Source organism: Shewanella donghaensis, assembly GCF_007567505.1.
Classification (GTDB): Bacteria; Pseudomonadota; Gammaproteobacteria; order Enterobacterales; family Shewanellaceae; genus Shewanella; species Shewanella donghaensis.
In genome coordinates this window covers 346,029-1,268,774 of record NZ_CP041783.1, presented here as the reverse complement: position 1 = coordinate 1,268,774, position 922,746 = coordinate 346,029, and the positions used below count along the sequence as shown (strand labels likewise).

Sequence of the window (922,746 nt, the reverse complement as noted above, 5' to 3'; positions counted from 1 at the left end):
TAGCAGAAGATGCCGCTGATACGCCTGAAATTCGTCAATTACAAGAAGCGTTAGAGCAGAAAGTGGGTGATATCGATATTACTATCGATTTAGCCAAAGCGTTAAATCAAGCTAACCGTGGTGAAGAAGCACTTGAGTGTTTATTTGCCATTTTACAGAAAGATTTATCTGCGGCTGACGGAAAAGTTAAACAAGTGTTTATGGAAATATTAACTGCGCTAGGGCAAGGAAACACCATAGCCAGTCAGTATCGACGTCGTTTGTACAGTTTACTGTATTAAACAGGCAGATAATTCGTATTAGATATTGGTCTAAATCTTGAGGTTTTACCTTCTAAAGACCGTCTAAATGTGCGAAAATCGCGGCCTAAAAATATGAAAAGCAATAAAGAGGACTTTTGAGATGCGCATTATACTATTGGGTGCCCCAGGTGCCGGTAAAGGTACACAAGCTCAGTTCATTATGGAGCAGTACGGTATCCCACAGATCTCAACTGGTGACATGCTGCGCGCAGCAATCAAAGCTGGCACTCCGTTAGGATTAGAAGCTAAATCAGTGATGGATGCAGGCCAGTTAGTTTCAGATGACCTAATTATTGGTTTAGTTAAAGAGCGTATTACACAAGATGATTGTGTAAAAGGCTTTTTACTCGATGGTTTCCCACGTACTATCCCTCAAGCAGACGCTATGGTTGCTAACGGAATTGAAATCGATCACGTGATTGAAATTGATGTACCTGACGAAGAAATCGTTAAACGTATGAGTGGCCGTCGTGTTCACTCTGGTTCAGGTCGTGTTTATCACCTAATCTTTAACCAACCTAAAGTTGAAGGTAAAGATGATGTGACTGGCGAAGATTTATCAATCCGTCCAGATGATGAAGAATCAACAGTTCGTAAACGTTTAGGCATTTACCATGAGCAAACTAAACCGTTAGTAGAGTACTACGGTAAAGTCGCTGCTGCTGGCAAGACTCAATATACTAAGTATGATGGTACTCAAGCTGTTGCCGCTGTTAGCGCGCAAGTAAAACAGTTACTAGGTTAATACCTATAAATAAGTATTTTTATACGGCTATATTTTAAAAAAACCTGCATTGCAGGTTTTTTTATGTCATAAATAAAATCGTTGTCACAAAAATCAAGTTAGATTGACATCTATCTTGGTGTTGATTGTATTTGTGTTAAAATTAGCGTTTGGTAATGAGAACGTTTAAATAGAAACGTTATTTTTACTCAAACACTGTGAATAACCCATTATCCTTATTGCATGGATGCCTACTCAAGAGAGTTTAAGATGAAGTTCCCTGGTCAACGCAAATCTAAGCATTATTTCCCAGTAAATAACCGAGATCCTTTATTAGCTCAGTTAACCCAGCAAGAGCAGTCTGTATCGACCTATGTATGCGGTATTGACCAAACCCTCGTGGATATTGAAGCGAAAGTCGAAGATGAGCTATTGAATCGTTACGGGCTTCCTAAAGGAAACTCGACTCTTATAGATGATAAGCAAGCTCACGAACTTTATAACGAATTAAAATCGAATGAGATGATCAGCGATGAATTTGCTGGTGGCACAATTGGTAATACCGTTCATAACTATTCTATTTTAGCTGATGACCGCTCGGTGTTATTTGGCGTTATGAGCCAAAACATTATGGTTGGCAGCTATGCTTATCGTTACCTTTGTAATACCTCTTCAAAAGTTGATTTGAACTACCTTCAGCCTGTCGATGGTCCTATTGGCCGCTGTTTCACATTGATTTCAGCAGATGGTGAGCGCACGTTTGCTATCAGCAAAGGCTCGATGGATAAGTTAACCCCAGAATTTATTAATAAAGAAGTGGTTCAAGGCAGTTCTGCACTCGTGTTAACCGCCTATTTAATGCGCGCAAGTGAAGGTGATTTAATCACTGATGCTGCTATGAAAGCGATAGAATACGCTAAAGAAGCTGATGTACCGGTAGTGTTAACACTAGGTACTCGGTTCTTGATTCAAGAAGATCCACAATGGTGGCAAGAATTTATTCGCGATAATGTGACCATTCTGGCGATGAACGAAGATGAAGGCGAAGCCTTAACGGGTTTCAGTGATCCGCTATTAGCCAGCGAAGCTGCGCTAGAGTGGTGTGACATGGTGTTGTGTACAGCAGGCCCAATTGGTTTATATACCGCTGGTTACACTGAAGATTCAGAGAAACGTTCTACTAGTCATACATTACTGCCTGGTGCTATTCCAGAATTTAATCGTTATGAATTTTCTCGTCCTAAGCGTAAAGCTGATTGTGCGACACCTATTAAAGTTTATGCTCATATTTCTCCATATATGGGCGGACCTGATTTCATTCGTAATACTAACGGCGCGGGTGATGGTGCTTTATCTGCACTTTTACATGACTTGTCTGCTAATACTTTTCACAAAACTAATGTGCCTGGTTCAAGCAAGCATCAGCGCGATGGACTTTGTTATTCATCTTTCTCACAGGTATGTAAGTATGCCAATCGCGTTGCTTATGAAGTGTTAGCGCAGCATAGCCCAAGGTTATCTCGTGGCTTACCTGAACGTGAAGACAGCTTAGAAGAGTCATACTGGGAAAGATAATAACCTCCTTATTTGATTTAATATTTTAAGCTTAACGTTAACGGGCAATCATCATGAGGTGATTGCCCGTTTTGTTTGAATCTATCTTAACAAGTGCTTGGTAGTCACTTGAAAATTAAGTAGGATGTCTTATCTGTGTAGAAGCATACCTCATTTTAAGTAATTCAAATTTCAAAAACATTGGAGAGCGTTGTGAAGGGACAAATCTTAAGAGAAATGAAAGTACTTAAGGCTATTGAACCAGCTTATGAAGTTGAGCGTCGCGTAGCATTTCTGAAAACTAAGCTAGTAGAGTCGCATACTCGTTGCCTCGTTTTGGGGATCAGCGGTGGTGTTGATTCATCAGTCACAGGCAGGCTCTGTCAGTTAGCTGTTGATAGTTTAAATGCAGACAACCCTCAGAATAGTTACCAATTTATTGCAGTACGCTTACCTTATCAAGTTCAAAAAGATGAAGATGAAGCACAGCTTGCCTGTCAGTTTATTCAGCCATCAAAACAAGTGACGGTCAATATTGCTGATGGTGTTATTGGTGTTCATAACGCAACCATTTCAGGACTTGAAGATGCAGGTATTTCTGTCACTGACAATGTTGATTTCATTAAGGGCAATGTAAAAGCACGCATGCGAATGATTGCTCAGTATCATATTGCAGGTTTAACAGGCGGTTTGGTCATTGGTACCGATCATAGTGCTGAAAATATTACCGGGTTTTACACTAAATTTGGCGACGGTGCCTGTGATTTAGCGCCATTGTTTGGCTTAAATAAGCGTCAAGTGCGTCAACTTGCTAGTTATTTAGGCGCACCAGAATTACTAGTGATAAAAGCACCTACGGCTGACTTAGAAGATGATAAGCCACAACTTGAAGATGAAGTGGCGCTGGGATTGAGTTATGACCAAATCGATGACTTCCTAGAAGGAAAAAATGTTGATAGCAGTGTAGAAAGTAAATTGATTGTCATCTACAACCGCACTCAACACAAGCGTCAACCTATCCCGACAATTTATGATTAACTGGCTTACTTGCTGATGCTTAGTTACTAGTTACAGTTACTGGCTTTAGTTACTGGCTTTGTACAAGTATTGTCTAAGTTACTGGCATTAGTTACTGGCTTTGTACAAGTATTGTCTAAGTTGCTCAATTAACACATTGGGGAACTGGCGATAGTCTAAATATGGCGTAATGAGTATTTGCTCGTGCGCCATTATTTTTTGCTTGTCATCAATAGCTACAGCAGCAGATTTAAAAGATGGGTCGTGAATCTTACCCAAAGCCTCTTGTCCACAAATGATATGAACCTGACTATGTGTATTAAGCTCAGTGGCATTAATAATGATGTTACATTGACTAAAATTTACAGGTACTGAGGCTAATTTTTTTGAGTTATTAAATATTAGATCTCGGCATTCTCGCCAAGAATCGGGTGCATCATTCGCGGCTGCAATCTTAGCCATGATAGTAAAAATTTTTCGCCAGTGGTTGCCATTGTCCTTGATGATTTGTTCAATCGCATCAGGTTTTTGCCAATGCCATGATGTCGTTGTAACAGGCGGTGTTGGCAAATAAAATGCCAGTTCAGCATTTTCAGCACCTAAAATGACAGGATTTGCGATTGATGGTGTGTTGGATGATTTCATAGCAGGTGTTTTACTCGATACTTTCAGGTCTGATTTCATATTATTATCTGTTAATTCAAGCTCTTTTTAGACTATCATTAAACCTATATGGACTAAATTTAATTCCAAGGGAAATAGTTAATGAAAGCAATAGTGATTGGATCGACTAAGCATCTGTTGTTTTTTGCGCTATATGGTTTTATCGGCAGTATATTAGTGTTAATCGCCACTGCTGTGTGGTTGTTAAATGCTCGTTCAGAGTTAGATGTTTGGCACACAACACACTTACAAAGTGAATATCATCAACAGTCTGGTTTAAATAATTTTTCAGAATACCTCGAACTAGAAAATAAGCTATTTGCCGAATTAGACAGCAAAGTTTATCAAAAATACACCGCAAAAGTTCCTTCACCTATTAACCGTTTTGAAAGCGGTAGCTTATCAGATCCAAACCTTTGGGACATTAACTGGAACCGTTCATTTGAATGGAAAAATCCCCAGGCAGATCATGGTATTTTATTCATTCATGGTATGTCAGATTCACCTTATGCGATTTCGAATTTAGCGCAACAATTTAAGTCATCAGCCCATGTTTTAGGGTTAAGGTTACCAGGGCATGGAACCATTCCAGCAGGGTTAACGGAGATCACTTGGCCAGATTTAGCAAGCGCTGTGTCGCTAGCGACAAAACACATGAAGGCCGAATTAGGCGATAAACCGCTATATGTGGTTGGTTTTTCTACTGGTGCTGCACTAGCACTGAACTATGATCTGGAGAGCATTGCACTTGATAAACCAAGTGAATATGAAGGGATGATATTCCTTTCGCCTGCGATAGGGCTGCCACCAATTGCTGCAGGGGCAATATGGCAAGCAAGGTTAGGACGTTTACTGAGCCAAGAAAAACTGTTTTGGAATAGCATCGAAGTTGAGTATGACCCATTTAAATATATCTCGTTCGCCGTCAACGCTGGAGATGTTGTCTACCAACTTGCAGAGCGAAATCATGTTTTAATCCAGCAGTTTGATCAACAGAAGTTAGCTCAAATCCCCCCAATATTAACTTTCCAATCTATTGCCGATGATACAGTGTCGACCAATGCAGTTGTCGAGCATCTTTATCAATATTTACCGTCAGAAAAACATGGTTTAGTTATTTTCGATATTAATCGAAATCGCAATAATCATCAGCTTATTACCAAAGACTTATTAAATGAGATGGGGCCGCTTTGGCTGAATTTACCGATGGAATACCAACTAAGCTTGATTGAAAATGATGAGCAAACAGAACACGGAGTGCATGAGAAAATTTACAGGAATAGTGAAAGTATCGCTACTGTAGATATGTCGCTAAAGTGGCCTCTAGGCGTTTATTCGTTATCCCATGTAGCACTACCATTTCCTGAAAGTGACCCTTTATATGGACCTCATTTTCAGAAAAATAGTCAGCATATTCAAATCGGTCAGGCAATTTTCACCGGTGAGCGCGGCTTATTTGGTATTCCTGCCGCAGAGATGTTGAGGCAAAAATGGAATCCATTTTATCCGTACATAATAGAAAGAATGGAATCCTTTATTGATTAGCTTATTAATGAATAACAGCCACTAATCTATATTTATAATGGCTTGTTGATAAGCTTCGTTTCTTGGGATTCGTTAATCACATTGATAATGACTTTATTACGGCCTTGGGCTTTGGCTTTATATAAATTGTCATCAGCCACTTTGATCCAGGCATCAATATCCTTAGAGAAATTAGCATTGGCTGTGATGGCACCAATACTGGTGGTGACTGAAAACTGCTGATCATCTGTGGGTGAGTTAATAACCATTTTTTGTAAACTTTCTCTAAATTTATTCAAGTGCTGTTCAATTTTTAGTGCATTTGATAATGGCAGTATTAATATAAATTCCTCTCCGCCATAGCGTGAAACAATGTCTGTTTCTCGTTTGAATTGTTGTTTTAACAAGTTCGACACCACGCGTAAGCATTCATCTCCAGCTAAGTGGCCGTAGGTGTCATTTACTTGTTTAAACAAGTCTAAATCTAATACTGCGACTGTGATGGCGTGATCACCCCGTAAACAAAAATCCAGTAACCCATCAAACCTATCTTCTGCATAGCGTCGATTATACAAACCCGTCAACGGATCTTTATCAACTAAAGCGAGTAGTTTTTGGTTTGCATTCTCTAATTCCTCAGTACGAAGGGCTACTGTTTCTTCTAATTCAAGTTGTTGCTGGAGCAGTTCACGCTTACTTGTTGTTAAACGCTGGTAAAGAGTGAATATCTCAGTCGAGGTATTATCATCTATTACTTGTTTCTTTAAGTCAGTATTGCTGATTTGACCAAATTGGTTTGCAACAATTTCAAGTGGTGAGGTCAATAGCTTACAAACTCTCTTGGAAATCAAAAAAGTAAATATAATTGATAAAAACAATAAGATATAAGTTCCCACCATTTGGGTCTCAGCGGTTTTCACTAAAGGGGAAAGTTGTTGGAGCACATAGATTTTCCAACCATTATTAAGTTGGTTATGACTGTAAACATACTCGGGAGTTTCGGTGGCAATATCGTGGATGTTAATCACATCCAGGCTGGTTCGATAATTACCTTTCTTATTCGAGAAAACAAATTCTTGGTGACTGGTGAGCATGAGTTCAGGTGTTGAATAAATAATATGATTTTCTTCATCCACCAAAATGAGGTATTCCTTTTCACCATAATTGTTCTGATTATCTATGCTGGCGAAAAAATTAAGATCTAAAGAACCTTCAATAATGCCATTTACAGTTAGTGGATTATTGTCTTTATAAAAAGGGGCGCTAATGGCAATTATTGAATCATTACCAAACCCACGGCCTTTAAATACAGGAGAGACGTATAGGCGTCGATTATGAAACGCTTCATAAAAATAATTTCTATCACCGATGGACAAATCTATTTTTTTACCGGTTTGATTAAGCATCATGGTGCCGGGACTTGCAGCTACAACTTGTGCATCCTCATTGGCGATTAGCATGGTGAGAAAGCTAGGGTAATTTTGATGTAATTTATTTAATATCAGTGATCTGTTATCTGCTGACATGTTTTCTGAACTAATATAATCGGCGGCAGATTTGATGACTTTTTTATGCTCATTTATATATTGTTCAGTTGCAGTACTTATATGGTTGGTGGTGTCATTTAAGTTCTTATTTAGTAAATCTTGTTGCTTATCCAAAAATAGGAAGTTAAATGTTAACGCAGATAATAAAAGACATAGGGTTATCATTAACGTCATGAAATAGGTGACTTGTGCATTAAAAGAACGACGTTTTTTATTGATCAAACTGCCGTTAATACTCCAAATTTTTGGGATAAGTACTATCAGCAACGAGGCAAAACCCGCATAAATTAAGCCATTAATGCCTTGTTTTATTATTGCAAATAGCATGTGGCTTTCTGGAATTTCGGTGAAGATATTCATGTATATGTAGGTTAGTGGCATCCCTATGGTCAGCCAATAAATACTACTACCATATAATGGATATAGGCCATTTTTTCTGGTGTAACCAATGAAAATGGCTTCTGTACAAAACAGTAAATAAACGTGTGGACTATCCCATGTCAACATTAGGCCTGTAGAACTAATAATTGCTGTAATTAGCCCATACCATGGTCCTAATAACACTGCTGAAATTATTGTAAAGGTGTTGCCTAATATTAATTGGGCATTTGCAAATATAGGAATAGGGTAAAAATTAATGATCAGTCCCAGCGCACCGAAAATAGTCGCAAGTAAAAGACTCTGATTATTGAATTTGAATAGCTGCAAACGAACACCAATATTATTTTTATGTTGTTTAAAATTTTATACTCGCCAAGGGCTTAACTCAAGTTTAATCATCAGTCTGATAACTTTTTCAATATTAATCTCATTTCTCGGCTTAAATATGAGTTTCCATTCTCGCTTTAAATATCCGTTTATTTTTGTCTATGCTTGTATTTTCTACTTTCTCTGTTCGACCTTGGTCTACATTCAAGCTGTTTGATACCTGACTTAAGTTGTTGTGGTTTTGTTATTAAGCTTATGTATTTCAATGGAATAATGAAATTTCATAGGTTTTTTTAGGTGATTAATTAGACTAAGGTCGTGATTGCCGTCACATTTTGAGTTGTTAGATTAACTATCGACTTTAAAATAATTAGCACAGGGGAGTCGCTATGGCTTTTGAAAACCAAGACAAGGCAAACGGGTACTGGCGTGAAAATTTACGCTTAGTAATGAAATTATTAGTAATTTGGGCTGCTGTTTCATTTGGCTGCGGTATTTTACTGGTAGATGTTTTAAATGAAATTCACTTTATGGGCTTCAAATTGGGGTTCTGGTTTGCACAACAAGGTGCCATGTATGTGTTTGTTGCACTGATTTTTGTGTATGTAGCGAAAGCGAATGCTTTAGATAAAAAATATAACGTACACGAAGATTAAGGAATAAATCATGGATGTTCAAACTTTAACGTATCTCATTGTAGGTTTTACGTTTGCCCTATATATCGGGATCGCCATTTGGTCTCGTGCAGGTTCAACTAAAGAGTTCTATGTTGCTGGTGGCGGTGTTCACCCTGTTATGAATGGTATGGCAACTGCAGCAGACTGGATGTCAGCGGCATCATTTATTTCTCTTGCAGGTATCGTGTCATTTACAGGTTATGACGGTTCGGTTTATCTAATGGGTTGGACGGGGGGTTATGTTCTGCTAGCGCTATGTATGGCTCCTTACCTTCGTAAGTTTGGTAAGTTCACTGTACCTGACTTTATTGGTGACCGCTATTACTCGCAAGCCGCACGTACGGTTGCGGTAGTCTGTGCCATTTTCATCTGTTTCACTTATATTGCCGGCCAAATGCGTGGTGTAGGTGTTGTATTCTCACGCTTCCTCGAGGTTGATGTCGAAACCGGGGTCTATATAGGCATGGGAGTGGTGTTCTTCTATGCGGTATTAGGCGGAATGAAGGGGATTACCTATACGCAAGTTGCTCAGTACTGTGTGCTTATCTTCGCTTTCATGGTGCCAGCTATTTTCATCTCAGTGATGATGACAGGTCATATTCTTCCTCAAATTGGTTTTGGTGCTGAGTTAGTTGATGCAGCAGGTAATGGAACAGGGGTTTATTTACTCGATAAGCTCGATGGATTATCTGCAGAACTCGGCTTCTCCCAATATACTGAAGGCTCGAAGAGCATGATTGATGTGTTCTTTATCACAGGTGCATTGATGTTTGGTACAGCAGGTTTACCACATGTCATCGTTCGTTTCTTTACTGTACCTAGAGTAAAAGACGCACGTATATCTGCGGGTTGGGCATTAGTATTCATCGCAATTATGTATACAACCATTCCAGCTTTATCAGCGTTTTCTCGTGTGAATATGATTGAAACGATTAACGGACCAGATAAAACCGGTGTGGCATATGAAGCTGCGCCAGATTGGATTAAAAACTGGGAGAAAACAGGCTTAATTAAGTGGGATGATAAAAACGGCGACGGCAATATTTACTATGCCAAAGGCGAAACCAATGAAATGAGTATTGACCGCGATATCATGGTACTTGCGACACCTGAAATTGCTTCATTACCAGCATGGGTTATTGCATTAGTTGCTGCAGGTGGTCTTGCTGCTGCGCTTTCAACTTCAGCTGGTCTGTTACTCGTTATTTCAACGTCAGTATCACATGACTTGTTGAAGAAGAACTTAATGCCAGATATCTCTGATAAAAAAGAGCTTATGTATGCTCGAATTGCAGCTGCATTAGGTATTGTTATGGCGGGGTACTTTGGTATTAATCCACCTGGTTTTGTAGCCGCGGTCGTCGCAATTGCATTTGGTTTAGCTGCATCTTCATTGTTCCCAGCTATCATCATGGGCATCTTCTCTAAGACAGTGAATAAAGAAGGCGCAATATCTGGAATGGTAATAGGTCTACTGTTTAGTGCTAGTTATATTATGTACTTTAAGTTCCTTAATCCTGCAGATAACAACAGTGACCATTGGTTCATGGGGATTTCTCCAGAAGGTATCGGTATGCTCGGTATGATGATTAACTTTGGTGTTGCATTTGCTGTAACCAAAGTCACTAAGCCTATACCCGATGAGATTGTGGCAATGGTTGAGTCAATTCGTTTCCCTAAAGGGTCGGGTGAAGCTCAAGATCATTAGTTGAAAAAGTAATGAGTGATTAACTCATCAGGTTAAAAAAGCGCTTCGGCGCTTTTTTTGTTTTAAATGTCTTAGTCAACCTATCGCCATTAGTCGAATAGCACAGCTGACCATTACTGAGTATAGTTTTATTATCTAAATACAATAAGATGCTTACCAAGCTAAGTTTTAGGCTATTTGGCAGCAGAGGCTAATTATGAAAGATGCCAGTGAACTTCAACCAATCGTGCAATTCATCCAAGAGTTAGTCCCATTTAACAGCTTGTCGGATGACGACTTATTGCGTTGTTGTAAAAAACTCTCTATCGGTTATTACAGTAAAGCTTCTGTTGTAGTGCCATTGGATGAATCCCATCCTCAGCTTTATATCGTACGATCTGGTGCATTTGAAGTTAGAGATGATCAAGGTGAGTTACTCGATAGGCTAGGTGAGGGTGATTACTTTGGTTTCCCATCTTTACTTTCTGGAGAGAAGGTCAGTAATCAAGTCAAAATTCTAGAAGACAGTTTAGTCTATCATTTAGATCCTGAAACCTTCGATTTCTTGCGTAGTGAAAGTAGGGTGTTTGATCGTTTTTTTAATCGCGCATTTGCCAGACGAATGCGTCACCAAGCTCGGTTTAAAGCCAAAGAGTTAACCACGACTAATCGTGTTAATAGTCTAATGTCAGCAAACCCATTAACTATCAATTGTAATGCCACCGTTAATGAGGCTGCAAAGCAAATGCGTGATGTCAGGGTGTCTTCAGTTTTGGTGATTGATAACCAACAATTAATCGGCATTCTTACTGATAGAGATCTTCGTAATCGGGTTTTGGCTGAGGGCTTTGATGGCACATTACCCGTGCATCAAGCAATGACTGCCAATCCAACCAAACTCGATGCAAATGCCTTAGTATTCGAAGCGATGTTGTTAATGAGTGAACACGGCATTCATCATTTACCCATCATGGATCAAGAGAAAGTCGTGGGGATCTTAACCAGCACAGACATCTTGCGTGGACAAAGTTCACAACCCTTATTACTTATTGGTGAAATTGAACGTCAAACTGACATTGATAGTTTGATTAATGTTAGTAAACAAATCCCTATATTGTTACAGAACCTCATTAGTGCCGATGCTCGAGCTGAAGAAGTGGGTCGGGTGCTTACTTCTGTTACCGATGCCTTAACGCGAAGGTTAATCATCTTAAACCAAAAAATCCTTGGTGAAGCACCAATGGCTTTCTGTTGGTTGGCATTTGGATCTCAAGGGCGACAAGATCAAGCCGCCTGTTCAGATCAAGATAATGGATTGCTACTTGCTCATGAACCAGATGCTCATGCAAAAGGCTATTTTGACGCATTAACCCATGCGGTGTGTAAAGGCTTAGATCAATGCGGATATATTTATTGCCCTGGCGATATTATGGCTCAAAACCCTAAATGGCGTTTGTCGTTATCACAGTGGCAACAACACTTCGAGAAGTGGGTGTTATCACCAGAGCCCAAAGCATTAATGCATGCCAGCATTTTCTTTGATATGAGAGCCGTTTACGGTCCACAAAATTTGTTTGATCAGTTACAACAACATGTTTTATCGAATACCAAAGATAATGATATTTTCTTAGCGGGTATGGCGGGTAACTCATTGGTTGAAACACCACCGTTAGGTTTTTTTAGAAAGTTTGTCTTAGAGCGTGATGGCAGTGAAGTTAAAGGCATGGATTTAAAGCATAAAGGGGTCGCACTTATTAATGATATTGCCAGAGTCTATGCCTTAAGCGCGGGGATAACTGAAGTTAATACCCCCAAAAGAATTCGAGCGTTAATGGAGGCCAACATCATTAATCGTAAAGATGCGCTTAATCTTGCTGATGCACTCGAGTTTATTGCACATATGCGATTATCGAATCAAGGTGAGCAATATACTCATCAACTATCTGTGACTAATTATCTTAAGCCTCAACAAATGTCATCATTATTACGTCATCAGTTAAGAGATGCTTTTAAGGTTGTTCATGATGCGCAATCAGGTTTACGAATGAAGTTTATGCGCAGCTATTAAAATAAACATCAGAATGAGTTATAGGATTGAGTTATTAGTTTGATGTGCAAAATGGTCAACATCAATTGGAGTGATTACATCTGTGAATGAATTATGGCTAAAAGCGCAATTAATGATGGATATGCTTGGCCAGCAAGATGAGTTATCGGCTTACCAACACCATCTTTTAAAACACTTAAGTCAAACCATCATCGATACTCCAATTATGGCGATAGATTTGGAAATGACAGGGCTTAATCCACATCATGACCAAATTATCAGTATTGGTATCGTTCCGATTGTTAAAGGTGAAATACCGTTATCAAAAGCAAAACAAGTGATGATAGCGATTGATGGCAGTGTCGGCCAGAGTGCTGCCGTTCACGGCATTGTAGATCACAGCTTAACTGATGCCATAAACCTTACACAGGCTATGGAATGGCTCTTAGTTGAAACACAAGGTGCTATTCTTCTAGCACACCACGCTCCAATGGATATTGGCTTTATCCAGAGCCATTTGAATAAGATATATAACAGACAAATTAAGCTGCCTTATATCGATACCTTGATGTTAGAAAAGCAGCGTTTACTTAGGCAACATGACGTAATTCAAGAGGGAAGTTTACGACTTGATGCATGTAGGAATCGATACGGGTTGCCAACCTATTGTGGACACGATGCGTTAACGGATGCGCTTGCGTGTGCAGAGTTATTTCTGGCTCAATTATCATCAATTGGGGATAGTAACAAAATGAAAGCGACAGAATTTATAAGTATTTGATCAATGAATTTTTAAAAGTGGATTTGCAGAAAGCAAAAAACCAGCTCGAGGCTGGTTTTTTTATTAAGCAATATGGCTATTTTGATTTATTCATAAAAAAATCAACAGCTGGCTTTATGAGTTCTAATGCTGTTACTTCACATGGTGGAAGTTCAGCTGTAGGTGGATTTATTGGTGTGGTGCGTTCGCCCCATTTCAATAAAAGCGCTGCTGACGTTAAGCCTGCGCCAAATGCACACGATAAAACGGTCTGACCTGATTTCAATTTGCCTTGCTCAAGCGCATCACAAATAGCAATTGGAATCGTCGCTGCTGAAGTATTACCGTATTTAGCAATGTTTACGAAAGCTTTTTCTTTCGGAATTTTCATACGGCTGATTAAGGTATCAATAATACGTTCGTTAGCTTGATGTGGAATAACAAAATCAACATCTTCTTTGCTGATATTACATTTCTCAAGTACTTTTGTGCTTAGTCCACCCATGCCGTGTATCGCGCGTTTAAATACTTCCTGGCCATTTAGATGAATGAAGAAGTCTAAAGAAGATGAATCAAAGCGATCCATTTTAGTACCAAAACCAGATGCTAAAATATCACGAGCAGCAGGGTCATTATTCAATTCGTAACCCATTACGCCACCGGGTTGATCGCTTGCTTCAATGACAACTGCACCTGCACCATCGCCAAATAATACTGCTGTTTCACGACGTGACCAATCTAGATAAAAAGATAAACGTTCAGCACCAATCACAAGGACTTTCTTGTTTTGGCCACTTTTGATCATTGAACTGCCTAGCCCGAGTCCATACAAGAAACCGCTACAAGCAGCGTTGATATCAAATGCGCCACAAGTTGCGCCAACATTTGCTTGAACTGTTGATGCGATATTGGGGATCAATGTATCTGGGCTTGCTGTCGCAAGGATGATTAAATCGAGTTCGCTACCGTCTATTCCTGCAGCTGCTAATGCATTTTGCGCAGCAACTGTTGCTAATTCAGAGGTATTAACATGGCTAATACGTCGTTCACTGATCCCTGTTCGCGTTTTAATCCACTCATCAGACGTTTCCATAAAAGTGGCTAAATCGTCGTTTGTCAGAGTTGCTGGTGGAACACACTTTCCCCAGCCGGTAATGTGAGCATACTGCATGTGTTTATCTCTCAAATAAAAATTAAAATGTAATTTGGTATTAACGTCATTATGAGCTTAATGATAATAAGGCGGCTCAAAACTACTTAATTTGTTGTGCGACTAATTTTCTAATGGCATCAGCAGCATGTAAAATATGTTGGCTTAACAATGCTGTTGCTTTAGGAATATCTTTCTTTTTACAAAAATCGAATAACTCTCGATGTTCCCGTTCAGCAGTAGGAATACCACCAGTTAATAATAGCTGCAAACGAATATAACGGTCACAGTTATTATTGAGACCATGAACAACATCAAGTGTATGAGGTCGATTTGCAGCTTCATATAAACAAGTATGAAATTGAGTGTTTAGTTCACTCCAAGTAGCAACGGATTTCTCTAGCTTTAGGGCTGACTCTAGCTGAGCGAGCACCTTATCTGCCTTGTCGAAATCTTCATCCTTTAGATTTGGAATCGCTTTTGCTAATAAATCGGTTTCTATCATAACGCGCAACTCAAATAATTCTGTGACCTGTTCAACAGAAAGCATGGTAGCAGATGCGCCTTTATGCGGTTCAAATTTGACTAAACCTTCAGCTTCAAGCTGAACTAACGCTTCTCGTACTGGAATACGACTGACATTGAGTTGTTCTGCAATCGCAGATTGTCTTAGTGGTTCACCTGCTTTAATGTAGCCAGATAATATTTGCTCACGTAAAACTTCTACAACTGCTTGAGTACGTGTTTTATGAATTATTGGTTGAATTTGGCTCATTACTTCTTATATATGTCACAAAATATCTACGGAAGGGTAACCTTTACTGGCTGTTTTATAAAGTCTCAAGGGGAAAAAACTCCGATTTATAATACGAGTGCATAATTTTTCTAGTAGTGGGATAATTGCAATAATTGAGATTTTTGGAGTTGAATTGTGAATAAAGCCGTTTTCTTAGACCGTGATGGTGTTATCAATATTGATAAAGGTTATGTGCACTTAGTTGATGATTTTGAATATGTCGAAGGCGTGTTTGAAGCTTGTCTTACCTTAAAAGAAATGGGATACATGATTGTGGTCGTGACTAATCAGTCTGGTATCGCACGAGGTATGTACTCAGAAGATGATTTTCATCATTTAACAGAATGGATGGATTGGAACTTCGCAGACAAAGGTGTTGAATTGGACGGTATCTATTATTGCCCCCATCACGCAGAAAAAGGCTTAGGTGATTACAAGCAAGATTGTGATTGCAGAAAGCCTAAACCTGGCATGTTGAATTCAGCAGCAGAGTTTCTTGAGATCGATATGAGTCAGTCAATCATGGTTGGTGATAAAGCTGATGATATGCGAGCAGCTAAAGCAGCAGGTATTCCAACGGCTATATTAGTTAAAACTGGCAAGGTTGTTGATGAAGCTGGAGTGAAAGAAGCAACGATAGTACTAGATAGTATCGCTGATGTTCCTACTTATATAGCCGACTTATAAATATAGAAATGTTATGGGATTAATATTAGCCAGGCCTAATGTGTTTTAAGCTTGGTTAAAATTTAATTTACATGCCTTAATCTAGAGGTAAGGAAGCGAGACGCATTCAAGGACGGTATATAGTGTTTTATTCATATTAGTTCCTAAAGCTTGCGTTTAATTTTCTGATGCACAATGACCTTAGTTTGTTTGAAATAATATAAGTAGCAGGAAGCTAAACACGCAATGAGATAATAAGTCTTCAGAACCTGACATAATCAATTAATCAGAAAGGTTTAAAGAAACATTAATCAGAATTGAAGGCATATAAGAAACGTATTCGGTGAAATAGTAGAAGTTTTGATTAAATTTACCTCCTTTTGTTTGATTGGTGACCACTTAGGTTAGCGTAAAGGCATTTGTTATAAAAAGCCCTTGCGCCAATTCAGAATTTGCCTATAATGCGCATCCACTGACACGGCAAACCACGCACTAGCATGGGTTACACGCCAAGTCAGTTCACTGTAAAGTGACGCTGAAATTGTTTTTAAATAAGTTTAAAAATGACTTGACGCGAAAAGGGAATTGCGTAGAATACGCATCCCAAGCCAACGACCTAGCGTCTACTGGCGGAGTCTGAAAAATTGATTCCACGCTCTTTAACAATTTATCAAGTAATCTGTGTGGACATTCACAGGTGTTGAGTTAATCGAAATTGCTTACTTCTTTCTAGTAAAAGAATGTAGCAATCAAAATTATTTACTCAATGTAACGATGAGTGTTCATAGCAATATGTAACAAACGTTTTAGAGATTCTTCCGAGTCTTTAAATCGAAATCAGAATTCATTGAGCCAAAGCGACGTTCTTATTTATAAGAATGGTTGCTTTAACAAAACTTTAATTGAAGAGTTTGATCATGGCTCAGATTGAACGCTGGCGGCAGGCCTAACACATGCAAGTCGAGCGGTAACACAAGGGAGCTTGCTCCTGAGGTGACGAGCGGCGGACGGGTGAGTAATGCCTAGGGATCTGCCCAGTCGAGGGGGATAACAGTTGGAAACGACTGCTAATACCGCATACGCCCTACGGGGGAAAGGAGGGGACCTTCGGGCCTTTCGCGATTGGATGAACCTAGGTGGGATTAGCTAGTTGGTGAGGTAATGGCTCACCAAGGCGACGATCCCTAGCTGTTCTGAGAGGATGATCAGCCACACTGGGACTGAGACACGGCCCAGACTCCTACGGGAGGCAGCAGTGGGGAATATTGCACAATGGGCGAAAGCCTGATGCAGCCATGCCGCGTGTGTGAAGAAGGCCTTAGGGTTGTAAAGCACTTTCAGTAGGGAGGAAAGGTTAACGGTTAATAACCGTTAGCTGTGACGTTACCTACAGAAGAAGGACCGGCTAACTTCGTGCCAGCAGCCGCGGTAATACGAGGGGTCCAAGCGTTAATCGGAATTACTGGGCGTAAAGCGTACGCAGGCGGTTCATTAAGCTAGATGTGAAATCCCCGGGCTCAACCTGGGAATTGCATTTAGAACTGGTGAACTAGAGTCTTGTAGAGGGGGGTAGAATTTCAGGTGTAGCGGTGAAATGCGTAGAGATCTGAAGGAATACCGGTGGCGAAGGCGGCCCCCTGGACAAAGACTGACGCTCATGTACGAAAGCGTGGGGAGCAAACAGGATTAGATACCCTGGTAGTCCACGCCGTAAACGATGTCTACTCGGAGTTTGGTGCCTTGAGCACTGGGCTCCCAAGCTAACGCATTAAGTAGACCGCCTGGGGAGTACGGCCGCAAGGTTAAAACTCAAATGAATTGACGGGGGCCCGCACAAGCGGTGGAGCATGTGGTTTAATTCGATGCAACGCGAAGAACCTTACCTACTCTTGACATCCACAGAACTTACCAGAGATGGTTTGGTGCCTTCGGGAACTGTGAGACAGGTGCTGCATGGCTGTCGTCAGCTCGTGTTGTGAAATGTTGGGTTAAGTCCCGCAACGAGCGCAACCCCTATCCTTATTTGCCAGCGCGTAATGGCGGGAACTCTAGGGAGACTGCCGGTGATAAACCGGAGGAAGGTGGGGACGACGTCAAGTCATCATGGCCCTTACGAGTAGGGCTACACACGTGCTACAATGGCGTATACAGAGGGTTGCAAAGCCGCAAGGTCTAGCTAATCTCACAAAGTACGTCGTAGTCCGGATCGGAGTCTGCAACTCGACTCCGTGAAGTCGGAATCGCTAGTAATCGTAGATCAGAATGCTACGGTGAATACGTTCCCGGGCCTTGTACACACCGCCCGTCACACCATGGGAGTGGGCTGCACCAGAAGTAGATAGTCTAACCTTCGGGAGGACGTTTACCACGGTGTGGTTCATGACTGGGGTGAAGTCGTAACAAGGTAGCCCTAGGGGAACCTGGGGCTGGATCACCTCCTTACCTATACGACTAACTCAATATTTGTTGAGTGTTCACACAGATTACTTGATAGAAAGAAAGAGCAATATACGTTGGGTCTGTAGCTCAGCTGGTTAGAGCGCACCCCTGATAAGGGTGAGGTCGGTGGTTCAAGTCCACTCTGACCCACCAAAATCTTCATTTCTCCTAAGCGAAGATTTTGTATTAACGTATTTGTTCACTGCATGTAAATGGGGCTATAGCTCAGCTGGGAGAGCGCCTGCCTTGCACGCAGGAGGTCTGCGGTTCGATCCCGCATAGCTCCACCATTTACATCTTCTCATTATTTTGAGTCGACATATGCAATTAAGAGATGCCAAAGATAATCTAAACATTATCTTTGGCTTTTTTTAGCCCGTTCTTTAACAATTTGGAAAGCTGATAGTATTTAACATGATGATGTCTGTCGTTGTGTTATTTACAAAATCGTATTATTGAGAAATTAATCCTTTTTCAATAATACATTGAGTTCTCAAAACACTTTATTAAGTGTCTTGAATATTCTAAAAATCTAAGGCGAATTTGTGTACTCGAAAGAGATGCAAATTATGTAATAAACCAGCTAGTTACGATATAACCGTTAAGGCTACCCGCTTTAACAACACTTGTTTTCATTTATGAAACTGATGTGGGTTGTATGGTTAAGTGACTAAGCGTATACGGTGGATGCCTTGGCAGTCAGAGGCGATGAAGGACGTAATAACTTGCGAAAAGCGTTGGCGAGCTAGTAATAAGCACTTGAGCTAACGATATCCGAATGGGGAAACCCGGCCACATAAGTGGTCATCATACAGTGAATACATAGCTGTATGAGGCGAACTCGGGGAACTGAAACATCTAAGTACCCGAAGGAAAAGAAATCAACCGAGATTCCCCTAGTAGCGGCGAGCGAACGGGGATTAGCCCTTAAGTCTATGGGGTGTTAGTGGAATGAGTTGGAAAGCTCAACGGTACAGGGTGATAGTCCCGTACATGAAAACTAACCATAGATGAAAACGAGTAAGGCGGGACACGTGACATCCTGTTTGAATATGGGGGGACCATCCTCCAAGGCTAAATACTCCTGACTGACCGATAGTGAACCAGTACCGTGAGGGAAAGGCGAAAAGAACCCCTGTGAGGGGAGTGAAATAGAACCTGAAACCGTGTACGTACAAGCAGTGGGAGCGGTTCTTGAGACCGTGACTGCGTACCTTTTGTATAATGGGTCAGCGACTTACGTTTTGTAGCGAGGTTAAGCGAATAGCGGAGCCGTAGGGAAACCGAGTGTTAACTGCGCGTTTAGTTGCAAGGCGTAGACCCGAAACCGAGTGATCTAGCCATGGGCAGGTTGAAGGTTGAGTAACATCAACTGGAGGACCGAACCGACTAATGTTGAAAAATTAGCGGATGACTTGTGGCTGGGGGTGAAAGGCCAATCAAACTCGGAGATATCTGGTTCTCCTCGAAAGCTATTTAGGTAGCGCCTCGAGCGAATACCACTGGGGGTAGAGCACTGTTAAGGCTAGGGGGTCATCCCGACTTACCAACCCTTTGCAAACTCCGAATACCAGTGAGTACTACTCGGGAGACAGACGGCGGGTGCTAACGTCCGTCGTCAAAAGGGAAACAACCCAGACCATCAGCTAAGGTCCCAAAGTTATTGCTAAGTGGGAAACGATGTGGGAAGGCTTAGACAGCTAGGATGTTGGCTTAGAAGCAGCCATCATTTAAAGAAAGCGTAATAGCTCACTAGTCGAGTCGGCCTGCGCGGAAGATTTAACGGGGCTAAGCAATACACCGAAGCTATGGGTTTGCTAGTTTACTAGCAAGCGGTAGAGGAGCGTTCTGTAAGCGGTTGAAGGTGAAGGGGTAACCCACACTGGACGTATCAGAAGTGCGAATGCTGACATGAGTAACGATAAAGGGAGTGAAAAACTCCCTCGCCGAAAGACCAAGGGTTCCTGTCCAACGTTAATCGGGGCAGGGTGAGTCGACCCCTAAGGCGAGGCCGAAAGGCGTAGTCGATGGGAAACAGGTCAATATTCCTGTACTTCTGCTAACTGCGATGGAGAGACGGAGAAGGCTAGGCTAGCGCGGCGTTGGTAGTCCGCGTTTAAGGTTGTAGGCTGTAAACTTAGGCAAATCCGGGTTTACTTAAGGCTGAGAACTGATGACGAGTCACTAAGGTGATGAAGTAGTTGATGCCATGCTTCCAGGAAAATCTTCTAAGCTTCAGGTTAGTAGGAATCGTACCCCAAACCGACACAGGTGGTCGGGTAGAGAATACCAAGGCGCTTGAGAGAACTCGGCTGAAGGAACTAGGCAAAATGGTACCGTAACTTCGGGAGAAGGTACGCTCCTGACGGTGATGAGACTTGCTCTCTAAGCTGTTGGGAGTCGCAGATACCAGGTGGCTGCAACTGTTTATCAAAAACACAGTACTGTGCAAAATCGCAAGATGACGTATACGGTATGACGCCTGCCCGGTGCTTGAAGGTTAATTGATTGGGTTATCTTCGGAGAAGCTCATGATCGAAGCCCAAGTAAACGGCGGCCGTAACTATAACGGTCCTAAGGTAGCGAAATTCCTTGTCGGGTAAGTTCCGACCTGCACGAATGGCGTAATGATGGCCACGCTGTCTCCAGCCGAGACTCAGTGAAGTTGAAATTGCGGTGAAGATGCCGTATACCCGCGGCTAGACGGAAAGACCCCGTGAACCTTTACTATAGCTTGGCACTGAACATTGAACCTACATGTGTAGGATAGGTGGGAGACTTTGAAACTTCGTCGCTAGATGGAGTGGAGTCAATCTTGAAATACCACCCTTGTAGTTTTGATGTTCTAACCGCGGCCCCTTATCGGGGTTCGGGACAGTGCCTGGTGGGTAGTTTGACTGGGGCGGTCTCCTCCCAAAGAGTAACGGAGGAGCACGAAGGTTGGCTAAGTACGGTCGGACATCGTACGGTTAGTGCAATGGCATAAGCCAGCTTAACTGCGAGACATACACGTCGAGCAGGTACGAAAGTAGGTCATAGTGATCCGGTGGTTCTGTATGGAAGGGCCATCGCTCAACGGATAAAAGGTACTCCGGGGATAACAGGCTGATACCGCCCAAGAGTTCATATCGACGGCGGTGTTTGGCACCTCGATGTCGGCTCATCACATCCTGGGGCTGAAGTCGGTCCCAAGGGTATGGCTGTTCGCCATTTAAAGTGGTACGCGAGCTGGGTTCAGAACGTCGTGAGACAGTTCGGTCCCTATCTGCCGTGGGCGTTGGATGATTGAAGGAAGCTGCTCCTAGTACGAGAGGACCGGAGTGGACGAACCGCTGGTGTTCGGGTTGTTATGCCAATAGCATTGCCCGGTAGCTACGTTCGGAATCGATAACCGCTGAAAGCATCTAAGCGGGAAGCGAGTCCTAAGATGAGTCATCCCTAGAGATTTAATCTCTCTAAAGAGCCGTTCGAGACTAGGACGTTGATAGGCAGGGTGTGTAAGCGTTGTGAGGCGTTGAGCTAACCTGTACTAATGACTCGTGAGGCTTAACCATACAACCCAGATGAGTTTTATCTGAGTGTGTTGTGGTAACTAGATTTATTACAGACTGAAAAGTCGAACTTAGATACGAATATAAAGCGCTTAATGAAGTGCGAACTCAAAAAATCTCGAAAGAGTTATCAGATTTCCGAATTATTATTTACTGCGTTTGCGGTAAATGAAGCAAGAATTTGCTTGGTGACAATAGCATTGTGGTACCACCTGATCCCATCCCGAACTCAGCAGTGAAACGCAATAGCGCCGATGATAGTGTGGGGTCTCCCCATGTGAAAGTAGGTCATCGCCAAGCGCCTAATAAGAATAACCCCTGACTCTAGGAGTCAGGGGTTTTTTCGTTTACGGCTTTCGACCAATATAGGGTTAAGTAGGGTGCAATGTCTGTGTTGATAACGCAACGCTTTATACAGATATGGAACGCGGAGGATGTATCCGCAGCTGAACATCGCCAAGCGCCTAATTTATCTTACTATTTAAAAGTAAGCACAAAAGTTACGAATAATCCCTGACTCTACGAGTCAGGGATTTTTTCGTTTAAGGCTTTCGAGCAACACATGGTGAAAGTAGGATGCAATGTCTGTGTTTATAAAGCATCGCTTTATCCAGCGTGTAACACGAAGGTTGTATCCGCATCTAAACTTCTTCAAGCCCTAATAAATATGTGTAGCTGGCTTTTTTTTTACAGTTGTAGATTTCACAGTGATCCTTAATCCTTTTAAGTCCATTTTGATGTATTTGGTATCTTGGTTTATTCGACTTTGGCTTTATCATTTACTTGAATTTAGCTATTTCGACTTTAAATCAGTTAATACTGATTTGGTTAATAAAATTATTATATGGGTAAGTAATGTTAATTTATGGTGTCATTTGTGAGTCATTTAGCTTGTTTTAAAATGGCTTATCTAACTTAATTGTTCGAGTTGGCATATACTAAGTTTACTTATTCAATATGTGAAATTCTGACGATATAATCTATTAACTATTGGGTTAATCCTCCAAATAAACGGAATGTTATTTTATAATGCATATCATTGATAATCTTGTCCAACATTGGCAAAAGACTGTAGATATAACGGCAACAACGCTAAACGCGGTTGTTTGTACATATCTTATCAACGATGATGCTGAGATCTTGTTTGTTGTTAGTGGTCAAATAGACAAAGATGTCGCTCTAGAGTTTCAACCGTCTATCTATTCAACATTGCAAGAAATCACTCTAGTAGATTTAGCTCAATATGAAACTATCATTCGAGCAGATTTTGTTGATGGTTACAGTTTAATAATCAACCCCCTCTTTACTCAAACTAAGCAACTACAAGGTTGTGTGTGTTGTGTTGTCCCAAAGTCAGAAATCAATAATATTGATTTTAATGTACTTGATTTAGCTGTTGATAGTTTACAAAACTCTTTAGCATCGTTAAGCGCTACGCATCAAAATCAAAGTGTTGATGACGTTCACAACGTTATTAATTTGCAAAATTTTATTAATGCTTTTAGCGAACATATTTGGATTAAAGATGCTGATGGTCAATATATTATTTGCAATAGAAGTGTTGAGTCTGCCTGGAATAAAACAGCAAATCAGATAGTTGGTAAATTTGATGATGATTTGTTTGATCATAAAACTGCTGAACTATTCCGTTCAAGTGACATCGACGCCCAAGTTGCTGATAAACCTATTATTGTGGAAGAGTGTGAAGATATTGATAAACTTAATAATTGTCGTTGGTTAGAAACAATAAAAGCACCATTGCGAGATGTAAATGACAATCTAGTTGGCACTATCGGTATTACACGTAATATTGGTCGAAACAAGTTAGCTGAAACGCAGTTATTACTTGCTGAAAGTGTATTTGAAAATACTATTGAGGGTGTGTTAGTTACCAACAGAGACGGTGTTATAACCGAAGTTAATCGTGCATTCTCAACAATTACTGGATACAGCCGCGAAGAGGCCGTTGGTCAGAACCCAAGGTTATTAAATTCAGGAAAACATGACACTGAGTTTTTTACCAAAATGTGGAATACGTTAACTGTTAAAGGCAAATTTCATGGTGAAATTTGGAATAAAAGAAAATCTGGAGATATCTTCCCACAGCTTGTGACCATTAATGCCGTTTATGGTCAAGATGATCGAATCAATTATTTCGTTGCTGTATTTGCTGATATTTCAAATGAAAAACAAAATGAACAAAAGCTCGAAAATTTAGCGAATTATGACAGTTTGACGCAACTGCCCAATAGGCTGCTACTTCGTTCACACCTACAAAAACAAGCTGATAAAGCATTAATAAATCAAACTCTATTGGCTGCAATTTTCTTTGATATAGATTTCTTCAAGCATATCAACGACAGCTTAGGTCATGAAATTGGGGATCAGTTACTTGTCGAAGTAGGTGTTAGGTTGTCAAAGCTTAGTGGTGAAAATTGTAAGGTAGCACGTTTAAGCAGCGATGAATTTGTCATTCTACTGTCTGATGTTACCCAGTACCAAAAGCTTTCTAAACGTGTAGAACATATTAAAGCAATCATAGAGCAACCGTTTAAGTTCGGTGATCACCCTTTAATTAGAATGACGATTAGTGTTGGTGTTTCTGTATTTCCAATTGATTCACATAACACTGAAAATATTGCTCAAAATGCCGATACCGCGCTTCATATAGCTAAGCAAAGTGGCCGTAATACTATTACATTTTATGACTCGACAATGACAACGAATTCACTAGAGCATTTGAGAATTCAGAATGCTTTACATGAAGCGATTCAGGAACAACATTTCCATTTAGTCTATCAACCCAAGTTGTCATTAGTTACGGGTAAACTAGTTGGCTTGGAGTCACTAATTCGCTGGGATCACAGGGATTATGGGTTTATCTCACCCGCTGATTTTATTCCTATTGCAGAGAAGACTGGTTTGATACATCAAATAGGTTTGATGGTATTAAGAATGGCTTGCTTGCAAGGTAAAGAGTGGTTAGACAGGGGCCATCATTTCGGACGTATAGCGGTTAACGTTGCGAGCTTGCAATTTCAGCGTTCAAATTTTATCGATAACGTAGAATCTATCCTTGCGGAAGTTGGCTTTCCAGCTGACCGTCTGGAATTAGAGATGACCGAAAGCTGTATGATGTATGAGCCTGAAAAAGTGATCCGCGATCTCAAAAGGTTGGGCAACATGGGTATTCAATTATCTGTAGATGATTTTGGTACGGGTTATTCTTCATTAAGCTATCTGAAAAAGTTACCAATCAATATCCTTAAAATTGACCAATCGTTTGTAACAGATATTCCATTTGATAATCATAACACCGCAATCGCCAAAGCGATTATTGTATTAGGTCATGCATTAAATTTAAAAATTATTGCCGAAGGGGTAGAGACCAAAGAGCAAGCTAACTTTCTATTAGAAAACGGCTGTGACCAAGCACAAGGCTATTATTATAGTAAGCCGCAACTTCCTGTCGATTTAATGAAATGGTTATGTCCCTCGTAAATCCTCGATGTGTATCAGAAAGCCCTGATTAACAAGATTTCAGGGCTTTACATCTTCAAAGATAACAATATTATTCAGACACATGCTCTATGCATAGGTGTCTACCTTATCTGCTCCCGAATCTGTCGAAGAAGCGCTCGATATTTGAGTCAAAGTTTCCAGAAACACAGATCCCATGTCATTTTTTGATAATTTATCAGCCATAGGCTTGAGTTCATCTAATGCCATTTTCAATGATTGTTGTTGTTCCTCTGTCAAGCTAGCGAGCATTGTTGAGATATCACTTTGTTCGTCATCAGTTAATGTTTCAACCGCGGTTTCTAAGCCTGGAGGAGTAGAGCCTGGCGGTGGAGGACCATGTGGTCTTTCTGGTCTAGTGGTAGCTTGCGTCTGACTTTGTTGATTGATGATTGTATTATCTATCTTAATTTGCATGACTTGTTCCTATGATTTTAGTTGCGAATCAATAAAGGTTTATCAGCTAAATTACTGCGTAATTAGCCGCGACTACGAGAGCGCTGCGGCGGTGTATGATCTTTAGGTACTGCCACTAATTCATCGTTTAGCAACATGCACTTTGCTTCCATTTCGTCACCATTTGGTGTGGTAAATGTCACGACTTCTTCTTCAGTTTTATCTTCACAAGCAGTAAAGGCTTCTTGAGGTGGTTTTCTCATTTCTCGATTTTTTTCTTGCGCTAACAACTGAGAAGAAGCACATAATAAAAGAGGGATGAGTGTAATTATTGGGATAATTTTTTTCATTTTAATACCTGTCAGTTTGTGAACCTGTTTTCTTTCGATGTTGTTACGTTACCAAGGAAATATGCAGTAAATGTGCAGATTTAATGGAGATTGTGGTTAAGTTATTTTTGTTGCTAGTGAGATAGCTATTTGCCCGATATACTTTAATTCATGAATATATCTAAAAAGCTATTCCTCGCCTTTGTTGGCTTAACCAGTGTTGTGTTGATTGCTACCTTGTCATTAGCTAGGTGGAGTTTTGATCAAGGCTTTATTAATTACATCAATACCCTTGAACAAGAAAGGTTAGAACGCTTATCTATTGATTTAACGGCGTTATATAGTGAATCTAATTCTAATTGGGATAATGTGACTTCAGCACAGTTTTCCGGGTTATTTAGATTTCATTCGCCTAACCCTAGACCCTTTACCCAATCTGAAAGAAGTCATCGCGCACGGCCTGAACGAAGGCCACCACCATTAGACTTTGACGCTCGCAGAACACCAAGAGAATTTAACGCTGACGGGAGAAAGCCGCCTCCCCATATGAGACCGTCGCCTAAAGGTGAACCCAATCGAAAGTTAGGACCTGCTACGGGTATTTACACGCCCGATTTTGAACTGCTTGCTGGTGTTGATATTGATGATGTCGAAACTGCGACATTTATGCCGGTTAAATATAATGATGTTGTTATCGCCAAGTTATATAGCGCACAGATTATTAAAGCCAATACAGACTCTGCGGCGTTATTTTCACAACAACAGCTTTGGACTAGCTTATGGATTGGTCTGGGATGCTTAATGTTAGCCAGTTTAATTTCCTGGGTTTTAGCGCGGTTTTTATTGGTACCGGTTAAAGAAGTCGTAAAAGGGGTGACTTACCTAACCAATGGTAATTATGGCGAGCGATTCAATCAGCAGCGCCAAGATGAGTTAGGTAAATTAATGAATGATATTGACCACCTTGCAATGACGCTTGATAAAAATAGAACCGCTAAAAATAGATGGTTCGCTGATATCTCACATGAGCTAAGAACGCCATTAAGTATTTTATGTGGCGAGATAGATGCCATAAAAGTTGGGATTAGACCATTTGATAAACCGCAACTAGAGTCATTAGAGCAAGAAGTCATGCGTATAAAGCACTTAGTTGATGATTTATATCAATTATCTTTATCTGATGTTGGGGGACTGAAATATAATTTAGAAGTCGTTGATATTACAGAGTGTATTTCTTTATCGTTAGCATCTTTAAATGACAAAATTACTGCTAAAGCGTTAACTTATTCATTTAATCATGCTGAACCTGTCATGATCAATGTAGACAAAATGCGTATTCAACAATTACTGGCTAATGTCATATTAAACTCTGTTGCTTATACCGACGCACCTGGCAACATTGATATTCAGTTGATTCATGAAGCTACTAGAGTATTAATTCTTATCAATGACACCAAGCCAACAGTCTCGGTAAATGATTGCGAATTATTGTTTGACCCATTACATCGACAAGATAGTTCTCGAGTGCGCCGCAATAATGGTGCTGGACTTGGGCTAACGATATGCAGAAATATTGTCGAAGCACATGATGGGACAATAACGGCAAGACCTTCTAATCTTGGTGGCTTGTGTATCGAAATAATTTTGCCATTGAAAAAAGGGCTTTAACGAATATGAATAATCATTATCACAATAAGCGCGTGTTGATTGTTGAAGATGAACCTAAAATAGCGCAGGTATTAGTCGATTTTTTAACACTAGAAGGTTTTAGCTCTCAGGTCCTTCATGATGGTCTCAATGCGCTTGAAACGATCAGAGATGATGAAATTGATTTCGTGATTTTAGACTTAATGTTACCCCATAAAGATGGCTTAACCATCTGTAAGGAAGTAAGACAGTTTTCTGCTATTCCAATCTTAATGCTCACAGCAAGAGTTGAGGAAATAGATCGTTTAATTGGTCTTGAAATCGGTGCAGATGATTATGTTTGCAAACCATTTTCAGCGAGAGAAGTCGTCGCTAGAGTTAAAACCATTTTGAGGCGCACTGAACCTTCTGTGCAAATGGCTGAAGATGAGATCAGTTACAAGCAGCTTTTGATTAACATCGAGCGCTTTAAGTGCCATGTCGCCAGTGTTGAAGTTGAACTCACGCCTGTAGAGTTTCGGCTGCTACATACCATGATAAAAAGGCCTGGGGTGGTACATTCCCGTGATAGCTTAATGCAAGTTTGCTATGTTGATGATCGAGTTGTTAGCTCAAGAACGATTGATAGCCACATTAAGAACTTACGCTCCAAGCTGTTACTCAATAATCGACAACCGGACTTATTACATTCTATTTATGGTGTTGGCTATAAAATTGAATAGTTTTGTAAATCGACAATCTAGCAAACAATCTAGCAAACTATGTAACAAACTGACTTATAAACTACCTAATCAAAGCCATTAAGGTGTTTTTTGAGTTATCTGTTTTGTTTGCTCGCTCCTAGCCTCGCTTTTGTTTAGAATAGCGTTGAATTTTTGATCCCATTGGCCATCGCTATTCGGGACACTTTAAATGAGACGGACTGTTTTTCTGTCTAGGAGCTTGAATGCAACTATTTGTTAAAGATTTAACTGTGATAGATTTTTCTTACTTATGTCCAATTAGAGGCATGGTCGGTGAGAGCTGGATTGTCGATGTATTATTAGACGGCGGCTTGGACGAGCAAAATATGGTGCTCGATTTTTCTAAAGTTAAGAAGACCATTAAAAGCACCATAGATGATGTTGCAGATCACCGCTTATTAGTGCCTACAGCATGTAGTGATGTACGTTGGCAGCAACAAGGCGATCGAGTTTGGATGGATTTCACCAGTCAGCAAGGTGACATACATCTCGCTTGTCCATCACAAGCATTTGCACTTATTCCTACAGAAGTCATTGATTTCGATAGTGTGAATTCATTCCTGATTAAAGCTCTACGTAAAGCGCTACCTGAAAATGTTCAGGGTATTAGTCTCACCTTACGTACAGAAGTACTTGAAAGCCCTTTTTATCATTACACTCATGGGTTAAGAAAACATGATGGTAACTGTCAGCGTATTGCCCACGGACATCGTAGCCCCATTACCGTATTCGAAAATGGAATAGCGGCGCCTCAATGGGATCAATATTGGGCTGATAGATGGCAAGATATATATCTAGGTAGTGAAGAAGATATTGTCTCTTGTCAAAGCTTGACACTTTCAGCACAAACTGACATTTCAGACGATACCCATATCGGTTTTCACTACCAAGCGCCCCAGGGTGACTTTCAATTAGCAATGCCAAAAGGTAATTGTGACATCATTCCACATGACACAACAGTAGAGTTGTTAGCACAATTTGTTGCTGAAACCATGGCTGAAAAAACACCAGGTTCAGAGTTCAAAGTGATTGCTTTTGAAGGTGTCGGTAAAGGCGCTATTGCGGTTAAATAGACACTGATTGCAGCTGCCACTGCAATCGACCAAAGGGACAAGGTTATTGATATGTTTTTCAACGTACCAAAATTAGTAAAAAACTTAAAAGAAGCAAATGTATTAAAAGCATCCGCACTGCTTGTGTTGACGCTAACGTCTTTTAACAGTGTTGCAGCTATTAACTTGCAAGGGAAATTAGAACAGGGCGCTTTAGTGCGTGGTTCTGTTCCTGCTGGCAGTAGTGTAAAACTGGATGATCAAGTCGTAAAAGTGAATAAGGATGGCCAATTTGCTATCGGCTTTGCCCGTGAAGGCAATACCGAGCAAATGTTAGCAGTAACTTATCCAGACGGTCTAACAGAGTTTAAACCACTTAAAATTGCCACACGAGAATACAAAATCGATCGGGTTACTGGTATTAGCAAAAAGATCATGAAACCCGATCCTGTTGCTCAAGCTCGCGCCGCCCAAGACTCAAAACAAACTCGTTCGGCCCGAAACACCTTTAGTGAGCAAAGTGCTTTCATGCAAGATTTTATCTGGCCTGTAACAGGCAGAATCTCTGGTGTTTATGGCAGCCAGCGAGTTTATAACGGCAAACCTGGCAATCCCCATTACGGTGTTGATGTGGCAAGACCCACTGGAACCGTTGTTGTATCGCCAGCAGATGGGGTGATTACTTTGGCAGTTCCAGATATGTTTTATTCTGGTGGAACACTGATTATTGACCATGGGTATGGTATCAATTCTACTTTTTTACACTTGAGTAAGCTTTATGCGAAAGAGGGTGATGTTGTTACTCAAGGACAAGCATTAGCTGAAATTGGTGCAACAGGCCGTGTTACGGGGCCTCATCTCGACTGGCGTTTGAATTGGTTTCAAATGCGCTTAGACCCAGTTTCTATTGTGCCCTCAATGAAAAGTGTACTGGCCGCTGAAAAAGCTGCAAAGTAGACCTTAATTTTTAGCTAAGAGCTTTAGTTAAAAGCTTTAGTTAAGAGCTTTTAGTCGAGAGTTAAGCTTCCAGAAGTAAATTGATTTTCAAAGCCGTTATATTGATAACGGCTTTTTTATTGAAAAATTGACGATAGTTTCTACATCAACTATTCAAAACTGCTTTACTCTACATGCGCTACACTTTTATCAATTACTGGCATGTAGAGAATTCTTAAGACTAATATTAACCTTGTTCACTCGCAATGATAGTTTCAATACCCAGAGGATGAACTTTCACACAAATTCCATTTGTTTTAAATGCAATTGTCGGATTAGCTAAACGTTCATTATCGCCCTTAGGTGAGCTTTGTTTTGTTTTGATATCAGTAGAGCCTGCAATTATGGCAGCGAGACTTGGAACTTGTTCTATCAGCTCACTGACTAACTGTTCACAGGTTTGCGCTGTTGACGGGAAAACTAATTCTATATGTTCCCAGCCTTCTACCGGATATTGCTTTTCAGATGGGAATGGCAATTCGACACAATAAATATCTTGGTTATTCAGTCGCAGTGGTTGTCGCAGTTTGATGATTAATATTGGGCGGCCATTAATCATGTTATTTGAAATGATTTCACCGTGTTGGCTAAATTGCTCAGCTAACTTTTCAGCTGAGGTTTTATCGTTAACGCGTAAGGCACAGTGATCACAAGTGAGTGCTAGCTTGTCCAAGCCTAGACGGTTAATAAAGGTTTGAATGCGGTCACTAAAGTCAGGCCAGGTTTGTATTAATAAGGGGTAATTCATTTCATCAATCCACAATTAGAAATATAACATTAAAATTCGATAGGAAATCGAGCCTGAACAAGGCTACTAACTTGATATAAGCAGTCTAAAATATAAGAAGAAGTCATTCGATGTGTGTTAATAAGGGAAAGGTTAAGGCCAAATTTCTATTGGCGTACCTTCTTCAATAACGCGCCACAGTTCATCCATCTCTTTATTAGTTACTGCAATACAGCCATTGGTCCAATTGTATTGTTGAGCTTGTCTTGGTGTTAATGGCGAATTTGGGTTCTCTCCGTGGATCATAATCATTCCACCAGGGCTGACACCTAAAGCATTAGCACGGAGTTTATCTTCTTCGTTAGGGTAAGATATATGAATTGATTTATAAAAAGCGCTGTCAGACTTTTTGTAATCTAAAATATAACGGCCTTGTGGAGTTCGTTGGTCGCCTTCTTTTAGTTTGTGTCCTTTAGGGGCATCTCCCATTGCAATTTGGTAGGTTTTTAATACTTTACCTTGATAATAAATAGACATCTTAGATTCAGATTTATTGACAACAACCAGATCAACTTTTGATTTTGAGAGTTGAGCTGTTGAAGCAAAAGCTGTGGTAGCGAAAAAAATGATGATAAAAATAAGGTATTTAACCAACCGCATGCAGACTCCATAAAAGCAGGATTTTCTAATTTGTTTTGTGTTAATAGTGTTAACATGAGTAACAGTTCATAGCTTTAGAAAAGCTAAAACTGAAATATTAAAAATGATAATACCTTACTTTTATCATTCACGCGGCATTAAATTCAATTGCATTTGTTGAGTAGAGAATGACTTTAGAAGAGAAACAAGATTCGGCGTTTAAAAAGCAAACCCGGACAATTATTTTTGGAACAGAAACCCGTTTAGGTAAATGGTTTGATATCGTCCTTATCGTTTGTATCTTATTAAGCGTGTTGCTTATATCCATTGATACTATAGAAAGTATTCATGCCGAATATGGCAGAGCTATTTACTATGCTGAATGGTGTTTTACATGGTTATTTACCATTGAATATTTACTCAGAGTATATAGTTCGCTAAACCGCTTATCTTATATGCGTAGCTTTTACGGCGTGGTGGACTTACTGGCTATTTTACCGAGCTTTTTGGCATTGTTAATTCCAGGGGCTAATGTTGCACTGGCATTCAGAATTTTACGTCTCTTTAGAATATTCAGAGTGCTCAAGTTATTACGCTATTTAAGTGAAGGTAACTTACTACTAAAAGCGATGGTTCAATCTCGCAGAAAAGTATTTATCTTCTTCTTTTCAGTCAGTTTGATCATCATGGCGCTCAGTGTCGTAATGTACGTTGTCGAAGGGCCTAATAATGGCTTTACTTCTATTCCAAAATCCATGTATTGGACTATCGTGACTATCACGACAGTGGGTTACGGTGACATTACGCCTCAAACCAATTTAGGCCAAGCTATTGCTTCACTGACAATGTTAATCGGTTATTCAATTATTGCGATTCCAACAGGTATTTTGACCGCTGAAATTTCACATGAAATGGTCGCCGAACGAGATTTAAGTCGTAATTTAATTAAGTGCAGTAATTGCGGTGGTCGAGGCCATGTTTTACAAGCCCAATATTGCCATCACTGTGGTAGTCAGTTTGAAAGTCCAAGTCCAGAAGGGAAATCATGACCGAAGCTAAGTTTGTTCAGGGACCGATATTACGACACATTCTAGTCATGAGCTCCACTGCCGCAGTGGGGATTTCTGCACTGTTTGTCGTCGATTTACTGGATATTTTCTTTTTAAGTTTGTTAGGTGAGATAGAGCTGGCTGCGGCAGTAGGTTATGCAGGTGCCATTTCATTTTTTACGACATCAATAGGTATTGGTCTTTCAATCGCATTAGGTGCACTTGTTTCTCGCGCAGTGGGCGCCAAGAATATGGTGCTTGCTAAACGGATGTTGTTAAACAGTGCTTTAATTTCGCTAATGACCAGTATTATCGTTGCGATTGTGGTGTTTATTTTTATCCCTGAATTATTAGCGTTAATTGGTGCAACGGGTCAGACCGCTGTGCTTGCTGAAAGCTATTTAACAATACTGGTGCCATCATTGCCTTTCATTTGTTTGGCTATGGCGTTAGGTGGCGCATTAAGAGCGATTGGTGATGCCAAGCTCTCTATGATGTCAACGCTTGCCGGCGGTGGCGTTAACTTAGTATTAGATCCAATATTTATTTTTGCGCTAGGTATGGGGATTGAGGGAGCTGCGGTGGCTTCAGTATTTGCCCGTATTGCGGTATTTACGATTTCTGCTCGAGGAATTATTGTTAAACACAAAATGCTAGGTCAATTTAATAAACAGCATTTTATTGAAGATTTCCGTACTGTATTCTCTATTGCTTTACCTGCGATGATAACCAATGTGGCTACCCCGATTGGTAATGCTGTAGTCACTAAAGCGGTTGCCGATTTTGGCGACAGTTATGTTGCTGGTTGGGCAGTGCTTGGGCGACTTATTCCCGTCAGTTTTGGGATGATTTTTGCGCTTAGTGGTGCCGTTGGTCCTATTATTGGACAAAATTTTGGAGCTCAAAAGTTTGACCGAGTAAAAGAAAGTCTAACCAAAGCGATTCAGTTTTGTACCGTTTATGTTGTCGTTGTTTCGTTACTATTATTTCTTTCACGTAATTTAATTGTTTCAGCATTTGATATGCAGGGAGATGCTGCAGATTTAATTTTGTTTTTCTGTAAGTACATTGCAATATTTTTTGTTTTCTCCGGTATTTTATTTGTCTCCAATGCAACCTTTAATAATTTAGGTAAACCGAAATATTCCACCTTTTTCAATGTGGGTAAAGCCACTTTAGGCACGATTCCTTTTGTGTATTTTGGTGCTCAAATGGGAGGCGTTTATGGTGTGCTTATTGGGCAGGGTATAGGCTCAATACTGTTTGGTATAGGCGGTGTATGGGTGGGTTATCGTTTAGTGGATAAAATCAGTGCAGCGTCTGAAGGGCCGCAGCAACAAGCAGAGCCTAAAACGGAAGAGGATGATATTGAATTAGAGATGAGCCCAACATCATCACCGCAGTCTTCATCATACATTCAATTAGCACAATTGAATGAAGAACCACTTTGTGAAGAGATAATCAGGGATGGGGATTTAGATAATCCTGTATCGAGTAAAAAGGATAAGTAGCTGTACTGTTAGTTTACTATTCGCTGCTCTGTTATTTGAACGGTGAAAGCTAATTAACCTGAAATATCAAGCTAATCTAATAGAGACTAAAAAGCCCTCTACACTATGAATGTGTAGAGGGCTTTTTCGAAAGCGATGACATGTGAATTCAGATAAGTAAGCCTGTTACTCAGCTTGTTCTTCTGTTGATTCAGCTTCCGCAGCGATTTTTTTTTGCTCTTCTTCTAACGCCATTTTTTCTCGAACAGCCTTAGAGATATAGCCAACTTTTGGGTTCTTCTCTGGATTATCTGGGTTAATTTTGTTTAGTCTTGCTTTAGCCCGCTTCGCGGTCTTCTTAATCATCAGTTGTTTTCTGTTCATGAGACTTTGTAACTCTTTTAAACAGTGCCACAAGGACACGATTTTGAAAATAAAATTAGCTGATAAGTGAAATAGCTAAATATATCGAATACGCTAAGTTTAGCTTAAACTACTATGTGTATATAGCTTAACTGTGTTATTTATTGATCTAATGCGCTTCTTAGGGGCATTCTTATCAATCCCACAACATTTTTGTTAATAATTACGATTAAACTTCAGTTTGTCTTCTTCTGTGGCGCCATCATTACATTCGCCACGAATTTCGCCTCTGCCTTCACTGACATTGCGATGTAAAATCATATAGCCTTCCTTGCAGTATCCGTTCATATCAAGGGTTTTATTTAATCCCATATCGACCTGAAGGCTCCACATTTCTAAGAAGTCTGCTCGGCGTTCTTGCTCTATAGCGTAGCTACGGGCATCTTGCTTACGACGGTTAACTCGTTGTTGGTGAGGTAATGGATCTTCAATACCACGATCGGTCGCTCCGGCTACTTTGGCTCTATAGGTAAATAGCTTTATGCCATCACCCTTGATGGAGGTAGAAAATGTGTCTCGATATTTACCAGCAAATAACTCAGGGTCTGGGGCTTTTGCAGCACACGCAGATAGTAATATTAAACAGGTAAACAGTAATGAAGGTTTGAGCACTGTTTTTATCCTTTTGACTGCTTTATTTTTTAGGTCATTAATACAAAAATGACACGTTCTAGTTGCAGTTATCTATTAACCTTTTTATTCCGTAGTGATAAAAATGGTCGGTCATGCTTCACGGTTAAATTGACGCTACTGGCTTAGCACTTCTACAGCCAGTAACCTGTCAAGTCATACTCGTGTTTATTCGCAGCACTCTTTATCAGTAACATTCTTGAATTAGTAAAGTTCTGTATTAGCACGGCTCTTTATGCGTATTTTTTTGACAAATAAGCAATGATATCACCTGATTCATACATCCATTGTGTCTGACCATCTTTTTCAATTTTCAAACAAGGGACTTTTAAATGACCGCCTTCGCTAACAAGTTGTTGCTTATTGGTTTCTTGTTTTGCATCAACAGTGGTGATGTTTAAACCTTGACTGCGAATAGCACGACGAACTTTGACGCAAAAAGGGCAGGCAGCATATTGATATAGTGCTAATGATTTTGTTTGTTCATCGACTTTAGCCTGTTCTGCAATCGGGCGTTGTAGCTTCTTTGGAGGGAACACAAAGTTAAGTAATAAGATTATACGGCCAAGAATCCAACGAATGACAAACATACAACTTCCTTTAAGTATCAGTTTTTAATGATTTAATCATTTACAACATGGATGCTGAAAGTTATCAGCATTTGAATTTGCCATAGTTTACGTGATGTTTATCACAGATAACAGCTCTGTTATATAGCTGTTTTAATCCTAAGGTTAGGTTCAGTGTGCTTTTGTTGATACACGCACTAATTAGCATCTAGCGTTAATGTCGCCAGCGCATCGGTTTGATCCATATGAACTCGGCTTTCAAGTAAAAATATTCTGCTTGGTTCTATCATTGCTTGTTCAACAAGGTAGGTTTTCACCGCTTTTGCACGTTGTTGCGCAAGATCTCCGAGCTTTGCTTCGGTTATATTTTGATTATTTACAGTAAAGTTATATAACGCGATATACCAACGGGTTTGCAAGTCTTCCTGAGTTATTTCAGGGTTTTCCTGCTTAATGGTTTGCTGGATTAATAGCGGATCAAGTTGTAATTCAGTTTGATAAAGTACGACTAAAGCCTCAGCTAAAGCACCTTGCTGTGGATAGTTACTTGCACTTAAGTCTGCGGGTAAACTTTCAATGGGTAGCTGTGCTATTTCAGCTAGCTTGGCGTGCAGCGTTTTGACTTGTAAAGCTTGTTGGTCACTGGCTAGATTTACTCCGCCTTTAACGTTTAACATGAGTAGTGGACGGTCATTAAGGGCGTTGGCAAGGGTTGATAATGTGGTTTGTTGTTCGTCATTAATTACCGCTTCACCAAATTCAAAGCTAACTTTATCCATTTCTTCATCACCACCGACTAAACCAGCTAATAGAGAAAAAGGAGCAGTAATTGCTTTTGTGATGACGTTGGTAATGGCGGTCATAACAATACTACCGATACTGAAACTAGGTGAGTCCAAGTCACCATCGACGTCAACTCCTAGATCGATAACTCCGTGTCGGTCTTGTAATAATGCTATCGCTAATGTGATCGGTAGTGAGGTCGCTAAAGAGCTATCCGTTGGCTTACCTAACTTTAATTGGTCAATGACTAAGTGGTTACTACCAACCAGCTGATTGTCTTCGAGTTGATATTTAAGCGCCAACGAAAGCTGTCCTTTATCAATGTAATAACCCGCATAAGTGCCTGAGTAAGGGTTAATTGAAGTGAGCTCTACTTTGTTAAAGGCTAAATTCAAATCCAGATAAGGGTTTGCTAATAATGGGTTGAGATCGCCCTTTAATGTTACTGGCGCATACTTATCAATTTTACCCGCTAAGTCTACCGATGCTCTCGTGTCAGGGTTGGTAGATAGTTGGGTTATTTCGCCATTAAGTTGCTCAATACCGGAGGCAAAGTTTGGTGTTAATGAGTTATCAGCAAAAAAAGCAGAGCTGTCTTTGAACGCTATTTTATTAATGCTGAGTTTGAAAGATTCAGACTCTGTAGCCGTTTCTGCTTCAGCGGCATTTGTGGCCGTTGTTATTTGCGTTGCAACGTCAGGAGACTCTTGAGGTGACTTATCTGCAGCGTCTTGCCCTTCATGACTTTGCTTTGGAGTCACAATTAAGTCGGCAATATTAGTGCTTCTGTCTTCAGAAATAATTAAACGACTAAAAAGAGTATCAAACAGGATTTGATCAATCGATAAGGACTTGGCTGTTTTATCAAATATAAGCTCATTAATGGTCATCGCTTGCCAATTTAATAATGGCTGTTTAATCAGATTATCTTTGATTTTTAAATCGATAACTGAGGCTTCACCGTTATAGACTAACTTATCTTCTGCATCAGCACTGACATGACCTTTTGTATGAAATAAGCCTGACTCTAAGGTGATGTTCATGAAAGGGGAAATATATGGCTGTAACTTGACTAAGTTGACATTGTTGTAATCGATGTCAGCCTCTAAAGTCACCATGTTGGCATCAAATACCCCAGTTGAGTCAAAGCGGCTTTGGTTATTGATATCGACACCAAACTGATAGTTGATTGGCACTGATAAGTCCGATTTTATTTGCTCGGAAGAGAAAGTGAGCCCAGATAATAACCAATAGTTTTCTACCTTATTAGCCACACTTTCGGTTGCTTCAATTTTGTATTCGCTCAGGGTTAACTTGTTCAACGTCACTAACCACGGGGAAGCTTCTGTGGTGCTGTGTGTTTTGTTCTCTGTTGCCTTATCTGATGAAGTTGCTTTATCTTCGTTATGGTTCATCCCTAAAATATCAGCGAGTTGTTCTAATCTTGGAGAGAAAAGCTTCACAAGGTTGATTTTTTCAGGTTCGACGGTTAGCCAGAAATCAGCATTGTTAGTTTGTAGTTCATCAATCAATAATTCCCGCTGTGAAGTCGATACATTAATGCCATCAAGTGCGATTAAGCCAATAGAGGCGATGTTTCTATGGCTATCTTTGGCGTTAATATGTTCAATACTGAAACGTGTATTAGCCAGAGTTGTTTCTATCGGTTGTTCTTTTGACGCTTGATTTAATGAAAACTCAGCATGCAGATTGATGTCGGCTGATGTTAGTGTCGCTTCAAATAAGCTATCCACTAAATTCCAATAGGGAGTAGCTGACAGAGTGTTGACATCAAGTTGACCATTAAGTACTAAAGGATCCAGTTGAATTTGACCATTTAAAGCCACTTTCCCGGTTTGATTATCATCAAGGGTAAAAGAAAATTTATTGGATTCAGGTGAAGTATTTAATTGAGCCGCTGTACTAAATTGTTCAAGCGTCGCTTTAATATTGTCATAGCTTAAGCTGGTATCAGTTACATCATCACGCACATTTAATGTGGCATTTGTGAAGCTAAAAGTATTGATATTAAGATTAATGGCTTGTTCATTGTTATCTTGTGGCGGATTTGACTCAGGTTGCTGCGTGGTATTTTGGGCAATGGTGGTTAATATATCGGAGAAATTAAATGCATATGGCGTTTTAGACGATGTTTCCTTTGCTGATAACGAGTTAAATCGAGTCAATGCGAGGTTTGTGCCGTCAATGGTTAGGTAATCTAGCGATATATCAAGATTGAAAATTGATTGCCACACCATGATATCTGTCGAAACATGATTTATATGCACAAAAGGGGATGTAGAGTCTGCCTCTGCAATATTAATATTCTCTATACTCAATTCAAAGCTGAATGGATTGACCTTAATCGCTTCGATGCTAACTTGCCTGCCTAACAATGTAGATAGACTTTTAGGCGCTTGTTTTATTGCGATAAACGGTACTATCAAACCTAAGAGGATAATAAACAATAGATATAAAACTGAACACGTTATAGCGACTTTTTGATATCGAGGACGGTTGCTGAATGCTAACTTAATCGTGTTTAATGGTGATTTCATAAAGAGTGAGCCTATCGCTGAATAACGGCCATGTTAACAAATAGAGTTGAGATTTAGACATTTTACCGAATTATAGGTTCAGTTACTTGTGTGTTTTAATAAAATTTTACAATTTTTCTTCATCCGAGTTTTTAAATGGACAAAAGCGCTATTACAATTTAAGCTGATGTATTAATAACCATTTTATAATGGTGCTTTAAGTGCGCTTATGTAAAATAATCTCTAATGTTAAACATATGTAGATATTTTCGAGCTCTATAAGCATCTGAAAAATCATTTATAAAGTCATTTATCATTGTTGAAAATGACTGCGCACTATTTTTCAAGGACGCATGGATGCAAATACGACTCGCTTCAGAACTCGATCTTGATGTTTTGGTCAATCTCTTCGATGACTACAGACAAAGCTTAGGCTTTAAATCTGAACCTAAAAAGTGTCGCAATTTTGTCAAAACACGATTAGTCGAAAATGATTCAATGATTCTTATCGCTTTGGAAGATAGTGAAGCGTTGGGCTTTGTTCAGCTTTACCCATCTTATTCTTCTTTATTACTTAAATCGGTTTGGTATTTTGATGATGTCTTTGTTGAAGATAAATTTCGAGGTAAAGGGATTGCAACGGAACTGATTAACAAAGCCAAGGCTCTAGCGCTAGGCACTGAAGTATTATTGGTTAAGCGAACTAAAGTGGTCAACAATGAAGCCGATCAAACGTTAACTAATATGACAGAGACAGAAGGGATGTATTTTTACCATTCAGACCTTTAGTCATAAATATTAGTATTATTGCTAGCTAGCCCCCTAGTATCTAACCTTTGGAAATTGATAAAATGCCAAAGGTTTTTTTATGTCTGAGGATTTTAGATTGAACAAGAGTTTAATAGTGAATGTCATTGCAGCTATATTAGTTGCAGTAGGGCATTTTTTTGATTTAACAGTGGTCTTTACTATTGGTTTATTTGCATTATCAGGCGCAATAACAAATTGGCTTGCTGTGCATATGTTATTTGAAAAAGTACCCGGTTTATATGGGTCTGGTGTGATCCCATCTCGCTTCGAAGAATTTAAAGCTGGGATTAAGCATTTAATGATGGAGCAATTTTTTACTCAAGAAAATATAGATCGATTACTGACAGAAAACGCCAGTTCAGCAATCGACTTAAGCCCAGTTATTGATAAGGTGGATCTGGAACCGTCATTTGATGCCTTGATTACTACCGTTGAGCAATCTTCATTTGGTGGCATGCTAGCGATGTTTGGTGGTACGGAGGCATTAATCCCTTTAAAAGAGCCATTCATTGAAAAAATGAAGTTATCACTTACAGAACTGACTCAAAGTGAGGCGTTTAACCAAATTCTCATCGATGAGTTAGAGCAGCCAAGTGTGATGGCTGATTTGCAAGAAAAAGTCGCTAATATTGTTGAGCAACGTTTAAATGAGTTAACACCTGAAATGGTTAAAGATATTATCCAGGATATGATCAGAAAGCACTTAGGCTGGCTAGTGGTTTGGGGCGGAGTATTTGGTGGTTTAATCGGTGCTATAGCGGCGTTAATCCAAGCTTAACTACTGTAAATTGCTCTGTGTCTATATCGACAACAAGGTTAATTTCCTCTATTTTTAATCTAACAACACAGAAAATCAGCCAAGGAGTGCCTATGTCTCAGCATCATAAAGTTAACTATTTAGAGATACCAGTTAAAGATTTGACGATGACAAAAGCCTTTTTTACTGATGCATTTGGTTGGCACTTTAAAGACTATGGCCCCGAATATAGCTGCTTCTTAGATGTTGGTATTGATGGCGGTTTTTATCTTGCGGAGCAGAGCTTTAATGTGAGTCGCGGTAGCCCACTGATTGTGCTTTATAGCCAATGCTTAGAAACCAGTGAGCGAAAAATTTTAGCCGCTGGTGGCAAGATAGTTAAGGATATCTTTAGCTTCCCCGGTGGCAAACGTTTTCATTTTGCTGATATTAATGGCAATGAGTTTGCTGTGTGGTCTGAATAGTGAGTTCAATTGAACCTGCTCTGCTTATTCGAAACCCTTGTGTTGCTAATTGCTGTTTAGATGAAACTGATGTTTGTCTCGGTTGTCATAGGACTTATGCTGAAATTCTTGCTTGGCATAAAATGAGCGAGCTGGAAAAGGTGACCTTAGTTGATGCGTTAATTGTTAGGGCTATCGAAAGAAAGCGTAACTAATATTGATAGATATAACCAAGTAATGAGTTAAAAGTTAAGCTTTCAACTTAACAGGACTGTTTGCAAAAAAGCGACAGTCCTTTTTATTTATGCTTTCTATTTAACTTAAATCAACTGGGATTAAATTAGCTTATTACATTAGCATCAGCATCAGCATCAGCATTAGATAAGCAGATAATTATCATTGTTCTAGTTCAGTTTTATAAAGCTTGAAACCTCGAGCGGTATAATTTTTTAAGGCACTGGGGTGATCTAAAGAGCAGGTATGTACTGAAACTCGCTTTGTACCCACTAAAGACCAAGCCTGTTCAATGGCTTGGGTGAGTAAGTAGCCACCCATTCCAAGCCCAATAAACCTTGTCCCCAACCCAAAGTACATGATTTCAACATTGCCTTCAGATTGCTGTTGCAGTTCAAAGTAACCTGCTGGTGAACCTTGGAAATAGCCGACATATAAATGTAAATCTGCGGCTTCGCTATACTCCTGCCACTGCACATCTGTCCATGACAACTTGTCTGTCCATTCCCAAGCGCTGCCCACAAACTGATATAAGAACTTATTGAATTCAAATTGCTGTTTTTGAGCTTTAACGATTGTTAGCTCTTTGGGATCTGATTTAGCATTTAACTGCTCAAGCGAAAGCATTTCAAGGTGAAAAATGGAAACTGATGACATAGTGACTTTATAGTGGCCGAATTTATATAAGTAGTTTAACGCTAAAGCAGAATCATTTAAAACTCAGATTAATTGGGAAATACAATTATCCATAAAAAAGCCATCTAATATATAGATGGCTTTTAAAGAACTTATGTATTAATTAGTAGGCACTATCATGAACGTTTTTAACCGCACGTCCTGATGGGTCGTTGATACCTTGTAAGCTTTCATCCCAAAGTAAGGCTTCTGGAGTTGAACAAGCAACTGTCTTGCCACCAGGTACTGTTTCTGCGGCGCTTTGAAGTGGGAAGAACTCTTCAAAGAAACAACGGTAGTAATAGGCTTCTTTAGATTCTGGCGTGTTGTACGGGAATCTAAATTTTGCGTTAGCAAGCTGCAAGTCATCAACTTTCTCTGCAGCGATCTCTTTAAGTCCATCAATCCATGAATAACCAACACCATCGCTGAACTGCTCTTTTTGACGCCATACTACTTCATGGGGAAGAGCATGTTCAAAAGCTTCGCGTAATATGTTCTTTTCAATGCGGCCATCTTTTGACATTTTAGCTTCAGGGTTAATGCGCATTGCCACATCCATGAACTCTTTGTCTAGGAATGGAACACGTGCTTCTAATCCCCAAGCTGCCATTGCTTTGTTGGCTCGAAGACAATCAAACAAATGTAATTTATCTAATTTTCTGACTAATTCTTCATGGAATGCTTGTGCATTTGGCGCTTTATGGAAATATAAGTAACCACCAAATAACTCATCAGCGCCTTCTCCTGACAGTACCATTTTAATGCCCATGGCTTTAATCTTACGGGCCATTAAATACATTGGTGTTGCAGCACGAATCGTAGTCACATCATAAGTTTCTAAGTGGTAAATCACTTCTTTAATCGCATCTAAGCCTTCTTGGAAGGTAAAGTGGATTTCGTGATGAATCGTACCAATGTTATCAGCCACTTTTTTAGCCGCGATTAAATCTGGTGCGCCTTCAAGACCGACAGCAAATGAATGCAGTTGTGGCCACCAAGCGTCAGTTTCACTGTCGTTCTCGATGCGGTGTTTGGCATATGTTTGAGTGATTGCAGAGATAACAGATGAATCTAAGCCGCCAGATAATAATACGCCGTATGGCACATCAGACATTAATTGACGTTTAACAGCTGCTTCAAGTGCGTCACGCAATTCTTCTTTACTAGCAGGGTTATCCTTTACTGCATCATAATCACGCCATTCGCGGTAATAGTATTGCGTTAAGTCAGCATCTTCTGAATAATGGTAATGACCAGGTTTGAATTCTTCAACGGTTTTACAAACTGGCATTAACGCTTTCATTTCAGAGGCAATATAGTAGTTACCTGAGCTATCACGACCAGTATATAAAGGGATTATACCCATGTGATCACGGCCAATTAGGAATGCATCTTGAGCTTTATCATAAAGAACAAAAGCAAAAATACCGTTTAACTTATCTAAAAAGTCGACACCATATTCTTGGTAAAGTGCCAATATCACTTCACAATCAGAATTGGTTTTATAGGTGTATTTATCGCCTAAATCAGCTTTAAGTTGTTTGTGGTTATAAATTTCGCCGTTAACGGCTAATACGACATTGCCATCTTCGCTAAGTAAAGGCTGTGCGCCATGATCCACGTCGACAATGGCGAGTCTTTCATGTGCCAAAATTGCTTTATCATCAGCGTAAACACCGGACCAGTCTGGGCCGCGGTGACGTAATAGCTTAGACATTTCTAAAGCCACTTGACGCAATTCTTTAGCGTCTGATTGGATATCTAAAATCGAAAATATTGAACACATAATGTGGCTCCAGCAAATATCGTGTTAAGTCAGTAAGTTAAGCCCAGCTTAGGATTTAAGTTACGAACTTAAATTTGTAAACATAAGAATCTGTATCTGGAACTTACTTTGACAGCATTTTTCTCAAGGTTCAAACTTATTTTTTGAGTTATTCTTAATAAATAGAGGTTTTAATGGCGACAAAGTTGTTTTTAATGCCGTTGTTTTTGAGTATTCTTTATTAATATTGGGTATTTGTTGGTGGATCTACATTTTATCTGGTTAAATCGCGCTTAAATTTTTGATTATGGAATCAGATTTGATTAAAGGACTAACGGCAAATACATAGTAGTTATGATTGTTTTTTATACAAAAATACCGCTTTATTTTCATAAAGCGGTATCCCGACTTTTTTACTTTAATCGTTAATGGCTGATTTGCATCGTTGGCAATTAACTAGCTGTTATGAATATTAAATAACAAGACTATTATTTGCTTGTGTCAGTCTTAGCAGGTCTAAGGCTATTGAACTCTGAACCAGCATAATAGCCGGGCCAGTCTTGGCTATTCGCTAGTACTTCTGCAGCTTGATAGTAAACGGTTAAATCTTGTAATGCGCCAGATAAATCCCACTCTTCACGGTAGTGATCGCAAACACTGTGATAACAGCCTTTCATGAGCTTTTTCATATTCTCTTTATAGGCTGCAGTATTGTCATCTAAAGGAATACCGCCACCGCCGGCAAATACTGCTGGCACGCCAAGTTTTGCGAAGCTGAAATGATCTGAGCGGAAAAATCCACCCGATGCTGGGTTACGTTCACGGGTTGCTGTACGGTTTTGTGTTTTTGCTGCATCAATGAGATAAGTTTCTAATTCAGATTGGCCTTTACCAACAATGGTATAATCTTGAGTTTTACCATATACGTTAGTGCTATCTAAATTAAAGACAGCAACGGTTTTGTCGATAGGATAAATTGGATTGGCTGCATAGTAGCGAGAACCTAAAAGGCCTTGTTCTTCACCTGTTGTAGCGATGAAGGTGAGTGAACGTTGTAAGCCGTTACCTTGTTTAGCTTGAGCTGAAAATTGTCGTGCAATTTCCATTATCCCAGCTGTTCCTGATGCATTATCAAGTGCGCCGTTATAAATATTGTCACCGTCTTTTGTTGGGTCCATGCCTATATGATCCCAATGTGCAGTGAAAAGTAGATGTTCACTTTCAGCATTACCGCCTGGTAATGTGGCAACAACATTGTAGCTATCGGCATATTCAGCTTTGCTGGTAAAGGCAATATCAGCTGTTTGTTCAAGATCAATGTGTATCGCGCTATCGGCGGCTCGAGCCATTAAAGCATCGAGTTCAAATCCAGATTTTTTGAAAAGTGCAGTCGCACTTTCCATTGTCATCCAGCCTTCAACATCAATACGTTCATCTTGTACTTCTTTGCTGAAAACGAGATCTTGTTGAGCACCTGTCCAGCTGTTTTCTACCACGGACCAAGGATAAGACGCTGGCGCAGTATCATGAATAATGATGGCCCCTAATGCACCTTGGCGGCTTGCTTCTTCAAACTTGTAACTCCAGCGGCCATAGTAAGTCATGGCTTTGCCATTAAACTTATTTGACTCAGGATGTGCAAAGCCAGGATCATTGACTAATATGACGGCAATTTTTCCAGCCATGTCTATGCCATCATAGTCATTCCATTGATACTCTGGGGCATTAACACCGTAACCGACGAACACTAATGGTGCATTGCTAATGTCTACTCCACCTTTATCATGGCGAGTGCCTAATACAATGTCTTGGCGATATTGAAGCGGTAAACCAGCTAAAGTCACTGACTGCTGCTCACTGGCGATATAGCTGACCATAGGTACTGGCTGCAAAAAACTGCCTTTGTAAGCACCTTGTAAGCCCATTTTTTCAAAAGCACTTGTTAGGTAGTCTAAAGTTAACTTTTCACCGTGAGTTGTCGGTGCTCGACCTTCAAATTTATCCGATGAAAGTGTTTTTATATCTTCTCTGAAGCGGGCTTCATCAAAAATGACTTTAGTCATTATTGGTTTTTCAATTTGGCTTTGTTGAACACTTGTTCCGTCAGAGCTCTGAGGGCTGCAGGCACTTAATAAGGTTAGTGCACATATCGGAAGTAGCTTTTTCATAGGTAATATTCCTATTGTTATCGTTTTTATTTTTATGATTACAGCAGTGTTGTTTTTTGATCAGTTATTAAAATACAAAGACTTTTTAATATCAGAAATCTCTTATAAAAGTAACTCATTCAATTAGCTATAAATATGTGTGTAGGCGCATAATGAATCAAGCCTATGCATCAAACAAGAGCATAGGCTTGAAATTATGTTACCTAATGTTAACCATGGGAAATAATGACCGACGAATAGTGTTGCAGTAGCTGAATTTAGTGAGCTTTGAAAGGGTCATAAGATTAAACCACATCAATGTCACCAGCACATTTAAACACATGATTAGGTCTAAAAGGTTCTTTATCAATATCTGCAAATTGGCTTACGCCACTGGTCACTAGGATAGTTTCTAAGCCAGCTTGAAACCCTGCAAGAATGTCAGTGCGCATGTTGTCGCCGATGATTATGGTATTCTCTGAGTGACCTTTTATGTGATTAAGTGCTGAACGAATAATCCATGAACTTGGCTTACCCACATAAAATGGTTTTTTACCAGTAATACGCTCTATTGGAGCACATAAAGCGCCACATGCAGGACTGTAAGCTGGACCGTGGGTATCGGGGTTGGTGGCAATAAAACGCGCTCCCTCCGCAATAAACTTCGATGCTTTATGGATCATATCCCAGTTAAATGAGCGTGTTTCTCCCACAATCACAAAATCAGGATTTATATCAGTAATGGTAAAGCCTGCATTATAAAGTTCATGGGTTAGGGCGCCTTCACCAATAACATAAGCTTTACTGCCGGTTTGATGCTTTAAGAAATCAGCTGTCGCCATGGCAGAAGTGTAAAAACAGGTTTCAGGTACCTTAATTCCTGCCGCACCCAACCTATTTTGTAAATCTTTTCCTGTTTGAACTGGGTAATTGGTAAGAATTACCAGTGGATTTCCCTGCTCAAGAATTCTATGAATGAATTTATCACTTCCTGGTATTAGCTTGTTATCGTGCAGTAAAACGCCATCAATATCACAGATAATATTTTTCATTCACTAACCTCATCGCTAAATAATTTATATCACTAAAAACAATCAATTTGCTGTTAATTCATACAAGCATACTTTGTCATAAAAATCATCTTGAGAAGGACTAAGTTGTGAGTATAAAAGGGTCTATTTAAAGAATATTCGTCTTTTTAAAGTGGCATGATTTATTTAGGTACAACGATAAAAAGTTACTTACTGGTTTATGGCATAAACCGACGTCGACAATGACCCCGACATTTTTTAGAATACATACTCGAGCTGTTATTAGCTTTGCTCATTGAATTTATGCACTTATTGATTGTTGTTTATTTCTCTAGCCTATGTGCTTAGTGTTTATAATTTGGGATAAGTAACGCCGCCTGTATTGCTTATTTGGAGCTCAGGCTTTACTTAGCCAGTGATAAGTTCAAAAGGCTATTCTCGCCATTAAATAAATAGCGCCATCATATTTATAACGTAAAACTTTAGATAGACCCTAAAAGTTAGATACAAGGGAAACCCTAAGGCTTAACTATTTAATCTTTGCTATAACCGTCTTGCAGTTAAGTTATAGCGCAGGAGTAACTAGCTCTTTACATTTCTTTAACTTATCTTGACGTTATCATACTGTTAATTCATTTATGCTATAAAAATCAATGACACGTTGGAAAATTAACATAAAAATGTGTGATAAATCACATCCAGCGAATAATAATGACAGCAGTAGGGAACACTAATGAAATATCATAAGCGCCATTTAAATGTATTGGCACTCCTCGTTACGATAACCTTGGCACTGCAAGCGTGTGGTTCAGATGATAGTACTAGCTTACCAACTGATGAAATCGTCAATCCTCCAACCAGCACCCCACCTGCAACACTCCCAGATCCTGTTTTAGGCGAATTTGTAGCATTTGGCCCAAGTGAAGTTATTCGAATTGCTGATAGTGAAGCTGGTTTTATCGCCGATATAGACAGTGGTGATCGTTTTGGCCGTGATCACGATAATGCCGGTGATATTAATGGTGATGGTATTAGTGATTTAGTGGTGGGTGCCCGCTCTGATGACGATGGCGCGATAGATGCGGGCGCTGTGTATATTCTATTTATGAACCAGGACGGCACCGTAGCGGCAAATCAAAAAATCTCCATGCTACAAGGCAATTTTTTAGGCACCTTAGATGGTGGCGATTTCTTTGGTTATGGCGTTGCTGGCATAGGTGATTACGACGGCGATACTATTCCTGATATCGCTGTATCAGCGCCTGCTGCCAGTATACCTGCTATTTATATTCTACACCTCAATAGCGATGGCACAGTTAAATCCATGGTTAAAAATGGCGGCGTTGTGGCCCAAGGGTTGAGCGCTGTAGGGGATCTCAATCAGGACGGTAAAATCGATTTAGTGGCCGCCCAACCCAGTACTGTTGATGGTGGCAGCATTCAACTGTTATTTTTCGATGCAAATTCTGAGCTCATTGATAATGATATCGTCACCATAGGCAGTAATATGGGGGGCTTTGGTGATGGGTTAACTGCCAATGATAGTTTTGGCGGTCGAGAGTCTGCGTTACTTGGGGATCTTGATAAAAATGGTACTCAAGAGCTCGCAGTCGGTGCATTTGAGTCAGACAATGGTATGGGAGCTATTTGGATTTTGTCGCTTGATAGTGACACTTATGAGGTTGTTGATAAGCTAAAAATTGCCCCAGGTCTAGCAGGTTTTGATGAAACCATTCCCTTAGATTCAAATCCCAATGGCACTGCTGGTGGACATTTTGGCCATGCCTTAGTGGCCGCGGGTGATTTAAATGGTGATGGTGTAGCCGATTTGATCACTGGCGCAAATCAATATGGCGCAGGGGTAGGGTATGTGTTGTATTTAAACTCTGATAAAAGCGTTAAATCTTATAGCCGCATTAATGAAACCGAGGGCGGCTTTGATTTATCTTTAGACTCAGAAGAACGTTTTAGCCGCTCAATGTCATTGGTAGATACTAATAGAGATCAGGGCACTATTACTGTCAACATGGGCGGCGGCGCAGGTGTGTCAGGGGCAATATATGCCTTAAGCTTTCAAGCATGTGATTTTAGCATTGAAGCTGAAAATACATTTTGGAGTGAAGGTAATACACTGTTTTCTAACTGGGACCATGGTAGTCAAACCGTAACCGATGTATTAAATTTTGAGCAATGTAGCGTTAAAGCCTTTGAATATAATGGTGCCAATATAACGGCCAAAGCACAGGATGGCCGCTGCATAATTAAAGATGCTAGCGCAGTATTGAGTATTAGCGACGAAGGCAGTCAAGCTTATAGCCGACAATGCCTATGAACAGTATAACGACTTAGTGAAAGGGCTTAATCAAAGCATCGTCTCATTAAGGGTTTGGCTGACATTGGGGCAAACCCTTATGTGATATTGCAATGCTCGAAGCATGAACTGTTCTTGCATTGCTGAACTGATAAGTATCGTGTTGTGAATTGTTGAATTGTTGAATTGTTATTAAATTGGCTCATAGAATTCTTGCACTTGTTGATTGTTGTTTATTTCTCTAGACCATGTTTTCCAATCAACACTTCTTCCTGGAAATACGAATTTGGTGAACGGCCAGATATTTTTGAGCCATTTTTTAACCGTGTTATAGAGTTCATCTTCCAAATCAACACTATCCTCCCTAATCCAAAAATAGACTTCGCAGTCGTAATTTTGCGATCGGCTTGGATCGATATACACAGAACCAAGACATCGAGTATTTGACTTATTAAATACTGAATATGCAAATGCTTCTCTTGCGTTAAATTCTTGCTGGTGGATGGCTAAGCTGGCGGTATTTTCTTCAAGTGTCATGGTGTCTTCAGGCCAAATGGAACTTGGGCCAAAAAAACATTTCAAGCGTTTTAGGCTTGACATAACAGCATCAAAATCTTGTTGAGTTACATTGGGTGCAAGTTCGCATAAGCTAAAATGTTCGGTGTTTAACGTCAGTGGGATATTGAAGGTATTAGGGATAAATGAAGTAGACATAGATGAGAGACTCCTAATGAGATAATATTTAAAGCTTCAATATTTTAAATATCAAAAATTGAAGTGAGATGTTTATCATTTTGCTATCCCACTCCAAGACTTACTTAAGAATACCTTTGGGCTTATTCGTTAACTATTTTAATTTGTTGTAGAGATGAAACATCGATATGGGTTTGGAAGTAATACTTCCCTGAATATTTGCCGTTTGAATTGAAGTATATTTTGACTCGTTTAGCTTCACCGGTCACTTCTATGGTTTTATTAATGAAGTAAGTTTCTGGAGTGGTACCGTATTGTTTAATGAAAGCACTTGTGACTTGAGGATAAATCGCAATGGTGATATTTCTTCTATCACGGTAGTCATCTTCAGTATTTAAGTAAGTGAACTCCCGTTTAACGCCTGAAGCTTTTATCGGTAAATGAAAAACACCTTTTACACCAAGCCCTGCGGATGCTCTTTCTTCACTTAGTGTAATAATGTCCATCACTTGGGTTTTATCGAAGTGGGGTATTTCACTCTGAGTGGAGGAGCATGCGCTCATAAATAATATGAATACGACTGTTAAATATTTCAAGTTACGACTTCCTTGTTAGTTTGCCTATCATCCGTTTGATTCGGCGCTTGTAGTGAATATGATAAACCTTGGTTTATTTTATGCTGCATATAAATAACATGAAAAAATGAAGTAATAAATGGATTTAACCAAAGGGGGTCGCCTTTGTTAGCGCCTGAAATGCAGTTAATGTGATTCCTAACCATAAATATCCACACCATATCAAAAACAGTAGAGATCAGATGAATACCAATGGAGCCTTTTAATATGAGAGGGTCGTGAAAATTGACAATGGCGTAAATCAGGCTGCTTAATGCCATGGCAAACAGAACTATTGCAATCCCCATGAACGTGGTCGATATTTTCAGTTGGGTATTGTGATTTATTTGAGTTGAAAACTGATAAAGCTTATAGATAAAATATATCCCAAAAGTTAACACACTCAGGACGAGTGTTTTAACGACTGAATCTGCTTTGAAAACGTGTTTAAAATCCATTTTAATAAATTCCTTCCAGCGAAGCTGCTTTCTTATTGCTATTTCTTAAAGCGCAGAGGATATTCTTGATGCCGAGTATGTTGATCTGCTTGCTTACAAGCGACAATAAACCCAATAAGTGAACGCCATCAGCATACAGTTTACCAGCCAGATCGTTGCGAGTTATTGATTCTTTGGACTTTCAGCATGAGCGAAGCTTTTGATAAAAGCAGTGACAGTGATGGCAATAACCAGCACTAAAAATATTGTAGAGCCGATAAAATCCTGTTCGATGATGTTGTAAACCAATCCAAGAAGCGTAATAGCGGTAATCACTAAGTAACGTCTTTTATTCGATAATTTATCCATAAATATTGCTGAAATTCCTTTTCAAACATTTAATGAAGCACACTATGTGGCGTAAAATATCACCATATTAGTTGGTAGGCAAATACGAGATAAAAACTACAGAAAATTGAATTGAAAATGACTTAAGGATGAATCAATGATGCTTGGTTTTAAATATGTATACCTGACTGAAAGGGCGGTTAGTACAAGTTTTGAACAAAAAAAGAGGCTGTTAAGCCTCTTTTATGGGTATTTACTATGTTTGTAGTGGCATAGTTAGTTTAATAAAAAATCATTCTCATTAACACTCAACGATATTTACCGCTAAACCACCTTTGGCAGTTTCTTTATATTTACTGCGCATATCTTTGCCTGTATCCATCATGGTTTTAATGACTTTATCTAGGCTGACTTTATGATTTCCATCTCCGCGAAGTGCCATACGTGAAGCATTAATGGCTTTAATTGCGCCCATGGCATTACGTTCAATACAAGGCACTTGTACTAAGCCGCCAACAGGATCGCAGGTTAAACCTAAGTTATGTTCCATACCGATTTCGGCAGCATTCTCTACGTGCTCAACCGTACCGCCCATAATTTCAGTGAGTGCACCAGCCGCCATTGAACAGGCAACGCCGACTTCACCTTGGCAACCCACTTCAGCGCCAGAAATCGAAGCATTCTTTTTGTATAAAATACCAATTGCGGCTGCAGTTAATAAAAAGCGGCAACACACTTCAATATCCACTTCTTGCACGAAGGTGTGGTAGTAGCATAAAACCGCAGGAATAATCCCTGCAGCGCCATTGGTCGGTGCGGTAACAACGCGATCGCCAGCGGCATTTTGCTCATTAACAGATAATGCGAATAAATCGACCCAGTCCATAGCGGTTAATGGGTCATTGTTATTGCGCCCTTCAGCTTGTAAACGGCGATATAGTGCAGGCGCACGACGACGAAGCTTTAAACCACCAGGTAACATGCCTTCTTTTTGGTAGCCACGTTCAATGCAGTCTTTCATGGTTTGCCAGATATCCCACAAACCTTGTTTAACATCTGCCTCAGTGGCAATACTTAGCTCGTTTGACATCATCAGTGATGAAATACTTAAGCCATTTTCACCGCAAAGTTCGAGTAATTGAGCCGCTGAGTCAAAATCATAAGGGGCAGACTTAATTGGCGCTGCAGGTGAGGCGTCACGTTGAGTGATTTCATCTTCATCTAGAATAAAGCCGCCACCAACGGAATAATAAGTGCGCTCATAGATGCATTCGCCTTTGGCAAAAGCATATAAGGTCATGGCATTTGCATGAGCAGGTAAGCTTTTACGGCGATGATAAGTCACACCATTGTCACGGGTGAACTTAACTAAGCGTCCATCTGCAATTTTGAGTGTTTGCGAAGTGGAGACTTGTTCAAGAATGGCATCAATAGCATCGGTATCGACCGTGTCAGGTGCTTCGCCCATTAAACCAAGAATGACCGCTTTACCGGTACCGTGTCCTTTACCTGTTTGGCCTAGGGAGCCAAATAGTTGAGACTGTAATTCATCAGTTTGTTGCAACAAGCCGTGATCGCTCAAGTGCTGCATAAATAATTTACCCGCTTTCATCGGGCCTACGGTATGGGAGCTTGATGGCCCAATACCGATTTTGAACATATCAAATACGCTAATCATTGTTATCAACCTTTTAATCAGTTTTTATTATTTTAGTCGTTTATATTTTTTTGGTGCTTAATTCTATAATTTTCATCAATTGATTTTTGATGCTGTATTTTTGGCCAAGTACTCATAAGGGGTCGGTTTATGAGGGTTTTAACTAGGAAATTTAAAATATAGCGGCATAATGGAGTTAAATTGAGAGGGTTAATTCGCAGTTAACACTGATTATGCAGAAGTCATTAATATCTGACTTACTGTATTTTATATGATCTCTGTCCTAGTTTAGGCTTATGCAGATCTATTTCATTTGAAGCATTTGATAGCAGTATCCCATACTTTTTATTAGATGCTTCATTAGATTTTCTTATGCATCACGATTCAGATTAGTTCAGTTTATTGCAGAGTGACTCGCCAAGTTAAATTGTTTGGTTTACCAACAATTCACTTGGGGTTTAATCATTTAACAGGTTTTTTAGGAGTAAGCGTGAGTTATTTAATGATGGACTTAGCTGGCTTAACCGTCAGTGAGGAAGAAGCAGGATTATTAATCCATCCCCAAGTGGGCGGAATAATTTTATTTACACGTAATTTTTCTAATAAAACACAGTTAGTTGAATTAGTTAAATCTGTTAGAGCAATACGCCAGAATTTATTGATAGCGGTTGATCATGAAGGTGGACGAGTACAGCGTTTTCGTGATGACTTTAGTGTGTTACCGGCTATGGGCGATATTCTACCAGCAGCAAGAGGCGATATCGCGTTAGCTAAAAGTTGGAGCCAAGAGCTGGGCTTCTTGATGGCCATAGAGCTATTAGCATGCGATATCGATTTGAGCTTTGCCCCGGTACTTGATGTTAACGGTATCAGTGATGTTATTGGTACTCGTAGCTTTAGCGCTGACCCTTCGCAAGTGAGTGAGTTGTCTGAGAGCTTTATTAACGGTATGAACCAAGCTGGAATGGCAGCGGTAGGAAAGCACTTTCCTGGGCATGGTAGCGTCAAAGCAGATACGCATGTGGCCATGGCTGAAGATACTCGCAGTAAAGAAGTTATCTTCAATCATGATATGCAGCCTTTTAAACAGTTAATCGCTGATAAACAGCTAAATGGTGTGATGCCTGCACATGTGGTTTATTCGCAAATTGACCCTAATCCTGCTGGTTTTTCTACCTACTGGTTGCAGGATGTTTTACGCACTCAATTACAATTTGATGGGGTGATATTTTCTGATGATCTTGGCATGAAAGGCGCAAGCTTTGCGGGTGATTATATTGGCAGGGCGCAAGCTGCGTTATCTGCGGGTTGTAATATGATCCTGGTTTGTAATGATCCCGAAGGTGTGAAAACCCTATTAACTGAATTTAGCTGGCCTGAGAAATTGTCTGAATTTAAATCGGCAATTGCGTTAAAAGCGGATATTGAACAGGTCATGCTGGCACTTGCAGAACCACTGCGGTGGGAGAATGCACAACAATTAGCAAAGCAAATAGTAGCGGCGAGCAGTACTGATTAATGCACTTATTAATGCATTTATTAATGTCCTGATGAATGTATTCGCGAATTTAGACATATTCTTTGTGGCTTAAATAAAGAAAAAGAGCTAATCAATTGATTAGCTCTTTTTTACATCAAACTTATTACCACTTACATCAAGCGCTAGCACGCAGTTACTCGCTATTAATCCGCACTATTTAATAAGCACTATCTAATCAGCAGCATCAATCGATAAGCTAGCGGGTCTTGTTTCTGATGGTTGTTCCATTTTTCTGATTTGCATAACAATGCCGAAATTTGGGTGGTCAAAATAATGGACTTCGCCGCTTCTTACGCGACGATTTTGTACCATTGGAATAGACTGTAAAAACGGACTCATCACTTTATCGGCATCAGTAGGCGTTGAGTACTGATAGTATTCATTTTGAACGACTTTCTTTTGAATTGGTTGACGCAAAGCCAAGTTTGTTTCAATAAACAGATAGTGGCTTAGGTAAATATTAATATTACCGTCTAGCTCCCAAACAGGCGATGTTTGCGGCTCGCTGACTAAACTTCCAAAGCTGCCGAAATTAGCGTTGAAATCAAAACTCGAAAACTCGTCATCTTGTAGTTCAGTAATCGCATTACCAGAATACTCAAACTCTTCAGAGTAGTCTTTACCTGCAAAAATTCTCATTGGTTTAGCACGATTACGAGATTTCATATCTTGCTGCCAAGTGATGTGAAGCAAGCTGCGTACATTTGATTCGCGGCGCACTGATTGAATGATCTCTGCAAACTCACTTTGCGATTCAGCCAGTAATACTGGACCATCGCCTAAGTAGGCTTGTTGAGGTTCTGCAGCAGCAATCGAAAAGGGCACCTGGCTTGGGAAAGTTGTTTTGTTAGCGCTGACTAACGGATCTTGGCAGTCAACTTCGCTGCTGGTCCAATCCGTTGAGGTGCAACCTGATAAGCCCAAAGCAACGCCTGTAATATCATTACTGATCATTGGCGTAATTAAGTCGACATTCTTACTATTGGGCGCCGCAGCAGTATTTTCTTGCCACTTTTCGACACTGTTAGTTTGTCTTTCAAATACATACACTTCAACTTCAAACCATGATTTAGCTTGGGCATGAATGGGTGTTGTGATTGCCGCTAAAGCGGCAATGGATAAAACAATATTACGCAGCACTATTTAGTTGCTCCAGTACGGTGTTTATGGAGTTGTTCTAATAACATCTTAATTAAGTCTAGTCGTTGCTTGCTGGTTTCTGCAGGCATAGTGAACCTTAACTTATTTGAGCCTTCCATTCGATAAATTTTTGGTTGGCTTTGTAATAAACCAATGATAAACATTGGGTCTATTTTATGGTCATCGCTAAATTCGATACTGCCACCTTTAGCGTGCATTTCAATCTTCGTTGCCCCTAACGCCGTAGCTTTATGTTTATATACGGTCAATTCCATTAAGTTCTTAGTCGGCTCAGGCAGCATGCCAAAGCGATCAATAAACTCAACTTTCAGCTCATCTATCATTCTTTCTGTTTCGCAGTTGGCGATACGCTTATAAAGCGATAAACGCATATTAACGTCTGAAACATAATCATCAGGTAGCAATGCAGGAATACGAAGTTCGACTTCACATTGTGATTTCAGCATGTAGTCCAGCGAAGGCTCCTTACCTTCTTTAAGGGCTTTAACGGCTGATTCAAGCATTTCCATGTAAAGACTAAAACCAATTTTAGATATATGACCGCTTTGTTCGTCGCCCAGTAATTCACCTGCGCCGCGTATTTCTAAATCTTGTGTTGCCAGCATAAAGCCAGCACCTAAATCTTCTAGTGCATCAATTGCTGCTAATCGCTTACGAGCATCTGTGCTCATAAGTTTAGGGTGTGGTGTCATCAAGTAAGCATAAGCTTGGTGATGTGAGCGACCAACACGGCCACGTAATTGGTGTAATTGGGCTAAACCAAATTTATCCGCTCTATTGATAATAATGGTATTGGCGCTTGGTACATCAATACCGGTTTCAATAATGGTGGTACACACAAGTACGTTAAAGCGCTGGTGGTAAAACTCTGACATTACTTTTTCAAGTTCACGTTCACGCATTTGACCGTGGGCTGATACAACCCGCGCTTCTGGTAGTAACTCGCGAATGTCTTGAGCACATTTCTCAATGGTTTCAACATTATTATGTAAAAAGTACACTTGGCCACCACGCAGAATTTCACGCAATATGGCTTCTCGTACTGTGGCGATATCGTATTCACGCACAAAGGTTTTAACCGCAAGGCGTTTTGCTGGTGGAGTGGCGATGATAGATAAATCTCGCATGCCCGACATCGCCATATTGAGTGTTCTTGGAATAGGTGTTGCGGTCAGCGTTAAAATGTCTACATTGGCGCGCAGGGCTTTAATCTTTTCTTTTTGGCGCACACCAAATCGATGTTCTTCATCGATAACCAGTAAACCTAAGTTTTCAAAATTAGCTTCAGCTTGCAGTAATTTATGGGTACCTATAACGATATCGACTTTACCGTCAGATAATGATTTGAGTACTTGAGTTTGCTCTTTAGCTGAACGAAAGCGCGACATGACTTCAATCACCATTGGCCAATCGGCGAAGCGATCTTTAAAGTTTTCATAGTGTTGCTGGGCAAGCAGGGTCGTTGGCACTAATACCACCACTTGTTTACCAGCATTTACGGCCACAAAAGCTGCGCGCATCGCGACTTCAGTTTTACCAAAACCAACATCACCACAGACTAATCTGTCCATCGCCATCGGTGTTTGCATGTCGGTGAGTACGGCTTCAATCGCGGTTTCTTGATCGACAGTTTCTTCAAACGGGAAACCTTGCGAGAATTGAGCATATTCTTCGGCATCAATTTTAACGGCATCACCAGGGCGCGCTTGGCGTCTTGCATAGACATCCAGTAATTCAGCTGCCACATCACGAATTTTCTCAATGGCTTTTTTCTTGGCTTTAGACCAGGTTTCGTTACCTAATTTATTGAGTGTTGGGTTTTCATCTGCGCCGACGCTATAGCGGCTAATAAGATGCAGTGATGACACCGGCACATACAGTTTGTCGCCTCCGGTATATTCAAGTTGCATATATTCAGCCACTAACCCGCCAGTATCAAGAGTGACTAGACCTTGATATAGCGCAACCCCGTGTTCTAAATGCACGATAGGATCACCGACTTTAAGCTCGGCTAAATTCTTAACTAGTACATCTGAACTAACCTGTTTTTGCTTTTCACGGCGGCGGCGCTGTGAGATACGTTGGCCAAATAGCTCGGTCTCACAAATGACACTAATATCGCCCTTAGGTGTGTCATGAAGCATGCAACCTTGTGACAAAGGTGAAACGATTAAACCAATGGGTTCTTTTGCGGCAATGAAGGCATTTAAATGGTTAAATTGCTTTGGTTTAATACCTATTTTACCCAGCAACTCAATCAGCGCTTCACGTCGTCCTTCAGATTCGGCACTGAAGACTAACTGGGTTTGAGATTGACTGTATTCTTGCAAGTTCAGTAAGGGTTGCTTGAGCTTATGGTTGGCGTTGATGTCAGGCAGTGTTGTAGCATTTGCTTGCTGAGATTTAGCAATAACCTCAATTTCACCTTCAGCATTTTTTGATGGAGTGGTGATTTGCGAGCGAGTGTAATTTTTAAAGGCAGCAAAAAGCTCATCGGTAAGAATGTATAGTTCTTGCGGTGCCAGTAGTGGTTTTAATGGGTCAACGCGGCGATCTTCATATCGTGCTTTAATCTCAACTAAATGATGTTCGCTCGCTTGCTCAATATCACCAAGGGTGATTAATTGCGTATCCTGGGGAATATAATCAAATAGATTGGCAGATTCTTCAAAAAACAGCGGTAAGTAGTTCTCAATACCTGCAGGCATGAGGCCACGACTGACTTGTTGATAAACTGATTCGGCTTCTTTTGATATCACTTCAAAACGGCGACGATAGCGTTGTCTAAAACCTTCAATTCCAGCAGCATCAGTCGGAAACTCTTTTGCTGGTAGCATTCTTATCGAATCAATTTCTTCTTTTGAGCGCTGAGTATCGACATCAAAATGACGGATAGACTCAACTTCGTCATCGAATAATTCAATGCGTAATGGCTCTTGAAAACCGGTAGGGAATATATCGAGAATAGAGCCACGAATCGCAAACTCACCATGCTCATAAACTTGATCAACCAAGTAATAGCCAGTGTCAGTTAGATGTTGTCTAACTTGTTGTAATTGATAGGTATCGCCTTTTTTTAATAACATCACGTTTGATGTTAAATAGGATTTAGGCGGTAACTTAACCATTAAGGTGTTCACTGGCACTATGATGACATTGTGCTGTGATTGGCTCATTTGGGCTAAAGTTTCTAAACGCTGGGAAATCAAGTCTTGATGGGGTGAGAAACTGTCATAAGGCAGCGTCTCGCGATCGGGGAATAAACAGACGTTGATTTCTGATTCAGCCAACAGGTAGCCCAGTTCGACTTCAAGCTGCAATGCACTTGGCGTGTCGCTGGTTACAATGAGGCTGGTACCTGAATGCTGCGAAATTAGGCTTGAAAGCGTAATAGCTTGAGAGACGCCTCCAAGTGTGGTTAAGGTTTGAAACTGTTGGCCTTTTTTAACACTTGGCGGTGTTAGAACGCTAAAATTCTTCATTGAATAGGTAAACTAACTTCTTTTATAAAGTGATAAATTCAGCAAGCGTGACTTTCCAAGCCGACGTTTAACTCAATTTGGTTAGGTGATAGTTGATTATCACCAAATTATGACAGCTATTATATGCAAGCTGATGACAATATGCAGGAAATAATGTGCTATTCCGCTGCTTGTTGGCGAATTTGTTTACGCTGTTTCAGCATTTTTTGCTGCACAGTTAAACTCGCTTTCACTAATTGTTCGACATCAGCATCTAAAATTTGGCTAAACTCCAGAGTGATATTGTATTGCGTCGTTTGATTATCCGCGCGGTTGTCATCGGCATCGGCAATCGCAACTGGTTGGCACTGGCTAACCTGGCATAAACATAGGATAGCAACTAGTTCACTACTGATATAAATAGAGGTTTTATAGTAATCGTCGACAGTTAATGGGCAATCAGATATCAGCGTAATGCCACTGCCACCAAAATGACTGCCATTAAACTGTTCACCTGCTTGCACTTCTTTTTCAAGCACATGATGCAATACTAAATCCACTTTACGGGATTGTAGCTTCAAAAAGTCGACTACTGCTTTAGCGTCATTATCTAAATTTCTTAACTGTAGCAGGCAAGTCGCCTCTAATTCTTTTACTTCAGACAGTAACTTAAGACCCACTGATTGCATTGAACGTAGGTCTTGTTCAGACGGAATACCTTTAGAATCAGACCAGCTTTCGAGATAAACTGAAAAGTCATGAGGCACGGTAAAGTATGCATTGGATTCAGTGAACAAGGTTTGCCTCTTTATTTATCAAACTAATACCCCTATTATCATGCCCATCTTAATGATTTAGCAAGTTTTAGGGTCTGTGTTAAATTAAACTGCTGCTTTTTATTCCTATAAACACCAAGGATGCACCTTTCTTTATGAATTTTCGGTTTTCACTATTCATGGGCTACCGCTATTGGCGGACACGTAAAGCCAATGCATTTGCTTCTTTCATCACTTTTTTTGCTGTTTCGGGCATTTTTCTTGGCGTCGCCGCGCTCATTATTGTCAGCTCAGTGATGAATGGCTTAGAAGGTCAGCTTAAAGAACGTATTTTAGGCGCTGTGCCACAGTTAACCTTGATTAATGATGCAGGCTTTACTGACTGGGAATCCCAAGCTCAATCGTTAACCTCATTACCGCAAGTACAAGGATTGGCCCCTACTGTTACGACACAAGCTATGGTGCAATCCAGCAAAAACATTAGCGCAGTGCAAGTGTATGGTGTTTTTCCAGAGTATGAGCAAAACTTATCGGCCATCGTAGCTAATACCTATTCAAGCGCATTTGAGCAATTAACCGCAGGCAGTTATAACATAGTTTTAGGCAGTGAACTGGCTCGAAAGTTATCGATTAATGTCGGCGATAAAGTCAGAATTTTAAGTGGCGATGGGGTGGTGTATTCACCGCTTGGCCCAGTGCCTAGTCAACGTAAATTTACTGTAGCGGGTGTTTTTGAAATGGGCTCGCAAGTTGATGGTGTGCTGGCCTATGTACATTATCAAGATGCTAGGCGTTTAATGCGAGTTAGCCCGAGCGAGATTAACGAATTACGGGTCTACTTAACCGATCCATTCACCGCACCTGAAATGGGTGTCACGCTAACCGAGAAGTTAGCCTTACAAGACATTGATATTGAAACTAGCGATTGGCGCGATGATTTTGGCCATTTATTTGCTGCAGTCAAAATGGAAAAAAATATGATGTCGCTGATGTTAAGTTTAATCGTAGCCGTTGCCGCGTTTAATATTATCTCGGCGCTGGTGATGATGGTGATTGATAAAACTGCCGATGTCGCAGTGCTTAAAACTCAAGGGTTAACCACCCAATCAGTGATGAATATCTTTATCGTGCAAGGATCGCTTAATGCAATAACAGGATTAGCATTAGGGACTATTGCTGGCATCGCTATTACCTTTAATTTGAACTCCATCCTAAATGTATTAGGTATATCAATACTTGGAGTGGGACAAAACTTACCCGTCGCCATTGCCAGTCAGCAAATTATCGTCATTATTGTCGGCACTTTAGTGATGACATTACTTGCCACCATTTATCCCGCATTAACGGCTGCGCGCGTGCAACCTGCAACCGCCTTGAGACATGAATAATGAATAATAAATCCTCTGTAATATTAGAAGTCAGTGACGTGAGTAAACAGTTTCATGATGGTGAAACCACCACCAAGGTATTATCGAGCGTTGATTTAACGGTTTATAAAGGCGAGCAGCTTGCCATTGTTGGGACGTCAGGTTCAGGCAAGAGTACATTGCTGCACATTATGGGTACGCTAGATATACCGACATCAGGCACAGTGATGCTTGACGGTGAAAATCTTTACCAGCTTAATGCATCAAGACAAGCTGAAGTCAGAAATAAAGACCTAGGCTTTATCTATCAGTTTCATCATTTACTCCCTGAGTTTAGCGCGCTTGAAAATGTGGCGATGCCAGCATTTATTCAAGGGCGAGATAAAAAACAAGCGTTAGCAGAAGCCACAGCATTACTTGAGCGTGTCGGACTTGGTCATCGCTTAGAGCATATACCTGCGCAACTGTCAGGCGGCGAACGTCAACGCGTTGCCATCGCCAGAGCGTTAATCAACAAACCTAAATTGGTATTAGCCGATGAACCCACTGGTAATTTAGATGCGAGCAGTGGTGACAGCGTTTATGAGCTCATTCGCGAACTTGCGCAGCAATTAGGCACAGCGTTTGTTGTGGTCACTCACGACTATAAATTAGCTGCAAAAATGGACCGTCAATTAACGATGAAAGACGGCGTTTTACAGCATGTAGCGGAAGATAAATAATGAAATCATTGTTGCCACTGATTATTGGTTGGCGTTTTTACAGAGCAAGGCAATCTAATGGTTTTATTGGATTTATTTCATTTGCATCGACGGCAGGTATTGCACTGGGTGTTGCGGTATTAATTCTTGTATTGTCGGCCATGAATGGTTTTGAAAGAGAGTTAGAGCAACGTTTACTAGGGGTTGTGGCTCATGGCGAACTGTTAAGCGTGAATGAGCCATTACATGATTGGCAAGGCATTGCTGAAACAGCCAAGAGTATTCCTGAGATTGTCGCCACTGCGCCTTTTATTAAGATGCAGGGATTGGTACAAAAGCCAGGCGGTTTTCAGGGGCTTGAATTGAATGGTATCGATCCTGAATTTGAGGAAAAGGTCTCTACCATTGATGAATTTATGTCTCTAGACGCCTGGGCTTCATTATCTGCGCAAACCAATAATATTGTGGTTGGCCAAAGCTTACTCGATAAGCTTGATTTAGATATTGGGGATACATTATCTATGTATACCCCTGACATGGGTCAAACCAATAAACTCAGCGCCGCCAAAAGTCATCGCTTTATTATTGCCGGTGTTTATGATTTGGGCGGAGAAATTGAATCCACTCAAGCTTATGTGTCATTGCCTTATCTTGCTGAGGTATTAAAGCTGCCAGTCGGCTCAGTAACAGGTTTGCGTATAACCGTTAATCAAGTATTTAGTGCACCTCGCATTACCCGAGATTTAGGCTATTCACAGAACCAATATTTACATTTGAATAATTGGACCCGATCCCAAGGGCATTTATACCAAGACATCCAACTTGTCAGAATGGTGATGTACCTTGTACTGGCGCTAGTGATTGCCGTGGCATGTTTCAATATCGTATCGACTTTGGTGATGGCAGTTAGAGATAAGAGTGCAGAAATCGCTATTTTAATGACCATGGGGCTTAAACGTGCCCAAGTCATGGCGATATTTATTATGCAAGGGGCGCTTAATGGAGCTCTGGGTTGCACTATTGGCGGCGCGATTGGTGTGATATTAGCGCTAAACCTCAGCGCTTTTGCTAGTGCAGTTGAACAGTTGCTTGGGGTTAAATTACTTGAGTCTGATATTTACTTTATTGATTTTTTACCATCGCAGTTACAACAGCAAGATGTCATTTTTGTTGTCGGAATGGGCTTTGTAATGAGTTTGTTGGCGACGATTTATCCAGCTTATAAAGCGACTAAAATCGCACCAGCAACCGCATTAGCTGGCCGTTAATGGTATTTTTAGTTAGATGAATTTTAGTAATGACTAGTATTGAGTCAGAAATTATTTAAAACGCGCATTAGCGCGTTTTTTTATGGGCGAATGGGGATAAGGGGTTAGTCAAACAAGGTTTTAAAACTGTCCCATATTCCTAATGACGTATTGGGAAACAAATCAATTCCTAAGGCTGATTTTAATAGGTACAACATTAACAAACCAATGAGCATACTGAAAAGGATGAACAAACTAATTGAGCCGAACATCATTAGCATTGATAGGTTCTTTTCTCGACGAGTATAAGCGCGTTTGTTCTTCCCTAATAAGAGTACGTAATAAAAACGCCATTTTATAAAAGGGAACTTGAATGTACCGCGACTATCGAGGAAGTGCCCGCCCCAGGTGTTAGGCCCTAATGCTTGCTTAATGGCTTTGAGTTGCTCATTGGTAAAGCTGTCAGCAATATGAGAGGGTGAACGCTTGAGCACTTTTTCGATAAGGGGATCTTGTCTAATGCTATCTAGCTCTGCTGTTTGAGTGTTTTCTTTCGTTGCATCAGACTTGCTTTGCAGCATATTTTTCCCATTATTATCAAAGACAATAGAATTGGTAGCACTATTCGCGTGTGGTACTCGTATCTAGTATCGCACTAATATAAATTTAGCATAGAATAACGTTAACGTAGGTCAAAAAAGCAATATTAACCGACAAGGAATTCAAATGGATAAAGTCAATTCAGTCATCGACTTCTGGTTTAAAGAAATTGATCCTACTCAATGGTTTAAAAAGGATTTGCAGTTTGACCTATTAATCACATCACGTTTTGGGAAGCTTCATCGGCAGGCAGTTGCAGGCGAATTATGGTTGTGGCGTCAATCACCTCAAGGTCGGTTAGCTGAAATCATTGTGCTTGATCAGTTTTCCCGTAATATTTATCGCGATAAAGCTAACGCATTTAGTGCTGATCCAATGTCTTTAGCATTGGCTCAAGAAGCTTTATCACGTTCAGACGATACATTATTAACCGCAGTTGAACGCACATTTTTGTATATGCCATATATGCACAGTGAATCATTAGAAATACATCAACAAGCACTGAAACTGTTTAAAAATAATGGGCTGGAATCTAATTATCAATTTGAATTAAAACATCTAAAAATCATTGAAGAGTTTGGTCGATACCCCCACCGAAATAGCCTATTAAACAGGGATTCCACCGCAGAGGAATTAGCCTTTTTATCCCAACCGGGGTCTTCTTTTTAAATGGCTCGTTTATTTGATTGTTTGATTGTTTATTAACCCGCAACCATATGCCACAGAGCCAGCGAAAGCTTTTTAAAAAAGCCAAGATCTCCAATAAGGAACATTTAGCTTTGGACAAATCTGTCATTGTTTAAATTGATTTTCAGAGATTTTTTATTGGATGTTACAGTAAAATGCTAGCCAAGTTTGACTAGAAACTATCTCTATAACATCCGTTACAAACTACAGCTACTGGTGAGTATTTCTTAAAACTATCGGTTAGGATTTCAGTTTAGCGATCACACCAAACGAAGAGTCATTTAATTCATCGGTATCAAAGCCATTCACTATTTCTATTATCTCGAAACCATTATCCGCAAGCTCATTACGAATACTGGTATGTGTAAAATATTGCATCCAATTATAAACATGCCAGATACGTTCTTCTTCGATAATGGTGTAGTGATCTAGCGAGGTACTCTCATCTTCATAGCGAAAAGCATTATGAAAAGTATGGTACTTATTGTTTGACCAAAATTTATTCATATAATTGGTTGCAAATGAACAATGTTCAGTGAACGCTGAGAATACACTTGTAGAGAAAACGTCAAATACGAAAGTCCCATCAGGCTTTAGAGAATCGCGTATCTGGCTATAAAGCTTTTGACGATGGGTAGGCGAGAGTGCACATAAATCACAATAGATTAATGTAACTAAATCTTGCTCTGAAGGTAACGGTTTTTCCAGATAGTTTGCAACTTGATAAGTAATGTCTAACTGGCGTTCAGATGCTGATTTTTTGGCATATTGAATTGAATTATTAGAAAAATCGACACCATGAACCTTTGCCCCTAAGGAAGCGTATTTTTCCGCATATAAACCAGGGCCACAACCAAGATCACAGATCGATTTACCATTCAGTTCAAACATCTTATCTAGCCAGGTAACAACTCTATCTATCGCAATCAAAGGTCTTGATGCCATCGGTGTTTCTTGGCTTAAATGAGCCTGAAGCATTTGTTCTGCAAGGTGAGGTTCTGTCCATAATGTATCGGTAGTATAAACGGAGAACACTTCTGGTTTTTTCTGTATTTGGTTTAATTCTTTGAACATTTAATAAAATCCTAATATTTGCGAATAATTAATAGCGTATATTGATTAAAGTACATTCTAGAGGGATGTGAGGTCACGGTATTGAATAAATCGGACAGGGTAGATAAATTTTTAAGGACAAGCGTAGTCATTAATAGATTTAAGGCTTATTTTTAAAGCAGAGTATCTGTATCAAGCGCTTTTTGTAGTTGGCTAGGTGTTTGCCCCATGTAGCTTTTTATCTCTCTTGTCATGTGAGCCTGATCGGCAAAACCACAATCTAACGCTATGGATGAAACGGCATAATCAGGAATATTTAAGCAATCAATCGCCCGCCTTAGCCTAATTATGGATGAAAACTGTTTTGGGGATAAACCGACTGCATTGGTAAACACTCTATTAATAGTGCGTTCAGATATTTTAATCTGTTGAGCAATTTCATTGATACGTGTAATACCTTGAGCTTCGTGAATTAAACATACGACATCTGCAACCATTGATGATTTAACTTGCGATGATGCTTTACTAACATGTTGGTTAATATTCGTAATTAGTCGAGTTACGCTACTTTTATCCTTACATACTTTTTCTGCCCAAGGGATATATTGCACTGCATCTTTTCCGTATTGCAGATGACCAGAAATTTTAGATAGCGGTATATTTAGAAAAATACCTGCTGAGCCTGCTCGCAGTCGAAGTCCGATGAAGCCTTGATGCGCAGTAACTCTTAATGGGTGAGCTTTAGTAAAAGGAGGTGATATAATTGGTCTAATATTACTTAACTCACCCCCTGCACGAACATCAAATGTAAAAATAATGTCAGACCTGCCATCGGGTACGATATGGTGTAACTTGTCTTGAACATTGTAGTAAGTCCAAATTGCTTCGACACTTTTATTTTCTAGCGCATCAATCTCAATTTCATTGAAACCAATTTTAAAATCCATAAAGAGCTCTGTCATCGATTATTAAAACCATTATAAGGCATTAGTCTAGAGTAAAATATACCCTTACGCTTAGTCGCGCCCTTATTCCTAGTATATCCACGATTATGGAGTATAAGCTAAGTGATACCTCTATATAGTCGATATCGGTGACATATTTTACGTTTTCAAATGTATGCTGAGGAGTTTTATTTTTACTCGCTGCACAGACCTCTTAGCATCGCCAGGTAATTATAAATATCAAAATTTTGGAGGATTATCTGCTTTATTTGTACTCGTTTTTAAGTATTGACTCTTAAATTCCAACGCTTAAGCCGTGGCGTTAGACTTCATTGGTTTTTTGTCTAAAAAGCTTGCCAGTCGCGCATTCTATTCCATTTTTTTGTTGCAAAGCCTATAAATATCATCGGTTGTTAGCTGTAAGGGCAAGGTTGTATGGCTTGTGTTTTAGAGCAGTGTTCGAATTGGATTAACATTTTTATATCAGTGGTTTATATCAGTGGCTTATGTCGAGTTTTTCATCGTAAATATAATAAAGTGGACAGGTAAATTCTACGTAATTAAAGAGGCAGATGTTAATGGTTAGATTTAATCATCATAACCATTCAAACATAATCAAGTCGAGACGGACTTGATCAATCAATGCACTTTTGGGCGTAGCGTAATAAAATTAAATCATCATTTCCGCTCAGGTTATGTTGTACAAATGGATTACCAAATATGCTGCTACTTTTACCTGAATGTAAGGTGATAGGTGAGCTAGTCTTTACGTCATCAAGGTAAATATCACTAAATAAGTTACTGTAATATTTTATAAAACTAGGTATTACCAATTCAAACTCTGACGAAATAGTCTGTATGAATTTAAAGATGTTTAACTTTATTTGTTTATCAATAGCCACAAGGCTAGCAATTTTGAATAAACCGTTTTGTGCTGCACAGAAAGCAAGGTGGCCAACAAGTGAGTTGTTGTAGTAAAAGCATACCACTTTCAGTTTTTTAGACTCAATGTGTTCCAATGTTTCTTCAAAATGGAAGCCACTATGTGCTTTATGTGCTTTAAAAATGACTGACTTTTGATCTTCAGACATTTCTTCATACCAAAATTCTTTAATTTGGTTAATATTGTAATCATAGATATTACTCATTTCTGCATGGGTTGAACGCAGTTTTTGAGCTTTCTTGAGTACTTTCATTTCATGATCATCATATTGATAATCTTGTTTGAAAAAGTTAGCTAAACCGACTCTTCTATTTAATGAAGGCTGGATAGTGCCTTTTTCCCACAGACTGACCATAGACTGATTAATATTTTTAAACAGGCTATGGTTATTGGCTAAGTCATCTGCCAACGCTTGCTGTGATAATCGATATGATTTTCTGTACTGTCTGAGTACATTTGAAAAATTGCTTTTGTTGAAAACTGTACCTAAAACCTGACTTTCCACGCTCTCGCCCCTTAATACATATGTTAAATTTTACTGTGCTTCGAGTAAGTGGTGCGGATTTTAGTTAACATGTGTGACAAGGGCTACTTATAGCAACTATAAGTTGTGCTAATATTAATTGGTGATAATCAACCGTTAGGCGTTATGTACCAAAAGTATTCAGAACAAGTAAATTTAAATTATTTACGCATATTTAATGAGTTGTATATAACTCGAAGCACCACATTGGCTGCTGAAAAGTTAGGTATTTCGCAATCTGCTGTTAGCCAAATCTTGTCAAAATTAAGACAAGTTACAGGTGATCCTTTATTTATTAAGGGGCAGGGCAAGCTAGTACCCACAGTTCGTGCAAATAGCATCGGTCAAGGCTTGGCTACCCAACTTGGGATACTAGAACAACGTTTATTCGCTGAAGATTTTTTTATACAAGAAGAGTTTGATGGCGAAATTTGTTTTGCGCTTTCTAGTCCGTTGTTCGATGTACTTGCATTACCATTAGTTAAGTTGATTAATAAATTATTTCCTAAAGCGAAAGTAGACTTTGTCCATTGGAATGATCGCACCATAGAACAGATTATTAATGGCGACGTTCACATCGGTTTAAATTTCTTTCCAATCCCTGCACCTAAAGAGATCAGACAGATCCCACTGGTAGAAACGTTACCAGTGTTTGTTACAAGTGAACCAAGCAGTTGGATTGAAGATGGGATGGAGCAAAGCCAGTTTAGTGAACATACATTTGCGGGGATGATGGTGAGTGGTATTAACCGTATTCAAGCCATTCTAGAAAATAATGACCGCATGAAAGGATTTAAGTTTCGATATCGTTCAGAAAGTCAGGTTATTTTGGCTGCACATTTACAGAGTGAAAAAAGTGTGGTGCTCATAGATAAGCTTTCTGCAAAATATTATGAAAATCATCATATCTATCAAGCGCCTGAAAAACTTCTACCATTACTTCCTAGCAGATTAAGTTACTCACTTTATTACTTGCAAGCTAATCACCATCACCCTATTTATACTGACTCTGAAAGTATCATAAAAAAGTTGATTGTAAACTTGCTAGAGCAAGTTGATATTATTCCAAATAAGAATCTAGGCTAGATGATGACTGTTTAGGTAATTTGCTTTCGATTTACAGGTGATAATATGGGCATTAAAAAAGGTATTAATGAATGTCATTAATACCTTTTTGTCGCTAAGTCGCGAATGAGTTATTTCACGACGTTATATTTTCGTTAATAATGCAATTCAAAAACGCACTTATTTAAGCGTTCATTTTAGCTCTCATTAAGCGAAATATCTTAGTTAGATTTTAACCATTAGCTTGCCTTTGTTAGCGCCAGTAAAGAATAAGTTTAATCCATCAATTGATGACTCTAGGCCATTGAGCACGTGTGAGCGATGTTTTATCTTTCCTTGCAGTACGTAAGGAGTTAGCTTCTCTAAAAGACTTGGAACTTCACCAAAGTGATCTGGCATTGTAAAGCCTTGAACTGTGATACGTCTTTTTAAAATATTCATCCAGCTAGGGCCTGGTGCAGGTACTTGCTTACTGTAATCAGCAATAAGGCCGCACACCATGACACGTCCATGAGGATTCATTCTTTCCACAATAAGGTTTTGAATTGGACCTGCGGTGTTTTCAAAAAATAAGTCGATGCCGTTTGGTGCATATTCAGCTAGCTTGGCATCTAAATCATCTGTTTTATAATTTATTGCAGCATCAAACCCAAGTTCATTGACAATCCAATCCGCTTTCTCATCACTGCCTACAACACCAATGACCGTTAGGCCATCTGCTTTAGCAAGTTGACCTACGATTGAGCCGACAGAGCCCGCTGCGCCAGTAACAATAATGGTTTCACCCGCTTTAGGCTTACCAACATTAAACAAGCCTTGAGTCGCTGTTAATCCAGGTAAAGCGAATACGGATAATATGGCTTCGTCAGGTAACGGAGCGTCAACCTTATTTAAACCTTGGCCGTTACTGTGAAAATATTCTTGCCAGCCCATCATCCCCATAACACGGTCGCCAACTTTAAAATCAGGATGATGACTTTCTACAACTTCACCGACACCGCTACTACGCATCACATCACCTAAGTTTACAGGCGGGATATAACTATCAGTATCAGGTTGCATCCAACCAAACATCGCAGGGTCTAATGACATGTGATTCTGTTTTACTAAAATTTCGCCAGGCTTCATAGTAGGCATTGGCTTTTGCACAACTTCAAAAATATCTGCAGTGATAGGTCCACCTTGTGGGCGTTTGACGAGGTTGATTGCTGTAAAAGTGCTCATTGATAATTCCTTGTGTTTATTACTTTTATTTTAACGTTGAATGAATTATTGCTGATATTTTTGATAAGATATAGTGGCTAAAAAGCGATACTTTATTGCTTTTAAGACAATAGTGAGAGTTTGATGGATCAATTAAGAGCACTTAAATACTTTGTTAAAGTGGTAGAGCTGGGCAGTTTTACGCAAGCAGCTAAGTCGTTTTCAGTACCCGCTTCTTCATTGTCCAGGCGGGTAGCCGATCTTGAAAACTCCCTTGGGGCGACTTTATTAAAGCGTTCAACCCGCGCCGTAAGTTTGACTGAGATTGGCCGAGAATATTATCAGCAAGTATCAAGCTTGCTAAATCAGCTTGAACAAAGTAATGAAGCAGTAAGAAGTTATCAAACTGAACCTATGGGAAAATTGCGCATTAGTGCCATGGTTGGTTTTGGCCGTGAAAAATTGTTGCCTTTAATGGATGAATTTTCAAGGTTATATCCTAAAGTCATTTTGGATATTGAGCTCAGTGATGCGCTATCTTCCGTTGGACGTGATGATGTGGATGTTGCCATTCGAGGTGGTTACGCCCCAAATGATCGAGTGGTCGCAATTAGATTAATGGACAATCAGTTTGTCCCTGCAGCTACTGAGCAATATCTTAGTGATCACGGCCTGCCAACTCATCCCCATGAATTGAAAAACCATAAGGGATTATATTACCGCGCGCCTAATGGCAAAGTTCCTTGGTTAAGTTTTATTGATAATCAATGGCATGATGTATCAGCGCCCGCAGCTGTGATTAGTAATGCAGGTGAATGGCTTATTGAAAAGGCACAAGAACATCAAGGTATCGTTATGATGCCTCGCTGGGTATTAGCACCATTTTTTGAGTCAGGTAAATTGAAAGAACTGGTTTTTGAGCCACCTTTATCAGCGTCACAAAGTGATGATTTTGGGGTATATCTTATTTATCAAAAGCAGCGTTACCATGTGCCGAAAGTAAAAGCGGCGGTTGATTTTCTGGTTGCTAGAATTAAGCATGGTTAGTTAGATACGATCAGTTGAATATGACCAGTTGAATATGACCAGTTGAATATGACCAGTTGAATATGACCAGTTGAATGTGGTCAGTAAAATACGGTTAGATAATTTACATTTATCAATGGTCGAATAAGGATTGTTATGACAGTTTCTCTACCAATATTAAATACCGAGCGACTTAAGATTAGATCGTTTCGATATGATGACTTAGTTGCATTTACTGCCTATAGAGCAGATCCGGTAATTGCACAATACCAAAGCTGGGAATCATATGTCTTTGAAGATGCTAAAGGTTTGTTTGAGGGGATGGATTACAGCTTGTTTGGCCATGCTGGAATGTGGTTTCAATTAGCTATTGTTGATAAATCAGATATGCTTATTGGCGATGTCGCACTGCATTTTATTGATGAACAACAGATGGAAGTTGGTTTTACTATTGCTAATAAATATCAACAGCAAGGTATCGCTACAGAGGCAATGTCAGCAGTGATTGAGTATTTGTTTATGGAGCTGAACAAATATCGTATCACGGCCACAACAGACGCTGAAAACCTTGCATCTATGGCATTACTTGAAAAGCTTGGCTTTAGAAAAGAAGGCCATTATTTAAAGAATGTTTTCTTTAAAGGTCAATGGGGTGATGAGTGTGCCTATGCAATGCTAAAGCAAGACTATGTAATTAAGAATGAGGTCTAGTTAAACAATGGCTTGTAATGATTGTCAGGAGTCTATTTTTAAACAAAAAATCGGTCGCTGTAAGAGCTGTATGATGCAATTGACCGTGTTGTCATTAGTGAGTTGGCCATTATGGTGGTGGCTTTATGCAGAAGATTTATACCGTGTTGAATCTATCGCATTAGTCTTTTTTTGTTGCGCTTTTACTGGGCTCTTGAGTGTGCATTTATTGGTGTTGTCGTATCGTAAAATGATGGGTTTAACGTAAATTTATATCTTTAATAAACTCTGAATTAGGGCCACAAAAAAGTCAGCGTTTAGCTGACTTTTCATTATTATTTTTAACGCCTTATTAGAAGACTAGTTTCTTTTATTCCATTTAAATAAAATCGAATATTTCCAGAGGCTATTAATCACAAAATATCCGACTAGGGCAAAAATAAGCCCAAGGACAATACAACCTAATAGAAAAGGCGGCCCAATAGTGCCAATTGAGCTTTCTACCCACTGCCAACTTGCTTCGAATACAAATTCAGTCGTTTCTTGCCCTAGAATTTTTGACCCAAGAATATAAGCCGCGTAAAACATAAACGGCATGGTGATGGGGTTTGTCAACCAAACTAAAGCAACGGAAAGAGGGATATTAACATTAAAGAATATCGCCAATCCTGCAGCAAAAAACATTTGAAAAGGGACTGGTAGCCAAGCGACAAATAGTCCAACGGCAAATGCACCAGGTGCCGACTTTCTATTTAAACTCCACAAATTAGGCTTATCCAACAAGCTTCCAAAAATACGTAAATACTTGTGGTTACGTAAAGTTTCAGGCTTCGGCATAAATCTTTCTAATAATTTTTTTGGCATATATGCGATTACTGTCTTTAATTAATCAATGATAAATCGATTTATATATGGATTCTGCGCCAGTATCCTTGTTAGCAATTTGTTGCCAAGTTTACTTCCATTGTGGATAGTGGCGTTATTGGTTGTGATTGGATTATTTACCTTAAAGAAGTGGCCATTTATCAGTGGCGTTCTTTATGGGGTATTATGGATTTCTCTCTGTTTTTATTCATTATTCTCTAAGCAAGAATCTGAAATTCCAGTCACAATTCAATTTAAGGCACAGATAGTATCACTAGTTAGCAAAAACAGCGACTGGATAAGTTTTAATGTTCGTTTGCTTTCTGAGCAACAGTCTATTTACACTCGCTATTATAGGCTTAATTGGCAAAAGCCGCCTGAAGTGAAAGTGGGTCAAATATGGCAATTTACAGCTAGAATGAAGCCCATTACCAGTCCGATAAATCAAGGGGGCTTTAATCAACAAAAATACTTTCTTAGTCAACATATTGTAGGTAAGGGGAGTGTTAAAAGTTCACAACTGATTGAATATGATAAGACAATAAGGCAAACGGTCATTGATAAGGTTACTCCTATATTAATGCTTTCAAGACACTATGCCATTATTCGTGCATTACTGTTTGGCGATAAAAGCGGCATAACATCAATGCAATGGCAAACATTAAGGCAAACTGGTACGGGTCATTTAGTGGCAATATCAGGTTTGCATTTGTCCGTAGTCTTTGGCCTGTTCTGGTGGTTTTCTCGACTGATATTATTGAATTTTTTCCCTGTTTCAAATAGAAGAAATCTTGTTGTGGCGGTGATATTGGCTGCAACTGTTGCTATGTCTTATGGATACCTTGCAGGGTTGGCTATTTCAACGCAGCGGGCGCTAGTGATGTTGATGATGATCGTGCTTTTAACTCTGTTTAAGCAACATGCTTCTACTTGGCAGAGGTTGATATGGGCACTATTCGCGGTAGTTATTATTGACCCATTTGCCAGTTTAAGTGCAGGTTTTTGGCTGAGTTTTAGCGCACTGTCGATCATCCTGTTTACGATTGACTATGTTGGCTTTGACTCTAAACAAACAAATGACGCGAAAAAAAACAATGATGTTAACCAAGTTGTAGCTGCTGATAAGTCCGATCATGACAACAAATCGAATAGTGAAAATAGCTTTTCTTTAGCGCAGTTCTTATCTGTAAAAATAATGCGGTTTGCTGAACATATATCAATATTATTGAAGAACTTTTGGGCGATACAATGGCGATTGTTTCTGGCACTTGGGGTTATTCAGGCATTGTTGTTTGGCACTATCTCTATCCACAGTATATGGATTAATTTTTTAATGGTGCCTTGGTTCAGCATTGTTGTTATCCCTTTGTGCATTTGTACCCTCGTGATTGGTATTTTACTTTTGCCTATTCCTCAGATCATTAGTCTGCCCATCACAACAACCATGTTGAGATTAACTGATCTCAGTTTAGATCCTTTTCAAGCACTGCTCTCATCTAGCAGCGAATTACCATTTAATCAGTTCCACATTTCAGACGAGTTTACCCTTGGTCTATTGATGTTTATTATGGGGATATTCCTCATTAAATGGGCTGTTAATAACCATTGGCGAGTGTGCTTCGCAATATTATGTCTCCCCCTTATGCTGCAACTTCTATCTTTATTTAACGTTGATACCACCTCAACTAAGCAGGCTGCCTGGAAGATGCATATACTTGATGTGGGTCAGGGAATGGCGGTGTTACTGCAGCAAGGTCATCGAGGTGTGTTGTATGACACTGGCGCAGCTTACGGTGACAGTTTTAGTTATGCCCAGAGGGTTATTATTCCTACGTTAATCGCTAAAGGTGTGACAGATCTCGATTATTTAATGATCAGCCATGATGACAATGATCACTCTGGTGGGGTAAATGCTATTTTGGCGCAGTTTGATGACGTGACTCTTGTGAGTAATTTACCTGAGTTTAATCAACAAGGAGTGGACAGTATTGAATGTGATACTGGTCAGTTTAATTGGATGAACCTTAATATTAGTATTACCAGTAATCCATTAGCAACAAGTGACAACAATCAGTCTTGTATTGCTTACATCAATGATGGCGTTAATCGCGTTTTACTGGCTGGTGATATCGAAAAGAAAACAGAACAATACTTGGTTAACACGGGTGAGATAATGGATGCAGATATTTTACTGGTACCACACCATGGTAGCCGCACTTCTTCATCAGTATTATTTATTGAGACTGTTAATCCTGAAGTGGCTATTTTCACTGCGGGATTTGCAAACCAATATGGTTTTCCCAAAAATGATGTTCTTCAACGCTATCAACAACGAGGAGTTAAAACACTTGTCAGCGGTCAATCTGGGCAAATAAGTATAGATTTTACACAGGCAGGTTATCAAATTCGGTTATATCGTACAGATATTGCGCCATTTTGGTATAACGCATTGTTTAGATTTGGTGAGAAAGTTAAAGCAGAGTAGAATATTGCCTTTGTTTGCTATTCAAGTGCTAGTGTAATCAATGACAACAACTAATAATGAAATGTCGAGCGTATTCAAACGTCTCGTAACTTATCTTGTCCCGATGAAAGGGATGTTCCTGTTAGCGGTAATGGCCTTATTAACCTACGGCCTAGTTGATGCTGCGTTTATTGCCTTCATTAAACCGTTTATTGATGAAGGTTTTAGCCAGGCACCATCTGTCGTCGGAGGGGTTGAAGTACCCACACATGGTGGTTTCAATGCCAACAACGACATTATGGTTATGGCGCCATTAGTGGTGATTGGCATGTTTACCCTACGTGGCCTTGCTAACTTCGTTTCGACGTATTGTGTTTCATACATGAGTTCACGATTGATCATGGATATGCGTCAACAAGTATTTGAGCATTATCTTCGCCTGCCTGTTAGCTACATTGACCGTGAAAACAGCGGTAATCTCATTTCAAGAGTGACGTTTGATACTGAACAAATCGCTAGGGCATCAGGTAGTGCATTAATATCCATCGTACGTGATTCAATCACTGTGGTGGGTATGTTAGCAATCATGTTCTATTACTCATGGAAACTGTCGCTATGCATTCTCGTCATTGGTCCGCTAATGGGTATTGTGATTAGTGTTGTGAGTAAACGTTTCAGAAAAGTGTCAAAACAAATTCAATCAGCTATGGGCGGCGTAACAGCAACAACAGAGCAAATGATCAAAGGGCATAAAAACGTATTAGCCTTTGGTGGTCAAAAAACTGAGGTTGAGCGTTTCTTTAAAGTGAATGACACCAATCGTCATCAAAATATGAAGCTGGCTGTAGCCCAAGCAATTAGCCAACCATTAATCATGGTCATTGGTTCATTTGCTCTAGCTTTTGTACTGTATGCTGCGACTTTCCCAAGCTTAAAAGCCGATTTAACCGCAGGAACATTTGCTGCGATTTTAGGTGCCATGATAGCAATGCTTCAACCAATCAAAAATTTGACCCGCGTCAATGCTGAATTCCAACGTGGTATCGCTGCTTGTACCACTGTTTTTGCATTGTTAGATACGGCGCCTGAATCAGATGAAGGTCAATTTGAAACGAAACGTGTTAAAGGTAACTTGAAGTTTAACAACGTGACGTTTAGTTATCCTGAGCAAGAAAGATCAGCATTAGCCAATATCGATTTTGAAGTAAAACAAGGTAAAACTATTGCTCTTGTCGGTCGTAGTGGTTCTGGTAAATCGACAATCGCGAGTTTGATTACACGTTTTTATACTGGCGTTTCAGAAGGGGATATCACCTTAGATGATGTCAGTATTTATGATTACAAATTGAAATCACTACGTAATCAAGTCGCGCTGGTTTCACAACAAGTGACCTTATTTAACGACACTATCGCCAATAACATTGCTTATGCATATCCAGGTGAAGCGACTCGTGAACAAATTGAACAAGCTGCCACACTTGCTTATGCAATGGAGTTCATTGAGACATTACCTGAAGGTTTAGATACTCAGGTGGGGGAGAATGGGGTGTTACTTTCTGGAGGACAACGTCAACGTATTGCCATTGCTCGTGCGATGTTACGTGATGCTCCAGTACTCATTTTAGATGAAGCTACATCGGCATTGGATACAGAATCAGAGAAAGCCATTCAAAAAGGCTTAGATAATTTACGTCATAATCGTACTTCGATTGTTATTGCGCACCGTTTATCAACCATTGAAAGTGCAGATGAAATTTTAGTGGTTGATCAAGGTAAAATTGTCGAACGTGGAAATCATACAGACTTAGTCGCGCAAGAAGGCATTTATGCCAACCTCTACAAAATGCAATTTGGTAATTAAATGCAGGCGTTAGTCAATAAAGTTTGGTATGGCTCACATCCAGCTAAGTGGTTTTTACTACCACTGAGTTTGTTGTTTTGGTTTATTTCAAGCTTACGACGTTGGGCTTTCAAATTCGGCATTAAACAGGCTGAAGTGATTGATGTTCCTGTCGTCATTGTGGGTAATATCACTGCTGGTGGCAGTGGTAAAACCCCAACGGTTATTTATTTGATCAATTTACTTCGAGATCAAGGCTTTAAACCAGGGGTTATTAGCCGCGGTTATGGTGTTAGCATTGATGGTGTTAAAACTGTCATAGCAACAGATAAAGCGGCTGAAGTGGGTGATGAGCCAGCAATGATTGTTGCTCGTACACAAGTTCCTATGGTTGTTGGTGCTAAACGAATTGATGCTGCGAGACATTTACTCGCTGAATTTAATGTTGACATTATTATCAGTGATGATGGCTTGCAGCATTACGCGTTAGCCCGGGATATAGAGATAAACATCCTTGATGGCCTGCGAAGGTACGGTAATCAATGTTTAATCCCAGCAGGGCCTTTGCGTGAAGGTTTATGGCGATTAAATAGCATAGATTGGGTTTTAAACAACGGCGGTGAAGTTCAAGGCTCTGAAGTCGCAATGAGTTTACTTGCTTCAACGCTTAAACCCGTCAATCCTGATTTGAATATTGAGTGGCAATCACAGCCTGCAATTGCAATGGCGGGTATTGGTAATCCACAACGTTTTTTTGATAGTTTAGTGTTACAGGGCTATACATTGATGGAGTCAAAAGCATTTGAAGACCATCAAGCATTTGACGAAAGTGAACTAAAACGGCTTTCACAGCAGTATCCATTAATCATGACTGAGAAAGATGCGGTTAAATGTCGCGATTTTGCACAAGATAACTGGTGGTATTTACCTGTAAATGCGAAGCTTAATACAGATTTTGATACAGCTTTTTTGAATAGACTTAACCAAGTCATTAAAGATAAACAAGGAAACCTCCATGGCGTTCGATAAAAAATTACTTGAGATTGTGGCTTGTCCTGTTTGTAAGGGAACATTAGAATTTGACAAAGAAGCCGATAAGTTGATTTGTAAAGCAGATAAATTAGCTTACCCAATTACTGAAGGTATTCCTGTTTTACTTGAAAATAGAGCCGAGCCAATCGAGTCTTAAGCTTTATTTTAAATGATAAAAATTTAAAAGATAAAAAAAGCGCCTATATAGGCGCTTTTTTATGTTTATCATTCTAATTTATAGGCTTTATTGGTGATGACTATTTAAGGTCTTTATACAAAGTATCAATCCATTTCTTTTCAGTAATGAAATTCCAGCCCCAATCTTTCCACTTGTCATCCATACCTTTGGCATGAATTTGCTCAAGTGATTCACCTTTTTCAATGTTTTCTGTCATCCAATTTATTGATTCATCTAGCATATGTTTGAATTTCAGTAATTCTTCTTTATTCGCTAAATCGCCATGGCCAGGTATCACCTGGGTTTTATTATCAATTAACCCCAATACTTTAGCGACATTGTCGCGATAACCCATTATCGAACCACCGCCGTTTAAATCAACATAGGGGAAGCGGTCTTTAAAGAACAAATCACCCATATGAACGATATTGTCATTTTTCCAAAAAACAACACTATCGCCGTCAGTATGACCCGGTCCAAGATGCTTAACGACGAGAGTGTCGTTATTAAAATGGATAGAGATATCTGAAGAGTAGGTGATAACAGGTAGCGCAGATTTTGGCGTGTCTTTGTCTGCACTGAGTCTTTTAAGCACATTATCGTGGGCAAAAATAATCCCTTGTTCACCAAAGTGGGCATTGCCGCCAGTGTGATCGCCATGATAGTGGGTATTGATGACGTACTTTGGAGTGCCAGTTTGGATTTTGTTAAGTGACTGACTGATTTTATTAGCAAGAGGGGCAAACTGGTCATCGATAATTAAAATACCATCACTGCCAGCCGATACGCCAATATTACCGCCAGAGCCGACAAACATATAAGCACTGTCAGAGAGTTTATTCGATGTGATTTGTACATCTTTGAAGCGGTCATCATCAGCAAACGAACTTGATGTGATCAATGATAATGCTAGTAAACTTGTTTTTATTTTGTGCTTCATTTTTGGTTCCTGTAGTGAAAAACCGAATCATTATTAGGTTAATGATTCGGTCGTTAGCATCCTTATTACACAGTCCAAGGTAGCAGCTTTTTAGCGCGTTTGTCAGCAATCCCTAATTTAATCGAAGATTGATATCGAATACGATAAAGCGCTTGATAGAGCAGTGGCACTAGGTACAAACTTGTTACAGTCGAGAATGAGAGTCCACCAATAATAGCAATAGCCATTGGCGAGTAAGGTGGTCCACCACCGCCAATTTGGGTATCGCCCATTGCTAATGGAACTAAGCCTAATACAGTTGTTGCAACCGTCATCAATACTGGACGTAAACGGGTAATACAGATGGTTAAAATGGATTCAGACAAATCGGTTAACTTGGGTGTTTTTTGATTGATTTGGTCAACCAGCACAATCCCGTTGTTAACTACGATGCCCATTAGGATAAGGATCCCTATCATTGCCATGACTGACATAGGCGTTGCTGTAATCCATAATCCCCAAAATACACCTGTGATGGAGAACAAAATAGAACTGATAATCGCAGTGGGTAATAACAGTGATTCAAATAACGCCGCCATGACAATATAGATCATGATTAATGCCAATATCATATTCACAGCCATGACCGATTGTTCTTCATCTTGGCGCTCGAATCCCCCACGTAAAGAATAGCCATAGCCATAGGGGAAATTCACATTCGCCATCACTTTCTCAATCTGCTCTTGAGCTTCTTCAGTGGTAATATCGTTAACATTTGCCCCAATAGATAGTGCTGTTTGGCGATTGTAATGGCGAATAGTGTCAAATCGTGGTTGAATTTTGATATCAGCTAGATTATCTAAACTATAAAGGCGGTCGCCTTTACGAATAATCGGTAACTGTTTCAGTTGCTCTAATGAGCGCTGCCAGCTTTTATCGTAGGCGAGTTCAATACGCAGTTCACCATTAGGATCATGTCTGAATGAACGCAGTGGAGTGCCACGAAGTGCCATCGATATGTGAGATGCTATTTCATTAAGCTTTAAATCTAATCTTGCGGCCATTTCACGGTCAATGTTGATGACGACTTCTTGTTGCGCAGCATTGACCTCTGAACGAACATCTTCAAGCCCTTCGATACTGCTTAACAAGGGTAATACTTGCTCACTTAGAGTGATGAGTTCAGATGTTGAACGACCAGTTAAGGTTACGCGTAAACCTGAATTCTCATTACCCCAACCAAATTGCGGTGTCGCCGCAGCATATTTGGGGAATCCTTCACGAATGGTTTCTTTTAAATCAGCCATTGGTGTTTCGATATCTTTTTGAAGCAGTAATGTGGTTTGAATGCTGTCAGCAGAGTAATAGCTATAAACAGAATCAATCATAAAGGCTTCTTTATTGGCATAAAGATAGTCTTCCATTTGATTTATCATTGCTTCAGTGACTTTTAAATTATGGCGACCTTCCAATTGATAATTGATATAGAGGCGGTCTTTCCCTTCACCGTCGGATTGATCTTGCTGCACTAAACTTAGCGGTAGTGCGGTTGATACTAATATAACGACCGCAATAACACCTGATATTTTCGAGTGAGATAATACCCAAGTTAAACTGCGTTGATAAAACAACTGTAGTTTTGACTCTTTAGGTTGGGTATCAATATCAAAGTGAAATTTCGTTAGCATTAACGGGATCAGCGTTTTAGCCACTAATAAAGAGGCAGCTAACGAAATACAGATAGAAATGGCGACATGTTCGAGGAAAATCGTTAACTCAACTTTTACCCCAACAATATTAGGTAAAAATACGATGGCAGTGGTTAGGGTGCCGGCTAAAACAGCCAGTGCGACTTTTGTTACACCGGTTAATACCGCTTTTTCATTGGCATCTTGTGAAAGTGCACCGTTTGCATTGGTATTGTCTAAGGCAGGATTATCTTTCAGTTTTTGCTTTTCTTGGAGCACGCTCTCAGTAACAACAACAGCGTTATCAATCAGCATTCCGACAGCTAATAATAAGCCCATCATGGAAAGAATATTGAGGCTATAGCCAAATAAATACATCCCAGCTAAGGTCATACAAATTGAAATGGGTACAGATGAAACCACCACTAAAGTCATCTTTAAATTACGCAAGAATAGATACAGCACGCCAAATGATAGCAGTGCACCTAACAGCCCTGAAAATAATAAATCTTGCAGTGAAGACTTAACCCCATAAGCCTGATCTTCCATTACAAACAGTTTGATGCCTTGAAATTGCTTATCTTGTTTTGTTTTTTCTATAACCGCTAATACCCGTTCTGACACTTCAACTAGGTTTGAGCCAGACTCTTTAAATACGTCCAAGCCTACAGCAAACTTTTGGTCTAAATGACGACCTTCGAAGGCTTCTGGTAATGTGAACTTAACCGAGGCAATATCACCCAACATGGTAGTGGTATTAAGTTTTACTGCTTTGATATCTTCAAGGGATAAAAACTCTCCTTTTGGCGATACTTGAAAAACTTGGTTGTTATTTCTTAATGTGCCAGCACTAACAACAAAGTTTTCCCTTTGTAATCGCTGCTGTAGCTGGGCAGGATTAATGCCAGATGCTGCAAGTTTGTCAGCATCTAAACGTATTTCAATTTGCTTTTGATCTACGCCATATAAAGTAACTTTTGAGACCCCTTCAATACGCTCAAGGGGCTTACGAAGTTGTTTATCTAACAAGTCAAAGGCATTTGATAGTTCACGCTCGCTGGAGATGCGTATCGTTAATACGGGCATATCAGCGGTTGAAAACTGCTGAATGAATACTCGCTCGACATCTAAAGGTAATAGATGCCTTACTGAGTCAATCTTTTCCCGAGCTTCTAAGCTTTTAGTGGCAACATCTTCACCCCACTTCATATTCAGTTGAATGTTAGCGCCATCTTGAGAAGAGTTTGAGCGAACCTCCTCAATGCCGCTCATTGTGGCCAGTGACTCTTCTAATACGCGGGTAATATCACGCTCAACTTCGGCAGGCGTCGAACCTTTATAAGGAACATTGACCTGTATTTGCGGAATATCGATACCTGGAAACATCTCCAAAGGCAGTAAGCGGCTTGAAGCTAAACCAAATAACAGAATAGCTAAAAAGAACATACTGGTGGTCACAGGCCTTTTAATCGCTAATTGGGTTAAGTTCATGACTGAGTCTCCAAATCGAATGACTCAGAACTTTTATTACTTTTATCAGCATCATTGGTTTGTGTTTGTTGATAAGTTTTTTTATCAAACAAGCCATAAAGTGCCGGAATAACCAGTAATGTCAGCATGGTAGACAGTCCTAAACCGAATATGACTGTTATTGCCATTGGAGCACGAATTTCACTGCCATCACCGACACCAATTGCCATAGGTAGCAAACCTAAAGTTGTTGTCAGTGTCGTCATCATAATAGGGCGTAAACGAGATTTAGCAGCGGTGCTAATAGCGATTTCTTTGTCATTACCTTCTTTACGCAGCTGATTAATTCTATCGACTAATACAATGGCATTATTGACCACAATACCTGCAAGCATAATGAGTCCGATAAAGACCACGACACTAATATGCGTACCAGTAATGAATAGTCCGAATATACTGCCACCCACTGCCATAGGCACTGCAAACAGAATCAGTAATGGATGCAATAGAGATTCAAACTGGCTGGCCATAACCAAATAGACTAAAAATACTGCCAGTACTAAGGCTATTTGCAATGACTCGAATGAGTGTTCCATTTCTTCATTTTGACCACCAAAGCGAGCTTGAATAGAAGAGGGGAACTGTTGCTCATTTAATATTTGCTGTGCTTCTTTGACTGCTTCACTTAAATCACCATAACTTAAGTTGGCTGACACGATTGCAACCCGTTGTTGGCTAACGCGGTTAATCGCAGAAGGACCAACTTGCAGTGATACATCAGCGACAGCGCTTAATGGGATAGCATGTTCGCTATTAGGGTTGATTATGAGTGAGTTAACGTCCTCAATATTATTGCGCTCATCCAGTTCGCTGCGAACCAAAATATCGACTTTTCTGTCACGAACAGTGTATTGACTTGCAATGGTACCGCCAACACGATGTGCAATACGGTTGGCAACGGTTGGTGCATCTAAGCCAAGTGAAGCGAGGCGTGCATGATCAAAACGAATACTGATTTCAGGTTGACCATCACGAAGTGAGGTATTGATATCACTAAAGCGTGATGATTCAGAAAGTGCAGATACCAGTTTATCGCCGCTGTGTTTCAGCTGCTGTAAGTCATAACCTGATAACTCAATTTCTAGTGGTGTTTTAAAGCTAAATAACTCCGGGTGGTCGATTTTTGCATCAAGCGCTGGTATACGACGAGCGGTTGCTCTTAATACATCTGCGACAGTATTAAAGGCTTGTGTATCAGCTAGTACAACCTGTAAACGTCCCCAATTTTCACCACCTCGGGCCGTATCTGATGTCATCAATCCGCCACTACCTGCTTGGCTAAAGGTGTGTTTTACATCTTCTCGGCCACTAATTGAATAAGCTAGTTGCTCTAACACTTCATCGGTTTTTTGAACCGCTGTACCTGGTGGCAGCAAAATTTCTACATAAAATTCACCTTGATTCATTGGCGGAATAAGCTCTACACCGAGTCTTGGGAATAAACTACCAGCGCCAATTGTCAGCATTATCGCGATAATAACCGTCACTGCTTTGTGCGCCATGGCATGGGTTAATACCCGATGATAAATGCTTTCGATGAAACGATAAACAAAGTTAAATGCCGCACTTAATGGACGCATCACTAATGATAATGCCCAAGAAATAAATCGACCTGAAATGATAATGAGGTTTAATAAGGCATTAGGTAAATAGCTAAGCAATAACTTAAAGGGAAAACCTAACACTAATACAAGGTAATGAACTGCCTTGGCTTTTTTAGTTGTTGGTATCGCTTTGACTTCAGGTTCTGCTTCAATGGGTAATTGATTAAAACCTTGTCTTGATGCCAACATTGGAATAGCGGTTAGTGCTACAAATAACGAGGCTAATAGCGCAAAAGTAACCGTTAATGCTTGGTCTGAAAATAACGCGCCTGCAATGCCATCAACAAACACCAAGGGTACGAATACCGCTAAAGTGGTTAGTGTTGATGCGAATATCGCGCCAGCGACTTCTTTAGTGCCACGTAAAGCGGCTTCTACTTTTTCAAGACCTTGTGCTTTGTATCTGTCGATATTTTCAAGTACTACAATAGCATTATCGACCAGCAAGCCAATGGCCAGCGCAATACCACCTAAAGACATAATATTGAGGCTAATTTCAGCAAAGTACATCATGTTAAATGTCGCAATGACTGAAAATGGAATAGAAATTGAAATGATTAACGTGGCAATGATATCGCGCAAGAATAAGTAGATAACCAACATGGCGAGCAAGCTACCAAACAACGCAGCAGCAGTAACTTCACTGACGGCGCTTTGGATAAATTCAGACTGATCATAGATAACCTTTAGCTGATTATCTTCTGCTTCACTGTTAATTTCAGCCAGTTCAGCACTGATTCTTTTGGCAACGGATACCGTATTGGCATCACCTTCTTTGTATATCGCCAGCTCAATTGATTCGACTTGGCCAATACGAGTAACATCGCTACGTTCTTTGTAGCCATCAACCACATCAGCGACTTCAGAAAGGCGTATAAGAGTTTGACCATCACGGTAAACAATCACGTTTTTAAGTTCTTCAAGGTTGTTGAATTGATTCAGTGTCCTCACTAAATATTCTTTATCACCTTGAATCACTTTACCTGCAGAGAGGTTAATATTTTCTTCACTTATGCGGCGCTTAATATCGTCAGCATTGAGGTTTAACTGCTGCAGCTTTTGCTGGTTAAGCAGAATGTGTACTTCTTGCTCTAAGCCACCAGACAACCTTACGGCTGCCACCCCAGACAGTGCTTCTAGGCGCCTTTTAAGTTCTTCTTCCGCAAAAGTACGCATACTTTTAAGCTGTGTTTCACTGGCATCAGGTACTGACAGTGCTACTCGCATGATAGGGTCAAGATTTGGATTAAAGCGAAGCAGTAGAGGTTTATTGATATCCAAAGGCAGTTCGATGGTATCAATTTTTTCACGCACCTCTAAACTTGCCATATCCATATTGGTGCCCCATTCAAACTCAAGCACCACATCCGATAAGCCTGAACGTGAGATAGAACTGATTTTACGCAGACCTTTGACTACGCCTACAGCTTCTTCAATAGGTTTTGAGATCAGCTGCTCAACTTCAACAGGTGCAGCGCCATCATAAGCGGTTCTTACTGTGACGCTTGGGTAACTTAAATCGGGTAAAAGCTTAACGGCTAGGCGGGTAAATCCGACCATACCAAATAACATGATTGCCAGCATAAACATCCACACAGATACAGGACGTTTTACCGAAGTATTAATTATCGACATAGTAAAAGCGTCCTTATTTACTTGCTAAGCTGTTTTTGGCGTAAGAAAGCGGACTAATAACTTCAACTAGCGATTGATCTTTGAGGTTTTGTTGACCACGTATAACGATTTGTTCACCCGGTTTAACCCCTGAGATTATTTCGACTTTATTTTTTTCGCGATAGCCTAAGCTGACTTCACGGCGAGTTGCTGTATTGTCTTCGATGACATACAGCGCTTGAGTATCATCTTGATTAATAATGGCATTGAAAGGCACGGTGATAACGTCATTATGGGTATCGTATTTAAGCTCAACACGGGTGAACATGCCTGCTTTTAACTTAGCATCAGCATTATCGATAGCGATTGTCACTTTGAATGTGCCGCTTTGCGAATCAACAATAGGGCTTATTCTTAACACATTAGCGATAATGTCAGCTTCTGCAGTTGCTTTGCTATTACCGTATTGATTACTGATCCTTGCTTCTTGTCCAAGTCGTAAACTCTGAAGTTGTTGCTCTGGTAAGTGGACGATTCCATGTAACTCATCTTGATTGACAATATAAAATAACTCTTCGAATTCTTTGGCCATATTACCTGTTTTGACATGTCTTTTAGCAACCACACCGTCAATTGGCGATACGATACGGCTTTCAATAACATGTAATTCGGCAAGATCACGCTGAGCCATTGCTGCTTGTAAGTTGAATTCAAGTTTTGCCATCACATCTTGACTGATGAACTCTTTGTTTTTCATTTGCTTTAAGCGATTCAACTCTTGCTCGATAATTTGTACTTCAGCAAGAGATCGTTTGAAATCATAATGTTGGCGCTGAGCATCAATTGTCGCCAATGCCTGACCTTTCTTAACTCTATCGCCTTCTTCAACATTGATAGTCTCTATTAGTCCAGCTATTCGAGTGACAACGTGAGCTTCTTCTGGTGCTTCAAGGGTGGCTGTAGTGCTATAAAAAGAAGACACATTTCCTTGAGTCACTTGTGATACTTCAACTGGAACGGCGTATTTTTCTTCTTCGACTTTTTCTTCTTGTTGCCCACTGCAACCACTCATAATTGCCATTGTTGCAGCAATAGAAATAAACGAAATTGCTCTTTTTGTTGTGATGATGAACCTATCCATAGGGTACCTGCCAGTCAAATATTCTGAATTGATGACGCTAAACATGATTTAGTGTGGAACTAATAAATGTAAACGTCACGTTTTCAATTGTAAGTAATGTTTAATTAATGTTGTTAAAGCAGGTATTGTGCCAACATTAAAAGCTGTTATTTATTAATTGTTTAGCGTATCTTGAACCATCAGTTAGTGATGGCCAATATTGATAAGTAGCGAAAATGTTTAAAAAGTAGTGAGATTGTTCATTGTGACTAAAGCTAAAAATGAACAAAACCTTAAGACGAAATAATGGAATATGCTTTTAAGGCTGGTGACCTTTTATTATGCTATTTCTACTTAAAGTTTATGAGGTTAATTCGAGTTACGATTTAATAACTATTGACATGATTTATATAATAATTTGATATGTATGGCAGGGAGGCACATATGATTAAAGTAGATAAGTTAACGAAGCAATACCCAATGGGTGATACGTGTGTGAAGGCGCTCAATGGCGTCAGTTTTACCATTGCACAAAATGAATTTGTCGCAATAATGGGACCCTCAGGTTCGGGCAAGTCAACTTTAATGAACATTATAGGTTGCCTGGATAAACCGACATCAGGTAGTTATCAGCTCAATAATCAAGAAGTAGCCAGTCTAAGTGACGATGCGCTATCTGCTGTGCGAAATAAAGACATTGGCTTTGTATTTCAAAGTTTTCATTTATTGCCAAGGCTATCGGCGCTGCAGAACGTATTGTTACCATTGCGGTTTTCCGAAACATTATCTCAAGACAGTACTTATGCTCATGAGTTATTAAAAAGAGTGGGTTTAGATAGTCGTCATGATCATCGACCTAATCAGCTTTCTGGCGGTCAGCGACAAAGAGTTGCTATAGCCCGTTCTCTTGTTAATAAGCCTGCAATTTTGCTGGCCGATGAACCCACAGGAGCATTAGACAGCAAAACGTCAGTTGAAATTATGGCGTTATTCACCGAATTACACCTTGCAGGTCAAACCATTATCTTGGTAACACATGAAGAAGAAGTTGCGGCTTATGCACAGCGCATTATTAGGATGCGTGATGGGGATATTGTTGAAATTGAAAATCGAGGAGAGCAGGTTGCTTAACTTATCTGTTCGACGTCGAAAGAAATCATCTTATTCCTATAAAACGAGTCATATTCTATTTTCTAAAAAATTTATTAAACTAACTGGAATCATTGTTTGTAGTTTACTGAGTTCAATAAGTTTTTATAGCCCTGCTGGTGTCAGTGATGCTGCCACAATAAAAGACCCAACTAACGACTTAGCGACGGATTCAACAACTCTTATTATTGAAACGAGCTCCGTCGAAACCATTTCAGCCAACAAAGATAACAGTTTACCTTTGTTACTGACTGGACAGGTAGCATCAGTTAATTTACAGCCTTTTGTGGTACCCAAAGCCGGTAAAGCTTGGCGCTATCAAATTCAATGGATGTTACCTGAGGGAGCACTGGCGCAAGCTGGCCAAGTGGTGGTGATTTTTGATAAAAGTGAAATAGTGAATCAAATAGAACAACTTGAAGCCAGCTTATTAAGAGTTACTGCACAAGAGCAAAACCAATCAATAGAATTGAGCTCTCAGTTATTACAAGCGGAGTTTGATGTTAAAAAAACCAAGCTTGAGCTTGAGAAGGCGCAATTAGATGGAGAAATTCCAATCGATTTTATCGCAGCAAAAGAATATGCCGATAATCAATTTGAACTATTGAAAGCGAAATCAGAATTAACAAAAAACAGTCAATCTTTAGCGGAAATCCAAGATAAACGAGTCGCTACACTTGAGCAGCTGTCTATTGATAGAAAGCGTGCTCAACTAGAGTTAGATCAAGCTATGCAAGGAGTAGAGCAATTAGAGCTGCGCTCCGATGTTAGTGGTCCCATGCTATATGGCAGAGATAATCATTCAGATAAAAAGTTTGCCGTAGGCGACTCCGTACAAATTGGACGACAAATAGCGACAATTCCGGCGATGGATAAGCTAGAAGTTATTGCTTGGGTTAATGAAGTTGATGTCGACAAACTTAAACTCCATTCAGCAGTCAATATTAGATTGGATTCCCAACCTGCATTTCCCCTTAGTGGCACTATTGCTGATATCAGCCGTCAAGCGAGTAAACAAGCTGCTTGGGGAAGCAGTAATTGGTTTAAAATCTCGATTAAATTTGTTGCCGATCCACAAGTGAAGATGATTCCGGGTATGAGCGTACTCGTCGAGTCTGGAGGAGCAAATATATGAGGAAGACATTAATCCTACTATGTGTACTTTCAGTATTAAGTGGCTGCAGTGATAAAGCGGTAACTCAAGTTGAACTAGGTATATTAAGTCAACAGATTGAAGTGACTGGTGAGTTAGTCTCAGCTGACACTGTAAATTTAATGCCACCAACAATGCGCAGAGTTTGGCAATATCAAATTAAAATGCTGGCACCAGAAGGCGTTGAAGTCACTGAAGGTGATGTTGTTGCTCAGCTCGATACCTCCGACTTAACTCAGCGCTTGTCTGTAAAATCTGCAAACTTAGAAACAACCTTGCAAGATTTAGCCACCTCAAAGCTACGTAATGCTAAAAAACTGGAAGAACTTAAACTTGATTTAGCTGAAGCGAAAATGAATCAAGAAAAAACACAAATGAAGGTCGATATCTCTGATGAAACGGTCTCCGAAATAGATAAAAACAAATACTTAAGAGATGCCATTATTGCCCAAGACAATGTCACCCTAATTAATAATAAAATTCGTTTGGAGCAATTAAGTGCTGAGCAAAGAGTCAAAATGCTAGAAGGAGACAAGCAAAAGTTTGCTTCTGAAGTGTCGGCATTAAAAAAAGGTATAAAATCGCTCACCCTAATAGCGCCCCGCGCAGGCATGATTGTTTATGGTAATGATCAACAAGGTAATAAAGTCGCTGAAGGGCAATCCATATTCGTAGGTGATTCTGTACTAAGTATTCCTGATCTTAAACATATGCAAGTCAATATGACTATTCCTGAAGTGGAAGCAGGCAGGGTAAAAGTGGGGCAAAAATTAAAAATACGTCTTGATGCTAACCCTGAAAGAAGTTTCAACGGTGAAATAACCGAACTAGGCGCGGTATTTCGGATTAAAAACCAAGATATACCATTAGTGATTTTTGATGCCGTTGCCAATATTAATACGCCAGATATTGATTTCATGAGGCCAGGAATGACGGCGAAAATTAGTATTGATCTCGCTAATGATAAACCAGAATTATTGGTGTCATTAGATGCTGTTCATTATGACCGCGGTGAAGCTTATGTCATGAAATCCACATTATTTGGTCAGGCAAAGCATCCCGTAACTTTAGGTGCTATGGGGCAAGAGCGAGTGGTGATTAACAAAGGTCTTAGTGCCGGTGATGAGGTGTTATTACCATGAAAAATTATTTGATATTAATCAGCATCTTAATACTCCTTATCGGTTGTAATAATGCGGCGCAAGATGGCGTGCTGACCATGAATGTCGAACGTAGTGATTTTAAAGTTGAGATCCCAGCAACAGGGGAGTTAGAAGCGAGTCATTCAACCTTGGTAAATGTCCCTTCTGGGCTAAGAGGCCCACAATCTTTAGCTTGGATCATGGATAACTTTAGCGAAGTTAAAGCCGGTGATGTCGTGGCTCGAATGGATCCGACCCGAGAAGGTTTTAGGCTAGATATGGAGCAGCTCGATTTTGATCGTTTAGGTCTTGATAGTGAAATACAAACAAAAAGAGATAACACCATCAATAAAGGCTTAACCACTGATACTGTTCTTACTGAACAAGAACAAGATCTGGCTGAGCGTTTTTTCAGTGAAGATGTAAGGGTTTATACTAAAATCGATATTATTGACCAGATGCGAAACCAAGATTATCTGATGGCCAAAATGGATTTTTATGGTTGGGGTATTGAACAACACGGTTCTCAAGCAGAAGCAGAGCAACAACTGATCAAGCTTAAACAGAAAAGTCATCAAGCGAAAATTAATCGATACGCCAATAATCTTAATCAAATGGAAATTAAAGCACCACACGATGGATTGTTTGTCGCCTCTCCTGGCTGGAACGGTAGTATTCCAATTGCTGGCGATATGATGTGGTCTGGCATGACGATAGGTATTTTGCCCGACACATCCAACATGCAAGCTAAGTTGTTTGTTTTAGAGTCAGAAGCATTAGGTTTAGCGGTTGGAAAACCTGTCACCCTTCATCTTGATGCCTATCCCAATCTCGACATTTCAGGGAAAGTCATTCAATTAGATTCACTTGCTAAAGCCAAAGACAAAAATAGCCCTGTGAACTACTTTGAGTTGACAGTCAGTATAGATAAAACAATGACCGATATTATGACGCCAGGAAGACAGCTTTCTGCGGCAATTCACGCTACCGATATCAATGATGTGATTACCATTCCCAACCAAGCCTTGTTTCAAAAGTCTGGTGAATATTGGGTGTATTTAAAAACATCTGAAGGTTTTTTAAAGCAAGCTGTGACACCAGGCAATCGCAGTTTAAACAGAACGGTGATTAATAGTGGTTTGTCACAGGGGGATGTTATTGCGTTAACAACGCCGCCTAAACGGAGCCGAGTATAATGAGTTCTAATATGAATCAGCAGATAAATGAGACGACAAAGCCGCAACAGTGGCTTTCAATATATTGGGAAGGCATTAAACAGGCATTTGATGAAATGCGTCATCATAAATTACGTACATCATTAACTTTATTGGAGATGATATTTGGTGTAGGTGCAGTCATTGCGATGCTAAGCGTTGGTGAAGGTGCAGAGCGAGAAGCCCTTAAGATGATTGAATCTATGGGCGTAAATAATTTAGTAGTTAATGCACGAACCACCCAAGGCGATGCGCTAAAATCCGTTAGAGAACACAGTATTGGTTTGAGTTTACGGGATATTGAAAGTGCAACCGATACGCTGCCCTTTGTCGATAATTGGAGTGCAGAAAAGAACATTAAAGTATTTAGCTTATTTAGTTTGCAGGGGAGAAGTGATGCTAAGGTATCAGGTGTTACGCCTAGCTATTTTGAATTGAGTTCGTTGCCTTTAGGTGAGGGCAGAACGTTACGTCAAGAAGATGAAGTTCATTATCAGCAGGTCGCAGTGCTTGGACCTGAAGCTGCACGAAGCTTGTTTCCTCAAGGGAGTGCCATCAAAAGTTTATTAAAAATAAACCATCAGTGGTTTACCGTTGTTGGTGTGCTATCGGAAAAAGAGGGCACTAAATCGACGATACAAGGTGTAAAGCTTGGCGGCGAACGTAATCAAGTATTCATTCCGCTAGCGACTGCCCATAAAAAGATGAATTTCTCCCAACTAGAAGATGAATTAGACTCGTTCAAATTAGCTATTGTTGAAGGCGTAGATCCAACTTTAGGTGCCAAAAGCCTACAACACTTGCTCAATAGACGACATGGCGGGGAGAAAGATTTTGATGTTGTTGTTCCTGCAGATTTGCTGGCTCAACACCAAAAGACTCAGCAAATATTTAATATTGTGATGGCATGTGTTGCGGGGATCTCTTTGCTGGTGGGTGGCATTGGTATAATGAATATTATGTTGGCTACGATTTTAGAAAGAACCGGTGAGATAGGCCTGTTAAGAGCACTGGGCGCTAAACGTAAAGATATCGCCAGGCAGTTTCTTATTGAGAGTATTGCTATATCAGCAACTGGGGGATTAATTGGAATTGTCGTAGGTTTATTGCTGGCGTTAGTTATTTCATCTGCGGCAGGTTGGCCAGTAGCTTGGTCACCATTTGCCATTGTATTAGCCTTAGGTGTTTGTATGACCATTGGGGTAGGCTTTGGTTTATATCCCGCTAAAAAAGCGGCAAGACTTGATCCTATTGTTGCTCTGCAAAGGGATTAATTTTAGTGTGCTCGCTTAGTCTGCATGCTTTTTAATAATGCTATGCTTTGTAGTGATTATCAGAAATTTTGGTGTATGTAACAATCGTTAGTTTAAGCGCTAATGGACGCTTAATTTTTTGACTGTTAATTAACAATCTTGAAAAGCATTTAAACTCAGCTTGATTTACTTGAATTTCAACAAGTATGATTTAATTAAAAACTCACTTTTTGTGGTTATTTATTCGGCATGTTAAACTGTTAGCTACTTTTCTGGATCTATATTTAAAAAGGTTGGTGTGATTTATAAGTAGTCTTTAAGTTATAAAACTTATTTCCCCTGCCAAGTGTAAAACATCAATAGTCACTTATGTAGTGTTTTATCATTTAATCTTCAAAGATTTTATTTATTTTAAAATTATTACAATCATGAATAAACTGCACTAAACCCTCACATTAATGCCCGTTTAGTGTGCGTTTTAGGAAAATTAATTAATTTTTACAAACAGAATTGATTCATGATAAGTTTAATTTTTCGGAATTAAGACGGTATATAACGACTTTTTATAATTGATAAGAAGCTTTTAGAACCATTTCGAATAAGTACTGGATTATTTAGTTTAAAAGTATGAGTCTTGCGCATAATGAGTGCAATTTAAAATGGTACATAATCATAATAAAATGACTATTTATTCATCTAAGACGAATCCATTAGATTAGCTTTTAGCTCATAGAAGTCGATGCATTCATCAATAGAACCCAAATCAATGGAATTACAGGCATTAAAGAACAGGCAATAATGAGAAGCATACTGGACTGATATATAATAAAAGGGCTAAATATGAAAGAAAGGACTGTAACTGAGTTAGTAATTGATCAAATTTAAAAGCATTATGAGCCATTAGTAGAACTAAAAACCATAATTGTTTTAGCTTTAAATTGGTAAATTAAAGACAATAAAAAAGCGCCTGAAAGGCGCTTTTTTTGTAAACAAATAACTAAGGTTATCGTTTATCTAAACTAACAAAGTCACGGTCTTCTGAGCCAGTGTATAACTGACGTGGACGACTGATTTTGTGACCTGGTTGGTCAAGCATTTCTTTCCAATGTGCAATCCAACCAACAGTACGAGAAAGTGCAAATAACACTGTAAACATACTAGTAGGAATACCGATTGCTTTCATGATGATCCCTGAATAGAAATCAACATTTGGATATAGCTTCTTAGACACGAAATATTCGTCTTCTAAGGCAATGCGTTCAAGTTCCATTGCTACATCAAGTAGCGGATCGTTCACATTTAGCTCAGCTAACACTTCATGACATGTTTCACGCATAACTTTTGCGCGAGGGTCGAAGTTTTTGTAAACACGATGACCAAAGCCCATAAGACGGAATGGATCAGCTTTGTCTTTCGCTCGAGCGATAAACTCAGGAATGCGATCAACACTACCAATTTCTTCTAGCATCTGTAGACAAGCTTCGTTAGCGCCACCATGAGCAGGCCCCCACAAAGAAGCAATACCAGCAGCGATACATGCAAATGGGTTAGCACCTGATGAACCTGCTAAACGAACCGTAGAGGTAGAAGCATTTTGTTCGTGATCAGCGTGTAATACAAAGATACGATCCATTGCTTTTTCAACAACAGGATTGACTTGGTATTCTTCACAAGGAACAGCGAACATCATGCTAAGGAAATTACCTGCATAACTTAGGTCGTTGCGTGGGTAAACAAAAGGTTGACCGATTGAATACTTGTAGCACATTGCTGCAATGGTTGGCATCTTAGAAACGAGGCGGAAAGCCGCTATTTCACGATGTTTTTCGTCATTTACATCAAGTGAATCTTGGTAAAACGCAGATAATGCACCTGTAACACCACATAGCATGGCCATTGGGTGTGCATCGCGGCGGAAACCTCGGAAGAACGCAGCTAATTGCTCGTTCACCATGGTGTGATTCTTAACCATTGCAACAAACTCTTCGTATTGAGTTTTGCTCGGTAATTCACCGTATAACAATAGGTAACAAACGTCTAAATAGTTAGATTCAGTAGCTAATTCATAAATTGGGTAGCCACGGTGTGTAAGTACACCTTTGTCGCCATCAATAAATGTAATTGCAGACTCGCAAGATGCGGTCGCTAAAAAACCAGGATCGAAGGTGAAATGACCTGTCTTTCCTAGTTTACTAATATCGATTACGTCAAAACCAGCAGTACCCTGCTTGATCGGTAACTCGATTGAATCATTCCCTGGTAACTCTAATGTGGCTATATTGTCAGCCATACCCCGTTCTCCTTACTTCATTCTTTTCTGTGAGTGCGGCATGTTAAGCGGACATTACTTTACAGTGAATTAGGATCACATTTCAATTTAAATAAGCGTTTAAATTTATTAGACCATGGTATAAAGCTTGCTAGAGACCTTGTCGGCAAAGGTTTTTTTGCAAAAAAAATGCAAAAAAACAAATTTTGCATAGTGTGATGTTTGTATTTGACAATTGCCTTGAGTATACTTGCCTGCGTCCTCAAGGGCGACAAGCATCACATTTTTGAAGTCATTTATAATTTGTCTAAATTAGTGATTTCTCAAATAGTTAAGTGTTTGATAGTAGTCTGTTATGTTTCAACATTTTGTTTACATTCGTTGTTTGATGTATCAAATCGAAACAAAGTGAGATGAATAATAAAAATAATGCTCAATGGAGCTGAGTGAGCAGAACGTGAAAAAGCAAAGACCTGTCCATATAGACCTACAGACCATACGCTTTCCTGCAACAGCGATAGCGTCAATTCTTCACCGTGTTTCCGGTGTCATCATGCTGTTTGCCGTGGCAATTCTTATTTGGATGCTAAATGAATCTTTAGCATCGCCTGAGAGTTTCGCTGGCTTACAATCTCTTTTTGATAACTTGCTCGTTAAGTTTGTTATTTGGGGAATTCTTACTGCGTTGGGTTACCACTTAATCGTTGGCTTACGTCATCTGATTATGGATACCGGCCGTTGGGAAGAACTTGCCTCTGGCTTAGCGTCAGCAAAAATCGCCTTTGTACTATCAGCGGCGTTTTCTATCATCGTGGGGATTTGGGTATGGTAACTAATGCAGCAAGCCTTGGACGCAGTGGTGTTCATGATTTTATTTTAATTCGTGCTAGTGCAGTAATCTTAGCCTGTTATACCATTTTTATGGTGGGCTTTATTGCGTGTAGCGCTCCATTAACATACGAAATTTGGCATGGCTTATTTAGCACATTGCCGATGAAAGTATTCACCTTACTTGCGCTTGTAGCCATTCTTGTTCATTCATGGATTGGTATTTGGCAGGTGTTAACTGATTACGTTAAAAACGTATCAGTACGTGGATTACTTCAGTTCGTTTTTGTCGTAGCCGCTTTTTGTTATCTAGCTGCAGGCATTTTAATTGTGTGGGGTGTTTAAGTGAGTATTCCAGTACGCGAATTTGACGCAGTTGTAGTCGGCGCTGGTGGCGCAGGCATGCGAGCTGCATTGCAAATTTCTAAAGAAGGTAAGAGCTGCGCGCTTTTATCAAAAGTTTTCCCAACTCGTTCTCATACGGTTTCTGCGCAAGGTGGTATCACTGTTGCGTTAGGTAATGCACATGAAGATCATTGGGAACAGCACATGTACGATACTGTGAAAGGTTCTGATTTTATCGGCGACCAAGAAGCAATTGAATTCATGTGTAAGACAGGTCCAGAAGCGGTTATCGAATTAGAGCAAATGGGTTTACCTTTCTCTCGTTTCGAAAACGGCACTATCTATCAACGTCCGTTTGGTGGCCAATCAAAGAATTTTGGTGGCGAACAAGCGGCACGTACTGCTGCAGCAGCTGACCGTACCGGTCATGCTTTACTTCATTGTCTTTATCAGCAAAACGTTAAACACAAAACTGAAGTTTTCTCTGAGTGGTATGCATTAGATTTCGTTAAAAACGACGATGGCGCAATTGTGGGTTGTACTGCAATTGAAATTGAAACTGGCGAGATTGTGTTCTTCAAAGCGAAGGCAACAATTTTAGCAACTGGTGGTGCAGGGCGTATTTATGCTTCAACTACCAATGCACATATTAATACTGGTGACGGTGTTGGTATGGCGATGCGTGCTGGTGTTCAGATGCAAGACATGGAAATGTGGCAGTTCCACCCAACAGGTATTGCTGGCGCTGGTGTTCTGGTAACTGAAGGTTGTCGTGGTGAAGGTGGTTATCTTTTAAATAAAGATGGCGAACGTTTCATGGAACGTTATGCACCAAATGCAAAAGATTTAGCATCACGTGATGTTGTTGCTCGATCTATGATGACAGAAATTCGTGAAGGTCGTGGTTTAGATGGACCATTAGGACCTCATTGTTTACTTAAGCTTGATCACTTAGGTAAAGAAACATTAGAAGCGCGTCTTCCTGGTGTTTGTGAACTTTCTCGTACGTTTGCGCATATTGACCCTGCAGATGGCCCAATCCCTGTATTGCCAACATGTCATTACATGATGGGTGGTCTACCCGCTAAAGTTAGTGGTCAAGTTGTTCGTCAAAATGCAGATGGCACTGAACAAGATATCGTTGGTTTATTCGCTGTAGGTGAAATTGCTTGTGTATCAGTACACGGCGCAAACCGCCTCGGTGGTAACTCACTGCTTGATTTAGTGGTATTTGGTCGTGCAGCGGGTCAACATTTAGGTAAAGCACTTGATGAAACTGCTGATCCTAAAGAACCTTCTGAAGCTCAAATTTCAGCATCACTTGATCGTCTTAATCGTTGGGAAAGCAACAAAGACGGCGAAGACCCTGCTGTTATTCGTAAAGACTTACAGTTATGTATGCAGCTTAACTTCTCTGTATTTAGAAGTGGCGATGCAATGGCTGAAGGCCTTAAAGAGCTTAAAGCGATTCGTGAACGTTTAGCTAACGCTAAGTTATCTGATAATTCTTCTGAATTTAATACTCAACGTATTGAATGTTTAGAGCTTGATAACTTAATGGCGACAGCAATTGCGACTGCTTATGCTGCTAACTTCCGTACAGAAAGCCGCGGTGCGCATTCTCGTGAAGATTTCTTAGACCGTGATGATGAAAATTGGTTATGTCACAGTGTCTTTGACCCTATCACTGAAGAAATGACTAAGCGTGATGTCAACATGGAGCCTAAGCTTCGTGCGGCATTCCCGCCTATCAAGCGTACCTACTAGGAGAAGCTGAGATGAAATTGGAATTTGCAGTTTATCGCTACAATCCTGATGTAGACACTAAGCCTTATATGCAGGATTACAGCTTAGACGTGGAAGAAGGTACCGATATGATGGTACTTGATGCACTGATTAAGCTGAAAGAGTTAGATCCAGGATTATCATTTAGACGCTCATGTCGTGAGGGTGTATGTGGTAGTGATGGTATGAACATGAATGGTAAAAACGGTCTTGCGTGTATTACGCCTGTTTCTACTTTCAAAGGAAAGAAAATCCAAATCCGTCCATTACCTGGCATGCCAGTTGTGCGTGATTTGATTGTCGATCTGACTCAGTTCTACACTCAGTATGAAAAAATTAAGCCGTTTCTTATCAATGATGAGAAAACACCGGCTCGTGAACATTTACAATCTCCTGAAGAGCGCGCTCATTTAGATGGATTATACGAATGTATCATGTGTGCTTGTTGTTCAACTGCTTGCCCATCTTTCTGGTGGAACCCTGATAAGTTTATCGGACCAAGTGGTTTACTCCATGCATATCGCTTCTTAATCGATAGCCGTGATACGGCAACTGAAGAACGTTTAGATGGTTTAGACGATGCTTACAGTGTGTTCCGTTGTCATGGCATTATGAACTGTGTTGACGTTTGTCCTAAAGGATTGAACCCAACTAAAGCTATTGGCCATATCAAGTCAATGCTTCTGAAGCGAGCAGTTTAAATGCGCACAATAGAGCTAGCATTAATCAGTAATTAGCTCTCTTAGAGAGTCATCTTCATCTTTGGGGATGGCTCTTTTGTGTGTTTATAGGAAGACCTTTGTATTTAACTGTTTAAAATTATATAGTTATATAGCTTTTGTAATGATTAATTAAACAGCTTTGAGATTAAATAGTTAGTACGAATCGATTGTGGTGCAACAAGGTATCGCAGTTATGAAATTGGCGAAGCACGTGTATCAAGTTTGTAAGGAAAAGTAATGCACCAAGGCATCATGAAAGCTTGGCTCGAATCGTCACATTTAAGTGGCTCAAATTCGACCTACGTAGAAGAGATGTATGAAGCCTATCAAGAAGACCCTAGTTCAGTAACAGCTGACTGGAAAGTCGTTTTTGATAATCTCCCTGCGGTAAATGGTACTTCTCAAGATCTACCTGAAACTGCACACTCTAAAGTACGTGATTATTTCCGCAGTTTAGCACTAGAAGGTCGTTCAAAAGGCGCTAGCCGTGTTTCTGACCCTGAATTAGATGCTAAACAAGTAAAAGTCCTCCAATTAATTAATGCTCACCGTTTTCGTGGTCATCAAAATGCTAATCTTGATCCGCTAGGATTATGGTTACGTGAACCTGTACCTGAGTTAGACCCTGGTTACCATGGTCTAGACGCTGAGGATATGGAACGTGAATTCAACACGGGTTCATTTGCATATGGTAGTGACACGTTAAAGCTGGGTTCTATTGTTCACGCATTGAAAAGCACTTATTGTGGTTCAATCGGTGCTGAATACATGCATATTACCGATACTGATGAAAAGCGTTGGATTCAACAGCGTCTCGAACCCTCTTTAGGTAAAGCAAACTACGATAACACCACTAAGAAACGTATCTTAGAAGGCCTAAATGCTGCAGAAGGTATGGAAAAATATCTTGGTGCAAAATTCCCAGGTGCAAAACGTTTCTCGTTAGAAGGTGGTGATGCTTTAGTTCCGATGATGCGCGAGATTTTATACCGCGCAGGCGAAGCTGGAACAAAAGAAATCGTAGTAGGTATGGCTCACCGTGGTCGTCTTAACGTTCTGGTTAACGTACTCGGTAAGCGTCCAGCTGAATTATTTGATGAATTCGCTGGCAAGCACGATGAAATCCAAGGCTCTGGTGACGTTAAGTATCATCAAGGTTTCTCTTCAGATTTCGAAACACCAGGCGGAAACGTTCATTTAGCACTTGCTTTTAACCCATCGCATTTAGAAATCGTTAACCCTGTTGTTATCGGTTCAGTAAGAGCACGTCAAGACAGACGTGGTTGTACTGATGGTTTACAAGTTATGCCAATTACCATTCATGGTGATTCAGCTATTACTGGCCAAGGTATTGTGCAAGAGACATTTAACATGTCTCAAACCCGTGGTTTTAAAGTTGGCGGTAGTATTCGTATCGTTATCAACAACCAAGTGGGTTTCACTACTTCAAACACCGCTGATATTCGTTCTACTGAATATTGTACTGATATCGCCAAAATGGTGCAGGCACCTATATTCCACGTGAATGCAGATGACCCTGAAGCCGTTGCCTTTATCTCGCAGTTAGCTGTTGATTACCGTAACGAATTCAAACGTGATGTGGTTATTGATTTAGTGTGTTATCGCCGCCATGGCCATAACGAAGCTGATGAGCCGAGTGCAACTCAGCCATTAATGTACGCAAAAATCAAAAAGCATCCTACGCCGCGTAAAATATATGCTGACAGATTAATTCAAGAAAATAGCATCTCTGCTGATGATGTTACCGGTCTTGTTAATAATTATCGTGATGCTTTAGATGCGGGTGATTGTGTGGTTAAAGAGTGGCGTCCAATGACGTTACATACTGTTGACTGGACGCCATATCTAAATCGAGAATGGGACGAAAGCTATCAAGCCTCAATGGCATTTGAAAAGCTAAGTGGTCTTGCTCAAAAGATGGTTGATATTCCTGACAGTCACAAGCTTCAATCACGTGTTGCAAAGATTTATAAAGATCGCGTATCAATGGCTAACGGTGAAAAACCAGTCGATTGGGGCTTTGCTGAAACGTTAGCTTACGCAACGATTTTAGAAGAAAAGAAACGTGTTCGTATTACTGGCCAAGATTCAGGTCGTGGTACTTTCTTCCATCGTCATGCTGTTTTACATAACCAAAATGACGGTACTACTTATTTGCCACTACGAAATGTTGCTGATGAGCAGGGCGAGATTGATATTACTGACTCAGTATTATCAGAAGCGTCAGTACTGGCATTTGAATATGGTTACGCTACTGCAGAACCAGGTGGATTAACCATCTGGGAAGCACAGTTTGGTGATTTCGTTAACTGTGCTCAAGTGGTTATCGATCAGTTCTTATCTTCAGGTGAGCAAAAGTGGGGCCGTTTATGTGGTCTTACTATGTTGCTTCCTCATGGTTATGAAGGCCAAGGCCCAGAGCATTCAAGTGCTCGTCTTGAGCGTTTCTTACAGCTTTGTGCAAACCATAATATGCAAGTGTGTGTCCCTTCGACACCTGCACAGGTTTATCACATGCTACGCCGTCAAGTTGTTCGTCCTATGCGTCGTCCACTGGTGGTTATGTCGCCTAAGTCACTACTTCGTCACCCATTAGCTGTTTCTTCTCTTGAAGATCTTGCAAATGGTAGTTTCCAAAGTGTGATTGGTGAACTTGATGCATTAGACGCGAGTAAAGTTGATCGCGTTGTCTTCTGTAGCGGTAAGGTTTATTTCGAGTTACTCGACAAACGTCGTAAACAAGAAATCACTAACGTTGCAATTTTACGTGTGGAACAACTATATCCGTTCCCACAAGAAGAAATGCAAGCTGCACTTGCTGATTATCAGCACGTAAAAGATTTTGTTTGGTGTCAGGAAGAGCCTCAGAACCAAGGTGCTTGGTATTGTAGCCAACATCATTTCTGGGCAGCTGTCCCTGCTGGAGCTCAATTAACTTACGCTGGACGTGAAGCATCTGCTGCCCCAGCTTGTGGTTATCCTGCTCTGCATGCAAGCCAACAAGAAGCATTAGTTAATAGCGCATTAAAACTGTCGTAATAGAAAATTATAAAAGGAAAGCTTTCCATGAGTATCGAAATTAAGGTACCCGTTTTGCCAGAATCAGTTGCAGATGCATCAATTGCGACATGGCATGTGCAGCCTGGAGAACAGGTTTCTCGTGACCAAAATCTAGTTGATATCGAAACTGATAAAGTTGTACTAGAAGTTGTTGCGCCAGAAGATGGTTCTATTAGCGAATTATTATTCCAAGAAGGTGACACAGTCCTTGGCGAACAAGTTATTGCTCACTTTGTAGCTGGTGCAGTATCTGGCCAAGAAGTGACTAAAGCAGAAGCTGAAGCGGCAACACCTGCTGCAGAATCTACAGATGAGTCAAATGACGCATTAAGCCCGTCAGTTCGCCGTTTAATTGCTGAGCATAATCTTGATGCAAGCAAAGTAAAAGGCACTGGTGTTGGTGGGCGTGTGACTAAAGAAGATGTTGAAGCATTTGTTAAGTCAGCGCCTGCTGCTAAACCTGCTGCAGCGCCTGCGCCAATTGCACCACTTGAAGGTCGTACTCAAAAACGTGTTCCTATGACGCGTTTACGTAAGACTATTGCTAACCGTCTATTAGAGGCTAAAAACTCTACGGCAATGCTAACAACGTTTAACGAAGTTAACATGAAGCCAATCATGGATATTCGTAAGCAATACCAAGAAATATTCGAGAAACGTCATGGTATTCGTTTAGGCTTCATGTCTTTCTACGTAAAAGCTGTGACTGAAGCATTAAAGCGTTTCCCTGAAGTTAACGCGTCTATCGACGGCGACGAACTTGTTTATCATAACTATTTTGATGTCAGCATCGCAGTATCGACGCCTCGTGGTCTGGTAACTCCAGTATTACGTGATACCGATACAATGAGCCTTGCTGAGATTGAAAAAAATGTGCGTGAGTTAGCGCTTAAAGGTCGTGATGGTAAGTTATCTGTAGCTGATATGACAGGTGGTAACTTCACCGTGACTAATGGCGGCGTATTTGGCTCGCTAATGTCGACTCCAATTCTAAACCTTCCACAGAGCGCGATTTTAGGCATGCATGCCATCAAAGATCGCCCAATGGCTGTGAATGGTGAGGTTGTTATTCAACCTATGATGTACCTAGCACTATCTTACGACCATCGTATTGTCGATGGCCGTGAGTCAGTTGGATTCTTGGTCGCTATTAAAGACTTCCTTGAAGACCCAACTCGTCTATTGCTTGACCTCTAAGAGTCAACTAGACAATACCCTCGTAGCTGGCTCATTAGAGCCAGTAGGATTTTATAAAGAAGTATATGGATAGATCATCATGAATTTGCATGAGTATCAGGCAAAATCCTTGTTTGCCGAATATGGTTTACCAGTTTCAGAAGGCTTCGCTTGCGATACAGCCCAAGAAGCGGTAGAAGCTGCTGGTCACATTGGCGGCGATATGTGGGTTGTTAAGTGTCAAGTACACGCTGGCGGCCGTGGTAAAGCAGGTGGTGTTAAAGTCACTGGCGATAAAGAAGAAATCAGAGCATTTGCTGAAAAATGGTTAGGTAAGAACTTAGTTACTTATCAAACTGATGAAAAAGGCCAGCCTGTAGCTAAAATTTTAGTAGAAAGCTGTACTGATATCGCAAATGAATTATACCTTGGTGCTGTTGTTGACCGTGCGACTCGTCGCGTTGTGTTCATGGCATCAACTGAAGGTGGCGTTGAAATTGAAACTGTGGCTGAAGAAACGCCAGAGTTAATTCATAAAGCAATCATCGATCCTTTAACTGGTCCTCAAACATTCCAAGCACGTGATCTTGGCTTCAAGTTAGGTTTAAACCCAACTCAAATGAAGCAGTTCACTAAAGTGTTTATGGGTCTTGCTAAAATGTTCGAAGACCATGATTTCGCTTTATTAGAAATCAACCCGCTTGTTATCACTGACGAAGGTAATATCCATTGTCTAGATGGCAAGATTGGTATCGATGGTAATGCTTTATTCCGTCAACCTAAAATCCGTGAATTCCACGATCCATCACAAGATGATGCTCGTGAAGCACACGCAGCTAAGTTCGAACTTAACTACGTTGCATTAGACGGAAACGTTGGTTGTATGGTTAACGGTGCAGGCCTAGCAATGGGTACTATGGACATCGTAAACCTACATGGCGGCAAGCCAGCTAACTTCTTAGATGTGGGCGGCGGAGCAACTAAAGAACGTGTTGCTGAAGCATTCAAAATCATCCTTTCTGATTCTAATGTTAAAGCTGTTTTAGTTAACATCTTTGGCGGCATCGTACGTTGTGACATGATTGCAGAAGGTATTATCGGCGCGGTTAAAGAAGTCGGTGTTCAAGTACCTGTTGTTGTTCGTCTTGAAGGTACTAATGCTGAATTAGGTCGTGAAGTTCTTGCAGGTTCTGATCTTGATATCATCGCAGCTGTATCATTAACTGATGCTGCTGAGAAAGTTGTTGCTGCTGCGGAGGGCAAATAATGTCCGTATTAATTAACAAAGATACTAAAGTTATCTGTCAAGGTTTCACCGGTGGCCAAGGTACTTTCCATTCTGAGCAAGCAATTGCTTACGGTACAAAAATGGTTGGTGGTGTATCTCCAGGAAAAGGTGGTCAAGTTCACCTAGATCTTCCTGTATTTAACACTGTTAAAGATGCTGTAGCTACAACAGGCGCTACTGCGTCAGTTATCTATGTACCAGCACCTTTTTGTAAAGATGCAATCCTTGAAGCAATCGACGGTGGCATTGAGCTAATCGTATGTATTACTGAAGGTATTCCAACTTTAGACATGCTTCAGGTTAAAGTTAAACTTGAAGAAACAGGCGTTCGTATGATCGGTCCTAACTGTCCAGGTGTTATTACTCCTGGTGAGTGTAAGATTGGTATCATGCCTGGTCACATCCACAAGCCTGGTAAAGTCGGTATTGTTTCACGCTCTGGTACATTAACGTACGAAGCGGTTAAGCAAACTACTGACGAAGGTTTTGGCCAATCTACTTGTGTAGGTATTGGTGGTGACCCTATTCCTGGTACTAACTTCATCGACGTATTGGAAATGTTCCAAAACGATCCACAAACTGAAGCAATCGTCATGATTGGTGAAATTGGTGGTACAGCTGAAGAAGAAGCTGCTGAATATATCAAAGCAAATGTAACTAAACCTGTTGTATCTTACATTGCTGGTGTTACTGCACCAGAAGGTAAGCGTATGGGTCATGCTGGCGCAATTATCGCTGGCGGTAAAGGTACTGCTGAAGATAAGTTTGCTGCATTAGAAGCTGCTGGCGTAAGCACAGTTCGCTCATTAGCAGACATCGGTAAAGCTTTACGTACTAAAACTGGCTGGTAATTCTAGCTAGTTAATTAAAAGGCGCCTTTAGGCGCCTTTTTTGTTTTTACGTTTCCTATCGGTAAATATGTTCTTCAAAATTTATTATTTAAATCCTTAATCTCATATTTACAAAATGTTAATTTGTGTTCAACTAGCAAGATTAGTATTTAAATGGTTAAGGATAATCATGAGCAACATCATTGAACCCACTGGTATTATTACTGAAACCCCAAGGCTTATCTTGCGTCCTTTTGTTGAAGAAGATGCAGAAGCGATTTTTTTAATGAATAGCATTCCTGAAATATTGACCTATATCCCTCAAGACCCGCTAAATAGTATTCAAGAGGCTAAAGATGTGTTCCACAATATCATCAATGCAACTTATAAAGAGTTTGGTTTTGGTCGCTGGGCTGTGCATCATAAGGAAGATAATAAAGTCATCGGATTTTGTGGCCCAAAATATATTCCAGAGTATGACAAAGTAGAAATAGGTTATCGCTATTTACCAGAGTATTGGGGCAAGGGCATAGGTTATGAGGCGGCTCAAGCCGCAGTTAACATACTAAAACCACAGTTTGATATCGAGTTAGTGATAGCTCTTATTTTACATGGCAATGTAGGCTCAGAAGCAATAGCGAAAAAACTGGGCATGAGCATTCATGAAGAAAATGAATATAATGGCGCGAAAGTGCATGTGTATCAGATGGCGTTATAACTTTAAAAATAATAACCAATTTTAATAGATAATGTAGATACAAAAAAACCAGCTATTAGGCTGGTTTTTTATGACTATTTAATCAGGCTAGGCGAAGTTTGTTACTCGTCAGCGTGATCACATGTGTCATTGGTGCAATGACCGTATAAATATAAGCTGTGGTGAGTAAGCTTAATATTATGACGCATCGCAATTTCGTCCTGACGACGTTCAATAACATCATCTGAAAATTCGATAACTTTATCACAGGTTAAGCAAACAAGATGATCGTGGTGATGCTGTGTCGACATTTCAAATACCGCTTTCCCACTTTCAAAATGGTGGCGATTTAGGATACCTGCATCATCAAATTGGTTTAATACGCGATAAACAGTAGCTAAGCCAATTTCCTCACCGATATCGAGTAATTTTTTATATAAATCTTCTGCACTGATATGCTGGTTTTCAGGAGCTTGCATTAATTCTAGAATTTTGACTCGGGGCAGAGTAATTTTTAAACCCGCTTTCTTGAGTGCTTGATTTCCATCTGTCATCGTTAATCTCTTGATTACAGAACCTTAACGGTTCATCCGTGGATAATTACGATCATTATATGTGTTGGATCAACAAACTGGAACCTTTCAAATCAGTTAATCGTCAGATAAGGGTGAATTTTCTTTTATGATTGTCCTAAAATCAGGATATAAGTTAATTTTTATCTAATAAACTTACTTATACTAAGGGATTATTGAGGAATAACGACTTTTATATCACTATAGTGTTAATGTGATTTTTAAAATGTCACTTGAATTAATAAGAATAATGATAAGAACGAGGAATTAGTATGTATCAGCAGATTGTGGTCTTAACTGGCGCAGGAATTTCCGCTGAATCGGGAATTAAAACTTTTCGAGATCAAGATGGTTTGTGGGAACAACATCACATTGAAGATGTTGCTACGCCTGAAGGTTATGAGCGAGATATCAATTTAGTCGAACGTTTTTATAATAGTCGCTGGGAAAACCTTCATGGCGGAGAAGTGCATCACAATGCTGCACATGAGGCATTAGCCAAGCTTGAAGCTGAGTTTCCAGGAAAACTATTAGTCATTACTCAAAACGTCGATGATCTTCACGAGAGAGCTGGCTCTAAGCGTTTATTGCATATGCATGGTGAATTATCAAAAGGACGCTGCCCGCAGTCCTTGCAGACTTTTGTATTAAGAGAGCCATTTAGTGAAGATAACTGCTGTACCTGTTGTATTCCTGCGAAAAGATTAAGGCCTCACATTGTTTGGTTTGGCGAAATGCCTTTTGGTATGGATAGGATCCATGATGCATTAGACAATTGTGATCTATTCATCGCAATAGGCACATCCGGGACTGTTTATCCAGCCGCTGGTTTTGTTGATAGTGCAAACCACCATGGTGCACAAACAGTTGAAGTTAATCTTGTTCCTGCCAATCGTCACAGTCAGTTTCAATACCATTTAACAGGAAAAGCTGGTGATATAGTTCCTCATTTGGTTGACACTATTTTATCTGGTAAAACCCTTGGGAGTGAATCTCAGGAAATGTCAGCGTGACTAGCGCCAGTTTAAGCAATGTTAAAATCGCCATAATCATGCGCGGCTTACCGGGTAGTGGAAAATCTACCTGGGTTAATGAGTTCATTGAAGACTTAGGCTTAGAAACTGCGTTTCATATTCGCCAATATGGTTATTTTTCCACTGATAGTTTTTTTGTTAATAATGGCGAGTATCGGTTTAATGCCAGAAAGTTAGGCGAGTATCATCAAGCTAATTTAACTGCATTCATTAACGCGATGGCAAATGATGAGCCCTATGTTATTTGTGACAACACTAACGTCAGTCATTGGGAGTATATGGCTTATGCAGCGGCGGCCCAAGCATTGGGTTATCAAGTGAGAGTGGTAGTAGTAGGTGAACCTAAAAATTTAGCACATCAAAAATTGTGTGCCCAGCGGAATCAACATCAAGTGCCGTTAGCGCAAATTACTAAAATGGGCTTGTTGTTTGAACTGGATGATTAACCACTTTTAATAACCATTGTTCGAATTAATCACATAAAAAAGGCGCCAAAGGCGCCTTTTGTTATTTACTCATTATTGTTTACAGATCATTATTTACAGATCATTGTTTACTAAAAATGTATGAATCAATTTTTAGTTTGATTGCAAATCGATATTATAAATGGCGAAACCAAACTCATCAGTGACATCTGTAAGCTTCGTCATTGGACGAACTTGATAATCAGTAATGAATTTATCGGCAACATCACTATCTTGAGTTTCAAAGCGAATATCTAACTTTGTTGCCGAATCAATGGTTACGAAATCCCAGTTATTATCAGCACTTGGATCAACCATACCATTGGCTTCGGTTTCGTCAGTGATGTATTGAGCTAGGGCTTCACGGTTCGAATCAGGTAGTTCCATTACCACGTAATCAGAACCTGTACCGGCAAATTTACCGCCAAATGCACGGTAGTTATTTGATGCGATGATAAACTCTTTTGCATCTAATTCTGCACCAGTAAAGACAGTGTCACCATCAGTGAATGTTAAATCAACAATACGGTTTGCGTCTGCATTAACAACAGTACAATCACCATCAAACTTATTTGGTTGAGTCACATCAACTTTATAAGTTACACCATCAATAACGTCAAAGTTATATGTACGGTGTGTATCCCAGTTGATTAGATATTGTGGCTCAGTAGAGCTAGCATCAATTTGATTAAACTGATTGGCACTGCATTCCAACCAATCTTTAACTTGCGCACCGGTCACCTTAACCGCAACCATTGTGTTTGGATACAAGTATAAATCAGCTGCATTTTTATAGGTCAAATCACCAGCTGGTACTTGCACATAAGACTCTGCATCAGCGGTAGTGCTATGGCGCCCACCTGCTTTAAATGGAGCTGATGCAGATAACACCGGGATGTCTTTTAGTGCATCAGTTAAGTTCGCTTTAACTTTGGCAATTTGTGCATCAGATACAATTTGAACTGATGGGTCATCTTGAACTAAAGTTAAGAAACTATACATGTCAGCAGCAGCAACCCCTATCGGTTGGTCAACATAATCTTTTGTACCTTGATGCTCTATAGCAACGGCATCACGAATGCCACGGTCAGCATCAACCAATTCAGGTGTATCAGCAGATTTGTCGTAAATAGGCATTGCTTTAGCGGTACTGTCAACGACAACCCAGCTACCATCTTGCATCTCAAGTTTGAAATCAACAATACCTAAGTTGTCACCCCAGCGACCCGGCATAACAGCAGCAACACCGTTTATAGTGCCTTTTTCAATATCAGCATTTTCTAGACCGTCAAAAGTACTTGAAGGGAATACTGAATGGCTGTGACCAAATGTAATCGCATCAATACCTTCAACCTTTGATAATGCCCATGTGGCATTTTCATCATTGATATCTGTTGGGTTAGTTGAAGAACCTACGCCAGAATGAGGAATCGCAACAATAATATCTGCACCATCAGCTTTCATCATAGGTACAAATTTTTCAGCGGCTTCGACAATACCCATAACAGTGACTTTGCCAGTTAGATTTTGTTTGTCCCACAAAAGAATCTGAGGCGGCACGAAACCGATATAACCGATTTTTACGACTTGCTGATCGCCATTACTATCTAGGACTGTTTTTTCCTCGATTAAGTACGGTTTGAAAAGATTATCGCCTTTTCCTTTACCTTCCCAACAATCAGCTTCGCATAATACGTTAGCGTTGATGTAAGGGAAGTTGGCACCCGAGATAGATTCATATAAGAAATCTAAACCATAATTAAATTCATGGTTACCTATATTACCGACAGAATAACCTAAGGTGTTCATTGCCTTGTAAGCTGGGTGAGTACCACCAATGGTATTATCTTGTTTGAAGTTATTCGCAACGTAATCGCCCATAGGACTACCTTGGAGTAAATCGCCGTTATCAACTAAGACAAAATTATCTACATCTGCACCATGACGCTTAATTAAACTGGCGGTGCGGGCTAAACCAATGGTTGGATCATACTTAGTTTTGTAATAATCATAGTCCATGATGTTTGCATGGAGATCTGATGTTTCTAGAATGCGCAGATTAACTTCAACAGGTTTTACTTCTGGATCTTTCTTATTGTCATCAGATGAACTGCAAGCAGTAATTCCTAATGCACCAGCGATAACAACTGCTAATAACTTTTTGTTTAACATAGTTTATCTCTCTTTTTTCTGACCCCGGAGCTTGATTTTTTTATTGCTCCAATATGTTGTGTTAATTCATAGAGTAACTCTGTGAATCAATCGTAATGGATTATACATAAAGTAAATTACAGTGTTGTGATTTAAGGGGTAATGAGTTAAATAAAGTGATTTGTTTTGTTTTGGCTTTTTTTTGTAGGATTTTGTGGTGATTTTAAGTTTATCGGTAGGGGTATTCACTGTAGTTTTGCTGATATTTTGTACTTTATTACTTACGTATTCACTAATGTTTAGTATTTTAAAGCTCCGTTTAAACTCGTCTCATTAGCATGTTTAATTAATTTTTTGTGGCTTAATAAAGACGATTAGAAAAAAAACACCGCTAAATAGCGGTGTTTTGATTAAATTTAAAGCTGTTCAAATAAACCACAGAGAAAGTTTTAGGCTGAATATGTATTGCCTTTTACATTTTTATTCTCTGTTACTTATTATATTCGTTCAGCAAGCTTATGGCTCGAATGCCCAAAGCTCGACAAGCTTAAACTTACTTGTCTTCTAATAAACCACGGCTTCTTAGTAATGGTTCAATGCCCGCATCTTTACCACGGAATTGACGGTAAAGCTGCATTGGATCAGCACTGCCACCTTGAGACAGAATATTGTCTCTGAATGATTGAGCTGTTGCTGGGTCAAAGATGCCATTTTCTTTAAACGCTTCAAAAGCGTCAGCACCTAGAATATCAGACCATAAGTAGCTGTAATAACCCGCAGAATATCCACCTGCAAAGATATGCGAGAAGTAAGTACTACGGTAACGAGGTGCAATTTCTTCAATTAACCCCATATTCATCAGTGACTCAGCTTCAAACTTAGCAGCGTCTCTTAACTTGCTATCAGTGAGTGTATGCCAATCTAAATCAAGCTTAGTCGCGGCCATATATTCAACCGTTGCGAAACCTTGATTAAATTTGCTTGCTGCTTGAATCTTCTTAACGAGTTCAGTTGGGATCACTTCACCAGTTTGATAATGCTTAGCAAACTGCGCTAATACTTCAGGTTGCGTCATCCAGTTTTCCATTACTTGTGATGGGAACTCTACATAATCACGTGGTACAGAAGTGCCTGATTGTGATGCGTACTTAACGTCCGATAACATACCATGCAAGGCATGACCAAATTCATGGAATAGGGTACTTGCCTCATCAAATGTTAGCAGTGAAGGCTCATCTCCAGTTGGGCGAGGGTAGTTAAGCACATTGACAATAATAGGTTTTGATTCAACACCATTCATCTTGTATTGCGAACGGTATGCATTCATCCATGCACCGCCACGTTTACTATCACGAACGTAGTAATCACCCATAAATATCGCTAATAAAGAGCCATCTTTATCATGTACTTCCCACGTTCTAACGTCAGGATGGTATTTAGGAAGATCGGTACGTTCTTTAACGGTAATCCCGAATAAACGATTCGCAGTGTAGAACACACCTTCTAATGTAGATTCTAGTGAAAAGTAAGGACGTGTTTGTTGCTCATTAAAGCTATATTTAGCAACGCGGATTTGGTCAGAGTAGTACCACCAATCCCATGCTTGTAACTTGAAACCACCATTTTGAGAATCGATAAGCTCTTGCATATCGGCAACTTCAGCATTGGCTTGAGCAAGTGCAGCAGGCCAAACTTTATCGAGTAAACCATACACATTTTCAGGCGTCTTTGCTGTGCGCTCTTCTAATACAAAGTGAGCGTGAGTTTTATAGCCCATTAATTTGGCTTTTTCTGAACGCAGTGAGGCAATTTTAGCAAGATTCTTTTTGTTATCATTGGCGTTATCGTTATTAGCGCGTTCAATGTAACCTTTATAGATATTTTCGCGTAACTCACGATTTTCTGCGTAGGTTAGAAATGGTGTAATAGAAGGGCGAGAAGTCGTAAATACCCATTTCCCTTCGTGGCCACGTTTCGTTGCAGTTGCAGCTGCAGTATCAATCACATCTTGTGGAAGACCTGCTAAGTCGGCTTCTTTATCGATGACAAGTTCAAAGGCATTGGTTTCAGCCAGTAAATTGTCACCAAACTCTAAGTTTAGTTTACCAATCTGTTCATTAAGGGCACGCAAAGTACTCTTGTCTTCAGCTGATAGATTCGCACCGCCGCGAGTAAAGCGTTTGTAAGTATCTTCTAAAAGCTTTGTTTGGGCGGTATCTAAATTGTACTTATCCGCTTGCTCATGAACCACTTTCACACGCTTAAATAATTTGTCATTTAAGTAAATATCATCACTTGCAGATGACAGCATTGGTGATACTTGCTTTGAAATCTCTTGAAGGGCTGGATTTGTGTTTGCGCCAGTCAAGTTGTAGAAAACGCTAGCAACTTTAGTTAATAGCGTTCCAGAGTATTCCATTGCTTCAATCGTATTAGCGAATGTTGCAGCGTCAGGATTAGCCGTTATAGCGTTTATTTCAGCTTCACGAGCTGCGATACCAGCTTTAAAAGCGGGTAAGTAATGTTCATCTCTAATTTTATCGAAATCAGGAATTTCCATGAAAGTATCATAGGGTTTGAAAAATGGATTATTGACATTTTGTTCCATGATGTTTGTTGCTACAACATTAGGCGCTTGAGAGGCTGCGTTTGTTTGTGCTGAATCGCTAGCACATGCGCTTAACATTAACGTTAATGCCATGGCTGAAAAAAGTGGTTTGAGGGTTAATCCCTTCATAGTTATTTCCCTGTTTGCATTAGAATGTTTATAAAGTAACCCTTATAGGCAAGTTTTACCTTCTAAGAGCCAAAACCATCATTTTTATTAGGATATGATTTGTGACTAGTTTACCAATTTTTCGGCGTAAACATGTTTTAGTTTGTAACAAAAAATAAAAGGAATGGATATATTGTTACCTTTAAAGTGATCTTAGATGTGTTGAATTTATCATATGAGTAACAATAGATATTGTTGAGCTAGCTTTGCGTGGCTTTAGGTGCTTAGTTTTGTTTAGCTTGGTGGGATATGAGTAATGGGATGAGAGTAAGGGGTTGAGTGGTAGAATAGGACGCTCAAAGACTAAGTCAGTTGATTTGACAATGATGTCACTTATTAAAAATAAAAAAGACCTGAAATATCAGGTCTTTTTGTTAGCGTATAAGTATTTAAAGAAACAATTCCTTAAAAAATTTACCCGCTAAGGTTTTAATATCACTTTTACGCTGCCATCAACATCAGCTTCGTCGATATAACCCACTGCATTTGGGTTTGATGCTACGGCTGATTTCATTGCTGCGGCATTACCTACTGTTGCTGGTGGGTTACCTTTACCGGTAAAGACTTGCTTAGACCAAAATGCCTTTAACTGTGAATCAGACTTTCCGGTAACGGTACCGTGAAATTCTGAACGAGTAGCATTACCTTCAGATAATTCATATACCACAGCTGATTTTGAGCCTTTACCAAGGAATAATTTCTTAGCATCTGAAGCTGAAATATCTGCAGCGCCTGGAGCACCAATAACAACAACAGCTGCTTGCGCTGACATAATTGAACAAACGCTAAGCGCTAAAACTGATAGTATCTTTTTCATTTTATCGCTCCTTAAAATACAGCGTCGAATTTAACGGTGTAAACCATTGTGTCATCGTATGTAAATTCACCACTTAGCGGGTTGAATCCGTTATTTGATAAGCCACCATGGGTGTCTCCAAAGTCCGTTGCATAGGTTACATCAAATTTAACGGCTACATTATCTATAGCATCCCATCTAAGGCCTAAGCTATATGCAACACGTTCTTCATTAAATGCGAAGGCTAGAGGAGGGATTCCTTCTCTTTCATCTTCATCTGTTGTTTTTAAGTAAGCAACAGTTGCATACGGTGTGAAGTCATTGATTCTGTAGCCAACAGTTAAATATGCAGATTCAGAGTCGGCAAGAACACCATCAATATCAACAGTCGTCCATTCAGCTACAGCTATCCAAGAACCGTTGTCGTAACTACCACCTAAACCAGTGAAAGCAGCTGTTTCATTATCAACTGCAACAGCACCACCACCAACAGAACCGTCAATTTCAGCTTGGCCGTATACCGCTCGGAATGTCCAGGTTAAATCAGTCCAAGATGCATTTAAGCCCATTACGTTTGAAAGATCTAAATCAAGGCCTTCGTCTTCTTCATTTACATCCGATTCACCACCAAAGGCTTGGACTGTTAAAGTCGAGTCTTCTAACTCGTAATCATAAGCGATGTCACCACCGGTATATGATGAAAAAGGAACTTGTGAATAAACTTCTGAAGGAGGACGAGCAAATGGCTGTGCATAACCCACATCTAAGTAGTCAGAATACATAAATAGTGGTACACGTAATTTACCACCACGCACTTTTACACCATTATCAAAACTATGAGCTAGATAAGCCCATTCTGCTTCTACTTCCCAATCATTACTGCCTCGCATCATCAATTGCATAACAGCAGTAGTTTGATTCGAAATATTAAAAGTACCTTGAAAACCCATTTTTGAGTCTTCACTAAAATCAGCACTTGAAGTTGCACCATTGTAACCAGCACTGTTGTCTGAACTTACATAAGCTGCGCTAATGAATCCGTTAAAGCTGAAACGTTCAGTAAGACTCTCAGTTTGAGCTGTTTGAAGTGATTGAACTTGTTGCTCTAGCTGAGCAATTTTTTCATCATTAGTTTGCTCATCAGCGATTGCCATTGCTGGTAGCATAGCGATCGAAATAGCTATAGGTAGCGCTTTCAAATTGAATTTCATGGTGTTACTCCTGTTCATCGTTTCCCAAGGCGATAATTTTATTACTATCTACCTTAAATTTATTATATTTAGACTTTAAATTGACCGGTTATGGTGTGAAGTTGTTTACTGACACCTTCAATGTCATAACTGATCCCGCCCAACTCATCCGTGGTCATTTTTACTTTAGCGGCATTAGTTTCAATATCAGCGACATATTGCTGTATCAGTTCAGAAGTATTGTGTTGCTCTTCTGTGGCTGCAGCAATTTGGTCATTTACTATAGTGATAGCGCTGACTTTACTGTTGATATTGGTTAATGCATCTCCGGCTAATGAAGTGGTTTTGACACCTTCTTCAGCGGTTTCAATCCCACGTTGCATTGCGTCAACGGCTTTAGTTGAGGTTGAGCGAAGCTCTTGCAATACTTGTTGAATTTCTTGGGTTGATGCCTGTGTACGAGAAGCTAAAGTTCTAACTTCATCTGCTACAACGGCGAAACCTCTTCCTTGCTCACCCGCTCTAGCAGCTTCAATTGCCGCATTTAATGCAAGTAAGTTGGTTTGATCTGCAATACCTCTAATAGTATCGAGAATATCGTTAACGTTACGGGTGAAGGCTTCTAATTGATTAACAACAACTGCAGTGGTTCTTACTTCTTCTGCAAGTCTGTTAATCGTTGTTATGGCTTTAGTAACCACTTCTTGCCCTTGAAGCGCTTCAATATTGGCATGGTCAGCTTCTGATGCGGCATTGGCAGCATATTCTGCAATGTGTGCCACGCTGACGAACATTTCCCGCATAGCATGAGAAATTTGTTCAACTGATTGATTTTGTTCTTCTACAGTGATTTCACTGTTTTTACAGCTATCTAATAATGTTTGAGATACTGCACCTAAACTATCGGTAGTTTGCTTAGTATCAGCGATACTTACTTGTAACTTAGAGACAAATTGATTAAACCAATGTACAAGAGTGGCTATTTCATCTTTGCCTTTATAATCAATCCTTGCGCGTAAATCACCTTCACCTTCAGAGATATTACGTAGAGAGTCGGTTACGTTTTCAATGGCAACAATGATTGATCGGTTCACTAAAAAACCAACAACAATAAGAAAGATTGAGGCAATAATGCCAATAGTCATCATCGAGGTAGCTGTAGTTTCTGAGCTCGCTAATGTAGTTTCAATACTTGTCTGAAACTGTTGTGAATAATGAGTTTGTTTTTTACTGAATCCTTCAACTAACTTTTCGTAGCGTTTTGCATTGTCAGCAGCTTGATTTTTAATTTTATTGAAGTCGACATCATTTTTTAAAAATTCAGCGACTAACTGTTTTGCATTATCGTGATAGAGCGATAAGTCATTCTGCATTCTATTCGCTTCAACAGCTTCTGCAGGCATTAAGCTAGTGATAGTGTTTAAATTACTGATTATTTGTTTAACCATATTTTCAACAGTGACTAAACTGTCTTCTTCGCCCGTTGTTACAGCGGACTGAATATTTTGGTCTAGCTGTAGCAGTAGGCCTTCATTAATAGTGGCTAGGTTTAAAACTGGGTAAAGTTTTGATTGAAGTCCATTTAATCGTTCAGCATTCTGTTGCACGCTTTGATTGTTAATTACTAAAGATATAACAAACGAGAATATAGCAACGACTGTTAACAAAGCGATCCGGTGCTTTATTTTTAAGCTGTTTAACGTCATTAAATTGATCCTGCTGTTTTTTTTGAACACATCACTATGTAAAATTATGCGCATAGTAATGTAAATTTTATGCTAAAAAAACATAATTTTTTAGCCTGTTGTTGTGATGAAACCATTTTTTTTGGTGTTTTATTTTAAATTCAAATATTTAACTCATTTACTAATAAATGTTTATTTCATCTTAAAAAGGTAATTTTTTAAACGAGATTTCCCATATTAAACCTGCGCCATTATAATGGTGGGTGTCAATTTTATGGCGCCACTTGATATTTCAAACTGATATGGTTGTTAATTCAATGAAATATTATGAGTTAATGTTAAAAGTATAGACATTATAAATAAATTTTGATTTAAATCTGTTCTTCTTATAACAATATTATAATAATATCGGCCATTATTTTAATAACTTAAATTAGAATTTTCGATTTTACATAAATGTCAGAAATAAGGTTTTGAGTGCGAGGTTTGGTTTGTAAGCTATATGACTTAGCAGACCAGGCTAATAATAGACTAAAAAAAGAGGGGCGGTAATTGTTAATATAAAGTGAATATGCCTAGAACATTCAGGTTGTTTTAGGCATATATCTTTAAAGGCTAATGTCCCAATGTTTCTGAACCAGCACGTCTTGGGTCTGATGCGCCAAACAATCCTTTATCTGAAATAACAATTGATTGAGTACTACCCATAGCACTGCTTGTTTTGACTTTGTGTCCTTTAGATTCCAGTAGCGTTATGGTGTCATTGTTTAAACTGGTTTCAACACCAATGTAATCTGGGAACCACTGGTGATGAATTCGTGGCGCAGCAGTGGCTTCAGCAATATTTAATTTATGGTCTATTACATTCATGATCACTTGCAATGTTGTGGTGATAATCCTTGAACCACCAGGGCTACCTGTGACTAAAAACGGTTTGCCATCTTTCATCACAATAGTGGGGCTCATTGAGCTAAGAGGGCGTTTATGGCCTTCAACAGCGTTGGCTTCTCCACCTATTAAACCATAAGCATTAGGTATTCCGGCCTTTGCTGAGAAGTCATCCATTTCGTTGTTCAACAGAATACCTGTGCCGGCAGCAACCAGTCCTGAGCCATAACTGAAATTTAATGTATAGGTATTAGATACCGCGTTACCCCATTTATCGACGACAGAGTAATGTGTAGTTTGGTTACTTTCATAAACAGATAAATCACCAGGTTTAATCTCTTCACTGGGTGTGGCTTTGTTATAAGCGATTTGTTTCGCTATTGAGTCTGCATACTTTTGGCTTATCAGTTTATCCACAGGAACTGGGTTAAAATCGGGATCGCCTAAATATTCACTTCTATCTGCATAGGCGTGTTTCATCGTTTCAGTCATTAAATGCAGCGTTTGTGCAGTATTGTGACCTAGTTTTTCAATAGGGTAGTGTTCTAATACATTGAGCATCTCAATAATGTGGATACCGCCAGAAGAGGGAGGCGGCATTGATACAATTTCATAACCACGGTATTGACCTGATACCGGTTTTCTTTCAATGACTTTGTAATTTTTTAAATCTTCCATGCTCATAATGCCACCAGCATCAGCAATAGATTTTACGATTTTTTCTGCTGTCTCGCCTTGATAAAAGCCTTTGCTGCCACCTTTAGCTATCAATGATAAAGAATGGGCTAAATCCTTTTGTACTAAGGTATCGTTAACTGAGAAACTGTCGCCATTTTGTTTATAAAAAATTTTAGCAGAGCTTGGCCACTGAGAAATACGGCGCTTCAGGCCATCGAGTGAACTGGCTAAGTCCGAATTTATCAAAATACCTTTGTCTGCAAGTGCAATAGCAGGCTTAATAACCTCACTCATACTCATGGTGCCGTATTTTGTTAACGCAAGCTCAAAGCCCATGACAGTGCCGGGCACACCAACAGCTAAACCATGTTCACGGCTTAACTTTTTAACGACATCGCCTTTTTCATTCAAGAAAATGTCTTTATGGGCTTTAGCTGGCGCAGTTTCACGATAATCAATAGCGATGGTTTTATGTTCTTTTTCTAGGTGGACTAACATGAATCCACCGCCGCCTATATTACCTGCTCGTGGGAGGGTCACTGAAAGCGCAAAGCCCACAGCCACAGCAGCATCTACGGCATTGCCACCTTGTTTAAGAATATCAACACCAATTCTAGTCGCTAATGATTCTTGGCTCGCCACCATGCCATGTTGGGCCCAAACAGGTTGTGAAGTATCAGCACGACTATAAATGGATTGTTCATTTGCTGCTTGGACTTGTATTGAGGTAAAAGAAGAGATGCCAAGCGTTAAAGCAATACTCGTTGCAATGACGATAGGTTTTAATTGTGAAAAGAAACTCATTTTCAAGCCTTTATAATATTAATCATATGTTGCAATGTGCCATAAGTATGATCTAATACACAATATGTAACAGTGTCTTTTTGAGGAAATATGTCTAATACACACACTAATGACTTGGATATAAGCTTTTATGGATCAGTGTCAGATATTACTAAGTCACAGTGGCAACGTATTTTTTCAGATCAAAACCCGTTCACTTCATATGAATACCTTAATTCGTTAGAACAGAGCCAATGTGTGTCAAAAAAATCAGGCTGGCTGCCAAAGCATATTGTGATAAAGCAACTGGATACCATCATCGCGATTATTCCCTGTTATGAGAAATCTCATTCTTGGGGGGAGTATGTTTTTGATTGGGCCTGGGCCGAAGCTTATGAAAGAAATGGGCTCGAGTATTACCCCAAGTTGGTCGCTGCGGTGCCATTCACTCCTGTAAGTGGTCAGCGAATTGGTTTTGACAATAAAATCGACACAGTGAGTAAAGAACAAATTTTAAAAGTTGTCAGTGAGTTTTTGAATGAAACTCTTAAGCTTGGATATTATTCATCATGGCACTGCTTATTTTTACCTCAAACTGATAGCGCCAATATTGCAGATGTGAGCATTGCAAGATTAGGTACGCAATTTCATTGGCATAATGATGGCTATCAACATTTTGATGATTTTTTAAACCAATTGCAGTCACGCAAACGAAAAAATATTATAAAAGAAAGAAGGGTGATTGAAGCTCACAATTTAAGTTTTAAATTTGTTGATGGTGATAAGGCAACTACTGAACAGTGGCAAGGTTTTATTGCTTGTTATCAACAAACCTATTTAAAACGCTCGGGTCATACAGGCTATTTATCTTCCGAGTTCTTTACGCAAATAGCCAGCGTTATGGGCGAGAAAATAAGATTATTGCTAGTGACTAAACCTGATGACAATGGAAATGCTAATCTCGTTGCTGCGGCATTATATTTTGTATCAGATACCCATTTATATGGTCGATATTGGGGCTGTTTGCAGGAGTTTGATGGATTACATTTTGAGACTTGTTATTACCAAGGCATCGAATATGCCATTAAACAAGGACTGAGTGTTTTTGATGCCGGCGCACAAGGCGAGCACAAAGTCGCTCGAGGGTTTATTCCCATAGAAACCTACTCTAATCACAATATTGCTCATAGCGAGTTCAATAAAGCAATTTCACATTTTTGCCAACAAGAACAACAACACATTCGACAATATATGCAGCAACTACATGATAGTTCACCTTACAAAGCTAATACAGATTAGTGCTGTTTAGCGTTAAGTTGTTTTGAAAGCTATTATGGGATTTAATATTTAACTGGTGTTTAGTGCTCAGAGTTAAGAGTTAAGAGTTAAGAGTTAAGAGTTAAGAGTTAAGAGCTAAGAGCTAAGGTCATATTGCTTTTGAATATTTTTTAGATGTCTTCATTAGCAGTAATAACGTTATGTTTATTTAGATTAAAAAATTCAAAACGTGCTAGGGTTTACAGGTCTTTAACAATTTTTATTACTCCCAATGAACTTAAAAAATATAATAAATGTGGGCACGGCGAAACAGTCTTTTTCGTCAGCAAATCGAACAAGAACAATGAATATCATCAGCCTGATTACTGTTGGTATTTCGTTATTTTATTCTCTCAATTATCTATTTTTTTTAGATAACCCTACCGTCGCTTATATCAATTTAGGTTTTACCTTTGCGTATCTATCAACCTTAGCTTTTACTGCGAACAATGCATCGAAAATGGCCAAGGTTTGGTTTTTTGTCGTGCTAATGCTGCATTTATTAGTCTGCACCAATGTTTATGTGACCAATGCCAGTGGCTTTCATTTATACTATTTTTTGGTACCAACTGGGGTGTTCTTATTGTTTGAGCTCAGAGAACGTATTGAGCAAGTCGTACTGAGTTCATTTGCCGTAGTATTATTTTTTTATTGTGAGAACACCTTAAATGATACGCCGTTAATTGTGTTATCCGATAAAATGAATAATATGATTTATCAGTCCGTTGTTTTGTTTACCATGCTAGAAGTGATTTTTGTGTTGTACATCTTTGCCAAACAAATCGATAAGAATGAAAAACAGTTAACCAAACAAGCAACCACAGATTCACTCACGAGTTTGGCTAATAGGCATTACTTCTTCTCCCGAGGTCGCCAGCTTTTTGATGATGCAAAAAAACACCAGCAACCGTTTACATTGGTATTACTCGATCTCGATTTTTTCAAAAAAATTAATGATCAATACGGACATGTTATCGGCGATAAATGCTTAGTAGAGGTAACAAATACCATCAAGAAATTATGCCGAGAAGATGATTTATGTGCACGAATTGGTGGTGAAGAGTTCGTTATAGCCATGCCAAATACATCGCTTGCTGATGGCGAGATAATGGCAGAAAGAATGCGACAACAAATAGCTGCATGTAACATTCCAATATCTAATTCTAGAGTACTCACCTGTACGGCCAGTTTTGGTATTGCAGATAAAACGCATACAGCTACAGAGCTTAAAGATTTGCTTATTCGAGCAGATAAAGCCTTATATGTAGCAAAGGAAAGTGGCAGAAACTGTGTTAAACCGTTTTTAATTAAAGCTGCATAATGCTTTTAATGCTCAACCTATAGTGTCACGATATTTGATAGTGACGAGAGACGTGTTTACTGACTACCGCCCAATTTGAATGGCTTGACCTTTGCTGGTGAAAATCAAAAGCGGCTTGATTAGAGAATGTTTCAGCCACATGAAACTGTAATGGATTTTGACTATCTTGTGTTATAGAGAAACTTAAGCAACCTGATTCCTGCTTTGTTAGTTTACTGTGTATTTCTATTGCTTGAATAACGGCTGTTAACTCGTTTTCAGGAACTAATATATAGCCTGTTAATGATACGGGTTTGATATCAACACTCCTTGTTTTCCATTTTGTATCCTACGCTTACTGTTGGCTTAAACTTTCTTGTGATTGAAACGATCATTTATGACTTATCCAAGGGCTAACCAAAACCCTACACCTACCATCAAGCTTCCAGCAATGCGATTCATCAATTTGATATTATCACCGCGTGACAAAAATAATCTTAAGCTTTTACCGCCTGTGGCATAGGCCAGCATTGAAGTGCTTTCGGTAATCATGATAATTGAAAGTAGCCAAAATAACTGTGGACCCACGGCTTTATCTACGCTGATAAAAGGTGGCAACAGCGAAATCATAAAGGCCCAACCTTTTGGATTAGCAATTGCCGTGATAAAACCTTGTGACATTAATGCGTAGTTACTGATCGATGTATCAGTTTGTTGACCTTCGATAATGGCCATTTTCCCTTTTGAACGCCACATGTTGATCCCGATATAGGCAAGGTAAGCACCGCCAATCCATTTTAATATTTCAAACATATCGGGGTAATTAAGCATGACACTGGCAACGCCCATGACTGCGGCAATAGCAACCAGAGCAACGCCCACTAACTCACCTATCATCATCCATAATGTACGTTTTACGCCAATACTCATCCCTAACGTCATGGCGAGTGTCATACACATACCAGGCGTAATAGAAACAAAAAAGAAGGTGGGTATAAAAACGGCTAGTACAGCGAAATCAGGCATGAAGATTCTATAATCAAAAAGGAAAAAACGAGTGTAAGGGTTTATAGGATTTGTGCAAATAAAATTTATTATTAGATTGATTAACTGAAGTAATGACCAATTGGTTACAGACTTAAAATAGCATTTAAACTGTACCCAATTGGTGGCTTGCTTTGTTTATTGTATTGTCGTTCGCTTATTAACTCGGGTCGACGAAAATATGTTCAAGCTCAACAGCGCTAACAGCCTGTAATGTATCCATGGTCGCATTAGCTAAGCTAATTTTACCTGCTGAGGATTCTATAAGCACTGCGCGGTTAATATCACTGTAATCTCTATTATGACGAATTAGATTCGACAGTGCCATTTGCATTGGCATCATTGAAGGATTGAATGCCGCGTTTTCTGCATAGCGTCCGCAATAGGTATGACCATCTTTGGTTTCTAAAACCACTGAAGCTAAGTTGCTTGTATATGGCGCATAGCTAAGTCCTGCTTGATCAACTGCTTCAATTATCATTGGGTCATCTGAATTTAACGAAAACTCAATGTTACTTTTTGATAATAATGGTTTTGTGACTTGTAAATCAGCTGGACCAAATGCATAAGGTAAATAATGGGCTAACAGTTGAGGCTGTTGTCCTGGTAAATGGATGTTGATATTGATGCCATTGACGAGCTCATTCATGAATTGGCGACAATGGCCACAGGGGCTAAAGTTGACAATAATGTCTACAATCTTTTGTTCGCCGTTAAGCCAAGCATGGCTTATAGCACTTTGTTCTGCATGCACTGTATGGAATAACGCTTCTGACGACAGCTCGAAATTAGCGCCCATATATATGTCGCCACTTTCTCCTTTTGCAATAGCACCAACATAAAATTCGCTAATACTGGGTTTAGCCAGTGCTGCGGCTATAGGCAGTATGCTGAGTAATAACTTATCTTCCGGCATACCTGAGATATTAACGAGTTCAGCTAGCTGACTCGCATCGATATGACCACAAAACTCTTCATTGAGCAGTGGGATTAATGCAGTCGCAAGCGGCTTTGGTAGCTCTGATAAGCTATCGATAAAGCGATTTTGCATGACCAATTCCTTTTAAAGTATGTTTAAACGCTAAAATTGTTGCTGTTATAGTGGTTTGTTATAGAAGGTTAACCTCTATAGTGACTGTAAATACATACACAACGCTTTTAGCAATTTTTGCTTATGCTCATTCTCACTGGTTTCTTCCAATAAGTTTTCGAGGTTAATCACATAATCGGCATCAGAAAGACGTTCTTGGCAAAACTCTCGCCACTTTAATGACTCATCATGACTTAACGTCTCTGGATAATTTCGTCCACGGTAGCGAAAAAGCATTTTTTCTAAGCGGGGGTCATCAAAGTCTAAATTAAGCGCTGCTAAATTACTGGCCTGAGTGTTGCGGATCATTTCCATTTTTGCTTTATCTGCACGACTAAAGAAGCCGCCGCTATAAAGCATCAAATCAGGATCGGTTGCTTCTGGGTGATTGTTAATTTCAAACACCGCCTGCATTTTTTCTCTTAGTTCAGGATGTTGCTTGAACAGTTTGTATTGATCACGAGCAAATGACACATCAAATTCATGCCTCGCAGCGACGTCTTCTGTTAATAGCTTGGGGGTGCCGATAAATGGGCATTTATTCAAATGTATTTGCTTTAACGGAATCGGCAATTCATCTGGGGCTAAATCTGCTCGAGAGGTATACATTCGCTGCACTATATCTTCAACAGAAAGTTCAATGAGTGGTGAAATATCCATTGCTAGATTAATACATAGCATTGAATTTTTGTTGGTTGGGTGAGGAGCCACTGGTGCTATTAAGGTCACACAACCTTTTGCCGCACTAATTTTAGAACTGACATGCACTAAAGGTTGCATGAAGTCGCCTTGAATTAACTCTGCAACCTTATTTTTATTTCGAAGATTGAAGTAGTAGTCATATAGCTTAGGTTGTTTCTCTTTGATCAATTTGGCAATGGCAATGGTTGCGTAAACATCACTCATAGCATCATGAGCTTGTTCGTGGCTGAGCCCATTGGCTTTAGTGAGTAGCTCTAGTTTAAAACTTGGCGAGCCATCTTCTTTTAAAGGCCAATTAATCCCTTCAGGTCTAAATGCGTAACACGCTCGGACTAAATCGATAATATCCCAGCGAGTATTACCATTTTGCCATTCACGGGCATAAGGGTCGATAAAGTTGCGATAAAAGCCATAACGACTGACTTCATCATCAAATCTTAATGAGTTGTAACCGACAACACAGGTATTAGGCTGGCTAAATATATCATTGATACGGCCCATGAACTCGGTTTCAACCATGCCTTTTAAATTAGCAAGCTGTGGCGTAATCCCTGTTACAAGAATGGCCTCAGGTGCTGGAAGATAATCAGTTGCTTGCTTGCAATAGAAGTTTTCAGGCTCACCGATGATATTTAAATCTAAATCGGTTCGGATACCTGCAAACTGAGAAGGGCGGTCTTTTGCTGGGCTAACCCCGAAAGTCTCATAATCGTGCCAGAAAAGAGTAGGTTGTGAAACACTTGCCATAATTCAGTATTGTCCTATATCTCGTATGCCATCATCTTAGCACTGTTAATTACGAATGTTTACTGACTGAAAATTGATTGTATGATTTTTAGCATACAGTGTTTCATTTTAAAAGTAATAACCGTAGAGATAAGACAGTGACGTTAGAGCAATTGCTAGTTACAATTCAAAAAGATGTGAGGAGAATATTAATGTATAACCATTTACTGAGTCAGCCAATTAAATACGAAGTTAATCAACAGCAAACTTTGTATATAAACTTGCCTGATGGTGTCAGTGATTTTGCTATTTTACCTGCATTAAGTCAGCCGATTGCTGAGTTTGTTGTCAATGAGCTGATATTTGATCAATCGAATAAACTCATAAAAGCCTATTTCATTTTGACCTGTCAGCCATTGTTTGTTGTTTCTGTTGTTGATAAACGCGATAAGCAAGAACCAAACCCATCACTTTCTTTAGACCCCCGACAGTTAAAACGTAGTTTAGGTCAGGGCTTTCGACTTTATACGCGTACAGGATTAGCGCCTAAGTTTTCAGCAGCAATGTTAAGACAAGGCGTCTCGTTGGATTTTTTATTTGATGACAATTTTTCGATCGTTCTGAGTGAGCAGGTATGTGAAGCAATCCAATTAGAAAATGATTTTAGATTAAATCAAGAGCCTAAAGAGTTAATGATGGCAAAAGCGATTCTTGCTAGAAATTTTGATTATCAAGACTCTCCCGCGATTATTGCCATAAACATCAGTGAAATTGAACTGGTTCGAGCTGATATTTCAAGTTACTTATCAGAAGATATTAATAAGGTGCATGCTGTTATTGCGGCGCAATTATTAAAGTTAGACAATTTGCTTAATCATAAACAGCAGTGGCTATTGAGAACGTATAGTCAATCACAACAACGCACTAACTACGCTAGTGCGGCTAATGAGTTAACAAAAGATGTGGAAGACTTACAACGTAAACTAGAATGCTTTAGTTTACTCGCCCCCGCTGATGTTAGTTTAATGGTAGATAAGCTGACTGAAGATAATTAATGTTATAATGCCTTTCTAGCAATCCTTGTTGTTAAAACACCTTTCAATTTCAATCTCTGTAGAGTTAATTCATGCAATATATATGTCCTATTTGCCAAACCTCATTATCGTTAAATAACAAGTCATGGCATTGTCAAAATCGTCACCAGTTTGATTGCGCTAAAGAAGGCTATGTAAACCTGTTACCAGTGCAGAAGAAGAACTCAAAAGATCCTGGTGATAATAAAGAGATGATGTTGGCAAGGCGAGAGTTTTTAAATCAAGGCTATTATCAAAAACTCAGTGACAAGGTCAATGAGCTCGCAGTGCAGTTTGCACCACAAAGTAAACGAGTATTGGATATAGGATGCGGAGAAGGCTACTACAGTAATAGGCTCCACAGTGCATTAAACCTACAAGAAGTTGATGCAGAGGCGACATTGGATCAACTTGAATTAACCCAATGCCACTTACAAGGGCTAGATATATCAAAGTCAGCCATAAAGTATGCCTCTAAACGTTACCCCCAAATGGACTTTTGTGTTGCAAGTGCTTACGAAATGCCTTTTAGTGATTCAGCATTTGATCTAGCGATTCGAATTTACGCCCCTTCCAAGGTTGAAGAATTGCAGCGAGTATTAAAAGAGGGTGGTGTATTAATAACGGTGTCGCCTGGCCCGATGCACCATTTTGCGATGAAACAGATTATTTACAGTGAACCAAAGCCTCATGATGAGCCCAAAGCAGATATTGAAGGCTTTACTTGCTTGCATCATGAGCGATTGGAATATCAACTAACGCTATCTAATCCTACAGATATTGATAACTTTTTGAATATGACACCCTATGCTTGGAAATTAACCAATGAACAAAAATCACAAATTTCGAATCAAGGACTTAGCTGCGAGTTAGACTTTAGTATTGAAATTCATATTCGTAATTGATTTGTCATGTAAAGCTGCTATTTTACTTTTTGAATCTGATGTTTAGTTGTGCAATTTGTTAGTCCGAACACTAAATATTTTCGGGGTTTTACTAAATCAATTTATCTAGCGATTTAGTTGACATACCTGTAAAAAGGTTCATAATCTATCGGGCTTGAAGGTTGGGCTTAGTTTATGTGTTTCAATACGACCAGTTTCGTCCTGTGAACATAAGTAAAACCGGCATTTTCAGCTCTACTGCCGTTAAGGCTTTAATTTATATATACAGGATTTATATCATGTCTCAAGTTACTGGTGTTGTTAAGTGGTTCAACTCTGATAAAGGTTTCGGATTTATCGAGCAAGAGTCTGGTCCAGACGTATTCGTTCACTTCCGTGCTATCAACTCAGATGGTTTCAAGACTCTTGACGAAGGTCAAAAAGTACAGTTCACTGTTACTCAAGGACAAAAAGGTCCTCAAGCTGAGAACGTTACTGTAGTTTAATTATTCCTAGCCTCGGCTAGTATAATTAATAAAGCTGTAGTCTTTGACTGCAGTTTTTTTTTGCCTTTTTTTACCTTTCTTGCTAAATATCATATCAAATTCTTTAATATACCTTACGACTCTCTTTGCTTTAACGCAGCTTAAGGACAAGCTATTGTCTTCATACTTTTGAACTTAATGACAATTCATTCCACCGAGTTATAATCCCACTTTAGTCAGAATATTCGTAAATTATTAGTCTTTAATTGGTGTGTTTTTGAAAAGAAAAACCTGATTGAGATCACAAATATCACACCTAAAAAGAAGATTATGGGCAAAAGAAAACCCAACCAAAAGGCTGGGTTAATTTAGGCATATATCTAATATTTAACTATTTAGAAAATAACGTCTCTTCAAGGCTTCTGCCTTTCATCATTGCTTTATATTGCCAACCTTGTTCAGCAAACAAATCCAATAGTGATAACTCAAGACTAAAGCTGGTGTCTAAATGATGCTCGATAATGATTTGCTCATCATTATTGATTTTCACATTCAGAATTTTAGGCAGTAATCGAACTTTTTCGCTTAGCAGATCCATATTAGCTTGTTGCATTGTTAGGGTTAAAAATGCCGTTTCAGCATCGGCTTTCATTGATACAGATTGCTGTAATTGACCGTTTTCTAAGTAAACGACTTGATCACACAGCTTCTCAAGTTCTTCTAGATTATGGGAGCTAATAACAAACGTAGTATCCACCGATAGGTCTTTAACGATTTGACGGATAACCTTGGCATTGACAGGGTCGAGACCTGCCGTTGGTTCGTCAAGTAATACTAACTTAGGTGAGCCTATAAGCGCTTGCGCGATTGATACTCGCTTGCTCATACCGTGACTTAAGCTTTTAGGTAACATTTGAGCAGAGCTAGTTAAATCAACTAATTCAAGCACCCTCAACGCTTCTTGTTTAGCTTTCTTGGCAGACATGCCCTGTAACTTACCAAAAAAGGTCAGTTGCGACACAATTGAAAAGTCAGGATCTAAAGCGGCATCTTGTGGCAATGCTGACACGATATTTTGTAACTTAGCACTTCCTGGTTTTTCACCGAAAATTTTAACTTCGCCGTTACTTGGATGAATGAAGCCACAAAGTAGACTGAAAAGTGTTGTTTTGCCGGCACCGTTAGGGCCGACAAGAGCTATGGGGGCGCCAGCATCAAGTGATAGATTGATATCAGATAGCGCAGCTTTACTACCATATTTTTTCGAAATATTGGTACAAGTAATTATCTTCATAGTGCACTCCTTTGCATATACATACGACCAAAGAAAAGAATGACTAAGGTTTGAATAATTGGGATTGGTGCGTATACCAGAGAGTTAAATCCTTGTGTATCGATCATCAATGATAATTGAGATCCAGGAAGAACCCAGCTAATGAATGAAATAGACGGTAATTGAGTCGTAATGATGGCAATGGCAATACCACTTAATAACCATAAAATCACAGCATAAATGCTCGCCATTCTGGCTGAGTTAGCATACAAGGAGAGTATCGCCATGACTGCGGTATAAGGCAGTAAAATGATAGTGATACTGATAAATATGGCAATTCCGCTAATTAGTGCTTCACCAAATAAGCTGGCATCACGGGTGATTACCATCAACATTGTGGCTAAAACTGTCAGTAACAATAAACTGGCTTGGATAAACATTTGACCTAAGAAACGGCCGAAAAAAATGCTGTCTCTACTCACGCGAAGGCTTAAAAACCTAAATGAGCCACGTTGCTTATCTGAGCTGAATTGATCGGCGGTGATAAAAATGCAGAAGAAAGGGAATAGATATAAAGCAACGCCCCAAAATACCGCAAATTCAGGTTCTACTTGATCTAATGTTGTTAGTCCTAAAACCTGTTGAGCAAAATCTTTAGCTGCGGGTTCCAGTAAGTAAGTTGAGGCACCGTGGACGGGATACAATAGAATAACGGCCCACACCAACGAAAAAGCGACCAATGCAGCGATTCCTTTGGTGTTGGTAAAACGTTTACTGACCTCGTAAGCCGAAATTAACCATAGTTGGCGAATTGCGGAGGGTCTCTGCGATGAATCCATTTCGTTTCAATCCTTTAAAATACAATAATATATTGAGCTATCATACGGGATAGTTCTGCGTTGCTAGATTAATTTTTGTTAAACTAATGTTATCTAGCGAGTGTTAATATGGCTAAGGCTTAATATTGATTAGTTTCAATATTGATCAGTTCTAATATTGTCTTAGTCTAACAATTGCTCTAATTCTTCAAGGCGTTTAGTTAAATCACTGATTTGATTTTCAAGAACGTCAACTCTGGTTATCAACGCTTGTTTATCTGAGTTCGGCGCAGCAACACTGGCTTCAAACTGAGTGCTACCTTGCTCAAGGTATTTCTTATCAGAAAATAGTTGTGCGTAACGATTGTCACGGCGACCAGCTTCACGGGGGAGTTGCACTACTAATGGCTCTTCACGGCTTGCAAGCGCCTGTAAAGCTGATTCAACTTGCTGAGGTGTTTCAAAAGTATGGAGTCGATTACAACGAGTTTTAAGCTCTCCCGGTGTTTGCGGTCCCCGCAGCATCATTACGATAATAATGGCTAATTGCTCACTACTTAACTGCAAATCACTAAATTCGGTATTACAAAAGCGGTGCTTGTACTTGGCGACTCGACTACCAAAGCCTGATTGCTCACTGATAAGCCGATTTTTGATTAGTTCATCAATGATCTGCTGCACTTCAGACTCAGTCATGCTCATGACAGGTTCACGGCTACTTTTTTGATTGCAGGCAAGGGTTAAAGAATTGGCTGAAAGAGGGTATTGCTCAGGGGTAGTAATTTCTTTTTCTAATAAACAGCCTATGACTCGGGCTTCTTGATTATTAAGTTCCATAAATTATTCCAAATAAAAAGCATGGTTTGTTATAACAGAACCATGCTTTTTATCAAATAATTCAGTAGAACCGCGTATTATTTCAACAGTTTTATGCCATCTGGTTCAATACTGATTTGTTCAGCTTTGAATAAACCACCAATGCTGCGCTTAAATGCTTTTTTACTCATAGCAAGTTGGTCATAAATAATCGCAGAATCAGTTTTATCATTTAACGGTAAAAAACCACCAGAGCGATGCAGTTTGTTGATAATGGTTTCAGCATTCTTATCAAAACTTTGTTGGCTGTCTTTTTGTAGGATTAAATCAACTTTGCCATCTTCACGGACAAGCTTGATGAAACCTTTGATTGATTGGCCAAAGCTTAGACGTTGGAATACTTCATTTTGATAAAGTACGCCCCAATGAGCATGATTGATAATGGCTTTGAAGCCTAAATCAGTTGAGCCACCGATGATCAAGTCAACTTCTTCACCCACTTTATATTCAGCTGGTGTTTTGTCTAAAAATTTGTCAACTTTTGCTGATGCCATGATGCGTTCATCTGCTTTGTTGGCATGAACATAGACAAGGTATGATTTACCTTCTTCAATGTGTCTATGTTGCTCACCAAAAGGCAGTAACAAATCTTTATCTAAGCCCCAATCTAAAAATGCACCGAAAGGACCCGTTGCAATGGCTTCTAAATACGCAAAGTCACCGACTTCAGCATAAGGTGTTTGTGTGGTTGCAATAACAATATCTTCAGAATCGAGATACAGAAAAACATCAACCATGTCGCCGACTTGGCAGCCTTTAGGGGCAAACTTGTTTGGTAGTAGAACTTGCCCAAGTTCTTCAGCATTGAGGTAAACGCCGAAATTAACTTGCTTAACGACTTCTAGGGAGTAACTTTTTCCGATCTGTATCATTTGCGACTCTGATTAACTAAGGTTATGAGAAAACAGCATGATTATATACGCAAACATGGAACTTGTAACTTGGGTTTATTAACAAACTGCCTTAACGGCTTATCCGGACTGCAAAAAGGTTAATTTTGTTGATTTTTGAAGAGATAAAAATATTTTGGAAGTGGCTGTTAATTAACAAAATAAACATCTTCAATTTGATGTACTAAAATAATGAATGAATTTTATAAGAAAATTGATTTTTCTTGCTTGCATTTAGACAGTTAGCAGGTTTTAATTGCGCCGCTTTTTTATTTGTACTTTTAGAGTCCATATGGGCTTGACTATGTGAATTGTTAAGTTGCGTCTGTTACCTATCAAAGCTAGGTTCTATACTTAATTTTTTACTATTAACTGAGTCGATTTGATAACAATCATTATCAAAAGCTAAACTCATTTTGATCACTTATATCTACGTTGAGATATTGCATAATGCCAACGTTGGGCTTTATACCATGTTAAACAAATCGAATATTTACTACGAAACACTCCATGACGGTTATGGCCAATACTTTGAAGTTGAACAGGTTTTGTTTGAACAAAAAACTGAGCAATGGCATTTAAGTATTTTTGAAAATAACACTTTCGGTAGAGTGATGGCGTTGAATGGCGCAATTCAAACAACTGAAAAAGATGAATTTGTTTATCATGAAATGATGACTCATGTACCTATCATTGCCCATGGTCATGCCAAGAGAGTATTGATCATTGGTGGTGGTGACGGTGGAATGCTTAGACAAGTGCTAAAGCATGAAGCAATTGAGCAGGTTACTATGGTTGAAATCGATGCTAATGTGGTCGAAATGTGCAAAACCTATTTTCCGCAACATTCTCAAGGCGCTTTTGACGACAGCAGAGTTAACCTTGTAATAGATGATGGCATGCACTTTATTGAACAATGCCAACAACAATTTGATGTGATTATTTCAGATTGTACCGACCCAGTAGGGCCTGGTGAAGTGTTGTTTAGCTCAGCCTTTTATGAAAACTGTAAGCGCTGTTTAACTGAAAAGGGCATTTTTGTTGCACAAAACGGCGTGGCTTTTTTACAACCAGAAGAGTTGCAAGACACTGTCCGCCGAATGAGTCCTTATGTGAAAGACTGCTGGTTTTATAATGCAGCGGTTCCGACTTATATTGGTGGCACAATGGCATTTGCTTGGGCAACAGACGATATGTCCGCTCGTCAGCAAGCGTTACAGACACTAACACAACGTTTTGAGATGGCTAACATTAATACTCGCTATTATACGCCAGCTTTACATATGGCAAGTTTTGCATTGCCAGCTTTTATTGAACATGCAGTTAAAAATGCTCAATCAGTCACTGCATAATTTGCTTGATATAGACGGAATGAAGAATATGAAAGATTGGTCTATCGAAAACGCACGCGCAAGCTATAACGTTACTCATTGGAGTCAGCAGTACTTTGGTATCTCTGATGAAGGTGAAGTCACCGTTACGCCTGATCCATCAAAAAAAGATTGTACGATTGGGTTAAATGAACTGGCGAAAGATATGGTTAAAGCTGGTGTGTCTTTACCTGTACTGGTGCGTTTTCCTCAAATTTTGCATCGTCGTGTTGAAAATTTATGTGATGCATTTAATGCTGCTATTCAAAAATATGAATACCAGAATGATTACTTGCTAGTTTACCCAATTAAAGTGAACCAACAACAAACGGTTGTAGAAGAAATTCTTGCCAGTCAAAAATCAAAAGAAGTGCCACAGTTAGGACTTGAAGCAGGTAGTAAGCCTGAACTAATGGCTGTATTGGCGATGGCGCAAAAAGCCAGTTCAGTGATTGTTTGTAATGGTTATAAAGATAAAGAATATGTTCGTTTAGCACTCATTGGTGAGAAGTTAGGCCATAAAGTTTATATCGTTATTGAGAAATATTCTGAGCTCAAACTCATTCTTGATGAATCTAAAAAATTAGGCGTGACACCGCGCTTAGGTCTGCGGACTCGTCTTGCTTTTCAGGGCAAAGGTAAGTGGCAGGCTAGTGGTGGTGAAAAATCAAAATTTGGTTTATCTGCTGCGCAAGTGCTTAAAGTATTGAATGAATTAAAACGTGTCGAGATGCTTGAGTCCTTGCAGCTACTTCATTTTCACCTAGGTTCTCAAATTGCCAATATTCGAGACATACGACAAGGCGTGAGTGAAGCTGCACGTTTTTATTGCGAACTCCGTGAAATGGGCGCCTTGATTGATACCTTTGATGTTGGTGGTGGATTAGCTGTTGATTACGATGGGACTCGTAGCCAAAGCAACAACTCAATGAATTACGGTTTAACTGAGTACGCGAACAATATCGTCAATGTACTTACTGATGTGTGTAATGAATACGAGCAGCCAATGCCGCGTATCATTTCTGAGTCAGGTCGTCATTTAACTGCGCATCATGCTGTATTGATTACCGATGTTATTGGCACCGAGTCATATCATCCGGAAGTGATTCATCCGCCAGAAGAAAGTGCACCGCAGTTATTACATAACATGTGGATGTCTTGGACGGATATGAGTGAGCGTCCAGATAGCCGAGCGATTATTGAGATATACCATGATACTCAGAGTGATATTGCTGAAGCTCACTCATTATTTTCAATGGGTCAACTCAGCTTAATACAACGAGCCTGGGCTGAACAAACAAACTTACGTGTATGTCATGCGCTTAAAAGCTTATTGAGTAACAATAACCGTTTTCATCGTCCAATTATTGATGAGTTAAATGAAAAGTTAGCAGATAAATTCTTTGTTAATTTCTCATTATTCCAATCAATTCCGGATGCTTGGGGGATTGATCAGGTATTCCCGATATTGCCTTTAAGTGGTTTAGATAAACCGCCAGAAAGACGTGCAGTTATGTTGGATATTACTTGTGATTCTGATGGTATTGTCGATCAATATGTTGATGGACAAGGTATTGAAACGACATTGCCAGTACCCGCTTGGACTCCAGAAAGCCCTTATTTAATCGGCTTTTTCATGGTCGGTGCTTATCAAGAAATTTTAGGGGATATGCATAATTTATTCGGTGACACTAACTCTGCTGTTGTACGTGTAGAGGAATATGGTATACCCAATATTGAGTCAGTATTAGCAGGTGATACCGTTGCTGATGTTCTTCGATATGTGAATCTGGATGCGGTTGTATTCATGAGAACTTATGAAGAGTTAGTCAATCAGCATATTCCTGAAGATGAAAGAGCATCTATCTTGGAAGAGCTACAGTTAGGTCTAAAAGGTTATACTTATTTAGAAGATTTCTCGTAAGAGTCTGTTAGCAGAGCGGTTAATCCGCTCTGTTGTTTTAGGTTTAAATTATGTTTTTTGAAGGTTCAGAAAAGAAAATTGAAGTCATTATTGCTGACTCCAATATTAAGTTACGAGAATTTGGCCAACCGTTTTGGGCTGGGATTGTTGCATGTGCTAATGCTGAAATTTTATCGTCAGTCAGTAATGAGTATTGTGATGCCTACTTACTCAGTGAATCTAGCTTGTTTGTTTGGGATGATCGTTTTGTCATGTTGACCTGTGGCACAACGACACTTGCAGACGCAGTGATGTCATTTATTGAGCATGTAGGCGAGCAAGCGATTGCTTTTGCGAGTTATCAACGTAAAAACGAGTATTTGTCTCACTTACAATCAAGTTCATTTAAAGAAGATTTAATTAAAATTCGTCAAACTGTTACTGGTAATGCTTATCGAATTGGCCATTTAGATTCTCATCACCACTATATGTTCAGCACGAAGAAGCCCTTTATTGCGCCAGCTTCAGATGTCACCAATGAGTTATTGATGTATCACATCAATGGCGAAGCAGCAGATTATTTGCGCGGTGTTAATCAATCTGCGCAAGGTATTCGTGATTTACTTGAGTTGTCAGTGTTATTCCCTGATTTCATCATTGATGACTTTTTATTCGAGCCTTTTGGTTACTCAATAAATGGCATTAAAGATGAGTCATATTTTACGATTCATATCACGCCTCAAGAAAAAAGCTCTTATGTCAGCTTCGAAACGAATGTCAATCTAGCTGAATACCCCGTCGATATTTATGCCAGATTATTGAGTATTCTAAATCCGGGGAGTTGGGACGTTATAGGGTTTAATTCCCCAAGAAATAACAAAGGTTTCCCTGAGCATTTATGTTTAGGCAGTTGTTCATTAGCCACTGAGCAAGGCTACACCATTGAATTTAGTCATTATCAGCAACTTTGTCATGAAGTACTGATCCCAGAATATTTGTAGTTATTGGCTTAAGCCATTACGGAGATTTTATGAGCACTTTTGCTGAAAAAGCAGATTACTCTTTGTATTCAAATGCATTTGGCTATTTACGCCAACCATTAGATTTCAGACCAACAGAAACGGATGCTGATGTCGTTGTAATCGGTTTGCCATTTGATATGGCAACAACAGGTCGCTCTGGCGGTCGTATGGGACCTGAAGCAATTCGCCGCGCGTCAGTGAACCTTGCGTGGGAAGAAACTCGCTGGCCTTGGGATTTCAGTTTAAGTGAAACCATTAAAATCGTCGATGCAGGCGATTTAGTATTCGACTGTGGTGATCAAGAAGATTTCACAACTCGTTTAGAAGCCTTTGCTACTCGTATACTCGATGCTGATAAAGCATTGCTCAGTTTTGGCGGCGATCATTTCGTTACACTGCCACTACTGCGCGCACATTATAAAAAGTACGGCAAAATGGCTTTATTGCATTTTGATGCACACACGGACACATACAGCCAAGGCAGCAAGTACGATCACGGCACCATGTTTTACCATGCGCCGAATGAAGGCCTAATCGCGCCAGAAAATTCAATTCAAATCGGGATCAGAACTGAATTTAATACTGCTGAACACCTGTTTAAAGTGATTGATGCCGCTAAAGCTAATGATTTAACTGCAGATCAAATAGTAGAACAAATCAAAGACAGAGTGGGCGATATGCCGCTTTATGTCACTTTTGATATTGACTGCCTAGATCCTGCTTATGCACCTGGTACAGGTACGCCAGTTTGTGGTGGCTTAACCAGTGACAAAGCTATGAAAATTATTCGCGGTTTACGCGGTATGAACATCGTTGGGATGGATGTGGTTGAAGTCGCACCAGCATACGACTCAGCAGATATTACCGCATTAGCTGGAGCAACCTTAGGACTTGAACTATTACATGTCTGGGCTGACGGTAAAGGGCTCGTGACTAAAGTTTAGTGGCTAATGTCTAAGCGCCAGTGTCTAGGTCTAATGTTTAAAGTCTAGATAACGGTAAGCTCGATAATTTAAAAACCAACGCTATTGTTGGTTTTTTTATGACAGTAAATAAACCATTTACGCCGTTTATGATAATTCTTAATATAGTCATGATCATATATCAGCGTCTGTGAGTATAATGACATTATATAAAGTGACAGTGACATCTAAGAGGTCTAGCTAACACATGAATGATTTAACGGATATCCGTCGAGAGTATACTCAAGGCGGGCTTAGAAGAAATGATTTACCAGCTAATCCAATGGATCTGTTTGAAAAATGGATTGAACAAGCTAAACAAGCTGAGTTAACCGATCCAACAGCAATGTGTGTCGCTACTGTCGATGAGCATAGTCAACCATTTCAACGAATTGTGCTATTGAAAAAATTTGACGACGATGGTTTTGTTTTCTTCACTAATTTAGAAAGCCGAAAAGCCACTCAACTTGCTGCTAACGCCAAAATTAGTTTACTGTTTCCATGGCATCCCTTAGAGCGTCAAGTCGCAGTGACAGGCGAAGCTGAGCCGCTATCAATGCTCGAAGTGACCAAGTATTTCATGAGCCGTCCAAAAGATAGCCAAATCGCTGCATGGGTGTCTAAGCAGTCTAGCAAGATTAGTGCAAGACAAGCTCTTGAAGGCAAATTCAACGAAATGAAAGATAAGTTTGCTAAAGGTGAAGTGCCGTTACCAAAATTTTGGGGCGGTTATCGCGTTAAAGCAGACAGTATAGAGTTTTGGCAAGGTGGCGAGCGTCGTCTTCATGATCGTTTTTTATATCAAAAACAGGGTGCTGAATGGATTATAGACAGGTTGGCTCCTTAGTTTTATTAGATATTTTAAACGATAAAATACATGATTTTATGAGAACGAAGAAATGAGTAATACAATTTGGATTGATGCTGATGCGTGTCCCAATCCTGTAAAAGAGATGCTCTTTCGCGCCGCTGATAGAAAGAGCATCCCATTAATTTTGGTAGCAAACCAGCTTATTCGTGTACCGGCTTCACCTAATATCTCAGTGGTTAGGGTGAGTGCAGGATTTGATGAAGCTGATAACTATATTGTTGAACAGCTATCAGTAGGGGATTTAGTGATTACAGGCGATATACCTTTAGCATCAGATGCGATAGATAAAGGCGCTGTAGTGTTTAATCCTCGTGGTGATGTCTATACTGTAGATAATATCAAGCAGCGCTTAACGATGAGAGACTTTATGGAGGAGTTAAGAAGTAGCGGAGTACATACTTCTGGCCCGAATAGTTTTTCTCAAGCGGATAAGCATGCTTTTGCACAAGCACTGGATAAATGGTTAAGTCGACAGTAATGAGCACTTTGGTTATCACATCGAATTAACTAATTTTAATCTATAATTAAACTGTTATTTATTCACAAAAGGGATTAATGATGAAAAAATGGCTCGCAGTATTACCATTAGCAATATTAAGTACATCGGTTTTAGCAGCTGATTGGCAAGTGAAGCAAGCACACTCCAAAGTGAGCTTCATTTCTATCAAGAAAGCTGACATTGCTGAGGTTCATGACTTTAAAACAGTGAGTGGTAGTTTGACCCCCGCAGGGGCATTTAATTTGTCGATTGATTTAGTCAGTGTTGATACCGGCGTTGAGATCCGCGATGAACGCATGCAAAGTATGTTATTCGAAGTCGCCAAATATCCAAAACTACAGCTGAATTCGGTAATCAACCCGCAATTGTTAGCTGATTTGAGCGTGGGCTCAACATTAGTGACGCAAATTGATGGCACAATTGAATTACATGGTAAAACTAAAAAGCAATCATTTGATGTTTTAGTGGCTAAGTTATCAGACAAAAAGATGGTGGTGACCAGCATGTCGCCAGTTATCGTACAAGCTGAAGATTTTGGTTTAACTGACGGGGTTAACAAGTTACGTGAAATAGCGGGCTTAAGTAGTATTAGCTTAGCTGTACCAGTGTCATTTGTTCTAACCTTATCTCAATAATTATAGATAGTGGCTTTTGTTAATTAGAGGCAAAAGCCACCTCAAAGGGTAAAAAATGGTCACAGATAAAGATGGGTATATTCATCTCATTCAATATTTAACGGAACATCTTGGTTTGTTTGAAGTTTCTGAAGCGACCAATATCAATAACCAAACGGTTATAGAATTATTTGAAGATCAACTCTCTGCACAAATAATCATGGTGTGTGGTCAGAACCCGAACCTATCGTTTGAACAAAGAAACAAAGTCATTCGTGAGATTGACGCAATAATCTATGATCTTGAAGAAATTTTAGCCGGTGTTGCTAAGCATAATGCAACAGCGGATCAAATCGTATTTATCACTGAGTTCTCAGGGCTTATTAAGAATTTATTTGATAAAGAAATCGATCAAATCCTTAGGTAAACCACTCTCAAAAAATTCATTTTATATTATTTAAACCACTTATTTTTAATAGGAACTTGCATGCTTAAACCTCTCGTTGGTGCATTCATATTAACGTGTATTTCTATGTCTTCCATTGCCGCTGAAAAGCAGGTGCTAGGACAAACTGAAATGATGTCAGTCAGTCAAGATGGCATTATGTTTGAAGCCAGAATGGATACTGGAGCGGTAAACTCATCATTGCACGCACTTAACATTGAAGTTAAAGGTGGTAGTGCAAAAAATATGAAAGATAATGTGGGTAAAACCGTTTCATTTACCACAGAAAATGAAAAAGGTGAGCAACAAACATTAACGGCTAAAATTGTCGGTACTTCAACAGTGAGTAATTCTCAAGGAACTGAAACACGTTACGCAGTGAAGCTTCCCATTGAGTTTGCTGACAATGTACGCAAAGTTAAAGTAAACCTTCGAAACCGCACTACAATGGATTATAAACTGCTCATTGGACGAAATTGGTTAAAAGGGAAATACGTTGTTGATGTGTCAGAGCAAAAATTTATCGGACCAACCGCTGGGATTAGTATTGTTGAATCAGGGCTGATATTTGATACGCGTATTGATACAGGTGCTGTTGAGAATTCACTCCATGCAATCAACTTGCGCATTAATGGTGAAGATACTGACAATATGGAAAACAACGTTGGTAAAGATGTCACCTTTACCACTATGAATGAAAAAGGCAAAGAAGCTGAAGTTACAGCCAGAATTCATAGCACATCGTTAATCCGTAATGCTCAAGGTAGTGAAATCCGCTACATGGTAACGTTAACCCTAGGTGAACCTGGTGAAGAGTTCAAAGTAGACGTCAATCTGCGCGACCGCAGTAAAATGACCTACAAGCTGTTGATTGGCCGAAATTGGCTGCAAGGGCATTACATTGTGGATGTTGATATGTAGTTGATATGCAGTTTATTCAAATAAAAATACCGCTCAATTGAGCGGTATTTTTGCCTTGCTTAAAACGTCAGCTGTTAACAAAGATTTTTACGAGATGTTAAAATACAAAAGGTGGCTTAACGGAGACCTTTTTATTACTATGCGCCAATAGAACTGATTTAGACCTCACTAGAACAGAAATACAATTCAGGTTAAGCATGCAAGAGTTTATCGCGCCACTATGTTCAGAGCAGATTACGATATTGTATCAAGATGAACATTTATTGCTGATAAATAAGCCCAGCGGCTTACTGAGCCTTTCTGGTAAAAACCCTCTTAATAAAGATTCTGTTCACTATCGTTTAGTAAAAGATTTCCCCACAGCCACTTTAGTTCACCGACTTGATTTCGGCACATCAGGTATTATGCTGGTGGCACTGGATAAAGTCATAAATGGGCTACTTACCAAGCAGTTTCAAGATAAAACTATCAGTAAACATTACAGTGCCATTTTGTTTGGTCATGTATATGGTGAGCAGCAAGATGATAAAGAATTTGGCTATATTGATGCGCCTATTGCTAAAGACGTGGATAATTTCCCGTACATGAAAATTTGCCATGAAAAGGGCAAGGCATCACAGAGTCAATTTGAGGTGATAGAGCGGTTAGAAATAGTGTCAATTAATTCCAAAGTAGCGATACCAATAACCAAAGTGCAATTTGTACCTATTACAGGTAGAACCCATCAGTTAAGGCTGCATAGTCACTATATTAGCCATCCTATTTTGGGCTGTGATTTATATAAAAATGCGTTATCTGAGCAACTTGCTGAAGAAGTCTTTGGCCCACGACTATTATTACATGCTCAGAAGCTTGGCTTTCGACATCCTGTGACTAATGAAATGATTGAGATGGTGTGTGAAGCACCGTTTTAGCATTCCAGTAAAATTCAGATATGAAAAAGCCAGCAGTTAAGCTGGCTTTGTGATAAAGATTGAGAATTGGTGAGTGGGTTAAAGCACTCCACGTTTCATTTGGTCACGTTCAATTGATTCAAATAGTGCTTTAAAGTTACCTTCACCGAAGCCTTGATTATTCTTACGTTGAATAATTTCAATGAAGATTGGGCCAAACAGGTTTTTAGTGAAAATTTGTAATAGGTAACCATCGTCATCGCCATCAACTAATATTTGGTGATGCTTGATGCGATCTCTATCTTCAGTGACTTGTGGCAGCTTTTCAAAAATAGTGTCGTAATACTCAGGAATAATATCCAGCGTTTTAATCGCAGTGCCTTCCATCGCATCTAAAGAACCGACAATGTCACGGCTTCTGAAGGCCAGATGCTGAACCCCAGGACCATTATATTCACCTAAATATTCATCAATTTGGTTCTTGTCATTACCTTTACCTTCATTAATCGGAATGCAGAAGCTGCCATCTGGTGAACGTAATGCGTATGACACAAGGGCAGTTTGTGAACCGCTAATATCAAAATAACGAACTTCAGTGAAACCAAAAATATCTTTATAGAAGTTGGCCCATTTTTCCATGGTGCCTTTATAAACATTGTTTGTAAGGTGATCGACTTCCATAAAGCCTTTTTCTTCAACAATGATAGGTTCTGCTAAATCAACAAAATCAGTATTGTAGATATTGTTGTCTGCGCCGAAAACATCGATGAAGTAAATTAAGCTATCGCCGATACCGTAGATTGCTGGATAAGCCATGTCTTTAACGGCTTCATCAGCTGGCTTAGCACCACGAGAAACGGCTTCTTTATAAGCAAAAGCGGCATCTTCAACGCGCCAACCCATAGAGCAAATAGCAGGGCCGTGAGACTTAGCGAATTCAGCAGAAAAACCTTGCTTGGATTTGTTCAATAAGAAGTTAATATCATTTTGTTGGTAGTAAACGATATCGTTATTCTTGGCTTGTTTAAGCATTGAGAAACCAAAATCAACAAACACTTGGTGCATAAAATCTGTATCTGGACTTGCAAATTCAGTGAATTCAATTCCTAAAAGTCCAAGTGGGTTTGTTTCGCTAGCCATGGTATTTTCCTTAATAATTATCTTTTTATTTCATCACTCTAAGGTGATGTGAATATGGGATTCGCTATCGGTGATTAATCTTCAATCCAAGAGCGGTTGTAATCATCACTCATGCAATCTTTTACATGAGTGGTTAAATTAAGCGGCGCAAAGGTATCGACCATTACGGCGTATTCATAAGTTTCAGTTTTACCTATTGAGGCTTCTGTACGTCCTGGTTGTGGTCCGTGTGGAACCCCTTTTTGATGTAAGGTCATGTAACCAGCTTCAATGCCTGTACGGCTCATAAAGTCGCCATCGACGTAGTAGAGCACTTCATCGCTATCGATGTTGTTATGGTAATAAGGTGCAGGGATTGATTCTGGGTGGAAGTCATATGGACGCGGCACAAAATTACAAACAACAAAATTAGTCGCACTAAAGACGATATGATCTGAAGGAGGTAAATGAATTTTACCCACCTTTGGTGCATATTCAGTGATGTTGAATGCCCAAGGGTATACACAACCATCCCAGCCAACTAAATCGAATGGGTGCCACTCTAGTGTGGTGAGTTGATACTTATTGCCAAACTTGCTAACTAATGGAAACTCACCTTTTTCTACGATAGCGTCATTGAGTTCTGGAGTGCGGATATCACGCTCACAATAAGGCGCTGACTCGAGCATTTGCCCGTATTCATTTCTAAAGTGCTTAGGTACTTCAACCATTGAGTTTGATTCAATAACGAATAAGCGCACATTGCTATAATCATTAAATTTAAGCTGATACGTTGTGCCTCTTGGGATCACTAAGTAGTCCCACTGCTTAACCTTCAGTTGTCCGTACTCACTATAAAGTGTGCCTTCTCCTTGATGCACAAAGACCACTTCATCAGCATAAGCATTACGATAAAACTCAGTGGTATCTTCAGTGACTTTTGCCGTATACATAGCGACATCACTGTTATAAAAAATCTTATTTCTGGCGCTAAAAAAGTTGCCGCAGCAATCGGCTTGGCGCGAATCGAGTTTGTAGTTTTGGATTAACGAATCTTGCCATTCGTCGCCATGAGTTAGCGAGTAAGGGGCAACCTCTAATGCCTTTGTCGGCATATTATGGTGATATTTATTGGAGTAAATATTAGAGAAACCGTGAGTTGAAAATAACTCTTCACGGTAAAGCTCGCCAGAGTCTTTTTTAAAAGCGATATGGCGTTTATTAGGTATTAGTCCTTGTTGAACATAAACCGGCATCGTTACTCCTCAACTCTTTATTAGTCTTGTTGTTATTGCTGCTTTGTTAATGTTTTTCTAGCGCAGCTATAACAAACTATTTGTGATCTGGTTAACAATTTAGTTGCTAGAACGAACAAAAAAAAGAATAATAAACCACTCAACTCCATCTGTTTTTTCGATGGTAGTTAAATCTTTACGGAAGTGTCACGACTACAGAACACTTTAGTGCTGAATAGGTACTTGGAGACTTGAATGAAAATAGATATTGAAGCGTTTAATGTGTTGCAAGTACTTGTAGAAGAGGGAAGTTTTTCTAAGGCTTCAGAGCGGTTACATAAAGCGCAATCGGCTGTCAGTTATCAAGTGAAAAAGCTTGAACAACACTTAGGGGTGACTTTATTTAATCGGTCTCAATATCGGGCTGAATTAACCCCAGAAGGCAAAGTAATTTTGGCTGAAGGCCAGCGGTTACTACAGCATTTAGCTAATATCGAACATCTAGCAAGTCGCTTTAGTGAAGGTTGGGAGCCAAAGCTTGAGTTAGTGATCGACGGTGCACTGCCAATGGAGCCTATCATGACGGCGTTAAAGCGCATGTCTGAACACAACATTCCTACAAAAATTCAACTCAACATGGAGTTTTTAGGTGGGGTTCAACATCGTTTTGAACGGGATAAAGCGGATTTAATGCTGGTAAAAGACTACCTTGCAGGTCCTTATTTTTCAGCTCACCAGTTACCACCAGTTACCAGTTTATTGGTTTGTTCATCGCAACATCCGTTAGCAGAATTATCTAATGTCACGCTGACGGATTTACAACAACATGTTGAATTAACTATTGAAGACTCATCGCCACAAAAACTTAAGCGTGATGAATTACAATTTGGTGGGGACAAGGTTTTTTACTTATCTGGCTTTATCATGAAGAAAAATGCGTTATTAAAAGGGCTTGGTTTTGGCTGGATGCCGGAGTTTCTGATTAATGACGAACTAGCTGATAAAACCTTATCCATTGTTGATTTTGTTGGCGGGCATCGATTCAGATTCACTCCTCAACTCGTCTCAACGTTAGAAAGGCCACTTGGTCGAGCTGGGCGATTGTTTACCGAGTTAATTTCGGAAGAATTTACGATATTCAATCAGGGGCAGGCAGATAATATCAAAGTCAGTCATTCTGCAATTGGTTAGTATTCTGATTAAGTTAGTTTTTGATTAAGTTAGAGTTTTGAATTAGGGAGTAAAATGAAATATTGGTTAATGAAATCAGAACCTGACGAGTTTAGCATTGACGATTTAGCTGCTTGTTTACCAAAGTCAGAACCATGGGAAGGCATACGTAATTATCAAGCGCGTAATTTTTTACGAGATGAAGTCAAAAATGGCGATCTAGTGTTGTTTTATCATTCGAGCTGCAAAGTTCCAGGGGTGGTCGGTATTGCTGAAGTGACGTCAGATGCCTATAGCGATTTAAGCGCCTTTGATAGTAAAAGCCCTTACTTTGATCTTAAGTCAGATATAGACAAACCAAGATGGGTTGCAGTTGATATTCGCTTCAAACAAAAGTTAATGAAAATTATTACTCTAACGCAACTTAAAGCTGATCCTAAACTTGCTGAGATGGTGTTAGTAAGTAAAGGCGCTAGGTTAAGTGTTCAGCCTGTAACGGCAGAAGAATTTAATTACATTGTTGCTCTGTAACTACTGTTTTTTACTAAAACACATTAAAAAGGAGTGTTGATAAATCAACACTCCTTTTTTTGTTTATTGTTTTAATTCAGTGACAATGTCGATAGATGAACTTTAATAGCTTTCTTTAGCAACAATCGTTTGTCCAATAGGCGTTAAACTTAATAGCGCCAGTTTGAGATGCTGTATCGCAAATGGAATACCGATTATGGTAACAAAGCAGGCTAGAGCATGAGTCAAATGACCGATTGCTAACCAGATCCCGCAGAATAAAAACCAGATAACATTGCCGACCATACCTAATGGACCAGTACCAAAATCTTCTAAACCAGATAGATGTTTGCGGTTAACGTTTTCTTGTCCGAATGGCCAAAATGCCATTTCACCGATAACGAAACAGGCTCGACCAAATGGAATACCAATAATACTGATAAAACACAGCAATCCTGCAAACCACCAAGCTAAGCCCATTACAAAGCCGCCCATGATGAACCACGCAATATTAAATATTAATCTCAATGCTGACATCGATAATCCCTTACTAGTTGTAATTGGTTGCTATATTCAATAGCCCTATATACTAACCTAGCGAAATCTGTGCCATGTTTAGTTGTTGATGTATCTACCTGTATTTATTGTATAAATATTTTTTTGAGTTCTAGACTTTCATAGTTGTGGTAAATGAATTAGTTAAAAACCCAACTTTTTAGTTAAAATAATAACTCTATTATTTTATGTTGAGAAAAACATGTTTGCCACTACGCCAGTACAAACCATTCAGTTTGCTAATCGAACGATTTTTGTAAAACGAGATGATTTAATTCATCCTGATTTTAGTGGTAACAAGGCGCGCAAGTTTCAATACTTTCTAGAGCAAGACTTTCCTGGTGTAACAAAAGTGGTCGGTTATGGTTCGGCGCAAGCTAACTCCTTACATTCCTTAGCAGTGTTAGCCAAGTTAAGGGGGTGGGCACTAGACTACTATGTTGACCATATTGCTGGTTATTTAAAGCTGAACCCGCAAGCGAACTATAAAGCGGCTTTAAACAATGGTGCCAATATAATAGAAAAGCCTGCAGATATAGAATTGAGCTTAGAAGAATATGTTCAGCAGTATATCCAAGCACCGATAGAAGCGATTAAAGCAACAGCACTTAACAAACAACCTATAGATGAGAGTATCGTTTTTGTTCCTGAAGGTGGTCGCTGTGAATATGCCCAAGTTGGGCTTGATCAGTTAGGGTTACAAATCATCGAGTGGCTCAAACACAATAACCTTAACGAATTAGACCTTTTTCTTCCATCAGGAACTGGAACGACAGCAGTTTATTTACAACGATTTTTTGTCGAATACAGTAAAACTGCTATCCGATTTGGATCATCAACACCCAATGTCACAGTATTAACTTGTAGTTGTGTTGGCGGTGATGATTATCTTACTAAGCAGTTTTACCAATTAACTGATAATACTGATTACCATCCAAGAATCATTTCCAACGGTAAAAAGTTTCATTTTGGTAAGTTGAATCGTCAGTGCTATGAAATGTGGCAACGGGTCAATAAGGAAGGCATTGAATTTGAATTGTTGTATGACCCAGTTGGTTTCATCATGCTAGAGCATTATCTTTGTACTGAGAAATTGATTAATAGTGATGCTCAACGCACCGAGCAAACAAACACCGAGCAAACAAACAAAGAACAAACACATTGCGACAACGTGAACAATGATAACGTGATTACTGGCGACTTTAATCAAGAAGCTTTGAATAAACAGGCTTTGAATAAAGAGAATTTGAATAAAGATAATAGCCAGTCTGTAAGTGTTCCAGTGATGTATTTGCACCAAGGAGGATTGCTTGGTAATCCTAGTATGTTAGCGCGTTACAAAAGGAAGTATGACCTGTAAAGGTAGTATTGGTTTTTATCGAAATTGTATAAGTGATATGAGAGGTTTTTGAGCGTTACTTTCAGTAACTGCTTTTGATAAAGAGCTTTGGGAAAGAGTTAAGAGAAATGCTTAAAAAGTGGAATTGGGTGAGGGTAACTTCATGTTGCTCAGTTCTAATAAACGTCCGGTAAGGTGTGAGAGGAAATACCGAGAAGCGATGTTTATTGAGTAACTGAGCAAATGAATAACGCAAGCGTTAAAAGTCTTACTTGTTAGCCGTAAGCAACCATTTCATAAATGTTAACGCTTCAGTGCGCTTAGAAAAAGTTGTTTTAGTTTTACCTTGGCTATCGGTAAAAGCTATTGAGTTTTTATTTGATGATATTGAATTAACAGGAAAATTAACTGTAATTTCATGACCATTTATGTTGTATGACATGTGCCACACTCCTTTTAATTTTCACCTTTCTGGTGAGTAAGTAATAACAATATATATCCTTAAGCAGTTGTGTTGCGTAAGTTTTGATTTATGTGCTTAAGTTCGCAGTGCTTATTACACTTACAAGTAGGCTGGTTTGATCAATTTTATTTTTAATCGCCAATTTACTTGCTGTAAGTAGTTGAACATAGGCATGTGACAACCATATGACAGATTTCAACTAAGCAGATGACTTGTAGTGTGGGTTTACTGAATGTAGTGAATGACTAACAGAAGGGTAAACAAATAAATACAAGAGAACTTAAATACAAGATGGATATTAATCATATATTTTTTATTTAGCAATACATTTTTTACAATAAAAGACAATTGTCGTCTAAAAGGTGAACTCTATTCAGTTTTTATTGTGTTTCAACAACCTGTAAAAAATGTAACCGTAATTTTAGCAACATTGGATTTAACAATTTTGAGTAAAATACGTGTAGTTGTTTATGAAAGTGCTTTTGTGACATACAAAAGCACTTTAACTTGCCTATCAGCTATTCAACATTTATTGGCTTACAACTAATAAATCAGTTCGCCAATAGGGTTTAACAACTTACTGATACCTTTAGTAAAGTATAATGGAGCATCAACAACGGTGTAGCATAAGCAACCATCTACCGTTTTAGGACTATGTTCATGCTCGTTATTCAGTAGCATAAAGTCGCCGGCAGTGTAGGTGTTGTATTCATCACTGAACTCACCGGCAAGTAAAAGTGTTAACTCTTCACCTTTGTGAGTGTGTTGAGGTATCTCACCGTTTTTATCAATGTGTAGCAAGCTAGCACGAGCCTGTGGCTCACCAGTGTCTAGTCGCGAGCGGCTGACTTTCCCGATACCTTGCCAGTTATTAATCACTTGCTGACGAAACGCAGAAGGTAAATTGTATTGCTGACCTCTAACATTGACAGCAACTTTGGCTTGGGTAGTAGAATCATCAATTGAGTCATCCATTTGCATCATTGAACTTAACATGGCTTCAAGTTCAGCATCCATCTCAACATCACTCATTTGAGGAGCGATAGTTTCAGATAATGACTCAGCATTAAAGCTAGCTTTCGAGGCTGATAATGTTAGTTTTTCAATTTTATCTGCGCAGTGACTACACAACTCACAATGAGCGGATATTGCAATAGATAAGGAAAGAGGTAGCTCTCCTTGTGCATGGAGTGTCAGTAACTCTTGATTTGGATGATAATTAATCATAATGTTTCTCCATGAAGCCTTTTAATTTTTCTAAACCTAATCTTAATCTGGATTTTACTGTTCCTATGGGGACTTTGAGCTTATCTGCTAGCTCTTGTTGAGTTAGCTCTTGCATATAAATACCCTGAACGACTTGTTTCTGTAGAGGCGGTAAGGAATCTACATGCTTTAAAAGCGTCGCTGATAATTTAAAATCATCTTCTTTTTCGTCACTGCCATCAGATTCAAATAGTGGCCATATATCATCACCAAATGCATCTTCGCGATTGTTTTGCACTTTACGAAGCATATCAAAGCATTGATTTCTCATTACGGTGAACACCCAAGTACTCACCGCAGCTTTATCTGAATTATATAAATGCGCTTTGGTCCACACTCGAGTCATCGTTTCTTGCACAAGGTCCATAGCAAGACCTTGTTGGCTTAGTCGTTGAACACCAAAGGAACGGATCTTAGGTGAAAAGTGAGCAAACAATTTAGCAAAAGCAGCTTTATCTCTTTCATTGGCGACTTTAGACATTAGTTCTGCAAGTCGCTGCGCTTCATCGTTATTTTTTTCAACTGATTTCATGGCATTATTATTATTTGATAACATGCCTTTATCATAACGGCTTTGAACTGTTTGTGATTGAAAATTTTCCATTTATTTTCACTCGCATGGTCAGTAATTAGATGTTTAGTAAAAACTCGAAGCCACTCGTTTGAGTATGTAAATCTAAGCTAAGGAAGTACTAACGGTTAATTTAATAAACAATACGGCGGTAGATAATAAATAGTTCACAACTTATTGAATATTTTTTATTCATCATCAAATTTATGGCTAAGTTCTCGTATGGACTTATCTATAAACTAGTTGTGTTAGGTAATAGCCCCATCAAATCACAGACTCTGAGAGCTAAAACGTTTATTTAATTATGCTAGTGATCAATTCTTGTGTCATTTCATGGTTATGGCTATTGATACATTGATATTTCTCTTCTGCGCTTATTGGCATTATTTCTAACCAGCGCTGACAAACCCATGATAAGTTTTTAAAATCATCTTGCTTGTAGTGAGATAAATGCTGGGGATATTGTTCCAATATTTCTTGTAAGGTCTCGCTCAAATACAGTTGTTTATGTTTGATGTCCGTTTGCGGCCAATCAGCTATCAAACTCACATCGCCTCTTTTTAAACCGTCCGACTCCACGTCGAAGTTGTTTATCTTAAACCGCTGTTTACCCTCAAGGCTAATGCCCAACAAGCCATCTTCAAGCATCTCAAAATCAATAATATGAACCCAGGTGCCTATTGGCATGAGTTCATTATTACTATTAAGCATGCACAAGCCAAAGCCTTCACCAGACTTCAGTGACTCGGTCACCAGGCGTTTGTATCTTGGCTCAAAAATACGTAATTGAGTGAACCCTTGTGGCAACAAACAAATAGAAAGTGGAAACAAAGGTAATTTCATAACTGCACCTGTATGAATAACGTAAATATGAATGTAGCGTTCATTTTTTCAGTTATTTATACGGTAACAATGGCGTTATTGATCACTATTGCTTAACCCATATCAATTTAGTTTCATCGATACCAAGGGCTGCCATTTTTTCTGTAAAACGTTGTCTGTTGTCACTAGATAGCTTCGGTGTACGAGATAAAATCCACGCATAATCATTATTTGGACCTATGACCAATGATGCTATGTAGTCTCCATTATTGGCTTGGATTAAATCATGAATTTGATAAGCACCATAAAAGGGGCCGAAGAAAGACACCTTTAATCGGCCAATATTGTCTGACTCGATAAAGTAAGCTTTACCTTCAGCTTCATTCCAACGTTTATCTTCTTCAGAGTAGCCTTTGTTAATCACTACCACTTTGTCACCATCAAGGGTGTAGTTGGCGGTAACCTTTGAAAGACCTCTTTCGAATGAATGATCAAGTCTAGCTATTTCGTACCAAGTGCCGAGATAGTTATCGAGCTTAAAGTCTTCAACAACAGCCACTTTTTTGTCCAACATAGTACAACCACTAGTTGCAATGAGCAGGATAGCCAATGCGGCTGTTTTCATGTTTGATTTTTTAATGCGTGTAAAAAACGGTTTAAAAGTCATAAGTGCTTTCCAAATTGATGGTGATTTATTTTTAGAATAATTTTGAATCATTAACTCTATTTATTAATGTTACGAACCTTTTTGCCGATAAGATCTGTATTGAAATGACTTTGAGCAATAAACAGTCTAAATGATGTCTTGATCATAAATTATTAGATTTATTCTATTTAACCTAACAGTTTTTTTGTATAAATAGCCTTATAATTCATCATAGATGTAAAGTTGAGTTAACCGAGATATAAAAATGAAAAAAGTTCTAGATAGTGTCGATCAGCGTACCAAGTTAGTGGGCGAGAATCGTTTGGAATTACTATTGTTCAAAATCAGCGCAACTCAACTTTTTGCGATCAATGTATTCAAAGTAAAAGAAGTCGTCAAACTGCCGACATTAAGCGCATTACCAGGTAGTAATCCGAGTATTAGTGGTGTCGCTAATATCCGTGGCTTATCTATTCCGGTGATTAATCTGCGTGGTGCTATTGGTTTTAGTCCAATGCCGGTATCTGAAGATTGTAATTTGATCATCACAGAATATAACCGCAGTGTGCAGGGCTTTTTGGTGGGTAAAGTGGAACACATTGTCAATATGACATGGAGTGACATTATGCCACCACCCAAATTCGCCGGTCCAAATAACTACCTTACAGCGATTACTAAGCTTCAAGACAACGGCGTTGAAAGATTAGTGTCAATTATTGATGTTGAAAAAGTCTTAGCCGAAATCATTGATTATGATATTACCTTGTCAGAAGGCGTGTTGGATGAAGATTTGGCTACTCATATGCTGGGTAGAAAAGTACTTATTGTTGATGATTCTTCTACGGCTCGAAAACAAGTACGCGATACCTTAACACCTCTAGGTATCGAAATTATTGAAGCGTCAGATGGCCTTCAAGCACTTAATTTACTCAAATCTTGGGTTGCTGATGGTAAGAATGTGGCTGAAGACTTACTGATGATGATCACTGATGCAGAGATGCCAGAGATGGATGGTTATAAGCTCACATCAGAAATTCGTGCTGACGAGCGCATGGCCGCACTTTATATCACTTTAAATACGTCTTTAAGTGGTAGCTTTAATAACGCGATGGTTGAAAAGGTCGGTTGTGATAAATTTATCTCTAAATTCCAACCTGATTTATTAGTTGGTGTAGTTCAAGATCGATTAAAAACGGTATTGAATTAAGCGAGTTACCACAGTCATTTAGCCATAAAAAAGAGTGCAAATAGCACTCTTTTTTGTTCATCATTATCGGGTTAATCTCATCACTGTTTTTATTGTGCAAACTCTTGTTTTACTTGCTCAATAAGTAAACGTTGGTGTTCTTTAGTAATACCAATATTCATGCGACACAACCTGATAGCGTAAGAGAACTTTTCTTTACCAACCACATTGAGTAACTCACATAATAGCGGCTTATTCAGCATCAAGGTTTCACAATAGTGGTTAATCGCTTTTGTCAGAGTATTGAATTGTAATCCGTCAAATTCGAATACCGCACTGTATCCCTGTTCAATATCTACAGCGTTAAGTACCAATGGCCAGCCTCTAGCATTAATGCGGCCTTTTGCGATGTTGTACATCATCCATGCACTTTCTTTAAAACCAGATAAAATACGACAATCAAAACCTGATTCTGCTAATTCTTCTTCAGTCCAATTAATGCCAATCGCTAAATCTTTGTGGTAAATACGCATTAAGTCGTCTTTAACTGCATCCCTACAATCCCAAATAGATGTTAGTAAGTTCTTTTTGGCTAATCGGGCACATTCATTACAGGCGGGTAGTGTCAATGAAGGGTGTGGTGTTGAAGGTTTAGCATAATAACTAAAAACATCATTACTGGGCTCTGCGCAAAACCAGCACTGGTGACGGAGATCAAATGGGATATCAATCAAAGGTGGTAAGTGATTCACAATAAACCTTTTTTATTTTTGTTAATGTCGTTAAATCTGTTCACAAAAAAGCTGCTTTAGTTCTTTAAGAACTGCAGCAGCTTAATTTAGCAGCGTTATATAAACCGATAAGGCCTATTATTCAGCTTCGATTTCAACTAGCTCTTTTGCTAGTTCAATCGGGTCTGCTTCTAAACAATCTTCGTTTGCAACCCAATCAAGACCAATTAACACGCCGTCTTCATTTAAATCGCCAACCCAAAATTCTAAAAAGTCATCGATGCTAATTTCTACCGCTTTGTATTCTGACCACTCTTCAGTACAGTGCGATGCCGCAGCTGCTTCTAATGACCATATAGGCATAACATCGGTATTATCAAATTCTGAAGAGTCACAAACAACCCAACCTTCACCCGTTTCATCCGCCAAAGCCCAAAGGACTTGATGCTTTTTAACATTTTCAATAAAGCTTACAACTGCAGGTGTTAGTTCAATCATGATTAGTCTCTTAGAAGTTTTCAATTAACTTAAGCATTATACGTTAACCCTAATCAATACAAAACACTATTAATCTTCTGTGACCAAATCAAATAAACAAAAACAAAAATTCATTGATTTAACGGGCTTTGCCCTTGTTTCCTTTTGCGCTATCAGTCACGATGTGGCTATTCATTGTTTTGTAGAAGTATTCATTTATGGTGACTCTCAGATTTCCTACTTTATTTACATCAGCTTTACTCATATCTAGTTTTGCTAGCTTTCATTCTTTTGCTGCTGATGATTTTTCTCAATGTGTTGATAAGCTCAAAGTCAAAGCGCGCTCTGAAGGTTTGTCTGAACAAACTATTAATACCAGCGTTGCTAACCTCAAATTTATACCTCGAGTAATAGAGCTTGATAACCAGCAACCGGAATTTAGCACCACCTTTGGTAACTACTTTAATAAACGTGTCACCAATTGGCGCGTTGAAGAAGGTCGCCGTTTACTTGCTGAGCACAGAGCATTATTAAATAACCTCACAAAAGAGTACGGCGTACCTGGGCAATACATCATTGCGTTTTGGGGGCTTGAAACAAACTTTGGTGGTTATAAAGGCAAAATGTCGGTGTTAAATTCATTAGCGACTTTAGCTTGTGACCCACGTCGTAGTGATTATTTTACCAAAGAGTTAATGCAAGCACTGAAGCTTAAAGAAAAATACGGTTTTGACGAAGCCACCATGGTTGGGTCTTGGGCTGGCGCGATGGGGCACACCCAATTCATGCCAACCAATTATGCTAAATACGCGGTTGATGGTGATGGCGATGGCAAAGTTGATTTATGGAATAGCACCGATGATGCATTAACGTCAGCGGCAAACTTCTTACAACAGCTTGGTTGGAAAGCGAATGAGCGTTGGGGTCGTGAAATTTTACTCCCTGAAAACTACGATTATCAATACTTAGGCAGCAAGCACCCTAAACCATTAACGGATTGGGCCGCATTAAATCTTAAGCAAGCGAATGGCAATCCACTTTCAACACCTGAAATGGAAGCGTCTTTATATGTCCCATCTGGGCATACTGGTCCGGCATTTTTAGGTTATGACAATTTCGATGTCATTATGCGCTGGAACCGTTCTGAGTTTTACGCCATTGCAGTAGGGCATTTAGCGGATCGCATTAATGGCGCCGCACCACTTAAAGTGAGCGCTCCAGATCATGGTTTGTTTAATCGCAGTGACATAAAAGTGATGCAAGCGAAGTTAAACGATTTAGGTTTTGATGTGGGTAAGCCTGATGGTGTATTAGGCCGTAATTCTATTGCTGGCGTTCAAGCTTTTCAGCGTAGCAAAAACATAGTAGCTGATGGTTTTCCTGATGCTAAAACGTTTGAAGCGCTGGGCGTTACGATTACTCCTTAAAGGTTAAACCTTAACAGTTAAGCCGATTTGCTTCGGCATTTTTACTGGCAGCTTAATGGGGTATTTGTTAAGCTGCGCCAACTATTGAAATCGAAGTAAACAAAGGACATTCGATGAGCGCTCAAGACAACATGGTCGTACGATTCAACTACACCCTTCGCGATGAACAAGGTGAAGTTATTGAAACTAACGAAGGCGGCTCTCCAATCGCTTATTTACATGGCAATGACAACATGATGCCAGGTGTTGAAGATGCGATTACAGGTAAAGATGCCGGTGAAAAATTCACTGTGACACTTCCTGCAGCACAAACATACGGTGAGCGCCAAGAAGGTGCAGAGCAACGTGTTTCAGTTAAACACTTGCAAGGCGCTAAAGTATGGAAAGTGGGCATGCCTGCAATCATCAATACTGAAGATGGTCAACGCCAAGTCACTATCGTTAAAATGGGTAAATTCATGGCAACGATTGACACTAACCACCCATTAGCGGGTCGTGAGTTAACGTTTGATATCGAAGTCGTTGATTTTCGTGATGCAACTGATGAAGAAATTGCACACGGTCATTCACACGGTGAGGGTGGTCATCAGCACTAATCCTGCTGTTGTATAACCTAAAAGTGTAATCCCAAGTATATTTATGTGCTTGGGATTTTTATTGGAATTTATAAGAAGTCGTTGAATGATTATTGAATTTTCTCAAGGTAAATTAGTTGTGACTCCGTTCGAAATACAATGCCGTTTAAACATGAATAACATTGTGCTTACCGCAATGGTTGATGATATGAGATGCTTAAGTGATAGCTTGATGCTCATTGCTGATGCAGGCGTGGTTCGCTGGAGCATGAAACTTGATACTGCTCAGCAGTTTTATGAAGCGATTGAAGTGATGGGTATCGCAGCAGAATAAGCATTTAGATTAAGTACTCAGATTGAGCTCTGAATATAATTACTTACCTACTGCAATATTGATCGTTTATATCACTCTGTTACCGTGAGAATCGCTGACGATTATGAGGGCTTAAATAATCAATATCAGGCCCCACAGGGACCACTTGTGTCGGGTTGATATGCTGATGACTAAAATAATAATGCTGTTTTATATGTTCAAAGTTCACCGTAGCAGCAATGCCAGGCTGCTGATATAAGTCTCTTAAATATTGAGACAAATTAGGGTAAGACTCTATTGTGCGTATGTTGGTTTTAAAATGACCCACATAAACACAGTCAAATCGAATCAAGGTGGTAAAAAGTCGCCAATCTGCTTCGGTAATGATATCCCCCAATAAATAACGTTGATTCGATAATCGAAGTTCTAGCTGATCTAAACATTCAAACAGTGGAATAACTGCGTCTTCGTAGGCTTGTTGGCTTGTGGCAAAACCGCTGCGATAAACCCCATTATTAATCTTGGCATATATAACACTATTCAATTCGTCAATATTTGTACGCAAATCATCTGGGTAATAGTCTTCTTCATTTACGGTAATCTCATTAAAAGCTTCATTAAACATGCGAATGATTTCTGATGATTCATTACTCACAATGGTATTAAGCTGCTTATCCCACAAAACGGGAACCGTTACGCGACCATTATAATCAGGTTTAGCTATTTGATAAATTTGATAGAGATAGTCTTTATTAAATAATGGATCTGGATTGGCGCCATTTATCGCATTAGCTTCTGTTGATTGGTTTTTTCCAGCAAACTCCCAGCCATTTGTTAACATATGCGGTTCGACAACCGTGACACCAATTAAAGCTGTGAGTTGCTTTAACTGCAGAAATATTAAGGTGCGGTGGGCCCAAGGGCAGGCTAATGAAACGTATAAATGGTAACGTCCAGCCTCAGCTTTTAATCCGTCAGAGCCACTTAAGCCAGCACAGCCATCTTTGGTAATCCAATTTCGCAACTGAGCATCTTCTCGCTGAAATTTTCCATTATTCCCTTTGGTTGTGTACCACTGATCGACCCATTGGCCATTTTGTAATAAACCCACTTTCACCACCTAATCACTTTAATTAATCAGCTAATGCTAGTTTACGATTTAATCGAATAAAAGATTAAAAAATGGGTGATAAATTTCGATTAATTCGATGTAAAAGATAATAACTACTCGATCAAAAATAAATGTCAAATGTTACAAAAATGAACTGCAACTAAATTTAATACAGTGTGTTCTTAATTGGGGACAATGTAGTGATGGGCAGCTTGATTTTTTAGTGCTGCTATATCATATGCTTATAGCTCAACAGGTATTCACTTCATTAATGGCCGTTTGTCTTTTTAATGATGAGCTTGTTAACTGTTCTCAAACCCGATGTAGTAATGGTTGTAAGTTATTGTTGTTATTGCGTTAAATGTCACGCTTTGTAATAAAATAGACATGAAACTAGTCCAGTGTTTGATAATATTCAGTAATGAGCTGGATGGCTCGTACATTAAAAAAATCAAATTGATTAGGGGTTAGATCATGAAAAATATGTTGTATAAAGGACTAGTTGCCACGGCTGTACTTGCTGCGTTATCGGGTTGTAGCAATGACGACGATGATAAAAACCTAACAGCCTGTGAAGCTGCTGGTGATGCATGTACTAGCTTTACCGTTATTCACACCAATGATAATCATGGCCGTTTCTGGGAAAATGGCGATGGCGAGTACGGTATGGCGGCTCGAAAAACGGTTATTGATCAGATCCGCCATGAAGTAGAAAGTACGGGTGGGGAAACAATTCTTTTATCTGGTGGTGATATTAACACCGGCGTTCCTGAATCAGACATGCAACAAGCAATCCCTGATTTTATGGGAATGAATCTTCTTGGTTATGATGCTATGGCAGTCGGTAACCATGAATTTGATAATGTACTCAGCACGTTAGACATGCAGGCTACATTAGCTAACTTCCCTATGTTGGCAGCAAATATTTATGATAAGAATGCTGAAGAACGTTACTTTGAGCCTTACCGTGTATTTGAAATTAACGGCTTAAAAGTGGCGATTATTGGTTTCACAACAGTTGATACACCAAAAATTGTTAATCCAGAAAATGTTGAAAATTTAGCGTTTACCGATCCTCAAGTAGAACTGCCTAAAGTACTTGCTGAAATTGAAGCCAATGAAGATGTTGATATGGTGTTTGCTGTGACTCACATGGGTCATTATGCTGACGGCAATCACGGTACTGAAGCTGCTGGTGATGTGATGCTAGCTCGTTCAGTAGAAGAAGGTCAATTACAAGCGATCATTGGTGGTCATTCTCAAAACCCTGTTTGTATGGAAGGTGATGAGTATGCAGATTTTAATCCTGGTGATGAATGCAAACCTGATCAACAAAATGGTACCTATATCATGCAAGCACATGAATGGGGTAAGTATGTTGGTCGTGCAGATTTTGAATACATGGATGGAGAGCTCACGCTAGCAAACTACTCATTAATTCCAATCAATTTGAAGACTGAAGATGAAAACGGTGATTTAGTTTTCATTACTGAAGAAATAGAAAAAGACCAATCAGTCTATGATTTGCTTCTGCCATACCAAGAACGTGGCCAAGAGTTACTTGATGTTATTATTTCTTACACGGATGGCAAGCTAGAAGGCGATCGTGAAGTAGTTCGTGCCGAACAGACTAACTTAGGTAACTTGCTAACAACGGCATATTCAGAATTTGTGACTAAAAACTTCAATGTAACTGCTGATTTTGGTGTGATGAACTCTGGTGGCATCCGTGCTTCTATCGCAGAAGGTGATATTTCATACCGTGACGTATTAACGGTTCAACCTTTTGGTAACTTCGTCTCATATGTCACTATGACAGGCGCTGAAGTTGAAGATTACTTAGCGGCTATTGCTGTTAAAACTGGTGGCGGATTCCCACAATTGAATGATGTTGCAATGGATGTTGATTGTGATGCTGGTAGTGTCGATATTGCTTCTTTAGGTGGACGTTCATTTGATGAAAATGAAAATTATACTTTCTCAGTAATTCATTTTAGTGCTGCTGGTGGTGACGATTACCCTGTAATTAATCAACACCCTAACTACATTGATACACAGCTAATGGATGCCGCTGTTTTCCGTGAATACTTTGTGGCTAATCCTGATATTACAGCTGCTGATTACGCTCCAGTCGAAGGTCAATTGAACTTCTATCGTAGCGGTTCGCTTGTTAAGAGTTGTGCTCAATAATTCTTGAATTTGTAAACTGTTATAACAATGAAAAGGTAGCTTCGGCTACCTTTTTTATTTGAAGCTTAACGGTCAATAAAGATTGGTATAAGATAGCCGCAATTCATCATAAAGGATTTTATTATGTCGTCGGTGACAACACCATTAGAGCGTATAACAGTTGAGCCTACAACAGCAGCTCAATCATGTGTAATTTGGCTTCATGGCCTAGGTGATTCAGGTGCAGGTTTTGCCCCAGTGGTTCCAATCTTGGGTTTGCCAGATAATCACGCCATTCGTTTTGTTTTTCCTCATGCTCCAGAGCAAGCCGTTACCATTAACAATGGGTATGTGATGCGTTCTTGGTATGACATTAAAAGCATGGATCTTCATGATAGGGCTGATATTGAGGGTGTTTTGGCATCAGAAGTCTCTATCAAGGCGTTGATTAATGAACAGATAAAGTCAGGAATAAAAGCAGAAAATATTATCCTTGCGGGATTTAGCCAAGGCGGAGTAATGAGTCTATTTACAGGTCTTAGGTTTGAGACATCGCTTGCTGGGATCATGGCTTTATCTTGTTATTTACCTGCTGGAGATGTGCTACCTGAGGGGTTAAGTGTTGCTAATAGTAAAACGCCATTATTACAAAATCATGGTGAGCAAGATGAAGTGGTGCCCTTATTTGCTGGCAAAATGGCATACGATGCCTTAATTAATGCAGGCTATGACACTCAGTGGAAAACTTACCCTATGCCTCACAGTGTTATTCCGGAGCAATTGTCAAAAATTGGCCAATGGATCACTGACAAGCTTTGCTAATGTTTTAACGATATATAGGTGACTGTTTTTAATTAAGTACAATGCTTTCTCTATATCATTTTAAATAAAATCGCTAAAAATAAAAGGCTTATCATCATTTTGATGTGTAGCCTTTTTTTATATCCTGTTAAATACATTGAATGTTATAGCCCCGTCTTAAACATGGGACAATCGGTGTATATACGATATAACTAAATCATTGTTATTTATGATTATGTTTATAAAATAAATACATTAATTGATGGTATTTTGTTAGAATGTGTAGCAGTTTTTGTAATGGGTTTGATTACGTTATTCGAACTGACCACCTTTATAAAATAGAACGTTTACGGGTTACATAATGATAAGAATAATTCCGAGTCTACTGGCTGTCATCACAATGTTAGTTTTTCTGTCAGGCTGCGAGCCTAGACCTGATTGTAATGATGATAACTGTACAAAATTTACAGTCTTGCACACCAACGATAATCATGGCCGTTTTTGGCACAATAAAGCTGGCGAGTACGGTATGGCTGCACGGTTTACCGTAATCGATGGTATCCGTAAAGAAGTTGCTGCTGATGGGGGTCATACACTTGTGCTATCGGGTGGTGATATCAATACCGGCGTACCAGAATCGGACTTACAAAATGCAATACCTGACTTTATTGGTATGAACATGATTGGTTACGATGCTATGGCTGTCGGTAACCACGAATTTGATAATCCACTGTCTGTATTAGCTGAGCAAGCTGAGTTAGCCACATTCCCAATGTTAGCGGCCAATATTTACGATAAAGACACCAATGAACGTTATTTTGAACCTTATAAAGTCTTCAAAGTTGGCGGTATTGATATTGCTGTTGTGGGACTAACCACCAATGACACACCTAAGTTAACCAACCCGCAAAATACAGAATCTTTACTGTTTACCGATCCTATTGCAGAAATGAAAAAACTGCTCAAACAAATTAAAGCAGATGAAAGCGTCGATTTAGTTTTTGCAGCAACCCATATGGGGCATTATCAGGACGGCGAATTTGGCAGTAATGCGCCAGGTGATGTCAGTATGGCAAGAGCACTTAATGAAGGTGAGCTTAATGCCATCATCGGCGGACATTCACAGAACCCTGTTTGTATGAGTGGCCGAAACAGTGAGTATGATAAGAGATTCAAAGCGGGTGGTTCTTGTCGCCCTGATAAGCAAAATGGTACTTGGATCATGCAGGCACACGAATGGGGCCGCTTTGTTGGGCGTGCTGACTTTGAGTACATTAATGGCAAATTATACTTAATTGATTACGAATTAATTCCTATCAATTTAAAAAGAACAGCATTCGGTAAAAAGCTAGCAGATCCAGTAGCGGACTTTTATGTACGTAACCCTGATGTAGAAGCTGCATTATTACCATTTCAACAAAAGGGTAGTGCTGAACTCGATGTACTTATCGGCAAGGTTGATGGTTTATTAGAAGGCGACCGAAAAGTCGTCCGCTCACAACAAACTAACTTAGGTCGCTTAATTGCTAAAGTTCACAGCAGTAAAGTATTTGCTGATTTTGGCATCATGAACTCAGGTGGCGTAAGAGCATCTATCACAGCTGGTGATGTTGCCTATCGTGATGTGCTTACGGTACAACCTTTTTCCAATACCATTGGTTTAGCTGAAATGTCAGGTGAAAAACTGATTAAGTATCTTTCTAATGTTGCCAGTAAAACCCGTACTAGTGGTGCATATGCACAGTTCTACGGTATTGATATGACGGTTAAGTGTCGAGACAGAAGTGTTGAAATTCATAGTATTAATAATCAACCATTTGATATTAACGGCCAGTATCGGTTTTCTATCCCGAGTTTTAGTGCTGCAGGTGGCGACAATTACCCGAAAATTAATATTCTAGAAGCGGGTTATGTTGATGCGATTGAATTGTATGAATACATTAAACAACAGAAAACGATTAATGTTGCCGATTACGAACCTAATGGTGAAGTGAAATTCACCCAATCTAAAAGTGATTTAGGTTGTAGTATTTACTAAACAGTAGACAGAATTATTTTGTTTAAACATTTAAGGCAACCAATTGGTTGCCTTTTTTATATTTTAATTTCAGCTTAAAGCGTTGAAATTAAATGTTTAAATTTTTTACTTGTGAGTTTTTTGAAATTAATTTTAGCTGTTTACTTGAAAAATAAAAATTCGTTCTCATATCTAGTTATAAGTTAGCACGCTCAATAGAGGTACTAACTACCATTATGCCGCAAGGGTAATGACAAACCGCCAATATTGGCATGTGATTTTATTTTTCACATATTGCTTTAGACAAGGATATGATTATGCGCAAATTTAACGTAACTCCAGATTTAACCCCTCTTTATCGTAGTGCGATTGGTTTTGACCGTTTAGCTAAAATGGCCGAGCATGCAGCAGTACAAAATGGTAACACTGGTTACCCTCCTTACAACATCGAATTACTCGGCGAAAATCGTTACCGTATTACTATGGCGGTTGCTGGATTTAGCATGGATGAACTTGATATCACCAGCGAAGGTGACAAGTTACTTGTTAAAGGCAGTAAAGTAGCAGCTGTAAATGATGAACGTAAATATCTACATCAAGGTATCGCAGAACGTGGATTCGAACGTACATTCCAATTAGCTGACCATGTAAAAGTTGATGGTGCTGAATTAGAAAATGGCCTTTTAAATATTGATTTAATGAGAGAAATTCCAGAAGCGTTGAAAGCGCGTAAAATCCAAATCAATAGTGGCAATACTAACATTAGCAACACTAATAGCAGCAACACAATCGAAAGCTAATTTTGTTCGGCGCTCTGTTATCTTCCCGGATAATTAGAGCGCAATAGTTCCACATCTTCCCTGATATTTTGCCCAATTAGAATTATGTTACTAATTGGGCTTTTTAGTTTCTAGCGTATGCAATTTAGTTACCATTGCAGACTTAAATTTAGATCTAATGCCTCAAGATTTATTCATCATTTCAGTGTTAACCCCGAGCCCTTTAAAGCACTACTGTGTAAGTGTTTCCTAATTGATTTGTATTTAGTTAACTTAATCAATTTCTTAGAAATAAATCATTAGAACGACTCTTTACATCATAAGTTTAGCGCCGTTACTATAACGACGCTAACATTTACGCAACCTGTGTAGTTGGTTTTTTCTACCGTAAAACGCAATGTACTGATAAAGAGTTAAGGGATAATTAATGAGTTGGATGCAATTTTTAATAGAGTTAATCGATAAGTTAGTTTGGCCGGTCGTGGTTATTTTTTGCATCTATCGATTACATCGTCCACTAGCCGCATTGATACCCTTAGCCAAAAAATTGAAATTCAAAGAATTTGAAGTGGAGTTCGGCCAAGAATTAAAGGCGGCCTCTCAAAATGCAGCACGCGCATTTCCTGAGCTCAAACAAGATAAGAAATCAATCTTAATCGCGGCGACCGAAAACCTGCCCAATTCAGCAGTACTAGAAGCATGGGAAACTGTCGATGAAGCGGCTGAAGTATTGATTAAGTCTCGTATTAGTGATGTAAAGCTGGATTTGAATACGCGATATAAGCATATTGAAAATATACTCGTCCAAGGTGACATTATTGATACTAAAAAAGGAAAGCTATTCAGTGAATTAAGGCAGTTACGTAACAAGGTCGCTCACGCGAAAGGGTTTGAAGTCGGTAAGTCTGAATCAATACAATATGTCGAATTATGTTTTAAATTAACTGATTATTTAAAGGCTGTAACTGCTGAAAATTCATCTTTAACTCAATAGATTAGGTTTTTTAATATGGATATTATCAATAAACTCTGTGTAAGTTTTTTATTACTAATACTGCCTTTTAGCGTATTAAGTTCAGACTTGAGTGAAGGCGTAAAGATAGATAAAAAAAGTGATGCCATCAAAGTTGATTTATTATCAAAAAGCACGACAAGCTGGGATGGCTCGACGTTACCTGCTTATGGGCGTGGACAGCCAGAAATTTCGATTATAAAGGTCACGATAGCACCTAATACTACCTTACCATTTCATAAGCATCCGTTGATAAATGCAGGCTATTTGTTAAAGGGTGAACTTACTGTTGTATCTGAAACCAATGAGGTCCTAAAGATGAAGCCTGGTGATACATTAATTGAGTTGGTCGGTAAATGGCACTATGGCAAAAATGAAGGAAAGGAGTCTGTGGAGATTCTAGTGTTTTATGCAGGGGTTGAAGGGGATGAACTCAGTATTAAGCGTCACTAGTTCAGATTATTAAGTTTAGGTATCAGTTATTCTTGAGCGCTCTATCTAGGATGACCGATCCAACATCATCATCACCGAGTTCATCATTTGGGTTATATATCGGGCAACTTGTCATTGATAAACATCCGCAGCCAATACAGCCATTTAACGAGTCTCGTAAGTTGGTGAGGTAAGTTATCTTTTGGGTTAATTTATCTTGCCAAGCCATTGATAGCTTTGTCCAGTCATCCTTATTAGGAGTACGTTCATTCGGTAGAAAACCAAATGCCTGCTTTATTTCTTCTAAACTGACACCCATTTTCTGCGCCGCTTTAATGACTGATATCCGTCTAATGACATCACGCTTATAACGTCTTTGATTGCCTTGATTTCTTAAACTATTAATTAGCCCTTTTGATTCATAAAAATGCAAGTTAGACACTTTTATCCCGCAGCGTTTAGCCACTTGTCCCACTGTTAAGTCGAATTCATCTAACATCAAATTATTTCCTCAAATATGAAAATAGTGCTTTACCTCAACTTAGGTTGAGGTTTTATAGTGACACTATATCACAACAAGCTAATACTCATATTTTAATTCTGAAGTAGCTTGTTGAATTTAATTCTAATAGCAAACCTCATGGAGGAGACAAGATGACAGCATTAAGCATTTCAGCTAAGCAATTGGAAAACCTTGTGCATAGCAAATCAGTAAGCGCTGAAGATGGTTCACAAAAAAACGGTATCCAGACAAAAAATCAACGCCATGATTCATCAATTGCCATCGAACAGATTATAAGGAAAAGCCGGGAGGTTTTTACTCTTACGATGATGAACAAGTAGCGCTAGGTTTCATAAATCGTGATTAATTAATTAATGAATGATAAGGAATATAATGATGCGTTTAGAGCATTTAAATTTGGTGGTAAATGATTTAGAAGAGACTTTAATGTTCTATCGAGCAGCGTTTCCACATTGGAGTGTGCGAGGTGGTGGCGAAAGCGAATGGCATGGGGTGCACCGAAAATGGCTGCATTTTGGTGATGATCATAATTATTTATCCTTTAATGATAATGGTAAAGGCAAAATGCGGCCAAATGAAGGTTATGATTTAGGGCTCGCCCATTTTGCCTATGTGGTGACAAACTTAGACAGTTTAATATTTCGTTTAACAGCAGCAGATTTTGACATTGCCATTCATGGAGGAAAAGATACCAATTACAAAAGTGTTTACTACATAGACCCTAATGGATATGAAGTAGAGTTTGTTGAATATTTAACGGATATCCCCAGTGAAAGAAATATTTATTCATAGTGTTTAGTGGGCTGGGAGGAATTTTATGCGATTAAACCAAGTCACACTAAGCGTGTTCAATATGCAGGATTGTTGTGAGTTCTATTTAACAATGGGTTTTACCCAAATCGTTAAAACGGATCACTATGCGCGTTATGTTTGCCCTGATGGAGATGCCACTTTTTCACTAAGGCTAGATCAACAATTGTCCATGGATAATCAACACCGCAGTGTTATCTATTTTGAACATGAGCAGTTAGATAAATGGGTTGCTGAGCTTGTTGTTAAAGGTATTAAATTCGAACAATTACCTGTTGATCAACCTTACTTGTGGCGCGAAGCTATTTTGTTTGATCCATCAGGGAATAAAATTAAACTCTACTGGGCTGGAGAAAATAGAATAAATCCACCCTGGCGAGTGGCGATTACTCAATAGTAATGCTTTAAGGGTGTTAATTGAATTAAGGTAATAAAAAAGCGCGGCTATAGAAATAGCTGCGCTTTAGTTTTTCTTTTAAGTAAATCTAACTTCTCAGTAAACCCAAGCGGGTTTGTTTTCTAAGTTAGTTAACAAACGAACATAGCTTAGATAATAACAGCGGGTTACTTACCCCAAGGGTTCACGGTACCGCTGCCATTAGGGACTGAGTTACTTGAGCTTTCACTCTTTTTATCCGTACCTTTCTCAAAGCTTCTTTCACTGCTTCTGGCACTGTTTCTGTCAGATGACTTGTCAGTGTTTCTTGGATTGCCATACACATTGGCAGAGTCTCTGTTACTGCTCTCTTTATTAAAGCGTTTGGCTTTATTTTTATCGTAATGATTATTCTTAGGTTTGTCTGACTTACCACGTGAAAGTGTTGGCTTATCATCAGTTTTAGCTTTTGGCATTTTGGCGTTCTTTGGTACAAAATCTAAAATTGAAATCGGCACTTCTTTGCGTACTTCAAAACCTTCAACTTCTTTACGTACAATTAAATGACCTAAGCGGCGCTCAATAGCGCAAAGGTTTTTAAAGTCATCTTTTGATACTAATGACACTGCAATACCTGACGCGCCAGCACGACCTGTACGGCCAATACGATGAACATAATCATCAGCAGGGAACGGTAAGTCGTAGTTAATCACGATAGGTAAGTCATCAATATCAATACCACGAGAAGCGACACCAGTGGCAATAAGATAGGTAATGTTACCGTCTTTAAAATCTTTAAGTAATTGCTCACGAATTGGCTGGCTGCGACCACTATGGAAAGACTCAGCAACAATGCCGCGTTTTTCAAGTTGAGTCACAAGTTTGGCTGCGCCGTGTTTTGTTTCGATAAAGATCAGTGCTTGTTTCCAATCGTTGTCTTTAATTAATTGGCTCAGTAAGGCTGATTTCTTTTCTTTATCAACAGTCACTAACCATTGGTCAATCTTTGGCGCCGCTTCTGCATCTTCAACCACAGAAATCTGTACAGGGCTGCGCATTGCTGTTTTAGCGAGTGCGCGGACTTGGTTTGACAAGGTTGCTGAAAACAACATGTTTTGACGTTCGTCAGGCAGCAACTCAATGATACGGTTAATATCTTCAATAAAGCCCATATCTAACATTCTATCGGCTTCATCAAGCACTAAGACTTCGAGTTCATCAAAGTTAACTGCGCGCTGGGTGTATAAATCAAGTAAACGTCCTGGCGTTGCCACAAGGATATCAATACCTTCAAGCAACTTTTGCTTTTGGGCATTACTGTCGACACCGCCATACATTACCATCGAGTTAATCGATAAGTTTTGGCTGTATTTCTGAATATTTTGTTCAACTTGAATCACAAGTTCACGGGTAGGGGCTAATACCAGAGCCTTTACGCGCTTGCCACGTACGTTATGGGGGTCTTTAAAGCGTTCGATAATTGGCAAAACAAAGCTGGCCGTTTTACCGGTACCCGTTTGCGCCGCAGCAATGATATTTTTACCCGATAAAGCAACAGGTATAGCCTTAGATTGAATGGGAGTTGGCTTGGTATAACCTAAAGAATTAAGAGCACTGATTATTGGATCGCTTAATCCCAGCTTCGAAAATGGCATGTGTAATCTCGGGTAAAGTAAAATGATAATTAACAACACTGTCAGCGATGTTTAATGCTTGGTTTAGCCATTATTCATGGTGCAGTGGTAAAGAATAGCTGTGTAGTATAACAGAGTGAGTAAAATATAGGGTAGGGCTGTTTTCGCTTTAAACATAAAGCCCATAATGAGAGTCAAGGTATGAGCTTAGGTATGAGGTAAAGTATGAGCCAAAGTTTGAGTCAATCAATATAGTCTACATCGAAGATTTCGGGTGGTTACCTATAAAATTTTGCCATTAAAAAGGGAGCTAGTTAGCTCCCTTTATCGTTAAGTTTTTACAAATACAGACTGGTGCTTAGTTGTGTGAATATTAAGCACTACGCTTTCATGACTTTCTCACCACGGGCAAGACCCACAACGCCTGAGCGAGAAACTTCAATGACTTTAGTGACTTCGGCTAAAGCGCCAATGAAGGCATCAATTTTATCACTAGTGCCTGCCATTTGAATGGTATATAAGGTTGCTGTTACATCAACAATTTGACCACGGAAGATATCAGCAGTGCGCTTCACTTCTTCACGGATTTCACCTTGCGCTTTCACTTTTACTAATGCTAATTCACGTTCAATATGAGCATTTTCAGTAATGTTAGAGACTTTTAAAATATCGATTAGCTTATGAAGCTGCTTTTCAATTTGTTCGTGCACATTCGCTTCAGCATTCACGGTAATATTTAAACGCGACAATGTGGTGTCTTCAGTGGGTGCAACCGTTAAGCTTTCGATGTTGTAGCCACGTTGAGAAAACAGTCCAACCACACGAGACAATGCTCCTGGTTGGTTTTCTAATAATACAGAAATAATACGACGCATTAGCTTCTCTCCGTTTTACTTAACCACATATCTTTCATTGCTTCTCCACGGATCAACATTGGATAAACATGCTCTGTTTCATCAACGCTAATATCAACAAAGACTAACTTGTCTTTCATTGCTAATGCTTCAGCCAATTTCGATTCTAATTCGTTAGGATCACTAATCGTCATGCCAACATGGCCATAAGCTTCAGCAATTTTGGCAAAGTTAGGCACTGAATCCATATAGGAGTGTGAGTGACGACCTGAATAAATCATATCTTGCCATTGCTTAACCATACCTAAGAAACGGTTATTCAAATTAATGATTTTTACTGGGGTGTCATATTGCAGCGCTGTTGAAAGCTCTTGAATGTTCATTTGGATTGAACCATCACCTGTAACACAGACAACCGTTTCATCTGGCATTGCCATTTTAACGCCCATGGCTGCAGGTAAACCAAAGCCCATGGTGCCTAAACCGCCGGAGTTTATCCAGCGACGTGGTTTATCAAATGGATAGTAAAGCGCGGCAAACATTTGGTGCTGACCCACATCGGAGGTCACGTAAGCATCACCATTAGTCAGTTTGTACAGTGTTTCAATAACTTGCTGCGGCTTAATACGATCGGTTGTTTTATCATAAGCTAAGCACTTTTTCTCGCGCCACTTATTAATATCAACCCACCAGGCATCAAGTGCTTCAGTGTCGTTGGTTTTTTGTGTGTCATCTAACAGCGCTAGCATGCTATCTAGGATATTTTCAGCTGATCCTACAATCGGTATATCAACCCGAATAGTTTTGGAAATAGATGCTGGATCAATATCGATATGCAAGATTGTCGCGTTAGGGCAATATTTTTCAACATTATTGGTGGTACGGTCATCAAAACGAACCCCAATACCGAAAATTAAGTCACAGTTATGCATCGCCATATTGGCTTCATACAAACCGTGCATCCCTAACATTCCTAAACATTGAGGGTGAGTACCTGGAAATGCGCCGAGGCCCATTAAGGTATTAATCACCGGAATGTTGAGTTTTTCAGCAAGGGTAATAATCTGTTGGTCACAGCCCGAAATAATCGCGCCACCGCCGACATATAACACCGGTTTTTTAGCCGATAATAAGGCATGTAATCCACGGCGGATTTGACCTTTATGGCCAACGGTTGTCGGGTTATACGAACGCATATTAACGCTTTCTGGGTAGACATAATCATGCAATACGTCTGGGCTTAAGCAATCTTTTGGTAAATCGACAACGACAGGACCTGGACGACCAGTGGCTGCAATGTAAAAAGCTTTCTTAATGGTTTCAGGAATTTCGCGGGGATCTTTAACTAAAAAGCTGTGCTTAACGATAGGGCGAGAAATACCAATCATGTCACATTCTTGGAATGCATCATTACCAATTAAGTTACTCGGGACTTGGCCTGATAAAACCACTAATGGAATTGAGTCCATGTAAGCGGTGGCAATACCGGTAATCGCGTTAGTGGCACCAGGACCTGATGTCACGAGTACTACACCAACTTCACCGGTGGCGCGAGCATAACCATCGGCCATATGTACTGCTGCTTGTTCATGTCTTACGAGGATATGTTCTACACCTGAATCTTTGTGTAGCGCATCGTAGATGTCTAAAACTGAGCCACCAGGGTAGCCAAAGATGTGCTTTACGCCTTCATCGATTAACGAGCGCACAATCATGCTGGCGCCGGATAATTTTTCCATTGCTAAATCCTCTTAAGTTACCGTTATGGTAAACAGTATCTTGTTACAACGACGGTAATCGTTCTAATAGTAAGTCCGAATGGTAATTCGAACTCGTTTATCTACGCAGTAGAAAACCGCCTCAGATAATTTGACTTTAATTCGTATCTTGCTGATTCCAAGATACCTTCATCATATTTAAATTTCGTTACGATACAAGTGGCTTGTTGAAATAAAGTGGTATTGTTGAGTGTATTTCATGATTATTTAAATTAAACGACTGTTTATTCTCAAATATTGATTGTAGGAGCTGTAAATTGCATTTAGTTTAATGCCTGACTTTTAAAATGAGTAATTCGACATTATGGATCCGACTGTAATTATGCTGATGTTATCGGCGGCAGTTTTTTGTGCCACGATGACGGGAACACCAGGGCCTAATAATGTGTTGCTGGCCAATTCAGGTGCTAATTTTGGTGTAAGAGCGACCATAGGACACATGATTGGTATTCGTGTCGGCCAGACTAGTTTGCATGTGGCGATGTTGTTGGGGTTAGGCTCGTTATTTGAGGCGTGGCCATTACTGCACGAGATATTAAAATATGCATCAATATCCTATTTAGTTTATCTCGCGATAAAGATAGCAACCCAGCATGGACGTACTAAAGCGAGTGAACGAGCAAAGCCAATATCACTAATAGAGGCAGCTTTTTTTCAATGGATTAATCCAAAAACCTGGATGGCTTCAATTACGCTGTTAAGTGCTTTCACTATTAGCGGAGATTTATATTGGGTTACAGCTATTGGCGGGGTGATTGTGTTTAATCTTGTAGGCTTGCCGATGTCATTGGTTTGGGTATTGTTAGGTTCTTTGATCAGTAAGAAATTGAATACTGAAATCCGTCAGCGCAATTTCAATTGGGCTATGGCGGCATTATTACTGAGCACCTTGCCTATGGTGATGATCTAGAACTCTTAAGGCATAACGACTCTTTTTAGACCGTTATGCTTAGACTTTAAATGGTTTTATCTAACTGGCAGAGTGCGCTGAAACAGTAAGCAAACCATGACCAGAATAATAGCGCCAAGCATCATGGCTGAAAAGGGAACCGCTGTACCAGTATAGAAGAATGCGAGTAAGGGACCTGCAAGGGCACCAAAACCAAAACGTAACGTCCCTATGACAGCTGTAGCAGTCCCCGTTTCCTTCTTAAACTTCATTAGCACAATAGCATCAGCATTGACTGACATCACGCCTAAGCAACCCATTAATGGGATCAGCATACCAACAGTAAAGTGATAGCTTAATCCCAATATATTCACTATCAATAAACCTACAGCTGCTAATGTGGCAAATACCGTAGCAGCAAATAACATTCTGTTTGAACCAAAACGGCCAACAATTCTTGAATTAACAATATTAGCCAACATTAACGCACCGACATTGGTACTAAATAAAATCGAGAATAAGGTTTTATCAAGCTGAAACACTTCCATGTAAATAAACGGCGATGCCGTTAAATAACAAAAGAAGGCAAATGAGGTTAGCACGCCGCAGGTGATATTGAGTTTAACCCCCTGGCGAGTAAAAACAGTTTTGTATGCTGCTAAAAACGATTTAGTACTGCGAGCGTCTTTGGCTTTATCACTGGGCATTTTTAGTTTAAATAACACTATGCCAAGTAAGAAAATGGCATAACAGCTCTGACTTAAAAATATCAGTGGCCACTCACCAGCTTCAAGGATCAAACTGCCCACACTGGGTGCGAGTAATGGCGCCAACATCATAATCAAGCTGACATATGACATGCCTTTTGCTGTGTTGTCGCCGTAAATTTCTTTGATATAGCCCGGTACAACGACCGTAGCTGCCGCGCCTATAAAAGCTTGCGCAAAGCGCAGCGCTAGGAAAAGCTCAATATTGTGGCATAAAGAGATAAGTAAACTGACAATGGTAAAACCACTTAAACCGAGAATGACTAAGGGTCTTCGACCAAATCTATCTGCAAGAGGCCCGAATGTGAGCATACCCAGCGCGTAGCCTGCTAAATAGATACTTAATGACTGCTGAACGGTAGTGACATGTGTTGAGTAACTCAGTGCAATCGCTGACATGGCGGGTAAATACATATCAATAGCGAGTGGTGTAATTGCCACAATCGCTGCCAACATAGGGATGAGCATGGCAAGATGAGGAGAGTTCTGTGCTGAAGACACAGAAGGGGTATTAGAAGACATGCTCACACAAACCTCGGTAAATAGAGAATATAGACGGATTTTATAGGAAATAAAAAGAGATTCCGCTGCATATTTTAGCATGGATAAAGTGATCAGCGTCTAAAAAATTGTTTAAAAATATGTATTTGAATGTTTACTGAATCGGGAATTAAAGTGGTATCACAGCCTCAACTTGTAGGGACATAAGGGAGCAATAAATTCGAGATGTTCAGTTTGATCTATCATTCATTACCAATAACTCATGCTAGGACTCTGATGTACTTATAACGTTAAACTTAATCCAAAAATCGTCTTTTTTCATTGTTTATACTTATTGAGTTTATTAAAAATAATGCTGAAATTCATTTTTAAAATCCGTCGCTACTGCAGTTTTTTGCACAAAGTTAATTTTTGTCTATTCATGCTTGTTGTTTTTAGTCACAAAAATAGGATTTTTTTAATCTAGATCATGTATTCTGTCATTGTTTGATAAAGTTAACTGTTTTATTAGGAGAACTAAATGACACAGGTAGACAGTCATACTTTTTTTACTGGTGAACATGTCATTCTAGAACCATTAACACTGGAACATGTACCAGCACTATGCCTTGCTGCAGCGGATGGTAATTTATGGGAGCTTTGGTATACCACAGTCCCACATCCTGATGATATGAAGGCTTATGTCGATAAAGCATTAGATCAAGAGGCACGAGGTGAATCTTTAGCTTTTGTTGTCAGAGATAAGACTTCAGGCGAAATCATTGGCAGCACCCGAATTTGCAATTGGGATCAAGCTAATCGCCGTTTAGAGATTGGTTACACTTGGTACGCTAAACGTGCCCAAAGAACTTCTGTGAATACAGAAACCAAGTTGATCATTCTAAATTATGCATTCTCAACCCTAGATGTTATGGCTGTTGAGTTTAGAACTCATTGGCATAATCAAGCGTCTAGACAGGCAATCATGCGTTTAGGCGCTAAGCAAGATGGTGTGTTGAGAAATCATAAGTTATTAAAAAATGGCACCGTTAGAGATACCGTAGTGTATTCAATTATCGATAGCGAATGGCCAACAGTAGAGCAACACTTAAAACATCGTTTGGCGCATTATCAACAATAATTTGCTAATACCATTATCCATACAAAAATTAATAATTAAGAAAGGAAATCTCATGTTGAACAAAGGATATCTATTTACTGCTGCGTTAACGCTATTAGCGACAAGTTTATCGGTGCAAGCCGAAGATAAAGCTGAGGCCGCATTTAGTAATGAACTCATCCAATGTGCCGCTTATTATCAAATTAGTTCTAGCATGATTATGGGGATGAATGCACCTCAAATGAAACCTGTAGGTGAAAGACTTAAAACATCTGCCATAGAAGCTGAAAAAATTGCTGGAAGTTATTTACCTGCTGAGCAAGTCGTTGCAGATATTGCCACGGCTAAAGAGCAACAGTTAGCTAGCTTAAATGGCAAAGGCAATTTAGGGCCTTTGATGGGTAAATATAAAGAAGTATGTAAGAAAGCCGTATTAGACCCAAAAGCTCGTTTAGATTACTGGGCAATGGTAATGATGTAACTTAGATGATGTCGTTTAGATAGTGTAGCTTACGTTGATCTAGCTCAGTTCACATAGCTTAGTTGATGCAGTTTAGTTTTTATAATATGAGTAAATGTGCCTAAATGGATCTCCATTTAGGCACTTATTTTTTTATCCGTTGGGTTTTCTTTGAAATCAATATCTTTATTTATAAATCAACATTATATTTTTCTGCAATTCGGCGCAATTGACCTGAATCTTTAATTCCTGCAAGCCATTGTTTGATTTCTGCAGCTGAAACTATTGCATTAGGATTTAATAAGACACTATGGGTATATTGCTGATCAAATCTATCTGAGATTAGAAGTTTTGATTCAGCTTTTGGATTGATTAAAAAATAATGCTTTAGATAAGAATAGGTCACTGGAGCAATATCGGCTCTGCCTTTAACGACACTTTCTATAGATGCTTTATTTGTATGAACAAATTGAATGTCAAAATGTGTCGATAACACACTAGTATTAGTGTTCCACTCGGCAAATTTGTAATGATATCCACTGACCAGACTTAATGATTTTCCTGCAAATGAATTGAAGTAATCCTGATTTTTAAGCTCATCTCGTAGAGTGATATAAACCTCTCCATCTTTTATATCAAGTGGAATAAATTCAGGATTAAAATTCTCCCAGCCCCAAATCTTACTTTCAAATAACATTAAATCAAAACGACCTAACTCATATGCCTGGTAGCGGTTTTCAATGCTGGTATTAACGAATTGAAAATCAACTTTAGATTGTTGGTTATTCAGTGCGTTAATAAGGTCAATGGTAAAACCTTGAAATAGACCTTCGTTAGTCACGTTTACGTAAGGCGCGAATAAATATCCGCCAACGTTGACAACTGGCAGGGCATGTACCGATGTAGTCATCAGCATGGTAAAGGCCATCACGATCTTGAGTGACTTTTTAATCAAAAGCCTATTTTTAAGGGTCTGGGTCATAACAATCTTGTTGGTTGTTTTAATTTAATTGACGTTTGCCAAATAAATGGCACTGCAATGAATCTAACACTTTTGTGCTACAAAATATAGCCATCGACTCATTATGGAATAGGATTTATGTTGTTGCGCTTTGCTAGTGAGGGTGGTGCAATGAATTGGGCAAAAGATGATTGAGGTATATGCTTATTATGATTGTCTTTTTTATTATTTTTTTCACCATTCAATAAAACCTAGTCATGAAAAGCAAAAAACACAAGGATTAAACCCTTGCTGTAAATTATGGATTCAAAGCATAATTCACAGCAAGTTGTTTTTATAACAAATTGCTTATAACAAATTGCTTATAACAAATTGCTTTATAACAAGAAGCTATTTAGCAAGAACCCATACTAATCTTATTAGTATTTTTAAGAACGGTTGAATCAGTTATAGGCAATGAAGCAAAAGGCTTGCTTACTTTTGTGCCCATTTCCCTTGGGGTGTTTGATAAAAATGATCCTTATCTGCTGCTGCCATGGCTTTTTTTGCTGCTCTTAGGGCAACATCCTCAGTTGATAGCTTATTCTTTTTAGCAATTTTTTGATAATGCAGTTTTCTTTTGCTGTTCACTTCTGTCATTAATGTTTTAGCGTCATTATTATTGACCACTAAACCGAGGTATCCGTTAGTTTTTTCACCGACTAAGCCTTGGTTTTTGGCTTGTTGCAAGGTCAATGCATACGCATTAAAGCTGAGTGTTAAAGCCATGCAAAATGCCAATAGTAAGGCCATGATTCTTGTTGTCATCGTGATTCTCCTTATTGACTAAAACAACTCGTCATCTTCTAAAAGAATATCGAGTTCCTTGTCTATTTTTATGGTGATTTCATGTTCAATTTTTACATTTAGATTGATCACAATAGGTTTGTCTGGTGGCTCAATTTTAACTGTAGGAGTACAGGCTCCAACTAACAATACTATCGAGAATAATAGTACTAAACTGTAAATCGACTGAGTTTTCACAAAGGTGTCCTTTTTACTTCACGGAACGTTCGATATCATTTTGCAGTTGGTTACCAATCTGCGTGCTTTTGAATAATTGAAATAAATTCTCTTCATGAGAGTAGTTTAAATGTATAGGGCGTTCAATATCCTGACTCTTTCCTTTTACCTTGATAGCAATACTTGCATCGCCATTGTTCTGCATGTCTAGGGTACTTATGAGCTCTGAGTATTGCAGATGTTCCAGGGCTTGTACTACAAGCTCTAAATAAGGTTGAGTGGTTTTGAGCTGTTCTAAGGCTGGATTGTCTGAGACTTGTATTAACCCACCTGGCGTTCTTGCGGCTAAATGCCCCCCTGATATATTCACTTTACCATCGATCAATGTTGCAGGTAAAACACCATCAAAAATACCGTCAGCATACACTCCTACTTGGGGTTGTGCTTCGAGTAAAGCCTGTAAACTAATGCCATTGAGGATTAAATAAGCTTCAGATTCATCTTGCAGTTTTACGTGAAATTCCGGTAATAAAAACTCACCATCAAGTAGTTTTCCACTGGCGGTTAAATTAATTTCGGTGTCACTTAAACCGCTGATTTCTTGTAACCAATTTTTAGGGGGGATCTGGGCATCTTTACCTAGTGAGATATTGGCGTTGAAATTGAGGTTTTCTAAGTTAATGCCTACATAGGCTTCTGCAATTGATAACGCTGTTTCTTGGCAAAGAAGTCGGCTTTGGCTATAGGTTTTAGTTGATATACTGTTAGCTTGCTGCCAGTTGAACTGGCAATTTGCGTTAATATTACCATCGTAAAAAAACCAATCATTATACAGTGCCTCTAATTCAGTTAATGATTGTTCAAACTTCATTTCAAACAGTGATATACCTTGGTTTTCAAGTAATGCAAAACCCGCTTCAAATTTGTTTTTTCCTGATACGTTTAATTCACTAGGCAGCATTTGTGTTTGTGAAAACACATTAAGTAGTGGTGCTAAGTCGGACTCTGTTCGCCACTGCCCAGCAACTGACATCGGATTGTTATTTTTAGGTAATTGCAATAAATGGTAGCTAGAAAGCGATAACTCATCGAGCTGCCATTGTTCCGTACTGGTGAGTAATTGGCTTTGTAACGAGATTGCTTGTTCTAGGTTTAATGAATTCAGCCTTAGAGCTGGGTATCGGCGTAATTTGGCTCGATTCATGGTTAATTTATCAATAGAAATATCATCTAGCTGCCAAGTTAAGTTTGCTCGATTAGTTTGTGCTAATAATATTCCCATTAAGCTTTTTTGATTTTGGCTACTTTTTATCAATGGCATATTGATGTCGGTGTCATTTTCCAGCGGTTTGGATGGGATAGACAGTTGTATTTCTTGTTGTGCATCAAGACTAAATTGAGCTATTTTTATGTCGAGAGACTCATCACCAATGATTAATCCATCTTTATTCACCACATCGAACATAGAAAATGTGTCGAAACCTAATGCGAAACTATCAAGATTAATTGTGGTACCACTTTCATCAATCATTAACGCACTGCCGAGCTTTTCTTGCCAGTCAATATGCTCAAATGATATGACTTTATTACCTAGCATCAATGCCAAATTAGCCAGTTTAATTTGAGTTGGGCTGATGACCTTAATACTGGTTTGGCTCTGTTTAGTCGTTGCTTCGCTGTTATCAGCCGCTGTTGAGCCGCGACTCTTGTGTTCAGTTTTGTGATTAGTAGATATTACCGCTGATATCTCTGTAGATAGCTCAAACTCATCAATAATTATTGATTTCTCTATCGCATCAAAACCGCTTAAATCGGCTTCCATATTTTGCAAAACGTCTAATTTTATCGTCGTTGCTAGCTGGGTGTTATGGTCATTTAGCGCGATATTATTATCTTTTAATCTTAGCTGAGTCGTGAGTAGCGGATGAGTTAATTGGGCATTTATTGTATTGGTGTGTAGCTGATAGAAATGGCCCAAATCGCTGCTTTCGTCAGCAAGTGAAATATCGACAGTAATAGGTGAGTCGATGCTAATTAACCAATCAATACTGGATTTACTTTCAAGAGGAGATTCTTGTAGTAATGAGCCCTTATAGACATTGTCGGTTATTAATCGTTTCTTATTAATAATGACATTGTCCAATTGAGTGAGAAGTGCAGCGGTAAATCCTGCTGATTGCTCATCAATGTAACCACCTAAGTCAATAAGGTCTTGCTTAGTGGTAGTTTGTTTCCAAGTTAACGGCGAAATAACCGCAGATATTTGGTTGCTTGGTTTATCAATATCGGTTGCCTGAGCACTGGTTTTAGCACTGGTTTTAGCACTAGTTTGAGTGCTGGCGTAAATGTCAGCCAATGGTTGGTAACTGATCTCAATATTTAAAGGTATTTCGGGTTTAAATAAGATGTTTTGATTGAGCGTGTTTCCAATCGTTGGGGATATTTCAATATTGGTAATTTCATTTTGGCTACTAATTTCACTGCTAGCTAATACTAATGTGGTCTGTGAATTCCACTGACCATGAAAGGCATAATTGGCATTTGCTATAGGCGATAGTATGGGGTCTAGGAATTTCGAAAGTAATAATAAACCTTGCTGCTCATCTTGATTAACGGTTTTAGATTGACGTTCAATCACTGATTCATTAAAGGTGAGAATACTCCCAATCAATTGGTGCAAATCAATTTCCGACTTAAGTTCCCAGTTAAGTTTGTTTAACGATACATCGACATTTATTAGGGGTTGTTGCATTAACAGCAACTTGCCTTGGAGGGATGTAAGGGCGCTAGTTTCAGTTAAGTGCTCTGGGGTTAAGTGACTTAGGGTTAAATCTCTTGTTTGAATAAATGGCTGGCCTGAGGTTTTGTCATCTGGCCAGTAAATATTTATCGTATTAAATTGAATGAAGGGGAGCTTATTTGAGCTTAAGCCTAAATTAGATTCATTGTCATTGCCATCATTCTTGCCTAAGAAACGCCGTTTAAGAAAAGAGTGACCAAGCTCTACATTGATAGTGTCAATTGTGAATGCAGTAATATCCTCTAGATTAAAGGACATGTTTTGCAGTGAACGAAAACCATTTTGTAAACGGAGTTCGATATTACTTAGTTTAATGTGGCTATCTTCGTATTCAAGTTCAATTACATCAAAGTTAATATGGTCAATACTGCTTATATTAAATGCTACTTTTTTAATACGGATATCATAAGGCGAGGCGAGGGTATTTAATGCGCTTAATGCTAAAGCGCGGAAATTTTGTTGAAGCACGACTAGGCCAATTGCTAAAGCAACAAAGATGAAGATAAATAATCGCTTAACAGTAAAAATACGAACTGTCATTTAGGCCAAGTGTCTTTTAAATTATTGATTACAGACTAGTTTATCACAGGGTTGTTGTTGCGAACATGCAGCTGTTGAGAAGATGCTATATTGCCATCTTCCCATCGGTGTTTACTAGGTTTTGTAAGGCGTTTGCTATAACCAGCGAATATGCGTCGTTAGTGTATGGCTTTCACCTGGTAATAACTTCACTTCATCTTCTAAAACGTTGGCAGTCTCATGGCAAACCATTGTCAGATAATCATCATCTTTAAAACGCGATAGTCGTTGAGACTTGTCTATCCATGGGTTCCACAATACTGCTGACTGGCTATTATCTCTGCTAACTTGGATGTCACCTTCTAAGGTGTGAAGTATCTGCGTGTCTCCAAGTTCGGTATATACGCGGTCTGTTTCCCGATTGAAATTAACTTTATCTGACTCTTGCGAGTATGGCCCTTTTCCAAACTCAATATATTTCGAGTTTTCAAATCCAGTTGCTGAAAGTTTGTGGATATCGCCGATAGGAAAATAGGTGTGAAGTGCTTGGGTGAAACTAATCGGGTAATCACCGTTATTCTTATTCACAATGCTCACACTTAAGGTGTCTGATAATGAGAATAAAACACTTATTTCAGTATCGTGTGGCCAATATTGTTGCTGTTCGTTGGTTATTTTTAAAGTAAAAATTAAATCTACAATTTGATCACGCATCTTTACAGAGGATAAAGACCATAAACTGGTTCGTGCAAAGCCATGTTGTGGGAATCCTGTTATCTCACTCGCTCCAAACCAAGGCCAGCAGATTGGAATACCGCCACGAATACCATTGCCGGGTTGATAGTCATCAGCGTCAGAAACCCATAATAGCGGGGCTTTGTCTGTAGGTTGAAATATATCAATTTGTGCACCTTGATGAAAAATTCTTGCCTGGCAAAGTGCGGTATTTATTTCGACAAAATCCAAACCGTTTGGGTGTTTTTTAGTGGTAACCGAACCCATAATGCGTATTCCTTGTATCAGATTTATTGAGACGTCTAAAAGTTGTTATTACAGTTTAAGCTTACAAAGTTTTAAAGAATAAAATAAGGCGTAAATTCATTGGAATTACGGTTTTACTGTTTGGTTTAATAGATAAAGCCCTAAGGTAAACTAGATTAGCTACACTTTTTATACTGGACAGATTGCTGAATCTGATGACTGAAGTTAAGTATTGGAAGCGATCAAACCTGAGTTCGAATAAAGTGCAGTAATCTATTGTTGGCAGGCATTTCAATATCATCTTGTAAACTCAAGCCTTGGTCGCTAGCAAGCTTTAAAATCCATTCAATATCTCTAATGCCACTATCAGGATTATTTTGCTTAAGCCATATATCAAATGAGGCGTTACTTTCACTGCTATATTGCCCTTGATAATTGAAAGGGCCATATATTGCGACGTTGCTATTCAAATGTAGATACTGTCCTAAACCATCAAAAAAATACTCAACCATTGATTTACTCATAATATGCAGAGTGTTTGCAGTATATAAACCGTCAAGCTTGTCTGATATTAAATTACTCGGCCAAGTCAAAGTGACATCAAGGCCAAATGCCGGTAACAAATTTTCTGAACCTTCCATTTCAATTCGCTGATTCAAATGGGGGAGGTAGGCATTTTGATCACTGGCCTGCCAGGTCAAGTGAGGAAGATTTTCAGCAAAAAATACGCAATGTTGGCCAGTGCCACTGCCAATTTCTAATACCTGCTTGGATTGCGAAAAAACCGATTCAAGGTGAGACAAAATCGGTTGTTTATTGTTTTCACAAGCTTGTGAAAATGGCAGTTGAGATATATCGCTTAAGATAGGTCGACCTTTTCCATTTCTAATTGTTGCAGAGCAATAACGGCTTGAGTTCTGTTTCGAACGCCAAGTTTACGAAATATTGCAGTCGCATGGGCTTTGATAGTGGCTTCAGATACGCCAAAGTCATAAGCGATTTGTTTATTTAACAAACCTTCAGCAAACATTTGTAACACGCGATATTGTTGTGGAGTAAGATCTGATAGTTTACTGGCCATTTGACTTGAAGGATCGTCTGAAACGGGTAATATTTCAGTCCCTTTGGGTAACCAAATATCGCCAATCAGCACAGCATCAAGTGCTTCTTTTAGTGTATCCATAGATGCTGATTTTGGAATAAAACCTGAGCTGCCATAATGGATAGCACGACTTATGGTTTGAATGTCTTCGTGTGCTGATATAACAACCACAGGAATATTCGGATAATGACCACGTAAATGGATTAACGTGGAGTAACCGTGTGAACCGGGCATTTGAAGATCGAGTAGAATCAAGTCAAGATCACTTGCTCTATCATCTAGCACTTTCTGCAGCGCTTCAGCGCTATCTGCTTCAAACCAATTGGTTCCTTGAAAGGCATTATTTAACGCTTGTCTTAATGCATTTCTAAAAAGTGGATGGTCATCTGCAATGATTATATTTAAATTTTGTGGCTTCATGGCTTTTTAGTTGTCTTGTTTGCACGTGAAGAAGATTCAATGTAACAGAAAACTTAACCAAAATTCTATGGCTTTTAGCTGCCGAGGAGATTTTAAGGACAATAAAAATCCGGAATGTAGACTTTTGTCTAATAATGCAGAGTCATTTAAAAAAATTGTTTTGTAAAAAATATAATAAGAGAGTGCTTTAGCACCCCCTTATCCATTACATCAATTTTAGTCGTTAGCTTATTGCTAAAACGTTAAAACTGTCTGTTATATTCGATTCTAAATTCACCTTTCTCGAAACTGGTATTTTCATCCCAGTTAGCAAATAAACGGACATTTTGAATCGGATCAATCTGGTAACTTGCAGCAAACTCGTGTGTTAATACAGAGTCGTCACCAGCAAATCCACTTGACTTAAACATATCTGAACCAGATATAGTGCCTAAGTACATCGGGTTGTAATTCAGCCAGATCTTATCGGTGATTTCAATTTTTGAGTACATACCAACAACATAGAAACTACCGTGCATATTATAACGGTCTGAAAACTCAGGACCAGTGCTGCCATCAAATGGTTCACCTACTGCAATACCGACACCCGCTAACGGATATAAGTTTAAACGGCCCATTTTAGGTAATGCCTGCATTAAACTGTAAGAAGCAGTACCCTGATTGGTAGTGAAATCCCATGAAGCATCAATTTGACTACCGAGGCCATTGGTTAGATCAATAGAAAAATTTCTATAACGAATAGAGTCGATAGAGTTAGTGTCTGAAGAGCCATTCCATCCGGTCAATTCACCAGCAAATCCCTTGACTTCAATAACATTCATACCCATGGTGCTAGCATCGCCTGTATCGTAGGCTTGGCCAATTTTCAAGTTTAATCCAGCGTCAGTAACACCTGCACCAACTTGAGTATAAACGGCTAGAGGATCTGACATATCTTGAACTTCATTCTCAGCAACATCTTCAGCAAAAACGTTTGATGCCATAAGGCATAAGCTAACAGCAAGTAGGTTTTTTTTCATAATAATAAAGCCTGTTGGGAAAGTTCAAATAACTTGCGCATATAGTATATTTATATGTTTGTGACTTGAAATGAGAAAAGGTTATTCTGGCTATAACCTTTGGTTGTTAGGAGGGGGCGTCGAGGAGTGAAATGTGTTATCGAAATTTGATAACACATTGATATAAAATATTATTATTACTTGTTTTATGGCCACACTTGAGTTGGTGTTCGATCCTCATCAACGGCGACAAAGGTAAACACCCCTCGAATGGCATGCTCGCGCATATCTTTATACATGTCTTCTAAGTAAATATTAACTTCAACCTTTATAGAGGTGTTACCCACATGTATTACTCGAGCAATAAGTTCTGCTAAACTCCCAGCAGGGATCGCCTTTTTAAAGTCAATTCGATCTGAGCTCACTGTGACTAAAGATTTACGACAAAAACGCGTAGCGGCAATAAAGGCGGTTTCATCCATCCATGCTAAAGCATCACCACCAAAGAGAGTGTTATGGTGGTTTGTATTTGAAGGAAAAATGGCTTTAATCACCCGAGATTCAGATTGCTCAATTCGAGCGGTTATTTCATCAGAATAATGTTCATTTTCTAAGGTTTCGGTTTCACTAGTGAAGGGCATACAGCTACCTAATATTATGCTTTTATTTGGCTCTGCAGCCAATGGAGGCGGGATTATACGTTTAAGCCGCTATAAAAGGTAGTTAGGATAAATGTAAGTTAGCTTTATTAGTTTCTTTCCAACTCTAGATTAGCTTGTTGCTTAGTATTTCAATAGCACCGTGGTAACAACCGGGGGGATTGTGTTTGCTGAGTAATAAATACTAACGATATAAAGTCTATCAAATTCATTCTTTTCGTTTATGTCAGTTCCAGGATTTCCGCCGAGTAACTCTACCAGTTTTGGAGTGGTGTTGCTGTGTCCAACAATCAATATTTCACTGTGTGGGCTTTGATGAAGTTGTTTTGCAAATGATGCAAGATCACGTGGATTATAGCTTGTTACAGCTAACGATTGCGATTGAGCCGTCGGCAGGGCGGTTTGTTGTGTTCTTTTATAATCCGTACTAAACACAGAATCTAAGTCGACAGCAGATAAGGTGTTGGCTAGGGTTAAGGCTCTATTCCGTCCTTGCTCAGATAAATCAGGGTTATCACCAGTGAGCTTTTCGCCATGACGTACTAGAAAAAGTGTTCTTACTTGTGTCAGCGTCGTATCGACTTTTGGTGCCTGCAAAGTTGAAAGTGAATTGCTGGCGACAGTATTAGCTGGGTTAGCATCACTATTGGCATGCACCATGAAACTGAATAGGAACAACAGTGAGATTTCACAAGTCCTACTCATTAATTTGATGCTCCATTTTATCATCTTTGATGAATTATTCATGTTGGCTTAGCCCTGTCAATTAATACTATCAATGTAAATTAAGCAGTTAAATTATATGGTCAGGTAATCAGCCTCACATGATTTCCTGACCATTATACTACCTGTGAATTAGCCGATGCTGAAACCCAGTTGAACTGTTGATTTAGCTTCAACAGGTTTACCGTCTACAAACTTAGGAGCGTAGCGCCAGTTTTTTAAGGCTTTTATACTCTCATTTTCAAAGGCTTTTCCGCCTTTTGACATTAAAATATGAGGTGATTTAACAAAGCCATTTTTATCAATGGTAAATGATATTTGAACCAGTCCCTCTTTTCTTTGTTTAGCTTTAGATTGAGGGTAATTAGGATTTTGCCTAAATATGGGGGTTTGTTCTTGGTTGTTATTCCATGGCTGCATATTTCCAATGGCTAAACAATGTTCAGTCGCTTTAGATGCTTCATCTTGTAAGCTGTATATCTCTACTAGTTTTGCATGAGCGCTTAACTCATAAGGGTGAGAATAATTTAGAACCTGATATTGTTTTATTGCAGTGAGCAATTTGGCCTCTGCTCTGGTGTATTGTTTCTCAGCTAAAAAAACGGTTCCTGCTAGGTAAGTGGCATAAACTCTATCAGCGGCATCTTCAGGCAATAATTCAATATAAATTTCTTCAGCATCAAGTAAGTAGTTCTTAACACTTCGCGTATATTCCTGAGTATTAACCAAACGGTTAAATGCTAATATTAGCGTTTGAGCATGCAATAAGGGCTTATTGATATTTTCACTAATATCAATAGCTTCACGAAATAAAGTTTTCGCTTGCTTACCATTTTTGGTTGCTTCAGCTAATAGTGTTAAAGGGTCAATTAATTCGATAGCTTCATCATCAAAATTATCACGATAGATGCCTAAAGCAAATTCATAATGTGAAATAGCATCAGTGATTTGGTGGTTTTTATTCATCGCACTGGCTAAGTTTAATGCTAAATTCGCGCTATTAATATCTTGTTCACCAAACTTGATTTGTCCTAAATCGAAAGCTTGCTGAGCGAATTGTAATTCAGTTTTAATATTATTTTGTGCAACGGCATCATTGTAATGATTGAAAGCACTATTAAAGTCAGCTGATTCAGCGTGACTTGTTATTGGCATAAGCAAGCTGGTGATTAATATCGCGGCAGAGGTAAGTGGAGATGAATGAGATTTCATCGAAGTCCTTTTCAGTTTTGTTTTCCATTAATCGCACACTTTATTAAAAGGAAGCCTGATTTACAACCTTTGTACTTGATCTATACGAAAGGTTTACAAAAGCAACTTACGTATTGCTGATTAGAGTACTTGCAAAAAAATATTGATATATCAGGGACGGTTCTTTGCTATCTGTAATAACTCAACAATACTTGTTAAAGAAATTATTTTTAAGCGACTAAACACCTTTTTTAAACAGACAATTCAAGGATGAGTAATGTCACCAATATTGGGTTCTTTAGCTGATTTGATAGAAATAAATGATTCTTTATCGGTTTGGCGAAAAGTCATTTTTGATAAGTTATTTGGCACATTAGCCATCATCTGTATTCCAGTATACTTTACCAGTGTCTACCTTTGTCTTGAGGCTAATCTCTGGCCAATGGCCATTTTTGACACCCTCGTTTATGCCGTCTTATTGACTATTCTGTTTAAACAAAGTATCTCAGATTCTCAACGGTTTTTCATTGGTTGTGGTCTTGCTTATAGTATTGGTGTCGGTTTTTTATTGGCGATAGGGCCTAGTGGGGCAGGCTTCTTTTGGCTATTCATCTTTCCCCCTTTAGCAGCGATTCTATTAGGTCGAATTGCAAGTTATTGGGCCCAAGCTATTAATGTGTTCTCCCTGCTCGTTATTGGTATTTGTTTTCAATTCCAACTTTTAATTTGGCCAAATATCGAAGGTTATAACACGGTTATTTGGTCTGTTGTGGCCATAAATTTTATTGCAGCAAACCTTATGGTGTCATTATCAATATGCTATTTATTGGAAAAGCTATCAAACTCTCTACAGAGCACCTTAACGTCAAGGCGAGCCACCGTGATTGGCTTAGCTAAGCTTGCTGAATATCGTGACAACGAAACAGGTGCACACCTATTGAGAATGCAGCAGTACACAGCCTTATTGGCTTCCCAAAGAGCGTTAGAACAAGATGCGCCTCAAGAGCTTACTGATTCATTCATTGAAGATATAACCTTATCATCGGTACTACATGATATTGGTAAAGTGGGCATTGCTGATGCTATTTTATTAAAACCTGGGCGGTTAACCGCAGAAGAATTTGAAAGTATCAAAGCACATCCTGTGATAGGTGCCGATGTGCTTAGTTCGTTAATAGAATACGCACCACAATGTAACTTTATTAAAATGGGTAGGGATATTGCTGGTGGGCATCACGAAAAGTGGGATGGCAGCGGTTATCCGAAAGGACTGCAAGGGGAAAACATTCCATTATCAGCAAGAATAGTGGCATTAGTTGATGTATACGATGCGCTTACTTCACCACGTTGCTATAAAAAACCTTTTAGTCATAAGGATGCTGTCAAATTAATCCGAGAAGGTAAGGCAAAACATTTTGACCCATATCTGGTTGAGAGCTTTATGACTATTCATCAGCAGTTTGAATACTTGTCGCTGTCTTCATTAGATGAAACTAAATGATTTACTGACATAAAGACTAACTCTTATAACCGTTATTTTCTGAAACAGAAAATAAGTTTGAAATATAGGCATAAAAAAACCAGTTAGCATGCTAACTGGTTTTATTGAATAAATAACCTTGAGCGTTACTTTATAGCATTCTTACTTCGATAAAAGCGCTTTACGATCTTTAGAAGCTTGAGCTAAATCTCGAAGTAATTTTTCAGAGTCTTCCCAATGCAGGCATGCGTCAGTAATACTTTGACCATAAGTCAGTGGCTGACCGTCAATCACTTTTTGATTGCCTTCAATCATAAAGCTTTCAGCCATAATCCCCGCAACCGCAGTGCTGCCAGAGCGCATTTGTGCCATGATGCTATCTGCAACATTCAGTTGGTTTTTGTGTTTTTTCTCACTATTGCCATGACTGAAATCAACAACGATACGTTGTGTTACGCCCACCGCTTCAAGTTGCGAGCGAACAATTTCAACATCTTCAGCAGAGTAATTAGGTTTTTTACCACCACGTAGAATCAAATGTCCGTATGGATTTCCGTGTGTACGGTATACAGCCATAGCGCCATCTTTATCTGGTGAGTAAAAAATATGTGGCACTTGAGCAGCGCGTACAGCATCAACAGCAATATTAATGTTGCCATCAGTACCGTTTTTAAATCCGACAGGACAAGATAATGCAGAAGCCATTTCTCTGTGAATTTGGCTTTCAGTAGTACGAGCACCAATAGCACCCCAAGTAATCAGATCGGCAATGTATTGGCCATTGACCATATCTAAAAACTCAGTAGCAATAGGCAGTTTTAATTCAGTAATTTGCTGAAGTAACTGACGCGCCATACGCAAGCCTTTATTAGGGCTAAAGCTGCCGTCTAAATCAGGATCTGAAATTAACCCTTTCCAGCCGACAATAGTACGAGGTTTTTCAAAGTAGACACGCATTACGATACATAAGTCATCTTTTAACTCATGATGTAATTTAGCTAAGCGCTGAGCATAATCCAACGCGGCTTCAGTATCATGGATTGAGCAAGGACCAATAATGACCAATAAGCGTTGGTCTTCACCTGCAATAATAGCTTCAACTTCACGACGTTGCTCAACTAAATAATCAGCAGCATCTTGAGTTAGCGGGTATTCAGATGCGAGTTGCGCAGGTGAGATAACCTTACATAATAGAGAAGTACGTAGTTCGTCTGTTTTAATTGTCATTCTTTTACCGAGCATGTTTGCGATGAATTAACATCATATTGCTCGGGATTATAACTAATTAGCCAGCGTTAGACACCCAGAAATAGAACTAGATTATCAACAAAACTAATCAAAATGACATAAGTTAGCCGAAAAAGGAGATGTTTCTTCAATTTCGGCACTTATTATCAGTTGATTAATAATGGTTAATCTTAAAACATGTGGCGTTTTAGACCTGAAATATCAAGAATTTTAGCAGATATTTCTTCTACTGAATGAAAAGTGGTATTCACAAAAGGAATGCGCTCCTTCTTATACATCATTTCAACTTCTTTTACTTCTATACGGCATTGTCTAAGCGATGAGTAGCGACTGTTTTCCATTCTTACTTGACGAATTTCATGCAATCGTTGTGGGTCTATCGTCAAACCAAATAATTTCGACTTATTACGCTTTAATGCTTCGGGTAACTTTAAGTTATCCATATCATCTTCAACAAATGGGTAATTAGCTGCTTTAATGCCAAATTGCATTGATAAATACAAGCTTGATGGCGTTTTACCACAACGAGAAACCCCTAACAAAATGATATCAGCTTCGTCCATATGTTTCATGGTTTGACCGTCATCGTTCTCCATTGTGTAGTTAATCGCCTCCATCCGAGAGTCATAGCCCATGTTGCCTTGACCATGAGTTCTATTAATGACAGGTTTGGCTTCGATACCTAATTGTTTTTCTAACGGGCTAACGAAAGTATTCAAAAAGTCATAATCCAAACCCTCGCTTGAATAAATAATGTCACGAATTTCTGGTTTTACAATTGAGTGAAAAACGACGGGGCGCAAACCTGTTGTAATATAACTATCATTTATTTGTTGCTTAACTTTCTCTGCTTTTTGGGTTGTCTCAACGAACGGAACTGTAAGCGCTTCAAATTCAACGGGAAATTGAGAAAGAACGGCATGTCCAAACACTTCGGCGGTGATTGCTGTGCCATCTGATATATAGAATACTTTTGGTGTCATTTCGGCCTCTTGTAGTAATAAAATTACAAATAAAATTATACATTTACGGTTGTTGTGTGGGAGTGTAGAATGCCGCTGCCCTCGTGTGAAGGGGCCATTGAAATAAACTTGTGGAGAGATAACTGTGCAGCAATACATACTCTGGTATCAAGAACTAGGAATGGGTGATGTAAACAAGGTTGGCGGCAAGAACGCGTCTCTTGGAGAAATGATCAGTAACCTAGCAAACGCTGGTGTACAAGTCCCTGGTGGATTTGCTACAACCTCTCATGCGTTTAATGAGTTTCTAGAGCAAAGTGGTGTTAACCAGAAGATTTTCGACATCCTTGCAACGCTAGATGTTGATGATGTTAATGAACTAGCGAAAGTTGGTGCACAGATCAGACAGTGGGTTATCGATACCCCATTTCAACCAGAACTAGAAAATGCGGTTCGTGAAGCTTACGAACAACTTTCTAGCGAGACTCAAGAAGCGTCATTTGCAGTACGTTCTTCAGCAACTGCTGAAGATATGCCAGATGCATCATTTGCGGGTCAACAAGAAACTTTCCTAAACGTTAAAGGCTTTGATGCTGTATTACTTGCGATTAAGCATGTATACGCATCGTTATTTAACGACCGTGCAATTTCTTATCGTGTTCACCAAGGTTACGAACATCAAGGTGTCGCATTATCTGCTGGCGTACAACGTATGGTCCGTTCAGATAAAGCCTCTTCTGGTGTGATGTTTACCATGGACACTGAATCAGGTAACAACGACGTTGTCTTTATCACTTCATCTTTCGGTTTAGGTGAAATGGTTGTTCAAGGTGCCGTTAACCCTGATGAATTCTATGTGCACAAACCAATTTTAGCGCAAGGGCATAAAGCCGTTGTGCGCCGTAATATCGGCAGCAAGCTTATTCAGATGGTTTACTCTGATGATGCATCTCATGGCAAGCAAGTTAAGATTGAAGATGTCGCTGTTGCTGAACGTGGCACTTTCTCTATTAATGATGAAGAAGTGATGGAGCTTGCAAAACAAGCTGTGATCATTGAACAGCATTATGGCCGTGCAATGGATATCGAATGGGCTAAAGATGGCAACGACGGTAAGTTATATATCGTTCAAGCGCGTCCTGAAACTGTTCGTAGCCGTGAAGACGTGCAACTAATTGAACGTTACCACTTAAAAACCAAAGGCGATGTTGTCTGTGAAGGCCGCGCAATTGGTCATAAAATCGGTACTGGCGTAGCTAAAGTGCTTGCTTCTATCGAAGATATGGATCAAATCAAGCCTGGCGATGTATTGGTTACTGACATGACTGACCCTGATTGGGAGCCTATCATGAAGCGCGCTAGTGCAATCGTCACTAACCGTGGTGGTCGTACTTGTCACGCAGCAATTATTGCGCGTGAACTAGGTGTGCCAGCTGTTGTTGGTTGTGGTGACGTTACCGACCGCATCAAAAATGGCCAAATCGTTACCGTTTCTTGTTCAGAAGGCGATACCGGTTTCATCTACGATGGTAAGCAAGAGTTTGAAGTTATCACTAACCGTGTTGACACCTTGCCTGAGCTACCAATGAAAATCATGATGAACGTCGGTAACCCTGATCGTGCATTTGATTTCGCTCGTTTACCTAATGAAGGTGTTGGTCTAGCTCGTCTAGAGTTCATCATCAACCGCATGATTGGTATTCATCCTAAAGCACTGCTTGATTTCAATTCACAAACGGCAGAGCTTCAGCAAGAAATCAACGAAATGATAGCTGGATACGAATCGCCAGTTGAGTACTATATTGCTCGTCTCGTTGAAGGTATTGCAACCATCGGTAGTGCGTTCTATCCGAAGAAAGTTATCGTACGTATGTCAGACTTTAAGTCTAACGAATACGCTAACCTTGTTGGTGGTGACCGTTATGAGCCTGAAGAAGAAAACCCTATGTTGGGCTTCCGTGGTGCAAGTCGTTATATCTCTGAATCGTTCCGTGACTGTTTTGCATTAGAATGTGAAGCAATCAAACGTGTTCGTAATGAGATGGGACTGAAGAACGTTGAGATTATGATCCCATTCGTTCGTACCGTTGATGAAGCAGCACAAGTTATTGAGCTACTTAAAGAAGAAGGTCTAGAGCGTGGTAAAGATGGTTTACGCGTCATCATGATGTGTGAGTTACCGTCTAATGCGTTATTAGCAGACCAATTCCTTGAGCACTTCGATGGCTTCTCTATCGGGTCTAACGATTTAACTCAGTTAACTTTGGGTCTAGATCGTGACTCTGGCATTATCAGCCATTTGTTTGATGAACGTAACGAAGCAGTAAAAGCGTTACTTTCATTAGCAATTAAAGCCGCTAAAAAGAAAGGTGCTTATGTGGGTATTTGTGGCCAAGGCCCATCTGACCATGCAGACTTTGCACAATGGCTTGTAGAACAAGGTATTGATACCGTATCACTTAACCCTGATACCGTTATCGACACTTGGTTATACCTAGCTGGTGAAGAAGCTAAATAAGCTTGAAAAGTTAGTTTTTGGTTAACTAATTTGTCAACTTGAACAAAAGCCGCTTTTAGCGGCTTTTTTTTTGTTTATAATGAACTCAAATTATTATAAACAGAAATTGACTATGTTACCGCTGCTATCACATCAACAGACGTTAGAACCCATTTACTTAAGCTTTCTTGATGCGCTTGAAGAAACTTCTTTTTCTGGCGAAATTGATAAACGTTATAGTGCGCGTTTAATCCAAGCTACAGACAATTCTGTTTACCAGTTTTTACCTCAAGCCGTCATTTATCCTTTATCCCAAGCGGATGTTGAACTGGTGATGACATTAGCTGCTGACCCACAATATAAACAAGTGACTTTTAGTGCTCGCGGCGGCGGAACTGGGACGAATGGCCAGTCATTAACCCATGGCTTAATTCTCGATGTATCAAGACATATGAATCAAGTTCTTGAAGTTAATGCTGACGAAGGTTGGGTTAGAGTTCAAGCGGGTGTGGTTAAAGATGCGTTAAACGATGCACTTAGGCCACATGGATTCTTTTTTAGTCCTGACTTATCGACGTCAAATCGCGCTACAGTTGGCGGAATGGTCAGTACCGATGCATCGGGTGCGGGTTCATTAGTTTACGGTAAAACATCCGATCATGTGCTTGGGCTCACCAGTGTCCTTGTGGATGGCAGCGTATTATCTACTACGCCAATATCTGCAGATGATGCATTTAATCAGTCTGAAGTGATGTCATTTAATGCCACCCCTTTTGCTGCGAACATTATCAGCACGATTGCCAAGCGTTGCCATGAAAAACGTGAACTCATTCTAAAACAGTTTCCGCCTTTAAATCGATTCCTGACGGGTTATGACCTTAAACATGTTTGGAATAATGATCTGACTCAATTTGATTTATCTCGAGTTATAGCTGGCTCAGAAGGCACATTGGCGGTGTTAACAGAGGCTAAATTAAATATCACGCCATTACCCAATACTCGGATGATGGTGAATATCAAATATGATTCATTTGAATCGGCGCTACGTCACGCGCCATCTTTGGTTAAGGCTAATGCTACGGTCGTTGAGACTATAGATTCAAAAGTATTAAATTTAGCCCGTGAAGATATTATCTGGCATTCCGTTTCTCATCTGATTGAGTCGGTACCCAACAAAACCATTGAAGGTATCAATATGGTTGAGTTTGCTGGTGAAGAGGATGAAGTCAGACAACGAATCGCAGCGCTTGAAAGTACACTTTCTATGCAGCTTGCCAAAGAGCAAGCCGGGGTAGTGGGATACCAAATTACCGAAGATAAGCCTAGCATTAATAAAATTTACGCCATGCGTAAAAAAGCGGTGGGTTTATTAGGGGCCACAAAAGGTCGTAGAAAACCTCTCGCATTTGCTGAAGATACCGCAGTACCGCCTGAAAACTTAGCTGACTTCATCATGGAGTTCCGTGACTTGCTAGATGGGCATAAATTGCAATATGGCATGTTTGGTCACGTTGATGCAGGCGTACTCCATGTGCGTCCCGCATTAGATATGTGTGATGAAGCTGATGAAAAACTACTTAAAGTGTTATCCGATCAAGTTGCTGAACTCACGCTTAAATACGGCGGTTTGATGTGGGGCGAGCATGGAAAAGGCGTACGTGGGGAATATGGCCCTGCAGTATTTGGTGATGAGTTATATGGCGAACTTGAAGAGATTAAAGGACTATTTGACCCTGATAACCGACTGAATCCAGGAAAACTTGTCGCACCAAAAGACAGTGGCCCGATGATGTTTAATGTCGATAGCGTTAAACGAGGCACCTTTGATAGACAAATTCCGATTCAAGTACGTGATGCATTTCCTGATGTGATGAATTGTAATGGTAATGGTCTGTGTTTTAACTACAGCAGCTATTCGTTTATGTGCCCGTCTTTTAAAGCGACGGGCGATCGCATACATTCACCGAAAGGCCGTAGTGGTTTGATGCGTGAATGGTTAAGGTTACTTGAAGCAGAAGGCGTTGATGTTGAAGCGCTTGCTCAATCTAAGCCTTTAAGCATCATGCAGCGAGTGCAAAATAGTTTTAACATTGGCCGCGATTATGATTACTCCCATGAAGTGATGGACTCCTTAAAAGGCTGTTTAGCCTGTAAGGCGTGTTCTGGTCAGTGTCCTGTTAAAGTGGATGTACCCAAGTTTAGAGCACAGTTCTTTAATATTTATTACAAGCGCTACATGCGACCTGCAAAAGACTATTTAGTGGCAGGTATCGAAGACATGTTGCCAATAATGGCAGCGATGCCAAAAGTCACTAATTTTGCCTCGCAAAATAAATTAAGCCAATGGGTTATCAAAAAATCCATTGGTTATGTTGACTCTCCTGCGTTGTCCGTACCGACCTTAAAACAACGTCTTGATGGCCATGAAAGTCGTGGCTATGACTTAGAAGCGCTGCAAAGCATTCCGCTATCAGAGCGCGCTAATTATGTGTTAGTTGTGCAGGATCCATTCAACAGTTTTTATGATGCAGAGCTGGTATATCGTTTTATTCAATTGATTCAGGAGATGGGTTTAAAGCCTGTTTTATTGCCGTTTAAACCTAATGGTAAACCCACTCATATCAAAGGATTTTTAGACAAATTTGCCGCTACGGCTAAATCAAGTGCTGACTTCTTAAATCAAGTCCATGACCTTGATATGCCGATGGTAGGACTGGATCCTGCTTTAGTGCTTTGTTACCGCGACGAGTATCAAGAAGTATTAGGATCCCAGCGAGGTGATTTCGAAGTGCTGTTAGCCAATGAATGGTTAAATGACGCGATTAAAACCTTACCCGCGCTTAATAAGAATGACCAATCATTTAGTTGGTTTAGTCATTGCACCGAATCAACGGCTAAGCCTGCGACCCCTAATGAATGGAAAGCTATTTTTAATCACTTTGGTGCTGAGTTTGATGTTATCAATGTGGGTTGTTGCGGTATGGCGGGGACTTATGGCCATGAATTGGACAATCTTGGTCGCTCAACAAAACTGTTTGCAATGTCTTGGCAGCCAACTTTAGACAGGATTGCTGAAAAAAGCCAAGTCTTGGTTTCAGGTTATTCTTGTCGAAGCCAAGTTAAGCGCTTTGCTGGCTTTAAACCTAAACATCCCGTTGAGGCATTATTACAGTTATTGATTGCCGAAAAAGAACGTAAAGAACATGTAGTAAGAGCAGAAAATGCCTAAGATGATAAAGGATATACCGCTTAGTATTGCCGAACAGTTAGGTTCTGATGTCGAGTTGTGTAGCAATGAAGCATTATTTGATATCAATGCCAAAGGTGAATGGGCGTATTTATCTAGCCCTTTACCGACTAAATTTGCCAAACTTTTTGCCAGTGTGTTGCATTGTATTGATAATGAATACTATCTGATTACACCAGTCGAGAAGGTCAAAGTGAACGTGGTGAACAATGCCATTATCATTGTGGATTACATTATTGCGGCCAATAATGGTTTAAAGTTAATTAGTAGTATTGGCACCGAGCATGATATGGCTGATATCAATATGGTTGTTTTATCTGAAGAAAAAATTGAAATGCCTATTGAACGTGGTATTACAGCTTGTTTAGGTAGGGCTTGTTACTACCGTTATATCAATCAATTTGTAATAGATTGAGCCAATAAACGGTCATATTCGTATGGTACGTTAGATTAAGGTGCCATGTTACATAGAGTTATTCTATTACGTTTGGTAATTTAAAGCCTGTAGGTTGAAGTTATATTTAATGCTTAGCGATGGATTGATGAGCTTGTAGGAGCGGTTATATGAAACGATATGAAAGCTTATATTATCAAATATCTCATCTCAATATTAGATTGCAAAGTGAGTTAGATGAGCGTTTAAAACGTTACCAGTTAGATGTGAAACTTTGGCCAGTATTATTTTCTCTATGGCAAGAAGAGGGCATAAGTCAAACCGAGTTGTCTAAAGTATGCGATGTAGCTAACTACACCATGACGAGGTTATTAGACCAACTACAAGTTCAGGGGTACATTACTCGCCATCAAGAGTCTGATAATCGTCGTACTTTTAAAATCTATTTAACCGATGCGGGTAAGGCTTTAGAGCAAGACTTAATTGGCGAAGCAGAATGGGTCAACCAAAAGTGTCTCAGCGCCTTATCCTATGATGAACAACGCATTTTTATGGGTTTACTGAATAAGATTAATCAACAAGCTGATTAACGCTTTGATTATCAGAATTAAGAGTTAAGAGTTAAGAGTTAAGAGCTATTAACCTAAGCTATAACCATTTTTAAAAAAAGCCCTAGCAGTGAAATCTGCTAGGGCTTTTTGTTTGGTCATCAATTTAAGCCACTCTTATAAGCCAATTTACAATTAACTTCACAAAGCAGGGAATAACCACTCGGCTATTTCCTGCATTGGATTATGCTTCTAAATCTTCATGCTTATGGACTAAGTTAAAGTCAGCTAAAACGGCATAAGCACATGGGATAATAAACAACACCAACAATGTCGATGTAAATATGCCAAACACAATCGAAATAACAATCGGTTTAACGACCTGCGCTTGCAGTGATGTTTCTAGCAACAATGGCAGTAGACCGGCAGCGGTAGTCAATGATGTTAAAAATACCGCTCTGAATCTGTCACGACTGGCTTTAACTACCGCTTCTTGAATGTCATCGCCTATATCTACATGGTGCCTGATATATTGCACCAATAAGATGGAGTCATTCACCACAATTCCGGCTAAAGAAACAAAACCTAGAATAGATGGCATTGAAAGACTATGACCAGTAAGTAGATGTCCCCAAAATACGCCTATAAGCGCTAAAGGAATGGCTAGCATGACAACAAAAGGTTCTAAGTAGCTTCTAAATTGAAAACTGAGGATGGCAAACAGACCAAATAGCCCAATGATGAAACCTTGTACGAAAGAGGCGCCAGTTTTAGCAGTCTCTTTGGCGGCTCCTTCATAATCCACTTTTAATCCTGGGTATTTTTGGCGTAACTCATTGGCAAATTCATTTTGCACTTTGGCTACTATTTCACTTCCATTAGCTTTTGAATTATCAATGTCAGCCATTACAGTCACTGTACGTTGGCTTTCAATACGCTGAATACGCACGTAAGAGCGTTCATAATCCAGTGTGGCTACTGCACTTAAGGGTAACTGACTGCCATCTGCTAGCATGATAGGGAAGTTAGCTAATGCTTGAAGATCGCCTGCTTGCTGTTTGTTTAATCTTACCTGAATTTCAATGTTTTCAGGACCTGATTGCACATCATCCGCTGTTTGACCAAAGTAAGCCGCACGAAGTTGTGATGCAACCATCTCACCATCAACACCATAATTTTCAGCGCCATCTTTTAATTTAACCAGTACTTCTTCTTTACCTGGTCGCATGTCATCTAAGATGCCGTTAACGCCTGAAAATTGGCTTAGATATGATTGTAAGTCAACAGAGGCGAGCTTTAATGTGGCTAAGTCATCATGTTGTAATCGCACTTCAACATCACGACCAGCAGGTCCCATGGCTGGTTGTTTAAATACCAGCGAGATTGGCTCGGCTATATCACCACTGGTGTTTCGCCATGCTTCAATTAAATCATCAATTAAGGTCACACGGGTTTCAGCTGATAATAAATCCAGCCTTACAGTGGCGACATGTGGTCCTTTCTCACCCGCGTCGGCATTAACGTTATATTGCTCTGTGACATAGCGGATCAGATTTGAATCTTCGTCATTTTGTTCTGTTAACTCATTACCCACCTTATTAGCGGCGGTGACTAATTGGCTTACTACCTGTTTAGTTTGAGCTAGGGTTGAACCTGGAGGAAGGATAATTCTTGCTTCTGCAATATCGCCATCAAGCTCAGGAAAACCAACAAACTTAACCGCGCCCCCAGCGACTAAGGCAAAAGACAACAATAACCCGCCTAAGGTTAATCCAAGACTGGCGTAGCGCCATTTGACAACAAAAGTGACGGCATTAACCAAAGTGGTATTTCTAAAGTGTTCAAACTTTTCGAGGAAAACTCGCTTAAATTTAAGCGGTGGTCGCTCATTCTTGTTTGATTTTAATGAATGGCTCAAATGATTCGGTAAAATTAAAAATGCTTCAATTAAACTGACACTCAACACCATGATCAATACGAGAGGGACAACAGACAGAACATCACCCATTTGTCCGTCTAGCCATAATAAACTGCCAAAAATAAATACTGTGGTTAAAAATGAAGAAAATACTCCAGGGGCAACTTTTTTAACCCCTTGGCTCACAGCTTCATTAATAGGGAGTCCTTTTTCAACATGGGCTGCCACTGACTCAGCTATCACAATGGCATCATCCATCATAATGCCAATGGCCATTAATAAGCCTACAAGGCTCATAATGTTAATCGATACGCCAAACATGCTCATCAAGAATAAGCCACCCATAAAGGCCACTGGTAAGCCTGCAGACACCCAAAATGAATAGCGAAGAGAGAAGAATAACCACATTGAAAAAAACACCAATATGATACCTTGCCAACCATTGCGAAGTAGCATCGAAAGCCTGTCTTGCAGCAGTGAAGACATGTCATTCGTGAGCGTTAATGTAATTCCGTCAGGCGCAATGAGACGTTCTTCTTCGATAAATTCTGTGACTCTAGATTTTATTCTAAGGGCATCATCCGCTTTGTTTTTCTGAATTTTAAGCATGGCAGCAGGCTGACCATTAAAAATAGTATGTTCTTCTTCTAACTCAAATAAATCTTCAATTTTAGCAATGTCACCTAATCTAACTATGCCACCCTCAGGGTTAGATGAAATAATGAGTTTACTGAGGTTTTGTGGCGTAATCTGTCGTTCATCAAATCGAATGAGTAAGTTTTTATCCGATAATTCAATACTGCCAGTAGGCATTTTGATGTTTTGTCTGCCCACTTTGTCGGCTATTTCGGCAACAGTAAGGCCCAAGCGGCGCATGTCAGCTTCATTTAACTCGACTCTAATTTGGTGGTCAGAAAAGCCTGTTACTGTCACTAAACTGACGCCAGCTTCAATCTTTAAACGACGTTTTAAATCTTCTGCATAGGATTTAAGATGCGGTAAACTCGCATCGGCTGCGATGGCGATATCAACCACAGGTTCTGCCCAATCGAGTTCTTTGACCGTTGGCGGGTCAATTTGTGCAGGGAAATCTTTAATAGCGTTAATTTCAGTTTGAATATCCACTAAACTACGGCCAATATCAGCTTCTCCATTGAGTTTTACTGTAAGAGAAGCAAACCCTTCTTGAGCGTCACATTTAACCTCTTCAATATTGCTCAATCCATCAATGGCATCTTCCATACGCAGACAAAGGCTTTCTTCTACTTCAGCCGGAGATGCGCCAGGATAGACAACACTGGCAATAACATAGGGTGGACTGAATTCTGGAAATGTTTCGCGTTTAATATTGCCAATACTGCTTATTCCCATCACAAAGAAAGCCAACATCATTAAGTTGGCGATAGTGGGATGGCGAGTGAAAAAATTAATCACTGTGCTAGCTCCTCGTCATTGAGGTTCTTTTCAGCAGTTTTATCGATTGATAGGCGCAAACTCATGCCATTAATCGCTGGGATTAAGTCATTGATAACTAGGCTATCGCCTTGGTTTAACTGTCCTGCTGTAGAGGCTGCTTTGATAGCCACGCCGTTGTCGGTTCTGAACAGGACTTCAACTGTCTGAATAGCCAGATTATTGTCTTTGTCCATGATATAAACCTGATCGCCATGTAAGGCTTTTTCAGGAATAATAAATTGTTGAGAAGGGTAGCCTTGGATATATGCGGTCACAAACATGCCATTAGTTAAGGGCGGTTTATTCAATAAATCCATGTTGCTGAAATCTTGTTCTACTTCTAAGTAAAAGCCGATAGTGGCTTGATCTGGATTGATGGTATCCGCAACACGTGTCAGTTTTGCTTGCCATTGGTGTCGTCTTTTACCCATGCTAACGCTAATGGCACTGTCAAAATTGACTTGCTCGATTGAAGGTAGTGAGTAGGTATCTCTTGGTAATGTACTGATCGAGTTTATTAATGTTTCTGCATCTAATAATGAAAGTTCAGCCTTGATTTCAACAGCACCTAATTGATGGGCTTCAAATAAAATTGCGCCATTAGTCACTGCTTGTGCTTGTTCAATATTAACTGCGGCGATTCGAGCATCAAATGGCAAGGTAAAACGGGTGTTATTCAGCTGGCGCTGGGCATCTTCAAGTAGTGCTTTATTAACGTTAACTTGCGCTGCTGTCACTTTTTTATCGTCAGGTATTAAACTCAAGCTACTGGTTAAGTCTTGAATTAAATTTCGTTGCGCCAGCAAAGCTTGTTTCTGGGTTTCTAATTCAGATTTAGAAATCAGGTTCTTTTTATTTAACGATTGTTTACGTTTGTATTCTTGATCTACTAAGCTCAGACGTTGCTGCTCAATTTCGATACTTGATTGTAAGTTAATTTCTTTAAGACTTAATTGCACCAGCTGCGCTTGGGCAGAATTATAATTTGCCTCAGCCTGGGCTAATTTTAAGTCATATTCTAATGGGTCAATAGACAGCACCAAAGTACCCGCTTTAATCAATCGTCCCGTTTCAAGTTCTGGATGGCGAAAAATAATTTTACCACCGACCTCGGCTATACCCTGCCAAGTATGTTTTGGCGCAACCCGTCCATAGGCTTTAATAATCGGCTTAACTTCTTGCTTATCCAGACTCATCACTTCTACAAGTCTGGATTTGTCGTGGTTTGGTTGTAAATCTGGTGACGATCGCAATGAAATCGCAGCAATGAAAATGATAATCCCAGCGATTATTCCTGGAAATACATAGCGTCTTTTTAACGGGGTCATGTTAAGCGTCCTGACTTGGTTGTGATTCATTGGCAATAAGCCCATGACGTAAAAGTTGAGTATTGTGTTTGGCTAATTGCTGTAAGAATTCTGCTGAAGTATCAATATTCATTGCCTGTTTAAGCAAGTTTGGCATTAAAAATGGAAATACCATTAAGCTGATAAAACTCATTTTGGCACACATAGGATCAATACCTGATTGTAATTGGTTTTGTTTATCCATTTTTTCAAAAATATTTAAACGTTTGCTAGGAAATAGTCTGAGTAAACTAGCTTGGAGTTCTTTATTTATGTCTGTTGGAGGTAAACTTGCTGTTCGAAAGATTAACTTTGGGAAATCAGGGTTTTTACTCATTATTTCATAATAGGCTAGTAATATTTTCTCGGGAGAATCGTGTGAAGATGACTGATTAGAATTTGATAGTTGTGAATGAACTGGCTCAATGGTTTCTCGAAGCATTTCAGTAAATAGGCCCATTTTAGATTGAAAATAGTAACGTATTAAACTTGCATCCACTTTTGCTTCTGCAGCAATGGCGCGGATTGATACCTTTTCATAATCACTATCGACAAATAACTTTCTGGCCGCATCAATCAGCGAGCAACGGTTATCTACTTTAATGACAGGTCTGCCGACAGGCTTTTTTAATGGTATTTTGTTAGCTGTCATATAGAGAATTCCGCTGTTTTGAGCTAGAAAGAATCAGTTAATTCATCAAGTGTAGAATAGGGTAAAGCAATGTTCCTTATTCAGTTAGCGAAATAATTCCTCAATATTCATCATTTGATGAATTTGTTTAACTTGATCACATTTATGCTTGCCTGAATAGGCTTTTTGGCGTTTGGAATACGTATTTGTGAAGTGTATATTTTTGTGGGGTTCTAAGTAGAATGTGAAAAAGGCTAGCAATGCTAGCCTTTTAAAGGAGATGGAATTCAGTTCGATTTATTTATCTAGTCAATATCCATTATTACAGTGCTGTAGTTAAAAGTGCTGTGGTTTACAGTGCAGTAGTTAAAATCTCACGGCTAACTGCTAAATCAATATCACCATGCTCGCCAAGTTTAGTCATGCCATGGCTTTCAAGTGCTGCAACTAATACATCAACTTGCTCTGCACCAACATCAATATCACTTAAGCGTGTAGGGACTTGCATTAACTTAAAGAAGTTTTCGGTAGCCTCAATAGCTTGATCAATTTTTTGCTCATCGCTACCTGTTGTAATACCAAATACACGCTCAGCATACTGAACTAATTTTGCATGTTTTTGCTCACGTCGCACTTTCATTACCGCAGGAAGCACGATTGATAAGGTACGCGCATGATCAATACCATGTCCTGCTGTTAATTCATGGCCAATCATATGTGTAGACCAATCTTGTGGTACACCCGCGCCAATTAAACCGTTAAGTGCCATAGTCGCAGACCACATAATATTGGCTCTGATCTCTAAATCATCTTTAGTTTCAGCAGTTAAGGCTTTAGGGCCTTCTTCAATTAAGGTTTGTAATAAACCTTCACTGAAACGATCCTGTACTTTACCGTTTACATCGAAGGTTAAATACTGCTCCATAATGTGGATATAAGCATCAACAACACCATTACCAATTTGACGGTCTGATAAAGATAAGGTTACAGAAGGATCAAGCACTGCAAATAACGGACGTACTAATGGGCTGCCAAAAGGCAATTTATTACCATTACGAGTAATAACAGATCCGCCATTTGATTCAGAGCCCGTTGCAGGTAAGGTTAATACCGCACCGATAGGTAATGCTTGCTCAATTTTGGCGCCTTTAGCGACGATATCCCAAGGATCATCTCCTTCAAATAATGCTGCAGCAGCAATAAATTTAACACCATCAACAACCGAGCCACCACCGACAGCAAGCAAGTAATCGATTTTTTCAGCTTCAATGATGGCTTGTGCCTTCATTAACGTATCGTATTGTGGGTTAGGCTCAATACCTGAAAATTCAAACCAAGTGTGATCTTTCAACGCATCAGACACTTGCTGATAAACGCCATTTGACTTAATTGAGCCGCCGCCATAAACCACTAATACTTTAGCTGAGATTGGTATTTCTTTAGTAATGGCGCTAATTTGGCCCTCACCGAAATGAATTTTAGTGGTATTTTGAAATGTAAAATTTAGCATGAGAAAGTCCTAAATATCTAATTGATTACGCAGTAATCTGAGTCACTAATTTTTGAGCTGTCAATGATGAACTTGCAGGGTTTTGACCTGTAATAAGTAATCCATCTTGAACTGAAAAAGCGTGCCAGTCAGCGGCTTTTTGATAATCAGCTTGACGTTTTATTAATTCATCTTCGAGTAAAAATGGCACGATATCTGTTAGTTGTACTGCATCTTCTTCACTGTTAGTGAAACCTGTTACTGCCTTGCCTTTTACAAGATATTGATCGTCTTGTTTGGCGTTAAGTAAGGCTGCTGTTGCGTGACATACAGCTGCAACAGGCTTGTTTTGTTCAATAAACGATTCAATTAAGCTGATTGAAACTGGGTTGTCAGTTAAATCCCATAGCGGACCATGGCCGCCAGGATAGAAAACCGCGTCATAATCATCAGCGTGTATTTCACTTAAAACATTGGTGTGAGCCAGTACCAATTGTGCCTGAGTGTCTTCATCAAAACGCTTTGTGGCTTCTGTCTGGAAATCTGCTAACTCACTGGTTGGATCTATCGGTGGTTGTCCACCTGCTGGTGAAGCAATGGTAATTTCCAAACCGGCATCTAAAAATACATAATAAGGGGCAGCAAACTCTTCTACCCAAAAACCGGTTTTCTTACCTGTGTTACCAAGTTCATCATGAGATGTTAGAACCATTAATACTTTTTTCTGAGTCATTTGAAATACCTTTTAATTTTATCGTTATTTACCGACGTTAATCGCCATTGTAAAAAATACATCTTCTTATGTGATAGGAGAGTGACCTCCTTCACGAAACTGCAGACAGTATAAATCTAATTTCAATTCTGACAATGCAGATAAATTTGACTTCATTGTTTGAATAATTGATACAATGAGGCATTGGTATCGATAGTCGGGTAATTAGATTAATGAATGTCTCATTTGAGCAATTGAAAAGCATGGTGGTGTTTGCCCAAGTTGTTGAGCAGGGCAGTTTAAGTGCTGCAGCAAAACATATTGGTCTTTCAAGGGCTGTGGTGAGCTATCACATTAAAAAGTTAGAAGCGCATCTAGAAGTCAGATTACTTAATCGTTCCACCCGCAGTATTAGTTTAACGGAAGAAGGTGATGCCTATTATCAATCCTGTAAAGTGATTGCTGAACAAGCTAACTCGGCTAATAAACAAATCGAAAACATGAAGAATGAACCGATAGGGTTGATTCGGATAACTTGTCCAGTTAATGCCGGGCTGGAAACGATTGTGCCTGCACTGAATGAATTTAAAACCTTATACCCTAAAATTGAACTGGATGTGATGTTAACCGATGAAATTGTCAATATTATCAATCAAGGAATCGATCTTGCTATTCGTGGTGCGCCGCTAGTTGATTCAGGATTACAAGCAACTAAGTTATGTGTTCTTCAAACCTGTTTATGTGGCTCGCCCGATTATTTTGAAAAATTTGGCCGACCAAAATCTCCGGCAGATTTATCAAGTCACGATTGGGTTATTTATAAACCTCAGAAAAAAGTGATAAATTTAAAGAAAGGAACCCGTTCTTTCAGTATTGAAATGAAAGGGTCTATTAGCACTAACAATGCTTCAGCACGTACCGCTTTCATTGAAGGTGGGCATGGTATTGGCAGAGTGCCAACTTACGATGCTTGGCCTAAGGTAAAGAAAGGGAGTTTAACCACAGTATTGGACGACTATCAATTAAGCGATATCACCATTTATGGCGTATTTCCTCCGGGAGCAACAGATTCTAAAAAAGTACGCTTGTTGCTAGACTTCTTAAAAGCCTACTTCGAAAAGCAGTTGCGAAAAATGGAATTGTCGTTTTAGTTTTCTTGTTTTAGTTTATAGAGATGTGCATATGTAATGATTAAACAGTAACAACCAACGAAAAAGCTCCATGCTGCTATGACATACGCCATATCATGAAATGTAGGATATTGTTTGTAAAAAACAAAAACATAAGCCCAAAAAAATACTGATACCAGTACAAGAACACAACTGCCCCCTAAGACGGCTTTGTTACAACAAAAACCACGGGTATCTTTCTTTGGTTTACAACTTAAACATTGATGTTGGGCTGTAGAAAGTTCACAACTACAATACAAACACTTGAACTTGCTGTTACCGACTTGTTCCATTATTGCATACCACCCATATCAAACTCTTTAAAACATTTCTTATATTTATTTTTGTAAGTTTTACACTTTAGAATTATAGATTCTTTGAATTCAATCAATAAAAGTTGTAAAAATTATAAAATCATCAAAAAAATGTTGTTTATTATATTTTTTGTTGTGTGTTTTAATGTTTATTTAAAACAGTGAGTTATTTTCGACGATGAACTAATTTTATTAACTGGTTTTAGTAATTATATTCATAAAAAATATTTATATGAAATTTTTTATATTGCTGCTAGGTCTATTAGATTGAATATTATGAAAATGAATTTAAATGGAATGTTTTAATTAACGGAGTCGATTATGAATACTACCATGACCTTAACTGCTGCAATGAGCATACTACTAGCAAGTTTTACTGCACAATCTTCAAGTCTTACGTTTCATGATGATCTTGATGTAGATAGTGTAAATGGTGTTGTCATTGAGTTTCAAAGAGAAGTTAGCCTTAACCAGGGGCTGCAATTACTCGAGATAAGCTATAGTGATTTATTCCAAGATAATGCCGATGATTCAGGTCATTGGGTAAAATCAGAACCGCTGTATTTACAACTGAATGTGGAAGGTAATGACAATTTACATTTAACCTTACCTGAATTTTATTCTGCAGATGATGCGAAAGATTTCTTACAAAACCCTGTTATATCATTAAGTAAAAATGGTAGTAACACTAAAGATATTGCCTTGCTTAGTCAGTCTCAATTATTTACTTTGTTGTTGCTCGAAAAATAATAAAATATATCTTGATATTTAATTAATGAATTATTTAATAAATATTTTCAATCATTATTAAATAAAAACACTATTTATTATAAATAGTGTTTTTCTGCGCCTACTTAATTATTCAACTTCAAACAACCTGAAAGCTCACATTTTTCTCTAACGAATTGACTATAAAAAAGGATTGTTTCTTGCGTTCCTTTGAGAGGATCCTTATCATCCTGATCCCAATTTGAAAAAGGCAACATCATGGCTATCAGAATCAAGCTTAGACCAAAGCGTGAGAAATCACTTGAACGCAAACACCCTTGGGTATTTGCCAGTGGTATACACAATATCAAGGGAAAACCAGAAGCTGGTGAAACAGTTGATGTTGTTGCCCATGATGGTCATTGGTTAGGTCGTGGTGCATGGTCGCCTGAGTCACAAATTCAAGTGCGCGTTTGGACATTCGATAAAGAAGAACAGATCGATAGAGACTTTTTTGTACGCCGCATTCAAAGAGCTCAGGCTGGCCGTGAAGCGTTAATCGCAGAGCAAGGTCTTACGGGATATAGACTTGTTGCTGCTGAGTCTGATGGCTTACCAGGGGTCACTATTGATAAGTATGCCAATGTCTTGGTTTGTCAGTTGCTCAACACAGGTGCAGATTACTGGCGTGATACGCTTGTGAGTGTACTTGCTGAACTTTATCCTGATTGTGCTATCTATGAGCGCTCTGATGTCGATTCTCGTAAGAAAGAAGGCTTACAGCCAGTTACGGGCTTATTGCACGGAGAACTACCAGAAATGCCGGTTATCATCGAAGAGAACGGCATTAAAATCGCGGTAGACGTCACAAAAGGCCACAAAACAGGTTTTTATCTCGATCAACGTGATAACCGTAATATTGCAGCTAAATTCGTTAAAGGTAAGTCAGTCCTTAACTGTTTTTGTTATACCGGCACATTTGGCCTGTATGCAGCAAAAGGTGGCGCATCAAGTATTGAAAATGTCGATGTTTCAGCTTTAGCATTAGAAACAGCTAAAAAGAACATGGAAATTAATGGTTTTAATGATGACCATGTTAATTACCATGAAGCCGATGTGTTTAAGTTATTGCGTCAGTACCGTGAAGAAGGCAAAACCTTCGATGTGATCGTGTTAGACCCACCTAAATTTGCCGATAATAAAGCGCAACTAAATGGTGCGTGTCGCGGCTATAAAGATATCAATATGATTGCGATGCAGTTATTAAATCCAAATGGGATTTTGCTGACGTTCTCTTGTTCTGGTTTAATGCCTGCAGATTTATTTCAAAAAGTCGTGGCTGATGCAGCGTTAGATGCGAATCGTGATGTGCAGTTTATTGATCGCTTAAATCAAGCTAGCGATCATCCTATTGGCAGTGGTTTTCCTGAAGGTTTCTACTTAAAAGGCCTAGTTGCCAGAGTCTGCTAAATTTGCACCATTTGCGCTAAAGCTTGCTTCAGGGCAGGGGATTTGAGGCTACCTACGGGTAGCTTTTTTATGCTAAAAATAAACTGAACTAGGCAGATTTTAAAGTCAGGTGTTTGTCTTCACAGCTTCACAGCTTCACTCCTTCACTTTGCGCCATAAGATAGATTCAACTAAACAATAAAAAGTAAGACTTTTTATCAACCCTCACAGGTCTTTTCACTTAAAAAGACGCTAAAGATTGAAGTTTATCTTTGGTAAAACCTAGGCTATAGCTAATGCGTAAAACCCTATCACTTACATAACACTCGTTTATGCCTGGGTTCGCTCTCTGATGAGCAGCTCAATTTAACTAGGCTATTGCTGTGTTTATTGATAGCACAGTATAACTAGACTACTTTTAGGCTAGGTTTTGTGGTTCTTACTCTAGGTGTATTCGAGATTAATTGATATTGAACTAGCTTGTTAGGCCATATAGGTGCATATTCAATAAACTCACCCCAAGTGATTGAAGAAGTAGACAAATTACTCGCTATGACAGGGCATGATGAGATAGAGATAACTCATTGGTGACAAGCCATAGCAACCCAAGCAGCAAAGGCTAATCTCAAATACAAAATATTTCTAATCAAATTCATTTCTTATCATTGATTAATTTAATCGCTGAATGAGATGGGAAAGATTACTCCTGAAGCCACAGCAAATTTTTTGCCACAAAGCCATCACTAATCATTTGATGTAAACGCAACAAACCATGAGGTTGCCAATTGACTATGTATAATTTATTTTTGAAGTACTACAGCAGCACAATGGTAATTTTTCTTTGTGTTATCTTGTCTGGTTGCGCGATTTTTGTGGGTTTTAATTACGATAAGTTATACGGTAAAGCGCAGCCCCAACAGCGCATGGTAGAAACAAACTCAGTTCAGGCTCAAAGCTATATTAATGATGTTAAACCTATAATCGATAACCGATGTGTTGTCTGCCACGCTTGTTACGATGCGCCTTGTCAACTTAAGATGTCATCCGCTGAAGGTATAGACCGTGGTGCGAATAAAGATAAAGTGTACCAAGGTACGCGGTTACTTTCTGCAAATACTACTCGCATGTTTCTCGATGCCCAAACAACGGCGCAATGGCGTGATAAAGGCTTTACTCCAGTACTGAATGAACGCTCACAATCACCTGCAGCCAATATACAAGCCGGTGTTATTGCGCGAATGCTACTGTTAAAACAAAGCCATCCTTTACCAACAGAAGACATACTTGATGACTCGTGGGACTTCTCCCTTGATCAAAACCAACAGTGCCCATCAATTGAAGAAATGGACAGCTATGAAGAGGACTTCCCTAAATGGGGGATGCCTTATGGCTTACCGCAAATATCAAACAATGAAAATAATATCTTGCTGCAGTGGCTTGTGGATGGAGCACCAATGACAGCTGTCGCTCCTCCTTCAAGCAATGAACTTACAGCGGTGCAGAAATGGGAAACATTCCTTAATAAAAAATCATTAAAACAACAACTATCAAGTCGCTATATATTTGAACATTTGTTTGTTTCACATTTATATTTCGAGAACAAGGAAATTGGCCCGCAAGGGGTACCCACTTTTTTTAAATTGGTTAGATCGAAAACCGCCCCTGGAGAAGTCATCGATGTCATCGCAACACGTCGACCTTACGATGATCCAAAGACAGATTCTTTTTACTATCGCTTAGAGCAAGTGCGCGAAACCATTGTCGATAAAACACATATGCCATATGCACTTAGCGATGAAAAGCTTAAGCGTATAAAGTCATTGTTTATTGAACCCAATTATACAGTTAGCGCTTTACCAAGCTATAAACCATCAGTTGCTGCAAATCCGCTTATCGCCTTCACAGAATTACCTGTAGAGGCGCGCTATAAGTTTATGCTCGATAATGCGCAAAATACCATTATGGCGTATATAAAAGGCCCGGTATGTCGAGGACAGCTTGCACTTGATGTTATTAATGACAGATTTTGGGTATTTTTTGTCGACCCTGATATGTCTAACCTCTCACAATTAAATGAATTTTATCGCTCACAGGCCGACAACCTGACACTTCCTGCTGAGCAGGAAAGCAATACTTTGCGACCGGTTAGTAATTGGATTAAATATGCTAGACAACAGGGCCGCTTTCTTCGGGCTAAAAATGCATTCTTGGAAGAAGAATTCGAAAATAATGAGCACTTAACGACTCAGCTAATTTGGGACGGCAATGGTACGAATGCTAATGCTAGCCTAACGGTATTTCGCCATTTTGATAATGCATCAGTCGTGAAAGGCTTAATCGGTGAGCAACCTAAAACCGCTTGGGTTATCAGTTATTCGTTATTAGAGCGCATTCATTACCTGCTTGTGGCTGGTTATGATGTCTATGGTAATTTTGGCCATCAATTAATTACTCGCATGTACATGGATCTTCTTCGCATGGAAGGTGAGTCGAACTTTTTAACCTTGTTACCAACGAAAAACCGTCACCAAGAGCTTGCTGATTGGTATCAAGATGCAAGTCTGTATTTAACAGATCATCTTGAAGGCAATATCAATGAGTTCAGTAAACCCACAGAAGTTATTTATACGACAAACGACCCTAAGCATGAATTATTGCAAATGCTCAAGCAGCGAGTCGCAAAGGTAACGCCAACCCGTTATGCACTTGAGTCAACCCAGCTTTCAGATGAGAGTAAGGCGCACCTTCAAAGGATTAATCATCTACAAGGGGAAAGTGCATCTATATTCCCTGAACTTACTTATATTGTGATTGAAGCTGCAGATACCTCTGTTGAACCTCAGCTTTTCACCCTAATAAGAAACAGTGCCCATAAAAACATCTCTAGCTTATTTGATGAAGAATCCAACCGGCTATATAAACGCGATAATGTGACACTGGTTAACGGCCTACTTGGCAGTTACCCCAATGCTTTTTGGCGCGTAAAAGAAGCGCAGCTACCTGCATTAGTCGCTCAAGTACTCAAGGTCAAAACCAATGCTGATTACAAAAGCTTATTAGATAGCTATGGCGTTCGAAGAACTGACCCTTCTTTTTGGGCATTTAGTGACATATTGATGACGCAATACAAAAAAAATCATCCAATAGATGCAGGCATACTTGATTACAATCGAATTCAAAACAGATAATCATATTAGCGATGAAAGATAATTGGCTTCAATATTACTAGTATTCTTGTATATGATTTTAAAATAATTTAACTGTTGTTTACGAGAGATTTGTTATCAATTTAACTCATCATTTTGTTTGAGTGGCCAAGGGGGAATGGCCACTCATTTAGAATCGAGAGAGCTTATTTTTGGACATTTCCAAGTTAGGAATGCGTGTAATACTAAAAACTTTCAAATAACTTTTTCTATATCAAGAGTGTGTTCAACTAAATGTTAGTGGCCAAATTCACTAAGCCACTACATCTGGTCAACAGGAGTTAAAGCACCTGACTTTTTAAAGGAGATTGGCGGGTTAGAGAGTAACCATATCAATCAAGTGATGGTGCTGCTTGCCCCCAAGAAGATGGCAGCTGGGTGCCACCCCGAGGCCAATCTGCACGCCAGATGGCACTGATGACGGCAGACAATATTAAGCTATTGTTAGCATGAAAACCGGCATCAAAAAACTATGTCTATAAAGATCTCGCCGCACTCGCCGCACTCGCCGCACTCGCCGCACTCGCCGCACTCGTCAACCTGTCAAAATTCCGCACCGTTGGTAATTTAATGTCGTTCATTGGCGGCGGCGTCATGGTTGAGGGTAAGATTGCACGCTTTGTTTACACCTCGTTATACAGAAGACACCTTATTGAGCTATACGGTCCAGTGAAAGGGACTTTGCTCATGCTCGCAAAAGGTATTAGCCGCATAATTCATCCGCACCTAAAACTGCACTAAGCCTAAGCTGGATCCAATTAACAATTGCTGGCATAGTGCCAGCAATTATCTAATAAATGGATCGATACAGTGAGATTACCCGCTTTAATAATGGTGCTCGCCACAATAACCACTGTCAGCGCTTGTGCAGAACTTCAAGATACTGGCCGCCAGATCGGTGAAACGACCAAAGAGGTCACCACTGACATTGGTCATGCAACACGAGATGCTACTCGCGCTATCGACCATGCATCCCGCGATGCCGTTAACTCCGTAAAAGATGACCTCAGTGAAGATTGAACCAGTATAAAGGCCTCCCGAAGAACCGCGTTATAAAACAGTTTATCTATCTTTATTAGGCTGCGTTGGCGCGCATACCATGTGGCTCAGGTAATCCCTGTTCATTCACATGGATAAATACCATTTTATCTATGCGCACAATCGGGGCATGGGTGAGTTTATTACGCACTTGGCACGCAACGACTATTGAGCTTGACCCATAACTGATAAGCGACAAGCCAAATTCAATAACATCTCCCTGACGCGCTGGCGTCATGAAATTCACTTCTGATATTAACTTAGTGACTAGGCTCGAACTCTTCATCTGGCAGCCTGCAAAAATAGCAGCCTCTTCGTCAATCCAACTTAAGAGTTGGCCACCGAATAATGAATTAGCAGGGTTTAAATGCTCAGGTTTAATAAATCGTCGACTATAAAACTTCATAATGTTGCCTCTTAACTTTACTTGATAATACCTCTAAAGGAGTAGCAACTAACGCGCCAACTATATTAGCTGTATTTTTCAGCAACTAAGCATTAACCACATAGATTCATCGCCAGACAATGCACATTAATAACGCCTACTTGCACCGAAGTGAATCGCCTGCTGTGTTTTCAGTCAGCTGTTAAGCAGTAAAACTGACACAAAATCATCGCCGTATCGTCATGCTGATACTTGTAGTGGCCGACAAAAATTGGCCACTATTTTGTAAGTGATCTAACTTCAACCAAGTGTCTATCATTAGATGTAATAATCTGATTGGCAATAACGCGTAACGCACTTTGGGGCAGAAACGAGTTACCAGCGCCAGGTTCAAACTTCATTCATATTGGAACAATTACAGCAGACTATCACTTCAATCTAATCCATTGCCTGCCGCAGGCTTTTATGCAGATACATCCAAGACACGCCGTAAACACATCCATGTGGGCTCTGCGAAAACAAATAACATCCATATTAAACTGCCAGTTCGGCATCCATGCCTCTCGCTCAGAGCGTTTCACACTGTGAAACTTCGCCATGTTTTCGAAGGTCTTGAACGCATCTACATTGGGATTATTGTCTCTTCGATTTGACTGCATTCGTGGCAATAACAAGAGCAAAGTTAGAAAATGTATAACATTAAAAGCCTAAAAGGCTCAATTTGAATTGAGGTCATCGAGAAAAGGCCGTGAGCTTGGCATGGATGCCAAGCTAGCTTTCGTTAGGCCACGGATGGCCTATTGGAAGCGATAGGGCTTTTCGACAATTACCGAAGCAGTCTACAAACGAAGTCAGAAGCTGGATCAATCCCCGTCGAAAATTATGCGCTTTTCAGCATTTTTCGTTGGGGGTGCTGAGGGATTGTTAAGGGGGACAAGCACTTTCCCCCTTGACTCTGGTGTGGGCGAAGCGCCACGACGTTAATCCAAACGAAGTTTGGAAATACTTAAAGAAAACTTGCGATTTATAACTAGTATAATTGAAGACCACGACGTTGATTTATTCAACATGGCAAACTAGATTTGGGTAATAAACGCTTTAGCAAGCTAATCCCAGTCATCAAAAGTAAGCTAGAAAGTTGCTATCTAGCTTGTAAGGGACAAGGTTGCTCTAAGAAATTTGAGTAACTGCTATCGTTAAGTTTGCTGACCAATATATAGGTGACATGATGAAATCGAAACTACTGATGTTATTAAGCGCGATGTTGTTGCTCATTGCTAGTCATTCCTATGCTGAGGATGGTTATCAGATAAACACATCAACCAGCAGCACGTTTATTAAAGCGTATCCACTTGATAATAATCAAAGCCTAGTGATTGCAGAAGGGCGGCTTGAACCACGCTCAATCGGTACTATTAGTATTAAATTATATGCTGACTTGATAGTGGGGGACTTTATCGATGGGCTTATCATTTCCCGTGATGGAACAATTTTGTCTGTTGTTATTGATGAGTCTGAATCACTTCAGAAAATCACCATCACAACGGTGACAGCAGGCAGCGGTAGCTATAAAAATGTACACCTTGTTTGCATCAGTAACAACACGCTATCTTTATGCAAATAGACCATAATCCAATATTGTTGCAGATTGATAAGCCATACGAGTTGTTAAACAATAAAAGCCACTTAAAGTGGCTTTTATTGTTTAACGAGCTATATTTTGCGAAATCTAGTTTAGCAACGTTTCAAGTCAGGAGGCGAAGGACAAGATAACAAGTCTCTAACTCAGCCAGTAAAGCCCTAAGCTTGCTAAACAAGCCAGTAATACACCTGATTCAAAAATGACTTTACTGCTTAACAGCCTCGCTTTACCTTGTTTTAAATTGGCAATTAATTCGTTTTGTTTGTATACCCGACAGGTGAGTTGTTCTGTTTGGGGATCAATAAGCAACTGCAACATGCAAGGTTTGCCATTTTGTAGCTTAATTTGGTGAGTGCTACGCGGACCGAAATTAATTTTACTTGATACCACTTCATCGTTGATTAATACTCGCTCAAAGCCGTTCCAGTCGCTGGCATGCAACTCAATTCTTTCTTGGTTTAGCTGATATATAAAACTTGTCATAAGCTTCTCCTTGGCTTGTTAAGCTACCTAAAGATAAGCAGAGAAATGTGACATTTTCCAGTCAATGAAATGAAGTTTTTTTGAAACCGAGGCTATGTATTTGTTGAGGTTGATAAATATATTTTTGTTGTTTTAAAACAACTAAAGTGGAAAAAATAACGATGAGCTTTTTAGTCTTTAAGTGTTAATGTTATAGATTACTGTATTTAATTCAGTACCTTACCCGTTGGTCACTCAACAGGCACGACTTCACCAAGGTGACAGTAATGCGCTAAGAGATCACGCCAACTAATAATGCCTACAAGCTGTTTGTCTTTTAACACAGGCAGGCAGGTTATCCCTTCAGTTAAAATGAGCTTGGCTGCTAAATCTATCGATAAATCCGGTGCAATGACAATAGGTTCGTGTGACATCACTTGGTGTACGCGTTTTTGCAAAGTATCGATATCTCGGGTTAGCTCTGCTGCGGTACCAATATTGGGGCTAATAGCATTAACTAAATCTTTTCTAGAAAGAATGCCTGCCACTTTATTGTCTTCATCCAAAACCACCAAATGATGAAAAGGTACATTATCGAAAATTTCTTTCGCTGTGTTCAGTCGATCATCCATATCGATTGTCACAACTCGTGGGCTCATTATTGTTTCAATTGTTTTCATGGCATTTTCTCCCTGTATTTAGTTACTTATATCAGACAATTGAAGTAACACCAAATATGCTGGGCGTATCAATGAGTAAACTGAATTGGCAAATGTAAAACGATAATGAAGATAGGTTAATCGGGTATTTTTATATGATAATCAATATTACCTGGTCGCATTATAAATTTATGATCCTCTAGGTCGACGAGTACCGAGTTATCGACACAATGACCAACATCTGCATTGATACTAAAATAACGTCGATGCCAAAATCGAGAAATGTAACACGTTAAGGCAATTTACATAGTCAGGGGGCAGATATAAGCACTTAAGTTGAAGATACGCATTTTTTGGACATTGCCGTTTGTCTAAAAATGAATTTCAAGATTTTTAAAATATTTGAATTACAGATGACCGTGCCACCTTGTTGATAAAGAAGCATAATGATAGAAATGCATGATGAAAAAGAAGTGTAGTACCGAATTGTGATGGGAATTTTCTAGAGATATGTTAAATAAAAAGCTAAGTAAAAGTCTAAATAAAAAAAGAGCACCGATAAAGGTGCTCTTTAGTTTTCAATAAAGGTGTTATGAAATTACTTAGCGTTATTAATGATGTTACGAGCCATCTCATCAGCAACTGAACCGGTAGTGCGGTCTTCTGCATCTGCTTTGCTAAATATTTTTAATAATGTTGCATGAATTTCTTCAACTTTAGCCGTTGATTTTGCAGCATCATAATCACTTTCAAATGAGACATTAATAATACCACCAGCATTAATGACATAATCTGGAGCGTATAGGATATCCATACTTTTTAATGTTTCACCATGACGAACTTCAGCTAATTGATTATTAGCACACCCAGCCACAATCGTTGCTTTTAATAATGGGATAGTTGTGTCATTAATTGTCGCGCCCAAAGCACATGGGGCATAGACATCGACATCTTGACTATAAATATCCTGTGGTGCGACAACAGTAGCGCCAAACTCTGTAGCGACTCTGTCTAGTGACGCTTGATGAATATCAGTTACGATTAACTCTGCGCCTTCTTCATGTAGATGCTTACATAGGTAATAACCGACGTGACCCACACCTTGAACCGAAATTTTAAGCCCTTTTAAGCTATCAAGACCACGCTGATGCTTAACTGCGGCTTTTATCCCTAGGAAAGTACCTAACGCTGTAAAAGGTGAAGGATCACCGCTTTTACCTTCAAGGCCAGCCATGTAAGGTGTTTCTTCATGGGCAATCATAATATCTGCAGTTGAAACACCGACGTCTTCAGCTGAAAAATATTTTCCACCAAGAGAGTGTATACAACGGCCAAATGCACGAAATAATGCTTCACGATCGGTAGTCTTTGGATCCGCAAGGATTACTGACTTTCCACCACCCATAGTTAAACCAGCAAGGGCATTCTTATAAGTCATACCGCGAGAAAGACGTAATACGTCATTCAATGCTTCATCATCTGAATCATAATTCCACATACGACACCCGCCTACAGCTGGGCCAAGATTAGTATTGTGGATGGCGATAATTGCTTTTAAGCCACTTTCTTTGTCGTTACAAAACACGACCTGTTCGTGCTCATCAAACGAGACATGATTAAATAGAGCCACTTGTGATCTCCGCTGTGCGATTAAATAGTCGTTAAACTGATCTGATTAACGACCGCTTGTTATATTTATTGCAGAACGATAGCATTTAGCGATACTCTCAACAAAGTTAGATTCATATAATTTTGTGATCCACGTGGCAATTTTGCTTGCCACTTTACGTAAACGTAAACTTTTTAATCGTTTCGTAACAATTGATCGTTCAATTGAGTGTGATTGTTGGATTTATGACGACAACAAATAACAATAATATAGGAAGATAGTATGAGTGAATCAGTGGCTGAGCCTACAATAGAACAACAAGATCCTGAGCAGTTACGACGTGAATGGGTCAAAACTCATTTTCAAAAAGCGAACCAATTTCTCGCTGAAAAAGGCATTATTCCTTCGAAAGTTATTGCTGATGAAAGTCGCTATTTGGCACCTTACTTTGCTATATGGAAAATGGAATCTAAGCAACCGACTAAACAAACCTTTTGGGTGATGTCCGGTGATCTACCATCTGATTATGTCGATGTTAAAGCAGCAGTTACTGCGCGTGATGCCATACGTCATTTTTCGATGATGTGGCAGCTCAAAGCTGAAAATTTGCATAAATCTGGAGCAACTAAAGACGAAACACAGTTAAAGTTTGCTAACTTACTTGTGTCTCGTGCTGAAAGTCTTTTTCAAATGCAAAATGATGAAAAATTGTGGGCAGAACTAGCTTAGTCGTTTAATCGTTGATTACTCAAGCGTGAAGTCTTAAGTTCAGACGCTTATAAGAAAAGGCACTCGTTTTTTTTATAAAACGAGTGCCTTTTTGTTATTAAACTACCTGTGTTTAAGAAGTTCTTTATTTACTGTCGAGATGACGTTGCATCAAATTTTTATTCACATCAGCCATTGAGAGTTCTTGATCTTCAAGTAACACAATTAAGTGGTACATCAAATCTGAAGCTTCATTAATCAATTCTTCTTTATCATGAGTGGCTGCCGCAAGTGCAGTTTCTAAGCCTTCTTCACCGACTTTTTGTGCAATGCGTTTAGTACCACGTTCAAATAACGAGGCGGTATAACTTGATTCAGCACTTTGACCTTTGCGAGAAATAATCACATTAGTTAAGTTATCTATAAAGCTATGGGCATTACCGTCTTCCCAGCAGCTTTCGCTGCCTGTATGGCAAGTAGGGCCATTAGGAATAACTTGGATTAGTAGGCTATCGTTATCACAATCTTGATCGATAGCAACAAGGTCAAGGGTGTTGCCTGAGGTTTCACCTTTAGTCCATAAACGCTGTTTTGAGCGACTGAAAAAAGTGACTTTGCCCATTTCAAGGGTTTTAGCCAATGCAGCTTGATCCATATAACCAAGCATCAAGACTTTACCCGTAAGGTGGTTTTGCACTACTGCGGGAATTAAGTTGTCTTGTTTTTCCCAATCTAACTTACTGCCATCAAAGGTAATTTGTGTTGTCATAGTGTTCTCTATTTTGATGTAAGTTATTAATTCACATTATTTTTGTATTTAAGTTATAGCCTTAAATTATAGTCTTAAGTTAAAGCCTGATAGCGATGTTTTGCTGTGCAAGGTATTGCTTTAATTCATTGATATCAATAATACCTTTATGAAATACGCTAGCGGCAAGGGCTGCATCCACATTAGCCTGTTCAAACACTTCTTTGAAATGTGCCATCGTACCAGCGCCGCCAGATGCAATTAACGGCACATCACATATTGCTCTTACTATGCTGAGTTGTTTAATATCATAACCACCGCGCACGCCATCTTGGTTCATGACATTCAATACTATTTCACCACAGCCACGTTTTTGGACTTCTTCAACCCAATCTTGGGTATACCATTGGGTGTCTTTCGTGGCGGCTTCATCACCAGTAAATTGCTTTACTTTATAGCTATTTGAGTCGGCGTCATAAAATGAATCAATGCCAATCACAATACATTGGCGACCAAACTCATCTTGAAGTTGTGATATTAAACTAGGATCAGTTAGTGCTGGTGAATTGATTGAAATTTTATCTGCGCCATAGGCCAACATCTGCCGAGCTTGCTCAATGGTTTTTATGCCGCCAGCGACACAAAAGGGGATATCAATTTGCGCTGCAACGCGGCTTACCCAGGATTTATCAATGACGCGGTCATGGGCACTGGCAGTAATATCGTAAAAGACTAATTCATCGGCGCCTTCTAGGGCATAACGCGCTGCAAGCGGTTCTATTTCGCCGATAATTTCATGATTGCGAAATTGCACCCCTTTGACCACTTGGCCATCGCGCACATCAAGACAAGGAACTAGGCGTTTGGCCAACATGATATAGCCTCCTCAACAGTGAAGTTTCTTATCAGTAGCGCTTTACCTATGATAATACCATTGGCTTTACTGTCTCTCACTGCTGCGACATCATCAAGTGAGGCGATACCGCCTGATGCTTGCCAGTTTATATCTGGGTACGTTGCCGCTAACTCTTGGTAAAGCTCATTGTTAGCACCTTGAAGAGTACCATCACGGCTAATATCAGTGACTAAAGCATGTTTAAGGCCAACGGTTTTAAACTCACTGACTAAGGATTCAAGGGATTTACCGCCGCCAGTTTGCCAACCTGATACCGCCACAATCTTCTCGCCTTGCTGGTTAATATTGACATCAAGGGCTAAACAAATAGCTTCACTGCCGTATTTTACAAACCAGCTTTTAACAAGTTCTGGCTCTTTTACGGCTAATGAGCCAATGACAACTCTCTTTACCCCAAGCTCAAGCAGTTCTTTCACTTGCTCTTCGCTGCGAATGCCGCCGCCAACTTGAATGTCTGTGTTAAGCCCAGCAACCAATTCGCCAATCAACTTGATTTGACGTTTTGCAGGGTCTTTAGCACCGGTTAAATCGACAATATGTAATAGCTTTGCACCTTGGTCTTGATACGATTGCAATTGTGCTAACGGGCTTAAATCGAATGTGGTTTTTTGGGCGTAATCGCCTTGGTATAAGCGAACCACTTGACCATCAATTAAATCTATTGCTGGAATAATCATGCTGGTTTCCCCATGTTTAGGAAATTTTGTAATATTTTTGCGCCTACTTTGGCACTTTTTTCAGGGTGAAACTGCACCCCAAAGAAATTATCTTTACCAATGGCAGCGCTAAATTTTTCACCATATTCTGAGGTCGCGATGGTGTATTCATTTATCGGTGCTTTGAAGCTATGGACAAAGTACACGTAACTGCCATCTTCAATCCCTTCAAATAGCGGGTGATTTGAGACGCTAATTTGGTTCCAGCCCATATGAGGTAGCGGCAGACCTTTACTGTCTAAGTTGTCTATTTGTGTAGGGATTAAACCAAGACAGGTAATACCATTATCAGTTCGGCCAGTTTCTGAGCGGCCACCGTGTTCGATAGACTTGTCAGCCATCATTTGCATGCCAAGACAAACGCCCATTACCGGTTGCTTGAGCTGTTTAATCACGTTTGCTAAATCACGATTATTAAGGGCATCCATAGCAGCGCCAGCTGTTCCTACGCCAGGCAGTACCACTCTGGTGGCAGCTTTAATGACATCATGATCCCGTGACACGATAACGTCAGCATTTAATCGCTCAAAGGCAAAACGTACCGAGCTTAAATTGGCGCAGCCAGTATCAAGAATCACTGTAGTGTCGGTATTCATATTCATTCCCTACAGAACGCCTTTACTTGATGGTAAAATATCACCTTCGACTTTTACTGCTTGACGAAGGGTGCGGCCCAGCACTTTAAACAAGGCTTCGACTTTGTGGTGGTCATTATGGCCAGTGGTACTAATATGCAATGTGCAGCGAAGGCCATCAGCAAATGAACGGAAGAAGTGAGGCACCATTTCTGTGGCCATTTCACCGACGGTCTCACGCTCAAAATCAGCATTGAATTTGATGAACGGGCGGCCTGAAATATCCATTAAACATTCACCACTGGCTTCATCCATTGGCAGACTGAAACCAAAGCGGGCTATACCACGTTTATCCCCTAATGCTTGGCGCAGTGCATCGCCAATGGCAAGCGCGGTGTCTTCTACACTGTGGTGATCATCAATTTCTAAGTCGCCATCAACAGTGACATCCATTTTGAAATTACCGTGGGTTTGTATTTGATCAAGCATGTGGTCAAAAAAGCCAATCCCAGTATTAATAACGCCTTTGCTGGTGTCATCAAGGTTTACATTCACTCTAATGTCAGTTTCTTTGGTGGTTCTAATCACTTCCGATGTGCGGCCTTTATTAAGCAGTGCATCGGTAATCGCTAACCAATCTAAACCATCACGTTGATATTGAAAGCTGGCAATACCCATAGCATTAGCCAGTTCTATATCTGTGTGACGATCGCCAATCACGGCAGAGGTCGTAAAGTCCACTTTACCTTGGGTTAAGTAACCTTTGACTAACCCAAGTTTTGGTTTACGGCAGCTACAATTGTCAGCATCAAAATGAGGGCAGATAACCACATCATCAAATATCACCCCTTGGCTTGAAAAAATGTCCATCATCATGTTATGTGGCGCATCAAAATCAGCTTGTGGAAATGAATCGGTGCCTAAACCATCTTGATTAGACACCATGACTAAGCGATAGCCCGCTCTTTGTAATTTAAGTAATGAAGGAATAACTTGTGGCTCAAACACCAGTTTGTCTAAGCGATCGAGCTGTTTATCTACTGCAGGTTCTTCAACTAGGGTGCCATCTCGATCAATAAAGAGTATTTTCTGTTTCATCTTTTTCTTTCCTTCAATTTTATTATTCTGTTTCGCTGGATTTTAACGTCTTAATTTAATGCGTTATCAATTCCAGCCAGCGATTATATTTTTAATAGGGTCAGTGTTATCTTTACTTGCCAAGCGTATTGAACGTCGCAATTAATCTATCGGTATCAGCTGGTGAGCTAAAACTAAAACGAATACGCGAAGCGAGTCTGTTATCTTTGTAGGCTCTTGCGACAATGCCCGCTTGTTTTAGCGCATCAGCGACCCGTTCTACATCCTCAAATTCAGCTAAGATGAAATTGCCATTGGCAGGTAATACCTTGGCGCCAAACTCAGTTAAGGTTGCAGAGAGTTTATTACCTTGCACTTTTAGTGCTTCAACCTGTTGTTGCATCAGCGAGATACCATTTGCGGATAAGGCTTTTTCTGCCACTTGTTGAACAGGTAAAGGCACCGGATAGGGCGCGATGACGCGCATGATCAAATCAATGATGTCGGTATTTGCCATTAAGAACCCACAACGTGCGCCAGCCAGTGCAAAGGCTTTTGATAAAGTTCTTAACACCACTAAATTAGGGTACTTAGGAATCAAGTCTGCAACAGAATATTGGGCTGAAAATTCAATATAGGCTTCATCAATAACGACAATAGCATTAGGCATAGCAGCAATAGCGGCTTCAATAGTGTCTTTATCCATGATGGTGCCAGTAGGGTTATTCGGATTACAAATAAACACCAGTTTGGCATTCTCTACTTGCTGCGCAAAGGCATTAGGCAACTGATAATCGTCTGTCAGCGTTAAACTGGTGACGCCAATATTGAACGTTTTTGCACTTATGGCATACATGCCATAAGTAGGGCCAAAACAGGCAATACTGTCAACCGCAGGAACACAAAATGCTCTTATTAATAATTCGATAGCTTCATCAGCGCCGCGGCAAGTGACAATATTATCAGCGCTAACTTTTGAATAGTCGGCGTAAGCATTAATCAAACTTACTGGTTGGCATTCAGGGTAACGATTGAGCTTATCAAGTTCATTATTGTTAAATGGAGACTCGTTAGCATTTATCCAAACATCACCTTGACCGCCAATACGTCTTGCACTTTCGTAGGGCGTTAACTCAAGCAGTTCTGGTCGTGCAAGTCTTGCTGCTATCGGCATATTCATCGAATCAGTCATCTTCCTACTCTCACTCTACTTCTTATTTCAGAGGCTATTTAAACGTATTGCCACAGCTTGTTTGTGTGCATCGAGCAATTCATTTTCAGCCAATATCATTACCGTTTCACCCAAGCTTTGTAATCCTTGCGCGCTAAGCTCCTGAACGGTAAAGCGGCGGCTAAAATCTGCAAGTGATAAACTTGAAACTGAGCGGCTATAACCGTAAGTCGGTAACACATGGTTAGTACCACTGGCGTAATCACCAACTGATTCAGGCGTATAAGCCCCTAGAAACACGCTACCTGCGCCGCGAACTTGTTTTAGAACTGCACGTGGGTTGCTGGTTTGAATGATTAAATGCTCTGGCCCATATAAATTAGACACTAAAGCTGCTTGCTCAATATCATTCACAATAATACTGCGGCTACAGCTCAGTGCTTGAGCGGCAATATCACTACGCGATAAAGTCTTTAATTGAGACTCGAGCGCCAGATTAACTTTTTCAGCTAACGCGATAGACTCAGTAACTAGCATGACTTGTGAGTCAGGGCCGTGTTCAGCTTGTGATAATAAATCAGCAGCAATAAAAGCAGGCTCAGCGTCTTTGTCGGCAATCACTAATACCTCAGATGGGCCAGCGGGCATATCAATCGACACACTACAACGGCCATCTTGCGATACTAGACGTTTTGCTTCCGTCACAAAACGATTACCTGGACCAAAGATTTTATCTACTTGATGAATGCTTTCAGTGCCAAAGGCGAGGGCGGCAATGGCTTGTGCGCCGCCCACTTGATATATCTCAGTGATGCCACACACTTTTGCCGCGTAGACTATCGCATCGTTAATCGGTGGTGGACTCACGAGTACGCGTTGGCTGCAACCTGCTATTCTAGCGGGCAGTGCTAACATCATCACAGTTGAAATTAATGGTGCACTGCCACCAGGAATATATAAACCAACCTTTTCAATTGCTTCTGATCTAAGCTCACAACGAATACCTGGCTGTGTTTCAACATCAATAGCATTAAAAGTTTGCGCCTGATGAAAGGTGTTTATATTCTTCGAGGCTACCGCAATAGCGTGTTTTACTTCGCTGGGTACTCGCTCGCAAGCCGCATCAATTTGTTGCTCCGTTAGCCCTAGCGTATCAAGGTCAACGCCATCAAACTTTTGATTAAAGCCTTTAATTGCTATATCGCCGTCAGTGGCGACAGCATTGATGATGTCGCGAACTGATTGCTCAACGCTATCATCACCAATTAAAGGCGAGCGGGCTAATGCTTGCTTTTGTGCATTGTTATCGAGTTTAGCCCAATCGAGTATCTGCATTGGTTGGATTACATCTGCCATAAAGGCTACCCCGCCATTTTTTCAATTGGCATAACGAGAATTGAACTTGCGCCTAAGGCGGTTAATTCTTCCATAGTGTCCCAGAATAAATCTTCTGTACTGACTGCGTGAACGGCAACGCGATTGCTATCATCATTTAACGGCAGCACGGTCGGGTTTTCAGCACCAGGAAGTAGGGCAACGATTTGATCTAATGTTTCAGTCGGTGCGTGTAGCAAGATATATTTACTTTCGCGAGCTCGAACGACACCATTCATGCGTGATAATATTTTATCGATTAGTGCTTGTTTAGCAGGTACTTGCTCTGCTGCTGATTGGATAATACACGCCATTGATTGGTAAATAACGTCAGTTTCATATAAACCATTTGCTTCTAACGTTGCGCCAGTAGATACCAAATCACAGATACCATCTGAAAGACCAGCACGTGGTGCGACTTCAACAGAGCCTTTAAGCATACAGTCGCTGTAATTAATGCCTTTTTCTTGCATATAACGACGTAGCAGGTTTGGATAAGAAGTGGCAATGCGTAAACCTTCTAAAGAAGTGGCATCTTGATAGCTGAATTCGTTTGGCACTGCCAGTGATAAACGACAGGCGCCAAAATCAAGTTCGCGTAATTTAACGCACTCAGAGGGTTTGCCTAGTGATTGACGTTCTATTTGTTCTTCTTCAAGAACATTCTCGCCAATAATCCCTAAATCAACCACACCATCCATCACTAGACCTGGAATATCATCATCACGAACACGTAATAAATCGATTGGCATGTTATCAGCGTGAACAATCAAACGTTGCTCGTTAACATTGAATTTTACGCCACAACTTTTCAATAGTTTTTGTGACTCTTTTGATAGACGACCAGACTTCTGGATAGCAATGCGTATTCTGTTAGTTTCGCTCATAATGTAATTCCTAATAAAATTGATATAAAAACAAATATTTAAAACCTAAAACTAAAAAACCCCTGAAATTTCTTTCAGGGGTTTGGGTATTTTGTCCACCGCCTGAAGGAAATAATCCTCCGGCAGTTAGCATCCGAAGGCTACCGCATATGATGGTGATGATGGTTTGCATTGATTCGGATGAACATAATAAATTCTCTTTAACATTAAATTCTGTAATTAATTTACAACCTTTTATTTACTGGCTGTAATTTGTATACAAATAATCTAACCGCTTTTATGGTTGTTTGCAATACAGAATAAACACATATTGACGATCTTTTTCAAAATAAAAAATATATCTTATATCTTGAGGGAGGTAGGGCGTTTTTTCGTCTAAAACTTACACGCATTGTATATACAACTTAAGTGTAAACATTAGTTTAACTACATTATCTTTACCTTGTGCTTTAACTATTAATTAGATCTAACGTGAGTGCACTTGATTACAAAAAACGACCCTAAATTCTGATCAAAGATTGTTACCCAGTCTATTTAAATAGATAATGCACACCCTATAAAATCTTTGTTCAACATGCTGATAAGAGTCAAATGTGACCACTCGATTACAAAAAGAAGTAAAAATCGCTTTTTCGCCAACAGGTGCATTAGCTAGAGGGGTACATTCCTATCGCCCAAGACAAAGTCAGTTTGATATGGCTGTCGCTGTTAGTGATGCGATTGCTGACAAACATAATTTAATTCTTGAAGCGGGTACCGGTGTCGGTAAAACCTATGCTTACTTAATACCAACATTATTAAGCGGCAAACAAATCATCATCAGTACCGGCAGTAAAAACCTTCAAGAGCAGCTGTTTTATAAAGATTTACCGCTACTGTTAAAAATGTTCTCAGTCGCGCCAAAAACCGCGCTGCTCAAAGGCCGCAGTAATTATTTATGCCAGCTAAGACTTGAACAAAATTTACAACATATCAGTCAAATGTCACCACAGGTTGTCGATGAACTCATCAGAATCAACCAATGGGCGAGTATGAGTAAAGATGGCGACATTGGTAATTTAACTGCAGTGGCTGAAAACTCAGCCACCATTGCTACTGTCACCAGCACTAAAGAAAGCTGTACCGGTAAACGTTGCAGTTTTTATGATGAGTGTTTTAGTCGTAAAGCCAAAATCAAAGCCCAAGATGCAAAAATTGTGGTGGTTAATCATCATTTATTTTTTGCCGATCGTCTTTTAAAAGACACAGGGTTTGCCGAGTTACTGCCAGATGCTGATGTGGTGGTTTTTGATGAAGCGCATCTAGTACCTGATGTGTGTATCAATTACTTTGGAAAACAAATGCCTACCAGAGAATTCGAACGATTATTCACTCGAATCAATGAGGTTTATCGAACTGAACTTAGAGATACCATTCAGCTTGAGCAGTTGAGTCAGCGTTGTTTAGTTAAGTTGGCATCGTGGCAAAATGAATTGGTTGATGCTGATGTTTCTGATTGGCGCCAGGTGATATCGAATAAATCGTTAGCGAGTTCATCTTGGGATTTGTTGAAAGAATTCACCTTATTAACCCAAGTTGCCACAGAGCACGTAGGGCGAAGTGAATCTTTAGATGACATAGTTGTAAAATTATCCACGCTTGTGGCTAACCTTAATAGCTACTTTGAATGCAATGATGCCAATGCCGCCTACAGTGTTGAACCCAGTGGCCAACACACTATGCTGCGAATTGCGCCAATAAATATTGCCAAACAATGCCAGCAATTATTCGATAAGCAAACCCAGTGGATATTTACGTCAGCAACGTTACAAGTTAATCGCCAGCTAAAACATTTTTCAGATGAAATGGGTTTATCTAAAGCGAAACAGATTATTTTAGACAGTCCATTTGATTACCCTAATCAAGCGATGTTTTGTGTTCCTCGGCATTTATCTAAATCAGGGCAGACAACGGCTAATGTCAATCAGCTGGTGGATATCAGTATTCAAGCTATCAATGCGGCGCAAGGGCGAACGTTTATTTTATTTACCAGTCACCAGATGTTGCAGCAAGTGGCTATCGCCTTACAAAGGCGAGTGCAATATCCATTGTTGGTGCAAGGTTCAGCCAGTAAACAAAGCCTGTTAAACAAATTTAGGCAGCTCGGTAATGGTGTTCTACTCGGAACAAGCAGTTTTTGGGAGGGAGTAGATGTAAGAGGGCGACTGTTAAGTTGTGTGATAATTGACAAGCTGCCTTTTGTTTCGCCTGATGACACTCTATATAGAGCAAGGGCTGCCAATGCTGAACGTAGCAATAAGGATCCTTTTGCCAGTATTTCATTGCCACAGGCGGTGATCAGTTTGAAGCAAGGAGTAGGGCGATTGATTAGAGATGAGAAAGATCGTGGAGTATTGATATTGTGTGACAATCGCATTGTAAACAAACCTTACGGTGAAGCTTTTATCAATTCATTACCACCAATGCACCGTACCCGTGATTTAGATAAAGCGTTAAGCTTTTTAAAAAGTATCCCATAAGTTATTATAACTGACTCGAATAGGTGTCTATTGTTCTGTACTTAACGACGTTTAGCGCCTTTTCTATGAATTTTAAGACGACTATTACTTATTTCTAATAAGTCGTTCATCATATTGCCCATAGTTAAATGGTAAGGTAAAAACGTTTTACATGACTCAACTTCAATCAGATTTAACGATTCTCGCACTAGACACTTGTACAGAATCTTGCTCAGCGGCTTTGTTACACAATAACAAACAACTTAACCGTTCAGCTGATGCACCAAGAGAGCATAGTCAACGTATACTGCCTATGGTGGATGATGTATTAAAAGAAGCGGGCATTAAAATCGCCAATGTAAATTTGATTGCATATGGCCGTGGACCTGGCAGTTTTACCGGTATCCGAATTTGTACCAGTATGACGCAAGGTTTAGCATTGGGTCATGATATTCCAGTAATTGGTATTTCAACATTAGCGGCATTAGCACAAATGGCCATAGATACAGAGCAAGCTGAACAAGTTTTTTGTGCTATTGATGCCCGAATGAGTGAAATATATTGGGGACAATTCATCAATGTTGATGGTATTGCTACGCTAATTGAAGCTGAACATGTTTCAAGTCCAGATGCCATTCAAATAGATTTAGATAAGCACAAACCTATTCATACTTGCGGAACAGGTTTTGTCGCTTATCCAGACTTACTTGAAGGTATTGATTCTGTCGTTACAACCTCGATTAAGCTACCAGATGCATCTGCAATGGTAAGCCTAGCGATAAAAGGCTACGAAGAAGGTTTATCTACCACGGTTGATGAGCTTTCACCGGTATATTTACGCGATAAAGTGACGTGGAAAAAATTACCTGGCCGCGAGTAACTTTTTAACTTTTTGACCTTTAAGGTTTGTAAGCTAAATTAAATTGATTCAACTCACGTGTTTAATGACTTAAAATAGGAGTGATAAAAATGAATGCATTTATGAATACTTCAATTCAACCACTATCCTCCTATAATCCCATTAATATTAATGGGCTTAACAATCCTTCATCAGTATCAACCACGAACATTAAGACCAATACGGTTGGAGTCGCCCAAGCAAGTGCGAATATTACTGATTCGGTGAAAGCTGCAATTGTCGATAGTGATAAATCGATGCTATTCAATGCATCGTTATTGAATTCGAAGCTTGACGCTAAAGTTCAGTACGATAATGATATGTCTTCTAATAATGAAGATGAGCCACAGAAAGACTTTTCCCAATCATCAACCAGTGCTGGAGCCATTCAACAGTATTTACTGCATCAACATTCAGCGCAAAGGGAACAAATTCAACAAATGGTAGGAATAGATTTATATGCTTGATAAAGATACAAAAACACTGTCTGCTATTCCCTCCAAAGGACGCTTTTTTCTAGAATTATTTTGCGCTTTTTTAATCACTAAACTTCCCATCATCAGTATCCCCTTTAAATGGTTTGAAAGTTACTTTCATGAAATTTCCCATGGTTTAGCTGCCATTGTGTCTGGTGGCGTCGTCAATCAAATTCAACTTTTCCCCAATGGCGCAGGCCTGTGTTTTACTCAAGGTGGTTTTGCGCCGTTAATTACCTTTTCAGGTTATTTTGGGGCAGCCTTGTGGGGCTACGTCATTTTCTTATTAGCGACTTGGCGTGCTGGTATTAGATTTACTCTAGGCATATTAGGAGTAACAGTTATCAGTTCATTAATCTTATGGGCTCGAGATTTGTTAACCATAGGTATTTTAATTTCGTTAGCCGTGGTGTTTTTATCACCACTTAAGTTTGATCACAGCGCCTGGTTGAATAGTTTATTGAGAATGCTCGGTCTGATGATTGTGTTGAATGCTATGGCAAGTCCTACAGTATTGTTTGGGCTAGCTGGACAAGGCGATGCAGCAAAGTTATCACAACTAACATGGATACCAGCTTGGATTTGGGTAATTATGTGGTTAGTATTTAGCTGTTTTATGTTATGGATGTGTTGGCAAAGAGTTGACGACAAAAAGTCGCCAGCCCGTTAGAGTGATCAATTAAGCAATCAATGCCGTATCTGTTGCTGATTTTTTAGAGATAATTTCTTCAGGGAGAAGACAATGAAACGCACGTTATTATTAACCACAGCAATTGGGCTTAGCACCATGGGTTTAGCTGCAGTATCAACCACTGCAATGGCACACGATCATGGTATGAGCGAGAAAGCACCTGCTGTTAAAGCAAATGCCTCACTTGCAGCTGCTGTAGCCAGTGATTTCAGAAGTGAAAAGAATAGCGCACGCGATAATTATCGCCATCCAGCAGAAACAATCAGCTTCTTAGGTATCCAAGCTGATGACACTGTTATCGAACTCTGGCCTGGTGGCGGTTGGTACGCAGAAATTTTAGCGCCTTACCTCGCTGAAAAAGGTCATTACATTGGTGGGATCTTCGAGACTAATCCAAAAGAAGATACTAAAAGAACACAATACTACGCTAAAGCGGGTAAAAAGTTCGAAGCATGGCTTGCTGAACATAAAGCGGTATTAGGTAATGCTTCAACGGTAACATTCCAGCCTCCAGCTTCAGTTAATCTTGGTGCTGATAATAGTGCTGATTATGTCCTAACGTTCAGAAATCTGCATAACTGGGCGGGTCAGGAGCAAATTGAGAATGCGTTCACCGCTTCTTATAACGTATTGAAAGAGGGTGGTGTATTTGGTGTTGTTGAGCATCGAGCTAACCCAGGTATGTCATTTGACAGTGGCTATATGGATCAAGCTGAAATGATTACATTGGCTGAGAAAGTGGGCTTCACTTTAGCTGCCACCTCTGAAATCAATGCTAACCCAAAAGACACTAAAGATTATGCAAAAGGTGTTTGGACCTTACCTCCACGTTTAGCATTAGAAGATGTAGATAAAGACAAGTACATTGCCATCGGTGAAAGTGACCGCATGACACTTAAATTTGTTAAAAAAACTAAGTAGTCTTTTCGCTAACATTTAAATACCGAAACCTTGTCGGTTTAGTATTTTAAAGAGTCAATATATTGCTTATGAATGAGTCAGTTGAAAAATCGCAGCAAGTTGAAGAAGTCGATTTTCAATTGGCTCATATTCGTTTAAGCGGTAAACGTTATGGTGATAAAGATAAACCCATCTTACTATCACTGCACGGTTGGCTTGATAATGCCGATAGTTTTGAGCCATTAGCGCAAGCATTAATGAATCAAGGTGTATTAAAACATTATCAACTGCTTGCTATTGATTGGCCGGGACACGGAAAGTCACAACATAGACCTGGTAGCTCTCCTTTACACTGGATTGACTATTTATATGATCTAGATGAGCTCATTAATGTACTTGTCTCACCCCCAAATACTGTCAAGCACGCAGTCAAGACTACAGACAACAACATTAAACAAACTTCAGACAATACCATCACCATAATAGGCCATTCGTTAGGCGGCATTATTGCTGCAGCCTATAACGCCTGCTTCCCTGAAAAAATTGTCAAACTCGTATTAATCGAAGCTTTGTCGCCTATTTTTGAAAAACCTTCAAATGCTAAAAATCGATTAATAAACAGCTTCAAACAACATCATCGCTTTAATGAGTCCAAGTCTAAAACAGATGAGACTGCTAACTCTGAGCGAACGTTTACTCTGGAACGCGCCGTTAATGCCAGAAATCAGTTAACGGGGCTTGATAAGCATTGGTGTGAGTTAATTATAAAACGTAATGTTGACATCAAAAATCAGCAATTTTGTTGGAAAAGTGATCCCCGCTTAAAACTAGACTCTCCATATCGATTAACCTTCGAACAGGTTGACGCATTAATGACCATGAGTGATACCCCATGCTTATTAATATTAGGTGAGCAGGGCTTTAAGCAGTTAAAATTAGCTATACCTCAGGCAAAATCCTGGTTTAGCCAAATTTCGCATCTCCAAATACCCGGTGATCATCACCTACATATGGGCAGCGCTGAGATTGTAGCTAACAAAATTAGAACATTTATTCTAAGTTAGCCTTTTCATGTTATTAAATCACTAGGATTTTTATTTCATTTATGTGATTATGGTCTGAATTTAAACGGTCGTATGATTTTATGACCACCGAATTATAATTAACAAAAACAACTTTACTGCGACTAACAATTATAAAAATATACGCTAGTTTTAAAGAGCAGTATCTTTAGGCTTTGCAATGATTGAAGGATTTCTTCATAGCAAATAGTCTGAATAAATAGGAGAAAATTGTGGACCATCCTTGGATTAATAATTTACCAGAAAATGTACCAGCGGAAATTGATGCTAATCAATTCTCGTCTTTGGTAGATATGTTTGAAACAGCCGTATCAAAATATGCTGATCAACCTGCATTTATCAATATGGGAGCGACACTAACTTACCGTAAGTTAGAAGAAAGAAGTCGTGCATTTGCTGCCTATTTACAAAATGAGCTTAAGCTTGAAAAAGGTGACCGTGTTGCCTTAATGATGCCTAACTTGCTGCAATACCCTATTGCATTGTTTGGTATTTTACGCGCAGGTATGGTGGTAGTGAATGTTAATCCACTATATACACCACGAGAATTAAAGCACCAGTTAGTTGATTCAGGTGCCAAAGCGATTGTTGTGGTATCAAATTTTGCGAGAACACTAGAAGAAGTCGTTGCTGAGACCGCTGTTGAGTCGGTCATTATTACTGGCCTTGGCGATCAATTAAGTGCACCAAAAAGAACTTTAGTTAACTTCATTGTTAAATACATCAAGAAAATGGTGCCTAAATATGACTTGCCACATGCTCTGTCATTCAGAGAGTCATTAACGAAAGGCCGCCGTTTACAATATGTAAAACCAGAGATTAGCAACGATGACTTATCATTCTTGCAATATACTGGTGGTACAACGGGTGTATCTAAAGGTGCCATGCTTACTCACGGTAATGTGGTTAGCAACGTGTTACAGGCAAATGGTGCATACTCACCAGCTTTAGAAGATGGCGTTGAGTTTGTCGTTACCGCTTTGCCGCTTTATCATATTTTTGCATTAACCGTGAACTGCTTACTCTTTTTACATAAAGGCAGTAACAACCTGCTGATTACTAATCCAAGAGATATGCCTGCATTTGTTGGTGAACTCAAAAAGTATCCTTTTACTGCGCTAACGGGCGTTAATACCCTGTTTAATGCTTTAGTGAATAATGAAGACTTTAAAAACCTCGACTTTAGCCGTCTCAAGTTCTCTATTGGTGGTGGTATGGCGGTTCAAAAAGCGGTTGCTGATAAATGGCAGACAATCACTAAAACCCGATTGCTTGAAGGTTATGGCTTGACTGAAGCATCGCCACTAGTGACCTGTTGTCCATATAACCTTGAAGGTTATAATGGTTCGATTGGTTTTCCGGCGCCATCTACTTTTATTCAAGTCAGAGATGACGACGGTAAAGTACTGGCACAAGGTGAAACCGGTGAGCTTTTTGCTAAAGGCCCGCAAGTGATGAAAGGGTACTGGCAACGTCCAGAAGAAACGACCAAAGTTATCGACAAAGATGGCTGGTTAGCAACCGGTGATATCGGTTACATGGATGAAATGGGTTTCTTCTTTATTGTTGACCGCAAGAAAGACATGATCTTAGTGTCTGGATTTAACGTATTCCCTAATGAAGTTGAAGATGTTGTTGCCTTACACCCTAAAGTGATCGAAGTCGCTGCTGTTGGTGTCCCTAATGATGCCAGTGGCGAATTAGTTAAAATATTCGTGGTGGCTAAAGATAACAGCTTAACTGAAGGCGAAATAATTAAACATTGTCGTCAACATTTAACAGGATATAAGATACCAAAGCTGGTAGAATTCAGAGATGAATTACCAAAATCCAATGTAGGTAAAATTTTACGACGAGAACTTCGAGACGAAGTTAAATCAGCGTAAAATGAAGCCGGCAATAGCCGGCTTTTTAATGGCTATTATTTATAATTAACGTTTAAATCACCTATGTTGGTTCATAAGATAAATCGGAGTGTATTTTGTTATCGTTTGAATATATCAGCGACCCAGAAAGTTTAACTAAGTTAGTGGCGCAGTATCAGCAAAGTGATTTACTTGTGCTAGATACTGAGTTTGTAAGAACAAGAACTTACTATGCCAAGTTAGGCCTTATTCAAGCATATGACGGTAAAACACTCGCATTAATCGATCCTGTCGCGCTGCCTGATTTATCTGAGTTTTGGACGTTACTGTCTGATACAAAAATCACTAAGCTGGTGCATTCTTGTAGTGAAGATTTAGAAGTTTTTGCTCGCTATGGACAATGCCAACCGAGTCCGTTATTTGATAGCCAAATCGCCGCAACCCTAAGTGGTTTAGGTCATGGTTTGGGTTATGCCAAGTTAGTGAATACCTTTTTAGAGATCGAAATAGATAAAGGTGAGTCTCGTACCGACTGGATGAAGCGACCATTATCCGATGCACAGCTTCAATATGCCGCTAACGATGTCTATTATCTCTATAAGCTTTACCCACAGCTTGTTGAGAAGATAAACCAAGCTAATCGAATGGAATGGTTACTTGAAGAAGGCGAGCGAATGACTGAAGGGCGCTTAACACCGCCTAATGAAGAATTGGCCTATCTGAAAATTAAAAATGCTTTTCAATTGTTTCCACAGCAATTAGCCTATTTAAAAGTGTTAGCAACTTGGCGCTTAAAGAAAGCGTTAAAGAAGGATTCTGCACTGGGCTTTATTGTCAAAGATCATGCATTAATTGCTTTAGCCAAGAAACAGCCTAAAACCGTCGTTGAGTTAAACCAACTCAATGACTTAACAGAACATGAAAAGCGTTTTCATGGCAAAGATATCATCAAGGTATTACAAACGGCTGATTTAGATAATTTACCAGAAGCAGTTGATGTTATTGCATTGAAAAATGGCTATAAATCTTCGTTTAAAGAAGTGAAAAATATTCTAACCTTACTGAGTGAAGAACATGAAGTTGCTGTAGAGTTTATTGGCTCTAAGCGTCTCATTCATGAGTTTTTGTTATGGTTACATCACAAGCAGCCTGAAGATAAACCTTTGTTGTTAAAAGGCTGGCGTGGAGATATCGTTAAAGATGCGCTCGCGGGTATAAACTTCAGTTAATTCACTTATATCAAAGTTTATGCGGATTTAAACATAAAAATGCCAAGATAATATCTTGGCATTTTTATTGGGTAAACTAACACGACGAATCCAGAGGTGTTTATTTCCCGTCTGGTAAGGTCACGTTTAATTCTAATACTGACAGATTATCATCGTTTTGTTCTAGTTGAACTGACACCTGATCTTCTGAAATATGGACATATTTTCTAATGACTTCAAGAATTTCTTGCTTCATTTTAGGGAAATAATCCGGAGCATCACGTTCACCGCGTTGATGCGCAACAATAATTTGTAAACGCTCTTTGGCAGTGACAGCAGTATTTGTTTTTTTGTTGCTTCTGAAATAATCGAGTATTGACATAATTAACTACCAAATATCCTTTTTAGGAATCCTTTTTTCTCTTCAACAAGAAATCTAAATGGTACTTCTTCACCGAGTAAACGTTGCACAGTGTCGGCATATGCAAGACCAGCGTCACTTTCGTCATCAATAATAACGGGAACACCAGAGTTCGATGCTTTTAGTACAGCTTGTGACTCAGGGATCACACCGAGTAATTTTATTGCCAAGATATCGTTTACATCTTCAACGCTTAGCATTTCACCTGTCTTAACTCTAGCAGGAGAATAACGCGTTAGTAATAGAAACTCTTGAATCGGCTCTAAATTTTGTTCAGCTCGACGAGAACGACTTTGAAGCATCCCTAATATACGATCAGAATCTCGTACAGAGCTAACTTCTGGGTTAGTTGTCACAATAGCAATATCAGCAAAATACAATGCCATCATTGCACCTTGTTCAATTCCTGCTGGAGAATCACAGACGATATAATCGAAATTTTTACTTAACTCTTCTAAAACACCACCAACACCTTCTTTAGTCAGAGCGTCTTTATCACGGGTTTGAGAAGCAGGTAAAATGAATAGTTTGTCGCAGCGTTTGTCTTTAATTAATGCTTGGTTTAAGTTTGCTTCACCATTTATTACATTAACAAAGTCATAAACAACGCGGCGTTCACAACCCATAATTAAGTCAAGATTACGGAGCCCGATATCGAAATCAATGACGACGGTTTTCTTGCCCTTTAAGGCTAAGCCCGTTGCGATAGCCGCACTTGACGTTGTTTTACCAACACCGCCTTTTCCTGATGTGACAACAATAATCTGTGCCATTTTTTATTATATCCTTTTAGGTTGCCACCTATTGTGGCAATGATTCAACCATGAGTGTTTCGCCATCTAAGCGAATGCAACCGCGTTGGTCGCTACTACAATGCTGCTGTAAATGTTCTGCTATCCAGTATTGTCCTGCTATAGAAACTAATTCAGCATCCAATGAGTTAGCAATAATAATACTGTGCTTATTCCCAGCGGCGCCAGCCATAGCTTTACCACGCAGCGCTCCGTATATATGAATGCTACCATCAGCAATAACTTCTGCGCCATTACCCACAGCACCAAAAACGATTAAGTCAGCGTTTTTGGCGTAAATTTGCTGACCAGAGCGAACATTTTGTTTAACTATTTTGGTTTCTCTAGCTGGTGCTGGGATATTTTTAGCTTGTTTACCTGATTTGACGACAGCCAAGCCTAACAATTTAGCTTGAGCGGCAATACTTTCATTTGCTGATGTTACACCAACTATAATAAGTTGGTTATCAGTAAGAAGTTGTTTTAACATCGCTAAATCGATGTCTTGTTGTTCTATAGCACTTAAATTTAAAATTAATGGCGCACCAAGAAAAAACTGCGGTGCTTGAGATAACTTGTTATCTAAATCAGCGGCAATCGCACTAAAATCATGGGTGTTAATATGGAGCACTGAAAGCGTAAAAGATGTGGCTTTTAACTCAAGACTTTGTATGGCCATCCAGGCTATTTTCTCCAAAAGAGTCAGTCTGTGACTGAATTGCAATTAATTTAATAACTGTCCATGTTATAGTGTGCTTAAGTGACTATCAAGCAAGAAACAGAGGAATTTTAAGCCAATATGATTTGTGTCGTATATAAAAGTAGTCGAAAAGTGGATACATATTTATTTGTAGAAAAACGTGATGATTTTTCAGTCGTTCCAGAGGCATTAATGCAAATGTTTGGTGCGCCCAAATTGGTAATGTTAGTTCCGTTGTCCAAAAGGCAAGAACTCGCCATGGCAGACATCAACAAAGTGAGAAGTGAGCTTGCTGAAAAAGGCTATTATTTACAAATTCCTCCTCCAGTAGTAAATTTACTAAACGAACACCGTAAAAGTATGGGATTAGAAGATTAACTGTTTGATTAAAATCTTCTCATTTACTTTATGATATAGTTATGAATTTTACTATTTCGACGTTAACACAAATGTGTTAACGTTAAGTTAATAATAATAAAAATAGCAATGCTGAGTTAATTTAGGAAAATTTATGATTGGGAAGATCATTTCATCTGTAATAGTTTATTTGTTGGTTGTTAATAGCCCATTAGCACAACAAAATATGAGTTTTGATGATTATTTAGATTCGCTTAAGGATAAAGCCATTGCTGAAGGGGTTTCCCAAAGCACCATAGATGAGCATTTTTCTAAAATTAAAGTATTCAAGCGCGCGACGGTTAATGGTTCTGAACGAGCATTAAACCTTGAAAGCTATATTCCCAAAAACGCCCCCGAAATTACTATTAGCACTGCTCGTGCAATGTTTAAAGAACAACAAGATACCATTATCGCCATTGGGGACCGTTATGGGGTTCAACCTCGATTTTTGATTGCCTTGTGGGGACTCACATCGGAATTTGGTGAACAAAAAGGCAATTTTCCTATTTTATCAGTGACAGCATCCAATGCTTTTTCTGGTAATAGAGAAAATTTCTATATCGATGAATTTATTGCAGCATTGAAAATTATAGAATCAGGAGAAGTTCAATATGAACAACTCATAGGTTCCTCTACAGGCGCGATGGGTCATATGCAAATCATGCCTTCTCAGTACCTTGCATACGCTGAAGACGCTAATGGCGATGGTAATGTTGATATCTGGAATAATCAATATGACGCATTCGCTACCGCTGCTGCTATGTTAAGAGCTGGCGGATGGAGTAATGATGAAACCTGGGGGCGCCAGGTCGGTTCGATTGAAGTGATATCCGAAGATGTCGTTGGTGTAGAATACACCAAGACTTTTAACCAGTGGCAAGATTTGGGGGTAAGACGTTATAACGGAAACGATCTGCCCAAGCGTGATGATATGCAAGTCTCATTATTAAGACCTGATGGTGTAAAAGGACGTCAATACCTTGTATATAACAACTTCAGGTTATTACAGGAATGGTCAACAAGTGAACATTTTCTTCTGACTGTGACTTATCTTTCAGAACGAATCAAAAACCCGCCGATCAATTAGTGATACAATAGTACTAATGTTATTTTAGTGCTATTGAACTATGTCTTTTTGGATTGAAAAAAAACTTCACGAAATGAGTGACGTGCAATGGGAATCATTGTGCGATGGTTGTGGTAAATGCTGTTTAAACAAAATTATCGATGATGAAACTGAAGAGTTGTATTACACCGATGCCGCTTGTCATTTATTAGATGATGATACTTGCGGTTGCAAACGCTATTTAGAACGCTTTAAATATGTTCCTGCCTGTACTGCTATTACTGCTGATAATGTCGCCGAGTTAACTTGGTTACCGGATTCTTGTGCTTACAAAAGACTGAATGAAGGAAGGACGTTACCGAGTTGGCATCCGTTATTAACGGGGTCAAAAGAAGCAATGCATGAAGCGGGTATTTCAGTGAAAGGTAAAACGGTCAATGAAACCAAAGTACGTTACGTTGAAGATCATATCGTACTCTGGCCATTGAAGGATGTTGACTAATCATTAACGATTAGCCATTAGCCATTAATCAATAACGTGTATAGTCGTTATTTAGATGGCTTAATTGCTGGTATGAGCATGATGGCGAGTATCACTAGGTAGATGATAAACGTCACAACTGTCCATTGCGCCATACTCACGGATAAAAATGTCCAAGGGTCGTCACTGCACATGCCTGTAGGTGAAAAGACTTCAGGTAGCCATTTATCAAGTGGCATCCAGCTTGGAAAATCAGGAAAGAAATTACAAGTTGAAAAAGGTGACGGATCAACTTGTAGTTTATTCAGTTCAAGGGATAGTTTTAAGCCCCAAACAGCACTCACTCCCCAACCAATCAACGCCATAATACGTGTTAACCAAAAGCGCGGTACCATTACCCCTATCATTGCTGAAATGATTAAGCCTAAGACAGCCACCCTGACATAAACACACATAACACAAGGTTCAAGGTGCATTACGTATTGAAAAAACAATGCCGCAGCCTCTAGTCCTATTGCTGAAAATAGTAATAATAACCAGGCTTTCCGTGAACGTGCGAATTTTTGTAAACCCTGCAAATCAATCTCCTTTTTATTTATTCTTTTAGATTTAAAGCGCTAATTGGAACTTAGTATATATAAAAAAACACCCTCATTAGAGGGTGTTTTTTCAATTACGTTCAAAAAGCCGAATATTAATGACCGACTGCAGCGCCAATCTCTTTCGCTGAATGATGAATTAATATTTGATTATCATAAAAATACTGCGTCATTTCGGTAAGGTAACCAGAATGAATCATCATGACACCAACAATCGACAGCACAATCGTATACGGTAGAGCCATCCAAACCATGCGTCCATATGACAATCTAACTAGCGGTGCTAGTGCAGAAGTCAGTAAGAACAAGAATGCCGCTTGACCGTTTGGTGTCGCAACAGACGGAAGGTTAGTACCGGTATTGATTGCCACTGCTAATAAATCAAATTGGTCACGGGTTATTTGACCGCTAATTAACGCAGCTTTTACTTCGTTAATATATACGGTACCAACAAACACGTTATCACTGACCATAGACAGCAAACCGTTAGCAATATAGAAAACAACTAATTGCATGTTACCGTCAAAGCTTAATGCCCATTGAATAACTGGCGCGAATAGATGTTGATCAATGATAACGCCAACAATCGCGAAGAATACTGCCAGTAGTGCGGTAAACGGCAGGGCTTCTTCAAACGCTTTCCCAAGTTGATGTTCATCAGTGATGCCGTTGAAAGCCGTCGTTAAGATGATGACTGAAAGACCAATTAAGCCAACAGATGCAAGATGCAAGGCTAAACCAGCCACTAACCAAACACCCACAAGTGCTTGAACGACTAATTTCATTTTATCTGCTTTAGTACGATGCGCATCTTCGTAAGCGGCACAATCACTTAAAATCTTATGAACAGGCTCTGGCAACTGAGCGCCGTAGCCAAACCATTTTAATTTCTCTACTGCAAAACAAGTTGCAATACCGGCGACAAGAACCGGAATAGTCACTGGTGACATACGAATGAAGAATTCACCAAACTGCCAATGCGCTTGCGCGGCAATGATGAGGTTTTGCGGCTCACCAACCATGGTACAAACACCACCAAGAGCAGTACCTACGCCAGCGTGCATTAATAAGTTTCTTAAGAAACCACGAAAGGCTTCTAACTCATCATCATTTAACTGTTCATGGGTTTCTGAAGTATGATCATGGTCTGAAGTGTAATCTTTACCTGAAGCAACTTTGTGGTAAATAGAGTAGAAACCAATGGCTACCGCGATAATCACAGCGATAACCGTTAATGCATCTAAAAAAGCAGAAAGTAAAGCTGAAGCGGTACAAAACATCAATGACACGATGATTTTTGAACGAACTTTCGTGATCATTTTCGTGAACACAAAAAGCAGTAATTGCTTCATGAAGTAAATACCGGCAACCATAAATATCAACAATAGTAATACTTCAAGGTTGGCTTCTATTTCATGGAGCACTTGTGTGGGGGAGGTCATGCCAATAAAAACAGCTTGTATAGCCAGTAAGCCACCTGGTTGCAGTGGATAGCACTTAAGCGCCATAGCAAGTGTAAAAATGAACTCAATTACCAACATCCACCCAGCCACGAATGGACTTACGTAGAAAAATAATAATGGATTTATTACGAGAAACATCAATATTGCATATTTATACCATTTGGGAGAATTACCCAAGAAGTTACTAAATAATGCATTACCAGCGGTTGACGGCATAACAGCCTCTCCAGTTGTGATTTTGTGATAGTGAAATTTTGTGGGAGGAATTTTGTGACAAATTGAGCGGAAAAAGGACTTTGAATGAGACACAATTAAATAATTTCTAAGCTATTTTGCTCAGTAAAAGATTTGAGATGTCATCACCTACAATTAAGACACTTACTTCTTGTGCTTTTTAATTTGTTATTTTCAAAATTCGTTAGCTGTATCGCTAACTAACATCCCTAAAGTTTGGCGCGTAGTTTAGCGCAAACGCAATCGCATTGTAATCCTAGAAAATCTTTCGTTCGACAAAAATCTAACGAATATAACTGTCTGCTCACATTCTTTATCTTTATTGGTGAATAAACAATCAAGAACAACATCAAAATAGCGGTTTAATACCTATCGATAGTGTGTATTTATATTTCCTCTGGTATGATCAGTTATTGGTTTACCACGGGATATTAAAGTTGACAATTATCAATGCAAAAGGTCCTGCAAGTTTTGCAGAGAAGTATATCGTCCGTTCTATTTGGGAAAATAAATTTCCACCAGGTTCTATTTTACCTGCAGAACGCGAACTGTCAGAACTGATTGGTGTTACCAGAACAACATTAAGAGAAGTTTTACAGCGCTTGGCTCGTGATGGTTGGTTAAAAATTCAACATGGCAAGCCGACTCAAGTCAATAACTTTTGGGAAACCTCTGGGCTTAATATTTTAGAGACGATTGCAGACCTAAACCCTGAAGGGTTTCCTGTATTAGTTGATCAGTTATTATCTGCTAGAGCAAGCGTCAGCATAATATATTTTCGTGGTGCGATTAAAAATAATCCAGAAAAAGCACAACAGATATTAGCTAAAATTCATCAATTAGAAGATACAGCTGAAGCATATGCTGACTATGATTATGAATTACACCATACGCTTGCTTTCTCATCAGGTAATCCTTTATACGTACTCATTTTAAATGGTTTTAAAGGACTGTATAGCAGAGTTGGTCGTTATTACTTTTCAAGTGAAGAAGCCCGCGCTATTTCTTTAGACTTTTATAAAAAGTTAGAAGTTCTGGCTGCTGAGCATAACTATTCAGAAGTTAATTCGTTGATGAAAACAAATGGGATTAACAGTGGCACCATGTGGTTGAAGTTACGTGATGATATGCCCGCTGAAATTGCTATCAGTAACAAGTAAAGTTTAAAAATTTTAAAAAACCAACCTTCAGGTTGGTTTTTTTATCGCTAAAATTCACTGTCGTTTACATTGTTGTCATTTGGGAGTCTTTTTCTTGAGGAGGACATTGCGATAATTTAACAATATCCCCTGTTTCATCCAGTCGCTCCAAACTGACATTAAACCCCCAGAGACGATGAAGATGCTTTAATACTTCTTCATGGTTATCATTTAGTGGGATCCGTTTGTTCGGAATAAATCTGAGTGTTAAAGAGCGATCGCCGTTGATGTCTACCCGTTGTACTTGGATATTAGGTTCCAAATTCGATAAATTATATTGCTGTGATAATTTTTCTCTTATTTGGTGATACCCGCTTTCGTCATGGATAGCGGAAATCGATAAGCGGGTGCGACTATCATCATCTAGCACACTGAATAATTTAAAGTCACGCATGACTTTCGGTGATAAGTATTGGCTAATAAAGCTTTCATCTTTGAAATTCTCCATTGCAAAAGTGACCGTTGTTAACCAATCGCTACCGGCGATTTCAGGGAACCAATGTTTGTCTTCCTCTGTTGGGTGTTCGCAAATTCTTCTAATATCAATAAACATATTAAAACCCAGAGCATAGGGATTAATACCGCTGTAATAAGGGCTATTGTATGCAGGCTGTGCGACCACTGCAGTATGGCTTTGCAGGAACTCCAACATAAATCGATCGGTTACAGTACCGTCATCATATAAATGATTCAAAATGGTATAGTGCCAAAAGGTCGCCCAGCCCTCGTTCATCACTTGTGTTTGTTTTTGTGGATAAAAGTACTGCGCCATTTTACGGACAATTCTGACGAGTTCTCGTTGCCATGGCTCAAGCAGGGGCGCATTTTTTTCAATGAAATATAAAATATTTTCTTGCGGTTCTTCTGGGAAGGTATGTTCATCTTGCGTTTTAATGTTATCTGGATTGACTGGCACTGTGCGCCACAGATCGTTAACTTGACTCTGTAAATAACTCTCACGATCTTTTTGACGCATTTGTTCTTCTTTAAATGACACTTCTGACGGGCGTTTATAGCGATCTACACCATAGTTCATTAACGCATGACAAGAATCTAGCGTCAGTTCAACTTGTTCAACGCCAAACTTTAGCTCGCATTCTCTTATGTAGTTTTTAGCAAATACCAGATAATCAATTATTGAACTCGCATCAGTCCAAGTTTTAAATAGGTAGTTATTCTTAAAAAAACTATTATGCCCAAAACAGGCATGAGCCATCACCAACGCTTGCATTGTGATGGTATTTTCTTCCATTAAATATGAAATGCATGGGTCGGAATTTATGACTATTTCATAGGCTAACCCCATTTGTCCTCGGCGGTAACCTTGTTCTGTTTCTATGAATTTTTTACCAAATGACCAGTGGGTATAACCTATTGGCATTCCAATACCGGCATAAGCATCCATCATTTGTTCTGCAGTGATCACTTCGATTTGATTTGGATAACTATCTAATTTGTAAAATGCAGCGACTTTTTCAATTTCAGACATATAGGTTTCAAGCAGTTCGAAATTCCAATCTGGCCCATCACTTAATGGCTGCTTTGGTGATGTTTTAGCTGACGAAGGTATGCCTGAGTCTGCCTTGTTAGAGGACTCTTTACCTAGCTCATTGACGTTATTAATATTGCTATTTGTCATGCTCCCTCCTAGCTTGGCTGTTTCTTGAATAACTCACGGAATACAGGATATATGTCGTCAACTTCCTTAATGTGTTGTACTGCGATATTACCAAACTGTTCTTGAAGTCCTTCGTATTCACGCCAGAGTGTTTGATGTGCTCTACGGGTTATTTCTATGTAACTAAAATAACGAGATACCGGTAAGATTTTATCTGCTAGTAATTGACGACAAGCAGGGGAATCATCAGCCCAATTATCGCCATCAGATGCTTGTGCGGCATAGATATTCCATTCATCAGCAGGGTATCTCTCTTGTTGAATGTCATGCATTAAATTCAATGCACTCGATACAATCGTGCCGCCTGTTTCCTGTGAATAAAAAAACTCATGTTCATCGACTTCTTTCGCTTGAGTGTGATGCCTAATATAAACAACTTCTAAATTTTTGTAGGTTTGGGTTAAAAATAAATACAGCAATATATAAAACCGTTTTGCCATGTCTTTTGTCGCTTGATCCATCGAACCTGATACATCCATTAAACAAAACATCACCGCTTGGCTAGAAGGTTTCTCGCGTTTTGAATAGTTATTGAAACGTAAGTCGAAGCTATCAATAAATGGCACACTATCGATTTTTTTCTTCATCTCAATGATCTGCTGTTTGAGATCCATTATCAGCTCAGCTTTGGTGCCTGGAGTATTTTCTAATTCGTCTAATTGCGCGGTAAGTTCAGCGAGTTTTTTCTTTTTACCCGCTGTCATGGCAATTCTTCGAGCCAATGATGAGCGAAGAGAGCGCACTATATTAATATTAGCAGGCACACCTACGTTGGTATAACCAGCACGATAGGTTTCAAATTCCACCATTTGTTTAGCATTGGTTTGTTGTAAATCGGGTAGAGCAAGATCTTCAAATAACAGTTCTAAATATTCTTCATTTGATATTTCAAACAAAAACTCATCATTGCCTTCACCACTATTTGACGCTTCTCCTTGACCACTGCCATCTCCAGCTCCGCCACCTTTAGGTCTTTCTATTTGGTCTCCTTTATTAAACTGATCATTACCTGGATGAACTCGCTCGCGGATTCCGCCTTGGCCTTGATGGAAAATGGGCTCGCTTATATCCCGAGTCGGAATACTAATTTTTTCGCCTTTATCTATATCGGTGACGCTTCTTCTTGTCACAGCATCACTGACAGACTTTTTGATTTGTTTTTTATAACGATCCAAAAAACGCTGTCTATTGACGGTACTCTTACCTTTAGCATTGAGGCGTCTATCAATAAAATTTGCCATACACAACTCCTAATGGTCTTTGACCTTAATGAATAATAAATAATATTAAGGTCAAAGAGGGCAACAATTATGACGATTTACGCACTCTTAAATACCACTCAGAAAGTAATCTCACTTGTTTTTGGGTATAGCCTTTTTCCATCATCCGATTAATAAAGTCATCATGTTTACGTTGATCATCTGCTGACGTTTTCGCGTTGAATGAAATAACAGGTAGTAAATCTTCAGTATTGGAGAACATCTTCTTCTCAATGACGACTCGGAGTTTTTCGTAACTGGTCCATAGTGGATTATTACCATCGTTATTGGCTCTGGCACGTAATACAAAGTTAACGATTTCATTTCGAAAATCTTTCGGATTACTGATACCTGCAGGTTTCTCTATTTTTTCTAGTTCAGCGTTTAGCGCCGCTCGGTCAAACAGTTGCCCAGTTTCAGGATCTCTAAATTCTTGGTCTTGGATCCAAAAGTCAGCATAGGTGACATATCTATCAAAGATATTTTGACCGTATTCAGAATAAGATTCTAAGTAGGCAGTTTGGATTTCCTTACCAATAAACTCTACGTATTTGGGAATGAGGTAACCTTTTAGAAATTCGAGGTACTTCTCGCTCACTTCACTTGGAAATTGTTCCTGTTCGATTTGCTTCTCAAGCACATAAAACAAATGCACTGGATTAGCGGCTATTTCATTGTCATCAAAATTAAATACTCTGGATAATATTTTGAATGCAAAACGGGTTGATAACCCTTGCATGCCTTCGTCAACACCTGCGTAATCACGATACTCTTGGTATGACTTGGCTTTAGGATCGGTGTCTTTTAGGGTCTCACCATTGTAAACCCGCATTTTTGAGTAAATAGAAGAGTTTTCAGGTGCTTTTAAACGAGATAAAATACTAAATTGCGCTAGCGTTTCTAAAGTGCCAGGGGCACAAGGCGCTTTTGATAACTCGGAATTAGATAGCAGCTTTTGATATATCTCCATTTCCTCTGAGACTCTTAAACAATAAGGCACCTTAACGATATAAACCCTATCTAGAAATGCTTCGTTATTTTTATTGTTTCTGAATGTCGTCCATTCTGATTCGTTAGAGTGAGCTAGAATCATGCCGTTGTAAGGCAGCGCTGATAGTCCCTCAGTTCCGTTATAGTTTCCTTCTTGTGTTGCTGTTAATAACGGATGCAGTACCTTAATCGGGGCTTTAAACATCTCCACAAACTCCATTACCCCTTGGTTAGCACGACACAAGGCGCCAGAGTAGGCATAAGCATCGGCATCATCTTGTGAGAAATGCTCTAATTGACGAATATCGACCTTACCCACCAAGGCAGAAATATCCTGATTGTTTTCATCACCAGGCTCGGTTTTCGCTATGGCTGTTTGATCCAAGATAGAAGGGAAGACCTTTACTACTTTAAATTTAGTGATATCACCACCAAACTCATGCAGTCTTTTTACTGCCCATGGCGACATGATTGTTTTGATATATCGCGTAGGGATATTAAATTCCTCGGTTAATAAGGTTGCATCTTCATCTGGGTCAAATAAACACAGAGGATGGTCATTAACCGGACTTCTTACTCCGTTAGCACTTAAAATATAAATAGGCACTTTTTGCATTAATGCTTTAAGTTTTTCAGCCAGTGATGACTTACCACCACCAACTGGACCTAATAAGTACAAAATCTGTTTAGATTCTTCTAAACCTTGAGCTGAATGTTTAAGGTAGGACACGATTTGTTCTATTGACTCTTCCATACCATAAAAATCTTTAAAGCTAGGGTACTGAGAGATTAGCCTGTTAGAAAATATACGACTTAGAACGGGATCTTTAGATGTATCAATGGTTTTGGATTCACCAATAGCCATTAGCATTCGTTCCGCTGCTGACACATATGCACTTCGATCCTCCTTACAGATTTCTAGAAATTGCTGTAGTGAATACTCTTCATCTAGTTTTTGCTCATAACGTTGCTGATAATGTTCGAATATGCCCATGAGGAACCCCTTAAAACTTCGGTGAAAGTGCTTGAGTTACAGCGCATTTTGATAGTGTCGCAAAAAGTTTTAATGTGAATTTTTATTGATTTTTAAAATGGCCGTTAACTAAAGTCTAGGTCAGGCTTTTGATATTAGCGAATGCTTGATAATAAAAAAGTTCAATAAAAACAAAGATGAAAAGTTGCAAATGCAACTATTGCAGAAGTAGGTATGGAAATAGAACGAGTGTTATTTATAGGATGAACTGAGAAAAACAGCATAAAAAAGGAGCCATTAGGCTCCTTTTATCTCATCTCATTTGAAACTTGTCAGGATATTAGCCTGCGAAGTTTGCGTTAACGAAATCCCAGTTAACTAGTTCCCAGAAAGCAGCTAGGTAATTAGGACGAACGTTACGATAATCAATGTAATAAGCGTGTTCCCAAACATCTACAGTCATCAATGAAGTGACTGTATCGTCAGTTAAAGGAGTAGCAGCGTTACTAGTGTTAACAATAGCAATTGAACCGTCTGCATTCTTTACTAACCAAGTCCAAGCACTACCGAAGTTGTTTACTGCAGAGTCAGTGAACTTTGCTTTAAATTCTTCAAAAGAACCGAAAGTTGCATTGATTGCTTCAGCAATATCACCAGTAGGCGCGCCACCAGCGTTAGGAGCTAAACAGTTCCAGTAGAATGTGTGGTTCCAGATTTGAGCTGCATTGTTGAATACGCCACCAGTCGAAGTTTTAACAACTTCTTCTAAAGTTTTGTTTTCAAATTCAGTACCTGCAACAAGACCATTAAGCTTAACAACGTAAGTGTTGTGATGCTTTCCGTAATGGAATTCGATAGTCTCTTCAGAAATATGTGGTACAAGTGCGTTCTTAGCATATGGTAATGCTGGTAATTCGAAAGCCATTAGTATCTCTCCATGGACTTAGGTTATCGTTTTATATACCTGTTGGTATGACATGCTCACTGATGACATTGTACTTAAAAATTTTGTGATGTGAATCATTGTTTGTTGAAAAATGTCGATACTGTCAATCGAAAAAATCATTTGCGAACAAAACCCTACAAACTGTGGGTTTTTGTTATTATGAAAGCTGGCGTACAATAGCGTTAGATTATTAAGTAGCACTTAGGAATAAAAATGGAAACAGTAGACAAAATTAAGCAGCAAATCACCGAAAACCCAATCATTGTTTATATGAAAGGGTCTCCAAAGTTACCAAGCTGTGGTTTTTCATCTCAAGTCGCGCAAGTAATGATTAACTGTGGCGAGCAGTTTGCTTTCGTTGATATTTTACAGCATCCAGACATTCGTGCTGAATTACCAAAATTCGCTAACTGGCCTACATTCCCGCAATTGTGGGTAGAAGGCGAGCTTATTGGTGGTTGTGACATTATCACTGAGATGTTCCAAAAAGGTGAGTTACAACCAATCATCAAAGCGACTGCAGATAAATTCCGTACTGAAGAAGACGCAGAATAAGCTCATTGATGGGGTAGTCTTTTTTGCGTTAACACATATGTTGATGTCAAAAAATAAGACTCTAATAACCATTAAAAAAGCCCTTAGTTTTAATCAACTGAGGGCTTTTTGTTTTCGCTGTTTTACAGTATTGGTTTACCTGAGCTTTATTGCTTAGCTGTTTTAATCAACAGACGTGTCGTTATCACTTTTTGGCATAGGTAATATTAAATTCATTACAATAGCCACTAAACCGCATAAACTGATACCAGTTAAACTAAACTCACCAATACCGAAGGCCATTCCGCCAATACCAAATACCAATGTCACGCCGACGATACTTAAATTTCGGGGTTCATTTAAATCTACTTGGTTTCTTATCAGGGTGTTTAGACCTACGGCGGCAATAGAGCCAAACAATAGACACATGATCCCGCCCATAACGGGTAGGGGAATCGTTTGCATCAATGCGCCTAATTTACCAACGAAAGCCAAAGTAATTGCAGTAATCGCTGTCCATGTCATTATTCTAGGGTCAAAGTTTTTTGTGAGGGTGACAGCGCCCGTGACTTCTGAATAAGTGGTATTTGGCGGTCCACCCAAAGCTGAGGCAGCAATTGTTGCGATACCATCCCCAGTTAAGGTGCGGTGAAGTCCTGGCTTTTTAAAATAATCTTTGCCAGTCACATTTGAAATCGCCATCAAATCGCCAATATGTTCAACTGCAGGAGCTATTGCCACAGGGATCATAAATAATATCGCCTGCCAATGAAATTCAGGCGCGGTGAAGTTGGGTATAGCAATCCAGCTTGCTTGAGCAACAGGAGTAAAATCTACTATTCCAAATAACAGACTCAGTCCATAACCGACTAAAATACCGACCAAGATAGGCATCACTTTTAATACCCCTTTTGCAAACACTGCAATACAAACAGTTGTTCCAAGGGACATTAGTGCAATGAATAAAGCAATATTGGGGTCAACTAAAACAATGTTGCCATCGCCTGTTTTTCCTAAGGCCATATTGACAGCCATTGGTGCTAATCCAAGACCAATAATGATAATCACTGGACCAACGACAACAGCTGGCAGTAACCGATGAATAAAGCCGCTGCCTTTTATTTTAACTAACGCGCCAAGTATCACATAAACAAAACCAGCTACCATTAATCCCCCCATCGTTGCAGGGATCCCCCATGTTTGTACGCCGTACATTATTGGGGCAATAAATGCGAATGATGAAGCGAGGAAAATAGGGACTTGTCGTTTAGTTATTATTTGAAATAACAAGGTACCGAATCCGGCAGTAAATAACGCAACACTGGTATCAAGCCCACTCAGTAGCGGCATTAACACCAAAGCACCAAATGCCACGAACAACATCTGTGCTCCCTGTAGTGGGATGAACAAGCGATTCATATATATCCTGTTTTGTATTAGCGAGTTAATAAACATTTAAGATAGGTTAATTTAAGGTAAATGTCTGTAATACAAATCAAGTTTACTCTGTTAATCGAAATGAAATTGACTGGCTATTGTAATTTTAGATGCAAAATTAATATGCTACACTTCGATCACTTTACTTTAGAGTGTGTTCTTTTTTGCCATGTTAAAACTTTTTCTACATTTCCTAATGATCAGTTTGGTAGTGAGTCTACCTAGCGCTAAAGCTATATCAGCAGAAATTGGCTTACTTGATGAAGCTGATGTTGTTGTGACATCCCGTGCACGAAAAGAGCGCCAAACAGCATTAAAAGAAGCCTTGTCTGCCGTGTTTGTCAAAAACTCCGGATTAGTGACAGTGCTTGAACACCCTTTAGTTAAAACACAGGTAAACACACCTGAGACATTATTGACTCAATATGGTTATAGCCAAGTTGACGATGAATTAATACTAAAGGCAAACTTTGACCATAAACGTATTATATCGACCTTACGAGAAGCCGATTTACCGGTGTGGGGTCGCCAACGCCCTTTGACTCTATTGTGGATGTCGATTGAAAATGAGGGTGACAGAGAAATTCTTGCTGATGCGTCAGAAACAGAGACTCGTCTACAAATCGATTTAGCGGCCAAAAATAAAGGCATACCCATACTGGTTCCTGTTATGGATTTGAATGACATCATGCAGATTAGTGTTTCTGATGTACGTGGTATGTTCACTGATGTTGTGGCCGATGCATCAAAGCGCTATCGAGCTGACTATTTTGCCATAGCTGATATGGATCAAGTGGGTGGGTTTGTGAGGTTCCAAGTGTCTTTATTTGATAAAGCCAACGAATCTGGAGTGATACAACCCTTAATTCATCATCAAGCTGAAGTGTTGAACTACGAAGAAGCAACAGAGCAGATTTTAACGACACTTGCCGGCTATTTTGTTAATCAATATGCCTTTTCAGATTCAGGCAATAGTACGCAAACACAATTATCTTTAGTTGGCATTCAAAGCATGGCTCAATTAGTTGAGATTGAAGCTTACTTAAGGCAGTTGAGCGCGATTAAGTCGATCAGTTTAAGCCAGTTTAAAGCCAATACTGTGACTTATAATTTATCATTATTTGGTGGTACTGAAGACTTGCAAAAGCTGCTTAATATTAATAAAAACTTGACCCAATTAGATTCTGGTAATGCAGAATTTACCCCAGATAATAACACTGGAACCATGCCTAAATTTGATAACCTTGATCCTAATCTACATTCTGATAAACCAGTACCGTTAATCTATCAGTGGCACTAGATTGAGTGTGTTATACTTACTTTAGATTGTTTTAATAATTAGAGAATTTTTGAGTGACCCAAAACTCACCAAAACAATTATCGTTACCTGTTTATTTACCTGATGATGAAACGTTTCAGAGTTATTATCCAGCAATAGGTAATGATGAGTTAATCCAAAAGTTGCAGGCTAGTGCAGAAGGTAGTCTCACCTCCAGTTTGTATATTTATGGCCCGGTGAAGTCTGGCCGTACTCATTTGATGCATGCTGCTTGTGCACACGCCAATGATCTTGAGCGCAGAACCTTATATATCCCCTTAGGAATACATGCGAGCATTTCGCCTGCTTTATTTGAAGGTATTGAATCATTACAATTAATTTGTATAGATGATATCGACGCCATTGCTGGTCACCCCATTTGGGAAGAGGCGCTGTTCCATCTATATAACCGCATTGAAGAACAACAAGATTGTCGATTAATTGTCAGTGGCAGTTCATCGCCTACTGAAGCGGGTTTTGCTTTGCCGGATTTAATCTCTCGAATGCAGTGGGGATTAATCTATCAGTTACAGCCTATGGCTGACGAAGAAAAACTGCTTGCTTTGCAGCGCCGAGCAGCAATGCGTGGCTTGCAGTTATCTGATGAAGTAGGACGTTTTCTGTTAACGCGAATGGCACGCGATTTACGTACTTTATTTGATGTGTTAGATAAGCTAGATAAAGACTCTATGGTGCATCAGCGTAAACTGACTATCCCATTCATTAAAGAAATGCTTCGATTATAGTCTAGCTACTCAATACACTATTTGAATATAAAAAAAGCCACCTAATAGGTGGCTTTTTTGTTATCTGTTTGCAGTAAATAGCGAGTTGTAAGCTTATTTAAACCTTTGACAAGTTATCTAACGCTTAGGTATTGGCATATCTCTATGTTCTCGTCCAATTTGAATTGCTGGCTTACTGTCTGAAATATTATTGGTGCTTTCAGTGTTAAAACCACTCACCTTAGACATAGTGCTGAGCAGGCTTGGGGAGATGTCGATATTTTCAAACCAGTCATCCCCAGCGGTCATATTAATTGGATCAGGCAGTCCATTGACTAACATCTTACCATCCACTTCCGGCATTATTTCATCAATTACGAATGCAGCTCTTGTAAGTAATTCATCTGTTCCAATCCTGCCTCTTTGACCCCAATCTACAATTAAATCGTCAACATCGGTAACAGCAACATCTCTTTGGATTTGATAGCGATGGCTCATAAAAGCTTCTTCAAATAGCATTGCGGCGTCTTCACGAGTAGAGGAGTAGTTATAAAAGTCATTAGCATGATCAGTTAAAAAGAAACTGGTGATATCACTAGGGCCATAAGCTTTTTGAGTTGCATTGGCCGTGTCACCTTGAAAGCTCACCCCGGCTAAACCGTACATTTCTGAACTGGTTAATTTATCAATATTTTGCAACTGATCAGAAACTAGTGATTTACTATCAGTCCTGCGGTAAAAATCGTCAATTAATGTTGGCCCTTGTAACTCACTGTGAGTTGAGCGGGGGAAAAAGTCGTTAGCATGGGCAAGTTCGTGATACATCAAGCTGGCTAAACGAGGCGTAATATCGTTTATTGTTCTTGATTGACGTACTTCGCGATCATAGCTTTTAGACACATAGTCGTTATTTTTAACATAACGCCATGGCATAATAAATTTCAAATCATTACCAAAATCGCTGCGATAATCTGGCGCTTCGTTAATGGTGTCTCGCTCAGCAGCCGTTAGCCAAAGGTATTCAGGGTCAAGATAAATTGCTCCCGTAGCAACCCAATAGAATGACGGTCTTACGTCATAGCTGATGACAACTGCTGTAACCGATTGCAATAATTTAATAAAATCACTATTAGGGTCTGCCTGGGTTAAAAAGGTTTGAAAATTTCTCCCCATCCAATCGTGAGACACAACGACTCTGTCCATTACATCAGCAATGGTTTCAGCGTCCATATCTTGCCCAATCAAGGGTAGATCACTTAACTGACAGGTCTGAGCTAATTGATTAGAATAAACACAGTTTTGAACATTATTCGCATAAGCAGATGTCGAAATAAACGGATACGTTTGAGCCACTGGCGCATCGAAATAAGGCGAGGTAATACTATTTTGCTTAGTCACTAAAACAAATACTTCGTCTGATAAGGTTTCACCTGCAAATTCTGCAGTGGCTTTTAAACCCACATACATATCTTCTGTTACTTCTGGTGCTGTGAAAAGTGGTCTCAGAGAGTTGGTTAAGTCGAGATTAATCTCTTGGCCTGAAAAATAACACCATTCGATATTGCTTGGCGTTTGATTACTGATTTGACTAAGACGCAGGCTCACGCCATTTCCTGCCACCGTTTGATGGTCACTGTAAATATTTAATTGATTCGTGGCTTCAATCGCGGTTATGTCAATATCTTCAGAGTAGCTCGTGGCACCATTGGTCACATCAACAGTGAAAGAATAATTAGCGGATTGTGGAATATAGAAAGCCAGAATAGGGCTGTTTTCTGATGTTAACTCTAAAGTTGGTCCTGCAGTTTGTCGCCACTTAAAGCTGTAATTAGCGCTATTTTGGTTATTAATCCCAGCAGAAATCGTCGCTGATTGAGTGGCTGAATATTGTTGCTCAACATTAAAGAATAACTCAGATGAAGTCTCAAGCTTAGATAAGCCGGAACTTGTTTCACAAACATTAATCGGTAATGAGTTATCTGGAATGTTGTCATCCGTTTCAGATGATGAATCTGAGCTACCACCGCAACCTGCAAGTAAGGTTATTGAGACAACAAAACCTGAAATCGCCATTGTTTTTATTTTTGACATTTACAATCTCCGCTGCTTATCACTACATTCAACCAAATTGCTGATTAATTAATATAGCATGGAGTTTTGTATACAAAAAGAAATTGAAACGTTTTGGTAACCTTTTGTTTCGTTTGGTGTAACTTTTTTTGAAGAAATAAAAAGCGCCCTTAGGCGCTAATGTATTTTAAAAAAGCACAACGTATTAATTCGCGTAAATTAACTTTTTGATTTTTTCTTTAAGCCTAATCCTAACTCTCTACCGCGAAGGCGAGCATAGAAAGGAAAGCCAACAAGAAGGGCACAAATCAATGCAGATTCTATTAACGCAAAATAGAAAGCATCTTCAGTGACATATAATAATGTTAGTCCATGCAGAAGGTAGAGGCATAAAACAAAGCTTGCCCATGCATAAGTGTAAGGTTTACCGGTTAAAATACCTTTAATTGGTAATAATAACGGCACTATCCAAAGTAGATTAAAGGCTAATGAGTATTCGCCATGTAACCCTTGTTGAATAAACCAACCTGTTAAAAGCATCAATAATGCAATATAGCCGATTCGGCATAATTGAAATAACGTCTGTGTAGTCATGGTTACTCTCAAAGAATAGCTAATACATTTTCAGGCGGTCTTCCGACTGCAGCTTTACCATTTGCAATGGCAATGGGTCGTTCGATTAATTTTGGTGTGTTGACCATGGCTGCAATTAATTGCTCATCACTTAAATTTGAATCGCCTAGGTTTTGTTCTTTATACTCAGTTTCTTTGGTTCGCATTAATGCTCGAGGGCTCACAGCCAGCATGGTTAAAATGGCTTGAATATCTTCTGCTGTGGGCGCATTTTTCAAATACTCAACAATGTCTATCTGAACACTTTGCTCTTCAAGTAGTGCTAAGGTTTGTCTGCTTTTTGAACAGCGAGGGTTATGATAAAGGGTTACTGTTGTCATTGGATTGCTTCTTTTTAATATTTGTGGGCATTTTAACAAAAAAATGAATTAATGGTTAGCAATCTAATAAGACTGCTAACCATTATTGTTTAAGTTAATGTGTTTTTATTTCAGTAAATCCAAAGAACGTTTAGCTTGTCTAAATTGACGTATTCTCGCTTCAATCCTTGCGACCTGAAGAGTTTGACCTTCTGAGTGGCGAAAAGCGTAGTTAAGTTGATCAATGGCGCCATCATAATTAGCGGCTAAAGCCATTGCCTCTGCATTGGTATAGTACTCTAGCGCTTTATTACCCATTTTCCTGTAGGCCTGGGTCATTATTTGGTAAGGCAGTATATTTTGCTTATCAAGAAAAATAAGATCCTCTAATAAAGGAATCGCTTTTTCTGGTTGACCCGCTTCAACATAAATATTGGCTAAGTTTGCTGAAACCACTTGAGAGGTTGGTTTAAGCTTATGATGATGCATCAACATCTTAATCGCGCCATCAAAATCTTCTTTTTGTGCTAACAAATCCGTTTTGGTATCAATGAAAAATAAATTGTTAGGGTTAGCCGCTATCAATTCATCGATTATGGTCTCTGATTCCTCAAAACGTTTCACTCTGAATAAAGCCAGAGCTCTACCGTATAGTGCCGCACTTTTAAAGGTATAACTGTCTCTTCTTAATTGCTTATCAAATATCGATATTGCCGCTTCATCACTGTATCCGGAAAAACGCACTTGAATTCGTGCTTTAGCTAATTGGTAATTAAGTTGATCTGGTATGTATCTATTGGGATATTGTGTTGCCCTGTTTCGCGCATCGGTAATACGTGACTCGGGTAATGGGTGAGTCAGTAACATTTGTGGTGGTGTAGTGGTAAATCGATAGCGAATAGCTAACTTCGAGAAAAAATCTGCTGCGCCGTTAGGATCAAAACCTGCATCAGCAAGAGTTCGCATGCCAATTCGATCGGCTTCTCTTTCATGTAAACGGGTGTAGTTGATTCTTGCTTGAGTTGACAAAGCTTGAGTGGTTGCTAATGCAGCCATACCTGCTTGTGGCGCTGCGATGGTTAATAAAATAGCGCCAAGCATACCTACAATAGTTGCTGTTGAGCTTTTTTCTTGTGCTTCTAATGAACGCGCCAAATGTCGTTGGGTTACGTGAGTTATTTCATGGGCCAGTACCGATGCCAGTTCACTTTCTGTGTCTGCATTTAGAAATAGACCAGTGTGCACGCCTACATGTCCACCAAAGAAAGCGAATGCGTTGATTTCATCATTTCTCAGCAGAAAGAAATAAAACGGCGTTTTAACGCCGGTCGCATGGGCGACAAGTTTATTGCCTAACTCTGACATGTATTGATTAAGCACTGGGTCGCTAATGATCGGGGCTGATGAGCGAATGACTCGCATATACGCATCGCCATAAACCATTTCTTTTTCTAAGCTAAAGGTATTTACCGCAGCAGTGCCGAGATCGGGAAGGTCATTATTAGCAAAGCTTTTTGCAATGCCAGCCGTTAGTAATAAGGTAACGGCTGTCGTTACTACACTTTTTGAAAATTGGGAAAACGATAATTTGCGCAAATGTAACCTTTATTATAATTATTTCAATTGGGTGGTGAGTAAATAGCGAGATGAGCTAATTCGAATCGCTTGTACTTTACTATCCTTGCTAGGATAATGGCCAGAGAATGTTTAAAGCAAGTTCAGAATGAAATTAATTGATTTAACTGCTTACCAATGCCCTTATCCTTTGGTGCAAATCAAGTTGGCATTAAAGAAGCTCCAACTTGGCGAATCGCTATCTTTCAGTGTCTCTGACTCTGGTTCTCGTCGAGATGTTCCGCAGTTTCTAAAAAAAATTGGTTATCAACTCCAAATAATTGATGATAATCCCAAATCATTGTCTTTTATCGTTACGAAAGGTAACAATTTATCGGTATAAATTGGCTGACTTAATGTCGGTTAACTTTTACTATTATTAATATGTTCGACGTCATTGGTGACACTTTTAGGGAACAAGATGCTCTCATTTTTAGGCGATTGGTATAAAGCGCGTTTTAGTGATCCACATGCGATTACATTATTATTTATTTTATTAGGTATTGGCTTATTACTTTATTTTGCCGGAGGCTTATTAGCACCATTGTTAGTGGCGCTTGTTTTGGCATTTTTACTTGAGTGGCCAGTCGCACAAATATCTAAGTTTGGTGTTAATAGGACTGTAGGCGCTTCGCTGATATTAGTGTTATTCATTGGCATAATGGTGCTAGTGGCATTTGGCTTGGTACCGAGTTTGTGGCGTCAAGGTATCGCGTTAGCAACCGATTTACCGGTTATGATTGATACGGGGATGCAGTCACTCAAAACGTTGAGTGAAAATTATCCGCAGTATATTAGTATCGAACAAATTGATGCGATGGTTATTGAACTTAAAAAGTTAGTTGATACACAGCATTTACTAGATATTGGTAAGCAGCTATTAGGCTTTTCAGCATCACTACTGGTATTAATGGTTTACGTAATTTTAGTGCCATTACTGGTGTTTTTCTTTTTGAAAGATAAAGACCAACTACTTAAAAGTAGTAAACGTTTTTTCCCAAACAATCGAGATTTAGCCCGTAAAGTTTGGTTTGAAATGGATCAACAGATATTTAATTACATCCGCGGCAAGGTGATTGAGATTATCATCGTTGGATCAGTTAGTTATGTATTCTTTGCTGTGATGGGGTTACGTTACTCGGCATTGCTCGGTGTGCTCACTGGATTATCAGTATTGATCCCCTATGTTGGTGCCACCTTGGTGACCTTACCAATTGCATTAGTGGCATTTGTACAGTGGGGCGTAAGCCCTGAGTTTGGCTATGTGATGATTGGTTACGGCATTATTCAGGCATTAGACGGTAACGTATTAGTCCCTGTTTTATTTTCAGATGCTGTTGATTTACATCCTGTGTTGATTATTGCTGCTGTATTAGTGTTCGGCGGTTTATGGGGGGTATGGGGCGTCTTCTTTGCGATTCCGTTAGCATCACTCGTAAAGGCTGTTATTAATGCTTGGCCAAACAGTAGCCTCTCGTCATTGACTGAAGTTAATCAAACTGACACTAAGCCTTAATCATTTATGGGTGTTTTCAGCTGATGTTCTTCTGCCGAGAACTCTATTTTACAACTCTACCTATGAACACTATTTAATAAACAAAAAAGCGAATGATTAAATCATTCGCTTTTTTTCTAAAGTTTCACCTTCAAGATAAGAGTCGTCATAAAAGCTATCTAGCTGGTTTTATCCGAACTTTCATTACTGCTATCTTTGGTCGATGAGGATTCATTAGCCTGAGACGGCTTTTTATCTGAATCACTTTTAGGTTTGGGATCACCAAATTGTGGCATTTTGAATTTAGCACTGTATTTGAGCACGGCTAAATTACTGGCAATAATACCCACAACTAAAATGATGATGATCCATACTTCTAAATCGTTCATGTAAATCCTTAGTAAATAACCAAATTTGGTAACCGCAGATTAATCGACAGCTAAACGTTGTTCACATTTACGGATATCATCTGGTGTATCAACTTCAGGCGAATCAAAGGCACTAATAGCGACTTTAATTTTATGTCCGTATTCAAGCGCACGCAGTTGTTCTAGCTTTTCCAAGTCCTCTAAACGACCTAATGGTAGTTTAGCGAAGGCATTAACAAACTTGCGAGTATAAGCATAAACACCAAGATGTTTATATACTGGGTAATCATCAGTATCACGGCCAAAAGGAATGCGTGAACGAGAAAAGTATAATGCATTAAACTCGTTATCAAAGACCATTTTTACGTGCAACGGGTCATCGATTTCTTGTTTATCGATGATTTCAAAACCTAGAGTCGCCATTTCAAACTCACCAGGGTGACGTTTAAATAAGCTAATAATTTGTTCAATTGAAATTGGATCAATAAGAGGTTGGTCACCTTGTAAGTTGATGACTAAATCATCATCAGCCAGTCCAAGTTGACTAATCGCATCGTTGATTCGGTCTGTACCAGATGCCGCATCAGGGCTGGTCATAACGACTTGGCCACCAAAAGATTCTACAGCGTCTTTAATACGATCATCATCGGTTGCGACGTATATATTATCTAATCCTTTCGCTAATGATGCACGTTCAAAAACATGCTGGATCATTGGCTTACCATTAATTGGCGCGAGTGGTTTTCCAGGAAAACGGCTTGAACCATATCTGGCTGGGATTAAAAGAGTAACTTTCATTAATAACCTACTTATCTAAAACGAAAAACAAAAGGGCTCTAATGAGCCCTTAATTTAGCTTTGAGCTTTATTATATACGACGGAATAAGTTAGTCAGCATTTCATCGGTGACTTTCTCTTCCCAGCCTTCACCGTAAACATTGTCCCAAAGTGGGCCCATGCTCTTAGTAACGGCAACCATTTTAGCAATAGTTTCGTCGGGTAAATCTTTACAGATATTCTTAGGTAAAACGATGTTATGTGTTTTCATCATTGTACGGAACTCTGCAACACCTTCAGGGTAGAACTCTTCAAGCACATCAAATGCTAAACAGTTACCGATACCGTGGTGATAGCCTAGAACATAACCTAAACCATAAGATACAGCATGACATGCGCCAACTTGGCTATAAGCGATACTCATACCGCCCATGTACGATGCCATCATTAGCTTGTCATCTTTTTCTTCATGGTTATCGACAAACACTTCACGACATAAATCCATCGACTTTTCAGCGAAGGCCTTAGCAAATTCGTTTAGGTAGGTGCCTTGCAGAGACTCAACACAATGGATATAACAATCCATACCAGTGTAGAACCACTGATCTGTAGGTACACCAGCGATGAGTTCAGAGTCCATTATGATCTGATCAAATACAGTGTAATCTGAGTTTAGACCAAGTTTACGTACTGGACCACAAAGCACTGCTGTACGTGATGCTTCTGCACCCGTACCAGAAACAGTAGGAATACCGATGTGATGAATTGCAGGATTGTTAATTAAATCCCAACCTTGATACTTAGCACTGCCGCCTTCATTAGTTAGCATTAGTGAAACCGCTTTTGCTAAATCTAATGTTGAACCACCACCAAGACCAATAACACTTACTGGTAACTTTGTATTGAAAGCTTGAACTTGTTCAGTCAGCGCATCAACTTGTTTTGTTGTTGGCTCGTCATCAACGTTGACATAAATGACTAAATCGTGATTCTTAGCGGGTACTCGACCTGCTAACGGTTTTTCTTGATGAACATCATCAACTAGAAATACCACAAAATCATTTTCAACTTTACGTTCTTCGTTTAGTACAACATCAAGTTGGGCAAATGAACCACGTCCGAAAATCATTTTTGGAACGCATTTGAAATTTTTAAAACTCATTACAACATTCTCCGTTGAGATTAGTACTGTAAGAAGTACTATCGCGCCGAGTTATCTTCGATAAGCACTAAAAATGCAGTCTCAAAGGCTGGCGCAATAGAAAGACTAATTTGATTTAAGCAAAAGCACGTTTGATGTTTTCAATACGCTGTGCAATCTCTTCTTCTGTCCAAGACAGTTTAATTAACATAGAGATAGTACGGCTCATGATGGCATCAGACTTAGGCGTTTGAACCTTAGTGTAATCTGGACGATCTTTGATTAATGTGATCGGCAGTGCAGCTGGAGACTTAAGCTCTTGGATATGTTTCCAGTTGTTTAGGTAATGCCAGTTGTTGATATACCAGTAGAAACAACCATCAACGCCATTTTCAGCCAACTTTTTATTGATTTCGATTGTGCGTTCTTCAGTCGGCATTAAGAAGGTTAGGAAACCTGCTGAATCACCTTCAGGATCTGGAATTTCACGGAAGGTTAATTCTGGAATTGATTGCATCGCATCTTTTATCAGTTTTTTATTGGTACGCTGAATATCGATGATTTTATCTAATTTACGCAGTTGAGCTAAACCCATCGCTGAGTTCATTTCTGAAATACGGAAGTTAAGGCCCATAATAGGGTGGCCTTCAGCGCCGCGATCGTTACCTACGTGGTCATGACCATGATCTGAGAACATATGAGCGTGATTATAAATCGTCTCATTGTTTGTGATTACAGCGCCACCTTCACCACAAGTGATGGTTTTAACTGAGTCAAATGAATAACAACCAACGTCACCGATAGTCCCCAGTGCTTTACCTTTGTAGCTGCCACCAATTGCTTGACATGCATCTTCAAGGATCACAAGGTTGTGCTTTTTACATACGGCTAAAATTTCATCCATTTTAGCCATAGAACCACACATATGAACTAAGTTAATTGCCTTAGTGCGTGGAGTGATTGCCGCTTCGATGCCTTCAGGTGATAAACATAATGTTTCATCAATTTCAGCAAAGATAGGGACTGCACCCGCCATGAATACGGCTTCTACGGAAGCAACAAACGTAAATGGAGGTACGATAACTTCATCACCAGCGCCAATACCTGCAGCTGCCATTGCTGTTTGCAATGCTGCTGTGCCGCTAGAAACTAAATGTGCATGTTTAGCATTCATCTTTTCGCAAAGTAGCGCTTCCATTTCACGGGTTTTCCAACGATCATTACGCATATGATCGAAGTTATAGCGGAAGGTAAAACCGTTTTCCATCACATCAGCGACTTCTTGTTTTTCCTCTGGTCCAAATAATTCAAAACCTGGCATGGAAATTCTCTCCTAAAAAATGCAGTGCGCGAGGTCGCGCTAAATAAACCCGCAGATTATAACTGTGTTAGTCATTCAATTGCATTAAATTTATGACAATACAGCCCATCGCTAGGCCAAAAACGGTGTTTGAAATCTCGATAGGCTTCAAACTCGTCAAATTAATTACTAATAATAGCGAAAAACAACAAAGCCCACCGATTAAGTGGGCTTTGTTGTGCAAAATAGTTATCTTTCACTGAAAGAGAAGCGTTACTTAGCTGGCATTATTCGCATGTTCGCTACTTACGGTGACATCTAAGTCGGTCAATAAGCCATTATTGATGCCGTAAATCCAACCATGAATGGCAATTTCTTGGCCTCTGTCCCAGGCATCCTGAACAATCGAGGTACTGGTGACATTAGCCACTTGTTCCATGACGTTTAATTCACATAGGCGATTAAAACGTTCTTGCTCAGTTAACAAGTTTAAATCTTTATTATGAATTCGGTAAATATCACGAATATGGCCAAGCCAATTATCTATTAGACCTAAGCGTTCGGTGCTCATCGCAGCTTTTACACCGCCACAACCATAATGACCAACAACCATGATGTGTTTAACTTTCAATACTTCAACAGCATATTGAATAACCGATAAACAATTTAAATCGGTGTGGATCACCATATTGGCGATATTACGATGAACAAATACTTCACCTGGCATTAAATCAATTATTTGATTTGAAGGTACGCGGCTGTCAGAGCAACCAATCCATAAATATTCCGGGTTTTGTTGTTGTGCTAATTGTTCGAAAAATTCAGGATGTTCTTTATTAATGCGTTCTGCCCAGCGGCGATTATTGTCAAAAAGAGGTTTCAGTAATTTCATTTGTGCTTTGTAACCGTCATTGAGTTTGCGAAAAAAACCACAGCCACTGCGTAAAGTAACTGGCGCTGTTTCAAAATTTTATTCAGTATATCAGCATTTTGAAATGCTCTGGTCTATCCATTCAACATGATGAAAAATCATCATTAATCACAACTTTAGACAGGGATTAATCTTATGTTGTAATTAAGTCATCCAATATGGTTTTTATAGAAAAGAAGTTAATAATTGGGTGAATTCATCTGCTTGCTCTTGATTACCCATATGGCCAGCATTACTCATTTGAACTTGTCTGCTGCCGCTAATGCAATCGTGCATCAAATAGGCCTCAAGCGGTGTTCTAAGCTTATTTTGTGCGCCAATGATAATCAGACACGGCAAGGTAAATTGTTCTACTAATTCTAATGTGTCACGTTTATAAAAGACTAATGGTGCAAACAAAGTTAATTGCGCAATCTGTTGTTCCTGTAAACCCATTAACGTTTGCTTAAATTTAATCGCAAATTCGTTAGACTCGCTGATGTCGGTAAAAAACATATTAGTAATGGTTGTGGCGAGTTCGTCATTACATTGCTTATCTGCAGCGACTTTATCTACCCAGCTTTGATATTTAGCACTGTTTACCTGAGGCTCAAAACCAATAAAACTATTAGCGATAACTAGTTTCGAGACTGTTTTTGGTTGTGCGATAACCATTTCTGCAGCAATAGCCCCACCTGTGCCATTACCAATGACTGCACATTGATCAATATTCAAATACGTGAGTAATGATAGGCAATGCTGCGTAATTGTGACTAATGAGGTGGTGCCAGATGGCATAGCTGATGATTGTCCATGAGCCCACAAATCGACTGCGATACAACGATGAGATTGACTTAACTCTGCAATTTGGGCTTGCCATTGCTGACTGTCACCTAAAAAGCCATGGATGAAAAATAATGCAGGACCTTGGCCTTGATCAATAAAGTGTAATGATTGTTCATTGATTGCAAAAGATTGGGTTTGATAAGGCATGGTAGGTCTCAGTTCAGTGTGGTGATGTCAAAGGTCGCGGATTTAATCAAATAGGCTTAAAAATCTACAATAATGAATTATCGAGGTTAGTCAGCAATAGGGTAGTCTGCAATAAAGTAGACGTATCGTTCGACTAATTCATCTAAGCGATTTATCAGCGCTGATTTTAATGAGATATTTGAATTAGACAATAGCAGTTTAAGGTTTTTTGGATCATATTGCGTTAAAAACTGTTTTGACTCCGGATAATAGCTTAAATGCCATGGCTCTGGGCTTACGCCACTTTGGTCTACTTGATAAGGAAGGTAGAAACTAAACTTATGAGCATTGAGTTGCAGCCAAGATGATAAGGCACCACAAGGACCATCCGTTAAATATTCATCACTGATTAATTTGAGTTGTTGCTGATTTATTTGATTTGCATCAAACACATCAATATCAGTTCCCCAATGATGACGAGAAGCCCCTGGCAGTGCAGACCAACATAAGATGGCATCGACTATCTCATTGTCACTTAAGCTTTCAATATCAATGGCGTGATTTTGAAGGTCGAGAAGAACGCGTTTACCTTGTGCTTTTGCATTCCAAATAGAGCATTGCTTTTCAAATGTGCGATGTGCTGAGCAAATTTGGATATCAATATTTTCAATAGCGGCTTGTTGCTGCATTTGGTTAAATGCAGCAGCGGTTTTTACGGTTAGGGAATAACCTTGAATATTGACTAAATGTGTTTGAACCAGCCCATATAGGGCTGGATTATCAATATTGGTGTTTAGCACAACAGCTTTTCCAATATAGATTCATAACACAAGGCTAATACTTCTAAGTCTGAGATTTTAACGCACTCATTCACTTTGTGAATAGTGGCATTAACTGGACCTAGCTCGATCACTTGTGCACCAGTGGGCGCAATAAAGCGGCCATCTGAAGTGCCGCCAGTGGTTTGTGGGTCTGTTTCATAACCTGTTACGTCTAAAATGGCAGCTTTAGTCGCCTCAAGTAATGGTCCGTCACCAGTAAGGAAAGGTAAGCCATTGTATACCCAGTTGATATCATAATCTAAACCATGGGCATCTAATATATTGAGTACGCGTTTAATCAGTTCATCAGCGGTGACTTCAGTAGAGTAGCGGAAGTTAAACATCACTTGTAAGTCACCAGGGATAACATTGGATGCACCCGTGCCACCATTAATATTAGCAATTTGAAAACTGGTCGGTGGGAAAAATTCGTTGCCATTATCCCAATGCATCTGAGCAAGTTCTGATAATGCAGGAGACGCTTTGTGAATTGGATTGTCAGCTAAATGTGGATAGGCTACATGGCCTTGAATACCATTAACCGTTAGATTACCGGTCAGACTGCCACGGCGACCATTTTTAACGATATCACCGAGTTTGTGGGTCGATGATGGTTCGCCAACTAATGACCAGGTAATTTTTTCATTGCGCGCTTCGAGGGTATCAATAACCCGAGTGGTACCATTAATGAATGGGCCTTCCTCGTCGCTGGTAATTAAAAATGCAATCGAGCCATTGTGGTCAGGATGTTTTGCGACAAAGCGCTCTGTTGCAACAATCATTGCCGCTAAAGAACCTTTCATATCAGCAGCGCCGCGGCCATGGATGTAATCATCGATCACTGTTGGTTCAAAAGGCGGGGTATGCCATTTATTTAAATCGCCTGTTGGGACAACATCGGTGTGGCCAGCAAAACAAAACACTGGTGATTTAGTGCCACGTCTTGCCCACATATTGGTGGTGTCTTCAAATACCATAGGTTCAATATTAAAGCCTGCTTCTTTGAGGCGGCCAGCCATTAATGTCTGACAACCTTCATCAAGTGGTGTTACTGATGGACGTGAAATCAAGTCTTTGGTGAGTGCTAGTACATCTTGAGTCATTATTTAAACCACGCTTGATAATCTGCAGCTTTGAAGCCGATAAGTATTTTATTATTTTGGATTAACACAGGGCGCTTAATCAAAGTAGGGTGCTCCGCCATCAGTGCAATCGCTTTTTGTTTATCGATGTCAGTTTTTTGCTCATCAGATAAGGCACGAAAGCTGGTACTGCGTTTATTAAAGAGTAATTCCCAGTCAGCAAGTTCAGTCCATTGGGTAATAGTTTCAGCGCTGATACCTTGCTCTCTGAAATCATGAAAGCTAAAAGGCTGATTCTCTGCTTCTAACCATTTGCGCGCTTTACGAACTGTGTCGCAATTCTTTATTCCAAAAATAACACTACTGCTCATTGTTCTTTATTTTCCCTGAATATGATGCGTGATGCTTAGATGTTAAACACCACTTGAATAAAAGGTTTTATCGATTTAAATCAAGATGCCAGTTACATTTCAACCGTAAAAATAACGTCTTTTCCGGCAGTAACAGCGCCTTGGGCTTTCTTCAAATATTGCACATCTTCCATGTTAGCAAGTACTACAGGGGTTAGCAGGCTTTCAACTTGATCAGTTAAATAATCCAAATCAAATTCAAGAATAGGATCGCCAACTTTTACCTGTTGACCTTCTTCTGCCAATCGCTTGAAACCGTTACCGCGTAGTTCAACTGTGCCAACACCGAAGTGAACAAACAGTTCTAACCCTTGAGGAGACTCAATGCTAAATGCATGATTAGTCTCAAATATTTTTCCAATAGTGCCATCGATTGGTGCAAGTATATATTTACCTGTCGGATTGATAGCAAGGCCATCACCCACTATTTTTTCAGCAAATACCACATCGGGTACTTGTTCAATTTCAACTAGGTCGCCAGAAATAGGGGCAAAAACTTCAATACCACCTGTAAGGGGAGGTTGCCCCGAAATTAACCGGCGAATACGGCTTAAAAATCCCATGAGATATAGCCTCTTTTTATAATGTTATTATGATTTTATAGTAAATTATTTTTTCGTTAATCGGTATTGTTATAAACAAATTAAACGAGAATTAATTATGTATGGTGCTTATTTATAGTGCATATGAATAACAATTAACTCAGCAACTCTGTTAATTTATCAATATGGCTCAGTGTGAGTGCTTTTTTGGCTTGCTGGGCAAACATTTCAAATTTGCCATTACAAATGGCTGCCTTAACATCTAATAAGCTCGCGCTATTGACACTCAGCTCGTCAATACCAAGACCGACTAACAAGCTAATCAATTTCGGATCACTGGCTAATTCACCACAAAGGCATACTTTAGTTTGGTGAGCTTTACACTCATCCACGGCCATTTTTATAAACTTAATCATAGCTGGTGATACCGGTGGATAGTCTTTTACTAGTTCAGGATTGCCCCTGTCGGCAGCAAGAGTGTATTGAGTTAAGTCGTTGCTACCAATACTAATAAAGTCCAGTTTAGGTAATAAATGTGGCAAGTTTAATACGGCCGCAGGGGTTTCGACCATGATGCCGATATTGATGTCGCCAAAGCCTTTTTCTTCGTCAACTAATTGCTGTTTGCACCAATCGATAATCTCAAATATTTGCTCAAGCTCTTCAATTTGATTCACCATCGGAAACAATAAACGTATTCTACCGTGGTTAGCCGCCCGTAAAATGGCTTTAATCTGAGTCGAAAATAAGGTTTTGTGCTGCAAACTATAACGAATGCCGCGCACACCTAGTGCGGGGTTATCTTCGTAATTTTGGCTTAAGCAGGGGATTTCTTTATCTGCGCCGATATCAAACGTTCTAATCGTAAGTACTTTACCATTAAGGCTGTGTAGCGCATCGCAATAAAGTTGAAATTGTTGTTTTTCATTAGGCACTGAATCGACTTGCATTAATAAGAATTCAGTACGAAATAAACCGATCCCTGCAGCACCAATATCTTGAATTTGGCAGACGTCACTTAGACTACTAACATTGGCTAATAGGCAAACCGAGTGGCCATCGATAGTGATGCTGGGAACATCGATGTACTGCTTTAATGCTTGGCGTCTTTCGATTTCTTGTTGCGATTTTTGCTGAAGTTGTTGTTGGGTGAATTCATTTGGGTTGATATGTAACTCACCAGTAATAGCATCGATAATTAGCGCAGTACCATCATTGATGTCATTACTATCGAACTGACAGCTTAATAACGCAGGAATTCCTGCTGCCTTTGCTAAAATCGCCGTATGACTGGTTAAACCACCGGTTTTGAGTACAATTCCTTTTATTTTATTTAAAGGAATTGTGGCAAATTCAGCGGGGGTAAGATCTTCTGCTAATAAAATCGAATTTTCATCCAGCTTAGAGACATCCCAAAGCAAGGTTCCATTGACCGCTGACATGAGCCGTTTGCCTAAACAAATCACATCATTGCTACGATTGGCCATATAGGGGTCATCTAATTGCGCAAGCTCATCAGCATGTTGAGCAAATACGCGCTCGATAGACACTTCAGCTGAAAATCGAAAACGGGTGATGTACTTTTTTAACTCGTCAGCTAGATCTTCATCTTCCAATAGCATGATATCAGCATCAATTAGATGAAAATGTTCGCTATCGGCAGCTATTTTTGATTGGCAGTTTTGTAAATGGCTAGTAAGAAATGCCGTGGCTTTGATGGCTTTTTCACATTCGTTGGCAATTTGGGCAACAGGTAATAGTCGGTAATCGACCTTTTGGTGATGCAGGCTAATATGAACAGCTTGACCAAAAGCAATTCCGGGTGAAACGACAATACCTGTAACGGCCATATTTCTTCCTGTTATTCTCAGCCTTTCACCTTAAAACCAAAGGCTGGCTGTTAGCTTAATGTGATGAGAAGCTCAGACACAGTGTTAACAGCTTGCTCTGCTTGTTCTCCTTCAGCAAACACCTTAACAGATTGACCTTGATATAAACCTAAGGTTTGTAATTTGAATAAACTTTTGGCGCTTGCTTGTTTACCATTACATTCGACTATGACGTCACAGTCAAAGGTTTTTGCAGCTTTAACTAATAATGCGGCTGGACGAGTATGTATTCCATGGGGAGCGATGATGGTAACGGTTTTATCAAAAAAGGCTTTTTCGGACATCTAGGGTGGGCTCTTATCATTAGTAATACTAAGGATAATACCGTAAACCCGCCTATGGGAATAGCGGGTTTACGTTTCTTGCAGTGAATAACAACAATATTGATTAGGTTTTAAACTGACTCAATGTTTGGGTCACATCTTGACTGATTGTCTGCAACGATTGAGCTGCATCCGCGTTGGTTTCATTTGAGCGTACCGCAATTTCAGTCAACTCGGAAATCGTGGTGATATTACGATTAATCTCTTCGGTTACTTGTGATTGCTCTTCCGTTGCGCTGGCTAGTTGGGTATTCATATCACTGATACTGTCGATAACTTGAAGAATTTCAGTCATGGCTTCTTGTGATTGAATTGCCTTTGTTTGCAATTGCTCTGATTGTTTTTGAGTATTGGTATTACTTTTAATGACTTGTTCAACACCATTATGGATTTGAGTGATAATGGTATTGATTTCATTAGTGGAAGATTGCGTCCGCGTCGCTAAAGCGCGTACCTCATCGGCAACAACAGCGAAACCGCGACCATGCTCGCCGGCTCTGGCAGCTTCAATCGCTGCATTTAATGCTAGTAGATTGGTTTGTTCAGAAATCGCACCTATGGTGTCCAGAATACTGCTAATTTCAATAGAAGACTTACCGAGTTCGTGAGTGACCCCTTCGGCTTTTTTAAGCTCTGCCACCAATAAATCTGTTTCATGCACTGTTTGCTGCATAAACTGATGTGATTGCTCAGCTTGTGATTTCACATTGTTAGCACCATCAGCGGCTTTATTGGTGTTTTGTGCCATATCATTGGTTGTTGCCAACATTTGATTGACGGCTGTAGCAACGCTTTGTGTTTCACTATGAATAAGTTCAGCGCTTTGATTAGACTCTTCAACGGCGACTAATAATAATTGTGCGTCTGTATCAAGTTCTGTACCAAGGGGTTTTAAGTTAGATACCATGGTAGAAATCTTCAAAACAAAGGCATTAAACGCATCGGCCATTTTAGCCACTTCATCATTTCCACTATTATCTAAACGTTTAGATAAATCGCCTTCACCTTTTGCTATATCTTCCATTGCAACAATGGCGGCATTAATTGGTGAACTAATAGAGACGTTTAGGACTAGAAAAAATAAGAAAATAGGTATTGAAATTAACATCATGATAATGAGGTAATTGATCAAAACTCCTCCCATGCTGTCGTTAACATCAGTCGCACTGGTTTGCGCAACGATTGTCCAGCCCCACTGGGGATAATAATTTGCTCCGGCCAGCATGGTAACAACGTTAGAAGAGTAGCCTTCTTTATCCTGGTATTCGAGTTCAGCTGTGGTGGATCGTTTGGCCTGAGTGACGAGAGTCATCAATGGTTTAGTGCCATCTGCAGCAATGATGTTTTGGTAAGACCGACCTATCGTATTAGTGTCTTTTGGATTACTAATAATGCTGCCGTCTTGATCGATGACGATATAAGACTCGTCACTAAGATAGCGAATTTGATCAATAATATTGAGGGCTTGGTGCTTTATCGCTTCATCATCTAAGTTTGACAGATTTGTTTCAATTGCTTGAAGCATTGATGTTGCCGTTGAGACTTGTGCATTTATCTGAACATGCTTTTGACTAATCAGGTTGTTGTATTGCTCGTTGATAGAAAAGCTAGCGAAACATACAGTTCCGATAGCGGCTAATACTAACATTAGAAATAAGCGCTTGAGTATGGTGAGCTTACGTAAAAAAGAAATCATGTTCGTCCTTTCTGTTTTTGAGGAACGCATTTATAAACCAAATTTTGACATAAATTGTTATCAAAATAACAGTGGATGTGATTTTTTGTGATCTAATATCGAATTGATACAATTTCATACACTTCAAGAAACTGGTGACTATCTAGTTTTTATCTCTAAAGTTGTTATTTATCAGTTATTTGTTCGTGTCGTTGTTGGCTTTTTTATTTATTTTTGATAATGATTTGTTTTAGCTTTGATTTATAACGTTATCAGCCTAAAATGAAGGAAATGTTAAACAAGGTAAACATTGTTATGGATTCTGTTCAAGTAGTTAACACTGATGATATTTTACTTAAATTATGTCACTCAGTTACTCACGTTCTTTCTAGCACTAGCGACAGTCAAGTGACTCATGCCGGTATGGTGCAAAATATCTCTCGAACATGCTTAAAACCCGATCTTGGCTGTTTTTCTATCTTTGATGGCGGTTTTTCAGGTTTAGTGGTGATCAATTTTTCTAAAGAAGCGGCAATTGAAATATATCGACGTTACATGATCAATATGGGCATGCCTGAATCCGAGCTAGCTTTTTCGCACACATCTGATGATGTTGCGAATGTCATGGGCGAGCTGATGAATCAAATTCTCGGAAATTTCATCAAAACGATTTCTAAAGAGTTACAAACATCGATCAGCCAAAGTCAGCCAAAAATGTTGACCATTAATAAAGAATTAACCATATCAATTGACACCAATCTTGATGAAGCAGTAGCAAGAAGAGTGTCATTCAAAACCGCTGATAACCATATATTTTATCTAGAGTTTGCGATGGATAAGACTGAATTTATCAAGTTAAAAGAATTTGAAATGGAAGAAGAAATAGATCCAGATTCGTTAATCGAAACCCATGGAAATGGTGCGAATAAACAGAATCGTAAATCTACTGATATAGAAGCTGTTGTTGTCGTAGATGATGCAGACGACTTATTAAGTGAATTAGGCTTATAAAATTAATTAATCGGTGATTATTAATGTTGTTTTAGGTATAAACAATAAGTAAGTACCTAAAATAACGATAATAAAGGCGCTATGCAAAATGACTTCTAAAGCTACTTCAATCGATATCGCTTACAAAGCCGGTGTATCTCAGTCGACCGTGTCCCGGGCTCTAAGAAATAGCCCCTTGGTTAACCTTGAAACGCGACAACGCATCCAAGCTATTGCTAAAGAACTCAATTATAAAGTTGATAAAAACGCCAGTAACCTCCGCACGCAAAATAGTCATACCTTAGCTTTGTTGATTTGTGAAGATCCCACCAATGACGAATCACTTATTAATCCATTTTTCTTATCTATGCTGGGTTCAATAACCCGTGCTACTGCACAGCAAGGTTACGATTTATTAGTTTCTTTCCAACAGTTGTCTAGTGATTGGCATGCTGACTACGAAGACAGTAACAAAGCCGATGGCATTATTTTATTAGGCTATGGTGACTATGTTGATTATGAACACAAGCTGCAAAAACTGTTGGAACAAAATACCCATTTTGTCATTTGGGGTGCAGAGCATAATCACAAGGAAGTATTATCCATAGGCTGTGACAACCATCAGGGTGGGGTAATCGCAACCGAGCATATTATTTCACTCAATATGGAAAAAATAGCCTTTTTAGGTGATGCATCTGAGCATAGCCCTGAATTTAGGGATCGTTATTTAGGCCATGCTGATGCGCTTAAAAAGGCCGGGCTAAAGCTCAATAAAAGTTTACAGTTTGATGCCATCAGCACTGAAGGCTCAGGCTTTGATGCTGCGATTAAATTACTCGACAGTGGCTTTGTATTTGATTCTATTTTTGCTGCGAGTGATTTAATTGCAATAGGGGCTATTCGAGCACTTAAACAACGCAATGTGCGTGTGCCTGAAGATATCGTTGTGGTTGGTTATGATGATATCCCTGTGGCAAGCTTTGCTAATCCAGCGCTGACAACGGTTAAGCAAAATACTAAACTTGCTGGTGAAATATTAGTTGAAAGTTTGCTTAAACTCATCAGAGGGCAAGATGTTGGCCCGCAACTTATTCCCACCCGTTTAGTGGTACGTCAATCATGTGGTGGTGAATAAAGAAAGTCATCAATAATCTAGCAATCAGGGCGTAACACTATCTAATACGCAATCTTATTTGATGGCGTATTAGATAATTTATTATGGATAATCAATTGAAATCGCCAATACTCTCTCTTATTACTCTTATAGCTAAAATGTGTCATGGGTTATTGCCGCTTCGTGCGGGAGCTCTGTGCTCATTAATGACCGCTGCATTGGTTGCTCTACCTGTAAATGCACAAGATCTTGAACCAAGAAGTTACACCAATATCCCAGTAGGGATGCACTTTTTAGCATTAGGCTATTTAAATTCCGAAGGCGCATTGTCGCCATCTCCTTCAGTTCCTCTCAAAGATGCACATTTAAAGCTTGATGCTGGCGTGGTGGGTTATGCCACGACTTTTGGAATAGGTGGAAGCGCTTCGAAATTAGACATGTCAGCATCACGGATATGTATGAAAGGGAATGCCACTTTTCAAGGTGAATATGCAGAAGTTGATCGCTGTGGTTACGGCGACCCGAAAATCAGATTGACCTGGAATTTTTATGGTGCACCTGCCGTTGAAAGAAAAGATTTTGCACAATACAGTGAAGGTTTGGTTATGGGTACGAGCCTACAAGTGAGTCTTCCTGTGGGCTCTTATGACAAAGATACACTCATTAATGCTGGCGCTAATCAATGGATATTTAGACCGGGCATTGGTATGTCCTATAAAGTCGGTGATTGGTATTACAGCGCTATGGGTTCCATTCGTTTTTATACTGACAACGATGAGTTTTATAATGATGTTTTCTTGGTTAAAGACCCTCAATATACTTTTCAAGGTCACATTATTTACAGTATTACCCGCGGCCAATGGTTGTCGTTAAGTGCAAATTACTTTATTGGTGGTGAAACCAACAAAAATGGTGTTGATGCCGATGACGCTGAAGATAACTCGCGTTTTGGTTTAACCTACTCTTTAGCTTTCAACCAAAAACACAGTATAAAAGTGTATGCGAGTACCGGAGTGATTACGCGCATAGGTAATGATTTCGATACCTATGGACTAGTTTGGCAATATGCCTTTTAACGGATGAATTAGCCAATAATGGCAAGGAAGAATAATGGCTGGTGCAAGTTTATTAGTGTTACTCGATGATATCGCAACGATATTAGATGACGTCGCGGCAATGAGTAAAATAGCTGCCAGAAAAACTGCAGGGGTATTAGGTGACGATTTAGCCCTCAATGCTCAACAGGTATCAGGCGTTGCATCTGAGCGAGAACTCCCAGTGGTATGGGCTGTTGCCAAAGGCTCTTTTAAGAATAAATTAATCTTAGTGCCCGCCGCCTTGTTGATTAGCGCTTTTATCCCATGGGCGATAACGCCACTATTAATGTTCGGTGGGTTATTTTTGTGTTTCGAGGGTTTTGAAAAAATCCATCACACTTATACTCACCGCAAAGATAAAAAGACAGCGATAGCTGATGAAGAGGTAGTTCAGAAATCAAAACAAGACCTCGAGCTATTTGAAAAAACCAAGGTTAAAGGGGCTATTCGAACAGACTTTGTACTCTCTGCTGAAATCATTGCGATTAGTCTAGGTGTCGTGGCTGAGAGTTCTTTAATGAGCCAGTTTTTAACCCTGAGCGTTATTGCGGTGATTATGACTGTCGGCGTTTATGGTTTAGTGGCTGGCATTGTCAAAATCGATGATTTAGGTCTTTACCTGACGCAAAAGAAAGGTGAGGGCACGTTAGTTAAAATTTGGCACAAAATCGGTTTTTGGTTACTTACAGCAGCGCCATACTTAATGAAAGGCTTAACCATTATTGGCACCATTGCCATGTTTATGGTGGGTGGCGGCATTTTAACTCATGGCATTCATATCGTGAGTGAACAGATTAATCATATTGCACTATTGGTTGGTGAGCTTAGTTATATTGGCATGATACTGAAACCAATCACCCCTAGCTTATTAAATGCCTTGTTTGGTGTTATTGCTGGTGCACTAGCCGTTATAGCGATGAATGGATTGACTAAGGTTAAGAGTCAATTTAGCTAGTGTTAATTGAACTAAGAACTAATTCAACGAAACTAATATGGCTAAAAGTGTGATTTAGATTAATAAAAAAACCGCAAATTCAAATTTGCGGTTTTTTATTAATCACTAATAACAATACTTAATGCTGGTTATTTTGCCAGTTTATCGGCCACGATAGGGTAGTAATCCCATACGGCTTTATCTGTCATAGAGCGAACCAGTTTCACGTATTCTGCGTGTGTCCATGCAAGTGGTGTCGCTGAGTTGGTGCCATCGCCCATAGCGTAGTTATAACGCGTTGGATTACCCACACCGTCCCAAGCTTGTTCTGGTAACATCATGCCTTCATTGGCAAAGGTTTCCATGCCTTGAACATAGGTGTTTATAAGCGCTTGATGGCTTTCAGTTGTCAGAGTGTCATTGGCTTTAGCTAACGCCAGTTCATAATGACCACGCTCACCAGTAAAGAAAGGCCATACTCGGCCACGTTGGTCTTCAGTATTCCCTTTTTCGGCATAGCTTAAACCGCTAGTGATATCTTCGCCATAACCATCGTTACCATAGCGTCTAAAGCCTGGAATTAAACTACCGTCTTTGGCTTTAAATTCGTACTTAACTCTTAGGTTGTGCTCAAGGCTTGTGTCATCAATTAGCATAACGCTGTTTTGAATCACACTGTCATTAGCGACTTTTACGCCGTAACGTACTAACTCTAAGAAACCGCCATCAAGAATGACTCTTTGATCAAGACCCGGTTTGCCATTGTTATCTAATAACTTGTCGGCATTGTTTGGGTTACCATTTGGGCTAATACGAACATAATAAGGTTTATTGTCCTGACTAAGCTCACCCGTTGTCGTCACCATTGTTGATTCAAGACTGGCTTCTAGCTTACGCGCCAGTTGTAGGTATTTATCAGCATCTTCATCTTTGGCAAGCTTAGCTAAATCACTGGCGGCTACAAGCCCTGCAATAACCGCAGCAGTGGTAGAAGGTGAGAAGCCCGCTTGTTCTTCCCAGCGCTCTTGTTGGGTGCTAGGAGGCGTAATACTGGTGTCATTCCAATCTAATTTTACATTGCCGCCAGTAACTAAGAACTCTGCAGCAGGTTTAAGCATGTCGGTATACCATTGACTGATTTCAGCATCAGTTAATACGCCCGCTTGCCATAATTTCCAACCGAGCATTATTGGCATTGCTGTTTGATCAAGCTGAACACCAACCCATTCAATTTCACCATCAACGTGGGTTTTTTGTAAAAACCATCCTGGAGTGCCGACATATTCAGGTGTTTGTTGGCTGACTTGTACTTTCTTTAAATACTCAAAAGCCACTTTTGGGGTTTCGGTGTCACCCATGGCTAAAAAGGCCATAGCGCATTGATAAAAATCTCGTGGCCATACCGCTTTATAACCGGTGCTACCGACCTTAGCTGAAACACTGTCACCCCAAGGATTAGAAAGTGAAGCGATTAGTGCGCCAGCGTGGGTTTTATCTTCTTGGGCTTTTAATACCAGTGCACTGGTATAGAGTAATTGGCCGTTATCAGTGGTGTTAGCACTCATGTCGTTAAGCACTGGCAACGAACTTAAATAGTCTTTCCAGCCGACATGTTTGTCATCGCCAAGATAAGCACTTAATACCTTGTCATAGCCGCTAGTCAATGTGGCATCGACATTGGCTAAACTGCTTTTCTTATCATGGCCAAAGCCGATAGCAATATTCATTTCTAGGATATTGTTATCTGCTGATTTGCTTAAGGTTGGATATTGAGCTGTAAGCGCAACATTGCCAATAACACTGTTATCACTGCTGGTGGTGTTATAGAGGTTATTTAACTGACCGTTGTCTTTAAGATCAACTAACCCATCAGATTTACCGACAAAACCGGCACTGGCTTGAGTAAATTCTACATCAGATTTGATGGTCATTACTGATGAGTCAGCATTATTGGTGTATGCCACTAACGCGCCATTTTCAATACTGGCGATATCATTGGCGCCACTATTATCTACATGTGGATTGGCATATAAATGTGGGGTAATACCATCAGCGAAAGAAGTAAAAATTACCTTCACCATCATGCTGTCACGGTTTGGATCGGTAAAAATATGCTTTTCGATTTGGTACTGACCATTTTTAGCTTTATTAATCACTTTATAGGCTAATGATAATGGACGGCCTTGATCATCTTGATGTAAATATTCGATGCTACTGATGGTGTCTTGTTTTTCAGTATCAACAAAGCCATCACCAGTAATGATGAATTGCATTTCTTTTAATTGAGCATTGTGGATCAAACCATACATGGTTTCAGTAAGCACACCTTGGGCGATGGAAAACCAGACTTTACTGACTGGGTTATCAGCGGTGCTTTGATATTGCCCGTCAACATAAGGTTCGTAAGAAGTACCAATACCAGTCTTACCAGAAAAGGCCCAGGTTGGATCGATACCGGGGGCGCCGGGAGCAACTTGCTTAATGGTGGTGATCTTAGCCGTTGTTTCAATGGTTTGTTCTGGCGCTACTTCAGCGTCAGAGCAGGCTGATAATGCCAGTAATGAACCCGTTACAACAGCTGCATTGATCGCCTTAGCGACAAATGACTTTTTAAAACAAATTGTTTGTGAGTTATTAATATTTAACATTGCGCTCATGAATAACGTTCCCCAAATATTTTTAAATAATTTTTATAACTTAATGAGTTTTGATTTTCTGTTTAAGCTTGTGAACTGGGTTGATCGACAAATAACACCGCAATACCAGCAATAATCATAAATACCCCACCAGTGATTAATGCAAAAATGGGTTCACCATCGAATAAGCCATTTAAAATCACCCCTAAAACACTTGCGGCAAGTAATTGTGGAATAACGATAAAGAAGTTAAATATGCCCATAAATACGCCCATTTTTTTAGGCGGTAATATACCTGATAGCATGGCATAAGGTACTGATAAGATAGAGGCCCAAGCGATACCGACACCAATCATAGGTATCCATAACATTTGTGGGTCTGTTATAAAGTAAAAACTAATTAGCCCTAGTCCACCGAGTGTTAAGTTGATGGTGTGAGTAAATTTAATACCTACGGCTTTAGCTAAAAAAGGAATCATCACAGCAGCAAGGGCGGCAAAGCCATTGTATGAAGCGAATAACATCCCGACCCAGTCAGCGCCGTCGTTATAAGCTTGTGAAACAACATCAGAACTGCCGTAATGATAAGAGGTGACTGCGGCAGTGGTATAAATCCACATGGCGAAGAGTGCAAACCATGAGAAAAATTGTACGATAGCTAATTGGTGCATCGCTTTAGGCATATGGAATAAATCGTCAACGACGTTAAATACCATCCCTAATGACTCGCGTTTGTTACCCTTTATGCCAGCTAGTGCTTTAGCGCAATAGAGTTGTAATGGGCCAAAAGCAAAGATGCCAATACTAAGAATAAACAACTGTTTATCCCAACCTAATCCGTAAACTAAGCCTGTGAATATCGCGCCAAATCCCATCCATAACATCGACGCTTTTTTATATTGCGTAGCGGTGCGGCTGCGAGTTTCATCAATACCGTCTTCTTGCTTAGCGGCTTCTTCATGTGCATGGAAGGCATTGATTTCTTCTGGCGAATATTCTTTGGTGCTAACAATCGTCCAACCCACAGCAAGAAACAATACCGCGCCACCAAAATAGAAGGCATAGCGAACTGAGTCGGCAATTTCACCCGCTGGGGCTGTATTGGCAACATCAAAGTAATTAGTGAGGATATAAGGTAGTGCTGAAGCGACAACGGCGCCAATGCCGATAAAGAAGCTTTGCATGGCATAGCCTTGAGTACGTTGACTCTTAGGCAAGTTATCACCAACGAAAGCACGAAACGGCTCCATAGCGATATTGATTGATGCATCCATAATCCACAACATGCCCGCTGCAATCCACAGAGTAGGAGAGTGCGGCATGACAAATAACGCCAGCGTGGTACAAATTGCGCCAATTAAGAAATAAGGACGACGACGGCCAAGCCCGTTCCAGGTGTTGTCACTCAAATAACCGATAATTGGCTGGACTATCAATCCTGTCAGCGGAGCTGCAATCCAAAGAATAGGAATTTCGTCAATTTCAGCACCTAGCGTTTGGAAAATACGGCTGACATTGGCATTTTGCAGTGCAAAACCGAATTGGATCCCCAAAAATCCAAAGCACATATTAAAGATTTGCCAAAAGTTGAGTTCTGGCTGCTGACGCTGCTGAGTATTTGTCGATGTTTGACTAATCGTATCGGTAGACATGTATCTTCCTTTTTATAGGTCGTTCAACTTCATGGCTGAACTCTTATTATCACGTTTGCTAATGTACTAGGTAAAAAAATGGCGAATACACATCTCCCTAAGACGGGTATTCGCCAAAGACCTGGTTTGAACTCCAAAAAGGCTGAAGTTAAAAAGGTACTTAAAACCTGACACAATCCGATGAAGGTGATGCGCCAGTAACGACCTAGCCCATTTCATCCACACAAGCAGAGGAGAAATTTAGCAGGTTTCATATTAGCCTTGTGTCGGATTTAGGCACAACCAATTACATACGTATTCATCATTTATGCACAACGAAAGCTGATCATATTTGTAACAGGAAGGGGTAAATAGCGCATTAACCGATATTTGGTAGGTCAATGTAAATGAACAAAAACCTGATGGCAATGAACACAAAAAGTGGGCATTGCAATACATCAGGTTTTATTGGGGTGAAATTGTTTTGTTTTGACTTTAAAGCGCTTTAATTTAAGGCTTTAAAACGAACCGCAGTACCACCACTTTTTGCTAATACCAGTGACAGATTGTGTTTCGAAGTCACTTTTGTCGTTTCAATGACGTAATCATATGGGTTGGTTAGCCAATTAGCGTTGGCACCATCACGATATATTTGTGCTTCATATTGTTGGTTATTATCTAAAAATGATAATTCAACATCAAAACTGCGGGCTTGTTCATCAGTGAGTGCGCCAAGATACCAATCATCAGAGTGACGGTCTTTACGCGCAAAGGCGACAAAATCACCGACTTCACCAGCAACTGCAATACTCTCGCTCCAGTCTGTCGGCACATCTTGAATAAACTGAAAGGCGTCAAGGCGTTCAACATAATTACGTGGTAAATCCGCCGCCATTTGAATTGGACTGTATAGCACCACGTACAAGGCTAGTTGCTTAGTTATTGTTGTTTGCACCCGATTAACTGCATCTAAGCCTTCTGGTGCGAGATTAAATATCCCAGGGGTGAAATCCATTGGCCCTGACAGCATACGAGTAAAAGGCAGAATCGCAGTATGTTCTGGGTTATTGGGCGGAGTTCCCCAAGCATTAAATTCTTGGCCGCGGGCGCCTTCACGCGCTATCCAGTTTGGATATGTGCGGCGCAGACCGGTATCTTTAACGGGTTCGTGAGTATTAATGCTTATGCCACGTTTAGCGGCTTCACTCACACTGTGCAGGTATTCATTCACCATAAACTGGCCATCATGCCATTCATGGCGGGTAATACCGTTTTCATCAACACGCTTGATGTCACCACCATCTGCGACATAGCCCGTTTTGATTTGGGTTACGCCATGCTTTTTATATAAATCATAAGCATCATTCATTTGATTACGGTAATTGGTTACAGAACCCGAGGTTTCATGGTGACCAATTAAGCGCACGTTTTGTTTAGCGCCATATTCACTGACAGCATCAATATCAAAATCATCATATGGTTTAGTAAAGCTAAACACATCGCCATTATGGAACCAACTGCCATCCCAGCCGAGATTCCAGCCTTCAACTAATACGCCGTCAAAGCCGTACTTAGCAGCAAAGTCCATGTAACGTTTGGTTTCGCTGGTCGTTGCGCCATGTTTATCACCTGAACCCCAAGTATTTTCATTAAGGTGCATTCCCCACCAAATCCCAACATACTTACCTGGTTCAACCCATGACACATCACCGAGCTTGTTAGGCTCGTTTAAGTTAAGGATTAAATCTGAATTGAGTAAACCAGTGGCTTTTTCGGCAATTTGAATAGTGCGCCATGGGGTAGTAAATCCAGGTTTAGTTTTGACTAAGATGCCATCAGACCATGGGGTTAAGTCGGCTTTTAAGGTGCCATCACGGCGTTGATCTAGCACCATAGCGGCATAATCTGTTAGCGCCGCTTCGTGAATACTTAAATGAGTGCCTGAAGCGAGTTTATAAGTGAAGGGGGTATGAGCACGGTCGACTTTGTTTACCGTGGAGGTGTTATATAAGTATTCGTAGCGATTCCAGCCGCGTCCCGGTATCCACCAGGCAGTCGCATTATGGGCATCAGGAATTGAAAACTCAGTTAGTTCATTGGTAATGTTTAAGGCAGATTCTGAGGCAAGGCCTTTTTGTGTTGGCACTTGATACCTAAAGCCTAAACCATCATCAAACACCTTAAATTCTACGATAAAGTGGTAATTACCGTTACTAAAGGTGGTGGTGAGTTTATTGTGATGATCATCAACCCACTCACGTTCCCCCCAGGGTTGTTGCCAGCGCGATTGATTAGAATCACTGGTTGATTTACTGATCTCAAAACCGCTACCAAATTCTCCCAAAGACTTGAACACCAATCCCATTCGTGAAGCAAGTACCGCATCTTCACCATTAAAGCTGACTCTGTATTCAGGTATATCAGCATCATCTGACAAGCTAACGGTAATATTTTTACTCGGAGAGTTGATAGTCACTGTTTTCGCCTGAACTTCTGGCGATATTCCTGACAGGACACAGCTAATGAATATGGAAAGTGCGGTGATATTAAAAACCGACTGATACTTTTTGTTTTTGTTTTTGTTTGTGTTTGTGTTTGTGTTTGTTGCGATTGCGGAAGCGACTTTTGATGGTGTATTAAATGGTAAATCAACTGATTTTGATGATGCTTCGAGCATGGTGACTCCATATTATTATTCGAATTTCCCTTTCACATATTAGAGCGCTTAAACCAAATGCTGCAATTTGTTGCATACGTATTCAAGATTGAGGCGTTATTTAAGGCAAATATTTTAAATACGTTGATTGCATTTTTTAGAATGCGTTTATTTTTCATCCTACATTGTCCAATGTCGAGAAAACGGATATTTAATTCAGATTTTTATATTTGTATCGCTAAAGACATGCTATATCGCCAGCTAAAAAATCAATGTGAAATACATCTGTTATCTAGATGTTTTATAAATAGGCAACTTGGTTTGATATGCAACAAATCTAGTAGTTATTCGTAATAGTTATTTGTGATATCTGCAATTGCGATGAAGGTCAGTATTTTACTAATTGTTTGAGTAATAAGTGTTTTTTTAACTATGTTTGTTCTTGCTTTGCGCTGTGTTTGTTATGGTTTTATTGAAATAATAATAAGGGAAATACCATGGGAATGAACAGACGTAGTTTTCTAAAAGGCAGCAGTGCATTTGCATTTTCGGCCAGTATTATGGGGTGTTCAAGTAGTGATGATGACATTATTGAAGAACCACCAGTAGAGCCACCAGTTGTTGAGCCTCCTGAAGGTATTGTTGATGGTGTGTACCATACAACATGTCCTCGTAATTGTGGTGATAGATGTAGCCTTATGGTCACGACTAAAGATGGTGTCGCAGTATCAATTACCGGTGATATGTCTCACCCAGTAACTGCAGGAACGCCATGTGTTAAAGGTCATTCTTATTTACAATCAGTTTATAGTCCAGACCGCATTCAACAACCAATGAAACGTGTAGGCCCCCGTGGACCAGGGGCAACATTTGAACCTATTTCATGGGAAGAGGCTAACGCTGAAATTGCTAGCCGATTAAACGATATCATCAATACTCATGGTGGTAATTCAATCGTTCCTTATTCTTATTCTGGTTACAGTGGCATTAGTGCGACAACTGGCGCGAACAGATTCTTTAACCGTATTGGCGGTCGTAATTTACAACGTAATATTTGTGCTAGTGCGGGTTATTCAGGAATGAGTTCTATATTGGGTGAATTCAATGGCCCAAGCCCAGAAGATTATGTTAATACCAAATGTTTTGTTTCTTGGGGAACCAACGAACAAGCAACCAATATTCACCATCTTAAATTTATTAATGAAGCCCGTGATAAAGGGGCAAAAATACTAGTTGTTAACCCAGCTCGTACACCGTTAGCGTCGCAAGCTGATATTTGGTTGCAACCAGCGCCAGGTACCGATGCCACGTTAGTCATTGGTATTAGTAAAGTTATTATTGAAGAAAGCTTACAAGACAGCGCATTTATTACTGCTAACACGCAAGATTATGATGCATTAATTGCACGTCTTGATGAATTTACTCATGAAGAAATTGAATTAGAAACCGGCGTTTCTAAAAGCCAATATCAAGAGTTTGCTAGAGCTTATGCTGGCGCAGAATGTGCGATGATCCGTATTGGTTATGGCATACAACGTACCTTAAATGGCGGCCGTATGGTTAAAGCTATTCCAACCATCGCAGCGTTAACTGGTAATATCGGTAAAGTTGGCGCTGGTATTGTTTATTTGAATGTGATGTCAGGAGGTTTATTTGATTGGGGCTATAGTGGCGCAGCTCATTTAACTCCTGAAGGAGCCGAGCGTGGCACCGTCAGCATCAATGAGGTGGGTAAGTTCTTATTGCCAGAAGATTACCAACATGAAAACGGCTTAGTTGGCCCAATTTCTTATGGTGAGCCTTCAGATCCAATCAAAGCGATGATCGTTTATTCTAGTAATCCAATGGCGATAGCACCAAATACGGATCTCATCGAAAAAGGCTTAATGCGTGACGATTTGTTCTTAGTGGGTATCGATTTATTCCAAACCGATACCATGGATTATGTTGATTACTTGCTGCCTACCTCTAGTTACATGGAACAATCTAATTTAATTGATAGTTACCAGTGTTATTACGCTAAGCACAGTGCGAAAGCGATTATGCCTTTGTATGAATCAAAGCCTGATACGGTTATTTTTAATGATTTAGCCAAAGCAATGGGCTTTGATGACCCAGAGTTTGATGAATCTATCGATTCTATCTTACGCAATACCTGGAAAGGTAACATTAGTTACGATGAGCTATTAATTAAAAAATGGGATAGCCCAATTGTCGATTACCCGTATCGCAAAAACTTAGACTTCCCTACAGCCAGTGGCAAGATTGAATTTAAAGATACCAGTAACAAGTATTTTGATTCTGAGAAGTTTAACCCTGTCATTGATACAGGCACGCCAGAAAGTAATGAAGTTGATGATAAAGGAATGACCGATGCTGAAAAAGCACGTGAATTTAGACTTTTATCTCCAGCACATGCAAAACTCAGTAACTCCCAATGGGCCAATGTTAAGTATATTGCTGACACATTCCCACAACACACAATTTATATCCATCCAGCAGATGCGGGAACTAAAGGTATAAATGATGGCGATCAAGTGACCTTGACTGCGAGCCGATATGGCAATGCTGATGTACAAATTCAATTTGTTGCTAGGGTTGAAGAGATGACAGCGATAGGTACCGTATTTGCTTGGAAGAATAGTTGGAAAAAACTTAATGAAAATGGAAGTGGCACAGCTATCAATCAGCTAACAAACTGTGATTTAACTGATATGAACCACGGTTCTACTTTCCATGCTACCCGTGTAGATATCTCACTGGCGTAATTATTCTCATTAAGGAATTTTCTAATGACTGAACAAAAAGTTTTTGTATTTCGCCAAGAAAACTGTGTTGGCTGTGAAGCGTGTACTGTCGCCTGCCAAGCGGGTAAACAAGCGAATGAATTTGTAACACTAAGAGATGTATCTCAAGGTGAGAAAATCAATCATTCAGGCAGAGCCGTTGCTGTATTTTTATCGCAATCTTGTCACCATTGTGATGATCCGATTTGTGTTGAAAAATGCCCACAAGGAGCGATGATTAAGCGTGATGATGGCATTGTGTACATTGATGATGCTATGTGTGTTGGTTGTGGTTTATGTAATATGGTTTGCCCGTATGATGCCCCAAAAATTGATGCAAAACGTGGCATATTATCGAAGTGTGATATGTGTAAAGACAGATTAGCTGAAGGCGAAAAGCCTTTCTGTGTACAAGGCTGCCCAGTACAAGTGCTAGATGTGATGGATAAATCTGAAGCATTAAGCTTACCTGGAGCAAGTTTAAATGGCGATGGTCATGAAGACTTAGGGACGGGTCCTAATACTGTATTTATTAAATTAAGAAATTAACATTTCGATTTAAATCAATTAATCTAATACTTAGGTATTAGTAAAATGCCAGCATATCAGCTGGCATTTTTATTTTTGATGAACAGTGATTCATGGTTTTTATTTATGAAATGTTATTTAGGGAACGTTATTTAGAAAAGGTTACATTAATAGATGATGTTATTAATTGTTTTGTGTAATTCATTTGTCTTAATAATTAAATAAACTGCTAATTAATCAGGAAAGTATATGGTTAGTTAAATTACGAAACGTGTATTTTTACGTTGGTTGAGGTTTCTAATATGTTTATCCCAATTACATGCTGTATTGATCACCGTTTCTGCGTGGTCTTGTAATTCTTGGTTATGCGATAAATCAATATCTGCGGCAAAAATTCTCGCGAGTTCAATAATGGCATAATCAGGTTTTGTGAGTATGTTTCCATTAAGACTTTGGTTAATCAAAACGCTAAAACCACTGTAGAAAACAGACATTAATTGTACTTTGTTAAGTTGCTTAGGAATCGTGTCAACTCTGCGGAAGTCATTGATCACAATATTAGAAAGCTTTCTGGTTATGGGACCTAATGAGTCCGTTTGATGAGATGATTTAAGCCACACAGGCTCATTCATGAGGCTTTGCTCAATTGCGCTGCCAAGTTCTGCTGCGCGCCATCTATCTTTAAAATTCATCACTAACATAGTTCGACCTATATAACCTTTAAAGTACAGTCATAATAATACGAGGGTTCTTAAATCAAATTAATGATCAAAATCACTATCTCATAAAAGTTATTTTATTTGTTTATAGAAATTGGAATGTATCACAGACATTAATCATAACCTGAAATAATATAAGGTAATTAAATAAATGAGAATTAAATATGAATAACGAAGAATACGTTAAATCTATAGCGGGAATGTTTAATTTTTTAGCAGAAATATTTTATCAAAATCCGACTGAAGAATTAAAGGATACTATTTCAACACTTGAGATACCATTGTTTGTAACAAAAGACGCGAATTTTAATAAATTAGTTTTCAACCACATTAGCGAATTAAAAACGCTGGCTCAACAGTTGCCTGTTTTAGCGCTAAAACAAGATTTTAATATCTTATTTGTCAGACCTAAAGGGAAGAAAGCTTACCCGTGGGGCTCTGTTTACTTGAATAACCAGAATCGATTATTTGATCAGTCAACGCTGGATTTTATGGATTTTTGTCAAAGTAATAACTTAAATTTTAATCTTACTCAACACGAGCCGACTGATCATTTTGCTTTAATGCTGGTGGCTTTAGTCTATTGCTTAGAGCTTGATTTACAAGAACAGCAAAATAGAACCAAACAACTCCTTGAGCAGCATTTGTTGACCTGGAGCGACCGTTTCCTGTGTCTAGTGGCAGAACACAGCGAGAGCCGTTTCTATGGCGCCTCAGCAGAGTTATGTATGTTATTGCTTGAAGATATAAAACAAGCCAACAATATCGAATTGAAACCGGTAGAGCTGTTTAAATAACAGCACCTTTTAAAAATTAGTGCCTTTTAAAAAAATAGGGTATTTAAAATAGCAGAGCATTGTTGTTTTAATCCCCGAGTGTTTGCTGTTGCACAAGTTTTCAGTAGCTTCGTTTCTGGTATATCTAACTTTCTAGTTATCAGACTTGAGCTGTTAAACAATGTACAAAATAAGCACATAAAAGCCTGCAATAATTTACATTACTGTAGGCTTTTAAAAATAAATTGACCAGAATTCAGATATTTAACGTGTGTTTATTCCCAATTAATGGCTAACACTTTAGACTCTAAAGGCTGCAGCGTGATAGTCATAGAGCCTTGTTGTGAAACAACCTTAAGTAAATGACTATCTAAGTTTTGACTTGCGCTAACGCCAATTGAAGAATCATCTATCGTTAACAAGTTGTCTAATGGATATTCACCATCTTGAATACTCGCCTTAACGATTAAGTGTTCAGGTAACTGTAGCGTGTAGCTTGTAGGTTCTTCGGCGCTAAAGTTAGTCACAACCAGCATAAATTGTTGGTCGTTATAACGACTAAAAGCAAAGGTTTTATCATTATATCCAGCAACTACATCGGTGTCTGTTAGCTTGCTTACTTCGCGATTAATCGTATCTAACTCAAAATAGTCACCTTGAAGCGCTGGAGCAGTATGACTCAAGTTAACCAGGGTTTGATAATATGCACGCAGTGCCTTTTCTGACTTAGTTGATTGTCCACCATCAAACTTGCCATTATTCATCCAGCGTTGATGGGCTGGCACGCCAACGTAATCAAAAATACTGGTTCGGGTCGCTTGGCCAAAACCTGCATCTTGCTGGGCTTTTTCGCCAACATCTTGGCCAAAATAAAGCAAGGTCGGTGAGCGGCTAATGGTAGTAGATACGACCATGGCGGGTAGTGCAGCTTCAGCACTCCCTGCAAAGTCTTTGGTATTGATGCGCTGCTCATCGTGGTTTTCTAAAAAGTTAAGCATATGTGCTTCAATATCAACTATTTTTGCTTGATCGACAGCTATCTCAACTGTGGATTTTTTATCATGGATAATGTCTTTTAAGGTATCGTATAAATCCACTTTGTCGTAAAGGTAATCCATCTTTCCTAGATGTATGTAATCACGGTATAGGGAAGGGTTATAGACCTCAGCAAGTAGAAATGCCTTGGGGTTTATGTGTTTAATATTACTGTTTAAATAACTCCAGAATTCAACAGGCACCATTTCAGCCATATCATATCTGAATCCATCAACACCTTTAGCCAACCAATACTCGGTAATATCTTTGAATTTAATCCATGAATCAGGGATCGCGGTTATTGGTTGAGATTGCCAAAATTGAAAATGCTCAGCAGATGACATCTGGGCATATTCACTTGGTAGAGCAGGGAAGTCGTAGCTGCCATCAGGTTTAACGCCGTAGTTAACTTTAACAGTTTCATACCAGTCATTGGCATCAGGTTTTGCTAAACGAGAGCCATTACCTGTCCATTTTGCTGGGGTTTCAACAAACTTACCGTCAGCAAGAGGATGGGGCTCACCGCCTAATGGCAGATAGTTGTTATTGGCATCAGGAACTGAAAAGCTTTCACCGACAATATAATAGAAGTTATTATTTTTATCATATTCAACCTTGGTGTTGTCTTGCTCACCAAAATTTCGATTACTCGGTAACTCGGCCTGTTGTGGTGCTGATTGATAAAGCCTCGCTACATGGTTGGGCACGATATCAATAATGACACTCATACCGTTTTGATGGGTGCGTGATATGAGTGCTTCAAACTCAGCTAAGCGATTAGCAGGATCATTAGCTAAATCTGGATTAACGTTATAGTAATCTTTTACTGCATAGGGCGAGCCTGCTCGGCCTTTTACCACATCAGGATCATCATTGCTGATCCCAATATCAGTATAGTCATTGATTAATGCATGATGCGATACACCTGTGTACCAGACATGTGTCGTGCCTAACGACTTAATGTCTTGCAAGGCAATATTAGTAAAGTCACTGAATTTTCCGACACCATTTTCTTCAATCGTGCCCCAAGGTTTATTGGTGGTATTAGTATTGCCATAAAGACGGGTGAAAACTTGGTAGACAACCGGCTTGCCACTTAAGTGCTGCTCTGTAGTCGCTTTATGTTCTTCAACACTGGCCTCAGTGTTGTTTGAACAACCTGCAGTAGCGATGCTAACACCAGCGAATACTAGCCCTATTGTCATGGGGGAAATTGAACTTATCTTTTTAAAATGCATATGCTTCTCATCGGCAGATTATTATTATTTATCATCAAATATTTTTGTTAACTATTTCTTACTAGTGAAGTCTTTCTTAACAGGTGATTCTAATGAGCTAACGATAAGATAGTGACACCTTTTTCTTTTAAAGTGAGGGGTTTATCTAATGAATACGTTTGTTGTGTAATAATATCTGTTGCCGAACTATATGGTTTTATATGAGATTGAATAATGGCTTCAAAACGGGCTAAATCGAGGTTTATTTGTTGCTCATTCTTATTGTAGATAACCAATAAGGTTTCATTCTGACCTGTTTGTGTAAATTGGCGAGCTTGCACATAAATTCCGTCTTTGGGTACAAAGTGTTTAAGTTCACCTTGTTGGATCGCTAAGGAGTCTTTTCGATAGTTTAACAAGGCCTTATTGAAGGCAAGGGCATCTTGTTGCTGAGCAGACAAAGAAGTGGTGTCGAACACACTCACTTTATCGCCATCAAAACCACTCTCAGCAAAACCGCCAGGTAAATCCCCTCGTACCAAACCGTCATTACGGTCTTTAGTCGGGCTTTGCATGATGACTTCAGTACCATAAAAAATCTGTGGAATACGATTACTGGTCAATACATAGGCAATTGCCATTTTATAAAGGGCTAAGTCATTGTTCATTAGACTGAATAAGCGGTTTGTATCATGATTTCCTTCAAACAACACTAGATCAGTAGGTTTTGCATAAACCACATCATTGGCGAGCATTTCATAGAGGTTAATAAGACCGCTACCCCAACTTTCTTCATCAGTTAAGCTTGAAATGAGCACTTCATAAAGTGGGAAGTCCATCATGCTAGGGGAATAGGATACATAGCCATCAGCATTTTGTTTGCCAGCCTGCCAATAGCTCACAGTCACGGGATTAGCACTCCACTCTTCACCAACAATATTAAAATTGGGGTATTCGTCCATGATGGCTTTTGACCATTTTGTTAAGAATGCCTTATCAGCATATGAGTAGGTATCTTCGCGAATACCGCTAAGCCCTGCATACTCAACCCACCAAATGCTATTCTGAATCAAATAATTTGCCATAAGCACATCATTTTGATTCATATCTGGCATGGTGTCGGTGAACCAGCCATTTTCAAAGTCAGCGGTATCAGATGCCATCGAGTAGGGATCTTGTACCGTGGTTCTGCGATGACTGGTATATAAAATGTCAGTATTAGATTGCTGCCATTTTGATTGACCATTTATCCATGTGTTAGTGGGAAAATCAGCCATCCAGCGATGGCCAGATCCCATATGATTAACAATCACATCTTTGATAATGCCAATGCCAAACTGCTGCGCTTCTTCCACAAGGGACTTATATTCTTGGTTACTACCAAAGCGAGGATCAATTTTATAAAAGTCAGTGGTTGAATAACCGTGGTAAGAGTATTTCGCCTGGTTGTTTTCAAGTAGTGGGTTTATCCATAACTGTGTCACACCGAGATCTTTTAAGTAGGGTAGTGATTTACGAATACCGAGAATGTCACCACCATGGCGGCCATCTTTATCGCTGCGGTTGGCTGTTTCTAACATGTCTGGGTGATTATCGTTGTCAGGATTGCCATTTACAAAACGATCTGGAGTAATAAGATAAATAACATCCTTATTTGAGAAGCCTTGTCGCTGACTTGAACCTACTTTTCGTGCTTGAATTGGGTAATCAATAGTTTGTGTGAGCTTACCATTGTTAAACACACTCAGTTCGATGGTTTGTGGTTTAGCATGGGTTAAATCCAAATCGATAAAGACATGGTTTTGACTGGTTGATTGATTAATCCCTTTGAATGTCACACCTACCGATTGTGTTAATTGGATATCATAATCAGCGATATTTTCGCCATAAACTAACAGCTGCAACTGGCTGTTGTGCATACCCGCCCACCATGATTCGGGCTCAACAGACAAATTATTGATTTCAGCAAGCGCTGATGTGCTCATTAATAAACTAATCAGCAGTGAGTGTGCGGGAAATTGTTTGAATAACGTCATTACTTAACCTTTTATTAGATTATAATTTATCTATAAACTGTTGATGAGATGGCATAGTATTTACTGCTCGATTAATGATTTGTTTCACATTCACTAAAAATTCGCTTAAATCCGCATCTTGAATGCTGTTTGCCAATGGGTTGTAATCTTTAGGTATTATCCCTTGCCCTAGCATGACTTGAACCCAAGCAGCTTCTGTAAACAACTCATCTTGTTGTCTCATTACTGTGCCCGTTTGTTCAAATAAGGCTATTTTTTGCTTGAGACTTTGGGGGATATCCATGTCTCGACACTGCTGCCATAAATCATTGTGTGTTTCTTTCTGGTTTAGATGGTAATGCAGAATGATGAAGTCTCGAATTTGTTCAAATTCTAGCTTTGATTGGCGATTAAACTCATCAACATTTGCCTGTTGAATGCCGTTATGTGGAAATAGCTTTGTTAGTCTAATAATGGCTGATTGGACTAGATGTAAGCTGGTTGATTCTAGCGGCTCTAAAAATCCACTTGATAAACCGATTGCAACACAGTTTTTATACCACTGCTGTTCACGGCGTCCGGTTTTAAAATTAATTTTTCTTGGTTCAGCCAGTGCTTTTCCATCAAGGTTGTCGAGCAATAATGATTTAGCTTTCTCGTCTGACAGATATTTACTGCAATAAACCAGTCCATTACCAGTGCGGTGCTGCAAAGGAATGCGCCATTGCCAACCCGCATCATGGGCAATAGAACGAGTATAGGGGGTTAATTCCTCGGCACGCTCGCAAGGAACCGCATAGGCACTGTCACAAGGCAGCCAATGCTGCCAATTTTCAAAGCCTACTTGTAACTGTTTCTCGATTAATAATGCAGAAAAACCAGAGCAATCAATAAACAAGTCACCTTTAATCGACTGGCCATTTTTTAAACCTATTGTCTCAATACTGCCATCATCGCTAAGTTCGGTTGTTGTGATTAAACCTTCAATACGTTTTACTGAAAGGTTTTCACTGTACTGACGTAATAACTTAGCGTAAAGGTTGGCGTCAAAGTGATAAGCGTGGGTAATTCCCGCCAGCGGCGTGCCTTGTACTTGATCCATAATTGAGAATTTATTATTTTTTGCGGCTTGGTAATTTAATGAAAAATCCCAGAACTGTTTTACATCAGCAGGATTAGATTTTTTCCAGTAATGATGAAACTGGGTAAAGCCAATATCTTTACCGATGTTTCCAAAAGCATGCATGTAGTTTTGTTGGTTGTTGCCCCAGTTTTCAAACTCAATTCCCAGCTTGAAAGTAGCTTGGGTTTGTTTGATAAAGTCGGATTCTTTTATTCCTAGTACATTGTTGAAAATTTGCAGAGGAGGGATGGTGGCTTCACCAACACCAATGGTACCAATATCTTCTGATTCAACCAGGGTAATCTTGAGTTGATGCTTAAATAATTTAGCTAACATAGCAGCAGTCATCCAACCGGATGTACCGCCACCTACAATTACAATGTCTTCTATTTTTTTGTTATTCATAGTAATCGCCTTGATAAATTTTTAGTGGATGTAAAGTAAAAAAAGCCCCTGTAACAGGTTACAGAGGCTTATTATTCATGCATAGATTAGAACTTGTAGTTCGCACCTAACATGTAGTTACGGCCGTAATTTTGGTAATCACGTACGTGACGAGCATCGTCTCCAGTGTATGAAGTGAATGGCTCATTGGTTAAGTTACTCACTTGGAACATGACTGATAAACCATAAAGGGCATCAACACCACTTTCAGAGAAGTCATAACCAATTTGAGCATCAACTACGGTTTCAGCTTTAACATTAACATTTTGACGGGTTAAACTGATTGCTGTTACTTCACCTAAGAAGTCACTACGGTAGCGAGAACTGATACGCGCTTCAAAACCAGTATTTTCATAGTAAACAGTCGCATTGAATGTTTTCTCTGATAAACCAGGTAATGTTGTTGGATCGCTGTCTGCCGTTTCTTTAACTTCACTATCGTTATAAGAGCCGCTTAATACCGTACCGAAACCTTCTAGGACATCTGCCCACATACCAAAGTCCATAGAGAATGACGCTTCAATACCTTGAACATAACCGCCATCTCCATTTTGCCACTGTTCAAATCGACCAATTGGGTTATCATTCGGATCATTTGGTGGAACAATATCAGTGAAATCAATAAATGAAGTTTGGTTATAAGTGTAGTTTTCTAGGTCTTTATAGAATACAGCTAAAGCGAAATAACCTTGGTCACTGAAATAGTTTTCATAGCTGATATCGTATTGACGGGCTAACCATGGACGAAGTTGGGTATTACCCGCATTTCCTGACCAATTAACACCATCAGTTGGGTTAGCTTCGTAGCTGTAACCAATGTTGGAATTCATTTGGTCCATACGTGAACGAGTCAATGTTCGCGCTGCAGATACACGTAACATTTGGCCTTCAGCAACTTCGAAACCTAAGTTAAAGCTTGGCAACCATTCAGTGTATGACGCGCTGTCAAAATTAGGGTTGGTTACTAGTTCACCATTTTCAAGAGTAGACGCTGTGCCGTTAGAGCTTTGGTCTGTTTGTACGGCTTGAATACCGAAATTACCTGTTAAAGGAATATCGTAAACATCGGTATCTATTGTTGCCATTACAAAAGCGGTAGTCACTTCTTCTGTAACATCCCATGAGTTTACTGCTCGGCTTGCATCGACATCTGCAACATCAGTTTCAGTGTAATTACCATCATTGTAGAAAGCTAAAGAGTCATAGCTTAATACATCGCCCATACCAAAGAAGTCGAGAGAAGTAGATCGTAATAAATACTCGTCTGGGACTGTCATAACATAGTTAGGATCTGTGCCGTCATAACCTTTAAGGGTTAGGAAATAACCTTTATCCAATTTTGACTTTTCACGCTCAGTGTAATTAACACCAAATTCAATGCTACGAATTACGCCGTCATCAAACACGTATTCAGCGGCTAAACGTAAAGACTGTAATTCATCTTCAATTTCTGGTTTATTAATGAAACCATCTTGAGTGTTAGCACCCAGCGGGCTGCCCCAACCAAGTGGATCGCCAAGCTTAATCACATTAGGATCTGAGTAATCTAATCCGTGAGTAAAGTTGTAGCTACCATCACCATTATAAGCAAAACCTAAATCATCAACTGCGCCAACACCGGTGCCACGACCTGTGCCACTATAGCTTTCCATACCGATATCGGTACGTTCAGCTTTTGATAAAGCAACATCAGCTTCAATGTTCCAGTTATCATTTAAGAAAAATTTGTTGTTCCAGCCAACAGAGATAGATTCGGCATCACGTTTATTAACATCGTTACGCACCACAACTTCAGCGCCGCGAATGACACCTTCAGTAACAAGGCCGTCTTCGATAGTGGTGGCTTCTACACCGCCATTAGCACCCCATGCTGCAGGAATTTCGATGCCACGTAAGCGTTGGTCATCAGTAAATTTAGAGTAGTAAAGATCAACTTTTGTTTGATAGAAATCATTTGGAGCATATTCAAATACAGCTAATACACCATCACGCTCAAGTTCTGATGAACGTACAAATGGTTTTGCGCCACCTAAAACACTAACACCATCTGCGTTTTCTGGGTAACCCCATGCCTGCCAGCGTTCTTCCTGGTTAGGAGAAAGCATACGAGCATAACCCAGTGCAATACCAATAGTGTCATCAGCAAATTGGTCAATATAAGAAATGCTGCCACGGTAGCCAGTGTCTTCTGAACCGCTATTTAGTGCGCCAAGGTCATTCATTTCGCCACGTAAACCGATGGCGAAAGTTTGTTCGCCATGGGTAAGGGGGCTAATGGTTTGCATATCGACTGTACCACCAATGGCTTGTGCCATAACGGTAGCATCAGGTGTTTTGTATACCACAACGCGGTTTAATAATTCAGAAGGATATTGGTCAAATTCTACGCTGCGGTTGTCATTGACTGAAGCTTGTTCACGACCGTTAAGTGTTGCTGTCGTAAAATCCGGGCCCATACCACGGATTGAAATGACGTTTGCACGGCCATCAAGACGCTGTGCTGATACGCCAGGCAGACGCGCCAGAGATTCTGCGATACTGACATCGGGTAATTTACCGATGTCTTCTGCAGAAATAGCCTCAACGATTGAAGAAGAAGACATTTTTATTGATTGTGATTCTTGTAAGCTGCGACGAATACCAGTGACTTGTAGCACTTCAATTGATTCATCTGCTGTTACAGCATCTTCTGCTTCTGCAGCATAGCCGTACATACTTGTACTGGCAGCTAACATTGCTAACGTTAGTAAGCTTGGTTTAAATAGCGACATCCATCTTTCCCCTTCTGAATGGCCAGTAGCCCTTTATATGTAAGGTCGAGCTACTAGACTTCTATTATTTATAATTACAGTCTTTATAAGTATTTTTACTTCAGCTTGCTTAAATGACTGCATAAGCGCTGAGGTGTATTTCCGTTTTGTTACGGAACAGTGAAGATACTACTCCTAGCATTCTTTCATCGACAACGTTATGCATACGTATTCAAAGCTTGCATGAGCCAAAAGAGGTCATTTTTTTACTTTTAATTAACAACTTAAAGAGGGGGTTATGCGTTCTTAAGTTGTTGAATATTAGTATTTTACTGTTTGTTCCGCATTTTGGAAAGTTGTATTATTTCTTTGCATACGTATGCAGCTCTATTGAACCTGATTTCACTATTCACGTATCCTCGAGTCAATTAAATAATAATGACGGCCAGTTACTAGGTCGCAACATAGGGTTAACTATAGGCGAGGTATCTATATCGTTAACTCTCTTATTACAGAGGGCGTGCAATGAGTCAGTTATCATGGTGGCGGGGTGGAGTGATATACCAGGTATATCCACGAAGCTTAATGGATTCCAATGGCGATGGAGTAGGTGATCTACAAGGAATAATTACCAAGCTAGATTACATTGCCAGTTTGAATGTTGATGCAATTTGGATCTCACCATTTTTCAAATCGCCAATGAAAGATTTTGGCTATGACATCAGTGATTACCTCGATGTTGACCCTATGTTTGGGACAATGAAGGATTTTGATGAACTCATTGAAAAGGCGCATAAGCTCAATATCAAAATAGTCATTGATCAAGTATTAAGTCATACATCAGATGAGCACGCTTGGTTTAAGCAAAGTAAATTGAGCCGAGATAACGACAAATCAGATTGGTATGTATGGGCAGATCCACAAGATGACGGTACAGCACCTAACAATTGGTTAGCAATTTTTGGTGGTTGTGCTTGGGAGTGGGAACCTCGTCGCCAGCAATACTACTTGCATAACTTCCTAAAAAGTCAGCCTGATTTAAACTTTCATAATCCTGATGTTCGCGCAGCAGTACTTGAAAATGTCGATTTCTGGTTGAAAAAAGGGGTTGATGGTTTCCGTTTAGATGCGATTACTTTTTGTTATCACGATGAACAGTTACGGGATAATCCAGCTAAGCCAAAAGATCAACGTCAAGGTCGAGGCTTCAGCGAAGATAACCCTTATGCGTACCAGTATCATTACTATAATAACACCCGCCCACAAACAGTTGGGTTTATTGAAGAGTTACGGGCGTTAATCAATAAGTATCCAGGTGCCGTTACCTTAGGTGAAGTGTCGTCAGAAGATTCTTTAGCCACCATGGCTGAATATACCCAAGGTGATGACCGTTTACATATGGCCTATAGCTTTGAACTGTTAACCAATGATTTTAGTGCCGCTTATATTCGACAAACGGTTGAAGAACTTGAAGCAAGTATTGGTGACGGTTGGCCTTGTTGGGCGATTGGTAATCATGATGTGCAACGAGTGGCAACACGTTGGGGCAAAGGTGAAACAAATCCAGCAATGGTTAAAATGCTCAATGCTATGTTGTTTTCGTTGCGTGGAAGTGTGTGTAGTTATCAAGGTGAAGAATTGGGGCTGACTGAAGCACCAATCGCGTTCAGTGAACTACAAGACCCATTCGGAATAGCTTTTTGGCCAATGTTTAAAGGCCGTGATGGCTGTCGAACACCAATGCCTTGGGTTAAAAGTCATCGACAAGCAGGATTTTCTGAAAGTAGTAAGGCTTGGTTACCCATCCCAGCTGAACATAATGCGATTGCTGTAGATGTTCAAGAAGCAGACAAACAGTCAAACCTGCACGCTTATCGACATTTTTTAAATTGGCGCAAACAATTTCCTTCACTTGTTGTCGGTGAAATTGAATTTATCGATGTTGATAATAATGTCTTGGCATTTGTGCGTCAGCTAGATAGTGAAAAAATGTTAGTGGTGTTTAACTTAGATAATTTAGTGAATACATTCGATACCTCAGGACATGAAATCATTAATGTTAATGGTGAGCATGGTTTAGTTTCAGGTGAGCTTATGCCTGACTCAAGATTAACATTGAATGCTTTTGGCAGTTTCTTTGCGCTTGTTCGATAGCATCATCTTAAAACAGCAACCTAAATGGTTGCTGTTTTAAGTTTATGATCTATTCAGTTGTACTGACTAAAAAAATATTCACTAAAGAAATTCATCTTCCAGCTGTTGTTCTGATTTGGCTGGGTAAAATAACGATAACAAGAGAATTCATATTATGGCTGCATCTATTCCTACAGGAACGACAACAGTAAGCAATGCAGGAGAGGGTAATTATCGCTTTGCATTGGTTTCATTAACATCGCTATTCTTCATGTGGGGCTTTATTACCTGTCTCAATGATATTTTGATACCGCATTTAAAAGCGGTGTTCTCCTTAAGCTATACAGAAGCAATGCTGATTCAATTCTGTTTCTTTGGGGCTTATTTTTTAGTGTCTCTGCCGGCAGGTAAGCTCGTTAAAAAAATTGGTTATCAAAAAGGTATTGTCACAGGTCTAGTGATTGCGAGCGTAGGTTGTGCTTTATTTTATCCTGCTGCTGCATTAGCTACTTACGGTTTATTTCTTGGGGCATTATTTGTACTAGCGTCAGGTATCACTATTTTACAAGTGGCTGCGAACCCTTATGTAAATGCATTAGGTTCAGAAGACACAGCTTCAAGCCGATTGAATTTAACTCAAGCGTTCAATGCATTAGGAACGACAGTTGCACCGTATTTTGGGGCTGTATTGATACTATCAGTTGCGACTGGGGCAGTTGGTGAGTTGTCACATGCACAAGCAGAAGCTGACGTTGTTAAAATGCCGTATTTATTTTTATCGGTCACACTAGCGGTATTAGCCGTTATTTTTTCTCAACTTAAACTACCCGTTATTCAATCTCACACTGCAGTTGAAACAGACGGAGTAGTTGAATACAAGGGTAAAACCAGTGCGCTTCAAAGCATGCATTTAGTATTAGGCGCTGTAGGTATTTTTGTTTATGTTGGCGCAGAAGTGTCAATCGGTAGCTTTTTAGTGAACTTCTTAGGGGAAGAACACATTGTAGGTTTACAAGAAGCCGATGCGGCTAAATATATCACTTACTACTGGGCTGGAGCCATGATTGGGCGCTTCATTGGTTCTGCTGTTATGCAAAAAATCCCAGCAGGGACTATGTTAGCTTTTAATGGTTTTATGGCTGGAGCATTAGTGCTGGTGGCGATGAACACCAGTGGCGAAGTCGCCATGTGGGCAATTTTGGCTGTGGGTTTGTTTAACTCAATTATGTTTCCAACTATTTTTAGTTTAGCTTTAAGAGATCTAGGTCCCCATACTTCACAAGGCAGTGGTTTTCTGTGCCTAGCTATTGTGGGTGGTGCAATCATTCCATTACTTCAAGGTGTTATGGCCGATAATATGGGTATTCAGCCTGCGTTTATTTTGCCCGTGGTGTGTTATGTATTCATCATATTCTACGGGGCGAAAGGTTCTAAAATGTAATCTTTCAGTTTGTGTATTTTATGAGGCAGCCATTTGGCTGCCTTTTTACTATTTGAACCCCAAATTATAACAATCAATACTTGCTTAAAATACAGTTAGCTCCTATGATCCATCCGCTTTCAGATTTATCTTATTTTCATAACTCGTCGAGATCCCCCAATGCTAACTTACCCGCTCTCAGGCAGTTCATCTGAACTTGTCATTAATGTGCTGACTATGGTGCTAACTGAAGGAAAACCTTTAGATCGCGCATATTCACATAACTTTTCAGGAATGCAATATCCCCCTGCGGAGCTAGCAAGAATCACCCAAGTTACTGGTGATATTCTGCGTCGTTTAAACTTGTATTGTTTCATCGTCGATATCAATCCAGATGATGTCGAACGTACTGGTTCAAAGTTATTAAACGGTTGGCATTTATTCCATGATCTTGAATTACCTAAGATGGAGTATTCTTTACAAGTTGATAGTGCTCAGCTTGCAGAACGTATCGAACTTGCAAAAGCACAGCCTGCATTATGGGACGGTTGTCCTGAATGGTTAGATGAAATTGGTTCGGCTCAATTAGGCGAAAAATGGCCAGCAGAAAGAGCCGCTCTGACTATGGCGCCAAAACGCTATATCCGTACCAATAGTCTTAAAGGTACTCGCGAAGAGTTGAAACAAAGATTGACTAAAGAATTAGTGGCAACAGCGGATGTGGAAGGGGTTGAAAGTGCCTTAGAAATCCGTTCAGATTCTGCTTTATTCAAAACAGACTCATTTAAAAATGGTTTTTTTGAACAACAAGATGCAGGCTCTCAACTTGTTTCTGCAGCGGTTGATGCTAAACCTGGCATGCGTGTTGTTGATGCATGTGCGGGGGCGGGTGGAAAAACCCTTCATCTTGCTGCACAAATGGAAGGTAAAGGTCGTTTACTTGCCATGGACGTTGAGCAATGGAAATTAGACAATCTAAAAATTAGAGCAAGAAGAGCGGGCGCACACAATGTTGAAACCCGTATCATTGCCAGCAGTAAAACCATTAAGCGTTTAAAGTTAACCGCTGATAGAGTGTTACTGGATGTGCCTTGTTCTGGTTTGGGCGTGTTAAAGCGAAACCCTGATACCAAGTGGCGCGATACTGCTGAAAGATTACCGGTATTGATTCAATTACAGAAAGATATTCTTCAAAGCTACAGCCGCATGGTAAAAGTCGGTGGCATGTTAGTTTATGCGACTTGTTCAATTCTCCCTGATGAAAACAGAAATCAAGTGGATGCTTTTCTAGTGGCTAATCCACATTTTAAATTAATTGATGATGAGTCAATTTTAGTGGCTGAACATGGTTTTGATGGTTTTTACCTTGCCAGAATGGAACGCATAAGCGAAGTTTAGCGCCATTGTTCTAAATTTATTCCATTATAAAAAGCAGTTTAGTCAGAAGACTAAGCTGCTTTTTTTTATTTTGCAGAACATATGAATAGTTAGAGTGGTTAATTCTAGTTTTTTAAATTGTAATGATGGTCAACACTTACAAATTAGCAAAAATAACTGTGACGGATTTGTTGCATTTGTCCCGGATTGTGAATAATCTTCTATACTAAGTAGTTATAAAGTATCAATGAACATTATTACAAGGACGTTTATGGATAGCGGGCAGTGTTTTACGTCAGACTCTGAAAACTTTGAGGTGTTAACGCATCGTTCAACGAGTAATGAACGCTATAGCCAAATACTTTCTATGGTGTTGGCAGGCTCCCCACTTGGTGAAATTCTCCACTCCCTTGTTTTATCTATTGAAGCCCAAAAAATTGGTACTAAAGCCTCCGTGTTGTTAATTAGTAATGATAAAAAACGACTATTAACAGGTGCCGCGCCCAGTTTACCCGAAGAGTATAACCAAGCCATTCATGGGGTAGAGATAGGCCCAGAGGTAGGCTCATGTGGCGCAGCAGCTGCGACAGGCAAGCGACAAATTGTTGAAGATATAGCGACCCACCCAAACTGGGCATTGTATAAAGAGTTACCGTTAAAAGCAGGTTTAAAAGCCTGTTGGTCAGAACCTATCATTGATTCAGAAGGTGAAGTACTGGGTACTTTTGCCATGTATTATGATACTAAGAAATCTCCTTCAGCCCTCGACCTTGAGCTTATACAAGAAGCAGCTCGTTTAGCCAGTTTATCTATTGAACGCAGTCAAGGACTGCACCTCCAGCGTTTAACCAGCAAAATATTCAGTAAATTGCCTATGGGTTTACTTATTTCTAACGAATCCAAATCTATTTTATTCGTTAATCCCATGTTCAAAACCATTACACAGGATTACACGGCTGGTGCGGATTTGTTTGATGCGAGAACGTTTTTTGCTGCTTCAGAACCTTCTGATTTGTCTTCTTTGTTCAAAAATATCCAACGGGGTAATACATGGCAAGGGGAGTTAGTTGGCCTAAAAGATAATGGGCAAACCTTTGATGCAGAAGTCACTGTCACCACATTTAGAGATTATCACGCTGAGCAAAACTGTTTCTCATGGCTAATTACAGATATCAGCGATCATAAAGATGCTAACAAGCTGATTCACTTTCAAGCAAACCATGATGCGTTAACGCGTTTATCCAACAGACGTTATTTTTTAGATAAAATTTATGATTATGTATGGCAACATGAGAAAGAAAAGAAAGGCCATGCAACGTGTCAGGTTTTATTGATGGATATCGATAACTTTAAACAAATAAATGACAGTTTAGGGCATGAGAGTGGTGATAATTTACTGATTGAAGTTGCCCTTAGACTAAATCATTTATTTCCACAAAACAGTACTTTTGCACGAATAGCTGGGGATGAGTTTGGTGTCTTTCTACCCGGTAAACTAACTGCCTCAGAGCTTAGCGACATCGCTAGAGATATAAACCAAGCAGTAAGCGACACATACACCATTAATAACAATAGTATCCATGCAACCATGAGTATTGGTATTTCTCGCTATCCGGAAGATGCTACCGTGGTCGAGTCATTAATTAATTGTGCCAGTCAGGCAATGCATGACGCCAAGTTAAAAGGTCGTAATGGTTATCAATTCTTTAATCAAAGCATGCAACAAAGTGCTGAACGCACAGCTTTCTTACAAATGGAGATGAATAAAGCTATCTCTGAAGAGGCATTCGAAATATATTATCAACCTATTGTCTCGGCCGATTCGGGTAAAGTGAAATCTGCTGAGATGTTATTGCGTTGGAATTTAAATGGTGAGTTTATTTCTCCAGAGGAGTTTATTCCCATTGCAGAGAAGTCGGGACTCATCGTTTCAATTGGAAAATGGGTGCGCCATCAGGCACTCACTATGCTGAAAGAATATTTAGAACTTGGCAAGCCAATTGCCTTATCCGTCAATGTCTCTACCTGTGAGTTTTTAACTGATGACTTACAGCAACAGTTCATTCAGTTTTTTGAAGAAAGCCGGCATTCTAAATCACTATCAGGTTGCCCATTACATTTGTTGACCCTCGAAATAACAGAGTCTCTGATGATGGATCAATTTGAAAACGTGGAGATATTATTGACCCGATTAAGAGAGTGGGGCATTAAAATATCGGTAGATGATTTTGGTACAGGTTACTCGTCGTTATCTTACCTTGCTAATTTCCCAGTGGATCAAATTAAAATCGACAAAGCCTTCATTCAAAAAATTGAACAAGGCCCTCGTCACCGCGCGTTAGTTGAAGCGATTGCGAGCATGAGTAAAGCGCTAGATTTGTCAGTAACGGCGGAAGGTGTTGAAACTGAAGCCCAGTTAGACTTTGTCAAAAGTAATCATGTTGATGCCATTCAGGGGTATTATTATTACAAACCAATGCCTAAAAGCCAATTTATTAAACTACTTGAGCAACAAGCGCAATAAAGCAGGTTAATAAATGCGTTAAGTACTGAGTTAGCATCAGCTGCTAATTATATTAGCAATCATCAAAATCACTCACCATTCAACGTAATCAGCAATTGCCTACTACCACCATGATTGCGATGTTCACCTAGATAAATGCCTTGCCAGATCCCCAACGCTAATTGACCTTGAGATATAGGTAGCGTTAATTCACAACCAAGTAAACTGGCTTTTAAATGAGCCGGCATATCGTCGCTGCCTTCGTATGTATGAATATAATAGGGCTCATTCTCAGCTGCCACTCGATTAAAGTATGATTCAAAGTCTTGTCTTACACTAGGATCTGCATTTTCATTAACAGTGATTGAAGCTGAGGTGTGTTGCAATAATATGTGCACCAAGCCAACGTCAAAATTCGATAATTCTGGTAGCTGAAACAGAATTTCATCAGTAATTAAATGAAACCCTCGTGGCCTTGCTTTTAAGGTAATACTCTTTTGAATCCACATATTTTAGACACTGATTAATGAGATTAATATGTCTAAATTGTAGAGTGTTTTACTGATTTATCCAATAGTCATAAACACCAGTATAAAAAAGTTAAACAGCATAAAATTCTTTTGGATAAAAATCAATATTAGTTTTTGCGAATATAGCTGACAAATAAGCTGAAGCCCATACTTATAAAGGGGTGTAGCGGTTTTGTGAAATATGTTTGTAAAATTGAGTGTAGTCGGCAGTCTTGTAGCTGTAGCAGGTTTTTATTGGATTTTGCTGAGTGAAAAACAATCAAAAACTGGTTTTAGTGTGAAAAATAGCCTACTGATACAAATTGTCTCATTTGATTTTTGATACAAAAAAGCCGCTCATTGAGCGGCTGTTAGTATGTATAAATTATGCTTGCAGCTTAATTTAACATGCTTTTTGGTTCTGTAAATTCAAGCTCTAAAGCTTCAGCTACTTCCTTACAAACTAACTTTCCATGAATAGCATTTAGGCCATTTAGTAAGTGTTTATCTTGAAGTAATGCAGACTTATAACCCAAGTTTGCCAGCTTGATAATGTATGGAAGCGTTGCATTATTAAGTGCAAATGTAGAGGTGCGAGCAACCGCGCCTGGCATGTTCGCAACACAGTAATGAACCACATCATCGATGATATAAGTTGGGTCTTGGTGAGTCGTTGCATAAGACGTTTCAACACAACCACCTTGGTCAATTGCAACATCAACAATGGCACTGCCTGGCTTCATACGAGTAATCATATCGCGAGTGACAAGTTTAGGCGCAGCAGCACCAGGAACCAGTACACCACCGATGACTAAATCAGCTTCTATCACATGACGTTCGATAGCATCAGCAGTTGAATAAATTGCTTTAACTGCTGAACCAAATTGAACATTAAGACGACGTAATGCATCAATGCTTCGATCAAGTACAACAACGTCAGCGCCCATGCCTACTGCCATCTGCGCTGCATTAGTACCAACCATACCGCCGCCAATGATGACAACTTTAGCTGGTTCAACACCGGGTACGCCACCCAGTAACATACCACGTCCACCCAATGATTTTTCCAGTGCGCGAGCACCTGCTTGGATAGACATACGGCCAGCAACTTCTGACATTGGAGCGAGTAATGGCAGGCCACCACGGTCATCAGTTACGGTTTCATAAGCGATACAAACAGCCTTACTTTTTAGCAAGTCTTCAGTCTGTGGCATGTCAGGTGCAAGGTGTAAATATGTGAATAAGATTTGGTCTTCACGTAGCATTGCACGTTCAACAGCTTGTGGTTCTTTTACTTTCACAATCATGTCTGATTGTGCAAACACTTCTTCCGCAGTTTCTAAAATAGCGGCACCAACATTTAAATAATCTTGGTTAGTAAAACCAATGCCCATACCTGCATTAGATTGAACAAATACATCATGGCCTTTAATCGTTAATTCGCGAACGCTTGAAGGAACCATACCTACACGGTATTCATGGTTTTTGATTTCAGTAGGGATACCAATAATCATTTTGAGCCTCTATTTGATTTTACTCGTTCGTGACGAGACATAGTTATTATATTCTATTACCTGAACGTGCTTATTTCAGGGAAGTCTAGTATAGTGCCCAAGACGCAGTTTATGCTGCTAAACTTTACACATTAAAAGATTAATATGTTGTTTTTGTGCTAAAGCAAGGTTAATAATATGGCAAATAATAAGAAAAATTCTGTAAAAGATTTAGATCGGATTGACCGTAATATCCTGAATGAACTTCAAATTGATGGTCGCATATCAAACGTGGAGTTATCTAAACGAGTAGGGCTAAGTCCAACTCCTTGTTTGGAGCGAGTAAAGCGTCTAGAGAAACAAGGTTACATTAATGGCTACACTGCATTAGTGAACCCTCATTATCTTGGTGCATCTTTACTTGTCTTTGTGGAAATAACGTTAACTCGCGATACACCCGATATTTTCGAGCGCTTTAATAAAGCCGTTCAGTTGTTAGATGATATTCAAGAATGTCATTTGGTTTCTGGTGACTTTGATTATTTATTAAAAACACGCGTTTCTGATATGTCGGCATATCGTCGTTTATTAGGTGAGACTTTACTTAAGTTGCCATCAGTTTCTGATACTCGTACTTATGTAGTCATGGAAGAAGTTAAACAAACCAATAAAGTGGCATTAAATTTATTGGCTGATACCTACTAAACTTTGTGACTAAAAAAAATAAAGGGCATTGCCCTTTATTTTTTTGCCAAAATTTTACCCATCCCCATCAAAATGCATTCCATTGCGCCTTAAATTTAATCAAGGTTATCCAGGATTAAAAATAATTCATGCCTACAGGCATCTAACTGAAAACATTAGGTTGAGCTTGGTATCCTCGCGTTGCATAATCACTGCATACATATTGATATTCTGTTATTATTATCATTCTTTTTTAATTCATATTTGGATGTTTTCGTTTGTCTCAGGGAAATAGTCTTCAAACACTTAGTGGCCTTCAACGCCTTTTAGAAGGTGGATTGATAATCTGTTGCATGACAGCAACTTATATTCTTCTAGCACTCAGCAGCTTCGATCCAAATGATCCTGGCTGGAGTCAGTCACATTTTCAAGTTGAGATTAATAATCTAACGGGTGCCGTTGGCGCGTGGACAGCGGATGTGCTGTTTTACTTCTTAGGTTTTATTGCTTTTCTTATCCCCATAATCATTGCCTCGACAGGTTGGTTCGTATTCAATCGTACTCACAAGCTATTCGAAATTGATTATTTCTCCGTAGGTCTAAGAATTATTGGCTTTTTGTTGATGGTTTTTGCGCTTGCAGCTTTAGCGAGTATGAATGCCGAGGATATTTATGTGTTTTCCGCTGGCGGTGTAGCGGGGGACGTTATAAGCCAAGCGATGTTGCCTTATTTTAATAATCTCGGTACCACATTACTGTTACTTTGTTTCATTGGTGCCGGTTTCACACTTACCACGGGTATTAGCTGGCTGACAATTATTGAAAGCACTGGGCTAGCGACTATCTGGTGTATTAAAAAGATAATCAGTATCCCGAGTTATTTTTCTGGCTCTCGTGAAACTGAAGATACTCGTGGCTTCATGACAGTGGTTGATAAGTTTAAACAAGATCGCCAACTTGATTCTGAACAAGATAAACATACAGTTGATTCTGACGAAGCTATTGATGAAAATACTATAGAAATAGAAGAAGAGAAGCCTTCAATTTTTGCGCGGATAAAATCTAAACTTGCCCCAAGTCGAACAGAACAAGAATCAGATTTCTACTCTGATAGCAGCGCCGATAACGGCTCTGAAAAAGATGAAAACATTGATATCAATCTCAATACTGAATCTAATAATCATCATAATATTGACCCAGACACAGCGACTCAGGCAGCGTCTGACACTAGTAGTGTGGCGAGCAATGGCCGAATAGAGCCTAAAATAATGTCAGCTAATGTCGATGATGTTGCGGAAGAGGTAACCCCACCTTGGGTTGCTTCTGGTGATGCACCAGCGGTTGATTTTACCCCAGTGAATCATTCCGAACATAATATCGCTCAAACAAATACCAATGATCCTTTAGATGAAGCGTTCGACCAAACCCATTCTACCGGCGCTCTCACTCAATCGCAGCAACAGAAAGTGGCTCCTAAAGCGCCCGAACAGGCAAGGATTGTTGAAGGTGTAGTGATACTTCCGGGTCAAGAGCCACAATTGGTTTACGGCCAATCTCAAGTAGAAATGCCGCCGCTGCCAAGCATTACCTTATTGGATGTGCCAAACAGAAAAGAAAACCCTATTACCAGAGAAGAGTTAGATGTTGTCGCCAGATTAGTGGAAACCAAGCTGGCTGATTTTAATATCGTTGCAAATGTCGTTGGTGTGTTCCCAGGTCCTGTGGTGACTCGTTTTGAACTAGAACTCGCTCCAGGTATTAAAGCCTCTAAAATTACCAATTTATCAAAAGATTTAGCCCGTTCACTGTTAGCTGAAAGTGTCCGCGTTGTTGAGGTTATTCCGGGTAAGGCCTTTGTTGGTCTAGAGCTTCCTAATAAGTTCCGTGAAACGGTATTTATGCGTGATGTTTTAGATTCTAAGACCTTTGAAGAAAGTAAATCAGACTTATCAATGGTGTTAGGTCAGGATATTGCGGGCGATCCCGTAGTAGTTGATTTGGGCAAAATGCCGCATTTACTTGTGGCAGGTACAACGGGTTCGGGTAAATCAGTTGGTGTGAATGTGATGATCACCAGTATATTATATAAATCTGGACCTGATGATGTGCGCTTCATCATGATCGATCCAAAAATGTTAGAGCTTTCAGTTTATGGTGGTATCCCACATTTACTTTGTGAAGTTGTGACCGATATGAAAGAAGCCGCTAACGCTCTGCGTTGGTGTGTGGGTGAAATGGAACGACGTTACAAATTAATGTCGGCGCTTGGGGTACGTAACCTTAAAGGCTATAACACTAAAATTAGACTGGCTAAAGAAGCGGGTGAACCGATAGTTGACCCATTATGGAAGTCATCAGAGAGTATGGATGAGCAAGCGCCAGAGCTTGAAAAACTACCTTCTATTGTTGTCGTTGTAGATGAATTCGCCGACATGATCATGATTGTCGGTAAAAAGGTTGAAGAGCTCATTGCACGTATTGCTCAAAAAGCCCGTGCGGCAGGAATACATTTAATTCTAGCAACCCAACGACCTTCTGTTGATGTTATTACTGGTTTGATTAAAGCGAACGTACCAACTCGTATCGCATTCCAAGTATCATCAAGAATTGATTCGAGAACCATCTTAGACCAGCAAGGTGCAGAAACGCTTCTTGGCATGGGTGATATGCTTTATTTACCGCCTGGAACCAGTGTTCCTATCCGCGTTCATGGTGCTTTCATTGACGATCATGAAGTACATAAAGTGGTTGCAGATTGGCACGCTCGCGGCAAACCGCGTTATATCGAAGAAATTCTTAACGGCGTGAGTGATGGTGAGCAAGTATTATTACCAGGTGAAACTTCCGAGACCGAAGATGAAACCGATCAGTTATATGATGAAGCCGTGGCTTTTGTAACGGAAACACGCAGAGGCTCAATCTCCAGCGTTCAACGTAAATTTAAAATTGGCTATAACCGCGCAGCACGTATTATTGAAATGATGGAATCCCAGGGTATTGTTAGTACTCAAGGCCATAACGGTAATCGTGAAGTACTAGCGCCACCGCCACCAAGAAATTAAGCGTAAGCATTGAAGCTGTTTATAGATTGCCATTAAAACGAATAAGTAAGTATTAGGATATTTTATGAAAAAGCATTTGGGTGTAGTGACCGCATTGACACTATTGTTGTCAGCCAATGTACTTGCTGATGATTCAGAACAGTTACGTGAACGATTAATTAACGCTGATTCATTAAAAGCAGACTTTAGCCAACAAGTTACCGATATCAATGACAAAGTGATTCAGTCAGGAAAAGGCGTTTTTGCGCTGGCTTACCCCAATAAATTTTACTGGCACCTTACTGAACCAGACGAGTCATTAATTGTTGCTGATGGCAAAGATTTATGGATTTTTAATCCTTTTGCCGAAGAAGTAACAGTAATGGATTTCTCTGATGCTATTGATGCATCGCCCATGGCGTTACTCGTGCACCGAGATGAAAAAACCTGGTCACAATATAGTGTCGAGCAGGTTCAACCTGAATCAGGCAAAGCTTGTTATTTGATCAAACCTAAAGCGGTTGATAGCAGCGTTGTAACAGTAAAGGTATGCTTTAATGATACCCAGCTAACAGATTTTAATTTGTTAGATGAGCAGGGTAATCACAGCCAATTTATGCTAACTAATCAGACCGTGGTAGCAGCAGACGAAGCCAAGTTGTTTGAATTTACTGTACCTTCAAACGTCGATATTGATGACCAACGTTCAAGCGTTGCTCAATAAATACTATGGCTAATTTAGGTTTCGACTTCGCCCCAGATTTTCGTCCTTTAGCCGCAAGAATGCGTCCAAGGGAGATAAGCGAATACGTTGGTCAACAACATTTGCTTGGTGAAGGTCAGCCTTTAAGGCAAGCGCTTGAAGCCAATAGAGCTCATTCAATGTTGTTATGGGGCCCGCCAGGAACCGGTAAAACAACCTTAGCTGAGCTTGTGGCACATTATGCCAATGCCCATGTTGAACGAATTTCTGCAGTTACATCAGGTGTTAAAGAAATTCGCGCCGCGATTGAGCAAGCCAAAGCGGTAGCGCAAAGTCGAGGCCAACGCACGTTATTGTTTGTTGATGAAGTACATAGATTTAATAAAAGCCAACAGGATGCTTTTTTACCGTTTATCGAAGATGGAACGGTCATATTTGTCGGCGCGACCACTGAAAACCCATCTTTTGAGCTAAATAACGCCTTACTTTCAAGAGCAAGAGTCTACTTAATCAATCGATTAGACGGCGATGATATAGCAGCGATTATCAATCAAGCATTAACAGATACTGAACGTGGATTTGGCAAGCGTGGCTTTACTATTGCTGACACAGTTATGCAGCAGTTGGCTTCAATCAGTGATGGCGATGCCCGCAAAGCATTAAATTTATTAGAGTTGATGAGTGATTTGGTGGCCGATAATGGCGCATTTACTCAAGAAATGCTCACGCAAGTTGCCGGTCATCAAATGGCGGCTTACGACAAAAATGGTGATCAATTTTATGACTTGATCTCAGCGGTACATAAATCCGTTCGAGGTTCAGCGCCTGACGCCGCTTTATATTGGTATTGCCGTATTCTTGAAGGCGGCGGCGACCCATTATATGTCGCCCGTCGATTGCTTGCTATTGCATCTGAAGATGTGGGTAATGCCGATCCAACCGGAATGAATATTGCCCTTAATGCATGGGATTGCTATCACCGAGTTGGGCCTGCTGAAGGTGAACGTGCCATTGCTCAAGCGATTGTTTATTTAGCCAGCGCACCTAAAAGTAACGCTGTATATACTGCATTTAAAGCTGCAAGAGTACTTGCCAGTGAAACAGGTCATGAATCCGTGCCTGATCATTTGCGTAATGCCCCCACTCAATTAATGAAAAACATGGGTTTAGGGGCTGAGTATCGTTATGCCCATGATGAATCTGGTGCATACGCCTCGGGTGAGAATTACTTCCCAGAATCAATAAAAGACAGCCAAGTATATTACCCAACAGACCGTGGTTTTGAAAAAAGAATAAAAGATAAATTAGCCTATTTAGCAGAGCTTGATAAGACAAGTGAGGTAAAACGCTATGATTAGCTTGACCAATGTCATGTTTGTGGCTCTTGGTGGTTCAATTGGGGCAGTTTTTCGCTATCTAATCTCAATTTTTATGCTTCAGCTATTTGGAAGCAGTTTCCCTTTTGGTACACTGTTAGTCAATATATTGGGATCGTTTCTGATGGGTATTGTTTATGCCATCAGTTTAGAGACAACTCACCTCAGTCCAGAAATAAAAGCCATGGTTGGTGTTGGACTGTTAGGCGCTTTAACGACATTTTCAACTTTTTCCAATGAAACATTATTGCTGCTGCAAGAAGGACTTTTTGTAAAAGCAATTCTCAACGTGTTGTTGAACGTCATCCTATGTATCTTCATGGTGTATGTCGGACAGCAGCTAGTATTTTCTCGCATTTAACTATTAAGAATATAAAACATGTTAGATCCAAAATTTTTGCGTAACGAACTTGAAGTCACAGCTGAGCTGTTAGCCAAGCGTGGGTTTATCCTTGATATTAGCCGTCTAACTGCTTTAGAAGAAAAGCGTAAGTCGCTACAAGTGGCAACAGAAGAATTGCAAGCATCCAGAAATGCAATTTCTAAGTCCATTGGTCAAGCAAAAGGTCGTGGTGAAGATGTCAGTGAAATCATGGCAAAAGTCGGAGACTTAGGTTCTCAACTGGATGCGAAAAAGACTGAGTTAGCTGAATTACTCGCTGAGTTAAATGGTATTGCGATGAGCATGCCTAACTTACCCGATGATGCTGTACCAGAAGGCGCAGATGAAAATGATAACGTTGAAGTTCGAACTTGGGGCACACCTGGTAAATATGATTTTGAAGTAAAAGATCATTTAGACTTAGGCGAAGCGTTAGATGGATTAGATTTTAAGAGTGCTGTAAAAATTACCGGTTCTCGTTTTATTGTCATGAAAGGCCAAGTTGCTCGTTTAAACCGCGCGGTTGGGCAATACATGTTAGATCTTCATACTGAAAATCACGGTTACGCAGAAATGTATGTACCGTTATTAGTCAATGAAGAAAGCTTGTTAGGTACAGGTCAGTTGCCTAAGTTTGGTGAAGACTTGTTCCACACCAAACCTGCCACTGAAGAAGGCCAAGGCTTAAGCTTAATACCAACAGCAGAAGTACCACTCACTAACATGGTGCGTGATACTATCGTAGATGAAGCTGATTTACCGCTTAAAATGACGGCGCTAACGTCATGTTTTCGCAGTGAAGCGGGATCTTATGGTCGTGACACTCGCGGCCTTATCCGTCAACATCAGTTTGATAAAGTTGAACTGGTGCAGATTGTTAAAGCTGAAGATTCAATGAATGCCTTAGAAGAGTTAACAGGTCATGCTGAAAAGGTGCTTGAAGGTTTAGGCCTACCATATAGAACTATGCTTTTATGTACCGGTGACATGGGTTTTGGCGCTTCAAAAACTTACGATTTAGAAGTATGGTTACCGGCGCAAAATACTTACCGTGAAATCTCTTCTTGTTCAAACATGAAGGACTTCCAAGCGCGTAGAATGCAAGCACGCTACCGTGGTGTAAATGATAAGAAGCCAACACTGGTTCATACACTAAATGGTTCTGGTTTAGCGGTAGGTCGTACAGTGGTAGCTATCCTTGAAAACTACCAAAATGCTGATGGTTCAATTACGATCCCAGAAGTATTACGCCCATATATGCGCGGCCAAGAAAAAATCGGTTAATGTTAAAGTTGATTAACTCTTAGCTAGGTATAATTGAGTTTGATTAATCTAGCGCACAAAAAAAACCAAACGTGAGTTTGGTTTTTTTGTGCCTGAATATGGCTAGACAGGTTAAAGCGTCTTAGGGTTACAGATTCAGATTAAAGGCATTTAGCCGGCTTTGGTAATCCAGCGACTTTAGTGGCCTGTTTGGCTGGTCCAACAGGGAAAAGAGTATAAAGGTATTTTGAATTACCTTTATCCGGCCCTAATGCTTGTCCAATGGCCTTAACCAACACGCGTATTGCCGGGCTGGTTTTATATTCAAGGTAAAAATTGCGCACAAAGTTGACCACTTCCCAATGTTGCTCAGTGAGAACAATATCTTCACTTGCCGCCAGAATAACAGCCATTTCAGGTTGCCAATCAGACACATTTTTTAAATAGCCTTGAGCATCAACTTCAATTTTTTGCCCATTAAATTCAATTGAATTTACCAAGTAATCACCTTCGTGTGTTGCAGTGTTGCCAGTACAAACTGGTCATAGTCAATAATTGAAATATTAGCGGATTTAGGTAAACGCTGACTTAATCCACGCGCCTCTATATCTTCAATTAAGATGTAAATTTTAATATCTTGCAGCCTTTGATGCCATTCAAGCTGCAATAGACAATTAATGGCATCGTCAGCAAGGATAATCGAGTCTTCTAGGCCAATGTATCGTAAACAACAATTAAGCGCGTTATCCGTGGTCGTAGAGGTCTGTATTTGATGTAATATCATTAGTAAACCACCACTTCATCACTTTGTGCTAATACTTGCTGTATATCTGTTGTTGACGCTAACTCGGCTTCAAAATTAAAGTCATCTTGTTTAAGGCCAAATTGTTTTGCTGACTCTTGGCAAACCAATACCGTTTCAATGTCGTATAAATTTAGTGCTTTAAAGGTTGAAAGGTAATCTTTACTACCAACTAATTCAGGTTGTTGGTTTTTAACAAGATGTAACACCGCTTCATCTGTAAACACCACACTAACTTGTTGCTCGAAACTGGCACTGAGTAAGGCAAAATCTAACCCTTCACGGCTGGCACTATTACCGATTGGGCTGTGCCTAAAAATGACGCAAATTTGTTTCATATTGTTATCCTGATAAACCCGTTAAGAGCATCATTAAAAGCAGACTAATCTGTCAGAAGTTTCAATGCCAGTGACGAGTTCGCCCAAGCCGCCCATTTCAAATGGATCACTTGAGTTAAACTGTGATTTAGCATTTTCAGTGGCTTCTTGCTCAGAGATAACCCCTCGGCGCAGTGCTGCAGAGACGCAATTAATTAATTGAATATCAAACTCAGAGGCAAGGTTTTTCCATGCTTGATGCAAATCATGCTCGTCAGAAGCAGGGCATATTAAATGGCTACTATTAGACACCCCGTCTTGATAAAAGAAAATACGGGTCACTTCGTGGCCTAATGACAATACACTCTCTGTAAAGCGCAGGGCTCTAAAGCTCGCCGTTGAGCCGTAAACCGTACCATTAACTTGGATAATAAATTTATTCATAACAATAAAAAATGGCTCCTGTAAGGGAGCCATTTTAGCGTAGTAAGTTGATTAATCACAAGGTCAGAACCAAATGAATCATCAAGTTAACTTAACGCCTAGTCATCATTACCCATACCCATTAAGTGTAGTAGGGCCATGAATAAGTTAATGAAGTTTAAGAATAATGAAATAGTTGCACGAATATAGTTCGTTTCGCCACCATTTACGATACGGCTTGTATCATAAAGAATTAAACCAACCATTAGCATTGCTACAGCAGCTTGAATAGCCATAAATGCAACACTGTTACCAACAAACATGTTGATAAGTGAAGCGCCGATAACAACAATCAGACCAGCAAAAAGGAAGCCGCCCATAAAGTTGAAATCTTTCTTAGTGCTAATTGCATAAGCTGATAAAGAAATGAAGATAACTGATGTTAAACCAAAAGCTTGCATAATAAGCTCTGGGCCATTAGCTAAACCAGCATAGTGGTTTAGAATGTAACCAAGAGACGCGCCTTGCATACCAGTAAAGGCAAAAACCCATGCTAAACCCGATGCATTATCTGCTTTCTTTAAGGTAACCATCATAACAACGATACTACCTAGTGATAGACCGATTGACATAAAAGGACCAATGTTCATCATCATAGCCACACCTGCCATTACAGCAGCAAAGGCTAATGTCATAGACAAAAGCATGTAGGTATTTTTGATAAGTTTGTTGGTTTCCATCGTCGTAGCTTGATGGCCCGACAAAGTTTGTTGATTCATAACAGTCTCCATAGACTCAAAATAATTGTAATGAGGTCATTTTTCTCATTACAAAGTGGTACTTTATAAATGACTTAAGTTGATAATACCTTAGCTTTGCTACAGCTTAAAGACTTAACGTAATACTATCTACGCTAGCTAATACTTATTAACTAACTATTGGCTTAAATTGACGCTATCTATTCTTTTTACTAAACAAAGCTGAAGTTAACATTAAATGTCACTCAAAATATCGTTAACTTTCATTAATCATTTTTTACGCTAGCCATTCAGCATGCAGTTTATCTGTATCGCCTAGATATTCTAGCACCCACTCTAAAGCAGGAGACATTTTCTCTTGGTTCCAAGCTAAGCAACATGGACTGGTATTTTTAGGGTGTTCTAATGTCTTTTCAATCAAAATACCTGAATCAATAAACGGTTTAGCGAGATTGCGTGGCATATAACCAATGCCAGAACCATCTCTAAAACAGTTAAATGCTCTAATCCAATCAGGGACAACTAAGCGGCGTTGATTAGCTAATAGCCAGGTTGTTCGTTTAGGTATTTCTCTTGAAGTATCTTCTAAGCAAATTGAAGGATAGATACGTAATTCATTATCCGTTAGTGGACGATCAATATCAGCAAGAGGGTGATTTTTGCTGACTAGAAATGACCACTCAATATCACGCATATCTTTATAGTTAAACACACCACCGACAGGTATAGCCGTAGTTGCACCGATGGCGATATCACTGCGTCCAGTGGCTAATGCTTCCCAAACACCGTTGAATACTTCAATGCGGATAATAAGTTCAACATCATCAAAATGGCGATAAAAATCAGCAATAAGCACACTGATACGATCAGCACGAACAATATTATCTAATGCTATAGATAACGTTGGTTGCCAACCATTTGCCACTCGTTGAGTGCTGCGTTTTAAGTCGTTCATGTCAGACAGAAGCTCTCTGGCATGAGCAACAAAATGTTTGCCCGGCTCAGTTAAACTGACGCTACGATGATGCCTTTCAAACAAAATGACACCAAGCTCGTCTTCGATTTGTTTTACGGCATAACTTACGGCTGATGGAACTTTATGCAATTGATTAGCAGCAGCCGTGAAACTTCCGACACGTGCGACAATATCAATCATTTCCAATGCTTGCTCTGAAAGCATAAATTGCGATCCTTTGCTGTGAAAAATTATGAAAGCAGTCATCAAAAGTAAACGTTTCACAATGCTTTTGCAAGTGATTAGACTGCACGCTGATTTTTACTTAAGCTCAATTCGGACATTTTTTTCATGAACAAAGCATCATCAAACACTGCTAACTTGCAGTACTTTATTTTACTCGGTTACTTAGCGTTGCTAAGTATGTTGGGCTTTATTGCCACAGATATGTACCTACCAGCATTTCAAAATATTGCAGACTCTTTTGATACGAGTCTGAATAATGTCGCATTTTCGTTGACGACATTTTTAGCGGGTTTAGCTATTGGTCAACTATTATACGGCCCTATTGTTGAAAAAATAGGTAAACAAAAAGCACTAATTTTAGGTTTAGTTATTTTTGCCGCTGCAAGTGGACTCATTGTTGCTAGTGATTCAATTGTTATGCTCAATATTGCCCGTTTCTTCCAAGCATTAGGTGCATGTAGTGCTGGCGTAATTTGGCAAGCCATTGTGGTCGAAAAATATGATGCTGAGAAAGCACAAAAGGTGTTTTCAAACATTATGCCTTTAGTGGCCTTGTCACCAGCGGTTGCTCCGCTAATAGGTGCATCAATCGTCAATGCCTTTGGCTGGCGCGCAGTGTTTATAACATTAGTTATTTTAGCTGCAATTCTTATTGTGATGACCAAATGGTTAGTAGCGCCTGAGAATAACAAAGCAGAACCACAGGAAAGCATCAGCTATAAATCAATTCTCAAAAATACGCGTTTCTTAGGCAACGTAGTCATTTTTGGTGCTTGTTCTGCCGCATTCTTTAGCTACTTGACAGTATGGCCAAGTGTGATGATTAAATACGGCTATGAAGCACAAGCGATTGGCTTAAGCTTTATTCCACAAACCATCATGTTTATTGTTGGTGGCTATATGAGTAAGTTGCTAGTGAAAAAGTTTGGAACCACACTGGCGCTTAAATATTTACTTGTGTTGTTCTTCTTGTGTGTCGCAACAATTGCCTTGGTAACCTTAGTCATTCCTGTGGATTCGATTTACCCACTATTAATTACTTTCTCATTTTTAGCTGCGGGTAACGGCGCTATTTATCCACTTGTAGTGAACAACGCTTTGCAGCAGTTCAGTAAAAACGCGACTAAGGCTGCAGGGTTACAGAACTTCATTCAAATTGGGATGGCGTTTGGTGCATCAAGTATCGTTGCTATTTATGTGCAATATGCTGAAATGACCATTGGTTTAGGTATCGTATTGAGCGCAGTTGTTGTGTACCTAGGCTACTTATTATCAAAGCATGATAGTTGGGATTCCGTTAAAGGCAACTTTGTAGAGCCAGATCCTGCCCGCATCGCCTTACATGCCGATAAAAACAGCGTAGATTAATATAAATATGTCAAATAATAGTCAAACGGCCATTTTTCTTAAATTACTACTTTACAGAAAACATCGTTAAGACTATTATCTTCGGCGTTCGGAGAGATGGCAGAGTGGTCGAATGCACCGGTCTTGAAAACCGGCACGGGTTTATAGCCCGTCTAGGGTTCAAATCCCTATCTCTCCGCCATATTCAAGACGAAAGGCTCATCAGAAATGGTGAGCCTTTTTTCGTTTCTGGGTAGTTTGAACCCAAGGGTTCCTATTTCCAAAGTACGCTATCTCACCGCCATATTTAGAAAAGTCCGTTACGAAAGTAACGGGCTTTTTGCTATTTAAAATTTGTAACTTATAGCAACTGGTTTATAGCACCTCAATGTAGGGTTCAAACTCATTTCTCCGCCATATTCAAGACGAAAGGCTCATCAGAAATGGTGAGCCTTTTTTCGTTTCTGGGTAGTTTGAACCCAAGGGTTCCTATTTCCAAAGTACGCTATCTCTCCGCCATATTTAGAAAAGCCCGTTACGAAAGTAACGGGCTTTTTGCTTTCTAGAATTTACTGATGTGAACAACAGGTTTATAGCACCTAAATGTAGGGTGCAAATCCCTATCTCACCGCCATATTTAAGACGAAAGGCTCATCAGAAATGATGAGCCTTTTTTCGTTTAGTCGTTTGATTCAAGTGAATTTGAACCTAAGGGTTCCTATTTCCAAAGTACGCTATCTCTCCGCTATATTTAGAAAAGCCCGTTACGAAAGGAACGGGCTTTTTGCTTTCTAGAATTTACTGATGTGAACAACAGGTTTATAGCACCTAAATATAGGGTACAAATCCCTATTTCACCGCCATATTTAAGACGAAAGGCTCATCAGAAATGATGAGCCTTTTTTCGTTTAGTCATTTGATTCAAGTGAATTTGAACCTAAGGGTTCCTATTATAGAAACACGCTATCTCTTCGCCATATTCAAAACGTTATGCACTATTCTGTTTAAGTTTAATCACTCAGCATATCAAGGGGGCTTGATGTACCCGAATAATGTTGACCAAGCACATGAGTATAAACCTGAGTGGTGTTAACATCATTGTGGCCTAATAATTCCTGAACCGTGCGTATATCTCTGCCCGCTTGCAATAAGTGTGTCGCAAAGCTGTGCCTAAAGGTATGACATGTCACACGTTTGGTTATTGTTGTTTTGCGAACAGCTTTAGCCAATGATTTACGTATGACACTGTGATGCAAATGATGTCGGCAAAGTGTTCCTGTATAAGGATGATTGACGACAGTTGTAGAAGGGAATATAAACATCCATCCAACTTGTTTAAATGCACTTGGATACTTTCGTTCTAGTGCGTTTGGTAAAGAAGGGCCTACACCAATAAGATTGTCTTTTCGTTGAATCTCAATAGCACAATCAATGAACGCGCTGAGCTTGCTGATACATTTTTGACTCAGAATGCTTTGCCTGTCTTTCTTACCTTTACCGTTTCGAACCGTTACCGATTGATGCTCTATATCGATATCTTGTATTCGCAAAGCTAAACACTCTGAAATACGCAAGCCACTGCCATATAACATTTCAATAATAAGGCGATCGCGGCCTTTCATTTCACTTAATAGCATTGACACTTCTACGGTTGATAACACAGTAGGAAGTTGCCTTTGCTTACTTGCATAGCGAAACCCTAAATCACCTAACTCTTGTTTTAAGTGTTTATGGTAAAGGTAAACTAATGCATTGAGTGCCACTTTCTGTGTATTGATAGCGACATGGCGTGAGTTTGCAAGGTAGCTAAGAATTGTGCTACTTCAATTGCTCCCATAGTGTCAGGATGACGTTTATGCTGGAAAATAATGAATGCTTTAATCCAATATAAATAGGCTTTTTCGGTTCTTATGCTGTAACCGCGCATTCGCATATTGCTTTGAACTTGATTGAGAAAAGGACTTGATAATTGTTTCATGTCAAATAACTCGTAAGCTGTATGTATACACAGTATTATTTATTTTGAACAATATTCAAGTAAGAAAATGATTGTTTTGTGCGCGTTTATACTTGTGCCTTTTTATATTGTCACATATTATCAACCGCTTAATGTGCTGTTTTCATAAATAATAGGCAAGAAAAATGCGCATGCGCATTTACCAAGAAGTGTATTGGCTACAATGCTAGCTTTTACAATCTTTTCAGATAATTAGGTGTGCGCGTATTTACTGGTCTAATGAGGTAAATGCGCATGCGCACTATACAAATGTTAGGCATTAAGGGTAGGCTCGGTTTATGTCAAAATTTCAAGTAGGTTTTATTTATTGCCGAAGCTTTATACAAAAAAGTTTAGAATTACCTTCAGGGGTCAAAGTTTCACCTTTATCTAAAACAGGGTTCGAAGGTGAAATCAAGGACATAAGAAGTAGGCTAGAAGCTGCACGGTTTAACTTTACGAGAAAAGACCTACAGAATACATTAGCTAATTTTGAGAATACTGGTCATTGCACTCTTATAACATTCCCCGTTGTAGAGGCTGATGACTTTATTGGCGCAATTGAAAGTAAAGAAAGTAATGCTGAAAATATAATTGGTGCACTTTCGGTTATAACGGCTAACCCTGCAACACCTTTATGTGCTTTTGCTAAATCAACAAATAACTCAGGAGCCAAACTCTTCATTCCTCAAGATCGAGTTATTCGGCATGGTACAAATATTCCAGGGTTCTTGGATGCATTCCCTGAACTTGAGAAAAAGGCATCAGAAGATACTAAGTTTTCACTTTTGCTCCGGCTATTCAGGTCTTCACTGAGAGAGCGGGAAATTGATAATCAAATACTTTTCCAATTAATTTTATTAGAGGAAGCATCTGATGGTGAAGTAGGAACACTCGCTGAGAGGTTAAGAAATTTTGCTACTAACACTGGATTTCTTGGTGATTTAGCTATTATTGCAGCAGAATGCGGTGTCATATTACCTGAAGGAAAAGATGTAATAGATCTGTTGGTTAAACTTAGGAATGCATCGGCACATAATGGCAATATTTCAGAAGCTACACTTCAAGAATATAATGGCAACTGGGTTATCCCGATATTGGCCAACAAAGACAACCTCCATAAACTGATTACAGAATCAATCAGGTATATGTTTTGTTGCTTAGTCGGCCACAATCGTGATGCAATGGCAATGAAAGTAAGCGGTTCTATAAAAATCGAGTTTAATTAATGCCTAACAAGAAATTAAACAAGGACAAAAAACAGTTGGTTTTTGCTCCTGCGTCGCTTATTTTAACCAACTATTTTTTGCCTGTTAATTAGGCGTTAGGCACACAGATGAATAAGCGACTGCTCATCGTTTTACTATGCTATTTCCTATCCAGCTTTGGAATACTTGGCTCTATAGCTGGTGCATTAGAAGAGTTTAGGGAAATCAACTCTATGCAAGATCTGTTGGCTTTAGTATGGCTGGCAGCTTGGGTTTTTCATTTGGTAATGTCTGTGCAATGGATTAAAGATAATCGGCTCGGTAAAAATTTCACTTTAACCGGCACCTTATTTGGCCTTGTTTCTGTGATCTCCCCATCATTAGTTTTTGCAATTCCGTTTGCAATTCCGTTTGCTATCTTGGGCTCGTTCTCACTTCTGGCCGTTGTGTTACCATGCTTTTTGCTGGCAATATATTTAGTTATGTACCATTCAGGCTTTGAGGTTCATCCGAGCAATGCCTAACAAATCAATCAATGGCGCCCCTGCGGGGCTGGACCTCCACTCCGCGGCTTCGCCGCTGCGTTCCGGCCCATTATTGAGGCGTTAGGATTTATCTAGGGAATATTCGATTTGAAGATTTTGAAAAAATGGCAGTATATTTGGCAACTTAAGAAAGCTAAGAAATATAGTGAGAAAACGGGCTATAAAGTTATAGGTTCACTAAAGAGTGTTAAGTCTTCATCGAGAGTTAAAGACTTAATCAATGAACTCTCAGTATCTATTCCAAGAGATTATATTCCACAGTTGCAAGCCAATAAATTGGACCCAATTAGTAGTTACGGAGGGGACTGTGCGAATTTACATGCAGAGTTATTCAAGTTTATAAAAGACCATTACCCTGAACTTGACCCTGTATTTACTATCGGGAGTGTTTATTTCGAAGGTAAGCCTCGATATAAATTCAATGAAAAGCTACTCTCCTCACCTAAAGAGCTAGAGAGGTTTGAAGCCCACGCATGGATCACTTTAGGTAACGAGTTAATCTTGGACTGTACAATCTCAACTCATCTTAATGTAAAGGTATGTAGGCAGAGCGCATTTGGTCCAATACTATTTGGTACACTTAGGCATAACTTCGAACACAAGGGACTTTACCAGATTCGCTCTTTTATCATAAAAGATTACAGTAGTTTAACTTACGAACCTGTAATGCTTGGTGTTGAAGCTATGAATGCAATCAACCCTAAATCCTAACAGATAAGGATAGGCCGCGCATAGCCGCGTCCTTATCCCAAGTGTTGAACAAGCCCGAGTGATACCTTTATAGTGTAAATATCGGCGTAAGAACTTACGCTTTTTAGGTGTGTGCTGAGCAGTAACATTTTTTGCCAGCCGCATCGATCCCTTAGCACCGTCAGCTAATTTCGTTACCTAGAAATATCAATATCTTAGCACCTCCTTATACTTTTCTTGCTCCGCATCTTAACTGTTAACTTTTTAATCCTTCCGCTTAAACAGTGGCGTTAGGTGTCGTTGGTTTTTGCCTAAGAAAGCTTGTCAGTCGTGTATGCACCCCCATAAATATCATCGGTTGTCGGCAGCATGGGCAAGGTCGTATCGCTTGAGTTTTTGTGGTGTTTTCGAGCGGCGTTAACACCGTCCCAGCAACGGCTAGCATCAAGCGTATTCGTTGTCGTAGCTTGGCTGCACTTCCTCTTAACAAACCATAATCTCTGACCCGTCTTAACCCTTTTGGTAATACGTGCTGTAGAACTAGCCATAGAAATTGGGTGACTGGCAAGGTGCGTATTTCAGTGGTGTTGGTTTGGCTATTTTGATACTCAAAGCTGATTTGTCCATCGATATTGCTGACGATATTTTTATCGGGTAACACACCGCGATAAAGGTATCTCGACAGGTACTTGAGCGCAGGCAGCCCTTTGCCCACATGCTGGCAGTCAACCACCCACTTTTTGGGTATTGAGGCTGGCTGTTTGAGATTCAGTTTTGCCAGTTGCACCAGCAGTCTTGCTCGCCACACTGTGGCAAGGTTAAAGGCGTTGAACAGGTATTTATCCTTGTTCTTTTTCCATTGTTTTTTGTGCTTATCGAAACTGCCTGCTGGAATGATGAAGTGAATGTGCGGGTGCAAGTCACGCCTTCGGTTGTGGGTATGCAGCACGCCTGTAAACCCCATTTCACCGCCCAGTTGTTTGGCGTTTTTAGCAAAGTCTTTTAGCACGCTTGCTGCCACCGAGAACATGGCTTGATACATCAACTCTGGTTGATGTTTAGTGATGCTTCGCAGTTCATAAGGCAAGGTAAACGTCACCATGTAATACTCTACAGGCAGGAGTTTAGCTTGCTGTTTGTTGAGCCAATCTTCAGTGGTGTTGTGCTGGCATTGTGGGCAACTGCGATGACCACATGACAGCGGAAAATCAGCAGTATGAGCGCAATCCTGACATGCCCATTGGCTGGTTCGCTCAGTGTTGCTGCGACAATTTAACATGGCGAAAATCGCCTGGCGCATGGATGATGTAATGTGACCATCATAAGCTTGATTAAAGGTATCAAGGTGGTCGCGCAAAAGTTCGATGAACTTCATAGGTCACACTCCCACTTGAGTACCAAATTATCAGTAAGCTGGTTAACGGATAGAGCCGTATTTTTTCGAGTGATAGTAAATAACATGGCCACCCATTCCAAGTGGCTAAATATCATACTCTCTACTAGGCTTTAGTTATCGCTTAATAATCGGTAATAGATGATGGCCAGACCAAGGCAAACACTCGTGAGTCTAGAAGACACTCCTTACTATCACTGCTGTTCTCGGGTAGTGCGTAAAGCCTTTTTATGTGGATTTGATGCAAGTTCCGGTGATAACTATGAGCATCGCCGTGAGTGGGTTGATTCTCGTATTATTGAATTGGCGACCATATTTGCTATAGATATTTGTGCTTATGTGGTGATGAGTAATCATTTACATGTGGTGCTAAAAGTGGATGCGGATAGCGCTAAACAGTGGTCTGATATCGAGGTGCTTACCCAATGGCATAAAGGTTTTAAAGGCACATTGCTGACGAATAAATTTGTAAAAGGTGAAGAGCTCAATGAATTTGAGTTAAAGACGGTTAATGATTGTATTACTCAATACCGTGAACGCTTGACTGACATCAGCTGGTTTATGCGCTCACTGTGTGAACCCATTGCCAGAATGGCCAACAAAGAAGATAACTGTACAGGTCGATTTTGGGAAGGGCGTTTTAAATCCCAGGCATTATTAGATGAAGCCGCAGTGTTGGCATGCATGGCCTATGTGGACTTAAACCCCATTCGCGCCAAAATGGCAGCAACCCCTGAAAGCTCCGATTACACCAGTATTCAACGTCGTATTAATTCAGCTATAAACGGTGAGCAACCAAAAGAGTTACTGCCTTTTGTAGGTGATGAACGCTTGGATATGCCTAATGGCTTAATGTTCAGTATTAAAGATTACATTGTGCTGGTTGAAGATACAGGGCGGATTATTCGTGATGACAAGCGCGGCGCCATAAGCTCATCTAGCCAGGATATTCTCAATCGATTGAACATTCCTGCTGAAAACTGGTTAAAAATCACTACAGAATTTGGCGGCTTATTCAAAGGCGCAGTAGGGGCGTTACCTGCCTTAACTGAATATTGTGAGCATTTAGAGCGAAAGAGGCGACAAGGCGCTTCAAATTGCCGTCGTTGGCTCAGTGCATAAATCCTAACGCTCCAATATACATCTGTTTTCGGTTACTTGATGGATATCAAGCGGTCTCTGTTATGTGTAATCAGCCATACTCCCCATTTTTAGCATTTAAAACTCCAGCTTTGATACTCGTAGCACAAAGAATGAGATTTAAAGTTCTTTGCTAGCAGTAAGCGTAATGATTGACTAAGTTACTTTTTAAAGTTTTAAAATGGGTGGCATAATTAGTTTACTATCGGTTTCCATCTAGTTCGCTCTTTTCAGTCGATGATGCTGAAAAGCCAAGGCACTTATAAACCAAAGCCTGACTGGTTAATGACCGATCGCGTGTTAAGCAGATCTCCCCAGATAAAAACATGAACTTTCTTTGCACTGCTGCATCATTTACGGTGGCCATTAGATCACGTGGTTTCGTCGTCTTGTGCCAACTCACCTCTAGCCTACGCCTCATATGATGTTCTTGTTCATCAGCTCGCAAATTTGCTAGCGGCTTCCTCTGGACCAAACCTCGCGGATAAGCCCTTGCCATTTGCTAGTAGTTAACGTTTAATAACAGTATGTTATTTAAACGGTGACCTTCCTACAGAGGACTTTCACCTCATTAGTTCATGCCCATGCTGGGCGTACACAAGGCGATTAAACCGAGTTAAAACATTGGGTTTCGCTTTGCTACACATTATAACCCACTATTTTAGTCCGCTTAGTGCGGCGTTAGTTTTTAAGTGTATTAATCCGCTCCTTCAATTATGATTATAATTTGTGAATATTAAAATGAACCCTAAAACAATAGATGCTATTAGAGACCTTGCTCTAACATTTGAAAAAAATGATTTACAAGTCGCGTATGAGTTAATGACAATTGCTCACAATGAGAGACCTAATGGCCCATTTATTAAGAATAAATTTTTGGAATATAAACAGCAATTAGAAGGTTCGATTGAAAATATTAAGCTTTTATCACTATTAGGCTCAGGAGATATAGCTATTATTCCTATTGGTTTTCGTTGTTATACTAAAAGGATGCTCAAAGGTAAACTAGGATTTTCACAAGCAAGTTTACCTTTTGATAGTGGGTTTTTCTCGCCACATTCAGTAGCAAGCATTTTCGAATCACCTAGGATAGAGATGAGTTTTTCTGATGAAAAAACTCAAACAGCTTGTGAAAAATATGAAAATTATAATGATGAGTCAAAAGGTAAAGGAATAAAGTTCGAATTAAGCTCATACCAAGAAATTGATGATATTGTTTCATCAAAAAATATGCCAAGAATCAATCAATATTTAGACTCAGCATTTGGGTATTACACTTTAGATAAAAAACATAAATTCATTTTAGCTCACTATAACTGGCATGCTTTTTCAGATGATGTTAAATCTAAAGGTGTTAGGAATCCAGAGGATAATCTCCCCTTAATAAATGAAATGCTTCAATCCCGTATTGAGCGCATGCTTGAGTTATGTCATAGGGCAAAATATATCTTTTTTGTATACCTGAATCAAAATGGCGATTATATAAAAATTGGCGATGAATTTTTTGATCTGACTGATTACTCTGAGCTTAAAGCCTGTTTAGACTCGAAATATGATTTTAAATATTCCATATTAAATGCTCAAGATATTTCTGCTCAGGATATGCTAGATGAGTTTGAAAAAAAACATAACAGATAAGGATAGGCCGCGCGTAGCCGCGTCCTTATCCCAAGTGTTCAACCAGCCCGAATGATACCTTATAGTGTAAATATCGGCGTAAGATTTACGCTTTTTAGGTGTGCTGAGCAGGAGCATTTTTTGCAAGTCGCATCAATCCCTTAGCACTTCCTTATGCTTTTCTTGTTCCACATCTTAAGTGTTAACTGTTTAATCCTTTCGCTTAAACAGTGGCGTTAGGTGTCGTTGGTATTTGGCATCTTTTAAGTCCTTCATCGCCGTTTCTCGAGCCTGAGATAAGTCCCTAATGGCTTCATCTTCAGGCTCTGGGACATAGATAGCGGTGAGGTCTTCAGATTTAAGTAACTTGGCAAATTTAAGTGCATCACGTTTGTCTGTCCTAATCTTTTCACCAGGCTTTTTGGGTGTAAGGGAAGGCGCAATGACCCAAACTCGTGAGTAGTCGATAAATCCAATAGTCACATGGGCCTACCTCATAAACGAAATGCAGAGTGGCCGTTGGATACTTAGATTGGAACTGCTTAGCAAGTTTGGTTATAGAGGCTTTAGCGCTTGAAACTCTTCCAAAATTAATAGCTTGAGCACCACGTTGATCTTCAATGTAGGCCACTTCAACTAATTCTTTATGAGTATCTAGGCCAATAAAAAGTATGTTATGTTTACTCATGCTGATCTCCGATTTAGTTTCTTTGACAAAACTATTATGGCTCTGGCTTTCAGCTAACCCACGATTATTTGGAGTTCTACATCTTTAGTGGGGAGTCATTATGTCTAGCTACTTTAAGTGTTACTTCCAATTAAGGTGTTTAATTTTGTGTATAAAAAAGTCATTAATCAGTTTGTTTTTTATGATTCCAAGTGTTGCCTTTTCTTGTCCTTCACTTGAAGGAACATGGTCATCTTCTTTAGAAAAGTTTGACTCCTTCAATAAAAAGTGGGCAAAAATAGATAAAAAAGCATGGTCTTTTATGTCTCAAACTCAAGGCTTTGAAACTATTACATTCAAGAGTAATAAAGAAATGTTTATTTCTACTCCTGTAATTGAAGTGAAGATGGGCGATAAGACGATGAAACTACCTTCAAAAGAAGAACAAATAAGTATCAATGTTTTGGGGTGTACAGATAAGAGTATCGTTTTGAAATATGACAGATATGGGAAAAAACACATATCGCAACTTCAATTCGAAGATGACAAAACGTATTGGGAATATATGGGAACTGCGGGTAGTGATGGTAATAGCCATATAAGAGAATACTACACTAAAACTAAATAACGTAGCTAACAAATAAAGATAGGCCGCGCGGAGCCGTGCCTTATCCCAAGTGTACTCTCGATTATGGATTATAGCCCGAGTGATATCTTAGCAACTCCCTATACTTTTATTACTTTGCATCTTAAGTACTATTTTTAATCCCGTCGCTTAAATTGTGGGGTTAGTTATCGTTTGATTTCGTCTAAGAAAGCTCGTCAGTCACACATGCTTATTCTCATTGCTTTGTTGCAAATAGCTTATAAATATCATCGGTTGTTGGCAGCAAGGGCAAGGTCGTATGGTGTAAGTGTAAAGCGACTTTTGAAGGGGTTAATTTCTGAATTGCAATAATTAAGAGGCATGCTTATCTTTTAGTTTAAACACTGTGATTTTTGATGTTTTCGAGTTAGATAAGAAATTATGCTATTGCAATTAGGTTCTAAGGACACTTTGGTTTGGGATGGATAAACTTATTTTCGAAGTATAAACTGAGCTTATTTTAAAAGAGATCGTTGCAACCACAAGCTATCATCTCATTGAAACGGCAGATAACGGTGTACTTGCCGTTTGTTTCAATGTTCTCGTCGAAAGAGTCAGTAGCTTGTCTGCTTATCGTCAGAACTTAATTAACTGGCTGTTGCTTGTTTAATGTTATCGCAAAGAAGACATACTAATGATAAACAAACGGTATAAAAACCAATGATCCCGAACACCATTACTGCACTTTCATTTAAGAACATGTCTAGAAACACTTCTACTTCGTTCATTACCTAACCTTTTAAAATATGACAGAATTAAATGACTTCAATGTGGCTATAAAGCTTCGCTACCGGTGCTTAACTTTAGATGTTAGTCATTAATGGGGCGCGAATTTTAACAGGAGAAGGATAATTAACCATCAATAGTTGAAGTAATTACTCTAATTAGGGTGATTTAGATAAATCTATTAACAAATGTGTTTCTAATAATTAAACAGGCGGTTAAAGCTGTTAACGTTTTTAACGGCTGTATCTATAAGTATTAGCCTGAATCTATAGCTCTAGCATGAATCACATACCGTTTAGAAAGACCAAAAACGGAAGACGGCTAAGCCTTTATAGATGCGTTAGCGTTTTCAGCTTGAATTATAGGTTTGTAGTGTGCATCAAGTTAATACTAAACGTATAATAGGCGTTCATTCAGGTGCTATTAAGAGCCAGTTTATGCCAATCATTGAACAAACCTGTTTACAAGAAGATTCTGCGGCAGTTCAAATCCATCATCACTTTAAAATATTTAAGCCATATGGTTTTTTAAGTCAGTTTCTGCCGGAAATGAGAAAGAAAAAAAAATTATTGGGTGAGCTTGCTAATTTTCCGGATAAAACCATGGCGATAGGACGCTTAGACCATGACTCTGAGGGATTATTATTGCTGACGACAGACGGGATGATGAGCCATAAGGTGAGAAGTAAAGGCATAGAAAAAGAATACTATGTGCAAGTCGATGGTGACATTACCGAGGAGGCGATGATTCGTTTGAAAAATGGCGTTGAAATTGGTATCAATGGCACCAAATATCAAACCTTACCTTGCAAGGCATTTAGACTTGATACAGAGCCTCAATTGCCGCTTCGAGGTCGTAAAATACGCGATCCAAGACATGGGCCAACAAGTTGGGTATCTATTACTCTTTGTGAAGGTAAAAATCGTCAAATAAGAAAAATGACAGCAGCAGTTGGGTTTGCAACGTTAAGATTGGTTAGAGTTCGAATTGGCGATATTCATATCGACAATATGGGCGTTGGTGATGTTGTTTGTCTCACTAATTTTGATGCTGCATTGATATGAACAAATTGGCTCTAATCAAGTTGAGAATTAACACTTATATTTTATAGACTCAAAGTTAGTCGTATTTATACAAAGGACTGTGTTGTAATTATTTTGCACCGAAATTTATTTAAAGCTAATTATTTAAAGTTACCTGTTTAAAGTTACTTACTGAAGCTAATTAGAGATATAAATAAAAATAAACCCCAGCATGTTTTGACAGTTGTGCAAGCCAAACCATGGTGAGGTTATAATCGAATTACTTCGCTAATTTAAGGAAGTAATCGAAGATTTCAGGTACGTTGCCGTTACCCATATCTGCATCAACTGCAGCTTGTAGGTTTGCAGAAGTCCCTTCTGCAATTTGTGAAACAGTGCCAAGATCTTTAACCATTTCTAAAAAGTAACCTAAATCTTTATTGGCATTAGCAATAGAAAAACCTAAATCACTGACATTGTCTACCGCGTAGTTTTTACAAAACTGCATGAAAGGTGAGTTAGATGGTCCTGTTGACATAATGTCGAACAATTGTTGGCGATCAAGACCCGCTTTATCAGCAACGGCAAATGCTTGTGACATTGCCGTTACAGTGGTCATTCCCATAAAGTTATTTATAAGCTTAGTCGTATGACCTGCGCCAAGAGCACCTAGGTGGAATACGTTTTCACCTTGTTGTTCTAGTACAGGTTTAACTTTATTAAATGTTTCCAGATCACCGGCAGCCATGATGTTTAAAAGACCATCTTTTGCGTGAGCAGGTGTGCGGCCTAATGGCGCATCGATCATGCCTGCGCCTTTAGCAGCAAGGTCAGCACCGATTTTACGAGTAGAAGCTGGGATTGATGTACCGAAATCAACTAGAACAGAACCTTCTTTAATACCCGCTAAGATACCATTATCACCATATATTACTTTTTCAACAACGGTAGAAGTTGTTAGACAAAGCATCACAATGTCACTTGCAGCAGCGAGTTCTGCTGGTGATGACGCTTCAGAAGCATTTCCACGTGCAATAACGTTTGCAACTACATCTTTATTAAGATCCATTACAACAACTTCAAAACCTCTAGTTTGTAGGTTTTGAACCATGTTGCCGCCCATAAGGCCAAGTCCGATGAAACCAATGACAGGCTTTGTCATATCTAACTCCTAAATATTTTGGTTAATACTAATTTGAATGCTGAAATTGTTCACCTTGGCATAGTTGAACTATGTGTAAATATCGGCAAAAAATTTACTAAATCTATATGTTTATTAATTGGAATAATTGTATTACAAATTTGTAAATTTTGTCAACCAATTTGGTTACCAATTTGTGTGGCCAATTCCTGTGACTAGTCTAATCTGATACATACCAACTTAATCGTTGGGTGAGTGTATTTATTTATTGGCAGTCAACACAGCTAGCGTGTTGTGAATAAACATAAATTCTCTAAAGCAAATAACTTATCGTTAAATAAAAAGAGCCTATCAGCTTAGATAGGCTCTATTGGGGTTAGAACTTAGCGCGAACACCTACAGTGTAACGACGATCCGCTTCACTGTATTTCCATACTGAACCTAGTTCAGTCGTGTATTCAATTGGTTCACCAGTTAAGTTAACGACATTACCCACAACGGTGAAGTATTCGTTGATATCCCAACTTGCAGAAAAATCTAACTGTCCACGGGCTTCACGATAGTTATTACCTACAGTTGCGTCATAATTTTCAGATGTTGGGTCATTCTGGTTGAAAACGTTATAACCTAGAGCGCCAACTGTCTGAACGCGTTTCTCTGCTTGAGAATATAAATAGCGATCGCGCCAGTTGTAAGCTAAACGGAACTGAAGACCTTCATTTTCCCAGTATAGTTGTCCATTCGCGGTATTTTCCGAGATGTTCAACAATGGGTTGCCATCTGGTTGTTCACTATCCGCATAGGTATAGTTTGCGTTGACACCGAAACCAGACCATAAACCAGGTAATGAACTAAATTGTTGTTGGTAACCTAATTCCAAACCTTGAACACTACCACTACCGCCATTAACGTCGGTATCAATAACAATACCTGTTTGGCCTGCAGCTTTTTGAGTATCGACATAAGCTAAGCCTTGAGACTCTGTTGCAAAGTTCACATCACCTTGGCTTTGACCTGCAGAATCAAGTAAACAAATATTACCCCACTCTGTGGTGTTTTGGCCTGAAACAGTGCTTGAATCCGCTAAGCAGCTGCTGTCTGTTTGGGTAAATGAATTAACATCTTTGTAGAAAAGTGCTGCAGAGACAATACCACCGTCAGCAAAGTAGTGTTCTATCGAAAGGTCATACTGAGTAACACGATAAGGTTCTAGCTCGTAAGAGCCCTGAGTACCTGTTACTAATGAGTTATCTATTGTTAATGAGGGGCTTAGTTCATCAAAGTCTGCGCGACGCATTACTTTAGCAGCAGCAAAACGCATTAATGTTTCTTCAGTAAGGGTATATGTGACGTTTAAGCTAGGTAAGAAATCAGAGTAATCATTTTTACCCGTATCAAGTACTTTATTGCCGTTAGCATCAATTGAATCAACAACACTTGATTCTAATTCTGTTTGAATATAACGTCCGCCAATAACGGCTGTTAAATCATCAAAGTCTAAATGGAATTGAGCGTATATCGCACTTGTTTTCTCAGATATTTCTTTATAAGCACTGCTGTCTTCGGCCATGTTATCAGCTAAAGAGCCATCCATTGCATAAGACGTACCCATAAGCATCTGTTGTACTAATGCATATGTTTCTTCAGTGTTTTGTAAACGATCAGCGTCATAAACATTATAAGTCAGCATGTCATTTTGACCGGCAACACCTGTTTGGTCGAATGAGTTATTCATGTTCACGGTTTTCATGCTATCGCTAAGCAGTGGGTTATCAATCCAAATTGGACTGTATAAACCGTCAGCATTGGTTGCTTTTTTATATGAATCTTTAAGCGTGTTGCCATTAGGTTTTAGATCAAAACGGTTTGCAGAGTAATCTCTGTCAGTAAAACGCACACCGGCTTTTACCGCTGAAACAAAATCTACACCGATATCTGTGATTTTAAAGTCAAAGCGTAATGCTTGCTCTTCATTGTCTGTTTCTAAGGTTTTATGGAAAAACTCACGGAACACTAAGTTGTCTGGGTTAGTCAACATACCACTGTCAGCATAAGTGTAACCAGGGATACCACTTCCGCTGTAAAAACTACTTGTACTAGTATGAGTAGTAAGGTCTAAGGTCGGGTCTGTACGTTCAATAGGACGCAGGTTAAATTCGTTCGCTGTTTGCTTTTCTTTAGACTTTGATAATGAGTACTCAGCTGAAAGTTCAATATTATCAGTGATAAACCATTCACCACCAATTGCATGGGAAGTTGATTCAGATGTCGTAAAGTCACTCCAGGTTTTTGGAATTACAAGCACGCCATCAAGATCATTATTGTTCAGCTGGCCATTTCCATCATAGTAAGAGTCATCTCTTGCTACTGCGCTACCGCCAACATCAAGAATTGAATAAGCTGATTGGCCACCATCAAGTTCAGTTCCATTGAAATCTACATATATATTGGCTTCAGCACTTTCTGGTTCCCACTGTAGTGAAATACCGTATGCTGTGCGTTCGCGTTGTTCTGTTTTTTGTTCTGCGGTGGTTTGAGTCTTACGCAGGTACTTACCATTTGGTCCACCAGAGTCGTCTACATTACCGTCACCATCAATATCGATATTGTCTTGTAAATCAACTTTGTTGAAGTATTCATCACGGCGAAGTTCACGATCTAGGTAAGATAAGTTAGCAGATGCACCAAAAGTACCTGCACTCCCTAAATCCCAATTATCACCAATACCTAATGTAAATTTAGGCGCTACATTTTCTGTTTTATCTGCATACTCACCGTCGAGGGTGATTGCGACAAGGGGTTCTGTCAGTTCGAGAGGGCGAACTGTCTTCATATTCACTGTACCGCCTAAAGCACCCTCAATCATCTCAGGGGTAGGGGATTTGATTACTTCTACTGTTTTTAAGAAACTTGAAGGGAAGTCAGATAAGTTAATACCGCCACGGCCTGGTCCTGCAGTAGAACGACCATTCAAAAGAATTAGGTTTTCTGAGACACCGCGGATTGTTACTGATTCGCCCACACCGAAATCAGAAGCAATTGAAACACCAGTGATACGTTGTAGTGCTTCAGCGATGTTGTTGTCAGGTAATTTACCAATATCTTCAGCAACAATTGCATCAACAATACGGTCATCAGTTCGCTTTAATAAATTTGCCGCTTTTAAACTACCAAATATACCTCGGACTGCTATGACTTCAATATCATTTGTTTCTGCGCTAGCTTGTTCAACAGGTTCCGCTGCTAAAGCTGGCATGCTTAATATGGCTGTTAACGTTGCACCAAATATAGTGATATTAGTGGACTTGCTTTTAGCGTCACTAAACATTGCGCTTATTTTATTGAGCTTCATATATCCCCCCAAGAGATTTATTAGTTGTTATATTTTTGTATTACCAATTGCTGTTGTTTTAACCAGTCATAACATTTATATAACACATCTCTTGGTAATGCAATTGGTTATTACCAAATACTTTTAGTTCTATTACCAGTTACTGTTTTATTGTATTGGCTATTAGGTGTCGCTATCGGAGAGGCGTTATGGGCTGAGTGTCGGCTTAATTCTATGGGCTTTTGTAGCTGGGCTGTGAATAGTGGCAATTTAAATACTTAATTATTTAGATGTATCAACGAGCTGAATATGGCCTGAACCAATGTTATCCCTGGATTTTTATGAATATCACCGTGAGCTCTAGATAGTCAGTAAATTTTTGTAAAAGGATTTATCAACTCACTTATTTCTTTTAAATAATAAAAACCTTGTATAAAAACATTATTTTTCAGATTCATACACCATATTTTCTCCTTCTGAAATTTAGATTTTATATGTAACGAGTATCAGTTGTTAGGCACTTATCGTGCCCATGGTGGAGAATCTATTAATGCACAATGAACTGGTGCTAGAACGGATTCATGTCGAAGGTGCTAATAGATATTTAAAGTTGAGCGCTGAGTGATAGAGCACTCGTTAACTTTTTACTAAAGACTTGAGTGTAAAGTGACTAAGCTTTTTTTGGCAAGCCATTGCTTTATAGGTGATTAACTTAATGCTTTTCAGTCGTCTAAATTGTTACAAATCTATTGGTAATATAATAATGAAGAATAAATGTTAAATTGGTAATACAAATAGGTTGACAAGATGTGTTGGTATTGGTTAGTTTCTATTCAGGATAATGATTGTATTCATATTTTTAAGTTTCAACTTTTTTAGTGAAAATATGATACTCAAATAATAAATATGAAAACTGTTACGTAAGGGTTTGAAGTTAAAGGTTTTATATTCTTTATATTTTTAAGTAAAGATTTAAACACTTATCAATATATTGATGTTGTCAGTGTTATAACAAGTAGAACCGATTAAACCAAGTTACCGATTTAACAAAGTGAACCAAGTGCAGTTTGGTAAACAAAAAATAATAGTGTTTCTTATCATCGTTACGCTTAACAGTAGATACCAGTTACTAAAAGTTACGCAGTAGGAGTCAAAATGAAACAAAGTGAACATTTTTCATTTGGAAATGAAACGGAAATTGAAGATATCGGCGGCGGCCTTAAGCGTCAGATGCTCGGATTTAATAACGAGCTAATGGCGGTTAAAATCTGGTTTGATAAAGGTGCGATTGGATACAATCATGCCCATAGGCATTCTCAGGTGACATATGTTGTTGAAGGGGAGTTTCACTTTAATATTGACGGCGTAACTAAAATCTTAAGAGCTGGTGATAGTTGTATGATTCCACCTCATGCTGATCATGGGGCTACGTGTCCAACGGGTGGGATATTGATTGATACGTTCAGTCCTGCAAGAGAAGACTTTATTGAGGGATTAACATGAAAATAAATAACCTTCGCTGGTGGGTCGTACTGTTAATCGCCCTAGCTACTGTCATTAACTACATTGATCGTTCAGCACTGAGTGTACTTTGGCCTGATATTGTAGAAGATATATTCCCAGACAAATCGGCTTTAGAACGTAAACAGATTTATGCCAATATCTCTATTGTTTTCATACTTTCTTATGCTTTCGGTCAAGCAATATTCGGTAAAATATTCGACTGGATTGGAACACGTTTAGGTTTTGTTCTGTCTATTGGTGTTTGGTCACTAGCTACTGCAGCCCATGCTTTTGCTCAGGGTATGCTGAGTTTTAGCTTTTTTCGCGCAATTTTAGGTTTAGCCGAAGCGGGTAACTGGCCGGGTGCTGCTAAAAGTAATGCAGATTGGTTTCCAACTAAAGAACGTGCATTAGCTCAAGGGATTTTTAACTCGGGGGCTGCTATTGGCGGAATTATCGCGATTCCTCTGGTTGCTTATATGACAGTGTTCTTTAGCTGGAAAATGGTATTCGTTATTATTGGTTTAGTGGGCTTATTATGGTTAATTCCGTGGATTATATTGGTTAAAGCGCCGCCTAAGTCTCACCCTTGGATTACCGATGAAGAACGTGAATATATTTTAACCGGTCAGAAGTCTACTGATACTGAAGATACTGCTGAAGAAGATGAATACAATCCAACGACGGGTCAATTACTTTCTCATAAGCAAAGCTGGGGCGTTATAATCGCTTCCGCTGCTATTGATCCAATTTGGTGGTTGTTTGTCTTTTGGATCCCGATTTATCTCAATGAAGTTTATGGAATGGATGTTAAATCCATTGGTTTATATGGCTGGGTACCTTATGTAGGTGCAATGCTTGGCGCTTGGTTTGGTGGCTTGCTTGCACAAAACCGCTTAAAGTCTGGCTGGACCACAAATAAAACTCGTAAGCTTACTATTACTCTTGGGTGTTTGATCATGCTGCCTGCGCTATTAATGATGGCAAATCCCGGCGGCCCAACAACTGCAGTAATGATTATGGCGGTTATCTTATTTGGATTCCAAACTGCGATTGGTAATGTACAAACACTGCCAAGTGATTTATTTGGTAAAAAAGCCGTTGGAACATTGGCTGGGTTTTCTGGTATGGCAGCCAAATTGGGAGCTTTAGGGTTAACGGCACTGGTACCTTATCTAACGGCTGATGGTAACTATACGCCAGCGTTTGTGATTGGTGCATCTTTAGCTGTAATTGCTATCGCTGCAGTTTGGATTATGATACCCAAAATTGAACCGGTAAAAAGACCACAGTAAATGATTTACTTGCGGCACATGATATATGCCGATTATTAACAATTATCTGATTTTACTCATTCCGTTTTTGTTTTAAAACAAAGGCCAGCTGCGTAAGTAGCTGGCTTTTTTATATTTAATATTAACACTGATAGAGGCTATTTAATCTTTAGGCAAAAAAGTGGCAGTAGTCAGCGCTCATTGGTGTCACTATTTCGAAACAATCGTGATGCGGCATTCAACGTAACGGCTTTCATTTCTGTAGCCGCAGTATAAATGTTGTCAGTTTAGTTGCTCTCAGTTCAGTCCTAGTAATGTAGATTCTAGCCAGCGTAAAAACTAACACGTGTTAAATTTATGTAACTTTATACTGTCAAAAGTGACAAATTTAGACAATACTAAAAACATGAAATTAAACTTATCAAATTCATCTTGTTATCAAGTTCTCGATGACTCAAATTTGCTGTTTGAAAAGGTATTTAATCAGCAGTTCCAATTCATGGCTATTCTTTCACCAGAAGGCCGTGTGTTAGACATAAATGAATTTGCGCTATCGTCTCAAGGAGTGACTAGGGAGGATTATGTCGGCAAATTATTCTGGAAATCACCCGCATGGTGTAATTTTCCTGAATGGGAACAGATTTGGAAGCAACGTTTAGAAGAAGCCTCTAATCAAAAAGATCCTGTCATCACAGTAGATACGTTTCAGGTTAAAGACGGCTCAACGCATATTGCTGACGCATCGACAACGGCCATTTTCAATCCTGACAATGGCCAATTAAGTGGCTTCATTATTCAAGCAATTGATATCACCACTCGCCGTCTTTTTGAAAATAAAACACTCGAAAGCGAAACCCGCTTAAATTTTATTCTAGAGCATAGTGATATTGGCAGCTGGGAACTCAACCTTGTTGATGGTACCTCCATGCGCTCTCTTAAGCATGATCAAATATTTGGATATGAATCATTATTACCTGATTGGACATATGCAACCTTTCTTGAGCATGTAATAGAAGAAGATAGAATGGAGGTCGACGAAAAATTTCAATATGCTATCCAGCACGAGTCAAACTGGAGTATTGAATGTCGTATTTTAACTAAAAATGGCGAGATACGATGGATATGGGCGTTAGGTGGCCATGAAATAGATGCTAATGGTAAAGCTAGAGTCATGGCCGGTATTGTTCAAGATGTGACTGAAGTCAAGCAAGCTCAGATAGAAAAAATTCAACATCATGCAGAACTGCAGAGCTTATTCCAAGCTTTACCGGATATATATTTTCGTTTAATGCCTGACGGAACCATCATAGATTACCAAGCGCAAACTGATGACAAACTTTATATTAAACCTAATGAGTTTATCGGTAAGCGTATGCAAGATATTTTACCTGCTGATGTAGGTTTGTTGTTTCAATCAAAAATTGAACTGATGGATAAAGTTCAACATACGCTGTTATTCAATTATGAACTAATAATCAACAATGAAGTGATTCACTTTGAGGCTAGGGTAAACAAAATAGCCATCAATAATCAATTTGTATGCGTAATTCGTGATGTGTCAGCTGAATTTGCATCAAAAAAATCTCTTGAAATAAGTGAACAACGTTTCCGTACCATATTTGAACAAGCCGCCGTTGGTGTGGCACTTATCAATACTTCAAATGGAGAATTTATTCGAATCAACCAACGCCTTTGCGACATGCTTGGCTATAGCGAAGAAGAAATATTAAACGGCAAAAAATTTAGTGAGTTAACTCACCCAGATGATCTACAAAGTGGTTTGGATTATATAGAAAAAGTGATTAACAATGAGTCACATGAAGTTGCTATTCAAAAAAGATACCTACACAAAGATGGCTATTATGTCTGGGCTGAATTGGCTCTGTCATCCCCATGGAAAGTAGATGAACATCCCTATAACCTCATTGCTGTTGTGCAGGATATTAGCCAACGAAAAAATGCTGAAGAGAAAATTAAGATAAAGCAAAAGCAGCTTTTGCAAGCTGAAACCATTGGTAAAATGGGCAGTTGGCAAATTGACTTATCATCTTTTAAAGGCAAATGGTCACCAGAGATCCATAATATTCTTGGTACCAACGACATACCCGATACAGGTCCGGTATTAATAAAAGATATTATTTACCCTGATGATTGGCATAAAGTCGAATCGTCTTTGAATAATACTGTGGCACTCGGTAGTCTATGCGAAATTGAATATCGTGTTTCAAAACCTAACGGCGATGAAGCTTGGCTTTACTGTAAAGCAGAACGTGAAAATGACGACTCTGATAAACCGTCAAAATTAGTGGGAATTCTACAAGATATTACTAATAGAAAAAGAGATGAAGAAAAGCAGCGACTATCAGCTGCTGTATACAAAAATACCAGTGAAGGGGTAATGATAACGTCAGATAAAGGGATTATTATCGACGTGAATCAAGCATTTTGTCTATTGACAGGTTATGAGGCTCAAGATGTTATTGGGAAAAATCCACATATTTTAAGTTCTGGTAGACAAGGTAAAGATTTTTATAAAGAGATGTGGAAAACGATTTCAGCAACGGGTCAATGGACTGGTGAGATTTGGAATCGTCGCAAAGATGGCAGCGTTTATCCGGAATTACTTAATATTAGTAGTATCAATGATGACCACGGTAATCTGACTCATTATGTCGGTGTTTTTTCTGATATCAGTAAGATTAAAAGCTCTGAAGAAAAGCTCTATCATTTAGCACATCATGATGCTTTGACAGGGCTTCCTAACAGGTTATTACTTAATGTATTTCTTGAACTTGCGATTAAAAGAGCAAACAGACGCAAATCATTAATTGCCGTCATTTTTTTCGACCTAGATAATTTTAAAATAGTTAACGATAGTTTTGGCCATGCCATTGGTGATCTGTTGTTGCAAGAAACCGCCAGACGATTATTAAGTTCAGTGCGTGATAATGATTCAGTATCACGGATTAGTGGTGATGAATTTATTATTTTATTAGAAGATATTCATCAAGCATCAGATGTGGTTATTACGGCAGAAAAACTATTAAATGTTTTTCAAAAAAGGTTTTCGCTTCAAGAGCATCATGTGAATGTCACCGCCAGTATGGGAATTTGCCTTTTCCCCCAAGATGCTAACGACTCATCAGAATTACTGCGTAATGCAGATGCCGCCATGTATCAAGCAAAAGGGTTTGGTCGAAATTCTTATAAATTTTATACCAGTGAAATGACGAACAATGCATTTGAGCGTGTGCTTTTAGAAAATAGTTTACGCCAGGCGATTAACAATGATGAGTTTTACCTGCATTACCAACCACAATTTGAGTTAAGTACAAACACCATTATCGGTCTGGAAGTGTTGATTCGCTGGAATCACCCTACATTAGGTTTAGTTTCACCGGCTAATTTTATCCCTCTTGCTGAAGAGACGGGTTTAATCATCGAAATAGGCGAGTGGGTTTTACGTACTGCTTGTACTCAGGCAAAAGATTGGCTTGATCGTGGGGTTAATTTTGGCAGTATTGCGGTTAATATCGCCGGTCCACAAATTAAGCGCGGTAATATTGTTCAGCTGGTGCAAACAATATTAATTGAAACTGATTTACCCGCAGAAATGCTTGAGTTGGAAGTTACCGAAAGTTACATCATGCAGCAGACAGATAAAGCGATAGAACAAATGGAAGAAATTAGGAATCTGGGGGTGATGTTATCCATTGATGATTTTGGAACGGGTTACTCATCTCTTAGTTATCTAAAAAAACTGCCGATTAATAAATTAAAAATTGATCAGAGCTTTGTGCGTGATATCCCCGAAGACCCAGATGATATGGCAATAGCTAAAGCGGTTATCGCATTGGGTACAGCTATGGGATTAATCGTCATTGCAGAAGGGGTCGAAACAAAAGAGCAGGTCAATTTCCTTACCGAGGCAGGGTGTCATGAAGCCCAAGGGTTCTTGTTCAGTAAACCTATCGATAAAGTATCAATCGAATGCTTTGTATCAGAGTACAATGATAAGTTAGTTTGATTAATTAACGGATGGATGTATGAAATGCTTTAACGTGCTCTTAGACAATTGTGATTATGTTAGTGGTATTGTTTGATTTACATCCTTTAAAATATAGCCATTATAAAACTGCGGATCATTATGTCGCTAGAAAACGCAGTAAATGAGCATAATACTATTGTTATTAACTGCGGTAATTCACCTTTTAGCCAAGTTCAATTGTTTTTAACTATACGATATAGCTATCTTTTCTCTTTAACCCTGTCACTATGCTCATACATATCCGTTTCAGGTTCTATAAGAGCGCTTGCAGCGTTCCGTAACACATATCCACATCTTCACATTCCACATCTCAGATACTTTGGCTTCTAGCACTCCTACGACACATGTTCTGCAATTGTCTTAGGCTGTCATCATGTCTATTTATTATTCATTGTTAATTTTAGAAATATGCGATTATTTCTATTACAAAAGGTCACTACTTTGGTAGCCATCACTAAAATAGATTCAGTGGACGGGAGTAATTCAATCGATGAATCACTTTTCGCACTCATTGCACAAGATATCCAAGAACGTGGATACAGTATCAGGCCTACAGCATTACCTGAAGGATTAGCGAATACTCTTTATAACCATCAACAAGCATTGGAAGTTGATAAGTTTAATGATGCTGGTATCGGCCGAGGTGGTGAGTATTTAAAAAATGAGTTTGTAAGAACTGATGCCATCAGTTGGATTACCAATGATTCCGATGCGTGTTGTGACTGGTTAAACTGGACTGGCAACTTACAGACTTTCCTCAATAGACGTTTATTTTTAGGGTTATTCTCGTTTGAAAGTCATTTTGCTCATTATGGACCTGGTGATTACTACAAACGACATTATGATGCCTTTAGAGGAGAATCAAATAGGGTATTGTCGGTGGTAGTTTATTTTAATACTAACTGGGCACCTAATGATGGTGGCGAGTTGGTTTTGTATCAGAATGAACATGACAAAGAGGGCACTAAAGTGGTGCCTTTACTTGGTACTATTGTGACTTTTTTAAGTGAAGAGTTTCCACATGAAGTACTGGCTGCTAAACGAGATAGATACTCCATTGCCGGTTGGTTTCGTGTAAACACTTCCGTGTCAGATAGAGTCGATCCACCTTTATAATTTTCAAAGCTGTTATAACGAAAGCTTATATAGCGAAACCAGTATTTCAAAATTGCTGTTTAAAAGATGAGTGAACCAGGTTTGTCTCTGCAAGGCTAGTTATTTCTGTGACGTCTTGCCTTCGAACGATGAAGTGATTATTCAACATCATTTTTATAACAGCTACATTCACAAATTATGTGTGTGATCTTAAATGCAAATCTGATGAGGTACTTCTCAAAATAAAGTAAGTTAATTGACATGGGTAGAATGAATACTCTACTATCGGGTAGAGTATTCATTCTACCCGTTGAGTTATTATGTTTAAAGAACAAATTGCCGCGAGCCTTGAAGAGGCATTCAGTCTTTACGGTTTTGCTGAACCGAGTGTGTCAAAACTTAGAACAGCATGTAATGTTAGCTTAAGAACTCTGTATAAACATTACCCATCTAAAGAAGTGATGATAGTTGCTGCCTTGCAATATCGTCATCAAAGATACCTTTCTTTTTTACTTTATGACGCGCCATCATGTGGTGCAGCCGCTGTTCTGTATATTTTTGATCGCTTAGAACAATGGATGAAAGAATATGCGCCACATGGCTGTCTTTCAATGAATGCGATAGCTGCTTTTCCAGATAATGCATTCATTGGTTCGGCGGTAAAACAGCATAAAATTGAAGTTGAGCAATTCTTAGGTCAACAAAGTCAAAGAGACGATCTTTCTACTGCGCTATTTTTACTCCATGAAGGTGTTTCAAGCGCATGGCCGATCTTAGGTCATCAAGCTGTGATGTCTGCTAGACAGACGTTATTAACGCTGTTAGAACAGCCTAAATTGGAGAACAAATCATGATTACAAACATGCCTAAACACATGAAAGGTGTCCAATTACTAGGGCATGGCAGTGCTGAAATGCTTCAATATCGTGATGATATTCCAGTGCCTTTACCGGGTTTAGATGATGTATTAATTCGTGTTTCTGCTGCGGGTGTCAACAATACCGATATTAATACTCGTGAAGCCTGGTATTCAAAACATGATGGTGTGACATCAGACGCTAGTTGGTCTGGTAATGCTTTAGTTTTTCCGCGAATTCAAGGGGCTGATGTTTGTGGCATTATCGTGGCGGTGGGTGAGAACGTGTGTCAAAAACGAATCGGCGAACGCGTGCTAGTAGAACCATGCCTCAATCATGCCAATGACCAAGCATTAGTGTCACCTTGGTATTTTGGATCTGAATGTGATGGGGGTTTTGCTGAATATACCAGAGTAGCGGCTAAACATGCATATGCGATAAACAGTAACTTGTCTGATATTGAATTAGCGTCATTTCCTTGTTCATATTCGACGGCTGAGAATATGCTAACCCGTGCCAATGTTACATATAAGGACAGAGTTCTAATTTCTGGCGCTTCAGGTGGTGTGGGCTCTGCGGCAGTTCAACTTGCCAAGGCCCGTGGCGCGTATGTTATTGCGATTACTAGCCCAAGTAAAAATCAACAGTTGTTATCATTGGGGGCTGATCGAGTTATCGATCGGGAGGCCGAATTGGTTGCAACATTAGGTGAAAATAGCATTGATGTCGTTATTGATTTGGTGGCAGGTAAGCAGTGGCCGCAGTTTTTACATTTATTAAAACCAGGAAGTCGTTATGCCGTTTCTGGGGCCATTGGTGGCGCATTAGTTGAATTCGATGTGAGTACCTTGTATTTAAAAGATCTGAGCTTTTTTGGTTGTACTGTGCTTAATTCAGAAGTATTTGCAAAATTAATAACCTATATCGAGCAAGGAAAAATAAAACCATTAGTGGCTAAGACTTTCCCCTTGGTTGATATTAATGCTGCACAACAAGCATTTATACAAAAAAATCATGTCGGTAAAATTGTGTTGTCTATTTAAGCTTAATCATTATTCATCAGTTTCACTGGGCTGTTATGGAGAGATTAAAAAGCTGCTTAAAGAGCTTTAAAAAGGGAAAGTGAGTCTCTCCAGTTAAAGTACTTTCAAGCAATACTTTATGGTTCCTTTGTTACTTGGTTTTTTATTACCTAGGAGCCTATAAAGTAGGTTAATATAATTAATCTTCATTTAGTCGTAAGCTCACATCGACCAGGAATTTATTAATATGGATATGGTAACAAAACGCAACAATGTCAAAGTGCTAGGTAAAAATAATGCACCTACCTTATTGCTGGCACATGGATTTGGCTGTGATCAAAATATGTGGCGTTTTCTCTTACCGTCTTTAGAAGCGCACTATCAAATCGTATTATTTGATTACGTCGGTTCAGGTAACTCTTTATTAACTGATTATTCAAAAGAGCAATACTCAAGCCTAGAAGGCTATGCCAAAGACATCATTGATATTATCGCTGAGCTTAAATTAAAAGATGTCACTGTTTTTGCTCACTCTGTTAGCTCCATTATTGCGTCTATTGCAGCCATAGAAATACCTCAAATCATCAATAAAATCATTATGGTTTGTCCATCACCATGTTTTTTAAATTTCCCTCCAGAATATGAAGGGGGTTTTGATAGGAGTGACTTAGAAGAGTTAATAGAACTGATGGATAAAAATTACATTGGTTGGGCCAATTATTTAGCGCCACTGGTGATGGGTACATCGCAATCACAAGAACTTATTGGTGAATTATCTGGCAGTTTTTGTAGTACTGACCCTGTAGTGGCCAAAACTTTTGCTAAAGCGACCTTCTTTTCTGATCATCGTGACATGCTGAAAAATATATCTTGTCCAGTTCAGATATTACAGAGCTCCTCAGATGCATTGGCTAGTGTCAGTGTTGGGCAATACATGGCTGATAATATAGCTGATAGCGAACTGATTATTGTCGAAGCAGAAGGTCATTGTTTGCACATGACAAATCATCAAGACATTATGCCAGCAGTTATCAAGTTTATTGAGTCATAGCAATATGACCCAAGGCAACTTGCAAGAACTTGATAACTTTTGTTCAGGGCATTTAATCGTTAACAAACATAGAAAAATTACCTTTTGTAATGCCTATATTTGTAACTTAAGTGACAAAACAGAAGCGCAATTAGTTGAGAGTTCAATTTCTGAATATATTAGCAAAGCCTCTAATATTTTTATTGATAGTTACATTTACCCATTGCTTATCAATGAATCAGAAGTACAAGAAGTACAGATAACCTGGATTGGCGATAATGGCCAAAAAATACCTGTGGTAGCCAATATTAAATTGGGCCAACAAGGCGAGTCTTATTGGTCACTTTATATGTGTGCCAACAGAGATAAGCTGCATAGTGAGCTATTAAAAGCCAACGAAAAACTGGAACAGCAATCACAAGCGTTATTTGACCTCGCAACAACAGATCCATTGACGGGATTATTAAACCGACGAGAACTACAAGCTCAAGTTAATAAAGTGATTTATCAAGTGACCCGAACCTTATCAACCTTTGCACTACTTTCTATAGATGTGGATTTTTTCAAGAAGGTAAATGATACCTATGGGCATCAAAAAGGCGATCTGGTATTAACCAGTATTGCTGAAATGTTCACTCAAGAGTTACGTGCGAACGATATACTGGCAAGGGTAGGTGGTGAAGAGTTCGTGATTTTACTGCAAGATGTCGATGTGGAACAAGCGCTCAAATTAAGCGAAAAAATAAGAACAATGATTGAAACAACATCAATAGATGACATTAATATTACTGTCAGTATTGGTTTAGTTGTCACCCGTAAGCTTGAAGAAGTCGATTTTGACATGCTTTTAAAATTATCAGACGATGCTTTATACAATGCCAAGAATACAGGGCGCAATAAAACCTGTTTAGCCAGTCATTGATGATTAATATGTGATTGAATGGTATTCATCAAATATAAATCACTCGCCATAATCTTTTCGTCTTTTTAAAAAATCTTACGCCATTTTAAAAGTATTCACGCCATTTTCAAAAAAGATTACCACCTCGAACTAATACATCTCACCCATCCAGATCATAGCTGGCTAATCTAGAGGTTCGGTAGCAGTGTACTACACGTATTAACTCAACGCCGCTACTCATTATTATCTTTGTTAGCCTCATACTAAACCATTCTAAAATAAGTCTGTTTGGATTATTAATTCCGCATATTCACACTATTAATAAGTCGTTAGTTTTATTTGTAAGTAAATTAAGACTGAGGAAGTATGAGAAAGTATGAGGGAAAAATTGGTTAGTATGAATGCTTACCTCAAACTTCATGCTTGAATTCATATTGTCTTAATCGGCATTGCTGCAATAATTACTGCCATAAATTGAATAGGTCGGACGGTTTAAACATTATCGAATTCGAACCTACGAAATAGGGATATTAATATGAGTGTAAAAATAAGGAATATGCGTTTTGTTAAATATACCGCTGTTTTCCTCTTTTTACACAGTGTTTGCGGTATTACAGCCACAGAGGCTGAAGAATCTCTCACGTTAGCTCTTTCAGGTGTCATCGAAGATAAATGTGAGATAACAATACCGGCAAGCTCAAGTTTCGATTTTAGTCAGCAATTAGCGCATACCGCGAATATTGCAATAGATTGCAATCAAACAATGATGGTTGCACTACGTTCTGAAAATGGTGGGTTGAAGTTAAGTCACACTGAGGGCGAAAGTGCCGTTGTAGCAGCTTATGACATAGAGCTAAAAATTGAATCGATACAATTTAGAATGACCGCCAATAGCGTTGAAATAGAGCAAGAAAAAAGGTTTAGTGCAGGGGAAGAGATTCCATTCACTACATCAGCTAGTTTAGATATTAGCTTGCCTGAAGCGTTGGTGTTCGCCGGACAATATAATGATGTTCTGCATATTGAGGTTTATCCCAATATTACGATGCAGGGGATTTAATGAATTTCTCCAGGAGGAGAATGTTGCCGACCAGTTGGTAAGAACCGGTCGGCGAAGTAAAAAACCAATCTTAAATATTACAAGGAGTTTTACAATGAGAAAGATTACTTTAATTGCGGCATCTTTAACAGCACTTTTCGCAAGCGCAGCTAATGCCGGTGATGTTCAGTTAGTTGGCTATGTGCCAGCAGTTTGTGAAGTTACAGGTCTAAATACTCAATTGAACGATTTTGGTATCGTATCGAGCGCGGCTACTGCGTCTGATATTACATTTGGTGTTGAGTGTAATGATGTTGATGGTGCTTCTATTCAAATGATCAGTGCTGAAGGTGGCTTAGAGTCAGATGATGCAGAAGATCAGTCTCTTCCTTATACCGCGACTTTATCGATTCCTTCATACACTGATCTAGTGCTTGCTGCACCAGGTGGTGTTGGAACAAACGGATTCAACACTGATGCTAGTTATTCAGCGGGTGGCTTATTAGGTGGTGCAGTTGCAACATTATCATTTGCAACAACTGGTGGAGCAATGTGGTCTGGTGGTTATTCAGATACGCTAACAGTACAAATTGATGCGGCAAACTAATTGATATTACGTCAATAAAACATGGGAGAGCCAAGCTCTCTCATGTTTAATTCTATTTATTTGGAAGTGAAAAATGATAAAAAGTAATAGTATTGGTTTGTTGGCTTTAGTATGTATTTCAACAATGTTGTTAGCGCCAGTCGCGAATGCTTATAAAGTACAACCCATGGTGGCAGAAATGGCGCCTATAGGTAAAAACGCTCAGTTAAGTTTGCGCCTTGAAAACAATGATAGTGAGTCTTTAACTGTTGAAATGGTGGCGCTAAAATTAATTATTAATGCATCAGGTCAAGTTGAATATATTCCCGCTGATGATGATTTACTTATTATTCCGGTGACGGCAGTGCTAAAGCCTGGACGCTCGCAAGCTGTGATGGTGCGATATTTAGGAAAACCTGATATTACCCAATCTGAAGCATACAGTGTTGGTTTTCGACAAGTACCCGTGAATATAGAGGGTCAAGCGGCTTCACAAGTCAGTATGGCTGTCAATTTCAATACCTTGATTAATGTTGTACCTGCCAATGCTAAACCCAATTTAGCTGTTGAAAAGATGAATTTAAAGGATGGACAGTGGCATATTACCATCAATAATTCAGGTAACAGTTATACGCGTCTTAGTCATACACAGTGGCTTGTAAGTGATGGTGCGACATCAGTAAAACTAAATAAAGAGCAACTTGCGGATCTTATTAGTGGCAATTTATTTTTACCAAATTCTTCACGTACTGTAATCATTAAGCCTATTGAAAAGCTCAGTATGGATAATCTTGATATTAAAATTAACATCGTTAAATAACTATCTAAGTCATTCAGAATCTCTTCAATTAATTTGTGCTGCTAATCGTCTAAACAAAAGTAAACTTGATGTTACAGGGAGTTTTATGTGTCGAAGTTCACTAAGCGGTAATATCGCTGTTTATGCGTGCTTGATCTGTATTCTCATGATTTCAATGGTCAAGAATGTGAGTGGCATTGAAATATCTCCTATGGTTACAGCGCTTTCTATCGATAGCAGCCCAAATTATCAACAATTTGTTGTTAAAAATAATTCAAATGTAAGCTTACCCGTCGAAATTGATATTAATCGAATTCAGTTTAATACTATTGCAGATGTTGTTAGTTACCAGGTTATACCAGAATCATCTTCCGACTTATTAGTATTCCCTCCAGCAATCGTTTTAGCGCCTGGTGCAGTTCAGTCTGTTCGAGTGCAATGGTTAGGGGAAGAGCGTTTAGTCGAGTCCCAAAGTTATTTTATTCGTTTTAGCCAACCTCAATTACAAAATGACGCAGCAAAAAAAAGTGGCGTTAAAATTTTCGTACACTTTAATGCTGCTGTACATGTTTCAGCAGGTGACCTTGAACCGATACTGGTAATTAATGAAAGCTCAATAGCCCAAAAAGTGCCAGCAAATGAGAGCGGGCAAGTACCTGATAGTGCCTTATTGCATTTTAGTATTGAAAATGAAGGTAGCAAGTACGCCAATTTAAGCGATTATCGTTTAGATATCACCCAGGTTGACGGCACTGAGATCCAAATACAGGGTGAAGCGTTAATTAAAGATCAAATTAATACCTTCTTTCCTCCTAATGCTAAGCGCAATGTGTCAATTATGTTAGAGCGGCCTTTGTTAGCAGGCTTTAGCTTAGCTGTTACACCCATAGGGCGATAACACCAATGAATAGGGCCTTAGCGCTTCTTTTACTTTTGAGCTTGTTATCACTGCCTGTTATGGCCGATGAGGCTGTTAATTTAAATCCAACAGGCCGAGATATTAACCTGCAAAGTTTAATGCGCTTGCAAGATAGTCCCATTGGTGATGTTGAGTTAACGATTACAGCAGATCAAAATATTGAACTACCGGCAACATCAACGTTGGCATTGTTAGCTGACTCCATAGTCCCAGAAGTACTTCTGGCGCTAGCAGCATTGCAGCAGGATGATGTATTAGATCAAGTGGATTTTTCGAAGGTAGGTTTAATATTAACTTTTGATATGTCGACTTTAGAATTGATAATGCAGGCGCCTGAAGAGGCGTTAAAAGTAAACAGCTTGACCTTTGCCGCAAGCAATAATAACCGTCGATATATTGATGCTTCAACCCTAAGCGGTTATATGAACCTGTATGTATCAGCGTCAAATACTGAAAACGTAGGTGACGATAGTAAAAGCACGATTGATTATAACCACCTAGTAGAAGCGGGACTTAATTACGAGAATGCGCTGTTAGAGTATGAAGGTGTCTACAATCATTATGATGGCCGAGGTGGTGGTTATTCTCGTCAAGGAACGCGACTGAACATCGACTTTCCTGATCAGGGAACTCGTATGGTGCTTGGTGATATGTATAGCCGGCCTAATGGATTTCAGGCCGGTGTCGATTTTCTAGGTTTTGGTATTTCTCGAGACTTTTCACTCATACCAACGCGTAATGTTAGGCCTACAGCAGCACGTCAATTCACCTTAGAGCGCACATCAGAAGTTGATGTACTTATTGATGGCGTTGTGGTTAAAAGGCTCAGTTTAGGTGCTGGCTCCTATAATCTTGAGGATATTCCTTTAGCAGAAGGAGTGAGTGATGTTGAGTTAGTCATAACCGATCGAAATGGTCGTAAAGAACGAATTAACTTTAGTATTGCTACCGGGATGGATTTGCTTAAGCCTGGTGAATTTGAATATGCTTTTAGTTCAGGTGTGGCAAGTGCATTAGAGGCTGACGAACTTAAATATGACAATGACCTTTTTATCACAGGCGGTATGTTTGAGTATGGTGTTTCGCCATCTTTGACATTAGGCGTTAATTTTCAAGCCACAGAGAAACAGTATCAGGTCGGTCAGCGCAGTTTATTTGCCACTGGTTTAGGTATTTTTGATTTTAATCTTGGTTATAGCTATCAAGATGTTATTGGTGACGGGGCGGCTGCGAGTTTAGGTTTTGACGTTGTTTTTGAACCGGATATGTCTAACAAACAATTAAGCTTTTTTTATGAGTATTTTTCTGAATCTTTTAGTCGAGTTGATGACTTATTTCCTGATCAAGACGATTTCGTGACTAACCCAATAAACTTACTGCCTGAACTTAATGTTAACAGGAACTTTTTTACTGGTAGATATAGTCAATCGATAACACAGGCTCTAAGAGTTAGCCTGACCTTAAGCTACGTTGATGCGTATGAAGAACAAGGCGATTATTGGACCGTTAGCCCCGCATTATCAGGTGATTTATTCGATACCGAGGCAACTTGGAGTGTTAGGTTAACTCACAAAGAGCGCGAAGATGATGAAAATGAATTCAATGCCTTATTAACGCTAAGTTGGCCCTTTGGTGACTCATCTCGTGTGGTGAGTAGCTACAGCAGTGATACCGAAGAGTTGCAAAGTGAATATAGTTACCTCCACGGCATAGGTAAAACTGGCGGCATAAATATGTTTGTGGGTGCAAAACGCACACAAGACACCGATGCTAACCTTGAAGCGGGCATTGATTACACTGCGAATAGATACAGTTTAAATGTACAACATACCAGTCGCTTTAATGATTTTAGCGATGATAAAAGTAGTCATTTCAGTCGCGCAGAACTCTCGTCGGCATTGGTTTTTTCAGGTTCTAATTTTGCGATAGGTCGAACCATTGGTGATAGTTTTGCCATTATTAAACCTTATTCAAATCTATCTACTAATCGAATAGATGTTGATATGTCAGAAGAAGGTTCGAGAGTCTACTCTGACGGCCTTGGCGCTATGGTAGTACCAGATTTGCCTGCATACAGTGAGCAACTGCTGTCTTATGATGTAACTGATTTACCACCGGGTTACGATTTAGGGGAAGGTGTATTCGCATTAAATCCGGGCTTTAAACAAGGTTACGCACTAAAAGTAGGTTCAGATGCCATTATCACTGCAATGGGATCTTTGATAGACAAGCAAACTGGCGAACCTATCAGTTTATTGGCTGGTAAGGCCATTTCACAAACTGATAAGAATTTTGAAGTTTTAGATTTCTTCACTAATCGTAGCGGCCGGTTTGCCATCAGTGGACTTAAGCCTGGCACTTATTTACTAAAGTTAAACAGTAAAGAAGAAAAAATGTATCAGCTAGTTATTAAGGATGATAGCGAAGCATTATTACGCTTGGGTAAGCTTTATATTGACTAACACAAGCGAACAAACACTAATTTATCTGGAGGGCATATGAAACAGAATCATTTTAACGAATTGATTAGGCCAAGGCTAAAAAACGCATACCGCTTACTTGCTGTGTTTATTGTTTTTTGCTTTAGCTATTCAAGTGCTTTTGCTGTGTGTGACGCACGAGTGCAAAGTGTCAATTTAATGAGTTCAGGCGTTCAAAATCAATATGATGTGTTTGCAACAAGCCCAAACGGCTTAGTGCAATACTACGAAGCCAAAGTGCATTTCAGTGATCCTACCGAAGAGTGCTCTTTGAGTTTGATGATGTCGACGGTTGAGCAAGGGTATCAACTGACTGGGCAAGGGGGAAATTCGCTAACCTTTACGCCTTATCTGCAAAGCGCAGGCAGCTTTATCCAAAATAGGCATTGGTTTGCAGAGGTCTCGCCGGAACAGTCAATATTTCGTTTTCAATTACGTTACCCTTCGCAGCAATTTGGTGCAGCTGGTGACTATACTAATCAATTGCTAGTGCAGCTTATTCCAAGTCCTGCTGAATCTATCACGGTATTAGATGAGCAAAACCATTCGATTACAGCAAGCATACCGCCTGTTGCCAGCATCAGTTTTTACGGGTTATCTCAAAGACTTTATCATTTAGATCTAGGTCGTTTAACGACGGGTAAGTCAGTTAATATCGATCCTAATTTGTTTATACGCAGTACCAGTGGCTATGAAATCAGTTTCAATTCAGACAACCAGGGGAAATTGCGACATCAAAGTAAGCAGGACCGTTGGGATATTGATTACTTATTTAGTGTGGCTGGTAATGTGATTGATTTTACCGTGACAGGAAACCCGCTTGTTGTTAGCACGCCACAGATCCTTGACGGGCAAAGATTACCTATGTCAATCCAAATAGGTGAAACTGAAAATCGTCCAGGTGGGCTTTATGAAGATGAAATACATATTGATATTAGCGCTTCAGGACTCTAGGCCACTCAATTAATGAGATTAATTTTGATTAATAATTATTTAAATCTTGTGGAAGGCTCAAAATTACAATTTAGCCTTTTTTGACTGCTGGCAAATTCTCTTCAGCCCATTTTGCAGCTTGAACACGGTTCTTAACATCGGTCTTTTTAAATACTTTATAAAGGTGAGATTTTACTGTGTGTTCACTAACAAATAATGCATTGGCAATATCAATATTGGTGTTGCAGATGGTGAGTAACCTAAGCACATCACATTCGCGACGAGTGAGAGACACGTTGGTTTGTTCTAGGTGTGTCTCATCTTTGCGGTAATGTTGAAGTAATTCAGTCATCATGGTTCTTGGCAGCCAATATTCTCCCGCGAGAATTTTACGTATACCTTGCTCTAACAAACTGAGTTCGCATGAATTAGGGAAGATACCGCAACAATTTGGCCAATCGAGTAAATCACGTTTATCTAAGTTTTCGGAAGTATTAAGTAAAACGCTATATATTTTATAAATGTGATTATCAAATTGATCAGCCCAGAAACTATGGTCAATATCTGGTAAGTTTGCCACATCAACAAGTAACAAAGGATTTAGTGCATTGCTGAGGTTTTCTAGTTCCGCTTTATTGCTGATAAAAAAAGTCTCACAATTGAGGTTTATATGTAAAAACTCAGCAAATGCTCGGCTCTGAATGGTCAACTTCATGACTAAAAATAAAGTATGTTTTTGCATAATGAATAATTTCCTTTTATACAAAATGACGTAACAGATCTATGTGTTTACATTTGTAAATAATCTTAACAAAATAGCACAATGACCGATTTTATCAAAGTTACCACCTGATAGATTTTGAGCTGAAAAGCTCAGTTTTATCGTTTAAATTTGTGGCTAAAGCTAATACAGTAGCGACTATAAATGCTGTATGAGTCGTACATAGTTACTAAGAATAAAATCAGTCATTAGTCCTATACTTAATTCGTTACTTGAACAATTAAACAACTCTCAGTTATCCGTAGTATTAAATCTGCATCTTCTACATTCTTCTTAGTTTTACCTTTCACTTTGTAATAAACCCTGAGTATTCCATTCGCGTTATTAATCTCTTTTGATTTTAAATTATGGTTACACCCCTTAACGATTAATGTTAATTGTTGACAATTGTTCGTTATGTGTAGATTGTGTACTAGATGTTCAATTGATGTTTTTAAATCACATTGTATTGCTAGGTCGCTATTTAAGGGAACTTCTATTTGAAGGTTCATTAACCTCATAAAGTAACGAAGTGACTTATGCATAAATTAAAACTGGCTCAAATGAAGGAGGAAAGGATGGGTGACGTTGTTGGGGTAAAATATAAAATTGAATTAAGCCATGTACTCAATAAAGTACTGAGTAAAGGGATAATTACCAGTAGTTTAAGCATGAGTTTACTCATGGGTTGCTCTGATACTTCTATAGATACTGTTCAAGTTGAACAAGTAGCCAAGCCAGCTTTTACTAAAAAAATGACTGAATTATCCCAATCACAAGTTAACCAAGCATTAGCAGATAAACCATCAGTAGAACAAGGTTCTCCATTAATTTATTTTTCTAATCCACAGTCGGCCAGCCAGTTAATTGTGGAAAATGGTACTACTTCTATCAAGAAAATTGATAATGAGACAGCATTAGAAATAACCCTTGAAACCAAACAAAATCACACCGCTCAATTTAGTTTTGTACCCGCTAAACCACTAGATTGGAGTCATGAAGGAGATTTTGGTTTTGCAGTAGACTTAATTAACCCTAAGCCAAATTCAATCAACGTTTATGTTACGGCTAAGGATTCCAAAGGGCATGCACACAATCGCACATTTGTCATACCTGCTAACAGTGATGACAGTTACTATATGGTGCTAAAAGATGCAGATTTAAATATTGAAACAGGCATACGTTCTAACCCGCAACACTGGGAAACGAATATGACTGAGATGATATGGCGTCATGGCGTGAAAAATATTGACCTTAAAAATGTTGCTGAAATTGAATTTAAAGTTCGCGGTGTACCTGAAGATAAAACGCTTTTCGTGAAAAACTTAAGGTTAGTAAAGCCACTTAAATTTAAAACTGATTACTTAACTCACTTAGTGGATAAGTTTGGGCAAAGTACCAAAATTAATTTTAGCAATAAAGTGTCATCAGTTGCTCAGTTGCGTGAAATTTCTGCTGCAGAGCAAGCAAGTTTGTCACAGGTTCCCCCACAAGGGCGTTCAAAATTTAACGGCTGGAAGGATGGGCCAAAGCTTCAGGCTACGGGTTATTTTAGAACCGAAAAGTATCAAGGGAAATGGTCTTTAGTCGACCCAGAAGGTTACCTGTTCTTCTCTAACGGTATTGCTAACATTCGTATGGCCAATACGTCGACCTTGACCGGTTATGATTTTGATAGTCAGTACATTGTTCAAAGAGATCCTAACGATCACACCCCTGAAGATTCCATTGGACTTAATCGTGCCCCCAAGAAAGCATGGACTTCTCGCCATATTAGCTCAGACATACGAGCCAAGATGTTTAGTGATTTACCGAGTTATGACGAACCAATGGGTTCCCATTTTGGTTATCGTCGTGAAGTTCATAGCGGCGCGGTTGAAAAGGGTGAAACTTATAGTTTTTATCAAGCAAACTTGGCCAGAAAATATGAATCAAATTATTTAGCTGAATATACCCAAAAGTGGCGTGATACCACAATTGATCGCATGTTGAGTTGGGGTTTTACCTCGTTTGGTAACTGGGTTGATGCAAGCTTTTACCAGTTAGATCGTATTCCATATTTTGCTAATGGTTGGATTATTGGTGACTTTAAAACAGTGAGTAGTGGCAATGATTATTGGAGCCCTATGCCAGATCCGTTTGACCCCTTGTTTAAAGAAAGAGCTGTAGCAACAGCAAAACAAATTGCCGATGAAGTTAAAAACAACCCATGGTGTGTTGGGGTGTTTATTGATAATGAAAAAAGCTGGGGTGTAGAAGGTTCTATTAAAGGACATTATGGTATTGCCATTAACACCCTAAAGCTTGCAGCCAGTGATAGCCCAACAAAAACCGAATTTGTCAAAGTACTGAAAGCGAAATACTCGTCTGTTGATGCATTAAATAACAAATGGAAAACACAGATAGCGAGTTGGGATGATTTAGACAAAGGTGTTGAACTTAGCAATTTTAATGATGCCGTTGTTGCTGATTTATCGATACTTTTAGAGCATTACGGCGAGCAGTATTTCTCGATTGTAAAAAATGCTGTGAAAACCTATTTACCGAATCATTTGTATCTAGGGGTTAGATTTACTGACTGGGGCATGACTCCTGAAATTCGCGCTGCTGCTGCAAAGCATGCTGATGTGATGAGTTATAACTATTACAAAGAATCTGTTAATGATAGCTTTTGGTCGTTCCTTGAAGATATTGATATGCCGAGCATTATTGGTGAGTTTCATAATGGCGCATTAGATTCGGGTTTATTAAATCCTGGTTTGATCCACGCATCTTCTCAACAAGATCGCGGTGATAAATATCAGCAATATGTTTATAGCGTGATAGATAATCCCTATTTTGTGGGTACACATTGGTTTCAATACATTGATTCCCCGTTAACGGGCCGAGCGTACGATGGTGAAAACTACAACGTGGGCTTTGTGAGTGTGACTGATATTCCATATAAACCTTTGGTCGATGCTGCTAAGCAAGTTAATAGTGATATCTATACGAGACGTTTTGGAAAAGTTAAAGGCATTGAATCTATAAATGATAAGTAAAATTTTGCTTAAAGTCCTTACGAGCGTAATAGCTCTGTCTGTCATTACAGCCGTTGCAGCTTGGTATCATGCCTCTGCAATGTCTGCAGTGATGACTTCTGCCATTGATACAGAGTCAGTAAGCCAATTGAGTAAGAGTTATGTACAACAACTAGGTTCTTACGAGATTTATGATGACCGGGCACTTGATGTGCTCGATATCCAAGCGCCAATCACAAAATTAGCAACAGGTTATAAATGGCTTGAAGGGCCTGTTTGGTCGTCTGAAGGCCGTTATTTACTGTTTTCAGATATTCCAGATCATAAAGTGTATAAATATGATCCTGAAGAGGGTGTCAGTCAGTATTTAGCCGATAGTGGCTACTCCAATGGTTTGGTTATTCAACGGTCGACAATCATTTCAGAACGTCATCAACAAACACTACTGCCAAGGTTATTATTGATGCAATCACGGTCTCGTCAGATAGCGATCATGGATGCACCATTAAATCATCCCTTAGCTAACTACCTGGTACGAGTCAGTCATTATCAAGGTAAGCGTTTAAACAGCCCTAATGACGGGGTGTTGAATCGAAATGGTAGTTTGTTCTTTACTGATCCACCTTACGGTTTAGCGGGTCAACTGGACGACCCAGAAAAAGAATTAAACTTTCAAGGTGTTTATCGTCTAGATAGCGATAACTCATTAACCTTACTTGATCGATCATTGATTTATCCAAACGGTATTGCACTTACGGCAGATGAACGAACATTATATGTCGCTGCATCTAATCCCAAAAAGCCAGCTTGGTATCGATATCGACTGAATGAAAGGGGAGATGTTGTTCATCGTCAGTTATTTTATCAAGCACCTATTTCAGCTGTTACTAATCATGGTTTACCGGATGGTTTGAAAGTGCATCCGTCTGGTTTGGTGTTTGCGACAGGACCAAAAGGAATATGGTTATTCGACGATAAAGGCAAATTACTGGCGAAGGTCTTATTACCAAGTATTGCTGCAAACCTGGCCTTTAATGATGACTATTCAGTAGTGTATGTCACAGCCCATCAACATCTCTTATCGTTTCGAATTAAATAGAGTGAGCAGTAAACGCTTTAATAGGATGAAGCACACTAATTCCACAGTTGTTTTTGACTATGGGCTTTAAGCTATTGGTTTTAGGCTTTGGTTTTAGGCTTTGGTTTTAGGCTATGGTTTTTAGTCTATGAAATATATTACCAACAAGGCTAATTACTGACCTGTGTTTTAAGTCAATTTAGTTTACACTTTGGCAATGACAGGTAACTCAAATGAACAAGTTACTTTATACGACACATTTAAATTAAAAACGTAGACGGATTTATGTATAAATATTTTTTATTAATGGGACTCAGTTTCACTGTCTTTATTGCTTGGATTATCTTCCAAGCTAATACTGGCGGCAACAATATCTTTTTCGATATTATGCACGGTGTGCCGTATGGCGATAAGTTTGGTCATTTTGGATTGTTTGGAACATTAACCATGTTTGCCATTATCATTAGTCGATTCAGCTACTTTCGAGTCGGCCGATTAAAGATTTATTATGGAGCGCTAGTGATAAGTGTGTTTGTTATCTGTGAAGAAGTTAGCCAAGCATTCATCCCTAGTCGTACATTTGATTTAGTTGATTTGGTGGCGGGTGGAATAGGCATTGCTTTGTTTACACTGCTAACGATAAAGCTAAAGCAATTATCGGATAAAAAAACCATCAAGCATAATCAGCCTATCAAAGATTTCTAAGGTTTTATCCTGAATACGGTCTAGTTTATTTAGGCGAATGGATAACCACATTCCTATAAATACTGAACTATAAATACAGAGCTATAAATACAGATTTCTAAACGCAGCCCATTAAAATACTTTAGCGGGCTGTATTTTTTACTGACTAAAAACTGCCTTTTTTACGAGAGCGAGATTCATTCTGCACAGAATTTATCATTTTTCCCAATGCTTTATCTTTAGCTCTTTTTTCAGCCAATGTTGCACCATTTAATGCCTGTTCTCGCATGAGTTTTTGATAACTGACAAAGCGGCGAGTGCTAATCACGCCTGTTTCAATGGCGACTCTTACAGCACAAGCTGGTTCATTATCATGGCTGCAATTGGCAAAACGGCATTGCCGTGCTAAATCAGTAATTTCACTAAAAGTTTCACTAACGCCTTGCTCACAAGCGCCAAGTTGTAACTCTCTCATACCAGGGGTATCTAAAATCAATCCACCTTGGGGCAATGTCTTTAAGGCTCTAGATGTTGTGGTATGACGGCCTTTACTATCATCATCACGGATAGCACTGGTTAATTGGGCTTCAAAGCCCATTAATCCATTCACTACTGTTGATTTGCCCACACCGGATGAGCCAAGCAGGGCAATGGTATTTCCCTGTTTACAATATGTATCTAACGCCGAGAGTTGTTCTTGGTCTAAAGCATTAATGGCATGCACCATCATGAAAGGATCAAGGCTTTGCACTTGTTGCAATTTTTGTTCTAAGTCGTCACAAAGATCAGCTTTAGTTAAAATAATTACCGGCTCAACCTGGGCTTCTTTAGTTAACGATAAATAGCGCTCTATGAGGCTTAGATTAAAATCTTGATTCAAAGAACACACAATAAATACACTATCGACATTAGATGAAATCAATTGAGTTGCAACTTTACTGCCAGGGGCTTTACGCTGGAATAACGACTGTCTTTCTAACCGTCGATGAAATTGATTATCGCCATTAAATAACACCCAGTCACCGACACATAAGCGTTCAGCATCCTCTGAATAGGACTGACTAAGATTGAATTGTCCTAATTCAGATAACACCACGACACCGCTTCTATGCTGCTCAATCACTCGTCCAATCGTAAATTCGGTTAATTCATCTAAAGTCAGCTGCTGTTGAAAGAAGGGGCGCCAACCAAGTTGGACTAATGACGATAGTGAATTCATTTGGATACCTTTAATGCGTCTATTCATTTTTATAATACAAATGATAACAAGCTAATGTCGTGCTTGATTGAATAAAAGCGACAATATTATCTCGCTACGTATCTTAAAAAATAGCATTTATGTTAATTAAATAAATGAAGTTAAAAAGATATCACTAATTTATCAAGCGTATTTCAGCGTTTCATATCGTGTCAGTAAAACAAACAGAACAAAGACGTTGAAGATTTATTCCCCTTCATTATTTATTGGTAAGTGGCTATTTTTATTTGTTATTCTACTTGCTGTTATAAAATTTCAAGCCTGTTCAATAGGTATTTATTGGCTATGTGTAAAGTCTTGTAAATTGAATTTCAGGTATTGCATATCTAAACATCATATGTTTACATGTAGATCTAATTTAACAAATTTCACAAAACTGTAAAGGCAATGGTGGTTAAATTGTTGTACAGCAAGTGAGGTTTAGCACAACGATGATGTCAGTGTGTGACATGAAATGCTTTCATGCATTTCAATGTTTTAAGTTATTTCATGTTACACACTGATCCATAGATAGCTTATCTGAAAGATAAAAGGACCATCTTTAATGAAACCTAACTTTGCCAAAAGCGCTTTATTTTTGCTGATAGCCCAAAGCTTAACTGCTTGTCAGAATGATGGGACGGCTAAACAAAACACCGCAGCGAACACTGAAATGGCCACTGTCGAGCAAGTCATGCCGTATTCTGATCCTAAAAACAATGGCGGTTGGGTACTTAATACTGAAATTAGTGACGAATTTAACGGTGATGTCATTGACCAAGAAAAGTGGTTTGTTCAAGGTGCGAATGATGAGTACTACATTTGGAAGGGCAGAGCGCCTTCACAGTTTGCTCCACATAATGTGATTTTAGAAAATGGTATTTTAAAATTACAAAGTCAGTGGGAACCTGATTTTGAATTTGCTAATGAAAATTATGCTGACGGTAAAGTCGATGCAAAATATGGTCAACTTGCAGATGGTAGCCCCATGCCGATTACCACCGCAGCAATTGTGAGTAATAAGCGCTTTTTAAATGGTTATATGGAAATTCGCTCTAAAGCTGTTAATGCAGCAATGACCAGTGCTTTTTGGGCCATTGGTTATCAATCTGAACTGGATATATTCGAGCAAATTGGTAATCCAAAAATTATCGGTGACATCAAGCCTGATCAATCTAAATCAACAGTACATGATTGGAGCCCGCCAGCAAAAAGACCCACTCGTGTATTCCATCATAAGGAAAACTTACCTTACCGCGTTGCTGATGAATTCCATATTTACGCTGCTGAGTGGGGCGAAGATTATTTAAATATGTATCTTGATGGAAAGCTACTAGAACGTTTTACTCAAAAAGAATTAGGTGATCGCTGGGTACTGAATAACCCTTTAGAGATTTGGCTTGATTCAGAAATCTTTGCCTGGTTAGGGATGCCAAATAAAGATGAGTTACCTGCAAGTTTTGAAATCGATTATATGCGAGTGTGGCAAAAGCCAACTCCGCAACTACTTGACCGTGCATTCTTTGGGTTTGAAGGGCCGATTTTATTCCAAGAGAATAAACGTCCTTTAACCTTGGTACCTGAAAATTCACAGAACAATGATTATCAACAGTTTTGGGATATCGACACTGAGTCAGCTAAGTTTGCCGCCATCACCACTGAACGTCGTATTAGTGGACTGAGAAGTTTAAAGATTTCAGCAGCAAAAGCTGATGCGGCTCAAGCTATTGTCGCTACAGCGCCAAAAGCTACTGTGAAACTTGCAGCAGGTGATTACACTTTCTCAATGCGCCTTTGGGTCGATACCACTAACTCATTGAAAGAGCTTAATGTCACTTTATCTGATGAACTCAATAGTCAATTTGGTTTTAAATTGAAGCCATTCAACTTAAGTCATATTGATCATGCACATAAAGCGCAATGGATTACCGTTAGTCAAGATGTGACGTTAAGCAAAGCGGTACCTGCAGGGGCACAGTTAGCATTAATTGCGCAGCCAAAAGATATTGAAAAAGACGTGGCTTTAGTCTTTGTTGATGACATTTCTATGGTTGCTAAGTAATAGCCAAATAGCTGAGCATTGATAACAAGTCTTAAGATTGAGAGTAAGTTTTAAGATTAAGTCTTGTTATCAAGTTATATCTAACTGATTTGCTGGTGGCTTGTTTCTAATAGTCCTTAGCATCAAGTGTTTATCTCCCAAGGCCACTCCTGTTGAAAGCTGAAAGATCTAAGCGCTAAGGTTGTGGCGATAAGTGCCATATGAACAGTGAAACGGTCAGTGGCTTGTTAAAGAGAAAATTGTTATGACGTTTAAATTGAGTTTTAAAAGTGCAGTGGTCAGTGCCTCGTTAGCTTTAATGAGTACCGCGAATGCGGGCACGGTATTGTCTAATTCGGGTTCACAATCACAAGCCGTGGATGCAGTGACAAGATCACAAACAAACCATCAATCAAATGCGGCAATTAAGCAGCCTAATGTATTAATCCTCATGTTTGATGACATGCGCTTTGACACCTTTTCATACCGTAACGGCCCTGTTAATACCCCCAATATTGATGCTCTTGCCAATGAAGGTGTGCGCTTTGATAATGCCATAACCAGTACCGGCCTTTGTTCACCTTCTCGCGCCGCTATGTTTACTGGGCGCTGGGGGCATAAGACCGGATTGGATGATAATGTGGGTTTATATCATTCCCGGGTTGATGAACTTAACCCTGAAGAAGGGGGCGTTATACGCCGAGCTGTCGATGTGGGTTATAAAGTCGGTTATGTGGGTAAATGGCATATAGGCGCTCAAGGCCCAGCCATTCGTGGGGCAGAATTTATTTATGGCCATGATAAAGACGTAGAACGTCATGGACGTCAATGGGCACCTTATGAAACTAAAGCCAACATTGATAAATTCAACCGTGGTGAACGTGATGCTAATGGTGAAAAGCATGAATATTACCGCACCATGCCAGGGACATTTGAAGACACTCACGCAGGCAAAGAAGTCCGTGAAGGGCAAAAAATGCTCCGTGCAGCCGCTAAAAAAGATCAACCCTTTTTCGGAATCGTCAGTTTCGAACAACCCCATCCGCCATATCGTGTGCCAGAGCCTTATGCGAGCATGTTTGACCCAGAAACTGTGGTATTGCCAAAAAACCACGCCATTAAACGTGTAAATAAACCCATGTCGCAAGATGATATTTGGTGGCCTTGGCACGATATTAGCCATATGACAGATGAAGATTGGCGTAAATCACGGACTTTTTATTACGGCGCAATTGCCATGATTGACCACGCAGTGGGTGAGTTAATTAACACCGCCAAAGACGTGGGCATGTATGACGATTTACGCATCATCATTATTGGCGACCAAGGCAGTATGTTAGGCGAGCATAATCTCTATGATAAAGGCCCGTATGCCTATGATGAATTAATGCGTATGCCATTAATTATTCGTGACCCAAGCGTTGAGCCTAAAATAATTGAACGTCAGGTTTCCATGCTTGATATTGCGCCGACATTGTCTGAGTGGATGACATTAAAATCTGACGGTGATGTTGATGGTCGTTCTTTAGTGCCGCTAATGCAGCAAGGTGATGTAGCTGATGCTGGCAAAGTGGATTTAGCCCTATATGCCTATGAATGGTACAACGGTGGCTGGTTTGGTATTCGTGCGGTGCGTACACCTGAAATGAAACTGGTCTGGAATCCTGGTGATAGTCGTGATGAATTATACGACCTAAAAGCCGATCCTTATGAAATGACCAATCTAATCAAAGACCCAAAGTATAAAAAACAGCTTAAACAAATGGTGAAGCATATGAGTGATGAGCTTATTCGACTGGAAGATCCTTCTATCGAGAAATTTAGACACCATATGAAGGCATTCCTATAAGCCCTGATAAATAGGTCTTAATGATAAGTCGCTAACTAATATAACTTATTGCTAGTTCACCACTGATAAAAACGTGCTTATTGGCGCAGTGGTTATTAAACGTTTACGAGAAATGGATGTTATGAAAACAAATAATAAAACCCGATTACACCGCAAGCTATTTGGTGCACTGACATCAATAGCGCTGATCAGTACAGCGAGTATATTACCTGCACAAAATGTTATGGCCGCAGAGGCAAAGCAACCCAATATATTACTGATCCTGGCTGACGATTTAGGTTATAACGATGTGGGCTTTAACGGTTCAACTGATATCACTACGCCAAACTTAGATGAACTAGCCAACAACGGAACCTCTTTTTCTGAAGCGTACGTGGCACATCCATTTTGTGGCCCTAGCCGTGCCGCACTCATGACCGGCCGTTATCCCCATAAAATCGGCTCTCAGTTTAACTTACCGACAAAAGGTTCTGACGTAGGAGTACCAATTGATGAGCAGTTTATCAGTAAGTTATTACAAAATAATGGATACAGAACTGGCGCAGTCGGTAAGTGGCATTTAGGCGAAGCACCTGAGTTTCATCCTAATAAACGCGGCTTTGATGAGTTTTATGGTTTTACAGGTGGCGGGCATAATTACTTTCCTGAGCAGTTTAAAAAGCAATATGAAAACCAAGTAAAGCAAGGCCATTCCAGCATTAATCACTACATTTTGCCCCTTGAACATAACGGCAAAGACGTTGATGAAAACGAATATATTACCGACGCGCTGTCTCGTGAAGCAGTTAACTTTGTCAATGATTCAGCTACTGATGACAAGCCATTCTTCCTTTATGTCGCCTACAACGCGCCACATGTGCCATTAGAAGCAAAAGCAGAAGACATGGCTAAATTCCCAAACATTAAAGATGAAAAACGTAAAACTTATGCGGGTATGGTCTATGCGGTAGACCGTGGTGTCGGTGACATCGTTGCAGCATTAGAAAAAACACAGCAACTGGATAACACGCTTATTGTATTTCTTAGTGATAACGGCGGTAAGTTAGGTAAAGGCGCAAGCAACTATCCATTAAAAGAGGGTAAAGGCAGTGTTTATGAAGGTGGATTTAGATCGCCAATGTTATTTCATTGGCCTGAGAAAGTCGCTTCAGGACAACGTTTCGAGCACCCCGTTTTAGCGCTGGATTTATATCCAACATTTGCCGCACTTGCAGGTGTAGAGATTCCAACAGGCAAACGTCTTGATGGTAAGGATATTTGGTCTGCGTTTAGTGCTAATGAAAACCCACATCAGGATGAATTATTTTATGTACTTCGTCACCGTAAAGGCTTTAGTGATGCAGCTGTTCGCCGTAATGAATGGAAAGCCGTTAAGCATGGCAATAAGCCTTGGCAACTTTTTAATGTTGAAACTGACTTAAACGAAACCAAAGATTTAAGTAGTGCCAATCGTCCATTATTAAACGACATGATCCGTGAAATGGAAAAATGGAGTTGGGATAACAAGCAACCTTTATGGTTCCATGAGCAATTTGAAGGTGCTGAGTGGCGATTAAAGGGCATGCCGCGGTTTGACCAAACATTTAAAACAACAAAGTAAATTAATCTCTTTGTCTTTTAACAGGTGCTTACGACAATAAGTAAGCATCTGACATTCCTTATATATTCCTATATACCACTGCAATAGGTTGATTACGTATGCCTTTTATTCATGTAAAAGACGTTGTTTCGTCACGTCTATCAAATCATCAAACGGTAAAGAAAGCCTTATATCCTATGATGCTAACGACGGTTTTTGTCGCTATATCTGGTTGCCATAGTGTAACTCAGGATGAACGCAAAACAGCCAATAACGCTCATGATGTTATTCAACAGCATTCAACAGCATTGGTGTATAACAACCAACCAATGTTCACTGCAGCGCACCGTGATATTAAGCTTGAAACGGTCAGTCGTCGTAAGTGGGATAATGCCGTTGTTGCAGATTTTGATAATGATGGTTTTCAGGACTTACTACTAACGGACCATGGTTTTTCAGTAAAGCTTTATTGGAATAACAAAGGTAAATACGGTAAAGGTTATGATCTTATTGTGGGTGATATGCATGGCATTGGCGTTGCTGATTACAATAATGATGGCAAGGTTGATGTTTTAATTTCTCGTGGCGGCGGTTCGGGTTCAAATGCCCGCAACGCCAAACTTTACCATTTTGATGGTCGTAACATCATTGAAGGTAATGAGTTCGAACCGCCACTGCAAAACTTACGTGGCAGAACCAGTAAATTTTTTGATGCAAATAATAATGGTGACTTAGATCTGCTGTTAATGGGATTTCCTCAACGAAATGCTGGCAGCCAAACGGCTAACTTTGTCTATAAAAATGATGGAAAGGGCAACATCAGTGGTGCTGTCGATTTACCGCAAACCTTCATGGATGGTCAAAAGGTATTAATCACTGACTTTAATAATGACAATATTGATGACTTATTGATTTACGGCAATGCTAGCGTTATTGCGCTGCAAGGCAATGGCGATTTGAGCTTCACTGATGTCACCGATACCGTTTTAGGTAAAAAATATAAACACGTAACGGGAATAGCCGAGATTGATTTTGACAATGATGGTGACTTTGATTTGTACCTCACCACAGCAACGCCACTGGAAGCGGGTGATACTTTCTTCGATAAACCGACGTCAAGCTTTGGCTTTTACACCAAACGTGGTTCGTTTCAGTTTGATGATTTAGTCCTAGGTGAAGTGTTTGATTTACAGAACTATCAAGCGCCATATCCGCATCAAAATATCTATATCGGTGAGGGCGCTTATCAGTATCAAACTGAAGGGGAGCTTCATAGTGGTCAGAATGTAAAGTTGGTCAGCAGTAATGCACTGGGGTGGCCTGATAAGTTACCGAATAAAGGTTTATACGTCGGCTATATTGGCAACGATACGTGGCGAATTGCGGGTAATACTTTTTCACCCACTACGGGGGTGATAAAAGATGTACAAAAACTGGCGACCAACAAGTACCAAGCGGAATTTACTAATAAAGCTGAGCCAGTCGATATATTACTTGAAAACCAAAACGGAAAATTTGTCGACGCATCCGCTCCATCAAACATAAAGCTTGAACAGCACAATAGCAGTATTGCAGTGGCTGACTTTAATAACAGTGGCTATCAAGATTTATTCATTGTTCAACAAGGGAATTTAGCTAGATCAACAGTACAAGCTATTTGGCTCAATCAGGGCAATGGCAGCTTTGAGTTAGCCAAACACCATGGGGTTGTATCCAATGAAATCGGAGCCTTAGGCGCTGGCGCGAATGCATTGGATTATAACAATGATGGTGCAATGGATTTAGTCTATGCCAATGAACGGGGTTTATGGCACTTGTTTAAAAACAACGGATTAAAGGGCACTAATACCAGTAGTAACGGGAATTACATCGTAGTAAGCATTGATAACTCACCATCGGGTAGAGCAACAGCACAAGGGGCTTTAGTCAAACTCACTGCTTGTGGCCAAAGCCAATATCGCCGCGTAGGTGCATCTGGGGCGGCTTATACTCAATCATTTAATAAGCAGGTTCATTTTGGCCTGGGTAATTGCAAGGCAATAGAAACAGTCTATGTTCGCTGGAGTAATAACGAAGTCTATTCAATAGAAAACGCCAAGGTTAATAGCATCAATCAAATGGTATTCGACAAAAAATATATCAACAACAAAGAGTAATAGTGACAATGAAAGGTTTCCCAACTTAACCAACTTGATTAACCGTTTCAATCGCGCCGTAATTCGACTTTATTTGGATTACGGCTTTTTTATGGCATTAATTTATTAATTCCGGCTTATGTTTTTAACCAACGCAGCACTGTTTTGATGCACGGTTATAAGGAAGTGTTGACTATTCTGAAGGAGATAAAGGGCAAACTAAAAAGGAAAATGTACAGATTAAAATTAAGTGCATGAAATATATGATTTTTGATGATGATTAACACAATAAAATCGTCCTAAGAACGGTTCTTAGTTTCTACAAAGCTGATAGGTAAGATTTGTAAAAGTTTGTCCGTAGCTGGTTGATGTCGATACACAATAACTGTAAATTAAATGTTAAATTCAAAATGGTTTTGTTCTTAGTCAGAATTCAGCCCAATATACTGTTAAACCTACTTAGTAAGGTAAATTGAATGACCCGGGCTAAAGTGTTTAGGCTGCTAATTGTTATCCAAGTGATTTTCACGATAATGTTCTATACGATTCCTATCGAGCTTACGTTTTATATGAGCCCTTTTTATATAGCAGGTATGGCGATTGGATGTTTCTTGATGTTAAAGGCGATTGTTTATACTTGTCCCCATTGTGGGAAACATCAAATCATGCTTGGTTTCTTTGACTATCGTTTGCCAACGGATAGCTGCTATACATGTTACAAGAAAATTGATCTATAAATCTATTAGTTGCGTTATCAGTCAGCCGAGGCCTTAACAAGGCCAAGCAAGCCGACTTCGTCAGTTGTCGCGTTTCTTGAAAAGGTCGCAACAAATCTAGCCAACTACTACACGGTTGTTGGCGTCGTTAGCCTGTAAGGTAAGTTATATGCAATATATCGATCCATTAACCGCTGAATGTGAGCTTTGTGGTTCCAAAAATGAGTACCCTTTAAAAGATATACTAGAGTATAAAGTTGCTTGTAAGAGTTGCATGATAAAAATGACTAGAACCGCGTTAACTATACATAAAGAGATACGGGAACATAATTTGGAGGTGTGGCCTATTCATTTTCTATTGGATGCCCTTGATATATTTAAGCTAGATATTGATGATATTAGTGAAAACGAAATTGAAAAAATGACTCATATAAATGACTTTAATGTTGTTTTAAAAAGGCATAAATGCGGTCAAAGTATTCAAATGATTTTGAATACTCCAAGTATGTGTAAAATTAAGTCAGAAATTGATATATCAAAATTAGAAGAGTATTCATTGAATGAGTTGGCGTTGTTGGCATATCCTGATATAAAAATGGCTAACGAATAACGATAGGCCGCACGCAGCCGCGTCTTATCCCAATTGTACTCTCGATTATGGCTCATAAGCCCGAGTGATACCTTTATATTGTCAATATCGCCGTAAGATCTTACGCTTTTTAGGTGTGTGCTGAGCAGTAACTTTTTTACTAGCCGCATCGATCCCCTAGCATCGCCAGCTAATTTCGTTACCTAAAAATATCAATATCTTAGCACCTCCTTATACTTTTCTTGCTCTGCATCTTAACTGTTAACTTTTTAACCCTTCCGCTTAAACAGTGGCGTTAGGTGTCGTTGGTTTTGTCTAAGAAAGCTTGTCAGTTGTGCATGCACCCCCATAAATATCATCGGTTGTCAGCAGAAGGGCAAGGTCGTATAACTTGAGTTTTAGTGGTTTTCAAGTGGTGATAACATCGCCCCAGCAACGGCTAGCATCAAGAGAAAAATAATTATGGTTGTCACAGTTAATTAAAACTAATTTCAACAAGGTGACTAATAAAGGGGATTCATCAAGGGGATTCAGGTTTATGAATGAAACGCAGAATTGCTCTGGCTGTGCAAAGCCAGTCACAAGGTTTGATCGCTATCCTAAGTATCTTTGTTTTGATTGCGTAGCAGAACTAACTGATGAAGATGGTTTGGGCATTAATTATCACAACTCTTCCCTCGGTTATTTATATGGAACATACAAAGAAGATGCCGCTAAAAGGTACCCCAATAATAGGTGTTTTTATAAAGGCATAGAGTATAGGGCAAGAGAAGGCAGGTTTGGTGGTGTTGTGGTGCAGCCAGCAGTAGAAGGCGAAGCTATTGAAAAAACCTTGGTTCCAAAAGTAGCGCATATCGTATAAGGATATGCCGCACTAAGCAGTCTCCTCTCTAGCCCAAGATTGATATTTGCATGTAGTGAGAAGCCTAGGGCAGACTGTTATATCTTTTTTATTTAAATAGCTGCTCCATAACCTGCTGTTAGAACTGGCAGTTATCGGCAACTATGTTGTAGTTTGTTAGCTCACCTAAACTAACCTAGTCATTTCACGGTCTTAATTGAGTATCTTAAGTTAACTTGCTGAAATTAATTTTGTCGGGTGTTTCTGTTTACTTATAAACTGTACTTCGTGTTCATTGCAGGGCAAAATCGCTAACATTTACTGAACAGTTTTAGTGCTCATTTAATCCTAATTCAGTACAGTAAACCTTCATTTGAGATTGCTCAAAAGTGATTCAGTATTCGGATTTTACATACTGAATAAAAAACGCACACTCATGCTTTTGCCCAGGTGGTCATTGAAAGTAAGCTCATCAAAATTCTAATTGTTGTCCATAGCTAGGCTGATTAAATGGCTTTAAGCAATATGTACACCCTGTTGACACAATTGTCGTCTAAATTAAGCTGTTTTTTTAAATAATGAGTAATATCCTTTGCCTAATGATAACTGCGCCATGTAAGTTAACTCTATGCTTAATTATTCTCGTATATTCAATATGCTCATACTCAATATGGAGGTTGATAAATGTATACCGAGTTGGCGATTTTAGCCGTATTTACTTTATGTTACAGCGTGGTCGCAGGACGTTTTGAACGCTCAATGATTTCAGGCCCTATGGTATTTGTCGTCGTGGGCTTTGTACTTGGCCCCTCAGTACTAAATTGGTTAGACAATGATCTCGATGGTAAGGGGATCAGAGTGTTTGCTGATATCACCTTAGCCATAGTACTATTCTGTGACGCTTCCAATTCCAATTTATCAGTCCTTAAAAAACACATTAATATCCCCACTAGAATGCTGCTGTACGGATTACCGGGTGCAATACTGCTGGGTTTTGCTGCGGGATATGTCCTATTTCCAAATCTAAGTGTGTTTGAAATCGCAGCTCTAGCCACCATGTTGGCAGCAACTGATGCTGCTTTAGGTAAGGCGGTGGTTTCAAGTCCTATTGTGCCTGCACCATTACGTGAAGGTTTGAATATAGAAAGTGGTTTGAACGATGGTATCTGTGTCCCTATCTTATTTGTATTTTTAGCCCTAGCAGCTGGCACAGTTGCTGAGGGACAAGTGTCCGAGCTTGCCGTTCATTTCTTGGTTGAAGAGTTAGGTATTGGTTTGCTGGTGGGATTAACAACTTCTTTTATTGGTGCAAGTCTGATAAAGATTTGTCATAAAAAAGGCTGGATAACGGATGTTTGGAGCCAGAATATCGTACTCAGTTTAGCGCTTTCTTGTTTTGCATTAGCGCAAGAACTAGGTGGAAGCGGTTACATTGCCGCGTTCTCTGGTGGACTATTATTCGGCTATTTATGCCATGAAAGTAAGCATAAGCTGCTACTGCCCACTGAGGGCATTGGTGAAATAATGGCATTGCTGACATGGCTACTTTTTGGTGCATTGGTCATAGGTAACGCTTTCCATGAATTCACTTGGACTATGTTGATTTATGCCTTACTGAGCTTGACTGTAGTACGTATGCTGCCGATATTTTTAGCATTAGGACGCAATGGCGGTAATACGCCGTCTCGGTTATTTTTAGGTTGGTTTGGACCGCGAGGTCTCGCTTCAATTGTGTTTGTCATCATCATGCTAGATAGAGAATTGCCTGGAGGTGACTTTATGGCGATGACGGTGACTTGTACGGTGTTTATTAGCCTGATATTACATGGAATGTCTGCACAGCCTCTAGCTAAATGGATCAGTAAAAGGGCAGATTAAGCATTCATTTAACAATATAAAGTAGGGAGAGATTAGCTATCTCTCCCTTTATTTTTTGTCAGCAGCAAACAAAGCTAATCCCCATTCATGATACGCCATTCACTTTTACGATTAATGACTTTACCCTTTGATTTCACATCATGTATTAGATTAAATATCGTTAAGCTTGATGTTGCTTTTGATTCGTATTTGCTAATCTAAGTTAATGATTTGTTATTACATAAAAAGGAATTTATATGAACAATGCGGTAGTGAAAGCGATTAAAGCCAATAAGTCTTTATTGTTATTTATCATGTTAATGTGTGTTTTTCGAAGCGCTGTTGCAGACTGGTATACCGTGCCGTCGGGCTCAATGAAACCGACTATCATTGAAGGTGATAGATTGTATGCCGATAAAATGGCTTACGATATACGAGTGCCGTTTACTCATATCTCACTGTATAAAATGGCTGACCCACAGCGTGGCGATATTATTATTTTTGAATCAGACGCTGCAGATAACAGACTTGTTAAACGAGTGATTGGTTTACCTGGTGACGTTATCGCATTAACCAATAATGTACTGAGCATTAATGGTGAGACATTAACTTATGAACTCATCAGTTCAACCCAATCAACGGCAGATAAAATCGAGCGCTTACTGGATATTGACCATCTTGTTCGTACTAATGACAAGGGTTCTACCTTATCCAGTTTTTCTGCGGTAAAAGTGCCTGATGGGCATTATCTTGCTTTGGGTGATAATCGGGATCGTAGCTCAGACTCTCGCGTTATTGGTTTTGTCCCCAGAGACGAAATCATAGCCAAAACATCCAGTGTTGTTATGTCATTTGACTATGATAATTACTATCTTCCACGTACAGATCGTTTATTTCATAGCTTAATTGAGGGCTAAACTTTCATAAGCAAGATCATAAGCTTTGCCTAAATCTACGGTTTTAGGTTTAGCTGACTTGTGGTCTGCTTCTCGTTTATCGGTTGCTCTTATTGTGGCTGGATGAATAAAAACGATAGCTGGGGTCAATGTCGCCAATAAAGCACCTTCTAATAAAAAAGTACCCGCACCGCCAGCACCTTGTCCAGTAGTAGAGCGTCTATTAATAATGACTTTATCAATTTTATTGGCATCACAATATTGTGAAATTTGCTCTATCAGAATTTTCACCTCCGCTTGCTGAGGATGCTTGTCTAAAGCCAGTTTATTGAACTTAGGATTAATGAGTTCATGTTGTGTTCTTGTACCAGTTAACGTCACTATCCGCATTTCATTTGCTTTAAGCATGATTCCCATCACATTCATTAGTGCTTTCTCTTTATTGTGGTTTTTAAGCGGTCAAATCAGTATTTTGACGTCGCTGACAGATAAACTTAATCGGCTATTATGATAATAGTAGTGAAAATAATAGTGTTAATAGCGTACTAACTTAACATGGCACTGTTTATTTATACAGTATTTGGTGGGAAAGTTTTTAAAGGCGGTGATAGAGGGTCATATTATCTTTGTGGTCGTGTTTATTGCTTACATTCTTGTGGTGTCAGTGGATGTTTTTACTACTAACGAAGTTTTGCATTCGCCGAGTTTAGCCATGACTGAGTCGGGGGGATGTATGTTCATTTCCATTTTATAGAAAAAAGGCTATAAAATCATAGCCTTTTACCATTCCTATTATCATAGATTTTTTAACAGCGTCTTTATCGAGCCATTAGCCAAAAAATAACTGCACTATGATGACACTAATTAGCAGTGGGCAGATAAATTTCACATAGGTTGGCCAAACTCGCCAGAAAAAGCTGTTTTCATCTACACCATCTTGCTGAGCGATAGCAGACAGTAGCCCATCTCGGTGCCAAACCCAGCCCATGAATATCGCAATGCCTAAGGCGATTAATGGTTGAGCACGTTCGGTAGTTAGCGTGATAATTAACCCAAATAAGGCATCAAAGTTAAACACAATAACGCTGGCTAGAATCGTAATCACGGCGCTTACCAGTAGGGAGGCTTTATTACGATTAATGGTAGTTTTCTCAACAATGTAACTGGTTGGTACTTCGACAATTGATATCGCTGATGTTAAGCCTGCAATGGCCATTAAGGTAAAGAACACCATGGCTAAAACGTATTGACTGATCCCGCCAATAGAATCAAATAACGCCGGCAGTACCGTAAATACTAGGGTGTCTGAATTTAATAAACTGCCATCGTCGGCAAAAATTTGTACGCCATTATGTTGGGCAACATACATCGCAGGAATGACCATTAGCGCAGCTAAAAAAGCGACAGTCGTGTCAGTTAACGTCACGTAGGCGGTTAACTTGCCGATATTTTCTTGTTGGTTTAAATAAGCGCCATAAACCATCATTGCACCGGTACCAACAGATAAAGAGAAGAAGGTTTGACCTAAGGCTCCCACTAAAACATCGGGGTCTGTTACGCGGCTAAAATCGGGGATTAATAATGCTTTCACACCTTCCATAGCACCAGCCTGGGTGAGAATATAGATTGCCCCAGCAATTAACATCAGTAGTAAAAACGGCATCAATCTTTTTGACCAACGCTCAATGCCTTTTTGTACGCCTTGACGGATCACGAACACGACCAAGGCCATAAAGATAACCGTAAATACCAGATTACGACTTACTGAAAAATCAGTCATCCAATTCGCTATAGTGGGCTGACCCATAACCTCCGCGATAGGTGCTGCAGCAAAGCTTATAAACCAACCTGATAAAATACTGTAAAAAGTACATATGAGCGTAGCGGTGACGATTGAGATAAAACCAATCGCTTTACCGATATTACGGCTTTTAGATGTTGAACCCAGTTTACCCATAGCGTCTGCAGGATTAGATTGTCCGTGACGACCTACCATTAATTCAGCCATTAACATCGGATAACCTAATACTATGATAAGAAGCACATAGACGAGTAAGAAAGCGCCACCACCGTGACTGGCGGCTTGTGTTGGGAATCCCCAAATATTTCCGACACCGACAGCGGAACCCGCTGCAGCCATAATAAAACCAATACGTGAACTGAATTGGCCTGATGATTTTACGCTCATGATTAAACTCTATAGACACTCTTTATTGAAGAGCGCGCATACTAAAGCTTTAGCTAATAAAGGCAATGAGTTTTTCTAGCTCAAAATTACGATATAAAGCAATAAAAGAGTGTGATTTATTATAAATTTGATTGTATGTTTCAAGGGGTGGGCTTGGTGGTGGATTTTATGTCGCAAAATGCATTTTAGGTTATGAGTGGCGCAATTTAAATTTTGGTGATTAAGTTTACTAAAAGTGATCTAGCGCCCATCGAGCTGCTTAAAACCGCACTTTACTGATGTAGGTTGTATTGTGTTTTATCATTGATACAGAGCGGCTTAAACGCTTTATTTTGGTAGTGGAATGGCGGTGCTGTTTTTTACTTTTTTAAGCGCGAAGCTGGAATTAACTCCAGCTATATGAGAATTAGTGGTCAATTTTTCCAAAAGGAATACTTTATATTGCTGCATATCTTCTACGATGACTTTCATATGGTAATCAGCTTCACTGCCAGTAATTAGACTGCATTCTTGTACTTCGGGGTATGAGCTTATTACAGTTTCAAAGGCATCTAATATATCTGAGCTGTGCTTATCTAAACGGACTAATATGTATACTGTTAAGGCGAGATTAAATTTGTCAGCATTAAGAATGGTGGTATAACCGGTAATATAGCCAGCATCTTCTAGTGCTTTAACGCGTCGTGAACATGGCGACGGCGACAAGCCAACCTGTGCCGCTAGATCTTGATTAGACAATTTCTCAGTCGATTGCAACAGTTTTAGAATATGCAGATCAGTTTTATCAAGTGTTAACTCTGCCATGATAGTACCTTAAAGAATGAGAAAGGATCGTTGAGTAAAATGATTAATGTAATGATATTAGCTCATTATAAATAGCCAGCTTGGTTAATACAAAGCAAAAAGAAAAATGCCGTTTGATTACGCAAACGGCACTGGTATTTAAGATGAATAAGCGATTCAAGCCTATTCATTTAACTCATGAGAATTAACACATGAGAATTAACAATTGAAGTAAGTCATTAGATTAACAGTTCGTTATTTGACTGCTATTCGTTAATCCATTTATGTGCAGAGCGGCCATTAACAAGTACGGCATCTTCACGATAAAGTACTAGCTCTGGACGTTCTAGCGGCAGTATTGCAGAAGGCTGAATGTCAGCGGCTGAAATGTCATAATTGTAACGGCCTTTTTCAAATGGACCATCTTCTTCGCTGTTCATTGCAGAAGCGATAAGTACCGGTACCATTGGCTTAGTATGTTTTCGGCGTCCTGAAGGATCATCAGGGAAACTACCATAATTGGTACGACCAACTCTTTCACTTTCGGTTACAAAGTACATTGAAGAAGGGCCAATATCTGCCATTGCTTCATCGTTTGTTCTGTCTAAGCGGATCACACCATCAAAGCGGGTGTTACTAAAGTGACCGCGCGTAAATGTTGTTGAATCACTGGCGTTAGCCATAACAGCAAAAGCACTATCAGTCGCTGTAATGTTTGTACCCCAGATATTGTCGATGATTTTTTCATGTGGCTTTAAGAACACAGCCGCCATGCCTTCATAGTTATGAATGTTAATCATACGAATATCAGTAATTGAACCGACATTTTGTCCCGCACGGTTTAAGTAATCATTTGGCTTGCCACTACCAGGCTCTAAACGAATAGTCAGTCCGCCTTGTGCGGTTAAATCTCGCAGTAATACTTGGCGGCCACTAAACAGTTGCACTAAAGCATAGCCAGTAGCGACTTTGGTATTGGTGGCATTTTGAACCACGCCTTTAACCGCAATACGATTATAAGTTTCATTATTCTCAACTTTACGAATGTCGCTGTCTGCAACGATAAATACCGATGGAAATATTGAATAATTATCTTCAACATGAAAATTTGAAATGGCAAAGTTTTCGACATAACCTACGCGAAAAGGAATAGAGTTTCTGAAAATAACAGGGTTATTCACATCAACGGTAAATTTCTTAGTCGGGTGAGTAGAAGTGATTTCAATGTTATATAACTTCGGCGGTAGGTTTTTAGCATCACGTCCCGCTGAAAACAAGGCTCTATCGACCATCTTAATGGTGGCTTCTGGGTCTATTTCAAGACGTACATTTGATTTAAGGTTGATTTGAGTTAATACGTATTCACCAGGCGCCATACGCACCACACCCCCCATTTCTTCTTCAGTTGCGCGATTAATCGCATCTTGAAGACGGGCAACCATTTCAGCCGTGGTGCCACCAGGATAGACCATTTCAGGCTCATCATCGATGACTTCGTTAGTGAAGTAATTAACCTCATCAACGATAACACTTTCACCTAATCCTCCAGCAATCGAGCCCATTGGTGCATACTCAAGTGATGGCGTGTAACGTGGGAATCCGCGTTGAAATGGAAAGCTAATACGCACTTTTACTTTTGACTTCGGCGCTAACTCTTGTGTTGTAACTTCATAATAAGGCACATTGTTTGCTGTTTGACCGTCGACATTGATCACTGGCACAGTCGCGTGATCAATCAGTAGACGGAAATTGCCTTTAATGGCATCACGGGTACGGTTTCTAATTGTTACATCAAAAGAGTAGGTTTGGTTTTCTTTGTCGATAATCGGGCGTGAGTATTTTTGGATAAAAACATCGCTGTTAATATTGTGCCACTGTGCTGAAGCAATGTTGGAGTAAGCCAACATTGCTAGAGACGCAAGTATCGTGAATATACTGGTAAATTTCATAGGTTTTCCTTGTGCAATTAATGATAATTTATAGATGGTTTACCGTTATCTAATCCATTAGATAGGCTTAGCCATGTTCAAAATGTGCATTGATTAAAAGCGAACGTTTTCTTCATAATGTTATAAAGAATTCAAGGAACCGCAGTCGTTACAAAGGTGAAGATAACTCTGAAACGACATGGCTTAAATTCAATCGCTAAAGTCAGTCGCTAAACTCAGTAGCTAAAAGCAAAAAAGTGCCAGAGACTCATTCATAGAAACTTATTCAAAGGGGAGTTTCATAGAAACTCGGCCATTACACATAAAGGGGAGATGTAATGAGCGAGTCGTCTCTGACAAAAATAGAATTAATAACTTGTAGATTTCGTCAATGAAATGGAGTTTTTTAATTATGTGAAACTGAGTTTAATGCTGTTGGGGCAGAACAAACTCAGTATTCAATGTTAATCGTCTTAACAGCAGACGATTAACATTGTCATAAATTAAAATGAGTATTGAACACTGCCACCGTAGAAACGATTCCAGTCACGAGGGTAGAAACCTTGACCAAAACCTTCTTGGTCAGTGTTTTGACGAGTAGTGTAAGATTGGTCAAATAAGTTTTTAACATACAAGCTGAAATATAAGTTATCGCCGCCGAAGTTAAAGTAAAGATCCCAAATACTTGATGATGGATTAGCGTTTTGATCTAATGCTAACTCATTGATTGATTGTGTATGTGCACCGTTATAACGCCAATTTGCTTGTAAGCTACCATTCCAACCCGTATCACCAAACTCAGTCGAGTATTTAAGTGAACTGAACAATTGTTGCTCAGCATTGTTCGGGAATGAAAGACCTGTTTGGTCAAAGCTTTGAAGACCAGTAACAGGATTAGTAGAACAACGATCTGCTAACTCACCGCCATCGCCTGCAGGACAGTTGATTGGAGTGTCAGAGAAATCTTCATAACGTGCATCGAATATGGCGTAACTTGCAGTCCAGCGTAAATCTTCAGTGATGTCTACAATCGCATCAGCTTCAAAACCCGTTGAACGCGCTTCTTTAGCATTAACATAACCCGCGAAGATAATATTGTTTTCTTCATCAATGACGCGTGTTGCACGTACTTGGTAGTCTTCAACTGACATATCAAAATAGGTTAAGTTGAATAAAACATCGTTATCAAAGAATCCTGAACGAACACCAATTTCAAAGTTGCTTGATTGCTCAGGTTTAGTCGGGAACTGATCAGCGTCAGCAGGGTTCGTGTTAGTGGTGACAAAGTAAGATGCACCTTTATAACCCGTAGAGTAGTTAACGTATGCACGAATAGATTGAGTGAAGTCATAACCCAGCACTGCTTTATAGATAAAGGCAGTATCAGAATCTGAGAAAGTGGTTTTCTCTGTTTGACGTTTAATCAATGATGGATCAGTTTGCGCCATTGCGTAAACTTCTTCATAGGTATCCATGCCAATACCATCAGCAGGGGTAAATAAGTCGGTACGTTCGAATGTTGCTTCACCATTTTCGCGCAGTGCACGGAAACCGAATGTCGCATCTAATTGATCGGTAACTTGGTATTCAAGTTGACCAAAAACGGCAAAGTTTTCAAAATTTGTGGTGAAGTTACCACCTGAAAGAAGTCGACCAGGGGTTAATTCATCCATCATGCTTTCGTCAAACTGCTGACCAGCATAATTTGCTAAGAAGTTACGGGTTGATTGTCTATCATAACAACCAGCTAATTCGCCGCCTTTAATAAAACCAAAGTTACCGCCATTACAACCATCACGGGTTTCAGAACGCTGACCATCGGTGTTGTGATAGAACAAACCGACTATCCAATCAAATTTTTCATTATCAAATGAACTGAGACGCAATTCATGTTGATTTACTTCAACAGACTCGTTGCCACCGAATGCTGAACGTTCAATCGGAAAATTAAGGTTGAAGAAACCAGAGCTGTTATATAAGTCAAAATCACGGTAACTACCGTTATAAGACAGGGTTAAATCATCATTTAAGTAATAATCAGCAGCAACAGAAAAACCTAAGTTTTCAGTTGAACCATAGTTGGCTTCTTTATTACGTGCAGTAACAGGTCCGCCAGCGTCATCAAAAGAAGAAGTTGAATTAATACGGTTATAGGTCGTGCTTTCAATAGTGCCTTGATCATTAACATTAATGATAGGTCTAGGGCCATAGTCAGGGTTAACCTCACCAATTTGCGTCATTGCACAACAGTTAGTATCCGTTTCTGCATATTCAGCACGGAATAGGATATTAAAATCTTCACCGTCATCATATAAAAGCTGACCACGTAGACCTGACTTATCTTTAGCACCAATGTCATAGTTTTCGTTGCCTGGCATGGTGTTCTCAATCCAGCCATCAACTTCACTCCACTGTGCATTCATACGAAATGCCCAGTCATCCGCGAAAGGGACGTTTACGACACCGCTAACATCAATACCATTATCTTGGGTAACTTCAGTTCTGATTTTACCGCTTACCGCATTTAGGTTTGGCTTTTTAGTCACGTAGTGCAACATACCCGTAGAGGTATTTTGACCAAACAGTGTCCCTTGTGGGCCACGAAGTGCTTCAACACGTTCAACATCGGCAACAGCAAGGTTAAGCATTGATTGGCGTGGTAAAACTTCACCGTCGATAACAATTAAGTTAGATGATTGCAGACCAATAGAGTTAGTGAAGGTACCAATACCACGGGTTTTTAAGGTCTTAGTACGGATTTCAGTACTGTCATCGATACCAAAACCGGGTAGGTATTTAACTAAGTCGAATCCGTCTTGGACACCCAGTTGTTGAATTAAATCACCGTCAAGTACTTCAATAGAAACTGGAACATCCTTTAGTGCCTGCTCACGTTTTTGAGCGCTTACCATAATGACTTCAATATCTTTAGTTGAAACCACTTCTTCGGCAGCACCATCTGCAGCTTCCTGAGCATATAGGTTGCTTGAAATGGTTGCGAAAGAACAACCAGCCAGCAATATTGCTTTGTGCAATTTACTATATTTAGGCATTTTCTTACTCCGTGTATTTATTATTTATGTCTCATTGCGGGAATTTCTCCCCCCCCATACAAACCAGAACTTGGTAAACCACGACTTAATGTTCACAGTGTATTAATGGTGCTTGTTAGTATTTGTATATTAAACACCCAATACAGTTCATATGAAGTATTTAAACATATGATGTTTAAATGTGCAACATGTTAAATATTTGTTGTTATAACGGTGCTATCATCTTGATTTTTATTTAGTTATTGCATGAATTGTCATGTTTTGTAGCTGCTTTGTAAATAAAAATATCTATCAAAAAGTCAAATTAATGGCATTGCTTGTGCCCAAGTAATGACGTTTTTTGATTATCATAAGCACCACATCAGTGCACTCAGAAATTGTAAGGTACTACTTTTGTTGCAGTTTTAGGTGGGTTAGCTAGTATAGCGAGGTGCTGTAATCGATTTGTTTATTAATCTGTAATGTTAATTTAAGTAAAATGAGACATTTAAACATCATATGTTTGAATAGTTGTAATGTTTTGGTTATGCTTTCGATTATCTTGTATAGATGAATGCGTTATTTGACCACAATTACCTTCGTTATTTGCTAGTTCAGTTGACGAGTTAAGGTAACCGGTACAAGAAGCTTGTTTTTTCTATACCCATAAACTGAGTGATAGAGGATTGTGAATTCAATGAAATGAGCCGCTGATATTTAAATCAGATTACTCAACATTGGTTAACAAGGTTAAATCTAGGAGCATGAATCATGAAAACTAAATTGTTAGCAGGGTTAGTTACCCTTACTAGCGTATTGTCGTTAACAGCATTTGCACCATCCAATGCGTTAGCCGAAACAGTTAACGCACAAGATAAAAAACAACAGCCAAATATCATATTAATATTTGCAGATGATGCAGGTTTTGCAGACTTTGGTTTTCAAGGCAGCAAAATAATGAAGACCCCACATTTAGACAGTATTGCAGAGCAAGGCGTTGTTTTTAGTCAAGGCTATGTCAGTGATTCAACCTGTGGCCCTTCAAGAGCAGGGTTAATGACAGGGAAGTATCAACAACGTTTTGGTTATGAAGAAATTAATGTACCTGGTTATATGAGTGACAACTCAGCATTAGATGGCGCAGAAATGGGTCTACCAGTTGATCAAACAACCATGGCTGATTACTTAAAAGGTCAAGGGTATAAAACCGCTATTTTTGGTAAGTGGCATTTAGGCAGTGCAGAGCGTTTTCATCCATTAAACCGCGGGTTTGATGAGTTTTTAGGCTTTAGAGGCGGTGATCGTAGTTATTATAAGTACCCTGAAAATATCACTAGCATTAACAATCCTGATGACATCATGTATGACAAACAACTTGAGCGAGGCTTAGGGCATTTTGAAGAGCGTGAAGAATACCTGACTGACGTATTAGGTAAGGCGGCGGCAGACTTCATTGATAGAAACCAGCAAGACCCTTTCTTTATCTATCTAGCCTTTAACGCTGTGCATACTCCATTAGAATCTGAACCAGACGATCTTAAACAATTCCCTCAACTTAGCGGTAAGCAACAAGAACTGGCTGCAATGACGTTAGCCATGGATAGAGCGACAGGTTATGTAACCGACAAACTTAAATCATTGGGGTTAGCAGACAATACCATTATTGTATTTACTAATGATAATGGCGGCCCAACAGATAAAAATGCATCGAGTAATGCGCCATTGGCCGGCACGAAATCTAACTTTTTAGAAGGTGGTATCCGTGTTCCGTTTATCATGAGTTGGCCTGCCAAAATAAAACCCAATCAACAATTTGATTATCCTGTATCGACCTTAGACTTACTGCCTACATTTGTCAGTGCAGCTGGTGGCATTGAAACAGTGACTGACAGTGATGGAGTTGATTTACTGCCTTATATTACGGGTAACAATAAAGCGCGTCCTCATAAGCAGATGTTTTGGAAAAAAGAAACCAGAGCGGTTATCCGTGAAGGCGATTGGAAAATGATCCGTTACCCAGATAGACCAACTGAACTTTATAACTTAGCCAATGATATTGGCGAACAGACAAACCTTGCAAACGACCAGCCACAGCGGGTTATATCCATGTATAAAGATTTGTTTGCATGGGAACTGACATTAGAGCGTCCAAGATGGTTGCTGAAACGTAAATTTGAAAAGTATGATATGGATAGAATGGATAAATATCGTTTACCCGCGAGTCAATAAAATAACAATAATAAGAGAACAACATCATGAAGATAGAATCTGTTGAAGCTATATTAGGTAGAGTTGGCTCGCGCAATCAGTTACTCGTTAAAGTGGTCACTGAATGCGGCATTATCGGTTGGGGTGAATCAGGCCTTTCAAACCGTGAATATGCTGTTATGGGCGCGATTAAACATTTTAGTCAATTTTTGAAAGGTAAAGATGCCAAACAAATAGGTCGTATTTGGCAAGAGTTATACCGAAGCCATTACTTTGAAGGTGGCCGCGTGATCACTGCGGCGATTTCAGCCATCGATATCGCTTTATACGATATTCTCGGTAAAAAATTAAACATCCCTGTTTATCAACTGCTTGGCGGCCGCCAACGTGACAATATTCCTTGTTTCGCTTGTTGCTATACAGAGGCTGATCCTGACAAGTTAGATGATTTAGTTAAAGAGTCAAAAGCCTTAATTGCTTTAGGTTGGACAACAATTCGGGTTATTCCAAGCCGATTTGATGACTTAACCACTTTTGAGCCACAAGAATCAATTACCCGCACCGCGCGCTGTTTAAATGAATTACGTAAAATTTTAGGGCCAGATATTACCTTAGGCATCGATTATCACCACAGATTAAGTGTCGCTGAAACCGCTTCATTTTGTCAGCGCCTAGCGCCTGACACGTTGGACTTTATCGAAGAGCCTATTCGTAATGAGTCGCCAGAGGCTTATAAAACCTTAAGAACGATGACAAATATCCCGTTCGCTATTGGAGAAGAGTTCAGCTCAAAGTGGGCAGCTAAACCTTATATTGAACAGGGACTGACACAATATTTACGTGTCGATGTGTGCAATATTGGCGGCTTAACTGAAGCGATGAAAGTATCAGGCTGGGCAGAAGCGCATTATATCGATGTCATGCCCCACAACCCATTGGGGCCAGTATGCACCGCCGCTACAAACCATTTTGCCGTAGCATTACCAAACTTTAGCTTGATGGAAACACATCAAGGGCCGTTTAGTCCGTTTGGCGCCCATGATGACAAACTGTTTCCGCAACAACATAAGTTAGCAGGCAATAAATTTATCGTGCCTGATTTACCAGGTTTAGGTGTTGAAGTGAATGAAGCTGAATTTAGAAAGTCGACCCCAATAGAGATTGAAGCGCCACATTTAAGCAAGCGTGACGGTTCACACACTAACTGGTAACTAAGACTATGACTGAAGAAACAATATGACTGAAGAAACACTATGACTAAAGAAACATTAGCCGTGCAGCAATACGATACCAGAGTAAATTTTGTGGGTGAAAGCCCATTATGGCACCCACTGCGTAGTACCTTATATTGGGTCGATTTCCCTAATAATCTATTAATGGGTAAAAATGTCACTGAATCAATTGAATATACTTTTGATGAAATGGTCACCGCAATTGGATGGATTGACGAGCTTCATTTATTAATAGCCACAGCAACAGGCTTGTATCAATTTAACCTCGAGTCAAAGCAAAAATCTTTAGTGGTTCATGTTGAGCATGAATTACAAAGCAATCGCAGTAATGATGGCCGCGCTGATCCATGGGGAGGTTTTTGGATAGGCACCATGAATACCGATGCCAAAGCCGATGAGGGTGCGTTTTATCGTTATTACCACGGCGAGTTACGAAAGCTAATCCCTGATTTGTCCATTCCCAACGGAGTGTGTTTTGATCGTTCTCGCCAGCGTTGTTATTTCACTGACTCAGCGAAACAGCAAATCTATGTGATAGCGCTTGATGCAAACACTGGCTGGCCTATACAAGATGCCGTTAACGCCACACTGTTTTACGACTTTTCAAATACGGCAGTGTCACCTGATGGCGGCATTGTCGATGCTGACGGAAATCTTTGGGTATCACTTTGGGATGGCGGGGCAGTTATGTGCATATCGCCTGATGGCGTCGAGCTAAAACGTATTGCTGTTGGTACACCAAGAGCCACTTGCCCAGCTTTCGGTGGTGATGAAGCTCAGCTATTGTTTACCACAACCGCTTCATGTGGTCTTGAAGATGAAGCCGTAACTCAAGTCATTCATGGTGCAACGCTATTAGTGACGGGAAAAGTGAATGGTGTTTTTGAACCCGCAGTAAAAGTGTAGATCTCAATAGTACCAATATACAAAATTATCGAGTGAGTCTGACTGTGAGTTCTCGTTCTGGCTGTCAGTTCTTCTATAGCATTTGGTTGTCACTGTAAGGTGACAACAATCAATTTAATTTAAGCGATCAAAATTTTTAAATACAATCCATAGGACTTTGAACTCCAGTTTTATGTAAGCCAGCAACATGGGTATAAACCTGAGTAGTTTTAACATCATTATGGCCAAGTAACTCTTGCACAGTTCTAATATCGTGCCCCCGTCGGAGTAAGTTGGTTGCAAAAGAATGCCGAAACGTATGCGCCGTCACGCGTTTGTTAATTGATGTTTTGCTAACCGCTTTTTGTAGCGCTTTTCTAAATGTAGTGGGATCGATATGGTGTCGGCACATATAACTGCTAGTAGGATGTACTACGCAATGCACCGAAGGGAAAAGGTATTGCCAATGAAGTTGTTTAGCGCTGGAACCAAACTTTTTAATTAAACTAGCAGGTAAAGAGGCCATACCTAAGCCCTGGGACAAATCTTGCAAATGAGTTTGATGAACCTGCTGTATTTGCAATGTTATCGGCTCGACAGTGATTTTAGGTAAAATACACACCCTATCTTTTTTACCTTTTCCTCTAAAAATAAACAGTGTCCGCTGTTCAAAATCAATATCTTTTAGTCTCACATTCAACGCTTCACTTAATCTAAGGCCTGCACCATAAAGTAGGCTTGCGACTAACTGATACTTGCCTGACATATGACTAATGACCTGCTTTGCTTCATCGTCATTTAACACCTGCGGAATACGAGTGGGGGCTTTAGCGTAAGGAAATTGTAGATTATCAGTATTAATTGCCAATACATGCTTAAAGGCAAATACCAGTGCGCAAAGTGCTTGCTGCTGAGTACTACTCGATACTCGCTTGTTATTCGCCAGAAATGATAGAAATTGTTCAATATGTGTTGGTTCAATATATTTTGCACTCGTGAATTTGAAATGCTTGATGAAATACCTGTTCCAATATAAATATGATTTCTCTGTTTGATAGCTATAGTGCCTGACTCTAATTTGCAACCTAATCGCTGCTAAATATTTTGTATCAGCCATAGTCAGCTCCTTAAAAATTTATAACTGTATATATATACAGTTATAATGCTTATTAGCTAAACAGCAATGAATGAAACGAATAAGCAACCTAAAGTACTACTTTGAAAAATATAGAGGTCGTCATAGTTTCTTGATTTTATTGAATTAAAGTTATTAAGCACATTTATTAAACCACTTTACTTGCGCAACCTCGCTTTGTTTCTAATCACGATAATAATTTATTGCTTTACATCAATTAGTTAGCAAATGTAGGATGTTGTTTATCAATAAGTTAAGGGGCCGCTTTTATCGCGCAAGCCCTTCAATAAGCTGTTAGTAAGCAAGGAAACTATGCGTTTAATCGTCACATTGTTTATTATTTCGTTAATTACTTCTTGTAGTCGAGATGTTTACTACGCGGCAGATGGTTTTTTCTTTAGTGCAAAAGGGATAACTAAATCACAGTTATTACTTATTATCGATGAATTTTCACAAAAAGAATCTTTTGAAAAACTTTCCGAAGGTGGAGAACGAATGCTACCAGAAGTTAAGATCAACTTTATGTGGGCGTATTATAGAAATGAACATGGCTATGAGTTCTTGGTTCAAAACGTTTTAAATAAAGATTGTTTTACCTTGGCCACGTATGACAAAGAAAAAAAAGGTGAGGAGTTCGCTAAAGAACTAGCTAACAAGTTAAAACAATTATTATTGCTGCAATATAAAGATACTTTTATTCAGTATGAGGATAAGTATTGTAAAGTTGCTTACTAACAAGCTGTTAAACAAGGACAAAACACAGTTGGCTTTTTGTTCACTACGTTCACTTATTTTAGCCAACTATATTTTGCCTGTTAACAGGGCGTTATATGCTATTCAAAGAGTTGGAGTTTTAAATTGGAATATAGTCAAACTAGTCAGACTACTGACCGAATCGTAGGTGTTGGAAATAGGCTAATATCAGCAATTGAGTTGCAAGCGAATAATCAGAAAGAACACCAAAAAGCAGTAGAAGAAAGCTCTAAATCACAAAACAAGCATCAGAAATCAATAGTAGCTCTAACTGTTGTAATTGCATTATCTACAGTAATTTATACTGGCGTAACGGTATGGTCGACTTTGTTACTACATAACCAAGTACCAACAGAGCAGACTGTAAGTGAAAACTAAGGTTTAGTGTTTTTCGCATATAACAAGAAAATCAACAAGGACAAAAAACAGTTGGCTTTTTGTTCACTACGTTCACCTATTTTAGCCAACTACTTTTTGCCTGTTATTTAGGCGTTAGGGTACTCTAAAGTTAAGTAGATATGGATAATATTGAGCAATATAAAAAGTTAATGTTCGATTGGTGTAGTGATATTTTGAAACCGCACTTAAACGAAATTACAAACGGAGAAAAAGTAGACCTTCCTGGTAGAGATTTTATAGATCTCTTATACCACAACTTCTACGACATCATGGAAACCTATGAAGCTCTAGAACTTTCTGGAATTTTGTTATCAGTAAACGGGCCTAGAAGTAATAAAGTATCTGAAGATAAATATTGTAGGTATGTGATCAATACATACCTTCAGGATATGTACATATTAAAAGAAAGATTGAACTCTTATGCTACAAAAATTAAACGAATACACAATAATTTAGGTCGTACTCAATTTGTTGATATATTCATTGAACCAGTTTTCGATGTCATTAAGTCAAGCTTTAAAGGAATTGTAGATACTCGAGGAGGTCATGTACATCAACGAAGATATACAGATCAGACCTTAGATGACGCAAGCTTATTTTCTTCAACTGCTAAATCGGATCCAAAATTTTCACCTGTCTCTAAAGTTAGCCTTGGATTACTAAAAGAAGAGTGGGGCGAAAGAATTAAAAATAACAATGCAAAAGTGGAAGAATTACTTAATTATTATTTTGCTTGTTTGTATGCTGTAGTACAAGAAAATCAAAAGGTTATTGTGCCATAGTACCCTAACAAGCCAATCAAGCGGGACTAAAAACAGTTTGCTCGGTTTCGCTTCGCTACACATTTTAGCAAACAATTTTTAGCCCCTTATTGGGGCGTTATGCGTATGCGTTATATATATGGAGAGTATGGTTAAATGAATATGATAGATTCAATAGTATCTCTTCCAAGGCTAATAGAACTTTTTGCTATGCTCGACGAAAAACTATCTGAAATAGGCTGTGCAATAAATAATTCCGCAGATCCTGATACTGATGGTTTATTTGATAAGTCAGAGTATTTCGTTGGTGTTGGTTTGGTGGCTGCACAACAATTTCTAGTTGAAGTTGCCTCTTTTTCAAGTATAAAAAAAGATAATGCATATAAGCTGGGTCCACGTCATCGTTCAGGAATAGCATATGCAACAGCAATAAATTCTGCTGCAAATTATTGGAAACATGAAGCTGAGTGGTGGAGTGGTTTAGATGAAATTAATAGTGGTAATATAAGGACAATGAATCACGTTAGTACCATTGCTGATACTAATCATTACCAGCTTTCTAATTTCATATTCGCTTTATCAAACAATAAAGAAGTAAAGCTTATGTTCCTGATACCTATAATAACTGAATGGTTTAATTCGGTTAAGAATTCAAAATACGCATAACAAGAGACTATGGCGTCAATAGTTAATTTTAAGCTTTTGGCGCTTCCCACAAAACACCGTCTCTTAACATCGAATTTAAGATCACAACCATTTTCCTAATGCAGGCAATAATAGCCACTTTCTTTGGTTTTCCTGCCGCAACTAACCGCTGATAAGTCTCTTTAAAAACAGGGTTAGATTGTATTGCTGACATCATTGCCATGTACAAAACAGTTCTGACTTGATGCCGTCCTCCTTGGATCTTTCTGTGCCCTTTGAAGCGTCCACTTTCTTTATTCATCGGTGCTACACCGACCAACGAACTGGCTTCTTTGTTATTAATATACCCAAGCTCTGGTAGGTTGCTGATGATAGATGCAGCGGCAATTTTACCAATCCCTTTCATGCTTTGTAGGATGATATTTTTAGCCTGATAATCAGGACAAGACTCGATGAGTTTAACGATTTTATCTTCTATCTTTGTTATCTGATTTTTGAACACGGTTAAGATGGGTTTGATCGTCATAGCAAGCTCTTTGGGTAAAATTTGAAGCCTGTTCTTTTCCATTGTTTGCATGACTAATAGTTGATTACGTCTGCCTACAAGATCGCTCATAGCCTGCATAATACTGGGCTTGAGCGTTGATAGTCTGGGTTTAATTGCTTCACTGAAATGTGCTATTAGCTGTGCGTCTAACTTATCTGTTTTAGCGCGCTGACCTATTGCACCAGCAAAGCGTTTTATGTGAACAGGATTGGCTATCACGAAAGGTAAATTGGCATTAGCACAAGCCATAATAAACGGCATTTCAAGGCGGCCAGTTGCTTCAATAACAATGCGTTCAGGTTGGTGTTTCTTGATGAGACTGACAGCTTCTTTTATCCCTTTTTCATCGTTAGATACGGTGAAATAGATATCAAGTGGTCGAATATAAATATCGAGTTGGTACTTGCCTGTATCGACGCCGACGTTAATGTTTTGATTAGTTTTTGATTTCATAATAAGCTAACTCTTGCTTGCAAATGCGGGTTCGAGACCCAGTAGACTATTCGAGTATTTTGCTTGGAGTCGTTTGTCGCGTTCTTTCTTGTTATCGGTCTCTCAATAGAGGATCCATCACTCAATCGAACTACGACAAATGAAAGCTTTAGTTGCAGCTAAAGCCTGGGTCTCACATTACCCGAAACTGGGAATTAAGTGTAATTAGGTGGGTTTATTATCCATACAAGCCACTCTCATTGTTAAGAGTCCCTGACTCGCCTTAACCCTTAGGCATTATGTGCTGCAGTACCAACCATAGAAACTCAACTGTGGGTAAAGTACGTATTTCAGTGGTGTTGGCCTGGCTATTTTGATACTCAAAGGACACCTGACTACTGGTTGCACTGACGATATTTTTATCAGGTAACAAGCCACGATAAAGATAACGCGACAGGTATTTAAGCGCTGGTAAGCCTTTACCTACGTGTTGGCAGTCAACCACCCACTTTTTGGGTATTGAGTTAGGCAGTTTGAGATTATGTTTTTCCATATAGGCCAGTAGTCTTGCTCGCCAGACTTTGGCAAGATTAAAAGCGTTGAACAGGTATTTACCCTTGTTCTTTTTCCATTGTTTTTTGTGCTTATCGAAACTGCCTGCCGGAATGATGAAGTGAATGTGCGGATGCTTCTTATAACACAAGGGGCACGCCTACGATTGTGGGTATGCAGCACGCCCGTAACCCCCATTTCACCGCCCAGTTGTTTGGCGTTTTTAGCAAAGTCTTTTAGCACGCTTGCTGCCACCGAGAACATGGCTTGATACATCAACTCAGGTTGCTGTTTAGTGACGCTTCGCAGTTCATAAGGCAAGGTGAACGTCACCATAAAATAATCAACAGGCAGGAGTTTTGCTTGCTGCTTGTTGAGCCAACCTTCAGTGGTATTGTGCTGGCACAGAGGGCAACTGCGATGACCACATGATAGTGGAGCCGTATGAGTGCAGCCCTGACATGCCCACTGGCTGGTTCGCTCAGTATTTGTAGTGCTGCGACAATTAAGCATGGCGAAAATGGCTTGGTGCATCGAGGGGGGAATGTGACCATCATAAGCCTGATTAAAGTCATCAAGGTGGTCGCGTAAAAGTTCGATGAACAATATATGTTCCCTCCTTTAATTCTATTTCAATTCAATCAAACGTATTGCTTACTTAAACATCATATGTTTAAATCGTGTTACTAAAATGATTGCCGTATGTAGCGAAAGGTGGTTTTACCATCTGTAATATCGCCATAAACCCAATCTATTAAGGTAAAAATATTAGTGGAAGTCGATATCGTTTGCAGTGCTGTTTTTGCGAATGAGTTATTTGAATGACTGCCACAGTAAATAACATCGGTTGGCTTAACCTTAGCAGGGCATGGAGACTAAACATGGTGTCAGCCAATGCTAATTTTAAACTCGATTTTCGAGGTTTGGGGAAACTATTTTGTTAGAGAACACATTGTCAGAAAGCACTTCGCAACAGTCTAAAGTTGTTTCGAGCCAAGCTTCGAAAAGCAGAAACTTTCAAGCGATAAAGTTTGCATTGATTGCCGCTTTTGGTGGCTTTGTATTTGGCTTAGATGCCGCCAATATTTCTGGTGCGCTGCGTTTTGTTAGCTCCCAATTTGAATTAACAAGTATGCAAACCGGCAACGTGGTTGGTTGCGCTATTGTCGGGGTGATTTTAGCGCTGTTTTTTACAGGGAGTCTGTGTCAGCACTTCGGCCGTAAAAAGGTGTTACTTGCCATTGCCTTGACCTATTCATTGTCTACCGTGATTTCAGCCTTTGCTAATAGTTACGAAATGTTAGTGGTAGGGCGCTTTATCGGCGGTGTCGCCTTTGCCTCAATCACGGTATCTGCCATGTATATTGGTGAAATTGCCCCTGCGAAACAGCGCGGGCAATTTGTATCGATAAATCAGCTATTGATAACGTTAGGGAGCTTAGTTGCTTTCATCGTTAATTATTTCTTAGTTAAATCAATGGGCAATATTGAAGCATTAACGGATCAGAATATATGGCGAGTGATGTTAGGGTTTGAGCTAGTGCCTAATGTTATTTGGTTCGGTTTATTACTGACCATCCCAGAGTCACCACGCTGGTTGATGAGTAAGCAACGAAATACAGAGGCTGAACAAGTCTTTAATGACATTTCAGATCCTGCTGAAGTGCCTGCAATGATGGAAGATATTAAACAAACTATTGCGCAAGACAGTAACACCTCAGTGATTCAGCAGCTTAAGTTACTTTTTAGTAAACCCATGCGTTTTTTAGTCATTCTTGCAGTGTGCTATGCCGTTGTGCAGGGTGCGACAGGGATGAATGCGGTGTTGTTTTACGCACCTACCGTGTTTGAACAAATCGGCATGAGTGTTGAAGATACCTTTTTACAAACCATAGTGCTCGGGGCTGTGTCGGTATTATTTACCCTTGTTGCGATATTCACGGTTGAGAAATGGGGTCGTAAAGTATTAACGGTGGGCGGCTTATTATTAATTACGGTTGCACACTGTTCAATTTGGTATGGTTTTGACAATGCAACTTACGTTATTAACCAACCTGCGATTGAAACAATTGCTGAGCAAGGTGTTGATGCGAATAAACTAATTCCATTTATTGGGAAAGATTACCACAGTGATGTAGAGTTAAAGACTGATTTAGCCAGCGTGTATTCTAAGAAAGAATTACCGTTAGTCAGTGGCGCTATTATTAATGCCTCAATTAATATTAATCCTGCATTTGTTTTGTTTGGTTTATTTGCCTTTTTAGCGGCGTTTAACATGTCGATAGGCCCTATTATGTGGGTCATATTTTCAGAAATTTTCTCAAGTCGGGTTCGCAGTGTTGCACTGCCGTTTGCGGCATTAGTGCAAAGTATTTCGAGTTGGAGTATCCAACAGTTTTTCCCTTGGCAGCTGGAAAACATGGGCGCTGCGAATACCTTCTTGTATTACGGCGGGGTTGCGTTTGTAGGTTGTTTTGTGATGATGCTAATTTTACCTGAGACCAAAGGTAAATCCATTGAAGCCATTGAAAGACAATTAGTGAAACAGGGATAAATTACTCGCTAAACGCGGTTGTTAACACGTTAGAGCTAATCGCTGTATTCAAGAGTTGTTTTAGAAAAATAATAAGTAGAGAAGTCATATGTCAGATCGGTTAATAGGTGAGGTTGCTATCGTTACGGGCGGCGCTGATGGAATAGGTCGCACTATAGCTTTAGAGTTTTGTCAGCAAGGCGCGAAAGTGTGTGTTGCTGATATGAACAGTGAATTGGGGCTTGATGCCGTTGAAGCGTTAGTGGCAAAAGGTTACCAAGCTATATTTGTGAAAACCGATATTTCGGATGAAGCAATGGTCGATGCCATGGTCGCTATAACGGCTGCTGAACTTGGCGCGCCAACAGTATTAATTAATAACGCTGCACTGATTAGTCCGGGTAATGAGATAGAGTCTGTTGGCGTTGATGCGTGGAAAAAAAGCTTTTCAGTCAACGTTGATGGGATGTGGTATTGCAGTAAAGCCGTTTTACCTCATATGAAAGCCAATGGCCGTGGCAGTATCGTCAATGTTGGGTCAGTGCATTCATTTAAAATTGTGCCTGGGTATTTTCCTTACGCGGTGACAAAACATGCGGTTATCGGGCTCACTCGAAACCTAGCGGTTGAATTCGCTCAATATAATATTCGTGTTAATGCGTTATGCCCTGGAATGATTGAAACGCCGATGGCATTTAAGTCATGGGAAGCTACTGACGATCCACAAGCGTCAAGACAAGCTATGGGTGAAGTGCATCCGTTAAAACGTAATGGCACCACTGAAGAAGTCGCTAAACCGGCATTGTTTTTAGCCAGCCAAGATTCAAGCTTTATGACAGGACAAAGCCTTGTGGTTGATGGTGGTCGTTCGGTCATTTATCACGATTAGCACCTCAATTGTTGGAACATAAAAGTGGCCACGATGGTGTCTTTACAAAAGTCGACTAAAGACGGTTTTGAGCTTATTACCATTGCCAACAATACCCTGTCTTTTACCGTGGTTCCTGCCATTGGTGCGAAAATCATTTCATTAAAATCGAAGCTTACTGGCAGAGAGTGGCTTGAACAACCTCAAGGCGCTCATGCTTTTTTGAAACAGCCAAACTATGGAGAGTCATTCGTCAATGGCTTTGATTGTGGGGGCTGGGATGAATGCTTTCCCAGTATCAGTGGCGAGCAATACGCTTTGCCTGCGCTTAGGCATGTATTAATTCCTGATCACGGTGAGCTATGGTGTTTACCGTGGCAAGTCACTGAAATTATCGAGTGTTCTCATTTCATCTCGTTGACGCTTCGCTGCGTGGGTAAACAGTTACCTTATGTGTTTACCCGTACCTTAACTCTTGCCGCTGATGCTAACCATATCGATATTCAATACCAGCTTACGAATAACAGCGGCTATCAATTACCGTTTGTGTGGTCAATGCATCCGATTTTTGCTGCTGAAAAAGGCATGACCATAGCGCTTTCAAAAGGGATTAACCGCTTTAAAACCGACAGTGGTTTTAAAGCGTTTTTTAATACAGATGCTATTACAGCGCAATGGCCTTATAAAAAACAGCAGCAAGGTAAATGGATTGATTTGGATAAGGTGTTAGCACAAGACAGTCACTTTGCCTGCAAGCTTTATAGTGATGATTTAGCAACGGATGCGATTAAAAGTCAGTCTATTGAGGTTGCCTTAGTTGAGCCGCCATTAGCCAATGGCGCTTATCAACAACGATGTGGTTTTAGGTATCATAGTCATGATATTTCACATTTTGGCTTATGGTTGAACTATCGAGGCTGGTCTGGCAGTGATCAACCTCCTGCCTATGTCGTGGGATTAGAGCCTTGCTTAGGGGGTGCTGATTCACTTATTGAAGCGATAAATCGCGATGAATATTACTTCATCAACCCCAATAGTAAACGTAACTGGTCGGTACAATGTTTTATTGTGTAAGTGTTATTAATGAGTGTGTTTAATTTCTAAGTAGCTGTTATAAATTGTATTAGTCATAACTTTTATGAAAACTAAGCAATTCCCTTTGTTAACAATTATGCAAACTATTTACGTTTGGTTATTGTTTTCTTAAACATCATATGTTTAAATACTTATCATGTATCGCGTACCAGTATGCTTATTTGACTATTGATTAACGTGTTCAGTAAATAGCTTATTACCTAGTTTGTTTTGAATTTTTCACATGGAGCGTTGCTAATGCTGTCTAAACAACTTTATATCGGCGGTAAACTCATCTCGAGCGGATTAACCACTGATGTTATCAATCCTGCAACTCTTTTACCGGTAGGCAGTATTGCTGCGGCAGATATTCCTCAAGCTGAGTTAGCGCTTGAAGCTGCACAAAAAGCATTTCCAATTTGGTCTAAAACATCGATTAAACAACGTACGGATTGGATGTATAAATTACGTGATGCGGTGATTGAAAATGAACAGCATTTACGTGAGTGTGTCCATCTTGAAATGGCTAAGCCTTGGGCATCAACTAAAGATGACTACCAAATGTTGGTCGACAGCTTAAATTTTTACGCTGATGCCATGCTCAATTTAGCGCAAGAGACCTTAGAAGATAAAGAGGGCACTCACGTCCATGAACTTCGCCGCGAGCCAGTAGGGGTTGCAGCTGCATTTCTTGCATGGAATTTCCCGCTACTTAATCTTGCTTATAAGTTAGGCCCTGCAATGGCTGCTGGTTGCCCTATTGTCATTAAGCCTTCTGTTAAAACTCCTTTATCTGCTTATGCCGTTGGTGAACTTTGCGCTCAAATTGGTTTACCTGATGGCGTGGTTAATATACTTTCTGGCCCCGATCACAAAGTGGGCGATGCCATTTCTGCATCCACTATTCCATCTTTATTGACATTAATCGGTTCAACCAATGTCGGTAAGCACGTAATTGGTACAGGGGCGACGTCAATCAAACGCTACTCGATGGAGCTCGGTGGCAATGCACCTGCCATCGTATTTGCTGATGCAGATTTAACCACGGCTGCAGATGTTATTTGCGGCGTGAAATACAGTAATGCTGGCCAAATTTGTGTTGCTCCTAACCGAGTCTTTATTGAAGAGTCAGTGGCTGACGAATTTATTGAAATGGTGCTAACCCGCACTCATTCCGTCAACGTTGGTTTTGATAAAGAGGCTGATATTGGAATGGGGCCACTGATGGACAGTGCATCTTGGCAGCGTATCGATGGCTTAGTAAAAGAAGCGATTGCCCAAGGCGCCAAGTTGTTATCAGGCGGGAGTAAACCACCAGGATTAGAAACGGGTTATTTTTACAGTCCTACCGTGTTACTGGGTGTGACACCAGAAATGGCGATATCGAAAGAAGAAGTTTTTGGACCTGTTATTAGCATTGCTACCTTCAAAAAACATGAAGATGTACTGAACCTTGCTAATGATACTGATGCGGGCTTAACCGCTTATGTATTTACTCAAGATCAAACGACAGCAGATCATTTTGCGGACGAACTTCGTTTTGGCGAAGTACAAATTAATGGGATTAAATATGCCATTAATTTGCCGCACTTTGGGATTAAGCAGTCAGGGGTTGGAGTTGATTGTTCGTTGCTAGCGCTCGACGATTACTTGGCTTATAAACGCATCTCACGTGCGCTTTAATCAGATTAATTTAGGACTATTATTGAATGAAAATTACTGAAATTATAAGCCACGTTCTGCAGTACGATCTTGAAGAAGAGTTAGGTTACTCGCAGCAGTATTATGCCAAACGTACTACTCACCTAGTCGAAATTAAAACGGATGTTGGCATAACAGGTTGGGGTGAGTGTTTTGGTGGTGGCGGAATCGCGTTTGCCAACAAAACAATCGTTGAAAAAGTGATTCAACCGATGATCCTTGGTATGGATCCGCTAGATCGCGAAGTGATCTGGCATAAGGTGTACAACTTAATGCGCGACCATGGTCAAAAAGGCATGCCTATTCAGTCTTTGTCGGGTGTAGATATCGCTTTATGGGATATCGCCGGTAAATTCCTTAACCAGCCTGTCTATAAGTTATTGGGCGGTGCTTTTAGAGACCGTATTCCAGCTTATGGTTACGGCATGATGCTACAACGTCATGACGACCTTGAAGCACGCTTTACTGATGAAAGTGCACGTATTAAAGACATGGGCTTTAAAGCCATGAAAATGAAAATCGGTTTAAGTCCCGATAGAGATATTAAATTAGTTGAAGCTGTACGCCGCGGCATTGGTGATATGCAATTAATGGTCGATGCGAACCATGCCTATACCACCAGAGAGGCGATCCCTCTGGGACGTGAGCTGCAAAACCTTGACGTAAATTGGTTTGAAGAACCCGTAGCACCTGAAGATAAACAAGGTTACCGAGAACTGTGTGAAGCCTTAGATATGACCATTGCAGGTGGTGAAGCAGAATTTACCCGCTGGGGTTTTAGAGACTTAATTGAAAATCGCTGTGTTGATTTATTGCAACCTGAAGTATGTGCATTAGGTGGCATTACCGAATACCAAAAAGTATTAGCGATGGCGCACGCACATTTTATTCCGGTAATAAATCATGTTTGGGGTTCAGCTATTGCGGTGGGTACCAATTTGCATTTATTGGCAGCATTACCTGATTTACCAGGCGCAGCTCATCCAATTCAGCCGATGCTCGAATACGATACTACCCCGAATTTATTCCGTGAAGACTTACTTAAAGAGCCATTGAACATTCTTAAGCAAGTTAAAGAAAACGACGGCACGGTTGCACTTCCACAAGGTCCTGGTATTGGCGTAGAGCCAGATCCAGACTTCATAAAACATTATGAAGTTTTCTAAGCCCACATCACTGTAGAGAATTTTTGAATGACAGAGCAATCGTCACCCACGCCTGTACTTATTGCAGTCGATTGGGGGAGTAGTAATTTTCGCGCCTTTTTATTGGATAATCGCGGCAAAATCTTGTCTGAAGTATCGGCGCCTCAAGGTATGTTATGCCTGAAAAAAGATGAATTTGAACCTGCGCTTTTAGCCCAAATTCAGCCCTGGGTTACTGACTTTTCAGTGCCAGTGTTAATGGCCGGTATGGTGGGTAGCGCACAAGGTTGGGTCGATGCTGGCTATATAGATTGCCCAGCAGATGCTAATCAAGCCGCGATAAATTTATGTCATGTGGATAACGAATCGCAATTGTCTATTCGCATTGTACCGGGCGTTAAGTGTCAGACTGCTAATTTACAACCTGATGTTATGCGCGGTGAAGAAGTGCAGGTATTCGGCGCCGTATCATTGATTGAGCACGAGTTGGGCTTATTAAACAATGCCCAATTAGATATGTTAGTTTTTTGCTTACCTGGAACCCATTCTAAATGGATAAAAATGGCTAAGAATGATCAAGGTCAACCAATCGTAGAAAGCTTGTCGACTCAAATGACGGGCGAGATGTACAACATTGTTGTTGAAAACAGCATTCTTGGAAAAGGCTTAGATAAACAAGCGACTGATGTTGATATGGATAGCTTTTTACAAGGGGTGCATACCAGTCAAAGAGAGGGTGGTTTACTGCATCATTTATTTAGCGCGAGAACCTTACGACTAGAACAGCGATTAGATGACAAGCATGTTTGTAGTTATATTTCAGGATTACTGATTGGCGCTGAATTATGTTCAGTATTGGCGGCATCATCCCTTGAACATATTTACCTCATCGGTAGTTCGACTTTAAATACACTTTATGCTCAAGCTCTAAAAGAACTTGGTTTACTTTCAACTCCAGTGAGCAGCGCGAAAGCCTCTGCGTTAGGCATGGTGATGATAGCTCAGCAAGCGAATTTAATTAAATCAAAGGAAGTGCATTAAATGCCGATTACTCTTAAAGAAGCCATGAGCCAAATGCCATTGGTCGCTATTTTACGTGGCGTGACACCCGCTGAAGTATTAGATGTTGCCGATGTTTTAGTGACCGCTGGATATCGTGTTATTGAAGTCCCGTTAAACTCACCGTCGCCTTATGAAAGTATTAAGTTACTCAGTTATAAATACGGTAATGACGTCATCATCGGTGCTGGCACGGTTGTTACCAAGGAACAAGTTGATTTAGTCGAAGCAGCGGGTGGGCGTATAATTATTTCTCCCCATGCTGATGCTGAATTGATTCGGTACAGTAAAGCGAAAGACCTTTATTGTGTACCTGGTTTTTTCACACCATCGGATGCTTATGCGGCTATTAATGCGGGTGCAGATTCGCTTAAATTATTCCCTGCTGATGCTTTTGGCCCTAAGGGGTTAAAAGCAATGTCAGTTGTTCTTCCTGATATTGATATTTTACCTGTAGGTGGCGTCTCGCCTGACACGATGCAAGCATTTTTAGATTCTGGTGCTAAAGGGTTTGGACTCGGCAGTGGTTTGTTTAAAGCCGGTATGACTATTTCTCAAGTACAGCAGAATGCGAATGCCTATGTTGATGGATACAGAGCGACTCTTACATAGGCACTGTTCATAGTAACTGTTCATAGAAACAGTTAATAAGTGCTGTTCATAAGTGCTGCTCATAAGCGCTTTTAAACATGTTTCTATAAAGCTCATTGACGATACAAACCGATATCAGCAATGCAAAAAATGATGAAGTAAAAGATTGCTTCATTATTTTTTTATAAAACATCATGCTCGTTTGAATCATCACTTAACTTTCTATAACACCTACTACGTTAGTAACAAATCAAAATCCTCTAGCATTCAGATCTACATATTTACTGCTGTTACTTTGTTCTCGACAATAATAAGTTGATAGTTCGAATAGTCGATTGTAATCAATTGACATGACAAACATACTATGTTTACATAGAGCTTATGAGTGAATTAATCTATTACGACCTAAAGTGTACCCAAGGTATGTCGCCTAGTCTTTCGGTACAAGTTGCTAAAGAACTTGGACGACGTATTGTTTCTGGCGCATTTGAAGCACAGAGTCTTATTGACGATGAAAATGCCTTGGCGTCTCGGTATCATGTTAGCCGAGTGGTAGTACGTGACGCTGTAAAGATTCTAGTAAGCAAAGGTTTATTAGAAGTGCGGCGGGGCATTGGTACTCGTGTTCAATCACGAGATAAGTGGAATATGCTAGATGATGACATTTTAGCCTGGCATTTATCAGCGCCACCCAATCTTAATTTTTTAAAGCAGCTAATGGATGTACGATTAGCATTTGAGCCTAAAGCAGCGCGATGGGCTGCTGAGCGTGCGACGGATGCAGACATTGCTGAAATTGCAAAAGCAGTTGAAGGAATGGCGCAGGCTTCAAGTACTGCCGAAGACTTTATTATTGCTGATTCATTGTTTCATAAAGCGGTGATGAAAGCCGCAAACAATGGTTTTCTGGCATCGATGGAAGGCGTTATATATTCTGCGTTATTGGTAAGTATTAAAATGACCAATAAAGACCCTCGAGACAATGGAGCGTCGGTTCCTTTTCATCGAGATGTGTATGAAGCCATTTTAAAGCGTGATGGTGACAAAGCTGAGAAATTAACCGAAAAACTGCTCAATGATGCCAGTATTCGCCTTTCTCTTAGCCAAAGTGACAATAATTAACGTCAGACGGTTGTGTATCATCACAAAATCGTATACATAGTATGTAGTTATATTTCTTGGGATAGAATAATTACATGAGTGAACTAACATACTACGATTTAAGAAGAACAAACTCGATGTCGCCGAGTTTGCCGGTTCAAGTGGCCAAAGAATTAGGTCGTAGAATTGTTGCTGGTACTTTTACACCTGGCACATTGATCGATGATGAGAATAAACTTGCTGAGCGTTATCAGGTGAGTCGCGTTGTTATCCGTGATGCTGTGAAGATTTTAGTGGGTAAAGGTTTACTGGATGTTCGTCGTGGCATTGGTACTAAAGTTAAGCCGCGTAATAACTGGGCTTTACTGGATGACGATGTGCTTGCATGGCACCTTTCTGCACCATTAAATCCTGAGTTCCTTAGTCAGCTTATGGAATTCCGTTTAGCGTTTGAACCTAAAGCGGCAAGTTTAGCTGCGCAATTAGCAACTGATGAAGATATTCAGACCATTGCTGATGCATTGGCTGAAATGGAAGCTGCCACCGCTGATGTGGACCGTTTTGTTATTGCCGATGCACATTTCCATAGCGCGATATTAAATGCCTCACATAATGAATTATTCATTTCGATGGAATGTGTCATCTTTTCAGCATTGCTAGTCAGTATTCGTGTGACTAACCAAAATGATGCTGAAAACAAAAGCTCAATACCATTTCATAAAGAAGTGTTTGATGCGATTAAAGCAAAAGACAGTACGTTAGCCCAATCGTTAACAGAAACGCTGTTGAGCGACGCCAAAGCAAGGCTTGTAGAATTGATGTAATTTCTGTATGTGTAATGGCTAGCAGCATTATCTGATAGATAAAATTAATGTGCTTAAATCTTAAGGTTTAAGCACATTTTTATTTATTGCTTAGAAGTAATCCATATTGATCCTCTAAACATCATATGTTTAACTGTATAGCATTGAATCGAATTAATTTTTACTGTTTTACCGTCTCTTTCTCTCATTGCTTAACTTAAGCCACATAAGGATTTAGTGTGTCCAATATTTCAAAAAAAGTTGATCAACAAGTATTACGTTTTAAATCGATATCAGAGCATTTGTTAGCACAGCGCAATGCTACACAGCCTAAGTCTGAATTTAACTTATCACAGTCGCCAAAAACCTTGGCTGATGCTCACGGCGTACAGCAATTGATGATAGCCCTACATGAACATGCTCCCATTGGGTGGAAGTGTCTTACTCCAAGAGAAGATGGCAGTATTATCGCAGCGCCATTGTTGGGGAAAGTGGTTGAAACTCAATCGGTTTGTCAGATAAAAGCGGTTAATGGTCAAGCTTTGATAGAGCCTGAAATCGCATTCTTACTTAAAAATAACTTACCCAGTGGCAAACATTACAGCGAAGCTGAAATTGATGCAGCCATAGGCTCAACTCATATGGCATTAGAGCTTATACAACCAAGATTTAGCCAGGGTTATAAAGCTAATCATTATGAGCGTCTAGCTGACGGTTTAAGTAACCAAGGGCTGTTTATTGGCCCTCAAATTGATAAAACAGCGGCTTATAAGGCGGCTAGCATTCCCATTACACTGACTCAGGCAGGGATTAAACATGATTATGTCGGTGTTCACCCATGTGAATTACCTCAAAATCCTCTGTATTGGCTGGTTAACTATTTATCTGAATTAGGTATCGAGCTAAAAGCAGGCGAATACATTATAACGGGGTCATACCACGGCGTAATAAAGGTCGATATGGATACACCTCTATCCGTTGTTTATGACAACTTAGGTGAATTTGAAGTGAGCTTTTCATCTTAACCTAAACTCAATAACTTAAGTCATTTTCGTATATACACAATAGAGCCAGTGTTACTTATATCGATTAATGCGGTATCAACGCTGGTTTTTTATGTGATAGTCTTTTATCAAATTTACTTTACTGAGGATAAACCCCAAATGGATGTGCCGGAAAACCATGAAAACACCCATTTTAGTGGCTGTAAATTGGCATTGATATTTCACGATCAACTGGTGGTTTATTTAAGGGATGATAAAAGTACGATTCCATTTCCTAACAAATGGGATTTTGCTGGTGGAGGAAGGGAAGGGATTGAATCCGCTGAAGAATGTGTATTAAGAGAGTTACATGAAGAATTTGATATTGCTCTGAGTGCCGATCGTTTGATATATAAGCAAGGCGGGCTAAATCAAACCAGTAATGGTTTATCTTACTTTTTTGCGGCCCATATTCATCAACACGAAATAGATGCGATAAATTTTGGTAGTGAAGGTCAATATTGGCAGTTAATGCCGATAGAAACCTACCTTGAACATCCTGACGGTATTGTACCGTTACAGCAAAAACTAACAGACTTTCTCGCCTTTAATGATCATACAGTATCGAGTAATAATGAAGGTTGAGTAATTATTAAGGGCAGTAATGATTAAGGACTGTAATGATTAAGGATAGTAATGTACATACCTAAAAATTTAGCAATGGAATTAGAGCAAAGTATTGCGTTAATTAAGCAATATGGCTTTGCTGTTATCACCTCATCAGATCTTCAAGCAAGTCATTTACCCCTCATTATTGAACGACTTGATCCTGCTACTAATGATTCAACCCACCAACAAACAGCTGAGTATGTCTTGTATGGACACATGGCTAAAGCCAATCCACATTGGAAGGCTATGCAGTCTCAATCTGTGTTAGTTGTTTTCTCAGCCCCTCATGGTTATATTTCACCGACCTGGTACGACAGCTTTCCTGCGGTTCCCACATGGAATTATGCCGTAGTGCATGTAAATGGGACTTTTGAACTGACTGAAGACGCAGTGACACTAGATAAGCTAAATCAAACTATTTCTAAATATGAGCCGAGTATTTTAAAAGATGGCGGCTTTATACCTGCTGAGTATCGCGATAAGTTGAGTAAAGCGATAGTTGGTTTCAAAATTTCTATTACCTCGATAGCTGGTAAATCAAAATTAGGTCAACATCGTTCAGAATTAGATCAAGCAGGTGTGCTAGCAGGTTTGGCAAAATCGGGTAATTTAGAGTCGCAGCTTTTATATCAATATACCAAGAAAATACTAAGCTAAAACCACTGAGTTTGGCTTAACTAATATAGATTAACCGTTTACTGATAAAAACGAGAGGGAATGAATGGAAAGTTCAGATGGTGAAGGTGCTGGGAGCGATGGTTATACTATTTCAACAAATAATGAAATGTTAGATATCCCATTTATTCATCAATTTATATCACAGACCTATTGGGCGAAAGGGATCCCCAAAAGTGTGTTAGAAAAAGCTATTCAGCATTCTTTATGTTTTGGTGTATACGCGCTCGATGGAAAGCGAGTAGATAAACAAATAGATAAACAGATTAGTAAGCAGGTCGGGTTTGCTAGATTGATAACCGATAGAGCTTCTTTTGCATACTTAGCAGATGTCTTTATTATCGATGAGCATAGAGGCCTAGGTTTAAGTAAATGGCTTATTGACGCTGTAGTTAATCATGAAGATGTTAAAGGCATGAGGAGAATGATGCTCGCCACCAGAGATGCACACGGATTGTATGCTCAGTTTGGTTTTTTACCGATAGAAAACCCTGAAATTTTAATGCAAATTTGGCGACCCAATATTTATATGAAGTCGCAAAATGATGATTAAGTGATTTATTTCAAGCTGTGATGATATTTAAAATGTCGTGCTAATGGCAACCAAACTAATCCACAGAATAATCCGCTAATCACGCCAATTAAGTGAGATTCTGTCGCAACTCTTGCATTAATAAGCTCACTGACGCCTTCACTTGCACCGAAGTACATTTCATAACTGACTTTAGCAAATACCCCTAAAAGTAGCAGATAGCCAGACTTGTAGCCTCTACGTATGTCCAGCAAGGCCCCAAAAGTGAATAACCCATGCAACAAGCCGCTTAAGCCGACATAGCCTTTTAGCTCAGGGAAAAATAAATATAACCCTAGACCTTCGAGTATCGCGAGACTGATAAACAAACTGACTAATTTAAAGTAGTGACGTTTGTAATGAACTTCATGTAAAAACAATATCACCCAAAAACCCGCAAGGTTCATGAGTAAGTGCCACAAGTTGGTATGGAGTATATTGCCAGTGGCAATTCTCCACCATTCACCTTGTCCAATAAGATCATATCGATAAGCGAATAATTTATCGATATTAAAACCAGTGGCCTGATTTAAGCTAAGGGCAAACAGTACACAGCAAATAACACTGATTGTCATCGCAAATACGTACATGCCACCCTTGCTGTGTCTATTTCCCATTGAGTTACCTATTTATTGTCTGGATTAGCCATTTTGCTGTTTAAAGAATTCATAACAGTTTCAGCATCGTTGAGATAATCTTCTAAACCACGTTGGCGAAGGGTACAAGCTGGGCAGTCACCACAACCATTGCCTTTAATACCGTTGTAACAGGTTAATGTTTCATCTTTTACCAAGGTTAATGAATTATATTTGTCAGCGAGTGCCCATGTTTCTGCTTTGTTTAGCCACATTAACGGCGTCACGATGTTAAGTTGCTTATCCATACCTAATGACAGTGACTGCTGAATTGATTTTACAAATTCATCTCTACAATCAGGATAGCCTGAAAAATCAGTCTCGCAAACGCCAGTGATAATAGCGTCACAACCTAATTGGTATGCATAAATGCCCGCTAACGTTAAGAACAGGATGTTTCTGCCTGGTACGAATGTGTTAGGTAATCCGTTGTTCATGATTTCATGAGACACAGGAATTGAATCTCGAGTTAGCGCTGAGACTGCAAGTTCATTCAGTAAGCCTACATCCATTACTTTATGACTGGCGATGTTTAAATCTTTGGCAAGAGCCTGCGCAATATCGATTTCTTCTCGGTGACGTTGTCCGTAATCAAAGGTTATGGCATGTACTTCATCGTACTGCGACATAGCTTGAATAAGACAAGTGGTTGAGTCTTGACCGCCACTAAATACGACTATTGCTTTTGACATTTTTTCACCATTAAAAATTAAAGATAATACAGTTGATGCTACAGCTAACAATTATAGCCGAAATAGCGAGTTTGCTTGATTACTTATTAAATTATATAGATTTTAATTGTAACTTTTCTTTCATCGCGGCGTAAATCCAGCTGCAGTATGGTAAAGAATGAGACTATTTTGCGTTATTTGACCTCACTATTATAGGTTTGAGATTAAACGTGGGTTTTAGTTGCCTAAATGATCAGCAAACTAATAGGAATAAACATTAATTCGACTTAAAAAATGGTTTGAGTGATGGCTAGCGATATGGTTTGATTCCACTTTTACTATGCTGAAAAGGTTGCAGGCTAAATCAAAATGCACTATAAATGCGCCCTTGTTGAAAATAAGGTCGTTAAATGAAATATCCAGTCAATGAAGTTTTTGAAACCATCCAAGGTGAGGGCAGCTTTACAGGTGTACCAGCACTGTTTGTTCGTCTTCAGGGCTGTCCGGTAGCTTGTTCTTGGTGTGATACCAAGCAAACTTGGGATGTACTCGAAGAAAACAAGGTTTCTCCAGACCAAGTCATTACTGTCGATGGCACCATTGGCCGTTGGTCAAATCATGATGCCAATTCATTAATGGCCGCATTCAAGCTAAAAGGCTTTACTGCTAAACATATCGTTATTACCGGTGGCGAACCTTGTTTATACGACTTATCAGAAATGACTAAGCAATTTATCGATGCCTCTTATAGTGTTCAAATTGAAACCAGTGGTACCTTTGAAGTACTTTGTGATGACAAAGTGTGGGTTACCGTATCACCTAAAGTGAATATGAAAGGTGGCTATGAGGTACTCACCTCGGCTTTAGAGCGCGCAGACGAGATTAAACACCCGATTGCAACGCAAAAACATATTGATGAACTTGATGCGTTATTAACTGACATTGATGTTTCGAATAAAACGGTTTGTTTGCAACCGATCAGTCAAAAGCCACGAGCGACAGAACTTGCAATGAAGACGTGTATTAGCCGTAACTGGCGTTTATCTATTCAGACACATAAGTATTTAGATATAGATTAAGTCAGGTTGTAGTGGTCAACTGATATTGGCCACGCTCTTAGAGTTTAACCAGAACAATCGTTCTGACTCGTTGGGTGTCAGCCCTCCATTATATTGGTGGGGCCTGACCTGACAGTAATACTGAATTATGTATCGAGTAATTTCTTGTTGAGCTTCAATAAAGCTACGATAACCTACCGTCGGCACCCATTCTGTTTTCAAACTTCTAAAGAAACGCTCCATTGGTGCATTATCCCAGCAATTTCCTCGTCGAGATAAGCTTTGCTTTATCTGGAAACGCCACAGCAATTGGCGGTATCTCCTGCTTGTATAATGAGTCCCTTGATCACTGTGAAACATCACGCCTTGTGGCTTACCACGAGACTCGTAGGCCATTGACAGAGCCTTACCTGTTAATCGACTATCAGGCGATAACGACATTGCCCAACCAATCGCTTTTCTAGCGAAAAGATCTATAACAACCGCTAAGTACATCCAGCGATTACCTGTCCAGATATAAGTGACATCACCAACCCAAACTTTATTGGGCTCAGTAACCGCGAACTGACGGCTCAGATAATTTGGTATTTCAACATGCTCCTGTGATGCCCTTCGATACTTATGCTTGGGCAATTGGCAGCTCACTAAACCAATTTTTTTCATTAACTTAGCTGCTTTGTAGCGACTTAGGTTCGTTCCTAGATTTGTTACTATGCCAGCAATGGTTCTAGCTCCTGCGGAACCATTGCTGGCAGTGTGAGCCTCGCTAACTAAGCTACGAAGCTTTACTGTTTCTATATCAATGCTTACTGGTCGTTTCCGCCAGTAGTTGTAACTGCTTCGGTGAACATTAAAGACTTCGCATAATGTCTTTATGCTATGGCTCTGCTTGAGTTTCTTGATTATCAAGAATTGTTCAGTGAGTCCGACATCAACAGAGCCGTGGCTTTTTTTAATATTTCATTATGCTCTTCAAGGCGAGCTAACTTCTTCTTTAATTCACGTATTTCAATTTGCTCAGGCGTCATAGGTGATGCTTTAGGTGTTTTCCCCTGGCGTTCATCTTTTAGTTGGCGAACCCACTTATCCATTGTGGATTTTCCAACATTCATGGCTTGAGCAGCCTCTGTCACCGAGTAGTTCTGATCTAGGACTAATTGTGCCGCTTCTAATTTGAATTCAGCGCTAAATAGTCTTCTTGTACGTTTTGTCATAATGTCACCTGTTAACTTATGAGGTGATGATATCACCTCTAACTAAGTGACCAAATTCAGCGTACCACTACAGGTTTAGCAACTATCGGTTGTTGTTGTTGTTGTTGTTGAATAGATAGCACTTCAGATAAACAAAAAAAACCGCCTACATCATATATAAGATGTAGGCGGTTTTCGTTTAAAATGAATAATCAATTACTGCAACGGAAATTAATATCAAAAAATCAATACGGCATAACTAGCTTAAACAACCGCTAGTATTGAATCTTATTAATTGTGCATCATATTTTTCAGTACAACCAATATTGGCCTTAATCCACTGGTCATTATAATAAGTATCAAGATAACGCTCTCCTGAATCACATAATAACGTGACTAGTGACCCTGTTTTACCTTGTCGTTTCATCTCACAAGCTAATTCAAGCACGCCATAAAGGTTCGTCCCTGTTGAAGCTCCAACCTTACGGCCTAATAGCTGTTCTAACCATTTCATCGTTGCAATGGATGCTGTATCAGGGATCTTCTTCATATCGTCGACTACGCTTGCGATGAAAGAGGGTTCTACTCTTGGTCTACCAATACCTTCAATTTTGCTACCCGATTGACTTGAAATAGTGGCATCTCGATTATGATAGTAATCGTAAAAAACTGAATTCTCAGGATCTACAACACATAATTGCGTGTCTAACTGCTGATAATTGATATAACGACCAATGGTAGCTGAAGTGCCTCCAGTGCCAGGGCTCATTACAATCCAGGTGGGCGTAGGGTGTGGTTCTTTAAGCATTTGATTGAATATGGAATCAGCGATGTTGTTATTCCCACGCCAATCGGTAGCCCGCTCTGCATAAGTAAACTGATCCATGTAGTGACCATTAAGCTCAGTAGCTAAACGTTGGGATTCAGGATAAATTTCACCGCTGTTTTCTACAAAGTGACAGCTGCCACCATAAAACTCAATTTGCTGTACTTTCTTTTTAGCCGTAGATGAAGGCATTACAGCGATAAAAGGTAGCCCAAGCAATCGAGAGAAATAAGCTTCTGATACTGCGGTGCTGCCTGAAGAGGCTTCGATGATCGTAGTATTTTCATTAACCCAGCCATTTGAAAGGGCATATAGGAATAGTGAACGCGCGAGTCGATGCTTCAAACTGCCAGTAGGGTGAGTACTTTCATCTTTGAGATAAATATCAATGCCGTCTAACTGGGGAAGATCCAACTTAATTAAGTGTGTATCGGCGCTACGTTGAAAGTCGGATTCGATTTTTCCAATAGCTTGATTAACCCATTGTTTAGACATTTGGCATCCTAAGTGTGCAGTAAAATAATTATCATAGAGATAAATAACAACATCAGGAAGTTAAATCGCATTCATTTTTGAAGAAGGTCTTGTTTATGATGGGGAATATTTGTAACAAGAATTGAACTAACAAGATTAATGAAAATTTGAACTTTAAAAGGTGAAGGATAAAGACAGACTAAAAAATCAATTAACAAAAGGTGTTAAACAGGAAAGTTGAAATAAAGATGGGTGCGTATTAAAGAAATGGTGGAGGGAGAAGGATTCGAACCTTCGAAGGCTGAGCCGTCAGATTTACAGTCTGATCCCTTTGGCCACTCGGGAACCCCTCCACATGTTTTCTTTAACGCTTGTACTACGGTTTTACTTTCTACGACTCACATTAAAATCTGACTATATTGACCATATAAATAGATTTTAAACCAAGTTTTTACTTATAAATTAATGGTGGAGGGAGAAGGATTCGAACCTTCGAAGGCTGAGCCGTCAGATTTACAGTCTGATCCCTTTGGCCACTCGGGAACCCCTCCACATATTTTCATTTATTTTTACACGTTTTGCTTTTTACAACTTCATATTACGTCTATATATGTTGGCCACATATAATAGATTTTTACGTGAACCATTTACCGATAAATGGTGGAGGGAGAAGGATTCGAACCTTCGAAGGCTGAGCCGTCAGATTTACAGTCTGATCCCTTTGGCCACTCGGGAACCCCTCCACGAATCGGTATATTTATCACTGCGCAAATGGTGGAGGGAGAAGGATTCGAACCTTCGAAGGCTGAGCCGTCAGATTTACAGTCTGATCCCTTTGGCCACTCGGGAACCCCTCCTCAATTGCGGCGGCAATAGTAGTCACGAATGAATTATAAGTAAAGGAAAAATCGCAAAAAAAGCTCAAGTATCTGTTTAAGTGGTCGATAAAATATCAACCTTGATAATATTGTCGTAAATATATGCAAATTGAATATCCATTAGTCAACGAACTGCAGTTAGGCAATCGCCTAAATGATGCAGTCGAACATCATAGAAGAGGAGAGTTCGCGCTCTTACTTTCTATGTTGTCTAATGACGCCCGGGATATGGCTCAATTTCAACTTGATAATGATTTATCGAACGATGAAAAACTATATAAGCAATTAGACATTCCTCAACCTCAAGCGCTGGTATGTGATTTATCGCAATCAGTAGCCATCAATAATGCAGATGCATTTTATGGGAATGGTCTAAGTCAATTTCATTTACACCAAGCTTTGAAACCAGAAGCTGTGGTGACCCGAGGTAAATATGATGAGGATTTGCAAATAACCTTATCAAATTGCGATTTACTGACTAAATTAAAACATGAACAGGCTACACCAGCGATTACCGACTTAAATAGCATTCATTTTTTAGATCAGCTGGCGACTCAACGCAAAATAAGTGAAACCATTGGTAATCAGCTTAGCGCAGTTGCTTAAGCGCTTTATAATTAGATCTGCACATAAGCACATAAGCACATAAGCACATAATAATTGGTTTAGTAAGATTAGCTTGGAAGAATAATTCCATATATAAATAAGGGGTTTACAAACCAAATAAAAAGGTTGTTAACTCGACAATAAGCTTATGCAGTACGGCTTGTTGTGACAATATGTATATGTAAATGTGTGAACTATTTATACATTTTCTTTTAGTTTTTACGTTATGCTGACGCTTTAAAGCTTGGTATGGTGGATAAAATGATTAAGACGATAACGAAGCAAGATGTACAAGTTAGTGATAATTGCAATGACTGTGGCAGTTTTGTCGATATCGGTACCGTCATCGATGAGCAAGATACACAGTTAATATTACAAATCGATGGAGACGATAGTGCCTCAGTCGCTGAAGAGTTAATTAATACTGCAAAAGCGCGATTTGATAATGTAAAAGCCACGACAAAGGCATCAGAGCAACATATCCTGCTGTTTTTAGACTTTAGCTTTACTGTTGAAAAAATGATTTTCCAATTAGAAAATTCACTGTAGTTAAGCTGATGCTAATTTAAGTGTTTTTTTAACGTGTTAACACTTGCCGTTTTATTTTTGCGAGTGTAACCTGCGTAACACTTATGTATGATTTGAGTACCACTATTAGTGGTTAAAAATATTGTTTTATGTAAGTTTTTTGATAGATGACCTTTTATCTATCCTTTTTTAAGTTCGAATTTTTTGCTTTACCAAAACCTCCATAGAACGAGGTTGCCCGACTGTTATGATGTCCTTTTGGGAATATTGATGAGACAAACTGAGCAACAACATTTATTAGAGTTAATTGTAAACTCTGTCGCCAAAGAAAAAGGGGATTTTAAACAAACCTCTGAACTTGCGTGCAAATTGTTAATGAAATATTTTAACGCTACCTGTGTATCCGTTATTTCATTACGCGACAAAGCATTAGAACAAAAAGTCATTGCTTGCCTTTCACCGAATCTCACATTTGAAGAATCCGTTAATTTTCATCGTAACAACAGTTTAATCTCCGATTCTTATTTTGATGAATTACGTCGATTCAGACATGTTTTTAGTAACTCATCACAATCGGATAAACGCTTACAAAGTTTCAATGAGTATTATTGCCAAACGCACATTCAATCTAATCTGGATGTCGCTATTCGTATTAATGGCCATATCGAAGGCTTACTTTGCATCGAGTTTGATCATGTTGTTGACATCACTTTGGCAAATATTGAGTTTGCATGCCAATTTTCAGACCAACTAGCATTAACCCTAGCCACGCGTTACGCCTATGATAAAGATGAAAGACTTACGTTATTTCATAGTGCGACAGAGCAAGCTAAACATGTATTGATGTTGGTTAATCTTAAGTCACAAGTTATTGAATATGTAAATCCTGCACATGAAAAAATGACCGGGTTGAGCCGAGATATTGTTCAAGGTAACCAACTCATCACTTTAGATATGTTTCGCGGTAAGCGTGAACTTGCTAATGAACTGACAGAAAAATTGATCAATGGTGACATCATTAAAGGTGAAGCTGAGTTAACCCGTGTTGATGAAAGTAAATATTGGGTTCAATACCAGGCCAACCGATTTGTTACTGAGCAAGGCAATTATTATGCGTTAGTATCTTGTGTAGATATTTCCGCGCAAAGAAAGAGTAAAGAACAGTTAGAACATCTTGCATGGAAATGTAGCTTAACAGGGCTAAGCAATCGTTTGCACTTCACTCAGTGTTTAGAACGAGTTAGTGAAGGTACTTTAATTCTGGTTGATTTAATGGGCTTTAAACGCTTTAACGATACCAGCGGCCATGAACAGGGTGATGCATTATTAACTGAAGTGGCAAGACGATTAAAACATTTTGGTGAAAGCCATGATGCCATTGACGTTGCTAGAGTCGGTAGTGATGAATTTACCGTATTGTTACCACAGTTTGTTGATAAAGACTTGCTTAACGCCAAGATTGAAAAGTTATACCGCAAGTTACAAGTCCCTTCAGTTATTGGTCGAGAGAAAGTCGATCCTAAAGCGGCTGTCGCCATCGTTGATATTAATTCAATTGCAGGACAGTTTTCACCATTATCTTGTGCGGATATAGCCTTACAATATGCCAAAAAGAAATCTTCACAGAATCACCAAATCTTTAATGATGATCTACTGGCAACATTTAAAAATAATGCTGAAATAGAGCGAGATTTACAACTTGCTGTACGTAACCGTCAATTCGAACTTTATTATCAGCCTTTGATGGATCTGAAAAACCATCAATTTATCGGCGCAGAAGCACTCATTCGCTGGCATCATCCGAAAAAAGGGGTGTTATACCCAGGCGCATTTATCGAGATTGCTGAACAAACAGGTATGATCAACGCTATTGGTGATTGGGTGCTTGAGGCGGCATGTAAGCAACTTAACTTATGGCAGCATAAGAATGTCGATATTGTGATGCATGTTAATGTGGCAGCGCGTCAGTTCTTTAGCGGCAACTTATTCGAGCAAGTTTGGAATTTAGTGACCCGTTATAGACTTAAACCACAGAGTTTAATTTTAGAAATCACTGAAACAGAGTTAATGGGTGACATTCGTCATGCGACTCGATTATGTCAAGAACTAGCTGATTTAGGTGTTGGATTGGCCATTGATGATTTTGGAACGGGTTACAGCTCGATGCGTTATCTAAAACAATTCCCAATATCAAAATTGAAAATTGACCGTTCATTTATTTCAGACCTGACAACAAGCCGTGAAAGCCGTGAAATTGTCAGTGCGATTATTGCCATGGCTAAAGCGCTGAATATTTCACTTACAGCAGAAGGGGTTGAGACAAAAGAGCAGGAAATATTCCTTGCCGATAGTTGTTGCCACCACGCTCAAGGCTTTTTATACAGTCCTGCTATTCGAGAAAATGAATTTTCAAAGTTCGTATTTGAGCAAAATGAACTTGTACATTAATGTTGCATAATGAACTAAAAAAAGGGTTAAATTAACCCATTAGTTTCATACAACAGGCTTTAAACTTTTTGCCGCTATGACAAATACATTTATCGTTTCGTTTCGGTAAATCTGCTGTAAATTGTTCACCTTTGGTGTAATACCACCGTCCATTTTCAAAAACAAAATCTGAGCATTCAAAAATAGCATCTAGATCGCCGTCATTGAGAAACCAGGCTTTAAAAGTGACTGTTGCAGATAATGCACTTTGTTGCTTGTGCGTAATAACCTCTAAGCCTATCCATTGAGTTTCATCAGCGCCCATAGCCAACATTTCAACAGTTAATCCGGCTAAGTGTTGTGGGTGATGAGTATCAACCAAATATTGGAATTGCTTCATAACAAAGGCACAATAGCGTGAGCGCATTAATGTGTCAGCTTTGTCAGCAAAGTTTAGATTGAGGTGATAGGGCTGGCAACAATGTGTGTAGTGTAAATCACTTCCGCACGGGCAAGATGTATCTGGGGTCATAGTTTATTAACTGTTTTATGGCTGTTGTTCTAATGATTCAATGTTAACAGGTTCAATCTCAGGGTTAAATTGGCGACCGTAATATAAATTGGGGACCGGCTTAGCTGCAAAATAAAATGTTGAGTTGGATCTGGTGTTTGAATCTAAGGTGAACTTCCACTGATTATCAGGCCCCTTACGAGAGACGAATACAAATTTACCTGAAAACACACTGCTAGGATCGCCTGTTTCTTTTCTAGGATGAAATTTTACCAAGTAATAACCCGCATCTGTTGAATTGTCTGCCGTTAGCTTGCGGCTTACAACTCTAAAGTCGACTTCTATATGTGCATCTTTTTTAGCAATTTTTTTAAAAAATTCTTGGTATAAAGCGAAAATATCTGATTTACCAGTAACAATGCCTTTGTCTTGAACTTCTGAAATATAGACCGCGTTATCAGCATATATATTTTCGATCATACTGAGATCTAAACTTTCAAATCCGCTGGCAAATATTTTATAATTTTTATTGATGAGCTGGTTGTCAGTTAATGTATCGGCGTTTGAAAAAAAGCTGACTAATGAGATACAGTAAATAAATAATATTTTAAAATGAGTCATGCAGATTCTTTGCTCTTGGTAAAATGATTTCAAATCAACGTAAGTAGGCATACTTACAATACAGACACTATAAATTATTACAGGTTATATCCAAAGTAGAGAATCTTTACAAAGTGTGTAGGTGCAAAATTATGGATCAAAATGAAAATGCATTATTTCTATCAGAAATGACCGATGTGGTTCCATTGAAGCAATCAAATTGTGTTTTTAACAATGAAGCAAGTCAGGTGACTGAAGCGCAATTAGCAAAGCGAGCAGCTGCAGCACAAAATGAATACTTATCAAAATTACCTATTGATCCCGCTTTATTGATGCCCATCGAGCCTGAAGAAGTTGTTAGCTATAAACTTGATGGCGTACAAGCAGAAGTTTTTAGGCATTTAAGGTTGGGGAAATACAGGTATTCCAGGCTTATTGATTTACATGCTTTTAGGTTATCGCAAGCGCGAGAATACCTTATTGAACAGGTGTTAAGTTCCCATTCAAATGGCGAGCGAAATCTACTGGTTATTCACGGTAAAGGTTTCAAAAGTAAACCCTATCCAGGACTAATGAAATCGGCAGTTTGCCATTGGTTAAGCCAATTAGATGAAGTTCAAGCTTATCATTCAGCAACACGAGAGCGTGGTGGAACTGGCGCTGTATTTGTCATGTTGGTAAAATCTGATCAAAAAAGAATTGAGTCCAGTGAAATGAACCGAAAAGGCAGCGGTTTTAGGTAGTCCAGTAAGGTTCATTTAAGCGGATAGTCTTCTTATCACTATAAAGGTTATAAGAGATGTAATAGCCGTAACTGTGATTACCGTAAATATTATAAAGCCCACTTAACCATAGGTAAGGTTAAGTGGGCTTTATTTTAATAAATATACCTAATTAGAATTAAGTGCTATTAATCTACCAACCGCATTGACGATTTTCATTCTTGTTTTGTTCATCAAGCCATACTTGCAATGGGGCAAAATAATCTAAGATTGCTTTAGCATCCATATCTTTAGTACCAGTGACAATATTCAAAGCTTCAGGCCAAGGTTGACTTAAACCCGCTTCAAGCATTTGGTTTAACTTATCACCCGCTTCTTTATTGCCATAAATGCTACAGCGATGAACAGGTCCCTCATTACCAGCAATCTCACATAATGATTTGTGGAATTGGAATTGAAGAACATGGGCTAAGAAGTAACGCGTATAAGGCACATTACCTGGCACGTGATATTTTGCACCAGGATCAAAATCAGCTTCTGTACGTGCAATAGGGGCTTTCACACCTTGATATTTTTCACGTAATTCCCACCAAGCTTGGTTGTATTGCTCTGGTGCGATTTCGCCGTTGAATACTTTCCAGCGCCATTGATCAATCATTAAACCAAATGGCATGAAAGCAATCTTGTCTAACGCTTGACGAAGTAAAAGACCGATGTCTTTAGACTCATCTGGTATTTCATCTAATAAACCAATTTGCTTTAAGTAACTTGGCGTAATCGAAAGGGCAATGGTATCGCCAATCGCTTCATGGAAACCGTCATTAGCAGAACCTTTAAACAGGTGAGGCTGATTTTTATAAGCTCGTTGGTAATAGTTGTGACCTAATTCGTGATGAATGACGGTAAAGTCTTCAGCCGTTTTTTGGATACACATTTTAATACGAATATCGTCTTCGTTATCTAAATCCCACGCAGAGGCATGACAAACAACATCACGATCCTTAGGTTGGACGAATAATGAACGAATCCAAAATGTTTCGGGTAATTCTTCGAAACCTAAAGACGAGAAAAACCCTTCAGCTTGCTGAACCATTTTTACTTCATCGTAATTATTTTTAGCGAGCAGTTCAGTGACATCATAACCAGGATCTGCATCAGTTGGCGCAACGGTATTATAAATAGTGCCCCATTGCTGTGCCCACATATTACCTAACAAGTGTGCTGGAATAGGACCGTTATCTGGTGCAACTTCATCACCGTATTGCTCGTTTAACTCTCCACGTACATAACAATGCAGAGAGTCATAAAGTGGTTTTATGTCTCCCCAAAGGCGGTCTAATTCTGCTGAGAACGCTTCAGGTTCCATATCATATTGACTACGCCAAAGTTCTGATAAATCAGCAAACCCAAGGTCTTTAGCGCCTTCATTTGCTAACTCAACTTCACGTTCGAATAAAGGACGCATCGGTTTTGCTATTTGACGCCATCCTTCCCAAGCTTCTAACAGTACGGCAGGGTCTTTAGATTCGGCCATTAATGACGATAGTTCAGGTTGTGTTAAACAGCGACCATCATCAAAACAATATTTACCTTTTCCGTATAAGCCATTTAATTCAGAACTAATTTGCGCAAGTTCAGCATTTTTGGCAGGATCTAATGGCGCCGGTAAAACAAGGCTACTTCTGAGGATATGCAGTTTGCGTGCATTGACAGGATCTAACTCTACATTGGCATATTTGGCTGCTTCGGTGGCAAATCTAACAGACATAGAGGTCATCTTTTCGCCGATAGCGGCTGACAGTGCTGCAGTATCTTCGGTGATAAAATTACTATAAACCCATTCAGTGCGCGCACCTTCAACAGAAATTTTAGCAAGTTCAGCTTCTGCATTGTTAATGAATGCTATGGCAGAAGCACTATCGATTTTCTGTTCTGATTGATTTTCTGAGCTAGTAACAGCAGCTGAAGAAATAACAATCTCTTCTTCAACTTGCTGACAGGCTGTTAACCCAAGTGCCATCGAAATAACAATGGCGATTTTAGACGGACGTTTAAAAGGCAAGTTCATTATGCAAGATTCCTTATTTTTATTTTCGCCGATAGTTTACATAATTCACCGATATATTGCATTTTAGTTATAACTTAGTGTTGAAACAGTAAGTGGGATTGGCTGTAGATAGAACAATAGGGCGGATTTAGATTGACAACTGTGCGCTCAATGTTTAATTTAAACGAGTGTTTTAATTGATTTGGGTCATGGAATGGCAAGCAGAACAGATACAAAAACAAGAATACTTGATGCTGCTGAAAAACTATTCGCTGAGAGGGGTTTTTCAGAAACATCACTACGTCTTATTACCAGCAAAGCTGAAGTAAACCTGGCGTCAGTTAACTATCACTTTGGCTCAAAAAAAGAACTGATTAGAGCAGTACTTGCTAGGTATTTAGATGTATTTATGCCTACAGCAGCCTCTGAAATAGACAGACTGTTTAAAAATCCAGAGCTTGCTAACTTGAATGAAATTTTTTCGTCGCTAATAAAACCCTTACTTGAGTTAAATCAAGTCAGACAGGGCGGCACCGCAATCTTTCTTCAACTGTTAGGGCGTGGTTATATTGAAAGCCAAGGTCACTTGAGATGGTTTATCACTACCCATTACGGTGAATATTTGAAAGTGTTTGTCAAAGCAGTTTCAGAAAGTGCACCACATATTCCTCCTGCAGAGATGTTTTGGCGTCTACACTTTACCTTAGGCACAGTTGTTTTCACTATGGCTTCAGCTGATGCGCTAAATGAAATTGCTGCAGCTGACTATGGTGAGCATAATGATACTGAAGCAATCATCAGAAAGGTCATTCCTTTCATGGCAGCGGGTGTATCAGTACCGATTTTAACTAATAAGTAAGGGATTAACATGACAGTCGTCATACTCGTTTTAATAGCTCTCGCAGTGCTATTTGGTGTGCGTAATTTAAGGATGCGTTTTATTACCCGTCCTGTTTTTTCTTTTTTTAAGAAAGTGTTACCACCATTATCAAGTACCGAAAAAGAAGCCATGGAAGCTGGTGATGTTTGGTGGGAAGGTGAGTTATTCCGTGGTAACCCCGATTGGAATATGTTGCATAATTATGGCAAACCACAATTATCAGCAGATGAGCAAGATTTCATTAATAATCAGGTGCAAACCGCACTGACCATGATTGATGATCATGACATTGTTCATAACCTTAAAGATTTACCGCCAGAATTGTGGACCTATTTTAAGAAAGAAGGTTTTTTTGCGTTAATCATTCCGAAAAAGTTTGGTGGCCGTGAATTCTCAGCTTACGCAAATTCAACCATTGTCAGTAAAATAGCGACTCGCAGTATCAGTGCTGCAGTGACCGTTATGGTACCTAACTCTTTAGGCCCTGGAGAGTTACTGACTCATTATGGTACTCAAGAACAAAAAGAACGTTGGTTGCCCGCTTTAGCTAAAGGTGATGAGTTACCTTGTTTTGCACTTACAGGACCTGAAGCGGGTTCTGATGCAGGTGCTATTCCTGATGTCGGTGTGGTTTGTCGTCGTGAGTTTAATGGCGAAGACACCTTAGGCTTAAGTTTAACTTGGGATAAACGCTATATCACTTTAGCGCCAGTGGCGACAGTCTTAGGTCTTGCTTTTCAAATGCGTGACCCTGATGGCTTGCTCGGTGAGACCGTTAATTTAGGCATTACTTGTGCGTTAATCCCTACTGATCATGAAGGTGTTGAAATTGGTCGTCGTCATAACCCGTTAATGATGGCATTTATGAACGGGACGACCAGCGGTAAAGATGTGTTCATTCCATTAGATTGGATTATTGGCGGACCTCAGTTTGCTGGTAAAGGTTGGAGAATGTTAGTCGAATGCTTGTCTGCAGGCCGCGGTATTTCTCTGCCAGCCCTAGCTACTGCATCTGGCCACATGGCAACGAAAACGACTACAGCTTATAGTTATGTAAGACAACAGTTTGGTATGCCTATTGGTAAGTTTGAAGGTGTGCAAGAAGCCTTAGCGCGTATTGTTGCTAATACCTACCAGCTAGAAGCCGCTAGATGTTTAACAACAACGGGTATTGATTTAAAAGTTAAACCCTCTGTTGTTACAGCGATTGCAAAATATCACATGACTGAATTAGGCCGCGATGTATTGGAAGATGCAATGGACATTCAATCAGGTAAAGGCATTCAACTTGGCGCTAAGAACTACTTGGGTCATGCCTATATGTCGACCCCAATTTCAATTACCGTTGAAGGTGCTAATATTTTAACCCGTTCGTTGATGATTTTTGGTCAAGGGGCTACTCGCTGTCATCCATATGTACTTGCTGAAATGGAAACAGCAGCAATGGAAGACCAAAAGGCGGCAATTAATCGTTTTGATGCGCTACTCATGGGACATATGGGTTATGCAGTACGTAACGGTTTTATGGCGTTCTTTAATGCTCTTACAGCAAGTAAGACCAACTCTGCTCCAGTTAGTGGCACTACGCAGCAATATTACCGCGACATGAGCCGTATCTCTGCAGGTTTAGCTATCATGACTGATTTATCTATGTTGGTGATGGGCGGCGATTTAAAACGTAAAGAGATGATGTCTGCTCGCATGGGTGATGTGCTTAGCCAATTGTACTTAGCATCGGCAACCTTAAAACTTTTTGAAGACAACGGTCGTCAACAAGATGATTTACCGGCAGTGCATTATGTCATGACCGAAAGGTTACAGCTTGCAGCTAAAGCGATGGAGGAGGCGATTCGTAACTTCCCAAGCCAACTTGTTGGTCTATTGCTAAAAGTGATTATTTTCCCATTAGGTAACCACTTTAAAGCGCCAACAGATCTTCAAGCAACCACTTTAGCAGATAGCTTTTTACAACCTTCACCAGCAAGAGATCGTCTAACTTTCTTATGTGCAGAGTTTGAAGGTGACAAAGGCGGTATTGCAGAAGTTGAAGAGGCTTTCTTAGCTAAATATGCTTGTAAGAGTTTATATGCACGTTTGAAGAAGGCTCAAAAAGCTGGGGAGCTAACGCCTAAGTTACCCATGCTAGATTTGTTTAAGCAAGCATTAGACAAAGAAGTGATTAACCAAGCTGAATTTGACCAATTGATTGATGCTAACGATAAACGTTTAGCTGCAATTAATGTCAATGATTTCGAAAGCCTATAATTAGATTTAACCTGCAGCTTTGATGGTGCAGGGCATTTTCTTTATGAAATTTACAGGCAATAAAAAACCACCTAATTAGGTGGTTTTTTTATGGGAGCTAATTAATTTAGCTGAAACGATTATGCAACTATTAACACTTTACAAGTGTTAGTGCCGCCAACTGTTTCCATATCATCGCCTTTAGTCATTAATACCATGTCACCTGATTTAAGGTAACCGGCTTTAGCGACTGCGTTTAATGCTTCTGATGCCAATTTTTCAGCAGGGTAAGCTGTTGAATCAAATTGAACTGGCATTACACCGCGGAATAAAGCAAGTTTAGCTAAAGTCTTTTGGTGACGCGAAAGCGCGAAAATAGGTAATGCAGAGCTAATACGCGACATTAACTTAGTCGTTTCACCTGACTCAGTTAAGCTGATTATCGCTTTAACACCGGTTAGGTGGTTAGCTGCATACATAGTTGAAAGGGCGATAGTTTCTTCAATAGTATGAAATTTCTCGTCCATTCTATGCTTTGAGTCAGTCACTGTAGGATGCGTTTCTGCACCTTTACACACATTACTCATGGCTAAGACAGTTTCTTCAGGGAAATCACCAGCAGCAGTTTCTGCTGATAGCATTACCGCATCAGTACCATCTAAAACCGCGTTCGCAACATCCATTACTTCTGCACGGGTTGGCATTGGGCTAGTAATCATCGATTCCATCATTTGAGTCGCTGTAATAACAACTTTGTTCAATTGACGAGAGCGGCTGATTAGTTTCTTTTGAACTGCGACAAGTGCAGCATCACCAATTTCAACACCTAAATCACCACGAGCAACCATGACTGCGTCTGATGCTCTAATAACATCATCCATTGCAGCTTCAGAAGCGACAGCTTCTGCACGCTCAACTTTAGATACGATTAAAGCAAAGCTACCAGCGTCTTCAGCTAGTTTACGTGCTAAATCTAAATCTGCACCAGTACGTGGGAATGATACAGCTAGGTAATCAACTTGAATCTGCGCAGCTGTTAAAATGTCAGCCTTGTCTTTTTCAGTTAATGCTGGAGCGGTAAGTCCGCCGCCTTGCTTGTTGATACCTTTATTATTAGATAAAGGACCTGCTACTGTAACAGTGGTGAAGACTTTACGACCTTCAACAGAATCAACTCTTAATTGAACTCGGCCGTCATCAAGCATAAGAATGTCACCAATAACAACGTCATTTGGTAATTCTTTATAATCGATGCCTACTTGTTTCTCAGTACCTTCACCTTTACCTAGGTCAGCATCTAAAACAAAAGTCTCACCCAAATCTAACTGTACTTTCTTGTTATCTTTGAATGTTGAAACTCGAATTTTAGGGCCTTGTAAATCACCTAGTACAGCTACATGAACACCTAACTCTTTAGCGATGTTACGAGCGTCAGTAGCACGTTTGAGATGATCTTCAGGTGAGCCGTGAGAGAAGTTAAGACGTACAACATTAGCACCAGCAGCAATGATTTTACGTAAATTGTCATCGCGGTCGGTTGCAGGTCCAAGTGTCGTAACGATTTTAGTTCTGCGGAACATATGATACTCCGTTAATTTTAAGAAAAGAATTCGGTACAAATATGACTCTATATTAACAGACATTTTAGGATTTTGTAGTAAAGTTACATACAAATAGATCGTTTTTTATGTTTTATTTATGTGACAGAGTCGAAGATTATTGAAAAAAAAGGCTAAACAGTCGTTACCGTTCAGCCTTTTAATATTGTCATTTAACAGAAATATTTAAATAGTAAGATCTTTATTTACCCGAGATTCCTTCAAAACTTCTTTAACGCGTTTCAAATTGTCACGGAATCGAGGACCTCTTCTCAGCGTAAAACCGGTAGCCAACACATCAATAGTCACTAGTTGCGCTAAACGTGAGGCCATAGGTAAATACATATCTGTGTCTTCAGGGACTTCCATAGTCACAGGGAGAGTACATTCTAGTGAAAGCGGTGAGTTACGAGCCGTGATGCCAATAACGGCAGCACCGTTCTCTCTGGCGATACGTGCAATCTCAATCAAAGATTTAGTACGACCAGTGTGAGATATTAATACAACAACGTCACCTTCATCACAGCCAATACAGCTCATGCGTTGCATTAATACGTCATCAAAACAAATGACAGGAACGTTGAAACGGAAAAATTTATTCTGTGCATCATGGGCGACAGAAGATGATGCCCCCAGACCAAAAAATGAAATTGTTTTAGCTTGAGTTAAAATATCTACCGCTTTATTGACGGCTGCTATATCAAGGCTTTGACGGGCTGTATCAAGCGATGCCATTGAAGATTCGAAGATTTTTGTAGTATATGATTCAGGGGAATCATCTTCTTCGACATGTCGGCTAACATAAGGTGTTCCGTTAGCAAGACTTTGGGCTAAATGTAACTTAAAATCAGGGAAACCCTTAGTATCTAAACGACGACAGAAACGGTTTACTGTAGGTTCACTGACGTCAGCCATTTTTGCGAGAGTGGCAATACTAGAGTGAATAGCTGTTTGTGGTGAAGATAAGATAACTTCCGCCACTTTACGCTCTGACTTACTAAATTGTGTAAGGCTTTTTTGCACCTTTTCAAGGGTATTCATAAGTAATTGTCCGCTAGAATGGATGATGTAATTTTATATCATAAATTACAATTTAAGAGGAAATGGAGTAATTTTCACACCTCTGGAACCGTTAAATAGTCATTTTTCTTAGTTGTTTTGTAACTATACTAAGATAGTAAAGTAATTTAATCACCAAAATACTATCAGGTTTTACGCCAAGAAGGCTAGTTTCAAGACAAACGAATATTTTAAAATTATAGATGCATAATTTGAATTCTGTTGTTATATTACAACAAAAGTGTGCTTTTATTCATCGACGACTAAAAGGGGTTCGTCAATGAACGCGCATAATAAAGGAGTATGTTAAGCAATGAGTAACTCACCACTAGGCGCTAAGGCTTGTGATTTTGTACTATTTGGTACAAAAGGCGACCTTGCCAGACGTAAGTTGTTACCTTCACTTTATCAACTTGATAAAGCGAACTTGTTAGATAAAGACACGAAAGTCATTGGTGTTGCGAAAGACGCCTTTACCCAAGAAGAGTTTGTTGAACTCGTCAATAAAGCACTTAACACGTTTGTAAAAGATGAAATCTGTCCAGAAACGTTAGAAAGATTTATTGGACGTTGTCATTATATTGGTACCAATTTTACCGATTCTGAAGGTTATAAAGCATTCCACGGTTTATTAGAACCGACTAAGCGTGTGATGGTCAGTTACTTCGCAACGCCTCCTTCAATCTTTGGTGAAATCTGTCGTTGTCTAAACGAGCAAAAGCTTATTCATCCTGATACTCGCATCGTTCTTGAAAAGCCAATCGGCACCTGTCTCGAGTCATCAAAAGTCATCAACAATAAAGTTTCTGAATTCTTCAACGAAAACCAAGTTTATCGAATTGACCATTATCTTGGTAAAGAAACTGTTCAAAACCTTATCGCATTGCGCTTCGCCAATTCATTGTTCGCATCAAAATGGGACAATCGAACTATTGATCATGTACAAATTACTGTTGCTGAAGAAGTCGGTATTGAAGGTCGTTGGGGCTACTTTGATACGGCTGGACAAATGCGAGACATGATCCAAAACCATTTATTACAAGTGTTGACACTTGTGGCAATGGACCCTCCAGTTAATTTAGATGCTGACAGTATCCGTGATGAAAAAGTAAAAGTACTTAAATCACTGCGTCCTATTACGGCAAACAACGTGTTCGAAAATACCGTACGTGGTCAATATACTGGTGGTTACCTTAAAGGTTCACCTGTTCCTGGCTATTTAGAAGAAGAAGGTGCCAACGTTAAATCAAGCACTGAAACTTTTGTCGCACTGCGTGTTGATATCGACAACTGGCGTTGGGCTGGCGTGCCATTTTACTTACGTAGTGGCAAACGTATGCCATTCAAGAGTAGTGAAATTGTGGTTTATTTCAAAAATCCACCTCACAACCTTTATCGCGAAACAATGCGTAACCTTCCACCAAATAAATTGACTATTCGTCTACAGCCTCATGAAGGTGTAGAAATTCAAATGATGAATAAAGTCCCTGGTTTGGAAGAAAAGCAGCGTATTCAGACAACTAAGCTTGATTTAAGCTTTACTGATACGTTTAAAAATGAACGTATTGCGGATGCTTATGAGCGCTTGTTATTAGAAGCCATGCTAGGTAATCAGGCATTATTTGTACGTCGTGATGAAGTAGAACAAGCATGGACTTGGGTTGATGGAATCATTAACTCTTGGGAGCAGGGTGGCGAAAAGCCAAAACCTTATCCTGCAGGTACTTGGGGACCCGTTTCCTCAGTGGCTTTAATCACTAAAGATGGTCGTTCTTGGGACGAGTAAGGAAATAGTTATGATTAAAGAATCTGTATTCAAAGCGTTTGATACGCCTGCAGATCTTGAAGCTAAATTGGCAGACAAAATGGCCAGCCAGTTACAAGATGCTGTTGATAGCCGTGGTAAAGCTAGCCTTGTGGTTTCAGGTGGCTCAACACCGCTTAAATTATTTAAATTACTAAGCAATAAAGCTATTGATTGGAGTGATGTTTATATCACCCTGGCTGATGAACGTTGGGTTGATGCTGATGCATCGGATTCTAACGAGCGTTTAGTAAGAGAACATTTATTACAAAATCGTGCAGCAAGTGCCAAATTTCGTGGTCTAAAAAATATGTTTGAAAGCCCTGAGAAAGGCTGTGACATGACCATTGAGTCTCTTGCTAATTTCCCAAAGCCGTTTGATGTAGTGGTTTTAGGAATGGGTACTGATGGACACACATGTTCGTGGTTCCCGTGTAGTAAAGAATTAGAAAACGCATTTACGACTGATTTGTTATGTGCAGCTGTTAATCCAACAACCGCTCCTCATGCTCGTATCACCTTATCTAAAGGTGCGATCTTAAACAGTCGTCAGATTTATCTGCATTTAGTGGGTGAATCGAAATTATCTGTATATCGCCAAGCTTTAGAAAGTGACGATGTGAATACCATGCCAATTAGAGCCGTATTAGCGCAGCGTAAAACGCCCGTTGATGTGTTCTATAGCGCGTAGAGGAGTCAATCATGCATTCAGTAGTTCAAGAAGTAACCGACCGAATTATCGCTCGAAGCCAAGATTCTCGTTCAAAATATTTAAAAGCATTAGATGATGCACGCGCTAAAGGTGTTCATCGTAGTGCCTTAAGTTGCGGTAATTTAGCTCATGGTTTTGCCGCTTGTAAGCCAGATGATAAAGATTCCCTTCGTCAATTGACTAAAGCTAATATTGGTATTGTTACTGCATTTAACGACATGTTATCAGCACATCAGCCCTATGAGGATTACCCAAACTTCTTGAAGAAAGCTTGCCAAGAAGTCGGTAGTGTTGCGCAAGTTGCTGCGGGTGTTCCGGCAATGTGTGACGGTGTGACCCAAGGTCAACCGGGCATGGAACTTAGCTTGTTAAGCCGTGAAGTGATTGCGATGTCTACCGCTGTGGGTTTATCTCACAACATGTTTGATGGCGCATTATTACTGGGTATTTGTGACAAAATTGTCCCAGGTTTATTGATTGGTGCATTAAGCTTTGGTCATTTACCAATGATGTTTGTACCAGCCGGTCCAATGAAATCTGGTATCCCAAACAAAGAAAAAGCCCGTGTTCGTCAACAATTTGCCCAAGGTAAAGTTGATAGAGCTGCACTGTTAGAAGCTGAATCAAGCTCATACCATAGTGCGGGTACTTGTACTTTCTACGGTACTGCTAACTCTAATCAGTTAATGCTAGAAATGATGGGCTTACAATTACCTGGTTCTTCATTCGTTAATCCAGATGACCCACTTCGTGATGAATTGACTTCAATGGCGGCTAAGCAAGTTTGCCGTTTAACCGAAATGGGCACGCAATACAGCCCTATTGGTGAAATTGTGAATGAGAAGTCAGTTGTTAATGGCATTGTAGGCATTTTGGCCACGGGTGGTTCTACCAACTTAACTATGCACATTGTTGCAGCCGCACGTGCTGCTGGCATCATCATTAATTGGGATGACTTCTCAGATTTATCTGATTGTGTGCCATTACTTGCTCGAGTTTATCCAAATGGACATGCGGATATTAACCACTTCCATGCAGCAGGCGGAATGGCATTTTTAGTCAATCAGTTATTGGATGCAGGTCTTATTCATGAAGACGTGAATACTGTTGCAGGTTTTGGTTTACGCAAGTACACCCAAGAGCCTCGTATTCTTGACGGTAAATTAACTTGGGTTGATGGTCCTACTGAAAGTTTAGACAAAGAAGTCTTAACGGATATGGCTGCACCTTTCCAAAGCAACGGTGGACTTAAACTGCTTAAAGGTAACCTTGGTCGCTCTGTGATTAAAGTATCTGCAGTACCTGCAGCTAACAGAATTGTTGAAGGGCCTGCGGTAGTTATTGATGACCAAAACAAGTTGGATGCAATTTTCCAAGCGGGTGGTTTAGACCGAGATTGTGTTGTCGTAGTAAAAGGCCAAGGCCCTAAAGCTAACGGCATGCCAGAACTGCATAAGTTAACCCCATACCTAGGCACTTTGCAAGATAAGGGCTTTAAAGTAGCGCTTGTTACTGATGGCCGTATGTCAGGTGCATCAGGCAAAGTTCCTGCTGCAATTCACTTAACCCCTGAAGCATTAGATGGCGGCATGATAGCCAAAGTTGAAGACGGCGATATGATTCGCGTTAATGCTGATACTGGTGAGTTAAGCCTGCTTGTTGATGAAGCGACCTTAACTGCACGTGTTGCAGGCAAAGTTGATTTACATCATTCAAGCTACGGTATGGGTCGAGAATTATTTGGCGCTTTACGTAATAGTTTAAGCAGCCCTGAAACCGGCGCTCGTAGTACCAGTGCCATCGACGAAATTTATTAATTAAAAAGGAAGATTAACGAATGCTTGAGAATAACTGGACACTACAGCCACAAGATATTTTTAAACGCAGCCCGATTGTTCCTGTAATGGTTATCAATAAAATCGAGCACGCAGTACCGTTAGCGAAAGCATTAGTAGCGGGCGGCATCAGTGTTTTAGAGATTACTTTACGAACAGAATGTGCTTTAGAAGCGATTGCATTAATTGCTAAAGAAGTACCGGAAGCGTTAGTGGGTGCGGGAACAATCTTAAACGAGACTCATCTACAGCAAGCTGTCGATGCGGGCTCACAATTTATTATCACTCCTGGTGCTACGATTGGTCTGCTTAAAGCAGCTAAGCGTGGCAATGTTCCATTAATTCCTGGTGTAGCAAGCATCTCAGAAGTTATGGCGGGTATGGAATTGGGTTACACTCATTTCAAATTCTTCCCAGCTGAAGCGTCTGGTGGTGTTAATGCACTTAAAGCATTCTCAGGTCCTCTTGCAAACATTCGTTTTTGTCCAACTGGTGGTATTACGCCAACAAGTTATAAAAACTACTTGGCATTACCCAATGTTGATTGTATTGGCGGTAGCTGGATTGCACCTACTGATGCAATGGAGCAAGGAGATTGGGATCGTATTACTCAGTTATGTAAAGATGCCATCGGCGCTTTATAATACTTAGTATTTAGGTTTTCCTAAAGAACCAAGCTGTACAAAAGCCACTTTCGAGTGGCTTTTTTGTATTTTAAATAAACGCTTGCTCGTCATATTGCGCTTTGCTAATGTGATTTATTGCAAACTGTAACCCTTCTTATTACAGCAGATCAACAAGGTAGATCTTTATGGATAAGTATCATCAAACGGTTACTGTGTTTGATAAGGCTGCACAGCGTTATCAAAACAAATACATGGATTGTGCTTTATATGCTCATAGTCTCGATAAGTTTTGCCATCTACTCATTTCAGAATTCGATCATAATCATGAGGATATATCGATTCTAGACATTGGTTGCGGGCCAGGTAATGCCAGCCTTTATGTTCAGGATAGGTTAAACGATGGCGTTAAGTCTAAAGTAAAGGTCAATGTAAGCGGAGTAGATCTATCACCTCAAATGATAAAAATAGCACAACAACAAAATCCTAACGGCTATTTTGAGGTTGCAGATATTCGTCATATTTCTGATTTAGCTGAAGGCAGTGATACTGATGGGAGGTTAAGTAAAGCGTTTAATGTTTTATTGTGTTCCTTTTGTATCCCATATTTAGCTGACACCGACATTGAGCCTTTCATTCAGTCATTAGCCTGTGTCTCTAAAGTAAAATCGTGGGTCTATATTGGATTTATGGAAGATGATTACAGTCAATCATGTGTTCAAGTTTCAGCTGACGGCGATCAAATGCACATGTATTTCTATCAGTCGTCTTTCATCGATTCATTACTGGTTAAACATAATTTTGAAATAGTCAGTTCGTTCACCAAAGATCATATCGTTAATGGAGAAAAGAAGGCCACAGATAGATTTATTTTTGCAAGAAGCCGCGCATAATTTGCTGTCTTAAAATGGGAGATATCATATGCAACTAGATAAATTAAAGAGTAAAGCTCCCTTTATCAGCCTGATATGCGTTAGCGCAGCCTGGATAATATTCTTTAAATATGATTTGTGGATTAACGATTATGGTGCAGCTCAATTCGATTGGTTAATGTTAATCGATGGCTTAATCACATTACCCTTGGTTTGTTTTTACTGCTTAAAATCAAAAAAGTTAGCGTTCGTTAAGTCTCTTGGCTATTTTGCACTGTTAATATTGCTTGGCAGTTATATCATACCCGCCAAAAATCAACTTATATGGCCATATTTAACTCAAATACGTTATCTATTAATTGGCGGATTTATATTAATTGAGCTTGTTTCAATTGCTTGTGTGCTATTGGCAATCAAAACAGCACTAAAATCTGGAGAAGACCCGGATATAGCAATCGATAATTCAATCAAAGGTTTATTCGGTGATTCAATCATTGCGACCATTGTCGCTTTTGAAGTCAGGGTTTGGAGCTTTTTTCTTTGTGCCCATTTAATTAATGCAAGTTCTTATCGCGGTGAGGTAAAGTTTAGCTATCATAAAAAAGATGATAATCAGTCCAATGCCTTTGGTTTCATCATGATGATAGCGTTTGAAATACCCTTAATGCACATCGTTATTCATTTTATATTCTCATCTCTAACAGCCAATATCGTTACGGGTTTAACGCTATTTAGTTTAGTTTTCTTTATTGCTGAATACAGAGCCATGTCACGTAGGCCAATCAGTATTTCACATAAAAATAATAGTGTGGGATGTTATGAACGACAATTACATATCCGTTACGGAGTGTTTAATTGTTATTCCATTAAGTTAAATAATATCCAAAGTGTCGAGTTGAATTCTGAAAGGGTTAGAAGAGCAGAAGGGCTCAAACGGTTTAACTTTTCAGGTGTTCCCAATGTGAAAATAAATTTAGTTGTGCCTATAGCTAATGTTAAATCTGTTTTTATTGGCGTTGATAATCCCAATGCACTCATTCAAGCATTGTCTAATGAATCAATTTCGCTTAGCTAACACGACTGATTTGCTGCATATGGTTATTGAAATGCATTACATGGGCAAGGGCGTATTCTTGTTTTGAAAGTTGACCATAAGCAAAATGAGGTTTTAACTCTGCTTCATAACGTTGAAAATCAATCAGTGATTGCTGTAAACGTTTAAGCGCGGGTAAATAAAGAGGCTTTTTTATCGTTAAAGGTGCACCGGGTATGGGGTCTGATAAGTTATGCGTCATTCTGCCTTTTGCTGCAAATATCGAAAAAACAGTCGGGCCAACAGTTTGTTTAAACAATTCAGACTTATGTTGTGGGTAGCCTGACATAGAATATTCAACACTCTGGGCACAGTGAGTAAATATTTGGGATAAATCCCAGTCTTGTGACTTTGTTATTAAGTTCTGCGATTGGTTTGCCGTATTAAGTAGACCATCTAACTGTGACAACAGATGGTCTACTGTCAAGGGTTTAGATGGTGCATCTATACTAAACCAACTGATAGTACCTGCAACAGTTAGTCCAGTACCTATTACTACACTTGTCTTTGCGAGCTTTTTTAAGAATGTTCTACGCTGCATCATTGTACCTTTATATTGAAATGTTGTAATTGCTCATTGCTGTTTTAACGACCTATAAGCGAATATTAGTTTAGGTTGCATACTGCATCTTTCACAACCCATGCTGTATGAAGATTATGATCCCCTTCAGAATATACTTGCCCTTGTTCAACAAATGTAATTAGCAATGAAGTATCAGTTAACCTGTGTACTGATACTTTGGCAATGTTGCCAACGTTCTGATTAATGACTAATTCTTCATCGCCTAATCGCCCAGCAGGTGAAACGCATCTTCTCCATAATGTAAAAGAATCGTTTTCAGTGCTATCAACGGAAGAATAATAGACATCAACATTGCCATCGTTGCGTTGTATGGGCTTAGCATCATGAACGGCTTCGACTCTGGAGGTGATGGGGTAAGCTTTGCTCCAATGAATACCGTTATCTGAAGACAGTCTAAAATGCGTTTTCATCACTGATAATGCTTGTCCATCTGTACTGGTTTTTTCACTGACAAATCGCGTCTGGAATGTATAAATAATATCGTTAGATGAGAATGTAGCCATTGCGGGCATTGCGCCACCACTGCCTATGTCGATGGGCGATTTAAAATGTATACCGTCATCACTCGTACTAAACAGCAGCTGACAACAACCTGAATACGGTTTAGAACGGTATACCATTGCTATTTTACCACTATTAAGTAAATACCATTTGGTATCACTTGACGCTGCTATGGGGATTGGCAATGAAAGTTTCTGTTTATCAATGAGTTTATTGTTTTTCCATTGTGCTCTATAGAGGGTTGTGGGTTTGAAATATGTGGTATTAGTTTCAACAAAATACAAGCACTCAACATTATCTATTTTTATCAGACTTACCCCAGTGCGAATTAGGGGCGTTTCTTCATTATTAAAATGAACAGCTTGTGGTGTTGTTGACCCAATACCTTGGGGGTTTAAGTTTAATTGACTATATCTGAGCTCTCCGCTCTTCAATCATAATCGTCAAAATGCTCATAAACGAGGACTATGGATTCATCAGATGAGATTATGCTACTCATGAACTGTATTCCAGAAGGATACTCTATTCGATGAATATCTGCTTTAGTGAGCGGAACTTCATTAGAGTAACAATCAACGGATAAAAACACAGCCCCAAGACAGACTAGGCTGTAGAAGCGTTTAATAGGGTTTGATGTTTTGATAGTCATGCTCAATCCTTGAACAGAAATGTAATGGTAACGAGGGAACTGTGATATTGCTGGTATTCAACATCATTCTCACGACTACCTTAAAAACCGTAACTCACTAGGGTCGTAACACTTTAAGCGCCTGTTATTAAACTTTATAAAATAATGTGTGACAAGGTGTTATTCCTAATCAAGAATGCTAAATGGAAATTGTTGCGATATTAACCACATACTCTCGTTACAGATAGTGGTGATAAAAGGCTTTGTTTGACAAGTTCACGTGAACTGTTTTATTTTTTTATTCCACTTAATTGATAAAGAGTTAATGAGATATAACATCAATAGATAATTTCATTTTGAGGTTAAATCACGTAAACTACGCGCTGTTTTTTAAGTCTCTTTTTAGGTAAATCATGATCCGTTTAAACCAAGTAAAATTGCCTCTCGACCATAATGAAGATGCGTTGCAAGAGTTTGTATTGCAAAAGCTCTCTATCACAGCAGAGCAGCTTGTTAAAATACATGTGTTTAAGCGTGGTTACGATGCTAGGAAAAAGAATTTAATCTCCCTAATTTATACTTTGGATGTCACGTTAACCGACGTAGAAGAAACGTCTTTGTTAGCGTCGTTTGTTGATGACCAGAATGTCCGAGTGTCTCCTGACACCGATTATAAATACGTCGCCACTGCACCTGAAGGAATTACTGAACGTCCAGTCGTTATCGGGATGGGGCCATGTGGATTATTCGTGGGACTGATATTAGCGCAAATGGGTTTTAAACCGATTATTTTAGAGCGCGGTAAATCAGTTCACGAACGTGCTAAAGATACTTTCCGTTTTTGGCGAACCAGTGAGCTTAATACCGAATCTAATGTACAATTTGGTGAAGGTGGAGCAGGGACGTTTTCGGATGGTAAGTTATACAGCCAAGTTAAAGACCCTGGCTTTAAAGGCCTAAAAGTAAAACAAGAATTTGTTGCAGCAGGCGCGCCTGCTGAAATTATATATGTAAGCAAGCCGCATATCGGTACTTTTAAATTAGTAACCATGGTTGAGAAAATGCGCAGCGAAATCATTCGATTGGGTGGTGAAGTCCGTTTTGAAACCCGTGTCGATCAAATCAATATTACTGATCGTCAAGTCACTGGTGTCACTCTAAGAAATGGTGACGTGCTGCATTCAAAACATGTCATCGCCGCAATTGGCCACAGTGCCCGTGATACCTTCCAAATGTTACATGATCAAGGCGTCTATATGCAGGCGCAGTCATTTTCGATTGGCTTTCGTATTGAGCATAAGCAAGCCATGATTGATAAAGACCGTTTTGGTGTTAATGCGGGTCATCCAATGCTGGGCGCTGCTGATTACAAATTAGTACATCATTGTAAAAGTGGCCGCAGTGTTTACAGTTTTTGTATGTGCCCTGGTGGCGTTGTTGTTGCGGCAACCTCTGAAGAACACGCAGTCGTGACCAACGGCATGAGCCAATATTCGCGTAGTGAACGAAACGCAAATAGCGCAATTGTAGTAGGGATTGATCCAAGTGATTTTGATAATGACCCAATGCAAGGTGTTGCGTTGCAACGTAAATTAGAGCGCAATGCTTATGTTATGGGCGGCAGTAATTATGATGCACCAGCACAAATGGTCGGCGACTTTTTAGCCGCAGGTGATGGTAAACCGTTTGAAAATGTTGAACCTTCTTATAAACCAAATGTGAAAATGACTGATTTAAGTGCTGCACTTCCAGAATTTGCCATTGATGCAATTCGCGAAGCTATTCCTGCATTTGGTAAGAAAATTCGTGGTTTTGACAGTAAAGATGCCATGTTAACTGGCGTAGAAACGCGTACTTCTTCACCTATTCAGATAAAGCGTGGTGCAGATTACCAAAGTATCAATACGAAAGGTTTATACCCAGCAGGCGAAGGTGCGGGTTATGCTGGCGGGATTTTGTCAGCTGGGATTGACGGTATCAGTATTGCTGAAGCTGTGGCATTAGAGATGATTAAGCAACTTGAGCTTAGTTAGCAATAATTACTGGCAGCAGTTAATTAGTAAAAGTTGATTATTAATAGTTTATTAGTAAAAGTTAATCAGCCTCCAAATCAAAAAAGCAGCTAAAATATAGCTGCTTTTTTTTGATCTTCATTTAAGTGCACAGCCGTTAAAAATAACACAAACTCTGCGGTAAATGATTTATCTAATCTGGGCTTCATATACCTAGACCGCTTTACTTTAGAACTCGTTAACTAGATATAAAAAAACGCTTATCAATTTCAATTAGCTACAGCTGTTATGAAATGAAAAGCGTTTTTAAAATCAGCATTTAGCAGGGTGTTTAACCAAGATTTTAGGGCTCTGGTTTAACGTCTACTTATCTTGATAAGTATTACCGTAAAAACTATCTAACAAGATTTGTTTTAGCTCGCTAATTAATGGGAACCTTGGATTTGCACCTGTACATTGGTCGTCAAAGGCATGTTCAGCTAATTCATCTAATTTAGCTAAGAAATCAGCTTCATTAACACCGGCTTCTTGTATAGAAGCGGGAATACCGACAGCGGTTTTCAACTCATCAATTTTACCAATCAGTAACTCGACTTTTTCTTTGTCAGTTGTTGCTGAGTCAATACCATCAAGTTTTAATGTTTCGGCAATTGTGGCATAACGACACAATGCTTTAGGACGATCATATTGACTGAACGAAGCCTGTTTAGTCGGCATGTCAGTTGCGTTAAAACGAATAACGTTACTGATTAACAATGCATTGGCTAGACCGTGGGCTAAATGGAATTCAGCGCCAAGTTTGTGAGCCATTGAGTGGCAAATACCTAAGAATGCATTAGCAAAAGCAATACCTGCTATTGTGGCGCCGTTATGAACTTTTTCACGGGCAACAGGGGCTTTAGCGCCATGTTCATAAGCATCTGGAAGATACTTACATAATAAATCCAATGCCTGTAAAGCTTGGCCATCACTAAACTCATTGGCCATGACGCTAACATAAGCTTCTAGTGCGTGAGTTATCGCATCAATACCACCAAAAGCCGTTAATGATTTAGGCATATCCATCACAAGGTTAGGATCAACAATTGCCATGTTAGGTGTAAGTTGATAGTCAGCAATTGGATACTTCATACCAGTGACTTCATCTGTCACTACGGCAAATGGCGTGACTTCAGAACCCGTTCCTGAAGTGGTAGGAATAGCTACCATTTGCGCTTTAACACCTAATTTGGGGAACTTATAAATACGTTTACGAATATCCATAAAGCGTAGTGCTAAATCTGCAAAATCAACTTCTGGATGCTCGTATAAAACCCAAATGATTTTAGCTGCATCCATTGGTGAGCCACCACCTAATGCAATAATTACATCAGGTTGGAAACTTTGAGCCACTTTAGCCCCTTGTTTTACTATGGCTAAAGTAGGATCCGCTTCAACGTCATAAAATACTTCAGTTTCAACACCCTGAGCTTTTAATATTTTAATGGTTTCGTCACAGTAACCGTTATTGAATAAAAACTTGTCGGTAACGATTAATGCACGTTTTTTAGTCGATAACTCTTCTAGTGCAATCGGTAAGCTACCGCGGCGGAAATAGATTGAAGATGGAAGTTTATGCCACAACATATTTTCAGCCCTTTTAGCGACAGTTTTCTTATTGATTAAGTGGCTTGGTCCCACGTTTTCTGAAATAGAGTTACCACCCCAAGAACCACAACCTAAAGTTAGTGAAGGTGCTAGTTTGAAGTTATATAAGTCACCAATACCACCTTGAGAAGCTGGAGTGTTGATTAAGATACGGGCGGTTTTCATTCTAAAACCAAATGCTTTTACGCGTTCGACTTGTCCATCTTGGTCGGTGTATAAACCTGATGTATGGCCGATACCACCTAGGGTAACCAAGGCTTCTGCTTGATCCATTGCATCATTAAAATCGATTGCTCGATACATACCTAAAAGCGGTGATAATTTTTCATGGGCAAAGGCTTCTGCTTCATTGATATCAGTTACTTCACCAATCAATACCTTAGTCCAGCTTGGTACATCAATCCCGGCCATTTTGGCAATGGTTGGCGCACTTTGACCAACGATGTCAGCGTTTAAACCACCATTTTTGATAATGACACTTTGCATTGCAGCTGTTTCAGCCACTGACAGAATATAACCACCGTGACTGGCAAAACGTTCTTTTACTTGCTCATAGATGCTATCAACGACAACAACTGCTTGTTCTGAAGCACATACCACGCCGTAATCAAATGTTTTAGACATTAATATTGAGCTAACTGCGCGTTTTATATCCGCAGTCTCATCAATGACAATAGGTGTATTACCTGCGCCTACACCAATTGCCGGCTTACCAGAAGAATATGCCGCTTTGACCATACCTGGGCCACCAGTGGCTAAGATTAAGTTAATGCTGTCATGGGTCATTAATTGATTTGATAGTGCAACTGAAGGCTCATCAATCCAACCAATAATATCTTTCGGTGCACCAGCTGCAATAGCAGCGTCTAAAACAATACGTGCTGCGGTGGTGGTTGATTGTTTCGCCCTTGGATGTGGCGAGAAGATGATACCATTACGGGTTTTTAGACTGATTAATGCTTTGAAAATTGCTGTTGAAGTTGGGTTGGTTGTTGGCACAATACCGCAAATAATCCCGACAGGTTCAGCAATAGTGATAGTACCAAACGTGACATCTTCAGCGATGATGCCACAGGTTTTATCATCTTTATATTTGTTGTAGATATACTCTGATGCAAAATGGTTTTTAATCACTTTATCTTCTAGTAAACCCATTTTAGTTTCAGATGCTGCCATCTTAGCCAAGGCAATACGGGCATCTGTTGCTGCAAGCGCAGCTGCGCGAAATATTTTATCAACCTGCTGTTGATCAAACGTTGAAAATTCTTTTTGAGCCTTGGCGACACGTTCAACTAAATTGTTGAGTTGCTCAGTATTCGTGACTTTCATAATCAGTTCCTTAAAAATTGTTAACTAAATAGTTTTAATTAACAACTCTCGGTAATCTAAATATTGCTACGACTTATCAATTGTACTTATGTTATAAAATTACCTCTTTAGAGGCATTAATGTCGTGATCGACAGCACAATTTGTATAAAACCGTAATTTTATTACAGTAAGGTGTGAGCTAAATGAAGTATGACAGCGATATGTTTAATATTAGTGAAAATAATGCCAAACCAAACAGATAGGTTCTAAAGTATGAGGATTTAAATCATTAGTGAAATGAAGATTATAAGGAGTTGAGAACCGATCTAACCTTTACAGAATTATATTTATAATACTGTGAAGGCTAAATCGATAAACAAACATTAATGCAGTGAGTGGCAGTTAACGTTCAAGATTAATTTCAAAAATGCCAGCTGATTTAGGACCAAACAGTTGTTGGTGCAGTTTACCGGCAAACTCATCTGTCATTCCTGATATGTAGTCAGCAATGACGCGCATCGGATTAAGGTTGTTATCATGGGCATGTTGCCAACGCTCTTGTGTATTAAGCGGTAATAATCGTTGTGGATCTGACTCAAACGCTTCGAATAACTCCATGACGATTTGTTGGCCTTTATACTCCAATATTTGCATCTCAGGTTTACGAATAACGTACTTGAATACAAACTGTTTAAGCACATGTAAAGCAATGGCAAAGTCTGGTTCTAACTGCGCATTAAATCGTAAAAGGGGCTCCTCAAACTTATCGTCTTCATTTATGATGATTGCTGTGACGAAGCCATTAACCAGTGTACCAATGGCATCTTTTCGAAGATGGTGTTGATGAGAGAATAATTTATCTGCAATGGTACTAAATTCATCCTTTAACCATTGGTCATTACTCTGGCTTAGCGGTGTTGCGACATCTAGCTGCCATTGCGCTGGCGTGACAATGCCCATCACGATGGCATCTTCTAAGTCATGGACTGCGTAGGCGATATCATCTGCTAACTCCATGATGGAGCAATCGAACGATTTATATTGAGTACGATGGTGTGGATAGTGCTCAATAGCGCTATTTTTATAACTGATAAAACGATTACGATCTTTCACACTTAAGCCAGAAAGTACCCAATCAAAGATGTCTTTATCATCATTGAATAACCCTTTAACCGATGGCCATTGCGACGGTCTTAATTTACGATGACTGCTGATTTCTGGATGGCCTAAGTCTACGTGAAGATTTGAATATAAAGCAGGGTACTTGAGAATACCTAATAATGTTCTTCTGGTGAGGTTCATTCCCCAGTATTCAGTATAAGGCTCTAATCTAGCGAGTATACGGAAAGTTTGGCCGTTACCTTCAAAACCACCGTGGTTTCTCATCATGTAATTTAGCGCAACTTCGCCGCCGTGGCCAAAAGGTGGGTGACCAATATCATGGGCTAAACAAAGTGATTCAATTAAACTCATTGAATCCAGTAATGGATCAATGTGAGGATATTTACGTTTTAACTGCGCTGCGATACCAGTGCCTATCTGTGACACTTCTAATGAATGGGTTAAACGGGTTCTAAAGAAGTCGTTCATGCCAATTCCGTGAACCTGGGTTTTAGCTTGGAGCCGACGAAAAGCTGCGGAATGCAAGATTCTTGCTCTATCGCGCTGAAATGGACTGCGATGATCGTTACGGCGCATTTTGTCTTCACCCAAACGTCTTTCATGCCATGGGTTTACCCGATCGGTTGTTGTTAGGTTTAAATCACTAGTGTCGGCGTCAGTAACAGAGCTGCTATTTATTTCATTGTCTGACATTTATAATCCTTTACTGCTCATTATTCAGTTCGCTTTCAGTCAACTTATCTAAGGTTGATGTGCAGCTATCTAAAAATATATCGATAAAACACTTAACCTCAGGTAACTCTTGTTCCATTTGGGCTAACTTTTTATCTAGATTATCTTTAACATGATGAAACTCATCATTATTAAAGCGTAGTTCATTCATGGTTTTAACGTAGGCTTGTAATATGTCGGCGGCTTTTACGATGGCTTTGTATTCGGGATCCACTTGTGTTTGTACTAATAGCGGTTCCATTTCTTCACGTAAGTCTTCCGGTAAGGTGGCTAAACACTCCTTTTCAGCTAAGTCCTCGAGCTTTTTAAATGCTTTAGTAAACTCAGGGCTATGATATTTGGTATTCGAATTTATGTCTTGGAGTTTTGTTTCAGATACTTCGTGATACAGCGCAATGGTTGCGGCTTTTTCAGGGTTAAGATTACCACCGAAGCGTTTATTTTTGATGACCACGAGTAAGTGAGCAATAACCGCCACTTGATGGCAGTGTTCAGATACATTTTCTTTTTGAAAGCAATGCATTAACGCCCAACGTTCTAATAACGGCATGCGGGTAATCCATGCCATAAAGGTACTTGGTTTCATCGTTTCCTCCTTGGATTATTAAGGCGGTTTACTTATTTTTATCACAGTTATCATCTATTGATGACCTGATTTTGAGGATAATGGCTAAGTTAGCAAGTCAGTCTCTACTGTAATCAACTACTCAGTAGCACACAACTGTATTTTACATTAACAATTAGTTTTATTTTACGTTAGCATAGGGTTGGATAATCTTGATTATGAAAGAAAAACTTAGATAGAATTGGAAACTTTATGGATGATGCACGCTGTTTACAATTAGAACGTTTAGTCACCAATGAAGAGCTTTATATACTTGAAAATGTAAAGGCACTCGACTTTGTTTGTGATGAATGTGCCATTGAGCTGATCCCATGTTCATTTAAAAAAGCAGTAAATCTTCGTAGACCATATTTTAAAACAAAACCAAAAACTGAGCATGAAGCATATTGCTACGCTAAAGCGACCAGTAAGATAAAAGAGCAGGGTAAAACGGCTCGTATTACAGGTGATGAAGGTTTTCCTCTGGCTTATCCAAACAGATTTAACCTTGCTGCAGTGAAGTCATTAAAAGTTGGTGCAACCTCAGCTGATAATGGAAGTGCTGCTAATGGCGATAATTCTGTTTTAGTCACGTCATCGAATAAACCAAAGAGCAAGAAATCTAATTACGTTACCAGTTCATTTCAAAGTATCGTCGATCAGTTTTTTAATTTCCCCTACGATCGTGATCGAGAATTATTGTTTGAAGGGGTTGAGGGCAAACAATATCGTCAAATCTTTCAAAAGGTGATTAATCCTATCGGTAAGCAAAAGTTTCGTTTCCAAACAGAAACAGAGCAAAACAAGGTGTTTTATAGCACATTAGCTTGGGACAAACCGCAGATTGAAGACGATAAAATCATTATCAAATTATCAGCTGGCTGGTGGCAAAAAGTGGATGATAAAAGTAAAAACTTAAGACCATACTTTATAGAAGCTAATACAAGTGGTTGGACTGCTGTTGTTAAAGAGAACTTTATTAATCGATTATCTCAGATATTAGAACTGGTTAAAGGATCTAATAAAAAGGCATTAATTGCTTTTGTCGGCAAACAAGATCAGCAACAGGACTTTTATCGATTCTATGTCAATGAATCTAAACTCATTTGCTTTAAAGTTATTTAACTATTAACTATCATTCAGACTACAAAGTCTCAAGCATGAATTCTGTTTCAATAGGATTATGATCTGAGGCTGATGTTTCCGTAGAATCCGCTTGGACTAAAGTTAACCCTCGATAAAAAAGATGATCTAAAGGTAGACCAAATACTCGTTTTCTAAAGTCTTTCTTGTATTTGGCCTCTGTTAATTTCATTCCCTGTGTGAGTTGTCTTACGATACTCATTCTACCATCTCGCCAAGTGTTCAGATCTCCTGCTAATATGACGGGGCCATGATGAATAGTGACTTTTTTTAATATCTGTTTTAGCTGTGATTCATAGTGATCAAGACGCCAATCAAAATTAATACCGTGTAAATTAACCACTAAAAGTTGTTGGCCGTTAGATAATGGATAAGTGGCAACTAAAGTAGATTTAGCAAAACGTATTAATGGCTCAGCAGTTTGATAGGCACAAGCTTCGTTAGCTGGCTGTGATGATATATTCATCACGCCCATAGGAATATTCATCAGCCTGAAGCCTTTTGCCATCACTACATGGTGTTGGGTATTGGCTAAATACTCACTAAAACGGCTATTTAATTTGGCTTCTTGCAGTAGTACGAGGTCACTATTATCGGTAATTTGTTGTAATTGTGGTTGCCAGTTTTTTTTCTGCTGTTTATAAATATTCCAAACAGCAATACGGAGACGACCTTGCTGATCAAGCGGCACTATTGCGTTATGTGTTAAACATTGAGACACAAACATAGGTTGAGTTTCGCTCATCATCACCTCAGGCTTACCATTAAATTGTTCTATTAAGATGAGATACAATCCCACAATTAACAGTAGACTGCATAGTAACCAATACTTCAAACGTGTAAATTTCAATACAACCTCGTTTGCTATCATTTCTAGATATCACATCAACATGTTTGCTAACGGTTTTGACCATTACAGGGTACACTGACTATTAAGTAAAACTCTACTAAAAATCATCATTACCTCTTAGGAAAGCAGCATAATCATGGCCAAGCTTTAATGGATCAATTTTAATGGATCAACTGACTCAAATCATTGCTTTTGCAGGTGTCGGACTTTATTGGTTGACGTTAGGTGTAGTCGCAACCCGAATCGTCATTAAAAGAAGAAGTATCGGGGTGTCCTTTTCCTGGCTATTAATTATCTACTTTCTGCCTTTTGTTGGGGTGTTCACCTATTTATTATTTGGTGAATTACATTTAGGTAAAACGCGCTCAAGTCGTTCAAAAGCCATGTATAAGCCCTATGAAGAATGGTTTAGATCGCTATATCAACACAATGCCCACAAACCTGATACCCAAAGCCTTTATGCTGGGCCTATTAGTAACCTGTGTGATAGTCAGCTCAGTATTCCGTCTTTGACTGCCAACGAATTAATACTGAAACATACTCCAGAAGATATTCTGAATTCCATTATCAATGACATTAATGGGGCTAAAACTTCCATTTATTTGGAGTTTTATATTTGGCATCCTGGTGGACTTGCTGATGAAGTGGCTAATGCACTTATATTGGCAAGACATCGTGGTGTCGAGGTTAAAATATTACTGGACGCTGCGGGTAGCAGACTATTTTTTAAATCAAAGTGGCCTTCATTATTACAGCAAACTGGTATTAACGTTGTCGCGGCATTAAAAGTAAGCCCGTTGCGGATGTTTTTTAGGCGTATGGATTTACGCTTACATCGTAAAATAGTGATTATTGACAACGCCATTGGTTATACAGGCTCCATGAACTTAGTTGACCCGAAACACTTTAAACAGTCTGATGATGTTGGTGAATGGATTGACATGATGGTTCGCATCACTGGTCCTGTAGTACCCGTCATAAGTACGGTGAACTCTTGGGACTGGGAGGTCGAAACTAATGAACGATTTTTACCAGATAAACCGCCAATGGCCGAGTCGACGGATACTTCATCGTTAGTGCAGGTGATCCCTTCTGGACCTGGCATGCCTGAAGAAGTGATTCATCAAGTGTTATTACAAAGCTTATATCAGGCTCGAGCTAAAATTGTTATTACCACGCCATATTTTGTACCAAGTGAAAATTTACTCGATGCACTTGTTACCGCCTCTTTAAGAGGGGTAGATGTGAATATTATTATTCCACGTAAAAATGACTCTACTATGGTTAAGTGGGCCAGCAGTACTTTCTTTACCGACTTATTAAAGGCGGGAGTCAAAATTCATCAATTTAATGGCGGCTTGCTGCATACTAAATCTGTGTTGATTGATGATGAGCATTGTTTAATTGGTACGGTGAATATGGACATGCGCAGTTTGTGGCTTAACTTTGAACTGACGTTAGCTGTCGATGATGTGAAGTTTTCAAGTAAGCTAGATAATTTACAGCAAAGTTATATCGCAGATTCAACCCAATTGAGTCTAGAAGAGTGGGAAAAGCGTCCTTGGTATAAACGTGTTATTGAACAGGTGTTCTATCTGTTTAGCCCATTGTTGTAGAGCAAGTGCTGTAAGGTAATAGATGTAAGAGATGTAAAAAATTAAAAGCCGCTACAAATAATGTAGCGGCTTTTAGAATGTTTAAGCGATAGCATGTTGGTAAAATGCTTATTGCGAATAGGTTTCCAAGAAGGTACCAAAGTCAGTTAATGCTTTTGATAAGTCTTCTTTATGAGGTAAGAAAACCACACGTACATGATCCGGTTCAGGCCAGTTAAAGGCCGTCCCTTGCACGAGTAATATCTTTTCTGTTTTTAGCAGATCTAACACCAGTCTCTCATCATCTCGTAAATTAAACTTCTTCATATCTAACTTAGGGAAAGCGTATAAGGCTCCCTTAGGTTTTTTAACACTAACACCAGGTATTGAATTCAATACATCAAAACATACATCTCTTTGGGCTGTTAAACGTCCATTAGGTAGTATTAACTCATTAATACTTTGATAACCGCCTAGAGCAGTCTGAATAGCGTGTTGATTGGGCACATTAGAACAAAGGCGCATTGAAGCCAACATGTCTAAGCCTTCAATGTAGTTCTTAGCGGCTTTTAAGTTGCCACTTAATACCATCCAACCCACACGAAAACCTGCCGCTCGATAGGCTTTTGATAAGCCATTAAAGGTGACGGTTAATATGTCATCAGATAACGACGCTGCATGAACGTGAACGGCATCATCATAAAGGATCTTATCGTATATCTCGTCTGCAAATAAAATAATGTCATGTTGGCGGCATAATTCAACCACTTCTAATAACAGTTCACGGCTGTAGACAGCGCCAGTAGGGTTATTAGGATTGATGATCACAATACCGCGGGTACGTGATGTTATTTTACTTTTGATATCTTCAAGATCAGGGAACCAATCTGATTCTTCATCACAGCGATAATGTACCGCTTTACCACCAGATAAATTAGCTGCGGCTGTCCATAATGGGTAATCAGGTGAGGGTATGAGTACTTCATCATCAGTGTTTAATAAGCCTTGCAGGGCCATACAAATAAGCTCTGAAACACCGTTACCGATATAAACATCTTCGATATCGATACCAAAAACACCATTTGCTTGATAGTGCTGAACGATTGCCTTGCGGGCTGAGAACAAACCTTTTGACTCGCAATAGCCTTGAGCACTGGGCAGATTCAATATGACATCGCGTACTATTTCTTCCGGGGCTTCAAATCCAAATGGGGCAGGGTTACCGATATTTAGCTTTAATATTCTATGGCCTTCGTCTTCAAGACGACGAGCTTCTTTGTGAACAGGTCCACGGATATCATAGCAAACGCTATCGAGTTTATTGGATTTGATAATAGGGCGCATACTTGCCTCAAAATACTAATACGACATAAGTGTGCGAACAATAACGAATTTATTGCTTATATAAAAGGATTAATTGAAGGTTAGGTGCTTTAATTTAGAGGATTGTTCTGTTGTGAAACTGTTAAATAAGTCAGATTGGGGTTATGTTCTGATTTAATATTGTTTGAGTAGTTATTTGTTCTAATTTGACTTAGGTTTCAAGTTAAAATAGCTTATTGATAAGTTTATAAGTTAACTTATTAAAATTTATAGATAATAATAAAAAAGCCAGCAAATGCTGGCTTTTAAAACGTTACGATTTAATTAATGATGATATATCGTAATGTTCGTCGCTATTAAACGCGTTTCTTGAACTCGTTAGTACGAGTATCAATTTCGATTTTATCACCGATTTTAACGAATTCAGCTACAGTAACAACACCACCACCAGTAATAGTTGCAGGCTTCATCACTTTACCTGAAGTATCACCACGTGCAGCAGGTTCAGTGTAAGTGACTTCGCGAACGATGCTTGTTGGTAATTCAACTGAAATCGCTTTACCTTCATAGAAAGTCACTGAACATTCTTCTTCCATACCGTCAACGATATAAGCAGAAGCTTCACCTAAGTTGTCAGCTTCAACATCATATTGGTTGTACTCAGCATCCATGAATACATACATAGGATCTGCGTAGTAAGAATAAGTACATGTTAAACGTTCTAGAATGATGTCTTCCATTTTGTCATCACCTTTAAAGGTGGTTTCAGTGGTCGAATCTTGTAGCACATGCTTAAGTTTGATTTTAACGATTGCAGCGTTACGGCCAGAGCGAGTTGTTTCAGTTTTCTGAACAACCCATGGGCTGCCATCTAACATGATCACGTTACCAGGACGGAGTTCATGAGCAGTTTTCATTCTTTTATTCCTATATTTAGGTATTAATTTTAATTGCGCAGTATCTTAGCTGGTTTTAATAAATTGAACCAGTCGAGTCGCGAGATCTGCATTATTTTTAGCACTAATTGCCCAATCTTTAGCATGAAGCTGCATGGGTAATTGTACTGAAATTATTTGTTGCCAATAATCTGAGATATCGACACGTTGTTGATTGAACGCAAAATTAACTTCAGAAAAGGTATTTGCAAGTCCATCATCAAGTTTATTGGTATAGATACTAACAAAAGCCTGTAATTTTACTAGGTGATAATCTTCTTCTTGTGGGTATATATGCCAAATAAAGGGTCTTGCAGCCCATTGGGCGCGCAAAAAAGAGTCTTCGCCGCGTACAATGTTGACATCACAGCTCCACAGTAGCCGATCAAAACCGTTTTGATCAGTCATTGGCAAAATGTGAATCACCAAGTTTTTGATGCGATATTGCTGGCTGGGTTGTATTTCATCAATCGTCACCGGCAGCAGATCTATGATGCTGGTTAAGCTTTTACCCATTGGGATCAGTGCATGGATAGTTTGGGGAGAGTGACTCCAATGATTAACCAGATTGGTTAGCGCTGCTGATTCATAACTAAATACCGATACCACCATATCATCAGCATTTATTCCAGTTAAACCAAGCTGCTTGAACAACGAAAGTTTATTACTTGAGTCTGATTGCCAACGATCACGTTGGTTGAACAAATCATGCTCACAAATTAAACCACCACTCTTTTGGCTAAAACCTGGGAAATAGAAATATTTTTTCAGGCCACTGGTTTGCATTGAGGGCAAACCGTGACAACCATCAACCCAATCTTCTGCACAAAGGTATTCAAGGTTTATCCATAAGGGAGGAAGAATATTATTTGAGTTGGTAGTTTTGTCTTTATTCGTTTTATGAATAGCTTCTATCTGAGCAACTACCTGTGAAGGTAATTCACATGAAAACGCCTCAATTAATACAGATCCTGATTTATATTCTATATTAAATGGACTATTCCATTGAAATATATTAACACCATGAAAGTTTTGAGTCGCTAAATCAGGGTTTAATTGCGGTAGGATGTGAGAGAAGCTATGTAGATCATCGACCCAAAGGTTAATCTCTATCTGATATTCAGCATGTAATTGTTTTGCAAGACGCCATGTAACACCAATGTCGCCGTAGTTATCTACTACTGCACAAAAGATATCCCAGTGCTGCTTACTTGATGTATTCAATATCTTGTCTCGTTTGAGTCATAGTGATTAATAGCAGCAATTAATCGATGTACTTAATTACTGTTATCAATAAAATAAGGCGCTAAAAAAAGCGGCCAAAGCCGCTTTTTTATGTGTTCTCACTCAGTAGTAAAAACACGATTAGAGACTCAATATTAGTCTTCTAATTCAGCTAAGCACATTTCTTCATAAATTTGCTTAACCCATGCGTCAACGCGCTCTTCAGTAAGTTCTGGCTGACGATCTTCATCAATACCTAAACCAATGAAGTGCTTATCATCAACTAAACCTTTCGATGCTTCAAAGTCGTAACCTGCCGTTGGCCAATGACCAATGATAAGGCCACCACGTGCAGATACGATATCACCAACCATACCCATAGCATCAAGGAAATACTCTGCATAATCTTCTTGGTCACCACAACCAAAAATAGCAACGAGCTTGTCAGTGAAATCTACTTGCTCAAGTTCTGGGAAAAAGTCATCCCAATCACATTGTGCTTCACCGTAGTACCATGTTGGAATACCAAACAAAATCAGATCGAAATCTGCGATTTGTTCTTTGGTACTTTTGGCGATGTCTTTAACATCAACCATTTTTTTACCCAACTTTTTCTGGATCATTTTGGCTACAGCCTCGGTATTACCAGTGTCACTACCGAAAAAAAGACCTACAGTTGCCATCGTCTATCCTTTAAATATCATGTTCGCTTGGCGAATTTTAAAAAACGGTTCAGTTGTCGATTTGTTGTTGCAGGATTAATTCGATTAACTGGCTACGGCTGATGTTACTGGCCAATGCTTGTTCATTCAAGGCGTCATACAAAACTTGTGACACCTTTAACTCTATTCGTTTTAATCCGTTAGCGCGATCACGTTGTATTTGATTGCGCTTATTGACCTTTAACTGTTGTTCCCGACTAAGGGGATTGCTTCTAGGACGTCCACGACGTTTTTCTGAAGCAAACAGGTCAATGGTGGTTCTGTCTGTTGTTTCTTTTGCCATCGTTCTGTTTAACCGATCCCTGAACCTTCCCAGGTGATCTGTATAATACCTTTTGCTACAAACCCGGCACAGCCAAGGAATAATACTAACCATACGATGTAACGTCCGAATTTAGGCACTTTACCTTGCTTCAGGACATCATGAATAGCCATACCAATTAAGAAAAATACTAAAGCAAAAAACAAGTTTAGACCTAATGTCTCAATTTGATCCATGTATTGATTCAACATGTTTTTACCTTCAGTTTAACTTTAAGGCTAAAAGAGGGCGGGAATATATCACATTGATATACTATGAGCCATACTGTCACGTTCATTTGAGTAAAATTTACAAGGTGTTTATTTACTATTGTTATCAATAAACTCGACTACTAATCGATTAAAGATTTCTGGCTTCTGAGCATGCAGCCAATGGCCAGTACCATTGATGGTTTTGGCACTCACTTTTGGAAATTGCTGCATAATCGCATTGGTATGCTCTGCCAACACGTATTCCGATTCACCACCACGGATGAAAAAACACGGTTTATTGTATTGTTTAGTTGGCATGTCCCAGCCAATGATGTGCGAATAATTAGAAATTAACCCTGCTAAATTCATCTTCCATTCAAAACCATGCTCAGTTCTTTGTAAGTTTTTTAATAAGAACTGTGCTGTCCCTTCATCTATATCTGCTTGAGCAAGATGCGCTAATGCTGATTTTCGACTGGTATTATTATCCATTGGCAATGAGGTTAATCCAGCAAAAACTTTTTGATGACGTGGCTCATATGCTACGGGGGCGATATCGGCGACCACAAGACTAGTGACTTTTTCAGGGTGAAGTAATGCTAATGCCATAGCGACTTTTCCGCCCATCGAATGACCCACAAAATGGGCTTCTGTTAAATTCAATGTTTTGAGTAACTCTACACATTCGTTTGCAAGACTTGGATAGTCCATGTGTTGCCAATGCTCGCTCAAGCCATGATTAGGTAAATCCACGCGAATGACTTGATGATTTTCTTCTAATGCATTTGCAAGATTTTTCAGGTTATCTAAATTACCAAATAAGCCATGTATTAAAACAACGGCAGGGCCAGTTCCTGAAGAGACATAATGCATTGAAGTTTCCATGTTGATATTCAATAAAGTCGTGATTTTGCCTTTAAAAGGGGGGATATATCAAGACTTGTTGTTAATTAGCAAGCTGATATATGTTCATTAAAGCATCCAACGGTGACTTTGATGAGATGAAATTGACTAAATTTGAGGGATTTAGCTGATTTTGCTCTTTAACCAATGGCAGTTGATGGGTAGACTGTCATTATATGAAGATCGATCTAAATCGATCGCTAATGCCACCCGTATTGAAACTGCATTTGGTGGCTTTGTCGTTTTTGACCAAAGTTTAAGACTAAAGGAACAAGCAACTATGAAATATATTGAGATAGATGAAGAGCTCTATCGTTATATTGCCAGCAAAACGGAGCGTATCGGTGAAAGTGCATCTGATATTCTACGTCGTTTATTAGATCTTTCAGTCGAATCAATTGAACTTGCAGAGCCTTTAGCTATTAGTCATCCAAGTTTAGAAACAGCACACGCAGTCACAACAAGCCAAGTTATTGTCGAAGCTAAGGCTGAAATTGAAGCTGCTGTAGAGCAACCAACTGATTATGCAACTGAAAACGAAGCTGTTACTGCTGATGTTGATTTTGCTGACGTTGTGCATGAGCATTTATTATCGCAACAAAAAGGCGCAGTAGGTCGCTTCATGTACCTACTTGATTCTTTATCGGCAATGACACCTTCAACCTTCAGCCAAATTTTAAAGATTCAGGGTCGTGGAAGATTGTATTTTGCCCGCACTAAGGCTGAATTACTTTCAGCGAGCCAATCTGCTAATCCGAAAGAAATTGGTGCTAGCGGTTATTGGGTAACAACAAACAATAACACCGCCAAGAAGCGTACAATTTTATCTGAAGTACTGGTGCAATTAGGTTGTAATGAAGAGCTGGCAAAATCTATCGCGACAAGAATTTAATTAAGTTTAATTTAAATATAGAGGAGTGAACTGGTGGCTATTCACGAAAGAGCAGGAACTGTTGCAACACAAAAGGATTTGATCAATTTACCAAAATTGATGAGCCATTATTATCGCATTGTGCCAAATGTTGAAGATGTTCAGCAGAAAGTCACTTTCGGTACATCTGGTCACCGTGGTAGCTCGCTTAAAGCCAGTTTTAATCAAAACCATATTTGGGCAATCACCCAAGCTGTTGTGGATTATCGTCTGCAAGCCGGTATTAAAGGACCAATGATTGTGGGTTTTGACACTCACGCATTGTCTTATGCGGCTTATATGTCAGTACTTGAAGTTTTGACAGCAAATCAAGTCGCCGTAAAAGTACAGAAAAATGATGGTTTCACGCCAACACCAGTCGTATCGCAAACGATTATTACCGCAAATCTTGCTGGTGGTAATTTAACTGATGGACTAATCATTACCCCATCACATAATCCACCACAAGATGGCGGGATTAAATATAATCCGCCACATGGTGGACCGGCAGAAGGCGAGATCACTAAACAAATCGAAGCTGACGCGAATGCATACTTAGCTAATCAGTTAAGTGGTGTTAAAAAGGTTAATTACGGCACCGCCATAGAGTCAGGTTGGATTGATGAAGTTGATTTTATTGCTCCTTATGTTAACTCATTAAGCAGCGTTATTGATTTAGACGCCATAGCCAAAGCTAAGATAAAAATTGGTGTTGATCCACTAGGTGGTTCAGGTATTTATTACTGGTCTCATATTGCTAAGCAATACGGTTTAAACATTACCTTAGTCAATGACAAAGTCGATCCAAGTTTTAGTTTTATGCCGTTAGATAAAGATGGTCAAATCCGTATGGATTGCTCATCTCCTTATGCGATGGCGGGTTTGTTAGCCCACAGTGAGAACTTTGATGTCTGTGTGGGTAATGACCCAGATTATGATCGCCACGGTATTGTGTGTCCTGGTTTTGGTCTAATGAATCCAAATCACTATCTTGCTGTCGCTATCGATTACTTGCTGACTTACCGTAAAGATTGGTCTGCAGATTTGGCTATTGGTAAAACTCTGGTTTCTAGCGCCATCATCGATAGAATTTGTAAATCACACCAACGTCATTGCTTAGAAGTACCAGTTGGCTTTAAATGGTTCGTTGAAGGCTTAGCAAACAGTAGTATTGCTTTTGGCGGTGAAGAAAGTGCAGGTGCAGCCTTTTTAAATAAAGATGGCTCTACTTGGTGTACGGATAAAGATGGATTTATCTTAGCCTTATTAGCGGCTGAAATTCTTGCTGTCACTGGCAAAACGCCTGCACAGCGTTATGTAGAATTAACCGAGCAATTTGGTAAAAGCTTTTATACCCGCATCGATAGTCCAATTAGCCTTAAGAAAAAAGCCAAGTTCGAAAAGCTATCTTCCGACAGTTTTACTGACACAGAACTTGCAGGTGAAACTATAACTGCCATTTTGTCACATGCGCCTGGTAACAACGCGGCCATTGGCGGCATTAAAGTAACTACTGAAAATGGTTGGTTTGCAGCGCGTCCATCTGGTACTGAAGCGCTATTTAAAATCTATGCAGAGAGCTTCATTAGTGACGATCACCTTGCAGATATCATCAGTCAGGCACAAGTTATGATTGATGCAGCGCTTAAAGCTTAAAGTGTGAACATCATAAAAGCCGTTTCATAAAGATTTGGTTCAATATGAAGTATAAAAAGCCTGACTATTTAATATGATAGTCAGGCTTTTTAGTATTTGGCACTTGGTATTAAGTAGGGATTGAAACCTTATTCCATGATTTTAATATCATAAGCTTTATGTAAGGGAAGTACCTGTGCAATAGCGTTATCGCTTAACTGCCAATGTTGTTTCAATACACTGGCTATCCAACTAAAACTATTAGTTGTTGGCTGTAAGTCCCGCTGTTTAAATAACTGCTCTGTATTAAGTCCGGGCCAATCACCTAATACTTTCCCGCCTTTTACTTTGCCACCAGCAATGAACATTGCACTGCCTGTACCGTGATCAGTGCCTTGAGTGCCATTTTCTTTTACGGTGCGGCCAAATTCTGTGGCAATGACAACAACAGTATCATTCCATTGAGACCCCAAAGAGGACTTTAAGGCCGCTAAGCCACTGTCTAATTCAACTAACTGTTTCGATAAACGCTTATGCTGATTATTGTGAGTATCAAAGCCACCCATTTCTAACATGGCACAATCAATGTCATTACTTTTTACTAGAAAATTACCACATGCTGCTGCTAACTCGATAAATTTACGACTGGTTTTTTTACTATCATCAATCATGGCAGTGTCTTTAAGTGCTAATCCATCGGTTAAATTCTGCAGTAAGCTTTCATCACCTTGATATAAGGTATTTAATTGACGATATATATCGTCATCTGCAGCCTTGATATTTGCTGGGTACCAGGTGTTAACAGCGTTGCTTCCACGTAAGCTAATGGGCGTACTATTGGCAATGGCAATCGCTGATGAAGTTTGTTTACTATTTTTACTATTACTTATCACAGAATTAGAAAGACCACTTAAAGATCTTGCTAGCCATCCAGAATCCAAGTTATTTAAATTACCGCCGCATTCGAGGTAATCTTGACCATCAAAATGTGAGCGACTTTCATAACCTGATGATACAGCGACAATGGGCAGTAATTGCTTGTCTAAGTACCACTTATGTAAATGAGCTAAAGCGGGGTTAAGCCCAAACTGGTTATCTAATGCTAGGGCGTTTTTTACCACGCTCTTGGCTAGAGTAGGGCGTAACGTGAGTAAGTTGTCGTCTTTTAGCGGAACTACAGTGTGCAATGGGTCTAAAGCCCCTCTAAGCATGACCCAAACTAGATTCTTCTTATTGGTTTTGATATCGGTTGCTAAAGCTGATGTCGATACTCCACTACTTAACATCACTAAACTGGCACCGAGTCCTTTAATAAATTCGCGACGTTCCATGTTATCTCCTTAAAAATTCAGGACTCAATAGCAGTAATGCCAGTGCTTGATCGCGACTTTCAGCTCGGGTAATGGTCTTATAAGATGACTCTGTCATGGTTTGACCAAAAGTATTTACAATCAAATCTGCTGCCATTTTTTTACGTTGGCGCTTAGCTAATCTCACCGACCAGTTAATTTTGGTCATCAGCGCATTGGCTCCATTCCAATCTTGCTCATCGTCACTAAAGCCTGCTGGAGAATTTGCATTAAAAGGTTGCTGGCCTAATTCAGTTAGTAACTGAATAAATTTGCGACCTTTTGGTACTGAAATATCAAATGCTCGATAAGCTGAGATAACAAACTCTGTTGGTGTTTTAAACTTCTTCGGTAAAGGTTGCCATGCCTCAGTTGAGCTAATCATGGTGATCATCACTTGTTTGATATTACCGTTAGAGCGAATCCAGGTTTTTACTAATTGATTTTGTAACGACGCGGAAGGTTCATCTGCGATAAAGTGTTTGGCTAACTTATAACAAAGATGTTTTGCAGTTTGAGGATGCCTTGCGATATCCACCAGCATGGCTTGCCCTTGTTCAATACCGGATTGAGGGTACTGCTTGTTAAGTAATTTTCTTGTGCCTGATTCATGGCCATTTGAGCGAAACAAAAATCCGGTTTGTTTGTCTCGTTTAGGGTTGGCAATACTCCAACCACTAATGCCTTTTGCTAGTTCAATCACATCAGTTTGTGAATAGCCGCTATTTACCCCTAAGGAATGTAATTCAAGTATTTCACGGGCTAGGTTTTCATTTAAACCTTTTCCTCTTTTACCTAATCTTGAATTAGCGCCAAAAGACTTTTCATTATTTAAATATTTAATCATTGCGGGATGGGCAGTAACAGCAAGCAGCATATCTTCAAACGAACCTAACAGATTGGGCGCGATAGCCTCACGCTCAAGCGTCGGTGCGAGTCCTGTCATGAAAGGCCCTTGAGCTGTAACGCTGAAGTGATTAGAAAAGAATTGTAATAGCCGCCAACTCAGGGAGTTAGGTGAGTCAATTGCACTTTGTAAACTGCTGGTGGTTAATTCAATAAAAGGTGTTCTAAATGGCGGTTTATTTTTAGGCTTTCGAGGCTCTGCCATGTCATTGTCTGGAGCACCTCCGTTAGCGTGACTTGTATCAATAGACAGACTGTTAGCTGTTTCTGTGGGTATATTTTTACCTACAGTGCTAGTGTTTACCGCTTTTCTATCTCGTTGTTTCTGAGATTGATAGTCTGCCAAAAGCTGCATTATAGAATCAGAACTATATTGAGTGGGTAAAAACTCGGGTATCACTAATTGATTAATCAAAAAGGCTTGCGGATCTTTTTCCGCAAGTGTTAATTCGTTAGGCTTTGCGCCCAGGCCAAAACGATTTACTGCAATCACGGCATTAATTTGCGCTATGGACTCTTTATGCAAATCAAGACTCGTGGAGTCATTTAATTCAGATGATTCATATTGCTTTTCTAATGGCATCACACTTCCTTGAATATGTCTTAATTAGCTGCGACTAAACTGTATAAACTTCATGACTAAACATAACCCATATTTATATTATTTAGTGAAAAGTGACATAGTTTTACATTGGTTTGCATAAATGGACATGACTCTGATTGTTTTATGTTCAAAGTTGGAATGAGAAAAGCGATAGGAGTTTAATACGATTCTACATAAGCGTTTGCAGTTTGTGTGTTTCTCCATTTTACAATGTAATAAACACAAGTTTGCTTCAAAGATGGGTCAAATAAATGATCTATATTAAAACGAGAGAGCCCTGTATCTAGAGCTCTTCGAGAGATATCTAACGTTATTTATTTTGTTTTTTGATAGATAACAAATGCGACGATTGCGACCAGTCCAATGGCTGGTGCTAGTTCAGAAAGATGATGAAATAAGCCTGGTGCACCATGACCTTCATGGGCAAAGGCAAGAGTAGGAGATACGGCTAGCAATAAGGCGGTAAGCTGAGTTGATGTTTTCATGATGATTCCTTAAATTTTTCGTTAGTTTAATTTAATGGTTAACTTGCAAGCATCGCTATTATTTTTAATTGATACTTTACGGCGTGTTCATTTCAAGTTGCATTAACATCATTTGTTCTCCATCCATCACATGGGTGTCGGTGCCATGACAAGTCGGACAAACAATGTTGCGCTCTGTTAATTCAGTTTCGGTATCACAATGCCTACAATGGATCACTAGCGGCTGAATGTTCATATCAAGCTCTGCATTATGGCAAATCCCATCAAGTTTGAACGTTTCGAATGCCGTTGCCAGTAGTTGTGGTTCAACGCCACTCAGTACGCCTACTTTAATTTTTACTTTAATAATTTCATTGGCATTATTGTCACGTGCTAATTGTTCAATTTGCTCTATTAACGAGGTGACAATTGAATATTCGTGCATTAGCAAATCCTTGGCAGTAATTCACCTTGTGGTACATCTAAGTAGCGACTACTTCCCCACGGGGTATTGAGTATGACTTTACCTTTGTTATCTTTAATTACGTGGCCGATAATACTGGCGGAGTCACAATGGCAATATTGTTTCATTATCGCTAATGCTTGCTCAGCAACATCTTGAGGCAGGGCGATAATAAATGTGCCTTCATTGGCTAAATCAAAGGCTTCAAAACCGTACAATTCACACAATCCTTGGACTTCTTGAGATATGGGGATGTGTTTTTCATCTACTTGAATACCGACGTTAGATGCAGTCGCCCATTCATTGAGTACCGCAGATAAGCCACCTCGAGTGGCATCGCGCATGGCATGAATGTCGATGTTGGCGGCAATTAACTGCTCAACAATAGGCCAAAGCGTGGCGCAATCACTGGTGAGTTCAGACTCTAACGATAAACTGTCTCGTGCCATTAAAATGGCTGCACCATGACGACCGATATCTCGCGATACAATAATGGCATCACCAACTTGCAGGTTTTTAACTGAGATGCCGGGCTTTAAGATACGTCCCACACCTGATGTATTAATAAATATGCCGTCGGCGCAGCCTTTAGGCACAACTTTAGTATCTCCACATACAATGCGGGCACCAGATTGGTGTAACTCAGTTGCCATGCTTTGCACTATGGTATTGAGGTCTTTAATTGCAAAACCTTCTTCTATGATAAAGCTGCAGCTTAAATACTCAGGCTGCGCTGCCATCATGGCTAAATCATTGACTGTGCCTGCAATAGCGAGCTTACCGATGTCACCACCGGCAAAAAATAATGGCTCTACGGTAAATGAATCGGTTGTGAAGGCGGTTTGGCCGTACAGGTTTAATTGTGCTGCATCTTCTTGTGATTCTAGGATTGGATTTGAGAAAGCTTTAAAGAACATATCAGTAATTAAACTGTTCATTTCTTTGCCACCACCACCATGACTGAGTTGCACTTGTTGATATCTTTTAGCCGGCATTAGTGACTCCTGTATAACGATAATAGGCATTACAAGCGCCTTCTGAACTAACCATGCAACTGCCTAGCGGACTCTCTGGGCTACAGCCTTTGCCAAATACCTTACAATCTTGCGGGTTAGCGATGCCGCGCAAAATATCACCGCACTGACAGGCTTTATGATCATCGATTTCTACAGTGGGTAAATGCTGTTTGAAGATGATTTCGGCATCACGGTGAGCGAATTCAGGTTTAAGTGTTAATGCTGAATCGGGAATAGGCCCTAAACCACGCCAACGAAATGAATCTCTCAGGGTGAGGTACTGATTAATTAATGCTTGCGCTGCTTGATTGCCGTCGTAATTCACTGCGCGGCTGTATTGAATATCAAGTTGTGCTGTATCGTTATACTTTTGCTTTACGATGCGTAATATCGATTCCATCACATCTACAGGCTCAAAACCGGATACCACCACAGGTGTTTGGTATTGATCTACCGCCGCTTGGTAAATTTTAGCTCCGCTTATAACACTGACATGTGCAGGGCCGATAAAGGCATTAACTCTGGCTTGAGGATCTGCCATCACGGCATCAATAGCAGGTGGCACTAATACATGATTGATATGGAATAACAAATTATTGATTTGTTGTTTTTCTGCTTGATCAATGAGCACCGCTGTCATCGGGGTTGAGGTTTCAAAGCCAATAGCAAAAAATATAATGGTCTTATTAGGATTGTCTTTGGCAATGCTCAGCGCATCCATTGGATCGTATAAAGGACGAATATCGCAGCCCTTTGCACGGTATTGCGCTAAATTGCCGTTGGAGCCTGGCACTCTGATCATGTCACCTAATGTTAGCAATATTACGTCGGGCAGTTGCGCTAATGCTGCAGCATGATCAATGCGTTCTTTAGGCATAATACATACTGGGCAACCTGGTCCGTGAATAAAATTGATGTTAGCGGGCAGCAGTTGTTTCAAACCATACTTCATGATGGTATGAGTGTGACCACCGCAAACTTCCATAATATTAATATTAGAGGTTATCTGGCTGGAATATTGATTTATCTGCGCTGCCAGTGCTTTGATAATGTCTGGATTGCGAAACTGTTGATATAAGTCTGTGAGTTTCATTAATCACACCCTTCGTTATTGAGCTTATCAACTATCTCTTGGTAGAGTTCTAAACTCAATTTCGCATCAGCTTCATCGATTTTATTCATCACAAATCCAATATGGATAAGTACAAATTCTCCGATAGCTAATGGCTCTGTCATCAAGTGGCTACTGACACGACGTTTAACGCCTAAGGTGTCGACGGTAACGCTGGCATCATCGTGTATCTCAGTGATTTGTGACGGTACTGATAAACACATAGTGTTACGCTCCTCTAAATGCGCTAATCCAATCGGCGACTTGTTTAAGGGATTGTGGGTCTTTAATTGAAATAGGCATTAATGTCACATCAGGATTAAGCTTTTTAAGCTGTTGCTCACATTCGGATAAGGAGAAATCAAAGTGCTCGACTAAATCCATTTTAGTAATTAACACTAAATCAGCACGGCGAAACATCACCGGGTATTTTTCAATTTTATCGTCACCCTCAGGTACTGATAGCAGTACTATATTCTTGTGAGTACCCACATCGTAACTTGCTGGACAAACAAGGTTACCGACGTTTTCAACAAAACAAATATCAATGGGCGCTAAATCGATATGATGCAGTGCTTGATGCACCATAAAGGCATCTAAATGACAGGCTGATCCAGTTTGAATTTGATACGCACTAATGCCTTTGGCAATTAAGCGGTCTGCATCTCGAGAGGTTTCTAAATCACCTTCAATGACAGCATATTTAGCCGTCATTTGCTGTTGCAGGTGTTCTAGTAAGGTTGTTTTACCGCTACCTGGGCTACTCATTAAATTAAACGCCATGACATTATTGGCTTCAAAATGCTGCCTATTATGCTGAGCTTCATGATCGTTCTTATCCAATATCTTATGAATTACCGATAAGGTTTTCGCATCATTGAGCTGCGGGTTGCTGTGTAGGGTATGTTGATGGTCAGTTATTGAACATCCGCAATCTTGGCACATAGTCATATTCCTTTTCTAAATCGCCTTATTGTCTTAATTCTAGTATCGATGGCGATGTCATAATATTCTTTGATTCGTATCAGCTATTAATCTCTAAGTGGATGTTAATGCTGAATATGTGATCTATCTTTTGTCAATTAGGCTGTATAATAGGTTGTTTATCTTTCAGTCTATTTTTTACGTGTTTTGTCGTAAGAATGCATACCATAATTGCCCTAATGAAATACCAGCATCATTGATGGGAACAAGTTTACTTGGGAGTATGTTCCGGTGATTAAGCCTTTGGTGGCAGAGCGTGAGCAGGAGTTTATTTTGGAATACGCCGCCACTAAATACCAAGGCATAGTCTGGATATTCTGCTGCTACATCAGTTATAACTAGGCTAATACTGTTAGTGAATTCAAAACATATTTGCTCTATTTTGATACCGTTCACATCAATATTTAATTCAATAATGTGTTTGAGTAATTTACTTGTGTCCCAAACCGGAGTACTTGCCGATGGTTGGCTATCAGCTAACTGTAAAACGGTATTGTCCAATATCTCCGTTGACCATCGATTGGCTTGGGCTTCAATCAACATTCCCGCTTGGGATTCAAATTCATTGGTTTCGATTAGGTTCAGCGCTACAGCGACTGCATCAAACACACGACCGACGGAACGACATTCAATACAAGCAATATTACCTAGCCACATTCGATGCAAGTTCGTTATGGTTTGTAACGTCATTTTTTGAATCGCGCTAATGGGCAAGGCTTGAATTTGCTTAAGGGTGTAATGCTCGAATAATAAAGCCAGTAAAATTCTTACCGGTTGCTTTATGGCTTGCTCGCCGCCAATTAATTTGAATGAAGAAAAATGGCCAACATTTTTGAACTGAGTCCCGTCTGCTATCAAGCATTCGCTGCCCCACAGAGCGTCATCATCTCCAAGCCCTGTTCCGTCGAAACTAAACCCAAGCACAGGTTCTTGATAATTATTAACTGCTAACACACTCAATATATGTGCGTGATGATGCTGCACACTTGATACTGGTGTTGTTTTCTGAGTATTTGCCCATTGACTGCAAGCATAATCAGGATGCTTGTCGGTGATGATTTGCTCGGCTTCAAAACGATATAATCGGTTGAAGGTGTTGATGGTATCTTGAAATAGCTGATTGGTTTCAAGGTTATTTAAATCACCAATATGCGGACTGATAAAGGCGTTTTGATTGAAGGCAAAACATTGGGTGTTTTTTTGCTGAGCGCCCACGCCCAAAACAGCTTGTTTGAGTTTATTGGGCAGGGGAATACTGAGTGGCGCATAACCTCTAGCTAAGCGTATTACTTGAATTTGGTTGTTGATTAGCTGTACTACGCTATCGTCACAAGCATTAATAATAGGGCGGTTGTGATCGACGATGCCATCTATGACATGACCCAGTTTTGCCAAGATGTCACTAGATTTAGTGATGATGGGTAGACCTGAGATGTTAGCACTGGTCGCGACAAGGGGTTTATTGAATGCTTTTAGTAATAAATGATGCAGCGGTGTGTAAGCTAAAAAGATACCGAGCTTGTCAATATCTGGGGCGATCAAGGAACTGAGTAAATTGCCTGTATTACTATTTTTAGTCATCAAAGTGATGGGTTTCTCAGCGGAGTCCAACACTCGCCACTCCATGTTAGATCCAACGACTAATTGCCTTGCTTGCACAATGTTTGCCGCCATAATGGCGAAAGGTTTAGCAGGTCGTTGTTTACGTTGGCGTAGCGTTGCAACTGCAGCATCATTGGTGGCATCACAAATGATGTGAAAGCCGCCTAATCCCTTTATTGCGAGTATTTGGCCTTGATTTAACGCCTCAACAGCTTCCTTTAAAATGGCTGCCTGGTCATGGACTGCTTCGCTTTTTACTCCATAGGTGATACTGCTATAGCTCAATCGTGGGCCGCATTGAGGACAACTCACTGGTTGTGCATGATAGCGTCTATTCATAGGGTCGTTATAGGCTTGCTGACATTCATCGCACATAGTAAATGATGCCATCGAAGTTAGATGTCGATCATAGGGTAGCTGTTTAACAATGCTATATCTGGGGCCGCAATTGGTGCAGTTAGTAAAAGGATATTGATAATGGCGATCGTTAGGATCAAATATCTCAGTTAAACAATCCACACAGGTACTTTTGTCCGCTGAAATTGAAACAATTGCACCTTGGTTTGAATCATTGTCTGCATTTGAGCTGTTTGTATTCGAACTAGAAATAATAGAAAAACTCGATAGTTTGCTATCGATTTGTTCTTCCATGACATTTAACGAATCAATTCTGGCCAGTGGCGGCGGACTCACTCTTAGTTTGTGCACCACTTGATTGATGTCTGTATTAAGCCCTTGAAGATGGATACATACGCCTTGGTCATTGTTTAGTACTGTGCCGACAAGATTTGATTTTGTCGCCAACTGATAGACAAAAGGGCGAAAGCCAACACCCTGGACAATGCCATTAATATTGAGTTTAACTTGCTGTAAGTAAGCTTGGTGAATGCCCATGAGTTACCTCACCAACCGTCTTTTGGCAAGATACAAGCCACCGATTGCGAGATTAGCGCCATCTAAGTCCAGTTCTCTATTCACAATGATGGGATAGTTCTTATTAGCACGAATACAAAGTCGGTCTGCAAAAACGCTGTAACTAAGGTCGTTACCAGCAAGTACTAAGGCATCAACACCTTGTTGCTGTTCAAGGTGGTCCAGCCAATTGCTAAGATAGTCTGCTAATGAATCAAAAAAGCCAAAGGCTAAGATTGCTGGATTCGCTCCGGCGAGTTTGAAACTCATTAAGCTGGCTAGGGTTCTACGCCAATTGATGGTGCGGCATTCGTTTTCAGAGCAAAGAGGAAAGTCAATTCTTGGCGCGTTAGAGCCATTGTAACTTTGCGCTAGAGCGTGAAATGCATCGGCTTTACTTACCGTTGTCTTTAAATGAGTAAGTTGTTCATCTTCCAATATAATCATCGCTGCTATAGCGATGAATGTTTGCAAATTATCTGTACGACTTATGTTGTTTAAACGGGTGCTAGCTAAGTACTTAATTAATGTTGGATACTCAATAGCAAACTTATCAAATATCTTTGCTTCATCTTGCTTTAATCGTTCAGCAATATCAGCGCCAGAATGAGGGAATGTTGGTAATACTAAAAATTCGGTGATGTTTTGTTGTTTGTCTTGGGTTATCAAGCTACTGCGATTGTCATGACTAAAAAACAAGGTAGCAGTTGTTATGGTTTTTTTGTCTTCAGATGTCAGTTTTCGATTGGCTATTTTATTAATCTCTTGCTCAGATAAATTGAGTAAACCTGCATGCATAGCGCAGGTAGCGGCATCAATACCTGTTAGTTTTACTGTCGAATGAGCCTCAGTATCAGGGGAGTAATGACAATGAATTACTTTGTTTGTCCAAGTAGCAGAGTAATGTTGATAACTTGAATCATCGTGAAGCGGTGTCATCCCTGTGGATGTGATTGGCCCATGAGCTGCAATTTCAACCCAAGCATTATTGACGCGTGTAATCGTAGCCCTTGTTAAAGCATGGATAGGCGAAATATTATTTTTACAATCAATATCTCCATTATGTTCAGCACTAACATTAATATATAGCCAGTCTATCCCTAATGTACTTAATTGATGGCTTAGCACCATTAGAAAGCGACTACTTGCAAAGTGCACAGTGTAATAGCCCTTTGTTAATTTCAGGTCGTTTTGGCCTGTAGAGTGTTGAGATAATTGGTCTGTTTGCGTTCTTAATTTAATGAATGGTTTTTCAAGACTTGATAAGGCCAAGACTTCAAAAGGTTGCACTACAAAGTAATGATTGAGCTTACTGGTGTTACAAATAAGGACATTTTCGAATAGGGTTTGGCAATTCGGTACGTGTGCTACAGGTTTTTTACTCAGTGTAATCTGGGTATTGTCTCCAACAGCAATAGATAGAATGGAATCCTGTTCTAAACGCTGGGCAAACGATTGAATATCATTGGTGGTTAATGACCGTTCAATATCACTTAGGTGTTCATGCCCCTGACATTGATGACAGGGAGTATTGATATTAAGAAAATGCTCATCGCTGTCGTTAACCATATGTGGCTGACATTGACTACAGTAATGATTTACAAGTCTCATTCCTTGTGGATTAGTTATGGACTTTTTGCTGCCTTTACGCTTTTCTATAACGGTAATATCAGCAAAATCTAACCAAATTGAATATAAAAAATTAGCGGCAATTTCATCAGCAAGCGTGGCTAATTGTTGCTCTGTTGCTTCAACTTCTAAAAAATAGCACTTATTGGCATAGCCAGCAGTAAAGTCAAAGCGCGTGTCATTCATGTATTGATTACATAGCTGGGCATAAAAGGGCACTTGGCGATAACAGTGAAAGTTAAAACTGATTCTAGGCATATTGCTGACATCCGCGTTTATATGAATCAGGGATCAAGTCATTGATATTGACTGGCTGCTTTTTGATGTAGGAAAATCCGGCTTTTTCTAGATGCTGTAGTAATACTTTTTCCATTGTTGGCACTGCTGCCTGTATCGATTCAGTTAAGCCTAAGGTCATAGGCTCAATAACAGTTGGGGTAACACCAATGACGTGGGTATTGGGTCTATCACCGACCATTTCCATCATAATAAGCGTTTGAAGCATCTCAACTTCATGGGCACTACCTTGCCAATCAATCTCTGGAGGCGCTTGATCAAAGTTAAATGAATATACTTCACCTGGCTTAACACCTGGGCTGTTAACAGTATCAACAACGATAAGGTTGTCGTATCGACATAGGATAGGGATCAAGCCTTGGGCAAGCGTGCCACCATCTAAAATATCTAACTGGTGGTTTGGCTGATCAAATGTGTATTGTTCATCGATATAATTAACAAAATGCACGCCGATACCTTCATCGGCGTACAAAACGTTGCCTATACCTATCAGTAAGGTCGTAGTCAAAGGCTAGTGATCCTTATGGTAGTCATAACCTGAGACTATGGAGTCGACAGAGTTATGTTTAAAACGAATGCCTGACCAAATGGCCATATAGACATGGATAACCATGAATATAATGAATGCCCAGGTAACGATGTGATGCCATGTTCTTACTTGAGCAAGGCCACCCATTAACGCAGTAAACCAGGCTGATACTTCCCAAATCGCGCCGCCTAAACCTTCATGGTAAACATTGGCGTATAGCACTAGGCCTGTAATACACATAAATACCGCCGCTGCAGAAATGCCAACATAAGTGACATACTGCAAAGGCCCATAAACACCTACTTTGTGTAAATGTCCCATCCATATATAAGACTTAATTTGAGTTATCCAGCTCTGTAAACTGAATACATCTTTTAAGGAGTTACGTTCAATTTTACTTTTACCAAAAAAGAACAAGTAACAACGGGCAATGGTGACAGCGGTAAGTACAAAACCAAAAATTAAATGGACAAAACGAATCCAGCCTTGTACCAATACATCAGACGATTCCGGCGCGACTAAAAATGGCCAAGATAGATAAAATCCTGTAACTATCAAAACCACAATCGCAAGTGCTCTAAGCCAATGGAAAATTCGTATGGCTGGCGAGAATATGAGTTGTCTATGGTGAGTTGCAATCTGAGTCATAATCCTTTCCTCTTAGATCCGCAAAAGTCTAAAACCCGTTAGGATCGATTCTAAATTCACCTAAATCATTGCCTTTGTAATCCATCACGTGCACGGCGCAGGCCATACATGGATCAAAAGAGTGAATAATTCGAATGACTTCTAGTGGCTTAGTGGGATCTTCAAGTTCTAGCCCAATAAGCGACGCTTCATAGGGGCCAACTTTCCCGTCTTTATCAACAGGTCCAGCATTCCAGGTCGTTGGTACGATGGCTTGGTAATTTTCAATTTTACCGCCCTTGATCCTGATCCAATGGCTTAACATGCCTCGCGGCGCTTCGATCATGCTATGGCCTTCGTACTCACGCTGCGGATCAATTTCTGGAGTGACATAGGTTGATTCATCAGATTGTAAGTTCACTAGCATGGCATCGAATGTTTTTAAGCCCTCTTCAGCCACAATGACAGTCTGCAGCATACGAGCGGCTGTTCGACCTAAGGTGGTAAATAAGGCGCCAATGGGTAAACCAGTAGCACTCAGTAAGTCATTAACACTGTTAACGACGACCTCATTACCACGGGCATAACTGACTAACAGACTCGCAAGAGGGCCAACTTCAACAGGTTCACCTTGATAACGTGGTGACTTAACCCAGGAGTATTTACCATCACCATCTACGGTCGGTAATTTGCCATATACCGTATCGCGCTCAACAAAGCCGGTGTAATTTGGAATTGTTGTTCCTTCATAAGGATGCTGCGGCGCGCTAGCGTCATACCATGAATGGGTGACATCTTCTTTTATTGCATTAGGGTCAATGTCGCTTACGCCTGCCAAATCGCCATTCATGATCACGCCTTGGTCGAACATATACTTACCGTCAGCGAGTACAAAATCATTAGTTGCCATGAAGTTTTTGACGTTAACGCCGCCTAATACACTAGGTTCGGTGCCAAATGCGGCAGCGGCCATCACGATGTCAGCTTTGTAAGCACGAATGATAAAGTCATGCACTATGGCGTGTTTTTGTTTCCATTCTTGTAATCTTGCAGGACTTAACATGTCTCGTACTGCTGTTACGCCGCCAACCACTAATGATTGTGGGTGAGGGGATTTACCACCAAATATGGCGAGCATTTCTGCTGCGACCCGTTGAACTTCTAACGCTTTTAGGTAATGAGAGAGAGCAATCAAGTTTTGCTCAGGGGTAAATCTATAAGTTCTATTGCCCCAATAAGCATTCGCAAAAGGGCCAAGTTTTCCAGTATCGACTAGTCCTTTAACTCTCTCTTGCGTTGCTCGTAAATCGCCTTCTCCAGCAGCAATAGGATTTGCGGTATATTTATTTGCCTCTTGTGCTGCCAGTGCAGGATCGGCGCTTAATGCCGATACTACATCGACCCAATCTAAACCATGTAAATGGTAAAAATGCACAATATGATCATGCATATACAAAGACGTTTGCATTAGTGAACGTAAGTATTTTGCGTTTAACGGTATTTTTACGCCTAAGGCATTTTCAACCGCTTCAGTGCCGCAACGATAATGGGAATAAGTACACACGCCACATATGCGCTGCACAATTAGACCCACATCCATAGGGGTACGGCCCTTTAATATTACTTCGATACCACGCCACAAAGTTGATGATGACCAAGCCTTTTGAATCACATTATTTTCATCGACCTCAACTTCAACTCGTAAATGACCTTCAATACGGGTGATAGGATCAATAACTACACGTTTGCTCATGGTTTATTCCTCTAGCGGCTTGGCAAAAAGACTGGTTACAGCGTGGGCACCTATGCCTACAACGGTCGCACCTAAAATGACGGCGCCAATAGTATCGGCTGTGGCGTCAATGCCGTGGAGTAGCTGCCTTCCTAATGGTTTCTCAAAATCAGCCATGTCATCCCAAAAATTAGGTTCTGAACAACCAATACAGCCATGACCTGCTAGCACTGGCCAGCTTGTATGATGATTGAAACGTTCAGTAGGGCAGTTGTTATAGGTATAAGGCCCTTTACAACCTACTTTGTATAAGCAGTAACCATCTTTTGCGGCTTGATCGCCAAAGGTCTCAACAAATTCGCCAGCATCAAAACGTCCTCGTCGTTCACAGTTATCATGAACTCTGGCGCCATAGGCCCATTTAGGGCGATTGAACATATCTAAAGCCGGCAGTTTTCCGAACATGATGAAATACATCAAAGTACCGACGATGTTCTTTTCACTAGGAGGACAACCACCGAGGTTAATAACGGGCTTATCGATGACGTCTTGTACACCTTTGGCGCCGGTTGGATTAGGTGACGCAGCTTGTACTCCACCAAATGCTGCGCAGGTTCCCACAGAGATAATGGCAGCAGCGCCTTTAGCGGCTTCTTTTACAATGTGCATGCCTGTGTGACCTTTACAGCCAACAGTGAGAAACGCGCCATTATTAGCGGTTGGGATTGCGCCTTCGACAGCCAGTAAGTAATTGCCTTTGTAAGCCTCTAATGCGTGCTCTAGGTTTTCTTCTGCCTGCCAACCAGAAGCTGCCATTAATGTTTCATGATATTCCAATGAAATATGGTCAAAGATTAGGCTATCTAAGTTTGGGGTATCGGTTCTTATAAGGGATTCTGAACAACCTGTACATTCAGCCATGTGTAACCAAATTAGCGGCACTCTATCGGCGAGTTCTGCGGCTTCAGCAACTAAGCTTGAAAATGGAAGGGGTAAAGCGAGAAGTGCAGTAACGGACGCACTCCATGTCATAAACTCACGTCGGGTAATCCCACTTTTTATTAATTTGTCTTCTAGGGTTACGCTCTGACGAGGTTGTAGTTTCTGTAACTGATCTAAACGAGTTTTACATCGTTGATATAGAGCTGCATGTGTATCCATCTGATAACCTTTTCCGTGTTGGAGGATCAAACTGCTTTTTCTAATATAAAACTGCTGGGAAAATGGTCATTGATGTAAATCAAGGTTAATTTGATTATTGTGTTACTTAAAGAACACAGAATATTTGTTTAATGTTTAATCAGTTATCGGTTAATTAGTGATGCAAATAATGCTCAGGTTTAAGCTTATGGGATGCGTGTTGATAGCCCAATAAGGACTAAATCAGTCAGTAGATGATGGTAATGCTAGTTTTTGAAATAGTGAGTTGCGCTAATTGAAATTGAGAGATTTATTTATCCCTGCTCATCAGAGGTGGAGTGTTTGTTGAGGCATTATAAATCTAGCCCGTAAATTGATATTTTTAAATTACTTTAGTTAAATCCTGTCAATCGTTAATCAACATCTTCTCTGATGTTGATTAAATGGATAGTCTGGTTATTACTGGATTGGTAGTGACATAACCGATTTCAGGATGAGAAGAGGAGAAAGTGATACTGGAAATGCTTAAATTTGATAGTCCGGTGTTACTGAACTGCCACTGTGATGTTTCTGGATCATTTATCCATGTTCCAGACACATCAGAGATTAAATGTAATTGATTATTATGACTAAGGATTTGTGGATAAGCGCCGCCGCCAGACCATTTAAATTGATGTTGCTCACTTGGACATTCATTTAGTGCAGTTACTGCATTAGCGGCCGTTATTGAGTTAGTTAAAAACATACAAAAACATAATCGAAGAATAACATTCTTCATAATAGAATCGTCAATGATAGCATTGTCCATAATCGTCATATCCATAATCCACTTTTATTAAGCTCTACTAGTATTGATGATTTCAATGACAAATAGAGCCTACTTTAGAATGAATTACTGATATAAAACTGTATAGCTTATGTCTTAAACATGAATAACTAACATCGCCAGCTAGTGTGTTGCGTGATTTCAACATCTTTAGCTATTTCAACTATGCAATGGATTGAACTGACTACTGGGTGAAAGTGACTTGACCAAAGTTAGCGTTAAAGTCTACACACCATACGCTCATTCCGGTTAAATCATCCATTGTCATGCTTTTAGGTAATTTAATGGTTAATTGAGCATTAGCATAGCTCTGACCGTTAAGTTTATTACCCATACTAAATGCAGAACTGCCTACATAATCATTGGCAATAGCACCATAAAAATATACATCAGGTCCTAATCCATCATAATCAAATTGTTCAATCACAATGGTGCAGTCATCAACGATAGTTGCTTTACCAGATACATTGTGGGCAAATGTTTCAAACATACCAGTCCAACCGATTTTTGCATGGGTTTTAGTACAAGTTGAAGCGCTGCCATCATCGATTGTCATTAATGTTTGTTGGAAGTGGTAAATGGCATCATCTGCCGTGACAAAGGTTTTATTTGTCAGTTGACTCGATTGAATAACCTCTAGCCAAAGAGATTCAAAATTATTGGCCCTAAAATCAATATTATTTGTAACCAAGGTATGTATGTCACTGGGGAGTACGATGCCATTGGTAACATCACGATCGCTATCTAATGATTGTAATAATCTTAATGTGTTTACCACTTCGGTGGCGTTTATATCTGTAGTATTGAATACAGATAATGGGGTGATATAAGCATCTGCATTTAATGCGGGGAAAACAGTTTGCCCTATAGAAAAGGTGATATTTTCATCTGCAAGGTAGCTAAATTCACCCGCTAAATTGGTGACTCCTTGTTGAGAAGCCGTTTGGTAATTAAGGCCAGAGACTGCTGAGTCTAAAAATAATCCCGTTAAAATAGTAGGAGATTCTGGCGTCGGGGTTGCTGGCGTTGTTGGAACTGCTGGAGTTGAAGGCGTAGCAGTATCACTAGTTATATCTGAGTTGGACGAGTCATCGCTTGAACCACCACAACCCACTAAAAACAACAAAGACGTTGCACAGAAAATGGTAATTAAAGGCTTATTATTGTGTTTTGTAGACATAGGATAAATACAGTTTAAGAATCATTGTATTAATCTAATTGATCTTTGCGCCTGAATCCTCACAAAAGTTTAACATTTAAAGTTTCAGGCGTTTAAAGATGAATTATTGTTATCTATTCATGTTTATTAGTGGCTAGCGCAATCCTTATTGACCCGTTAGTTGCTTCATAACTTGTGGTGAAACGCGTTCGGATAATTGTTGCAAGCAAGCATTGGTGGTTGGATCGCGATATTTAATCTTAAACTGACACAAAGAATATAAATGTTGGGGATCATTACTGACTTCAAAGGCTTTAGACAGAGATTTCATCATATCAGCTGGATTTACCTTCTCTTGTGCTAAACCTAAAACAGACCAATTTTGCGGATTGGTTGGCTCAACAACAGTAGCTTGTGTGAAATATTCAATAGCTTGGGTTAAATCTTGTTGTCGGTAGTATGCCAGACCTGCGCTATAACGAAGTAAGCCTGCTTTCGGTTGATTTTCAATCCCTTGTTTTAAGATGGCAATAGATTGTGCTTCTTTACCTGTTTGTCTATAAAGGTCAGCTAAGTTAGCGTAGCTGGTGGCCAGTATGGGTTCTACTTTAATCGCGCGCTTGTAAGCCTCTTCTGCTTTATCAAACTGCTTTTTTGCTAGATAAACATTAGCTATATTCAACCAGGCAAAACCGCGGTCAGTATTGTATTGTTGAATTTCAATGTATTCATTGAGTGCTACTGTCATCAGCATTTGTTGTGATTCATCCATGTTTGACCAATCAGAGACTAAGGCGCTGGCAGCTTCAGTTCTAACAGAGAAGACAGAATCAGTGAGTAAAGGGGAAAGCAACGGCCATCTGTTAGGGAAAGCAAACCCACCAGAACCAATAATTGCCGATAATCTTATTTGGGCATCAACATGTTTAACCGATCGCTCAATGGCGGTATAGGTTTGTTGACTAGGGAAATTAGTCATTCTTGATAATGCAGAAGCTCTGATTATTTCCGGTTGTTGCGGGTTTAAAGCAATCTCAGAAAGTGCGTCACTGCTAGAAGGTGCGCCTGCGGCAGCATTTGAAAATGCGACCGCGTAGCTAGGTGTTTTTCTAATAACAGAATTAGGAAATTGTTTAGCGACTGTTTGAGCAGCCCAGGTAGTTGTTTTATCATCATGACATTGACTACACACATTTGGTGTACCTATTTTTAAGCTTAAATCCGGCCTTGGTACTTTGAAACTATGATCAGCTCGTGGGTCAACTTCCATATAAGTGGTTTTTGGCATATGACAAGTTACACATTTTGAAGCTTCAGTACCTTCGGCATGCTTGCTGTGTTTATCTGCTGAATACTCACTTGGTACATGACATTGATAACAGATAACTTCCACTGGTGCTTTTAATTTATTGCTATGTGGATTATGACAATCACTACATACGACGCCTGCCATGTGCATTTTAGATTGCTTGAAAGACCCTAAAACAAAAACCTCATCGTAAATTTGACCGTCAGGGTAATATAAATTTGGACTCACATCACTCAGCATATATTTATTTGAGAAATTATCGATATGATCATGAGCTTTCGCTTTACTATCTGTTAGTTGGGAGCGGCGACTATGACATTGTCCGCATGTTTCTAATTGCGCAGAAGTTTTGACTTGCTTGGGTTGCAATATCTTTTGGCCTTTAACAAACTCCCAAGCACCAACTTTAGGGGCTAAATCACGCTCAAAGCCTAATAATGGCGTTGATTTAGTTTGATCTTTAGACCATTCAATGTGTTTACTCGCTGGCCCATGACAGGCTTCACAGGCCACATTGATTTCAGAGAAACTAGTATTAAAGCTGTTACTATTTGCATCATAGTTTTTTTGAACATTGGTGGAGTGGCAATCAGCGCACATGTAGTTCCAATTTTGGCCTTTATTGGTCCAATAGAATTCATCAAAGGGATCCATATCAGGATACAAATAAAACCAGCGTTGACCGCCTTCATCTTTAGTACGGCTATCCCATGCAAATGGAATTAATTGCACTGCACCGTTTTCAAATTCCACCATGTATTGCTGCAGTGGTTCAAAGCCGAAGGTATAACTTATTCGATAATCTTTAAATTGACCGTCTGGCCCTTTTATATTGACCCAATACTGTTTCTCCTTCATAAAAAAACGGGATATTTCACCTAAATGATCAAACTGTTGATTGTTAAAGTTGGCTAATATCGATTTAGGCTCAGCATGTCGCATGGACATATCATGATGGGAGCCTTGCCAATCTTTATATTGTTGCTGGTGGCATTCAACACAGCTTTGTGTACCCATGAAGTCGGCGGCGGAGAGATTGCCGCTAAGGAATAACGTGATTGCTACAAGGGTATAGGTAACTAGCTGATTGAATTTCATATTAAATTTGTGACTTAGACGATTTATAAGTCATCTTAAGATCAAATTTACAAATAACCAACACTTACTCGCTGACTATCTGCAAAAATTAACAATTCTCATATAAAAATCGATTTATGAATGCTCAATACTTGAATGGATATTCAGATATCAATACAACTGCTGTCTGCATAAAGCGAGTGCAGTTCGAATGGGGTCTAAGTATTGTGAAGCGGTGTTATTTGATAAATACCAAAAGCTAGTTTCAGTATCAGGTTGTTGATTAAAAAAGACTAATTCAGCTGTTAGTAATTTTTGTTCTGTAGCATTGACCGACCAAGTTGATAACGGTGTATTCGCTAAGGCGTTTAGTTGTTCTTGTCCCACCTGGTGCTGTGTGTTTTGTTCAACAACTTGTGTCAAAAGCGCAAAAGGATCGTCATTAACGGGTAAACTATTATTAACAGGCGAGGAGTGTTGCTCTGATAAATAGAGCTCAGGCCATTGAGTTGAAGTGTTTATTGTAGCAAGTGCAATACGGCGCTCTCCTAGCCAATTATGCACCACACAAGGTAAATGCTGATTGCTTGGCATGTCGTGACTTCGTTTTAAGCTTGGCAGCAACGACATACGTTGTAATGCCAGTTGGCAGTTTAGTTGATTAAACAATACAAAACTGACTAACCCAGATGATGGCCAGCAGTGTAATTTTACTTCCAGTAACCTTGCTGTTACTGACAATGCAATTGCCAACCATTCACTATGATCTCCTGTAACGACAAAGTCTTCTTCAGAGCCTGCATAAGGACCATTACAGATATTAATGATATTTTTATTATCAGAAACTGTGCCATTAAAAATGATTGAATAACCATCATCTGCAGCTTGCCAAGAGCCGCTAGCATTTCCAATAATAGTGATTTTATCAATTTTTGGAGCATTGCTGTTAATTGTAGAAAAATCGAGAAAGAGCGGGTTACAGTTTGCTGAGTTAGACATTCATTTAGCCGAGTTTCAAATAACGATAAAGTAAGGTAATCAATAATTTCAAATAAAATTATAAACTAGTTATTCTCCCTATGTGTATTTTTCTACTTATTATTAGCTAATCAGGTTCTTTTCAAAGTGAATGATTAAAGTTAGTTAAACTTAGGGGCGCTCACTTGTTTTTTATACTAATTGCTCTACATTTTAATAAGAAGTGTAATCCATTTTAATTGTTAATTGATGTAGTTTGACACTACTGGTTAAAGACACAAAAAAGAGGCTTTTTATGTTAGGTGAAAATCATTCCCTTAGACACGAATTTCCAGATCACATTGATACCATCACTTCACTCAATAGTTGTGATGAACATTTTGCCAAGATATTGAAACAATATGATTCACTCGATAAACAAATTCGTAATCTGGAGTTAAAAGACTCTCCAATTTCAGATGCAGAAATTCATGATTTAAAACAGCAACGAGTAGAAATGAAAGATGCACTTTACCATCAAGTCATGCTCGCTGAGAAAAATTGATCCACTCATAATCCCTGATAATTGATTTTAAAATTCATTGCTTTACTACGATTCTGATATTAAGAATGAAAAGACAATATCGTGAAGATATTGTCCTTTTTTGTATTAGGTTTAGGTTTTTATTTTAACAAAGGCTGTAGCACTTCAAGTTGGCCATCAACAGGCTCTGTAATACTCAAATTCAATATCTCTGCAATCAAAGGGTATAAGTGAATATTCTTTGCTTGAGTAACCCTTGCTCCAGCTTTAAATGCAGGCCCATTGGCATAAAGTATGGTGTTCATATCAGGTACGGCTTCGGCATAGTAACCGTGTTTTCCTATTGGTCCCGCTTTAGCATCTGTACTAGTGATGAAATGATCATGGGTTACTAATATGGCATCACCGATAGACGGGTTAAAATCAAACTCTAAATGCTTAGGGATGGATTCTTTTCGATAAAAAACTAACCCTTCTGTCTGATCGACAAGCTTTTCAAGCTCAATTAAATCGTGCTTTTTATCATGACCGTTAGCGTGTACTAAAGAGAAGGCAGCGTCGTTAATAAAACTGAACCTAGAGCGTAAATCCTTATTCTCACCAAATAACTTATCTGTATAAACTCGTTCAAATTTGTCTACGTTAGCCATACCATGATCTGAGGTAATGATGACATTTACCGCAAAAGGTAAAGTGTCAATTTGTGCTAATAAATTTCCAATAATCGTGTCAATGTATTGAACAGCATCATAAGTTTTATGAGATAAGGGGCCATGATGATGTCCCGCGCTATCTACATCAGAAAAATATAAAGTCACAAACTGTGGACGGTCTGCTTTAGGTAAATTAAACCAATCGATGACTTGCTTTACTCTAAGCTCATTCGGAGTTCTTCCATCATATTTTTGCCAGTAGGTCGGTCTATGTCCCGCAATCTCAGCTTCTGAACCTGGCCAAAAGTAAGTTGCTGATTTCATATTTTGTTGAGCGGCTAATGACCATAGCGGCACGCCATCATAAAAGCGTCCATCTGTTACTGCTTCACGATCGCTTAGGGCATAATGGCGGTCTAAAGTGGGATTATAAAAGCGATTAGCCACAATTCCGTGATGACTTGGGTATAAACCAGTGACTAGGGTCAAGTGATTTGGAAAAGTGACTGTTGGAAATGACGGCGTGAATTGAGTTACTTTTGCGGCGTTTTTGGCGAATTTAATGAGATTTTTTGGCTCATGTACTTGATTATAGTCATGGCGGTAGCCATCAATAGAAATCAATAACACATAAGGCGTGGTGGTATCTTTAATTTCAGGATTTGAATCTTGATTGATTTCAACGGCAACACAGCTAGCACTGATGATTAGCGACGCTGTTAAGCTCAATAGCTTAAACAGGAACTTTGTTGAAGTTAGAGGTTTTACTGCCGTAATAGCTCTTGTTGTAATAGCTCTTGTTGATGTAATGGTATTTGAGCCCGTGGTAGATAAAGAAACCCGCGTAGTCATAAGTCACTCTTTTTTGTATTGTTGTTATAAAGTTTTTCATTGAAAAATATCATATAACTTTTATGTGACGAGACTATTATTCCTATATTTTCGAATAACAGGATTTTCATCAGAGTCAATAAACAAAAAAGCGAAACTTAACGTTTCGCTTTCTGTTATTTTTAAAGGCTATGTTCTAAAGATCAAGTTCTAAAGATCATTCACTAAAGTTGATTTATTGTGCCCTTTGTCATTTCAGCTGGCTCTTCAGATAAAGGAAAATAATGGCGCCATGATCCTATTAAGAATTGACGAGTATCTTCAATTGCGATGTATAAGCATGGGATTAAACAGAGTGTCACAACTGTTGCAAATAATACCCCAAATGCCAATGAAACTGCCATTGGTATAACCATCTGCGCCTGCATGCTCGTTTCTGCCATGATAGGTACCAAGCCAATGAAAGTGGTTAATGACGTTAGCATAATCGCCCTAAAACGACGACAACCCGCATTAATCACCGCATCATGCAGTCTAACCCCTTGTATTCGCGCTTTGTTGACATAATCAACCATGACTAAGGAGTCATTCACCACCACACCTGCCGCAGCAATAATACCGAAAACGGAAAGGGCACTTAAATCAATACCAAGAATGATATGCCCCAGCATTGAACCGATGACACCAAAAGGAATAACCGACATAATCATGAAGGGTTGCACGTAAGATTTTAGCGGTATAGCTAATAAACTGTATATCACCAACAAAGAAATAATGAAGTCTCTTAATTGAGTATCAGCGCTATCAAGTTGCTCTTGAATACTACCTGAAACTTCGCTTTTTACTCGTGGAAATTTAGCCAGTAATTGCGGAATAAAGTTATCACGAATGTCTTTAGCCAGTTTAAACGGTTCAGCTTGCTCCGCATCAACAGAAGCCCAAACATTGATCGTTCGGTTACCGTTTTCGCGGCGAATACTACTGACACCTTGTACTACATTGATGTTTGCGACTTCTGATAAAGGAAGCTCTGCACCTTGTGGGGTTTTAATTAAGACTTCTTGTACCAAAGCAATAGAATTACGTTGCTCTTCAGGGTATCGAAGCATGACTTTAATTTCTTCACCATTACGGATGATACGCTGGGCTTCAAGACCATAAAAGCTATTGCCCACTTGGGATGCAATATTAGCGAGTGTGAGTCCTAAACTATGCGCCAATGGTTTTAAGTCAAATTGAACTTCTTTAGCTGATGATTGACGACTATCATTGATGTCACTAACACCTTTTAACGTATTCAATTTGTCTTTTAATGCTTTTGAAGCCGCAATGAGCTGGACCTCATCATTCCCTTCTAAACGGAAGCTAATATCACCATCATCACGTCCACCACCAAACAAACTATCTTGAATTGTAAATGATTTTACCCCTGGTATTTTAGGCATTGCTTGACGCCAAAGCTCTGCAACTTCAAAGGTATTGAGTGGTCGAATCTCTGGGTCGACAAGTTTAGTTCTCACTTCTGCTCTTGTACGCCCTTGGAGTTCGACTTGCAGTTCAGCAATCATGCCTTGGCCGTATTTTTCTTGAAGGTCATTTTCTACAGTCCTGAGCGCTGTTTCAATGGCATGGGCTGCATCTAGTGTTGCGGTTTCTGCTGCATCAACATTCATTTCTAAACTAATACGAGGAAAGTCATGGGGGATCTTAGGCTGACCAATAAAGCGTACTAAACCACTTATGTATAGCGCAGCACAAATCACGATTAGCATAATGAAGGTTGCTATAACGGTATAGCGATATTTCACCGCCATGGTTAGGCTAGGGCGATAGACGTTTGAAATGAACTTAGTCAGGTTTCTTTCAATTTTTCCTTGGATGAAGTTAACGATATTTCGTAACCAATCAAGAGGATTTTTTGAACCAGGTTTAACCACCTTTGGCTTATTCATATGAGCCAAGTGAGAAGGTAAGATTAACTTTGATTCAACCAATGAGAACAATAAACACAGAATGACGATAAACCCAATGGATTGGCCAAAAGCGGACGAGGGTCCATCATCTAAGGTTATAGGTAAGAATGCAGCAATTGTGGTCAGAACACCAAAGGTGGCGGGCATAGCAACACGCTTGACACCTCTAATCACACTATCAATATTTTGGCCATTTTCTTCACATTCTGTATGGGCGCTTTCGCCCATTACAATGGCATCATCGACCACGATCCCCAGCACCAGAATGAAGGCGAATAAACTGATGACATTAATGGTAACGTCAATAAAGCCCATCGGCATGAATAGCAGCGTACCCAAGAAACAGACTGGTAAACCCATCATGACCCAAAATGCTAAGCGCACCCGTAGGAATAAAGCCAGCATGATAAAGACTAAAAATGCGCCAGTTTTCATACTATCTAGCATCAGGTCTAAACGACCTTCAAGGTAGTAAGTCATATCAACCCAGGGCTCTAACGTGACGCCATCAGGTAGAATATCTTGCTTTTCAGCAACATACTTTTTTAATGTTTCAGCAACGTCAGTGATACTTTGGTTTTTAGCGGCACCAACAAAGAAAGTAACGGCATTTTGACCATTAAATTTAGAGTATTGTATACCTTCCTCAAAGCCGTCATTAACGGTGGCCACATCGCCTAGAAGCAGGTTAGTACCATCATCAAGTGTCAGTAAAGGTAAGTCTTCAAATTCATACCCCACATAGGCTTGGTTTTGAACCCGTAAATTTATATAGCCATTTTCTGCTTTAATCTGACCCGCTGACATATTGCGTGAATAACCGCGAACCGCTTCAGCAACATCATTAAAACTTAAACCAAATTCTCGTAAACGATCCTTACTGACTTCAACGCTAATTTCATAATTTAACCCGCCGTAAAACTCTGAAATATTCACATTTGGCAGTTGCATTATTTCTTGGTGTATTTTTTCACCCAAGTCTTTTAATTGGCGTTGAGATAAATCGCCATAAAGACTTAAATACATCACTTCCTGACGTATTTTAATCCGTTCTACTTTCGGGAATTCCATTCCTGCAGGGAAGGTAGAAACTGAATCGATTTCAGATTTCACTTCATCAAGTACAATTTGTGGGTCATAAGAATCTTCAATTCTGAAATAACCAGAAGCTTGATTTCGGTTCGAGTAGGTAATAACGCGCTGTAGACCTTGAACAGTTTCTAAGGCCTGTTCAATTTTAACGGTAATGCCTTCTTCAACTTCCTGCGGCGCGGCGCCTGGGTAAACCGCACTGAATTCTATCCAGTTAATTTCAACAGCAGGGAAAAATTGTTTACGAATGGTATTTGCGGTGAGTAGACCACCTATTAATATTATTGCCATCAATAGGTTTGCTGCAACACTGTTACGAGCAAACCAAGCAATTAAGCCTTTATGAGTGTCTTCCATGATTACTCCTTACCCTCCATAACGATTGCAGACTCTGAATCTTCGTCGGCGTCATCAACTGGAACGTCTTGTTGAAGTATTTTATCTTCTGGTAACGCGACAGTCATTCCTTCAATAGGGTAATCAAGGGCTGAAGTAATAATGTTCATTCCTTCCTCAATGCCACTTGAGATAATAACGTTGCTACCATCTTGTCTGATAATATTGACGGGCAAGTATCTGAGTTTCTTTTCTTCATCCATCACAGCGACTAAACCGTTAACAATTAAGTGGCGTGGAATCACTGCCACGTTGCCGGCATTTGTTCCGCCAATATGGGCTGTTACGTATGTGCCGTAACGTAATTCTTTATGATTGCTTTTAAGGCCGTATGGATCATTAACCTCAGCGATCAAATACGTCATACGACTTTTACTGTCTATAACGCCTTCGCTGCGGACGATAGTGCCTTTCCATTGTTGTTTTTCACCGGCAAAATTACCTACCAGAGTGACTTCTGCATTGGTGCCTTTACGGTCAAGGTATTGCATTTCTTTATCAGCTAATGGCAGACGAACTTCAGCTTTCTCAGTGTTATAAACTAATCCAATTGACGAACCATTACTGACAAAGCTGCCCATACCAATATTACGACTACCGATTAATGAGTCGTATGGTGCTTTAATGATTGATCGTTCTAAATTCCGTTGTGCACGTTGCAAACCTGCTTCAGCACTTTTTAATTTGGCGATTTCTTGTGCTAATTGTGGTTTACGTAAACTCAGGTCGCTGGGTTTACTGTCAGTAATCTCAGCCCATTCTCGTTCTGCAACTTCTGCAGTAGCCTTTTCTAAAACGAGGCTAGATTTAGCTGATGCAAGATCTGCTTGAGCATCAAGTAATGCAGACTCATAATCGCTTGGATCAATTTTAGCGAGTATCTGGCCTTTTTTAATGAAGCCACCTTTTACAAAAGTGTCAGATACATAAGTTATTTCACCACTGACTTGAGCAACTAACTCAGTGTGATATTTAGCATTAACGACACCGTAAGAACTCACAGTAAATTTCATAGGTTCATATTTAATGCTCTGTACTGATACTAAAGGCGTGTTATCAATAGGCGGTTTTTCTTCTGGAGCCTGTTTAAGCATGATTAAAGCGGTAGCAATCACAGCGCCTGTGATAATTACTACAAATGGAAAAGCTTTTTGCATTGTTGTCGCCACGGTACTTCCTCTTTACTGTGCTTTGGAGCGTAGTTGCTCTGAGAGTAAATCAAGTTAACAATATTATATGGTTATGTTACAGGGATTGTTAACTCTGAGTGGTAACAATGTGTAATTTTTTGTGTCAATAAGTTATGACTCTATAGAGATAATATAAATTCGAATAAATATAGGGTGTTAAGGGTTTTATATCGATAATTTCAAACTGTTTTTGTGATTTATTTTAGATATAATCAACGAAAGTAATTCAGGTTTGACATATTGTTTTTCAAAGTGTGTTTACATAACTTTCACATTTAAACCTGTAATAAAAGTACATTAATTGCTAAAATTAGCGCTTAAAGTGATTTTTTAGAATTATTCTTAGTAAAACCTGTAATAAAAGATCAAAAATAAATGAGTAACATCTTAAATTTAGCAGCATCTGTAAATTATCTAGAATGAGTAACTCATGTCGATGATATGAGCTCAGAATGTTGTTACTCATATATGAATTCGCTTCAATTGAAAATGGAACAGTGTAATCACTGTCGACATAAGGAACAGTAATGAACGTATTAGTCACTGGTGGTGCTGGTTATATTGGCTCTCATACCGTGTTATCTCTACTGGAAAACAATTGTAATGTCGTTGTTTTTGATAACCTCTTTAATTCAAATATAGAATCATTAAAGCGCGTAGAAGCATTAACAGGAAAATCAGTTAGTTTTGTAGAAGGTGATATACGTGACAAGCAAGCATTAAACGCATTATTTGCTGATTACGACATTCAAACTGTTATTCATTTTGCAGCATTAAAAGCGGTCGGTGAATCAGCTCAGGTCCCATTAGAGTATTATCAGAATAACGTCCATGGGTCAGTATGTTTGCTGGAAGTCATGGCTGAGCATAATGTTAATAACTTCATTTTTAGCTCATCGGCTACCGTTTACGGTGAAGACAATGAAGCGCCTTATGTTGAAACCATGAAACTCGGTACACCGTCTAGTCCTTACGGTGCCACCAAAGTGATGGTTGAACGAGTTATGGCTGATGTGGCAGTGTCAAATGCTAACTTTAGAGGGGTATCGTTACGCTACTTTAATCCAATCGGCGCACATGAAAGTGGACAAATTGGTGAGTCCCCAAATGGCATTCCAAATAATTTGCTGCCTTATGTTGCACAAGTGATGGTAGGTAAACGTGAAAAATTAAGTATTTTTGGTGCTGACTACCCAACAAAAGACGGAACCTGTGAGCGAGATTACCTTCACGTTATGGACTTAGCTGAAGGCCACGTAGCAGCCATGAACTGGCTGCAAGAAAATGAAACATTTACCGGAGTTGAATCATTTAATCTGGGTACGGGTAATGGCGTGTCCGTGTTTGATATTGTTTCAGCATTTGAAAAGGCGGTAGATAAACCTATTCCTTACGAAGTCAGTCCAAGACGAGCAGGGGATTTACCTGCTTTCTGGGCAAATACACAAAAAGCTAACCAACAACTTAATTGGCAAGCAAAACGCACTTTAGATCAAATGATGGTTGATACTTGGCGCTGGCAATCAGCCAATCCAAATGGCTATGACAAAGATTAATGGTTTATATAACCTTTATAGTGCTTTAATTAAAAAATAAATAAAGGTCAATATTGCTGATGTTAAAGCTTACATAGTCCTTTTGTTTATCTTTAATGTTACTTAAAAATGTCACTCAAATGGAGTGACATTTTTTATAGCTGTCTAATAAGAGATTGGTTTACCGTAAACTTTATATAATAATAGCTCAATTTAGTTTTAAGAATTCATCATCACTATTAGCGTTATTTTACATCTAGCCCCTGCCGAACAAATGCAGCATTCCGCTAATATAGAATATTTATCAATAGTGAAAACCACAACCTAATGTTTATCAGTGTTAACAATAACCATTTGATGGGTAATTAGCCTTCAGCTTAGTCGTGATTAACATTATTTATTCGCGATCATTTGTTAGCGCTAACAATAAAGTTGTGATATAAAATAAAATTACTTAATAACATTTTAGTCACAATGTAGGTCAATTATGAGCCAACAAATAAACCCTATTTTGCCCGGATTCCACCCAGATCCTAGTATCGTGAGAGTGAATAATGACTATTACATTGCCGTGTCAACTTTTGAGTGGTATCCAGGGGTACAAATTTATCATTCACAGGATTTAGTTAACTGGAAATTAATTAGTAGGCCATTAAACAGAGCTGCTTTACTGGATATGACAGGTTGCCCCGACTCTTGTGGCATTTGGGCCCCGTGTTTGAGTTATTCAGATGGTTTGTTCTATCTGATTTATACTAACGTCCAGCGGTTTGATGGTAACTTTAAAGATTGTCCCAATTACCTTACGACTTGCTCCACAATTGATGGTGAATGGAGCGATCCCGTTTACTTAAACAGTAGTGGTTTCGATCCATCTTTATTTCATGATGATACTGGCAGTAAATGGCTAGTGAATATGCTGTGGGATCATCGTCCTGGTAAGCATCCTTTTGCCGGTATTGTGCTACAACAATATTGCGAACAGCAGCAAAAACTTATTGGCACAGCAGTCAATATATTTTCTGGCAGTAAACATCAGCTGACCGAAGGACCTCATTTATACAAGATTAATGATTACTACTACTTATTAACCGCAGAAGGCGGAACGAGCTACGAACATGCTTGTACGTTTGCACGCTCTAAAAGTATCACTGGTCCTTATGAAATCGATCCTAATGTTCATGTGCTAACGTCTAAAGATAATTTGGATAAGCCTCTGCAACGAACTGGACACGGCGGATTAGTGCAATCTCCAGATGGACGGTGGTTTTTAACGCATCTTCTATCTAGGCCGATTACATTAGAAAACGGAGACAAGCGCAGTCCACTTGGCCGAGAAACGGGTATTCAAGCATTAATATTAAAAGATGATGGTTGGTTTAGTTTAGCGTCGGGCGAAATTTACGGCGAAATAAATCCTAAAGGGCTAACAGCAAAGCCACAACGAGATTATTCGCATCATGATGATTTTTCTGGTGCTGTATTACCTGATCATTATCAATGGCTAAGAATTCCCAACCCTGATTGCTTTTATAGCTTAACTGATAAGCCTGGTGCGCTGGCGCTATACGGAAAACATTCAGTTGGCAGTACGTTTAAACAGGCATTAATCGCTAGAAGACAGCAACATCATTCATTTGTAGCACAAACACAATTGCGCTTTAAACCTACGAGTTTTCAACAACAAGCAGGATTAATTTGCTATTACAATGCGCATAAATTTCATTATCTGTATGTCTCATATGATGAAAATGGGATACATATCGATGTCATGAGCTGTTTAGGTGATGAGTCTTTAAAAGCTGACTTTCCTATTTATCAGCAACGTATACCTATTACTGATGAGCAAAGTGAAAATATAGGCTTAAGAGCTGATGTTGATTATGAACGGTTAACTTTTAGTTACTCTGTAGATGGTAACGCGTGGCTACCGATATGTGATTTAGATTACAGTCTCATTTCTGATGAAGCAGGTAAGGGCGAAGGTGCTAACTTTACTGGGGCATTTGTGGGTATGTGTTGCCAAGATTTAACGGGTGCGAATATTCCAGCTGAGTTCGATTATTTTACCTATAGGGAAAGGCATTAACTCATTCATCATGGGTCGATAAAGATACATATTTAACTAAAATTAAGGCCATCATATAAATTATGATGGCCTTAATAACTTTAATGTCAGTTAACATTTTAGATTAACGTTATGCTTTGCGAAGCTGTTGGATCATTTCAACTAAGATAGTCTGATCTTTAGCAAAATTACGGATCCCTTCTGATAATTTATCACAAGCCATTTCATCTTCGTTTAGCTGCCACGAGAATTGCTCAAATGTTAACCTTGTAAGTGTCTTAGGCTTAACACTGCATATTTCTTTAGTATTTAATTTGTGGACTAACTTACCTTGAGTATTGTTTAATTCAGTCAGTAAACTAGGTGCAATAGTCAGTAAGTCGCAACCGGCTAATGCTATAATTTCATCAATATTTCTGAAACTTGCTGCCATTATTTCTGTTTGATAGTTATATGTTTTGTAATAGTCAAAAATAGCCTTGACAGACAATACGCCTGGATCTTCAAAAGCCTCAAATTGCTTACCCGAGTGTTGTACATGCCAGTCTAAAATTCGTCCCACAAAGGGGGAAATTAAGGTGACTTTTGCTTCTGCACAGGCAATGGCTTGAGTCATTGAAAAAAGCAAGGTGAGGTTACAATTAATACCTTGTTTTTCAAGCTCTTCAGCTGCCTTAATACCTTGCCATGTCGCTGCTAATTTAACGAGTACCCGGCTTTTATCTATACCATTGGCCTCATATATGGCAATTATCTTTTTCGCTTTCTCAATGCTTGCTACAGTGTCGAATGACAACCTAGCATCAATCTCACTGGATATACGTCCTGAAATACATTTTAAAATTTCACAGCCAAAGTTAACGGTTAAATGATCACAAATATCATCGATGTTGTCTTTACCTTGAGATATCGATTTAGTAATAAGATATTGGTATTGTGGTAGTTTTGATGCTTGTAAGATGAGAGAAGGGTTAGTCGTTGCATCTATAGGTTTGTGAAGCTTAATCGCGTCAATATCGCCGCTATCAGCGACTACAGTGGTGATTTTTTTTAATTGTTCCAACATATTCATGATAAAAAAATCCCCCATTTATTAGATGGGGGAACAGTCCTTAAATATAACGATTGACGACGTTTTCTAGTAGTTCTTGTCGCCCTGAAGTCGATGTAGGATTGATATTTTGTTCATGAACGACTTTTGCTAAGCTTTCTAAACTATGTTGTCCATCAAAAATATCTTTACCTAGGCCTTTATTCCACCCTGCATAACGTTGCTCTACAAATGAAGATAACGGCGCATCTTCAATAAGTTGGGCTGCATTGAGTAATGATTTAGCCATGGTATCCATACCGCCAATGTGGCCATGGAATAAATCATCATTTTCACATGACTGACGACGAAGTTTTGTATCAAAATTTAAGCCGCCAGTGGTAAAGCCACCTGACTTTAAAATTTCATACATGACTAGCGTACACTCAGCTACGTCATTCGGGTACTGGTCTGTATCCCAACCATTTTGCATATCGCCACGGTTAGCATCGATACTGCCCATAATGCCTTCAGCACATGCTACTGCTACTTCATGATGAAAACTATGACCAGCCAAAGTAGCGTGATTCGCTTCAATGTTGACTTTGATTTCATTCTGTAAACCGTGCTTGTGTAAGAAGCCTGCAACGGTTGCCGTGTCATAGTCATATTGGTGCTTAGTTGGTTCTTGTGGCTTTGGCTCAATCAATAATGTGCCTTTAAAACCGATTTTATGTTTGTGTTCTACAACCATTTTTAAAAATCGCGCATACTGTTCACTTTCTTGTTTTAAATTAGTATTAAGTAGTGAGTCATAACCTTCACGGCCACCCCATAAAACATAGTTCTCACCACCTAAACGGTGAGTAACTTCCATGGCATGTTTAACTTGTGCAGCGCCATAGGCAAAAACTTCAGGGTTCGGGTTTGTTGCACCACCGGCACAAAACCGTTTATTTGAAAATAGATTAGCTGTACCCCAAAGTAATTTAACCCCAGTACGTTGCATTTCTTTTTCTAGTACATCAGCAATATGATTTACGTTAGCATGGCTTTCTTTTAGCGTAGCCCCTTCAGGTGCTATGTCCGTGTCGTGAAAGCAAAAGTAAGGTACACCGAGTTTTTCAAAAAATTCAAAGGCGACTTTGGCTTTTTGTTCAGCTAATGCAAGTTGATCACCGACTGGCTGAATCCAAGGTCTGTCAAAGGTGCCTTCACCAAAAATATCAAAACCTGTAGAACAGAAGTTATGCCAGTAGCATGCGGCAAAACGTAAATGTTCTTTCATTGTTTTACCCATGACTACACGGTTTTCGTCGTAGTAACGAAATGCAAAAGGGTTTTTACTCGATTCGCCTTCGAATTTGATTTTTTCGACATTCTTAAAAAATTGTTCGCTCATGATGACTCCATATTTTTCGGTTAGTTTGTATATGATTTGTATTAGTTTTTTATTTATTTATAAGATGTAAATTAGATAAATAGGTGTTTAGTGGCTTGATATAAGCTTTTGAATTGTTGATATTGCGTGGCGTAATATCCCTGCATTTCAGGGTTAGGTAATACAAGATGTTTGAGTTTGCCACTAGTACAGACTTTTTCGGCGGGGCTTTGCTCAATGGCTATTCTTGCTAATCTAGCTGCACCATAGGCAGGGCCAACTTCTCCGCCTTCACGATAGGACAATGGGCGATTTAATACGCTAGCAAGAATATCTCCCCATAATCGGCTTTTTGAGCCACCGCCGATAACCGTTATTTCTTCAATAGTTGCACCAGCATCTAACAAAACTTGTTGTCCATCAGCAAAAGCAAAGGCAACGCCTTCTAATACCGCACGGCCCATGGTGGCGGCATCAGTGTTATGGTCCAAACCAAAGAAAACCCCTTTAGCAGTCGGATTATTGTGAGGGGTACGCTCACCTGATAGATAGGGTAAAAACAAAACTGAATTTGGCTGGCTGAAATCACATTTAGCTATTTGATCTAATAAAGCAGATTCGTTGTCGTAGCCCGTTAGTTTAGTCACCCAGGTCAAGCAACTTGCTGCACTTAATACCACTGACATTTGGTGCCATGTATTACTCAAGCAATGGCAAAATGTATGTACCGCATTATCCGGGTTGGGTAAATATTGCTCATTTGCCACAAAATATACCCCTGAGGTGCCCAGTGATAAAAATGCTTGATTGGGCTTTATCACGCCAATACCTATGGCTCCAGCCGCATTGTCACCTGCACCTGCGACAACAGGTACAGTGTTCATTCCCCATAAACTAGCGATGTCCTCGCTTAATGTTCCGGTAATGTCAGTGCCTTCATATAACGACGGCATTTGCTCAATAGTCATTGATGTTGCTGATAACATTGCTTCTGACCAGCAACGGTTCTTTACGTCTAGCCAGAGCGTACCGGCTGCATCAGACATATCAGAGGCATAGTCTCCGGTCATTTGTAAACGTAAAAAGTCCTTAGGCAATAGAACCTTGGCAACTTTATTAAAGTTTTCTGGCTCATTCTCCTTTACCCATAATAATTTAGGGGCAGTGAAGCCTGGCATCGCGATGTTGCCAGTAATGTCACGTGAATCAGGTTCATTTTCTTCTAAGGTTTTGCATTGAACTTGGCTACGGCCGTCATTCCACAATATCGCTGGACGAATGATTTGGTCATTACTATCGAGTAAGGTTGCGCCATGCATCTGACCTGACAAACCAATAGCGTTAATTTTTTTGAGCAAATCAGCTTGGGTTAATTTGAGCTCAGCCATTGCTAAACAGGTCGCTTGCCACCATTGGTTCGGATCTTGTTCAGACCATTGTGATTGTGGTCGAGATATTGTTAGTGCTGAACTCGCTTGTGCTAACAACTGATCATCATTGTCTAAAATAATGACCTTTACACAAGAAGTTCCTAAGTCGATTCCAAGATACATAATTCAATCCGTTGTTATATTGTGTTATACTTTGTTAGCGCTAACATTAGCATTGAGTTTTAAATCTATCAAGGGTATTTTGTGTAATTAATGTTAACGTCAGTTGCTTGTTAACTTTTGCTATAGCCAATTAACCTTAGTGATAAGACCGCAATAGCGATGTAGTTTTGGCAAAATATATCTTTAAACATAAAAGGGAATTAGAAATGACTCAGCTAAATTGGGGTATTGTGAGTGCAGGAAGGATTGCAGGTTTATTTTGCCAAGACTTAATTTTTTCAAAGAATAGCCATTTATATGCAGTAGCCGCAAGAAAGCAAGCTGACGCTGATGAATTTGCTAAACAATATAATGTTGAAAAATCCTACGAAGGCTACCAAACATTATTTGATGATCCCAAGGTGGATATTGTGTATGTTGCCACGCCCCACAATTTTCATTTTCAACAAGCCTTTGATGCCTTATCAGCAGGAAAACACGTACTGTGCGAAAAACCCATGACAGTTTCACATAAAGAATGTGAAATATTAGTCAGGTTAGCGCAAGATAAAGGTTTGCTACTAATGGAAGCATTATGGACCTATTTTTTACCCGCGATGCAAAAAGCTAAAGAGTGGTTAAATGATGGCCGCATCGGACAGCTTAAACATATTAAAGTTGATTTTGGTTATCCCGTGCCTTTTAAATTAGATGGTCGAGAGTACAATCCTAATTTAGCGGGAGGATGCTTATTAGATATGGGTATTTACCCGTTAGCTATTGCAGATTTCTTTCTTGAAGCAGATATCGATAACTTGTTTGTTAAAGCCAATGTTTGTGAAACCGGTGTTGAGGATGATGTCATTATCATAGGTAAAAGTGATGATGTGATGGTCAGTCTTGCGACATCCTTTCAATGTCGATTAAGTAATAATGCCTATCTTATCGGTGATAAAGGTTATATTTTAATTCCTGATGCCTTTAGAGCTAAAGAGTGTCGTTTATTTCACCTTGATGAATTGGTTGAGAGTTTTAATGACAACAGGCAATCACTGGGTTATCACTTTGAAGCAGATGAAGCATGTCGACTCATTGAGGAAGGGAAGTTACAAAGTGCGGTTGTTAGCCATCAACACAGCTTATTATTTCAAAGCCAGCTGGCCAGTGTAAAAGCGCTTTTTTAGCGCTTTTTTTTAGCGATCTAATTTGGTTCTCATATATAGCTACTGATTGTCTTTAGCGATTTACGGGCAATTTTATGGCATGTGTAGAATGAGTCTGATTTCATTAATTTAATATGGCTAATGGTCGCTTCTAGGAAAGTAGGTTATTACATTTATGATTTTAAAAATGTTATTATTCATAATGTAACGTACCCAAATAGCTGTCTATCTTCATACAGTCATTAACTGTTTAATTTCTCGACGTAGTTTTATTAGTAGGTAAGCAATGGTCAAAGTAAAAAAAGCCCGCATACAAGATGTAGCGCTAGAAGCGGGTGTGTCAATGATGACTGTATCAAGGGTGTTAAATCAAGATCCTAAAGTCAGTGATAGCACTCGCAGCAAAGTGTTAGCCGTTGCCGAACAGTTACAATATCGACCTAACGAATCTGCTCGTCGTTTAGCCAGTAATAAATCCTATTTAATAGGATTACTTTATGATAATCCCAGCGATGCCTATATAAGTCAGTTCTTGTTAAGCGCGTTAAAAAGTTGCCGAACTAAGGGCTTTCATTTAGTGGTTGATGAAGCGGATAAGAACATTGAAAAAACACTGCAATCTGTAAAAGATTTGATCAATGAAACCAAGGTCGATGGGATGATTTTATTGCCGCCTGTGTGTGAGCAAAAAGAAATCATTGATTGCTTACAAGAGGCTAATGTTCCGTTTGTGCGAGTGGCACCCGACAGCCATTTAACTATCTCGCCGTATATTTGTATGGATGATTATCAAGCTGCGTTTGATTTAACGGAAATGTTGATTAAGCAAGGCCATAATAAAATTGGTCATATTATCGGTGATGCTAATCAAGGTGTTAGTCGCTTACGTTATCAGGGTTATTTAGATGCTTTACGCTCAAATAAAATCAACACCCCACCAGAATACATAGAACAAGGTTGTTTTACTTATCAATCTGGCATGGTTGCAGCGACAAAAATGTTAGCTTTAAAAGACAAACCTAGTGCCATATTTGCTGCCAATGACGATATGGCTGCAGCGGTTATCTCGATCGCACAAAATCAAGGGATCAATGTTCCAAATGATTTATCCGTTGTCGGATTTGATGATACAACCCTTGCAACGGTAGTATGGCCAAATATTACTACAGTAAGACAACCCATTGATGAAATGGCAAAGTTAGCTGTTAGTTTGTTTACTTCTAATAAGGTTAAAGATTTTACCGATTTAAAAAGCAATCAATTACGCAATATTTTAGATTTTAAAATAATTCAAAGAGAGTCCAGTAAACCAATTGAATAACCTTTTGTGGTAATTTCTTATACAGTTTAAGCTGGACTACTGTTTCGAGTTAGTCGTTGATTGAGTAATTATAGATAGATATTCAATTTATTTTGTAAACACAAAACGTCTGTTTAACCATTGGCAGAAATCGCAGCTATATAGACGCTTATCACACCAGGTATTTGTTCTTTTTTATTCAACTCTTCCTCCTAAAAACGATAAATGGAATTTGTATCAGTCATTTACAATTATGTTTTTGATGAGTAAAGTGATTATCAATTCTGTTGTGTTTCACTGTTAGGCCATATGGTAGTGGATAATTAACTGCAGCATGTCTTAACCTTTTATCACAAAGCTTGTTTTACTAATTGGAAACCTCCTGTGAATTTTATAAACGACGTTATTGATGAAGAAACCATCCCAGCTGATTGTATTAGTAACTTAACCGTCGATAATCTTATTTTTACCCTACATGAAGGCAAGCTAAAAGTGTTGCTGGTTAAATATAATCAGGGGCTTGCAACAAATAAGTGGGGACTAGTAGGTCACTGGGTGCGTAGTAATGAAAACCTTGAAACGGCAGCATCTCGCGTTGTTAAAAACACGACAGGTGTTGAAAACTTGTACTTAGACCAACTTGGTGCATTTGGCGATGTTGATCGCTATCCTGCTAGACGAATTATTACCATTGCTTTTTATTCTCTAGTCCGTTTCGATGACACCAATTTAACTCATGGTGCTAATGCGATTGAGTGTGAATGGTTTGATGTGAGACAAGTACCAACACTGATGTTTGATCATGATAATATTTTGGCCAGTTGCTTAAATCATCTGAAATACAAAGTAAGGCATGAACCTATTGGTTTCAGCTTGTTACCTGAAAAGTTCACGCTATTACAACTGCAAGATTTATATGAATCTATATTGGGCGTAACGCTAGACAAACCCAACTTCCGCAGAAAAATATTAAAAATGGATTTACTCATCGACTGTAAAGAAAAGCAACGCAATGTAGCACATCGCGCTGCTGCACTGTATCGGTTTGATGTGGAAGTCTATGAAAAATTGGCACAATTCGGTTATACATTCGAATACTAAAAGCAAATTTTCAAATCTAATAAAGACAGCATTCGCTGTCTTTTTTTACATCCTGTTAAAAGTTAATCAAAGTTGTTTACAATGTTAATGGTTTGATATAGTGTTTATGACTATAACCTTTAGTTGGAACAGTAATGGACACTTTTATTAATAAACTCAGCATTAAAGAAAAGCTTGGATATGGCCTTGGGGACACTGCAAGTAATATTGTGTTTCAAATGGTCGCTAACTTCATGCTGATTTTTTATACCGATGTTTATGGCTTGTCAGCAGCTGCAGCTGGCACATTACTTTTATCTGTACGATTGTTTGATGGATTCACTGACCCTATCATGGGCGGAATCGCCGACAGAACCCGTACACGTTGGGGCTCATATCGTCCTTACATTCTATTTTTAGCAGTACCTTATGGTGTATTAGCCTGTTTAGCGTTTATAACACCTGATTTTGATAGCACAGGCAAACTCATATATGCCTACGTTACTTATGGGCTATTAATGACATGTTACACCGCAATTAATATTCCTTATGGCGCATTGGGCGGGGTGATGGCGTCAGATCCTAAAGAGCGTACATCATTACAATCATTTCGATTTGCCATGGCAATGGCTGCACTAGTCGTTATCGTGTGGGCAATACCGCGTTTAGTTGAATATTTCGGTCAAGGCGACGATGCTGTTGGTTATCCGTTAGCGATGATATTCATGGGCTCATTAGCTGCTGTTTGCTTTTTATTGTGTTTTGCAATGACGAAGGAAACATTAACCAACGAAACTGATAAACATGAGCGCTCAACTCAGAGTATTTTTAAAGACTTTTTTCAGCTATTTAAAAATGACCAATGGCTTGTTATCGCGATTATTAGTCTTGCTACCTTGATCCTAATCGGAATTCGCGCATCTGTTGCACCGCACTATATTAAATATTACATCGGTGATGAGGAGTTACTATCAAACTTCTTAACCTTGGCGGCAGTGGGTTCAGTGTTGGGGGCAATTTCGACCAACTTTCTCTCTAAATTCATTGAGAAAAAGATTCTGTTTCAAGTGGCTTTAGTGGTTGTTATCATTTCTCATTCATTATTTTACGTCATTGATAGTGACCAAATAGCGCTCATATTTGTGACTTACTTCATTGCTAACTTTGCACATATGATCATTACCCCCATCATGTTTTCTATGGTTGCTGACACTGTTGATTATGGTGTTGAGAAAATCGGTAAAAGGCTGACTGCAATTACATTTTCTGGACATTTACTGGCGATTAAATTCGGTTTTGCAATTGGTGGGGCGTTAGCTGGCTGGATATTATCTGCTTATGATTATATTCCTAATGAAGTGCAAACAGAGCATACACTTTCAGGTATTTTACTTGCCTTCGCTGGCATACCTATTATTTGCACGGTTGTTTGTTTAGTGGTTATTAGTAAATATCGATTAACAGAATTAGAAGTTAAAAAGATTCAATTAAACCTGGCCGAAGTTAAATGAAGTTAAGTGAAGTTAAGAAGTCTTATTATATTAATTAAGGTTTAACTCATTTATATGCTGGTTTAATAAACATTTTATAAAATTGTACGAGGAATTGTTATGGCTTCTGCCATAAATAAAAGGGAAATCATGATTAATAACGAAGTGAGTGATGCTGAAAGGAAGCAAGCGTTAGATATTAAAAAAGCCAATTCTTTTAAACAAAAGGATGAAGCATTAATTACTAGCATTTATACAGCAGATCCATCTGCTCATGTTTTCAATAATAAAATATATATTTATCCTTCTCATGATATAGAAACAGATAATGCTATTAATGATGATGGCGACCATTTTGCTATGCGTGATTATCATGTCTTGTCTATTCAAAATGACACAAATGAAGTTATTGATCATGGCGTTGCGTTGAGTCTTGAGAATGTTAAGTGGGCTAGTAAACAACTTTGGGCGCCAGATGCAGCGCATAAAAATGGTACTTATTATTTCTATTTTCCCGCAAGAGATTTAGAAGGGATTTTCAGAATAGGTGTTGCGACAAGTTTATCTCCTGCTGGGCCATTTGTAGCAGAAGACAGCTATATCGAAGGTTCTTTTAGTATCGACCCTGCTATTTTTGAAGATGATGATGGTAGTTATTACTTATATTTCGGTGGTTTATGGGGCGGTCAATTACAAAACTGGCATCAAAACCAATTTTCATCTGAAGATCAATATCCAGCTGATGATCAAGCTTCATTACCAGCAAAGATGGCAAAACTTTCAGACGATATGTTGTCACTTGCTGAACCGGTGAAAGATATTGTTATCCTTGATGAAGAGGGTAACGCCATCACAACTGAAGATAATGAACGCCGCTTTTTTGAAGCGTCTTGGGTTCATAAATATAATGGTAAATACTATTTTTCATACTCAACAGGCGATACCCATAATATCGCATATGGTATTGGTGATAACCCTTATGGGCCTTTTGTTTACCAGGGGGTGATATTAAACCCGGTGTTAGGCTGGACCAATCATCATTCGATAGTCCTTCATCAAGGTAAATGGTTTTTATTTTACCATGACTCTACTTTATCAAAGGGTCAGACACATTTACGATGCGTTAAAAAAACAGAATTACATCATGATGAAAATGGAAAAATAGTCACAATAACGGCTTATGAATAAATAAATCATAGTTTAGGTTGTGATTTTTATTTGCCTAAATAAGTAATAGTCAAAAAGACTAATAAGCAATATCCAATTAGGTTTTAGGACAAATAATACAGAAAAGTTTACACATTTAATAAAGCAATAAATGAGCAGAGAATCGACTAACTATAGCTTTATATTGAATTTAACGATTTAATAACATACGAAATCGATTGCAGTCTTTGTTAGTACTCTTTATTGGATTTTTAAATCAAGAGATTAGTGACTTCTGGGGAAGTCACTAATTTAAAAAGGAGTCATTGCCATATTGGCAATAACGAAGCGAGGGGAGAGTGAGATGTTTAATAAAAAGATAATAACCACTTCAATTCTAGCAGCACTAGGTTCTATGGCTGCAACACAAACCAGTTTTGCTGATGAAGCAACTGATGAAGTAGAAGTGATTCAAGTTACAGGTATTCGCGGCAGTTTAGTCCGTTCAATGGATTTAAAGCGAGAAGCAAATGGCGTAGTCGATGCTATTTCTGCTGAAGATATCGGTAAATTCCCTGATACTAACTTAGCTGAATCATTACAGCGTATCACTGGTGTTTCGATTGATCGTTCAAACGGTGAAGGTAGTACTGTTACAGTACGTGGTTTTGGGTCAGAGCAAAATCTAATTACTTTAAATGGTCGCCAACTACCGAACACCACAGGTAGCCGTACCTTTGATTTCGCAAATATAGCTGCAGAAAGTGTATCAGGTGTTGAAGTTTATAAAACTTCAGATGCCAGTGTTACATCTGGCGGTATCGGTGCGACAATTAATTTAACCAGCTTTAAACCTCTAAGTGCGCCTGGTTTAACTGCAACGATTTCAGGTAAAGGTGTTGACGATCAGTCAACTGAGACTGGTGGTGTCACGCCTGAATTGAGTGGTTTATATTCACAGACTTTTGCTGATGACACATTCGGTATTGCGATATCGGGTAGTTATCAAGAACGTGAAAGCGGCATGAAGCAGTTCTTGCAAGATCAGGGTTATCGCGCAAGTGATTATACCAACGCGGGTTGGGGTGGCGTTCCTGCTGGTGAAGCCGGTGGTACCAACCGTCCAACATCTGGAATTTACTCGAACCCTCAACAGCCACGTTATGTTATTGAAGAACGTCAACGTGAGCGTATTAATGGTCAATTAACGCTGCAATACCGTCCTATCGAGACGTTAACTATTACTGCGGATTACACTACTTTTAGAAATACTATCGAAGAGCAGCACACTGATGCATCTGTTTGGTTTAACTATGCAGGCGATCGTAGCGAATCAGTTTGGACAGGCGAGCCCAATGCAGTACCCCTTATATACTCTGAAATTTATGACATTAATAGTCCGGCCGATTTAAAAGATACCTCGTTAACGGTAGGTGCTTGGGGTCGTGAAGAAATAACAGATTCAATTGGTTTAAATATTGATTGGCAAGTAACTGATGACTTGGTACTAACACTGGACCATCACAGCTCTAAAGCCAATATGGAAGCCACTGATCCGCGTCATGGAACGCGAAACAATGTGCAATTGCCTTCATACACACGTACTCGATCTGGTCTTGATTTAACAGGAAGCCTACCTGGTATTGCTATCGGTGATATTGAGAACTTTAATCCAAGTACCATGCGTTTATCGGGTAGTTGGTTTGCCAATGATAAATATACTTCAGAAATTGATCAAACTCAGTTAGATGGTAAATATCATTTAAACAGTGATTTAAGTATTGATTTTGGTGTGTCACTAAATACAGTGAATAACCGCTATCGTCATACCCAAGTACAACGTCCCGATTGGGGTGGAGTGGGTGAAGAAGGTGATTTCGAAGATATTAATTGGACTGAAGACACCATCCTAGACAAGTTTGATGACAGCACTGGCAATTTTGAAGGAACAGCGACTCAAAGTGATTATGATTTATTCAATCGTATTTTCTTTGCTGATTTTGATGAAATTATCAATGCTGCAGAATATGCAGATCCCGTAGCTAATGTTGATGGTTTATATGGTGATTGTCAGGCCGCATCAGGCGCAGCAGCAGGCCCCAATGGTGAAGGGCAGTTCTGTGCTTCAACCCAGTGGGATGCTGATACTAACCGCTTTACTGAAGAAGAAACCACCGCAGCTTACATTCAAGCTAATTACTTAGGTGACATGTTTGATATGCCATTTAGTGTCCATGTTGGCTTACGTTACGAGCAAACAGATGTGGTATCAACAGCATCAGCACCAGGCTATAGCCGTGTTGAGTGGAATGAAGATACATCGACTTCAGTTACTGGGCAAACAGGTATTGAAACCTTAAGTCAAAGTGCTGATTATGATTTGTTCTTACCTAACATTAACTTCAATCTTGATGTGACTGACGAATTACGTGTACGTGCAGCAGCAGGTAAAACGATTTCTCGTGCGGGTTATAACTCGTTACTCGGCGGAACCACCATTAATACTGGCGGTAACTTAAGTGGTTATACCGGTAGTTCAGGTAACCCTGGTCTTGAGCCATTAGAGTCAATCAATTACGACTTATCAACTGAGTGGTATTACGATGAAGGAAGCTATGCATCTATTGGCTACTTCAAAAAAGACGTATCGAACTGGATTAGTTATGGTTCGAAACAATCTAATATCTTCAATTTGTCAGATCCACTTAATGGCGATAAATTTAATGCGGCAGTTACTGCATTAGGTGCCAATGCGTCTAATGAGCAAATTCGTACTTATATCTTCGAAAATTATGCAGATGATCCAAATGTAACACCAAAGTTTGATGAAGATGGACTGCTCGATGGCGGTAGTATTGTTGGCGACCCATTAACGGATGAAGGTGTCGTATTTAATCTTAATGTCCCTGTGAATGGCGATACAGAACACACCATCGATGGCTTTGAATTTAATGTTCAACATTTGTTCTGGGACTCAGGTTTTGGTGGTATAGCTAACTACACCATGGTTGATTCTGATCTGCAATATGATGATAGTTCGCTTGAAGATACCGAAGCCTTGGTTGGCTTAAGTGATACTGCCAACTTAGTCTTGTTCTATGATAATTATGGTTTTCAAGCGCGTATAGCTTATAACTGGCGCGATCAATTCTTATCAGATAAAAGAGTTAACGGTGATTTAACCACACCTATTTATACTGAAGAATATTATCAAATTGACTTTAGTGTCAGCTATGACATCCCTGCAGTTGAAGGCCTAACCGTCTTTGCTGAAGGTATTAACATCACTGAAGAAGTCGTGAGAAAACATGGTCGTCAAAGCCAGTTAGTGTTTGAAACAACACAAACAGGTGCACGATATGGATTAGGGGTTCGTTATACGTTCTAGTAGCGAGCTGTAAATGATAGCGGCTGCCCCCAGTCGCTATCACCCTTTATCTTAATCTAGTAATAAAAGCTGAATGTAAAGCTAATCACAACTCGATGTTAAATAGGCATATTGTCTTCCCAATAATCATTAAATTGTAAGGTTAGTTCTCTATTCACGCATAACTCAACTGTAATCACTCATTATCAAAGGGTAAACCATGGCCAAGCATGTACTGCTCAATAACATTGAACATAAAGACCTTAAAATTATTACCGAGCGTTCAGCAAAATACGGCGACGATCAGTGGTTCTCACCAACATTTGTTGCAGAATTTAAAACCGTGCAAGCGCATTATCCGATAATGTTCCAAAAGAATGCTGATACGGGAGAATTTACCCCCGTGACATTATTTGGCTTTACTAATAATGAGAATCTATTCTTAAACGATGGTCATTGGGATGCTAGTTATATCCCTATTTCAATGCAAAGAATGCCTTTTTATATTGGTATGCAGCAATCAACGCTAAACTGTAACTCTGAACCACAGCGTGTTATTACCCTTGATGTTGATTCCCCAAGAGTGAATGAAGAAACAGGTATTGATTTATTTCTACCCTATGGTGGTAACAGCGAGTATTTGGAAAACATCGCCAATATGTTGGAGTTGCTACATCAAGGTGTTGATGAAAATAAAATGTTTGTCGAAGCTCTGACAGCATATGAACTGTTGGAAGCGGTCACTATAGATGTTGAATTAAACAACGCCAGCAAACATCAACTGATCGGCTTTTATACCATTAACGAAGATGTATTGGGTCAATTAGCAGCAGAAAAAGTAATGCATCTGCACAAAGAGGGTTATCTAGAAGCAATATATATGATTATTGCTTCACAAGCCCATATAAGAAAGTTGGTTGAACTTAGAAATAAGCAGCAAACACACTAGCCATTTATTTAATCATTAATACGTCGACTAGCAAGTTTATCGAATTGTTTTACATAGATTTTATCTTTAAATTATCATAAGTTATAAAACAAACACATTTTATTATTACTAATAATATTTGCAGGCTACCAACATGACAAAAAAAATAACAAATGTAGTAATCGCTGGCGGCGGCACGGCAGGGTGGATGGCCGCTGCGGCTTTCTCAAAGTTATTAGGTAGGCATATTAATGTGACCTTAGTTGAATCGGACTTGATCCCCACTGTAGGCGTGGGCGAGGCAACAATACCCACCTTGCATGTGTTTCATGACTTATTAAAAATTAAAGAAGCCGATTTTATGGCGGCAACTAATGCGACATTTAAATTAGGCATCTCATTTGAGAATTGGCGAGATGTTGGCCAAGACTATATGCATTCATTTGGCTATATTGGCCAAAGTTGCTGGGCTGCGGGATTTCAACATTTTTGGCTTAAAGGCTTTAAGCAAGGCGTTGCTAGCGATATCGGCGACTACTGCCCGGAACATGTAGCAAGTCGTGTGGGAAGATTTGCGGTGCTCCCTAACCAAGATAGAAACCATGCCTTCCATACTGATGCAGGCTTATATGCACGCTTTTTAAGAACCTTTGCTGAAAAGCATGGCGCAAAACGTATCGAAGGAACAATATCAAAGGTAAATTTGAATAATGAAAATGGCTTTATAGACTCATTAACGTTAACTAATGGTGAATGTATTGCTGGTGACTTATTCATTGACTGCACTGGTTTTAAGGGCTTGTTGATCGAAGGTGCACTTCATACTGGCTATGACGATTGGCGCCACTGGTTACCTTGTGACAGTGCAGTGGCAGTACAAACTAAACAAACAAAACCGTTAGTGCCCTATACTCGTTCTATTGCGCGAGAGTCAGGTTGGCAATGGCAAATTCCACTACAAAATAGAATGGGTAACGGACTGGTATTTTGTAGTAAGTACTTAACTGATGATCAAGCTAAAGCCTTGTTAGTGGAAAATATTGAAGGTGAACTACTTAATGAACCTCGGGTATTAAAGTTTCGCACCGGTACTCGACGTAAGCATTGGAACAAAAATTGTGTGGCTATTGGATTATCCAGTGGCTTTATTGAGCCACTAGAATCAACCAGTATTCATTTGATTCAGCAGAGCATAGTTAGGTTAATGCAAAATTTACCTACAACAGCCATGGAAAGCGGTGTTGTAGATGATTTTAATCAAAAAATGCGTGTTGAAATCGAAAATATTCGTGACTTTATTGTACTTCATTATCATGTAACTGAACGTCAAGACAGCGAGTTTTGGCGATACTGTAAGCAAATGGATATACCAGAGAGTTTACAAAAGCGAATTGATTTATTTAAACAAAGTGGTCAAGTGTTCAAGTCAGATAAAGAGTTATTTGGTGAGGCATCATGGTTACAAGTGATGTTAGGCCAAGGGTTGTTACCTGAACAATATCACCCTATTGTCGATAACATGTCAGATGAAGAATTGGCGCAATTTTTAGGGACAATTAAACAGTCTATCAAGCGTAGAGTTAATAGCTGGCCTAACCATATTGATTTTATAAACAATTACTGCAAATCTAATACACTGTAACGCACTATGTTCAGTATTAACCCTAATATTAAACCCTGTGTTGAGTATGTGGGTAACAGTAGAATACCTATTGTTATCATTGATGATTATATGGCGGATATAGCACTTGTTCGTGATGTTATTATCGCTAGCGCTAATTTTACACAGGACAAGCATACTCAATATCCGGGGATAAGATCCGCCATGTCTAAAGTTGATGTGGTTTCCTATCTCAAACCTTTGATGCTGCCTTTATATAAGGTTTTTAACTTCCCTCGGGAACTTACTCCAAGCCCACGTGATAACTACTATTCGTTACTGACAACACAAGAAGCTGATTTGTCATTAATACAGACCATTCCGCACTTTGATACTTATCAACCAAACCTCATTGCATGTATTCATTACTTATCTCAATATCAACATGGTGGTACAGCATTTTATCGACATAAAAGCAGTGGCTATGAATTTATAAATGAAGTGCGTTTACATGAATACCAAACGACAGTAAATGGATTATCAAACAGCGGTTATTGCGGTGAGCATCATCCAGATTTTGAATGTTATAAAGTGATCCCTTACCAAGAAAACCGCCTCATTATTTTTTCTGGTCAGTTACTGCATTCCAGCTTAGTAAACCCTGAATTAGACATAAATGACAATCCAATGACTGGAAGGTTAACAGCCAATCTATTCATTAAATTTAACTAGGAAAATAATGATAATGAATAAGTTTTTTAAACACGAAATACCTCAATGCAATTTGTTGTTTAGTCATTTGTTGATTGTTTTTTTGCTTGTCGTCTTTAGTTTGTCCATTAATAAATCAGCTCATGCAACCAGCTTTGACTCTCTGCCTGACAAACAATTCAATGTGTTGTTGTTTACTAAAACAAATGGCTGGCATCATAAGTCAATTCCAGCAGGTGTTACGGCATTAGAACAGTTAGCGGATAAACATTATTTCAATTTGATCTGGCATGAAGAAAGCCATTACTTTAACGATGAATATCTGAGCAATGTTGATGTGGTGGTATTTCTGTCGACGACAGGTGATATTCTGTCTAATGAACAGCAACAAGCATTTGAACGCTATATACAGTCGGGTAAAGGTTTTGTCGGCATACATAGTGCTTCAGATACCGAATACGATTGGCAGTGGTACCAACAACTCGTTGGGCATACGTTCGTTATACACCCAGTAGTGCAAACAGCTTGGCTGTCTAAAGTGTCTAGTGAATTTCCAGGTCTAGAATCAATGCCTGAAAAGATCCTGTGGACTGACGAATGGTATGAGTTTGGTAAAGCCAATTCAACGGGATTGAATTATCTTTTGACCGTAGATGAAACCAGCTACGACCCTAATGCTGATTGGGTAACAAAAAAGGGCAGTGGTATGGGAAGTTTTCACCCCGTTGCTTGGTACCAGAACTATGATGGTGGCCGTTCATTTTATACTTCACTGGGCCACATCAAACCTGTTTATCAAAATGAAGTGTTTTTAGCCCATTTATACGGCGGAATATATTGGGCTGCGACAGGAAAAGGTATGTACTCGACTAATAAAACAACTCATGAGGCATCAGATTAATTCGAATGAGTTGGTGTTATCCCTGGGATATTAGATTTAAAGGTAAATAAACCATTACCCGTTGTGACTAGAATGGTTTTTAAATCTTTTCCACCAAAAGCTAAGTTGGTAATTTTAGGCGCGATATAAACGCTTTGAAGTAATTCACCCTGTGGGTTATAAACATATAAATTACCTTCATTATGACTGGCAGCATAGATGTTTCCTGCACAATCTACATTGATCCCATCCGGCGTATCAATATTGATTTTGAACATTAACTCTCCAATCTCGTTGTTTTTGGTAAGTTGGTGTGCAAATATTTGATGGCTATAATCTCCAATATATATAGTTTTGTTGTCAGGAGATAAACTTATGCCATTTGGCTTGATGAATTGTGTTGATAGTAAGGTAACTTCATTATCTTCACTAAATTTGTACACGCCAGTGAAGGGGGTTTGTTGTGGCCGGTCACTTAATTGCCAGTCTGGATCGGTAAAGAATAAATCACCAGAAGGATGTTTTATAAGGTCATTGGGAGAGTTAAACTTCGCGCCGTTATAATCATTAACGATTAAAACTCGCTTTTTAGTCGTAAGGGAAAATGTACTCACTGAACGCGTATCATGATTCATGCTGATTAACTGCTTATCTTCAGAAAAAAGTCCGTTAGTACCGCTATTTTCAATAAACAATTTAATACCGTCTTGCTCGTTCCATGAATAAATAGCGGCTTCTGGCCCATTTGTTTGAAGACTATTAAAATCCATTTCTGAGAAATAAAACTTGTTTGTAAACGTTGACCAAGTTGGCCCTTCTAAGAATTTGAGATCAGTGGTGATTAATTGGGGTGATAAGTCACTTGCAAAAGGCTTTATATTTGTAGGACAGTTTTCAATATCTGGATAATTTGATTTTTGCATCTCCACACTGTTTTGCTTATCAATAGCCATCATATAGGGTGAGAAAACGCCCAATCCCCCCAATAACAATGCTCGTTTAAATATTTTATTACTTGTTGTATTCATTTAAAAAATGTCTCTAGGAGAATTGTCATTTATGTCAGCCTTTCGAATTAGATCGTAAACTAAAGCTAATTATGGTCAGCAGTAATGTAATATTAAGTTAACAAAATAATTTATAATGGTCAAATTGACTATTAGATTTAAATCCTAATAAGATAGCTAACACTATTTTATACAAAGGATGTAAGAATGAGACTAACTTTAAAGAGACTAAAGCTAAAACCACTAGGCTTGAAGGAGCTAATTTTAAAGAGACGAGGGCTAATGAGATTGATAGCGGTATTAAGTGTTACTGCAGTGCCAATATTGTTTACAGCTAATAGCTTAGCCACTGAAGCGGCTGTACAACATAACGTTAATAATAAAGAAAGTTTGCAGCAGCATTTTAACAATGATTTTAAAATTGGTGTCGCTGTGAATGATGAAATTGTCTCTGGGCTTGATCCCCTAAGTGCAGAAATTATTACCGAACAGTTCAATACCATCACTATTGAAAATGCCATGAAGGCAGAGATCGTCAATCCACTCCCTGAGCAATTCAATTTTACAGCAGCTGACCAATTTATTGAATTTGGTAAAAATAACAACATGTTCATAGTAGGGCATACGCTTGTGTGGCATAACCAAACACCTGAATGGTTTTTTAAACAAAAGAATGGTGAACAAAACTCCCCAGAACAGCAAATTGAACGGATGGAGCAACACATTAAGTTAGTTGCAGGAAGGTATCGTGGCAAAGTGGATGCTTGGGATGTACTGAACGAAGTCATTGGCGATGATGGCAACTATCGTCAAACAGTGTGGACTAATGTTATTGGAAGTGGTGATGAAATGGCAAAAGCCGCTTTTACCTTTGCCGCCAAGTACGCGCCTAATACAGAGCTTTATTATAATGATTTTAATGCTTGGAAACCGGCCAAGCGTGATGGCATTGTTAAAATGATTAAAATGCTACAACGTGAGGGTATTAAGATTGATGGAATTGGAATTCAAGCCCATTGGGGACTTAACTTTCCAGAACGCCATTATATTGAAGAGGCTATTGATACCTACGCAGCTTTGGGGCTGAAGGTGATGATAACGGAACTCGATATTGATGTGCTGCCTTTTACCAAAGAAGGGCAAGTTATTGGTCAAGGTTTTATGCACCCACAGTTTCAGGAACAAGAGTTTAAAGCGTATTTAGACCCATTTACTCATCATCTTCCCGCAGTAATCGAAGCAAAATTAGCAGCACGATATGCAGAGTTATTTGAAATATTCCAAGCAAAGCGTGAAAAAATCGACAGAGTCACCTTTTGGGGACTACATGATGGTATGTCGTGGAAAAATGATTACCCAATCCCGAACCGAACCAATTATCCGTTGTTGTGGGATAGACAACTTCAACCTAAGGCAGCCTTTAAGGCATTGTTTAACTAGAAGCTTGAATACATTGAGCATCGCGGCTAATTGGCATAGTTGTTTATTACTTCAAATTAATGATTTTAGCGGGTATGGCTGATAATTACGTATTGTAAAATTTTATTAGAACATACCGCAAGCAACTAAGTGCATGAAGAACAATGTATTTAACGGTTTATAACAGTTAAATACTAATGTTAACTCGTCAATAAAATCAAAATAGTTGTTACATAAATGTTTTCAAAAGCATAGAAATAGTCTAAGTTTAATCATCTTATGGTCAATTAGACTATTAATGGTTTTCTAATTTTATTATTGTTATATAGAAACAATCATAAGTAGTGCTTTGGGCTAGGTATACAAAAATGGAGAGCATAAATGAAATCTGTAATCAAAAGAATGCCATTTATTACATCGGTATTAACAAGCAAATAAGTAGCAGGGTATCGAATAGCCCTAAAAATTAAAGCCAATATTCATTCGGATGATGAGATCATTAGCCATTAATTAGAATCGTTCGAAGGATTAATATTAACTTTATTTTGGTCGATGTAGTGCATTATTACATGGCTAGAATTACTCACAAATAGCTGGATTTAGAAAGTAATGAAAATAATTAAAAAATTCAATAAATCGTTAATTGCAGGTTGTGTCACGGTGGTTTTGGTTGTTTCAGGCTGTAATAGTCACCAAGGATTACAACAGCAGGCCTTACCTGAAATTGCACCAACATTCTCTAAAGATATACTTTTAAAAAATCATTTTGCTGAAAACTTTAAAATTGGTACTGCAATTAGCAAAGCTCAAGTACTGAACTCTGCAGATCCGGAACTGCGATTAGCAGCCGAACACTTTAATACCTTCACACCTGAAAACTCAATGAAATGGGAGTCGGTGAATCCTTTACCTAATGAGTATCAATTTGACGTTGCTGATGCATTAGTGAACTTTGCTAAGAACAACAATCAACAATTGGTAGGGCATACTCTTGTTTGGCATTCGCAAACGCCTGATTGGGTATTCGAAGATGATGCTGGTAACCCTTTAAATCGTGCGCAATTATTAAAAGTGATGGAAATACATATTAAAACTGTTGCCGGACGATATGCTGAACAAATATTTGCTTGGGATGTAGTCAATGAAGCTTTGAATGAAGATGGCAGTTTACGTGAATCAAAATGGCAGCAAATTATTGGAGATGACTTTATTGAACAAGCCTTTATCTATGCACATCAAGCAGCGCCTAATGCCAAATTATATTACAACGATTACAACATGTTTAAACCTGAGAAAAGAGCCGGTGCAATTAAGTTGATAAAGCGCCTTAAACAAAAGGGCATTCAAATTGATGGTGTTGGAATGCAAGCGCATTATTCATTAGATTATCCTGACTTCAATGAAGTTGAAGATTCCATAGTCGCTTTTGCTGCCACGGGTGTAGATGTCATGGTCACAGAGCTTGATATTTCAGTCTTACCATTTCCTGAAAATTTAGCAGAAGGTGCAGATGTTTCATTAGATGTCGCACTGCAACAACAATACAATCCTTATACAGAAGGATTACCTATTGAAATAGAGCAACAATTAGCATCACGTTATCAAAACTTGTTTGCTATTTATAAAAAACATAGCGAAAGCATAGGCCGTGTTACGTTTTGGGGTGTAAGTGATAAACAAACTTGGCGCAATGGTTGGCCAATGAAGGGGCGAACAGATTATCCGTTACTCATTGATAGAGATATGAAGTTAAAAGGTTTTGTGAACTCTTTATAACCCTTTATATAAACTATAAAACAGCCACTCATTGAGTGGTTTTTTTATGATATTTAAAAACTGCTAAAGATATTTTGTAGAACTTAGGAATTTTAGACATAAAAAAACCAGCATAAGCTGGCTGAATTATTATAATTTGAAAGTGGTACAACTGAGTGGATTCGAACCACCGACCCCTACCATGTCAAGGTAGTGCTCTAACCAACTGAGCTACAGTTGTAACGTGTCTTTCAAAAAATATGGTACAACCGAGTGGATTCGAACCACCGACCCCTACCATGTCAAGGTAGTGCTCTAACCAACTGAGCTACGGTTGTATTGTTTTAAAATGACATTTGCATGTAATCTTTGGAACGAGCGATATCTTACGGTATACAGTGTTTGATGCAAGTAAAAAAACTAAAAAAGTGTGTGAGTGGTGATTTGGTGTGCAAATTGTTTTATATCACGCCGTATCCGAGTCTTTATCTATCGGATTACGGCGCTTACAACTTGTTTCACTACTTATTTCACAACTTCATTTTATTTACTATTTAGTCAGCAACATTTAATGACTATCTTCAAGTACCGCTTTAAAGTTGGCATTTTTTTGAATATAGACCAATCGGAATGCAAACAATATCGCGGCACTCGTTAAACCTGCGATTAAGCCTATCCAGAACCCATGTGCACCCATTGCCGGAACAATAATATCTGTACGCGCTAATGTGTAACCAAGTGTCATACCAATGGCCCAGTATGAAACCAATGTAATATAGAAAGCGCTCTTGGTATCTTTATAACCACGTAACGCGCCAGCAGCAACGACTTGGATAGAATCAGATAATTGATAAAGCGCTGCAAGGAACATTAAGCTTCCTGCTAGTGCAACAACTTCAGGGTTATTATTGTAAAGTAGGGCAATTTCAGTTTTGAACAACACGGTAATGATTGCGGTAACTACAGCTAATGAAAAAGCTAAAATCAGTCCAATCTTGGTGACCATTTTAGATATTTCTACTTTGTCTTGGCCAAGGTAATAACCTACTCGAATCGACACCGCGATACCAATTGATAGTGGCAACATGAACACAATCGATGAAAAGTTCAAGGCGATTTGATGACCTGCAACCACATTTGCGCCTAGTGGTGCTAATAGTAGTGCGATAACAGCAAATAAACTCACTTCGAAAAACAACGCCATTGCGATTGGCATGCCGTGCTTCGTCATTTCCCAAATGGTTTTCCAATTAGGTTTATTTAAGGTTGCAAACGGCGCGATTTCGGCAAACTTCTTATGGAACTGCATATAAATCATCATTGCAATCAGCATTGCCCAGAAGACTAAAGCCGTGGCAATACCACAACCTGCGCCGCCCATAGGTGGAACACCAAAATGACCATAGATAAAGATATAGTTAGCTGGAATGTTTACTGCTAAACCAACAAAGCCAATGATCATCGTTGGTAATGTGTAAGATATTCCTTCTGAACAACCTCTCAGTATTTGGTATAAAATAAATGCAGGAACGCCCCACATAAACCCATTGAGATAACCGGCACTTAAATCTGCTAATGCAGGGTCTAGTTCCATCATGGTAAAGATAGTTTTAGCAAATGAGAGAAACAGCAACACACCAATCGTACCAATTATGGCAATATAGAAAGCTTGAGACATGAGAGGCTGGATTGCTTTAGGGTTGTTAGCGCCATGATGATGCGCAAATACCGGCGTAAAAGCGAGGATAAGCCCTTGTACAAACAGCAGTGCTGGTAACCATAAACTGGTACCAATCGCAACGGCGGCCATATCAACGGCACTGACTCTACCGGCCATGACAGTATCGATAAAGCCCATCATTGTTTGGGTAACTTGAGCGATTAATACAGGCAAAGCGAGTTGTATTAATTTTTTGGCTTGAAAGCCTGTGTGATTCATTTAAAAACCTTCAACTTATAAGAGCGAAAATATGTTTACTGGTATCGTACAAGCCACATGTGATGTTATTTCTATTCAAGCACAGAGTGGTTTAAAGACATTTGAAATAAATATTCCAGAGGAGCTACAGCACGGTCTAGAGACCGGTGCCAGTGTGGCAAATAACGGTGTTTGTCTGACCGTTACTAAGCTTGTGAATGATAGAGTTTATTTTGATGTAATGGAAGAGACGTTACAGGTTACAAACCTAAATTTTGTAGAGCCAGGGCACAAAGTAAATATCGAACGGTCGTTGACCTTTGGAAAAGAGATTGGTGGACATATTTTGTCTGGTCATGTTCATACTATGGCAACAATTTCCCATGTTAGTAATACAAATGAGCATTTTAATTTAACATTAGATGTGCCAGCAAAGTGGATGGACTATATTTTCTATAAAGGGTTTGTCGGTGTTAACGGTTGTAGCTTAACCGTGGGTGAAATTTCTGAAAATCAGTTTAAGTTACATTTAATTCCGGAAACATTAAAACTCACCAATTTGAGTGACTGTAAAGTGGGCGATAGCATCAATATAGAAATCGATAGTCAAACTCAAGTTATTGTCGATACAGTTGAACGTATACTCGCTAAAAAAGTCTTGGTTAAGTAGATATAAAAATGGCTTAGATTTCATTTGAAAGTCTAAGCCATATTTTGATATTGCATTAATCAACTCAATGAATCTACCTCACTAATAAAATTGTTCATCATCAGAATTGACAAATAATTGAATGGTTCTATTAGCATCATTCACTTGTAAACGCATGTGGATCGGATTACAACATATACGACAATCATCATAATACTCTTGATCGCCACAGCTAGTATCAATGTGGACATGTTGATTATGACCACAATGTGGACAACTTATTACTCTGCTGACTAAATTCATAACTTCCCCTCTTATTTATCGTTAAATAAATAGCTGTGCTCAAACAGGTCGTCGTTTGTTAACTTAGCCATTAATTAACTGATCTTAAGTATAGTAAAAATTACTAATAGTGTAGTAATCACAAAGTCGTCAGTTATGACACTTGCGGCATTTAAGCTTAATCTAGCTATTGATAGGGCTTATCGACTCTTAAAAGTGGTTTAAGTTATCTGACTAGCTGTTTATTTACTTATTAATGATGCGTGTACTTGCTTGCAAAAGGACTTTTCACATACAATACAATTTCATGCCACTTATAACTCAGACTCCTGTAATGTCTGAAGTTCGGTGGCATTTCTTTTATATATTTATTACCAAGTGGCCCTACGTGTGGGTCACCACTGGATAAGGAAATGAAATGCCTATTATTACTTTGCCTGATGGCAGCAAACGTGAGTTTGCCGATTCTGTATCTACCTTAGATGTCGCTGCTGACATTGGTCCTGGTTTAGCAAAAGCGTGTATTGCTGGCCGTGTAAACGGCGAGCTAGTGGATGCTTGTGATTTAATCACCACAGATTCAGAACTTTCAATCATTACGGCTAAAAATGAAGAGGGTGTTGAAATCCTTCGCCATTCTTGTGCGCATTTATTAGGTCATGCTATTAAGCAAATGTGGCCTGAAACTAAAATGGCAATCGGTCCTACTATTGATAATGGCTTTTACTACGATATCGATTTAGATCACAAACTAACTCAAGAAGATATTGATGCGCTAGAAAAGCGTATGCAAGCATTAGCAAAGACCAGTTACAGTGTCGTTAAGAAAGTTGTTTCTTGGCAAGAAGCCCGTGATACGTTTGAATCACGCGGCGAAGAATACAAAATTGCAATCTTAGATGAGAACATCAGCAAAGATGCAACGCCAGCGCTATATCACCACGAAGAATATGTTGATATGTGTCGCGGTCCTCATGTTCCAAACATGAAGTTCTGTCAAAACTTCAAATTGATGAGTGTTGCTGGTGCATACTGGCGCGGAAACTCTGACAATAAAATGCTACAACGTGTTTATGGTACTGCTTGGGCAGACAAGAAAGCACTTAAAGTACATTTAAACCGTCTTGAAGAAGCGGCTAAGCGTGACCATCGTAAAATTGGTAAGCAATTAGATCTTTACCATATGCAAGAAGAAGCGCCAGGAATGGTGTTCTGGCATAATGATGGTTGGAGCATTTATCTAGAGCTTGAGAAGTTTATACGCCAAAAGCTTGGGCAGTACACTTACCAAGAAGTTAAAGGTCCATTAATGATGGATCGTAACTTATGGGAACGTTCTGGCCATTGGGATAAGTACGCTGATGCGATGTTCACTACAAATAGTGAAAACCGCGAATACGCCATTAAGCCAATGAACTGCCCAGGTCACGTTCAAATCTTTAATCAAGGTTTGAAATCTTACCGTGACTTGCCATTAAAAATGGCTGAGTTTGGTTGTTGTCATCGTAACGAACCATCAGGTTCATTACACGGTTTAATGCGTGTGCGCGGCTTTACACAAGATGATGCACATGTATTCTGTACAGACGACCAAGTTCAAGAACAAGTTAGCGAATGTATCCAAATGGTGTATGACACTTACGGTACATTTGGTTTTGAAAACATTGTTGTTAAATTATCAACGCGCCCTGAAAAGCGTATTGGTGATGATGATATGTGGGATCGTGCAGAGGAAGCTTTAAAGCAAGCTTTGCGTTCAAACGACATTGAGTTTGACATTTTACCCGGTGAAGGTGCGTTCTATGGCCCAAAAATCGAATTTACCTTACATGATTGTTTAGATCGTGCTTGGCAATGTGGTACAGTGCAGCTTGATTATGCGTTACCTTCACGTTTAGGTGCAACTTATGTTGCTGAAGATAACACTCGTCAAACACCGGTTATGATTCACAGAGCTATTTTGGGCTCACTTGAGCGCTTCCTTGGTATTCTAATTGAAGAATACGCAGGTAAATTCCCGACATGGCTTGCACCAGTGCAAGTAATTGTTATGAATATTACTGATAAACAGTCTGATTATGTTGACGAAATTGTTAAAACTTTCAAAGAAAGTGGTATTCGTGCATCTAAAGACTTGAGGAATGAGAAAATAGGCTTTAAAATACGTGAACATACGTTAAAGCGTGTACCTTATTTATTGGTCGTTGGTGATCAAGAGATAGAAAATAAGGAAGTTGCGGTACGAACGCGTGACGGTATCGATTTAGGCAAGATTAAAATCAATGATTTTATTGCCAAGATACAAAAACAAATTTCGAGCCGTAGTCTAATTTTGTTGGAGGAATAGGTCATAAAGATCAAGAGAGCAGCAGGGCGACAGCCAGCCCCTAATCGTATTAACGATGAAATCACTGGTGTACCAGAAGTTCGCCTATCAGATATCGAAGGCGAAGCAGTTGGTATCGTAAGTATTTCACAGGCTCAAGAATTAGCTGATGAAGCGGGTGTAGACCTAGTTGAAATCAGTCCTAATGCTGAGCCACCGGTCTGTCGCATCATGGACTACGGTAAGTTCCTTTTTGATAAAGCGAAAGCTCAAAAAGAACAAAAGAAGAAGCAGAAACAGGTCCAGCTGAAGGAAATTAAATTCCGTCCTGGCACTGATGAAAACGACTATCAGGTAAAACTACGCAACCTGATTCGTTTTCTAGAAGATGGGGACAAAGCGAAAATTACGCTGCGTTTCCGTGGTCGCGAAATGGCACACCAAAGCTTAGGTATGGATCTTTTGAACCGTATCAAAGCAGATTTGGAAACATATGCTGTTGTTGAATCTTTCCCGAAAATGGAAGGTCGACAAGCAGTTATGGTCCTAGCACCTAAAAAGAAATAGTAGGGCAACCAATTAAAAAAGTAGCAAAGTCCTTGTTAAGGATTTTGCTCGCCTTGCGTTTTATTAATGTCCCAATGCGGAGTTTTAGCAATGCCTAAAATGAAAACAGATAAGGGTGTCCAAAAACGCTTCAGAAAAACCGCTAATGGTTTCAAGCGTAAACAGGCACACTTACGTCATATTTTGACAAAGAAGAGCACTAAGCGTAAACGTCACTTACGTGCTAAATGTTTAGTAGCCAAGTCTGATGTGCCAGCAATTGCACGTCAACTACCATACGCTTAATTAAAGGAGATATGAACAATGCCTAGAGTTAAGCGTGGTGTAACCGCTCGTGCTCGTCACAAAAAAGTACTTAAATTAGCCAAAGGTTATTACGGAGCTCGCTCTCGTACTTTCCGTGTTGCTGTTCAAGCAGTAACTAAAGCTGGTCAATATGCTTACCGTGACCGTCGTCAAAAGAAACGTCAATTCCGTCAACTTTGGATTGCACGTATCAATGCGGCCTCTCGTCAAAATGGTCTTTCTTATAGCCGTTTCATTAACGGTCTTAAAAAAGCTTCGATCGAAATCGATCGTAAGATTTTGGCTGACATCGCTGTATTCGACAAAGTTGTTTTCACAATTTTAGTTGAAAAAGCAAAAGAAGCTTTAGCTAAGTAATTAGTTATTATTCTTTAAAAAAGGAACCTTAGGGTTCCTTTTTTTATGTCTAAAATTTAGAGTGTTGTCAATATGATCAATTTTATGGAAATAGATATTATGAAAAACCAATTAACAACAGACAGATTATCAATTTCTATAATGACACTTGATGATGCCGATTTGCTTTACGATTTGGACCAAGATCCTAACGTAATGAAATATATCAACGGTGGCGTGCTGACTTCTAGAGCAGACATTAATAATATTTATATCCCACGATTGAAGAGTTATTTAAAGCCAGTTAAAGGTTGGGGCTTATGGAAAGTATTTAATAAAAACATACAAGGGCATGCTGATGACAGGGACAATTTCGTAGGTTGGGTCTTGATTCGCCCTATGGGATTTTTTACAGAAACACCAGAGTTTGATAATCTTGAAATTGGCTGGCGGTTTAAGAAATCTGCTTGGGGCCAAGGCTTTGCTACAGAAAGTGCTAAAGCAATAATTGATTTATTAATTAAACATCAACTTGATGTCGTAAAGTTTTCAGCGATTGCTGATGAAAACAATGTAGGCTCAATTAATATAATGAAAAAATTGGGTATGCAGTTCATTAATAAACAACAGCATCCTGATGTAGTCGGTGATGCGGAAGTTGTTTTATACAGCATGGAAGTTATCAGGACTTAGTATCATGTCAGCTAGCTCCCGTTTGCTAGCTTTAGTTGTTTATGCTGAACTTTAGGCATAATTAACAACTGAACCAAACTTTTTATAACCTTGTATATTAAATAGATAAAATACAAACCATAAAAAAGCCATCACAATAATGGATGGCTTCTCGTTACTAGCTCACTGTGTGTAACCTAGTTGATTACAAACTGACGAATTTACTTTTGTGCGTCTAAGTAACGTTCTGCATCTAACGCAGCCATACAACCAGAACCTGCTGATGTAATCGCTTGACGATAATGCTGATCCATTACATCACCACAGGCATAAATACCTTCAATACTGGTTTGAGTCGCGTTACCTTGAAGACCGCTGTTTACAGTAATATAACCGTAATTCATATCAAGTTGGTCTGCGAAAATCCCTGTATTCGGGCTGTGACCGATTGCAATGAATACTCCAGCAACGTCTAAATCAGAGATAGAGTCGTCTTTCGTGCTCTTCATTTTTAAGCCATTAACACCCATGTTATCACCAACAACTTCTTCTAGCGTTTGATCTAGGTGAAGGATGATATTACCGTTGGCAACTTTATCCATTAGGCGATTAATAAGAATCTTTTCAGAGCGGAAAGAGTCACGGCGATGAATTAGATGCACTTCAGAAGCGATGTTACTTAAATAAAGCGCTTCTTCCACTGCGGTATTACCACCACCAACAACAGCCACTTTCTGGTTACGATAAAAGAAACCATCACATGTCGCACATGCAGATACGCCACGTCCCATAAATGCTTCTTCAGAAGGCAAGCCTAGGTACTTAGCTGAAGCACCCGTTGCAATAATCAATGCATCACAAGTGAATTCGCCATTATCGCCTTTTAAACGATAAGGACGTTGACTAAAATCAACTTCATTGATGTGATCAAAGATAATTTCGGTATCAAATTTTTCAGCATGTTCCTGCATTCTTGCCATTAATGCTGGACCGGTTAAATCATTCGCATCACCAGGCCAGTTTTCAACTTCAGTGGTCGTAGTAAGTTGACCACCTTGTTGCATACCTGTAATCATAACAGGCTTTAAATTAGCACGTGCTGCGTAAACAGCTGCTGTATAACCAGCAGGGCCAGAACCTAAAATTAGTAGGTTAATATGACGAGCTTGACTCATTTTTGTATTTCTCCGTTACATGCCTTAAGCAATTTGAATGGATTGTAGGGAATTTACAGAGTGGGGTAAAGCGCAGTTAGCACTAAGATATAGATTGAGGTAATCGATTATGTACATAAAACACACCAACAACAGGATTGTTGGTGCTTTCTAGTGTTAAAAACTGATATGGCAACTAGGTAAGTCATTCTTTTGTAAATAATTTTGGTGATATTCTTCAGCCGGATGAAAAGTTTGCACTGAAGTTATTTCAGTGACTATAAGTTTCGATCCCCACTTGCCACTTTTTGTAAGTGCAAGTTTAGACTGTTGTGCAATCTCTTTTTGAGCGTCGTCATGTGTAAATATAGTACTGCGATATTGATTACCGATATCAGCACCTTGCATGTTCAACGTGGTTGGATTGTGATTTTGCCAAAAAACAGTTAATAACTCATCGTAACTAACAACAGTCTCATCATATTCAATTTGTACGACTTCAGCATGACCTGTAGCGCCAGCTTTGACTTGTTCATAAGTTTGGTACTTATCGTTACCACCCATATAACCACATTCTGCTGCAACAACACCGTTTACTTGTCTGAAGAAATGCTCAACGCCCCAAAAACAGCCTGCACCAAAAGTTGCTATAGTCATAAATTATCCGTAAAGAAGTCTAGATGGCTAAAATTATATTGGATACCAAAAAAAATGCAAGTAAAGATTTACAGTCTGTTAAATGTTACTTAACGTTAGCTTCCCCCAGATGTGGTAGAATCTAGCTATCGTTTGATACCATTCAATTTTTAATGCCGCATTCAAGGAGTCAGCGTGTTTCAAAAACTAATGAATGATAAAGATTTTCTAGCTTTTACCATAGATAACATCAATAACAAGGTAGTAAGCCACTCCTTCGTCCTTTCGAATCAAACCACAGTCAATATTTTAGATAACGGTGTCATTAGTTTTAATCCTGCTAAGGGGTCGACTAAGGATATCGTTTTGTCCTGTGCCATTCATGGTAATGAAACTGCGCCAATTGAAATCTGTAATGAACTGATTAATCAGTTATTAAGTGAAACAATTGTAGCTAAGCAGAGAGTTTTATTTTTGATAGGTAACCCTGAGTCCATACTGACGCAAACACGTTTTGTAGAAGAAAATATGAATCGTTTGTTCAGTGGTGCTCATTCTGCTGGTGAAGGCTTATGTAATAAGGAAAGGGTTCGAGCTAAACAATTAGAGCAATATGTAGCCGACTTTTTTCTAGATAATGAGCATTCGCAACGTATTCACTATGATTTACACACTGCAATCAAACCATCTAAACATGAAAAGTTTGCGATATATCCCTACAGGCCTGGTCGTAGCTTTAGTGCCGATCAAATTATGTTCTTAGCTGGATGTGATGTTGATACAATTTTATTCCATCATGAACCTACCACTACTTTTAGCTATTATTCATCAGAACAATTCAAAGCAGATGCGTTTACCGTTGAACTAGGAAAAGTGATGCCTTTTGGCGAAAATGATATGGCTAAGTTTGCTAATACTAAGACCATGTTATTACAGCTAATCACTGAGCAAAACGTTAACGTAGCGCCATTGGATAAAGATAAACTGCATTTATATAAAGTGTCTCGCTCTATTAACAAACACTTTGACGATTTTAAATTTACTTTTGATAAATCAACGGTTAATTTTTCAGGATTTGACCAGGGGCATGTCTTGGCAACTGAGGGTGGTACCAGTATTTGTGTATCACATCCGTATGAAGCTATCGTTTTTCCGAATGAAAATGTACCAGTAGGGCAACGTACAGTACTATGCTTAGTACCAGCGCCTAATGAATACATCCAATAAATTGTAAAGCTAAATATACATTTTATATGACAGGTTATTCACTCAGTGGAATGAACATTGGTTGATAGAAAGTTTACGTTAACGTAATGTTCGTTCGCATATAATAATTACGCTTTAATTTTTAAAGCTATAAATAACAAGAGCACAATATGAGCAACGCAACACTGACTAATGAAACAGTGCATCGTGTCAGCTTCTTAGACAAAGCTTCATTGCACATTCCGATTTTAAAAATTTTGCAAGCAGATGGCACTACTTACGAAAATGCCGTTATGCCCGTTATTGATAAAGCCTTGGCTGAACGTATTCATGATACTTGTGTTTTCACCCGAGTATTAGATGAGCGTATGCTAAGCGCACAAAGACAAGGCCGTATCAGTTTTTATATGACTTGTACTGGTGAAGAAGCATCAATCATTGGCAGTACCGCTGCATTAGATGATGGCGATGTTATCTTGGCTCAGTATAGAGAGCATGCATCACTGCGTTACCGTGGCTTTACGACTGAACAATTTATGAATCAAATGTTCAGCAATGAAAAGGATTTAGGTAAAGGCAGACAGATGCCAATTCATTACGGTAGTAAAGAATTAAATTACCAGACTATTTCATCGCCACTTGCGACTCAAATACCACAAGCTACCGGTGTTGCACACGCTTTTAAATTACAAGGCAAACGGAATGTTGCCATTTGTTATTTTGGTGAAGGCGCTGCATCAGAGGGGGATTTCCATGCTGGTCTTAATATGGCTGCGGTATTGAAATCTCCAACCATCTTTTTTTGTCGTAATAATGGTTATGCTATTTCCACACCGACTGAAGAGCAATTTGCAGGTAATGGTATTGCAAGTCGCGGCGTTGGTTACGGCATGCATACTATACGTGTTGACGGTAATGACATGCTTGCAGTCCTTGCTGCGACCCAACAAGCGCGTGCTCATGCATTAGAACATAACGCCCCAGTACTTATTGAAGCGATGACATATCGTTTAGGTGCGCATTCATCATCTGATGATCCTTCAGGTTATCGTTCAAAAGAAGAAGAAGCCAAGTGGGAGCAACATGACCCAGTTAAACGCTTCAAACTTTGGATGATCAATAAAGATTGGCTAAACGAAAAAGACGATGCTTCAGCATATGAGAAATACCGTGAAGAAGTGCTTAATGCAGTGAAAGTTGCTGAGAAAGTACCGTTGCCACATATTGATTTATTAATCACTGATGTATTGGATAAACCGACACCAGCTTTAGAGAAACAATTAGCGGATCTAAAACAACACATTAAAAAATATCCGAAGTCGTATCCAAAAAGTGCAGGGAGAATCTAGTCGTGGCAGAAATGAATATGTTACACGCCATCAATGATGCTTTATCAATCGCTATGCAAGCTGATAAAAACATGGTTGTATTTGGTGAAGATGTTGGACACTTTGGTGGAGTTTTCCGTGCTACGTCAGGACTCCAAGAGAAATTTGGCCGTGATCGTTGTTTCAATACCCCTTTAACAGAACAGGGCATTGCTGGTTTTGCGAATGGTTTAGCGTCAAATGGGATGACAGCCGTTGCTGAAATTCAATTTGCTGATTATATCTTTCCTGCATTCGATCAAATCGTAAACGAATCGGCTAAGTTCCGCTACCGTAGTGGTAATCAATTTGACGTTGGTGGGTTAACTTTCAGAACGCCATATGGCGGCGGTATTGCGGGTGGTCATTATCATTCTCAATCACCTGAAGCTTATTTTACCCAAACTCCTGGTCTGAAAGTCATTATTCCAAGAAACCCTGAACAAGCGAAAGGTTTGTTACTCGCAGCTATTCGCGATCCTAACCCAATTATATTCTTTGAGCCTAAGCGACTTTATCGTGCATCTGTTGGCGAAGTTCCTGCTGGTGATTACGAAATCGAAATAGGTAAGGCTGAGGTGGTTAAATCTGGTACCGACATTACGTTACTAGGTTGGGGCGCTCAAATGGAAATCCTTGAAAAAGCGGCTGTAATGGCTGAAAAAGAAGGTATTTCATCAGAGATTATCGATTTACGTACTCTATCGCCTTGGGATATAGAAACCGTTGCAGCTTCAGTTAAGAAAACGGGTCGTTTATTAATAAACCATGAAGCGCCGTTAACGGGAGGCTTTGCCGGTGAAATAGCGGCAACCATACAGCAAGAATGCTTCTTAAGCCTTGAGTCTCCAATAAGTCGTGTTTGTGGTCTTGATACGCCTTATCCGTTGATCCATGAAAAAGAATATATGCCTGATGAATTAAAAACATTCGAAGCCATAAAAGCATCAGTGAATTACTAGGAGCAAGATATGATAAAAGATTTTATTTTGCCTGACATTGGTGAAGGCGTTGTTGAATGTGAACTAGTGGATTGGATGGTCAAAGAAGGCGATGTAGTTGTTGAAGATCAACCCATAGCTGATGTGATGACTGATAAAGCATTAGTTCAGATTCCTGCACCACATGGTGGCGTGATTACTAAGCTTTATTATGCAAAAGGTGAAATTGCCAAAGTGCATGCACCGCTTTATGCCGTTGAAATTGACGGTGTAGTAGCTGTTGAAACAACTAATGATGCAGCAGAACATATTGCAACAACTGAAACTGATACAGCTTCTGTTGAAACTAAAGCTGTTGCTGGTAAAACGATTGAAGAATTTCTTTTGCCTGATATTGGTGAAGGGATAGTAGAGTGTGAACTTGTTGATTGGCTAGTCGAAGAAGGTGAGATGGTTGTTGAAGACCAACCCATTGCTGATGTTATGACTGATAAAGCCCTTGTTCAAATCCCTGCGATTAAAAACGGCAAGATTGCTAAACTTCATTATCGAAAAGGTCAGTTAGCAAAAGTACATGAGCCTTTATTTGCTATCGAAGTTGAATCAACAACAGCAGTTATTGCTGCGAATACCCAAGCGGTACAAGCATCACCAACCACGGTAGTGTCATCTGAACCTGTTGCACAAGGTAAAGCCTTAGCTAGCCCTGCAGTTAGACGATTATCGCGCAGTTTAGATATCAATATTGCTGATGTGAAGGGTACAGGTAAGAATGGCCGTGTGTTTAAAGAAGATGTAGAAGCTCATGTTAGCGGCGCAGCGCCGACTACGGTTACTAGTAGTCCTGTTGCATCAGTAGCGGATAATCCTCAGTCTATAAGCGCTCCAGTCGTCAAATCTGCTGCTGATATAGTAGAACCTATTAAAGGTGTTAAAGCTGTAATGGCTAGAATGATGGTTGAATCAGTATCGACTATTCCACATTTTACCTATTGCGAAGAATTTGACCTTACTGACTTAGTCGCCTTGCGTGCTGAAATGAAGCAACGCTATTCTACTGATGAAGTTAAATTGACCATGATGCCTTTCTTTATGAAAGCAATGTCATTAGCAATAAATAGTTTCCCAGTATTAAACAGCCAAGTTAATGCTGATTGTACTGAGCTGACCTTTAAAGCATCACATAATATTGGGATGGCTGTAGACTCTAAAGTTGGTTTATTAGTGCCTAATGTCAAAGACGTCCAAGATAAATCTATCTTAGAAGTTGCAGCTGAGATTACACGTTTAACAACAGCTGCCCGAAGCGGCAGAGTCTCACCAGCTGATTTAAAAGGTGGAACAATTTCTATCTCAAATATCGGCGCACTAGGTGGTACCGTTGCAACACCGATTATCAATAAACCAGAAGTGGCTATTGTTGCATTGGGTAAGTTGCAAACTTTGCCTCGTTTTAATGATAAAGGTGAAGTTGAAGCACGTAAGATTATGCAAGTAAGTTGGTCTGGTGATCATCGAGTTATCGATGGCGGAACAATAGCCCGATTCTGTAATCTGTGGAAACAATACCTTGAACAGCCTCAAGAGATGCTATTAGCAATGCGCTAGTAAATCTCATATTGTCAATCTAGATATTGAGTAGACTAAAAGGACGCGAAAGCGTCCTTTAATTTTATGAGATGTTTTTGTATAATCCCCAAACGTTGTAACTTCTCGGAACCATAATGATCACTTCGGCACCGAATATCGATTCAATCGAATATCCTTTTCCTGCAAAACCTGCATTATTGGCAGACGCCGAAAAGGCTGAATATAAAAAAAGAATTAAACAGCTTTTAGAAGAACAAAATGCCGTTCTTGTTGCACATTACTATACCGATCCTGAAATCCAAGCATTAGCGGAAGAAACTGGCGGCTGTGTTTCTGATTCATTAGAAATGGCAAGATTTGGTCGTGATCATCCTGCTAAAACATTAATCGTTGCTGGCGTTAAATTTATGGGCGAAACCTCTAAAATTTTGAGCCCAGAGAAAACAATTTTAATGCCAACGTTAGAAGCAACTTGCTCACTTGATATTGGTTGCCCTATTGAACAATTTTCTGCGTTCTGCGATGCCCACCCAGATCATACCGTTGTGGTTTACGCCAATACATCAGCCGCTGTTAAAGCGCGAGCTGATTGGGTTGTTACCTCAAGCATCGCACTTGAAATTGTTGAGCACCTTGATAGCGAAGGCAAAAAAATAATTTGGGGTCCAGACAGACATTTAGGCAGCTATATCGCCAAAGAAACTGGCGCAGAAATGTTGATGTGGCAGGGCGACTGTATTGTCCATGACGAATTTAAAGCCAAAGCATTACGTGAATTGAAGATACAGCATCCTGGTGCTGCTATTTTAGTTCATCCTGAATCTCCTGCTAATGTTGTTGCCTTGGCGGATGCTGTGGGTTCAACTAGTCAGTTAATTAAAGCCGCGCAGACAATGGATAATCAAGAGTTTATTGTTGCAACAGATCGCGGTATTTTTTACAAAATGCAGCAAGCTGCCCCTGGCAAGACATTGATTGAAGCACCAACGGGTGGCAATGGCGCGACCTGTAAAAGTTGTGCACACTGTCCTTGGATGGCGATGAATGGCTTACAAGCTATTGAAGCATCGCTGAGCAGTACTGATAAGACTTCACATGAAGTGTTTGTTAATGATGAATTGCGTGAAGAAGCACTGATACCGTTAAACAGAATGTTAAACTTTGCTAAGACCCTTAATATGAAAGTGAAAGGCAATGCGTAAGAGTTTTAAAAATGGCTTTTCCCATACTGTCTAACCCGAAAATTCTGCATCCTTGTTAACTCACTTGATGCAGTTTTCATCTAGCACTGTTTTTATCGAGACAATAAAAAGCCCTGCGTAAGCAGGGCTTTTCTATATCAATTTTTCAATTGGTATAATTATTTAGCATTCATTAATGCAACAGTATTATCTAACATGCGGTTACTGAAACCCCATTCGTTATCATACCAAGACATGACTTTAACTAGACGACCATTAACACGTGTTTGAGTAGCATCAAAGTTTGATGAGAACGCATTATGGTTGAAATCGATAGACACTAAAGGCTCAACGTTGACAGCTAATACTTCGCTTAATGGCGCTACTTGAGCTGCCTTAGTAATAATAGCATTGATTTCTTCAACGGTAGTGTCACGAGCAGCAACAAAGGTTAAATCAACTAACGATACGTTTACTGTTGGTACGCGTACTGCTAAACCGTCGAACTTACCTTGTAGCTCAGGAACCACAAGTCCTACAGCTGCAGCTGCACCTGTTTGAGTTGGGATCATTGACATGGCCGCCGCACGAGCTCGACGTAAGTCTGTGTGATATACATCAGATAGACGTTGGTCATTCGTGTAAGCATGAATAGTGGTCATTAAACCGGATTCAATACCAATCTCGTCATTTAACGGTTTAGCAAATGGTGCTAAACAGTTAGTTGTACAAGATGCATTTGAAATAACAGTCATTTCAGATGTCAGTACATCATTGTTAACACCGTAAACCACAGTCGCATCAACATTTTTACCTGGTGCAGAGATAATTACTTTTTTTGCACCAGCAGTTAGATGTGGTTGTACCGCATCTTTAGAAGTGAAAATACCAGTACATTCGTAAACAACATCAACATTCAACTCAGCCCAAGGCAATTTTGAAGGATCACGTTCTTGGAATGTTAAAATTTTATCACCATTAACGTAAATAGCTTCATCATCATGGTCTACTTTAGCGTTAAAACGGCCATGAACTGAATCGTATTTAGTCAGATGAGCATTGATTGAAGCATCACCTAAATCGTTAACTGCTACGATTTCAATTGGGTAATCCTTTTCGCTTTCATAAAGCGCACGTAAAACATTTCTACCGATACGGCCATAGCCGTTAATTGCGACACGGATAGTCATTGCATATCCCTCAAGTGATTATAAATCTGTTACATAAATCTAATGGTACTAAAATTACCAAATTAGAGGTTTTCGTCAAGTAAAAAAGCCTCAAAATGACAATAAAAGCCGAAATTGGTGTATTTAATTTACAAAAATCAAAAATTAATGAAATTATAGTGGTTTTTTGAAAGTCTTGTTCAAAAATTATATAAATGAGTTTGTATCATTCAAGATTCAAAAAGGATGATAGGTCTTTACTCGAATCTATATTTAAGATCACTTGTAACAAATTTTCCAGCTTTTAGTTGTTTGACTAATTCATTTGCATCAAGATTTAGTTGGGTCGCTAACGCTTTATCATTAGCAATCAAAGCCATTAATTTTTCTTGAGAAGCGACATTCTCACTCATTATTAAATTAGCTTTTATCAGTAGGTATTCATTCTCAACATTCTGCTCTCTTCGGTATATCGTCGCTAAACCTAGCAACCAATCAGTATCAAAGTCTTTGGGATCAACATGAGACATGAGGTGTAAATGCAATATCTTTGAACGATTTAAGTCAGTTTTTAGATAATGGGTAGCAACCTGTGAAATCATAAACGTTTCATTTAGTGAACCTTCACGTTCAGCTTTTAAAACAATATCTCTAGAAGGGAAGTCATTAAAGGTTGTCCATCGATAAAAAGCTAGATAGAGATCGGGATTATCTTTAGTGTGTTCTCTAAGTTGAGCTAAGTTTTGGGTACTGACAGCATATGCTCTTTCTCTGTCTTCAGTTCTATGGGTGTTAATGATGTGCTGAATACCAGCAGCAAGTTCAATACAGCTACTATAAGATTCTAACTTAATTAGTTGGTCATAAAGTTGTTTGCCTGTGGGCTCGGATGTGAGCTTTAATTGGTAACGACTCCGAATAAGGTCACCTTTTTCAATTAAACACCAACTATCTTTGTGTAAATCAGCACAAAGTTCAGGATTATTTTTACATATGCCGGCACTATTTCGACCAACATCACAACCAAATAGGCCTAATAAAGCAGCAGATAGCGAAAATGATGTAATTATTACTAAACTTTTGTTCAAAACTGGCTCCAAATAGCGTTTTTTTCTAATAAAATTACAGGTTTAGTAAAAATTTCTTACTGGCGATATAGCTCAAATTTCATTACAATGTCGCCGACCAATAGGGGATCACCCTACAATAATCTGATTATTGGTCTTTTCTTTTTGTTACTCAATTCTTTCCGCATTTTTTATGCTGAAATATGAGATAAAGGATCTTTTTAATGAGCGCTGATAAACATCTACAAAGTTGGCAAGAACGTTTCGAAATGGCTGAGGCTATGCAGCCTTTACTAGGAAAATTATATCGTAATCAGGGTGTTGAAGTCCTAGTTTATGGTAAACCACTTTTAAACGCATCTACAATTGAAATAATTAAAGCGCATCGCTTAGTTCGTCGCCATATTGGTGAAAAACTACGCCTACGTGAAAGCTTCCCATTTGTTGAAGCGCTAAGCAAATTATCAGTCAAACATTGTAAAGTTGATATTGGAAAATTAGCCATTAATTATTGGCGTGATCATTCTGATGCGTCAGAAATCCAATCTTATATGACACAAGAGCTAGAGCCAGGTATTAACTTTGGTGATGATGTCCCAGCTCAGGATGTTGTTTTATATGGCTTTGGCCGTATTGGTCGTTTATTAGCACGTCTAATGATCGAAAAAACGGGTTTAAGCAATAAGCTTTGTTTACGCGCTATTGTTCTACGAGGCGGCAAAAAAGGTGATTTAGAGAAGCGTGCAAGTTTATTACGTCGTGACTCAGTACATGGCCCATTCAACGGTTCTGTAGAAGTAGATGAAGAGAATAATGCCTTAATCGCTAACGGTACTTACATTCAAATTATATACTCTAATTCGCCAGATGCTGTTGATTACACTAAATACGGTATTAACAATGCATTAATTGTTGATAACACTGGTATTTGGAAAGATGAGGCTGGACTTGGTTTACACCTCAAGAGTAAAGGTGCAAGTAAAGTATTACTAACTGCTCCTGCTAAAGGTGCAATTAAGAATGTCGTTTATGGTGTGAATGAAAATGACATTCTACCTGAAGATATTATTGTCTCTGCGGCAAGTTGTACTACTAATGCTATTACACCGGTACTTAAAGCGGTTAATGACAAGTACGGTATTGAGAATGGACACGTTGAAACAATTCATTCTTATACTAATGATCAAAACCTCATTGATAACTTCCATAGTGCTGACCGTCGTGGACGTAGTGCACCACTCAACATGGTGATCACTGAAACGGGTGCTGCTAAAGCAGTATCTAAAGCTCTACCAGTATTAGAAGGTAAGTTAACGGGTAATGCTATCCGTGTTCCTACACCAAACGTCTCAATGGCTATCATTAGTGTTAACTTGAATGCTGAAACGAACCGTGATGAGTTAAATGAATATCTGAAAGATATTGCATTAACATCAGAGTTACAGAACCAAGTTGATTTTACTGAATCTACAGAGATTGTATCGAGTGATTTAGTGGGGTCTCGTTATGCAGGCGTTGTTGATTCACAAGCGACTATTGCTGACGGTAAACGAGCAATTGTATATGTTTGGTATGACAACGAATTTGGTTATAGCTGCCAAGTTGTCGGTGTTATGCAGAAGATGCTTGGTTTAACGACATTATCGTTACCTAAATAATTAAGTTAAACTATTTGAAAGCACTTCATTTGAAGTGCTTTTTTTTGCACTAATTTTAGGTAGCAAATATTAAATTATAGTATTTCACTGAAGCATTAGCCAGTAGAACTCTCTGTTCCACTCCCTCCTACCAAGATAGGATTAACAATTAAGCATAAATCGTTAATATTTATTCGATAAGTAGATTAAAGCAACAAACGAACATATTAGTGATAAAAAAGTGGAATTCATCGTTGACACAATCTAGTAAAACGGTAGAATTCTATTCCGCAAACAGGGAACAACTTGTTGTTTTTGATTTGCAAATGCGACATTAGCTCAGTTGGTAGAGCGATACCTTGCCAAGGTATAGGTCATCAGTTCGAACCTGATATGTCGCTCCAATTCAATTTATTGAATTTCGGCGCGATGGCAGAATGGCTATGCTGCGGATTGCAAATCCGTCGACCTCGGTTCGACTCCGGGTCGCGCCTCCACAAATTTGGTTTGATTGTTATGATATTAATAATGATTAAAACGAAACTTATGCCAAACTGGTGGAATCGGTAGATACAAGGGATTTAAAATTCATTGTGGTTAGCGTTAAATCATTTAAAGCAAAGAGTTTGTGATGAATATCTTTATTTGTCACTAGTATGTCACTTTTCCGATTCGAAGTGATGACTAAAAAAGTTAAGCCCGAGTGGTGGAATCGGTAGACACAAGGGATTTAAAATCCCTCGCTTAATAGGCGTGCCGGTTCAAGTCCGGCCTCGGGTACCATCATTCAAGCCTCGACAGAAATGTCGGGGCTTTTTTGTTTTGTAATCTGTAAAATACGGTCTGTTAGAAAACCAAAGTCACTGATGAACTGAAAACAGTACTATCTGAAATTAAAAACAGACTATATTGAATTAGATAGCAATCTAGCGCATATATTCTGATTATTATTGATAAAAGATATATTTTTATTATTGATTCTTTAAAGTGTGATGTAATTCTACTCACTTTTCTAATTGTTACTATTTCCTGAAGCCATACAGTGGTATAAATACAAAAAATTGTTCACTTCAGAAGTAGGAAAGATGTAATGATATTTTCTCATATCCCTCAAGCGCCAGCAGATCCAATTTTAGGTTTAACAGATGCATTTAAAAAAGATCCTCGCACTGAAAAAGTAAACTTAGGTGTCGGTATTTATAAAGATGAAGCCGGCCAAACACCGGTGTTAACTTCTGTCAAAAAAGCTGAAGCGATTCTTTTGGAAACTGAGAAATCAAAAAACTACCTGGGTATTGAAGGTGTTGAACTTTATAACCAAGTTGTTCAAACATTATTATTTGGTCAAGACAGCTCAATCATCAGTGACAATCGTGCTTATACGGCACAAGCACCAGGTGGTACAGGTTCATTACGCATCGCTGCTGAATTTCTGGTTAGAAATACCGAATCAAAAACACTTTGGGTAAGTAACCCTACGTGGGCTAATCATCAAAATATATTTCAAACTGCCGGATTAGAGATTAAAGAGTACGGTTATTACAAAGCCGAAACTCACGCGATGGACTTTGACGCCATGGTTATGGATCTAAATACAGCAGCAGCGGGTGATGTGGTGTTATTGCATGGTTGCTGCCATAACCCGACAGGAATTGATTTATCTTTAGCTCAATGGGAAATCATTGGTCAATTATGCAGTGACAAACAACTTGTACCGTTATTTGACTTTGCTTACCAAGGTTTTGGTGCAGGTATCGAAGAAGATGCACAAGGACTTAGAGTTGTCGCGGCTAAAGTACCTGAACTTATCATTGCAAACTCTTTCTCTAAAAACTTCGGTTTATACAATGAAAGAATCGGTGCTGTTACGGTTGTTGCTGAAAATGAAGTGGCGGCAAGCAAAAGTTTTAGCCAAATCAAAAAAACGATTCGTGCAACTTATTCAAATCCACCTGCACATGGAGGATTAATCGTCAGTACAATTTTGTCAGATGACGCATTACGTACAGAGTGGGAACAAGAGTTAACTGCTATGCGACAACGTATTGCGAAAATGAGAGTATTGTTTGTAAAGACTTTAGAACAAGAGGGTGTATCACAGGATTTCAGTTTCATTTCTCGTCAAAATGGAATGTTTAGTTTTTCTGGACTCAATAAAGCGCAAGTCGCTCGATTAAAAGAAGAGTTTGGCGTTTACATTGTCGGCTCTGGCCGTATTAGCGTTGCAGGAATGACAAAACAAAATATTCCAGTAATTTGTAAAGCTATTGCACAAGTTTTATAAATAACAGAAATAGAAAGGGCCTAAGGCCCTTTTTTATTTAGAAGTTAATACTTCATTCAACGCGTTCACTAATGCGAGTTTATTATGTAAGCCTGGGTGATGCGAACTCACCAATGGAAAATAGCTAACGTATTCCCCAATAATTTTTATATCCCCATTCACAATGACATCTGTTATTGCTGCTTTACCAATAAGACGATTACACCAAGCAATTCGATCAACCAATGAGGTTTTCCCTGCCGGAGAGGCTTCACAGGTTAGATTATCGATGAATATTATTCGGGCATCAGAATGCTGTATCGCATGTGCAATAGAAGGCAGTAGCAAAGGTGGAATGACACTAGTAATAAAACTACCAGGCCCAATGATAATGACATCTGCTCGGCTTAAGGCTTGAACCGCCTCACAAGTTGCCTCGACTGCTGGTTGGAGATATAATGATGCTGGCATTTCATCCATATCATCGACATTCACTTCTCCGAAGACTTTCACTCCTGAATGATTGTTTGCTATCAAATTTGTTGATTGCTCTGACATGGGGATGATACGAGTTGTGATGTTTAGCAGCGATCGAATTAAATTAATTGCTTCAAGCGGCCTTACACATAATTGATCCAATGCATGAAGGATTAAGTTACCTAAATTATGACCGCTTAATTCATTTTCGGCCGTAAATCTATGATCGAATAACATAGTACCAATAGAAGGTCGCATGGCTAAATGCGATAGACAGTTCCTTAAATCGCCCCAAGCAATGGTATTGTCATCTTCACGTAAACGGCCTGTTGAGCCCCCATTATCGGTAGTTGTGACAATTCCCGTTAATTTAGGGCCTAAAAAGGATAAAGCTGCAAGTACTCGGCCTAATCCGTGACCACCACCTAATGCCACTACATCAGAATAATCTTCTAAATGTTGTTTAAGCATGTTTGATTCCTTTCAGAAATAAATTCAACACTGGATAAGCTAATCAATCCATAGGATTAACAGATCCGATTATAGTGTAATAATTCTTAATGCTAAAAATAATACCATAAATACAAATCTTCTATTCATTGAAAATCTCGGTATAATTATCAAAAATATTATAATTAGAGGTTTAATTGAAAACAGGCAGAATTGGTAAGTTTACCGTTGGCTTAGGCTTGGTCATCGTTTGTATTATTGTCATTAGAGTTTGGCTGGTACCGACTATCGAGCAGATTTTAGTCACAACGCCTGAAATTCAACAAAATCGTTTATCATCTGAAGAGATCCCAGACTTTTCAAGCATCACTGACATACCAACGAAAAAACAAGTATTCTTTGATTATATGGCGCCAGCAGTAAAACACCAAAATGCCATTATTACCGCAGAACGTAATTTTCTAAAAGGCTTACTAAATAACCTTGAGAACGGACAAACACTCACCCAAGCTGAATTATTTAAGCTTAAAAATTTAACTGCACGATACAATTATCCTGTTAAAAAGTTTGATGAAGTAAGCTTAAGCCCTCTGTTAGAGAGAGTGGATACTGTGCCTGCCAAGATGGTACTAATTCAAGCAGCTAATGAAACGGGTTGGGGCAGTTCACGTTTTGCTAAGCAAGGTAATAATTATTTCGGTCAATGGTGCTTTTCTAAAGGTTGTGGACTTGTTCCTAAATCGAGAAAGCCAGGCCTGAATCACGAAGTTGCTGCTTTTGATACGCCAGAAGATTCTATAGCAGCCTATATGCTAAATTTAAATACTAATGCTGCGTATCGATTACTTCGTTCAATCAGAGCCGATTTACGAGCTCAAAACAAACAACCTTCAGCCGAAGAGCTGGTATATGGTTTATTACACTATTCTGAACGTAAACATGCATATATTGATGAGTTACTTGAGATGTTACGACATAACAAAAAATTTTTGGCTGGATTGTAGTAGATGAAATTACGATATAGATTAACCTTTTCCACCATGGCTTTATGCATCAGCTCTTTTTCTTTAGCTGATACCGTTTCAATTCCTTATGCTGGATTTTACGAGAGACTAAAACAAGTTAATAAAGCAAATTATCAACTCGTTGAGATCGCTTTCAGTGTCCCAAAAACTAACCAATGTACGATTATTAGCGGTAATATTACCACTGAGAAAAATGAATATCCGCTGACGTTTAATAAGCAACAACGTTTGTATTTACCTTTTGATGCACAGCTAAAATCTGATCGTGGTTTGATTAATTTAACCATGAAAGGTGACTCATCTGAATGTGGTGTTGCTATGCAGGTTAGAGCGAAAGAACAACAGCAATCATATGATCAAGAAACGATTGTTGCCGTTAAAGATAATATGGATGCCTTGTTAGATGGACAACAGGGTTTTCCGATGAAATATTTTCGGAAACCGATATCAGGTGTAACGTTTAGCTTCGCTGAATCAGATTACCCAGTAACCGTAACTATCGATCAGCGCCAACAAATAATCACAGAACACTTGCAAGTCGATAATGAACAGTTAGCTGAGTTGAGTGAAATATCATTTTCAGCTCTACCTAACATTATCAGCCCCTATGTTCTCTAATCACACATTGATGATGTAAATAAAAATGACTAACAAAAAAGCCCTCTGTTGAGGGCTTTTTTGTTATTAACGGATATTAACGATTATGGCTTATAAGTACTCACAACATCAATTCTGGTAGCTACATCGAGATTTATATGACCATTATTACTGGTATCTAAAAAGTCGAATGCAGGTAAGTTAGATTCCGCTACTTCACCCGTTAATGGTGCATTGGCATTACGTTCAAGTGCAATAAAATCGAATGCATTCCGATCGACACCTTGTGAAGGTGAGGTATTTTGCATACCAGTAAATATCGATTCTATTCTGCCAGGGAAGTCGACATCCCACTGCTTTAACATATCCTTTACTGCGCCACGTTTTAAGTTTTCTTGTGAGCCACAAAGATTACATGGAATAATTGGGAATTTTTTTAATTCAGCATATTCAGCGATGTCTTTCTCTTTACAATAGGCCAAAGGACGGATCACCATATTGGCACCATCGTCTGATAATAACTTCGGTGGCATGGCTTTCATTTTTCCACCAAAAAACATATTTAAGAATAATGTTTCAATGATGTCGTCACGATGATGGCCTAAAGCTATTTTTGTTGCCCCAAGTCGCTGAGCGAAACCATATAGGGTTCCTCTACGTAGGCGAGAGCATAAAGAACAGGTTGTTTTACCTTCTGGTATTTTATCTTTAACGATTGAATAGGTATCTTTTTCTAAGATATGGTACGGCACATCCAACGTATCTAGATAAGCAGGCAAGATATCTTCTGGGAAACCAGGTTGTTTTTGATCTAGGTTAACAGCAACGATTTCAAATTTAATTGGTGCGCGTTTTTGTAGAGTAAGCAGAATATCTAGCATGGCGTAGCTATCTTTGCCGCCAGAAAGGCAACACATAACAATGTCACCTTCTTCAATCATTTGATAGTCGCCAATGGCACGTCCTACTTCGTGACGTAACTTCTTTTCAAGTTTATTTTGACGTTCTATCTGTAATTTATCTTGTTGTTGCATTTGAGACATAAAAAAGCGCCCAGTAACCATTCGTTTCAGGGCGCATATTATTCCAGCATTCAGGCTGTTGGTAAAGCTTTACTCTTCTAGAGGAGATTTATAACCATCAGGCTTAATCGCTAGTAGGTCACAATTGATACTATCGATAACATGTTCAGCGGTATTACCGATTAATGCTGCAGAAAAACCTGTTCTACCAACTGTACCAAGAACGACTAATTCAGCATCTAGTTTTTCAGCTAAATCAGGGATTACATCTTCTGGTAAACCTTCTTCCACATGACAATTTTCTAAAGGAATGTTAAAGCTATTGGCAATATATTGAATACGTTGTTCATGCTGCATTCTTACAGTGTCATTGTAACTTGCTGCATCAAACTCAGGTAATTCAATAGCTAAGTTTACCGGGGTTCCTGGATAACCGTTAACTAGGTGGATTTGAGCAGAGAATTTTGCCGCTAAACTAAGGGCGTTTTCGATGATTTTTGTATTTAGGGTTTGATGGTCATCATCTTCTGATGCGACATTAATCGCACAGACGATTTTCCCTGCAACTTGCCAATCATGCTCTTTTACCATCAATACAGGAATAGGGGCTTTACGGAGTAAGTGCCAATCTGTAGGGGTAAAAATAATCGATTTTAATTTGTCATGTTCGTGAGTACTTTTGACAAGTAGATCTACATTTTCATCGATGGCATATTTAATAACGCTTTCAAATGGTCGATTATGCCAAACCACTTTACTTGTGATAGTTAGACCAGCTTTATTATATGATTTAATGGCTTCTTTTAACCAAGTTTCACGTTGGTCAATAACACCTTGGCGCATGGCTTCACGTTCATGACTGGATAATATCGATGTCATTTCATAAGAAAAGTCGAAAATAGTCAGAAATGCAGTGATAGACGCATTAGACTTGGCCGCTAATTCAACAGCTCTGGCTAAAGCAGGCTGATGATCTGTCATCGGATTGATGACAACGAGTATATTTTTATAATCCTTCATAAAACCTCCAAGCTGTATAACTAAACTTCGTTAGTTTACTATCACTTTAAATATGATCTAAATCGTTGAGCTAGATCATATTTTAATAAATATAAAAGTATTAGGTTGCGATACGAGCATTTCCAGCTAATTGGCTTAACGAGTCATGATCGACGATAGTAATGTATTTACCTTTTACCTCGATATAACCCGATTTTTGGAAACGTCCGAGTAATCGACTAATGGTTTCAACGGTTAATCCTAGATAATTACCGATATCGCCACGGGTCATTGTGAGTCTGAACTCGTGAGGTGAAAATCCACGACTGCCAAAACGATTTGCCAGATTATTGATAAACGCGGCTAGACGTTCTTCGGCATTCTTTTTTGATAACAATAAAATCATTTCTTGATCGCTCATGATTTCATTACTCATAAGGCGCATAATTTGTTGTCTAAGTTTTGGCATGCTACCGGCGAGTGTATCAAGGGTATCGAAAGGGATTTCGCAAACCATAGCGGTTTCTAAAGCTTGAGCAAAACTTTGATGAATTTGAGAATGGATGCCATCAAAACCTATAACGTCACCAGCCAGGTGAAAACCTGTGATTTGTTCGTCACCTTGTTCAGTAATTGTATAACTTTTTATTGTACCTGAACGAATGGCAAACAATGACTTGAGAGGATCACCAGATTTGAATATTTGGTCGCCTTTTTGGACAGGCTTTTTACGCTCGATAATATCATCGAGTCGATCTAACTCGTTGTTATCAAGTGTGAACGGAATACACAGTGATTCCATGCTGCAATCATGACAATGAATTGCACAACCCCCAGTAGATGCTCGAAGTTGTTTCGTTAGATCTGTAGGCATATATAATCTCAATTAGTTACTACGTTACCATGTTAAACTAATAACAAAGGTTGAGCTAGTTTAGCTGCATGATTGCGACATATATAGTTTGTATACCAAATACTACAATGAAGATCCCACTAATGAGTCTAACTTGCTTTTTTTGAACCCAATGTGCTAATTTTTTCGCGGCTAATCCAGCACTTAACAGAGCAGGCAAAGTACCTAAACCAAAAGCTAGCATAATTAATGCCCCGTTTAGCATGTCACCCGTAGCAACTGACCAGGTAAGCGTGCTATAGACTAAGCCACAAGGTAACCAACCCCAAACCATACCGGCTAAAACGGCTTGATACTTATATTTAATCGGCAGTAGTTTGTTTGCTACGGGTTTTAAATAACGCCAAAGTATTTTGCCAATCTTTTCAATATGGACAATGCCAAACCAAAGTTGTGCAATATACAATCCGGTAGCAATCATCATGACGCCGGCAAAAATACGCAGGCCAATAAGATAACTATCTACATCAAACATATAACCTAAAGCTGCGGTACTAGCACCTGCTAATCCACCTGCAATGGTGTAACTCGCAATACGACCAAGATTATAGCTCAATAGAAAACTAAGTTGGTTAGCTAACCTATTTGAAGAACTACTCGGGAGGTTCGTCGCGAATGCACCGACCAACCCACCGCACATGCCAAAACAGTGCGCAGCACCCATTAATCCAACAAGAAATGCCCCCCAAACATTAAATTCTATCAATTTTCTTTCTCAACACTCGAATTGATATCACTATCTTCAGATAGCTTAGCTTCAGTCGGCTTAACTTCGTCATCAAATAAAATAGAGACACTTTGTCTGTCTAAGTCATCAAATTGTTCACTTTTTACAGCCCAAAAGAAAATAGCTACAGCAATGGCAACAAAAAGCATCGCGATTGGAATTAATACATAGATGATGTTCATACTTTAATCCTAAGGAGGCGTAAACTATTAGACACAACAATGATAGAGCTAATAGACATTCCAATGGCTGCTATATAAGGCACAACATGGCCAGTGACAGCAAGAGGAAGAATGATGGCATTATAAGCAAATGCCCAAATTAAATTTTGTTTTATTATTTTGTTGGTTAACTTAGATACTTTAATTGCCTGATTAAACTTTGTTAGTTGATCGCCTAATAAAATTAAATCTGCACTATTTTTTGCGATAGCACTACCGCTGCCCATAGCAACTGATAGATTGGCGCCAGCCAGCACTGGTGCATCATTAACGCCATCACCAAACATAGCCACATGCTGTGTTTGTTGTAATTTATTGATTAAATCTAGTTTATCTTTGGGACTTAGTTTTCCATGACAGTTAGCAACATTAAGTTGTTTTGCAATAGCTTTAACATGGCTGTCGCTATCACCACTGGCAATACTGACTTCGATACCGTTTTCTTGAAGTTGTTTTATCGTCGTTAAACTATCAGGTCGAAGCGCATCTTGTAATTCAAAGCACGCAACGACTATCCCATCCATAGATAGCCATAATAGCTTTCCAGAACATTGACTGGCATCAAGTCCTATAAACTCAGCGTTACCTATTTTTACTGATTGATTGTCTATTGAGCCAGAAATACCAAGGCCAACATGATGCTCTATTTGGGTTGCAACAATTTTACGTTGTAAAAATGGTGTGAAAGCATTTGCAATAGGGTGAAGCGAACCCGTTTCTAACGCCGCGGCATAAGCTAAAACGGTATCTTTGTTCTGTTGGTCAGTTAAGACAACTTTATTTATTGATATAGCGCCGCAGGTCAGGGTACCTGTTTTATCAAATACAACGTGCTCTATAAGTGGTAATTTTTCGAATACACCCGCTCTTCGGGTAATGATGCCTAATTTAGTGAAAATGGCAGTGGAGCAAGTGATAGCGGTTGGCGTAGCAAGGGCTAGGGCGCAAGGACATGTTGCAACAAGTACCGACAATGTTACCCAAAATGCATCCTCAGGAGCGATAAATAACCAAATAAAATAAGTAGCAACGGCAATACCTAAAATAGAAGCTGAAAAATAACGGGCAAATTTATCGACCATTGTTGCAATTGCAGGTTTAGTGTTTGAGGCAACTTCTTGTAAACGAATAATTTCAGCAACCAATTGGTCTTGACCTAACGCGGTGACTTTTACTGAAAGTGGTTGGTCGACATTTATGGTACCGGCAAAAACAAGGTCACCGCTATGTTTAATCAGCGGCATTTGTTCGCCAGTTAGCATCGATTCATTCAGACCTGACTTACCCTTTAAGATAATACCGTCTGCAGCAACAACATCGCCTGGTTTGATTAAAATAATATCGTTTAATTTTAACCGTTTTGCAGGTACTTCAGTAATTTCATCGTCAATATTTAAGTTTGCAGTTAACGGAACTAACTTGTGTAAGTTACTTGAACTGACTGATGCCGTTTGTTTCGCTTTTTGTTCAAAGTAGCGACCGAGTAATAAGAAGAAGGTGAACATTGAAACAGATTCAAAGTAAACCTCACCATTGCCATTTATCGTTGCGATACAGCTAGCAATATAGGCGCCAACAATCGCAAGAGAGACCGACAAGTCCATATTGAGCTTACCGCTTAGTAAACTTCGTATTGCACTAAAATAAAAGGGTTGCGCAGAGTAGAATACGACAGGAGCAGCTAAGGTCATGCTTACCCAGCGAAAGTAATCGCGCATTTGGGTATCTTCAAAAATGAAATAGTCGGAGTATAAGGCTAAAGCAAACATCATCACTTGCATGGTTGCAAACCCAGCTAGACCGAGACGCAAGAGAAACTTGCGGCTCTCATGTTTACTCTTTTTTTCCTGTTCATCGATTTGAAATGGTGCGGCTTGATAGCCAATTCTGCTGATTTCAGCAAGAATTTCACTTAACTTAACGCTTTGTTCATTCCAGCTGACCAAAGCTCGCTGAGTAGTGGAATTAACGCTAATACTGATTATTCCGTTTAACTGTTTAAGCTTATGTTCAATTAACCACGCACAAGCCGCACAAGTAATCCCTTCAATAGAAACAGAGATAGTATTAGTACCATCTAAACTGTATATGAGGTCTTGTTGCACTTCAGGTAAATCATAAGCGGAATATTGTGCAAGCTCAGCAGGAATCAATGCAGTCTGTCTACTACCTGGTTCACTACGATATTGATAATAGCTTTCTAAGCCAGAATCCATAATTGCTTGAGATACAGCTTGGCAACCAGGGCAACACATGAGCTGCGCCTGATCACCTATTATGGTAGTGAATTCATCACCTGTTAAAACAGGTTCATTACAGTGATAGCAAATCTGCATTATTTAGTTTAGCCAATACTCTACATCATCTGCTATTTCAATACGTTGCTGAATTCTCCAGCTAGCATCAAAACTCTCTAAGCGAACATTCCAAGCGCCAGAAATCGCTTCTGATAAACCAATTCGGTAAGCGCCATTCCCATCTGCTGTTGCATTAATTTTAAAATCTTTTTCTTCTTGAGTTGGATGGATAAAGCTAACACTTAATGCTGCACGATATTCTGGACCACCATGTTGAGTAATGACTAATTCTTGATCATCAACTTCAATAAGGTATTGCATGCCTAAATTTTTGGCTTGTTTGATTTTGCGTAAATCCATGTTGATGGCTTTACCTTCTTTATAATAATCATCTGACACAAGTGAATCAGCATTATCAATGGCAATACCCAAGGCAATCATACTTTTAAGTACGACAATAAAAAGTAAAACAACGATGAACCAAGGCCAAAAATGCTTGTACCAGGGAAGGGGAGCAGACATACAAAAAGTCCTAAAAAGTAAGAATTATTATACTGTTATTTTAACCTGAAAAGACTTAAATAACACTTAAAAAAAAGGCCTCGTTTAAACGAGGCCTTTTGTGTTATCAACAAGTAACTATTTGTTTGATAAGCTATAAACGTAAGCTGATATCACGTGAACTTTCTCTTCACCTAAGATATCGTCCCACGCAGGCATTACGCCTGAACGACCATTCGAAATTGATTGCATAACCTGTATACGTTTTCCGCCATATAACCAAGCATCATCAGTTAAGTTTGGTGCGCCCATAAACTTATTACCGGTACCATCCATACCATGACAAGCAAAACAGCCCTTCATGAATGAACCTTGACCTTGAGCTGCTAAAGTAGCGTCATGATCACGACCTGAAAGTTTAAATACATATTCAGCTAAACCTCGAACTTCACTATCTTCAATCGGCAATCCACCTTTAGGAGGCATCATACCATTACGACCATTCATAATAGACGTTTTGATTGTCGCGAGTTCACCACCATATAACCAATTGTTATCAGTTAGGTTAGGGAATCCGATACTACCACGAGCATCTGAGCCATGACATTGAGCACAATTTTGTAGGAATAAACGTCCACCTACTTTTAGTGCTTCTTCATCATTAACAAGATCTTCAAGCGGCGTCGCTAAATAAGCCGCAAAAATTGGTCCGTATTTCTCATCTGCACTGGCTACTTCACGATCGTATTGAGAAAGACGATTTTCAGTTTTTGCTGTTTCAATTGCTTTAATTGAATCAAGCTTAATACCTTCTTCACGACCGATACTTTGATTAGAACTTGTCCAACCAAACAATCCTTTGTAAGTACCAAGTCCTGGATAAAGCGCTAAATAAATTAAACCAAAAACAATACTTGTATAGAACATATAAGCCCACCACTTAGGTAGCGGGTTATTTAATTCTTCAATACCGTCAAAGCTATGACCCATTGATTCGCCTTCTTCAATCCCAGTATTGTTCTGTGAACATGCTCTGAGAATGAAAAAACAACAAGCGATAACAAATAAAGTTGGAACAATAATCCAAATATTCCAAAATAACGAAAAATCTCCAAAGATATCCATTACTTCTTATCTCCTGAGTTTTTAGCTTGATCCGAGATCTCTTCATCAGAAAAAATCAAGTTTGCAGCTTCATCGAATTTGGCTTTACTTTTTGAGCTATAAGCCCAATAGAAAATACCGGCAAATGTCACCATAACAATAATGGTTAGAATGCCTTGTAACGTTCCATAATCCATAATTGCCTCCTTATTTTAGCGCATGGCCTAAAGACTGAAGATAAGCAATTAATGCTTCAAGTTCAGTTTTACCTTTAACAGCGGCTTCTGCACCAGTAATTTCTTCTTCGGTATACATATTATGATCCGGATGGAAATTACTTAAGATCTGCATTTTTTTACCTGTTAGCTTTCCATCTAGAATATTTCTGTCTAACCAAGGGTAGGCAGGCATATTAGATTGAGGAACAACATTACGAGGATTAATTAAATGCACTTCATGCCATTTATCACTGTAACGTCCACCAACACGTGCTAAATCAGGACCAGTTCGCTTAGAACCCCATTGGAATGGGTGATCCCATACAGATTCACCAGCTACAGAATAATGACCATAACGTTCAGTTTCTGCACGTAAAGGACGGATCATTTGACTGTGACAGTTATAACAACCTTCACGAACATAAATGTCACGACCTTCAATCTGTAAAGCAGTATACGGAATAAGTCCTTCAACTGGTTCAGTTGTATCTTTTTGGAATAGCAATGGGGTGATCTGTACTAGACCACCAAAACTAATTGCGATAACCGTAAAGATACCAAGCAGACCGATGTTTTTTTCGATTATTTCATGATTAAATTTCATCGTTCTGCTCCTTATGCTTTGGCTTCAGCTAATGCTGGAAGTGAATCTTTAGGTGCGTTAACTGTACGCATCACGTTATAAGCCATGATAAACATACCAGATAAGAAGAATACACCACCGATAAAGCGAACAAAGTAGAATGGATATGACGCTTCTAAACTTTCTACAAAGCTATAAGTTAATGTACCGTCAGAGTTAACTGCGCGCCACATAAGACCTTGCATCACACCAGAAATCCACATTGCTACTATGTATAGCACAGTACCAATTGTTGCTAACCAGAAATGAACATTAACTAGGTTTGTGCTGTACATACGGCCATGACCGAATAACACAGGGATCAAATGGTATAAAGAACCAATAGAAACCATAGCAACCCAACCAAGAGCACCAGAATGAACATGACCAACTGTCCAATCAGTGTAATGTGATAATGCATTTACTGTTTTAATTGCCATCATCGGGCCTTCAAAGGTAGACATACCATAGAAAGACAATGAAACAACTAAGAAACGTAATACAGGGTCAGTACGTAGTTTGTGCCAAGCACCTGACAAGGTCATAATACCGTTAATCATGCCACCCCAAGAAGGAGCAAATAGAATTAACGACATAACCATACCTAACGTTTGTGTCCAATCAGGTAATGCTGTGTAGTGAAGGTGATGTGGACCTGCCCAGATATATAACGCAATCAATGCCCAGAAATGAACGATTGATAAACGGTAAGAATAAACCGGACGACCAGCTTGTTTAGGGACGAAGTAATACATCATACCTAAGAAGCCTGCTGTTAATAAGAATCCAACAGCGTTATGGCCATACCACCACTGTACCATGGCATCAACAGCGCCAGAATACATGGAATATGATTTGAATAAGCTCACAGGTACAGCCATTGAGTTAACAATGTGGAGTACTGCAACCGTTATTATGAAAGCACCAAAGAACCAGTTCGCAACGTAAATATGTGAAGTTGTTCTTTTGATAATGGTACCAAAGAACACAATTGCATATGTTACCCAAACGACGGTAATAGCGATATCAATTGGCCACTCTAATTCTGCATATTCTTTACCAGAGGTGAAACCCATTGGTAATGTTATTGCAGCAGAAATGATAATAGCCTGCCAACCCCAGAACGTGAATGCAGCTAATTTAGGTGCGAACAGTTTGGTTTGACAAGTACGTTGTACTATATAGTAGGATGTTGCGAAAAGGGCTGAAGTACCAAACGCGAAAATCACGGCATTAGTATGTAACGGTCTTAAACGACTATACGTTAACCATGGAGTTTCAAAGTTTAGTTGTGGCCAGATTAACTGGGCCGCAATCAATACACCGACTGCCATACCAACAATTCCCCACAATACTGTGGTTAATGCAAATTGGCGAACAACGGTATAATTGTAATCAGCGCCTGTAGGCTGGGAATGATTCATCATAATGCTTCCACGGCTTATTACTTTTATTTTAATATAGTAAAGACGGGTCTTTACCTGTTTAGGCTGACAGATGCTTAAAAAAAGGACGAATTTGAAGTCGAATTTTTAAATATTGTCAAGGTGTTACCTCATGTTTTTTATATCTATCATGAAGCAATGCAATGATACTTGAGCTACGTCAAAAAAGATATATCCAGACCTTGAGTAAACTTGATCTAGATCAATTTCCTAAACATAATGTTACCAATTTGAATCAGGAGGTTAAAAATCGTGCAACTTTTAACAAAGATAGTTGTCTTGTTATTTTTTATATTAAATTTAAGTGGATGTGATTCACAATCAAAGCCTAAATCAACGAAAATTAATGTCGTTGACAGCAGTTTGTGCCAATTTGAACATGGTTCGTGTAATCAAGTTGTTAACAGTGTGGAGGTGCGATTATTAATTAATCCAACGTTTACACCAAGCGAAAAACCATTGGCTATAGACTTGGCTTTCTCAGATGCTGTTGAGGACGTTAGTATGCGAATAGAAGGTAGAGATATGTTTATGGGGCTAATACCTGTGGCGTTAAAATCTGATGATAGTCAGAATTATGTAGGGACAGCCATTTATGGATCTTGTAGTAGCAATTATATGGTGTGGAGAGCGTTAGTGAGTTTTAAGGTTAATGGTAAACCACAATCTACCTGGTTTGACTTTTTAGCCGATAATCAATAATAAAAGCCACAAACCTTATTGATAATCATTCTCAATTGTATATAATGTCTAAAAAACCTATTGAGAAAGATTATGGCACAATTAAATATATCCATTTCCTTAGATAAACTCGCAGAACTGATAAAATCGGGTCAACTTTGTGTTGCTGACTTTAGAAGTCTAGATAATGAAACCAAGCAGCAACTTTGGCAATTATGCTTAATCAGCTGTAAAGAACGGATTCATTGTCAACATCCTGCTGATAACCCAGATAACTTAATTGAAATGTTTTCAGAATTTATTTGAAGCAGCCAAAATCATTTTATTACGTAGCCATTTATTAGCTGGTTCTTTATCGACATTAACATGCCAGTATAAATGAACATCAATATGCGGTAACTCTACCGGCATTGGATAAATCTTAATATCTAACATCTCACAGTACATATCAGCCGCGGTTTTAGGTAATGTCAGCAGCATATCATTACCAATTATCACTCTGCAGGCAGATAAAGCATGCTGACATCGCAATGAAATTTTACGATGAAGACCTATTCGAGATAATTCAAAATCTTCTAGGCCAGGACCGTTTGATCTAGATGATACTAAAACATGCTCTAACTCTAGATAAGTATCTAAATCTAAACCGTTGGCAATTGCAGGGTGATTTTTTCTAGCAACAACCACAACCTGATCTGTTTGAAGTTGGGTGTGGAGAATATTTTCACTAACAGGAATTAATGCATCAATGGCCAAATCTATATCACCACTGGCCAGTTTGTTTTCTAACTCACTACGTCTGACTCTCTTATTACTGCGTAAACTAATTTCAGGGGACTCTATAGACAGATTCTGTTGCAATGTGGGTAAATAATAAGGCTCAAGTGAGCCATGTAATGAAAGCGAAAAACTTTTGCGTGATGTTAGCGGTTCAAATTGTCTTGATTGGACTAAACAAACTTGCAGTTGATGTAGTGCTTCTCGAACATCTGCAATAACATTTTTGGCCACAGGGGTTGGGCGCATTTCGTTACCCTGACGGATGAATAAAGGATCATCAAAATAACTTCGTAATTTCCCTAAAGAATGACTGACCGCCGGCTGTGATAAATTTAGCATTGAAGCCGCTTTGGTAATATTCCCTTCGCAATAAATTGCATCAAAAACGACAAACAAATTTAAATCCATTTTCATATAGAGCCTATTCCTATTAGTGCTTAACTGCCTATAACTTGAATCATTTAGTTATTTTTTTATTCTATTTTGCGAACTAAAATTAGCCTACTATTTAGTATATAAATAGTAGGGTATAAGAACTATTCATTTGTTCAATTTAGAACGCGGGTTTAGCATAGTCAAGTAGATTCTAGTTACGGTTAATACCTTTAAAAAAGTAAGAGTCAGAATCTGGTAATCGTTAGTAGCTGACTTTTAAAGTCGTAAGGTGTAGCAACTAGGTAGGTTAGGCACTGAACCTTTCATAGCTATATGGATTGTGAGCAAGTTTAAAAACAAACTTTAATTTTTATGAGCGTTAGCTATTAACAATAAATAGTTGATTAACTTTTGCGAATACTGAGAAGTGAAATGGCTGCAATTTATTTGATACGACATGGGCAAGCCTCTTTTGGTAGCGCTGATTATGACAAGTTATCAGCTAAAGGCTGCAACCAAGCCAATATTCTTGGTGCATCTTGGCAGTTAAGGCCAAAACCGAAAAAATATTATTGTGGTGACTTGTTACGACATGAACAAACCTTGAGTCACTTCATTGAAGGGCATAAAGGTATTGTTACCCCAAAAATCATACATTCTGGTTTTAACGAATTTGACCATGTCGATATTCTCCACAAATATAATGATAAGTGGAGTGACTTCGCAAACATGACATATGAAGTTAATCAACTCACTGACCCAAGTAAAACCATTAAGTCAGAATTTTCAAATGCACTTAATCGTTGGTTGTTTGAAGGTAAAGATCATGAATACAAAGAAAGCTGGCCGCAATTTAAAATGCGATGTATCCGCGCTTTGCGGGATGTTATCGAGCAAGAGTTAGCTCAAAACAAATCAGTAGTTGCGACCGAACGTACACAAAATGATGCAAAAGATATTTTAGTTTTCACTTCAGGTGGAACTATATCGGTGATTATTCAACATATTTTACAGCTAAATGATCAGCAAATGCTGGCGATTAATCAACAAACTAGAAATACCAGTGTGACTAAATTATTGTTCTCTGGTGACAAGTTGAGCGTTGATTATATTAATAATTATAGTCATTTAGAGCGCTTAGGTGACGAGTGGGTAACCTTTAGATAGTGTAAGCCAATGCAATTATGGATAAATATTAAATAGGGATGAGCATGAATAACAATGATCTTTTTGATTTATCAGGGAAAGTGGCTTTAGTGACAGGTGCAAGTAGAGGCATTGGAGAAAGTGTTGCAAAAACACTCGCGCAATACGGTGCACATGTGATTGTTTCCAGCAGAAAAGTGGAAGCGTGTCAGTCTGTAGTTGATGCGATTAAAGCCGCTGGCGGAAGTGCACAAGCAATTGCTTGTCATATTGGTGACATGGCACAAATAGATGCCTTGTTTGCAGCAATAACCGAACAACATGGAAAACTGGATATTCTTGTTAACAATGCAGCCGCTAATCCATACTTTGGACACATTCTAGAGACTGATTTAGAGGCTTTTCAAAAAACCGTAGATGTGAATATCCGGGGTTACTTTTTTATGTCTACCCAGGGCGCCAAGTTAATGAAACAAACAGATGGTGGATCGATCATCAATGTGGCGTCAGTGAATGGGGTTATTCCTGGTGATTTTCAGGGTATTTATTCAATAACCAAAGCCGCAGTAATTTCAATGACTCAAGCCTTTGCAAAAGAATGCGCTCAGTTCGGGATTAGAGTGAATGCATTATTACCTGGTGGTACCGATACAAAATTTGCTTCTGCTTTAGTAAATAACCCTTCAATTTTAAAACAAATGATGCATCACGTTCCCATGAAACGTGTAGCTCAACCCGATGAAATGGCCGGCACAGTATTGTATCTTGCTTCTAATGCATCGAGCTATACCACAGGAACAGCAATTAATGTCGATGGTGGCTATTTAATTGGCTAAATACCATTTAACGGTTGCGAAAAAACTAATAATAAAAATTTAATAGAAAATAGCAGGATAGGCATCATTATGAGTAATCAAGACAATACCAGCATCGATAAGTTATTTGAATCATTTTCAAATAAGTCGCTGTCATTAAAAAACAAAACCGTAATGGCACCAATGACACGCGCATTTTCGCCGAACAATATCCCCAATGCTGAAGTAGCAGGTTATTACCGCAGACGTGCTGAAGGGGATGTAGGGCTAATCATCACCGAAGGAACATTTATCTCACATCCAGCTGCAAACGGTTACGAGAATGTGCCTGCAATATTTGGTGAAGAAGCATTAGCTGGATGGAAACATGTTGTAGATGAAGTCCATGCCGCAGGCGGGAAGATAGCACCGCAACTCTGGCATGTCGGTTCGGTAAGAAAACTAGGTACGGGCCCCAATAAAGACGTTTCAGCATTCAGCCCTTCAGGTTTATTTAAACCAGGTGCACCAAATGGTGTCGCTATGTCCCAAGATGATATTAACGATGTGGTGACATCATTTGCACAAGCTGCACTTGACGCTAAGAATATTGGTTTTGATGCAATCGAGGTTCACGGAGCACATGGTTATTTGGTTGATCAGTTTTTTTGGGAAGGAACAAACCAAAGAGATGATAAGTACGGGGGTTCATTAGAAAACAGAACCCGTTTCGGTGTTGAAATTGTTAACGCTATTCGCGCTGCAGTGGGTAAAGACTTCACTATTATTTTCAGGTTTTCACAATGGAAACAGCAAGATTATAGCGCCAAGTTATGTGAAACCCCTGAAGAGTTAACGATATTCTTGAACTTACTTAGCGAAGCTGGAGTTGATATTTTCCATGCGAGTACGCGTCGTTTTTGGCTTGCTGAGTTTGAAGGTTCTGAACTTACCCTAGCAGGTTGGACGAAGAAGATAACGAATAAACCCGTTATTACCGTTGGCAATGTCGGACTCGATGCTGATTTTATTGGCGAAGGTAATAAAGACCTTTCAGGTAAATCTAATCCAACAGGCATCGACGAATTGTTAGTGCGATTAAATAATGATGAATTTGACTTAGTCGGAATTGGACGCGCATTACTGGTTGACCCTGATTGGGTCAATAAAGTGAAACAAAATGCTTTTGATCAATTAAAGCCATTTAGTAAAAAATCGCTTATGTCGTTAAGTTAATGATTGGCAACTTGATTGAGCAACTAATTTTACTCCAGGTTAAATCAGCAAACGAATTGAAAAGGTTAAAAAATGAATTTTGAATACACCCCTAAAGTTCAAGCGTTAATTAAACGCGTTACCGATTTTATGGAACAGCATGTTTATCCTGTTGAGGCTGAAATGCATCAACAAGTTGCTTTAAACCCATGGTCAACCCCGCCTTTAATGGAAACGTTAAAAGCGAAAGCAAAAGCAGAAGGTTTATGGAACTTGTTTTTACCTATTGCTTATGGGAAGTACAGTGCGGGTTTAACTAATTTAGAATATGCCCCTCTTGCTGAGATTATGGGTAAGGTAATGTGGGCATCTGAGGTATTTAACTGCGCGGCTCCTGACACTGGCAACATGGAGGTATTAGCCAAATATGGTAATGATGCTCAGAAAAAGCAATGGTTAGAGCCATTACTTGAAGGCAAGATCCGCTCAGCATTTGCAATGACAGAACCAGAAGTCGCATCAAGCGACGCAACCAATATTGAATTACGAATCGAACGTGATGGTGATGAATATGTCATTAACGGACGTAAGTTTTATATTAGTGGTGCTTGTCGCGATCAATGTGAAATTATGATTGTTATGGGAAAAACCGATCCTGATAACAGCAACCGTTACATACAACAATCTCAAGTGTTAGTACCAATGAATACGCCGGGTGTAACCCTTGTAAGGCCCATGCAAGTATTTGGCTATAACGATGCGCCAGAAGGTCACGCTGAAATTACCTTCGAAAATGTCCGAGTGCCCACCAGCAATATTATTGTAGGTGAAGGTAAAGGCTTTGAAATTGCTCAAGGTAGATTAGGGCCAGGCCGAATTCATCATTGTATGCGCTCAGTCGGAATAGCGCAGCGGGCATTAGATTTAATGTGTCGACGTGTCAATGAACGCATTGTTTTTGGTCGCCCAATGATCAAACAACAATCGGTGCGTGAAGATATCGCCAAATCAGCCTGCCAACTTGAACAAGCAAGATTAATGACGTTAAAAACCGCCCAAAAAATGGATACGGAAGGGAATAAAGCGGCAAAAGATTTAATCGCCATGATTAAAATCGTGGTGCCAAATATGTCTCTGGATATTATTGACCGTGCTATTCAGTGTCATGGTGCTGTTGGTGTCAGCCAAGACACATTCTTAGCACATGCATGGGCTGGACAACGAACGCTTCGATTAGCAGATGGTCCAGATCAGGTCCATATGATGCAGTTAGGACGTGATTTAGTGAAAAAGACAGCAGGTTAAAATTACATTTTAACCACTTTAACTGACACAGAAACTGTAATCCAAACAATCAAAATTAAGAGAATTGTCATATGCCATCAGTCACGCCAGATTATCTTGAAGCACTCAGTACTTACCTTGAAAATAACATTGCAGGGTTTAAGGGACCGCTTTCACTGGAGAAGTTTAGCGGTGGTCAATCAAACCCGACATTTAAAGTTAATGCCCAATCAGGAACTTATGTTTTACGACGCCAACCTGAAGGTAAGTTACTTAAATCAGCACATGCTGTAGACCGTGAATTTAAAGTGATTAATGCGCTGCAAGGCAGCGATGTTCCAGTCCCCAAGGTGTTTCACCTGTGTGAAGACGTCAATATCATCGGTTCAATGTTTTATATTATGGAGTTTTGCGACGGTAGTATTTATTGGAATGCTTCACTTGCTGAAGTTGATACTAATCAACAAAGAACGGCACTGTATGACTCAATGAATAAAGCCCTAGTTGCACTGCATAGCGTTAATATTGCTGAAGTAGGCTTAAGCGATTACGGCAAAGCTGGTAATTACTTTAAACGTCAACTTGAACGTTGGTTAGTACAATACAAAGCATCAGAACTTGTCCCAATTCCAGCAATGGATAAATTAGGACAATGGCTTCAAGCCCATTTACCAGAGGATGACGGCAAGGTTTGTCTGGTTCATGGCGACTATCGCCTCGACAATATTATGTTTGCAAAGGGTCAAGCCAATATTATTGCCATATTAGACTGGGAACTTTCTACTTTAGGTCATCCTTTTGCCGATTTAGCTTATCAATGTATGGGCATGAGAATGCCGCAAGGGCTAGGTAGCATCGATGGTCTTAAAGGGATCGATAGAAGTAGCCTTGGTATTCCCAGTGAAGATGAATATGTGGCGCAATACTGTCAACGAATGAACATCGATAAAATTAGCAATTGGGCTTTTTATCTGTGTTTTAGCTTTTTCCGTTTAGCGGCAATTGTTCAAGGGGTCGCTAAAAGGGCGTCACAAGGTAACGCATCCAATACCAATGCGAATCAAATTGGCGCATTTGTAGAACCATTAGCCAATATGGCGTTAGAGATTATTTCAACGGAAGATCAATAACTAAAAGGCAATTTGTTTTTTAAGTGTACTACATACTAAAGGTCATATTGGGCTATTAGAAGCAATCGCTATCAAACACAATTAACTAAACATATTGAATGAATGCACAAAGGAGTGACAGCATGGATCCATTGTTAAATTTTACCGGTAAAGTTGCCGTGATCACCGGCGCAGCCCAAGGATTTGGGAAGTTATTAGCACAAGAGTTGGCAAAGCGTGGCGCTAAACTGGTCGTTAGCGATATTAACGAACAAGGGGTTCACCAAATGGCTGATGAAATTGCTGCCACGGGTGCTGAAATTATAGCGATGAAATGTGATGTGTCTAAAAGTGATGATTGCAAAGCGATGGTTGATGCAGCCATTGAAGAGTTTGGTCGTGTTGATATTGGCGTTAACAATGCCGGTATCGCCCATGAATTTATGCCCCTTCATGATATTGATGAAGCTATTTTAGATCATCAATTCGCCATCAACGTTAAAGGTGTGCAATTTGGTATGCGTTATCAAATTCAGCAAATGCTCAAACAAGGTGAAGGGGCCATTCTTAATGTGAGCTCTATGGCCGGCATAGGCGGCGCACCGCGAGGTAGTGCTTATTCTATGGCAAAGCATGCCGTGATTGGTTTAACCAAAACCGGTGCTGTCGAATATGGGCGCAGCAATATTCGAATTAATGCTATTTGCCCATTTTTTACTCTTACTGCCATGGTGACTAATTTTGCTGACAAAGAAATGCAAGGCAAAATGGGCCGTAATGCGCCAATGAATCGTTTGGGTGAACCCAAAGAGATTGTGGCGATGATGCTAATGATATTGTCGCCTGCTAATACCTATATGACAGGTCAATGCATAGCCATTGATGGTGGCGTTTCAGCCGCTTAAGCTTCCTTTTAATAAGAATTTCAACAATCACTTTTAAACAATTAAAAGACAACATTTATTGGGCTCATTTAGTGCCAAACATGTTAAGTGTTCGGGTTAATCTAGGCTTTTACTATTCATATTGACTTGAGAGTTAGCTTTACTGCATTTGTTATGAATAATACTCATAGGTTTTACTCTTTGAGTGCTAACTAAAGAATGAGTAACAACGATTACAACTAACAGCTAACACAAGTATCAATAGCCATTTTATGACTTAGTTAATAACAGTTAGCTATTACATCTAACGTAAAATCTATATAAAACGAGGTTTGTATGACAGCGGCAATGATCAATGAACGTGATTTGGAGTTCATGCTTTATGAACTATTTGAAAGCGAAAAATTAGTTAACCGAGAGCGTTATCAAGATCATGACCGTCAAACCTTTAATGAAGTCATCAATACAGCCAAAGTTATTGCTGAAAAGCACTTTTTACCTATTCGTCAAAAGTTAGATACTGATCAGCCAACATTTGATGGTAAGAAAGTACATTTAATCCCTGAGCTTAAACCTGCTATCGATGCGTTTAATCAATCTGGAATAGGCTCTGCTACTGCAGATTATGATTCCGGTGGTATGCAATTACCGCCAATTATTGCCAGTGCGGCATCCACTTATCTATCTATAGCGGGTGGCGTGGGAATGGGTTACAACATGCTAACGACAGCCAATGCCAATTTGCTCGAAGCTCATGGCAGTAGCGAACTCATTGAAAAATGGGTTAAGCCGATGCGTGAAGGCCGCTTTATGGGAACAATGGCCATGACAGAGCCAGGCAGTGGTTCTGGTTTAGGAGATTTAAACACCAAAGCCGTTAAATCTGCAGATGGTACTTATAGAGTCACGGGTAATAAAATATTCATTTCAGGCGGCGACCACGATTTAAGTGAGAACATCGTCCATTTAGTATTAGCGAGATTACAAGGTGCGCCCAAAGGGGTGAAGGGTATTTCACTTTTTGTTGTACCCAAATTTCTTGTTAACGATGACGGCTCTATTGGGGCTGATAACGAAGTCGCACTAGCGGGTTTATTTCATAAAATGGGCGGACGTGCTCAAACCTCTACCGCGTTAAGCTTTGGCGAAAAAGAGGGTTCAATTAGTTACTTGGTTGGTGAAGAAAATCAAGGGCTTAAATACATGTTTCATATGATGAATGAAGCACGAATAATGGTGGGCACTAGCGGTGCTGTGCTAGCTACCGCGGGTTATCAATACGCTTTAGATTATGCTAAAAACAGACCACAAGGGCGGTTACCTTCTTGTAAGGATCCATTATCTCCTATGGTCAACATTATTGAACATGCAGATGTGAGGCGGATGCTGTTAGCCCAGAAAGCTTACGCAGAAGGGGCAATGGCATTAGTGTTATATGGCACTCAGCTTAGTGATGACGAAAAAACGGCGCTAACGACAGCTGAGCGTGAAAAAGCGCATATTCTATTAGACTTTCTAACGCCGATAATTAAAACCTGGCCGTCAGAGTACGGACCTAAAGCCAACTCGCTTGCAATACAAGTCCTTGGTGGTCATGGCTATATTAACGAACATCCAGTAGAGATGTTTTATCGCGATAACCGACTTAACCCAATCCATGAAGGGACTACTGGCATCCAATCTTTAGATTTAATGACCCGTAAAGTCCCAATGAATAACCTACAAGGTTATTTAGCCACAATAGAACAAATCAAACGCACGCTTCACCTTGCTAAACAACGTACGAGTTTAGATGAATATTCTGCTCAGCTAGAGGGTGCTCTGCAAACATTAATGCGCACGACTGAGGCCGTATTAAAGATCATGCAAACCGAGAATATCGATCTTGCCTTGGCAAATTCAGTTAAATACTTATCTATGTTTGGTCATGTCATTATTGCATGGTTATGGCTCAAACAAGCAATCGTGGCTACCGATGCTTTAACGTTACAACCTCACCAAGATGATGAGCACTTTTACCGTGGAAAATTACAAGCGTTACAATACTTCTATCGTATTGAGCTTCCTCAAATTGAACATTGGCAGAACATTCTCATTAGTGCTGATAGCACCAGTTTTGATATGCAGCCAGAGTGGTTTTAACACATAAACATCTATTCTTATCACCATGATTAGAGTAAACAGACGTAATATTCGCAAACATGACTCACTCTGGATAATCGCATTGATTGTACAATATAAAAGCAATGTCGATTAACTGTAATCATGAGTTATGTTTTAATAGGTTCAATTAGTTAACTGTGTTTTGTTAGCTTACGCCTTGGCTTGTTTTAAACGGTCTAAATCCTAACTTACTATTCACCCTGTTAATAACATGCTATCAAAACTATTCATTTGTTTAATTCCTATGTCACTATTAGCATGAGATATCGCTTAAATTTCATTCATCATCTTTGGTGAATACTTACAGGGAATGGGAATAATGCCGACAGTAATTAATCGAACTCAAATACAGCAATACATAGGCTTTCAAGCTGAACCTTCAAACTGGCATCAAATAACCCAATCTCAGATAAATCAATTTGCTGACTGTACTTTAGATCACCAATTTATTCATGTTGATGAAGAAAAAGCGAAAGCAACGCCTTTTGGTTCTACCATCGCGCACGGGTTTCTATCGCTATCGATGTTGTCGCACTTTGCAGAAGATTTTAGCGTCATTATTGACGGCTGTTATATGGGGCTCAATGCAGGTTTTGACAAGGTAAGATTTTTGCAACCCGTTACAGTAAATAGTCGAGTTCGTGCCCATGCAAAAACGCTATCGATTGAAGAAAAAAAACCAGGTCAATTCAGATTATCAACAGAAGTGACCATAGAAATAGAAGGCTGTGACACGCCTGCATTAGTTGCTCAGTGGATTTCAGTACAAATGGTTAAATAACGCGTTATTAGTACCAATTAAAATTTAATAAAACAGTTAAGGGATGAACATGACGATCGATTTTACGGGACAAGTGGCTATTGTGACTGGAGCCGGCAACGGTTTAGGCCGCTCCCACGCATTAGAGTTAGCAAAACGTGGCGCTAAGGTGGTTGTCAATGATTTAGGCGGCGCACGAGATGGCAGCGGTGCTTCTAGTGAAGCTTCACAAGAAGTTGTCCGATTGATTGAATCCATGGGCGGAGAAGCAATTAGCCATGGAGCCAATGTCGCCGATTATTCTCAAGTGCAGGATATGGTTGAGAAAACGATGGCGAAATGGGGGCGTGTCGATATTCTCATTAACAACGCCGGGATCTTGCGGGATAAATCATTCACTAAAATGAGTTTAGATGACTTTAAACTTGTCATGGATGTGCATGTTATGGGCACAGTTAACTGTACCAAGGCGGTTTGGGACATTATGCGCAGCCAAAATTATGGCCGTATTGTCATGACTACCTCTTCAAGTGGAATGTACGGTAACTTTGGCCAATCAAATTACGGCGCTGCAAAAATGGCTGTTTTAGGCTTGATGAATACCTTAGTAATAGAAGGGGCAAAAAACAATATTCACGTTAATGCGCTTGCACCAACAGCTGGGACACGAATGACAGAAGATTTAATGCCTGAAGACATAGTTAAGGCATTTGCGCCTGAAGCTGTAACAGCGGGCATGCTGACATTATGTGATGAGCATGCGCCGAACCGATTTATTTTGTGCGCTGGGGCAGGTGGATATTCAAGTGCCAGCATGATAGAAACTGAGGGTTGCTTTATTCCACAAGCAGGACAAAAAGCGGAAACTGTTCGTGATAATTGGGCGCAAATAATCGCACCAGAGCATCAAACAACTATGGTCACTGGTGCAAAGCAAGGTGAAAAATTTGTGTTAAAAGCGATGGCTTTTATGAAGTCACAGCAGTAGGTTATTAGTCATTACCTTAATTTGTTACTGCGGCGACGGATCCTAATGAATACAACATGACTGCCAGAAACGATTAATACGTCAAAGATTGAAATACGAACATGATAGTCATTACAAATAATAAAGATAATAGGAATAATCATGAGAGAAGCCGTCATTGTATCAGCAGCGAGAACACCTATTGGTAGAGCTTATCGGGGCGCTTTTAATGATCTATCCGCTCCTACACTTGCCGCAATTGCTGTAAATGCTGCTGTTGAGCGAGCAGGTATAGATCCTGGTGATATTGAAGACTGTATATTCGGTGTAGTGTTAACTCAGGGTAACCAGAGCATGAACTTTGGCCGTCAAGTTGCCATGGCGGCTAATTTTCCTGTTTCTGTGCCAGGAATGACAATTGATCGTCAATGCTCATCAGGGTTAATGTCGATAGCAACCGCCTCTAACAATATCGTTTGCGACGGGCAGCAAATAGTCGTTGCAGGTGGCTGTGAGTCTTTAAGTTTGGTTCAAAATGATAAAATGAACACTTATCGCGTGGTTGATCCCAACGTAAAAGCTTATCGACCTGCGATTTATATGCCCATGCTAGATACAGCAGAAGTTGTTGCCAAACGTTATAACGTTTCAAGAGAGCGACAGGACGCTTATGCACTTAAATCCCAACAACGTACCGCTAAAGCGCAACTTGAAGGCAAGTTTGACGATGAAATAGTCCCTGTGAGTTGTACTAAGTTAGTAATGGACAAAGATACCGGTGAGATAGCTAAACAAGATGTCACATTAACCAAAGATGAAGGTAATCGTCCCGCTACTAGCATAGAAGGTTTAGCGTCTTTAAAAATTGTTAAAGAAAATGGGTCAATTACTGGCGGTAATGCTTCCCAATTATCAGATGGGGCTGCTGCCGTTGTCATTATGGAGCGTGAATTGGCAGAGCAACGTGGACTAGCACCGCTTGGCGCTTATCGTGGCATGGTCGTAACCGGATGCGAACCCGATGAAATGGGTATTGGGCCAATATTTGCAATTCCAAAGTTGTTAGCACGCCATGGGCTTGATTATGACGATATCGGTTTATGGGAAATTAACGAAGCATTTGCTGTACAGGTCCTTTACTGTGCTGAAACGCTGGGGATTCCAGAAGATCGTTTAAACGTCAATGGTGGCGCAATTTCAATAGGGCATCCTTACGGGATGAGTGGCACCCGTATGGTTATGCATGCCTTGATAGAGGGTAAGCGTCGTGGAGTTAAGTATGCCGTGATTAGCATGTGTATCGGCGGTGGACAGGGTGCTGCGGGTTTATTCGAAGTGTTGTAAAACGGGTTAATACAATTTTAAAAAGACACAGTAAAAGACAAAAATACAGTAAAACAAAACAAGCGATTGGGTGTAGTGGTACCAACAGCATCAAAAAAAGAAGCTTTAAACAGAGGGAACATAATCATGGAAAAGATTTGGCTTGAAAAAAGTTATCCGCCCGGAGTTGAGTTCGAAATAGACCCAGATAAATATAATTCACTGGCTGATCTGTTTTTTAAATACACCCAATTATATAAAGACAATACCGCTTTCATTAATATGGATGTCAGTATTAGCTATCAACAACTTGAACAACAAACGATGGATTTTGCGGCCTATCTTCAACACGACTTAGGATTAGTGAAAGGTGATAAATTTGCCATCATGATCCCCAATCTCCTGCAATATCCCATTGCATTATTTGGCGCCTTAATTTCTGGTTTAACCGTCGTTAATATTAACCCTTTATATACCCCTCGAGAATTAGAACATCAGTTAAAAGATTCAGGGACTAAAGCCATTCTTGTATTAGAAAACTTTGCCCATGTACTCGCAGCTGTTATCGATAAGACAGAGGTTAAGCACGTTATTATTACTGGCGTAGGTGACCGATTAGGTGCAATTAAAGGGACACTCATTAACGGCGCGATTAAACACGTCAAAAAACAAGTGCCAGCTTATCAGTTACCCAGCGCCGTTAAGTTTAATCAAGTGATGAACAAAGGGGCTAAGCTCACTTTTAGCCCTGTAGCTATTGTTGGTTCCGATCTCGCCTTCTTACAATATACCGGCGGCACTACAGGGCCATCAAAAGGGGCGATGTTAACGCATCGAAATATGGTCGCAAACATCGAGCAATCGAAGGCGGTGACTAAAAATGTTTATGAGGTTGGTAAAGAAATCATGATTACGGCTTTGCCGCTTTATCACATCTTTGCACTCACATCGAATTGTCTAGCCTTCATGCCTTTTGGCGGTAAAAATATTCTAATCACCAATCCACGTGATATGGAAGGCTTTGTCAAAGAATTAGCTAAATATCCTTTTACCGCTATTACGGGGGTGAATACCTTATTTAATGGCTTATTACATACACCTGGTTTCGATAAACTTGACTTTAGTTCCCTCAAAATGGGTTTTGGCGGTGGAATGTCAGTACAGCGACCCGTTGCTGAATTATGGGAGAAAGTAACACAAACACGGTTACTCGAAGGCTATGGGTTAACTGAATGTGCGCCTTTAGTCACCATGAGCCCTTATAATCAAAAAAAGTACAATGGCTCAATAGGATTACCAGCCTCATCTACCGATATTCGTTTAGTGGGAGCTGATGGTGAAGATGTCGCCTTTGGTGAACCTGGTGAGATGTGGGTTAAAGGGCCGCAGGTCATGAAAGGCTATTACAATCGTCAGAAAGCCACCGATGAAGTACTCATTGATGGTTGGCTAGCCACTGGTGATATCGCCACTATGGATGAAGATGGCTTTTTCACCATAGTCGATCGCAAGAAAGATATGATTATTGTGTCTGGTTTTAATGTGTATCCTAATGAGATTGAGGAAGTGCTGGTTGCCCATGAAGGTATCTTAGAAGCCGCGGCTGTAGCAGCTCCCAGTGATGTTACGGGCGAAATGGTTAAAGTATTTATCGTGCGTAAAGATCCAGACATTGTTGACCAAGATGTAATCGACCATTGTAATGAAATGCTCACCAATTATAAGCGGCCTAAAATCGTTGAGTTTATTGATGAGTTGCCCAAAAGCAATGTAGGTAAGGTTTTGCGTAAAGAGCTACGTTAATGCTATAGGTTGTTGCTATAGGTATAAAAATAGAAAAGAATAAATATAACAAGGAAGCAAACAATACCGATACCCGTTTGTCTCTTTGTTAACCAACATCGTGAAAATCTAATGTGATCGTTAAAAAAGGATGTTTACATGAAATTCTACGAAAGGTTTATAACAGGGATTGTGATTGATTCGATTGCCAAGCTCTCAAAGGGAATCGCTTTATCCTTGTTGGTTTCACTTTCCGTATCGCCGCCATCGGTGTATGCACAAGCGGCTGATATTAAGCAGGACATTAACAAGGATATTGAAAATCTTGATCAAATGGATGTAGCAGTCAAGATTGATGAGAACAGCTTTAGCTGTATTCGCGATATGACACCAGTAAGACATTTTTATGTCGATAATTTACTTGGTAATATTGAAGGCACTTTATCAGCAGCAAATAACCCAGATGGGGCGATATACCCAACAGGCTCTGTTGTGCAACTTGTGCCAACAGAAGTGATGGTGAAACGAGAACCTGGCACATTCACGTCAACAGCGGACTGGGAATTTTTTGAGTTAGAAGTCAGTGATGAAGGCTCTTCTATTGCTAAACGTGGTTTTGTGGATGTGAATAATCGCTTTGGTGGTAATTGTTTTACCTGTCATTTACCCGCAGCTAAAAAAATGGGATTTTATTTGTGAGTCAGGTCATGGCTGCGAACCCATCCCTATTGACCATAGCATGACTGGCGCATTACAACGTTCAGACCCTCGCTGCGGTGAAGAGGTGTTAGAGTCAGGTGATTCTATGGCTTTATTTAAATTAAAAACAATGGTCATACTCGGTATGACTAAACAGTGGTTTCAAGAGATATTCTAATGCCCTGATAATCCATTGATGAGTGGAGTTTATCAGTAGATAACTTCACTCATTTTTTCATGTTTATAAATCAATATTAATATCTTGAACCAGTAAAAATCATCGAAGATATACAACCTCATTCTAGAAATTGTAATATTTATAAGGCCATCTACCAGTTCGCGAATGGAATTGGGCGCTATCAAAATGTGGTAATTAGCCCATTTAAAAACAGAACTGCCACGCTATGAATATAACCAACGTCACTGGCAGAAAAAGGAAAACCAATATAGCGTTAGCTAAATAAATTAAAGCAATTGTTCAAGTTCTTGCTAATCCCGATAAGCAGATTTCAGTATTTGAGGTTTTAAGGTGATCCTTTGGCTAGGCGCCTTTAAGATGGAAATAATTGCAGACAGGAAAAAGTTATGTTTTTTACGCCAAATGAGACAGTTAAGTGTCAAAAATAAAGTATGTAATATAGGATTGTGGAAATACAGTTGTCATCCTAATTACTTTGCTGAATTAATGGTTTGGAATGGATGAGTGATTGGCACTATTCCGTCATGGGTAGCCTTGTATCAGCAAGAGTCTGTCATTATTTTGGGGGTTATTAGGACTAGGGACCTACTGGCTTCAAGATTAATGTATATCACCTTGGTCTTTATACAGGAGCGGTGCCGTCTGAGTTTTACTCGGTGCAAAAACGACCTGAATATAATCAATATCAACAAACCACCAATATATTTTTCCCCGGTGCTAATAAATAGCCCGATGACGTTATTATTTAATAGGTAGAGACATGTTTAAAAGTACCGACAATTATATCGCCTCAAATGAGCTAACCCTGGCAGTGAATGCTGCGATTGCATTAGAAAAACCACTGCTGATAAAAGGTGAGCCTGGAACCGGAAAAACACAATTAGCAGAAGAGTTAGCCAAATCACTTAATTGTAAATTATATCAATGGCATATTAAATCAACGACCAAAGCCCAACAAGGTTTGTATGAATATGATGCCGTCTCTAGATTACGTGATAGTCAGCTTGGTGATGAACGGGTACATGACATAAGCAATTATATTGTGAAGGGTAAACTTTGGCAGGCTTTTGAAGAAGAGCAAAGACCGATATTACTTATTGATGAAATAGATAAAGCAGACATCGAATTCCCCAACGACTTATTGCAAGAACTCGATAAAATGGAATTTTTTGTTTATGAAACTCAACAAGTTATCAAAGCAAAACAGCGTCCGATTATCATAATTACGTCTAATAACGAAAAAGAGTTACCCGATGCTTTCTTACGTCGCTGTTTTTTCCATTACATTAAATTTCCTACTAAAATGGAAATGGAACAAATAATAGATGTCCATCACCCAGATGTTAAACAGGCGCTATTAAAGCAAAGTTTAGAAGTGTTTTTTGAGTTAAGAGAGATCAATGGTATTAAAAAGAAACCCTCCACATCTGAACTCATAGATTGGCTTAAACTGCTAATATCTGATGATATTTCACAAGATATTCTTCTTGATTCCGCCTCAGATATCATTCCATTTTTTGGTGCGCTACTTAAAAATGAGCAAGATGTTTCTTTACTTGAAAAGCTGGCTTTTATGAGCCGAAGAAACAGGTGATAGCCAGTGTTTATTGATTTTTTTCTCACCTTAAAAAAACATAATGTGCCTTGCAGTTTACGTGAGCTATTAGATTTGATCGCGACGCTAAAAAAAGGGGTGGTGTTTGCTAACGTTGAAGAGTTTTATCAGCTAGCCAAAATCGTCATGGTCAAAGATGAAATTCATTATGATAAATATGACAACGCCTTTGCTGAGTATTTTAAAGGTATAGAGAGTATTGATATATTCGATAAAATTTTACCTGAAGACTGGCTAAGAAAGGAGTTTGAAAAGCAACTGACACAGCAAGAAAAAGACCAACTCCAAGCCTTAGGTGGTCTAGATGAATTGATGAAAACCCTACAAGAACGATTGAATGAACAGAAAAAACGTCATGCTGGTGGCAATAAATGGATAGGAACTGGTGGAACGTCCCCCTTTGGCGCTTTTGGTTATAACCCGGAAGGTATTAGAGTCGGACAGGACAAAAATCGAAACAAAAGCGCTGTAAAAGTGTGGGATGAAAGGGAGTTTAAGAACTTTGATCAAGATAGAGAATTAGGCACGCGTAATATCAAGTTAGCCTTAAAAAAACTCAGAAAATTTGCCCGTACTGGTGCAAGTGAAAAACTAGATATCAATACCACCATTAGCTCAACAGCCAAGAACGGTGGCTTGCTTGATGTTCATATGGAACCTGAGCGCCATAATGCAGTTAAAGTGCTGATGTTTTTTGATATCGGTGGTTCGATGGATGATTATATTCACACCTGTGAAGAGCTATTTTCCGCAGCGCATAGTGAATTCAAGCATTTAAAGTTTTTTTATTTCCATAACTGTGTTTATGACAAAGTGTGGCAAGACAATAATAGACGTTATGATAAAACCATCGATCTAGAGGAGGTTATCAGAACCTTCGGCGCAGATTACAAAGTTATCTTTGTCGGCGACGCAACAATGGGGCCTTACGAAATACTGTCCCGTGGCGGCAGTGTAGAGCACTGGAATGAGCAGGCCGGTGTTATTTATATGAATAGAATATTAGGCCATTTTAATAAAGTCGCTTGGTTAAACCCCCAACCTGAATCACATTGGTCATATTATGAGTCCATCTCAATTATTCAGCAGTTAATTAGTGATAAAATGTACCCATTAACAGTCGACGGTATTGGAAGGGCGATTAAAGATCTGAGTTAAGCTACTAATTAATCGAACATAATAAATAGTGTTTAGAATTTGGCTCTGTCAATTTAAACTCTATTGAACAAGGATAGCGTTGTGAATAAATTACAAAAATTAGGTGGTGTTGCTGCACTTTTTGAAGCTGCTATTTACATATTCGCTTTTATTTTCTTTGGCGCGTTTTGGAATTACCCTGTCAATGCGGATGATATTCAAAAACTATTTTTTCTAACTAATAATCAATCAATTCTATCAATAGTTAATTTTACTATGTATGTCGCCTTTGGTCTTTTTTTGGCGGTTTTAGTTTTAGCCACCCACCAACAGATGAAAAGCAAAGCACCTTTTCTATCACAAATGGCTTCAGTATTTGGGATTATTTGGGTCGGCCTTGTCATAGCAAGTGGAATGATTGCAAATGTAGGATTAGCTGCTGTCATTGATTTGTCTGCCCAAAACCCAGAGCAAGCGATGACTCTTTTGGTGGTTATTAACACAATCGTTGAAGGTTTGGGGGGAGGCAACGAAATTGTAGGAGGCTTATGGGTTCTTTTACTGAGTGTTGCGGGCTTAAAAGCAACTGAATTACCGAAATGGTTAAACTATTTTGGTCTATTTATTGGCTCTGTTGGTATTCTCACTGTTTATCCTGCTGAAATTCTGACAGAAATATTCGGCTTAAGCCAAATATTGTGGTTCTCTTGGCTAGGTATAGCATTGCTTATAAACTCTAAACCCTAGAAGCTAATAGGGCATTCAATCAAGTTAATACAGATAGGGGTTGTACTTTCCAACCCATTTAAGCAAGTGACTAATTCAAATAAGCAACTAATTCAAATAAGCAACTAATTCAAGTAAGCAACTAATAGCAGCTTAACCTGTGGTTATCATATTAGCCTGATATCTTTTCCTTAATGGCACCCCATATAGTGTTAATGAACTTTTGACATAACATGTTCAATATTTTTGATGTTAGGTCAAATCTTTATTCTTACAAAACATCTCTTTTTATCACTCTATAATTTTAATAATTAATATCTGCTGACATTTAGAATAATAACCATGTTGGTATTACCAATCTTTGACTATGGTTTTAATCATATTGGCGGTATTTTCTGGTTGCTCAAGGGGGAACATGTGGCCACCATTAGGCATCATGGATACTTGGATGTTGTTTAAATTAGCAAAACGAGTGAAATATTTAACCGGGAATACATCAGTCTTTTCGCCATAAATGAGCGAAGCCGGAACGTTAAGTTGGTTTTTATAGTTCACCAGGTTACAAGGTAAATGCCTAAAGATGTCAGCTTCAACTTCGGGGGTAAAGCACAATTCTAAACGTTTATTACGCTCGGTAATGCCATGGTCAACGTAATCTTTTAAGCACCTAGGATCAAAGTGTTTAAATAACTTTTTTTGTGCAAAGTTACTCACTAAGTTGGTGTTTAGCGGCCAATGTCGCTGACGGTTTTGGGCCCGTCCTGCAGGAGACCATTTATCAATAAAACGCGTCTTCTTAACGACTTTAAGTATATGACTGAAAGGGCCTGTAACGACGGGTGGATCTAACATGATCACACCACGAAACAATTCAGGATGTTGGCAAGCTGCAAGAAATGACAATATGCCACCAAATGAATGACCAATACATATCACTTTTTCATCTTGTTGTTTTAAATAATCGACCAACTCTGTAACTAAGTGCTGCCAATTATTGTGTATGGGGTATCTATGATTATGACCATATTGATCATGGGCAATGGTATTGAAATTTTCATTAAATTCGGTGAGGAATGTTTTATAGCTTCCTGCTGGAAATCCATTGGCGTGAACGAGGTTAATCAGTGGCTTGGTCATAGTTACTTCGTTACCATCTAGTTGATTGCTATTAGTTTAATAGACCTTGGTATAGAATTTTTTATAACTGTTTTTATAAATAGCTATTGCTGGCTTAAACAGATTTAAGTTAAATCAAGCGAGCAATAGCCTGACAGCTATTTAGAATATTTTTGAATTATCAATTGGCGTTAGCTCTTGAAATTCAGGTGCACGCTTTTGTGCTTTTGCGGTGAAGGTTTCCATCATGTCATTTTGCGGCTGGAACATCCCACTTTGCCAAGCAGCCATATAATTTAAGCTATCTGCTACAGAGTGGTCACGGCCATAGTTAATCATCTCTTTACAGCCTGTGACCGCTAGAGGCGAGCGAGCAGCTATTTCTGCAGCAATTGCCATCACAGCCGTTATCATACTTTGTTGATCTTCAAATACCTGATTAACCAAGCCTACATCTTTGGCTTCATTGGCTGGCATTCTGCGACCGGTATAAGCTAATTCTTTAACTAAGCCCATAGGGATTAACTTAGGTAATCGTTGTAATGTGCCTAAGTCAGCAGTCATGCCTAATTTAGTTTCTTCAATACTGAAAAAAGCATCGCTGGTACAATAACGGCAATCAGCAGCGCTAACCATATCAACCGCGCCACCAATACAACCACCTTGCACAGCCATCAACACTGGCATTCTGCAACTTTCTAATACGTTAAAACAGTCTTGCAACCTTAATACTAGGCGGCGCAGTTGCTCATGCTTGCGGCCTAACTCAATGTTTTTATCAGGGCTATTTTGATTAAATACCGCTAAGTCCATTCCTGCACAAAAGTGCTTACCCGTTGAAGAAATAACAATGACACGAGCAGAGGCTTGATCATTTATTTGATGAATTATTTTTGGGAATTCATCCCAAAAATCAATATTCATTGAATTTAATTCATTAGGACGATTAAGTTTTACATGAGCAATTTTGTTATTAATCTCTAAAGTGAGGCTGTTAAATTTTTCTATATTATTCATAGCGATTCCTTTAAAAATTCAAGGTGCTTTGGGCATCGATTTCTATAGCTGCATCTAAAGCCGTCAGGATTGATTGGCGTTCTTTTAGTTTAGTGCCATGATGTGATTTCATATCTAGTGACTGCATGTGTTTTGCCACAGCATGGGCTGTAGCCATCAGGTGCTCAGGTTCAACAAGTTGATCGAGAAAACCCGCTGCGACTGCAGTTTTAGGGGCAAAAAGTTCAGCGACGATAACTGAGCGAGTAAGGAAATTACGCGGGATACGATTTCTCGCAAGCTCAATGCCGGCATTATGCATTGTCATACCAATCGCAACTTCATTAAGGCCAATTTTAAAATCACCTGCACAACCAATACGGTAGTCACAGCTGAGTAATAAAAATGCACCTTTGGCGATGGCATGCCCGCTACATGCACCAATAATAGGGGTAGGAAACGCAAGCATTCTTCGAGCTAATTTAGAACCTGCTGTAACCAGCGAAATAGCAGCCTCTGAACTAGATCTCATGGTTTTGAGATCAAAACCACCGGAAAATATACCTGCTTGACCAGTTAAAATTACCACGGCTTGTTGTTGCTCAGCAGTGTCTAAAGCGGTATTGATTTCAGTGATAATTTGCGGAGATATTGCGTTTACTTTGCCATTATTGAGCGTAATAACATGTACGTTATTCTTAATAGCTACGTTGATAAGTTCCATTTACTACCTTTTGAGTCTGTTATTGTTATTAGTTAGCAGTTCGCTTGGGATGCCGTTAGCTTTAGTTACTTTTAGCTTCAGTTGTATTTAGCTTGAGTTACCAGTTTGTTACTGCCTTTGTTACTTTATACAGTATTTACTCTAAAAAAAAGATTTATCCATATTTCGCGGCTAATTGATAGGCGGGTCTATTTTGAACTATCTCTAAATAATTGATGATATGAGGTTTATCATTAATTAGTTTTAAATTCATCGCTATCTCTAACATGATCGTCATCATAATATCTGCTGCGCTGAATTTATTGCCTGCAAAATAACTGTGACTCGCTAGAAATTGATCAATATAAGCAAAATCCACGGCTAATTCTTTTGCAATATAGCCATCTAGTGGATAGTTAGCCTCTCGAGGTTCCATTTGCAGTAATAAGCTGGTGATAACGGGTAAGGCAAGTGAACCTTCTGCAAAATGACTCCATTCAAGATACTGATAAAACTCAGGTGTATTATCGGCTGGGCGTAATAGTGATTTTTGGTTCTGATTTAAGATGTACTCCATAATGGCACCGGATTCACAAATGGTAATGTCACCGTCTACAATAATAGGCGCTTTGCCTAAAGGGTGAATTTGTTTAATACTTTGTGGGGCAAGGTTTGTCACTGGATCGCGATCATGATTGATTAACGAATAAGGCATGTTAAGTTCTTCTAATAACCAAATGACTCGTTTTGAACGCGACTTTTTTAAATGATGTACGGTGAGCATATACAATCCTTTTTTAAGTAAATTATTCAGTTGGCGCAGCAGAAAGTTTGCGATCATTATGTTGATTTTTCAATTTCAAACCTAACATTTTCACTAACACACCAGCGGTAAACAGCATTATTAGCGTATAAATAGCCGGCGTAAATGACATTTTATAATTGGACAGTAATGTTAATGACATAAACATCGATAAGGTACTATTTTGCAAACCGACTTCTATTGTTATTGAGGTTCGTTGAGGCATATTTAAACCGAGCCATTTACTAGAGTAGTAACCGAGTGCCATGGTAGAGATATTAAGCACTATTGAGACTGGTCCTGCTGCAATAAGCGCGGGTATGACGATATCTTGCTGAATGTAGGTGAGAAAAATAATCAGTAAAGTTAGAAATAATATCCCAAAACGTGAAACATGCGCCTGAGTACTTTTAGCAATTCTGGGGGCAAGCTTTCGAATCAGCATACCTATTGCGATAGGCACTATGGTTAATTTCATTAAGCTCAACATGGTCGCGACGATAGGTAGCTGAAATTGATTACCTTCACCCATAAAGTGGACTAATGAAAAGTTCAGTACGATTGGAATGGTAAATACGGTAATTAAACTCGCGACAGCCGTCATCGTCACAGATAGGGCAACATCACCTTTAGCTAAGTGGGTAAACATATTAGAGGTTGTTCCACCTGGGCACAGCACCAATAACATAACACCTACGGCATATTCAGGCTCTAATGGCATAATATTCGCGAGTATAAATCCTATGATGGGTAACAGTAATAGCTGATTAGTCAGCCCTATTGCAACGGCTTTGGGATGATTAACGACACGCTTAAAATCACTTATTTCAAGGGACAAGCCCATTCCCATCATAATGAGGAAAATACATATTGGAATAACTTGTGTGTTGACTAAAGTTACTAGTTCAATATCTGCCATAAACCTTCTGTCCTTGATGTTATGTAATAAACTGTCGTTATTAGAAAGCGAATTATTCAAACCCAGTGGTAAGGAGTCTAAAAGTAAGAACTCAAGTGACTCCAATCTAAGAGCCTCTATTTTTAGTGATTATAATCAAGTCACTATAATCAAATGGCTATAATCAAGTGAATTTAAACAAGAGACTATATACAAGTGACTTTAAACCGAGTTGCTAGATTGAATTCGCTATACACAATGAAATATATACTTACCCATGTGATTTCATCGAGCGGTTAAGGATATTATTTGCCCAATTGAAGCATCAGCTTTACCTGCCAAAGTCTGCTGGTAAACCTTTTCAAGTTCATTGACATCGATGGTATGAGAAATCCTAATATTTAAACGGCAGAAGTCGATGTAGTCTAGTAAAGATAAATTCATTTTCCTGAGTGTTTCATGCCCGCCCCAGTCAGTAATGCGCTTGCTTAGCTGTGTTGGAGCAAAGAAAAATTGTGGTTTTACGCCTGGCAAATCATCATCACGGGCATTGTCATCAATACTGATGTCTGTATGTTGCGTCGCGCCAATTCGACAGGAGTAACGCAGTTTTGCCGTAAAGTGTTGATGTATCGCAGCCAATGTTTGTTTACCTCCCGCCATATCAATCAGAATAGAAGCTTGTTTTGGATCTAATTGTGGTATGTCGTCATAACTAATCACTTGGTCGTAGCAACCTAGTGATTCAACGAACGGTTTATTGCTATTTGAGGTTATGCCGATAGCAGGGCGCTCAGCTCTTGTTTGAATTGCAAAGGCAAGGGCGATACTGGTTTTACTCGACGCGCTAGTGATCAAATACTGCATTGCACCAAAATACTGATTATCAAACATGAAATCTTCAATAAGCCATGCTGTTGTAAATAAACCCCTTACTAAAATGTCATAGTCTTCATTTACAGTAAGGTAAAACGGATTACCTTTAACGCGATTAAATTGAGAATAAAGTGGTGATAGCCCTTTGCGGCATGGGCTAATATCAGCAAAGCTATTTGTTGAAATATTGCCTGCTACGATTTTTAGATGGGTCGACATTGGCATAAACCCCCATACTCTCTCACCAACCTGTATCTCTGGACAGTTAGAAGCCACAACGTCGGCAAACCCCATAACGGGTAATCGGCCCCATTTGTGCTGTTCAGACTCGTTATCAGTTGGGAAAAACTGCCAATAACCGAGCATGTTCCCAGTGATCCCATAACTAATGTTGTTGGCGGTGAGTGCGAATTTATCCACACACAGTAGCACTTCATTTTCTGCCAATGGTTGATCAATATCCAATGCAAAGATACGAGTCTGTTGTAGTTGATTTTTAGCAACTTCAAATACGAATCCTGAATGATTGTTAGTTTGTAAATTCTTCATAAATTCCTTTTTTTGATACTTAACCAGTCATTAAATCAGTTATTAAATCAGTTATTAAATGTTCCGTTGCCTGAGGCTTTGTTTGAGCTGTTGCAAGAGCCATTTAGCTAGTCATTGATAAAATCTTCGATAGCTTTATTTACTTCATCCGGTCTTTCATGTTGCAGCCAGTGGCTCGTATTAGCAAAACGGACAATAGAACAATGAGGTACGTATTGTTCAATGCCATTGAGGTTTTCGTTCACAAAAGCCAGATCTTGTTCACCCCATAAAATCAAAGTGGGTAAATTTATACGGATATTGGGTATTTTGATGTCAGCAGTTGATTTTATGGGACTGGATTTAACTGAACTATTACTTTGCTCTATCGAGTCTGCTGAATCATTTACTTCAGGCATTAACTGCGGCATTGCGCGATAGTATTGCAACATGCCATTAATAGCGCCTTGTTGTTGCCAAACTTTACGATATGTTTGTTTTGACTCTTCATGAAACTGATAATGGTCCGAATGAAGCATCATTATCTCAGTGAGATAATGATAGTTATTTTGGGTTAATAATGACTCAGCTGATGGGCTAATTAATTGATGAATATAGTTACTTTTTTGTCGCTGCTCAGAATTATTGATCATTTCTCGGGTGAACGTACTTGGGTGGGCTGCATTGAGGATAATCAGTTTACTGATTAAATGAGAGTGAAATGCCGCCAGTGGCCATGCAATAGCTCCGCCCCAATCGTGTGCAACTAAAATTACCGGCTGTTCAGGACTGATAATGCCAACAAACTTAGCCAAGAAAGCAATGAGGTTAGGTAACTTGTAAAAACTTAACGCTTTAGGTTTATCACTTAAATTATAGCCTGGTAAATCAGGGGCAATTACTCTGAATTCTGTAGAAAAGTAATCTAATTGTGCTTGCCAAGTTCCCCAATATTCAGGAAATCCATGTAAAAATATCATGCAGGGTTTAGCGTCAATCTTATTGCGTAGAGCGGATGCTTCAACGTAATGAATATTGACATCATCTATCATTACGTATTTATGTTTAAGTGACATATTTAAACCCTAGCGCGTAATAATGACAACACTTTACATGGCTCTTTATTAGCCGCTTTTGAATTAATAACGGCTTAATCAAAAAAAGAAACGGCATTATCAATTGCTTCACGATCAGTTCTCGTATTATTAATAGCGGCGTCACTATCTGCATAACCAAATGACATACCAAATAGGATGCCACGCTCTTCTGGTAGATTTAAAAGTTCTCTTACAGGATCAGGGAATTGACCTAATGCACCTTGCATACAATTGGATATCCCATTATTTGCCATAATGAGTGATACTGTTTGGGCATAAATACCCAAATCCACAGCGCCCATAATGTCTAGGTATTTGTCCATTGTGAAAAAAACGGCATGGGGTGCATCGAAGAATTGCCAGTTTCGGATCATTGCCATTTGCCTAGCTTTTTTATCTTCTCTAGTAACATCGATAGCGCTATATAGTGCATTAGCTGAACCGAATTGGCGCTCCCTATGGATACCATTGTATTTAGCTAACCAATTAAAATCAGGATTAGGTGCAGCTCCGGATAACAATAAATCCATAAACTTTTGTTTAAGCTCATCTTTGGTTTGGCCTGATACCACACAGGTTTGCCAAGGTTGGACATTACAATTAGAGGGCGATTGCTGAGCATGGGTAAAAATTTCGGTTAATGTTTGCTGGGGTACTGGCTTATCTAGGAAGGCTCGCACTGAAAAACGCTGTTGTAATATCGATTCAATATCCATTTAGTGCTCTCTCTTATTTGTTATAGGCCTTATTGGTTATAGGTCTTATTGGTTATAATTCGTTGTTATTATCTTAAGCCATTATTTTAATTATTTTTAATTTCAGTGTGTATAAGCCAACAGCGACAACAAGGTTATCGCCATTCGCTTTAGGTTAATTAAAAGTCATAGGAAATCGTGGCACCAAATGTGCGTGGTTGATTGGGATAGCCATTAAAACTGCCAGCCTGAATCGGTGGCGGAAATGCTGAGAGTAGGTATTCATCGTCCGTCAGGTTTCGTGCCCAGAGTTGCAAATTAATCCCGTTTTCAAAGCCTAAACCTGCACTGGCATTAACCGTATTAACTTCACGAGTAAGTGAGTCAGGAACATTTTCAGCGACTTTGGTATCACTTTCATAAAGGTAATCTGCACGGGCATATCCGTTAATGCCATTTTCAAATTCAAAGTTATATACCAGCCCAGTGGTAAGACTCACTTCATGAATACCAGCAGGCTTTTCACCAGATAAATCTACCGGACCATCAAGACCTGATGCTCCAACAAATGAGTCATAAACGGGATCAAGTAACACACCTGCGAAGGTGATAGTCCAATCATCTGTTATGTTATAAATCGAATCGAATTCAATACCCTTGGTATTTTGTTGTCCTGCATTGGCAAGTACAAAGCCAGTACCAATAAATATTGATGACTGAAAGCCTTCAATCGTTTGATCAAACAAGGTTGCATTAAAAGCACCATCTTTAAAACGGGTTTTAATTCCGACCTCATAGACAGTGGCTTCTTCTGGCGATGCATAGCGTCCACCATATGCCTGGTTAGGTTGTGCCAAGCCTGCACTTTCTAGGGCACTTTGATCTGAAGCAAAAGGGCTAGAGTAACGAGATAGATTCCAAGAGGATGCTTTAAAGCCTGTAGCCGCAGTCGCAAATAAATTAATGTTACTGTTAAGTTCATAAGCCAGTCGGAACGACCAAGTTGTTTTACTGTCATCGGTTTCTTGGTTTTCAATATCATTAGGTAAAGGCATCATTGGCGGCAAAAATTGAAGGCTTTTTAACGTCGGAACTGCAGGGGCTAAAGCAGGAATGCTACCAATAGGCACCCCATAAAGGGTTAATTGCGTATCTAAATCAATGGCAGAATAAACGTCAGAATTATTTTGACTAATAGTGAGTTCTTTTTGGTCATTGGTATAACTAGCGCCAAATATAGCCGTTAATTCTTCGGTAATATGGTAATCAAAACTAGCGAATAATGAGTAAGCTTCATTATCCTGTTCAAATTCTGAGTTAACAGAAGAGGTATTTGAAAAGAAAGTACCAGGTGACAAACCATAAACGCCTTCAACACCACTTAATAAACCTGGTGCTCCGCCTGCAGCCGTTAATACCTCAAAATAGTTTCTTATATCATCGCCATAAAATAACGTATCGCCGGTGATGAGCTCTTCTTTAAATAAGTAAGCACCAAACATCCATTCTAGGTCTTGTTCGCTGGTAGATGTTAAACGAAACTCTTGAGTCATGGTTTTAATTTCTGTATGTCCACCTTCACTCAAAATATCTAACGTGGTGTAATCTACATCATTAATAAAACCGGAATCATTGTTACGAAATGCACTGATCGATGTGAAAGAATATCCATCAAAATCAATATCTAATTGTAACGAAACACCACCGTCTTCGACATTATTATCAGGATCGGAATTAAGGGCTGATTGATATAAAAAAGAATCACTTTCATCAAGATCAATGCCACCTAAGGCTCTTATAGCTGCAGTGGTGGGCCCATTAATTGAATTTTCAACACTACAACACGCTTCTGTGATTTCACTATAGTCGGCTATAAGTCTAAATTTTACATCTTCAGTGGGTTCATATAATGCTTGCCCTCTGATATGCCATCTATCACGATCATTTAATTCGCCCAAGCCGACGACGCTTTCAGTGTAACCATCACGTTGGTTAAAACCACCTGATAAACTAAAGGCTAAATCGTCTGTAATACCGTTAGTAATGTAACCTTTAACAGTTTTAAGATTATAATTACCGATCCCCAATTCTGCTTTGGCTTCTAAATTATATGAGGGTTCTAATGTCCTAATATTAATAACACCAGCAGAGGCATTTTTTCCGAAAAGGGTACTTTGTGGACCACTCAATACTTCAATTTGTTGCAACCTAGGTAAATCACCGATTTGCGATGCTGCACGAGACCGATACACCCCATCAATAAACACCCCAACCGATGGCTCAATACCGGTATTGTTGGTGCCATTACCGAAACCTCGAATTGCAAAATTAGTATTGGTTGAACGTTGTAAAGGAGTGACACGTAATGTGGGCACTAAGGTTTGCAGATCTGCAATATCCATCACTTTAGTTTGTTCGATGGCTTCGCTACTGACAACGCTAATAGCAACAGGGGATTCCTGTAATCCTTTTAACCGCTTTGAAGCGGTGACTTGTATAATTTCTATGCTATCTGATTCTTGTGTATTTTCATCAGAATCTGCTTCTGCATAGACATTCGGACTCATCACGCCGGCAACGGCTAGTGCAAGTAATGAGCGCTTAAAAAATGGTGATGATCTGTAAATCATATTCTTCCCCCGAAACTTAATTATTGTTATTAGCTATTCTCAAAGAGTACACATCTAGCAGACCAAAATTGACTCGGTTCTATTGATGTAACTTTTGAAATATAAAAGCGTTGTTTAATTAACGTTCTTCAATAACTTCAAGGGGAAAACAGAATCCTATAATGGATTCTGAAAATACTTATCTGCCACTTATAATGAAAATTTAATCGACAAATCATGCTAATTGGAGTTTTAGAATTAAACCAATCAATTGTTTTGATAGGGCACTATTCATACAAAGAATAATGCAGAGGGACTTTAGTCATTTTTTCGTATTAATTTTTAAGAAATCTTTATTGTTAAATTATACAGGCATTCATTAGCGCACGTATGTAGTACCTCAAGTAGTTCGACACCTTGTATTCAGCATGCGAATACAAGGTTATGAGTAATATGCATTTGGATAATGCAGTTAGTTAATTTAGCATCAGTAGTCATTGTTCTTATTCTATAACGACTCAATTACCTGACTCACAGACAACTTTCGGAGAGCTACCATGCCTGAATATAAAGCCCCCATTCGTGATGTAAAATTTGTAATGCAAGAATTGTTAGATTGCGAAAGCCATTATGAACACTTGGGTTATCAGGATGCGAGTCTTGATATGGTTGATGCCATTATTGCTGAAGCGGCGAAATTAACTGAACAAGTTGTCGCGCCATTAAATCAAATTGGCGATCAACAAGGTTGTAGCTGGAAAGATGGCGTAGTCACAACCCCTGATGGCTTCAAAGAAGCTTATCAACAGTATGTTGAAGGTGGTTGGCCAACGTTATCTCAATCAGAAGAGTTTGGTGGTCAAGGGCTACCGCATTCATTAAATATTAGTATTGCAGAACTCTTTTCTAGTGCTAACCACAGTTTTGCTATGTACCCAGGCTTAAGCCATGGCGCTTTGGCGACCATTGAAGCACATGGCACGCCATCTCAAAAACAACAATTTATGCCAAAATTAGTTGAAGGTAATTGGACTGGCACCATGTGCTTAACAGAGCCACACTGTGGCACCGATTTAGGCATGCTGCGCACTAAAGCAGAGCTTAAAGAAGATGGAAGCTATTCATTATCTGGTACCAAAATTTTTATCTCTGCCGGTGAACACGATCTATCTGACAACATTGTCCATATTGTTATTGCTCGTATCCCTGGTGCGCCAGAAGGCAATAAAGGCATCTCTTTATTCATAGTGCCTAAATTTAATGTCAATGATGACGGTACTATTGCTGATAGAAACGGGGTTAACTGTGGCTCAATTGAACACAAAATGGGGATCAACGGTAACGCAACCTGTGTAATTAATTTTGACTCAGCCAAAGGCCATTTGATTGGAGAACCGAATAAAGGCCTTAAGTGTATGTTCACCTTTATGAACGCTGCCAGAATAGGTGTGGCCAGTGAAGGGGTTGCTGCGGCAGAAGCCTCATTTCAAGGTGCGTTGACTTATGCAAAAGATCGATTGCAAATGCGCTCTATTAGCGGCGTTAAAAACCCACAAGGTCCTGCAGACCCCATTATTGTGCATCCCGATGTTCGTAGAATGTTGCTAACACAAAAGTCTATTGCAGAAGGTGGACGTGCGTTAATTTCTTATTTAGCTCAACTTGTTGATATAGGACATGCAGAAAAAGATGAGGCAGTAAAAGCTGAAGCTGAAACCAAATTGGCTTTACTAACCCCAATAGCAAAAGCATTTTTATCTGAACTTGGTTTTGAATGCACTAGCCATGGTGTACAAGTTTTAGGTGGTCATGGATTTATAAAAGAGTGGGGGATGGAGCAGTTAATGCGAGATACCAAAATAAGCTGCTTATATGAAGGTACTACAGGTATTCAAGCATTAGATTTATTAGCTCGTAAAATTATCGGTACCCAAGGTGCAGTATTAAAGCCTTTTTCTAAAGAGGTGACGATTTTCTGCCAACAAAACATGGACAATCCTGCTATGGGTGAATTTATTCAACCCATCATGGCCTATGCTAAAGTATGGCATGAAATAACAGTGGCTATTGGCACTAAAGCCGCTAAGGATCCAGATGAAATTGGCGGTGCCTCAGTGGATTACTTAATGTTTGCTGGTTATGTCACATTGGCATATTTTTGGGCAAGAATGGCTAAAGTTGCCCAAGATAACCTTGCTAAAGGCACTGAAGAAACTGCATTTTATGAAGCTAAGATAAAAACCGCTCAGTTTTATATTCAGCGTATGTTGCCAAGGGCAAAAGGTCATGCAGCATGTATACAAAATGGTGTAGGTTCGATGATGTCTTTAGAGAGTGAAGATTTTTCGTTTTAACTAGTCGCGTTTTTATAACTCACAGATAAGCCGTAATTTTGTCGTTATGGCTTTTTATATAATTATTAACAAAATCCTTGTTTAAATCCCTAATGCTATTACTTAATTTTATTAGTTTATGGTTTTACAAACACTTACTTTTTCTTTAATTACATATTGTAGTCAATCTAAATATCACTTATAAGTCAGGAGTGCTAGGTTTACTTATATACAGTGCAGTAAATCATTAATGAATCGTGATTTAATTCATTAATAAAAAATAATAACCAATTTTAGGTATTAATTCATATTATTGGATTTATAAAATCTCAAACTCTCTCTCAATATCATAATAATCTCCCTTGATCTAAATAAGACAACCGAAAGGGTAAAGCCAATCTTAGCTCCCCAATAGAAAAGACTATCCCTCAAAATAAAGATGATAAAAATCACATTGCAAATAACAAAATAAAGCAAACAGTAACAACTGTTTACACGTTATAGCGAGTCGTCATTTATTAGTCAAATCCACGTAAGAAAACGATAAACAGCTCTGACTTGAAATTTTTTATATTGTTAATTTTGTTTAAGTGGTCTACTTTAGAATAAGCTTATAGTCAAAAGGACACGAAGTTGCGACGAATAATCATAATCAAAAAGTAGTTTATAAAAATGATAAATTAAAAATAAAATAATATTTTTCAGGGGAAAAAATGAATATAAAAAATTACAGATCAAAATTAAAAAAATCAACGTTACTTGTTACACCTTTGCTGCTTTTATTGTCGGCATGTTCTGATGATACAAAACCAATAGTACCGCCAACCGTTGTTGAAGATCCGGAACCTGAACCAATACCACCAGAATCTTTAGTCACTAATTTAGTTGAAGCGGCAGAGAAAGCGAATAAACGCATTGGTACAGCTTTAAGTCATGGTGTGCTAAGTAATAACGAGACCGACTATATCGACATAGTAAGAAAAGAATTTAACTATGTGACTCCAGAAAATATCGGTAAATGGGGATCTATTCAAAATAGCAGCTCTGACGTTTGGGATTTTGATGCTTTAGATAGCATGATCGCTTTTGTTGAAGAGAACAACATCGCCTTTAAAGGGCACGCCTTAGTATGGCATCGCCAAGCACCTTCTTTTGTTAATGGTGACGTAACACCTGAAGATTTAACCATGTTAATAAATGCGCATATCGATGCTACGGCAGCGCGTTATAGCGGACAAATATATGCGTGGGATGTCGCAAACGAAGTTATGGGTGATGATGCAAATTATCGTAATTCTGTATTCTTTGAAAAGCTAGACAAAAATTATATTGCTTATGCGTTTACAAGAGCACATGATGCTGATCTAGAGGCCAAGTTGTTTTATAACGATTACAGTATAGATAATATCAACTCAAAATCTGATGCCGTTTTGACTATGGTAACGGAATTAATCGATGCTGAAGTGCCTATCCATGGTGTGGGTTTTCAAATGCATTTAGACGCTTCAAATGCTCCATCAACTCAACAAATGACAGACAACCTGCAACGGTTTGCTGATTTAGACTTAGATGTAAATATTAGTGAAATTGATGTGCGTTTATCGTCTTTACCTTGGAACCAAGTGACTAAACTCGCTATTCAACAACAGGTATATCATCGTGCGGTGAATGCATGTATGAATGTTGACCGTTGTGACGCTGTTACTGTTTGGGGGTTTACTGATAAGTACAGCTGGATTGACGGCGAATTTGGTCCAGATGACCCACTTTTATATACGGCTGACTACGAAAGAAAACCTGCTTACTTTGCGATAGCGGATGGTTTCGTCGGAATTCAAGCTGATGCTCCGGGTGTTATGCCAAATCTGATTGCGAATGGTAACTTTGAAATAGGCACTGACGGTTGGACAACATTAGACGAAACAGCCTTAAGAACCACAGAATATAAACAGAACGGTATAACATCGCTTCTATCTACAGCAAGTGAAGATGCTAAAGCAACTGCTAGTATCGATATTACCAGCTTACTCAAGGCAAACAGCACCTATGATCTTGAAGCTTGGGTGATGTCTGCTAATGAAAAAACATTGGAAAGCGCTGTAAACGTAATGCTTCAATGTGTCGCTGAAGAAGCAAGTACAATTGCTGTGAACTCAGCCGTTGCCAGCAACACTGAGTTCACCCAATTATCAGGTTCATTTACTGCGCCTGATTGTGAACTAGTCAAAGCCACTCTATCTGTCGAAGGCCCGGAGATAAGTGAAGATCTATACTTAGATACGGTAAGTCTTCGACCACAAGCTTTAATGCCTAACACTGACGGATTTGGTGATAACCTATTAGCTAATAGTGACTTTGAAGTTGATACTTCGGGTTGGGAAGGCTACGACACATCAGAAGTTTCAATAACGGCAACTAAGGTGTTTGCGGGTACGCAAAGTCTCGTCGGTACTGCGCGTACTCAAGAATACCAAGGACCTTCAACTAATATTTTGAGTCTTATTGAGCCTGGTCAAACTTACCAATTGTTTGCACAAACGGCCATAAGTGAAGGTTCAGCTCAAGTTAAAGCCACCATTAGTGCAACTTGTTCAGATGGCGTTAAATACCTAGGCACAGGCGCTACAGATGCAAACTCGTCGGATTGGTCTTTGATTGCAGGGCAGGTCACTTTACCTACTTGTGCAATGAGTGATGCCATACTGTATTTTGAAGGTCCTGCAGTGGGAATCGATATCTATATTGATAACGTCACTTTTCATCAACAAGCAAAAAATCTAGGCCCTAACTTAGTGGCAAACAGTGACTTTGAAGTTAACACTGAAGGTTGGTCAGTCTGGGGGGGCGTATTAGCTAGCTCAACAAACTTCGCTAACACAGGTAATAGCAGTGCTTTACATAGTGATAGGACAGGAACTTGGCAAGGGCCTATATTTGATTTACTGCCATATGCTGAAACAGGTAACACCTATGAAATTGAAACTTATGCACGTATTGAAAATGCTGAGGAAGATCTTCTAAACATTACTTTAAAAACCCTATGTGAAGGAGATGTTGAAGCTGATGCATCCTACACTCAACATGGAATGATAACGGCTACGAATGACCAGTGGTCGAAGTTAAACGGTAATTTAGTTTTACCTGATTGCGTGCTTACTAGTGCATTTATTTACTTTGATGGACCTGCCATTGGTGTCGACATTTATATTGATAGCGTTTCTATTACCAGCGAAATTACTGTTGACGTTGATAACTTATTTACTAATTCAACGTTCGAATCGGGTATAAATGGTTGGGCAACTTGGGGAGCAAATATTGAAGAAAGTACTGAATTTGCACATACCGGTGACAAGTCAGCCTTAGTTAATTCCCGCACCAATGATTGGCAAGGGCCCGTCTTCGACTTTATTGGTAAAGGAGTTGCCAATACCACTTATGATATGAGTGGCTGGATAAGAGTGGCTGGTTCAGAAAGTGAAAATGTGAGTATTAACATAAAACAAACCTGTGAAAATGAAGCGGCTGTATATACAGATGCAGGCCCAGCAGTAACAGTGTCAGATAGCGAATGGACATTAGTGAGTGGCACTTTTACAACTGCAGACTGTGTCCTAACTGAACTAGCAGTATATTTTTCTAATGCTGCTGTAGGTGTTGATATTTATTTAGATGACGCAGTACTTAAGCTTGCTCCTATAGAGTAAATAGACGAAGTCACAGGTTGAATTGAATGTTATAGCATTTTACATGCGTGAATATCGAACTTAATGTAAATACTTTCCATTAGCCGTAACTCATCAGTTACGGCTTTTTGTTATCTAATAATTATTCCTTATATTTACTCTAATGAGCTCATTAGATATGTTAACCAGCTAATATTATTAAATTAAATTCTCATCAAACTCTGATTTAACTATAATCTACAACAGCTGTCAGAACAAGATTTAGATAAAGTTAAATCAATGGAATTGAGTTACATTGATGAAAAATACAATACAAAAGAAGGGCATATTTTAATTACAAAAATGGTTGTTTTTATAATGTAAATGGTGAATTTACAAGTTGAAGTGTTAACAACGTAAGACCTGTAAAAATCTTTGCAGTTTTAATAGACAGTAGCTAAGATAACAAAGATTATTAACTGCTATATAAAATATAATCAGTCTTAGGTTTAAACTGTCAAATCAACTGCAAGTCATTGTTTTTAATCGATTACTTTATATTGGGATGGTGGCATTAATATTTAAATAAAAAACCAGCAAAATAAGTTATAAGTGAATACATATAACTTATCTAGGATTTCAAATTCTTAGTTTATTAAAAATAATCCAATAGTATTTACGTAAAAGATGTAATAGCAGCAATCTACATTATTAGTTATTTTTAATAATTACTCATTAAAAATAAATAGATATTTAACACCTAAAATTAATATGTCAATGGATATTAAGTCGCCGCACATAAACTTAATAGTGCGATAGAAATACTAAATGAAATTATTTTAATAAACGAATTTCTGTTGAAAGGTTTAACACAAAACCAAGAACATCGAGTGTTGATAGCCAAGGACTGCGTTTTACTGGCTGAATTAAATGACGTACTCGCAAGCATTTAACCTCGATAAACAGCCATTAAAACAAAGAACATCTAAAACCATACTGAGATGCCAATAATTGAAGTTATCAGCACAAGATTGCAGCTAATCCATCTCAATATACCTAACTACATATAACTACGCACAATAGACATAGAATTATGTAGAACTGCTTTTTTTAGTAGAATCCCAGCCAAAAAAATAGCCCTGAATAGGGCTAAGTTTTGCATAATTCACATTGTGCGAAGTTTATAATCTGTTATTTTATATAGATAATTTTATTCTAATTAAATCTATGACAAATCCTACTGATCAGCAGCGAGTGACAAAAGATATTGTCACTAAATTAAAAGAATTTAAAAAACCATCACAACCTCCATTGAGTAAAGATAAATTTGAAAGTGAAATTAAGCTTTTGGTGACAGAAATGCTGAACCTTTCAAAAAACCGTGAACATCCACAAGTATTAGAGCTTTTAGATAAACCCAATAACTCTGTTTCAAATAGGTATAGACACCTAAGTAGTACTTATAATTTTGCAAGAAATAGGTATGAGACTATATGTGACGAAACTAATACTATTGAGCGGTCAGAGACAAGAGCACACAGAAGAAACCTATTTTATAGAACATTAACAACTATATTTGTTGGCCTAGCCATTATGTCAATCTATGCTGTCGCACACTATCTCGAGATACCGATGCCTTTAATGCGATTACCTATACCAAGCTAAGGGATTTTTAAGGGACTTGTCCCTTAATGCCAAGCGCTTTTGTAGGGGCGCTTTTTTGCCCCGAGCCTACTCACTGCTAAGCCGCTTTTCTTTATGTTGACCAGATACAAATAGGCTATTATTTAACTCTGGTTGTACCAGTTGTAAGCTGTGTTTTTATCCAGTATAATGTACTTGTTCTATATTATATTCATCAACTTACAAGAGGTCACTTATGGGAAATAAGAGAGTTAAAGTTATAGCTGAAAGCAAGACAGGAAAAAACATCAAGTTTCATGATAATAGATTAAACCGCAACATGACTGATAAGCAATTTATTAGTCGTATAGAGAAAGGTGAATATTCCAATTATCATGTAAGAGAAAGAGATGGTGTTAAATATGCCGCAACAAACCCTGACGCTACTATAAATAATAATCTTGGGTAGATAATGGATAGAGTCCACATACTTTAACAGTGGACTCTAGTCTCAAAATGAGACTTTTTGCTTCGTATTTAGAGATTGATTGAGAGGGAAGCAAGCGAAGCGCCCCCGATTGAAATCGACTTAAACTGTTTGGGTTCCTGTTACACCCAAACTAACTCCGGAATTCCGGAATTTTCCTTCCGCAATCACTTATCAATCTTTATGATGAATCAGCCTACTTACATAAACTGATTCATCATCTTCTTCACGTGTTGGATTACTCAACTCTTGAAAATATATTTCGTGATCGGGTACGTGCTCCCAAGCTTTTAAGGTTTCCATTTCACCTCTAGCTTGATGTGTCATTAACTGATAAATAAATTCTTCAAGAGAATAACGTTTATTCAGTCGACCACTGCAGATTTCATTGGGAGTAATATCTAAAACATGACTTAGGGCCATTACTTGAGAAGCCTTAGGTTCTGTCGTGCCGTTTTCCCATTTTAAATAGGTTTGCTTAGCAACCTTAATAGAATTGGCTACATCTTCTTGTTTGAGCCCTTTACGATTACGAGCATCTTTAAGTACATCTTTAAGCATATTAACCCCAGTTAAGTACATAATAAAGTAACTATAACATTACATTTTTGTACCTACCCGCTGAAGTACATTTAAATAGAGCGTAAAGTGTATATAAATGTACTTGACAGGGTTTTATCAGCTTGTTTTTCATCGACCGTTTATTCATGCAACAAGACCATCCTACAGGCTCTTTACCGCTTGTCGGACAGCATGTGATTGAGCGAATCGAACTGGAAACAGGCGAACATTTACCACCATCAGTTAACCAAAAGATTTTAGAAGGTTCATTTAGTACAAAGCTAACAATTCGTTGTGATGGAACAAGGGTTAGGGTAGAAGGAAATCCATCGCGTTGGCAACGCATGGATAATCTATTTGGATTACAGACACTAGATGAGTGTGTAGCCATTTTTAATAATGTTCTTGCTCGTTATAACTTGCCACCGTTCACCAAAAATACTCATATCCAATACCGTCAATCACCAAATGGAAAGACAGCCCAACTTGTCGGAAATGGAGCTGAAATTACCGCTATCGACTGGACTATCAACCATCAAGTAGGAAAGGGCAAAGAGCAATCTTTTATCCGTGGTTTGTCATCAATGCAAATTGGGCGAGCGCGAAAACCTAAACTTTATCCTGATGGAAACACTTGCAACTGGGGGGAAGCTTCAACTTGGTTAATGACCAAACTCTATAACAAAGCAGCTGAGCTGATTAAACACTTAAAAAAAGACCAACGGAAAAAAGATATTATTTCTGATGACCGATTGAAATATATACAAAGCCTAATTGAATACTGCCAAGAAAAAGGTGTTGTACGTGAGGAACATAGCCTCCGACAAATAATGATAAAACGCCATAACTTACAATTTTACGGGCGCGTAACTGAAACTGACTTTCAACCTTACTTAAAAGATATCGAGACAGCCATGAATGCCATTCAAATATCCCATGATGAACATCAATCAATTGCACATCAATTACTAACTGTTGGTGCTGTTAAAACTTTAAGGCAAGCGAACACTACAATGTCTTACTTTTCATTATGGCAACACGGTTCAGACTTAAGAGAGATTTTATCTGAGTCACAATTTTATCAGCATAAAGCAAGGTTGAAAAACATTGGGATAGATATAGGGCAAAAATTTGATGTTAGTAGAATGTGCCCAACACTAAAGCGCTCAGAAGTTATTGAAGTTAAAGCTTTATCAATACCTGATTGGTATCAAATGCCAGTAGTGGCCAAGTCAAACATTTTGCCTTTCAAAGCATACGCATAGGAATTATTAGCATGCTTAAAATTGAAGTATTTCAAGAAGATATTCAAGTAATAAGCCGAACAATGCCACCAAAGGATGGTAAGCCTGGGAGAACATTTCATGAACAAACTGCTTACGCATATCTTGGTGGAAAATTCCCAGTTCAAATGAAACTGCAAATAGAAGATCCTAATAAACTTTATGAAGCCGGTGAATATCAAATTGATAGTTCAAGTTTCATTATCAATAACTTTGGTGGGCTTGAGCTTAAACGTTTTGGGCAAAGTTTCTCAAAGCTAACCAAGTAGATATGTAGCGACGTATTACTGGCTGAATTAATTTAAGCACTCGAAAGCATTTAACCTAGATAAACAGCCATTAAAACAAAGAACATCTAAAACCATACTGAGATGCCAATAATTCAGGTTGTCAGCTTATGATTGCAGCCAATAAACGTCAATATACCTAACTACATATAACTACGCACAATATCCTAGAATTATGTAGAACTGCTTTTTTTAGTAGAATCCCAGCCAAAAAAATAGCCCTGAATAGGGCTAAGTTTTGCATAATTCACATTGTGCGAAGTTAACTTTAAACTAGTTTAATTGTTAATCCTGAATTAGGCCCTGCAGGTAAGCCAAGAGCTGTATCTACACCGATATTTATACGTAAATCTTCTAGTAATGCAATTGGTGATACAACCGTTCCGATCATAGCTTCAGAAGCACTGCGTGCATTTGATACAGATTTAGCACGGTAAACTTGAACATTTTTGTTTTCAGATATCGCTCTTGCACACAACCCTCTGCAATAAAAACGATTAAACTCACCTTCAGATAATGTCTGAGCAGCAGTGTGTGGAACTTTGGCTATTGTAAATCCACCTTTAGGTTTTTTCTTTTGGTAACTCTGAACAAGCATGTGATTTGTTTCAATTTCTCTTTCTAACCAGTTGTCATCATGATGTTCAACTGCAGATAACAGTAATTCGTCCCATTGGTCATTTAATCCTTCTTTCAAAAATCTACTGTAATAAACTTTTGCATTTTCAAAATCTAAATTTATTTCTTCACGCATAAATTGTCGTGTTTCAGCATCAAGGTTTTCAAAGTTTAAAGCCATTTATAAATTCCCCATATCATTATTAGTCTCAATATAGATATGGGGGTTTTTTATACAAAAAAAAGGGGGCTTAGTCATTTTTTTAATAAATTTCAGTTAATTATCGAAATATAATTGTGATCACAAATAAGCACTAGGGATTTTTAAGGGACTTGTCCCTTAATGCTAAGCGCTCTTGTAGGGGCGCTTTTTGTCCCGAGCTCTCTCCCTGCCAAGCCGCCTTTTATTACTTCGCATGTTCCAATATCACTATCGTTGTTTACAACAATCAACTTCACAACATTTTCACACCGTTCAGGATGAAGAAACCAGCTTGCCCCGTGAGTGGGCAAACTGGATTCTGAGGTCAGAATTAAAGTGCTGTACCATTAATACTGACTTTATTTCACACTTGCGACTTTTTGACCTTGCGAAGGAACGAAAGCGCCTTAGGCGCTGAAGTGAACAAGCAGGGGATTTATCGATGAGTCCACATACTATAACAGTGGACTCTAGTCTCAAAATGAGACTTTTTGCTTCGTATTTAGAGATTGATTGAGGGGGAAGCAAGCGAAGCGCCCCCGATTGAAATCGACGTTAAACTGTTTGGGTTCCTGTTACACCCAAACTAACTCCGGAATTCCGGAATTTTCCTTCCGCAATCACTTATCAATCTTTATGATGAATCAGCCTACTTACATAAACTGATTCATCATCTTCTTCACGTGTTGGATTACTCAACTCTTGAAAATATATTTCGTGATCGGGTACGTGCTCCCAAGCTTTTAAGGTTTCCATTTCACCTCTAGCTTGATGTGTCATTAACTGATAAATAAATTCTTCAAGAGAATAACGTTTATTCAGTCGACCACTGCAGATTTCATTGGGAGTAATATCTAAAACATGACTTAGGGCCATTACTTGAGAAGCCTTAGGTTCTGTCGTGCCGTTTTCCCATTTTAAATAGGTTTGCTTAGCAACCTTAATAGAATTGGCTACATCTTCTTGTTTGAGCCCTTTACGATTACGAGCATCTTTAAGTACATCTTTAAGCATATTAACCCCAGTTAAGTACATAATAAAGTAACTATAACATTACATTTTTGTACCTACCCGTTGAAGTACATTTAAATAGAGCGTAAGGTGTATATAAATGTACTTGACAGGGTTTTATCAGCTTGTTTTTCATCGACCGTTTATTCATGCAACAAGACCATCCTACAGGCTCTTTACCGCTTGTCGGACAGCATGTGATTGAGCGAATCGAACTGGAAACAGGCGAACATTTACCACCATCAGTTAACCAAAAGATTTTAGAAGGTTCATTTAGTACAAAGCTAACAATTCGTTGTGATGGAACAAGGGTTAGGGTAGAAGGAAATCCATCGCGTTGGCAACGCATGGATAATCTATTTGGATTACAGACACTAGATGAGTGTGTAGCCATTTTTAATAATGTTCTTGCTCGTTATAACTTGCCACCGTTCACCAAAAATACTCATATCCAATACCGTCAATCACCAAATGGAAAGACAGCCCAACTTGTCGGAAATGGAGCTGAAATTACCGCTATCGACTGGACTATCAACCATCAAGTAGGAAAGGGCAAAGAGCAATCTTTTATCCGTGGTTTGTCATCAATGCAAATTGGGCGAGCGCGAAAACCTAAACTTTATCCTGATGGAAACACTTGCAACTGGGGGGAAGCTTCAACTTGGTTAATGACCAAACTCTATAACAAAGCAGCTGAGCTGATTAAACACTTAAAAAAAGACCAACGGAAAAAAGATATTATTTCTGATGACCGATTGAAATACATACAAAGCCTAATTGAATACTGCCAAGAAAAAGGTGTTGTACGTGAGGAACATAGCCTCCGACAAATAATGATAAAACGCCATAACTTACAATTTTACGGGCGCGTAACTGAAACTGACTTTCAACCTTACTTAAAAGATATCGAGACAGCCATGAATGCCATTCAAATATCCCATGATGAACATCAATCAATTGCACATCAATTACTAACTGTTGGTGCTGTTAAAACTTTAAGGCAAGCGAACACTACAATGTCTTACTTTTCATTATGGCAACACGGTTCAGACTTAAGAGAGATTTTATCTGAGTCACAATTTTATCAGCATAAAGCAAGGTTGAAAAACATTGGGATAGATATAGGGCAAAAATTTGATGTTAGTAGAATGTGCCCAACACTAAAGCGCTCAGAAGTTATTGAAGTTAAAGCTTTATCAATACCTGATTGGTATCAAATGCCTGTAGTGGCCAAGTCAAACATTTTGCCTTTCAAAGCATACGCATAGGAATTATTAGCATGCTTAAAATTGAAGTATTTCAAGAAGATATTCAAGTAATAAGCCGAACAATGCCACCAAAGGATGGTAAGCCTGGGAGAACATTTCATGAACAAACTGCTTACGCATATCTTGGTGGAAAATTCCCAGTTCAAATGAAACTGCAAATAGAAGATCCTAATAAACTTTATGAAGCCGGTGAATATCAAATTGATAGTTCAAGTTTCATTATCAATAACTTTGGTGGGCTTGAGCTTAAACGTTATGGGCAAAGTTTCTCAAAGCTAACCAAGTAGATATGTAGCGACGTATTACTGGCTGAATTAATTTAAGCACTCGAAAGCATTTAACCTAGATAAACAGCCATTAAAACAAAGAACATCTAAAACCATACTGAGATGCCAATAATTCAGGTTGTCAGCTTATGATTGCAGCCAATAAACGTCAATATACCTAACTACATATAACTACGCACAATGTATATTATGTTAAATAGAATATATGGCTTATTATACAAAGTGCAGCAGAAACCCTACTGTAACTATGCCACTGTAGGATCCCAAAATTTTTAATCTATTGTGAATATTTAGCTCATTAATCGTGCGCTTTAGAATTAAATCTGAAGCTCAATACCTTGGTAGCTTATGTAGAATTGACACAGCGTTGCCTAATTAATAGTCATGACTCATTTTTCAAATGGTCTAATGGTTTATTTTGTGCACTTTGATCTCTTTCTGCCTGGCTAGTGTGCAGATATTGAGATGTTGTATCGATACTTTCATGACCGGCATCTGCTTGTACATGTGATAAAGGCCTTTGATTCAAATTAATATCATGAGTAATTCCTGTATGGCGAATATTGTGAGCCGTTAGTTTCCGCATTAACTGGCTATCGTAATCAAAACCATCTTTAAGTGCTTTATCTGCAGCTAAATTAATTAAGGTATTAATTTCTTCACGCAATTGCCTAATGCCTAAGTTAGCATTTAAAGTTCCAGTATCACGACCATGCCCAGCGGCTTTATGTCTGACAAAAATTGGATGACTATCATTAGCTGTAGGTAGATTTGTTAAACCTAAATACTCACGATAATTCTTTAGTCCGGCTAACAAGGATTTTGATATGGCTATATTCCTTGCTTTACCACTTTTTGAAAATGGTACATGAAAATACCACACTCCAGAGTGAGGATTTTTTCTAAATTGGCTCATTAATGGTGAATATCCAGCTCTTGCACTGATCTCAGAAATTCTCAAATAGCAGCTATAAAGTAAGTTAATGAGAAACAAGCTACGCTGATGTTTTGCTGGTTCCTTAACTGCTAACTCACTAACAGTAGAAACAACATAAGACCATTGAAGTTCAGTAAACGACTGATTATTATCATCTTCATCTTTGATGAATTTCTTTGAAACAGTAAATCTACTGTGTTTTAACCATAATTGAGCTGGATTCTTTTCTGTGTATTCTTCACTAATTAAGTAGCCGTACATGGATGAAACTATAGCAATTTTAGTTTTAAGTGCATTATCACTTAGTTGATATGGCTGTGGTTTACCCAACAACTTTTTCCCGACAAATGGTCGCCAAGCTTCATTTGGTATTCGTTCATTAATCTCTTTATCCAACTTGAATTGTGCAACATTAAAATAGCCAATGAGTTCTTTAGGCGGATTTTCACAGTAAGCGATATATCTTGCTATGTCTTTACGAGAAACTTGGATTGGTGATAAAACAGCCACATCGAAGCACCAATGCAAAAATGTAGTGAGTTCAGATCGATAGGCTTTGTAATTATTTTCAGTTTGTCTTTGCTCATGTAACCAATCCGAACAGTGCTCAATTATAAGTCCTGCATCGGTAACATTATCGAGAGACAATTGAGTGATGTGAGCGTTGACTGCTGTATTACCTTCTAGAATATATTCTGGTGAATCAAACAAAGGTAGTACTGGAGGAAGTGCGGGTTTCATAATTATTTATATCTTTAAAACAATAGCTTATTGTATCATTACTGAAATGCCGATAACGTTATTTATCGGCATTAAATGGCAAAGATTTAGATGACGGCTAAAACCTTTTTGAGTAATGTCTCTGCATTTGTAGGTTTCACAATATAATCTATTGCGCCTAATTCACGACATTCTATAAAACTTTCTTTATCAGAATTACTGGTAAGCATAATAATAGGTGGTGAATCTGGTAATTCTAATTTAGCAATGGCCTTTAAGGTTTCAATACCATTAAGTACAGGCATTTCAATATCCAGGAGAATTAGTTTTGGTTTACAATGTTGTAATTTATTGAGTGCTTCAGCGCCATTGGTTGCGACCTCGACATCAAATCCTTTAGGTTTTAATATTGTAGTAATAATTTTTAGCATCACATTTTGATCGTCAACAACCAGTACCATTGGTAATTTTTTAAAGTTAGGTTTAGCTGCCCTGACCTTTTGTCCAATCTCATTAAAATACTTTTGGTTATGGGATTTAAAATTTTCTACTTGTGACAAACTGTCTTTTGAAGTTTTCGACTTTGGCTGTTCATCAGACCCAGTATCGTGATGATAAATGTTATCAATAGAGTTTATTAAGTCATCGAGTAAAACATGTTGAACACTTTTTTCATCTGCAATTGATGTTTCAACATGACTAAGTTCATTGGACACACCTTGAAGTTTTTTCAATAAACCCCTTCTGTCATGTTCATGCTGATGTAACTTTATATTGTTGACCAATATTTCAGCTATATGTGCAATGGCCAAACGCATCCTATTCATATCATAAATAGGCTTCATGGTTTCGTAACTATAAAAGCGCCCTTTTATACATTCAAAGTAAGCTGTCTCTCTATGTTCTCTACTGCAAATTAACAGTGATAAATGTTTATGATCAAATATGGTTTTAGTTTTGTCCAAAGACATAATCAATTGATTAAAATCAATAGCCTCTTGTGGAGCATCGAAAGCATAAATAAACAGGTAAGCATGCTTTTTTTCTTCGACAAAATGGATGAATTCATCTTGGTTTGTTGTGATGTCACAGTATAAAATTCTACGATATTTATTATTTATAATATCTTTAATTAAATTCTTCACTTCTATTGAGTGATAAAACACAACAACACTTACTAATTTATCCATACCCTTTCCTTTTCAGTTTATTCGCAGCTAAAGCACACCACGGATAACTAATGCTTGTTCAATGTTTGCTAGCTCTGTGTCGATGTCGGAAAACCTATCTTTAATTCCATCTAGATCGGTATTATTTTTTTCAATCCATAAAAATATCTTTCCAATAAACATAGCACCACTTGAAACTGAAGCGCCCTTAGAAGCGTGTGCCCTACCTCGTACTTCTTCTGTTTTCGATGAATTAACGGCTTGTTTTAGTAACTGATAATCTTCATTTACACTTTGCCAGTACATAAGCAAAATTTCATCTGTTATTTCAACATCATCAGTACCAATCACTGTTTTTAAATGCTCGTAATCTATTGGTTGATTTTCAATTACTTCAGTGGGTAATGATTCTGGCTTACTGTTAATGATATCATCATGTTCTATAGGTAAATATTGAGCTAATACTTTTTTTAATGTCGTGATTTCAACAGGTTTGGCTATGTAGTCATTCATTCCTGCATCAAGACATTTATCTGATTCTCCCACTAACGCATTAGCAGTAACAGCAATAATTGTCTTCGATATTAAGTCTTTTTCTTTTTCAATTTTTCGTATGCAACGGGTTAACTCTAGTCCATCCATATTTGGCATATGACAATCTGTTAATAACAAACGATACCTACCAGTGCGCCACATTTTTAATGCTTCGACTCCATCCACTGCCATTTCGCATGCGTAGCCTAAATTTTCTAATTGCTTACTTAGCACTAGTCGATTGGTTGGTTGATCTTCAGCTATTAAAATTAGCTGGTTAGTCGTTTCGGCCTCTTCTACCGACATTTTTTTAACGGTTTTCTTGACAGGTTCTTCCACTGACCAATTTAGTAATGGACTTTCAAGTCCACATAGAACTGCTAGTCCATGGATTAAATCACTTGGTTTTAAAGGATGTGCTCCAACCACAAAGGTTGATGGGTCTAAATGTCCTTTACGTCTGATTGGATCTGCATCGAGTAGTAGCGTTTTAATTGACTCAACATTTACTAGTGCTTTTGCTTCAAGTGCATTAGTAATAATGACGGTTCTGTTATCCCCTTGTTCATAGAGTTCATTTATTTTATCAGCAGGGACGCATCTAACCAATTCAGTATCGAACTGACTAAAAATGTCGTAACAACAGTTGGTTAATGCGTTTGAACTTAACGCTATATAGATACTGTATTGACTGAAGTCAAAATTTTCAAATTCATTAATTGAATTAGGAGTAACCATCACCGGTAATGACACTCGAAAGCAACTGCCAGAGTTTAATTCGCTTTCTACTGAAATTTTCCCGCCCATCAGTTCAGTAAATGATTTACTGATGCTAAGTCCTAAACCGGTACCGCCAAATTTTCTAGTTGTTGATGAGTCAGCTTGTATAAATGGTTTGAATAATTTCTGTTGCTGATCTTTAGAAATTCCCAAACCATTATCGATGACTTCAATGGATAACGTTGAATCTTCATAATCGAAATTTAAACGAATGATGACAAGTCCATCACGATCTTGACCGGTAAATTTAATAGCGTTGCCCAATAAATTCAAAACAATTTGTCTTACTCTAACTGAATCTAGATTTAGTTTTTCAGGAATTGATAAATCTGGATGTATTAGTAACTCAACATTTTTGTTTGACGCATTAATCCACAGGCTATCGATTGTTTTTTCGATGACAGTTAGGATATTCGTTGGGGTTAGCTCAAGTTCTAATTGCCCTGATTCAATTTTAGAAAAATCTAAAATGTCATTGATGATATCTAATAATGAAAAAGCTGAGTCTTTAATGGTTGCTGCCATTCTATTTTGGTCAGAATTTAGTTGGGTGTCACGTAACAAATCAATCATGCCGATAACACCATTCATTGGTGTTCTAATTTCATGACTCATCGTAGCTAAAAATCTAGATTTAGCTTCACTAGCCTGTTTTGCTGATTTGGTTTCTTTTTCTAAATTAAAGTTATTTATTTTTTCTTGGGTGATATCAATATTTATCCCATACATTATTACTGGAGTTTTGTTCTCATCGACTGCTACATTAGCAGCACATTGTATCCAATGTTGTTCTTTGGTTTTGGGGTTAATAATTCTGAACTCAGACTTAAAAGAACAAATGGCCTCAATAGCTGCCATGACATCAGATTCTGCTTTTTCTAAGTCATCCGGATGTAAAGCATTACGCCAATTGTCATAGTAAATATCCTGGTCTAATTCCACACCATATAAGGTGCGCATTCCTTCATCCCATGTTAACTGATTAGAGATAATATCGAATGACCAGTGATAAACCCCTGCTGCTTTAGAAGCAATATTTAAGCCCGCTAATAACACTTCTCTTTCTTTGTTAATATTACTTAATGTTTGTTCGAAATCTTTTCTTTCAGTAATATCTTCAATCACAGCAATAAAAAACTTAGGATCATTTGAATAGTTATCGCGAACTAATGAAATAGATACGTTAGCCCAAAATATACTCTTATCTTTTTTAATATAACGTTTATCAATATTATAGTTTTGTATTTCTCCCGATAATAACATCTGAATGTAATTAGTCGACTTTTCAATATCTGAATCGTAAGTGACATCTTTAACATGTAACTTACACAATTCTTTCTCATTAAATTGTAGAATTTCACATAATTTATTATTTACTTCGACAAATTCTGATTTTATTCCTATTCGTGCAATACCAACAGCAGCTTGATTGAACGCGGTTCTATAAATCAATTCCTGTTCATAAAGTTTTGTTTGTAATTCTATTTCACGTTGTTTGTTTTCTTGTTGTGAAGTTATATCTCTTATTACAGCCACATACATGGCTTTACCCTGAATATTAGTTTCGCCAACTGACATCTCAATTGGAATAACATTTTCAGAGGCGTGTAGAGCATATAGCTTTTCAGGTTTTCCAATAAACATAGCTAACCATTTACTAAATGAGGTTCTCATACCTTGCTGGTTAAAGTCTAAACTGGTTAAAATTAATGATACATGTTGGTTTAATAATTCATGTTTATTTCGACCGACTATTGACTCTAATGCAGAATTCACATCTAAAACATAGCCTGTTTCATCTATTACAATGGTGCCATCAAGTGCAGTGTCAAAAACAGCCCGTAAACGATTTGCAGTCTCTTCAGTTTCTTTAGTGCGTTCGTTTACAATTTGAGTCAAATCATCAAGTACTTCTTTTTCCTTTCTTTTTGCCTCTGTAATGTCATTTTGAACAGCTATATAGTGTGTTATTTCTGAATTATTATTGTATACGGGATCAATAGTAAGACTATTGAGAAATGCTTTGCCTGACTTTGTGTAATTAGTAATAACGACTGAACATGTTTTACCGGCATTCACCGCCTCTGCTATGTATTTTGTTTTAGCAATTTCAGTTTTTTCACCATGTAGTAATGTACAATCTTTTCCTAATACTTCTTCTGGTGTATAACCTGTTAACAATGTAAAAGCTTGATTAATAAATATTATTGGTTGGCCATGCTGTCGGACATCTGTCACTATCATCGCTGTTGCCGTTGCATTAATTACGCTGCGCTGTAATTCCAAAGTTTCTAGTTGTTCTTGAGTAATATTTCTAAGTTCGTTATTTGCTTTTAGTCTGTCATTAATAGAATTGAAAGAGGTAGAAACTTCTTCGTTAAAACGAGATATTTTTTTTATTTCATCCCCATCAACTTCATCTTTAGATAATTCGACAAGGTTTTTACGCATTAACATAAAAGGGATGATCAATTTATTAATCAAAGAATAGCAAGCAATCGAAAAAGATATAGTTAAAATTATTAAAACATATTCCAATATTATTATTATGTCTGAGTGAGCCTCAACAAACTGGTAATAACTAAGCATCACTACCCCTATACTTATTAGGATAGCAGTGATTAATAAACTAATAGGTAACTCTTTATGTATTTTCAATATCAAATTCCTTATTCATATTGATTCTGAATCCTAGTCCGTACTGATTAACATTATTAATAATTTTTTCTGCAATAAATGGTTTACAAAAGTAGAACCCCTGGCCAATTTTGCATCCCATCTCTATAATGCATTCAACTGTATTTATATCTTCTATACCTTCCGCAACGGCTGTTAAACCAAGATCTTCAGCGAGTAAAATACTCCGCTTAAATAAAGCTTGTGATCTTGAGTTGGTGATAATGTCATGTACAAAACACCGGTCAATTTTTAGTTCATTAAATGGCAACATATGTAATTGTTCGAGTGACGCAAAGCCGGTTCCAAAATCATCAATTGATAGTTTAAACTTCATCATTCTGAGTCTTAATAAAGCAACGATCATGACAGATTGACTCGACGGGATAGCCGTTTCGGTCAATTCACAGGTAATAGAACTATTGGATAAATTATTCTTGATAACAACACTTTCTATCCATTGTGGCAGAGTTTCGTCATCGAGGATTTTTCCTGAAATATTAATGGACAAATTCAGGTGCCTATATTGCTCATCTAATAAGGCAAAGTGCTTAATAGCATCTTCAATAACAGCTTTAGTTAGTGGAAGTATAAGCTGACTTTCTTCGGCTACATTGATAAAGTTTGCTGGAGCAATAACCATATCTTTATCTATGATTCTAGCAAGTGCTTCAAAGCCACAGATTTGCATGGTTTGTAGATTATATTGAGGCTGTAAATAGGCACGGACATTTCCATTATCGATATAAAATTTTATCTGATTTTGAGTTAACGCCTTGGCAGGCTTGTTTTGTGGTTTGACTGAACAATTAGCTGCTTTATCTAGAAAGTCTTGCAACATTGTTGAAGTGATAGGTTTAGGCACTATACCTAAGATGTTCAGGTGATAATGAGTGGCTAAAACTTTTGCTGAATTAAGCAGTGTTTCATCTTCGCCACTAAATAACACAATTGGGCATGTAAATTGAATTTCAATCAATCTTTGTAGTAAATATAACCCATCTTTGACGGGCATATTTAAATCACAAAAAACCATATCAAAATGCTGAGTCTTGATTTGATTAAATGCAGCTAAGCCATCGGGGGCTTCCGCTATCGTAAATGAACCAAGCCGTTCAAGACTTCTAGTGAAAATTCGTCTAATTACAGCTTGATCATCTACGACTAAAATAGATTTTATTTCTCTTTTCACTCAGCTCCTGCCTCTAAAAACTCCTTTATAAACTAAGTATAGACAAGTTCGAAAAAAAGATAGGGAACATAAGCTTATAATGTATTTAAATATCTAAGTAACATACCCAATTATCCTTGATTAGTAATAATCTTGCTGCATTATGTTATATCTAACCAGGTTAGAGCATCTTCTTTATTGTCGAAGAACTTAGCATCGCCACTGATAAACCAACCCGCAATTTTGGTAGCATACTCTTGCCAATTTTTGTTACCCCAAATAGCAATTTTATTAAATTCATTGCCATGTTTTAAGCCGATTTTGAGATCATCCCAAGCCGCTCTTAGTTCCCAACCATCTAACTCTGTACCGTCAATTAATACATTGACCTTTGGGTGTTTCACTTCAGATAAAGCTGCGTCAATTAAAGGGGTTATTGATAAATAGTCATTATGAGTTAATGTACCTTTAGCCTTTAAGGATAAAAACACATCAGATTTAATTCGTTCGATGCCGATACTAAAACCATGAATAGTTTTGTCAGTCATAATAAGCTCCATTAAATGAGTGTTTAATCGTTAAACTTAGCAGTTTTTTGGCATAAAAAAAGCCGCATTAAGCGGCTTTTTCAGTTTTTAATACAATAAGCTGATATTAAAAATTCATTCGTGCATTTAGGCGGAAAGTACGACCTGTTTGATACTGGTAAACAGTACGTGAATCTGTCGCGTCACCACTTATTGGGCTGCCTTCATCTAATACATCACCGTTAACGTTTAAGAATCGACTCGTGTAATATTGACGTGTGCCTTCATCCGTTAAATTAACTGCTTGGAATGAGAAAGTAACATAATCATTTAGCTTATAACTTGCCGAGAAATCAAGTGTTTGACGTCCCTCTTCCCATAATGAACCTGACTCCCATGAACGTTTAGCTAACTGATCTGTGTTGCCTTGATAAGACAAACGTAATTGGTGACCATTTCTTTCCCAAAATGCGGTTAAGTTATAGCTGTGTTCTGGTGTATAAGCCACTTGAAGAGACGGCAGTTGCACACTGTCATCAATAGAAGACACTTCTTGATCATATTCACTGTCTTGATAGGTATAGTTAGTTTGAATACCTAAACCCGATAACCACCCAGGTAGCATATCGAATGTTTGAATATATTGGAGTTCAACACCTTGAATGGTAGCGCCTTTACCATTTTTGATTCGAGTGGTTTTGAACTGAGCACACATTTGCTCTAGATCACCAGAATACATCCAATCTTCTCTAAACTCATCGCTACCCTGGAATCGTTTAGGCATGCATTGCTCAAGACTATCAACATCGGCAACGAGCACTAAATCATCTGGGTTGTAGGTATCACCTTCTGTTAAACCAACATCACGTAAGTCATCCATGTAAGTTACAACAGTTTCTGACTCTTCAAAATTAGTCATGTCTTTATAAAAAATACCTGCAGACAACATGCTAGTGTCGTTAAAGTACCACTCATAAGATAAATCAAAGTTAATGGATTCGAGTGGATCAAGCTTAGGCGTTGTTAACGTTATGGTGTTATTACGGTTATAACCACCCCACTGAGTTTCACTCACTTTAAAGCCTGGACGCAGCGAATCAATTTGTGGTCTTGCCATGGTTTTAGACGCAGCAAAACGTAACACGGTATCATCCATTAACATGTAATTAAGGTTAATGCTCGGTAAAAATACATCGTAATCATGAGTACCAGTGACACCAAATGAACGTTTACTTCTATCTTCAGTAGCAATTAATTGTCCATTTTCATCGATTTGGCGATCACCATATACATAATATTTCTCTGTCGATACATCACTGTGACGCCATAACCACCAATCTGATTCATTAGGATTGCCTTGAACGGCATTTGGGTCAAAACAGGCACCTTCGTCAGCACGTGCTATATCATCAGAAAAATCATTGGTTCCATTTGTGTCATAGCCTTGGCCATCAACACGTCCCCAACGGGTTTCCGCGTTCCAGTCGGTGCCATAAAATGGGATAGCGCTACATTCAGGTAAGCTTGAATCTCGTAATTCAGCTAATTTGAATGGGTCCATTAACCGTCCTACGTTACCTGGGTCAAATGCAAATTGAACACCTGACGAACCAGCAGCTTCGACTTCAGTTTTGACGTAACGAACACCTAAATCACCTGATAGACGACCATCAAATAAATCAAAATTGGCTTTTAAATAGGTCGCGAAATTATTCAATTCTGCTGAGCGTGTATTTGAATCATCCGGCGTAAAACCGACTGAGGGTGAACCCAATGCTACATCAAATGCTTTAAATGCTGAAAAAGTAGACCAGCCATCTGTAATAGAATCGCGTCCGTAACCATTGCTGGACATGAAGTTATCAACAGGGAAATTTTCGTCAGTAGCAAATAAGTCACCACTTAATGAATTAAGACCATCGTTGAGTACTGATGGCGCACCTGTGTATGGGTTTTGTACGACAACACCTTCAGCGACACTGTTAAATGCATTTTGCTGATTATCGACATATTTTTCACGATTTGAATACTTAGCACCAAACTCGATACTTTTCAGTGGTCCAACATCAAGAATCCAATCAAAATCAACAAAAGCTGATTTTTGAGTATCTTCTACAGCGACGACAGAGCGATTCAAGAAGGTTAGATGCTGAGCATTTAATTCATCAGCATTAAAGCCTGTGGTTGAATAGTTATCCCAAACATTTAATGGATCGCCAAATTCATTATTCTCACCAAAGTCAATTAGACCGTTCCCACCAACGATGGTACATGGTCCGCCAGTACAGTCATATCCGACTGGTTCAATGTCTGTTGCGGGTACATTTTTGATCAACCAACGGTTAATATTACTGTAATTTTGCAAAGCAATATAAACCTGGTTATCAGGTGTTCGTTCAGATTTAGAGTAACCAATACCTGCATTTAATATCAAGTTATCAGTGATATCTTGTCTTACATCAAAAGAAATAACGGTGTTCTCTTCATCATATTTATTTTCTGATTGCGATAAACCACCATCACCGAATCGATTTAAATACTTAGTAAAGGTGTTGGTTTTAGTATCAATGGTGTGCCAACTTTGTTGTGGATCCGTCCACTGTGAAGGCCCACCACCTAATCCAGGGTCAATACCTTCGATCATATTGCCTTGTGCGCCACTACGGACCTGAACACCATGCATAGAACTATCAAAAGCTTGTTTAGTGTAGTTAGTGTTTAAATTAAATTCTGTGGTATCAGATGGTGCCCACTGCAAACCCAAGTTAAAATTCATGCGGTCTACTTCATTATTATAAAGCTCATAACGAGTATTTTTATTAGTTAGACCCCAAACATCTTCAACTAAATTACCTTCAGTATCTGTTGCTAGATGTGAGTATTCAGATACCCAATTATCGGCAGCATACTGATCTTTACGGTAAGTATTAGTTTCTTTTACTGCGGTAAAAATAGCACCAAAGGTTTCATCAAAAAACTTTTCAGAGATGGTACCTGAAATTTTGTAGTTTTCATCTTCTATTAAGTCGTTATAGCGACCTTCAACTGTCAGTGTACGAATGTCATCGCTGATGTCTAACGGTTTGTTAGTAATCAGGTTAATGTTTGCACCTAATGCACCTTCTTCATGATCGGCACTGGGTGTTTTAACCACTTCAATTTTAGATAAAATATCAGATGAGTACTGGGATAAATCAACACTTTGACTAAAATCTGTGGAACCGAGTTGTACTCCGTTCATACTGACATTGTTTTGTTGTGAATTAGCACCACGAACTGTGATACGCGAACCTTCACCATCAACTGATTGTACTGTGACACCGGTAACACGAGATAATGCATCAGCAATGTTTTGATCAGTTGATTTACCGATGTCTTCGGAGTTAATCGAATCGGTTAAATTTTCAGAAAAACGTTTATCGTTTATTGATTTCTTTAAACTACCTTTCAACCCTTTTACTTGTATCACTTCCATTTCTTCTGCAGCTTCATCAGTTGCTTTTTCTTCTGCAACCACCTGCATAGACATTGCTGTTAACAATGCGAGATATACAGAGCTGTACTTATATTTTATTTTCTTAATTGGCATATCTACTCCCCCAAGAGCGTTTGTGTTTCTGCCTAACCGGAATTGCAAAAGTTAATATAATGTTGCAACTCTGTTTACAGACATTACTGATCAAGGGAATAACTGTCAACATAATTTTGTTAACAATCTTCAATTAACTTAAGTCTATTTAATTTAATTATTTCTATAAATTTCTATCTGTTATTTTTCACATTGTACCGTAATTAACATACTGTTAACCATTGATCTTGTGATTGCTTTACATTGATTTTAAAGACATTTACGCCAACTATTATTTACACAGTTAAATTAGCTGACATAGCCCATTCAGTAGATGATTACACTTTAAGAGGGAGGAGAACTAGAGGGACATACTGGTTAATTAGATTGAATATAAAAAATCAAAACTTTAATGTGCTGTTTTAAAATGTTAACAGATATTTTTCACGGTATGCTAACTGTTATTTCAACCATCTCAGAGATGCTTAATATAAACATAAAAAAGCCATCCTCGGATGGCTTTTTTGAAGCATGAGTTTGCCTAACTAGGATTCAAATTTATGAATATATGGCCAACCCGAAAATTGCTTTCCTTTATGCGGATCGGTATTCCACTCCCAACATTCAAATTCAAATTGTTTGGCAGAGTGATCAACTTTAACAATGCCGTAGCCTTCACTTTTTAAACTTCTGTCAGCTAAAAAGTTACTCCATGAATTATCCGTCTGTTGCTTAAAATCATCATAGGTTACTTTGGGATTAGCTACCGCAAATACTCGCATTTTATTACCAAAGGAATCAGTAAAATTACCCGTATTGGGTCCATTATTGAATTGATTATCAAGCTTACCTAAGCCTTCAAACCAACGCTGCCAAAAGGCGGCTCCTGCAGGTCCAGCATAAAATAATGGCCCATCGTCGAAAGTGTTTAAACCTTGTTTTGCAATCATAGCTAAATGTTGATCACCACAAATAACCACCGCGCCAGCGTCTTTAATCAATTTGACAGCTCTTGTTCTGCCGTCAGGTGGATAGCCGTTAGAGTCATAATCTAATAGCGGTTCTAGGTTACTTTTGGTTTGTGGTGAGCCCCACATAGAAGCTGCAATACAAATTTTGGGTAGACCTTTATCCATATCAGCCCATTCACGTAAAAACTGTTCTTGTCTGTGACCCAATAGCTCGCCTTGTGCATAAATCGGTTTGATATTGATATTACGGCGTGATTTGAATTTTCTGTCTTCTACTAACGCAAAACTCACACCACCGTAAACAAATGCTCCGTAAGTCACGGGTATACCGTGTTCTATGGGGGTTGGATCATATGCATCTGGATTATGGCCATGCTGCATTCGGTAAACCATCTTAACAAGTGATTTAGTTTGAATATAACCACCGTCTTCTTCGGTGCGTTTATCACCTTCAAGTACCACAGGGTCTCGTCCGCCGACGCCCCATAAGTTCCCCTGTAAAACGTCATGGTCATCAGCTAACAATATAGCGGGTTTATTTCTTATAGAGTCTTTGAATGTCCAATACCATAGATACCAGCGATAAAGCATGTCTAAATGTGAATCAGGCCGACTACGCCAAACTTGAGTAGGCGTAGCTTCATAGAATTGGTCGCCACAAAATACATACATGTCTGGCTCATGGCTATCACAATTAGCCACTAGTTCAGTGTGAGGAAACAAAATATTTTCAGGACTGAAACGGCCTAACTGCTTTTCTTGTTTCAATCTAGTTTGATAATGTTCGATATCCAACGATTGGTTTGTAGCAACCAAGCATGAATACAAAGCAATAGACAAAGGCTTAGTTTTACCCGGATCTTTTAATACCTGACCTTGATATAACACATCTACATTGTCTGAGTCAGAATCTGTGATCACACGATAGTGGTGAGTTTTACTACTGTCCCAATCATCCACTCTGTATTGAATGATGTAACCAGGTTCCATATTAGCTACAGGTGCAGAATGCCAGTCATTGCTGCCACTAACTTGGTATTCTAACTTAGCTTGTTGATATTCTTGCTCTGCCACAGGCATAAATTGAGCACTCAGTTTTAACACTGACTTGTTTACGCTATGCATACAGCCCATAACAGGGCCAATGGCACGTTGATCAAACTGAGATAATTTTTCACCACCGGTTTTAATCTCTGAAAATGCCCAACGAGCGCCACTTTGTTTCGGTGGCGTTGATGATAACAACATCACCCCGCCTAGTAGTTCCTCATTAGGAACGCCTGTTCTAACAATAAATCCAAGCTCTTTACCTGTTTTACTGTCCTTTGCCACCAAACGGATATCAAATGACGATTGAGAGACTGGATCAATATGACAATCTAAAACTATCTCACGGTCATGTAATTGGCCAATATTGACAGTATTAGTCCTGACAACCTGCTCAAAGGCTAACGGTTTTTGTTTGTCGGTAAAGTCTCTAAAACTGAGGTCCCCTTTTTCGTTAATTACCGCCATAAAGCCACCGTTTTCACCCGATGCTCTCTGGATTAATGCGCTCGCTCGGTAATCTAAAGTGTTAGAACCTGCACCCAATAAAAAACCACAGAAGCCTGCTTTAGTGGGAGTTAAATTTGAGATTTTAGCTTGTATACGTGCAGGCTTGATACTGTTGTTTAATTGCCGAGTTAAAATAGACACTGTACGCATTTCAAAACCACGACCATCGCGAATACATTCAATCTTACCTGCGTTTAATCGCCAATCTTGTAAACGGTTTCCCCAAAAAGCGGACCCAAGCCAAGGTCGTTGAACATTGCTGACTAATGTTTCAACCGGGGAGACATTAGTAACAAATTTTCGATTAGCTGCAGCTCTAGCAGCTTGAGATGGAAATAATATTCCCCCAGTCGCTAATGCCGAAAGTTTTATAAAACTGCGTCTATCCATGTTTTCCTCAGTCTTGTTTACAAGTGTCTATTTTTATTAAAAACGCCAATATAAATAACATTAATACAATTAGTTGAAGTCAATTCACCAAAGTTAAGTATTATTTAAACACCGTTATATAGGTATAAAAATAGCAACATCTGATTATCACAGATGTTGCTATGGTTATTGTGGCGAAGTGATACAGCGATAAAGGGTTGGTAATATCTAATTAGAATTTTGAAAGGTGCCGGCATCCAACACTTGTCGTTTAATACTAAATCGACAGATAAAATTCCAATTCCAGGATGAATCGTACTTATGGCATAAACCCCAAGTTAATCCAGGTCTTTGATTTTTTTCTGATTGATAATTTTTAGCATGATCAGGGTTAACTGAAGTATCGTCTGACTCAGTATCTCGAAATAAACCAATTGCTTCAGGTGCACCTTTTATATGCGCCATAATGTTAAAATTCTGACCATCTTTAGCAAATTGAATGGTGTTTTTTTCTGGTCCATCGGTCGTTAATAGTGAGGCTATTCCACCTTCAAAATTCCACACAACTACTTCGTGGCCACTGTTCGAAATGGGATTTAGCTCAGACTTGATATAAGGCCCTTCAATGTTGTCTGCTATAGCGACACCATGCTTAATTTCACGCCCACCGAAATTCATTTCTTCACCCATGGTTTCACCTTTGTAATAAAGGTAAAACTTGTCATTAAATACGATTAAACAGGGATCATGAACTTTGTGACTATCAAAACTGCCTTTGCTCGTCACATGAAAACGATTATCTTCATCCCCACGCCACTGACCATCTTTACTCGGACTTAATATCGGAGCTGCAGATTTCACCCAAGGCCCGTAAGGGCTATCTGCACTTGCTAAGGCTATTTCTTCATATTGACGATTGGTATAAGGCGTGGTGACAGTTTGATAAACCAGATAAAAACGGCCCTTGTGCGCTAAAACTTCTGGCGTAAATATCGCGCGGTCATCGAATTGACCTAATTCACCTCTGGTTATAGCAGCGCCTTGTTCTTTCCAGGTTTCGCCATCAGTTGATGTGGCATGCCAAACTTCGGTTAAATCCCAAGGGAAAACTTTATCAGCAGGATTGGCAGAACCAAATCCGACGGTTTGCCCTTCGCCTTTTGTATACCAGCAATGCAATACACCGTCGACATCAATCACTGATGAAGGATCGCGTCTAATCACACCTTCTTCAAAAGCAAAATCTCCTTTTAGCGGACTTACATCAAACTCAACCATCCAATCGGCATTGTAATTATCGTATCCACGTTCGATAGCGCGTTGACTCGCGAGGCTCAATGGTTTTTGTAAACTCATATGCTTTGTTTCCCTTACTACTTAAGCAACTAGAAAGTGTTTAATAAAAAATCATAAATCAATATTCTTGAGTAACTCATGAAATCTGCACTCATTACTGATGATGTTTCTACTAAACACTAAATTAAAGTCTGACTTCGCTTAGCGTATGTATTTATCGCGTTATATATTTCAATGTCTAATATTGCGCCTTTATGCTGGACGACTTCTCTAGCAACACTGCAAGCATCGACAAGTGCGGTCTCAATATCACAGCCGATATTACGTGCTGCTAAATAAGTACCAGCAAAAGAATCTCCAGCAGCTGTCGAATCAATTTGAACTGGGGCAGCGACAAACGCTTGATGTGCAATAAGTTCGCCACATTCATATACAAATGTACCGTCATTACCACACTTAACGATAATCTCTTTAGCGCCTAAAGACTGGCAATATTGCATGACTTGAATAGGCGTGGTTTGGCCAAGTAATAACTGATGTTCTTCTATTCCTGGTAAAGCAATATCACAGTGCTGATATGCTAACTCAAGCCAATGAATGGCATGTTCTGGGCCTTTCCACATTGCGGGTCGGTAATTAGGGTCGAAGGCGATTTTAGTGCCATTTTCTTGGAGCTTTTTAGTCAATTCAAGTAATAGCCCCTTATCTTCATCAGATAAAATACCCAATGAAATACCACTAAAAAATGCAATATCAACCTGGCCGATTTTGCTGATTAATTCTGTTAAAGGCATTAAACGCATCATTTGTGTCGCTGCGGATTGTGAACGCCAATAACTGAAACTGCGTTCACCTGTATCATCTGTTGATATTGCGTAAATCCCAATTGTGGCCGAAGCGGATATTAACGCACACTTTGTATTGAGATGATGTTTTTCCCACGCACTCAACATAGTCAAACTGCTTGAATCATTGCCCACCGCAGTAAAATAGCGACAGTCACTATTGACGTTATATCGTTTTGCATAAACCAAAGCGTTGTAGGTATCGCCAGCAAATGATCGGTTTAATAAGGAATCAGATTTTTCAATTAACTCCATCATGCATTCACCGATAGCAAGTATTGATTTCATCGTTACGCTTCTCTTTTGAGCAAAGTCACTTTCTCAGGTTGAGATTCTCTTGCAAGTAACATTTCAATTTCTTCAATTGTCTTGTTCTTGGTCTCTGGCATGATTTTATATAAGAGTACAAAACCAATAGCGCCGCAAACTGCATAGAACAGGAATATTTCATCTGCGCCAAATACACTCAACTGCCATGGGAAAAATTGTTGTACAAGATAACTAACGAAACTTGCAATAAAGGTAAAAACTGGAATCGCAACGCCACGAATATGGGTCGGAAATATTTCCGAAAATAACACCCACATAATTGGCCCAATTGAGAAATGAAATGCGGCAATAAAGCCAATAATCCCACCTATGATTAAATTAACATTGATAGTGGCAGCACTTTGCAGTAGTTGACTCTCGAACAACTTTGCATCGGATTCTCCCATGATTTGAATTAAAGCATCTTTAAATTCAACATCACTATGATAAATAACGTTAGCTATTGATGATAAATCGCCAATATTCACTTCAGCAGCTAGTGTAATTAATGCTTGATCGGTTAATGAATATGTCGCGCTATGGAACCCCCAAAAACAAGCGAACAAACTTACTGTTGCGGTCGCTAAGCCCCAGATGACCAATGGTCTGCGGCCTAATCTATCGATGAGTAAAATAGCGACAATAGTAAATACAATGCTGACTAATCCAACGACTACGGCTTGAAAAAATGCCGCGTCAGTACCGATACCTAGCTGTTCAAAAACCGTGGGGGCATAAAACATGATGGCGTTAATTCCGGTGATTTGTTGAACAATACCAATGGTCAACGCAATAATCATTACCGATCTAACTTTGGTATCAAATAGACTTTTAAAAAGCTCAATGAACGAGGCTTTCTCATCGTGATCTTTAAGGCTTTCTTTAATCTGTGCAATTTCATCATCACAATGAGTCGTATTGTTGAATTGATTAATGATTTCTTTCGCTTTAACCTCTTTACGCTTCATGATTAACCAGCGTGGACTTTGGGGAATATTCAGTAACAGGAAAAACCAAATGATTGCCGGTATTATTTCAACAGCTAACATCCAGCGCCAGGTATGAGTATCTATCCCTAATGAAGTCACCAATGGATGACCACTTTCTGAAAAAGACAATATCCCATAGTTAACGAAATACGCTATGGATAAGCCTACAACAATATTAATTTGAATAATTGATACTAGCTTGCCACGTAAATGTGATGGCGCAATTTCACCGATATACATCGCAGCTACGGATAAAGACGTGAATGCTAAGCCGCCAATAAATCTGGCAATAACCAGTGACTCAAAACTGGTTGCGATAACAGATAACACAGCGGAGATAATATAAATAAAGGAGATAAGCACGAGGGTTTTCTTACGCCCGATTTTGTCACAAATAAAGCCAGTAACGAGTAAGGCAAATATAACACCGAAACCTGGTGCACTGACGACGGTTCCTATTTGCATATCAGATAAACCAAATTCACTGGTAACAAATCTAACGGTACCTGATATTAGTGCAGCATCGAGACCGAAGATAAATCCTCCAATAGCAACAACCAACGCACAATAGAAAACGCTGTGACTTCTAGCAATCATATGTGTATCCATCTTTTAGTATTAATTTGTAATGATGTCGTTTATGAGATTTTGAATAACCGTATTAGCAAACGATAAAACGGTTAGAATTAGCTACTCAACGACTATTAACATTACAGTAGCATTAACAACAAAGATTTAGCAACTATTGTTAACAATTTACTATGATGAATGTTTTCCTAGTCATTCTAAGTTGACTACCTTAGTCAAGATTATAATGTATTACACTGAATAATATGTAAAAAATGGTTAAAATAATTAAATAACCTTCCATTTTAGTTTAATGTACCAATTTGTATTTTTCCGACTTTTTTGGATAGAATTATCACAAATTATTAATAATTCATTGCACCTGCAGTTTTTGCAATGTAGATTGTTAACAAAATGAATTTAACGATGTATATGGTTATGAAAAATATGATGAGCTCTACCCAATCAACGATTGAGTCAACCAAAAAAGCGTTATTAGTGATATCCATACTTGTCGCTATAAGTGGTTGTCAGTCTGAATCAGTGACTGCTGTAGTTACTCCAACGCCGGAAGTGGAGTCAACGGTTAACCAAAGTATGCAGCTTATCGATTTTGATAAGCAGATTGAATTCATAAAAACCCTTGCTGCAGATACGCAGATTAATGATGGTGTCATCAGTGTTAAGTTTAAATCTGAAAATAATAGTTACAGTAATATCAGTTTTAACCCTGATACGCCGTGGGATTGGAGTGCGCTAAAAGATTTCAATCTTGCATTTGATATTGCAAATACTGGTGAGCACAGTGTGCAGCTTTACCTTGATATCAGTGATATTGACGGTGCTAATTACACTCGTACAGTCAATATTCCTGTCGGCAGCTCATCTAATACGTATTACGCGAAAATGGCAGGTCATGATTTAGCAACACCTGATGGAGATCATAAAGTTGAGCTAAATTTTAATTCAGGTTTACGTTCAAACCCAGATACTTGGGAAAGTGACGAAGTGCAGTTTACCTCTATGTGGGGTAAGAAGAACCTCAACACCAAAGGCATCTCGAAAATCAGTTTAAGCGTGCAGAGCAACTTACATAATAAAGAAATTTTACTAAGTAATATTCGAATTCGCCAAAACCCAGAGTTTAACAAACAGTTCTTGAACCATATCGTTGATAAATTCGGTCAAAACAACACTGAACATTTTGTGGGTAAGGTAAACAATGAAGCTGAACTAGAAAACCAACGCGTTGATGAAGCAAAAACCTTAACGGGTAAAGTTGCTGAAGGAAGAAGCCAATTTGGTGGCTGGCTAGCAGGTCCTAAATTAACCGCAACGGGCTACTTTAGAACCGAAAAGGTTAATGATAAGTGGTCATTAGTTGATCCCGATGGTTACCTGTATCTCGCTACAGGCGTAGATATTATTCGTTTATCTAACTCTTCAACCATGACGGGATTTGATTTTGATCAAAAACACATCATTCAGCCCACAAAAGATAACGTCACACCGGAAGATTCTCAAAAATTAAATCGGGTGTCCGATGCTGCTATAGCTAGTCGTTTCAAAGCATCAGATACACGAGCAAACATGTTCAATTGGCTACCAAAGTATGACGAACCATTAGGTAAACATTTCGGATATCGAAGAAGCGCACATTCAGGGCCATTGAAACATGGTGAGACTTACAGTTTTTATTCTGCAAACCTTGAACGTAAATACGGTAATCAGCCTCAGGGCTATATGCAAGCCTGGGAAGATACAACCATCAGCAGAATGTTGGATTGGGGTTTTACATCTCTAGGTAACTGGACTGATCCACGTTACTACGACAATAACAAAATCCCCTACTTTGCTAATGGATGGATTATTGGTAACTACAAAACAGTGTCAAGTGGTGATGACTTTTGGGGTGCGATGCCAGATGTATTTGACCCTGAATTTGAAGTTCGAGCTTTTGAAACCGCGAAAGTCGTTTATGAAGAAGTAAAAAATAACCCTTGGTGTGTCGGCGTATTCATTGATAACGAAAAAAGCTTTGGCCGTTCAGATAGTGTCAAAAGTCATTACGGTATTGTCGTTAATACACTCACACGTAACGGCAAAGATGTACCAACAAAAGCTGCATTCACCGCAGTCATGAAGCAAAAATATGGTGAGATTCAAGCACTCAATACTGTGTGGGAGAAAGAGTTCACTAGTTGGGAAGCATTTGACCGCGGCATTGATTCGAGCATTAATAACGAACAACAAATAGCTGATTATGGTGTATTACTTTCAGCCTATGCTGACAAGTACTTCAGTACGGTAGATAAAGCATTACAAAAATACATGCCAAACCATATGTATTTGGGATCACGCTTTCCTGATTGGGGTATGCCTATTGAGGTTGTAAAATCTTCAGCTAAATTTGTCGATGTAGTCAGCTTTAACTCATATAAAGAAGGACTGACTAAAAAATCTTGGAAATTCCTCGAAGATATCGACATGCCAAGCATTATTGGTGAGTTTCATATTGGCGCTAAAGATTCTGGTTTATATCATCCTGGTTTAATTCATGCTGCAGATCAGCAAGACCGCGGTGTAATGTATCAAGATTATATGAATTCGGTTATTGATAACCCGTACTTCATCGGCGCGCATTGGTTTCAGTACATTGATTCACCTATCACGGGCCGCGCCTATGATGGTGAAAACTATAATGTCGGATTCATTTCAGTAACAGACACTCCTTACCCACATATGGTTGAAGCGGCTAAAACCGTGAATGGCAATATGTATCAAAGAAGGTTTGGTAAACAAGAATAAAGAGAGTAACCGCGTTAATTTAAACTTTGTTTTATGAATGCTTCTTATCCCCAGGAAGCATTCAGTTTTATCCAATCTCGTTATAGATTGCTTGAAATCTGGTTAGGTCTCCAGAATTGCCCTGTCAGTTATTTAACAACTATGTTTGTTGTTAACAATAAACTGCTTCAGGGCATTTTTTTGATTTTAAAAACATAAGAATTTTTCTGAATCATTTAATATCAGCAACTTATAATAAATTTTTATGTATATTATTAACAATGTGACATTTGACAATTGTAATGATTTCACTAAGTGTCTAGAATGTTAATATATAATGATGAAAATTGGATACAACATGGCTGCAGCAAAACCGACAAAAATTCTTTCAGTTAAAGATCAAATAGCAGATCAACTGCGTTCAGATATTATTGCTGGTGATTTAGCGCCAAACACTAAGCTTAACGAACAAGAATTAGCAAAACGCTTTGGTTTATCGCGCGGGCCGATTCGAGATGTGATCTTACAGTTAACCAAAGAAGGTTTACTGATATCTAAGAATAACTGTGGTGCATCAGTTAACAGTGTTCTAGAGCCAAAGCTACAAAAGCTGATGATTAACCTGCGTCGTAACATTGAAGTCTATGCTATCGAGAATTTCAAAAATAACCCGCTAACTGAAGATGATGTTATCCAGTTGGAAACGATTCTTGATGAGTTACAAGGAGCCTTTGATAAAGAAGATTTTACTGAAGTCACTAAAATTGATATCTCGTTCCATAACTACCTAATATATAAAGCGGGTGGCGAAGATTTAGTTAATATCTGGTATCCATACGTCATGCGCATGCGCCTTAACTACAAACGCATCACCACTAGCTCTGAGTGTGTAGAAGAGCACAGAGGAATCTTACAAGCGTTGCGTGAAGGTGATATTACTCGCGCAGTTAAAGCGATTAAGGAAAATATTAAGTAAGCGATATTATTACTTAATATTGGACAGGCTCAACCACCTATTCAGCGTTATACAATGAACATGAACTAAATCATGTTTGTTTCATAAAAAGACAGTCAGCCGCTGTCTTTTTTTGTGGGCGAGATTTGCCATATTGATCAAGACTAGAGTAAGTAAACAGCTTTAATTTTCCTGCATAACGGGTGTCAATACTGAAACAAACTATGCCCGTTAGACTTAGTTACAACTAGCGAGTTATATCAATAGTGAAATTGAGAAGAGCTGTAATTGAAGACTTATCACTTTTATGAAAATGTAAGCGCATTGACATAAAAACAAACTATTCTTGAATGTAAATCTACTCTCCCATTGGTAAAAACTTGGCAGCAGATAAATAATAAGTTGTATAAATGATGAGTTTAACGAATACAAACCATTTAAAATCAACAATACCTACATTGAAAGTAATTCACTCCTAATAATTTTAATTTAACATGGCAGCATAAAACCCTGACAAAAAGGCTAAATTGACATCAATTTAAATCATACCAATCTATTAGTAACTCAAACTACAATAATTTTTGTTAACAATTTAATAAAAACAATGCTAGGTTGTGTTCATTACCTTTGGGAACGTCATGTTTGTATCTAATACCTTTTAAATTAGATTGTTGTCGGCGCTGTTGTTGTTCCTCTTTAGTTTTTAAAACTGTAAGTGAGCACTATGATACAAGATAACAAAAATCTCTTTAATCGATCTATATTACAAAAAACCATCATTGCATTAATGGTTAGCACCTCGATAACGGCTTGTGGAGGTGGCTCGTCAAGTAGCCCTATTCAAGAACCTGATAAGCCTATTGTTAACCCACCTGCCGATCTTGATTCATCACCTAACGAGTTTGTTTTTACAGCGCAAACAGAGGTGGAATTGAATACCTATATTAGTTCAAACCCTATAATCGTAATGGGCATTGAAACCGACGTTGAAATCAGTATTAGTCAGGGAGAGTATGCTATCAATGACGGTGAATTTACTGATACTAAAGGTACCGTAGCCGTTAATGATTCAATCACTGTGCGTTTAATGTCATCTGATAAAGCAAGCGCTGAAGTTATCTCACAATTAACGATTGGTGACTATACAACCCCGTTTAGTGTCACCACATTAGAAGCTAAGCCTGAACCACAAAGTACCAAACTCATATTTAATCTTGATACGGTTCATACCGTTGCTGGTACGAGTAAATTTGCACGAGAGAAATTTATTACTATCCATGCCTCTCATACTGAAAATGATTGGTTTAACGTTGGCGTTAATGCTTCTGAAGATCTCATTACAGAATTCATGGAAGGATACGATGTGTATTTTGGTAGAGATACTGGAGGTATGCGTTACCAATTAAGCCTTTTAGCTGAGTCAGCCTTAAAAAGTGGATTTGTAGACGCAGCAATGGCAACCAGTAACGGTGGTAACAGCCGCTGGAATTACACTACATCTGAAGATGACAGAGCAATATCTCAACGGCAACATGCACATCGAAATGCCAGCATGGTTGTGGCAGCTCAACAACACCCTTATTGGCCGGATGGTAAAGATACGGGCCAAGGTTGGTCATTCTCACAAACGGATAACGCCTCAGAACCATTTGGTACCGCTACCGGTGATTACATGGGGCAGTTTGTTGCAAAATACTTCAACAAAAATGATGGCATAGATGTCTATGGCCAACCTAAGCCGAAGTACATTGAAGTGATGAACGAGCCTTTATACGAATTAGTAGATTATGCAGAAGAACCAACCACTGTAACCAAAGTATTTGAATTTCACAGTAATGTCGCAAAAGCCATTAAAGCCTTAAAAGTCAATGAAGTAAAAGCGAATGATAATGTGCTGATTGGCGGTTATACCGTTGCATTCCCTGACTTTGAGAAACAAGAGTTTGAACGTTGGGAATTAAGAGATAAAGCCTTTATTGATGTTGCTGGCGCAGACATGGATTTTATTTCATTGCACCTTTATGACTTCCCTGCTTTTCAAAACAGAGAAGAGTTAAGGACGGGCAGTAATATTGAAGCAACATTCGATATGCTCGAGCAATATATGGCAATGTCTTTAGGAGAAGTTAAACCCTTTATCATTTCAGAGTATGGCGCTCAAATGCACTCTCTGTTTAACCAACCTTGGTTACCGCAGCGAGACTGGAATCATTTAAAAGCGATTAATGGACAGTTGATGTCGTTTTTAGAGCGTCCAAACCAAATTGAAATGGCGATTCCGTTTATTCCAATTAAAGCCGAATGGGGACGCTTAAGTGAAACGGTCCCCTATTACACGCGGTTAATGCGTCAAAACAAAGAGGCGTCTGGTCAAACTGGTGATGAATACGTATACACCGAAATGGTGAAGTTTTACCAATTGTGGTCAGAAGTTAACGGGACCCGCGTTGATAGTTTTGCTACTGACGCTGATTTTCAATTAGATGCATACATTAATACCAATGATGCAGGTAATAGCGATGCTTACCTTGTTATCAATAGTTTAGAGAAAAACTCACAGGTCGTTGATTTATCGCTACTGGGTTTTGATGAAACCTCGATAAGCTCAATTAGTATTAAACAGCTATCCCATGACGATCAAACGCCTGTATTTACTGAAACCACACCTCAGTTACTTACCGATATTGCATCACTCACGATCGGCGCTGAAGCCACAGCAATTATTAAACTCTCATTTAATAAGCTTATCACTCAAGAGCATAGCCAAAATGAAACCAAATACTACGCAGATATTTATAAGCAAAATATCGTTGCCGATAGCCCGCTGAATTTTAACCTTGATAATGTTGTTATTGCCGACAATGGTGAAGCGACATTAAGAATAGGCTTAGGACGCGATCACGGTAAATCACTACAACCGACTGTTAGCATAAATGGTAATCCCATTGTTATCGACACCGATTACCGTGGCTACGATCAATATGCCAATGGATCTGGTCGCCTGCAATTTTTCGGATTAATCGAAATTCCTATCAACAACAGCTATGTAAACCAAAACAATCAAGTAGAGATTACTTTTGATGATGATGGCGGCTTTGTTACCTCAGTTTCAATGCAATATTTTGAGCAATCAAAACTACTCGCTCGCGAATAACTTATAAACGGTAAAACAATATTATAGGTGCAGTGCAAACTGCGCCCAAACTCATCTTACGATTGTGTTATTACGTGGTTATCGCAGTGGTGAGATCTATTCCTGTTGGGGCAGGAATAGTCTTAAGCCCAAAACTTTACACAAAATTAAGATCCACAATGAAAGGGAAATATATGAAACATCATTTAAATCTCGTATGCGCAACAGCATTATTAAGCACGAGTGTTTTATCCAGTTCAATTTATGCAGCTGATTGGGATAATATTCCACTGCCTGCTGTTGCGGGTAATGGCCTTGTTTGGCAATTGAATGATCAATACTCAGATTCATTTAACTATAACGGCAAAACATCGACATTCACTAGTAAATGGAATGACACGTATTTCAATGCATGGGAAGGACCAGGACTAACACGTTGGAGCAGCGGTGAGTCTTGGGTGTCTGATGGTAATTTGATTATTAGCGCATCGCGCAAGGCACCGGACTTGGTTAATGCAGGCGTTATTACTTCAAAAACTAAAGTTAAATACCCTATCTTCTTAGAAGCCAACATTAAGGTGAGTAACCTAGAGTTATCATCAAACTTTTGGCTATTGAGCGAAAATGATGAGCGTGAGATTGATATTTTAGAAGTATATGGCGGCGCACGTGAAACCTGGTTCGCACAAAATATGTCAACAAACTTCCATGTTTTCTTACGAAACGGTGATAACAGTATTAAAAGCGATTTTAATGACCAAACTCATAATACCCCTGTTTGGGGTAATACCTGGCGCGAAGGTTTTCATCGTTTTGGTGCCTATTGGAAAAGCCCTACTGACGTCACTTTTTATATCGATGGCCAAGAAACCCCTAATGGCTCTTGGGACGAAGTGGTCATGAAAGATAAAGACTACACTGGCGCAATAATGAATAAAAGCCAATACACAATGGACGAAGAAATGTTCATTATTTTGGATACTGAAGATCACTCTTGGCGTTCTGAAGCGGGTAATATTGCCACTAATGCTGATTTAGCGGATGCCAGTAAAAACAAAATGTACGTTGATTGGATCCGAGTCTATCAACCTGTTAGTGATGGTTCGTCAGGTGGCAATACTGGTGGTAACATCAACCCTAATACTCAATATCAAGTCGTCGCAAAGCATAGCAACAAGTGTGTTGACGTTATTGACAGTAAAAAAACAAACGGCAGTACTTACCAACAAACGGCTTGTAGTAACAACAATAGTGACCAACAGTTTAGCTTTACTGAGTTGTCGAATGGTTTCTATTCTATTAAAGCTAAAGTGAGTAACCTTTGTTTAGATTTATCGGCGGGATCAACCGCTAATGGCGCCAAAATCCAGCAATGGGTTTGTAACAGCTCGAATCAAAATCAAATGTGGCAACTCATTGATAAAGGTAATGACTATTACGAGATCAGAAATAAAACCAGTAATAAGTGTATTGATGTCGCAGGAAAACTAACAACCAATGGCGCTAATATTACCCAATGGAGTTGTTATGATGGTGATAATCAAAGATTTAAACTTAATTAAAGGATTGAATAATAAAATTGCACAATAAGTCTGTGCTTTTATTAACACCCAATGCTAGCCAATATTTTCTAACGATATTGCTAACGACGTATGGGTGTATTTACTCCAACATAGCAAAACTTTTAGTCTACAAGACCGAATCAAGCGTGTTATTGAAAAAACTCTAACAGCAAGCATTAGAAGATTAAGATAGAATTAAAGAATGTTGTGAGCTTTGAGAAACACATGATTAATTGGATAAGAAAACCTAACTCTGTAGATATTGCTCAATATGTTGATTGTTATTGGTTGATTCAAAAAAAGACAGAGTCAGAGTTACATCAATATCCCAAACTCAATCCAGATCCTAATGCGCATTTAATCATTTCTCCTGCAGATCAAGCTTTCCATCACGCATCTTCTCAGCAAAGCTTTACAGGTGTTGGCAGTCATTGGTTATGGCCGCATCAACATACCTATCAGTTAGATCACCGCAAAGCTTTTATTCATTTGGGTATCAAGTTTCAAATTGGCGCCCTTTACTCACTCGATTGTTTAACTGCAGAGCCGATGACATCCCCCATAGACGATGTCAGCCCTATTAGCTTAGCTGCATTACTCAACAATACCGACGCGGATGAAAATCAGTTAATCACTTTAGCGCTGGATGATCCTGATAAATGTACTCTAGCTTTAGATCGTTTGTTTTTAGCTTGGATTAAAAACAATAAAGAAGATAAACATAGTCAACTCACTCGCAAAATAATACCACTACTGATAGATAATGCGATTTCAGATTTGGGGGATAAGCTATTTTGTTCCCAAAGAACAGTAGAAAGGAGCTTTAACCGGGTGACAGGTTTAACACTGAAACAATGTCAGTCTATGCTTAAATTTGATGAAATTCTGGAATACCTTTACCAACGGGAAAGTAAAGATATCGATTGGGTAGAGGTTGCACTTAAGTTTGGCTTTAGCGATCAACCTCACCTAATACGCCACCTTAAAAAACAAATAGGCGTTACCCCTAGCGCTTACGTAAAAGACAGAGACTTAACCATTGATGTTTATGGCGGCATCAGTCCTACATAACAAAAATATCATTATAAATAAGTTAACCGTCTAGCGCTCATGCACATAGTAATTTTAACGATGTAGTCTAAATATCTTTGTGATTGAGTATGTCTAAATTTGAGTGGTGATGCTAATTCACCAAATAGCGAGATCCCACCACCTCATAGGTCGGGGATGGTGGTTATAATCATTTCATCACTGTGAACGTGTTTTAAAAAGCTTTGAATAGTCACACCACCATCGATATACAACTCATGTAAACCTTTGGGATTGGAGCATTACTACATTAGTCTCTTCTGATTTCTTATAACGGTACTAATTGTCGAGCGTAATAATGTTGGTTCTTTCTTGTTCGCATTCATAAGAACCCATTTCAAACTCACGACATATCCAGGGTCTATTCTCATAAATAGTACACATCAAGGTTTCCCTATCCACTGCTGCGCACCAACCATCGTCTAAACGTTTCATCGTTTGGCTGCCCCAACGGTCTTCACTTATATATTGTTCAGGTACACCCGTTTCAGAAATTATCATCACTTCTAACTTACAGCAGCAAGCCTGACAACTGCTGCAGGTAATCTCAGGATCAACAATGGTCGTGATTTCAATGGTCATAATTTGCTGCTTTTGGTTATTAAAACTAGGAAAGTCGGATTGCAGTATTTGAATTGTCTACTGATAAAGCTTAGCGCAAGATAATAACTTACTGTTGAACAATTAACTACGGTGAATCGACCAGTCGCCGACTAATTAGCCTAAGTTAGCAAATGATTTTAGATGCGTTAGTTTCTTGAGGGTCTTGCTATACAAGCTAGGGTTAACTTGATCTAACTTTGATTTGTTTGGATTTGTTTGGAATTGTTTGGATTTTTTATGTGTAAATTAAATCAGTCATTGAATGAGTTAACTTCATCGTCGCTAAGAAAGCGCCATTGATCTGCAGTAGTATTTAATTTGATGTGCCCTATTTGCTCTCGATGTAATTTGGTGACCTTGTTACCGACAGCAAAAAACATTCGTTTAACTTGGTGGTATCGACCTTCAGTTAAACTCAGTAAAACCTCTGTAGCAGAAATAAAGGTTACAATTGCTGGTAAAGTGGGCTTTGTCTCACCATCGAGCATAATGCCCTTCTCTAACAAAGATATTGATTCAACACTGATGGGCTTGGCTAAATTAACCCGATAAACTTTAGCGCATTGCATGTCTGGACGAGTAATATTAAAGGACCATCTGCCATCGTCTGTAATCAACACCAGCCCTGTAGTATCTGCGTCAAGTCTACCGACAATATGTAATTCATCTATATTTTCGATATCAATATCATTGAGTAATGATGGGTAATGACCATCTACATTCGAACAGATTTTATTAGCGGTTTTATTGAGTAACAGGTATCTGAAAGGTCTTGGGAATAAGGTTTTTCCATTCAATTGAATTACGTTATTCTCATGCACTTGATGTTTATTATCAGTGATAATTTGCAGATTCACTTGAACCAAACCATTTTCAATGGACTGAAGTACTTCATCTTTATTCATTGAAGTACTTCTAAGTACAAATTTATCTAAACGCATACCTGTCCATTAATAAAAAAGTAAAATCTAATTCCAAGTTTGTTCAATTGAAGACAAGAAAACAACTCTATAATTTGAAAGTATTGCAGTATGTCCTGCTGTAAACATCGCAAATGATGCATCAACAGGTTCAGTAATACTATTACTTGTCACTTCGACAGTTAACGGCGGAAACAGCATTGTACTCGCAGCCAATATAATATCTTGTGCTTCAGTTCTAGCATAATCTGTATTACTCAAAGATGCTGTTGAAATTATTGATAGTTCTGAATCAGAAACTGGATCTGTCACTGAGGTATTAACGAGTTTAGCGATTGACTCTAATGAACTATTTGCCAAATTCGCGGTATCAAAATCAGTAGGTTCTGATGTTGTGTATTCATAACCACTGTTAAACTCGTAAGTACGACTGTTTTCAAATTCGAAACTGGCTGTGGCACTATCAGCAGGTAAATGAAATATTATGCGACTAGCATTTGTGCTTTTAGCATAATCATTTTTAAGCAAAACGTTATTAAAAGTGTATTCAACTCTCACTTCTTGTTGATTGGTATTTTCATTTAAAGTGCTGACGCAGTGAACTTTAATTTTAGAGGTAGCGGTACATAGTCTATTAATGTTTGATTCAGATAGACCTAATTGAAGTGCTTCACTTTTAAAGGTTTTATCAATTTTTGCATCATCGTCACCATTATCTGGGTCTAAAATGCCATCGATCAAATCACAACCACCAACATTTAAACAAAGCAAACCTACAGCAAATATTTTTAATTTAGCATTCATTAACTGACAACCTATATAACGATAATTGATAATACTAGACACACGTTAACATTGTTTTTATTAGTAAAATAGTCAAAGTCACTAGATTGAAGATAGCTTTGAAATTATTAATGCTTTAGTAACGGCATATTAATAGTGAGTTAACCTTTTAACTCACTATTCTTCTTTTTGTTGTAACTGGACATTGCATGAATTTTGCTTCTGGTCTAATCCCTTTGCCTCAGATGGCTACTACAATTTGGACATACAGCGGTTCAGTTTTGGTCCAGGTATCTCAGTCTCTTTTTAAGTCAGCTAATGAACTTCTAATAACGCCTATCGTCTAGAAAGAAGAAAACACTTTGAAGGGTTCAATCCTTCAAACTGTATTCTTAAATGATCAGCATTGTCCTTATGATAATTCCACAAATAAACATAAATGCTTGGATATCTAAAATAAACAAGCTTGATCAATCAGATTAAAATTATTTAGGGTGTTATAAAATGAACAAACTTCTAATCGCTGGTGTACTTATTACCTTGTCGACTGGCGCTGCTGCGCAAAAATTAAATGAAATAGAAGAGCGTCAAGAATTAGATGCATCTATGGAGCAGCTGATCACTTTGGATGAACAAACTGATATTTTCATTACTGTTGATGAAGATGCTAGTTTCGAGCGAATAGCCTATCAAGGGTTTATTACTGACGTTTATAGTGAAATATACGTATCAAGTCATGATGCAAAAGAGATGGGTTTGGAAAAGCTAAAGAAATTTTACATTTATAATGAAACTGACATAGATGCACTTAGCGTAAAAATTGGACTTCAAATTGATCAAGATAAACCAACATCTTTCTCTATCGATTTATACCGAGATTACCAACAAGATTCAGGTAAATTTACTTATGTTGCGCGCATAATTGAGTATAAATAAACCCTAGTCATAACCGGTTAATTACATAGTTAGTTAGCCGGTTTAGCGTTTCTAGATAGATATTATTCTGTTAACAGCATGCCTAAAAATAAGAACAGATCCGAGTCCTTTTCGACAAATTGTTGGGTCGAGGTATAATTTGCTCAGTTCAATTAATTTTTTATTGTGCACTTTCGTTTGTGTATATGATAAAAATCCGACTATTCGACCGTTATCAGTTCTTATTGCATCAGTTCCACAATCTTCATCACTATCACTAAAAGCCTCAATTTCTGCAACTAAGACCTCTTGAGAATTTTCACTTAACACCTTTGCCCATTCATCAATACGTATACCTAAGGTAAAAGACTCAAGGTAACCTGCTTGCATCAACCCCTTAAAGGCTTTAGCCCAAGACGTAAAATGAACATTGGCAATGCCGTTCACGTCTACAACTTGTGCTTTTCTGATATTAAATTGCAAAACCTGGCACCATAATACTTAATAATTTTTATCGCCAATCAGAATCAAGCCAGTTAAACATTGCCAAACTATAATTAACTGCATACATCAATTCTTTTGAATCAGTAGAAAGTGATTCATTCAACCATATTTTAGGATTTCCGACAAAAGAAAAAGCTGCAACCTGTTGGTTATCATAAAAAAACTCTAAACCCGAATGTAAAGATCGCCAAGGCGCAGAATGTCGCTTTTCCAGACCGTTTACCCCGTCAACGATACTTATAATCTCAGAAATACTTTTAATGTCATAGGTCTCATCGTTATTAGATAACGATACTTTCATCGACTCATTTTTATTTGATAACAGACTGAGTGTCCAAACGGAATTATTTTGTTCAATCGTACAAATTAGAAAGGTTTTCTGTCTGAAATTCATATTAGGAGATGTTCGAATTACGGAAGTATTACTGTCTACCGAAATAGTTTCTTTACTCAAGGAGTGAGAAAATATTTCACATTTTGAAGTGGAAACCGAAGCGTCTTCATCATTGATACTAAATGAAAAACGCTGAGTACCTTCAACTTCAAATTCTTCCGTAATAACAGAAAGTACATCATCAAATAATATGTAATTTATAAAGTTGGTGTCTTTGGTTCTATCAATTAGCTCTTTGTCCCGACTAACCCAAGTAGTATTAGATTGAGTGACAGAATATGAGCCAATATCCATATTATATACGGTACCTGACACTCGCCATGTAGGGGTTTCTAGCGTAATCAACTGTGAGCTTGCTTCAAATTCTTTAGAAATGGGAACCGTGCGATCTATTGTTGTTGAGCAAGAACTTAAGCTAAGTAAAAAGATACTTGCTGATATAATGTTTTTTGTCATTGAACACTCTTCTTATAAATTAGGTCTTAGATAGATTTATTGAAAAACTATCTCTCTAAGAAAGATATCCTTAGCTACTCTGACCTAACCTATCAGATAAATACTGAGACTCAATAATTTTAAGTCTCATGGAACGAGTATCATAATCAAAACATTATGCGTCTAACGCCATATTCTTCAAATGTATCAACTTTTGTAAGTTACCCATTGAAGCAATCATTAAGTAACATGCTTGTAAGTAACCATTTCCATGAAGCTCGACTAATGTTGTAGGAGCCAGCTGGGCTAATTGTTCTTCATTAATGACATACAAACCATCAAATTTTTGTTGTCCGTTTGCTAATGTCACTCCAATTTGTACCGCTTCTATTAAGTCATGCGTCACTAGTGATTGTATAAAGCTATCGGTACGAACTATACCTTGAGTAAGAGTAAACACCATTTGATGCATGTCTTTTAAGAATGAACTGGGTTGATCATCATTATCAAATAATGCCTGAGCAGTCAGTTGATTATCTTCAGTCGTTTGTATTCGATTACTGCCCATATCTATTGTTAGTACGGTATTTTCTTTGCTGGCAGGCTCATTAGTATCACCAAGCTTTCCAACCATAAAAGGCTGACGTTTAATGTGCATTGGAATGTAGCTTGATGTCCAAGAATCACCCTTTAAAAATAAGTTCTCTCCAGCTTCAAATCCTAATAACGCGTGTAAACCAAATTGCCCCGTTTCATTATTTTTAAGAAAGCAGCAAGGGTATTCTAATAATAACTGTCTTAATTCATCTGCAATGACTGGGACAAAGTGTATGTTTTCGCCGAACTGCTTACCATGGCCGGTGATAACTTTTGTGTGTTTATGTTGTTCAAGATTAACGATTGTATTGCTCATAAATACTCCTTAGTCATGGCATTGTTATACTTTTTGTAAGCCATATTGATTAATCAAATGGGTCAGTTGCCTATTTGTAGGTAAATTTTGGATCAGTTGCTGTGTCTGTTGATGTGTTTTATCGAAAATAATTTTTGAGTTTACCGTGCTTGCTTCAGATAATAGCCAAGGCGCTGGATTTGTTTTGAACCCCATACCATAAAGTACATATTGATAACTGGCAGCAGGAAAGACTTCAGTGGCATGTGGAAAATCATTATCAGATGGGACTTGATACTGCCAAAGGTCTAACAGGGATTGTAGGCTTTTCGGAATGGTGGCAGGATCCCTATTATCAATCCAAAATTGACTGTCCTGACGTTGACTCAACATATAGTGCAATTTCAAAAAATCAATAATCCGCGCCCAGCGATACAAAAAAGTATCATTAAAACGCTGTGCCATAATTGCCATACTCAATCTATTTACAGGTAATTGTTCTGCAATCATATTGGCTGATATTTCCACCAGTAATAACGCTGACGCTTCAAGTGGTTCTAAAAAACCAGCTGATAAGCCAACTGCTACACAGTTTTTATGCCAAAATTTTTCACTATGGCCAGGGTTGATAGGAATTTTTCGAAATGTCAGTGATTCAATATCGGACACTGAAGATGCTGATAGATATCGCTTTAACTCATTTATCGCAGCTTGTTCCGTAATATATTTACTTGAATAAACATGACCCACTCCACGACGACTTGATAAACCAATGTCCCAAATCCAGCCAGCTGTTTGACCAGTTGAAATGGTATGCGACGCAATAGGACTTTGTTCACTTTCATAAGGGACTTGCACAGCAATTGCGGTATCAACAAATAACACATCTTTGCAGCTTTTAAAGGGCACTTGATAGTGTTCACCTAGCAGCATTGACTTAAAGCCACTGCAATCGATAAACAGATCACCCTCGATGTCGCCACTAGATTGTGTCATTAATGAAGTAATGTAGCCGTCACTGTCGTTATTAACTGCGATGACATCATCAACTACATGTAGCACCTTGAGTTTGCTAATACAGTGCTGCTTTAAGAATTCAGAAAAACAGCCAGCATCGAGATGATATGCATAGTTCGCAACTGCATCATATTCAGCAGTAGTGATGAGTTTAGGAGCTAAACCGGCTTCGCAAATTGATTCTTGAGGAGATAAGGTTTTTGAAAATGACTTGATGCTATCTGCATTGAACCAATGGTTAGCGAGGTTATCTTTAACGCTTCCCCCAGGTAGCATCAATGGATGGTAATAATAATCATCCTTGTCACCTGTCACCCACTTTGCAAATTTGGCGCCTTGCTTAAAAGAAACATGACACTCTTTAACAAAGTCAGTTTCACGAATACCCATATTTTTAAGGGTTGTACGCATCGTTGGCCATGTACCTTCACCCACACCAATGGGAGGCACATTTGAAGATTCAATTAAGGTGATACTAAAATTCGTTTGATGTTGCTGGTTTAGTTTAGCCGCAATAGTGCCTGCACAAATCCAGCCTGCGGTTCCTCCACCAAGGATAACAATGCTTTTCGTTATGTGATTCGCTTTAGTTAATGCTTTGCATTTAAGTGATTTGTTATTGATTGATTCATTTCTGATTGGATTGTTCATATTATCTCCAATTCTTATTGTGAATAAAACTGTCTTCAAAGTTTTCATATAACAATGGCGACTAGGTAATCCAGTCGCCATAGCGTTTAGCTGTGAATATTTTTAATCAATATTAGTACTAACAACTAGAACTTAGCACTTATACCAACAGTAAAGCGTGGTCCATATTGTTCAGCTGATAGTAGTTGTTCTTCAAAACGACCAAAACGACGTACTGTTTCATCAGTTAAATTAAGACCATCTAATGACACTGTGAACGTGTCGTTTATATCGTAGGCAACGCTCATATCAAGTTGACCATAAGCTTCTGTAAAAGTCGGTTCGTTACCTAGAGCTAATAAGAATTCGTCACGCCAGTTATAAGCAATACGAGCTTGGAAACTGTCATTCTCATAGAAAGCCACTAAGTTACCTGAGTCACTTAACCCTGTAAGCGCGATGGTTTGATCAAAATTATATGGGTCAAATGATTCATCACTATTAACAATGGTATAGTTTGCTACCGTACCAAAACCACTTTCACCAAACATGTACTGCGCATTTAACTCCCAACCGTCAACTTCACGGTTTTGTAAGTTATCAGGTGTCGCGACTTCCCAGGTAATGACTGGATCTGTTGCTTGACCTAAACAGTCAGGATTAGGTGTATCCGATTCATCAGGACACCCTGCTCGCGGATTAACACTAGGATCTGTTAGCGGATTGCCATTAACGTCATTAATTGAGCGATTTTCAGTACCTGCACCAATGAAGTTTTCAACATACTTTTTAAAATAACCCGCAGAAGCAAAGCTACCATCATCAAAGTACCACTCTAAGGACAAATCAAAGTTATCTGACGTGATAGGTAAAAGATTCGGATTACCTTGAGATGCGTTAAATGGTCCACCCGGACGTGCATTAACATTGGTTGCCGGGAACATGGCGCTTATGCCAGCGCGTGATAATGTGCGGCTATAAGAAAAACGCGTTACTAGCTCATCAGTTACCGTCATATTGAAATCAAAGTTAGGTAATATTCGAGTGTAGCTTCCGCTTAATTCATCCGCAGTTGGGACATCATCATAGACAGGACGCAATTCTTGACCGTGTCTGTAGTTCATGGCCAGAATACCATTTTGAACTGAGTATGCCGTCACATCAGTATCTTCGTAACGTACACCCACATTCATTTTAACTGGCATATCGTTAAACTCAGTATCAAAATCAAATGATAAATACGCTGCTAAGGTTTCTTCATTTACGCCATTGGTTTTAATATTAGGCTCGGCAAACTTACCCTCACCCTTAATGATATCGATAAACTGGTTTACATCGTATTGTGAGATGTATGGAAATAACTTATCAGCACCAGGAAATTGATCTGCGGTATCGCCAAGAGGCTTAAAGCCAAGTTCTAGATCATCAAGTGGTACATCAACAAATGAGAATGCTTCACTTAGACGTGTATCAATGGAGTAGTCAGTATTCATAATACCGAAATTGATTTTAGTTAATGCACTGTCAGACGATGCATTTTCCCAAGTGCCTGAAAAACGATATTGCTTAACATTGTTTTCCATTGAGTAGCCACGTTTTTGATATAAATCAGAAACGATATTGTCTTTGTTATAAGCCCCGCCTGGTAAATTAGAATCATCAACAATAATTTCAGGGATATCGCCAATGAAATTAGCACCAATTAGCCCAACAGAACCAGATGGGTTCTTTAGGTTACCCAGTGTTTCAGCGGTTTGACCATCAGGATTAGACTCTGAAGTCGAATCATGAATATCAATTTCAAAACTCAGGGTATCAGTGGCTTGCCACTCAATATTTAATCCTAATGAATCATTTTCTTTTTCTTCAAAATATTCCCACGCCCAAAAGTTTAACTCATCGTCTTGATCCCGAGGATTCCATAAGGTGCCGTTAGCATTGGCAGATCCACTCGGATTATCAAACCAAAACGCGGAGCGATTAGTCACACTGGTTTGTTCAAAGCGTGAAATGGTGTAATCAAGTGTGGCAACAACGGAATCAATTGGCTGGATTTGTAAAACAGCTTGAGCATTTTGACGTGTTCTTTCGGTATCCAGTTGCTCAGTTTTAGCTGTCCACGGCGTCCAAATTGCTTGCTCTGGGTTTCTATCAGTATCAATGGCCGATAAATCTACATTGTCACGGCTACGGTTTCTAACCCAGCCATCAGTACCCACTAAATGGGTATGACTATTTCGCTCTGCGTGTGAGGCTGATAATAAGAAACCGACTTTATCATCAGCAAAGGTTTGGCTGATCATGCCTGAAATTTCAGGCGTGACTGAATCACCTTCTTCTACGCTAGTATCGTAAATGCCTTTAGCGCTGACGAATGCTTTAAAACCATCGTAATCAAATGGTCGAGCCGTTGTGATATCAATCGTTGCACCAATACCACCAGACGTAATGTCAGCTTTACCCGTTTTATAAACATTAACTCCGGATACACTTTCTGCAGCAATTTCACGGAAATTGAAACTACGCGACACCCCTTCAGATTGCAGTGCCGATGAATTAGGCATTTGACGACCATTTAATGTCACCAAGTTAAATTCAGGGCCAAAGCCACGAACAGATACCTTGTTACCTTCATTATTTGCACGGTCGATAGAAACACCCGCAATACGCTGTAATGATTCGGCTAAGTTGGTATCAGGTAACTTACCAATATCTTCAGCACTAATAGCATCTACAACACCATCAGAATAACGTTTTGTAGAAGCTGACTTGGTTAATGAACTACGAATTCCTCGTACCTGAATAACCTCAGTTTCTTGTGCTTGTGATTCAGCTGCTAGGTCTTCAGCATGCACTCCAGCACTTGCCGCGATAATCATCGCAGCAGTTAATGAGTTGAGTTTGAACTTACACTGTTTCATCTTAAAACCTTCTTATTATGGGGTTTAAAAGGTGTCGTGCTCACAAGAACAATGAAACGTTATGAGTAACGTGATTGCTAACGGCATAGCGAGGTCTGACCCTGTTAACAATCTAGCTACTTTACACTTAAAGTGTCAACTGTTTTTTGGTGTTAGTTAATTGTTGACAATTATCAATTGATTGCAATAATGAGTCTATTACTCAGTGTTAATGAGTCTTTTTAATCTTTACCACGTTAAGTGCTCTAACCGATATTAAGTTAGTAAGCCAATGTAATAATTGATTTATTAAACTTTAACTTTTTCTGATTCTATATGTGAATGAGCTAGTTTTTCATAACTAAAACAGCTTACTTCAACCATAAATTAAAGCTGCATTTAATACTTAATAATAAAAACGCTTAGACTAATGAATTAGCACTTTGTTAACAATAAGGTTCAGTACTCCCCATTTTACTCATACTAAGGACGGACAATGCTCGCTACAAAACAGACCACTACGCACTCCAATAATCGGGCCATTAAGCCCCATTTATGTGTTGGGTTAAGTACCATTGCTTTATTACTCGCAGGTTGCTACTCAGTTAGCAATGCCGATACACCTACTAAGTTAATCGTCCCCCAATTTTCAAACGTAACGAAGCAAGCTAAGTTAACCTCTGTACCCGCATGGAAATATGGTGGTCCAAGTGTCGCTGATATTAATAATGATGGACTTTATGATTTTGCTTTAACTAATCACGACTCGACACCTATCCAACTCTTTACTGCAAATTCTGATAAGCAAACATATCAACAGCAAGCTGCGCCCTTCCCTAGAGCTGATGCCCATGGTTTAGCATTTGGTGATTACGATCTCGATGGAGATAGCGATTTGTTGATAGCACTTGGGGGGGGGAACGGCACATCACCACAACCACAACGGTTATTACGTAATGATAATGGCAAGTTTGTCGACGTCACCTCACAAGCAGGACTTGCTGATATGGGCGCTCGAGGCCGTACAGTAAGATGGATAGATATAGATTTAGACGGTGATTTAGACTTTTTGCAAATTAATGCCGAGCAAATGATGGGAGAGACTATTCCAAGAAATATCATTTTTGAAAATTTAGGCGATGGCACCTTTACTTATCGAACCAGTCCCGCTTTTGAACATTTAGATGCTGAACGTGTATTAGTCAGTGATATTAATGGCGATAACATTGCCGATCTATTGGCGTTTTCACCTTACTCTCCATTGAGTGTTTGGTTAGGTAACACCGATTTTCAATTTACTGATGTATCTACAACCTATTTAAGTTCTGAATCAACAAACCTTTCACCGATAAACGATATTAGAAATGTCATGGCAATGGCTCAAACTGATATCGATAACGATGGTGATATGGATTTTTACTTAGCTAGAGGTAAAGCACACTATCAAATAGCAAATAACGCTGTTGATTTTGATACGACAAAGCAGCGGCTAGATATACGTGATGAAGGCAATAAGAGCCACGATGGTATTAGCTTTAATGCCATTGGAGATATAACCCTAACTGATTTTTATCACTTTCCTCGAGGTGCTAAAAAAAGAACGTTGCCGTTATTTTTGGGGAAAAATAAAATCGCCAAAGAAACACCGACAACTGAATTAATTGTTAGCCCCAGCCAAGCCATTGGGTTTCCCGATGTGATAGACAAAAGTGGGTGGTATTTAGGTTATATTACTGACACAGAAGACACAAACTCACAGGGGAAATGGCGCTTAGAGTGGTTATTAGAAGACAATTTTGCGTGGGATATTAGAGCTTCTGTCATAGGTGTTAATGCGGTCACCCCTGACTGGGTACCGCAAAACCTAAATGTCGCTGATATTTTATTAAGAAATGATAATAATCAACTTGTCGACATCAGCGATCAACTTCCCTCACAGAGTCAAAGTAATAACTGGGGCGTTATTAGTGCCGATTTTAATAACGACAGCCATAATGATTTTTTTGTTTATCGATTTGGCGGGTTAAATCAACGTATTAATGATGTGATGCTTCTTAATACGGGTGAAAATGAATTTAACGCTGATGAAACTCACAATGCCACAGTATTGAGTGTTGATAATATAGAGACTCAGGCACACGGGGATATGGGCAGCGCTTTTGATAGTAATCAAGATGGCTTTGTCGACATACTCAGTGGAGACGATGATAATGGCAACTGGTATTTATTTCAAAATACCCTACCGACGATGGCAAATCTGCAGCAAAACGCTAATCATCTCACCGTTCAAGTTGGTTACTCGGCAAACGGTATCGACCCTATGGCTGCTGAAGTCACCATAACAACCGCACAAAAACAACAATATCAATGGATTGGTTCTAGCAGTGCCAGCCACTCGCAAAGCCTTAATAATATTGTTCACTTTGGTTTAGGTAAAAATACACAAGTAGATAAAGTGCTCGTGCGTTGGCGTGATGGTACTGAGCAAGTTCAGCACCAACTACAGGCTAATTCAAAAGTGAGTTTTGGACAAAAACCTTAAGCGCCGATTAATTTCCGAGAATACTTACCTGTGATCTTTTGTATGATCCAGGTAAGTAACATGCTCATTAGAATTGACCCAATTAAACTAGCCAAGCCTAGCAAACCGATTTCAACAACAGATCTTGTCGCTAATATCCATGTTTGCGCTGCGTATATTATCCATCCCATGCAATAGACATGAATGAAGTACACTGAAAAAGCCATGCCCCCTAAGCGCGATAAAAACCTGAATACGTAATTACGCAGCGTATCAGATTTACGTTCCTTAGTATCTCGAAACCTAGACTGGTATTTAACATTACAAACGCAATCTAACCACTGAATAACTAAACCTGCGAATAACAATTTTTGAATATAGATTAATGACTGCCTCATCGAGAACCAGCCAAACTCAGGAAAATCGGTAAAATAACTTAAACAAATAAATATACTGCTAATCACAACGCCACTGAAGACAGCAATTTGGTAGCGCTTAAACCATGCCAATACTTGCTGATAATAACGCCCTACGAATAAACCGACCGTGTACGCACCAATAAAATAAACAAAGGTTTGTGGTTTTAAAAAATCTGGAAAAGGACTCCTGGAGATGACTAACGGCGCTAGCATGATTAACACGCTAACAATAACGCGTTTATTGTTGTTAATCAGATGCCATAAAAATGGTGTTAATACATATAAGCTTAATAGCACCGGTATGTACCATAAGTGAATGTTAGCTTGACCATAGAGAAGTGCCATTGCAAAACCCGTAAAACCACCTGAATCACCTTCCCAACCGCCATATAGAGAGTAATAAAACAGTGAGATAACCGAGTATGGTAATACTACATTTAATAACTTATTTTTATAGAAGCTTAAATAGGATCGATCTGATAATACTAAACTAAATAACAATCCTGATATCAATGCAAAATACAATGTTGAGCCATGAAACAGGGATTCAGTAACTGCAAACAAGGTTTCTAAAGCAGTACTATCTAACTGCCCTGTCCAAAAGATCATAAATGACCACGCATGCGCGCCAACAATAGCGATGATGGCAAGACCTCTAAACAAATGTAGAGGCTCGATGAATTGTGGTTGTGATGTGTGCATGGTACTGAACAGCCTTAATTAGCCAACCCTTAAGTATTCAGTAACCTAGATTGATAATGACGATAATTCAACCACAGAGGCTATACATACGATTGTAATCAAACTTTTATTTTGCTTTTGTAAACTATTTCAGCGTTCAACCGTATAACCCTTATATAAGTGACAATACAACATGATACTCATTCTGTATTGTCGTTTCCCGAAATATAAGGACTAAGTTATGTTTGGTTTGTTTAAACGAAATCCCGTCAAACAATTGCGTGTGCAGTACGATAGTAAACTTGAACAAGCAATGCATGCCCAAAGAAAAGGGGATATTAAAGGTTATGCTGAGTTAACATCAGAATCTGAAAATATCTGGCAGCAAATTGTATTAGCTGAACGACAAAAGTCAGCTTGAATAATTAACAAATAAACACTGTCGCAATGTATAAACGAGTCAATAAAAAAGCCAATTGAATGTATTCAATTGGCTTACCGATACTGAAATTAATCAGAGGTTATATCAATTAGAGACTGACTAATCTAACGTTTACTCTTACGCTTCATTAAAGTATACGGTTTTCTTTTCAACATACTGCTCTAAACCATACTTACCGTCTTCACCACCAACACCACTCATTTTCCAACCATTATGGAAACCTTGATGTTGCTCCCCTAACCCACGATTAACATACACTTCACCCACTTCCATTTCTGCAATAGAGCGGTGAATGTAATCTAAACTTTTGGTGTAAAGGTAAGCAGATAAACCATACTCACTATCGTTGGTATAAGTGATAGCATCATCAATGCTGTGAATTTTAATGATAGGTAATACTGGGCCAAAAGTTTCTTCATGAACCAAAATATTATTCTGCTCTACATCTACCAGCACTGTTGGCTCATACCAGTTTCCGCCTTCAAAACCTGCAACCTCAGCAACTTTCCCACCTGTGGCAAGTTTCGCGCCTTGTTTAATGCTTTCTTCAACCAAGCTGTGAATATTATTAATCTCACTTTGGTTAACTTTTGGCCCCATATCAGAACTTGGGTCCATTGGGTTACCCACTTTAAGTGCTTGCACTTTAGGGATGAATTTAGCAATAAAGGCATCATAAACATCGGCGTGAACATATAGACGTTCTGCGCAAGTACAAACCTGACCACAATTAGCAAAACGTGCAACTACGGCATCGTCCACAGCTTTATCTAAATCAGCATCTTCCATCACAATAAACGGCGCTTTACCACCAAGTTCTAGCATCACTGGCGTTAAATGCTTGCTACTGGCCTGATAGATAATTTGGCCAGCACGGGTACTACCCGTCATGGTTATCAGCTCTGTAATAGGGCTTTCACATAAATGTTGGCCGACAATAGAGCCACTACCATTAATGATGTTCAGTACACCTGGTGGTATACCCGCTTCATTAGCAATACGACCTAACTCCATTGTTGCAAGGGGCGTTTCTTGGGTCGGTTTAACAACAATACTGTTACCCGTGATCAATGCTGGGCCAATTTTTCTACCAGCTAAAGCTAACGGGAAATTCCACGCTGTAATCGCAACCACTACACCTTTCGGCACTTTATGAATGTAAATCTTTTCGTTTTCATTATCAGAAGGTAAAATATCACCTTGTAAGGTCAACGCATTATCACAAGCATATTCAACAAATGTAGCAGTGGCATTCACTTCCATGCGGGCAACATCAATCAATTTACCTTGCTCTTTTACTAAGAGCTCTGCTAACGATTCGGCGCTAACTCGAATACCATCAGCAAATTTACGTAAGATAACGGCACGTGCTCTAGGGGTCTTTTTCGCCCAAAGCTTTTGAGCCTGCTGAGCAATTTCTAATGCATCTTGTGCATCATCAACACACCCTTTTGGAATTACACCGACTAACTCTCCAGTACTCGGTGAAAATACTGAAATAGTGCCATCAGATTTTGACGGTACGTACTCACCATTAATAAAATTTACGTTATTTCTAATTTCCATGACTTTATCTTCCCATCCAACCGCCATCAACCAACAAAATACCGCCATTCATATAATCAGAAGCTGCGGAAGCTAAAAATACTGTCGGTCCTTTAAAATCATCAGGTGTTCCCCATCGCCCTTGTGGGATCCGCTCTAAAATAGATTTAGAACGCACAGGGTCATCACGCAGTGCTTCAGTATTATCAGTGGCAATGTAACCTGGTGCAATAGCATTAACATTAACGCCTTTACCAGCCCATTCGTTTGCAAGTGCTTTTGTTAGCTGACCAATAGCCCCTTTACTTGCTGCATAGCCAGGAACAGTAATGCCACCTTGAAATGTTAACAATGAAGCAGTGAAAATAATTTTTCCTTCACCACGTGCAACCATCTCTTTACCAATTTCACGGCTTAAAATAAATTGAGAATTTAGATTTATCTCAATGATTTTATCCCAATATTCATCGCGGTGCTCAGTTGCTGGCTCACGTAATATAGAACCCGCATTATTCACTAGAATATCGATATTTTTATGCTGAGCTTTTACTGTTTCAATAAAGTGATAAAGGCTTTGTCTGTCTGAAAAGTCACATTGATATGGATAGAATTTTTTTCCTGCCGCTTGAACATTCTTTTCCACATCAGAACCCGATGCTGCAAGACTTGCTGATACGCCAATGATATCAGCGCCAGCTTCAGCGAGCGCTTCTGCCATTGCTTTACCAATACCGCGACTACAGCCCGTTACTAAGGCAACTTTACCTGTTAAATCAAATTTATTAAGCATTTTGTTACCTTATTAACCGTTTAGTTTTTCTTCGCATGAAACCAGTGCTTTCATACCAATTGGATTATTATCCATACTAGCAAAAGCATTACTAATATTCTCTAAGTCGCTGATAGATGTAATGAAAGGTTCTAAATCGATCTTACCAGCAGCAACAAGTTCAATCGCCATATCAAAATCAGCATGTTCGTATACTCGTGCGCCTAGCAGCTCAAGTTCTTTCCAGAAGAATTGGAACAAATCAACTTGTGGTTTTTGAGCATGAATCGCCACCATGCAAATACGGCCTCTAACAGCCGCTACTTGAACCATTGAATCGACAGCAGGTTGTACACCAGAAACCTCAAATACCACATCTGCGCCCTTTCCATTTGTCCAATCTTGTACGTATTGTGCTAAGTCTTGCTCGATTGGGTTAACTGTTGGGATATCAAATTTATTTGAAAAGCTGCGGCGACTTTCATTAGGCTCTGAAATGATCACTTCAGCCCCGACGGATTTAGCCACTAACGCTACAAGTTGACCAATAGGGCCGCCACCAATAACAACCGCTTTTTCACCGGCTTTAAGACGTGAACGTGAAATATCATGACAAGCCACTGACAATGGTTCAATTAACGCGCCTTGCTTCAAACTGACGTTAGCTGGCAGTTTGTGCAAAGTACGCGATTTAACCGTCCATGAATTTTGAAAAGCGCCTGGAGTATCAATCCCCATAAACTTAAGATTCTGACATACATGCGTATGGCCTGCATCACAGGCAGGACAATCGCCACACCAATCTAAAGGACGTACAACAACACGTTCACCAACACTGTAGCCGCTGACATTTTTGCCTAGCTCGGCGATGGTGCCAGAAATTTCATGACCAATGGTATGTGGCGGATTAACACGTTGATCCATTACGCCGTGATAAATGTGCATATCAGTACCACAAATACCCACGTAACCTACGTTCAATCGAACTTCATCGTCTGCAGGAGCAACTGGTGAAGCCTCAATAATTTTAAATGACTTGTTACCGATATATTGAGCAGCTTGCATATAATTTACCTTATGAACTCATTTTTAAATGGGGTGTTAATAACGCATCGTCAAAGACAACACCGGTACCAGCAATATTCGGCGCAACAGCTTTGCCGTTAACGATTCTTAGCGGTGTGGTGGTGTATTCATCGATGGGGAATGAATGGACTTCTAAATATCCAGAATGGGGTTGAGACGCTAACAAACTCACGTGCAACTCATGCATACCATGACTGCAAACAGGTAAATTATTGGCATAAGCTAACTGCGCCACCATCAAAAATCCGGTAATGCCGCCAATGTTTGAAGCATCTGGTTGTAAAAAACCTAATTTGGATTGTTGAATTGCATAGGTAAACTCATGAATAGTATGTAAGTTCTCGCCCATTGCAAGTGGGATGCTAGTCGCATCGGTAATGTCGGCATAACCTTGATAATCATCTGGAATGGTCGGCTCTTCAAACCATTTAATGTCGCAATGAGTAATAGCATTCGAGAATCTGATTGCTTGCTCTTTCGTCATTGAGTAATTGGCATCAACCATGAAAATACGATCTTGACCTATCAGCTCTCTAACAGCTTCAACGCGCTTTACGTCTTCTTTGTAGTTGGCTTTACCTACCTTGATTTTTACTGCTTCAAAGCCGCGATCTAAATAACCTTGGATGTTATTAAGCAGTTTAGGTTGGTCAAAATTTAAATCGATACCACCAGCATAACAATTAACAGTATTACTATGACCACCAGCAACTTTCCAAAGTGGTAAGTCTAAATTTTTGCATTTGATATCCCATAATGCGATATCAACAGCTGAAATAGCGAAACTCAATAAACCACCACGGCCGACATAGTGAAAATGCCATTGCATTTCATCCCAAATCGCCATGATATCTGCTGCGTCTTTACCTAGTAATAGGGGTTTCATTTCATCGTTAAGCAATGAATAAATGGCTCTGCCCCCTTTACCACCAGTATAAGTGTAGCCAACACCTTCAACACCATCAGCCGTTTTAATACGGGTTAAGATCAATTCAAAATGAGTGTGATCGCCATGTTTTGCATCAGACAAAACTTCTGCTAGCGGTACTTGGTAATACTCAACCTTTATCGACTCAATCTTATTGGTCTGTTTTATCATTAAATCACCCATTACAAATACTAAAAACAGTTTATTGTTAACAATCTACACTGGGAGGTTTGTTATGTAAAGTGAATGTTATGAGAATTTCGGGAACTGATTCATCTTTTCGATGAATTAATAACATCAGAATTGACAGCGGTTACCTACCCTTGCCAACAAGCAGTTTTAATAACCCGCTAAGAAGTGATTCAAACGCTGTCGGTTTGAACCATTTAATAGAGAGTTATACTGAATTAAGATAAAAAGTAAGTGATACGTGTAGCAGTATTTTGGACGTTATGAATCTTCACATGTGTGGTTAACTGGAGAAGCTGACCCTTAATTTAGTTTTAAAATAATGAACAATAAAGAATTAACCACGTTAAAAACAAACGCTTAATGTCAAGAGTGTACAAATTCGATCTTTCGCGCATGGGGTGTAATAGACTTTATATCCCCGTTAATTTAGTGCGCTGCATTTGGCTTCTATATTGTTTAGGTGTTATGCCAAAATGCTTTTTGAATAATGCGATAAAATGAGAAGGATTTGAAAAGTTCAAATCGTAACTAATCTCAGTGACACTTCTATTGGTTTGCCCTAGTATGCGGGCCCCGCTATAGAGTTTGTGTTGTACAAGGTATTGAGAGTAATTACATTTAAAAGTTCGTTTAAACATCCGTGAAAAATATGAAGTGGAAATATGGCATAGCGCTGCGGCTTCTACCAAAGTTAAGTCTACTAATTCTTGTTGTCTGAACAGAATTAAAATAGGCGTTAACCTCTGATAATTCTGACTGATAATTAGCGATTTTTTAGCATCATGTGATACGGGCTCTCCGTGTGCAACTAACCAAATGATAATTAACTTCAGTAGCGTTGCACTTTTAATACTATGTGGGTCTTCTGCATAACTTTCTAATAACCAGCTCACTTGAAGCTTAATCTCTTGCCACTCTTTAGCTTTCAATCGTAAATGTAATCCATGCCGTAACATGGCTTCTTCATGATGAAGTTCGTTGTCGATTAAAAATTGCGGTAAAAATTGAATGATATGCCAAGATTTTGCGTGATCTGTTAACTCATAATCATGGGTTTCTAACGCGGGTGTAAATACAACGTCATGCGGTTGAATAGCAGCTTGGCCTTGAGAGTGAAAATACGTTCCTTCTACATCTTCAAAAATGATGAATTCATGAACTTGATGAAAATGAGTAAAACAAGAATAGGTATCTTCTGCCTGATAACTCACTTGATGAACTTCGAACTGATATCCAGCTTGAATAGCAATGGGCTCACAATAAACATTGGTTGAAAGAGTCGAGCGACGCATAGTTCAGCTAAGTCCTTTTATGAGCGTGCAGTTATGAATGTGCAGTTATGAACATGTAGTTAAAATCATTCATGACCAGCATTATTATCAATGAATATTCAAAATAAAGATTGAATGGAACGTAGAGCATGGTGCATAAATATAATATTTTTAATAAACCAAACTGGAACATTGTTGACAATTTAAATCGCATCGTCAATAGCTTGTTCTAACTCAATATTAATTAAGCCACTAAAATAAGGTGTTTTTATGAATTTTAGATGCTGATTTAAAACCGGTATAGCCAATCATTGTTAATATCATCACAAAGCGATTAGTTCATTCATAAAAAGCAAATATATGACACTTACTAACTTACTCGTAACAGTTAGTGTGTTAAGAAAGTGATTCAATATCAGCAAATTTATATCCAAAACTAATTGTTGAAAACCTTATGAAACAAGCAAAAGCATTAATATCAAATGGCCGTGGTGACTACTCTGTTGAAACAATCATGGTTGGACTACCAAAAGCTGATGAAGTCAGAGTGAAAATAAAGGCTGCAGGGTTATGCCATACAGATTGGGACTCTATCCAGAACTGGAATAAAACATTTATTGTGGGTCATGAAGCTGCGGGGATCGTTGATGCTGTAGGAAGCGATATAAGTCATCTCTCTATTGGTGACAAAGTGATATTAAACTGGGCGATACCCTGTGGTGAGTGTTATCAATGTAATCAGGGTAACCTTCATATATGCGATAACAACTCACCTGTGTGCGGATGTGATTTAGCAGGTCATGCACATATTGAAAGTAGCATGCATAATCATAAGCCTATTGAACGTTCTTTTCATTTAGGTGCCATGAGTGAATATACCGTGGTAAAGAGTAAGGCTGTGGTTAAAATAGACAGTGACATCTCTTTCGAGGCCGCTTCTATCGTCGGCTGCGGAGTCATGACAGGATGGGGATCGGTGGTAAACGCAGCAAAGGTTGATGTAGGTAGCACTGTTTGCGTAATTGGCTGCGGCGGAGTTGGACTTAATGTTATTCAAGCAGCAAAGCAATCAGGTGCAAGCAAAATCATCGCTATTGATATTAACCAGGGTCGCTTAGAGCAAGCTTGTGAATTTGGCGCGACACATAAAGTCTTGTCTACCCCACAAGATAGTGACTTCGACCAAGTAATGACCGATGTTTTAATCATTAATAATAATCTTGGCGCCGACTATGCTTTTGAATGCACCGCGATCCCAGCACTTGGTTCTGCCCCACTAAAATTAATACGCAATGCAGGAACCGCTATTCAAGTAAGTGGTATCGAACAACGAATAGACTTCGATTGTGAGTTATTTGAATGGGACAAAATCTATATCAATCCATTATATGGTATGTGTAACCCTGAACGTGATTTCGCCAAAATAATCAGCTTGTATGACAGTGGGCAGATGAAATTAGAAGAATTAGTCACTAAAACCTATTCGATAGAAAACATTAAGGATGGTTTTGATGATTTACTTAATGGACGTATTGCTAAAGGTGTAGTGGTTTTTAATGATTAAGGGTGTAGTGGTTTTTAAAGATTAAATGATTTATCTAACGCCTTAACTGAACAATATTTACAAGGATGTCTGATGGCCATAAAAAGAATTGAAGTTTCAAGTCCTGACTATACTGCGGCACACGTGACAATGCTAACCGTGCACTCAAGCCACCTTAATGGTCGTCATGATATAAGCGTTTATCATCATTGTGATAATAACGACGATATAACAAATTTGCCGATGATTATTTTACTTCATGGTGTTTATGGTTCTCATTGGGCATGGATGCAGCTTGGCGGCGCACATAAAGTGTATGACCAACTCAAATCTGAAGGGCTGAGTGACTTTGTATTGGTCATGCCATCAGATGGTGGCTTATGGGACGGTTCTGGTTACTTACCTCATGTGGAACAAGGTAACTTTGAAGCATGGATAACCGATGATGTCATTAATGCCGTCAGAGACAATATCAGCAATGTAAACGAACAGAGTCATATTTATATTAGCGGCCTATCGATGGGCGGATATGGCGCATTACGTTTAGGTGCTAAGTACCCTCGTTTGTTTTCAGGTATATCAGCTCATTCATCAGTGACCTCCTTAGATGATTTACAGCAATTTATCGATGGTGATATCAACCAATATCAAACTGCTTTCACACATGAATCTGACTTATCTTATTGGTTTGCAGTAAACAAACACCAAATTCCACCATTACGTTTTGATTGCGGAGTAGATGATTCACTGTTTAAAAGTAACCAGCTATTAACCAAGCAATTCGATGATCTTAAGATTACTTATCAGTTTGAGGCATTTGACGGTGGGCATGAATGGGCTTATTGGCATAAACATGTCGCTAAGACTTTTACGTTTTTTGATCAGTTAGAAAAGCAAAAAGTGAAAAACTTAATAACCAAATGAGTTCATATAATATACATATAGATCGGAATTAAAAATTGAATAAAAAAACTCCTACACAGGAAGAATGTAGGAGTTAAAGGACGACCTAAATCTTTAAAGCTGACTAATTAAATAGTCATATATGAATGAATTAATCACTCAAACCGCTAGCTAACACAATCACACCAACTTGAATCTGAAACAAAGCGATTACAATAGACTAGAAAACTAAGCAGCATTGATGTGCTTAGCCCCTTCTTCTGCACTACATACAAATACCGAGGCTTGTAAGTTTGTTTGTTGTTGATATTTAGCTTCAACTGCGGCAATAACTTGATCAATTAACTCATTAGGTACGATTGAGACAACACAACCACCAAAGCCACCACCGGTCATTCGCACACCACCTAACTCGCCAATTTCTTGTTTGATGATATCCACCAAATAATCTATTTCAGGCACAGTAATTTCAAAATCATCACGCATAGAAGCATGAGATTCAGCCATCAAGCGTTGTAACGTATGGATATCGCCGATATGCATTGCATTGGCAGCATCTAAGGTACGTTGGTTTTCTGTAATAACATGGCGTGCTCTTTTAGCTGTTATCGCATCAAGGCCCGCTTGTTTATCATTAAACGTTGAAATATCAATATCACGTAGAGCTGGTACTTTAAAAAATTTAGCAGCGGCTTCACACTGTTCACGACGAGTATTGTATTCACTGTCGACTAAACCACGTTTCTTATTTGAATTTACAATAAGAATGCTCATATTTTCAGGTAAGGATACTGCCGTTGTTGTTAACGAACGGCAATCAATTAATAAAGCATGGTCTTTCTTCGCTTCAGCAGAGATAAGTTGATCCATAATGCCGCAATGACAACCGACAAACTTATTTTCAGCTTCTTGACCATTCAAGGCAATTTCTTGCTGGGTTATTGATAAGTCATATAGTGCTTTGAAAGTCTGACCAATAACGACTTCAAGCGCTGCAGATGAACTCAAACCTGCACCTTGTGGCACATTGCCTGTAACAGCAATATTTGCGCCTGAGAACTGATAGCCTCTTAACTTAAGATGCTTGACCACTCCGCGGATATAGTTAGCCCAATCATGATCTGCGTGTTCTATGTCTGTATTAATTTCAAATTCATCGATGGCATTGTCATAATCAACCGCCACAACACGGACAACATTATCTTTACGAGGACTGGCGGCAACAACGGCGGCGTAGTTAATCGCGCTTGGTAATACAAAACCATCGTTATAGTCAGTATGCTCGCCAATTAAATTAACGCGTCCAGGAGCTTGTATCAAGTGACTAGCTTCGAAGCCAAATTCGCTTTTAAAAGCTTGTTTCACCAGGGTAATAAGTGCTTGAGTCATGAGGTAACCATCTATATTTTTAACAAAAATTCGTATAACAACTTATAAAGCTATTTACACACTTTTATAATGTATTGATGCTGCATCACGTAATCGATGAGCAGCTTGTTCAGCGGTTAAATCGCGCTGAGCTTCAGCCATCATTTCGTAACCCACCATAAATTTACGCACAGTGGCAGAACGCAACAACGGTGGAAAGAAGCTGGCATGCAATGTCCATTCAGGATGCGCTTCATCATCAAAAGGTGCGCCATGCCACCCCATAGAATATGGGAATGAACAATTGAATAAATTGTCATAACGAATCGTAATTTGTTGCAAAATGTCTGCGAGTGATTCTTGCTGTTCTGCTGTAAGGTCAGTCATTCTTTGAATTAAAAATCGCGGCAGTAATAACGTTTCAAAAGGCCATGCTGCCCAATAAGGCACAACAACAAGCCAATCATCATTAGAGACTACGACACGCTGCTGATTATCGAACTCTCGCGCAGCATAATCTTCTAGCAAAGTTGATTGCTGAGTTTGATAATACTCAGTTAATGCCGCCTGCTTCTTTTGAACCAATGTTGGTAACTGGTTTTGAGCCCAAACTTGCCCATGTGGATGTGGGTTTGAACAACCCATTACCGCGCCCTTGTTTTCAAACACTTGTACCCAAATATATTGCTGACTCAGTTCATGGGTTTGTTGCTGCCAGGTCTGAACAACCTTAGTAATTTCATCTACTGATAATTGTGGCAGCGTTTTGCTGTGATCAGGTGAAAAACAGATAACGCGGCTTTCGCCTTGTTCTGTTGCAACACGGAATAAAGGATCATCTTGTGTAAACTGTGGCGTGTCTTGCTTTAAGGCCGCAAAATCGTTGGTGAAAACAAATGTATCTGTGTAAGCCGGGTTAACTTCACCATTAATTCGAGTATTACCTGAACATAAGAAACAACTTTCGTCGTAACTTGGCTTCACTGTTTCATCGATCTTTTCAACTTGACCTTGCCAAGGTCGTTTAGCTCTATGGGGCGATACTAAAACCCATTCATTGATAAGTGGGTTGTATCGACGATGTGGATGTTCAGTCGGATCAAATTCCATGTCGGTATCCTGATTGTTTGTTCGAATGACTTGCTCTAATTATTCGTTCTAATTACTCGTTCTAATTGAAACAAGGGTAAACGTTTACCCTTTTTATGGCAATAGCTTTTTTTAAACTTTAAAAATGCCATTAAACAATTGTAAACCTGTGCTCTTAGTAGTAATTTAGCCAAACTTTTATAAGTTCCAGAGGTTTCATTGTCTAACGCAACTATCAAAGATATTGCTAAAGCCGCTAACGTATCTGTGGCAACAGTATCCAGAGTCGTCAATAATGGTCCTAAAGTGGGCCCAGAAACTCGTGCGCGTATTGTAGACTTAATTGAAACCATGGGTTATCGCCCAAATATAAATGCACGATCGCTAGTAACGAATAAATCATCCACCATAGGCGTAGTGATCCCTGATGTAGCAGACCCCTTTTTTGCCGCTTTAGCTAACAGCGTTGATAAAGTCGCAAGGCAGCACAACACACAATTATTAATCAGCACAGGCCAACTCAGTGCTGATTCAGAACTAGAAGCTATCAAATTATTATTACAGCAACGTTGTGAGTCGATTGTTATTCACAGTAAGTTAATACCTAATGAAACGCTTATTAAGTTATTCAAAGATAACCCTAACTTCGTATTGATAAACCGTTATATCGAAGAGATAGCGCATCGCTGTATTTGGCTTGATAATATCGAAGGCGGAAAAATAGCGGCGAAAAGCCTAATTAAAAGTAAGCACTTAAATATTGCCTGTATTTTAAGTAACTATGATATTGAAGATCCGAGTTTACGTTTGAAAGGATTTACCGAACAACTACAAGAATCTAATCAGGATATTGATCAGAAACTGGTCGTGTATGCAGAACCAACACTCCAAGGTGGAGAAGCTGCGACTCAGCAACTTCTTGCAGCCAACACACCTTTTAGTGCCGTTTTTGTTTATAACGATGCGATGGCAATTGGCGCTATATCCACATTAGAAGATAATGGATTTTCAGTGCCCAAAGATGTTTCTGTAATTGGCTGTGATGACGTATTGTTATCACGATTTTCAAGACCAAAACTTACGACATTACAATATCCTATTGAAACTATGGCTCACCATGCAGCCAAGTTATCTCTGAATATTGCTGTAGAGACAAATTACAGTGAGAAGTTAGATAACTGTATCCCTATCATTGAAGCATCACTGAAGTACACACCAGTGTTAATTGAACGTGAGTCAACTGCAATAAAATCAAACTAATTTATCCTATGACCATTAGAGCACTTGCTGAAATGGAATCAAACCGCGTGTGAGATTACTGCCGAATCATTAATGAAGCATATTGATTATGCCATTAACCTTTGTGGTGAAGATCATGTGGCTATTGGAAGCGATCAAGGTGTATTACCTGTCAATGATGGTCCTGAGTATCGTGAAATGATCCGCAAATATGTGATTAGGAGAAAAGCCGCGGGTATTTCAGCCCCTGGTGAGTCAGCCAACAGACCACCGTTCATTCCACAGTTAAATACCATTCGTAGAATGGAGCTCATAGGCTATTACATGGAAAAGCGTGGCCATTCATCAGCAATTATTGAAAAAGTACTAGGAACAAATTTAGTGAGCCTTTATGAGAAAGTCTGGTAGCGGTTTTTTAACAATATATAAACTTGACTAGGAAGGTTTTTTAAGAGGAGATAATAAACAATAGAGTACATAAACCTTAAACAGAATATTTTTTATTACTACCATTGAAATACTACCGAAAACATTAACAGTTCTATAAATACATACTTATTAATAATAATTAACTTAAAATCATTAATAAATAGTTATTTTTAATAGTCTCGAGCACATAGAATATTACTTAAATATCTATTATAAATAGAACGGAGTTCGCTTGTTATAAATACTCATCACATAACAAAAGTCCCTAAAAAGGGACTTTGAGACTAATATTAATTTCTTATTAAATTATTAAATATGCTTGGCTAGAAATCATAACCACAAGGCTCACTTGCTACTAATCTTATACTAGTTGTAACTTGTCCTATATTTGTTGAAGAACCAGTACATTGGTTAACTATTTTTTCGCCCACAACCGAAGAGCCAGACATGTAATGGTACTCTAGAATCCATTTATTTTGATAACCAGCAAGAGCTGTAGAAGCAACACTGAGAATACCGATGGTAGCTAAAGAAGCGATTGCAGTTTTTTTGATAAAGTTATTCATTATTTATTTATTCCTTTAATAAATTATGGGATATTCCAATATAAATACTTTGACTAAAGCCAAAGTTTAATATCAAAAATAGCTATACAAACAAACATCGTAGTCTTATTTTTAATTACATTTAAAACACTAATGCTATTTTTTATAAAAGTAAATAAATAACTATTTTCTTCTAATAAAACAATTTAACTAGAGTTCATAAATTTATTTAAATGAATGACAAAGTTAAGCAATGTCATTATTTTATGCCTTATGCTATCAAGTGCTTAACCGTTAAAAACTTAAATCTTGCAGTATTTTTTCTTTATTTTGTTGGCTCAAGTTTGTGCTATTAAGCAAATGAGATTTAGCGGCTAATGGAGATACTTGATGCCATTGCTTTAGCACTCTGAGTAAAAGTGTATTTTTTAACGGTGAATCACGCATTTTAGTGACTAATGTAAAGCTGTTTAACGGATTTTGAGTAACACCAAAATAATCAATATAACTATGTACAGCTTTGTCTTTTACCCTGCCATCCAACGTATTTATCCACTCTACAGCGGAGTGCTGCGCTGAAGTTTTCCAGTGAGAAATTAGACTATAGGCTATTTGTATTTGAAACTCCTCAGGATAGAGGTGCAAAGATTGAATAGTCGCGAGTGGTTCATTTCTACTGATCTGATTTACTATGTCCTTAATAATATCTGCACGAATCGAAACATTAATATCTGCATTATCGATTAGATGCTGAATCACTTCATGAGGAGAATGTTGCGACCAAGTCTGTAATAGTTGCCGCTGAGCCTGAATTTTTAATGTTTCATCGCTAATACTATCTATCCATATAGCCGCTGCCATACTATCTATTTCAGCAAGGTAACTCACATAATCCAATACAATACTGGGCAAAGTATTGTAATTTGGCAGGCTTAAAATCAACTCCCCCGCACTTTCAATATCATCTTGCCTATAACGTTGAATTATTGGTGAATAATACTCACCAACTTCATGGCTAAACGGTTGCTGCTCTAACCAAATAAGTACTGCAAGAATATCTTCATTCATCCAGAGACTGAGTAATTGCTTAATTTTAGTAGAACGAATTTGTGGTGAACTTTGCAGTAATGCTCCATTAAGTAATTGGTAGAAGTCTCTTGCTGCGATCTCAGTGTTAATTGGTAACGTATCTATCTCATCATAAAATTCGTACTCAGCAAATATGGGTTGTTTTATTTCTTCGGCTATCGAGATTTTCATTGATAATTCAATACCATTTAGCCTATTGAGATAACCATAATAAACAATTAAAACTAAAGCTAATATAATCAATAGCTTACTGATGTATAAATTCAATTCTAGCTTCTTCATTCTCACCTCACAGATTAGCTTATTTACAACATACCCGTGTTTCATCATTCAAATTTATTCAAATAAATACTCTATATGAAATTTAGATATAAATAAGCTAATCGCTACCTTGCTCTAGCACTGTTAACAATCATCAAATCTAGGCAGCTGATTAGTTTACTGTAATGTTTACAGTATCAACTTTACCTTTATTTTTTGTCTTCACAGTAATAATGGCATTACCTCTGCTTCGAGCAGTGACAATCCCACTTGAACTCACTTTAGCAATACTGGCATCACTTGAAGAGTAAGTAACTTTTTGGTTAGTGGCACATAATGGACTAACAGTGGTATTTAATGTCAGTGTCTGATTTCTTGTCATGACTTTAGAGCTGGGTGTTACTGTTACACCCGTTACAGGTACCCAAGAAGTTGGACAGCTACCGCCATCACCTGGTTCAGAAGGTTCTGTCGGCTCGGTTCCTGAATTACCACCGGTCTTAAACCACGTTCTCACGTAATCAATTTCCATTGAGGTTGGATAACCATTAGCAGGTCTTTGTGGTGATGGATAAAACTGGTTACATCTAAATTCTGTGAGTGGCGCACGTAAACCTTGAGATAAGGTTAAGTTCATCTGACGATGCCAGTATTTGTTTTGTTTACTCCCGATTTCTTGCCCATCGACATACCAAGTAATGGTGTCTTTAGTGACATTGACACCATAGGTATGAAAATCGTTACGAGGATCATAAGGTAATATTATTTGATTATGGTTAAACGGTACTTGTAACGGACGCTGCCAAGTTGGTGTACCATTGATAACCACGATATTGTGTAGGTCATGATCTGACTTTCTCACTTCATTTTTTTGGGTTAATTCAACAACATCAATCTCACTGTATTGCACATCACCATCTTCCGTTAAGCTGCGATCAATCGTGCTATACATCCAAAATGCAGGTGATACACCAGGATATGTATTGGCGCCTTTTATACGCGCTTCATAGTAACCATAATTCCCTGTCGCACGTGACTTAGCTATCCCAGAGGTGTAATACAATGGGAAATTGGGCACTTGCTTCTTGTTACAGCCATCCCAAAATGTTCGAGTATGATTCTCCCGCCTAGTTGTTAATGTTAATTTTCCAGCAGCAACGACAGCATTGCTATCGCGCCAAGACCATACTCCAAAATTTTCAGGTTGGAAGTTCCATTTAGCTGAATCTTTATTATTAAATTCATCTGAGCGTTTTACTTGTAAAACCCATGTCTCATTTTGTTTTGCTATGGGTGGCGCAACTGGTGCAGCAGCAAAGGTTTGTAACGATAGAATGCTCACAACGCCACAAGCGGTAAATATTAATTTATTGAGTTTTTTCATAGTACTTCCATGTTGTGTACTTGATAGAAATTCCTAAACATCACAAATTCAACGTTTAAAAACAGATATATTGTCCTCAGTAGATCTAATCTTGCTCAGACTTACTCTACTGAACATCAATTGCAGATAGTTAACCGACAACAACAAAATCACGAGCACTAAATAACAATACTAATTACCGCAACCAGTAAAACATACAATTGATACTTTAAATATAAACATAGGACGTTTAAACCTATCAATAAAAATTACATTTCTTTACGTTCGATACTTCGCCAACGACAATTATTGTGAGCTTATGCGGGACTAGAGAATTATGCTAAATCGAGGTAAATTGAACATTACAATGGTAGGTATAAACTTGATAGTTATAGCTTTTCTTTTTAAATAATTAGATGGTTCGACAGAATGCTAATGTGACATTAGTTATATAAATACAAAAGTCTAGTTTCATTCATCATCTAATATCATCGCTTCTTTTATTTCATCACTATCGAAACCTTTTCGAGATAAATACGCATAAGCTTTCGACTTTTCTTTATAGTCAGATAAGTCATAACGCTTCTTAGCTAGTTGCGTTTTACAACTCAAATAAAAATCGACATCATCAGTTAAAGTCAGTTGGTAAACGATGTCTTCAAACTCGCTCACATCGATTAACCTTTGCTTTAACTCCTGCATGATAAGCGTTTTACCTTTGCCTTTATTAAACAGTTTGATTATTTCAGTTTTCAAATCTGTTTTTTCAGCTTTTATGACAAGTTTACTGCGCAGAGTGTCAACTTGAGGGTGGAGTGATAATGCATGGTCAATTTCAGCGCGAGTAAAACCTTTGGTGGTCATCTGTGAATAAATTTTTTCTTTATTGGTGCCATAAAAGTTTTCAAATTTGTTTTGCAATCGCGCTGTAGCCATTTCAAATGAATCGACGTTTTGCTCATGCATCACTTGCTCTAGGGCACTATCAATATCGGTAACTGCGACACCCCGTTGCTGTAACTTTCGTTTTATTGCCGCTTTACCCAGCTCATGACTAAAAGCAAGTTCGCAATAGCGCACAGCAAAATCAAAATCATTTTTTAAATAACCGTTTTCGATCAATCTAGCGAGAACGGTATCAATCCATTCAAGGTTTTCTGTTTTGCGCCCAAGCTTTGTTCGAATTTCATTGATAGTGAAATCTTGTTGACCAAGATGCCAGTAGGCACTGTTGAAAACATTCTCGATTGTTTTGGCTTGACGAAGTGGCTTACTCTGCATGACAAATTTATATTCGATTAGAAATGACAAAAGCAGTTTAGCAGACCCATACTCGGTTCAGAACTAGAAGTTCTTTCCATTCTTAAGAGTAGGCTTCATAAGTCGACAATTCTAAATTCAGTCCTGCTAATTCCTATCAATCAAATCAACTGACGTTAAAAGCTTAAGGGCTATCACTGCATATTAGTTAGCATTGAAATCCAGTAAATCTTCTACTGTAAAGTTTGCTTTGAAATTAAAAGCATAAGGCGAGTTATCATTTTTTCGCAAGTAACTTAAGCGCGCTAATGCTTCCTCTAAATTGGGAATGTGATCATCTTCTATCCACCACAAGACATAGGTTTCTTCTGGTAATCTTACAAACCACTCGCCTTTACGTTTCATGAAATCTTTATGGTGGGTGCGAAACATAAAATCTTTAAGAGAATCAACAGACTGCCATACAGACATGTTAACGATCATATTGGGATCGTCAAATACTTGAATACTGGTCGCATCACCGGATTCATCTTGTAATCGCCACACAAACCCTGCGCTACCTTCTGCTATTGCATTAACGCTATCAAGATTATCCATAAAGTCTTTAAGCTCTGGTCCATCTAATGGATATTTAGCTAATGCGACATTCAGTTGAGCTAATTTCATGGCTTCCTCCTTAAATTAATATTCGTTGGCACTCTTACTAGATAACATAGCAGAATGTTAATGACATTCTGCATTTTTATTGGCACTAATTTATTGGCACTAGGATTGTATGAGAATGGTGCTAACGATTATATTAATAACTCTATGAACATTAACTATGACCGTACATCTTAATTGTTTGCGTAATGTACACAATCATTCTTTTTAGCCGTTTGTTGCAGCAGTTGTTTTAACTCTGTTTTTCCACCGCTTTTAGTATCATTGATTTGTTGTTCAATGGTTTGTGTTTGCATGACAATTTTTTCAATCGCTGTTTGTCTTGCGCCCTCTTCTGACTGGCCTGATAACACGAGTTGTTCAACAAGATCAGAATAGCGTTCATAGACAACTCCTTTATAATAATCGGCCTGTGAAGCCATTGGCGTATGGGAGTATACGATTGAACAACTTAATGCACTATTGATTTGCGTGAATGAATCCTGAATTTGAATGACAACGGGCTTTTGAGTAGATGGGCTAGCACTCGCGCCAAAAGATAATATTGTTAGCATTGAAATGATAAATACTTTTTTCATTGTGTTTACTCCCATTGATGAACAACTGATTTCTGGCTGATTGCCGCACTTCCCAATCAATTGCTATATAAAATTCTATTCTAAAAATATGACCTGTTGATTAAAGCCTGCCGATATAGATTATTTAGTCTGTACCAATGAATCTATTTTAGCTTTCCTGTGGCTAATTACTTATCTTTTGCTGCCAATGTAACTCATTAAGCGCTTTACGCTTCCCCATAATCATCAGCATTAACGCTTTATAAAATCTTGATACAGATGACAAGCTTTAAACTTGCCTCTATTTTACCTACCTAAGCTAAACGTAAGCTGAACAAACAATTAACTTTTAACGTTTTTCTATAAAGAATGTTTTATTCGATGATTTATTCGCAACTAACTCGCTAATAGTTCGCGGCCCACTTTCTAAGAGCTCGTAGCTAATTTAGAACTCGTTCATAGTTTAGTGCTTCTCAAACCCCTTTAGTTCACCTTACGCTGCAAATCATTACTTCAACGCCCCACAACAGATCAAACAACCAACAACTCGTACACTTATTCGACACTTTTACGGAATTTATTGCCAATTCTACGGGGCTAGCTATAATACTGTATAAATATACAGTATATTATTGGTGTCGATTTTTATGAAGGTTATTCCTATTTTTGCTTGTGCCGGTATCACCGGTTTTGAAAGTCCTGCAGCTGAATATCGACAATTACCGTTAAGTTTGGACGAGCTGTTAATCGAACATCCCAGTGCGACTTTTATTGGCCAAGCCAGTGGTGACTCAATGGAGAACATTGGTATTTTTGATAAGGATATTTTAATTGTTGATCGTCATGTCAGCGTTGAGAATCATGATGTGATTGTGGCGAACTATAATGGCAATTTTGTTTGCAAACTTATCGACACACAACGCCGATTATTACTTTCCGCCAATGACAGCCACCAGAGTGTGACGATTCAAGAATATGACAGCTTCAGTGTTGAGGGCGTAGTAATACGTTCTATTCGTTGCCATCGTCAAAGCCCTTTATTAGTTAATGATTAAATGGATAGTTAACTTATGTATGCACTCGTTGATGCAAACTCTTTCTATTGCAGCGCAGAGCAAGTATTTCGCCCTGAATGGCGTGGTCGCCCTGTCGTGGTACTGTCTAATAACGATGGTTGTATCGTCGCCGCAAATCGCCAGGCAAAAGCACTGGGGATTGGTAAATTTGGCCCCTATTTTGAAGTACGGGCTTTATGTGAGCAATTAGGCGTTATTGCCCTATCATCCAATTATGAACTCTATGGTTCTCTCTCCCATAGTATGATGGAAGTCATTGGCCGCTTTGCCCCTGAGCAACACATTTATTCAATTGATGAGTCATTTCTATCGTTTAAGCATTGCTACCCCGCAATACCTTGTTTATTAACCCATGGGGCAAAGATACGTCGGGCGGTTTGGAAAGAAACCCGTTTACCTGTGTGTGTCGGTATTGCTGAAACATTGACCCTTGCTAAAGTCGCCAATCATGCTGCGAAAAAAATCTATGGCTACAATGGCGTCTGTTACATTGAATCAGTTAATCAAAGAGATGCAATTTTGTCAGCCATGAAAGTCACTGATGTATGGGGAATAGGTTCCCGTATAGGTAAAAAACTACATGCCATGGGAATAACAACTGCGCTTGGATTGGCAAAACTACAACCCGGTATTGCACGCAAGAATTTTAGTATTGAAATTGAACGAACAGTACGAGAGCTTAATGGTGAAGCCTGTAAAGGTTGGGATAGTGCTAGAGCGGATAAACAGCAGATTTTTTCCACCCGTAGCGTTGGAGAGCGAATCACTGATAAAAGTACATTACAGCAAGCACTCAGTAAACATGCTGGCATTGCTGCAGCCAAAGCGAGAAAACAAGGTTCTGCAGCAGGCACGATTCTAATATTTGCCAGTAACTCGCCATATGATGAGCAACCCAATGGCTTTAAATATCATTACCGCTGCGCCCATCCAACTAATGACAGCTGCGAGATTATGGCTTACGCCTCTGAAATAGCTCGTCAATTATATAACCCACATACCCGTTATTATAAAATGGGGATTGGCTTATTAGATCTATCCCCCACTAAACATCGTCAAGGTGACCTATTTACCCCAGAAAAAGACCCCGCTTTAATGCAAGTTTATGATCAACTCAATCAACGTTATGGTACCGATACCGTATTTATCGCGGCTCAAGGAATCGAAGGGAAATGGCATATGCGCCGAGAGCTTTTAACACCGCAGTACACCACTTGCTGGCAAGATATCCCCCAAATAAACTGCCGTTAATCAGTCATTATATTTTTCGTTCCTACATTCGCGTTTTGAGCTAACTAAAAACAGACCAAAAATCAACCTAAAAACACACAAAACGATCATTAAACAAACAGCAGCACAACTTTAAAATTACAATCATTTGTGAAAAGAGACTTAATCTCACAGTTTTATCGTTATATACATTAGCAATGCATAAATCGCGATTTTATCATTGTTTTATTGCTGAAAAAAACGACAATACGCAGCCTTAAATTTTCTTGGATTGTGTTTGCCTGTGTTAGATATTGCCGTTTTTGATGTTCAGTTCTTTTTCGAACCCCTGTTTTGGTTTCAGCTTATTGGCTTTGCTTCAATGTTTATTGGCTGGTGGGCAAACGGACAGAAACAAGACTGCAAATTTATTCATGGCAATATGATAGCATCGGTACTCACTGCGATTCACTTAGGCTTACTCGGCAGCTTTTTAGGCATGGCGAATCAACTCGTGAATGTTATACGCTTTAGGTTATGCCAAAGCTTAAACAGTGATAAGGACGCAAACTCATCACAGCTTAACGCATGGTTAACCTCACCATGGGTAATGTCACTCATATTCAGCACCATTGCCATATCCCAAGGTTTGCTCTGGGCAGAACACTGGAGTGAATGGTGTGCGGTATTGGCAGCGATAACGATGAGTTTTAGTTTGTTTTTCTTAGCAGGAAGCCAATTAAGACTCGCTATGATAGCCAGTAACCTACTTAACCTAATGCTTTCAATATATTTGATGTCATGGTCAGGAATCTTATACCAAGTAATGGCAATGGCTATTTTAACTCAGGGGCTTCTGCGTGAGTGGTTAGACAATAACACCACTGATAATGAAATTGCAGCCGTCAAGTAATCACGGTATTAACAGTAATTTATCACCCCTGAATAATACAAACCTCTGTATAAAAAAAAGCGACTTATTCTATTAGTAGAAAAGTCGCTTTATCAAAGAGTATCAGTAAATTGAACTACATAGATTACGCCGTAACTGGAGCCGTTTGCTCTTGTTGCTCATGTACTTGTTCACTGTGTTCAACCAAAGTAACCACCGCTGCATCACCAACAACATTGGTACTGGTACTGGTACAGAACATATCAATAATACGATCTAACGCCGCAACAAGCGCAATTGCTTCAACGGGTAACCCTAATTGATGGATAAGTACGCCAATCATCACAATACCGCCAGCAGCTGTACCACAACGCTGACTCATGAACAAAAAATAGGTTGGGTTTACAGTATAAAAAAGGAGCCTAAGGGCTCCTTTAAGGTTGTAATCGCTGTTAGTTATCACTCGATTTGTTAGAGACTAGAGCGCATTTAAATAAGACTTTAGTGCTTTCAGCCTGACAGTAGCCCCGCCAATAATGTCCATAAAGCCCAATATTGGATGAGGTTTCTCTGCGGAAATCCACGCAGAACCTGTTGCCCCTATAGGAAGCGAATACCCTTCAGGTTCTTCAAACTCAATAACAACAGTACGGCCATGAGAGCCTGAATTATTGCCTACATGTTGACGGACATGCTGGCTACCACTCATAGGATTAATCATCGCTTCACCGGTGCCAGAGGTAACACTGTGTACTCTACCTCTAAAAATTTCACCAGGATAAGCATCTACATAAAACTCGGCAAACTGCCCTTTTTTAATATAACGATAAGATTGATCCGCTATTCGCATTTCCATAAACTTCTTACTGGTATCGAATAGATGCATGTTACCTAAACGTGTGCCTTCAACCACATTAGTGATAGCGAGTTGTCCATCAAACTGAGCCCGTATTTCACGACGGGAATCGGTCCATTTAGCAGATTGAATATCGGCATCATAGGATTGCATTTGCGCCGTTTGTGCATCTAACTGAGCAATATTGGCCGCCACTTGCGCGCTATTTGCATCAATTTGTGCAGCTAAGTTATCGCGATCAACTTGGCTTGCATGTTCTTTCAGCGCCGTTAATCTGGCTAAGTTACGTTCATCATTATTGATGTTAACTTTTAAAACTCTGATTTGCTGAATAGCTGCTGCATGCTGAGCCTCAACCGCACTTCTATTAGCTTTCAACGCGTTAATTTGCTCAGTGCTATCTACCGATACTAACGTGTAAATTAAATCACCTTTTTTTACCAATTGGTTGTGTGTGACATAAACATTTTCAACTTCTTGGCCAATTAATGGGCTTAATACAGCATGAGGTGCTTTGATTGTTGAGCTATCCGTTAAATCGGCTGGAGACCAGAATCGATGCCCTGTGAAGAGTGCGAAAGCAATGAATAACCCTAAGCCGACACTGCGCACTGCATTAGCTAAATTCCACTGAATAACACCTAATTTAACCAATAGCCAAATAATTAACACATAAGGAAGCATGATCTCTTTCATTATTTGTCTCCTTTAATGCCATTGCTAATAATACTTGAAAGCCGATTAGATAAGACGTCCCAGCGACCGAAGGCAATAATAATCGCAAGTACCCACCAGGTTTTATCAATAAATAATCCACACAACGACAAGGCAAATACAATTTGGGTATGCGCACTCGACATCGCTTCGGCTTTATGAACAGCCACTTCATGCAACTGCCAAAATAGATACAGCACATAACAAATCAACATGATGGTTACGACAAAGATAAAACCCATAAATAATTCTGAATCTAATAACGTTAAAATGGATGGGTAACCGTTTACAAAATAGTCTTCTGAAATTTGCTGACCATGAATTCGAGTTAATAAAGAGAAGCAATAACTCATTATTGCAATAACAGATAGCACTAGAATGAAAGAACTAAGCTTTCGTGCAAAGAGAGGTAACTTATTGATCAACGTTGGTATTACCGTATCGTTATCAGGCATTTCAGTCATAAAGATCCTAAAAGTGTAAAAATAGATAGAGGTATACTAACAATGCCCCACTGTATATAAGCTGAATACTAACAATGTCTCACTGTAATAACGGAATAACCGATATTCCAAATAGACTATTTACTTTGGTCTCAATGTTCTGAACGAATTTATAGTGTAATATGCACTTAAACTGTTCTAAATTATCGGTATATCATGGATCTGAATGCACTCAATGTGTTTGTCACCCTTTACAGATCGGGTTCGACACAAAAAGCAGCTAAACAACTTGGACGCTCGCAATCGTTTGTCTCCAAAGTATTAGCGCAATTACGTGAAGAATTAAATGACCCGTTATTTGTTCGAACAGCCAATGGCCTACAACCCACCAGCTATGCTGATAAAATAGCCCCTAAAATTCATAATGCACTTGAACAGATCAGCTTAGCGTTAGAGCCTGAGTATTTTGATCCTAAAAACTTGCAATATATCTCAGTGCATTTGGGTGAACCATTAGCTGTCATTATGGGTAAAGCACTCATTGATGAACTACGCAAAGAAACCGATGCGACATTGGAAATTAGGCAATGGCGGAAGGCCAGTAATGATGGTTTAATTGACGGGTCCATTGATATAGGCATTCAGACATTAAGAGAAAGGCCGCAACAGCTATATCAAAAGAAAATAGCATCGGGATATATTACGCGTGTGGGCAACTCTAGTGGCGAATTTGTAAAATTGTTAGTTGATGATTTAAACGAGCATTTTGAATACTTTCGTGAGCTAAAAGAAATAAAAACCCCAACGATTATTACTGATAATTTTAGTTTGCATAGAGAACTATTAGCCGATCATTACTCTTATAACTTTAAGTTAAACGATGAAGATCAGCATAAGAAAGTGATGATAGATCTCGCACTCATATGCAGCTCAGCTCGAAGACATGAAGCTAAAATAGTATGGTTATCAGAGATATGTAAAAGAGTATTATTGAAGTCAATTACCACAGAGTAATCTGTATGCTGAGGGTATTATGAGCCAGAGAAGTATTCACACTTTATTTAAACCGACTTCCATAGCCGTCATTGGCGCGTCAAACGGTGAGAAACGTGCCGGGCGAGTGCTGATGAAGAACTTACTCGGCAGTGGATTTTCTGGTCCAATAATGCCTGTTACCCCTAAGTACTCCGCTGTTATGGGGGTCTTAGCCTACCCCAATATAGAATCCCTACCTATAAAGCCTGATTTAGCGGTTATTTGTACTCGTGCTAGTCGGGTACCCGATATTATTGAAACCTTAGCCCAGTTTGGCTGTAAAGTTGCCATTATTATGGCTTCTGGTATGGCTAACGAATTTGATGAAAACGGTAATAGCCTCATAAGCTTAACCCTGCAGCATGCAAAGCGATACGGCATGAGGATCTTAGGCTCTAATAGTCTAGGGATGATAATCCCGACCATCGGACTCAATGCCAGCCTAGCCCATAGCGGGGCTAAGCAAGGCAAAATAGCTTTTGTGTCACAATCAGCGGCAATTTGTACCACGGTACTTGATTGGGCTAATAACAAAGATATCGGGTTTTCCTCCTTTATTTCCTTGGGTGATGCTTCCGATATCGACTTTGATGAATTACTCGATTACCTCGGTCGCGATAGTCGTACTAGCGCCATTATGCTGTACATCGACTCTATCAGTGAAAAGCGCCACTTCTTATCAGCAGCAAGAGCTGCGGCCCGTAATAAACCCATCTTTGTGATTAAATCAGGAAGAAGCTTAGAAGGCGTTAAAGCCGCCATGCTTCATACTGGCGGTAAAGGCGGTAATGACGCTGTATACGAAGCCGCCTTTAGACGTGCTGGTATGCTCCGCGTCAATGACTTGATTGAATTGTTTGCTGCTGTAGAAAGTTTAGCCCACTCAACGCCACTAAAAGGTGAGCGTGTCGCCATTATCAGTAACGGCGGCGGACCTGCTGTACTAGCAGCAGATGAGCTTATAATCAAAGGCGGCAAGCTTGCGCAGTTATCCGATGAAACCGTTAGTCAATTAAATGCTATTTTACCTTCAACCTGGTCGGGACAAAACCCACTTGATATCGTCGGTGATGCCGATAGTCAGCGCTATACTCAAGCATTAAATTTACTGATGGATAACTATCAGGAGATGGATGCGATTTTAGTGCTTCACTCTCCATCAGCACTTGAAGAAAGTGAACTGATTGCTCAAAGCTTAATTGAAGCGATAAAGTCACACCCCAATAGAAACAAACTCAATATTCTAACCAATTGGAGCGGTGAAGATTCAGCCTACTTAGCCAGAAAATTGTTTAGTAAAGCGGGGATCCCAACCTATAGAACCCCAGAAGGTGCAGTAAAAGCCTTTATGCATATGGTTGAGTACCGCCGAAACCAAAAGTTACTGCAAGAAGTGCCACAATCGATACCTGATAATATTCCAACAGATACCACCACTGCACGCGTGCTATTACAAAAAGCGCAAACGGAACAACGATACATTCTAGAAACCCATGAAACCAGCGACATTTTAAAAGCTTATGGTCTAAACACCATTGAAACCCAACTTGCGAAAACAGCGGAACAAGCCGTTGAACTCGCGAAAAAACTCGGTTTTCCTGTGGCATTAAAAGTGCAATCCCCTGATTTGATGTACAAGTCAGACGTTCATGGTGTCATGCTTAATCTCACTAACGAAGAGGAAGTGCACCAAGCTGCACTATCAATTACTTCCCGGGTAAAAGAAACCAATCCAGATGCAGCAATTGATGGCATGATTGTGCAAAAAATGGCATTAACAGCGGGAGCCCAAGAAGTACGAGTCTCTGTTATCAATGATCCGGTATTTGGTCCGGCCATATGTTTAGGAGAAGGCGGCTCAGAGTGGGATCCAACCCGTGATGCTGCAGTTGCCCTACCACCTCTTAATATGACACTAGCGCGTTATATGGTAATCCAGGCATTAAAGAACAACAAACTAAGAGACAGGCATCTACCCTTGGGTTTAGACATGAATGCTCTTTGTGTAATGCTAACCCAAATTTCGCATCTCATTATTGATTGCCCGGAAATAGCGTCATTAGATTTAAATCCGGTATTAGCAGCAGGTCAAACTATCACCCTGCTCGACGTGAATATGAAGCTCAATACTACAGATATTGATCCTAAAACACGTTTAGCCATCATGCCTTACCCAAAAGAGTTAGAGCAAACTGCAACACTGAAAAATGGCTTAAAAGTCATGTTAAGACCAATTCTGCCTGAGGATGAACCAAAACATTTAGTCTTTGATAATTCACTCAGTGACGAAGATCGTTATAAACGCTACTTTGGGGTGCGCTCACGCATGACTCACGAAGAAATGGCAGTACTAACACAAATTGATTTCGCCAGAGAGATGGCGTTTATTGCAACCGCTGAAGATGAAAACGGTGAACAAATTACCTTAGGGGCTGTTCGAGCTTCGACGGATCCTGATAATACCGAAGCTGAATTTGCTATGGCGGTTCGTGGTGATTATCAAGGTATTGGATTAGGTAAACTGCTACTTGAAAAGTTAGTCAACTATTATAAAACTACCGATACACCAGTATTAGCGGGATTTACCATGTTCGAAAACCGAAGTATGGCAAATCTTGCAAAAGGATTAGGCTTTACGGTGTCATTTGATATGGAAGAGCATCTTATTAAGATGCATATGGACTTACCTGTCTCAGAAAAGTAGTGGTCATCTAGACGTTTATGGCACTTTGATATCAAGGTGCCATAAGCATTAGCTAGCATTAAAACTAAAACGTAAACACTAAAACGTCAGCGCGATAAGCACTAACCTTTAACGCAATTTCTGCCATTAGACTTGGCTTGATATAACATATCATCAGCGCGAGTGAGTAATGTTTCAACATCATCACCTGGTTGAATACAAGCAGCACCAACTGATACGGTAATATTACCTAACTGCTGCTTTTTCTCTTTGCCAATAGTTAATTGCTTACCAGCAATGCGTTCTCTTATATGCTCAGCAACAGTTAACGCATCTTCCAAGTCAGTATTTGGCAATAAAACCACAAACTCTTCCCCACCATAGCGGGCAACAAAATCATTCCCTTTAACCGTTTGCTTCAAAGCGAATGCTACAAATGCCAGCACTTTGTCACCAATGAGATGGCCGTAAGTGTCGTTAAAGTTTTTAAAGTGATCAATATCAACCATCAATAAACAGCACGGCACGTGGTTTTGAGTGAATAAATTGACCTGCTCGAGGGCGAATATTTCGTAGGCGCGGCGATTATTTAATGACGTTAACTCATCAGTCATAGCCACTTTGCTCAAGTTGACCATTTCTTCTTTTAAGGTAACTAATTCAGAACCTAAAGTATCAATATCAGCACGCATCAATTCATTATGAAAAAGTACTTTTTCTACTTCAGCGCTGACATTAACCAGCATTTTATTGAAACTTTGTGGGCTAGGATCTGATTGTAGCTCATCACTAAAAGAGCTTAAGCTGGAAGAAAAATTGGATGTGCCAGAAGAAAGATCATTTATTTTAGAAACAAGACTATTGATTAATATCTGTGTTTCAATCTGGACATTCTCTATGACTTCAGGAGACTGGTCATTAATGAAGTTATTATATAAGCCTTGATTAACCGAAGCAGTAAACTCAACCTTATTCGCAAGTAAGCCGTCAATGGCTCTTTTGAGATCTAAATTTGTTTCACTATAATACTGATACCAGATGGCATAATTTTCAGGGGTTACCGGAATATTTAATGCCGACATTTGTGGAACGGCCATTCTTAGTATCTGTGCAGAACTTTCTAAACCAGTATTCAATTTAACATCCTATGTCATTCGTATGCGCAGCAAATTAAAACAAAATCAATACTCTAAAAAGAATATGGTTTTAATTGAGCTATAGCAACTGAAAAAAGTAAAAAATGTTTAGAAAAATAAAACCCTTTTCTTAAATCACTGCGTTTATACCTACAACACGGATCAATTATCACTATGAAAATGAGAACTATATGAAAAAACTAATCAATTCAACAATCAAAAAACTCTCTGTTGCCGCGATGTTTTCTATTACAACAGCTATGTCCTTGTCGGCATTAGCCACAAGTCCAGTACCTAACCAATTTACGAAGCCGACTATGATCACAATACACCAGTTTACAGCGAATAATTATCAACAGATTGAAGAAGCAAAAATGTTCCCAAAACCTGTAGAGGGGCAAGTACAACATATTCTGCAATTATCTAAACGAGACGATGAACTGAACTATAAAATTGAGATCGAAATTGGACAAAATAAGATGGTCGATTGCAATAAACATCGATTACATGGCGAACTGGAGAAACAAAACTTACAAGGATGGGGCTACCATTACTACACTGTTGATAGCATCTCTGATGGTCCAACTACGATGATGATGTGTGTTGACCCCAAAACGGCAAAGTTTGTCGTCATGGGAAAAAGTATCACTATGGATTACGATAGTCGCTTGCCTAAAGTATTCTATTTACCTGAAGGCGCTGAGTTAAGATACCGAATTTGGGAAGTGAAAGGTGATTTTGAATACTCAAAATAATCGCTATCAGCAATCATACTTATAGTTAAAGCTATAGCCATAAAAAACAGGCCATGAAGGCCTGTTTTTTGTTTTAGCAACTTAAAAGCTTATGACTTGGACGTTTAAGTCCCTTGAAAATAGGCTTAACAGCGCTTCACCCTTACCACTTGCATGACTTCAATGGGAAAACCCGCCACTGTTTGCTCTTCAGGGTAATAAAGTAAACTGACAAGCTGATCTTGTAAGCTTTTATATTTTTTAGTGCGTTTAAATTTAAATGCGACATCATAACCAGATATCATCAAGGTATGGAACACCCACTCTTCTTTTTCACGCTGAGTATGGGAAATAACCTTTACGCCTTCGAGGTGATTTAATTTATCGTGCTTTTTCAGTAATTCATCTACAGCTTTCTTTTTCATACTAACTATTCCTATTTAAAGCACTATCACCATGTATTACTTTAATATATTCCACTATCTCTTCATAGCGGTATTGAGTGCAATAACCAAAACCCGATAATTGTTTAACTTTATTACGAGTAAACAAGGGTACACTAATTCCAGCAAGAAATTTAGCTTGAACGCCAATTGACAGAGGTTGATCGCTTTTAGAAGCCATGTGTTGGCAGAACTGTTGAAGATTCTCAGCTAAAGATGGCAAGCTTGAAATTGGAATCAACTGTTTTTGCGGTAAAATCGCAATATGCCCACTACAAACACTACAATGTCCGCATTGGCTTGGCGCGTTGCGATCATCAAAATATATCGCCAATTTAGCCGTAATACATTCTGTAGATTCAAAAAATGAAATTAACTGCTTCAATCGTGCAATTTCCTTCACTTCATTGCTTTGAAAGTAATGGGCTAATTCAGCTGGAAGGTTTGGATTAAGTAGTGCATTGATATCAACATTGAAAACCTGAGTTATTTTTTTCGTTTCTAGTTGAATAAATTGCTTATCTGCCAAATATTCTAACGCTGCAACAACCCGCTGGCGATCAGCGCCATATTGTTGATATAAGCTATCAAAGTTGAGCTGCCCCCAGATTTTTTTAAACTGTGTATGTTCAAATATTTGTTGTAAAAATACTTGTCGCTGCGGGTCAAAGCTAGCAAGTAATTGCTGTTTACCCACTAGAAACTGATATTTAAACTCGGCAAAGTAAGCAAAGCTAGGTTGAACGACATTAGCGAGTTCCAACTGCACAAGTAATGTTTTCAAAGGTAACTGTTTGATATTACAACTCGTTGAGATTGAATACTCCTGCATTTCCCAACGACCGTTATCAACTTCAACTTTTATATGCTCAATTAGCTTCGCGATAGCTGTGGGTTCTGGTGTGTCACCATAAACAAAGTTTTCAATGGTGTTGAGGCCATCTTTATTTGCAAGAGTGACGCAATGCGATAGCTGACCATCTCGACCTGCTCGACCAATTTCTTGGCTATAGTTTTCTATGGATTTTGGTAAGTCATAATGCACCACGAAACGAATATTACTTTTATCAATCCCCATACCAAAAGCAATAGTGGCGACAATGATATTAATCTCACCATCCATGAACTGTTGTTGAATTCGGTTTCTGACGTCTGCATTAAGCCCTGCATGATAGGCTGTAGCCTTGATATTTGAGCGAGTTAAGTAATTTGCAATATCTTCTGCCGTCTTTTGTAGCGTCACATAGACAATACCTGCAATCCCGGCTGTTGCATTGGTAAATCGACTGACAGTATTCACTAACTCAGCTTGTTTTGACTCTTCGAGTACTGGTAGGACACTAATATCTAAGTTACTTCGATAAAAGCCAGTTTGTACTATCTGCTGAGGTAAAATTCCAAAGCGTTTAGCCATATCTAGCTTAACTTTTTCGGTCGCCGTTGCAGTGAGTAACATCACTTGCGAAATGTTAAATTGCTGCACGTACGAAGGAATTTTTAAATAGTCTGGTCTAAAGTTATGCCCCCACTCTGAAATACAGTGAGCTTCATCAACCACTAACAGCGAAATAGTAATGCTCGATAGAAACTGTCTGAAGCGTTCATTTTTAAAACGCTCAACCGAGACCATTAAAATTTTAGTGGTACCATTACGAACATCCCGCATCACCTGCTGACTTTGTTCATAGGTCAAACTTGAATCGATACTCGCTGCGTTAATTCCTTTGGAATGTAAAAATGAAATCTGATCTTTCATCAACGCCAATAATGGAGAAACAACTAAAGTCAGCTGAGGAAGTTGTAATGCACTGAATTGATAACATAACGACTTACCTGAACCCGTTGGAAAAATAGCGAGCGATGAATTGTCAGATAAAATATGTTTAACAACGTCAATTTGCCCTTCTCTAAATTGATCAAAACCAAATTGTTGTTTTAAAGTTTGGGTAAGGTCAGCATCTAGTGGGTTCAATGATGGCGAAGTTGATTGAGATTGCATGTGATTGCCTAAGGTTAAGCGAACGAAAAACTTGCCATTTCATTAACAATACTGCTGTTAACTGATAATGATATTGGTGACGCTTTGTAGAAAAAAAGGACTATTTTAATGTGTCATTGTGTAAAGAATAACTATTTACGCGCGATATATTGATTAATTAGATCCGTTAACTGATCTTCAAATGCCTCTTGGGCTTGTTCTAAATCGCCACTAAAAGAAGATAGAAATTTGCTTGCTTGAGTACGGGTTAACATCTTATCGCCTAAACAGTAGGCCATCTCATCAAGTTGCTTATTATGGCGCGGCTCAAGAAACCACTGACAAGTATCTGTATCCAGTGATGCCAAGCTCTGCTGAGCAAGATTACAGAATATTTCTATGTGATCGACACCGTCAGGTCCTAAACAACCTGGTTCAAGGCGATATAATACGATTAGCTTACTATCTAACATGTGAATATTCGCGTCCTTTGCGTAAAAAATGAATAAGATGACAGTTATAAAAAAGGCTTATTAAGTCAGAGTGATTAAACCTATGTTATTAAGTCAGCGCAGTCGAATAAGACAATGCTGTTAATCTAAACTGGCATTTATAATAGCCTGTTTGTACTTGTCGATATAGGTCTCGATTGGGATAATATCTTCTTTTAATCGTCGATTTCGACCCAGTAATGATGACTCAACAAATAACTCAAACCAAGCCGTTAATACCTGCGAGTTTAAAGGTTCATCAACGGCTTCAAATGCTAATGCAGCCACTTCTGCAGTGGATAACTGAAAGTCATGACTGCCCTTTCTTAGCTCATAACTTGCCAAGGTCTCGGGTGTAAATGATAGCAAAGGCAGATTGTGCAAATATGGGCTTTTGCGGAACATTTTAATAGCTTGGCGCCAACTGCCATCAAGTAAAATTAATAAAGGAATTTTACCATCAGAAGTATTTTTACATTGGCTTACGTGAGAAATTACCGCTTGATTTGGCTCAGCATATTTCGCAGGGAAAATAAGCATAGGTTGATACTTAGGATTATTGATCGCCTCAACCATTTCTTTACTCGGCTCTGTTCTAGACCACAAATAAGCACTGGTGTTAGGCACAATATCGGCAATCAACCGACCACTATTAGTGGGTTTTAACACCTCATCATCATACATAACCAGCATAAAGTGGGCTTGGGTATTGATATATTCACGATGTTGGCAGGTACAGAAAATTTCACCTAATAAACACCACTGACAACGAATTAGTTTCATGCCTCTGGCTGCAAAAGGTTTAGTCGAAATTGATTTTCTGTATTGATATAAATGATGAACTGCATGCTGCAATTCAGATGGTAACGCCAACATGGGGATATTCTCAGTAAGACGCTATCGTTTAATAGCGTTCAAAAAAATTCATCACCCGTTAAGGTGATGAGGATACTACAATATTCTTCTAAGTAAAAAGTCAGCTTTTAAGCGCCTTATCCTGGTCATGATTTTTTTCACAGGTGCTGGGTACTTTTGCAGTGTTTCAATTTGGCTATAATGAAATAACTTTTCAGTGTGCTCAAGAATAAACGCTTGTTCAGACTCAAAGCTTTGTTTCCAAGCACCGCTTTCATCATGTAAAAGCAGGCCATTTTCTAAATCAAGTGCCCAAGCGCGAGGGTTTAGATTTGAGCCAGTAATAAGATGCTTTTTACCGTCAGCGCTAATGCCTTTTAAATGAAAACTGTTAATACCGTTTTTCCATAAATGGATCCGTAACTGACCATTTTCAATGGCCCATTGCTGACGCTTTACAAACTTGCGTAATGATTGCTCATACATGTAAGGCAACGCACCAATCGTCGAGAACTCTTTCTCAGGCGGAATATAGAAGTCGTTAGCAGTTTTATCACCGACAACGATATCAATGCTCTTACCATTACGTAAATGTCGTGTCAGAGCACGTACAAGTGCATTGGGCGGATTGAAATAAGGCGTGCAAATGAACAGTGATTCCGTTGACTCATCAACCATTTTAACAATCACTTCATTAAGCTTGTTCTTTTTACGACCAAGACCCACTAATGGTGTCACACGATTACCAATACGAGTACTTTCAAATTCATACTCAGAACGACTCAATCGCGTTTTAAAGGTACGCATGTCTTGTTTTTCAGGGCATTGTTCTTCGCTACTGTCCTGCGTTAAAGAACACACTGCAGAATCGTTGACTAAGTGCTGTTGAATATAGCTACGCATGCTGCGAGCAAGCTCTGCTGATTCAATCACATGGTAGCGATCAAAACGATATTTATCTAACTGCTGAAAGTAAATATTATTGATACTGGCACCACTGAAGATTACCGCATCATCAATGATAAAACCTTTAAGGTGCAAAACACCCATGAATTCGCGAGACTTAACCGGTACACCTAATATATCGAAAGGCTGCACAGCTTCAGCCATCGCCTTTCGGTACATAATGTAGTTACCACTGTCGCCTTTATGCCCAATCAATCCACGACGTGCACGATGGTAGTCAACCAAGACAACTATTTGTAATTCAGGGTTAGCAGCTTTAGCCGCTAGTAACGCATTGAGAACTTCTCGTCCTGCTTCATCATCTTCCAGGTACAGTGCTGCAATATGGATCGAATGCATAGCACTCGCGATACGAGATAATAATTCTTGCTTAAACTGAATAGGGTTTAATAACCACTTAAGAGAATCAGTTTGTAATGCGATACCACCAAGCTTATCCAGCAAGGCAACCTCCTTAAACGATATCAATTAGGTATGTAAGCATAGGCAATAAAATTGGCCGTTATTAAGTATGGACTCAAACCTTTCGCAGTAAGAATCGTTCCTTACTCATGAGAGTTGATATTAAATAAATACTTAATTTTTGGCTTTCTATCACCATGGCGCCGTAATAACTAATTAACAATTGATATTAGGAGATAGAAATTACCGATTTAGCGCCTAAGGAGCAAGGATTTTCTTATGATATAAAGGTATTTGGTTAGTTTATGAGGCACAACTTAACTATTTTAGATCAAATAGATGATCAATGGTTAATGAGCGTTCGAATAACGCCCAAACTGATAGCATTATCGGATGTGATTTTTTGATTGATAAATAATCACATTTCTACATTATCGATGCCTAAGTCCAATGTAGTTAGGATAAAACAATATTTTTTGAATTGTGTAATGTAAATCATGATGAGATCACGTACTTTACAGTTACCTTTGATATCAGTATTTTCCTATGCCTTCTCTAATTACTAATCTAAATCGTTGTCTTATTTACAGTCGAAATCGTAGCCTTGTTAATAGTCTAATTCGAATTTTCAGCATCTGTACTGTCAGTCTACTCAGCTTTAGCTCAACCAGTGTTGCTGATGAATATTTAGCGAATATGATGAAAATCATCACCCCGCCACAATCGCAAATGGCCATTAATGTTTGGGATATTGAAAGTAATAAAAGTATTTATAGCTTGAATGAAGATACGCTGTTGTTACCTGCCAGTATTCAAAAAGTTCTTACTGCAGTTGGAGCAACACATCAACTAGGAACCGACTTCTATTATCAAACTCAATTATTAACCAATGGCGAAGTTGTCGATAATACCCTTGAAGGTAACGTCTATTTTACCTTCAGTGGCGATCCTACTTTTAAACGTAAACACCTGTCTGCATTAATAGCTACTTTCAAAGAAAAAGGCATTAAACAAATATCAGGGAAAATCATCTTAGTCGGTTCACAAATTAAATCTGTCAGAGCACCTGGTTGGGCATGGGATGACTTAGGGATTTGTTATGCCGCGCCAGTATCAAATTTTATCATCGATCGCAATTGCGTCAGAGCGACCTTAACTCCGCTTGATGATAGTTCGACAACGATTAGCGTTCTGTCTAAATATCCAATCAATATCACCACACAGGCAAGGTTTAACCCTTTGATTAAACCAAAACAAGCTACAGAACACTTTTGTAGCCTCCAAATGCAACGTTTTGATAAAAATAAATACCAACTATCTGGATGCTATCCGGGTAAAAAACCGATTCGATTAGCCATTGCAGTTAATGACGCGCCCCTTTATGCCAGTGACATGATCGAAGCGATGTTAAGTGAACAAGGCATTGAGTTTACAAACCTACAATTAACTGATGTGCAATTACCTAAAGACCTCACACTGTTGGCTGAACATAAATCGCAAACATTGCCACATTTACTGAAAAGAATGTTAGAAAAGTCTGACAATTTAATTGCTGATAGCTTATTAAAAAAAATTGGACAAAGCTTCTTTAAACAACACCCACTGACGCAGTCTGTAAACTACGATAATAACGGTTTTGTTATTGGTGCCACAGCGTTACAAAACATACTATCAGAATTAAACTTACCCTTTGTTGAAGCAAATCTAGTCGATGGTTCGGGGCTTTCACGTTATAACTTACTGACATCAAAACAAATGTTGTCAGTGTTGCAATTAATCAAGATAGACAAGCAGTTTAATTACTTAGAAGACTTACTACCTGTGGCGGGTAAAACAGGAACGCTTAAATATAAAGACTATTTCAAGCAATCACCGTTGAAAAATCAAGTTTCTGCAAAAACAGGCACTATGATGGGTGTTGATAATCTCGCAGGTTTTATTACCGCAGAAAATGGTAAACAGTATGCCTTCGTCATTATTGAAAATGGTTTAAGCCCCAAAGCTAAGAAAACACGTTTGGCACCGTTTAGTGCATTATTTTTGCAAACGCTAAATGATTTACCTCAATAAAAAAGCGCACTGTAAACAGTACGCTTTAGAAAGGTTTTTAATGATTAGCAGATTTGGTTAAAACAAGTCTGCTGGCATCGCCATGATTGAATCATCGCCCTGGCTAACTTGCGCAATATGAAAATCAGCTTTTGGTAACACTTTATCCATATAGAACTTAGCAACAAACCTTTTTTGTTCTGTAAAACTTGCATCATCATGGCCAACGGCTCTTTCGGCCATTAATAATGAATAGTAACCATAAAGGATGTAGCCAAACGCATCTAAGAAATCCACAGCGCTAGCATTGATAAGTGCTGGTTGAGAAAGCTTGTTGTCATTGATGTAGTTTGCCAATGTCAGCAAGTTATCAAAACGAAGGCTAATTGCTTTTCTGTCCGCGTCAGATGTATGTTCAAAACCGGCTAATTCCGCATTAATTTCTGCTACGAATTCAGTTAACGTCGCAACATTGTCACCTGTGACTTTACGGCCTAAGAAATCAATTGCTTGAATGCCATTAGTCCCTTCGTAAATTTGTGCGATACGCGTATCACGAACAAATTGCTCAATACCGGTTTCACGAATATATCCGTGGCCACCAAATACTTGCTGCGCCATAATGGTTGCATCTAAGCCACGATCGGTTAAGAACGCTTTTGATACTGGCGTCAGTAAACCCACATATTTAGCCGCTTTGGCTTTTACATCACCTTCACCATATTTGGCTAAATCTAACTGCTTGCCAGTAAATACTGATAATGCTCGGCCTGCATCAGTTACTGATTTGATGGTCAATAACATACGGCGTACATCACCGTGAACAATTATTGGGTCTGCAGCACTGCCTGTTGGTGAACCGCCAGCTGCAATACCTTGAACACGTTCTTTGGCATAATCAGCAGCCATTTGATAAGCGCCTTGTGCACTACCAAGACCTTGGATACCAATCGCTAAACGTTCGTAATTCATCATAGTGAACATGCACACTAATCCGCGATCTGGACGACCCACTAAAAAACCTTTAGCGCCATCGTAATTCATAACACAAGTTGCAGACGCTTTAAGTCCCATTTTGTGTTCAATTGAACCAACAGTAACGCCATTAGCGCCGCCTAAAGAACCATTATCATTAACCGTCATCTTAGGGACTAAGAATAATGAAATACCCTTAGAGTTGGGCAGTTTTGCTAACACTAAATGAATCACGTTTTCAGTTAAGTCATGATCGCCGCCGGTAATGAAAATCTTACTACCTGAGATAAGGTAACTACCATCATCCTGTGGTTCAGCTTTAGTACGAATATTTCGTAAATCTGAACCTGCTTGGGGTTCAGTCATATCCATTGCGCCTGACCATTCGCCAGAATATAAATTAGGTAAATACTTTTCTTTTAATTCATCTGTTGCATGGGCATTGATACACAGTGCAGCGCCAGCCGTTAATGAGCCGTAAAGCGTAAATGAGTTACATGCGCTGTAATTCATTTCATCAACTAGCACACCTAACATCTTAGGCATGCCCATTCCGCCATAATCTGGCTCACCACATAATCCAACCCAGCCACCTTCGGCGAATTGCTTATAAACGTCTTTAAAGCCATCAGGTGTGATGACCTTATCATCTTGGTGTCTTACACCTTGCTCATCGCCGCTTCTATTTATAGGATGAATCAAATCACGGCTAATCTTGCTAGCTTCATCTAAAATCGCAACAGCGGTGTCCATATCAACCATTTCTGCGATATTGGGCATAGATTGCCAAGTATTAGTCGCATCAAAAACGTTTTCTAATAGAAACTGCATGTCCTTCAAAGGGGCTTGGTAAGGGTTCATATAAGACTCTTAAACAGATAATTAAAACAGTTGTTTCAATTTATACAAAAAGTTAACTAAACACAAGGCTAAACTGATTATATGAACGATTAAGGTCAACTTTTATTGAGGTAAAAAACACGTAAACTATAGCGCTGGAGATTACAGGATTATGACTTTATAAAACTCTGATGAGGGCTTGTTGATTAACACGGATTACACTGTTGAAATAGTTTTTATCGCCACGAGTAATCAACAGCTTAAACTTGATATTACTGTTTAATTTTGCTTTTCAAACGCCTTACCTAATAATGCAAAGTAATTAATTATTGCGGTATAGATGTGTACTTTCTGCGATGCTGAGGGATACATTAGCAGCGTCATTGGGTCATTCTTCAGCGTCCCTGAAACCAAATAATTATTGTGCAGTTCACTACATGCCTCAATGGATGACTCAAATGCCCTTGCCATTAACTCTGATGGTTTTGAAAAATAATAACAGCCCTGTTGTTTATCAAGTTTAATCGCATCTACAACGTATTGGCTCGGTTGCTCACCGTCATCAGACAGCAACACAACTTTGAACAATGCAGACAAATTATCATTAAGTTTATGCGGTTTAAGTAAAGCATCCTGTAACCATAAATCACTGGCACATTGATATTTTTTAAAAGAAAACCTTGGCGATACGTCAAAGGCTTTATCAACAATATAATGATCAAATGCATGCCAAAATTCATGAGCTAATGCCCCTGCTCCAGCATTCTTAGCTAAAGCTAACTCTCTGGTTACTGGTGAATAATGAGCTTGTACCCCTTTTTGACCACCTCGACCAAAGAGTAAATTGAGCGTTTTCCGTAATCCAATTAACTCAGTAGGAACATTTAGAATTTGAGATAGGTCAGCCATCGAATCGAACACTAAATTGGCAGCAAGTTCAGATTCTTCTTTTGTTACCCATTTACCCACACTAATATGATTGAGACCAAAACACTGTTTGATATCAATAAAATTAGCTTGCTCACCTAATCGGTAATCAGCACCATTTCGAACATAGCGGGTAGTTTTTAACAATAAAAAGCCTTAATATTAAGATGATTACTTATATATCACTTATAAATTATTAATAGTGTATTCATAAAAAATGCCTCTAATCGAGGCATTTAACTTTGTTGATATCTGCTTTACAGTGACGGTTAACGAGTTACCACATCAAGTCATCAGGGATTGCATAATCAGCATAAGGATCATTTTCTTGGCTTGCTTGCTCTGTTTGGTTATCGGCATTTTCTTGCCATAAATAACCACACCACTCAGGTACTAATAAGTTAACACGTTCGGCTAATTTATGAGGTACTAAATAGCTTTTCTCTTCATAGCGAACAATCCCTACAACACCAGATTGTAGCTGGCCTTGCAATTTCTCATCAACATAAACAGATAAAATTTTCTTATCAAAAGTAAAGTTGAATTTTATTTCTGAACCACTCGGCGCTTTAATTTCAAACTTGGTAAATTCAGTGATTAAACCACGAACTTGACCTTTTTCTGACGCTTCAGCAAAACGCTTTTCATTTAACGCTTTATCTTTCGCTGCTTGCTCGAGTTTTTGTTGTGCAATTTGCTGTTTTAAATCAGCACTACCATCATCAACTTTAGCTTTCTTTTGCTTACGCTTCTGAGTTTTTACATCGCGTGCTTTTTGCTTACTGGCAAGTCCTGCTTTTAGAAGCTGCTCTTGTAATGCGTTTGCCATTTGTTTCACCTATAAAAATTGTTCAGTATTACTGAGGTAAATGTTTTGCTAATGCATCCATTGCAGCGCCGGCGCCACCTAAAGACCAACCACCATCAACAGGAATAATTGTCCCTGTTATATAAGTGGCCATGTCTGAAGCTAGAAAAAGAGCTGCATTGGCTATATCTTGTTTTTGACCATTTCGTTTTAACGGCACACTATCGGCAATCATTGATTTTAAAGCTTTACTCGGCGCTAGACGATCAAAACCTTCAGTATCTTCAATGGCTCCAGGCACAATAGAGTTAACACGAATGCCTTCAATCCCCCATTCAATAGCAAGAGTACGAGTTAACATATCAACGCCCGCTTTAGCAGCACACACATGAACTTGTAAAGCCATTGGCACGTAGGCTTGTGGCGCTGAAATTTGAATGACACTTGCATTGCCTTTAGTCAGCAAAGGATACGCTTGTTTAATCACTTGAAAACTGCCTAATAAGTCAATATCCATGACTGACTTAAAACCATTAACGGATAAATCTTTAGCCCGTGAAGGAAAGTTACCCGCGGCGCCACTAATTAACACATCAATAGCATTATATTGCTGAGCAATCGTATTAAAACCTGATGCTACCGCTTCAGAGTCTCTAACATCAAAACTGACTCCGATATGGTTTCCGTTCGGATTAGTTTGTTTAAGCAACTCTACCGCAGCATTGACTTTATCAATACTACGACTGGCAACAGCAACATTAGCTCCGGCTTTTGCAAAAGCACACGCTATGCCTAAATTGATACCGCTGGTGCCGCCAATGACAACGACATTCTTTCCTTGATAATCAAACATGTGTAGCTCCTGCAATCGTGTAATGAATAAATCAGCATGTTATCTAGCTTGGTGTTTAACTTGTGTCACTAAAAAATTTTTAAATGTTAGCTTGATGCCTTAGAAACTATTCTTAATGTACTGCAATAAACATCAATAGCTACTTTAAAGATTGCACAATAGCTTGCAATGAAGCTAATGGATCATTCGCTTTAGTGATTGGTCTGCCAATAACTAAGTAGTCAGAACCGGCAGCAATGGCTTTAGGAGGCGTCATCACACGATGTTGATCGCCAACATCAGCACCAACAGGTCGAATACCTGGGGTCACTAAATTAAAATCAGTACCAAATGTTTGTTTTAGCATCGTGGCTTCTTGTGCTGAACAAACCACGCCATCTAATCCAGCTTGATTGGTTAGCGCCGCTAAACGTTTCACATGCTCAGATGCGGGTACATTAATACCTAACAAGGCTAAATCTGCATCACTCATTGAGGTCAATACAGTCACAGCAATTAATAATGGCGCATCTTGCCCATAACTGGCTAAAGCGGTTTTAGCCGCTTGCATCATAGCTAAACCACCACTGGCATGGACATTTGTCATCCATACGCCTAAATCAGCAGCGGCTGAAACCGCTTTCGCAACGGTATTTGGAATATCATGGAATTTTAAATCTAGGAATAAATCAAAATCACGGTCGTGAATATCTTTAACAAGCTGAGGACCAAATAAAGTAAACATCTCTTTGCCTACTTTAAGACGACACATTGTAGGATCTAGCTTATCAATTAATGCCAGTGCCTCATTCTTATTGTCATAATCTAAGGCTACTACAATCGGTTTATCTGCCATGCTTACTCCATACATATCATTAACTAATCAGTTACTCGCCATCGAGCCCTTTTACGCGTTTAATACTTCCCCACTCTTTACATGATGGACAATGCCAGTAAAGACTGTGTGCAGGAAAACCGCATGAGCAACAACGGTAACTAGGACGAAATTTAATTTGTTGTTCTACTAATTTTTCTAACATTGAAAGGCTTTGCTTCGCTTGACCATCTTCAGCCTGCTTTATATGCAGTTGCATTAAATGTTGGAAACCTTTCATTGTCGGGTGGCGATATAGATGATCTAACACCATTTTTTCTGCATTCTCAGCAAAACCTTGCTCAATTTTATGCTGGGCTAAAGCAATCACCACAGTGGCACTCGCGCCCTCTTGTAAAGCTTGCTGCAATAAAGTTTGATAGCCTTCGAGGTCGTTACTGTCACGGTAAACTTGTTTGGCAATGCCAATAGCATCTGAGAATACATCAATATCTGCAAGTTTAAGTTCGAGTAAGCTTTTTTTGCACAATGAGACCTCATTTGTGTCTAAGTATATTTTGGCTAATGTTAGCCATGCTCGGCCACATTGATCATCAAGCTTAATAGCTTGTTGAAGTAATTTTATTTTATCTGTAGCTTCAGTCTCTTCATCAGCTAACTGACAATAAAAATGGGCGGTAATATTTTTTAATGCTTGCTGACGTTTTCTACTGAGGCGCTTAGTGATGTTAATGGCATTCTGCCATTCTTTAGTCACTTGATAAATCGAGATAAGTTCAGTCTCAGCGTCTTCGCTATGATCATCTTGATTGACAAGATTTAAAAATATTTCTTCGGCTCGGTCATAAAAACCTGCTGCAAGATAATCTTTACCTAACTCCATCATAGCAATGTCCCGTTGCTCAGTCGTTAAGCTAGGTCTTGCTATAAGGTTTTGATGGATCCTAATGGAGCGATCTACTTCTCCACGCTTTCTAAACAGTGAGCCAAGAGATAAATGGGTATCAATAGTTTCATCATCGACATCAAGCATGGTAATAAATAAATCTACTGCTTTGTCTGACTCATTAGACAACAGAAAGTTAAGCCCGGTGAAATAATCACGGCTTAGTTTTTTACTCTGTTGCTTTTGATTCTGTCGTATACTTCTTCTACCCATATACCAGCCATAACCAGCTGCAATAGGTAACAACAGAAAGAGGATTTCTAGCATATTACGCTACGGTATCCTGTGATGTTAAATCCGTTTTATGTTCGGCCAGTTGGTCAGTTAATTTCGCGACTGTTTTTCTACTTTTTCGTAATGCCATTTTGAATTTAACAATGTAATAAGCAGCAAATAACCAGCTTATGATGAACCCACATAAAAATACAAAGGCCAATACTACTGGTAAACGGTACTGACCTTCAGCGACAAAATAGCTGACAGTAACGACTTGTTCATTCTTGGCTCCAAAAAGTAAGGCAAGGACAAAGAATAATCCAACAATAACAATGGCAATAAATGATTTCACGCGATTCTCCATTCTGTGAGTCAATATAATTGATTATCCAAGAAATTTGGTAAAGTAACCAGCTTTGAAAAGCATTAGATACAAAAAAGCCTCCAAAAGGAGGCTTTTTAATCAAGCGTTAATTAAACATTAACCGCATCGACACGTTCACGCAGTTCTTTGCCAGGCTTAAAGTGCGGTACATATTTGCCTTCCAAGTCAACTGAGGTTCCAGTTTTTGGATTACGGCCAACACGCGGCGCACGATAATGAAGTGAAAAACTACCAAAGCCACGGATTTCTATACGATCTCCGCCTTCTAATGTTGTTGCCATTTGCTCCAACATTTCTTTAATAGCACTTTCCACTTCTTTCGCTGACAACTGCGACTGCCTAGTGGCAAGTTTTTCGATCAGTTCGGATTTAGTCATCCTGTACCCTCTATAATCAAGCCAAAACAGTCGCCTAATGGGGAGCTAGCTCCCCACACAACAGGCGATTTATTACTTACGAGCTGCTTTGAACGCTTCAGCCATTGCATTACTAATAACAGCATCATCTTGCTTGTTAATAGTTGCCATTGCTTCTTTCTCATCTGCTTCATCTTTCGCTTTGATAGATAAGCTGATAGAACGGTTCTTGCGATCTACGCCCATGAACTTAGATTCAACTTTGTCACCTACAGCAAATACTGTAGATGCGTCTTCGATACGCTCGCGAGAGATATCTGCAACGCGAAGGTAACCTTCAACAGTTTCAGCTAGTTCAATTGTAACGCCTTTAGCGTCAACAGCAGTAACTACACCATTTACAATAGTACCTTTCTTCTTATCTGCCAAGTAGGCATTGAAAGGATCATCTTCAGTTTGCTTAACGCCTAAGCTGATACGCTCGCGCTCAGGGTCAACTGAAAGTACTACTGCATGGATTTCATCACCTTTCTTGAATTCAGAAACTGCGTCTTCGCCAGTTCCGTTCCAAGAAATGTCTGAAAGGTGAACAAGACCATCGATGCCACCGTCAAGACCAATGAAGATACCGAAGTCAGTGATAGACTTGATCTTACCAGAAACTTTATCGCCCTTGTTGAAACGAGTAGCGAAATCATCCCATGGATTAGTCTTACATTGCTTAAGACCTAGAGAAATACGACGACGTTCTTCATCGATGTCTAATACTAGAACTTCAACTTCATCACCTAAGTTAACAACTTTAGATGGGTGGATGTTCTTATTAGTCCAATCCATTTCAGAAACGTGAACAAGACCTTCAACGCCTTCTTCGATTTCAACGAAACAACCGTAGTCAGTTAAGTTAGTAACGCGACCAGTTAAGCGTGTGCTTTCTGGGTAGCGCTTGCTGATTTCTAACCATGGATCTTCGCCAAGTTGCTTAAGACCTAGTGATACGCGTGTACGCTCACGGTCATACTTAAGAACTTTAACGTTGATTTCATCACCAACATTAACGATTTCAGATGGGTGCTTAACGCGCTTCCAAGCCATATCAGTGATATGTAGAAGACCGTCAACGCCACCTAAGTCTACGAATGCACCGTAGTCAGTAAGGTTCTTAACGATACCTTTAACTGCTTGACCTTCTTGAAGGTTCTCAAGAAGAGCATCACGTTCTGCACTGCTTTCTGATTCGATAACAGCACGACGTGAAACAACAACGTTGTTACGCTTCTGGTCAAGTTTGATAACTTTGAATTCTAATTCTTTGTACTCTAGGTGAGCAGTATCGCGAACTGGGCGAACGTCTACTAGAGAACCTGGTAAGAAGGCACGGATACCGTTTAATTCAACAGTGAAACCACCTTTAACTTTACCATTGATGATACCGATAACAGTCTCAGCATCTTCATAAGCTTTTTCTAGAACAATCCAAGCTTCATGACGTTTAGCTTTTTCACGAGATAATTGTGTTTCACCGAATCCGTCTTCAACAGAGTCAAGGGCAACATCAACTTCATCGCCAACAGCGATTTCTAAAACACCTTGAGCGTTTTTGAATTCGTCAGCAGAGATAGGGCTTTCAGACTTAAGGCCAGCGTCAACAAGTACAGTACCGTTTTCGATGCGAACAACTACACCGCGAACGATAGAACCAGGACGAAACTCTAAAGTTTCAAGGGATTGTTCAAATAGATCAGCAAAAGATTCAGTCATTTTATGATTACTTTCTTCTATAAACCACCATCCATCCTAGATGTGGAGTCAATTAATTTATTTACATCTTCCGTGATATAAATGTTGTTTCATAATTTCTCAGAATTAAGAAATTACGTTAAATTTTTATTGATGTGTTCAAGCACGAGCTCAAGCACTTCATTAATACCTATGCCACTAGTATCAATCACTAGTGCATCATCTGCAGCCACTAAAGGAGAGACTGAACGATTAATATCGCGGTCATCACGTTCAATGATTTCAGATAAAAGGCGGTCGATTTTAACATCGAAGCCCTTGTCCTGCAACTGTTTAAAGCGACGTTGCGCCCTTTCCTCTGCAGATGCAGTTAAGAAGATTTTTGCTGGTGCGTTTGGAAAAACCACGGTTCCCATATCGCGACCATCAGCAACAAGCCCAGGCTCATTACAAAAAGCACGTTGACGGCGTAATAATGCTTCTCTCACTCTTGGGAAAGCAGCTATTTTTGACGCCGCGTTTGAGCACTCTTGAGTACGGATACTGGTAGAGACATCCTCTCCTTCTAGAACAACTTTAACTTCTTGCTGTTCAGCAACCGTTAAAAATTGTACATCTAGATGTGCTGCAAGCAAGGTTATTGCTTCTTCATTCTCTAATTCAACATTATGATGAATGGCTGCAAGGGCTAATACGCGATAGATAGCACCGCTATCTAATAAATGCCAATCTAGGCGCTGCGCAACGAGTTGGCAAATTGTCCCTTTTCCTGCACCGCTTGGTCCGTCGATTGTGACTACGAGAGCACGTTCAGACATAAATTCCTCCGAAAAAATAACAATCTTCCATGAAAGTAAAAAAGGTTCATCAAAATGAGCGGGCGGCATTGTATAACAATTTCAACTAAAAAACTGAAGTAATTTGTAAGGACATTAACAAGATCAATACAACGGCAGTATCTTGACTGCCGTCATACTATTGAAATGTTACTGAGCTATTCTTGCAAACTCAGTAAAATAGGTAGGAAATGTTTTTGAAGTGCAATCTGGATCGTTAATGGTTATCCCGCAATCAGCAAAGGCCATCATTGAAAAACACATTGCCATACGGTGATCATTATAGGTATCAATGTTTGCTGTATTTAAGGTGATAGGTGGAGTAACAGCGATAAAATCATGACCTTCCTCTACAGTGGCACCAACTTTACGTAACTCAGTGGCCATTGCAGATAGACGGTCTGTTTCTTTAATACGCCAATTGTAAATATTTGTGATACGGGTGGTACCCGTTGCAAATAATGCTGCTGTTGCGATCGTCATTGCAGCATCTGGGATATGGTTCATATCTAAATCAACAGCGGTCAGTTTAGCTTGGCGTGAAATAATATAATCATCTCCCCACTCAATATCTGCACCCATTTTTTCAAGTACATCAGCAAATTTAACATCACCTTGAATACTTAACTTACCAACACCGGTTACTTTCACTTCACCGCCTTGTATTGCACCTGCAGCAAGGAAGTATGATGCAGAAGACGCATCACCTTCGACTAACACTTTGCCGGGTGACACATATTTTTGACCAGTAGGAATTTCAAAACGGCGGTAATCGTGATTAATCACTTTAACGCCAAAGCGAGCCATTAACGCAATGGTGATATCAATATAAGGTTTAGATACCAGTTCACCTCTGATATTGATGTTTACTGCATCTTTTGTCAGCGGTGCAACCATCAATAATGCGGTAAGGAATTGACTGGATAAATCCCCTGCGATTTCTACTTCGCCGCCATTTAGGCCATCGGCATTAATGGTTAATGGTGGGAAGCCATCATTTTTAAGGTAGTTAACATTAGCGCCTAATTGACGTAATGCATCAACCAGATCGCCAATTGGGCGTTCTTCCATACGTGGTTCGCCTGTTAAAGTGAACTCACCACTGCCTAGCGTCAGCGCGGCACATAACGGACGCATGGCTGTACCCGCGTTGCCTAAAAATAAACTTTGCGCTTGTTGTGCCGTAATTGGCTTACCTAAGCCTTGTAGCTCACATACGGTATTATTGTCTGATAATTGGTACTCAACGCCTAATTGCTTTAATGATGCCAACATATAACGAATGTCATCAGAATCTAATAAGTTAGTCAGTGTGGTTTTGCCTTCAGCTAAGGTAGCCAAAAGTAATGCTCTATTTGAGATACTTTTAGAGCCAGGAATATTGACGACTCCATTTACTTTTTTAATTGGATCAAGACGCAATTGTTTCATTACAAGTTCTTCTTAAATAACTTCCCGCTTTACGCGAAAATTAAAGTGTAAGGGCTAAAGAGAAAATGACGTCTTTGTCAATTTATCTATACGAATTAGATTGTATAAACTCAATAAATTATTCTTGGGTACAAATTTACTGATTGCAGCCAATGATTCAAGAGATAAGTGAAATTAAATGACCGTTTTAGGCTGAACTTGAATTATTTGCGTGAAAAAAGCGCATTTCTTAAGATTTAATAACCGAATATAAGGTAAACCGTCATAAAACTTAAATTTTTATCGGTAAAGTGTAAACCTAACACCTTTGGAATAACTATTTTTAAGCCTTTATCTAAATAGGCATTTCAATCCGTATTTAAACCACGTTATGCTTAAGTGAATCCTACTTCTGTTTATATAATATAAGGTCAATGGCCATGTTTAACACGTTAACTGCAATGCCTGCAGATCCCATTCTTGGTTTGCTTACTCAATACCGTCAAGATTCACACCCCCAGAAAATTGATTTAGGTGTTGGTGTCTACAAAGATCCTGTAGGGCACACCCCTATTCTTGATTGTGTAAAAACAGCAGAGCGTCTTCGAACAGAAACTGAAACAACGAAAGTTTATATTGGCCCTACCGGTTCTCCTCAGTTTAATAGCTTAATGACTGAGCTTGCATTTGGCTCGACTCATAGCGCATTAATCGCTGACCGCATTAGAACAGTATCAACACCTGGTGGCACTGGAGCACTTCGCGTTGCCGCTGAATTTATTAAAAGTTGTAATCCAAACGCGGTGTTATGGGTTAGCGATCCAACCTGGGCTAATCATACTGGATTATTCGAAGCTGCTGGTATTACAGTTAAGACCTACCCTTACTATGATTACGATTCTAAATCGCTGAAATTCGATGAAATGAAAGCCGCACTGAATAATATCGGCAGTGACGATGTGGTATTACTGCACGCATGTTGTCATAACCCAAGTGGCATGGATTTAACCAAAGCACAGTGGGATGAAATCATCAGCATTACTGCTAAACAAGGTTTTACACCATTGATCGACATGGCATACCAAGGCTTTGGTGACGGTGTTGAAGAAGATGCTTATGGCGTGCGCCAAATGGCCGCTAAAGTTGAAGAAATGATCCTATGTAGTTCATGTTCTAAAAACTTTGGTTTATATCGTGAACGGATCGGTGCTTGCAGCATCATAGCTAAAGATAGTAATAAAGCGAATATTGCTTTTTCGGTGTTGTTATATGTTGTGCGTTGTATTTACTCAATGCCGCCAGCTCATGGTGCAGCGCTTGTTGAAACCATTCTAGGTGATTCAGAGTTGAAGCAACAATGGTTAGACGAGTTAACCGGCATGCGTAACCGTATTAACGGCAATCGCCAAATGTTGGTAAATAAACTTATTGAGCATGGCGTAAAGCAAGATTTCAGCTTTATCGCTAACCAAAAAGGTATGTTCTCTTTTTTAGGCATTAATGCCGCACAAGTTGAAACATTAAAACAACAACACAGTATTTATATGGTAGGTTCAAGCCGTATGAGTATTGCGGGGATAAGTGAAGCGAATGTTGATTACCTTGCAAAATCAATCGCAACTATTCTTTAGCGTTTTAGCTCAATGAAGAGTAAAATAAAAAGCCAATAATGAATATTCATTATTGGCTTTTTTGTTAATCTCTGTTTATAAAGTTACTTTTGTAATAACTCTTTTTATTATTAGCTATTTTGCTTTGCAAAAGACTTCATGAAATCCACTAAAGCCTGCACACCCGCTAAAGGCATGGCATTGTAAATACTCGCGCGCATTCCGCCGACGACGCGATGGCCCTTTAAGGCCACTAGACCCGCTTTTTCTGCTTGGGCTAAAAACTCACCATCTAGACTATTATCAGTTAACTGAAAGGTTACATTCATTCTTGAGCGATTGTGATTGGCAACGCCATTGGTATAAAACGGATTACTGTCGATACATTGATACAGTAACTGCGCCTTTTGCTGATTCAATGCTTCTATCGCACTAACACCGCCAACAGAGGTTAGCCAATCAAATACTTCAGCAGCTAGATACCAAGCAAACGTAGGTGGAGTATTAAACATTGAACCATTAGCTTGAGCGATACTGTAATCCATAATAGATGATTGCGGTAAACTCGGTAACTGCAACATATCATCTCTTACAATCACGATAGATAAGCCTGAAGGACCGATATTTTTCTGCGCGCCAGCATAGATTAACCCGTATTTACTCACATCAATTTTACGAGACATAATGGTTGAAGACAAATCAACAACTACCGGCCAAGGACAGTTAATATGATCAAATATCTCTATACCATCCACCGTTTCATTGGCACAAAAATGTAGGTACCGATAGTCTTTAGTGCTTGAAGAAAAATCGGGCATGACCACTTGATTTAACCCATCAACTTTTTCAACAATGCTGATTTGGTCTATATTGTTTTCACCAACCAATTTTACAGCTTCTTTAACAGCTGCAGTTGACCATTGACCATTGACTAAATATAAGGCTTTCCCATTGTCGCCAAGGAAATTATTCACCACATTAGTGAACTGCCCACGACCACCACCATGCATAAACAACACATGATAATTTTCTGGAATATCCATTAATGTACGAAGTGTTTTATCAGCGTGTTCAGTTAATGCGATAAACTCCTTACTGCGATGGCTAATTTCCATAACGGACACACCCAAACCATTCCAATCGATTAATTCTTGCTGTGCTTTTTGCATCACAGGTTGAGGTAACATGGCAGGTCCAGCACAGAAATTATAGATAGCGCTCACAGCATTGTCCTTTTATCGTTTTTAGTTAACACATTAATTATGTGTTTATTTCTCTGCAGTATATCGCAACTGTTTGGAGGCTAAAATGAAAATAAATCATTAGGGAGTGATATATAAGAACAAGTTCCTGCCTATTCGGGTAAACAATAATTTCTAAGATGAGTAATTGATCTGACTAATGACTAGTAAATTTGTCTTTTTTGCACAACAATAGTCATTATAAAGTGCTTCATAAATGTAATTATAATGCTTAAGCAGCAACTTTTTATCGCTCGTTTGTAATTGAAGCAAATAACAAAAAAGAATAAATACCGTTAAGCGGCCAAGTGGATATAAACATGTTGTCAAAACCGACCCTATTGTTGGGCTCTATTTCTTTATCTTTAAGCGCGATGCTAATTCCGCAATCCGCTCAAGCATCACAATTTGATGCCATAACAGAAAAATTCAAACAAAATTTTCACAGTAAACTTAAAAAGAGCAAAGTTCCTGGTGGTGCTTTCGTCATTGTCGAAGGCGATAAAGTATTAAAACTAAGCTATTACGGTAAACGCAGTAAAGGCGGTTCTCTGAACGTTAATGCCAATACAGTATTCAGATTAGCCTCAGTGTCAAAAACCTTTGCTGGCACCCTTGCAAGTATGTTAGTTCAAGAAAAAAAGCTCGACTGGCAACAGCCTATTAATTCTTACCTTCCTTCATTCGCATTAGCAGATCCTAAGCGCAGTCAGCAGATTAATCTTGGACATATCATAGGCCAAAGTACTGGATTGATGCCTAACAGTTATGACAACTTAATCAATGCAAATGTGAACATGGACAAAATTGTCAGCAAATTCTCTGAATTAACCCCCATGTGTAATCCTGGAGTGTGTTATAGCTATCAAAATGTGGCATTTTCATTTATTGAATCCGCGATTGAACAAAAAAGCGGACAAACTTACGAAAACTATATTGAACAACGTATCTTTACTCCCTTAGATATGAAAACCGCTTCTGTAGGCTTTGAGGCTTTTAAGCAACAAAGCAATCGTGCTGAACCTCATGTTAAAACTAAGTCAGGCTTTAAAAAAGTAAAAGTAAAATCTAATTACTACAAACTCGCACCTGCTGCTGGTGTTAATGCCAGTATTACTGATATGTCAAAATGGTTAATTGCCAATTTAGGTGAGAAACCAGCCGTTTTATCTCCTGCTGTCATCAATGATGTGACGACACCGGGTGTCAAAACAACAAAGGAATTACGTCGCCGTGATTGGCGTGCACACCTTGATAATGCTCATTACGGTAAAGGTTGGCGAGTATATGAATTCGAAGGACGACCACTGATTTATCATGCTGGTTGGGTTGCTGGATATGTTGCTGAAATATCTTACTCACCGGAGCTTAATATCGGTATGGTAATGCTATTGAATGGTGAGTCGAGAGTGATTGCCAAATTGAGTTCTGCTTTTTGGCATGATGCATTTAAACAACAAAGTAATTAATACTTTTCAGGTTATACCCTAAAGATAATGACTGACTCTATATTCAAGCCACCATTCTTTATCTTTGTGCATTGGTATTTGAGTCATAACCGGTAAACTATTAGCAACAAACTATGAGCAATAAAAAAGGATGCCAAATGGCATCCTTTTTTTGTCACTCAAACAATACGCAAATATTAATCAATCAATATTATGCATCGTCTTCTGACGGAGTATCTGTAGCTGGCGTCTCTGAATCAGTAGTTGCTTCAGTAGTTGCTTCAGTAGTGGTATTAACTACCTCACCTTCAATAGCTTCAACTTCTTCGCCTTCAAGTTCAGTGTCATCAACTTGGATTTCTTCAATTCGCTGTAGACCAACCACTTTCTCATCTTCAGCAGTACGGATAATCGTTACACCTTGCGTGTTACGACCAATCAGCGATACACCTACTGAAGGGGTGCGAACCAAAGTACCTTTGTCACTAATTAGCATAATTTCATCAGTTTCAGTCACTTGAACTGCGCCAACAACCGCGCCATTACGGTCACTTACTTTGATTGAAACAACACCTTTAGTGCCACGGCTCTTAGCAGGGTACTCAGCTAGATTAGTACGCTTACCATAACCATTTTCAGTTACAGTTAGAATGTCACCCTCTTCTTTAGGAATGATCATCGAAACTACTTTCTGACCCTCTTCAAGTTTGATACCACGAACACCTGTTGCAGTACGGCCCATAGGACGGATTGCAATCATGTCTTCGCCAGTTTCAGGATCTTTCTTCACTTCACCGGTTTCTGAATCACGAACTTTCTCATTAAAGCGAACCACTTTACCGACATTAGAGAACAACATGATGTCATTGCTGCCATCTGTGATATCTACACCAATTAGTTGGTCATCATCTTTAAGATTTACTGCAATAATACCGTTTGCACGTGGATTACTATAGGCAGTTAATGCTGTTTTCTTAACGGTACCGTGAGCTGTTGCCATCACAATGTACTTGTCATCAGCATATTCACGAACTGGTAAGATTGCAGTAATGCGCTCACCGTCAGAAAGTGGTAACAAGTTAACAATTGGACGACCACGAGCGGTACGACTAGCAAGCGGTAACTGGTAAACTTTAAGCCAGTACATTTTGCCGAAGTCAGAGAAACACAAAATCGTATCATGTGTATTAGCCACTAATAGTTTTTCAACGAAATCTTCGTCTTTAACTTTAGTTGCAGCTTTACCTTTACCACCACGACGCTGTGCTTGGTAATCCGTTAGCGGTTGGTACTTCGCATAACCCATATGAGATAACGTCACTACCACATCTTCTTCATTGATTAAGTCTTCTAAACTCATATCAATTTCATTTTGATTAATGATAGTGCGGCGTTCATCACCGTACTGGTCTAGCATTTCATTTAATTCTTCTTTGATCACTTCCATTAAGCGCTCAGGACTACGAAGAATGAATAATAAGCTTTCGATGAACTCAAGTAACTCTTCGTACTCTGAAAGAATTTTCTCGTGTTCTAGACCCGTTAAGCGATGTAAACGTAATTCTAGAATAGCTTGAGCTTGTTGCTCAGTCAGGAAGTACTTGCCATCACGGATACCGTATTCAGGTTCCAACCACTCTGGACGAGCCGCATCATCACCTGCTTTTTCAAGCATGCCTTGAACGTGTCCGAGATCCCAACCTTGGGCAATTAATTTAACTTTCGCTTCGGCAGGGGTTGGCGATTCTTTAATTAACGCAATGATTGGGTCAATGTTTGCTAAAGCAATAGCCAGCGCTTCAAGGATATGAGCACGTTCACGGGCTTTGCGTAATTCAAATACAGTACGGCGAGTCACGACTTCACGGCGGTGAAGTATAAAGCACTCAATCATTTCTTTAAGGTTAAACAATTTAGGCTGACCATTAGTCAATGCCACCATGTTGATACCAAAAGAACACTGCATTTGAGTTTGAGAATATAAGTTATTTAAAACAACTTCGCCGACTTCGCCACGTTTGATCTCAATAACGATACGCATACCGTCTTTATCAGATTCATCACGTAGACCGGTAATCCCTTCAATCTTTTTATCTTTAACTAGCTCGGCAATCTTTTCGATTAGACGTGCTTTGTTAACTTGATAAGGGATCTCAGTAACAATGATGCGTTCGCGACCATTGTTATCTTCAATTGCAGCTTTTGAACGCATAATCGCACGTCCACGACCGGTCTTATAAGCTTCAATGATACCTTTACGGCCATTAATGCTTGCAGCAGTCGGGAAATCAGGACCTGGTATGTATTCCATCAATTGCTCAATAGATAACTCAGGTTCTTCGATTAATGCCAAACACCCTTTAATCACTTCCGTGATGTTATGAGGAGGAATGTTTGTTGCCATACCAACAGCAATACCAGATGCGCCATTAATAAGTAGGTTTGGTACGCGTGTAGGTAAAACCGCAGGGATAAATTCAGTACCGTCATAGTTAGGTACAAAGTCTACGGTTTCTTTTTCTAAATCGGCAAGTAAAGAATGTGCCAACTTACGCATGCGAATTTCGGTGTAACGCATCGCAGCCGCTGAGTCACCATCAACAGAACCAAAGTTACCTTGGCCGTCAACAAGTGTGTAGCGTAATGAGAAAGGTTGCGCCATACGTACGATGGTGTCGTAAACAGCAGTGTCACCATGTGGGTGATACTTACCAATAACGTCACCAACAACACGAGCTGATTTTTTATATGGCTTGTTGAAGTCGTTTTTCAATTCGTTCATAGCAAAAAGAACACGACGGTGAACTGGTTTTAAGCCATCTCGTACGTCGGGTAATGCACGACCTACGATTACACTCATCGCATAATCTAAATAAGAATTCTTTAGTTCGTCTTCGATGTTAATTGGCGAAATTGATGATGCCGGATCAGTCATAAACTGCTCGTTCCCCTAAAATTAGCGCACAATAATTATTCCATTTTATTGTGTCGCTCAAAAACGTGATTTGGCATTCTAACACAGATATTTAAAGAGGCCAGACCCTATAACAAGGAAATATTACGGCTAGGAGAAAACAGATCAAAAATTGATTAGATTCAAGTATATTGATTAGATAGTTCTACTATTTTATTTGGTCATTTACAGCTAAAACTAAGCAATGTCGAATTTATCTACAGTCATTGGTGCATATTCCAGCAACCAAAAGTGAATCTTGTTTCATCTCACTATGTTTATTAAATCGTATGGTTATAATACCTGCAATAACTACTAATAATTCATGGGTTCTCGATATGTCTAACCAAGAACAAACCACACAGCAAAATGTTGATCATCAAGAAATCGAAAAATTTGCCCAAATGGCAGAGTCATGGTGGGATCCAAATGGTAGCTTTAAACCTCTTCACCAACTCAATCCATTACGCTTAAATTATATAGATCTTACCAGTGGTGGTATTTTTGGTAAGCAAGTATTAGATATTGGCTGTGGCGGCGGTATATTGTCAGAAAGCATGGCTAAGATTGGTGCTAAAGTCACTGGATTAGATATGGGTGAGGCTCAAATTGAAGTCGCTAAGCTGCATGCGTTAGAAATGGGTATCGATATTCATTACGACACTATGACTGCAGAAGAACATGCTGAGCAGCACAAAGGTCATTACGATGTTGTGACTTGTATGGAAATGCTAGAGCACGTCCCTGACCCACTTTCGGTGATTAAAGCCTGTTGTGACATGGTTAAACCCAATGGTTATGTGTTCTTTTCTACTATTAATAGAAATATCATGTCATATATCCAAGCCATTGTTGGTGCAGAGTACGTATTGAAAATGCTGCCTAAAGGGACACATGATCACAGCAAATTTATTAAACCATCTGAATTAATTAACTTAGTAGACAGAACTGACCTACATTGCCGTGACGCACTCGGTATTACCTACAACCCATTGTCTGGCGTTTATAAGTACACTAATAAAGTTGATGTGAACTACATGATTGCTACTCAAAAAGACGATACATAGCCAATATTAGTAAGGCACCATGGTTATGGTTATTAATGAGTAAAGAGTCATAAGTAATGCGTTTGTGAAATAAACAAACGCATTACTATTTTATCCAGCTAAGTCTCCAACAGTTTTATCGAGTTCATTTCATTACAGGAAAATTATGAATAACATCAAAGGTGTACTATTCGACTTAGACGGTACTTTAGCTGATACAGCGCCCGATCTTGTTCATGCATTAAATCTGAGTTTGAAAGATAGGGGTATCGCCCCAAAAAGTATTGAATCACTGCGCTATGCTGCATCTAACGGCAGTCTTGCTTTAGTCAAAGCGGGTGTACCTGAACTAGAAGAACAACAACAAATCGCAATCCAACAATCTTTGTTAATCCACTATCAGCAAGTTAATGGTGAAAAAGCATCACTATTTGCAGGCTTTGAAAATTTTCTGCTATTTCTGGAACAACAGAATATCCCTTACGGTATCGTGACTAATAAGCAAGCCCGCTTTACTCGACCTCTTTTAAAAGCATTAAAAATCGAAGCTAAGCTTAAAACGATTATCAGCGGTGATTCTACTATGCACCCAAAACCTCATACTGCGCCGATGTTATTAGCAGCCCAGCAAATCAACTGTAAGCCAGAAAGCATTCTTTATGTTGGTGATGCCCAAAGAGACTTAATCGCCGCTCAAAACGCCTGTATGGTCGGTGCAATAGCACTATGGGGCTATCTATCAGAAGATGATAACCCGAACGAATGGCCAAGTGATTTTCAATTCAATAATGTCAATGAATTACATCAAGCATTCCTTAACAAATCTTAAATATAAAAAGCAAACTTTTTTTATAGCAAAACAATCGATCGCTGTTTATTGTAGCGATCGAAATTATGTTTATTCCCGCTTGAAATTTAAACGCGCTAGTTAAATTATTGTATAATTTGACATTGCAGGTTAGCTTTCACTAACATCGCCATCTATACAGAAGATATCCACAACTTATTAAATAAATTGCCGCTTGCAAAAAAGCCTCAACCTCACTATCTTGTATGTGAGATTTAATTAAACACCATATCTTGTGTGTGACATCACATTGAGACACTAGCGTTACAACGCATTGTATCTCTTTATAACACTAGTATTTTTTAATATATGACGTTGTTAGTGCTTATGGATGATCAACTTACAAGGGAACGTAATGTGATTTATTTTCGATCGTAACTCAAACGATTAAAAAAAGATCCACTGTATAGAATTATAGAATCAAGGCTTTATTTAATGAACAGCAATATGACAGTCACAAAACGAAGTGGCGAACGCGAAACAATCGATTTAGACAAAATTCATCGCGTTATTGAGTGGGCAGCAAAAGGACTGAAGAACGTTTCAGTCTCTGAAGTTGAATTACGTTCTCACCTGCAATTTTTCGAAGGTATTCCAACCGAAGCTATTCACGAAACTATCATCAAAGCAGCAGCAGATTTAATCTCTCCTGAAGCACCTGATTACCAGTTTCTAGCTGCTCGTCTTGCTGTATTTCATCTACGTAAAAAAGCCTTTGGTCAATTCGAACCACCTAAACTAATCGATCAAGTAACGCGCTTGGTTGAACTAGGTAAGTACGACAAACATATTTTAGAAGATTACACCGCTGAAGAAATAACCATATTAGATAGTTATATCGATCACTGGCGTGATATGAATTTCTCATATGCTGCGGTTAAACAGCTTGAAGGGAAATACTTAGTTCAAAACCGTGTCACAAACGAAATTTATGAAAGCGCACAGTTTCTTTATATCTTGGTCGCGGCATGTTTATTTGCTCGCTACCCAAAAGAAACACGTTTGGATTACATTAAACGTTTTTACGATGCGACGTCGATGTTCAAAATTTCATTACCAACGCCAATCATGGCGGGTGTTCGTACCCCAACACGTCAATTCAGTTCTTGCGTTCTGATTGAATGTGATGACAGCTTAGATTCGATTAATGCGACTGCATCATCAATCGTAAAGTATGTTAGCCAACGTGCTGGTATCGGCATTAATGCGGGTCGTATTCGTGCGCTAGGCAGCCCTATTCGCGGCGGTGAAGCATTCCATACGGGTTGTTTACCATTTTATAAGTATTTCCAAACAGCCGTTAAGTCTTGTTCTCAAGGCGGTGTCCGTGGTGGTGCAGCTACCCTGTTCTATCCATTATGGCATTTAGAAGTTGAATCATTACTGGTTCTTAAAAATAACCGTGGTGTTGATGATAACCGTGTACGTCACCTTGATTACGGTGTTCAACTAAACAAATTGATGTACCAACGTTTAATTAAAGGTCAAAACATCAGCTTGTTCAGCCCGTCTGATGTCCCAGGTTTATATGATGCTTTCTTTGCTGATCAAGATGAGTTCGAACGTCTATACCTTCAATATGAAGCGGACTCAAGCGTGCGTCGTAAAGAGATTAAAGCAGTTGAATTATTTTCATTGATGATGCAAGAACGCGCCTCTACTGGCCGTATCTACATTCAAAATGTTGATCACTGTAATACTCACAGCCCATTTGATTCGAAAGTTGCACCAATTAAGCAATCTAACCTTTGTTTAGAAATTGCCTTACCGACTAAGCCACTTAAGAACATTGAAGATCCTGAAGGTGAAATAGCTCTTTGTACACTTTCAGCATTAAACCTTGGTGCTATCAAAGACTTATCAGATCTAGAACCGTTAGCTGATTTGGCAGTACGTGCACTTGATAATTTGTTAGATTACCAAGACTACCCAATTATTTCTGCTCAACTTGGTTCGATGAATCGTCGAACTCTTGGTATAGGCGTCATCAACTTCGCCAATTATCTTGCTAAGAATGGCATGAAGTATTCTGATGGCTCAGGTAATCACTTAACCCATAGAACCTTTGAAGCCATTCAGTTCTATTTGTTAAAAGCATCAAACAATCTTGCTGAAGAACAAGGCGCATGTCCTTTATTCAATGAGACGACTTACTCTCAAGGTATCTTGCCAATTGATACTTATAAGCGCGATTTAGATAAAATATGTGATGAACCATTACATATGGATTGGGAAGGTTTACGTGCAGACATTAAACAACATGGCTTACGTAACTCAACACTTTCAGCATTAATGCCTTCAGAAACGTCTTCACAGATTTCTAATGCTACTAACGGTATTGAGCCTCCACGTGGTTTAATCAGTGTTAAGGCCAGTAAAGACGGCCAATTAAAGCAAGTCGTACCTGATTTTGATGAACTGAAAGACCAGTATGAATTGTTATGGAATATGCCTAACAATGATGGTTACTTACAGCTAGTTGGCCTAATGCAGAAGTTCATTGACCAAGCAATTTCGTCTAATACTAATTACGATCCAACACGTTTTCCGAATCAAAAAGTGCCAATGCAAACCTTACTTAAAGATTTGCTAACTGCTTATAAATTAGGGGTTAAGACCCTTTATTATCACAACACTCGTGATGGTGCTTCTGACAGCTTTGATGACATCACGGTTGTTGAGAAAGAAGATGATGATTGTGCTGGCGGCGCTTGTAAGATTTAATCAATAATTAGCATATAAATGCGGGGAGTTGTCCCCGCTTTTTTAGGATACAAAAATGGCTTACTCTACTTTCTGTCAAACTCCGAATAACCCAATGAACGAACCGATGTTCATGGGGCAATCTGTCAACGTTGCTCGTTACGATCAACAAAAATATGAAGTGTTTGAAAAATTAATTGAAAAACAATTATCATTTTTCTGGCGTCCAGAAGAAGTAGATGTAAGCAAAGATAAAATTGATTATCAAGGCTTACCTGAGCATGAAAAACATATTTTCATCTCAAACCTTAAATACCAAACTTTATTAGACTCAATTCAAGGTCGTTCACCGAATGTCGCTTTATTGCCATTGGTATCATTACCGGAACTAGAAACTTGGATTGAAACCTGGTCTTTCTCTGAAACAATTCACTCTCGTTCTTATACGCATATCATTCGTAACATTATGAATGATCCTTCGGTGGTATTTGATGACATCGTTGTTAATAAAGAAATTCTTAAGCGTGCTGGTGACATCGCCCAGTATTACGATGACTTAATTGAATTGACCCAAGTCATGAATTTACATGGCGAAGGAACTCATTTAATTGCTGGCAAAGAGATTACTGTTACTAGCCGTATTCTAAAAAAATCATTGTATTTATGCATGATGTCAGTGAACGCACTAGAAGCGATTCGTTTTTATGTCAGCTTCGCATGTTCATTTGCCTTTGCTGAACGTAAGCTTATGGAAGGTAATGCAAAAATCATTCGCTTAATTGCACGTGATGAAGCATTACACCTTAACAGTACTCAGCATATTTTGAACATCATGCAAGGTGGAAAAGATGACCCTGAAATGGGTGAGATTGCTGCAGAGTGTGAGCAAGAAGCTTATGACATTTTCTTTAAAGCTGCAGAGCAAGAAAAAGAATGGGCGCAGTACTTATTTAAAGACGGTTCTATGATTGGCTTAAACGAGCAAATCTTATGTCAGTACGTTGAGTATATTACCAATCAACGTATGAAAGCCGTTAACTTAGCGCAACCTTATCCAGAGCAAACCAACCCACTACCTTGGATGAAAAACTGGCTTGAAAGTGATGCTGTTCAAGTTGCGCCTCAAGAAGTTGAAGTCTCTTCTTATTTAGTCGGTCAGATTGATTCGGCTGTTGATAGCGATGAGTTTTTAGATTTTGATCTATAACAGAAATTTTAAAAAAGCCCCTATTGTTAGCTTAAATGGGGAACCTGTGTTGCTGTTCAATCAGCAGCAACACACGCTTTTAGAAGTATTAGAAATAAAAAATGTCAACGTCTTTTCAGAATGTCGACGTGGTTTCTGTGGATCCTGTAAAACAAAAATCAACAGCGGTAAGGTCACATACATTACCGAGCCATTAGTCGAACTTGAAGCTGATGAGTGTTTGCCTTGTTGTTGTGTGCCAGATACCAATATCGATCTTGATTTAACTACAGATGAACCAACTAATATATTTGTGAAAAAACTTAAAAATTTAGAACTCACTGACTAAAATCCGAGACTAAATCGCGCTCATCCATAATTAGGTTCATTTTAGATCTACTATTGCACTTTCGCTTTTTTTGCCACAAAAAACATCTTCTCGACCTCTCCAAACATCCAGTTCATGATATTGCCAGCGCCTTTATCCCGCCGTTTAACCAAGCCCATTTCAATGGTGATTGAATCTGAAATATGGTAACAACTTAATGCCTTTATCTCTCCAGAATACCAGTCACTATTAGCAATGTGTTCAGGCACTAGCGCCCAACCTAAGCCACGCACCACCAAAGAGGTAATATAATAATAACTATCAACGTGCCAGCAGTTGGCTGAAATGGGTTTACTTTTTGTTTCTAAATCACAAATCACAAATTGCTTGTACTGATTTAATTGAGAGATATTAGGAACAGGAATATCTGCCAAAGGATGGTTCGGTGACACTATCAATGATTTATGAAAACTATCAATGGTGAAAAACTCTAAACTGTCACTCAATGCTTCACCTAAAAACAATATCCCTAAATCAGCTTTACCTGACTCAACCCACTGGGCGATATCATCTCGAGAACCATTCAAAATGGTCAGTTTAAGTAGCGGGAAAGTATTGGCGGTTTTTTCAAAAAACTCTTCAAATGTAAAAATGGGTACAGCTTCGTCAATGGCGATAGTTAACAGTAACTCGTCTTCGGTCACTACCGAGCTGGCTTTGGCATTTAAACGCTCACACTGGGCGATTACGGCGTTAGCTTCAATATACATCTGTTCGCCTTGCACGGTTAAAACAGGCAAACGCCCTGTTCTATCAAATAACTTAAACCCGAGATCAATTTCTAAATTAGCGATAGCGGTACTGACTCTTGATTGTGCCTTACCAAGGGATCTCGCTGCGGCAGAAAATGAGCCTAAATTAACTGCTGTAACAAATGCTTGAAGCTGTTCTATTGACCAATTCATATCATTGACTCTTTTGTCTTTCATACCTACCCATCCGATATCCGGATAGTAACTAACTTTATTGTATCTCAATAATGAGGATAATGACGATTCATTCACAGTGAGTCATTTAAAATGTCATTATTCAGTACAGCCAAAGTCAATCCAGAAAATGTTAACCAACATTTTTGGAAATACGCCATTCCTTCCATCGCCGCGATGCTGGTTAGTGGCCTTTATCAAATCATCGATGGCATGTTTGTTGGACATTATATTGGTTTTGAAGGGCTCGCTGGTATTAACCTCGCTTGGCCCATCATCGCCTGTATCATTGGTGTTGGTATGATGATTGGCATGGGCGCAGGTAGTTTACTGTCCATTAGCCGAGGTGAAAATGATTATTCCAAGGCGCAAAGCGTTATCAGTAATGCGCTTTTTCTGGTTATTATATTTAGTGTACTCGCAGCCATATTTATCCACTTTTTTGGTGACAACTTACTACTGTTACAAAAAGCAGAAGGTCACAACTATGCCATGGCATTAGATTATATCGATGTGTTTGCCTACGGCGCATTCTTTACTACAGCTGCAACTGCACTTCCTTTATTAATAAGAAATGATGAGAATCCAGCAATCGCTACGCAGCTTATGATGTTAGGTGCTGTCATTAATATCGGTTTAGATTACCTATTGATCGCCGTCATCCCATTAGGTTTACAAGGTGCAGCTATTGCAACGCTTATCTCTCAAGCCATCGTTGTTATGCTTGGTATAAGCTACTTCTATTCGAGTAAATCGAATACTAAAATACAATTCAATCTAAAATCCATTAACCAGACACAAACCTACTCAATACTTAAGCTAGGAGTATCTAGCTTATTCATGTTTATGTACTTCAGTTTCATCATTGCATTACATAACTATTTATTCATGCTTTATGGTTCCGCGATTCATGTCGCAGCCTTCGCTATTATTGGTTATATCGCGACACTGTTTTATTTGTTGGCGGAAGGTATTGCTAGCGGTATGCAACCTCCTGTGAGTTATTATTATGGTGCAAAACAAGTGCACAATATTAAAGCCACTGTGATATTGGCGTTAAAATTAGTCTGCGCACTGGGACTCACAATTGTAGTGGTACTTAATATATTTCCAGAAATGGTGGTTCATTTCTTTAGCCAAGGTGAAGCAGAATTAATGGCTGAGACACTTATCGGTATCAGATTACATTTATTCGCGTTGATATTAGACGGAATAATATTTGTGACCACTATGTACTTTATGGCGGTAAATCAAGGTGGAAAATCATTGACAGTATCTTTTGGTAACATGTTAATTCAAATTCCATTTTTAATTATTTTACCGATGATATTTGGTGTGAATGGCATATGGCTAGCAGTGCCACTATCCAATATAGCCCTGTGCATTATTCTTACGCCAATGCTCTTAAATGAAGTCAGACGTATAAATCTATTAGGTGAACAGCAAGCGCAAATAGATTTGAAATCGTTAAGCGCTATTAAAGCCATCTAACATAGCTCTTGATGAGACAACACTTCACTGATGATGCTAAATAACATCCTAAACAGCCGTTAGTATTTTCCAGCGGCTGTGATTGAACCAGGTTTTAGCAAAATGTTGTTAATAAAGTGTCGTTATTTAACTTCGAATTATCACGTCTTCTGCTTAAAAGCTTTCAACCAAAAATCTAACCTTAAGTAATAACCAAAGTTCATTTTTGGAATAAATAGTTACACATTTATGGGTTTATCGCTTCGCTAAATGTTAAACCATTGTTAACATTCATATCCTGATAATTTATTCAAATCATTAGCTTCAATGGATTAAGATAATAAGAATTAAGGACAATCATGATTAAAAAATCACTTAAATGGCTAGGAATTAGTGCATTAGGCGTTGCGACAATGGGTGCTAGTTTCGCCGCACATGAATGGTATGCAGACAAACCATTCATGTTTAGATCTTATCTAGATAGAGAAATGGTTAAAATGGCATTTGAAGATCCTGAAGGGTTAACCTCTCTTGGTTTTCTCGAATCTGTTGGGATTAAAGGTCACAACGCTCACCTCGATGATGTTGATCCTGCCAATACTCAAGTTATGTTTAACGAAATGAAGCATTTTCGTGACGGTTTGCATCAATATGAAGATAAGGATTTAGATGAAAACCAGCTGATATCAAAAGAAATCGCACTGTATTTCACTAACCTTATTGATGACTTCGAAAAGTTTCAGTACCACACTTATCCAGCAAATCAGATGTTTGGCATCCAAAGCGGCTTTCCAAGCTTTATGGAGTCCTCTCATCAAGTATCAACAGTAGAAGATGCCGAAAATTACCTTTCACGTATGGGTGAACTTAATCGTAAATTTTCACAATACCTATTAGCACTTAAAGAGCGTGAAGATCGCAATATCATTCCACCACGCTTTGTCATACAAAGAGTGCTCGATGAAATGCATGGTTTTGTCGCGACACCGGCAAATGAAAATATTCTTTATACTTCGCTTGTCACCAAATTCAATGATACTGAAGAAATATCAGAAACAGATAAAGCTCAACTGCTGGCGCAAACAGAACAATCGATTACAGATTCAATTTATCCCGCTTATGATTTATTTATAAATTATTTTGAAGGATTGAAATCTAAAGCTGGCACTGATGACGGATATTGGCATTTGCCTCAAGGCGATCAAGCTTATGCATTAGCCTTAAAGCTGTTTACCACCACAGATTATAGCCCTGATTACATTCATGATTTAGGACTAACTGAAGTTGCTCGTATTCAAGCGGAAATGCTATTGCTGTTTCAACAAGAAGGCATTGATACCAGCAATGGTTACCTCGCTGCAATGAATGAATTTTCAGATAAGCCTGAATATTATTATGAGGATAGTGACGAAGGTCGAGCTCAAATTCTGGTGGATTACCAAACTATATTAGATGAAATTAATGACGGTCTAGATGACAGCTTTAACATTCGCCCAAAAGCAGGCATGGAAGTTGTGCGTATTCCTGAATTTAAAGAAAAAACAGCACCTGGTGCTTACTATCAAGGTCCATCATTGGATGGTAGTCGTCCTGGTCGTTTTTTTGCCAACTTATATGACATAAAAACCTCACCTAAATATGCCATGCGCACTTTAGCGTATCACGAAGGTATTCCTGGCCATCATTTCCAGGTGTCCATCGCGATGGAGCTAGAAGGTATGCCGTTAATTCGTCGATTCGCTCCTTTTACTGCTTATTCTGAAGGCTGGGCACTATATGCAGAACGTTTAGCATATGAGCAAGGATTTCAGGATACACCAGCTGATAACATTGGTCGTTTAACAGATGAGTTATTACGCGCCGTTCGTCTTGTAGTTGATACCGGTTTACATCATAAACGTTGGACTCGTGAGGAAGCCATTGAATACATGGCTGACAATACTGGCCGCGCTGAACGTGATGTAATTTCAGAAATTGAACGTTATATCGTGATGCCAGGCCAAGCGACATCTTACAAAGTCGGCATGATGAAAATTCTAGAGTTACGTCAAAAAGCCAAAGATACACTGCAAGATAAATATGACATTCGTGAGTTTCATGATGCAGTACTTAAAAATGGTGCAATGCCTTTAGACTTACTGGAACGAATAATTGATCAGTATATTGAACAAAGGCTTCAACAAGCTTAAATAACTTAATAATTAACAACAAAAATAAAAATGGAATGTTAAAAAGGACTGCAACTGCAGTCCTTTTTAGTTATTGGATTAAATAACCATTAGATTACCCGTAAGTGTAACTTGCGCCTAAACCTAATGGGAATCCAATTGACCAATAAATAAGTAACCATGTACTCCAAATAGACAGTAGTGCTAAGCTAAATGGCAACATCATTGAAATTAAAGTACCGATGCCAATCCCCTTCACATAACGCTGGCAATACACAACAACTAATGGGAAATATGGCATCAACGGAGTAATAATATTAGAACTTGAATCCCCGACTCGATAAGCCGCTTGCGATAAATCAGGGCTAATATTTAATTGCATCAACATTGGCACTAATACTGGTCCTATCAATGCCCATTTGGCAGAAGATGAACCAACGAACAAATTCACAAAACCCACTAGAATAACCATGCCAATAACGGTTACCTCTGCTGGTAAATTCATTGCCTTAAGTCCACCCGCACCTTCAACCGCAATCAAAGCTCCTAGGTTTGATGCAGAAAATGCAGCAACAAACTGGGCACAGAAAAATGCCATCACGATGTAATGTGCCATGCCACTCATTGATTTAGACATAGCCTGAACCACATCAGCAGAACTTTTAAAGGTTCCAGTCATAAAACCATAAACTAAACCTGGCAGTACAAAAAAGATGAAAATTAATGGCACAATTGATTGCATCAGTGGCGCGCTGAAACTTGTGAGAGAGCCACTTTCATCTCTTAACGTCGATGTTTCTGGAATAGCTAACGAAAAGAAACCAACAATTGCGGCAAACATTACTGCTGATGAAATTCTAAATGCCTTAAGTTCTTTCGACGTCACATTTTCCATCGCAGGTAAATCGACTTCTTCACGGTTAACCTTGTGAGTGCGATTTAATCTGGGCTCGAGTACTTTGTCAGTCAAATACCAAATAACTAATGTAATTGGAATACATGATGACGCTGCAAAAAACCAATTATTTAATGGGTTGATTTGAATATCTGGATCAACAATTTGGGCAGCAGCCTGAGTAAAGCTTTGCAATAATGGATCGATTCCAGAAGGAATGAAGTTGGCACAAAACCCACCTGAAACGCCTGCAAATGCCGCTGCAATTCCCGCTAATGGATGCCTACCAACGGTGAAAAATATTACGCCAGCAAGGGGGATCACTACGACATAACCCGCGTCTGTCGCGGTATGGGAAATAATACCCACTAATACGACAGCTGGAGTGAGGAATTTCGCAGGGGTTACTCTCAACATTTGTTTGAGTGCAGTATTGATAAAACCTGATTGCTCAGCGACACCGACACCTAACATTGCCACCAGCACCACACCTAATGGGGCAAATGCAGTAAAGGTGGTCACCATAGAAGTGAGAAAGTGGGTTAATGCATCTGCACTCAATAAATTGTTCACCACGATTGGGCTATCTGTTCTTGGGTCTATAGCGTCAAAACTAACACCTGAGAGTAATGCTGAAATACCCCATACCGCAAACATCAATATTAAAAATAACATTGCTGGATCAGGTAATTTATTACCCACTCGTTCAATGCCATCTAATGCTCTGCCTAAAAAACCCGGCGCTTTTTCTGCAGGTTCACTTTTAACTGTCATATTATCCCTACCTTCAATTATCCCTTTGACTGATAGCACAGCATAAATGCCATCTACATTTATGGCCAGCCAACAAAGGAAATCACTATTTTAATTATTTGTAAAATGAGTTTATGAAACCAACCTTTATACAAACTTAAAATTTTTTAAAATAACTGATATATAGGGAGTATTTCTAAAAGTTTATCTACATGTGTAAAAAGCGGATTACATATGAAGAATTTTAGTTAATGGTGTAAATAATTTTGCAGTAATGGAATAAGGATCAATAAATGCTAACGATCAACAGCTTAGAATATCGGCCAACCAATAACATCTACCAATACAACTTATTGATCTGAGTTAAAGTCTGTTAACCTCTGCCGATAATAACTTTCATCACATAAAACATTGAGAAAGCATGAGCGAACCTAGCGATAAATACAGTATTAACAATACTGACTACGAAGTAGGACAAGATAATATCCAGAAATGGGGGTTTGATATCCACAACCCTGTTTTTGGGATCAGCGCGGGCTTAATTGCCGTTTTTCTAATTGCATTACTCGCTGTTGATCCTAGCACAGCAAAAGCAGCGCTCGATGGCGCTAAATGGAAAATCATCAATAACTTTGATGTTGTTTTCATGTGGTCTGCAAACTTTTTCTTAATTTTTTGTATTGTCTTAATTATCTCACCCTTCAGAAAAATCCGTCTCGGTGGCAAAGACGCCGTCCCTGAATATTCAATATTTTCGTGGATGGCAATGCTATTTGCAGCAGGTATGGGAATTGGACTGATGTTTTGGGGTATAGCCGAGCCAGCGGCACATTTTACAGGTTGGTTTGAAACGCCTGGTGGTGTTGAGCCCTTTACTGATGAAGCCATCAAAGCCTCTCTGGGTGCAACCATGTTCCATTGGGGTCTTCACCCTTGGGCAATATATGCTGTAGTCGCGCTATCAATGGCTTTTTTCACATTCAATAAAGGCTTACCGCTTTCGATGCGTTCTGCGTTCTACCCTATTTTAGGTGATAGAACTTGGGGTTGGTTTGGTCATATCATTGATATTCTTGCAGTACTGGCAACACTATTTGGTTTAGCTACGTCGCTTGGCTTAGGCGCGCAGCAAGCAGCAAGTGGTATAAGTCATGTATTTGGGATCAGTAACGGCATTTCAACCCAACTCATCATCGTTGCATTTGTTACGTCATTAGCTATTTTATCCGTTGTACGCGGTATGCATGGCGGCGTTAAAGTACTCAGTAATATCAACTTATTGGCCGCTTTCGCGTTATTATTATTTATCATCATAATGACCTTTTCAGTCACACTGACCTATTTACCCATTACTATCATGGGTTATATTGAAAACATCATACCGTTAAGCAATCCACATGGCCGAGCAGACGAAGCTTGGATGCATGGTTGGACAGTATTTTACTGGGCTTGGTGGATTTCTTGGTCACCATGTGTCGGTATGTTTATTGCGCGTATTTCCCGTGGCAGAACCATAAAAGAATTCTTGCTTGGCGTACTGTTAATACCAACTGCGATTACTATCTTTTGGATGGCAACATTTGGCGGCAATGCCATTGATCAAATCATCAATCAAGCTGGTGAATTAGGGAAGAATGGCCTTACAGATATTACACTAGCGCTATTTCAAGCTTATGACGTGATGCCGATGAGCTCGATTATTTCTGTGCTTTCAATCGTACTGATTATGGTGTTCTTCATTACTTCATCAGACTCAGCCTCACTGGTAATTGACAGTATTACCTCTGGTGGCAAGATTGATGCGCCAATCCCACAACGTATATTCTGGGCAACCACTGAAGGCGCTATTGCAGCTGTATTATTGTATGTTGGTGGCACTGAAGCGATACAAGCACTTCAAGCAGGAACTATTTCTACAGGTCTACCCTTCACCTTTATATTGCTTACTATGTGTGTAAGCTTAACAATGGGCTTAAAATCTGAAATGGATATTCATGGGAAAAACTACGCTAAGTAATAATTGTAGTTCTAATTAAAATTCCATTAAGTAGAATATAAAACCAGCAAAATACTATTAAAAATAGATTTGCTGGTTTTTTTTGCATTAAAAATTGATTATTATTTCACCTGTGATGGTTGTTCGACATTAACGCCTTTACTACTTGCTCGAGTAATAAAAAACTTCATTGATACATCACCAGTATTAAATATGCCGTGTAAGTCCCAGGGCGAAACATACAATACATCGCCAGTTTTTGCAGGTGTTTCTACGCCGTTTAACGTCCAAATACCCGAACCTTCTACAATGTATAAATACTCTTCTTCAGCATGTTGGTGAGGCGGATGAATTTCATTGTTAGGTTCTATAATTGCCAAACCCACAATTGCATCCTTGGTGCCTATTGTTTCGCCGTAAAAATAGGTGTAGAAATCACTACCATCGTAAGCTGTCTTATGGGTGTTTTCAAAGTTAACAATACTAGATTGAATATGACTATTTGATTCATTATTTATAGCGTTAGTTTCATTCGAATCTTTATTTTTTACAAAGGCACACGACGTCAGAAAAGTTATAGATATCGAAATAATTAAGTAAAATCCCGATACTTTTGCCATTTTTGACAGATTATTTTTCATAGCTTGTTCCTTATCGTAAATAAATTGCCAACTTTAACTTAAGCACTTTCATAAGAAAGTACTCAGCCGGCTACCTATTTATCTGATCCAATAGCCCCTTCACCAACTTGTTAAATTTTCAGGTATTAATATAACCAGAGACACATATATTCTTATCTGTGATTCAGATTAACTTATCAATTTTAGGTATATTGCATTGTCATTATTAAGCTATTTATCATTATTAAAAATAGCATCGAGCTTAATACGTTCAACTGAATTTAATTCGGGTGATCCACCCTGCATACCAGAACCTGAGGCAATCCATAGGTAGCCATCTATTTCAATTACACCGCTCCCATGTCTTCCTTGAATTAAAGAAGGCTTTTTAAACCATTGTTTTGATGGGCTATCAAATAAGTGAACTTCTTCATGAGCTTTATTGGGATCGGCACTTTCTCCCCCGACCACTATCAACTTATTTTGATGAGCGAATATTGCAATGCCAGCTCGTGGGATTGGTAATTCGTTTTGCACTACTTGCCATTGATTAGTCTCGATATTAAATACATCAAGTTTGCCTTCAACTAACTCAAATACTTGATTGTGCTTGCCTAGAGTTCTTCGTCCCCCAGCAACATAAATATGATTATTAATTAGCGCAGCTTGAGCATGGTCTCGCGCGTGTGGGGCATCATTGAGAATAGTCCAGGTATTGGTAATAAAGTCATAGCGATCAACCCAGTTAACATTGCCATCTAGGTGACCGTTAGTAATACCGCCAATAAGGTAAAGGGAATCGTTTTTAACAACAGCAACGGCACTACCTCTTAACCTTGCTGGTGGAATCGCTGGACCTTTTTCCCATTTGTTTTCATTAGGGTAAAAATAATAAATATGTTCAACTGGCGTCTCAGCGGGATAAGCTCCAGTTAACGCCCCTGCAATGACAATTTTGTTTTTCCATACACTGGGTTGAAAGTGATGTAGCTCTATGGGGGATGCTTGTAAAGGGCGCCACGTTAGCAAATTAGGGTCAAATTCATCAACGGCTTTTATTCCTCTGCCACCAATTAAATAACCCTTATCTTCAAATTTGATAAAACCTGCTTCGTGGCGTGCAGAGAAAGTGTTAGATGTTTCTATTTGCTGCCAAGTGGTTGTGGCTGCTGCGTTATGTACAACAAATAGAGAAATAAATAGTGAAACAAACAAGGGCACAACAGAACAGCGAATATGGATATTTTTCATGACTATTTCTCAGAAATCGTTTTGTTATACTTAGTGAAAAACGCCGCTACCGTTGGGGTATCTTTAATATCTAATATATAAGTGACTTCAACTAAATCAGAAAAGTCAGTACCGCCAGCTGAAATCGCCTTGTTATCGTAGCGCCCATTAATACCATTATATTTTGTACATATTTCATTGGCCTGTTTCCAAACTTTTGAAGACAAAAGCTTGGTATCTTCAAGGTTTTTACTTAAGTAGGATTGATTGTTAAATCCTGGGGTACCGTTTCCTTCTTTGTTACCATCAGCAATTCTTATGTAAGTAGTGTTTTGCTTGACGTAATTTAATGCATCAACGCTAGTTTCTTGTTCATTCCAATCGGCGTGTTGCACTAGGATTATTTGATCTTTGTAAAATGAGATATTGAACTCACCAAGTGCTACTAATATTTCTTGGGTAAAGTCACTTTGCCCAGCTTCTACAATCCAAACCTTGCCACCTGTAGATAATGTTTTGTTTATCTTTTTAATGCTTCGATAAATAGAGTTTTGTCTGTCGTTATGTGCATCTGTCCAGTTTTGCTTGAACACCATATCAAATAGGTTATTTGCCGGTACATAGGCGCCTGCTTGTATGCCGTAAGTGCCGCTAATAGCGTAGTAATTCAAGTTTTCATATTCCTTTGATTGCAGTAATAAATCGAATGCAGCAATGGTATGAACATCATCAACATCCGTTTTAAGATCAAAGTTTAACAGTAGTAAATCTTTGTCAATCGCAAATTTTTGGTCCATGGCATAACTATTCAAAGATATAGATATCATTACGATAATAAATAGAGATTGAGATATGTATTTCATGTAGGCCTCATGGCTATTAATGATATTGAATTAAGGGTTAACTCTTTATTGGTAATTAAATTATTGCTTTTAATGGAAAAACTCAGCAAGCGCAACAGCTACCTCCATGAGTTACTACAACGATTATTGATCATAACTTAGTGCATTATCATTTCTAATTAAGTAGACAATAAACTAAAAAAAACCTTTAAATCAGTGCCTTATGAATAAAAAATTAAAACTATTAGTTTAATGACTTATCTGAGGTCTTAATTTTACTTACATACACTGTTCCGCTGACTTGAATAAAGTACAAACTAGTTTTGTAATTAGCAGATTGTTATATCTCAGAAATATTGAAACAGTTATAGTTAACATGACAATAACCATAAAACTTACATATTGCAACATCATTAATTTCAGTAGAATTGTATAATTGACTTTACTGATTGAAACTTCGCTTGTTAATGAATTTAATATGGCTTATTAAATTCATTGATAATAGTTAATTTAAAAGCTATACAGGAGACTTTGTAAATCCACTAAAATCTATATGTAATAGCGATTTAAAAAAATTCATATTACATATAGAGAAAATGTTCATGGAGAGGTATTGAAACGGGAAAATGAACTGACTAGCTCATTTGATAAATCAGTTAATCAGATAGATTAATTTTCATCTCTACTAATGTCTTAGTAAAGCCGACTTTCTTATATGCCCGTATAGCAGCATCATTGGCATCATAAACATCTAGGTATAAGTCAACTACGCCACGATTTTTACTCCAATCGATGAGGTTATCCATAATCATCTTATTGATACCTAACCCTCTGTATTCTATCTCCACATACATAAAACCAAGGTAGGTATGAGTAGAATGTTCGAGAGACTTTTTAGATCCTCTAATTTGGCCGTAACCGGAACCAATAATCACTCCATTAATTTCTGCAACAAGCAAATTTGAATCATCATCTAAAAGTAAGTGATTTAAATCATAATAAGTTGCATTTTTAGTTTTTATACTCGCGTTATAAGGCCGCTCTGCTTCAACCACTTTTTGTTCTAAGCTGAGTAATTCAACTTTATCTTCTGAAGTTGCTTTTCTAATGATTAAATTCTTCAATTTAGTTCATAACCTTATTGTTTATGAATCAATTCGTATAGTTATATAAAATAAAATCGAGTATGGGTAAATAAAACATAACAAATTTAGTCAGCGTAAAATTAAGTACCGCTGACTTAATCTAAGTATGAATGTACGAAACTACTTACCAGGGTAATACTTGACCATTAGAATGCTTAAACACGCCAGATTGGCTCATATCAAGTTCATTGATTAATCCTACAATACGCGACGCTGACTCGGTTGCTGATATATCCCCACCATGGTTAACCATATCCGTTTGTACATAACCAGGATGGTAAATTCCTACTGCTATCTCTTTAGAGGCTAAATCATGGCTTAATGACATTGATGCGGCGTTTAAAGCAGCCTTTGACATACGATAACCATAACGACCACCTGAAGTATTATCTTCGATAGATCCCATTCGTGAGGTGATCATCGCGACTTTACCGCCAACATTAAGTTGTGATTGCAGCGCGGCAACAATACGCAGCGGCGCGAGTGCGTTAACTTCAAATTGTTGGCGGATGGTATCGATATTCAAATGAGCTAGCTGTTCATCACGTAAAATACCTGCATTACATACCAATACATCTATCAAAACACCTGCGAGTGACGTTTTCATATTATGAATACCTTCATCGGTAGCCACATCGATTTGAGTTATCACATTGATACCCAAATCATCGAGTTCATCTGAAGTATGACGGCATAAACCAAAGACTTTATCGCCTTGCTGCTTAAATAATTTTGCCAGCGCTAAACCAATACCTCGGTTTGCACCGGTAATAACAACGTTTTTTGACATAGGAAAATCCTTAAATGCTGAGCTCCGCATGGAGAAATAGGCTCAATACGTAATCCTAGTATTGATATTTAACACAGATATTGAATGTTATCAGTAAACAAAAAAACCTAGCAAATTGCTAGGTTTTTAATTGATACAAATCTTAAGCTTAAATCGCCATGGCCAATTCAGCGCCTTGTCTAATAGCACGTTTAGCATCTAATTCAGCAGCAACATCGACACCACCAATTAAATGAACAGGTAAACCGGTGGCCTTCATTTCATCCACAAGACTTATATTAGACTCTTGTCCAGCACATAGAACGACATTATCGACAGCTAGTATTTCAGCCTTTTCACCGACTTTTATATGCAAACCTTGCTCGTCAAATTTCTCGTAACTCACACCCGTTCTCATATTAACTTGGTGTTGTTTTAAGACACTACGATGGATCCAGCCAGTTGTTTTGCCTAAGCCTTTACCCATTTTAGTGGTTTTACGTTGCAGTAAATACACTTCACGACTTGGGTTATGCTCAGCTTCTTCGGTCAAACCGCCAGCATGTTGATAACTTTTATCAATGCCCCACTGTTTTAACCAAACATCGGGTTGCAATGTCGTAGACTCTTTCTCACAAAGGAAATGCGCCAAGTCAAAACCAATACCGCCTGCGCCAATTAATGCGACCTTTTTACCGATCTCAACTTCGCCTTTAAGCACTTGTTGATAATCAACAACTTTAGGGTTGTCAAAACCCGGTAATGATAATCCGCGAGGGATAACACCCGCCGCAATAATCACTTCATCGAATTTTTCAGTGGCTAGAACTGCTGCATCTAAACGTGTGTTTAGACGTAATTCGACATTATGAAGCTTCATCTGGTTGTTAAAGTAACGAATCGTTTCGTGAAACTCTTCTTTGCCAGGGATTTTACGCGCTAAGTTAAATTGCCCGCCAACTTCGCTTTTAGCTTCAAACAATACCACTTCATGACCACGAGAAGCTGCATAGACTGAAAATGCCATACCAGCAGGCCCAGCGCCCATAACGGCAAGACGTTTTTTACCTGTCGTAGGGGTAAAGTTAATTTCGGTCTCGTAACATGCACGAGGATTGACTAAACATGTTGCACGTTTTAGTGCAAAGGTATGATCCAAACAAGCTTGGTTACAACCGATACACGTATTGATTAACTCACTTTGATCTGCGGCTGCTTTATTAACAAACTCTGCATCAGCTAAGAAAGGACGCGCCATAGACACCATATCAGCTTGACCAGATGCAATAATCGATTCACCAATTTCAGGGGTGTTAATTCGATTGGTGGCAATTAATGGCACATTAACTTCTGACTTTAACTTCTCTGTTACCCATGAAAAAGCGCCACGAGGCACACTGGTAGAAATAGTCGGAACACGCGCTTCGTGCCAACCAATACCAGTATTAATAATGCTAACACCAGCAGACTCAAGCCACTTAGCTAATTGCACTACTTCATCCCACGTTGAACCGTTATCGACCAAATCCAACATTGAGAGTCTAAATATGATGATAAAATCAGTACCGACTTTTGCACGAATAGCGTTAACAATTTCTATTGGGAACTGAGCTCGTTGCTCAAAGCTTCCACCCCATTCATCATCACGCTTGTTGGTGCGAGAGCTGATAAATTGGTTGATTAAATATCCTTCTGAACCCATCACTTCGACACCGTCATAGCCAGCTTTTTTGGCTAAATCAGCACTCGATTCATAATCTTTAATGGTTTTTCGTACTTGTCTAGATGACATTTTTGAAGGCGTAAATGGCGTAATCGGTGATTTAATTTTGCTAGGTGCAACGGAAAATGGATGATAACCATAACGACCAGCATGCAAGATTTGCATACAAATTTTGCCATCCGCTTCATGAACAGCGTCGGTAACTATTTTATGTTTGCTGACTTGCCAAGGGAAGCTTAACTGACATGCATGGGGGGCTAAACGACCTCTGAAGTTTGGTGCTATACCACCTGTAACAATCAAGCCACAGCCGCCTTGGGCACGTTCTTTGTAAAATGCGGCCAGTTTCTCAAATCCGCCCTTTTCTTCTTCTAGGCCTGTGTGCATTGAGCCCATCAATACTCGATTTTTAAGTTGAGTAAAGCCTAGATCTAAGGGTTCTAGTAAATGTGGAAACGACATTCAAACATCCTTTTTAAACAAGTGATTTAAACTAGCATACAACGACAGAATCATAAGCTCAATGATTTCACATCCCTATTGTTAAAAACCGTTACAATTCAATTTCCCACAGCGTGTCAAAATCAGTTAGCATTACACCATTAGTATGTTAAAGGAGTGGCAAATGTCCGCTAAACCCTCATTGATTAAGAGAATCTTTGGTTTTATTTGGAATACTGTTAACGGTATCCGTAAATTATTCCTCAATATTATTTTCTTTGGATTCATCGCACTTATTGTTGTTGCACTGACTTCTGAAGAAGAAATTACTATTGAAGATCAATCCGCTTTAGTCCTAAACCTTGCAGGAAGCATTGTTGACCAAAAGCGTCACGTTGATCCCATTGAAGCAGTATTTAAGCAAGGTAATAGCAATGACCCCGAGTCAGAAATGCTATTAGCTGACATTATTTACGTTATAGATAATGCCACCCATGATCAACGTATCAACAGTATTGTGTTAAAGATGGGCAATCTTCGCAGTGCGGGTATCAGTAAAATGACCGCCATTGGTGATTCACTGGATAAATTTAAAGCCGCGGGAAAAATAGTGGTTGCGGTAGGTAATGCCTATGAGCAAAATCAATACTTCCTTGCAAGCTATGCCGACACAATTTATCTAAACAATAAAGGGGCAGTGTCACTAGAAGGTCTAAGCAGCTATCGTTTATTCTTTAAATCAGCGTTAGAGAAACTGAATATCAGTACCCACGTATTTAGAGTCGGTACCTTTAAATCAGCGGTTGAGCCATTTATCCGTGATGATATGTCGGCACCAGCTAAAGAAGCAAGCAGCGCGTTACTCAATGACTTATGGCAAAACTATGAGTCAATAGTGGCTGCAAACCGTCAAATTGAAACACAAAATATCGTATTAAGCCCACAAAGATACTTAACTGAACTTGATGCTGTTAAAGGTGATTCAGCTCAGATGGCCGTTAATATGAAATGGGTTGATAAACTGGTTTCAGACGAAGAGTTTAGATTAGCGATGCTCGAATCTGTTGGCAAAGAAGCTAACGGAGATTCTTATAAGCAAATCTCATTTTCTGAGTACTACAGCTTAGTTCAACCAATGCCTTCGATCATTGAACAAGAATCTGTTGGAATCGTTGTTGCCAAAGGTAATATTCTCAATGGTAAACAACAAGCGGGTCAAATTGGTGGTGAAAGTACATCTGCACTATTAAAGAAAGCCCGTTTTGACGACAAGGTTAAAGCGGTTGTACTTCGAGTTGATAGCCCTGGCGGTAGCGCATTTGCCTCTGAAAAAATCAGACAAGAAGTCATCGCACTTAAACAAGCAGGCAAACCTGTCGTAGTCAGCATGGGCAGTTTAGCGGCATCTGGCGGTTATTGGATATCAGCAAGTGCTGATTATATCTATGCAACTCCAAGTACGTTAACTGGCTCAATTGGCATTTTCGGTATGTTTGCGACATTTGAAAAAGTGTTAGAAAACTGGGGGATTAATTCAGATGGTGTATCAACATCAGAGTGGGCAGGCATTTCAGCAACCCGTGAATTAGACCCTAATGTATCTGCTGTTATTCAACGTCATATTGAGCATGGTTATCATGAGTTTATCTCTTTAGTCGCTACTGAACGTGATATGACACTAGAGCAAGTGGATAGAATCGCACAAGGCCGCGTTTGGTCTGGTACTCGCGCTGTTGAACTTGGCTTAGTCGATGATATTGGTGATATGGACAGCGCTATTGCTAAAGCTGCAGAAATGGCTGAAATAGAAGTATTTGATACTAAAGTTATCGAACAAGAGTTAACGACTGAACAAATCTTTATGCAGAAGATGTTAGTGTCATTTGCTTCTTATATGCCTGAAGCAACAACGCAATCACCCATGGTTGAACAATTCATGGGCCAATGGAGTTCAGTTGCAGAAGAACTCACTCAATATGATGACCCTAATGGCATGTATATGTATTGCGAAAACTGTAATTACTAACCTCCCAATGCCATTATAGAGTTAAGATTCATCACGGTAATATGATGACATTTGAACTATAAATTGAATTATATTCAAAAAAGCCCGTTTTACGGGCTTTTTTATTGGGTTTTGTTCAGCCTAAGCCGTATAATTTGCAGATTACATAATAACTACACTGTGAGAATTCAATTACATGACAAAACGTTCAATATACGTTGCCTATACTGGCGGTACGATTGGTATGCGCAAAACAGAAGACGGCTTTGTTCCTGTAGCAGGATTTCTCACTGACTGTGTTAAGTCGATGCCAGAGTTTTACCATGAAGAAATGCCAAGCTTTGTCATTAATGAGTATTCGCCATTGATTGATTCATCAAACATGGCGCCAACGGATTGGCAATTGATCGCGAATGACATTAAAGCTAACTACGATAATTATGATGGCTTTGTAATTTTGCATGGTACTGACACCATGGCTTATACCGCTTCGGCGTTATCATTTATGCTGCAAGGCTTATCAAAGCCGGTGATTGTAACTGGTTCTCAAATTCCTTTGGCACAGCTTCGTTCAGACGGTCAAACTAACCTGCTAAATTCGCTCTATATCGCCGCTAATTACCCAGTGGCTGAAGTTTGCTTATTCTTTAATAACAAACTGTTTAGAGGAAATCGATCAACCAAAGCCCATGCTGATGGTTTTGATGCGTTTGCGTCACCTAATTTCCCGATATTGTTAGAAGCGGGTATTAAAATTAAATTACTTGCAGGTGAAATTACCGCGCCGACAACTCAGCCCTTAGAAGTGATTAATATCAGCCCGCAACCAGTGGGCGTGATTACTTTATATCCTGGTATATCGACTGAGATTTTTAACAACATCTTAATGCAACCAGTTAAAGCACTTATCTTACTGACCTTTGGTGTGGGTAATGCACCTCAAGATAAAGCCTTATTAGATACCCTAAAACAAGCCGATGAACGCGGTATTGTAATTGTTAATTTAACCCAATGTTTCCAAGGAAAAGTGAACATGGGTGGCTATGCTACGGGTAACGCATTAGCTAAAGCGGGATTAATTAGTGGCTCTGATATGACCATTGAAGCTGCGCTAGCAAAACTGCATTATTTACTATCAAAAAATTTAACACCAAATGAAGTAAAAATCGCTATGCAGAGAAATTTGTTAGGTGAACTAACTGAGTAACTTACTGTTCCCCTTTTAAGAATGAGTTTTTACTCGTCATAAACATAAAAAAGCCGCATTATAAAATGCGGCTTTTTGCTGAATTAATTTCAATTCAAACCTAATTTATAAATCAGATTCTTTAAATTCCGCGATTGAATCACCACGAAATTGTTTCTTTAATTCAGATTTAGACAGCTCGTTTATTGCGCCACCAGCACCAATAGTAAAGTGATCAGTCTGCGATAACTTACGTGCTTGATAAAGCATGACAACTTGTAATGTAGACTCTTTTTGCTCAGCAGAAAGCACTGTGCCATCATCCCATTTACCCGTTTCAGCTGCACCGCGTAAACGCTCATACACTTCATCAGGCATCTCATCGATGACTTTATTGATATCATTCATACGCTTTTCCGTTTATGTACAATGCTTCTGGCTCGGGTAATGATGTAACCGACAAAACCAAAAACAAAACATGTTCCTGCGATATAGGCGTCTGTTCCGGTGGCCACTTCTCCGCCCCAAAAACCATATACTGCGCCTGCAATAAATAACGTCAAAAACAACATCATTTGATTCATCAGTTTATTAGACTTCTGAATATGTGAAATCGCTCTTTTAGAGTCATTATTGCCATCAGCAGACGCTTTACAATACTGACACTGCTTTGCTTTACTCGAAATTCGTTTTTGACACGAAGGGCATTCGATTAACGCCATAACCAGCCTACTCTGTTAAATTATCTACAACAGCTAACATAGCCACTAATGACGCTTCACCTAGGTACTCACAGCGTGCTGGAGACCAACCGACTACAGGATCGGGTAAGTTATCATTATCTTTAAATGGCATTTCTAAGGTGTTAGCCAAACATTTGAAGTTATTACCCACCCAGTTACAAGCAACGGTTAAGTTCGCTTGACCCGGTTCATCTTTGTCGTAACCGTATGTTGTTTGAAAATCTGCACTTGCCATGGTTAACGCACTTAAGAATTGCTTTTGTAATCCAGCCATGTGCTCAGTGTAATTCGGTGCGCCTTCACAACCAGCAACGAATACATATGGTAGGCCTTCATCACCGTGGACGTCATAAAATAAATCTACGCCTGTTTCTTTCATTTTATTCACAACATAAAACACTTCAGGGCTTTTCTCTAAGCTAGGGCTCAGCCATTCACGGTTAAGGTTAACACCCGCTGCATTAGTACGAAGATGACCACGGACGCTGCCGTCTGGATTCATGTTCGGTACAATATAGAAGTTAGCTTTATCTAATAATAGCTTAGCTGTTGGACAGTCACTGTCTAGCAGTTGGTTTAACAAACCTTCAATCAACCATTCAGCCATGGTTTCGCCTGGGTGCTGCCTTGCTGTAATCCAAATGTTTTTCTTAGATGGATTATTATCACCAATAGTTAATAGGCTCATATCACGGCCATCAAGGGTTAAGCCTAAGTTTTCTAACTTAACTGATGGGTGAAGTTGTACTGAACTAATAAGGTCTAAATGACGTTCGTAGCTGTACGGCGCAAAGTAGGCAATTTGAATTGCATCGCAATCTAGATCAACTTGTATCGATAATTTACCATCTTTGTAAACAGTCGGTAAGCGGAACCAATGTTGGCGGTCATAACTGGCAACTGCTTGATAATCTTCCCATCCTTTTGGATATGAAGCACTACCCGCATTAACGATATTCAAGGTGTAAGTTTGACCAATTTCACCTTCCATACGGAAGTTAAACCATTGATAAAACTCTCCGCCTTCATCAGGTCGGATCGCCAGTTGAATGTCATCGTGCTTGTCTAAACTAATGGTCTCAATGTTGCCGCCATCAAAATTCGCGCTAATACGCATAGGACTTCCTTTTTATAAGGTTATTATCGACGTTATCCCAGCATCTTACCAAAAGCCGTTACGCAATAAAATCAAATCAACATCATCTGGTAAACATCTGTTCAATAAAATATGTAAGTAAGCTTTAATCAGCCAAAATACCTGTTAATAAAGCTAATACATCAAAAAGCCGAATATGGTTCACATACTCGGCTTTTATACATTTTTTAAACCCTAACGATGAAAGCTATATAAATACCGGACTAAAACAATACCCTTTACCTCTCACGGTATTGATTAATTCTCTCGGTAAGCACTTATTGGCCATTTTACGGCGAGTATTACTAATATGCATATCCAGGTTTCGATCAAACTCACCTAGCTCTTTGTGCAACACACGCATTTGCAATTCTGCTTTAGTGACCACCTCACCCTTTCGATGAAATAAATATTTGAACAGTCGATATTCTGTTTGGGTGAGTTTTAATTGTTGAGAATTTACCGTAACCGCATTATTACCATCGTCAAATGCAATATCTTCACACTTGCGGCTTTCATAATCGGCGCCATAAACAGAATGCGACTCAGTCTGATTTTTACTGCGTCTTTTCAATACATTGATACGCAATAAAAGCTCTTTGACATTGAATGGCTCACAAAAATAATCATCAGCGCCCATTTCAAATGCAGCGATGCAGTCTTGCTTATTATCACTGTTGGCGAGAACGATTACCGGTGTTTGGCAATGCTTAGCCATTAACAACCAAAATGAATCCATTTGAGGAACTGAGGAATCCAGTAAGATCACCTCAAATGCGTTACTTTCCATCTCCACTAATGCATTGAAGCTATTATCCACAATTTGGATAACATAACCTATGGCTTCCATTTGCTGACATAACAGCAAACTATCTGTGAGTTGTTGGTCAATGAGTAGAATCTTTTTCATAACGACTTAATCTAAATGATAACAATTACCATTAAGATTATCACCGTATTACAAATAATACTAGACGTGCAATGTAAATGTGGCTGTCTCAGCCCGTGTTTAGGTCACATAAATACAAAAAAAGCCTGAAAATTCAGGCTCTTTTATTTAGTTATTGCTAATGTTATTTATTATTCATTTTATAAGTGCTGAAATTAATTAACCATTAATTGCTTGATGTATTTAACGGGGGCACTACCAAAACTTAAAAACGTTTCATGGAACGTTTTTAAGTCAAATTCTTCACCCTGTGCTTGTTTAAGTTCTTCTCGTAAATCGTATATCTCACGGTAACCAGAATAGTAGCTGGTTAATTGCACTTGGCTTAATGTCGCTCTGCGCCACTTCCCTTCTGCTTCAGCTTGTTGCTGGAATGCCTCATTAGTCATGAGGTCAATGGCTTGTTCTTCTGTCATTCCGTTAACTTGAATACTGTAATCAAGAATGGTGTTCGCTATAACACGCAGATTCCATTTGTAATACATCAACCACATTTCAGGTTCAAAATCACCGTAGCCCTCTTCCAGCATCATACGTTCAGTGTAAACCGCCCAACCTTCAACCATAGCGCCATTTCCAAATAAGCTTTTAACTAAACTCGGGGATTCATTTGAATAGACTAATTGGGTGTAATGGCCTGGGATGGCTTCATGGATATTCAATACTTGCAAAATCCAATGGTTATATTCGCGTAAATAGCTCTCTGCAGACTCATCGTTCATTGCATCAAGTGGTGTCACATTGTAGTAGGTATTTGCCGATTTTTCATAAGGCCCAGGTGCACTGATTGATGCGCCTGCAAAGCCGCGCATGTACTCTGGGGTTTCCCTCACCACTAATGGCTTAGACGGATCTAAAGTCATTAATTGCTTTTCATTCACAAACTTTACCAGTTCAGGGATTTGTGCTCTTACTTCATCGACAAAGTCTTCACGCTTAACGTGTTTAACTGATAACACATCAATTAGTTGTTTTATGGCTTGGTTATCATTTTCTGGTTTTGGTGTATCAATGTATTTAGTCCAAATGTCATTAGTAATTTTAGCCATTTCAGCTTGAACGCGGTTTTTATCCGCAACCGCTTTTTCATATAAGGCTTTGCCCGACATGCCCGCTTGAATATCAAAAGCGAACTTTTCTTCGTATAAGGTTTCACCAATACGGAAACTACGAGCTCCTTCAACTTCCAACTTAGATTCAAGGTCATTTAACCATTCAATATGTTGATTTATCGCTGCAATAGCCGCATCAAAGCGAGTAGTAAATAATGATTTATCAGCATCTGACAAGCCTGAAGCTTTCACTTGGTCGACAAGGCTGTCTGACAAGACAGAAAAAGCCCCTTTGTTTTGCATTATCGCTAACTGAGTATGTTCAATCGTTGGTTTTTGAATGTTTGCCTGTGCTGCTTGGTAATAGGCTGGAACATTTTCAAGTCGCGTCACAACTGATTTTAGTCTGTCATCAAGTGGGGCAAAATCTTCGTTAATAATTTGCGCAAAACCACCTGCCACATTGTACTGTGCAGGGTTCCATTGCCACGATTTAAAACGCTCCTGCTCCCATTTGATTTTGCCTAATAGATTAGAGATCAACTCATAATCAATGAGCTCATTTGTGGTGAGGCTGGTTTTGTCAAAAGCGCTTAACTTAGCTTGTTGTGTATTAACAAACGCCAAGGTGTTAACTCTTGATTCGGCGTTAGGGACTTCTAAATAGCCATCATTAACATGCTTGCCACTGTAAAGCGCCCATGTTGGCGACCATTGCCATAAATCATTAATAAATGAATCAGAGAACTGGCTAAAGCTTTGATTAATTTGTTGTTCAGCAACTTGAGGAGCTGAAGAGTTTTCGACTGAGTGAGTGTTACAACCCATTAATCCGGTTAACCCCAATGTCACAGCCAGTGAGATTGATGCTTTTTTCATTGTCTTCATTAGTTAAATTCCTTGATATATGTAGTCATACTTTTATTATTATTTTTGCTTTTTGTGTAAGATGATTAAGCACCTTATTTTTATGATATTAGTAAATCATTTATATAAAATTATTTCAGTATCAATCATGATATTGACATGTTTTGTGACAACTTTTCACCGTTCATCCATGTCATTACTCACCCGGCTACCCAATTACGAATAATTAAGAGGACTTTATATGCCATCTAAGAAATATAGCCTGATACTAAATGGTAAAAAAGCGGGTATTCCTGAAATTAGATCCGCTGTCGCTGCATTGAGAAACGAAGGATTTGATATTGCAGTTAAAGTGACCTGGGAAAGTGCAGACATGCTTCGCCTTATCAAAGAGTCGATACAAAGCGATTGTTGTCGTATCATTATCGGTGGTGGCGATGGTTCACTAAATGAAGCAGTGACGGCATTGATGCAAATAAAGCTAGCTAATGAAGAATATTGTGCAGAAACAAGGTTACCTGAAATTGCTGTTTTACCATTAGGTACTGCAAATGATTTTGCCACCGGCTGCCATATTCCTAATAATATCACCCAGGCATTAACTTTTGCTGTAACTGGTAAGGCACAATCAATTGATTTAATCTCCGCCAATGAAAAGCATTTTATTAATGTTGCAGCGGCAGGTTTTGGCGCACAAGTCACCGCAGAAACCCCTGTCGAATTAAAAGATTTTTTAGGTGGCGGAGCATACACCCTTACAGGGCTGGCAAAAGCCATAGGTTTTAAACCCTACGAAGGCACTATTCATACCGAAAAAGGCAGTTATAGCGGTAATATCGTTGTCGGCGCCATGTGTAATGGCAGGCAAGCGGGTGGCGGACAAGAGCTTGCTCCTGAAGCACTAATCAATGATGGCTTAATGGATGTCACCTTGCTGAAAGGCTTTACACCACTTGATATACCGAAGGTATTAGAAGAAGTGAAAACAAGTAATACTGAAGGTGAATTTTGTTTTCATTTTCAAGCAAAATGGTTAGAAATAGACTTCCCGATCGCCCTTCCTCTTAATTTAGATGGCGAACCTTACCGCAGTGAGAAAGTCAGATTTGAAGTGAAGCCCAATGCGATAAAGTTTGTATTACCTAATGACTGCCCAATGATTCAAGCATAGATTCAGCCGCGCTATTTTTGTAATAAGTCATTCAACTGACGAAAAACCATCATTAAGCTAAGCAACTGACTCTAGCTCAATAATGTGCTTTTATGCGATTATTAAGTTACATTTTTAGAATGCTGCATAATGAACAACAGCTAGATTAAAATATCGCGATAAGCTCATTGATAAAAAATTAAGAAACAAACGCATAAGGTATCTTTTCAGCTTTAGATTGGTACATCGCTTTATCAGCTTTATCTATCACTATCCCAAGCTCTTTACCATCATGAGGCAAAAGACCGACCCCTATGCTTACACCAATAGAAATATCATCAAATTTAGCAACCTCAATCGGCTGAGTAACTAACCTTTGTAATTTATCCGCGATGCCTTTCGCTTCTATCTGGCAATTTTGATGGTCATTAATATCAAACAACACCAAAAATTCATCACCGCCAATACGAAAACAAATATCACTGCTGCGTAGCTGATCCGTTAATCGATTTGAAATCTCTACTAGCAGTTGATCGCCAGTATCATGCCCAAGATTATCGTTAATTGCTTTGAAACCATTTAGATCTAAATATGCGACGCCCAAACAACCTGATTCATGCATGGCAAGATACTGGTTTTCAATTACATTTTCTAGATGTCGCTTATTAAATAAATTAGTAAGAGGATCTGTACTGGCTTCGTTTTTAAGATCGTCAATTAATTCTTGAACAGTTGAATAGTCTTGTATAGTCGCTATACCACACTGCATACCATTAAAGTTAATGTTGGCAATGGAGATCCTAGCATTAAACTCAACACCTTTTGCATTTAGGCAAGGCATAATATTTCGAGACATCATCGCTCTTGCATGAGACTGATTAGCGATAAAATGACTGACTTTTTCTTTGTGACCCGATACCGCTTGTGACTTTATTAAGTGTTCTAACGAATAGCTTAATAAAACCTCTCTTTTGTAGCCAAATAACTTACAACAAGAGGTGTTGGCGAATACAATATTTGATTGTTGATCGACGATTAAGATTGCATCCACCAAAAAATCTAAAAAACTCGAAATCTCATTCGTTTGATTATTCATAACTGAAAGCCTTCTCAATCAACAAGTAAATTTATGGTCTTTGATATGCCACGATAAATAAAGCTAATAGATTATCTTAAATGACAGAGAAAAATTTAACTAAAGCTGATAGTTAGTAATGTGACATAAACTAATAAAATCATACTTGAAATGGCTATAAATCAATAACGTGACTTCGAACAGTCATTGATAATTCTAATTGAGTTTAATCGCTCATAAAATTACCGACTCATCACAGCCATAGCTGTATAAATTCAATATATGCCATATACTATTGAGTAATATACAAATCATTAATATCGAGCGAAAAATGGAAGTCGAACTACTTGAAATTCGAAACTTCATCCGCCAATACCCTCCTTTTGATTTATTGCCAGAAGAAGCACTAATCGAACTATCACAAAGCGTCGAAATTTCATATAGCCGTGCTGACAGCATGATTATCGAATTTAATGATAAAATTCATGACCTTTATATGATCAGAAGCGGTGTGGTAGAAATATACCGTCGTACAGGTGAGCTTTATAACCGTCTTGACCAAGGTGGGTTATTTGGACAAATGGGTTTACTCACCAATAATAAAGTCCGCTTTCCGGCTAAATCGATTAAAGACTCGCTGTTATATTGTATTCCAGAAAGTATTTTTGAAGACTACTGTGAACGTTTCGATACCTTTGCTGATTTTGTTGAAGTAGAAAGTAGTATTCGATTAAAACAAACCGTTGAAGATAACATTGATGATGCTAACTCACTGACCACATCAAAAGTTAAGACCCTACTCAGCGGCGAGCCAGTGATACTGCCAATTTGTACCACGATTCAGAATGTTGCTAAAATCATGTCTGCAGAAAATGTATCAGCAGCCATCATTAATGACCCTAATTTAGCTGATGAAGGTGGCAATAGCTTTGTCGGTATTATTACTCAGCGTGATCTATGCGCTAAAGCAATAGCACAAGGGTTAGATGTCGATACTGAAGTCGCAGAGATCATGTCGACAGAACTTATCTCACTTGATCATAACGCTTATATTTTTGAAGCCATGCTATTAATGCTGCGTTATAACGTCCACCATCTACCTATCCTAAAAAACAAACAACCCATTGGTTTAATTGAAGTATCTGACATAATTCGTTATGAGTCTCAAAACAGTTTATTGATTGTTAGCAGTATTTTCCAACAAAACAGTATTGAAGATTTAATCGTGCTTTCCCATCAAACCAAAGACTGTTTTGTACGAATGATTAACGAAGATGCTAACTCGCATATGGTGGGTAGAGCGATGTCAGAAATTGGCCGAAGCTTTAAACAACGTTTATTAGAATTGGCCGAAGAGAAGTTAGGACAACCGCCTGTGCCCTACTGCTTTTTAGCTTTAGGTTCAATGGCCCGTGATGAACAACTTATTGTAACCGACCAAGACAATGCCATCATTCTTGATAATAATTATGACGAGACGCTACACGGAGAATACTTCAAAGCGTTAGCGACGTTTGTTTGCGATGGATTAGCGGCGTGTGGTTACACTTATTGCACTGGCGATATCATGGCGACAAATCCTGAATATCGTAAAACGCAATCTCAATGGGAAGAATGCTTTGCTGACTGGATTGAACACCCAAACCCAAAGACATTATTAAACTGTTCAATATTTTTTGATTTATACGGAGTCTATGGCAGACCTAAATGGGCTGAACAGTTAAATGCCTTTATTTTAAGAAAAGCTAAAAAGAATAACCGCTTCTTAGCCAGTTTAGCCAGAAATGCATTAAATCGTACCCCACCACTAGGATTCTTCAAAGACTTCGTGATGGAAAAAGATGGCCGCCATAACAACTCAATTAACTTAAAGCGACGTGGCACAGCACCATTAGCGGACTTAATTAGAGTTCATGCACTTGCTATTGGTTCTCAGTCTCAAAATTCGTTCGATCGCTTAGAAGATATTATTGAAGCGGGTATTTTACCGCCATCAAAAGGTAAAGATTTGCAACATGCGATGGAGTTTATCTCTCTAGTACGTATTCGCCACCAAGCATTAGATATAGAGTCAGACCAAGAACCTGATAACAACATTGAGCCTGAAAACATGTCTGATTTTGAACGACGAAATCTAAAAGATGCCTTTTTAGTGTTGAGTAGTGCGCAAAACTTTTTGAAGTTCCGCTACAGTGCTAATAGCATGCAGGGGTAAACGATGCGTAATTTTAGCAACCAAGATGTATTGAACTGGAAAGCTTTTTTACAAATCAAAGCCCAAGAAAGTAAAGACCGACGGCTAACGAATTTTTACAACTCTGGCACTTATCATGAAGAAGTCAAAGTGAAAGATATTGAATTTGTTGCCTTGGATTTTGAAACTACCGGTCTTGATGCCAATAAAAACAGTATCATCAGTATTGGCTTAGTACCTTTTACCTTGCAGCGCATTGCTTGCAGAAAAGCCAAGCACTGGTTTCTCACACCTAAAGATAAACTCAAAGAAGATTCAATTATTATCCACGGGATTACACACTCGGATTTAAAAGGTGCTCCAGGATTACTGCGCATTTTAGAACAGCTATTGGATGAGTTAGCAGGTAAAATTGTGGTGGTTCATTATCGAAGAATTGAACGTGATTTTTTTGATTCAGCCCTGAGAAACCTGATTAATGAAGGGATTGTTTTTCCTGTTGTAGACACCATGCAAATTGAAGCCAATATTCAACAAGCTAAACCACGAAGCATTATCGACTGGTTTAAGAATACTCGCCCTGCTTCTATTCGCCTTGCTAACAGTCGTGCGCGTTATAATTTACCAACGTATCCACCACATGATGCATTAACGGATGCCATCGCAACAGCAGAGCTGCTACAAGCACAAATTCAGCATCACTATAGTCCAGACACCCCCATTAAACAGCTATTGCGATAGTCACCCATCAATCAATGGACATAAAAAAACCGAGTGACACTGACTTAATAGTCATATCACTCGGTTTAGTTACTACAAGCACAAATTCAGCATCACTATAGTCCAGACACCCCCATTAAACAGCTATTGCGATAGTCACCCATCAATCAATCAATCAATCAATGGACATAAAAAAACCGAGTGACACTGACTTAATTGTCAAAGCACTCGGTTTAGTTACTATAGGCACAAATTCAGCATCACTATAGTCCAGACACCCCAATTAGGCAGTTATTGCGTTAGTCACCCAACAATCAATCAATGGACATAAAAAAATCGAGTGACACTGACTTAATTGTCATATCACTCGGTTTAGTTACTATAGGCACAAATTCAGTACCACTATAGTCCAGACACCCCATTAAACAGCTATTGCGATAGTCACCCATCAATCAATGGACATAAAAAAACCGAGTGATATGACTTAATAGTCATATCACTCGGTTTAGTTTTTAAAGCGAATCGCCACCTAAACTAGGTGTTCAACCCATTATCGATAACGTTGCTCTGTGCGTAGTCCCATAATCAAGCTCACACACATAATCAACAGAATAAAGGTGAATGGTAAAGCGGTAGAAATTGCACCGGCTTGCAAGGCTTCAATGGCTTGTGTGCCACCGACCCAAAGTAAACCAGCAGCAATAGCCCCTTCAATAAATGCCCAGAACACACGCTGAGGAACTGGCGCATCGATTTTTCCACCTGAAGTGATACTATCAATGACTAAAGAACCTGAGTCTGAAGAAGTTACAAAGAATACCAGAACTAATACAATAGCAAGAAGTGACAATATACTTCCCATTGGTAGCGCATCAAACATTTGGAACATCGCCAGTGGTACTTCAGTTAAGCCTTGTTCACCTAAGGTACCAACTTTATTAATGATTTGATTAATCGCAACACCACCAAACACTGACATCCACAGCGTAGTCACCACAGTAGGAACAATCAGCACAGCCATCATGAATTCACGAATTGTACGACCACGTGAAATACGCGCAATGAACATGCCCACAAAAGGTGACCAAGAAATCCACCATGCCCAGTAGAACACGGTCCAGCCGTGCATCCATGCTTCATCTTCACGACCTATTGGATTACTCAGTGGGATAATATTTTCAATATAGCCCATTACCGTCATGGGTATTGTTCCCATTGAAACCGCAAAAGTTACCAAAGCAACAAACACAACTAACGCAAGTGCCAATAGCATATTGACATTACTAATGACTTTAACACCACCATCAATGCCACGAACCACTGATACTACTGCTATTAGCGTCACAAAGAAGATAATACCAATTTGAAGCATTAAGCCATTATCAATGCCGAATACGTGATGAAAACCACTGGCGGCTTGTTGAGCTCCAAGGCCAAGTGAGGTTGCTAGGCCAAACAAAGTGGCAAGCACTGCTAAAATATCAATAATATGCCCAGGCCAGCCCCAAGTACGATCACCCAATATTGGGTAAAAGACTGAACGCATTGAAAGCGGTAAGCCTTTGTTGTAAGCAAAAAAAGCTAACGACAGCGACACAACCCCATATATAGCCCATGGGTGAAGTCCCCAATGGTACATAGTTGCACCAAGAGCAAGTTTAGCTGCTTCAGGTGTGTTAGGTTCAACATTAAGTGGCGTTTCAAACCAACCCGTAAAGTAGGCTGCAGGCTCAGCAACGCCCCAGAACATTAAACCAATGCCCATGCCAGCTGCAAATAACATTGCTATCCATGACATCATTGAATAATCAGCTTTAGCGTCATCCCCACCTAAACGGATTTTGCCGTAAGGTGAAACAATCATTGCTAAACAAAACAGCACGAACAAATTAGCTGACCACATGAATAGGACATCGAAGGTGCCAATGATTTTAAATTTAATTCCGTCTAGAGCAGCTTTTGATGTTTCAGGGTCAACTATTAAAATAGCGATTAAGAAAAGTCCAATTAAGGATGCGCTGATACCAAAAACAGGGTTATGAACATCAAAACCCCATTTCTGAATATTATCTTGTCCGACCGTGTAATCGGTATTATCAATACTATATTTATCTTTATTACTATTCATTGATCCTCGTTTAGAACAACTTTCATTCATTTTTTGAAATTTCATTTTACTATACTAGACATCAACTTGTTGATTATTCTGTTAGTAATGACGCCTAATGTGACTCAGTAGCCTATCGAAGCTCAATAACTGGCCTAAGTATACTCTCAAAGCACTTTGTGAAAGTTTAAAATCAATAAGCCCAAGCGTTTTGTGTTTGTATAATTTTAGCGTAAAAATGAGTAACCATTGAACAAAATCAATATCTAAGGCATTTCTTAGTCAAAGGAATGATGACTTGATGCAATAATTTCACTCTAACCCTGCTTCAAATAATTTAATGTCGATTAAACTAACTTAAACTACATCCCTCTGCTGTCAGGTTGTTTAATAGAATTGTAAACAAATAACTGCCACTTCTGTAAGGGCTTCTATGGGCTAGTTAAGGGATGAAAATTGAAATATAAGTACGACATAGGACACGAAAAAGAATGTCTAAGAGTGAAAAAATATAAAAGTGGAGTTTGTAGATTAGTGACTTAAAAATGAAAGAATAAAAAAGGGTCTCAGAATAATCTGAGACCCTTTAATTATGGCGGAGAGCATGAGATTCGAACTCACGGAAGGGATAAACCTTCACTCGCTTTCCAAGCGAGCGCCTTAAGCCACTCAGCCAACTCTCCAAAACGTTTTGACTGGTTTTCTCGTTGATATACTGATTTTCATATACAAGAGAAAACTGTCTATAAATCTGTATTGCTCGTTCTACTCTATGACTAACCTATTGCATTAAATGAATTATGAACAACGCAAACCAGGTTAATCTTCTGCTAAAGCAGACTTAATAGAACGAGCGGTACTTTACGCAAATGCGTATATGAGGTCAAGGATAAATCAGTGAATTACTGACTGTTGGACATTTGGTGTTCAAATCGAGCAATTCCCTTGCTCGATTGTATAAATAAGAAACGTATCTTACCGATAAAATTCTATAGGATTAACCCATAGTCCATTAATCATTATCCAGTCATTAACTTCTAGTCATTCAAAACTAGGAATTTATGTCTAGCCATTCATAAGTGAAGGAAATAAACCTTTAAGTCCTGCTGCGACAACCTCAATACCAATGGATAGCATTAATAATCCCATCAATCGCGTAATCACATTGATACCTGTTGTGCCGAGTATCTTAAATATTATTGGCGCCATTCTAAATAAGCCAAAGCTCATTAAACCAAAGACGACTACTGTAATCGACATACCGATCATGTCAGTCATTGAATCATGACTAGATGAGAATACAATAACCGAACTAATTGCCCCTGGACCTGCCATTAAAGGTAATGCCAAAGGTACTACCGCAACTGATTCCATAGCATATGCTTCACGGTCTTCTTCTGAATTACGTTTTACAGGACTTAACTTACCTTGCAACATCGACATTGCGATAATGGCAATCAAACTGCCTCCGGCAATTCTAAATGCTGATAAAGAAATACTGAACATATTCAATATATGTTCACCAATAAAAATTGTGACCACTAAAATAACGACCACAGCAAAGTTGGCAACCTTCCCCGTATGGTTTCGTTCTTCTTCTGTTTGATGACTGGTTAATGTTACAAACACGGGTAAAAGCCCAATAGGATTGATGATGGCAACTAATCCTAAGAAAAACTTAACGTAAAGCATTAAATCCACAAGCTTATCCTCAATTTAAATGATTTTGTGGTCCAAAAATAATCGCGCAACTTTACTGATTATTTTTAATTTTACAAATGAGATTTTCTAACTGATTTTGATAAATTAATAGAAAATCTAATCCGAAAAAACAAACTTGTTTTGCTTCACACTTTTGCATATATACACTTGAATGAAATGTAAATATATCATCTGAAATTAGCAAAAAAGATGACTACCACATGAATAATTTTAAGCCCTTTCTTACGCCTTTTTTGCTACTATTACATTTGTTAAAATAAAAATGGCGCATCGTTCGTGCCATGGTCCAAGTTAGAGTCTGTTGAGGTTCCAATGGGTAAACGAAACAAAATTAGTCAAAAAAATGGTCAACGCAAATTAACCGGTTCTAGAAGAAGATTAGCTTATTTTTTTTCAATCACTAAAAATGGCCATAAATGCCCAACGACAGAACTCAATATAGTAGAAAAAACCGAATAATCACCCCATCATGCTGAAATAAGAAATATAAACTTTATTCTTATTACTGAAATCGGCCCATAAAAAAAGAGATGCTTAATGCATCTCTTTTTTGTTACCGCCTGAATCAGAAATTATTATTTATTTTCAGTCCAGCGATCCATCCAACCGAGTACATTTTTGTACCACTGTTGTAAGTTGTCTTGGTTCAAAATCCAATGGTTCTCATCAGGGAACATTAATAGTTCTGACGGAATATCATTACGCTGCATGTAAGTAAATGCGGCTAACCCTTGGCCGTAAGGTACACGATAATCTTTTTCACCATGAATCACTAACATTGGCGTATTCCAGTTTTCAACATAGTTAACTGGATTGAATTTCTCGTAAAGCTCTTTATTTTCAGTGTAAGTGCCACCAAATTCGTATTCAGGGAACCAAAGTTCTTCTGTTACGTGGTACATGCTGCGCATATCAAATAAACCAGCATGGTTAACCAGACACTTAAAACCATCGCTCCAATTACCTTGGATCCAGTTCATCATGTAGCCACCATATGATCCACCTAATGCACAAGCATTATCAGTATCTAGCCACTTTTGTTGCTGACCCACTGCTGCTAAGCCTTTTTGTAAGTCTTCAAGTGGCTTGCCGCCCCAATCTTGCGTAATTGAATCAGTAAAAGCTTGACCGTAACCGGTTGAACCATGGAAATCGACCATCACGACACCGTAACCTGCTCCAGCCCAAAGCTGGGCATTCCAGCGGCCGCTGAACGAGTTACCAAATGAGCCTTGCGGGCCACCATGAACTAAATAGGCAACGGGATATTGCTTACCGGATTCAAAGTTGGCAGGTTTTATCCAGTAACCGTGAACATCTTCGTTATTCCAACCTTTAAAGTTAAATTGTTGAAAGTCACCAAATTGAATTTCAGCTAACTTGGCTTCATTGACATTCGTTAAACGGGATAAGTTTTCACCTTCAAGGCTGATTTTGTACAAATCACCCGGCTCTACTAAGGATTTATTACTAAAAATAAGCCCTGAATCCGTCACTGCAACTAAACTATTGCTGCCATCGTTATAAATTGGACGCACGTCACCAAACTGGGTGTTCACTTCAAATATGCTCACTTGACCCACATCTTGGGCAGTGACATAAAGGGTGCGACCATCATCACTGAATGTCAGTGAACTCGGGCTGCGATCCCATAAAGGTGCCACTTCTTTCTCTGCGCCCGTTACTGTGTCACGTAACATGATGCGATATCTATCAGCTTCAAAACCTGGCTTGCTCATAGCAAGGTAAGCTAATTGACGACCATCTTTCGAGTAAGTCGGCTGAGCATCCCAAGCGGTATTGGCTTCTGTTAGGTTTTCTGCAGTACCACCAGCAACAGACACTTTCCAAAGATCATAATTGGTTGTCCATGCTTGGTCTTTACTTGGGGCTTTAGCGCTATAAACAATATGCTTACCATCAGCAGTAAAAGTGACTTCTTCCATTCCAGAGAATGGCTTAGGCGGTGTTTCAGTATCTAAACCTTGGGTAACATCAACAACATCTTTTACTGTTTTGCCATTTAACTGACCAACAAATAGATGATTACGGGCATGATCTTCCCATGTATCCCAATGGCGTACCATAAGCTGTTTATATTCACGGCCAGTCGTTTTCTTATTCTCTTCTGCTTCAATACGGTCAACCGTACACGCTAAATCTTTACAGTCAGGGAACACGCGCATATTCATGACAACTTGCTTGCCGTCGTTTGATAACTTGTAGCCATTAATGTCTAAAGGCAAGTCAGTCACTTGCATCGCTTCACCACCAGTAAGTGGTAAATTAAACAGTTGGCTTGAACCATTGCGGGCAGCTAAGAAGTAAATTGATTTACCATCAGCACTAAAATTAACGTCGTGCTCAGTCCCTTTATGGGAGGTTATTTGCGTTGGTTTGGCATTTTTGTTCGTTAGGTCGAGTAAATACAGATCTGAACTGCTTTCGCCCTGCTCGTCAATAATTTTAACGGCATAAACTAACTTACTGCCATCATTTGATACTGCTGCAGAATGCAGTTTATTGAGCTTAACAAGCTGTTGAACATTAAAGGGGGTTTTAGTTGGCTCAGCTGCTTGTACCGACAAGGCAAAACCTGCAGTAGCAATAGCGAGTAAAAGCGACGATTTTTTCATTTGTTGATGTTCTCTTTTTATTTTTTGTTGTGTTAACAATATCTGTCTAATCTATTTGTTACTTAAAGTCGTTGTGTTGGTGTCTTTATCGCAGTGGCTTAATCGAGTGACTTAATCAAGTGTTTTTATAACGAGCGTTGTCATACTTTAAATCAGCTTCAATATTACTGTTTCAACAATAAGAATGCCAAGCACTCGTTTAAAGTAATAAGAGTAAGTGCGGCTAGTACACTACCTAGCACAGTACCCAAACAAAAACGCTCAGGCAATAGGATTTTTACACAATCCAAACCTGAGCGAGTTTATTTTAACAATTTGACTAAATTAAATGCAGAATTTTTAAATTAAGATTAAATTTTCTTCTATTTAACTAATCGTAACTATTCGTAACTAGGTCAATAATATGTTGTTTATTTTGCTTTAGCATTGGCGATATTGACTTTCCAAATCGCTGGACCAGTCTCATGGGCATTAACCCCTTGCGTATCTACAGCAACAGTAACGGGCATATCTTGAACATCAAATTCGTAAATGGCTTCCATACCTAAGTCTTCAAACGCGACAACACGTGATTTCTTAATCGCTTTAGACACTAAGTAAGCAGCGCCGCCCACAGCCATTAGATATACCGCTTTATGCTTTTTAATTGACTCAACAGTTTGTGGTCCACGTTCAGATTTACCAATCATGCCCATCAAACCTGTTTTCTCAAGCATCAGGTCGGTAAATTTGTCCATACGTGTTGCTGTTGTAGGGCCTGCAGGACCAACAACTTCATCACCAACGGGATCAACCGGACCCACGTAGTAAATAAATTTACCGGTAAAATCGACACCTTCCGGTAAACCTTCACCTGATTCAATTAAGGTTTGAATGCGTTTATGAGCAGCATCGCGACCGGTTAACATTTTGCCGTTAAGCAATAACGTATCACCACTTTTCCACGTTTCGATTTCAGCTTGAGTGACATTATCAAGGTCAACATGGTGAGTATTTTCACCTGCTTCGCGGGTAATTTCAGGCCAATCAGCTAATGATGGCGGCGTTAAATCTGCAGGACCTGTTCCATCTAGATGAAAATGTACGTGACGAGTCGCTGCACAGTTAGGGATCATAACCACTGGTTTTGACGCTGCGTGAGTCGGCACTGATTTAATTTTAATATCCAGTACCGTGGTTAAGCCGCCTAAACCTTGTGCGCCAATACCTGTGTTGTTAGCACGCTCAAAAATATCTAAACGCAGCTTCTCTTCAGTGGTTTCAGCACCGCGAGCCATAAGTTCATGGATATCGACAGGATCCATTAATGATTCTTTAGCCAATACCGCAGCTTTTTCAGCTGTGCCACCAATACCTATACCTAACATTCCAGGTGGACACCAACCCGCGCCCATTGTTGGCAATGTTTTTTCAACCCATTCAGCAATATCATCTGACGGGTTTAGCATCACCATTTTAGATTTATTCTCTGATCCGCCACCCTTTGCAGCAATCATCACTTCAATATGGTTACCAGGCACCATATCAATGTGTACGACTGACGGCGTATTATCACGAGTGTTTTTACGGGTTCCTGCCGGATCAGCAACGATTGATGCACGTAGTGGATTATCTGGATTGAGGTAAGCTTGGCGTACGCCTTCATCTACCATTTCCTGAACGGTCATATCAGTTTTGTCCCACTGAACTGCCATACCAATTTTGACAAAACTGGTAACAATACCAGTGTCTTGGCATAAAGGACGTTTACCTTCAGCTGACATACGTGAGTTTATTAGGATCTGTGCGATCGCATCTTTCGCTGCGGCACTTTCTTCACGATCATAGGCCTGAGCCATTGCATCAACGAAATCTTTAGGGTGGTAGTACGAAATATACTGCAGAGAATCAGCAATGCTTTCGATAAAATCAGCTTGCTTAATCACGATATTCGTAGAAGAATTTGTAGACATATAGGGCGCTCCAGCAGCCATTGCGGCATAACTTGTTTTATTTTTATATGAACACAATTTTAAAATTGCATTCAATTAGCTATTAATCCTTTCAGGGACAATATGATACTCTTTCCAACGTTTTTGGGCTACATCACATTTTAAATAGGTTAAACATGTATTCTCGCGGCAACCAATCTTTGGCTATCCAACAACTCGATTGGTGTATCACCACCCACGCGCTATTTGAGTACTTTGCCCATCAGCCTTGGGCTATGTTGTTAGATTCAGCCAATGCCAATCACCTTGATGCGAAATATGACATCATTGCCATTAGTCCAATTGCTTGTTTAACATATCAAAATGGCATAAGTCAGCTAACCATCGTTGATGATCAATTAACACCAGTTTTAGCTGATTTTGAGAATCATGATGATATTTTTGAAAATTTAAGACATTTACAACATGTGTTATTTCCAAAAAAACACCCCTGCCATTTGCCATTTAGTGGCGGTCTTATGGGCAGTTTCAGCTATGACTTAGGTAGAGTCATTGAAAAGCTCCCTGTAGCGGCTAAACAAGATATTCATCTACCTGAAATGAGCGTGGGCTTTTATGACTTTTGCTTAGTTTATTGCTACCAAAAACAAACTTGGTTTGCGCTGCATTATCAAGGTCAAGATGCGCTAGAAATTAAGTTGAATGAAATTGATACCAAGTTAGCAGATGTTAATAAACAATCAGAAAAATTAACTTCATTTGCCCTTTCTACCAAATGGTCAAATCAAACCTCACCTCAGCAATACCAACAAAGGTTCGAAAAAGTAAAAGCCTACTTGCAGTCTGGTGATTGTTATCAAATAAATTTAACGCAACGTTTCAGTGCTGAATATAAAGGCAATGAATGGCAGGCTTATTTGGCGCTATCAGATGCGAACAAAGCGCCTTTCTCGGCATTTATGCGCCTTGATGACCATTGCATTATGTCGATTTCGCCTGAGCGATTTATTCAGCTTTGTGGTGATAAGATATCCACTAAACCAATCAAGGGCACTTTGCCACGCTCAAGTGATTTAAAGCAAGATAAGCTCAATGCACAACAGCTACAACACTCAATAAAAGACCGGGCTGAGAATGTCATGATTGTCGACTTGCTCCGTAATGACATCAGTAAGGTTGCTAAGCCAGGGTCTGTGAATGTACCTAAACTGTTTGAAATCGAGAGTTTTCCGGCAGTTCATCATTTAGTAAGTACCATCGAAGCTAAATTATCTCCTCAATTAGATGCTATTGATATCATAAAAGCGGCCTTCCCTGGCGGTTCTATTACTGGAGCTCCGAAAGTAAGAGCTATGCAAATCATTGAGGAACTTGAACCATCAAGACGCAGTATTTACTGCGGCAGTATTGGGTATATAAGTCAGGATGGACATATGGATACCAGCATTACCATTCGAACGCTGATCACTGAGAATGATACCATTTATTGCTGGGCTGGCGGCGGAGTGGTAGCCGATTCAAATGCTGAAGCCGAGTATCAAGAATGCTTTGATAAAGTGAGTAAAATACTGCCTATTTTAGAACAGCTTTAAGCTCGTTATCATCATGATAACCTCATCAAGCGGTCTCTTTGTAATAATCCTCATATATGAGTTCGCTCATAAATAACAAGTAAGTAAAACGAACAGAACTGATACCTTGTTTGCCTGTATCAATATCGTTTCTATTCGTTTTACTCGTTTATACATCAATCATAAAATCAACTGTGGGAAGACAATTAAGTCTGCCTGTTTACAATAATCTAAATGTCACTTATATCGATCTAAACCTGAGTCAATTGAGATACCGACTCATTTGTGCCCCAAAGTGCGTTACGCGTTATTGCCAATCAGATTATTACATCTAATGATAGACACTTGGTTGAAGTTAGATCACTTACAAAATAGTGGCCAATTTTTGTCGGCCACTACAAGTATCAGCATGACGATATGGCGATGATTTTGTGTCAGTTTTGTTGCTTAACAGCTGACTGAAAACACAGCAGGCGATTCACTTCGGTGCAAGTAAGCGTTATTTATGTGCATTGTCTGGCGATGAATCTATGTGGTTAATGCTTAGTTGCTGAAAAATATAGCTAATATAGTTGGCGCGTTAGTTACTACCCCTTTAGAGGTATTAATAAGTAAAGTTAAGAGGCAGCATTATGAAGTTTTATAGTCGACGATTTATTAAACCTGAGCATTTAAACCCTGCTAATTCATTATTCGGTGGCCAACTCTTAAGTTGGATTGATGAAGAGGCTGCTATTTTTGCAGGCTGCCAGATGAAGAGTTCGAGCCTAGTCACTAAGTTAATATCAGAAGTGAATTTCATGACGCCAGCGCGTCAGGGAGATGTTATTGAATTTAGCTTGTCGCTTATCAGCTATGGGTCAAGCTCAATAGTCGTTGCGTGCCAAGTGCGTAATAAACTCACCCATGCCCCGATTGTGCGCATAGATAAAATGGTATTTATCCATGTGAATGAACAGGGATTACCTGAGCCACATGGTATGCGCGCCAACGCAGCCTAATAAAGATAGATAAACTGTTTTATAACGCGGTTCTTCGGGAGGCCTTTATACTGGTTCAATCTTCACTGAGGTCATCTTTTACGGAGTTAACGGCATCGCGGGATGCATGGCCGATAGCGCGAGTAGCATCTCGTGTTGCATGACCAATGTCAGTGGTGACCTCTTTGGTCGTTTCACCGATCTGGCGGCCAGTATCTTGAAGTTCTGCACAAGCGCTGACAGTGGTTATTGTGGCGAGCACCATTACTAAAGCGGGTAATTTCACTGTATCGATCCATTTATTAAATAATTACTGGCACTATGCCAGCAATTGTGAATTGGATCCAGCTTAGGCTTAGTGCAGTTTTAGGTGCGGATGAATTATGCGGCTAATACCTTTTGCGAGCATGAACAAAGTCCCTTTCACTGGACCGTGTAGCTCAATAAGGTGTCTTCTGTATAACGAGGTGTAAACAAAGCGTGCAATCTTACCCTCAACCATGACGCCGCCAATGAACGACATTAAATTACCAACGGTGTGGAATTTTGACAGGTTGACGAGTGCGGCGAGATCTTTATAGACATAGTTTTTTGATGCCGGTTTTCCTGCTAACAATAGCTTAATATTGTCTGCCGTCATCAGTGACATCTGGCGTGCAGATTGGCCTCGGGGTGGCACCCAGCTGCCATCTTCTTGGGGGCAATCAGCACAATCACCAATCGCAAAAATAGCCGGGCCATGAGTGGTTTGCATGTTTTGCTGCACCATCACTTGATTGATATGGTTATTCTCTAACCCGCCAATCTCCTTTAAAAAGTCAGGTGCTTTAACTCCTGTTGACCAGAAGTAGTGGCTTAGTGAATTTGGCCACTAACATTTAGTTGAACACACTCTTGATATAGAAAAAGTTATTTGAAAGTTTTTAGTATTACACGCATTCCTAACTTGGAAATGTCCAAAGGTGAGTTACAAAATGATCAAACTATATTGTCTTCCGACATCAACTATAAAGCTTTTGACGATATTGCTTAGCTACCATCTGCCAGCTAAAGCGTTCCTCACTCGCCGCTTTGCCAATTTCACTAAATTGTTTAGGTTCATTGTTACTTAGGGTTAATACCTTAGACATCACTTTAATCAATTGTTCAGATTGATGTGTTAAATTATTCCCCTCAAACAACCAACCCGTTTGCAGATCTTTAATGGTATCTCTTAAACCTCCAACCCCGTGAGCAATACAGGGCTGCCCTTCTTTCATGGCCAATAACTGGCTAATACCACATGGTTCAAAACTACTAGGCATGATAAATAAGTCACCTAGTTGGTACATCAACTCAGATACATGCTGGTCGTAGCCATTAAGAAAAACAAAATTGTCATGCTTTGACGCCACTTGCTGAAATTCTTTGGCTATATCACTGTCGCCACTGCCTAACAATACAAATAGACCCTGTGGTTTAAGGGTTTTAAATTCAATCAGCATTGCATCCAGCGTGGTTTGATTAACGCCATATGGTTGGCGAAGTAGTAATACCTTTTGATCCGTTAAACGACCGACTGATGTCATCAAGAAGTCTATTCCTGTGGCTTTACTCGTTTGATTTTGAATGCATTGCTGTAATCGAGTTAAAGCAATCTGGTCAACATTACGGGTAAATTCTGATCGACCAAGCCACTTAATGACTGCATTCTGAGATTGCTTTAAAAAATGGCTTAACGCTTGTGCTGATTGTTTAATTCGCGTCTTAGTTTGAACTTGAGATTGATTTGTAGAATTGTTTTTTAAATTAGCCTTCAAAGGAGCGTCAATTGAGTCATAAACACAACCGTTTAAAATACCAATAATGTCACCTCTGGCATGCTTTTCTTGCATCGCAGTTTCTAAACCCTCGCCGCCAAAAAAACCATTAAGATGATCGGATGGCATTAACACTTCATTGGCGTATGTTGGGGAAACTAAATGAACTTTATCACTTAACACAATGCCCATTTTCATTGGATTAATGCAATGAGGGTATCTTGGATCGCACAATTGTGATTTTTGTTCATCTGATAATTGATAACTAAGCTGTGGATACCACGCTGTAAACGATGAAACATCATCACGGATAGGTCTGATGCCCTGTAAAGCAAGGTTATGAATTGAGAATACACATTGGCACTGCTGTAAAACTGCATATTGTGGATCAAACGCTCTAAGCATCACTAACAAACCGGCATGCCAATCGTGCATGTGAAGGACATCAACGGGTGCAATCAAACCATCAACATACGCTTGTGCAACAGCTAAGTTAAATAACGCAAATTTAGTCGCATCATCGGCAAATGGCCTGTCGTGACTACTTGAGCTATATATTTCATTGTCGGCGCTATTAAATAATGGATGATCAAATAAATAGACTTGGCTAGATACGTTTTCCAGTGCAACTTGTTCAGTGTCACCAAGACTTGAAACAGCAATAGGCTCTGAATTGGGCCTAGGCATGATTAATACATTAACGAATTCAACATTAGCACCGAACTTAATTGAAACAGTGCCAATGTTGGCTGCACCATACAAGTTTCCAATATAACCATAGTTTGGCATAGCGACATCAGCAGCAATCCCTTCACTTGCTAACGTAGGAGGAAGATCTCTAATCACATCAGCCATCCCACCCACTTTAGCACCCGAAATTGCATCATTTTCCGCAGCGATCATTAATACTTTTTTCACAACTTTTACCCTTCAATCTATGGCTAAAATTTTAGTTTCATAATTCAAGCTTGAGGTCTTTACTCGGTTTAAAACAGGTTTAACTTTATTGCTAAACCTATTTACTAACTGAATAATACTATTTAAACCTTATTCATAACCCACTGGCAAACCGAGCATTTTCCTTGTTACCAAAGTGATGCCTTTCTCAGAAACTCTAAAACCGCGGGCAATATCTTGCTCACGGCTAAAGCCAATTGTGGTTCCTTCAGGGATGATACAGCCACGATCAATAATGGCATTTTGAATATTACAATTTTTAAGTACCACAACGTCTGGCAATAACACTGAGTCTTTAACCAAAGAGTAAGAACACACTCGAACCTCATCAAACAACACACTTCGTTTCACTTTGGCACCCGAAATAATACAACCACCAGACACGATTGAATCAACAGCCATGCCGCGTCTGTCATCATCATCAAAAACAAATTTTGCAGGCGGTAGTTGTTCCTGATAAGTCCAAATAGGCCATTTTGCATCATATAAATTCAATGCTGGTGTTGGTGATAACAGCTCCATATTCGCTTGAAAGAATGAATCCAATGTACCCACATCACGCCAATATGCAGGCTCATCAGGCACAGCACTGGTGAATGGGAATGCGAAAATATTGGCGTGTTTAATGATTGAAGGAATAATATCTTTACCAAAATCTCTATCTGAGTTTTCGTTATCAGCATCTTTCTTTAGCTGGTCAAACAAGAATTTAGTGTTAAAGACATAGTTACCCATCGATGCCAAACAACACTCTTCATTGCCCGGTATTGGTTTAGGGTGTTCGGGTTTTTCTTCAAATCCGACAACGCGCATGTCTTCATCCACTTCCATTACGCCAAACGCTTTCGCAGCCTCTGGTATCGGCGTTTCTAAGCAGCATACGGTCATATCTGCACCAGATTCAGCGTGCGCTGCAAGTAAACCCGCATAGTCCATTCGATACACATGATCACCTGACAACACCATCACGTATTTAGGCAGCTCATGACGAATAATATCAATATTTTGGAACACCGCATCAGCAGTGCCTTCATACCAATTGCCATGGGTTTGCTGCGATGCAGGCATTATTTCAACCGACTCACCTAATTCTTTTTTAAAGTGCCCCCAGCCACGGGTTACGTGGCGTATCAACGAGTGAGATTTATATTGTGTCACCACACCTACACGGCGGATCCCGGAGTTAATACAATTAGATAAAGGGAAATCAATAATGCGGAATTTACCACCAAAATATAACGCCGGTTTAGCACGAAAGTCTGTCAGCTCATGTAAACGAGAGCCTCGGCCACCAGCTAAAATTAATGCATAGGTATCACGGGTAAGATTACTAATATAACGAACATTTGACATATATTAAGACTCCTAACTAAAAATTCGATTTATGAATTTGACAATAGCGAACTGATTATTTGGCATGCCAAATCTCATCTCGATAAGCACTAATGGTGTTGTCACTAGAAAAACGTCCGCTGGCTGCAGTATTTCGAATACTCATTTGAGTCCAATGATGTTGATCGGCATAGACCTGTGACACTTTTTCTTGTGCTACACGGTATGCTTCAAAATCGGCGGCGATCATCCATTGATCATATGGGTCTTCAATGGCAGCAATGATGCTGTCAAAGATCCCCGGTTCCACTAAATTGAAATGGCCACTTTTTAGCATCTCTAGTACATGACCGAGCGCTGGTGACTGTTGAATATATTGTTGAGGGTTGTAGTGAGGTTTTAGTTGACTAACTTCATCTGCGTTAAGGCCAAATAAGAAGAAGTTATCTTCACCAACTTCTTCTAGCATTTCAATATTGGCACCGTCTAACGTGCCGATTGTCATTGCCCCATTCATCATGAACTTCATATTACCGGTGCCAGAGGCTTCTTTTCCTGCGGTAGATATTTGTTCGGACAAATCAGTGGCTGGACAGATTTTTTCCATTGCGCTGACGTTATAGTTTGGCAAAAAGGCAAAACGTAGAAATGGCGTAACTAATGGATCTGAATTCACCATATGTGCCACATTATTGGCAAGCTTAATGATTTGTTTCGCCATGGCATAACCGGGCGCAGCTTTGCCGCCAATAAGCACACAACGAGGTTGCAAACCTTCAGTATCGTCTGCGACAATGCGTTGATATAAATGAATAACATGGAGGATATTCAGTAATTGACGTTTATATTCGTGTATTCGTTTAACTTGCACATCAAACATCATTTCAGGTTCAAATACGACCTCGCACTCCTGGGCAATAAGCTTTGTTAAATCCACTTTATTGTCGTACTTAACGGCTTGCCATTGCTTAATAAAGGCTTTGTCATCTGTGAAGGCGTTTAATGCCGTAAGTTGGGTTAAGTCAGTCATCCAACTGTCACCTAAACGACGAGTAAGCAATTGTGCAAGTCTTGGATTACAATGTGCTAACCAACGTCTTGGTGTTACACCGTTGGTTTTGTTATTGAATTTGTCTGGCCATAATTGATAAAAGTCATTAAATAAGCCTGACTTTAATAATTTGGTATGTAAGCCTGCAACACCGTTGACCGAAAAGCTCGCCACAATAGCCAAATAAGCCATTCTTACGTGCGGTTCATGGCCTTCTTCAATAATTGACATTGCCGCTAGTTTGTCATTGTCTCCCGGCCAATGATGCGCGACATCTTCTAAATAGCGGGCATTGATTTCGTAAATAATGTCTAAAATACGTGGCAGCATATGTTTAAGCATTCGCACAGGCCAGCGCTCTAATGCTTCTGGCAACAAGGTATGGTTGGTATAAGCCACACTTTTTGAGGTTATCGCCCACGCTTGATCCCAATTAAGTCCATGGGAATCCATTAATAGCCGCATCATTTCAGGTACGGCAATGCTCGGATGAGTATCATTAAGCTGCATGACATTCAGTTCACTAAAGCGGCTAAAGTCAGTGCCGTGAACGGCAACATATCGCTGAATAATGTCTTGTAAGCTGGCTGAAGATAAAAAGTATTGTTGGCGTAAACGCAGCTCTTTACCATTTTCACTGGCGTCATTTGGGTATAACACCATGGTAATTTGTTCTGCTAAATTTTTACGAGCCACAGCCTCGGTATAATCACCGTCATTAAATTCAGCTAAATCAAAATCATCTGTGGCTTCAGCTTTCCAGAGTCGTAGGGTATTTATGCGGCCATTTCTAAAGCCTGGTACCGGCATATCGTGGGGAATTGCATTAACATCTTGGGTATCTATCCACACATAATGTCGGTGACCTTTTAAATCCACATAAGATTCTGTATGACCAAAAAAAGGCACAGTAATGGCGTGATTAGCCATTCTCACTTCCCATGGGTTGCCTTCTCGAAGCCAGCGGTCGGGTTGTTCTACTTGATAACCATCAACTAATTTTTGCTTGAACATGCCATATTCATAACGAATACCATATCCCACAACGGCTAAATCTAAACTGGCACAACTATCAAGAAAACACGCCGCTAAACGCCCTAAACCGCCATTACCAAGTCCAGCATCTAACTCAGCTTCTTGTAAGGTTTCTAAATCTGCGGAGTATTGTTTAAGCGCTGCATGAGTGTCATCCGTTAAATCTAAGCTTAGTAAGGCATTACCCAGTGTTCGGCCCATCAAAAACTCTAGCGATAAATAGGCCACCTGTTTTTGCTGGTATTGATTGTCTTTTAAACGTGTTTCGCGCCATTGTTCTAGTAGCTGTAATTTTATAGTGGACGCTAGTGCGCTATACATATCATTAGTGGCATTTTCATCACGCCCTAGAACACCTTGAACTTGACGTTTAAAGGTCGCATCTAACGCCTCACATGGGTCACAATCATGTTGCTTTACCTGATCTGATGCAGAAACAGCCTTTGGTGATGTTTTCTCTGATACTTTTATTTTTGCCGTTTTAACTGTGTTTTTTTTCTCGCGAGCTTTTCCTTTAGTGACTGTCATCGATTCATTCCTTATCTGGACTAACGTGTAGTTGTGCATGAAATAACATCAGGCTTCGGCTTTGAAGTTTGGGTTGGTTTTCGTCGTTGCTTTGGGCTTGTTGAGGGCTATCATCGTTATCACTTTGCGAAGACATCAAGCATTTCCAAGCACTAAAACCCTTCATACTGGGCAAGGTGAATGTCTGGGCATCGGTATCGGCATTTAATAACAGTAATAACGCTTGGGGTTGTTGATATGGCGGTAATACTTCTGAATTAATCATTACCGCTAGAGTACGTGTGTGTGATTCACTCCATTGACGCTTTGACATCGGCTCACCATGACGGCTATACCAAACAAAACCACTATCACACTTGCCTTCGGGTTCATGTATAAACTCACGGTGACATAAAATGGGAAATTGTTTACGTAACCTAATGAGTTGAGAAGTAAACTCAACTAACGACCAATCAATGGATTTCCAGTCAATCCAACATATTGAATTGTCTTGGCAGTAAGCATTGTTATTACCTTGCTGACTGTGACCCATTTCATCACCACAAAGCATCATCGGCACACCTTGTGATAACAATAAGGTGGCAAGGAAATTACGCTGCTGGCGTTTTCGAACTAAATTGATTTCTTGCAGGCTGGTCTGGCCTTCTTCACCATAATTGGCACTGAGGTTTTCATGGTGACCATCACGGTTATCTTCACCGTTAGCGAGATTGTGCCGTTCGTTATAACTGACTAAATCCTTTAGCGTATAGCCATCATGGCTAGTGATAAAATTGATACTGGCCGCCGGCCCTCTGCCGTGATGTTCAAACAAATCGCCAGAACCATGAAAGCGCCTTGCAAACTCTGGAAGCATGCCATGATCGCCGCGCCAAAAACGGCGCATGGTATCTCTGTAGCGATCGTTCCATTCACTAAATGCGATAGGATAATTACCCAGTTGATAACCACCGGGACCAATATCCCAAGGCTCGGCAATCAGTTTCACCTGACACAACACGGGATCTTGCGATAAGGCATCAAAAAAACCGCAGCCGGGATCAAAACCATAGGTTTCACGGCCTAAGCAACTGGCTAAATCAAATCTAAAACCATCAACTCCCATGACTTCAACCCAATATCGCAATGAGTCCATAATCAATTGCAACACTTGCGGATGGTTTGAATTAAAGGTGTTACCACAACCAGTATCATTGATATACAAACGCTGTTCGTTAGACACCAATCGATAATAGTTGGCGTTGTCGATGCCGCGAAAGCTTAAGGTAGGTCCCAAACGACTGCCTTCTGCAGTATGGTTATAAACCACATCTAAGATTACTTCGATACCCGCATCGTGCAGGCTATCAACCATGTCGCGGAACTCTGTAATACTCTCGCCACTCATATAAGCGGCATTTGGCGCAAAAAAGCCGATGCTGTTGTAGCCCCAGTAATTACTGAGGTTCTTTTCGATTAAAAATGGCTCATTGAAAAAGCTCTGTACAGGCAATAACTCAACACAGTTAACCCCTAACTGCTTCAAATACTGGATACTGCTGGGGGCAGCAAAGCCAGCATAAGTACCTTTAATATCATCATTGACTTCAGGGTTCAAAACACTAAAGCCTTTCACATGGGTTTCATAAATGATGGTTTGCTCTAAGGGAATATTGAGCCTTTTTACTGGCGTATTTCTTAGCGTACGGTCATCAAACACACGGCATTTAGGCATATATTTCGCGTTATCTTTATCGCAAAAAGATAAGTCTGAATCGTCGCTGTCTAACTGGTAACCATAGTTGGCATCATTGGGTTCTAATTCTCCGATTAGTTGCTTAGCGTAGGGATCTAATAACAATTTATGATGGTTAAATCGATGCCCAAGTAACGGTTGATAAGGGCCATATACTCGATATCCGTATAAAGTGCCATCAGTTGCACCTTCTAGATAACCATGCCAAACCTGTCTGGTTTTTCGGGTTAAAACATAATGTTTTTCATTAAGTCCAAACTCATCAAAAATACACAACACAACCTGAGTAGCATGTTCAGAAAACAGCGCAAAGTTCACGCCATTATCATCAACGCTAGCACCTAAGGGGTAAGGCTTTCCTGTAAGCAAAGGGTTAACCGTATCCATGGTTAATCCTCTTCTAGTGCTAGCATTGAATCAGCGCTGTTAACACTGAGTACAATGGTCGCCAGTGGCGGCACTGTCACCAGACCACTACGAGCCATGCCTTGCCAGGCAATATCTGTGTTAATAATGGTGCCATTACTTACCGCACTACCGCCATAACAGGGGCTATCACTGTTTAGGACTTCGATATAATCATTTTCAGACGGTAAGCCGACTCTAAAATGGTGATGCACTTGCGGCGTCATATTGACCACAAAAATTAAATGCTGGCTGTCTTTACCATAGCGAATAAAACTAAAGATACTGGCATCACCGTTATCGCAATCTAACCATTGAAAGCCTGAGGCTTGATGGTCTAATTCGTACAAAGCGGGATTTTCAAGATATAAACTATTGAGATCTCTCACCCAATCTTGCATTCCTTGGTGCGGCGCGTATTGGAGTAAATGCCAATCTAGACTTTGGTTGTGGTTCCACTCATCACGCTGGGCAAATTCAGTGCCCATAAACAGCAGTTTTTTACCAGGGTGGCCCCACATGAAACCTAAAAAAGCTCTTAAGGTGGCGAACTTTTGCCAGTCATCACCTGGAATCTTATGCAATAACGAACCTTTGCCATGTACGACTTCATCATGGCTGAGTGATAAAATAAACTGCTCGGTATAGGCATAAACCAAACTGAATGTCATTTCATGGTGATGATGCTTTCGATGGATGGGATCTCTGGTTAAATAGCTTAAACAATCATTCATCCACCCCATGTTCCATTTAAAGCCAAATCCCAAGCCGCCATTCTCAGTAGTGTCAGTCACACCGCCCCAAGCAGTTGATTCTTCCGCTACCATGGTGACACCAGGGTAATCGGCATAAATGCGTTCATTGAGTAACTTTAAAAAGTTAATTGCTTGTATGTTTTCTCGGCCACCATACTCGTTCGGTAACCATTGACCTGACTCGCGGCTATAATCTAAATAAAGCATGGATGAGACAGCATCAAGTCTTAAACCATCAAAATGAAATTCTTCAAGCCAATAGCAAGCATTACTTAGTAAGAAGCTTTGCACTTCTCCACGGCCATAATTAAAAATCAGCGTATCCCAATCAGGGTGCTCACCTTGACGTGGATCTTCATGCTCATACAAACAACTGCCGTCAAACTTAGCCAGTCCATGAGGGTCTTTCGGAAAATGCGCTGGCACCCAGTCAAGCAAAACACCAATATCATTTTGATGACATTCATCAATAAAAGCTTTAAGCGAAGAAGGATCGCCGAAACGATAAGTCGCGGCAAATAAACCAACTGGTTGGTAACCCCATGACCCATCAAAGGGATATTCACTGATTGGCATTAGTTGCAAATGAGTGAAACCCATTTCTTTGATGTATGGAATAAGCTCATTTGATAAGTCTTCATAGCTAAGATAAGTGTCGCCCCACTCACCTTTGCGCTTCCATGACGCTAAATGCACCTCGTAGACCGACATAGGTGACTCATGTAACTCAAGCTTTGAGCGTTTTTCAAGCCATTTTTTGTCTTGCCATTGATAATCATTCTTTGCGGGTATGACGGAAGAATTTCCCGGCGCCGCCTGCATTTGAATAGCATAAGGGTCTGCTTTTTCAAACAGTTCACCCGCTTGGGTGGTCACTTTAAATTTGTAAAATTGCCCAGTTTTAGCATTGGGTAAAAATATTTCCCAAATACCGTTACTTGGATGAAACCGCATAACATGCTGTCTTGCATCCCAATGATTAAAGTCCCCCACAACAGCGACTTTTTGAGCATTTGGGGCCCAAACACAAAAGTGTACGCCTTCAACATCTGCCAGTGTTTGCCAATTAGCACCTAGAAATTGATAACTTTTTTGTTGTTTACCTTCAGCAAATAAATAAGTGTCATCATCATTAAGTAAACTGCCGAATTGATAAGGATCGATAATGGTTTCAACGCTCATTGGGTAAGTCACTTTTAAACTGTATAAAAATGGCTTCACCCGTCTGCCTAACGTTCCTGCAAAAAGCCCTTCTCCATCAACTTGTGAAAGCGTTGCTATTTTTTTACCGTCTTTGAGGTTTAATACTTCCACTGCTAGCGCGCCTTTGACAAAGCACCTAACGAGCAATGTTTTATTATTTTCGGCTTTGTGCATGCCTAATACCGAAAACACATCGGTGTAGTCACCATTCAGTAACGCGATATCTGTTCCATGATTAAAATAAGGGGCATTATTCGTCATTTAGCATTGCTCCGTTAAAGATTAAAATAAATTCGCTTGTGTCTATCAATGAGTCACATCCGTTATGAAATACGCTTTACAAGTCATTGACTGTCCGTGGGCTTTTACAGCTCATTGTGGGTACTTGTTTGCGTCTAGTGTTGTTAACGGTCTCTAGCCTTTCACTGACTGTCGAGTCGAGCGCCAACTGTTCTTGAGTCACTGAAAGCCTTCGTCGCCAGTTGGGGTATTCTTTCCACGTGCCAGGGATATTGATCGGCGTCGGCTCATCAACAAGATCGTCAACTTGCACGCTAAACAACGAAGAACAGCCTGATGCTGACAGTCGTAGCCAAGCAATAATCAATTGATTAAAAATGATATTCTGTAGATCTGTTTGTTCAGCAATCAATTGTTGTTGTTTAAGCAGTGATATCAGTTGCTGTTTTTCTTGATATCTAAGCGTTTTAGCATCCAAATAATTCTGTTCAATTTCATAAAGGTTCAATTGATGACGTAGCTCAATATCTTGTTCATGCCACCACGCCGTTAATGTTGGGACATCATGGTTAGCTAGCATCATTAAGCTATGAGATTTATAGAGATGCGGCTCGGTAAAGCCTTGGTGATGTTTTGAAAAGTAGAACAGTTCATTAGAGAAAATTTTGGCTTTGGATAAATTATCTCTAATTTCTGGCGGGACGATGCCGAGATCTTCACCAATGAGGATGCACTGTTCTCGCTGACTTTCTAAACATAGAATGGCCAGTAAGGTATCAAGTGGATAGTAAACATAGGCGCCATTGCCCAAACCTTGTTGCTTAGGCCACCACCATAAACGCAGTAAGCCCATGACATGATCAATCCTCAAACCGCCACATGACTGCATGTTAGATCGAATCAAGTCGATGAAATGTTCAAAACGATGTTGAGCAATCTTGATTGGGTCAAAAGGCGTTAAGCCCCAGTTTTGCCCCTGTGGTGCAAAGGGATCTGGCGGTGCACCAATATTAGCGTCAATGCAAAAGTATTGAGTATTGGCGGTGACTTCTGATCCCGTGGGTGAGGCCCCGACCGCCATATCACGGACGAGACCAATAGGCATTCCTATTGATTTTGCAGTTAATTGACAAAGAATAAGCTGCTCACTAGCAACAAACTGCAAATAGCAAAGAAACTCAATGTCTTTATATTCTCGGTTATATTCGTAGTGAGCGTCTTTACTTAATTTGTCGTAGTGGTCCTGTTGATGCGTAACATATTGGATTAATGCATCACCCTGCTCTTGCTTAAACTGGGTGAATTGTTGGTAACGCTCAGTATTTGAGGTTTTATTTACAATGAGAAATTGCTGATAAAGTAATTGAAAAATTTCAAATTTTATTTCATAAACGACGTTATAATCTAATAATTCAACTCGTGCTAATTCAGCCTTCTTTTTATTCCAAATATCATTATCGAATAGTTTTTTTATTGCAGAGTATTCTTCAACCGTATCAATATGTATATAAAGTGGGTTTAGTCTGCGGCGGTCTGACGGACTATATGGACTGACATTTTCAGGTAAATCCAAAGCATGTAATGGATTTAGTAGTATAAAATCAGCCCCTTTTTGAGCAGCTAAATCGATTAAGCTCAGTAAATCCCCAAAATCGCCAATTCCCCACTGCTTTTCGCTTTGTAAGCTATATAACTGAGTGCTAAGACCCCAACTTGAGCCTGTTGCCACTGATTGAGTAAAGGCTTCTCGAGGGGCAATCATTAATTGACCGTGAAAACGATTAGAAAAACCATCAAATTCAAAAGACGCTGAAATAGCGTGATACCCTAAGCCTATCGGAGCATTAATCACATGATTTAACTGATGCAGATATTTTAAGTATTGAATGCCATCAATGGCATAATCTCCCACAATTCGCATTTGCAGTAAGTTAACTTGATAATGAAATTTTTCACCATTTTCTAAGCAGATTTCTACGCGAATTTTACCTTTAAAATTAGCCGGCAAATAAAATTCTGTCGTTGGATTATCAACGTAACTCCATTGAAAACCCTGTAAGGGCAAAGTCCAAGGAGCTGCATCTAATTCATAAATACGCTCTTGAATGTAATTATCAGACAAACCAGCTAATGAAGATTCATTATCATAAGTTATGGCTTGCTCACTATTATTTTTGACCTCATCAACCATACAGTCACTTGAACACATAGACTGTAAAATTCCGTTTCTATCTCGTGGCTGAATTTGCACATTGTTGCCAAAGCAATCAATAAACTCAGCGCCTACGCCTTGCAAATACAGTAACTTTTCCAGTCCCATATTTGTCTTCCTCGCGAATGTCTATACTGATTAATAACCCAGCAGTTAACATGCCAGCTGAACATCTCAGTTTAAATACAGTTTTATTTCAATATTATGAAAAACAATTAAAACTTAATAATCAGTAGATTATGATATTAACAAGCATTTAAAAATTGATTGACTTTGTTTGAAATAAAATCATAACGACAACTCAAGACAATTGTTTTGGTGCAACCACGCACATGAAAAGTGCATAATTTCCACTAGGAGAGGATTATTCTCAATGAATTAAAGTTTAGGGTAGTGTTTTAAACGAGGTGCCTAACACATCATCTTCTGGTCTAATTCCATCGCCACAAGTATTGATAATGTGTTAATTTATAAGAAGGTATATTAGTGACTCATTCCATAATAAATGCATGAATCATCAGGGAAGTATTAATGAATACAGCGCAGTTCAATTTTAACTTTTCGTTACAAACCCTGGAAAGCCATCTTCCTTCCCCTGCAGAAAGTGAAACTTTAAGAAAAGCTGCTGTGCTAGTTCCTTTGTTAGAAGTTAATGGTGAATTACAGCTACTATTAACCAAGCGTGCTTTGCATTTAAGAGCCCATCCTGGTCAATTTAGTTTTCCCGGCGGTAAAGTAGATAAGCAAGACAATAATATGATAGAAACAGCATTACGGGAGTCAGAGGAAGAAATTCAGTTACTGCCTGACAATGTCAATATTATAGGAACCTTTCCACCACACACTACGTTCACCGGGTTTGAAGTCACTCCAATCATTGGCATTATCAAGCAGCCTTTTGATATAAAGTTAGATCCTGGTGAAGTAGCTGACGCCTTCTGGGTGCCACTTAAATATTTTTTGAACCCCGATAACCGATATAGTGCGAAATATCACCGTCATGGTAAAACCTACGATGTTCACTACGCGCCTTATGAGGATAAATTTATTTGGGGAGTCACTGCAGCTATAATCAATTTACTTTGTTGTCACCTAGACGACACTTAACTGTGAGTAAACTTTCTATAATAAACTTATATTAAAAACTCTTTGAATAAACTGATAATTAAGACGGCGAACACTAACAATTTGAAAAATTAGCCGTTTAAAAGATACTTTGACGTTAAACAACATAACGAATATATAAACCAGCAGCTAAAGATGCAGTAAATAGCAATGGAATATTATACCAGTATTCGACTTTGCTCCTTGAACGCGCCCAGTAGTTTACCGCTAAACTAACAAAACTAATCGCTGCACAACTCCAAATAACATACTCAAGCGTGACTGTTAGAGCAGGATCCCAATCAAGGCGTACTTCAACCCCTTTACTCATGTAATACCCAACGGCTCTATCGGGACGCGCATCACCGAAAACTAACAGAGCGTAAACAGCCAAAGACCAACCCGCTACTGACAGTATGGTTAATACAATTTGGATTATCTTAGTTTTGGACATCTCCCCCCCCTTTATTATTTTTATAGCATTAAAATACTTCTTTTCATCATACGCTTACAACCCTATTTTTTGATCAAAAATCGGTTATAGCCTAATAATTTTATGCAATAACAGTAGAGATTGTTAAAAGTTGTGAAAATAACTGCGAGTTAGACCCTTTTGCGCTTGTGAAAAGCCTATATCAAGGTAATATAAAGCCCCTATTTTATCTTTGATTCATTGGAGAACTAAGCAACAATGAGCATTACATCTGTCGCTTCTGTATTTAAAGGTGACTTCGCGATTGGTTCGCAAGTTACAGTCCGTGGTTGGGTTCGTTCACGCCGCGATTCTAAAGCTGGTATTTCATTTCTAGCCGTTTACGACGGTTCATGTTTTGATCCTATTCAAGGTGTTATACCGAATAATTTAGAAAATTATACTAATGAAGTGCTAAAGCTTACTGCTGGTTGCTCTGTGATCATGACTGGTGAAGTGGTTGAATCACCAGGTAAAGGTCAAGCATTTGAAATGCAAGTGACCAAGGTTGAAGTTGCAGGTTTAGTTGAAGATCCTGACACTTACCCTATGGCTGCTAAGCGTCACTCGATTGAGCACTTACGCGAATTAGCCCATCTTCGCCCACGTACTAATATTATTGGTGCTGTTGCCCGCGTTCGTAACTGTTTATCTCAAGCGATTCATCGCTTTTACAATGAACAAGGTTACATCTGGGTTTCTACACCGCTTATCACTGCTTCAGATACTGAAGGTGCTGGTGAGATGTTCCGCGTATCGACACTAGATTTAGAAAATCTTCCGCGTAACGACAATGGAACTGTAGATTACAGCGAAGACTTTTTCGGCAAAGAATCATTCTTAACTGTATCAGGTCAATTGAATGCTGAGACTTATGCTTGTGCATTATCAAAAGTGTATACTTTTGGTCCTACATTCCGCGCTGAGAACTCAAATACAAGTCGTCATTTAGCTGAATTCTGGATGGTTGAACCTGAAGTGGCTTTTGCTGATTTAGATGATGCAGCTAAACTTGCTGAAGACATGCTTAAATACTGCTTCAGGGCAGTGTTAGATGAACGTCGTGATGACTTAGAATTCTTCGCACAACGTGTAGAGAAAACGGCCATTGAACGTTTAGAAGCATTCGTAACCAGTGACTTCGCGCAAATTGATTACACCGATGCGATTGAAATTCTTAAAGCGTGTGGTAAAAAGTTTGAGTACGACGTTGAATGGGGTATCGACTTACATTCAGAGCACGAACGCTACCTAGCAGAAGAGCATTTCAAAGCACCTGTTGTTGTTAAAAACTATCCAAAAGACATCAAAGCATTCTACATGCGTTTAAATGATGACGGTAAGACAGTGGCTGCAATGGATGTATTAGCACCAGGTATTGGCGAGATTATTGGCGGCGCACAGCGTGAAGAACGTTTAGACGTACTTGATGCTCGTCTTGCTGAAATGAACTTAGATCAGGAAGATTACTGGTGGTACCGTGACATGCGTCGTTACGGCACAGTGCCTCACGCAGGTTTTGGTTTAGGCTTTGAGCGTTTGGTTTCTTATGTAACGGGCGTAAGCAACATCCGTGACGTGATTCCATTCCCACGTGCACCTAAGTCAGCAAACTTCTAAGCATAAACTCTTATTAATTATTAAGAGTGGCTTAATAAAAAACGCGCTAATTAGCGCGTTTTTTTATGCTCAAATTTTAGCAATATGAGCAATCTTAGAATTCAATTAATAAAATTCAACAACTTAGCTTGCCGATATAATTTTATCTCGCAACTGTTTAACTTCATCTCTAACAGCGGCAGCTTGTTCAAACTCTAAGTCGCGAGCATGTTGATGCATTTGCTTTTCAAGCACATCAATTTGTTTCGCCAGTTCAGCAACACTCAATACTTTCGTGTCTTTATCACCGTATGATGGCGCTGTTTCAGCGACCTTACCAAAAGCCGTATACTGATGTTTACTGTTTCCACGATGGGGATCCCCTAAGTCCATTACATCAGTAATTTTCTTAACAACACCTCTAGGTTTCTGACCAATTTTAAGGTTATGTTCATGCTGTTTTGTACGGCGACGTTCGGTTTCTTCCATGGCTTTTGCCATAGATTTGGTGATTTTATCCGCATAAAGAATCACTTTACCGTTGATATTTCGTGCAGCTCGGCCAATGGTTTGAATAAGTGACCGCTCTGATCGTAAAAAGCCTTCTTTATCAGCGTCTAAAATACACACTAAAGACACTTCAGGCATATCCAACCCTTCACGAAGTAAGTTAATTCCCACAAGTACATCGAAAACACCGAGCCTTAAATCACGTATAACCTCAACTCGCTCAACGGTATCAATATCCGAATGCAGATATCTAACTTTCACACCATGTTCATCAAGATATTCAGTTAGATCTTCTGACATCCGCTTGGTTAATGTCGTCACTAGCACACGTTCATTAACTGCGACGCGCTTAGGGATTTCTGATAATAAATCATCCACTTGTATCGCAACGGGGCGCACTTCTAACTCAGGGTCTAATAGACCCGTTGGTCTTACAACCTGCTCAGCGATTTCGCCATCACTTTGCTCAAATTCATAATCGCTTGGCGTTGCAGAGACAAATATGGTCTGCGGCATTAACTGCTCAAACTCTTCAAATTTAAGCGGCCGGTTATCTAACGCTGACGGTAATCTAAATCCATACTCCACTAACGTTGTTTTACGGCTTCTATCACCTTTATACATGGCGCCGATTTGTGGCACTGTGACGTGTGATTCATCAATGATGAGTAAACCGTTAGCAGGTAAATAGTCCAATAACGTTGGTGGCCCGTCACCAATAGAGCGGCCGGATAAATAGCGAGAATAGTTTTCAATGCCGGAGCAATACCCCAGCTCAACCATCATTTCAATATCGTATTGTACCCGCTCTGAAATTCTCTGTGCTTCAATAAGCTTATTGTTATCTAATAGCTCCTGACGCCGCTCTCTTAATTCTTCTTTAATATGTTCCGTCGCGTCAATAATTGTCTCTCGAGGCGTCACATAGTGGCTTTTAGGGTATACGGTAGTTCTAGCTACACGTTTAGTGACATGGCCAGTTAAAGGGTCAAATTCACTCAGCTGTTCTATTTCATCGTCAAATAATTCAATCCGAATGGCATCACGCTCAGATTCAGCAGGAAAAACATCAATCACTTCACCACGGACTCTAAAAGTACCGCGCTGTAAATCAATGTCATTGCGAGTGTATTGTAGTTCACCAAGGCGAGTGATGATGTCTCTTTGCCCCATGGTGTCACCTTGGCGCAAGTGTAGAAGCATTTTCATATACAGCTCAGGATCGCCCAAGCCATAGATAGCAGACACTGAAGCAATAAGGACAACATCTTTACGTTCTAGCAGTGCTTTAGTGGCCGATAAACGCATTTGTTCGATATGTGCGTTAACTGATGCATCTTTTTCGATAAAGGTGTTTGAAGCAGGCACATAAGCTTCTGGCTGATAATAGTCGTAATAAGAAACAAAATATTCGACGGCATTATTAGGGAAAAACTCTTTCATCTCGCCATAAAGCTGGGCAGCTAGGGTTTTATTAGGCGCCATGATAATGGTAGGACGCCCTAATGTTTGTATAACATTGGCGACGGTATACGTTTTTCCAGAGCCAGTTACCCCAAGCAAGGTTTGTTTAGCCACGCCTGCTTCTAAGCCATCTACAAGTTGTTTAATTGCAGTGGGTTGGTCACCTGCTGGCGTATAGTCTGATACTAGATTAAAAACCGATTCTGACACGAGGTAATATCCTTCTTGGGTGAAGGCGTATTTTATACTAAAGCGAATAAAATTTGCGAATCACATTTTATAAAAATGACATAACAGACATTTATTACAGTTTAACGATGAAAAAATGAAATATTGCTACAACGAAACTTTTATCACCTAACTGGATAAAAAAGCGCCACAAACCGTCATTATAGTGCTATTTAATACACAATTTCGATTTGTCTTCGCTTACATTAAACATACCTAAACTACTCTCACAAAAACAAAAGCATTGCATTTTGCATCCAACTGAATAAAAACAACTTTTTTTGAAAGATGATAATTGGTAGATTTTAAGTCAGTGCCAATGATAGTAAGGGTTTGAGGGCATATTTTTAGACTAACACACAGGCTTATCCACAGATTTAGTGGATAAGTCACTCTAGCCCAATATTACTGGGCTATCACGGTAGTCGCAATTTAATAAAAACGTAAAATAAGTAACATGTAATAAAATTACATTTGTAAGTTATCAGTCATTAGCACACTGAGATTTAGCAAGTCATTTAAGAGACTGAGTAATTGTACATATTAATAAACCTAGTACTTTTCCTATATACGTACTTTAGATTAGGATTGGATCAAGCTTATCTACTTGATAGTAAAATTCTAGGGAATTGCCAAACTCAACCATTTATTTAAAAGCCACAATCACTTCTATTGATCCCAACACCTATAGAGACTCATAACGTTGACTATTAATAATTGCTGAAATCAATGCTAATCACATCAGCAGTAATTTATACATGACAGCACACGGTGATAAATTTGACTACTGACAAAAGATACTTACTCTAACAATCATAAACCCTAGCAAAAAATCAGGAGGCCTTATTAATTGTCTGTCACAGTTAAGACCATACTTATCTATCATCATCTGCAATTCTTATTTTTAGAGTCATAATGATCAAAATATAGTCTCATGCGTATCTTTGTAATAGTATTTCAAGCAATAGATAAACAAATTCTAAGTAATAGATATACAAAGAAATTGTTAGATTCGAAAAGGTAGCAGTTAAAAATCAGTCACAACGGCCATTTATAACTCACGATGTGCATTAGATGACCACTTAACACTAATTTTTCACTTTTTTTTATATCTCGAGTTGACTGATTGATCATAGCGTTTTACTATGCGCTCCGTTCTCAGCAATACATTGCTAAAACGATTCCCCTGTAGTTCAGTTGGTAGAACGGCGGACTGTTAATCCGTATGTCACTGGTTCGAGTCCAGTCCGGGGAGCCAATTTAGTAAAGTAAGTCGAGAATAAAGATAAAATGCAATTCCCCTGTAGTTCAGTTGGTAGAACGGCGGACTGTTAATCCGTATGTCACTGGTTCGAGTCCAGTCCGGGGAGCCAATTTTATCTTAGTTTTAATCAATTCCCCTGTAGTTCAGTTGGTAGAACGGCGGACTGTTAATCCGTATGTCACTGGTTCGAGTCCAGTCCGGGGAGCCAATTAAAGCACAATATTTGAAGTATCAATTCCCCTGTAGTTCAGTTGGTAGAACGGCGGACTGTTAATCCGTATGTCACTGGTTCGAGTCCAGTCCGGGGAGCCACTTCAGATTAAGTTACAAATAGAATTATTCGATTCCCCTGTAGTTCAGTTGGTAGAACGGCGGACTGTTAATCCGTATGTCACTGGTTCGAGTCCAGTCCGGGGAGCCAATTCTAAAGCACTATATAAATCTTCAATTCCCCTGTAGTTCAGTTGGTAGAACGGCGGACTGTTAATCCGTATGTCACTGGTTCGAGTCCAGTCCGGGGAGCCAAGATTTTACATCTCTATTCAATTCTCAGTGCATCTCCTTTCGTATTAAAAAAAAACCTTATCATTTATCCGTTTTTACACTACAATTTCATTTACTATCTTCCTAATATTTTTATAGGTTTCTAATTTTATTGCGCTTATCTCTCGATATTGTGACAAAAATTTATTACAGGAAACGGATCATTCATGGGTTTATCTAAATCTTTCCAGTTAGTACTTTTCGTCATATTTGGATTATTGCTATTTCGTATCTACGATCTTGAAAAAAAAGAAATGCAGCGCCAAGGTGACATTGCCACGCAAAGTTACATTAAGCATTTAGAACCAATGTCTAATTGGAATGACAATGGTCAACAGCTTTATAACGAATTGTCGAAATCTTTTACCTTTCAGTTTTTCCAGTATATTCATAATTCAGATAGTGATAACAATTTTACTTTTGGCACTTTATCTAAAAATGATGCTGATTTTGAAGATGAAATTTTCCACATAGAATTAAGCCATAGCAACATATTTCCTGAAGGTCGTTTGCAAGTCAGGTTAAGTACTAAATCTGTTATAACAACCAGTTTTGTCAATTTTGAAAAAGCAGCCACTTTAACTTTCATTGCCTACCTAGTTATTATGCTAAGTTTTGCAATACTGATGCACCGCCACCGTCAAGGGATTAAATACATTTCCGAATATATTAGTCATATATCCAATCTATCCTTCCAGGCCGTTGAAACTTCAAAGCTTAAAGGGTCTTTGAAACCTGTAGGTTTAGCCCTAGAAAAAAGCCGTGGTGAACTAAAAACCAGTATTGCCAGTTTTCATAAACAAAATGATGAACTAACAAAAGCAGCCTATCAAGACCCCATCACGGGCTTTTCGACACGACGTCGATTTAATGATTACCTCAAAACAATTACGGCTTCCGATAAACGCCAATTTGGTGTTTTGTGTATAGTTAAAGCAGCAGAGTTATCTAGCATTAACCAGCTAAAAGGACGAGAAGCCGGAGATAACTACTTAATTAAAATTGCCTCTTGCATAAGAACCGCAGGTTCAAAATTTGGTACAAATGAATATTACCGAGTATCAAGCAGTGATTTCGCTCTATTCATTAAAGAAATAACGGTAAAAGAAGCCGAACAATTTCTTATCGAACTTAAACGAAATTTAGACGAATACGCTCAAAATGTTGAAGCGGATAATATCGCTAACTCAGGTCTAGTTCCTTATGACAATAATTCTGATGCCCATGCGTTACTCACATTAGCTGACACAGCTGTCAGCATTGCTCAAACAACTGGCCCTAACAAATACCACATACTTGAAAAGTTCAACGGTAGCGAACAGCTAGGAGATGATCACTGGAAAGTGACGATTAACGACTTAATCAATCGAAAAGGGGTTAAATTTTTCCAACAACCCATATTGCCATGTAATAGCCAAACTGATGTTTATCGAGAATTGTTTGCACGCTTCTTCAACAGCGAAGGCTCTAACCTACCCACTGCCAGTGTGGTTGCGATGGCTGAGCGACACGGTTTAAATGTCGAACTTGATAAAATGATCGTAGTACATAGTATTCAAATACTCAGCGCTAACCCAACTTTAACCGGTAGTTTCGGTGTAAACCTAAGCGCATCTTCAGCTTTACAAGATGTGTTCGTCTCTTGGCTAAGAGACATTTTATCAAGTCATCGCACTGTCGCAGCCAGATTAATATTTGAAGTCAATGAATCAGGCATGCAGAACAACCTCAATGCCAGTCAACGTTTCGTCAACGAAATGCACAAAGTCGGTGTAAAAGTGGCTATTCAGCAATTCGGTTTAGGCTTTTCATCTTTCAAGTTTTTTAGAGAAGTAAAACCAGATGTTATAAAACTGGATACTAGCTATAGCGATGCCATTGAGCAGAATAATAACAACAAATTTTTTGTAAGAATGATTGTAGATATTTCCCGCAGAATAGGCATTAAAGTGGTTGCGACAGGGGTTGAACGACAAGACGAAAAACTCGCATTAGAAAAGTTACTCGTTGATGGACTGCAAGGATATTATATTGCTAGACCAGAAATCATCGCAAAAACAGATAAATAAATAACCAATGTAAGAGCTTTAGTACAAAATAGGGTTATTATTTACATAACCCTTTTTTTTATCCGTTGTTAATCAAGCATAAACCTTAGATAATACCCCTCATCTTTAATAGCATTCTCAAGTAGAAAAAGTGTAGTAATGACAGACTATCTTTTACTGTTGATTGGCACCGTGCTGGTTAACAATTTCGTTTTAGTAAAATTCCTCGGCCTGTGCCCTTTTATGGGGGTATCGAGCAAGCTTGCATCTGCTATTGGTATGTCGATGGCGACGACGTTTGTGCTTACTTTAGCCTCTATATTGAGTTATCTCACTAATGAGTTTTTACTTGAGCCTTTTGGCATCACTTATTTGAGAACCATGAGCTTCATTCTCGTGATTGCTGTTGTAGTCCAATTTACTGAAATGCTCGTACAAAAGACCAGCGCATCTTTGCATCGTGCTTTAGGGATTTATTTACCTCTAATTACGACCAATTGCGCCGTTCTTGGTGTGGCATTACTGAACGTCAATGAAGATCATAACTTCCTCCAATCGGCCGTGTATGGCTTTGGGGCAGCATTCGGATTTTCGCTAGTATTAATCTTGTTCTCCGCTATGCGTGAACGTTTAGCGGCTGCTGATGTACCACTTCCTTTTAAAGGTGGCGCTATTGCTATGATCACCGCAGGCTTGATGTCTCTTGCCTTTATGGGGTTTGCGGGGCTGGTTAAATAAACATGTCGAGTATCGCAATTGCTGTCACAGTACTAACAATATTAGCCCTCATATTTGGATTAATTCTTGGTTATGCCTCAATTAAATTTAAAGTTGAAGGCAACCCTATCATTGACCAAGTGGAAGAATTACTGCCACAAACCCAATGTGGCCAGTGTGGATACCCTGGTTGCAGACCATATGCAGAAGCTATTGCTAACGGAGACAATGTCAATAAATGCCCACCAGGTGGCACTGCTACAATGGAAAAGATTGCCAGTTTAATGGGCGTTGAACCAGAGCCTTTAAACGCGGTAGCTCAAGAAACTGTCAAAAAAGTTGCTTACATCAGAGAAGATGAATGTATTGGTTGTACTAAATGTATTCAGGCTTGTCCTGTAGATGCCATTTTAGGTGCAGGTAAGCTTATGCATACCGTTATAGCCAAAGATTGCACAGGTTGCGACTTGTGCGTTGAGCCCTGCCCTGTAGATTGTATTGATATGATCCCAGTAGAACAAAACCTAAAGAATTGGGATTGGAAATTGGCTTCGATTCCTATCACGTTAATCGATACCAGTGTAAAAGTGAAAGAAGTAAATGAGGAATCTCAGTGCTAACTTTATTAGAACAAATTGATAAAGGGACTTTATGGCATTCTCCGGGCGGAATTCATCCCCCACAACTGAAACAGCTCTCAAATACCCAAGCTATTAGCACCATTGCATTAGCGGATAAGTATTTAGTCCCGCTCCCACAAGTTGGCGATTGCGCTCGACTAGCCGTCAATGTCGGTGACCAAGTACTCAAAGGCCAATTACTCACTGAGGGTGAAGGTTTCATGTACCTTCCTGTGCATGCGCCAACATCAGGTGAAATAACCTCGGTAGAGCAGCATCCAAGTAATCATGCATCAGGTTTGCCTTGTTTAACTTGTACCATTAAAGCGGATGGCCACGATAGTGCAACCGACTATACTTCTACCACTTTAAGCGAGCTTTCAAACCAACAAATTCTCGATAAAATTAAGCAAGCCGGTATTGCGGGTATGGGCGGCGCCACTTTCCCAAGCCATATAAAATTAAATCCCGCCAGTGAAATTGATCTAGTGATTATCAATGGGGTGGAATGTGAACCTTATATCACCTCTGATGATGTATTAATGCGTGAATACGCAACTGACATCATTAAAGGTATCGAAGTCATTAACACCCTGCTCAATCCGCAGCGAATTATCATTGCTATCGAAGATAACAAACCTGAAGCGGCTACAGCAATGCAAGTGGCTTTGGCTAAATTTACAGCTTTAGTTGAAACAATACGCATCACTGTCATTCCCACTAAATATCCATCTGGTGGTGAAAAGCAATTAATTCAAATTGTAACCGGTAAAGAAGTCCACACGGGTAGCATTCCGGCACAACAAGGGATTGTCGTTCACAACGTGGGTACAGCCTATGCCATACAAGATGCGGTATTAAACGGTAAACCATTGGTTGAACGCTTAGTAACAATAACCGGTGAGCAAGTTTCTAAACCAGGTAATTATTGGCTTCCAATCGGCACCCCTGTTAAACATGCACTAGAGCAAACCAAAACACAGTTCGATGGCGCTAAGAACCAAGCATCCAAAGTGATCATTGGCGGCCCTATGATGGGTTATGCCTTGCCTCGAAATGATGTACCAGTACTAAAAGGTACCAACTGTATTCTGGTACCAAGCAGTCATGAAATTGCTCCAGACGTTGACGAAAAAGCCTGTATTCGCTGTGGTGAATGTGCAGTAGTCTGCCCAGCTTTGTTATTACCACAACAATTGTTTTGGCATGCCAAAGCAGAAGAATACGATAAAGCAGCAAGCTTTAATCTTAAAGATTGTATTGAATGCGGGTGTTGTAGCTACGTATGTCCAAGTGATATTCCCTTAGTTGAATATTATCGTATCGCTAAGTCAGCCTTAAAAAATGAAGCTGAAGAAAAATTCCAAGCTGAACAAGCAAAAATCAGATTCGAAACGCGATTAAAACGTTTAGATGATGAAAAGTTAGCTCGCGAAGAGAAATCTAGGCTTGCAGCAGAAAAACGTAAAGCATCCATGACCACAACGTCTAAAGATGCTGTAGCTGAAGCAATGGCAAGAGTGGCCGCTAAAAAGAAAGCAGCACAAAGTGACTCTATATCAGAACATGCATCAAAAAATGTATCTGATAAAGCCTCTGAAAACACTTCAGCAGTAGCAAGCGATAAAAGTGCAGCAGTCAAAGCCGCCATTGCACGTGCTAAAGCTAAAAAGCTTGCTGCTAAATCAGATCCTGAAGAGTTGGCTCAAGTTGACGAATCAATAAATGATAAGAAAGCTCAGATAGCAGCTGCTGTAGCCAGAGCTAAAGCTAAAAAACTGGCTGCAAAGCTTAGCTCTGAAACTAAAAGTTCAGAGACTAGTAGTTCAGAAGTGGATGTTCAAGTTCCAATTGATGCACCTGTTGATGATAAAAAAGCTAAAATAGCTGCCGCGGTAGCTAGAGCCAAAGCGAAGAAATTAGCAGCGAGTCAGACTGCAGAAGCTCCAACTTTAAATCAAAGCTTAGATACTGACATTATTGAACAGACTGAGATAGCAGAAGCAGCTCATGTGCCTGTTAATGACAAGAAAGCCAAAATCGCTACCGCTGTAGCGAAAGCCAAAGCCAAGAAGTTAGCAGCGAGTCAAACTTCAGGCGTTCCAGCTATGAATCAAAATGTAGATTCTATTATTACAGAGCAAGCTGAGTCAGCTGAACACGCTCAACAACCCGCTGATGACAAGAAAGCTAAAATCGCTGCCGCTGTAGCAAAAGCCAAAGCGAAGAAATTAGCAGCGAGTCAAACTGCAGAAGCTCCAGCTTTAAATCAACACTTAGACACTGACATTATTGAACAGACTAAGATATCAGAACCAACTCATGTGCCTGTTGATGACAAGAAAGCTAGAATTGCAGCCGCTGTCGCTAAAGCGAAGGCAAAGAAGCTTGCTAATCAACGTAAGTTGAGTGAAGAGGAATAAACATGGCATTTAAAATAGCATCATCACCACATGTTAGTACCACACTGCATACCAACAAAGTTATGTTACGCGTTGCCTACTGCTTAATTCCAGGTATTTTGGCGCAGACCTACTTTTTTGGAATGGGAACTTTAATACAAATTGTCCTTGCTGTGACAGTCGCATTAAGCGCTGAAGCCTGCGTAATGAAGTTAAGAAACAAACCTATCAAGGATGCTTTATCAGACAATAGCGCCCTCGTAACGGCACTTTTAATTGCCGTAGCAATTCCCCCGCTAACGCCTTGGTGGATGACGTTAATAGGCTGCCTTTTTGCTATTGTGATCGTAAAACATCTCTATGGTGGCTTAGGAAACAACATATTTAACCCTGCTATGGCAGCTTATGTTTTGTTGTTAGTGTCGTTCCCAGTACAAATGACCACTTGGGTTGCACCTACTGAACTTGCGACCAACCATGTTGGCATTATGGCCGCGTTGAATTCAATCTTTGAGTTATCGAATGTTGATATCGATTATTACCGATTGGGTATTGATGGCCATACTATGGCTACCCCTTTAGATACCTTTAAAACGGATTTATCAATGGGTTTAACCAGCGGAGAGAGTTTACAAAAAAGTGTATTCGATGGTGTTGCTGGTGTAGGTTGGCTTTGGGTTAACGTCGCCTATTTAATCGGTGGCCTTATCATGCTTAAATTGAAGGTCATTCGCTGGCATATCAGTACCGGCATATTACTGGCAATTTTTATCTGTGCTGGTATCGGGTTCTTATTAAACCCAAGTACCCACGCAAGTCCACTGCTGCATTTGTTTTCCGGTGGCACCATGCTCTGTGCATTCTTTATTGCGACCGATCCAGTTACAGCAGCAACAAGTCCCAGAGGAAGATTGTTATTTGGCGCGATTATTGGTGTCCTTATTTTTGTCATTAGGACGTACGGCGGTTATCCAGATGCCGTAGCCTTTGCAGTATTACTCGCCAATATGTGCGCGCCATTCATCGATTATTATATTCGTCCACGCTCATACGGCCATAGAGCAGGGAATTAAGGTTAACTATGTCTAATATTATTACTCGAAATGGCCTAATACTGGCGTTATTTGCACTGTGTTGTACAGGGCTTGTAGCGACGGTTAATTATTTAACCGCTGACAAAATTATCGAACAACAACGCAAACAGTTGACGAGTGTTTTACAACAAATTATTCCAGCATCAATGCACGACAATGCATTAAATGACAATTGTATTGAAGTCATGGACAAAGCACTGCTTGGTACTGAGAAACCATTATCGGCATACATTGCCAATGTGGATAATAATCCTGTTGCCATCGCCATAGAGACCGTTGCACCGGATGGTTATAATGGAGATATTAAACTTATCATCGGTGTTGATAATAACAATACCCTACTGGGTGTCAGAACACTTGAACATCAAGAAACGCCAGGCCTCGGCGATAAAATTGATTTAAGAAAATCGGATTGGGTTTTAGGCTTTTCAGGCTTGTTTTTTAATACAGATGATAAACCACTCGCGGTAAAAAAAGATGGCGGTGACATCGATCAATTTACAGGTGCAACCATTACCCCAAGAGCCTATGTAAAAGCCATCAATAACGCCTTAATCTACGTCGAAAAGAATAGAGAAACACTTTATAACACCATCAATCATTGTGGACGTGAGCATGACTAATTATCGCGAAATAGCTTGGCAAGGATTATGGAAAAATAACCCTGGTTTAGTCCAGCTATTAGGCTTATGCCCTTTGTTAGCTGTCACCGCAACAGTCACTAACGCATTAGGTTTGGGGATGGCGACATTACTGGTGTTAGTCGGTTCAAATATCTTAGTGTCATTAGTACGAAACTTTGTACCTAAAGAAATTCGCATCCCAGTATTTGTGATGATCATTGCTGCACTAGTGACCTGTGTACAATTACTAATGAACGCCTACACACATGGGCTGTATCTTTCGTTAGGGATTTTCTTACCATTAATCGTGACTAACTGCGTCATTATTGGCCGTGCTGAAGCGTTTGCTTCTCGCAACAATGTCACTAGCGCAGCATTTGACGGACTGATGATGGGCTTAGGCTTTAGTGCCATTTTAGTTGTCTTAGGTGGGTTACGAGAAATACTCGGCCAAGGAACACTATTTGATGGCGCAGAATTATTGCTTGGCGACTGGGCAAGTGTATTAACGATTCAGGTGTTTCAACTGGACACCCCCTTCCTGATTGCAATGCTGCCTCCTGGGGCATTTATCGCTATGGGATTATTAATTGCCCTTAAAAATGTCATTGATAGCAAACTTGAAAGCCGTCAGCCAAAACCAGAAAGCGAAACAATTGCTCGCGCAAGAATTACCAAGGTTAGCTAAATAAATGAATAAAGATAAACGCTATGAGATGCTCACACGTCTTAGGGACAATAATCCAAAACCTGAAACGGAATTAAACTTTTCGTCCCCTTTTGAATTACTTGTTGCCGTAACGTTATCGGCGCAAGCGACCGATGTGAGCGTCAACAAGGCCACTGACAAGCTATATCCAGTGGCCAATACTCCCCAAGCCATTTACGATCTTGGCGTAGATGGTCTCAAAACTTATATTAAAACGATTGGTTTATATAACAACAAAGCCATTAATGTCATCAAGGCCTGTAAAATCTTACTTGATCAGCACGGCGGCGAAGTCCCTGAAAACCGAGAAGCCCTAGAAGCACTACCCGGTGTTGGCCGTAAAACGGCTAACGTCGTGCTCAATACAGCTTTCGGCTGGCCTACTATCGCTGTGGATACTCACATTTTTAGAATGGCTAACCGCACTAAATTTGCCATGGGCAAGAATGTCGATCAAGTCGAAGAGAAAATGCTCAAAGTGGTACCCGCTGAGTTTAAAGTCGATGTACACCATTGGTTTATCTTACACGGCCGCTATACTTGTATTGCTCGCAAACCTAGATGTGGCAGCTGTATGATAGAAGACCTTTGTGAGTTTAAAAATAAGGTTTATCCAGAAGATTAATTTTCTTATTGGTTTGCAATCATTTTCTAAGAGTATTCAAAAGCCATTATTTTAATGACTAGTAATGATTGTCACATCCATATAGTGTCTATGACACATTACATCTAATGCTGTTTTACTTAACCTATATAAATAAGGATATTTTATGAGGTTGTTGATTTTTGTTGTGATGATATTTTGTTCTACGGTTACTAAAGCTCAGTCATTTGAAACCGATATCGTTTCGGCTTTACATGAAAGAAAAACCCACAATGTCACTTATGATGGCGCTTACATCTCCATTCCTTATCCTAACGGCGATGTTCCAGATAATATTGGCGTTTGCACTGATGTAGTGATACGAGCCTATAGACAGCTTGGAATCGATCTGCAGCAACTAGTCCATGAAGACATGGTAAACAATTTTCATTTGTATCCATCAAAACGAATTTGGGGATTAACTAAAACAGACCGCAATATTGACCATCGAAGAGTGCCAAATCTACAAACATTTTTTACTCGTTATGGTTCCGTACTAGAGCAATCTAAAAATCCCAAACATTATGCAGCTGGAGACATCGTCACTTGGATGTTGCCAGGCAATCTCCCCCATATTGGTATGATCATCGATCGCTCATCCACAACCTCTGGCAATCCTTTAATCGTTCATAACATTGGCAATGGTCCTGTCGTTGACGACATGTTATTCAAATATGCTATAACCGGTCACTTTCGATATGAGCCTAAAATATAATCTGTTGGTAATAAACATTATATTTAGACTAAGTAAAGGTTATCTTTCCCGGGAAATAATCAATACTGCAGAGCATTAATGTTTTGAAATCAGACAGTTCGGCGCACTAGAAAGTTTAGGGGAATGGAGTAGCTTATAAAATGATACTGACTTGGAAGATAGGCGTAACGAAGTTGTAGGTTATTAAGTAATATTCTCATAGATACAAAAAAACCGCTCAAAGCGGTTTTTTTAGGCGATGAAGTCTAAGTTATTAAAACAAAGCCACAAAAAAAGCGCTTAAAAAAGCTGCAATTATTACTGAGGTACCAAGAGCCATTTTTAATTCTATTGTCATTATCTTGTCTCCAAATTCATATAAGTTAATTCTAGCTTTTAATTAAAACTTTCCCATCATCTTGCAGTAAAACTGTGAACTAAGACGAAAATAAGTTCTTAAATTCAGTTTTATATCGCAGATGAAAATTTGTTATGCTTGAACAATCACTTATACATAAATAATGAGAATAATATGTCGCAACTACTTCACACCATGATCCGTGTTGGTAACCTTGAACGCAGTATAAAATTTTACACTGAAGTGATGGGAATGAAATTATTACGCCAATCAAAAAATGAGCAATATCAATATACCCTCGCCTTTGTTGGCTTTGGCGAAGAGTCTACTGGCCAAGCGGTTATTGAATTAACCTATAACTGGGGCACTGAGAGTTACGATTTAGGCAATGGTTTTGGTCATTTAGCCATAGGTGAAGAAGATATTTATGCTCGTTGTGAAGCAATTAAGGCTGCTGGCGGTAATATCACTAGAGCACCGGGACCTGTAGCCGGTGGAAGTACTGAAATCGCATTCGTCGAAGATCCTGATGGTTACAAAATTGAACTTATTCAAAAGAAATCAATGTCTGAAGGTTTAGGTTGATATCTCATTGATTAAAATAAAAAAGCCAGCAGATGCTGGCTTTTTTGTTATCGTGGCTAACTAAATTTTGAAGTATTCAATCATTAGTTAATAGCAAGTTCTAAATTTAGAACTTCATTGATACACCAGCGTAAATTTGGCGACCTAACGTGTCATAAACTTCTGGAACCGTACCCGCTTCGTTACCACTAGTAACCATTATAGGCTCTTCGTTAGTTAAGTTTTTAACACCTATGTTAGCTGAGAAAGCATCCGAGAAGTGATAAACACCTGAAACGTTGTGGTAAAGCACTGAAGATATTGCTTCATCAGTATTCACATCATTCATTTCACCAATAAAGCGGTTTGAGTACATAACACTCCAGTCACCACGGCTAGCCGAGATATTGAAGTTGTTTTTGTATTCTGCGTATCCACCGTACATACCACCGATAGTTCCAGTGTACTCAATACCGTCTTGTTCAAACTTTAATAAGTAAGTTAAGTCATTATTGATTTTCCAATCTAGCCCTAAACCTTCGAAGGTGTAAGCTAAGTTGAAATCGATACCACTGGTATCTTGGTAACCCACGTTAGTTAATGGGTTAGATAAATCTGATAAATCACCATTAGCACCAATATTGAACGTTTCACAAGCGCTTGTATTACCGGCAAAACAGTTATCAAGACCCGCTTGTACATCTAAACGTGCAATAGCGTTGTCAATCTTGAATCTCCACCAATCTAATGTAACAGACATGCCTTCAACATAGCTTGGAGAGTAAACTAAACCCGCTGTGTATGATTCAGAAGATTCAGCATCTAAGTTTTCATCAGAAGTATAGTTAACTAAGATTTGAGCATCTTGCTCGTTACCCCATGGATCGTCTAAGTAATCAAATGAACCAGAGTTACCGCCAAACAATTCACTAACACTTGGTGCTCGGAAACCTGTTGCAGCTACTGTACGCAACATTAAGTCATCAGTTGCTTCATAAGTTAAGCCAACTTTCCAAGTCGCTGCACTACCAAATGTAGAGTAATCATCATAACGTAATGCAAATTCACCAGTTAGTTTATCAGTGAATGGTACACTCACTTCTTGGTATACAGAGAATACGTCGAAACTACCATCAGTAGGATCTTGCTGAGCAGCAGTACCTTCACCAGCAACAATCACAGCATCTGGATTGTAGTAACCACTCTCATGACGGTATTCCGCACCAATTGCAAAAGCAACAGCACCAGCGTCAAGATCAAATGCTTCACCACTGATAACACCTGCAAGAACATGTTGCTCATTACCACCATTACTAGTTTCTGTGTAACTAACAGCATCAATCATGTCTTGAGTCATTGGGTCGCCACCAAACCATGCATCTTGATTGGCGTAGATTGACTTCTCCATGTTGCCTTGATGAATTGAGTTATGAACCCAGGTATCAGCTTCGTTTTTACCGTATGTATATGAGATATCCCAATCCATACCAGTATTAATGTCTAGCATGCCTGCTAAGCCAGCAGAAATACGGAATGTATCTGTTTCTTGTTCATAAACACGATTACCAACGTCGTTCATACGTTTACGGTAGTTAATCATGCCTTCATCAGCTTCTACGCCACCAGCAACCATTGCATCATCTAGAATAATACAGTCATCTTGCTTAATATTGCCTTCACAAACTTTTAAATCTAAATTTGCTGGTTGAGCGGCCATCATTTGCTTAGACTTACGTTTAGTATATAAAAAATCACCTGACAAAATTAAGTCATTTGATAATTCTTGAGTACCATTGGCAAAGAAACTATATCTTTTATTTGGGGTTTGTAACCAGCTATCGTCAGTGTAATCATAACCATATTCACGGTCACCCCATTCACCCGTTTCAGGGTTAATTTGTTTACCACCCAAAGTACCTTCTGGAATAAATGAGCTTGCGCCTTCTTCAACCCAATCACGATCGCCCTGCATTACACCCTTACGTTCAGAGTAAGCTAAACCGAAGGTGAAATTGCCGCCGTCAGTGTTAAAGCCATATAAACCACTTAGTTCAACGTTTTCACCGTCACCCTCAGAGGTGGCACCTCCATTAATATCGAATTGAAAACCTTCGAAATCTTTCTTCGTAATAATGTTAACAACGCCTGCAATGGCATCTGAACCGTAGACGGCTGATGCGCCATCTTTTAGAATTTCAACACGAGCAATCATTGCTACCGGGATGGTGTTCAAATCAACAGCACTATCAGCCCCTGAACCTGAGTTAACCATACGACGACCGTTCAACAGAACAAGTGTTCTGTTTGAACCCATACCACGTAAATCTACCTGTGCAACACCATCTGCGCCATTGTTGGTCGTTGAACCAACCGCCATACCTGCCATTGCTGGTTGAGACTGTAGGATTTCGTCTACAGAGTTATAACCTTCTGCTCTAATCGCACCGGCATCAATTACCGTTACTGGAGAAGCTGTTTCCATGTCTTGACGCTGAATACGGGAGCCTGTTACTGCAATTCTTTCGACATTGGCAGATTCTTCTGCTGCATAAGCACTTACCGAAACGGCTGAAGCAGTAGAAACTGACGCTAATATAGCGAAGTTAATGCTGTTTGATAGTTTAGATTTTTTAATCATTTGTTGCTCCCTGGTAATATCTTTTCTTATTCTGAATACGCTTTTAAATAACTATTTAAATTTGCGTTGGAATAGATACTGTAGAACCAAAGATATTTCGTCAAACCACTAAACTTTAACTTTTAACCCATTTTTTGTTAATAACTAAGCATGACTTATGTAAAATAAAATAAGTTAAAAATCTTCAAAACAACCAATATGATCATTTAAAAGAGTTATTAACTGCCAACACACACTTCTTACAGAATTATTACCTGCGTCATAAATAACATTTTTAAAACTTATTAAACCACAAAAGTGTGACAAGCATCACAAAAATATATTGAACCATGAGTGCCTTAAAACTTATTTATTCAGTTTTCATTCAGAATACTATCATTCACCATGCAAAACACCGAAAGCCTTACCAGTACTGGACTACAGATAACTTGATACGATTGCTGTAAAATTACACACCAATATCGCTTACAATGAAAGGTAATTAAACTTGTTGATATGTGGTCAAAGACCAATTAAAGAACACCACCATTTCACACTGATGAAATGTATTAGCAATATACAACCGTTATTTAACATTTAATATTTATGAGCTTTATTTAAGTAATATTTTACAACTCGCTAAATGTTAATTAATTGGTGCAAGTCAAAAATGAATAATTATTCAAATTATTTTATCAAAAAATTAACAAAAAAAGGAAAGCCGAAGCTTTCCTTTATTAAGTGTTAATGATTAGGCTATTAATTATTCGGTAGGTTTTACTATATTAAAATGCTGATAAGCGCGATCTGTCGCGATTCTCCCCCTTGGAGTACGTTGTATAAAACCTTGTTGGATTAAAAAAGGTTCTAATACGTCTTCGATGGTTTCTCTATCTTCACCAATAGCAGCTGCGACGTTATCTAACCCTACAGGCCCGCCCATAAATTTATCGATAATAGCTAAAAGTAATTTTCTATCAAGGTAATCAAAACCTTCCAAATCGACATCAAGTAAATCTAGCGCTTTTTGAGCAACGTCAGCAGAAACAAAGCCATCATGTTTAACTTCAGCAAAGTCTCTGACTCGCCTTAGTAAGCGATTTGCTATACGTGGTGTCCCACGAGAGCGTTTTGCAATTTCAAAAGCCCCTTCAGCATCGATTGGCAGTTCCATCACCTTGGCTGAGCGAGTCACAATAGTGCAAAGATCTTTGACATTGTAAAACTCAAGACGAAGCGGAATACCAAAGCGTGCACGCAAAGGCGAAGTAAGGGCACCAGCTCGTGTCGTTGCGCCAATCAAAGTAAACGGTGGCAAATCAAGTTTGATAGAACGAGCAGCAGGCCCTTCACCAATCATGATATCCAATTGATAATCTTCCATGGCCGGATAAAGAATCTCTTCAACTACTGGGCTTAGTCGGTGAATTTCATCAATAAATAACACGTCCCCTTGTTCAAGGTTGGTGAGCAAGGCCGCTAAATCCCCGGCTTTCTCTAACACAGGGCCTGAAGTAGATTTAATATTAACGCCCATTTCGTTGGCCACAATCATAGCAAGGGTGGTTTTACCTAAACCGGGAGGGCCGAATATCAACATGTGATCTAAAGCTTCTTCTCGTTTAAGTGCAGCCTCAATGAACACTTTTAGCTGTGCTCGAGTGTCATCTTGTCCAGTATAGTCTTCAAGCATTTTAGGGCGCATGGCGCGATCTACATGTACTTCTTGCTCAAATTCTTGCGGCTGTATTATGCGATCTGCTTCTATCATTTATATCTCTTTTCGTCTGCGATTTAAAACCAATTAAAGCATCGATTTTAACGCGGCTTTAATTAGTACTTCGCTGGTCATGCCATCTGTATAGGCAGTAATAACCGCTTTACTTGCTTGAGCTGGCTTATAGCCTAGCGAAACAAGTGCTGCTATAGCATCTGCTTCAGAATTATTTTCGACTGCAGCAGGTTTATAATTACTTTGTAGTGCAAATTCACGCTCTGAGCCAACTGATGCTTCTAATAAGCTTTTTAATTTATCACGCATTTCAATCACTAAACGTTCAGCAGTTTTCTTACCTACACCTGGTAACTTAACTAACGTGACAATATCATCTCGCTCGACACAGTTAACGAATTCTGCCGCGGTCATGCCAGATAAAATGGTTAACGCAAGTTTAGGGCCTACGCCGTTAGTTTTTATCAATAAACGGAACAATGCCCGTTCTTGTTTAGTAATAAACCCATATAACAGTTGTGCATCTTCACGCACCACAAAATGGGTATATAGCATTACGGTATGATTCAATTCAGGTAGTTCATAAAAACTGGTCATTGGCACTTGAAGCTCGTACCCCACCCCGTTTACATCGAGTACAATTTCAGGTGCTTGTTTTTCAGCAACCAGTCCAGAGAGTCTTCCAATCATTTGTATCTTCCATAGGTACGGCTTTGGGCTTTTCCGCCCATCGCAATTAAGCTTTGATAAGTGTGGTAGTGACAAACTGCGACGCCTAAAGCATCGGCTGCATCTGCTTGTGGCGCTGCTGGCAATTTAAAAATTTGCTGGATCATATGTTGAACTTGCGCTTTTTGAGCACGGCCAGTGCCGACTACCGCACTTTTAATTTGCGTCGCGCTGTATTCAGCTACAGGTAAGCCAGCATTCATTGCGGCGACAATCGCAACGCCTCGGGCTTGGCCCAGTTTTAACGCTGAGTCGGCATTTTTTGCCATAAACACGCGTTCAATGGCAAATTGATCTGGCTGATATTGCTTGATGATTTCTGTTACCCCGTCAAAGACTTGCTTTAAACGTGTCGGTAGATCATCTGCAGAAGTGCGAATACAACCACTACCAAGATAGAGTTGCTGGCGACCTTGGCATTTAATCACTCCGTAACCAGTGATACGTGAACCTGGATCAATGCCTAAAATAATTGTCACAGTTTAAATACTTCCTTAACCCAGACTTTCCATGACTTCATCTGACATTTCTGCATTGTGATAGACCTCTTGAACATCATCATGATCTTCAAGGTTATCAATTAAACGCATAAATTTAGCGGCAGTGTCAGCATCTAAGTCTGCTTTAGTCCCTGCAATCATGGTCACTTCTGCATTAATTGCTTCAAAACCCGCAGCATCTAGTGCATCTTTAACGCTACCAAAAGCATCGGGGGTTGTAAGCACATCAAAAGCGCCATTATCATGGGTAATCACATCTTCAGCGCCAGCTTCTAGTGCAGCGTCCATCAGATTGTCTTCATCAACCGTTTCAGCATATGAAATCACGCCTGATTTAGTGAACATATAAGCTACAGAACCATCGGTGCCTAAATTACCACCTGACTTACTGAATGCATTACGTACGCCCGATACTGTACGGTTTTTATTATCAGTCATGGTTTCAACCATAACAGCAGTGCCGCCAGGTCCGTAACCTTCATAGATAATGGTATCAAGCTGTTGACCATCAAGTTCACCAGCGCCACGTTTGACTGCGCGCTCTACGGTATCTCGCGTCATATTATTTGATAAGGCTTTATCAATAGCAGCGCGTAAACGTGGATTTGCGTCAGGATCGGATCCGCCTTCTCTTGCCGCTACGGTTAACTCGCGAATAAATTTGCTGAACAATTTGCCACGTTTTGAATCTTGGGCGGCTTTACGATGTTTAATATTGTCCCATTTACTGTGACCAGCCATGATGATTCCTTGGTATATTTACTTTTTATAGTGGTTACATTACACATTTTGGCTATATAAAAACAGACCGAGGCATCGGCCTCGGTCTGTTATTTGAACAATGTAGCGAAAACTTGAAAATTACTCTTCAGTTGTCGGCTTTTCTTGCGGAATAACACTGATACCTAAATCAACTAACTGCTGCGGGTTAGCAAACCCAGGGGCATTCGTTAACGGACATGCGGCTGTGGTTGTTTTAGGGAATGCCATAACGTCACGAATAGAACTTGCACCCGTCATTAACATGATGATGCGATCTAAACCGAATGCTAATCCAGCATGAGGAGGCGTACCATAACGCAATGCTTCTAGTAAGAATCCAAACTTTTCGTTAGCTTCTTCATCAGAAATACCTAAAATACGGAATACAGCGCTTTGCATTTCAGCATTATGGATACGAACTGAACCACCACCTAATTCACAGCCATTTAATACCATGTCATATGCATCAGAAAGCGTTCCTGCTGGATCAGCTTCTAATTGCTCCGGCGTTACGCCACATGGTGCAGTAAATGGATGATGAACAGCATGGAAGCCGCCATTAATTTTTTCAAACATTGGGAAGTCGACAACCCATAATGGACGCCATTCGCCCACTAATAAATCAAAGTCTTCGCCCGCTTTAAGACGTAAAGCGCCCATTGCTTCAGCAACAACATTGGCTTTATCAGCGCCAAATAAAATGATGTCACCAGTTTCAGCACCAGTACGGCTAATAATTTCATTAACGATGTCTTCGTTTAAGAATTTAAGTACTGGAGATTGGATACCTTCGATACCCGCAGCTAGATCGTTGATTTTCATCCAAGCTAAGCCTTTAGCACCATAAATGCCGGCATACTTAGTGTAATTATCAATTTGCTTACGAGATAATGATGCACCTGTTGGTATACGTAGTGCAGCAACACGACCTTCAACATCATTAGCTGGGCCATTGAATACAGCAAATTCAACGTCTTTTACTACGTCAGCAATATCAACAAGTTCTAATGGGTTACGTAAATCAGGCTTATCTGAACCGAAACGTGTCATTGCTTCTGCATATGACATACGTGGAAATTCACCTAAATCGACTTTTAATAAGTCTTTAAATAAACCTTGAACCATTTCTTCTGTCTTAGCCATTACCTGCTCAGACGACATGAATGAAGTTTCGATATCTATTTGAGTAAATTCAGGTTGGCGATCTGCACGTAAATCTTCATCACGGAAACATTTAACGATTTGGTAGTAACGATCAAAACCAGACATCATCAACAATTGTTTAAACAACTGCGGTGATTGTGGCAACGCAAAAAATTGACCTTTATAAGTACGACTTGGGACTAAATAATCACGTGCGCCTTCTGGTGTCGCTTTGGTTAAGATAGGTGTTTCAATATCTAGGAAGCCACTGTCATCAAGAAAACGACGTACTGCACTAGTTACTTTTGAGCGAAAAACAATACGGTCTGCCATTTCTGGGCGACGTAAATCCAAGTAACGGTATTTTAAACGTTGCTCTTCACTATTATTCTGGTAATTATCCATGCTAAGAGGCAATGGTGCTGCAGTATTGATAATCGTTAGAGCTTTACCTAATACTTCAATTTCACCGGTTTTCATTTGAGCATTGATTTGGCTGTCAGGTCTTGCGCGAACTTCGCCTTTAATCTGAACACAAAATTCACCACGAAGGCTACTAGCAACTTTGAATACTTCTTCTAAGTCTGGATCGTAAACAACTTGTACAATCCCTTCTCTGTCACGAAGATCTAAAAAAATCACGCCACCTAAATCGCGGCTACGGTTTACCCAACCTACTAAGGTGACTTCTTGACCTAGATGAGACTTATTGACGTCTCCACAATATTGACTGCGCATTTAACTCTACCCTTAATTCGGTAATAGGTTTCTAAAAAATAATTCTGTTCGGCATTATATTAAAATAATGCATGCAACTACAGCACTTAAAGTTCGTCAATCAGGCTATAAATGATTAAACAGGCTGTTTTGCATTAAATTTTCGATCAGTTTACTGCAATTAACGAGACTTTAGGAAAAAGTTAGTCCGATTCCGAGTAAAAAAGCATCATACAATGCCCTTTTATCGCTCATAGCAATATCAAAGGTTTTATTTTTCACATTAAAATGATTTTGGGCTGTTAAGACCTAAGTCTGAACATGAGTATCAATATGCTTAAAACACATTCAAGGATTAATCTTGACTAAGTTGAGCACCACCTGAATTTTTGGCTTGATACATTTTTTTATCTGCACTTAGTAATAATGCAATCGCGTCATCACCATCATCAGGGTATACCGACATTCCAATACTTGCTGTAATCGTTAACGAAATACCATTAATGATAATAGGCTTAGAAAGCACTGATAATAAGTTCTCAGCGACTTTCGTAGCGCAATCTGCGCCATCAATATTATTAAGCAAAATAACAAATTCATCGCCACCAAACCGAGATACCGTATCAGATTTCCTAATAACTGATCTCAATGCATCAGCAACACTAATGAGTAAACTATCCCCTACGTGGTGACCATATTGATCATTTACCGCTTTAAATTTGTCTAGATCTATAAATAGCAGAGCAAACTTTTGTTGCTCTCGTAAATGCAAGGCAACTGCACAGGATAATCTATCGTCGAGTAATCCCCGATTTGGCAATTTGGTGACCGGATCGTGCTCGGCGACAAATTTTATTTTCTTTTCAGCATTTTTACGGCGTAACACTTCTGCCTTCAAACGTTTATTACCCATCATTACGACAATTGTAATAATGCAAATAATCAGTAAGCCAAATAATAAAATTTCAAACCACTTTTGATATTTGTCAGCATCTGAGCGTAAATCGATTGCAACCCATTTTTGATACATTTGCTGTTGCTTAGTTTCATCAATGGTTTCTATGGCTCGATTGACAAGTGGTACCAATTTTTTAAGATCAGGATATACACCTAAATGGCTTTTTTGCTCAGTTAAATCTGCCACCAGAGCCATTTTTAAATCTGGAAACCCACCTTCATTTAATGCATAAGCCAGTGTCACAACTTGTTCAATAAATAAATCGGCGTTACCTGAAGACACGGCTTGCAAACCACTTTTAGTATCAGCGACTAAGACGATTTCAAGTCCTGGAAATTGCTGGCGAAGCAGGTTTATTAGGTTGTAACCTTTTACAACAGCTATTCGTTTCCCATTGTATTGGCTTAAATTGAATATCGGTTGCTGTGTTAGCGTTGTGGTTATTGCCCAAGGTGATGGCCAATATCCCTCAGTGAACTCTAATGCAGGCTCACGTGATGAGGTTTTAGCCATACTCGCTACCATATGAATGGTGCCAGTTTTTAGATCATTATTGAGATTCTCCCAGTCTTGATAAGCGACTGGAATAATATCAATACCAAGTTGCGAAGAAATAATAGCAGTCACTTCGCTATTAATACCCGAAAATTCGCCTTGATCACTTTGGTACTCCATTGGAGCCCAATTGGTAAGGTAGCCTAATTTTATTGCCCCTAAAGAATCCAAATAATTCCGTTCGTTGTTACTCAAAAATATCTGTTTATCTCGACTGAAAAACGTGCGGTCCTTGCTGTTAAGTAACCACTTTTTTTCTAATTGTATTAATTCATGTAAGGAAATTAACTCAAAACCATTGGTGATTCTTTGTGCCAACTCTGAATTTTCTACCTTGGTCAAATTATAGATTTCGGTAATAAACTCTACGGAATTAAACTGAGTAAACTCTGACCAATACTTATTGTTAAGTAGGTAATGAGATGTATAAGCACTAGAAGCAATAAAACCAATAATATCGCCATTTTTACTGGCATCTATCATCTGATCCATTGATTCATAATATCGCAACTGCGCATTAGGCAGCATTTTCCTAAGCTCTATAATATAAGGCGAAGTGGCAAAAATCCCAATCCTTTGACCATCCACCTGATTGATATTGTCGACTTGATTTTGATAACTAAAAAAACGGCTTTTAACAGTGTAAAAATGATTAACCCTGTTAAGTCCGGTTTTCATATCATCCCCTTCAGGGTAACCGATATGAACATCTGCCAAGCCTTTCTTGATGAGTTCTATGCTGCCATTCATATCACTGGCGATAAAGTCGATACTAATGCCGGTTTTTTCTGACCATAATTCCCAAATGTCGACAAATAAACCATGTGGCCTGCCATCGATACCAATATCAATAAAAGGCTCTAAATTAGCTTGCATAGCAATAACTAATCCACTCGATTCTCGTCGGAATCCAAACCAACGTTTCTCTACTGCATTCACTATACTTTCTGGGATGCTGTTAAAGCCTTGGTTGATTGTCTCAGTCCACAGGCTATGTTTAATGGATACCGCAGGCGACAAATCAATTTTATTCACCAAAATTCTTGAAGAAGTTTGAAAATTATTCGCTAAATCGAAATTAATCGGAATACCTTGGTAATAACCCTGAATCGCGGCAAAAGCATAAATTTCACCATCAATGACGGCATCTAATAAAGCTTGTTTAGTCTTAAAAGTTTTAAAGGTGAGTTTAGGCTCTATTGCCAGTAAATCTTCAACATGGGAAGTCCCTTCGATGATGCCAATTTTGAAAGGTTTTAAATCTTGAATGGTTTTTTTTGTCGCGATATCTTTATGTAAATATAGGTAAGAATTCAGTGAAGTGATGGGTTCTGCATAAGAAAATTCTTTTTCTCGATCTGCCGTGACTGCCAAACCAATATGAACATCGACAGTACCTTCTTTTAAAGCCTGTAATGAATCAACCCATTGCATGGGTTTAAAATCGATTTTAATGCCAGTGATAACTGACCATTCTCGCCATAAGTCGACCATTAAACCAGATGCGCGACCTTTTTCATCGATAAATTGATAAGGGTATGCATCTTCACTCATCGTTATTGTAATAGCCGTTGGTAAAGGCAACTCTGCGTCAGTTGCTAAACTATCTTGAGCAATACTTTGAGTCACAAATACAAAGTTGAATAAAATGGCAAAGAGTAATCTTATAAAATTCAAACTTATTCCTTTGGCAATAACCGCGTTATGTAAAAATAATGATCAAAAATTGTAAACAGCTATAACTTTTCACTATCATACCGATTTATATCGACCATTTGTCTAACAACATAAATAATTTACCCATAAAATCACTAATACACAAAAAAAATGACAAAAAATCCAATAGGATACTTGCTGCTATTAGTTAGGATTAGCTAAAATGACGGTATGATACTTCCAAGTTATCCCAGATGAACTCACAAGAAGATACAATTTACGCAGCTGCAACGGATAAAATATCAGATTTTCAATTTGATAATCGAGTTGCTGGTGTTTTTAACGATATGATTAAACGCTCGGTTCCGGGATATAATCAAATCATTAATACTATTGGTGATTTTGCAGACCGCTATGTTACCCCTAAATCAAATATATATGATTTAGGCAGTTCTTTAGGTTCTGCAACGCTGAGTATCAGAAGGCAAATAGAAAAACGTCAATGCCGCATCATCGCGGTAGACAATAGTGAATCTATGGTAGCTCGCTGCCAAGAAAATCTATCAGCTTATGTCAGTGATACCGAAGTTGAACTAATATGTGGTGATATTAGAGATGTTGAAATAAAGAACGCCTCTATGGTGGTATTAAATTTCACATTGCAATTTTTACCGGTTCAAGACCGAGATAAGCTCATTAGCAAAATTTTCCGAGGGTTATTACCTGGTGGTGTCCTCGTCATTTCTGAAAAGTTACGTTTTGATGACGATGTTATTCAAACTTTACTTGATGAACAACACCTCGATTTCAAAAGAGCTAATGGATACAGTGAATTAGAGATTAGCCAAAAAAGAAGCGCGCTTGAAAACGTCATGCGCCCTGACAGTTTAACTATGCACCAACAACGCTTCACTGATAATGGTTTTAGCCATTCAACAGTGTGGTTTCAATGTTTTAATTTCGCATCTATGGTGGCTATCAAGTGATTAGTTTCAGTTCCTTTTATCAACAAATTGCCGATTCATCTTTACAGCATTGGTTAGAAGAATTGCCAGCTATATTAGGCAAGTGGCAACGTGAACATAAACACGGCAACTTACCTAAGTGGGAAAAAGTCCTCAATAAACTGCATTATCCTACGCCTACAAGCATTGAACTGTTTAATGGCGTACAGATTGGTGATGGTAGTCAGCTAACTTCAGGACAGGCAGAAAAGCTTGAAAACCTATTAGGTCTATTTCAGCCTTGGCGCAAAGGTCCATTTCAAATTCACGGCATCGACATAGACACTGAGTGGCGTAGTGATTGGAAATGGGATCGGGTAAAAGACCATATTTCTCCGTTACAAAACAGAACCGTGCTTGATGTAGGTTGTGGCAGCGGTTATCACATGTGGCGAATGCTAGGTGCTGGTGCTAATAGAGTGGTAGGTATTGACCCTTCTCCTTTATTTCTATGTCAATTTGAAGCCGTTAAGCGATTAGCCGGTAACGAACACCCTATACATTTGTTACCATTAGGTATTGAAGAGCTTCCCCCATTAGATGCGTTTGATACGGTTTTTTCTATGGGCGTGCTATATCACCGTCGCTCTCCGATTGACCATTTAATGCAGTTACGTGATCAACTGCGGATGGGCGGTGAACTTGTGTTAGAAACATTAGTGATAGATGGCGATGAAAATGCCGTTTTAGTGCCTGAAGATAGGTACGGAAAAATGAATAATGTATGGTTTTTACCATCGGTTAAAGCCTTAATGCTCTGGTTGAAAAAATGTGATTTTACCGATATACGCTGCGTTGATATTGATATCACCTCAATGGCTGAACAACGCTCAACAAAATGGATGAAAAACGAATCATTAGTCGATTATCTCGATCCAAATGATGTTAGTTTAACCGTAGAAGGTTATCCTGCACCTAAACGTGCCACTATTATTGCTATCAAGAATCAACCAAATCACGATTTAATTTAACGTAGATTATTTAAAAACAGGAATTGTCATGTTTAAGCAAGTCTTTATTTTATCAATTACAGCCGCACTTTTAAGCGGTTGTGCCTCTACAGAAAAAGTGACCCCCGTTGGTAGTGAAGAATTTACCACCAATCTAGCGAGCTCTCAGGCTGCTATTATTGATGCCATCAATGTGCAATGTGTCAATTCAACCAGTGATATCACAACCCTAACTGCAGAAGTAAACACGCTAAAACAACAAATTACCGATGCGTTAGCAAAACAATCACAAAAAATGACTGAAGATGCCGCAGCGCTTGCACAGTTAAGTGAACCACCTCAATGTGCCGATTCATCCATCACAGACAAAATTGTCCTGGGTGCCGTTGAAAGTGTCGCTGTTGATGAATTAAAAGCTTCATTTGCTACCCGTATTGATACTGGGGCTGAATCGTCATCTTTAGATGCACGTAATATTGTATTGTTTGAACGTAATGGCGTTCAATGGGTCCGATTTGACGTGATGACAAATGGCGAAGGCCAACCAGGCAATACCTATGAACATAAAGTCGAACGTTTCGTTCGTATTAAGCAAGATGCTGATATGCCTGATGATCGACGTCCCGTTATTCATGCGCATTTAACTATTGGTCAATATGCGGCTGAAACAGATTTGAACTTAACTGATCGTAGTCACTTAGATTACCCATTACTTCTTGGCCGTAAATTTATGAAAGACATCGCTGTTGTTGATGTTGGACAAAACTATATTCACGGTAAAAACCAAAAACAAGTTACTACCAAAGTTAAATAGGAAACCTAATGCATTCTCGTAAGCCATTTTTTATCTTTGTTGCCTTGTTATTTATATTTGGCACCGCAGCAAGTATTTATCGCAGTGTTGAACACAACGTTCCTTTCCTTCCTGGTAAGCAAGTCCAAAGCTGGTCAGTTGAAGCAAAAGTAATGTTTAACGGCACTAATAAAGCTGCTGAAGCCTCTTTATCATTACCACAAGATGATGCATTTGATGTTCTATCAGAAAATGCTTCATCACCTGGTTACGGACTCAATATTTCTGACGGTGATGATCGCCGCGCTGTATGGTCTATCCGTGAAGCTTCAGGTCGTCAATCACTTTATTATCGCGTTACACTTGTCCCAACAGGGCAACTTGATGTGACCCAAGATGAAGAACCTGAAGTCCCTGAAGCATTTACATGGCAAGTTACTGAAAAAGGCGCAGCTGACCAAATCATGAATGATGTTTGGCAACGCAGTGCCAATAACCTTTCTTATGCTCAACAATTAATGTCTGTTATCAATGACAGTAATCAATCTCAAAATCTTGCACTATTATTATCAGTCAATAATCGAACCCAACTTTTTTTACAGATGTTGCAATCTAAAGGTGTGCCAGCCAAAAAAGTCAGTGGTCTGATGCTCGAAGATCAACGTCGTCGTCAACAGTTAAGTCCTTATGTACAAGTGTTCCATGATGGAGAGTGGGTTTTATTTGATGTTGAAGGCAATAAAGAAGGCCGTCCTGACAACCTGGTTTTATGGCAGCAAAATAACCAGTCAGTATTGGATGTGATTGGAGGTAGTAATTCACAAGTTAACTTCAGCATGCTTCAAGAGACACGTTCAGCGCTTGCAACATCTATTGATATGATGAACAATTCTGATGCTATGGATTTCTCTTTGTATCAGTTACCTCTTGAAGAGCAAAGTACTTTTAAAGGTATCTTGTTAATCCCCATCGGTGTGTTGGTTGTGGTTTTCTTGCGTGTCATCATAGGCATTAAAACCTCTGGCACATTTATGCCAGTACTGATCGCATTAGCATTTATTCAAACAACTTTATTAACCGGACTGATTGGTTTCTTGTTGATTGTGGCCTTTGGTCTAATGATCCGCTCATACTTATCCCAACTCAACCTCTTACTCATATCCAGAATATCCGCGGTGATTATTGTAGTGATATTTATCATCGGCTTATTCACACTCATATCTTATAAAGTCGGATTAAGTGAAGGATTAACGATTACTTTCTTCCCAATGATTATTCTTGCGTGGACCATTGAGCGTATGTCGATTTTATGGGAAGAAGAAGGCCCTAAAGCCGTGGTTATGGCCGGTGGTGGCAGCCTATTTGTGGCAACTCTAGCCTACCTTGCTATGAGTAACAGCTGGATCCAATACTGGGTGTTTAACTTCTTAGGCATTCACTTAGTTATTTTAGCGTTAGTATTAGTCATGGGTCAGTACACTGGTTACCGACTTACTGAGCTTAAACGCTTCAAGCCTTTGGCTGGAGATAAGTAATGGAGTTTGCTTGGCCTTGGCAATTGCGTCGTAATGGCGTACTGAACATGAATAAACGTAACATCGATTACATTGGTAAATATAATCCACGTAAATATTATAAACGCGTGGATGATAAGTTAATTACGAAGCAATTAGCGCTCGCCAATGGAATCGCTGTTCCTGATCTGATTGGGGTTGTTGAAGAACAACATAAGATCAATGATATTCCGCAAATGGTGATAGACAGAACCGGTTTCGTTATCAAGCCTGCAAAAGGTTCTGGTGGCAAAGGGATTCTAGTTATAACCAAAGTGGATGCAGGTCGATACTACAAGCCCAATGGTGACGAAGTAACACCGACGGAAGTTTATCGTCATGTATCTAACATCTTAAGTGGCTTATTCTCTCTTGGTGGTGCACCTGATGTCGCCATTGTAGAAGGACTGATTGAATTTGATCCTGTATTTGACGGTTTCAGTTATGAAGGCGTGCCAGATATTCGATTAATCATCTTCAAAGGATATCCTGTTATGGGGATGCTACGTTGTTCGACAGCTGCATCTGACGGCAAAGCTAACTTGCACCAAGGCGCTGTCGGTGTTGGCTTAGATATCGCAACAGGTAAAAGCTTATTTGCAGTGCAATTTGATAAGCCTGTCCTAAAGCATCCAGATACTCAATTTGAACTGTCACAAATCCAAGTCCCTGAATGGGATACCCTGCTTCATACCGCATCATGTGCTTATGAAATGTGTGAACTTGGATATCTAGGTACTGACATGGTGCTTGATAAACAACGTGGCCCATTACTATTAGAGTTGAATGCACGTCCGGGGCTTGCCATTCAAACCGCTAATGGCAGGGGAATATTACAACGCTTACAACATGTTGAATCCTTAAAAGGACCGACATTATCAGTGGAAGAACGTGTGGCTTATGCAAAAAAACATTTTTGTAGTAATCCTAACTTTTAATATTTTGGCAACTGTATCAGCAGTTGCCAACCCTGTTACTTTGTTTGTCCAGCAATGTTTGCAATATGAACCTTCATTAACTGCGTTGGATAGTTCAAAGTCACCCGCTTATCAAGCACTTCAATTCGATCAGCTCACATTAGGCTTTAACAACTTTAATGACAGGCTTAACTATTATCGTGACTTAGTTACTCCAAGCCAGCGTGAAAATTTATTAATGTGTCAGCTGCATTTAGCTGATGAGCTAACAAAACTTATAAACCAGCCACAACTTCTCCCTACAATCCAAACCCTAAAAAAGAGTCAAGCCCCCTTCTCTCAATTAGGGCATAAGCTCGAAGCATTAAAGCATTCTCAATTAGACATTAATACCAAATCTAAACTGCATAACGCGCAAGCAACCATTAGAAGAAATCTCGACAATAGTGATGCAAAATTGGTGTTTAATGATCCCAAATGCAATATCACTAATAATGAAAATGGGACCACTACTGATTTGGACATGAGTCTAGCAAAATACTTGTTAGTCCAGTCTGACGAGGGTTGCAGGAAAGTAACTTGGCAAGCCTATCAAGCTCGAGCAATGAAAAAGAACAAACAGCCTTTAGAGACAATTAAACGAATTAAAGCACAATCACAGATAACCAACTCAGGAATACAAACAACAATTATTGATTCTCTGCTTTCTGAGCAACACCTTTCTACTTTCTTAAACAGCCAAACTAAAAACATAAACCTAGCCCCATGGAATATTGGTCAAGCACTTGCTCAGCAATCTAGTGCACCTTATTTAGGTCCGAAAGATAGTTTTCAACTGCTCAAGGATGTATTTGAATTATTGGGCGAGCTTAATTTACAATTCGAGTTAATCCCATCAGAGAGAGAGAATAAACTCTCTCATTCAGACATAAACTCGAACAACATTTCAACAATTAAAAAGCTACCAACACAACGCACTTATCGGGTGTGGCACAACAATCGTTTAGTGGGTGAATTATTTATCCATGAGAGTAATAAGACTAGCAGCCATATCATTAGACAGCCGATAATTGGACAACAGTTTTCTCAAGCGAGCCTCACTTTTCCTGAAGAAATAACGAACCGAAGACAAGCAAATAAGATAGTGAAATCTATCAGCCAAAGTGTTGTAGGAATGTCTCGGGGTAGCCAGTTTTATATCTACAATAAACTGGGCATATCAAACGATAATTACTTGCTTGGTTATTACTGGTTAACGGAATTTATTGAAAATCAAATACCTTATCTCGCATTATCAGATAGAGAACAATTAGCAAAAGCATACAAAAAACAATTACGGCTATTTCGCAGTAAATTAGCATTACAGTTTTGGGGGGGGAATCGTTATCACAGTGATGTTGAAACGGCCTTGAACAGTCATTATGAGTCGATTAACCAATCATTCGCTGCAAGCTTTAATCAACAATGGGCAGAGGCACACACAATGATTTATAGCTTTAATGGTATTGCCAATGAAGGCATTGAGTATTACCACCCTCTTTGGCAACAAACCTTAGTGAGTTTAATTAATAATGGGGCTAACGCTTCTATAACAAATAATCAAGTTTTTGAAATTTTTGTAGTTAATGAGAAAAATTTAGACCTTTCTCAACAATTGGCCATTATACTGAGTCCACCAAACGATCCACAATCTATCATCAGGAGAGCCTTAAATGTTGGCAATTCGCAAATTTAAATCGTTAACTTGCTTAGCAAGCTTCACCTTACTTTTTGCCTCAGCAAGTACTTTAGCTGAAACAAAAGAAGACAAAGGTCATCAATTAAGCCACCAGCAAGTAAGAAGTGCGATTCAAGTAAACCTTGAACAAAATTTGTATTCGTTACCGCCACGCATTCAAGGTCATTATGGTATTCGAATGTATCGTATGACCGGAGATGATAAATACGCTAATGCTGCTTTGGTGGATTTAATTACCATTACAGAGCGTCAAAACTACTTCGCATGTAACATGGATAAAGAAAACTTCATTGAAGACCAATCAGCTAAAGCGATTAGTGTATTAGGTAAAGGTCCTCGTGCTAAAGCGCGTAAAAAAGCATTAAAGCCCTTCCCTGAATTTATTTTTTATAGCGATATTTTATTGCGTTACGCCAGTCGTACTGATGAATTTGGCTTCATGGGACCATGTCATGAACAAATGGTTCAGGGACTCAAAGCTTATGACTTAGCGCCAGCCCTTACTGATCCAACCATGATAACGTCATGGGCGGCGCAACTTGTTAATTATGCTTACTGGGCTGAACAATTAAATGCGGGTGAGTACGTTGCGCAGTACAAGCAAGCATTTATTGAAACCTATCCAAATGACAAAGACAGTGAATTAGATAAAAAACAATTTCAAAATAAGCTCTACGGTATGACTCACTTTATCTTTGCTGACAGCGGTTATTATCAAGAATCTGTTGATGCAAAAGAGTTTAAATGGATTTTAGATTACTTCGATAACAATATTGAACGTATTCTAGAACAAGCAACTGATGATATTATTTCAGAAGTGGGCATCAGCTTCTTATTAGCTGGGCTACCCAATCACAGTGTCGTAAAGAAAACACAAAATCATATTGCTGCTTCATTTGAAACTGAGTACCAATTGATACCTTCGCCTCGTGGTAACCCTGATATGGCTATGGGTGAACATCGTAATGTTCTCGCTATGATGCTTTTAGATTGGCCTGACACATTGCACAAAGGTCCATACTTAGCTGAATTAAAAACCACTAAGAAAAACTTACCAATTCAAGTTACACCGAAAGCTAAAACAAAAAGTAAAACGAAAGATAAAACGAAAGATAAAACAAAAAATAAATTGAAAACTAAATAGTGAGAAACACTCAGTTTCATTGTTAACATCAGAAAGTGAGTCTGTGAGTTTAGTCAAATCTATCAGAGCGTATCACCTTGTGCTACGCTCTTTCTTTTGAGTATTAAATAGAACCCTTCTAATGACTGGAAACTCATTAAAATCTGAACTCGATTGTTTCTTTTACCACGAAAACCTGAATTTTAAACCTAGTGATTATATGCTTAACAATTGAGAGTATGAATGAATAGAGCAAAGTCTACACTTGAACAATGGCGAATTATTCAGTCTGTGGTCGATTTTGGCGGTTACGCTCAAGCTGCAGAGAAACTTAACAAAAGCCAATCTTCGCTAAATCATGCAGTGGCTAAACTACAAAACCAATTAGGAATACAACTACTTGAAGTCAGAGGTCGAAAAGCCTACTTAACTGAGCAAGGAGAAGTATTACTAAGGCGCTCTCGTCATTTAACTCAATCAGTTGATGAGTTAGAGCAACTTGCCAGTAATTTAGGACAAGGTTGGGAGCCCAATTTAACCATAGCCCGTGAAATCATTTATCCAATGCATTTTCTGGTTGATGCGCTAAAAGCATTTTTACCTGATAGTCGAGGAACAAGAGTCACTGTGATTGATTCGGTGATATCGGGTACCAATGAGTTAATTGACGGTAATAAAGTCGATCTGGCCATATGTGGTGTCCCCCCGAAAGGTCATATTGCAGAGCCATTATGCGAATCAGAATTATACCTTGTCTGTCCTCCTAATCATCCATTGACACATTGCGGTATTGTCGCTGACGAACGTGAACTAGCTCAACATCTACAAGTTGTCATTAAAGAAACTTCTATCAATAAAGCCGCTGATACTGGCTGGTTAAAGTCAGAACAACGCTGGACTGTTTCTAATTTTCACGAAGCGAAAAACGTTTTGCTCTCGGGAATTGGATTTTGCTGGGCACCAGCATATTTAGTAGAAGATGATATTAAGAATGGCAGCTTAGTTAGGCTTATTTTGAAAGGCAGCAAGAGCCGTAAAATTCAATTAAGCTTAATCATTCCAAACCGAGACTCACAAGGACCTGCAAGTAAACTGCTTGAGTCTATGATACTAACGCAACATGAAATTAGTCATTACCACGGGGTTTAAAAGAAGTAGATTGTAGTTTATACGGCAATATTAATAGATGGAAAATCTGACAGAATACTCATATTAGGCTTATTTTCAATGATATCAGCATTTACATGTAAATCATCAATGGCTAAATTAAAAATCTGTCCTAAGTCATTAATGTGTTGAACATCTTCAGTGCTAATCACCTGCTCTTGTCGTTCACCGACTAATTCTTGTTTAGCTTCATTCATTAACTGAGTGGCTTCAGTTGCCACTCTAATATCAGCACTTGAAGGTTGAACAGGTGCCATGGCGGCGGCGTATACTTTTTGCATTTTAGTGTAAGTTGCCTGTGGGTCCCCTTCAATTGGGGCAACATCAATACTGACCTCGCCTTCTACTGCATAACGTTTACCATCTGGGCCTTTTTCGTAGGTGTAAGTTGGAGACTGAGCAAAACTCCCCCCCACTGTAGCATGAGCTTGCTCATGAGTTTTCACTTCTATGTCTCGGGATTTTAAATCATTAATAACTTGTAACTCTACCGCTTGTTGTTGATTAATATTTTCCTGTTGTGCTTGTTCTTGCTGATCCTTTTGCTCTTGCTGCGCTTGTTCTGCCTGTACTTTTTCTGATTGAGCTATGTCTGATGGTGCTTTATCGTCACTTTGAGACTCATTGGCGAAAATGACACTGGTTTCGCTTTTATCAGGTTCTATGATCTTTGAATCGCTTGCAGTATTAGTGGACTGATTGTTTTTTGGTTGAAATATTTCGGCCTGTGACTGCGATGAAGGAGTTTGAACCTCACTTTGATTGCCAGGCACATTATTCACACTTAGACCTGCAACAGAAATAGCGCCAGTTCTTAAATTAAATTGTGGTGAAGAGGTCTGATTGACTTGCGATGATTGAGAAGAATTATTGGAAGCAGATGACGTAGCTGAATTTGTGGCAGTTAATAATGACGATAAAGCAGTGTTAGTTGCTTTATTAGATACAGAGCTAGAGATTACAGTGCTAGAAAGTACAGTTGTAGAAATTACTTTACTAGATGTTGGTACCGATCCCACTGCAGAAGACTTCGCTAAAGAATTAGCCGAAGAAGCCTGAGCTGCATGCACTGATGCAACTGACTTGGTCGATAAACCGCTTGGAATATCCACTTAAGTAAACGCTATACCGATAAATCGATGATTGTACCAACATTTTCAGAAGCGACATTAATCACTTCAGCTGAAGCTTGTCCTTGGTTTAGCGCCTGATCTGCTTGAATAAGTGCAGATGTGGTATCAGTTTGTGTAACAGGCTGTGAACTTAATGCCTGAGTACTTTGAGTTTCAGTGCTTTGAGTTTGAGTGCTTTGGCCTTGAGCGCTTATTGTCACTGTATCCTGAGGAACCTGAACTGAGGTTGGTGAAGATTTCTCAGGTGCAGCAACTGATGTCGTAGCCTGAGCTAAATCATTTTGAGCCCCCTGAAGTCCTTGTATACCAGAGGTATAGGCGGATGGTATTTGCATAACAAATCTCCTCAAAAAAGCTGATAGATAAAAACTAACATTTGTAACCTGTTTAATTATCATCCAAATAATCATTATTGTACAGTTGATGACACAACTTATTGACTAAATATCATAGTTCACCAGGTATCAGCATGAATAATATGAAAATAAATCAATTCTAAACATCAACTTATCTGGGTGTTTGCTGTATTAAAACCAGTTTGATTCCCAGTCCTTCCAGACAGGATTAAGACCACTCTTTTGCATTTGTATAACCATTTCATCAGCACTACGTTCATCTGATATTTCAAACTGGTCTAACTCAGTATTCGGATTTTGATATCCTCCTGGTTGCGTTGAACTACCCGCACTGATATTGGTGACGCCCAAAGGCAGTAAATTATTACGAAAACCCGGCGTTTCTCTTGTTGATAAACTAATTTCAAGTTGAGGGTTATATAGGCGAAATGCACATATCATTTGAACGAGTCCATCATCTGTTAACTCAACTTTTGGTGTAACACCACCTGTGCATGGTCTTAATCTCGGCAAGGAGATACTGTATCGAGTACGCCAATAACGCTTTTCTAAATAGGCTAAGTGGTGTCCCATTAATAATGCATCGACACGCCAATCATCAAGGCCAAGCAAGACACCTAAACCAATTTTATCAACTCCCGCAGCAGCTACTCTGTCTGGGGTTGATAATCGATAGTTGAAATCTTTCTTCTTACCGCGAGTATGATGTTTAGCATAAGTGTGCGGCCGATATGTTTCTTGATAAACCATGACAGCGTCTAAGCCTAACCCAACCAGCGTGTTGTACTCTTGTTCCTCTAAAGGCTGAACCTCTAAAGCGACATAACTAAAATGTTGCTTCACTATTGGAATGACTTTCTTAAAATATTCAATACCAACCTTGGTTTCATGTTCACCAGACACCAGTAATATCGAATCAAATCCACGCTGCTTGATGATATTAATTTCAGCGAGTAATTCAGGCTCTGATAAGGTTTTTCGTTTAAGTTTATTACTCATCGAAAAGCCACAATAATCACATTCATTTGCGCATAGATTTGATAAATATAACGGCAAAAATAAACCAAGATTTGCACCAAATCGCTGCCTAGTTAGCTTATATGACGCTTGAGCCATTATTTCTAAATAGGGTTTAGCAGCAGGTGAAAGTAATGCTATTAAACTCTCAATATTACCTTGTGGCCTTTGCAAGGCCCGTTCAACATCGATAGATGTGCAGCTATAGATTCGCATTGATAGGTCATCAAGATCTAACCGCTTAAATTGTTCGACAAAACTCATGGGGTATTTCTTTCATCCTATAACGGTAAAGGTGTAAAGCAATAAAAGTGCAATTACACATTCAAAAACTGTGTTAAGGGACTCGTATGTTGGGCTTGCTTAACGACACCACCTAGGCCAGCAAGATAAGCATTTCTGCCTGATATAACTGCAGTATTAAAACATTCAGCCATTATGATTGGCGCAGCACTGCTTGCTATTGCAGTATTAACCAATACCGCATCAGCGCCCATTTCCATGGCTTTACAGGCTTGAGAAGGCGCGCCAATGCCCGCATCGACGATGACTGGAACATTGGCCTGTTCGATGATAATTTCAAGGAATGGCTCAGTCGCTAAACCTTGGTTACTGCCTATTGGACTCCCTAATGGCATAACTGCAGCGCAGCCAACTTCTTCTAAGCGATAGCACAGTACAGGGTCGGCATGCACATAAGGTAAAACCGTAAAACCTCTTGCACATAATACTTCTGCCGCTTTAAGCGTTTCGATGGCATCAGGCATCAGGTATTTAGGATCTGGATGTATTTCTAATTTAATCCATTTTGTCCCTAGCATTTCATTTGCCAATTCAGCTGCAAATATCGCTTCCTTAGCCGTTCTTGCCCCTGCTGTATTAGGTAATAGCTTTACACCCATTGCCTGAAGGGGACTTAATAGATCATCATTATCTTTATTATGATCTATCCGTTTCATTGCTAACGTTACTAGTTGAGATTGTGAAGCCTCAATAGCAGCAAGCATGGTTTTAGAATGGCTAAATTTACCGGTTCCAGTAAACAGTCTTGATTCAAATTGATGTCCAGCGATTGTTAACATGACTATCCCCCAGCAACAGCAGAAAAGACTTCTACTTTATCGTTCGGCTGACATTGAATCGCTTCCCAACGGCTTCTTGGCACCACTTGTTGGTTGAGTACTAATGCCAATGTTTTCGGGTTCAACTGTTTATGCTCTATTAATGCAAGTAAACTAGCAGTCTGTTGCAACTGCTCAACTTCACCATTAAATTCAATCTCTATCATAACTAACCCCTAATCTTTAAAAGTCTTACAAACATCACACTCAGGATCTCGATTCATCTGAACCTGTCGCCATTGAAGTGTGTCAGCATTAAACAAATGTAATATTCCACTAAGATGACTGTTGGCACCATCTCCATTTCTGAGCAAATTCAACCCTAATAAACTCTGCATCGATGCGACACTTATCACCGCCGAGTTCATGACCCCCGAAGATGAACATGACTGGTTAACAAGCGTATTTTCAGGGTATAAACATTGATAGCAGCCACTTTGCGGATGTTGAGGTGATAGGCAAATTAATTGACCATGTGATACGGATATTGCCGCGCTTATTAATGGTTTTTTAGTGTTGATGCACAGGCGATTAATCTTCAAACGAGTATCAAAGTTATCAGTACAATCGAAGATTAAATCAGCTTTACTGACCCACGCTTCACTGATTAAATCATTTGAAAAACGTCGTTGAATTGATTCAATTTTAGTATCGCCATAAACCGCAGCCAATTTTACTTTCGCCACTGACACCTTACTTGAGCCGATATCAGCTTCACTAAATAACAATTGCCTGGGAAGGTTTGATAATTCAACGTTGTCGTCATCCATCAACATAACCTCACCGACACCGGCAGCCGCTAACTGATGAGCCACGCTATGACCTAAGCCGCCAATGCCAATGATAAGCACACGACTCTTTATTAAATTTAGTTGTCCAGCCTCACCCATTTGAGGCAATAAAATATGACTGGCATACTTTATATATTGCCTATCAGATAGTGACTTCATACTTGAGTCTCTACTAATTGCGATAGTTGTAGAGGTTTTTTGGAAGCTAATTTTGACGTTGAACCTAAACCCAAAGTCCATTGTTGTAGTAATGCTGTAAAAGCTAGTGCAGGCTCTTTCGCATGCGTTATTGCTCTCACAACTGCCACGCTATTGACTCCCGTCGCTTTAATCTCATCGAGAACGGTTGAATCAATGCCGCCAATTGCCACTGTGGGATAAACGTTATTCAACAGTTTAGAATATCGAGATAGCTTACTTAACCCTTGTGGTTTAGATGGCATCACTTTCGTCGTAGTTGGAAATATATGCCCTAAAGCAATATAAGAAGGGTTTAATTGATGTGCTAAGAGAATTTCAAATATGCTGTGACTTGATAAACCCAAAGCAATACCCGCTGCAGATATCGCCTTCAAGTCAGCGAGTTCAACATCTTCTTGGCCTAAATGAATACCAAAAGCACCGAGTTTTAACGCAATTTCCCAATGGTCATTGATAAAAACCTGAGCATTGTACTGCTTACCTAACGCAATGGCCTGGGCGATATCTTGTTCTAACTTATCTAGCTTTGAACACCCATTAAGGTTATCAAGTACAAAAGCGTGAGATTGATCTTTTTTTACGCGTAATTGAATCGTGGTGCAGTTAGCCTCTAACAGCGTTTGTAACATGGCAACATCATCGACAACTGGGTACACTCCAATGTCTTTTTGAAGTGCAGGAAAACCTGAACTAGAATAACCTTGGGCGGTATTTTCATGCGGTTTATGACCATCTAAATTGTTATCAATTGTTGACGATTTTTTTGAGATAACTTTTGCGAGATTCTTCGAAGACATTTGGGGTTTAGCAGCATAATAAGTCACGACTTCAGGGTAATAGTGTAAATCATCAGGCCATGCTGTTTTTGCTACTGGGCCAGCCCCTTTACCATAAGACACACTCTGAATCAGTCCTTTCAAAACATAAGCTTTAGCCATGACTATCGCATCATGCAAGACATAATTTTGAGCAAGAAAACAAGCAATAGCAGATGATAATGTGCAGCCAGTGCCATGATTATTTATCGTCTCTACACGATTGCTTTTTAGCCAGTACGATTGATATTGATGCGCTTCGCTAACACCGTTAACCTTCCTGCAAATATAGAGGTCATTGGCTTTAGACTCTTGCCAATGACTAGCATCACCCCCTTTTGCCAAAACATGACAATGTAGCTTGTTAACTAACTGCATAGCGGCACGATAAAAATCTCTTTCGGAATTAATAGCTAACTTTTTCTTCACTGAATCGTGATGAATAGGCATATCACTCGATACAGTGAGTTTAAACAGCTCAACAACATTGGGGGTGATCAAGCTAATTAAGCCTTTGAAGGGCGTGAAATCCAATTGAGTTTTCGTCTGGTCATTTAAACAATCACCACTGCTTGCGACCATAACAGGATCTAAAATAACAGGGATCAATTGATTAGCTAAAGTTTGGCTTTTAAAGCGTTTAAGCCAATAAGCAATGGTAACTAGCTGTTTTTGATTGGCAATTAAACCAATTTTTATGGCGGAAGGTGCTAAGTCATCTGCCAATGCATCAAGTTGTGCTAATAACATGGATTCAGAAACAGTTTCGACTAACGAAACTACGACGGAATTTTGAGCAGTTAAGGTGGTGATAACGCTGCAACCAAAACACTGTAAATCATTGATAGTGGCTAGATCAGTTTGAATACCAGCGCCGCCTCCACTGTCTGAACCTGCGATGGTCCAGACAATAGGTGCGGTGGTTTCAGATCTTTGTTGATCAGAAACTGGCATAGTTATTCCTCTAACTCTGCAATTCTGTCTTTAACTTCAGTATCGACTTCAGTGCCTACAGACTCTTTTGAAATAGGATGATAAATAGCCGAGCCTGTCGCTTTAAATTCTGCTGATTTCTGTGCCATCGCTGATTGAATATCAAGCTCTGTATCAATTGTTTTAGCATTGTCATTTGACAGGGCTTGTTTACTTTGAAATTCACTGGCATCGAGAACTTTTACATTAAGTAGCTGTTCACGCTCTTGCTTCGCAGCGTATTCGCGGACTTCTTGGGTAATTTTCATTGAACAAAACTTCGGACCACACATTGAACAGAAATGCGCGACTTTAGCGGATTCTTGCGGCAGGGATTCATCGTGATAAGCGCGAGCAGTTTCAGGATCAAGACCTAGGTTATATTGATCTTCCCAGCGGAACTCGAATCTGGCTTTTGATAATGCATTATCTCGAATTTGTGCACCTGGATGTCCTTTAGCAACATCGGCAGCGTGAGCCGCAATCTTATAAGCAATAAGGCCTTGTTTTACATCTTCTTTGTTCGGAAGTCCTAGATGCTCTTTAGGCGTGACATAACACAACATTGCTACGCCATACCACGCCATCATTGCAGCGCCGATACCAGAAGTGAAATGATCGTAACCCGGGGCGATATCCGTCGTTTGAGGGCCTAATGTATAGAATGGCGCCTCATCACAATGGGCCAATTGTTTTTCCATATTCACTTTAATCAATTGCATCGGCACATGACCTGGGCCTTCGATGATCGTTTGTACATCGTATTCCCAAGCAATTTTAACCAATTCACCTAAGGTTTCTAACTCAGCAAACTGTGCTTCATCATTGGCATCTGCAATACTACCAGGACGCATACCATCGCCTAATGACAGTGATACATCATAAGCTGCGCATATTTCACAAATATCTCTAAAGTGTTCATATAAAAAACTTTCTTTATGATGACTTAAACACCATTTAGCCATGATTGAACCACCACGAGAAACGATACCCGTTAAACGTTTGGCTGTCATAGGGACATAACGAAGTAATACACCTGCATGGATAGTAAAGTAATCAACGCCTTGCTCAGCTTGTTCAATCAAGGTATCTCTAAAGGTATCCCAATCTAAATCTTCCGCCACACCATTGACTTTTTCGAGTGCCTGATAGATAGGTACTGTGCCAATAGGTACTGGAGAGTTACGGATAATCCATTCACGGGTTTCGTGAATATATCGACCCGTAGACAAATCCATTACGGTGTCAGCGCCCCATCTCGTTGACCAAACCAATTTTTCAACTTCTTCTTCAATTGAAGATGTCACAGCAGAATTACCAATATTGGCGTTAACTTTCACTAAAAAGTTACGGCCAATGACCATAGGCTCAGCTTCTGGATGATTGATATTTAAGGGGATAATGGCGCGACCGCGGGCAACTTCATCACGCACAAATTCTGCCGTGATAGGCTGGCCAATGTGAGCCCCAAAAGCTTCACCTGGCGCTTTTTGAGTGAGAATTCCCTCAGTAACCTGCTCTCTTGCTAAATTCTCACGGATGGCAATATATTCCATCTCAGGCGTGATAATACCTTTGCGAGCATAGTGCATTTGAGTAACACACTGACCTTTCTTTGCTTTCTTTGGTGTGACCAAAGCTTCAAAGCGTAAATGATCTAAACCATCATCAACTAGTCGTTGTTGGGTAAAGTCAGAACTAACAGCATTGAGCTGCTCGGTATCTTCACGCTCTTCAATCCATGGTTGACGAAATTTATTAAGACCTAATCTAACGTTGATATCGGCATCAGGATCTGAATATGCGCCGGCGCAATCATAAACTTTGAGCGGCGGATTTTTTTCTGTAACAGGTTCATCATCACTACCACCAACAATAGTATCGGCTTGATGAATTTGGCGCATGCCAACTAACAAGTCTTTACGTGACCCGGTTAAGTAAATTTTCTCGGAATTTGGGTGTTGTAACGGTTTTAGGGTATCAATAAATGCTTGCGCTTGAGCGCGGGTTTCACGACGATTTGACATAAGCAACCTCAAAATAAAAAAATAGAGTTGCTTGCCTGGAGAATTGTTGATGACGAGCGAGTTAAAATCAACTCTGTAACTCACCATAGCAATTACATTTGTGGATGTGATTAAACGTTTACAAAATAAAATAATGCAACGACACAAGAAGTGAGCAAAATTTATTTTGTATTTAGCTAGAAAACACACACATAAGTGACGTTAAAAAATTGAATTTAAAGGCACTATTTTGTAAAAACTAAGCAAATTAACTGCTTGTTTCCTTCGCAGGTTTTAGCCTGATCAGGTTCAACGGATCCCGAATAAACGGTCTCAGCCATAAGGCACTCCGACAAGATGGCTGCAGTATAGCCAGCTTAATTAACAAAATACAAGTTTAATATATTCAATAGAAAACTTTGGCAATCTAAATAATTCATATATTAAGCACCTGTATTTAGACGATTTGGTTTATTTAATTTGACAATAACCCTTACTGACATCAATTAATTTATTGTATAAGAATAGAATAATTCATATTTAGAATAAGGTTATTGGGTAACAAAAACTTGATGCAGTTGAAAAAAGCAATTTAAGGCAATTGGACTTTTGATAAACGATGTTCGATTGCTTTGTTTAGCGCCCTTTTCATTTTGCCACTATCACATGGTTCGGCAAAACCTAACCCTTCAGCATGCGGGTTTATCTGTGTTGGTAAGGGAACGACTCGATAGCAAGTCTCACCTAATTTAACGATTCTATTCGGATCTAAGCGGTGATTAAGCGTGGTGGGTTGACGCTTATCTTCTATGAGAATTAATTCTATATCGTCCATTTCCGGCGTGAGTTCACTTACACTCGCGCCACTCGATGAAGTCGCATTATGAGCTTGTTGTGAAATAAGCTCGATCACTTGTTGTTGGTTATATTGATTCACAAAGGAATGTGAAGCTGAGTTTAAAACTGAAAAATGTTCAATTGCTAACTCACTTTCACCAAGTTCACTAAACGTTTTTTGATTAAAAAAATGTTCATTACTGGCCTCTTTATCTTTCTGCAGATAAATACTGTCAACTGATGACCAATCAAACTCTGTGACTATTGATGTTTCTTCAAACGTTAACGCCTTTTCCATTTCAGGCAGTAGAATTGGTTTTGTTGCCGCCTTTTGTACTTCAATTTGAGCGATTGGCTGATCTAACAAAACTTTGGTTGGAAGTTGCTCATTTTGAGGAATGGTTTCTGTAGTTTTAGTTTCTGGTTCTTGTGCCTTTTTGATTACTTGTTCTTGTTGCTGCTTTGAAGAAGCAGGCTTTTGTTCAATAAACGGTTGGTTTTCTGATAGCTGTTCTTTAGTCAGTTGCTCGTTAGATAGCTGTCTAATTTGTTCAGCCGTTAAAAAGTAGGCCTTTATTTTTGTCGAGTTATCTATTTGCTCACTCAAGTTAGACAGACTTTTCTCGTTACTGACTTCGACAAAATGCTTTACCGTATTATTAGCAAGATTCAATAGGATAATCAGCACGACAATATGTAGCAATGCAACAAGCATTGTTGATGGGGAAGTTAATAGCTTTTTTACGATAAAATGGCCATTAACAAACGAAGATTGGCGCTGTTGACTGTTTTGCTCTTGCTGATCGTCAATATGACATTGAGTCAGCGTTGCAGGTTCAACAGTATCTACGGCAGGAAATATCAATGCATCCGAGGAGAAATCAATTTGTGCGGTTTCTTCGGAAGATTTTGTAGCAATTAATGTTTTAACAGGTAATGAGACAGAATCTTCACTGTATATCGGTTCATCGATATGATCGTCTTCGAGTTCTACATTACATACATCACTGTTATTAGTCATTATTTGCGCCTCCTGTCGCTATTTAAAAGCTCATGCTCCTTATGTACTATCTAGCTTATCACTTGCTTTGAGTTTTTAGCATGGCTATAAAACTCACAATATAGATAACAACAATTCCAATAAGTTCCCTTATTCACTCATTGTCACTGCTTCTCTCGTAAATAAAATCAGCGAGTTAAGCTAGAATAATTATTTAAGCTTACACGTGTACGCTAAAGTTATAGCCTATATTATTTTTAGCTGTTAGACTCATTCTAAATCGCTTAACTAGGCCGTACGCAACTATGTCACTAGAGTTAGATGCTAATCAATCATTAGAAACTACACCGATAACTAAGCCTGATTATGGTGTTATTGAAGAACGTGCCAACAGCATCACTCATGGTATTGGTGTCATTGCAGGTCTCGTTGCCTTAATAGCTATGCTTATTAAAGCTAATGGCCAATTAAACTTAACTGAAACCATTGGTGTAGCCGTTTATGGTCTAAGTATTGTGATGCTATTTCTGGCATCGACCTTATATCACTCAAGTAAAACACCTCTATGGCGTAAGCGTTTTAAAATGGCAGATCATTGCGCTATTTATACCCTTATAGCGGGCACTTATACTCCACTCATGCTTATCAGCCTTGAAAGTGAATATGCTTCAATTATTCTGACGGCAGTATGGATGTTAGCCCTAGGGGGAATTGTTTTTAAAACCCTCTTTATAGGTCGCTTTAAAGCATTGAGTGTCATTCTTTATTTAGTGATGGGCTGGCTCTGTGTCACCATAATGAGTGACTTAATAAAAGGCATGAGCGACTTAGGCTTTAACCTATTGTTGGCTGGTGGCGCTTTTTATAGCATCGGGGTAATATTTTATGTTAATAAACGTATTCCCTATAACCATGCTATTTGGCACTTATTTGTACTCGCTGGCGCTTTGTCCCATTTCTTGTGTGTTTATCTGACCGTTATTTAAACTGCTGATGTAATTGTATGTCTCTCTCATACAAATATGGGGGAGACATGGTTACTATCCAAACAAACTGCAACTCTAGATCTATCTTCAGCTTACAAGCTACACTAAACTACCTTAGACATTTCATCACAATAGATTTGAGCTATCGTTTATAAATGGAAAATCTGAGCCCTAAACAAAGAATTTGGTTCATTGTAAACATGATCCCCGCAGGCAATGTATTAGCTTATGGCAAAGTTGCCGATCTCGCTGGTTTGCCTGGGCGAGCTAGATATGTCTCAAAAGCATTAAAAGATGCCCCACCACATTTGGTCTTACCTTGGTATAGAGTGATTAATAGCCAAGGTAAAATTTCTTTTAAACTCAATACTATTCATTTCCAAAATCAACAAGAACGACTAAGATCTGAAGGTGTTGAAGTGAACAAAGGTAAGATTTCACTGTCGAAATATGAATGGCGACCAGATTTGGCAACCTTGGTTATGTCTTTACCCTTTTAATACAAGTTTTGGTAGGTATTCCTTTGATTAAAAAAATCACTATTTTATTCGCAAATGTTGTTTTATTTTCACTATCTCAAACAGCTATTGCCGCTGATGAAGCTTCCACTCCTACTTTACCACCTAGTGATCACAGTACAGATTATCTTAAGCCGTTAATCCCTCATTCAGCAGAATATCGGGTTTTTTATGGCAGTATTGAACTGGGTAAAGCACGCTTTCAATTACCTAAAAGTGATAATGGGTATTACAACTATCGATTCGACAGTGACGTCAGTCTATTGATGCTATCTGATGTACGTAACATAAATAGTGAATTTCAATTAGAAGACGGAGAATTAAAACCCATCCGTTATATGAGTAAACGCAGTGGCACTGGCTCAGATTACACAGAACAAACTGTTTTCGCTCCAGGACAAGACGTTATTCATACTATATATAAAGACGAACGTGAAAAATTACCTTTTGCCAACGACATTTTTGACCCATTAGTTTCGCAACTCCAATTTAGAATGGATCTTTACCATAACCCAGACTCTTTGAAATATAAGATGGTAAAGGAGAAAGAGTTAGATGATTATGAATTCAAAGTAGTGGGTAAAGAACAAGTCATTATAGATAGTGGTACTTACCAAACCATAAAGATAGAAGTGGTGAGAAAAAGTAAAAAGCGCCAAACATTTTTCTGGATGGCGCCTGATTTAAATTACTTGCCTGTGCGCTTAAGTCATTTTTCAAAAGGCAGTAAACAACTCGATATTAAATTAGATAATTACCACATTGAGCAAGCAATAGAAAACGATACAGCTGTTTCACATAATCAGTAGGTGTTAACTGTTAATCAGTAACTCACCTTGTCTGAATAGCTTCCATTCACCCGGCTGTAAAATATGCCACTGTTCATTTTTAGTCAGTGGTCTAGTCGCAATAACAGTCACGACATCATTGGGTGTCGTTTCTTTATTGAAATCAATCACCACATCAGTATCGATGAGTTTAGCCTTACCAAACGGGGCTCTGCGGGTGATGTAACATAAATTATTGGTGCAATAGGTCATTAAATCGACACCATCACTCAAGATCATGTTGAATACACCTAATTCACGAATTTCATCTGCAATGGTCGCTATAAACTCAAATACCTGATTCATGTCATCTGGTGCTTTATCGCCAAACTCAACTAACACTTGTTCCATTATCCAACAAAATGCTAATTCACTATCAGTGTCACCAACAGGCTGAAAGCGGCTTACATTGAACTTGTTTTGATAGTCTGACAGTTGTCCATTATGTGCATATGTCCAATAGCGTCCCCACAATTCTCGGGTGAAAGGATGGGTATTTTCTAACGAAACACAGCCACGATTGGCTTGACGAATATGGCTAACAACTATCTCACTTTTTATTGGGTAAGATTTAATTAGCTTAGCAATATGAGATTCGCTACTGGGACTCGCATCTTTAAAAGTACGACTGCCTTTGCCTTCATAAAAAGTGATCCCCCAACCATCTACATGTGGTCCAGTAACGCCACCACGTTCAGCTAAACCTGTGAAACTAAACACAATATCTGTAGGAATGTTAGCGCTCATCGCTAGTAACTCACACATTAAAAAAGCCTTAAAGAGTTGAATTAAATTAAAATTTTATCTTATGCCTATTGTACCTAGTGCAAAATAAATTTGGGACTTTTATTGATCAATTAATTTTAAACAATTGTTTGAAAAAACTTGTAATCATCTTCAGTTCAGTTTAATTTTATGTGATACAGGTCTGACCACACTCAGTTCTGTGAATAGGATCATTAATTTGTAGGCGTTCAATATTTGGATGCTTTAAGGAGAAAGACAGTGGAGACACTTATTTGGATCATCGCCATGATAGCGGTACTCGGCGCAGCGACTTATATGCGCGTATCACTATTGACGGCAACCATTGCCGCTGCAGTTGTTTTGCTTGTTGGTAGCGTGTTGAACATTGTTGGTAGTTTAGCCTGGATCGTATATATCGTTTTAGCTCTGCCATTAAATGTAAAATCATTTCGTCAAAACTTCATTTCTCGTCCACTGTTAAAAGTATATCAAGGCATCATGCCTGAAATGTCTTCTACTGAGAAAGAAGCGATTGAAGCGGGTACAACCTGGTGGGAAGCAGATTTATTCGCAGGTAATCCAAACTGGAATAAACTGCATAACTACCCTAAAGGTCGATTAACTGCAGAAGAGCAAGCCTTCTTAGATGGTCCAGTTGAAACAGTATGTAAAATGCTTAATCAACATCAAGTTTCTCATGAACTTGCTGACCTTCCACAGGAAGTTTGGCAATACCTAAAAGACGAAGGTTTCTTCGCCATGATCATCAAGAAGAAATATGGTGGTCGAGAGTATTCAGCCTATGCACAATCGTGCGTTTTACAAAAGCTTGCTGGTTTAAGCAGTGAATTGGCCTCTACTGTTGGTGTGCCAAATTCTTTAGGTCCTGGAGAATTATTGCAACACTATGGTACTGAAGAACAGCAAAATCATTACCTACCACGTTTAGCAAAAGGTCTTGAAGTCCCTTGTTTCGCACTCACTAGCCCAGAAGCTGGTAGTGATGCTGGCGCAATCCCAGATTTTGGTATTGTTTGTAAAGGAGAATGGGAAGGCGAAGAAGTGTTAGGGATGAAACTAACATGGAACAAGCGCTATATTACCCTCGCCCCTGTTGCAACAGTACTAGGTCTTGCATTCAAATTACGCGACCCAGACAGTTTACTTGGCGATACTGCTGACTTAGGTATTACTTGTGCCCTTATCCCAACAGATATTGAAGGTGTTGAAACTGGCCGTCGTCATTTCCCACTAAACTGTATGTTCCAAAATGGTCCAACTCGCGGTAACGAAGTATTCGTACCATTGAGTTTCATCATTGGTGGGCCAGCTATGGCAGGTCAAGGCTGGCGTATGCTCGTTGAATGTCTATCTGTAGGGCGTGGTATCACTTTACCTTCAAACTCTGCTGGTGGTGTTAAAACAGCTGCTCTTGCTACTGGTGCTTATGCTCGTATCCGTCGTCAGTTCAAACTACCTATCGGAAAATTAGAAGGTATTGAAGAGCCAATGGCACGAATTGGTGGTAACGCTTACTTAATGGATGCGGTTAGTTCACTAACCACTGTCGGCATTGGTCTGGGTGAAAAACCCTCTGTTATCTCTGCCATCGTTAAGTATCATTTGACTGACAGAATGCAAAAATGTGTTATCGATGCCATGGATATTCACGGTGGTAAAGGTGTGTGTCTTGGCCCAAATAACTATTTAGGTCGCGGCTATCAAGCAGCACCGATTGCGATTACAGTTGAAGGCGCAAACATTCTAACCCGTTCGATGATTATTTATGGTCAAGGTGCAATTCGCTGTCACCCATATGTTTTGACGGAAATGGAATCAGCTTTTGATACGACATCAGGCCAAGGCTTAAGTAATTTCGATGCCGCTATCTTTGGGCATATCGGCTTTGCAATGTCGAACTTTGTCAGAAGCTTCTGGATGGGTGTGACATCTAGTCGTTTCACAAAATCACCATATAACGATAAAACAAAACGTTATTACCAGCAGATGAACCGCTTTAGTGCCAACTTAGCCCTACTTTCTGATTTAGCAATGGCAACATTGGGTGGCAATCTAAAACGTAAAGAACGTATTTCAGCACGTTTAGGTGACTTATTAAGTCAACTCTATCTCGCCTCAGCTACGCTTAAGCGTTATGAAGACGAAGGTCGTTTAACTGAAGATTTACCTTTAGTTCAGTGGGCTGTTGAAGATTCTCTGCATAAACTGCAAACATCTTTAGATGATTTATTAGATAACTTCCCTATGGGTCTTGGCTTTGCATTACGTGCTGTCATCTTCCCATTTGGACGCCCTCTTAAACGTCCTAGTGATGTGTTAGATCATAAAGTGGCTAAGATTATGCAAACGCCATGTGCTAGTCGTGACCGTCTTGGTAAAGGTCAATTCTTAACACCATCAGAGCATAACGCTGTGGGTATTCAAGAACAAACACTACTTGATATTTTAGCGTCTGAGCCAATTTACGACAAAGTATGTAAAGCTGCTGGTAAGCGTTTACCCTTTATGTGGTTAGATAAAATTGCTGCAGAAGGTAAAGCACTGGGTGTACTTAGTGATACTGAAGTGGCCTTACTAGAAAGAGCTGAAATCGGTCGAATGAAGTCAATTAATGTTGATGATTTTGATTCTGAAGAGCTTGAAGCGAAAGTTGCTTCAGTGGCTAAGCAAGTTGAAGCAGCCTAGCCCTAAACATCTGTAATAAAGAGGGAAAGCATTCGCTTTCCCTTTTTTTGTCTGTGAATTATTAATGTTTTTCTGATATAAAACTTTGAACACTAAAACCAAAACCGAGTTCAATACCACAACTAGAGGTTAGGTTTAGGGTTAGAGTTAGCTAATTCAACCTTCTAGCCCAATTACCATCATGCTGACTATCACACGCTGCTTCGCTATCTAACACAATTTGATCACGTGATATATTCATTGATACTGCTTGCAAATGATGTTGAATCGCTTGAATCATAAACTCATCTTGTTTCGCTAATCTAACAGCGGTAATCTCTGATTCCTGGCTAAAGACACAGATAACCTTCAATGATTTTGGGAACGCATCATAATTTACTTTATGTGTTAACCATTCAAAACCTTCACATTCATTCAAAAATAGGTCACAAACAAGCGTTAGCTGTTCACGAATTTGATTATCCCGTTTCTTATCTGTTTTCTTCATGACTAATACACAACCTCTAACGCAATTTGGGTAAACTCAAAAGCTATCTGATAAGTATACAGACATAAAAAAGCCAGTTGCGACTTTATGCAACTGGCTTTCATAGTAATGTTAATCGCTTTTGGCTATTTTAACTCTTGCTCTAATTTTTGCGCTATCGCTTCTGGAGAGCTACTGTTTTTAGCAAAAATACTATAAGCCACAGGTATCACCAATAAAGTGAATATCGTAGCCAGTAAAATACCCGATAACACCACTACGCCAATAACAAAACGAGTTTCTGAACCTGCACCGCTAGACATCACTAACGGAATAGCACCTGCTGCGGTGGTAATACCCGTCATTAGAATTGGGCGTAAACGCTGGGTTGAAGCTTGTATAACAGCTTGCTCAAATTCAACGCCTTTGTCTCGTAGCTGATTAGCAAATTCAACGATCAAAATGCCATTTTTTGCCGCCAGGCCCACTAGCATAATGATACCAATTTGACTGTAGATATTAATACTTTGGCCGGTAAACCATAAGCCAATTAATGCACCTAATGTGGCCAATGGTACGGTAAGCATAATCACCATTGGGTGCACATAGCTTTCAAACTGCGCAGCCAATACTAAGAAAACGATACCTAATGCTAAAATAAACACAAAGTACATTGAGTTACCTGAACTTTGGTAATCCAATGACTGACCTTTATAGCTAATAACAGCTTCAGCGGGTAGATAAGTATCAGAAACTTCATTTAAGTAATCCAACGCTTCACCTAGACTATACCCATCCGCTAAATTAGCCTCGATAGTAATTGCCCGCATACGATTATAGCGATTTAACGAACTTGCATCGGCAAACTCTTCTACCGTTACTATATTCGATAATGGAACCAATTCACGCGTTCGCTCTGATCTAACATAAATGTTTTCAAGGTCTGTTGCGGTGTTTTGATTATCTCTATTTCCTTCAATAATCACATCATACTCTTCACCATCACGCATAAATGTGGTCACTAAACGAGAACCTAACATTGATTCCAATGTACGACCTATATGAGATATTGAAACACCTAAATCTGCTGCCCTATCTTTATCAATATTAACTTTAAGCTGAGGTTTGGTTTCCTTATAGTCATGATCAAGACCTGTTAGCATCGGATTTTCTGACGCTTTTTCGATAATAATGTCACGCCACAATGCTAGTTCTTCGTAGCTTGGACCGCCTAAAACAAACTGCACTGGCTTACCGACTCCTCGGCCAAAAGCTTGGCGCATTATAGGGAACGCTCTTACACCGGCTAAATCAGCAATTCGGCTGCGAATATCAGTAATAATTTCATTTGCGGGACGTCGATCTGCCCAATCTTCTAGCACAATAATGGCCATGCCATTCGAAAAATCAGCAGAACTACCAAATGAACGTGGGGCACGGATCAATAAGCGTTTAATATCACCGGAATCCACCAAAGGCATTAAGCGCCCTTCAATTTCATCCATGTACTTTTCAATATATTCAAAGCTTGCACCTTGCGGGCCATTGACCACTAAGAACATTGAGCCCCTGTCTTCTTGAGGCGCAAATTCTTGTGGAACCTGTTTAACCAGATAGCCACTAAGGACAAATGCAGCAATGACAATGGCACCAATATAATAGGGTTTCTTGATAGCACTGACTAAGCTTGCTCGATAAATATTTGATAATTTGGCCATGACAGCATCAACTTTACGTACCAACCAAGAACTTTCACCTGCAGGCTTTAGTAATTTTGAACACATCATTGGGCTGAGCGTCAAAGCAACCAAGCTAGAAAACAGCACTGCAGCACTCATGGTTACCGCAAACTCTTTAAATAGCTTACCTAAATCACCTTCTAGGAAGGTAATAGGCATGAAAACGGCTATTAATACCAATGTTGTAGCAACAACAGCAAAGGCGACTTCACGAGCGCCAAGATAAGCGGCTTTTAAAGGGGAATCGCCCTGTTCTATTCTCCGATGAATGTTTTCAAGCATGACAATGGCATCATCAACCACCATGCCGATTGCCAGTATCATCGCCAGCAAGGTCAATAAATTAATGGTGTAACCCAACGAATACAAAACAATGAATGTACCCATTAACGATACCGGAACCGTCAACGCAGGTATAAGCATGGCTCGCACGCTACCAAGGAATAAGTAAATTACAATAATCACTAGGATCATGGCAATAAACAACGTTTGATAAACTTCCTTAATAGAGGCTTCAATAAATACAGAGCTGTCGTAAGAGCGCTTTATCTCCATACCCGCTGGCAATGTTGGATTAATTTGATCAACTAACGCATTGGCGCCGCGAGCAACATCCAAGGTATTGGCTGTTGATTGCTTTGAAACACCTAAGCCAATCATTGACTCAGTATTACCACGGAACATAATTCGTTCTTCTTCAGAACCAATTTGAACTTTAGCAACATCACCCAGCTTAACTAAATAACCATCATCACCCTGAGTAATTACCAAGTTGGCGAAGTCTTCTTCAGTTCTAAAGCTTCTATCTACCCTTACGGTAAAATGACGTTCTTTAGATTCAATTGAACCTGCTGGTAATTCGACGTTTTCGGAGCGCAGTGCAGACTCAATATCGGCAACCGTCAATTTACGTGCGGCCAACGCTTGGCGGTCTATCCAGACTCGCATGGCATAGACTTTACCGCCACCGAGACGAATATTAGCCACACCATCGACTACTGAAAAACGGTCAACAAGATAACGTCTAGCATAGTCAGTAAGCTGCAAAGTGGTCATTTGATCAGACACTAAGTTCAGCCACATAATCACTTCGTCGCCACCATTGGCTTTTTTAACTTCTGGAGGATCAGCTTCTTCAGGTAAGTTATCAAGCAAGCTCGAAATGCGGTCACGAACATCATTGGTTGCCGCTTCAATATCACGATCAATATCAAACTCTAATGTGACGGATGAACGTCCATCACGGCTACTTGAACTGACATGTTTAATCCCTTCGACACCACTGATCCTATCTTCCACTAACTGAGTGATACGGCTTTCAACAACCGATGCACTTGCACCTCGATAACTGGTATCAATTGATACCACAGGGGGATCAATATTGGGGTATTCTCTTAAAGGCAGTTTATCGAATGACACTAACCCCAACAGAATAATTAAAATACTTATTACAGAGGCCAATACCGGCCTTTTAACTGAAATGTCGGTTAATATCATGCGGCACTCTCCGCACCCGCTACATTAGCGAAATTGAACGCTTCAGCAGGTTGCGTTATAACTTCATCACCAGGTCTCACTTTAAGTAAACCTCTGATAATGACAGGCTGGTCGATAACTAAACCATCTAGAATTTCTACCCACCCACGATTACGAATACCGAGTGTGACTTGCTGACGTTCAACTATATTTTCTTCATTGACGACATAGACATAATGTTTTGATTGAATTGGGATAATGGCTGATTCTGGTAATAATAACGTTTCGCGGTTTTGCTTTATTAATTTAACTTTCATCAACATACCCGGTAACAATGCTGCATCTGCATTGGCAATGATTGCACGAACCAAAACGGCTCGGGTTGTTGGGTTTACACGCGTATCGATAGAAGTTACCACGCCTTTAAAAATTCTATCTGGAAATGCTATCGCTTTCGCTTCAACATTTTTACCTAATGCAATTTCTTGAATAAAACGTTCTGGTACTGAGAAATCTAATTTGATTTTGCTAACATCATCTAACGTGGTTATTTGAGTACCCGGAGAAACTAAACTCCCCACACTGACGAGTTTCAGGCCCAACCTGCCGCTAAAAGGGGCATGAATGGCACGATCTTCTAATGCTGCTTTGGCTTGCTCAAGTTCTGCACGAGTCGTATCGATTAGCGTTTGTAATCTATCTCTTTCAAGTTCAGCAACGGTTTTGCTCGTTACAAGACTTCTGATTCTGTCTAGCTCTCGTAAATGATCTCTCACTTTTACTTCTGCTGCATTTACTTTTGCTAGCTGCTCTCGATTACGCAGTTGTACTAATAAATCACCTTTTTTAACAATGTCACCATCATTAAAATTAATCTCGGCAATTTGCTCAGTCACTTTGGGCGTAATAGTGATAGATTCAAATGCTTTGTTATTACCAATGGCTTCTACTTCATCTCTAACGGGTAGCATGGCAACTTTAGCGACCACAACGTTTGGAATAGGTTTTACCCGTTTTGTTTCGATTTGCTCAGGTTGAATAAATTGATATGCAAACCAACCTATAACGATCGCTACGAGTATAAAAATTATTTTTTTCATCGATATTCCATTCATCAAACTCAGAAAAACAAAATGTTAAGGGATTGAGTCAATCGTTAGTTTACTCAGCCTCAAGCTGGTATCAAGGCGTTTTACCTTTACTTACAATTTACACATTTATGAAACATTTGGCGTTAATACGTTTTGTAAATAAAGATTGATCAATTATAGAATTTTAAATGGTTAAAAAGACTCTGTGGTAGCGAATAACACTGCTTTTAGTTTATTTTTAGCATAAAAAAAGAGACACCTGAGGTGTCCCTTTTTGTAAGCCTTAACAATTATGTGTTTAAGGATTAATCAGTCATACATAACTTGAAACATGTATACAGTTAATCGTCTTATCTCACTTTACGATCTTCTTTCATAGCGTCGCTAATTACGCGGTAAATCTCAGTAATAACATCATTAGAGAGCGGTTCACCTGATGCATCTTTTAGATAAATTTCAGTTTGTTCTTTATCTTCAGTTTCAACCAGTTCAACACGGTAATTACCTCTGTCTAAAGATAACTGTTCTTCACTCCATAATGAACTCCAGAATCCGCCGCTTTCTTCTAAGACAATATAGTACAAACCTTTTGCACTGTTCATATCAACAATATCAAAACCTAACTCAGGTAAAACGATACGAAGTCTATCCCACGTTTTAGTAAAGTCGGTTTCAGAAATGTAGTAAGCACCTGTCTCTTCTGTTTCAGCAACTAAATCTACCGTAATACCTAAACTTTGCTCGATACGATCGGCTTTAATTTCTTTTTCACGTTTCAAACTAATATAAGCAATGGTGTTATTAAGCATATCGATTGTGTAACGACGTTTATCTTCGCCAGTTAACAATACTTCTTGGTCATCACCGTTGTAAGATTCTTCATGATCAACTAAATCAATGCTCATGCTACCTGAACGGCCATGAGGACTAACATCTATGTCGTAACGATAGCGTTGACGAAGTAAATAAACTTTATCTTCCCCAAACCAACTGGTGTCGATAACATCTGCATTCTCAATCCAACCGGTTTCAATAAAACCTTCTTCAAAGCTTTCTTTTTCGATAGCAACATCATACTTTGCTAAGAAACCATGAATATTATCAAAAACTTCTTGCTTAAGATCTTTGGTTGTCGAAATTGATTCAACAATGATTTTAATATTATCTGTACCTTCTTCTACTCGAGTACCTTCAGACATTGGTAACACAAGTAAAGGAGGACGAATGTCTAAACGTTTACCAAACACATCCTTGTTGGCATTTTCACCAACCTTAGGAATATCATACTCACGTCCATAGGTAGGCTCATTAAGCCCTTCTGGAATAGTAAGCAGTGGTATTTCTTTAGCATTGACGTATTCATCGTTACCATTTGCGATTCTTCGATCAGTCGGAGAACTACAAGCTGTTACAGCTACAATTAATAAAATTGGGGTGACTTGCTTCAACATTTATTCTGTTACCTCTATCTGGGCTTGTTTCATCGCTTCTAACAACAGACCATGAAACTGCTCAGAAAGTTCAGTTAAAGGTAAACGAATGTGTCCTTGGCTTATTAAACCCATTTGATGAACAGCCCATTTAACCGGGATTGGGTTCGCTTCACAAAAGAGATCACGATATAAAGCATTCAGTGGCTGATTAATACTTTCTGATAATGCATGGTCGCCAGCTAAAGCTGCATCACACATCGCTTTAAATGCTTTGGGTACGACATTATTTGCAACAGATATAACGCCATCACCACCTAGTAATAAGAAGTCTCTCGCTGTCGCATCATCACCGCTGTAAAGTTTAAAGTCTTGACCACATAATTCACGTAATTTTGCCACACGGGTTAAGTCACCAGTAGCTTCTTTTACACCAACAATATTTTTAACAGCAACTAATTCTGCAACGGTTTCAGGTAGCATATCAACTGATGTGCGGCCTGGTACGTTATAGAGAATTTGTGGGATATCGGTACTAGCAGCGACGGCTTTGTAATGTGCAATCAAACCCTTTGGTGTCGGTTTATTATAATAAGGCGTTACACCAAGCATGGCCACAATGCCCGAATCGGCCATTGACTGTGTTAATTCAATTGCTTCAGCCGTTGCATTGGCACCATTTCCGCCGATAACAGGAATACGCCCTGCAGCGAATTTAACCGTTTGTGCAACAACTTGTGCATGTTCTTTAATTGGAAGAGTGGCAGACTCTCCTGTGGTACCTACTGCGACTATCGCATCTGTACCTTGTTCAATATGAAATTCAACTAGCCTTTCCAGACTATTATAATCAATTGTGCCATCACTATTCATAGGAGTGATTAAGGCTACGATGCTTCCGTTTATCATCTAAATTCCCCAAGGTTTCAGGATTCGCTATGTTACTTATGCCTACTACTAATGACAAGCATTAACGGGGCTCTCAAATGCATTTATTGTAAAGCTTACACAATCATGTTGACGGGATTGTTATATGGCTTTTTTAATTTTTATAAGATCAAGCAATATACTATATTTCTTTAAAATGAATATTACACGTAAGTTGTTCTAGCAAGAAGTAAATTATTTAAAATGAATCTTACTCAACGTTGACATACTTATGTGGTTTGTAATTAGTTATGGTAGCATTAGTACCCGCAAAAAAACTTTGCGTTAGCTCGCTAGTTTACGCTCTATGATATCGAAAAAGTGAGGAAATTCCATGACCAACTATATGGTCGTTACTGCTATGGGTGCTGATCGCCCCGGTTTAGTTAGTCGTCTAGCCCGTTTAGCAAGTGAATGTGACTGTGACATCGTCGATAGCCGTATGGCTCTTTTTGGTAGTGAATTTACCTTAATTATGATGATTTCGGGCTCTTGGACTGCAATAACAAAGATTGAAACGCTCTTACCTAGCCTTAGTGTCGAACTTGAATTACTCATGGTAATGAAGCGCACATCCAAACATACACCACCAAATTATATCTCTCGCATTGAAGTCAGTGTTAATGGTAAAGACCAACGCGGCACGATGAAAAGCATCACCGAATTTCTTGCCGATCGTTCACTTGATTTAGCAGCTGTTCGCTCACATGCTGATGAAGATTTAACTCAGAACATTTTATTTACGATTAATGTTCCTGAAAAAGTTGATCTGATTAAACTTGAAAAGAGTATTCATCAACTTGCTTCTGAGCTAGAACTCGAATGTTCTATTAATCACATGCAGATTAGTGATAATTAAATTTATATAATAAGGACTTTACATGAACACGTTAACAGTCGGTGATTTAGCGCCACAATTCACTCTACAAAACCAATTCGATGAATCAGTGTCGTTAAGTGAAGCTCTTAAATCTGGACCTGTTTTAGTCTATTTTTACCCAAAGGCATCTACACCTGGCTGCACTGTGCAAGCTCAAGGATTACGAGATAGTAAAGTAGAATTAGCCAATAGTAATGTCACTGTATTCGGTTTAAGTCCTGATCCTGTCGCAAAACTTCTCAAATTCAATGATAAGCAAGAACTAAACTTTTCACTTTTAAGTGATGAAGACCATGCTGTTGCTGATGGTTTCGGGGTTTGGGGCGAGAAAAAGTTTATGGGGAAAATTTATGATGGGATTCATAGGCTTAGCTTCTTAATTGGACAAGATGGTAAGGTCATTCATGTTTTTGACAAGTTCAAAACCAAGAATCATCATGAAGTCGTTTTAGCCGTAATCGCGGAGCTTTAACTTAGCTATAAAGACCGAGGCTAGCGGCTCATTTAAGTCGCGCTACAAATTAGCAATAAAAAAGCTTCGTTGATAACGAAGCTTTTTTTATGCCTTTCAACATCTATCAACTCTATTAGCTTTAATCAGGCTGCACAGTTTCTGTATCACCATCTTCTGCTATAGGTTTTTTTTGCATTTTTCTTTCTGCGACCTCTTTGTCTGAAACCTCTGCCATTTTACGTTGCTTTTCGGCTTGCTCTTGGGCTTCTTGAGGCAAAAGGCTGATTAATTCGATACCAACAGGTAGTTCATTAATCTCGGCGCCTGAAACAATTTTTAATTTCTGATCTTTGGTCAAATAAATTAATGGCATCGCGGTTTCGCCATAGCGTTCTTTAAAGTGTTCAAAAGTAAAACTTTCAGTAATGTTGGTCACTTTAATCACTGCACCTTTAGACATATAGCTTGCTAATTTTGCATAAGATACTGACTCACCAAATAAACATAAACGCTTTAAATAAGACTCGGAAAGTTGATGCCTTGCACTACCCGCCTCCGCATTATTTAGACCATAAACTTTTTCAATACCAAACCAATCTTGAAAGTGAAAGCTGACTAATGGGTTTAACTGGCGGTAAGGAGATAAAATTAACACCCGACCTATTCCACTTAAATCCATAAAGTTCTCTGCATGCTCTGAAGCAGGATTACCAAAGTACACCGGGATATTTGCCATCCTGGCTTGTCTGATGTTATCCCAGTTATTATCAGCTAATACAACTTTCACTTGTTTATCAGTGAGCACTTTAGCCAACTCTCGTGAGAACTTTGATGCACCAAATAATAATAAACCTTGAGAAGATTCAGCTTTAACTCCGAGAAACTTAGCCCAAGGGCCAGCGGTTAAACTCTGAATAACAACCGTTCCAATAATGATTAAAAATACCAAGGGTACAATTGTACTTGCCCCTTCAACATTTATGGCTTCAAGCTTAATCGCAAATAGAGATGAAATAGCAGCAGCAACAATACCTCTTGGTGCCACCCAACTCAAAAACCATTTATCAGCTCTAGATAAGCTGGTGCCAATTCCTGATATCCAAATACTCAATGGTCGTGCAACAAATAACACCACGACTAATACACCAATTCCACCCCAGCCTAAATCTAGCATCGCAGTTGAATTTAAACGTGCCGCCAACAAAATAAATAATGCAGAGATTAATAATACCGTTAAGGTTTCTTTAAATTCGAGAATGTCGGCAATATCCACTCCACGCATATTGGCTAACCAAATACCCATGACGGTGACAGTCAGCAATCCAGACTCTTCTTGAATAAGATTTGAACCAACAAACACCCCCAACATAATCGTTAACACAGCGGTATTTTTTAGATAATGAGGGAATACGTTTGAGCGAAGTGCTATACCAATTAAGTAACCCGCAAGAGCACCCAAGCCAAAACCCAGCAATAGTGTCATTCCTAACGCTATCAAAATATGAGTCGTTGGATCGGCAGCGGCGGCAACGGCAATATATTCGTAAACTAAAACGGCAAGAATGGCACCAATAGGGTCAATAACAATGCCTTCCCAACGCAAAATACTTGCAAGGTTTGATTTAGGCCGCACTGTACGTAGCATTGGCACAATAACCGTTGGGCCTGTTACCACAACTAATGCACCAAATAACAGTGCCATTGGCCATTCAAAGCCTAATAACCAATGAGCTGCAGGGGCAATACAAGCCCAAGTGATAAAAGCACCAAAGCTAACAAGATTGGTAACCATTCTACCGTGATCTTTAATCTCTTTAAAATTAAGTGTTAAAGCGCCTTCAAAGAGGATGACCGCAACACCTAATGAAATAATGGGAAAGAGTAAATCCCCAAATATGGCATCGGGGTCTAAAATACCCAGCCCTGGGCCCAATAATAAACCGCATAATAATAGTGGTAAAATTGCAGGTAGACGAAACTTCCATCCTAACCATTGACACAATAAAGACAGCACACCAATCAGCGCGAGCATGCCAGTTATGTGTTCTACCATGGATAATTCCTTTTCAAATGTCTGGAGCATTCCGCTCTTGTTTAATGCCCTAATGAAATACTAAAACAAACCCCAGAGCAAGGCTTATTGCAACAATAAAACCAATTAATTAACTTCGCATTAACCACATAACGTACTGATTTGAAATATGTATGCTGTTATAAATCACGAATACCATAAATTTTTTAGATACCCAAATCATTTATAAATAATTCACGAATAACAAAAATCGTCGAATTTGTCGTAATAGTAGGAGCTTATATAGTGATTAACAGCAGTGGTACAGCGGAGATATTTTATGGGAAGTAACAGACAACTGGCAGCTCTTATAAAAAATAACCCACTGAACTTAATTATTCATCTCGTTATAAAGCAGATTCAAAATTCAGACATAAAAAAGCCCCTGTATCTTAAAGATTCTAAAGACAAGGGCTTACATATTTGGCGAAGTGGTCAGGACTCGAACCCGCGCCCCTGGCGTGACAGGCCGGCAGCTCTTATAAAAAATAACCTTCTGAATTTAATTATGCATAACGTTAGGAAACTAAACTCAAATTTTAGACATAAAAAAACCCTTTTATCTTAAAGAGTCTAAAGACAAGGGCTTACATATTTGGCGAAGTGGTCAGGACTCGAACCCGCGCCCCTGGCGTGACAGGCCGGCAGCTCTTATAAAAAATAACCTACTGAACTTAATTGTGCATAACGTTAGGAAACTAAACTCAAATTTTAGACATAAAAAGCCCTTTTATCTTAAAGAGTCTAATGACAAGGGCTAATCTATTTGGCGGAGCGGACGGGACTCGAACCCGCGACCTCCGGCGTGACAGGCCGGCAGCTCTTATAAAAAATAACCTACTGAACTTAATTATGCACCACGTTAGGAAACCAAACTCAATTTTTAGACATAAAAAAGCCCTTGTCTAATGACAAGGGCTAATCTATTTGGCGGAGCGGACGGGACTCGAACCCGCGACCCCCGGCGTGACAGGCCGGTATTCTAACCAACTGAACTACCGCTCCTAAATTGTGTCATCCGTTAAAACAGATAATCAAAATCTAAGTAACTTAACTGGCGGAGCGGACGGGACTCGAACCCGCGACCCCCGGCGTGACAGGCCGGTATTCTAACCAACTGAACTACCGCTCCACTTAAGTTGCAGGGATAATAAAGTTGTAGGCAAAAACCGTCAACAGTTTTTTTAATATTTTGGTCTGTTTAGCTAAAAAACGTTCAACTCGCTTAAATCTTAGCTTATTTATGTTTATTTCTGTGATAAGTGAAAACATAAAATCGGTCGAATATTTATTTATCATCCGGCATTGATAAATCCAGATCATCAATAGACGGTTCAGCTTCATCATTTTTATCAGTTTCTTGTTCTAATCTTAATTTAGTTGCCGCAAGTGCTTTATTGAGCGCTTGTTTTTTACGCCAAATAATCAAACCCAGTATCCCGATAATCAATAACACGCCATTAATCGATACTATCCACACAATCGCTTTACTTTTAGCCGCCTCTTCTTCTAATGCGGCTATGACTGCGGCACGTGCAGCAAGCTCTTCAGCACTGGGAGGCGGCGCTGGTGGTTCTATTAAGTTAAAAAACAATTCGGGTAAATCTAATAGTATTTCTCGGCCATCTAACGTTGTAGAAGCTGCACTTCCCTTTATTCTGTAGCTGCCAAAATCTGTCACTTCTGGTAAGGAGATCAATGTTTCTGCAAATTCAATCTTATCTAACACCACTGGTAACTTAAGCCCGGCAGGGCCCACTATTTCAAAATGGAAATGGGTTTGTTCTAATTTAAGCACTTCATCATCAACTTTGACATCTATCTGCCAGACACCATTGAGCCTATCTTCTGGTTTAACAATTTCGACTTTTACCGGTTTTTCAGATAGATAAAATGGATAAGTCACTTCCCTTTGAAAAATATTATTTCTGGCAATAACGCTTAACGTGTAATTACCCCAAGGTTGATTCAGATTTTGCTTACCAGTAAAAATCCCGTCATCAGGTTTTTCATCCAAGCCTTCACCATTATCTTTATAAGAACCCACGGTAACTGTGCCAGTGGTAAAATTAGCATCAGTATTTATATGGTGACTGGCGAACTTTACTGTCCACTCAATCATATAATCTAAACCTGGCAACCTTACCGTCAAACCATCACCTAATAAGCGAGCAGTGACTTTTAGCCTTTCACCCTGAAACAAGGGCTGTGGAATGCGTTCGACATCAATTTCAAGGTTTGATACTTTTTGGATTGTTGAATTCGGTGCTAAATCACCCAGTAACTGCCAGGGTCCAGGCATAGGCTTCTGAATTTTAATCATGTCCCCCGTTATACCATCAACCCACTTAACCGTTTCTGGATGTCTTTCGGCATACCATTTTGAACCATCTGGCAATATAACGATGACTGGGGATGAACCATAGTTTCTCTGCACCAATAGTGTGAGCTCATCAACCATATGGTCGATGCGAAATCTATTTTGTAATTCACTTGCCTGCGAATAAGGAACAGCCGCCGCAAACTGAGGCGTTAGTGCTGCAGACAATATGAAAATAAGGGCAAGGCAGTATGATTTCATTAGCTTCATTGTTTAGGCTTCATCTCTCCAGATACATGAACCTGATTTAAGGACTAAATCAAGTCGTTGATCATGTGATACTAATTCATCGGCCGTAGCTTGAATCACTTTAAGATTAAACGCATTTTGATCAATTAATTGTATCCCACCCGCTTCTTGACCGGCCTTTTCATTAGACAGATTAAAACCAATCTGACCACCCGTCATCACTAAGTAAACATCTGCTAGAATTTCAGCATCCAATAATGCGCCATGATAGGTACGGCGCGATGTATCAATACCGTAGCGTTTACTTAATGCATCTAAGTTATTTTTCTGACCAGGATGTAAGTATTTAGCGATATCCAGAGAGTCAAGAATGGCGCATATATCAGCAGTTTTCGGGCCTTGTGGTCGCAACTGGCTAAATTCAAGGTCCATAAAACTCACATCGAACGGGGCGTTGTGCGCGACTATTTCAGCACCGTCGATAAAGTCGATAAACTCTTGAGCTATTTGATGAAATCGTGGTTCTTTCGCTACTCTTTCGTCAGTAATACCATGTACTTCAATCGCTTCAGGATCAATCATCTGCCCTGGATTGATATACTGATGATATGTTCTACCCGTTAACTTTCGGTCAATGACTTCAACACAACCAATTTCGATGATTCTGTGACCAATATAAATAGGCCCACCAGCTTGGTTCATACCCGTTGTTTCAGTATCTAAAATGACTTGTCGGCTAGCGCCAGAAATAATATTCATAGGTAACTCAATTAATTGGTAAAAATATAGGTATAATTGCCGAAATTTGTATTGCTCTTTGCATGGTAACAATTTGATGTCAGAACTAAAACTTATCAATATATTTACTGATGGCTCGTGTCTTGGTAATCCAGGTCCCGGCGGATACGGTATTGTAATGAAATATAAGCATCATACCAAAGAAATGTCTGATGGATTTTTATTAACCACCAACAACCGTATGGAACTATTAGCCCCCATTATCGCATTAGAAGCCTTGTATGAGCCGTGTAAGATAGTGCTCACCAGCGACAGCCAATATATGCGCCAAGGGATCACCCAGTGGATCCATGGTTGGAAAAAGAAAGGGTGGATTACTTCAACTAAAACGCCTGTCAAAAATGTCGACTTATGGAAAAGGCTTGATAAAGCTAGTCAGATCCATGATATGGATTGGCGCTGGGTTAAAGGTCATGCTGGTCATATTGAGAATGAACGCTGTGACGACTTAGCCAGAGAAGCCGCTGAAGCTAACCCCCAGCAAGAAGATGTTAATTACCAGCCAGATGCTAAATAGCATTCTTTAAAAAATTCTTATAACAAGATAAGTTCATATGCCTGCTAGTAAGGTGGGATAAGATTATATTTGTCTAGAATGTTTAGACCTCCCCGCTCTGCCTGCTGTTGATGCTGCAGCCCATTGCGGGTTTCTGGCCTTTTTCTTCTCGCGAATAGGCGTCAAAGGTGACTCCATTTTTCTTGCGACAATAAGATAAACACTCCCGACTCCGGGCAGCCATTTCTCAATTCTATTCTGCCACCAACGTCCCTGATCCATTTGACCAATCAATGGATGATAAATAAATCGTTCATCTTGAAGAATTTGATAGCCCAAAAGGCCAAGCCAATCTTTAACCCGTGCCGGCATAAAGAATTGTCCACTCCATGGTAACTGAGTTTGATACTTGGGCAATATCTTGCCGATAAATGCCGTACTTACAGGATTGAAGCCACAAATAAAAATGTAACCACCAGTAATTAAGACCCGGTCGACTTCACGTAATAAACGGTAAGGGTCTTGTTCAAATTCAATAAGAAAGCTCATTAAAACCGCATCCATCGAGCTAGTTTGCAATGGCAAGTGATGCGGGTCGGCTTTTATTGATGCGCCGTCTTGATCATGGATAGAGAAATGTCTGGCAATATTACAATGCAAACTCGAAACCTGACCACTTAAAGGACCAAGCTTTAATAAATGATAACCAAAAATTCTCGGCCACCAATTTGCCAGTTGTTGCTCAAGCGCTAATTGAATCTCATCACCACAAGGTAATTGTTGCCATTGTTGTGGTTTCTGATTTGACGACATCAACACTCTCCATTTTAAAAGCTTTCAATGATTATAACGATTTATCATTTTTTGTCGTTAGCATTTTGGTATCAAGAGTTATCATTCATCTCTTAGTTCAAAAACAGTTTCTCATTATAAAAGTTGTGCTATTAGAATTCATTTCAGTCACTGTGATTTTAGCGTCTAAACAGCAGCCATAACTAAAATAATGGCCAAGAGCCCTAACAACAGTCGATAGTTGGCCTTAAGCCAATTATCCGTTAACCTAGCACTCAAGATATTTTTATGGACTTAATCATGCTTTCAGTCATCAGAATTCCAGCTTTCAACGATAATTACATCTGGCTTTTTCACGCTAACAACTCAAATAAAGCTTATGTTGTGGATCCCGGTTGCGGCAAAAGTGTTCTTAATTTCTTAAATGACTCTTCATTAGAATTAGCAGGAATTTTAATCACTCACCATCATTCAGATCATACTGGTGGCATAGAGCAACTGCAGCTTGCTAATAATAATGCATTAATTGTTTACGGACCTGCATCAGAAAATATTACCGGCCTCACGCATCCATTAGAAGGTGAACAGCAATTATCACTTGAGTTTATTGAAGCGGCAGTCGATGTCATCACAGTACCAGGACACACTCTTGGGCATATTGCTTATCAAATAGCAGATAAATTATTTTGCGGTGATACATTATTCAGTGGTGGTTGCGGTAGATTATTTGAAGGTACAGCAAAGCAAATGTCAGCCTCACTGGGTAAACTTGCAATTTTACCCACTGAAACTGAAGTCTACTGTGCCCATGAATATACCGCGGCCAATTTAAAATTTGCACTTGTGACTGAGCCCAACAATCTCGCTTTACAGCAATATATTCAAACAGTGACGTTAGCGAGACAACATAATCAAGCTACGATTCCTTCTACCATTGGTACCGAATTAGCGATAAATCCCTTTTTAAGAAGTGACAGCGAAGAAATTAAAGCTGTGGTATCAGCCCATTTTAAAGTCGAAAAACCTTCTGATCTACAAACATTTACTCTACTCAGAGAGTGGAAAAATAACTTTTAAAAATTTGAGCTAGCCGCCATATAGCTAACTTAGCAAAGACATTGAAGTCAATTTACACTACAATGCCGCTTCAATTTTGACCATATACTTTTGGCTGACAAAATTTTTCAGCCTGTTTTGCAAGACTTAGGATTTATTTTTAGATGCAAAAACCTTTATACTTTTTTGTTGGAAGCTTAACTTTGTTGTCAGGGTGTCAAACTCTCACAACAGTTGAACAAGACCCTGCACCGATTGTCATCCAACAGCCCGCTGAATCAAAAAAAGCCATAGGAAAAGTTGAAAAACCTGTTGAAGTAACTGATGTTTGGCAAAGAATACGTCTGCAAATGACAATGCCAATTGATGATGTGAAACTGGTAAATCAATACCGAGACTGGTATCTAGCAAACCCAAGACATTTAGAAATCGTTTCTCAGCGTGCAGAACCTTATCTACATTACATAGTTGAAGAACTTGAAAAGCGTGATTTACCCATTGAATTAGCTTTGTTACCTATTGTGGAAAGCTCTTTTGACCCTTCAGCATATTCAGCCAGTGCAGCTTCAGGCTTATGGCAATTAACCACACCGATCTCTGATTACTTTGGCGTTAAAAGTGACTGGTGGTATGACGGTAGACGCGATGTACCTGCAGCAACAACTGCTGCGCTGGACTTTTTAGAATATCTATATGATAGAACTGGTCAAAACTGGTTATACGCTATTGCGGCTTATAATACCGGTGAAGGACGAGTTAATAATGCTGTTCGTCGTAATATAGCTGCTGGTAAAAGCACAGAGTTTTGGGCGCTATCTTTACCGCGTGAAACCCAGCGATATGTCCCTCAGTTAATTGCATTAGCTGATGTCATTCAACATTCTGAAAAATATGGGATTAATTTAACTCCTATCAGCAATGACCAACATATCGCCATTGTTGATACCCAAAGCCAGATTGATCTTAAGCTTGCAGCAGATCTAGCAGATATGAATATTAATGAATTGAAGGCGCTGAATCCTGGATTAGACCGATGGGCAACATCACCAGATGGCCCGCATACCCTTGTGGTGCCTTTTGATAAGGCGACAGTGTTTGAGCAAAAACTGGCAAAGCTTGATCCAAAATCTAAGTTGAACTGGCACAGATACCAAATTCAATCAGGTGATACTGTCAGTCAAATTGCGAAAAGATTTGATACTTCATCCTCGTTTATCCGATCAAGTAACGACCTTAAAAACAACAATATTAGAGCGGGAAAATATTTAATCATCCCTGTCCCACAGGAAGGTCAAAGCCTAACGACAGACCAATTACTTGCACAGACAACAAGTACGTTCTCTGTCAAATCTCGAACTCACACGGTGAAGTCTGGTGACTCCTTATGGGTTATAGCAAGGAATAATAATGTCAGCGTTGATGATTTAATTCGTTGGAATCGCTTATCTAAGAACGGAACATTAAGTATCGGCAAAGAATTAAAAGTTGGCTCGGTATCGTCAAAGCAAAATGCTGCTGAAAGAACGGTGAATTACAAAGTGAGATCAGGTGATTCATTAGCGAGAATAGCGACTAGATTTAATGTTTCAGTTGATGAGCTTATTCAATGGAATAAACTACAAAATACGAAATATATTCAACCTGGTCAGATGCTTAAGTTGATTGTTGATGTGTCTAAGGTTAACGCATAGATAATTGACTTTAAACTAGCATTGGTTTGGTATACACATAAAAAAACGGCAAGTTTAACTTGCCGTTTTTTATGTCTCTAAATCGAGTGTTAGTTCGATATCATTTTACGATCAAGGGTGTAGAACCTAGGTTCAATAACATCGCACCGCTATCATCAGATGACTTACCAGCAAACTTGACTTCAAAACGGTATCCAGAACCATTAACTTTACCCATGACGGCAGCCGGAACACTAAAACGGCTAACAATCGATTTAGTTGGCGCTAAGGTGACATCACGCAATGCTTGGGTATACATCATATCTTGTGAAGAAGACCACACCTTTTGACCTTTTTGATCATAAAGCCATAAATCAGCAGTCATACCTGAGTTAAAACGTATACGCACAGTTTCAGAGTGAGTATTGGTGGCTGTAAATGTCAATGACATAGCCTTGGTACTATCTGTATAAGGTTCAGCGTCTAACTGACCAGTTAAAAGAGTATGTGCCATTGTTGATACTCCAGCTCCTAGCATTATGGTTTTATCAGCCTTTACCACCTGATTAACCGTTGTTTGTTGAGCTTCAGCTGTAACGTCTGCGCTCGTTGCTGAACAACCCACCATTAAAATGCTTAAGCAACCTACTAATCGTTTCATTAAAACCCTCCTAATTTTTTAAATAAACTGTCTTTCAATTTATCTGTTTCACCCTTCAGTTTGGCATCAAACAATGCACTAGTATCTATGCCAAATTTAGGGTCTTGCATACTGCCTGTAATCGTAAGTGGAATATCAACACCTGCAAGTGCGCTATTATCGCCACCCTGACCAGCGAGTGATCCGACTAAAGACGTCGTTAATTTGTAATCAACAGTTTGTGTATCGATATTAGCACTGCCTTTACCACCTAGACGGATCAATGGCGATGCCATTGCAAGATCTGGGTTAGTGACAACAGCATTTTTCAAATCAAAGCTACCGGTTAGACTGGTAAAATCCGTTTTTAACTCTTCTTCATTACTCGCTGACAAGTCGCCTTTCAATTTATCTTCAGCACTACGGATCATTTGTGGAATGTTAACCCCATAAATAGAACCATCTGCAATTTCAAAATTGCCTTTTGCAAGTAGGTTTTTCTTCAAGTTATCTGGGATTAAACTCTTACCTGAACCAGAAACGGTAAAGTTAGCTGAGCCAGAGATTAAATCAATATCCGCAGCATCTTTGAGTAAAGGACGGAATTGTACACCTGATAAAGTTTCTTCAAAGCGATAGGTTGCGACTTTCTGACGACCATCAAGTTTTGCCGTGGCTTTAATGCTGCCCTCATACAAATTAGCAGAAAACTGAGTTAAATCAGCAACACCATCTTTTACTTTCGCCTTCATAACCCATGATTGAGTCAATAAGTTAGCCACTTTAATGGACTTGACCGTCATAGCTAATGTGAGATCGATAGTCTTTAAAGCGGATAAATCGGGTTCAACAGCTGGCTCATTTGAAGCGACCTTTTCCTCAGTTGTACTTTCTGTCGCTTCCGAAGCTGGCATTAATTTATCAACATCAATATCACCGACATCAATTTGTAAGTTAATTTTTGGTATATTAGTGCCGTAATTAACATCTAATGAACCTGTAGCGGTAATATCCATCGCTGACAGATCATTAATCACTACTTCTAAAGTCTTAGCATCCAAAGCAACATTAATATCTGTAGACAATTTGCTACTCAATGATTTATTAGGAATGGCTTCGCCGTTTACGTCAGTATTAATTGTAAAGTCCGCGATAGCTACCTTTGTCATGTCTTTGCTAATGGTTAACTGACCATCACCTTTACTTGCTACTGTCATATCAGGCATTTGTGCAGAAAAGTCATAAGCAAAATCGGCTGCATTACCCAGTGAAAACTTACCTAAGGTGAGACTGTTCAAACTGAAGACTTGCGTCGTGCCAGCTGCTTCATCAATAATATTAATGGTCGTGTTAGTAATAGATACACCACCAATTTGTAGACTTTGCAGTTCAACACTGTTACCTGTTGACGCTTCAGTTTCAGTAGCAACATTTTCTGAAGCGCTTTCTCCACTTAAACCATCAAAGCTAGTTGAGCCATCTTTTTTGGTCACCATATTCATGGTTAAACCATCAAGAGACAATTGAGCAATTTCAACTTCTTGGCTTAATAAAGGCATTAGCGACACACTGGCAATGGCTTCATTTACTTCCAATAAAGTACTTGGACTAAAGTTTTCTGGATTAGAAAGCGAAATACCGCCTAAGTTAATACCAAGAGAGGGAAAGAAACTCCAACTGAGATCTTCTTTGATAACGAAATCACGACCGGTTTGTTTTTTAACTGCATCAACTATTTGCGGTTTAAAGCTATTTGGGTCAAAAAATACCGTTAAATAAACAACCAGCAGTAATACTACGCCTGCCACAATACCTAATAGCCATTTAAGTGCCTTCATGTTTGCATCCTTGTAAGCAAAATTGATTTTATTTCTAAGATGGTGCTAATTTACCTAAGTTTAGCTTAAAACCGCTAAATCTAAAGGTTTTTCGGTAATAGCAATACCATTTCTATCTGCATATATCATCATAGTGGGTTTAATGATGACGCTAGCAATCTCGATATCGACGTTAACTTGGCCAACATCTTTCTTTTGTGTTTTTATTGGGTTTGCTCCAAGCGCTTGCACACCAATATCAATCGTGGCTAATGTACCAACATCTCTGACAGCACCATATATCACAATCCCTTCCCATTCGTTTCTGGCTGCAGACTCGGCAATCATGTCACCAAGTAATGCGCGTCGACAACCCCCACCACCATCAACAACCAAAACCTTACCTTTTCCAGGTGTGGCTAAAATTGATTTAACTTTTGAGTTATCTTCGAAACACTTAACGGTAACCACTTCACCAAAAAAGATACCTTTGCCACCATAGCTTTTCCAATTAGCTGAGATTAAATTCAACTGTGATTCGTAGTGATCAAATAAATCAGGTAATAAATCTAACATTCTTCACTCCCTGTACTAAAATAAATTGATTAATGGTTAATATAAACTTCATGCTCTATTGAAACAAATCATTAATCTGAATAGACTGTCGCTTATACTCTTTACTATTCATGGAAGAACAGAGTCGCCTTGCATCTATTGCACTCATTTACTCACAATCCTAAGTAGTTATTGATATGACTGATATAAATTTACAAAATGTAATTAACGCATTTGATGAATTAGATTTCGAAAATAGAACCACTAAGAATCTAGAGAATGCGCGTAACAAACAACAAATGAAAACCTATCTAAACTCACTTGATTATAGTGTACGTCGTTTAAAAATCTTAAATGAAGTCGTATCAGAGATGGTAGAAGAAAAGCAGAAAAACTCAATTAAACAAGAACAAATTCAAACCTATAAGTCTAAAATAATCCAACTTTCAAGAGAATACAAAATCTCTTACCAAGAGGTGATTAATATAATGGCGATAATTAAACAAGGTTAATGTCATATTAACTTTATGCACATCGAACTTCATTAGTAAAATGAATACCCTGGTTAAAATCCCCCTTTCAAATAGAATTTGATGTTGTCAAAATGGTAAATAAAAAACACTTTATTTCAGGCGAGTTATTATCCCAACCTGAAATAAAGTGAGTATTTATTTTATTAACGAAGATTAATCAATTAACCCTATACTTTAAAGTTATCGACTATTTCTCCTAGATGAGCTGAACCTTGGGCTATTTGTTCACTGCTTAAGGATATCTGTTCATTCTGCGCATTGTTTTCAACTGACATATCATTAATGCGGGTAATATTCATATTAAGCTCAGCAATAACAGAGCTTTGTTCCTCTGTTGCGCCCGCTATTTGAATATTCATTTGCGATATTTCACCAATGGAACCTTTAATGGTATTAAGGGCTGTAACCACTTTCTCTGTTTCATCAACCGCTTCATCAGACTGAATAATGGCTTTTTCTACCGATTGATTAACATTTTCAATCGCAATTCGAATGGCATCAATAATGCCATTAATCTCAGTGGTTGAATCTCGGGTGCGACTCGCCAAAGTCCTGACTTCATCTGCAACAACAGCAAAACCTCGACCCGCTTCACCAGCTCTAGCAGCTTCAATCGCAGCATTAAGGGCTAGTAAGTTAGTTTGCTCAGCAATACTGACAATCACTTCTAATATTTGACCAATTTGACTAGAACTAACTTGAAGCCCTTTGGCGACAGTTTCAGTTTTCTGAAGTTCGCTAGATAACAAACCAATTTTCGACATGGCATTATCAACAGTTTGAGCGGTATTATCAGCTTCCTTGTCAGCATTATTGGCACTGCTTGCCGCCATTTGAGCGTTAGAAGCAACCTCGTTTGCAGTCATCGACATTTCATTAATTGCAGTGGCTACATTCTCTGTTTCCATTTGCACATTGGTTGAAATTTGATTGGCTTCTGTAGAAACAGCAGAAAGGCTGGTAGCAAGGGTTTTACTGTTTGATACTGATACCGCAACAGAAGACACTAATTGCTGGATTTTATGGGTAAAGATATTGAAGTTGCTGGCAATTTTATTAAGTTCATCTTGACCATCTTCAGACAGTCGTAAGGTTAAATCACCTTCACCTTTAGCAATGTTCTCAAATGCTTTAATCGTTTGATTCATTGGCTCAGAAATACTTTTAGTAATGATAAATAATATCAATAATATTGGCACCCAAACCAGTAATAGCAGAATTAAATATTGAATAACAAACTCAGACTCTTGAGATTCAATATCATCAACATAAATCCCAGTTCCAATGACCCATCCCCAAGGCTTAAATCTTTGTACCACACTCATTTTAGGGCTGGGTGAATCTTGGTTCGGTTTATTCCACATATAGCTCACTGTGGCATGCTCGTTTGAATGGGTTCTTTCAAGCATTAATTGGAATAACGGAACGCCTTCTGGATCACGCATGGAAAGGACATTGGTATCAACAAGCTTCTTAGCAAAAGCATGCTGCACCATCACCCCTTCTAAATTGATTGTGAAAAAATACTCATTACCTGAATATCGTAAGTTGTCTAATGCTAACTTAGCAGACTTTTTCGCATCATCTTCAGGGAGAATGCCTGACTGAGCGAGTTGATAATATTGATTAATAACAGAACTTGCCGTGTTAACCAACGAGGTTAATTTAGCTTCTTTTTCATTAATTAACACATTATCAATGCGGTTGAATGCAAATAAAAACATCAAAATTGTGGCAATGATAGACACTACAAGCATTGCAATAAGTCGGTTTGAAATACTAGTTCGACGAAAGAAGAGATATATCGAGTTCATCAGTTTTCACCATATTATTAGAATAGAGACAAAACTTAATTTTGGCTTATTAGAGTATTTCCCTCTAAACCAATGGTAAGAAACCCATTACCAAAAATAGAGTATTACTCTTTAAAGCATTCAATAAATAAGCGCTTATTTTATTATCGACCAACTTCTAGATTTATTTAGCATTAACCTTATTGCTGTTAAAAAAATGTTACTTTCTGAGCGTACAACTAAAACTTGTTATATACAACTTATGACCCACGCAATTTTTTCACAAAAAAACCACCTAAATAAGGTGGCAGTAGTCTAAGCAACTAAATCTGCGCATCATCTACTCAAAGGAAGCTTTGGAAAAACATTGGGTTAGAATTATTTATGACCCCCATTAGCCCGAAAGCAATTATGCTCACCCTGCTAGCCGACATCACCAAAATCATAGAGTAAACCAGCTCCCTAGTAGAAGTTATATTTCAGAGCTTAGTTTTTTGAGAACCGTGCAAAAACAGACTGTTGATACGGATAAACTTACCGAACTTTTAATGACTAACATTTATTAATACTTTCTAACAATGGCTAGACTTAAAAAAGCATAAAGATTACGTTTATCATGACACTGTAGGACAAGTAAATTGGGGCGAAAATTTTGCACATCAACTTATGAAATATCTGAATAATGAATGCATAGTTGGACGATAGAAATATTCAAAACGTTACGTTAGCTTGAATCAATTAATTCTAATCACGAGCAGAGAACGACTTATCGTAAGTAACAATACCTGACGGGTTAGCACCTTGAAGTAACAAAGCTTGAAAGTATTCCACTGGAACATCAGGTAGAACTAGACCATCTATTGGCTCAAAACCAAATCGACGATAGTAATTAGGATCGCCAAGTAATACGCAGCCATTTGCGTTGAGGTTATTTAGCGCTTTAAGTGCGGCATTCATTAACTTAGAGCCAATTCCTTTATTCTGTTGCATTGGTAAAACTGAAATAGGGCCTAAACCATACCAATCACTTGAACCATCTGAAATAGATACTAGTGACAAAGCAACATGGCCAACTATTTGAAATGAGTCTTCTGCAATAAGTGAAACCGACAATACTCCAGCATTTCTTAGTGCATCTACAATAAATTGTTCAGTATGATCTGTATGGGGCGCTTCAAGAAATGCTGCAACGGTAGTTTGATGTATACCTTGAATATCGCTAGGTTTTTCTAGCCGAATGTTAATACTCATTGGAAATTTGTCCGATTAAAATGCTGGATAAGGTCAGGTATAACTTGTTGTGTGTGAAGTGTAATCATAACCAATAAATTAGCTATCTTGATTCCCTCATAAGCCATTGTTACCACTAAAAAGTTAACTTAAAATTGGTGTAAATAGTTCATTGACGCAAAATTCCCATTGTTAGCGGAGTCATTAAAGGACGTCTGTTGAAAGAATCTGTAAGCTCTCAAGAACCAACATAGTAATAAACTAGTTTAGGAAAGACTCCTGCTTGATTAGCTTTGTTGTTTAGTTATGTTTCTAATTGTTATTGCTATAGGTCTTTGATCATCCAAACATCACAACCGCCATGAATAGTACCTATAAGCGGTTTATCTAAGTGCGAGAACCCCATTTTTTCATATAATGAAATTGCTGAAGTCATTGATGCTAAAGTATCTAAATAACATTGCTTAAAACCCATCTCTTTTGCGAAATTAAGACATTGTTCCGTTAATCCTTTCCCAAGTCCAAAGCCCCTACTTTCAGGTAATAAAAATAACTTCCGTAATTCGCAAATTTCATCGTCGTCATTAAACTTCGCAATGCCTGCACCACCAACGATTTTATTATCAATTGTCGCTACCAGATAAACACTTTTATCATCGATATGATAATACTGACTCATTTCCTCAACTTCAGGATCAGATGGACCAAAACCTTCACCAACAGCGCCAAACTCTTCCCCGACACATTTAATAATTGATGCCACTTGGGAGTCTTGCTTTGGTATTATTGGAGATATAGTCATTTTCATCGCCACTTCTAGTTATTGATCACTAAATACAGATTAACAAATAACGCAGCAGTAGTTAACAACATGAATGACAATTTTAAGTCGATAACTATTAGCCTAGTTGCGCCTAGAATTGACGTTCTCAAAATTGCCTTGAATGCGTTAATCTAAATGGCAAATGAAAATGGTTAAATCAACTATGTAAACAGTGTTAATACATGGATGTTTAAAATGATCTAATGGGATAAGTTGATTTGAATACCTAGATGTAAGGTGTATATCTTAGGAGTAATTTAAAAAGAGGCGTCAATAAAACTATTAAATTGACTGATTAACAGCATAGAAAGCCTAAGCAGAAGCTATTTATTAGCTAACAATACGTAAATATTAAACAGATATTATAAGCAACAGGAAGATTGGAAGTGACTCTGAATAATCGAGTTATAGTTGATCAAGCAGCCACGACATGACTTGCTTTTTTCAGCGGATTAAGACGATTATGCATGACTTTGATTGTATCAAACTGATGTAATAGCTTTGTCTCGTTAAGTGGACATTCACGGGATAACACCATCACTAATGCAGCCTGAAGACTATTTTCAACCACCAATACTAATACTGTTTTGCCACTGGCATTCAGTGAAAATATTTTGCCTACTTCACAAAAAACACATTCTTGGCTGATATCAAAAAACCAAGACTTTGGCATTTGAGGTTTAAGCAAAAAATGAGCAGCTGTTGCATTAAGCGCAGTTTGCACCACTGCAGCATCTGAGATATTAAGTGCTTTTGGGAGTGTTTCAAGTAGATTAATATAGAATTTTGCGTGTTCCACGCTAAATTCTGATGTCATTAATGCATCAGGAATAAGAATTTTAGATTGATATGGGGTTAAGAACTCCATTTCGGAACCTAATGAAATACTTAATTTCTTAAAGTTTTCATTATATTCCCACTGCCAGTCCTTATTTGGCATTAATAACATTTTTAAATACCTACTTATAACAATACAAACTAATAATAGTTTATATTTCAGACAATATCAAAACATTATTGATAATTTTTGATATAGTTATCATTAAGTTATAACGATCGAATGATCGTAATTACGATCGTTACACCTTAATTTGATCTAGATTTTTTGATCAAAGGATCCTTTTCTAGATCTTATTATATTATTTAGATTTATACGCTTTAGAAATATCATTAATTAAACCAGGACCTTGATAAATAAACCCAGTATAAATCTGGACTAGTTGAGATCCTGCATCAAATTTAGCTAATGCATCCTCAGCACTATTAATCCCGCCGACACCAATAATTGGGATCTTACCGTTCAAATAACCCGCTAATTGTTTGATCACCTGTGTAGAAAGATCGGTTAATGGCTTTCCGCTTAATCCGCCCATCTCATTGGCATTTTCTAAACCCACCACAGCATCGCGACTTAACGTTGTATTTGTAGCAATAACTCCATCAAATTTACTCTTTAATAGCGACTGAGCAATTTTTTCTATTTCTTCTGAGGTTAAATCAGGAGCAATTTTCAATGCTATTGGTACATATTTATTATGCTTTACTGCAAGTTCTGCTTGTTTTGCTTTTAACGACATTAATAGCTCGTCTAATAACTCGCCATATTGCAGTGTACGTAAGCCAGGAGTATTAGGAGAGGAAATATTAACCGCGATGTAATCTGAATGTAGATACACTTTTTCCATGCAAATTAGATAATCATTTTTACCTTCATCTACTGGGGTATCTTTATTTTTACCAATATTCACACCAACAATAATATCGGTTTTCTTAGCCATTAAATTTCTGACTAAATTATCAACACCTTTATTATTAAAACCCATTCTATTAATAATTGCTTTTGCAGGTTTTAAACGGAATAAACGTGGTTGTTCATTTCCTGGTTGTGGCCGAGGTGTTACGGTTCCAACTTCAACATGGCCAAAACCCATTGCATGAAATGCATCGATAGATTCACCATCTTTGTCTAAACCAGCGGCTAGACCTACTGGGTTTTTAAAGTTAATCCCCATGCATGTTACTGGATTATCATTCACGTTTTGGCTATAAAATAGGTTTAAAGGGTTGTTTCCAGTACTTTTCAAACTACCAATAGCAATATTATGTGCTACTTCTGGATCCATCTGGAACATTACTTTTTGCGCAACTTTATAAAAAAACATGCTTTCTCCTAAACCTAAAAAAAGCCCCGGCAATTGCCAGGGCTTGTTCACTTATTATAAATAATTATCTCGGCCCTTCGCAATGAAGAATCAATAAATTAAGTTCACGTAGTGCCACTGAGAATTTGGCGAAATCATGGCTTTGTGAAACCTTGAAGTCAGCAAGTAAATGGAACCAACGTTCTAGCAATTTCTGATTATTATCGATCCACTGATTAATAATAGAATCAGCATCACAAGTGTCTGTACATGCGCGAAGAACTGTTGAACTCAATGCACGTTGTTGCCAATCAAGCTCTTCTCTGAACGCTGCACGGGCCAATGCTTGCCAATGATTAGATACTGGCTGATTACTAATTTGTTCTAAGAACCAATGTAATTCAACTTTTGCACCTAATCTGAAGTAAGTTTCAGACACTAACTGAACAGACTTATCTTCTAACTGAGCAATTTGAGCAATATCCAATGCTGAAAAAAGCGTACTCATTTTAGCAACAACTTGAGCCAAAGACTCTGGCACTTTATGATCAACAAGTGATTTTATTTCAGTTGAAATAGCAATCACTTCTGCCGCTATCATGTATTGGTCAACATTGGCTTTTAATTCTTCAAATACAGGTTTGAAGAACGAAACTGTTTGCTCAATATTCTCACCTTTATTTCGATGACGAATAAACCAACGACATGCCCGGCGCATATTGCGACGTAACTGATGTAGCATCTCACTTTGAACATCTGCTGAGACGATACCATTTAGCTCTGTTATTGATTCTGTCAGCGCTGCTAAGCCAAATACTTCACGAGCCATAGTGTAACAAATAGCAGCTTCAGCGACTGTGGCACCAGTCTCATCTTGCATACGTTGAACAAAGTTAAAGCCCATATCATTAACAAGTTCATTGGCTAATGATGTTGCAATAATTTCGCCACGTAACGGATGTGAAATCATTTTGTCTGCATACTTGTCTTTCAACTGTTGTGGGAAATAATCCGTTAACAGTTTACTCAAGAATGTATCTTCCGTGATTTCAGGTGTAACAAGCTGCTCTTTCAATACCATCTTGCCGTAAGCAACGAGTACTGATAACTCTGGACGTGTTAATGGTCGGCTATTAGCCAGACGATCAGCAAGTTCATCATCCGTCGGTAAGAACTCTAGTGCACGATCCAATTTACCATCTTTCTCAAGATACTGAATATAGCGGATGTGTTCTTTTAACTGTGATACACCATGCGCTTGAGTCACTGAAATGGTTCGGGTTTGATCATTACAATCTTGCAGTACAATTTCGCCGACTTCATCAGTCATTGATTCTAATAAGCGATTACGTTGTTTAACCGTTAATTCGCCATCAGCAACAATAGTGTTCAATAGAATTTTGATGTTTACTTCGTTATCTGAACAATCAACACCACCCACGTTATCAACGAAATCAGTATTAACACGACCACCGTTGGCAGCAAATTCAATACGGCCTAATTGGGTTGCACCTAAGTTGCCACCCTCACCAATAATTTTTGCTTTTAGCTCGTTACCATTAACGCGAATAGCGTCGTTGGCACGGTCACCCACTTCAGAATGTGTTTCTGATGTCGCTTTAACGTAAGTACCGATACCACCATTCCATATCAAATCGACACGCATTTTAAGCAGTGCTTGCATAAGTTGATTTGGTGTCATGGTATTTTCATCAGTATCCAACATCAGCTTAATTTCTTTAGTCAATTTAAGTGACTTAGCTGAACGTTGGAATATAACTGCGCCTTTAGACATCAACTTGGTGTTGTAATCTTCCCAACTTGAACGCGGTAAGTTGAATAAACGCTCACGTTCTATGTAGCTTGTTTCAACATCAGGGTTTGGATCGATGAAGATATGCATATGGTTAAATGCGGCAACTAACTTGGTATGGCGAGATAACAACATGCCATTACCAAATACGTCACCCGCCATGTCACCAACGGCTAAACAAGTAAAGTCGGTCGTTTGACAATCAATACCTTCTTCGCGGAAATGACGTTTAACTGATTCCCACGCACCTTTGGCTGTAATACCCATTTTCTTATGGTCGTAACCGTTACTACCACCAGAAGCAAACGCATCACCTAACCAGAAATCGTATTCGATGGCTATTTCGTTGGCGATATCTGAGAATGTGGCAGTGCCTTTATCGGCTGCAACAACCAGGTATGCATCATCTTCATCGTGACGTACAACATCTTTAGGCGGAACAACAGTTCCTTCGATGATGTTGTCACTAATATCAAGTAAACCACGAATAAATAAGCGATAACACGCTTGCCCTTCGTTGAAGAATGCTTCACGACTACCATCAGTAGGCAGTTGCTTACAAACAAAACCACCTTTTGCGCCAACTGGTACGATCACGGTGTTTTTAACTTGTTGTGCTTTAACCAGACCTAAAACTTCAGTTCGGAAATCTTCACGACGATCTGACCAACGCAAACCACCTCGCGCCACTTTCCCACCACGTAAATGCACACCTTCAAATCTTGGCGAGTACACAAAAATTTCAAACTTTGGTAACGGGCGTGGCATTTCTGGAATATCTTCGGGCAAGAACTTAAATGAGATATAGGGTTTAAGGTCTGCTTTATTAATCGTTTGATAGAAGTTGGTACGCACTGTAGCGTTAATCAAATCGAGGTAACGACGAATAATACGGTCATCATCCAGACTCGACACATCTTCTAAACGCAGCTCAATTTGTTCAAAGAACTTGCTTAATGTACGTGTCTTAAGTTTAGGGTTAAACTTACGAATGAACATTTTTACTAGTAAATCAGCAAGTTGAGGATAGCGATTAAAGGTTTCTTCTATATACGACTGGCTAAAGGTTGCATCAATTTGACGCATGTATTTAGCATAAGCGCGTAGTATTGATACTTCACGGCCAGACAGACTCGTCGCTAAAACCATACGGTTAAAGCCATCATCTTCTAATTGTTTTTGCCATACTTGTGACAATGCATTTTGGAAGCGAACTTGGCTATCAGCTAAGTTTTCAATCGCCGCGCCCTGCACTGTCATCAAGAAATCAAGAATCCAGAAAGTCGCACCATCCGCTGTTTTCACTTCGTATGGACGCTCATTAATAACGCGAAGTCCGAAGTTTTCAAGCATTGGCATTACATCAGAAAGATGAATAGGCTCATCTTTATGGAATAACTTTAAACGAACCTTATTATCATTTAGTGCTGTTTCTTGCGGCTGATAAAAAAGCATGCCTAATTTATGGTCGTCGTTCAATGCTTCAAGATGTTGAATATCAACAACTGCAGAACTTGGCAATACATCTTCTTTATAGCTAGGAGAGAACGAATTTAAATAACGCTTAACTAAGCCCGTGCCTGATTGCTCACCTAATGAGTTAGTTAACGAACTATGTAATTTATCTTCCCAAGAGCGAGCTGCTTCAATTAGGTTTTTCTCAATAGCAGCCACATCGACATCCATATTGTTATTATCAACTTTAATAATGTAGTGCGTACGCGCTAAAGTTGATTCAGAGAAGTAAGTCGTGAATTCAACATCTTCAGTGCTATTAAAGTGTTGCGCCAAAATACGTTGAGTATCTTCACGTAATTTAGTGTTATAGCGATCTTTAGATACATACACTAAACAAGATAAGAAACGGCCGAAACCGTCTTTACGTACAAACACTTTTAGTTTGTCACGATCTTGCATTTGTAATACACCGCGAGCAACACTGGCTAATTCATCTTCTTTAGATTGAATGAGTTCGTCTCTTGGTAAGTTCTCAAGGGTATTCATCAATGCTTTGTAATCATGAGAGCGTTGAGCTAAACCTGAACGTTCCATAATACGTTCAACTTTTCCAGCTAAAAGCGGGATTTCTCTTGGACTACGGTTATAAAGATTTGATGCATATAGGCCTAAGAAACGGTCTTCACCTATCACATTGCCCTTTTTGTCAAAACGTTTAATACCAACGTAATCAACATATGCAGGACGATGAACACGACTTTTAGTCGAACTCTTAGTTAAGACTAATAAGCTCTCGTCTAATGCTTCTTTTCGTGCCGATTCAGAGAAAGTCGAGAGTAGCAAACCATGATCAGAATGGTTATTACGTGAACGTGTCATTAATCCTAAGCTTGAATCTAAATCAGGGACAAGTTCAACATCACCTTCAACACGCTTTAATTCGTAATAGCGATATCCTAGCAAGGTAAAGTGATGGTTATTCAGATAGGTTAAAAAACTAACTGCTTCATCTTTTTCACATTTTGCCCCAGGGAAAGGCTGTTTTGGCAATGTGTTAATCGTGTCCGAAAGTTTATCTGACATTTGTTGCCAGTCATCGACAGAAGAAACGACATCAGCAAATACTGACTCGAGTTCTTTACCAATGGCTTTAATATCTAAGTCACTACTTTGTCGGTCAATCTCAATTAAGAATACCGCTACATTTTCAGTAGCTTCAGGCGCATCTTTTATGAAAGAGACTTCTTTAACCAATTCCTCATCACGAACTAATGCTAACGGAGTGTGTAGCATCATATGCGCCGTGATACCCATACGGTTTAATGCCATAGTTACCGAGTCAACCAAGAATGGCATATCAGGCTGAATAATTTCAATAATACTATGGGTAGATTGCCAGCCATGTTTTGACTGACTCGGATTAAACACTCGGATGTGGCTGTTGGTTTTAGCAGATTTGTTTAGCGCATTCCAAAGACTGAGTACTGCACCATAGAGATCGCTGTCATTACGAGCATTTAAGTCGTCTTTTGACATATGGGCGTATATACAATTGGCAAATTGCTCAACTTGTTTTGCTTGAGTATTAGGGATTTTTTTATGAATTAAATTGACTACATTTTCTAGTAGTACTGAAGGCATTGCATCTTTAAAGGCCATGTTGCAGATTCCTTAAGCGTTAATGGCAGCGCTTTTATCATTATATTGGATGCTTCGGCTTGTTGATTCAGTCTAAAACTGAGATCTGGAGCAAAGTTTATTACTAATTTGGCGCTATTTCGAGGAATATTTTAGTGGTAGATCCTCTAAAATCCTTGTTGTATAAAGAATTATAGACAGTAAATGAACAATCAAGCGTTTAGATAGACTAACTATGCAAAAAAAAAGAGGAGCTAAGCTCCTCTTTAAATTATAAACCTTATATATTACTTGGGTTTACGCCAGAATATTGCCGAAAGAGCAGGCAAGATAATTATCGCACCCAACATATTCACTAAAAACATGAATGTTAACAAAATTCCCATATCCATTTGGAATTTAAGTGCTGAGAAGAACCAAGTGCTGACACCAATGGCTAAAGTAAGCCCAGTAAAGATAACTGCACTGCCTCGTTCGATTAGCGCTTCGAAGTAAGCTTGTTGCACCGGCATACCATTACTTAATTTTCCAGACATGGTCGACAAGATATAAATCCCATAGTCGACACCAATACCAACACCTAATGCGATAACCGGCAATGTACTCACTGCAAGCCCGATATCAAGCCAAGTCATTAATGCTTGTGCTAAGGTCGATACCACATAAAGAGGTACAATTACCGCAACGGTAGCTTTAAGCGATCTAAAACTAATTAAGCATAAAATAAACACAGCACCGTAAACGTAAATCATCATAGGAAGCTGGGCTTCGCTTACTGCCTCATTAGTTGCTGCCATAACACCAACTGGACCCGATGCTAATTTAAATTGCAAGGTGTCAGTATTAAGCTTTGCTGCTACTTCTTTAATTTTTGCAGTAACAACTTCAATCGTTTCAGCTTTATGATCTTTCAAGAACAAGAACACTGGCATCACAGAACAATTACCATTCAGCAATCCTGACGTTGTTGGTACACGTCCAACAGCCTGAACCAAACTCGCCGTTGTTCTTGGCAAAATTTGCCACTTAGGATTACCTTCGTTAAAGCCGGCATTTACCCGTTTAGCCACTGACGCTAAACTGGCTGTTGACTCAACACCAGGTGTGTTCGATACCATCCATTCAAACTGGTCAATCTCAGTTAATATAGAATGATAAGTACATGCTTCAGGTGTCGCTTCTACAATGACCGTCATGTAATCAGTGGTAATTGAATAATTATCAGTGATATAAAACGTATCTTGGTTGTAACGTGAATCAAGGTGTAATGCTGGTGCCCCGCCTTGTAAGTCGCCAATTTTAATGTTGCTGGCTTGCTGGAAGCCAAATACATATAAAACCGCCGTACATATCAAAACAATCGTTGCATATTTCGGGGTCGCAAATTTAGATAAACTGCGCCAAATCCCTTCAATTTTTTCTTTTTGCGCTTTGTTCTCTTTTACAGGTTTAATGGTTGTATAAGAGATAACTAATGGCAGAAGAATCAAGTTGGTAAGAATAATAACTGCAACGCCTAATGATGCAGATATAGCAAGTTCACGGATAATACCAATGTCAATGGCCAGCAAGGTTAAAAAGCCGACAGTATCAGATAGTAATGCCACACCACCGGGTACTAGTAAGCTACGAAACGCGGAAGCGGAAGCGGCTTTTGTCGATTGACCATCGCCCACCCGACGTCTAACAGCGTTGATCATCTGTACGCCATGACTCACACCAATGGCAAACACCAGAAACGGTACTAGGATTGACATCGGATCTAAGCCAAACCCTACAACGGTTAATAGCCCTAACTGCCAAAATACCGCCATTAAACTACACACAAGTGGTAACACAGTAAGCATTAAGGATTTAGAAAATAGATAAACCATCACTGCAGTAATAAGGATAGCGATTAGGAAAAATAATAATACGCCCTTTGCGCCTTCTGCTACATCACCGGCCATCTTAGCAAAACCAATAATATGGATTTTAATGGTATCGGTTTCATATTTTGCACGTAATTCGTTTTCTAACTGTTGTGCAAACTGAATGGTATTTAATGGCTTGGTGGTAACATCTTTTTCAGCCCCTTCGGACTCTGCCATTTCTTCATCAGTTTTAGCCACAAAATCCATTAACTGCGCGGTTAACATCGCCGATGAATAATCGTTAGCCACTAAGCGCCCAACAATACCTGCTTTTTCAATATTGTCTCTTACGACACCAAGGCCGTAATCATCATTACGAAAATCAGCAGGTATAACTGGACCGCCAGCAAATCCATCTTCAACAACTTCAGTAAATCGTGTTGACGGAGAATACAACGAAGTCACTTGAGAGCGTTCAACACCTGGGATAAAAAATAATTGATCATGTACATTTTTGAGAGTTTCAAAATACTCAGGGTTAAAAATATCTCCACTGGTATCTTCTACTGAAACCATAATTCTATTTGCACCACCAAAATCTTTCTGGTGCTTAGTATAGGTTTTCATGTACTCATGATTTAACGGAATATTTTTACTAAAAGCCGCATCCATCTTTAGTTGACTAGCTTGATAACCAAGAAAGAAGGTAATTAATATAAAAGATAAAATTACCCACATCCGATTTCTAAAAAGATGGGTTTCAAATCCATTGACCAGTTTTTCTAACATCTTATCGGCCCTATTATTGTTGTTATATTTTTATTATTCATGCTTATAAATTACTTCAGTTGGAATAAACCTTTTGAACCAGCAAACCAGATCTCGCCTTGGTTATCGCTCTCGATGGCAACAATATTCTCGCCTTGTCTACGAGCGATTATTTGTGCTTTTTGATTCAGGTCTAACTCGATTACAACACCAGCGTTACCCACTAAATAGAGAGATCCGTTTTCATTGATATAAGCATTGTTAATCGAAGACTTAACGGGCATATCCACTTCTTGCCACTGAGAAAGTTGTTTATCATTTTGGAATACGTGACCACGTAGGCCCATCAAATAAATACTGTCTTTCGTTTCAATAGCATTAAACATTGAACCTTCATAATCGAATGCTTGCGCTGTAAAAGAATGACCGTTGTCACTTGATGTCGCTACAAGTCCAAGTTCACCAACCATTAATAAACGATTATCAGCAAGTTTAATCACGCGATTGAAATGTGGCAATAATGCTGCACGTTCAGATAAATAAAGCGCTTCATCTTCAGCTTTTAAATCGGCTAAGTAGCCAATATCTTCTTCAAATAACAGTTCTTCATGAAATTCAGCGCTCCAGTTCTCACCGCCATCAGTGGTGCGATAAAATAACCCATAAGCACCAACGGCAATACCGTTGTTATCATCAAAGAAAAGAATATCGAGCAACGGCTTTTCAATTTCAGCTGATTCAAACTGAATAGCCCAAGTTAAACCACCGTCTTTAGTATGAATAATGGTTGCATCATGACCAACAGCCCAACCTTGCATATCATCTAAGAAGAAAACTTTGGTCAGTTGTGCCATTACAGGTGAATTGATTTGTTGCCATTGTTGTTGTTTGATTAATACATGGCCACGTTCACCAACAGCAACAAGCTTATCCCCAGCTTTAGCTATATCTAACACTAAAGAGGTTTGAGCGAGTGGTTGGATTTGAACAGTAAGAGGATCAAATTGAGCATGAGTTGGCGCAACAAAGGTGAAACAGCTAATACTGATTGCGGCAACGTTGCGAAGTGTGCGAAACGACATACAAACTTCCTTAAGAATAACAGGGGCGCATGATGCGCCCCATAATAGGTCTAGCGAATACCTGCGCGACGAAGTGCATCAGGAGTGAAGTTTGACTCTGTTAGCTTGGCATCGAAATTATACATGCGGCCTTCGTTGTCTAACCCCATTGCTAAATAGCGACGAGACTGTAAATCGTGGAAGATTTCTAGCGTACTCCAATGAGTTGGCACTTCATAGTAGTTGATAGAATGTGCTGTTCCCACACGATATAATTCATCACGGTTATCATACATATCAGTTAACGATACCTGCCATGAATCTTCATCGATGTAAAACACGCGCGTTTTATAGATATGACGCATACCTTCTTTCAAGGTCGCTTTCACTTCCCAAACACGATGCTTTTCCCAACGAGCATATTCAGGGTTGATATGACCAGGTTGAAGAATTTGGTCATACTCAAGTGCATCTGAATGTAACTTGTAATCGTTATATGGAATGTATACTTCTTTTTTGCCTACAAGTTCCCAGTTATAACGCACTGGTGAACCGTTAAACATATCGAAGTCATCGGTTGTTCTTAGACCATCAGAAACTGTACCTGGCGTATCAAAAGCAACATTTGGCGCTTTACGCACACGGCGTTGTCCAGTGTTGTAAGTCCACGCTTGACGAGGTAACGCTTCTTGATCCATTGTTTCTTTAACTAACAATGCTGTACCAGCAAGACGTGCAGGCTGACGAACAACTTGTTTGAAGAAGAATAATGTATTGGTTTCAGCAAGCTTATCCAGAGTTATTTCTGGGCGGCTATACTCAAAACGGATCTCTTCAGCAGTTTCAATTAAGGTGTAAGAACCACCTGCAGTTGGCGCTGCTTGGCTACGATACGTTTCTACATCAACCCCACGATAGCGTAAAATATGGTTCCAAATTACTTCTAAACCGTTAGATGGGATAGGAAATGGAACACTAATAGACGCACCAGTAACACCGTTACCATTGGAAACAAGCTCTGCATTAACAGCATTCGCTTTAGTCGCATCATAAACATACTGAGGTACTGAAGCTGTGCGGCGTGTTTCGTAAACATTCATTTTGTAAGTATCAGGATAAAGTTCAAATAACTTAACCTGACCAGGTGTTAAAAATTCAGCATATTGTGCTTTATTAGCATTAGTTATTGTAAATAACACTTTGTCTGATGGAAAAGGATCTGGATGATGCATGCCCTTTTCGTAACCTGCAGCAGGTGAAGTAATACCATTATCCCAAGCAGGAATAGAGCCATCTGCGTTGCCAGCTTTTACAGCCCCTAATGGAGTTAACTCTGCTCCTAACTTTGCAGCTTCAGCTTCTGATACTTTCGCCATCGCTACTGGTGCAGTCAGCGACAACATAACAGCAGCCGATAATATCGTCAGTTTCTTCATTATTATTATCCTTTTAGATCGAATACTTGACGTTGAAAGAGACATAATCTCTGTCAGTCATTGCATTAGTTGTACCCACGCCACCAAAGAAGCTGTTATACGAAATATCTGCACCCCAGCGACTACGGTAATCAAAGTTAACACCTACAGCAACGGACTTACGCCCTTCTGTAAACAAGAACATTGGATCCGGTGTAATACCATCAACATCGTGTGAGAAAATCACACGTGGCGACATATTTACACCTGCGAAAATATTATTGAAATCAGCTTTAGCAACTAAACGGTAACCCCAAGCGAAATCGGTTGGGAAAGGGTTAGTTTCAGGACCGTCATGTAATGCTTCGATGATCCCAGGCATATCCGGATTGCCACCAGAACGTGCCGTTCCTGGACCATTTAAACGTAGCTCATCAAATCCTGGCATGTCATGAATCCAAACGCCACCAACTTCAGCAAGCATCACTAAATTATCCGTTCCCCAAGTAGGGCCAAATAAATGAGTTAACGTAAACTGGGCTTGAGTTGTATCTGACAGAATAAAACCATCAATTGTTTCACCAGCTTCAACACCACTAATTTGGGATACACCATCTAAATCAGGACGTATTCCTGAATTGGCAAGCTGCTGCGGCATCCCAGCAAATAGCAATTCAACATCATCAATCTGTAAAGGCTCATCAATACGATGGGAAACTTCACCGGCAACAGAAGTATCACCCACTAATGTGTTAAAACTTGCACCGTATAACTGAATATCTTCAGGATAAACAATTTGTGCTTTAGTGAATGTTTCCATGCTTAGCATGAGTTCACGATCAATTTCACCGCCACTGGCAGCTAAACGACCATAATCACGTGCAATAGCATCAGCATTAAAGTTTGAAGCTGTACCACTAATAATAGGACGGCGACTGTGATAATTCATGTAATACAAACCAAATTCAGTCTCACCCAAACTTGGTGCGTAATAACCTAGTTTTAAACCGTATTGACCATCATCGCTTGGCTCTTCTTCATCTTGAATCAAAGCTACTTTGGTTGCGTATGGCACCATATAAGCAGCGAATGCAGGATCGAAGTTAGCTGCAGCAGCAGCACCATATAATGTTGCATACTCAGACATTAAGAATTCAAGGTTAATATCTGGATTTGAGTTGAAGCCCAATTGTGCATTTTGGCTATAACCGCCAAAACCAGCAAAATCATTAGTAGCAAAGTTTGAACCAGGTGTTGGAACCCAAATTGGCTCCCAATCATATTGGTAATAAGCTTCAACGTTTAAATTTTCAGTCAGACCTAATGAAGCCCAAACCATTCCTTGTGGACGGAATGCTTCTTTTAGCTCAGCTCCCGGAGCATTCAAGATATTCAAATCGACAGCGTTAATAACACCGATGCCGTGAGGAATTAATGTACTTTCCCCCCATGAAACAACTTGATTACCCACTCGCACTGAGAGCGGGTTTTTACCGTCATTTAAATCAAAGTTACCGTAAACGAATGCATCTAATAAACGTACATCTTTACATTGAACCTCTGATGCGCGGCTATCTTCGCATGGATCAAATTCTTTGCCCGTCAGCGGATCATTAAAATCGTAATCACCGTCGCTTAGTTTACGGTCGTAGAAATACATGCCACGAACAAATAAACCGAAGTTTTTATATTCTAAAGATAGCTCATGCAAACCTTTAAAACGTTCAGAGGTAGTGTCACCCTGAGAATATAGTAAGTTACTTAAATCATTGTTACTTGAGTAAGAACCAGCTTGGTCCCAAATTTGAGCTGAAGAATAGATAGGCGTTTCGCCAAAAGCCCCGCCAAAGGCAGAGTAATTAGACCAATCCATTTGTGGTTGGTTAACTTTACCGATTTGACCTTCCCAGTCTCGCTCTGAAACACGCCAGCTAGCGCCGACAGTCCAAGTTGAATCGAAAGTACCTTGTACTTCACCCCAATCAAATGAAACAGCATTGGCGCTACTGCTGATCCCCAAAGTCAATGCCGATACCACCCCCAAAGCGAGTACCGACTTGTTAAAGCGTCTTTTAACAATATTCATTTTTTCTTCTCTCCGTAACCTGCCGGATTCGTTGTTATAGGATTTGAACCAACATTTTGTTAGCCTGCAGGCAACACCATTGTTACAGCAATTAACATCATTGAGCAAGTTCAAAAAAGAGAAAATTTACTAATGAATTGGTAGAGTTAGAGGGATTTAACGAAGAAAAAGGATAGGGCTATTTGAATTGAATAACGGGGTTTTATTATGAATCATTATAGATTGATTAATCATAAGTTATTTCAATAACTTAAAAGTTAATTCACTTTACTAATTTACCATTTAACAATCAATCGACCGTTTGAAGTAAATACTCTAACTTTTATTAAGTGAAATAAATTTTCCTGTATTATCGACACGTAATATGAAGCGTCCTTGGATACCGGAAGTCGTTACAAACGGTCTAAAATACTTACCATTAATATGTAAAAGCTTGCCATTTGAATCTCTAACTTCGACATTCTTAACAACACCCTGGTAAAAAGGCATAAAATCTTTATAGCTTATGTATATTGAAAAATGAAATTCCATCACAACTCTGTTTAACCATAAATAGTAAAAACCTACAACGACCATCATATTTGGACGCTGTAGGGTTCTTGAAAAAAGTGTTTATTAAGCTTGTTCTAGTGCTTTATCAACCTTTTCAAACAAGTCTTTAGACAAGTTAGGTAGCGCTTTTAATCGAAGTAAACTCGCCTTCATGAGTTGTTGACGTTTGTCATCAAATTTACTGAACTGAATTAGCGGAGTTATCATTCTCGCGGCAATTTGAGGATTAAGCTCATTTAACTTAATAAGTACATCTGTTAAGTAGTCATAACCTTTACCACTAGCATCATGGAATTGATAAGTATTTGCCGCAACAAAGAAGCCTATCAACGAACGTACACGGTTTGGATTATTAAAACTGAAACTTTCATGTTCAGTTAGTCCTTTAATCACCTCTAGAACGTCATCAGTATTTTGTGAAGCTTGCAAGCTGAACCACTTATCCATAACCAGCGGCGTTGTTAACCACTTTTGTTCAAAATCTTGCATCAGGCTTGGTTGACAAGTTAGTTGGCCACAAACAGCTGCTTTTAAAGCACCAAGACTGTCTGTCATGTTGCTAGCATCCTGATATTGTTTAGTGACTAAATCTTCATATTCAGAAGATACTTTTGAAATTAAGCTTAGGCAGATATTTTTAAATGCACGACTGGCTGCATCGTCTTCTTTAATTAAAGAGCGGTAACGAGTCACTAACTCATCTAAACAAGCTTCTGAAATTTCATTAACCACAAACTCTCTTGCTGCAGCAAGTTTATCAAGATTAACTGATTCAACTTGTTCAATAAGTGCTGCAGCAGTTGGAAATGCAAGTATTTCAGCAACAAGGGCTTTATCAATACCATCATCAAGCACAATGCCACGGATAGCTTCGATAACTCTAGCATCAAGATGCATGGTTTCTTTAGCTTCAAGACTAGAGACATTTTGCCAAACCGCTTGGCTAAATAACCCTACTGATGCTTCCCAACGGGCAACCTCACTTGATGCATAACGGGTTAAATGGACAAGTTGATCAACATTGAACTGATAATCCAATCTCACCGGCGCAGAGAAGTCTTGTAATAAAGACGGAATAGGCAATGCCGCTACATTTTCAAAGATAAAGGTTTGTTCAGCTTGTTTAACATCTAATACTTGATTCGCAATTGAAGCGCCTTGTGAATCCAGTAACTCGATACTAAATGGAATATGTAATGCTGCGCCAGTTTTACCCTGAGATACTACAGATTGCTTAACGGTTAATTGATATTGCTTCGTTGCAGCATTGTATTGATCCGAAACTTGTACCGTTGGTGTTCCAGCTTGGCTGTACCAACGTCTAAATTGTGCTAAATCGATTCCGCTGGCAGATTCCATTGCATTGACAAAGTCATCACAGGTTACTGCTTGGCCGTCATGACGTTTAAAGTAACATTTCATGCCTAGCTGGAAGTTTTTCTCACCCAAAATGGTGTGCATCATTCTGATGACTTCAGCGCCTTTATTATAAACAGTAACGGTATAAAAATTATTCATCTCAATAACAGATTCTGGACGAATAGGATGAGACATCGGGCCTGCATCTTCAGCAAATTGCTGATTCTTCATAACACGAATAGCTTGGATGCGATTAACCGCCCTTGAGCCCAGATCTGAACTGAATTCTTGATCTCTAAATACCGTAAGTCCTTCTTTTAGGCTTAACTGAAACCAATCACGGCAGGTTACGCGGTTGCCTGTCCAATTATGGAAATATTCATGTCCAACAACGGATTCAATGCCATGATAATCATCATCTGTCGCACTGGCGGTATCAGCTAATACATATTTAGTATTAAAGACATTTAAGCCTTTATTTTCCATTGCGCCCATATTGAAAAAATCAACGGCGACAATCATATAAATATCTAAGTCATACTCTAAATCAAAGCGAGACTCATCCCATGCCATTGATTTTTGAAGCGACACAATAGCGTGATTAGCTTTGTGCAAATTGCCTTTATCAACAAATACCTGAAGCTTTACTTCACGGCCACTTTTAGTAATGAATTTATCTTCTAACAAATCAAAATCACCAGCCACTAACGCAAATAAGTAGCTTGGTTTTGGGAAAGGGTCCTGCCAGCGTACAAAGTGGCGATTTTCATCATCACAACTGCCCTGCTCGATTAAGTTACCGTTACTGAGCAAATATGGAAATGCAGCTTTATCCGCTTCAACACGTACACTATAAATAGCAAGTACATCAGGGCGATCGAGAAAGTAAGTAATACGTCTAAAACCTTCTGCTTCACATTGGGTGCAGTAAGCCCCATCTGACATATACAAACCTTCAAGACTTGAATTCGCTTCTGGATCTTGCTTAGTTACCACTGTTAGTTCAAATTCGTTTAGTTCGGTTTCAATGATTAACTGAGTGTTTTCTTGTTTATAGTTCGTTTTCTCACCATCGATTAATACTGATTGAAGCTGAATTTGTTCACCAACCAAAATTAACGCTTCATTATGCTCGCCAATTCGCTGAACTTTACTCTTTGCAATAACCTGAGTATCAGCACCTTTTAAATCGAAATCTAATTCAATATGACTAATCGTAAATAGTGGAGCTTGGTAATCTTTAAGATGTTTTGCTTGTGCTTGAGTCATAAATAATCCTTGAATAACACAGCTCTAAAAAGAGCAAAATTTACTTAATAAAAAACGCGCCATAAGCGCGTTTTTTTAGTTACGAAATGAATTTATTTCGTTGCTGATTTTTTTGCATCAACCAAATCTAAAGTGATTAGTGCAGTTTCTTCTAAGAAAGCATCAGGTATTGTCATTTCATCTTCAGTTTCTTCATCAGATGCATCTTCTGCATTTGTTTCTGCAACTTCAGTTGACTCTGTGCTTGTTTCAGCATTTTCTTCGATTTCTTCTTCATCGTCTAAAGACGTTAAAGGTTCTAGGCCATTTTTAACTCGACGCTCATTGGTTCTATCAAGAGCGCGTTTCTCGTCATCTTCACGAGAAGTAATACGTTCACTTTCAACTAATGAAATCGTTTTGTCATCGTGATGTTTTTTGAACTCTGCAATATCTTCAAATATATAGCCAAATTCTACATCAGTTTTAATTCGCTGTTGATGTTTAACATCAAGCTGACTCACTAATGCAGGTTGGATATTACCTAAAGTACCATACTGAGCTACAGGGACTTTGTCCCATGGTAGTGCATTTTTCTCTTCAGATTCACCGTATTCACCAGGCTCTAATGCACTTGGGAATTTGATGTCTGGAGTGACACCTTTTAACTGTGTGCTGCCGCCATTAATGCGGTAGAACTTAGCAATAGTGTATTGCACGTGACCAATAGGTTTTTCGTACATGTCGTAAATACGGCCAAGGCTCTTGTGCTGTTGCACTGTACCTTTACCAAAGCTCGCTTCACCGACAATTAAGGCTCTATCGTAATCTTGTAATGCAGCAGCAAAAATCTCTGAAGCAGAAGCACTATAACGGTCAACCATAACGGTTAAAGGACCGCTATAAGCACTCTTACCATCATTATCACGGTTTTGAGTGACTCGACCATTGGCATCGCGAATTTGAACCACTGGGCCCATATCGATGAACAAGCCAGTTAATAATGTTGCTTCAGTCAGCGCTCCGCCGCCATTACCACGTAAATCGATAATCACGCCTTCAACATTTTCTTCTTTTAACTTAACCAGTTCTTTTTCAACATCAACAGATAAGTTCATGTAGAAACCAGGAATTTGAATAACACCGACTTTACGGTTCGCGTATTCACCTTCTGTTGGCTCAACAACTTTCGAAGTTGCTGCTCGGTCTTCTAATCGAATCTTGTCACGGATAATGGTGACTTCAAATGCTTTCGCGTTAGCACCACCTTTATTAGGCAGTATTTGTAAGTTAACTTCACTGCCCTTAGGCCCTTTAATTAACTCAACAACATCATCTAAACGCCAACCAATAACATCGACTATTTCACCGTCTTTTTGGCCTACACCAATAATTTTATCTTCAGGTGATAATCTTTCACTTGTCGCTGCGGGACCACCAGCAACTAAGCTTTTAATAACGGTGTAATCATCGTCCATTTGTAAAACAGCACCGATGCCTTCAAGGCTTAGGTTCATTTCCATTTGGAAACGTTCTGCATTACGAGGAGATAAGTAACTTGTATGAGGTTCTACCGTGCGGGCAAAGGCATTCATGACACCTTGGAATACATCTTCACTATGAGTTTGGCTTAAACGCTTTATGGCATTGTTATAGCGCTTACCTAAAACTTCGACTGTTTCTTCCCAATCTTTACCGGCAAGTTTTAAATTGAGTGCATCATATTTAACTCGTTGACGCCAAAGCTCATTTAAATCAGCTTCGTCTTTAGGCCAATTGGCTTCTTCACGATCAAATTCATAAGCATCACCTTCTAAGGCAAAATCAAATTCTTTATCAAGTAAAGTCAACGCAAAAGCAAAACGCTCATAACGGCGTTTCTGTACGATAGAATACATATTGAAAGCAGGTTCGATATTGCCAGATTTGACCATATCATCAAACAGATGCTGATATTGTTTAAAGCTATCAACATCTGCTTGGGTCAGAACATTGCGACGAAAATCGAGCTGTTGCAAATATCTGTCGTAAATCAACTCAGAAAAAGCATCATCAAGGTCAAAGCGATGATAGTGAGAACGAGTAAATAAACTTGTTACCCTCTTACTCGCGACCTTGTGTTGAGGCTCTTGCTCAAGTTTAGGTAACTCGCTGATTTGAATAGTTGGTGAAATTGCCCAAGCCGAAAAACCGACAAATAAAGTGGCAATCGACGCAGCCAAAGTGAGTTTTCGCATCAACAAGTTACTCCTTAAATGATCACGATAATAAAATATGCTCTGCACGAACTTTAACAATTAATCCAGTATCTAATTGAACATGGACATCTTCTTTTTTGATGTCTGTGATAACACCTGGGACTGGATTTTGTCCTAACTTGACACTAACACGTTGTTTTTGTTTAAGCTCGTCAAATTTAGCAGCAACATAATTAATCTTTGGTGCAGCAGGTTTAGATGGCTTAGCAGGACGGTCTTTTTTAACCGGTGCTTTTGCAGCAGGTTTTTTAGCTGGCTTTTTAGGGTTAGCTTTGGCAGCAAGTGCTTGGCGTTTAGCTTTTGCCTTTTCTTGACCTTCTTTCAACGTTAGTTGTGCATGATCAATATGCTCTTGTTCAAGTTCGCCACAATCTTGACCGTCTAGATCGATGCGTTGAACACCTGTTTTTACGCCTTTCAAGTAGCGCCAGCTGCTTGTATAACGTCTAAGTGCAACACGTAATTGTGTTTTACTTACTTTAGAATCTTCAGCCAACCTTTCAGCTAAATCTTGAAACAACCCAATTTTTAATGGCTTAGTTTCGCCTTCTGCAATAAAGCATAAAGGAAATGTTTCATATAAATACGCTAAAACTGCGTTGGTGTCGGTCAACTTGTCTGTTGATTCCATTTTTACTTCCACGTTATAAAAGGGACTGATTCTCGGTTTTCAGGGCGAGTACAGTCGTTTATCATTCGTTAAACAGTTACTTGTCTAACGTTCAAATTAGCATTTCCTACTCGATTGCTAAAGCAATTGAAACATGCTTTAACAAATTAACCCACTTAGCTGTAATTTTACAGTAAATAAATATATCGGTAGCAATGCGCGCTGCTCAGTATTATAAAGCTCGTGACAGCGATTGCGACCCGCAATTTGTTATATTTGGTCGCAAATTAAGCAAATAGGCAAGATTCAAAGCTTTTAACCAGCATTTCTAAGCCTTTTTGATCATCTTTATCAAATCGGTTCAATGATGGGCTATCAATATCAAGTACTGCAATTACGTTATTGTCTTGATGTACAGGGACAACAATTTCAGAATTACTGGCTGCATCGCACGCAATATGACCGGCAAATTCATGTACATCTGCAACTAATTGAGTTGCGTCATTTGCTGCGGCAGTGCCACATACACCTTTTCCAATAACAATACGAGTACAAGCGACTTTTCCTTGAAAAGGACCTAAAACAAGTTGCTCGTTACGCTTAATATAAAAGCCGACCCAATTGATGTCGTCTAAATTGTCATTTAATAGTGCTGAAAAGTTTGCCATACCAGCAATAAGGTCATCTTCACCTTCCATTAATGCCAGTACTTGTCTATTTAATGTGTCGTATAACTCAGCTTTCATTCATCTATCCTAGATTATATTTTATTCTGTGACCGTTTTTTTAGGGGCTTTTTTGTTAGCGGCTTTGGGAGCTGCTGGTTTAGCCTTGACGATCCCTTTCAATAAGTTTGCGAGTTCATCTTTGTTAGAAGCAAGATAAAAAGCAAGTTTTTCGATACTATTGTCGTTAATTTCTAGCTCTGCGCTAGTAATAAAAGGAACTAAGTTATCAGCTATGTCGAGCATTTTATCGTAGGCGTCAGCTTCTTTCTTAGATGTAAAAGTCATCTTCTCAACCCCTTCTCTTACCACGACAAACTTTGTTATTACAGCCATGATCAACCTCTTACTGTTTTTATATACAGTGCATAGAATGTCATATAACTAACTTCTGATGCAAGTATTCTGATTATTCTGGTATTATCTCTTTTAATTGTATCTTAAATAATGACTTTTCTAGTGTGTCCAAGCTCAAAAAACACATAAAGTTCGCTTATTATTTAACTCGCCAATATTTCATTAAATGGATGGTTTGCGTTTTTATATGCAAAAGAATTTCGACCCAAACACCATTATTCTATGTCGTTCATGTGACTTAGCCGTGCAAAAACGAGCATTACCTTCTAATGTCCGCGCATTGTGCCCTCGATGTCATACTGCGCTTTACGACGTTCCTTATTGTTCTATTAATGGCATGCTTGCACTTTGTTTTGCTGCATTACTGTTTTATATCCCTGCGAATGTGTTACCCGTTATAGAAATTCATTTCTTAGGCAGTATTCGTACAACCACGGTTTATGAAACGGCTATTGCGGTTTGGGAACAAGGTTATTGGATAGTCGCGGTTGCCGTCATGGCCTCTGCCGTTATGGCTCCAGGTTTATTAATTGTATCGATTTTAATGCAAGTATTTATTGTGAAATTACAACTGCATTCATCGTTTTGGCAAAAAATTTATCGGATACTTTTGAAAAACCATGCCCTGCTTTCACAATTAACGATGTTAGAAATCTATGTCATTTCATTTTTAGTCGCAGCCTTTAATCTTTCTGACTTCTCCGATATTCATCTTGGCATGGGAACTTTTTGCTTCACGATGCTTTTTTTAATCATTTTATTTTTACAACGAGAGTACAATTTAGAGCATATGTGGGGGATGGCTTATGAAAAATAAACTTACCGCACAGCAAGGGAATAAAATTGGCTTATGTTTGTGTAAGGTTTGTCGTAAAATCAATCTCATAGGGAATGATAGATGCAGCCGTTGTGATTCAAAAATTGAAACCCGCAACTATGCCAGCTTACAACAAAGTTGGGCTTTACTGATTACCGCAGCAATTCTATTAATACCAGCCAATATTTACCCTATCACTATGCTTACTAACCAGGGCAAAGTGACTTACGATACAATTTTTACCGGCATAGTCCATCTGGTTCACGTAGATATGATCCCTATTGCCATTATCGTATTTACAGCCAGTATTTTAGTACCTTGGTTAAAAATTATCGGTTTAGCTATTTATTTAACAGCAATAAGTTTTAATCTTCCGGTTTCTAAGAAGAAGCTGATGATTGGCTTTCATATTGTTGAATGGATCGGCAGATGGTCGATGTTAGATTTATTCGTTATTGCGTTAACAGTTGCTGTCGTTAATATGGGGCAATTACTCGATGCAAAACCCGCACCTGCTGCCACCGCCTTTGCTTTGGTCATTTTACTGACTCAGCTCGCGGCAAAGGTATTAGATACTCGTTTACTTTGGGATCGCTTGGAAAAAAACAATGACACAAATTGAATCACCAAAAGTTGTTAAAAAGAAACTCTTTTCGCCTATATGGTTACTCCCTATTGTTGCCTTGGCTTTAGGTGCTTGGTTAGGTGTGAAGAGCATCAAAGAATCTGGCATTGAAATTCAAGTACATTTCCCGAATGCTATTGGTATTGATATAGGTAAAACCCTGGTCAAATATCAAGGTTTAACCGTTGGTAAAGTCACTGATATTAGTATCGATAATGATTTATCTGGTGTTAACGTCAAAATCATTATGGATTATCGCTCAGATCCTTTTTTGAACAAAAGTACCAAATTTTGGTTAGTTACCCCTAAAGCTAGTATTACAGGCATTGAAGGTTTAGATACCCTATTCTCTGGTAATTACATTGCCGTTCAACCTGGTGATGGCAGTTCCGCATCAGAGTTTGTCGCGCTGAAAGAAGCACCTACGATGATCCCAGAAACAGATGGTGTATTGGTGACTCTCACCACTTCAACTCTTGGTTCTCTTGATATAGGTTCAATGGTTTTTTATCGACAAGTACCAGTAGGTAAAGTGGTAAATTATCGCTTAGTTGATAGCGAAACCATCACCATTGATACCTTTATAGAACAACAATACGCGCATTTAGTGACTCAGGAATCGCAATTTTGGAATGTCTCAGGCCTTAAAATTGATGCTTCGATGTCAGGTATTAAAGTGAACACTGAAAGTTTAGCGTCTTTATTAGCTGGCGGTATAAGCTTTAATTCCGTCCCCGAAGCTGCAGCTGCTAAAAACGGTGAAAAGTATGTACTTTATCCTGATGAAGAAAGTGCGATTAAAGGACTTGAATTTACGCTAGTTGCTAATGATGCAGATGAAATAAATCAAGGATCAGCTTTAGTTTACCGAGGAATTAAAGTTGGTAAAATACACCAGACTCAACTGACAGAAAATGGCGTTAATTTTTTAGCTAAATTTGATACTCAGTATCAGCATCTACTTAATGCTGATACACAGTTTTGGATTGCGGGCGCTGATATATCTTTTGACGGTGTTAAGCATGCAGCAAGACTACTAACTGGTAGCGTAGTAAATGTTTTACCTGGTATTAGTAACAAAGAAGTACCAAATGAATATCAACTACACTCTCAAGCCCCTGACTTGATGCAAGCAAGACAGTTAACGATTACATTAAACTCAGATGAACATAACGGCCTAAGTGCTGGTGCAGAAGTTAGATTCAAACAAATGCCAATAGGCGAAATAACTCAGGTAACATTATCTGACGACTTTAGCCGAGTAGAGTATCAAGTCGACATCCAACCTGAGTATCAACCTCTTCTGACCGTTGACAGCTATTTTGTATCAGAGTCAGCACTTGAAATTGATGCCTCTCTTGATGGTTTAACGGTTAAAACTCGAGACTTGAGCACCATAGTTTCAGGCGCTGTTTCTCTGGTTCCAGGTAAAACGAAAGCAATAGTAAAACCTCATAGCCAGTTCACTTTATATCAATCACAAGAGACAGCCTTAACAGCACTTAATAAAACCAATACCAGCACTTTCACACTTGAAAGTATTGACGGCGCAGGTTTATCCCAAGGTTCACCCATTTACTATAAAAAAATGCAAATTGGTAAAGTGGCTAAAGTCGACTGGAAAGCTCAATATGATAATTTTTCTATTGATATCACCATTCAAAATAAATTTAAACAATTAGTTCGCGCTAATAGTGTGTTTTGGCGTAACAATGCTGCCAGTATCAATGCCAGCTTATCGGGCATAGAAGTTGATATAGCGCCATTAGAAGGTGCGTTAAAAGGTAGCATCAGCTTGGGGTTACTTGATGATGATCAACAAGGTAGTCAAACAAGACTATATGATTCAAAAGAGTTAGCCTTAAAGCAAGCTGAACCGATTACATTAACGTTACCTGCTGAAGCCAAAATAGCGGCTAAAGCTCCAATTCGTTATCACGGTCATCAAGTTGGCATCATCCAGCAAGTTAAACTAAATCAAGATTTAAAGAACTTAACCGCTAGTGCCTATTTATATGGCGAATATGCCAAACACTTTAGCAAACAAGATACTGAGTTCTTTATTGTTGATGCGCAAATATCGCTTGCAGGTATTAAAGCGCCAGAAACATTAATTACTGGACCTTATATCGGTGTTATACCTGGTAAGTCAGCACAAGAATCGAATCAATTTAACGCACATTTATCTGCCCGCTATGATGCTGATATTGAGGAAGAAGCTGTGCGGATTACTATTGTAGATAGCCAGCTTGGTTCAATTAAAATTGGTACTCCAATCTTCTTTAGAGGCATTGCCATCGGCCAGGTTGATGGTTATTCATTATCCTATAACGGCAATCAAGTATTAATGTATTCGCACATTAAAAAGCAGTACTCGCACCTTGTGAACAAATCGAGTCAGTTTTGGGATGCTTCTGGGATTAAACTTGAAGTAGGTATTTTCTCTGGTGCTCAAATTGAAACTGGCTCACTTGAAACGCTATTATCTGGCGGTATCTCTGTAATGACGGAGGATGTAACCGATGACTCCAACAAGTTAGATATTGGTGAACGCTTCACGCTTTTCAACAAGATGAAAGACGAGTGGCGTCGTTGGAAGCCTGAACAAGTTAAGCCATAGCGTTCAAAGTAAAGCGAAGTCATCGCTTGATAATTTAGGCATTAAAAAATCGGCATTAGCCGATTTTTTTATTGTCTGAATATTTTAACTTAACTTCAGTAATAGAATTCTCTTAATCATACTCTCAACCATAAAACCAATAACAAACACTGATAGCCGCAATAATGCCGCCGATATCAGCGGCTAAGCCACATCCCAAGGCATGTCGGCTATTTCTAATACCTACAGAGCCAAAATAAACAGCAAGTACATAGAAAGTGGTTTCTGTACTGCCCTGAAAAATTGCTGATAACCTACCTGCAAAGGAATCAACACCATTATGTTCCATAGTTTCAAGCATCATTGCCCTCGCCCCTGAACCGCTAAACGGTTTCATTAATGCTGTCGGCATAGCTTCAACAAAGCGGCTATCAAATCCCAACAAGTTAACCAAACTAGCTAAACCTTGAAGAGCAAAATCAAGTGCGCCAGATGAACGTAACAATCCAATAGCAAGCAACATCGCTAGCAAATATGGGATCAACATAATAGCTTGAGAAAAACCGCTTTTAGCCCCTTCAACAAACTCATCATAAATAGCGACTTTTCGATAACCCGCCACCAGGATGAAACTCATAATTAACGCTAACAATATGCCATTGCCCAATACTGTCGATAACGTACCAATAGCCTCAGCAGATAAGGTCAGTAAATAGAATACCCCCGCAATCAAAATACTAAATAAGGTAGCTCCATATGCAAGTACGACACTATTAATTAATGATATACGCTGGACAATCGCCACGACTGATAAGCCCACTAATGTTGAAGCAACAGTGGCTAATAGTATGGGGAGAAATACGTCAGCTGGATTAGCAGCGCCTTGTTGCGCCCGATACAAAAAAACCGTCACTGGCACTAAGGTAACCGAAGATGTATTCAATACTAAAAATAAAATCTGAGCGTTAGTCGCCACCTCTTTGTTCGGGTTTAAGCTTTGTAAATCTTGCATTGCTTTTAGGCCAAGTGGCGTGGCTGCATTATCAAGGCCTAACATATTGGCAGTTAAATTCATGGTAATGCTGCCGTAAGCTTTATGCCCTCTTGGCACTTCTGGCATTAGTTTAGACAGTAGCGGTTCAAACAACCTGGCGAAAACCGCTACCACCCCGGCTTTTTCACCCACTTGCATGAGTCCCATCCATAAAGCCAGTACACCAACAAGACCAATAGATATTTCTGCGGCTAACTTGGCACTGCTAAAAATTGCATTAACAGAATCAGCCAACACTTCAACATGACCGTTAAAAAGCTGAACAATAATCGCTAAGGCAGCGGTTAAGAAAAAAACAAACCAAACTTTATTTAGCACTGAATACTCCGTTATTAATCACTTCTGAATTATTTAATTCATTCATCTCAGTAATAGTGTGCTAATTCCGCTTTCTTAATGGACGTGAGCGAAAAAAGGATAATGCATGATATAATCTACCTTATTATTACACAGTTGTTTTATCGATATTTTTACTATGGCTCAAATAAATCCTCAATACTTAACGCATATTGCAACAGAACTCCCCGCCCATTTAAATATGGATGATTTTATTGCGGCCTGTAACCGTCCGCTGCGCAAATCAATCAGAGTAAATACTTTAAAAATATCGGTGACTCAATTCGTCGATATCATGACTGACAAAGGATGGCGTTTTGAAGCTATTCCTTGGTGTAACGAAGGTTTTTGGATCACGGTAGCAACAGATATTCAACTCGGTAATATGATTGAACATATCCAAGGCTTGTTTTATATCCAAGAAGCCAGTTCTATGTTGCCTCCTGTTGCCCTTCTTCAAAATAACAGCGAAAGCAAACTGATACTTGATGTAGCGTCCGCACCAGGGTCTAAAACGACTCAGCTTGCCGCTTTAATGGACAATCAAGGCTTATTAATCGCCAATGAGTACTCTGCAAGCCGAGTTAAGATTTTGCACGCTAACATCCTTAGAATGGGCGTAAAGCAATGCGCCCTCACTCATTTTGATGGCAAAGTGTTTGGCGAGTATTTATTCGAGAAATTCGATGCTGTGTTACTTGATGCCCCCTGTGGCGGTGAAGGTACTGTTAGAAAAGATACTAATGCACTCAAGAATTGGCAATTAGAGGATGTTGTCGAAATTGCTGATATTCAGAAACAACTGATTGAGTCTGCATTTTTAGCGTTAAAACCTGGCGGGACACTGGTATATTCAACCTGTACTTTAAGCCAAATCGAAAACCAGCAAATATGCCATTTTCTAAAGCAACGTTATCCTGATGCGGTTGAATTTGTACCGTTAGATGACCTATTCCCGGCGGCAACTGATGCCTGTACCGACGATGGTTTTTTACATGTATGGCCACAGATATTTGATAGTGAAGGCTTCTTTGTCGCAAAAATCCTCAAAACAGCCTCTGTTGAAAGATTAAAGAAACAACCTAAGCTACAGCGTAACTTCCCTTTTTCAGCGGCTAATGACAAACAAGTTACCGCCATTGAACAGTACTTTAACGACACGTTTAATCTGCAATTACCACCAGCTCATACCGTTATGATTCGAGACGATGAATATTGGTTATTCCCTGAAGAATTTATTCAATTTACAGGTTTAATGCGCTATCAAAGAATCGGTATTAAATTAGCTGATGCCATGAAAAAAGGTTTTAAAGTAAAACACGAAGCCATTATTGGACTAAGTAAATTCATCACATCAGATGCTAAAATTATCGAGCTTGATAGTCAGCAAGCTGAGTCATTCCTGATGGGACGTGATATCGCAACGGATACTTTTGCAGAATTGGATTTAGCCCCTAAAGGGGAAATGATCGTCAGCTATCACAATAGTCCATTAGGCATAGTGAAGCATTTAGGTCATAGGTTGAAAAATAACTTACCAAGAGATTTGGTCAAAGACAAAATTGAATAGTCAGTGATTTCAGCTACTTTATTGATATGAACGCCAAATGATGCATTGATTTTTATCTATAACACAGTAAATAGTACTTATAAATGTTTAAAAAACATGCAGACTATAAATTGTGTGACTATACTGAAAATGACATTTTTATTGAGATAGTTTTTGAGATAGCCTCTCAACAGTAGCGCAAGGCTCTTTTCTAAAGAGCCATTCCCCTAGACCCTGAACAATTGGATAGTTTTGGGTCTTTTTTTTGTCTTTTATTTGTCTTTTATTTGTCTTTTATTTGTCTCTTATCTATCTTTGTTAAAAGGCGCTAGAATATTCAAACGACGACTATTGATGACGCCAACAATGTTCATAATGCCAACGCTAACATCAAACACCCTTCAAAAAAGGAATTAGAATTATTTTTTAATTAACGCTGCAGCATCGGTGAATAAATTAAAAAAGTTCTCTGATGTGTATTGAGCTAAATCTGCGTATTTTTCACCACGAAGTTCTGCTACAAATTCAGCTACGTCACGAACAAAAGCGGGTTGATTCTCTTGACCACGATGTGGCACAGGCGCTAAATAGGGTGAATCAGTTTCAACTAACAACCGGTCTTTAGGGACTTGTCTAATAACACTTCTAAGCTCACCAGCATTTTTAAACGTCACGATCCCAGATACTGAAATATAGAAACCTAAATCAATCGCCGCTTTGGCCATTTCCCAATTTTCAGTAAAACAATGCAGTACCCCGCCTACTTTGTCAGCATTACCCGCTTTAAGCATGGCAATCGTATCTTCACGTGCGTCACGCGTATGCACTATCAATGGTTTATTAACCTCAACAGCTAATGCTATTTGTTGCTCAAAGCATTGTTGCTGAAGTGTTTTAGTTTCTGGGGCATAAAAATAATCGAGCCCCGTTTCACCAATCGCAACCACTTTTTTATCGGTTGCAAATTGTTTGATTTCGCTGACATTTAGCCCTTCTTGTACATCTAGTGGATGCACACCTGAAGAGAGAAAGATATTATCAAACTCGGCCATTTTATCGCGCATGGCTTCAAAGCCTTGCTGGCGCACATTGACACAAAGAAAATACTCAACACCACGAGATTTAGCGGCATCAACAATAGCGTGTAAACTTTGCTGATCGGGTGCTGATTTTAAACGATCTAAGTGACAATGGGAGTCGATTAACATGATGATTCTTTTAAAGCGGAAATTGGCCAGCAAGAATACCTAGGCGTTGTTTATCTTTCAAGTTGATTTTAATCTGGAAGCACTATGTTTTCAAAAGGCAGGTGATTTAGACGATAAAAATCTTTGAGGTCGAATTGAATTACATTGCAAACTTTTCAGGGAAAAATCTGCAACGTATTTTGAAATTTACTCTATATCTTGATCTGAAACTAAAACTAAAACTAAAACTAAAACTACATAGTACAAGTTAAATCACTTGAAGAGAGCTGAGTTGAAAGTAATTTTTCAATATGGTGTTTATGGCTTTCTGGGTCAGTCTTAATTTTAACACCAATGCCAGCAGGTCTTCCGCCTGATGCGCCTAATGGATTAATCCATACAACAACGCCTTTGAAGTCACTCATTTGTGACGTACCAGGTAGCTTATAAGAAATCGATAACTCTTGACCCAGAAAGTGGCTTTCTGTTGTCGAGATAAATAAACCCGCAGGTTTAATAAAAGGCATATATGCTCTGTACAATTGGTGCAGAGTATCAAAATTTACAACAAGATCGGTCATAGTCTAATTCTATTGCCTGTGATGAATGAGTTGTCTGAATTCAAGAATGTAATCTTGGCATAATGCAGGAGCATTTACACTCGCCATAGTCGCTAATCGTTGGCACATTTGCGCAACTTTCGACGACAAGCTAATAATGTTGCTCGCAGCTAATGCATCAAGCTCCTTACTTTTTAACACATATTGTCTTAAGTACAAATATAAAACATTAAGTGCATCAACAATTTGTTGCTCTGTCAGTTTAGTTAGACTTCCAGATAAATGCCCAGATTTTATGCTGTTGGCCCAATCAACCCTATATTGCAATAATTGTTGATAATGATTATTGGATAAACTTTCAGCCAGTTTGAGCGGCCCACCAATCATACTCAAACACCAAGTGACATCGTGAGGTTTTTCACCATTCTTGGGCTGAGGTAATAATTGATGTGAAGATAACCATGCCAACACCTGCTGTTTATCTGGTGTAGTAAAGGCGATATTTTGGCAGCGACTCTTGACCGTGGCCAACAACCTAGAAGGAACATCTGTTTGCAAAATAATAAGGATATTATTGCCAGGCTCTTCTAAGGTTTTCAACAATGCATTTGCTGAAGCTAAATTGAATTGCTCACAATTTTGGATAATGGCAACACGTTGGCCACCTTGTTGCGCTGTGACCGTCAATTTTTGGCATAAGTCGCGGATCTGATCGACTTTGATTTGATTGCCATCAGCTTTAATGATGTGGCAATCAGGGTGTGTGCCCGCCTGAAATAACAGACAGCTTTTACAGTGACCACAGGCCCCCACTGGCGTTAAGTGGGTACACATTGCGGCATGTGCCATTTCGTGGGCAAAAGTGTGACCACCCAGCGCAGTATCAATGGTTAATAGCTGCGCATGAGCACTATGACCATTCATTAATTCATTTAAGAATCGTTGAAAAGGTTCATCTAACCAAGGTAACTGATTCAGTCCAAAAGCTTGCATCAATAACTCACTTTATCCTAAAAATAACTGCGTCAGTATTAAACTAGATTTGCAGCTAATGCCACTCTAATCTGCTCGTGTACTTGCTCTATTGTTTGACTCGCATCAATAACCAGAATTGAATTATCAGCGGCTGCGAATGATAAAAATGTTTCACGGGCCCTATCAAAGAATTCAATCTCTTGCTGTTCAATACGATCCAATGCGCCTCGGCTTGCCGCTCTGTTTAACCCAAGTTTAGGCTCGATATCTAAATAAAGCGTTAAGTCTGGTTTAAAACCTTGCAAACAAGCATCACTTATTGATTTTACCAGTGGCATCAAGCCCCTACCGCCGCCTTGGTAAGCCAATGAAGATAGATTGTGTCTATCTCCCAATACCCATGTGCCTTCTGCTAATGCAGGTTTGATTACATTGGAAATTAATTGTGTACGCGCAGCATAAAAAAGCAGGCACTCAGCTTCATCACACAATGGATCTGATTCATCGGCAATTTTGACCAAATCTCGGATTTTTTCTGACAGTGGCGTTCCGCCCGGCTCACGAGTACAAATAGGTTCTTTATTACTATGATCGGTAATGATTTGTTTTACCAATGCAACTGCACTGGATTTACCTGCGCCTTCAAGTCCTTCAATGACAATGAACTTTGCTTTTTTCTCACTCATTTTCTATTTCTCTGATATTCGTTAACGGCGCGGTTATGTTGTAAAAGCGTATCTGAAAATACATGGCTGCCATCATTTTTTGAGACAAAATATAAATAACTTACATCAGCAGGTTTTGCGGCGGCAAAAAGCGCAGCTTTGCTTGGTGCTGCTATCGGAGTCGGTGGTAAGCCATTAATGCGATAGGTATTGAATGCCGTATGCTCTCGTAAGTCACTACGAGTAATGTTGCCATTATAACGATCACCCATGCCATATATAACAGTAGGATCTGTTTGCAAGCGCATACCGAGCTTCAAGCGATTATTAAATACTGCAGCAACCCAATCTCGCTCACTGGGTTTACCGGTTTCTTTTTCAATAATAGAGGCAATCGTGAGTAACTCATAAGCCGTTGTTAATTTAAGATCTTTATCGCGTTGCTGCCATGCATCATTTAAGGTGTTTTGCATTAAAGAGTAACTACGTTGTAATACTGACTCTAAGCTATCACCAGCCTGATATTGATAGGTCTCAGGGAAAAACTTACCTTCTGGTAATCCTGAATCATCACCATTTTTAACTAAAATACGATTAAAAACATCTTCGTCAAAAGAAAGGTGTGGCAATGTAGATAACACTTCATGCCATTCTTTAATGGTTTTACCTTCAATTAATGTCACTGAAAAGGTGATTTCATCTCCTGAATTAATTTTAGCAAGCAATGACCCTAAACTGTCACCAGGTTCTATTTGATATAGACCTGTTTTGATGTGGGCAAATTCTGGTTTTAGTTTAACAAGATATTTTACTTTCCAGCTGTCTGTCAGTAATTGTTTATCTTCTAAATCTTTAACCAGCCTGGTGACGTTCATACCTTGTGAAATGGACAGTTCCACCGGATTATCCAGCGTTAGTGCTTGATTAGGGTATTCTATCAGTTGCTGATACCCCCAATAACCCACAATACAAAGTACTGTTGTCGCTGTCATGATGAAGGTAAGTAAAACGGTCAGTATTTTTTTCATATTTAGAATGATAATTTTAATTTTTTAAGTAAATTTCTGCTAAAAGACCATGTAGAAAAGTCACAATGATTAACTTTGTTAATATCTACAATACCTAATAGGCTGTTAGTGATAAATACATGTTTTGTTTCATACAGTCTTTTCAGACTAATAGGTTCAGCAAAAACATTTATATGACTATCAAGTAATGCTCCCATAACTTGCTCTCTCATCACCCCTGATACACCGCTGTAACTTAATGATGGCGTTATAACACTATCATTCTCAACAATAAAAACATTTGCCATAGAAGATTCAACGACAAAGCCCTCAGTATCGAGCACTAACCAGTCATCAAATGTTGTAGGTAAATCATGTTGTTTAATCAGCACTTGTTCAAGACGGTTCAGGTGCTTCATGCCTGCAAGTAATGGTTGTCTCGCTAGAGTAACATCAGAAACAGATAAGCTAATACCATGCTGTTGCCATTGTTGATATATCGCAGGAATTTGATGCAAGGAAATAACTTCAGTCTGCTCAACGCTTGATGGTGCAGTATAACCACGACCTCCAACACCACGGCTAACAAGTAATTTAATACAGCCGTTTTTGAGAGTTTTAGCGTGTTCCTCTAACTGTAGAGTCAATTCTGATTGATGTTGTAATGTAAAACCCAAACGTAAACACGCTTGTTTCAAGCGTTCAATATGTGCGTAAATAAATAGTACCTGGCTATGTGATACTCGCATCGTAGCGAAAGCACCATCACCGTATGCTAAACCACGGTCTGACGAGTTAACATGGTGTTGAGGTAATCCATTAACAAATATTGATGTCATTCTCTTTCCTGAGTGTTATCTGACGTCTGCTTTAATGTTCATTTTACAACTGCAACCTATAAACAAAAGAATGGCTCCGAATTAGGAGCCGTTCAATTTACAAAATACGATCTAACGTACTTTTTTTGCAAGCTTTTACTTAAATTTTGCAAGCTTTTACTTAAATAAAGTATTAACGAGCAAGTAGGTGCTGAATTCTAGCTTTAAGGATATCTGTTGCGATACGGTTTTTACCACCACGAGGAACAATAATATCAGCATGTTGTTTTGACGGTTCGATAAACTGTAAAAACATTGGACGAACAGTCGCTTTATACTGAGAAATAACTGATTCCATTGTACGGCCACGCTCCGCAACATCACGCGTTAGACGACGTAAGAAACAGATATCAAGTGGTGTATCCATAAACACACTGGCATCCATTAATTCGCGTAACTTCGGATCTGTTAGTAATAAGATACCTTCTAAGATAATCACCTTTTTAGGTTGCATATCTAACGTCTTATCAACACGCGTATGTTCTTTATAGCTATAACAAGGAATATTAACCGACTCGCCTCTTTTAAGCTGTTTTAGATGTTCAGCTAATAGCTGATGGTCTAACGCTTTAGGATGGTCATAGTTAGTTTTAACGCGTTCATCCATAGATAAATGGCTTTGATCACGATAATAAGCATCTTCATTGATAACGCCAATTTGGTCGGTACCTAAATCACGCTTCAACTCTGCAAAAATAGTCTGCGCGATTAAACTTTTTCCTGATGCTGACGCACCTGCGATACCGATAATGACACACTGCTGAGAATTCATTACTAAAACCTTACTCGTCGTCTGAAATGCTGATTGAAACTGATTTTTTATTTTGTTGCTTAGCTAACTGAGCTCCCACTTTACGGGCAATCTCACGGTAGATACCTGCAACTTCAGAATCTGGTTTGCTGGCAACAGTAGGGTTACCTTCATCCATTGATTCACGAATATTAATGTTAAGTGGTAAAGCACCTAATAATGGTACTTCATAACGCTCAGCAATCTTACTGCCACCATGAGTACCGAAAGGATGTTCTTTATGCCCACATTCTGGACATAAATGAAAACTCATGTTCTCAATAATCCCCAATACTGGGATATCAACTTTCTGGAACATAGAAATGCCTTTTTTAGCATCTTCTAGCGCAATATCTTGTGGCGTTGTAACGATAACAGTGCCACTCACTGGAAACTTTTGCGAAAGAGTCAGTTGTATATCGCCTGTTCCTGGCGGTAAATCAACAACCAAGTAATCAAGTTCTGGCCACTGAGTTTCAGTTAGTAGTTGATTTAATGCGCCTGCTGCCATCGGGCCACGCCACACAGCAGCTTCACCATCACCAAGCATAAAACCAATAGACTGAGCTGAGATGCCATGAGCGCTAGCCGCTGTCATCAATTTACCGTCTGGAGATGTAGGCTTAAAACCTTGTAAACCGAGCATCATTGGAATAGATGGGCCGTAAATATCAGCATCTAAAATACCGACTTCTGCGCCTTCAGCTTTTAACGCTAATGCCAGGTTAACCGCTGTTGTTGATTTACCAACACCACCTTTACCAGAAGCAACGGCAATGACTTGTTTAATATTTGGAATTGGCGCAACAGAACTAATGGCCGAAAATACTCTTGGCTGAAAGTCAATTTCGCACTCTACTTCATCAATGGCATCAAGGACGGCTAATTTCTTAGTCACATCCATTACCGTATCGCGATATTGAGTCATACATGGATAAGGATAAACCAACCCAAGTAATAAACGCTTACCTTCAATAGCTAGCTTATTAACACAACCTGCAGATACCAGCCCTTCGGCTAAATATGGATCTTGGTATGCATCTAAAATACTCAATACGGGACCTAATAGGTCTTCACTTAATTGATAATCTGTATGCGAAGTAGACAAAAGCAGAACTCCCAGCAAAAAATTTGCCCAAGTGTACCAGAATTCAAGAATAATGAGCGCAAATTTAGGCCATTTAGTTGTTGTTTGATGAAATAATCACTTTGATCGGTTAGTATCATCAACATATATTTGGTGTAATCGATTGTTGAGACAAAATGACAAATTCACAACGTAAAATTCTGGTGACAAGTGCCCTCCCGTATGCAAATGGTCCAATCCATTTAGGTCATATGCTTGAGTATATTCAAACTGATATTTGGTCTCGTTACCAAAAACTTCGTGGACATGAATGTCACTATATCTGTGCCGATGATGCTCATGGCACCCCAATCATGCTCAAAGCCCAACAATTGGGTATTACACCAGAAGAAATGATTGCTCAAGTTCAAAAAGAACATGAACAAGATTTTGCTGACTTCAACATCAGTTTTGATAACTTCCATAGCACTCATTGTGATGAAAACCGTGAGCTCGCTAGTGACATCTACTTGAAGTTACGTGAAGGCGGCTACATTAAAACTAAAACAATTTCACAGTTGTTTGATCCTGAAAAAGAAATGTTTTTACCTGACCGTTTTGTTAAAGGCACTTGCCCAAAATGTAAGAGTGAAGACCAGTACGGTGATAACTGTGATAACTGTGGCGCGACTTATAGCACTACCGATTTAATTAAGCCTTACTCTGTTGTTTCAGGTGCCACGCCTGTCATGAAAGACAGTGAGCACTTCTTCTTTGATTTACCCGCATTTGAAACCATGCTTGGCGAATGGTTAGCTTCAGGTTCTCTGCAACCTGAAATCGCTAACAAATTAAGAGAATGGTTCGATCAAGGGTTGCAGCAGTGGGATATTTCACGTGATGCACCTTATTTTGGGTTTGAAATCCCTGGTCAGCCAGGTAAGTTTTTCTATGTATGGCTAGATGCACCAATTGGCTACATGGGTTCATTCAAAAATTTATGTGACAGACGTGAAGATTTAGATTTTGATGAATTTTGGGGCCTAGATTCTAAAGCTGAGCTATATCACTTCATCGGGAAAGATATTGTCAATTTCCATGGCTTATTCTGGCCTGCTGTACTAGACGGTGCTGGAATTCGTAAACCTACGGCTGTTTACGCACACGGTTATGTCACGGTTAACGGCGCTAAAATGTCAAAGTCAAAAGGCACGTTCATTAAAGCACGTACCTATTTAGATAATTTAGACCCTGAGTATCTTCGTTATTACTACGCAGCTAAATTAAATAGCCGTGTCGATGACTTAGATTTGAATCTTGAAGATTTCGCTCAACGGGTTAACTCAGATTTAGTCGGCAAGCTTGTTAACTTAGCCTCAAGAACGGCTGGTTTTATCAGCAAACGTTTCGAAGGTAAGTTAGCTAAAATCAATGATATGACTTTGACTGAAGCTTTCTTGGCAAAGCAGGACGTTATTGCTGAATTATACGAAACCCGAGAGTTTGGTAAAGCTATGCGTGAAATCATGGCTTTAGCTGACATGGCTAATGCTTACGTTGCTGATGCAGCGCCTTGGCAGTTAATTAAACATGACGACAAGCAAGAAGAAGCCCATCAAGTGTGTAGTAATGCGCTTAACTTGTTCCGTATTCTCGTGACATACCTTAAACCGGTACTGCCTCAGCTTGCAGAAAATGTCGAAGCATTCTTACAAACGCCGCTGGCTTGGGAAAATTTAGCCATTGATTTAACCGGTCACGAAATCGCTAAGTTCAAAGCCTTAATGCAGCGCATTGAAGCTAAGAGCATTGAAGCCATCATTGAGGCTTCTACGGAGAACTTACAAGTGACTGCGGCTAAAATCGCTGACACTGCGCCAGAAGAGACACAAACAGAATTAGAGAAAGATCCTCTATGTCCTGAAATCTCTTTTGATGATTTTGCTAAAATAGATTTACGTATCGCGCTAATTTCAAAAGCTGAACATATTGAAAAAGCGAACAAACTTTTGCGTTTAGAATTAGATTTAGGTGGCGAAACCAAACAAGTTTTTGCTGGCATTAAATCTGCTTATGCACCAGAAGATTTGATTGGCAAGCATACCGTTATGGTTGCTAATCTTGCGCCACGTAAAATGAAGTTTGGTGAATCTGAAGGTATGGTACTTGCTGCAGGTCCTGGCGGGAAAGACATTTGGATTTTAGAGCCTCATGCAGGTGCAAAACCAGGCATGCGTGTAATGTAATTTATTAAAGTTATAAGAAAAGGCCGTCAATTGACGGCCTTTTTTATTGGGTTTAACTGCTTACTTATTATCTAGCTAGTCATTCGCTAATTGGCTGCTGGCTAATAGTAAAGCCCCGACTAAGTATGACTCTTATTGTCTTCTTCGTGACAACCATCAGGATTATCACAAGGTGCTTCTTTAGCGAAATTTTTACTATTATTGTCTTCTTCGTGACAACCATCAGGATTATCACACGGTGCTTCTTTAGCGAAATTTTTACTATTATAAGCTTCAGTATCAGCTTCTATTGCTTGCTTTAAGCGTTCTTCATATAGCATAAACAGACTGATAAAATCATTACCATAGCGTTCACCCTCAGATCGCTTTAACCATTCTTGATAAAGTACATCCGCCGCTTCTTTTTCAACTCTTTGGTAGGTCACCTTTTGCTGGCTAACCAATTCATCTGAAAAACCCATCGCTCTCATAGAGGCTGCGCCAACTTTTAATGCCGAATGGAATGTCTCAGACTCCACATAGTCAGCCCCTGCTTCTCGTAATAAATGCGCATGACCTCGGTCAAAGGCTCGACTTATGACTTTAAGCTTCGGATACTTATGCTTTAACAGTTTTACCAATTCAATACTGTTGTGCTGATCATCAATAGCAATAACAAAAGCCGAGGCATTGGCAATACCTGCCGTTTCTAATAAATCAACTCGGGTTGCATCACCATAAAAAGCCTTGGTATTGATTTTCCTTAAGGTATCCACTTGAGACGCCTGACGATCTAGCACCACCGTTTTTACTCCATTAGACAGTAATAAACGATTAACGACTTGGCCAAATCGACCAATACCCGCAATAATCACCACGCCTTGTTCATCAACAACATCATGTTCCCGAGCATTTGAGGTCTTTTGATATTTTGGCACGATGAACTTTTCATAGAAGATAAATAAACCGGGGGTTAAAAACATCGACAGCGCGACAACAATAGACAATGGCTGCGCAATATGAATAGGCAATACATCATTCTGTTGGCTAAAGCTCAGTAATACAAACCCGAACTCACCCGCTTGTGCGAGGCTTAATGTATATAACCATCTATCACTACCAGTAATTCTAAATATAAAGGACAGTAAAAACAGTACGGTCGCCTTTAAGAACATAACTCCGAAGGTAATGGCTAAAATAATGCCTAAATGTTCCCATAGAATATTAAAATCAATACCGGCACCGACCGTAATAAAAAATAGTCCAAGCAATAACCCCTTAAATGGGCCAATATTGGTTTCTAATTCATGTTTAAATTCACTATTGGCTAATACTACCCCGGCTAAAAAGGTACCCAGCGCTGGCGAAAGGCCAACTAAGCTCATTAGCGCCGCAATTCCAATTACCAGCAATAACGCCGCTGCCGTTGATATCTCTCTGACCCCAGAGTCCGCTACAAACCTAAAGATTGGCCTACTCAGATAATGTCCACCAAACACCACTAACGAAATAGACAAGACTAAAACTAAAGCATAAACGCCGCCAGATAACTCAGCGACAAGCGACAGTTCTTCATGATGTTCTGCGGCATCAGCAACAGCACTTTGCGTCACCGCCACTAATTCAGGTAAAGCCAGTAATGGGATCAATGCCAACATAGGAATAACGGCAATATCTTGAAAGAGCAGCACAGCAAAGGCATTTTTACCGGCAGGGGTTTTGTTTAGCCCTTTTTCGCTTAGCGTTTGTAAAACAATTGCAGTAGAAGAAAGTGAAAATATCAGCCCGATTGTTAATGCTATAGACCATTGAAAATCAAACATCATAGCAATAGCCATGACACCACCAACCGAAAGTCCGACTTGTAAGCCGCCCATACCGATAAGTCGATTACGCATTGTCCAAAGCATTTTCGGTTCGAGTTCTAAACCCACGAGAAACAACATCATGACCACACCAAATTCAGCAAAATGCTGGATGGTATTAGTTTCGCTGCCGACCAGACCAACAATCGGTCCAATAACGACTCCAGCAATTAAATAACCAAGTACTGATCCTAGGCCAAGGCGTTGTGCTATTGGCACTGCTATTACTGCTGCTGATAGATAGATAAAAGCCTGTAAAAAATACTCTGTCATAACGATATTCCTTTAACTGTTCTATCTATATTGGCTTAAAAGACTGTGTCTACAATGGCTTAATGGCCTTAATGAAGCATTAAACAGGGTTAACAATATCAATAAAGTGATGCTGCAAACCAAACTCTTTTGCTAAATGTTCGCCTAATGCCTTAATACAAACCTGTTCAGTTGCATGATGACCCGCGGCAAAATAATGAATATTTTGTTCCATCGCGCAATGAAAAGTGCTTTCAGAAACTTCACTATTAATAAGCGCATCAACACCTAACGTTGCAGCATGATAAAGACGACTTTTTAAAATTAATCAGGGTTAACAATATCAATAAAGTGATGCTGCAAACCGAACTCTTTTGCTAAATGTTCGCCTAATGCCTTATTACCAAATGCTTTAATATCAAATGGTTCAGTTGCATGATGACCCGCGGCAAAATAATGAATATTTTGTTCCATCGCGCAATGAAAAGTGCTTTCAGAAACTTCACTATTAATAAGCGCATCAACACCAACTTTGTAGCATGATAAAGACGACTTTTTAAAATTAAACAGGATTTACAATATCAATAAAGTGATGCTGCAAACCAAACTCTTTTGCTAAATGCTCACCTAATGCTTTAATACCAAACTGTTCAGTTGCATGGTGACCCGCAGCAAAATAATGAATATTTTGTTCCATTGCGCAATGAAAGGTTCTTTCAGATACTTCACCACTGATAAAAGCATCAACACCCAATGTTGCAGCATGATCAATATAATCCTGCGCCCCACCAGTACACCATGCTAATGAAGAAATAACGTCATTTTTTTGCCCAATATGTAGCGGAATACGATTCAGTTTATCTGCCAATAACGCTGTAACTTGCTCAACAGTTAAAGGCTGAGGAAACTTACCTTGCCACAATAAGTTTTGCGGAATATCCGCACTCACTTCAACATCGACAATGCCTAATTCTTTAGCTAATTCAGCATTATTCCCAAGAGTTTGGTGCGCGTCTAAAGGTAAATGATAGCCGAATAAGTTCATATCGTGGGTCATTAATGACTTTATACGTTTGTATTTCATTCCTGTAAGCACTTCGGGTTCATTTTTCCAAAAGAAGCCATGATGAACTAAAATAGCATCTGCGTTTAAGGCTGCAGCTTGGTCAATTAAGTCTTGGCAGGCTGTAACGCCTGTAACAATTGTTTTGATGCTATCAGTACCCTCCACTTGTAAGCCATTGGGCGCATAATCCTTAAATTGATTAACATTAAGAAAATCATTCAGATATTTGGAAAGTTGTTGGCGAGATACAGACGTTAATGGCATAAAACTAACCTTAAAATTATTAATAGTAACAGTGTAACGCAGTCCAATACTTATTGAAAAACCCTTGTTAAGATTGACTATTTGCTAAGCTATTTTTACATAAATTGGACTTTTAGGTACTTTAACCACTAAAATTAGCCTAAGGGATGTTGAAAACATTATATAAACTATTCATAAAAGAAAAATAGGTCTCAATATGTCAAACTTGACTAAAGACGCGCTTATCGCAGAACTTAAAGCTGCGCTTGAAAAGCAAACTTCACAAACTGTAGAAATAGTGCAAAAAGGCAGCTGGTACAAAATTGATGGCGGCAAGTCTTTACGCTTTAGCGATCTTGAACAAATGCACCTTGAATTAACCCAAGGTAAAACTGCCTCTAAAGTTGAACCTGCAGCTGAAAAACCTGCGGTTAAATCTATAGCTAAAAAAGCAGTTGCAAAGAAAGAAGTCACTAAAAAATCAGTGGCAAAAGCTAAAGTTTCTGTAGCGTCTAAATCGGGTGGTAAAACACCGAAAGAATTATGGCGTGAAAAATTAGCAAATGCAGGTAAAAGCACTTTACCTCGCGGATTCTAATTTTTATCAGCTTGAAACTAAAAAGGAGCCATGGGCTCCTTTTTTGTTTCTCACTTTCGAAATGGCATATTTCTATATCAACCTTGATAATAAACTGATCTAGTTTATTAAATGACTACATAGCAATGTCGACTCGAACATAACCTTTAAGATAAACCACTCTTACTTCGTCTCCTGCAATAAATGGCATTCCAGGATCCTCATCTTGAATAACCATAACTTGATTACCATCATCAAGATTAATCATCATCTCAATGATTTTGTATTCTAGTGTTCTTGTAGAATTACCGTATTGATTAGCCGCTGCGCCACCTAATAGTGCACCTAAAACAGTTGCAACATCTTGACCGGAACCGCCGCCAAATTGATGACCTATTACCCCACCAACTAATGCTCCACCAAAGGTTTTCCAACCTACATTTCGGTCTTCAACTAACTGAGTTTGAGTAACATGCTTAATCGATTCCACTTGCCCATAGATGACTTTTTCAACGGGGACAGCTTGATTTCTTTCATATGCAGCACTCGCAGAAGGAGATACTGACATAAAGAGTAATAAAATCGCACTTAAAAGTGCTTGAGGATAGTTTGTGAGTTTCAACATAGACAAAATTCCGCTAACGTATGCATAAGGTCTATTCAATAATATACTTAATTGTGAACTCACTGTCTTATTTAAATCATTTGCCTCACTTCCCCGATCCTAAGCAAGCATTAACAGATCCTAATGGGTTGCTTGCTGTTGGTGGTGACTTGACGCCGCAGCGCTTGGTAGAAGCTTACTATCAAGGAATATTCCCTTGGTTTAACGAAGATGACCCCATTTTATGGTGGTCACCGGATCCTAGAGCAACATTTACACCTAAAACTTATGCGCTCAGTAAGAGTACGCACAAGTTCATGAAAAAATGTTCATGGCGCTTTACCATCAATCAGGCTTTCACTGATGTCATCCTCGCATGCTCTGCCCCGAGAAAAACCCAACAAGGCACTTGGATTTCCAGTGATATTCAGCAAGCTTATATTCAGCTGCATCAATTAGGAAAAGCACATTCAATTGAAGTTTGGGACAAGGATGAACTCGTCGGCGGTTTATATGGTATCGCGGTAGGCAGTGTATTTTGTGGTGAATCAATGTTCCATACAAAAACCAACGCCTCAAAAGTGGCTTTCGCAGTGTTGAATCAACATTTAGTCAAACATGAATTCAAGTTAATAGATGCTCAGATCATGAATCCCCACCTTGAAAACCTCGGTGCGATTGAACTACCGAGATACGATTTTTTATCGCAACTAAAACAATTACGTAATCAAGCCATTGATGATAAAACTTGGTTAACACAAGAGGTTCGTTTTGAGTTCTAGAAGTATCAGTGTAGGAATTAGTCACCCTTTCGATTGCAGTTACATTGAAGGGCTAACTGAGCAATTATTAATAATCCAAGAGTCTCAGCTTGATGCTAATTTGTTTGAGCAATTACTTGGCATGGGATTTAGACGCAACGGTAACTCTATTTACAAGCCTAAATGTCCAAGTTGCCAAGCTTGCCAATCGATTCGAGTGATAGTGCCAGAATTTATTATTTCTAAGAGACAAAAAAGAACCTTAAAAAATAACCAAGACTTAACCTGGAAAGTGACTCACGAAACCACCGCTGAGCATTATCAGCTTTATGATAAATACATTACAGGGCGACATTCAGATGGTCCAATGTATCCGCCTAACGAAATCCAATTTAATGATTTCCTGATGTGCAGTTGGTTACCGAAAACTTATATTGAAGTGTATGACCAAAAAAAACTTGTTGGTGTGGCTGTCACTGACTTGATGAACAACTCTCTTTCTGCCATATACAGTTACTTTGATCCTGACTATGCAAAACGTTCATTAGGGGCATACATGATTCTGTTACAATGCCAACTGGCTCAGCAATTAGATAAGCAATTTCTTTATTTAGGCTATCAAATTGATGAGAATCGAAAAATGAATTACAAGCGTTTATATCGTCCTTATCAAATCCTAACCGCTGAAGGTTGGCAACATATTGTAAAAGAACCTATGCTTTAGTGTTTCATTCCTTTACAGCAAGCCCATTTTACGGCATGATACGGCGAATTTTTTTTATATTTGAAGGCATAAAGGTAACCAATTAATGGCGAAAGAAGACAACATTGAAATGCAGGGCACTATCCTTGAGACCTTGCCAAATACAATGTTCCGCGTAGAACTTGAAAATGGTCATGTAGTGATAGCACACATTTCTGGCAAGATGCGCAAAAACTACATCCGTATTTTAACGGGTGATAAAGTCACGGTTCAGTTGACTCCTTACGATTTAAGTAAAGGTCGTATCGTCTTCCGCGCACGTTAGTCCTGCCTCATCTATTAAAAACCCGGCTTTGATGTCGGGTTTTTTATTGGCTAACGATCATAGCGAATATTGCTCATTTTTCTTAAGTAATAGTAGTTAGCGGTTAACGAAAAAAAATGGCTATCTGAATACAGATAGCCATTTCTATTTGTGACATATTATTTAGAAGATTTTATGAGACTTTCTCTTCACATTCACAAGTAATCACAATCTCATTGTCCTTCACATCAACCTTCGCATTACCACCAGCTTCAAGCTTGCCGAACAATATTTCATCGGCCAATGGACGCTTAATCAATTCTGTGACAACTCGACTCATAGGACGAGCCCCCATGTTCTTGTCGTAGCCTTTCTCAGCAAGTAATGTACGGGCTTCGTCAGTCACTTCAAGCATGACTCGCTTTTCGTCTAACTGTGCTTGTAGCTCGATTAAGAACTTATCAACCACTTTCGCGATGACGGTCAAATCAAGATGATTAAACCAAATAATCGAATCTAGACGATTTCGAAACTCCGGCGTAAACACTTTATTGATTTCAGTCATAGCGTTTAAACTGCTGTCTTGCTGTTTAAACCCTATAGAACTACGAATAGACTCTTGGACACCCGCATTGGTGGTCATCACTAAAGTCACATTTCTAAAATCAGCTTTGCGACCATTACTGTCGGTTAATGTACCGTGATCCATAACCTGTAGAAGTAAGTTATAAACATCAGGATGCGCTTTTTCAATTTCATCTAAAAGCACAACACAGTGTGGATTCTTAATGACTGCATCAGTCAGTAACCCGCCTTGTTCATAACCAACATAACCTGGTGGAGAACCAATTAGACGTGAAACTGTATGTCTTTCCATATACTCAGACATATCAAACCGAATCAACTTCATGTTTAAACAAGCAGCAAGTTGGTTAGTGACTTCTGTTTTACCAACACCAGTAGGACCTGCAAACAAGAAACTACCAACGGGTCTTTTCTCTGCACCTAATCCACTTCGAGACAATCGAATAGCCGAACTAAGGCCCTCTATCGCTTTGTCTTGGCCAAACACTAGCATCTTAAGGTTACGTTCAAGATTCTTAAGTAAGTCTTTGTCAGTGGACGATACGGACTTCTCAGGAATTCTTGCAATTTTTGCAATAATCGCTTCAATTTCTGGCTGACCGATGGTTTTCTTACGTTTGCTCGCGGGTAACATCACCATTCTCGCGCCCGCTTCGTCAATCACATCAATCGCTTTGTCTGGAAGATGTCTGTCGTTAATGTGTTTGGCTGACAAACTTGCTGCAGAACTAATTGCAGCTTGTGTGTAACGAACACCATGATGCTCTTCGTATTTAGACTTCAAGCCCAATAAAATCTTGGTGGTTTCTGCAACTGAAGGTTCATTAACATCAATCTTTTGGAAACGGCGAGCCAATGCTCTGTCTTTCTCAAAAATGCTTTGATATTCCTGGAACGTCGTCGAGCCCATACAACGAAGTGATCCGTTTGACAGCAATGGTTTTAATAAGTTTGACGCATCCATCACGCCACCAGAAGCAGCGCCTGCGCCGATAATGGTATGAATTTCATCAATGAACAAAATGGCATGTTCATTCTTTGCCAGTTCTTTCAATAAACCTTTGAAGCGTTTCTCGAAGTCACCGCGATATTTGGTACCCGCTAATAACGAGCCTAAGTCTAATGAATACACTGTTGCATCTTTGATGACTTCAGGTACTTGCTTGTTAACGATTCGATACGCTAAGCCTTCAGCAATGGCCGTTTTACCCACACCCGCTTCTCCAACGAGCAATGGGTTATTTTTACGGCGTCGACATAAGGTTTGAATTGCGCGTTCGACTTCATCATCACGACCAATCAATGGATCGATAACACCATCTTTAGACAATTGATTAAGATCAGCAGCAAATTGAGATAATAAACTTCTATCTTCAGGTGCTTCAGAACCCTCTTCACTTGCCTCTGGATTGTTTATCTCTTCATTGCTGTCATCTTTTGGTAAACCGTGTGAGATGTAATTAACCACATCCAATCGAGTGATTTCACAACGACGCAATAAATAAACGGCTTGGGATTCTTGTTCACTGAAAATAGCAACTAAAACGTTGGCACCAGTGACTTCGTTTCGGCCAGATGATTGAACATGAAATACTGCTCGCTGAAGTACACGTTGAAACCCTAGAGTTGGCTGAGTTTCACGTTCTTCTGTATTTTCAGCGATTAATGGGGTTGTCTGTTGAATGAAATTTGATACTTCCTCGTGCAAACGAGTTAGATCTGCACCACAAGCTATCAATGCTTCTTTAGCCGACGGATTGTTGATTAATGCTAATAATAAATGTTCTACGGTCATATATTCATGACGTGAATCTCTAGCTTGTTGAAAAGCTAGGTTCAAGGTGACTTCAAGATCTTTGTTTAGCATAGCACCCCCTAAAATACTCAAAAACTGCAGAGTTGCCGGTTGCGAAAAATGAATTCACTACGCGGCTTCTAATGTACACAGTAACGGATGTTGGTTTTCTCTTGCAAACTGATTTACTTGTAAAACTTTGGTTTCCGCTATTCCAAATGAAAAAACACCGCAGATTCCCTTACCTTGGTGATGGATAGCCATCATGATGTCAGTGGCTTGTGGTTCATCCTTATTAAAAAAGCGTTGTAACACTTCTATCACAAAGTCCATCGGAGTGTAATCATCGTTATTTAACACGACTTTATACATTGAAGGTGGTTGTAGCTCCGATTCAACACGTTCTTCTGTGTGCTCTACGCTGCCTAATCTACCCATGTGTTAATACTAGCCTCTAGTTTGGTACAAGACCAATTGATATTAATAAATTAATTAAATGTTGTCATTTTGTTAATTTTTACTTGACATCTTTTCGTACAAATTTCATTCTGTTCGGAGGCGGCAAACTTAGACCGCTGTTAAATAAGTTTTACTATCTTACTGGTAAGTAAACAACAGAAGGAAGTGGAAGTATGGCAAGCGGAACTGTTAAATGGTTCAACAACGCCAAAGGATTCGGGTTTATTTGCCCAGATCAGGGTGGCGAAGATGTATTTGCGCATTATTCAACAATCGAAATGGAAGGCTACAGAACGCTAAAAGCGGGCCAACCAGTAGATTTTCAAACTGAGCAAGGCCCTAAAGGGATGCATGCTTCAGCCATTTCACCAACGAAGTAAACTCAGTCGGTGAAACAAATCAAAAAGGTAGAGACAAAGTCTCTGCCTTTTTTTATTGTTAAAAATCTTCGCTATATAACTTAAAATAGTCAGGTTCAATTATGTCTATCTAACAACAAACCTCAATTGAACAATCATTATACCTGCTTCGGTTCTATCACTGTTTATATCTTAAATGAACTATAAAACAAAATAGTTAAAAGTTTAATCTTTGCTAATTTATATTTTAATTTATCGGTAAATAAAAATTCGTATGCTTAATATTCATACAAACCTTAGCGATTACCGCTCAACTCTATCATCTGAAACTCAATGTCTTGAGGCTTGTTAATTTAGCAAGCATAAAAAAAGCAGAGATATCATCTCTGCTTTTCTATTAAAACACTTTTTATAAAAGACTTAAAAGTGCTCTATTTCGTTAACCAAACAATAATGAATTACTGAGTGATGAACTTATTAAGTAGCGGACTTGGACGCATCGCTGCTTCAGCTTTAGCTGCATCTAAACGGAAGTAACCGCCTAAATCAATTGCTGGACCTTGAGCGGCATTTAACTCAGCAACAATTGCTGCTTCGTTAGATGTCAGTGATTCTGCTAATTCAGCAAATTGACCCGCTAACTCAGTATCTGCAGTTTGCGCTGATACAGCTTGTGCCCAATACATTGCAAGATAGAAATGGCTACCACGGTTATCAAGTTCACCCACACGACGTGAAGGAGACTTGTTGCTATCAAGGAACTGACCGATAGCGATATCTAATGTATCAGCAAGTACTTGCGCTTTAGGATTATTAGCTGTTTGGCTCAAATGCTCTAAGGAAGCCGCTAAAGCTAAGAATTCACCCAGTGAATCCCAACGTAAATGCCCTTCTTTCTCAACTTGTTGAACATGCTTAGGTGCACTACCACCAGCGCCTGTTTCAAATAAGCCACCACCATTCATTAACGGTACGATTGACAGCATTTTAGCACTCGTACCCAATTCAAGAATTGGGAATAAGTCAGTTAAGTAATCACGTAGCACGTTACCAGTAACAGAAATAGTATCTAAACCATCTTTAACACGATCAAGTGTCACGCGTGTCGCTTCAACTGGTGCAAGGATTTGTAAGTCTAATCCGTCAGTATCATGATCTTTAAGATAAGCTTCTACTTTAGTGATAAGTTGAGCATCATGAGCACGTTGACTATCTAACCAAAAAATAGCTGGAGTGCCACTCAAACGAGAACGTCTAACCGCTAACTTAACCCAATCACGGATTGGCGCATCTTTCACTTGGCACATTCTGAAAATATCGCCAGTTTCAACGTTATGCGTCATCAAAACTGCACCAGCACAGTTAATGACATTAACAACACCTGCTTGAGCAATTTCAAATGTTTTATCATGGCTACCGTATTCTTCCGCTTTTTGAGCCATCAAACCTACGTTTGGTACGCTACCCATTGTGGTTGGGTTAAATGCACCATTAGCTTTACAAAATGAAATGGTTTCTTGGTAAACGCCTGCATAACAACGATCCGGGATCATGGCTTTGGTGTCTTGTAGTTGTCCATCAGGACCCCACATTTTACCTGAAGAACGAATAGCAGCAGGCATTGAAGCATCAATAATAATATCACTTGGTACGTGTAAGTTAGTGATACCTTTATCTGAATCAACCATAGCTAATGCTGGACGTTTTGCGTAAACAGCAGCGATATCAGCTTCGATTTCAGCGCGCTGGGCTTCTGGTAATGTTGCAATTTTTGCGTACACATCACCAAAGCCATTATTCACATCGACACCTAGCTCATTGAAAAGTGCTTGATGCTTAGCAAAAACCTCTTTAAAGAAGACTTTTACAGCATGACCGAACAAAATTGGATCTGACACTTTCATCATCGTTGCTTTTAAATGCAATGAAAGAAGTACATCTTCAGATTTAGCCGCTTCAATTTCACGCTCATAAAATGCCACAAGCGCTTTATTGCTCATAACTGCGGTATCGATAACTTCGCCAGCCAGTAATGATAAACCACTTTTCAGTGATACTGTTTGGCCATCAGTTTGGGTTAGCACGATATCAACTTTGTCAGCAGCAGCGAGTGTTACTGACTGTTCGCTTCCGTAAAAATCACCTTCATTCATATGAGCAACATGTGAAGCTGAATCACTGGCCCACTTGCCCATAGAATGTGGATTTTTCTTAGCGTAGTTTTTTACAGATGTTGGCGCGCGACGATCTGAGTTACCTTCACGAAGTACAGGGTTTACTGCACTACCTTTGATTTTGTCATAACGAGATTGCACATCACGATCAGCATCGGTTGATGGCTCATCTGGGTAATTGGGAATATCGTAGCCTTTCGCTTGTAATTCAGCGATACAAGCTTTTAATTGTGGAACTGATGCACTGATATTCGGTAATTTAATGATATTAGCTTCAGGAGTATTTGCCATTGCACCTAATTCGGTTAATGCATCTGCAATTTTTTGCTCTGCTGTTAACTTTTCAGGGAAATTAGCAATAATACGGCCAGATAAAGATATATCTCTAGTTTCAACCTTCACTCCTGCAGCATTAGTAAATGTGCGAATGATAGGGAGTAATGAAAGCGTTGCTAGTGCTGGTGCTTCATCAGTTTCTGTATAAATGATTGTTGGAGAGTTATCTTTCATGCTTTTTCCTACATTATTGAAATAAATAGTTTTTTTAAATTATTATTGTAATAAGTATCTACCTAAAACATCCTCAATCTTTTGCTGAGGTACATTTTACTCGGCACAAATCCATATGAAATCTGAAAAATAAATGCTGACTGCTAGTCAAAAAAAACGGGCACAGATCACATTTTTAAGGCAAACATCATAGACCATTATCTGCAAGATTCAAATTCCACTTAGGCCTAATGCCGAGTAAACTATACAAAATGAATCAATTTCACCATTAAAGGCGTACGTATGTCAGCCAATGACAAAACAAAACGTTTCAATAGTAAATCAGCGTCCACATCATTGCCACGTTCAGGCCAGAAGCCTTATAAACGTGCGGTTTCCAAACCAGTAACGGATCCCATCATAGTGTTGTTTAACAAACCATTTGATGTGCTATGTCAATTTACTGATGAATCTGGACGACAAACATTAAAAGATTTTATACCAGTGAAAGATGTATATGCCGCAGGCAGATTAGACAGAGATAGTGAAGGGTTATTGTTATTGACTAATGACGGTAAGCTGCAAGCAAAATTAACACAACCCAAGAAAAAAACCTTCAAAACCTATTGGGCGCAAGTTGAGGGTGTACCGAATGCTGACTCAATAAAAGCCCTTTGCCAAGGTGTTGAATTAAAAGATGGAATGACACTCCCTGCACAAGTTAAAATAATCGATGAACAAGCCATTTGGGATCGAACTCCGCCCGTGCGTGAGCGCAAATCGATTCCGACCACATGGCTAGAAATCCAAATTTGTGAAGGGCGTAATCGCCAAGTTAGACGAATGACAGCCCACATTGGCCACCCCACCCTAAGATTAATTCGCTATAAAATAGGTCAATGGAGTTTAGATAACATTAACTCTGGTGAGTACAAAATACAGATCCCTGAAAACTAAGGTTTGCGCACCGTTAGCCAACGGTTTCAAATATAAGTGACTCTCTAGTAAGTGACTTTCTATAAGTGGCTATCTATAAATGCTCTACATAAGACGTTAGATTAACACTTCATCACACGAGAAATTAACGGGATCCATTGATGACTAAACAACGTTACAAACCCAATACTACAGTTGCTTGCGTTGTTCATTGTGATGACAGGTTTTTATTGGTAGAAGAAATTATTGATGGCGACATACGCTTTAATCAACCAGCTGGTCATTTAGAGGCCAATGAAAGCATCATTGATGCCTGCTTGCGTGAAGTGAAAGAAGAGACGGGCTTGAATGTCGATATAACTGCACTGGTCAGTATCTACCAATTTAGTGCCTCTGAAGAGTTAGCTTTCATGCGGTTTACGTTCACAGCTGAAGTAGAACAATGGGTGGAATGTATCCCGTTAGATAAAGATATAAGTGCGTGCCACTGGTTTACTTTTGCTGAAATAAAAGCTCGTAGGCACCAGTTACGTAGCCCTTTGGTCATCAAATCAATCGAGGACTATTTACATAAACCTCACAGCCCATTATCAGTGATTGATAGCAACTTGCAGATGATAGCCGCCAACAATAATGCATGATAGAATATGCGCCGCACATTTTAGAGAATTTAGGGTTGTTTTTGTATCGCACTTGAAATGCGATTAAAGCGACCACATTATGATCTCTTGTATCTAAACATTCATGGTTTCTAGGTTTTATGACATTAAGTACTCCCAATTCAAATGGTAAAAAAGTCATCGTAGGTATGTCCGGCGGTGTAGATTCTTCAGTATCTGCGTATTTGCTTATGCAGCAGGGATATGAGGTTGAAGGATTATTCATGAAGAACTGGGAAGAAGACGATACTGATGAGTATTGTGCAGCTTCCGAAGACCTAAAAGATGCACAATCTGTTTGTGATAAATTAGGTATCAAACTTCACACGGTGAATTTTGCAGCTGAGTATTGGGACAATGTATTCGAGTTTTTCTTAGCCGAATATAAAGCAGGTCGCACCCCAAACCCTGACATCATGTGTAATAAAGAAATCAAATTTAAAGCATTTTTAGAATTCGCTGACGAAATTCTCGATGCTGATTATATTGCAATGGGCCACTATGTTCGCCGTCATGACAATGCAGACGGTAGTACACAAATGTTACGTGGTGTTGATGGCAATAAAGATCAAAGTTATTTCCTCTATACCCTTAGCGGTGCTCAAGTTGCTAAAAGCTTATTCCCAGTCGGTGAACTAGAAAAGTACCAGGTTCGTGATATCGCTAAAGAAATGGGCTTGATTACTCACGATAAGAAAGACAGTACCGGTATTTGTTTCATCGGTGAAAGAAAATTCACAGACTTTTTAGGTACCTACCTTCCCGCTCAGCCAGGTGATATTGAAACCGCTGATGAAGGTGAAGTCATTGGCACCCACCAAGGTTTGATGTATCACACATTAGGACAACGCAAAGGTCTTGGCATTGGTGGTTTGAAAAACAGCAATGATGACCCTTGGTATGTGGTAGATAAAGATTTAACCCGTAATGTATTAGTCGTTGCTCAAGGTGGTAATCATCCACGTTTAATGTCAGTTGGTATGACAGTGAATCAGTTACATTGGGTCGACCTTAAAGGGCCTACAGCGCCAGCAAAAATTACTGTCAAAACACGTTACCGCCAGCAAGATGTTGCTTGTACTGTAACCTATGACGATGAAACGAATTTACGGGTCATATTTGATGAACCTGTTGCTGCTGTTACACCAGGTCAATCTGCGGTATTTTATGATGGTGATGTCTGCCTTGGTGGCGGCATCATTGATTGTTTAATTAGAGGGTAACGCGTGAGCCAAGTCTTATTTGAACGCACTATGGCGTTCGCGGGTATTTTACAAGCTGTAGCACAAGTGCAGCATATTGCCCGCAATGGTGATTCAGACGAAGCTGCCCTTGCAGCAAGTTTAAATACCATTTTGGTGACAGACCCAGAATCTATCTCTGATATTTATAAAGATAAACAAGCGCTGAATAAAGGTTATCAACTCATTGAAAATCAATTAGGTGATGGTGGCGACAAAGATGTCGAAACCACTCGTTACCTTGTTGGTATGCTGGCACTTGAGCGTAAATTAGTTCGCTCAGCAAATGGTTTAGGGATGCTTGCCGAACGCATTAATCAAGTACATCGTCAATTGCATCACTTCGCGATTACTGATGAACAAATCATCGCCAGTCTTGCCAGCATTTATAGTGATACTATCAGCGAGCTTGGCCCTAAATTACAAATTTCTGGTAATCCAGCGTACTTGCAACAACCGCTGGTACAACAAAAAATTCGAGCTTTACTATTAGCCGCTATGCGCAGTGCTGTTTTATGGCGACAACTGGGTGGCAAACGTCGCCATCTAGTTTTTGCCCGTAAAGCCATAGTCGATACCGCTATTAGTAGCCGTAAAAATAACTAAACGATTCACCCTACGATTTTCATCTCATAATAAAAGTTCATCAAGGAGCTTCAAATGGATCTTTCTGCACTGACTGCTATCTCTCCGATAGACGGTCGTTACGGTAGCAAAACCACCTCATTACGAGGAATTTTCAGCGAATTCGGTTTAACAAAGTACCGTGTTCAAGTTGAAATTAACTGGTTAAAACTGCTTTCTAGTTGCCCAGAGATTGAAGAAGTTCCGCCATTTAGTGAAGAAGCATTAATTTTACTAGATAGCATCAAGGATAACTTCAGCGAAGAAGACGCAATGCGCGTTAAAACGATTGAAAGAACCACTAACCATGACGTTAAAGCGGTTGAGTATTTCATCAAAGAACAAATTGCAGATAACGCTGAATTAGTCGCTATCGACGAATTCGTGCATTTTGCTTGTACTTCTGAAGATATTAATAACTTATCTCACGCATTAATGCTCAAAGAAGCACGTGAATTAGTATTAGTCCCTCAGTGTGCTGAAATTGTGGAAGCGCTTAAGCAATTGGCCAGAGAACATAAGTCAGTGCCATTAATGTCACGTACTCATGGTCAACCAGCTTCTCCATCTACGCTAGGTAAAGAAATGGCTAACGTTGCAGTTCGTTTAGAACGTCAACTTAACCAAATTAATGCTGTAGAAATCATGGGTAAAATCAACGGCGCTGTGGGTAACTATAATGCTCACCTTTCAGCTTACCCTGAAGTTAACTGGCATGAACTTTCACAACGTTTTGTCACTAGCTTAGGCATTAACTGGAACGCTTACACCACTCAAATTGAACCGCATGATTACATTGCTGAACTATTTGATGCGATTGCCCGTTTTAACACTATCTTAATCGATTTCGATCGTGATATTTGGGGTTATATTGCACTAGGTCACTTCAAGCAACGCACTATCGCTGGCGAAATTGGTTCATCAACTATGCCGCATAAAGTTAACCCAATTGATTTTGAAAATTCAGAAGGTAACTTAGGTATTGCTAACGCGCTAATGCAGCATTTAGCCGCGAAACTTCCGGTATCAAGATGGCAACGTGATCTAACTGATTCAACAGTATTGCGTAACCTTGGTGTAGGTATGGCACATTCATTAATCGCTTACCAAGCGACATTGAAAGGCATCAGCAAGCTTGAAGTTAACGAAGCAAATCTGCGTGCTGAATTAGATAAAAACTGGGAAGTACTTGCTGAGCCAGTACAAACAGTGATGCGTCGTTATGGCATCGAAAAGCCATATGAAAAATTAAAAGAGCTAACACGTGGTAAACGTATCGATGGTGATCAATTAGCAACATTTATCGATGGTCTAGAATTACCAGATCAAGTTAAAGCTGAACTTAAAACAATGACCCCAGCTAACTACATTGGCCGTGCTGAAGCATTCGTTGACGAGTTAAAATAATCTTCCATTCAATTGCTAAAATTGATTATTGAATAAGGATAGGCGATAGCTCAGCTTGAGTTATCGCCTTTTTTACAACTATGTATACATTAAATTTTGATACTGCTGAGTTCATCAGCAAGAATTGGCAACAAAAGCCTATTGTCATCAAAAATGCCTTTAAAGCATTTGAAGATCCAATATCAGCCGATGAGCTTGCAGGTCTTGCGATGGAAGAAGATATCTCTTCACGCATTGTAAAAACCGAAGCTGATGGTTGGAATGTTATCCAAGGACCGTTTGAAGACTACGACGAACACGGTGATGACAAGTGGCAATTACTCGTTCAAGCAGTCAACCATTGGTATCCAGAATCACAGCCGCTTGTAGAAGCTTTCAGATTTTTGCCTGATTGGCGATTTGATGACTTGATGGTGTCATTTGCGACACCACAAGGCGGGATCGGTCCACATATTGATAATTACGATGTTTTCCTTATTCAAGGTGAAGGAGAACGTCGCTGGAAAGTGGGTCATAACGGTGTACACCAATGTCGTGGTGGTGATGCATCAAGTCCGTTAGTTGAAGACTTTGAACCAATAATCGATGTCGTGTTAACCAAGGGTGATATGTTATATATCCCACCAGGTTACCCTCATTGCGGTGAAACCTTAAGCCTTGCTATGAGCTACTCAATTGGTTTTAGAGCCCCTAGCCAACAAGAGTTGTTAACTCAAATTGCTGACACATTAATTGATAACAACACAGGGCAACACAGATTCACTTCAACTGAAGAATCAGCAAACCACGGTGTTGTCAGTCAAACCCAGCAACAAGGTATCATGGATTTGTTAGCGCAATTAGCGAATTATCCAGCCCAATACCAAACTATGTTAGGCAAGTTACTAAGCCAAAATCGTTTTGAGTTAGACATTAATCCGTTTGAACAAGCCATTTCGGAAACTGATGTCATCGAAGCGGTTGAAGATGGTGCTAACATTCAGCGTATCGGCGGCTTAAAAGTGTTAACACTGGAGTCTGACACGCAAGAGCAGCTTTATGTTAACGGCGAAGCCATATGTGTTGCAGGGATCAACCCAGAGATTATTAGCATAATCGCAAATGATCACGCCCTGACTCAAGCACAACTTGTTGAATGGTTAGCTGATGAAAAATTACTTATCGTAATCACTCAGTTTATCAATCAAGGTTGGTTTTTCTTTTCAGAATAACTGATGTGGATAACACATTAGAGAGTGCCGTTAAGTTGGCAATAAAAAAGCACTCAATGAGTGCTTTTTCTATTTAATCACCACCAACAAAACGGGACATTAATTAATCATAACTAAAATCAATACAATTTCGGTTGCCCTTCTGGACGCGTTTTCAAAAACTTCAGAAACCACATGTACTGCTCAGGGTATGCTTGAATCACTTGCTCAACCATTTTATTAAGTGCCACAGCTTCATTGTCTTTACCTAGCATATCTTCAGGTTTGACCTGCGCCATCACAGTCAAATTAAACCGGTAAGCGGCTTTATCATAACCAATTTTTACCGGTAGCACCTGCGCTTTTCCCGCCTGCGCCAAACGACCAACCACTGGCAAAGTGGCTTTCTCTGTACTAAGCAGTGGTGCAAACACACTTTGCTCAGGGCCTAAATCCTCATCAGGTAGATAAAAGAAACTGTTATCTTGCTTTAATTCAGTGATTAACGCGCGTATACCCGCCTCTCGCATGTAAACTCGACCATTCTGACTACTACGTAGTCGATTACTAAACCAATTGAATAAGCCGTTCCTATGAGCTTTCGCCATCGTTACCATAGGTACTTCTTGATTCAATCGCAGCCCTGCATATTCAAGGGGCCACACATGGGGCATGATAAAAATAATGGGCTGACCTGCATCTCTTGCTGCTTGAACATGCTCATAGCCAATAATATGAATACGGCGTTTGATGTGGGCATCAGATCTCACTAACAGTTCTGCTTGAGACATTAGTACTAAAACAAACATATCAACATTGGCTTTAATCAAATCCTCAACCTCTGAGGCTGGCATCTCAGGAAAGCATTCCTGTATGTTAATTCGCGCAATATTAATCGGTTTTTTGGCATAAACCCGCACTAGCCTGGCAAGTAGTCGCGCAATGGGATCACGTAATCTGGCAGGCATGCTCCCAAAAAACAATAATACCAAGATTGCTAACCACGTTGCCCAATATTTGGGATGCAGTAAAGAAAGTGTAAATCGACGATCGAAATGTTTTGCTTGTCTAGCCAAAATAAACCTCAAAGATTACATCAACACAATGAAACGAAGAAACTAATGAAGCCGCCATAATAACAATTTATCAGTGCGACCACATCTGAAAAAATACAAATATCAGTTAATGGACTCGCGAATAAACAAAAACAAAAAAGCCACTCATTGAGTGGCTTTTTTATTTAAAAGCGAGATTACTTCTTTCCAGAATTCTCTTCTTCAACACGTGTTTTCAGTTTTTGCCCCGGACGGAACGTAACTACACGACGAGCAGAAATTGGAATATCTTCGCCAGTTTTTGGGTTCCTTCCCGGTCTTTGATTCTTATCACGCAGATCAAAGTTTCCAAAGCCAGATAACTTGACCTGCTCACCACTTTCAAGTGCTTCTCTAATTTCTTCAAAGAAAGACTCAACCATCTCTTTGGCTACACGTTTGTTCATGCCAAGCGTTTCAAAAAGATGTTCTGCCATTTCGGCTTTGGTAAGTGCCATACTTTTAATCCCTCAACAATGCGTTGAACTCGCTCTTAAGTGCCGAGACAACCGAATCAACTGTTTCGGTAATGTCTTTTTCTTCAAGTGTACGAGTAATGTCTTGTAATGTAAGTGCTATTGCAAGGCTCTTTTTGCCAGCTTCAACACCTTTACCCCAGTATACGTCGAACAAGTTTAAGCCAACCAACTGATTTTCGCCAACTTTTCTTATCAAATTCATAACATTAGTTGCAGAAACATCTTCATCAACAACTACAGCAATATCACGTCGATTTGCAGGAAACTTAGATACAGCCTGAGCTAGCGGCAAACTGGCATGCAGTAAAGCGTCCAGTTCTAACTCAAAAACAATTGTTTTACCATTGAGACCAAAAGGCTTTTCCAAGCTAGGATGGACTGCACCAATGATACCAATGACTTGATTATTTCTTAATATTTCAGCACATTGCCCCGGATGAAGAGCAGAATGTGTTGCACTTCTAAAAGTAAATTCAGAAGTCGAAACTGTCAAGCCGATAATTGATTCTAAATCACCTTTTAAATCAAAGAAGTCGACAGTTTTAGAATCCATTGACCAATGTTCATCATTTTGAACACCAGAAATAACCGCACCAATCATAGGTTGTTGTCTAACACCAGAATCTGCTTCTGCATCAGGCACAAAGCGTAAACCAGTTTCAAATAAACGTACGCGACCTTGTTGTCTGCTCTGGTTATATCCAACACATGTCAGCAGACCTGTGAACATCGATAAACGCATTGCAGACATTTCAACCGAAATAGGATTCGGCAATGTCATTGCTGGCGCATCTGGGTGCACAATGTTTTGTAATTTAGGGTCAACAAAACTATAGGTAACCGCTTCCTGGAATCCACGAGCAACCAGTACACTGCGTACTTTGCTTAATGAAATATCAGCTTCTTTGTGATCTGACATGCTTAACGAAGCAACGGGTGCGATATTAGGGATATTATTATATCCGTAAATACGCGCAACTTCTTCGATTAAGTCTTCTTCAATAGCCATATCAAAACGATAAGTCGCCGTTGTCACAAGCCAAGCTTCAGCAGATACTTCAACAGCAAAACCTAAACGCTCTAAGATTTCAGTCACATCAACATCTGGAATGTGATGGCCTAAAATTTTATCTAATTTACTGCGACGTAAAGTTATTTGAGCAGGCTTTGGTAAATGCGCTTCAGAAACGGCTTCCTCTACAGGACCAGCCTCACCACCACAAATATCAAGTACTAAGCGCGTAGCTCTGTCCATGACTTTATGTTGTAGTTCAGGGCCAACACCACGTTCAAAACGATGTGACGCGTCTGTGTGTAAGCCTAAGCGACGAGATTTACCCATGATCGCTAGAGGAGCAAAGAATGCACACTCTAGTAAAATATCTTGAGTCTTACCTGTTACGCCTGACGCTTCACCGCCAAATACACCCGCTAATGCCACGGCTGCTTTATCGTCAGCAATAACCAAGGTATCAGCTGGCACTGTAATTTCGTTGCCATCAAGTAAGGTAAGTTTCTCAACCCCATCACTCAAACGCACTTGAATAGCACCATTTAATGCTGCTAAGTCAAACGCATGCATTGGCTGACCATATTCAATCAGAACATAGTTAGTAATATCAACAATAGGATCGATTGAGCGAATACCGCTACGACGTAACTTCTCTTGCATCCACAATGGTGTTGCAGCCGCTACGTTGACGTTCTTAACCACACGACCTAAATAGCGAGGGCAAGACTCAGGTGCAATAACGTTAATAGCAACTTTGTCATCAATTGTGGCACTAACCGCTTCCCACGTTGGCTCTACTACCGATTGACGGTTTAATACGCCTACTTCGCGAGCTAAACCCGCCATACCTAAACAATCAGCACGGTTAGCCGTTAAATCTACATCGATGATGGCATCGTTTAATTGTAAATATTCACGAATATCTTTACCAATCGGTGCATCTGTTGGCAATTCGATGATGCCATCACTGTCGATATCGATACCGATTTCGCCATATGAACACAACATACCAAATGATGGTTGACCGCGTAGTTTGGCTTTCTTAATTTTAAAATCGCCAGGTAACACAGCGCCCACCATTGCCACAGCAACTTTAAGGCCTAAACGGCAGTTTGGTGCGCCGCAGACGATGTCAATTAACTCATCGCTGCCAACATTAATTTTAGTTACCTGAAGTTTGTCAGCATCTGGATGCTGACCACATTCAACCACTTCGCCCACTATCACGCCGCTAAATTCAGCAGCTACAGGGTCAACGCCGTCAACTTCTAGACCGGCCATTGTGATTTGGTGAGATAACTCTTCACGGCTTACTGATGGGTTAACCCACTCACGAAGCCAAGATTCACTGAATTTCATCTTTATGTTGCTCCGTTATTTGAATTGCTTAAGAAAACGTAAATCGTTTTCAAAGAAGGCACGTAGGTCGTTAACGCCGTAACGCAACATGGTTAAACGCTCAACACCCATACCAAAAGCAAAACCAGAGTATTTTTCAGGGTCGATACCGACACTGCGTAGTACATTCGGATGCACCATGCCGCAACCTAGTACTTCAAGCCACTTACCGTTTTTACCCATAACATCAACTTCTGCTGAAGGTTCTGTGAATGGGAAGTAAGATGGACGGAAGCGTACTTCTAAATCTTCTTCGAAAAAGTTACGTAAAAAATCATGCAAAATGCCTTTCAGCTCTGCAAAGTTAACTTTTTCATCAACTAATAAGCCTTCAACTTGATGGAACATTGGCGTATGAGTTTGATCGTAATCGTTACGGTATACACGACCTGGAGAGATAATTCGTAATGGCGGTTTTTCATGCTCCATAGTACGAATTTGTACACCTGAAGTTTGCGTACGTAACATCACCTTGGGATTGAAATAAAAGGTGTCATGATCAGCGCGAGCAGGATGATGTTCTGAAATATTCAATGCATCGAAGTTATGAAAATCATCTTCGATTTCAGGACCATGCTTAGTGGTAAAACCAAGTTCGCCAAAGAAAGTTTCAATGCGTTCAATCGTACGAGTCACTGGATGTAAACCACCCATTTCCATTGCACGACCCGGTAAGGTTACATCGATTTTATCAGCGATAAGCTGTGCTTCTAATTCAGCAGCTTTCAAACCTTCAATGCGCTCAGAAAGTTGCTTCTGTACCGCTTGTTTAGCTTGATTGACTGCTTGTCCAAAAGCAGGTTTCTCTGCTGGACTTAAGCTACCCATCATTTTCATCATGTCAGTGATCTTACCTTTCTTACCAAGGTAGTCGACACGGATATCATCCAATGTCTTTAGATCACTGGCCTTACCTATTATTTCTAAGGCTTGTTCTACGATCTCAGTTAACTGCTGCATTTTCTCATCCACTGCATTTTTGCATTTCAAATGCTGTTGGGCACCCGATTATCAGGTGACATATTAGTTTAAGTATCAAAACGACTTAACACTTAAAGCATGGGGGTAAAACAAAAGCTGGAATTTTACGTTAGCTGATCTTAATTTACTAGCATTTATTACACTTTTATTGTGTAAAATTCGGTATTTATATCAATTCAATTTCATTTTTTAACACTCAGTATTTCAAGAAAATAACTATTCTGTAATTTTACGCATTTGGAATTTATTTATGTACAACTTTCGAATTAAACCTTTTTAATCAGACAACTAGAAAATATTGTTTTATTCGTCAAATGTAATGTTCATTTTCAGACTAACCAAAGAGCAGGCGAAATATTTATTCTCAGCTAAAGTAATTATAACAAAACCCGATACATATCATTAACAACGCCCAGTCAAAAGAGGCTCAAATGAAAGAAGTAAAATTTAGATGGATAGATCAATACCTTATTAAAATTAGTATTAAAACAAAGTTTATCATACTGGCTATAGTCACAATTTCACTTATTTTAATACTGACATTTACTCTAACAAGAATCTTTGAAGACACATTGGCGCACGCAGAAATAGAAGAAGCCATTACGCTCAACAATACCTATAACCACGCCGTTGAAGTCGCTTTAGATTTACTCGATGAAAAACAAAAACAACGCTTTTTATCTGAGTTAAATGGCGCATCCAAAGCCGTTAATATTAACACTCTCAATAGCCATTTACAGCAATTAGCTCGACAAGGTGGAGGTGTGGAAGAGCAAGCTGGTAATTATGAAATTGTGAGTGAAGTAAACTCTCATGAAATTGTAATAGTGACCTCATTAAACATTGCTGTTATCGCAAACAAAGCAAGCCAGAATAATACCAGTGCTTATTTGCTTATGGCTGGCATCATTATCATCATCCTTTTATTTTCCTATTATATTTCAACATTTATTACTGGCGCAGTTTATACCACGGTAATGGCATTAAGACGGGCGGCAGATGGTGATTTAACGGGCCGTTTGAACTTTTTTGAAGTCCCTGATGAATTCAGTTTACTGGCTATTAGCGTCGATACTTTAGTCGATAGGCAACATAAGCTCGTGCAACAAATGACTCAAGCAACTGAAAAAATTAGACAGGTTGTTCAATCCTTTAGAACAACAGCTGAAAATGGACAGTCAGTTGCGGCACATCAACGTCAACACTTGGACTCTTTAGCCACAGCAATGGAAGAAATGACGGCAGCGGTGATAGAAGTTGCACGCAATGCTGAAATATCATCTTCAGAAACCCAAGAAGCCAACAATCAAGTCTCCACGGGCTCTAAGGATATTGAAACAACGGTTGAAGCTATTGACTTATTATCTCATGAAATTGCAGATGCATCTGATGCGGTAAATGTACTCAATGACAATGCCAGTAAAATTGATGCCGTTGTGACTACCATTAACGCCATTTCAGAACAGACTAATTTACTGGCGCTCAATGCTGCGATTGAAGCGGCTCGAGCAGGTGAGCAAGGTAGAGGGTTTGCCGTTGTTGCTGACGAAGTAAGAACGTTAGCAGGCCGCACGCAAACTGCAACTGTTGAAATTAAAACCATGATTGAAGCACTGCAGTCAGGCACTAAAAACTTAACACAAGTGATGTCTCGGACAGTAGATCAAGCTGAGGAAGGTAAAAAGCATGTACTTCATACTGGTGAGGACTTGAGTAACATTGCTCATCATAGCGCTAAAGTATTCGAAATGAGCGTGCTCATAGCCACTTCTGCAGAAGAACAGTCGGCGGTAGCCAATGAAATTGCCGCAAACTTGATGGAGATTCGTAATCAATCACATAATGTAGAAGAAGCGGCAAACTCTTCAGTATCAGGTTGTGATGAGTTAAATACCACAGCAGAAGATTTAGATAAACTGATGATCGGCCTTAAAATTTAGCGGCTTAATTCAAGTTTGGTTCCGCTTCTAATTCTAGTTATATTTGACTGATATCAAAAAAGCTCACCTTTACAGTATTTGTAATGGTGAGCTTTTTAATTTATCGCTATGAATATTTTGTAACGTTATTCAATTAACGATTTTTTTCTAACCGGGCTAATAAACTTGATGTGTCCCAGCGATTACCTTTCATTGCTTGAACTTCAGAATAAAACTGATCGACTAAAGCCGTTACAGGTAAATGACTGCCATTCTTGCGCCCTTCTTCTAAAGCAATACCTAAATCTTTACGCATCCAATCAATCGCAAAACCAAAGTCATATTCACCTTGCCACATAGTTTGATAGCGATTTTCCATTTGCCAACTTTGAGCGGCGCCTTTACTAATAACTTCAACTACTTTTAGACCATCAAGCCCAGCACTTTTAGCAAAATGTAAGCCTTCAGCTAATCCTTGAACTACACCTGCGATACAGATTTGATTGACCATTTTAGTCAACTGGCCTGAACCCACATCACCAAGCAGTTCAGCGCAGCGGCTATAGGCATCAATAACCGGTTTGACTTGATTAAAGATAGCTTCTTTGCCGCCCATCATCACAGTTAGAACACCATTTTCAGCACCCGCTTGACCACCAGATACAGGTGCATCGAGGAACTCAACATTTTGTTTAGCTAAAATGGCGGCAACTTCTCGAGCAACATCAGCAGAAGCAGTGGTATGGTCAACTAATGTTGCACCTGATTTTATACCGTGAATAACACCGTCATCACCGAGTACCACTTGACGAAGGTCATCATCATTACCCACACAGGTAAACACAATATCTTGCTCCATCGCGGCAAGTTTTGGTGTAAGCGCAAATTCAGCATTATATTCTTTGGCCCATTGCTGCGCTTTCGCTGTGGTGCGGTTATACACTGTCACTTGATGACCTTGTTTCACTAAGTGGCCGGCCATTGGGTATCCCATCACGCCTAAGCCAATAAATGCTACCTTTGCCATAAAATTCCTTATCTATTCTTATTGTAGTTCGCAGGTTTTATACGAATTAGCGCTCAAGCTAACTTAACAATTTTGATATAACTAACGTAAAATTTCAGTATATAAAAACGTGGGTTTGAACCTATAAAGCAGGTTTAACGTGCGCTTCCATTTCTGAACCAATTTTTTTACGCATATCCATTAATCGTAACGCTGAATCTCTCAAACGAACATCATCTTCTGTTTGTGGGATCCACTCAGGTACCGATGTAGGTTTACCATCATCGTCAACAGCAACCATGATAACAATGCAATGGGTTGTCAAATGACGCTCAGGCTCTTTGGGATCGCCCGCTTTTACCGCAATACCTAAATGCATTGATGAAGTGCCGGTATAAATCACTTTAGCGCTAACTTCAACAATATTGCCCACGTGGATTGGTTTAACGAAACGTATGCCGCCAGCATAGACGGTAATACAGTATTTACCGCTCCAACCTGCAGCGCCAGCATATGCGGCTAAATCGATCCACTTCATGACTGCACCACCATGTACTTTACCGCCAAAATTAACATCGGCAGGTTCAGCTAAAAATCTTAAGGTGATTTGTCTATCTACTCCGGCCATACAGCCTCCTAATTCACGTAATTAATGTCAGTTTACGATAATTATCATCAAAAATGAGTAAAAAAAGCAGCTAATTAATTAAATAAGATAAAACATTAAGATATCGATAAAAAATAACCGGTAAATATCGTAAATACACATAAAAAGTGAGGGTTGTGACTGGGTACTATTAAAAGTAACAATCATTGCGACAGAAACAAAAAAGCCTAATCGTTAGATTAGGCTTTTTTATCAAAATTTTTTAGAACCTATAGCCAAGGTTTAAAGTGAACGAACTGCGGGTTTCACCTTTATTGTATAAACCGGTTAAATTAAGGTGTTTACCTATCTGTTTATTAAAACCAATTAAGTAAGCCCACTCTTTCATGTCAACACCTACATCGTAGGTAAAATCTTCACCAATGCCTAAAATGTCGCCTAAGTTACCGGTCATTTTAGGTTTAAGACCCTGATATTCTGCACCTATAAAGACCTGAGCACGGAAATCTAGAAACTGATACCCCACCATAGGTTGAATACTGATTATTGGGTCACCCCAAGTATCAAGACCTTCAAGACGAGTTTGTGAATATGTGGCCGTGACTGATGCAAAAAACTCTTTATAACCGACAGATAAAGTCGTACCGAATCCTGCTAGGTCATAATGTAGCTCTAAAGGAACTTGTACTCTTCCTGGGGAACAAATATCAGCACCTTGACTCGCTAAAGCACTACAAGCCAATCCTCCGCCAACAACACCAAGCTTATCTTCCAAAACGTCTTTCATCTTACCGGTGTATTTCGCATCGACAATTGCATCAATATCAACTTTACCAATAAAGCCATAAACATTCCAAAAAGGTAAAATATTTAAATCAGCTCTAATATTGTAGCTTTGAGCGCTAACCGTACCAAATGAACTAGAGGGATCAAAAAACTCATCTAAATTAGCCCCCATAATATCAAAACTATCAAAACCAACATTCATATCCTGATTTCGATATCCCACTGAGAAACCAAATGGCAACGGCACATCTATACCTTGCTGACGAACCAAATCACCTAAAATTGGGAATAATCTATCCAAGTCGACTTTTTCTTCACGAATACGAGGGTCTGACACTGTTTCCAGTAATTTGTCATCAAGTACAACCGTGCCTAAAATATCATCATAATATGCAACAGGGCGGGTAATAGATGTATAGGTTGCATCCTCATTACCTTTTTTCCCCACAGCTTCAATTACTTTATTTTTGACAATGGTTTGGCCATTAACCAATGTCATCAGATCAACTGTTTGGGTATATTGCTCAACTCTAATACCGTAATCGAAACTAAAAGGCTTAGAGTTGGTAATAACCATTTTAGTGGCTTCGCCATCTACAATCGTGAGTTTTGCTCTCATGAAACGAAAATAGGCAATATCTTGTGGCAATCCATACTTAGAGTAATTAAAACTGACTTCAATTTCATTATCAGAAATTTGATCAACAATGACGGATGACTTGTCATAGCTCTCCAAATAATCTTTCAAGCGATACTCGGTTTTTGTTAGAGACTCAATTTTAGCAATAACGTCTACATCTTCGTCTATTTTTCCTTGATCATACTTTATACGTAAGTCAATGTTGCCACGGCTGTCATTGCTTTGAACAAGAAAAACCTCTGACTCCGATATAGCATCACCAAGTTCAACTTTTAATAGTGCGTGTTCTACTTTTTGGTCGCCTAATGCTAACGAACTTAAACCTAGTTTTAAAATTTCATCTGAAATGCCATATTGTTCAAATACACTTTTGTCGGCTGAACTAGCTAATTGGGACTGCACAACGTTTTCGATTTCAATGTCATCTTCAGCGTATGCAGCAGATGAAAAAGCTAAAGCCAAAGTTAATGGCAGTACTTTGAACATAGATAAACGATTAGAGACATTGTTGAGCGAGTGCGATTCAGTTCTGTTCATTTCTATAACCCTTAGAAACGCCAATCATTGGCAAAAATAAATGAAACCTAACATCAGGTTTAGATTCGGATGTGGGATTGAAATCAGACATGCAAAGTAAAATTAATATTGCTGACTAAAAAACTAATCTTGTTTCCGTTTGATGGGGGTATTTTATGAGCAGATGTGAAAAGCTTGTAATCGCACTTGATGGATGACACCCTACATGCCTTAACTATAAGAAATTAAACACTTAATTAGATAAAAACTGAACCAGAATCAGATAAAAGGTTTAGCGAGAATAAGAACTGAACCACGATGATTAAATTTTATGTAGTTTTAGTAAGTAAATAAGAGGTTGTTAAGTTAATAAAAGATCAACAAGGCGAGGCTAAATACATAATTGTTAGAATGGTGACCACGACACATCAATATATGGCTTATAGCGATAAGCCATATATTGAAATTCGTACAAGGTAATTTATGGCTTTGCAGGAACTAAAAATAACTTGTTATAAAATAGTGCGATAGCGGAACATATCGTCATAATCGATACCATCAATAAAGCTGTCTTAACATCATATTGTGGAATTAAATGTAATGCATTCATGCTCATCACTAACATCAAATTACCTCCAAGTAGTTTGTGCAAGCCCAAAGACGGCTTGGAACATACCATCCATAAAATAAACGTATTAACCATATAGAAACTCACTAACTGCCACAGTTCGGTAAAGTGAGGTAAAATGAAACAATACTGAGCAATGAAAAATATCCCCCACCCCAAAATACCCCACATTGCCTGTTTGACTATGCTATAAGGTAAAGCAACTGTCACAACAGCAAGTACCGAACCCATTAACGGAAATATAACCCCGCCAGGAATGGCAAAGTATATCCATAAAGAAAAACAAGTTGCCGATATAGTAAAAGCGGTAAAGGCTCTCATCAACTGAATGTTAGACAAACCGGAAGACTGATTTGTAGCAACCTTTATCGATATTTCATGGTTTTCACGTCCAGCGATATACTCAGCTCTTGCTTTACTATCAGCATTGGTTGCAGCTTTTAATTGCTCAATATCGGCATGTGACTGTTGAATTGCATTTGTTGCTTCACTTTTATTTTGTAGTAGGTTGAACTCTGAAATCCGTCTTTTTATTTGTAATAATAAGTCTTGGCAAGTATCAATAATAAACAGCCATTGCTTTTTCTCATGTTGTAATTGATAGCTAGCAATTAAGGGCATTGAAATTAATTCTGATAATTTATTAAGTTGCAGTTGACAATTAAGTACCTCATCTCTGATATCAACTTGATGATTATTCTTTGTTGCTTTTTGCAACTGAGATTGCATTGTTTGGAGATTAGATAAAGCTAAGCGGAGCGTATCAAAAAAAACACCTTCGGTAGTTGTAGGCCAAATAAACCGGTAAACAGTCGCGTAAACTAACAATCCAAGTATGGTATCTTGTATCCGTAAAATGGCCACAGAAAATGATATTTCACCGCTACTTGCACCTATAATAGCCACAATAGAGCAAACAGTGATAGCCATGGTAAAGGCATAACCGAACCTAAGGCCATCTGCAAAATAAACACAAATGACTAAAAATAGTAAAAAGAAACTAATGAAAAGTAGGTGCGACTGAGAAAAGAGACCAACAAGTAATAATGCATAGATAATTCCAATGAACGTACCTAAAATTCGATTCCTGCCCTTTTGAATACCGTGTCCAAATGTCTCATTCGCTGAAATTGCGATAACGGTAATTGCAGCCCAATATGATTTTTCCCATTGAAAAAGCATTCCTAACGCAATTGCAATCCCCACAGCTAATGAAATTTTAATCGCTTCTTTAATATTTAAGCTCAGCATAATATTCTCGACTTTATCTAGTGACTTAATGCTTTATTGACTCTATGTTTTGATAACTATAAGCATTAGTGACTTGATGAATTAGTTACTTGATGAATTAGTCACATGTTGCTTTTGAATTTTTATAGATGCCGTCATGCCGACTCTTAATTGAATGTTGTCAGGGACATTTTTAAGTTTTATTTTTACTGGTATTCTTTGAGCCAAACGGATCCATTCAAAACTTGGGTTAACATTAGGTAACAATGCATTACCGGTACTGCCATCGGTTTTAGAAATACCATATCCTATACTTTGAACCTCGCCATTAAGAAGTTGTTTATCGTGCATCAATAATGTTACCTGCGCTTTATTATTAACATCGACATTACTTAAATCTGTTTCTTTGAAAAAACCTTCAACCCAAAAGCTATTTTCATCAATTAATGCAACTACTGGTGAATTAGCAATAACTTGTGAACCAATGCTGGCATTGAAATTGGTAATGTAACCATCGGTAGGTGCTGTGACTTTGGTATAAGCTAAATTCAGTTGTGCTTCATCCATCTGCGCTTTTGCCAATAAAGCATTAGCATCAGCAGATTCAACAGCATTCTGTAGATTATTGAGAGCTAATTCAGACTGTGCTCCAGGTGTTAGCTTTTCTAAGTTAACCGCCCTATTCAATTCGTTCTTCGCTTTATTGACTAACGCCGCAGCCTGTTTATTTGAGGCAATGGCCTTGTGGAAATTGGTTTCATATAAGCTTGGATCAATTTCAAATATCACATCACCTTTTTCTACTCGGCTATTATCTTTGACATTAATACTCACTATTTGACCAGTTACCCTTGGGGTCACTTGTATCACATAAGCACGGACTTGGCCGTCTCTTGTCCAAGGATTATCGACGTACGTTTGGTACTCAGAATACATAACGCATAATGCCGCTACGACAAATAACAATGTGATCATATAACGTTTAAACATTGGATATACCTACTAAAAAATTGTGATAAACAGGCTAATAAGCCCAATAAATAAGATGAATATAGATAACTCAACGATGGCTAACGCAGTAACATATTTGTACCAACCCAGTTTGGTGCTGATAAAACTTACAACACCAGTGAGTAAGTAAGCTAAAGCAGCGACTATCAATAATGGCGGAAAGTAGACATCACCGATGGCGATTTCATGGGGCATTATGTTCATATTCGTTAATTCTCATTTTGATCATTCTCGCCAGAATTAGGGTTTATCGAAAACCTTTCTCGCATCCATGGAGCCATTTTATGAGTAATTAATGGAATTGAATAATCGGCTATGACGGACTAAACCCTACAAAAATTGACAACAACAAAAACAAATATGTTATTTTGTTATTAGTCAGTAAAAACAATTGATAAAATTGGCTATATTGATAAAGACAAATATTTTTAATACGGCAGCATTAATAATCTAAGTAGAGTAAAAACATGAATTTTAGTTTGGAACAGCTACTCGCATTTGTGACCGTTTATGAGCAGAAGGCTTTTAGTAAAGCAGCAGTTAAGCTCGATAAGCATCGCACAACTATTGGTCAAGTGATTACCAACTTGGAAGATCAGTTAGCCATTAAACTATTTGAAAGAATTGGTCGCTCAGTTGAACCTACAGAAGATGCGGTTTTACTCTATCACTATGCAAAGCAAGCCATTGAACAATCGAGAACATTTGACAGAGTGGCGATGAGCTTAGCTTATGGTGGACTGGAATCAGTCTCCATTGGATATTGCAGCTTCGTACCTCAACAACTAATGACGCTTATAAGGCATCAACTTTTAATTGATCTCCCAGATATGAGAGTCAATTTCTTAGTTAAGTCGAAATCTGAAATTAAAGCGGGGATTCAAGATGGTACAATTCATTTTGGCATAGTGAATGTTCATGAAAGTAAAGTCATTAATAGTATTGATTATACTTTTTTGGGTAATATGAATTTTGTTGCTTATACAGCCGCCGACTCGGAATTAGCTAAACTAAAATCCGATGAAACCTTTATAAAAATGAAATCTAGCCGCCAATTTGTATTAAAATCAATGCTCGATGATGATATGGCCAAAAAAGTTATTTTATCGTCTGAATATGAGGTTGTGGATCAACTATCCTTAATCATAAGAATGGTACGTGAAGGACTAGGCTGGAGTTTATTACCAAAATCAATCAATGAAATTGAAGAACATCCTGATGTACTATTTAAAATTGATATAGAACAATTAAAAGACGCTATAAATATCCCAATTGCACTTTGGAATCCCCATTCCAAGCAGGTTATGCCAGTAAAGAAAATAATTTCCTCAATGATAACTGATTATGTTGACGAGGTTCGACAGAGAAAAATTTTAACCACTCAGAAAAAGCCTTTGTAACATTTAGGTTAGACATGTACACCATTACATTGTTTTTTGATGGATTTAATCATGCAAAAGTGATTATTGCATTTATCTAAGTTGTCTTACTATTTAATCGTAAAATGAAAATGTCATGAGTGAAGATACTCTGGCATGAAACTCAAGCCAGTAATCATGGTTCATGGGCTAATTAACGAATAAGTAGTAACGCTATGGAACACATCCAAAATATATTAGATTCTCACCAATACATTGCCTTTATCATGACCTTGATACTTGGCTATATTATTGCGTTGGCGACAATACGTAACCTGATCATTGGTGGTGTTATAAGCGCCATTATTGGGGTGATACTCATCCCAATATTGCACCTTCATATTGAATTAGATCTGAGCCTGATGCTAATAGGTATAGTCATTTACGCCGTTGGTTTCATTAGTGGAATAAAGTATAAAACGGTCAAGATACAAAAAATAGAAAAAAATATACCCAAGCAAATCGATACAGCCAAAAGTTTAGCTTCAAGATCTTTTCAAGTTAATAAAAATAGCACTATTTTAGGTAAAACATTAGCTCAAATTAATGCTGCATCAATCGATGTTTGTTTTGAAATGACAATGAGCAACAGAACGACAGATCAAGGTAATAAACCAATAAATATAGGCGATGTCGTTACCATTACAGGAAGAAATAATGCCCTCTTCTATTTCGACGATAACCTCATAGGCACAGAGATACCCATTGCTAATTCTGACAGTATTATTGAGAGTAATATGCTATTTGTCGTAGAAAATGATGAGTTTAATAAAGAATCACTACAGGAATTAAAACAGCGCTTGAATAAAGATACAGAAATTGATGTTTGTATCACTCAATTTGAACGTGACAATGATGATTTAGTGATCGTTCCTGAACTTAATATTCAACGTGGCGATGTTATTCAATTTACAGGTCGACCTAAAGATATCATCACAGTTAATAAAATACTTAATCCTTAAGTACCTTCGGTTCGATACTGGTTTTAACCAATGACATATTTAATCGTAAAATTTGGGTAAAAATTGATAATAAAAATCCGTTACACAAAAATTAACTATAAAAAAAGCAGTAACGTTACCGTTACTGCTTTTTTATTGAATATTATTTATGACTCAAGCTTTTTAAATAGCAACGAACCATTGGTTCCACCAAATCCGAAAGAATTACACAATGCATAGTCAAAGTTATGTGCTTTGGCTTTATGTGCAACAAAATCTAAATCACAACCTTCATCTGGGTTATCCAAATTAAGCGTTGGCGGTACAATTTGATCGCGTAATGCGAGAATCGTGATAATCGCTTCAACAGAGCCTGCAGCGCCTAATAAATGCCCTGTCATCGACTTAGTTGAGCTCACCAGTAAATCATAAGCATGAGCGCCAAATACCGACTTCACTGCAGCAACTTCAGCTTTATCTCCTGCAGGTGTCGATGTGCCATGAGCATTAATGTAACCCACAGATTCATTCTCTATTTTGGCATCATTAATGGCATTAACCATTGCCGCAGCAGCGCCTGCACCATCAGCTGGTGGAGATGTCATATGAAAAGCATCACCACTCATACCAAAGCCAACTAATTCAGCATATATTTTAGCGCCGCGTGCTTTTGCATGTTCGTATTCTTCCATCACCATAACGCCAGCGCCGTCACCGATAACAAAACCATCACGGTCTTTATCCCAAGGGCGACTTGCAGCTGTTGGGTCGTCATTGCGGGTTGATAGTGCTTTAGCAGAACCAAAACCAGCTACTGCGATTGGACATGTAACATCTTCTGCACCGCCAGCAACCATCACATCGGCATCGCCGTAAGCAATGGTTCGTGCAGCGAAACCAATATTATGAACACCAGTAGTACAAGCTGTTGTGACGGCGAAATTAGGTCCTGTCATACCGTATTTAATCGATAAGTGACCTGAAATCATATTAATGATGGTGCTTGGAACAAAAAATGGAGAGACTTTTCGAGGTCCGCCACTTAATAATGCACTATGATTTTTCTCGATTAATGGTAAGCCGCCCATGCCTGCGCCAACTGCAGTTCCGACGCGAGAAGGGTTTTCTTGCGCCATATCAAGACCAGAGTCATTAATCGCTTGAATACCTGCTGCCATGCCGTATTGGATAAATAAATCCATTTTACGCGCATCTTTGCGAGACAAGTATTGTTCGACGTCAAAATCTTTTACCGAGCCACTGAAACGTGTTCCGTATTCAGTTGCATCAAATTTGGTAATGGGTGCAATACCACTTTTACCAGCTAATAAAGATTGCCAAGTAGTATCGACATCGTTACCCACTGGAGTAACTAGTCCTAAGCCTGTAATGACAACACGACGTTTAGACACAGCATTCACCTTTGTATTATTTGGCAGTCGCCAATTGAATAGATTGCTAACCCATCATTAATCAAGAAATAAAAGATTGAGCTAATGATAAGAAATGAGGGATTAACGGACTTTATTTAGACAGTTTAGTCGAAAATGTTTCGACAGCACAAACAAAAACAGGCGGCATAAATGCCACCTGTTTTAGAGAATCAGGTATTACTGATTTTTTGAAACGTAATCGATCGCTGCTTGAACAGTAGTGATCTTTTCAGCTTCTTCATCAGGGATCTCAGTGTCAAACTCTTCTTCTAGAGCCATAACCAATTCCACAGTGTCCAGAGAATCTGCACCTAAATCGTCTACGAATGATGCAGCTGATTTAACGTCTTCTTCTTTAACGCCAAGTTGCTCAATGATGATTTTCTTTACACGTTCTTCGATGTTGCTCATTAGTTTTCTTTCCTATTCAAATTACACACTTGCGTAAGATTGCGAGTAGTTTATTCGATCCAGCTGACAATGCAAGCTTAGTTTTCGTGGTCTAACCACGAAAATTATCATACTTTGATATCAAACGAGATTCAATAAAAGTCGAAGCCAATTAAGGCGCTTAAACCATATACATTCCGCCATTTACATGCAGGGTCTCACCCGTTATGTAAGCAGCTGAGTCAGATGCTAGAAACAGTACAGCATTCGCTATTTCTTGCGCTTGACCTAATCGAGCCATTGGAACTTGCGACATAATTGCTTGCTGCTGTTCTTCATTTAGCTCGTCAGTCATGTCTGTTTGGATAAATCCAGGTGCTATAGCATTAACTGTTATATGACGAGATGCAACCTCTCTTGCAAGAGATTTTGTAAATCCTATCAAACCAGCTTTTGCTGCAGAGTAGTTTACTTGACCAGCATTACCCATGGTTCCTACAACAGAACCTATGTTAATGATACGCCCACTACGCTTTTTCATCATAGACCGCATTACCGGCTTAGATAATCTAAACAATGATGTCAGGTTAGTATCTAAAATATCCTGCCACTCATCGTCTTTCATTCGCATTAATAAATTATCACGAGTGATACCTGCATTATTAACTAGAATATCAACATCACCGGCTTTTTCTTTGATCTGGGCGAATAATTGAGCAACTGATTCAGTATCTGTCACATTTAACACTAAACCGAAACCATTTTCACCAAGATAATCTTGAATTGCTGCAGCACCTTTCTCACTGGTTGCGGTGCCAATAACTGTGGCGCCAGCTTCAACGAGTGTTTCACTGATTGCACGGCCAATACCGCGACTTGCACCAGTAACTAACGCAATTTTACCGGCTAAATTTAAGCTAATGCTCATGAAAATTCCTTATTGGACTAAAGCTGTAATTATATTAGTGCAGTTAAAGATGCAGCATTATTGATTGCTTGCGCCTTTAATGACTTATTAATTCTTTTTGACAGACCCGTTAATACTTTTCCTGGACCGATTTCAGCCAAATCAGTAATCCCCTGACTTGCCATTAATTCAACGGTTTCACTCCAACGTACTGGGCAGTATAACTGACGAACCAATGCATCTTTGATGGAATCAGCATTGTCAGGGCTTGCAACATCAACATTATTAATCACCGAAATGACAGGTTGATTAAATTGAATGCTTTCTAATGCGATTGCCAGTTTATCTGCAGCTGGTTTCATTAAAGCACAGTGCGAAGGAACGCTTACAGGAAGCGCTACAGCCATTTTGGCTCCCGCTGCTTTACAAGCCGCCGCAGCTCTTTCTGTTGCTTCTTTTTCGCCAGCAATAACAACTTGGCCTGGGCTGTTGAAGTTTACCGGGCTTACAACAGCACCATTGGCAGATTCTTCACACGCCTTTGCAATAGCATCATTGTCTAAACCGATAACGGCATACATAGCACCAGTACCAGCAGGCACAGCTTGTTGCATTAACTGTCCACGTAATTCAACTAGCTTGACCGCGTCTTTAAAATCGATAATGCCGCCACAAACTAATGCAGAGTATTCACCTAAACTATGGCCAGCTAATATTGATGGTTTAACTGAACCACTTGCTTCAATGACACGCCATAATGCAACACTTGCAGTTAATAATGCAGGCTGAGTTTTATCAGTTTCATTTAAAGTGTCTGCAGGGCCGTCTTGGACTAATGCCCATAAATCATAACCTAGTACTGCACTTGCCTCTGCAAAGGTGTCAGTAACAATAGGATAATCGACGGCTAAATCAGCCAACATGCCTACGGCTTGTGAGCCTTGGCCTGGGAAAACAAATGCGATATTTTCCATGATAATTATTACCTTGTATTCGTTTTAAAATTAATTCTTATTTTATTTACGTAAAATATATCAATATTATTTTACGCTTGTCTAACCGTTTAACTTAGAACCTAACTAAGGCGCTTCCCCAAGCAAACCCGCCGCCAAAGGCTTCGAGTAAGATGAGTTGCCCACGTTGAATACGGCCATCTCTCACAGCTTCATCTAATGCTATTGGCACTGAAGCCGCTGAAGTATTGCCATGCTTGGATAACGTTAACACCACTTTATCCATGCTCATGTCTAGTTTTTTAGCTGTCGCCTTAATAATTCTAAAGTTCGCTTGATGTGGTACCAACCAATCAATCTCAGACTTGTCGATATTATTAATGCGTAAGGTTTCTGTTACCACATGAGATAACTGCGTAACAGCAAATTTGAATACTTCATTACCTTTCATGGTCATAAAGCTTACCGCTTCTGATGATTCACTTGCACGCGGAGGGAAAGAACATTTCAATAAATCCCCTTGACGGCCATCAGCATAAATATGGGTGGAAATAATCCCAGGTTGATCACTGGCACCAATAACGGCGGCGCCGGCGCCATCACCAAATAAAATTACCGTACTGCGATCCTTTGGATCGCACAAGCGTGATAAAACATCTGCACCGACCACTAAAACCTTTTTAGCAGCGCCTGTTTTGACAAATTGATTCGCTACCGACAATGCGTAAACAAAGCCTGAACACGCAGCTGCAATATCAAACGCAGGAATGGTATGAATACCAAGTAATTTTTGGATTTCACACGCTGCTGCCGGAAACGCATTACTGGCACTTGTCGTACCGCAGACAATCATGTCTAACTCGCTTGCTTCGATACCGGCCATTTCTAATGCTTTAACTGCGGCTTGGTAGCCCATGGTGGTAACGGTTTCATCTTCAGCAGCGATACGACGCTCTGAAATACCGGTACGCTCCACGATCCATTGATCTGAAGTATCGACCATTTTTTCGAGATCGAGATTACTACGAACTTGCACCGGTAGATAACTACCAGTTCCGAGAATTTTTGTATGCATATATGAGATCAGCTATTGATGTCTAAAAGAATCGTCTCCAGACGATCTTTAATCATTTCCGGTAGACGACGGTTTGCTTCTGTTGCAGCTAAATTGATTGCTTGTAAATAAGCGGCTTCATCAGCATTTCCGTGACTTTTTACTACTATTCCGCGCAATCCTATCAGACTTGCACCATTGTAGTGGTCGGGGTTCATCTTACTGAGTACAGCTTGTATACGTGGAGCGAGGAACTTGGATAATAAACGTACGAAAAAGCCTTGAGTTAATCCACGTTTTAATTGGTGGACAAGTAACTTAGCAATACCTTCGGATGTCTTTAAAGTGATATTGCCAACAAAGCCATCACAAACAATAACATCTACCTTGCCAGTGAATATCTCATCGCCTTCAATAAAACCGGTATAATTGACTTGGTCAGTATGCAGTAAATGTTGAGCAGCTTGTTGAACTTGGTCATTACCCTTAATGTCTTCTATTCCAACATTAAGTAGGGCGACCTTGGGTTTGGCACGTTTATGGACAACTTCACATAAAACAGAACCCATAACAGCGAATTGAAACAAGGTTTCAGAATCACATGAAATGTTGGCACCTAAATCAAGTAAATATACTGGTTTGCCGGTAACAGCAGGCAAACAGCTTACTAAAGCAGGCCTATCAACGCCTGGTAGCGTTTTAAGTAATATTTTGGACAATGCCATTAACGCGCCGGTATTACCCGCGCTTACACACGCCTGCGCCTTTCCGTCTTTAACGAGATCTAACGCTAAACGCATTGAACTTTGTTTTTTCGAACGGATAGCACTAATCGGCCGATCACACATAGTGATGACTTCAGTGGTATGTACAATTTGAATTCGCGCTTGTATGTCAGCGTCAATATCAATCAGATATGGTTCTATTTCAGCTTGATCGCCGACTAGAAAGATTGATAGTTGGGAGTTAAATTTCAGTGCCTGCAAGGCTGCAGGCACTGTGACGAGGGGGCCATTATCGCCCCCCATCACATCTAACGCGAGCGCCAGATTCGTCATAAGATTAGCAACAAATTACTTGTTGATAACCTTTACACCGCGGTAGAAACCATCAGCAGTCACATTGTGACGTAGATGTAATTCACCGCTAGTTGCGTCTACAGATAATTGAGCAGTACCCAATGCATCATGTGAACGGCGCATGCCGCGCTTTGAACGTGATTTTTTATTCTTTTGTACAGCCATTTGACTTGTCTCCTAGATTACTTGCTCTTCAGTTTTTCTAACACTGCAAACGGATTTGGACGCTCCTCATGAGAAGGGTCTATCTCGCCTACAACTACGTCGCTCGTTCCTAGATTGCAATCAGCATTCTGATGCATAGGAATAATTGGCATAGCTATTATCAATTCATCTTCAATCAATTGATGTAGACGAACTTCACCAATTTCATTACTCTCAATCGGCTCATACGCATCCGGGAGCTCATCGATTTCTTCTAAAGTCTTACAAAGACCATAGGAGAAGTCGACCGTAACCTTTGTGGTATATGGTGTCATACAACGTTGACATAGCAGAGTGAGCTCCGTCACAGCCTTCCCGTTAAGGTAGACTATCCCCTGAATATCGACGCCACATTCTAACGACACTGTCACATCGGAACAATCGCCAGCACATAATTCGTTTAATCGCTTATTTTGAACCCCTGGCACGATGCCTTCATAACGAAGACCACTAGCTGCGGTTCTAATAGGATCAATTGATACTGGTATCTTTACTGTTTGCATAAGGCGCGCATATTATAGTTTGAAAACGCTAGAGTCAAAGGAAATTTATCCAAAATGCGGTTAATTGCTTAACCTGACAAATTAGACTCATTACTTAAACGCCAACATTAAAATGGATCGAAATGAAATTTTACCTGTCGTTGCTCGCGATCACAAGCGCGATCCGACTAAAATTACTGCATTCGACTTCATTTTTAACGTAATATAGAAGTAATTTTCTAATTCATTGAATACAGACTCATGATCACCAAAATTATCCTCGCTTCAACGTCTACTTTTCGTAAAGCCATTTTAGAAAAATTACAGCTTCCTTTCGAATGTATCAGTCCAGAAACTGACGAAACAGCCCTTGAAGGTGAAACTGCCCAGCAACTCGTATTAAGGTTATCGCAATTAAAAGCTCTGGCAGGTGTAGAACTCTATAATCAATCAGAGCCCTCAGTATTGGCCGCTGATTTAGTTTTATCTGCTGATAATCCAGCTGTGGTTATTGGATCAGATCAAGTGGCCGTAATTGACGGGCAAATCATCGGAAAGCCCTTAACAAAAGAAAATGCAATAAAGCAACTTCAGCAAGCATCAGGTAAAGCGATTACTTTTTATACCGGGTTAAGTGTCATTCATAACATCACTAAAGAAGCATTCAGTATTGTAGAACCGTTTACCGTCCACTTTAAAAACCTAACCACTGCAGAAATAACCCGCTACGTCGAATTAGAACAACCTTTATATTGTGCCGGAAGTTTTAAAGCAGAAGGATTAGGTATTGCGTTATTTGAGCGCCTTGAAGGAAATGATCCTAATACACTGATTGGCTTACCGCTCATTCAGCTGATTAAGTTACTCAAGAAGCATAATATAAGTGTGTTATAGGTATCAGTTAACTAGAAAAATCAAATATCTTAAATAAAATAAGAATGTAGTCAGAATCTATCCCAACAAAAAAACCGATGTATCAATATCGGTTTTTTATTGGATAAAACTTAAAATCTTGTTGCTGACGCGATATGCGAGAAACTGATATTAATTGATTAAGTAGCACTTTCAACTAAAGACAAATAATGGCCACAAATAATAAGTCGACTTATATATGCAATAAAATATCTTGAGGCGTATGGACCATTGCTGTTGGCGACTCAGTTAATAAATCTTCTAAGCTGTGAGCACCGTAAGTTACGGCAATGCTACTCACTCCAGCATTATTCGCCATAGCAATATCAAGCTTTGAGTCTCCAATCATGACAGCATGTTCTGCTTTAACGTCGAGTTCTTCAAGCAATGATAAAATCATTGAAGGATGCGGCTTAGAATGCGCTTCATCTGCAGAACGGGTGGCAACAAAATAATGCCCAAGACCCGTTTCAGCTAACAAACGATCTAAACCCTCTCGCCTTTTCCCTGTTGCTATAGCTAAAGTATATCCCGCATCACTAATTTGTTTCAGTATGCGTTCAATGCCTTCAAATAAGGGGGTTGGTGTGACATTGATATTGAGATAGTAATTTTTGTAAGCTGCGAGTAAATCATCATAGCGATCGGAATTATTTGGAAATAGCTTTTCCATCACAGGCAAAAGAGATAAACCAATGATATCTCTTACTGCTTGTTCAGAGGGAATGTCCAATGCTAGCTCTTGAGCGACACACTGCATACAGTCGACAATTTTGCCGATTGAATTCATTAATGTGCCATCCCAATCAAAAATAACTAACTGATACTGTTTAATGTTGTCTAGCTTCATGCGCGAGTTAACTTATCTAATGTCTCTAACAAAACATCATCTAATGGTGCTTTAACTGTGGTTATTTCATCATTTTCAGGATGTTTAAACTTAAGTTCTGCGGCATGCAAAAATAAACGATTTAACCCTCTAGCTCTCATTGAGTCATCAAATTTTTGTTCACTATATTTGTCATCACAAGCAATAGCATGACCAGCATATTGACAATGAACACGGATCTGATGCGTTCGACCTGTCACTGGGCTTGCTTTCACTAATGTACAACCTTGGTAACGCTGCATGATTTTATATCGTGTTTCAGAAGGCTTACCTTCTTGGTTCGCACGAACAATGCGCTCACCAGATTTTAAGGTGATTTTTAATAAAGGGACTTTGACCACTTTGTCTTTAGCCTGCCAATCACCTCTTACAAGTGCAAGGTAATCTTTTTGCATTGTTTTACTTCTAAGCTGCTCGTGCAAATGCTTTAACGCACTACGCTTTTTAGCAATAAGCAAAACACCTGAAGTATCTTTATCTAAACGATGCACCAGTTCCAAAAACTTCTGATCAGGTCTTAGAGAGCGTAATCCTTCAATAACACCGTAATCTACGCCACTGCCGCCATGAACGGCGATACCAGCTGGTTTATTCAGTACAATAAGATGATTATCTTCATGAATGATGCGCGTTTCTAATTGGCTCACTTTAGATAATTTAGCTGAAGGTGCTTTTCTATTATCTTTTTCAGCCATTCTAACCGGCGGAATACGTACAACATCTTCAAGTTGAAGTTTGTATTCGGGCTTAACTCTTTTCTTATTAACCCTCACCTCACCTTTTCGCACGATTCTATAAATCATGCTTTTAGGGACACCTTTTAATTTGGTGAGAAGATAATTGTCAATGCGTTGTTCAAAATGGTCTTCATCAATAGTGACCAACTGAACTTTTGTAGGAGTTTCTGTATTCATGATGCGCCTTAAGTAATTACGGCGCATATTGTAACCTAAGTTTCCCATGTTGGGACAATAAGAATGAGTAGTTTTGATTGCTGTCTAAATTGATTATTGCTATATTTGCGCTGTGATTGAGGATAAACAGTGGATAAATTGTTCACAACCTCAATTTATTACGGTATTTTTTCAGTAGAATTCATGAACAAGACTGGTAGCAAGTCATTGATTTGCAGATTGTAAACATCACAACTCGATATAATTCGTTTTTACAATTAAACCGTCGATGTCATCTTTATTTTAAAAGTTTTCCTGAAAAATACCGCCCCAAATTCGAACAAATTTTAGCTTGTTATCAAACAAACGGATTCGACTTGGGCATTAACGGAAGAAATATTAAATTTATGGGGTTGGTTGATAACAACGAATTCCTTGTTTTTGTAATCACTAAAAAATAAGCCATAAATAGGATGCGACACGCAGCGAATGCGTCTAACAGCAATGCGCACCTAACTTGCCTAAAAACCAGCCGCGAGGCTTTGTGAATAAAAATTTTAGGCCCGTAATGCAGCGAACAGTCTTTGTTTGATGACCTTATTAGAAGAATATAAGTCATCATGAAACGTATGTTAATCAATGCAACTCAATCAGAAGAGTTGCGTGTTGCCCTAGTTGATGGTCAACAATTATATGATCTGGACATTGAAAGCCCTGGTCATGAACAGAAAAAATCAAATATCTACAAAGGTACAATTACCCGTGTAGAACCTTCTCTAGAAGCCGCTTTTGTAGATTATGGTGCAGATCGCCATGGTTTCTTACCGCTAAAAGAAATTGCTCGTGAATATTTCCCGAAAGGTTATTCATTCCAAGGCCGTCCAAATATCAAAGAAGTGGTATCTGAAGGTCAGGAAGTAATCGTTCAAATTGATAAAGAAGAACGTGGCAATAAAGGCGCTGCGTTAACAACCTTTATCAGTCTTGCAGGTTCTTATTTAGTGCTTATGCCTAACAACCCTCGTGCTGGCGGTATTTCTCGTCGAATCGAAGGTGATGAACGCACTGAATTAAAAGCGGCAATGTCAGATTTATCAGTACCGAACGGAATGGGTTTAATCGTCCGTACAGCCGGTGTAGGTAAAGATGCGAATGAATTGAAGTGGGACTTAAAAGTTCTACAACATCATTGGGATGCTATCCAAGAAGCAGCACAGAGCAAGCCAGCTCCTTTCTTAATTCATCAAGAAAGTAATGTTATCGTCCGTGCTATTCGCGATTACTTACGTCGTGATGTTGGTGAAATCCTAATCGATCATCCGCGTATCTTCGAAGAAGCAAAACAACACATTGGACTTGTTCGTCCTGATTTCGTTGAACGTGTTAAACGTTATGAGTCTGAAGTCCCGTTATTTACTCACTTCCAAATTGAATCTCAGATTGAATCTGCTTTCCAACGTGAAGTGCGTTTGCCATCAGGTGGCTCAATCGTTATTGACCCTACTGAAGCATTAACGTCTATCGACATTAACTCTGCCCGAGCTACAAAAGGCGGAGATATTGAAGAAACAGCATTAAACACCAACTTAGAAGCTGCAGACGAAATTGCGCGTCAATTACGTCTTCGTGATCTAGGTGGTCTAGTCGTTATCGATTTCATCGATATGACACCTGTAAAACATCAACGCGAAGTTGAAAACAGAATGCGCGATGCTGTGCATTTAGATCGCGCTCGCGTTCAATTAGGTCGTATCTCACGATTCGGCTTAATGGAAATGTCACGTCAACGCCTTCGTCCTTCACTAGGTGAATCTGCAGGTCATTTATGTCCTCGCTGTCACGGTCAAGGAACAATTCGTAGTACTGAATCTTTAGCACTTTCTATTCTTCGTTTAATGGAAGAAGAAGCGATTAAAGAGAACACCACTCAAATTGAAGCTGTTGTGCCTGTAGATGTTGCCGCCTTCTTGTTAAATGAAAAACGTAAAGCGATTCGTATTACTGAAGAACGTCATAAAGTTGAAGTCTATGTCATCCCTGATGCACATATGACAACGCCTGATTACCGCGTATCACGTTTAAGAACCGATGATGAAGTAGTGGAGTCAAGCTACAAGCGTGTAGACCAGCCTGAAGCAAAATTATACGAGCCTCGTAAGCTAGAGCGTGCAGAAGCTGCACAACCTGCGATTAAAGGTTTCGGTACTCCGACTACAGCAGCGCCTACTCCAACAGCGGTTCCAGCTCCAACGGCAAAACCTGCTAACGTTGCGGCACCTGTTGAGCCTGGTTTCTTCTCTAAAGTTGTTGCAGCGATTAGCGGTCTATTCTCATCAGATGAGCCAGCTAAGACAGAAAGCAAACCTGCGGATAAGAATCGTAAAGAAAACCCAAATAATCGTCGTAACCGACGCAATGATTCTCGTAATGATAGTCGTCGTAATGACTCTCGTAACGATAGCCGTCGTAACAATCGCAACGATGCAGATAGTAAAGGTCGTGACAACAAAGGGCGCAACAAGAAACCTGAAAGAGATGTTACGAGCAAAGACGTTGCTAACAAAGAAATAGATAAACGCCCAAGTAAAGCAGAAGCAAAACCAAAACCTGCTGCTAAGCCGCAAACTGACGGTGCACGTCAAGATGTTGAGAAGTCTCCTAAGCAGGAAGCTGCAAGAGAGCGTCGTCAACGTCGCAACATGCGTCGTAAAGTACGTATCGAAAACGAACAAAACGAAGCTAAACTTACCGATGTTGTCGCAACTGATGTAGAAGTTGCTGTTGAGCCTCAAACTAAACCTGAGACTAAACAGGAATCAAAACCAGCTCGTACACGTCGTCCAAGAAAAGATGCTGAAGTTATTGTTAAAAATGACCCAGTGGTTAGTTCTGATGAAACAGTTAAAGCTGAAGATACTGTCGAAGCGCCTGTAAGTGCTGAAACTGAAATCAATGTTGCAGCTCAAACTCCTGAAACTGCACCTTCAACTGAAACGCCAGTAGCTGCTGAAACTGAAGTAACTGCTGAAGCGAATTCAGAAGCTAACTCAGATGCACAAACTGACGGTGAAGATTCAGATGAAAAGCGTGAAGGACAACGTCGTAGTCGTCGTAGCCCTCGTCATCTTCGTGCAGCGGGACAACGTCGCCGTCGTGATGAAGATGACAACACTTCTACAGCTGCCGTATTCACACCTGTTGATGAGCTAGAAAAGCAACTTGATGCTGAACAAGCTAATGAAGCTAAATCTGCTGCCAGCGCACCTATTAAAGTTGAAGCTCCAGTTGAAGCGCCAGTAGCTAAAGAAGTTGTTGAAACGAAAGTTGAAGCGCCAGTAGCTAAAGAAGTTGTTGAAGCTAAAGTTGAAGCGCCAGTAGCTAAAGAAGTTATTGAAGCTAAAGTTGAAGCGCCAGTAGCTAAAGAAGTTGTTGAAGCTAAAGTTGAAGCGCCGGTAGCTAAAGAAGTGGTTGAAGCGAAAGTTGAAGCACCAGTTGCTAAAGAAGTGGTTGAAGCTAAAGTTGAAGTAAATGCTGAAGAGAAAGTTAACTCTAATGCATCAGCTCCAATGGCTAGACCTGCTGCAATTGCTCGTAAAGCGCCAACTGCGCCTAAAGCAGCGGTTACTGAAACAGTTGCCGCAGAAGCTAAAACCGAAGCGCCAGCTAAGAAAGCGACAACGTCAAGCCGATTCGGTTCAATGGTTATGTCTGATACGACTAAGCCAGTAACTGAAACTCGTGCTCAACAAGCGGTACCAAAAGGCCGTGAGTATGATAAAACTGCAGCTGATACTGACACAGCCAAATCAAAAGTAGCTGATAGTGCTTCTTCTGATACAACTCGTGCTTAGTACATCTCTTTAGCCGTAAGGCGATATAAAAACCACGCTTAATAGCGTGGTTTTTTTATGCCTTAAAAAGAACAAAAAAAACATAAACTCTGCACTAGATAATGACGAAAAGAAATTTAAAAAAGAATAATAAAACCTTCGATAACATATATTTATTTACTCCCCAGGCAGACTTTACCGTTTATCTCCTCATCTAGCTTACAAAGCCTGTTTGAATATCCTTTAAAACCAGAATGATACTAATTAGTACAAATTAAGCTTAATTTCAGGTTTAGAAGAAGGTTAATTTTTGTTAACATACGCACACTTTTATTTTCAAATACTTCAATATATTTCAGAGGTTAAATGTTCGATCTACTCCGTCATAAAACCAGTAGTAGCAAAGCAGATATTTTATCTGGTTTGACTGTTGCACTCGCGCTCATACCTGAAGCAGTCGCTTTTGCTTTTGTCGCACAAGTTGAGCCAATGGTAGGTCTATACGCTGCCTTCATTATGGGCATCATCACCGCCATTATCGGAGGTCGTCCAGGGATGATTTCTGGTGCAACTGGCGCTATGGCTGTTGTCATGGTTTCTTTAGTTGTTGAACATGGTGTCCAATACCTCTTTGCTGCGGTTGTGCTCGCAGGGCTAATTCAGATTACTGCTGGCATATTTAAACTAGGTAAGTTTATTCGTATTGTGCCTTACCCAGTAATGATTGGTTTTGTAAACGGCTTGGCTATCGTCATTTTCTTAGCTCAACTTGGACAATTTCAAGTCAAAGATGCTGCTGGTAATTTGGTGTGGCTAGCGCAAGAGCCATTGATGATCATGTTAGGCTTAGTGGCTTTAACCATGGCGATTATTCATTTCTTGCCAAAGTTAACCACAGCTATCCCATCATCATTAGTCGCGATTTTAACCGTAACCGCTATTGTTGTTGGACTTGATTTAGATACTCGTAATGTTCTCGACTTCTTGAAAACAATGAGTGGCGATGAGCATGCAACCATTGCAGGTAGCTTACCTAGCTTCGCCATTCCAAGTGTCCCTTTCACCCTTGAAACTCTTTATATCATTTTGCCTTATGCCTGTATTCTGGCTGCCGTTGGCTTAATTGAATCTTTACTAACGCTAACCGTTATCGATGAGATGACGAATAGCCGTGGTAAAGGTAACAAAGAATGTGTCGGTCAAGGTGTTGGTAACATCACCAGTGGCTTCTTTGGCGCTATGGGTGGCTGTGCGATGATTGGTCAATCAATGATCAACATTAACTCTGGTGGACGTGGTCGTTTATCAGGTGTAACAGCAGCATTAGCTTTACTTGCCTTTATCTTGTTTGGTTCAGCCTTCATTGAAATCATTCCTTTAGCAGCACTTGTGGGCGTAATGTTCATCGTTGTTTTAGGTACCTTTGAATGGGCTAGTTTCAAAGTCATGGGGAAAGTACCTAAACATGATGCTTTCGTCATTGTGCTGGTAACTACGGTTACGGTATTCACTGATTTGGCATTTGCGGTATTTGTAGGTGTTATTGTTTCTGCACTTGTATTTGCTTGGGAACATGCAAAACACATCAATGTTGAAAGCAGTACTGATGCAAATGGCTGGAAAGTTTACAAATTAAACGGACCATTATTCTTTGGTTCTGCAGCTAACTTCTTAGATTTGTTTGATGCAGAAAATGACCCTGAAGATATTATTGTCGATTTCCAAAACTCTCGTGTTGCTGATCACTCTGCACTTGATGCAATTGATACACTAGCTGAGCGTTATGTGGCAGCAGGAAAGAAATTACATTTGAGACATTTAAGTCCTGACTGCAAAGATTTACTGCATAAAGCAAGAGCATTAGTGGAAGTTAATGTGATTGAAGATCCACACTATAAAGTGGCAGATGATGCATTAGATTCGTAATAACAATCTAAAAATCATCAATAAAAAAGGCGAACTCAGTTCGCCTTTTTTGTTACCTAAAAATATATAACATGACTAATTATTGGTTTTTAGAATCGCAGCGAAGTGCTTCATGGCTTTTTCAAATTTTGGTTTAATAATTAGCTGACAATAAGGTTGTTCAGTATTATTTTCAAAGTAATCTTCATGAACAGGTTCTGCCGGATAAAAGGCTTCAAACATTGATACTTCTGTCACAATCGGCTTAGGCCAAATACCTTGCTGGATCAACTTACTAATCGCAATAGTAGCTTGATCTACCTGCTCTGTTGAATGAGTAAATATCACCGAGCGATATTGAGGCCCTTTATCATTACCTTGCTGATTTAGCGTGGTTGGGTCGTGCAATGCAAAGAACACCGACAGTAAGGTTTGGTAATCAACAGTATCAGGTTCGAACTCAACCAGAATAACCTCTGCATGACCTGTTTCACCAGAACAAACTGCCTTAAAATTGGCAGTCTCACCGCTACCACCACTGTAACCAGAAGTGACATTAACAACACCATTCAGCTTTTTGAATACCGCTTCGATACACCAAAAACAACCTGCACCAAAAGTTGCAAACTGATTACGCTTAATTTTCTTAAACTCTTCAGCAGTTTGAAAAATCATTGATACAGAATTGACACAATGGCGGGTATTTTTAGCCGTAAGCATTTCACCTTCAAATACATGACCTAAATGACCATCACATTTTCGACAGGTGATTTCAACTCGATGACCATCTGCGTCGGGTGTACGATCAACCGCGCCGGGAATCTCATCATCAAACGCGGGCCATCCGCAGTGAGCATTAAATTTATGCTCACTTTTATATAATGGCGCTAGGCATTTTTTACACAAATATACGCCCGGATAATCGTGGTTAACATACTCTCCACTAAATGGTTGCTCGGTCCCTTTTTGTTCAATAACATACTTTTCAAACTCCGTTAAATCCTTCATGAGCGCCATCTCTACTTCAATGTTGATGTGTTAACTGTAATGCAACTACTGCAATCTTGTCAGTATGAACAATAAAGATCACTATTTCGACTGAAGTAAGGATATTTACTTCAAATAATTGCGACAAAGTGTGACCAGGGTTAAAATATCGATGGGTCAAATAATAATAAAAGTAGAATAATATGAAATTAGAAACAATTGATTACCGCGCGAAGGACTGTCCACAGAAATTTGTAGCATCATTAAGAGACACAGGTTTTGGTGTATTAACTAACCATCCAGTAAGTCAGGAATTAGTCGAAAAGATTTATCAGGAGTGGTATGCGTTTTTCCAGTCTGATGAAAAAAATGATTTTTTGTATAAACCTGAAACACAAGATGGCTTTTTCCCAGCATCAATATCTGAAACAGCAAAAGGTCATAGCGTAAAAGATATCAAAGAATATTTTCACGTTTATCCTTCTGGCCGTATTCCAGATTCTTTAAAGCAAAATATTTTAGCCTATTATAAGAATGCCAATGCACTAGCAGCAGAGTTACTGGGTTGGATTGAAGAGTATGCACCAAAAGATATTGCTGACAAATTTTCAATTCCATTACCAAAAATGATTGAAAACAGCGATAAAACACTGTTAAGAATATTGCACTATCCACCAATGTCAGGTGATGAAGAGTTAGGTGCTATTCGCGCTGCTGCTCACGAAGACATTAACCTTATCACCGTATTACCCGCTGCCAATGAACCTGGCTTACAGGTAAAAACGAAGGAAGGTACTTGGGTTGATGTACCTAGTGATTTTGGTAATATCATCATTAATATTGGTGATATGTTGCAAGAAGCCTCTGCAGGTTACTACCCTTCTACCTCACACAGAGTTATCAATCCTGAAGGTACGGACAAAACTAAATCAAGGATATCACTACCGTTATTCTTGCATCCTAATCCAGAAGTTGTGTTATCAGAACGTCATACCGCTGATAGCTACTTGATGGAAAGGCTTCGTGAACTCGGCGTAATTTAATCCATTATCCACTTAATGGCATATCTTGATGACATAAAAGCGCCATAAGGCGCTTTTTTTTATCATTTATCTTTATAACAGGGTAGAATATGCACCCTTTGTAAGAAGTCGATTTGAAAAGGCAATAACATGGCAATTCAGTGGTATCCAGGACACATGCATAAAGCTCGTAAAGAGATTGAAGAGGCAATGCCTCAAGTCGATCTTGTTATTGAGGTGCTTGATGCCCGTATCCCTTATAGTAGTGAAAACCCAATGGTATCGAAGCTAAGGGGCGATAAGCCGTGTATTAAACTGCTGAACAAATCAGACTTAGCCGATCCTAAAGTGACAGCTCGCTGGATTGAATATTTAGAGCGTGAGCAAGGTGTTAAAGCCACAGCGATTACAACGTTACAGCCAGGACAGGTTAGAAGTATTCCTGATATCTGTCGTAAATTGGTACCGGCCAGAGATAAATTAGAAAAAGACATTCGCACCATGATTATGGGTATCCCCAATGTTGGGAAATCAACCATCATCAACACCTTAGCGGGCAGAACCATCGCCAAAACAGGTAATGAACCCGCAGTCACTAAGCGTCAGCAACGTATCAACTTAAAAAATGGCATCGTATTGTCAGATACTCCTGGTATCTTGTGGCCAAAAGTGGATAACGAAGCAAGTAGTTACCGACTTGCTGTAACAGGTGCTATCAAAGATACAGCAATGGAATACGAAGATGTGGCTATGTTTGCTGCTGAGTATTTCTTAAAAGCCTACCCAGAAGAAATTTGCGAACGTTATAAACTTAAATCGTTACCAAAAACTGACATTGAGTTATTAGAAGAGATTGGCCGTAAACGTGGCGCATTAAGACCTGGTGGGCGAATCGATTTACATAAAGCATCAGAGCTACTTTTACATGAATTCCGCTCAGGAAAAACAGGCTTACTGACACTTGAGACGCCTGAAATGGCTGAATTGGAACAAGAAGAAGTCGCTAAAGTATTAGCAGAAAAAGAAGCAATAAAACAACGTAAGCTCGAGCAAGAGAATCTTAAACGTTCAGGTAAACGTCATCAAGGCGAAAAGGACTAACCGTTCTAGCTTTTTGTTTTAACTAGCTTAAATAAAAAGGCTCAACATGATGTTAAGCCTTTTTAGTTTCTGAACCACTGACCACTAAGCTAACGCTTCACATTAATCATGTTTCGATAGCGTTTGCGCTAAAACATCAAGGCTTGATTCCAGTAAATTCAACACCACTTCAAAACCTTGTTCCCCACCGTAATAAGGGTCTGGCACTTCTTTAAGGTCTGCTGTGTTATCCTCGGTTAAGTACCACAAAATCAACTTTAATTTGTTTTCATAACGCTCAGGGCATCGCTCATATAAATGAGCCAAATTGGTTTTATCAGCCGCTAATATCAAATCAAACGTTTCAAAATCTGCATCGGTAACTTGTCTTGCATGCATTCCAGAAAACTCTAACCCACGCGCTTCGCCTGCCTTTATTGAACGAGGGTCTGGAGAATTCCCTTGGTGATAAGCCATGGTGCCAGCAGAGTCGATTTTAATATCAAGTTTGTATTCTATTGCCTTAGCACGAAAGACGGCTTCAGCACTGGGTGAACGGCAAATATTTCCCAAACAAACGAATAAAACTGATTTAACTAAACTCAAATGATTCCCCTTCTCTTAAATTTATAACTGCGGCCGCTCTCTTAAGAAATGTGCAAATCGAGGCACACCATTCTTTGTTAATCCTAAATATTGATAAGTAATTTGGCTACCTATCTTTGGTGGTGCTTGTCTTTGTGCGTCTGTAAAGCCTGTTCCGATTTTGAATTCTATTCCATCAGGCATTTTAACCAATATAGCACCTAACATACCGCGGTACTTTCCCTTCCCCTCTAAATGAGCTATCACAATTGCTTCAGCATCATATTTAGGCTTTAACTTCATGATATCTTGACTACGACCGACTTTATAAAACGCTTGCTTACGGTGCAGCATTAAACCTTCACCATTGGCCGCAACAACCGAATCTAAGAGCTTATAAAGTGCTGCATCGTTATCTATAGATTGTTGCTTTATCACATCAAGATAGACAGACTTCGCTATTTCCCTCTGCATTTCAGTATAACGTTCGCTAAAAACGTCGCCGTGTTCAGGCATATCAAATAACATGAATCGAACTTGTTGCCAAAGTGGGCTATCGGCTTTCTTTTTACGCGCTATTGAAGACATTGACTCAAATGTACCTCTACCAAGCCATAACTCTCCTTCAAGGACTTTATCCGGGAAGTCAGCATAAAACCATTTAGGCATAATTATTTCGCGCCCAGAACGAGAAATCATCTTTTTCCCAGTCCAATATCCACGAACACCATCTAGTTTTTCACTGATGTAGTAATCTTTAATGTCGAGACCTTCAACCATTTTCGTAGCTAATTGAATGTTTGGTTTGTCTGCAGCAGATAAAGACGGTGAAATAAAAACTATCGTAAATATAGTTAAATTCAATGTCATCAAGATTAAAAGACTTGAAAGATATCGACTAAACGATCGAAGAAGAAATAAATTACTCGGTAAGCTGAATTGGGTGAACATATGCACGTCCTTGTAGTAATGGGTCAGCAACATCCTGTCACTGTCGAAACGGATATGAGCAAGCATTTAAAATGCCTGCTGTTGTAGCAATATTAGTTCAAGATCGACAAACTGCCAGCTCATATGATCTCAAGTCTTGTTGACTGGTAATATCTGCTAAATAAAATGCATTAAAACGGTGAAGGATACCGCGGACAATAACCACAGTCATTCAGAATGAATCCCCTAAAAAAATCCATCATCAAGCAGTTAAAACGCACACTCTATAAGCACAAAATGACTCATCACAATAAGCCATGACTCTGCTAAGTTAAAGTCTAAAAGCACACCTCAATAGACTAGTTATTATTGATGTAAAAGCTTAAAGGTTTCTGATAAGTAGTTAAATTGGGTTGAATCCATTAAAACTTTGATCCTGTCCTCAAAATACAATGAAATTCAAAAATATACAAAAGTCAATAATTAACAACAAGTTACAAGCAAAAAATAAGAATAAACGTCCTTGTAAGCCTCGAGCATACGATCAATAACTTGTACTAGATCAAAAAAAACCTCATTTTAACAACAAAAACTTCACATTCGGTTACAAAATGATAGTATAAAAACATAATAAGATATTCCTTGAATAACAATTAAAATAATATTGCACAACACTCATTTATTTCCACCCAGATGAGAATAAAAATAAGTGCGGAGAATAAATGTTTAAGCAAGCTTCAATAGGACTGCTAGCAGCCCTATCAATGTCTAGTGTCGTACAATCTGACGAGTATAAAATTACGCTCGGCGGATTTTATGCCAGTACAGACTCCACTATGCTAGTCAAAAGCGCTAAAGATACAGGTAATTACTATTTACTTGATTTTGAAGACGACCTACTTCTAGCAGAAGATCAATTTCTGCCTTTCCTTGAATTGCAATATAGTTTTAATGATCGCCACCATATATATGTTGATTGGAAATCATTACATCGTGATGCAGAGACTTCAGAACTTGGCTTTGATATAGAAATTCCAGAATTTGGTGAAAACGATCAAAATGTTGTTATTGACGGTACCGCTAAAGTGTCAACAACATTAAATATCGATATTCTGCGTATAGGTTATGGTTATGATATATGGGAAGGAAATGACTATACCGTAGGTGCATCTATTGGCTTACATACCATGTTTGTTGAAACCATTTTTGAAGGGAATATAGGCATTTGCGAAGGCCAAACGGATCCAGATAGCCTTTGTGAAGCTCAGTCATTTACCCCTGAAGTTGTCGATAATGCTTTAACTGCACCTTTGCCCAATATTGGTGTATATGGGTCATATGAGTTTTACCCTGGCTGGGTTTTCAATGCTCATGCTCAATATTTCACCATTAAGTATGATAACTTTAAAGGTTCATTAGTGGACATCAGGGCTGGCGTACAGGCTCAAATTAGTGAAAATTGGCATTTATCACTCGCTTATAACTATTATGATGTCGATGTTGATATCGAAAAATCTCGATCTATTTTGGATGAAGAATTCAGAACCTTAGATTACAACATCAACTATAGTTTCACAGGGCCTATGTTTGCTGTTTCATACAGTTTCTAAACTAAAATTCAGCACCGACATGGTGCTGAATCACAACCGCTTAACTTGTATCACTTAAACCATATCTATCAGAACCATAAGTTGCTATATTTTAATCAAATCTATTTATTTCATTCGCTTTGTTGCAAAGTTCTGTTGAGGGTTTGAATGTCAAATGACCTACTAAAAATTGCTGCGTTAAATTTAAAAAAAGCTATACCTTTAATGTTAAAACATAGTATTCCCACTACACCAACAAACTATGCCCTTTGGTATGCTTATGTCGGTGAAAGTAATCCTAAACTCAATCTAGCACTTGATAAAACCATAGAACAAAATCAACAATACTCCCCGGTTTCAAGCGAGTTATTGTATCGACAACATATCGCAGATCCTGTTGAGTTAGACGTTAGAGATATGCGCCAAAACCTTGATGCTATGGTATGTGAACTATCACAATCATTAAAAGATACCAATCAAGACACCTCTACTTTTCAAACTAAAATTGAAAAAGAATTTAATAAATTAACTGAACTTGAAAGTAAAGGTTTCTCATTAGAACAAGTCATTAAAGTCGTCCGAGGCATTGTTAAAGAGTCTGCCAATATTCATTCAAGTACCGTAAGTTTCACCCAGCAACTCACTAAAGCACAAACTGAAATCAATACATTAAAACAAAGACTGGCAGAAACTGAAAAAGATGTTTTATACGATGCGCTTACTGAAGCTTTAAACCGCCGCGCTTTTAATGAAGACATTGCCGCAGTGATTTCACAATCTCCCAAGGGCTGTTGTTTAATTTTGGCCGATATCGATTTCTTTAAACAATTCAATGATACTTATGGCCATCAGTTAGGCGATTTAGTACTTAAAGTGGTCGCAAAACGTTTACAAGAATCTTGTCGTGATGGCGTTAAGCTGTACCGTTTCGGTGGTGAAGAATTTGCGATTATAGTGCCTAACAGCCAACAAAGAGTCGCAAGACAACTTGCTGAAGGAATGCGTCGCTCAATTGAAAAGCTTAGCGTTAAAGATAGGCGCAGTGAAACCCGAATCGATAATATCAATGCCTCTTTTGGGGTTGTTGAATGGAAAGAGTCACAAACAACCAGCCAGTTGATTGAAGGCGCTGACAAATTGTTATATGAAGCTAAAAGATTAGGTCGAAATAGGGTTATGCCTATTTCCGGTTAACCAATAAAAATACCTGCTATATGCAGGTATTTTTTATTGAGAATAATCTATCTCTAACAATTAACTGTGATTAACTTGCTTTGCTGTTACCACGTAACGGTAATCACTATTGGCAGACAAATCTTCAAACGGATAGCAGGTTATCAGTGTGAGCTGGTTATCCGCTGTCATATCAAGTATCTCTGTTTGCGTCTCATGCACTATATCAATCCCTGTAATTAAGTAGCTTTGCGTTTGCCCTAGTGCTGTTTCTAGTTCAACCATATCGCCTTTTTTGACGTTTTGTAAATTTGAAAAATGGGTGTCTCTATGACCTGCAATAATCGTATTACCCAGCTCTCCAACACCTGCACCATTAAGCATTAGACTTGGTCCAAAAGCCAGGTTTCGACCCGATGCACCCGCTAGAATAAACATCGGCTCGCCAACAGGATAGATATCCGTGTCTTTATCTGCATATAGCATTAATTTACCTACAGGGTGAGTATCAGCCCAGCTCCAAGGTTTATGCGGTGTTTGATCTTGCAAGGTTTTATTCCATGCTTGCTCAATCAAATATTGAGCAAAGTTAGCTTTAACTTGCATATACGCTCCATGTGACAAAAAACTTAATCCTAAGATTGCCAAACAACAAGGGATGAGCATTTTTAGACTAATCATCAGGGCTCCTTTATTTGTTCTGAGGCAGGATTAACCGTTGACCCGGAAGACATTGCTTAAGCCAAAGTCCATGCATCAGTGCAATCAATAAAAAACTCAACCCAATTAATATATCTAAACGGCTGGATGTTGCTGTCTGTGGCAATACCCCCGATTGCTTAAAGCCTTTAGGTAAATGAGGCTTAACTTGAGAATCACTGTTAAATTCAGGAGTGAAATTAACTGGGGTTTTATCTACCGCCACCAAGCTGGTTTGCGAGGTCACGAGATGATATTTCATTCCTAATGCTTCTACTTGCTGCTTTATCCGTTCACTGTTTGCTCTTGTTTGGGTTGCTTCAATGGCATTGATTTGAGCATTCGCCCAGAGAAGATCTAACCCAGCGCGGGTAACATCTGCATCAGTCATGTTACTAGCCTGCTGTGGCTGACGTAATTGCAGCTGCCAATGTTCACCATGAGTAACGCCCGAAATAACAATATCTTGTTGATTATATGAAGGAGACTTAAAGCTCACTAAAATAGGTTCCTCATTGTATAAATCAGGAATTTTGGCAGGCCAGTAATCAGGAACGGTGCCATCTTGGTAAGTGACTTTTACGTCGGTTGCCACGGGTTGCTCAATCTTTTGCAGTAATCGATCTATTTTCTGTTTTACCTCAGCAGTTTTGCCAATATAAGTATATGTACCGCGGCCAAACATGGCAGCGCGTTCCATAAAGTGCGCATTAGGAGCTGAGCCAATCCCGACGGTAAACAAACGACTTTGACCTAAATCAGCTTCAATCTGCTTAAATAATCCTTGCTCGTTACTTACTGCACCGTCAGTAATAAATATCACCTGTCGCAAATAGTTCGCTGCACTTGCGATATAGCTATTTACCTCAGCTCTTGTATTAGTTCTTGAATCAGCCCTTTTATCAGCCATTGTTTGATTACTATCACCTTGCATAAGCAATGAAGCTGACAGCGCCATGCTAATTTCAGTACCGCCATTAGCTTGTAACTTTTGAACAAATTGGTTGGCTTTCCCAATATTACGGCTATTAACCTTTAATGACGTGGTAGATAATTTTGTCACCTGGTGATTAAACTCAATAATATTAAACTTATCTTCAGTTCTTAATCCTGCAAGGGCTGACAATAAAGCCTGCTTTGCTTGTTCCATTGAATCACCCTGCATGGAACCCGAAGTATCAATAACCAAGATCAGTTCACGAGGAGTCACAGTATTATGATCTTTGACTTGCGGCGGCGTTAACATCACTAAGCCATAATAATCTTGATTTTTAGTCATTGATTGAGATGAATTGAGTCCATTTATTTGATGGGTTAATCCCTGCTGAGTAAATACTGACGGTATCGGTAACACCACCTCTGAATGATTTGCTGAATGTGATTTGACTGAATCAGCAGGTTTCCAATTCAACACAAAATCTTGGTTGGCGACAAATGCGGTATCCAGTTTAATTTGCCATAATGGTTGATGTTTTAACTGCGTAGATTGTATTTTATGGTATGGACTCACCAACTCACCAAGGTCAAAGCCAGTATCTAATTCAACCTCAATGTTAACCAAAATGTTGTTCGAATAATCCGCTGAATCCACGCCAGTTAATATGCCTTCGGCAAAATCATTCGGGTTAAAACCTGTTAGCGCATCAGGCAAAATCTCAGCAATAGACTCAAACATACTTGTTTGACGAGTATTGTTTTGTGGTTGCTCATTGTTTTCACTCTCAGATAAAGATCTTGGAGAATAACGTGGTGTTATTGTCATAGGAAAACGTAAACTAAACTGACCATCTTTATAGTTGAGCTTTTCTTGATAACTTATCTCGACGGTCAAGGTCTCCTTAGGCGCTAAATTAGCGACTTCAGTGGTAAAAATATTCACCCTTTGCTGACTCACCAAACTGGCACGTTTACCTGCAGCTTTGGCTTTTTCAAAGGTGGCTTTGGCTTGCAATTTAGGTTGTACTTCACCTTCAATAATACGGTCACCGATAAGTAATCGCATCTGATCTACCGCTCCATTATGAGATAGCGGGAAGTGATACTTGCCGTTTATCCAACCTTGGGTGTTATTGGTAAACGTTTGCTTTACCGTAACTCTGTTTATCCAGCCTGAGACTTTCATCGATACATCTGTCGATAATGGCAAACTATGCTGTATTTCACCATCTTGAATGTATTCCAACACGCCTTGGGTTATCCCGTCATCACGCCTTTCAAATTCACTTAATGGCATTGCATACACTGGAAATATCGCATTCAGAATCATTAAACCCAGTAAAATTAAACTTGAGCAAAAGTAATGCCCCGTATGACGATTAACACTAATATTCATTGTTTTCTCTCCATGAAATTAGCGTAAATCTCAAACCATTGATTTACCGATTGAACGAGTAATCAACAACTAAAGATTTACGCTGAAATTATCGTCATTTTAGTTAGCGGCTAATGCTTCGCCGACTGGCATAATTTTTAACGTGACACGGCGATCAAAGAAGTCATTTTCAAAGTTTTGTTGCTCGTTTAAAGGTGCTGTCGCACCGTAAGCTTTGGCATGTAAACGTTCATCTGATATCCCCTGACCAACGAGATAATTGGTCACTTCAATCAAACGCTGTTCAGATAACGCTTGGTTAAATTTACTGTCACCTCTTCTATCTGCATAACCGGTTAAATCCAGCATCAATTCAGGTGATAACGCCATAACATAGGCCACATCATCTAACTGCTGTGCGAAATGCGGCTCGATGGTAGATGACCCTGTTTTGAACTGGACATTGAGCCCAATAGCAAGCTCTTGCATTTTTTGCTCTTGAGATTGACGTAAATCGGATAATTGGGTTTGCACCTGCAAATATTCGTCCGTTACCTCTGCTAAAGACTGCTGCTTTTCATGAAGTGCTGTTAGTTCATAAGTTTGAATTTCTATGGCTTGTTGTTGCTCAGCTAACAATTCATTTTGCGTTTCAATTTCTGAATCATCACCGACTGTTTTACCAATAAGTACACCAACAAATGCCCCTACTATCGCCCCGACAGGGCCGCCAACAACGGCACCTAAAACAGCACCAGACGACAAACCGACTAACTCTTCTGTATGCTCTCTTTCATCCACTGTTTGCGCTAAAACCTCAGATGAGTTAATACCTGAGTCCATTTCTTCAGCATGTAAATTAGGGATGTTAGCCAAAGATAAGCTGCTAATTACTGCGATTGAGATTAATTGCTTTTTCATGATGTTTTCCTTTAGTTCATATTGATAATCAAATTTGAATGAAGTGTGTTTGCTCATTCGATGGAACTATTAAACAGCAATGAAATGGCAATGAAGGGGCACAAAAATGGCAATGCAGCGATGAAATGTGGCAACAATATGGCAATTGCTAAAGCACGCTCTTTTGATGATAAAAATAAGGTATAGTCAGCCTATAAGATCAAATAAAGATGTTGATATGAAAAGAATTGCAATTGTTGAAGACGAAGTCGCGATAAGAGAAAACTACAAAGAATTACTGCAACAACAAGGTTATAGCGTACAAGGTTACGCAAACCGCCCTGCTGCTATGCTAGCCTTTAATGCCCGTTTACCTGACTTAGCGATTATTGATATCGGACTTGAAGCTGAAATTGATGGTGGCTTTACCCTTTGTCAATCACTGCGTTCGATGTCTAGCAGCTTACCTATAATCTTTTTAACCGCCCGAGACAGTGACTTTGATACTGTCTGTGGTCTACGTTTAGGTGCTGATGACTATTTATCAAAAGATGTTAGCTTTCCACACTTAATTGCCCGAATTGCAGCACTATTTAGACGCTCTGAACTTATTGGCGCGGCAACCGTTGAAGATAACCTCATTGAACATGGCAAGCTCACCATTGATGGCAACCGTATTCAGGTATATTGGCAGCAACAGCCAATTGAACTAACTGTGACAGAGTTTTGGATGGTTCACGCGATGGCAAAACATCCTGGTCATGTACGTAGTCGCCAAGACTTAATGAAAGAAGCAAAAATATTTGTTGATGACAGCACTATTACTTCCCATGTAAAACGTATACGTAAGAAGTTTTTGAGCAGCGATAAAGAGTTTAATTGCATCGATACCGTTTATGGCATGGGTTATCGCTGGGACAGTGTGAGTTAATGTTTAATATTCCCATAGGCCTGCGCGCCAAAGTCGTTATTTTGTCGCTATTTTTACTGTGCTTACCATGGCTTGGTTATGAATATGTGTGGGAAATGGAAAAATACCTACGTCATGGTCAAGAAAAGACCCTTGTAGGCACCACCCAAGCATTGGCAACTGCGCTGCATGAACGCCCCAAATTGTTTAATCATCAAGCCAGCTTTTTAAGCCAAGTAGAAAAAGGCCGTGACCTTTATGCTTACCCGCTTTCAGGGCCTATTCAGCTTGACGGCAAACTTGAAGATTGGCAGCAGTATCAACATCGAATGATTAACTATGGCGGCGACCACGTCATTTTTAATCGTAATGAAAATCAACCGGTAGATATTCACTTTAGCCACATGGTGGGCAAATATGCCGGCTATTTATATGGTTCTTTTGAAGTATTTGATAAACACTTGGTTTATCGTAGTAAAAACAGTTTGCGAGTGGATAAAAACGATCACCTAGTGATTGCGACTCAGTCACCAGATGGGCAATTTCGGCGCTACATTGTTGCCAACACTCAAGATGGCTGGCTCAGCGCCTTTGAACTACCACAAGATCCGACCCAATCAATGCCAGTCACACCTGAGATTCGCATTCAAGGTCAGTGGCTCAGCACTGAAAATGGCTACAACATTGAATTTAGAATGCCGCTGAATATGGTCGGCAGTAAACTGGGTTTTGCTATTTACAATGTCGATGACAGCACCACACGTACAGTTAATACCATTATAGGTACGTCCGCCATTGATTCAGTTGCTCACTTGGGCACCGTATTAGTGCCATCACCAGAAATTGAGAACATTATCAAAGGCATGAGCCACAATAGCTCTCGTATTTGGGTGGTGGATAATCATGGCCGCGTATTGGCGAAATCGGGTGACATCCGAGCTAACAACAGTGTCTGGTCTTCCAGCTTAGAAGATACCAGTCAGCAAAGTGCTTGGAGTATCTTTAAAAGCGACTACTTACTGCCGCTTTACTATAAAATCCTCACCAAACCGCCCCAAGATTTTGTGGATTCACTGCAAGACTCAACTGAGCTAAGTGGTAGTCATATCCAACAAGCATTAAATGGTAAACGCGGTTCAACATGGCGCTTAACTCCCGACAGTAAAGCGGTAGTGTTAGCTGCGGCCAGCCCCATTTGGATCGATGACAAAGTTATGGGCGCCGTCATTGCCGAAGAAACTACTCATGGCATTCGAACCCTGCGTAACCGCGCGCTAGAGAAGCTGTTTAATGTCATCATTACCATCATGAGTATGGGCACCTTGGCGTTATTTATTTTTGCTTCAAGTATTTCAAGCCGTATTCGCAAGCTCAGAGATCAATCAGAACAAGCCATTGATAGCCAAGGCCGTGTAAAACAGCAAATCATCCCCTCTAAAACCCGCGATGAGATTGGTGACTTATCACGTAGCTTTGCCAACATTGTTGGGCGTTTAGGGCAATATACTCATTACTTAGAAAACATGTCCTCGCGGTTGTCCCATGAACTGCGTACCCCCGTTGCTGTTGTACGCTCGTCTCTTGAGCATTTGAGTCTACAAAAACTTGAGCCTGCCAGCGAAAAATACGTTGCTCGCGCGCAAGAAGGCGTAAGTCGTTTGCATCTAATCTTAAATAATTTAAGTGAAGCAACCCGTTTAGAAGCTAGCCTATCCCATGTAGAGCAAACCCATTTCTCATTAACCGAAGTGGTTGGCGGCTGTATGCAAGGTTATCAATATACTTATCCTGAAAATCAATTTTCGGTTGCAATTGATGATGGCGACATGACCATGTTTGGCGTGCCTGAATACATCGCACAGCTCATGGATAAACTGATTAATAACGCCATTGAGTTCAGCACTGATAATCCTATTAGGCTGACACTTAAACGCACAGGAAAAACAGCCATAATTGAACTAGCTAATCAAGGGCCATTACTGCCATCAGATATGTCAGCGCAAATTTTTGAATCTATGGTGTCGATACGCTCCCAAGGGGTTCAAACTAAACCCCATTTAGGTTTGGGTTTATATATCGCCAGATTAATCATCGAATTCCATCAAGGCGTGATTAAAGCTGAAAATTTATCCGATAACAGTGGGGTTAAATTCGTGCTGACCTTACCGTTAGATGAATTAAAATAACCTTTATTTTAGCCGTATAGATGTTAGGATGGCTAAAAGCAAATTCATAACACCGTAGTACCAGTTGGGAATGAATCTATGAGCAATCAGCAAGACAAATTAGCCACTCAAATTGTTAGTGTCGGCAGAGAAAAGAAATACACCAAAGGGATTATAAACCCGCCCGTTTTTCGCGCTTCAACCGTGGTTTTTGACACCATGGATGAAATGCGTTTTGCCATCAAAAACAAAACCAATGGCGAAATGTTTTATGGCCGCCGTGGCACTCCAACTCACTTCTCATTTCAACAAGCCATCAGTGAACTTGAAGGTGGCGCTGGCACCGCATTATATCCATCAGGATCAGGTGCCATCAGTGGGGCGTTATTATCATTTCTAAAAAGTGGCGATCATTTATTAATGGTCGACAGTGCATACGAACCCACTCGCGATTTATGTAATAAGCTGTTAGCTGGCTTTGGCATTGAAACCACCTACTACGACCCTCTTATCGGTGCAGGCATTAAAGACCTAATAAAACCTAACACCAAAGTGTTGTTTCTAGAGTCTCCAGGTTCTATCACCATGGAAATCCAAGATGTCCCTACTTTAAGTCGAATCGCCCATGAACATGATGTGGTGGTAATGCTCGATAATACTTGGGCTTCACCTATCAATTGCCGTCCATTTGAAATGGGCGTCGATATTTCAATTCAAGCCGCAACCAAATACATTGTTGGCCACTCAGATGTGATGATGGGCACAGCAACAGCTAATGAAGCTTGCTGGGCACAACTGCGTGAAAACAGTTACATCATGGGTCAAACAACCTCACCAGATGATGTCTATCTTGCCGCTAGGGGTTTACGTACTTTAGGTGTGAGATTAGCGCAGCATGATAAAAATGCCTTAAAGGTTGCTAATTGGTTAGCCACAAGACCTGAAGTTGATCATATGCGACACCCCGCTTTTGATACTTGTCCTGGTCATGAGTTTTTCAAGCGAGATTTTAGCGGCGGTAATGGCTTATTCTCATTCGTACTCAAACAAGGCAACCTCGCCTCAGTGACGGCATTTGTTGAAAACATGCGTCATTTCAAAATGGGCTTTTCTTGGGGCGGTTATGAGAGTTTAATCCTTGGGGTGTTTGGCATTGATAAGCTAAGAACAGCAACCCGTTGGGATGCCAGCAAGCCACTAATTCGATTACATATTGGCCTTGAAGATCCTGATGATCTTATTGCTGACTTAACTGCAGCATTTGAGCGTTATAACGCTGTTGAATCAAAGCGCTAATAGTTGAAAAGAATCTCGTTAAAATATAAGGTTAACGATAATAAAAAGGCCGAGTATATTTTTATACTTGGCCTTTTTTGACGCTTTATATTTTACATCTTCCCGATGTCAGATAATAACTTTACTATCTTGCGATGCTTAACAATTTAATGGGGTTATCCCGATATACTTTACGTGCTTAAACCTTATTGGTTTTAAATCACTAGATATGCCATTAATGATTAAAGAAGGAAAAGACACACTGAAATCGGTTAAATAAGTGTCGACCTCTTTAGTGGATATGCTTATAGATGCGCCGAAATTGTACTTTCTATCTTTGAACCAAGTTTCATGGATATATGATTTTCCGATAATCGTAGTCGTTGCAGGAACAAGTAAATTACTATGTTTAAAGTACATACCCAGTTCATGTTGACTGCTAACATTATCAGGTGAGGTATACAGCTCTGTTATTGTTAGCACCCACTGCCTGCTCGTCAAATTATCACTAATGATGACTTCATTACTCACAAATGAGAATTCGACGCTATCAGGCGCCGTGATATTAGCGTAAAGGTAGAAATTGGTATACTTTTCACTTAATTCGTTACGTGACTCTTTACTTGAGCCTTTACTTGAGTTTTTACTTAAATCTGTACTGGAACTTTGTACTGTTATTTCAACACCAGAGGATAATGAAATTGTAATTCGTTCTGCAGGACCAGAGCTACCACACCCCGTTGTTTTCAACTCACCGCCTTCATAGTAGGGCATATGATAATCCCTTGGAATAGGCGCGCAGGAACTTAAGCTGGTGATAAACAGAGCCAAAACACTGTACTTAAACCTCATTTTAATTAGCACTAAATGTTCCTTACAAATCACAGCTTTTGATCAAACTCTAGGGTCAATATCTACCTAAAATACATTCAATTAAACCTATCAACTTAACCTGTTAATGTAAAAGTTTTAACAGGCCATAACCTGACCCATTTCATGCTAGATTTATAGAACTAACTTTCCACGTCTAAAAATGGACTTATCAACCATTAATTTCCGCATCTGAGACTTTAGACTGACCTCAAAACATACATAACAAAACATGCTCAATCTCTAGACAGTTATCAATAAGGGTCCTATGATTAATACAACCATCTAATCTACTGTATTAATGCATTTTTATGTAGATTCAAATAATGATAATTGTGCATAAATAGCTGTCTAAAGTCGGCTAATTTTAAGCAACTGTGTAAATCGTTTACTCTGGATAAATGACGCAGCTCTTGGAGACTTATGTCTACTGTTCACCCAAAACTGATAAAAGATGTCATAGAGCAAACACCTAGAGCAATGGTCGCAATGCTGATTGTTTCTGCTACTTTTTTTTTGATATTTATCAAATTCATTCCATTTACTATTTTGTTAACTTGGTTTTTTTTACAATTATTATTAGCAATGTGCCGATGTTATAATGCAAAAATGTTTGCCCTAAACTTAGAAAAAAAGGACCAAAGTAAACTCAATAGCAATGAAACAATATTTATAGTTTTAAACGTATATCAAGCGTTTATGTGGACGGTCTCATCGGTATTTCTCATTATTTATGCACACCAACCATTTGAGTTTGTGGGTTTTATCCTATCAATTGGCATTGTCACAGCGGCTACATTGTCTATGTCGTCACTCTACCGAGCCTATTTGTTTTTCTTTTTTTCGATGATTACGCCGCAGGTAGCCATTATGCTTTATTATGGCGAATATCAGCATCTGGCCTTATTAGCGTTCATTATCATCTATATTCCTGCAACTATTTTATTATCAAAATCCATGTTAAATAGTCGAATATCTAGCATAGAAGCCCATGATGAGTTAGAAAAAAGTGCCGAAGAATTTCGAAGATTATCAATAATGGACAATCTCACCAATATATATAATAGGCGTTATTTTTTTGAAGTAGCTAAAGGTATAATATCTATGGCATCACGAGAACAAAATAAAGTCTCACTTTTAATGCTTGATATTGATTACTTTAAGGATGTTAATGATCATTATGGTCATCAAGGTGGTGATTTTATTTTAGTAAACCTTACAAATTCTATAGAAAACCTAATGCGAGAAAGTGATATTTTTGCCCGAGTGGGCGGTGAAGAATTTGCCATTTTACTCAATTATACATCACTCAATGGCGCTAAGGTGATTGCTGAAAAAATACGGTCAACGATAGATGAAAAGAACTTTATTTATAACAATACATCAATTGAAATCACTGTCAGTATTGGCATTGCAGAGATAACCGACAGCGTTACTACTATTGATGAATTATACAAAAAAGCAGACGTTCAACTATATTTAGCGAAAGATAATGGTCGAAATAAAGTCTTTCCAGTTTAATTGAGCCACTTCAGATACTTGTCATTTAATAAGTTGTAATTATAAGCACAAATTAAAGACAAGACCTTTTACATTACGACACAAGTGTAAATAGTTAAGTTGCAGCAAGTAATGATAAAGACAAATTTTCAGATATCCTATTCTTCATATATTTTGACACTCCTGTATCTCATAATTTTGTTATGTGCTACACATAATAGGCGTCATTAAAATGTAAATTAATACACAAAAAAAATTCAAGTGTTTTAATAACACTTGAATTTATTATGTACGTAAAAAATCGTTAAAAGGATAAAATCACACCAGCAATTGCAGCGCTCATTAAGTTTGCTAATACACCTGCAGTAATTGCTTTCGCGCCATTTTTAGAAATAAAGCTACGACGCTCAGGTATCATACTTCCTAAACCACCAATCAATATCGCCATGGTTGATATATTCGCAAAACCACAAAGAGCAAATGTCACAATAGCTTGAGAATGTTCACTTAACTGCTCTTTAACTTCCATCAGTTGAATAAAGGCTACAAATTCATTCACAACAACTTTAGTACCGATCAGAGTACCTGCTGTAATCGCTTCGTGCCAAGGAATACCAATTAGCCAGGCCACTGGAGCAAACAAGTAGCCCATAATCAGTCCAAAACTCAACTGAATACCAAACCATGAACCAAAGTGCCCCAACAGGCCATCGAGTAGAGCTATCACACTGATAAAGGCTAATAAGGTCGCGCCTATAGCGACCGCAATTCGTACACCCGACATAGCGCCGTCAGCCATTGCTTCAACAACATTAGCAGCTCTAGGGATCTCGACTTCGGTCTCATCATCTAATTGAGTTTCATCAGCACTTGGCGGAACCAAAATTTTAGCCATTAATAGGCCAGCCGGAGCGGACATAAAGGCTGCAGCAATAAGAAAGTTCATATCGACACCGAGCGAGGCATAACCCACTAATGTGCCACCCGCGACAGAAGCCAAACCACAAGTCATCACTGCGAAAAACTGAGAGTCACTCATTTTTTTTAAGTAAGGTTTAACGACTAAAGGCGCTTCAACCATGCCAACAAAAATATTCGCCGTGGCCGAGAGTGACTCAGCACGCCCCGTACCTAACAGTTTTTGCAAGCCCCCGCCGATAAAGTTGATCACTTTAGTCATAATACCAATATGGTATAGCGCAGAAATAAGTGCAGAGAAGAAAATAATCACGCCCAATACGTTAATCGCGAAAACAAACCCATTGCTGCCATCTGCTAGACTACCGAACATGAAATTAATACCATGCTGGCCATAGCCAATTAGACCCGATACGACTTCTGTGACGCTGTTAAGCGCATTTTGTCCTGCTGGCACATATAAAACTAAAAAAGCAAAGAATATCTGTAAAAGAAACGCCAATGAAACGGTTCTAAAAGGGATATTCTTACGATTAGTTGATAGTAGCCAAGCCGTAACCAGTATGGCAATAATACCTAAAATTGATGTCATTTAACGTCTTCTATTTATATTCAAACAAAGAAAACGCGCATTGTAGGGGTGAGATTCAGAGATGCAAGTGAGGGTTGTTATCACATTGAAAAAATGGGAGTTCTATGTTTACCGGCCATTATCAAGTAATTGATTTAATATGGTTAATTATGAGAAATCACTTTATTATTTCCCTATGGAAATCAAACTTGTTACCAGAGAAACAATCATCTGCCAGTATCAATGAAATAAAAGTGGAAGCTAGTACAAACGAATTGACGACTTTAACGACTTATCCCAATAGGGATACTGTCCTAATCTGTGTTTAAAAAAGTCTATAGCGACCGCGAGCTTTTTAGGTTTGTGCTTTCTGCTTGGATAAACTGCATAAAACGACATTTTCTGACTCGCCTCCCAATCTGGTAGCAATTGAATTAACTCGCCTTTACGAAATTCATCTTTTAACAGATACGTTGCTAGATACGCCACTCCCCACCCTGATATAGCCGCGTTACGAACAGCCTCAGCAAGATCTACCTGATAATTCCCAGTAACATTGACACAAAGTTCTTCATTGTTTTGGCTAAACCGCCAAGTGCTATAATCCCGTTGGCGGCTGTGATAGACCAAGCAATTGTGCGCCAATAAATCTTGAGGAGTATATGGCGTAGAATGTTGAGTCAAGTAGCTAGGGGCTGCGACAAGCACAAATCGGGTATATGTTAATCGTTGCGCAACGTAACCTTCAGGTAATTGTTCCAAATTCGTGATCCAAAGATCGAGACCAACCTCAACCATATCAACGTAATCATCAAATAGACTTACTTCAATTTCCAAAAGGGGATAGGCGGCTCGAAGTTCTTCAATAAGTGGAATAATATGTAAAGTACCAAATGACTGAGCAATACCTATCCTTAAGGCGCCAGAAACTTCATCCCGCTCGCCCTCAATTAAATTTTGCGCATCTTCAACTGCACCAACAATTACAGTACAAGATTGTAAAAACTGTTCTCCTGCAGGCGTTGCTGAAACAGTTCGAGTTGTGCGTTGAACAAGCTTCACATTCAATTCAGCTTCTAACTTCACGATTTGTTTACTTACATGAGATACCGAAACCCCTAATTGCTTAGCGGCAATGGTAAAACTACCGTTTCGAATTAAGTAATAAAAAATTACCATTTGGCTAGCACGTTCTGTTAGCAAATAACCTCCTAGAAAAAGGGACTCCAAACCGAATCTCTTTCTGTTTTAAACTTATCTTTTTGAAATTGATGCTTTATTAAAAGATGGCAGAATTTTATTGAGAAAGCACCTCTTTATCAGACCTGTATATAATTTTATCAATCCACATTTTAAGTACCATGTGAAATGTTCACTGAATAGGAACACAATTATAACTGGTAAGATCGGCGTCTATTTGCATCTATCAATACCGTCATGGCACTGTTCAACATATCGTCGAGACGTACATCAAATCTACAAGCCTTTATTAACAATCAGCTATTAGCAGTGATTATATAATTTTCCTTCTGAATCCAATAAGCCAAGGCTCTCATCAATTAAGATAAGGTTTAAAGTCCTTAATTTGCATTCACAATTGATTGCAGCACTTTACGTAATTGTTCACTGTTCGCTTTCGATAAACCGATTACGACACTAGGCTTTTGACCTCGGGTTTCAATTTCAATGCGATCCCAAATAATGCCGCTACGATAATTAAATCCTGCGATTTTATTCCAAGGAACTTCATCGGCGTTGTTCCATAAACGGAATAAGCCAGGGGCGTTGATACAAATTTTGTCGACATCAGTGGTAATTTCTTGCGGTAATAATCTGAACCGTAATAACACCGATGCGATTAATTCGCCCTTAAACGCCATCGTTAATTCTGTGGTATTAATTGAAATTTGACTGAATAGATAATGACAATGACGGCACACAACGGCATCTTTAGGTAACGAGCTCTGACAATCAGGACAAACATGTTCTGATAGATATTCTAAACAATGACCACACTTGAGTGCGTCAGCATGAAGTTGATGTTTACAATAAGGACAATCCATTTCCCTTCCTCGTTAGCTATTTAGCTCATTTATGTAAGACCTCATTTGAGGTCTTGTTAATGAATTATTCAGCACTCATTATAATGCAGGTTGGCCTTGACGGTATGCTTTAGTGCCCCAAAGTGGCACAGTAGACAAGCTGTGCTTATAACTGCCTGATGTTTCTTTGGTTGAATAAGACACATACATGAGTGTTTGATTTTCCGCATCTAAAATACGTCTAATTTTCATAGTTTTAAAGAAAATACTTTTAGACTTTTTGAAGACTATCTCACCAGAACCAGACTTATCGATCGCCTCAATCATTTGCGGGGTAATTTCACCTGTTTGGCGGCAAGATATTGAAGAGTCAGATGGATCTGAAAAACTTAAATCGGCCTCGATGCTAGCTACATGGCAAGTAACGCCAGTCACAATCGGGTCTACCATTTTATTAAGCTTAATGTCTTTGGTGGTAAACATTCCTAAACTCACCTTACCTACATCGTCACTGCAACTCATGGTTAATAAACTGGTGCTAGCGATAATTAACGCCGCAGTTAATTTTGTTATTTTGCATTTGGTGATTGTTATACTTGAAAAATTCATACTTATCCTTAATCGGTCAATATAGTTAAACGACTGCATTGACCATATTCTGTTCTTAAAAAGTATTGTATCGAGTCGGCTAATATTCAATTCTAGGGTTGAAAAACTTTACCCGCCCAGCGAACTAAGCCGCTAGTCACACTACCAAAATGATCACCGACGACAATTTCCGCGTCGGTGAATTGTGATGAAATACATTGGTGAATAACGGGACTTTTAGCTGTGCCACCTGTCACATACACCACATCAGGATTGACTCCAGCAGCCTCAACAGCTTGATTCATGATATTAATTAGCTTGGTAACGGGTTGATGCACTGCGATTTCGAATGCTTTTTGCGCTACATTAATTCCAAAACCTGTTTCAATAAATGATAAATCGGTATCGAACGCTGACTGTTGTGATAAACCAATTTTGCACTGCTCAGCTTGGCGAACAAATTGATAGCTCATTTGATGTAATCTGAGTGCTTTAAGCCGTTTGATTAACTCAGGTTGCTCGGCATCTTTGACAAGTACATCAATTAATTTTGCCGTAGCCAAGGAGCTAAATTCTCGCTGTGCACTGATATCATTTACCGCGACCCCATTCCAAAACGGTTGGCGCGGTACTGTGAGATTATTTTTGAGTTTAGAACCTAGCCCTAAATGCGGCATAAAGCAGTTCATTGCGACTGCAATATCAAGATCGTTGCCGCCAACACGTTGACCACTGTGGCCTAATACATCATCACTTCGATCGGTTTTATGTTGTAAATTAGGTCCCATTTTTACCATTGAACAATCGGTTGTACCACCGCCAACATCAACAACTAAAACAGTTTTATGGGATGTCATTGACGCTTCGTAATCCATTGCGGCAGCCATTGGCTCGAATAAGAAACTCACTTGCTCAAAACCTGCTCTTTTAGCGGCAGTTTCAAGAATAGCCTGTGCTTGTACATTACTCTTTTCGCCGCCAACCCCCTGGAAGTTTACCGGTCTGCCAATCACAGCTTTAGTAATCGGCTCGTTAATATGCGCTTTAGCGCGAGACATGACTTCAAGCATCATCAAGGTGACGATATCTTCAAATAGCGCGACTTGCTCTACCCTTAAGCCACTGGCACCCAAAAATGATTTTGGCGACCGGACATAGAAACCTTCATCGGGTAATTCTAAGTAAGCATCGATGGCTTCTGCGCCAACAAAAACCACCTGATCTTCTGGGTAGATATGTAAATCGTGCCGTACTAATCTTGCGCGGCTTAATTGCGCGGCTCGCAACTTGCCAAATTCGGGTTTTAGGTCATCTGCAATGCGATGATAAACAGCCTCAGCGATAAGTTCTCTATCCATGGCATATAAGGTCGAAGACAAGAAACAACTGTCACCATTAATTGGTACGAGTGTTACTTTTCCTTCTTGCTCAAAACCCACTGAGCAGTTTGCACTGCCGTAATCAAAACCAATAAACATTAACTTTCAACTCTATATTTCTAAATCAACGCTAAAAATAACATATGCTGATTAATAGATCTTATTCACTTTAGCAATAAACTATCTTTCGCCGTTAAAATCACCAATCTGTTTTAAAATTAATAGTTTTTGTAGTGATCGTCTTTCGAAATACGACCACAAAAAAAGCACCCATATGACGATGGATGCTTTCAATCTAATTTATAAAGTTAGCGTAGTTTACAACATTACTTAGCTTCGTTTTGAGCTTGCTTCAATGTTTCTTTGTGCTGACGTCTTTGTTTAATGACTTGTTTAACATCGCTACCGATATGAGCTTCACCACGTTGCTTAGCTAATTGAACTTGTCTTTCACGTTCAATAAAACGTTGACGCTGCTCATCTGACACACTATCAATACAATGTGGGCAACTAACACCTTGCACAAATGCCTCGGTTTGCATTTCTTCTTGGGTAATAGGCATACGGCATGCGTTACACTGATCGTAAATACCTTTTTCTAAATCGTGATTTACGGCCACACGATTA

The 922,746-nt window shown here is 39.2% G+C and carries 762 protein-coding genes, 21 tRNA genes, 3 rRNA genes, 8 pseudogenes and 1 riboswitch (2 of these 795 running past the window's edge); of the genes and pseudogenes, 372 read left to right on the top strand and 422 right to left on the bottom strand.

Annotated elements, in window-relative coordinates:
- From FPK91_RS05370 to nadE, 4 genes are all read left to right on the top strand, one after another.
- On the top strand, positions 1 to 281 hold the 3' portion of the coding sequence (locus FPK91_RS05370) for a co-chaperone YbbN (RefSeq protein WP_144209048.1). It extends 598 nt beyond the left edge of the window; 281 of the gene's 879 nt are visible here — the last part of the coding sequence; its start codon lies beyond the left edge, outside the window; its stop codon occupies positions 279 to 281.
- A gap of 121 nt (positions 282 to 402) precedes the next feature.
- Positions 403 to 1,047: an adenylate kinase gene (gene adk, locus FPK91_RS05365; protein WP_144209044.1), complete on the top strand. Its 645-nt coding sequence runs from the start codon at positions 403 to 405 to the stop codon at positions 1,045 to 1,047.
- A 249-nt stretch (positions 1,048 to 1,296) separates the two neighbouring features.
- Entirely contained in the window at positions 1,297 to 2,601 is a 1,305-nt protein-coding gene (locus FPK91_RS05360; RefSeq protein WP_144209039.1) for an inosine/guanosine kinase, read from the top strand.
- Between the two features lie 192 nt (positions 2,602 to 2,793).
- Positions 2,794 to 3,618 (top strand): ammonia-dependent NAD(+) synthetase, encoded by an 825-nt coding sequence (gene nadE / locus FPK91_RS05355; protein WP_144209036.1) that lies wholly within the window; start codon positions 2,794 to 2,796, stop codon positions 3,616 to 3,618.
- 87 nt (positions 3,619 to 3,705) lie between these two features.
- Here nadE and FPK91_RS05350 read toward each other — a convergent pair whose 3' ends face one another.
- On the bottom strand, positions 3,706 to 4,281 hold the full coding sequence (locus tag FPK91_RS05350) for a DUF6942 family protein (RefSeq protein WP_144209033.1): 576 nt from the start codon (positions 4,279 to 4,281) through the stop codon (positions 3,706 to 3,708).
- Positions 4,282 to 4,362: 81 nt separating this feature from the next.
- Between FPK91_RS05350 and FPK91_RS05345 the strand changes: the two genes are divergently transcribed.
- Positions 4,363 to 5,805 carry an alpha/beta hydrolase gene (locus FPK91_RS05345; RefSeq protein WP_144209030.1) on the top strand — a complete coding sequence of 481 codons (1,443 nt, stop codon included), beginning with the start codon at positions 4,363 to 4,365 and terminating at the stop codon, positions 5,803 to 5,805.
- Positions 5,806 to 5,837: 32 nt separating this feature from the next.
- Here the strand turns inward: FPK91_RS05345 and FPK91_RS05340 are convergent, their stop codons facing one another.
- On the bottom strand, positions 5,838 to 8,039 hold the full coding sequence (locus tag FPK91_RS05340) for a diguanylate cyclase (protein ID WP_227006691.1): 2,202 nt from the start codon (positions 8,037 to 8,039) through the stop codon (positions 5,838 to 5,840).
- Between the two features lie 389 nt (positions 8,040 to 8,428).
- Here FPK91_RS05340 and FPK91_RS05335 point away from each other — a divergent pair, with 389 nt between their 5' ends.
- The 4 genes from FPK91_RS05335 (at position 8,429) to FPK91_RS05320 (ending at position 13,231) form a co-directional block, all read left to right on the top strand.
- On the top strand, positions 8,429 to 8,695 hold the full coding sequence (locus tag FPK91_RS05335; RefSeq protein WP_144209027.1) for a DUF4212 domain-containing protein: 267 nt from the start codon (positions 8,429 to 8,431) through the stop codon (positions 8,693 to 8,695).
- 10 nt (positions 8,696 to 8,705) lie between these two features.
- A complete protein-coding gene (locus FPK91_RS05330; RefSeq protein ID WP_144209024.1) occupies positions 8,706 to 10,424 on the top strand; it encodes a sodium:solute symporter family protein in 1,719 nt (572 codons plus the stop codon).
- A gap of 196 nt (positions 10,425 to 10,620) precedes the next feature.
- Positions 10,621 to 12,471: a DUF294 nucleotidyltransferase-like domain-containing protein gene (locus tag FPK91_RS05325; RefSeq protein WP_144209021.1), complete on the top strand. Its 1,851-nt coding sequence runs from the start codon at positions 10,621 to 10,623 to the stop codon at positions 12,469 to 12,471.
- Between the two features lie 82 nt (positions 12,472 to 12,553).
- Positions 12,554 to 13,231: a 3'-5' exonuclease gene (locus FPK91_RS05320; RefSeq protein ID WP_144209018.1), complete on the top strand. Its 678-nt coding sequence runs from the start codon at positions 12,554 to 12,556 to the stop codon at positions 13,229 to 13,231.
- 76 nt (positions 13,232 to 13,307) lie between these two features.
- Here FPK91_RS05320 and FPK91_RS05315 read toward each other — a convergent pair whose 3' ends face one another.
- Positions 13,308 to 14,381 carry a ketoacyl-ACP synthase III gene (locus tag FPK91_RS05315; protein ID WP_144209015.1) on the bottom strand — a complete coding sequence of 358 codons (1,074 nt, stop codon included), beginning with the start codon at positions 14,379 to 14,381 and terminating at the stop codon, positions 13,308 to 13,310.
- 82 nt (positions 14,382 to 14,463) lie between these two features.
- Positions 14,464 to 15,135: a GntR family transcriptional regulator gene (locus tag FPK91_RS05310; RefSeq protein ID WP_144209012.1), complete on the bottom strand. Its 672-nt coding sequence runs from the start codon at positions 15,133 to 15,135 to the stop codon at positions 14,464 to 14,466.
- Positions 15,136 to 15,291: 156 nt separating this feature from the next.
- Here FPK91_RS05310 and gmhB point away from each other — a divergent pair, with 156 nt between their 5' ends.
- The 7 genes from gmhB to FPK91_RS05275 all read left to right on the top strand — a co-directional run bounded on the left by gmhB (position 15,292) and on the right by FPK91_RS05275 (position 25,313).
- Positions 15,292 to 15,843 (top strand): D-glycero-beta-D-manno-heptose 1,7-bisphosphate 7-phosphatase, encoded by a 552-nt coding sequence (gene gmhB, locus FPK91_RS05305; protein WP_144209009.1) that lies wholly within the window; start codon positions 15,292 to 15,294, stop codon positions 15,841 to 15,843.
- Positions 15,844 to 16,721: 878 nt separating this feature from the next.
- Positions 16,722 to 18,264: ribosomal RNA gene (locus tag FPK91_RS05300) — 16S ribosomal RNA — on the top strand.
- Positions 18,265 to 18,337: 73 nt separating this feature from the next.
- Positions 18,338 to 18,414: transfer RNA gene (locus FPK91_RS05295), tRNA-Ile, on the top strand.
- Positions 18,415 to 18,475: 61 nt separating this feature from the next.
- Positions 18,476 to 18,551, top strand: a tRNA-Ala gene (locus tag FPK91_RS05290).
- A gap of 370 nt (positions 18,552 to 18,921) precedes the next feature.
- Positions 18,922 to 21,815 (top strand): 23S ribosomal RNA (locus FPK91_RS05285).
- Between the two features lie 181 nt (positions 21,816 to 21,996).
- Positions 21,997 to 22,112 (top strand): 5S ribosomal RNA (rrf, locus tag FPK91_RS05280).
- Together the 16S, 23S and 5S rRNA genes with 2 tRNA genes alongside form the textbook arrangement of a ribosomal RNA operon.
- A 729-nt stretch (positions 22,113 to 22,841) precedes the next feature.
- Entirely contained in the window at positions 22,842 to 25,313 is a 2,472-nt protein-coding gene (locus FPK91_RS05275; RefSeq protein ID WP_144209005.1) for a putative bifunctional diguanylate cyclase/phosphodiesterase, read from the top strand.
- An 87-nt stretch (positions 25,314 to 25,400) separates the two neighbouring features.
- On the opposite strand, the gene FPK91_RS05270 is transcribed toward FPK91_RS05275, so the two are convergent.
- Both FPK91_RS05270 and FPK91_RS05265 read right to left on the bottom strand, forming a co-directional pair.
- Positions 25,401 to 25,748 carry a hypothetical protein gene (locus tag FPK91_RS05270; protein ID WP_144209002.1) on the bottom strand — a complete coding sequence of 116 codons (348 nt, stop codon included), beginning with the start codon at positions 25,746 to 25,748 and terminating at the stop codon, positions 25,401 to 25,403.
- Between the two features lie 62 nt (positions 25,749 to 25,810).
- On the bottom strand, positions 25,811 to 26,077 hold the full coding sequence (locus tag FPK91_RS05265) for a hypothetical protein (RefSeq protein ID WP_144208999.1): 267 nt from the start codon (positions 26,075 to 26,077) through the stop codon (positions 25,811 to 25,813).
- A gap of 150 nt (positions 26,078 to 26,227) precedes the next feature.
- Here FPK91_RS05265 and FPK91_RS05260 point away from each other — a divergent pair, with 150 nt between their 5' ends.
- The 4 genes from FPK91_RS05260 (at position 26,228) to FPK91_RS05245 (ending at position 30,455) form a co-directional block, all read left to right on the top strand.
- On the top strand, positions 26,228 to 27,724 hold the full coding sequence (locus FPK91_RS05260) for an ATP-binding protein (RefSeq protein WP_144208996.1): 1,497 nt from the start codon (positions 26,228 to 26,230) through the stop codon (positions 27,722 to 27,724).
- Positions 27,725 to 27,729: 5 nt separating this feature from the next.
- Complete coding sequence (locus tag FPK91_RS05255; RefSeq protein WP_144208993.1) at positions 27,730 to 28,425, top strand: response regulator; 696 nt, start codon at positions 27,730 to 27,732, stop codon at positions 28,423 to 28,425.
- Between the two features lie 224 nt (positions 28,426 to 28,649).
- Positions 28,650 to 29,519, top strand: a complete 870-nt coding sequence (locus FPK91_RS05250) for a 6-carboxytetrahydropterin synthase (protein ID WP_144208990.1) — start codon at positions 28,650 to 28,652, stop codon at positions 29,517 to 29,519.
- A 51-nt stretch (positions 29,520 to 29,570) separates the two neighbouring features.
- The gene (locus FPK91_RS05245; RefSeq protein WP_144208987.1) at positions 29,571 to 30,455 is read left to right on the top strand and encodes a M23 family metallopeptidase; all 885 of its coding nucleotides are present in this window, start codon (positions 29,571 to 29,573) and stop codon (positions 30,453 to 30,455) included.
- Between the two features lie 226 nt (positions 30,456 to 30,681).
- Here the strand turns inward: FPK91_RS05245 and FPK91_RS05240 are convergent, their stop codons facing one another.
- Positions 30,682 to 31,242 carry a VOC family protein gene (locus FPK91_RS05240; protein WP_144208984.1) on the bottom strand — a complete coding sequence of 187 codons (561 nt, stop codon included), beginning with the start codon at positions 31,240 to 31,242 and terminating at the stop codon, positions 30,682 to 30,684.
- 132 nt (positions 31,243 to 31,374) lie between these two features.
- Positions 31,375 to 31,881 (bottom strand): L,D-transpeptidase family protein, encoded by a 507-nt coding sequence (locus tag FPK91_RS05235; RefSeq protein WP_144208981.1) that lies wholly within the window; start codon positions 31,879 to 31,881, stop codon positions 31,375 to 31,377.
- Between the two features lie 167 nt (positions 31,882 to 32,048).
- Between FPK91_RS05235 and FPK91_RS05230 the strand changes: the two genes are divergently transcribed.
- Together FPK91_RS05230 and FPK91_RS05225 are read left to right on the top strand one after the other, a co-directional pair.
- Positions 32,049 to 32,909: an ion transporter gene (locus tag FPK91_RS05230; RefSeq protein WP_144208979.1), complete on the top strand. Its 861-nt coding sequence runs from the start codon at positions 32,049 to 32,051 to the stop codon at positions 32,907 to 32,909.
- Positions 32,906 to 34,420: an MATE family efflux transporter gene (locus FPK91_RS05225; RefSeq protein ID WP_144208976.1), complete on the top strand. Its 1,515-nt coding sequence runs from the start codon at positions 32,906 to 32,908 to the stop codon at positions 34,418 to 34,420. Before FPK91_RS05230 ends, FPK91_RS05225 begins: the two co-directional genes overlap by 4 nt.
- Before the next feature lie 165 nt (positions 34,421 to 34,585).
- Here the strand turns inward: FPK91_RS05225 and FPK91_RS05220 are convergent, their stop codons facing one another.
- From FPK91_RS05220 to FPK91_RS05205, 4 genes are all read right to left on the bottom strand, one after another.
- Complete coding sequence (locus tag FPK91_RS05220) at positions 34,586 to 34,765, bottom strand: DUF2986 domain-containing protein (protein WP_405127337.1); 180 nt, start codon at positions 34,763 to 34,765, stop codon at positions 34,586 to 34,588.
- A 213-nt stretch (positions 34,766 to 34,978) separates the two neighbouring features.
- A complete protein-coding gene (locus tag FPK91_RS05215; RefSeq protein ID WP_144208970.1) occupies positions 34,979 to 35,434 on the bottom strand; it encodes a hypothetical protein in 456 nt (151 codons plus the stop codon).
- A 251-nt stretch (positions 35,435 to 35,685) separates the two neighbouring features.
- Positions 35,686 to 36,042, bottom strand: coding sequence for a glutathione S-transferase N-terminal domain-containing protein (locus FPK91_RS05210; RefSeq protein WP_144208967.1), 357 nt, complete (start codon positions 36,040 to 36,042; stop codon positions 35,686 to 35,688).
- Positions 36,043 to 36,218: 176 nt separating this feature from the next.
- Complete coding sequence (locus FPK91_RS05205; RefSeq protein WP_144208964.1) at positions 36,219 to 39,362, bottom strand: DUF748 domain-containing protein; 3,144 nt, start codon at positions 39,360 to 39,362, stop codon at positions 36,219 to 36,221.
- 336 nt (positions 39,363 to 39,698) lie between these two features.
- Between FPK91_RS05205 and FPK91_RS05200 the strand changes: the two genes are divergently transcribed.
- From FPK91_RS05200 to FPK91_RS05185, 4 genes are all read left to right on the top strand, one after another.
- Complete coding sequence (locus tag FPK91_RS05200; RefSeq protein WP_144208961.1) at positions 39,699 to 40,130, top strand: GNAT family N-acetyltransferase; 432 nt, start codon at positions 39,699 to 39,701, stop codon at positions 40,128 to 40,130.
- Positions 40,131 to 40,227: 97 nt separating this feature from the next.
- The gene (locus tag FPK91_RS05195; protein WP_144214157.1) at positions 40,228 to 40,929 is read left to right on the top strand and encodes a DUF445 domain-containing protein; all 702 of its coding nucleotides are present in this window, start codon (positions 40,228 to 40,230) and stop codon (positions 40,927 to 40,929) included.
- 92 nt (positions 40,930 to 41,021) lie between these two features.
- Complete coding sequence (locus tag FPK91_RS05190; RefSeq protein ID WP_144208959.1) at positions 41,022 to 41,372, top strand: VOC family protein; 351 nt, start codon at positions 41,022 to 41,024, stop codon at positions 41,370 to 41,372.
- Entirely contained in the window at positions 41,372 to 41,566 is a 195-nt protein-coding gene (locus tag FPK91_RS05185; RefSeq protein ID WP_227006690.1) for a DUF1289 domain-containing protein, read from the top strand. The genes FPK91_RS05190 and FPK91_RS05185 overlap by 1 nt, the downstream gene beginning before the upstream one ends.
- 181 nt (positions 41,567 to 41,747) lie before the next feature.
- On the opposite strand, the gene FPK91_RS05180 is transcribed toward FPK91_RS05185, so the two are convergent.
- The 4 genes from FPK91_RS05180 to FPK91_RS05165 all read right to left on the bottom strand — a co-directional run bounded on the left by FPK91_RS05180 (position 41,748) and on the right by FPK91_RS05165 (position 47,227).
- Positions 41,748 to 42,242 (bottom strand): GNAT family N-acetyltransferase, encoded by a 495-nt coding sequence (locus FPK91_RS05180; protein ID WP_144208956.1) that lies wholly within the window; start codon positions 42,240 to 42,242, stop codon positions 41,748 to 41,750.
- 142 nt (positions 42,243 to 42,384) lie between these two features.
- Positions 42,385 to 44,049, bottom strand: a complete 1,665-nt coding sequence (asnB, locus tag FPK91_RS05175; protein ID WP_144208953.1) for an asparagine synthase B — start codon at positions 44,047 to 44,049, stop codon at positions 42,385 to 42,387.
- A gap of 467 nt (positions 44,050 to 44,516) precedes the next feature.
- Positions 44,517 to 46,196, bottom strand: coding sequence for a M28 family metallopeptidase (locus tag FPK91_RS05170; RefSeq protein WP_144208950.1), 1,680 nt, complete (start codon positions 46,194 to 46,196; stop codon positions 44,517 to 44,519).
- A 284-nt stretch (positions 46,197 to 46,480) separates the two neighbouring features.
- Positions 46,481 to 47,227, bottom strand: coding sequence for an HAD-IIA family hydrolase (locus FPK91_RS05165; RefSeq protein ID WP_144208947.1), 747 nt, complete (start codon positions 47,225 to 47,227; stop codon positions 46,481 to 46,483).
- A 712-nt stretch (positions 47,228 to 47,939) separates the two neighbouring features.
- Here FPK91_RS05165 and FPK91_RS05160 point away from each other — a divergent pair.
- Complete coding sequence (locus tag FPK91_RS05160; protein ID WP_144208944.1) at positions 47,940 to 49,538, top strand: FG-GAP repeat protein; 1,599 nt, start codon at positions 47,940 to 47,942, stop codon at positions 49,536 to 49,538.
- Positions 49,539 to 49,709: 171 nt separating this feature from the next.
- Here FPK91_RS05160 and FPK91_RS05155 read toward each other — a convergent pair whose 3' ends face one another.
- From FPK91_RS05155 to FPK91_RS05135, 5 genes are all read right to left on the bottom strand, one after another.
- Entirely contained in the window at positions 49,710 to 50,231 is a 522-nt protein-coding gene (locus FPK91_RS05155) for an SMI1/KNR4 family protein (RefSeq protein WP_144208941.1), read from the bottom strand.
- Between the two features lie 122 nt (positions 50,232 to 50,353).
- Complete coding sequence (locus FPK91_RS05150) at positions 50,354 to 50,806, bottom strand: hypothetical protein (protein ID WP_144208938.1); 453 nt, start codon at positions 50,804 to 50,806, stop codon at positions 50,354 to 50,356.
- Entirely contained in the window at positions 50,803 to 51,282 is a 480-nt protein-coding gene (locus FPK91_RS05145; RefSeq protein WP_144208934.1) for a DUF4234 domain-containing protein, read from the bottom strand. Before FPK91_RS05145 ends, FPK91_RS05150 begins: the two co-directional genes overlap by 4 nt.
- 162 nt (positions 51,283 to 51,444) lie before the next feature.
- Positions 51,445 to 51,630 (bottom strand): hypothetical protein, encoded by a 186-nt coding sequence (locus tag FPK91_RS05140; protein ID WP_144208931.1) that lies wholly within the window; start codon positions 51,628 to 51,630, stop codon positions 51,445 to 51,447.
- A gap of 280 nt (positions 51,631 to 51,910) precedes the next feature.
- On the bottom strand, positions 51,911 to 53,287 hold the full coding sequence (locus tag FPK91_RS05135) for an L-serine ammonia-lyase (RefSeq protein ID WP_144208928.1): 1,377 nt from the start codon (positions 53,285 to 53,287) through the stop codon (positions 51,911 to 51,913).
- 469 nt (positions 53,288 to 53,756) lie between these two features.
- Here FPK91_RS05135 and nagZ point away from each other — a divergent pair, with 469 nt between their 5' ends.
- Positions 53,757 to 54,785, top strand: a complete 1,029-nt coding sequence (gene nagZ / locus FPK91_RS05130) for a beta-N-acetylhexosaminidase (protein ID WP_144208925.1) — start codon at positions 53,757 to 53,759, stop codon at positions 54,783 to 54,785.
- 192 nt (positions 54,786 to 54,977) lie between these two features.
- Here nagZ and FPK91_RS05125 read toward each other — a convergent pair whose 3' ends face one another.
- The 3 genes from FPK91_RS05125 to FPK91_RS05115 all read right to left on the bottom strand — a co-directional run bounded on the left by FPK91_RS05125 (position 54,978) and on the right by FPK91_RS05115 (position 60,225).
- Complete coding sequence (locus FPK91_RS05125; RefSeq protein WP_144208922.1) at positions 54,978 to 55,946, bottom strand: peptidoglycan binding protein CsiV; 969 nt, start codon at positions 55,944 to 55,946, stop codon at positions 54,978 to 54,980.
- A complete protein-coding gene (gene mfd, locus FPK91_RS05120) occupies positions 55,946 to 59,449 on the bottom strand; it encodes a transcription-repair coupling factor (protein WP_144208918.1) in 3,504 nt (1,167 codons plus the stop codon). The genes FPK91_RS05125 and mfd overlap by 1 nt, the downstream gene beginning before the upstream one ends.
- A 158-nt stretch (positions 59,450 to 59,607) precedes the next feature.
- Positions 59,608 to 60,225 carry a hypothetical protein gene (locus FPK91_RS05115; protein ID WP_144208915.1) on the bottom strand — a complete coding sequence of 206 codons (618 nt, stop codon included), beginning with the start codon at positions 60,223 to 60,225 and terminating at the stop codon, positions 59,608 to 59,610.
- Positions 60,226 to 60,359: 134 nt separating this feature from the next.
- Here FPK91_RS05115 and FPK91_RS05110 point away from each other — a divergent pair, with 134 nt between their 5' ends.
- Genes FPK91_RS05110 through lolE form a run of 3 tightly spaced genes read left to right on the top strand, consistent with a single transcriptional unit; the run spans position 60,360 to position 63,540 of the window.
- Positions 60,360 to 61,592, top strand: a complete 1,233-nt coding sequence (locus tag FPK91_RS05110) for a lipoprotein-releasing ABC transporter permease subunit (protein WP_144208912.1) — start codon at positions 60,360 to 60,362, stop codon at positions 61,590 to 61,592.
- Entirely contained in the window at positions 61,592 to 62,293 is a 702-nt protein-coding gene (gene lolD / locus FPK91_RS05105) for a lipoprotein-releasing ABC transporter ATP-binding protein LolD (protein ID WP_144208909.1), read from the top strand. Before FPK91_RS05110 ends, lolD begins: the two co-directional genes overlap by 1 nt.
- Positions 62,293 to 63,540, top strand: a complete 1,248-nt coding sequence (gene lolE / locus FPK91_RS05100) for a lipoprotein-releasing ABC transporter permease subunit LolE (protein WP_144208906.1) — start codon at positions 62,293 to 62,295, stop codon at positions 63,538 to 63,540. Before lolD ends, lolE begins: the two co-directional genes overlap by 1 nt.
- Before the next feature lie 104 nt (positions 63,541 to 63,644).
- Here the strand turns inward: lolE and FPK91_RS05095 are convergent, their stop codons facing one another.
- A complete protein-coding gene (locus FPK91_RS05095) occupies positions 63,645 to 64,100 on the bottom strand; it encodes a hypothetical protein (protein WP_144208904.1) in 456 nt (151 codons plus the stop codon).
- Positions 64,101 to 64,245: 145 nt separating this feature from the next.
- Here FPK91_RS05095 and FPK91_RS05090 point away from each other — a divergent pair, with 145 nt between their 5' ends.
- Positions 64,246 to 64,788 carry a DUF924 family protein gene (locus FPK91_RS05090; protein ID WP_144208901.1) on the top strand — a complete coding sequence of 181 codons (543 nt, stop codon included), beginning with the start codon at positions 64,246 to 64,248 and terminating at the stop codon, positions 64,786 to 64,788.
- A 258-nt stretch (positions 64,789 to 65,046) separates the two neighbouring features.
- Here the strand turns inward: FPK91_RS05090 and FPK91_RS05085 are convergent, their stop codons facing one another.
- From FPK91_RS05085 to FPK91_RS05075, 3 genes are all read right to left on the bottom strand, one after another.
- Positions 65,047 to 65,880, bottom strand: coding sequence for a class I SAM-dependent methyltransferase (locus FPK91_RS05085; protein WP_144208898.1), 834 nt, complete (start codon positions 65,878 to 65,880; stop codon positions 65,047 to 65,049).
- A gap of 152 nt (positions 65,881 to 66,032) precedes the next feature.
- Entirely contained in the window at positions 66,033 to 66,806 is a 774-nt protein-coding gene (locus FPK91_RS05080; RefSeq protein WP_144208895.1) for a helix-turn-helix domain-containing protein, read from the bottom strand.
- Positions 66,807 to 67,438: 632 nt separating this feature from the next.
- Complete coding sequence (locus FPK91_RS05075; RefSeq protein WP_144208892.1) at positions 67,439 to 68,251, bottom strand: helix-turn-helix transcriptional regulator; 813 nt, start codon at positions 68,249 to 68,251, stop codon at positions 67,439 to 67,441.
- Between the two features lie 105 nt (positions 68,252 to 68,356).
- On the opposite strand from FPK91_RS05075, the gene FPK91_RS05070 reads away from it, so the two are divergent.
- Positions 68,357 to 69,355 (top strand): LysR family transcriptional regulator, encoded by a 999-nt coding sequence (locus FPK91_RS05070; RefSeq protein ID WP_144208889.1) that lies wholly within the window; start codon positions 68,357 to 68,359, stop codon positions 69,353 to 69,355.
- A gap of 204 nt (positions 69,356 to 69,559) precedes the next feature.
- Here FPK91_RS05070 and FPK91_RS05065 read toward each other — a convergent pair whose 3' ends face one another.
- Positions 69,560 to 70,558, bottom strand: coding sequence for an NADP-dependent oxidoreductase (locus FPK91_RS05065; protein ID WP_144208886.1), 999 nt, complete (start codon positions 70,556 to 70,558; stop codon positions 69,560 to 69,562).
- A 123-nt stretch (positions 70,559 to 70,681) separates the two neighbouring features.
- Between FPK91_RS05065 and FPK91_RS05060 the strand changes: the two genes are divergently transcribed.
- The 3 genes from FPK91_RS05060 (at position 70,682) to FPK91_RS05050 (ending at position 72,521) form a co-directional block, all read left to right on the top strand.
- Complete coding sequence (locus tag FPK91_RS05060) at positions 70,682 to 71,584, top strand: LysR family transcriptional regulator (protein ID WP_144208883.1); 903 nt, start codon at positions 70,682 to 70,684, stop codon at positions 71,582 to 71,584.
- A 135-nt stretch (positions 71,585 to 71,719) separates the two neighbouring features.
- Positions 71,720 to 72,274 (top strand): GNAT family N-acetyltransferase, encoded by a 555-nt coding sequence (locus tag FPK91_RS05055; protein WP_144208880.1) that lies wholly within the window; start codon positions 71,720 to 71,722, stop codon positions 72,272 to 72,274.
- 7 nt (positions 72,275 to 72,281) lie between these two features.
- Positions 72,282 to 72,521: a DUF3624 domain-containing protein gene (locus FPK91_RS05050; RefSeq protein ID WP_144208876.1), complete on the top strand. Its 240-nt coding sequence runs from the start codon at positions 72,282 to 72,284 to the stop codon at positions 72,519 to 72,521.
- A gap of 92 nt (positions 72,522 to 72,613) precedes the next feature.
- Here the strand turns inward: FPK91_RS05050 and FPK91_RS05045 are convergent, their stop codons facing one another.
- Complete coding sequence (locus FPK91_RS05045; RefSeq protein WP_144208873.1) at positions 72,614 to 73,117, bottom strand: DUF2062 domain-containing protein; 504 nt, start codon at positions 73,115 to 73,117, stop codon at positions 72,614 to 72,616.
- 82 nt (positions 73,118 to 73,199) lie between these two features.
- Between FPK91_RS05045 and FPK91_RS05040 the strand changes: the two genes are divergently transcribed.
- Genes FPK91_RS05040 through FPK91_RS05025 form a run of 4 tightly spaced genes read left to right on the top strand, consistent with a single transcriptional unit; the run spans position 73,200 to position 78,610 of the window.
- Positions 73,200 to 75,602, top strand: coding sequence for a DNA internalization-related competence protein ComEC/Rec2 (locus FPK91_RS05040; RefSeq protein WP_158638065.1), 2,403 nt, complete (start codon positions 73,200 to 73,202; stop codon positions 75,600 to 75,602).
- Between the two features lie 40 nt (positions 75,603 to 75,642).
- The gene (msbA, locus tag FPK91_RS05035; RefSeq protein ID WP_144208866.1) at positions 75,643 to 77,442 is read left to right on the top strand and encodes a lipid A export permease/ATP-binding protein MsbA; all 1,800 of its coding nucleotides are present in this window, start codon (positions 75,643 to 75,645) and stop codon (positions 77,440 to 77,442) included.
- Entirely contained in the window at positions 77,443 to 78,450 is a 1,008-nt protein-coding gene (lpxK, locus tag FPK91_RS05030) for a tetraacyldisaccharide 4'-kinase (RefSeq protein WP_144208863.1), read from the top strand.
- The gene (locus FPK91_RS05025) at positions 78,437 to 78,610 is read left to right on the top strand and encodes a Trm112 family protein (protein WP_144208860.1); all 174 of its coding nucleotides are present in this window, start codon (positions 78,437 to 78,439) and stop codon (positions 78,608 to 78,610) included. The genes lpxK and FPK91_RS05025 overlap by 14 nt, the downstream gene beginning before the upstream one ends.
- A 100-nt stretch (positions 78,611 to 78,710) precedes the next feature.
- Here the strand turns inward: FPK91_RS05025 and FPK91_RS05020 are convergent, their stop codons facing one another.
- The 4 genes from FPK91_RS05020 to FPK91_RS05005 all read right to left on the bottom strand — a co-directional run bounded on the left by FPK91_RS05020 (position 78,711) and on the right by FPK91_RS05005 (position 87,127).
- Positions 78,711 to 79,571, bottom strand: a complete 861-nt coding sequence (locus tag FPK91_RS05020; protein ID WP_144208853.1) for an MBL fold metallo-hydrolase — start codon at positions 79,569 to 79,571, stop codon at positions 78,711 to 78,713.
- 65 nt (positions 79,572 to 79,636) lie between these two features.
- On the bottom strand, positions 79,637 to 82,729 hold the full coding sequence (locus FPK91_RS05015) for an efflux RND transporter permease subunit (protein WP_144208851.1): 3,093 nt from the start codon (positions 82,727 to 82,729) through the stop codon (positions 79,637 to 79,639).
- Positions 82,726 to 86,007, bottom strand: coding sequence for an efflux RND transporter permease subunit (locus FPK91_RS05010; protein WP_144208848.1), 3,282 nt, complete (start codon positions 86,005 to 86,007; stop codon positions 82,726 to 82,728). Before FPK91_RS05010 ends, FPK91_RS05015 begins: the two co-directional genes overlap by 4 nt.
- Positions 86,008 to 86,020: 13 nt before the next feature.
- Positions 86,021 to 87,127, bottom strand: a complete 1,107-nt coding sequence (locus FPK91_RS05005; RefSeq protein ID WP_144208845.1) for an efflux RND transporter periplasmic adaptor subunit — start codon at positions 87,125 to 87,127, stop codon at positions 86,021 to 86,023.
- A gap of 423 nt (positions 87,128 to 87,550) precedes the next feature.
- On the opposite strand from FPK91_RS05005, the gene FPK91_RS05000 reads away from it, so the two are divergent.
- The 5 genes from FPK91_RS05000 to FPK91_RS04980 are packed head-to-tail and all read left to right on the top strand — an operon-like array spanning position 87,551 to position 93,038.
- Positions 87,551 to 88,237 carry an ABC transporter ATP-binding protein gene (locus tag FPK91_RS05000; protein WP_144208842.1) on the top strand — a complete coding sequence of 229 codons (687 nt, stop codon included), beginning with the start codon at positions 87,551 to 87,553 and terminating at the stop codon, positions 88,235 to 88,237.
- Complete coding sequence (locus tag FPK91_RS04995; protein WP_227006689.1) at positions 88,230 to 89,390, top strand: HlyD family secretion protein; 1,161 nt, start codon at positions 88,230 to 88,232, stop codon at positions 89,388 to 89,390. The genes FPK91_RS05000 and FPK91_RS04995 overlap by 8 nt, the downstream gene beginning before the upstream one ends.
- Positions 89,387 to 90,550, top strand: a complete 1,164-nt coding sequence (locus FPK91_RS04990; protein ID WP_144208836.1) for an efflux RND transporter periplasmic adaptor subunit — start codon at positions 89,387 to 89,389, stop codon at positions 90,548 to 90,550. The genes FPK91_RS04995 and FPK91_RS04990 overlap by 4 nt, the downstream gene beginning before the upstream one ends.
- Complete coding sequence (locus FPK91_RS04985; protein ID WP_144208833.1) at positions 90,547 to 91,746, top strand: efflux RND transporter periplasmic adaptor subunit; 1,200 nt, start codon at positions 90,547 to 90,549, stop codon at positions 91,744 to 91,746. The genes FPK91_RS04990 and FPK91_RS04985 overlap by 4 nt, the downstream gene beginning before the upstream one ends.
- Positions 91,746 to 93,038: an ABC transporter permease gene (locus FPK91_RS04980; protein WP_227006688.1), complete on the top strand. Its 1,293-nt coding sequence runs from the start codon at positions 91,746 to 91,748 to the stop codon at positions 93,036 to 93,038. The genes FPK91_RS04985 and FPK91_RS04980 overlap by 1 nt, the downstream gene beginning before the upstream one ends.
- Before the next feature lie 982 nt (positions 93,039 to 94,020).
- Here the strand turns inward: FPK91_RS04980 and FPK91_RS04975 are convergent.
- On the bottom strand, positions 94,021 to 95,307 hold the full coding sequence (locus tag FPK91_RS04975; RefSeq protein ID WP_144208831.1) for a citrate synthase: 1,287 nt from the start codon (positions 95,305 to 95,307) through the stop codon (positions 94,021 to 94,023).
- Positions 95,308 to 95,722: 415 nt separating this feature from the next.
- On the opposite strand from FPK91_RS04975, the gene sdhC reads away from it, so the two are divergent.
- The 9 genes from sdhC to FPK91_RS04930 all read left to right on the top strand — a co-directional run bounded on the left by sdhC (position 95,723) and on the right by FPK91_RS04930 (position 106,059).
- Positions 95,723 to 96,118, top strand: coding sequence for a succinate dehydrogenase, cytochrome b556 subunit (gene sdhC / locus FPK91_RS04970; RefSeq protein ID WP_144208828.1), 396 nt, complete (start codon positions 95,723 to 95,725; stop codon positions 96,116 to 96,118).
- On the top strand, positions 96,112 to 96,459 hold the full coding sequence (sdhD, locus tag FPK91_RS04965; protein ID WP_144208825.1) for a succinate dehydrogenase, hydrophobic membrane anchor protein: 348 nt from the start codon (positions 96,112 to 96,114) through the stop codon (positions 96,457 to 96,459). The genes sdhC and sdhD overlap by 7 nt, the downstream gene beginning before the upstream one ends.
- Complete coding sequence (gene sdhA, locus FPK91_RS04960; RefSeq protein WP_144208821.1) at positions 96,460 to 98,226, top strand: succinate dehydrogenase flavoprotein subunit; 1,767 nt, start codon at positions 96,460 to 96,462, stop codon at positions 98,224 to 98,226.
- An 11-nt stretch (positions 98,227 to 98,237) separates the two neighbouring features.
- Complete coding sequence (locus FPK91_RS04955; RefSeq protein ID WP_144208818.1) at positions 98,238 to 98,945, top strand: succinate dehydrogenase iron-sulfur subunit; 708 nt, start codon at positions 98,238 to 98,240, stop codon at positions 98,943 to 98,945.
- Positions 98,946 to 99,203: 258 nt separating this feature from the next.
- Complete coding sequence (gene sucA / locus FPK91_RS04950) at positions 99,204 to 102,026, top strand: 2-oxoglutarate dehydrogenase E1 component (protein WP_144208815.1); 2,823 nt, start codon at positions 99,204 to 99,206, stop codon at positions 102,024 to 102,026.
- A 27-nt stretch (positions 102,027 to 102,053) separates the two neighbouring features.
- Positions 102,054 to 103,244, top strand: a complete 1,191-nt coding sequence (odhB, locus tag FPK91_RS04945; protein ID WP_144208812.1) for a 2-oxoglutarate dehydrogenase complex dihydrolipoyllysine-residue succinyltransferase — start codon at positions 102,054 to 102,056, stop codon at positions 103,242 to 103,244.
- A 79-nt stretch (positions 103,245 to 103,323) separates the two neighbouring features.
- Positions 103,324 to 104,490: an ADP-forming succinate--CoA ligase subunit beta gene (sucC, locus tag FPK91_RS04940; RefSeq protein ID WP_144208809.1), complete on the top strand. Its 1,167-nt coding sequence runs from the start codon at positions 103,324 to 103,326 to the stop codon at positions 104,488 to 104,490.
- The gene (gene sucD / locus FPK91_RS04935) at positions 104,490 to 105,362 is read left to right on the top strand and encodes a succinate--CoA ligase subunit alpha (RefSeq protein WP_144208806.1); all 873 of its coding nucleotides are present in this window, start codon (positions 104,490 to 104,492) and stop codon (positions 105,360 to 105,362) included. The genes sucC and sucD overlap by 1 nt, the downstream gene beginning before the upstream one ends.
- 196 nt (positions 105,363 to 105,558) lie before the next feature.
- Positions 105,559 to 106,059, top strand: coding sequence for a GNAT family N-acetyltransferase (locus FPK91_RS04930; protein WP_144214151.1), 501 nt, complete (start codon positions 105,559 to 105,561; stop codon positions 106,057 to 106,059).
- Positions 106,060 to 106,160: 101 nt separating this feature from the next.
- On the opposite strand, the gene fur is transcribed toward FPK91_RS04930, so the two are convergent.
- A complete protein-coding gene (gene fur, locus FPK91_RS04925) occupies positions 106,161 to 106,592 on the bottom strand; it encodes a ferric iron uptake transcriptional regulator (protein ID WP_144208803.1) in 432 nt (143 codons plus the stop codon).
- A 290-nt stretch (positions 106,593 to 106,882) separates the two neighbouring features.
- Here fur and cobB point away from each other — a divergent pair, with 290 nt between their 5' ends.
- Positions 106,883 to 107,623 (top strand): Sir2 family NAD+-dependent deacetylase, encoded by a 741-nt coding sequence (gene cobB, locus FPK91_RS04920; RefSeq protein ID WP_144208800.1) that lies wholly within the window; start codon positions 106,883 to 106,885, stop codon positions 107,621 to 107,623.
- Between the two features lie 38 nt (positions 107,624 to 107,661).
- Positions 107,662 to 108,090: an AAA family ATPase gene (locus FPK91_RS04915; RefSeq protein ID WP_144214149.1), complete on the top strand. Its 429-nt coding sequence runs from the start codon at positions 107,662 to 107,664 to the stop codon at positions 108,088 to 108,090.
- Between the two features lie 132 nt (positions 108,091 to 108,222).
- On the opposite strand, the gene FPK91_RS04910 is transcribed toward FPK91_RS04915, so the two are convergent.
- The 6 genes from FPK91_RS04910 to ggt all read right to left on the bottom strand — a co-directional run bounded on the left by FPK91_RS04910 (position 108,223) and on the right by ggt (position 119,076).
- Positions 108,223 to 110,280: a bifunctional 2',3'-cyclic-nucleotide 2'-phosphodiesterase/3'-nucleotidase gene (locus tag FPK91_RS04910; protein ID WP_144208798.1), complete on the bottom strand. Its 2,058-nt coding sequence runs from the start codon at positions 110,278 to 110,280 to the stop codon at positions 108,223 to 108,225.
- A 532-nt stretch (positions 110,281 to 110,812) separates the two neighbouring features.
- The gene (locus FPK91_RS04905; RefSeq protein ID WP_144208795.1) at positions 110,813 to 112,996 is read right to left on the bottom strand and encodes a M3 family metallopeptidase; all 2,184 of its coding nucleotides are present in this window, start codon (positions 112,994 to 112,996) and stop codon (positions 110,813 to 110,815) included.
- A 460-nt stretch (positions 112,997 to 113,456) separates the two neighbouring features.
- Positions 113,457 to 113,852 (bottom strand): type 2 periplasmic-binding domain-containing protein, encoded by a 396-nt coding sequence (locus tag FPK91_RS04900; protein ID WP_144208793.1) that lies wholly within the window; start codon positions 113,850 to 113,852, stop codon positions 113,457 to 113,459.
- Between the two features lie 11 nt (positions 113,853 to 113,863).
- Positions 113,864 to 115,042 carry a porin gene (locus tag FPK91_RS04895; protein WP_144208790.1) on the bottom strand — a complete coding sequence of 393 codons (1,179 nt, stop codon included), beginning with the start codon at positions 115,040 to 115,042 and terminating at the stop codon, positions 113,864 to 113,866.
- Between the two features lie 68 nt (positions 115,043 to 115,110).
- Positions 115,111 to 116,727, bottom strand: coding sequence for a methyl-accepting chemotaxis protein (locus FPK91_RS04890; RefSeq protein WP_144208788.1), 1,617 nt, complete (start codon positions 116,725 to 116,727; stop codon positions 115,111 to 115,113).
- Between the two features lie 594 nt (positions 116,728 to 117,321).
- Positions 117,322 to 119,076: a gamma-glutamyltransferase gene (gene ggt, locus FPK91_RS04885; RefSeq protein WP_144208786.1), complete on the bottom strand. Its 1,755-nt coding sequence runs from the start codon at positions 119,074 to 119,076 to the stop codon at positions 117,322 to 117,324.
- 90 nt (positions 119,077 to 119,166) lie between these two features.
- On the opposite strand from ggt, the gene FPK91_RS04880 reads away from it, so the two are divergent.
- Both FPK91_RS04880 and FPK91_RS04875 read left to right on the top strand, forming a co-directional pair.
- On the top strand, positions 119,167 to 120,354 hold the full coding sequence (locus tag FPK91_RS04880) for a GNAT family N-acetyltransferase (protein WP_144208783.1): 1,188 nt from the start codon (positions 119,167 to 119,169) through the stop codon (positions 120,352 to 120,354).
- Between the two features lie 322 nt (positions 120,355 to 120,676).
- The gene (locus FPK91_RS04875) at positions 120,677 to 121,693 is read left to right on the top strand and encodes a GGDEF domain-containing protein (RefSeq protein WP_158638064.1); all 1,017 of its coding nucleotides are present in this window, start codon (positions 120,677 to 120,679) and stop codon (positions 121,691 to 121,693) included.
- 25 nt (positions 121,694 to 121,718) lie between these two features.
- On the opposite strand, the gene FPK91_RS21250 is transcribed toward FPK91_RS04875, so the two are convergent.
- From FPK91_RS21250 to sbcB, 4 genes are all read right to left on the bottom strand, one after another.
- A complete protein-coding gene (locus FPK91_RS21250; protein WP_405127356.1) occupies positions 121,719 to 121,916 on the bottom strand; it encodes a putative quinol monooxygenase in 198 nt (65 codons plus the stop codon).
- A gap of 158 nt (positions 121,917 to 122,074) precedes the next feature.
- Positions 122,075 to 122,698, bottom strand: coding sequence for a LysE family translocator (locus FPK91_RS04865; RefSeq protein ID WP_144208777.1), 624 nt, complete (start codon positions 122,696 to 122,698; stop codon positions 122,075 to 122,077).
- A gap of 178 nt (positions 122,699 to 122,876) precedes the next feature.
- Positions 122,877 to 123,767, bottom strand: a complete 891-nt coding sequence (gene cdd / locus FPK91_RS04860) for a cytidine deaminase (RefSeq protein ID WP_144208774.1) — start codon at positions 123,765 to 123,767, stop codon at positions 122,877 to 122,879.
- A gap of 75 nt (positions 123,768 to 123,842) precedes the next feature.
- Positions 123,843 to 125,255, bottom strand: a complete 1,413-nt coding sequence (gene sbcB / locus FPK91_RS04855; protein WP_144208771.1) for an exodeoxyribonuclease I — start codon at positions 125,253 to 125,255, stop codon at positions 123,843 to 123,845.
- A 191-nt stretch (positions 125,256 to 125,446) separates the two neighbouring features.
- On the opposite strand from sbcB, the gene FPK91_RS04850 reads away from it, so the two are divergent.
- The 3 genes from FPK91_RS04850 (at position 125,447) to FPK91_RS04840 (ending at position 127,697) form a co-directional block, all read left to right on the top strand.
- The gene (locus FPK91_RS04850) at positions 125,447 to 126,289 is read left to right on the top strand and encodes a hypothetical protein (protein WP_144208768.1); all 843 of its coding nucleotides are present in this window, start codon (positions 125,447 to 125,449) and stop codon (positions 126,287 to 126,289) included.
- A gap of 71 nt (positions 126,290 to 126,360) precedes the next feature.
- Positions 126,361 to 127,212, top strand: coding sequence for a 23S rRNA (guanine(745)-N(1))-methyltransferase (gene rlmA / locus FPK91_RS04845; RefSeq protein ID WP_144208764.1), 852 nt, complete (start codon positions 126,361 to 126,363; stop codon positions 127,210 to 127,212).
- 278 nt (positions 127,213 to 127,490) lie between these two features.
- Complete coding sequence (locus FPK91_RS04840; protein ID WP_012155714.1) at positions 127,491 to 127,697, top strand: cold-shock protein; 207 nt, start codon at positions 127,491 to 127,493, stop codon at positions 127,695 to 127,697.
- 370 nt (positions 127,698 to 128,067) lie between these two features.
- Here the strand turns inward: FPK91_RS04840 and FPK91_RS04835 are convergent, their stop codons facing one another.
- From FPK91_RS04835 to FPK91_RS04820, 4 genes are all read right to left on the bottom strand, one after another.
- Positions 128,068 to 128,970 (bottom strand): ABC transporter ATP-binding protein, encoded by a 903-nt coding sequence (locus tag FPK91_RS04835; RefSeq protein ID WP_144208761.1) that lies wholly within the window; start codon positions 128,968 to 128,970, stop codon positions 128,068 to 128,070.
- Positions 128,967 to 129,788 carry an ABC transporter permease gene (locus tag FPK91_RS04830; protein WP_144208758.1) on the bottom strand — a complete coding sequence of 274 codons (822 nt, stop codon included), beginning with the start codon at positions 129,786 to 129,788 and terminating at the stop codon, positions 128,967 to 128,969. The genes FPK91_RS04835 and FPK91_RS04830 overlap by 4 nt, the downstream gene beginning before the upstream one ends.
- Before the next feature lie 162 nt (positions 129,789 to 129,950).
- The gene (locus FPK91_RS04825; protein WP_144208756.1) at positions 129,951 to 130,604 is read right to left on the bottom strand and encodes a YceH family protein; all 654 of its coding nucleotides are present in this window, start codon (positions 130,602 to 130,604) and stop codon (positions 129,951 to 129,953) included.
- Between the two features lie 77 nt (positions 130,605 to 130,681).
- Entirely contained in the window at positions 130,682 to 131,515 is an 834-nt protein-coding gene (locus FPK91_RS04820) for a CvfB family protein (RefSeq protein WP_144208753.1), read from the bottom strand.
- 491 nt (positions 131,516 to 132,006) lie between these two features.
- Here FPK91_RS04820 and speE point away from each other — a divergent pair, with 491 nt between their 5' ends.
- The 10 genes from speE (at position 132,007) to FPK91_RS04770 (ending at position 141,054) form a co-directional block, all read left to right on the top strand.
- The gene (gene speE / locus FPK91_RS04815; RefSeq protein ID WP_144208750.1) at positions 132,007 to 132,885 is read left to right on the top strand and encodes a polyamine aminopropyltransferase; all 879 of its coding nucleotides are present in this window, start codon (positions 132,007 to 132,009) and stop codon (positions 132,883 to 132,885) included.
- A 28-nt stretch (positions 132,886 to 132,913) separates the two neighbouring features.
- On the top strand, positions 132,914 to 134,827 hold the full coding sequence (gene speA / locus FPK91_RS04810; protein WP_144208747.1) for a biosynthetic arginine decarboxylase: 1,914 nt from the start codon (positions 132,914 to 132,916) through the stop codon (positions 134,825 to 134,827).
- Positions 134,828 to 134,877: 50 nt separating this feature from the next.
- Positions 134,878 to 135,807: an adenosylmethionine decarboxylase gene (locus tag FPK91_RS04805; protein WP_144208744.1), complete on the top strand. Its 930-nt coding sequence runs from the start codon at positions 134,878 to 134,880 to the stop codon at positions 135,805 to 135,807.
- A 29-nt stretch (positions 135,808 to 135,836) separates the two neighbouring features.
- Complete coding sequence (gene speB, locus FPK91_RS04800) at positions 135,837 to 136,772, top strand: agmatinase (RefSeq protein WP_144208741.1); 936 nt, start codon at positions 135,837 to 135,839, stop codon at positions 136,770 to 136,772.
- A 226-nt stretch (positions 136,773 to 136,998) separates the two neighbouring features.
- Entirely contained in the window at positions 136,999 to 137,637 is a 639-nt protein-coding gene (pdxH, locus tag FPK91_RS04795; protein WP_144208738.1) for a pyridoxamine 5'-phosphate oxidase, read from the top strand.
- Positions 137,638 to 137,689: 52 nt separating this feature from the next.
- Positions 137,690 to 138,139, top strand: coding sequence for a YaiI/YqxD family protein (locus FPK91_RS04790; protein WP_144208735.1), 450 nt, complete (start codon positions 137,690 to 137,692; stop codon positions 138,137 to 138,139).
- Between the two features lie 80 nt (positions 138,140 to 138,219).
- On the top strand, positions 138,220 to 138,795 hold the full coding sequence (locus FPK91_RS04785) for a YceI family protein (RefSeq protein WP_168926944.1): 576 nt from the start codon (positions 138,220 to 138,222) through the stop codon (positions 138,793 to 138,795).
- Positions 138,796 to 138,850: 55 nt separating this feature from the next.
- Positions 138,851 to 139,201 (top strand): DUF3802 family protein, encoded by a 351-nt coding sequence (locus tag FPK91_RS04780; RefSeq protein ID WP_144208730.1) that lies wholly within the window; start codon positions 138,851 to 138,853, stop codon positions 139,199 to 139,201.
- 60 nt (positions 139,202 to 139,261) lie between these two features.
- Complete coding sequence (locus FPK91_RS04775; RefSeq protein WP_144208728.1) at positions 139,262 to 140,140, top strand: putative ATP-dependent zinc protease; 879 nt, start codon at positions 139,262 to 139,264, stop codon at positions 140,138 to 140,140.
- 197 nt (positions 140,141 to 140,337) lie between these two features.
- On the top strand, positions 140,338 to 141,054 hold the full coding sequence (locus FPK91_RS04770; protein WP_144208726.1) for an RluA family pseudouridine synthase: 717 nt from the start codon (positions 140,338 to 140,340) through the stop codon (positions 141,052 to 141,054).
- A 78-nt stretch (positions 141,055 to 141,132) separates the two neighbouring features.
- Here the strand turns inward: FPK91_RS04770 and hppD are convergent, their stop codons facing one another.
- Positions 141,133 to 142,173 (bottom strand): 4-hydroxyphenylpyruvate dioxygenase, encoded by a 1,041-nt coding sequence (gene hppD, locus FPK91_RS04765; protein ID WP_144208724.1) that lies wholly within the window; start codon positions 142,171 to 142,173, stop codon positions 141,133 to 141,135.
- A 74-nt stretch (positions 142,174 to 142,247) separates the two neighbouring features.
- On the bottom strand, positions 142,248 to 143,408 hold the full coding sequence (locus FPK91_RS04760; protein WP_144208722.1) for a homogentisate 1,2-dioxygenase: 1,161 nt from the start codon (positions 143,406 to 143,408) through the stop codon (positions 142,248 to 142,250).
- A gap of 234 nt (positions 143,409 to 143,642) precedes the next feature.
- Here FPK91_RS04760 and FPK91_RS04755 point away from each other — a divergent pair, with 234 nt between their 5' ends.
- Positions 143,643 to 144,578 carry a LysR family transcriptional regulator gene (locus FPK91_RS04755; protein ID WP_144208720.1) on the top strand — a complete coding sequence of 312 codons (936 nt, stop codon included), beginning with the start codon at positions 143,643 to 143,645 and terminating at the stop codon, positions 144,576 to 144,578.
- Between the two features lie 54 nt (positions 144,579 to 144,632).
- Entirely contained in the window at positions 144,633 to 145,088 is a 456-nt protein-coding gene (locus FPK91_RS04750) for an EVE domain-containing protein (RefSeq protein ID WP_144208718.1), read from the top strand.
- 102 nt (positions 145,089 to 145,190) lie between these two features.
- Here the strand turns inward: FPK91_RS04750 and FPK91_RS04745 are convergent, their stop codons facing one another.
- Complete coding sequence (locus FPK91_RS04745) at positions 145,191 to 145,604, bottom strand: YccF domain-containing protein (RefSeq protein ID WP_144208716.1); 414 nt, start codon at positions 145,602 to 145,604, stop codon at positions 145,191 to 145,193.
- A gap of 220 nt (positions 145,605 to 145,824) precedes the next feature.
- Between FPK91_RS04745 and FPK91_RS04740 the strand changes: the two genes are divergently transcribed.
- A complete protein-coding gene (locus FPK91_RS04740; protein WP_144208714.1) occupies positions 145,825 to 146,982 on the top strand; it encodes a 1-aminocyclopropane-1-carboxylate deaminase/D-cysteine desulfhydrase in 1,158 nt (385 codons plus the stop codon).
- Between the two features lie 247 nt (positions 146,983 to 147,229).
- On the opposite strand, the gene FPK91_RS04735 is transcribed toward FPK91_RS04740, so the two are convergent.
- The 5 genes from FPK91_RS04735 to FPK91_RS04715 form a co-directional block, all read right to left on the bottom strand.
- Positions 147,230 to 147,403, bottom strand: coding sequence for a hypothetical protein (locus FPK91_RS04735; RefSeq protein WP_102438235.1), 174 nt, complete (start codon positions 147,401 to 147,403; stop codon positions 147,230 to 147,232).
- 564 nt (positions 147,404 to 147,967) lie between these two features.
- Positions 147,968 to 148,651, bottom strand: a complete 684-nt coding sequence (locus FPK91_RS04730) for a ChrR family anti-sigma-E factor (RefSeq protein WP_144208712.1) — start codon at positions 148,649 to 148,651, stop codon at positions 147,968 to 147,970.
- Positions 148,644 to 149,222: a sigma-70 family RNA polymerase sigma factor gene (locus FPK91_RS04725; RefSeq protein ID WP_405127355.1), complete on the bottom strand. Its 579-nt coding sequence runs from the start codon at positions 149,220 to 149,222 to the stop codon at positions 148,644 to 148,646. The genes FPK91_RS04730 and FPK91_RS04725 overlap by 8 nt, the downstream gene beginning before the upstream one ends.
- Before the next feature lie 333 nt (positions 149,223 to 149,555).
- Positions 149,556 to 150,104: an LON peptidase substrate-binding domain-containing protein gene (locus FPK91_RS04720; RefSeq protein ID WP_144208708.1), complete on the bottom strand. Its 549-nt coding sequence runs from the start codon at positions 150,102 to 150,104 to the stop codon at positions 149,556 to 149,558.
- An 85-nt stretch (positions 150,105 to 150,189) separates the two neighbouring features.
- Positions 150,190 to 150,750, bottom strand: coding sequence for a lipocalin family protein (locus FPK91_RS04715; RefSeq protein WP_319593229.1), 561 nt, complete (start codon positions 150,748 to 150,750; stop codon positions 150,190 to 150,192).
- 244 nt (positions 150,751 to 150,994) lie between these two features.
- On the opposite strand from FPK91_RS04715, the gene FPK91_RS04710 reads away from it, so the two are divergent.
- Positions 150,995 to 151,936, top strand: a complete 942-nt coding sequence (locus tag FPK91_RS04710) for a chemotaxis protein CheV (protein WP_144208705.1) — start codon at positions 150,995 to 150,997, stop codon at positions 151,934 to 151,936.
- A gap of 89 nt (positions 151,937 to 152,025) precedes the next feature.
- Here FPK91_RS04710 and FPK91_RS04705 read toward each other — a convergent pair whose 3' ends face one another.
- Positions 152,026 to 152,667: a hypothetical protein gene (locus tag FPK91_RS04705; RefSeq protein ID WP_144208702.1), complete on the bottom strand. Its 642-nt coding sequence runs from the start codon at positions 152,665 to 152,667 to the stop codon at positions 152,026 to 152,028.
- 117 nt (positions 152,668 to 152,784) lie between these two features.
- Entirely contained in the window at positions 152,785 to 153,144 is a 360-nt protein-coding gene (locus FPK91_RS04700; protein ID WP_144208699.1) for a DUF2750 domain-containing protein, read from the bottom strand.
- Positions 153,145 to 153,341: 197 nt separating this feature from the next.
- On the opposite strand from FPK91_RS04700, the gene FPK91_RS04695 reads away from it, so the two are divergent.
- The 3 genes from FPK91_RS04695 (at position 153,342) to FPK91_RS04685 (ending at position 155,459) form a co-directional block, all read left to right on the top strand.
- Positions 153,342 to 154,550, top strand: a complete 1,209-nt coding sequence (locus tag FPK91_RS04695) for a lytic murein transglycosylase (protein WP_144208696.1) — start codon at positions 153,342 to 153,344, stop codon at positions 154,548 to 154,550.
- Between the two features lie 113 nt (positions 154,551 to 154,663).
- Complete coding sequence (locus FPK91_RS04690) at positions 154,664 to 155,146, top strand: FKBP-type peptidyl-prolyl cis-trans isomerase (RefSeq protein WP_144208693.1); 483 nt, start codon at positions 154,664 to 154,666, stop codon at positions 155,144 to 155,146.
- An 85-nt stretch (positions 155,147 to 155,231) separates the two neighbouring features.
- A complete protein-coding gene (locus tag FPK91_RS04685) occupies positions 155,232 to 155,459 on the top strand; it encodes a DUF3389 family protein (protein WP_144208690.1) in 228 nt (75 codons plus the stop codon).
- A gap of 79 nt (positions 155,460 to 155,538) precedes the next feature.
- Here the strand turns inward: FPK91_RS04685 and FPK91_RS04680 are convergent, their stop codons facing one another.
- Positions 155,539 to 156,549: a glutathione S-transferase family protein gene (locus tag FPK91_RS04680; protein WP_144208687.1), complete on the bottom strand. Its 1,011-nt coding sequence runs from the start codon at positions 156,547 to 156,549 to the stop codon at positions 155,539 to 155,541.
- A gap of 474 nt (positions 156,550 to 157,023) precedes the next feature.
- Here FPK91_RS04680 and ushA (FPK91_RS04675) point away from each other — a divergent pair, with 474 nt between their 5' ends.
- The 6 genes from ushA (FPK91_RS04675) (at position 157,024) to FPK91_RS04650 (ending at position 163,780) form a co-directional block, all read left to right on the top strand.
- A complete protein-coding gene (ushA, locus tag FPK91_RS04675) occupies positions 157,024 to 158,739 on the top strand; it encodes a bifunctional UDP-sugar hydrolase/5'-nucleotidase UshA (RefSeq protein ID WP_144208684.1) in 1,716 nt (571 codons plus the stop codon).
- A gap of 123 nt (positions 158,740 to 158,862) precedes the next feature.
- Positions 158,863 to 159,540: an alpha/beta hydrolase gene (locus FPK91_RS04670; protein WP_144208681.1), complete on the top strand. Its 678-nt coding sequence runs from the start codon at positions 158,863 to 158,865 to the stop codon at positions 159,538 to 159,540.
- 340 nt (positions 159,541 to 159,880) lie between these two features.
- Positions 159,881 to 161,557: a bifunctional UDP-sugar hydrolase/5'-nucleotidase UshA gene (gene ushA / locus FPK91_RS04665; protein ID WP_227006687.1), complete on the top strand. Its 1,677-nt coding sequence runs from the start codon at positions 159,881 to 159,883 to the stop codon at positions 161,555 to 161,557.
- A 296-nt stretch (positions 161,558 to 161,853) separates the two neighbouring features.
- Positions 161,854 to 162,336 carry an Hsp20 family protein gene (locus FPK91_RS04660; RefSeq protein ID WP_144208675.1) on the top strand — a complete coding sequence of 161 codons (483 nt, stop codon included), beginning with the start codon at positions 161,854 to 161,856 and terminating at the stop codon, positions 162,334 to 162,336.
- 406 nt (positions 162,337 to 162,742) lie between these two features.
- A complete protein-coding gene (locus FPK91_RS04655; RefSeq protein ID WP_144208672.1) occupies positions 162,743 to 163,309 on the top strand; it encodes a hypothetical protein in 567 nt (188 codons plus the stop codon).
- Positions 163,310 to 163,324: 15 nt separating this feature from the next.
- Complete coding sequence (locus FPK91_RS04650) at positions 163,325 to 163,780, top strand: cupin domain-containing protein (protein ID WP_144208669.1); 456 nt, start codon at positions 163,325 to 163,327, stop codon at positions 163,778 to 163,780.
- A 22-nt stretch (positions 163,781 to 163,802) separates the two neighbouring features.
- On the opposite strand, the gene soxR is transcribed toward FPK91_RS04650, so the two are convergent.
- A complete protein-coding gene (gene soxR / locus FPK91_RS04645; RefSeq protein WP_144208666.1) occupies positions 163,803 to 164,258 on the bottom strand; it encodes a redox-sensitive transcriptional activator SoxR in 456 nt (151 codons plus the stop codon).
- Between the two features lie 155 nt (positions 164,259 to 164,413).
- Here soxR and FPK91_RS04640 point away from each other — a divergent pair, with 155 nt between their 5' ends.
- Genes FPK91_RS04640 through FPK91_RS04630 form a run of 3 tightly spaced genes read left to right on the top strand, consistent with a single transcriptional unit; the run spans position 164,414 to position 165,489 of the window.
- On the top strand, positions 164,414 to 164,602 hold the full coding sequence (locus tag FPK91_RS04640) for a hypothetical protein (RefSeq protein WP_144208662.1): 189 nt from the start codon (positions 164,414 to 164,416) through the stop codon (positions 164,600 to 164,602).
- Positions 164,603 to 164,654: 52 nt separating this feature from the next.
- A complete protein-coding gene (locus FPK91_RS04635; protein WP_144208659.1) occupies positions 164,655 to 165,074 on the top strand; it encodes a VOC family protein in 420 nt (139 codons plus the stop codon).
- A gap of 25 nt (positions 165,075 to 165,099) precedes the next feature.
- Complete coding sequence (locus FPK91_RS04630) at positions 165,100 to 165,489, top strand: VOC family protein (RefSeq protein ID WP_144208657.1); 390 nt, start codon at positions 165,100 to 165,102, stop codon at positions 165,487 to 165,489.
- 167 nt (positions 165,490 to 165,656) lie between these two features.
- On the opposite strand, the gene FPK91_RS04625 is transcribed toward FPK91_RS04630, so the two are convergent.
- The 3 genes from FPK91_RS04625 to FPK91_RS04615 all read right to left on the bottom strand — a co-directional run bounded on the left by FPK91_RS04625 (position 165,657) and on the right by FPK91_RS04615 (position 169,695).
- Positions 165,657 to 167,123 carry a DEAD/DEAH box helicase gene (locus FPK91_RS04625; RefSeq protein WP_144208654.1) on the bottom strand — a complete coding sequence of 489 codons (1,467 nt, stop codon included), beginning with the start codon at positions 167,121 to 167,123 and terminating at the stop codon, positions 165,657 to 165,659.
- Positions 167,124 to 167,482: 359 nt separating this feature from the next.
- Positions 167,483 to 167,977, bottom strand: a complete 495-nt coding sequence (ilvN, locus tag FPK91_RS04620) for an acetolactate synthase small subunit (RefSeq protein WP_144208650.1) — start codon at positions 167,975 to 167,977, stop codon at positions 167,483 to 167,485.
- Positions 167,977 to 169,695 carry an acetolactate synthase 3 large subunit gene (locus FPK91_RS04615; RefSeq protein ID WP_144208647.1) on the bottom strand — a complete coding sequence of 573 codons (1,719 nt, stop codon included), beginning with the start codon at positions 169,693 to 169,695 and terminating at the stop codon, positions 167,977 to 167,979. The genes ilvN and FPK91_RS04615 overlap by 1 nt, the downstream gene beginning before the upstream one ends.
- Before the next feature lie 343 nt (positions 169,696 to 170,038).
- Here FPK91_RS04615 and FPK91_RS04610 point away from each other — a divergent pair, with 343 nt between their 5' ends.
- On the top strand, positions 170,039 to 170,644 hold the full coding sequence (locus tag FPK91_RS04610; protein ID WP_144208644.1) for a LysE family translocator: 606 nt from the start codon (positions 170,039 to 170,041) through the stop codon (positions 170,642 to 170,644).
- A 56-nt stretch (positions 170,645 to 170,700) separates the two neighbouring features.
- Here the strand turns inward: FPK91_RS04610 and FPK91_RS04605 are convergent, their stop codons facing one another.
- A complete protein-coding gene (locus tag FPK91_RS04605; RefSeq protein ID WP_144208641.1) occupies positions 170,701 to 171,912 on the bottom strand; it encodes a multidrug effflux MFS transporter in 1,212 nt (403 codons plus the stop codon).
- 499 nt (positions 171,913 to 172,411) lie between these two features.
- Between FPK91_RS04605 and FPK91_RS04600 the strand changes: the two genes are divergently transcribed.
- Both FPK91_RS04600 and FPK91_RS04595 read left to right on the top strand, forming a co-directional pair.
- Entirely contained in the window at positions 172,412 to 173,011 is a 600-nt protein-coding gene (locus FPK91_RS04600) for a GNAT family N-acetyltransferase (RefSeq protein ID WP_144208638.1), read from the top strand.
- A gap of 52 nt (positions 173,012 to 173,063) precedes the next feature.
- Positions 173,064 to 173,471, top strand: a complete 408-nt coding sequence (locus tag FPK91_RS04595; protein ID WP_144208635.1) for a hypothetical protein — start codon at positions 173,064 to 173,066, stop codon at positions 173,469 to 173,471.
- A 169-nt stretch (positions 173,472 to 173,640) separates the two neighbouring features.
- On the opposite strand, the gene FPK91_RS04590 is transcribed toward FPK91_RS04595, so the two are convergent.
- From FPK91_RS04590 to FPK91_RS04540, 11 genes are all read right to left on the bottom strand, one after another.
- Positions 173,641 to 174,366 carry a substrate-binding periplasmic protein gene (locus tag FPK91_RS04590; protein WP_158638063.1) on the bottom strand — a complete coding sequence of 242 codons (726 nt, stop codon included), beginning with the start codon at positions 174,364 to 174,366 and terminating at the stop codon, positions 173,641 to 173,643.
- Positions 174,367 to 174,885: 519 nt separating this feature from the next.
- On the bottom strand, positions 174,886 to 175,218 hold the full coding sequence (locus FPK91_RS04585) for a YdbL family protein (RefSeq protein ID WP_144208629.1): 333 nt from the start codon (positions 175,216 to 175,218) through the stop codon (positions 174,886 to 174,888).
- 18 nt (positions 175,219 to 175,236) lie between these two features.
- Positions 175,237 to 175,434: a YnbE family lipoprotein gene (locus FPK91_RS04580; protein WP_144208626.1), complete on the bottom strand. Its 198-nt coding sequence runs from the start codon at positions 175,432 to 175,434 to the stop codon at positions 175,237 to 175,239.
- Positions 175,435 to 175,447: 13 nt separating this feature from the next.
- Positions 175,448 to 178,753, bottom strand: a complete 3,306-nt coding sequence (locus tag FPK91_RS04575) for a YdbH domain-containing protein (protein ID WP_144208623.1) — start codon at positions 178,751 to 178,753, stop codon at positions 175,448 to 175,450.
- A gap of 135 nt (positions 178,754 to 178,888) precedes the next feature.
- Complete coding sequence (locus FPK91_RS04570; protein ID WP_144208620.1) at positions 178,889 to 179,734, bottom strand: D-hexose-6-phosphate mutarotase; 846 nt, start codon at positions 179,732 to 179,734, stop codon at positions 178,889 to 178,891.
- A 221-nt stretch (positions 179,735 to 179,955) separates the two neighbouring features.
- The gene (locus FPK91_RS04565; RefSeq protein ID WP_144208617.1) at positions 179,956 to 180,567 is read right to left on the bottom strand and encodes a DUF938 domain-containing protein; all 612 of its coding nucleotides are present in this window, start codon (positions 180,565 to 180,567) and stop codon (positions 179,956 to 179,958) included.
- A gap of 5 nt (positions 180,568 to 180,572) precedes the next feature.
- Entirely contained in the window at positions 180,573 to 181,235 is a 663-nt protein-coding gene (locus FPK91_RS04560; protein ID WP_144208615.1) for a response regulator transcription factor, read from the bottom strand.
- 242 nt (positions 181,236 to 181,477) lie between these two features.
- Positions 181,478 to 182,254, bottom strand: a complete 777-nt coding sequence (locus tag FPK91_RS04555; protein ID WP_144208612.1) for a hypothetical protein — start codon at positions 182,252 to 182,254, stop codon at positions 181,478 to 181,480.
- 185 nt (positions 182,255 to 182,439) lie between these two features.
- Positions 182,440 to 182,874: an acyl-CoA thioesterase gene (locus FPK91_RS04550; protein ID WP_144208609.1), complete on the bottom strand. Its 435-nt coding sequence runs from the start codon at positions 182,872 to 182,874 to the stop codon at positions 182,440 to 182,442.
- 141 nt (positions 182,875 to 183,015) lie between these two features.
- Positions 183,016 to 183,597, bottom strand: coding sequence for a phosphoglycerate mutase family protein (locus FPK91_RS04545; protein ID WP_158638062.1), 582 nt, complete (start codon positions 183,595 to 183,597; stop codon positions 183,016 to 183,018).
- Positions 183,598 to 183,747: 150 nt separating this feature from the next.
- Positions 183,748 to 184,827 carry a TonB family protein gene (locus FPK91_RS04540; protein WP_144208603.1) on the bottom strand — a complete coding sequence of 360 codons (1,080 nt, stop codon included), beginning with the start codon at positions 184,825 to 184,827 and terminating at the stop codon, positions 183,748 to 183,750.
- Positions 184,828 to 185,083: 256 nt separating this feature from the next.
- Between FPK91_RS04540 and FPK91_RS04535 the strand changes: the two genes are divergently transcribed.
- Complete coding sequence (locus FPK91_RS04535; RefSeq protein WP_144208601.1) at positions 185,084 to 186,307, top strand: HD-GYP domain-containing protein; 1,224 nt, start codon at positions 185,084 to 185,086, stop codon at positions 186,305 to 186,307.
- Between the two features lie 141 nt (positions 186,308 to 186,448).
- Here FPK91_RS04535 and FPK91_RS04530 read toward each other — a convergent pair whose 3' ends face one another.
- On the bottom strand, positions 186,449 to 187,513 hold the full coding sequence (locus FPK91_RS04530) for a 3-deoxy-7-phosphoheptulonate synthase (protein ID WP_144208598.1): 1,065 nt from the start codon (positions 187,511 to 187,513) through the stop codon (positions 186,449 to 186,451).
- A gap of 191 nt (positions 187,514 to 187,704) precedes the next feature.
- Positions 187,705 to 188,517: a posphoenolpyruvate synthetase regulatory kinase/phosphorylase PpsR gene (gene ppsR / locus FPK91_RS04525; RefSeq protein ID WP_144208595.1), complete on the bottom strand. Its 813-nt coding sequence runs from the start codon at positions 188,515 to 188,517 to the stop codon at positions 187,705 to 187,707.
- A gap of 124 nt (positions 188,518 to 188,641) precedes the next feature.
- Here ppsR and ppsA point away from each other — a divergent pair, with 124 nt between their 5' ends.
- From ppsA to FPK91_RS04505, 4 genes are all read left to right on the top strand, one after another.
- Positions 188,642 to 191,014: a phosphoenolpyruvate synthase gene (ppsA, locus tag FPK91_RS04520; protein WP_144208592.1), complete on the top strand. Its 2,373-nt coding sequence runs from the start codon at positions 188,642 to 188,644 to the stop codon at positions 191,012 to 191,014.
- Between the two features lie 112 nt (positions 191,015 to 191,126).
- Positions 191,127 to 194,222, top strand: coding sequence for a D-2-hydroxyglutarate dehydrogenase YdiJ (ydiJ, locus tag FPK91_RS04515; protein ID WP_144208589.1), 3,096 nt, complete (start codon positions 191,127 to 191,129; stop codon positions 194,220 to 194,222).
- A complete protein-coding gene (locus tag FPK91_RS04510; RefSeq protein ID WP_227006686.1) occupies positions 194,215 to 194,655 on the top strand; it encodes a DUF1285 domain-containing protein in 441 nt (146 codons plus the stop codon). The genes ydiJ and FPK91_RS04510 overlap by 8 nt, the downstream gene beginning before the upstream one ends.
- Positions 194,656 to 194,804: 149 nt before the next feature.
- On the top strand, positions 194,805 to 195,224 hold the full coding sequence (locus tag FPK91_RS04505; RefSeq protein ID WP_144208586.1) for a MarR family winged helix-turn-helix transcriptional regulator: 420 nt from the start codon (positions 194,805 to 194,807) through the stop codon (positions 195,222 to 195,224).
- A gap of 202 nt (positions 195,225 to 195,426) precedes the next feature.
- Here FPK91_RS04505 and FPK91_RS04500 read toward each other — a convergent pair whose 3' ends face one another.
- From FPK91_RS04500 to FPK91_RS04480, 5 genes are all read right to left on the bottom strand, one after another.
- On the bottom strand, positions 195,427 to 198,534 hold the full coding sequence (locus tag FPK91_RS04500; RefSeq protein WP_144208583.1) for an efflux RND transporter permease subunit: 3,108 nt from the start codon (positions 198,532 to 198,534) through the stop codon (positions 195,427 to 195,429).
- Positions 198,531 to 199,883, bottom strand: coding sequence for an efflux RND transporter periplasmic adaptor subunit (locus FPK91_RS04495; RefSeq protein WP_144208580.1), 1,353 nt, complete (start codon positions 199,881 to 199,883; stop codon positions 198,531 to 198,533). The genes FPK91_RS04500 and FPK91_RS04495 overlap by 4 nt, the downstream gene beginning before the upstream one ends.
- A gap of 1 nt (position 199,884) precedes the next feature.
- A complete protein-coding gene (locus FPK91_RS04490; RefSeq protein ID WP_144208577.1) occupies positions 199,885 to 200,553 on the bottom strand; it encodes a TetR/AcrR family transcriptional regulator in 669 nt (222 codons plus the stop codon).
- Positions 200,554 to 200,884: 331 nt separating this feature from the next.
- On the bottom strand, positions 200,885 to 202,042 hold the full coding sequence (locus FPK91_RS04485) for an iron-containing alcohol dehydrogenase (protein ID WP_144208574.1): 1,158 nt from the start codon (positions 202,040 to 202,042) through the stop codon (positions 200,885 to 200,887).
- 25 nt (positions 202,043 to 202,067) lie between these two features.
- On the bottom strand, positions 202,068 to 202,754 hold the full coding sequence (locus FPK91_RS04480; RefSeq protein ID WP_144208571.1) for a type 1 glutamine amidotransferase domain-containing protein: 687 nt from the start codon (positions 202,752 to 202,754) through the stop codon (positions 202,068 to 202,070).
- 212 nt (positions 202,755 to 202,966) lie between these two features.
- Here FPK91_RS04480 and FPK91_RS04475 point away from each other — a divergent pair, with 212 nt between their 5' ends.
- The 6 genes and pseudogenes from FPK91_RS04475 to FPK91_RS04450 all read left to right on the top strand — a co-directional run bounded on the left by FPK91_RS04475 (position 202,967) and on the right by FPK91_RS04450 (position 210,599).
- Positions 202,967 to 203,884 carry a LysR family transcriptional regulator gene (locus tag FPK91_RS04475; protein WP_144208568.1) on the top strand — a complete coding sequence of 306 codons (918 nt, stop codon included), beginning with the start codon at positions 202,967 to 202,969 and terminating at the stop codon, positions 203,882 to 203,884.
- Between the two features lie 653 nt (positions 203,885 to 204,537).
- Positions 204,538 to 204,966, top strand: coding sequence for a DUF2057 family protein (locus FPK91_RS04470; RefSeq protein WP_144208564.1), 429 nt, complete (start codon positions 204,538 to 204,540; stop codon positions 204,964 to 204,966).
- A gap of 237 nt (positions 204,967 to 205,203) precedes the next feature.
- Entirely contained in the window at positions 205,204 to 206,394 is a 1,191-nt protein-coding gene (locus FPK91_RS04465) for a class I SAM-dependent rRNA methyltransferase (protein ID WP_144208561.1), read from the top strand.
- 770 nt (positions 206,395 to 207,164) lie between these two features.
- Entirely contained in the window at positions 207,165 to 209,561 is a 2,397-nt protein-coding gene (locus tag FPK91_RS04460; protein WP_227006685.1) for a fatty acid cis/trans isomerase, read from the top strand.
- A gap of 283 nt (positions 209,562 to 209,844) precedes the next feature.
- Positions 209,845 to 210,320 (top strand): annotated as a pseudogene (locus FPK91_RS04455) (NAD(P)/FAD-dependent oxidoreductase); the annotation flags it as partial.
- Positions 210,321 to 210,410: 90 nt separating this feature from the next.
- On the top strand, positions 210,411 to 210,599 hold the full coding sequence (locus tag FPK91_RS04450) for a hypothetical protein (RefSeq protein ID WP_144214140.1): 189 nt from the start codon (positions 210,411 to 210,413) through the stop codon (positions 210,597 to 210,599).
- Between the two features lie 55 nt (positions 210,600 to 210,654).
- On the opposite strand, the gene FPK91_RS04445 is transcribed toward FPK91_RS04450, so the two are convergent.
- Entirely contained in the window at positions 210,655 to 211,023 is a 369-nt protein-coding gene (locus tag FPK91_RS04445; protein WP_144208558.1) for an acyl-CoA thioesterase, read from the bottom strand.
- A gap of 1,204 nt (positions 211,024 to 212,227) precedes the next feature.
- Here FPK91_RS04445 and FPK91_RS04440 point away from each other — a divergent pair.
- Positions 212,228 to 212,626 carry a PliI family lysozyme inhibitor of I-type lysozyme gene (locus tag FPK91_RS04440; protein ID WP_144208555.1) on the top strand — a complete coding sequence of 133 codons (399 nt, stop codon included), beginning with the start codon at positions 212,228 to 212,230 and terminating at the stop codon, positions 212,624 to 212,626.
- 156 nt (positions 212,627 to 212,782) lie between these two features.
- Here FPK91_RS04440 and FPK91_RS04435 read toward each other — a convergent pair whose 3' ends face one another.
- From FPK91_RS04435 to FPK91_RS04425, 3 genes are all read right to left on the bottom strand, one after another.
- Positions 212,783 to 213,127, bottom strand: coding sequence for a hypothetical protein (locus tag FPK91_RS04435; RefSeq protein WP_144208552.1), 345 nt, complete (start codon positions 213,125 to 213,127; stop codon positions 212,783 to 212,785).
- 230 nt (positions 213,128 to 213,357) lie between these two features.
- On the bottom strand, positions 213,358 to 213,786 hold the full coding sequence (locus tag FPK91_RS04430; protein ID WP_144208550.1) for a CBS domain-containing protein: 429 nt from the start codon (positions 213,784 to 213,786) through the stop codon (positions 213,358 to 213,360).
- 577 nt (positions 213,787 to 214,363) lie between these two features.
- Positions 214,364 to 215,395 carry a Leu/Phe/Val dehydrogenase gene (locus tag FPK91_RS04425; RefSeq protein WP_144208546.1) on the bottom strand — a complete coding sequence of 344 codons (1,032 nt, stop codon included), beginning with the start codon at positions 215,393 to 215,395 and terminating at the stop codon, positions 214,364 to 214,366.
- 261 nt (positions 215,396 to 215,656) lie between these two features.
- Between FPK91_RS04425 and FPK91_RS04420 the strand changes: the two genes are divergently transcribed.
- Complete coding sequence (locus tag FPK91_RS04420; RefSeq protein WP_144208543.1) at positions 215,657 to 216,103, top strand: DUF4826 family protein; 447 nt, start codon at positions 215,657 to 215,659, stop codon at positions 216,101 to 216,103.
- A 124-nt stretch (positions 216,104 to 216,227) separates the two neighbouring features.
- Here the strand turns inward: FPK91_RS04420 and hisIE are convergent, their stop codons facing one another.
- From hisIE to hisG, 8 genes are all read right to left on the bottom strand, one after another.
- The gene (gene hisIE / locus FPK91_RS04415) at positions 216,228 to 216,851 is read right to left on the bottom strand and encodes a bifunctional phosphoribosyl-AMP cyclohydrolase/phosphoribosyl-ATP diphosphatase HisIE (protein ID WP_144208540.1); all 624 of its coding nucleotides are present in this window, start codon (positions 216,849 to 216,851) and stop codon (positions 216,228 to 216,230) included.
- A 79-nt stretch (positions 216,852 to 216,930) separates the two neighbouring features.
- On the bottom strand, positions 216,931 to 217,704 hold the full coding sequence (gene hisF / locus FPK91_RS04410; RefSeq protein ID WP_144208537.1) for an imidazole glycerol phosphate synthase subunit HisF: 774 nt from the start codon (positions 217,702 to 217,704) through the stop codon (positions 216,931 to 216,933).
- On the bottom strand, positions 217,686 to 218,423 hold the full coding sequence (gene hisA, locus FPK91_RS04405) for a 1-(5-phosphoribosyl)-5-[(5-phosphoribosylamino)methylideneamino]imidazole-4-carboxamide isomerase (RefSeq protein ID WP_144208534.1): 738 nt from the start codon (positions 218,421 to 218,423) through the stop codon (positions 217,686 to 217,688). Before hisA ends, hisF begins: the two co-directional genes overlap by 19 nt.
- Positions 218,420 to 219,064, bottom strand: a complete 645-nt coding sequence (hisH, locus tag FPK91_RS04400) for an imidazole glycerol phosphate synthase subunit HisH (RefSeq protein WP_144208531.1) — start codon at positions 219,062 to 219,064, stop codon at positions 218,420 to 218,422. The genes hisA and hisH overlap by 4 nt, the downstream gene beginning before the upstream one ends.
- A gap of 3 nt (positions 219,065 to 219,067) precedes the next feature.
- Positions 219,068 to 220,135: a bifunctional histidinol-phosphatase/imidazoleglycerol-phosphate dehydratase HisB gene (hisB, locus tag FPK91_RS04395; RefSeq protein WP_144208528.1), complete on the bottom strand. Its 1,068-nt coding sequence runs from the start codon at positions 220,133 to 220,135 to the stop codon at positions 219,068 to 219,070.
- A gap of 112 nt (positions 220,136 to 220,247) precedes the next feature.
- Complete coding sequence (gene hisC, locus FPK91_RS04390) at positions 220,248 to 221,306, bottom strand: histidinol-phosphate transaminase (protein ID WP_144208525.1); 1,059 nt, start codon at positions 221,304 to 221,306, stop codon at positions 220,248 to 220,250.
- Positions 221,307 to 221,333: 27 nt separating this feature from the next.
- Positions 221,334 to 222,620, bottom strand: coding sequence for a histidinol dehydrogenase (gene hisD / locus FPK91_RS04385; RefSeq protein ID WP_144214138.1), 1,287 nt, complete (start codon positions 222,618 to 222,620; stop codon positions 221,334 to 221,336).
- A 26-nt stretch (positions 222,621 to 222,646) separates the two neighbouring features.
- Positions 222,647 to 223,546 carry an ATP phosphoribosyltransferase gene (gene hisG, locus FPK91_RS04380; protein WP_144208522.1) on the bottom strand — a complete coding sequence of 300 codons (900 nt, stop codon included), beginning with the start codon at positions 223,544 to 223,546 and terminating at the stop codon, positions 222,647 to 222,649.
- A gap of 593 nt (positions 223,547 to 224,139) precedes the next feature.
- Between hisG and FPK91_RS04375 the strand changes: the two genes are divergently transcribed.
- From FPK91_RS04375 to rnd, 8 genes are all read left to right on the top strand, one after another.
- Complete coding sequence (locus tag FPK91_RS04375) at positions 224,140 to 226,065, top strand: ATP-dependent DNA helicase (RefSeq protein ID WP_144208519.1); 1,926 nt, start codon at positions 224,140 to 224,142, stop codon at positions 226,063 to 226,065.
- Positions 226,066 to 226,216: 151 nt separating this feature from the next.
- Complete coding sequence (tsaB, locus tag FPK91_RS04370) at positions 226,217 to 226,924, top strand: tRNA (adenosine(37)-N6)-threonylcarbamoyltransferase complex dimerization subunit type 1 TsaB (protein ID WP_144208516.1); 708 nt, start codon at positions 226,217 to 226,219, stop codon at positions 226,922 to 226,924.
- An 89-nt stretch (positions 226,925 to 227,013) separates the two neighbouring features.
- Complete coding sequence (locus tag FPK91_RS04365) at positions 227,014 to 227,409, top strand: hypothetical protein (protein WP_144208512.1); 396 nt, start codon at positions 227,014 to 227,016, stop codon at positions 227,407 to 227,409.
- A complete protein-coding gene (locus FPK91_RS04360) occupies positions 227,402 to 228,088 on the top strand; it encodes a M50 family metallopeptidase (protein ID WP_144208509.1) in 687 nt (228 codons plus the stop codon). Before FPK91_RS04365 ends, FPK91_RS04360 begins: the two co-directional genes overlap by 8 nt.
- Before the next feature lie 165 nt (positions 228,089 to 228,253).
- Positions 228,254 to 229,030 carry a class I SAM-dependent methyltransferase gene (locus tag FPK91_RS04355; protein WP_227006745.1) on the top strand — a complete coding sequence of 259 codons (777 nt, stop codon included), beginning with the start codon at positions 228,254 to 228,256 and terminating at the stop codon, positions 229,028 to 229,030.
- A gap of 68 nt (positions 229,031 to 229,098) precedes the next feature.
- A complete protein-coding gene (locus FPK91_RS04350) occupies positions 229,099 to 230,073 on the top strand; it encodes an alpha/beta fold hydrolase (protein WP_144208503.1) in 975 nt (324 codons plus the stop codon).
- A gap of 230 nt (positions 230,074 to 230,303) precedes the next feature.
- Complete coding sequence (gene fadD, locus FPK91_RS04345) at positions 230,304 to 231,977, top strand: long-chain-fatty-acid--CoA ligase FadD (protein WP_144208497.1); 1,674 nt, start codon at positions 230,304 to 230,306, stop codon at positions 231,975 to 231,977.
- A 95-nt stretch (positions 231,978 to 232,072) separates the two neighbouring features.
- The gene (rnd, locus tag FPK91_RS04340; protein WP_144208494.1) at positions 232,073 to 233,185 is read left to right on the top strand and encodes a ribonuclease D; all 1,113 of its coding nucleotides are present in this window, start codon (positions 232,073 to 232,075) and stop codon (positions 233,183 to 233,185) included.
- Positions 233,186 to 233,285: 100 nt separating this feature from the next.
- Here rnd and minE read toward each other — a convergent pair whose 3' ends face one another.
- Genes minE through minC form a run of 3 tightly spaced genes read right to left on the bottom strand, consistent with a single transcriptional unit; the run spans position 233,286 to position 235,055 of the window.
- On the bottom strand, positions 233,286 to 233,546 hold the full coding sequence (gene minE / locus FPK91_RS04335) for a cell division topological specificity factor MinE (protein WP_144208491.1): 261 nt from the start codon (positions 233,544 to 233,546) through the stop codon (positions 233,286 to 233,288).
- A gap of 2 nt (positions 233,547 to 233,548) precedes the next feature.
- Entirely contained in the window at positions 233,549 to 234,358 is an 810-nt protein-coding gene (gene minD, locus FPK91_RS04330; protein ID WP_144208488.1) for a septum site-determining protein MinD, read from the bottom strand.
- Between the two features lie 28 nt (positions 234,359 to 234,386).
- Positions 234,387 to 235,055 carry a septum site-determining protein MinC gene (gene minC, locus FPK91_RS04325; RefSeq protein WP_144208485.1) on the bottom strand — a complete coding sequence of 223 codons (669 nt, stop codon included), beginning with the start codon at positions 235,053 to 235,055 and terminating at the stop codon, positions 234,387 to 234,389.
- 120 nt (positions 235,056 to 235,175) lie between these two features.
- Here minC and FPK91_RS04320 point away from each other — a divergent pair, with 120 nt between their 5' ends.
- The 3 genes from FPK91_RS04320 to FPK91_RS04310 all read left to right on the top strand — a co-directional run bounded on the left by FPK91_RS04320 (position 235,176) and on the right by FPK91_RS04310 (position 237,043).
- Positions 235,176 to 235,454, top strand: coding sequence for a YcgL domain-containing protein (locus FPK91_RS04320; RefSeq protein ID WP_144208482.1), 279 nt, complete (start codon positions 235,176 to 235,178; stop codon positions 235,452 to 235,454).
- Between the two features lie 133 nt (positions 235,455 to 235,587).
- A complete protein-coding gene (locus tag FPK91_RS04315) occupies positions 235,588 to 236,562 on the top strand; it encodes a lytic murein transglycosylase (protein WP_227006684.1) in 975 nt (324 codons plus the stop codon).
- A gap of 40 nt (positions 236,563 to 236,602) precedes the next feature.
- On the top strand, positions 236,603 to 237,043 hold the full coding sequence (locus FPK91_RS04310) for a YcgN family cysteine cluster protein (RefSeq protein WP_144208479.1): 441 nt from the start codon (positions 236,603 to 236,605) through the stop codon (positions 237,041 to 237,043).
- A gap of 47 nt (positions 237,044 to 237,090) precedes the next feature.
- Here the strand turns inward: FPK91_RS04310 and dsbB are convergent, their stop codons facing one another.
- Complete coding sequence (gene dsbB / locus FPK91_RS04305; protein ID WP_144208476.1) at positions 237,091 to 237,600, bottom strand: disulfide bond formation protein DsbB; 510 nt, start codon at positions 237,598 to 237,600, stop codon at positions 237,091 to 237,093.
- A 116-nt stretch (positions 237,601 to 237,716) separates the two neighbouring features.
- The gene (nhaB, locus tag FPK91_RS04300) at positions 237,717 to 239,300 is read right to left on the bottom strand and encodes a sodium/proton antiporter NhaB (protein ID WP_144208473.1); all 1,584 of its coding nucleotides are present in this window, start codon (positions 239,298 to 239,300) and stop codon (positions 237,717 to 237,719) included.
- A 461-nt stretch (positions 239,301 to 239,761) separates the two neighbouring features.
- On the opposite strand from nhaB, the gene fadR reads away from it, so the two are divergent.
- Positions 239,762 to 240,478, top strand: coding sequence for a fatty acid metabolism transcriptional regulator FadR (gene fadR / locus FPK91_RS04295; RefSeq protein WP_144214134.1), 717 nt, complete (start codon positions 239,762 to 239,764; stop codon positions 240,476 to 240,478).
- A 64-nt stretch (positions 240,479 to 240,542) separates the two neighbouring features.
- Here the strand turns inward: fadR and FPK91_RS04290 are convergent, their stop codons facing one another.
- The 4 genes from FPK91_RS04290 to sodB all read right to left on the bottom strand — a co-directional run bounded on the left by FPK91_RS04290 (position 240,543) and on the right by sodB (position 246,342).
- The gene (locus FPK91_RS04290; RefSeq protein ID WP_144208470.1) at positions 240,543 to 242,156 is read right to left on the bottom strand and encodes a SpoVR family protein; all 1,614 of its coding nucleotides are present in this window, start codon (positions 242,154 to 242,156) and stop codon (positions 240,543 to 240,545) included.
- Positions 242,157 to 242,164: 8 nt separating this feature from the next.
- Entirely contained in the window at positions 242,165 to 243,436 is a 1,272-nt protein-coding gene (locus tag FPK91_RS04285; protein WP_144208467.1) for a YeaH/YhbH family protein, read from the bottom strand.
- A 67-nt stretch (positions 243,437 to 243,503) separates the two neighbouring features.
- Positions 243,504 to 245,438: a PrkA family serine protein kinase gene (locus FPK91_RS04280; RefSeq protein ID WP_144208464.1), complete on the bottom strand. Its 1,935-nt coding sequence runs from the start codon at positions 245,436 to 245,438 to the stop codon at positions 243,504 to 243,506.
- A gap of 319 nt (positions 245,439 to 245,757) precedes the next feature.
- Positions 245,758 to 246,342 (bottom strand): superoxide dismutase [Fe], encoded by a 585-nt coding sequence (gene sodB, locus FPK91_RS04275; RefSeq protein ID WP_144208461.1) that lies wholly within the window; start codon positions 246,340 to 246,342, stop codon positions 245,758 to 245,760.
- A 234-nt stretch (positions 246,343 to 246,576) separates the two neighbouring features.
- On the opposite strand from sodB, the gene grxD reads away from it, so the two are divergent.
- Positions 246,577 to 246,918: a Grx4 family monothiol glutaredoxin gene (grxD, locus tag FPK91_RS04270; protein WP_144208458.1), complete on the top strand. Its 342-nt coding sequence runs from the start codon at positions 246,577 to 246,579 to the stop codon at positions 246,916 to 246,918.
- A 162-nt stretch (positions 246,919 to 247,080) separates the two neighbouring features.
- Here grxD and FPK91_RS04265 read toward each other — a convergent pair whose 3' ends face one another.
- Positions 247,081 to 248,316 carry a uracil-xanthine permease family protein gene (locus FPK91_RS04265; RefSeq protein ID WP_144208455.1) on the bottom strand — a complete coding sequence of 412 codons (1,236 nt, stop codon included), beginning with the start codon at positions 248,314 to 248,316 and terminating at the stop codon, positions 247,081 to 247,083.
- A 229-nt stretch (positions 248,317 to 248,545) separates the two neighbouring features.
- Between FPK91_RS04265 and FPK91_RS04260 the strand changes: the two genes are divergently transcribed.
- Together FPK91_RS04260 and hda are read left to right on the top strand one after the other, a co-directional pair.
- A complete protein-coding gene (locus FPK91_RS04260; RefSeq protein ID WP_158638061.1) occupies positions 248,546 to 249,634 on the top strand; it encodes a DUF2066 domain-containing protein in 1,089 nt (362 codons plus the stop codon).
- A gap of 53 nt (positions 249,635 to 249,687) precedes the next feature.
- Positions 249,688 to 250,398 (top strand): DnaA inactivator Hda, encoded by a 711-nt coding sequence (gene hda / locus FPK91_RS04255; protein WP_144208448.1) that lies wholly within the window; start codon positions 249,688 to 249,690, stop codon positions 250,396 to 250,398.
- Positions 250,399 to 250,515: 117 nt separating this feature from the next.
- Here hda and FPK91_RS04250 read toward each other — a convergent pair whose 3' ends face one another.
- The 4 genes from FPK91_RS04250 to bepA all read right to left on the bottom strand — a co-directional run bounded on the left by FPK91_RS04250 (position 250,516) and on the right by bepA (position 254,975).
- Positions 250,516 to 252,468 (bottom strand): hypothetical protein, encoded by a 1,953-nt coding sequence (locus FPK91_RS04250; protein WP_144208445.1) that lies wholly within the window; start codon positions 252,466 to 252,468, stop codon positions 250,516 to 250,518.
- A gap of 198 nt (positions 252,469 to 252,666) precedes the next feature.
- Positions 252,667 to 253,041: a DUF2069 domain-containing protein gene (locus FPK91_RS04245; protein WP_144208441.1), complete on the bottom strand. Its 375-nt coding sequence runs from the start codon at positions 253,039 to 253,041 to the stop codon at positions 252,667 to 252,669.
- 8 nt (positions 253,042 to 253,049) lie between these two features.
- Positions 253,050 to 253,400: an arsenate reductase (glutaredoxin) gene (arsC, locus tag FPK91_RS04240; protein WP_144208438.1), complete on the bottom strand. Its 351-nt coding sequence runs from the start codon at positions 253,398 to 253,400 to the stop codon at positions 253,050 to 253,052.
- Positions 253,401 to 253,505: 105 nt separating this feature from the next.
- Entirely contained in the window at positions 253,506 to 254,975 is a 1,470-nt protein-coding gene (gene bepA, locus FPK91_RS04235; protein WP_227006683.1) for a beta-barrel assembly-enhancing protease, read from the bottom strand.
- 127 nt (positions 254,976 to 255,102) lie between these two features.
- Between bepA and FPK91_RS04230 the strand changes: the two genes are divergently transcribed.
- Positions 255,103 to 255,336: a sulfurtransferase TusA family protein gene (locus tag FPK91_RS04230; RefSeq protein ID WP_144208435.1), complete on the top strand. Its 234-nt coding sequence runs from the start codon at positions 255,103 to 255,105 to the stop codon at positions 255,334 to 255,336.
- A gap of 78 nt (positions 255,337 to 255,414) precedes the next feature.
- On the top strand, positions 255,415 to 256,509 hold the full coding sequence (locus tag FPK91_RS04225; protein WP_144208432.1) for an AI-2E family transporter: 1,095 nt from the start codon (positions 255,415 to 255,417) through the stop codon (positions 256,507 to 256,509).
- A gap of 158 nt (positions 256,510 to 256,667) precedes the next feature.
- Here the strand turns inward: FPK91_RS04225 and FPK91_RS04220 are convergent, their stop codons facing one another.
- From FPK91_RS04220 to FPK91_RS04160, 13 genes are all read right to left on the bottom strand, one after another.
- Positions 256,668 to 256,877, bottom strand: coding sequence for a DUF2897 family protein (locus FPK91_RS04220; RefSeq protein ID WP_144208429.1), 210 nt, complete (start codon positions 256,875 to 256,877; stop codon positions 256,668 to 256,670).
- A 39-nt stretch (positions 256,878 to 256,916) separates the two neighbouring features.
- Positions 256,917 to 257,654, bottom strand: coding sequence for an 8-amino-3,8-dideoxy-manno-octulosonate cytidylyltransferase KdsB (kdsB, locus tag FPK91_RS04215; RefSeq protein WP_144208426.1), 738 nt, complete (start codon positions 257,652 to 257,654; stop codon positions 256,917 to 256,919).
- A 70-nt stretch (positions 257,655 to 257,724) separates the two neighbouring features.
- Positions 257,725 to 258,795: a 3-deoxy-alpha-D-manno-octulosonate 8-oxidase KdnB gene (gene kdnB, locus FPK91_RS04210; protein ID WP_144208423.1), complete on the bottom strand. Its 1,071-nt coding sequence runs from the start codon at positions 258,793 to 258,795 to the stop codon at positions 257,725 to 257,727.
- A 115-nt stretch (positions 258,796 to 258,910) separates the two neighbouring features.
- A complete protein-coding gene (gene kdnA, locus FPK91_RS04205; protein ID WP_144208420.1) occupies positions 258,911 to 260,095 on the bottom strand; it encodes an 8-amino-3,8-dideoxy-alpha-D-manno-octulosonate transaminase KdnA in 1,185 nt (394 codons plus the stop codon).
- A gap of 256 nt (positions 260,096 to 260,351) precedes the next feature.
- Positions 260,352 to 260,966 (bottom strand): carbonate dehydratase, encoded by a 615-nt coding sequence (can, locus tag FPK91_RS04200; protein ID WP_144208417.1) that lies wholly within the window; start codon positions 260,964 to 260,966, stop codon positions 260,352 to 260,354.
- Positions 260,967 to 261,170: 204 nt separating this feature from the next.
- A complete protein-coding gene (locus tag FPK91_RS04195) occupies positions 261,171 to 261,977 on the bottom strand; it encodes an alpha/beta fold hydrolase (protein ID WP_144208414.1) in 807 nt (268 codons plus the stop codon).
- Positions 261,978 to 262,063: 86 nt separating this feature from the next.
- Positions 262,064 to 262,756, bottom strand: a complete 693-nt coding sequence (locus FPK91_RS04190) for a M15 family metallopeptidase (RefSeq protein ID WP_144208411.1) — start codon at positions 262,754 to 262,756, stop codon at positions 262,064 to 262,066.
- The gene (gene dapE / locus FPK91_RS04185) at positions 262,750 to 263,880 is read right to left on the bottom strand and encodes a succinyl-diaminopimelate desuccinylase (RefSeq protein ID WP_144208408.1); all 1,131 of its coding nucleotides are present in this window, start codon (positions 263,878 to 263,880) and stop codon (positions 262,750 to 262,752) included. The genes FPK91_RS04190 and dapE overlap by 7 nt, the downstream gene beginning before the upstream one ends.
- Complete coding sequence (locus FPK91_RS04180; protein WP_144208405.1) at positions 263,880 to 264,230, bottom strand: arsenate reductase; 351 nt, start codon at positions 264,228 to 264,230, stop codon at positions 263,880 to 263,882. Before FPK91_RS04180 ends, dapE begins: the two co-directional genes overlap by 1 nt.
- Before the next feature lie 92 nt (positions 264,231 to 264,322).
- Positions 264,323 to 264,832, bottom strand: coding sequence for a PTS glucose transporter subunit IIA (gene crr / locus FPK91_RS04175; protein WP_144208402.1), 510 nt, complete (start codon positions 264,830 to 264,832; stop codon positions 264,323 to 264,325).
- 134 nt (positions 264,833 to 264,966) lie between these two features.
- Positions 264,967 to 266,661: a phosphoenolpyruvate--protein phosphotransferase gene (gene ptsP / locus FPK91_RS04170; RefSeq protein ID WP_144208398.1), complete on the bottom strand. Its 1,695-nt coding sequence runs from the start codon at positions 266,659 to 266,661 to the stop codon at positions 264,967 to 264,969.
- 50 nt (positions 266,662 to 266,711) lie between these two features.
- On the bottom strand, positions 266,712 to 266,984 hold the full coding sequence (locus tag FPK91_RS04165) for an HPr family phosphocarrier protein (protein WP_144208395.1): 273 nt from the start codon (positions 266,982 to 266,984) through the stop codon (positions 266,712 to 266,714).
- 103 nt (positions 266,985 to 267,087) lie between these two features.
- Entirely contained in the window at positions 267,088 to 268,719 is a 1,632-nt protein-coding gene (locus FPK91_RS04160; RefSeq protein WP_144208392.1) for a methyl-accepting chemotaxis protein, read from the bottom strand.
- A 294-nt stretch (positions 268,720 to 269,013) separates the two neighbouring features.
- Between FPK91_RS04160 and FPK91_RS04155 the strand changes: the two genes are divergently transcribed.
- From FPK91_RS04155 to FPK91_RS04140, 4 genes are all read left to right on the top strand, one after another.
- Positions 269,014 to 269,709 (top strand): DUF3334 family protein, encoded by a 696-nt coding sequence (locus FPK91_RS04155; protein ID WP_144208389.1) that lies wholly within the window; start codon positions 269,014 to 269,016, stop codon positions 269,707 to 269,709.
- 88 nt (positions 269,710 to 269,797) lie between these two features.
- Complete coding sequence (locus FPK91_RS04150; protein ID WP_144208386.1) at positions 269,798 to 270,823, top strand: LacI family DNA-binding transcriptional regulator; 1,026 nt, start codon at positions 269,798 to 269,800, stop codon at positions 270,821 to 270,823.
- An 83-nt stretch (positions 270,824 to 270,906) separates the two neighbouring features.
- Positions 270,907 to 271,878 carry a transporter gene (locus FPK91_RS04145; protein ID WP_227006682.1) on the top strand — a complete coding sequence of 324 codons (972 nt, stop codon included), beginning with the start codon at positions 270,907 to 270,909 and terminating at the stop codon, positions 271,876 to 271,878.
- 34 nt (positions 271,879 to 271,912) lie between these two features.
- Positions 271,913 to 272,854 (top strand): DUF808 domain-containing protein, encoded by a 942-nt coding sequence (locus tag FPK91_RS04140; protein ID WP_144208383.1) that lies wholly within the window; start codon positions 271,913 to 271,915, stop codon positions 272,852 to 272,854.
- Positions 272,855 to 272,982: 128 nt separating this feature from the next.
- On the opposite strand, the gene FPK91_RS04135 is transcribed toward FPK91_RS04140, so the two are convergent.
- The 3 genes from FPK91_RS04135 to FPK91_RS04125 all read right to left on the bottom strand — a co-directional run bounded on the left by FPK91_RS04135 (position 272,983) and on the right by FPK91_RS04125 (position 279,777).
- Positions 272,983 to 275,490, bottom strand: coding sequence for a glycoside hydrolase family 15 protein (locus tag FPK91_RS04135; protein ID WP_144208380.1), 2,508 nt, complete (start codon positions 275,488 to 275,490; stop codon positions 272,983 to 272,985).
- Positions 275,491 to 275,552: 62 nt separating this feature from the next.
- Positions 275,553 to 277,121, bottom strand: coding sequence for an MFS transporter (locus FPK91_RS04130; protein WP_144208378.1), 1,569 nt, complete (start codon positions 277,119 to 277,121; stop codon positions 275,553 to 275,555).
- 484 nt (positions 277,122 to 277,605) lie between these two features.
- Entirely contained in the window at positions 277,606 to 279,777 is a 2,172-nt protein-coding gene (locus tag FPK91_RS04125; protein WP_144208375.1) for a glycoside hydrolase family 97 protein, read from the bottom strand.
- A gap of 476 nt (positions 279,778 to 280,253) precedes the next feature.
- On the opposite strand from FPK91_RS04125, the gene FPK91_RS04120 reads away from it, so the two are divergent.
- A complete protein-coding gene (locus tag FPK91_RS04120) occupies positions 280,254 to 282,524 on the top strand; it encodes a molybdopterin-containing oxidoreductase family protein (RefSeq protein WP_144208372.1) in 2,271 nt (756 codons plus the stop codon).
- Positions 282,525 to 282,548: 24 nt separating this feature from the next.
- Positions 282,549 to 283,091 (top strand): 4Fe-4S dicluster domain-containing protein, encoded by a 543-nt coding sequence (locus FPK91_RS04115; RefSeq protein ID WP_144208369.1) that lies wholly within the window; start codon positions 282,549 to 282,551, stop codon positions 283,089 to 283,091.
- Positions 283,092 to 283,327: 236 nt separating this feature from the next.
- Here the strand turns inward: FPK91_RS04115 and FPK91_RS04110 are convergent, their stop codons facing one another.
- A complete protein-coding gene (locus FPK91_RS04110; protein WP_144208367.1) occupies positions 283,328 to 283,771 on the bottom strand; it encodes a hypothetical protein in 444 nt (147 codons plus the stop codon).
- Positions 283,772 to 283,953: 182 nt separating this feature from the next.
- On the opposite strand from FPK91_RS04110, the gene FPK91_RS04105 reads away from it, so the two are divergent.
- Positions 283,954 to 284,586, top strand: coding sequence for a TorD/DmsD family molecular chaperone (locus FPK91_RS04105; RefSeq protein ID WP_144208364.1), 633 nt, complete (start codon positions 283,954 to 283,956; stop codon positions 284,584 to 284,586).
- Positions 284,587 to 284,840: 254 nt separating this feature from the next.
- Here the strand turns inward: FPK91_RS04105 and FPK91_RS04100 are convergent, their stop codons facing one another.
- From FPK91_RS04100 to FPK91_RS04085, 4 genes are all read right to left on the bottom strand, one after another.
- A complete protein-coding gene (locus FPK91_RS04100) occupies positions 284,841 to 286,838 on the bottom strand; it encodes an alpha-amylase family glycosyl hydrolase (RefSeq protein ID WP_168926908.1) in 1,998 nt (665 codons plus the stop codon).
- A gap of 89 nt (positions 286,839 to 286,927) precedes the next feature.
- The gene (locus FPK91_RS04095) at positions 286,928 to 288,853 is read right to left on the bottom strand and encodes a glycoside hydrolase family 13 protein (protein WP_144208361.1); all 1,926 of its coding nucleotides are present in this window, start codon (positions 288,851 to 288,853) and stop codon (positions 286,928 to 286,930) included.
- Positions 288,854 to 288,872: 19 nt separating this feature from the next.
- Positions 288,873 to 290,360 (bottom strand): tryptophan halogenase family protein, encoded by a 1,488-nt coding sequence (locus tag FPK91_RS04090; RefSeq protein WP_144208358.1) that lies wholly within the window; start codon positions 290,358 to 290,360, stop codon positions 288,873 to 288,875.
- 86 nt (positions 290,361 to 290,446) lie between these two features.
- Entirely contained in the window at positions 290,447 to 293,170 is a 2,724-nt protein-coding gene (locus FPK91_RS04085; RefSeq protein WP_144208355.1) for a TonB-dependent receptor, read from the bottom strand.
- Positions 293,171 to 293,674: 504 nt separating this feature from the next.
- On the opposite strand from FPK91_RS04085, the gene FPK91_RS04080 reads away from it, so the two are divergent.
- From FPK91_RS04080 to FPK91_RS04065, 4 genes are all read left to right on the top strand, one after another.
- Positions 293,675 to 295,303 (top strand): alpha-glucosidase, encoded by a 1,629-nt coding sequence (locus FPK91_RS04080; RefSeq protein WP_144208352.1) that lies wholly within the window; start codon positions 293,675 to 293,677, stop codon positions 295,301 to 295,303.
- A gap of 154 nt (positions 295,304 to 295,457) precedes the next feature.
- A complete protein-coding gene (locus FPK91_RS04075) occupies positions 295,458 to 296,723 on the top strand; it encodes a sugar MFS transporter (RefSeq protein WP_144208349.1) in 1,266 nt (421 codons plus the stop codon).
- 159 nt (positions 296,724 to 296,882) lie between these two features.
- The gene (locus FPK91_RS04070; RefSeq protein ID WP_144208346.1) at positions 296,883 to 298,100 is read left to right on the top strand and encodes an RsmB/NOP family class I SAM-dependent RNA methyltransferase; all 1,218 of its coding nucleotides are present in this window, start codon (positions 296,883 to 296,885) and stop codon (positions 298,098 to 298,100) included.
- Between the two features lie 250 nt (positions 298,101 to 298,350).
- Positions 298,351 to 300,603 (top strand): sensor domain-containing phosphodiesterase, encoded by a 2,253-nt coding sequence (locus tag FPK91_RS04065; protein ID WP_144208343.1) that lies wholly within the window; start codon positions 298,351 to 298,353, stop codon positions 300,601 to 300,603.
- Positions 300,604 to 300,671: 68 nt separating this feature from the next.
- Here FPK91_RS04065 and FPK91_RS04060 read toward each other — a convergent pair whose 3' ends face one another.
- Together FPK91_RS04060 and ald are read right to left on the bottom strand one after the other, a co-directional pair.
- Entirely contained in the window at positions 300,672 to 301,091 is a 420-nt protein-coding gene (locus FPK91_RS04060) for a secondary thiamine-phosphate synthase enzyme YjbQ (RefSeq protein WP_144208340.1), read from the bottom strand.
- A 398-nt stretch (positions 301,092 to 301,489) separates the two neighbouring features.
- Complete coding sequence (gene ald / locus FPK91_RS04055) at positions 301,490 to 302,605, bottom strand: alanine dehydrogenase (RefSeq protein ID WP_144208337.1); 1,116 nt, start codon at positions 302,603 to 302,605, stop codon at positions 301,490 to 301,492.
- Between the two features lie 177 nt (positions 302,606 to 302,782).
- Between ald and lrp the strand changes: the two genes are divergently transcribed.
- The 6 genes from lrp (at position 302,783) to serS (ending at position 310,054) form a co-directional block, all read left to right on the top strand.
- Positions 302,783 to 303,289 carry a leucine-responsive transcriptional regulator Lrp gene (gene lrp / locus FPK91_RS04050; protein WP_076537850.1) on the top strand — a complete coding sequence of 169 codons (507 nt, stop codon included), beginning with the start codon at positions 302,783 to 302,785 and terminating at the stop codon, positions 303,287 to 303,289.
- A 257-nt stretch (positions 303,290 to 303,546) separates the two neighbouring features.
- A complete protein-coding gene (locus FPK91_RS04045; RefSeq protein ID WP_144208334.1) occupies positions 303,547 to 306,330 on the top strand; it encodes a DNA translocase FtsK in 2,784 nt (927 codons plus the stop codon).
- Between the two features lie 64 nt (positions 306,331 to 306,394).
- Complete coding sequence (gene lolA, locus FPK91_RS04040) at positions 306,395 to 307,033, top strand: outer membrane lipoprotein chaperone LolA (protein WP_144208331.1); 639 nt, start codon at positions 306,395 to 306,397, stop codon at positions 307,031 to 307,033.
- 5 nt (positions 307,034 to 307,038) lie between these two features.
- The gene (locus tag FPK91_RS04035; RefSeq protein WP_144208328.1) at positions 307,039 to 308,370 is read left to right on the top strand and encodes a replication-associated recombination protein A; all 1,332 of its coding nucleotides are present in this window, start codon (positions 307,039 to 307,041) and stop codon (positions 308,368 to 308,370) included.
- Positions 308,363 to 308,749, top strand: a complete 387-nt coding sequence (gene crcB, locus FPK91_RS04030) for a fluoride efflux transporter CrcB (protein WP_405127336.1) — start codon at positions 308,363 to 308,365, stop codon at positions 308,747 to 308,749. The genes FPK91_RS04035 and crcB overlap by 8 nt, the downstream gene beginning before the upstream one ends.
- Positions 308,750 to 308,767: 18 nt before the next feature.
- Positions 308,768 to 310,054, top strand: a complete 1,287-nt coding sequence (serS, locus tag FPK91_RS04025) for a serine--tRNA ligase (protein ID WP_144208325.1) — start codon at positions 308,768 to 308,770, stop codon at positions 310,052 to 310,054.
- Between the two features lie 140 nt (positions 310,055 to 310,194).
- Here serS and FPK91_RS04020 read toward each other — a convergent pair whose 3' ends face one another.
- The 6 genes from FPK91_RS04020 to punR form a co-directional block, all read right to left on the bottom strand.
- Positions 310,195 to 310,533, bottom strand: coding sequence for a TusE/DsrC/DsvC family sulfur relay protein (locus tag FPK91_RS04020; protein WP_144208322.1), 339 nt, complete (start codon positions 310,531 to 310,533; stop codon positions 310,195 to 310,197).
- Complete coding sequence (tusB, locus tag FPK91_RS04015) at positions 310,527 to 310,817, bottom strand: sulfurtransferase complex subunit TusB (RefSeq protein ID WP_144208319.1); 291 nt, start codon at positions 310,815 to 310,817, stop codon at positions 310,527 to 310,529. The genes FPK91_RS04020 and tusB overlap by 7 nt, the downstream gene beginning before the upstream one ends.
- Positions 310,817 to 311,173 (bottom strand): sulfurtransferase complex subunit TusC, encoded by a 357-nt coding sequence (gene tusC / locus FPK91_RS04010; protein WP_144208316.1) that lies wholly within the window; start codon positions 311,171 to 311,173, stop codon positions 310,817 to 310,819. Before tusC ends, tusB begins: the two co-directional genes overlap by 1 nt.
- A gap of 33 nt (positions 311,174 to 311,206) precedes the next feature.
- Positions 311,207 to 311,596 carry a sulfurtransferase complex subunit TusD gene (gene tusD / locus FPK91_RS04005; protein WP_144208313.1) on the bottom strand — a complete coding sequence of 130 codons (390 nt, stop codon included), beginning with the start codon at positions 311,594 to 311,596 and terminating at the stop codon, positions 311,207 to 311,209.
- Between the two features lie 98 nt (positions 311,597 to 311,694).
- Entirely contained in the window at positions 311,695 to 312,354 is a 660-nt protein-coding gene (locus FPK91_RS04000; RefSeq protein WP_144208310.1) for a Bax inhibitor-1/YccA family protein, read from the bottom strand.
- Between the two features lie 256 nt (positions 312,355 to 312,610).
- Positions 312,611 to 313,513 (bottom strand): DNA-binding transcriptional activator PunR, encoded by a 903-nt coding sequence (punR, locus tag FPK91_RS03995; protein WP_144208307.1) that lies wholly within the window; start codon positions 313,511 to 313,513, stop codon positions 312,611 to 312,613.
- 126 nt (positions 313,514 to 313,639) lie between these two features.
- Here punR and punC point away from each other — a divergent pair, with 126 nt between their 5' ends.
- Both punC and FPK91_RS03985 read left to right on the top strand, forming a co-directional pair.
- The gene (gene punC, locus FPK91_RS03990; RefSeq protein ID WP_144208304.1) at positions 313,640 to 314,902 is read left to right on the top strand and encodes a purine nucleoside transporter PunC; all 1,263 of its coding nucleotides are present in this window, start codon (positions 313,640 to 313,642) and stop codon (positions 314,900 to 314,902) included.
- Between the two features lie 90 nt (positions 314,903 to 314,992).
- Positions 314,993 to 315,083, top strand: a tRNA-Ser gene (locus FPK91_RS03985).
- Positions 315,084 to 315,891: 808 nt separating this feature from the next.
- Here FPK91_RS03985 and FPK91_RS03980 read toward each other — a convergent pair.
- A pseudogene (locus FPK91_RS03980) lies at positions 315,892 to 316,859 on the bottom strand (integron integrase).
- A gap of 317 nt (positions 316,860 to 317,176) precedes the next feature.
- On the opposite strand from FPK91_RS03980, the gene FPK91_RS03975 reads away from it, so the two are divergent.
- From FPK91_RS03975 to FPK91_RS03965, 3 genes are all read left to right on the top strand, one after another.
- The gene (locus tag FPK91_RS03975; RefSeq protein ID WP_144208301.1) at positions 317,177 to 318,106 is read left to right on the top strand and encodes a hypothetical protein; all 930 of its coding nucleotides are present in this window, start codon (positions 317,177 to 317,179) and stop codon (positions 318,104 to 318,106) included.
- Positions 318,107 to 318,213: 107 nt separating this feature from the next.
- Positions 318,214 to 318,609, top strand: a complete 396-nt coding sequence (locus tag FPK91_RS03970; RefSeq protein ID WP_144208298.1) for a hypothetical protein — start codon at positions 318,214 to 318,216, stop codon at positions 318,607 to 318,609.
- A gap of 108 nt (positions 318,610 to 318,717) precedes the next feature.
- Positions 318,718 to 319,341, top strand: a complete 624-nt coding sequence (locus FPK91_RS03965) for a hypothetical protein (RefSeq protein ID WP_144208295.1) — start codon at positions 318,718 to 318,720, stop codon at positions 319,339 to 319,341.
- A gap of 256 nt (positions 319,342 to 319,597) precedes the next feature.
- Here the strand turns inward: FPK91_RS03965 and FPK91_RS03960 are convergent, their stop codons facing one another.
- Entirely contained in the window at positions 319,598 to 320,695 is a 1,098-nt protein-coding gene (locus FPK91_RS03960) for an IS91 family transposase (RefSeq protein ID WP_144208292.1), read from the bottom strand.
- Between the two features lie 162 nt (positions 320,696 to 320,857).
- Here FPK91_RS03960 and FPK91_RS03955 point away from each other — a divergent pair, with 162 nt between their 5' ends.
- Positions 320,858 to 321,835, top strand: coding sequence for a transposase (locus FPK91_RS03955; protein ID WP_144214123.1), 978 nt, complete (start codon positions 320,858 to 320,860; stop codon positions 321,833 to 321,835).
- A gap of 759 nt (positions 321,836 to 322,594) precedes the next feature.
- Positions 322,595 to 323,491 carry a hypothetical protein gene (locus FPK91_RS03950; RefSeq protein ID WP_144208288.1) on the top strand — a complete coding sequence of 299 codons (897 nt, stop codon included), beginning with the start codon at positions 322,595 to 322,597 and terminating at the stop codon, positions 323,489 to 323,491.
- A gap of 225 nt (positions 323,492 to 323,716) precedes the next feature.
- Here FPK91_RS03950 and FPK91_RS03945 read toward each other — a convergent pair.
- Positions 323,717 to 324,158 (bottom strand): annotated as a pseudogene (locus tag FPK91_RS03945) (IS110 family transposase); the annotation flags it as partial.
- Between the two features lie 145 nt (positions 324,159 to 324,303).
- Here FPK91_RS03945 and FPK91_RS03940 point away from each other — a divergent pair.
- On the top strand, positions 324,304 to 324,765 hold the full coding sequence (locus FPK91_RS03940; protein ID WP_227006681.1) for a hypothetical protein: 462 nt from the start codon (positions 324,304 to 324,306) through the stop codon (positions 324,763 to 324,765).
- A gap of 605 nt (positions 324,766 to 325,370) precedes the next feature.
- Here FPK91_RS03940 and FPK91_RS20900 read toward each other — a convergent pair.
- Positions 325,371 to 325,511, bottom strand: coding sequence for a hypothetical protein (locus FPK91_RS20900; RefSeq protein WP_158638060.1), 141 nt, complete (start codon positions 325,509 to 325,511; stop codon positions 325,371 to 325,373).
- A gap of 435 nt (positions 325,512 to 325,946) precedes the next feature.
- Between FPK91_RS20900 and FPK91_RS03935 the strand changes: the two genes are divergently transcribed.
- Complete coding sequence (locus tag FPK91_RS03935) at positions 325,947 to 326,573, top strand: pseudouridine synthase (RefSeq protein ID WP_144208285.1); 627 nt, start codon at positions 325,947 to 325,949, stop codon at positions 326,571 to 326,573.
- Between the two features lie 238 nt (positions 326,574 to 326,811).
- On the opposite strand, the gene FPK91_RS03930 is transcribed toward FPK91_RS03935, so the two are convergent.
- Entirely contained in the window at positions 326,812 to 327,693 is an 882-nt protein-coding gene (locus tag FPK91_RS03930; protein WP_144208282.1) for an NAD(P)-dependent oxidoreductase, read from the bottom strand.
- A gap of 355 nt (positions 327,694 to 328,048) precedes the next feature.
- The gene (locus tag FPK91_RS03925) at positions 328,049 to 331,024 is read right to left on the bottom strand and encodes a TonB-dependent receptor (RefSeq protein WP_144208279.1); all 2,976 of its coding nucleotides are present in this window, start codon (positions 331,022 to 331,024) and stop codon (positions 328,049 to 328,051) included.
- Between the two features lie 1,134 nt (positions 331,025 to 332,158).
- Between FPK91_RS03925 and FPK91_RS03920 the strand changes: the two genes are divergently transcribed.
- From FPK91_RS03920 to FPK91_RS03855, 14 genes are all read left to right on the top strand, one after another.
- Entirely contained in the window at positions 332,159 to 332,506 is a 348-nt protein-coding gene (locus tag FPK91_RS03920; RefSeq protein ID WP_144208276.1) for a cupin domain-containing protein, read from the top strand.
- A complete protein-coding gene (locus FPK91_RS03915) occupies positions 332,503 to 333,801 on the top strand; it encodes an MFS transporter (RefSeq protein ID WP_144208273.1) in 1,299 nt (432 codons plus the stop codon). Before FPK91_RS03920 ends, FPK91_RS03915 begins: the two co-directional genes overlap by 4 nt.
- A 385-nt stretch (positions 333,802 to 334,186) precedes the next feature.
- Positions 334,187 to 337,807, top strand: coding sequence for a PAS domain S-box protein (locus FPK91_RS03910; RefSeq protein ID WP_144208270.1), 3,621 nt, complete (start codon positions 334,187 to 334,189; stop codon positions 337,805 to 337,807).
- 429 nt (positions 337,808 to 338,236) lie between these two features.
- Positions 338,237 to 338,944: a 2OG-Fe(II) oxygenase gene (locus FPK91_RS03905; protein ID WP_144208267.1), complete on the top strand. Its 708-nt coding sequence runs from the start codon at positions 338,237 to 338,239 to the stop codon at positions 338,942 to 338,944.
- Between the two features lie 299 nt (positions 338,945 to 339,243).
- Positions 339,244 to 339,777, top strand: a complete 534-nt coding sequence (locus FPK91_RS03900; RefSeq protein WP_144208264.1) for a TetR/AcrR family transcriptional regulator — start codon at positions 339,244 to 339,246, stop codon at positions 339,775 to 339,777.
- Positions 339,774 to 340,823: an alcohol dehydrogenase family protein gene (locus tag FPK91_RS03895; RefSeq protein ID WP_144208261.1), complete on the top strand. Its 1,050-nt coding sequence runs from the start codon at positions 339,774 to 339,776 to the stop codon at positions 340,821 to 340,823. Before FPK91_RS03900 ends, FPK91_RS03895 begins: the two co-directional genes overlap by 4 nt.
- Before the next feature lie 226 nt (positions 340,824 to 341,049).
- On the top strand, positions 341,050 to 341,853 hold the full coding sequence (locus tag FPK91_RS03890; RefSeq protein ID WP_144208258.1) for an alpha/beta fold hydrolase: 804 nt from the start codon (positions 341,050 to 341,052) through the stop codon (positions 341,851 to 341,853).
- A gap of 4 nt (positions 341,854 to 341,857) precedes the next feature.
- The gene (locus FPK91_RS03885; RefSeq protein WP_144208255.1) at positions 341,858 to 342,754 is read left to right on the top strand and encodes a sensor domain-containing diguanylate cyclase; all 897 of its coding nucleotides are present in this window, start codon (positions 341,858 to 341,860) and stop codon (positions 342,752 to 342,754) included.
- A gap of 514 nt (positions 342,755 to 343,268) precedes the next feature.
- Positions 343,269 to 343,793 carry a hypothetical protein gene (locus FPK91_RS03880; RefSeq protein WP_144208252.1) on the top strand — a complete coding sequence of 175 codons (525 nt, stop codon included), beginning with the start codon at positions 343,269 to 343,271 and terminating at the stop codon, positions 343,791 to 343,793.
- A 94-nt stretch (positions 343,794 to 343,887) separates the two neighbouring features.
- Positions 343,888 to 344,379, top strand: a complete 492-nt coding sequence (locus FPK91_RS03875; protein WP_144208249.1) for a hypothetical protein — start codon at positions 343,888 to 343,890, stop codon at positions 344,377 to 344,379.
- 73 nt (positions 344,380 to 344,452) lie between these two features.
- Complete coding sequence (locus tag FPK91_RS03870) at positions 344,453 to 345,178, top strand: fimbrial biogenesis chaperone (RefSeq protein WP_144208246.1); 726 nt, start codon at positions 344,453 to 344,455, stop codon at positions 345,176 to 345,178.
- An 85-nt stretch (positions 345,179 to 345,263) separates the two neighbouring features.
- A complete protein-coding gene (locus FPK91_RS03865) occupies positions 345,264 to 346,055 on the top strand; it encodes a fimbrial biogenesis chaperone (RefSeq protein ID WP_144208243.1) in 792 nt (263 codons plus the stop codon).
- 5 nt (positions 346,056 to 346,060) lie between these two features.
- On the top strand, positions 346,061 to 348,538 hold the full coding sequence (locus FPK91_RS03860; RefSeq protein WP_144208240.1) for a fimbria/pilus outer membrane usher protein: 2,478 nt from the start codon (positions 346,061 to 346,063) through the stop codon (positions 348,536 to 348,538).
- Between the two features lie 36 nt (positions 348,539 to 348,574).
- Positions 348,575 to 349,510 (top strand): hypothetical protein, encoded by a 936-nt coding sequence (locus tag FPK91_RS03855; RefSeq protein WP_144208237.1) that lies wholly within the window; start codon positions 348,575 to 348,577, stop codon positions 349,508 to 349,510.
- A gap of 70 nt (positions 349,511 to 349,580) precedes the next feature.
- On the opposite strand, the gene FPK91_RS03850 is transcribed toward FPK91_RS03855, so the two are convergent.
- Positions 349,581 to 350,231 carry a LuxR C-terminal-related transcriptional regulator gene (locus FPK91_RS03850; protein WP_144208234.1) on the bottom strand — a complete coding sequence of 217 codons (651 nt, stop codon included), beginning with the start codon at positions 350,229 to 350,231 and terminating at the stop codon, positions 349,581 to 349,583.
- A gap of 596 nt (positions 350,232 to 350,827) precedes the next feature.
- Between FPK91_RS03850 and FPK91_RS03845 the strand changes: the two genes are divergently transcribed.
- The 3 genes from FPK91_RS03845 (at position 350,828) to FPK91_RS03835 (ending at position 355,052) form a co-directional block, all read left to right on the top strand.
- Entirely contained in the window at positions 350,828 to 353,290 is a 2,463-nt protein-coding gene (locus tag FPK91_RS03845; RefSeq protein ID WP_227006680.1) for a beta-galactosidase, read from the top strand.
- Positions 353,280 to 354,368, top strand: coding sequence for an SMP-30/gluconolactonase/LRE family protein (locus FPK91_RS03840; RefSeq protein WP_144208231.1), 1,089 nt, complete (start codon positions 353,280 to 353,282; stop codon positions 354,366 to 354,368). Before FPK91_RS03845 ends, FPK91_RS03840 begins: the two co-directional genes overlap by 11 nt.
- A gap of 264 nt (positions 354,369 to 354,632) precedes the next feature.
- Entirely contained in the window at positions 354,633 to 355,052 is a 420-nt protein-coding gene (locus FPK91_RS03835) for a VanZ family protein (protein ID WP_168926907.1), read from the top strand.
- Positions 355,053 to 355,197: 145 nt separating this feature from the next.
- Here FPK91_RS03835 and rsgA read toward each other — a convergent pair whose 3' ends face one another.
- Positions 355,198 to 356,250 carry a ribosome small subunit-dependent GTPase A gene (gene rsgA / locus FPK91_RS03830; protein ID WP_144208228.1) on the bottom strand — a complete coding sequence of 351 codons (1,053 nt, stop codon included), beginning with the start codon at positions 356,248 to 356,250 and terminating at the stop codon, positions 355,198 to 355,200.
- Positions 356,251 to 356,833: 583 nt separating this feature from the next.
- Between rsgA and FPK91_RS03825 the strand changes: the two genes are divergently transcribed.
- The 5 genes from FPK91_RS03825 (at position 356,834) to FPK91_RS03805 (ending at position 365,198) form a co-directional block, all read left to right on the top strand.
- Positions 356,834 to 358,330, top strand: a complete 1,497-nt coding sequence (locus FPK91_RS03825; RefSeq protein ID WP_144208225.1) for a family 16 glycosylhydrolase — start codon at positions 356,834 to 356,836, stop codon at positions 358,328 to 358,330.
- A gap of 244 nt (positions 358,331 to 358,574) precedes the next feature.
- Entirely contained in the window at positions 358,575 to 360,158 is a 1,584-nt protein-coding gene (locus FPK91_RS03820; protein WP_227006679.1) for a sulfatase-like hydrolase/transferase, read from the top strand.
- 121 nt (positions 360,159 to 360,279) lie between these two features.
- Positions 360,280 to 361,758 carry a sulfatase-like hydrolase/transferase gene (locus FPK91_RS03815; RefSeq protein ID WP_144208222.1) on the top strand — a complete coding sequence of 493 codons (1,479 nt, stop codon included), beginning with the start codon at positions 360,280 to 360,282 and terminating at the stop codon, positions 361,756 to 361,758.
- Positions 361,759 to 361,856: 98 nt separating this feature from the next.
- Complete coding sequence (locus FPK91_RS03810) at positions 361,857 to 363,893, top strand: CRTAC1 family protein (protein WP_227006678.1); 2,037 nt, start codon at positions 361,857 to 361,859, stop codon at positions 363,891 to 363,893.
- Between the two features lie 864 nt (positions 363,894 to 364,757).
- On the top strand, positions 364,758 to 365,198 hold the full coding sequence (locus FPK91_RS03805; protein WP_144208219.1) for a hypothetical protein: 441 nt from the start codon (positions 364,758 to 364,760) through the stop codon (positions 365,196 to 365,198).
- Between the two features lie 261 nt (positions 365,199 to 365,459).
- Here the strand turns inward: FPK91_RS03805 and FPK91_RS21290 are convergent.
- A pseudogene (locus FPK91_RS21290) lies at positions 365,460 to 365,626 on the bottom strand (IS91 family transposase); the annotation flags it as partial.
- 89 nt (positions 365,627 to 365,715) lie between these two features.
- Between FPK91_RS21290 and FPK91_RS03800 the strand changes: the two are divergent.
- The 3 genes from FPK91_RS03800 (at position 365,716) to lepB (ending at position 368,792) form a co-directional block, all read left to right on the top strand.
- Positions 365,716 to 366,039, top strand: coding sequence for a hypothetical protein (locus FPK91_RS03800; protein WP_144208216.1), 324 nt, complete (start codon positions 365,716 to 365,718; stop codon positions 366,037 to 366,039).
- 663 nt (positions 366,040 to 366,702) lie between these two features.
- Positions 366,703 to 367,896 (top strand): cation:proton antiporter, encoded by a 1,194-nt coding sequence (locus FPK91_RS03795; protein WP_144208214.1) that lies wholly within the window; start codon positions 366,703 to 366,705, stop codon positions 367,894 to 367,896.
- A 236-nt stretch (positions 367,897 to 368,132) separates the two neighbouring features.
- On the top strand, positions 368,133 to 368,792 hold the full coding sequence (lepB, locus tag FPK91_RS03790) for a signal peptidase I (protein ID WP_144208211.1): 660 nt from the start codon (positions 368,133 to 368,135) through the stop codon (positions 368,790 to 368,792).
- Here lepB and FPK91_RS03785 read toward each other — a convergent pair.
- The 5 genes from FPK91_RS03785 to FPK91_RS03765 form a co-directional block, all read right to left on the bottom strand.
- Positions 368,778 to 369,197: a DUF3010 family protein gene (locus FPK91_RS03785; protein WP_144208208.1), complete on the bottom strand. Its 420-nt coding sequence runs from the start codon at positions 369,195 to 369,197 to the stop codon at positions 368,778 to 368,780. The two genes, lepB and FPK91_RS03785, sit on opposite strands and share 15 nt — an antisense overlap.
- Before the next feature lie 403 nt (positions 369,198 to 369,600).
- A complete protein-coding gene (locus tag FPK91_RS03780; RefSeq protein ID WP_144208205.1) occupies positions 369,601 to 370,959 on the bottom strand; it encodes a sodium-dependent transporter in 1,359 nt (452 codons plus the stop codon).
- Between the two features lie 327 nt (positions 370,960 to 371,286).
- Positions 371,287 to 371,763, bottom strand: coding sequence for an Lrp/AsnC family transcriptional regulator (locus FPK91_RS03775; protein ID WP_144208202.1), 477 nt, complete (start codon positions 371,761 to 371,763; stop codon positions 371,287 to 371,289).
- A 245-nt stretch (positions 371,764 to 372,008) separates the two neighbouring features.
- Positions 372,009 to 373,691 carry a hypothetical protein gene (locus tag FPK91_RS03770; protein ID WP_144208199.1) on the bottom strand — a complete coding sequence of 561 codons (1,683 nt, stop codon included), beginning with the start codon at positions 373,689 to 373,691 and terminating at the stop codon, positions 372,009 to 372,011.
- 482 nt (positions 373,692 to 374,173) lie between these two features.
- Positions 374,174 to 376,723, bottom strand: a complete 2,550-nt coding sequence (locus FPK91_RS03765) for a TonB-dependent receptor (RefSeq protein WP_144208196.1) — start codon at positions 376,721 to 376,723, stop codon at positions 374,174 to 374,176.
- Between the two features lie 750 nt (positions 376,724 to 377,473).
- On the opposite strand from FPK91_RS03765, the gene FPK91_RS03760 reads away from it, so the two are divergent.
- Genes FPK91_RS03760 through FPK91_RS03750 form a run of 3 tightly spaced genes read left to right on the top strand, consistent with a single transcriptional unit; the run spans position 377,474 to position 381,048 of the window.
- Positions 377,474 to 378,931, top strand: coding sequence for a sulfatase (locus FPK91_RS03760; RefSeq protein ID WP_144208193.1), 1,458 nt, complete (start codon positions 377,474 to 377,476; stop codon positions 378,929 to 378,931).
- A gap of 26 nt (positions 378,932 to 378,957) precedes the next feature.
- Entirely contained in the window at positions 378,958 to 380,121 is a 1,164-nt protein-coding gene (locus FPK91_RS03755; RefSeq protein ID WP_144208190.1) for a mandelate racemase/muconate lactonizing enzyme family protein, read from the top strand.
- Between the two features lie 42 nt (positions 380,122 to 380,163).
- A complete protein-coding gene (locus FPK91_RS03750; protein ID WP_144208187.1) occupies positions 380,164 to 381,048 on the top strand; it encodes an SMP-30/gluconolactonase/LRE family protein in 885 nt (294 codons plus the stop codon).
- Between the two features lie 136 nt (positions 381,049 to 381,184).
- Here FPK91_RS03750 and FPK91_RS03745 read toward each other — a convergent pair whose 3' ends face one another.
- Complete coding sequence (locus FPK91_RS03745; RefSeq protein ID WP_144208184.1) at positions 381,185 to 382,144, bottom strand: integron integrase; 960 nt, start codon at positions 382,142 to 382,144, stop codon at positions 381,185 to 381,187.
- Between the two features lie 330 nt (positions 382,145 to 382,474).
- Between FPK91_RS03745 and FPK91_RS03740 the strand changes: the two genes are divergently transcribed.
- The 4 genes from FPK91_RS03740 to FPK91_RS03725 all read left to right on the top strand — a co-directional run bounded on the left by FPK91_RS03740 (position 382,475) and on the right by FPK91_RS03725 (position 384,741).
- Positions 382,475 to 382,897 carry a hypothetical protein gene (locus tag FPK91_RS03740; RefSeq protein WP_144208181.1) on the top strand — a complete coding sequence of 141 codons (423 nt, stop codon included), beginning with the start codon at positions 382,475 to 382,477 and terminating at the stop codon, positions 382,895 to 382,897.
- Positions 382,898 to 383,020: 123 nt separating this feature from the next.
- The gene (locus FPK91_RS03735) at positions 383,021 to 383,293 is read left to right on the top strand and encodes a hypothetical protein (RefSeq protein ID WP_144208178.1); all 273 of its coding nucleotides are present in this window, start codon (positions 383,021 to 383,023) and stop codon (positions 383,291 to 383,293) included.
- Between the two features lie 140 nt (positions 383,294 to 383,433).
- Positions 383,434 to 384,096, top strand: a complete 663-nt coding sequence (locus FPK91_RS03730; RefSeq protein WP_144208175.1) for a hypothetical protein — start codon at positions 383,434 to 383,436, stop codon at positions 384,094 to 384,096.
- 135 nt (positions 384,097 to 384,231) lie between these two features.
- The gene (locus FPK91_RS03725) at positions 384,232 to 384,741 is read left to right on the top strand and encodes a hypothetical protein (RefSeq protein ID WP_144208172.1); all 510 of its coding nucleotides are present in this window, start codon (positions 384,232 to 384,234) and stop codon (positions 384,739 to 384,741) included.
- A gap of 28 nt (positions 384,742 to 384,769) precedes the next feature.
- Here FPK91_RS03725 and FPK91_RS03720 read toward each other — a convergent pair whose 3' ends face one another.
- Entirely contained in the window at positions 384,770 to 385,720 is a 951-nt protein-coding gene (locus FPK91_RS03720) for an IS110 family RNA-guided transposase (RefSeq protein ID WP_144208169.1), read from the bottom strand.
- A 248-nt stretch (positions 385,721 to 385,968) separates the two neighbouring features.
- Positions 385,969 to 386,860, bottom strand: a pseudogene (locus tag FPK91_RS03715) (IS91 family transposase); the annotation flags it as partial.
- 328 nt (positions 386,861 to 387,188) lie between these two features.
- Between FPK91_RS03715 and FPK91_RS03710 the strand changes: the two are divergent.
- The 13 genes from FPK91_RS03710 to FPK91_RS03650 all read left to right on the top strand — a co-directional run bounded on the left by FPK91_RS03710 (position 387,189) and on the right by FPK91_RS03650 (position 400,006).
- Positions 387,189 to 388,805, top strand: a complete 1,617-nt coding sequence (locus tag FPK91_RS03710) for a sugar porter family MFS transporter (RefSeq protein ID WP_227006677.1) — start codon at positions 387,189 to 387,191, stop codon at positions 388,803 to 388,805.
- 88 nt (positions 388,806 to 388,893) lie between these two features.
- Positions 388,894 to 389,673 carry a glucose 1-dehydrogenase gene (locus tag FPK91_RS03705; RefSeq protein WP_144208166.1) on the top strand — a complete coding sequence of 260 codons (780 nt, stop codon included), beginning with the start codon at positions 388,894 to 388,896 and terminating at the stop codon, positions 389,671 to 389,673.
- A gap of 33 nt (positions 389,674 to 389,706) precedes the next feature.
- Positions 389,707 to 390,726 (top strand): aldose epimerase family protein, encoded by a 1,020-nt coding sequence (locus tag FPK91_RS03700; protein ID WP_144208163.1) that lies wholly within the window; start codon positions 389,707 to 389,709, stop codon positions 390,724 to 390,726.
- Between the two features lie 258 nt (positions 390,727 to 390,984).
- On the top strand, positions 390,985 to 392,409 hold the full coding sequence (locus tag FPK91_RS03695) for an aldehyde dehydrogenase family protein (protein ID WP_144208160.1): 1,425 nt from the start codon (positions 390,985 to 390,987) through the stop codon (positions 392,407 to 392,409).
- A gap of 26 nt (positions 392,410 to 392,435) precedes the next feature.
- Complete coding sequence (locus tag FPK91_RS03690) at positions 392,436 to 393,593, top strand: mandelate racemase/muconate lactonizing enzyme family protein (protein ID WP_144208157.1); 1,158 nt, start codon at positions 392,436 to 392,438, stop codon at positions 393,591 to 393,593.
- Positions 393,594 to 393,620: 27 nt separating this feature from the next.
- Positions 393,621 to 394,613 carry a 2-dehydro-3-deoxygalactonokinase gene (locus tag FPK91_RS03685; protein WP_144208154.1) on the top strand — a complete coding sequence of 331 codons (993 nt, stop codon included), beginning with the start codon at positions 393,621 to 393,623 and terminating at the stop codon, positions 394,611 to 394,613.
- Entirely contained in the window at positions 394,614 to 395,243 is a 630-nt protein-coding gene (locus FPK91_RS03680) for a 2-dehydro-3-deoxy-6-phosphogalactonate aldolase (protein WP_144208151.1), read from the top strand.
- A 360-nt stretch (positions 395,244 to 395,603) separates the two neighbouring features.
- Complete coding sequence (locus FPK91_RS03675) at positions 395,604 to 396,344, top strand: FadR/GntR family transcriptional regulator (protein ID WP_144208148.1); 741 nt, start codon at positions 395,604 to 395,606, stop codon at positions 396,342 to 396,344.
- Positions 396,345 to 396,418: 74 nt separating this feature from the next.
- Positions 396,419 to 397,147, top strand: coding sequence for a FadR/GntR family transcriptional regulator (locus tag FPK91_RS03670; protein ID WP_144208145.1), 729 nt, complete (start codon positions 396,419 to 396,421; stop codon positions 397,145 to 397,147).
- 218 nt (positions 397,148 to 397,365) lie between these two features.
- Positions 397,366 to 398,151 (top strand): 2-keto-4-pentenoate hydratase, encoded by a 786-nt coding sequence (locus FPK91_RS03665; protein ID WP_144208142.1) that lies wholly within the window; start codon positions 397,366 to 397,368, stop codon positions 398,149 to 398,151.
- Between the two features lie 138 nt (positions 398,152 to 398,289).
- Positions 398,290 to 398,754, top strand: coding sequence for an NUDIX hydrolase (locus FPK91_RS03660; RefSeq protein WP_144208139.1), 465 nt, complete (start codon positions 398,290 to 398,292; stop codon positions 398,752 to 398,754).
- Between the two features lie 51 nt (positions 398,755 to 398,805).
- Positions 398,806 to 399,435: an FMN-binding negative transcriptional regulator gene (locus FPK91_RS03655; protein ID WP_144208136.1), complete on the top strand. Its 630-nt coding sequence runs from the start codon at positions 398,806 to 398,808 to the stop codon at positions 399,433 to 399,435.
- A gap of 64 nt (positions 399,436 to 399,499) precedes the next feature.
- A complete protein-coding gene (locus tag FPK91_RS03650) occupies positions 399,500 to 400,006 on the top strand; it encodes a GNAT family N-acetyltransferase (protein ID WP_144208133.1) in 507 nt (168 codons plus the stop codon).
- A gap of 5 nt (positions 400,007 to 400,011) precedes the next feature.
- Here the strand turns inward: FPK91_RS03650 and rrtA are convergent, their stop codons facing one another.
- Positions 400,012 to 400,641 (bottom strand): rhombosortase, encoded by a 630-nt coding sequence (rrtA, locus tag FPK91_RS03645; protein ID WP_227006676.1) that lies wholly within the window; start codon positions 400,639 to 400,641, stop codon positions 400,012 to 400,014.
- An 8-nt stretch (positions 400,642 to 400,649) separates the two neighbouring features.
- Complete coding sequence (queC, locus tag FPK91_RS03640) at positions 400,650 to 401,351, bottom strand: 7-cyano-7-deazaguanine synthase QueC (RefSeq protein WP_144208130.1); 702 nt, start codon at positions 401,349 to 401,351, stop codon at positions 400,650 to 400,652.
- Between the two features lie 389 nt (positions 401,352 to 401,740).
- Here queC and queE point away from each other — a divergent pair, with 389 nt between their 5' ends.
- Positions 401,741 to 402,409, top strand: a complete 669-nt coding sequence (gene queE / locus FPK91_RS03635) for a 7-carboxy-7-deazaguanine synthase QueE (RefSeq protein ID WP_144208127.1) — start codon at positions 401,741 to 401,743, stop codon at positions 402,407 to 402,409.
- Positions 402,410 to 402,424: 15 nt separating this feature from the next.
- On the opposite strand, the gene FPK91_RS03630 is transcribed toward queE, so the two are convergent.
- From FPK91_RS03630 to FPK91_RS03605, 6 genes are all read right to left on the bottom strand, one after another.
- A protein-coding gene (locus tag FPK91_RS03630; RefSeq protein WP_144208124.1) for an IS3 family transposase occupies positions 402,425 to 403,602 on the bottom strand; the annotation gives its coding sequence in 2 pieces (ribosomal slippage) (positions 402,425 to 403,344 and positions 403,344 to 403,602; 1,179 coding nt in all).
- A gap of 238 nt (positions 403,603 to 403,840) precedes the next feature.
- Positions 403,841 to 404,902 (bottom strand): PLP-dependent cysteine synthase family protein, encoded by a 1,062-nt coding sequence (locus FPK91_RS03625; protein WP_144208121.1) that lies wholly within the window; start codon positions 404,900 to 404,902, stop codon positions 403,841 to 403,843.
- 247 nt (positions 404,903 to 405,149) lie between these two features.
- Positions 405,150 to 405,234 (bottom strand) — tRNA-Tyr (locus FPK91_RS03620).
- Positions 405,235 to 405,347: 113 nt separating this feature from the next.
- Positions 405,348 to 405,432 (bottom strand) — tRNA-Tyr (locus tag FPK91_RS03615).
- Between the two features lie 107 nt (positions 405,433 to 405,539).
- Positions 405,540 to 405,624 (bottom strand) — tRNA-Tyr (locus FPK91_RS03610).
- A 29-nt stretch (positions 405,625 to 405,653) separates the two neighbouring features.
- Positions 405,654 to 405,738: transfer RNA gene (locus FPK91_RS03605), tRNA-Tyr, on the bottom strand.
- Positions 405,739 to 405,861: 123 nt separating this feature from the next.
- On the opposite strand from FPK91_RS03605, the gene FPK91_RS03600 reads away from it, so the two are divergent.
- The 3 genes from FPK91_RS03600 to FPK91_RS03590 all read left to right on the top strand — a co-directional run bounded on the left by FPK91_RS03600 (position 405,862) and on the right by FPK91_RS03590 (position 409,341).
- The gene (locus FPK91_RS03600) at positions 405,862 to 406,365 is read left to right on the top strand and encodes a VC2046/SO_2500 family protein (RefSeq protein ID WP_144208118.1); all 504 of its coding nucleotides are present in this window, start codon (positions 405,862 to 405,864) and stop codon (positions 406,363 to 406,365) included.
- Between the two features lie 261 nt (positions 406,366 to 406,626).
- Positions 406,627 to 406,914 (top strand): DUF406 family protein, encoded by a 288-nt coding sequence (locus tag FPK91_RS03595; protein WP_144208115.1) that lies wholly within the window; start codon positions 406,627 to 406,629, stop codon positions 406,912 to 406,914.
- A gap of 249 nt (positions 406,915 to 407,163) precedes the next feature.
- On the top strand, positions 407,164 to 409,341 hold the full coding sequence (locus FPK91_RS03590; protein ID WP_144208111.1) for a putative bifunctional diguanylate cyclase/phosphodiesterase: 2,178 nt from the start codon (positions 407,164 to 407,166) through the stop codon (positions 409,339 to 409,341).
- 31 nt (positions 409,342 to 409,372) lie between these two features.
- On the opposite strand, the gene FPK91_RS03585 is transcribed toward FPK91_RS03590, so the two are convergent.
- A complete protein-coding gene (locus FPK91_RS03585) occupies positions 409,373 to 409,852 on the bottom strand; it encodes a YchJ family protein (protein WP_144208108.1) in 480 nt (159 codons plus the stop codon).
- 15 nt (positions 409,853 to 409,867) lie between these two features.
- On the bottom strand, positions 409,868 to 410,452 hold the full coding sequence (locus tag FPK91_RS03580) for a YybH family protein (RefSeq protein ID WP_193559180.1): 585 nt from the start codon (positions 410,450 to 410,452) through the stop codon (positions 409,868 to 409,870).
- 131 nt (positions 410,453 to 410,583) lie between these two features.
- Here FPK91_RS03580 and smrA point away from each other — a divergent pair, with 131 nt between their 5' ends.
- Positions 410,584 to 411,174, top strand: coding sequence for a DNA endonuclease SmrA (gene smrA, locus FPK91_RS03575; protein ID WP_144208105.1), 591 nt, complete (start codon positions 410,584 to 410,586; stop codon positions 411,172 to 411,174).
- A gap of 172 nt (positions 411,175 to 411,346) precedes the next feature.
- Here smrA and FPK91_RS03570 read toward each other — a convergent pair whose 3' ends face one another.
- Positions 411,347 to 413,221 carry a M2 family metallopeptidase gene (locus tag FPK91_RS03570; RefSeq protein WP_144208102.1) on the bottom strand — a complete coding sequence of 625 codons (1,875 nt, stop codon included), beginning with the start codon at positions 413,219 to 413,221 and terminating at the stop codon, positions 411,347 to 411,349.
- 193 nt (positions 413,222 to 413,414) lie between these two features.
- On the opposite strand from FPK91_RS03570, the gene FPK91_RS03565 reads away from it, so the two are divergent.
- Together FPK91_RS03565 and FPK91_RS03560 are read left to right on the top strand one after the other, a co-directional pair.
- The gene (locus tag FPK91_RS03565) at positions 413,415 to 414,059 is read left to right on the top strand and encodes a TetR/AcrR family transcriptional regulator (protein ID WP_144208099.1); all 645 of its coding nucleotides are present in this window, start codon (positions 413,415 to 413,417) and stop codon (positions 414,057 to 414,059) included.
- Between the two features lie 9 nt (positions 414,060 to 414,068).
- Positions 414,069 to 416,345, top strand: a complete 2,277-nt coding sequence (locus FPK91_RS03560; RefSeq protein ID WP_144208097.1) for an acyl-CoA dehydrogenase — start codon at positions 414,069 to 414,071, stop codon at positions 416,343 to 416,345.
- Between the two features lie 119 nt (positions 416,346 to 416,464).
- Here the strand turns inward: FPK91_RS03560 and pyk are convergent, their stop codons facing one another.
- Together pyk and FPK91_RS03550 are read right to left on the bottom strand one after the other, a co-directional pair.
- Positions 416,465 to 417,904, bottom strand: coding sequence for a pyruvate kinase (gene pyk / locus FPK91_RS03555; RefSeq protein WP_144208094.1), 1,440 nt, complete (start codon positions 417,902 to 417,904; stop codon positions 416,465 to 416,467).
- 204 nt (positions 417,905 to 418,108) lie between these two features.
- Positions 418,109 to 418,963, bottom strand: a complete 855-nt coding sequence (locus FPK91_RS03550) for a MurR/RpiR family transcriptional regulator (protein WP_144208091.1) — start codon at positions 418,961 to 418,963, stop codon at positions 418,109 to 418,111.
- 331 nt (positions 418,964 to 419,294) lie between these two features.
- Here FPK91_RS03550 and zwf point away from each other — a divergent pair, with 331 nt between their 5' ends.
- The 6 genes from zwf to FPK91_RS03520 all read left to right on the top strand — a co-directional run bounded on the left by zwf (position 419,295) and on the right by FPK91_RS03520 (position 425,902).
- Positions 419,295 to 420,767, top strand: a complete 1,473-nt coding sequence (zwf, locus tag FPK91_RS03545; protein WP_144208088.1) for a glucose-6-phosphate dehydrogenase — start codon at positions 419,295 to 419,297, stop codon at positions 420,765 to 420,767.
- Positions 420,768 to 420,777: 10 nt separating this feature from the next.
- Positions 420,778 to 421,476: a 6-phosphogluconolactonase gene (gene pgl / locus FPK91_RS03540; protein WP_144208085.1), complete on the top strand. Its 699-nt coding sequence runs from the start codon at positions 420,778 to 420,780 to the stop codon at positions 421,474 to 421,476.
- An 11-nt stretch (positions 421,477 to 421,487) separates the two neighbouring features.
- A complete protein-coding gene (edd, locus tag FPK91_RS03535) occupies positions 421,488 to 423,314 on the top strand; it encodes a phosphogluconate dehydratase (protein WP_144208082.1) in 1,827 nt (608 codons plus the stop codon).
- Between the two features lie 20 nt (positions 423,315 to 423,334).
- Entirely contained in the window at positions 423,335 to 423,976 is a 642-nt protein-coding gene (locus FPK91_RS03530) for a bifunctional 4-hydroxy-2-oxoglutarate aldolase/2-dehydro-3-deoxy-phosphogluconate aldolase (RefSeq protein ID WP_144208079.1), read from the top strand.
- A 167-nt stretch (positions 423,977 to 424,143) separates the two neighbouring features.
- Entirely contained in the window at positions 424,144 to 424,848 is a 705-nt protein-coding gene (locus FPK91_RS03525) for a class I SAM-dependent methyltransferase (RefSeq protein WP_144208076.1), read from the top strand.
- Between the two features lie 28 nt (positions 424,849 to 424,876).
- The gene (locus FPK91_RS03520) at positions 424,877 to 425,902 is read left to right on the top strand and encodes a hypothetical protein (protein ID WP_144208073.1); all 1,026 of its coding nucleotides are present in this window, start codon (positions 424,877 to 424,879) and stop codon (positions 425,900 to 425,902) included.
- Here the strand turns inward: FPK91_RS03520 and FPK91_RS03515 are convergent.
- The 3 genes from FPK91_RS03515 to FPK91_RS21050 form a co-directional block, all read right to left on the bottom strand.
- Entirely contained in the window at positions 425,895 to 426,464 is a 570-nt protein-coding gene (locus FPK91_RS03515; RefSeq protein WP_227006675.1) for a DUF1569 domain-containing protein, read from the bottom strand. The two genes, FPK91_RS03520 and FPK91_RS03515, sit on opposite strands and share 8 nt — an antisense overlap.
- 62 nt (positions 426,465 to 426,526) lie before the next feature.
- Positions 426,527 to 427,438 carry a hypothetical protein gene (locus FPK91_RS03510; protein WP_227006674.1) on the bottom strand — a complete coding sequence of 304 codons (912 nt, stop codon included), beginning with the start codon at positions 427,436 to 427,438 and terminating at the stop codon, positions 426,527 to 426,529.
- Positions 427,435 to 427,653, bottom strand: a complete 219-nt coding sequence (locus FPK91_RS21050; protein WP_227006673.1) for a hypothetical protein — start codon at positions 427,651 to 427,653, stop codon at positions 427,435 to 427,437. Before FPK91_RS21050 ends, FPK91_RS03510 begins: the two co-directional genes overlap by 4 nt.
- A 392-nt stretch (positions 427,654 to 428,045) precedes the next feature.
- Here FPK91_RS21050 and FPK91_RS03505 point away from each other — a divergent pair, with 392 nt between their 5' ends.
- A complete protein-coding gene (locus tag FPK91_RS03505; protein WP_144208070.1) occupies positions 428,046 to 429,665 on the top strand; it encodes an NAD(P)/FAD-dependent oxidoreductase in 1,620 nt (539 codons plus the stop codon).
- A 342-nt stretch (positions 429,666 to 430,007) separates the two neighbouring features.
- On the opposite strand, the gene adhE is transcribed toward FPK91_RS03505, so the two are convergent.
- The 3 genes from adhE to yfbR all read right to left on the bottom strand — a co-directional run bounded on the left by adhE (position 430,008) and on the right by yfbR (position 435,040).
- Positions 430,008 to 432,620, bottom strand: a complete 2,613-nt coding sequence (gene adhE, locus FPK91_RS03500; RefSeq protein ID WP_144208067.1) for a bifunctional acetaldehyde-CoA/alcohol dehydrogenase — start codon at positions 432,618 to 432,620, stop codon at positions 430,008 to 430,010.
- A 382-nt stretch (positions 432,621 to 433,002) separates the two neighbouring features.
- Positions 433,003 to 434,298, bottom strand: a complete 1,296-nt coding sequence (locus FPK91_RS03495; protein ID WP_264371788.1) for an anti-phage deoxyguanosine triphosphatase — start codon at positions 434,296 to 434,298, stop codon at positions 433,003 to 433,005.
- Positions 434,299 to 434,425: 127 nt separating this feature from the next.
- Positions 434,426 to 435,040 carry a 5'-deoxynucleotidase gene (gene yfbR / locus FPK91_RS03490; protein WP_144208061.1) on the bottom strand — a complete coding sequence of 205 codons (615 nt, stop codon included), beginning with the start codon at positions 435,038 to 435,040 and terminating at the stop codon, positions 434,426 to 434,428.
- A 231-nt stretch (positions 435,041 to 435,271) separates the two neighbouring features.
- Here yfbR and FPK91_RS03485 point away from each other — a divergent pair, with 231 nt between their 5' ends.
- Positions 435,272 to 436,183 carry a hypothetical protein gene (locus FPK91_RS03485; RefSeq protein WP_144208058.1) on the top strand — a complete coding sequence of 304 codons (912 nt, stop codon included), beginning with the start codon at positions 435,272 to 435,274 and terminating at the stop codon, positions 436,181 to 436,183.
- 19 nt (positions 436,184 to 436,202) lie between these two features.
- Here the strand turns inward: FPK91_RS03485 and FPK91_RS03480 are convergent, their stop codons facing one another.
- Positions 436,203 to 437,051 carry an endonuclease/exonuclease/phosphatase family protein gene (locus FPK91_RS03480; protein WP_227006672.1) on the bottom strand — a complete coding sequence of 283 codons (849 nt, stop codon included), beginning with the start codon at positions 437,049 to 437,051 and terminating at the stop codon, positions 436,203 to 436,205.
- Positions 437,052 to 437,215: 164 nt separating this feature from the next.
- Between FPK91_RS03480 and cls the strand changes: the two genes are divergently transcribed.
- The gene (cls, locus tag FPK91_RS03475) at positions 437,216 to 438,667 is read left to right on the top strand and encodes a cardiolipin synthase (protein WP_144208052.1); all 1,452 of its coding nucleotides are present in this window, start codon (positions 437,216 to 437,218) and stop codon (positions 438,665 to 438,667) included.
- A 108-nt stretch (positions 438,668 to 438,775) separates the two neighbouring features.
- Here cls and FPK91_RS03470 read toward each other — a convergent pair whose 3' ends face one another.
- The 7 genes from FPK91_RS03470 to FPK91_RS03440 all read right to left on the bottom strand — a co-directional run bounded on the left by FPK91_RS03470 (position 438,776) and on the right by FPK91_RS03440 (position 444,236).
- Positions 438,776 to 439,990 (bottom strand): pyridoxal phosphate-dependent aminotransferase, encoded by a 1,215-nt coding sequence (locus tag FPK91_RS03470; RefSeq protein WP_144208049.1) that lies wholly within the window; start codon positions 439,988 to 439,990, stop codon positions 438,776 to 438,778.
- Positions 439,991 to 440,325: 335 nt separating this feature from the next.
- The gene (gene efp / locus FPK91_RS03465) at positions 440,326 to 440,886 is read right to left on the bottom strand and encodes an elongation factor P (RefSeq protein WP_144208046.1); all 561 of its coding nucleotides are present in this window, start codon (positions 440,884 to 440,886) and stop codon (positions 440,326 to 440,328) included.
- A 45-nt stretch (positions 440,887 to 440,931) separates the two neighbouring features.
- The gene (gene earP / locus FPK91_RS03460; RefSeq protein ID WP_405127354.1) at positions 440,932 to 442,131 is read right to left on the bottom strand and encodes an elongation factor P maturation arginine rhamnosyltransferase EarP; all 1,200 of its coding nucleotides are present in this window, start codon (positions 442,129 to 442,131) and stop codon (positions 440,932 to 440,934) included.
- A 152-nt stretch (positions 442,132 to 442,283) separates the two neighbouring features.
- Positions 442,284 to 442,811 carry a flavodoxin FldA gene (gene fldA, locus FPK91_RS03455; protein ID WP_144208039.1) on the bottom strand — a complete coding sequence of 176 codons (528 nt, stop codon included), beginning with the start codon at positions 442,809 to 442,811 and terminating at the stop codon, positions 442,284 to 442,286.
- A 49-nt stretch (positions 442,812 to 442,860) separates the two neighbouring features.
- Positions 442,861 to 443,133 carry a LexA regulated protein gene (gene ybfE, locus FPK91_RS03450; RefSeq protein WP_076540961.1) on the bottom strand — a complete coding sequence of 91 codons (273 nt, stop codon included), beginning with the start codon at positions 443,131 to 443,133 and terminating at the stop codon, positions 442,861 to 442,863.
- A gap of 8 nt (positions 443,134 to 443,141) precedes the next feature.
- On the bottom strand, positions 443,142 to 443,363 hold the full coding sequence (locus FPK91_RS03445) for a DUF2788 domain-containing protein (RefSeq protein WP_144208036.1): 222 nt from the start codon (positions 443,361 to 443,363) through the stop codon (positions 443,142 to 443,144).
- Between the two features lie 108 nt (positions 443,364 to 443,471).
- Complete coding sequence (locus FPK91_RS03440) at positions 443,472 to 444,236, bottom strand: alpha/beta fold hydrolase (protein WP_144208033.1); 765 nt, start codon at positions 444,234 to 444,236, stop codon at positions 443,472 to 443,474.
- A 310-nt stretch (positions 444,237 to 444,546) separates the two neighbouring features.
- On the opposite strand from FPK91_RS03440, the gene seqA reads away from it, so the two are divergent.
- Positions 444,547 to 445,158, top strand: coding sequence for a replication initiation negative regulator SeqA (gene seqA, locus FPK91_RS03435; RefSeq protein ID WP_144214105.1), 612 nt, complete (start codon positions 444,547 to 444,549; stop codon positions 445,156 to 445,158).
- A 33-nt stretch (positions 445,159 to 445,191) separates the two neighbouring features.
- Positions 445,192 to 446,832, top strand: a complete 1,641-nt coding sequence (gene pgm / locus FPK91_RS03430; protein ID WP_144208030.1) for a phosphoglucomutase (alpha-D-glucose-1,6-bisphosphate-dependent) — start codon at positions 445,192 to 445,194, stop codon at positions 446,830 to 446,832.
- Between the two features lie 128 nt (positions 446,833 to 446,960).
- On the opposite strand, the gene FPK91_RS03425 is transcribed toward pgm, so the two are convergent.
- The 18 genes from FPK91_RS03425 to FPK91_RS03345 all read right to left on the bottom strand — a co-directional run bounded on the left by FPK91_RS03425 (position 446,961) and on the right by FPK91_RS03345 (position 467,546).
- Complete coding sequence (locus tag FPK91_RS03425; protein WP_144208027.1) at positions 446,961 to 448,142, bottom strand: DUF1501 domain-containing protein; 1,182 nt, start codon at positions 448,140 to 448,142, stop codon at positions 446,961 to 446,963.
- A gap of 1 nt (position 448,143) precedes the next feature.
- A complete protein-coding gene (locus FPK91_RS03420) occupies positions 448,144 to 449,649 on the bottom strand; it encodes a DUF1800 domain-containing protein (protein ID WP_144208024.1) in 1,506 nt (501 codons plus the stop codon).
- Positions 449,650 to 449,984: 335 nt separating this feature from the next.
- The gene (locus tag FPK91_RS20965) at positions 449,985 to 450,155 is read right to left on the bottom strand and encodes a hypothetical protein (protein WP_168926906.1); all 171 of its coding nucleotides are present in this window, start codon (positions 450,153 to 450,155) and stop codon (positions 449,985 to 449,987) included.
- Between the two features lie 76 nt (positions 450,156 to 450,231).
- Positions 450,232 to 450,579, bottom strand: coding sequence for a hydrogenase maturation nickel metallochaperone HypA (hypA, locus tag FPK91_RS03415; RefSeq protein ID WP_144208021.1), 348 nt, complete (start codon positions 450,577 to 450,579; stop codon positions 450,232 to 450,234).
- A complete protein-coding gene (gene hypE / locus FPK91_RS03410) occupies positions 450,579 to 451,592 on the bottom strand; it encodes a hydrogenase expression/formation protein HypE (protein WP_144208018.1) in 1,014 nt (337 codons plus the stop codon). Before hypE ends, hypA begins: the two co-directional genes overlap by 1 nt.
- A complete protein-coding gene (gene hypD, locus FPK91_RS03405; protein WP_144208015.1) occupies positions 451,582 to 452,706 on the bottom strand; it encodes a hydrogenase formation protein HypD in 1,125 nt (374 codons plus the stop codon). Before hypD ends, hypE begins: the two co-directional genes overlap by 11 nt.
- Positions 452,706 to 452,948, bottom strand: coding sequence for a HypC/HybG/HupF family hydrogenase formation chaperone (locus tag FPK91_RS03400; protein WP_144208012.1), 243 nt, complete (start codon positions 452,946 to 452,948; stop codon positions 452,706 to 452,708). The genes hypD and FPK91_RS03400 overlap by 1 nt, the downstream gene beginning before the upstream one ends.
- A 4-nt stretch (positions 452,949 to 452,952) precedes the next feature.
- Complete coding sequence (hypB, locus tag FPK91_RS03395) at positions 452,953 to 453,669, bottom strand: hydrogenase nickel incorporation protein HypB (protein ID WP_144208009.1); 717 nt, start codon at positions 453,667 to 453,669, stop codon at positions 452,953 to 452,955.
- 177 nt (positions 453,670 to 453,846) lie between these two features.
- Positions 453,847 to 456,204 (bottom strand): carbamoyltransferase HypF, encoded by a 2,358-nt coding sequence (gene hypF / locus FPK91_RS03390; RefSeq protein WP_144208006.1) that lies wholly within the window; start codon positions 456,202 to 456,204, stop codon positions 453,847 to 453,849.
- Positions 456,205 to 456,207: 3 nt separating this feature from the next.
- A complete protein-coding gene (locus tag FPK91_RS03385) occupies positions 456,208 to 458,109 on the bottom strand; it encodes a hypothetical protein (RefSeq protein ID WP_144208003.1) in 1,902 nt (633 codons plus the stop codon).
- Positions 458,102 to 458,656, bottom strand: a complete 555-nt coding sequence (locus tag FPK91_RS03380; protein ID WP_144208000.1) for a HyaD/HybD family hydrogenase maturation endopeptidase — start codon at positions 458,654 to 458,656, stop codon at positions 458,102 to 458,104. The genes FPK91_RS03385 and FPK91_RS03380 overlap by 8 nt, the downstream gene beginning before the upstream one ends.
- A 3-nt stretch (positions 458,657 to 458,659) precedes the next feature.
- Positions 458,660 to 459,325, bottom strand: a complete 666-nt coding sequence (cybH, locus tag FPK91_RS03375) for a Ni/Fe-hydrogenase, b-type cytochrome subunit (RefSeq protein WP_144207997.1) — start codon at positions 459,323 to 459,325, stop codon at positions 458,660 to 458,662.
- Between the two features lie 28 nt (positions 459,326 to 459,353).
- Complete coding sequence (gene hyaB, locus FPK91_RS03370) at positions 459,354 to 461,057, bottom strand: nickel-dependent hydrogenase large subunit (protein WP_144207994.1); 1,704 nt, start codon at positions 461,055 to 461,057, stop codon at positions 459,354 to 459,356.
- A 3-nt stretch (positions 461,058 to 461,060) separates the two neighbouring features.
- Positions 461,061 to 462,197, bottom strand: coding sequence for a nickel-dependent hydrogenase small subunit (hyaA, locus tag FPK91_RS03365; protein WP_144207991.1), 1,137 nt, complete (start codon positions 462,195 to 462,197; stop codon positions 461,061 to 461,063).
- 418 nt (positions 462,198 to 462,615) lie between these two features.
- Entirely contained in the window at positions 462,616 to 462,999 is a 384-nt protein-coding gene (locus FPK91_RS03360) for a hypothetical protein (RefSeq protein WP_144207988.1), read from the bottom strand.
- Positions 463,000 to 463,186: 187 nt separating this feature from the next.
- Complete coding sequence (locus FPK91_RS03355) at positions 463,187 to 464,182, bottom strand: DM13 domain-containing protein (RefSeq protein ID WP_144207985.1); 996 nt, start codon at positions 464,180 to 464,182, stop codon at positions 463,187 to 463,189.
- A 145-nt stretch (positions 464,183 to 464,327) separates the two neighbouring features.
- Positions 464,328 to 466,568, bottom strand: a complete 2,241-nt coding sequence (locus tag FPK91_RS03350) for a tetratricopeptide repeat protein (protein ID WP_144207982.1) — start codon at positions 466,566 to 466,568, stop codon at positions 464,328 to 464,330.
- A 150-nt stretch (positions 466,569 to 466,718) separates the two neighbouring features.
- Positions 466,719 to 467,546, bottom strand: a complete 828-nt coding sequence (locus FPK91_RS03345) for a hypothetical protein (protein ID WP_144207979.1) — start codon at positions 467,544 to 467,546, stop codon at positions 466,719 to 466,721.
- 274 nt (positions 467,547 to 467,820) lie between these two features.
- Here FPK91_RS03345 and FPK91_RS03340 point away from each other — a divergent pair, with 274 nt between their 5' ends.
- A complete protein-coding gene (locus FPK91_RS03340; protein ID WP_144207977.1) occupies positions 467,821 to 468,069 on the top strand; it encodes a YdcH family protein in 249 nt (82 codons plus the stop codon).
- Between the two features lie 119 nt (positions 468,070 to 468,188).
- Here the strand turns inward: FPK91_RS03340 and FPK91_RS03335 are convergent, their stop codons facing one another.
- The 3 genes from FPK91_RS03335 to FPK91_RS03325 form a co-directional block, all read right to left on the bottom strand.
- The gene (locus tag FPK91_RS03335) at positions 468,189 to 469,553 is read right to left on the bottom strand and encodes an alkaline phosphatase family protein (protein WP_144207974.1); all 1,365 of its coding nucleotides are present in this window, start codon (positions 469,551 to 469,553) and stop codon (positions 468,189 to 468,191) included.
- Positions 469,554 to 469,756: 203 nt separating this feature from the next.
- Positions 469,757 to 472,954, bottom strand: a complete 3,198-nt coding sequence (locus tag FPK91_RS03330) for an efflux RND transporter permease subunit (protein ID WP_144207971.1) — start codon at positions 472,952 to 472,954, stop codon at positions 469,757 to 469,759.
- Positions 472,955 to 472,956: 2 nt separating this feature from the next.
- Entirely contained in the window at positions 472,957 to 474,162 is a 1,206-nt protein-coding gene (locus FPK91_RS03325) for an efflux RND transporter periplasmic adaptor subunit (RefSeq protein ID WP_405127334.1), read from the bottom strand.
- 548 nt (positions 474,163 to 474,710) lie between these two features.
- On the opposite strand from FPK91_RS03325, the gene galE reads away from it, so the two are divergent.
- Positions 474,711 to 475,739: a UDP-glucose 4-epimerase GalE gene (galE, locus tag FPK91_RS03320; protein WP_144207965.1), complete on the top strand. Its 1,029-nt coding sequence runs from the start codon at positions 474,711 to 474,713 to the stop codon at positions 475,737 to 475,739.
- A 466-nt stretch (positions 475,740 to 476,205) separates the two neighbouring features.
- Positions 476,206 to 477,807, top strand: a complete 1,602-nt coding sequence (locus tag FPK91_RS03315) for a glycoside hydrolase family 43 protein (protein WP_144207962.1) — start codon at positions 476,206 to 476,208, stop codon at positions 477,805 to 477,807.
- Between the two features lie 109 nt (positions 477,808 to 477,916).
- Here FPK91_RS03315 and tal read toward each other — a convergent pair whose 3' ends face one another.
- The 3 genes from tal to xylB all read right to left on the bottom strand — a co-directional run bounded on the left by tal (position 477,917) and on the right by xylB (position 481,750).
- The gene (gene tal, locus FPK91_RS03310; protein ID WP_144207959.1) at positions 477,917 to 478,858 is read right to left on the bottom strand and encodes a transaldolase; all 942 of its coding nucleotides are present in this window, start codon (positions 478,856 to 478,858) and stop codon (positions 477,917 to 477,919) included.
- Between the two features lie 40 nt (positions 478,859 to 478,898).
- Positions 478,899 to 480,218: a xylose isomerase gene (gene xylA / locus FPK91_RS03305; protein ID WP_144207956.1), complete on the bottom strand. Its 1,320-nt coding sequence runs from the start codon at positions 480,216 to 480,218 to the stop codon at positions 478,899 to 478,901.
- A 71-nt stretch (positions 480,219 to 480,289) separates the two neighbouring features.
- On the bottom strand, positions 480,290 to 481,750 hold the full coding sequence (gene xylB / locus FPK91_RS03300) for a xylulokinase (RefSeq protein WP_144207953.1): 1,461 nt from the start codon (positions 481,748 to 481,750) through the stop codon (positions 480,290 to 480,292).
- Between the two features lie 206 nt (positions 481,751 to 481,956).
- Between xylB and FPK91_RS03295 the strand changes: the two genes are divergently transcribed.
- The 10 genes from FPK91_RS03295 to FPK91_RS03250 all read left to right on the top strand — a co-directional run bounded on the left by FPK91_RS03295 (position 481,957) and on the right by FPK91_RS03250 (position 495,415).
- Positions 481,957 to 482,913, top strand: a complete 957-nt coding sequence (locus FPK91_RS03295) for a Gfo/Idh/MocA family protein (protein WP_144207950.1) — start codon at positions 481,957 to 481,959, stop codon at positions 482,911 to 482,913.
- Positions 482,914 to 483,178: 265 nt separating this feature from the next.
- Positions 483,179 to 484,213, top strand: a complete 1,035-nt coding sequence (locus FPK91_RS03290) for a LacI family DNA-binding transcriptional regulator (RefSeq protein ID WP_144207947.1) — start codon at positions 483,179 to 483,181, stop codon at positions 484,211 to 484,213.
- A 363-nt stretch (positions 484,214 to 484,576) separates the two neighbouring features.
- Positions 484,577 to 485,293, top strand: coding sequence for an NUDIX hydrolase (locus tag FPK91_RS03285; RefSeq protein WP_227006671.1), 717 nt, complete (start codon positions 484,577 to 484,579; stop codon positions 485,291 to 485,293).
- 134 nt (positions 485,294 to 485,427) lie between these two features.
- Positions 485,428 to 486,783 carry a glycoside-pentoside-hexuronide (GPH):cation symporter gene (locus FPK91_RS03280; protein WP_144207945.1) on the top strand — a complete coding sequence of 452 codons (1,356 nt, stop codon included), beginning with the start codon at positions 485,428 to 485,430 and terminating at the stop codon, positions 486,781 to 486,783.
- 99 nt (positions 486,784 to 486,882) lie between these two features.
- A complete protein-coding gene (locus FPK91_RS03275) occupies positions 486,883 to 487,950 on the top strand; it encodes a glycoside hydrolase family 43 protein (RefSeq protein ID WP_227006670.1) in 1,068 nt (355 codons plus the stop codon).
- Positions 487,951 to 488,272: 322 nt separating this feature from the next.
- The gene (locus FPK91_RS03270) at positions 488,273 to 491,296 is read left to right on the top strand and encodes a TonB-dependent receptor (protein WP_144207942.1); all 3,024 of its coding nucleotides are present in this window, start codon (positions 488,273 to 488,275) and stop codon (positions 491,294 to 491,296) included.
- Between the two features lie 199 nt (positions 491,297 to 491,495).
- The gene (locus FPK91_RS03265) at positions 491,496 to 492,224 is read left to right on the top strand and encodes a SapC family protein (protein ID WP_144207939.1); all 729 of its coding nucleotides are present in this window, start codon (positions 491,496 to 491,498) and stop codon (positions 492,222 to 492,224) included.
- A gap of 133 nt (positions 492,225 to 492,357) precedes the next feature.
- Positions 492,358 to 493,845: a tryptophan halogenase family protein gene (locus tag FPK91_RS03260; RefSeq protein ID WP_144207936.1), complete on the top strand. Its 1,488-nt coding sequence runs from the start codon at positions 492,358 to 492,360 to the stop codon at positions 493,843 to 493,845.
- Positions 493,846 to 493,851: 6 nt separating this feature from the next.
- Complete coding sequence (locus tag FPK91_RS03255; RefSeq protein ID WP_144207933.1) at positions 493,852 to 494,535, top strand: DUF6445 family protein; 684 nt, start codon at positions 493,852 to 493,854, stop codon at positions 494,533 to 494,535.
- Between the two features lie 13 nt (positions 494,536 to 494,548).
- Entirely contained in the window at positions 494,549 to 495,415 is an 867-nt protein-coding gene (locus FPK91_RS03250) for a ThuA domain-containing protein (RefSeq protein WP_144207930.1), read from the top strand.
- Here the strand turns inward: FPK91_RS03250 and FPK91_RS03245 are convergent.
- A complete protein-coding gene (locus tag FPK91_RS03245; RefSeq protein WP_144207928.1) occupies positions 495,412 to 496,422 on the bottom strand; it encodes an SMP-30/gluconolactonase/LRE family protein in 1,011 nt (336 codons plus the stop codon). The two genes, FPK91_RS03250 and FPK91_RS03245, sit on opposite strands and share 4 nt — an antisense overlap.
- Positions 496,423 to 496,683: 261 nt before the next feature.
- Between FPK91_RS03245 and FPK91_RS03240 the strand changes: the two genes are divergently transcribed.
- Both FPK91_RS03240 and FPK91_RS03235 read left to right on the top strand, forming a co-directional pair.
- Positions 496,684 to 497,841, top strand: a complete 1,158-nt coding sequence (locus FPK91_RS03240) for an endo-1,4-beta-xylanase (RefSeq protein WP_144207926.1) — start codon at positions 496,684 to 496,686, stop codon at positions 497,839 to 497,841.
- A 588-nt stretch (positions 497,842 to 498,429) separates the two neighbouring features.
- Positions 498,430 to 499,596: an endo-1,4-beta-xylanase gene (locus FPK91_RS03235; RefSeq protein WP_144207923.1), complete on the top strand. Its 1,167-nt coding sequence runs from the start codon at positions 498,430 to 498,432 to the stop codon at positions 499,594 to 499,596.
- A 143-nt stretch (positions 499,597 to 499,739) separates the two neighbouring features.
- Here FPK91_RS03235 and FPK91_RS03230 read toward each other — a convergent pair.
- From FPK91_RS03230 to FPK91_RS03220, 3 genes are all read right to left on the bottom strand, one after another.
- A tRNA-Val gene (locus tag FPK91_RS03230) sits at positions 499,740 to 499,816 on the bottom strand.
- A 20-nt stretch (positions 499,817 to 499,836) separates the two neighbouring features.
- Positions 499,837 to 499,913: transfer RNA gene (locus FPK91_RS03225), tRNA-Val, on the bottom strand.
- 230 nt (positions 499,914 to 500,143) lie between these two features.
- The gene (locus tag FPK91_RS03220) at positions 500,144 to 501,514 is read right to left on the bottom strand and encodes an MATE family efflux transporter (RefSeq protein ID WP_144207919.1); all 1,371 of its coding nucleotides are present in this window, start codon (positions 501,512 to 501,514) and stop codon (positions 500,144 to 500,146) included.
- A gap of 31 nt (positions 501,515 to 501,545) precedes the next feature.
- Here FPK91_RS03220 and FPK91_RS03215 point away from each other — a divergent pair, with 31 nt between their 5' ends.
- Entirely contained in the window at positions 501,546 to 502,163 is a 618-nt protein-coding gene (locus FPK91_RS03215) for a riboflavin synthase subunit alpha (protein ID WP_144207917.1), read from the top strand.
- 81 nt (positions 502,164 to 502,244) lie between these two features.
- Here FPK91_RS03215 and FPK91_RS03210 read toward each other — a convergent pair whose 3' ends face one another.
- Complete coding sequence (locus FPK91_RS03210) at positions 502,245 to 502,445, bottom strand: CPXCG motif-containing cysteine-rich protein (RefSeq protein ID WP_144207914.1); 201 nt, start codon at positions 502,443 to 502,445, stop codon at positions 502,245 to 502,247.
- Between the two features lie 397 nt (positions 502,446 to 502,842).
- Between FPK91_RS03210 and thrS the strand changes: the two genes are divergently transcribed.
- From thrS to FPK91_RS03185, 5 genes are all read left to right on the top strand, one after another.
- Positions 502,843 to 504,771, top strand: coding sequence for a threonine--tRNA ligase (gene thrS, locus FPK91_RS03205; RefSeq protein WP_144207911.1), 1,929 nt, complete (start codon positions 502,843 to 502,845; stop codon positions 504,769 to 504,771).
- A gap of 3 nt (positions 504,772 to 504,774) precedes the next feature.
- The gene (gene infC, locus FPK91_RS03200) at positions 504,775 to 505,317 is read left to right on the top strand and encodes a translation initiation factor IF-3 (protein ID WP_144207907.1); all 543 of its coding nucleotides are present in this window, start codon (positions 504,775 to 504,777) and stop codon (positions 505,315 to 505,317) included.
- Between the two features lie 90 nt (positions 505,318 to 505,407).
- Positions 505,408 to 505,602: a 50S ribosomal protein L35 gene (gene rpmI / locus FPK91_RS03195; protein ID WP_055023949.1), complete on the top strand. Its 195-nt coding sequence runs from the start codon at positions 505,408 to 505,410 to the stop codon at positions 505,600 to 505,602.
- 18 nt (positions 505,603 to 505,620) lie between these two features.
- The gene (gene rplT, locus FPK91_RS03190) at positions 505,621 to 505,980 is read left to right on the top strand and encodes a 50S ribosomal protein L20 (protein ID WP_076540889.1); all 360 of its coding nucleotides are present in this window, start codon (positions 505,621 to 505,623) and stop codon (positions 505,978 to 505,980) included.
- Positions 505,981 to 506,079: 99 nt separating this feature from the next.
- Positions 506,080 to 506,652 (top strand): GNAT family N-acetyltransferase, encoded by a 573-nt coding sequence (locus FPK91_RS03185; RefSeq protein WP_144207904.1) that lies wholly within the window; start codon positions 506,080 to 506,082, stop codon positions 506,650 to 506,652.
- A 200-nt stretch (positions 506,653 to 506,852) separates the two neighbouring features.
- On the opposite strand, the gene trxB is transcribed toward FPK91_RS03185, so the two are convergent.
- Positions 506,853 to 507,806 carry a thioredoxin-disulfide reductase gene (gene trxB, locus FPK91_RS03180; protein ID WP_144207902.1) on the bottom strand — a complete coding sequence of 318 codons (954 nt, stop codon included), beginning with the start codon at positions 507,804 to 507,806 and terminating at the stop codon, positions 506,853 to 506,855.
- A gap of 156 nt (positions 507,807 to 507,962) precedes the next feature.
- Entirely contained in the window at positions 507,963 to 508,442 is a 480-nt protein-coding gene (msrA, locus tag FPK91_RS03175) for a peptide-methionine (S)-S-oxide reductase MsrA (protein ID WP_144207899.1), read from the bottom strand.
- 174 nt (positions 508,443 to 508,616) lie between these two features.
- Between msrA and astE the strand changes: the two genes are divergently transcribed.
- The 5 genes from astE to nadA all read left to right on the top strand — a co-directional run bounded on the left by astE (position 508,617) and on the right by nadA (position 514,727).
- Positions 508,617 to 509,648, top strand: coding sequence for a succinylglutamate desuccinylase (gene astE, locus FPK91_RS03170; protein ID WP_144207896.1), 1,032 nt, complete (start codon positions 508,617 to 508,619; stop codon positions 509,646 to 509,648).
- Between the two features lie 149 nt (positions 509,649 to 509,797).
- Complete coding sequence (locus tag FPK91_RS03165; protein WP_144207894.1) at positions 509,798 to 510,976, top strand: thiamine pyrophosphate-dependent dehydrogenase E1 component subunit alpha; 1,179 nt, start codon at positions 509,798 to 509,800, stop codon at positions 510,974 to 510,976.
- Positions 510,977 to 510,978: 2 nt separating this feature from the next.
- Positions 510,979 to 511,956 (top strand): alpha-ketoacid dehydrogenase subunit beta, encoded by a 978-nt coding sequence (locus tag FPK91_RS03160; protein ID WP_144207891.1) that lies wholly within the window; start codon positions 510,979 to 510,981, stop codon positions 511,954 to 511,956.
- A gap of 9 nt (positions 511,957 to 511,965) precedes the next feature.
- Complete coding sequence (locus FPK91_RS03155) at positions 511,966 to 513,543, top strand: dihydrolipoyllysine-residue acetyltransferase (RefSeq protein ID WP_144207888.1); 1,578 nt, start codon at positions 511,966 to 511,968, stop codon at positions 513,541 to 513,543.
- Positions 513,544 to 513,659: 116 nt separating this feature from the next.
- A complete protein-coding gene (gene nadA / locus FPK91_RS03150; protein ID WP_144207885.1) occupies positions 513,660 to 514,727 on the top strand; it encodes a quinolinate synthase NadA in 1,068 nt (355 codons plus the stop codon).
- Positions 514,728 to 514,885: 158 nt separating this feature from the next.
- On the opposite strand, the gene gap is transcribed toward nadA, so the two are convergent.
- Together gap and FPK91_RS03140 are read right to left on the bottom strand one after the other, a co-directional pair.
- The gene (gene gap, locus FPK91_RS03145; protein WP_144207882.1) at positions 514,886 to 515,896 is read right to left on the bottom strand and encodes a type I glyceraldehyde-3-phosphate dehydrogenase; all 1,011 of its coding nucleotides are present in this window, start codon (positions 515,894 to 515,896) and stop codon (positions 514,886 to 514,888) included.
- Between the two features lie 236 nt (positions 515,897 to 516,132).
- A complete protein-coding gene (locus tag FPK91_RS03140) occupies positions 516,133 to 516,963 on the bottom strand; it encodes a DUF2989 domain-containing protein (protein WP_144207879.1) in 831 nt (276 codons plus the stop codon).
- A 203-nt stretch (positions 516,964 to 517,166) separates the two neighbouring features.
- Between FPK91_RS03140 and FPK91_RS03135 the strand changes: the two genes are divergently transcribed.
- The 5 genes from FPK91_RS03135 to FPK91_RS03115 all read left to right on the top strand — a co-directional run bounded on the left by FPK91_RS03135 (position 517,167) and on the right by FPK91_RS03115 (position 520,863).
- Entirely contained in the window at positions 517,167 to 518,600 is a 1,434-nt protein-coding gene (locus tag FPK91_RS03135; protein ID WP_144207876.1) for a glyceraldehyde-3-phosphate dehydrogenase, read from the top strand.
- 307 nt (positions 518,601 to 518,907) lie between these two features.
- A tRNA-Gly gene (locus tag FPK91_RS03130) sits at positions 518,908 to 518,983 on the top strand.
- Positions 518,984 to 519,002: 19 nt separating this feature from the next.
- Positions 519,003 to 519,076, top strand: a tRNA-Cys gene (locus FPK91_RS03125).
- A 200-nt stretch (positions 519,077 to 519,276) separates the two neighbouring features.
- Positions 519,277 to 519,362, top strand: a tRNA-Leu gene (locus FPK91_RS03120).
- 307 nt (positions 519,363 to 519,669) lie between these two features.
- Positions 519,670 to 520,863, top strand: coding sequence for an amino acid aminotransferase (locus FPK91_RS03115; protein WP_144207873.1), 1,194 nt, complete (start codon positions 519,670 to 519,672; stop codon positions 520,861 to 520,863).
- 33 nt (positions 520,864 to 520,896) lie between these two features.
- On the opposite strand, the gene yvcK is transcribed toward FPK91_RS03115, so the two are convergent.
- Complete coding sequence (gene yvcK / locus FPK91_RS03110; protein WP_144207869.1) at positions 520,897 to 521,790, bottom strand: uridine diphosphate-N-acetylglucosamine-binding protein YvcK; 894 nt, start codon at positions 521,788 to 521,790, stop codon at positions 520,897 to 520,899.
- A 176-nt stretch (positions 521,791 to 521,966) separates the two neighbouring features.
- On the opposite strand from yvcK, the gene FPK91_RS03105 reads away from it, so the two are divergent.
- The gene (locus FPK91_RS03105) at positions 521,967 to 522,773 is read left to right on the top strand and encodes a glucosaminidase domain-containing protein (RefSeq protein WP_144207866.1); all 807 of its coding nucleotides are present in this window, start codon (positions 521,967 to 521,969) and stop codon (positions 522,771 to 522,773) included.
- A gap of 3 nt (positions 522,774 to 522,776) precedes the next feature.
- Entirely contained in the window at positions 522,777 to 523,412 is a 636-nt protein-coding gene (locus FPK91_RS03100; protein WP_144207863.1) for a DUF2987 domain-containing protein, read from the top strand.
- Positions 523,413 to 523,495: 83 nt separating this feature from the next.
- Here FPK91_RS03100 and ttcA read toward each other — a convergent pair whose 3' ends face one another.
- From ttcA to ccoN, 11 genes are all read right to left on the bottom strand, one after another.
- Entirely contained in the window at positions 523,496 to 524,425 is a 930-nt protein-coding gene (gene ttcA / locus FPK91_RS03095) for a tRNA 2-thiocytidine(32) synthetase TtcA (protein WP_144214099.1), read from the bottom strand.
- 78 nt (positions 524,426 to 524,503) lie between these two features.
- Entirely contained in the window at positions 524,504 to 525,433 is a 930-nt protein-coding gene (uspE, locus tag FPK91_RS03090; RefSeq protein ID WP_144207859.1) for a universal stress protein UspE, read from the bottom strand.
- Positions 525,434 to 525,533: 100 nt separating this feature from the next.
- Positions 525,534 to 526,286: an electron transport transcriptional regulator EtrA gene (etrA, locus tag FPK91_RS03085; RefSeq protein WP_144207856.1), complete on the bottom strand. Its 753-nt coding sequence runs from the start codon at positions 526,284 to 526,286 to the stop codon at positions 525,534 to 525,536.
- A gap of 55 nt (positions 526,287 to 526,341) precedes the next feature.
- A complete protein-coding gene (locus tag FPK91_RS03080) occupies positions 526,342 to 527,031 on the bottom strand; it encodes a sulfite exporter TauE/SafE family protein (protein ID WP_144207853.1) in 690 nt (229 codons plus the stop codon).
- On the bottom strand, positions 527,028 to 527,234 hold the full coding sequence (ccoS, locus tag FPK91_RS03075) for a cbb3-type cytochrome oxidase assembly protein CcoS (protein ID WP_144207851.1): 207 nt from the start codon (positions 527,232 to 527,234) through the stop codon (positions 527,028 to 527,030). The genes FPK91_RS03080 and ccoS overlap by 4 nt, the downstream gene beginning before the upstream one ends.
- A complete protein-coding gene (locus tag FPK91_RS03070) occupies positions 527,231 to 529,609 on the bottom strand; it encodes a heavy metal translocating P-type ATPase (protein ID WP_144207848.1) in 2,379 nt (792 codons plus the stop codon). The genes ccoS and FPK91_RS03070 overlap by 4 nt, the downstream gene beginning before the upstream one ends.
- Positions 529,610 to 529,612: 3 nt before the next feature.
- Positions 529,613 to 530,092: a FixH family protein gene (locus FPK91_RS03065; protein ID WP_144207845.1), complete on the bottom strand. Its 480-nt coding sequence runs from the start codon at positions 530,090 to 530,092 to the stop codon at positions 529,613 to 529,615.
- 117 nt (positions 530,093 to 530,209) lie between these two features.
- Positions 530,210 to 531,196 carry a cytochrome-c oxidase, cbb3-type subunit III gene (ccoP, locus tag FPK91_RS03060; protein WP_144207842.1) on the bottom strand — a complete coding sequence of 329 codons (987 nt, stop codon included), beginning with the start codon at positions 531,194 to 531,196 and terminating at the stop codon, positions 530,210 to 530,212.
- Positions 531,196 to 531,372, bottom strand: coding sequence for a cbb3-type cytochrome oxidase subunit 3 (locus FPK91_RS03055; RefSeq protein ID WP_144207839.1), 177 nt, complete (start codon positions 531,370 to 531,372; stop codon positions 531,196 to 531,198). Before FPK91_RS03055 ends, ccoP begins: the two co-directional genes overlap by 1 nt.
- A gap of 10 nt (positions 531,373 to 531,382) precedes the next feature.
- On the bottom strand, positions 531,383 to 531,997 hold the full coding sequence (gene ccoO / locus FPK91_RS03050) for a cytochrome-c oxidase, cbb3-type subunit II (RefSeq protein ID WP_144207836.1): 615 nt from the start codon (positions 531,995 to 531,997) through the stop codon (positions 531,383 to 531,385).
- An 11-nt stretch (positions 531,998 to 532,008) separates the two neighbouring features.
- Positions 532,009 to 533,442 (bottom strand): cytochrome-c oxidase, cbb3-type subunit I, encoded by a 1,434-nt coding sequence (ccoN, locus tag FPK91_RS03045; protein WP_144207833.1) that lies wholly within the window; start codon positions 533,440 to 533,442, stop codon positions 532,009 to 532,011.
- A gap of 270 nt (positions 533,443 to 533,712) precedes the next feature.
- On the opposite strand from ccoN, the gene FPK91_RS03040 reads away from it, so the two are divergent.
- Together FPK91_RS03040 and FPK91_RS03035 are read left to right on the top strand one after the other, a co-directional pair.
- Positions 533,713 to 534,162, top strand: a complete 450-nt coding sequence (locus FPK91_RS03040) for a hypothetical protein (RefSeq protein WP_227006669.1) — start codon at positions 533,713 to 533,715, stop codon at positions 534,160 to 534,162.
- A 72-nt stretch (positions 534,163 to 534,234) separates the two neighbouring features.
- Complete coding sequence (locus tag FPK91_RS03035; protein ID WP_144207827.1) at positions 534,235 to 534,447, top strand: hypothetical protein; 213 nt, start codon at positions 534,235 to 534,237, stop codon at positions 534,445 to 534,447.
- On the opposite strand, the gene FPK91_RS03030 is transcribed toward FPK91_RS03035, so the two are convergent.
- Positions 534,433 to 535,335: a LysR family transcriptional regulator gene (locus FPK91_RS03030; protein WP_144207824.1), complete on the bottom strand. Its 903-nt coding sequence runs from the start codon at positions 535,333 to 535,335 to the stop codon at positions 534,433 to 534,435. The genes FPK91_RS03035 and FPK91_RS03030 overlap by 15 nt on opposite strands.
- 393 nt (positions 535,336 to 535,728) lie before the next feature.
- On the opposite strand from FPK91_RS03030, the gene FPK91_RS03025 reads away from it, so the two are divergent.
- The 9 genes from FPK91_RS03025 to FPK91_RS02985 all read left to right on the top strand — a co-directional run bounded on the left by FPK91_RS03025 (position 535,729) and on the right by FPK91_RS02985 (position 545,639).
- Complete coding sequence (locus FPK91_RS03025) at positions 535,729 to 536,463, top strand: histidine phosphatase family protein (protein ID WP_144207821.1); 735 nt, start codon at positions 535,729 to 535,731, stop codon at positions 536,461 to 536,463.
- 44 nt (positions 536,464 to 536,507) lie between these two features.
- Entirely contained in the window at positions 536,508 to 537,278 is a 771-nt protein-coding gene (locus FPK91_RS03020; protein ID WP_144207818.1) for an SDR family oxidoreductase, read from the top strand.
- Positions 537,279 to 537,347: 69 nt separating this feature from the next.
- Positions 537,348 to 538,472, top strand: coding sequence for an NADH:flavin oxidoreductase (locus FPK91_RS03015; protein ID WP_144207815.1), 1,125 nt, complete (start codon positions 537,348 to 537,350; stop codon positions 538,470 to 538,472).
- A gap of 72 nt (positions 538,473 to 538,544) precedes the next feature.
- The gene (locus FPK91_RS03010) at positions 538,545 to 539,756 is read left to right on the top strand and encodes an acyl-CoA dehydrogenase family protein (protein WP_144207812.1); all 1,212 of its coding nucleotides are present in this window, start codon (positions 538,545 to 538,547) and stop codon (positions 539,754 to 539,756) included.
- Positions 539,757 to 539,827: 71 nt separating this feature from the next.
- The gene (locus FPK91_RS03005) at positions 539,828 to 540,865 is read left to right on the top strand and encodes a phosphotransferase family protein (protein ID WP_144207809.1); all 1,038 of its coding nucleotides are present in this window, start codon (positions 539,828 to 539,830) and stop codon (positions 540,863 to 540,865) included.
- A gap of 122 nt (positions 540,866 to 540,987) precedes the next feature.
- Complete coding sequence (locus FPK91_RS03000) at positions 540,988 to 541,749, top strand: SDR family NAD(P)-dependent oxidoreductase (protein WP_144207807.1); 762 nt, start codon at positions 540,988 to 540,990, stop codon at positions 541,747 to 541,749.
- A gap of 315 nt (positions 541,750 to 542,064) precedes the next feature.
- Positions 542,065 to 543,870 carry an acyl-CoA dehydrogenase gene (locus FPK91_RS02995; RefSeq protein ID WP_144207804.1) on the top strand — a complete coding sequence of 602 codons (1,806 nt, stop codon included), beginning with the start codon at positions 542,065 to 542,067 and terminating at the stop codon, positions 543,868 to 543,870.
- A gap of 340 nt (positions 543,871 to 544,210) precedes the next feature.
- A complete protein-coding gene (locus FPK91_RS02990) occupies positions 544,211 to 544,672 on the top strand; it encodes a MaoC family dehydratase (RefSeq protein WP_144207801.1) in 462 nt (153 codons plus the stop codon).
- A 49-nt stretch (positions 544,673 to 544,721) separates the two neighbouring features.
- On the top strand, positions 544,722 to 545,639 hold the full coding sequence (locus tag FPK91_RS02985) for an SDR family NAD(P)-dependent oxidoreductase (protein ID WP_144207798.1): 918 nt from the start codon (positions 544,722 to 544,724) through the stop codon (positions 545,637 to 545,639).
- A gap of 11 nt (positions 545,640 to 545,650) precedes the next feature.
- Here FPK91_RS02985 and FPK91_RS21165 read toward each other — a convergent pair whose 3' ends face one another.
- Positions 545,651 to 545,782: a hypothetical protein gene (locus FPK91_RS21165; RefSeq protein WP_264371779.1), complete on the bottom strand. Its 132-nt coding sequence runs from the start codon at positions 545,780 to 545,782 to the stop codon at positions 545,651 to 545,653.
- Between FPK91_RS21165 and FPK91_RS02980 the strand changes: the two genes are divergently transcribed.
- From FPK91_RS02980 to FPK91_RS02950, 8 genes are all read left to right on the top strand, one after another.
- Entirely contained in the window at positions 545,781 to 546,962 is a 1,182-nt protein-coding gene (locus FPK91_RS02980; RefSeq protein ID WP_144207795.1) for an acetyl-CoA C-acyltransferase, read from the top strand. The genes FPK91_RS21165 and FPK91_RS02980 overlap by 2 nt on opposite strands.
- A gap of 126 nt (positions 546,963 to 547,088) precedes the next feature.
- Positions 547,089 to 548,744, top strand: a complete 1,656-nt coding sequence (locus tag FPK91_RS02975) for an AMP-binding protein (protein WP_144207792.1) — start codon at positions 547,089 to 547,091, stop codon at positions 548,742 to 548,744.
- A 138-nt stretch (positions 548,745 to 548,882) separates the two neighbouring features.
- Positions 548,883 to 549,422: a hypothetical protein gene (locus FPK91_RS21045; protein ID WP_227006668.1), complete on the top strand. Its 540-nt coding sequence runs from the start codon at positions 548,883 to 548,885 to the stop codon at positions 549,420 to 549,422.
- 40 nt (positions 549,423 to 549,462) lie between these two features.
- Positions 549,463 to 549,600 carry a hypothetical protein gene (locus tag FPK91_RS21040; RefSeq protein WP_227006667.1) on the top strand — a complete coding sequence of 46 codons (138 nt, stop codon included), beginning with the start codon at positions 549,463 to 549,465 and terminating at the stop codon, positions 549,598 to 549,600.
- A gap of 378 nt (positions 549,601 to 549,978) precedes the next feature.
- On the top strand, positions 549,979 to 550,125 hold the full coding sequence (locus FPK91_RS21245) for a DUF1295 domain-containing protein (protein ID WP_144207790.1): 147 nt from the start codon (positions 549,979 to 549,981) through the stop codon (positions 550,123 to 550,125).
- A 256-nt stretch (positions 550,126 to 550,381) separates the two neighbouring features.
- Entirely contained in the window at positions 550,382 to 551,215 is an 834-nt protein-coding gene (locus FPK91_RS02960; RefSeq protein WP_144207787.1) for an AAA family ATPase, read from the top strand.
- 6 nt (positions 551,216 to 551,221) lie between these two features.
- Entirely contained in the window at positions 551,222 to 552,394 is a 1,173-nt protein-coding gene (locus FPK91_RS02955; protein WP_144207784.1) for a vWA domain-containing protein, read from the top strand.
- Between the two features lie 81 nt (positions 552,395 to 552,475).
- On the top strand, positions 552,476 to 553,120 hold the full coding sequence (locus FPK91_RS02950) for a DUF4386 family protein (RefSeq protein WP_144207781.1): 645 nt from the start codon (positions 552,476 to 552,478) through the stop codon (positions 553,118 to 553,120).
- A gap of 330 nt (positions 553,121 to 553,450) precedes the next feature.
- Here FPK91_RS02950 and FPK91_RS02945 read toward each other — a convergent pair whose 3' ends face one another.
- From FPK91_RS02945 to FPK91_RS02905, 9 genes are all read right to left on the bottom strand, one after another.
- The gene (locus FPK91_RS02945) at positions 553,451 to 554,236 is read right to left on the bottom strand and encodes an alpha/beta fold hydrolase (RefSeq protein ID WP_144207778.1); all 786 of its coding nucleotides are present in this window, start codon (positions 554,234 to 554,236) and stop codon (positions 553,451 to 553,453) included.
- A gap of 141 nt (positions 554,237 to 554,377) precedes the next feature.
- Positions 554,378 to 555,232, bottom strand: a complete 855-nt coding sequence (locus tag FPK91_RS02940; RefSeq protein ID WP_144207775.1) for a crotonase/enoyl-CoA hydratase family protein — start codon at positions 555,230 to 555,232, stop codon at positions 554,378 to 554,380.
- 10 nt (positions 555,233 to 555,242) lie between these two features.
- Positions 555,243 to 555,935 (bottom strand): crotonase/enoyl-CoA hydratase family protein, encoded by a 693-nt coding sequence (locus FPK91_RS02935; protein ID WP_144207772.1) that lies wholly within the window; start codon positions 555,933 to 555,935, stop codon positions 555,243 to 555,245.
- A gap of 154 nt (positions 555,936 to 556,089) precedes the next feature.
- Positions 556,090 to 556,698, bottom strand: coding sequence for a glutathione S-transferase family protein (locus FPK91_RS02930; RefSeq protein ID WP_144207769.1), 609 nt, complete (start codon positions 556,696 to 556,698; stop codon positions 556,090 to 556,092).
- Between the two features lie 22 nt (positions 556,699 to 556,720).
- The gene (locus tag FPK91_RS02925; protein ID WP_144207767.1) at positions 556,721 to 557,635 is read right to left on the bottom strand and encodes a bile acid:sodium symporter family protein; all 915 of its coding nucleotides are present in this window, start codon (positions 557,633 to 557,635) and stop codon (positions 556,721 to 556,723) included.
- Between the two features lie 264 nt (positions 557,636 to 557,899).
- Positions 557,900 to 559,039 carry a DUF2855 family protein gene (locus FPK91_RS02920; RefSeq protein WP_144207764.1) on the bottom strand — a complete coding sequence of 380 codons (1,140 nt, stop codon included), beginning with the start codon at positions 559,037 to 559,039 and terminating at the stop codon, positions 557,900 to 557,902.
- A gap of 107 nt (positions 559,040 to 559,146) precedes the next feature.
- Positions 559,147 to 560,094: an alpha/beta fold hydrolase gene (locus tag FPK91_RS02915; protein WP_144207761.1), complete on the bottom strand. Its 948-nt coding sequence runs from the start codon at positions 560,092 to 560,094 to the stop codon at positions 559,147 to 559,149.
- A 74-nt stretch (positions 560,095 to 560,168) separates the two neighbouring features.
- Entirely contained in the window at positions 560,169 to 560,831 is a 663-nt protein-coding gene (locus tag FPK91_RS02910; protein WP_144207758.1) for a nitroreductase family protein, read from the bottom strand.
- Between the two features lie 158 nt (positions 560,832 to 560,989).
- Positions 560,990 to 563,440 (bottom strand): TonB-dependent receptor, encoded by a 2,451-nt coding sequence (locus FPK91_RS02905; protein WP_144207755.1) that lies wholly within the window; start codon positions 563,438 to 563,440, stop codon positions 560,990 to 560,992.
- Between the two features lie 536 nt (positions 563,441 to 563,976).
- On the opposite strand from FPK91_RS02905, the gene FPK91_RS02900 reads away from it, so the two are divergent.
- The 4 genes from FPK91_RS02900 (at position 563,977) to FPK91_RS02885 (ending at position 571,506) form a co-directional block, all read left to right on the top strand.
- The gene (locus FPK91_RS02900) at positions 563,977 to 565,773 is read left to right on the top strand and encodes an acyl-CoA dehydrogenase C-terminal domain-containing protein (protein WP_144207752.1); all 1,797 of its coding nucleotides are present in this window, start codon (positions 563,977 to 563,979) and stop codon (positions 565,771 to 565,773) included.
- Positions 565,774 to 566,465: 692 nt separating this feature from the next.
- Positions 566,466 to 569,456: an endo-1,4-beta-xylanase gene (locus tag FPK91_RS02895; RefSeq protein WP_144207749.1), complete on the top strand. Its 2,991-nt coding sequence runs from the start codon at positions 566,466 to 566,468 to the stop codon at positions 569,454 to 569,456.
- A 1,185-nt stretch (positions 569,457 to 570,641) separates the two neighbouring features.
- Entirely contained in the window at positions 570,642 to 571,079 is a 438-nt protein-coding gene (locus FPK91_RS02890) for a hypothetical protein (RefSeq protein WP_144207746.1), read from the top strand.
- A 214-nt stretch (positions 571,080 to 571,293) separates the two neighbouring features.
- Positions 571,294 to 571,506 carry a DUF3892 domain-containing protein gene (locus FPK91_RS02885; RefSeq protein WP_144207743.1) on the top strand — a complete coding sequence of 71 codons (213 nt, stop codon included), beginning with the start codon at positions 571,294 to 571,296 and terminating at the stop codon, positions 571,504 to 571,506.
- A 192-nt stretch (positions 571,507 to 571,698) separates the two neighbouring features.
- Here the strand turns inward: FPK91_RS02885 and FPK91_RS02880 are convergent, their stop codons facing one another.
- Positions 571,699 to 572,085: a helix-turn-helix transcriptional regulator gene (locus tag FPK91_RS02880; RefSeq protein WP_144207734.1), complete on the bottom strand. Its 387-nt coding sequence runs from the start codon at positions 572,083 to 572,085 to the stop codon at positions 571,699 to 571,701.
- 146 nt (positions 572,086 to 572,231) lie between these two features.
- Here FPK91_RS02880 and FPK91_RS02875 point away from each other — a divergent pair, with 146 nt between their 5' ends.
- Together FPK91_RS02875 and FPK91_RS02870 are read left to right on the top strand one after the other, a co-directional pair.
- Positions 572,232 to 573,350, top strand: coding sequence for a phage/plasmid replication protein, II/X family (locus FPK91_RS02875; RefSeq protein ID WP_227006665.1), 1,119 nt, complete (start codon positions 572,232 to 572,234; stop codon positions 573,348 to 573,350).
- An 11-nt stretch (positions 573,351 to 573,361) separates the two neighbouring features.
- A complete protein-coding gene (locus tag FPK91_RS02870; protein WP_144207740.1) occupies positions 573,362 to 573,637 on the top strand; it encodes a single-stranded DNA-binding protein in 276 nt (91 codons plus the stop codon).
- A gap of 286 nt (positions 573,638 to 573,923) precedes the next feature.
- Here FPK91_RS02870 and FPK91_RS02865 read toward each other — a convergent pair whose 3' ends face one another.
- Together FPK91_RS02865 and FPK91_RS02860 are read right to left on the bottom strand one after the other, a co-directional pair.
- Positions 573,924 to 574,454 carry a hypothetical protein gene (locus FPK91_RS02865; RefSeq protein ID WP_144207737.1) on the bottom strand — a complete coding sequence of 177 codons (531 nt, stop codon included), beginning with the start codon at positions 574,452 to 574,454 and terminating at the stop codon, positions 573,924 to 573,926.
- 648 nt (positions 574,455 to 575,102) lie between these two features.
- Positions 575,103 to 575,489 carry a helix-turn-helix transcriptional regulator gene (locus FPK91_RS02860; protein ID WP_144207734.1) on the bottom strand — a complete coding sequence of 129 codons (387 nt, stop codon included), beginning with the start codon at positions 575,487 to 575,489 and terminating at the stop codon, positions 575,103 to 575,105.
- A gap of 194 nt (positions 575,490 to 575,683) precedes the next feature.
- Between FPK91_RS02860 and FPK91_RS02855 the strand changes: the two genes are divergently transcribed.
- Positions 575,684 to 576,754, top strand: coding sequence for a phage/plasmid replication protein, II/X family (locus tag FPK91_RS02855; RefSeq protein WP_227006664.1), 1,071 nt, complete (start codon positions 575,684 to 575,686; stop codon positions 576,752 to 576,754).
- A gap of 11 nt (positions 576,755 to 576,765) precedes the next feature.
- Complete coding sequence (locus FPK91_RS02850) at positions 576,766 to 577,041, top strand: single-stranded DNA-binding protein (protein ID WP_144207727.1); 276 nt, start codon at positions 576,766 to 576,768, stop codon at positions 577,039 to 577,041.
- A 382-nt stretch (positions 577,042 to 577,423) separates the two neighbouring features.
- Here the strand turns inward: FPK91_RS02850 and FPK91_RS02845 are convergent, their stop codons facing one another.
- From FPK91_RS02845 to FPK91_RS02800, 10 genes are all read right to left on the bottom strand, one after another.
- Positions 577,424 to 578,719 (bottom strand): tyrosine-type recombinase/integrase, encoded by a 1,296-nt coding sequence (locus FPK91_RS02845; RefSeq protein WP_144207706.1) that lies wholly within the window; start codon positions 578,717 to 578,719, stop codon positions 577,424 to 577,426.
- Positions 578,720 to 578,805: 86 nt separating this feature from the next.
- The gene (locus tag FPK91_RS02840; RefSeq protein ID WP_144207703.1) at positions 578,806 to 579,888 is read right to left on the bottom strand and encodes a response regulator; all 1,083 of its coding nucleotides are present in this window, start codon (positions 579,886 to 579,888) and stop codon (positions 578,806 to 578,808) included.
- Between the two features lie 27 nt (positions 579,889 to 579,915).
- Positions 579,916 to 583,839 carry a PAS domain-containing hybrid sensor histidine kinase/response regulator gene (locus tag FPK91_RS02835; protein WP_144207700.1) on the bottom strand — a complete coding sequence of 1,308 codons (3,924 nt, stop codon included), beginning with the start codon at positions 583,837 to 583,839 and terminating at the stop codon, positions 579,916 to 579,918.
- Positions 583,826 to 585,049 carry an EAL domain-containing response regulator gene (locus FPK91_RS02830; RefSeq protein ID WP_144207697.1) on the bottom strand — a complete coding sequence of 408 codons (1,224 nt, stop codon included), beginning with the start codon at positions 585,047 to 585,049 and terminating at the stop codon, positions 583,826 to 583,828. Before FPK91_RS02830 ends, FPK91_RS02835 begins: the two co-directional genes overlap by 14 nt.
- Before the next feature lie 140 nt (positions 585,050 to 585,189).
- Complete coding sequence (locus FPK91_RS02825) at positions 585,190 to 585,576, bottom strand: SpoIIAA family protein (protein WP_144207694.1); 387 nt, start codon at positions 585,574 to 585,576, stop codon at positions 585,190 to 585,192.
- Positions 585,577 to 585,682: 106 nt separating this feature from the next.
- On the bottom strand, positions 585,683 to 589,144 hold the full coding sequence (locus FPK91_RS02820) for a TonB-dependent receptor (protein WP_144207691.1): 3,462 nt from the start codon (positions 589,142 to 589,144) through the stop codon (positions 585,683 to 585,685).
- Between the two features lie 524 nt (positions 589,145 to 589,668).
- The gene (locus tag FPK91_RS02815) at positions 589,669 to 592,041 is read right to left on the bottom strand and encodes an alkaline phosphatase D family protein (protein ID WP_144207688.1); all 2,373 of its coding nucleotides are present in this window, start codon (positions 592,039 to 592,041) and stop codon (positions 589,669 to 589,671) included.
- A 207-nt stretch (positions 592,042 to 592,248) separates the two neighbouring features.
- Complete coding sequence (locus FPK91_RS02810) at positions 592,249 to 593,376, bottom strand: glycoside hydrolase family 117 protein (protein ID WP_144207685.1); 1,128 nt, start codon at positions 593,374 to 593,376, stop codon at positions 592,249 to 592,251.
- A 119-nt stretch (positions 593,377 to 593,495) separates the two neighbouring features.
- Positions 593,496 to 594,449, bottom strand: coding sequence for a sugar kinase (locus FPK91_RS02805; RefSeq protein ID WP_144207682.1), 954 nt, complete (start codon positions 594,447 to 594,449; stop codon positions 593,496 to 593,498).
- Positions 594,450 to 594,451: 2 nt separating this feature from the next.
- A complete protein-coding gene (locus FPK91_RS02800) occupies positions 594,452 to 596,056 on the bottom strand; it encodes a sugar porter family MFS transporter (protein ID WP_144207679.1) in 1,605 nt (534 codons plus the stop codon).
- 417 nt (positions 596,057 to 596,473) lie between these two features.
- Between FPK91_RS02800 and FPK91_RS02795 the strand changes: the two genes are divergently transcribed.
- From FPK91_RS02795 to FPK91_RS02775, 5 genes are all read left to right on the top strand, one after another.
- Complete coding sequence (locus FPK91_RS02795; protein WP_144207676.1) at positions 596,474 to 598,834, top strand: beta-galactosidase; 2,361 nt, start codon at positions 596,474 to 596,476, stop codon at positions 598,832 to 598,834.
- A gap of 337 nt (positions 598,835 to 599,171) precedes the next feature.
- Complete coding sequence (locus FPK91_RS02790) at positions 599,172 to 599,789, top strand: GntR family transcriptional regulator (RefSeq protein WP_144207673.1); 618 nt, start codon at positions 599,172 to 599,174, stop codon at positions 599,787 to 599,789.
- A gap of 703 nt (positions 599,790 to 600,492) precedes the next feature.
- The gene (locus FPK91_RS02785; RefSeq protein ID WP_144207670.1) at positions 600,493 to 602,922 is read left to right on the top strand and encodes an agarase; all 2,430 of its coding nucleotides are present in this window, start codon (positions 600,493 to 600,495) and stop codon (positions 602,920 to 602,922) included.
- Positions 602,923 to 603,095: 173 nt separating this feature from the next.
- On the top strand, positions 603,096 to 604,463 hold the full coding sequence (locus FPK91_RS02780; RefSeq protein WP_227006663.1) for an RICIN domain-containing protein: 1,368 nt from the start codon (positions 603,096 to 603,098) through the stop codon (positions 604,461 to 604,463).
- Between the two features lie 225 nt (positions 604,464 to 604,688).
- The gene (locus FPK91_RS02775) at positions 604,689 to 605,534 is read left to right on the top strand and encodes a helix-turn-helix domain-containing protein (protein ID WP_144207663.1); all 846 of its coding nucleotides are present in this window, start codon (positions 604,689 to 604,691) and stop codon (positions 605,532 to 605,534) included.
- 297 nt (positions 605,535 to 605,831) lie between these two features.
- Here FPK91_RS02775 and FPK91_RS02765 read toward each other — a convergent pair whose 3' ends face one another.
- From FPK91_RS02765 to FPK91_RS02755, 3 genes are all read right to left on the bottom strand, one after another.
- Positions 605,832 to 606,134, bottom strand: coding sequence for a YkgJ family cysteine cluster protein (locus FPK91_RS02765; RefSeq protein WP_144207660.1), 303 nt, complete (start codon positions 606,132 to 606,134; stop codon positions 605,832 to 605,834).
- Positions 606,135 to 606,406: 272 nt separating this feature from the next.
- Positions 606,407 to 607,096 carry a pseudouridine synthase gene (locus FPK91_RS02760; protein WP_144207658.1) on the bottom strand — a complete coding sequence of 230 codons (690 nt, stop codon included), beginning with the start codon at positions 607,094 to 607,096 and terminating at the stop codon, positions 606,407 to 606,409.
- Positions 607,097 to 607,123: 27 nt separating this feature from the next.
- A complete protein-coding gene (locus FPK91_RS02755) occupies positions 607,124 to 607,879 on the bottom strand; it encodes a hypothetical protein (protein ID WP_144207655.1) in 756 nt (251 codons plus the stop codon).
- Positions 607,880 to 608,362: 483 nt separating this feature from the next.
- On the opposite strand from FPK91_RS02755, the gene FPK91_RS02750 reads away from it, so the two are divergent.
- Positions 608,363 to 608,794 carry a hypothetical protein gene (locus FPK91_RS02750; RefSeq protein WP_144207652.1) on the top strand — a complete coding sequence of 144 codons (432 nt, stop codon included), beginning with the start codon at positions 608,363 to 608,365 and terminating at the stop codon, positions 608,792 to 608,794.
- Positions 608,795 to 608,845: 51 nt separating this feature from the next.
- Here the strand turns inward: FPK91_RS02750 and FPK91_RS02745 are convergent, their stop codons facing one another.
- From FPK91_RS02745 to FPK91_RS02725, 5 genes are all read right to left on the bottom strand, one after another.
- A complete protein-coding gene (locus tag FPK91_RS02745) occupies positions 608,846 to 609,256 on the bottom strand; it encodes a GNAT family N-acetyltransferase (RefSeq protein WP_144207649.1) in 411 nt (136 codons plus the stop codon).
- A gap of 28 nt (positions 609,257 to 609,284) precedes the next feature.
- Positions 609,285 to 610,127: a hypothetical protein gene (locus FPK91_RS02740; RefSeq protein WP_144207645.1), complete on the bottom strand. Its 843-nt coding sequence runs from the start codon at positions 610,125 to 610,127 to the stop codon at positions 609,285 to 609,287.
- A 154-nt stretch (positions 610,128 to 610,281) separates the two neighbouring features.
- Positions 610,282 to 611,019 (bottom strand): SapC family protein, encoded by a 738-nt coding sequence (locus FPK91_RS02735; protein ID WP_144207642.1) that lies wholly within the window; start codon positions 611,017 to 611,019, stop codon positions 610,282 to 610,284.
- Positions 611,020 to 611,043: 24 nt separating this feature from the next.
- Positions 611,044 to 612,666: a tryptophan halogenase family protein gene (locus FPK91_RS02730; protein WP_144207639.1), complete on the bottom strand. Its 1,623-nt coding sequence runs from the start codon at positions 612,664 to 612,666 to the stop codon at positions 611,044 to 611,046.
- 125 nt (positions 612,667 to 612,791) lie between these two features.
- A complete protein-coding gene (locus FPK91_RS02725; protein ID WP_144207636.1) occupies positions 612,792 to 615,566 on the bottom strand; it encodes a TonB-dependent receptor in 2,775 nt (924 codons plus the stop codon).
- Positions 615,567 to 616,041: 475 nt separating this feature from the next.
- On the opposite strand from FPK91_RS02725, the gene FPK91_RS02720 reads away from it, so the two are divergent.
- Positions 616,042 to 618,087: a CRTAC1 family protein gene (locus tag FPK91_RS02720; protein ID WP_144207634.1), complete on the top strand. Its 2,046-nt coding sequence runs from the start codon at positions 616,042 to 616,044 to the stop codon at positions 618,085 to 618,087.
- On the opposite strand, the gene FPK91_RS02715 is transcribed toward FPK91_RS02720, so the two are convergent.
- Entirely contained in the window at positions 618,084 to 619,187 is a 1,104-nt protein-coding gene (locus FPK91_RS02715; RefSeq protein WP_144207631.1) for an acyltransferase family protein, read from the bottom strand. The two genes, FPK91_RS02720 and FPK91_RS02715, sit on opposite strands and share 4 nt — an antisense overlap.
- 220 nt (positions 619,188 to 619,407) lie before the next feature.
- Here FPK91_RS02715 and FPK91_RS02710 point away from each other — a divergent pair, with 220 nt between their 5' ends.
- On the top strand, positions 619,408 to 619,587 hold the full coding sequence (locus tag FPK91_RS02710; protein WP_144207626.1) for a DUF6435 family protein: 180 nt from the start codon (positions 619,408 to 619,410) through the stop codon (positions 619,585 to 619,587).
- 138 nt (positions 619,588 to 619,725) lie between these two features.
- On the opposite strand, the gene aldA is transcribed toward FPK91_RS02710, so the two are convergent.
- The 5 genes from aldA to FPK91_RS02685 form a co-directional block, all read right to left on the bottom strand.
- A complete protein-coding gene (gene aldA / locus FPK91_RS02705; RefSeq protein ID WP_144207623.1) occupies positions 619,726 to 621,174 on the bottom strand; it encodes an aldehyde dehydrogenase in 1,449 nt (482 codons plus the stop codon).
- Between the two features lie 4 nt (positions 621,175 to 621,178).
- Complete coding sequence (locus tag FPK91_RS02700) at positions 621,179 to 621,943, bottom strand: SDR family NAD(P)-dependent oxidoreductase (RefSeq protein WP_144207621.1); 765 nt, start codon at positions 621,941 to 621,943, stop codon at positions 621,179 to 621,181.
- Positions 621,944 to 621,955: 12 nt separating this feature from the next.
- Complete coding sequence (locus FPK91_RS02695; protein WP_144207619.1) at positions 621,956 to 622,987, bottom strand: zinc-dependent alcohol dehydrogenase; 1,032 nt, start codon at positions 622,985 to 622,987, stop codon at positions 621,956 to 621,958.
- Between the two features lie 10 nt (positions 622,988 to 622,997).
- On the bottom strand, positions 622,998 to 624,107 hold the full coding sequence (locus FPK91_RS02690) for a mandelate racemase/muconate lactonizing enzyme family protein (protein WP_193559178.1): 1,110 nt from the start codon (positions 624,105 to 624,107) through the stop codon (positions 622,998 to 623,000).
- A 431-nt stretch (positions 624,108 to 624,538) separates the two neighbouring features.
- Positions 624,539 to 625,420: a helix-turn-helix domain-containing protein gene (locus FPK91_RS02685; RefSeq protein WP_144207613.1), complete on the bottom strand. Its 882-nt coding sequence runs from the start codon at positions 625,418 to 625,420 to the stop codon at positions 624,539 to 624,541.
- A 433-nt stretch (positions 625,421 to 625,853) separates the two neighbouring features.
- Here FPK91_RS02685 and FPK91_RS02680 point away from each other — a divergent pair, with 433 nt between their 5' ends.
- Positions 625,854 to 626,963 (top strand): Zn-dependent alcohol dehydrogenase, encoded by a 1,110-nt coding sequence (locus FPK91_RS02680; protein ID WP_144207610.1) that lies wholly within the window; start codon positions 625,854 to 625,856, stop codon positions 626,961 to 626,963.
- 72 nt (positions 626,964 to 627,035) lie between these two features.
- Positions 627,036 to 627,866 (top strand): alpha/beta hydrolase, encoded by an 831-nt coding sequence (locus FPK91_RS02675; RefSeq protein ID WP_144207607.1) that lies wholly within the window; start codon positions 627,036 to 627,038, stop codon positions 627,864 to 627,866.
- A 207-nt stretch (positions 627,867 to 628,073) separates the two neighbouring features.
- Here the strand turns inward: FPK91_RS02675 and galK are convergent, their stop codons facing one another.
- Positions 628,074 to 629,234, bottom strand: a complete 1,161-nt coding sequence (gene galK / locus FPK91_RS02670) for a galactokinase (protein WP_144207604.1) — start codon at positions 629,232 to 629,234, stop codon at positions 628,074 to 628,076.
- A gap of 54 nt (positions 629,235 to 629,288) precedes the next feature.
- Entirely contained in the window at positions 629,289 to 630,323 is a 1,035-nt protein-coding gene (locus FPK91_RS02665) for a UDP-glucose--hexose-1-phosphate uridylyltransferase (RefSeq protein WP_144207601.1), read from the bottom strand.
- A 198-nt stretch (positions 630,324 to 630,521) separates the two neighbouring features.
- On the opposite strand from FPK91_RS02665, the gene FPK91_RS02660 reads away from it, so the two are divergent.
- Both FPK91_RS02660 and FPK91_RS02655 read left to right on the top strand, forming a co-directional pair.
- On the top strand, positions 630,522 to 631,562 hold the full coding sequence (locus FPK91_RS02660; RefSeq protein ID WP_144207599.1) for a LacI family DNA-binding transcriptional regulator: 1,041 nt from the start codon (positions 630,522 to 630,524) through the stop codon (positions 631,560 to 631,562).
- Positions 631,563 to 631,586: 24 nt separating this feature from the next.
- Positions 631,587 to 631,949 carry a membrane dipeptidase gene (locus FPK91_RS02655; protein ID WP_144207596.1) on the top strand — a complete coding sequence of 121 codons (363 nt, stop codon included), beginning with the start codon at positions 631,587 to 631,589 and terminating at the stop codon, positions 631,947 to 631,949.
- 344 nt (positions 631,950 to 632,293) lie between these two features.
- Here FPK91_RS02655 and FPK91_RS02650 read toward each other — a convergent pair whose 3' ends face one another.
- From FPK91_RS02650 to FPK91_RS02625, 6 genes are all read right to left on the bottom strand, one after another.
- Positions 632,294 to 632,536: a hypothetical protein gene (locus tag FPK91_RS02650; protein WP_144207593.1), complete on the bottom strand. Its 243-nt coding sequence runs from the start codon at positions 632,534 to 632,536 to the stop codon at positions 632,294 to 632,296.
- A gap of 273 nt (positions 632,537 to 632,809) precedes the next feature.
- Positions 632,810 to 633,886 (bottom strand): hypothetical protein, encoded by a 1,077-nt coding sequence (locus FPK91_RS02645; RefSeq protein ID WP_144207590.1) that lies wholly within the window; start codon positions 633,884 to 633,886, stop codon positions 632,810 to 632,812.
- Positions 633,887 to 634,037: 151 nt separating this feature from the next.
- Entirely contained in the window at positions 634,038 to 635,249 is a 1,212-nt protein-coding gene (locus tag FPK91_RS02640; RefSeq protein ID WP_144207587.1) for a family 16 glycosylhydrolase, read from the bottom strand.
- 450 nt (positions 635,250 to 635,699) lie between these two features.
- On the bottom strand, positions 635,700 to 636,509 hold the full coding sequence (locus FPK91_RS02635) for a RecX family transcriptional regulator (RefSeq protein WP_144207584.1): 810 nt from the start codon (positions 636,507 to 636,509) through the stop codon (positions 635,700 to 635,702).
- Between the two features lie 183 nt (positions 636,510 to 636,692).
- The gene (locus FPK91_RS02630) at positions 636,693 to 637,154 is read right to left on the bottom strand and encodes a DUF3291 domain-containing protein (protein ID WP_144207581.1); all 462 of its coding nucleotides are present in this window, start codon (positions 637,152 to 637,154) and stop codon (positions 636,693 to 636,695) included.
- A 170-nt stretch (positions 637,155 to 637,324) separates the two neighbouring features.
- Positions 637,325 to 637,729 (bottom strand): hypothetical protein, encoded by a 405-nt coding sequence (locus FPK91_RS02625; protein WP_144207578.1) that lies wholly within the window; start codon positions 637,727 to 637,729, stop codon positions 637,325 to 637,327.
- A 626-nt stretch (positions 637,730 to 638,355) separates the two neighbouring features.
- On the opposite strand from FPK91_RS02625, the gene FPK91_RS02620 reads away from it, so the two are divergent.
- The 3 genes from FPK91_RS02620 to FPK91_RS02610 all read left to right on the top strand — a co-directional run bounded on the left by FPK91_RS02620 (position 638,356) and on the right by FPK91_RS02610 (position 640,906).
- The gene (locus tag FPK91_RS02620; RefSeq protein ID WP_144207575.1) at positions 638,356 to 638,763 is read left to right on the top strand and encodes a LexA family protein; all 408 of its coding nucleotides are present in this window, start codon (positions 638,356 to 638,358) and stop codon (positions 638,761 to 638,763) included.
- Between the two features lie 15 nt (positions 638,764 to 638,778).
- A complete protein-coding gene (locus tag FPK91_RS02615) occupies positions 638,779 to 640,035 on the top strand; it encodes a Y-family DNA polymerase (RefSeq protein ID WP_144207572.1) in 1,257 nt (418 codons plus the stop codon).
- 262 nt (positions 640,036 to 640,297) lie between these two features.
- Positions 640,298 to 640,906: a YgjV family protein gene (locus tag FPK91_RS02610; RefSeq protein ID WP_227006742.1), complete on the top strand. Its 609-nt coding sequence runs from the start codon at positions 640,298 to 640,300 to the stop codon at positions 640,904 to 640,906.
- Between the two features lie 124 nt (positions 640,907 to 641,030).
- Here the strand turns inward: FPK91_RS02610 and FPK91_RS02605 are convergent.
- From FPK91_RS02605 to FPK91_RS02595, 3 genes and pseudogenes are all read right to left on the bottom strand, one after another.
- Positions 641,031 to 641,276, bottom strand: a pseudogene (locus tag FPK91_RS02605) (cation:dicarboxylate symporter family transporter); the annotation flags it as partial.
- 87 nt (positions 641,277 to 641,363) lie between these two features.
- Positions 641,364 to 642,437: an HlyD family secretion protein gene (locus FPK91_RS02600; protein WP_144207569.1), complete on the bottom strand. Its 1,074-nt coding sequence runs from the start codon at positions 642,435 to 642,437 to the stop codon at positions 641,364 to 641,366.
- Complete coding sequence (locus tag FPK91_RS02595; protein ID WP_227006662.1) at positions 642,437 to 642,919, bottom strand: magnesium transporter; 483 nt, start codon at positions 642,917 to 642,919, stop codon at positions 642,437 to 642,439. The genes FPK91_RS02600 and FPK91_RS02595 overlap by 1 nt, the downstream gene beginning before the upstream one ends.
- 195 nt (positions 642,920 to 643,114) lie before the next feature.
- Between FPK91_RS02595 and FPK91_RS02590 the strand changes: the two genes are divergently transcribed.
- The gene (locus FPK91_RS02590) at positions 643,115 to 643,912 is read left to right on the top strand and encodes a LysR family transcriptional regulator (RefSeq protein WP_144207566.1); all 798 of its coding nucleotides are present in this window, start codon (positions 643,115 to 643,117) and stop codon (positions 643,910 to 643,912) included.
- A gap of 19 nt (positions 643,913 to 643,931) precedes the next feature.
- Positions 643,932 to 646,637 (top strand): acetate--CoA ligase family protein, encoded by a 2,706-nt coding sequence (locus FPK91_RS02585; protein WP_144207563.1) that lies wholly within the window; start codon positions 643,932 to 643,934, stop codon positions 646,635 to 646,637.
- 101 nt (positions 646,638 to 646,738) lie between these two features.
- Here the strand turns inward: FPK91_RS02585 and FPK91_RS02580 are convergent, their stop codons facing one another.
- On the bottom strand, positions 646,739 to 647,713 hold the full coding sequence (locus tag FPK91_RS02580) for a GGDEF domain-containing protein (RefSeq protein WP_144214093.1): 975 nt from the start codon (positions 647,711 to 647,713) through the stop codon (positions 646,739 to 646,741).
- 230 nt (positions 647,714 to 647,943) lie between these two features.
- Here FPK91_RS02580 and eco point away from each other — a divergent pair, with 230 nt between their 5' ends.
- On the top strand, positions 647,944 to 648,507 hold the full coding sequence (eco, locus tag FPK91_RS02575) for a serine protease inhibitor ecotin (RefSeq protein WP_227006661.1): 564 nt from the start codon (positions 647,944 to 647,946) through the stop codon (positions 648,505 to 648,507).
- 125 nt (positions 648,508 to 648,632) lie between these two features.
- On the opposite strand, the gene FPK91_RS02570 is transcribed toward eco, so the two are convergent.
- The 5 genes from FPK91_RS02570 to pssA form a co-directional block, all read right to left on the bottom strand.
- Positions 648,633 to 648,911 carry a hypothetical protein gene (locus FPK91_RS02570; RefSeq protein WP_144207560.1) on the bottom strand — a complete coding sequence of 93 codons (279 nt, stop codon included), beginning with the start codon at positions 648,909 to 648,911 and terminating at the stop codon, positions 648,633 to 648,635.
- 1 nt (position 648,912) lies between these two features.
- On the bottom strand, positions 648,913 to 650,928 hold the full coding sequence (locus tag FPK91_RS02565) for a RecQ family ATP-dependent DNA helicase (protein ID WP_144207558.1): 2,016 nt from the start codon (positions 650,926 to 650,928) through the stop codon (positions 648,913 to 648,915).
- 131 nt (positions 650,929 to 651,059) lie between these two features.
- Positions 651,060 to 651,380, bottom strand: coding sequence for a hypothetical protein (locus FPK91_RS02560; RefSeq protein ID WP_144207556.1), 321 nt, complete (start codon positions 651,378 to 651,380; stop codon positions 651,060 to 651,062).
- A gap of 120 nt (positions 651,381 to 651,500) precedes the next feature.
- Positions 651,501 to 652,274, bottom strand: coding sequence for a tRNA-uridine aminocarboxypropyltransferase (locus FPK91_RS02555; RefSeq protein WP_144207553.1), 774 nt, complete (start codon positions 652,272 to 652,274; stop codon positions 651,501 to 651,503).
- Positions 652,275 to 652,349: 75 nt separating this feature from the next.
- A complete protein-coding gene (gene pssA, locus FPK91_RS02550; RefSeq protein WP_144207550.1) occupies positions 652,350 to 653,663 on the bottom strand; it encodes a CDP-diacylglycerol--serine O-phosphatidyltransferase in 1,314 nt (437 codons plus the stop codon).
- A gap of 504 nt (positions 653,664 to 654,167) precedes the next feature.
- Between pssA and dacB the strand changes: the two genes are divergently transcribed.
- A complete protein-coding gene (gene dacB, locus FPK91_RS02545; protein WP_144207548.1) occupies positions 654,168 to 655,691 on the top strand; it encodes a D-alanyl-D-alanine carboxypeptidase/D-alanyl-D-alanine endopeptidase in 1,524 nt (507 codons plus the stop codon).
- Between the two features lie 57 nt (positions 655,692 to 655,748).
- Here dacB and FPK91_RS02540 read toward each other — a convergent pair whose 3' ends face one another.
- The 11 genes from FPK91_RS02540 to aroA form a co-directional block, all read right to left on the bottom strand.
- Positions 655,749 to 657,506 (bottom strand): acyl-CoA dehydrogenase C-terminal domain-containing protein, encoded by a 1,758-nt coding sequence (locus tag FPK91_RS02540; protein WP_144207545.1) that lies wholly within the window; start codon positions 657,504 to 657,506, stop codon positions 655,749 to 655,751.
- A gap of 258 nt (positions 657,507 to 657,764) precedes the next feature.
- Positions 657,765 to 658,559 carry a CLCA_X family protein gene (locus FPK91_RS02535; RefSeq protein ID WP_144207542.1) on the bottom strand — a complete coding sequence of 265 codons (795 nt, stop codon included), beginning with the start codon at positions 658,557 to 658,559 and terminating at the stop codon, positions 657,765 to 657,767.
- A gap of 130 nt (positions 658,560 to 658,689) precedes the next feature.
- Positions 658,690 to 659,241 (bottom strand): DUF2058 domain-containing protein, encoded by a 552-nt coding sequence (locus FPK91_RS02530; protein WP_144207539.1) that lies wholly within the window; start codon positions 659,239 to 659,241, stop codon positions 658,690 to 658,692.
- A 28-nt stretch (positions 659,242 to 659,269) separates the two neighbouring features.
- The gene (locus FPK91_RS02525; protein ID WP_144207536.1) at positions 659,270 to 660,073 is read right to left on the bottom strand and encodes an SDR family oxidoreductase; all 804 of its coding nucleotides are present in this window, start codon (positions 660,071 to 660,073) and stop codon (positions 659,270 to 659,272) included.
- A gap of 139 nt (positions 660,074 to 660,212) precedes the next feature.
- A complete protein-coding gene (gene pyrF, locus FPK91_RS02520) occupies positions 660,213 to 660,908 on the bottom strand; it encodes an orotidine-5'-phosphate decarboxylase (protein WP_144207533.1) in 696 nt (231 codons plus the stop codon).
- A gap of 31 nt (positions 660,909 to 660,939) precedes the next feature.
- On the bottom strand, positions 660,940 to 662,100 hold the full coding sequence (lapB, locus tag FPK91_RS02515) for a lipopolysaccharide assembly protein LapB (RefSeq protein WP_144207530.1): 1,161 nt from the start codon (positions 662,098 to 662,100) through the stop codon (positions 660,940 to 660,942).
- Between the two features lies 1 nt (position 662,101).
- Entirely contained in the window at positions 662,102 to 662,401 is a 300-nt protein-coding gene (locus FPK91_RS02510) for a LapA family protein (protein ID WP_144207527.1), read from the bottom strand.
- Positions 662,402 to 662,523: 122 nt separating this feature from the next.
- Positions 662,524 to 662,811 carry an integration host factor subunit beta gene (gene ihfB / locus FPK91_RS02505; RefSeq protein ID WP_144207524.1) on the bottom strand — a complete coding sequence of 96 codons (288 nt, stop codon included), beginning with the start codon at positions 662,809 to 662,811 and terminating at the stop codon, positions 662,524 to 662,526.
- A 72-nt stretch (positions 662,812 to 662,883) separates the two neighbouring features.
- Positions 662,884 to 664,551: a 30S ribosomal protein S1 gene (gene rpsA / locus FPK91_RS02500; protein ID WP_144207521.1), complete on the bottom strand. Its 1,668-nt coding sequence runs from the start codon at positions 664,549 to 664,551 to the stop codon at positions 662,884 to 662,886.
- Between the two features lie 113 nt (positions 664,552 to 664,664).
- On the bottom strand, positions 664,665 to 665,348 hold the full coding sequence (gene cmk / locus FPK91_RS02495; RefSeq protein WP_144207518.1) for a (d)CMP kinase: 684 nt from the start codon (positions 665,346 to 665,348) through the stop codon (positions 664,665 to 664,667).
- A gap of 168 nt (positions 665,349 to 665,516) precedes the next feature.
- A complete protein-coding gene (aroA, locus tag FPK91_RS02490) occupies positions 665,517 to 666,797 on the bottom strand; it encodes a 3-phosphoshikimate 1-carboxyvinyltransferase (RefSeq protein WP_144207515.1) in 1,281 nt (426 codons plus the stop codon).
- Between the two features lie 419 nt (positions 666,798 to 667,216).
- On the opposite strand from aroA, the gene FPK91_RS02485 reads away from it, so the two are divergent.
- Complete coding sequence (locus tag FPK91_RS02485; protein WP_144207512.1) at positions 667,217 to 668,407, top strand: amino acid aminotransferase; 1,191 nt, start codon at positions 667,217 to 667,219, stop codon at positions 668,405 to 668,407.
- A gap of 110 nt (positions 668,408 to 668,517) precedes the next feature.
- Here the strand turns inward: FPK91_RS02485 and serC are convergent, their stop codons facing one another.
- Positions 668,518 to 669,609 carry a 3-phosphoserine/phosphohydroxythreonine transaminase gene (serC, locus tag FPK91_RS02480; protein ID WP_144207509.1) on the bottom strand — a complete coding sequence of 364 codons (1,092 nt, stop codon included), beginning with the start codon at positions 669,607 to 669,609 and terminating at the stop codon, positions 668,518 to 668,520.
- A 338-nt stretch (positions 669,610 to 669,947) separates the two neighbouring features.
- Between serC and FPK91_RS02475 the strand changes: the two genes are divergently transcribed.
- Positions 669,948 to 671,096 (top strand): serine hydrolase domain-containing protein, encoded by a 1,149-nt coding sequence (locus FPK91_RS02475; RefSeq protein ID WP_144207506.1) that lies wholly within the window; start codon positions 669,948 to 669,950, stop codon positions 671,094 to 671,096.
- A gap of 190 nt (positions 671,097 to 671,286) precedes the next feature.
- Here FPK91_RS02475 and gyrA read toward each other — a convergent pair whose 3' ends face one another.
- Positions 671,287 to 674,010: a DNA gyrase subunit A gene (gyrA, locus tag FPK91_RS02470; RefSeq protein ID WP_144207503.1), complete on the bottom strand. Its 2,724-nt coding sequence runs from the start codon at positions 674,008 to 674,010 to the stop codon at positions 671,287 to 671,289.
- A 356-nt stretch (positions 674,011 to 674,366) separates the two neighbouring features.
- Here gyrA and ubiG point away from each other — a divergent pair, with 356 nt between their 5' ends.
- From ubiG to yfaE, 5 genes are all read left to right on the top strand, one after another.
- The gene (ubiG, locus tag FPK91_RS02465) at positions 674,367 to 675,095 is read left to right on the top strand and encodes a bifunctional 2-polyprenyl-6-hydroxyphenol methylase/3-demethylubiquinol 3-O-methyltransferase UbiG (protein WP_144207500.1); all 729 of its coding nucleotides are present in this window, start codon (positions 674,367 to 674,369) and stop codon (positions 675,093 to 675,095) included.
- Positions 675,096 to 675,240: 145 nt separating this feature from the next.
- Positions 675,241 to 675,903 (top strand): HAD family hydrolase, encoded by a 663-nt coding sequence (locus FPK91_RS02460; RefSeq protein ID WP_144207497.1) that lies wholly within the window; start codon positions 675,241 to 675,243, stop codon positions 675,901 to 675,903.
- Positions 675,904 to 676,356: 453 nt separating this feature from the next.
- Entirely contained in the window at positions 676,357 to 678,645 is a 2,289-nt protein-coding gene (nrdA, locus tag FPK91_RS02455; RefSeq protein ID WP_144207494.1) for a class 1a ribonucleoside-diphosphate reductase subunit alpha, read from the top strand.
- A gap of 55 nt (positions 678,646 to 678,700) precedes the next feature.
- Positions 678,701 to 679,831, top strand: coding sequence for a class Ia ribonucleoside-diphosphate reductase subunit beta (nrdB, locus tag FPK91_RS02450; RefSeq protein WP_144207491.1), 1,131 nt, complete (start codon positions 678,701 to 678,703; stop codon positions 679,829 to 679,831).
- A complete protein-coding gene (gene yfaE / locus FPK91_RS02445) occupies positions 679,821 to 680,159 on the top strand; it encodes a class I ribonucleotide reductase maintenance protein YfaE (RefSeq protein ID WP_144207488.1) in 339 nt (112 codons plus the stop codon). Before nrdB ends, yfaE begins: the two co-directional genes overlap by 11 nt.
- 50 nt (positions 680,160 to 680,209) lie before the next feature.
- Here yfaE and FPK91_RS02440 read toward each other — a convergent pair whose 3' ends face one another.
- A complete protein-coding gene (locus FPK91_RS02440; protein ID WP_144214089.1) occupies positions 680,210 to 681,103 on the bottom strand; it encodes a LysR family transcriptional regulator in 894 nt (297 codons plus the stop codon).
- A gap of 114 nt (positions 681,104 to 681,217) precedes the next feature.
- Between FPK91_RS02440 and FPK91_RS02435 the strand changes: the two genes are divergently transcribed.
- Together FPK91_RS02435 and FPK91_RS02430 are read left to right on the top strand one after the other, a co-directional pair.
- The gene (locus FPK91_RS02435; RefSeq protein WP_144207486.1) at positions 681,218 to 682,615 is read left to right on the top strand and encodes an MATE family efflux transporter; all 1,398 of its coding nucleotides are present in this window, start codon (positions 681,218 to 681,220) and stop codon (positions 682,613 to 682,615) included.
- A 338-nt stretch (positions 682,616 to 682,953) separates the two neighbouring features.
- Positions 682,954 to 684,783: a DUF885 domain-containing protein gene (locus FPK91_RS02430; RefSeq protein ID WP_193559177.1), complete on the top strand. Its 1,830-nt coding sequence runs from the start codon at positions 682,954 to 682,956 to the stop codon at positions 684,781 to 684,783.
- 94 nt (positions 684,784 to 684,877) lie between these two features.
- Here FPK91_RS02430 and FPK91_RS02425 read toward each other — a convergent pair whose 3' ends face one another.
- On the bottom strand, positions 684,878 to 686,431 hold the full coding sequence (locus FPK91_RS02425; protein ID WP_144207484.1) for an AbgT family transporter: 1,554 nt from the start codon (positions 686,429 to 686,431) through the stop codon (positions 684,878 to 684,880).
- A 400-nt stretch (positions 686,432 to 686,831) separates the two neighbouring features.
- Between FPK91_RS02425 and FPK91_RS02420 the strand changes: the two genes are divergently transcribed.
- Complete coding sequence (locus FPK91_RS02420; protein WP_144207482.1) at positions 686,832 to 688,427, top strand: BCCT family transporter; 1,596 nt, start codon at positions 686,832 to 686,834, stop codon at positions 688,425 to 688,427.
- 101 nt (positions 688,428 to 688,528) lie between these two features.
- Here FPK91_RS02420 and FPK91_RS02415 read toward each other — a convergent pair whose 3' ends face one another.
- The 6 genes from FPK91_RS02415 to FPK91_RS02390 all read right to left on the bottom strand — a co-directional run bounded on the left by FPK91_RS02415 (position 688,529) and on the right by FPK91_RS02390 (position 695,197).
- Positions 688,529 to 689,047, bottom strand: coding sequence for a cupin domain-containing protein (locus FPK91_RS02415; RefSeq protein WP_144207480.1), 519 nt, complete (start codon positions 689,045 to 689,047; stop codon positions 688,529 to 688,531).
- Positions 689,048 to 689,257: 210 nt separating this feature from the next.
- Positions 689,258 to 690,277: a Kelch repeat-containing protein gene (locus FPK91_RS02410; RefSeq protein WP_144207478.1), complete on the bottom strand. Its 1,020-nt coding sequence runs from the start codon at positions 690,275 to 690,277 to the stop codon at positions 689,258 to 689,260.
- Positions 690,278 to 690,279: 2 nt separating this feature from the next.
- On the bottom strand, positions 690,280 to 691,119 hold the full coding sequence (locus FPK91_RS02405; RefSeq protein ID WP_144207476.1) for a hypothetical protein: 840 nt from the start codon (positions 691,117 to 691,119) through the stop codon (positions 690,280 to 690,282).
- A gap of 635 nt (positions 691,120 to 691,754) precedes the next feature.
- Positions 691,755 to 692,222: a GNAT family N-acetyltransferase gene (locus FPK91_RS02400; RefSeq protein WP_144207467.1), complete on the bottom strand. Its 468-nt coding sequence runs from the start codon at positions 692,220 to 692,222 to the stop codon at positions 691,755 to 691,757.
- Between the two features lie 145 nt (positions 692,223 to 692,367).
- Complete coding sequence (locus FPK91_RS02395; RefSeq protein WP_144207464.1) at positions 692,368 to 693,033, bottom strand: SDR family oxidoreductase; 666 nt, start codon at positions 693,031 to 693,033, stop codon at positions 692,368 to 692,370.
- A 148-nt stretch (positions 693,034 to 693,181) separates the two neighbouring features.
- Positions 693,182 to 695,197 (bottom strand): oxidoreductase, encoded by a 2,016-nt coding sequence (locus FPK91_RS02390; protein WP_144207461.1) that lies wholly within the window; start codon positions 695,195 to 695,197, stop codon positions 693,182 to 693,184.
- 163 nt (positions 695,198 to 695,360) lie between these two features.
- Here FPK91_RS02390 and sppA point away from each other — a divergent pair, with 163 nt between their 5' ends.
- Together sppA and ansA are read left to right on the top strand one after the other, a co-directional pair.
- Positions 695,361 to 697,202: a signal peptide peptidase SppA gene (gene sppA / locus FPK91_RS02385; RefSeq protein WP_144207458.1), complete on the top strand. Its 1,842-nt coding sequence runs from the start codon at positions 695,361 to 695,363 to the stop codon at positions 697,200 to 697,202.
- A gap of 175 nt (positions 697,203 to 697,377) precedes the next feature.
- Positions 697,378 to 698,388 carry an asparaginase gene (gene ansA / locus FPK91_RS02380; RefSeq protein ID WP_144207455.1) on the top strand — a complete coding sequence of 337 codons (1,011 nt, stop codon included), beginning with the start codon at positions 697,378 to 697,380 and terminating at the stop codon, positions 698,386 to 698,388.
- A gap of 105 nt (positions 698,389 to 698,493) precedes the next feature.
- On the opposite strand, the gene FPK91_RS02375 is transcribed toward ansA, so the two are convergent.
- From FPK91_RS02375 to FPK91_RS02355, 5 genes are all read right to left on the bottom strand, one after another.
- The gene (locus FPK91_RS02375; RefSeq protein ID WP_144207452.1) at positions 698,494 to 698,775 is read right to left on the bottom strand and encodes a YeaC family protein; all 282 of its coding nucleotides are present in this window, start codon (positions 698,773 to 698,775) and stop codon (positions 698,494 to 698,496) included.
- Positions 698,772 to 699,089 carry a zinc ribbon domain-containing protein gene (locus tag FPK91_RS02370; protein WP_144207449.1) on the bottom strand — a complete coding sequence of 106 codons (318 nt, stop codon included), beginning with the start codon at positions 699,087 to 699,089 and terminating at the stop codon, positions 698,772 to 698,774. Before FPK91_RS02370 ends, FPK91_RS02375 begins: the two co-directional genes overlap by 4 nt.
- 7 nt (positions 699,090 to 699,096) lie before the next feature.
- Positions 699,097 to 700,227: a M14 family metallopeptidase gene (locus FPK91_RS02365; protein WP_144207446.1), complete on the bottom strand. Its 1,131-nt coding sequence runs from the start codon at positions 700,225 to 700,227 to the stop codon at positions 699,097 to 699,099.
- A gap of 226 nt (positions 700,228 to 700,453) precedes the next feature.
- Positions 700,454 to 701,155: a response regulator transcription factor gene (locus tag FPK91_RS02360; protein ID WP_144207443.1), complete on the bottom strand. Its 702-nt coding sequence runs from the start codon at positions 701,153 to 701,155 to the stop codon at positions 700,454 to 700,456.
- A gap of 194 nt (positions 701,156 to 701,349) precedes the next feature.
- Positions 701,350 to 703,125 (bottom strand): DUF885 domain-containing protein, encoded by a 1,776-nt coding sequence (locus FPK91_RS02355; RefSeq protein WP_144214084.1) that lies wholly within the window; start codon positions 703,123 to 703,125, stop codon positions 701,350 to 701,352.
- 229 nt (positions 703,126 to 703,354) lie between these two features.
- On the opposite strand from FPK91_RS02355, the gene yegS reads away from it, so the two are divergent.
- On the top strand, positions 703,355 to 704,284 hold the full coding sequence (yegS, locus tag FPK91_RS02350; protein ID WP_144207440.1) for a lipid kinase YegS: 930 nt from the start codon (positions 703,355 to 703,357) through the stop codon (positions 704,282 to 704,284).
- Positions 704,285 to 704,462: 178 nt separating this feature from the next.
- Here the strand turns inward: yegS and FPK91_RS02345 are convergent, their stop codons facing one another.
- Positions 704,463 to 705,359, bottom strand: coding sequence for a sensor domain-containing diguanylate cyclase (locus FPK91_RS02345; protein ID WP_144207437.1), 897 nt, complete (start codon positions 705,357 to 705,359; stop codon positions 704,463 to 704,465).
- 310 nt (positions 705,360 to 705,669) lie between these two features.
- Between FPK91_RS02345 and FPK91_RS02340 the strand changes: the two genes are divergently transcribed.
- Entirely contained in the window at positions 705,670 to 707,553 is a 1,884-nt protein-coding gene (locus FPK91_RS02340) for a DUF294 nucleotidyltransferase-like domain-containing protein (protein WP_144207434.1), read from the top strand.
- A gap of 3 nt (positions 707,554 to 707,556) precedes the next feature.
- A complete protein-coding gene (locus tag FPK91_RS02335; RefSeq protein ID WP_144207432.1) occupies positions 707,557 to 708,273 on the top strand; it encodes a 3'-5' exonuclease in 717 nt (238 codons plus the stop codon).
- Positions 708,274 to 708,802: 529 nt separating this feature from the next.
- Here FPK91_RS02335 and FPK91_RS02330 read toward each other — a convergent pair.
- The 5 genes from FPK91_RS02330 to FPK91_RS02310 form a co-directional block, all read right to left on the bottom strand.
- Complete coding sequence (locus FPK91_RS02330) at positions 708,803 to 710,380, bottom strand: BCCT family transporter (protein WP_144207429.1); 1,578 nt, start codon at positions 710,378 to 710,380, stop codon at positions 708,803 to 708,805.
- A 572-nt stretch (positions 710,381 to 710,952) separates the two neighbouring features.
- Positions 710,953 to 711,042: transfer RNA gene (locus tag FPK91_RS02325), tRNA-Ser, on the bottom strand.
- A gap of 382 nt (positions 711,043 to 711,424) precedes the next feature.
- Complete coding sequence (locus tag FPK91_RS02320; protein WP_144207426.1) at positions 711,425 to 712,060, bottom strand: YchE family NAAT transporter; 636 nt, start codon at positions 712,058 to 712,060, stop codon at positions 711,425 to 711,427.
- Between the two features lie 596 nt (positions 712,061 to 712,656).
- Positions 712,657 to 714,717 carry a dipeptidyl-peptidase 5 gene (locus FPK91_RS02315; protein WP_144207423.1) on the bottom strand — a complete coding sequence of 687 codons (2,061 nt, stop codon included), beginning with the start codon at positions 714,715 to 714,717 and terminating at the stop codon, positions 712,657 to 712,659.
- Between the two features lie 410 nt (positions 714,718 to 715,127).
- Positions 715,128 to 716,669, bottom strand: coding sequence for a fumarate hydratase (locus FPK91_RS02310; RefSeq protein WP_144207420.1), 1,542 nt, complete (start codon positions 716,667 to 716,669; stop codon positions 715,128 to 715,130).
- A gap of 155 nt (positions 716,670 to 716,824) precedes the next feature.
- On the opposite strand from FPK91_RS02310, the gene pabB reads away from it, so the two are divergent.
- Positions 716,825 to 718,240 carry an aminodeoxychorismate synthase component I gene (gene pabB, locus FPK91_RS02305; protein ID WP_144207417.1) on the top strand — a complete coding sequence of 472 codons (1,416 nt, stop codon included), beginning with the start codon at positions 716,825 to 716,827 and terminating at the stop codon, positions 718,238 to 718,240.
- A gap of 611 nt (positions 718,241 to 718,851) precedes the next feature.
- Entirely contained in the window at positions 718,852 to 719,220 is a 369-nt protein-coding gene (locus FPK91_RS02300; RefSeq protein WP_144207414.1) for an acyl-CoA thioesterase, read from the top strand.
- 55 nt (positions 719,221 to 719,275) lie between these two features.
- On the opposite strand, the gene FPK91_RS02295 is transcribed toward FPK91_RS02300, so the two are convergent.
- The 8 genes and pseudogenes from FPK91_RS02295 to malQ form a co-directional block, all read right to left on the bottom strand.
- Entirely contained in the window at positions 719,276 to 719,464 is a 189-nt protein-coding gene (locus FPK91_RS02295) for a hypothetical protein (protein ID WP_144214082.1), read from the bottom strand.
- Positions 719,465 to 719,554: 90 nt separating this feature from the next.
- Positions 719,555 to 720,043, bottom strand: a pseudogene (locus FPK91_RS02290) (NAD(P)/FAD-dependent oxidoreductase); the annotation flags it as partial.
- A gap of 157 nt (positions 720,044 to 720,200) precedes the next feature.
- Positions 720,201 to 721,916, bottom strand: coding sequence for a glycogen synthase (locus FPK91_RS02285; RefSeq protein WP_227006660.1), 1,716 nt, complete (start codon positions 721,914 to 721,916; stop codon positions 720,201 to 720,203).
- A gap of 129 nt (positions 721,917 to 722,045) precedes the next feature.
- Positions 722,046 to 723,308, bottom strand: coding sequence for a glucose-1-phosphate adenylyltransferase (glgC, locus tag FPK91_RS02280; RefSeq protein WP_144207411.1), 1,263 nt, complete (start codon positions 723,306 to 723,308; stop codon positions 722,046 to 722,048).
- Positions 723,309 to 723,363: 55 nt separating this feature from the next.
- A complete protein-coding gene (locus tag FPK91_RS02275) occupies positions 723,364 to 725,901 on the bottom strand; it encodes a glycogen/starch/alpha-glucan phosphorylase (protein WP_144207408.1) in 2,538 nt (845 codons plus the stop codon).
- 4 nt (positions 725,902 to 725,905) lie between these two features.
- The gene (glgX, locus tag FPK91_RS02270) at positions 725,906 to 728,023 is read right to left on the bottom strand and encodes a glycogen debranching protein GlgX (RefSeq protein WP_144207405.1); all 2,118 of its coding nucleotides are present in this window, start codon (positions 728,021 to 728,023) and stop codon (positions 725,906 to 725,908) included.
- 2 nt (positions 728,024 to 728,025) lie between these two features.
- Positions 728,026 to 730,260, bottom strand: a complete 2,235-nt coding sequence (glgB, locus tag FPK91_RS02265; RefSeq protein ID WP_144207402.1) for a 1,4-alpha-glucan branching protein GlgB — start codon at positions 730,258 to 730,260, stop codon at positions 728,026 to 728,028.
- A 76-nt stretch (positions 730,261 to 730,336) separates the two neighbouring features.
- Complete coding sequence (gene malQ, locus FPK91_RS02260) at positions 730,337 to 732,559, bottom strand: 4-alpha-glucanotransferase (protein WP_144207399.1); 2,223 nt, start codon at positions 732,557 to 732,559, stop codon at positions 730,337 to 730,339.
- 423 nt (positions 732,560 to 732,982) lie between these two features.
- On the opposite strand from malQ, the gene FPK91_RS02255 reads away from it, so the two are divergent.
- Positions 732,983 to 733,558 carry a CoA pyrophosphatase gene (locus FPK91_RS02255; protein ID WP_144207396.1) on the top strand — a complete coding sequence of 192 codons (576 nt, stop codon included), beginning with the start codon at positions 732,983 to 732,985 and terminating at the stop codon, positions 733,556 to 733,558.
- 115 nt (positions 733,559 to 733,673) lie between these two features.
- Here FPK91_RS02255 and FPK91_RS02250 read toward each other — a convergent pair whose 3' ends face one another.
- Complete coding sequence (locus FPK91_RS02250; protein ID WP_144207392.1) at positions 733,674 to 734,009, bottom strand: hypothetical protein; 336 nt, start codon at positions 734,007 to 734,009, stop codon at positions 733,674 to 733,676.
- Between the two features lie 237 nt (positions 734,010 to 734,246).
- Here FPK91_RS02250 and asnS point away from each other — a divergent pair, with 237 nt between their 5' ends.
- Positions 734,247 to 735,647 carry an asparagine--tRNA ligase gene (gene asnS / locus FPK91_RS02245; protein ID WP_144207389.1) on the top strand — a complete coding sequence of 467 codons (1,401 nt, stop codon included), beginning with the start codon at positions 734,247 to 734,249 and terminating at the stop codon, positions 735,645 to 735,647.
- Positions 735,648 to 735,770: 123 nt separating this feature from the next.
- On the opposite strand, the gene uvrB is transcribed toward asnS, so the two are convergent.
- Positions 735,771 to 737,810, bottom strand: coding sequence for an excinuclease ABC subunit UvrB (gene uvrB, locus FPK91_RS02240; protein WP_144207386.1), 2,040 nt, complete (start codon positions 737,808 to 737,810; stop codon positions 735,771 to 735,773).
- Positions 737,811 to 739,010: 1,200 nt separating this feature from the next.
- Between uvrB and FPK91_RS02235 the strand changes: the two genes are divergently transcribed.
- The 16 genes from FPK91_RS02235 to gloA all read left to right on the top strand — a co-directional run bounded on the left by FPK91_RS02235 (position 739,011) and on the right by gloA (position 750,128).
- Positions 739,011 to 739,086, top strand: a tRNA-Asn gene (locus FPK91_RS02235).
- Between the two features lie 39 nt (positions 739,087 to 739,125).
- Positions 739,126 to 739,201 (top strand) — tRNA-Asn (locus FPK91_RS02230).
- Positions 739,202 to 739,224: 23 nt separating this feature from the next.
- Positions 739,225 to 739,300: transfer RNA gene (locus tag FPK91_RS02225), tRNA-Asn, on the top strand.
- Between the two features lie 28 nt (positions 739,301 to 739,328).
- Positions 739,329 to 739,404 (top strand) — tRNA-Asn (locus FPK91_RS02220).
- A 33-nt stretch (positions 739,405 to 739,437) separates the two neighbouring features.
- A tRNA-Asn gene (locus FPK91_RS02215) sits at positions 739,438 to 739,513 on the top strand.
- Positions 739,514 to 739,541: 28 nt separating this feature from the next.
- Positions 739,542 to 739,617 (top strand) — tRNA-Asn (locus FPK91_RS02210).
- A gap of 185 nt (positions 739,618 to 739,802) precedes the next feature.
- Entirely contained in the window at positions 739,803 to 741,704 is a 1,902-nt protein-coding gene (locus FPK91_RS02205; protein ID WP_144207383.1) for an EAL domain-containing protein, read from the top strand.
- A 138-nt stretch (positions 741,705 to 741,842) separates the two neighbouring features.
- Positions 741,843 to 742,421 (top strand): electron transport complex subunit RsxA, encoded by a 579-nt coding sequence (gene rsxA / locus FPK91_RS02200; protein WP_144207380.1) that lies wholly within the window; start codon positions 741,843 to 741,845, stop codon positions 742,419 to 742,421.
- Between the two features lie 2 nt (positions 742,422 to 742,423).
- Positions 742,424 to 743,020, top strand: a complete 597-nt coding sequence (rsxB, locus tag FPK91_RS02195; RefSeq protein ID WP_144207377.1) for an electron transport complex subunit RsxB — start codon at positions 742,424 to 742,426, stop codon at positions 743,018 to 743,020.
- Entirely contained in the window at positions 743,014 to 745,443 is a 2,430-nt protein-coding gene (gene rsxC / locus FPK91_RS02190; RefSeq protein WP_144207374.1) for an electron transport complex subunit RsxC, read from the top strand. The genes rsxB and rsxC overlap by 7 nt, the downstream gene beginning before the upstream one ends.
- A gap of 2 nt (positions 745,444 to 745,445) precedes the next feature.
- Complete coding sequence (gene rsxD / locus FPK91_RS02185; RefSeq protein ID WP_144207371.1) at positions 745,446 to 746,495, top strand: electron transport complex subunit RsxD; 1,050 nt, start codon at positions 745,446 to 745,448, stop codon at positions 746,493 to 746,495.
- An 8-nt stretch (positions 746,496 to 746,503) separates the two neighbouring features.
- Entirely contained in the window at positions 746,504 to 747,139 is a 636-nt protein-coding gene (gene rsxG / locus FPK91_RS02180) for an electron transport complex subunit RsxG (RefSeq protein WP_144207367.1), read from the top strand.
- On the top strand, positions 747,132 to 747,827 hold the full coding sequence (locus FPK91_RS02175; protein WP_144207364.1) for an electron transport complex subunit E: 696 nt from the start codon (positions 747,132 to 747,134) through the stop codon (positions 747,825 to 747,827). Before rsxG ends, FPK91_RS02175 begins: the two co-directional genes overlap by 8 nt.
- Before the next feature lie 4 nt (positions 747,828 to 747,831).
- On the top strand, positions 747,832 to 748,473 hold the full coding sequence (gene nth / locus FPK91_RS02170; protein WP_144207361.1) for an endonuclease III: 642 nt from the start codon (positions 747,832 to 747,834) through the stop codon (positions 748,471 to 748,473).
- Positions 748,474 to 748,618: 145 nt separating this feature from the next.
- Complete coding sequence (locus FPK91_RS02165) at positions 748,619 to 749,206, top strand: DUF1287 domain-containing protein (RefSeq protein WP_144207358.1); 588 nt, start codon at positions 748,619 to 748,621, stop codon at positions 749,204 to 749,206.
- A gap of 511 nt (positions 749,207 to 749,717) precedes the next feature.
- Positions 749,718 to 750,128: a lactoylglutathione lyase gene (gene gloA, locus FPK91_RS02160; RefSeq protein ID WP_144207356.1), complete on the top strand. Its 411-nt coding sequence runs from the start codon at positions 749,718 to 749,720 to the stop codon at positions 750,126 to 750,128.
- 106 nt (positions 750,129 to 750,234) lie between these two features.
- Here gloA and FPK91_RS02155 read toward each other — a convergent pair whose 3' ends face one another.
- The 7 genes from FPK91_RS02155 to FPK91_RS02125 form a co-directional block, all read right to left on the bottom strand.
- A complete protein-coding gene (locus FPK91_RS02155; protein WP_144207353.1) occupies positions 750,235 to 752,745 on the bottom strand; it encodes a TonB-dependent receptor plug domain-containing protein in 2,511 nt (836 codons plus the stop codon).
- A 742-nt stretch (positions 752,746 to 753,487) separates the two neighbouring features.
- Positions 753,488 to 754,495 carry a Holliday junction branch migration DNA helicase RuvB gene (gene ruvB, locus FPK91_RS02150; RefSeq protein WP_144207351.1) on the bottom strand — a complete coding sequence of 336 codons (1,008 nt, stop codon included), beginning with the start codon at positions 754,493 to 754,495 and terminating at the stop codon, positions 753,488 to 753,490.
- Positions 754,496 to 754,528: 33 nt separating this feature from the next.
- Positions 754,529 to 755,146 carry a Holliday junction branch migration protein RuvA gene (ruvA, locus tag FPK91_RS02145; protein WP_144207348.1) on the bottom strand — a complete coding sequence of 206 codons (618 nt, stop codon included), beginning with the start codon at positions 755,144 to 755,146 and terminating at the stop codon, positions 754,529 to 754,531.
- On the bottom strand, positions 755,143 to 755,664 hold the full coding sequence (gene ruvC, locus FPK91_RS02140) for a crossover junction endodeoxyribonuclease RuvC (RefSeq protein ID WP_144207345.1): 522 nt from the start codon (positions 755,662 to 755,664) through the stop codon (positions 755,143 to 755,145). Before ruvC ends, ruvA begins: the two co-directional genes overlap by 4 nt.
- Positions 755,665 to 755,679: 15 nt before the next feature.
- A complete protein-coding gene (locus tag FPK91_RS02135; RefSeq protein ID WP_144207342.1) occupies positions 755,680 to 756,426 on the bottom strand; it encodes a YebC/PmpR family DNA-binding transcriptional regulator in 747 nt (248 codons plus the stop codon).
- Between the two features lie 120 nt (positions 756,427 to 756,546).
- The gene (aspS, locus tag FPK91_RS02130; protein ID WP_144207339.1) at positions 756,547 to 758,328 is read right to left on the bottom strand and encodes an aspartate--tRNA ligase; all 1,782 of its coding nucleotides are present in this window, start codon (positions 758,326 to 758,328) and stop codon (positions 756,547 to 756,549) included.
- Positions 758,329 to 758,662: 334 nt separating this feature from the next.
- Positions 758,663 to 761,497, bottom strand: a complete 2,835-nt coding sequence (locus FPK91_RS02125; RefSeq protein ID WP_144207336.1) for a diguanylate cyclase domain-containing protein — start codon at positions 761,495 to 761,497, stop codon at positions 758,663 to 758,665.
- Positions 761,498 to 761,730: 233 nt separating this feature from the next.
- Here FPK91_RS02125 and cmoA point away from each other — a divergent pair, with 233 nt between their 5' ends.
- The 8 genes from cmoA to FPK91_RS02085 all read left to right on the top strand — a co-directional run bounded on the left by cmoA (position 761,731) and on the right by FPK91_RS02085 (position 770,703).
- Complete coding sequence (gene cmoA / locus FPK91_RS02120; protein WP_144207333.1) at positions 761,731 to 762,462, top strand: carboxy-S-adenosyl-L-methionine synthase CmoA; 732 nt, start codon at positions 761,731 to 761,733, stop codon at positions 762,460 to 762,462.
- The gene (gene cmoB, locus FPK91_RS02115; RefSeq protein WP_144207330.1) at positions 762,459 to 763,451 is read left to right on the top strand and encodes a tRNA 5-methoxyuridine(34)/uridine 5-oxyacetic acid(34) synthase CmoB; all 993 of its coding nucleotides are present in this window, start codon (positions 762,459 to 762,461) and stop codon (positions 763,449 to 763,451) included. Before cmoA ends, cmoB begins: the two co-directional genes overlap by 4 nt.
- A 28-nt stretch (positions 763,452 to 763,479) precedes the next feature.
- The gene (locus tag FPK91_RS02110; RefSeq protein ID WP_144207327.1) at positions 763,480 to 764,244 is read left to right on the top strand and encodes an ATP-dependent zinc protease family protein; all 765 of its coding nucleotides are present in this window, start codon (positions 763,480 to 763,482) and stop codon (positions 764,242 to 764,244) included.
- Between the two features lie 8 nt (positions 764,245 to 764,252).
- Positions 764,253 to 765,758 (top strand): inactive transglutaminase family protein, encoded by a 1,506-nt coding sequence (locus FPK91_RS02105; protein WP_144207324.1) that lies wholly within the window; start codon positions 764,253 to 764,255, stop codon positions 765,756 to 765,758.
- On the top strand, positions 765,758 to 766,714 hold the full coding sequence (locus tag FPK91_RS02100; RefSeq protein ID WP_144207321.1) for an alpha-L-glutamate ligase-like protein: 957 nt from the start codon (positions 765,758 to 765,760) through the stop codon (positions 766,712 to 766,714). Before FPK91_RS02105 ends, FPK91_RS02100 begins: the two co-directional genes overlap by 1 nt.
- A complete protein-coding gene (locus FPK91_RS02095) occupies positions 766,677 to 768,428 on the top strand; it encodes a hypothetical protein (RefSeq protein ID WP_144207318.1) in 1,752 nt (583 codons plus the stop codon). Before FPK91_RS02100 ends, FPK91_RS02095 begins: the two co-directional genes overlap by 38 nt.
- A complete protein-coding gene (locus FPK91_RS02090) occupies positions 768,406 to 769,575 on the top strand; it encodes a DUF3541 domain-containing protein (RefSeq protein WP_144207315.1) in 1,170 nt (389 codons plus the stop codon). The genes FPK91_RS02095 and FPK91_RS02090 overlap by 23 nt, the downstream gene beginning before the upstream one ends.
- 222 nt (positions 769,576 to 769,797) lie before the next feature.
- Positions 769,798 to 770,703 carry a LysR family transcriptional regulator gene (locus FPK91_RS02085; RefSeq protein ID WP_144207313.1) on the top strand — a complete coding sequence of 302 codons (906 nt, stop codon included), beginning with the start codon at positions 769,798 to 769,800 and terminating at the stop codon, positions 770,701 to 770,703.
- 17 nt (positions 770,704 to 770,720) lie between these two features.
- Here the strand turns inward: FPK91_RS02085 and FPK91_RS02080 are convergent, their stop codons facing one another.
- From FPK91_RS02080 to FPK91_RS02040, 9 genes are all read right to left on the bottom strand, one after another.
- On the bottom strand, positions 770,721 to 771,740 hold the full coding sequence (locus tag FPK91_RS02080) for a putative metalloprotease CJM1_0395 family protein (RefSeq protein WP_264371787.1): 1,020 nt from the start codon (positions 771,738 to 771,740) through the stop codon (positions 770,721 to 770,723).
- A 104-nt stretch (positions 771,741 to 771,844) separates the two neighbouring features.
- Positions 771,845 to 772,189: a chemotaxis protein gene (locus FPK91_RS02075; RefSeq protein ID WP_144207308.1), complete on the bottom strand. Its 345-nt coding sequence runs from the start codon at positions 772,187 to 772,189 to the stop codon at positions 771,845 to 771,847.
- A gap of 192 nt (positions 772,190 to 772,381) precedes the next feature.
- Positions 772,382 to 773,491, bottom strand: a complete 1,110-nt coding sequence (thiH, locus tag FPK91_RS02070; protein WP_144207304.1) for a 2-iminoacetate synthase ThiH — start codon at positions 773,489 to 773,491, stop codon at positions 772,382 to 772,384.
- A 53-nt stretch (positions 773,492 to 773,544) separates the two neighbouring features.
- Positions 773,545 to 774,309, bottom strand: a complete 765-nt coding sequence (locus FPK91_RS02065; RefSeq protein WP_144207301.1) for a thiazole synthase — start codon at positions 774,307 to 774,309, stop codon at positions 773,545 to 773,547.
- A 2-nt stretch (positions 774,310 to 774,311) separates the two neighbouring features.
- Positions 774,312 to 774,515, bottom strand: a complete 204-nt coding sequence (thiS, locus tag FPK91_RS02060) for a sulfur carrier protein ThiS (RefSeq protein WP_144207298.1) — start codon at positions 774,513 to 774,515, stop codon at positions 774,312 to 774,314.
- 9 nt (positions 774,516 to 774,524) lie between these two features.
- Positions 774,525 to 775,298: a HesA/MoeB/ThiF family protein gene (locus FPK91_RS02055; RefSeq protein ID WP_158638059.1), complete on the bottom strand. Its 774-nt coding sequence runs from the start codon at positions 775,296 to 775,298 to the stop codon at positions 774,525 to 774,527.
- Positions 775,295 to 777,109, bottom strand: coding sequence for a thiamine phosphate synthase (gene thiE, locus FPK91_RS02050; protein WP_144207292.1), 1,815 nt, complete (start codon positions 777,107 to 777,109; stop codon positions 775,295 to 775,297). The genes FPK91_RS02055 and thiE overlap by 4 nt, the downstream gene beginning before the upstream one ends.
- 2 nt (positions 777,110 to 777,111) lie before the next feature.
- Positions 777,112 to 779,154: a phosphomethylpyrimidine synthase ThiC gene (thiC, locus tag FPK91_RS02045; RefSeq protein ID WP_144207290.1), complete on the bottom strand. Its 2,043-nt coding sequence runs from the start codon at positions 779,152 to 779,154 to the stop codon at positions 777,112 to 777,114.
- A 242-nt stretch (positions 779,155 to 779,396) separates the two neighbouring features.
- Positions 779,397 to 779,495: riboswitch (TPP riboswitch) on the bottom strand.
- Between the two features lie 230 nt (positions 779,496 to 779,725).
- Positions 779,726 to 780,991 (bottom strand): hypothetical protein, encoded by a 1,266-nt coding sequence (locus FPK91_RS02040; protein WP_144207287.1) that lies wholly within the window; start codon positions 780,989 to 780,991, stop codon positions 779,726 to 779,728.
- 284 nt (positions 780,992 to 781,275) lie between these two features.
- On the opposite strand from FPK91_RS02040, the gene trhA reads away from it, so the two are divergent.
- From trhA to FPK91_RS02025, 3 genes are all read left to right on the top strand, one after another.
- A complete protein-coding gene (gene trhA / locus FPK91_RS02035; protein ID WP_144207284.1) occupies positions 781,276 to 781,956 on the top strand; it encodes a PAQR family membrane homeostasis protein TrhA in 681 nt (226 codons plus the stop codon).
- A gap of 155 nt (positions 781,957 to 782,111) precedes the next feature.
- Positions 782,112 to 782,456, top strand: a complete 345-nt coding sequence (locus tag FPK91_RS02030) for an MGMT family protein (protein ID WP_144207281.1) — start codon at positions 782,112 to 782,114, stop codon at positions 782,454 to 782,456.
- Positions 782,457 to 782,479: 23 nt separating this feature from the next.
- A complete protein-coding gene (locus FPK91_RS02025; protein ID WP_227006659.1) occupies positions 782,480 to 783,283 on the top strand; it encodes a DUF3108 domain-containing protein in 804 nt (267 codons plus the stop codon).
- Between the two features lie 3 nt (positions 783,284 to 783,286).
- Here FPK91_RS02025 and FPK91_RS02020 read toward each other — a convergent pair whose 3' ends face one another.
- Positions 783,287 to 784,066: a class II glutamine amidotransferase gene (locus FPK91_RS02020; RefSeq protein WP_144207275.1), complete on the bottom strand. Its 780-nt coding sequence runs from the start codon at positions 784,064 to 784,066 to the stop codon at positions 783,287 to 783,289.
- Positions 784,067 to 784,306: 240 nt separating this feature from the next.
- Between FPK91_RS02020 and fadE the strand changes: the two genes are divergently transcribed.
- Positions 784,307 to 786,754, top strand: coding sequence for an acyl-CoA dehydrogenase FadE (gene fadE / locus FPK91_RS02015; RefSeq protein ID WP_144207272.1), 2,448 nt, complete (start codon positions 784,307 to 784,309; stop codon positions 786,752 to 786,754).
- A gap of 151 nt (positions 786,755 to 786,905) precedes the next feature.
- Here the strand turns inward: fadE and FPK91_RS21035 are convergent, their stop codons facing one another.
- The 5 genes from FPK91_RS21035 to dapA all read right to left on the bottom strand — a co-directional run bounded on the left by FPK91_RS21035 (position 786,906) and on the right by dapA (position 793,865).
- Positions 786,906 to 787,241, bottom strand: a complete 336-nt coding sequence (locus FPK91_RS21035) for a Fis family transcriptional regulator (protein ID WP_227006658.1) — start codon at positions 787,239 to 787,241, stop codon at positions 786,906 to 786,908.
- A 125-nt stretch (positions 787,242 to 787,366) separates the two neighbouring features.
- Positions 787,367 to 790,456 (bottom strand): efflux RND transporter permease subunit, encoded by a 3,090-nt coding sequence (locus FPK91_RS02005; RefSeq protein ID WP_144207268.1) that lies wholly within the window; start codon positions 790,454 to 790,456, stop codon positions 787,367 to 787,369.
- On the bottom strand, positions 790,453 to 791,535 hold the full coding sequence (locus FPK91_RS02000; RefSeq protein WP_144207265.1) for an efflux RND transporter periplasmic adaptor subunit: 1,083 nt from the start codon (positions 791,533 to 791,535) through the stop codon (positions 790,453 to 790,455). Before FPK91_RS02000 ends, FPK91_RS02005 begins: the two co-directional genes overlap by 4 nt.
- Positions 791,536 to 791,876: 341 nt before the next feature.
- Positions 791,877 to 792,977 (bottom strand): outer membrane protein assembly factor BamC, encoded by a 1,101-nt coding sequence (gene bamC, locus FPK91_RS01995; RefSeq protein WP_144207262.1) that lies wholly within the window; start codon positions 792,975 to 792,977, stop codon positions 791,877 to 791,879.
- Complete coding sequence (gene dapA / locus FPK91_RS01990; RefSeq protein ID WP_144207259.1) at positions 792,978 to 793,865, bottom strand: 4-hydroxy-tetrahydrodipicolinate synthase; 888 nt, start codon at positions 793,863 to 793,865, stop codon at positions 792,978 to 792,980.
- 352 nt (positions 793,866 to 794,217) lie between these two features.
- Between dapA and FPK91_RS01985 the strand changes: the two genes are divergently transcribed.
- Both FPK91_RS01985 and bcp read left to right on the top strand, forming a co-directional pair.
- Positions 794,218 to 794,742, top strand: a complete 525-nt coding sequence (locus FPK91_RS01985; RefSeq protein ID WP_144207256.1) for a glycine cleavage system protein R — start codon at positions 794,218 to 794,220, stop codon at positions 794,740 to 794,742.
- A gap of 22 nt (positions 794,743 to 794,764) precedes the next feature.
- Positions 794,765 to 795,235 carry a thioredoxin-dependent thiol peroxidase gene (gene bcp, locus FPK91_RS01980; protein ID WP_144207254.1) on the top strand — a complete coding sequence of 157 codons (471 nt, stop codon included), beginning with the start codon at positions 794,765 to 794,767 and terminating at the stop codon, positions 795,233 to 795,235.
- A gap of 121 nt (positions 795,236 to 795,356) precedes the next feature.
- On the opposite strand, the gene FPK91_RS01975 is transcribed toward bcp, so the two are convergent.
- From FPK91_RS01975 to dnaQ, 5 genes are all read right to left on the bottom strand, one after another.
- Positions 795,357 to 797,270: a cation:proton antiporter gene (locus FPK91_RS01975; protein ID WP_144207251.1), complete on the bottom strand. Its 1,914-nt coding sequence runs from the start codon at positions 797,268 to 797,270 to the stop codon at positions 795,357 to 795,359.
- Positions 797,271 to 798,216: 946 nt separating this feature from the next.
- Positions 798,217 to 798,293 (bottom strand) — tRNA-Asp (locus tag FPK91_RS01970).
- A gap of 50 nt (positions 798,294 to 798,343) precedes the next feature.
- Positions 798,344 to 798,420 (bottom strand) — tRNA-Asp (locus FPK91_RS01965).
- Between the two features lie 156 nt (positions 798,421 to 798,576).
- On the bottom strand, positions 798,577 to 799,869 hold the full coding sequence (locus FPK91_RS01960) for a TIGR03503 family protein (RefSeq protein ID WP_227006657.1): 1,293 nt from the start codon (positions 799,867 to 799,869) through the stop codon (positions 798,577 to 798,579).
- 12 nt (positions 799,870 to 799,881) lie between these two features.
- Positions 799,882 to 800,616, bottom strand: a complete 735-nt coding sequence (dnaQ, locus tag FPK91_RS01955; protein WP_144207245.1) for a DNA polymerase III subunit epsilon — start codon at positions 800,614 to 800,616, stop codon at positions 799,882 to 799,884.
- A gap of 76 nt (positions 800,617 to 800,692) precedes the next feature.
- Between dnaQ and rnhA the strand changes: the two genes are divergently transcribed.
- Positions 800,693 to 801,172, top strand: coding sequence for a ribonuclease HI (gene rnhA / locus FPK91_RS01950; RefSeq protein WP_144207242.1), 480 nt, complete (start codon positions 800,693 to 800,695; stop codon positions 801,170 to 801,172).
- A 63-nt stretch (positions 801,173 to 801,235) separates the two neighbouring features.
- Here the strand turns inward: rnhA and FPK91_RS01945 are convergent, their stop codons facing one another.
- Positions 801,236 to 801,964: a class I SAM-dependent methyltransferase gene (locus FPK91_RS01945; protein WP_144207239.1), complete on the bottom strand. Its 729-nt coding sequence runs from the start codon at positions 801,962 to 801,964 to the stop codon at positions 801,236 to 801,238.
- A gap of 279 nt (positions 801,965 to 802,243) precedes the next feature.
- On the opposite strand from FPK91_RS01945, the gene gloB reads away from it, so the two are divergent.
- Both gloB and FPK91_RS01935 read left to right on the top strand, forming a co-directional pair.
- Positions 802,244 to 803,020, top strand: a complete 777-nt coding sequence (gene gloB, locus FPK91_RS01940; protein ID WP_144207235.1) for a hydroxyacylglutathione hydrolase — start codon at positions 802,244 to 802,246, stop codon at positions 803,018 to 803,020.
- A gap of 143 nt (positions 803,021 to 803,163) precedes the next feature.
- On the top strand, positions 803,164 to 804,690 hold the full coding sequence (locus FPK91_RS01935) for a LysM peptidoglycan-binding domain-containing protein (RefSeq protein WP_144207232.1): 1,527 nt from the start codon (positions 803,164 to 803,166) through the stop codon (positions 804,688 to 804,690).
- A 100-nt stretch (positions 804,691 to 804,790) separates the two neighbouring features.
- Here FPK91_RS01935 and FPK91_RS01930 read toward each other — a convergent pair whose 3' ends face one another.
- From FPK91_RS01930 to FPK91_RS01920, 3 genes are read right to left on the bottom strand one after another with little or no spacing between them, the layout of a single operon-like run.
- Positions 804,791 to 805,330: a BsuPI-related putative proteinase inhibitor gene (locus FPK91_RS01930; protein WP_144207229.1), complete on the bottom strand. Its 540-nt coding sequence runs from the start codon at positions 805,328 to 805,330 to the stop codon at positions 804,791 to 804,793.
- Positions 805,330 to 807,147: an AsmA family protein gene (locus FPK91_RS01925; protein WP_144207226.1), complete on the bottom strand. Its 1,818-nt coding sequence runs from the start codon at positions 807,145 to 807,147 to the stop codon at positions 805,330 to 805,332. The genes FPK91_RS01930 and FPK91_RS01925 overlap by 1 nt, the downstream gene beginning before the upstream one ends.
- Positions 807,148 to 807,207: 60 nt before the next feature.
- The gene (locus tag FPK91_RS01920; RefSeq protein ID WP_144207223.1) at positions 807,208 to 807,702 is read right to left on the bottom strand and encodes a putative 4-hydroxy-4-methyl-2-oxoglutarate aldolase; all 495 of its coding nucleotides are present in this window, start codon (positions 807,700 to 807,702) and stop codon (positions 807,208 to 807,210) included.
- A 176-nt stretch (positions 807,703 to 807,878) separates the two neighbouring features.
- Here FPK91_RS01920 and FPK91_RS01915 point away from each other — a divergent pair, with 176 nt between their 5' ends.
- Positions 807,879 to 808,193: a hypothetical protein gene (locus FPK91_RS01915; protein WP_144207220.1), complete on the top strand. Its 315-nt coding sequence runs from the start codon at positions 807,879 to 807,881 to the stop codon at positions 808,191 to 808,193.
- Between the two features lie 188 nt (positions 808,194 to 808,381).
- Here the strand turns inward: FPK91_RS01915 and FPK91_RS01910 are convergent, their stop codons facing one another.
- The 16 genes from FPK91_RS01910 to FPK91_RS01835 form a co-directional block, all read right to left on the bottom strand.
- Positions 808,382 to 810,028 (bottom strand): methyl-accepting chemotaxis protein, encoded by a 1,647-nt coding sequence (locus FPK91_RS01910; protein ID WP_144207217.1) that lies wholly within the window; start codon positions 810,026 to 810,028, stop codon positions 808,382 to 808,384.
- A 723-nt stretch (positions 810,029 to 810,751) separates the two neighbouring features.
- Positions 810,752 to 811,258, bottom strand: a complete 507-nt coding sequence (locus tag FPK91_RS01905; protein WP_144207214.1) for a GNAT family N-acetyltransferase — start codon at positions 811,256 to 811,258, stop codon at positions 810,752 to 810,754.
- 304 nt (positions 811,259 to 811,562) lie between these two features.
- Complete coding sequence (locus FPK91_RS01900) at positions 811,563 to 812,045, bottom strand: GNAT family N-acetyltransferase (RefSeq protein ID WP_144207211.1); 483 nt, start codon at positions 812,043 to 812,045, stop codon at positions 811,563 to 811,565.
- A 430-nt stretch (positions 812,046 to 812,475) separates the two neighbouring features.
- Positions 812,476 to 813,009, bottom strand: a complete 534-nt coding sequence (locus FPK91_RS01895; RefSeq protein WP_144207208.1) for a cell division protein ZapC — start codon at positions 813,007 to 813,009, stop codon at positions 812,476 to 812,478.
- Positions 813,010 to 813,199: 190 nt separating this feature from the next.
- Positions 813,200 to 814,222, bottom strand: a complete 1,023-nt coding sequence (pyrD, locus tag FPK91_RS01890; protein WP_144207205.1) for a quinone-dependent dihydroorotate dehydrogenase — start codon at positions 814,220 to 814,222, stop codon at positions 813,200 to 813,202.
- Between the two features lie 64 nt (positions 814,223 to 814,286).
- Complete coding sequence (locus tag FPK91_RS01885) at positions 814,287 to 819,131, bottom strand: NAD-glutamate dehydrogenase (RefSeq protein ID WP_144207201.1); 4,845 nt, start codon at positions 819,129 to 819,131, stop codon at positions 814,287 to 814,289.
- 266 nt (positions 819,132 to 819,397) lie between these two features.
- Complete coding sequence (locus FPK91_RS01880; protein WP_144207197.1) at positions 819,398 to 821,752, bottom strand: efflux RND transporter permease subunit; 2,355 nt, start codon at positions 821,750 to 821,752, stop codon at positions 819,398 to 819,400.
- Between the two features lie 50 nt (positions 821,753 to 821,802).
- Positions 821,803 to 822,813 (bottom strand): WD40/YVTN/BNR-like repeat-containing protein, encoded by a 1,011-nt coding sequence (locus tag FPK91_RS01875; RefSeq protein ID WP_144207194.1) that lies wholly within the window; start codon positions 822,811 to 822,813, stop codon positions 821,803 to 821,805.
- Positions 822,814 to 822,863: 50 nt separating this feature from the next.
- Entirely contained in the window at positions 822,864 to 824,228 is a 1,365-nt protein-coding gene (locus FPK91_RS01870) for a DUF1329 domain-containing protein (protein ID WP_144207191.1), read from the bottom strand.
- Positions 824,229 to 824,241: 13 nt separating this feature from the next.
- Positions 824,242 to 826,293: a DUF1302 domain-containing protein gene (locus tag FPK91_RS01865; protein WP_144207188.1), complete on the bottom strand. Its 2,052-nt coding sequence runs from the start codon at positions 826,291 to 826,293 to the stop codon at positions 824,242 to 824,244.
- A gap of 315 nt (positions 826,294 to 826,608) precedes the next feature.
- Positions 826,609 to 826,782 carry a DUF2835 domain-containing protein gene (locus FPK91_RS01860; RefSeq protein WP_264371778.1) on the bottom strand — a complete coding sequence of 58 codons (174 nt, stop codon included), beginning with the start codon at positions 826,780 to 826,782 and terminating at the stop codon, positions 826,609 to 826,611.
- 126 nt (positions 826,783 to 826,908) lie between these two features.
- Positions 826,909 to 829,473, bottom strand: coding sequence for an aminopeptidase N (gene pepN, locus FPK91_RS01855; RefSeq protein WP_144207182.1), 2,565 nt, complete (start codon positions 829,471 to 829,473; stop codon positions 826,909 to 826,911).
- A 92-nt stretch (positions 829,474 to 829,565) separates the two neighbouring features.
- On the bottom strand, positions 829,566 to 831,689 hold the full coding sequence (gene prc, locus FPK91_RS01850; RefSeq protein ID WP_144207179.1) for a carboxy terminal-processing peptidase: 2,124 nt from the start codon (positions 831,687 to 831,689) through the stop codon (positions 829,566 to 829,568).
- 22 nt (positions 831,690 to 831,711) lie between these two features.
- Positions 831,712 to 832,341, bottom strand: a complete 630-nt coding sequence (gene proQ, locus FPK91_RS01845) for an RNA chaperone ProQ (protein WP_144207176.1) — start codon at positions 832,339 to 832,341, stop codon at positions 831,712 to 831,714.
- Between the two features lie 266 nt (positions 832,342 to 832,607).
- The gene (locus FPK91_RS01840) at positions 832,608 to 833,066 is read right to left on the bottom strand and encodes a GAF domain-containing protein (RefSeq protein ID WP_144207173.1); all 459 of its coding nucleotides are present in this window, start codon (positions 833,064 to 833,066) and stop codon (positions 832,608 to 832,610) included.
- 21 nt (positions 833,067 to 833,087) lie between these two features.
- The gene (locus FPK91_RS01835; RefSeq protein WP_144207170.1) at positions 833,088 to 833,381 is read right to left on the bottom strand and encodes a YebG family protein; all 294 of its coding nucleotides are present in this window, start codon (positions 833,379 to 833,381) and stop codon (positions 833,088 to 833,090) included.
- Positions 833,382 to 833,589: 208 nt separating this feature from the next.
- Here FPK91_RS01835 and FPK91_RS01830 point away from each other — a divergent pair, with 208 nt between their 5' ends.
- Genes FPK91_RS01830 through FPK91_RS01820 form a run of 3 tightly spaced genes read left to right on the top strand, consistent with a single transcriptional unit; the run spans position 833,590 to position 837,464 of the window.
- Complete coding sequence (locus tag FPK91_RS01830) at positions 833,590 to 834,219, top strand: paraquat-inducible protein A (protein ID WP_144207167.1); 630 nt, start codon at positions 833,590 to 833,592, stop codon at positions 834,217 to 834,219.
- On the top strand, positions 834,209 to 834,841 hold the full coding sequence (locus FPK91_RS01825) for a paraquat-inducible protein A (RefSeq protein ID WP_144207164.1): 633 nt from the start codon (positions 834,209 to 834,211) through the stop codon (positions 834,839 to 834,841). The genes FPK91_RS01830 and FPK91_RS01825 overlap by 11 nt, the downstream gene beginning before the upstream one ends.
- Entirely contained in the window at positions 834,828 to 837,464 is a 2,637-nt protein-coding gene (locus FPK91_RS01820) for a PqiB family protein (protein ID WP_144207161.1), read from the top strand. The genes FPK91_RS01825 and FPK91_RS01820 overlap by 14 nt, the downstream gene beginning before the upstream one ends.
- 124 nt (positions 837,465 to 837,588) lie before the next feature.
- Here FPK91_RS01820 and FPK91_RS01815 read toward each other — a convergent pair whose 3' ends face one another.
- Positions 837,589 to 838,815 carry a nucleoside recognition domain-containing protein gene (locus tag FPK91_RS01815; RefSeq protein ID WP_144207159.1) on the bottom strand — a complete coding sequence of 409 codons (1,227 nt, stop codon included), beginning with the start codon at positions 838,813 to 838,815 and terminating at the stop codon, positions 837,589 to 837,591.
- A 157-nt stretch (positions 838,816 to 838,972) separates the two neighbouring features.
- On the opposite strand from FPK91_RS01815, the gene rsmF reads away from it, so the two are divergent.
- Entirely contained in the window at positions 838,973 to 840,403 is a 1,431-nt protein-coding gene (gene rsmF / locus FPK91_RS01810) for a 16S rRNA (cytosine(1407)-C(5))-methyltransferase RsmF (protein ID WP_144207156.1), read from the top strand.
- Between the two features lie 398 nt (positions 840,404 to 840,801).
- Here rsmF and FPK91_RS01805 read toward each other — a convergent pair whose 3' ends face one another.
- From FPK91_RS01805 to apbC, 8 genes are all read right to left on the bottom strand, one after another.
- On the bottom strand, positions 840,802 to 841,590 hold the full coding sequence (locus tag FPK91_RS01805; RefSeq protein WP_144207153.1) for a TatD family hydrolase: 789 nt from the start codon (positions 841,588 to 841,590) through the stop codon (positions 840,802 to 840,804).
- A gap of 233 nt (positions 841,591 to 841,823) precedes the next feature.
- Positions 841,824 to 842,150, bottom strand: coding sequence for a PilZ domain-containing protein (locus FPK91_RS01800; RefSeq protein WP_144207150.1), 327 nt, complete (start codon positions 842,148 to 842,150; stop codon positions 841,824 to 841,826).
- Positions 842,151 to 842,159: 9 nt separating this feature from the next.
- Positions 842,160 to 843,122, bottom strand: a complete 963-nt coding sequence (gene holB, locus FPK91_RS01795; RefSeq protein ID WP_144207147.1) for a DNA polymerase III subunit delta' — start codon at positions 843,120 to 843,122, stop codon at positions 842,160 to 842,162.
- 38 nt (positions 843,123 to 843,160) lie between these two features.
- On the bottom strand, positions 843,161 to 843,790 hold the full coding sequence (gene tmk / locus FPK91_RS01790) for a dTMP kinase (protein WP_144207144.1): 630 nt from the start codon (positions 843,788 to 843,790) through the stop codon (positions 843,161 to 843,163).
- Positions 843,787 to 844,797: an endolytic transglycosylase MltG gene (mltG, locus tag FPK91_RS01785; RefSeq protein WP_144207141.1), complete on the bottom strand. Its 1,011-nt coding sequence runs from the start codon at positions 844,795 to 844,797 to the stop codon at positions 843,787 to 843,789. The genes tmk and mltG overlap by 4 nt, the downstream gene beginning before the upstream one ends.
- A 2-nt stretch (positions 844,798 to 844,799) precedes the next feature.
- Positions 844,800 to 845,615, bottom strand: coding sequence for an aminodeoxychorismate lyase (pabC, locus tag FPK91_RS01780; protein WP_144207138.1), 816 nt, complete (start codon positions 845,613 to 845,615; stop codon positions 844,800 to 844,802).
- A gap of 172 nt (positions 845,616 to 845,787) precedes the next feature.
- On the bottom strand, positions 845,788 to 846,426 hold the full coding sequence (udk, locus tag FPK91_RS01775; RefSeq protein ID WP_144207135.1) for a uridine kinase: 639 nt from the start codon (positions 846,424 to 846,426) through the stop codon (positions 845,788 to 845,790).
- Between the two features lie 10 nt (positions 846,427 to 846,436).
- Positions 846,437 to 847,552: an iron-sulfur cluster carrier protein ApbC gene (apbC, locus tag FPK91_RS01770; RefSeq protein ID WP_144207132.1), complete on the bottom strand. Its 1,116-nt coding sequence runs from the start codon at positions 847,550 to 847,552 to the stop codon at positions 846,437 to 846,439.
- A gap of 155 nt (positions 847,553 to 847,707) precedes the next feature.
- Between apbC and metG the strand changes: the two genes are divergently transcribed.
- Positions 847,708 to 849,756, top strand: coding sequence for a methionine--tRNA ligase (gene metG, locus FPK91_RS01765; RefSeq protein ID WP_144207129.1), 2,049 nt, complete (start codon positions 847,708 to 847,710; stop codon positions 849,754 to 849,756).
- 119 nt (positions 849,757 to 849,875) lie between these two features.
- On the opposite strand, the gene FPK91_RS01760 is transcribed toward metG, so the two are convergent.
- From FPK91_RS01760 to FPK91_RS01745, 4 genes and pseudogenes are all read right to left on the bottom strand, one after another.
- A complete protein-coding gene (locus tag FPK91_RS01760; protein WP_144207127.1) occupies positions 849,876 to 851,873 on the bottom strand; it encodes a monovalent cation:proton antiporter-2 (CPA2) family protein in 1,998 nt (665 codons plus the stop codon).
- Positions 851,874 to 851,952: 79 nt separating this feature from the next.
- Positions 851,953 to 852,153, bottom strand: a pseudogene (locus tag FPK91_RS01755) (Nif3-like dinuclear metal center hexameric protein); the annotation flags it as partial.
- Between the two features lie 23 nt (positions 852,154 to 852,176).
- Positions 852,177 to 852,365: a Nif3-like dinuclear metal center hexameric protein gene (locus tag FPK91_RS01750; RefSeq protein ID WP_405127353.1), complete on the bottom strand. Its 189-nt coding sequence runs from the start codon at positions 852,363 to 852,365 to the stop codon at positions 852,177 to 852,179.
- A gap of 49 nt (positions 852,366 to 852,414) precedes the next feature.
- The gene (locus FPK91_RS01745) at positions 852,415 to 853,182 is read right to left on the bottom strand and encodes a Nif3-like dinuclear metal center hexameric protein (RefSeq protein WP_144207118.1); all 768 of its coding nucleotides are present in this window, start codon (positions 853,180 to 853,182) and stop codon (positions 852,415 to 852,417) included.
- Between the two features lie 196 nt (positions 853,183 to 853,378).
- On the opposite strand from FPK91_RS01745, the gene FPK91_RS01740 reads away from it, so the two are divergent.
- On the top strand, positions 853,379 to 853,759 hold the full coding sequence (locus tag FPK91_RS01740; protein WP_144207116.1) for a hypothetical protein: 381 nt from the start codon (positions 853,379 to 853,381) through the stop codon (positions 853,757 to 853,759).
- A 115-nt stretch (positions 853,760 to 853,874) separates the two neighbouring features.
- Here FPK91_RS01740 and FPK91_RS01735 read toward each other — a convergent pair whose 3' ends face one another.
- Positions 853,875 to 854,306, bottom strand: a complete 432-nt coding sequence (locus tag FPK91_RS01735) for an outer membrane lipoprotein (RefSeq protein ID WP_227006739.1) — start codon at positions 854,304 to 854,306, stop codon at positions 853,875 to 853,877.
- A gap of 110 nt (positions 854,307 to 854,416) precedes the next feature.
- Between FPK91_RS01735 and aat the strand changes: the two genes are divergently transcribed.
- The 3 genes from aat (at position 854,417) to infA (ending at position 856,131) form a co-directional block, all read left to right on the top strand.
- A complete protein-coding gene (gene aat, locus FPK91_RS01730; protein ID WP_144207110.1) occupies positions 854,417 to 855,124 on the top strand; it encodes a leucyl/phenylalanyl-tRNA--protein transferase in 708 nt (235 codons plus the stop codon).
- Positions 855,114 to 855,827, top strand: coding sequence for an arginyltransferase (locus FPK91_RS01725; RefSeq protein ID WP_144207108.1), 714 nt, complete (start codon positions 855,114 to 855,116; stop codon positions 855,825 to 855,827). The genes aat and FPK91_RS01725 overlap by 11 nt, the downstream gene beginning before the upstream one ends.
- Before the next feature lie 85 nt (positions 855,828 to 855,912).
- The gene (gene infA, locus FPK91_RS01720) at positions 855,913 to 856,131 is read left to right on the top strand and encodes a translation initiation factor IF-1 (protein ID WP_011496276.1); all 219 of its coding nucleotides are present in this window, start codon (positions 855,913 to 855,915) and stop codon (positions 856,129 to 856,131) included.
- A gap of 172 nt (positions 856,132 to 856,303) precedes the next feature.
- Here infA and clpA read toward each other — a convergent pair whose 3' ends face one another.
- Together clpA and clpS are read right to left on the bottom strand one after the other, a co-directional pair.
- Positions 856,304 to 858,562, bottom strand: coding sequence for an ATP-dependent Clp protease ATP-binding subunit ClpA (gene clpA / locus FPK91_RS01715; RefSeq protein ID WP_144207105.1), 2,259 nt, complete (start codon positions 858,560 to 858,562; stop codon positions 856,304 to 856,306).
- 57 nt (positions 858,563 to 858,619) lie between these two features.
- Positions 858,620 to 858,928: an ATP-dependent Clp protease adapter ClpS gene (clpS, locus tag FPK91_RS01710; protein WP_144207102.1), complete on the bottom strand. Its 309-nt coding sequence runs from the start codon at positions 858,926 to 858,928 to the stop codon at positions 858,620 to 858,622.
- A gap of 194 nt (positions 858,929 to 859,122) precedes the next feature.
- On the opposite strand from clpS, the gene cspD reads away from it, so the two are divergent.
- Positions 859,123 to 859,329, top strand: a complete 207-nt coding sequence (cspD, locus tag FPK91_RS01705; RefSeq protein WP_144207099.1) for a cold shock domain-containing protein CspD — start codon at positions 859,123 to 859,125, stop codon at positions 859,327 to 859,329.
- Positions 859,330 to 859,766: 437 nt separating this feature from the next.
- Here the strand turns inward: cspD and FPK91_RS01700 are convergent, their stop codons facing one another.
- Complete coding sequence (locus tag FPK91_RS01700) at positions 859,767 to 861,992, bottom strand: NADP-dependent isocitrate dehydrogenase (RefSeq protein WP_144207095.1); 2,226 nt, start codon at positions 861,990 to 861,992, stop codon at positions 859,767 to 859,769.
- A 282-nt stretch (positions 861,993 to 862,274) separates the two neighbouring features.
- On the opposite strand from FPK91_RS01700, the gene FPK91_RS01695 reads away from it, so the two are divergent.
- The 6 genes from FPK91_RS01695 (at position 862,275) to FPK91_RS01670 (ending at position 868,049) form a co-directional block, all read left to right on the top strand.
- Positions 862,275 to 862,928, top strand: coding sequence for an rRNA large subunit pseudouridine synthase E (locus FPK91_RS01695; protein ID WP_144207092.1), 654 nt, complete (start codon positions 862,275 to 862,277; stop codon positions 862,926 to 862,928).
- 140 nt (positions 862,929 to 863,068) lie between these two features.
- Positions 863,069 to 863,548 (top strand): NUDIX hydrolase, encoded by a 480-nt coding sequence (locus FPK91_RS01690; protein WP_144207089.1) that lies wholly within the window; start codon positions 863,069 to 863,071, stop codon positions 863,546 to 863,548.
- 119 nt (positions 863,549 to 863,667) lie between these two features.
- Entirely contained in the window at positions 863,668 to 864,789 is a 1,122-nt protein-coding gene (gene mnmA, locus FPK91_RS01685; RefSeq protein WP_144207086.1) for a tRNA 2-thiouridine(34) synthase MnmA, read from the top strand.
- 3 nt (positions 864,790 to 864,792) lie between these two features.
- Positions 864,793 to 865,413 carry a high frequency lysogenization protein HflD gene (gene hflD / locus FPK91_RS01680; protein ID WP_144207083.1) on the top strand — a complete coding sequence of 207 codons (621 nt, stop codon included), beginning with the start codon at positions 864,793 to 864,795 and terminating at the stop codon, positions 865,411 to 865,413.
- Positions 865,414 to 865,467: 54 nt separating this feature from the next.
- The gene (gene purB, locus FPK91_RS01675; protein WP_144207080.1) at positions 865,468 to 866,838 is read left to right on the top strand and encodes an adenylosuccinate lyase; all 1,371 of its coding nucleotides are present in this window, start codon (positions 865,468 to 865,470) and stop codon (positions 866,836 to 866,838) included.
- Between the two features lie 80 nt (positions 866,839 to 866,918).
- On the top strand, positions 866,919 to 868,049 hold the full coding sequence (locus FPK91_RS01670; protein ID WP_144207077.1) for a ribosomal protein uL16 3-hydroxylase: 1,131 nt from the start codon (positions 866,919 to 866,921) through the stop codon (positions 868,047 to 868,049).
- 119 nt (positions 868,050 to 868,168) lie between these two features.
- Here FPK91_RS01670 and lpxM read toward each other — a convergent pair whose 3' ends face one another.
- From lpxM to pheS, 4 genes are all read right to left on the bottom strand, one after another.
- Complete coding sequence (gene lpxM, locus FPK91_RS01665) at positions 868,169 to 869,104, bottom strand: lauroyl-Kdo(2)-lipid IV(A) myristoyltransferase (protein ID WP_144207074.1); 936 nt, start codon at positions 869,102 to 869,104, stop codon at positions 868,169 to 868,171.
- A 176-nt stretch (positions 869,105 to 869,280) separates the two neighbouring features.
- On the bottom strand, positions 869,281 to 869,580 hold the full coding sequence (ihfA, locus tag FPK91_RS01660) for an integration host factor subunit alpha (RefSeq protein WP_144207071.1): 300 nt from the start codon (positions 869,578 to 869,580) through the stop codon (positions 869,281 to 869,283).
- 4 nt (positions 869,581 to 869,584) lie between these two features.
- Positions 869,585 to 871,972 (bottom strand): phenylalanine--tRNA ligase subunit beta, encoded by a 2,388-nt coding sequence (gene pheT, locus FPK91_RS01655; protein WP_144207068.1) that lies wholly within the window; start codon positions 871,970 to 871,972, stop codon positions 869,585 to 869,587.
- Between the two features lie 15 nt (positions 871,973 to 871,987).
- Entirely contained in the window at positions 871,988 to 872,971 is a 984-nt protein-coding gene (gene pheS, locus FPK91_RS01650) for a phenylalanine--tRNA ligase subunit alpha (protein ID WP_144207065.1), read from the bottom strand.
- 452 nt (positions 872,972 to 873,423) lie between these two features.
- On the opposite strand from pheS, the gene FPK91_RS01645 reads away from it, so the two are divergent.
- Positions 873,424 to 874,932 (top strand): methyl-accepting chemotaxis protein, encoded by a 1,509-nt coding sequence (locus FPK91_RS01645; RefSeq protein WP_144207062.1) that lies wholly within the window; start codon positions 873,424 to 873,426, stop codon positions 874,930 to 874,932.
- Between the two features lie 133 nt (positions 874,933 to 875,065).
- On the opposite strand, the gene FPK91_RS01640 is transcribed toward FPK91_RS01645, so the two are convergent.
- From FPK91_RS01640 to FPK91_RS01615, 6 genes are all read right to left on the bottom strand, one after another.
- On the bottom strand, positions 875,066 to 875,938 hold the full coding sequence (locus tag FPK91_RS01640; protein ID WP_144207058.1) for an NAD(P)-dependent oxidoreductase: 873 nt from the start codon (positions 875,936 to 875,938) through the stop codon (positions 875,066 to 875,068).
- 121 nt (positions 875,939 to 876,059) lie between these two features.
- Positions 876,060 to 876,545, bottom strand: coding sequence for an acyl-CoA thioesterase (locus tag FPK91_RS01635; protein ID WP_144207055.1), 486 nt, complete (start codon positions 876,543 to 876,545; stop codon positions 876,060 to 876,062).
- A gap of 241 nt (positions 876,546 to 876,786) precedes the next feature.
- The gene (locus FPK91_RS01630) at positions 876,787 to 878,487 is read right to left on the bottom strand and encodes a porin family protein (protein ID WP_227006656.1); all 1,701 of its coding nucleotides are present in this window, start codon (positions 878,485 to 878,487) and stop codon (positions 876,787 to 876,789) included.
- Between the two features lie 460 nt (positions 878,488 to 878,947).
- Positions 878,948 to 880,345: an FUSC family protein gene (locus tag FPK91_RS01625; RefSeq protein WP_144207052.1), complete on the bottom strand. Its 1,398-nt coding sequence runs from the start codon at positions 880,343 to 880,345 to the stop codon at positions 878,948 to 878,950.
- 81 nt (positions 880,346 to 880,426) lie between these two features.
- Positions 880,427 to 881,314 (bottom strand): HlyD family secretion protein, encoded by an 888-nt coding sequence (locus FPK91_RS01620; protein WP_144207050.1) that lies wholly within the window; start codon positions 881,312 to 881,314, stop codon positions 880,427 to 880,429.
- Between the two features lie 12 nt (positions 881,315 to 881,326).
- Positions 881,327 to 881,539, bottom strand: coding sequence for a DUF1656 domain-containing protein (locus FPK91_RS01615; RefSeq protein WP_144207048.1), 213 nt, complete (start codon positions 881,537 to 881,539; stop codon positions 881,327 to 881,329).
- Positions 881,540 to 881,802: 263 nt separating this feature from the next.
- On the opposite strand from FPK91_RS01615, the gene FPK91_RS01610 reads away from it, so the two are divergent.
- Complete coding sequence (locus tag FPK91_RS01610; protein ID WP_144207046.1) at positions 881,803 to 882,735, top strand: LysR family transcriptional regulator; 933 nt, start codon at positions 881,803 to 881,805, stop codon at positions 882,733 to 882,735.
- A 194-nt stretch (positions 882,736 to 882,929) separates the two neighbouring features.
- The gene (locus FPK91_RS01605) at positions 882,930 to 883,715 is read left to right on the top strand and encodes a hypothetical protein (protein WP_144207044.1); all 786 of its coding nucleotides are present in this window, start codon (positions 882,930 to 882,932) and stop codon (positions 883,713 to 883,715) included.
- Positions 883,716 to 883,861: 146 nt separating this feature from the next.
- Here the strand turns inward: FPK91_RS01605 and fabF are convergent, their stop codons facing one another.
- From fabF to yceD, 8 genes are all read right to left on the bottom strand, one after another.
- Positions 883,862 to 885,106 (bottom strand): beta-ketoacyl-ACP synthase II, encoded by a 1,245-nt coding sequence (gene fabF / locus FPK91_RS01600; RefSeq protein ID WP_144207042.1) that lies wholly within the window; start codon positions 885,104 to 885,106, stop codon positions 883,862 to 883,864.
- A 198-nt stretch (positions 885,107 to 885,304) separates the two neighbouring features.
- Complete coding sequence (gene acpP / locus FPK91_RS01595) at positions 885,305 to 885,538, bottom strand: acyl carrier protein (protein WP_011496723.1); 234 nt, start codon at positions 885,536 to 885,538, stop codon at positions 885,305 to 885,307.
- Positions 885,539 to 885,698: 160 nt separating this feature from the next.
- Entirely contained in the window at positions 885,699 to 886,445 is a 747-nt protein-coding gene (fabG, locus tag FPK91_RS01590; protein WP_144207040.1) for a 3-oxoacyl-ACP reductase FabG, read from the bottom strand.
- A 29-nt stretch (positions 886,446 to 886,474) separates the two neighbouring features.
- Positions 886,475 to 887,398, bottom strand: a complete 924-nt coding sequence (gene fabD / locus FPK91_RS01585) for an ACP S-malonyltransferase (protein ID WP_144207038.1) — start codon at positions 887,396 to 887,398, stop codon at positions 886,475 to 886,477.
- A gap of 94 nt (positions 887,399 to 887,492) precedes the next feature.
- Positions 887,493 to 888,452, bottom strand: a complete 960-nt coding sequence (locus FPK91_RS01580; RefSeq protein WP_144207036.1) for a beta-ketoacyl-ACP synthase III — start codon at positions 888,450 to 888,452, stop codon at positions 887,493 to 887,495.
- Between the two features lie 8 nt (positions 888,453 to 888,460).
- Entirely contained in the window at positions 888,461 to 889,489 is a 1,029-nt protein-coding gene (gene plsX / locus FPK91_RS01575; RefSeq protein WP_144207034.1) for a phosphate acyltransferase PlsX, read from the bottom strand.
- Between the two features lie 15 nt (positions 889,490 to 889,504).
- The gene (gene rpmF / locus FPK91_RS01570) at positions 889,505 to 889,675 is read right to left on the bottom strand and encodes a 50S ribosomal protein L32 (protein ID WP_144207032.1); all 171 of its coding nucleotides are present in this window, start codon (positions 889,673 to 889,675) and stop codon (positions 889,505 to 889,507) included.
- Positions 889,676 to 889,692: 17 nt separating this feature from the next.
- Positions 889,693 to 890,217, bottom strand: coding sequence for a 23S rRNA accumulation protein YceD (gene yceD / locus FPK91_RS01565; protein ID WP_144207030.1), 525 nt, complete (start codon positions 890,215 to 890,217; stop codon positions 889,693 to 889,695).
- A gap of 240 nt (positions 890,218 to 890,457) precedes the next feature.
- On the opposite strand from yceD, the gene FPK91_RS01560 reads away from it, so the two are divergent.
- Positions 890,458 to 891,090 carry a Maf family protein gene (locus FPK91_RS01560; RefSeq protein WP_144207028.1) on the top strand — a complete coding sequence of 211 codons (633 nt, stop codon included), beginning with the start codon at positions 890,458 to 890,460 and terminating at the stop codon, positions 891,088 to 891,090.
- A gap of 211 nt (positions 891,091 to 891,301) precedes the next feature.
- Here FPK91_RS01560 and FPK91_RS01555 read toward each other — a convergent pair whose 3' ends face one another.
- Positions 891,302 to 891,958: an HAD family hydrolase gene (locus FPK91_RS01555; protein WP_144207026.1), complete on the bottom strand. Its 657-nt coding sequence runs from the start codon at positions 891,956 to 891,958 to the stop codon at positions 891,302 to 891,304.
- Complete coding sequence (gene rluC / locus FPK91_RS01550) at positions 891,955 to 892,911, bottom strand: 23S rRNA pseudouridine(955/2504/2580) synthase RluC (RefSeq protein WP_144207024.1); 957 nt, start codon at positions 892,909 to 892,911, stop codon at positions 891,955 to 891,957. Before rluC ends, FPK91_RS01555 begins: the two co-directional genes overlap by 4 nt.
- 599 nt (positions 892,912 to 893,510) lie before the next feature.
- On the opposite strand from rluC, the gene rne reads away from it, so the two are divergent.
- Complete coding sequence (gene rne, locus FPK91_RS01545) at positions 893,511 to 896,741, top strand: ribonuclease E (RefSeq protein ID WP_144207022.1); 3,231 nt, start codon at positions 893,511 to 893,513, stop codon at positions 896,739 to 896,741.
- Between the two features lie 345 nt (positions 896,742 to 897,086).
- Positions 897,087 to 898,646, top strand: a complete 1,560-nt coding sequence (locus FPK91_RS01540) for a SulP family inorganic anion transporter (protein ID WP_144207020.1) — start codon at positions 897,087 to 897,089, stop codon at positions 898,644 to 898,646.
- Positions 898,647 to 898,721: 75 nt separating this feature from the next.
- Here the strand turns inward: FPK91_RS01540 and FPK91_RS01535 are convergent, their stop codons facing one another.
- Positions 898,722 to 899,633: a bifunctional methionine sulfoxide reductase B/A protein gene (locus FPK91_RS01535; RefSeq protein ID WP_144207018.1), complete on the bottom strand. Its 912-nt coding sequence runs from the start codon at positions 899,631 to 899,633 to the stop codon at positions 898,722 to 898,724.
- Between the two features lie 182 nt (positions 899,634 to 899,815).
- Between FPK91_RS01535 and FPK91_RS01530 the strand changes: the two genes are divergently transcribed.
- Both FPK91_RS01530 and ylqF read left to right on the top strand, forming a co-directional pair.
- Positions 899,816 to 900,655, top strand: a complete 840-nt coding sequence (locus tag FPK91_RS01530; RefSeq protein WP_144207016.1) for an isopenicillin N synthase family dioxygenase — start codon at positions 899,816 to 899,818, stop codon at positions 900,653 to 900,655.
- 129 nt (positions 900,656 to 900,784) lie between these two features.
- Positions 900,785 to 901,735 carry a ribosome biogenesis GTPase YlqF gene (ylqF, locus tag FPK91_RS01525; RefSeq protein WP_144207014.1) on the top strand — a complete coding sequence of 317 codons (951 nt, stop codon included), beginning with the start codon at positions 900,785 to 900,787 and terminating at the stop codon, positions 901,733 to 901,735.
- A 102-nt stretch (positions 901,736 to 901,837) separates the two neighbouring features.
- On the opposite strand, the gene FPK91_RS01520 is transcribed toward ylqF, so the two are convergent.
- Both FPK91_RS01520 and FPK91_RS01515 read right to left on the bottom strand, forming a co-directional pair.
- Complete coding sequence (locus FPK91_RS01520; RefSeq protein WP_144207012.1) at positions 901,838 to 902,320, bottom strand: low molecular weight protein-tyrosine-phosphatase; 483 nt, start codon at positions 902,318 to 902,320, stop codon at positions 901,838 to 901,840.
- 21 nt (positions 902,321 to 902,341) lie between these two features.
- Complete coding sequence (locus tag FPK91_RS01515; protein WP_144207010.1) at positions 902,342 to 903,250, bottom strand: DNA ligase; 909 nt, start codon at positions 903,248 to 903,250, stop codon at positions 902,342 to 902,344.
- A 701-nt stretch (positions 903,251 to 903,951) separates the two neighbouring features.
- On the opposite strand from FPK91_RS01515, the gene FPK91_RS01510 reads away from it, so the two are divergent.
- On the top strand, positions 903,952 to 904,839 hold the full coding sequence (locus FPK91_RS01510; RefSeq protein ID WP_144207008.1) for an outer membrane beta-barrel protein: 888 nt from the start codon (positions 903,952 to 903,954) through the stop codon (positions 904,837 to 904,839).
- A 147-nt stretch (positions 904,840 to 904,986) separates the two neighbouring features.
- A complete protein-coding gene (locus tag FPK91_RS01505) occupies positions 904,987 to 906,012 on the top strand; it encodes a GGDEF domain-containing protein (protein WP_144207006.1) in 1,026 nt (341 codons plus the stop codon).
- 60 nt (positions 906,013 to 906,072) lie between these two features.
- Here the strand turns inward: FPK91_RS01505 and FPK91_RS01500 are convergent, their stop codons facing one another.
- The 3 genes from FPK91_RS01500 to pdsO all read right to left on the bottom strand — a co-directional run bounded on the left by FPK91_RS01500 (position 906,073) and on the right by pdsO (position 909,922).
- Positions 906,073 to 906,597, bottom strand: a complete 525-nt coding sequence (locus FPK91_RS01500) for a class GN sortase (protein ID WP_264371777.1) — start codon at positions 906,595 to 906,597, stop codon at positions 906,073 to 906,075.
- Between the two features lie 85 nt (positions 906,598 to 906,682).
- Positions 906,683 to 909,022 carry a marine proteobacterial sortase target protein gene (locus tag FPK91_RS01495; RefSeq protein ID WP_144207002.1) on the bottom strand — a complete coding sequence of 780 codons (2,340 nt, stop codon included), beginning with the start codon at positions 909,020 to 909,022 and terminating at the stop codon, positions 906,683 to 906,685.
- A gap of 99 nt (positions 909,023 to 909,121) precedes the next feature.
- Positions 909,122 to 909,922: a sortase-associated OmpA-like protein PdsO gene (gene pdsO / locus FPK91_RS01490; RefSeq protein WP_193559176.1), complete on the bottom strand. Its 801-nt coding sequence runs from the start codon at positions 909,920 to 909,922 to the stop codon at positions 909,122 to 909,124.
- A 60-nt stretch (positions 909,923 to 909,982) separates the two neighbouring features.
- Between pdsO and FPK91_RS21160 the strand changes: the two genes are divergently transcribed.
- The 4 genes from FPK91_RS21160 (at position 909,983) to FPK91_RS01475 (ending at position 914,272) form a co-directional block, all read left to right on the top strand.
- Positions 909,983 to 910,108, top strand: coding sequence for a hypothetical protein (locus tag FPK91_RS21160; RefSeq protein ID WP_264371776.1), 126 nt, complete (start codon positions 909,983 to 909,985; stop codon positions 910,106 to 910,108).
- A 31-nt stretch (positions 910,109 to 910,139) separates the two neighbouring features.
- Entirely contained in the window at positions 910,140 to 910,832 is a 693-nt protein-coding gene (gene pdsR / locus FPK91_RS01485) for a proteobacterial dedicated sortase system response regulator (RefSeq protein WP_144207000.1), read from the top strand.
- A complete protein-coding gene (gene pdsS, locus FPK91_RS01480; protein ID WP_144206998.1) occupies positions 910,832 to 912,997 on the top strand; it encodes a proteobacterial dedicated sortase system histidine kinase in 2,166 nt (721 codons plus the stop codon). The genes pdsR and pdsS overlap by 1 nt, the downstream gene beginning before the upstream one ends.
- A gap of 78 nt (positions 912,998 to 913,075) precedes the next feature.
- On the top strand, positions 913,076 to 914,272 hold the full coding sequence (locus FPK91_RS01475) for a cystathionine beta-lyase (RefSeq protein ID WP_144206996.1): 1,197 nt from the start codon (positions 913,076 to 913,078) through the stop codon (positions 914,270 to 914,272).
- 138 nt (positions 914,273 to 914,410) lie between these two features.
- Here the strand turns inward: FPK91_RS01475 and FPK91_RS01470 are convergent, their stop codons facing one another.
- On the bottom strand, positions 914,411 to 915,025 hold the full coding sequence (locus FPK91_RS01470; protein WP_144206994.1) for a hypothetical protein: 615 nt from the start codon (positions 915,023 to 915,025) through the stop codon (positions 914,411 to 914,413).
- Between the two features lie 519 nt (positions 915,026 to 915,544).
- On the opposite strand from FPK91_RS01470, the gene FPK91_RS01465 reads away from it, so the two are divergent.
- Positions 915,545 to 916,642 (top strand): GGDEF domain-containing protein, encoded by a 1,098-nt coding sequence (locus FPK91_RS01465; RefSeq protein ID WP_144206992.1) that lies wholly within the window; start codon positions 915,545 to 915,547, stop codon positions 916,640 to 916,642.
- A 283-nt stretch (positions 916,643 to 916,925) separates the two neighbouring features.
- On the opposite strand, the gene FPK91_RS01460 is transcribed toward FPK91_RS01465, so the two are convergent.
- From FPK91_RS01460 to trhO, 6 genes are all read right to left on the bottom strand, one after another.
- Complete coding sequence (locus FPK91_RS01460; RefSeq protein WP_144206990.1) at positions 916,926 to 918,131, bottom strand: NupC/NupG family nucleoside CNT transporter; 1,206 nt, start codon at positions 918,129 to 918,131, stop codon at positions 916,926 to 916,928.
- A 240-nt stretch (positions 918,132 to 918,371) separates the two neighbouring features.
- The gene (locus tag FPK91_RS01455; RefSeq protein WP_144206988.1) at positions 918,372 to 919,313 is read right to left on the bottom strand and encodes a LysR family transcriptional regulator; all 942 of its coding nucleotides are present in this window, start codon (positions 919,311 to 919,313) and stop codon (positions 918,372 to 918,374) included.
- A gap of 377 nt (positions 919,314 to 919,690) precedes the next feature.
- Positions 919,691 to 920,173, bottom strand: coding sequence for a zinc ribbon domain-containing protein (locus tag FPK91_RS01450; protein WP_144206986.1), 483 nt, complete (start codon positions 920,171 to 920,173; stop codon positions 919,691 to 919,693).
- Positions 920,174 to 920,251: 78 nt separating this feature from the next.
- A complete protein-coding gene (locus FPK91_RS01445) occupies positions 920,252 to 920,674 on the bottom strand; it encodes a CreA family protein (protein ID WP_144214073.1) in 423 nt (140 codons plus the stop codon).
- Between the two features lie 179 nt (positions 920,675 to 920,853).
- Positions 920,854 to 922,218, bottom strand: a complete 1,365-nt coding sequence (yegD, locus tag FPK91_RS01440; protein WP_144206984.1) for a molecular chaperone — start codon at positions 922,216 to 922,218, stop codon at positions 920,854 to 920,856.
- A gap of 227 nt (positions 922,219 to 922,445) precedes the next feature.
- Positions 922,446 to 922,746, bottom strand: the 3' portion of a protein-coding gene (gene trhO / locus FPK91_RS01435; protein ID WP_144206982.1) for an oxygen-dependent tRNA uridine(34) hydroxylase TrhO. It continues 680 nt past the right edge of the window; the window shows 301 of its 981 coding nt (coding positions 681-981); the start codon falls outside the window, past its right edge; the stop codon is at positions 922,446 to 922,448.

Excerpts from the sequence above, each read along its gene's own strand:
- yvcK (WP_144207869.1), bottom strand. The coding sequence starts at position 521,790 with ATGCTTAAACAACATTTAGAAGATTATTCTGATGTAGTGGCATTAGGT.
- purB (WP_144207080.1), top strand. The coding sequence starts at position 865,468 with ATGGATCTTTCTGCACTGACTGCTATCTCTCCGATAGACGGTCGTTAC.
- FPK91_RS04615 (WP_144208647.1), bottom strand. The coding sequence starts at position 169,695 with ATGGAAAAATTATCCGGCGCCAGCATGATTGTGCGCTCGTTAATCGAT.
- FPK91_RS05015 (WP_144208851.1), bottom strand. The coding sequence starts at position 82,729 with ATGAACTTAACCCAATTAGCGATTAAAAGGCCTGTGACCACCAGTATG.
- FPK91_RS04775 (WP_144208728.1), top strand. The coding sequence starts at position 139,262 with ATGCTTAAACCTCTCGTTGGTGCATTCATATTAACGTGTATTTCTATG.
- FPK91_RS03265 (WP_144207939.1), top strand. The coding sequence starts at position 491,496 with ATGGCCAAGCATGTACTGCTCAATAACATTGAACATAAAGACCTTAAA.
- FPK91_RS04890 (WP_144208788.1), bottom strand. The coding sequence starts at position 116,727 with ATGACGTTAAACAGCTTAAAAATAAAGCACCGGATCGCTTTGTTAACA.
- FPK91_RS03345 (WP_144207979.1), bottom strand. The coding sequence starts at position 467,546 with ATGTCTAACTCAGCAAACTGTAACCCGCTCTTTCTCGATTTTTCTACA.
- FPK91_RS01745 (WP_144207118.1), bottom strand. The coding sequence starts at position 853,182 with ATGCCATTAACGTCTGTATCTCGCCAACAACTTTCCAAATATCTGAAT.
- FPK91_RS03055 (WP_144207839.1), bottom strand. The coding sequence starts at position 531,372 with ATGGATTATGGAACGTTACAAGGCATTCTAACCATTATTGTTATGGTG.
- FPK91_RS03255 (WP_144207933.1), top strand. The coding sequence starts at position 493,852 with ATGTTCAGTATTAACCCTAATATTAAACCCTGTGTTGAGTATGTGGGT.
- pepN (WP_144207182.1), bottom strand. The coding sequence starts at position 829,473 with ATGACTCAAGCACAAGCAAAACATCTTAAAGATTACCAAGCTCCACTA.
- FPK91_RS01580 (WP_144207036.1), bottom strand. The coding sequence starts at position 888,452 with ATGCATACAAAAATTCTCGGAACTGGTAGTTATCTACCGGTGCAAGTT.
- FPK91_RS02340 (WP_144207434.1), top strand. The coding sequence starts at position 705,670 with ATGGAAGTCGAACTACTTGAAATTCGAAACTTCATCCGCCAATACCCT.
- FPK91_RS04480 (WP_144208571.1), bottom strand. The coding sequence starts at position 202,754 with ATGACTCAGAAAAAAGTATTAATGGTTCTAACATCTCATGATGAACTT.
- FPK91_RS02865 (WP_144207737.1), bottom strand. The coding sequence starts at position 574,454 with ATGGCTTTAAACTTTGAAAACCTTGATGCTGAAACACGACAATTTATG.
- FPK91_RS02030 (WP_144207281.1), top strand. The coding sequence starts at position 782,112 with ATGGAAAATCTGAGCCCTAAACAAAGAATTTGGTTCATTGTAAACATG.
- FPK91_RS02915 (WP_144207761.1), bottom strand. The coding sequence starts at position 560,094 with ATGTCACTTAAACATAAATACGTAATGATAGATGATGTCAATATTCAT.
- FPK91_RS03670 (WP_144208145.1), top strand. The coding sequence starts at position 396,419 with ATGAGTGAACTAACATACTACGATTTAAGAAGAACAAACTCGATGTCG.
- ydiJ (WP_144208589.1), top strand. The coding sequence starts at position 191,127 with ATGTTACCGCTGCTATCACATCAACAGACGTTAGAACCCATTTACTTA.
- FPK91_RS02460 (WP_144207497.1), top strand. The coding sequence starts at position 675,241 with ATGAATAACATCAAAGGTGTACTATTCGACTTAGACGGTACTTTAGCT.
- FPK91_RS02895 (WP_144207749.1), top strand. The coding sequence starts at position 566,466 with ATGAATATAAAAAATTACAGATCAAAATTAAAAAAATCAACGTTACTT.
- FPK91_RS03445 (WP_144208036.1), bottom strand. The coding sequence starts at position 443,363 with ATGTTGAATCAATACATGGATCAAATTGAGACATTAGGTCTAAACTTG.
- FPK91_RS03260 (WP_144207936.1), top strand. The coding sequence starts at position 492,358 with ATGACAAAAAAAATAACAAATGTAGTAATCGCTGGCGGCGGCACGGCA.
- FPK91_RS02735 (WP_144207642.1), bottom strand. The coding sequence starts at position 611,019 with ATGAGCAATACAATCGTTAATCTTGAACAACATAAACACACAAAAGTT.
- FPK91_RS02805 (WP_144207682.1), bottom strand. The coding sequence starts at position 594,449 with ATGAAATCAATACTTGCTATCGGTGAATGCATGATGGAGTTAATTGAA.
- FPK91_RS03525 (WP_144208076.1), top strand. The coding sequence starts at position 424,144 with ATGGATAAGTATCATCAAACGGTTACTGTGTTTGATAAGGCTGCACAG.
- plsX (WP_144207034.1), bottom strand. The coding sequence starts at position 889,489 with ATGACGAATCTGGCGCTCGCGTTAGATGTGATGGGGGGCGATAATGGC.
- FPK91_RS05205 (WP_144208964.1), bottom strand. The coding sequence starts at position 39,362 with ATGAAATCACCATTAAACACGATTAAGTTAGCATTCAGCAACCGTCCT.
- FPK91_RS02765 (WP_144207660.1), bottom strand. The coding sequence starts at position 606,134 with ATGACCATTGAAATCACGACCATTGTTGATCCTGAGATTACCTGCAGC.
- FPK91_RS04770 (WP_144208726.1), top strand. The coding sequence starts at position 140,338 with ATGCAAGAGTTTATCGCGCCACTATGTTCAGAGCAGATTACGATATTG.
- ubiG (WP_144207500.1), top strand. The coding sequence starts at position 674,367 with ATGTCTAACCAAGAACAAACCACACAGCAAAATGTTGATCATCAAGAA.
- FPK91_RS02425 (WP_144207484.1), bottom strand. The coding sequence starts at position 686,431 with ATGACAGTTAAAAGTGAACCTGCAGAAAAAGCGCCGGGTTTTTTAGGC.
- FPK91_RS04975 (WP_144208831.1), bottom strand. The coding sequence starts at position 95,307 with ATGGCTGACAATATAGCCACATTAGAGTTACCAGGGAATGATTCAATC.
- FPK91_RS03185 (WP_144207904.1), top strand. The coding sequence starts at position 506,080 with ATGAAAAACCAATTAACAACAGACAGATTATCAATTTCTATAATGACA.
- FPK91_RS03825 (WP_144208225.1), top strand. The coding sequence starts at position 356,834 with ATGAAACCTAACTTTGCCAAAAGCGCTTTATTTTTGCTGATAGCCCAA.
- FPK91_RS03360 (WP_144207988.1), bottom strand. The coding sequence starts at position 462,999 with ATGGATATGACGATTATGGACAATGCTATCATTGACGATTCTATTATG.
- cybH (WP_144207997.1), bottom strand. The coding sequence starts at position 459,325 with ATGACTCAGATTGCAACTCACCATAGACAACTCATATTCTCGCCAGCC.
- FPK91_RS04780 (WP_144208730.1), top strand. The coding sequence starts at position 138,851 with ATGGTCACAGATAAAGATGGGTATATTCATCTCATTCAATATTTAACG.
- FPK91_RS03920 (WP_144208276.1), top strand. The coding sequence starts at position 332,159 with ATGAAACAAAGTGAACATTTTTCATTTGGAAATGAAACGGAAATTGAA.
- FPK91_RS04100 (WP_168926908.1), bottom strand. The coding sequence starts at position 286,838 with ATGCATTTTAAAAAGATAAGTTCAATTTCCCCCATGACAATAGGGCTA.
- rnhA (WP_144207242.1), top strand. The coding sequence starts at position 800,693 with ATGTCAGAACTAAAACTTATCAATATATTTACTGATGGCTCGTGTCTT.
- FPK91_RS03560 (WP_144208097.1), top strand. The coding sequence starts at position 414,069 with ATGACAGTCGTCATACTCGTTTTAATAGCTCTCGCAGTGCTATTTGGT.
- rplT (WP_076540889.1), top strand. The coding sequence starts at position 505,621 with ATGCCTAGAGTTAAGCGTGGTGTAACCGCTCGTGCTCGTCACAAAAAA.
- ruvB (WP_144207351.1), bottom strand. The coding sequence starts at position 754,495 with ATGATAGAAGCAGATCGCATAATACAGCCGCAAGAATTTGAGCAAGAA.
- FPK91_RS02085 (WP_144207313.1), top strand. The coding sequence starts at position 769,798 with ATGAATAGAGCAAAGTCTACACTTGAACAATGGCGAATTATTCAGTCT.
- FPK91_RS04570 (WP_144208620.1), bottom strand. The coding sequence starts at position 179,734 with ATGGGTTCGGTTACCACTAAAAAACACCCAAACGGTTTGGATTTTGTC.
- rsxB (WP_144207377.1), top strand. The coding sequence starts at position 742,424 with ATGTCGAGTATCGCAATTGCTGTCACAGTACTAACAATATTAGCCCTC.
- ybfE (WP_076540961.1), bottom strand. The coding sequence starts at position 443,133 with ATGGCAAAAGAAACAACAGACAGAACCACCATTGACCTGTTTGCTTCA.
- cobB (WP_144208800.1), top strand. The coding sequence starts at position 106,883 with ATGTATCAGCAGATTGTGGTCTTAACTGGCGCAGGAATTTCCGCTGAA.
- FPK91_RS04660 (WP_144208675.1), top strand. The coding sequence starts at position 161,854 with ATGCGCAAATTTAACGTAACTCCAGATTTAACCCCTCTTTATCGTAGT.
- FPK91_RS04725 (WP_405127355.1), bottom strand. The coding sequence starts at position 149,222 with ATGAAATCAGTTGAAAAAAATAACGATGAAGCGCAGCGACTTGCAGAA.
- lolD (WP_144208909.1), top strand. The coding sequence starts at position 61,592 with ATGAATAATAAATCCTCTGTAATATTAGAAGTCAGTGACGTGAGTAAA.
- speB (WP_144208741.1), top strand. The coding sequence starts at position 135,837 with ATGAGCACTTTTGCTGAAAAAGCAGATTACTCTTTGTATTCAAATGCA.
- FPK91_RS04475 (WP_144208568.1), top strand. The coding sequence starts at position 202,967 with ATGAATGTCTCATTTGAGCAATTGAAAAGCATGGTGGTGTTTGCCCAA.
- minC (WP_144208485.1), bottom strand. The coding sequence starts at position 235,055 with ATGGCCATACAAAGTCTTGAGTTAAAAGCCACATCTTTTACGCTTTCA.
- FPK91_RS03385 (WP_144208003.1), bottom strand. The coding sequence starts at position 458,109 with ATGCCTAGAATCAGTTTTAACTTTCACTGTTATCGCCAAGTGCCCTTT.
- FPK91_RS04110 (WP_144208367.1), bottom strand. The coding sequence starts at position 283,771 with ATGTTAGTGATGAATTTTAAAGATAGATGGCGCGCAGCAGAACTTGGC.
- FPK91_RS02075 (WP_144207308.1), bottom strand. The coding sequence starts at position 772,189 with ATGCAAATACCATCCGCCTATACCTCTGGTATACAAGGACTTCAGGGG.
- FPK91_RS03315 (WP_144207962.1), top strand. The coding sequence starts at position 476,206 with ATGAGCCAACAAATAAACCCTATTTTGCCCGGATTCCACCCAGATCCT.
- FPK91_RS03625 (WP_144208121.1), bottom strand. The coding sequence starts at position 404,902 with ATGTCTAAACAATGGGTTAATCAAGCTATTGGAAAAATCGAATCCGAC.
- FPK91_RS04220 (WP_144208429.1), bottom strand. The coding sequence starts at position 256,877 with ATGAACGATTTAGAAGTATGGATCATCATCATTTTAGTTGTGGGTATT.
- FPK91_RS03655 (WP_144208136.1), top strand. The coding sequence starts at position 398,806 with ATGTACATACCTAAAAATTTAGCAATGGAATTAGAGCAAAGTATTGCG.
- pdxH (WP_144208738.1), top strand. The coding sequence starts at position 136,999 with ATGAATGATTTAACGGATATCCGTCGAGAGTATACTCAAGGCGGGCTT.
- FPK91_RS02000 (WP_144207265.1), bottom strand. The coding sequence starts at position 791,535 with ATGAAAAAAATAATTTTTATACTCGTAGCGATCGTTATAGGTTGGTTT.
- FPK91_RS02475 (WP_144207506.1), top strand. The coding sequence starts at position 669,948 with ATGTTGTCAAAACCGACCCTATTGTTGGGCTCTATTTCTTTATCTTTA.
- efp (WP_144208046.1), bottom strand. The coding sequence starts at position 440,886 with ATGAAAACTGCTCATGAACTCCGTCCTGGTAACGTGATCATGTTAGAT.
- FPK91_RS21045 (WP_227006668.1), top strand. The coding sequence starts at position 548,883 with ATGAAATTCTACGAAAGGTTTATAACAGGGATTGTGATTGATTCGATT.
- asnB (WP_144208953.1), bottom strand. The coding sequence starts at position 44,049 with ATGTGTTCAATATTTTCGATTTTAGATATCCAATCAGACGCTAAAGAA.
- FPK91_RS03915 (WP_144208273.1), top strand. The coding sequence starts at position 332,503 with ATGAAAATAAATAACCTTCGCTGGTGGGTCGTACTGTTAATCGCCCTA.
- FPK91_RS01515 (WP_144207010.1), bottom strand. The coding sequence starts at position 903,250 with ATGTTCACCCAATTCAGCTTACCGAGTAATTTATTTCTTCTTCGATCG.
- FPK91_RS04985 (WP_144208833.1), top strand. The coding sequence starts at position 90,547 with ATGAAAAATTATTTGATATTAATCAGCATCTTAATACTCCTTATCGGT.
- FPK91_RS02645 (WP_144207590.1), bottom strand. The coding sequence starts at position 633,886 with ATGAAGAAGCTAGAATTGAATTTATACATCAGTAAGCTATTGATTATA.
- FPK91_RS02410 (WP_144207478.1), bottom strand. The coding sequence starts at position 690,277 with ATGAAAAATATCCATATTCGCTGTTCTGTTGTGCCCTTGTTTGTTTCA.
- hisB (WP_144208528.1), bottom strand. The coding sequence starts at position 220,135 with ATGAAACAGAAAATACTCTTTATTGATCGAGATGGCACCCTAGTTGAA.
- FPK91_RS03765 (WP_144208196.1), bottom strand. The coding sequence starts at position 376,723 with ATGCCTAAATATAGTAAATTGCACAAAGCAATATTGCTGGCTGGTTGT.
- FPK91_RS02055 (WP_158638059.1), bottom strand. The coding sequence starts at position 775,298 with ATGAAGTCACTATCTGATAGGCAATATATAAAGTATGCCAGTCATATT.
- FPK91_RS01450 (WP_144206986.1), bottom strand. The coding sequence starts at position 920,173 with ATGGATTGTCCTTATTGTAAACATCAACTTCATGCTGACGCACTCAAG.
- FPK91_RS02175 (WP_144207364.1), top strand. The coding sequence starts at position 747,132 with ATGACTAATTATCGCGAAATAGCTTGGCAAGGATTATGGAAAAATAAC.
- FPK91_RS04065 (WP_144208343.1), top strand. The coding sequence starts at position 298,351 with ATGGATAGCGGGCAGTGTTTTACGTCAGACTCTGAAAACTTTGAGGTG.
- FPK91_RS01920 (WP_144207223.1), bottom strand. The coding sequence starts at position 807,702 with ATGTTAGATTTATTACCTGATTTATTTGATCACTACGAATCACAGTTG.
- etrA (WP_144207856.1), bottom strand. The coding sequence starts at position 526,286 with ATGCCTACAGATCTAACGAAACAACTTCGAGCATCTACTGGGGGTTGT.
- thiS (WP_144207298.1), bottom strand. The coding sequence starts at position 774,515 with ATGATAGAGATTGAATTTAATGGTGAAGTTGAGCAGTTGCAACAGACT.
- FPK91_RS04350 (WP_144208503.1), top strand. The coding sequence starts at position 229,099 with ATGAATGAGTCAGTTGAAAAATCGCAGCAAGTTGAAGAAGTCGATTTT.
- prc (WP_144207179.1), bottom strand. The coding sequence starts at position 831,689 with ATGCGAAAACTCACTTTGGCTGCGTCGATTGCCACTTTATTTGTCGGT.
- FPK91_RS02760 (WP_144207658.1), bottom strand. The coding sequence starts at position 607,096 with ATGCGTTTAGATAAATTTGTACTTAGAAGTACTTCAATGAATAAAGAT.
- FPK91_RS01925 (WP_144207226.1), bottom strand. The coding sequence starts at position 807,147 with ATGAAGGCACTTAAATGGCTATTAGGTATTGTGGCAGGCGTAGTATTA.
- dapE (WP_144208408.1), bottom strand. The coding sequence starts at position 263,880 with ATGACTCAAGATGTACTAGCACTCACCAAAGACTTGATTTCACGTCCA.
- FPK91_RS04115 (WP_144208369.1), top strand. The coding sequence starts at position 282,549 with ATGACTGAACAAAAAGTTTTTGTATTTCGCCAAGAAAACTGTGTTGGC.
- FPK91_RS04135 (WP_144208380.1), bottom strand. The coding sequence starts at position 275,490 with ATGAGCGCAATGTTAAATATTAATAACTCACAAACAATTTGTTTTAAA.
- grxD (WP_144208458.1), top strand. The coding sequence starts at position 246,577 with ATGGAAACAGTAGACAAAATTAAGCAGCAAATCACCGAAAACCCAATC.
- FPK91_RS01630 (WP_227006656.1), bottom strand. The coding sequence starts at position 878,487 with ATGAACAGAACTGAATCGCACTCGCTCAACAATGTCTCTAATCGTTTA.
- FPK91_RS02920 (WP_144207764.1), bottom strand. The coding sequence starts at position 559,039 with ATGAAGAATTTACAAACTAACAATCATTCAGGATTCGTATTTGAAGTT.
- ushA (WP_227006687.1), top strand. The coding sequence starts at position 159,881 with ATGATAAGAATAATTCCGAGTCTACTGGCTGTCATCACAATGTTAGTT.
- FPK91_RS03970 (WP_144208298.1), top strand. The coding sequence starts at position 318,214 with ATGAATAAGCGACTGCTCATCGTTTTACTATGCTATTTCCTATCCAGC.
- FPK91_RS02555 (WP_144207553.1), bottom strand. The coding sequence starts at position 652,274 with ATGTTGGCGTTACCATCTGAATTGCAGCATGCAGTTCATCATTTATAT.
- FPK91_RS03520 (WP_144208073.1), top strand. The coding sequence starts at position 424,877 with ATGCAACTAGATAAATTAAAGAGTAAAGCTCCCTTTATCAGCCTGATA.
- FPK91_RS03810 (WP_227006678.1), top strand. The coding sequence starts at position 361,857 with ATGCCTTTTATTCATGTAAAAGACGTTGTTTCGTCACGTCTATCAAAT.
- FPK91_RS05045 (WP_144208873.1), bottom strand. The coding sequence starts at position 73,117 with ATGCCAAAAAAATTATTAGAAAGATTTATGCCGAAGCCTGAAACTTTA.
- tusC (WP_144208316.1), bottom strand. The coding sequence starts at position 311,173 with ATGAAACAAATTTGCGTCATTTTTAGGCACAGCCCAATCGGTAATAGT.
- FPK91_RS03440 (WP_144208033.1), bottom strand. The coding sequence starts at position 444,236 with ATGCATTATGTCTCTTCAGGAACTGGCCCTGCCGTTGTTTTAATACAT.
- mfd (WP_144208918.1), bottom strand. The coding sequence starts at position 59,449 with ATGAAGAATTTTAGCGTTCTAACACCGCCAAGTGTTAAAAAAGGCCAA.
- FPK91_RS03865 (WP_144208243.1), top strand. The coding sequence starts at position 345,264 with ATGTGTCGAAGTTCACTAAGCGGTAATATCGCTGTTTATGCGTGCTTG.
- FPK91_RS02990 (WP_144207801.1), top strand. The coding sequence starts at position 544,211 with ATGCCGACAGTAATTAATCGAACTCAAATACAGCAATACATAGGCTTT.
- FPK91_RS01535 (WP_144207018.1), bottom strand. The coding sequence starts at position 899,633 with ATGAAGGATTTAACGGAGTTTGAAAAGTATGTTATTGAACAAAAAGGG.
- FPK91_RS04355 (WP_227006745.1), top strand. The coding sequence starts at position 228,254 with ATGAGCGAGAAAGCACCTGCTGTTAAAGCAAATGCCTCACTTGCAGCT.
- pheT (WP_144207068.1), bottom strand. The coding sequence starts at position 871,972 with ATGAAATTCAGTGAATCTTGGCTTCGTGAGTGGGTTAACCCATCAGTA.
- FPK91_RS01885 (WP_144207201.1), bottom strand. The coding sequence starts at position 819,131 with ATGGCCTTTAAAGATGCAATGCCTTCAGTACTACTAGAAAATGTAGTC.
- FPK91_RS02630 (WP_144207581.1), bottom strand. The coding sequence starts at position 637,154 with ATGAAATTAGCTCAACTGAATGTCGCATTAGCTAAATATCCATTAGAT.
- FPK91_RS04850 (WP_144208768.1), top strand. The coding sequence starts at position 125,447 with ATGTATAACCATTTACTGAGTCAGCCAATTAAATACGAAGTTAATCAA.
- FPK91_RS01960 (WP_227006657.1), bottom strand. The coding sequence starts at position 799,869 with ATGAAATCATACTGCCTTGCCCTTATTTTCATATTGTCTGCAGCACTA.
- lrp (WP_076537850.1), top strand. The coding sequence starts at position 302,783 with ATGGCAAATAATAAGAAAAATTCTGTAAAAGATTTAGATCGGATTGAC.
- FPK91_RS02810 (WP_144207685.1), bottom strand. The coding sequence starts at position 593,376 with ATGAGTTTACAAAAACCATTGAGCCTCGCGAGTCAACGCGCTATCGAA.
- FPK91_RS04470 (WP_144208564.1), top strand. The coding sequence starts at position 204,538 with ATGAATACTACCATGACCTTAACTGCTGCAATGAGCATACTACTAGCA.
- FPK91_RS03925 (WP_144208279.1), bottom strand. The coding sequence starts at position 331,024 with ATGAAGCTCAATAAAATAAGCGCAATGTTTAGTGACGCTAAAAGCAAG.
- FPK91_RS03335 (WP_144207974.1), bottom strand. The coding sequence starts at position 469,553 with ATGACTACGCGGGTTTCTTTATCTACCACGGGCTCAAATACCATTACA.
- rlmA (WP_144208764.1), top strand. The coding sequence starts at position 126,361 with ATGCAATATATATGTCCTATTTGCCAAACCTCATTATCGTTAAATAAC.
- FPK91_RS04155 (WP_144208389.1), top strand. The coding sequence starts at position 269,014 with ATGGATTCTGTTCAAGTAGTTAACACTGATGATATTTTACTTAAATTA.
- FPK91_RS04140 (WP_144208383.1), top strand. The coding sequence starts at position 271,913 with ATGGCTGGTGCAAGTTTATTAGTGTTACTCGATGATATCGCAACGATA.
- FPK91_RS01895 (WP_144207208.1), bottom strand. The coding sequence starts at position 813,009 with ATGTTATTAATGCCAAATAAGGACTGGCAGTGGGAATATAATGAAAAC.
- FPK91_RS03515 (WP_227006675.1), bottom strand. The coding sequence starts at position 426,464 with ATGATGCAGCGTAGAACATTCTTAAAAAAGCTCGCAAAGACAAGTGTA.
- trxB (WP_144207902.1), bottom strand. The coding sequence starts at position 507,806 with ATGAGTCAAGCTCGTCATATTAACCTACTAATTTTAGGTTCTGGCCCT.
- FPK91_RS03805 (WP_144208219.1), top strand. The coding sequence starts at position 364,758 with ATGCAATATATCGATCCATTAACCGCTGAATGTGAGCTTTGTGGTTCC.
- FPK91_RS01945 (WP_144207239.1), bottom strand. The coding sequence starts at position 801,964 with ATGTCGTCAAATCAGAAACCACAACAATGGCAACAATTACCTTGTGGT.
- FPK91_RS03235 (WP_144207923.1), top strand. The coding sequence starts at position 498,430 with ATGAAAATAATTAAAAAATTCAATAAATCGTTAATTGCAGGTTGTGTC.
- FPK91_RS05155 (WP_144208941.1), bottom strand. The coding sequence starts at position 50,231 with ATGTCTACTTCATTTATCCCTAATACCTTCAATATCCCACTGACGTTA.
- FPK91_RS05230 (WP_144208979.1), top strand. The coding sequence starts at position 32,049 with ATGACTTTAGAAGAGAAACAAGATTCGGCGTTTAAAAAGCAAACCCGG.
- FPK91_RS03740 (WP_144208181.1), top strand. The coding sequence starts at position 382,475 with ATGCGTTTAATCGTCACATTGTTTATTATTTCGTTAATTACTTCTTGT.
- FPK91_RS02980 (WP_144207795.1), top strand. The coding sequence starts at position 545,781 with ATGAGAGAAGCCGTCATTGTATCAGCAGCGAGAACACCTATTGGTAGA.
- FPK91_RS02365 (WP_144207446.1), bottom strand. The coding sequence starts at position 700,227 with ATGCGTATTAGCGCGAATTTTGATGGCGGCAACATTGAGACCATTAGT.
- FPK91_RS01695 (WP_144207092.1), top strand. The coding sequence starts at position 862,275 with ATGTCAGCCAATGACAAAACAAAACGTTTCAATAGTAAATCAGCGTCC.
- FPK91_RS02960 (WP_144207787.1), top strand. The coding sequence starts at position 550,382 with ATGTTTAAAAGTACCGACAATTATATCGCCTCAAATGAGCTAACCCTG.
- FPK91_RS02435 (WP_144207486.1), top strand. The coding sequence starts at position 681,218 with ATGTCATTATTCAGTACAGCCAAAGTCAATCCAGAAAATGTTAACCAA.
- FPK91_RS01445 (WP_144214073.1), bottom strand. The coding sequence starts at position 920,674 with ATGAGTTGCAGTGACGATGTAGGTAAGGTGAGTTTAGGAATGTTTACC.
- FPK91_RS02755 (WP_144207655.1), bottom strand. The coding sequence starts at position 607,879 with ATGAATGCTAAATTAAAAATATTTGCTGTAGGTTTGCTTTGTTTAAAT.
- FPK91_RS01475 (WP_144206996.1), top strand. The coding sequence starts at position 913,076 with ATGAGCAATCAGCAAGACAAATTAGCCACTCAAATTGTTAGTGTCGGC.
- FPK91_RS05210 (WP_144208967.1), bottom strand. The coding sequence starts at position 36,042 with ATGTTTGTCATTCGTTGGATTCTTGGCCGTATAATCTTATTACTTAAC.
- FPK91_RS02935 (WP_144207772.1), bottom strand. The coding sequence starts at position 555,935 with ATGGAACTTATCAACGTAGCTATTAAGAATAACGTACATGTTATTACG.
- FPK91_RS02590 (WP_144207566.1), top strand. The coding sequence starts at position 643,115 with ATGGATCTGAATGCACTCAATGTGTTTGTCACCCTTTACAGATCGGGT.
- mltG (WP_144207141.1), bottom strand. The coding sequence starts at position 844,797 with ATGAAAAAAATACTGACCGTTTTACTTACCTTCATCATGACAGCGACA.
- FPK91_RS01690 (WP_144207089.1), top strand. The coding sequence starts at position 863,069 with ATGACTAAACAACGTTACAAACCCAATACTACAGTTGCTTGCGTTGTT.
- FPK91_RS04130 (WP_144208378.1), bottom strand. The coding sequence starts at position 277,121 with ATGTCTACCGATACGATTAGTCAAACATCGACAAATACTCAGCAGCGT.
- FPK91_RS04590 (WP_158638063.1), bottom strand. The coding sequence starts at position 174,366 with ATGCTGATGACTACATCGGTACATGCCCTGCCAGTTGTCAACGTTGGC.
- FPK91_RS01915 (WP_144207220.1), top strand. The coding sequence starts at position 807,879 with ATGACTGATATAAATTTACAAAATGTAATTAACGCATTTGATGAATTA.
- nrdA (WP_144207494.1), top strand. The coding sequence starts at position 676,357 with ATGAACAGCAATATGACAGTCACAAAACGAAGTGGCGAACGCGAAACA.
- FPK91_RS05240 (WP_144208984.1), bottom strand. The coding sequence starts at position 31,242 with ATGAATTACCCCTTATTAATACAAACCTGGCCTGACTTTAGTGACCGC.
- FPK91_RS02155 (WP_144207353.1), bottom strand. The coding sequence starts at position 752,745 with ATGATTAAAAAATCTAAACTATCAAACAGCATTAACTTCGCTATATTA.
- sppA (WP_144207458.1), top strand. The coding sequence starts at position 695,361 with ATGTCCGCTAAACCCTCATTGATTAAGAGAATCTTTGGTTTTATTTGG.
- FPK91_RS03960 (WP_144208292.1), bottom strand. The coding sequence starts at position 320,695 with ATGAAGTTCATCGAACTTTTGCGCGACCACCTTGATACCTTTAATCAA.
- FPK91_RS03770 (WP_144208199.1), bottom strand. The coding sequence starts at position 373,691 with ATGAAATTTACCAGTATATTCACGATACTTGCGTCTCTAGCAATGTTG.
- FPK91_RS02100 (WP_144207321.1), top strand. The coding sequence starts at position 765,758 with ATGGAGTTTGCTTGGCCTTGGCAATTGCGTCGTAATGGCGTACTGAAC.
- aroA (WP_144207515.1), bottom strand. The coding sequence starts at position 666,797 with ATGAAACAATTGCGTCTTGATCCAATTAAAAAAGTAAATGGAGTCGTC.
- FPK91_RS05140 (WP_144208931.1), bottom strand. The coding sequence starts at position 51,630 with ATGGATAAATTATCGAATAAAAGACGTTACTTAGTGATTACCGCTATT.
- FPK91_RS04150 (WP_144208386.1), top strand. The coding sequence starts at position 269,798 with ATGACTTCTAAAGCTACTTCAATCGATATCGCTTACAAAGCCGGTGTA.
- FPK91_RS02205 (WP_144207383.1), top strand. The coding sequence starts at position 739,803 with ATGGGTTTATCTAAATCTTTCCAGTTAGTACTTTTCGTCATATTTGGA.
- ccoP (WP_144207842.1), bottom strand. The coding sequence starts at position 531,196 with ATGGATATCTTTGGAGATTTTTCGTTATTTTGGAATATTTGGATTATT.
- FPK91_RS02995 (WP_144207804.1), top strand. The coding sequence starts at position 542,065 with ATGACAGCGGCAATGATCAATGAACGTGATTTGGAGTTCATGCTTTAT.
- tusD (WP_144208313.1), bottom strand. The coding sequence starts at position 311,596 with ATGAATAAATTTATTATCCAAGTTAATGGTACGGTTTACGGCTCAACG.
- FPK91_RS03935 (WP_144208285.1), top strand. The coding sequence starts at position 325,947 with ATGCCAATCATTGAACAAACCTGTTTACAAGAAGATTCTGCGGCAGTT.
- FPK91_RS04880 (WP_144208783.1), top strand. The coding sequence starts at position 119,167 with ATGTCTAATACACACACTAATGACTTGGATATAAGCTTTTATGGATCA.
- FPK91_RS03270 (WP_144207942.1), top strand. The coding sequence starts at position 488,273 with ATGTTTAATAAAAAGATAATAACCACTTCAATTCTAGCAGCACTAGGT.
- FPK91_RS04080 (WP_144208352.1), top strand. The coding sequence starts at position 293,675 with ATGAGTCAGTTATCATGGTGGCGGGGTGGAGTGATATACCAGGTATAT.
- FPK91_RS02665 (WP_144207601.1), bottom strand. The coding sequence starts at position 630,323 with ATGGAATTTGATCCGACTGAACATCCACATCGTCGATACAACCCACTT.
- FPK91_RS04365 (WP_144208512.1), top strand. The coding sequence starts at position 227,014 with ATGAATGCATTTATGAATACTTCAATTCAACCACTATCCTCCTATAAT.
- rsxA (WP_144207380.1), top strand. The coding sequence starts at position 741,843 with ATGACAGACTATCTTTTACTGTTGATTGGCACCGTGCTGGTTAACAAT.
- FPK91_RS01510 (WP_144207008.1), top strand. The coding sequence starts at position 903,952 with ATGTTTAAGCAAGCTTCAATAGGACTGCTAGCAGCCCTATCAATGTCT.
- edd (WP_144208082.1), top strand. The coding sequence starts at position 421,488 with ATGCATTCAGTAGTTCAAGAAGTAACCGACCGAATTATCGCTCGAAGC.
- yfbR (WP_144208061.1), bottom strand. The coding sequence starts at position 435,040 with ATGAAACCAAGTACCTTTATGGCATGGATTACCCGCATGCCGTTATTA.
- ushA (WP_144208684.1), top strand. The coding sequence starts at position 157,024 with ATGAAAAATATGTTGTATAAAGGACTAGTTGCCACGGCTGTACTTGCT.
- FPK91_RS21245 (WP_144207790.1), top strand. The coding sequence starts at position 549,979 with ATGGAAATAATTGCAGACAGGAAAAAGTTATGTTTTTTACGCCAAATG.
- FPK91_RS03355 (WP_144207985.1), bottom strand. The coding sequence starts at position 464,182 with ATGTCTACAAAACACAATAATAAGCCTTTAATTACCATTTTCTGTGCA.
- FPK91_RS03135 (WP_144207876.1), top strand. The coding sequence starts at position 517,167 with ATGAGCGCTGATAAACATCTACAAAGTTGGCAAGAACGTTTCGAAATG.
- hisH (WP_144208531.1), bottom strand. The coding sequence starts at position 219,064 with ATGAATATGAATACCGACACTACAGTGATTCTTGATACTGGCTGCGCC.
- FPK91_RS03860 (WP_144208240.1), top strand. The coding sequence starts at position 346,061 with ATGAATAGGGCCTTAGCGCTTCTTTTACTTTTGAGCTTGTTATCACTG.
- FPK91_RS03760 (WP_144208193.1), top strand. The coding sequence starts at position 377,474 with ATGAAAACTAAATTGTTAGCAGGGTTAGTTACCCTTACTAGCGTATTG.
- FPK91_RS03035 (WP_144207827.1), top strand. The coding sequence starts at position 534,235 with ATGGCACAATTAAATATATCCATTTCCTTAGATAAACTCGCAGAACTG.
- FPK91_RS02930 (WP_144207769.1), bottom strand. The coding sequence starts at position 556,698 with ATGCTCACCGTACATCATTTAAAAAAGTCGCGTTCAAAACGAGTCATT.
- FPK91_RS05270 (WP_144209002.1), bottom strand. The coding sequence starts at position 25,748 with ATGCAAATTAAGATAGATAATACAATCATCAATCAACAAAGTCAGACG.
- FPK91_RS03220 (WP_144207919.1), bottom strand. The coding sequence starts at position 501,514 with ATGAATCACACAGGCTTTCAAGCCAAAAAATTAATACAACTCGCTTTG.
- thiC (WP_144207290.1), bottom strand. The coding sequence starts at position 779,154 with ATGTCAAATCGTCGTGAAACCCGCGCTCAAGCGCAAGCATTTATTGAT.
- gloB (WP_144207235.1), top strand. The coding sequence starts at position 802,244 with ATGCTTTCAGTCATCAGAATTCCAGCTTTCAACGATAATTACATCTGG.
- FPK91_RS04700 (WP_144208699.1), bottom strand. The coding sequence starts at position 153,144 with ATGATTGAACTAACACCTGCAGTTGTAAGCTTTATTGAAAATGTTAAA.
- FPK91_RS03890 (WP_144208258.1), top strand. The coding sequence starts at position 341,050 with ATGGATATGGTAACAAAACGCAACAATGTCAAAGTGCTAGGTAAAAAT.
- FPK91_RS02905 (WP_144207755.1), bottom strand. The coding sequence starts at position 563,440 with ATGATTTACAGATCATCACCATTTTTTAAGCGCTCATTACTTGCACTA.
- asnS (WP_144207389.1), top strand. The coding sequence starts at position 734,247 with ATGAGCATTACATCTGTCGCTTCTGTATTTAAAGGTGACTTCGCGATT.
- FPK91_RS02375 (WP_144207452.1), bottom strand. The coding sequence starts at position 698,775 with ATGAATGATATCAATAAAGTCATCGATGAGATGCCTGATGAAGTGTAT.
- FPK91_RS04720 (WP_144208708.1), bottom strand. The coding sequence starts at position 150,104 with ATGAAATTACCTTTGTTTCCACTTTCTATTTGTTTGTTGCCACAAGGG.
- FPK91_RS03030 (WP_144207824.1), bottom strand. The coding sequence starts at position 535,335 with ATGAAAATGGATTTAAATTTGTTTGTCGTTTTTGATGCAATTTATTGC.
- FPK91_RS02785 (WP_144207670.1), top strand. The coding sequence starts at position 600,493 with ATGATACAAGATAACAAAAATCTCTTTAATCGATCTATATTACAAAAA.
- bamC (WP_144207262.1), bottom strand. The coding sequence starts at position 792,977 with ATGTTGAAGCAAGTCACCCCAATTTTATTAATTGTAGCTGTAACAGCT.
- FPK91_RS02725 (WP_144207636.1), bottom strand. The coding sequence starts at position 615,566 with ATGAAACAGTGTAAGTTCAAACTCAACTCATTAACTGCTGCGATGATT.
- FPK91_RS04445 (WP_144208558.1), bottom strand. The coding sequence starts at position 211,023 with ATGAAGTTTTATAGTCGACGATTTATTAAACCTGAGCATTTAAACCCT.
- FPK91_RS05135 (WP_144208928.1), bottom strand. The coding sequence starts at position 53,287 with ATGATTAGCGTATTTGATATGTTCAAAATCGGTATTGGGCCATCAAGC.
- FPK91_RS03840 (WP_144208231.1), top strand. The coding sequence starts at position 353,280 with ATGATAAGTAAAATTTTGCTTAAAGTCCTTACGAGCGTAATAGCTCTG.
- FPK91_RS04630 (WP_144208657.1), top strand. The coding sequence starts at position 165,100 with ATGCGATTAAACCAAGTCACACTAAGCGTGTTCAATATGCAGGATTGT.
- odhB (WP_144208812.1), top strand. The coding sequence starts at position 102,054 with ATGAGTATCGAAATTAAGGTACCCGTTTTGCCAGAATCAGTTGCAGAT.
- FPK91_RS03650 (WP_144208133.1), top strand. The coding sequence starts at position 399,500 with ATGGAAAGTTCAGATGGTGAAGGTGCTGGGAGCGATGGTTATACTATT.
- clpA (WP_144207105.1), bottom strand. The coding sequence starts at position 858,562 with ATGCTAAACAAAGATCTTGAAGTCACCTTGAACCTAGCTTTTCAACAA.
- FPK91_RS21160 (WP_264371776.1), top strand. The coding sequence starts at position 909,983 with ATGGAACTATTAAACAGCAATGAAATGGCAATGAAGGGGCACAAAAAT.
- pabC (WP_144207138.1), bottom strand. The coding sequence starts at position 845,615 with ATGACATCAATATTTGTTAATGGATTACCTCAACACCATGTTAACTCG.
- FPK91_RS03065 (WP_144207845.1), bottom strand. The coding sequence starts at position 530,092 with ATGTCTGCTCCCCTTCCCTGGTACAAGCATTTTTGGCCTTGGTTCATC.
- smrA (WP_144208105.1), top strand. The coding sequence starts at position 410,584 with ATGGATCAAAATGAAAATGCATTATTTCTATCAGAAATGACCGATGTG.
- FPK91_RS04760 (WP_144208722.1), bottom strand. The coding sequence starts at position 143,408 with ATGCCGGTTTATGTTCAACAAGGACTAATACCTAATAAACGCCATATC.
- FPK91_RS02680 (WP_144207610.1), top strand. The coding sequence starts at position 625,854 with ATGAAACAAGCAAAAGCATTAATATCAAATGGCCGTGGTGACTACTCT.
- FPK91_RS02310 (WP_144207420.1), bottom strand. The coding sequence starts at position 716,669 with ATGTCTACAAATTCTTCTACGAATATCGTGATTAAGCAAGCTGATTTT.
- soxR (WP_144208666.1), bottom strand. The coding sequence starts at position 164,258 with ATGTTAGATGAATTCGACTTAACAGTGGGACAAGTGGCTAAACGCTGC.
- FPK91_RS03280 (WP_144207945.1), top strand. The coding sequence starts at position 485,428 with ATGGACACTTTTATTAATAAACTCAGCATTAAAGAAAAGCTTGGATAT.
- FPK91_RS03210 (WP_144207914.1), bottom strand. The coding sequence starts at position 502,445 with ATGAATTTAGTCAGCAGAGTAATAAGTTGTCCACATTGTGGTCATAAT.
- FPK91_RS01740 (WP_144207116.1), top strand. The coding sequence starts at position 853,379 with ATGTCAAACTTGACTAAAGACGCGCTTATCGCAGAACTTAAAGCTGCG.
- FPK91_RS03580 (WP_193559180.1), bottom strand. The coding sequence starts at position 410,452 with ATGACTCATTTTAAAATATTATTTATTTACTGTATCTCATTAGTCAGC.
- FPK91_RS05010 (WP_144208848.1), bottom strand. The coding sequence starts at position 86,007 with ATGTCGATAATTAATACTTCGGTAAAACGTCCTGTATCTGTGTGGATG.
- FPK91_RS04740 (WP_144208714.1), top strand. The coding sequence starts at position 145,825 with ATGTTTGCCACTACGCCAGTACAAACCATTCAGTTTGCTAATCGAACG.
- FPK91_RS02370 (WP_144207449.1), bottom strand. The coding sequence starts at position 699,089 with ATGGCGTTAATCGAATGCCCTTCGTGTCAAAAACGAATTTCGAGTAAA.
- yceD (WP_144207030.1), bottom strand. The coding sequence starts at position 890,217 with ATGCAAACAGTAAAGATACCAGTATCAATTGATCCTATTAGAACCGCA.
- FPK91_RS03705 (WP_144208166.1), top strand. The coding sequence starts at position 388,894 with ATGTCAGATCGGTTAATAGGTGAGGTTGCTATCGTTACGGGCGGCGCT.
- aspS (WP_144207339.1), bottom strand. The coding sequence starts at position 758,328 with ATGCGCAGTCAATATTGTGGAGACGTCAATAAGTCTCATCTAGGTCAA.
- FPK91_RS05350 (WP_144209033.1), bottom strand. The coding sequence starts at position 4,281 with ATGAAATCAGACCTGAAAGTATCGAGTAAAACACCTGCTATGAAATCA.
- FPK91_RS02355 (WP_144214084.1), bottom strand. The coding sequence starts at position 703,125 with ATGAAAAAAGCATCAATCTCACTGGCTGTGACATTGGGGTTAACCGGA.
- FPK91_RS02720 (WP_144207634.1), top strand. The coding sequence starts at position 616,042 with ATGCTCGCTACAAAACAGACCACTACGCACTCCAATAATCGGGCCATT.
- FPK91_RS02620 (WP_144207575.1), top strand. The coding sequence starts at position 638,356 with ATGAAGGTTATTCCTATTTTTGCTTGTGCCGGTATCACCGGTTTTGAA.
- FPK91_RS03530 (WP_144208079.1), top strand. The coding sequence starts at position 423,335 with ATGCTTGAGAATAACTGGACACTACAGCCACAAGATATTTTTAAACGC.
- FPK91_RS04490 (WP_144208577.1), bottom strand. The coding sequence starts at position 200,553 with ATGACAGCTAACAAAATACCATTAAAAAAGCCTGTCGGCAGACCTGTC.
- FPK91_RS02090 (WP_144207315.1), top strand. The coding sequence starts at position 768,406 with ATGTTGGCAATTCGCAAATTTAAATCGTTAACTTGCTTAGCAAGCTTC.
- seqA (WP_144214105.1), top strand. The coding sequence starts at position 444,547 with ATGAAATATATTGAGATAGATGAAGAGCTCTATCGTTATATTGCCAGC.
- FPK91_RS05085 (WP_144208898.1), bottom strand. The coding sequence starts at position 65,880 with ATGTTCAAAGAATTAAACCAAATACAGAAAAAACCAGAAGTGTTCTCC.
- FPK91_RS01870 (WP_144207191.1), bottom strand. The coding sequence starts at position 824,228 with ATGAAGAAACTGACGATATTATCGGCTGCTGTTATGTTGTCGCTGACT.
- FPK91_RS03780 (WP_144208205.1), bottom strand. The coding sequence starts at position 370,959 with ATGAGCGTAAAATCATCAGGCCAATTCAGTTCACGTATTGGTTTTATT.
- dapA (WP_144207259.1), bottom strand. The coding sequence starts at position 793,865 with ATGATAAACGGAAGCATCGTAGCCTTAATCACTCCTATGAATAGTGAT.
- fabG (WP_144207040.1), bottom strand. The coding sequence starts at position 886,445 with ATGAGCATTAGCTTAAATTTAGCCGGTAAAATTGCGTTAGTTACTGGT.
- FPK91_RS05245 (WP_144208987.1), top strand. The coding sequence starts at position 29,571 with ATGTTTTTCAACGTACCAAAATTAGTAAAAAACTTAAAAGAAGCAAAT.
- FPK91_RS04540 (WP_144208603.1), bottom strand. The coding sequence starts at position 184,827 with ATGAAATCTCATTCATCTCCACTTACCTCTGCCGCGATATTAATCACC.
- FPK91_RS05080 (WP_144208895.1), bottom strand. The coding sequence starts at position 66,806 with ATGGATTTTAAAATTGGTTTCAATGAAATTGAGATTGATGCGCTAGAA.
- FPK91_RS04545 (WP_158638062.1), bottom strand. The coding sequence starts at position 183,597 with ATGAGTAGGACTTGTGAAATCTCACTGTTGTTCCTATTCAGTTTCATG.
- hisF (WP_144208537.1), bottom strand. The coding sequence starts at position 217,704 with ATGTTGGCCAAACGCCTAGTTCCTTGTCTTGATGTGCGCGATGGCCAA.
- bcp (WP_144207254.1), top strand. The coding sequence starts at position 794,765 with ATGAACACGTTAACAGTCGGTGATTTAGCGCCACAATTCACTCTACAA.
- FPK91_RS03165 (WP_144207894.1), top strand. The coding sequence starts at position 509,798 with ATGAGCAACGCAACACTGACTAATGAAACAGTGCATCGTGTCAGCTTC.
- ccoS (WP_144207851.1), bottom strand. The coding sequence starts at position 527,234 with ATGAACATCATCTATGTATTAATTCCAATCGCGATGCTTTTTGTTGCC.
- hypB (WP_144208009.1), bottom strand. The coding sequence starts at position 453,669 with ATGTGCCAAGATTGCGGATGTTCAATAACTGACCATCAACATACCCTA.
- FPK91_RS03680 (WP_144208151.1), top strand. The coding sequence starts at position 394,614 with ATGCCGATTACTCTTAAAGAAGCCATGAGCCAAATGCCATTGGTCGCT.
- FPK91_RS04655 (WP_144208672.1), top strand. The coding sequence starts at position 162,743 with ATGAGTTGGATGCAATTTTTAATAGAGTTAATCGATAAGTTAGTTTGG.
- FPK91_RS05060 (WP_144208883.1), top strand. The coding sequence starts at position 70,682 with ATGGATCAATTAAGAGCACTTAAATACTTTGTTAAAGTGGTAGAGCTG.
- FPK91_RS03595 (WP_144208115.1), top strand. The coding sequence starts at position 406,627 with ATGATTAAGACGATAACGAAGCAAGATGTACAAGTTAGTGATAATTGC.
- FPK91_RS04195 (WP_144208414.1), bottom strand. The coding sequence starts at position 261,977 with ATGCCTTATCAAACCCAATCTTTTGCAATCAATGAACAATCATTACAC.
- FPK91_RS02585 (WP_144207563.1), top strand. The coding sequence starts at position 643,932 with ATGAGCCAGAGAAGTATTCACACTTTATTTAAACCGACTTCCATAGCC.
- FPK91_RS04690 (WP_144208693.1), top strand. The coding sequence starts at position 154,664 with ATGAGCGCTCAAGACAACATGGTCGTACGATTCAACTACACCCTTCGC.
- speA (WP_144208747.1), top strand. The coding sequence starts at position 132,914 with ATGAAAGATTGGTCTATCGAAAACGCACGCGCAAGCTATAACGTTACT.
- FPK91_RS04790 (WP_144208735.1), top strand. The coding sequence starts at position 137,690 with ATGAGTAATACAATTTGGATTGATGCTGATGCGTGTCCCAATCCTGTA.
- FPK91_RS03590 (WP_144208111.1), top strand. The coding sequence starts at position 407,164 with ATGAGACAAACTGAGCAACAACATTTATTAGAGTTAATTGTAAACTCT.
- FPK91_RS03350 (WP_144207982.1), bottom strand. The coding sequence starts at position 466,568 with ATGAAATTCAATCAGCTAGTTACCTATACCCTTGTAGCAATCACGTTA.
- acpP (WP_011496723.1), bottom strand. The coding sequence starts at position 885,538 with ATGAGCAACATCGAAGAACGTGTAAAGAAAATCATCATTGAGCAACTT.
- FPK91_RS04510 (WP_227006686.1), top strand. The coding sequence starts at position 194,215 with ATGCCTAAGATGATAAAGGATATACCGCTTAGTATTGCCGAACAGTTA.
- sodB (WP_144208461.1), bottom strand. The coding sequence starts at position 246,342 with ATGGCTTTCGAATTACCAGCATTACCATATGCTAAGAACGCACTTGTA.
- FPK91_RS04105 (WP_144208364.1), top strand. The coding sequence starts at position 283,954 with ATGAATAACGAAGAATACGTTAAATCTATAGCGGGAATGTTTAATTTT.
- FPK91_RS01930 (WP_144207229.1), bottom strand. The coding sequence starts at position 805,330 with ATGAAACGATTAGTAGGTTGCTTAAGCATTTTAATGGTGGGTTGTTCA.
- hyaA (WP_144207991.1), bottom strand. The coding sequence starts at position 462,197 with ATGGATACACATGCAGCTCTATATCAACGATGTAAAACTCGTTTAGAT.
- gap (WP_144207882.1), bottom strand. The coding sequence starts at position 515,896 with ATGACTATCCGTGTCGCAATTAACGGCTATGGCCGTATCGGTAGAAAT.
- FPK91_RS02065 (WP_144207301.1), bottom strand. The coding sequence starts at position 774,309 with ATGTTAACAATCGCTGGACATCAATTTGAATCAAGACTGTTTACTGGA.
- FPK91_RS01830 (WP_144207167.1), top strand. The coding sequence starts at position 833,590 with ATGCAAAAGAATTTCGACCCAAACACCATTATTCTATGTCGTTCATGT.
- FPK91_RS02040 (WP_144207287.1), bottom strand. The coding sequence starts at position 780,991 with ATGACTAATAACAGTGATGTATGTAATGTAGAACTCGAAGACGATCAT.
- FPK91_RS03290 (WP_144207947.1), top strand. The coding sequence starts at position 483,179 with ATGGTCAAAGTAAAAAAAGCCCGCATACAAGATGTAGCGCTAGAAGCG.
- FPK91_RS03600 (WP_144208118.1), top strand. The coding sequence starts at position 405,862 with ATGCAAATTGAATATCCATTAGTCAACGAACTGCAGTTAGGCAATCGC.
- minD (WP_144208488.1), bottom strand. The coding sequence starts at position 234,358 with ATGGCACAGATTATTGTTGTCACATCAGGAAAAGGCGGTGTTGGTAAA.
- FPK91_RS02870 (WP_144207740.1), top strand. The coding sequence starts at position 573,362 with ATGCTTAAAATTGAAGTATTTCAAGAAGATATTCAAGTAATAAGCCGA.
- FPK91_RS02570 (WP_144207560.1), bottom strand. The coding sequence starts at position 648,911 with ATGAAAAAGAAAGCTGTAGATGAATTACTGAAAAAGCACGATAAATTA.
- FPK91_RS04285 (WP_144208467.1), bottom strand. The coding sequence starts at position 243,436 with ATGGCAAATTTTATTGATAGACGCCTCAATGCTAAAGGTAAGAGTACC.
- rne (WP_144207022.1), top strand. The coding sequence starts at position 893,511 with ATGAAACGTATGTTAATCAATGCAACTCAATCAGAAGAGTTGCGTGTT.
- FPK91_RS04875 (WP_158638064.1), top strand. The coding sequence starts at position 120,677 with ATGAATATCATCAGCCTGATTACTGTTGGTATTTCGTTATTTTATTCT.
- FPK91_RS04430 (WP_144208550.1), bottom strand. The coding sequence starts at position 213,786 with ATGAAAACAATTGAAACAATAATGAGCCCACGAGTTGTGACAATCGAT.
- punC (WP_144208304.1), top strand. The coding sequence starts at position 313,640 with ATGAACAAAGCATCATCAAACACTGCTAACTTGCAGTACTTTATTTTA.
- FPK91_RS05095 (WP_144208904.1), bottom strand. The coding sequence starts at position 64,100 with ATGCTGCAAAGCAAGTCTGATGCAACGAAAGAAAACACTCAAACAGCA.
- FPK91_RS03505 (WP_144208070.1), top strand. The coding sequence starts at position 428,046 with ATGATCCGTTTAAACCAAGTAAAATTGCCTCTCGACCATAATGAAGAT.
- FPK91_RS05160 (WP_144208944.1), top strand. The coding sequence starts at position 47,940 with ATGAAATATCATAAGCGCCATTTAAATGTATTGGCACTCCTCGTTACG.
- rluC (WP_144207024.1), bottom strand. The coding sequence starts at position 892,911 with ATGAATACAGAAACTCCTACAAAAGTTCAGTTGGTCACTATTGATGAA.
- FPK91_RS04160 (WP_144208392.1), bottom strand. The coding sequence starts at position 268,719 with ATGATTTCTTTTTTACGTAAGCTCACCATACTCAAGCGCTTATTTCTA.
- FPK91_RS02880 (WP_144207734.1), bottom strand. The coding sequence starts at position 572,085 with ATGCTTAAAGATGTACTTAAAGATGCTCGTAATCGTAAAGGGCTCAAA.
- crcB (WP_405127336.1), top strand. The coding sequence starts at position 308,363 with ATGATTAGCTTGACCAATGTCATGTTTGTGGCTCTTGGTGGTTCAATT.
- FPK91_RS03570 (WP_144208102.1), bottom strand. The coding sequence starts at position 413,221 with ATGAACTTGCCTTTTAAACGTCCGTCTAAAATCGCCATTGTTATTTCG.
- sucA (WP_144208815.1), top strand. The coding sequence starts at position 99,204 with ATGCACCAAGGCATCATGAAAGCTTGGCTCGAATCGTCACATTTAAGT.
- nth (WP_144207361.1), top strand. The coding sequence starts at position 747,832 with ATGAATAAAGATAAACGCTATGAGATGCTCACACGTCTTAGGGACAAT.
- FPK91_RS04670 (WP_144208681.1), top strand. The coding sequence starts at position 158,863 with ATGTCGTCGGTGACAACACCATTAGAGCGTATAACAGTTGAGCCTACA.
- FPK91_RS05050 (WP_144208876.1), top strand. The coding sequence starts at position 72,282 with ATGGCTTGTAATGATTGTCAGGAGTCTATTTTTAAACAAAAAATCGGT.
- FPK91_RS05145 (WP_144208934.1), bottom strand. The coding sequence starts at position 51,282 with ATGGATTTTAAACACGTTTTCAAAGCAGATTCAGTCGTTAAAACACTC.
- FPK91_RS03000 (WP_144207807.1), top strand. The coding sequence starts at position 540,988 with ATGGATCCATTGTTAAATTTTACCGGTAAAGTTGCCGTGATCACCGGC.
- FPK91_RS02105 (WP_144207324.1), top strand. The coding sequence starts at position 764,253 with ATGCATTCTCGTAAGCCATTTTTTATCTTTGTTGCCTTGTTATTTATA.
- FPK91_RS01985 (WP_144207256.1), top strand. The coding sequence starts at position 794,218 with ATGACCAACTATATGGTCGTTACTGCTATGGGTGCTGATCGCCCCGGT.
- FPK91_RS03795 (WP_144208214.1), top strand. The coding sequence starts at position 366,703 with ATGTATACCGAGTTGGCGATTTTAGCCGTATTTACTTTATGTTACAGC.
- FPK91_RS02875 (WP_227006665.1), top strand. The coding sequence starts at position 572,232 with ATGCAACAAGACCATCCTACAGGCTCTTTACCGCTTGTCGGACAGCAT.
- thiH (WP_144207304.1), bottom strand. The coding sequence starts at position 773,491 with ATGAGTTTTGTCGAACAATTTAAGCGGTTAGATCTTGATGACCTATCA.
- FPK91_RS05360 (WP_144209039.1), top strand. The coding sequence starts at position 1,297 with ATGAAGTTCCCTGGTCAACGCAAATCTAAGCATTATTTCCCAGTAAAT.
- FPK91_RS02525 (WP_144207536.1), bottom strand. The coding sequence starts at position 660,073 with ATGTTTGATTATCAAGGAAAGAATGTCGTTGTCATTGGCGGCACCAGC.
- FPK91_RS02135 (WP_144207342.1), bottom strand. The coding sequence starts at position 756,426 with ATGGCTGGTCACAGTAAATGGGACAATATTAAACATCGTAAAGCCGCC.
- pabB (WP_144207417.1), top strand. The coding sequence starts at position 716,825 with ATGTATTCTCGCGGCAACCAATCTTTGGCTATCCAACAACTCGATTGG.
- FPK91_RS05265 (WP_144208999.1), bottom strand. The coding sequence starts at position 26,077 with ATGAAAAAAATTATCCCAATAATTACACTCATCCCTCTTTTATTATGT.
- FPK91_RS02675 (WP_144207607.1), top strand. The coding sequence starts at position 627,036 with ATGGCCATAAAAAGAATTGAAGTTTCAAGTCCTGACTATACTGCGGCA.
- mnmA (WP_144207086.1), top strand. The coding sequence starts at position 863,668 with ATGACATTAAGTACTCCCAATTCAAATGGTAAAAAAGTCATCGTAGGT.
- sbcB (WP_144208771.1), bottom strand. The coding sequence starts at position 125,255 with ATGGCAAGTGTTTCACAACCTACTCTTTTCTGGCACGATTATGAGACT.
- FPK91_RS03485 (WP_144208058.1), top strand. The coding sequence starts at position 435,272 with ATGGATGATGCACGCTGTTTACAATTAGAACGTTTAGTCACCAATGAA.
- FPK91_RS02560 (WP_144207556.1), bottom strand. The coding sequence starts at position 651,380 with ATGTTAGATAGTAAGCTAATCGTATTATATCGCCTTGAACCAGGTTGT.
- FPK91_RS04865 (WP_144208777.1), bottom strand. The coding sequence starts at position 122,698 with ATGCCTGATTTCGCTGTACTAGCCGTTTTTATACCCACCTTCTTTTTT.
- hisD (WP_144214138.1), bottom strand. The coding sequence starts at position 222,620 with ATGCAGATACTCGATTGGGCTAAACTCGATAACAATGCACAAAAGCAA.
- FPK91_RS02700 (WP_144207621.1), bottom strand. The coding sequence starts at position 621,943 with ATGCTTAATAAATTTGATTTAACAGGTAAAGTTGCCTTAGTAACGGGC.
- ihfB (WP_144207524.1), bottom strand. The coding sequence starts at position 662,811 with ATGACTAAATCCGAACTGATCGAAAAACTTGCCACTAGGCAGTCGCAG.
- ccoN (WP_144207833.1), bottom strand. The coding sequence starts at position 533,442 with ATGATGAATCATTCCCAGCCTACAGGCGCTGATTACAATTATACCGTT.
- lolE (WP_144208906.1), top strand. The coding sequence starts at position 62,293 with ATGAAATCATTGTTGCCACTGATTATTGGTTGGCGTTTTTACAGAGCA.
- cdd (WP_144208774.1), bottom strand. The coding sequence starts at position 123,767 with ATGCAAAATCGCTTTATCGATAGCTTATCAGAGCTACCAAAGCCGCTT.
- FPK91_RS02845 (WP_144207706.1), bottom strand. The coding sequence starts at position 578,719 with ATGAAACCCGCACTTCCTCCAGTACTACCTTTGTTTGATTCACCAGAA.
- rpsA (WP_144207521.1), bottom strand. The coding sequence starts at position 664,551 with ATGACTGAATCTTTTGCTGATCTATTTGAACAATCCCTTGAAACTTTA.
- FPK91_RS02690 (WP_193559178.1), bottom strand. The coding sequence starts at position 624,107 with ATGATAAAACAGACCAATAAGATTGAGTCGATAAAGGTTGAGTATTAC.
- FPK91_RS04060 (WP_144208340.1), bottom strand. The coding sequence starts at position 301,091 with ATGTGGATTCAAAAGAGTATTACCTTAAAAGCAAGGCCACGAGGGTTT.
- hyaB (WP_144207994.1), bottom strand. The coding sequence starts at position 461,057 with ATGAGCAAACGTGTAGTTATTGATCCTATCACCCGTATTGAAGGTCAT.
- udk (WP_144207135.1), bottom strand. The coding sequence starts at position 846,426 with ATGAATTCTCAGCAGTGTGTCATTATCGGTATCGCAGGTGCGTCAGCA.
- FPK91_RS04695 (WP_144208696.1), top strand. The coding sequence starts at position 153,342 with ATGGTGACTCTCAGATTTCCTACTTTATTTACATCAGCTTTACTCATA.
- FPK91_RS02715 (WP_144207631.1), bottom strand. The coding sequence starts at position 619,187 with ATGCACACATCACAACCACAATTCATCGAGCCTCTACATTTGTTTAGA.
- galK (WP_144207604.1), bottom strand. The coding sequence starts at position 629,234 with ATGACTCAAGCACTTATTACCCTGGTGAAACAAGCTTTTAAAAGCGAA.
- FPK91_RS03025 (WP_144207821.1), top strand. The coding sequence starts at position 535,729 with ATGGCTGCAATTTATTTGATACGACATGGGCAAGCCTCTTTTGGTAGC.
- FPK91_RS01670 (WP_144207077.1), top strand. The coding sequence starts at position 866,919 with ATGTATACATTAAATTTTGATACTGCTGAGTTCATCAGCAAGAATTGG.
- ggt (WP_144208786.1), bottom strand. The coding sequence starts at position 119,076 with ATGAGTTTCTTTTCACAATTAAAACCTATCGTCATTGCAACGAGTATT.
- FPK91_RS01900 (WP_144207211.1), bottom strand. The coding sequence starts at position 812,045 with ATGAAAATGACTATATCTCCAATAATACCAAAGCAAGACTCCCAAGTG.
- FPK91_RS02820 (WP_144207691.1), bottom strand. The coding sequence starts at position 589,144 with ATGCCAATTAAGAAAATAAAATATAAGTACAGCTCTGTATATCTCGCA.
- FPK91_RS02165 (WP_144207358.1), top strand. The coding sequence starts at position 748,619 with ATGAGGTTGTTGATTTTTGTTGTGATGATATTTTGTTCTACGGTTACT.
- ccoO (WP_144207836.1), bottom strand. The coding sequence starts at position 531,997 with ATGAAATTTAATCATGAAATAATCGAAAAAAACATCGGTCTGCTTGGT.
- FPK91_RS03885 (WP_144208255.1), top strand. The coding sequence starts at position 341,858 with ATGACCCAAGGCAACTTGCAAGAACTTGATAACTTTTGTTCAGGGCAT.
- FPK91_RS05225 (WP_144208976.1), top strand. The coding sequence starts at position 32,906 with ATGACCGAAGCTAAGTTTGTTCAGGGACCGATATTACGACACATTCTA.
- ylqF (WP_144207014.1), top strand. The coding sequence starts at position 900,785 with ATGGCAATTCAGTGGTATCCAGGACACATGCATAAAGCTCGTAAAGAG.
- FPK91_RS05220 (WP_405127337.1), bottom strand. The coding sequence starts at position 34,765 with ATGATTAAGAAGACCGCGAAGCGGGCTAAAGCAAGACTAAACAAAATT.
- FPK91_RS03295 (WP_144207950.1), top strand. The coding sequence starts at position 481,957 with ATGACTCAGCTAAATTGGGGTATTGTGAGTGCAGGAAGGATTGCAGGT.
- FPK91_RS02825 (WP_144207694.1), bottom strand. The coding sequence starts at position 585,576 with ATGACTGACAAAACTATTCATGGTTTTAGTATCGGCATCGAACGAATT.
- lpxK (WP_144208863.1), top strand. The coding sequence starts at position 77,443 with ATGCAGGCGTTAGTCAATAAAGTTTGGTATGGCTCACATCCAGCTAAG.
- speE (WP_144208750.1), top strand. The coding sequence starts at position 132,007 with ATGTTAAACAAATCGAATATTTACTACGAAACACTCCATGACGGTTAT.
- FPK91_RS05345 (WP_144209030.1), top strand. The coding sequence starts at position 4,363 with ATGAAAGCAATAGTGATTGGATCGACTAAGCATCTGTTGTTTTTTGCG.
- fur (WP_144208803.1), bottom strand. The coding sequence starts at position 106,592 with ATGACAGATGGAAATCAAGCACTCAAGAAAGCGGGTTTAAAAATTACT.
- FPK91_RS02775 (WP_144207663.1), top strand. The coding sequence starts at position 604,689 with ATGATTAATTGGATAAGAAAACCTAACTCTGTAGATATTGCTCAATAT.
- hisA (WP_144208534.1), bottom strand. The coding sequence starts at position 218,423 with ATGATTATTCCAGCAATAGATTTAATTGATGGTCAAGTGGTTCGCTTA.
- FPK91_RS04280 (WP_144208464.1), bottom strand. The coding sequence starts at position 245,438 with ATGGGCATATTCGAACATTATCAGCAACGTTATGAGCAAAAACTAGAT.
- FPK91_RS04575 (WP_144208623.1), bottom strand. The coding sequence starts at position 178,753 with ATGACAGTTCGTATTTTTACTGTTAAGCGATTATTTATCTTCATCTTT.
- FPK91_RS01560 (WP_144207028.1), top strand. The coding sequence starts at position 890,458 with ATGATCACCAAAATTATCCTCGCTTCAACGTCTACTTTTCGTAAAGCC.
- FPK91_RS03875 (WP_144208249.1), top strand. The coding sequence starts at position 343,888 with ATGAGAAAGATTACTTTAATTGCGGCATCTTTAACAGCACTTTTCGCA.
- ruvA (WP_144207348.1), bottom strand. The coding sequence starts at position 755,146 with ATGATTGGAAGACTCTCTGGACTGGTTGCTGAAAAACAAGCACCTGAA.
- FPK91_RS04605 (WP_144208641.1), bottom strand. The coding sequence starts at position 171,912 with ATGTCTTCTAATACCCCTTCTGTGTCTTCAGCACAGAACTCTCCTCAT.
- FPK91_RS01495 (WP_144207002.1), bottom strand. The coding sequence starts at position 909,022 with ATGAATATTAGTGTTAATCGTCATACGGGGCATTACTTTTGCTCAAGT.
- FPK91_RS03845 (WP_227006680.1), top strand. The coding sequence starts at position 350,828 with ATGGGTGACGTTGTTGGGGTAAAATATAAAATTGAATTAAGCCATGTA.
- gyrA (WP_144207503.1), bottom strand. The coding sequence starts at position 674,010 with ATGACTGATCCGGCATCATCAATTTCGCCAATTAACATCGAAGACGAA.
- pyk (WP_144208094.1), bottom strand. The coding sequence starts at position 417,904 with ATGTTCCGCAGAACTAAAATCGTTACGACACTTGGACCTGCAACCGAC.
- glgX (WP_144207405.1), bottom strand. The coding sequence starts at position 728,023 with ATGGATACGGTTAACCCTTTGCTTACAGGAAAGCCTTACCCCTTAGGT.
- FPK91_RS03330 (WP_144207971.1), bottom strand. The coding sequence starts at position 472,954 with ATGGAAGACACTCATAAAGGCTTAATTGCTTGGTTTGCTCGTAACAGT.
- FPK91_RS04465 (WP_144208561.1), top strand. The coding sequence starts at position 205,204 with ATGGCTATCAGAATCAAGCTTAGACCAAAGCGTGAGAAATCACTTGAA.
- eco (WP_227006661.1), top strand. The coding sequence starts at position 647,944 with ATGAAAAAACTAATCAATTCAACAATCAAAAAACTCTCTGTTGCCGCG.
- FPK91_RS02640 (WP_144207587.1), bottom strand. The coding sequence starts at position 635,249 with ATGAAAAAACTCAATAAATTAATATTTACCGCTTGTGGCGTTGTGAGC.
- FPK91_RS03675 (WP_144208148.1), top strand. The coding sequence starts at position 395,604 with ATGAGTGAATTAATCTATTACGACCTAAAGTGTACCCAAGGTATGTCG.
- FPK91_RS03755 (WP_144208190.1), top strand. The coding sequence starts at position 378,958 with ATGAAGATAGAATCTGTTGAAGCTATATTAGGTAGAGTTGGCTCGCGC.
- FPK91_RS21040 (WP_227006667.1), top strand. The coding sequence starts at position 549,463 with ATGACTGGCGCATTACAACGTTCAGACCCTCGCTGCGGTGAAGAGGTG.
- FPK91_RS04640 (WP_144208662.1), top strand. The coding sequence starts at position 164,414 with ATGACAGCATTAAGCATTTCAGCTAAGCAATTGGAAAACCTTGTGCAT.
- FPK91_RS03895 (WP_144208261.1), top strand. The coding sequence starts at position 339,774 with ATGATTACAAACATGCCTAAACACATGAAAGGTGTCCAATTACTAGGG.
- FPK91_RS03470 (WP_144208049.1), bottom strand. The coding sequence starts at position 439,990 with ATGCGCCCTATTATCAAATCCAATAAACTCGATAGCGTTTGCTATGAT.
- adhE (WP_144208067.1), bottom strand. The coding sequence starts at position 432,620 with ATGAAAGTCACGAATACTGAGCAACTCAACAATTTAGTTGAACGTGTC.
- FPK91_RS04990 (WP_144208836.1), top strand. The coding sequence starts at position 89,387 with ATGAGGAAGACATTAATCCTACTATGTGTACTTTCAGTATTAAGTGGC.
- FPK91_RS02275 (WP_144207408.1), bottom strand. The coding sequence starts at position 725,901 with ATGACAGTCACTAAAGGAAAAGCTCGCGAGAAAAAAAACACAGTTAAA.
- FPK91_RS02420 (WP_144207482.1), top strand. The coding sequence starts at position 686,832 with ATGAGCGAACCTAGCGATAAATACAGTATTAACAATACTGACTACGAA.
- rsxG (WP_144207367.1), top strand. The coding sequence starts at position 746,504 with ATGTCTAATATTATTACTCGAAATGGCCTAATACTGGCGTTATTTGCA.
- FPK91_RS04485 (WP_144208574.1), bottom strand. The coding sequence starts at position 202,042 with ATGCTAAATTTTACATTTCAAAATACCACTAAAATTCATTTCGGTGAG.
- FPK91_RS02250 (WP_144207392.1), bottom strand. The coding sequence starts at position 734,009 with ATGTCCAAAACTAAGATAATCCAAATTGTATTAACCATACTGTCAGTA.
- queE (WP_144208127.1), top strand. The coding sequence starts at position 401,741 with ATGAAATATCCAGTCAATGAAGTTTTTGAAACCATCCAAGGTGAGGGC.
- pdsR (WP_144207000.1), top strand. The coding sequence starts at position 910,140 with ATGAAAAGAATTGCAATTGTTGAAGACGAAGTCGCGATAAGAGAAAAC.
- FPK91_RS01500 (WP_264371777.1), bottom strand. The coding sequence starts at position 906,597 with ATGCAAGTTAAAGCTAACTTTGCTCAATATTTGATTGAGCAAGCATGG.
- FPK91_RS03930 (WP_144208282.1), bottom strand. The coding sequence starts at position 327,693 with ATGACAAAGCCTGTCATTGGTTTCATCGGACTTGGCCTTATGGGCGGC.
- FPK91_RS03155 (WP_144207888.1), top strand. The coding sequence starts at position 511,966 with ATGATAAAAGATTTTATTTTGCCTGACATTGGTGAAGGCGTTGTTGAA.
- FPK91_RS02300 (WP_144207414.1), top strand. The coding sequence starts at position 718,852 with ATGAAGTTTTATAGTCGACGATTTATTAAACCTGAGCATTTAAACCCT.
- FPK91_RS01910 (WP_144207217.1), bottom strand. The coding sequence starts at position 810,028 with ATGAACTCGATATATCTCTTCTTTCGTCGAACTAGTATTTCAAACCGA.
- FPK91_RS02790 (WP_144207673.1), top strand. The coding sequence starts at position 599,172 with ATGGCTGCAGCAAAACCGACAAAAATTCTTTCAGTTAAAGATCAAATA.
- FPK91_RS04145 (WP_227006682.1), top strand. The coding sequence starts at position 270,907 with ATGGATAATCAATTGAAATCGCCAATACTCTCTCTTATTACTCTTATA.
- FPK91_RS20900 (WP_158638060.1), bottom strand. The coding sequence starts at position 325,511 with ATGAACGAAGTAGAAGTGTTTCTAGACATGTTCTTAAATGAAAGTGCA.
- FPK91_RS04075 (WP_144208349.1), top strand. The coding sequence starts at position 295,458 with ATGGCTGCATCTATTCCTACAGGAACGACAACAGTAAGCAATGCAGGA.
- FPK91_RS04895 (WP_144208790.1), bottom strand. The coding sequence starts at position 115,042 with ATGAAATTCAATTTGAAAGCGCTACCTATAGCTATTTCGATCGCTATG.
- hypE (WP_144208018.1), bottom strand. The coding sequence starts at position 451,592 with ATGCCGGCTAAAAGATATCAACAAGTGCAACTCAGTCATGGTGGTGGT.
- kdnB (WP_144208423.1), bottom strand. The coding sequence starts at position 258,795 with ATGAGTTTTAAAAATTTCAAATGCGTTCCAAAAATGATTTTCGGACGT.
- FPK91_RS05180 (WP_144208956.1), bottom strand. The coding sequence starts at position 42,242 with ATGTCATCAGTTTCCATTTTTCACCTTGAAATGCTTTCGCTTGAGCAG.
- FPK91_RS01610 (WP_144207046.1), top strand. The coding sequence starts at position 881,803 with ATGAATTTTAGTTTGGAACAGCTACTCGCATTTGTGACCGTTTATGAG.
- FPK91_RS03880 (WP_144208252.1), top strand. The coding sequence starts at position 343,269 with ATGAGTGTAAAAATAAGGAATATGCGTTTTGTTAAATATACCGCTGTT.
- xylB (WP_144207953.1), bottom strand. The coding sequence starts at position 481,750 with ATGTATCTTGGAATCGACTTAGGAACTTCTTGTGTAAAGGTCATTATT.
- FPK91_RS02940 (WP_144207775.1), bottom strand. The coding sequence starts at position 555,232 with ATGAATAATATAGAAAAATTTAACAGCCTCACTTTAGAGATTAATAAC.
- ihfA (WP_144207071.1), bottom strand. The coding sequence starts at position 869,580 with ATGGCACTTACCAAAGCCGAAATGGCAGAACATCTTTTTGAAACGCTT.
- FPK91_RS01800 (WP_144207150.1), bottom strand. The coding sequence starts at position 842,150 with ATGACCGATCTTGTTGTAAATTTTGATACTCTGCACCAATTGTACAGA.
- trhA (WP_144207284.1), top strand. The coding sequence starts at position 781,276 with ATGTCACTAGAGTTAGATGCTAATCAATCATTAGAAACTACACCGATA.
- FPK91_RS04535 (WP_144208601.1), top strand. The coding sequence starts at position 185,084 with ATGTCACCAATATTGGGTTCTTTAGCTGATTTGATAGAAATAAATGAT.
- FPK91_RS03725 (WP_144208172.1), top strand. The coding sequence starts at position 384,232 with ATGAATATGATAGATTCAATAGTATCTCTTCCAAGGCTAATAGAACTT.
- FPK91_RS02330 (WP_144207429.1), bottom strand. The coding sequence starts at position 710,380 with ATGAATAGTAATAAAGATAAATATAGTATTGATAATACCGATTACACG.
- FPK91_RS03730 (WP_144208175.1), top strand. The coding sequence starts at position 383,434 with ATGGATAATATTGAGCAATATAAAAAGTTAATGTTCGATTGGTGTAGT.
- FPK91_RS01805 (WP_144207153.1), bottom strand. The coding sequence starts at position 841,590 with ATGTTAATCGACTCCCATTGTCACTTAGATCGTTTAAAATCAGCACCC.
- FPK91_RS01625 (WP_144207052.1), bottom strand. The coding sequence starts at position 880,345 with ATGCTGAGCTTAAATATTAAAGAAGCGATTAAAATTTCATTAGCTGTG.
- FPK91_RS02840 (WP_144207703.1), bottom strand. The coding sequence starts at position 579,888 with ATGGATAAATTAGTAAGTGTTGTTGTGTTTTATCACTCAATAGAAGTG.
- FPK91_RS02415 (WP_144207480.1), bottom strand. The coding sequence starts at position 689,047 with ATGAAAAATAATCTGTCAAAAATGGCAAAAGTATCGGGATTTTACTTA.
- FPK91_RS05200 (WP_144208961.1), top strand. The coding sequence starts at position 39,699 with ATGCAAATACGACTCGCTTCAGAACTCGATCTTGATGTTTTGGTCAAT.
- FPK91_RS02815 (WP_144207688.1), bottom strand. The coding sequence starts at position 592,041 with ATGGATAGACGCAGTTTTATAAAACTTTCGGCATTAGCGACTGGGGGA.
- FPK91_RS05065 (WP_144208886.1), bottom strand. The coding sequence starts at position 70,558 with ATGAGCACTTTTACAGCAATCAACCTCGTCAAACGCCCACAAGGTGGA.
- aldA (WP_144207623.1), bottom strand. The coding sequence starts at position 621,174 with ATGGAAATTAGAAATAACGTAAATTTTATTAATGGTGAGTACGTACCG.
- FPK91_RS01975 (WP_144207251.1), bottom strand. The coding sequence starts at position 797,270 with ATGGTAGAACACATAACTGGCATGCTCGCGCTGATTGGTGTGCTGTCT.
- FPK91_RS03115 (WP_144207873.1), top strand. The coding sequence starts at position 519,670 with ATGATATTTTCTCATATCCCTCAAGCGCCAGCAGATCCAATTTTAGGT.
- kdsB (WP_144208426.1), bottom strand. The coding sequence starts at position 257,654 with ATGAAAGTTACTCTTTTAATCCCAGCCAGATATGGTTCAAGCCGTTTT.
- cspD (WP_144207099.1), top strand. The coding sequence starts at position 859,123 with ATGGCAAGCGGAACTGTTAAATGGTTCAACAACGCCAAAGGATTCGGG.
- FPK91_RS02730 (WP_144207639.1), bottom strand. The coding sequence starts at position 612,666 with ATGAACAATCCAATCAGAAATGAATCAATCAATAACAAATCACTTAAA.
- proQ (WP_144207176.1), bottom strand. The coding sequence starts at position 832,341 with ATGGAATCAACAGACAAGTTGACCGACACCAACGCAGTTTTAGCGTAT.
- FPK91_RS02485 (WP_144207512.1), top strand. The coding sequence starts at position 667,217 with ATGTTTAACACGTTAACTGCAATGCCTGCAGATCCCATTCTTGGTTTG.
- FPK91_RS04230 (WP_144208435.1), top strand. The coding sequence starts at position 255,103 with ATGAAATTAATTGATTTAACTGCTTACCAATGCCCTTATCCTTTGGTG.
- nadA (WP_144207885.1), top strand. The coding sequence starts at position 513,660 with ATGATCACTTCGGCACCGAATATCGATTCAATCGAATATCCTTTTCCT.
- FPK91_RS02600 (WP_144207569.1), bottom strand. The coding sequence starts at position 642,437 with ATGAAAGAGATCATGCTTCCTTATGTGTTAATTATTTGGCTATTGGTT.
- FPK91_RS02345 (WP_144207437.1), bottom strand. The coding sequence starts at position 705,359 with ATGAATAATCAAACGAATGAGATTTCGAGTTTTTTAGATTTTTTGGTG.
- FPK91_RS01540 (WP_144207020.1), top strand. The coding sequence starts at position 897,087 with ATGTTCGATCTACTCCGTCATAAAACCAGTAGTAGCAAAGCAGATATT.
- FPK91_RS02315 (WP_144207423.1), bottom strand. The coding sequence starts at position 714,717 with ATGAAAAAATCGTCGCTTTTACTCGCTATTGCTACTGCAGGTTTTGCC.
- FPK91_RS05255 (WP_144208993.1), top strand. The coding sequence starts at position 27,730 with ATGAATAATCATTATCACAATAAGCGCGTGTTGATTGTTGAAGATGAA.
- sdhD (WP_144208825.1), top strand. The coding sequence starts at position 96,112 with ATGGTAACTAATGCAGCAAGCCTTGGACGCAGTGGTGTTCATGATTTT.
- cmoA (WP_144207333.1), top strand. The coding sequence starts at position 761,731 with ATGAACTCACAAGAAGATACAATTTACGCAGCTGCAACGGATAAAATA.
- FPK91_RS03550 (WP_144208091.1), bottom strand. The coding sequence starts at position 418,963 with ATGAATACCCTTGAAAAGGTGCAAAAAAGCCTTACACAATTTAGTAAG.
- thiE (WP_144207292.1), bottom strand. The coding sequence starts at position 777,109 with ATGCCAGTTTCTGATCAACAAAGATCTGAAACCACCGCACCTATTGTC.
- FPK91_RS02885 (WP_144207743.1), top strand. The coding sequence starts at position 571,294 with ATGGGAAATAAGAGAGTTAAAGTTATAGCTGAAAGCAAGACAGGAAAA.
- FPK91_RS01505 (WP_144207006.1), top strand. The coding sequence starts at position 904,987 with ATGTCAAATGACCTACTAAAAATTGCTGCGTTAAATTTAAAAAAAGCT.
- FPK91_RS20965 (WP_168926906.1), bottom strand. The coding sequence starts at position 450,155 with ATGAAAACATCAACTCAGCTTACCGCCTTATTGCTAGCCGTATCTCCT.
- FPK91_RS03855 (WP_144208237.1), top strand. The coding sequence starts at position 348,575 with ATGAAACAGAATCATTTTAACGAATTGATTAGGCCAAGGCTAAAAAAC.
- serS (WP_144208325.1), top strand. The coding sequence starts at position 308,768 with ATGTTAGATCCAAAATTTTTGCGTAACGAACTTGAAGTCACAGCTGAG.
- FPK91_RS04745 (WP_144208716.1), bottom strand. The coding sequence starts at position 145,604 with ATGTCAGCATTGAGATTAATATTTAATATTGCGTGGTTCATCATGGGC.
- FPK91_RS02740 (WP_144207645.1), bottom strand. The coding sequence starts at position 610,127 with ATGACAAAAAACATTATATCAGCAAGTATCTTTTTACTTAGCTTAAGT.
- FPK91_RS04595 (WP_144208635.1), top strand. The coding sequence starts at position 173,064 with ATGTTGAACAAAGGATATCTATTTACTGCTGCGTTAACGCTATTAGCG.
- FPK91_RS01620 (WP_144207050.1), bottom strand. The coding sequence starts at position 881,314 with ATGTTTAAACGTTATATGATCACATTGTTATTTGTCGTAGCGGCATTA.
- FPK91_RS04035 (WP_144208328.1), top strand. The coding sequence starts at position 307,039 with ATGGCTAATTTAGGTTTCGACTTCGCCCCAGATTTTCGTCCTTTAGCC.
- FPK91_RS02695 (WP_144207619.1), bottom strand. The coding sequence starts at position 622,987 with ATGCAAGCTGCTCAATATATCGGTAACAAGTCATTTAAAATTATTGAG.
- FPK91_RS04910 (WP_144208798.1), bottom strand. The coding sequence starts at position 110,280 with ATGTTAAACAAAAAGTTATTAGCAGTTGTTATCGCTGGTGCATTAGGA.
- FPK91_RS04610 (WP_144208644.1), top strand. The coding sequence starts at position 170,039 with ATGGATCCGACTGTAATTATGCTGATGTTATCGGCGGCAGTTTTTTGT.
- zwf (WP_144208088.1), top strand. The coding sequence starts at position 419,295 with ATGAGTAACTCACCACTAGGCGCTAAGGCTTGTGATTTTGTACTATTT.
- rsmF (WP_144207156.1), top strand. The coding sequence starts at position 838,973 with ATGGCTCAAATAAATCCTCAATACTTAACGCATATTGCAACAGAACTC.
- FPK91_RS02390 (WP_144207461.1), bottom strand. The coding sequence starts at position 695,197 with ATGTCGTTTCCACATTTACTAGAACCCTTAGATCTAGGCTTTACTCAA.
- FPK91_RS02975 (WP_144207792.1), top strand. The coding sequence starts at position 547,089 with ATGGAAAAGATTTGGCTTGAAAAAAGTTATCCGCCCGGAGTTGAGTTC.
- FPK91_RS02005 (WP_144207268.1), bottom strand. The coding sequence starts at position 790,456 with ATGATATTAACCGACATTTCAGTTAAAAGGCCGGTATTGGCCTCTGTA.
- FPK91_RS01615 (WP_144207048.1), bottom strand. The coding sequence starts at position 881,539 with ATGAACATAATGCCCCATGAAATCGCCATCGGTGATGTCTACTTTCCG.
- lepB (WP_144208211.1), top strand. The coding sequence starts at position 368,133 with ATGAACAATGCGGTAGTGAAAGCGATTAAAGCCAATAAGTCTTTATTG.
- FPK91_RS01640 (WP_144207058.1), bottom strand. The coding sequence starts at position 875,938 with ATGGCAAAGGTAGCATTTATTGGCTTAGGCGTGATGGGATACCCAATG.
- FPK91_RS01530 (WP_144207016.1), top strand. The coding sequence starts at position 899,816 with ATGAAATTAGAAACAATTGATTACCGCGCGAAGGACTGTCCACAGAAA.
- FPK91_RS03910 (WP_144208270.1), top strand. The coding sequence starts at position 334,187 with ATGAAATTAAACTTATCAAATTCATCTTGTTATCAAGTTCTCGATGAC.
- FPK91_RS03015 (WP_144207815.1), top strand. The coding sequence starts at position 537,348 with ATGAGTAATCAAGACAATACCAGCATCGATAAGTTATTTGAATCATTT.
- FPK91_RS04980 (WP_227006688.1), top strand. The coding sequence starts at position 91,746 with ATGAGTTCTAATATGAATCAGCAGATAAATGAGACGACAAAGCCGCAA.
- FPK91_RS04125 (WP_144208375.1), bottom strand. The coding sequence starts at position 279,777 with ATGCTCGAAGCATCATCAAAATCAGTTGATTTACCATTTAATACACCA.
- FPK91_RS04900 (WP_144208793.1), bottom strand. The coding sequence starts at position 113,852 with ATGAAAAAGATACTATCAGTTTTAGCGCTTAGCGTTTGTTCAATTATG.
- msbA (WP_144208866.1), top strand. The coding sequence starts at position 75,643 with ATGACAACAACTAATAATGAAATGTCGAGCGTATTCAAACGTCTCGTA.
- FPK91_RS04625 (WP_144208654.1), bottom strand. The coding sequence starts at position 167,123 with ATGCCATTTTCGAAGCTGGGATTAAGCGATCCAATAATCAGTGCTCTT.
- hppD (WP_144208724.1), bottom strand. The coding sequence starts at position 142,173 with ATGGCTAGCGAAACAAACCCACTTGGACTTTTAGGAATTGAATTCACT.
- FPK91_RS02685 (WP_144207613.1), bottom strand. The coding sequence starts at position 625,420 with ATGCGTCGCTCGACTCTTTCAACCAATGTTTATTGTGAGCCCATTGCT.
- FPK91_RS01760 (WP_144207127.1), bottom strand. The coding sequence starts at position 851,873 with ATGACAGAGTATTTTTTACAGGCTTTTATCTATCTATCAGCAGCAGTA.
- hisG (WP_144208522.1), bottom strand. The coding sequence starts at position 223,546 with ATGAGCGAAACTAACAGAATACGCATTGCTATCCAGAAGTCTGGTCGT.
- FPK91_RS04085 (WP_144208355.1), bottom strand. The coding sequence starts at position 293,170 with ATGTCGCTATTTAAACCAAGCTTACTAACGTTAGCAATGTTAGCTGCC.
- FPK91_RS02110 (WP_144207327.1), top strand. The coding sequence starts at position 763,480 with ATGTTTAAGCAAGTCTTTATTTTATCAATTACAGCCGCACTTTTAAGC.
- tmk (WP_144207144.1), bottom strand. The coding sequence starts at position 843,790 with ATGAGTGAGAAAAAAGCAAAGTTCATTGTCATTGAAGGACTTGAAGGC.
- FPK91_RS01460 (WP_144206990.1), bottom strand. The coding sequence starts at position 918,131 with ATGACATCAATTTTAGGTATTATTGCCATACTGGTTACGGCTTGGCTA.
- FPK91_RS02540 (WP_144207545.1), bottom strand. The coding sequence starts at position 657,506 with ATGAACCCTTACCAAGCCCCTTTGAAGGACATGCAGTTTCTATTAGAA.
- FPK91_RS02295 (WP_144214082.1), bottom strand. The coding sequence starts at position 719,464 with ATGGTGCTCGCCACAATAACCACTGTCAGCGCTTGTGCAGAACTTCAA.
- FPK91_RS04000 (WP_144208310.1), bottom strand. The coding sequence starts at position 312,354 with ATGAATCAACAAACTTTGTCGGGCCATCAAGCTACGACGATGGAAACC.
- FPK91_RS02395 (WP_144207464.1), bottom strand. The coding sequence starts at position 693,033 with ATGTCAAAAAACGTTGTTATTACCGGTGCAAACCGAGGTATTGGTTTA.
- FPK91_RS03820 (WP_227006679.1), top strand. The coding sequence starts at position 358,575 with ATGACGTTTAAATTGAGTTTTAAAAGTGCAGTGGTCAGTGCCTCGTTA.
- FPK91_RS03800 (WP_144208216.1), top strand. The coding sequence starts at position 365,716 with ATGAATGAAACGCAGAATTGCTCTGGCTGTGCAAAGCCAGTCACAAGG.
- FPK91_RS04360 (WP_144208509.1), top strand. The coding sequence starts at position 227,402 with ATGCTTGATAAAGATACAAAAACACTGTCTGCTATTCCCTCCAAAGGA.
- FPK91_RS03775 (WP_144208202.1), bottom strand. The coding sequence starts at position 371,763 with ATGGCAGAGTTAACACTTGATAAAACTGATCTGCATATTCTAAAACTG.
- FPK91_RS05310 (WP_144209012.1), bottom strand. The coding sequence starts at position 15,135 with ATGAGCCAAATTCAACCAATAATTCATAAAACACGTACTCAAGCAGTT.
- FPK91_RS04460 (WP_227006685.1), top strand. The coding sequence starts at position 207,165 with ATGTATAATTTATTTTTGAAGTACTACAGCAGCACAATGGTAATTTTT.
- FPK91_RS02910 (WP_144207758.1), bottom strand. The coding sequence starts at position 560,831 with ATGGATATTGAATCGATATTACAACAGCGTTTTTCAGTGCGAGCCTTC.
- galE (WP_144207965.1), top strand. The coding sequence starts at position 474,711 with ATGAACGTATTAGTCACTGGTGGTGCTGGTTATATTGGCTCTCATACC.
- FPK91_RS04585 (WP_144208629.1), bottom strand. The coding sequence starts at position 175,218 with ATGACAACAAGAATCATGGCCTTACTATTGGCATTTTGCATGGCTTTA.
- FPK91_RS04550 (WP_144208609.1), bottom strand. The coding sequence starts at position 182,874 with ATGCCCTTCACTAGTGAAACCGAAACCTTAGAAAATGAACATTATTCT.
- FPK91_RS02255 (WP_144207396.1), top strand. The coding sequence starts at position 732,983 with ATGAATACAGCGCAGTTCAATTTTAACTTTTCGTTACAAACCCTGGAA.
- FPK91_RS02430 (WP_193559177.1), top strand. The coding sequence starts at position 682,954 with ATGATTAAAAAATCACTTAAATGGCTAGGAATTAGTGCATTAGGCGTT.
- FPK91_RS03950 (WP_144208288.1), top strand. The coding sequence starts at position 322,595 with ATGAACCCTAAAACAATAGATGCTATTAGAGACCTTGCTCTAACATTT.
- FPK91_RS05165 (WP_144208947.1), bottom strand. The coding sequence starts at position 47,227 with ATGAAAAATATTATCTGTGATATTGATGGCGTTTTACTGCACGATAAC.
- FPK91_RS04710 (WP_144208705.1), top strand. The coding sequence starts at position 150,995 with ATGAAAAAAGTTCTAGATAGTGTCGATCAGCGTACCAAGTTAGTGGGC.
- ttcA (WP_144214099.1), bottom strand. The coding sequence starts at position 524,425 with ATGCAACAACAAGATAAATTACAGATAGAACGTCAAAATAAACTTGAA.
- clpS (WP_144207102.1), bottom strand. The coding sequence starts at position 858,928 with ATGGGTAGATTAGGCAGCGTAGAGCACACAGAAGAACGTGTTGAATCG.
- FPK91_RS21050 (WP_227006673.1), bottom strand. The coding sequence starts at position 427,653 with ATGACTATCAAAACATCAAACCCTATTAAACGCTTCTACAGCCTAGTC.
- FPK91_RS04095 (WP_144208361.1), bottom strand. The coding sequence starts at position 288,853 with ATGACGTTATTCAAACAATTTCCCGCACACTCACTGCTGATTAGTTTA.
- FPK91_RS03905 (WP_144208267.1), top strand. The coding sequence starts at position 338,237 with ATGCGATTATTTCTATTACAAAAGGTCACTACTTTGGTAGCCATCACT.
- FPK91_RS05335 (WP_144209027.1), top strand. The coding sequence starts at position 8,429 with ATGGCTTTTGAAAACCAAGACAAGGCAAACGGGTACTGGCGTGAAAAT.
- FPK91_RS04650 (WP_144208669.1), top strand. The coding sequence starts at position 163,325 with ATGGATATTATCAATAAACTCTGTGTAAGTTTTTTATTACTAATACTG.
- FPK91_RS04070 (WP_144208346.1), top strand. The coding sequence starts at position 296,883 with ATGCTAACTTACCCGCTCTCAGGCAGTTCATCTGAACTTGTCATTAAT.
- FPK91_RS05260 (WP_144208996.1), top strand. The coding sequence starts at position 26,228 with ATGAATATATCTAAAAAGCTATTCCTCGCCTTTGTTGGCTTAACCAGT.
- FPK91_RS04560 (WP_144208615.1), bottom strand. The coding sequence starts at position 181,235 with ATGAAGCCACAAAATTTAAATATAATCATTGCAGATGACCATCCACTT.
- FPK91_RS04245 (WP_144208441.1), bottom strand. The coding sequence starts at position 253,041 with ATGACTACACAGACGTTATTTCAATTATGCCGAATCGGCTATATTGCA.
- FPK91_RS04495 (WP_144208580.1), bottom strand. The coding sequence starts at position 199,883 with ATGACCCCGTTAAAAAGACGCTATGTATTTCCAGGAATAATCGCTGGG.
- FPK91_RS04555 (WP_144208612.1), bottom strand. The coding sequence starts at position 182,254 with ATGAAAAAAAACCTACTTGCTGTTAGCTTATGCCTTATGGCATCAAAC.
- yegD (WP_144206984.1), bottom strand. The coding sequence starts at position 922,218 with ATGTTTATTGGTTTTGATTACGGCAGTGCAAACTGCTCAGTGGGTTTT.
- FPK91_RS04755 (WP_144208720.1), top strand. The coding sequence starts at position 143,643 with ATGAAAATAGATATTGAAGCGTTTAATGTGTTGCAAGTACTTGTAGAA.
- xylA (WP_144207956.1), bottom strand. The coding sequence starts at position 480,218 with ATGAGCGAACAATTTTTTAAGAATGTCGAAAAAATCAAATTCGAAGGC.
- FPK91_RS03010 (WP_144207812.1), top strand. The coding sequence starts at position 538,545 with ATGAATTTTGAATACACCCCTAAAGTTCAAGCGTTAATTAAACGCGTT.
- fldA (WP_144208039.1), bottom strand. The coding sequence starts at position 442,811 with ATGGCAACTGTAGGTCTTTTTTTCGGTAGTGACACTGGTAATACCGAG.
- FPK91_RS02360 (WP_144207443.1), bottom strand. The coding sequence starts at position 701,155 with ATGAAAAAGATTCTACTCATTGACCAACAACTCACAGATAGTTTGCTG.
- FPK91_RS01820 (WP_144207161.1), top strand. The coding sequence starts at position 834,828 with ATGACACAAATTGAATCACCAAAAGTTGTTAAAAAGAAACTCTTTTCG.
- FPK91_RS02440 (WP_144214089.1), bottom strand. The coding sequence starts at position 681,103 with ATGAATTGGTCAATAGAACAGCTTCAAGCATTTGTTACAGCAGTTAAT.
- FPK91_RS05170 (WP_144208950.1), bottom strand. The coding sequence starts at position 46,196 with ATGAAAAAGCTACTTCCGATATGTGCACTAACCTTATTAAGTGCCTGC.
- FPK91_RS03245 (WP_144207928.1), bottom strand. The coding sequence starts at position 496,422 with ATGAATACAACAAGTAATAAAATATTTAAACGAGCATTGTTATTGGGG.
- FPK91_RS04715 (WP_319593229.1), bottom strand. The coding sequence starts at position 150,750 with ATGACTTTTAAACCGTTTTTTACACGCATTAAAAAATCAAACATGAAA.
- FPK91_RS03565 (WP_144208099.1), top strand. The coding sequence starts at position 413,415 with ATGGCAAGCAGAACAGATACAAAAACAAGAATACTTGATGCTGCTGAA.
- pheS (WP_144207065.1), bottom strand. The coding sequence starts at position 872,971 with ATGCAGCAGTTAACTGAGATCGTAGAACAAGCCTTAGAAATAATAGGT.
- gloA (WP_144207356.1), top strand. The coding sequence starts at position 749,718 with ATGTCGCAACTACTTCACACCATGATCCGTGTTGGTAACCTTGAACGC.
- FPK91_RS03850 (WP_144208234.1), bottom strand. The coding sequence starts at position 350,231 with ATGCAAAAACATACTTTATTTTTAGTCATGAAGTTGACCATTCAGAGC.
- arsC (WP_144208438.1), bottom strand. The coding sequence starts at position 253,400 with ATGACAACAGTAACCCTTTATCATAACCCTCGCTGTTCAAAAAGCAGA.
- FPK91_RS03745 (WP_144208184.1), bottom strand. The coding sequence starts at position 382,144 with ATGGCTGATACAAAATATTTAGCAGCGATTAGGTTGCAAATTAGAGTC.
- infA (WP_011496276.1), top strand. The coding sequence starts at position 855,913 with ATGGCGAAAGAAGACAACATTGAAATGCAGGGCACTATCCTTGAGACC.
- metG (WP_144207129.1), top strand. The coding sequence starts at position 847,708 with ATGACAAATTCACAACGTAAAATTCTGGTGACAAGTGCCCTCCCGTAT.
- FPK91_RS03420 (WP_144208024.1), bottom strand. The coding sequence starts at position 449,649 with ATGCCATTAGAAAAGCAATATGAATCATCTGAATTAAATGACTCCACG.
- lolA (WP_144208331.1), top strand. The coding sequence starts at position 306,395 with ATGAAAAAGCATTTGGGTGTAGTGACCGCATTGACACTATTGTTGTCA.
- FPK91_RS01470 (WP_144206994.1), bottom strand. The coding sequence starts at position 915,025 with ATGCCCTACTATGAAGGCGGTGAGTTGAAAACAACGGGGTGTGGTAGC.
- cmk (WP_144207518.1), bottom strand. The coding sequence starts at position 665,348 with ATGTCTGAACGTGCTCTCGTAGTCACAATCGACGGACCAAGCGGTGCA.
- glgC (WP_144207411.1), bottom strand. The coding sequence starts at position 723,308 with ATGTCAAATGTTCGTTATATTAGTAATCTTACCCGTGATACCTATGCA.
- FPK91_RS02635 (WP_144207584.1), bottom strand. The coding sequence starts at position 636,509 with ATGCAGAGTAAGCCACTTCGTCAAGCCAAAACAATCGAGAATGTTTTC.
- FPK91_RS04225 (WP_144208432.1), top strand. The coding sequence starts at position 255,415 with ATGCTCTCATTTTTAGGCGATTGGTATAAAGCGCGTTTTAGTGATCCA.
- yegS (WP_144207440.1), top strand. The coding sequence starts at position 703,355 with ATGCCATCTAAGAAATATAGCCTGATACTAAATGGTAAAAAAGCGGGT.
- FPK91_RS04420 (WP_144208543.1), top strand. The coding sequence starts at position 215,657 with ATGAGTGAATCAGTGGCTGAGCCTACAATAGAACAACAAGATCCTGAG.
- FPK91_RS05330 (WP_144209024.1), top strand. The coding sequence starts at position 8,706 with ATGGATGTTCAAACTTTAACGTATCTCATTGTAGGTTTTACGTTTGCC.
- FPK91_RS04440 (WP_144208555.1), top strand. The coding sequence starts at position 212,228 with ATGATGAAATCGAAACTACTGATGTTATTAAGCGCGATGTTGTTGCTC.
- punR (WP_144208307.1), bottom strand. The coding sequence starts at position 313,513 with ATGCTTTCAGAGCAAGCATTGGAAATGATTGATATTGTCGCACGTGTC.
- hisC (WP_144208525.1), bottom strand. The coding sequence starts at position 221,306 with ATGACTGATTCGATGAATATGCCGATAGCAGCAAGACTTGCACGACCA.
- FPK91_RS04830 (WP_144208758.1), bottom strand. The coding sequence starts at position 129,788 with ATGGATTCATCGCAGAGACCCTCCGCAATTCGCCAACTATGGTTAATT.
- FPK91_RS02925 (WP_144207767.1), bottom strand. The coding sequence starts at position 557,635 with ATGGCAGATATTGAACTAGTAACTTTAGTCAACACACAAGTTATTCCA.
- malQ (WP_144207399.1), bottom strand. The coding sequence starts at position 732,559 with ATGGGACTGGAAAAGTTACTGTATTTGCAAGGCGTAGGCGCTGAGTTT.
- FPK91_RS04635 (WP_144208659.1), top strand. The coding sequence starts at position 164,655 with ATGATGCGTTTAGAGCATTTAAATTTGGTGGTAAATGATTTAGAAGAG.
- rsxD (WP_144207371.1), top strand. The coding sequence starts at position 745,446 with ATGGCATTTAAAATAGCATCATCACCACATGTTAGTACCACACTGCAT.
- FPK91_RS03700 (WP_144208163.1), top strand. The coding sequence starts at position 389,707 with ATGGTGTCTTTACAAAAGTCGACTAAAGACGGTTTTGAGCTTATTACC.
- kdnA (WP_144208420.1), bottom strand. The coding sequence starts at position 260,095 with ATGCCAGGTTTTGAATTATTTGGACCAGAGGAAAAACAAGAAGTCGCT.
- FPK91_RS01840 (WP_144207173.1), bottom strand. The coding sequence starts at position 833,066 with ATGAAAGCTGAGTTATACGACACATTAAATAGACAAGTACTGGCATTA.
- FPK91_RS02750 (WP_144207652.1), top strand. The coding sequence starts at position 608,363 with ATGAACAAACTTCTAATCGCTGGTGTACTTATTACCTTGTCGACTGGC.
- FPK91_RS03340 (WP_144207977.1), top strand. The coding sequence starts at position 467,821 with ATGTTAGGTGAAAATCATTCCCTTAGACACGAATTTCCAGATCACATT.
- FPK91_RS01880 (WP_144207197.1), bottom strand. The coding sequence starts at position 821,752 with ATGTTAGAAAAACTGGTCAATGGATTTGAAACCCATCTTTTTAGAAAT.
- FPK91_RS02945 (WP_144207778.1), bottom strand. The coding sequence starts at position 554,236 with ATGACCAAGCCACTGATTAACCTCGTTCACGCCAATGGATTTCCAGCA.
- FPK91_RS03900 (WP_144208264.1), top strand. The coding sequence starts at position 339,244 with ATGTTTAAAGAACAAATTGCCGCGAGCCTTGAAGAGGCATTCAGTCTT.
- pgl (WP_144208085.1), top strand. The coding sequence starts at position 420,778 with ATGATTAAAGAATCTGTATTCAAAGCGTTTGATACGCCTGCAGATCTT.
- ptsP (WP_144208398.1), bottom strand. The coding sequence starts at position 266,661 with ATGGCCGTTACAGGTATTGTCGTTTCACCCGGAATTGCTTTTGGTCAA.
- sucC (WP_144208809.1), top strand. The coding sequence starts at position 103,324 with ATGAATTTGCATGAGTATCAGGCAAAATCCTTGTTTGCCGAATATGGT.
- FPK91_RS03495 (WP_264371788.1), bottom strand. The coding sequence starts at position 434,298 with ATGCGCCGTAACGATCATCGCAGTCCATTTCAGCGCGATAGAGCAAGA.
- FPK91_RS05235 (WP_144208981.1), bottom strand. The coding sequence starts at position 31,881 with ATGCGGTTGGTTAAATACCTTATTTTTATCATCATTTTTTTCGCTACC.
- FPK91_RS02800 (WP_144207679.1), bottom strand. The coding sequence starts at position 596,056 with ATGATTGCTAGAAGTCACAGCGTTTTCTATTGTGCGTTGGTTGTTGCT.
- FPK91_RS05110 (WP_144208912.1), top strand. The coding sequence starts at position 60,360 with ATGAATTTTCGGTTTTCACTATTCATGGGCTACCGCTATTGGCGGACA.
- ansA (WP_144207455.1), top strand. The coding sequence starts at position 697,378 with ATGACAAAACGTTCAATATACGTTGCCTATACTGGCGGTACGATTGGT.
- queC (WP_144208130.1), bottom strand. The coding sequence starts at position 401,351 with ATGTCAAAAGCAATAGTCGTATTTAGTGGCGGTCAAGACTCAACCACT.
- FPK91_RS04450 (WP_144214140.1), top strand. The coding sequence starts at position 210,411 with ATGGTGCTCGCCACAATAACCACTGTCAGCGCTTGTGCAGAACTTCAA.
- FPK91_RS04290 (WP_144208470.1), bottom strand. The coding sequence starts at position 242,156 with ATGACAAATAGCAATATTAATAACGTCAATGAGCTAGGTAAAGAGTCC.
- dnaQ (WP_144207245.1), bottom strand. The coding sequence starts at position 800,616 with ATGAATATTATTTCTGGCGCTAGCCGACAAGTCATTTTAGATACTGAA.
- FPK91_RS02985 (WP_144207798.1), top strand. The coding sequence starts at position 544,722 with ATGACGATCGATTTTACGGGACAAGTGGCTATTGTGACTGGAGCCGGC.
- FPK91_RS03720 (WP_144208169.1), bottom strand. The coding sequence starts at position 385,720 with ATGAAATCAAAAACTAATCAAAACATTAACGTCGGCGTCGATACAGGC.
- FPK91_RS01735 (WP_227006739.1), bottom strand. The coding sequence starts at position 854,306 with ATGTCAGTATCTCCTTCTGCGAGTGCTGCATATGAAAGAAATCAAGCT.
- nhaB (WP_144208473.1), bottom strand. The coding sequence starts at position 239,300 with ATGCCGTCAACCGCTGGTAATGCATTATTTAGTAACTTCTTGGGTAAT.
- cls (WP_144208052.1), top strand. The coding sequence starts at position 437,216 with ATGGATCAACTGACTCAAATCATTGCTTTTGCAGGTGTCGGACTTTAT.
- FPK91_RS05250 (WP_144208990.1), top strand. The coding sequence starts at position 28,650 with ATGCAACTATTTGTTAAAGATTTAACTGTGATAGATTTTTCTTACTTA.
- FPK91_RS03070 (WP_144207848.1), bottom strand. The coding sequence starts at position 529,609 with ATGCAGATTTGCTATCACTGTAATGAACCTGTTTTAACAGGTGATGAA.
- FPK91_RS04735 (WP_102438235.1), bottom strand. The coding sequence starts at position 147,403 with ATGTCATACAACATAAATGGTCATGAAATTACAGTTAATTTTCCTGTT.
- FPK91_RS03690 (WP_144208157.1), top strand. The coding sequence starts at position 392,436 with ATGAAAATTACTGAAATTATAAGCCACGTTCTGCAGTACGATCTTGAA.
- FPK91_RS01635 (WP_144207055.1), bottom strand. The coding sequence starts at position 876,545 with ATGGCCGGAGTAGATAGACAAATCACCTTAAGATTTTTAGCTGAACCT.
- FPK91_RS02595 (WP_227006662.1), bottom strand. The coding sequence starts at position 642,919 with ATGACTGAAATGCCTGATAACGATACGGTAATACCAACGTTGATCAAT.
- FPK91_RS02615 (WP_144207572.1), top strand. The coding sequence starts at position 638,779 with ATGTATGCACTCGTTGATGCAAACTCTTTCTATTGCAGCGCAGAGCAA.
- FPK91_RS02890 (WP_144207746.1), top strand. The coding sequence starts at position 570,642 with ATGACAAATCCTACTGATCAGCAGCGAGTGACAAAAGATATTGTCACT.
- FPK91_RS04435 (WP_144208552.1), bottom strand. The coding sequence starts at position 213,127 with ATGACAAGTTTTATATATCAGCTAAACCAAGAAAGAATTGAGTTGCAT.
- hypA (WP_144208021.1), bottom strand. The coding sequence starts at position 450,579 with ATGCACGAATATTCAATTGTCACCTCGTTAATAGAGCAAATTGAACAA.
- FPK91_RS05020 (WP_144208853.1), bottom strand. The coding sequence starts at position 79,571 with ATGAAGCACAAAATAAAAACAAGTTTACTAGCATTATCATTGATCACA.
- FPK91_RS03425 (WP_144208027.1), bottom strand. The coding sequence starts at position 448,142 with ATGGAACGTCGCGAATTTATTAAAGGACTCGGTGCCAGTTTAGTGATG.
- FPK91_RS05325 (WP_144209021.1), top strand. The coding sequence starts at position 10,621 with ATGAAAGATGCCAGTGAACTTCAACCAATCGTGCAATTCATCCAAGAG.
- FPK91_RS01825 (WP_144207164.1), top strand. The coding sequence starts at position 834,209 with ATGAAAAATAAACTTACCGCACAGCAAGGGAATAAAATTGGCTTATGT.
- FPK91_RS05005 (WP_144208845.1), bottom strand. The coding sequence starts at position 87,127 with ATGGATAGGTTCATCATCACAACAAAAAGAGCAATTTCGTTTATTTCT.
- rpmF (WP_144207032.1), bottom strand. The coding sequence starts at position 889,675 with ATGGCTGTACAAAAGAATAAAAAATCACGTTCAAAGCGCGGCATGCGC.
- glgB (WP_144207402.1), bottom strand. The coding sequence starts at position 730,260 with ATGACGAATAATGCCCCTTATTTTAATCATGGAACAGATATCGCGTTA.
- FPK91_RS04530 (WP_144208598.1), bottom strand. The coding sequence starts at position 187,513 with ATGACAATTAAAACAGACGAACTACGTACTTCTCTATTATGTAAGGTT.
- FPK91_RS01865 (WP_144207188.1), bottom strand. The coding sequence starts at position 826,293 with ATGAATATTGTTAAAAGACGCTTTAACAAGTCGGTACTCGCTTTGGGG.
- FPK91_RS02795 (WP_144207676.1), top strand. The coding sequence starts at position 596,474 with ATGATGAGCTCTACCCAATCAACGATTGAGTCAACCAAAAAAGCGTTA.
- FPK91_RS04600 (WP_144208638.1), top strand. The coding sequence starts at position 172,412 with ATGACACAGGTAGACAGTCATACTTTTTTTACTGGTGAACATGTCATT.
- FPK91_RS04685 (WP_144208690.1), top strand. The coding sequence starts at position 155,232 with ATGATTATTGAATTTTCTCAAGGTAAATTAGTTGTGACTCCGTTCGAA.
- rrtA (WP_227006676.1), bottom strand. The coding sequence starts at position 400,641 with ATGGGAAATAGACACAGCAAGGGTGGCATGTACGTATTTGCGATGACA.
- FPK91_RS04315 (WP_227006684.1), top strand. The coding sequence starts at position 235,588 with ATGATTGGGAAGATCATTTCATCTGTAATAGTTTATTTGTTGGTTGTT.
- FPK91_RS04915 (WP_144214149.1), top strand. The coding sequence starts at position 107,662 with ATGCGCGGCTTACCGGGTAGTGGAAAATCTACCTGGGTTAATGAGTTC.
- holB (WP_144207147.1), bottom strand. The coding sequence starts at position 843,122 with ATGCAAGCTTTTGGACTGAATCAGTTACCTTGGTTAGATGAACCTTTT.
- dacB (WP_144207548.1), top strand. The coding sequence starts at position 654,168 with ATGCCTTCTCTAATTACTAATCTAAATCGTTGTCTTATTTACAGTCGA.
- FPK91_RS03275 (WP_227006670.1), top strand. The coding sequence starts at position 486,883 with ATGGCTTCTGCCATAAATAAAAGGGAAATCATGATTAATAACGAAGTG.
- FPK91_RS02020 (WP_144207275.1), bottom strand. The coding sequence starts at position 784,066 with ATGTGTGAGTTACTAGCGATGAGCGCTAACATTCCTACAGATATTGTG.
- hypD (WP_144208015.1), bottom strand. The coding sequence starts at position 452,706 with ATGAAACTCACAGACTTATATCAACAGTTTCGCAATCCAGACATTATC.
- FPK91_RS04905 (WP_144208795.1), bottom strand. The coding sequence starts at position 112,996 with ATGAAGGGATTAACCCTCAAACCACTTTTTTCAGCCATGGCATTAACG.
- FPK91_RS04820 (WP_144208753.1), bottom strand. The coding sequence starts at position 131,515 with ATGATACAGATCGGAAAAAGTTACTCCCTAGAAGTCGTTAAGCAAGTT.
- hypF (WP_144208006.1), bottom strand. The coding sequence starts at position 456,204 with ATGGGCATTCACCAAGCTTACTTACAGCAAGTTAAACTCAATATTAAT.
- FPK91_RS04090 (WP_144208358.1), bottom strand. The coding sequence starts at position 290,360 with ATGAATAACAAAAAAATAGAAGACATTGTAATTGTAGGTGGCGGTACA.
- sdhC (WP_144208828.1), top strand. The coding sequence starts at position 95,723 with ATGGAGCTGAGTGAGCAGAACGTGAAAAAGCAAAGACCTGTCCATATA.
- sucD (WP_144208806.1), top strand. The coding sequence starts at position 104,490 with ATGTCCGTATTAATTAACAAAGATACTAAAGTTATCTGTCAAGGTTTC.
- FPK91_RS02625 (WP_144207578.1), bottom strand. The coding sequence starts at position 637,729 with ATGAAAAAAGTATTTATCATTTCAATGCTAACAATATTATCTTTTGGC.
- FPK91_RS02530 (WP_144207539.1), bottom strand. The coding sequence starts at position 659,241 with ATGGCAAACGCATTACAAGAGCAGCTTCTAAAAGCAGGACTTGCCAGT.
- thrS (WP_144207911.1), top strand. The coding sequence starts at position 502,843 with ATGCCTATTATTACTTTGCCTGATGGCAGCAAACGTGAGTTTGCCGAT.
- FPK91_RS03785 (WP_144208208.1), bottom strand. The coding sequence starts at position 369,197 with ATGAATGTGATGGGAATCATGCTTAAAGCAAATGAAATGCGGATAGTG.
- FPK91_RS02335 (WP_144207432.1), top strand. The coding sequence starts at position 707,557 with ATGCGTAATTTTAGCAACCAAGATGTATTGAACTGGAAAGCTTTTTTA.
- fabD (WP_144207038.1), bottom strand. The coding sequence starts at position 887,398 with ATGGAAAATATCGCATTTGTTTTCCCAGGCCAAGGCTCACAAGCCGTA.
- FPK91_RS02860 (WP_144207734.1), bottom strand. The coding sequence starts at position 575,489 with ATGCTTAAAGATGTACTTAAAGATGCTCGTAATCGTAAAGGGCTCAAA.
- FPK91_RS03870 (WP_144208246.1), top strand. The coding sequence starts at position 344,453 with ATGATAAAAAGTAATAGTATTGGTTTGTTGGCTTTAGTATGTATTTCA.
- FPK91_RS03695 (WP_144208160.1), top strand. The coding sequence starts at position 390,985 with ATGCTGTCTAAACAACTTTATATCGGCGGTAAACTCATCTCGAGCGGA.
- FPK91_RS04955 (WP_144208818.1), top strand. The coding sequence starts at position 98,238 with ATGAAATTGGAATTTGCAGTTTATCGCTACAATCCTGATGTAGACACT.
- rsgA (WP_144208228.1), bottom strand. The coding sequence starts at position 356,250 with ATGAATTCACTATCGTCATTAGTCCAACTTGGTTGGCGCCCCTTCTTT.
- FPK91_RS03660 (WP_144208139.1), top strand. The coding sequence starts at position 398,290 with ATGGATGTGCCGGAAAACCATGAAAACACCCATTTTAGTGGCTGTAAA.
- FPK91_RS04180 (WP_144208405.1), bottom strand. The coding sequence starts at position 264,230 with ATGAGCAGTAGTGTTATTTTTGGAATAAAGAATTGCGACACAGTTCGT.
- hisIE (WP_144208540.1), bottom strand. The coding sequence starts at position 216,851 with ATGACAACACAAATTACCTTTGATGGCAGTAAGTTAGATTGGGAAAAA.
- FPK91_RS04730 (WP_144208712.1), bottom strand. The coding sequence starts at position 148,651 with ATGATTAATTATCATCCAAATCAAGAGTTACTGACACTCCATGCACAA.
- FPK91_RS03975 (WP_144208301.1), top strand. The coding sequence starts at position 317,177 with ATGTCAAAATTTCAAGTAGGTTTTATTTATTGCCGAAGCTTTATACAA.
- pyrF (WP_144207533.1), bottom strand. The coding sequence starts at position 660,908 with ATGGCAGATAAACCGATTGTAGTAGCCTTAGATTATGACAATAAGAAT.
- rpmI (WP_055023949.1), top strand. The coding sequence starts at position 505,408 with ATGCCTAAAATGAAAACAGATAAGGGTGTCCAAAAACGCTTCAGAAAA.
- FPK91_RS04310 (WP_144208479.1), top strand. The coding sequence starts at position 236,603 with ATGTCTTTTTGGATTGAAAAAAAACTTCACGAAATGAGTGACGTGCAA.
- lapB (WP_144207530.1), bottom strand. The coding sequence starts at position 662,100 with ATGCTAGAAATCCTCTTTCTGTTGTTACCTATTGCAGCTGGTTATGGC.
- FPK91_RS05025 (WP_144208860.1), top strand. The coding sequence starts at position 78,437 with ATGGCGTTCGATAAAAAATTACTTGAGATTGTGGCTTGTCCTGTTTGT.
- FPK91_RS02780 (WP_227006663.1), top strand. The coding sequence starts at position 603,096 with ATGAAACATCATTTAAATCTCGTATGCGCAACAGCATTATTAAGCACG.
- FPK91_RS21035 (WP_227006658.1), bottom strand. The coding sequence starts at position 787,241 with ATGAAGAAAACAGATAAGAAACGGGATAATCAAATTCGTGAACAGCTA.
- tsaB (WP_144208516.1), top strand. The coding sequence starts at position 226,217 with ATGACTCAACTTCAATCAGATTTAACGATTCTCGCACTAGACACTTGT.
- FPK91_RS05190 (WP_144208959.1), top strand. The coding sequence starts at position 41,022 with ATGTCTCAGCATCATAAAGTTAACTATTTAGAGATACCAGTTAAAGAT.
- FPK91_RS03400 (WP_144208012.1), bottom strand. The coding sequence starts at position 452,948 with ATGTGTTTATCAGTACCGTCACAAATCACTGAGATACACGATGATGCC.
- FPK91_RS04250 (WP_144208445.1), bottom strand. The coding sequence starts at position 252,468 with ATGTCAAAAATAAAAACAATGGCGATTTCAGGTTTTGTTGTCTCAATA.
- uspE (WP_144207859.1), bottom strand. The coding sequence starts at position 525,433 with ATGAAGGATTATAAAAATATACTCGTTGTCATCAATCCGATGACAGAT.
- FPK91_RS03685 (WP_144208154.1), top strand. The coding sequence starts at position 393,621 with ATGACAGAGCAATCGTCACCCACGCCTGTACTTATTGCAGTCGATTGG.
- FPK91_RS03240 (WP_144207926.1), top strand. The coding sequence starts at position 496,684 with ATGAGATTGATAGCGGTATTAAGTGTTACTGCAGTGCCAATATTGTTT.
- FPK91_RS01605 (WP_144207044.1), top strand. The coding sequence starts at position 882,930 with ATGGAACACATCCAAAATATATTAGATTCTCACCAATACATTGCCTTT.
- FPK91_RS03020 (WP_144207818.1), top strand. The coding sequence starts at position 536,508 with ATGAATAACAATGATCTTTTTGATTTATCAGGGAAAGTGGCTTTAGTG.
- FPK91_RS01700 (WP_144207095.1), bottom strand. The coding sequence starts at position 861,992 with ATGAAAGATAACTCTCCAACAATCATTTATACAGAAACTGATGAAGCA.
- FPK91_RS03585 (WP_144208108.1), bottom strand. The coding sequence starts at position 409,852 with ATGACCCCAGATACATCTTGCCCGTGCGGAAGTGATTTACACTACACA.
- FPK91_RS05055 (WP_144208880.1), top strand. The coding sequence starts at position 71,720 with ATGACAGTTTCTCTACCAATATTAAATACCGAGCGACTTAAGATTAGA.
- FPK91_RS02850 (WP_144207727.1), top strand. The coding sequence starts at position 576,766 with ATGCTTAAAATTGAAGTATTTCAAGAAGATATTCAAGTAATAAGCCGA.
- FPK91_RS02650 (WP_144207593.1), bottom strand. The coding sequence starts at position 632,536 with ATGAATAACTTTATCAAAAAAACTGCAATCGCTTCTTTAGCTACCATC.
- FPK91_RS02095 (WP_144207318.1), top strand. The coding sequence starts at position 766,677 with ATGCAAAAAAACATTTTTGTAGTAATCCTAACTTTTAATATTTTGGCA.
- FPK91_RS01465 (WP_144206992.1), top strand. The coding sequence starts at position 915,545 with ATGTCTACTGTTCACCCAAAACTGATAAAAGATGTCATAGAGCAAACA.
- ilvN (WP_144208650.1), bottom strand. The coding sequence starts at position 167,977 with ATGCGTCGTATTATTTCTGTATTATTAGAAAACCAACCAGGAGCATTG.
- FPK91_RS01935 (WP_144207232.1), top strand. The coding sequence starts at position 803,164 with ATGCAAAAACCTTTATACTTTTTTGTTGGAAGCTTAACTTTGTTGTCA.
- FPK91_RS05275 (WP_144209005.1), top strand. The coding sequence starts at position 22,842 with ATGCATATCATTGATAATCTTGTCCAACATTGGCAAAAGACTGTAGAT.
- FPK91_RS05000 (WP_144208842.1), top strand. The coding sequence starts at position 87,551 with ATGATTAAAGTAGATAAGTTAACGAAGCAATACCCAATGGGTGATACG.
- FPK91_RS02710 (WP_144207626.1), top strand. The coding sequence starts at position 619,408 with ATGTTTGGTTTGTTTAAACGAAATCCCGTCAAACAATTGCGTGTGCAG.
- ald (WP_144208337.1), bottom strand. The coding sequence starts at position 302,605 with ATGATTATTGGTATCCCTACTGAAATCAAAAACCATGAATACCGTGTA.
- FPK91_RS01645 (WP_144207062.1), top strand. The coding sequence starts at position 873,424 with ATGAAAGAAGTAAAATTTAGATGGATAGATCAATACCTTATTAAAATT.
- FPK91_RS03100 (WP_144207863.1), top strand. The coding sequence starts at position 522,777 with ATGAAATTACGATATAGATTAACCTTTTCCACCATGGCTTTATGCATC.
- FPK91_RS01905 (WP_144207214.1), bottom strand. The coding sequence starts at position 811,258 with ATGAGTATTAACATTCGGCTAGAAAAACCTAGCGATATTCAAGGTATA.
- FPK91_RS04750 (WP_144208718.1), top strand. The coding sequence starts at position 144,633 with ATGAAATATTGGTTAATGAAATCAGAACCTGACGAGTTTAGCATTGAC.
- FPK91_RS04840 (WP_012155714.1), top strand. The coding sequence starts at position 127,491 with ATGTCTCAAGTTACTGGTGTTGTTAAGTGGTTCAACTCTGATAAAGGT.
- FPK91_RS03005 (WP_144207809.1), top strand. The coding sequence starts at position 539,828 with ATGCCATCAGTCACGCCAGATTATCTTGAAGCACTCAGTACTTACCTT.
- adk (WP_144209044.1), top strand. The coding sequence starts at position 403 with ATGCGCATTATACTATTGGGTGCCCCAGGTGCCGGTAAAGGTACACAA.
- FPK91_RS02900 (WP_144207752.1), top strand. The coding sequence starts at position 563,977 with ATGCCTGAATATAAAGCCCCCATTCGTGATGTAAAATTTGTAATGCAA.
- FPK91_RS02580 (WP_144214093.1), bottom strand. The coding sequence starts at position 647,713 with ATGGCCGTTCCACAAATGTCGGCATTAAATATTCCGGTAACCCCTGAA.
- FPK91_RS04505 (WP_144208586.1), top strand. The coding sequence starts at position 194,805 with ATGAAACGATATGAAAGCTTATATTATCAAATATCTCATCTCAATATT.
- tusB (WP_144208319.1), bottom strand. The coding sequence starts at position 310,817 with ATGATATTACATCAAATACAGACCTCTACGACCACGGATAACGCGCTT.
- FPK91_RS03215 (WP_144207917.1), top strand. The coding sequence starts at position 501,546 with ATGTTTACTGGTATCGTACAAGCCACATGTGATGTTATTTCTATTCAA.
- FPK91_RS01875 (WP_144207194.1), bottom strand. The coding sequence starts at position 822,813 with ATGTCGTTTCGCACACTTCGCAACGTTGCCGCAATCAGTATTAGCTGT.
- FPK91_RS01555 (WP_144207026.1), bottom strand. The coding sequence starts at position 891,958 with ATGAAGCTAGACAACATTAAACAGTATCAGTTAGTTATTTTTGATTGG.
- FPK91_RS04785 (WP_168926944.1), top strand. The coding sequence starts at position 138,220 with ATGAAAAAATGGCTCGCAGTATTACCATTAGCAATATTAAGTACATCG.
- FPK91_RS04805 (WP_144208744.1), top strand. The coding sequence starts at position 134,878 with ATGTTTTTTGAAGGTTCAGAAAAGAAAATTGAAGTCATTATTGCTGAC.
- pdsS (WP_144206998.1), top strand. The coding sequence starts at position 910,832 with ATGTTTAATATTCCCATAGGCCTGCGCGCCAAAGTCGTTATTTTGTCG.
- pyrD (WP_144207205.1), bottom strand. The coding sequence starts at position 814,222 with ATGTTTTTTTATAAAGTTGCGCAAAAAGTAATGTTCCAGATGGATCCA.
- FPK91_RS04165 (WP_144208395.1), bottom strand. The coding sequence starts at position 266,984 with ATGTCCGAAAAAGCCTTTTTTGATAAAACCGTTACCATCATCGCTCCC.
- ppsR (WP_144208595.1), bottom strand. The coding sequence starts at position 188,517 with ATGACACCAAAAGTATTCTATATATCAGATGGCACAGCAATCACCGCC.
- FPK91_RS04120 (WP_144208372.1), top strand. The coding sequence starts at position 280,254 with ATGGGAATGAACAGACGTAGTTTTCTAAAAGGCAGCAGTGCATTTGCA.
- FPK91_RS02405 (WP_144207476.1), bottom strand. The coding sequence starts at position 691,119 with ATGAAATACATATCTCAATCTCTATTTATTATCGTAATGATATCTATA.
- FPK91_RS04825 (WP_144208756.1), bottom strand. The coding sequence starts at position 130,604 with ATGGAACTTAATAATCAAGAAGCCCGAGTCATAGGCTGTTTATTAGAA.
- can (WP_144208417.1), bottom strand. The coding sequence starts at position 260,966 with ATGAAATTACTGAAACCTCTTTTTGACAATAATCGCCGCTGGGCAGAA.
- FPK91_RS03815 (WP_144208222.1), top strand. The coding sequence starts at position 360,280 with ATGAAAACAAATAATAAAACCCGATTACACCGCAAGCTATTTGGTGCA.
- FPK91_RS05090 (WP_144208901.1), top strand. The coding sequence starts at position 64,246 with ATGGATAAAGTCAATTCAGTCATCGACTTCTGGTTTAAAGAAATTGAT.
- tal (WP_144207959.1), bottom strand. The coding sequence starts at position 478,858 with ATGAATATGTTGGAACAATTAAAAAAAATCACCACTGTAGTCGCTGAT.
- FPK91_RS01860 (WP_264371778.1), bottom strand. The coding sequence starts at position 826,782 with ATGCCTTTTTACCAGGGTGTTGTTAAGAATGTCGAAGTTAGAGATTCA.
- crr (WP_144208402.1), bottom strand. The coding sequence starts at position 264,832 with ATGGGATTTTTAAGCCGTATTCGCCGGTTAATTTCGGGGCAACCTCCC.
- FPK91_RS04320 (WP_144208482.1), top strand. The coding sequence starts at position 235,176 with ATGATTTGTGTCGTATATAAAAGTAGTCGAAAAGTGGATACATATTTA.
- FPK91_RS01835 (WP_144207170.1), bottom strand. The coding sequence starts at position 833,381 with ATGGCTGTAATAACAAAGTTTGTCGTGGTAAGAGAAGGGGTTGAGAAG.
- FPK91_RS03835 (WP_168926907.1), top strand. The coding sequence starts at position 354,633 with ATGTATAAATATTTTTTATTAATGGGACTCAGTTTCACTGTCTTTATT.
- FPK91_RS05315 (WP_144209015.1), bottom strand. The coding sequence starts at position 14,381 with ATGCAGTATGCTCACATTACCGGCTGGGGAAAGTGTGTTCCACCAGCA.
- FPK91_RS04265 (WP_144208455.1), bottom strand. The coding sequence starts at position 248,316 with ATGAATCGCTTGTTCATCCCACTACAGGGAGCACAGATGTTGTTCGTG.
- msrA (WP_144207899.1), bottom strand. The coding sequence starts at position 508,442 with ATGACTATAGCAACTTTTGGTGCAGGCTGTTTTTGGGGCGTTGAGCAT.
- pdsO (WP_193559176.1), bottom strand. The coding sequence starts at position 909,922 with ATGAAAAAGCAATTAATCTCAATCGCAGTAATTAGCAGCTTATCTTTG.
- FPK91_RS21165 (WP_264371779.1), bottom strand. The coding sequence starts at position 545,782 with ATGATTATTCCTATTATCTTTATTATTTGTAATGACTATCATGTTCGT.
- minE (WP_144208491.1), bottom strand. The coding sequence starts at position 233,546 with ATGTCAATACTCGATTATTTCAGAAGCAACAAAAAAACAAATACTGCT.
- FPK91_RS04835 (WP_144208761.1), bottom strand. The coding sequence starts at position 128,970 with ATGAAGATAATTACTTGTACCAATATTTCGAAAAAATATGGTAGTAAA.
- FPK91_RS03750 (WP_144208187.1), top strand. The coding sequence starts at position 380,164 with ATGACTAAAGAAACATTAGCCGTGCAGCAATACGATACCAGAGTAAAT.
- FPK91_RS03955 (WP_144214123.1), top strand. The coding sequence starts at position 320,858 with ATGGCCAGACCAAGGCAAACACTCGTGAGTCTAGAAGACACTCCTTAC.
- FPK91_RS02565 (WP_144207558.1), bottom strand. The coding sequence starts at position 650,928 with ATGCAATCTCAATCAACTTCGCCATCATTGAACCCACTAGATGCTGAC.
- nrdB (WP_144207491.1), top strand. The coding sequence starts at position 678,701 with ATGGCTTACTCTACTTTCTGTCAAACTCCGAATAACCCAATGAACGAA.
- FPK91_RS03250 (WP_144207930.1), top strand. The coding sequence starts at position 494,549 with ATGAATAAGTTTTTTAAACACGAAATACCTCAATGCAATTTGTTGTTT.